The sequence below is a fragment of the Pseudonocardia sp. Ae717_Ps2 genome, assembly GCF_001932475.1.
Taxonomy (GTDB): Bacteria; Actinomycetota; Actinomycetes; order Mycobacteriales; family Pseudonocardiaceae; genus Pseudonocardia.
On sequence record NZ_MCIS01000001.1, the window covers coordinates 3,115,878 to 4,027,570 of the forward strand.

General features: G+C 74.7%; 774 protein-coding genes, 7 tRNA genes, 3 rRNA genes, 14 pseudogenes and 3 riboswitches (1 of these 801 only partly in view). Of the genes and pseudogenes, 387 read left to right on the plus strand and 411 right to left on the minus strand.

All coding sequences use genetic code 11. The features are described 5' to 3' along the window. On the minus strand, positions 1-915 hold the 5' portion of the coding sequence (locus Ae717Ps2_RS14455) for a LacI family DNA-binding transcriptional regulator (protein WP_139318741.1). The gene continues 120 nt to the left of window position 1, outside the view; 915 of the gene's 1,035 nt are visible here — the first part of the coding sequence; its start codon is at positions 913-915; its stop codon lies off the left edge, out of view. A 225-nt stretch (positions 916-1,140) separates the two neighbouring features. On the opposite strand from Ae717Ps2_RS14455, the gene Ae717Ps2_RS14460 reads away from it, so the two are divergent. Genes Ae717Ps2_RS14460 through Ae717Ps2_RS14475 form a run of 4 tightly spaced genes read left to right on the plus strand, consistent with a single transcriptional unit; the run spans position 1,141 to position 5,509 of the window. Further along, positions 1,141-2,436, plus strand: a complete 1,296-nt coding sequence (locus Ae717Ps2_RS14460; RefSeq protein ID WP_075333492.1) for an extracellular solute-binding protein — start codon at positions 1,141-1,143, stop codon at positions 2,434-2,436. Next, positions 2,433-3,395 carry a carbohydrate ABC transporter permease gene (locus Ae717Ps2_RS14465; RefSeq protein ID WP_075306723.1) on the plus strand — a complete coding sequence of 321 codons (963 nt, stop codon included), beginning with the start codon at positions 2,433-2,435 and terminating at the stop codon, positions 3,393-3,395. The genes Ae717Ps2_RS14460 and Ae717Ps2_RS14465 overlap by 4 nt, the downstream gene beginning before the upstream one ends. Continuing rightward, complete coding sequence (locus Ae717Ps2_RS14470; protein ID WP_075333493.1) at positions 3,395-4,228, plus strand: carbohydrate ABC transporter permease; 834 nt, start codon at positions 3,395-3,397, stop codon at positions 4,226-4,228. The genes Ae717Ps2_RS14465 and Ae717Ps2_RS14470 overlap by 1 nt, the downstream gene beginning before the upstream one ends. A gap of 42 nt (positions 4,229-4,270) precedes the next feature. Beyond that, positions 4,271-5,509 carry an ABC transporter ATP-binding protein gene (locus Ae717Ps2_RS14475; RefSeq protein ID WP_075306724.1) on the plus strand — a complete coding sequence of 413 codons (1,239 nt, stop codon included), beginning with the start codon at positions 4,271-4,273 and terminating at the stop codon, positions 5,507-5,509. A 143-nt stretch (positions 5,510-5,652) separates the two neighbouring features. Here Ae717Ps2_RS14475 and Ae717Ps2_RS14480 read toward each other — a convergent pair whose 3' ends face one another. Genes Ae717Ps2_RS14480 through Ae717Ps2_RS14490 form a run of 3 tightly spaced genes read right to left on the minus strand, consistent with a single transcriptional unit; the run spans position 5,653 to position 8,149 of the window. Next, the gene (locus tag Ae717Ps2_RS14480) at positions 5,653-7,116 is read right to left on the minus strand and encodes a DUF2867 domain-containing protein (RefSeq protein ID WP_075306725.1); all 1,464 of its coding nucleotides are present in this window, start codon (positions 7,114-7,116) and stop codon (positions 5,653-5,655) included. Positions 7,117-7,169: 53 nt separating this feature from the next. Next, positions 7,170-7,478: an AzlD domain-containing protein gene (locus Ae717Ps2_RS14485; RefSeq protein WP_075306726.1), complete on the minus strand. Its 309-nt coding sequence runs from the start codon at positions 7,476-7,478 to the stop codon at positions 7,170-7,172. Beyond that, positions 7,475-8,149, minus strand: coding sequence for an AzlC family ABC transporter permease (locus Ae717Ps2_RS14490; RefSeq protein WP_075306727.1), 675 nt, complete (start codon positions 8,147-8,149; stop codon positions 7,475-7,477). Before Ae717Ps2_RS14490 ends, Ae717Ps2_RS14485 begins: the two co-directional genes overlap by 4 nt. Before the next feature lie 54 nt (positions 8,150-8,203). Here Ae717Ps2_RS14490 and Ae717Ps2_RS14495 point away from each other — a divergent pair, with 54 nt between their 5' ends. Further along, complete coding sequence (locus Ae717Ps2_RS14495; protein WP_075306728.1) at positions 8,204-8,764, plus strand: helix-turn-helix domain-containing protein; 561 nt, start codon at positions 8,204-8,206, stop codon at positions 8,762-8,764. Here the strand turns inward: Ae717Ps2_RS14495 and Ae717Ps2_RS14500 are convergent. The 8 genes from Ae717Ps2_RS14500 to thrS all read right to left on the minus strand — a co-directional run bounded on the left by Ae717Ps2_RS14500 (position 8,710) and on the right by thrS (position 17,666). Then, complete coding sequence (locus Ae717Ps2_RS14500; protein ID WP_143510389.1) at positions 8,710-10,563, minus strand: glycoside hydrolase family 16 protein; 1,854 nt, start codon at positions 10,561-10,563, stop codon at positions 8,710-8,712. The genes Ae717Ps2_RS14495 and Ae717Ps2_RS14500 overlap by 55 nt on opposite strands. 246 nt (positions 10,564-10,809) lie before the next feature. Then, on the minus strand, positions 10,810-11,727 hold the full coding sequence (pdxS, locus tag Ae717Ps2_RS14505; protein ID WP_075333495.1) for a pyridoxal 5'-phosphate synthase lyase subunit PdxS: 918 nt from the start codon (positions 11,725-11,727) through the stop codon (positions 10,810-10,812). Between the two features lie 16 nt (positions 11,728-11,743). After that, positions 11,744-12,331, minus strand: a complete 588-nt coding sequence (locus tag Ae717Ps2_RS14510; protein ID WP_075306731.1) for a hypothetical protein — start codon at positions 12,329-12,331, stop codon at positions 11,744-11,746. Further along, complete coding sequence (locus Ae717Ps2_RS14515; RefSeq protein WP_020627808.1) at positions 12,328-13,452, minus strand: glycosyltransferase family 4 protein; 1,125 nt, start codon at positions 13,450-13,452, stop codon at positions 12,328-12,330. Before Ae717Ps2_RS14515 ends, Ae717Ps2_RS14510 begins: the two co-directional genes overlap by 4 nt. Beyond that, a complete protein-coding gene (locus Ae717Ps2_RS14520) occupies positions 13,449-14,339 on the minus strand; it encodes a phosphatidylinositol mannoside acyltransferase (RefSeq protein WP_233147561.1) in 891 nt (296 codons plus the stop codon). Before Ae717Ps2_RS14520 ends, Ae717Ps2_RS14515 begins: the two co-directional genes overlap by 4 nt. Beyond that, complete coding sequence (pgsA, locus tag Ae717Ps2_RS14525) at positions 14,332-14,946, minus strand: phosphatidylinositol phosphate synthase (RefSeq protein ID WP_020626619.1); 615 nt, start codon at positions 14,944-14,946, stop codon at positions 14,332-14,334. The genes Ae717Ps2_RS14520 and pgsA overlap by 8 nt, the downstream gene beginning before the upstream one ends. Before the next feature lie 95 nt (positions 14,947-15,041). Then, positions 15,042-15,599, minus strand: coding sequence for an HIT domain-containing protein (locus Ae717Ps2_RS14530; RefSeq protein WP_075306732.1), 558 nt, complete (start codon positions 15,597-15,599; stop codon positions 15,042-15,044). 9 nt (positions 15,600-15,608) lie between these two features. Continuing rightward, entirely contained in the window at positions 15,609-17,666 is a 2,058-nt protein-coding gene (gene thrS / locus Ae717Ps2_RS14535; RefSeq protein ID WP_075306733.1) for a threonine--tRNA ligase, read from the minus strand. A 131-nt stretch (positions 17,667-17,797) separates the two neighbouring features. Between thrS and Ae717Ps2_RS14540 the strand changes: the two genes are divergently transcribed. The 3 genes from Ae717Ps2_RS14540 (at position 17,798) to Ae717Ps2_RS14550 (ending at position 22,589) form a co-directional block, all read left to right on the plus strand. Further along, positions 17,798-18,169 (plus strand): nuclear transport factor 2 family protein, encoded by a 372-nt coding sequence (locus Ae717Ps2_RS14540; RefSeq protein ID WP_233147562.1) that lies wholly within the window; start codon positions 17,798-17,800, stop codon positions 18,167-18,169. Between the two features lie 1,321 nt (positions 18,170-19,490). After that, entirely contained in the window at positions 19,491-22,337 is a 2,847-nt protein-coding gene (locus Ae717Ps2_RS35185) for a transglycosylase domain-containing protein (protein WP_255407911.1), read from the plus strand. 39 nt (positions 22,338-22,376) lie between these two features. Then, positions 22,377-22,589 (plus strand): hypothetical protein, encoded by a 213-nt coding sequence (locus Ae717Ps2_RS14550; protein ID WP_020626576.1) that lies wholly within the window; start codon positions 22,377-22,379, stop codon positions 22,587-22,589. Positions 22,590-22,667: 78 nt separating this feature from the next. On the opposite strand, the gene Ae717Ps2_RS14555 is transcribed toward Ae717Ps2_RS14550, so the two are convergent. After that, positions 22,668-23,561 carry a LysR family transcriptional regulator ArgP gene (locus Ae717Ps2_RS14555; RefSeq protein WP_075306736.1) on the minus strand — a complete coding sequence of 298 codons (894 nt, stop codon included), beginning with the start codon at positions 23,559-23,561 and terminating at the stop codon, positions 22,668-22,670. Between the two features lie 75 nt (positions 23,562-23,636). On the opposite strand from Ae717Ps2_RS14555, the gene Ae717Ps2_RS14560 reads away from it, so the two are divergent. Genes Ae717Ps2_RS14560 through Ae717Ps2_RS14575 form a run of 4 tightly spaced genes read left to right on the plus strand, consistent with a single transcriptional unit; the run spans position 23,637 to position 25,896 of the window. Continuing rightward, the gene (locus tag Ae717Ps2_RS14560; RefSeq protein ID WP_060712024.1) at positions 23,637-24,233 is read left to right on the plus strand and encodes a LysE/ArgO family amino acid transporter; all 597 of its coding nucleotides are present in this window, start codon (positions 23,637-23,639) and stop codon (positions 24,231-24,233) included. A 60-nt stretch (positions 24,234-24,293) separates the two neighbouring features. Then, on the plus strand, positions 24,294-25,124 hold the full coding sequence (locus Ae717Ps2_RS14565) for an AraC family transcriptional regulator (RefSeq protein ID WP_075306737.1): 831 nt from the start codon (positions 24,294-24,296) through the stop codon (positions 25,122-25,124). Continuing rightward, positions 25,121-25,513: a VOC family protein gene (locus tag Ae717Ps2_RS14570; RefSeq protein ID WP_075333497.1), complete on the plus strand. Its 393-nt coding sequence runs from the start codon at positions 25,121-25,123 to the stop codon at positions 25,511-25,513. Before Ae717Ps2_RS14565 ends, Ae717Ps2_RS14570 begins: the two co-directional genes overlap by 4 nt. Beyond that, positions 25,510-25,896: an MmcQ/YjbR family DNA-binding protein gene (locus Ae717Ps2_RS14575; RefSeq protein ID WP_075306739.1), complete on the plus strand. Its 387-nt coding sequence runs from the start codon at positions 25,510-25,512 to the stop codon at positions 25,894-25,896. The genes Ae717Ps2_RS14570 and Ae717Ps2_RS14575 overlap by 4 nt, the downstream gene beginning before the upstream one ends. 1 nt (position 25,897) lies before the next feature. On the opposite strand, the gene Ae717Ps2_RS14580 is transcribed toward Ae717Ps2_RS14575, so the two are convergent. Then, a complete protein-coding gene (locus tag Ae717Ps2_RS14580) occupies positions 25,898-27,070 on the minus strand; it encodes a serine hydrolase domain-containing protein (protein WP_075306740.1) in 1,173 nt (390 codons plus the stop codon). A 98-nt stretch (positions 27,071-27,168) separates the two neighbouring features. Between Ae717Ps2_RS14580 and Ae717Ps2_RS14585 the strand changes: the two genes are divergently transcribed. After that, a complete protein-coding gene (locus tag Ae717Ps2_RS14585) occupies positions 27,169-27,774 on the plus strand; it encodes a TetR/AcrR family transcriptional regulator (protein ID WP_075333498.1) in 606 nt (201 codons plus the stop codon). A 98-nt stretch (positions 27,775-27,872) separates the two neighbouring features. On the opposite strand, the gene Ae717Ps2_RS14590 is transcribed toward Ae717Ps2_RS14585, so the two are convergent. Genes Ae717Ps2_RS14590 through Ae717Ps2_RS14600 form a run of 3 tightly spaced genes read right to left on the minus strand, consistent with a single transcriptional unit; the run spans position 27,873 to position 30,969 of the window. Further along, positions 27,873-28,808: a proline/glycine betaine ABC transporter permease gene (locus tag Ae717Ps2_RS14590; protein WP_075333499.1), complete on the minus strand. Its 936-nt coding sequence runs from the start codon at positions 28,806-28,808 to the stop codon at positions 27,873-27,875. Then, entirely contained in the window at positions 28,808-30,016 is a 1,209-nt protein-coding gene (locus Ae717Ps2_RS14595; protein WP_075333500.1) for a glycine betaine/L-proline ABC transporter ATP-binding protein, read from the minus strand. The genes Ae717Ps2_RS14590 and Ae717Ps2_RS14595 overlap by 1 nt, the downstream gene beginning before the upstream one ends. After that, positions 30,013-30,969: a glycine betaine ABC transporter substrate-binding protein gene (locus Ae717Ps2_RS14600; protein WP_075306744.1), complete on the minus strand. Its 957-nt coding sequence runs from the start codon at positions 30,967-30,969 to the stop codon at positions 30,013-30,015. Before Ae717Ps2_RS14600 ends, Ae717Ps2_RS14595 begins: the two co-directional genes overlap by 4 nt. A 202-nt stretch (positions 30,970-31,171) precedes the next feature. Here Ae717Ps2_RS14600 and Ae717Ps2_RS14605 point away from each other — a divergent pair, with 202 nt between their 5' ends. Then, positions 31,172-31,936, plus strand: a complete 765-nt coding sequence (locus Ae717Ps2_RS14605) for an alpha/beta fold hydrolase (protein WP_075306745.1) — start codon at positions 31,172-31,174, stop codon at positions 31,934-31,936. A gap of 87 nt (positions 31,937-32,023) precedes the next feature. On the opposite strand, the gene Ae717Ps2_RS14610 is transcribed toward Ae717Ps2_RS14605, so the two are convergent. Together Ae717Ps2_RS14610 and Ae717Ps2_RS14615 are read right to left on the minus strand one after the other, a co-directional pair. Next, entirely contained in the window at positions 32,024-32,458 is a 435-nt protein-coding gene (locus Ae717Ps2_RS14610; RefSeq protein ID WP_075306746.1) for a TIGR03668 family PPOX class F420-dependent oxidoreductase, read from the minus strand. Between the two features lie 5 nt (positions 32,459-32,463). Continuing rightward, positions 32,464-33,348, minus strand: a complete 885-nt coding sequence (locus Ae717Ps2_RS14615) for an SMP-30/gluconolactonase/LRE family protein (protein WP_075306747.1) — start codon at positions 33,346-33,348, stop codon at positions 32,464-32,466. Positions 33,349-33,429: 81 nt separating this feature from the next. On the opposite strand from Ae717Ps2_RS14615, the gene Ae717Ps2_RS14620 reads away from it, so the two are divergent. The 3 genes from Ae717Ps2_RS14620 to Ae717Ps2_RS14630 all read left to right on the plus strand — a co-directional run bounded on the left by Ae717Ps2_RS14620 (position 33,430) and on the right by Ae717Ps2_RS14630 (position 35,309). Next, positions 33,430-34,416, plus strand: coding sequence for a pirin family protein (locus Ae717Ps2_RS14620; protein WP_043279172.1), 987 nt, complete (start codon positions 33,430-33,432; stop codon positions 34,414-34,416). Positions 34,417-34,482: 66 nt separating this feature from the next. Next, positions 34,483-34,827, plus strand: coding sequence for a helix-turn-helix transcriptional regulator (locus Ae717Ps2_RS14625; RefSeq protein WP_075306748.1), 345 nt, complete (start codon positions 34,483-34,485; stop codon positions 34,825-34,827). After that, entirely contained in the window at positions 34,824-35,309 is a 486-nt protein-coding gene (locus Ae717Ps2_RS14630; protein WP_075306749.1) for an SRPBCC family protein, read from the plus strand. Before Ae717Ps2_RS14625 ends, Ae717Ps2_RS14630 begins: the two co-directional genes overlap by 4 nt. On the opposite strand, the gene Ae717Ps2_RS14635 is transcribed toward Ae717Ps2_RS14630, so the two are convergent. Continuing rightward, entirely contained in the window at positions 35,273-36,088 is an 816-nt protein-coding gene (locus tag Ae717Ps2_RS14635) for a helix-turn-helix domain-containing protein (protein WP_075306750.1), read from the minus strand. The two genes, Ae717Ps2_RS14630 and Ae717Ps2_RS14635, sit on opposite strands and share 37 nt — an antisense overlap. A 146-nt stretch (positions 36,089-36,234) precedes the next feature. Between Ae717Ps2_RS14635 and Ae717Ps2_RS14640 the strand changes: the two genes are divergently transcribed. From Ae717Ps2_RS14640 to Ae717Ps2_RS14660, 5 genes are all read left to right on the plus strand, one after another. After that, positions 36,235-37,188, plus strand: coding sequence for a VOC family protein (locus Ae717Ps2_RS14640; protein WP_075306751.1), 954 nt, complete (start codon positions 36,235-36,237; stop codon positions 37,186-37,188). Next, positions 37,188-37,808, plus strand: a complete 621-nt coding sequence (locus tag Ae717Ps2_RS14645) for an alpha/beta hydrolase (RefSeq protein WP_075333501.1) — start codon at positions 37,188-37,190, stop codon at positions 37,806-37,808. The genes Ae717Ps2_RS14640 and Ae717Ps2_RS14645 overlap by 1 nt, the downstream gene beginning before the upstream one ends. Before the next feature lie 9 nt (positions 37,809-37,817). Beyond that, positions 37,818-40,901, plus strand: coding sequence for a DEAD/DEAH box helicase (locus Ae717Ps2_RS14650; RefSeq protein ID WP_075333502.1), 3,084 nt, complete (start codon positions 37,818-37,820; stop codon positions 40,899-40,901). After that, positions 40,894-41,721, plus strand: a complete 828-nt coding sequence (locus Ae717Ps2_RS14655) for an SWIM zinc finger family protein (RefSeq protein WP_075306754.1) — start codon at positions 40,894-40,896, stop codon at positions 41,719-41,721. The genes Ae717Ps2_RS14650 and Ae717Ps2_RS14655 overlap by 8 nt, the downstream gene beginning before the upstream one ends. Positions 41,722-41,811: 90 nt before the next feature. Continuing rightward, positions 41,812-42,312 carry a hypothetical protein gene (locus Ae717Ps2_RS14660; RefSeq protein ID WP_139318743.1) on the plus strand — a complete coding sequence of 167 codons (501 nt, stop codon included), beginning with the start codon at positions 41,812-41,814 and terminating at the stop codon, positions 42,310-42,312. 465 nt (positions 42,313-42,777) lie between these two features. Here Ae717Ps2_RS14660 and Ae717Ps2_RS14665 read toward each other — a convergent pair whose 3' ends face one another. Next, on the minus strand, positions 42,778-43,110 hold the full coding sequence (locus Ae717Ps2_RS14665) for a DUF3817 domain-containing protein (RefSeq protein WP_075306756.1): 333 nt from the start codon (positions 43,108-43,110) through the stop codon (positions 42,778-42,780). 175 nt (positions 43,111-43,285) lie between these two features. On the opposite strand from Ae717Ps2_RS14665, the gene Ae717Ps2_RS14670 reads away from it, so the two are divergent. The 3 genes from Ae717Ps2_RS14670 to Ae717Ps2_RS14680 are packed head-to-tail and all read left to right on the plus strand — an operon-like array spanning position 43,286 to position 45,721. After that, positions 43,286-43,864, plus strand: coding sequence for a TIGR03086 family metal-binding protein (locus tag Ae717Ps2_RS14670; protein ID WP_170917078.1), 579 nt, complete (start codon positions 43,286-43,288; stop codon positions 43,862-43,864). 20 nt (positions 43,865-43,884) lie between these two features. Next, positions 43,885-44,811 carry a TIGR03854 family LLM class F420-dependent oxidoreductase gene (locus tag Ae717Ps2_RS14675; RefSeq protein ID WP_233147563.1) on the plus strand — a complete coding sequence of 309 codons (927 nt, stop codon included), beginning with the start codon at positions 43,885-43,887 and terminating at the stop codon, positions 44,809-44,811. Positions 44,812-44,851: 40 nt separating this feature from the next. After that, positions 44,852-45,721, plus strand: a complete 870-nt coding sequence (locus Ae717Ps2_RS14680; RefSeq protein WP_075333504.1) for a MerR family transcriptional regulator — start codon at positions 44,852-44,854, stop codon at positions 45,719-45,721. A gap of 22 nt (positions 45,722-45,743) precedes the next feature. Here Ae717Ps2_RS14680 and Ae717Ps2_RS14685 read toward each other — a convergent pair whose 3' ends face one another. Continuing rightward, positions 45,744-46,505: an SDR family oxidoreductase gene (locus Ae717Ps2_RS14685; protein WP_075306760.1), complete on the minus strand. Its 762-nt coding sequence runs from the start codon at positions 46,503-46,505 to the stop codon at positions 45,744-45,746. A 37-nt stretch (positions 46,506-46,542) separates the two neighbouring features. Here Ae717Ps2_RS14685 and Ae717Ps2_RS14690 point away from each other — a divergent pair, with 37 nt between their 5' ends. Together Ae717Ps2_RS14690 and Ae717Ps2_RS14695 are read left to right on the plus strand one after the other, a co-directional pair. Next, positions 46,543-47,049 carry a DUF309 domain-containing protein gene (locus Ae717Ps2_RS14690; protein ID WP_139320210.1) on the plus strand — a complete coding sequence of 169 codons (507 nt, stop codon included), beginning with the start codon at positions 46,543-46,545 and terminating at the stop codon, positions 47,047-47,049. A 123-nt stretch (positions 47,050-47,172) separates the two neighbouring features. Further along, the gene (locus tag Ae717Ps2_RS14695) at positions 47,173-48,687 is read left to right on the plus strand and encodes a GDSL-type esterase/lipase family protein (protein WP_075306762.1); all 1,515 of its coding nucleotides are present in this window, start codon (positions 47,173-47,175) and stop codon (positions 48,685-48,687) included. A gap of 28 nt (positions 48,688-48,715) precedes the next feature. On the opposite strand, the gene Ae717Ps2_RS14700 is transcribed toward Ae717Ps2_RS14695, so the two are convergent. From Ae717Ps2_RS14700 to Ae717Ps2_RS14710, 3 genes are all read right to left on the minus strand, one after another. After that, a complete protein-coding gene (locus Ae717Ps2_RS14700; protein ID WP_075333506.1) occupies positions 48,716-49,795 on the minus strand; it encodes a dipeptidase in 1,080 nt (359 codons plus the stop codon). Positions 49,796-49,802: 7 nt separating this feature from the next. After that, positions 49,803-50,927, minus strand: a complete 1,125-nt coding sequence (locus Ae717Ps2_RS14705) for an NDMA-dependent alcohol dehydrogenase (RefSeq protein WP_020626236.1) — start codon at positions 50,925-50,927, stop codon at positions 49,803-49,805. Positions 50,928-51,047: 120 nt separating this feature from the next. Next, the gene (locus Ae717Ps2_RS14710) at positions 51,048-51,803 is read right to left on the minus strand and encodes an SDR family NAD(P)-dependent oxidoreductase (RefSeq protein ID WP_075306764.1); all 756 of its coding nucleotides are present in this window, start codon (positions 51,801-51,803) and stop codon (positions 51,048-51,050) included. Between the two features lie 180 nt (positions 51,804-51,983). Here Ae717Ps2_RS14710 and Ae717Ps2_RS14715 point away from each other — a divergent pair, with 180 nt between their 5' ends. The 4 genes from Ae717Ps2_RS14715 (at position 51,984) to Ae717Ps2_RS14730 (ending at position 54,823) form a co-directional block, all read left to right on the plus strand. Next, positions 51,984-52,622 carry a nicotinamide mononucleotide transporter family protein gene (locus tag Ae717Ps2_RS14715; RefSeq protein WP_075311890.1) on the plus strand — a complete coding sequence of 213 codons (639 nt, stop codon included), beginning with the start codon at positions 51,984-51,986 and terminating at the stop codon, positions 52,620-52,622. A 22-nt stretch (positions 52,623-52,644) separates the two neighbouring features. Continuing rightward, on the plus strand, positions 52,645-53,487 hold the full coding sequence (locus tag Ae717Ps2_RS14720; RefSeq protein WP_075306765.1) for a shikimate dehydrogenase: 843 nt from the start codon (positions 52,645-52,647) through the stop codon (positions 53,485-53,487). A 101-nt stretch (positions 53,488-53,588) separates the two neighbouring features. Then, a complete protein-coding gene (locus tag Ae717Ps2_RS35190; RefSeq protein ID WP_233147564.1) occupies positions 53,589-54,014 on the plus strand; it encodes a DUF3253 domain-containing protein in 426 nt (141 codons plus the stop codon). Between the two features lie 5 nt (positions 54,015-54,019). Next, complete coding sequence (locus tag Ae717Ps2_RS14730) at positions 54,020-54,823, plus strand: methyltransferase domain-containing protein (RefSeq protein WP_083695852.1); 804 nt, start codon at positions 54,020-54,022, stop codon at positions 54,821-54,823. A 38-nt stretch (positions 54,824-54,861) separates the two neighbouring features. Here the strand turns inward: Ae717Ps2_RS14730 and Ae717Ps2_RS14735 are convergent, their stop codons facing one another. From Ae717Ps2_RS14735 to Ae717Ps2_RS14755, 5 genes are all read right to left on the minus strand, one after another. Continuing rightward, positions 54,862-55,464: a bifunctional 2-polyprenyl-6-hydroxyphenol methylase/3-demethylubiquinol 3-O-methyltransferase UbiG gene (locus tag Ae717Ps2_RS14735; RefSeq protein WP_233147565.1), complete on the minus strand. Its 603-nt coding sequence runs from the start codon at positions 55,462-55,464 to the stop codon at positions 54,862-54,864. 9 nt (positions 55,465-55,473) lie between these two features. Then, positions 55,474-57,126: a hypothetical protein gene (locus Ae717Ps2_RS40350; RefSeq protein ID WP_198932184.1), complete on the minus strand. Its 1,653-nt coding sequence runs from the start codon at positions 57,124-57,126 to the stop codon at positions 55,474-55,476. Positions 57,127-57,429: 303 nt separating this feature from the next. After that, complete coding sequence (locus tag Ae717Ps2_RS14745; protein WP_075306768.1) at positions 57,430-57,981, minus strand: ACT domain-containing protein; 552 nt, start codon at positions 57,979-57,981, stop codon at positions 57,430-57,432. A gap of 78 nt (positions 57,982-58,059) precedes the next feature. Then, a complete protein-coding gene (gene ilvD, locus Ae717Ps2_RS14750) occupies positions 58,060-59,742 on the minus strand; it encodes a dihydroxy-acid dehydratase (protein WP_075306769.1) in 1,683 nt (560 codons plus the stop codon). Between the two features lie 254 nt (positions 59,743-59,996). Then, positions 59,997-61,931, minus strand: coding sequence for a DEAD/DEAH box helicase (locus Ae717Ps2_RS14755; protein WP_233147566.1), 1,935 nt, complete (start codon positions 61,929-61,931; stop codon positions 59,997-59,999). A gap of 286 nt (positions 61,932-62,217) precedes the next feature. Here Ae717Ps2_RS14755 and Ae717Ps2_RS14760 point away from each other — a divergent pair, with 286 nt between their 5' ends. After that, positions 62,218-62,967, plus strand: coding sequence for a tyrosine-protein phosphatase (locus tag Ae717Ps2_RS14760; protein ID WP_158071496.1), 750 nt, complete (start codon positions 62,218-62,220; stop codon positions 62,965-62,967). An 80-nt stretch (positions 62,968-63,047) separates the two neighbouring features. On the opposite strand, the gene Ae717Ps2_RS14765 is transcribed toward Ae717Ps2_RS14760, so the two are convergent. Continuing rightward, the gene (locus Ae717Ps2_RS14765) at positions 63,048-65,579 is read right to left on the minus strand and encodes a Tex family protein (protein ID WP_075306771.1); all 2,532 of its coding nucleotides are present in this window, start codon (positions 65,577-65,579) and stop codon (positions 63,048-63,050) included. A gap of 271 nt (positions 65,580-65,850) precedes the next feature. On the opposite strand from Ae717Ps2_RS14765, the gene Ae717Ps2_RS14770 reads away from it, so the two are divergent. After that, positions 65,851-66,288, plus strand: a complete 438-nt coding sequence (locus Ae717Ps2_RS14770; RefSeq protein ID WP_198932185.1) for a hypothetical protein — start codon at positions 65,851-65,853, stop codon at positions 66,286-66,288. Positions 66,289-66,299: 11 nt separating this feature from the next. Beyond that, positions 66,300-67,958, plus strand: coding sequence for a GMC oxidoreductase (locus Ae717Ps2_RS14775; RefSeq protein WP_158071497.1), 1,659 nt, complete (start codon positions 66,300-66,302; stop codon positions 67,956-67,958). A gap of 100 nt (positions 67,959-68,058) precedes the next feature. Here the strand turns inward: Ae717Ps2_RS14775 and Ae717Ps2_RS14780 are convergent, their stop codons facing one another. Further along, the gene (locus tag Ae717Ps2_RS14780; RefSeq protein WP_075333508.1) at positions 68,059-69,270 is read right to left on the minus strand and encodes a cytochrome P450; all 1,212 of its coding nucleotides are present in this window, start codon (positions 69,268-69,270) and stop codon (positions 68,059-68,061) included. A 120-nt stretch (positions 69,271-69,390) separates the two neighbouring features. Here Ae717Ps2_RS14780 and Ae717Ps2_RS14785 point away from each other — a divergent pair, with 120 nt between their 5' ends. Next, the gene (locus Ae717Ps2_RS14785; protein WP_075333509.1) at positions 69,391-70,518 is read left to right on the plus strand and encodes a YncE family protein; all 1,128 of its coding nucleotides are present in this window, start codon (positions 69,391-69,393) and stop codon (positions 70,516-70,518) included. Positions 70,519-70,607: 89 nt separating this feature from the next. On the opposite strand, the gene Ae717Ps2_RS14790 is transcribed toward Ae717Ps2_RS14785, so the two are convergent. The 3 genes from Ae717Ps2_RS14790 to Ae717Ps2_RS14800 form a co-directional block, all read right to left on the minus strand. Next, positions 70,608-71,582 carry an alpha/beta hydrolase gene (locus Ae717Ps2_RS14790; RefSeq protein ID WP_075306774.1) on the minus strand — a complete coding sequence of 325 codons (975 nt, stop codon included), beginning with the start codon at positions 71,580-71,582 and terminating at the stop codon, positions 70,608-70,610. Positions 71,583-71,760: 178 nt separating this feature from the next. Beyond that, complete coding sequence (locus tag Ae717Ps2_RS14795; RefSeq protein WP_060712062.1) at positions 71,761-72,306, minus strand: DUF4334 domain-containing protein; 546 nt, start codon at positions 72,304-72,306, stop codon at positions 71,761-71,763. A 92-nt stretch (positions 72,307-72,398) separates the two neighbouring features. After that, positions 72,399-73,691: an MFS transporter gene (locus Ae717Ps2_RS14800; RefSeq protein ID WP_075306775.1), complete on the minus strand. Its 1,293-nt coding sequence runs from the start codon at positions 73,689-73,691 to the stop codon at positions 72,399-72,401. A gap of 188 nt (positions 73,692-73,879) precedes the next feature. On the opposite strand from Ae717Ps2_RS14800, the gene Ae717Ps2_RS14805 reads away from it, so the two are divergent. Genes Ae717Ps2_RS14805 through Ae717Ps2_RS36140 form a run of 4 tightly spaced genes read left to right on the plus strand, consistent with a single transcriptional unit; the run spans position 73,880 to position 76,780 of the window. Then, positions 73,880-74,764, plus strand: coding sequence for an alpha/beta fold hydrolase (locus tag Ae717Ps2_RS14805; RefSeq protein WP_075333510.1), 885 nt, complete (start codon positions 73,880-73,882; stop codon positions 74,762-74,764). Then, entirely contained in the window at positions 74,764-75,507 is a 744-nt protein-coding gene (locus tag Ae717Ps2_RS14810) for an enoyl-CoA hydratase/isomerase family protein (RefSeq protein WP_075306777.1), read from the plus strand. The genes Ae717Ps2_RS14805 and Ae717Ps2_RS14810 overlap by 1 nt, the downstream gene beginning before the upstream one ends. 10 nt (positions 75,508-75,517) lie before the next feature. Continuing rightward, positions 75,518-76,564, plus strand: coding sequence for a DUF4185 domain-containing protein (locus Ae717Ps2_RS14815; RefSeq protein ID WP_075333511.1), 1,047 nt, complete (start codon positions 75,518-75,520; stop codon positions 76,562-76,564). A 3-nt stretch (positions 76,565-76,567) separates the two neighbouring features. Continuing rightward, positions 76,568-76,780 carry a hypothetical protein gene (locus Ae717Ps2_RS36140; RefSeq protein WP_139318745.1) on the plus strand — a complete coding sequence of 71 codons (213 nt, stop codon included), beginning with the start codon at positions 76,568-76,570 and terminating at the stop codon, positions 76,778-76,780. Here the strand turns inward: Ae717Ps2_RS36140 and Ae717Ps2_RS14820 are convergent. Next, positions 76,743-77,135: a hypothetical protein gene (locus Ae717Ps2_RS14820; protein ID WP_075306779.1), complete on the minus strand. Its 393-nt coding sequence runs from the start codon at positions 77,133-77,135 to the stop codon at positions 76,743-76,745. The two genes, Ae717Ps2_RS36140 and Ae717Ps2_RS14820, sit on opposite strands and share 38 nt — an antisense overlap. A gap of 146 nt (positions 77,136-77,281) precedes the next feature. Here Ae717Ps2_RS14820 and Ae717Ps2_RS14825 point away from each other — a divergent pair, with 146 nt between their 5' ends. After that, complete coding sequence (locus tag Ae717Ps2_RS14825; protein WP_143510390.1) at positions 77,282-77,965, plus strand: TVP38/TMEM64 family protein; 684 nt, start codon at positions 77,282-77,284, stop codon at positions 77,963-77,965. Positions 77,966-77,986: 21 nt separating this feature from the next. Here the strand turns inward: Ae717Ps2_RS14825 and Ae717Ps2_RS14830 are convergent, their stop codons facing one another. The 8 genes from Ae717Ps2_RS14830 to Ae717Ps2_RS14865 all read right to left on the minus strand — a co-directional run bounded on the left by Ae717Ps2_RS14830 (position 77,987) and on the right by Ae717Ps2_RS14865 (position 87,087). After that, complete coding sequence (locus Ae717Ps2_RS14830) at positions 77,987-79,336, minus strand: uracil-xanthine permease family protein (RefSeq protein WP_020625934.1); 1,350 nt, start codon at positions 79,334-79,336, stop codon at positions 77,987-77,989. A gap of 113 nt (positions 79,337-79,449) precedes the next feature. Then, a complete protein-coding gene (locus tag Ae717Ps2_RS14835) occupies positions 79,450-80,610 on the minus strand; it encodes an epoxide hydrolase family protein (RefSeq protein WP_075333513.1) in 1,161 nt (386 codons plus the stop codon). Between the two features lie 95 nt (positions 80,611-80,705). Continuing rightward, entirely contained in the window at positions 80,706-81,515 is an 810-nt protein-coding gene (locus Ae717Ps2_RS14840; RefSeq protein WP_075306782.1) for a molybdenum storage protein subunit alpha, read from the minus strand. Then, positions 81,512-82,339 (minus strand): uridine monophosphate kinase, encoded by an 828-nt coding sequence (locus tag Ae717Ps2_RS14845; RefSeq protein WP_020625931.1) that lies wholly within the window; start codon positions 82,337-82,339, stop codon positions 81,512-81,514. Before Ae717Ps2_RS14845 ends, Ae717Ps2_RS14840 begins: the two co-directional genes overlap by 4 nt. Positions 82,340-82,755: 416 nt before the next feature. After that, positions 82,756-83,553 carry an ABC transporter ATP-binding protein gene (locus Ae717Ps2_RS14850; RefSeq protein ID WP_075306783.1) on the minus strand — a complete coding sequence of 266 codons (798 nt, stop codon included), beginning with the start codon at positions 83,551-83,553 and terminating at the stop codon, positions 82,756-82,758. Then, the gene (locus Ae717Ps2_RS14855) at positions 83,550-84,671 is read right to left on the minus strand and encodes an iron ABC transporter permease (RefSeq protein ID WP_075306784.1); all 1,122 of its coding nucleotides are present in this window, start codon (positions 84,669-84,671) and stop codon (positions 83,550-83,552) included. The genes Ae717Ps2_RS14850 and Ae717Ps2_RS14855 overlap by 4 nt, the downstream gene beginning before the upstream one ends. Beyond that, positions 84,668-85,864 (minus strand): ABC transporter substrate-binding protein, encoded by a 1,197-nt coding sequence (locus Ae717Ps2_RS14860; protein WP_075333514.1) that lies wholly within the window; start codon positions 85,862-85,864, stop codon positions 84,668-84,670. Before Ae717Ps2_RS14860 ends, Ae717Ps2_RS14855 begins: the two co-directional genes overlap by 4 nt. A 23-nt stretch (positions 85,865-85,887) precedes the next feature. Next, positions 85,888-87,087: a cysteine desulfurase-like protein gene (locus Ae717Ps2_RS14865; protein ID WP_075333515.1), complete on the minus strand. Its 1,200-nt coding sequence runs from the start codon at positions 87,085-87,087 to the stop codon at positions 85,888-85,890. A 107-nt stretch (positions 87,088-87,194) separates the two neighbouring features. Here Ae717Ps2_RS14865 and Ae717Ps2_RS14870 point away from each other — a divergent pair, with 107 nt between their 5' ends. After that, positions 87,195-88,523 (plus strand): Ig-like domain-containing protein, encoded by a 1,329-nt coding sequence (locus Ae717Ps2_RS14870; RefSeq protein ID WP_233147567.1) that lies wholly within the window; start codon positions 87,195-87,197, stop codon positions 88,521-88,523. Positions 88,524-88,554: 31 nt separating this feature from the next. Here Ae717Ps2_RS14870 and Ae717Ps2_RS14875 read toward each other — a convergent pair whose 3' ends face one another. Next, entirely contained in the window at positions 88,555-90,159 is a 1,605-nt protein-coding gene (locus Ae717Ps2_RS14875) for an AMP-binding protein (protein WP_170917079.1), read from the minus strand. 942 nt (positions 90,160-91,101) lie between these two features. On the opposite strand from Ae717Ps2_RS14875, the gene Ae717Ps2_RS14885 reads away from it, so the two are divergent. Next, the gene (locus Ae717Ps2_RS14885; RefSeq protein WP_075306793.1) at positions 91,102-92,388 is read left to right on the plus strand and encodes an acyl-CoA dehydrogenase family protein; all 1,287 of its coding nucleotides are present in this window, start codon (positions 91,102-91,104) and stop codon (positions 92,386-92,388) included. 5 nt (positions 92,389-92,393) lie between these two features. Here Ae717Ps2_RS14885 and Ae717Ps2_RS14890 read toward each other — a convergent pair whose 3' ends face one another. After that, complete coding sequence (locus Ae717Ps2_RS14890; protein WP_075306795.1) at positions 92,394-92,885, minus strand: MarR family winged helix-turn-helix transcriptional regulator; 492 nt, start codon at positions 92,883-92,885, stop codon at positions 92,394-92,396. Positions 92,886-92,931: 46 nt separating this feature from the next. Further along, positions 92,932-93,702: an enoyl-CoA hydratase-related protein gene (locus Ae717Ps2_RS14895; protein ID WP_233147568.1), complete on the minus strand. Its 771-nt coding sequence runs from the start codon at positions 93,700-93,702 to the stop codon at positions 92,932-92,934. A 52-nt stretch (positions 93,703-93,754) separates the two neighbouring features. On the opposite strand from Ae717Ps2_RS14895, the gene Ae717Ps2_RS14900 reads away from it, so the two are divergent. From Ae717Ps2_RS14900 to Ae717Ps2_RS14910, 3 genes are all read left to right on the plus strand, one after another. Continuing rightward, positions 93,755-94,894, plus strand: coding sequence for an MBL fold metallo-hydrolase (locus Ae717Ps2_RS14900; protein WP_233147569.1), 1,140 nt, complete (start codon positions 93,755-93,757; stop codon positions 94,892-94,894). Between the two features lie 219 nt (positions 94,895-95,113). Continuing rightward, on the plus strand, positions 95,114-95,455 hold the full coding sequence (locus Ae717Ps2_RS14905; protein ID WP_020626846.1) for an Lsr2 family protein: 342 nt from the start codon (positions 95,114-95,116) through the stop codon (positions 95,453-95,455). A 97-nt stretch (positions 95,456-95,552) separates the two neighbouring features. Beyond that, positions 95,553-97,088, plus strand: a complete 1,536-nt coding sequence (locus Ae717Ps2_RS14910) for an acyl-CoA synthetase (RefSeq protein ID WP_075333516.1) — start codon at positions 95,553-95,555, stop codon at positions 97,086-97,088. A gap of 36 nt (positions 97,089-97,124) precedes the next feature. Here the strand turns inward: Ae717Ps2_RS14910 and Ae717Ps2_RS14915 are convergent, their stop codons facing one another. Next, positions 97,125-98,396 carry an MFS transporter gene (locus tag Ae717Ps2_RS14915; protein ID WP_139318746.1) on the minus strand — a complete coding sequence of 424 codons (1,272 nt, stop codon included), beginning with the start codon at positions 98,394-98,396 and terminating at the stop codon, positions 97,125-97,127. Between the two features lie 115 nt (positions 98,397-98,511). Here Ae717Ps2_RS14915 and Ae717Ps2_RS14920 point away from each other — a divergent pair, with 115 nt between their 5' ends. Together Ae717Ps2_RS14920 and Ae717Ps2_RS14925 are read left to right on the plus strand one after the other, a co-directional pair. After that, positions 98,512-100,047: a long-chain-fatty-acid--CoA ligase gene (locus tag Ae717Ps2_RS14920; RefSeq protein WP_075306801.1), complete on the plus strand. Its 1,536-nt coding sequence runs from the start codon at positions 98,512-98,514 to the stop codon at positions 100,045-100,047. Positions 100,048-100,100: 53 nt separating this feature from the next. Further along, positions 100,101-100,739, plus strand: coding sequence for an MOSC domain-containing protein (locus Ae717Ps2_RS14925; RefSeq protein WP_198932186.1), 639 nt, complete (start codon positions 100,101-100,103; stop codon positions 100,737-100,739). On the opposite strand, the gene trpS is transcribed toward Ae717Ps2_RS14925, so the two are convergent. Further along, positions 100,717-101,778, minus strand: a complete 1,062-nt coding sequence (trpS, locus tag Ae717Ps2_RS14930; RefSeq protein ID WP_075333517.1) for a tryptophan--tRNA ligase — start codon at positions 101,776-101,778, stop codon at positions 100,717-100,719. The two genes, Ae717Ps2_RS14925 and trpS, sit on opposite strands and share 23 nt — an antisense overlap. Before the next feature lie 185 nt (positions 101,779-101,963). Here trpS and Ae717Ps2_RS14935 point away from each other — a divergent pair, with 185 nt between their 5' ends. The 5 genes from Ae717Ps2_RS14935 (at position 101,964) to Ae717Ps2_RS14955 (ending at position 109,183) form a co-directional block, all read left to right on the plus strand. Then, on the plus strand, positions 101,964-103,112 hold the full coding sequence (locus Ae717Ps2_RS14935; RefSeq protein WP_075306805.1) for a GTP-binding protein: 1,149 nt from the start codon (positions 101,964-101,966) through the stop codon (positions 103,110-103,112). Positions 103,113-103,123: 11 nt separating this feature from the next. Further along, positions 103,124-104,560: a pyridoxal-dependent decarboxylase gene (locus tag Ae717Ps2_RS14940; protein WP_075333518.1), complete on the plus strand. Its 1,437-nt coding sequence runs from the start codon at positions 103,124-103,126 to the stop codon at positions 104,558-104,560. 105 nt (positions 104,561-104,665) lie between these two features. Further along, positions 104,666-105,652: an ABC transporter substrate-binding protein gene (locus tag Ae717Ps2_RS14945; RefSeq protein ID WP_020625573.1), complete on the plus strand. Its 987-nt coding sequence runs from the start codon at positions 104,666-104,668 to the stop codon at positions 105,650-105,652. A gap of 52 nt (positions 105,653-105,704) precedes the next feature. Beyond that, on the plus strand, positions 105,705-107,417 hold the full coding sequence (locus Ae717Ps2_RS14950) for an ABC transporter ATP-binding protein (protein ID WP_075333519.1): 1,713 nt from the start codon (positions 105,705-105,707) through the stop codon (positions 107,415-107,417). Further along, complete coding sequence (locus tag Ae717Ps2_RS14955; RefSeq protein WP_075306811.1) at positions 107,414-109,183, plus strand: ABC transporter ATP-binding protein; 1,770 nt, start codon at positions 107,414-107,416, stop codon at positions 109,181-109,183. The genes Ae717Ps2_RS14950 and Ae717Ps2_RS14955 overlap by 4 nt, the downstream gene beginning before the upstream one ends. A 52-nt stretch (positions 109,184-109,235) precedes the next feature. Here the strand turns inward: Ae717Ps2_RS14955 and Ae717Ps2_RS14960 are convergent, their stop codons facing one another. Further along, on the minus strand, positions 109,236-109,448 hold the full coding sequence (locus tag Ae717Ps2_RS14960) for an MbtH family protein (RefSeq protein ID WP_020625570.1): 213 nt from the start codon (positions 109,446-109,448) through the stop codon (positions 109,236-109,238). A 34-nt stretch (positions 109,449-109,482) separates the two neighbouring features. After that, a complete protein-coding gene (locus tag Ae717Ps2_RS14965; RefSeq protein ID WP_075306813.1) occupies positions 109,483-110,877 on the minus strand; it encodes a lysine N(6)-hydroxylase/L-ornithine N(5)-oxygenase family protein in 1,395 nt (464 codons plus the stop codon). 659 nt (positions 110,878-111,536) lie between these two features. Between Ae717Ps2_RS14965 and Ae717Ps2_RS14970 the strand changes: the two genes are divergently transcribed. Next, positions 111,537-112,886: a GGDEF domain-containing protein gene (locus Ae717Ps2_RS14970; RefSeq protein WP_075306815.1), complete on the plus strand. Its 1,350-nt coding sequence runs from the start codon at positions 111,537-111,539 to the stop codon at positions 112,884-112,886. A gap of 40 nt (positions 112,887-112,926) precedes the next feature. Here the strand turns inward: Ae717Ps2_RS14970 and Ae717Ps2_RS14975 are convergent, their stop codons facing one another. The 5 genes from Ae717Ps2_RS14975 to Ae717Ps2_RS14995 form a co-directional block, all read right to left on the minus strand. Then, positions 112,927-113,556, minus strand: a complete 630-nt coding sequence (locus Ae717Ps2_RS14975; RefSeq protein WP_020625567.1) for a TetR/AcrR family transcriptional regulator — start codon at positions 113,554-113,556, stop codon at positions 112,927-112,929. A gap of 32 nt (positions 113,557-113,588) precedes the next feature. Next, on the minus strand, positions 113,589-114,740 hold the full coding sequence (locus Ae717Ps2_RS14980; protein WP_020625370.1) for an acyl-CoA dehydrogenase family protein: 1,152 nt from the start codon (positions 114,738-114,740) through the stop codon (positions 113,589-113,591). Positions 114,741-114,775: 35 nt separating this feature from the next. Further along, complete coding sequence (locus Ae717Ps2_RS14985) at positions 114,776-115,537, minus strand: 3-hydroxyacyl-CoA dehydrogenase (protein ID WP_075333520.1); 762 nt, start codon at positions 115,535-115,537, stop codon at positions 114,776-114,778. 35 nt (positions 115,538-115,572) lie between these two features. Beyond that, positions 115,573-116,730, minus strand: a complete 1,158-nt coding sequence (locus tag Ae717Ps2_RS14990; RefSeq protein ID WP_020625372.1) for an acetyl-CoA C-acyltransferase — start codon at positions 116,728-116,730, stop codon at positions 115,573-115,575. A gap of 112 nt (positions 116,731-116,842) precedes the next feature. Further along, entirely contained in the window at positions 116,843-117,493 is a 651-nt protein-coding gene (locus tag Ae717Ps2_RS14995; protein WP_075333521.1) for a Pr6Pr family membrane protein, read from the minus strand. A gap of 132 nt (positions 117,494-117,625) precedes the next feature. On the opposite strand from Ae717Ps2_RS14995, the gene Ae717Ps2_RS15000 reads away from it, so the two are divergent. Then, positions 117,626-118,528, plus strand: coding sequence for an SAM-dependent methyltransferase (locus Ae717Ps2_RS15000; protein WP_075306819.1), 903 nt, complete (start codon positions 117,626-117,628; stop codon positions 118,526-118,528). Between the two features lie 151 nt (positions 118,529-118,679). Here the strand turns inward: Ae717Ps2_RS15000 and Ae717Ps2_RS15005 are convergent, their stop codons facing one another. Then, positions 118,680-119,978 carry a dicarboxylate/amino acid:cation symporter gene (locus tag Ae717Ps2_RS15005; RefSeq protein ID WP_075311902.1) on the minus strand — a complete coding sequence of 433 codons (1,299 nt, stop codon included), beginning with the start codon at positions 119,976-119,978 and terminating at the stop codon, positions 118,680-118,682. 530 nt (positions 119,979-120,508) lie between these two features. Between Ae717Ps2_RS15005 and Ae717Ps2_RS15010 the strand changes: the two genes are divergently transcribed. The 4 genes from Ae717Ps2_RS15010 to Ae717Ps2_RS15025 all read left to right on the plus strand — a co-directional run bounded on the left by Ae717Ps2_RS15010 (position 120,509) and on the right by Ae717Ps2_RS15025 (position 125,794). Further along, the gene (locus Ae717Ps2_RS15010; protein WP_233147774.1) at positions 120,509-120,973 is read left to right on the plus strand and encodes a (2Fe-2S)-binding protein; all 465 of its coding nucleotides are present in this window, start codon (positions 120,509-120,511) and stop codon (positions 120,971-120,973) included. Beyond that, positions 120,973-121,950 carry a xanthine dehydrogenase family protein subunit M gene (locus Ae717Ps2_RS15015; protein WP_075306821.1) on the plus strand — a complete coding sequence of 326 codons (978 nt, stop codon included), beginning with the start codon at positions 120,973-120,975 and terminating at the stop codon, positions 121,948-121,950. The genes Ae717Ps2_RS15010 and Ae717Ps2_RS15015 overlap by 1 nt, the downstream gene beginning before the upstream one ends. Beyond that, positions 121,947-124,154 carry a xanthine dehydrogenase family protein molybdopterin-binding subunit gene (locus Ae717Ps2_RS15020; RefSeq protein WP_083702379.1) on the plus strand — a complete coding sequence of 736 codons (2,208 nt, stop codon included), beginning with the start codon at positions 121,947-121,949 and terminating at the stop codon, positions 124,152-124,154. Before Ae717Ps2_RS15015 ends, Ae717Ps2_RS15020 begins: the two co-directional genes overlap by 4 nt. 197 nt (positions 124,155-124,351) lie before the next feature. Further along, on the plus strand, positions 124,352-125,794 hold the full coding sequence (locus tag Ae717Ps2_RS15025) for an alkaline phosphatase (RefSeq protein WP_075333522.1): 1,443 nt from the start codon (positions 124,352-124,354) through the stop codon (positions 125,792-125,794). Positions 125,795-125,808: 14 nt separating this feature from the next. Here the strand turns inward: Ae717Ps2_RS15025 and Ae717Ps2_RS15030 are convergent, their stop codons facing one another. Both Ae717Ps2_RS15030 and Ae717Ps2_RS15035 read right to left on the minus strand, forming a co-directional pair. Then, positions 125,809-126,975 carry an acyl-CoA dehydrogenase family protein gene (locus Ae717Ps2_RS15030; RefSeq protein ID WP_075306825.1) on the minus strand — a complete coding sequence of 389 codons (1,167 nt, stop codon included), beginning with the start codon at positions 126,973-126,975 and terminating at the stop codon, positions 125,809-125,811. Continuing rightward, positions 126,968-128,179 (minus strand): acyl-CoA dehydrogenase family protein, encoded by a 1,212-nt coding sequence (locus tag Ae717Ps2_RS15035; protein ID WP_075306827.1) that lies wholly within the window; start codon positions 128,177-128,179, stop codon positions 126,968-126,970. The genes Ae717Ps2_RS15030 and Ae717Ps2_RS15035 overlap by 8 nt, the downstream gene beginning before the upstream one ends. Before the next feature lie 150 nt (positions 128,180-128,329). On the opposite strand from Ae717Ps2_RS15035, the gene Ae717Ps2_RS37340 reads away from it, so the two are divergent. Both Ae717Ps2_RS37340 and Ae717Ps2_RS15040 read left to right on the plus strand, forming a co-directional pair. Next, positions 128,330-128,476, plus strand: a complete 147-nt coding sequence (locus tag Ae717Ps2_RS37340; protein WP_020622758.1) for a hypothetical protein — start codon at positions 128,330-128,332, stop codon at positions 128,474-128,476. Positions 128,477-128,492: 16 nt separating this feature from the next. Continuing rightward, the gene (locus Ae717Ps2_RS15040) at positions 128,493-131,165 is read left to right on the plus strand and encodes an ATP-dependent RNA helicase (protein ID WP_075333523.1); all 2,673 of its coding nucleotides are present in this window, start codon (positions 128,493-128,495) and stop codon (positions 131,163-131,165) included. A gap of 231 nt (positions 131,166-131,396) precedes the next feature. Here the strand turns inward: Ae717Ps2_RS15040 and Ae717Ps2_RS15045 are convergent, their stop codons facing one another. Then, entirely contained in the window at positions 131,397-132,092 is a 696-nt protein-coding gene (locus tag Ae717Ps2_RS15045) for a class F sortase (protein ID WP_233147570.1), read from the minus strand. Positions 132,093-132,320: 228 nt separating this feature from the next. Next, on the minus strand, positions 132,321-132,701 hold the full coding sequence (locus Ae717Ps2_RS15050) for an excalibur calcium-binding domain-containing protein (protein ID WP_075306829.1): 381 nt from the start codon (positions 132,699-132,701) through the stop codon (positions 132,321-132,323). Between the two features lie 135 nt (positions 132,702-132,836). Between Ae717Ps2_RS15050 and Ae717Ps2_RS15055 the strand changes: the two genes are divergently transcribed. After that, positions 132,837-133,811, plus strand: a complete 975-nt coding sequence (locus Ae717Ps2_RS15055; protein ID WP_170917081.1) for a threo-3-hydroxy-L-aspartate ammonia-lyase — start codon at positions 132,837-132,839, stop codon at positions 133,809-133,811. Positions 133,812-133,901: 90 nt separating this feature from the next. Here Ae717Ps2_RS15055 and Ae717Ps2_RS39075 read toward each other — a convergent pair whose 3' ends face one another. After that, positions 133,902-134,672, minus strand: a complete 771-nt coding sequence (locus Ae717Ps2_RS39075) for an MFS transporter (protein ID WP_233147775.1) — start codon at positions 134,670-134,672, stop codon at positions 133,902-133,904. A gap of 67 nt (positions 134,673-134,739) precedes the next feature. Continuing rightward, a pseudogene (locus Ae717Ps2_RS39080) lies at positions 134,740-135,201 on the minus strand (MFS transporter); the annotation flags it as partial. A 156-nt stretch (positions 135,202-135,357) separates the two neighbouring features. On the opposite strand from Ae717Ps2_RS39080, the gene Ae717Ps2_RS15065 reads away from it, so the two are divergent. Beyond that, entirely contained in the window at positions 135,358-135,606 is a 249-nt protein-coding gene (locus tag Ae717Ps2_RS15065) for a hypothetical protein (protein ID WP_020625782.1), read from the plus strand. Here Ae717Ps2_RS15065 and Ae717Ps2_RS15070 read toward each other — a convergent pair. Together Ae717Ps2_RS15070 and Ae717Ps2_RS15075 are read right to left on the minus strand one after the other, a co-directional pair. After that, entirely contained in the window at positions 135,591-136,607 is a 1,017-nt protein-coding gene (locus Ae717Ps2_RS15070; protein WP_075306831.1) for a zinc-binding dehydrogenase, read from the minus strand. The genes Ae717Ps2_RS15065 and Ae717Ps2_RS15070 overlap by 16 nt on opposite strands. A gap of 39 nt (positions 136,608-136,646) precedes the next feature. Continuing rightward, positions 136,647-137,027, minus strand: a complete 381-nt coding sequence (locus tag Ae717Ps2_RS15075) for a VOC family protein (protein ID WP_043280256.1) — start codon at positions 137,025-137,027, stop codon at positions 136,647-136,649. A gap of 195 nt (positions 137,028-137,222) precedes the next feature. Between Ae717Ps2_RS15075 and Ae717Ps2_RS15080 the strand changes: the two genes are divergently transcribed. Next, positions 137,223-137,645 (plus strand): DUF6319 family protein, encoded by a 423-nt coding sequence (locus Ae717Ps2_RS15080; protein WP_020625785.1) that lies wholly within the window; start codon positions 137,223-137,225, stop codon positions 137,643-137,645. Positions 137,646-137,685: 40 nt separating this feature from the next. Here the strand turns inward: Ae717Ps2_RS15080 and Ae717Ps2_RS15085 are convergent, their stop codons facing one another. The 5 genes from Ae717Ps2_RS15085 to Ae717Ps2_RS15105 all read right to left on the minus strand — a co-directional run bounded on the left by Ae717Ps2_RS15085 (position 137,686) and on the right by Ae717Ps2_RS15105 (position 150,923). Beyond that, on the minus strand, positions 137,686-140,358 hold the full coding sequence (locus tag Ae717Ps2_RS15085) for an AAA family ATPase (RefSeq protein WP_158071498.1): 2,673 nt from the start codon (positions 140,356-140,358) through the stop codon (positions 137,686-137,688). Next, a complete protein-coding gene (locus tag Ae717Ps2_RS15090; RefSeq protein ID WP_075333525.1) occupies positions 140,351-142,624 on the minus strand; it encodes an ATP-binding protein in 2,274 nt (757 codons plus the stop codon). The genes Ae717Ps2_RS15085 and Ae717Ps2_RS15090 overlap by 8 nt, the downstream gene beginning before the upstream one ends. Then, a complete protein-coding gene (locus tag Ae717Ps2_RS15095; protein ID WP_075333526.1) occupies positions 142,621-145,458 on the minus strand; it encodes an AAA family ATPase in 2,838 nt (945 codons plus the stop codon). The genes Ae717Ps2_RS15090 and Ae717Ps2_RS15095 overlap by 4 nt, the downstream gene beginning before the upstream one ends. Before the next feature lie 97 nt (positions 145,459-145,555). Continuing rightward, on the minus strand, positions 145,556-148,315 hold the full coding sequence (locus Ae717Ps2_RS15100; RefSeq protein WP_075306839.1) for a LuxR family transcriptional regulator: 2,760 nt from the start codon (positions 148,313-148,315) through the stop codon (positions 145,556-145,558). Continuing rightward, positions 148,254-150,923, minus strand: coding sequence for a LuxR C-terminal-related transcriptional regulator (locus Ae717Ps2_RS15105; RefSeq protein WP_075333527.1), 2,670 nt, complete (start codon positions 150,921-150,923; stop codon positions 148,254-148,256). Before Ae717Ps2_RS15105 ends, Ae717Ps2_RS15100 begins: the two co-directional genes overlap by 62 nt. A gap of 144 nt (positions 150,924-151,067) precedes the next feature. On the opposite strand from Ae717Ps2_RS15105, the gene Ae717Ps2_RS15110 reads away from it, so the two are divergent. From Ae717Ps2_RS15110 to Ae717Ps2_RS15145, 8 genes are all read left to right on the plus strand, one after another. Further along, on the plus strand, positions 151,068-151,337 hold the full coding sequence (locus Ae717Ps2_RS15110; protein ID WP_139320211.1) for a hypothetical protein: 270 nt from the start codon (positions 151,068-151,070) through the stop codon (positions 151,335-151,337). 252 nt (positions 151,338-151,589) lie between these two features. Beyond that, complete coding sequence (locus Ae717Ps2_RS15115; protein WP_075333528.1) at positions 151,590-154,280, plus strand: LuxR family transcriptional regulator; 2,691 nt, start codon at positions 151,590-151,592, stop codon at positions 154,278-154,280. Then, positions 154,277-156,547 (plus strand): ATP-binding protein, encoded by a 2,271-nt coding sequence (locus Ae717Ps2_RS15120; protein ID WP_075306847.1) that lies wholly within the window; start codon positions 154,277-154,279, stop codon positions 156,545-156,547. The genes Ae717Ps2_RS15115 and Ae717Ps2_RS15120 overlap by 4 nt, the downstream gene beginning before the upstream one ends. Continuing rightward, complete coding sequence (locus Ae717Ps2_RS15125; RefSeq protein ID WP_075333529.1) at positions 156,534-159,299, plus strand: AAA family ATPase; 2,766 nt, start codon at positions 156,534-156,536, stop codon at positions 159,297-159,299. Before Ae717Ps2_RS15120 ends, Ae717Ps2_RS15125 begins: the two co-directional genes overlap by 14 nt. A gap of 208 nt (positions 159,300-159,507) precedes the next feature. Next, a complete protein-coding gene (locus Ae717Ps2_RS15130; protein WP_143510392.1) occupies positions 159,508-159,747 on the plus strand; it encodes a hypothetical protein in 240 nt (79 codons plus the stop codon). A gap of 408 nt (positions 159,748-160,155) precedes the next feature. Further along, complete coding sequence (locus Ae717Ps2_RS15135) at positions 160,156-160,728, plus strand: LuxR C-terminal-related transcriptional regulator (protein WP_158071499.1); 573 nt, start codon at positions 160,156-160,158, stop codon at positions 160,726-160,728. A 21-nt stretch (positions 160,729-160,749) separates the two neighbouring features. Beyond that, a complete protein-coding gene (locus Ae717Ps2_RS15140) occupies positions 160,750-162,354 on the plus strand; it encodes an acyl-CoA carboxylase subunit beta (RefSeq protein ID WP_369804840.1) in 1,605 nt (534 codons plus the stop codon). Further along, positions 162,351-162,575, plus strand: a complete 225-nt coding sequence (locus tag Ae717Ps2_RS15145; RefSeq protein WP_075306855.1) for an acyl-CoA carboxylase epsilon subunit — start codon at positions 162,351-162,353, stop codon at positions 162,573-162,575. The genes Ae717Ps2_RS15140 and Ae717Ps2_RS15145 overlap by 4 nt, the downstream gene beginning before the upstream one ends. 135 nt (positions 162,576-162,710) lie before the next feature. Here the strand turns inward: Ae717Ps2_RS15145 and Ae717Ps2_RS15150 are convergent, their stop codons facing one another. From Ae717Ps2_RS15150 to Ae717Ps2_RS15160, 3 genes are all read right to left on the minus strand, one after another. Continuing rightward, the gene (locus Ae717Ps2_RS15150) at positions 162,711-163,769 is read right to left on the minus strand and encodes a DegT/DnrJ/EryC1/StrS aminotransferase family protein (protein WP_075306857.1); all 1,059 of its coding nucleotides are present in this window, start codon (positions 163,767-163,769) and stop codon (positions 162,711-162,713) included. Between the two features lie 101 nt (positions 163,770-163,870). Then, the gene (locus Ae717Ps2_RS15155) at positions 163,871-184,441 is read right to left on the minus strand and encodes a type I polyketide synthase (protein WP_075333530.1); all 20,571 of its coding nucleotides are present in this window, start codon (positions 184,439-184,441) and stop codon (positions 163,871-163,873) included. A 48-nt stretch (positions 184,442-184,489) separates the two neighbouring features. Beyond that, complete coding sequence (locus tag Ae717Ps2_RS15160) at positions 184,490-192,154, minus strand: type I polyketide synthase (protein WP_075306861.1); 7,665 nt, start codon at positions 192,152-192,154, stop codon at positions 184,490-184,492. 356 nt (positions 192,155-192,510) lie between these two features. Between Ae717Ps2_RS15160 and Ae717Ps2_RS15165 the strand changes: the two genes are divergently transcribed. Together Ae717Ps2_RS15165 and Ae717Ps2_RS15170 are read left to right on the plus strand one after the other, a co-directional pair. Beyond that, positions 192,511-193,572 carry an FkbO/Hyg5 family chorismatase gene (locus Ae717Ps2_RS15165; protein WP_158071500.1) on the plus strand — a complete coding sequence of 354 codons (1,062 nt, stop codon included), beginning with the start codon at positions 192,511-192,513 and terminating at the stop codon, positions 193,570-193,572. After that, on the plus strand, positions 193,569-194,750 hold the full coding sequence (locus Ae717Ps2_RS15170) for a 3-deoxy-7-phosphoheptulonate synthase (protein ID WP_233147571.1): 1,182 nt from the start codon (positions 193,569-193,571) through the stop codon (positions 194,748-194,750). The genes Ae717Ps2_RS15165 and Ae717Ps2_RS15170 overlap by 4 nt, the downstream gene beginning before the upstream one ends. Before the next feature lie 12 nt (positions 194,751-194,762). Here Ae717Ps2_RS15170 and Ae717Ps2_RS40060 read toward each other — a convergent pair whose 3' ends face one another. Further along, positions 194,763-197,417, minus strand: coding sequence for a LuxR family transcriptional regulator (locus Ae717Ps2_RS40060; RefSeq protein ID WP_158071501.1), 2,655 nt, complete (start codon positions 197,415-197,417; stop codon positions 194,763-194,765). Between the two features lie 66 nt (positions 197,418-197,483). Between Ae717Ps2_RS40060 and Ae717Ps2_RS15180 the strand changes: the two genes are divergently transcribed. From Ae717Ps2_RS15180 to Ae717Ps2_RS40355, 3 genes are read left to right on the plus strand one after another with little or no spacing between them, the layout of a single operon-like run. Further along, entirely contained in the window at positions 197,484-198,890 is a 1,407-nt protein-coding gene (locus tag Ae717Ps2_RS15180; protein ID WP_198932187.1) for a glycosyltransferase, read from the plus strand. 17 nt (positions 198,891-198,907) lie between these two features. Further along, complete coding sequence (locus Ae717Ps2_RS15185; RefSeq protein ID WP_020623665.1) at positions 198,908-200,089, plus strand: cytochrome P450; 1,182 nt, start codon at positions 198,908-198,910, stop codon at positions 200,087-200,089. Beyond that, a complete protein-coding gene (locus Ae717Ps2_RS40355; protein ID WP_075306865.1) occupies positions 200,086-200,397 on the plus strand; it encodes a ferredoxin in 312 nt (103 codons plus the stop codon). Before Ae717Ps2_RS15185 ends, Ae717Ps2_RS40355 begins: the two co-directional genes overlap by 4 nt. A gap of 123 nt (positions 200,398-200,520) precedes the next feature. On the opposite strand, the gene Ae717Ps2_RS15195 is transcribed toward Ae717Ps2_RS40355, so the two are convergent. Further along, positions 200,521-201,399: a methyltransferase domain-containing protein gene (locus tag Ae717Ps2_RS15195; protein ID WP_075333531.1), complete on the minus strand. Its 879-nt coding sequence runs from the start codon at positions 201,397-201,399 to the stop codon at positions 200,521-200,523. Between the two features lie 158 nt (positions 201,400-201,557). Here Ae717Ps2_RS15195 and Ae717Ps2_RS15200 point away from each other — a divergent pair, with 158 nt between their 5' ends. After that, positions 201,558-202,373, plus strand: coding sequence for an SDR family NAD(P)-dependent oxidoreductase (locus tag Ae717Ps2_RS15200; protein ID WP_020623668.1), 816 nt, complete (start codon positions 201,558-201,560; stop codon positions 202,371-202,373). A gap of 65 nt (positions 202,374-202,438) precedes the next feature. Here the strand turns inward: Ae717Ps2_RS15200 and Ae717Ps2_RS15205 are convergent, their stop codons facing one another. From Ae717Ps2_RS15205 to Ae717Ps2_RS15325, 10 genes and pseudogenes are all read right to left on the minus strand, one after another. Beyond that, the gene (locus Ae717Ps2_RS15205) at positions 202,439-204,304 is read right to left on the minus strand and encodes an FAD-dependent monooxygenase (protein ID WP_083702382.1); all 1,866 of its coding nucleotides are present in this window, start codon (positions 204,302-204,304) and stop codon (positions 202,439-202,441) included. Then, on the minus strand, positions 204,301-205,368 hold the full coding sequence (locus tag Ae717Ps2_RS15210; protein ID WP_198932188.1) for a methyltransferase: 1,068 nt from the start codon (positions 205,366-205,368) through the stop codon (positions 204,301-204,303). The genes Ae717Ps2_RS15205 and Ae717Ps2_RS15210 overlap by 4 nt, the downstream gene beginning before the upstream one ends. Continuing rightward, positions 205,365-206,576, minus strand: coding sequence for a cytochrome P450 (locus tag Ae717Ps2_RS15215; protein ID WP_020623671.1), 1,212 nt, complete (start codon positions 206,574-206,576; stop codon positions 205,365-205,367). The genes Ae717Ps2_RS15210 and Ae717Ps2_RS15215 overlap by 4 nt, the downstream gene beginning before the upstream one ends. A 33-nt stretch (positions 206,577-206,609) precedes the next feature. Further along, positions 206,610-212,750, minus strand: a pseudogene (locus Ae717Ps2_RS15220) (type I polyketide synthase); the annotation flags it as partial. Between the two features lie 42 nt (positions 212,751-212,792). After that, positions 212,793-224,411 carry a type I polyketide synthase gene (locus tag Ae717Ps2_RS36145; RefSeq protein WP_198932189.1) on the minus strand — a complete coding sequence of 3,873 codons (11,619 nt, stop codon included), beginning with the start codon at positions 224,409-224,411 and terminating at the stop codon, positions 212,793-212,795. Positions 224,412-224,737: 326 nt separating this feature from the next. Next, positions 224,738-233,737 (minus strand): annotated as a pseudogene (locus Ae717Ps2_RS39095) (SDR family NAD(P)-dependent oxidoreductase); the annotation flags it as partial. Between the two features lie 13 nt (positions 233,738-233,750). Beyond that, positions 233,751-251,978 carry a type I polyketide synthase gene (locus Ae717Ps2_RS39100; protein WP_075333533.1) on the minus strand — a complete coding sequence of 6,076 codons (18,228 nt, stop codon included), beginning with the start codon at positions 251,976-251,978 and terminating at the stop codon, positions 233,751-233,753. Further along, positions 251,978-256,648: pseudogene (locus Ae717Ps2_RS40360) on the minus strand (type I polyketide synthase); the annotation flags it as partial. The gene Ae717Ps2_RS39100 and the pseudogene Ae717Ps2_RS40360, both read right to left, overlap by 1 nt. 156 nt (positions 256,649-256,804) lie before the next feature. Then, positions 256,805-261,955 (minus strand): annotated as a pseudogene (locus Ae717Ps2_RS40365) (type I polyketide synthase); the annotation flags it as partial. 133 nt (positions 261,956-262,088) lie between these two features. Next, positions 262,089-263,120, minus strand: a complete 1,032-nt coding sequence (locus Ae717Ps2_RS15325) for a GDP-mannose 4,6-dehydratase (protein WP_075333535.1) — start codon at positions 263,118-263,120, stop codon at positions 262,089-262,091. A gap of 201 nt (positions 263,121-263,321) precedes the next feature. On the opposite strand from Ae717Ps2_RS15325, the gene Ae717Ps2_RS15330 reads away from it, so the two are divergent. The 15 genes from Ae717Ps2_RS15330 (at position 263,322) to recD (ending at position 284,068) form a co-directional block, all read left to right on the plus strand. Next, positions 263,322-265,085, plus strand: a complete 1,764-nt coding sequence (locus Ae717Ps2_RS15330) for an ABC transporter ATP-binding protein (protein WP_075333536.1) — start codon at positions 263,322-263,324, stop codon at positions 265,083-265,085. After that, entirely contained in the window at positions 265,082-267,097 is a 2,016-nt protein-coding gene (locus Ae717Ps2_RS15335; protein WP_075333537.1) for an ABC transporter ATP-binding protein, read from the plus strand. Before Ae717Ps2_RS15330 ends, Ae717Ps2_RS15335 begins: the two co-directional genes overlap by 4 nt. Positions 267,098-267,126: 29 nt before the next feature. Next, a complete protein-coding gene (locus Ae717Ps2_RS15340; protein ID WP_083702384.1) occupies positions 267,127-267,915 on the plus strand; it encodes a thioesterase II family protein in 789 nt (262 codons plus the stop codon). Further along, complete coding sequence (locus Ae717Ps2_RS15345) at positions 267,912-268,307, plus strand: DoxX family protein (RefSeq protein WP_075306875.1); 396 nt, start codon at positions 267,912-267,914, stop codon at positions 268,305-268,307. The genes Ae717Ps2_RS15340 and Ae717Ps2_RS15345 overlap by 4 nt, the downstream gene beginning before the upstream one ends. A 100-nt stretch (positions 268,308-268,407) precedes the next feature. Then, complete coding sequence (locus tag Ae717Ps2_RS15350) at positions 268,408-270,309, plus strand: primary-amine oxidase (RefSeq protein WP_075333538.1); 1,902 nt, start codon at positions 268,408-268,410, stop codon at positions 270,307-270,309. Between the two features lie 204 nt (positions 270,310-270,513). Next, on the plus strand, positions 270,514-270,999 hold the full coding sequence (locus tag Ae717Ps2_RS15355) for a peroxiredoxin (protein WP_060712110.1): 486 nt from the start codon (positions 270,514-270,516) through the stop codon (positions 270,997-270,999). Positions 271,000-271,039: 40 nt separating this feature from the next. Then, positions 271,040-271,639 carry a TetR/AcrR family transcriptional regulator gene (locus Ae717Ps2_RS15360; protein WP_075306879.1) on the plus strand — a complete coding sequence of 200 codons (600 nt, stop codon included), beginning with the start codon at positions 271,040-271,042 and terminating at the stop codon, positions 271,637-271,639. A gap of 100 nt (positions 271,640-271,739) precedes the next feature. Beyond that, a complete protein-coding gene (locus Ae717Ps2_RS15365) occupies positions 271,740-272,171 on the plus strand; it encodes a biliverdin-producing heme oxygenase (protein ID WP_083702385.1) in 432 nt (143 codons plus the stop codon). A gap of 30 nt (positions 272,172-272,201) precedes the next feature. After that, the gene (locus tag Ae717Ps2_RS38300) at positions 272,202-272,489 is read left to right on the plus strand and encodes a transposase (RefSeq protein ID WP_075333031.1); all 288 of its coding nucleotides are present in this window, start codon (positions 272,202-272,204) and stop codon (positions 272,487-272,489) included. Then, complete coding sequence (locus Ae717Ps2_RS39110) at positions 272,486-273,370, plus strand: IS3 family transposase (RefSeq protein ID WP_075333032.1); 885 nt, start codon at positions 272,486-272,488, stop codon at positions 273,368-273,370. Before Ae717Ps2_RS38300 ends, Ae717Ps2_RS39110 begins: the two co-directional genes overlap by 4 nt. Beyond that, entirely contained in the window at positions 273,262-273,666 is a 405-nt protein-coding gene (locus tag Ae717Ps2_RS35230) for a biliverdin-producing heme oxygenase (RefSeq protein WP_233147572.1), read from the plus strand. Before Ae717Ps2_RS39110 ends, Ae717Ps2_RS35230 begins: the two co-directional genes overlap by 109 nt. A gap of 62 nt (positions 273,667-273,728) precedes the next feature. Further along, positions 273,729-275,150, plus strand: coding sequence for an SDR family NAD(P)-dependent oxidoreductase (locus Ae717Ps2_RS15385; RefSeq protein WP_170917053.1), 1,422 nt, complete (start codon positions 273,729-273,731; stop codon positions 275,148-275,150). 46 nt (positions 275,151-275,196) lie between these two features. Next, the gene (recC, locus tag Ae717Ps2_RS15390) at positions 275,197-278,574 is read left to right on the plus strand and encodes an exodeoxyribonuclease V subunit gamma (RefSeq protein ID WP_075311928.1); all 3,378 of its coding nucleotides are present in this window, start codon (positions 275,197-275,199) and stop codon (positions 278,572-278,574) included. Continuing rightward, a complete protein-coding gene (locus tag Ae717Ps2_RS15395) occupies positions 278,571-282,050 on the plus strand; it encodes a UvrD-helicase domain-containing protein (RefSeq protein ID WP_198932190.1) in 3,480 nt (1,159 codons plus the stop codon). The genes recC and Ae717Ps2_RS15395 overlap by 4 nt, the downstream gene beginning before the upstream one ends. Beyond that, a complete protein-coding gene (gene recD, locus Ae717Ps2_RS15400; protein ID WP_212567644.1) occupies positions 282,047-284,068 on the plus strand; it encodes an exodeoxyribonuclease V subunit alpha in 2,022 nt (673 codons plus the stop codon). The genes Ae717Ps2_RS15395 and recD overlap by 4 nt, the downstream gene beginning before the upstream one ends. Before the next feature lie 30 nt (positions 284,069-284,098). On the opposite strand, the gene Ae717Ps2_RS15405 is transcribed toward recD, so the two are convergent. Beyond that, positions 284,099-285,037, minus strand: coding sequence for a DedA family protein (locus Ae717Ps2_RS15405; protein WP_233147573.1), 939 nt, complete (start codon positions 285,035-285,037; stop codon positions 284,099-284,101). 164 nt (positions 285,038-285,201) lie between these two features. Here Ae717Ps2_RS15405 and Ae717Ps2_RS15410 point away from each other — a divergent pair, with 164 nt between their 5' ends. Then, positions 285,202-285,798 (plus strand): GNAT family N-acetyltransferase, encoded by a 597-nt coding sequence (locus Ae717Ps2_RS15410; protein ID WP_075333539.1) that lies wholly within the window; start codon positions 285,202-285,204, stop codon positions 285,796-285,798. Beyond that, the gene (locus tag Ae717Ps2_RS15415) at positions 285,795-286,307 is read left to right on the plus strand and encodes an NUDIX domain-containing protein (protein ID WP_075306885.1); all 513 of its coding nucleotides are present in this window, start codon (positions 285,795-285,797) and stop codon (positions 286,305-286,307) included. Before Ae717Ps2_RS15410 ends, Ae717Ps2_RS15415 begins: the two co-directional genes overlap by 4 nt. Here the strand turns inward: Ae717Ps2_RS15415 and Ae717Ps2_RS15420 are convergent. After that, a complete protein-coding gene (locus Ae717Ps2_RS15420) occupies positions 286,297-287,223 on the minus strand; it encodes a GIY-YIG nuclease family protein (RefSeq protein ID WP_075306887.1) in 927 nt (308 codons plus the stop codon). The two genes, Ae717Ps2_RS15415 and Ae717Ps2_RS15420, sit on opposite strands and share 11 nt — an antisense overlap. Positions 287,224-287,309: 86 nt before the next feature. On the opposite strand from Ae717Ps2_RS15420, the gene Ae717Ps2_RS15425 reads away from it, so the two are divergent. From Ae717Ps2_RS15425 to Ae717Ps2_RS15440, 4 genes are read left to right on the plus strand one after another with little or no spacing between them, the layout of a single operon-like run. After that, a complete protein-coding gene (locus tag Ae717Ps2_RS15425) occupies positions 287,310-287,564 on the plus strand; it encodes a Rho termination factor N-terminal domain-containing protein (RefSeq protein WP_075333540.1) in 255 nt (84 codons plus the stop codon). A 25-nt stretch (positions 287,565-287,589) separates the two neighbouring features. Then, the gene (locus Ae717Ps2_RS15430; RefSeq protein ID WP_083702388.1) at positions 287,590-288,363 is read left to right on the plus strand and encodes a 5-formyltetrahydrofolate cyclo-ligase; all 774 of its coding nucleotides are present in this window, start codon (positions 287,590-287,592) and stop codon (positions 288,361-288,363) included. Beyond that, positions 288,360-288,875, plus strand: a complete 516-nt coding sequence (locus Ae717Ps2_RS15435) for an O-acetyl-ADP-ribose deacetylase (protein ID WP_075306891.1) — start codon at positions 288,360-288,362, stop codon at positions 288,873-288,875. The genes Ae717Ps2_RS15430 and Ae717Ps2_RS15435 overlap by 4 nt, the downstream gene beginning before the upstream one ends. A 4-nt stretch (positions 288,876-288,879) precedes the next feature. Next, positions 288,880-289,389 (plus strand): gamma carbonic anhydrase family protein, encoded by a 510-nt coding sequence (locus Ae717Ps2_RS15440; protein WP_075306893.1) that lies wholly within the window; start codon positions 288,880-288,882, stop codon positions 289,387-289,389. A gap of 51 nt (positions 289,390-289,440) precedes the next feature. On the opposite strand, the gene Ae717Ps2_RS15445 is transcribed toward Ae717Ps2_RS15440, so the two are convergent. Then, positions 289,441-290,097, minus strand: a complete 657-nt coding sequence (locus Ae717Ps2_RS15445; protein ID WP_198932191.1) for a maleylpyruvate isomerase family mycothiol-dependent enzyme — start codon at positions 290,095-290,097, stop codon at positions 289,441-289,443. A 20-nt stretch (positions 290,098-290,117) separates the two neighbouring features. Beyond that, a complete protein-coding gene (locus Ae717Ps2_RS15450; RefSeq protein ID WP_075306895.1) occupies positions 290,118-290,804 on the minus strand; it encodes a FadR/GntR family transcriptional regulator in 687 nt (228 codons plus the stop codon). Between the two features lie 86 nt (positions 290,805-290,890). Between Ae717Ps2_RS15450 and Ae717Ps2_RS15455 the strand changes: the two genes are divergently transcribed. The 8 genes from Ae717Ps2_RS15455 (at position 290,891) to Ae717Ps2_RS15490 (ending at position 299,863) form a co-directional block, all read left to right on the plus strand. Beyond that, a complete protein-coding gene (locus Ae717Ps2_RS15455) occupies positions 290,891-291,730 on the plus strand; it encodes a (Fe-S)-binding protein (protein ID WP_020627885.1) in 840 nt (279 codons plus the stop codon). Next, positions 291,727-293,310: a lactate utilization protein B gene (locus Ae717Ps2_RS15460; protein WP_170917052.1), complete on the plus strand. Its 1,584-nt coding sequence runs from the start codon at positions 291,727-291,729 to the stop codon at positions 293,308-293,310. The genes Ae717Ps2_RS15455 and Ae717Ps2_RS15460 overlap by 4 nt, the downstream gene beginning before the upstream one ends. Next, positions 293,307-293,957, plus strand: a complete 651-nt coding sequence (locus tag Ae717Ps2_RS15465; protein ID WP_020627887.1) for an LUD domain-containing protein — start codon at positions 293,307-293,309, stop codon at positions 293,955-293,957. Before Ae717Ps2_RS15460 ends, Ae717Ps2_RS15465 begins: the two co-directional genes overlap by 4 nt. 115 nt (positions 293,958-294,072) lie before the next feature. Further along, a complete protein-coding gene (locus Ae717Ps2_RS15470; protein ID WP_075306897.1) occupies positions 294,073-295,704 on the plus strand; it encodes an ABC transporter substrate-binding protein in 1,632 nt (543 codons plus the stop codon). Next, positions 295,704-296,660 (plus strand): ABC transporter permease, encoded by a 957-nt coding sequence (locus tag Ae717Ps2_RS15475; RefSeq protein ID WP_020627889.1) that lies wholly within the window; start codon positions 295,704-295,706, stop codon positions 296,658-296,660. The genes Ae717Ps2_RS15470 and Ae717Ps2_RS15475 overlap by 1 nt, the downstream gene beginning before the upstream one ends. After that, positions 296,657-297,532, plus strand: coding sequence for an ABC transporter permease (locus tag Ae717Ps2_RS39115; protein ID WP_075306899.1), 876 nt, complete (start codon positions 296,657-296,659; stop codon positions 297,530-297,532). Before Ae717Ps2_RS15475 ends, Ae717Ps2_RS39115 begins: the two co-directional genes overlap by 4 nt. Beyond that, the gene (locus Ae717Ps2_RS15485; protein ID WP_075333541.1) at positions 297,529-299,139 is read left to right on the plus strand and encodes an ABC transporter ATP-binding protein; all 1,611 of its coding nucleotides are present in this window, start codon (positions 297,529-297,531) and stop codon (positions 299,137-299,139) included. The genes Ae717Ps2_RS39115 and Ae717Ps2_RS15485 overlap by 4 nt, the downstream gene beginning before the upstream one ends. 55 nt (positions 299,140-299,194) lie before the next feature. Then, a complete protein-coding gene (locus tag Ae717Ps2_RS15490; RefSeq protein WP_075306903.1) occupies positions 299,195-299,863 on the plus strand; it encodes a GntR family transcriptional regulator in 669 nt (222 codons plus the stop codon). A 107-nt stretch (positions 299,864-299,970) separates the two neighbouring features. On the opposite strand, the gene Ae717Ps2_RS15495 is transcribed toward Ae717Ps2_RS15490, so the two are convergent. Further along, entirely contained in the window at positions 299,971-300,507 is a 537-nt protein-coding gene (locus tag Ae717Ps2_RS15495; protein ID WP_075306905.1) for a hypothetical protein, read from the minus strand. Positions 300,508-300,517: 10 nt separating this feature from the next. After that, positions 300,518-301,312 carry an alpha/beta fold hydrolase gene (locus tag Ae717Ps2_RS15500; RefSeq protein WP_075334283.1) on the minus strand — a complete coding sequence of 265 codons (795 nt, stop codon included), beginning with the start codon at positions 301,310-301,312 and terminating at the stop codon, positions 300,518-300,520. An 89-nt stretch (positions 301,313-301,401) separates the two neighbouring features. Between Ae717Ps2_RS15500 and Ae717Ps2_RS15505 the strand changes: the two genes are divergently transcribed. After that, positions 301,402-302,313 (plus strand): LysR family transcriptional regulator, encoded by a 912-nt coding sequence (locus Ae717Ps2_RS15505; protein WP_075306907.1) that lies wholly within the window; start codon positions 301,402-301,404, stop codon positions 302,311-302,313. Between the two features lie 26 nt (positions 302,314-302,339). Here the strand turns inward: Ae717Ps2_RS15505 and Ae717Ps2_RS15510 are convergent, their stop codons facing one another. Beyond that, positions 302,340-302,921, minus strand: coding sequence for a TetR family transcriptional regulator (locus Ae717Ps2_RS15510; protein ID WP_158071502.1), 582 nt, complete (start codon positions 302,919-302,921; stop codon positions 302,340-302,342). 100 nt (positions 302,922-303,021) lie between these two features. Between Ae717Ps2_RS15510 and Ae717Ps2_RS15515 the strand changes: the two genes are divergently transcribed. Beyond that, a complete protein-coding gene (locus tag Ae717Ps2_RS15515) occupies positions 303,022-304,500 on the plus strand; it encodes a cytochrome P450 (protein ID WP_075333542.1) in 1,479 nt (492 codons plus the stop codon). On the opposite strand, the gene Ae717Ps2_RS15520 is transcribed toward Ae717Ps2_RS15515, so the two are convergent. From Ae717Ps2_RS15520 to Ae717Ps2_RS15530, 3 genes are read right to left on the minus strand one after another with little or no spacing between them, the layout of a single operon-like run. Continuing rightward, positions 304,487-305,548: a phosphotransferase family protein gene (locus Ae717Ps2_RS15520; protein WP_233147574.1), complete on the minus strand. Its 1,062-nt coding sequence runs from the start codon at positions 305,546-305,548 to the stop codon at positions 304,487-304,489. The two genes, Ae717Ps2_RS15515 and Ae717Ps2_RS15520, sit on opposite strands and share 14 nt — an antisense overlap. Continuing rightward, a complete protein-coding gene (locus Ae717Ps2_RS15525) occupies positions 305,545-306,303 on the minus strand; it encodes an SDR family NAD(P)-dependent oxidoreductase (protein ID WP_075306913.1) in 759 nt (252 codons plus the stop codon). Before Ae717Ps2_RS15525 ends, Ae717Ps2_RS15520 begins: the two co-directional genes overlap by 4 nt. A 1-nt stretch (position 306,304) precedes the next feature. After that, positions 306,305-306,502, minus strand: a complete 198-nt coding sequence (locus Ae717Ps2_RS15530) for a hypothetical protein (RefSeq protein ID WP_020627900.1) — start codon at positions 306,500-306,502, stop codon at positions 306,305-306,307. 72 nt (positions 306,503-306,574) lie between these two features. Here Ae717Ps2_RS15530 and xylB point away from each other — a divergent pair, with 72 nt between their 5' ends. After that, entirely contained in the window at positions 306,575-307,981 is a 1,407-nt protein-coding gene (gene xylB / locus Ae717Ps2_RS15535; protein WP_020627901.1) for a xylulokinase, read from the plus strand. Continuing rightward, entirely contained in the window at positions 307,978-308,745 is a 768-nt protein-coding gene (locus tag Ae717Ps2_RS15540) for an IclR family transcriptional regulator (RefSeq protein ID WP_020627902.1), read from the plus strand. The genes xylB and Ae717Ps2_RS15540 overlap by 4 nt, the downstream gene beginning before the upstream one ends. Before the next feature lie 19 nt (positions 308,746-308,764). On the opposite strand, the gene Ae717Ps2_RS15545 is transcribed toward Ae717Ps2_RS15540, so the two are convergent. The 4 genes from Ae717Ps2_RS15545 to Ae717Ps2_RS15560 all read right to left on the minus strand — a co-directional run bounded on the left by Ae717Ps2_RS15545 (position 308,765) and on the right by Ae717Ps2_RS15560 (position 313,160). Further along, positions 308,765-309,694, minus strand: a complete 930-nt coding sequence (locus Ae717Ps2_RS15545) for a hydroxymethylglutaryl-CoA lyase (RefSeq protein ID WP_198932192.1) — start codon at positions 309,692-309,694, stop codon at positions 308,765-308,767. After that, a complete protein-coding gene (locus Ae717Ps2_RS15550) occupies positions 309,691-310,908 on the minus strand; it encodes a CaiB/BaiF CoA-transferase family protein (protein WP_075306915.1) in 1,218 nt (405 codons plus the stop codon). Before Ae717Ps2_RS15550 ends, Ae717Ps2_RS15545 begins: the two co-directional genes overlap by 4 nt. 8 nt (positions 310,909-310,916) lie before the next feature. Then, positions 310,917-312,440, minus strand: a complete 1,524-nt coding sequence (locus tag Ae717Ps2_RS15555; protein WP_233147575.1) for a GntP family permease — start codon at positions 312,438-312,440, stop codon at positions 310,917-310,919. 99 nt (positions 312,441-312,539) lie between these two features. Continuing rightward, positions 312,540-313,160, minus strand: coding sequence for a LysE family translocator (locus Ae717Ps2_RS15560; RefSeq protein ID WP_075306919.1), 621 nt, complete (start codon positions 313,158-313,160; stop codon positions 312,540-312,542). Between the two features lie 26 nt (positions 313,161-313,186). Between Ae717Ps2_RS15560 and Ae717Ps2_RS15565 the strand changes: the two genes are divergently transcribed. Continuing rightward, positions 313,187-314,149 carry a pseudouridine synthase gene (locus Ae717Ps2_RS15565; protein ID WP_075306921.1) on the plus strand — a complete coding sequence of 321 codons (963 nt, stop codon included), beginning with the start codon at positions 313,187-313,189 and terminating at the stop codon, positions 314,147-314,149. On the opposite strand, the gene Ae717Ps2_RS15570 is transcribed toward Ae717Ps2_RS15565, so the two are convergent. Together Ae717Ps2_RS15570 and Ae717Ps2_RS15575 are read right to left on the minus strand one after the other, a co-directional pair. Continuing rightward, complete coding sequence (locus tag Ae717Ps2_RS15570) at positions 314,150-316,030, minus strand: hypothetical protein (RefSeq protein WP_075333544.1); 1,881 nt, start codon at positions 316,028-316,030, stop codon at positions 314,150-314,152. 230 nt (positions 316,031-316,260) lie between these two features. Then, the gene (locus tag Ae717Ps2_RS15575) at positions 316,261-316,881 is read right to left on the minus strand and encodes an L-threonylcarbamoyladenylate synthase (RefSeq protein WP_075333545.1); all 621 of its coding nucleotides are present in this window, start codon (positions 316,879-316,881) and stop codon (positions 316,261-316,263) included. 112 nt (positions 316,882-316,993) lie between these two features. On the opposite strand from Ae717Ps2_RS15575, the gene Ae717Ps2_RS15580 reads away from it, so the two are divergent. The 3 genes and pseudogenes from Ae717Ps2_RS15580 to Ae717Ps2_RS39870 all read left to right on the plus strand — a co-directional run bounded on the left by Ae717Ps2_RS15580 (position 316,994) and on the right by Ae717Ps2_RS39870 (position 318,776). Beyond that, complete coding sequence (locus Ae717Ps2_RS15580) at positions 316,994-317,995, plus strand: acetamidase/formamidase family protein (RefSeq protein ID WP_075306925.1); 1,002 nt, start codon at positions 316,994-316,996, stop codon at positions 317,993-317,995. A 21-nt stretch (positions 317,996-318,016) separates the two neighbouring features. Further along, a pseudogene (locus Ae717Ps2_RS39865) lies at positions 318,017-318,499 on the plus strand (SDR family NAD(P)-dependent oxidoreductase); the annotation flags it as partial. An 85-nt stretch (positions 318,500-318,584) separates the two neighbouring features. Next, complete coding sequence (locus Ae717Ps2_RS39870; RefSeq protein ID WP_255407913.1) at positions 318,585-318,776, plus strand: SDR family oxidoreductase; 192 nt, start codon at positions 318,585-318,587, stop codon at positions 318,774-318,776. Between the two features lie 4 nt (positions 318,777-318,780). On the opposite strand, the gene Ae717Ps2_RS15590 is transcribed toward Ae717Ps2_RS39870, so the two are convergent. Beyond that, a complete protein-coding gene (locus tag Ae717Ps2_RS15590; RefSeq protein ID WP_175581804.1) occupies positions 318,781-319,143 on the minus strand; it encodes a hypothetical protein in 363 nt (120 codons plus the stop codon). Between the two features lie 180 nt (positions 319,144-319,323). Between Ae717Ps2_RS15590 and Ae717Ps2_RS15595 the strand changes: the two genes are divergently transcribed. The 3 genes from Ae717Ps2_RS15595 to ppk2 all read left to right on the plus strand — a co-directional run bounded on the left by Ae717Ps2_RS15595 (position 319,324) and on the right by ppk2 (position 322,095). Further along, entirely contained in the window at positions 319,324-320,235 is a 912-nt protein-coding gene (locus Ae717Ps2_RS15595; protein ID WP_198932193.1) for an iron-siderophore ABC transporter substrate-binding protein, read from the plus strand. Then, on the plus strand, positions 320,232-321,065 hold the full coding sequence (locus Ae717Ps2_RS15600; RefSeq protein ID WP_075306929.1) for a siderophore-interacting protein: 834 nt from the start codon (positions 320,232-320,234) through the stop codon (positions 321,063-321,065). Before Ae717Ps2_RS15595 ends, Ae717Ps2_RS15600 begins: the two co-directional genes overlap by 4 nt. 61 nt (positions 321,066-321,126) lie before the next feature. Further along, the gene (ppk2, locus tag Ae717Ps2_RS15605) at positions 321,127-322,095 is read left to right on the plus strand and encodes a polyphosphate kinase 2 (protein ID WP_020624198.1); all 969 of its coding nucleotides are present in this window, start codon (positions 321,127-321,129) and stop codon (positions 322,093-322,095) included. Between the two features lie 15 nt (positions 322,096-322,110). On the opposite strand, the gene Ae717Ps2_RS15610 is transcribed toward ppk2, so the two are convergent. The 3 genes from Ae717Ps2_RS15610 to Ae717Ps2_RS15620 all read right to left on the minus strand — a co-directional run bounded on the left by Ae717Ps2_RS15610 (position 322,111) and on the right by Ae717Ps2_RS15620 (position 324,586). After that, positions 322,111-323,157: a class I SAM-dependent methyltransferase gene (locus tag Ae717Ps2_RS15610; protein WP_075306931.1), complete on the minus strand. Its 1,047-nt coding sequence runs from the start codon at positions 323,155-323,157 to the stop codon at positions 322,111-322,113. Positions 323,158-323,244: 87 nt separating this feature from the next. After that, positions 323,245-323,487 (minus strand): DUF397 domain-containing protein, encoded by a 243-nt coding sequence (locus Ae717Ps2_RS15615; protein WP_233147576.1) that lies wholly within the window; start codon positions 323,485-323,487, stop codon positions 323,245-323,247. Positions 323,488-323,692: 205 nt separating this feature from the next. Continuing rightward, positions 323,693-324,586: a helix-turn-helix transcriptional regulator gene (locus tag Ae717Ps2_RS15620; RefSeq protein ID WP_075333546.1), complete on the minus strand. Its 894-nt coding sequence runs from the start codon at positions 324,584-324,586 to the stop codon at positions 323,693-323,695. A 237-nt stretch (positions 324,587-324,823) separates the two neighbouring features. On the opposite strand from Ae717Ps2_RS15620, the gene Ae717Ps2_RS15625 reads away from it, so the two are divergent. From Ae717Ps2_RS15625 to Ae717Ps2_RS15645, 6 genes are all read left to right on the plus strand, one after another. After that, positions 324,824-325,648 carry an SAM-dependent methyltransferase gene (locus Ae717Ps2_RS15625; protein WP_075306937.1) on the plus strand — a complete coding sequence of 275 codons (825 nt, stop codon included), beginning with the start codon at positions 324,824-324,826 and terminating at the stop codon, positions 325,646-325,648. 56 nt (positions 325,649-325,704) lie between these two features. Continuing rightward, a complete protein-coding gene (locus Ae717Ps2_RS15630; RefSeq protein ID WP_198932194.1) occupies positions 325,705-326,832 on the plus strand; it encodes a serine hydrolase in 1,128 nt (375 codons plus the stop codon). Between the two features lie 11 nt (positions 326,833-326,843). Then, complete coding sequence (locus tag Ae717Ps2_RS40370; RefSeq protein ID WP_337819510.1) at positions 326,844-326,975, plus strand: hypothetical protein; 132 nt, start codon at positions 326,844-326,846, stop codon at positions 326,973-326,975. Then, positions 326,957-327,271, plus strand: coding sequence for a VOC family protein (locus tag Ae717Ps2_RS15635; protein ID WP_337819511.1), 315 nt, complete (start codon positions 326,957-326,959; stop codon positions 327,269-327,271). Before Ae717Ps2_RS40370 ends, Ae717Ps2_RS15635 begins: the two co-directional genes overlap by 19 nt. Positions 327,272-327,357: 86 nt before the next feature. Continuing rightward, on the plus strand, positions 327,358-328,620 hold the full coding sequence (locus Ae717Ps2_RS15640) for an FAD-dependent oxidoreductase (RefSeq protein WP_075306939.1): 1,263 nt from the start codon (positions 327,358-327,360) through the stop codon (positions 328,618-328,620). Between the two features lie 20 nt (positions 328,621-328,640). Continuing rightward, a complete protein-coding gene (locus tag Ae717Ps2_RS15645; RefSeq protein WP_020626333.1) occupies positions 328,641-329,141 on the plus strand; it encodes an Lrp/AsnC family transcriptional regulator in 501 nt (166 codons plus the stop codon). Here Ae717Ps2_RS15645 and Ae717Ps2_RS15650 read toward each other — a convergent pair. The 5 genes from Ae717Ps2_RS15650 to Ae717Ps2_RS15670 form a co-directional block, all read right to left on the minus strand. After that, positions 329,129-330,301, minus strand: coding sequence for a DUF3500 domain-containing protein (locus tag Ae717Ps2_RS15650; protein WP_075306941.1), 1,173 nt, complete (start codon positions 330,299-330,301; stop codon positions 329,129-329,131). The two genes, Ae717Ps2_RS15645 and Ae717Ps2_RS15650, sit on opposite strands and share 13 nt — an antisense overlap. Before the next feature lie 68 nt (positions 330,302-330,369). Beyond that, positions 330,370-332,268, minus strand: a complete 1,899-nt coding sequence (gene acs, locus Ae717Ps2_RS15655; protein ID WP_075333547.1) for an acetate--CoA ligase — start codon at positions 332,266-332,268, stop codon at positions 330,370-330,372. Positions 332,269-332,320: 52 nt separating this feature from the next. Further along, positions 332,321-333,409 (minus strand): DUF3500 domain-containing protein, encoded by a 1,089-nt coding sequence (locus tag Ae717Ps2_RS15660; protein ID WP_233147577.1) that lies wholly within the window; start codon positions 333,407-333,409, stop codon positions 332,321-332,323. Between the two features lie 28 nt (positions 333,410-333,437). Then, positions 333,438-334,133 (minus strand): response regulator transcription factor, encoded by a 696-nt coding sequence (locus Ae717Ps2_RS15665; protein ID WP_075333548.1) that lies wholly within the window; start codon positions 334,131-334,133, stop codon positions 333,438-333,440. Then, positions 334,130-335,257 (minus strand): sensor histidine kinase, encoded by a 1,128-nt coding sequence (locus tag Ae717Ps2_RS15670; protein ID WP_075306947.1) that lies wholly within the window; start codon positions 335,255-335,257, stop codon positions 334,130-334,132. The genes Ae717Ps2_RS15665 and Ae717Ps2_RS15670 overlap by 4 nt, the downstream gene beginning before the upstream one ends. A gap of 232 nt (positions 335,258-335,489) precedes the next feature. On the opposite strand from Ae717Ps2_RS15670, the gene Ae717Ps2_RS15675 reads away from it, so the two are divergent. After that, positions 335,490-335,759, plus strand: coding sequence for a hypothetical protein (locus Ae717Ps2_RS15675; RefSeq protein WP_075306949.1), 270 nt, complete (start codon positions 335,490-335,492; stop codon positions 335,757-335,759). A gap of 70 nt (positions 335,760-335,829) precedes the next feature. Here the strand turns inward: Ae717Ps2_RS15675 and Ae717Ps2_RS15680 are convergent. The 4 genes and pseudogenes from Ae717Ps2_RS15680 to Ae717Ps2_RS15695 all read right to left on the minus strand — a co-directional run bounded on the left by Ae717Ps2_RS15680 (position 335,830) and on the right by Ae717Ps2_RS15695 (position 339,830). Then, positions 335,830-338,180, minus strand: a pseudogene (locus Ae717Ps2_RS15680) (ATP-binding cassette domain-containing protein). Positions 338,181-338,203: 23 nt separating this feature from the next. Beyond that, positions 338,204-338,623 (minus strand): VOC family protein, encoded by a 420-nt coding sequence (locus Ae717Ps2_RS15685; protein ID WP_043280718.1) that lies wholly within the window; start codon positions 338,621-338,623, stop codon positions 338,204-338,206. 5 nt (positions 338,624-338,628) lie between these two features. After that, the gene (locus Ae717Ps2_RS15690) at positions 338,629-339,030 is read right to left on the minus strand and encodes a helix-turn-helix transcriptional regulator (RefSeq protein ID WP_139319021.1); all 402 of its coding nucleotides are present in this window, start codon (positions 339,028-339,030) and stop codon (positions 338,629-338,631) included. A 38-nt stretch (positions 339,031-339,068) separates the two neighbouring features. Continuing rightward, complete coding sequence (locus Ae717Ps2_RS15695) at positions 339,069-339,830, minus strand: alpha/beta fold hydrolase (RefSeq protein WP_075333550.1); 762 nt, start codon at positions 339,828-339,830, stop codon at positions 339,069-339,071. Positions 339,831-339,903: 73 nt separating this feature from the next. On the opposite strand from Ae717Ps2_RS15695, the gene Ae717Ps2_RS15700 reads away from it, so the two are divergent. The 3 genes from Ae717Ps2_RS15700 (at position 339,904) to Ae717Ps2_RS15710 (ending at position 342,527) form a co-directional block, all read left to right on the plus strand. Further along, on the plus strand, positions 339,904-340,848 hold the full coding sequence (locus tag Ae717Ps2_RS15700; RefSeq protein WP_075333551.1) for an NAD(P)/FAD-dependent oxidoreductase: 945 nt from the start codon (positions 339,904-339,906) through the stop codon (positions 340,846-340,848). Between the two features lie 9 nt (positions 340,849-340,857). Then, positions 340,858-341,094 carry a hypothetical protein gene (locus Ae717Ps2_RS15705; protein ID WP_020626322.1) on the plus strand — a complete coding sequence of 79 codons (237 nt, stop codon included), beginning with the start codon at positions 340,858-340,860 and terminating at the stop codon, positions 341,092-341,094. A 167-nt stretch (positions 341,095-341,261) separates the two neighbouring features. Then, on the plus strand, positions 341,262-342,527 hold the full coding sequence (locus Ae717Ps2_RS15710) for a DUF222 domain-containing protein (protein WP_075306958.1): 1,266 nt from the start codon (positions 341,262-341,264) through the stop codon (positions 342,525-342,527). A 27-nt stretch (positions 342,528-342,554) separates the two neighbouring features. Here Ae717Ps2_RS15710 and Ae717Ps2_RS15715 read toward each other — a convergent pair whose 3' ends face one another. From Ae717Ps2_RS15715 to Ae717Ps2_RS15745, 7 genes and pseudogenes are all read right to left on the minus strand, one after another. Further along, entirely contained in the window at positions 342,555-343,559 is a 1,005-nt protein-coding gene (locus Ae717Ps2_RS15715) for an ABC transporter ATP-binding protein (protein WP_020626320.1), read from the minus strand. Continuing rightward, positions 343,556-344,530, minus strand: a complete 975-nt coding sequence (locus Ae717Ps2_RS15720) for an ABC transporter ATP-binding protein (RefSeq protein ID WP_020626319.1) — start codon at positions 344,528-344,530, stop codon at positions 343,556-343,558. Before Ae717Ps2_RS15720 ends, Ae717Ps2_RS15715 begins: the two co-directional genes overlap by 4 nt. Beyond that, the gene (locus Ae717Ps2_RS15725; RefSeq protein WP_083695821.1) at positions 344,527-345,465 is read right to left on the minus strand and encodes an ABC transporter permease; all 939 of its coding nucleotides are present in this window, start codon (positions 345,463-345,465) and stop codon (positions 344,527-344,529) included. The genes Ae717Ps2_RS15720 and Ae717Ps2_RS15725 overlap by 4 nt, the downstream gene beginning before the upstream one ends. Further along, positions 345,458-346,384, minus strand: coding sequence for an ABC transporter permease (locus Ae717Ps2_RS15730; protein WP_075329777.1), 927 nt, complete (start codon positions 346,382-346,384; stop codon positions 345,458-345,460). Before Ae717Ps2_RS15730 ends, Ae717Ps2_RS15725 begins: the two co-directional genes overlap by 8 nt. Before the next feature lie 75 nt (positions 346,385-346,459). Beyond that, a complete protein-coding gene (locus Ae717Ps2_RS15735; RefSeq protein ID WP_083702391.1) occupies positions 346,460-348,070 on the minus strand; it encodes an ABC transporter substrate-binding protein in 1,611 nt (536 codons plus the stop codon). A 797-nt stretch (positions 348,071-348,867) separates the two neighbouring features. Next, positions 348,868-350,178: a dienelactone hydrolase family protein gene (locus Ae717Ps2_RS15740; protein ID WP_233147578.1), complete on the minus strand. Its 1,311-nt coding sequence runs from the start codon at positions 350,176-350,178 to the stop codon at positions 348,868-348,870. A gap of 189 nt (positions 350,179-350,367) precedes the next feature. Further along, positions 350,368-351,218 (minus strand): annotated as a pseudogene (locus Ae717Ps2_RS15745) (helix-turn-helix transcriptional regulator). A 108-nt stretch (positions 351,219-351,326) separates the two neighbouring features. On the opposite strand from Ae717Ps2_RS15745, the gene Ae717Ps2_RS15750 reads away from it, so the two are divergent. Next, positions 351,327-352,277, plus strand: coding sequence for an SDR family oxidoreductase (locus Ae717Ps2_RS15750; RefSeq protein WP_075333552.1), 951 nt, complete (start codon positions 351,327-351,329; stop codon positions 352,275-352,277). A 98-nt stretch (positions 352,278-352,375) separates the two neighbouring features. Next, positions 352,376-353,299 (plus strand): alpha/beta fold hydrolase, encoded by a 924-nt coding sequence (locus Ae717Ps2_RS15755; RefSeq protein WP_075306966.1) that lies wholly within the window; start codon positions 352,376-352,378, stop codon positions 353,297-353,299. 7 nt (positions 353,300-353,306) lie between these two features. On the opposite strand, the gene Ae717Ps2_RS15760 is transcribed toward Ae717Ps2_RS15755, so the two are convergent. Next, positions 353,307-353,921 (minus strand): TetR/AcrR family transcriptional regulator, encoded by a 615-nt coding sequence (locus Ae717Ps2_RS15760; RefSeq protein ID WP_075306968.1) that lies wholly within the window; start codon positions 353,919-353,921, stop codon positions 353,307-353,309. Positions 353,922-353,985: 64 nt separating this feature from the next. On the opposite strand from Ae717Ps2_RS15760, the gene Ae717Ps2_RS39120 reads away from it, so the two are divergent. Genes Ae717Ps2_RS39120 through Ae717Ps2_RS15775 form a run of 3 tightly spaced genes read left to right on the plus strand, consistent with a single transcriptional unit; the run spans position 353,986 to position 356,398 of the window. Then, positions 353,986-354,381, plus strand: coding sequence for a hypothetical protein (locus Ae717Ps2_RS39120; protein WP_075306970.1), 396 nt, complete (start codon positions 353,986-353,988; stop codon positions 354,379-354,381). Beyond that, positions 354,378-355,178, plus strand: coding sequence for an MBL fold metallo-hydrolase (locus Ae717Ps2_RS15770; protein ID WP_233147579.1), 801 nt, complete (start codon positions 354,378-354,380; stop codon positions 355,176-355,178). The genes Ae717Ps2_RS39120 and Ae717Ps2_RS15770 overlap by 4 nt, the downstream gene beginning before the upstream one ends. Next, the gene (locus Ae717Ps2_RS15775; protein WP_075333553.1) at positions 355,175-356,398 is read left to right on the plus strand and encodes a S9 family peptidase; all 1,224 of its coding nucleotides are present in this window, start codon (positions 355,175-355,177) and stop codon (positions 356,396-356,398) included. Before Ae717Ps2_RS15770 ends, Ae717Ps2_RS15775 begins: the two co-directional genes overlap by 4 nt. Before the next feature lie 12 nt (positions 356,399-356,410). On the opposite strand, the gene Ae717Ps2_RS15780 is transcribed toward Ae717Ps2_RS15775, so the two are convergent. Further along, positions 356,411-357,424, minus strand: coding sequence for a pyridoxamine 5'-phosphate oxidase family protein (locus tag Ae717Ps2_RS15780; RefSeq protein ID WP_075306974.1), 1,014 nt, complete (start codon positions 357,422-357,424; stop codon positions 356,411-356,413). Positions 357,425-357,498: 74 nt separating this feature from the next. Here Ae717Ps2_RS15780 and Ae717Ps2_RS15785 point away from each other — a divergent pair, with 74 nt between their 5' ends. Beyond that, positions 357,499-358,206, plus strand: coding sequence for an AraC family transcriptional regulator (locus Ae717Ps2_RS15785; protein ID WP_158071503.1), 708 nt, complete (start codon positions 357,499-357,501; stop codon positions 358,204-358,206). A gap of 20 nt (positions 358,207-358,226) precedes the next feature. Here the strand turns inward: Ae717Ps2_RS15785 and Ae717Ps2_RS15790 are convergent, their stop codons facing one another. From Ae717Ps2_RS15790 to Ae717Ps2_RS15800, 3 genes are read right to left on the minus strand one after another with little or no spacing between them, the layout of a single operon-like run. Continuing rightward, positions 358,227-358,910, minus strand: coding sequence for a nitroreductase family protein (locus tag Ae717Ps2_RS15790; RefSeq protein WP_075306976.1), 684 nt, complete (start codon positions 358,908-358,910; stop codon positions 358,227-358,229). Continuing rightward, complete coding sequence (locus Ae717Ps2_RS15795; protein WP_075306978.1) at positions 358,903-360,273, minus strand: MFS transporter; 1,371 nt, start codon at positions 360,271-360,273, stop codon at positions 358,903-358,905. The genes Ae717Ps2_RS15790 and Ae717Ps2_RS15795 overlap by 8 nt, the downstream gene beginning before the upstream one ends. Further along, a complete protein-coding gene (locus Ae717Ps2_RS15800; protein WP_233147580.1) occupies positions 360,270-361,148 on the minus strand; it encodes an alpha/beta hydrolase in 879 nt (292 codons plus the stop codon). The genes Ae717Ps2_RS15795 and Ae717Ps2_RS15800 overlap by 4 nt, the downstream gene beginning before the upstream one ends. Before the next feature lie 87 nt (positions 361,149-361,235). Here Ae717Ps2_RS15800 and Ae717Ps2_RS15805 point away from each other — a divergent pair, with 87 nt between their 5' ends. Then, positions 361,236-362,183 (plus strand): LysR family transcriptional regulator, encoded by a 948-nt coding sequence (locus Ae717Ps2_RS15805; protein WP_075333554.1) that lies wholly within the window; start codon positions 361,236-361,238, stop codon positions 362,181-362,183. Between the two features lie 39 nt (positions 362,184-362,222). On the opposite strand, the gene Ae717Ps2_RS15810 is transcribed toward Ae717Ps2_RS15805, so the two are convergent. Continuing rightward, on the minus strand, positions 362,223-362,972 hold the full coding sequence (locus tag Ae717Ps2_RS15810; protein ID WP_075306982.1) for an alpha/beta hydrolase: 750 nt from the start codon (positions 362,970-362,972) through the stop codon (positions 362,223-362,225). 187 nt (positions 362,973-363,159) lie between these two features. On the opposite strand from Ae717Ps2_RS15810, the gene Ae717Ps2_RS15815 reads away from it, so the two are divergent. The 3 genes from Ae717Ps2_RS15815 (at position 363,160) to Ae717Ps2_RS15825 (ending at position 366,180) form a co-directional block, all read left to right on the plus strand. Then, complete coding sequence (locus Ae717Ps2_RS15815) at positions 363,160-363,741, plus strand: AAA family ATPase (protein WP_233147581.1); 582 nt, start codon at positions 363,160-363,162, stop codon at positions 363,739-363,741. A gap of 105 nt (positions 363,742-363,846) precedes the next feature. Next, complete coding sequence (locus tag Ae717Ps2_RS15820) at positions 363,847-364,539, plus strand: Ltp family lipoprotein (RefSeq protein ID WP_083695812.1); 693 nt, start codon at positions 363,847-363,849, stop codon at positions 364,537-364,539. 246 nt (positions 364,540-364,785) lie between these two features. Continuing rightward, complete coding sequence (locus Ae717Ps2_RS15825; RefSeq protein ID WP_143510395.1) at positions 364,786-366,180, plus strand: FAD-dependent oxidoreductase; 1,395 nt, start codon at positions 364,786-364,788, stop codon at positions 366,178-366,180. A 522-nt stretch (positions 366,181-366,702) separates the two neighbouring features. Here the strand turns inward: Ae717Ps2_RS15825 and Ae717Ps2_RS15830 are convergent. Next, complete coding sequence (locus tag Ae717Ps2_RS15830) at positions 366,703-367,296, minus strand: TetR/AcrR family transcriptional regulator (RefSeq protein WP_075306986.1); 594 nt, start codon at positions 367,294-367,296, stop codon at positions 366,703-366,705. A 249-nt stretch (positions 367,297-367,545) separates the two neighbouring features. On the opposite strand from Ae717Ps2_RS15830, the gene Ae717Ps2_RS15835 reads away from it, so the two are divergent. The 3 genes from Ae717Ps2_RS15835 to Ae717Ps2_RS15850 all read left to right on the plus strand — a co-directional run bounded on the left by Ae717Ps2_RS15835 (position 367,546) and on the right by Ae717Ps2_RS15850 (position 370,345). Further along, positions 367,546-368,367, plus strand: a complete 822-nt coding sequence (locus Ae717Ps2_RS15835) for an NADP-dependent oxidoreductase (RefSeq protein ID WP_233147582.1) — start codon at positions 367,546-367,548, stop codon at positions 368,365-368,367. 553 nt (positions 368,368-368,920) lie between these two features. Next, positions 368,921-369,460: a pyridoxamine 5'-phosphate oxidase family protein gene (locus Ae717Ps2_RS15845; protein WP_075306991.1), complete on the plus strand. Its 540-nt coding sequence runs from the start codon at positions 368,921-368,923 to the stop codon at positions 369,458-369,460. 45 nt (positions 369,461-369,505) lie between these two features. Continuing rightward, positions 369,506-370,345, plus strand: a complete 840-nt coding sequence (locus Ae717Ps2_RS15850) for a maleylpyruvate isomerase family mycothiol-dependent enzyme (protein ID WP_198932195.1) — start codon at positions 369,506-369,508, stop codon at positions 370,343-370,345. A gap of 230 nt (positions 370,346-370,575) precedes the next feature. On the opposite strand, the gene Ae717Ps2_RS15855 is transcribed toward Ae717Ps2_RS15850, so the two are convergent. Then, a complete protein-coding gene (locus Ae717Ps2_RS15855) occupies positions 370,576-372,837 on the minus strand; it encodes an excinuclease ABC subunit UvrA (RefSeq protein ID WP_075333556.1) in 2,262 nt (753 codons plus the stop codon). A 288-nt stretch (positions 372,838-373,125) separates the two neighbouring features. Between Ae717Ps2_RS15855 and Ae717Ps2_RS15860 the strand changes: the two genes are divergently transcribed. From Ae717Ps2_RS15860 to Ae717Ps2_RS15870, 4 genes are all read left to right on the plus strand, one after another. Next, on the plus strand, positions 373,126-373,593 hold the full coding sequence (locus Ae717Ps2_RS15860) for a MarR family winged helix-turn-helix transcriptional regulator (RefSeq protein WP_075306993.1): 468 nt from the start codon (positions 373,126-373,128) through the stop codon (positions 373,591-373,593). Continuing rightward, the gene (locus Ae717Ps2_RS40375; protein WP_143510536.1) at positions 373,590-373,751 is read left to right on the plus strand and encodes an FAD-dependent monooxygenase; all 162 of its coding nucleotides are present in this window, start codon (positions 373,590-373,592) and stop codon (positions 373,749-373,751) included. Before Ae717Ps2_RS15860 ends, Ae717Ps2_RS40375 begins: the two co-directional genes overlap by 4 nt. A gap of 62 nt (positions 373,752-373,813) precedes the next feature. Continuing rightward, positions 373,814-374,656 carry an IS5 family transposase gene (locus Ae717Ps2_RS15865; protein WP_075329730.1) on the plus strand — a complete coding sequence of 281 codons (843 nt, stop codon included), beginning with the start codon at positions 373,814-373,816 and terminating at the stop codon, positions 374,654-374,656. 30 nt (positions 374,657-374,686) lie between these two features. Further along, positions 374,687-376,024 carry an FAD-dependent monooxygenase gene (locus tag Ae717Ps2_RS15870; RefSeq protein WP_075333557.1) on the plus strand — a complete coding sequence of 446 codons (1,338 nt, stop codon included), beginning with the start codon at positions 374,687-374,689 and terminating at the stop codon, positions 376,022-376,024. A gap of 275 nt (positions 376,025-376,299) precedes the next feature. Here Ae717Ps2_RS15870 and Ae717Ps2_RS36160 read toward each other — a convergent pair whose 3' ends face one another. The 4 genes from Ae717Ps2_RS36160 to Ae717Ps2_RS15880 all read right to left on the minus strand — a co-directional run bounded on the left by Ae717Ps2_RS36160 (position 376,300) and on the right by Ae717Ps2_RS15880 (position 379,398). Further along, the gene (locus tag Ae717Ps2_RS36160) at positions 376,300-377,016 is read right to left on the minus strand and encodes a hypothetical protein (protein WP_139318754.1); all 717 of its coding nucleotides are present in this window, start codon (positions 377,014-377,016) and stop codon (positions 376,300-376,302) included. Between the two features lie 170 nt (positions 377,017-377,186). Then, positions 377,187-377,354: a hypothetical protein gene (locus Ae717Ps2_RS38305; protein WP_170917006.1), complete on the minus strand. Its 168-nt coding sequence runs from the start codon at positions 377,352-377,354 to the stop codon at positions 377,187-377,189. After that, entirely contained in the window at positions 377,351-378,550 is a 1,200-nt protein-coding gene (locus Ae717Ps2_RS15875) for an IS701 family transposase (RefSeq protein ID WP_075332982.1), read from the minus strand. The genes Ae717Ps2_RS38305 and Ae717Ps2_RS15875 overlap by 4 nt, the downstream gene beginning before the upstream one ends. A 35-nt stretch (positions 378,551-378,585) precedes the next feature. Further along, positions 378,586-379,398, minus strand: coding sequence for a DUF262 domain-containing protein (locus Ae717Ps2_RS15880; RefSeq protein WP_083702394.1), 813 nt, complete (start codon positions 379,396-379,398; stop codon positions 378,586-378,588). 347 nt (positions 379,399-379,745) lie between these two features. On the opposite strand from Ae717Ps2_RS15880, the gene Ae717Ps2_RS15885 reads away from it, so the two are divergent. The 14 genes from Ae717Ps2_RS15885 to xerC all read left to right on the plus strand — a co-directional run bounded on the left by Ae717Ps2_RS15885 (position 379,746) and on the right by xerC (position 391,213). Continuing rightward, on the plus strand, positions 379,746-380,009 hold the full coding sequence (locus tag Ae717Ps2_RS15885; RefSeq protein ID WP_075307001.1) for a hypothetical protein: 264 nt from the start codon (positions 379,746-379,748) through the stop codon (positions 380,007-380,009). Between the two features lie 386 nt (positions 380,010-380,395). Further along, positions 380,396-380,563 (plus strand): hypothetical protein, encoded by a 168-nt coding sequence (locus tag Ae717Ps2_RS40380; RefSeq protein ID WP_337819515.1) that lies wholly within the window; start codon positions 380,396-380,398, stop codon positions 380,561-380,563. 465 nt (positions 380,564-381,028) lie between these two features. Beyond that, positions 381,029-381,790 carry a GntR family transcriptional regulator gene (locus Ae717Ps2_RS15895; RefSeq protein WP_075307005.1) on the plus strand — a complete coding sequence of 254 codons (762 nt, stop codon included), beginning with the start codon at positions 381,029-381,031 and terminating at the stop codon, positions 381,788-381,790. A 144-nt stretch (positions 381,791-381,934) separates the two neighbouring features. Next, positions 381,935-382,153 (plus strand): hypothetical protein, encoded by a 219-nt coding sequence (locus Ae717Ps2_RS15900; protein ID WP_075307007.1) that lies wholly within the window; start codon positions 381,935-381,937, stop codon positions 382,151-382,153. After that, a complete protein-coding gene (locus Ae717Ps2_RS15905) occupies positions 382,153-382,500 on the plus strand; it encodes a hypothetical protein (RefSeq protein ID WP_143510272.1) in 348 nt (115 codons plus the stop codon). The genes Ae717Ps2_RS15900 and Ae717Ps2_RS15905 overlap by 1 nt, the downstream gene beginning before the upstream one ends. Next, entirely contained in the window at positions 382,497-382,775 is a 279-nt protein-coding gene (locus Ae717Ps2_RS15910) for a hypothetical protein (protein WP_139318755.1), read from the plus strand. Before Ae717Ps2_RS15905 ends, Ae717Ps2_RS15910 begins: the two co-directional genes overlap by 4 nt. Positions 382,776-383,117: 342 nt before the next feature. Beyond that, positions 383,118-384,347: a hypothetical protein gene (locus tag Ae717Ps2_RS15915; protein WP_075332867.1), complete on the plus strand. Its 1,230-nt coding sequence runs from the start codon at positions 383,118-383,120 to the stop codon at positions 384,345-384,347. Between the two features lie 27 nt (positions 384,348-384,374). Next, on the plus strand, positions 384,375-386,714 hold the full coding sequence (locus tag Ae717Ps2_RS15920; protein ID WP_083702230.1) for an FtsK/SpoIIIE domain-containing protein: 2,340 nt from the start codon (positions 384,375-384,377) through the stop codon (positions 386,712-386,714). A 205-nt stretch (positions 386,715-386,919) separates the two neighbouring features. Continuing rightward, complete coding sequence (locus tag Ae717Ps2_RS15930) at positions 386,920-387,333, plus strand: RRQRL motif-containing zinc-binding protein (RefSeq protein ID WP_198932111.1); 414 nt, start codon at positions 386,920-386,922, stop codon at positions 387,331-387,333. Next, a complete protein-coding gene (locus Ae717Ps2_RS36165) occupies positions 387,330-387,533 on the plus strand; it encodes a hypothetical protein (protein ID WP_075332868.1) in 204 nt (67 codons plus the stop codon). The genes Ae717Ps2_RS15930 and Ae717Ps2_RS36165 overlap by 4 nt, the downstream gene beginning before the upstream one ends. After that, on the plus strand, positions 387,530-388,450 hold the full coding sequence (locus tag Ae717Ps2_RS37345) for a bifunctional DNA primase/polymerase (RefSeq protein ID WP_158071436.1): 921 nt from the start codon (positions 387,530-387,532) through the stop codon (positions 388,448-388,450). The genes Ae717Ps2_RS36165 and Ae717Ps2_RS37345 overlap by 4 nt, the downstream gene beginning before the upstream one ends. Continuing rightward, a complete protein-coding gene (locus Ae717Ps2_RS15945) occupies positions 388,447-389,817 on the plus strand; it encodes a DUF3631 domain-containing protein (RefSeq protein ID WP_075307021.1) in 1,371 nt (456 codons plus the stop codon). Before Ae717Ps2_RS37345 ends, Ae717Ps2_RS15945 begins: the two co-directional genes overlap by 4 nt. A 3-nt stretch (positions 389,818-389,820) precedes the next feature. Beyond that, on the plus strand, positions 389,821-390,051 hold the full coding sequence (locus Ae717Ps2_RS15950) for a helix-turn-helix domain-containing protein (protein ID WP_075307023.1): 231 nt from the start codon (positions 389,821-389,823) through the stop codon (positions 390,049-390,051). A gap of 127 nt (positions 390,052-390,178) precedes the next feature. Next, positions 390,179-391,213, plus strand: coding sequence for a tyrosine recombinase XerC (gene xerC / locus Ae717Ps2_RS15955; RefSeq protein ID WP_233147393.1), 1,035 nt, complete (start codon positions 390,179-390,181; stop codon positions 391,211-391,213). Between the two features lie 89 nt (positions 391,214-391,302). On the opposite strand, the gene Ae717Ps2_RS15960 is transcribed toward xerC, so the two are convergent. The 4 genes from Ae717Ps2_RS15960 to Ae717Ps2_RS15975 form a co-directional block, all read right to left on the minus strand. Continuing rightward, positions 391,303-391,374, minus strand: a tRNA-Val gene (locus Ae717Ps2_RS15960). A gap of 62 nt (positions 391,375-391,436) precedes the next feature. Then, complete coding sequence (locus tag Ae717Ps2_RS15965; RefSeq protein ID WP_233147583.1) at positions 391,437-391,865, minus strand: TIGR02611 family protein; 429 nt, start codon at positions 391,863-391,865, stop codon at positions 391,437-391,439. 125 nt (positions 391,866-391,990) lie between these two features. After that, complete coding sequence (locus tag Ae717Ps2_RS15970; RefSeq protein WP_075307027.1) at positions 391,991-392,866, minus strand: anti-sigma factor; 876 nt, start codon at positions 392,864-392,866, stop codon at positions 391,991-391,993. Between the two features lie 26 nt (positions 392,867-392,892). Further along, on the minus strand, positions 392,893-393,570 hold the full coding sequence (locus tag Ae717Ps2_RS15975) for an RNA polymerase sigma factor (RefSeq protein ID WP_060711644.1): 678 nt from the start codon (positions 393,568-393,570) through the stop codon (positions 392,893-392,895). A 279-nt stretch (positions 393,571-393,849) separates the two neighbouring features. Between Ae717Ps2_RS15975 and Ae717Ps2_RS15980 the strand changes: the two genes are divergently transcribed. From Ae717Ps2_RS15980 to Ae717Ps2_RS16005, 6 genes are all read left to right on the plus strand, one after another. After that, positions 393,850-394,278 carry an SsgA family sporulation/cell division regulator gene (locus Ae717Ps2_RS15980; protein ID WP_020624097.1) on the plus strand — a complete coding sequence of 143 codons (429 nt, stop codon included), beginning with the start codon at positions 393,850-393,852 and terminating at the stop codon, positions 394,276-394,278. A gap of 156 nt (positions 394,279-394,434) precedes the next feature. Beyond that, positions 394,435-394,507: transfer RNA gene (locus tag Ae717Ps2_RS15985), tRNA-Gly, on the plus strand. Between the two features lie 19 nt (positions 394,508-394,526). Continuing rightward, a tRNA-Val gene (locus tag Ae717Ps2_RS15990) sits at positions 394,527-394,601 on the plus strand. A gap of 245 nt (positions 394,602-394,846) precedes the next feature. Next, positions 394,847-394,919 (plus strand) — tRNA-Gly (locus Ae717Ps2_RS15995). A 30-nt stretch (positions 394,920-394,949) separates the two neighbouring features. Next, positions 394,950-395,021: transfer RNA gene (locus tag Ae717Ps2_RS16000), tRNA-Cys, on the plus strand. 1 nt (position 395,022) lies between these two features. Continuing rightward, positions 395,023-395,097 (plus strand) — tRNA-Val (locus Ae717Ps2_RS16005). A 67-nt stretch (positions 395,098-395,164) separates the two neighbouring features. Here the strand turns inward: Ae717Ps2_RS16005 and Ae717Ps2_RS16010 are convergent. Continuing rightward, positions 395,165-395,911, minus strand: coding sequence for an SDR family oxidoreductase (locus Ae717Ps2_RS16010; protein WP_075333559.1), 747 nt, complete (start codon positions 395,909-395,911; stop codon positions 395,165-395,167). A 113-nt stretch (positions 395,912-396,024) separates the two neighbouring features. Here Ae717Ps2_RS16010 and Ae717Ps2_RS16015 point away from each other — a divergent pair. After that, positions 396,025-396,100, plus strand: a tRNA-Gly gene (locus Ae717Ps2_RS16015). 2 nt (positions 396,101-396,102) lie between these two features. Here the strand turns inward: Ae717Ps2_RS16015 and Ae717Ps2_RS16020 are convergent. The 3 genes from Ae717Ps2_RS16020 to Ae717Ps2_RS35240 form a co-directional block, all read right to left on the minus strand. Beyond that, positions 396,103-396,921 (minus strand): SDR family oxidoreductase, encoded by an 819-nt coding sequence (locus Ae717Ps2_RS16020; RefSeq protein ID WP_198932197.1) that lies wholly within the window; start codon positions 396,919-396,921, stop codon positions 396,103-396,105. Positions 396,922-396,980: 59 nt separating this feature from the next. Beyond that, complete coding sequence (locus Ae717Ps2_RS16025; RefSeq protein ID WP_075307031.1) at positions 396,981-397,574, minus strand: helix-turn-helix domain-containing protein; 594 nt, start codon at positions 397,572-397,574, stop codon at positions 396,981-396,983. A gap of 73 nt (positions 397,575-397,647) precedes the next feature. Continuing rightward, positions 397,648-398,052 carry a hypothetical protein gene (locus Ae717Ps2_RS35240; protein WP_139318757.1) on the minus strand — a complete coding sequence of 135 codons (405 nt, stop codon included), beginning with the start codon at positions 398,050-398,052 and terminating at the stop codon, positions 397,648-397,650. Between the two features lie 74 nt (positions 398,053-398,126). Here Ae717Ps2_RS35240 and Ae717Ps2_RS16035 point away from each other — a divergent pair, with 74 nt between their 5' ends. Both Ae717Ps2_RS16035 and Ae717Ps2_RS16040 read left to right on the plus strand, forming a co-directional pair. After that, positions 398,127-398,381: a type B 50S ribosomal protein L31 gene (locus Ae717Ps2_RS16035; protein WP_020624102.1), complete on the plus strand. Its 255-nt coding sequence runs from the start codon at positions 398,127-398,129 to the stop codon at positions 398,379-398,381. A gap of 20 nt (positions 398,382-398,401) precedes the next feature. Then, a complete protein-coding gene (locus Ae717Ps2_RS16040) occupies positions 398,402-398,698 on the plus strand; it encodes a hypothetical protein (protein WP_075307032.1) in 297 nt (98 codons plus the stop codon). A 65-nt stretch (positions 398,699-398,763) separates the two neighbouring features. Here the strand turns inward: Ae717Ps2_RS16040 and Ae717Ps2_RS16045 are convergent, their stop codons facing one another. After that, positions 398,764-400,107 (minus strand): FAD-dependent oxidoreductase, encoded by a 1,344-nt coding sequence (locus Ae717Ps2_RS16045; RefSeq protein ID WP_020624104.1) that lies wholly within the window; start codon positions 400,105-400,107, stop codon positions 398,764-398,766. Positions 400,108-400,163: 56 nt separating this feature from the next. Next, entirely contained in the window at positions 400,164-401,039 is an 876-nt protein-coding gene (locus Ae717Ps2_RS16050) for a metallophosphoesterase (RefSeq protein WP_075333560.1), read from the minus strand. Between the two features lie 123 nt (positions 401,040-401,162). Between Ae717Ps2_RS16050 and Ae717Ps2_RS16055 the strand changes: the two genes are divergently transcribed. Then, on the plus strand, positions 401,163-402,503 hold the full coding sequence (locus Ae717Ps2_RS16055) for a cytochrome P450 (RefSeq protein ID WP_043278555.1): 1,341 nt from the start codon (positions 401,163-401,165) through the stop codon (positions 402,501-402,503). Positions 402,504-402,505: 2 nt separating this feature from the next. Here the strand turns inward: Ae717Ps2_RS16055 and Ae717Ps2_RS16060 are convergent, their stop codons facing one another. From Ae717Ps2_RS16060 to Ae717Ps2_RS16080, 5 genes are all read right to left on the minus strand, one after another. Next, positions 402,506-402,991: a DUF6069 family protein gene (locus Ae717Ps2_RS16060; protein ID WP_075307034.1), complete on the minus strand. Its 486-nt coding sequence runs from the start codon at positions 402,989-402,991 to the stop codon at positions 402,506-402,508. A 102-nt stretch (positions 402,992-403,093) separates the two neighbouring features. Continuing rightward, a complete protein-coding gene (locus tag Ae717Ps2_RS16065; protein ID WP_233147584.1) occupies positions 403,094-404,221 on the minus strand; it encodes a phosphotransferase family protein in 1,128 nt (375 codons plus the stop codon). Positions 404,222-404,316: 95 nt separating this feature from the next. Then, positions 404,317-404,748: a DUF3037 domain-containing protein gene (locus tag Ae717Ps2_RS16070; RefSeq protein ID WP_083695807.1), complete on the minus strand. Its 432-nt coding sequence runs from the start codon at positions 404,746-404,748 to the stop codon at positions 404,317-404,319. After that, entirely contained in the window at positions 404,745-405,626 is an 882-nt protein-coding gene (locus tag Ae717Ps2_RS16075) for a HipA family kinase (protein WP_075307036.1), read from the minus strand. Before Ae717Ps2_RS16075 ends, Ae717Ps2_RS16070 begins: the two co-directional genes overlap by 4 nt. A gap of 145 nt (positions 405,627-405,771) precedes the next feature. Beyond that, positions 405,772-406,239, minus strand: coding sequence for a DoxX family protein (locus tag Ae717Ps2_RS16080; RefSeq protein ID WP_075307037.1), 468 nt, complete (start codon positions 406,237-406,239; stop codon positions 405,772-405,774). 470 nt (positions 406,240-406,709) lie between these two features. Between Ae717Ps2_RS16080 and pgi the strand changes: the two genes are divergently transcribed. Together pgi and Ae717Ps2_RS16090 are read left to right on the plus strand one after the other, a co-directional pair. Next, on the plus strand, positions 406,710-408,380 hold the full coding sequence (gene pgi / locus Ae717Ps2_RS16085; RefSeq protein ID WP_075307038.1) for a glucose-6-phosphate isomerase: 1,671 nt from the start codon (positions 406,710-406,712) through the stop codon (positions 408,378-408,380). Between the two features lie 47 nt (positions 408,381-408,427). Next, positions 408,428-409,099: a phosphatase PAP2 family protein gene (locus Ae717Ps2_RS16090; RefSeq protein WP_075333561.1), complete on the plus strand. Its 672-nt coding sequence runs from the start codon at positions 408,428-408,430 to the stop codon at positions 409,097-409,099. Between the two features lie 18 nt (positions 409,100-409,117). On the opposite strand, the gene Ae717Ps2_RS16095 is transcribed toward Ae717Ps2_RS16090, so the two are convergent. Both Ae717Ps2_RS16095 and Ae717Ps2_RS16100 read right to left on the minus strand, forming a co-directional pair. Then, positions 409,118-409,696 (minus strand): hypothetical protein, encoded by a 579-nt coding sequence (locus Ae717Ps2_RS16095; protein ID WP_075307041.1) that lies wholly within the window; start codon positions 409,694-409,696, stop codon positions 409,118-409,120. Positions 409,697-409,821: 125 nt separating this feature from the next. Continuing rightward, positions 409,822-410,628: an Fpg/Nei family DNA glycosylase gene (locus Ae717Ps2_RS16100; protein ID WP_075334289.1), complete on the minus strand. Its 807-nt coding sequence runs from the start codon at positions 410,626-410,628 to the stop codon at positions 409,822-409,824. 77 nt (positions 410,629-410,705) lie between these two features. On the opposite strand from Ae717Ps2_RS16100, the gene Ae717Ps2_RS16105 reads away from it, so the two are divergent. Further along, a complete protein-coding gene (locus Ae717Ps2_RS16105; RefSeq protein WP_075307043.1) occupies positions 410,706-412,481 on the plus strand; it encodes an NHL domain-containing thioredoxin family protein in 1,776 nt (591 codons plus the stop codon). Between the two features lie 18 nt (positions 412,482-412,499). Here the strand turns inward: Ae717Ps2_RS16105 and Ae717Ps2_RS38310 are convergent, their stop codons facing one another. From Ae717Ps2_RS38310 to Ae717Ps2_RS16120, 4 genes are all read right to left on the minus strand, one after another. Then, positions 412,500-412,667 carry a hypothetical protein gene (locus Ae717Ps2_RS38310; protein ID WP_170917006.1) on the minus strand — a complete coding sequence of 56 codons (168 nt, stop codon included), beginning with the start codon at positions 412,665-412,667 and terminating at the stop codon, positions 412,500-412,502. Further along, positions 412,664-413,863 (minus strand): IS701 family transposase, encoded by a 1,200-nt coding sequence (locus tag Ae717Ps2_RS16110; protein WP_075332982.1) that lies wholly within the window; start codon positions 413,861-413,863, stop codon positions 412,664-412,666. The genes Ae717Ps2_RS38310 and Ae717Ps2_RS16110 overlap by 4 nt, the downstream gene beginning before the upstream one ends. Before the next feature lie 64 nt (positions 413,864-413,927). Beyond that, on the minus strand, positions 413,928-414,569 hold the full coding sequence (locus Ae717Ps2_RS16115) for a response regulator transcription factor (protein ID WP_043282742.1): 642 nt from the start codon (positions 414,567-414,569) through the stop codon (positions 413,928-413,930). A 20-nt stretch (positions 414,570-414,589) separates the two neighbouring features. Beyond that, entirely contained in the window at positions 414,590-416,029 is a 1,440-nt protein-coding gene (locus tag Ae717Ps2_RS16120) for a sensor histidine kinase (RefSeq protein ID WP_020628297.1), read from the minus strand. Between the two features lie 140 nt (positions 416,030-416,169). Here Ae717Ps2_RS16120 and Ae717Ps2_RS16125 point away from each other — a divergent pair, with 140 nt between their 5' ends. Continuing rightward, the gene (locus Ae717Ps2_RS16125; RefSeq protein ID WP_060711624.1) at positions 416,170-417,327 is read left to right on the plus strand and encodes an acyl-CoA dehydrogenase family protein; all 1,158 of its coding nucleotides are present in this window, start codon (positions 416,170-416,172) and stop codon (positions 417,325-417,327) included. A gap of 36 nt (positions 417,328-417,363) precedes the next feature. Here Ae717Ps2_RS16125 and Ae717Ps2_RS16130 read toward each other — a convergent pair whose 3' ends face one another. Next, complete coding sequence (locus Ae717Ps2_RS16130; RefSeq protein ID WP_020628299.1) at positions 417,364-417,936, minus strand: TetR family transcriptional regulator; 573 nt, start codon at positions 417,934-417,936, stop codon at positions 417,364-417,366. Between the two features lie 96 nt (positions 417,937-418,032). Between Ae717Ps2_RS16130 and Ae717Ps2_RS16135 the strand changes: the two genes are divergently transcribed. Continuing rightward, positions 418,033-418,944 (plus strand): SDR family oxidoreductase, encoded by a 912-nt coding sequence (locus tag Ae717Ps2_RS16135; RefSeq protein ID WP_075307047.1) that lies wholly within the window; start codon positions 418,033-418,035, stop codon positions 418,942-418,944. 68 nt (positions 418,945-419,012) lie between these two features. Here the strand turns inward: Ae717Ps2_RS16135 and Ae717Ps2_RS16140 are convergent, their stop codons facing one another. Then, a complete protein-coding gene (locus Ae717Ps2_RS16140; RefSeq protein ID WP_020628301.1) occupies positions 419,013-419,411 on the minus strand; it encodes a cytochrome c oxidase subunit 4 in 399 nt (132 codons plus the stop codon). Positions 419,412-419,427: 16 nt separating this feature from the next. Beyond that, the gene (locus Ae717Ps2_RS16145; protein WP_075333562.1) at positions 419,428-420,378 is read right to left on the minus strand and encodes a cytochrome c oxidase subunit II; all 951 of its coding nucleotides are present in this window, start codon (positions 420,376-420,378) and stop codon (positions 419,428-419,430) included. A gap of 294 nt (positions 420,379-420,672) precedes the next feature. Here Ae717Ps2_RS16145 and asnB point away from each other — a divergent pair, with 294 nt between their 5' ends. Beyond that, positions 420,673-422,619 (plus strand): asparagine synthase (glutamine-hydrolyzing), encoded by a 1,947-nt coding sequence (gene asnB / locus Ae717Ps2_RS16150; RefSeq protein WP_075307049.1) that lies wholly within the window; start codon positions 420,673-420,675, stop codon positions 422,617-422,619. A gap of 66 nt (positions 422,620-422,685) precedes the next feature. Here asnB and Ae717Ps2_RS16155 read toward each other — a convergent pair whose 3' ends face one another. The 3 genes from Ae717Ps2_RS16155 to Ae717Ps2_RS16165 all read right to left on the minus strand — a co-directional run bounded on the left by Ae717Ps2_RS16155 (position 422,686) and on the right by Ae717Ps2_RS16165 (position 425,358). Beyond that, the gene (locus tag Ae717Ps2_RS16155; RefSeq protein ID WP_139320249.1) at positions 422,686-423,621 is read right to left on the minus strand and encodes a carbohydrate kinase family protein; all 936 of its coding nucleotides are present in this window, start codon (positions 423,619-423,621) and stop codon (positions 422,686-422,688) included. A 124-nt stretch (positions 423,622-423,745) separates the two neighbouring features. Then, positions 423,746-424,117, minus strand: a complete 372-nt coding sequence (locus Ae717Ps2_RS16160) for an iron-sulfur cluster assembly accessory protein (protein ID WP_020628305.1) — start codon at positions 424,115-424,117, stop codon at positions 423,746-423,748. 125 nt (positions 424,118-424,242) lie between these two features. Beyond that, positions 424,243-425,358 (minus strand): glycerate kinase, encoded by a 1,116-nt coding sequence (locus Ae717Ps2_RS16165; protein WP_075307053.1) that lies wholly within the window; start codon positions 425,356-425,358, stop codon positions 424,243-424,245. A gap of 38 nt (positions 425,359-425,396) precedes the next feature. Between Ae717Ps2_RS16165 and Ae717Ps2_RS16170 the strand changes: the two genes are divergently transcribed. Continuing rightward, on the plus strand, positions 425,397-426,062 hold the full coding sequence (locus tag Ae717Ps2_RS16170; RefSeq protein ID WP_020628307.1) for a DUF3043 domain-containing protein: 666 nt from the start codon (positions 425,397-425,399) through the stop codon (positions 426,060-426,062). Between the two features lie 24 nt (positions 426,063-426,086). Here the strand turns inward: Ae717Ps2_RS16170 and Ae717Ps2_RS16175 are convergent, their stop codons facing one another. Then, positions 426,087-426,701 carry a VOC family protein gene (locus Ae717Ps2_RS16175; protein WP_075307055.1) on the minus strand — a complete coding sequence of 205 codons (615 nt, stop codon included), beginning with the start codon at positions 426,699-426,701 and terminating at the stop codon, positions 426,087-426,089. Between the two features lie 42 nt (positions 426,702-426,743). Between Ae717Ps2_RS16175 and Ae717Ps2_RS40385 the strand changes: the two genes are divergently transcribed. Beyond that, positions 426,744-428,606: a bifunctional adenosylcobinamide kinase/adenosylcobinamide-phosphate guanylyltransferase gene (locus Ae717Ps2_RS40385; RefSeq protein WP_158071504.1), complete on the plus strand. Its 1,863-nt coding sequence runs from the start codon at positions 426,744-426,746 to the stop codon at positions 428,604-428,606. After that, positions 428,603-429,427, plus strand: a complete 825-nt coding sequence (locus Ae717Ps2_RS16185) for an adenosylcobinamide-GDP ribazoletransferase (protein ID WP_075333564.1) — start codon at positions 428,603-428,605, stop codon at positions 429,425-429,427. The genes Ae717Ps2_RS40385 and Ae717Ps2_RS16185 overlap by 4 nt, the downstream gene beginning before the upstream one ends. Before the next feature lie 16 nt (positions 429,428-429,443). Here the strand turns inward: Ae717Ps2_RS16185 and Ae717Ps2_RS16190 are convergent, their stop codons facing one another. Beyond that, the gene (locus tag Ae717Ps2_RS16190) at positions 429,444-430,886 is read right to left on the minus strand and encodes an FAD-dependent monooxygenase (protein WP_233147585.1); all 1,443 of its coding nucleotides are present in this window, start codon (positions 430,884-430,886) and stop codon (positions 429,444-429,446) included. A 115-nt stretch (positions 430,887-431,001) separates the two neighbouring features. Between Ae717Ps2_RS16190 and Ae717Ps2_RS16195 the strand changes: the two genes are divergently transcribed. Next, on the plus strand, positions 431,002-431,991 hold the full coding sequence (locus Ae717Ps2_RS16195; RefSeq protein WP_075307061.1) for an Lrp/AsnC family transcriptional regulator: 990 nt from the start codon (positions 431,002-431,004) through the stop codon (positions 431,989-431,991). A 23-nt stretch (positions 431,992-432,014) separates the two neighbouring features. Here Ae717Ps2_RS16195 and Ae717Ps2_RS16200 read toward each other — a convergent pair whose 3' ends face one another. The 3 genes from Ae717Ps2_RS16200 to Ae717Ps2_RS16210 all read right to left on the minus strand — a co-directional run bounded on the left by Ae717Ps2_RS16200 (position 432,015) and on the right by Ae717Ps2_RS16210 (position 435,705). Continuing rightward, positions 432,015-433,136 carry a branched-chain amino acid aminotransferase gene (locus Ae717Ps2_RS16200; protein WP_075307063.1) on the minus strand — a complete coding sequence of 374 codons (1,122 nt, stop codon included), beginning with the start codon at positions 433,134-433,136 and terminating at the stop codon, positions 432,015-432,017. A 63-nt stretch (positions 433,137-433,199) separates the two neighbouring features. Then, positions 433,200-434,327: a glycine cleavage system aminomethyltransferase GcvT gene (gcvT, locus tag Ae717Ps2_RS16205; RefSeq protein ID WP_020623028.1), complete on the minus strand. Its 1,128-nt coding sequence runs from the start codon at positions 434,325-434,327 to the stop codon at positions 433,200-433,202. Between the two features lie 19 nt (positions 434,328-434,346). After that, positions 434,347-435,705, minus strand: a complete 1,359-nt coding sequence (locus tag Ae717Ps2_RS16210) for an amino acid permease (RefSeq protein ID WP_139320178.1) — start codon at positions 435,703-435,705, stop codon at positions 434,347-434,349. Between the two features lie 215 nt (positions 435,706-435,920). On the opposite strand from Ae717Ps2_RS16210, the gene Ae717Ps2_RS16215 reads away from it, so the two are divergent. Further along, positions 435,921-437,429 carry a leucyl aminopeptidase gene (locus tag Ae717Ps2_RS16215; RefSeq protein ID WP_075311985.1) on the plus strand — a complete coding sequence of 503 codons (1,509 nt, stop codon included), beginning with the start codon at positions 435,921-435,923 and terminating at the stop codon, positions 437,427-437,429. 6 nt (positions 437,430-437,435) lie between these two features. Here Ae717Ps2_RS16215 and Ae717Ps2_RS16220 read toward each other — a convergent pair whose 3' ends face one another. Then, the gene (locus Ae717Ps2_RS16220) at positions 437,436-438,008 is read right to left on the minus strand and encodes a hypothetical protein (RefSeq protein ID WP_198932198.1); all 573 of its coding nucleotides are present in this window, start codon (positions 438,006-438,008) and stop codon (positions 437,436-437,438) included. 80 nt (positions 438,009-438,088) lie between these two features. Between Ae717Ps2_RS16220 and Ae717Ps2_RS16225 the strand changes: the two genes are divergently transcribed. Then, a complete protein-coding gene (locus tag Ae717Ps2_RS16225; RefSeq protein WP_051050130.1) occupies positions 438,089-438,937 on the plus strand; it encodes an SDR family oxidoreductase in 849 nt (282 codons plus the stop codon). Positions 438,938-438,963: 26 nt separating this feature from the next. On the opposite strand, the gene Ae717Ps2_RS16230 is transcribed toward Ae717Ps2_RS16225, so the two are convergent. Beyond that, entirely contained in the window at positions 438,964-439,371 is a 408-nt protein-coding gene (locus Ae717Ps2_RS16230) for a hypothetical protein (protein WP_020623515.1), read from the minus strand. A gap of 201 nt (positions 439,372-439,572) precedes the next feature. Between Ae717Ps2_RS16230 and lpdA the strand changes: the two genes are divergently transcribed. The 5 genes from lpdA to lipB all read left to right on the plus strand — a co-directional run bounded on the left by lpdA (position 439,573) and on the right by lipB (position 445,845). Then, positions 439,573-440,964: a dihydrolipoyl dehydrogenase gene (lpdA, locus tag Ae717Ps2_RS16235; RefSeq protein WP_075333566.1), complete on the plus strand. Its 1,392-nt coding sequence runs from the start codon at positions 439,573-439,575 to the stop codon at positions 440,962-440,964. A 54-nt stretch (positions 440,965-441,018) separates the two neighbouring features. After that, positions 441,019-442,821, plus strand: a complete 1,803-nt coding sequence (sucB, locus tag Ae717Ps2_RS16240; RefSeq protein ID WP_075307071.1) for a 2-oxoglutarate dehydrogenase, E2 component, dihydrolipoamide succinyltransferase — start codon at positions 441,019-441,021, stop codon at positions 442,819-442,821. A 138-nt stretch (positions 442,822-442,959) separates the two neighbouring features. Continuing rightward, positions 442,960-443,850 (plus strand): TIGR01777 family oxidoreductase, encoded by an 891-nt coding sequence (locus tag Ae717Ps2_RS16245; RefSeq protein WP_075333567.1) that lies wholly within the window; start codon positions 442,960-442,962, stop codon positions 443,848-443,850. Continuing rightward, entirely contained in the window at positions 443,847-445,112 is a 1,266-nt protein-coding gene (locus Ae717Ps2_RS16250; RefSeq protein ID WP_075307074.1) for an NAD(P)/FAD-dependent oxidoreductase, read from the plus strand. The genes Ae717Ps2_RS16245 and Ae717Ps2_RS16250 overlap by 4 nt, the downstream gene beginning before the upstream one ends. Before the next feature lie 10 nt (positions 445,113-445,122). Further along, positions 445,123-445,845: a lipoyl(octanoyl) transferase LipB gene (lipB, locus tag Ae717Ps2_RS16255; protein ID WP_020623520.1), complete on the plus strand. Its 723-nt coding sequence runs from the start codon at positions 445,123-445,125 to the stop codon at positions 445,843-445,845. A 16-nt stretch (positions 445,846-445,861) separates the two neighbouring features. Here lipB and Ae717Ps2_RS16260 read toward each other — a convergent pair whose 3' ends face one another. Continuing rightward, positions 445,862-446,794 carry an LLM class F420-dependent oxidoreductase gene (locus Ae717Ps2_RS16260; RefSeq protein ID WP_075307076.1) on the minus strand — a complete coding sequence of 311 codons (933 nt, stop codon included), beginning with the start codon at positions 446,792-446,794 and terminating at the stop codon, positions 445,862-445,864. Between the two features lie 82 nt (positions 446,795-446,876). Here Ae717Ps2_RS16260 and Ae717Ps2_RS16265 point away from each other — a divergent pair, with 82 nt between their 5' ends. The 3 genes from Ae717Ps2_RS16265 to Ae717Ps2_RS16275 are packed head-to-tail and all read left to right on the plus strand — an operon-like array spanning position 446,877 to position 449,587. After that, positions 446,877-447,803 (plus strand): SDR family NAD(P)-dependent oxidoreductase, encoded by a 927-nt coding sequence (locus Ae717Ps2_RS16265; RefSeq protein WP_075333568.1) that lies wholly within the window; start codon positions 446,877-446,879, stop codon positions 447,801-447,803. Then, positions 447,800-448,804 carry a lipoyl synthase gene (gene lipA, locus Ae717Ps2_RS16270; protein WP_020623523.1) on the plus strand — a complete coding sequence of 335 codons (1,005 nt, stop codon included), beginning with the start codon at positions 447,800-447,802 and terminating at the stop codon, positions 448,802-448,804. Before Ae717Ps2_RS16265 ends, lipA begins: the two co-directional genes overlap by 4 nt. A gap of 45 nt (positions 448,805-448,849) precedes the next feature. Then, positions 448,850-449,587: a DUF4191 domain-containing protein gene (locus Ae717Ps2_RS16275; RefSeq protein WP_020623524.1), complete on the plus strand. Its 738-nt coding sequence runs from the start codon at positions 448,850-448,852 to the stop codon at positions 449,585-449,587. Positions 449,588-449,678: 91 nt separating this feature from the next. Here the strand turns inward: Ae717Ps2_RS16275 and Ae717Ps2_RS16280 are convergent, their stop codons facing one another. The 10 genes from Ae717Ps2_RS16280 to Ae717Ps2_RS16325 form a co-directional block, all read right to left on the minus strand. After that, a complete protein-coding gene (locus Ae717Ps2_RS16280; protein ID WP_075307080.1) occupies positions 449,679-450,482 on the minus strand; it encodes a (2Fe-2S)-binding protein in 804 nt (267 codons plus the stop codon). Then, positions 450,479-450,697: a hypothetical protein gene (locus Ae717Ps2_RS16285; RefSeq protein ID WP_075307082.1), complete on the minus strand. Its 219-nt coding sequence runs from the start codon at positions 450,695-450,697 to the stop codon at positions 450,479-450,481. The genes Ae717Ps2_RS16280 and Ae717Ps2_RS16285 overlap by 4 nt, the downstream gene beginning before the upstream one ends. Further along, entirely contained in the window at positions 450,694-451,137 is a 444-nt protein-coding gene (locus Ae717Ps2_RS16290; protein WP_075307084.1) for a glycerol dehydratase reactivase beta/small subunit family protein, read from the minus strand. The genes Ae717Ps2_RS16285 and Ae717Ps2_RS16290 overlap by 4 nt, the downstream gene beginning before the upstream one ends. After that, on the minus strand, positions 451,134-453,002 hold the full coding sequence (locus Ae717Ps2_RS16295; protein ID WP_143510396.1) for a diol dehydratase reactivase subunit alpha: 1,869 nt from the start codon (positions 453,000-453,002) through the stop codon (positions 451,134-451,136). The genes Ae717Ps2_RS16290 and Ae717Ps2_RS16295 overlap by 4 nt, the downstream gene beginning before the upstream one ends. 10 nt (positions 453,003-453,012) lie before the next feature. Next, the gene (locus Ae717Ps2_RS16300) at positions 453,013-453,603 is read right to left on the minus strand and encodes a propanediol/glycerol family dehydratase medium subunit (RefSeq protein ID WP_233147586.1); all 591 of its coding nucleotides are present in this window, start codon (positions 453,601-453,603) and stop codon (positions 453,013-453,015) included. Next, a complete protein-coding gene (locus Ae717Ps2_RS16305; RefSeq protein ID WP_075307086.1) occupies positions 453,600-455,321 on the minus strand; it encodes a propanediol/glycerol family dehydratase large subunit in 1,722 nt (573 codons plus the stop codon). Before Ae717Ps2_RS16305 ends, Ae717Ps2_RS16300 begins: the two co-directional genes overlap by 4 nt. 3 nt (positions 455,322-455,324) lie before the next feature. After that, a complete protein-coding gene (locus tag Ae717Ps2_RS16310; protein ID WP_020626176.1) occupies positions 455,325-455,750 on the minus strand; it encodes a diol dehydratase small subunit in 426 nt (141 codons plus the stop codon). After that, a complete protein-coding gene (locus tag Ae717Ps2_RS16315) occupies positions 455,747-456,607 on the minus strand; it encodes an MIP/aquaporin family protein (RefSeq protein ID WP_075333569.1) in 861 nt (286 codons plus the stop codon). The genes Ae717Ps2_RS16310 and Ae717Ps2_RS16315 overlap by 4 nt, the downstream gene beginning before the upstream one ends. Then, on the minus strand, positions 456,604-457,005 hold the full coding sequence (locus tag Ae717Ps2_RS16320) for a heme-binding protein (RefSeq protein ID WP_075307088.1): 402 nt from the start codon (positions 457,003-457,005) through the stop codon (positions 456,604-456,606). Before Ae717Ps2_RS16320 ends, Ae717Ps2_RS16315 begins: the two co-directional genes overlap by 4 nt. A gap of 245 nt (positions 457,006-457,250) precedes the next feature. Then, entirely contained in the window at positions 457,251-458,294 is a 1,044-nt protein-coding gene (locus Ae717Ps2_RS16325) for a LuxR C-terminal-related transcriptional regulator (RefSeq protein WP_075307089.1), read from the minus strand. 122 nt (positions 458,295-458,416) lie between these two features. Between Ae717Ps2_RS16325 and Ae717Ps2_RS16330 the strand changes: the two genes are divergently transcribed. Beyond that, positions 458,417-459,094: a GntR family transcriptional regulator gene (locus tag Ae717Ps2_RS16330; protein ID WP_020626172.1), complete on the plus strand. Its 678-nt coding sequence runs from the start codon at positions 458,417-458,419 to the stop codon at positions 459,092-459,094. 10 nt (positions 459,095-459,104) lie between these two features. On the opposite strand, the gene Ae717Ps2_RS16335 is transcribed toward Ae717Ps2_RS16330, so the two are convergent. After that, positions 459,105-459,575, minus strand: coding sequence for an RDD family protein (locus Ae717Ps2_RS16335; RefSeq protein ID WP_075307091.1), 471 nt, complete (start codon positions 459,573-459,575; stop codon positions 459,105-459,107). A 184-nt stretch (positions 459,576-459,759) separates the two neighbouring features. On the opposite strand from Ae717Ps2_RS16335, the gene glnA reads away from it, so the two are divergent. Further along, positions 459,760-461,181: a type I glutamate--ammonia ligase gene (glnA, locus tag Ae717Ps2_RS16340; protein WP_020626170.1), complete on the plus strand. Its 1,422-nt coding sequence runs from the start codon at positions 459,760-459,762 to the stop codon at positions 461,179-461,181. A gap of 117 nt (positions 461,182-461,298) precedes the next feature. On the opposite strand, the gene Ae717Ps2_RS39125 is transcribed toward glnA, so the two are convergent. The 8 genes and pseudogenes from Ae717Ps2_RS39125 to Ae717Ps2_RS16375 all read right to left on the minus strand — a co-directional run bounded on the left by Ae717Ps2_RS39125 (position 461,299) and on the right by Ae717Ps2_RS16375 (position 466,725). Further along, positions 461,299-462,018: a cold-shock protein gene (locus Ae717Ps2_RS39125; RefSeq protein ID WP_304442463.1), complete on the minus strand. Its 720-nt coding sequence runs from the start codon at positions 462,016-462,018 to the stop codon at positions 461,299-461,301. A 30-nt stretch (positions 462,019-462,048) separates the two neighbouring features. After that, positions 462,049-462,246 (minus strand): annotated as a pseudogene (locus Ae717Ps2_RS39135) (cold-shock protein); the annotation flags it as partial. Positions 462,247-462,457: 211 nt separating this feature from the next. Further along, positions 462,458-463,009, minus strand: a complete 552-nt coding sequence (locus tag Ae717Ps2_RS16350; protein ID WP_139318760.1) for a barstar family protein — start codon at positions 463,007-463,009, stop codon at positions 462,458-462,460. Positions 463,010-463,191: 182 nt separating this feature from the next. After that, positions 463,192-463,458, minus strand: a complete 267-nt coding sequence (locus Ae717Ps2_RS16355; protein ID WP_075307093.1) for a GlsB/YeaQ/YmgE family stress response membrane protein — start codon at positions 463,456-463,458, stop codon at positions 463,192-463,194. 731 nt (positions 463,459-464,189) lie between these two features. Continuing rightward, positions 464,190-464,624, minus strand: coding sequence for a heme-binding protein (locus tag Ae717Ps2_RS16360; RefSeq protein ID WP_020626168.1), 435 nt, complete (start codon positions 464,622-464,624; stop codon positions 464,190-464,192). 32 nt (positions 464,625-464,656) lie between these two features. Next, on the minus strand, positions 464,657-465,079 hold the full coding sequence (locus Ae717Ps2_RS16365) for a nitroreductase/quinone reductase family protein (protein WP_075307094.1): 423 nt from the start codon (positions 465,077-465,079) through the stop codon (positions 464,657-464,659). A gap of 12 nt (positions 465,080-465,091) precedes the next feature. Beyond that, a complete protein-coding gene (locus tag Ae717Ps2_RS16370) occupies positions 465,092-465,805 on the minus strand; it encodes a M50 family metallopeptidase (protein ID WP_226361971.1) in 714 nt (237 codons plus the stop codon). Between the two features lie 26 nt (positions 465,806-465,831). Beyond that, entirely contained in the window at positions 465,832-466,725 is an 894-nt protein-coding gene (locus tag Ae717Ps2_RS16375) for a TIGR03619 family F420-dependent LLM class oxidoreductase (RefSeq protein ID WP_075307095.1), read from the minus strand. Positions 466,726-466,763: 38 nt separating this feature from the next. Here Ae717Ps2_RS16375 and Ae717Ps2_RS16380 point away from each other — a divergent pair, with 38 nt between their 5' ends. Further along, positions 466,764-467,732, plus strand: coding sequence for a MerR family transcriptional regulator (locus Ae717Ps2_RS16380; protein WP_075307097.1), 969 nt, complete (start codon positions 466,764-466,766; stop codon positions 467,730-467,732). Here Ae717Ps2_RS16380 and Ae717Ps2_RS16385 read toward each other — a convergent pair. Beyond that, positions 467,711-470,746, minus strand: a complete 3,036-nt coding sequence (locus Ae717Ps2_RS16385) for a bifunctional [glutamine synthetase] adenylyltransferase/[glutamine synthetase]-adenylyl-L-tyrosine phosphorylase (RefSeq protein ID WP_075307099.1) — start codon at positions 470,744-470,746, stop codon at positions 467,711-467,713. The two genes, Ae717Ps2_RS16380 and Ae717Ps2_RS16385, sit on opposite strands and share 22 nt — an antisense overlap. A 67-nt stretch (positions 470,747-470,813) precedes the next feature. Here Ae717Ps2_RS16385 and Ae717Ps2_RS16390 point away from each other — a divergent pair, with 67 nt between their 5' ends. Next, positions 470,814-472,028, plus strand: a complete 1,215-nt coding sequence (locus Ae717Ps2_RS16390; protein WP_075307101.1) for a flavin-dependent oxidoreductase — start codon at positions 470,814-470,816, stop codon at positions 472,026-472,028. Here Ae717Ps2_RS16390 and Ae717Ps2_RS16395 read toward each other — a convergent pair whose 3' ends face one another. From Ae717Ps2_RS16395 to Ae717Ps2_RS16405, 3 genes are all read right to left on the minus strand, one after another. After that, positions 472,029-472,517, minus strand: a complete 489-nt coding sequence (locus Ae717Ps2_RS16395; RefSeq protein ID WP_020626665.1) for a cupin domain-containing protein — start codon at positions 472,515-472,517, stop codon at positions 472,029-472,031. Continuing rightward, entirely contained in the window at positions 472,514-473,857 is a 1,344-nt protein-coding gene (locus tag Ae717Ps2_RS16400; protein WP_075307103.1) for a glutamine synthetase family protein, read from the minus strand. Before Ae717Ps2_RS16400 ends, Ae717Ps2_RS16395 begins: the two co-directional genes overlap by 4 nt. 93 nt (positions 473,858-473,950) lie before the next feature. Next, positions 473,951-475,579, minus strand: a complete 1,629-nt coding sequence (locus Ae717Ps2_RS16405) for an alpha/beta hydrolase (protein WP_233147587.1) — start codon at positions 475,577-475,579, stop codon at positions 473,951-473,953. Between the two features lie 177 nt (positions 475,580-475,756). Between Ae717Ps2_RS16405 and panB the strand changes: the two genes are divergently transcribed. Continuing rightward, a complete protein-coding gene (gene panB, locus Ae717Ps2_RS16410) occupies positions 475,757-476,611 on the plus strand; it encodes a 3-methyl-2-oxobutanoate hydroxymethyltransferase (RefSeq protein WP_075307105.1) in 855 nt (284 codons plus the stop codon). A 184-nt stretch (positions 476,612-476,795) separates the two neighbouring features. Here panB and Ae717Ps2_RS16415 read toward each other — a convergent pair whose 3' ends face one another. Continuing rightward, positions 476,796-477,899, minus strand: coding sequence for a glutamate-cysteine ligase family protein (locus Ae717Ps2_RS16415; protein ID WP_075333571.1), 1,104 nt, complete (start codon positions 477,897-477,899; stop codon positions 476,796-476,798). Positions 477,900-478,081: 182 nt separating this feature from the next. Between Ae717Ps2_RS16415 and Ae717Ps2_RS37350 the strand changes: the two genes are divergently transcribed. After that, positions 478,082-478,249: a hypothetical protein gene (locus tag Ae717Ps2_RS37350; protein ID WP_020624352.1), complete on the plus strand. Its 168-nt coding sequence runs from the start codon at positions 478,082-478,084 to the stop codon at positions 478,247-478,249. A gap of 4 nt (positions 478,250-478,253) precedes the next feature. Beyond that, a complete protein-coding gene (locus tag Ae717Ps2_RS16420) occupies positions 478,254-479,054 on the plus strand; it encodes a hypothetical protein (protein WP_020624351.1) in 801 nt (266 codons plus the stop codon). Here Ae717Ps2_RS16420 and Ae717Ps2_RS16425 read toward each other — a convergent pair. From Ae717Ps2_RS16425 to Ae717Ps2_RS16435, 3 genes are all read right to left on the minus strand, one after another. Further along, entirely contained in the window at positions 479,037-479,813 is a 777-nt protein-coding gene (locus tag Ae717Ps2_RS16425) for a maleylpyruvate isomerase family mycothiol-dependent enzyme (RefSeq protein WP_075334293.1), read from the minus strand. The genes Ae717Ps2_RS16420 and Ae717Ps2_RS16425 overlap by 18 nt on opposite strands. 5 nt (positions 479,814-479,818) lie before the next feature. Next, positions 479,819-480,658 carry a fumarylacetoacetate hydrolase family protein gene (locus tag Ae717Ps2_RS16430; RefSeq protein WP_075307109.1) on the minus strand — a complete coding sequence of 280 codons (840 nt, stop codon included), beginning with the start codon at positions 480,656-480,658 and terminating at the stop codon, positions 479,819-479,821. A 353-nt stretch (positions 480,659-481,011) separates the two neighbouring features. Continuing rightward, positions 481,012-483,387 carry a xanthine dehydrogenase family protein molybdopterin-binding subunit gene (locus Ae717Ps2_RS16435; protein WP_075334294.1) on the minus strand — a complete coding sequence of 792 codons (2,376 nt, stop codon included), beginning with the start codon at positions 483,385-483,387 and terminating at the stop codon, positions 481,012-481,014. 111 nt (positions 483,388-483,498) lie between these two features. On the opposite strand from Ae717Ps2_RS16435, the gene Ae717Ps2_RS16440 reads away from it, so the two are divergent. Next, entirely contained in the window at positions 483,499-485,148 is a 1,650-nt protein-coding gene (locus Ae717Ps2_RS16440) for a fumarate hydratase (protein ID WP_020624347.1), read from the plus strand. 348 nt (positions 485,149-485,496) lie between these two features. On the opposite strand, the gene Ae717Ps2_RS16445 is transcribed toward Ae717Ps2_RS16440, so the two are convergent. Genes Ae717Ps2_RS16445 through Ae717Ps2_RS16455 form a run of 3 tightly spaced genes read right to left on the minus strand, consistent with a single transcriptional unit; the run spans position 485,497 to position 490,356 of the window. Beyond that, on the minus strand, positions 485,497-488,223 hold the full coding sequence (locus tag Ae717Ps2_RS16445) for a bifunctional GNAT family N-acetyltransferase/acetate--CoA ligase family protein (RefSeq protein ID WP_075333572.1): 2,727 nt from the start codon (positions 488,221-488,223) through the stop codon (positions 485,497-485,499). A gap of 8 nt (positions 488,224-488,231) precedes the next feature. Next, positions 488,232-489,404 carry an acetoin utilization protein AcuC gene (locus Ae717Ps2_RS16450; RefSeq protein WP_075307113.1) on the minus strand — a complete coding sequence of 391 codons (1,173 nt, stop codon included), beginning with the start codon at positions 489,402-489,404 and terminating at the stop codon, positions 488,232-488,234. Between the two features lie 34 nt (positions 489,405-489,438). After that, positions 489,439-490,356 (minus strand): sulfurtransferase, encoded by a 918-nt coding sequence (locus Ae717Ps2_RS16455; RefSeq protein WP_083695801.1) that lies wholly within the window; start codon positions 490,354-490,356, stop codon positions 489,439-489,441. A gap of 93 nt (positions 490,357-490,449) precedes the next feature. On the opposite strand from Ae717Ps2_RS16455, the gene Ae717Ps2_RS16460 reads away from it, so the two are divergent. Both Ae717Ps2_RS16460 and galE read left to right on the plus strand, forming a co-directional pair. After that, positions 490,450-491,166: a metal-dependent transcriptional regulator gene (locus Ae717Ps2_RS16460; protein ID WP_075333573.1), complete on the plus strand. Its 717-nt coding sequence runs from the start codon at positions 490,450-490,452 to the stop codon at positions 491,164-491,166. Positions 491,167-491,181: 15 nt separating this feature from the next. Beyond that, complete coding sequence (gene galE, locus Ae717Ps2_RS16465; RefSeq protein WP_020623755.1) at positions 491,182-492,150, plus strand: UDP-glucose 4-epimerase GalE; 969 nt, start codon at positions 491,182-491,184, stop codon at positions 492,148-492,150. Positions 492,151-492,254: 104 nt separating this feature from the next. Here galE and Ae717Ps2_RS16470 read toward each other — a convergent pair whose 3' ends face one another. Beyond that, positions 492,255-493,388: a DUF4192 domain-containing protein gene (locus Ae717Ps2_RS16470; RefSeq protein WP_075333574.1), complete on the minus strand. Its 1,134-nt coding sequence runs from the start codon at positions 493,386-493,388 to the stop codon at positions 492,255-492,257. Between the two features lie 195 nt (positions 493,389-493,583). Between Ae717Ps2_RS16470 and Ae717Ps2_RS16475 the strand changes: the two genes are divergently transcribed. Beyond that, entirely contained in the window at positions 493,584-495,077 is a 1,494-nt protein-coding gene (locus tag Ae717Ps2_RS16475) for an FGGY-family carbohydrate kinase (protein ID WP_075307119.1), read from the plus strand. 57 nt (positions 495,078-495,134) lie between these two features. Continuing rightward, the gene (sthA, locus tag Ae717Ps2_RS16480; RefSeq protein ID WP_139318761.1) at positions 495,135-496,565 is read left to right on the plus strand and encodes a Si-specific NAD(P)(+) transhydrogenase; all 1,431 of its coding nucleotides are present in this window, start codon (positions 495,135-495,137) and stop codon (positions 496,563-496,565) included. A gap of 1 nt (position 496,566) precedes the next feature. Here the strand turns inward: sthA and Ae717Ps2_RS39140 are convergent, their stop codons facing one another. Beyond that, positions 496,567-497,565, minus strand: a complete 999-nt coding sequence (locus Ae717Ps2_RS39140; RefSeq protein ID WP_233147588.1) for a M23 family metallopeptidase — start codon at positions 497,563-497,565, stop codon at positions 496,567-496,569. A 492-nt stretch (positions 497,566-498,057) separates the two neighbouring features. Between Ae717Ps2_RS39140 and Ae717Ps2_RS16490 the strand changes: the two genes are divergently transcribed. The 3 genes from Ae717Ps2_RS16490 (at position 498,058) to Ae717Ps2_RS16500 (ending at position 501,057) form a co-directional block, all read left to right on the plus strand. Further along, the gene (locus tag Ae717Ps2_RS16490) at positions 498,058-498,876 is read left to right on the plus strand and encodes an SGNH/GDSL hydrolase family protein (protein ID WP_158071505.1); all 819 of its coding nucleotides are present in this window, start codon (positions 498,058-498,060) and stop codon (positions 498,874-498,876) included. A gap of 111 nt (positions 498,877-498,987) precedes the next feature. After that, positions 498,988-499,815, plus strand: a complete 828-nt coding sequence (locus Ae717Ps2_RS16495; protein ID WP_198932200.1) for a glycerophosphodiester phosphodiesterase family protein — start codon at positions 498,988-498,990, stop codon at positions 499,813-499,815. 774 nt (positions 499,816-500,589) lie between these two features. Next, a complete protein-coding gene (locus Ae717Ps2_RS16500) occupies positions 500,590-501,057 on the plus strand; it encodes a hypothetical protein (protein WP_043279148.1) in 468 nt (155 codons plus the stop codon). Here the strand turns inward: Ae717Ps2_RS16500 and Ae717Ps2_RS16505 are convergent. Together Ae717Ps2_RS16505 and Ae717Ps2_RS16510 are read right to left on the minus strand one after the other, a co-directional pair. Beyond that, positions 501,033-501,428 carry a YkvA family protein gene (locus Ae717Ps2_RS16505; RefSeq protein ID WP_020624642.1) on the minus strand — a complete coding sequence of 132 codons (396 nt, stop codon included), beginning with the start codon at positions 501,426-501,428 and terminating at the stop codon, positions 501,033-501,035. The two genes, Ae717Ps2_RS16500 and Ae717Ps2_RS16505, sit on opposite strands and share 25 nt — an antisense overlap. Positions 501,429-501,548: 120 nt before the next feature. Continuing rightward, the gene (locus tag Ae717Ps2_RS16510) at positions 501,549-501,992 is read right to left on the minus strand and encodes a CBS domain-containing protein (RefSeq protein WP_020624641.1); all 444 of its coding nucleotides are present in this window, start codon (positions 501,990-501,992) and stop codon (positions 501,549-501,551) included. A gap of 120 nt (positions 501,993-502,112) precedes the next feature. Here Ae717Ps2_RS16510 and Ae717Ps2_RS16515 point away from each other — a divergent pair, with 120 nt between their 5' ends. After that, a complete protein-coding gene (locus Ae717Ps2_RS16515; RefSeq protein ID WP_075307127.1) occupies positions 502,113-502,610 on the plus strand; it encodes a MarR family winged helix-turn-helix transcriptional regulator in 498 nt (165 codons plus the stop codon). 96 nt (positions 502,611-502,706) lie between these two features. Here Ae717Ps2_RS16515 and Ae717Ps2_RS37355 read toward each other — a convergent pair whose 3' ends face one another. Next, positions 502,707-503,060, minus strand: coding sequence for a hypothetical protein (locus tag Ae717Ps2_RS37355; protein WP_075333575.1), 354 nt, complete (start codon positions 503,058-503,060; stop codon positions 502,707-502,709). 186 nt (positions 503,061-503,246) lie between these two features. Here Ae717Ps2_RS37355 and Ae717Ps2_RS37360 point away from each other — a divergent pair, with 186 nt between their 5' ends. Then, positions 503,247-504,050 carry a PadR family transcriptional regulator gene (locus tag Ae717Ps2_RS37360; RefSeq protein WP_075307131.1) on the plus strand — a complete coding sequence of 268 codons (804 nt, stop codon included), beginning with the start codon at positions 503,247-503,249 and terminating at the stop codon, positions 504,048-504,050. Between the two features lie 249 nt (positions 504,051-504,299). On the opposite strand, the gene Ae717Ps2_RS16530 is transcribed toward Ae717Ps2_RS37360, so the two are convergent. Further along, a complete protein-coding gene (locus tag Ae717Ps2_RS16530; protein ID WP_075307133.1) occupies positions 504,300-505,598 on the minus strand; it encodes a nitrate/nitrite transporter in 1,299 nt (432 codons plus the stop codon). Between the two features lie 147 nt (positions 505,599-505,745). Here Ae717Ps2_RS16530 and Ae717Ps2_RS16535 point away from each other — a divergent pair, with 147 nt between their 5' ends. Next, entirely contained in the window at positions 505,746-506,723 is a 978-nt protein-coding gene (locus Ae717Ps2_RS16535) for a proteasome assembly chaperone family protein (protein WP_020624380.1), read from the plus strand. A 19-nt stretch (positions 506,724-506,742) separates the two neighbouring features. On the opposite strand, the gene Ae717Ps2_RS39145 is transcribed toward Ae717Ps2_RS16535, so the two are convergent. From Ae717Ps2_RS39145 to amiA, 6 genes and pseudogenes are all read right to left on the minus strand, one after another. After that, the gene (locus tag Ae717Ps2_RS39145) at positions 506,743-507,771 is read right to left on the minus strand and encodes a hypothetical protein (RefSeq protein ID WP_075333576.1); all 1,029 of its coding nucleotides are present in this window, start codon (positions 507,769-507,771) and stop codon (positions 506,743-506,745) included. Then, the gene (locus tag Ae717Ps2_RS39150; RefSeq protein ID WP_233147589.1) at positions 507,768-508,304 is read right to left on the minus strand and encodes a hypothetical protein; all 537 of its coding nucleotides are present in this window, start codon (positions 508,302-508,304) and stop codon (positions 507,768-507,770) included. The genes Ae717Ps2_RS39145 and Ae717Ps2_RS39150 overlap by 4 nt, the downstream gene beginning before the upstream one ends. A 109-nt stretch (positions 508,305-508,413) precedes the next feature. After that, positions 508,414-509,130: pseudogene (locus tag Ae717Ps2_RS40390) on the minus strand (YcaO-like family protein); the annotation flags it as partial. Next, entirely contained in the window at positions 509,127-510,656 is a 1,530-nt protein-coding gene (locus tag Ae717Ps2_RS16550) for a CocE/NonD family hydrolase (protein WP_075333577.1), read from the minus strand. The gene Ae717Ps2_RS16550 and the pseudogene Ae717Ps2_RS40390, both read right to left, overlap by 4 nt. Further along, complete coding sequence (locus tag Ae717Ps2_RS40065) at positions 510,653-511,465, minus strand: hypothetical protein (protein WP_283160282.1); 813 nt, start codon at positions 511,463-511,465, stop codon at positions 510,653-510,655. The genes Ae717Ps2_RS16550 and Ae717Ps2_RS40065 overlap by 4 nt, the downstream gene beginning before the upstream one ends. 100 nt (positions 511,466-511,565) lie before the next feature. After that, complete coding sequence (amiA, locus tag Ae717Ps2_RS39875) at positions 511,566-511,685, minus strand: streptamidine family RiPP (RefSeq protein ID WP_020625778.1); 120 nt, start codon at positions 511,683-511,685, stop codon at positions 511,566-511,568. 158 nt (positions 511,686-511,843) lie between these two features. On the opposite strand from amiA, the gene Ae717Ps2_RS16560 reads away from it, so the two are divergent. Further along, positions 511,844-513,085, plus strand: a complete 1,242-nt coding sequence (locus tag Ae717Ps2_RS16560) for an MFS transporter (protein ID WP_075333578.1) — start codon at positions 511,844-511,846, stop codon at positions 513,083-513,085. A 156-nt stretch (positions 513,086-513,241) separates the two neighbouring features. Here Ae717Ps2_RS16560 and Ae717Ps2_RS16565 read toward each other — a convergent pair whose 3' ends face one another. The 6 genes from Ae717Ps2_RS16565 to Ae717Ps2_RS16590 all read right to left on the minus strand — a co-directional run bounded on the left by Ae717Ps2_RS16565 (position 513,242) and on the right by Ae717Ps2_RS16590 (position 520,373). Further along, a complete protein-coding gene (locus tag Ae717Ps2_RS16565; protein WP_020625137.1) occupies positions 513,242-514,039 on the minus strand; it encodes an ABC transporter ATP-binding protein in 798 nt (265 codons plus the stop codon). Next, positions 514,036-515,115, minus strand: coding sequence for an iron ABC transporter permease (locus Ae717Ps2_RS16570; protein ID WP_075312008.1), 1,080 nt, complete (start codon positions 515,113-515,115; stop codon positions 514,036-514,038). The genes Ae717Ps2_RS16565 and Ae717Ps2_RS16570 overlap by 4 nt, the downstream gene beginning before the upstream one ends. Continuing rightward, positions 515,112-516,125: an iron chelate uptake ABC transporter family permease subunit gene (locus Ae717Ps2_RS16575; RefSeq protein ID WP_233147590.1), complete on the minus strand. Its 1,014-nt coding sequence runs from the start codon at positions 516,123-516,125 to the stop codon at positions 515,112-515,114. Before Ae717Ps2_RS16575 ends, Ae717Ps2_RS16570 begins: the two co-directional genes overlap by 4 nt. Then, a complete protein-coding gene (locus Ae717Ps2_RS16580) occupies positions 516,122-517,219 on the minus strand; it encodes an ABC transporter substrate-binding protein (RefSeq protein WP_083695792.1) in 1,098 nt (365 codons plus the stop codon). The genes Ae717Ps2_RS16575 and Ae717Ps2_RS16580 overlap by 4 nt, the downstream gene beginning before the upstream one ends. After that, a complete protein-coding gene (locus Ae717Ps2_RS16585; RefSeq protein WP_075307143.1) occupies positions 517,216-518,004 on the minus strand; it encodes a sugar phosphate isomerase/epimerase in 789 nt (262 codons plus the stop codon). Before Ae717Ps2_RS16585 ends, Ae717Ps2_RS16580 begins: the two co-directional genes overlap by 4 nt. Positions 518,005-518,072: 68 nt before the next feature. Then, positions 518,073-520,373 (minus strand): pyruvate dehydrogenase, encoded by a 2,301-nt coding sequence (locus tag Ae717Ps2_RS16590; RefSeq protein ID WP_075307145.1) that lies wholly within the window; start codon positions 520,371-520,373, stop codon positions 518,073-518,075. A gap of 173 nt (positions 520,374-520,546) precedes the next feature. Between Ae717Ps2_RS16590 and Ae717Ps2_RS16595 the strand changes: the two genes are divergently transcribed. From Ae717Ps2_RS16595 to Ae717Ps2_RS16615, 5 genes are all read left to right on the plus strand, one after another. Then, a complete protein-coding gene (locus Ae717Ps2_RS16595; RefSeq protein ID WP_020621786.1) occupies positions 520,547-521,089 on the plus strand; it encodes an Lrp/AsnC family transcriptional regulator in 543 nt (180 codons plus the stop codon). Continuing rightward, positions 521,086-521,907: a DNA/RNA non-specific endonuclease gene (locus Ae717Ps2_RS16600; RefSeq protein WP_020621785.1), complete on the plus strand. Its 822-nt coding sequence runs from the start codon at positions 521,086-521,088 to the stop codon at positions 521,905-521,907. The genes Ae717Ps2_RS16595 and Ae717Ps2_RS16600 overlap by 4 nt, the downstream gene beginning before the upstream one ends. 10 nt (positions 521,908-521,917) lie before the next feature. Next, positions 521,918-523,276, plus strand: a complete 1,359-nt coding sequence (locus Ae717Ps2_RS16605) for a serine hydrolase (protein ID WP_075307147.1) — start codon at positions 521,918-521,920, stop codon at positions 523,274-523,276. A gap of 158 nt (positions 523,277-523,434) precedes the next feature. Then, positions 523,435-525,225 (plus strand): BCCT family transporter, encoded by a 1,791-nt coding sequence (locus tag Ae717Ps2_RS16610; RefSeq protein ID WP_083702398.1) that lies wholly within the window; start codon positions 523,435-523,437, stop codon positions 525,223-525,225. A 287-nt stretch (positions 525,226-525,512) separates the two neighbouring features. Continuing rightward, positions 525,513-527,309, plus strand: a complete 1,797-nt coding sequence (locus Ae717Ps2_RS16615) for a hypothetical protein (RefSeq protein ID WP_075307149.1) — start codon at positions 525,513-525,515, stop codon at positions 527,307-527,309. Between the two features lie 6 nt (positions 527,310-527,315). Here Ae717Ps2_RS16615 and Ae717Ps2_RS16620 read toward each other — a convergent pair whose 3' ends face one another. From Ae717Ps2_RS16620 to Ae717Ps2_RS16630, 3 genes are all read right to left on the minus strand, one after another. After that, positions 527,316-528,281, minus strand: coding sequence for an NADPH:quinone oxidoreductase family protein (locus tag Ae717Ps2_RS16620; protein ID WP_075333579.1), 966 nt, complete (start codon positions 528,279-528,281; stop codon positions 527,316-527,318). 85 nt (positions 528,282-528,366) lie between these two features. Further along, positions 528,367-528,675: a hypothetical protein gene (locus tag Ae717Ps2_RS16625; protein ID WP_075307153.1), complete on the minus strand. Its 309-nt coding sequence runs from the start codon at positions 528,673-528,675 to the stop codon at positions 528,367-528,369. Between the two features lie 191 nt (positions 528,676-528,866). Further along, the gene (locus Ae717Ps2_RS16630; RefSeq protein ID WP_075307155.1) at positions 528,867-529,292 is read right to left on the minus strand and encodes a hypothetical protein; all 426 of its coding nucleotides are present in this window, start codon (positions 529,290-529,292) and stop codon (positions 528,867-528,869) included. Between the two features lie 285 nt (positions 529,293-529,577). On the opposite strand from Ae717Ps2_RS16630, the gene Ae717Ps2_RS16635 reads away from it, so the two are divergent. Further along, on the plus strand, positions 529,578-530,144 hold the full coding sequence (locus Ae717Ps2_RS16635; protein ID WP_075307157.1) for a hypothetical protein: 567 nt from the start codon (positions 529,578-529,580) through the stop codon (positions 530,142-530,144). A gap of 40 nt (positions 530,145-530,184) precedes the next feature. On the opposite strand, the gene Ae717Ps2_RS16640 is transcribed toward Ae717Ps2_RS16635, so the two are convergent. Next, entirely contained in the window at positions 530,185-530,682 is a 498-nt protein-coding gene (locus Ae717Ps2_RS16640; protein ID WP_075307159.1) for an ester cyclase, read from the minus strand. 118 nt (positions 530,683-530,800) lie between these two features. On the opposite strand from Ae717Ps2_RS16640, the gene Ae717Ps2_RS16645 reads away from it, so the two are divergent. From Ae717Ps2_RS16645 to Ae717Ps2_RS16655, 3 genes are all read left to right on the plus strand, one after another. Continuing rightward, entirely contained in the window at positions 530,801-531,424 is a 624-nt protein-coding gene (locus tag Ae717Ps2_RS16645; protein WP_075307161.1) for a TetR/AcrR family transcriptional regulator, read from the plus strand. Positions 531,425-531,498: 74 nt separating this feature from the next. After that, on the plus strand, positions 531,499-531,855 hold the full coding sequence (locus Ae717Ps2_RS16650; protein WP_020622387.1) for a hypothetical protein: 357 nt from the start codon (positions 531,499-531,501) through the stop codon (positions 531,853-531,855). A 25-nt stretch (positions 531,856-531,880) separates the two neighbouring features. Beyond that, the gene (locus Ae717Ps2_RS16655) at positions 531,881-533,260 is read left to right on the plus strand and encodes an MFS transporter (RefSeq protein WP_233147591.1); all 1,380 of its coding nucleotides are present in this window, start codon (positions 531,881-531,883) and stop codon (positions 533,258-533,260) included. A 94-nt stretch (positions 533,261-533,354) separates the two neighbouring features. Here Ae717Ps2_RS16655 and Ae717Ps2_RS16660 read toward each other — a convergent pair whose 3' ends face one another. From Ae717Ps2_RS16660 to Ae717Ps2_RS16670, 3 genes are read right to left on the minus strand one after another with little or no spacing between them, the layout of a single operon-like run. Next, positions 533,355-533,723 carry a hypothetical protein gene (locus Ae717Ps2_RS16660; protein ID WP_020622389.1) on the minus strand — a complete coding sequence of 123 codons (369 nt, stop codon included), beginning with the start codon at positions 533,721-533,723 and terminating at the stop codon, positions 533,355-533,357. A 52-nt stretch (positions 533,724-533,775) separates the two neighbouring features. After that, entirely contained in the window at positions 533,776-534,612 is an 837-nt protein-coding gene (locus Ae717Ps2_RS16665; protein ID WP_020622390.1) for an Fpg/Nei family DNA glycosylase, read from the minus strand. A 28-nt stretch (positions 534,613-534,640) separates the two neighbouring features. Then, positions 534,641-535,096, minus strand: coding sequence for a DoxX family protein (locus Ae717Ps2_RS16670; protein WP_075307165.1), 456 nt, complete (start codon positions 535,094-535,096; stop codon positions 534,641-534,643). A gap of 150 nt (positions 535,097-535,246) precedes the next feature. On the opposite strand from Ae717Ps2_RS16670, the gene Ae717Ps2_RS16675 reads away from it, so the two are divergent. From Ae717Ps2_RS16675 to Ae717Ps2_RS16685, 3 genes are read left to right on the plus strand one after another with little or no spacing between them, the layout of a single operon-like run. Next, complete coding sequence (locus Ae717Ps2_RS16675; RefSeq protein WP_075307167.1) at positions 535,247-536,473, plus strand: threonine synthase; 1,227 nt, start codon at positions 535,247-535,249, stop codon at positions 536,471-536,473. Beyond that, positions 536,470-537,993: an AbgT family transporter gene (locus Ae717Ps2_RS16680; protein ID WP_075307169.1), complete on the plus strand. Its 1,524-nt coding sequence runs from the start codon at positions 536,470-536,472 to the stop codon at positions 537,991-537,993. The genes Ae717Ps2_RS16675 and Ae717Ps2_RS16680 overlap by 4 nt, the downstream gene beginning before the upstream one ends. 19 nt (positions 537,994-538,012) lie before the next feature. Beyond that, complete coding sequence (locus tag Ae717Ps2_RS16685) at positions 538,013-538,495, plus strand: hypothetical protein (protein WP_075550130.1); 483 nt, start codon at positions 538,013-538,015, stop codon at positions 538,493-538,495. 3 nt (positions 538,496-538,498) lie between these two features. Here the strand turns inward: Ae717Ps2_RS16685 and Ae717Ps2_RS16690 are convergent, their stop codons facing one another. Next, on the minus strand, positions 538,499-539,431 hold the full coding sequence (locus tag Ae717Ps2_RS16690) for a TauD/TfdA family dioxygenase (protein WP_075333581.1): 933 nt from the start codon (positions 539,429-539,431) through the stop codon (positions 538,499-538,501). 374 nt (positions 539,432-539,805) lie between these two features. On the opposite strand from Ae717Ps2_RS16690, the gene Ae717Ps2_RS16695 reads away from it, so the two are divergent. After that, a complete protein-coding gene (locus Ae717Ps2_RS16695; RefSeq protein ID WP_075333582.1) occupies positions 539,806-541,785 on the plus strand; it encodes a M13 family metallopeptidase in 1,980 nt (659 codons plus the stop codon). 50 nt (positions 541,786-541,835) lie between these two features. Further along, a complete protein-coding gene (locus Ae717Ps2_RS16700; protein WP_020622397.1) occupies positions 541,836-542,054 on the plus strand; it encodes a DUF2945 domain-containing protein in 219 nt (72 codons plus the stop codon). On the opposite strand, the gene Ae717Ps2_RS16705 is transcribed toward Ae717Ps2_RS16700, so the two are convergent. Beyond that, entirely contained in the window at positions 542,023-543,402 is a 1,380-nt protein-coding gene (locus Ae717Ps2_RS16705) for an amino acid permease (RefSeq protein ID WP_075307185.1), read from the minus strand. The two genes, Ae717Ps2_RS16700 and Ae717Ps2_RS16705, sit on opposite strands and share 32 nt — an antisense overlap. A 132-nt stretch (positions 543,403-543,534) precedes the next feature. Beyond that, positions 543,535-544,065 carry a GNAT family N-acetyltransferase gene (locus Ae717Ps2_RS16710; RefSeq protein ID WP_198932202.1) on the minus strand — a complete coding sequence of 177 codons (531 nt, stop codon included), beginning with the start codon at positions 544,063-544,065 and terminating at the stop codon, positions 543,535-543,537. A gap of 53 nt (positions 544,066-544,118) precedes the next feature. On the opposite strand from Ae717Ps2_RS16710, the gene Ae717Ps2_RS16715 reads away from it, so the two are divergent. After that, the gene (locus tag Ae717Ps2_RS16715) at positions 544,119-545,417 is read left to right on the plus strand and encodes an MFS transporter (RefSeq protein ID WP_075550131.1); all 1,299 of its coding nucleotides are present in this window, start codon (positions 544,119-544,121) and stop codon (positions 545,415-545,417) included. A 122-nt stretch (positions 545,418-545,539) separates the two neighbouring features. After that, on the plus strand, positions 545,540-546,919 hold the full coding sequence (locus Ae717Ps2_RS16720; protein ID WP_233147592.1) for a ParB/Srx family N-terminal domain-containing protein: 1,380 nt from the start codon (positions 545,540-545,542) through the stop codon (positions 546,917-546,919). A gap of 50 nt (positions 546,920-546,969) precedes the next feature. Here Ae717Ps2_RS16720 and Ae717Ps2_RS16725 read toward each other — a convergent pair whose 3' ends face one another. After that, positions 546,970-547,989: a hypothetical protein gene (locus tag Ae717Ps2_RS16725; RefSeq protein ID WP_075307189.1), complete on the minus strand. Its 1,020-nt coding sequence runs from the start codon at positions 547,987-547,989 to the stop codon at positions 546,970-546,972. A 170-nt stretch (positions 547,990-548,159) separates the two neighbouring features. Between Ae717Ps2_RS16725 and Ae717Ps2_RS16730 the strand changes: the two genes are divergently transcribed. Together Ae717Ps2_RS16730 and Ae717Ps2_RS16735 are read left to right on the plus strand one after the other, a co-directional pair. After that, a complete protein-coding gene (locus tag Ae717Ps2_RS16730; RefSeq protein WP_083695781.1) occupies positions 548,160-548,501 on the plus strand; it encodes a PE domain-containing protein in 342 nt (113 codons plus the stop codon). Continuing rightward, positions 548,501-549,055, plus strand: coding sequence for a DUF3558 family protein (locus Ae717Ps2_RS16735; protein ID WP_075307191.1), 555 nt, complete (start codon positions 548,501-548,503; stop codon positions 549,053-549,055). Before Ae717Ps2_RS16730 ends, Ae717Ps2_RS16735 begins: the two co-directional genes overlap by 1 nt. A gap of 2 nt (positions 549,056-549,057) precedes the next feature. Here Ae717Ps2_RS16735 and Ae717Ps2_RS16740 read toward each other — a convergent pair whose 3' ends face one another. The 5 genes from Ae717Ps2_RS16740 to Ae717Ps2_RS16760 all read right to left on the minus strand — a co-directional run bounded on the left by Ae717Ps2_RS16740 (position 549,058) and on the right by Ae717Ps2_RS16760 (position 553,060). Then, entirely contained in the window at positions 549,058-549,486 is a 429-nt protein-coding gene (locus Ae717Ps2_RS16740) for a pyridoxamine 5'-phosphate oxidase family protein (RefSeq protein WP_075333584.1), read from the minus strand. A gap of 17 nt (positions 549,487-549,503) precedes the next feature. Beyond that, entirely contained in the window at positions 549,504-549,899 is a 396-nt protein-coding gene (locus Ae717Ps2_RS16745) for a transglycosylase family protein (protein ID WP_020622404.1), read from the minus strand. A 198-nt stretch (positions 549,900-550,097) separates the two neighbouring features. Then, the gene (locus tag Ae717Ps2_RS16750) at positions 550,098-551,318 is read right to left on the minus strand and encodes an MFS transporter (RefSeq protein ID WP_233147593.1); all 1,221 of its coding nucleotides are present in this window, start codon (positions 551,316-551,318) and stop codon (positions 550,098-550,100) included. Between the two features lie 150 nt (positions 551,319-551,468). Then, a complete protein-coding gene (locus tag Ae717Ps2_RS16755; RefSeq protein ID WP_020622406.1) occupies positions 551,469-552,383 on the minus strand; it encodes an alpha/beta hydrolase in 915 nt (304 codons plus the stop codon). Positions 552,384-552,424: 41 nt separating this feature from the next. Beyond that, positions 552,425-553,060 carry a YoaK family protein gene (locus tag Ae717Ps2_RS16760; RefSeq protein WP_075307195.1) on the minus strand — a complete coding sequence of 212 codons (636 nt, stop codon included), beginning with the start codon at positions 553,058-553,060 and terminating at the stop codon, positions 552,425-552,427. Positions 553,061-553,106: 46 nt separating this feature from the next. Here Ae717Ps2_RS16760 and Ae717Ps2_RS16765 point away from each other — a divergent pair, with 46 nt between their 5' ends. Continuing rightward, entirely contained in the window at positions 553,107-553,601 is a 495-nt protein-coding gene (locus Ae717Ps2_RS16765; protein WP_075307197.1) for a hypothetical protein, read from the plus strand. 127 nt (positions 553,602-553,728) lie between these two features. On the opposite strand, the gene Ae717Ps2_RS16770 is transcribed toward Ae717Ps2_RS16765, so the two are convergent. The 6 genes from Ae717Ps2_RS16770 to Ae717Ps2_RS16795 all read right to left on the minus strand — a co-directional run bounded on the left by Ae717Ps2_RS16770 (position 553,729) and on the right by Ae717Ps2_RS16795 (position 560,121). Continuing rightward, positions 553,729-554,220 (minus strand): DNA starvation/stationary phase protection protein, encoded by a 492-nt coding sequence (locus Ae717Ps2_RS16770; protein ID WP_060714524.1) that lies wholly within the window; start codon positions 554,218-554,220, stop codon positions 553,729-553,731. A gap of 180 nt (positions 554,221-554,400) precedes the next feature. Beyond that, positions 554,401-555,444: an LLM class flavin-dependent oxidoreductase gene (locus Ae717Ps2_RS16775; RefSeq protein ID WP_075333585.1), complete on the minus strand. Its 1,044-nt coding sequence runs from the start codon at positions 555,442-555,444 to the stop codon at positions 554,401-554,403. Further along, complete coding sequence (locus Ae717Ps2_RS16780) at positions 555,441-556,331, minus strand: hypothetical protein (RefSeq protein ID WP_233147594.1); 891 nt, start codon at positions 556,329-556,331, stop codon at positions 555,441-555,443. Before Ae717Ps2_RS16780 ends, Ae717Ps2_RS16775 begins: the two co-directional genes overlap by 4 nt. A gap of 75 nt (positions 556,332-556,406) precedes the next feature. Then, positions 556,407-558,212, minus strand: a complete 1,806-nt coding sequence (locus Ae717Ps2_RS16785) for an NAD(P)/FAD-dependent oxidoreductase (protein WP_139318763.1) — start codon at positions 558,210-558,212, stop codon at positions 556,407-556,409. Between the two features lie 197 nt (positions 558,213-558,409). Then, complete coding sequence (locus Ae717Ps2_RS16790; protein WP_075307203.1) at positions 558,410-559,243, minus strand: DUF1684 domain-containing protein; 834 nt, start codon at positions 559,241-559,243, stop codon at positions 558,410-558,412. Between the two features lie 50 nt (positions 559,244-559,293). After that, positions 559,294-560,121, minus strand: a complete 828-nt coding sequence (locus Ae717Ps2_RS16795; protein ID WP_075333586.1) for a hypothetical protein — start codon at positions 560,119-560,121, stop codon at positions 559,294-559,296. Positions 560,122-560,219: 98 nt separating this feature from the next. On the opposite strand from Ae717Ps2_RS16795, the gene Ae717Ps2_RS36175 reads away from it, so the two are divergent. Genes Ae717Ps2_RS36175 through Ae717Ps2_RS16810 form a run of 3 tightly spaced genes read left to right on the plus strand, consistent with a single transcriptional unit; the run spans position 560,220 to position 564,289 of the window. Further along, positions 560,220-562,148, plus strand: coding sequence for a hypothetical protein (locus Ae717Ps2_RS36175; RefSeq protein WP_143510397.1), 1,929 nt, complete (start codon positions 560,220-560,222; stop codon positions 562,146-562,148). A gap of 46 nt (positions 562,149-562,194) precedes the next feature. Continuing rightward, positions 562,195-563,511 (plus strand): DNA polymerase IV, encoded by a 1,317-nt coding sequence (dinB, locus tag Ae717Ps2_RS35265; RefSeq protein WP_075553741.1) that lies wholly within the window; start codon positions 562,195-562,197, stop codon positions 563,509-563,511. A 49-nt stretch (positions 563,512-563,560) separates the two neighbouring features. Continuing rightward, positions 563,561-564,289, plus strand: a complete 729-nt coding sequence (locus Ae717Ps2_RS16810; RefSeq protein WP_075333588.1) for a Clp protease N-terminal domain-containing protein — start codon at positions 563,561-563,563, stop codon at positions 564,287-564,289. 45 nt (positions 564,290-564,334) lie between these two features. On the opposite strand, the gene Ae717Ps2_RS16815 is transcribed toward Ae717Ps2_RS16810, so the two are convergent. The 6 genes from Ae717Ps2_RS16815 to Ae717Ps2_RS16840 form a co-directional block, all read right to left on the minus strand. After that, positions 564,335-565,222, minus strand: coding sequence for a MaoC family dehydratase N-terminal domain-containing protein (locus tag Ae717Ps2_RS16815; RefSeq protein WP_083695774.1), 888 nt, complete (start codon positions 565,220-565,222; stop codon positions 564,335-564,337). Next, positions 565,219-566,013 (minus strand): alpha/beta fold hydrolase, encoded by a 795-nt coding sequence (locus tag Ae717Ps2_RS16820; protein WP_075307211.1) that lies wholly within the window; start codon positions 566,011-566,013, stop codon positions 565,219-565,221. The genes Ae717Ps2_RS16815 and Ae717Ps2_RS16820 overlap by 4 nt, the downstream gene beginning before the upstream one ends. Beyond that, positions 566,010-567,446: a wax ester/triacylglycerol synthase domain-containing protein gene (locus Ae717Ps2_RS16825; RefSeq protein ID WP_075307213.1), complete on the minus strand. Its 1,437-nt coding sequence runs from the start codon at positions 567,444-567,446 to the stop codon at positions 566,010-566,012. Before Ae717Ps2_RS16825 ends, Ae717Ps2_RS16820 begins: the two co-directional genes overlap by 4 nt. Beyond that, positions 567,443-568,948 carry an HAD-IB family hydrolase gene (locus tag Ae717Ps2_RS16830; protein WP_075307216.1) on the minus strand — a complete coding sequence of 502 codons (1,506 nt, stop codon included), beginning with the start codon at positions 568,946-568,948 and terminating at the stop codon, positions 567,443-567,445. The genes Ae717Ps2_RS16825 and Ae717Ps2_RS16830 overlap by 4 nt, the downstream gene beginning before the upstream one ends. After that, positions 568,935-571,334: a glycerol-3-phosphate 1-O-acyltransferase gene (locus Ae717Ps2_RS16835; RefSeq protein ID WP_020628117.1), complete on the minus strand. Its 2,400-nt coding sequence runs from the start codon at positions 571,332-571,334 to the stop codon at positions 568,935-568,937. The genes Ae717Ps2_RS16830 and Ae717Ps2_RS16835 overlap by 14 nt, the downstream gene beginning before the upstream one ends. 101 nt (positions 571,335-571,435) lie before the next feature. Continuing rightward, positions 571,436-572,857, minus strand: a complete 1,422-nt coding sequence (locus tag Ae717Ps2_RS16840) for an aspartate aminotransferase family protein (RefSeq protein ID WP_075333589.1) — start codon at positions 572,855-572,857, stop codon at positions 571,436-571,438. 115 nt (positions 572,858-572,972) lie between these two features. Between Ae717Ps2_RS16840 and Ae717Ps2_RS16845 the strand changes: the two genes are divergently transcribed. Beyond that, on the plus strand, positions 572,973-574,448 hold the full coding sequence (locus Ae717Ps2_RS16845) for a PucR family transcriptional regulator (protein ID WP_075333590.1): 1,476 nt from the start codon (positions 572,973-572,975) through the stop codon (positions 574,446-574,448). 9 nt (positions 574,449-574,457) lie between these two features. Here Ae717Ps2_RS16845 and Ae717Ps2_RS16850 read toward each other — a convergent pair whose 3' ends face one another. Next, positions 574,458-575,327, minus strand: a complete 870-nt coding sequence (locus tag Ae717Ps2_RS16850; RefSeq protein ID WP_075312027.1) for an SAM-dependent methyltransferase — start codon at positions 575,325-575,327, stop codon at positions 574,458-574,460. A gap of 173 nt (positions 575,328-575,500) precedes the next feature. Beyond that, positions 575,501-576,610: a glycosyltransferase family 4 protein gene (locus Ae717Ps2_RS16855; RefSeq protein ID WP_075307226.1), complete on the minus strand. Its 1,110-nt coding sequence runs from the start codon at positions 576,608-576,610 to the stop codon at positions 575,501-575,503. Positions 576,611-576,795: 185 nt separating this feature from the next. On the opposite strand from Ae717Ps2_RS16855, the gene Ae717Ps2_RS16860 reads away from it, so the two are divergent. Next, positions 576,796-577,215, plus strand: a complete 420-nt coding sequence (locus Ae717Ps2_RS16860; RefSeq protein WP_158071506.1) for an ATP-binding protein — start codon at positions 576,796-576,798, stop codon at positions 577,213-577,215. Between the two features lie 45 nt (positions 577,216-577,260). On the opposite strand, the gene Ae717Ps2_RS16865 is transcribed toward Ae717Ps2_RS16860, so the two are convergent. Then, a complete protein-coding gene (locus Ae717Ps2_RS16865) occupies positions 577,261-578,184 on the minus strand; it encodes a methylenetetrahydrofolate reductase (protein ID WP_043277965.1) in 924 nt (307 codons plus the stop codon). A gap of 213 nt (positions 578,185-578,397) precedes the next feature. Between Ae717Ps2_RS16865 and Ae717Ps2_RS16870 the strand changes: the two genes are divergently transcribed. The 4 genes from Ae717Ps2_RS16870 to Ae717Ps2_RS16885 all read left to right on the plus strand — a co-directional run bounded on the left by Ae717Ps2_RS16870 (position 578,398) and on the right by Ae717Ps2_RS16885 (position 583,775). Next, a complete protein-coding gene (locus Ae717Ps2_RS16870) occupies positions 578,398-579,474 on the plus strand; it encodes a polyprenyl synthetase family protein (RefSeq protein ID WP_075334297.1) in 1,077 nt (358 codons plus the stop codon). A gap of 5 nt (positions 579,475-579,479) precedes the next feature. After that, positions 579,480-581,039, plus strand: a complete 1,560-nt coding sequence (gene crtI / locus Ae717Ps2_RS16875; RefSeq protein WP_075312029.1) for a phytoene desaturase family protein — start codon at positions 579,480-579,482, stop codon at positions 581,037-581,039. A gap of 104 nt (positions 581,040-581,143) precedes the next feature. Beyond that, on the plus strand, positions 581,144-582,802 hold the full coding sequence (gene mptB, locus Ae717Ps2_RS16880) for a polyprenol phosphomannose-dependent alpha 1,6 mannosyltransferase MptB (RefSeq protein ID WP_170918289.1): 1,659 nt from the start codon (positions 581,144-581,146) through the stop codon (positions 582,800-582,802). Beyond that, entirely contained in the window at positions 582,783-583,775 is a 993-nt protein-coding gene (locus tag Ae717Ps2_RS16885) for a phytoene/squalene synthase family protein (protein ID WP_075333591.1), read from the plus strand. Before mptB ends, Ae717Ps2_RS16885 begins: the two co-directional genes overlap by 20 nt. A gap of 44 nt (positions 583,776-583,819) precedes the next feature. Here the strand turns inward: Ae717Ps2_RS16885 and Ae717Ps2_RS16890 are convergent, their stop codons facing one another. Continuing rightward, complete coding sequence (locus tag Ae717Ps2_RS16890) at positions 583,820-584,173, minus strand: Rv2175c family DNA-binding protein (protein WP_043278585.1); 354 nt, start codon at positions 584,171-584,173, stop codon at positions 583,820-583,822. A 122-nt stretch (positions 584,174-584,295) separates the two neighbouring features. On the opposite strand from Ae717Ps2_RS16890, the gene pknB reads away from it, so the two are divergent. Then, complete coding sequence (pknB, locus tag Ae717Ps2_RS16895; RefSeq protein WP_083702401.1) at positions 584,296-586,164, plus strand: Stk1 family PASTA domain-containing Ser/Thr kinase; 1,869 nt, start codon at positions 584,296-584,298, stop codon at positions 586,162-586,164. Positions 586,165-586,343: 179 nt separating this feature from the next. Here the strand turns inward: pknB and Ae717Ps2_RS16900 are convergent, their stop codons facing one another. Genes Ae717Ps2_RS16900 through Ae717Ps2_RS16910 form a run of 3 tightly spaced genes read right to left on the minus strand, consistent with a single transcriptional unit; the run spans position 586,344 to position 589,593 of the window. Then, entirely contained in the window at positions 586,344-587,198 is an 855-nt protein-coding gene (locus Ae717Ps2_RS16900; protein ID WP_075333592.1) for a ribokinase, read from the minus strand. Continuing rightward, positions 587,195-588,619 carry an MFS transporter gene (locus Ae717Ps2_RS16905; RefSeq protein WP_075307236.1) on the minus strand — a complete coding sequence of 475 codons (1,425 nt, stop codon included), beginning with the start codon at positions 588,617-588,619 and terminating at the stop codon, positions 587,195-587,197. Before Ae717Ps2_RS16905 ends, Ae717Ps2_RS16900 begins: the two co-directional genes overlap by 4 nt. Continuing rightward, entirely contained in the window at positions 588,616-589,593 is a 978-nt protein-coding gene (locus Ae717Ps2_RS16910) for a nucleoside hydrolase (protein ID WP_075307238.1), read from the minus strand. The genes Ae717Ps2_RS16905 and Ae717Ps2_RS16910 overlap by 4 nt, the downstream gene beginning before the upstream one ends. Positions 589,594-589,710: 117 nt before the next feature. Here Ae717Ps2_RS16910 and Ae717Ps2_RS16915 point away from each other — a divergent pair, with 117 nt between their 5' ends. Then, complete coding sequence (locus Ae717Ps2_RS16915; RefSeq protein ID WP_075333593.1) at positions 589,711-590,727, plus strand: LacI family DNA-binding transcriptional regulator; 1,017 nt, start codon at positions 589,711-589,713, stop codon at positions 590,725-590,727. 126 nt (positions 590,728-590,853) lie between these two features. Here Ae717Ps2_RS16915 and Ae717Ps2_RS16920 read toward each other — a convergent pair whose 3' ends face one another. Genes Ae717Ps2_RS16920 through Ae717Ps2_RS16930 form a run of 3 tightly spaced genes read right to left on the minus strand, consistent with a single transcriptional unit; the run spans position 590,854 to position 593,568 of the window. Further along, positions 590,854-592,257, minus strand: a complete 1,404-nt coding sequence (locus tag Ae717Ps2_RS16920; RefSeq protein WP_020626439.1) for a class II 3-deoxy-7-phosphoheptulonate synthase — start codon at positions 592,255-592,257, stop codon at positions 590,854-590,856. 28 nt (positions 592,258-592,285) lie between these two features. Then, positions 592,286-592,786, minus strand: a complete 501-nt coding sequence (locus tag Ae717Ps2_RS16925) for a polyadenylate-specific 3'-exoribonuclease AS (RefSeq protein ID WP_020626438.1) — start codon at positions 592,784-592,786, stop codon at positions 592,286-592,288. Positions 592,787-592,812: 26 nt separating this feature from the next. Continuing rightward, positions 592,813-593,568: a 1-acyl-sn-glycerol-3-phosphate acyltransferase gene (locus Ae717Ps2_RS16930; RefSeq protein ID WP_020626437.1), complete on the minus strand. Its 756-nt coding sequence runs from the start codon at positions 593,566-593,568 to the stop codon at positions 592,813-592,815. 186 nt (positions 593,569-593,754) lie between these two features. Between Ae717Ps2_RS16930 and Ae717Ps2_RS16935 the strand changes: the two genes are divergently transcribed. Further along, positions 593,755-594,255 (plus strand): hypothetical protein, encoded by a 501-nt coding sequence (locus Ae717Ps2_RS16935; RefSeq protein ID WP_075307242.1) that lies wholly within the window; start codon positions 593,755-593,757, stop codon positions 594,253-594,255. Between the two features lie 3 nt (positions 594,256-594,258). Here the strand turns inward: Ae717Ps2_RS16935 and Ae717Ps2_RS16940 are convergent, their stop codons facing one another. Genes Ae717Ps2_RS16940 through Ae717Ps2_RS16965 form a run of 6 tightly spaced genes read right to left on the minus strand, consistent with a single transcriptional unit; the run spans position 594,259 to position 598,593 of the window. Further along, positions 594,259-595,245: an ROK family protein gene (locus tag Ae717Ps2_RS16940; RefSeq protein WP_075307244.1), complete on the minus strand. Its 987-nt coding sequence runs from the start codon at positions 595,243-595,245 to the stop codon at positions 594,259-594,261. Further along, on the minus strand, positions 595,242-595,634 hold the full coding sequence (locus Ae717Ps2_RS16945) for a hypothetical protein (protein ID WP_075307246.1): 393 nt from the start codon (positions 595,632-595,634) through the stop codon (positions 595,242-595,244). Before Ae717Ps2_RS16945 ends, Ae717Ps2_RS16940 begins: the two co-directional genes overlap by 4 nt. Continuing rightward, positions 595,631-596,878, minus strand: a complete 1,248-nt coding sequence (locus tag Ae717Ps2_RS16950; RefSeq protein WP_075333594.1) for an ArsA family ATPase — start codon at positions 596,876-596,878, stop codon at positions 595,631-595,633. Before Ae717Ps2_RS16950 ends, Ae717Ps2_RS16945 begins: the two co-directional genes overlap by 4 nt. Before the next feature lie 43 nt (positions 596,879-596,921). Then, a complete protein-coding gene (locus Ae717Ps2_RS16955; RefSeq protein WP_020623841.1) occupies positions 596,922-597,359 on the minus strand; it encodes an SRPBCC family protein in 438 nt (145 codons plus the stop codon). A 20-nt stretch (positions 597,360-597,379) separates the two neighbouring features. After that, positions 597,380-598,174 carry a metallophosphoesterase gene (locus Ae717Ps2_RS16960; RefSeq protein ID WP_075333595.1) on the minus strand — a complete coding sequence of 265 codons (795 nt, stop codon included), beginning with the start codon at positions 598,172-598,174 and terminating at the stop codon, positions 597,380-597,382. A gap of 2 nt (positions 598,175-598,176) precedes the next feature. Beyond that, positions 598,177-598,593: a polyketide cyclase / dehydrase and lipid transport gene (locus Ae717Ps2_RS16965; RefSeq protein ID WP_075312037.1), complete on the minus strand. Its 417-nt coding sequence runs from the start codon at positions 598,591-598,593 to the stop codon at positions 598,177-598,179. Positions 598,594-598,800: 207 nt separating this feature from the next. On the opposite strand from Ae717Ps2_RS16965, the gene Ae717Ps2_RS16970 reads away from it, so the two are divergent. Then, a complete protein-coding gene (locus tag Ae717Ps2_RS16970) occupies positions 598,801-600,645 on the plus strand; it encodes a long-chain fatty acid--CoA ligase (protein ID WP_075307252.1) in 1,845 nt (614 codons plus the stop codon). Positions 600,646-600,688: 43 nt separating this feature from the next. Here the strand turns inward: Ae717Ps2_RS16970 and Ae717Ps2_RS16975 are convergent, their stop codons facing one another. Then, positions 600,689-601,831: a glycosyltransferase family 4 protein gene (locus Ae717Ps2_RS16975; RefSeq protein WP_075307254.1), complete on the minus strand. Its 1,143-nt coding sequence runs from the start codon at positions 601,829-601,831 to the stop codon at positions 600,689-600,691. Between the two features lie 397 nt (positions 601,832-602,228). Here Ae717Ps2_RS16975 and Ae717Ps2_RS16980 point away from each other — a divergent pair, with 397 nt between their 5' ends. Next, the gene (locus Ae717Ps2_RS16980; protein WP_075307256.1) at positions 602,229-602,558 is read left to right on the plus strand and encodes a hypothetical protein; all 330 of its coding nucleotides are present in this window, start codon (positions 602,229-602,231) and stop codon (positions 602,556-602,558) included. Between the two features lie 4 nt (positions 602,559-602,562). Here the strand turns inward: Ae717Ps2_RS16980 and Ae717Ps2_RS16985 are convergent, their stop codons facing one another. Then, positions 602,563-604,056 (minus strand): NYN domain-containing protein, encoded by a 1,494-nt coding sequence (locus Ae717Ps2_RS16985; protein WP_075307258.1) that lies wholly within the window; start codon positions 604,054-604,056, stop codon positions 602,563-602,565. A gap of 148 nt (positions 604,057-604,204) precedes the next feature. On the opposite strand from Ae717Ps2_RS16985, the gene Ae717Ps2_RS16990 reads away from it, so the two are divergent. Next, the gene (locus Ae717Ps2_RS16990) at positions 604,205-605,950 is read left to right on the plus strand and encodes a DEDD exonuclease domain-containing protein (RefSeq protein ID WP_075307260.1); all 1,746 of its coding nucleotides are present in this window, start codon (positions 604,205-604,207) and stop codon (positions 605,948-605,950) included. 99 nt (positions 605,951-606,049) lie between these two features. Here the strand turns inward: Ae717Ps2_RS16990 and Ae717Ps2_RS16995 are convergent, their stop codons facing one another. From Ae717Ps2_RS16995 to Ae717Ps2_RS17010, 4 genes are all read right to left on the minus strand, one after another. After that, positions 606,050-607,765, minus strand: a complete 1,716-nt coding sequence (locus tag Ae717Ps2_RS16995) for a ubiquinol-cytochrome c reductase cytochrome b subunit (protein WP_075307262.1) — start codon at positions 607,763-607,765, stop codon at positions 606,050-606,052. Continuing rightward, positions 607,762-608,898, minus strand: coding sequence for a ubiquinol-cytochrome c reductase iron-sulfur subunit (locus tag Ae717Ps2_RS17000; protein ID WP_233147595.1), 1,137 nt, complete (start codon positions 608,896-608,898; stop codon positions 607,762-607,764). The genes Ae717Ps2_RS16995 and Ae717Ps2_RS17000 overlap by 4 nt, the downstream gene beginning before the upstream one ends. Beyond that, positions 608,895-609,761, minus strand: coding sequence for a c-type cytochrome (locus tag Ae717Ps2_RS17005; RefSeq protein WP_075333596.1), 867 nt, complete (start codon positions 609,759-609,761; stop codon positions 608,895-608,897). The genes Ae717Ps2_RS17000 and Ae717Ps2_RS17005 overlap by 4 nt, the downstream gene beginning before the upstream one ends. 64 nt (positions 609,762-609,825) lie before the next feature. Next, a complete protein-coding gene (locus tag Ae717Ps2_RS17010) occupies positions 609,826-610,437 on the minus strand; it encodes a heme-copper oxidase subunit III (RefSeq protein ID WP_020625132.1) in 612 nt (203 codons plus the stop codon). Positions 610,438-610,685: 248 nt separating this feature from the next. Between Ae717Ps2_RS17010 and Ae717Ps2_RS17015 the strand changes: the two genes are divergently transcribed. After that, positions 610,686-611,081 (plus strand): response regulator, encoded by a 396-nt coding sequence (locus Ae717Ps2_RS17015; RefSeq protein WP_020625131.1) that lies wholly within the window; start codon positions 610,686-610,688, stop codon positions 611,079-611,081. Positions 611,082-611,104: 23 nt separating this feature from the next. Then, positions 611,105-612,145 (plus strand): anthranilate phosphoribosyltransferase, encoded by a 1,041-nt coding sequence (trpD, locus tag Ae717Ps2_RS17020; protein ID WP_143510398.1) that lies wholly within the window; start codon positions 611,105-611,107, stop codon positions 612,143-612,145. A 152-nt stretch (positions 612,146-612,297) separates the two neighbouring features. On the opposite strand, the gene Ae717Ps2_RS17025 is transcribed toward trpD, so the two are convergent. Next, entirely contained in the window at positions 612,298-612,576 is a 279-nt protein-coding gene (locus tag Ae717Ps2_RS17025) for an Lrp/AsnC family transcriptional regulator (protein WP_060711495.1), read from the minus strand. Between the two features lie 309 nt (positions 612,577-612,885). Here Ae717Ps2_RS17025 and Ae717Ps2_RS17030 point away from each other — a divergent pair, with 309 nt between their 5' ends. After that, a complete protein-coding gene (locus Ae717Ps2_RS17030; protein WP_020625128.1) occupies positions 612,886-613,197 on the plus strand; it encodes a hypothetical protein in 312 nt (103 codons plus the stop codon). A gap of 49 nt (positions 613,198-613,246) precedes the next feature. Here Ae717Ps2_RS17030 and Ae717Ps2_RS17035 read toward each other — a convergent pair whose 3' ends face one another. From Ae717Ps2_RS17035 to Ae717Ps2_RS17055, 5 genes are all read right to left on the minus strand, one after another. Beyond that, positions 613,247-614,632 (minus strand): FAD-dependent oxidoreductase, encoded by a 1,386-nt coding sequence (locus Ae717Ps2_RS17035; protein WP_075333597.1) that lies wholly within the window; start codon positions 614,630-614,632, stop codon positions 613,247-613,249. Positions 614,633-614,691: 59 nt separating this feature from the next. Then, positions 614,692-615,603, minus strand: a complete 912-nt coding sequence (locus Ae717Ps2_RS17040) for a PaaI family thioesterase (protein WP_075307268.1) — start codon at positions 615,601-615,603, stop codon at positions 614,692-614,694. A 128-nt stretch (positions 615,604-615,731) separates the two neighbouring features. Then, the gene (locus Ae717Ps2_RS17045) at positions 615,732-616,868 is read right to left on the minus strand and encodes an LLM class flavin-dependent oxidoreductase (protein ID WP_075307270.1); all 1,137 of its coding nucleotides are present in this window, start codon (positions 616,866-616,868) and stop codon (positions 615,732-615,734) included. A gap of 67 nt (positions 616,869-616,935) precedes the next feature. Then, positions 616,936-617,721, minus strand: a complete 786-nt coding sequence (locus Ae717Ps2_RS17050) for an IclR family transcriptional regulator C-terminal domain-containing protein (RefSeq protein WP_075333598.1) — start codon at positions 617,719-617,721, stop codon at positions 616,936-616,938. Further along, positions 617,718-618,869: a lyase family protein gene (locus Ae717Ps2_RS17055; protein WP_075307274.1), complete on the minus strand. Its 1,152-nt coding sequence runs from the start codon at positions 618,867-618,869 to the stop codon at positions 617,718-617,720. The genes Ae717Ps2_RS17050 and Ae717Ps2_RS17055 overlap by 4 nt, the downstream gene beginning before the upstream one ends. Here Ae717Ps2_RS17055 and Ae717Ps2_RS17060 point away from each other — a divergent pair. From Ae717Ps2_RS17060 to Ae717Ps2_RS17075, 4 genes are all read left to right on the plus strand, one after another. Then, on the plus strand, positions 618,868-619,656 hold the full coding sequence (locus Ae717Ps2_RS17060; protein ID WP_233147596.1) for an HAD hydrolase-like protein: 789 nt from the start codon (positions 618,868-618,870) through the stop codon (positions 619,654-619,656). The two genes, Ae717Ps2_RS17055 and Ae717Ps2_RS17060, sit on opposite strands and share 2 nt — an antisense overlap. Before the next feature lie 68 nt (positions 619,657-619,724). Beyond that, positions 619,725-620,642, plus strand: a complete 918-nt coding sequence (locus Ae717Ps2_RS17065) for an MOSC domain-containing protein (RefSeq protein WP_075307276.1) — start codon at positions 619,725-619,727, stop codon at positions 620,640-620,642. A 198-nt stretch (positions 620,643-620,840) separates the two neighbouring features. Continuing rightward, positions 620,841-621,584 carry a CoA transferase subunit A gene (locus tag Ae717Ps2_RS17070; RefSeq protein ID WP_020626880.1) on the plus strand — a complete coding sequence of 248 codons (744 nt, stop codon included), beginning with the start codon at positions 620,841-620,843 and terminating at the stop codon, positions 621,582-621,584. A 2-nt stretch (positions 621,585-621,586) separates the two neighbouring features. Next, the gene (locus tag Ae717Ps2_RS17075; protein WP_020626879.1) at positions 621,587-622,213 is read left to right on the plus strand and encodes a 3-oxoacid CoA-transferase subunit B; all 627 of its coding nucleotides are present in this window, start codon (positions 621,587-621,589) and stop codon (positions 622,211-622,213) included. Between the two features lie 92 nt (positions 622,214-622,305). Here Ae717Ps2_RS17075 and Ae717Ps2_RS17080 read toward each other — a convergent pair whose 3' ends face one another. Together Ae717Ps2_RS17080 and Ae717Ps2_RS17085 are read right to left on the minus strand one after the other, a co-directional pair. After that, on the minus strand, positions 622,306-623,514 hold the full coding sequence (locus Ae717Ps2_RS17080) for a cytochrome P450 (RefSeq protein ID WP_075307280.1): 1,209 nt from the start codon (positions 623,512-623,514) through the stop codon (positions 622,306-622,308). A 34-nt stretch (positions 623,515-623,548) separates the two neighbouring features. Beyond that, positions 623,549-624,718: an FAD-binding oxidoreductase gene (locus Ae717Ps2_RS17085; protein ID WP_075307282.1), complete on the minus strand. Its 1,170-nt coding sequence runs from the start codon at positions 624,716-624,718 to the stop codon at positions 623,549-623,551. 258 nt (positions 624,719-624,976) lie between these two features. On the opposite strand from Ae717Ps2_RS17085, the gene Ae717Ps2_RS17090 reads away from it, so the two are divergent. The 3 genes from Ae717Ps2_RS17090 (at position 624,977) to Ae717Ps2_RS17100 (ending at position 627,665) form a co-directional block, all read left to right on the plus strand. Beyond that, positions 624,977-625,297 (plus strand): hypothetical protein, encoded by a 321-nt coding sequence (locus Ae717Ps2_RS17090; protein WP_075333599.1) that lies wholly within the window; start codon positions 624,977-624,979, stop codon positions 625,295-625,297. A gap of 120 nt (positions 625,298-625,417) precedes the next feature. Continuing rightward, complete coding sequence (locus Ae717Ps2_RS17095; protein ID WP_233147597.1) at positions 625,418-626,125, plus strand: 4'-phosphopantetheinyl transferase superfamily protein; 708 nt, start codon at positions 625,418-625,420, stop codon at positions 626,123-626,125. 7 nt (positions 626,126-626,132) lie between these two features. Then, a complete protein-coding gene (locus tag Ae717Ps2_RS17100) occupies positions 626,133-627,665 on the plus strand; it encodes a DNA polymerase IV (RefSeq protein WP_075307288.1) in 1,533 nt (510 codons plus the stop codon). Between the two features lie 21 nt (positions 627,666-627,686). Here Ae717Ps2_RS17100 and Ae717Ps2_RS17105 read toward each other — a convergent pair whose 3' ends face one another. The 9 genes from Ae717Ps2_RS17105 to Ae717Ps2_RS17145 all read right to left on the minus strand — a co-directional run bounded on the left by Ae717Ps2_RS17105 (position 627,687) and on the right by Ae717Ps2_RS17145 (position 638,066). After that, positions 627,687-628,064, minus strand: a complete 378-nt coding sequence (locus Ae717Ps2_RS17105; RefSeq protein WP_075307290.1) for a hypothetical protein — start codon at positions 628,062-628,064, stop codon at positions 627,687-627,689. A 34-nt stretch (positions 628,065-628,098) separates the two neighbouring features. Further along, a riboswitch (cobalamin riboswitch) is annotated at positions 628,099-628,288 on the minus strand. Further along, entirely contained in the window at positions 628,285-629,871 is a 1,587-nt protein-coding gene (locus Ae717Ps2_RS17110) for a chloride channel protein (protein ID WP_075333600.1), read from the minus strand. (Overlaps the previous riboswitch by 4 nt.) Continuing rightward, positions 629,868-630,410 (minus strand): MarR family winged helix-turn-helix transcriptional regulator, encoded by a 543-nt coding sequence (locus Ae717Ps2_RS17115; RefSeq protein ID WP_226362056.1) that lies wholly within the window; start codon positions 630,408-630,410, stop codon positions 629,868-629,870. Before Ae717Ps2_RS17115 ends, Ae717Ps2_RS17110 begins: the two co-directional genes overlap by 4 nt. A 53-nt stretch (positions 630,411-630,463) precedes the next feature. Continuing rightward, positions 630,464-631,684 (minus strand): uroporphyrinogen-III C-methyltransferase, encoded by a 1,221-nt coding sequence (cobA, locus tag Ae717Ps2_RS17120; protein WP_075333601.1) that lies wholly within the window; start codon positions 631,682-631,684, stop codon positions 630,464-630,466. Continuing rightward, positions 631,681-632,181 (minus strand): cobalamin biosynthesis protein, encoded by a 501-nt coding sequence (locus Ae717Ps2_RS17125; protein ID WP_075307296.1) that lies wholly within the window; start codon positions 632,179-632,181, stop codon positions 631,681-631,683. The genes cobA and Ae717Ps2_RS17125 overlap by 4 nt, the downstream gene beginning before the upstream one ends. Before the next feature lie 53 nt (positions 632,182-632,234). Next, positions 632,235-633,629: a cobyrinate a,c-diamide synthase gene (locus tag Ae717Ps2_RS17130; protein WP_233147598.1), complete on the minus strand. Its 1,395-nt coding sequence runs from the start codon at positions 633,627-633,629 to the stop codon at positions 632,235-632,237. Between the two features lie 5 nt (positions 633,630-633,634). Continuing rightward, entirely contained in the window at positions 633,635-634,249 is a 615-nt protein-coding gene (gene cobO, locus Ae717Ps2_RS17135) for a cob(I)yrinic acid a,c-diamide adenosyltransferase (protein WP_075307298.1), read from the minus strand. A gap of 29 nt (positions 634,250-634,278) precedes the next feature. After that, positions 634,279-636,540, minus strand: a complete 2,262-nt coding sequence (locus Ae717Ps2_RS17140) for a VWA domain-containing protein (RefSeq protein WP_139318767.1) — start codon at positions 636,538-636,540, stop codon at positions 634,279-634,281. Beyond that, positions 636,537-638,066 carry a cobyric acid synthase gene (locus Ae717Ps2_RS17145; RefSeq protein WP_075334303.1) on the minus strand — a complete coding sequence of 510 codons (1,530 nt, stop codon included), beginning with the start codon at positions 638,064-638,066 and terminating at the stop codon, positions 636,537-636,539. Before Ae717Ps2_RS17145 ends, Ae717Ps2_RS17140 begins: the two co-directional genes overlap by 4 nt. Positions 638,067-638,124: 58 nt before the next feature. Here Ae717Ps2_RS17145 and Ae717Ps2_RS17150 point away from each other — a divergent pair, with 58 nt between their 5' ends. Next, entirely contained in the window at positions 638,125-639,039 is a 915-nt protein-coding gene (locus Ae717Ps2_RS17150) for an SURF1 family protein (RefSeq protein ID WP_083702405.1), read from the plus strand. A 222-nt stretch (positions 639,040-639,261) separates the two neighbouring features. On the opposite strand, the gene Ae717Ps2_RS17155 is transcribed toward Ae717Ps2_RS17150, so the two are convergent. Together Ae717Ps2_RS17155 and Ae717Ps2_RS17160 are read right to left on the minus strand one after the other, a co-directional pair. Next, a complete protein-coding gene (locus tag Ae717Ps2_RS17155; RefSeq protein WP_075307300.1) occupies positions 639,262-640,269 on the minus strand; it encodes a cobalamin biosynthesis protein in 1,008 nt (335 codons plus the stop codon). 10 nt (positions 640,270-640,279) lie between these two features. After that, on the minus strand, positions 640,280-641,146 hold the full coding sequence (locus Ae717Ps2_RS17160; protein WP_075307302.1) for a helix-turn-helix transcriptional regulator: 867 nt from the start codon (positions 641,144-641,146) through the stop codon (positions 640,280-640,282). A gap of 102 nt (positions 641,147-641,248) precedes the next feature. Here Ae717Ps2_RS17160 and Ae717Ps2_RS17165 point away from each other — a divergent pair, with 102 nt between their 5' ends. Then, a complete protein-coding gene (locus Ae717Ps2_RS17165; protein WP_075333602.1) occupies positions 641,249-642,235 on the plus strand; it encodes an aldo/keto reductase in 987 nt (328 codons plus the stop codon). Between the two features lie 46 nt (positions 642,236-642,281). Further along, complete coding sequence (locus Ae717Ps2_RS17170) at positions 642,282-642,914, plus strand: flavin reductase family protein (protein WP_020624955.1); 633 nt, start codon at positions 642,282-642,284, stop codon at positions 642,912-642,914. Between the two features lie 17 nt (positions 642,915-642,931). Here Ae717Ps2_RS17170 and Ae717Ps2_RS17175 read toward each other — a convergent pair whose 3' ends face one another. After that, positions 642,932-644,629 (minus strand): AMP-binding protein, encoded by a 1,698-nt coding sequence (locus Ae717Ps2_RS17175; protein WP_075333603.1) that lies wholly within the window; start codon positions 644,627-644,629, stop codon positions 642,932-642,934. A gap of 242 nt (positions 644,630-644,871) precedes the next feature. On the opposite strand from Ae717Ps2_RS17175, the gene Ae717Ps2_RS17180 reads away from it, so the two are divergent. Both Ae717Ps2_RS17180 and Ae717Ps2_RS17185 read left to right on the plus strand, forming a co-directional pair. Next, positions 644,872-645,537, plus strand: a complete 666-nt coding sequence (locus Ae717Ps2_RS17180; protein ID WP_075307310.1) for a hypothetical protein — start codon at positions 644,872-644,874, stop codon at positions 645,535-645,537. Between the two features lie 285 nt (positions 645,538-645,822). Further along, positions 645,823-646,248 (plus strand): SsgA family sporulation/cell division regulator, encoded by a 426-nt coding sequence (locus tag Ae717Ps2_RS17185; RefSeq protein WP_075333604.1) that lies wholly within the window; start codon positions 645,823-645,825, stop codon positions 646,246-646,248. 83 nt (positions 646,249-646,331) lie between these two features. On the opposite strand, the gene Ae717Ps2_RS17190 is transcribed toward Ae717Ps2_RS17185, so the two are convergent. Beyond that, positions 646,332-646,871 carry a DUF5709 domain-containing protein gene (locus Ae717Ps2_RS17190; protein ID WP_198932367.1) on the minus strand — a complete coding sequence of 180 codons (540 nt, stop codon included), beginning with the start codon at positions 646,869-646,871 and terminating at the stop codon, positions 646,332-646,334. Positions 646,872-647,091: 220 nt separating this feature from the next. Here Ae717Ps2_RS17190 and Ae717Ps2_RS17195 point away from each other — a divergent pair, with 220 nt between their 5' ends. Further along, positions 647,092-647,676 (plus strand): TetR/AcrR family transcriptional regulator, encoded by a 585-nt coding sequence (locus Ae717Ps2_RS17195; protein WP_075307314.1) that lies wholly within the window; start codon positions 647,092-647,094, stop codon positions 647,674-647,676. Here the strand turns inward: Ae717Ps2_RS17195 and Ae717Ps2_RS17200 are convergent. From Ae717Ps2_RS17200 to cobF, 5 genes are all read right to left on the minus strand, one after another. Further along, a complete protein-coding gene (locus Ae717Ps2_RS17200) occupies positions 647,666-648,661 on the minus strand; it encodes an SDR family NAD(P)-dependent oxidoreductase (protein ID WP_075307317.1) in 996 nt (331 codons plus the stop codon). The genes Ae717Ps2_RS17195 and Ae717Ps2_RS17200 overlap by 11 nt on opposite strands. A 48-nt stretch (positions 648,662-648,709) precedes the next feature. After that, entirely contained in the window at positions 648,710-649,210 is a 501-nt protein-coding gene (locus Ae717Ps2_RS17205; RefSeq protein ID WP_075307319.1) for a hypothetical protein, read from the minus strand. 35 nt (positions 649,211-649,245) lie between these two features. Beyond that, entirely contained in the window at positions 649,246-649,506 is a 261-nt protein-coding gene (locus Ae717Ps2_RS17210) for a helix-turn-helix transcriptional regulator (RefSeq protein ID WP_083907834.1), read from the minus strand. Between the two features lie 81 nt (positions 649,507-649,587). Next, positions 649,588-650,079 carry an SRPBCC family protein gene (locus Ae717Ps2_RS17215; protein WP_020625343.1) on the minus strand — a complete coding sequence of 164 codons (492 nt, stop codon included), beginning with the start codon at positions 650,077-650,079 and terminating at the stop codon, positions 649,588-649,590. A gap of 30 nt (positions 650,080-650,109) precedes the next feature. Continuing rightward, the gene (gene cobF, locus Ae717Ps2_RS17220) at positions 650,110-650,916 is read right to left on the minus strand and encodes a precorrin-6A synthase (deacetylating) (protein ID WP_020625344.1); all 807 of its coding nucleotides are present in this window, start codon (positions 650,914-650,916) and stop codon (positions 650,110-650,112) included. A 210-nt stretch (positions 650,917-651,126) separates the two neighbouring features. On the opposite strand from cobF, the gene Ae717Ps2_RS17225 reads away from it, so the two are divergent. Then, the gene (locus tag Ae717Ps2_RS17225; RefSeq protein WP_233147599.1) at positions 651,127-652,317 is read left to right on the plus strand and encodes a glycosyltransferase family 4 protein; all 1,191 of its coding nucleotides are present in this window, start codon (positions 651,127-651,129) and stop codon (positions 652,315-652,317) included. Between the two features lie 110 nt (positions 652,318-652,427). Here Ae717Ps2_RS17225 and Ae717Ps2_RS17230 read toward each other — a convergent pair whose 3' ends face one another. Continuing rightward, on the minus strand, positions 652,428-653,774 hold the full coding sequence (locus Ae717Ps2_RS17230) for a glycosyltransferase family 2 protein (protein ID WP_158071507.1): 1,347 nt from the start codon (positions 653,772-653,774) through the stop codon (positions 652,428-652,430). 628 nt (positions 653,775-654,402) lie between these two features. On the opposite strand from Ae717Ps2_RS17230, the gene Ae717Ps2_RS17235 reads away from it, so the two are divergent. After that, entirely contained in the window at positions 654,403-655,527 is a 1,125-nt protein-coding gene (locus Ae717Ps2_RS17235) for a C40 family peptidase (protein ID WP_075307323.1), read from the plus strand. A 262-nt stretch (positions 655,528-655,789) separates the two neighbouring features. Here the strand turns inward: Ae717Ps2_RS17235 and galT are convergent, their stop codons facing one another. Together galT and Ae717Ps2_RS17245 are read right to left on the minus strand one after the other, a co-directional pair. Continuing rightward, entirely contained in the window at positions 655,790-656,869 is a 1,080-nt protein-coding gene (gene galT, locus Ae717Ps2_RS17240) for a galactose-1-phosphate uridylyltransferase (protein ID WP_075312049.1), read from the minus strand. 14 nt (positions 656,870-656,883) lie between these two features. Next, entirely contained in the window at positions 656,884-657,675 is a 792-nt protein-coding gene (locus tag Ae717Ps2_RS17245) for a DeoR/GlpR family DNA-binding transcription regulator (protein ID WP_060714509.1), read from the minus strand. A gap of 314 nt (positions 657,676-657,989) precedes the next feature. Here Ae717Ps2_RS17245 and Ae717Ps2_RS17250 point away from each other — a divergent pair, with 314 nt between their 5' ends. The 5 genes from Ae717Ps2_RS17250 to Ae717Ps2_RS17270 all read left to right on the plus strand — a co-directional run bounded on the left by Ae717Ps2_RS17250 (position 657,990) and on the right by Ae717Ps2_RS17270 (position 662,781). Further along, positions 657,990-659,675: a sodium:solute symporter family protein gene (locus Ae717Ps2_RS17250; RefSeq protein ID WP_020625350.1), complete on the plus strand. Its 1,686-nt coding sequence runs from the start codon at positions 657,990-657,992 to the stop codon at positions 659,673-659,675. Positions 659,676-659,688: 13 nt separating this feature from the next. Beyond that, complete coding sequence (locus tag Ae717Ps2_RS17255; protein ID WP_083695757.1) at positions 659,689-659,997, plus strand: hypothetical protein; 309 nt, start codon at positions 659,689-659,691, stop codon at positions 659,995-659,997. Between the two features lie 312 nt (positions 659,998-660,309). Continuing rightward, positions 660,310-660,936 carry a YigZ family protein gene (locus Ae717Ps2_RS17260; protein ID WP_075333607.1) on the plus strand — a complete coding sequence of 209 codons (627 nt, stop codon included), beginning with the start codon at positions 660,310-660,312 and terminating at the stop codon, positions 660,934-660,936. A gap of 4 nt (positions 660,937-660,940) precedes the next feature. Continuing rightward, positions 660,941-661,426, plus strand: a complete 486-nt coding sequence (locus Ae717Ps2_RS17265; RefSeq protein ID WP_075333608.1) for a GNAT family N-acetyltransferase — start codon at positions 660,941-660,943, stop codon at positions 661,424-661,426. 95 nt (positions 661,427-661,521) lie between these two features. Then, complete coding sequence (locus tag Ae717Ps2_RS17270; protein ID WP_043279857.1) at positions 661,522-662,781, plus strand: Nramp family divalent metal transporter; 1,260 nt, start codon at positions 661,522-661,524, stop codon at positions 662,779-662,781. A gap of 1 nt (position 662,782) precedes the next feature. On the opposite strand, the gene Ae717Ps2_RS17275 is transcribed toward Ae717Ps2_RS17270, so the two are convergent. Then, the gene (locus Ae717Ps2_RS17275; RefSeq protein ID WP_075333609.1) at positions 662,783-663,586 is read right to left on the minus strand and encodes a crotonase/enoyl-CoA hydratase family protein; all 804 of its coding nucleotides are present in this window, start codon (positions 663,584-663,586) and stop codon (positions 662,783-662,785) included. A gap of 9 nt (positions 663,587-663,595) precedes the next feature. Further along, positions 663,596-664,486 (minus strand): alpha/beta fold hydrolase, encoded by an 891-nt coding sequence (locus Ae717Ps2_RS17280; RefSeq protein WP_075307329.1) that lies wholly within the window; start codon positions 664,484-664,486, stop codon positions 663,596-663,598. A gap of 128 nt (positions 664,487-664,614) precedes the next feature. Between Ae717Ps2_RS17280 and Ae717Ps2_RS17285 the strand changes: the two genes are divergently transcribed. From Ae717Ps2_RS17285 to Ae717Ps2_RS17300, 4 genes are read left to right on the plus strand one after another with little or no spacing between them, the layout of a single operon-like run. After that, positions 664,615-666,402, plus strand: coding sequence for an SDR family oxidoreductase (locus Ae717Ps2_RS17285; RefSeq protein WP_075333610.1), 1,788 nt, complete (start codon positions 664,615-664,617; stop codon positions 666,400-666,402). A 19-nt stretch (positions 666,403-666,421) separates the two neighbouring features. Next, positions 666,422-667,333 carry a metal-dependent hydrolase gene (locus Ae717Ps2_RS17290; RefSeq protein ID WP_075307333.1) on the plus strand — a complete coding sequence of 304 codons (912 nt, stop codon included), beginning with the start codon at positions 666,422-666,424 and terminating at the stop codon, positions 667,331-667,333. Then, positions 667,330-668,379: a PDR/VanB family oxidoreductase gene (locus Ae717Ps2_RS17295; RefSeq protein WP_075307335.1), complete on the plus strand. Its 1,050-nt coding sequence runs from the start codon at positions 667,330-667,332 to the stop codon at positions 668,377-668,379. The genes Ae717Ps2_RS17290 and Ae717Ps2_RS17295 overlap by 4 nt, the downstream gene beginning before the upstream one ends. A 27-nt stretch (positions 668,380-668,406) precedes the next feature. Continuing rightward, complete coding sequence (locus Ae717Ps2_RS17300; protein WP_075312051.1) at positions 668,407-669,057, plus strand: TetR/AcrR family transcriptional regulator; 651 nt, start codon at positions 668,407-668,409, stop codon at positions 669,055-669,057. Here Ae717Ps2_RS17300 and Ae717Ps2_RS17305 read toward each other — a convergent pair. The 7 genes from Ae717Ps2_RS17305 to Ae717Ps2_RS17335 form a co-directional block, all read right to left on the minus strand. After that, positions 669,015-670,370, minus strand: a complete 1,356-nt coding sequence (locus Ae717Ps2_RS17305) for a phosphodiester glycosidase family protein (protein ID WP_143510401.1) — start codon at positions 670,368-670,370, stop codon at positions 669,015-669,017. The two genes, Ae717Ps2_RS17300 and Ae717Ps2_RS17305, sit on opposite strands and share 43 nt — an antisense overlap. A gap of 309 nt (positions 670,371-670,679) precedes the next feature. Then, positions 670,680-671,054 carry a hypothetical protein gene (locus tag Ae717Ps2_RS40395; RefSeq protein WP_337819520.1) on the minus strand — a complete coding sequence of 125 codons (375 nt, stop codon included), beginning with the start codon at positions 671,052-671,054 and terminating at the stop codon, positions 670,680-670,682. A gap of 21 nt (positions 671,055-671,075) precedes the next feature. Then, positions 671,076-672,047 carry an NtaA/DmoA family FMN-dependent monooxygenase gene (locus Ae717Ps2_RS17310; RefSeq protein ID WP_337819521.1) on the minus strand — a complete coding sequence of 324 codons (972 nt, stop codon included), beginning with the start codon at positions 672,045-672,047 and terminating at the stop codon, positions 671,076-671,078. After that, positions 672,044-673,369: an MFS transporter gene (locus Ae717Ps2_RS17315; protein WP_075307341.1), complete on the minus strand. Its 1,326-nt coding sequence runs from the start codon at positions 673,367-673,369 to the stop codon at positions 672,044-672,046. Before Ae717Ps2_RS17315 ends, Ae717Ps2_RS17310 begins: the two co-directional genes overlap by 4 nt. Before the next feature lie 171 nt (positions 673,370-673,540). Further along, a complete protein-coding gene (locus tag Ae717Ps2_RS17320; RefSeq protein ID WP_139319025.1) occupies positions 673,541-674,305 on the minus strand; it encodes an rRNA adenine N(6)-methyltransferase family protein in 765 nt (254 codons plus the stop codon). Between the two features lie 204 nt (positions 674,306-674,509). Further along, positions 674,510-675,418 carry an enoyl-CoA hydratase-related protein gene (locus tag Ae717Ps2_RS17330; RefSeq protein ID WP_020623456.1) on the minus strand — a complete coding sequence of 303 codons (909 nt, stop codon included), beginning with the start codon at positions 675,416-675,418 and terminating at the stop codon, positions 674,510-674,512. Positions 675,419-675,442: 24 nt separating this feature from the next. Beyond that, entirely contained in the window at positions 675,443-676,195 is a 753-nt protein-coding gene (locus tag Ae717Ps2_RS17335; RefSeq protein WP_083695753.1) for a DUF1990 family protein, read from the minus strand. A 58-nt stretch (positions 676,196-676,253) separates the two neighbouring features. Here Ae717Ps2_RS17335 and Ae717Ps2_RS17340 point away from each other — a divergent pair, with 58 nt between their 5' ends. Genes Ae717Ps2_RS17340 through Ae717Ps2_RS17350 form a run of 3 tightly spaced genes read left to right on the plus strand, consistent with a single transcriptional unit; the run spans position 676,254 to position 677,660 of the window. Continuing rightward, a complete protein-coding gene (locus tag Ae717Ps2_RS17340; RefSeq protein WP_043277734.1) occupies positions 676,254-676,484 on the plus strand; it encodes a hypothetical protein in 231 nt (76 codons plus the stop codon). Between the two features lie 56 nt (positions 676,485-676,540). Then, positions 676,541-677,206 (plus strand): DUF1990 family protein, encoded by a 666-nt coding sequence (locus Ae717Ps2_RS17345; protein ID WP_233147600.1) that lies wholly within the window; start codon positions 676,541-676,543, stop codon positions 677,204-677,206. 31 nt (positions 677,207-677,237) lie between these two features. Beyond that, entirely contained in the window at positions 677,238-677,660 is a 423-nt protein-coding gene (locus Ae717Ps2_RS17350; protein ID WP_075307349.1) for a DUF5313 family protein, read from the plus strand. Between the two features lie 10 nt (positions 677,661-677,670). On the opposite strand, the gene Ae717Ps2_RS17355 is transcribed toward Ae717Ps2_RS17350, so the two are convergent. The 3 genes and pseudogenes from Ae717Ps2_RS17355 to Ae717Ps2_RS17360 all read right to left on the minus strand — a co-directional run bounded on the left by Ae717Ps2_RS17355 (position 677,671) and on the right by Ae717Ps2_RS17360 (position 679,893). Then, positions 677,671-678,438, minus strand: a complete 768-nt coding sequence (locus Ae717Ps2_RS17355; RefSeq protein ID WP_233147601.1) for an aldo/keto reductase — start codon at positions 678,436-678,438, stop codon at positions 677,671-677,673. Positions 678,439-678,530: 92 nt separating this feature from the next. Then, positions 678,531-678,617: pseudogene (locus Ae717Ps2_RS40400) on the minus strand (hypothetical protein); the annotation flags it as partial. A gap of 133 nt (positions 678,618-678,750) precedes the next feature. Continuing rightward, complete coding sequence (locus tag Ae717Ps2_RS17360) at positions 678,751-679,893, minus strand: Glu/Leu/Phe/Val dehydrogenase dimerization domain-containing protein (protein ID WP_075334305.1); 1,143 nt, start codon at positions 679,891-679,893, stop codon at positions 678,751-678,753. A 327-nt stretch (positions 679,894-680,220) separates the two neighbouring features. Between Ae717Ps2_RS17360 and Ae717Ps2_RS17365 the strand changes: the two genes are divergently transcribed. From Ae717Ps2_RS17365 to Ae717Ps2_RS17385, 5 genes are all read left to right on the plus strand, one after another. Then, positions 680,221-681,171: a LysR family transcriptional regulator gene (locus Ae717Ps2_RS17365; protein WP_075307351.1), complete on the plus strand. Its 951-nt coding sequence runs from the start codon at positions 680,221-680,223 to the stop codon at positions 681,169-681,171. 122 nt (positions 681,172-681,293) lie between these two features. Beyond that, the gene (locus Ae717Ps2_RS17370) at positions 681,294-682,838 is read left to right on the plus strand and encodes a molybdopterin-dependent oxidoreductase (RefSeq protein ID WP_233147602.1); all 1,545 of its coding nucleotides are present in this window, start codon (positions 681,294-681,296) and stop codon (positions 682,836-682,838) included. A gap of 130 nt (positions 682,839-682,968) precedes the next feature. Beyond that, positions 682,969-683,643 carry a fasciclin domain-containing protein gene (locus tag Ae717Ps2_RS17375; RefSeq protein WP_075307353.1) on the plus strand — a complete coding sequence of 225 codons (675 nt, stop codon included), beginning with the start codon at positions 682,969-682,971 and terminating at the stop codon, positions 683,641-683,643. 332 nt (positions 683,644-683,975) lie between these two features. Next, a complete protein-coding gene (locus Ae717Ps2_RS40070) occupies positions 683,976-687,128 on the plus strand; it encodes an arabinosyltransferase domain-containing protein (protein ID WP_158071508.1) in 3,153 nt (1,050 codons plus the stop codon). A gap of 264 nt (positions 687,129-687,392) precedes the next feature. Next, on the plus strand, positions 687,393-687,881 hold the full coding sequence (locus Ae717Ps2_RS17385; RefSeq protein ID WP_075333612.1) for a carbonic anhydrase: 489 nt from the start codon (positions 687,393-687,395) through the stop codon (positions 687,879-687,881). Positions 687,882-687,982: 101 nt separating this feature from the next. Here the strand turns inward: Ae717Ps2_RS17385 and Ae717Ps2_RS17390 are convergent, their stop codons facing one another. After that, positions 687,983-688,786 carry a helix-turn-helix domain-containing protein gene (locus Ae717Ps2_RS17390; protein WP_083695752.1) on the minus strand — a complete coding sequence of 268 codons (804 nt, stop codon included), beginning with the start codon at positions 688,784-688,786 and terminating at the stop codon, positions 687,983-687,985. A gap of 47 nt (positions 688,787-688,833) precedes the next feature. Here Ae717Ps2_RS17390 and Ae717Ps2_RS17395 point away from each other — a divergent pair, with 47 nt between their 5' ends. Then, entirely contained in the window at positions 688,834-689,754 is a 921-nt protein-coding gene (locus tag Ae717Ps2_RS17395; RefSeq protein ID WP_043276436.1) for a TIGR03564 family F420-dependent LLM class oxidoreductase, read from the plus strand. Positions 689,755-689,940: 186 nt separating this feature from the next. On the opposite strand, the gene Ae717Ps2_RS36180 is transcribed toward Ae717Ps2_RS17395, so the two are convergent. The 8 genes from Ae717Ps2_RS36180 to Ae717Ps2_RS40405 all read right to left on the minus strand — a co-directional run bounded on the left by Ae717Ps2_RS36180 (position 689,941) and on the right by Ae717Ps2_RS40405 (position 698,209). Further along, positions 689,941-690,144: a hypothetical protein gene (locus tag Ae717Ps2_RS36180; protein ID WP_020622181.1), complete on the minus strand. Its 204-nt coding sequence runs from the start codon at positions 690,142-690,144 to the stop codon at positions 689,941-689,943. Between the two features lie 122 nt (positions 690,145-690,266). Further along, a complete protein-coding gene (locus Ae717Ps2_RS17405) occupies positions 690,267-691,895 on the minus strand; it encodes an ABC transporter ATP-binding protein (RefSeq protein ID WP_075334307.1) in 1,629 nt (542 codons plus the stop codon). Further along, the gene (locus Ae717Ps2_RS17410; RefSeq protein ID WP_075333614.1) at positions 691,892-692,794 is read right to left on the minus strand and encodes an ABC transporter permease; all 903 of its coding nucleotides are present in this window, start codon (positions 692,792-692,794) and stop codon (positions 691,892-691,894) included. Before Ae717Ps2_RS17410 ends, Ae717Ps2_RS17405 begins: the two co-directional genes overlap by 4 nt. After that, complete coding sequence (locus Ae717Ps2_RS17415) at positions 692,791-693,741, minus strand: ABC transporter permease (RefSeq protein ID WP_075307361.1); 951 nt, start codon at positions 693,739-693,741, stop codon at positions 692,791-692,793. The genes Ae717Ps2_RS17410 and Ae717Ps2_RS17415 overlap by 4 nt, the downstream gene beginning before the upstream one ends. After that, positions 693,738-695,369: an ABC transporter substrate-binding protein gene (locus tag Ae717Ps2_RS17420; protein WP_233147603.1), complete on the minus strand. Its 1,632-nt coding sequence runs from the start codon at positions 695,367-695,369 to the stop codon at positions 693,738-693,740. Before Ae717Ps2_RS17420 ends, Ae717Ps2_RS17415 begins: the two co-directional genes overlap by 4 nt. Next, positions 695,366-696,742: an NtaA/DmoA family FMN-dependent monooxygenase gene (locus Ae717Ps2_RS17425; RefSeq protein WP_075307363.1), complete on the minus strand. Its 1,377-nt coding sequence runs from the start codon at positions 696,740-696,742 to the stop codon at positions 695,366-695,368. The genes Ae717Ps2_RS17420 and Ae717Ps2_RS17425 overlap by 4 nt, the downstream gene beginning before the upstream one ends. Further along, complete coding sequence (locus Ae717Ps2_RS17430; protein WP_075333615.1) at positions 696,739-697,992, minus strand: LLM class flavin-dependent oxidoreductase; 1,254 nt, start codon at positions 697,990-697,992, stop codon at positions 696,739-696,741. Before Ae717Ps2_RS17430 ends, Ae717Ps2_RS17425 begins: the two co-directional genes overlap by 4 nt. 118 nt (positions 697,993-698,110) lie before the next feature. Further along, entirely contained in the window at positions 698,111-698,209 is a 99-nt protein-coding gene (locus Ae717Ps2_RS40405; protein WP_337819522.1) for a putative leader peptide, read from the minus strand. Between the two features lie 5 nt (positions 698,210-698,214). Beyond that, positions 698,215-698,309: riboswitch (SAM riboswitch) on the minus strand. 582 nt (positions 698,310-698,891) lie between these two features. On the opposite strand from Ae717Ps2_RS40405, the gene Ae717Ps2_RS17435 reads away from it, so the two are divergent. The 10 genes from Ae717Ps2_RS17435 to Ae717Ps2_RS17475 all read left to right on the plus strand — a co-directional run bounded on the left by Ae717Ps2_RS17435 (position 698,892) and on the right by Ae717Ps2_RS17475 (position 707,657). Beyond that, a complete protein-coding gene (locus Ae717Ps2_RS17435; protein WP_075307367.1) occupies positions 698,892-699,986 on the plus strand; it encodes an ABC transporter substrate-binding protein in 1,095 nt (364 codons plus the stop codon). Positions 699,987-700,014: 28 nt separating this feature from the next. Then, a complete protein-coding gene (locus Ae717Ps2_RS17440; RefSeq protein WP_075307369.1) occupies positions 700,015-700,815 on the plus strand; it encodes an ABC transporter ATP-binding protein in 801 nt (266 codons plus the stop codon). Positions 700,816-700,825: 10 nt separating this feature from the next. Next, complete coding sequence (locus tag Ae717Ps2_RS17445; protein ID WP_233147604.1) at positions 700,826-701,701, plus strand: ABC transporter permease; 876 nt, start codon at positions 700,826-700,828, stop codon at positions 701,699-701,701. A gap of 177 nt (positions 701,702-701,878) precedes the next feature. Further along, the gene (locus Ae717Ps2_RS40410; protein ID WP_369804876.1) at positions 701,879-701,956 is read left to right on the plus strand and encodes a putative leader peptide; all 78 of its coding nucleotides are present in this window, start codon (positions 701,879-701,881) and stop codon (positions 701,954-701,956) included. 486 nt (positions 701,957-702,442) lie between these two features. After that, positions 702,443-703,288 (plus strand): ABC transporter permease, encoded by an 846-nt coding sequence (locus tag Ae717Ps2_RS17450; protein ID WP_075307371.1) that lies wholly within the window; start codon positions 702,443-702,445, stop codon positions 703,286-703,288. Continuing rightward, positions 703,285-704,004 carry an ABC transporter ATP-binding protein gene (locus tag Ae717Ps2_RS17455; protein ID WP_226359822.1) on the plus strand — a complete coding sequence of 240 codons (720 nt, stop codon included), beginning with the start codon at positions 703,285-703,287 and terminating at the stop codon, positions 704,002-704,004. The genes Ae717Ps2_RS17450 and Ae717Ps2_RS17455 overlap by 4 nt, the downstream gene beginning before the upstream one ends. Next, positions 704,001-705,116 (plus strand): LLM class flavin-dependent oxidoreductase, encoded by a 1,116-nt coding sequence (locus tag Ae717Ps2_RS17460; protein WP_075307375.1) that lies wholly within the window; start codon positions 704,001-704,003, stop codon positions 705,114-705,116. Before Ae717Ps2_RS17455 ends, Ae717Ps2_RS17460 begins: the two co-directional genes overlap by 4 nt. Then, positions 705,113-706,198 (plus strand): Rrf2 family transcriptional regulator, encoded by a 1,086-nt coding sequence (locus Ae717Ps2_RS39170; protein ID WP_075307377.1) that lies wholly within the window; start codon positions 705,113-705,115, stop codon positions 706,196-706,198. Before Ae717Ps2_RS17460 ends, Ae717Ps2_RS39170 begins: the two co-directional genes overlap by 4 nt. Positions 706,199-706,266: 68 nt before the next feature. After that, positions 706,267-706,677, plus strand: a complete 411-nt coding sequence (locus Ae717Ps2_RS17470) for a cupin domain-containing protein (RefSeq protein WP_075312065.1) — start codon at positions 706,267-706,269, stop codon at positions 706,675-706,677. Continuing rightward, positions 706,674-707,657 (plus strand): ABC transporter substrate-binding protein, encoded by a 984-nt coding sequence (locus tag Ae717Ps2_RS17475; protein ID WP_075333616.1) that lies wholly within the window; start codon positions 706,674-706,676, stop codon positions 707,655-707,657. The genes Ae717Ps2_RS17470 and Ae717Ps2_RS17475 overlap by 4 nt, the downstream gene beginning before the upstream one ends. A 76-nt stretch (positions 707,658-707,733) precedes the next feature. On the opposite strand, the gene Ae717Ps2_RS17480 is transcribed toward Ae717Ps2_RS17475, so the two are convergent. Continuing rightward, a complete protein-coding gene (locus tag Ae717Ps2_RS17480) occupies positions 707,734-708,903 on the minus strand; it encodes an LLM class flavin-dependent oxidoreductase (protein WP_075333617.1) in 1,170 nt (389 codons plus the stop codon). Between the two features lie 210 nt (positions 708,904-709,113). On the opposite strand from Ae717Ps2_RS17480, the gene Ae717Ps2_RS40415 reads away from it, so the two are divergent. The 3 genes from Ae717Ps2_RS40415 to Ae717Ps2_RS17490 all read left to right on the plus strand — a co-directional run bounded on the left by Ae717Ps2_RS40415 (position 709,114) and on the right by Ae717Ps2_RS17490 (position 712,053). Next, positions 709,114-709,194 (plus strand): putative leader peptide, encoded by an 81-nt coding sequence (locus Ae717Ps2_RS40415; RefSeq protein ID WP_369804877.1) that lies wholly within the window; start codon positions 709,114-709,116, stop codon positions 709,192-709,194. Positions 709,195-709,426: 232 nt separating this feature from the next. Then, complete coding sequence (locus Ae717Ps2_RS17485) at positions 709,427-710,650, plus strand: acyl-CoA dehydrogenase family protein (RefSeq protein ID WP_075307381.1); 1,224 nt, start codon at positions 709,427-709,429, stop codon at positions 710,648-710,650. Then, positions 710,647-712,053: an LLM class flavin-dependent oxidoreductase gene (locus tag Ae717Ps2_RS17490; protein WP_075307383.1), complete on the plus strand. Its 1,407-nt coding sequence runs from the start codon at positions 710,647-710,649 to the stop codon at positions 712,051-712,053. Before Ae717Ps2_RS17485 ends, Ae717Ps2_RS17490 begins: the two co-directional genes overlap by 4 nt. A gap of 114 nt (positions 712,054-712,167) precedes the next feature. Here Ae717Ps2_RS17490 and Ae717Ps2_RS17495 read toward each other — a convergent pair whose 3' ends face one another. The 6 genes from Ae717Ps2_RS17495 to Ae717Ps2_RS37365 all read right to left on the minus strand — a co-directional run bounded on the left by Ae717Ps2_RS17495 (position 712,168) and on the right by Ae717Ps2_RS37365 (position 719,068). Further along, complete coding sequence (locus Ae717Ps2_RS17495; protein WP_075307385.1) at positions 712,168-713,796, minus strand: ABC transporter ATP-binding protein; 1,629 nt, start codon at positions 713,794-713,796, stop codon at positions 712,168-712,170. Next, the gene (locus tag Ae717Ps2_RS17500) at positions 713,793-714,683 is read right to left on the minus strand and encodes an ABC transporter permease (RefSeq protein WP_083695750.1); all 891 of its coding nucleotides are present in this window, start codon (positions 714,681-714,683) and stop codon (positions 713,793-713,795) included. Before Ae717Ps2_RS17500 ends, Ae717Ps2_RS17495 begins: the two co-directional genes overlap by 4 nt. Then, positions 714,680-715,639, minus strand: coding sequence for an ABC transporter permease (locus Ae717Ps2_RS17505; RefSeq protein WP_075307387.1), 960 nt, complete (start codon positions 715,637-715,639; stop codon positions 714,680-714,682). The genes Ae717Ps2_RS17500 and Ae717Ps2_RS17505 overlap by 4 nt, the downstream gene beginning before the upstream one ends. Before the next feature lies 1 nt (position 715,640). Then, entirely contained in the window at positions 715,641-717,263 is a 1,623-nt protein-coding gene (locus Ae717Ps2_RS17510) for an ABC transporter substrate-binding protein (RefSeq protein WP_075333618.1), read from the minus strand. Continuing rightward, positions 717,260-718,663, minus strand: a complete 1,404-nt coding sequence (locus Ae717Ps2_RS17515) for an ROK family protein (protein ID WP_075307391.1) — start codon at positions 718,661-718,663, stop codon at positions 717,260-717,262. The genes Ae717Ps2_RS17510 and Ae717Ps2_RS17515 overlap by 4 nt, the downstream gene beginning before the upstream one ends. A 267-nt stretch (positions 718,664-718,930) precedes the next feature. After that, positions 718,931-719,068 carry a putative leader peptide gene (locus Ae717Ps2_RS37365; RefSeq protein WP_158071509.1) on the minus strand — a complete coding sequence of 46 codons (138 nt, stop codon included), beginning with the start codon at positions 719,066-719,068 and terminating at the stop codon, positions 718,931-718,933. 296 nt (positions 719,069-719,364) lie between these two features. On the opposite strand from Ae717Ps2_RS37365, the gene Ae717Ps2_RS17520 reads away from it, so the two are divergent. Next, positions 719,365-720,294 carry a TauD/TfdA family dioxygenase gene (locus Ae717Ps2_RS17520; RefSeq protein ID WP_020623340.1) on the plus strand — a complete coding sequence of 310 codons (930 nt, stop codon included), beginning with the start codon at positions 719,365-719,367 and terminating at the stop codon, positions 720,292-720,294. 98 nt (positions 720,295-720,392) lie between these two features. Beyond that, on the plus strand, positions 720,393-722,714 hold the full coding sequence (locus Ae717Ps2_RS17525) for an arylsulfatase (RefSeq protein WP_075333619.1): 2,322 nt from the start codon (positions 720,393-720,395) through the stop codon (positions 722,712-722,714). A gap of 79 nt (positions 722,715-722,793) precedes the next feature. Here Ae717Ps2_RS17525 and Ae717Ps2_RS17530 read toward each other — a convergent pair whose 3' ends face one another. Both Ae717Ps2_RS17530 and Ae717Ps2_RS17535 read right to left on the minus strand, forming a co-directional pair. Continuing rightward, positions 722,794-723,546, minus strand: coding sequence for an alpha/beta fold hydrolase (locus Ae717Ps2_RS17530; protein ID WP_075307395.1), 753 nt, complete (start codon positions 723,544-723,546; stop codon positions 722,794-722,796). After that, positions 723,546-723,914 (minus strand): DUF1330 domain-containing protein, encoded by a 369-nt coding sequence (locus Ae717Ps2_RS17535; protein ID WP_020623337.1) that lies wholly within the window; start codon positions 723,912-723,914, stop codon positions 723,546-723,548. Before Ae717Ps2_RS17535 ends, Ae717Ps2_RS17530 begins: the two co-directional genes overlap by 1 nt. 71 nt (positions 723,915-723,985) lie before the next feature. Between Ae717Ps2_RS17535 and Ae717Ps2_RS17540 the strand changes: the two genes are divergently transcribed. Together Ae717Ps2_RS17540 and Ae717Ps2_RS17545 are read left to right on the plus strand one after the other, a co-directional pair. Beyond that, positions 723,986-724,576 carry a TetR/AcrR family transcriptional regulator gene (locus Ae717Ps2_RS17540; RefSeq protein ID WP_020623336.1) on the plus strand — a complete coding sequence of 197 codons (591 nt, stop codon included), beginning with the start codon at positions 723,986-723,988 and terminating at the stop codon, positions 724,574-724,576. 227 nt (positions 724,577-724,803) lie between these two features. Beyond that, positions 724,804-727,104 (plus strand): molybdopterin-dependent oxidoreductase, encoded by a 2,301-nt coding sequence (locus tag Ae717Ps2_RS17545; RefSeq protein ID WP_233147605.1) that lies wholly within the window; start codon positions 724,804-724,806, stop codon positions 727,102-727,104. A 12-nt stretch (positions 727,105-727,116) separates the two neighbouring features. On the opposite strand, the gene Ae717Ps2_RS17550 is transcribed toward Ae717Ps2_RS17545, so the two are convergent. The 12 genes from Ae717Ps2_RS17550 to Ae717Ps2_RS39880 all read right to left on the minus strand — a co-directional run bounded on the left by Ae717Ps2_RS17550 (position 727,117) and on the right by Ae717Ps2_RS39880 (position 740,530). Then, a complete protein-coding gene (locus tag Ae717Ps2_RS17550; protein ID WP_075307399.1) occupies positions 727,117-728,154 on the minus strand; it encodes an LLM class flavin-dependent oxidoreductase in 1,038 nt (345 codons plus the stop codon). A gap of 68 nt (positions 728,155-728,222) precedes the next feature. Then, positions 728,223-729,938, minus strand: coding sequence for an ABC transporter ATP-binding protein (locus tag Ae717Ps2_RS17555; protein ID WP_075333621.1), 1,716 nt, complete (start codon positions 729,936-729,938; stop codon positions 728,223-728,225). After that, complete coding sequence (locus tag Ae717Ps2_RS17560; RefSeq protein WP_020623332.1) at positions 729,917-730,774, minus strand: ABC transporter permease; 858 nt, start codon at positions 730,772-730,774, stop codon at positions 729,917-729,919. Before Ae717Ps2_RS17560 ends, Ae717Ps2_RS17555 begins: the two co-directional genes overlap by 22 nt. Next, on the minus strand, positions 730,771-731,736 hold the full coding sequence (locus tag Ae717Ps2_RS17565; RefSeq protein WP_020623331.1) for an ABC transporter permease: 966 nt from the start codon (positions 731,734-731,736) through the stop codon (positions 730,771-730,773). The genes Ae717Ps2_RS17560 and Ae717Ps2_RS17565 overlap by 4 nt, the downstream gene beginning before the upstream one ends. A 7-nt stretch (positions 731,737-731,743) precedes the next feature. Next, positions 731,744-733,387: an ABC transporter substrate-binding protein gene (locus Ae717Ps2_RS17570; protein WP_075307403.1), complete on the minus strand. Its 1,644-nt coding sequence runs from the start codon at positions 733,385-733,387 to the stop codon at positions 731,744-731,746. After that, complete coding sequence (locus Ae717Ps2_RS17575; RefSeq protein WP_075307405.1) at positions 733,384-734,586, minus strand: acyl-CoA dehydrogenase family protein; 1,203 nt, start codon at positions 734,584-734,586, stop codon at positions 733,384-733,386. The genes Ae717Ps2_RS17570 and Ae717Ps2_RS17575 overlap by 4 nt, the downstream gene beginning before the upstream one ends. Beyond that, positions 734,583-735,797: an LLM class flavin-dependent oxidoreductase gene (locus Ae717Ps2_RS17580; RefSeq protein ID WP_233147606.1), complete on the minus strand. Its 1,215-nt coding sequence runs from the start codon at positions 735,795-735,797 to the stop codon at positions 734,583-734,585. The genes Ae717Ps2_RS17575 and Ae717Ps2_RS17580 overlap by 4 nt, the downstream gene beginning before the upstream one ends. A gap of 110 nt (positions 735,798-735,907) precedes the next feature. Then, positions 735,908-737,251: an FAD-binding oxidoreductase gene (locus Ae717Ps2_RS17585; RefSeq protein WP_075307408.1), complete on the minus strand. Its 1,344-nt coding sequence runs from the start codon at positions 737,249-737,251 to the stop codon at positions 735,908-735,910. Positions 737,252-737,429: 178 nt separating this feature from the next. Next, the gene (locus Ae717Ps2_RS37370; protein WP_020622810.1) at positions 737,430-737,573 is read right to left on the minus strand and encodes a hypothetical protein; all 144 of its coding nucleotides are present in this window, start codon (positions 737,571-737,573) and stop codon (positions 737,430-737,432) included. Between the two features lie 125 nt (positions 737,574-737,698). Next, entirely contained in the window at positions 737,699-739,516 is a 1,818-nt protein-coding gene (locus Ae717Ps2_RS40420) for a rhodanese-like domain-containing protein (protein ID WP_075307410.1), read from the minus strand. Beyond that, positions 739,513-740,274, minus strand: coding sequence for an alpha/beta hydrolase (locus Ae717Ps2_RS17600; protein ID WP_075333623.1), 762 nt, complete (start codon positions 740,272-740,274; stop codon positions 739,513-739,515). Before Ae717Ps2_RS17600 ends, Ae717Ps2_RS40420 begins: the two co-directional genes overlap by 4 nt. 124 nt (positions 740,275-740,398) lie before the next feature. After that, on the minus strand, positions 740,399-740,530 hold the full coding sequence (locus Ae717Ps2_RS39880; protein WP_255407920.1) for a hypothetical protein: 132 nt from the start codon (positions 740,528-740,530) through the stop codon (positions 740,399-740,401). A gap of 96 nt (positions 740,531-740,626) precedes the next feature. Here Ae717Ps2_RS39880 and Ae717Ps2_RS17605 point away from each other — a divergent pair, with 96 nt between their 5' ends. Further along, a complete protein-coding gene (locus Ae717Ps2_RS17605) occupies positions 740,627-741,502 on the plus strand; it encodes a LysR substrate-binding domain-containing protein (protein ID WP_075307414.1) in 876 nt (291 codons plus the stop codon). An 11-nt stretch (positions 741,503-741,513) separates the two neighbouring features. Here the strand turns inward: Ae717Ps2_RS17605 and Ae717Ps2_RS17610 are convergent, their stop codons facing one another. The 8 genes and pseudogenes from Ae717Ps2_RS17610 to Ae717Ps2_RS17640 form a co-directional block, all read right to left on the minus strand. Further along, positions 741,514-742,500 carry an ABC transporter substrate-binding protein gene (locus tag Ae717Ps2_RS17610; protein ID WP_083695742.1) on the minus strand — a complete coding sequence of 329 codons (987 nt, stop codon included), beginning with the start codon at positions 742,498-742,500 and terminating at the stop codon, positions 741,514-741,516. A gap of 35 nt (positions 742,501-742,535) precedes the next feature. Beyond that, positions 742,536-743,315 carry an amino acid ABC transporter ATP-binding protein gene (locus Ae717Ps2_RS17615; RefSeq protein WP_075307416.1) on the minus strand — a complete coding sequence of 260 codons (780 nt, stop codon included), beginning with the start codon at positions 743,313-743,315 and terminating at the stop codon, positions 742,536-742,538. Further along, positions 743,312-744,271, minus strand: a complete 960-nt coding sequence (locus Ae717Ps2_RS17620) for an amino acid ABC transporter permease (protein WP_226359841.1) — start codon at positions 744,269-744,271, stop codon at positions 743,312-743,314. Before Ae717Ps2_RS17620 ends, Ae717Ps2_RS17615 begins: the two co-directional genes overlap by 4 nt. Continuing rightward, positions 744,268-744,789: a GNAT family N-acetyltransferase gene (locus tag Ae717Ps2_RS36190; protein WP_020627245.1), complete on the minus strand. Its 522-nt coding sequence runs from the start codon at positions 744,787-744,789 to the stop codon at positions 744,268-744,270. The genes Ae717Ps2_RS17620 and Ae717Ps2_RS36190 overlap by 4 nt, the downstream gene beginning before the upstream one ends. Positions 744,790-745,010: 221 nt before the next feature. Beyond that, a riboswitch (SAM riboswitch) is annotated at positions 745,011-745,103 on the minus strand. Positions 745,104-745,260: 157 nt separating this feature from the next. After that, on the minus strand, positions 745,261-746,109 hold the full coding sequence (locus Ae717Ps2_RS17630) for an ABC transporter ATP-binding protein (protein WP_075333624.1): 849 nt from the start codon (positions 746,107-746,109) through the stop codon (positions 745,261-745,263). Continuing rightward, positions 746,090-746,458 (minus strand): hypothetical protein, encoded by a 369-nt coding sequence (locus Ae717Ps2_RS38335; RefSeq protein WP_198932368.1) that lies wholly within the window; start codon positions 746,456-746,458, stop codon positions 746,090-746,092. Before Ae717Ps2_RS38335 ends, Ae717Ps2_RS17630 begins: the two co-directional genes overlap by 20 nt. A 94-nt stretch (positions 746,459-746,552) precedes the next feature. Then, positions 746,553-747,131 (minus strand): annotated as a pseudogene (locus Ae717Ps2_RS40425) (ABC transporter substrate-binding protein); the annotation flags it as partial. Next, positions 747,128-747,979, minus strand: a complete 852-nt coding sequence (locus Ae717Ps2_RS17640) for an ABC transporter permease (protein ID WP_075312076.1) — start codon at positions 747,977-747,979, stop codon at positions 747,128-747,130. The gene Ae717Ps2_RS17640 and the pseudogene Ae717Ps2_RS40425, both read right to left, overlap by 4 nt. Before the next feature lie 700 nt (positions 747,980-748,679). On the opposite strand from Ae717Ps2_RS17640, the gene Ae717Ps2_RS17645 reads away from it, so the two are divergent. Further along, positions 748,680-749,165 carry an OsmC family protein gene (locus Ae717Ps2_RS17645; RefSeq protein ID WP_075333625.1) on the plus strand — a complete coding sequence of 162 codons (486 nt, stop codon included), beginning with the start codon at positions 748,680-748,682 and terminating at the stop codon, positions 749,163-749,165. 110 nt (positions 749,166-749,275) lie between these two features. Here Ae717Ps2_RS17645 and Ae717Ps2_RS17650 read toward each other — a convergent pair whose 3' ends face one another. Continuing rightward, the gene (locus tag Ae717Ps2_RS17650) at positions 749,276-750,376 is read right to left on the minus strand and encodes an LLM class flavin-dependent oxidoreductase (protein ID WP_075307424.1); all 1,101 of its coding nucleotides are present in this window, start codon (positions 750,374-750,376) and stop codon (positions 749,276-749,278) included. Positions 750,377-750,756: 380 nt separating this feature from the next. On the opposite strand from Ae717Ps2_RS17650, the gene Ae717Ps2_RS17655 reads away from it, so the two are divergent. The 6 genes from Ae717Ps2_RS17655 (at position 750,757) to Ae717Ps2_RS17675 (ending at position 755,973) form a co-directional block, all read left to right on the plus strand. Beyond that, positions 750,757-751,854 (plus strand): LLM class flavin-dependent oxidoreductase, encoded by a 1,098-nt coding sequence (locus tag Ae717Ps2_RS17655; protein WP_075333626.1) that lies wholly within the window; start codon positions 750,757-750,759, stop codon positions 751,852-751,854. 112 nt (positions 751,855-751,966) lie between these two features. Continuing rightward, on the plus strand, positions 751,967-752,080 hold the full coding sequence (locus Ae717Ps2_RS40430; RefSeq protein WP_020621591.1) for a putative leader peptide: 114 nt from the start codon (positions 751,967-751,969) through the stop codon (positions 752,078-752,080). A gap of 210 nt (positions 752,081-752,290) precedes the next feature. Then, positions 752,291-753,046, plus strand: a complete 756-nt coding sequence (locus tag Ae717Ps2_RS17660) for an ABC transporter permease subunit (protein WP_170918330.1) — start codon at positions 752,291-752,293, stop codon at positions 753,044-753,046. Then, positions 753,043-753,756, plus strand: a complete 714-nt coding sequence (locus Ae717Ps2_RS17665) for an ABC transporter ATP-binding protein (protein WP_075307428.1) — start codon at positions 753,043-753,045, stop codon at positions 753,754-753,756. Before Ae717Ps2_RS17660 ends, Ae717Ps2_RS17665 begins: the two co-directional genes overlap by 4 nt. After that, entirely contained in the window at positions 753,746-754,873 is a 1,128-nt protein-coding gene (locus Ae717Ps2_RS17670; RefSeq protein ID WP_020621594.1) for an ABC transporter substrate-binding protein, read from the plus strand. Before Ae717Ps2_RS17665 ends, Ae717Ps2_RS17670 begins: the two co-directional genes overlap by 11 nt. Further along, on the plus strand, positions 754,870-755,973 hold the full coding sequence (locus tag Ae717Ps2_RS17675) for an LLM class flavin-dependent oxidoreductase (protein WP_075307430.1): 1,104 nt from the start codon (positions 754,870-754,872) through the stop codon (positions 755,971-755,973). Before Ae717Ps2_RS17670 ends, Ae717Ps2_RS17675 begins: the two co-directional genes overlap by 4 nt. Before the next feature lie 15 nt (positions 755,974-755,988). Here Ae717Ps2_RS17675 and Ae717Ps2_RS17680 read toward each other — a convergent pair whose 3' ends face one another. The 3 genes from Ae717Ps2_RS17680 to cysC are packed head-to-tail and all read right to left on the minus strand — an operon-like array spanning position 755,989 to position 758,294. Further along, positions 755,989-756,777: a sulfotransferase gene (locus Ae717Ps2_RS17680; RefSeq protein WP_233147607.1), complete on the minus strand. Its 789-nt coding sequence runs from the start codon at positions 756,775-756,777 to the stop codon at positions 755,989-755,991. Next, entirely contained in the window at positions 756,778-757,707 is a 930-nt protein-coding gene (locus tag Ae717Ps2_RS17685) for a hypothetical protein (RefSeq protein ID WP_075307432.1), read from the minus strand. Continuing rightward, complete coding sequence (cysC, locus tag Ae717Ps2_RS17690; protein ID WP_020621597.1) at positions 757,704-758,294, minus strand: adenylyl-sulfate kinase; 591 nt, start codon at positions 758,292-758,294, stop codon at positions 757,704-757,706. The genes Ae717Ps2_RS17685 and cysC overlap by 4 nt, the downstream gene beginning before the upstream one ends. Before the next feature lie 462 nt (positions 758,295-758,756). On the opposite strand from cysC, the gene Ae717Ps2_RS17695 reads away from it, so the two are divergent. Genes Ae717Ps2_RS17695 through Ae717Ps2_RS17710 form a run of 4 tightly spaced genes read left to right on the plus strand, consistent with a single transcriptional unit; the run spans position 758,757 to position 762,745 of the window. Further along, positions 758,757-759,653, plus strand: a complete 897-nt coding sequence (locus Ae717Ps2_RS17695) for a MetQ/NlpA family ABC transporter substrate-binding protein (RefSeq protein WP_020625323.1) — start codon at positions 758,757-758,759, stop codon at positions 759,651-759,653. Next, positions 759,653-760,720, plus strand: a complete 1,068-nt coding sequence (locus Ae717Ps2_RS17700; protein WP_075307436.1) for a methionine ABC transporter ATP-binding protein — start codon at positions 759,653-759,655, stop codon at positions 760,718-760,720. Before Ae717Ps2_RS17695 ends, Ae717Ps2_RS17700 begins: the two co-directional genes overlap by 1 nt. Then, a complete protein-coding gene (locus tag Ae717Ps2_RS17705) occupies positions 760,717-761,379 on the plus strand; it encodes a methionine ABC transporter permease (RefSeq protein ID WP_075333627.1) in 663 nt (220 codons plus the stop codon). The genes Ae717Ps2_RS17700 and Ae717Ps2_RS17705 overlap by 4 nt, the downstream gene beginning before the upstream one ends. A gap of 22 nt (positions 761,380-761,401) precedes the next feature. After that, positions 761,402-762,745 carry an NtaA/DmoA family FMN-dependent monooxygenase gene (locus Ae717Ps2_RS17710; RefSeq protein WP_075307440.1) on the plus strand — a complete coding sequence of 448 codons (1,344 nt, stop codon included), beginning with the start codon at positions 761,402-761,404 and terminating at the stop codon, positions 762,743-762,745. Positions 762,746-762,841: 96 nt separating this feature from the next. Here the strand turns inward: Ae717Ps2_RS17710 and Ae717Ps2_RS17715 are convergent, their stop codons facing one another. After that, positions 762,842-763,240 carry a DUF3040 domain-containing protein gene (locus tag Ae717Ps2_RS17715; RefSeq protein ID WP_158071510.1) on the minus strand — a complete coding sequence of 133 codons (399 nt, stop codon included), beginning with the start codon at positions 763,238-763,240 and terminating at the stop codon, positions 762,842-762,844. A 141-nt stretch (positions 763,241-763,381) separates the two neighbouring features. Between Ae717Ps2_RS17715 and mgtE the strand changes: the two genes are divergently transcribed. After that, on the plus strand, positions 763,382-764,707 hold the full coding sequence (gene mgtE / locus Ae717Ps2_RS17720) for a magnesium transporter (protein ID WP_075307442.1): 1,326 nt from the start codon (positions 763,382-763,384) through the stop codon (positions 764,705-764,707). Here the strand turns inward: mgtE and Ae717Ps2_RS17725 are convergent. Continuing rightward, positions 764,671-765,864 carry a TerC family protein gene (locus tag Ae717Ps2_RS17725; RefSeq protein ID WP_075333628.1) on the minus strand — a complete coding sequence of 398 codons (1,194 nt, stop codon included), beginning with the start codon at positions 765,862-765,864 and terminating at the stop codon, positions 764,671-764,673. The two genes, mgtE and Ae717Ps2_RS17725, sit on opposite strands and share 37 nt — an antisense overlap. Positions 765,865-766,146: 282 nt before the next feature. Further along, positions 766,147-767,277, minus strand: a complete 1,131-nt coding sequence (locus Ae717Ps2_RS36195; RefSeq protein WP_075333629.1) for an SDR family oxidoreductase — start codon at positions 767,275-767,277, stop codon at positions 766,147-766,149. Positions 767,278-767,476: 199 nt separating this feature from the next. Between Ae717Ps2_RS36195 and Ae717Ps2_RS17735 the strand changes: the two genes are divergently transcribed. Together Ae717Ps2_RS17735 and Ae717Ps2_RS17740 are read left to right on the plus strand one after the other, a co-directional pair. Next, positions 767,477-767,659 carry a DUF1508 domain-containing protein gene (locus tag Ae717Ps2_RS17735; protein ID WP_075307450.1) on the plus strand — a complete coding sequence of 61 codons (183 nt, stop codon included), beginning with the start codon at positions 767,477-767,479 and terminating at the stop codon, positions 767,657-767,659. Positions 767,660-767,887: 228 nt separating this feature from the next. Next, a complete protein-coding gene (locus Ae717Ps2_RS17740; RefSeq protein WP_020622521.1) occupies positions 767,888-768,706 on the plus strand; it encodes a SigB/SigF/SigG family RNA polymerase sigma factor in 819 nt (272 codons plus the stop codon). Positions 768,707-768,752: 46 nt separating this feature from the next. On the opposite strand, the gene Ae717Ps2_RS17745 is transcribed toward Ae717Ps2_RS17740, so the two are convergent. Continuing rightward, complete coding sequence (locus Ae717Ps2_RS17745; RefSeq protein WP_075312080.1) at positions 768,753-769,550, minus strand: SDR family oxidoreductase; 798 nt, start codon at positions 769,548-769,550, stop codon at positions 768,753-768,755. 264 nt (positions 769,551-769,814) lie between these two features. Here Ae717Ps2_RS17745 and Ae717Ps2_RS17750 point away from each other — a divergent pair, with 264 nt between their 5' ends. Next, positions 769,815-770,174 carry a TraR/DksA C4-type zinc finger protein gene (locus Ae717Ps2_RS17750; protein ID WP_020622523.1) on the plus strand — a complete coding sequence of 120 codons (360 nt, stop codon included), beginning with the start codon at positions 769,815-769,817 and terminating at the stop codon, positions 770,172-770,174. A 70-nt stretch (positions 770,175-770,244) separates the two neighbouring features. Here the strand turns inward: Ae717Ps2_RS17750 and Ae717Ps2_RS17755 are convergent, their stop codons facing one another. Further along, on the minus strand, positions 770,245-770,823 hold the full coding sequence (locus Ae717Ps2_RS17755) for a type 1 glutamine amidotransferase domain-containing protein (RefSeq protein WP_020622524.1): 579 nt from the start codon (positions 770,821-770,823) through the stop codon (positions 770,245-770,247). A gap of 153 nt (positions 770,824-770,976) precedes the next feature. Here Ae717Ps2_RS17755 and Ae717Ps2_RS17760 point away from each other — a divergent pair, with 153 nt between their 5' ends. Both Ae717Ps2_RS17760 and Ae717Ps2_RS17765 read left to right on the plus strand, forming a co-directional pair. After that, positions 770,977-771,495, plus strand: a complete 519-nt coding sequence (locus Ae717Ps2_RS17760) for a helix-turn-helix domain-containing protein (protein ID WP_075329764.1) — start codon at positions 770,977-770,979, stop codon at positions 771,493-771,495. Beyond that, positions 771,492-772,016: a PaaI family thioesterase gene (locus Ae717Ps2_RS17765; protein WP_075307454.1), complete on the plus strand. Its 525-nt coding sequence runs from the start codon at positions 771,492-771,494 to the stop codon at positions 772,014-772,016. Before Ae717Ps2_RS17760 ends, Ae717Ps2_RS17765 begins: the two co-directional genes overlap by 4 nt. Positions 772,017-772,112: 96 nt before the next feature. Here the strand turns inward: Ae717Ps2_RS17765 and Ae717Ps2_RS17770 are convergent, their stop codons facing one another. From Ae717Ps2_RS17770 to Ae717Ps2_RS17790, 5 genes are all read right to left on the minus strand, one after another. Next, positions 772,113-772,673, minus strand: coding sequence for a hypothetical protein (locus Ae717Ps2_RS17770; protein WP_139318771.1), 561 nt, complete (start codon positions 772,671-772,673; stop codon positions 772,113-772,115). Between the two features lie 183 nt (positions 772,674-772,856). Beyond that, entirely contained in the window at positions 772,857-773,222 is a 366-nt protein-coding gene (locus Ae717Ps2_RS17775; RefSeq protein ID WP_075307458.1) for a nitrile hydratase accessory protein, read from the minus strand. Next, positions 773,219-773,806: a nitrile hydratase subunit alpha gene (gene nthA, locus Ae717Ps2_RS17780; RefSeq protein ID WP_020623510.1), complete on the minus strand. Its 588-nt coding sequence runs from the start codon at positions 773,804-773,806 to the stop codon at positions 773,219-773,221. The genes Ae717Ps2_RS17775 and nthA overlap by 4 nt, the downstream gene beginning before the upstream one ends. Beyond that, the gene (locus Ae717Ps2_RS17785) at positions 773,803-774,534 is read right to left on the minus strand and encodes an SH3-like domain-containing protein (protein WP_075307462.1); all 732 of its coding nucleotides are present in this window, start codon (positions 774,532-774,534) and stop codon (positions 773,803-773,805) included. Before Ae717Ps2_RS17785 ends, nthA begins: the two co-directional genes overlap by 4 nt. Further along, entirely contained in the window at positions 774,535-775,869 is a 1,335-nt protein-coding gene (locus Ae717Ps2_RS17790; RefSeq protein ID WP_170918290.1) for an MSMEG_0569 family flavin-dependent oxidoreductase, read from the minus strand. Between the two features lie 290 nt (positions 775,870-776,159). On the opposite strand from Ae717Ps2_RS17790, the gene Ae717Ps2_RS17795 reads away from it, so the two are divergent. From Ae717Ps2_RS17795 to Ae717Ps2_RS17825, 8 genes are all read left to right on the plus strand, one after another. Continuing rightward, on the plus strand, positions 776,160-776,678 hold the full coding sequence (locus tag Ae717Ps2_RS17795; RefSeq protein ID WP_020623507.1) for an MSMEG_0572/Sll0783 family nitrogen starvation response protein: 519 nt from the start codon (positions 776,160-776,162) through the stop codon (positions 776,676-776,678). Between the two features lie 186 nt (positions 776,679-776,864). Beyond that, positions 776,865-778,055, plus strand: coding sequence for an MSMEG_0568 family radical SAM protein (locus Ae717Ps2_RS17800; protein WP_083695735.1), 1,191 nt, complete (start codon positions 776,865-776,867; stop codon positions 778,053-778,055). 2 nt (positions 778,056-778,057) lie between these two features. Beyond that, positions 778,058-779,584, plus strand: coding sequence for an MSMEG_0567/sll0787 family protein (locus Ae717Ps2_RS17805; RefSeq protein ID WP_233147608.1), 1,527 nt, complete (start codon positions 778,058-778,060; stop codon positions 779,582-779,584). Continuing rightward, on the plus strand, positions 779,581-780,447 hold the full coding sequence (locus tag Ae717Ps2_RS17810) for a carbon-nitrogen hydrolase family protein (protein ID WP_020623658.1): 867 nt from the start codon (positions 779,581-779,583) through the stop codon (positions 780,445-780,447). Before Ae717Ps2_RS17805 ends, Ae717Ps2_RS17810 begins: the two co-directional genes overlap by 4 nt. A 1-nt stretch (position 780,448) precedes the next feature. After that, positions 780,449-781,282 (plus strand): carbon-nitrogen hydrolase family protein, encoded by an 834-nt coding sequence (locus Ae717Ps2_RS17815; protein ID WP_075312088.1) that lies wholly within the window; start codon positions 780,449-780,451, stop codon positions 781,280-781,282. Between the two features lie 3 nt (positions 781,283-781,285). After that, positions 781,286-782,386: an MSMEG_0565 family glycosyltransferase gene (locus tag Ae717Ps2_RS17820; protein WP_075307464.1), complete on the plus strand. Its 1,101-nt coding sequence runs from the start codon at positions 781,286-781,288 to the stop codon at positions 782,384-782,386. A gap of 66 nt (positions 782,387-782,452) precedes the next feature. Next, positions 782,453-782,635, plus strand: coding sequence for a hypothetical protein (locus tag Ae717Ps2_RS36200; protein WP_139318772.1), 183 nt, complete (start codon positions 782,453-782,455; stop codon positions 782,633-782,635). 393 nt (positions 782,636-783,028) lie between these two features. After that, positions 783,029-783,934, plus strand: a complete 906-nt coding sequence (locus Ae717Ps2_RS17825; RefSeq protein WP_043279496.1) for a hypothetical protein — start codon at positions 783,029-783,031, stop codon at positions 783,932-783,934. A 262-nt stretch (positions 783,935-784,196) separates the two neighbouring features. Here the strand turns inward: Ae717Ps2_RS17825 and Ae717Ps2_RS17830 are convergent, their stop codons facing one another. From Ae717Ps2_RS17830 to Ae717Ps2_RS17850, 5 genes are all read right to left on the minus strand, one after another. Beyond that, positions 784,197-785,411, minus strand: a complete 1,215-nt coding sequence (locus Ae717Ps2_RS17830) for a CdaR family transcriptional regulator (RefSeq protein ID WP_075307466.1) — start codon at positions 785,409-785,411, stop codon at positions 784,197-784,199. A 71-nt stretch (positions 785,412-785,482) separates the two neighbouring features. Further along, positions 785,483-785,674: a ferredoxin gene (locus tag Ae717Ps2_RS17835; protein WP_020622593.1), complete on the minus strand. Its 192-nt coding sequence runs from the start codon at positions 785,672-785,674 to the stop codon at positions 785,483-785,485. Then, positions 785,674-787,092, minus strand: a complete 1,419-nt coding sequence (locus tag Ae717Ps2_RS17840) for a fatty acid desaturase (RefSeq protein ID WP_075307468.1) — start codon at positions 787,090-787,092, stop codon at positions 785,674-785,676. The genes Ae717Ps2_RS17835 and Ae717Ps2_RS17840 overlap by 1 nt, the downstream gene beginning before the upstream one ends. A 131-nt stretch (positions 787,093-787,223) precedes the next feature. Continuing rightward, entirely contained in the window at positions 787,224-787,997 is a 774-nt protein-coding gene (locus Ae717Ps2_RS17845) for an ABC transporter permease (protein ID WP_075307470.1), read from the minus strand. Then, positions 787,994-788,935, minus strand: a complete 942-nt coding sequence (locus Ae717Ps2_RS17850; protein ID WP_043277435.1) for an ABC transporter ATP-binding protein — start codon at positions 788,933-788,935, stop codon at positions 787,994-787,996. Before Ae717Ps2_RS17850 ends, Ae717Ps2_RS17845 begins: the two co-directional genes overlap by 4 nt. Positions 788,936-789,039: 104 nt before the next feature. On the opposite strand from Ae717Ps2_RS17850, the gene Ae717Ps2_RS17855 reads away from it, so the two are divergent. The 5 genes from Ae717Ps2_RS17855 (at position 789,040) to Ae717Ps2_RS17875 (ending at position 793,042) form a co-directional block, all read left to right on the plus strand. Beyond that, complete coding sequence (locus Ae717Ps2_RS17855; protein ID WP_083702408.1) at positions 789,040-790,173, plus strand: sensor histidine kinase; 1,134 nt, start codon at positions 789,040-789,042, stop codon at positions 790,171-790,173. Next, entirely contained in the window at positions 790,170-790,874 is a 705-nt protein-coding gene (locus tag Ae717Ps2_RS17860; protein ID WP_233147609.1) for a response regulator transcription factor, read from the plus strand. Before Ae717Ps2_RS17855 ends, Ae717Ps2_RS17860 begins: the two co-directional genes overlap by 4 nt. A gap of 180 nt (positions 790,875-791,054) precedes the next feature. Next, a complete protein-coding gene (locus tag Ae717Ps2_RS17865; RefSeq protein WP_075307472.1) occupies positions 791,055-791,303 on the plus strand; it encodes a three-helix bundle dimerization domain-containing protein in 249 nt (82 codons plus the stop codon). 48 nt (positions 791,304-791,351) lie between these two features. After that, positions 791,352-791,588, plus strand: a complete 237-nt coding sequence (locus tag Ae717Ps2_RS17870) for a hypothetical protein (protein WP_139318774.1) — start codon at positions 791,352-791,354, stop codon at positions 791,586-791,588. 164 nt (positions 791,589-791,752) lie between these two features. Further along, positions 791,753-793,042, plus strand: a complete 1,290-nt coding sequence (locus Ae717Ps2_RS17875) for an aromatic acid/H+ symport family MFS transporter (RefSeq protein ID WP_075307476.1) — start codon at positions 791,753-791,755, stop codon at positions 793,040-793,042. A 122-nt stretch (positions 793,043-793,164) separates the two neighbouring features. Here the strand turns inward: Ae717Ps2_RS17875 and Ae717Ps2_RS17880 are convergent, their stop codons facing one another. The 3 genes from Ae717Ps2_RS17880 to Ae717Ps2_RS17890 all read right to left on the minus strand — a co-directional run bounded on the left by Ae717Ps2_RS17880 (position 793,165) and on the right by Ae717Ps2_RS17890 (position 796,647). Further along, positions 793,165-794,772, minus strand: coding sequence for an NAD(P)/FAD-dependent oxidoreductase (locus Ae717Ps2_RS17880; RefSeq protein WP_075307478.1), 1,608 nt, complete (start codon positions 794,770-794,772; stop codon positions 793,165-793,167). Positions 794,773-794,775: 3 nt separating this feature from the next. Beyond that, positions 794,776-795,549, minus strand: coding sequence for a cyclase family protein (locus tag Ae717Ps2_RS17885; RefSeq protein WP_075307480.1), 774 nt, complete (start codon positions 795,547-795,549; stop codon positions 794,776-794,778). Between the two features lie 123 nt (positions 795,550-795,672). Then, the gene (locus Ae717Ps2_RS17890) at positions 795,673-796,647 is read right to left on the minus strand and encodes an AraC family transcriptional regulator (RefSeq protein ID WP_075307482.1); all 975 of its coding nucleotides are present in this window, start codon (positions 796,645-796,647) and stop codon (positions 795,673-795,675) included. 151 nt (positions 796,648-796,798) lie between these two features. Between Ae717Ps2_RS17890 and Ae717Ps2_RS17895 the strand changes: the two genes are divergently transcribed. The 3 genes from Ae717Ps2_RS17895 (at position 796,799) to Ae717Ps2_RS17905 (ending at position 800,138) form a co-directional block, all read left to right on the plus strand. Continuing rightward, entirely contained in the window at positions 796,799-797,590 is a 792-nt protein-coding gene (locus Ae717Ps2_RS17895; RefSeq protein WP_020623151.1) for an SDR family oxidoreductase, read from the plus strand. Between the two features lie 5 nt (positions 797,591-797,595). Next, positions 797,596-799,122 carry an NAD(P)/FAD-dependent oxidoreductase gene (locus Ae717Ps2_RS17900; protein WP_075312094.1) on the plus strand — a complete coding sequence of 509 codons (1,527 nt, stop codon included), beginning with the start codon at positions 797,596-797,598 and terminating at the stop codon, positions 799,120-799,122. 176 nt (positions 799,123-799,298) lie between these two features. Next, positions 799,299-800,138: a PaaX family transcriptional regulator C-terminal domain-containing protein gene (locus tag Ae717Ps2_RS17905; RefSeq protein WP_075333630.1), complete on the plus strand. Its 840-nt coding sequence runs from the start codon at positions 799,299-799,301 to the stop codon at positions 800,136-800,138. A gap of 538 nt (positions 800,139-800,676) precedes the next feature. Here the strand turns inward: Ae717Ps2_RS17905 and Ae717Ps2_RS17910 are convergent. The 5 genes from Ae717Ps2_RS17910 to Ae717Ps2_RS17930 all read right to left on the minus strand — a co-directional run bounded on the left by Ae717Ps2_RS17910 (position 800,677) and on the right by Ae717Ps2_RS17930 (position 806,735). Beyond that, on the minus strand, positions 800,677-801,090 hold the full coding sequence (locus tag Ae717Ps2_RS17910) for a RidA family protein (protein ID WP_020625041.1): 414 nt from the start codon (positions 801,088-801,090) through the stop codon (positions 800,677-800,679). 1 nt (position 801,091) lies between these two features. After that, the gene (locus tag Ae717Ps2_RS17915; protein WP_198932204.1) at positions 801,092-802,783 is read right to left on the minus strand and encodes an indolepyruvate oxidoreductase subunit beta family protein; all 1,692 of its coding nucleotides are present in this window, start codon (positions 802,781-802,783) and stop codon (positions 801,092-801,094) included. Beyond that, entirely contained in the window at positions 802,783-805,014 is a 2,232-nt protein-coding gene (locus Ae717Ps2_RS17920) for an indolepyruvate ferredoxin oxidoreductase subunit alpha (RefSeq protein WP_198932205.1), read from the minus strand. The genes Ae717Ps2_RS17915 and Ae717Ps2_RS17920 overlap by 1 nt, the downstream gene beginning before the upstream one ends. Before the next feature lie 81 nt (positions 805,015-805,095). Continuing rightward, a complete protein-coding gene (locus Ae717Ps2_RS17925; RefSeq protein WP_075333631.1) occupies positions 805,096-805,368 on the minus strand; it encodes a hypothetical protein in 273 nt (90 codons plus the stop codon). Between the two features lie 38 nt (positions 805,369-805,406). Continuing rightward, positions 805,407-806,735, minus strand: a complete 1,329-nt coding sequence (locus Ae717Ps2_RS17930) for a phenylacetate--CoA ligase family protein (protein WP_083695731.1) — start codon at positions 806,733-806,735, stop codon at positions 805,407-805,409. 241 nt (positions 806,736-806,976) lie between these two features. Here Ae717Ps2_RS17930 and Ae717Ps2_RS17935 point away from each other — a divergent pair, with 241 nt between their 5' ends. The 4 genes from Ae717Ps2_RS17935 (at position 806,977) to Ae717Ps2_RS17950 (ending at position 811,476) form a co-directional block, all read left to right on the plus strand. After that, on the plus strand, positions 806,977-807,831 hold the full coding sequence (locus tag Ae717Ps2_RS17935) for a fumarylacetoacetate hydrolase family protein (RefSeq protein ID WP_075307488.1): 855 nt from the start codon (positions 806,977-806,979) through the stop codon (positions 807,829-807,831). Further along, a complete protein-coding gene (locus Ae717Ps2_RS17940) occupies positions 807,828-808,283 on the plus strand; it encodes a cupin domain-containing protein (protein WP_075312102.1) in 456 nt (151 codons plus the stop codon). The genes Ae717Ps2_RS17935 and Ae717Ps2_RS17940 overlap by 4 nt, the downstream gene beginning before the upstream one ends. Continuing rightward, positions 808,280-809,170, plus strand: a complete 891-nt coding sequence (locus Ae717Ps2_RS17945) for an acyl-CoA thioesterase II (protein WP_082375496.1) — start codon at positions 808,280-808,282, stop codon at positions 809,168-809,170. The genes Ae717Ps2_RS17940 and Ae717Ps2_RS17945 overlap by 4 nt, the downstream gene beginning before the upstream one ends. A 74-nt stretch (positions 809,171-809,244) precedes the next feature. After that, a complete protein-coding gene (locus Ae717Ps2_RS17950; RefSeq protein ID WP_233147783.1) occupies positions 809,245-811,476 on the plus strand; it encodes a bifunctional salicylyl-CoA 5-hydroxylase/oxidoreductase in 2,232 nt (743 codons plus the stop codon). A gap of 70 nt (positions 811,477-811,546) precedes the next feature. Here Ae717Ps2_RS17950 and Ae717Ps2_RS17955 read toward each other — a convergent pair whose 3' ends face one another. Further along, positions 811,547-812,776, minus strand: a complete 1,230-nt coding sequence (locus Ae717Ps2_RS17955; RefSeq protein WP_233147610.1) for a kynureninase — start codon at positions 812,774-812,776, stop codon at positions 811,547-811,549. Positions 812,777-812,803: 27 nt separating this feature from the next. Further along, the gene (locus Ae717Ps2_RS17960; protein ID WP_020625051.1) at positions 812,804-813,190 is read right to left on the minus strand and encodes a DUF5313 family protein; all 387 of its coding nucleotides are present in this window, start codon (positions 813,188-813,190) and stop codon (positions 812,804-812,806) included. Positions 813,191-813,237: 47 nt separating this feature from the next. On the opposite strand from Ae717Ps2_RS17960, the gene Ae717Ps2_RS17965 reads away from it, so the two are divergent. Next, the gene (locus tag Ae717Ps2_RS17965; RefSeq protein WP_020625052.1) at positions 813,238-813,687 is read left to right on the plus strand and encodes a MarR family winged helix-turn-helix transcriptional regulator; all 450 of its coding nucleotides are present in this window, start codon (positions 813,238-813,240) and stop codon (positions 813,685-813,687) included. A 52-nt stretch (positions 813,688-813,739) separates the two neighbouring features. Then, the gene (locus Ae717Ps2_RS17970; RefSeq protein WP_170918331.1) at positions 813,740-814,255 is read left to right on the plus strand and encodes an isochorismatase family protein; all 516 of its coding nucleotides are present in this window, start codon (positions 813,740-813,742) and stop codon (positions 814,253-814,255) included. Positions 814,256-814,260: 5 nt separating this feature from the next. On the opposite strand, the gene Ae717Ps2_RS17975 is transcribed toward Ae717Ps2_RS17970, so the two are convergent. Together Ae717Ps2_RS17975 and Ae717Ps2_RS17980 are read right to left on the minus strand one after the other, a co-directional pair. Then, a complete protein-coding gene (locus tag Ae717Ps2_RS17975; protein ID WP_233147611.1) occupies positions 814,261-816,447 on the minus strand; it encodes a transglycosylase domain-containing protein in 2,187 nt (728 codons plus the stop codon). 64 nt (positions 816,448-816,511) lie between these two features. After that, positions 816,512-819,970, minus strand: a complete 3,459-nt coding sequence (locus Ae717Ps2_RS17980) for an indolepyruvate ferredoxin oxidoreductase family protein (RefSeq protein ID WP_075333633.1) — start codon at positions 819,968-819,970, stop codon at positions 816,512-816,514. A 153-nt stretch (positions 819,971-820,123) separates the two neighbouring features. On the opposite strand from Ae717Ps2_RS17980, the gene Ae717Ps2_RS17985 reads away from it, so the two are divergent. Both Ae717Ps2_RS17985 and Ae717Ps2_RS17990 read left to right on the plus strand, forming a co-directional pair. After that, complete coding sequence (locus Ae717Ps2_RS17985) at positions 820,124-820,567, plus strand: Lrp/AsnC family transcriptional regulator (RefSeq protein WP_020627910.1); 444 nt, start codon at positions 820,124-820,126, stop codon at positions 820,565-820,567. A 39-nt stretch (positions 820,568-820,606) separates the two neighbouring features. Further along, a complete protein-coding gene (locus tag Ae717Ps2_RS17990) occupies positions 820,607-821,830 on the plus strand; it encodes a glycosyltransferase (protein WP_075333634.1) in 1,224 nt (407 codons plus the stop codon). Between the two features lie 10 nt (positions 821,831-821,840). Here the strand turns inward: Ae717Ps2_RS17990 and Ae717Ps2_RS17995 are convergent, their stop codons facing one another. The 7 genes from Ae717Ps2_RS17995 to Ae717Ps2_RS18030 all read right to left on the minus strand — a co-directional run bounded on the left by Ae717Ps2_RS17995 (position 821,841) and on the right by Ae717Ps2_RS18030 (position 831,692). Beyond that, positions 821,841-822,356: a hypothetical protein gene (locus Ae717Ps2_RS17995; RefSeq protein WP_075307501.1), complete on the minus strand. Its 516-nt coding sequence runs from the start codon at positions 822,354-822,356 to the stop codon at positions 821,841-821,843. Between the two features lie 204 nt (positions 822,357-822,560). Then, the gene (locus Ae717Ps2_RS37375) at positions 822,561-822,962 is read right to left on the minus strand and encodes a zf-HC2 domain-containing protein (RefSeq protein ID WP_075307503.1); all 402 of its coding nucleotides are present in this window, start codon (positions 822,960-822,962) and stop codon (positions 822,561-822,563) included. 781 nt (positions 822,963-823,743) lie between these two features. Then, positions 823,744-823,860: ribosomal RNA gene (gene rrf / locus Ae717Ps2_RS18010) — 5S ribosomal RNA — on the minus strand. A gap of 104 nt (positions 823,861-823,964) precedes the next feature. Beyond that, positions 823,965-827,055: ribosomal RNA gene (locus Ae717Ps2_RS18015) — 23S ribosomal RNA — on the minus strand. A 315-nt stretch (positions 827,056-827,370) separates the two neighbouring features. Next, positions 827,371-828,891 (minus strand): 16S ribosomal RNA (locus tag Ae717Ps2_RS18020). The 16S, 23S and 5S rRNA genes sit together here, the layout of an rRNA operon. Before the next feature lie 465 nt (positions 828,892-829,356). Beyond that, positions 829,357-830,502, minus strand: a complete 1,146-nt coding sequence (locus Ae717Ps2_RS18025) for an acyl-CoA desaturase (protein ID WP_075307505.1) — start codon at positions 830,500-830,502, stop codon at positions 829,357-829,359. Positions 830,503-830,567: 65 nt separating this feature from the next. Then, the gene (locus tag Ae717Ps2_RS18030; RefSeq protein ID WP_075307507.1) at positions 830,568-831,692 is read right to left on the minus strand and encodes a ferredoxin reductase; all 1,125 of its coding nucleotides are present in this window, start codon (positions 831,690-831,692) and stop codon (positions 830,568-830,570) included. Positions 831,693-831,865: 173 nt separating this feature from the next. On the opposite strand from Ae717Ps2_RS18030, the gene Ae717Ps2_RS18035 reads away from it, so the two are divergent. The 7 genes and pseudogenes from Ae717Ps2_RS18035 (at position 831,866) to Ae717Ps2_RS18060 (ending at position 838,987) form a co-directional block, all read left to right on the plus strand. Further along, on the plus strand, positions 831,866-832,651 hold the full coding sequence (locus tag Ae717Ps2_RS18035) for a MerR family transcriptional regulator (RefSeq protein WP_075333636.1): 786 nt from the start codon (positions 831,866-831,868) through the stop codon (positions 832,649-832,651). 52 nt (positions 832,652-832,703) lie between these two features. Then, positions 832,704-833,720, plus strand: a pseudogene (locus Ae717Ps2_RS40435) (FAD-dependent oxidoreductase); the annotation flags it as partial. Between the two features lie 248 nt (positions 833,721-833,968). Beyond that, positions 833,969-834,439: a hypothetical protein gene (locus tag Ae717Ps2_RS40440; RefSeq protein ID WP_349289843.1), complete on the plus strand. Its 471-nt coding sequence runs from the start codon at positions 833,969-833,971 to the stop codon at positions 834,437-834,439. Next, positions 834,436-836,322, plus strand: a complete 1,887-nt coding sequence (locus tag Ae717Ps2_RS18045) for a maleylacetate reductase and hydroxyquinol 1,2-dioxygenase domain-containing protein (protein WP_075333637.1) — start codon at positions 834,436-834,438, stop codon at positions 836,320-836,322. The genes Ae717Ps2_RS40440 and Ae717Ps2_RS18045 overlap by 4 nt, the downstream gene beginning before the upstream one ends. Before the next feature lie 86 nt (positions 836,323-836,408). After that, the gene (locus Ae717Ps2_RS18050) at positions 836,409-836,642 is read left to right on the plus strand and encodes a hypothetical protein (protein ID WP_226351697.1); all 234 of its coding nucleotides are present in this window, start codon (positions 836,409-836,411) and stop codon (positions 836,640-836,642) included. Between the two features lie 33 nt (positions 836,643-836,675). Beyond that, complete coding sequence (gene glmS, locus Ae717Ps2_RS18055) at positions 836,676-838,496, plus strand: glutamine--fructose-6-phosphate transaminase (isomerizing) (RefSeq protein ID WP_075333638.1); 1,821 nt, start codon at positions 836,676-836,678, stop codon at positions 838,494-838,496. A gap of 41 nt (positions 838,497-838,537) precedes the next feature. Continuing rightward, positions 838,538-838,987 (plus strand): MOSC domain-containing protein, encoded by a 450-nt coding sequence (locus Ae717Ps2_RS18060; RefSeq protein WP_075334312.1) that lies wholly within the window; start codon positions 838,538-838,540, stop codon positions 838,985-838,987. Here the strand turns inward: Ae717Ps2_RS18060 and Ae717Ps2_RS18065 are convergent. Further along, the gene (locus Ae717Ps2_RS18065) at positions 838,943-840,370 is read right to left on the minus strand and encodes a DHA2 family efflux MFS transporter permease subunit (RefSeq protein WP_075333639.1); all 1,428 of its coding nucleotides are present in this window, start codon (positions 840,368-840,370) and stop codon (positions 838,943-838,945) included. The two genes, Ae717Ps2_RS18060 and Ae717Ps2_RS18065, sit on opposite strands and share 45 nt — an antisense overlap. Then, positions 840,367-841,011 (minus strand): TetR/AcrR family transcriptional regulator, encoded by a 645-nt coding sequence (locus tag Ae717Ps2_RS18070; RefSeq protein WP_020624045.1) that lies wholly within the window; start codon positions 841,009-841,011, stop codon positions 840,367-840,369. The genes Ae717Ps2_RS18065 and Ae717Ps2_RS18070 overlap by 4 nt, the downstream gene beginning before the upstream one ends. A gap of 127 nt (positions 841,012-841,138) precedes the next feature. On the opposite strand from Ae717Ps2_RS18070, the gene Ae717Ps2_RS18075 reads away from it, so the two are divergent. Continuing rightward, positions 841,139-842,956, plus strand: a complete 1,818-nt coding sequence (locus tag Ae717Ps2_RS18075; protein ID WP_075333640.1) for an NAD(P)/FAD-dependent oxidoreductase — start codon at positions 841,139-841,141, stop codon at positions 842,954-842,956. Next, positions 842,953-844,545, plus strand: a complete 1,593-nt coding sequence (locus tag Ae717Ps2_RS18080; RefSeq protein WP_139318776.1) for a hypothetical protein — start codon at positions 842,953-842,955, stop codon at positions 844,543-844,545. Before Ae717Ps2_RS18075 ends, Ae717Ps2_RS18080 begins: the two co-directional genes overlap by 4 nt. On the opposite strand, the gene Ae717Ps2_RS18085 is transcribed toward Ae717Ps2_RS18080, so the two are convergent. Both Ae717Ps2_RS18085 and Ae717Ps2_RS18090 read right to left on the minus strand, forming a co-directional pair. Next, the gene (locus Ae717Ps2_RS18085) at positions 844,521-845,150 is read right to left on the minus strand and encodes a TetR/AcrR family transcriptional regulator (protein ID WP_060711301.1); all 630 of its coding nucleotides are present in this window, start codon (positions 845,148-845,150) and stop codon (positions 844,521-844,523) included. The genes Ae717Ps2_RS18080 and Ae717Ps2_RS18085 overlap by 25 nt on opposite strands. 67 nt (positions 845,151-845,217) lie before the next feature. Beyond that, entirely contained in the window at positions 845,218-845,493 is a 276-nt protein-coding gene (locus tag Ae717Ps2_RS18090) for a hypothetical protein (protein ID WP_075307515.1), read from the minus strand. Between the two features lie 186 nt (positions 845,494-845,679). Between Ae717Ps2_RS18090 and Ae717Ps2_RS18095 the strand changes: the two genes are divergently transcribed. Further along, positions 845,680-847,842: a WD40 repeat domain-containing protein gene (locus tag Ae717Ps2_RS18095; protein WP_075333641.1), complete on the plus strand. Its 2,163-nt coding sequence runs from the start codon at positions 845,680-845,682 to the stop codon at positions 847,840-847,842. 449 nt (positions 847,843-848,291) lie between these two features. Continuing rightward, entirely contained in the window at positions 848,292-848,450 is a 159-nt protein-coding gene (locus tag Ae717Ps2_RS38340) for a hypothetical protein (RefSeq protein WP_198932206.1), read from the plus strand. On the opposite strand, the gene Ae717Ps2_RS18100 is transcribed toward Ae717Ps2_RS38340, so the two are convergent. From Ae717Ps2_RS18100 to Ae717Ps2_RS18115, 5 genes and pseudogenes are all read right to left on the minus strand, one after another. After that, entirely contained in the window at positions 848,440-849,066 is a 627-nt protein-coding gene (locus Ae717Ps2_RS18100; RefSeq protein ID WP_198932207.1) for a 2-phosphosulfolactate phosphatase, read from the minus strand. The two genes, Ae717Ps2_RS38340 and Ae717Ps2_RS18100, sit on opposite strands and share 11 nt — an antisense overlap. Positions 849,067-849,301: 235 nt before the next feature. Beyond that, complete coding sequence (locus Ae717Ps2_RS36210; protein ID WP_143510403.1) at positions 849,302-850,171, minus strand: hypothetical protein; 870 nt, start codon at positions 850,169-850,171, stop codon at positions 849,302-849,304. Next, a complete protein-coding gene (locus tag Ae717Ps2_RS40445; RefSeq protein WP_369804878.1) occupies positions 850,158-850,646 on the minus strand; it encodes a GNAT family N-acetyltransferase in 489 nt (162 codons plus the stop codon). Before Ae717Ps2_RS40445 ends, Ae717Ps2_RS36210 begins: the two co-directional genes overlap by 14 nt. 265 nt (positions 850,647-850,911) lie before the next feature. Continuing rightward, positions 850,912-851,752, minus strand: a pseudogene (locus Ae717Ps2_RS18110) (IS5 family transposase). A gap of 309 nt (positions 851,753-852,061) precedes the next feature. Next, positions 852,062-853,702, minus strand: coding sequence for a long-chain fatty acid--CoA ligase (locus Ae717Ps2_RS18115; RefSeq protein ID WP_075311232.1), 1,641 nt, complete (start codon positions 853,700-853,702; stop codon positions 852,062-852,064). Between the two features lie 352 nt (positions 853,703-854,054). Between Ae717Ps2_RS18115 and Ae717Ps2_RS39190 the strand changes: the two genes are divergently transcribed. The 8 genes from Ae717Ps2_RS39190 (at position 854,055) to Ae717Ps2_RS18155 (ending at position 860,597) form a co-directional block, all read left to right on the plus strand. After that, on the plus strand, positions 854,055-854,738 hold the full coding sequence (locus Ae717Ps2_RS39190) for an ANTAR domain-containing protein (protein ID WP_075313012.1): 684 nt from the start codon (positions 854,055-854,057) through the stop codon (positions 854,736-854,738). 88 nt (positions 854,739-854,826) lie between these two features. Next, positions 854,827-856,086, plus strand: coding sequence for a S8 family serine peptidase (locus tag Ae717Ps2_RS18125; protein ID WP_083702582.1), 1,260 nt, complete (start codon positions 854,827-854,829; stop codon positions 856,084-856,086). After that, positions 856,083-856,313 (plus strand): hypothetical protein, encoded by a 231-nt coding sequence (locus Ae717Ps2_RS18130; RefSeq protein WP_020622444.1) that lies wholly within the window; start codon positions 856,083-856,085, stop codon positions 856,311-856,313. The genes Ae717Ps2_RS18125 and Ae717Ps2_RS18130 overlap by 4 nt, the downstream gene beginning before the upstream one ends. 227 nt (positions 856,314-856,540) lie before the next feature. Next, entirely contained in the window at positions 856,541-856,750 is a 210-nt protein-coding gene (locus tag Ae717Ps2_RS18135; protein ID WP_020622443.1) for a hypothetical protein, read from the plus strand. 37 nt (positions 856,751-856,787) lie between these two features. Further along, on the plus strand, positions 856,788-857,993 hold the full coding sequence (locus Ae717Ps2_RS18140; RefSeq protein ID WP_075313008.1) for a CoA transferase: 1,206 nt from the start codon (positions 856,788-856,790) through the stop codon (positions 857,991-857,993). A gap of 9 nt (positions 857,994-858,002) precedes the next feature. Continuing rightward, positions 858,003-858,452, plus strand: coding sequence for a VOC family protein (locus Ae717Ps2_RS18145; protein ID WP_075311230.1), 450 nt, complete (start codon positions 858,003-858,005; stop codon positions 858,450-858,452). Positions 858,453-858,567: 115 nt separating this feature from the next. Further along, on the plus strand, positions 858,568-859,899 hold the full coding sequence (locus Ae717Ps2_RS18150; RefSeq protein ID WP_075333642.1) for a DUF222 domain-containing protein: 1,332 nt from the start codon (positions 858,568-858,570) through the stop codon (positions 859,897-859,899). After that, a complete protein-coding gene (locus tag Ae717Ps2_RS18155; protein ID WP_075333643.1) occupies positions 859,896-860,597 on the plus strand; it encodes a DUF899 family protein in 702 nt (233 codons plus the stop codon). The genes Ae717Ps2_RS18150 and Ae717Ps2_RS18155 overlap by 4 nt, the downstream gene beginning before the upstream one ends. Here Ae717Ps2_RS18155 and Ae717Ps2_RS18160 read toward each other — a convergent pair. Beyond that, complete coding sequence (locus Ae717Ps2_RS18160) at positions 860,582-861,196, minus strand: TetR/AcrR family transcriptional regulator (protein ID WP_020622439.1); 615 nt, start codon at positions 861,194-861,196, stop codon at positions 860,582-860,584. The genes Ae717Ps2_RS18155 and Ae717Ps2_RS18160 overlap by 16 nt on opposite strands. Before the next feature lie 77 nt (positions 861,197-861,273). Between Ae717Ps2_RS18160 and Ae717Ps2_RS18165 the strand changes: the two genes are divergently transcribed. Beyond that, positions 861,274-862,401, plus strand: coding sequence for a nitronate monooxygenase family protein (locus Ae717Ps2_RS18165; protein WP_233147614.1), 1,128 nt, complete (start codon positions 861,274-861,276; stop codon positions 862,399-862,401). Further along, positions 862,398-863,933, plus strand: coding sequence for an acetyl-CoA acetyltransferase (locus Ae717Ps2_RS18170; RefSeq protein ID WP_075333644.1), 1,536 nt, complete (start codon positions 862,398-862,400; stop codon positions 863,931-863,933). The genes Ae717Ps2_RS18165 and Ae717Ps2_RS18170 overlap by 4 nt, the downstream gene beginning before the upstream one ends. A gap of 12 nt (positions 863,934-863,945) precedes the next feature. Here Ae717Ps2_RS18170 and Ae717Ps2_RS18175 read toward each other — a convergent pair whose 3' ends face one another. Then, entirely contained in the window at positions 863,946-865,220 is a 1,275-nt protein-coding gene (locus tag Ae717Ps2_RS18175; protein WP_075313004.1) for an aspartate aminotransferase family protein, read from the minus strand. A 182-nt stretch (positions 865,221-865,402) separates the two neighbouring features. On the opposite strand from Ae717Ps2_RS18175, the gene Ae717Ps2_RS18180 reads away from it, so the two are divergent. Next, complete coding sequence (locus tag Ae717Ps2_RS18180; protein WP_075313002.1) at positions 865,403-866,152, plus strand: MerR family transcriptional regulator; 750 nt, start codon at positions 865,403-865,405, stop codon at positions 866,150-866,152. Positions 866,153-866,162: 10 nt separating this feature from the next. Here Ae717Ps2_RS18180 and Ae717Ps2_RS35300 read toward each other — a convergent pair whose 3' ends face one another. Then, positions 866,163-868,607 (minus strand): FUSC family protein, encoded by a 2,445-nt coding sequence (locus Ae717Ps2_RS35300; protein ID WP_139318966.1) that lies wholly within the window; start codon positions 868,605-868,607, stop codon positions 866,163-866,165. A gap of 91 nt (positions 868,608-868,698) precedes the next feature. Here Ae717Ps2_RS35300 and Ae717Ps2_RS18195 point away from each other — a divergent pair, with 91 nt between their 5' ends. Beyond that, a complete protein-coding gene (locus Ae717Ps2_RS18195; RefSeq protein ID WP_075311222.1) occupies positions 868,699-869,598 on the plus strand; it encodes an NADP-dependent oxidoreductase in 900 nt (299 codons plus the stop codon). Positions 869,599-869,729: 131 nt separating this feature from the next. Continuing rightward, entirely contained in the window at positions 869,730-870,668 is a 939-nt protein-coding gene (locus Ae717Ps2_RS18200; RefSeq protein ID WP_075333645.1) for a zinc-binding dehydrogenase, read from the plus strand. 88 nt (positions 870,669-870,756) lie between these two features. On the opposite strand, the gene Ae717Ps2_RS18205 is transcribed toward Ae717Ps2_RS18200, so the two are convergent. Genes Ae717Ps2_RS18205 through Ae717Ps2_RS18220 form a run of 4 tightly spaced genes read right to left on the minus strand, consistent with a single transcriptional unit; the run spans position 870,757 to position 875,169 of the window. Next, positions 870,757-872,649, minus strand: a complete 1,893-nt coding sequence (locus tag Ae717Ps2_RS18205) for a S9 family peptidase (protein ID WP_233147615.1) — start codon at positions 872,647-872,649, stop codon at positions 870,757-870,759. Then, positions 872,646-873,245 (minus strand): hypothetical protein, encoded by a 600-nt coding sequence (locus tag Ae717Ps2_RS18210; RefSeq protein WP_083695132.1) that lies wholly within the window; start codon positions 873,243-873,245, stop codon positions 872,646-872,648. Before Ae717Ps2_RS18210 ends, Ae717Ps2_RS18205 begins: the two co-directional genes overlap by 4 nt. Beyond that, a complete protein-coding gene (locus Ae717Ps2_RS18215; protein WP_233147616.1) occupies positions 873,242-874,537 on the minus strand; it encodes an MFS transporter in 1,296 nt (431 codons plus the stop codon). Before Ae717Ps2_RS18215 ends, Ae717Ps2_RS18210 begins: the two co-directional genes overlap by 4 nt. Further along, positions 874,534-875,169 (minus strand): DUF3159 domain-containing protein, encoded by a 636-nt coding sequence (locus Ae717Ps2_RS18220; protein ID WP_075333646.1) that lies wholly within the window; start codon positions 875,167-875,169, stop codon positions 874,534-874,536. Before Ae717Ps2_RS18220 ends, Ae717Ps2_RS18215 begins: the two co-directional genes overlap by 4 nt. A 138-nt stretch (positions 875,170-875,307) precedes the next feature. Here Ae717Ps2_RS18220 and Ae717Ps2_RS18225 point away from each other — a divergent pair, with 138 nt between their 5' ends. From Ae717Ps2_RS18225 to Ae717Ps2_RS18240, 4 genes are read left to right on the plus strand one after another with little or no spacing between them, the layout of a single operon-like run. Further along, positions 875,308-876,033, plus strand: coding sequence for a MerR family transcriptional regulator (locus tag Ae717Ps2_RS18225; RefSeq protein WP_075333647.1), 726 nt, complete (start codon positions 875,308-875,310; stop codon positions 876,031-876,033). Positions 876,034-876,059: 26 nt separating this feature from the next. Continuing rightward, on the plus strand, positions 876,060-876,242 hold the full coding sequence (locus tag Ae717Ps2_RS18230; RefSeq protein WP_075333648.1) for a DUF4177 domain-containing protein: 183 nt from the start codon (positions 876,060-876,062) through the stop codon (positions 876,240-876,242). Then, complete coding sequence (locus Ae717Ps2_RS36215; RefSeq protein ID WP_233147617.1) at positions 876,239-877,456, plus strand: DUF1990 family protein; 1,218 nt, start codon at positions 876,239-876,241, stop codon at positions 877,454-877,456. The genes Ae717Ps2_RS18230 and Ae717Ps2_RS36215 overlap by 4 nt, the downstream gene beginning before the upstream one ends. Next, positions 877,419-877,718: a hypothetical protein gene (locus Ae717Ps2_RS18240; RefSeq protein WP_175581828.1), complete on the plus strand. Its 300-nt coding sequence runs from the start codon at positions 877,419-877,421 to the stop codon at positions 877,716-877,718. Before Ae717Ps2_RS36215 ends, Ae717Ps2_RS18240 begins: the two co-directional genes overlap by 38 nt. Before the next feature lie 73 nt (positions 877,719-877,791). Here Ae717Ps2_RS18240 and Ae717Ps2_RS18245 read toward each other — a convergent pair whose 3' ends face one another. Next, on the minus strand, positions 877,792-878,259 hold the full coding sequence (locus Ae717Ps2_RS18245) for a hypothetical protein (protein ID WP_020623323.1): 468 nt from the start codon (positions 878,257-878,259) through the stop codon (positions 877,792-877,794). A 194-nt stretch (positions 878,260-878,453) separates the two neighbouring features. Further along, positions 878,454-879,296, minus strand: a complete 843-nt coding sequence (locus Ae717Ps2_RS18250; RefSeq protein WP_075329730.1) for an IS5 family transposase — start codon at positions 879,294-879,296, stop codon at positions 878,454-878,456. A 152-nt stretch (positions 879,297-879,448) separates the two neighbouring features. On the opposite strand from Ae717Ps2_RS18250, the gene Ae717Ps2_RS18255 reads away from it, so the two are divergent. Beyond that, positions 879,449-880,198, plus strand: a complete 750-nt coding sequence (locus Ae717Ps2_RS18255; protein WP_075311214.1) for a DUF1275 family protein — start codon at positions 879,449-879,451, stop codon at positions 880,196-880,198. Positions 880,199-880,284: 86 nt separating this feature from the next. Beyond that, positions 880,285-881,655 carry an MFS transporter gene (locus tag Ae717Ps2_RS18260; protein ID WP_075311212.1) on the plus strand — a complete coding sequence of 457 codons (1,371 nt, stop codon included), beginning with the start codon at positions 880,285-880,287 and terminating at the stop codon, positions 881,653-881,655. An 8-nt stretch (positions 881,656-881,663) separates the two neighbouring features. On the opposite strand, the gene Ae717Ps2_RS18265 is transcribed toward Ae717Ps2_RS18260, so the two are convergent. After that, positions 881,664-882,260 carry a hypothetical protein gene (locus tag Ae717Ps2_RS18265; protein ID WP_075311210.1) on the minus strand — a complete coding sequence of 199 codons (597 nt, stop codon included), beginning with the start codon at positions 882,258-882,260 and terminating at the stop codon, positions 881,664-881,666. Between the two features lie 131 nt (positions 882,261-882,391). Continuing rightward, positions 882,392-882,826, minus strand: a complete 435-nt coding sequence (locus tag Ae717Ps2_RS18270; RefSeq protein WP_170917091.1) for a MarR family transcriptional regulator — start codon at positions 882,824-882,826, stop codon at positions 882,392-882,394. A 57-nt stretch (positions 882,827-882,883) separates the two neighbouring features. Between Ae717Ps2_RS18270 and Ae717Ps2_RS18275 the strand changes: the two genes are divergently transcribed. The 3 genes from Ae717Ps2_RS18275 to Ae717Ps2_RS18285 all read left to right on the plus strand — a co-directional run bounded on the left by Ae717Ps2_RS18275 (position 882,884) and on the right by Ae717Ps2_RS18285 (position 884,498). Beyond that, positions 882,884-883,381: a phenolic acid decarboxylase gene (locus Ae717Ps2_RS18275; protein WP_075311208.1), complete on the plus strand. Its 498-nt coding sequence runs from the start codon at positions 882,884-882,886 to the stop codon at positions 883,379-883,381. A gap of 10 nt (positions 883,382-883,391) precedes the next feature. Next, positions 883,392-883,859 (plus strand): hypothetical protein, encoded by a 468-nt coding sequence (locus tag Ae717Ps2_RS18280; protein WP_075333649.1) that lies wholly within the window; start codon positions 883,392-883,394, stop codon positions 883,857-883,859. 147 nt (positions 883,860-884,006) lie between these two features. Next, positions 884,007-884,498 (plus strand): inorganic diphosphatase, encoded by a 492-nt coding sequence (locus tag Ae717Ps2_RS18285; protein WP_020622612.1) that lies wholly within the window; start codon positions 884,007-884,009, stop codon positions 884,496-884,498. A gap of 28 nt (positions 884,499-884,526) precedes the next feature. Here the strand turns inward: Ae717Ps2_RS18285 and Ae717Ps2_RS18290 are convergent, their stop codons facing one another. Both Ae717Ps2_RS18290 and Ae717Ps2_RS18295 read right to left on the minus strand, forming a co-directional pair. Then, entirely contained in the window at positions 884,527-885,948 is a 1,422-nt protein-coding gene (locus Ae717Ps2_RS18290; RefSeq protein ID WP_143510405.1) for an MmpS family transport accessory protein, read from the minus strand. A gap of 51 nt (positions 885,949-885,999) precedes the next feature. Then, positions 886,000-886,485, minus strand: a complete 486-nt coding sequence (locus tag Ae717Ps2_RS18295) for a MarR family winged helix-turn-helix transcriptional regulator (protein ID WP_063718602.1) — start codon at positions 886,483-886,485, stop codon at positions 886,000-886,002. A gap of 57 nt (positions 886,486-886,542) precedes the next feature. On the opposite strand from Ae717Ps2_RS18295, the gene Ae717Ps2_RS18300 reads away from it, so the two are divergent. Next, positions 886,543-887,322 (plus strand): SDR family oxidoreductase, encoded by a 780-nt coding sequence (locus Ae717Ps2_RS18300; protein ID WP_075333651.1) that lies wholly within the window; start codon positions 886,543-886,545, stop codon positions 887,320-887,322. Positions 887,323-887,389: 67 nt separating this feature from the next. On the opposite strand, the gene Ae717Ps2_RS18305 is transcribed toward Ae717Ps2_RS18300, so the two are convergent. Next, positions 887,390-887,995: a TetR/AcrR family transcriptional regulator gene (locus Ae717Ps2_RS18305; RefSeq protein ID WP_075311202.1), complete on the minus strand. Its 606-nt coding sequence runs from the start codon at positions 887,993-887,995 to the stop codon at positions 887,390-887,392. Between the two features lie 47 nt (positions 887,996-888,042). Between Ae717Ps2_RS18305 and Ae717Ps2_RS18310 the strand changes: the two genes are divergently transcribed. Then, a complete protein-coding gene (locus tag Ae717Ps2_RS18310) occupies positions 888,043-888,921 on the plus strand; it encodes an SDR family NAD(P)-dependent oxidoreductase (protein WP_075311200.1) in 879 nt (292 codons plus the stop codon). 50 nt (positions 888,922-888,971) lie between these two features. Continuing rightward, complete coding sequence (locus Ae717Ps2_RS39195; RefSeq protein WP_233147618.1) at positions 888,972-889,259, plus strand: hypothetical protein; 288 nt, start codon at positions 888,972-888,974, stop codon at positions 889,257-889,259. 79 nt (positions 889,260-889,338) lie between these two features. On the opposite strand, the gene Ae717Ps2_RS18320 is transcribed toward Ae717Ps2_RS39195, so the two are convergent. Further along, entirely contained in the window at positions 889,339-889,671 is a 333-nt protein-coding gene (locus Ae717Ps2_RS18320) for a Dabb family protein (RefSeq protein WP_083695133.1), read from the minus strand. A 122-nt stretch (positions 889,672-889,793) separates the two neighbouring features. On the opposite strand from Ae717Ps2_RS18320, the gene Ae717Ps2_RS18325 reads away from it, so the two are divergent. Genes Ae717Ps2_RS18325 through Ae717Ps2_RS18355 form a run of 7 tightly spaced genes read left to right on the plus strand, consistent with a single transcriptional unit; the run spans position 889,794 to position 897,442 of the window. Continuing rightward, positions 889,794-890,768, plus strand: a complete 975-nt coding sequence (locus Ae717Ps2_RS18325) for an LLM class flavin-dependent oxidoreductase (protein ID WP_075311196.1) — start codon at positions 889,794-889,796, stop codon at positions 890,766-890,768. Between the two features lie 14 nt (positions 890,769-890,782). Beyond that, positions 890,783-891,556: an enoyl-CoA hydratase-related protein gene (locus Ae717Ps2_RS18330; RefSeq protein WP_075311194.1), complete on the plus strand. Its 774-nt coding sequence runs from the start codon at positions 890,783-890,785 to the stop codon at positions 891,554-891,556. A gap of 2 nt (positions 891,557-891,558) precedes the next feature. Continuing rightward, positions 891,559-892,698 carry an acyl-CoA dehydrogenase family protein gene (locus tag Ae717Ps2_RS18335; protein ID WP_198932209.1) on the plus strand — a complete coding sequence of 380 codons (1,140 nt, stop codon included), beginning with the start codon at positions 891,559-891,561 and terminating at the stop codon, positions 892,696-892,698. Continuing rightward, positions 892,691-893,728: an acyl-CoA dehydrogenase family protein gene (locus Ae717Ps2_RS18340; RefSeq protein ID WP_075311190.1), complete on the plus strand. Its 1,038-nt coding sequence runs from the start codon at positions 892,691-892,693 to the stop codon at positions 893,726-893,728. The genes Ae717Ps2_RS18335 and Ae717Ps2_RS18340 overlap by 8 nt, the downstream gene beginning before the upstream one ends. Then, complete coding sequence (locus Ae717Ps2_RS18345; protein WP_075311188.1) at positions 893,725-895,317, plus strand: AMP-binding protein; 1,593 nt, start codon at positions 893,725-893,727, stop codon at positions 895,315-895,317. The genes Ae717Ps2_RS18340 and Ae717Ps2_RS18345 overlap by 4 nt, the downstream gene beginning before the upstream one ends. Before the next feature lie 4 nt (positions 895,318-895,321). Beyond that, complete coding sequence (locus tag Ae717Ps2_RS18350; protein WP_075333653.1) at positions 895,322-896,182, plus strand: SMP-30/gluconolactonase/LRE family protein; 861 nt, start codon at positions 895,322-895,324, stop codon at positions 896,180-896,182. 54 nt (positions 896,183-896,236) lie between these two features. Continuing rightward, positions 896,237-897,442, plus strand: coding sequence for a TetR/AcrR family transcriptional regulator (locus tag Ae717Ps2_RS18355; RefSeq protein ID WP_075311183.1), 1,206 nt, complete (start codon positions 896,237-896,239; stop codon positions 897,440-897,442). 190 nt (positions 897,443-897,632) lie between these two features. Here Ae717Ps2_RS18355 and Ae717Ps2_RS18360 read toward each other — a convergent pair whose 3' ends face one another. Next, positions 897,633-898,013, minus strand: a complete 381-nt coding sequence (locus Ae717Ps2_RS18360; RefSeq protein WP_075311181.1) for a DUF6506 family protein — start codon at positions 898,011-898,013, stop codon at positions 897,633-897,635. 126 nt (positions 898,014-898,139) lie between these two features. On the opposite strand from Ae717Ps2_RS18360, the gene Ae717Ps2_RS18365 reads away from it, so the two are divergent. Further along, positions 898,140-898,613, plus strand: coding sequence for a hypothetical protein (locus Ae717Ps2_RS18365; protein WP_075311179.1), 474 nt, complete (start codon positions 898,140-898,142; stop codon positions 898,611-898,613). A gap of 358 nt (positions 898,614-898,971) precedes the next feature. Here Ae717Ps2_RS18365 and Ae717Ps2_RS18370 read toward each other — a convergent pair whose 3' ends face one another. Then, positions 898,972-899,712 (minus strand): alpha/beta fold hydrolase, encoded by a 741-nt coding sequence (locus tag Ae717Ps2_RS18370; RefSeq protein ID WP_075311177.1) that lies wholly within the window; start codon positions 899,710-899,712, stop codon positions 898,972-898,974. A gap of 51 nt (positions 899,713-899,763) precedes the next feature. Between Ae717Ps2_RS18370 and Ae717Ps2_RS18375 the strand changes: the two genes are divergently transcribed. The 6 genes from Ae717Ps2_RS18375 to Ae717Ps2_RS18400 all read left to right on the plus strand — a co-directional run bounded on the left by Ae717Ps2_RS18375 (position 899,764) and on the right by Ae717Ps2_RS18400 (position 907,810). Beyond that, entirely contained in the window at positions 899,764-900,186 is a 423-nt protein-coding gene (locus Ae717Ps2_RS18375; RefSeq protein WP_075311175.1) for a MarR family winged helix-turn-helix transcriptional regulator, read from the plus strand. Between the two features lie 539 nt (positions 900,187-900,725). Then, positions 900,726-903,317: a Z1 domain-containing protein gene (locus Ae717Ps2_RS18380; RefSeq protein ID WP_233147619.1), complete on the plus strand. Its 2,592-nt coding sequence runs from the start codon at positions 900,726-900,728 to the stop codon at positions 903,315-903,317. After that, positions 903,314-904,303, plus strand: a complete 990-nt coding sequence (locus Ae717Ps2_RS18385) for a PD-(D/E)XK motif protein (RefSeq protein ID WP_075311169.1) — start codon at positions 903,314-903,316, stop codon at positions 904,301-904,303. The genes Ae717Ps2_RS18380 and Ae717Ps2_RS18385 overlap by 4 nt, the downstream gene beginning before the upstream one ends. Next, positions 904,300-906,153: a hypothetical protein gene (locus Ae717Ps2_RS18390; protein ID WP_075311167.1), complete on the plus strand. Its 1,854-nt coding sequence runs from the start codon at positions 904,300-904,302 to the stop codon at positions 906,151-906,153. The genes Ae717Ps2_RS18385 and Ae717Ps2_RS18390 overlap by 4 nt, the downstream gene beginning before the upstream one ends. Beyond that, a complete protein-coding gene (locus tag Ae717Ps2_RS18395) occupies positions 906,150-907,043 on the plus strand; it encodes a hypothetical protein (protein ID WP_083695140.1) in 894 nt (297 codons plus the stop codon). Before Ae717Ps2_RS18390 ends, Ae717Ps2_RS18395 begins: the two co-directional genes overlap by 4 nt. After that, on the plus strand, positions 907,040-907,810 hold the full coding sequence (locus tag Ae717Ps2_RS18400; RefSeq protein ID WP_075311165.1) for a DUF6339 family protein: 771 nt from the start codon (positions 907,040-907,042) through the stop codon (positions 907,808-907,810). Before Ae717Ps2_RS18395 ends, Ae717Ps2_RS18400 begins: the two co-directional genes overlap by 4 nt. Here the strand turns inward: Ae717Ps2_RS18400 and Ae717Ps2_RS18405 are convergent. Beyond that, positions 907,804-908,175: a very short patch repair endonuclease gene (locus Ae717Ps2_RS18405; protein ID WP_075334317.1), complete on the minus strand. Its 372-nt coding sequence runs from the start codon at positions 908,173-908,175 to the stop codon at positions 907,804-907,806. The two genes, Ae717Ps2_RS18400 and Ae717Ps2_RS18405, sit on opposite strands and share 7 nt — an antisense overlap. Positions 908,176-908,331: 156 nt before the next feature. Between Ae717Ps2_RS18405 and Ae717Ps2_RS18410 the strand changes: the two genes are divergently transcribed. Continuing rightward, the gene (locus Ae717Ps2_RS18410; protein ID WP_075311163.1) at positions 908,332-909,426 is read left to right on the plus strand and encodes a DNA cytosine methyltransferase; all 1,095 of its coding nucleotides are present in this window, start codon (positions 908,332-908,334) and stop codon (positions 909,424-909,426) included. Positions 909,427-909,946: 520 nt separating this feature from the next. Here Ae717Ps2_RS18410 and Ae717Ps2_RS18415 read toward each other — a convergent pair. Beyond that, positions 909,947-910,732: a hypothetical protein gene (locus tag Ae717Ps2_RS18415; protein ID WP_075311161.1), complete on the minus strand. Its 786-nt coding sequence runs from the start codon at positions 910,730-910,732 to the stop codon at positions 909,947-909,949. Positions 910,733-911,693 lie beyond the last annotated feature (961 nt).

Genomic DNA, 911,693 nt, shown 5'->3' on the forward strand with positions numbered 1-911,693 from the left:
GGCCGCGACGGCGCCCTGCTCGGCCGCCGGCTGGGCCACGGTGGACAGATCGGTCAGCGCGGCCAGGGGATGGTCGTCGATGCCGATGACCGACACGTCGCCGGGCACCGCGAGCCCGGCCCGACGCAGCGTCCCGACGGCACCGAGGGCGACCTCGTCGGTGTGGGCGTAGACCGCCGTCGGGGGGTCGGACAGCCCGAGCAGCTCGCCCATCGCGCGCGCCCCGCCCTCCGGGCTCCACGGCACGCGGACCGTCAGCGCGGGGTCGTACCCGACGCCGGCGTCGGCGAGCGCGGCCCGGTAGGCGGCGGCCCGCCCCGCGGGCTGGCCCGGGTCCAGCTCCGGGTCGGTGGTGACGATCATCCCGATCATCCCGATCCTCCGGTGTCCGAGGTGGAGCAGGTGGTCGACGGCCTGGCGGCCGGCGACGCGCTCGTCGATCGACACCGACGGATGGTGCCCGATCCGGGTCCCCGCCGACACGATCCCGACACCGATCCGCTCCAGCCGGGCACGCTCGGCGTCGTCGACGCCGAACCCGAGCAGCACGACGGCGTCGGCGCGGCGCCGGGCGGGCAGCTCGGCGAAGAACGCGCGCCGGGCCGCGGCGTCGCCGAGGTGGTACAGCAGCAGGTCGCGCCCGGCCTCGCGCAGCACCTCGGACAGCCCCTCCAGCGCGGCCCCGAACCACCACCGGGACAGGTGCGGGACGACGACGGCGATCCGCCCCGTGGTGCCCCGCGCGAGCCCGGCGGCGTCCGGGCTGACCACGTACTCCAGGGCGCGCGCGGCCTCCCACACCCGGGCACGGGTGGCCGCGGCGACGTGGGGGTGATCGCTGAGCGCACGTGACGCGGTGGCCGGTGAGACCTTGGCCAGCCGGGCCACGTCCGCCAGGTTGACCGGCTCGGGCACGACACATGTATGCCGAAAGCTGGAAGCGATTGCAAGAGCGGATGTTATCCGTCCGCGCTGGACCAGCGCCTGTTGATCAGTAAGGATCGTCGCCTACCAGCGCGGGCGCTATGAGCCTTGACACTCCCGAGTGAAGGGCTCACAGTCTCGGCTGGAAACGCTTCCAGCGACGCCGACGTGCGTCGGGACAGCAGCGGTATCGAACACGGGAGTTCGGAGTTGACCATGCGTCGCACACGGTGGAGGAGGACGCTGGCCGCCGGTGCGGCCGCCGTCGCCCTCGCCCTGCTGGCGGGCTGCGGAGGCGCACCCGCGGGCCCGCCGGTCCTCAACTGGTACATCAACCCCGACGACGGCGGGCAGGCCGAGATCGCCCAGCGTTGTTCGGCGGCGTCGAACGGCGAGTACTCGATCGCGGTGTCGGTGCTGCCGCGCCAGTCCGCGGAGCAGCGCCAACAGCTGATCCGCCGGCTCGCGGCGAACGACAGCTCGATCGACATCATGTCCATCGACCCGCCCTACATCCCCGAGTTCGCCGAGGCGAAGTTCCTCGCCCCTGTTCCCGAGGACGTCGCCCGGCGGACCACAGCGGGGATCGTGAACTCCGCGAAGGAGGGCGCGAGCCGGAACGGCAGGCTGGTCACGGTGCCGTTCTGGGCCAACACCCAGCTGCTCTGGTACCGCAAGTCCCAGGTCGCCGGCACCGGGCTGGACATGTCGAAGCCGGTCACGTGGGACCAGGTCGTGGCGGCCGCACGGTCGAAGAACTCGATCATCGCCGCGCAGGGCATCCGGGCCGAGTCGCTGACCGTCTGGCTGAACGCGCTGGTGGAGGGCGGCGGCGGCCAGATCATCACCAACGCCTCGCCGCAGGACCCGGAGGGTGTGCAGCTCGGGCTGGACTCCCCCGCCGCGACGAAGGCCGCGGAGATCATGAAGGCCGTCTCCGCCGTCGGCGGTCCCGGGTTCTCGACCAACTCCGAGGACGAGAACTCCAACGCCTTCCAGGCCGGTGAGGCGATGTTCCAGGTGAACTGGCCGTTCGTCTGGGGCAAGGTCAACAGCGCGGTCGAGGCGGGTACCGTCCTGCAGTCCACACCGGACGACTTCGGCGCGGCGCTCTACCCGCAGACCGAGGCCGGCAGGCCCTCGTCGCCGCCCTACGGCGGCATCAACCTCGGCGTCGGCGCGTTCAGCAACCACGTCGACCTGGCCTACAAGGCCACCGAGTGCATCGTCTCGACCGAGAACCAGAAGCAGTACTTCCTCACCAACGGCAACCCGGCCGCCCGGATCTCGGTGTTCACCGACCCGGACGTGGTGGAGAAGTTCCCGATGGCCCCGGTGATCGCCCAGTCGCTGCAGCAGGCCAAGCCGCGCCCGCAGACCCCGTACTACAGCGAGGTCTCCGAGTCGATCCAGCGCACCTACCACCCGACCGCGGGCATCGACCCGCCGACCGTCGGTCCCGCGACCGCCGCGCTGATCAAGGCGGTCCTGGCCAAGGAGGAGCTCCTGTGACGACGACGGAGTCGACGACGGCGCGCCCCGCCGCGGGGGCGGCGCCCGCCCCGCGCGGTGGCAGCGACCGGGCCCGTGCCGAGCAGAAGCTCGGCTGGTACCTGGCCGGGCCGGCGTTCGCCGTGATGTTGCTGGTGACGGCCTACCCGATCGTCCAGGCCGTCTACTACTCGCTGTTCGACTACCGGCTGACCGACCCGGAGAACATCTCGTTCGTCGGCCTGAAGAACTACGCGGTCATCCTCACCGACTCGATCTGGTGGACCTCGTTCGGCGTCACGGTGTTCATCACCGTGGTCACCGTCGCGGTCGAGCTGGTGCTGGGCTTCCTGCTGGCGCTGGTGATGATGAACGCGCTCAAGGCGATCCGGCCGGTCCTGCGCGCGGCGATCCTGATCCCGTACGCCGTCATCACGGTCGTGTCGGCGTTCTCCTGGCAGTACGCGTTCTCCCTGGACTCGGGCTTCGTCAACTCCTGGTTCGACTGGCTGCCCGGGGTCTCGGCGGACACCGACTGGTTCGGCTCGACCGGCTCGTCGCTGTTCGTGATCTGCCTGGCCGAGATCTGGAAGACCACCCCGTTCATCTCGCTGCTGCTGCTCGCGGGTCTGGCCCAGGTGCCCGACGTGCTGCAGGAGGCCGCCCGCGTCGACGGCGCGACCTGGTGGCAGCGGATGTGGAAGGTGACGCTGCCGAACATGAAGGCGGCGATCATGGTCGCCCTGCTGTTCCGGACCCTGGACGCCTTCCGCGTGTTCGACTCGGTGTTCGTCATGACGGCGGGGGCGAACAACACCGAGACGGTGTCGTTCCTGGCCTACCGCCAGACCATCGCCCGGGTCGAGATCGGGCTCGGCTCCGCGGTGTCGGTCCTGCTGTTCCTGTCCGTCGTGATCATCTGCGTCGGCTTCATCAAGGGGTTCAAGGTCGACCTGTCCCAGGCCCGAGGGGAGAAGTGATGTCCACCCGCGAGCGAGTCCTCTGGATCGTGGCCGGCATCGCGATCGTCGTCTACGCCCTGTTCCCGGTGGGCTGGATCGTGTCGCTGTCGCTGAAGTCGAGCGAAGACATCGCCAACAAGCAGTTCCTGCCGACGTCGGTGTCGTGGAGCAACTACGAACAGATCCTCGTCGGCGACGCGGCCGAGCTGTTCCTGCCCGCGCTGCGCAACTCCTTCGGCATCTGCATCATCGCGACGTTCCTGGCGTGCGTGCTGTCGATGTTCGCCGCCTACGCGATCGCCCGGCTCGATTTCCGGGGCAAGAAGCTGATCCTGTCCACCGCGCTGGCGGTGGCGATCTTCCCGGTCATCTCGATCGTGACGCCGCTGTTCAACCTGTGGCGCCAGATCGGGCTCTACGACACCTGGCCCGGCCTGATCATCCCCTACCTGTCGCTGACCCTGCCGCTGTCGATCTGGACCATGTCGGCGTTCTTCCGCGAGATCCCGTGGGAGATGGAGCAGGCCGCCCAGGTCGACGGCGCCACCACCTGGCAGGCGTTCCGCAAGGTGATCGTCCCGCTGGCGACGCCCGGGGTGTTCACCACCGCGATCCTGGCGTTCTTCATCGCCTGGAACGACTTCGCCTACGGCATCTCGCTGACCTCGACCGGCGCGTCCCGCCCGGTCCCGGCCGCGCTGGGCCTGTTCTCCGGAGCGTCGCAGTTCGAGTCGCCCAACGGCCCGATCGCCGCCGCCGCGGTGATCGTGACCATCCCCGTCGTCGTGCTCGTCCTGATCTTCCAGCGGCGCATCGTCGCCGGTCTGACCAACGGCGCCGTCAAGGGCTGACACGCCCTGCCGCTCCGCAACACGGAAAGGAACCGACCGGCCATGGCGTCGATCGAGATGAAGAACATCGTCAAGAAGTACGGGGACGGCTTCCCGGCCGTGAACGACGTGAGCATGGACATCGCCGACGGCGAGTTCATGATCCTCGTCGGCCCGTCCGGCTGCGGGAAGTCGACGCTGCTGCGGATGATCGTCGGCCTGGAGGACATCACCTCCGGCGACATGATCATCGCCGGCAACCGGGTCAACGACAAGGCCCCGCGGGACCGCAACCTGTCGATGGTGTTCCAGAACTACGCGCTCTACCCGCACCTGTCGGTCTTCGAGAACATCGCGTTCCCGCTGCGCCTGGCCAAGGCACCCGAGGACGAGGTCAGGCAGAAGGTCGACGCCGCGGCGAAGGTCCTGGAGCTGCAGGAGCACCTGCAGCGCAAGCCCGCGAACCTGTCCGGAGGTCAGCGCCAGCGGGTCGCGATGGGCCGCGCCATCGTCCGTGACGCCGACGCGTTCCTGTTCGACGAGCCGCTGTCCAACCTGGACGCGAAGCTGCGCGGGCAGATGCGCACCGAGATCGCCCGGCTGCAGCGCCGCCTCGGCATCACCACGGTCTACGTCACCCACGACCAGACCGAGGCGATGACCCTCGGCGACCGCGTCTGCGTGCTGCGCAAGGGCGTCATCCAGCAGGTCGCCTCGCCCCGCGAGCTCTACGAGCAGCCGGTCAACCTGTTCGTCGCCGGGTTCATCGGGTCGCCGCCGATGAACTTCCTGCCCGCGACGCTCTCCGGGAGCACGCTGGAGACGCCGTTCGGTCCGATCGAGCTCGACACCGCGCGCGCCGAGAAGATCGCCGGTCGCGACCTGGTACTGGTGGGGATCCGCCCGGAGTACTTCGAGGACGCCTCCCTGGTCGACGAGGCGAAGAAGCACGTCGGGTCCACCTTCACCGCGAAGGTCGACGTGACCGAGTGGCTGGGCGACTCGCAGTACGCCTACATCCCCTACGAGGCCCCGGCCGAGGTGGAGACCAAGCTGAAGGAGCTGTCGCGCGAGCTCGATGCCGACCAGCTGCGTACCCAGGCGATCGTGTCGATCGACTCGACCAGCCGGATCCGGGAGGGCCGCGACGCCGAGTTCTGGCTGGACGCGCGGAAGATCCACGTGTTCGACCCGGAGTCGGGCGAGAACCTCACCCGCGACCCCGACGCCGGCGCCGAGCTGACCCGGATCGCGGCCGAGGACCGCGCCGAGCAGGTGGCGCAGGCCCGCGGCCAGGGCTGACGCGCCGCGTGGTGCCGCACCCGTGCGGGTGCGGCACCGCGGGCGGCGCTGTCCACGCGTCCCTGCGCCCGCCTCGCGCATCCCGGCAGCCGCCTCCCGGGCGCAGCAGCACCCCACACGTCGGAGCTGCGGGGGCGTGGGAGTCAGAGGGCGCGGACCTCGCGCCGGTAGCGGGTCTCGGCGACCCCGGCCAGGGTCCGGGCCATCACCGCGAACACGAAACGCTGCGAGGGGTAGGCCGCCAGCCACCCCAGCCGCCCGGCCATCCCGCGCGGGGCGAACCGCAGGGTCTGGGTGTAGCGGCTGGTCAGCCGGTCGGTCGGGGTGACGGCGAGCTCCAGCCGGGCGTCGCCGGGCAGCCGGTCGGCGGCCCGCAGCACCAGCCGGTGCCCCGGCTCGACCGCCTCGACGATCCAGCGGTCCAGGGGCTCCCCCGGGACGAGCCGGGCCGGGCCGTCGCCCTGCCGCCGCGGGACCACGCCGGGCCCGCCGGCCAGGACGTCGAGGTGGCCGGTCAGCGTCGCGACCCCCGGGACGGTGTACCAGCCGTGCGGGCCGCCGAGCGTCTCGATCACCGACCAGACGGCGTGGGCGGGGGCGGCCACGTCGCGGGTGTCGGTCGTCGACCACTCCAGCGGGCCGGTGCCGGGCGGGTCGGACGGCCCCGGTCCGGCCGCGCCGACGCCGTCGAGGGCACGGCGGACCGCGGTGCGGTACGGGGTCCGTCCGCCGGGCGGGGTGCCGATGAGCGCGTCGAGGGCCGCGAGGTCGTCGGGGTCGGCCACCAGCTCGTGGCGCATCGACTCGACCAGAGGCTCGGCCAGGCCCCGGCCGACCGGGGTGAGCGCGGCGACGGCGCGGGCAGTGAGCCGCGGCGCGGACAGCGGGACGGGCACTGGGAACGGCCGCAGCAGCCCGGCCTCGGCGGCGAACTCGCTCATCAGGGAGCGGTAGGTGTGCACGTCGGGGCCGCCGACGTCGAACGCCCGGTCCACCTCGGCGGGCAGGTCGAGGCAGCCGACGATGTCGTACAGCACGTCGTCGACGGCGATCGGCTGGATCCGGTTCCACGCCCGGTCGGGCAGCGGCAGGAGCAGGGGACCGCCCATCGCCGTCTCGGTGAGGTGGCGGATCATCTCGAAGCTGGCCGAGCCGGTCCCGACGACGATCCCGGCACGCAGCACCGCGGTCGGCACCGGACCGGCGAGCAGGATGTCACCGACCTCCCGGCGCGAGGACAGGTGCTGCGACACCCGCCGGGTGCCGGCCGCGGGCTGCAGCCCGCCCAGGTAGACGATGCGACGCACACCGGCCGCGGCGGCCCCGTCGGCCAGCGCGTGCGCGGCGGCGCGGTCGCGTGCGGCGTAGCCGGGGCCGTCCATCGCGTGCACCAGGTGGACGACGGCGTCGACGCCCTCGCAGGCCCGGCGCACGTCGGCCGCGTCCTGGGCGTCGCCGCGGGCGACGTCGACCCGGTCGCCCCACGGGTGCGCGGCGAGCTTGGCCGGGGTGCGGGCGAGCACCCGCACGTCGTGGCCGGCGTCGAGCAGGCATGGGACGAGCCGGGACCCGACGTAGCCGGTGGCACCGAGGACGAGCACGAGCATGGGGTGATCCTCGCGGTCCCCGGCGCGGGGCGCGCGCCGGGGTGACGACCGGCTCAGCCGATCCCGGCCAGGCGCAGCCCGGCCGTCGTCGCCGCGGCGAGGACGACGACCAGCACGAACGGCATCCGCAGCAGCAGCGCACCCGCGGCCACGGCCACCCCGGCCGGGCGGGCCCAGCCGGCGAACCCGGCCCCCTCGAACCATGTTCCGGTGGCGACGAGCGCGACGAGCAGCCCGGCCGCCCCCAGCTCGACGAGGCGGACGGTGCGCGGTGACAGGGCGACCCGGTCGTGCAGGACGAGCGGCAGCAGCCGCATGAGGTAGGTCCCGCCGGCGAGGACGAGCAGGGCGGCGACGGTCACGACTGCTCCTCCGTCCGTCCGGCGGCGGTGACGCCGAGCAGGCCGGCCAGCACGGGCAGCCCCGCCGGAAGGAACGGTGCACAGGCCAGCGAGACCGCTGCCGCGGCGGCACCGACCCGGCGGGCGTCGACCCGGCGCAGCATCGGGACGAGCATCGCCAGCATCGCGGCGGGGAAGGCCGCGTCCAGGCCGAACGCGCCCGGGTCCGGCACGCTCGCGCCGAGCACGAGACCGGCCGCGGTGCCGAGCTGCCAGCACAGGTACTTCACGACGCCGAGGATCCGGAACGCACGCCACCCCCTCCCGGGGACGTCGGTGCGGGCCAGCACGAACGCTGTCGACTCGTCGGTGACGACGTGGGCCGCGGGCAGCCGCGCCCAGCCCCCACCCAGGTGGCGGGCCAGCGCCAGGCCGAACGGCAGGTGCCGCAGGTTGAGCACCAGCCCCGCGGCGACGGCGGCCCACATGCCTCCGCCGGCGGCGAGCACCCCGGTGACGAGGAGCTGGGCGCCGCCCGCGAACACCAGCAGCGACATCGCCATCGTCATGGCCGGGGACAGCCCGGCGGCCGGCGCGAGCGCGCCGAAGGACACCCCGACGACGGCGACGGCCACCGAGATGGTGAGCGCATCGCGGACGTCCCCGCGGGTCGTTCGCTGTATCGAACGCATGCCCGATACAGTGAACAACACCGCCTGTGTTCGTCAAGTCGAACGAGGAGAACGATGAACCGAACGCCTGAGCCGCCGCTCGCGACGATCGCGGCGGCCATCCGCCGGGAGCGCGAACGCCTCGGGATCTCCTCGGCCGAGTTGGCCCGGCGCGCGGGGATCGCGAAGTCGACGCTGTCGCAGCTGGAGGCGGGCACCGGGAACCCGAGCGTCGAGACGCTGTGGGCGATCGCCGTGGTCGCGGGGGTGCCGTTCAGCGCCCTGGTGGAGCCGCCGTCGTCGCCGCTGCGGGTGGTGCGCTTCGCCGACCGTCCCGCGATCCGGTCGGAGGAGGCCGCGTACACCGGCGCACTGCTGTCGCGCTGTCCGCCGGGCGCTCGCCGCGACCTGCACCTCATCACCTGCGAACCCGGGCCGGCGCGGACGGCCGACGCCCACTCCCCCGGCACCGTCGAGCACCTGGTGGTGTCCACGGGCCGGTGGAGCGTCGGGCCGGACGACGAGCAGGTCGAGCTCGACCCGGGTGACCACGTCACCTTCCCCGCCGACCGGCCGCACAGTTACCGGGCGCTCACCCCCGGGGCCACCGCGGTGCTGGTGATGGAGTACCGCTGATCAGGTGCCGCTCGCGCCGCGGGTCGCCGAGCCGGGCTCGGGGTCCGGACCGCCCTCGGTGATGCGGTGCAGCAGTCCGTCGAGGAGCCCCTCGTCGTTGCCGCCCGAACCGCCCGAGCCCCCTCGCCCTTCTCCGACTCGGGCAGCGCGTACTGACGGACCCAGTCGACCTGCATCTCCGAGGGCTTCACGTCGCCGCCGCCCTTGGGGAACCAGTCGAGCTGGATGGTCAGGTGCATCGGCCCGGGAGGCAGGATCGAGGTGTCGTCGGTGTGCCACCACTGCTTGCCGTCGACGAAGGCGGTCACGCCCTTCGGCGTCCACTCGACCGCCCAGTTGTGCCACTGGGTCGCGTCGATGTCGACCGAGCCCTGGACCTGGGAGTTGTCCTCTCCGTAGTGCAGGAACAGGTTGGTCTTCTGCCGGGTGTGGTCGGTCATCTCCATGAAGTCGATCTCGCCGCCGACCGGGAAGTTCTCCGCGGTCGGCCAGAGCAGCAGCAACGCGTTGTACGACGGGTCCGACGCGGGCGCCCGCACCCGGCCCTCCCAGCGGCCGTACTTCTGGCTGCTGTCGGACCAGGCCATGCCGCCGGTGGTGCCGTCGGCGTCGCCGTCGATGGTGAGCACGCCGTCCTTCACCGAGATCGCCGACGGGGAACGGGTCCCCTTGCCGGCGTGGCCGGGGCCGTCGTAGGGGCTCCAGCCCGTGAGGGCGTCGCCGTTGAAGTCGTCGACCTTGGTGGGCTCGCCCCAGCCGTGCTCGACGGCGGCGCTGGTCGCCGCACCCGGATAGGACGGGACCGCCGGGGCCGCAGGGCCTGCCGGGGCCGCGCCTGCGGCGCAGTCCGCGGGGGCCGGGGTCGCGCCGGGGGCCGAGGTGTCGGTCGGGGTGGCCGTGGCGCCGCCGGGCGCCGCGCCCGGGGTCGCGGTCGCCGAGGTCGTGTCCGAGGGTGAGCCCTGCTCTCCGCCCTGCTCTCCGCCGGATCCGGCCTGGTCACTCTGGTCGCCCTGGTCGCCGGCCGAACCGCCCTGGCCGTCGCCCGAGGTCGTGTCGTGGCCCGAGGTCGGGTCGGAGCCCTTGTCGTCTCCGGGGCTCTTGTCGTCTCCGGCGCTCTTGTCGTCTCCGGCGCCCTTCTCGTCTCCGGCGCCCTTGCCGCTGCCGGAGCCGCCGCCGGACCCCTGGTCGGCTCCGTGGTCGCCGCCGGAGCCGGAGTCGCCACCGGAGCCCGTGGCGCCGTCCGATCCGTGGTCCCCGCCGGAACCCTGGTCGCCGCCGGAGCCGGAGTCGCTGCCCGGGGACGTCGTACCGCCCGGGGATGTGTCGTCGCCGGGCCCCGTGTCGCCGGAGCCGGAGTCGCCCGTGCCCGAGGTCGTGTTGCCGGAGTCCCCACCGGAACCCGACCCCTGGTCTCCGCCGGAGCCCGAACCCGAGCCGGAGCCGGAGCCGGAGCCGGAGCCACGGTCACCACCCGAGCCGGACCCCGCATCGCTCCCCGAGCCACCCGACCCCGACGATCCCCCGTCGCCACCGGAGCCGCTCCCGGACGCACCGTCTCCCCCGGGCTCGGCCGTCCCGGGGGTGGCGGAGGCGCCGGGCTTCCCCGACCCGGCACCTCCGTCACCGCCGGTGGCCGGACCACCCGAACCGGCTCCCCCGCCCGGGGTGGCGCCCGTCGTGGGGCAGTCCGCGGTCGTCGTCGCAACCGCTCGACCGTCTCCGGTGTCCGCGAACGCCGCGGCCGGAAAACTGATCAACATCGCGGCGGCGATCGCCACGACCCTCACAGAGTGTCCCATCAGGCTCCTCCGTAACAGTGGTCTCCTGATCCACATCGCACGTTAGATGCCACAGCGTCACCACGAGCCCCTCTGTCACCACATCGAGTAGGCAACCCCTCCACCGAGCGACCGCGGAACGTGTCCGGAACGGACGACCCACGCGTCCGGGGGACCGATCGGGTCACCGGACCGTGGTCCCCGGAACGACGAGAGCCCCGTCCGGCGGCGTGCCGGACGGGGCTCTCGGGGCGGAGCGGGGGGTGCTTACCAGCCGCGAGCGGCGTAACGCTGCTCGTCGGGGATGTCGGCGATGTTGATGCCCACCATCGCCTCACCGAGACCGCGGGAGACCTTCGCGATCATCTCGGGGTCGTCGTGGAAGGTCGTGGCCTTCACGATCGCCGACGCGCGCTGCGCCGGGTCCCCGGACTTGAAGATGCCGGAACCGACGAACACACCCTCGGCGCCGAGCTGCATCATCATCGCGGCGTCGGCCGGGGTCGCGATGCCGCCGGCGGTGAACAGCACGACCGGCAGCTTCCCGGTGCGGGCCACCTCGGCGACCAGCTCGACCGGGGCGCGCAGCTCCTTGGCCGCGATGTAGAGCTCGGCGGCGTCGAGCGAGGCGAGCCGGCCGATCTCGGCGCGGATCGAGCGCATGTGCCGGGTCGCCTCGACGACGTTGCCGGTGCCGGCCTCGCCCTTCGAGCGGATCATCGCCGCGCCCTCGGAGATGCGGCGCAGGGCCTCGCCGAGGTTGGTGGCGCCGCAGACGAAGGGGGCGGTGAAGCTCCACTTGTCGATGTGGTGCGCCTCGTCGGCCGGGGTCAGCACCTCGGACTCGTCGATGTAGTCCACACCCAGGGACTGCAGGACCTGGGCCTCGACGAAGTGGCCGATGCGGGCCTTCGCCATGACCGGGATGGACACGGCCTCGACGATGCCGGTGATCATGTCCGGGTCCGACATGCGGGCCACGCCGCCGTTGGCGCGGATGTCGGCCGGGACGCGCTCGAGGGCCATGACGGCGACGGCCCCGGCGTCCTCGGCGATCTTGGCCTGATCCGGGGTGACGACGTCCATGATCACGCCGCCCTTCAGCATCTCGGCCATCCCGCGCTTCACCCGCGCGGTGCCGTGCTGCGGACCGGCGGTGTCGGGGGTGTTCTCAGCTGCGGACACGGGTGATCGGAGCTCCTCACATGACGGTCGGACTGCGTCGCGATTCTACGTGAGGTCGCGCAGGTGAACGCGGCGGTTCCGGATCGGCGATCTCGAAGTACACCGGCTCCGGTGCGGTCCCGTACAACCGCAGCATCCGGACCAGCCGCCGGGACCGCAACGCACGGGTGTCGCGGACGGCGTCGTTGTGCACCCGGCGGGCCAGCACGACCAGCGCCTCCGCCTCGGCGAGGTCGCCGCAGGGCGCGGGCTCCCCCGGTCCCCGCCGGACGGCGGCGAGCTGCCTGGTCAGGGCGTTCTCCGCGGCCTCGCGGGCGGCGCGGCTCCCGGCCGGGTCGCGGCCGTCCGGCGCCGGGGCGGGCAGCGCACGCGCGGCGACGGCGGCCCGGCGCAGGTCCGGTGGCGCGGCGGGACCGAGCGCGCCGGCGACGGCGAGCGCGACCCGGGCCCTGGCGTCCAGCGCCGCGGCCAGCCCGGCGCGGGCGGCGTCGACCCGCACGTGCAGCCGGTGCAGGCGTCGGACCCGTGTCACGCACCACAGGGTGAGAGCCGCCACCAGCAGTGCCGCGAGGACCGCCGTCCCGGCGACGACGGCGGTGCTCACCGTGCGCCCCCGCGCACCAGCGGTCGCGGTGCGGCGGCGATCGCGGCCCGGTACACGCGCAGCACGTCCCCGGCGACGACCGGCCAGTCGTAGCGCTGCACCCGTTCCCGACCGGCGGCGGCGAGCCGGGCCCGGGCGGTGTCGTCGTCGAGCAGGCCGGACAGCGCGGCGGCCAGGGCGGCGTCGTCGCCGGGCGGGAACAGGGCGCCGGCGCGGCCGTCGTCGAGGACGGCGCGGAAGGACTCGAGGTCCGCGGCCAGCACCGGGGTGCCCGCGGCCATCGCCTCGGTCAGCACCATCCCGAAGCTCTCCCCGCCGCGGTGCGGTGCGCAGAACACCGCGACCGAGCGCAGCGCGGCGGCCTTGGTCTCCTCGTCGACCGGACCGAGCAGGTCGATCCGCTCGGCCAGCCCGGGCCCCGCGGTGCGCAGCAGCCGGTCGCCGTCGCCGCGGCCGACGACGAGCAGCCGCACGTCCGGCCGGTCGGCGACGACCCGGCGCAGCGCGTCCAGCAGCACCGGCATGCCCTTGCGGGGCTCGTCGAAGCGGCCGACGTAGCCGACCCGCACCGCGGGCGGCAGGTCCAGCGCCGGTCCGTGGGCGAACCGGGCGACGTCGACGCCGTTGGGGATCTCGGTGGCGTCCCCGCCCAGGTGCTCGACCTGCACCCGGCGCGCGGTCGCCGACACCGCGATCCGCGCCGTCACCCGTTCCAGCAGGGGTCGCGCCATGGGTCCGAACGCCGCGAGCGCCCGGGATCGCTCGGTGGAGGTGTGGAAGGTCGCGACGACCGGCCCGCGGGCGTCGAGCAGCGCCAGCGCCGACACCGACGGGGTCGTCGGCTCGTGCACGTGCAGCACGTCGAAGTCGTGCGTGGCGAGCCAGCGCCGGGTGCGATGGCGGGTCATCGGGCCGAACGCGACGCGGGCGACGGAGCCGTTGTAGGGGACGCCGACGGCCCGTCCGGCCGGGGTGACGAACTCCGGCGCCGTGCCGGTCGCCGGGGCCAGGACCTCGACCGTGTGCCCGAGCCCGCGCAGCGCGGCGGCGAGGTCCAGGACGTGGCGCTGCACTCCCCCGGCGACGTCGAGGGAGTACGGGCAGACGATCCCGATCCTCATCCCGCACCGACCGGTTGGAGCATGTGCCAGTCCCACGGGCGGCGGGCGATCATGTCGCCGAAGGCGTCGGCGAGGCGCTGGACGGCGTCGGGACCGGGCGGGACAGGCGCTCCGACCTCGACGCCCCAGGCGTCGTCGGTGAAGTAGGGGTAGGCCGGGTGCAGGGCGGCACCGGTGAGCCGGGCCAGCCGGGCCGGGCCGGACGGCAGCCGGGCGGGCCCCCCGAGGAAGGTCACCTCGGTGCCGGTGCCGGACAGGTCGCGGTCGGCGACCAGGCAGACCACGCCGCCGCGGCGCAGCCGCCCGGTCAGCGCCCGGTGCGCCGTGCGGGGGTCGTCGGCGGTCACGACCTCGAACCCGAGCCCGGACCGGTAGGCGAGGAACCGGCGGAACAACGGCTCCGGGCGCAGCCGTTGCACGACGGTGGTCAGCGCCGGTTCGAGCCCGAGCCGGTCGAGCTCGCGCAGCAGATAGAGCCCGGCCAGGTCCCAGTTGCCGGCGTGCGGGAGGGCGAACACGACCCCGCGCCCGGACCGGACGGCCGCGAGTGCGTCGGCGACGCCGTGGGCGTGCGGCGCCATCGCGGCGTGCACCGCGGCGGGGTCGAGCCCGGGTAGCGCGAACGCCTCCCGCCAGTAGCGGGCGTAGCTGCGCATCCCGGCGGCGACCAGCGCGTCGAGCTCGGCGAGGGTCGCGTCGGGGCGGACCCGGCGCAGGTTGTGCCGCAGCCGCCGCACCCCCGGGCCGTCGCGGCGCACCGCGAGCGCGGCGCCCGCGTCGAACACCCGCTCCACCACACCCGCGGGCAGCCGCCCCGCAACCGTCCAGCCCGCCGCGTACCCGGCGGCGCCGAGCGCGGCAGCCGTGCGTTCCCGCAGGTCAGGCACGGGGGGCCTCGCGGGAGCTCCGCCGTACCGCCAGGATCCGCTGGCCGAGGGTCACCGCCGTCCCGAGCGCCAGCACGACGAGGGTGACGGTCAGCGCCCACGGCACCCCGACGCCGGACAGGAACGCCCCGACCAGGCCGAGGATGAGCCGTTCGGCGCGTTCGACGAGACCGCCCTCGGCGGTGAGCCCGACGGACTCGGCGCGGGCCTTGACGTAGGACACGATCTGGCCGCCGACCAGCGCCACCAGCGCGGCGGCACCGGCGAGGGGCTCGGCCCCGCCGGTCAACGCCCACCAGGCGAGCCCGGCGAACAGGGCACCGTCGACGATCCGGTCGCAGGTGGAGTCGAGCACCGCCCCGAACGGGGTGCCGTGCCCCCGCGCGCGGGCCATCGCGCCGTCGATCAGGTCGGTGAGCACGAACAGGGTGACCAGCACCGCGCCGAGCGCCAGCCACCCGGTGGGCAGGAACGCCAGCGAACAGACCACGGCCCCGACGGTGCCGAGCACCGTGACGGTGTCCGGGCTGACACCGCGGTCGATCAGGGCTCGTCCGACGGGGTCGGTGAGCCGGTTGACGTGCGCGCGGGCGAACAGGTTCAGCATCGGCGGCTGCGTGCTCCCGTGCAGGACGGCGACGGTGGGGGGACCCTCCCAGCCTAGTCCGACACCGGATCCGCCCGCCGCAGGTGCGGCCGGAGTCAGCGGCGTGGCGGTTCCCACGCCTGGGCCAGCTGGTCGCGGGTCTCGGCGAGCAGCTGCGGGATGACCTTGGTCTGCCCGACGACGGCGATGAAGTTCGCGTCCCCACCCCACCGCGGGACGACGTGCTGGTGCAGGTGCTCGGCCAGCGACCCGCCCGCGACGTGGCCCAGGTTCAGCCCCACGTTGAACGCGTGCGGCGCCGCGACCTTCTTCATGGTCACGACGGCCTGCCGGGTGAACGCCATCAGCTCACCGGCCTCGGAGTCGGTGAGGTCCTCCAGGTCCGCGACGTGCCGGTAGGGCAGCACCATCAGGTGCCCCGGGTTGTACGGGTGCAGGTTCAGCAGCGCGAACACCTCGTCGCCGCGGGCGACGACGAGGTTGTCCGCGTCCGGGTCCGCCGACTCGCCCAGGGTCTCCCCCCGGGCGATCCGGCAGAACGGGCAGCCGGTGTCTCCGGCACCCTGGATGTAGGCGAGCCGGTGCGGGGTCCACAGCCGGGCGAAGCCGTCGGGCGTCCCGGTCCCCTCCTGCGGGACCCACTCCTGCTCCATGCGCCGATCCTAGGCGCCGGCCGGGAAGCTCTCCGCGGTCGGCGAGGTGTTCGTGCGCGAGCGCACCCACTCGATGATGGAGGCGACCGCCTGCTCGACCGGCACCGCGTTGGTCTGCGAGCCGTCGCGGAACCGGAAGCTGACCGCACCGGCCTCGACGTCGCGTCCGCCGACGAGCAGCAGGAACGGCACCTTCGCCAGGGTGTGGGTGCGGATCTTCTTCTGCATGCGGTCGTCACCGGAGTCGACGTCGACCCGGATGCCGGCGGCGCGCAGCCGGGCGGCGACGTCGCGGACGTAGTCGTCCTGGGCCTCGGTGACCGGGATCCCCACGACCTGGACGGGCGCCAGCCACGCCGGGAAGGCGCCGGCGTAGTGCTCGGTGAGCACGCCGAAGAAGCGCTCGATCGACCCGAACAACGCGCGGTGGATCATGACCGGGCGCTGCCGGGAGCCGTCGGAGGCGGTGTACTCCAGCTCGAAGCGGTCCGGCAGCATCAGGTCGACCTGGATGGTCGACATCTGCCAGTAGCGGCCGATCGCGTCACGGGCCTGCACCGAGATCTTCGGGGCGTAGAACGCGGCGCCGCCCGGGTCGTCGCGCAGCTCCAGACCGAAGCTCTCGGCGGCGTCGCGCAGCGCCTGGGTGGCCTCGGCCCACGACTCGTCGGACCCGATGGACTTCTCCGGGTTGCGGGTGGAGAGCTCCAGGTAGAAGTCGTCGAGGCCGTAGTCGCGCAGCAGGTCGAGCACGAACTGCAGCAGGCTGCGGATCTCGCCCTGCATCTGCTCGCGGGTGCAGTAGATGTGCGCGTCGTCCTGGGTGAAGCCGCGGGCCCGGGTCAGGCCGTGCACGACACCGGACTTCTCGTAGCGGTAGACGGTGCCGAACTCGAACAGCCGCAGCGGCAGCTCGCGGTAGGACCGCCCGCGCGAGGCGAAGATCAGGTTGTGCATCGGGCAGTTCATCGGCTTGAGGTAGTAGTCCACCGCGGGCCGCTTGAGCTCGCCGTCGGCGGTGTACTCCGCGTCGAGCTGCATGGGCGGGTACATGCCCTCGGCGTACCACTCCAGGTGCCCGGACTTCTGGAACAGCGCGCCCTTGGTCGCGTGCGGGGTGTAGACGAACTCGTAGCCCGCCTCGGCGTGCCGCTCGCGCGAGAGGTCCTCCAGCTCCTTGCGGACGACCCCGCCCTTGGGGTGGAAGACGGGCAGGCCGGACCCGATCTCGTCGGGGAAGCTGAACAGGTCCAGCTCGCTGCCCAGGCGGCGGTGGTCGCGGCGCTCGGCCTCGGCGATGCGCTCCAGGTAGGCGTCGTGCGCCTCCTGGGACTCCCACGCGGTGCCGTAGATCCGCTGGAGCTGGGCGTTGGCCTGGTCGCCCCGCCAGTACGCGGCGGCCGAGCGGGTCAGCGAGAACGCCGGGATGTACTTGGTGGTCGGCAGGTGCGGGCCGCGGCAGAGGTCCGACCAGACGGTCGCGCCGGTGTGGGCGTGCACGTTGTCGTAGACGGTGAGCTCGCCGGAGGAGTCGACCTCCATGACCTCGCCGTCGGAGTCGGCACCGCCCTTGAGGTCGATCAGCTCCAGCTTGTACGGCTGGTCGGCGAGCTCGGCGCGGGCCTCGTCGCGGGAGGCGTAGCGGCGGCGCTCGAAGCGCTGGCCGGACTTGACGATCTTCTTCATCGCCGACTCGATCTTCTTCAGATCCTCGGGGGTGAAGGGGGTGTCGACGTCGAAGTCGTAGTAGAAGCCGTCGGTGACCGGCGGGCCGATGCCCAGCTTCGCCTTCGGGAACAGCTGCTGGACGGCCTGTGCGAGCACGTGCGCCGCCGAGTGCCGGATGACGCTGCGCCCCTCCTCGGTGTTCGCCGGGACCGGCACGACCTCGGCGTCGGCCTCGGGGGCCCAGGCCAGGTCGCGCAGGACGCCCTCGGCGTCGCGCACGACGACGATCGCCTCGGGACCGCTGGTCGGCAGCCCGCCCTCCCGGACGCGCCCACCGGCCGTCGTCCCGGCCGGCACCCGGATCGGGGCGGACGCTGGCGGGGCGGACAGTGCGGACACGGGGGTGCCTCCTGCGGTGGTGCGAACGGATGGACCTCCGATGCTAGTCGGGGGGCGCGAACCGGTTTCGACCGCGGGGAACACGGGCGCCGGGTGGCCCCGGACCGGGGCGCCCGGGGATGATCGCGGACGTGAACGACGCCGCCGCCCGCTTCCGGGCCGCGATCGAGGCCGGAGACCTCGACGCGGCCGTCGCCCTCTGCCGCGACGACGTCGAGTTCCGCTCGCCCGTCGTGCACCGCCCCTACCGGGGCCGGGAGGCGTTGCGCCCCATCCTCGGCGCGGTGTTCACCGTCTTCGGCGGGTTCCGCTACGTCGCCGAGTACTCCGGCGACGACGGCCACGTGCTCGAGTTCACCGCGACCGTCGGGGAGCGCGAGGTGCAGGGGGTCGACGTGCTGCGCACCGACGACGAGGGCCGCATCCGCGAGCTGACCGTGCTCGTAAGGCCGCTGTCGGCCGCGGTCGCACTGCGCGACCGCATGGGCCCGCTGCTGTCCTGACCCTGCCCGTCGCCGCAGGTCGGGGGCGGGGTTGCCGCCGCCCGGCGACCGACGACGGCCGGTCGTCCCGCCGGATGCGGCCGTCCGGCCGTCCGGCCCCGGCTCGCTCGCGCGTCGTCGCACACAACCGGCCGTTGCTCGATGCAGTGATCGCCTCGCCTGTGCAGCCCTTCGGCCGCGGGCACGATGGTCCACATGCCGCACCATGATCGGGCGATCCGGTCACGGAGCGCGCCATCACCCCGCTGACGTGCCGACATTCGAGTGACGTCGATCAGGTGGGCACAACGCCGCCCTCCGGTCCCTCGTTGAGGCAGGGAGCTCGTTGACCGGGTGAGACCACGCCACCGTCCGGCTGCGCCGGCAGACGACCAGAAGGGAGAGCCGGTTGCCCGCAGGCCCGCCCCCACCGCCGCGGTCGCGCCGCTCTCCCGAGTCCGATTCCTACGGTGTGTCCGGCTCCCACGGTGCCTCCGCTCCCGGTCGTGCGGTCGACACCGAGGAGCGCCCGACCGGACGACACCAGACCGGACGACACAGCAGCGACGAGGTCGCCCGCGCCGACTCCGGCGCCCCGGCACGGCACGGCGCCCCCGCCGCCGACGGGCGTGTGCGGTCCGGTGACCCGGAGGCGCGGTCCTTCACCGACGTCGTGCGGGCCACCGGGTCCACCGCGCGCCCCGGCCCGGGCCGACCGCGAAACGCCGGCGCGGACGGGTCACGAGGTTCCGGCGCGAACGGGTCTCCCGGTGCCGGTGAGGACGGCCGCCGTCGACGCTCCCGGCGGGCCGACGAAGCCGTCTCCGCCGGCGCAGGGACACCGACGAACGGCGCCCCTGCGCACGGCGCCCGCACCAACGGATCCCCTGCGAACGGTGCTGCCGCGAACGGTGCTGCCGCGAACGGGTCGTCCGCGCACGGCGCCGCGACGGGCTCCGGGGCCCACGGCTCCGGGGGCAGCACGAAGGTCGGGCTGCGTGTGCGCGGCGGCACCGTGCCCCGCGAACCCGGCCGCGGCCCGCAGCCCGGCACCACCGGCGCGACGCCGGCTGGCCCGCCCGCCCCCACGGGGGCCACGCCAACCGGGGCCACGCCGACCGGGGCCACCCCGAGCAGAGCAACGCCGACCGGGAACCGGCACACCACCGGCCCACAGCGGCGCCCCGGCACCGGCAGGCCCGGCGGCCCTGCCGGGTCCGGCCCTGCCTCGCCCGGCCCTGCATCGCCCGGCCCTACCGTGTCCGGTCCTGCCGCGCCCGGCTCGGCGGCGTCCGGTTCCCCGCCCTCCGGCTCTGCGACCTCCGGCCCCGCGTCGTCCGGCGTGTCGGCAGGCCCCGCGCCGTCCCGTCCGGCCGGGACGTCCGCGCCGGCCGGCCGTCCCACCCCGCCCGCGGCCACCCCGGGGCGCCGGGACACCGGGCCCCGCCGGAACCCCGCCGCCGGCCCGCCCGCCGCCGCACCCCGGGCCGCCGCAGCCCGCCCCGGGGAGCACCCGTCGCTGCCGCCGGTCCCACGGCCCGCCGTGCCCCCGACCCGATCCGCACGGCCCGCCCCGGCGTCGGCCGCCCCGGCGACCACCGCGACACCGGCGACCACAGCGACCCCGGCTACCACCGTGACCCCGGCTACCACCGCGGCCCTCGCCGCGCCTCCGGCACCGAGCCCGGGCCCGGCGGCCCAGGGCGGCACGAGCGGCACCCCCCGCACCGGACGCCGTCGTCGTCCCGAACCGGACGGGAGCGCCGGCAGCGCCACGGACGCCCTGCCCGCGCACACCGGCGGCCGCCGCCGATCCGGCCCCGACGACGCCGCGACCGCGCTCGCCCCCGCCGCCGCGGCCCGCACCGGGCTCGTGCCCGCCGCCCGCCCCCGCAGCGACGGCGGAGCACCCACCGCGCTGGTCCCCGCCCCCGGCGACGACCCGGGCACCGAACTCGTCGACGCCGCGGCCCCCGGCCCGCGCCGCCGGCGCCGGGCCGAGCCCGACGGACCGTTCGACCGGGTCATCGCACTCGTCGGCCCCGGAGTGGGTGTCGTGCGTCGCCGCCTCGGCATCCTCGACGCCGACCAGAAGGCCGCCCTCACCCCCGAGGAGCGCCGGACCCGGCGCCGCCGGCAGATCGTGTACTCGCTGGTCGGGACGGCCGCGTCGATCGTGCTGCTGCCGCTGCTGCTGCTCGGGATCGGCTGGCTGCTGTTCCCGATCCCCAGCACCGACGACGCCGTGCAGAACCAGATCGCGACCGTCTCCTACGCCGACGGCGGGCAGCTCGCCCGGCTGGTGCCCGAGCAGGGCAACCGGATCAAGGTCGGGATGGACGCCATCCCGATCCACGTGCGCGAGGCCGTGCTCGCCGCCGAGGACCGGTCGTTCTACTCGAACCCGGGCTTCGACTTCACCGGCATCCTGCGCGCGATGGTCAACCAGCTGACCGGCGGCGTCGGCGGCGGGTCGACGATCACCCAGCAGTACGTCAAGAACACCCTGGTCGGCAACGACGCGACCTACTGGCGCAAGTACAAGGAACTGATCGTCTCGCTGAAGGTCTCCGGGCAGAAGTCCAAGGACGAGATCCTCAACGACTACCTCAACGCCATCTACTTCGGCCGCGGCGCCTACGGCATCGAGTCCGCCAGCCTCGCCTACTTCGGCAAGCCCGCGGCCCAGCTGACCCCCAGCGAGGGCGCGCTGCTCGCCGGGATCATCCAGTCGCCGTCCAACTGGGACCCGGCGAACTCCCCGGACCGGGCGAAGCAGCGCTGGAACTTCGTCCTCGACGGCATGAACGCCCAGGGCTGGATCTCCACGGCCGACCGGCAGGCAGCGGTGTTCCCGCAGACGATCCCGCCGCAGAACACCTCCCGGTCGTCGTCGCTGACCGACGCACGCGGCCACATCCTCAACGCCGTCCGCTCCGAACTGGGCTCGCTGGGCATCTCCGAGCAGGCGTTCGCCCAGGGCGGCCTCCAGGTCACGACGACGATCGACCCGCAGCGCCAGCAGCAGCTCACCGACTCGGTCGAGCAGAAGCTGCGCGGCGAGCCCGAGCTGCTGCGCACCGGTGCCGTCGCGATCGACCCGCGCACCGGCGGGATCGTCGGCTACTACGGCGGATCGAACGGCACCGGCCTGGACTACGCCCAGGTCATGAAGCAGCCCGGGTCGACGTTCAAGCCGTTCGCCGTGCTCGCCGGGCTCCTGAACGACCCACCGATCGGCCTGGGAACCACCTTCGACGGGTCCGAGCGGCCGGGGCTGCGCAACGCCGAGGGCGCCAACTGCCCGCGCTGCGACCTCAAGCAGGCGATGACGATCTCCAACAACGTCGTCTTCACCAAGCTCGCCGCGCAGGTCGGACCGCAGAAGGTCGCCGACGCCGCCCGGCTCGCCGGGATCACCGCGCCGCTGGACAACCCGGACGCGCGGCTCCCGCTGGGCAACAAGGAGGTCACGCCGGTCCAGCTGGCGTCGGCCTACGCCACCATCGCCGCGGGCGGCGTCTGGCACCCCCCGCACATGGTGTCCAAGGTCGTCGACTCCGACGGGCGCGTGCTCTACGAGTACCAGCCCGGCGAGGGCGAACAGCGTTTCCCCGAGCAGGTGGCACGCAACGTCGTCGAGGCGATGATGAACGTCGTCGACAACGACGGGCTGCAGCTGCCCGACGGGCAGGAGGCCGCCGGCAAGACCGGCACCGTCCAGTCGCGCTTCGAGGGCCAGAACAACGACGCCTGGTTCGCCGGCTTCACCCCCCAGATCGCGACGGCCGTGTGGGTCGGCACCGACCGCAACGACCCGATCCAGGACTCCTCCGGCCGCCCGATCAACGGCTCCGACCTGCCCGGATCGGTGTGGAAGGAGTTCATGTCCGACACCGTGCGCGCCACCGGCACGACCGAGTTCCCGGCGTTCAGGCCGATCGGCGAGGCACCTTCCACCCTGGCGCCCAACGAGCCGACCGCCCCGGCGACGCCGACCAGCACGCCCTCCGCCGAGCCCACCCCGGAGCCGACCGCGGAACCGGCCGCCCCCGCCGAGCCGCCTGCCCCGGCCCCCGTGGACCCGACCGGCGCCCCGGAGGCCACCGGCGACCCGCTGCCCGCCCCGCAGGACGACACCCAGCCCGGCGGCGACGCGGGCCGTGCCGCGGACCCGACCGTCGGCTGATCCGCCCCGTTCGCGCCACCGCCGGGCTACCGTGGACGGGTGACCGGTGACCATCACTTCGAGGTGGTGGCCTGGCGGGCGGACCGCAGGCTCACCCTCTACGTGCCGGGCATCGAGGCGTCGACCACCGTCGACGACCCCCGGGCGGCCGAGGACGCGGTCCGCGACCTGATCGCGGACCTCACCGGCGTCGACCGCGGGGTCATCACCTGCGACATCCGGCTCGGGCGACCCTGGCGCTCCGGGATCTGAGACCTCCCGGGCCCCGGGATCCGCGACCGGTCGGTGTGATCCGGGACCTCCCGGTCGGTGTGATCCGGGACCTCCCGGTCAGCGGGACGGCGGCACCAGGATCGTGGCCGCCGCCGCACAGACCGACTCGGTGAGCGCGTCGAGCACGGTGGTGCTGAGCTTCCAGTGCTGCCAGTAGAGCGGGACGTCGAGGTGGCGATCGGCGTCGAGCAGCACGAGCCGCCCGGCGGCCGCCGCCTCCCGCGCCGGGCCGTCGGTGAACATCCCCCAGCCCAGACCGGCGCGGATCGCCTCGTGGTAGCCGTCGGCGGCGGGCACCCGGTGGGCCGGACCGGTGCACGGCCGGTGGGTGAGCCCGCGGACGAACCGGGTCTGCAACACGTCCTTCGACCCGAAGTCGACCCGCGGCGCGAGCGGGAACGCCTCGGCCGGGTCCCGCCCGGCGAACCACCGGTCGTACACCGGCCGGGCCGCGACGGGCCGGTAGCGGGTCGCGCCCAACGGCCGGACCGCGCAGCCCTGCACCGGCGCCGACGACGTCGTGACCGCCCCGACCACCGAACCCTCGCGGAGCAGGGCCGCGGTGTACTGCTCGTCGTCGACGTGCAGATCCAGCCGGACCCCGTGCCGGGCGGCCAGGGGCACCACCGCGGACAGGAACCAGTGGGTCACCGAGTCCGCGTTCACCGCGATCGGCAGGTGGGTGCCCGCGGTGTCGGCACTGCCGAAGCCGGCCTCGACCTCCCCCTCGAGCACCGCGATCTGGCGGGCCAGCCGCAGCAGCGCGGCCCCCTCCTCGGTCGCGACGCACGGACGCGTGCGGCGCACCAGGATCCGGCGCGCCTGCCGTTCCAGGGCCTTGATCCGCTGGGACACCGCGGACGGCGTGATCGACAGCCGCGCGGCGGCGGCGTCGAAACCGCCCTCCTCGACCACGGCGCTCAGGGTGGCCAGCTGATCCCGGTCGTACATGAAGCAAAGCTACACTTCATGAAGTTCTTTCAGTTCTCGACGTCCTCCTGACGCGGTCGGCCTAGCGTCGACGACGTGAGTGTGCTGGCGGGATTCGGGACGGGACTGTCGCTGATCGCGGCGATCGGGGCGCAGAACGCGTTCGTGCTGAGGCAGGGGCTGCGCCGCGAGCACGTCCCGGCGGTGGTGCTGTTCTGCGTTCTGGCCGACCTGGTGCTGGTGACCGCGGCGGTCGCGGGTGTCGGGCTGGTGGTCGACCGCGTACCGGGCCTGGTCGAGGTGGTGCGGTGGGGCGGCGTCGTCTGGCTGACCGGCTACGGGCTGGTGGCGCTGCGGCGCGCCGTCCGTCCCGGCTCGCTCGACGCCGACGCGCACGGCTCGGCCCGGCCGCTCGTACCCGTCCTGGGGAGCGCGGCGGCGCTGACCTTCCTCAACCCGCACATGATGCTGGACCTGCTCGTCCTCGGGTCGCTGGCCGCCGCCCACGGCGACGACGGCCGGTGGGCGTTCGGCGCCGGGGTGGTCGTGGCCAGCCTGACCTGGTTCTCCGGGCTGGGCTTCGGCGCGGCGCGGCTCGCCGGGCTGTTCGCGCGGCCGACCGCGTGGCGGGTGCTCGACGGCGTCGTCGCGGCGGTGATGCTCGGGCTCGCCGCCGGCCTCGCCGTCTCCTGAGTCCCGCTCGGACCATCCCGGCGGTGCGCGACCCGGCCGATCCGGAGTAGAACCTGACCCGTGTCCGCCGAGTACGTGTCGGTGCAGCCGCCCGTCGCGCTGCGCGGCCGGGTGCTGCGCCTGCTCGGTTACCGCGAACACGCCTCCGCGCCGCGGCGGCGTCGTCAGCCCGCGGCCGGCGGGGTCGCGCTGATCCTCGGGCTGCATCCGCTGACCCTGTCCGGCCCCGCGCTCGGCACCGCGACGGCGGACGCGTTCGTCGGCGCGCCGAGCGACACCTGGGTGCTGACCGAGTTCACCGGCCCACAGGCCGGCGTGCAGGTCGACCTCACCCCGGCGGCGGCGTTCACCGTGCTCGGCGGGCGTGCGCTGCCCGGCGGCGCGGTCCCGCGCCTGGAGGAGCTGCACGACCCCACGCTGGCCGCGCTGCCCGCACGCCTCGCCGCCGAACCGACCTGGGCCGGACGGTTCGCACTGGTCAACGCACTACTGGCGGAGCGGCTGCTCGACCCGCGCGCACGCGTCGTCGCACCGGAGGTGTGCTGGGCGTGGGACCGGCTCCTCGCCACCGACGGCCGGGTCGGCGTCGCGGAGCTGGCCGCGGGGACCGGGTGGAGCACACGGCACCTGCAGTCCCGCTTCCGCGACCAGGTCGGTCTGACCCCGGGTACCGCGCGCCGCGTCCTGCGCTTCGGCCGGGCCGCGGGCCTGGTCGGGCGTGGCCGCGAGCCGCTCGCCGGGATCGCCGTCGCCTGCGGCTACGCCGACCAGGCCCATCTCACGCGCGAGTTCCGCGCGCTGGCCGGGCTGCCGCCCGCCGCGTTCCGGGCCGAGGTGTTCGCATCCGTTCAAGACCTCCCGCCCGGCCCCGGCCAGGATCGGGCGTCATGAGCATCCATCCCACCCTCCGCTACGACGACCCGCGCGCCGCGATCGCGTTCCTCACCTCCGCGCTCGGCTTCCGGGAGGCCGCCGTCCACACCGGCGAGGACGGCACCGTCGCCCACGCCGAGCTCGCCTGGGACGACGGCGACGACACCGGCCTCGTCCTGATCGGACCGCGCCGGCCCGGTGGCGACCGTTTCGACACCGGCCCGGCCGTGATCTACCTGACGTGCGACGACCCGGACGCGGTGCACGCCCGTGCGGTCGCCGCCGGGGCGCAGATCGCCATGGCACCGGTCGACCAGGACTACGGTTCACGCGAGTGCGCCGTCACCGACCCGGAGGGCACCACATGGAGCATGGGGACCTACCGGCCGTCCCCGGGGCGCCCGTGACCGCACGCCACCCGGACCCCGCCGACCCGCTGCCGTGGCTGCGGGAGATCTGCCTGTCGCTGCCCGAGGTGACCGAGAAGCTCAGCCACGGGTCGCCGTCGTGGTTCGTACGCAGGATGTTCGTGTCCTACGCCGACCACCACCACGGCCACCCGCACCGGGCGTTCTGGTGCGCCGCTCCCCCGGGCGTCCAGTCCGAGCTGGTCGCCGAGGACCCGGCCCGGTTCTTCCGGCCCGCCTACGTCGGCCACCGCGGCTGGCTCGGGGTGGTGCTGGACGGCACCGGACCCGACGCCGCCGACCGCGACGAGATCACCGAGATCGTGACCGACGCGTGGCGCTGCGTCGCCCCGGCCCGGCTGACCGCCCGGCTCGAGCGCTGACTCAGGCCGCGGCGCCCGACTCCCGGACCGACCGGAGCAGCGCCGTGAGCAGCCGGGCGTGGTCGGCGTCGGCCTGGCTCGGGACGAGGAAGCGGCGGCGCAGGAAGGCGTAGGACAGCTCGTTGCGCGGGTCGGCGAGCGCCTGCTGACCGCCGGCCCCGCTGTGGCCGAACGACCCGGCGGCCAGCATCGGGTAGATCTCGGAGGAGGCGTGGAACCCGACCGCCCACGCCTTGTGCTGCCGCAGGACCAGGTCGAAGCCGGCGGTCTGGATCTGGGCGAACGCCGCGAGCGTGTCCGGGCGGAGCAGCGCGGGGCGGCCGTCGACCGGACCGGTCGCGGCCGCGTAGAGCGCCGCGAGGGCGTGCGCGGTCCCGATCCCGCCGAGCGAGGCGGGTCCCCGGGAGCGGACCACCGGGTGGGCAGGCAGCTCCCAGACCTCGCAGCCCTCGGGGTGCTGCCGGTTGAACGCGATCCCGGGCAGGCCGTCCGCTGCGCCCGCGCCCGCGGCGAGCTCCCGCAGGCGCTCGGGTGTGGCGATCATGGGCTGCGGGGCGAGGAACCGGCGCTCGGCCTCCGCAGGCAGCCCGAGGTGCAGGTCCAGGCCCAGCGGGCCGGTCAGCAGCTCCCGGACGAGCACACCCACGTCCGACGAGGTGGCCCGGCGGACCACCTCGCCGGTGAGGGCCGACTCGACCAGGGCGTGGTAGCCCGACGAAGTGCCGGGACGCCAGAACGGGCGCTGCGCCCCGAGCCGCCGGGCCACCAGCCGATCGTCGGAGAGCTCGTCGACGGAGAAGCCCTCGGGCGTACCGACCAGACCCGCCTGGTGGGCGAGCAGCTCACGCAGCAGCAGGTCCTGCTTCCCGCCGGTGGCGAACTCCGGCCAGTAGTGGGAGACCCGCTCGTCCAGGTCCAGGACCCCCTCCTGGACCAGCAGCGCGACGAGCAGGTGGGTCACGCCCTTGGTCGCCGAGTAGATGCCCAGCAGGGAGTCGGGGCCGGTCTCCGGACCGGCCCACAGGTCCACCACCGGCCGGCCCCGGTGCCGGGCCGAGACCTGGACGTCGAGCGGGGCGCCTTCGGCCGCGAGCAGTGCAGCGAACGCGTCCCGCACGGGTTCGAAACCGTCGGCGACCGTGCCCTGCACCGTGGGCCTCTCGAGTGTCCGCATCGCCTGGTCCTCCCTCTCCTTCGGTAAGTGACCATTGGATACTAACCCAGGCGGGCGGCCGTCGTGCCGTGACGGGCGCCTCGCCTACAGTCCGGCCCATGACACCGACCACGGAGGCGGGCGGTCCCGGACGCCGGCCGGGCCGGCCGCCGCGGCTCAGCCGCGACGCGATCGTCGAGGCCGTCGCGTCCGCCGCGAACCTCGACACCCTGACGGTGCGCGAGCTCGCCGCCCGGCTGCAGGTGAGCCACGGCGCGCTCTACCGCTGGGTGCGCAACCGCGACGAGCTCGTCGACCTGGTCAGCGCCACCGTGGTCGACCGGGTCCTCGGCAGGCTCGACGACGACCCCCGCGGACCGGCCCCCACGGCCGCGGACCAGCTGGAGCGGCTCGGCACCGCCATGCACGCGGAGTTCCTGGCACTACCGGGCTACGCCACGCACCTGTCCCGGCCGCACCGCCACCACACGCCCTCGGTCGAGCGGCTCCGGGACACCGCGGTCGCGGCGTTCGTGCGCGACGGCGTCGCCGAGGACCTCGCGGTGCAGAGCTGGCAGATCTTCGTGACCTGCACGGTCGGGTGGCTGGCCGCGGTGGAGAACGCGCAGCATCCCGGGGCCGGGGTGCCGGACTTCCCGGTCGTCCTCGACGTGCTGGTCCGCGGCCTGCCCGCCCGTCCCCTCGGCGGCGTGGACGGGTCGTGATCACCGGTCGTGGAGCGCGGCGTCCGCGTCACGGACGGCACGGACGGTCCGCTCCACAACCGGTGATCATACGGGGCGGGCGGACGCCGCCCGCCGCGTCACACGGTCGCGTTGTTCCCCGCCAGACCGGCGAGGTTCGACGGGTTGCGCAGCCCGGCCGGGTCGACCGCCTTCTGCGGGCGCCGGGCACGCAGCTTGGCCAGCAGGCTGCCCTCCGGCCGCTCGGCCAGCGCCGAGGTGAACCGGTCGAGGAAGATCGCCACGATGACGACGGCGAGCCCGCCCTCGACGCCGGTCGCGATGTCGAGCTGGGTGACCGCGCTGACCACCGTCGTGCCCAGCCCGTCGGCTCCGGCGAGGCCCGCGACGACCACCATCGACAACGCCAGCATGATCACCTGGTTGACGCCGGCCATGATCGACGGGAGCGCCATCGGCAGCTGCACCTCGCGCAGGATCTGGCGGGGGTGGGCCCCGAAGGCGTGCGCCGCCTCGACGACCTCGCCGTCGACGCCCCGGATGCCCAGCTCGGTGAGCCGCACCGCCGGCGCGATCGAGAACACGATCGTCGCGATGACGCCCGGGACCACGCCGATGCCGAACAGCAGCACCACGGGGATCAGGTAGACGAACGCCGGGACCGTCTGCGCCAGGTCGAGCACCGGTCGCAGGGTCCGGCTCGCCGCGCGGCTGCGCGCGGCCCAGATCCCCAGCGGTACCCCGATGACCACCGCGATCAGCGCCGCGACGAGCACCAGACCGAAGGTCTCCATCGTCTCGGTCCACAGGTCGAACGAGGACACGAGGAGGAAGCCGAGCAGGGTGAACACGGCGAACCCGACCCCGCGCACGAGCAGCGCGAGCGCGACCAGCAGCACCAGCCAGACCCACCACGCCGGGGTGGTGAACACCGCGGTCACGGCCTCGACGACCGCGGTGATCACGACCCCAATGGCGTCGAGCACGACGCCGTCGTTCTGCAGCAGCCAGAGGATGAAGGCCTCGACGTAGCTCCCGAACTCGAACCTGGGCATCAGGCGTTCCTCCCGTCGGCGGTGGCCTCGTCATGGGTCGACAGCGCGGCGAGCACGGCACCCCGCGGGACCACCCCGGTGAGCCGGCCGTCGTCGACCACCGCGAGCGGGACCGGGTTGCGCCCGACCTGGTGCAGCAGGTCGATCAGCGGCCGGTCCGGTTCGGTGGTGCGGTACTCCTCGACCAGCGCGGACCGGTCGATGCCGGTGGCGTTCCGGCCCGCGGCGTGGCCGAGCCAGTCGTCGCGGACGACGCCGAGGATGCGCTGGTCGTCGTCGACGACGTAGGCGCCGGTCGCCTCGGCCTTGCCGAGCCGGACCAGCACGTCCGCCGGCCGCTCGTCGAGGGTGACGGTGATGCGGGCAGCCCGGATCACGTCGGCGGCGGTGAGGACGCGGCTGCGGTCGACGTCGGAGACGAAGTCGGCGACGTAGTCGTCGGCCGGGGACGCCAGGATCTGCGGCCCGGTGCCGACCTGGACCAGCCGGCCGTCCTTGAGCAGCAGGATGCGGTCGCCCAGCAGCATGGCCTCGTTGAGGTCGTGGGTGATGAACACGATCGTCTTCTTGAGGTCCCGCTGCAGGCGGACGAGCAGCTGCTGCATGTCGCGCCGGATCAGCGGGTCCAGCGCGGAGTAGGGCTCGTCCATCAGGAGCACCTCGGTGTCGCTGGCCAGGGCCCGGGCCAGCCCGACGCGTTGCTGCATGCCACCCGAGAGCTGACCCGGCAGCGCGTCGGCGCGGTCGCCGAGGCCGACCTGATCCAGCGCCCACTCCGCCTTCTCCCGGCGGGTGCGGGCGTCGACGCCGCGGATCTGCAGCCCGTACTCGGCGTTCTGCGCGACGGTGCGGTGCGGCAGCAGCGCGAAGTGCTGGAACACCATCGCGATCCGCTCGTTGCGCAGGGTCCGCAGGTCGGCGGCGCCGAGGGAGCCGAGGTCGCGGCCGTCGACGGTGATGCTGCCCGAGGTCGGCTCGATGAGCCGGTTCAGCAGCCGGACCAGGGTCGACTTGCCCGACCCGGACAAGCCCATGATCACGAACAGCTCGCCGTCGGCGATGTCGAAGGACACGTCGTGCACGGCGAGCGTCGCGCCGGTGCGGCGCTGGATCTCCGACCGGCCGAGACCCTCGCCGGCCAGCCGGACGGCCTCGTCGGCGGCGCGGCCCTCGCCGAAGACCTTGGTCAGGTTCCGTACCTCGATCATGCTCCCGCTCCCACCCACTGGCGGACGCGGTCCGGGTGCGCGGCCACGTAGTCCCGCGCCACCGCCTCCACGTCCTCGTTGTCCACGTCGACCCGCTGGAGCATCTGCTCGACATCGGCCAGCGGCAGCTCGAACCGGCGCAGCATCGACGCGAACCCGGGGCTGGTGCGCGCCAGGTCCGGGCTCGCCGCGGTCCAGGCCGAGTACGCCGGCATGGCGCAGGCACCGTCCCCGGTGGTGTAGCAGTCCTCGCGCGCCGGGGTCGGCTCCGTCAGCTTGGTCAGCGCGAGCTCCTCGAAGATGTAGTGCGGCCGGTACAGGTAGACCAGGATCGGCTGGCGGCGCTCGTAGGCGCGGCGCAGCTCGGCGATCTGCGCGGCCTCGCTGGAAGTGACCTGCTCCAGGTTCAGCTTGTACCCGGCGAGCCGCTTGGCGTTGTACTCGGTGGTGAGGAAGCTGGGGTCGGAGTCGACGAGCCGGTCGCCCAGGGCGTCGGCGTAGTCGTTCAGCTGGGTCACGCTGGTCAGCCCGGCCAGCGGCTGGCCCGGCTCGACCGCGTAGCTCGGGACGTACCAGCCCTGCTCGGCGCCGGAGTAGGTCGGGTGCACCAGCTCGATCCGGTCCTTCGCCTTCGCGGCCAGCTCGGACTGGTTGGGCATCGCGACCTCGGACAGGGCGTCGACGTCGCCGCGCTGGGCGCCTGCCCACGCCGTCGCGGGTCCGACCTGGATGGTCTTCAGCCGGCCGACGCCGAGCTCCGGGTGGGTCGCGACGACCTCACCGAGGATGGCGTTGGTCAGCTTCGCCGCGCTCCACGGGAACTGGGCGAGCCGGACGGTCGGACCGTCGGCACCGGCGGACGCACAGCCGGATGCGGCCACCAGCACCGCGAGCAGCGCGGTGACCAGGCGGACCGTCCTGGTCCGGGGTACGGGAACGGGCGGATCGGCCACGGGGGCACGTCCTCTCGGGGGTCGTCGGCTCTCCGCGTCCCGATCGGCTCCAGGACACGCGGGCGGGGGTCAACGACAGGCGGACGACCACATCCGGCACAGGTCGACGTGCAGCCGCGACGTCAGCCGGAGGTCGGGAATCACGCGAACGACCCTTCACGACCCTTCCGGACGGCGCAACAGCGGGCACTACGATCGTGACGTGTCTGCGACGTCGCTGCTCGAACTGGACGGTCTGCGCCACGAGTACTCCGACACCGGCGATCCGGGCGACGGCCGCGCACCCCTGCTGTTCCTGCACGAGGGACTCGGCTCGGTCGGGCTCTGGCGGGGCTTCCCCGAGCGGATCGCGGCGGAGTCCGGGCGCCGGGCCATCGCGTACTCCCGGCTCGGGCACGGCCGCTCCGACCGGCCGCGCACCCCGCGGACCACGACGTTCATGGCGACCGAGGCGACGACGACCGTCCCGGCCCTGTGCGCGGCCCTCGGCCTGGAGCGTCCGATCCTCGTCGGTCACTCCGACGGCGGCACGATCGCGCTGCTCGCGGCCGCGGCGATGCCGGCGAGCGGGGTGGTCGTGCTCGCCCCGCACGTGCTGACCGAGCCGTTCGCCCTCACCGCGATCCGGGCGGCCCGCACCGCGTTCACCGAGGGTGACCTGCGCACCCGGATGGCCCGCCACCACGACGACCCCGACACCACGTTCCACGGGTGGAACGACATGTGGCTGGCCGAGGAGTTCACCTCCTGGGACGTCCGCGACGCGCTGGCCGGGATTACCGCGCCGGTGCTGGGTCTGCAGGGCGACGACGACCCCTACGGCAGCATCGTGCACGTGCGCGCGGTGGAGGAACGGGCGTCCGGGCCGGTCACGGTGACCGAGCTGCCCTGCGGGCACGCACCCCACCTGGAGCTCCCCGACGAGACCACCGCCGCGATCACCAGGTTCCTCCACCCCCTCCCCTGACCCCCGCGCTCCCGCGTCCGCGCGCGGATTCGCGGTGCGCGCGCGACGCGACGCGCGCGGGGGCCGGTTCCGCGCGCGGACGCGCGATCACGGCGGCGGGGTGGCGGTCCAGGCGGTCCAGCGGGTCGGGGTCAGGGCGACGACCGGCCCCTCGGGGGGACGGGCGGCGTAGGGGGCGTACCGGTCGGCCAGTGCCGCGACGGCGCGGGAGTGCAGGTCGCCGTCGTCGTGGATCGCGGCGGTGGCGTCGAGGCGGACCCACCACAGTCGGGTCCAGTCGTCGTCGTAGTGGTCGGCCAGCAGCGCCACCCGCGGCTCGACCTCGATGTCGCGCAGCCGCGCGAGCCTGCGGTGCCGTTTGGGCTTGACGTCGTCGACGGCCGACACCACCAGCCCGTCGACCAGGGCGAAGGTGATCGGCACCAGGCGCGGGGTGCCGTCGGTCGCGCGGATCGTCGCGAGCCGCGCCACCCGCGCGCCGGTCAGCAGCGCGCGGGCGGCGGTCTCGTCGAGGGAGGGCACAGCGGTCAGGCCGCGGGGACGGCCACGCGCACGGCGAGCAGCTGCGCCAGGCAGGTGTCGCGGCGCTCGTGCTCGGCGAACCCGGGGGCCGTGCAGAGGAACAGGGTGCGGCCGTCGTCGCCGCCGAGGGCGCAGGCGTACGTGCCGACCTGCCCGGTGGACACCTCGCCGTCGACGAGACCGCCGGGCCGGACCCGGATCGCGCGGTTGCCGATGGCGTCGGCGACCCAGATCGCGCCCTCGGCGTCGGGGACGGAGATCCCGTCCGGGGCGACGGTCAGCTCGGCGATGGCGTCGGACGGGTCGTCGGCGGCCGACGGCGGACCGAACAGGGCCCAGTCCCGGCGCGGGCCGAGCGTGCCGTCGTCGCCGATCGCGAAGGCGGACAGCCGGTTGCCGAAGGTCTCGGCGACGACGAGGTCCCCGCCGGTCAGTGCGGGCCCGTTCGCGAAGTGCAACGGCTCGCTCGCGACCGACACGGTGCCGTCGGGCGCCACGCGCAGCAGCGGGGCCGCGGCGCGCGGGGCACCGTTCATCAGGTCGAAGCCGAAGGTGCCCACCCAGAGCCCGCCGCCGTCGTCGACGACCATGTCGTTGAGCAGGTGCTCGGTGTGGCCGGACAGGTCGGCGTGGGTGACCAGGGTGCCGTCGGACTCGCGGCGCAGGATCCGCCGGTCGCGCATGGACACCACGAGCAGCCGTCCGTCGGGCAGCCAGCCCAGCCCCGACGGCTGCTGCGGCACCTCGGCCTCGGTGCGCAGGTCCGACCCGTCGGCGCGGGCCGAGAGCACCCGGTGGGTGTAGAAGTCGCTGAGCCAGATCCTCCCGTCGTGCCAGCGTGGGCCCTCGAGGAAGGACATGTCCGACAGCACCGTCGACAGCTCCGCCATGGTGATCAGTCTGGCCTGCCGGGAATCGGGACGCCAGCACAGTCGTTGACCGTGCAACAACCACCGACCGTGGAGGTCCCGATGCCCGCCGTCTCCGTCGCCGACGTCAGCGCCCTGCCCCGCGTGCCCGTTCCGGGCCCGACCGACCTGGACCGGGGCGTTCGCAGCGTCACCACCGCCCCGCGCGGCTACGAGGGCGAGGGCTTCCCGGTCCGCCGCGCCTTCCAGGGGGTGGACCTGCGCGACCTCGACCCGTTCCTGCACATGGACCAGATGGGTGAGGTCGAGTACGCCCCGGGCGAGCCGAAGGGCACTTCCTGGCACCCGCACCGCGGGTTCGAGACCGTCACCTACATCATCGACGGGACCTTCGAGCACGGTGACAGCCACGGCGGCGGCGGGACGATCACCGACGGCGACACCCAGTGGATGACCGCGGGATCGGGCCTGCTGCACATCGAGCGCCCGCCGGAGTCGCTGGTGCGCAGCGGCGGCCTGTTCCACGGCCTGCAGCTGTGGGTGAACCTGCCGCGCGCGGACAAGTGGCTGCCGCCGAAGTACCAGGACCTGCGCGGCGGCGAGTCCGCGCTGGTCGCCACGCCCGACGGCGGCGCACTGCTGCGGGTGATCGCCGGTGACGTCGCCGGCGTGTCCGGGCCGGGCTCGACGCACACCCCGATGGCGATGGTGCACGCCACCCTCTCCCCCGGCGCGCAGCTGCGGCTGCCCTGGCCGCGGCCGTACAACGCGCTGGTCTACGTGCTGTCCGGGGCGGGCACGGTCGGTGCCGACCGGCGCCCGGTCCGGACCGGTCAGCTCGCGGTCTTCGGGCCCGGGGACCTGATCACCGTCGAGGGCAACACCGCGCAGGAGGCCCGCCACCCGTCGCTGGACGTCGTGGTGCTGGGCGGGCAGCCGATCCGTGAGCCCGTCGCCTGGGCAGGGCCGTTCGTGATGAACACCCGCGAGGAGGTCCAGCAGGCGTTCGAGGACTACCAGCGCGGCCGCCTCGGCGTGGTGCCGTCGGACTACGTGCCGCACGGGTCGCTCCCCGGCTCGTTCAACTGACGGGTTGAATACGAGCCGTCCCCGCGCTACGGTCTGTTCAACCGCGAGGTTGAACGAGGAGGAGACGTGGAGGACCGGCTGAACCGGGTCTTCGCCGCGCTGGCGGACCCGATCCGGCGCGACATGGTGGCCCGGCTGGCGACGGCCGACGCGACCGTGAACGAGCTGGCCGAGCCCTACGACGTCTCCGTGCAGGCCGTCTCCAAGCACATCCGGGTACTGGAGGACGCCGGCCTGGTCCGGCGCAGCCGGCAGGCCCAGCGCCGTCCGGTGCACCTGGAGGCGGAGGTCTTCGACCTGATGACGGCCTGGATCGAGCGGTACCGGCGGCAGGTGGAGGAGCGCTACGCGCGCCTCGACGCCCTGCTCGCCGAGGAGACCGCGCCCACCGAGCACGAGGAGACGGCATGAGCACCACCGGCACCCGCGGCACCGCCATCGACACCGTCGAGGACCTGCCCGCCATCCGCGTCACGCGGGAGTTCGAGGCACCGCCCGAGCGGGTCTTCCGCGCCCACGTCGAGGTGGACGAGGTGCGACGCTGGCTCGGCCCGCGCAGGCTGCGGATGACCGTGGACCGCTGGGACGCGGTGACCGGCGGCGGCTACCGCTACACCCACGCCGACGACGACGGGGAGTACCGCTTCTTCGGCTCGTTCCACGAGGTCCGGGCCCCGGAGCGGATCGTGCAGACCTTCACCTTCGAGGGCTTCGGCGACAGCGTCTGCCTGGAGACGATGACGCTGACCCCGCTGCCCGGTGACCGGACCCGGCTGGTCGCGGAGTCGCTGTACGACTCCTGGGCGGCCCGGGACGCGATGCTGGCCTCGGGCATGGAGGTCGGGGTGAACGAGGGCTACGAGCGACTCGACGAGCTGCTGGCCTCGCGGTAGGCCGCCGGGGTCAGCCCGGTCGCGCGCTTGAACACCTGCCCGAAGTGCGACGGACCGCGGAACCCCCACCGCGACCCGATCGCCGCGGCGGGCACGTCGGCCAGCGCGGGGTCGGCCAGGTCGCGCCGGCACATCTCGACCCGCCGCGCGCGGATCCAGGCCGCGGCGCTCGTCCCGGTCCCGGCGAACAGGTTGTGCAGGTGGCGGGCGGAAACGAAGTGCGCGACGGCGATCCCGGCGGGGGCGAGGTCCGGGTCGCCGAGGTTCGCCTCGATGTGGGCCTTGATCCGGTCCAGCAGGTCGCAGTGCGGGGCGGGTTCGACCCCGGCCACGCTGCGCAGCAGCACCCCGACCAGGTCCACCGCGTGCCGCACCGCGACGGCGGCGTGCGGCCCCATGGCGAGCCGGTGGGCGTCGAGGTGGCGCAGGGTGTCGCACACGTAGCCGGCCAGGCCGGGACCCGCCTCGAACGCCGTGCCCGCCACCCCGGGGAGCGGCTCACCGCGGGGCTCGACGCGGTCGCGGGGGAACCGCACGCACAGCGCGCGGAACGCCCCGTCCGCGGTGGGCGTGCCCGGACGGGCCGGGTCCAGCAGCGCCCACCGCCCGGGGACCAGCGGCTCGCCGTCGCCGAGCAGGGCGCTGCCCGCGAGTGCCACGACCAGGACGAGACGGTCGTCGCCGGGGGCGGGCAGGTCGCCGGTGACGGTGGCGAACTCGACGCCGTCCGGGCCGGGAGCCGGGCCGGAGTGGGTGGGACGGTCGGCGACGGTCGTCATCGGCGGCTCCTGGTCGTGCTGGTGGCCGCCCCCAGCCTAGTCACGCAGCAGCCGCCCGCGGGCCGCGGCGGGCGTGCACTCCGACGACAGCGGTCTGCGCCCGTCGGCGATGTGCCGCGGCCGCGGCGTTCCTAACGTCTCCGAACGTGGCTCATGTCGAAGGCTCGCACCATGTGACCCTGTCCGTCGCCGGCGCCCAGGAGGACGTCGACTTCCACACGAAGATCCTCGGCATGCGCTTCATCAAGCGCACCGTGCTGTTCGACGGCTCGCTGCCGATCTACCACCTCTACTACTCCAACGCCGACGGCGACCCGTCCAGCGTCGTCACCACGTTCCCGTGGGCGCAGGCCGGCCAGTTCGGCACCCGCGGCACCAACCAGGCCCGCGAGGTGCTGCTGTCGGTGCCGGACGGCTCACTGGACTTCTGGGCGCAGCGGCTGCGCTCCCACGACATCGAGGTCGCCGACGTCGAGCGGTTCGACCAGCGGCGGCTCGCGTTCGCCCACCCGTCGGGCATCGAGTACCAGTTCGTCGCGAACGCCGCCGACCCGCGCCGCGGCTACGAGGGCAACGGGGTCTCGGCCGAGCACGCGATCCACGGCATCCACGGTGTCGGGGTGCACATGACCACCCCGGACCGGATGGTCGAGTTCGCCGACACCTCGTTCTTCGCCCAGGGCGCCCCCGCCGAGGACGGCGACGTGGTCGGGCTCCGGATCGGCGACGCGAAGGTCGGCAACCACCTGGAGATCACCGTCAACCGCCGCGACGACCAGGGCACCTGGCGCTACGGCGCGGGCACCTACCACCACTTCGCCTGGAACGTGTCCGACCTGGCGAACCAGGACGCGGTGAAGTTCGACATCGAGGGCGCCGGCTACACCGACATCTCCGAGCTCAAGGACCGCAAGTACTTCAAGAGCGTCTACGTCCGCACGCCGAGCGGGGCGCTGTTCGAGCTGGCCGTCACCCACGAGGAGGGCGGCTGGACCTGCGACGAGTCGCCGCACGAGCTCGGCACCCGGTTCCAGCTGCCCGAGCAGTTCGAGGACCGGCGCGAGGAGATCTTCGCCAAGCTGGAACCGATCGAGGGCTGATGACCACCTGGGGGGACCCGGACGCGCCGCTGGTCGTGCTCGCCCTGCACGGGCGGGGCCGCGACCCCGACGACATGCGGGCCACCGCGGCCCGGTTCGGGGACGTGCCCGCCCGGTTCGTCGCGCTGGCGGCACCGGGCGGCAGCTGGTACCCGAAGCCGTTCCTGGAGCCGTTCGACGAGAACCGGGACGCCCTGCTGCGCGCGCTCGACGTCGTCGACGACCGGCTGGCCCGGCTGGCGGACGACGGTGTCGGCCGGGACCGGGTCGTGCTGTGGGGGTTCTCCCAGGGCGCCTGCCTGGCCGCGCACCACCTGCTGGTGCGCGACCCGCGCCCGTGCGCCGGGCTGGTGCTGTTCACCGGCGGCTTCGTCGGGCCGGACCCGGTCCCGGCGCCGCCGGGCGGCTCGCTGGCCCCGACGCCCGCGGTGCTGCGGTCGATCTCGCACGACCCGTGGGTACCGGCGCACCGGGTGGAGGAGACGGCGTCGCTGCTGGTCGCCGGAGGTGCGCGGGTGGACCTGCGGATCGACGACGGCGACGAGCACGTGATCACCGACGAGGCGTGCGCGGCCGCAGCGGGACTCCTGCACGCGGTCGCTGTCGGGGGTCGCCTCTAGCGTGGGGGTGTGTTCGTCGTCCACGCCCTGCACTCCCCCGCCCGCGGCGTCCTGCTGTGGGCGGAGGACGGCGAGCGCACCCCGCGCACCGACCGGCGGTCGCTGCGCACGGCGCGGCCGCACCCGTTCGCGGTGCCGTCGGACGAGCTGGCCGCGATCCATCCGGGCAAGCCGGCGTCGGTGACGGTGCTGCTGCCCTCGCAGCCGTCGGGCCCGCAGGTCTCCCCCGGGCTGGTCCGCTCCCGGCCACGTACCCGGAGCCGGGCCACGCCGACGCTGGCGCCGTGGACGGTGCCGGCGGTGGTCGTCGACCCCTCCGAGCTGACCGACCCCTCCGACGAGGTCCGCTACGGCGCCGGGTTCGCCCATCTCGCCGACCTCGCCCGGCTCGCCGAGGAGCTCGCGGCGCGCGGCCGGGTGCTGCCGGTGCTGCTGACCGAGTCCGGGCGACCCGCGGCACGCTGGCGCCCGGTCGTCCAGGGTCTCGACGCGGTGGCCCGCGCGGACCTGGTGCGGCGGCTGCCGCCGGTCGCGCGGGCCGAGCAGCGGCGCCCGGGCGACGTCGCCGGGCAGGACCCGGACGCCCTGGTCGACGCCGCGCTGGCCCGGTTCACCGACGCCGCGGTCCGCGAGCGGCTGGGGCGCAGCGCCGCGATGCCGCTCCCGCTGCCCGCCCGCGCGGACGCCCCGGCGGCGTTGCTGCACGCGCTGACCGGGCCGTCGGCCGACCTGCCCGCGACCGGGGCCGGGCTGCAGGCGCTGCGCGAGGCGCTGTCGGTGTGGGAGGACGTCGGTCGCGAGCAGCCCGGCGCCGCCACCGCCCTGTTCCGGCTCGCCGAGGTGTCCACGCTGCACGACCCGGCGGACCCCGGCCCGGACCTCGACGACCAGACCGGTGACGGCACCCGGTGGGAGCTGCACTTCGCGCTGCGCTCCACCGAGGACCCGAGCCTGGTGTTCGACGCGGCCGGGGTGTGGGCCGGCGAGGCCGACGCCCTGGTCGCCGGCGCGCAGGACGTGCTGCTGGCCGAGCTGGGGCGGGCCGCCCAGGTGCTGCCCGGGCTGGTGCCCGCGCTGCGCCGGGCCCGGCCGACCGGCCTCCCGCTCGACGTCGCCGGCGCGCACCGGTTCCTCACCCGGGACGCGCCGGCGCTGCTGGCGGCCGGGTTCGGGGTGGCGCTGCCGCGCGGCTGGGACGGGCGCCGGCCCCTGGGGCTGCGGCTCTCGGCGTCGTCGGCCCCTGCGCCGGGGGTGATCACCCGCGGCGGGCTGGGGCGCGACGAGCTGGCGGAGTTCCGGTGGTCGCTCGCCGTCGGTGACGAGGAGCTGGGCGAGTCCGAGATCGCCGCGCTGGTGGCGGCGAAGGCACCGCTGGTCCGCCTGCGCGGGCGCTGGGTCGCCGTCGACGCCGAGGCGCTGGCGCAGGGGCTGGACTTCCTGCGTCGCCACCGGGACCGGCCGCCCACCGTCGGGGAGGTGCTGGCCGCGGCCCGCGGCGACGCGGACGCCCCGCTGCCGGTGACCGACGTGTCCGCCCGCGGGCACCTCGGGGCGTTGCTGGAGGGCACCGCCGACCAGGCGCTGACGCCGGTGCCGTCCCCGCCGGGGTTCACCGCGACGCTGCGCCCCTACCAGGAGCGCGGGGTGGCGTGGCTGGCGTTCCTGTCGTCGCTGGGGCTGGGGGCCTGCCTGGCCGACGACATGGGGCTGGGCAAGACCGTGCAGCTGCTGGCCCTGGAGGCCCACGACCGCGCCGGTGGGCCGACCGGCGCCCCGACCCTGATCGTGTGCCCGATGTCGATGGTCGGCACCTGGCAGCGGGAGGCCGCGACGTTCGCCCCCGGCCTGCGGGTGCACGCCCACCACGGTGCCGCCCGTCCGCGCGGCGACGCGCTGCACGCCCGGCTCGGCGCGGTGGACCTCGTCGTCACCACCTACGCGACCGCGACCCGCGACGCGGAGGACCTGCGGGCGTGGCGGTTCCACCGGCTCGTCCTCGACGAGGCCCAGATGATCAAGAACGCGCACGCGGCGGCGTCGCGCACGATGCGCTCGTTCGACGCGGGCCACCGGGTCGCGCTGACCGGCACGCCGATGGAGAACCGGCTGGCCGAGCTGTGGTCGGTGATGGACTTCCTCAACCCGGGGGTGCTCGGGGTCCCGGAGGTGTTCCGGCAGCGGTTCGCGGTGCCGATCGAGCGTCACCGCGACGCCGGGACCGCCCGCACGCTGCGCCGGATCACCCGGCCCTACCTGCTCCGGCGGGTCAAGACCGATCCCACGGTGATCGACGACCTGCCGGAGAAGATCGAGATCGTGGCCGACCACCGGCTCACCCAGGAGCAGGCATCGCTGTACCGGACCGTCGTCGACGACATGATGGAGAAGATCGAGGACAGCGACGGCATCGAGCGCCGCGGCAACGTGCTGGCCGCGATGACCAAGCTCAAACAGGTCTGCAACCACCCCGCCCAGCTGCTGCACGACGGGTCCCCGATCCACCGGGCCGGCGGGCGGCACCGCTCGGGCAAGGTCGCCCGGCTGGAGGAGATCCTGGAGCCGGTGCTCGCCGCCGGGGACCGGGCGCTGCTGTTCACCCAGTACACCGAGTTCGCCGCCATGCTGCGCCCGCACCTGTCGGCGCGGTTCGACACCGAGGTGCTCTACCTGCACGGCGGCATCCCGAAGAAGCGGCGCGACGAGATGGTCGCCCGGTTCCAGTCCGGGGAGGGGCCGCAGCTGTTCCTGCTGTCGCTGCGCGCGGGCGGCACCGGGCTCACGCTCACCGCGGCGAACCACGTGATCCACCTGGACCGGTGGTGGAACCCGGCGGTCCAGGACCAGGCCACCGACCGGGCGTTCCGGATCGGGCAGCGGCGCGCGGTGCAGGTGCGCCGGTTCGTGTGCCCGGGCACGGTCGAGGAGCGGATCGAGGAGCTGGTCACGTCGAAGCGGTCGCTGTCGGACATGGTGGTGACCGGCGGGGAGGACTGGCTGACGTCGCTGTCGACCGCCGAGCTGCGCGAGGTGTTCGCGCTCGGCTCCGACGCGGTGGCCGATCCCGACGAGGACACCGGAGACGGCGATGAGTGACCGGCCGTTCTGGGCGCAGGAGGACTTCACCGGTGGGCCGCCGCGCCGTGTCGAGGGCGGGATCCGGATCCACGCGACGAGGGGCGCGGTCGCCCGGACCTGGTGGTCGGGGCGGTTCCTGGCCGTGCTGGAGCGGCTCGGCGTCGGCGGGCGGCTCTCGCGTGGCCGCAGCTACGCCCGGTCGGGGCAGATCGTGTCGCTCGACGTCGACGCGGGCGCGGTGGTCGCGCTCGTCCAGGGCACCCGGCCGCAGCCCTACCGGGTCCGGATCGGGCTGCGGGTCTGGGACAAGACCGAGTGGCGGCGTGTGGAGGAGGCCCTGGCCGCCGACGCCTGGTACACCGCGGCCCTGCTGGCGGGGACCGTGCCCCCGGAGATCGAGGAGCTGCTCGACGGCCTGGGGCTGTCGCTGTTCCCGGCCGAGGGCGCCGACCTCTCGCAGGACTGCTCGTGCCCGGACCACACGGTGCCGTGCAAGCACCTGGCCGCGGTGTTCTACGTGCTGGCCGAGCGCTGCGACACCGACCCGTTCACCCTGCTCACGCTGCGTGGACGAGACCGGGACGCGCTGCTGGAGCGGTTGCGGGCCGAACGCGACCGCACCGACGGCCCGGCCGCACCGGCCGGGCCGGTGCCGCTGGCGGACCTGCTGGACCGCTTCTGGGAGGGAGCGCCCGGGTCCGCTCCCCCGCGTCCGCCGGACACCGGGCCGGGTGCGGTGCTGGACCAGGTTCCCGAGCCGCCGCTGCGGGCCGGCGGCGGGCGGCTGACCGACGCGTTGCGGCCGGTGTACGAGGCGCTGGCCCACCCGGACGCGTGAGGAGCCGGGCGGAGCAGCTGTTCGCGCTGCCCACCGCGGAGACCGACGAGATCCGTGCCCGACATGACGCACCGCAGACGGGAGGCCGGGATGCGTAGTCCGTGGACGGCCCTGCGCACGTCGCAGGAGCAGATCAGGAACGAGACCGACGAGCGCGCGGAGCTGGTGCAGCTGCGACGGCGCTGCCTGGAGCTGCAGGCGGTGGTGGTCGCCGGGGGGCTCGGCATGGTCACCCTGCTGGGCCGCCCGCTCGGACTGCGGGACGCATCGGGGGCGACCTGGTCCGGTGCCGTGCTCGTACTGGTAGCAGCCCTGCTCGCCGTGTGGCTGGTCGCGCGGGCGATCGGCCGACGGCGGTACGGGACGCACGTGACACCCGAGCGGGATCGTGCGGAGACCCTTCACGCACTGCTGCTGCTGCCGCTGTTCGTGATCGTCGCCGGGGCCGCCCACTGGTGGGTGGGTGGCGACCTCGCCGACACGGGTTTCTACGTCGTAGTGCTCGCCATCGCCATGGGTGCGGAGCTGGGGCTGCGTCTGTGGTTGATCCGGAAGCCCGCCCCGGGCGACGACCGAGCCGGAGAAATGTGAGGGCCCGGTCGCCGTGGTCGAGCGACCGGGCCCTCGTCCCGAACTGACGCGCCGCTCCCACCACGAAGCGACACGTGAAACTTAGCCAAGGCTTACCTATGTTGTCAACGGCCTCCACCGGATTCCCCCGGCAGCGTTGCCGAACGACCGACGAGCCGGCCGTGCCGTGGCGCGCGAGCAGGCCCGAGCCGACGCTCGTGACCTCGCCGTACCCGCCGGGGGCGCCGTGACACCGGGGACGTGGACACCGAGGACGTGAAGACCGAGGCCGCAGCACCGGCGACACGGCACCGGCGACACGGCACCCGCACGGACCCCGGAACGCGGGACGGCCCGGCCGCTGTGGTCGATGCGGCCGGGCCGTGTTTCCCGAACTGACGCGCCGCTCCCACCACGAAGCGACGTCCTGAAGTTAGCCTAGGCTTACCTCAAAAGTCAAGAGCGGCGCGCGGATCCGGGAGGCCCTCAGCCGGCGACGGCCCGGGCACGGGCCGGGTCGAGGCGGCCGGTGGACCCGGTGTGGCGCTCGAACCAGATCGTCGTCAGCGGCGGGATGCTGGCGAGCAGCCCGATCACCGTGGTGCGCAGGTCCCAGCGGAACAGCCGCGCGGTCCACAGCGTGACGAGCACGTAGGCGATGAACAGCGCACCGTGGATCGGCCCCATGACCTGCACCCCGACCTCGGTGGTGGCCAGCACCCACTTGACGAACATGCCGATCAGCAGACCGGTCCAGGACAGCGCCTCGGCGATCGCCACGGCACGGAAGACCTTGGCGACGAGGGACGGGTCGTTCATGACGGGGGCTTCCTCCAGTCGGGCGGGACGTCTGGCGTCCACTCTGCCGTAGTCCCCGCCCCACCTTCTACCGGGTGTCGAAATACACGTCCCGCGATGAGATCCGGCGCCGTGGCCGGTCGGAGTGGGCAGGGGCCCCGTCCGTGGGGCGCCGACCCGACCGGAGGTGGCATCCGTGCTCGATCTCGCCCCGACAGCCCGCGCCGTGGCCGACGTCGTCACGGGTGTCCGCGACGACCAGCTCCACGACCCGACCCCGTGCGACGGCATGTCCGTCGCCGCCCTGCTCGACCACCTGCACGGTCTGGCGTGGGCGTTCCGGGTCGCGGCGCAGAAGTCCCCCGAGGCCGCGGGCACCGCGCCGAGCGCCGATGCCGCGCACCTCGTCGCGGACTGGCGCACCGCGATCCCGGCCCGGCTCGACGCGCTGGCGCAGGCCTGGCGCGAGCCGGCCGCCTGGGAGGGGTTCACCGCGGCGGGCGGGCTGGACCTGCCGGCCGACGTCTCCGGGGTCATCGCCCTCGACGAGCTGGTCCTGCACGGCTGGGACCTCGCCGTCGCGACCGGGCGCCCGTTCACCCCGGACGACGACGCCGTCGCCGCCGTCCTGGAGTTCACCAGCGCCATGTCCGCACCCGGTCAGGAGGCGTCGCGGGAGGGGTTGTTCGGACCGGTCGTCGCGGTGCCGGCCGACGCGCCGCCGTTCGACCGGGCGCTGGGCAACAGCGGTCGGGACCCGCGCCGGGGCCGCTGACGCGGGTACCGTCGACCGGTGTGGTGGCCTCCCCGCACGGCAAGGTCCGCATCGGCGTCGGCTCGGTGGGGCTGCGCACCACCGACCCGGGCTCGGAGTTCGACGAGTTCGTCGACGCCCTCGACCGCGCGGGCGTCGACTCGCTGTGGCTGCCCGACCTGGTCTCCGCCCCCGGCGTCGACGCGCTGGTCGGCACCACGTGGGCGGCCGCCAGGACCCGGACCCTCAAGGTCGGCACCGGCGTCACGATCCTGCCCGGCCGCAACCCGATGCTGCTCGCGGCCGAGCTCGCATCGCTGGCGGTGCTGGCGCCGAAGCGGATCCTGCCGGCGTTCGGCTTGCGTGCGGCGACGCCGTCGGAACGCCAGCTGTTCCCCGTCCCCGGCACCCGGGCCGCGGTGTTCGAGGAGTCCCTGGTGGTGCTGCGCCGGCTGGTGTCCGAGGAGACGGTGACCCACCACGGTGAGTTCTTCACCCTCGACGACGCGTCGGTCGCACCACGCCCGACCCGCCCGCTCGACCTGTGGCTCGGCGGGCGTGCCGAGGTCGGGCTGCGCCGGGTCGGCCGGCTCGCCGACGGCTGGCTGGGCAGCTTCCTCACCCCCGACGAGTCCGCCCGCGCCCGCACCGTGATCGAGGCCGCCGCCCGCGACGCGGGCCGGGCGATCGACGACGACCACTACGGCACGAACGTCACCGTCGTGCTGCCCGGCGACGGGTCCGACGCCGCCGCCGAGCAGGCGCTGCACCGGGCCGCCCAGCAGCGGCCCGACGCCGACCCCGAGCAGCTCGTCGCCCGCGGGTGGGACGGTGCCGCCGAGCAGATCCGCCGCCACGTCGAGGGCGGGCTGACCAAGTTCGTCGTGCGCCCCGCCGCCCCGGCGCGGGACTGGGCCCGGTTCCTCGACGAGTTCGTCGCCGAGCTGGGGCCGCTGGAGTCCGGGTGAGGCTTGCTCCTCCCCCGACGGGAGGTCCCACACTGCGACCATGTTGAGCATCGGGGAGTTCGCCCGGATCACCGGCCTCACGGTCAAGGCCCTGCGGCACTACGACGAGCGCGGCCTCATCAGGCCGACCCGGGTCGACCCGTTCACCCGGCACCGCTCCTACGGCAACGGACAGCTCGCTGACGCCGTGCTCGTCGCAGCCCTGCGCACGGCGGACACGCCCCTGGAACGGATCCGAGCCGCCCTGGCCTCCCCGGCCGACGCCCGCGCGGTGGTGGCCGGGTTCCGCTCCGAGCTGGCCGCGGCCCGAGCCGCACAGGACGCCGCCCTCGCCGCCGCGGAGGTCTTCGTCGACGCGTTCGCCGACCCCGGTCCGGTCGTCGAGCGGGACGTCGACGCCCGGCACTGGGCCGGCGTCGAGCTGAGCGTCCCCGTACCCGACGATCCGGAGACCACCGCCGGGGCCGACGCGGCGCTGTCCCGGGCCGCCGGACGACTGCGCGCCGAGCTCGAGCACGCCGGGGCGTCGCCGCAGCAGCCGATGTGGACGGCGATGGCCGAGGGCGACGACGGCGCGGCCCTGGTGACGCTGTGCTGGCCGCTCACCGCACCGGCTCCGCAGGGGCTGCCGACGACCGTCGAGGACCTGCCCGTCCGTACCGGGACCCTGCCGAGGCGTCGTGAGCTCGTCGCACGCTGGGACCGGGGGCCGGAGGACGCGACCGGCCACGGACTGCCGCACCCCGCGATGATCGCGTTGATGCACGAGCTGTCCGCCCGCGAGGCCGCGGGGCTGCCCGACCCGTTCGACGGCACCGACGCCCTGCGCCAGACGGTGTGGCCCACCGAAGGACCCGACGGCTCCGCGGTCGTGGAACTGGCCCTCACCCTCGTCGCCCACGAGCACTGACCCCGCCGACCCGCGGCACGGCTCAGCGCGTCGTCCAGATCCCCCCGTCGACCGGCAGCACCGCGCCGGTCACGTAGGACCCGGCGGCCCCGGCCAGGAACAGCGTCGCCCCGACGACGTCGGACGGCTTCCCCAGGCGCCCGAGCGGGGTGGAGTCGGCGATCTGTTCGCCCGCCGCCTCCAGTGTGGCGCGCATCATCCGTGACGGGAACGGCCCCGGCGCGATGGCGTTCACGGTGATCCCACGCCCGGCGAGGTCACGGGCCAGCACCCGGGTCAGCTGGTGCACCCCGGCCTTGCTGGCCGAGTAGCTGTAGTTCGGCAGCTCCGGCACGCGCAGCCCGTCGATGCTGCCGATGTTGATCACGCGGGCCGGGTCGTCGGCCGACCCGGCGGCCTCCAGCAACGGCAGGAACGCCCGGGTCAGGAAGAACGGCGCCTTCAGGTTGAGGTCGAGCACCTTGTCCCAGGCGTGCGCGGGGAACTCCTCCAGTGGCGCGCCCCAGGTGGCGCCCGCGTTGTTGACCAGCAGGTGCACCCGCTCCTCGCGCGCCCCGACCTCGGCGGCCAGGCGGACGCACTCGTCCTCCGACGACAGGTCCGCGGCGATGCCGGTGCCGCCGATCTCCGCGGCGGTCCCCGCGCAGGCGTCGGCCTTGCGGCTGGACACGTAGACCCGCGCCCCGGCCTCGGCGAGGCCGCCCGCGATCATGCGGCCGATGCCGCTGGTGCCGCCGGTGACCACGGCCACTCTGCCACGGACGTCGAACAGTTCGGTGATCATGACGCACGCTAACCGGGAAGCTGGCACGCTCGCAGCCATGACCCGTTCCCGCGACCGCGACGGCCGGGGCCGTGCCCGCAACGCCCGCCCCCGCGACGCCGCCGGGCGTCCGCTCCCGCACGGCGCCCCCGGCGTCGAGCGGGTGCCCGAGGACCTGGCGCTCTCCCCCGCCGAGACCGTCACCGAGGCCCAGCGCCTGCTCGACTCGGGCCGGCCGTTCCACGCCCACGAGGTCCTGGAGGGCGCCTGGAAGGACGCCGACGACGACACCCGTGAACTGTGGCGGGCGCTGGCCCAGCTCGCGGTCGGGCTGACCCACGCCCAGCGCGGCAACGCCCGCGGCGCCGTCGCGCTCCTGCGTCGCGGCGCGGAGGGCGTCCGGCTGTGGCGGGTGCTCGACGTCGCCGTCCCGGCCGGGCTGGACCTCGACGGTCTGGTCGCGCACGCGGACGCCCTCGCCGACGACGTCGAGCGGGACGGCACCGGCGCCGTCACCTCGGCACGGCTCGCTCCGCGGTTGCGGGTCACCCGGCCGGGGGTCTGAGCGCCGGGGAGTCCGACGCCACCCCACGACGTCCGTGACTCCGGTACGGCCGCGGGGCCACCATGGCGCCGTGCCCATCCCGACCGCGCCCGCCCCGACCGCGCCGTACGGAGCCCGCTGACGGTGCCCACCCGTGCCACGTCCCGGTCCTGGCCGCGTGCGCTGCTGCGCGAGGCCCGGTCGCTGCCCACGCTGCTGCTGCTCGCGCTGATCGCCGTCGTCGGCGTGCCGCTGGTGATCCTGCTGACCCCGGAGAACCACGTCGAGGTGTTCGGCCAGGACGTCGGCGTGGGCGCCAGGGTGCCGCCGCTGACGCTGTCCGGGCCCGCGCAGATCGCCCAGCTCGGCAACGCCGAGTTCGACCTCACGACCGTGCAGGTGTGGGGTCCGATCCGGCCGCGGCTGTCGATCGGGCCGTTGAAGCGGCCCGCCGACAACGGCCCGGTCCTGGGCCCGCACACCGTCGACGGCGCCGGTGACGCGGTCCGCGACCTCGGTGAGGGGTTCGTGACCTGGTACCTGTGGGGCGCCACCGGCATCGTGCTGGTCGCGCTGTTGGGCAGCGGGCTGATGGCGACCGCGCGGCTGCTGATGGCGCTGCACCGGACCCGCGCCCGCCGGTACCGGCCGGTGCACTGGGACGACCTGGCCGGGCCGATCGGGCGAATGACCGTCGTCGCGGTGACGGCCTCGGTGCTGCTGTGGGCGGGTGCCGGGGTCGCCGCGCTGCACGGCACCCTGACCGGCCTGGGCCGGGTCACCTCGCTGACCGACCTCGTCGGGGCGGCGACGGTCACCCCGTCACCGGTCGGGCCCGCGGTGACCGGGGTCGCGGGCGCGGTGATCGGGGACTCCCGCGCGGCCCGGATCGGCGGTCCTGCGCTGCGCGGCGAGGACGGCACCGTCACCCCGGAGGACCGCGCCTGCGGGCGCAGCACCGACTCCCTCGCCGCCGAGCTCGCCCGGCTGCGTGGCGAGGACGTGCTCAACCTGGCCTGCGCCGGGGCGGGCGTCGCGGCCGGGCTGCGGGGGCCGCAGCTGCGCGAGGGCGTCACCGTCGACCCGCAGGTCGGGCGGCTCAAGCAGGTCCGGAACCTGCAGTGGGTGGTCGTCGCGGTCGGCCCGAACGACCTGGCCTGGTCGGACTTCCTGCTGTACTGCTATGGCCTCGCCACCTGCGACGACCGGCTCTCCGACGGCGAGTTCGAGTCCCGGCTGGCCGGGTTCGCCCGCGACGTCGGCGCCCTGTTCACCGACCTCGACACGCTGCCGGGCCGCCCGCGGGTGGTGGTCACCCTGTCCTACGACCCGTTCCCGGCCCGGTTCGACCCGACGTGCGCCGACATGCGCGGACCGGCCGGCACCCCGGGCCTGGACCAGGCCAAGCTCGACCTCCTCGCCGAGCGGAACCGCCGTCTCAACGACGTGCTGACCGACGGCGCCGCCCGCTTCGGGTTCGCCACCGCCGCGCCGGCCCTGGCGCCGCTGTGCGCCCCGGACCGCGACCGGATGCCGCCGGACATCATGGGGCTCGCCACCCCGGACCCGTTCCACCCGACCGCGATCGGGTCGCTGCGCATCGCCGCCTCCGCCGCCGCGGCGCTCGCGTCGGCGCGCCCCGGCGGCGGCACGCCCTGACCCAGGCCTGCCGCCGCCGGCGCGGCGGTCAGGCGTCGGCGTCGCGCAGCACCCGCAGGGCGTTGCGGTGCGCGAGCTTGGCCAGGTCGTCGGCGCTCCACCCGCGGTCGGCGAGCGCGTCGAGCAGCCGCGGGTAGGTCGAGACGTCGGAGAGCTCGTCGGGGAGCTCGGAGGTCCCGTCGAAGTCGCCGCCGATGCCGACGTGGTCGATCCCGGCGGCCTCGCGGAGGTGCTCGACGTGGGCGACGACGTCGGCGAGGGTCGCGCGCGGCGCGGGCGGACCGTCCCAGGTCGCGACGAACCGGTCGCGGGCGCCGAGGTCGCGGTGGTCGACACCGGCCGCGGCCATGGCCTCGCGCAGCCGGGTGTCCCAGCCGGTGACCGCCGCGGAGACGAAGCGGGGCACGAACGTCGCCATGACCACGCCGCCGTTGCCGGGCAGCGCCTCCAGCACGTCCGCGGGCACGTTGCGCGGGTGGTCGGTGACCGCGCGGGCACCGGAGTGGGTGAACAGCACCGGCCGGGTGCGGACGGCGAGGGCCTGGTGCATCGTCGACGGTGCGACGTGCGACAGGTCGACGATCATGCCGATGCGGTTCATCTCGGCGACGACATCGCGGCCGAACGGCGAGAGCCCGTCGTGGCGGGGCGTGTCGGTGGCCGAGTCGGCCCAGTTGTTGTTCAGGTTGTGGGTCAGGGTGAGGTAGCGGACCCCGAGCCCGCGCAGGACCCGCAGCACGGCGAGCGAGTCGGCGATGCAGTGCCCGCCCTCGGCCCCCATCAGGGAGGCGACCCGCCCGGATCCGACGACGGCGTCGACGTCGTCGGCGGTGTCGGCGAACGCCAGGGCGTCCGGATGGGCGGCGAGCAGCCGTCGCACCCGGTCGACCTGGTCGAGGACGGCGGTCACCGCCTCGTCGTGGCCCAGCTCGCCCGGCACGTACACCGACCAGAACTGCGCACCGACCCGCCCGGCACGCAGCCGGGGCAGGTCGGTGTGCAGCCGTCGGTCGCTGGCGGCGACGTCCGGCTCGGCGGCCGGGTCACCCCCGGACAACTCGCGCAGGGCCCAGGGGAGGTCGTTGTGGCCGTCGAGGACGAACGTCATGCCCCCATCAGTAGCGGATGACGCCGCGGATGTTCTTACCGGCGTGCATGTCCTCGTAGGCGGTGGCGACCTGGTCCAGGGTGTAGGTGGTGGTGACCAGCTCGTCGAGCTTCAGCGCGCCGGCCCGGTAGAGCTCCAGCTGGCGCAGGATGTCCCAGTTCGGGTTGGACATGCCGAACATCGCACCCTGGATGCGCTTCTGGAACAGGGTGACGTCGGCCAGCGACACCGGCAGCGGCTCGGTCGAGTTGATGTCCCCCAGCGCGGTGACGACGACGGTGCCCGCCTTGCGGATCGACGCCATCGCCTGCCCGATGTGGTCGGGCTTCACGACGCCGACGGTCACGACGGTCTGGTCGGCGCCCTGACCGTTGGTGAACTGCTTCGCGATCTCGGTGGCCTCCTCCATCGTCTCCACCGCGTGCGTGGCGCCGAGCTCCTGGGCCTTCTCCCGCTTCAGCGCGACCGGGTCGACGGCGATGATGTTCGCCGCGCCGGCGTGCGAGGCGCCCTGGACCGCGTTGATGCCGATGCCGCCGATGCCCATGACGATCGTGGTGTGCCCCGGCTGCACGCCGCCGGCGTTGACCGCGGAGCCCCAGCCGGTGCCGACGCCGCAGCCGACCAGGCAGGCGACCTCCAGCGGGATGTCGTCGGGGACCTTCACGCAGGAGTCCTCCGAGACCAGCGTGGTCTCGCAGAAGGTCGAGATGCCGCACATCTGGCCGACCGGGGTGCCGTCGTCGGCCAGCCGCAGGCGGGTGGTGTTCTCCTCCCAGCGGGTGCCGGCGAGCAGCCCCGCGCCGAGGTCGCACAGGTTCTGCATGCCGCTGGCGCACCAGCGACAGTGCCCGCAGGACGGCAGGAACGAGAAGACGACGTGGTCGCCCTCCTTGAGGCCCTTCTTGTTCGCCCCGGCGCGAGTGACGATGCCGGAGCCCTCGTGGCCGCCGGCGAACGGGTAGGTGCCGACCGGGATGTCGCCGGTGGCGATGTGGTCGTCGGAGTGGCACAGGCCCGACGCGACCATCTTCACCTCGATCTCGCCGGCGCGCGGCTCGTCGAGTTCGAGGTCGACGACCTCGTACTTGCCCGGAGCGCTCCGGACGATTGCTCCACGGGTGTGTCCCACGGTGGTTCTCCTCAGACTTCGTCGTCCAACGGGATGCGCACGCGACGATATGAGCCAGGCCACTCCAGGGGAAGTGCCACACGCAGATCGCGGGACACCATTCACCTGTAGATCGTGTCGCTAACGGGGCATCCGCCGCCAGACGGCGCGGGGCAGCAGCCGCAGCCCGAGGAACAGCAGCCGCAGCGTGCCGGGCACCCAGACGTCGGCGTTGCCCCGACCGCGCCGGACCGCGCGCACCGTGGCGTCGGCGACCTGCGCGGGCGTCGACGACAGCGGCGCCGGGCTCATGCCCTCGGTCATCCGGCCGACGACGAACCCCGGGCGGATCAGCACCAGCCGCACCCCGGTGCCGTGCAACGCGTCGGCCAGGCCGGAGGCGAACCCGTCGAGCCCGGCCTTGGCGCTGCCGTAGACGTAGTTGGCGCGCCGCACCCGGACCCCGGCCACCGAGGAGTAGACGACCAGCGTCCCGCTCCCCTGCGCGCGCAGCACCTGGGCCAGCTCGGTGAGCAGGTGGACCTGGGCGAGGTAGTCGGTGTGCACGATCGCGGCGGCGTGCGCGGCGTCGGTCTCGGCACGGGCCTGGTCGCCGAGGATCCCGAACGCGACGACGGCGACGTCGATCCGCCCGTGCCGGGCGGTCACCTCGTCGAGCAGCGGGCGGTGGCGGGCGAGGTCGTCGGCGTCGAAGGCGACGGTGTCCACCGCGGCGCCCGCGGCCCGCACCCGGGCCGCCTCGGTGGTCAGCTCGTCGGGGCGGCGGGCGGCCAGCACGACCGTGTCGGTGTCGCCGGCGGCGAGCCGTTCGGCGACCTCCAGCCCGATCTCGCTGCGACCACCCAGGACCAGGACCGTGCGTTCCGAACCACCCACACGGTGCAGCCTCCCACCCGGGGGCGGAGCGTCGTCGCCGTGGGGTCGGACGGGGAGACCCGCTCGACCGAGGGTGGTGTGGGTCCGCTCACACCGGCCCGGGTGGGGATGGGCGGGGACGGCGCCGTCGTTGTGTGCTGTCACGGGGCGTGCCCGCCGCGCTCCGGGAAGGGGACCGTCGTGGACCTCCTGCTGCACCACGGGCTGACCGCGTTCGGGCAGTTCGTGTCGTGGGCCGAGCTCGTCGGGCAGATCGGCGCCATCGCCGTGGTCTTCCTGGCGCGCCGGCGCAGCCTCGCGACCTGGCCGGTGCAGATGGCGGCCTGCGTGCTGCTGTTCACCGTCTACGCCTCGGCCCACCTGGGCGGGCTCGCGTTCCGGCAGGTCATCGTGCTGGCCATCTCGGTGTTCGGGCTCGTCGCGTGGCTGCGCAGGCGCGACCCGGTCTACGGGCTCGCCGTGCGCCAGGCGAGCACCGCCCAGCGGCTCGGGCTGACCGGGCTGCTCGTCGGCGGCACCGTCGTCATGGCGCTGGTCCTCGACGCGCTCGACGCCAGCTGGGCGCCCTGGCCGGATGCCGCGATCTTCGTCGGCACCGCGGTCGCGTTCCTCGCCCAGGCTCTGCGGTTCGTCGAGTTCTGGGTGATCTGGCTGCTGGTCGACGCCGTCGGCGTGCCGTTGCAGCTGGCCTCGGGGCTGTGGTTCTCCGCCGCGGTCTACGTCGTGTTCGCCGGGCTGGTCGTGCACGGCTGGTGGAGCTGGGCGCGGACCCGGCGCACCGTGGCGGCCGCGCAGCGGGAGCCGTCGCGGGCGGTCTGAGCCGCCGCGGGATACTGCCCGGATGAGCACGTCCCCCGTCCGCCGCGCCGCCGTCCTGGGTTCCCCGATCGCCCATTCGCTGTCCCCGGCGCTGCACAACGCCGCCTACACCGCACTCGGGCTGGCCGGCTGGCACTACGACCGGTACGAGGTCGACGAGGCGGGCCTGGCCGGGTTCGTCGCCGGGCTCGGCCCGGAGTGGGCCGGACTGTCGCTGACGATGCCGCTCAAGCGGGTGCTGCTCGACGTCGCCGACCACGTCGCGCCGGGGGCGGCCGCGATCGGCGCCGGCAACACCCTGGTCTTCGAGGGCACCGGCGCGACGGCGCACAACACCGACGTCACCGGGATCGCGCGCTCGCTGCGCGCCGCGGGTGCCGGCGGCGGGCGCGCCGTCGTGCTCGGGGCGGGCGGGACCGCGCAGGCCGCCGTCGCCGCGCTGCACGACATGGAGGTCGACGCCGTCGACGTGCTGGTCCGCGACGCCGGGCGGGCCTCCGCGCTGCGCGGGACCGCCGAGCGGCTCGGCACCGAGGTGACGGTGCACGCGGTGCTGACCGATCCCCCCGCCGCGGCGCGGCTGCTCGAGGGCGCCGACGCGGTCGTCTCCACGCTCCCGGCGGGGGCGGCCGACGCCCTGGCCGGCGCCCGCTGGCGGCCGGGGACCGTGCTGCTCGACGCGGTCTACGCGCCGTGGCCGACGGTCGTCGCGGGCGGCGCGGCGGCGGCCGGCGCGCGGATCGTCTCCGGTCTGGAGATGCTGCTGCAGCAGGCGGTCGCGCAGGTCGAGCTCATGACCGGGCGCCCCGGCCCGGAGGCCGCCATGCGCGAGGCCCTCGACGCGGCCGTGCTCGCCCGCAGCTGAGGCCCCCGGTCCGACGGCCGCACCCGCGCCCCGCTCCGCCAACCGGGCGCCCGACGACGCTCGGCGAGCGGAGCGCCGCGGGCGCGACGACCATGGTGGTCGTGGAGGAGACGACGGGGGCCGACGACGGGGACCAGGGCAGCGACCACTCCCGGGACCGGCACCGGCGGAAGGGCCGTCCGGTCGACACCGAGCTGGAGTCGGCGATCACCGGGCTCCTCGACCGGCGCAGGAGCGGGGCGACGATCTGCCCGTCCGAGACGGCCCGCGCCGTCGACCCCGACGGCTGGCGCGACCTCATGGAACCGGCGCGGACGGCCGCGCACCGTCTCGTCGACGCCGGGCGGGTGGAGATCCTGCAGTCCGGCCGGGTGGTGGACCCGTCGATGGCGAAGGGCCCGATCCGGATCCGCCGGGTGCCGGACCGAGCGGCCCGCCCGGCCGAGCGGCGCGCCGGACCGAGCGGCCCGCCCGACCGAGCAGACCGCCGGCCGAGCGCCGGGCCGGCTGACGGCGTGCCAGGCTGACCCCCGTGCCCCGCGACACCTACACCCACGGTCATCCGGGCGTCGTCGTCCGGTCGCACGCGGCCCGCACCGCGCAGGACTCGTGCGCCTACCTGCTGGACCGGCTCGCGCCCGGCACCAGCCTGCTCGACGTCGGTTGCGGCCCCGGCAGCATCACCGCCGACCTCGCCGAGCGGGTCGCGCCCGGCCGGGTGCGCGGCGTCGAGGTGGTGCCCGGCCCCCTGGAGCAGGCCCGCGCCGGTGCCGCCGCCCGCGGCCTGGACGTGGAGTTCGCCGTCGACGACGGCTACGCCCTGTCCGACCCGGACGACACCTGGGACGTCGTGCACGCCCACCAGGTGCTCCAGCACGTGTCCGACCCGGTCGCGGTGCTGCGGGAGATGGGCCGGGTCGCCCGCCCCGGCGGACTGGTCGCCGCCCGCGACGCCGACTACGCCGGGTTCCACTGGTGGCCGCACGACCCGCGCCTGGACCGCTGGCTGGAGCTGTACCGGGCCGTCGCCCGCGGCAACGACGCCGAGCCCGACGCCGGACGGCGGCTGCTCGGCTGGGCGCACGCGGCCGGGTTCAGCGAGGTGACACCGTCGGCGTCGGTCTGGTGCCACGCGACCCCGCGGGCCCGCGCCGCCTGGGGCGGGATGTGGGCCGACCGCATCCACACCGGGGTCGGCCGGATGGCCGTCGACCGCGGGCTGGCCGAGGAGCCCGAGCTGGCGGACATCTCGGCGGCGTGGCGGGAGTGGGCCGCGCACCCGGACGGCTGGCTGGTGATCCCGCACGGCGAGATCCTCGCCCGGGTGCCCGGCTGAGCGGGGCCGGCCGGGCGGCCGACGGGGTTCAGTCGCGTTCAGTCGCGCCGGTGCAGCGCGACGACGTAGTCGCCCCCCGACCACGGCTCGCGGTCCCAGGTGGCCCAGCGCGCGACCGGCACGAGCCCGGCGGCGGCGCACCACGCGTCGTGGTCGTCGGGGGTCGGCCAGCCCGGCTGCGTCGCGAACCCGGCGAGCAGCAGCCCGCCGGCGCGCAGGTGCGCCGCGCACCCGGCGACCACTCCGGCACGGTCGCTCGCGTATGGGATCACGTTGCCCGCGAGCACCACCAGCGCGAACCGGTCCGGCAGGTCGAGGCGCTCCAGACCGGTGGCGACCCAGCGCAGCGCGGGCGCCTTGGCCCGGGCCGCGGCGATCATGTCCGGGTCGGGGTCGACGCCGGTGACGGCGATCCCGCGCCGGTCCAGCTCGATCGCGACGCGGCCGGTGCCGCAGCCGCCGTCGAGCACGGGGCCGTCGCCGCACAGCGCGGTGACCAGATCGGCCTCGCCGTGCGGGTTCTCCCCCGCCGCGGCCATCGCCGCCCACTTCCGGTCGTAGTCGGTGAGGTCGACGCGGTCCTTCCAGGAGTCCCAGTCGTCGGGCAGGTTCCCGGGGTCGAGCGTGCGGTCGTCGGACACCCCGACAGGCTAGACGGGGACGCCGGCGGCGAGCCGCCGCCGCAGCCACCGGCCCAGTCCGCGGCGGCGGTGCAGCGGGTGCACCACCACGACGGTCTCGGCACCGGTGTCCGGCGCGGTGAGCCGCGCAGCGACGGCGACGAGGTCTCCCGCCCGCGAGCGCAGCAGCAGGCAGCGCCCGCTGGGTGGCAGCAGCACCGAGCGCAGGTCGGCGTCGGTCCAGCTGGTCCCGGCCTCCGGCGACCCCGCGACGCAGGTGCGCAGCAGCGTCGCGAGCTCGGCGGTCTCGGCACCGGTCGCCGGGGTCGCGGTGAGCGCGTCACCGTCGTCGAGGAGCAGCTCACCGACCGGGCCCGCCGCGCCCGCGCGCAGGAACGCCTCGGCCCGGGCCCGCTCGGTGACGGTGAACGGCGCCCAGCCCCGGCGCGCGACGAGCGGGGTGCCGTCCGGACCGGTCAGCTCCAGCACGTGGGTTCCGGTCGCCGGGCCGGCGACGACGTCGTCGGCGTGCAGCAGGGCGGCGAGGGCCTCGCGCAGCCCGTCCGGGGTGCGGGACGCCGCGACGAGGTCGCGCGCCCGGGTGGGGGTGTCGACGAGCTCGTGCGGGTCGGCCGGGGTGACCCGCACCGTGTCCGGGGCGGAGCCGCGCAGCCGTCGCCGGATCACCCGGGAGAGCCGCTCGGCGGTGACCGGGCCGCCGACCAGCATCTCGTCGACCACCGACCCCGCGTCCTGGGCGTGCACCGACAGGGACAGGATGTTGCCGCCGACCTCGGCGACGGCCGCGGTGAGCCGCGCCAGCGCCCCGGACTCGTCGGGCAGCCGGACCCGGACCTTGTGCAGCTCCGGTGCCCCGACCACCCGCAGCACCGTCGGCTCCGGCAGCGCCGGGGCCTCCGACGGCACCGGGGGCTCCGACGGCGCCGCGACGGCGGGGCGCCCCTCGACGAGCGTCTGCCCCGGCCCGTCGGCGTCACGACCGACCGCGCGCAGCGCGGCCCACACCGTCACCTGGTTCGCGGTGAGGACGGGCTTGCCGAGCTCGCGTTCGAGGCCGGCGACGGCGTCGTAGGTGGCGAGGTTGGTGCACGAGACGAACACCGCCTGCGCGTCGGGGTGGTCGGCGGCACGCACGGCGGCGGCGACGTCGTCGGCGCGGACCTGCCAGATCCCGCCGAGCAGGCCCAGGCCGTGCCGGGCGACGGTGGCGACGCCGTGCTCGGCGAGGAAACCGGCGAGCAGGTCGGTGAGGTCGTCGACGTAGGGCGTGGCGACGGCGAGCCGGGTCACGCCCAGCTCGGCGCAGGCCGTGACGAGCGCTCCGGCCGTGGTGACCGCCGCCGGGGCGCCCGCGTCGAGGACCGCGGCACGCAGTGCCCGCTCCCCCGCGGCGCCGTCGACGAAGCTGCCCGAGGTGCACGAGTACGCGACGACGCCGGGCCCGGGTGTCAGCACCTCGCGCACCGCGGTCCGCACCATGGCCGGGTCCGAGATCAGCCGGGCCTGTCCGGCGTCGGCCGGGGTCTCGACGAACGGGGTGCGCGTGAGGTGCAGCGTCGCCCCCTCGGGGACCCAGCGCCACATCTCGTGGTCCAGCGCGAAGTCGTAGGGCACGACCACCCCGACGCCGCACCGCGGCGTCCCCTGCTGCTGCTCGTCCATGCCGGCCTCCACGCCGATGACGATCGCCGTCGTGGGTTGCGGCGGCGGGTCACCTGTGTTTCACGATGATGAGGACGCCGCCGGAGGCCGTGCGTTCCGTCCCGCCGTGGGCGGTGTGGAGGTCGTGCCCAGTTCTCGGATGTCCTGCGCGCAGGATGGCAGCGCCGCGGACGCGGTCACAAGCGTGCGCGGCGACCGTCGGCGCCGACCGGTGTCGGCACGTCGCCGAGCGCGGTGCCCGACCGGGAGCGTGCGCCGTGCCGCCGTGCCGCAGCGCCGCCATGCCGCAGCGCCGTCGTGCCGTCAGGCCGTCGGCCGGCCGCGCGGGTCGGACTCGGGACGCGTGGCGACCGCCCGCAGGAACGCCTCGGCCCTGGCGACCTCGGTCACGGTGAACGGCGCCGCCCGGCGGGCGACGATCCGGGTGCCGTCGGCGGCGCGCAGCTCGATGTCGTGCTCGTCGCGGGCCCCGGGGTCGTCCGGGCCCGGGGTGCGGACCGACGCGGCGCCGAGCAGCGCCGCGACGCCGTCGGCCGCCGTCCGGCCCGCCGCGACCAGGTCGAGCGCCCGGGTCGGCGGGTCGACCAGGTCGTGCGGGTCGGCCGGCAGCACCATGACCCCGCCGCCGGTGACCGCGTCGCAGATCGCGACCGACAGCTCCCCGACGCTGCACGGCCCCGACACCAGCAGCTCGTCGACGACCGAGTGGGCATCCTGGCCGTGCACCGACAGGGCGAGGATGTTGCAGTCCACCGCGGCCAGGGCCGCGGTGAGGCGGGCCAGGGCGCCCGGTTCGTCGGGCAGCCGCACCCGTACCCGGTAGAGGCCGTTCACGGTCCCGGCATCGGTGCTCATCCCCACCAGCGTCCGTCACCGATGTTGCGAACCCGTGTCGGCGCGATGTCGGCCGGGTCGCGACGGCGCTCGCGCGGGTCAGCCGCAGACCGCCCCGTCGGCCGCCGAGGAGACGAGCTTCGCGTACTTGCCGAGCACCCCGCGCCGGTTCGTCGGCTCGGGGCACGTCCACCCCGCGCGACGCCGCTCCAGCTCGGCGGGCTCGACGCCGATGTCGATCGTGCGGGCCTTCATGTCCAGGGTGATCGTGTCCCCGTCGTGGACCAGCGCGATCGGTCCGCCGTCGGCGGCCTCGGGCGCGACGTGCCCGACGCACAGCCCGGTCGTCGCCCCGGAGAAGCGGCCGTCGGTGACCAGCAGGACCTCCTTGCCGAGGCCAGCGCCCTTGATCCGCCCGGTGACGGCCAGCATCTCCCGCATCCCGGGTCCGCCGCGGGGGCCCTCGTAGCGGATCAGGACGATCGTGCCGGGCCCGATCTCCCCGGCGTCGACGGCGTCGAGCGCGCCCTGCTCGCCGTCGAAGACGCGGGCGGTGCCGGTGAAGGTGGTGGCGTCGAACCCGGCGGACTTGACCACCGCGCCGTCGGGGGCGAGCGAGCCGCGCAGGATCGTGAGCCCGCCGGTGGGGTGGATCGGGTTCGCGAGGTCGTGGATGACCGAGCCGTCGAGGCCGGGCGGGTCGAGCTCGGCGAGGTTCTCCGCGACCGTGCCGCCGGTGACGGTGCGGGCGTCGCCGTGGATGAGGCCGGCGTCGAGCAGGGCCTTCATCACCACCGGCACGCCTCCGACCTGGTCGACGGCGTACATCAGGTGCCGCCCGAACGGCTTGACGTCGGCCAGGTGCGGAATCCGGTCGCCGACGGTGTTGAAGTCGTCCAGGGTCAGCGGCACCTCGGCCTCGCGGGCGATGGCGAGCAGGTGCAGCACCGCGTTGGTGGACCCGCCGAAGGCCATGACGACGGCGATCGCGTTCTCGAAGGCCTCGCGGGTCAGGATCGACCGCGCGGTCAGCCCCTTCGCGATCATCCCGACCGCGGCCTCGCCGGAGGCCCTGGCGACGCCGTCGCGGCGCCGGTCCACCGCGGGCGGGCTGGCCGAGCCGGGCAGCGCCATCCCGAGCGCCTCGGCCGCCGCGGCCATCGTGTTCGCGGTGTAGAAGCCGCCGCACGCCCCCTCCCCCGGGCACATCGCGCGTTCCAGGGTGTCGAGCTCGTCGGGGGTGATCAGGCCGCGGGCGCAGGCGCCGATGCCCTCGAAGGCGTCACCGATGTTGACCTCCCGGTCGCCGACCCGGCCCGGCATGATCGATCCGGCGTAGACGAACACCCCGGCGAGGTCCAGCCGGGCCGCGGCCATCAGCATCCCGGGCAGCGACTTGTCGCAGCCCGCCAGGAGCACCGTCCCGTCGAGCCGCTCGGCCTCGACGACGGTCTCCACCGAGTCGGCGATGATCTCCCGGCTCACCAGCGAGTAGTGCATGCCCCGGTGTCCCATGGAGATGGCGTCGGAGACCGAGATCGTGCCGAACTCCAGCGGGTAGCCACCCGCGGTGTGCACGCCCTCCTTCGCCGCGGTCGCGAGCCGTTGCAGCGACAGGTTGCACGGGGTGATCTCGTTCCAGGACGAGGCGATGCCGATCTGGGGCTTGGCGAAGTCGTCGTCGCGCATGCCGACCGCGCGCAGCATGCTGCGGGCGGCGGTGGCACCGATGCCGTCGGTGACCTGGTGGCTGCGGGGCTTGCGGGAACTGGTGGTGGTCATGCGCGCTCCTCGGCCGGACTCCGGTGGTCGGGACGGGCCGATCCTCCCGCAGATCGCCGGTGCAGGCCCGGCGGCATCGCCTTCCACGGGGGGCGACTCCGGGTCCGCGGGCTGCCTGACGATGCGGGACCAGGACGCGACGGTCTTCCTCGGCACGCTCCGCCACGGTGGCCGGGCCGAGGCGGCTGGCCCTCCCCCACCGACGACAGGGGCCCCGCGCGGATCGCGCGGGGCCCCTGTCGTGTGTACCGGGTCTAGCGGGCGCCGGCGTTGTCCCGGTCGCGACGTACGTTGGCCTTGCGGCCCTTCAGCGTCGTCGCACCGCGCAGCGAGCGCAGCACGTCGTCCGCGGCGTGCTCGGGCACCTCGACCAGCGAGTGGCGCTCGTGGATCTGGATGGCGCCGATGTCGCGGCCGGACAGCCGGGACTCGTTCGCCAGCGCACCCACGATGTCCTGCGGGCGCACACCCGAGGCACGGCCCGCCGAGACGAACAGGCGGGTCGCACCGGCCTTCGGCGGACGGGCACCCTGACCGCGGGCACCGGTCGGACGACCGTCGCGGTCGCGGCGCGGGCCACGGTCACCGGGGCCGCTGTCGCGGCCACCGCGCGAGCGGACCTGCGGGATCTCGATCTCGTCGTCCGGCACCGAGTTGCCGGCGCGGGCGATCCGGATCGCCGCGGCGGCGATCGAGGCGAGGTCGTGGTCGCGGGCCAGCTCGACGACGAGCTGCTCCACACCGTCCTGCGGCGGGGTGTCGGCGTCCTGACCGGCCTGCTCGCGCAGGGCCAGCGCGGTGCGGGCGAGCCGCACGGTGCGCAGGTCCTCCGGCGAGGGCACCGGCGCGCTGGGCACCGACGCGCCGATGAGGCGCTCGATGTTGCGCAGGTGACGCACCGACCCCGGGGTGACCAGGGTGATCGCGACGCCCTCTCGGCCCGCGCGGCCGACCCGGCCGATGCGGTGCACGTAGGACTCCGGCGACGACGGGACGTCGTGGTTGACCACGTGGGTCAGCGAGTCGATGTCGAGACCACGGGCCGCGACGTCGGTGGCGACCAGCAGCTCGGTGCGGCCGGCGCGCAGGCGCTCGACGACCCGGGTGCGGTGCTCCTGGTCCATGCCGCCGTGCAGCGCCTCGGCGCGCAGCCCGCGCGCGGTCAGCGTCTCGGTGACGGCGTCGACGTCGGCGCGGGTGCGGCAGAACACGATCGCCGCGGTCGGCTGCTCCATCTCGAGCACCCGGCCCAGCGCGACGGTGACGTGGCTGCGCGGCACGTGGTAGGCGGTCTGGCGGACCCGCGGGGCCTCGCCCTCGGGCGTGGCCTCCTTCTTGATCCGGATGTCGGCCGGGTCGCTCAGGTGGGTCCGCGCGAGGCTCTGGATGCGGCCCGGCATGGTCGCGGAGAACAGCACGGTCTGGCGGCCCCGCGGCGTGGCGCCGAGGATCGTCTCGATGTCCTCGACGAAACCCATGTCGAGCATCTCGTCGGCCTCGTCCAGGACGGCGACCTCGATCGCGTCCAGCGCGAGCGCACCGCGGTTGACCAGGTCGATCGCCCGGCCCGGGGTGGCGACGACGATGTCGACGCCGCGACGGAGCTGGCCCAGCTGCGGGCCGATGGGCGCGCCGCCGTAGACGCAGGCGACCGAGGCACCGAGCGCGGCGCCGTACTTGGAGACCGCGTCGCCGACCTGCATGGCCAGCTCACGGGTCGGGGCGAGCACCAGGCCGAAGGGCTTGGCGCCGCGGGAGCGGGAGGTGCGGCCGTCGGCGAGGCGCTGCAGCATCGGCAGCGAGAACGCGGCGGTCTTGCCGGTACCGGTGGCGGCCTGGCCCAGCAGGTCGCGCCCGGCGATGAGCGGGCCGATCGCGGCGGCCTGGATCGGGCTCGGCGAGGCGTAGCCCAGCTTCTCGAGGGTGTCGAGCAGCTGGGGCGCGAGGCCCAGGTCGGCGAAGGTCGGGCCGGCGGGGGTGTCGTCGACGGGCTCGTCGGTACGGTCCTCGGTGCGCTCGTCCTCGGCGACCTCGTCCGAGGAGGTGTGCTCCTCGACGGCGGTCGCATCGGGGGTGGCGGCGACCTCGGTGTCGAGCTCGGCGGTGTCGGTGTCCGTCATGGCGGCGGAAGTGGTGATCTCGTCTCCGGAGTCGTTCAGGTCGGGGTGCTGGTCCAGCAGAATGGTCACTCGGTCCTCAAATGGCGTGCGCAGGGGGTGCGCTGTGTCGTCGGGCGGCTCTCGCCCGCTCTCCCAGCCCGCCAGGCCCGCGTGCGGCATCTCGATCCAGATGATGTGCCGGTGAACCCAGACCTCCGGGGCTCGCGGCCGTGCGTCATCGCCTACGGCCGTCGATCGACCAGTGTGCCATGTCCCGACGCGACGCGTGCGCCGGGTCCGGGTGACCGACGCCACCGATGCCCCTGGTCACGCCCCCCCCCGGCGCGGCCACGGCGAGATCACCCACCCTGGTCGGGTGACGGCATTCCTCTCCGGCGCGGCGACCCGGCGCCCGGCGAACCTGCGCGATCTCGGCGGTCTCCGCACGACGGACGGCTACCGGGTACGGCGCGGGGTGCTCTATCGGTCCGACGCCCCCCGCCCCGGCGACCCCCACGACGCCCGGTCCCTCGACCTGCCCGACGGCTCCCCGTGGCCGCCGCGGACCGTCGTCGACCTGCGCTCGGCGGCGGAGACGCGCGAGCCGCACCCGCTCGCCGACGTCGCCGACGTCCGGCCGGTCCCGCTCGGCTCGTCGCTGACCCCGGAGCGGGTCGCGACGGCCGCCGCCGGCCAGGACGGGCTCGGATGGGCCTACCGGCTACTGGCGTCGGAGGCAGGCGCCGAGCTGGCCGGGATCGTGCGGACCGTCGCCGACGCGCCCGCCCCCGTCCTCGTGCACTGCGCCGCGGGCAAGGACCGCACCGGGATCGTGGTCGGGGTGCTGCTGGCCGTGCTGGACGTCCCGCGCGCGACGATCGTCGCGGACTACCTGCGCACCAACGAGGTCCTGCCGACCCTGTGGGACCGGCTGCGCGCCTGGGGGCAGCCCGAGCCCGACCACGAGGCGCTGCTCGGGGTGGACGCCGCCGACCTGGAGGCCGTGCTCGACGACCTCGACGCCCACCCCGGCGGACCGGCGGGCCGGCTGCGCAGCTGGGGCGTGACCGACGACGACCTGCGCCGCCTCGCCGAGCGGCTGCTGGAGCCGGACCTCCCCCGCTGACCCCGCCCACACCCCTCTCCTACGAACGGGCCCCCGTACGCACGGTGCGTACGGGGGCCCGTTCGTGCGAGGGCTCGGGGTCAGGACTTCCCGAAACCCGCCTTGCGCAGGGCCTCGGCCATCGCGTCGTTGGCGGGACCGCGGTCCTGGCGACCGCCGGAGCCGCCGCGACCGCCCTGCCCGGCGGAGCCACCACGGCCGGCGCCCTGGCCACCACGCCCGCCGTCGCGGCCACCCCGGCCACGGTCACCGCCGCCCTGACCGCGCCCGGCACCCTGGCCGCGTCCGCCGCCCTGGCCACCGCCCGGACCGCGCCCGCCGCCGTCGCGGCCACGGCCGCCCTGGCCGGCCCCCTGGCCACCGCCCTGACCCTGGCCGGGCCCGGGGGACCGGCCGCCGCGCTCGCCCGCGCCGGGCTCGTCGTCCAGCCGCAGGGTCAGCGAGATCCGCTTGCGGGCCTCGTCGACCTCCAGGACCTTCACCTTGACCACGTCACCGGACTTGGCGACGTCGCGCGGGTCGGACACGAAGTCCTTGCTCATCGCGCTCACGTGCACGAGGCCGTCCTGGTGCACGCCGACATCGACGAACGCGCCGAACGCGGCGACGTTGGTGACGACGCCCTCCAGCAGCATCCCCGGCCGCAGGTCGGAGATCTTGTGGACGCCCTCGGCGAAGGTCGCGGTGCGGAACGCCGGGCGCGGGTCCCGGCCGGGCTTCTCCAGCTCGGCCAGGATGTCGGTGACGGTCGGGAGCCCGACGGTGTCGTCGACGTAGTCCTTGGGCTTGATCTGGTGCAGCCGCGCGGCGTTGCCCATCAGGGCGGAGACGTCCAGCGAGGTGCGCTCCACCATCTTGCGCACCACCGGGTAGGACTCGGGGTGCACGCCGGTGACGTCGAGCGGCTCGTCGCCGCCGCGGATCCGGAGGAAGCCCGCGCACTGCTCGAACGCCTTGGGCCCGAGCCGCGCGACGCCGGTCAGCGCGGTCCGGTTCCGGAACGGGCCGTTCTCGTCGCGGTGGGCGACGATCGCGGCGGCGAGGGACTCGGAGATGCCCGAGACCCGGCGCAGCAGCGGCGCGGACGCGGAGTTCACGTCCACCCCGACGGCGTTCACACAGTCCTCGACGACCGCGTCGAGCGACCGCGACAGCGACGACTCGGGCAGGTCGTGCTGGTACTGGCCGACCCCGATCGACTTCGGGTCGATCTTGACCAGCTCGGCGAGCGGGTCCTGCAGGCGCCGCGCGATGGAGACCGCGCCGCGCAGCGAGACGTCCATGTCGGGCAGCTCGGCCGAGGCGTAGGCCGACGCCGAGTACACCGACGCGCCGGCCTCGGACACCATCACCTTGGTCAGCTTCAGGCCCGGGTTGGCCGCGATCAGCTCACCGGCCAGCGCGTCGGTCTCGCGCGAGGCGGTGCCGTTGCCGATCGCGATCAGCTCGACCGCGTGCTTCGCGCACAGCGCCGCCAGGGTCTTCAGGGCCCCGGCGCGGTCCTTGCGGGGCTCGTGCGGGTAGATCACCGCGGTGTCGACGACCTTGCCGGTGGCGTCGACGACGGCGACCTTGACCCCGGTGCGCAGGCCCGGGTCGAGGCCCAGGGTCGCGCGGGTGCCCGCGGGGGCGGCGAGGAGGAGGTCGCGCAGGTTCGCCGCGAACACCCCGATCGCGCCCTCCTCGGCGGCGGTGCGCAGCCGGACCCTGATGTCGATGCCGAGCGCGGTGAGCAGCCGGGTCCGCCACGCCCACCGGACGACGCCGAGCAGCCAGGCGTCGCCGGGACGGCCACGGTCGGCGATGCCGTACTCGGCGGCGATCAGCGCCTCGTAGGGGTTCGGCTCGTCGTCGGCGACGCCGGCGTCGAGGGTGACGTCGAGCGCCTCCTCGGACTCGCCGCGGAAGGCCGCGAGGATCCGGTGCGACGGCAGCGTCGTGAACTTCTCGGCGAAGGCGAAGTAGTCCGAGAACTTCGCCGCGGCCGGGTCGTTCTCCTTGCCCTCGCGGACCGTGGTGACCAGCCTGCCGTGGCTCCACATCCGCTCGCGCAGGCCACCGACGAGGTCGGCGTTCTCCCCGATCCGCTCGACCAGGATCGACCGGGCGCCCTCCAGCGCGGCGCCGGCGTCGGCGACCTCGTCGGTCACGTAGCCCGAGGCGGTCTCGTGCGGGTCGAGCGTCGGGTCGGCGAGCAGCGCGTCGGCCAGCGGCTCCAGACCCTGCTCTCGGGCGATCATCGCCTTGGTGCGGCGCTTGGGCTTGTAGGGCAGGTAGATGTCCTCGAGCCGGGCCTTGGACTCGGCGGCGAGGATGGTGGCCTCGAGGGCCTCGTCGAGCTTGCCCTGCGAGCGGATGGAGTCGAGGACGACGGTGCGCCGCTCCTCCAGCTCCCGCAGGTAGCGCAGCCGCTCCTCCAGGGTGCGGAGCTGGGCGTCGTCGAGTCCGCCGGTCGCCTCCTTGCGGTACCGCGCGACGAACGGGACCGTCGAGCCCTCGTCCAGCAGGGCCACCGCGGCCCCGACCTGGTCCGGCCGGGCGCCGAGTTCGTCGGCGATGCGTTGGTTGATCGAGCGGTGCTGCTGGATGTCCGGGGGTGCCGTGCCTGTCACCGCCCCATCGTCGCGAACGGTGTCGCGGGCGCCACCGCCGGGTGGGGGTCGGGCCCGCGCCCGTCCGGACGGGTGCCTCCGGGACCGCGGACAAGTGTCCGACATCCGATGGAGAACCCGGTGGGTGAGCGCCCGCTCACCCGTGCCAGACTTCCGTCGTGACCCGCTGTGGATCATGGCCCGCCCGCGGGCCCGGGTCCCGTCACCTCGTCCCCGACCGCTCCCCCAGGTCCCGGAGGTTCCCGTGAGATCGCTCGATCCAGTGCTGTCCGTGCTCGTCGCAGTGGTCGTCGCAGTGGCCATCGGCGTGGTCGCAGCCGGGGCGGGTGCGGGGGTCGCGTCCGCGTCCACCTGTGACGACGCCTGCCGGGTCGACGGGGCCCGCGCCTACGTGGCCGCGCTCGTCGACCACGACCCCTCCGCGGTGCCGTTCCACCCGGCCGCGACCCGGGTCGAGGCGGGGCTGCCGACCGGGTTCTCCGGCGACCAGTTGCGCGCCGACCTTCGGTACGGCCCGCAGTACCGGATCATCCGCGGCGTCTCCGACGAGACCTACCGCGTGCGCGAGGACGGCGTCGTGGTCGCGGACTTCACCCTGTCCGTCGGGGTGGGCCCGGTCGGCCTCACGACCGCGCGGGTGCACGAGACCTTCCGCTACGAGAGCGGCCTGATCCGCGAGATCGTCGCCGACATCCGGATCGGGGGCTGACCGGCATGCGGGTGACCAGCCGCCGGGGTTTCCTGACCGGTGCCGCGCTCGGCGCCGCCGCGCTGGGCGCCGCCGGGACCGCGAACGCCGCGCCCGCCCTGCTGCGCCGGGACGTGACCGCGATGTCCGCTCCGGCCGTCGTCGTCGGGAGCGGGCTCGGCGGGTCGATCGCCGCGGCCCGGCTCGCCGAGGCGGGCGTGCGCACCCTGGTCCTCGAACGCGGCCGCCGCTGGACCACCCCGGCCGCCGACACGTTCCCGCCGTTCCTGCGCCCGGACCGTCGCTCGTCGTGGCTGACGCCCGCGCCGGTGTTCCCCGGCCAGCCACCGACGCTGTACAAGCCCTACACCGGGCTGTTCGAGAAGGTGTCCGGGCGCGGGATGAGCGTGCTCTGCGGGGCCGGGGTGGGCGGATCGACCCTGGTCTACGCCGGGGTCTGGATCCGGCCGGACGCGGCGGTGTTCTCCGCGGCGATCCCCGGCATCGACCACGACGAGCTCGCCGCGGTCCACTACCCGCGCGCGGCCGCCCGGGTCGGGGTCTCGCCGATCCCCGACGACGTCCTGGCCCACCCCGCGCACGTCGGCACCCGGCTGTTCCTGGAGCAGGCCCGCCGCGCGGGGCTGACGGCCCAGCTGCTGCCCAACGCCACCGACTGGGACGTCGTGCGCGCCGAGTTCGCCGGGCGCGCGACCCCGTCGATGTCGGTCGGCGAGTACTTCTCCGGGGTCAACTCCGGGGCGCGGCTGTCGTCGGACAAGAACTACCTGCGCGACGCCGAGGCCTCCGGTCTGGTCACCGTCGCCCCGCTGCACCGGGTCACCGACCTGCACGCGCTCGGCGGCGGCCGCTACCGGCTCGACGTCGAGCGGATCGACACCGACGGCGTCGTGCAGGAGCAGATCGCGCTCACCACCGGCGCGGTGTTCCTCGCCGCCGGGTCGACCGGCACCTCCCGGCTGCTCGTACGGGCCCGCGACACCGGGACGCTGCCCGACCTCACCGCCGACGCCGGCCGGTTCTGGGGCAACAACGGCGACCGCATCCAGCTGCGCGTCGGTGTCCCCGAGCCCGCGGGCGGACCGCAAGCCGGACCGATGGCGGCCGGCATCCGCCCGCCCACCGACGACCGCGCCGAGGCCGTCACGCTCACCTACGGTCCCGCGCCGCTGCCGTTCGACATCCGGGCGATGTCGCTGCCCGGGTTCGGGGCCTGCGACCCGGTGGGCGAGTTCCGTTTCGACACCGCCACCGGCGAGGCCGTCCTGCACTGGCCCACCGACGGCGACGCCGACGCCCAGCGCACCGTCCGCGACCTCACCCAGCGGTTGATCGCGCCCGACGCCCCGCTCGGCGTCGGGCTGGGCCGGACCGTGTCCGGCCTGGCCGCGCAGTTGCCGGCGGGCCCGTCCGGGCTGGTCGCCCGCGCCGCGGACGCCCCGACCGGGGTGCTCGACCTGGGCACCCTGGACCCGGTGACGTGGCACCCGCTGGGCGGCGCGGTACTGGGCCGGGTGACCGACGACCGCGGGCGTGTCACCGGGCACCCGGGGCTGCACGTCGTCGACGGGGCGCTGGTGCCGGGGTCGACCGGCAGCACCAACCCGTCCTGGACGATCGCCGCGATCGTGGAGCGGGCAATGGACGGGATCCTGCGCGACGGCCTCTGACCGCCGCGCCGTGGCGACCCGCCGCCGTCCGTGGCACCCCGGGCACGGGGCGCCACGCGAGATCAGCGGGTGCCGCGGTCCGCGGTCACCAGGTCACCGGTCACCAGGTCACCGGCAGCGACCGCACGCCGCCGGTGACCTGCTCGGCCCGCACCTCCAGATCCTCCGGGGCGACGGCGAGGCGCAGCCCGGGCAGCCGCCGGAACAGCCGCGCGAACACCGTCGCGAGCTCGGTGCGCGCCAGGCTCGCGCCGATGCAGAAGTGGCCGCCGTAGCCGAAGGACACGTGCGGGTTGGGCTGGCGGGTCGGGTCGAAGGCGTCGGCGTCGGCGAAGACCTCGGCGTCCCGGTTGGCCGAGGCGGTCGCGATCATGACGGCGTCGCCGCGGCGGATCGTGACGTCGCCGACCTCGATGTCGGTGTGGGCGTAGCGCAGCAGGGCGAGCCCACCCGGCGAGGACAGCCGCAGGACCTCCTCGACGGTGCCGTGCAGCCGCCCGTCGATGTCGGCGACGAAGGCGTCGCGGCGGGCGGGGTCGGTCAGGAGCAGGAGGACGCCGAGGTCGATCCGCCCGACGGTCGTCTCGTGCCCGGCGAACAGCAACGCGGCGGCGAGCCGGGTCATCTCCTCCTCGCCGAAGTCCGGGTCCTGCTCGCGGGCGCGGACGAGGTCGGTGACGACGTCCTCCCCCGGCTGCGCACGCTTGGCATCCGCCAGGCGGCCCAGGTAGGCGCGGAACTCCCCCATCGCGACGTCGGCGTCGCCACCGGAGCGGATCGTGGCGACCCGCTCGGACAGCCCGTGGAAGTAGCCGCGATCGGCGAACGGCACCCCGAGCAGCTCGCAGATGACCAGCACCGGCAGGGGGAACGCGAGGTGGGCGTGCAGGTCGGCGACGCCGTCGGCCGCGTCCTCCTTCGCCGCGACGAGGTCGTCGAGACACCCGTCGACGAGCTCGCCGACGTGGTCGCCGAGCAGCCGCATCCGCTTGGCGGAGAACGCGGGCACCAGCAGCCTGCGCATCCGCTCGTGCTCGGCCTTCTCCCGCTCGAAGGCACCGCTGGGCCCGCCCAGGATCGCGGCCTCCGACACCCGGGCGGCGTTCTCCGGCTCGGGGTGCGAGCGCCCGAGCCGCGGGTCGGCGAACAGGGCACGGGCCTCGGCGTGCCGGGTGACCAGCCAGGCCGGGTCACCGACCGGGGTGCGCACCGGGACGACCGGTCCCTCGCGGCGCAGCACGGCGTAGAGCGGGGCGACGTCGATGATGTTCGGACGGTCGAACGGCAGCTGCGGGGCCTCGGTGGTCGTCACGGTGACACTCCCTCGTGCGCACGGTCTGCGAGCACGTAATGGTAGCCGACTATCGTTTCACGGTGCAAGACGATCTCCGACCGACGCGCGGCCACCGGCCCGCACGACGATGCTGGGGAGATGGCGACAGTCGGACGCACGACCCGTGGGGCGCCGACCGTCCCGGCGCCCCCGGCGCTCCTGACCACGGCGCTCCTGACCACGGTGCTCCTGACCACGGTGCTCCTGACCACCGTGCTCCTGGTGGTGGGCTGTGCTGCCCCGCCTGCCGACACACCGGCGGCGCCGGGGCGGGCGGGCACCCCGGTGCGTTTCGCCGAGCCGCTGCCGCCGCCGGCCGAGCCGGGCGTCGCGCCCCCGGTGACCGGCACCCCGCCCGGGCGGATCGTCGCGGTCGGGGCGGTCCCGGAGGGCATCGTCGCCGACGGGCCGACGCGGCGCGTCGCGGTCGGGGTGCGCCGGCCCGACCGGCTCGTGCTGCTCGACGCCGACACCGCCACCGTCGCCGGGCGGGTGCCACTGCCGGGCGTGCTGCGTCACCTGCAGCTCGCCGGGCCGGGCGGGCCGGTGCTGGTCCCGAGCGAGAGCGCGAACGGCCTGCTGCGTGTCTCGCTCCCGGACGGCCGGGTGTCCTCCGAGGTCATGACCGGCCCGATGGCCCACGACGCGACCGAGACCGCGGCCGGGACCGTGTTCGTCGCCAACGAGGCGGGCGGCAGCGTGTCCGTGGTCCGCGGGGACCGGGTGGTGCGACAGCTGACCGACGTCACCCAGCCCGCCGGGCTCGCCCCGGCCGGGGACCGGGTGGGACTCGTCGACGTCCGCGAGAACACCCTCACCATCTACGACGCCGCGACCGGCGACGGAATCCGCGAGCTCCCGGCCGGGGACGGCCCGACCCACCTGGTCGCCGACCGGCACGGCCGCCTGATCGCGACCGACACCCGGGGCGGGCACCTGATCGTCGTCGACCCGGCCGGCACCCCGGCCGAGGTCGGACGGGTGGACCTGCCCGGGGAGCCCTACGGCATCGCCTACGACCCGGTCCGCGACCGCGTGTGGGTCACCGCCACCGGGGCGAACCTGCTCGTCGGCTACGACATGACCGAGCCGACGCCGCGGGAGGTCGCCCGGATCCCCACCGTGCGCCAGCCGAACACGGTCGCCGTCGACCCGGACACCGGGCGGCTGTTCGTCACCGGCACCGCCGACGGCGTCGTCCAGGTCGTCGACGGGCCCGCCTCGTAGCCCGACGCGACGAGCGCCGGACGGCACGGGCGGGACCCGCTCTCCCCTCGATCATCGACGGCCTGTCGGTGCCGCTCGCCCGGTCGCGATCAGGGCTGTGGGGCGAAGTGGGTCCGCACCGCGTGCCCGAACCACTGGTCACGGAACGCGGCGGCAGCCCGGCTCGCCGACGCCTTCGGAACGAGCACGTCGAAGCCGTGGTAGGCGCCGGCGAACTCACGGAACTCCACCGGGACGCCTGCCGCACGCAGGTTGTCCACGTAGTGGACGGTCTCGTCCCGGAACGGGTCGAGACTGCCCACGAAGGTCATCGTCGGGGGGAGCCCGGCGTGGTCCGTCGCCCGTGCCGGAGCGGCGTACGCCGGAACATCCGCGGCCCCGAACAGGTCGCCGAGGTACAACCGCCACGCCGACCGGTTGGTCACGGAGTCCCAGACCGGCGCGTCGTTGTCCCGCCCGGACTCGGTCTCTCCGCGATCGTCGATCATGGGGTACAGCGGCATCTGGAAGGCGACGGCGACCTCGCCCTCGTCGCGTGCGTAGAGCGTCGTCGCCGCGGTCAGCCCGCCGCCCGCGCTGCCGCCCGCGACCGCGATCTGGTCGGGCCGCACGCCGAGTCGGACGGCGTTGTCCTTCAGCCAGACCAGCGCCGCGTACGAATCGTCGAGCGCAGCCGGGTACGGCGCCTCCGGGCTGAGGCGGTAGTCCGGTGAGACGACGACGGCGCCGCTCCCCGCGATCAGGGGCCGGAAGGAGGACGCCTCGAACTCGGGGGCTCCCGTGGCGTACCCGCCGCCGTGGAGCCAGAGCAGTCCGGGAGCATCGGGCCGGGCGTCCCGCGCCCGGTAGACCAGGATGCGCAGCCGCGACCCGTCCGGCCGCCGGATCCACTCCTCGCTGCGGACCAGACCGGCGGGCACCCGTCTGCGCAGCAGCCGGTCGACGGGCCCGGGGAGGGCGCTCGATCGGCGCAGCTGCTCCTCGGTCCGCGCGGACCGGATCCTGCGGATCAGCGTTCCGCGGCGCCGCAGCTCCGGGTCGATCTGCGAAGGGTGTACGGGCATGGCGGCCCTCCTCGTGGGGTCCGTCGCGTGGCTCTCGTCGTGAGACCGTGGCCCACCATAAGCAGTGGAGCCCTCCGTTTAGCTCTCACGGTCCGGGGCCCCGGGCTGGTCACCTCGCCCGTCCGGCGGCCGATGTCGTCAGCCTGCTCGCGACCAGCACACTCGGGGAGACACCCGGTCACTCGCGACGCAGGAAGAACAGGAACGGCTGGGGCAGGCCGCGCATGTCCATGGCGCCGAGCACGGTGTCGTCGTCGACGCGACGGAAGACGTCGTGGATCGGGAGGTCGTCGTAGCACATGGTGGCGCTGGCGACCCCGCGGTACTCGGTGGTGCGCAACCGTGCCTTCGGGGCCCGGGTGGCGAGCGCGGGGCCCGCGGTGCGGGCGATCCGCGCGAGGGTCGCGTTGCGCAGCGCGGCCGGGTAGCGCAGCAGCGCGGGCAGCGGGACCAGGGCGGGGTTGAGGGAGAACCGGCCGCCGCGGGGGTGGTCCATGACGAGCGGGTGGACGTCGTCGACGCCGTCGAACCGCTTGCCGTGCCAGCCGAAGCGGCCCAGCAGCCCGTCCATCGGGTTGCCGGTGGGGATCTCACCGCCCGACCAGTCACCCAGCATCTCCTCGACCCCGACGGCGGGCAGCGCGTCGAAGAAGCCGAGGCCCTCCTCCAGGGTGGCGCCGTGCGCGAGGTGTCGGAGCGTGTCGGCCGGTGCGGTGCTGGTCATCGCGAGCTCTCCATCGAAACGTCGGCGTGTCGATCAACGGTACAACCCGCACCTCGCTCCGCCCCTGCTCGCGGGGTACCGGGCTACCGGGGTCAGCTCAGGGCGGAGCCCTTCGTCTCCGGCAGGGTCAGCACCGCGACGAAGGAGATCACCGCCCCGACGGCGACGTAGACGAAGAACAGGATCGCCAGGTCCGCCTCCTGCAGCGAGGCGATGACCAGCGGCGCCGTCCCGCCGAACACGGCGACGGTCAGGTTGTACCAGGCGCCGATGCCCAGGGCGCGGACCGTCGTCGGGAACAGCTCGCTCATGATCGCCGGCGCGACCGAGGTCATCGCTGTGTAGAGCCCCAGCCCGACGGTGAACACGACGAACATGTTCCAGAAGCCGGGCCCGATGAGGAACGACAGCGGGACGACGAGCAGCGCGGTGGCCGCGGACCAGACGAGCATCTGGGGTCGGCGGCCCCAGCGGTCGGCGGCGGCCCCCATCGGGTACTGCAGGAGGACGAAGATCGCCGTGGCGATCGAGAGCGCGAGGAACACCTCGGTCGCGTCCGCGCCGCGGGAGCGGGTGGCGAACGGCGTCAGTGCGGAGAAGAACGTGTAGTAGCAGAGGGTGTGCAGGATGGTGAAGCCGACGAGCTGCGCCACCGCCTTCGGGTGCTCGCGCAGGGTCAGTAGGAGCGGGTTGCGGATCCGGGCCGCCGACTCCTTGTTGTCCTCGAACTGCTCGGTCTCGCTCATCTGACGGCGCATCCAGAGCCCGATGATGCCGAGCACCCCGCCGAGCAGGAACGGGATCCGCCAGCCCCAGGCGGCGAGCTGGTCGTCGGTCAGCGTCGCCGCCAGCACGAAACCGGTGAGCGAGGCGAACAGCACCGCGGTGCCGGTGGAGATGTAGAAGAACGACGAGTAGCGCCCGCGCCGCTCACGGGGGGCGATCTCGGCGAGGTAGGCCGACGCGTTGGAGACCTCCCCGCCCAGCGACATGCCCTGCGCGATGCGGGCCAGCAGCAGCAGGACCGGGGCGAACCAGCCGATCATCGAGAACGTCGGCAGCAGGCCGATCACGAACGAGCCGCCCGCCATCAGCAGGATCGTCACCAGCATCGCGGTCCGGCGCCCCTTGAGGTCGGCGAACCGGCCCAGCAGCAGACCGCCCAGCGGCCGGAAGAAGAAGGCGAGCGCGTAGGTCGCCAGCGTCGAGATGAGGGCTAGCGCCGCGTTCTCGGGCGGGAAGATCTGCGTCGCGAAATAGATCGAGAACGTCGCGTAGATCGTCCAGTCGTACCACTCGACCGCGTTGCCGATGGACGCCGCGACGAGCGTCCGGACCGGAAGGCGGTGACGCTCCGTCGTTCCGGTGCTGGCTGGCTGGGACACGGTTCCCCCTGACGTGTCGGCCGAACGGTCGGCGAACCGTATCCGGTGCGGCCCGACACATCGACCGGACCGATCGGGAGAGGAACGGACCGAGTATCGCTGCCGCGCGCCGGGCACCCCATCATCACTTCTCGGTAGACCGGGCCGGGCGGTCCGGTGCCGCCCCACGACCCCGGAGGATCCCCGCGATGCCACTGTCCACCGCCACCGACGGCTTCCGGCTGGCCTACGACCGCCACGGCGAGCCCGGTGCGCCTCCGGTCCTGCTGCTGCACGGCTGGCCGGGCGACCGGACGGACATGGCCGCCGTCGCCGCACGGCTGGCCCCGGCGCACGAGGTGGTCGTCCCCGACCTGCGCGGGTTCGGCGCGTCCGAGAAGCACGACCGCGACCCGGCCGAGCAGTACTCGGCGGCCGCGCAGGCACGCTCGCTGACCGCGCTGCTGGACGAGCTGGGCCTGTCCGGGGTGGTCGTCGCGGGCTACGACGTCGGCAGCCGGGTCGGCCAGCAGATCGCCGCGGACCGGCCCGACCTGCTGCGCGCGCTCGTCGTCACCCCGCCGGCGCCCGGTGTCGGCAGGCGGATCCTGGGAGAGGACCCGGTGCGCGAGTTCTGGTACCAGTCCTTCCACCAGCTCGACCTGGCCCGCGAGCTCGTCGACGGCGACACCCGTGCCGCCCGCGCGTACCTGCGCCACTTCTGGTCGCACTGGTCCGGGCCCGGGTTCACCCCCGACGACGAACGCCTCGACCACCTCGCCGCCGTCTACGGGGCGCCGGGCGCGTTCGTCGCGTCGATCAACTGGTACCGCTCCGGCGGCGGCGCGGTGGCCCGCTCGCTGGCCGAGACCGCGCCCGACCCGGCCGACCGGGTCACCGTCCCGACGACGTTCCTGTGGCCCGAGCACGACCCGCTGTTCCCGCGCGACTGGTCCGACCGGCTCCCGGAGTTCTTCACCGAGGTGACCGTCACCCCCGTCGACGGCGTCGGGCACTTCGTCCCGGTCGAGGCACCGCAGGTGTTCGCCGACGCGGTGGCCGCGGCGGCCGCGCCGCCGCGGACGGTGCGCTGATGGGGACCCCGCGGGTGCGCGACGACGGCCCCGTCCGGACCGTCACCCTGGACCGCCCCGACGCCGCGAACGCCCTGCACCTCGTCGACGTCGACGCGGTCGCCGCGGCCGTCACCGACCTCCCGGACCGGGTGCGGGTCGTCGTGGTCACCGGTGCCGGGGACCGGGCCTTCGGCGCCGGGATGCACCTCGACGTCTTCCGCGACGCCGACCCCGGCGACGGTCGCGCGATCATCACCCGGCTCGCGGCCTGCCTGCGTGTGGTGCGCACCGCGCCGGTCCCGACCATCGCCCGGCTGAACGGCGCCTGCCTGGGTGCCGCGTTCGAGCTGGCCATGGCCTGCGACCTTCGCGTCGCCCACACCGGGGTGCGGGTGGGGCTGCCCGAGGTGCGCCTCGGGATCCCCTCGGTGGTCGACGCGGCGCTGCTGCCCCGCTACGTCGGCGCCGCGCTCGCCCAGGAGATGGTCCTGACCGGCAGCGTGCACCGGGTCGACGAACCCGGGACGGCCCCGCTGGTGAACCGGCTCGTCGACTCCCCCGCCGGGCTCGACGCCGCCGTCGACGAGCTGGTCGCGGCCCTGCTCGCCCCGACCCGCGAGGTCCTGGCGGCGCAGAAGGAGCTGCTCGAGACCTGGCGCGAGCAGGGCATCACCGGATCGGTGGAGGCCAGCGTCGACACCTTCGCGGAGGTGTTCGCGCTGCCCGCGACCCGCGCCGCGATCGCGCGGTACCGGCCGTAGGGTCGCCGCCATGGCCGTCACGACCAAGATCGCCGACCTGACCGGGCCCGGGCACACCGACCGGTTCGGGATCGGCGGCACCGACCTCGGCATCCTCGCCACCGCGCCGGACGGGCGCCTGGTCGCCGTCTTCGGCGACACCTTCGAGCGGGCCGGCGTCGGTGGGCCCGGCTGGCGCTCCCCGGTCGTGGTGTTCGCCGACCCGGACGGGTTCCGGACCGGCCTGCGCTGGACCGGTTCCGGTGGCGACACCGCGGACTACGCCTGCCGGCTCGTCAGCAAGCCGGCGACGAACTGGTTCCGGCTGCACCGCCGCGTCACCACGATCCTGCCCGCCGACGTCATCACCGTCGGCGACACGATGTACCTGCACGTCATGGCCAACAAGGGCCTCGGCAACGTGCTGTGGAGCGAGATCATCGCCTCCCGCGACAACGGCGTCACCTGGGAGCGCACCGGCTGCGACTGGCCCGGCGACCACCACGACGGCCTGTTCCAGCAGCTGACCTGGTGCGACGGCGACGACGGGTACGTCTACGCCTACACCACCGGCTTCCAGCGCCGCGACGGTCTGCTGCTGCACCGGGTGCCCGCCGACCGGATCACCGACCGCGACGCGTGGGAGCCGTGGGGCTTCGCCGGGGAGCGCTGGGACTGGGGCAACCCGCCGACGCTGACGCTGCCGGGTGCCTTCGGCGAGCTCAACCTGCGCCGGGTCCCGGGCCCGGACGGGCGCGAGCACCTGCTGCTCACCGTCTTCGACGCCGGGAACTACCGGATCGACACGCTGCTGCTCGATCGGCCGAACGCCGACCTGCACCGTGCCCCGCGGACCACCGTGCTCACCGGCTGCGGCTGGGACGACGAGGACCACGCCACCGGCCGCGTCGCGCAGCTCTACGGCGGCTACGTCGTCCCCGGCTCGACGCTCGACGACCTGCACCTCGTCGTCAGCCAGTGGAACACCACCACCCACTGGCCGTACCGCGCGATGCAGTTCCGGACGGACGTCACGGAGCTGCTGCGGACGGAGCAGTCCGAGGTCCGGGCGTCATGAGAAGTGGGTAACGGGGAGCTGGTCCTGCAGGCCCGCCTCGACGACATCGACGCTCCCGCCGCCGTCCGGCGGCTGCGCCGGGTCGTGCCGCGGCTGCTGACCGGGTTCCCCGGTGTCGTCGTCGCGGCCGCCCCCGGGCCCGCACTCCGGCCGAGGAGGCCGTGGCGGTGCCCCGGGGTCAGCCGGGTTCCTGCCCGCCGGGCGGCAGGAGGCTGAGGTACCAGCGGCCCGCCTCCTCGGTGACCGACAGCGTCACCAGCACCGGACCCGAGCGGATCTCGACCCGGTCCGCTCCGGTGGGCAGCACGACGGGTGACCCGGCCGCCTGCAGGCGTTCGACGTAGTCGTCGGCGAAACCCCGGTCCGGGGCGTCGAGCAGCAGCTCGTGCAGCCGGGCACCGCCGTCGGGGCTCCGCAGCGCGGCGCCGGCCCGGTCGTGGAGCGCAGCGGGGTCGTCGGCGCCGCGCTCGCCGGCCGCCGCGATCAGCGCGACCGTCCCGACGATCCACACTCCGACGAACGCGACGGCGATCCACCCCAGCAGGGTGCGGGTGCGCGCAGGACGTCTCATCAGGGCGACAACTGTGTCATACCGGACACCCTCGCACCGGACACCTGTCGGCCGCCGCACACCGGTCGCCGTTCACCGGGTCGTGCCGATGCTCGCCCGAACCCCGCGGGTACCCCGCTCGTAGATCCGGGTGGAGGTGGTCGACGGTGGCCCGATGGTGGCGACCCGTGCTGCTGGTGACGCTGGTGATCGCGGGCTCCGCGGTCCTGCTGGTCACCGGCTGGCCGACGGTCGAGGGCGTCCGTGCGACGACGGCGGCCGCGGGCTGGGCGGCGCCGGTCCTGTTCACGCTGCTGTTCGTCGGGTTCACCCTGGTCCCGGCGCCCGCGACCGTGATGGGCATCGCCGACGGCGTCCTGTTCGGCCTGCCCGTCGGCCTGGCGACGACGATGACCGCGGTCGCCGTCGGCTCGCTGATCGGCTTCGTGCTGTCGCGGACGCTGGGCCGCGAGGTCGTCGCCGGGATCGGCAGCGCCCGCATCCACCGTCTCGACGCGCGGCTGCGCCGGGGCGGGCTGTGGGCCGTCGCCGGGGGCAGGCTTCTGCCGGTCATCCCGTTCCCGGTGCTCAGCTACGCCTGCGGGCTGACCGCGATCCGGCTGCGCGACTACCTCGCCGGGTCCGTGCTGGGCGTGCTGCCCTCGGCCGTGGCGTTCGTGACCATCGGCGCCTATGGCGGGGACCCGGGCTCGGTGCCGTTCCTCGTCGCGGTCGCCGGGCTGGTGGTGCTGACCGTCGCGGCGCTGGTGGCGTCCCGGACACGGCGGCGGGCCGGGCGGACTGCCCGGCGGACGGAGACGGCACCGGTGCCGCCGGCCCCGGTGGCCTGACCCGCCACGGCCGGCCGGGCCTCACGCGGGCGGTGTGCCCGCCGTCGCGGCGTCCCGCTCGGGACGGCCCGGCAGCACCAGGTTCAGCAGCACCGCCACCACCGCCGTCACGACGACGCCGGACTCCAGCAGCGGGCGCCACTGCCCGGGCACCAGCGCCAGCAGGTTCGGCACCGACGCCAGGCCGCGCCCGAGCCCGACCGACAGCGCGACGACCACCAGGGCACGCTGGTCGAGACCGCGCTCGGTGAGCATCTGGATCCCGATCGCGCACACCATTCCGAACAGCAGCACGACCCCGCCGCCGAGCACCGCGGGCGGCGTCGCCCCGATCACCGCCGCGGCCTTGGGCAGCAGCGCCATCGCGACGAGGACCCCGGCCGCGATCGTCACCACGTGCCTGCTCATCTGGCGGGTGAGCGCGATGAGCCCGATGTTCTGGCTGAACATGGTGGTGGGCAGCGCGGAGAAGACCGCGCCGAGCAGCGCGCTGCCGCCCTCGGCGAGGATCCCGCCGCGCAGCTCCCGGGTGGTGGCGGGGCGCCGGGCCCCGGCCTGGGTGACGGCGTTGACGGTCCCCACGGAGTCGACCATGTTGACCACGCCGACGACGGCCACGGTCAGGATCGCGACCACGTCGAAGCTCAGCCCGAACGCGAACGGCGTCGGGAACGCCACCCAGCCCGCGGGCCCGACCCCGGCCAGGTCCACCATGCCCAGCGCCAGCGCAACGAGGTAGCCCACGACCAGCGAGATCAGCACCGCCGCCGTGCCGAGCAGCCCGCGCCCCCACCGGTTGAGCACGACGGCGAGCACGAGCACGAACGCGGCCAGCCCCAGGTTCGCCGCGGCGCCGAAGGTCGGCGAGCCCGCCCCGCCCGCGGCGAGGGTGAACGCCGACGGCAGCAGACCGAGCCCGATCACCAGGATGATCGTGCCGGTGACCAGGGGCGGGAACAGCCAGGCGATCCGGTGGATGTTCAGCGCGATCACCACCTGGACGACCGCGGTGACCAGCACCGCGCCCCACACCGCGGCGAGCCCGCGCTCGGCGGCCAGCGGCACCGCGACCGAGATGAACACGAACCCCGAGCCCATCATGATCGGCAGCCGGCCGCCGACGATGGAGAACCCGATGGTCTGCAGCAGCGTCGCGAGGCCGGCGCACAGCAGCGCACCCTGGATGAGCAGGGTCCGCTGGGCCGGTGTCGCCTCCACCGCGGTGGCCAGCAGGAACGCCGGGGTCAGGTTGCTGGCGAACATGGCCAGCACGTGCTGGAGCCCGAGCGGGACGGCCTCGCGCAGCGGCGGCATCGTCTCGATGTCACTGCGGTCCGGCGTGGGCGCGGGTCGGGGTGCGGTGGTCGCCATCGCTCCTCCTCGGTCGGATGCGACGACGGTGCCCCGTCCGGATGACCCCCGTGTGACGCGCCGTTACAGCTGTTTCGTCCGGTTCGGGGTGCGCCGGCGCAGCCCGGCTGCGCTCAGGTGCCGATCGCCCCGGACAGGGTCGCGGCGAAGGCCCGGACGTCGTCGAGCAGCAGGTCCGGGGCCTGCAACGCGGCGAAGTGCCCGCCGCGGTCGTGCTCGGTCCAGCGCACCACCCGGTGCGACCGCTCCACGAACGGCCGCACGGCGTGGTCGCCGAGCAGGTTCAGCACCGCGGTCGGCACCCCCGAGGGCGGGCGGGTCTCCCGGAACGCCGTGGGCGCGATCTCCCGGTACAGGCGCATCGCGGACCCGGCGGTGCGGGTGAACCAGAAGCTCGCGACGTCGGCGAGGTAGGCGTCCGGGTCCACGGGGGTCTGCCGGGTCGTGTCCGGGTCGTAGTCGACGAACCACTCGAGGTGCCAGGCCAGCAGCCCGACCGGGGAGTCGATCATCGCGTAGCCGAGCGTGGACGGGCGGGTGCTCTGGATCGCGGCGTACCCACTGCGCCCGGGCCACGTCTCGCCGAGCTCGGCGACACGGGCCCGCTCGGCGTCGGTCAGGCCGGCGAGCGGGTCGGCCGCCGACGGGTCGGGGGACGCGCCGACCAGCGCGTTGAGGTGCACCCCCAGCACCCGGCCGGGGTCCCGGCGGGCGATCTCGGGCGCGATCATCGAGCCGTAGTCGCCGCCCTGGGCCAGGAAGCGGTCGTGGCCCAGGGCCGACATGAGGTCGGTGAGGCAGCGGGCGTGCCGGTCGACGTCCCAGCCGAGGTCGCGGGTCGGACCGGAGAACCCGAACCCGGGCAGTGACGGGGCGACGACGTGGAACGCCGGGAGCGTCGCGTCCCCGGGCTCGGTGAGCGGCCCCAGCAGCCCGAGGAACTCCGCCGGGGTGGACGGCCAGCCGTGCACCAGCAGCAGCCCGACGGCATCGGGCCGCGTCGAACGGCGGTACAGCGCGTGCACCCCGACGTGGTCGGGGGTGTCGAGGACGACGGAGTCCGCGGCCAGCCGCTCCTCCACGGCCCGCCAGTCGAAGCGGTGCCGCCAGCGGTCGGCGAGCTCACGCAGGTGACCGGGCGGGACGCCGTAGGACCACCCCGCACCGGACGGCACGTCCGGCCAGCGGGTGTCGTCGAGGCGGGCGTGCAGACGGTCGATCTCCGCCTGCGGGACGGGGAACGGGTTCGTTGCCGTCGTTGCCGTCGGTGCCATAGGTGCCATAGGTGCCATAGGTGCCATAGGTGCCATAGGTGCCATGGCCGCGACCGTGGCACCGAACCCGGACTCCTCCGGTCCGCGTGCCGCGGTCAGGCGGAGACGACGGTCCCGACGTGCTCCCCGGCGAGGGCCTTCGTCACGGTCCCGGCGACGGTGCCGTTGACGATCTGCACCGACCGGACGTGCCGGGCGCGCTGCAGCGTGCGCAGGGCCTCCCGGTCGATCGGCAGGGGCCGGGCGGGGTCGGCGAGCAGGTCGGCCGCGGTCGCCGTGCGCAGCACGGTGCCCCCGTCGAGGTCCCCGTCGAGCACGCCGTCGACGTCGCGGACGTAGGTCAGCGACGCCGCGCCCCAGGCGTCGGCCAGCAGCAGCGCGCCGGTGTCGGTGCGGTGCGGCGGGATCTTCCCCGCCGCCGCGGGCAGCTCGTGCACGCCGTAGGGCGGGTAGCCGTTGGTGACGGCGGCGTTGGACGCGGCCAGGTGCACCGGCAGCTGGTGGGCGACGGTGCCGTGCCCGAGGTAGGCGACGCCCTGCTCGGCGAGCAGCGCGGCGACGAGATGCCCGTTCTGCTCGGCCTCACGACCGGCGATCTCGGCGAGCGCGCCGGTCGGCAGGCCCAGGTCGAGGCCGACGCCGAGCGCGTGCCGAGCGCGGATCCCGGCGCCGGTGGCGATCAGCAGCGGGTCCCCGGAGATCGCGGCGCGCAGCTCCTCGACGATCGGCAGCAGCACGTCGCGGCCGCGGTCGACGATCGAGCGGCCGCCGAGCACGACGACGCGCAGGCGGGGCAGCATCCGGATGACCGGCTGCTGCTGGTCGACGGGGCGGACCTGCTCGCGGTCGAGCAGGGTCTGGCGGGCCAGCGGCGACTCGACGTCCTTGGGGTGGGTGGTGCTCATCGGGCGTCTCCCGCGGTGATGATCGTGCCCACGTGCTCGCCGGCGAGCGCGCGGGTGAGGTTGCCGGGCTTGAGACCGTTGACGATCTGGATCGAGCGGACGTGCGTCGCGTGCCGCATGAGCTCCAGCACCGGGCGCTCGACGATCAGGTCGGGCAGGTCCCGCTCGATCAGCTCGTCGACGGTGATCTCCGGGATCAGCGTCGCCGACGGGTCGTTCTTCGGGTTCGCGGTGTAGAGGCCGTCCTCGTCCTTGACGAAGATCATGTTCTTGCAGCCGTAGGTCTCGGCGACGAGGTAGCAGCCCGCGTCGGTGCGGTAGGGCGGGATCACGCCCTCGTCGGGCAGGGGCTGCCACATCGCGTACGGCGGCATGCCCGCGAAGATCGCCGCCCGGACCTCGGACAACGACAGGGGCAGCGCGTCGAACCCGCCCCCGGCGACGACCGGCACCCCGTGCCGGGCCATCAGGTAGCCGAGCATGGTGGCGTTCTGCCCGGCGACGGCGCTGCCGACCGAGCTGAGCACACCGGTGGGCAGGCCGAGCTCGGCGGCCAGGGAGTACGCGTGCCGGGCGCGGGTGCCCCCGCCGGTGCCGATCAGCAGCCGGTGCGTCGACCGGGCCTCCAGCAGCTCCTCGACCAGCGGGAACACCGCCTCACGACCACGGTCGATGAAGCTCTGTCCACCGACCTTGACCACCGACACGTCGGGTAGGACCCGGGTGTCGGACGTCCGCTCGGTGGCCGCGGCGAGCTCCGGGTCATCGAGCGACCGGGTCAGCAGCAGCGACTCGAGCTCGGCCGCGCTCGCGGCGTGCGTCATCGCATCTCCTCGTGTTCGGGTGCGCGCACCCGGACGGGCTGCGCGGTCGAGGCGAACCTAGCGACTCCGGGCCACGTCGTGCCGCCGACGCCACGGGCGCCATCGGCCGGGCTGCGGTACCGGACCCGGGCGGCGCTCCGTCGGCGCGGCCGGTCGCGCTCGACCGGCCCGCATCCGCTGGTCACGACGCCGTCCGGGTGATCCCTGCCACTGGCCGGAGCCCGCTCCGCAGCTCCGGCCCACTCCGCGCTCCGCCCCCGCACCCACGGCACACCCCCGCTACGCGCGGCGTCGCACGGGTTCCGGCCCCGCCGCTCGTGTCCCGGGACGCCGAGCACGAGCGGACGGGGCGACGGCCGGACGGGTGCAGGGCAGCGCGCCAGCACGACGGCACGGCAGCGCGACGGCACGGCGCCTCAGACGCGCAGACGGAACGTGCCGGTCGACGCGTCGAAGGCCAGCTCGTCGGTGTCGAACGCCGCCCCCACCGCCCCGGAGGCGGCCAGCTCGCCGGGCGTCCCCGTGCACAGCGCGCCGGCGCCGTCGAGCAGCCAGGCCCGGTCCGCCAGGCGCAGCGCCGGTTCCAGGTCGTGGGTGGACAGCAGCACCGCGAGGTCCTGCTCCCCCGCGAGCCGGCGCAGCGTCCCGAGGAGCGCGACCCGCGAGGAGACGTCGAGGAACGCGCTCGGCTCGTCGAGCAGCAGCAGCGACGGCTGCTGGGCCAGTGCGCGGGCGACCATCATCCGCTGCCGCTCACCGTCGGACATCCGGGCCATCGGACGTCCGGCGAGGGGGCCGGCGCGGACCGCGTCGATCGCGGCGTCGACGGCGGCCTCGTCCCCCGCGGTGAGCACACCGGCGGCGCCGGTGTGCGGCAACCGCCCCAGCTCGACGACGTCGCGGCCGGTCAGCTGCCCGGGGTCCGGCCGGTCGGTCAGCACCACACCGACCCGGCGGGCCCGTTCGGGCGGCCGCAGCGCCAGCAGGTCGGTGCCGTCGAGGGTCACCGCGCCGCCCAGCGCGGGCGCCAGCCCGGCGAGGGTCCGCAGCAGCGTCGACTTGCCCGTGCCGTTCGCCCCGAGCAGCACGGTCAGCTCGCCCCGCGCGGCGACGGCGTCCACCCGGGACAGCACCGGGCACACCCGGGCCCGGCGCAGCGTCCTGCCCTGCGCGTACCCGGCGACGAGCCCGGTCAGCACCAGCCCGGCGTTCACGAGGCCGCGCCCAGGCGTCGGGAGCGCAGCAGCACCGCGATCACCACCGGTGCCCCGACCAGTGAGGTCACCACGTTCAGCGGGATCACCGTGCCGACCCCCGGCGGGTTCGCGACGACCGCACACGCCAGCCCGACCAGCGCACCGGTCAGCGCGGTGGCCGGGACGAGCACCCGGTGCCGCGAGGTGCCGACCGCCAACCGGGCCAGGTGCGGCACGGCGATGCCGAGGAACCCGATCGGCCCGCAGAACGCGGTGACCGTCCCGGCGAGCACCGCGGCGACTCCCAGCACTGCCAGCCGCACCCGGGCGACGTCGACGCCCGCGGTGCGGGCGTAGTCGTCGCCGAGCAGCAGTCCGTCCAGTGGCTTGGCCAGCACGAGGACCCCCACCAGCCCGGCCGCGACGATCCCGCCGAGGATCGGCAGCTCGCCGCGGCCGACGCCGGACACCGAGCCGAGGCCCCACATCAGGTACTGCTGCGCGGTGCGCGGGTCGGTCCAGACCAGCAGCAGGCTGACCACCGAGGTGACCGCCGACCCCAGCATCACGCCGATCACCAGCAGCGCGGTCACCGACCGGGCGAACCGCGACAGCGCCAGCACCAGCGCGAGCACGGCGGCGGCACCGACCGCCGCGGCCGCGACCGTGGTGAACCGTCCCCCGACGACCGGTGTGGCCCCGAGCCCACCGGTGGCGAACGCGGCGGCCCCCGCAGCCGCCCCGAGGGTGGTCACCAGCGCGACGCCGAGCCCGGCGCCCGCGCTGACCCCGAGCACGTAGGGCTCGGCCAGCGGGTTGCGGAACAGGGTCTGGGTGAGCAGCCCCGCGGTGCCCAGCCCGACACCGACGGCCGTCGCGGTCACCGCCCGCGGCACCCGCAGGTCGGTGACGAGCAGGTCGAGCCGGGCGTCGGGGGTGCCGGTGCCGAACAGCGCCGACAGCGTCCGATCGAGCCCGATCACCACCGAACCGGTCGACACGGCGAGGGCGAACAGCACGACGACCCCGACCGCGAGCAGCATCAGGACCAGCGGTGCGCGGCGCCCCGAGCGCTGCCCGGCCCGGTCCGGGACCCGGCTCGCCGCGGCGGGCGACGCCGGTGCGGCCGGCCTCATCCGGCGGGCACCTGCCGGTAGTAGGTGAAGGCGTGGCCGGGCAGGACCTGTGGGTGCAGGATCGCGACGAGGTCGGCGAGGATCTCGTCCTGGTGGAGCGCGCCGCGCTCGTAGAGGGGGTTGCCGCCGTCGGGGGTGGTGGCCCTGTCGCGGGTCCACAGCTGCCCGCCGGGGCGGACCGCGGCGAGCGAGGACAGCCGCGGGTCGACCGCGGCGACGTCGGCGGTCGTGGCGAACGGGCCGTCGGCGAGCCAGATGCGGGCGTCGCCGTCGTCGGCCAGCACCCGCTCCAGCGACTGCGCCTGGGTGCCGGTGCCCGGCATCCCGGCACCCAGCCAGGTGGCACCGGCGTCACGGAAGAGAATGCCGGCGGTCGACTCGGCGGCCGGGACGTTCCAGGTGCCCTGGTAGGGCTGACCGGCGACGATCGGGGTCGGCGGCAGGCCACGCACGCGACCGACGAGGTCGGCGTAGCGGCCCGCGATGCCGTCGAAGATCTCCGCGGCGCGGGCGTCCTGACCGGTCAGCGCCCCCGCGACCTTGATCCACTCGGCCTGGCCGAGCGGGCCGGTCTCCAGGTAGTCCGCCCAGCCGACCACCGGGATCCCGGCCGCGGACAGTGCCGGGAACGCCGCGTCGTCGGTCCCGGCCGAGAGCACGACCGGCGGCGCGGCGGCGACGACCGCCTCGGCGTCGATCGTCGAGTTCGGCGCGAAGTCGACGGCGGCGCCGGAGGCGACGCGGGCACGAACGGCCGGGTCGGTGACCAGCGCGGCCCCGCCGACGCCGGTGATCCGGTCGAGCCCGCCCAGCTCGGTGATCATCGGCAGCTGGGTGGTCGAGCCGGCGAAGATCCCGCTCACCGGGGTGTGCACGACCGGGGCCCCGGCGAGTGCCGCGGGCAGCGCCGGGTCGCCCTGCCCGCAGCCGACGAGCACCACCGACTGCGGCTGCCCACCCGGGAAGGGCGTGCGGACGGTCAGGACCCGGTAGCCGTCGCCGCCGGTGATCGTGACGTTGGTGGCGTGGGTGAAGGCGACCGTGTCGTCCGGGGCGGACGCGGCGCCCGGCACGCAGTCCTGCGCCGCGGCGCCGGCCCCACCGGGGGCGGGCGGTGCCGTGGCGGGCGCGGAGCAGCCTGCGACGACGGCCAGTGCGAGCAGGGCCGCGAGGACCCATCGATGACACGTCACCTGAACAGTCTCACATATGTGGATCAGGCCCCGACGAAGGCGGAGAGCCCGTCCAGGAGCCGGTCGACGTCGTCGTCGGCGGTGTAGCAGGCCAGCCCGATCCGCAGGGAGCCGGTGTCCCCCAGGCCGAGCCGCCGCGAGCACTCCAGCGCGTAGAACGACGAGGCCGGCGCCGCGATCCGCCGCTGCGCCAGGTACCGGTAGGCCTCGACCGGGTCGCGGTCGTCGAAGGTCACCAGCAGGGTCGGGGTCCGCCGGGCCGCCCGGGACCGCACCGTGACCCCGGGCAGCGCGGCCAGGTGGGTCTCGATGCGCTCGCGCAGCGGGCGCTCGTGCTCCTCGACCGCCGCCATCGACGCCAGCAGGCGCGCCCGGCGGTCCCCGGTCGCCGACGGGTCCAGCGCGGCGAGGAACTCGACGGCGGCGGTGGTGCCGGCGAGCAGCTCGTAGGGCAGGGTGCCGAGCTCGAACCGCTCGGGCACCGCGTCGCTCGACGGCGCCAGCTTCGCCGGGCGCAGCGTCTCCAGCAACGCCGGGTCGGCGGCGAGCACCCCGCAGTGCGGGCCGACGAACTTGTAGGGCGAGCAGGCGTAGAGGTCGGCGCCGATCGCGGCGAGGTCGATCGGTGCGTGCGCCGTCAGGTGCACGCCGTCGACCATGAACAGCGCCCCGGCTGCGTGCACGGCGGCGGCGATCGCGGGCAGGTCGGGGCGGGTCCCGACCAGGTTCGACGCACCCGTCACCGCGACGAGCCGGGTGCGGTCGGACAGCAGCGGCGTCACGTCGTCGAGCTCGGTGGTGTCGGGGTCGAAGTCCAGCCACCGCACCGTCACCCCGGCGGCCTGCGCGGCGATCACCCAGGGGCGGATGTTCGCGTCGTGGTCGAGGCAGGTCACGACGATCTCGTCGCCCGGCGACCAGGTCGCGGCCAGCGTCCGGGCGAGGGCGAAGGTCAGCGCGGTCATGCTGCGCCCGAACACGATCCCGCGCGGGTCGGCGCCGAGCAGGTCGGCCATCGCGGCGCGGGCGCCGAGCACGATCGCGTCGGCGGCGCGCTCACCGCTGGTGACCGTGCCGCGGTTGGCCAGCGGGGAGGTCATGGCGGCCGCGACCGCCCCCGCGACCGAGTCCGGGACCTGGGAGCCGCCCGGCCCGTCGAAGTGGGCGATCCCGGCGCGCAGGGCGGGGAAACGGCTGCGGACGGCGGCGACGTCGTAGCTCATGACCGCACCCTGTCACGCCGGCGCCCGGCCCACGCCCGGACAACGAACACATGTCATCGGGGTGTCGTACCGCCCGTGTGGGTGACACGCGGGCCATGATTCCTCCCATGTCGAGGTCCTGGGAGCACTCGCGCGGGCGCCACGCCCCACGTCGACGGCGACGCTCGGTGCACCGTCGCGCCTGGGCGGTGCTCGTGACCTCGCTGGTCGCACTGGTGGTCCTCGTCGCGGGCGGGACCGCCGCGATGGCGGGCGGGCGGATCGGTGACGCCGTCAGCGGCGGCGTCGACTCGCTGGCCCGCAACCTCGCCGGCGCCGTCGACCGCCTCCGGCCGGCCCCGGCCGTGCCCCCCGCACCCCCGGTCCCCGAGGTCCTCACCAGTGTCCCGGCCGGTGAAGCGCCGGTCGCCCCGCGCGGCCCGGTCCGCACCGAGGTCAGCACCGGGACCCTCGAGGGCGTCGCGCTCACCGCCGACTCCGACGACGGACCGGTCACCGTCGCGGGCACCCTGTCCCCCGACGGCCGCAGCTGGACCGCCACGGAACCGCTGGACTTCGCGACCACCTACCACTGGTCGGGCAGCTGGGTGCTGGGCCCGCAGGACCGTCGCCCGGTGCCCGCGGCCCCGTTCACCACCGTCGACCCGGACGACACCGTCGACGCCACCATGAACATCCGCGACGGCGGCGAGGTCGGCATCGGCGCCCCGGTCGTGCTCACCTTCGGCGAGAAGCTCCCCGACGCCGCGAAGGCCACCGTCGAGCGGGCGCTGAGCGTCACCACGTCGCGGCCGGTCGAGGGCGCCTGGGCGTGGCTGCCCGACACCGCCGAGGGCTCGCGGGTGCACTACCGGCCGAAGTCCTACTGGCCCGCGCACACCCGGGTCCAGGTGCGGGGCGCGCTGCGCGGACTCGACCTCGGCGACGGCACCTTCATGACCGAGGACCTCGACCGGACGTTCACCGTGGGGCGCAGCCAGGTCGTGAAGGCCGACACCCGCAGCCACGCGATCGTCGTCGTCCGCGACGGGAAGGAGATCGCCCGCTACGACGCCTCCTACGGCCTGGAGTCCGACCCCCGCCGGGTGACCCGCTCCGGGATCCACGTCGTCATGGCGAAGTCGGAGAAGGTGCTGATGAGCAACCCCGACTACGGCTACGTCGACGAGCCCCAGTTCTGGGCGGTCCGGATCTCCAACAACGGCGAGTTCATCCACGCCAACCCCGCCTCGTCGTGGGCGCAGGGCAGCCGCAACGTCAGCCACGGTTGCATCAACCTGTCCACCCGCGACGCCAAGGAGTTCTTCGCGAGCGCGACCTTCGGCGACCCGGTCGAGGTGACCGGCAGCTCGCAGCCGCTGACCGCCCGCGACGGCGACCTGTACGACTGGACGATCCCCTGGGACGAGTGGCGCTCGCTCAGCGCCCTGTCCTGACCCCGCTGTCCCGAGCCGCTGTCCCGACCCGCTACCGGATCCGGCGTTCCTGCCCGGCCCACGCCTCGTCGCGCAGGACGAACTTCTGGATCTTCCCGGTCGAGGTCTTCGGCAGCTCGCCGAAGGTGACCCGCTTCGGTGCCTTGAACCGCGCCAGCCGCCCCCGCACGTGCTCGACGATCTCGTCCTCGGTGGCGCTCTCGCCCTCGCGCAGCGTCACCCAGGCGGCCGGGACCTCGCCCCACCGCTCGTCGGGGACGGCGATCACCGCGACCTCCAGAACGGCCGGGTGGTCGGCGATGGCCTGCTCCACCTCGACGCTGGCGATGTTCTCCCCACCAGAGATGATCACGTCCTTGGAGCGGTCCCGGAGCTCGACGTAGCCGTCGGGGTGCATGACTCCGATGTCGCCGGTCCGGAACCAGCCGTCCGGTGCGGCGTCGCGGGTGGCCTGGTCGTCGTCGAGGTAGCCGAGCATGACGTTGTTGCCGCGCAACGCGATCTGGCCGGTCGTCGCCCCGTCGCGCGGGACGTCGGCACCGTCGTCGTCGATCACCCGGACGGCACAGGCGATCATGTTCCCGACGCCCTGGCGGGCCTTCATCCGGGCCTGCGCGTCGGCGTCGAGGTCGCTCCACTCCGGACGCCAGTCGCAGATCATCGCGGGCCCGAAGGTCTCGGTGAGCCCGTAGAGGTGGGTCACCTCGAACCCGAGTTCGGCCATCCGGCGCAGGATCGCCGGGCTCGGCGGCGCTCCCCCGGTCGCGACGGCCACCGGCGTCTCCACCGGCCCGGCCTCGGGCGCGTACGCGATCATCGACAGCACGGTGGGGGCGCCGTTGAGGTGGGTGACGCCCTGCTCGCGCACGAGCTCCCAGATCCGGGACGGCTCGACCTTCGGCAGGCAGACGTGGGTGGCGGCGGCCGCGGTGACCGCCCACGGGAAGCACCAGCCGTTGCAGTGGAACATCGGCAGCGTCCACAGGTGCACCGACGACGCGGTCAGCCCGGTGTGCCCGACCATGGCCAGCGCCTGCAGGTAGGCGCCCCGGTGGTGGTACATCACGCCCTTCGGGTTCCCGGTCGTCCCGGACGTGTAGTTGATCGACAGCAGGCCGCGCTCGTCGGCGGGACGCACCGCGGTGGGCTCGCCGTCGGCGACGAGGCGCTCGTAGTCCGGGCCGACCCGCACGGTGTGCGGCGGGGTGTCGAGGCGGGCGAGCACCTCCGCGACGAGCTCGTCGAACACCGGGTCGGCCACCAGCACCGAGGCGCGCGAGTGCTCGAGGATGTAGGCGACCTCGCCCGCCGCCAGCCGGGTGTTGACCGCGACCAGCGCCGTCCCCGACCACGGCACCGCGTGCGCCGCCTCCAGCCCGACGTGGGTGTTCGGCACGAGGACCGCGACCGGGCGCCCGTCGTGCAGCGCGGCGAGCGAGCCCGCCAGGCGCCGGCAGCGGTCGCGGAACTCGGTGTAGGTGAACCGCAGGTCCCCGTCGACGACCGCGACCCGGTCACCGTGCGCCGCCGCGGCCCGGTCGAGGAACGCCGTGGGGGTCAGCGGCTCGAACGACAGGTCCACCAGATCGGCCGGGACACCCGCCGGGTGCGTGGGGACGGGAGCCTCGTCGGTCATCCCCCGAGCCTCCCCCGGCGACGCGGACGCGCGCAATGTCGCCGCCCCGCGACCCACCGTCGCGCGGGCCTCCTCCCCCGGCGCGTCGGTGATCGCCCGCCCGATCCCCCGCCGCCCGGCAGCCCACCTGCACGGTCGCCGTCCGCCCGGCCCGCCGCCCGCGGTGCCCACCGTGCGCGCGCTGCTGCACCGGCGCGCGGTGATCCGTCCGGCGCGCGCCGATCCGTCGCGCGCACGATGATCCGCTGGGCGCTCGGTGATCCACCGGCCGCGCGGTGATCCGCTGGGCGCGCGGTGATCCGCTGGGCGCGCGCGTCACAACACACGCGCGGAGCGGATCAGCGCGCGAACTGTCGATCACCGACGCGTCACCGAACCTGTACCCCTCGACGCGCCGCGCCGGAGTCGACGCGCCGTGCCCGAGTCAACGCGCCGCTCCACCGGGCACGGCTATCCGCCGTGCGCGTGCTGATCCACCGGCCGCACTGTGATCCGCCGGGCACGCGGAGATCCGTCGGGCGCGCGCGTCACAACACACGCGCGGAGCGGATCAGCGCGCGAACTGTCGATCACCGACGCGTCACCGAACCTGAACCCGTCGACGCGCCGCGCCGGAGCCCACGCGCCGATCCACCGAGGGCACAGCGATCCGCCGGGCGCACGATGGTCCGCCGGACGCGCGCCGCTCCACCGGTCGGACGGCGATCCGCCGGGGCGTGCCCGATCTACCGGGCGCGCATGGAGATCCGCCTGGCGCGCGATGATCCGTCGTCCGCGCGCGTCCGAGCACACGCAGGATGCGGATCACCGCGCGGACTGTCGATCACCGGGGTGCCGCCGGGACTCCTCCGCCCCGTCGTCCTGTGTCGCCGGAACTCCCCCCGTCGTCGCGGGCTGTATTACGTTCGCGGTGGCAACGAGGCTCGTCGGGAGGCGGACGCGATGGCGTGGGACTTCAGTACCGACCCGGAGTTCGAGGAGAAGCTGACGTGGATGCGCGGCTTCGTCCGCGACGAGATCATCCCGCTGGAGACCCTCGACCTGGACCGGGAGACCTTCGCCCGGATCACCGCGCCGCTCAAGGAGCAGGTCCGCGAGCAGGGTCTGTGGGCGGCGCACCTGCCCCCGGAGCTCGGCGGCGGCGGGTTCGGCCAGGTCTCCCTCGGGCTGATGCACGAGATCCTCGGCCAGTGCCGCTACGCGCCGGGGGTGTTCGGCAACCAGGCGCCCGACTCGGGCAACGCCGAGCTGCTCGCGATCGGCGGATCGCCGGAGCAGAAGGAACGCTGGATGCACCCCCTGCTGCGTGGTGAGCTGCGGTCCTGCTTCTCGATGACCGAGCCCGGCGCCGGCGCGGACCCGACGATGCTGTCCACCCGGGCCGTGCGCGACGGCGACGACTACGTCATCAACGGCCACAAGTGGTTCTCCTCGAACGCCACCGGCGCGGACTTCCTGATCGCGATGGTGGTGACCGACCCGGACGCACCGCCGTACCAGCGGGCCTCGATGATCATCGTCCCGACCGACACCCCCGGGCTCGACGTGGCCCGCGACATCCCGGTGATGGACCACCCAGAGGTCGGCGGCGAGATCTACGGCGGCCACGCCGAGGTCTTCTACCGCGACGTCCGGGTGCCGGCGACGAACCTCGTCGGCAACCCCGGCGACGGGTTCAGGCTCGCCCAGCAGCGGCTCGGCCCGGGCCGCATCCACCACGCCATGCGCTGGCTCGGCCAGTCCCGGCGGGCGTTCGACATGATGTGCGAGCGCGCGGTGTCACGGTCGGCGAGCGGCACGCGGCTGGCCGACAAGCAGATGGTGCAGGACATGGTCGCGCAGTCGGCGGCGGACATGGCCGCGGCCCGGCTGCTGACCCTGCACGCGGCCTGGACGATGGACCAGGTCGGGGCCTCGAACGCCCGGATCGAGATCGGGATGATCAAGTACTGGGGCGCGAAGGTGCTCCACGACGTGATCGACCGCGCGATCCAGGTGCACGGTTCGCTCGGCTTCTCCGGGGACCTGCCGCTGGAGCAGATGTACCGCGCGGCCCGCGCCGCTCGGATCTACGACGGTCCCGACGAGGTCCACAAGGAGTCCGTCGCGCGGCGCATCCTGCGCGGCTACACCCCGGTCGAGGTCCCCACCGAGCACGTCCCGACCCGCACCGAGGCCGCGCGACGCAAGTTCGCCGAGTACCTGGACACGGCGACGGCGAACGCCTGACCGCGTCAGGCCGGTGCGGGCCTCGGCTCCGGCGAGGCTGCGAGGTCGGCGCGGTAGTCCGCGACCAGCGCGTTCATCGCACTGAGGAAGCGGGCCGCCGCGTCGAGCTCGTCGTCGTCGAAGCCGGCGAGCAGGGCGTCCATCCGGGCGCCGAGCGGGCCGAAGAACGCCCCGCCGACCTCCGCGGCGTTCTCGGCCTGGCGCAGGGTCACCCGCCGCCGGTCGGCGGACTCGCGGCTGCGGCGCACGTGGCCCGCGCGTTCCAGGCGGTCGACGAGCGCGGTCGTCGCACCGGTGGACAGGCCGAGCCGGGCACCGAGGACGCCCGGGGTGAGCGGTTCACCCGCGGAGTCCGCGCGCATCACCGCGAGCAGCGCGTGGAGGTCCGTGGGATGCAGCCCGTGCCGCCCGGCGAACTCCTGGCCGAGCAGCTCGGACTCGCCCGCGTAGTCCTGCAGCAGCGCGACCAGGTCCTCGCGTCGCGTCCGGGCAGGCATGCCGACGAGCCTAGTCGCCGTCAGCGGGCCCGTGCCGGGCGCAGGGTCAGCGCCCCGTCCACCGCGGCGGGCGCTTCTCCAGGAACGCCGCGACCCCCTCCGTCCTGTCGGCCGAGCGCAGGATCGCCGCGGTGGCGACCTCGGTGGCGCTCCAGCCGCGCTCGTCCGGCTCGGACACCACGCGTTCCAGGGCGCGCAGCGACACCGACACCGCGAGCGGCGAGTTCTCGCAGACCGTCGCGGCGAGCTCCAGCGCCGCGGTCTCGGCCCGCCCCGGCTCGACGAGCTCGTTGACCAGCCCCAGGGTGTACGCACGGTCGGCGTCCAGCGGGCGCCCGGTCACCAGCAGCTGCTTGGCGACGTTGAGCGGCAGCGGCCGCGGCGCGCGGAACAGCGCACCGCAGTTCGCGACCAGGCCGCGGGCGACCTCGGGCAGGCCGAACCGCGCCGTCGTCGAGGCGACGACCATGTCGCAGGCCAGCACGATCTCGAACCCGCCGCCGTAGGCGACGCCCTCGACGGCGGCGATCAGGGGGCGCCGCCGGTCCCGCCGGACGACGCCGTAGTTGCCGCCGCGCGGGGTGGGGCCGCCGGCTCCGGCGGCCAGGTCGGTGCCCGCGCTGAACGCCGTCGCGTCCCCGGCGAGCACGCCGCACCACAGGTCCGGGTCGTCGTCGAGGGTGTTGAGCGCCTCGTCGAGGCCGGCCGTCATCGCCGCGTCGACGGCGTTGCGCTTGTCGGGCCGCGTCATCCGGATCAGGAGCACGTGCCCGTGCCGCTCGGTGCTCACCCTGGTCCCCGCCATGCCGTCGGTCACGATCGTGACTGTAGGTGGGAACCGCGCCCGGGGCGTTCGTAGTCTGGTGATCGTGTCCCGCAGCAAGCGCCTCCCCACCGCGGCCGTCCTGTCCGTCCCGCTCGCCCTGACCGGCGCCCTGGCCGCGCTCGGGCTGCACGTGCGCCGGAACATGGGGGCCCGCCCGGGCGAGCTGCGCCGGATCGCCTCCGCCTCCCCGAACGCCGTCGACGGGCTGTTCGCCAACACCGAGCCCGGGCTGCCGCGGGCCAAGGCCTCGGCCCGGATGATCCTGAACATGCTGGTCGGCCGCCGCTCCGCGGGCGGCGCGCCGGCGACGGTGCCGCTCGCGCCGCTGCGGACCCCCGCCGAGCCCGCCGGGCTGGCGGTCACCTGGCTGGGCCACGCCGGGGTGCTGCTGGAGATCGACGGCCGGCGGGTGCTGGTGGACCCGGTCTGGTCGGAGTACGCCTCCCCCGTGCCGCGCTTCGGGCCGCGCCGCCTGCACCCGCCGGTCGCGCCGCTGTCCGAGCTCGGCTCCCCGGACCTCGTGGTGCTCAGCCACGACCACTACGACCACCTCGACCGTCCGACGGTCACCGCGCTGGCCCGCGACACCTCCGCGGTGTTCGTCGGGCCGCTCGGGGTGGGCGCGCACCTGCGTTCCTGGGGCATCCCAGGGCACCGGGTCGTCGAGCGCGACTGGGAGGGCGTGGTGACCGTGGCGGGGCTGGAGCTGACCTGCCTGGAGACCCGGCACTTCTCCGGGCGCGGGCTGCGCCGCAACACCACGCTGTGGGCGGCCTGGAAGGTCGCCGGACCGCGGCACACCGCCTACCTGGGCGGGGACACCGGCGCCACCCGGGCGCACGCGCGCACCGGGGCCGTGCACGGCCCGTTCGACCTGACGGTGCTGCCGATCGGCGCCTACTCCGACCTGTGGCCCGACATCCACGCCGACCCGGAGCAGGCGGTCGCCGCGCACCGCGAGCTCGGCGGCCGGGTCCTGCTGCCGATCCACTGGGCGACGTTTACGCTCGGCTTCCACCCCTGGGACGAGCCCGCCGAGCGGGCCCGCAAGGCCGCCGCCGACCAGGACGTGGTCCTGGCCCTGCCGCGCCCGGGCCAGCGCATCGACCTGACCGGCGTCACCACCGTCGACGACGCCCGCGCCGCGGTTCCCACCGAACCGTGGTGGCCGACCACACGCTGATTCGCGTCACCGTCACCGCTGCCCCTTTCCGCCCATTCCCGTCACCCGGACGCCGTATCCCCTCCCCGGAAACGCCGGCACCGGACCATTTCCGGGGAGGGGTTCGACAGATCGGTTCGGTATCCCTTATCGTTCTGCTCGAAGAATCGGTTCCGGTACCGACCGGGCGATTCCCGTCTCCGGCCGGGTCCGGCGATTCCCCGCGGAAGGAATGACGACGTGGCGCAGCAGACGACCATCACCCTGGTCGACGACCTGGACGGCACCGAGGCCGACGAGCAGGTGGAGTTCTCCGTCGACGGCCGCGCCTACGAGATCGACCTGTCCACGAAGAATGCCGAGAAGCTGCGCGAATCGTTGGCACCCTACGTCGCGGCCGCCCGTCGCGGGTCCGGTCGGCGCAGCACCTCTTCCGGCACCTCGTCGAACGGTTCCAGTGCCTCGGAACGCGCCGCGAACCGCGCGGTGCGGGAATGGGCAACGGCCCAGGGCATGAAGATCTCCGAGCGCGGGCGTATCCCGTCCTCGGTTCTCGAGGCCTATCGGAACGCGCACTCCTGACCGCTGCCGCCGCCGGGGCCGCCCCGGATGGCAGGATCAGGGCCGACGAGAGACGTGCGCCGGGCGATCCGCGGCGCACACCGACGGAGAGGGCCCGATGTACCCAGGCACGCATGCCGCGACGACCCCCGACAAGCCGGCCGTGATCATGGGGGGCTCGGGCGCGAGCCTGTCCTTCCGTGAGCTGGAGGAGGGGTCCGCACGGCTCGCGAACCACCTGCGCGCCGCCGGACTCCGGCGGGGCGACGTCGTGGCGCTCGTCGCGGAGAACTGCGCGCGGGTCTACGAGGTCTACTGGGCGGCCCAGCGCTCGGGGCTCTACATCACCGCGGTGAACCACCACCTCTCCGCGCCCGAGGCCGCCTACATCGTCCGCGACTGCGGTGCGAAGGCACTCGTGGTCTCGGCCGGTGTCGCCGGTCTGGCCGCGGCGATCGAGGACCACGTCGACACCCCGGTGCGGCTGGCCTTCGGCGGCGAGATCCCCGGCGCGTCCCGCTACGCCGACTACGACAAGACCCTCGCGTCGGTCTCCGCCGAGCCGCCGGCCGACCAGCCCCGCGGGGCGGACATGCTCTACTCCTCGGGCACCACCGGGCGCCCCAAGGGCATCAAGCCCACGCTGCCCGACCGGCAGATCGACGAGCCGGGCGACACCTACCAGGCCCTGTTCGGGCCGATGTACGGCTTCGGCACCGACACCGTCTACCTGAACCCGGCCCCGCTCTACCACGCCGCGCCGCTGCGGTTCACCGCCACCGTGCAGGCGCTCGGTGGCACCGTCGTGGTGATGGAGCGCTTCGACCCGGAGAAGGCGCTGGAGCTCATTCAGCGGTACTCGGTCACCCACTCGCAGTGGGTGCCGACGATGTTCGTGCGCATGCTCAAGCTCCCCGAGTCCGTCCGCTCCGCCTACGACGTGTCCTCGATGCGGGTCGCGATCCACGCGGCCGCCCCGTGCCCGGTGGACGTCAAGCAGGCCATGATCGACTGGTGGGGCCCGATCCTCCACGAGTACTACGCCGCGACCGAGTCCAACGGGGTCACCTTCATCGACTCGGCGCAGTGGAGCGAGCGTCCCGGGTCGGTCGGCAGGGCCGGGCTGGGCACCATCCGGATCGCCGCCGACGACGGCACCGTGCTCGGGCCGGGCGAGATCGGGACCGTCTACTTCGAACGCGACGAGCGCCCGTTCGAGTACCACAACGACCCGGGCAAGACCCTCGCCGCGACCCACCCCGAGCACGAGAACTGGACCACCACCGGGGACCTGGGCTACCTCGACGAGGACGGCTACCTCTTCCTCACCGACCGCAAGGCGTTCATGATCATCTCTGGCGGGGTGAACATCTACCCGCAGGAGGTCGAGGACGCCCTCGCGCTGCACCCGAAGGTGCTCGACGTCGCCGTTATCGGAGTGCCCGACGACGAGATGGGCGAGAAGGTCAAGGCCGTCGTCCAGCCCCCGGAGGGCGTCGACGCCGGCCCGGAGCTGGAACGCGAGCTGATCGAGTTCGTGCGGGAGCGGATCGCGCACTACAAGGCGCCGTCGTCGGTGGACTTCACCGACTTCCTGCCGCGTACCCCCACGGGCAAGCTGGTCAAGCGGGAGCTGCGCGACCGCTACGTGTGACCTCGCCGCGAGCCCGGGGCGTGACCGGGGCGGGGGTCAGGCGGCGCGGCGGGCGTAGCGGGCACGGGCCAGGGCCGCGACCAGAGCCAGCGGCACCGAGGCGACCAGGGCGGCGGCGAACAACGGGGCGAAGCGCCCGGCGTCGGCGAACGGGGCGCCGAGCGCGGTCCCGGCCGAGCTGCCCAGGAACAGCAGCGTCGCGAACAGTGCGACGGCGGTCGCGCGGGCCTGCGGGACGACCTCGGTCGCCCAGGTCTGCAGGGTCGAGTGCAGGAACGCCCACGCCCCGCCCAGGCAGAGCCCGGCCGCGGCGACCGTCACCGGGTGCACCGTCACCAGCGGGAACATCCAGGCGACCACGAGGAACCCGCCGCCGACGCCGGCCAGCGCGGCCGGGCCGAGTCGGCCGACCAGGCGTCGCACGACCCGGGAGAACAGCACCGCACCGACGCCGTAGCCGCCGGCGGCGAGCCCGGCCAGCGCGGCGGAGCTGCCCCCGGCCTGCAGCGACGGCGCGAGGTAGGTCAGCACCCCGAGCACGACCGCACCCTCGACGAAGGCGAGCGCCAGCACCAGCCGGGCCCAGCCGTTCCCGGCGACGGCGGCCAGCGGGCGGAGCACCGCGTCGGTGATCCCGCGCGACGGCGTGCGGGCGCCGTCGGGTTCGGGCAGCGCCCGCAGCGCGACGAACAGCACCGCGCAGCCCGTCGCCGTCGCCCCGAGGACGACGCGCCACCCGGCCAGGTCGGCGAGCAGACCCGCCCCGGCCGTGGCGACGGCGGTGCCGAGCGCGGTCGCGGCGAGCAGGTCCGACAGCGGCCGCTGCCGGACGGCGGCGGGCCAGGTGTCGCCGACGTAGACCAGCGCCGCCGGGATCAGTGCCGCCGTGCACGCGCCGGTGAGGACCCGCGCGACGACCAGCACGGCCAGCGTCGGGGCCAGCACCGAGGCGACCCCGCCCAGCACCGCGCCGACCAGGGCCAGGCGCATCACCCGGACCCGGCCGATCCGGTCGGACAGCACGCCCCACACGACCTGCATGAGGCCGTAGGCGAGGAAGTAGCCCCCGGCCGCGCCGGCCGCCGCCGCCAGCGGCGCGTCGAACGACGCGGCGATCGGCACGAGCAGCGGCGCGATCGCGAACCGGTCGACGGTGCTCGTCAGCGACGCCAGCTGCAGCAGCCGGAGCCGCCGGGTGCCGTCGGGGACGGCGCCCCCGGGGTCGGCCCCGCCGGGACCGCTGCGGTCGAGGCCGCCGCCCTCGGGACCGCTGCCGTCGGGACCGCTGCCTTCGGGGGTCGTGCTCACCGGCGTCACCCTCCACGGCGGGACGAGCTGTTGCCCCACCGGGGTGGCCGGGACCACAGTGACAGGGCAGTCGAGGCTCGGGAGGCCACCGGTGGGCACGATCACGGGACACGGGATGACGGCGGCGGACATCGTCGCGCGGCACGCACGGACCACACCGGACGCTCCGGCGCTGGCCGACCCACGGACGTCGCGGACCTGGGCGCAGCTCGACGACCGGGTGTCCCGGCTGGCGACCGTCCTCGCCGGACGCGGGGTCGACCGCGGGGACCGGGTCGCGGTGCTCGGGCTCAACTCCGTCGAACTCGTCGAGAGCTACCTGGCGGTGCTGGGGATCGGCGCGATCTGCGTCCCGCTGAACTTCCGGCTGACCGCCGGCGAGATCGCCTTCCAGCTGACCGACTGCGGCCCCACCGCGGTCGTCTGCGACGACCGGTTCGCCGCGACGGTGGAGACCGCCCGGGCCGACGCGCCGTCGGTGCGGACGGTGCTGGGGCTCGGCGAGGGCCTCGACGCGCTGCTCGCCGAGGCCGGGCCCGGGTCCTGGGGCGACGACGTCGCCGACGAGGAGCCCGCCTACATCATGTACACCTCGGGGACGACCGGCCGTCCCAAGGGCGCCGTGCTGACCCACCGCAACCTGCTGCTGCACGCGTTCCTGTCGATCACGCACATGGGCACCGCCGGCGACGACCGGGTCTCGCTGTCCGGGGCGCCGCTGTTCCACATCGCCGGGCTCTCCGGGATGCTGCCCACCCTGATCGCGGGCGGCCGGGTGATCATCCCGCCGTCGGGCGGCTTCGACCCGGTCGCGACGGTCGACACCCTGGAACGGGAGAAGGTGTCGTCGTGCTTCTTCGTCCCGGCGCAGTGGCAGGCGATCTGCGCGGTGCCCGGCCTCGCGGAGCGGGACCTGTCGGCGCTGCGCCGGATCAGCTGGGGCGCGGCACCGGCGTCGACGACGCTGATCCGCACGATGATCGACACGTTCCCGCAGGCCACCGTGGTGACCGCGTTCGGCCAGACCGAGTGCAGCCCGATCACGTGCGTGCTGCGCGGCGAGGACTCGGTCCGCAAGATCGGCTCGGTGGGGACGCCGATGATCGGCGTCGAGGTGCGCGTGGTCGACCCGGAGATGAACGACGTGCCACGCGGCGAGGTCGGCGAGATCGTCTACCGCGGACCGACGGTGATGCGGGAGTACTGGGGGCGTCCGGACGCGACGGCCGAAGCGTTCCGCGGCGGCTGGTTCCACTCCGGAGACCTGGTCCGCGAGGACCCCGACGGCTACCTCTACGTCGTGGACCGGGCCAAGGACATGATCATCTCGGGTGGTGAGAACGTCTACAGCGCCGAGGTGGAGGACGTGCTGGCGGCGCACCCGGGCATCGCCGACGTCGCGGTCATCGGGGTGCCCGACCCACGCTGGGGCGAGACACCGCTGGCGGTGGTCGTGCCCGCCGACCCCACCGCGCCGCCGGACCTCGACGCCGTCGTCGCGTGGTGCGCCGACCGGCTGGCCCGCTACAAGCGCCCGACACGGATCGCCGTCGTCGACGCGCTGCCGCGCAACCCGACGGGCAAGGTGCTCAAGACCGAGCTGCGCCGCGACCACGGCGCGCTGGACTCGGTCTCCGCGCCCGCGCAGTAACCCGGTCGCCGACCCGGTCGCGACGGCGGCGGGGCTCGCCTACCGTCGCGACCGTGAGCGTCGTGGAATCGGTGAACACCGGGGTGTCCCGCCCGATCCTCGCCAAGGCGGGGGCCTCGGGGATCGACAAGCTGCCGGTGGCCGGACCGGTCCGGGTGGCCGTCCCGGCGGCTGCGGCGAGCGGGCTGGCCGGCGACACGATCTGCGACGCCGACCACCACGGCGGCCCGGACAAGGCCGTCTACGCCTACGCCCGGGAGGACCTGGAGTTCTTCGCCACCGAGCTCGGGCCGCTGCGGGCGGGGACGTTCGGGGAGAACCTGACGACCCGCGGGATCGACGTGTCCGGGGCCGAGCTCGGCGAGTGCTGGCGGGTCGGCGGGGTGGTGCTGCAGGTGACCGCGCCCCGCGTGCCGTGCCGGACCTTCGCCGCGCACCTGGAGCGGGCGGGCTGGGTGAAGCGGTTCACCGCGGCCGCCCGCCCGGGCGCCTATCTGCGGGTCCTGTCCCCCGGCGAGATCCGCGCCGGGGACACCGTGACCGTCGAGCACCGGCCCGGGCACGGCGTCACCGTCGCCGACGCCTTCCGGGCGCTGCTCGGCGAGCCCGACCGGCTCCCGGACCTGCTGGCCGCGGGCGAGCACCTGCTGCCGCAGATCCGGGACACCGTCACCCGGCGGACCGCGTCCTGACCCGGTCGTAGCGCATCCCCATCGCCGCACGGACCGCGTCGAGGGTCTCCTCCGCCAGCTCGTTCGCACGCGCGTTGCCCCGCGCCAGCACGTCGTCGACCAGCCCGGGGTCGCGGGCCAGCTCGGCGCGCCGCGCGCGGTGCCCGGCGAGATGGTCGTTGACCGCCTCGGTGGTGAGGCGCTTGAGCGCGGCGGCCCCGTCGAGGGTCGCGGCCAGCTCGTGCGGGTCGCGCCCCAGACACAGCGCCGCGGTCGTGAGCAGCCCGTACACCCCGGGCCGCCCCTCGGGGTCGACGGTGATCCGCCGCTCGGAATCGGTACGGGCGCGGCGCACGATCGCCGCCGTCTCGTCGGCGGTCGCGCCGAGCGGGACGGCGTTGCCGCGGGACTTCGACATCTTGTGCCCGTCGAGGCCGGGCAGCTCCGGGGTGTCGGTCAGCATCGGCTCGGGCGGGGTGAACACCGGGCCGTAGCGCTCGGCGAAGCGCCGCGCCAGCACCCGGGTCAGCTCGATGTGCGGGAGCTGGTCCTTCCCCACCGGTACGAGGTCGGCACGGCAGGACAGGATGTCCGCGGCCTGGTGCACCGGGTAGGCCAGAAGCAGCCCCGACAACGCGCGCCCGGACGCCGCGTGCTCGGCCTTCACCGTCGGGTTGCGGTGCAGCTCGGCCTCGGTGACCAGCGACAGGAACGGCAGCATCAGCTGGTTCAGCGCGGGCACCGCGGAGTGGGTGAACACCGTGGTGCGGTCCGGTTCGAGCCCGGCGGCGAGCTGGTCGAGCACCGCGCCGCGCACGTGGTCGGCCAGCCGGTCCGCGACGTCGCGGTCGGTGATCACCTGGTAGTCGGCCAGGATCACCAGCACGTCCACACCGGACCGTTGCAGCCGTACCCGTTCGGAGATGGTGCCCACCAGGTGCCCCAGGTGCAGCGGGCCGGTCGGCCGCTCCCCGGTCAGCACCCGGTGCGACGACGGGTCGGCGGCGACGGCGGCACGCAGCGCGGGCATCCGGGCGACGGTGGCAGCGAGGGAATCCATGATCAGCTCCTGGGAACGGGGAGCTGCACGAGACACACCGGGTTGCGCCGGGCTGCTCGGGCAGCCCGGGGTGACGGTGACGTGCGTCTACGCGGCTGCGGGGAGCAGCCGCCACCAGACGGGACGGGAGGAACGCACGGAGGCAGCCTACACCCGCCTAATCGACTATCGTTATCATCATCGGTATGGCCGACCGTCGCGTTCCCGTCACGATCCTGTCCGGCTTCCTCGGCGCGGGGAAGACGACGCTGCTGGAGCACCTGCTCGCGAACCGGGAGGGCAGGCGGATCGCCGTCGTCGTCAACGACATGAGCGAGGTGAACATCGACGGCGCGCTCGTCGATCTGCACCGCAGCCAGGAGAAGCTGGTCGAGCTCACCAACGGCTGCATCTGCTGCACGCTGCGCGAGGACCTGCTGACCACGGTCGGCGAGCTGGCCGCCGAGGGGCGCTACGAGCACGTCGTCGTCGAGTCGACCGGGATCTCCGAACCGATGCCGGTGGCGGCGACGTTCGAGTGGACCTTCGACGACGGCACCGCGCTCTCCGACGTGGCGCGGCTCGACACCATGGTCACCGTCGTCGACGCCTCCACCTTCGAGCACCTGCTGACCAGCGAGGACTCGCTCGCCGACCGGGAGCTGCAGGCCGCCGAGGGCGACGAGCGGACGCTGTCGGACCTGCTCGCCGACCAGGTCGAGTTCGCCGACCTGCTGGTGCTGAACAAGACCGATCTCGTCGCGCCGCACGCGCTGGGCCGGATCGAGGCACTGCTGTCGCGGATGAACCCGGGCGCCCGCATCGTGCGCGCCGTGCGCGGGGACCTGCCCATCACCGACCTGCTCGACACCCGTCGCTACGACCCGGCGGCGGCCTCGGCGACACCGGGCTGGGCCCAGGAGCTCAACGGCTCGCACACCCCCGAGACCGAGGAGTACGGGATCGCGAGCGTCACCTGGCGGGCGGCGCGCCCGTTCCACCCGGCACGACTGCTCGACGCGCTCGGCGACTGGCCGGGCCTGCTGCGCAGCAAGGGCTTCTGCTGGCTGGCCACCCGGCCCGACGTCGCGGGCCTGTGGTCGCAGGCCGGGCCGAACATGGCGCTGGACCCGGCCGCGCCGTGGTCGTCGTTCGACGGGCCGCGCGGGCAGGAGATCGTGTTCATCGGGCTCGGCCTGACCCGCGACACCGTCACCGCCCGGCTCGACCCGGCCCTGCTCACCGACGACGAACTGCTCGCCGGGCCCGACTCCTGGCGCGACCTGGACGACCCGCTGCCCGCCTGGGACCTCGACGACCTGCACGACCACGAGCACGCCTCCGTGGCCGGGTAGCGTCGGGCCGCGTGCCCGACCTCACCCCGGACGAGTTCCGCGCCCTCGGCCACCTGTTCGTCGACGCCGTCGCCGACGCCCGCGCCGGGATCGAGCGTCGCCCGGTTCGCGACGTCGTGGAGCCCGGCACCGTGCGGGCCCGCTTCCCCCGCGAGGCGAACGAGGACCCCGAGCCGCTCGCCGCGTTCCCGTCGCTGGTCGAGGCCGTCACCGGCGACGCCGACACCCGCTGGCAGCACCCCGGCTTCCACGCCTTCTTCCCGGCGAACGCCTCGCTGACCTCGCTGCTCGGTGAGCTGCTCTCCGGCGGCGCCGGGGCGCAGGGGATGCTCTGGTCCACCTCGCCCGCCTGCACCGAGGTGGAGCAGGCGGTCACCGACCAGCTGGCCAGGGCGCTCGGGCTGGACGAGTCGTTCACCCACGACGGCGGCGGGGGCGGCTCGATCCAGGACTCGGCGTCCTCGGCGGCGCTGGTCGCGCTCACCGCCGCGCTGCACCGGGCAGCCCCGGACCCGGGCTCCGGCTGGCGGGCGCGCGGAGTGACCGGGCGGGAGCGCGTCTACGTCACCGCCGAGACGCACTCGTCGCTGGCCAAGGCGGTGCGGGTGGCGGGGCTCGGCTCCGACGGGCTGCGGACGGTCCCGTGCACCCCGGGCTCCCGGGCGATGGACCCGGCGGCGCTGGCCGACACCCTCGCCGCGGACGTCGCCGCCGGGCTGATCCCGGTGCTGGTGTGCGCGACGGTCGGGACGACCTCGACCGGGTCGAGCGACCCGGTCGCGGCGCTGGTCACGGCGGCGCGGCCGCACCGGGCCTGGGTGCACGTCGACGCCGCGTGGGCCGGCGTCGCGGCGCTCTGCCCGGAGCACCGCTGGGTGCTCGACGGCGTCAATCCCGGGCCGGGCCACGGTGTCGACTCCTTCTGCACCGACGCCCACAAGTGGCTGCTCACCGCGTTCGACGCCTCGCTGCTGTGGGTGCGCGACGCCCGCGCGCTGCCGGCCGCGCTGTCGATCACCCCGGCCTACCTGCGCGACGCGCACTCCGACTCCGGCACCGTCGTGGACTTCCGGGACTGGCAGGTCCCGCTCGGGCGGCGGTTCCGGGCACTGAAGCTGTGGGCGGTGCTGCACGGGCAGGGCCTGTCCGGGCTGCGGGCGTACCTGCGCGGGCACGTGGACCTCGCCGCCGAGCTGGCCGAGCGGGTCCGCGGGCACAACGACCTGGAGCTGGCGTGTACACCGGTGCTGTCGCTGGTCTGCCTGCGCTCGCGTGCCGGCGACGCGGCGACCACCGCGCTGCTGGAGCGGGCCAACGCCGACGGTCGGGTGCTGCTCACCGGCACCGAGGTCGACGGGCACCCGGTGGTGCGGGTGGCGTTCGGCGGGGTCACCACCGGCCGCGCGCACCTCGATGTCGTCTGGGATGTCCTGTCCGCCCGATCGTGACCGCCATGGGTAAGGTTCGCCTGTCCACCCAGAAGGGTGTACTGACCTGATCCCCCGGCGCCCGGTGCACCCGCCCGCACGGGTCCCGTCGAAAGGACCGCCCCCATGCCCCGATCCCTGCTCCGTGCGCTCGCCGCGTGCGTGGTCCTGCTGCTGGCGCTGGCCGGCTGTGCGTCCGGGGGTACCGGCGACACCGCGCAGCCCGCCCCCAGCGGCGAGGCCGCCGGAGCCTTCCCGGTCACGCTGAAGCACGCCTTCGGCGAGACGACGATCCCGGCCGCACCGCAGCGGGTGGTCACCGTCGGTTTCAACGACGCCGACTTCGCACTGGCCGTGGGGGTGAAGCCGGTCGGGGTCCGCGAGAACATCGGCGACTACGACTACGCGAAGCGCCCCTGGGCGCAGGAGGCGCTCGGGGGGACGCAGCCGCAGCTGCTGACCGGAGCCGAGATCCCGATCGAGCAGGTCGCCGCGCTGAAGCCCGACCTGATCCTCGGCGTCTACTCCTTCATGGACCAGGCGACCTACACCGCGCTGTCGCAGATCGCGCCGACCGTCGCCCAGGGCACCCCCGACGGCACGAACCCCGCAGGCTGGGAGGAGCAGACCCGCATCACCGGGCAGGCCACCGGCCGCACCGAGCAGGCCGAGCAGGTCATCGCCGCGACCCGCGCGAGGTTCGACGAGGCCAAGGCCGCCCACCCCGACTTCGCGGGCAAGAACCTGAAGATGGACTTCTTCATCGAGGGTGTCCCCTACGACATGGGCACCGACGACCTGCGCGCCCAGATCTTCGCCGGCCTCGGTTTCGCCGTCCGGCCGGACTCGCAGACCCTCTCGCTGGAGCGCCAGGGCGACCTCGACAGCGACGTGCTCGTGGTGCTGGGCCGCTCGCGCGCCGAGTCCGAGGCCGACCCGGTGTTCCGGGCGATCCCGGCGGTGCAGCAGGGCCGGGTGGCCTACCTCGGGCCGTTCGAGACCGAGTTCGCCGCCGCACTGGGCTACTCCAGCCCGCTGTCGCTGCCCTACGCACTCGACACCGTGGTGCCGCAGCTCGATGCGGCGCTGAAGGGGCAGGCACCGGGGAACTGAGCCCACCGCCGACCGCGTCGGGCGTCGATGTTGGCAAGGCTATCCTGACACAATGGACGTTCCCACCCGCCAGGCGGAGTCCGGCCGGTCCGTGTTGCGGGGGTCGCTGGGGGCCTTCCGTGGACGGCTCGCCGCGGCGTCGGCGCTGTTCTGCGGCCACCAGGCGGGTGAGGCACTCGTCCCCGTCCTCGTCGGGGTGGTGATCGACCGCGGGATCGCGGCCGGCGACCCCGTCGCCCTCACCGGCTGGTTGCTGGTCCTCGGACTGGACTTCCTGTTCCTGTCCACCTGCTACCGCTTCGGCGCCCGGCACGCCTGGTCGGCCGACGTACGCGGCGACGCCCGGCTGCGGCTGCAGGTGGCCGGGCGGCTGCTCGACCCCCGCGGCGGCGCCGAGGCCGGACGGCTGCCCGGTGAGCTGGCCTCGATCGCGGTGTCCGACGCGAAACGTGTCGCCGTGGTCAGCTTCATGCTCCCGCTCGGGCTGGCCGCGGTGACCGCGGTCGTCGTCGCGGCGATCGCGCTGCTCACCATCTCGCTGCCGCTGGGGCTGCTCATCCTGCTGGGCTCCCCGCCGCTGCTGTGGGCGATCCAGCGCATCGGCACCCCGCTGGAGCGGCGCAGCCACGCCGAACAGGAGCGGGCGGCCGCGGCCTCCGGGGTCGCGGCCGACCTGATCGACGGCGTCCGGGTGCTGAAGGGGCTCGGGGTCGAGCCGGCGGCCCAGCGTCGCTACCGCCGGGTCAGCCGGGAGGCGCTGGGCGCGACCCTGTTCGCCACCCGGGCCGAGGCCGGCTTCCTCGGCTCGGTCCAGCTGGTCAACGGGCTCTTCCTCGCCCTCATCGCACTGGTCGGCGGGCGACTCGCCGCCGACGGCCAGCTCAGCATCGGCGGCCTCGTCGCCGCCGTAGGCCTCGCCCAGTTCCTGGTGGGCCCGCTCGAGGTGTTCGGCGCGGTGAGCCGCCAGCTCGCCCAGGGCCGCGCGTCCGCCGGCCGGATCGCGACGCTGCTCGGCAGCGAGCACGCCGTCACCGCCCGGCCCGGGTCCGGCTCCGGGAGCGCCGCCGCGGCCGGGGACGGCGGGCTGACCCTGCGCGGGGTCCGCACCGTGGGCCTGTCCGGCGTGGATCTCGACGTCGCACCGGGAACCATGCTGGGTGTGGTCACCGACGACGCGGCGACCGCACTCGGGCTGGTCCGGCTGCTGGGCCGCGAGACCGACCCCGTCGACGGCCGGGTCGAGGTCGGCGGGACCGACCTCACCGCGCTGGAGTGCATCGACGCCCGCGCCGGTGTTCTCGTCGCCGCGCACGACGCACACCTGTTCGCCGGCACCGTGCGCGACAACGTCCTCGCCGGGTGTGCGCCCGGGACCGACCCGGCCCCGGCGATGGCCGCGGCTCGCGCCGACCAGGCCGCGGAGGTCCTCCCCGACGGGGCGGACACCGCGGTCGTCGCCCGGGGCAGCTCGCTGTCCGGGGGTCAGCGGCAGCGGATCGCCCTCGCCCGGGCCCTCGCCGCCGACCCCCCGGTGCTCGTGCTGCACGACCCGACCACCGCGGTCGACGCCGTCACCGAGGCCGCGATCGCCGACGGGCTGCGCGCGCTGCGTCGCGGCCGGACCACCGTCGTCGTCACCACCAGCCCGGCGCTGCTGGCCGCCGCCGACCGGACCGTCGTCCTGCGCGGCGGCCGGATCGCCGCGGACGGGACGCACAGCGAGCTCATGGCCGACCCCGACTACCGGAAGCTGGTGACCGGATGACCACCCGCCTGCCCGTCGCCGACGGGGCACGGATGCGGGCCGTCCTCGGCGAGCTGCTGCGGCCCCAGCGCGGCACCGCGCTGCTCGGGCTCGTGACGCTCGTCGGGGCCGCCGCGGTCAGCCTGCTCACCGCACCACTGCTCGGCCGGATCGTCGACCTGGTCGCCGACGGCCGGGGTGCCGACGCCGTCACCGCCCCGGTGCTCGGCCTGGTCGGGGTCGCGGTCGGGCAGGGCGTGCTCGCGATGCTCGGCGTCGCCCTGGTCGCCCGCGTCGGCGAGACGGTGCTGGCCGGGCTGCGCGAACGGTTCGTCGACCGGGCGCTGCACCTGGACCTGGAGCAGCTGGAACGGGCCGGGTCCGGGGACCTGACCTCGCGGGTCACCGACGACGTCAGCGTCGTCGCCGAGGCCGTGCGCGAGGCGCTGCCCGAGTTCGCCCGCTCCGCGCTGCTGATCGGCCTGACCCTCGTCGCGCTGCTCGCGCTGGACTGGCGGCTGCTCCTCGGCGCGCTGCTCGCCGTCCCGATCCAGGCCTGGACCGCGCGCTGGTTCCTCGCCCGGTCCGGCCCGATCTACGCAGCACAGCGGATCGCCTACGGCGACCAGCAACAGCAGCTGCTCGACACCGCCGCGGGGGTGTCGACCGTGCGGGCGTTCCGCCTGCACGACCAGCACCGGGACCGGGTCGCCGAACGCGCCGACGCCGTCGTCGGGCTCGCCATGCGGGTGATCCGGCTGCAGACCCGGTTCTTCGGCCGGCTCAACGCGGCGGAGTACCTGGGTGTGACCGGTGTCCTGGTCGCCGGCTTCTGGCTGGTGACCTCCGGTGAGGCCACGATCGGCACGGCCAGCGCGGCGGCGCTCTACTTCATCAACCTGTTCGGCCCGGTCAACGTGGTGCTGTTCCAGCTCGACGTCGCCCAGTCCGCGATCGCCGGGCTGCGCCGGATCGTCGGGGTCGCCGACCTCGCCCCCGAGCCCGATCCCGCCGAGCCCGCCCGGCCGGACGGCTCCCGTGTCCGCGCCCGCGGCCTGACCCACGCCTACGTCGACGGACACCCGTCGCTGCGCGGTGTGGACCTCGACGTCGAGCCGGGCACGCGGGTCGCCCTGGTGGGCGCGAGCGGCGCGGGCAAGTCCACCCTGGCGAAGCTGGTGGTGGGGCTGCACCGGCCGTCGTCCGGCCGGATCGAGATCGGCGGCGCCGGCCTCGACGAGCAGGGCCCGACCGTCCGCCGGGACACCGTCGCGCTGGTCACCCAGGAGGTGCACGTGTTCGCCGGGACGCTGGCCGAGGACCTGCGCCTGGCCGCCCCGGACGCCGACGACGCGCAGCTGCGCGCCGCGCTCGACACCGTCGGGGCGCTGGCCTGGGCCGAGGAGCTGCCCGGGGGCCTGGCGACCCCGGTCGGGAACGGCGCGCACGAGCTGGACGTCGTGCAGTCCCAGCAGCTCGCGCTGGCCCGGCTCGTGCTCGCCGACCGGCCAGTCGTGATCCTGGACGAGGCCACCGCGGAGGCGGGCAGCTCCGGGGCCCGGGCGCTGGAGGACGCGGCGCTCGCCGCGGCTCGCGGGCGGACGACGGTGGTCGTCGCGCACCGTCTGACCCAGGCGGCCACCGCCGACCGGGTCGTCGTCCTCGAGGACGGCCGGGTCATCGAGCAGGGCCGTCACGACGAGCTGGTGGCCGCCGGGGGCACCTACGCCCGGCTGTGGAGTGCCTGGTCGGGTCTGCGACCCGACCAGGCACCCGATCTCGGCTGAGTGGCGCGGCGCCCCGGACCAGGCGGCGCCGGGGATCAGGCGTCGGTGCGGATCAGGCGTCGGTGCGTTCGCGCAGGCTGCGCGGTCGCAGGTCGGTCCAGTTCCGTTCGACGTAGTCCAGGCACGAGGTCCGGTCGGCCGGCCCGTGGACCGAGGTCCAGCCCGCCGGGACCTCGGCGAAGTCCGGCCACAACGAGTGCTGACCCTCGTCGTTCACCAGCACCCGGAAGGTGCCGTTCTCGTCGTCGAAGGGGTTGGTGGACATGGTTCTCCTCCGGTGCGGGGACGTGGTGGGGAGCTCAGACGGTGGCGGTGTCGCGTCCGCTCGCCTCCGGGGAGGCGACCGCCGTTCCCCGGACGAGCGAGGCGACGATCTCTCCGGACCGCACGGCGATGTTGGACAGCAGGGTCGAGGTGATGCCGTGCGTGTGCTCGGTCGGACCCTGCAGGTAGACGCCGGCCCGGACCGTTCCGCCACCGGGGAGCGCACCGGTGCGGACGCGGTAGTCGCGCTGCACGTCGAGCCGGCCCTGTCCGTCGCGCCCGCAGGCCTGCTGCAGGCCGGCGTCGAGCAGCCACAGCGGGTCGGCCGACCGGTACCCGGTCGCGTAGACCACGGCGTCGGCGGTGATGACCTCGCGCTCGCCGTCGATGAGCGACTCGATGGCCAGTTCCACCCGGTCCCCGACGTCGACGACGTCGGCCACCCGGGAGACGTTGCGGAAGCGCAGCCGCTCCCGGCCGGCGACCCGCTCGTGGTAGTGCGTGCGGTACAGGCCCTCGATCAGCTCGGGGTCGACCACCGAGTAGTTGGTGTTGGCGTGGTAGCCGAGGATGCGGTCCTTGACCTCGTCCGGGGCGGTGAAGAAGTCGTCGACGGCGGCCGGGTCGAAGATCCGGTTGGCGAAGGACGTGTCGTCGGCGGGGCTGTAGCCGTAGCGGGCGAACACCGCGTGCACCTCGGCGGTCGGGAAGGTGCGGTGCAGGTGCTCCACGGTCTCCGCCGCGCTCTGCCCGGCCCCGACGACGGCGAACCGCGCGGGCGAGGCGCCGGCGAGCTCGCGGGTGCGGAAGAGCAGGTCGCGGTTGTGCCAGATGCGTCCACCTGCGGTGATCCCGCGCGGGAGGACCGGGGTGAGCCCGCAGGCGAGCACGACGTTGCGGGTCCGCAGCCGCTCCACCCGTTCGCCGGTGCGCACCACGACGTCGAGGAGGTCGACCACCCCGTCGCCGGGCACGGGCTCGATCTCGACGACCTCGCTGCCGTAGTCGACGGTCACCGGGGAGCCCGCGGCGTCGCTGACCTCGCCGACCCGTGCGGCGGCCCACTCCAGGTAGTCGTGGAACTCGCGGCGGGTGGGGAACGACGAGCCGTAGTTGATGAAGTCGGCGAGCCGGTCGCGGTCGTGCAGGTAGGACAGGAAGGAGAAGCCGCTGGTCGGGTTCCGCAACGTCACGAGGTCCTTGAGGTAGGACACCTGCATGGTCGCGTCCTCGAGCAGCATCCCGCGGTGCCAGCCGAACCGATCCTGGCGCTCGACGAACCGGGCGGTCACCCGCGCGTCGGCCGGGGCCGCCGCGTTGTGCTCCAGCAGGGCGATCGCGATGCCGAGGTTCGACGGCCCGAACCCGACCCCCACTACGTCGAGTACCTCCGGGGCGGAGTGGGGGTTCGCGTTCGCGGGGTTCGCCATCACGGTCCTTTCGTTGCTTCGGCACGCCTCAGATAAGGCGAGGCTAACTGCAACACGAAGGTGGACGTCCCGCCTAGGGGGTGATCGTCGGAACCCGGCCGCAACGGCTCGTCTGCGCTGGTCGGAGCAGTGGAGTGACGAACGTGTCACCCGTTCAGAGTATGGAGTGCAGGCGCGCACACACCGCCGGACGAGGGTGTCGCATGCCCCGTCCGAGCGTCACCGGTTCTGACGACAGGGACACGGGCAGGGACGGGTACGTGCCCGGGACCCGACCCGACACCGGTCGGCGGCCACGGACGGCGGCGCCGCGCGGGACGACCGAGCGTCCCGCGCGGCGCCGATGACGGTTCACCAGTCCCAGTTGCGCACGAGCACTCTCCCCTCGACCGGAGTACTTCTCACCGTCCCGGAACGGACGCCGTTGCGGTCCGCACGTCAGGACGCACGGCACGCTCCACGATCGAGTGATGACAGGTCCAGCGTAAGCGATGGACAACGCTCCGTCACGGTTTAACGCAATCCTGAGGCGTTCGTCGTCGGTTTCGGGCCGCTCGGCGCGGACTCGGGCCGCTGCGACACGAACGGCAACCGCTTGCCCTACTCCCGCGTAGGCTCGACCCGATACCCCTAACGCACCCGACGAACAGGCAGGCGACGTGACCTCTGGCCCGGTGGCACCGCGCCCGGCACGGCGTCGCCGTCGTGTGCTGGACGCCCGGTCGCTGCTCGGCCTGCCGGTGCGCCCGCTGCTGCTCGTCCTGGCCGTGGAGTCCGCGGCGGTGGCCGCCGTCGTCGCGGGCGCGCTGACCGGGGCCGCGCCGACGCGGACCGACGCGCTGCTCTGCGGGCTGCTGATGCTGGTGGCCGCGGTGCACACCGAGCTGTCGGTCAACGCCGAACGCCTGCGGCGCCGGATCGCCGAGACCCGCTACATCAACATGACCTCGGTCTGGACCTTCGCGGCGGCGCTGCTGCTGCCGCCGGTGCTCGCGACGGCCGTCGTCGCCGTCATCTACGTCCACCTCTACCTGCGGGTGGTGCGCCCGAGCGGCACGCCGCCGCACCGCCAGGTCTACAGCGCCGCCACGGTCCTGCTCGCCGTGCACACCGTCGCGGGACTGCTCGCGCTGGTCGGCGGCTGGGGCGGGGCGCCGGCGACCGCGCAGAACGCGGCGCTGGTGCTGGGCGCGCTGGTCGCCTACACGACGGTGAACACGCTGCTGGTCGTGTCGGTGCTGCGACTGACCGCACCGGGGTCGCGGTTCCTCGCGATCCTGTGGGGCGGTGACATCGGGCTGGAGCTGGCGACGCTGTCGATCGGCGGGCTGGTCGCCGTCGTGCTCGCCAACACCTCCCCCTGGTTCGCGCTGCTCGCGGTGCTGCCGCTGCTCGTCGTCGAACAGACGACCCTGGTGCGTCAGCTCGAGGCACAGGTCGACACCGACGCCAAGACCGGGCTCCTCAACCCGGCGGCGTGGCGCTGGCGCAGCCGCCAGATGCTGGAGCGGGACACACGCACCGACCGCGCCGGCGCGGTGCTGATCCTCGACCTCGACCACTTCAAGGCGGTCAACGACCGGCACGGCCATCTGGCGGGCGACGACGTGCTCCAGGCCGTCGCCGACGTCCTCACCACCGAGGTGCGCGACGAGGACCTGGCCGGCCGGTTCGGCGGCGAGGAGTTCGTGGTCACGCTCGGCGGGATGCGCGCCGACGACACCCTGGACGACCGGGCCCGCGAGGTCGCCGAGCGGATCCGCCGGGGCGTGCGCGCGCTGGAGGTCGACACGGCCACCGCGGGCCGGGTCACCGGGCTGTCGGTGTCGGTCGGCGTCGCGACGACACCGGACCACGGCACGGACCTCGACGGGCTGCTGGCCGCCGCGGACGCCGCGCTCTACGAGGCCAAGCACGCGGGCCGCGACCGGGTCGCGGTGCGGCCGCCGGCGCCGCCCGTCGTTCCCGAGGGTGCGACGCCGCCGTTCGGGCTGAGCTTCGGCACCTGAGAGCTACCGCACCTGAGGACTCCGACACCCGGGGCGCCGGTCACGGCCCGAGCAGCACCCGGGCCAGGTCCTTCCACTGGGGCAGCATCGGGTCGCTGCCCGGGTCGCGCGGGTCGAAGGTGTAGGTCAGCGAGGTGCCGCGCATCGAGGTGAGCAGCAGGTCGCGCAGCTGCTTGAACCGCGGGCGGCCGGCGAGCTCGTCGCCGAACATGCGGGCCATCGACGCCCGGATCGCCGCGCCGAGGCGCTTCTCCTCGGGTCGCAGCGCCTCGGCGATCTCGGCGTTGGACCGGGCCGCGGTCCAGAGCTCCACCGCCGCCCAGAAGTGGGGCTCGGAGAAGCTCTCCCACAACAGCTCGATGACCCGGTCGGCCCGCTCGAACGAGCCGACCGGGTCGGTCTCGACCACCCGTCGCACGCGTTCCTCGGTGTCGGCGACGCGCTTCACCGCCAGGTGCTGCGCAGCCGCGACCAGCAACCGGTCCCGGCTGGGGAAGTGGTGCAGCAGCCGGCCGCGCGACACGTCGGCGGCCGACTGGATGGTCAGGGTCGTGGAGCCCGAGTAGCCGCCGTCGATGAGGCAGGCCACGGCGGCGTCCAGGATCCGGGCGCGGCTGTCCTCCGACCGCTGCGCCCGGCTCCTGACCGCCGGAGGGTGTTCGGAGTTCATGATGTGCTCATGATCGCCTGTCGGTCATCGGCTCAGAGTCCCAGACCCCGGCCGATCACCTCCTTCATGATCTCGGTGGTGCCGCCGTAGATCCGGGTGATGCGGGCGTCGGCGTAGGCCTTGGAGACCGGGTACTCGCTCATGTAGCCGTAGCCGCCGTGCAGCTGCAGGCAGCGGTCGGCGACCCGGCCCTGCAGCTCGGTGCACCAGTACTTCGCCTTCGACGCGTCGACGGCGGTCAGCTCGCCCGCGTTCAGCGCCCGCACGCAGTCGTCGACGTAGTGCTCGGCGAGGTCGATCTCGGTGTCCATCTCGGCCAGCGCGAACTTCGAGTTCTGGAACGAGCCGACCGGGGACCCGAACGCCTTGCGCTCCTTGACGTACTCCAGGGTGTTCGTCAGCACCGTCCGGGCCGCGGCCACCCCGGCGACGGCGATCGACAGGCGCTCCTGGGGCAGCTTCTCGACCAGCTGGACGAAGCCCTTGCCCTCCTCGGGCCCGAGCAGGTTCTCCACCGGCACCTTCACGTCGGTGAAGGAGAGCTCGGCGGTGTCCTGGGCGTGCATGCCCAGCTTGTCGAGGTTGCGGCCGCGCTCGAATCCCTCCATCCCGCGCTCGAGCACCAGCAGGCTCATGCCCTTGTGCTTCTGCGACGGGTCGGTCTTCACCGCGACGACGACGAGGTCGGCGTTGATCCCGTTGGTGATGAAGGTCTTCGCGCCGTTGACGACGTAGTGGTCGCCGTCGCGGATGGCGGTCGTCGACATCGACGCCAGGTCCGAGCCGATGCCCGGCTCGGTCATCGCGATGGCGAGGATCTTCTCCCCCGCCACGACGCCCGGCAGCCATCGCTGCTTCTGCTCGTCGGTGGTGTAGGCGAGCAGGTAGGGCAGCACGATGTCGTTGTGCAGAGTCAGGCCCAGCCCCGAACCGGCCGCACCGACGCGCAGCACCTCCTCGGAGACGATCGCGTTGAACCGGAAGTCCCGCACCCCGCCGCCACCGAACTCCTCGGGCGCGTCCATGCCCAGGAACCCGTTGGCGCCGGCGGTGGTGAACAGCTCCCGGGAGACGACGCCGTCGCGCTCCCACTGCGCCTCGTGCGGGGCGATCTCCTTCTCGACGAAGGCCCGGAAGGCCTCGCGGAAGTCCTCGTGGTCGGACTCGTAGAGCGTGCGCTTCACGGCGCCGCCTCCTCTCTGGGGTACCGGCAGGGGGACTAGCGGGGCTGCATGCGGATCGCGCCGTCGAGACGGATCGTCTCGCCGTTGAGCATCGGGTTCTCCACGATGTGGGCGGCGAGCTTGCCGTACTCCGCGGGCTGCCCCAGCCGCGACGGGTGCGGCACCTGCTTGCCCAGCGAGGTCTTGACGTCCTCGGGCAGACCGGCCAGCAGCGGCGTCTCGAATAGACCGGGGGCGATGGTGTTGACCCGGATGCCGATGCTCGCCAGGTCACGGGCGATCGGCAGGGTCATGCCGACGATGCCGCCCTTGGACGCCGAGTAGGCGGCCTGGCCGATCTGGCCCTCGAAGGCCGCCACCGAGGCGGTGTTGATGATGACGCCGCGGTCGCCGTCGACGTGGTCGGACTTGGCGATGCGCTCGGCCGCCAGCCGGATCACGTTGAACGTGCCGATCAGGTTGACGTTGATGACCTTGGCGAAGTCGGCCAGCGGGAACGGGCCGGTCTTGCCGAAGGTCTTGATGCCGTTGCCGATACCGGCGCAGTTGACCGCGACGCGGACGGTGCCGAGCTCCTCGGCGGCGTCGAGGGCGGCCGAGACCTGCTCCTCGCTCGTGACGTCGGCGGCGACGAAGCGGACGTTGTCCCCCAGCTTGTCGGCGACGGCCTCGCCCTGCGACGACGGCAGGTCGATGATCAGGACCTTGGCGCCGAGCTCCACGAACTTCTCCGTGGTGGCCAGGCCCAGGCCGGACGCACCGCCGGTGACGACGGCGACGGAACCGTTGATGTCCATGTTCTGTCTGTTTCCTTCCGGGTGGGGAGCGGGTGTCAGAGGAGTTCGAGGATGGTGGCGTTGGCCTGGCCGCCGCCCTCGCACATGGTCTGCAGGCCGTAGCGGATGCCGTTGTCGCGCATGTGGTGGACCAGGGTGGTCATGATCCGCGCGCCGGAGCCGCCGAGGGGGTGGCCCAGCGCGATGGCGCCGCCGTTGGGGTTGAGCCGCTCGCCGACACCGGACGCGGTGTCGGTGGTGCCCGCGATGTCGGCCAGCCAGGCCAGCGGCACCGGCGCGAACGCCTCGTTGACCTCGAACGCGCCGATCTCGTCGAGCGACAGACCGGAACGCTTCAGCGCCTTCTCCGTCGCGGGGATCGGGGCGGTCAGCATGATGACCGGGTCGGCGCCGGCGAGGACCGCGGTGTGCACGCGGGCGATCGGGGTCAGGCCGAGCTCGCGGGCCTTCTCGCTGGTGGTCATGAGCAGCGCGGCGGAGCCGTCGGAGATCTGCGAGGAGTTGCCCGCGTGGATGACGCCGCCCTGGTCGGCGTCCTTGAACACCGTCTTGAGCTGGGCGAGGCCCTCGACGGTCCCGCCGCGGCGGACCCCCTCGTCGGCGGTCACGCCGGCCAGCGGGGCGAGCTGACCGTCGAACCGGCCGTCGTCCTGCGCGGCGGCGGCGCGCTCGTGCGACAGCAGCGCGAACTCGTCGAGCTGGGTGCGGGAGAAGCCCCACTTCTCGGCGATCATCTCCGCGCCGACGCCCTGGTTCGGGGCGACCCCGTAGCGGGTGGCGAAGTCGCTGCCGAACGGGTCCTGGCCCTGCAGCGAGGACCCCATCGGCACCCGCGTCATGGACTCGACACCGCCGGCGACGGCCACGTCGTACTGCCCGGCGATCAGGCCGGCGGCCGCGAAGTGCACCGACTGCTGGCTGGACCCGCACTGGCGGTCGACGGTCACACCGGTGACGGTCTCGGGGAACCCGGCGGCCAGCGCGGCGTTGCGGGCGATGTCGAAGGTCTGCTCCCCGGTCTGGGACACGCAGCCCCACAGGACGTCGTCGATCTGCGCCGGGTCCACGCCCGAGCGCTCGACCAGGCTGCGCAGAACGTGCGCGGACAGGTCCGTGGGGTGGACGTCCGCCAGGCCGCCCTTGCGCTTGCCGACCGGGCTGCGTACGGCCTCGACGATGACTGCGTCTCGCACGGTGTTCGCTCCTTCGCGACGGTGGACGGCACCCGGGTCGGGGCCGTCGACTCACCTGCGACGGTAGCAGGAAACAGTCAGAGTTGACTGTCACGAATCCGTGCGACGCCGCTCACGCCCGCCCGGGGACGACCTCGCCCACCGCCCGCCCGGGGACGCGGGACCCGGTCCGCCCGGCCAGCAGGACCAGGTAGCCCAGGACCGGGAATCCGGCCGCCAGCCGGAGGACGTTCCAGGCCAGCCCACCCGCCCCGACGGCGTCCGGGTCCAGGAAGTAGTACGGCGCGCGCCGGCCGGCCCCGTTGAGCACGGCCAGCGCCAGCCCGAGGTACGCGGCCGGGAACAGCAGCCACACCGGCGGGTGCCACCAGCGCAGCCCTCCGCGGGCGGGCCGGACGAGGACCCAGTCGGCCAGCGCCAACACCGGCACGACGATGTGCAGCAGCACGTTGGCCGGGGTGAAGCCCGTCGAGCGCCCGGACAGGAACAGCACCCAGACCAGGCCGGCGACCAGCAGGTAGACCACGACCGCACCACGGACCGCGGGCCGCGCGTCGTACCGGCGCCCCAGCAGGGTCCAGAGGTAGAAGGCCGCGGCGAGCAGGTTGACCTGGTAGGTGAAGGTGGTCAGACGCCAGGCCACGCCGCTGCGCGAGGTCAGTTCGACCACGACCAGCGCCGCCAGCACGCAGGCGACGACCGCCCCGCGCAGGACGACGGCGACGACGGCGACAGGGACCTTGCGGGGCGCCGGGAGATGCACGGGGGATCAACGCCGGGTGCCGCCCACCGGGTTCCCGTGATCCGGACGAGTGATCCCGGTCATGCCGCGGTGCGCCGTCGCACGGCATGCCGCACCATGATCGTGAGCATTGCTCACCTCCTGGGAGGACCGATGTCCGGAGTACCGCACGGCAACGTCCCGGCCGGTGGCAACAGTGTCCCCGGCGGGTGGGACGTCACCCGCAGCGTCGGCGCGACCGCACTGGCCGTCGCCGCGGCCCGCGCCGCCGAGGCCGAGCGCCCCGACCCGCTGGTGGTCGACCCGTACGCGCGCGCACTCGTCGACGCCGCCGCGCCGGGGCTCCCGCTCCCCCGCGGTGCCGACGACGACGGCGGCGTCGGCTGGCGGGCGCTGGTCGACATGATGGCGATCCGCACCCGGGTGCTCGACGCCGCGCTGCTGGCGGCGGCCGCGGACGGAGTGCGGCAGGTCGTCGTCCCGGCGGCCGGGCTCGACGCGCGCCCCTACCGGCTGGCCTGGCCGGACGGCACGTCGGTGTACGAGATCGACCAGCCCGAGGTGCTGGCCCACAAGCAGCGGGTCCTCGGCGCCACCGCTGCCCGGGCGCGGCGGGTCGCGGTGCCCTGCGACCTGCGCGACGACTGGCCGGGCGCACTGCGCGGGTCCGGTTTCGACCCCGGCCGCCCCACTGCGTGGCTGGTGGAGGGCCTGCTGGCCTACCTGCCGCCGGAGGCGGAGGCGGACCTGCTCGCCCGGGTCGACGAGCTGTCCGCGCCGGGCAGCAGGGTCGCGCTGGAGGCGGTGGACCTGGCCGTCGCCGACGAGTACCTGCACACCGACGAGGTCCGGGCGATGGCCCCGGCGATGGGCAGCGACCTCGCGCAGCTGTGGGACACCCGGCGCCGCCCCGCGCCGGCGTCGGTGCTGCGCGCGGCGGGGTGGGACGTGCGGGAGCGGCCCCTCGGCGAGCTGGGCGCGGATCTCGGCCGGCAGCTCACGGGCCCGGTCGGCACGCTGGTCGCGCACGTCCTCATCGTCGAAGCGTCCCGCTGACCCGGCTCGGGACGCGCCACGGCCCGCCGTCCGCGCGACGGGCGCGGTACGGCGGGCCGGGCGGTCCGACCGGCGGCGGTCAGACCGAGGAGGTGCGTCCGGCGACGGACGCGGCCTCCTGCGACGCGCCCGCCGTGTCCGGCTCGGCGGGCTAGGCGGTGACCGGGCCGGTCGCGTCCCCGCGGTCGAGGATGCCCTCCTGCGCGGCGACGAGCGTCGGCACGGTGATCTGCCCGGCGACGTTGGTCGCGGTGCGCATCATGTCCAGGATCGGGTCGATCCCGATGACCACGGCGATACCGGCGGCGATCACCGCGGGCGGCATCCCGACCGCGGCCAGGGTCAGCGTCAGCATGGTGAACCAGCCGGTGGTCCCGGCCGTCGCGAGCGCACCGAACACGGCGACCGCCGCGATCACCACGTACTGCCACGCGGCCAGCTGGATCCCCGAGATGTGCGCGATGAAGATCGTCGCCAGGGCCGGGTAGACGGCGGCACAGCCGTCCATCTTGGTGGTGGTGGCCAGCGGGACGGCGAACCCGGCGTAGTTGCGGTCCACACCCAGGTCGATCGCGGCCTGCCGGGACATCGGCAGCGTCGCCCCGGACGAGCGGGACACGAAGGCGAACTGCAGCACCGGCCAGGTGGTGCCGAAGAAGCGGCGCGGGCCGATCCCGGCCACGACCCCGAGAAGCAACGGGTAGACACCGAACAGCACGATCGCGCAGCCGAGGTAGACGGTGACGATGAGCCCGGCCAGTGAGGAGACGACGCCGCTGCCGTAGGTGGCGAACGCGTTGCCGATCAGGCCGAGCACGCCGATCGGGGCGAGCACGACGATCCAGCGGATGATCGTCAGGACGACCTCGAAGGCGGAGCGGGAGAACGCGACGAACGGCTCGGCCTTCTCCCCCAGCGCGTAGGCGGCGGCACCCACCAGCAGCGCGGCGAGCACGACCTGCAGCACGTTGTCGTCGGCGAAGGCCGCGACCGGGTTGTCCGGCACCAGGTTCGACAGCAACGCCTGCCAGGACCCGGCGGTGCGCTTGCCCACCGCCTCGACGGCGGCCGGGTCGGCGGCGATCGTGACGCCCTGCCCGGGCCGTCCGACGAGCCCGATCGCGATGCCGATCAGCACCGCGACCAGCGACGTCCCGGCGAACCACGCGACGGTGCGGCCGCCGAGCCTGGCCGCGGCGCGCCCGCCGCCGAGGTCGCGCAGGCTGACGATGCCGACCACGATCGCGAGGAACACCAGTGGTGCGACGGTGAACTGGAGCAGCCCGGTGAACAGGCTGCCGACGGTGTCCAGCGTGGACGCCAGCCCCTCCGAGCCGGTGACCCGGGCGGTCAGCCCGAGCAGGGCACCGAGCACGAGCCCGGCGACGGTGAGCAGAGCGAACACACGCGGGCGCTGCCAGGCGCGCGCGGCACGGACGACGAACGACACGGGGATCCCCCAGGAGATGCGGAACGGGCGTGGGCGGGGTGGCAGCGCCGACAGCCCGTGCTGGGACGACGACACAGGTCGATCACCCGCCGGCTCACCAGCCGCACACCCGTCCCCCGCACGGGTGATCACAACGCCTCCGTCCGCCGTGTTCTTCCCGCCGGACGGACCAGCTGCTCGGGCACGCGGGGCACCTGGACCATCGGGGGTGGGCCGAAGGGCGGATCGACGGTCCCTGGTTGAGCTCTCCGCAGCTCGCCAGTATCGACGCCGTCGACGTCCTGCTCGGACGGCCGGTCGTTCCGAGCCCTTCCACCGTTCTTCCAGCCCCGCGCGTCGGGGCGCGTTCGTGAGGAGTAGCGATGTCTCCCACCGACCCACAACAAGATCGTCCACACGGGACACGACGGTTGTCCCGCAGGTGGTTCCTCGGGGGCACCGGCGCCGTCGCGGCCGGGGCGGCGCTCGTCGTCGCGCCGAGGGTGGCCGAGACCGTGACCACGCCGACGGTGACGGCACCCGGGCAGAACCTGGTCGAGCTCACCCTGCGGGTGAACGGCGACCGGATCCACCTGCAGACCGACCCTCGGGCCACGTTGCTGGACACGCTGCGGGAGCGGCTCGCGCTGACCGGCACGAAGAAGGGCTGCGACCGCGGCCAGTGCGGAGCGTGCACGGTCCAGGTCGACGGCCGCCGGGTGCTGTCGTGCCTGACGCTCGCGGCGACCCTGGACGACACCGAGGTGACCTCGATCGAGGGCCTGGCCGACGGCGACGAGCTGCACCCCATGCAGCAGGCGTTCATCGACCACGACGGGTTCCAGTGCGGCTTCTGCACCCCCGGCCAGATCATGTCGGCGGTGTCGCTGGTGCAGGAGGGGCGAGCCGGATCGGACGAGGAGATCCGCGAGAGCATGTCCGGCAACATCTGCCGGTGCAGCGCCTACCCGGGCATCGTCGAGGCGGTCAAGTCCGGTCGGGAGGCGATGCGCTGATGCGCCTCTACGACTTCACCCGGCCCGGATCGGTGCGCGCGGCCCTGACCGCGGCGCACGAGAACAGCGCCTACCTCGCCGGCGGCACCACCCTCGTCGATCTCATGAAGCTGGAGGTGCTGGCCCCCTCCCGCGTGGTGGACATCAACCGGCTGCCGATGCGCGGGATCGGCGTCGACGCCGGCGGCCTGCACATCGGCGCGCTGGAGCGGATGAGCGACGTCGCCCTCGACGAGCGCGTCCGCACCCGCTACCCGATGATCAGCCAGGCGCTCGAGCTCAGCGCGTCGCCGCAGCTGCGGAACATGGCCAGCATGGGCGGCAACCTGCTGCAACGCACCCGGTGCGGCTACTTCCGCGACCTCACCACGCCCTGCAACAAGCGCGAACCCGGTAGCGGCTGCGCGGCGCTCACCGGGCACAACCGGATGCATGCGGTGCTGGGCACCAGCGAGAGCTGCGTGGCCACCCACCCGAGCGACGTCGCCGTCGCGCTCGTCGCGCTCGACACCCAGGTGCACCTGGAGGGCCGGCAGGGTGCGCGCACCGTCGCGCTCGCGGAGTTCTACCGCCTGCCCGGCGACAGCCCGCAGGTCGAGAACGACCTGCGGGACAGCGAGCTGATCACCGGGCTGACCGTGCCACCGCTGCCGTGGGCCACCCGGTCGACCTACGTCAAGATCCGGGACCGACAGTCCTACGAGTTCGCCCTGACCTCCGTCGCGGTCGCGCTCGACATCAGCGGCAGCCGGATCCGCAGCGCCCGGGTCGCCGCAGGCGGGATCGGGACCCGCCCCTGGCGCCTGGGTGCGGTGGAACGCGCCCTGGTCGGGCAGCCCGCCACCCTCGCCACCTACGAGGCGGCCGCGGCACCGGCCGCCGACGGCGCCCGGACGCTCCCGCACAACGTGTTCAAACCAGCCCTGCTCCGCCGCACCCTGGTGCGCGCCCTTCTCGCCCTGGGAGGGCAGTCGTGAGCACTCCGATCGGCAGCGACGTCGCCCGCGTCGACGGTCGCCTCAAGGTCACCGGCGCCGCCCGCTACACCGCCGACCACCCCGTCGACCGCCCCCTCCACGGGCACGTCGTGGTCAGCGCGATCGCCCGCGGCCGGCTCCGCTCCATGGACGTCGACGCCGCCCGCGGGGCACCGGGTGTGGTCGCGGTCCACACCCCGTTCGCGCCACTGCGGCTCTACCCCGCGCCGCCAGGGTTCGGCGAGAACTACGTCCCGCTGCAGGACCGGGAGGTCCGCTTCCGCGGCCAGATCATCGGCCTCGTCGTGGCCGTGACGTCGGAGCAGGCCCGCGACGCCGCCGCGCTGGTCACCGCCACGTACGACCAGGCATCCGCGCGGACCTCCCTGTCCGCCGGCCTGCCGGGGGTGCCCTCACCGGGCATGTCCCCCGAAGGCCCCTCGCCCAACCCGACGGTGCTCGCGCCCGGGGTGCGCTCGATCGACGCCGCGCTGCGCGCGAGCGCGGTCGTGGTGGACACGACGCTGCGCCAGGAGCCGCAGAGCCACGTTCCGATGGAGCCGCACGGGACCACCGCGGTGTGGCAGCACGACCACCTCACCGTCTATTCCGGCAGCCAGATCCCCCCGCTCTACGCGGCCACCGTCGCGGCCCGCGTCGGGGCCACCCCGGACCGGGTGCGGGTGATCAGCACCTTCGTCGGCGGCGGCTTCGGCGCCCGGGTGCCCGCCTGGAGCGAGGCCGCGCTCGCCGCGGTGGCCGCCCGGGAGCTCGGCCGCCCCGTCCGGCTCACCCTCACCCGGGAACAGAGCATGATCCTGACCGGGCACCGACCGGCGCTGACCCAACGGGTCCGGCTCGGCGCCGACCGCGACGGCACGCTCACCGCGGTCTCGCACCAGAGCGCCGCCGAGATGCCCGCGGTCGGTGGCTGGCCCCTGACCCCGGCGACCGAGACGACCGGCGTCCTGTACCGCACCCGCAACCTCGCGATCGACCAGCGGCTGGTCCCGATGGACACCCCGGCCACCTGGGCGATGCGCGGCCCGAACGAGGCGCCGGGCGCGTTCGCGCTCGAGACCGCGATGGACGAGCTCGCCGTCACCCTGGGCATGGACCCGATCGAGCTGCGACTGCGCAACGAGGCCACGACCGTCCCCGCCACCGGACAGACCTGGACGAGCAGGCGCCTCGCCGACTGCTACCGCGCCGGGGCCGAGCGGTTCGGGTGGGCCGGCCGCAACCGGGTCCCCGGCACCCGGGTCGAGGGCGACTGGCTGATCGGCACCGGGATGGCCAGCGCGGTCTACCCCGCCCACGCGGACCCGGGGGCGGTACGGATGCAGCTGCGCGACACCGGGCAGGTGGTGGTGTCGGCCTCGACCCCCGACCTCGGCACCGGGACCTACACCATGGTCTCGATCGTCGCCTCCGACGCGCTCGGCGTACCGATCGACCGCGTCGTCGCCGAGCTGGGCGACTCGAGCCTGCCCCTCGGTGCGCCCGCCGTCGGCTCCCGCGCCGCCGGCATCCTCGCCCCGGCGATCCGGTCGGCCGCACGGGCACTGATCACGACGCTCACCGACCTCGCCGTGCGGACCGCGGGGTCACCGTTCGAAGGACGCGACCCGGCCGGCCTGGCGTACCGGCAGGGACGCATCGAGGGTGGCGCCGACTCCGCCTCGTTCGCCGAACTGCTCGAGGTCGCCCACCGGCCCGCGGTCGAGGCCATGACACCGCCGCCACCGGCCCCGCCCGACTCGAACCTGGCCGCGCACGGCTTCGGCGCGCACTTCTGCGAGGTCCGGGTCCATCGCCACACCGGCGAGCCCCGCATCAACCGGTTCACCAGCGTCTTCGACGTCGGCCGCGTGCTCAGCGCCCGCACGGCGCGCAGCCAGCTCGTCGGCGGCATCGTCTTCGGCATCGGCGGCGCGCTCCTGGAGACCAACCCCATCGAGGAGAACGGACGCTTCGCCGCCGGCAACCTCGGCGACTACCTGGTCGCCGTCAACGCCGACATCCCGCCGATCGACGTGACCTGGCTCGACTACACCGACACCGCCTTCAGCCCGGCGGGCGCCCGCGGGCTCGGCGAGCTCGGCACCGTGGGCAGCGCCGCCGCCGTCGCGAACGCGATCTTCGACGCCACCGGCATCCGGGTACGCGACCTGCCGGTCACCCTCGACGCACTGATCAGGTGACGTCGTGCGGGGCCCGTCGGCGCGGGCGCATCGCGGGCCCGGACGTGCATCGGGCCGGTTCTGTCCGAGTCCCCGTGCCCGGACACGCGCTGTGATTCACTCGTCCGGCGAGACCGGCCCCGGCGCGTGCACCCCGCCGTCCGGTCCGCCGGGGCGGAGCATGGACGGCTCCGCCGGACCCGCGCTCAGGAGGACATGTGACCGCACTGCCACGCCGCAGCGTGCTGCTCGGCACCCTCGGGGCCGCGGCCGCCGGTCTGGTGCCGGCCACACCCGGTGGCGAGCCCGCCGCCGTGCCCCGCTGGTTCGCCGGCGCGCTGCGACAGGCGACGACGCCGGACCCGTTCACCCTCGGCGTCGCCTCGGGCGACCCGTCGCCCGACGGCATGGTGCTGTGGACCCGCCTCGCCCCCGAGCCCGACGCCGAGGACGGCCGCGGCGGCATGCCCGACCGGGCGGTCGAGGTCGAGTGGGAGGTCGCCGAGGACGAGCGCTTCGCCCGGGTCGTGGCACGCGGCACCGAGACCGCCACCCCCGAGCTCGCGCACAGCGTGCACGCCGAGCCCGCGGGGCTCGCCCCGGGACGCGAGTACTTCTACCGGTTCCGCACCGGCGGACACCTCTCCCCCGCCGCGCGCACCCGGACCGCGCCCGCCGCAGGTGCCGCGGCGGCGTCGCTGACGATCGCGACGGCGTCGTGCGCGAAGTTCGGGGCGGGCCACTTCACCGCCTACCGCGGGCTGGCCGCCGACGCCCCCGACCTCGTCCTGCACCTGGGTGACTACTTCTACGAGACCGACCGGGGCGAGGTCCGCGACCCGGGGCCGCCGGAGCCGACGACCCTCGCCGGGTACCGCCGTACCCACGCCCACCAGCGCTCCGACGAGGACCTGCGCGCCGCGCACGCCGTCGCCCCGTGGGTGGTCGTGTGGGACGACCACAAGGTCGTCAACGACTGGGAGGGCGCGACGACCGACCGGCGCCGGGCCGCGGCCCAGGCCTACTACGAGCACATGCCGCTGCGTCGGGCCTCGGTGCCCGACGGCCCGGACATCCAGCTCTACCGGCGGCTGTCCTGGGGCTCGCTCGCCACCTTCCACGTCCTGGACACCCGCCAGTACCGGATGCGCGGCTCGATGCTCGGCGCCGACCAGGAACGCTGGCTGCTGCGGGGCCTGCGGGACTCCGCGGCCGGCTGGGACGTGCTGGCCCAGCAGGTGTTCTTCGCCCCGCGCCGGGGCGGCAAGTCCGGCACCTGGGGGGAGTTCACCGGCTCCCGGGAACGGGTGGTCCGCGGCTGGACCGAGGCGGGCGTGCGCAACGCCGTCGTCCTCACCGGGGACGAGCACGTGCACCACGCCAACGACATCCCCGGCGACGACGACAGCGTCGCCGGCACCGAGCTGGTCACCACCTCGGTGACCTCCGGCGGCGACGGCGACGGCGACGCGAAGTCCGGTGGCAGCGGCAGCTCGGTGTGGTCGCTCGACCGGCGCGGCTACGTGCTGGCGACCTTCACCCCCGCGCAGATGCGTGCGGACTTCCGCACCGTGTCCCGGGTCAGCGAGCCCACCGCCACGGTGCGCACGGCGGCGTCGTTCGTGGTGCCGGACCGGGAGCCGGGTCTGAACAAGGTCTGACCCGGCCCCGGCGTTCAGCCGGTCGCCACCCGGGGCTCGCGGACGTCGTCGCCGAGGGTGTCGAGCACCAGCGCGGCGATGCGCTCGCGGTGGGCCTCGGCGGACCCGAGCAGGGCCGCGTCGGCGACGGCGCGCTTGTAGTACAGGTGCGCGACGTGCTCCCAGGTGAACCCGATCCCGCCGTGCAGCTGCACCGCGTCCGCGGCCACCCGGTACGCCGTCTCCGAACAGGTGGCCTGCGCGATCGACACCGCGAGGTCGGCCTCGTCGATGCGCGGGTCGTCGACCGCCCAGGCCGCGTGCAGCGCCGCGGTCCGGGCCTGCTCGACGGCGACGAGCATGTCCGCGCACCGGTGCTTGACCGCCTGGAACGACCCGATGGGCCTGCCGAACTGCAGCCGTTCCTTCGCGTAGGCGACGGTCAGGTCGAGCAGCCGGCGGGCGATGCCCGCCTGTTCGGCGGCGAGCAGCGCCCCGGCGGTGCGGAAGGCGTGGCGCAGTGCGCCGTCGGCGTCCGCGCCGGTGGCGAGCACGGTGCCGGTCGCGCCGTCGAGGACGACCCCGGCGACCGGGCGGGTCACGTCGAACGAGCCGCGCCGCTCCACCCGCACCCCGTCGGCGCTCGCGTCGACGACGGCCAGCACCGGGCCGTCGACCCCCGCTGCCGCGACGACCAGCACGTCCGCGGCGCCCGCGTCCGGGACGTGGGAGACCGTGCCGGTGAGCCGGTCGCCGTCGGCGGTGACTCCGGCCGCGGACGCGCCGTCGTAGGGCGCGGTGAGCACGGCGACCAGGGCCGCGGTGCGCGAGCCGTCGGCCAGTGCTGCGAGCAGCGCGTCGCGCTCGGCGCCGGTCGGGGCCGCGACCAGCGCCGGGACCGCGAGCGCGACGGTGCCCAGCAGCGGTCCGGTCACCAGTGCCGCACCGAGCTCCTCGGCCGCGACGGCCTGGTCCACACAGGTCCCGCCGGCGCCGCCGAGGGCCTCGGGGACGGCCAGCGACAGCGCGCCGAGCTCGGTGCCCAGGCGGCTCCAGAGTGCCCGGTCGAACCCGTCGGCGGTGTCGACGAGCCGGCGCAGGGTGGCTTCGTCGTGCTGGCGCTCGGCGAAGCGGTGCAGTGCCGCGCGCAGCTCGCGCTGCTCGTCGGTGACGTCGAACTCGCGGAGTTCCTGCTCAGCCACGGGGGACCTCCTTCCAGGGGCGGTCGGAGTCCGACCGGGGCTCGCCGGGCAGGCCGAGGACGCGCTCGCCGAGGATGTTGCGCATGACCTCCGAGGTGCCGCCCTCGATGGTGTTCGCGCGCGAGCGCAGGAAGCGCTGCTGCACCGTGGAGTTCGGGTCGGTGTGCACCCGGCTGCGGTCCATCGACCAGTCGTCGTAGAGCAGCGCGTCCGGACCGAGCAGGTCCATGCAGAACTCGTAGACGTCCTGGTTCAGCTCGGCGCCGACCAGCTTGGACACCGAGCCCTCCGGGCCGGGCTGCCCGGCGCTCGCGGTGCGTCGCGCGCGGGCGAGGGTGAGGCGGTGGGTCTCGGCGCGGGTCCACAGGGCCGCGAGCCGGTCGCGCAGCACCGGGGTGTGCCGGTCGGGGTGGGCCCGCCACAGGCCGAGCGCCTCGCCGATGACGCCGCTGCCGCGCCGCCCGGTGACCCCGCCGATGGCGGTGCGCTCGTTCATCAGGGTGGTGATCGCGACCTTCCAGCCGGCGCCGACCTCCCCGAGCCGGTGCGCGTCGAGGACGCGGGCGTCGGACAGGTGGACCTCGTTGAACTCGGCCTGCCCGGTCATCTGGCGCAGCGGGCGCACGTCGACGCCCGGCTGGGCCATGTCGATCACGAAGTAGGTCAGTCCGCGGTGCTTGGGCTGCTCGGGATCGGTGCGGGCGACGAGCATCCCCCACCGCGCGACGTGGGCCAGGGTCGTCCAGACCTTCTGCCCGTTGACGACCCACTCGTCGCCGTCGCGGACCGCGGAGGTGGCCAGACCCGCGACGTCGGAGCCGGCGCCGGGCTCGCTGAACAGCTGGCACCAGATCTCCTCGCCGGTGGCCATCGGCCGGAGCCATGCCGCGACCTGCTCGCGGTCCGCGCCGTACTCGACGACGGTCGGCGCGCCCATGCCGTAGCCGATCGGGTTGACCGCGAACATCCGCTCGCCGCCGGCGTCGGTGACGATCTGGTCGACCACCGGCTGCAGCCCGCGGGACAGACCGAGCCCGCCGAGCCCCTCGGGGTGGTGCACCCAGGCGAGGCCGGCGTCGTAGAGGGCGCCGAACAGCTCCTCGCGTGGCACCGACCGCGGGTCGTGGGCCTCGACCACCTCCCGGGCGGCCTGTGCCACGCGGGCCGCGTCGGATGCCGGTCGGGTCGTGGTGGGCGAGCTCATCGCACCTCCGGGGAGCTGGGCCTGACATCGTCGTCGATGTCGATCCCGACGGTAGCCGTCATCAGTTTCGGGGACCACGGTTAACGATTCGTGGTCCGGGTGCGACATCAGGTTCGTCCGTATGACGCAGCCCGAGCCCCAGGAGCAACGATGCCCGCCACCGCCGCCACCCACCGTCCCGCGGCCCCGGTGCTCGACCGGACCGTGCTGCCTGGCTGGGCGCTGCTGCTGATCACCACCGGGCTCGCCGCCGCGGTCGTCGTGATCATGGTGCTGTCCTACAGCGGGCTGGCCTGACCCATACTCGGGGGTGATGTCCCCACTCCCCGACCTGCCGGTCCGCGTCGTCCTCGACGACCTGCGCGCGGCGCTGGACGACCGCGGCGGCGCCGTGCTCGTCGCCCCGCCCGGCACCGGCAAGACCACCCTCGTGCCGCTCGCGCTGGCCGGGCTCGACGGGTTCGCCCCGGCGCCGGAGGGCACGGTGCTGGTCGCCGAGCCGCGCCGGGTCGCCGCCCGCGCCGCCGCGGCCCGGATGTCGTCGCTGCTGGGGACCGAGGTCGGCGGGCCGGTCGGCTACCGCGTCCGCGGCGACGCCCGCACCGGGCCCGGCACCCGGATCGAGGTCGTCACCTCCGGGCTGCTGCTGCGCCGCCTCGCCGGGGACCCGGAGCTGGCCGGGGTGTCCACCGTCGTCCTCGACGAGGTGCACGAACGCCACCTCGACGCGGACCTGCTGCTCACCCTGCTGCTCGACGCCCGCGACGGGCTCCGTCCCGACCTGCGGCTGCTGGCCACCTCCGCGACCCTCGACGCGGCCCGCCCGGCCGTACTGCTGGGCGACGACGACCGGCCCGCGCCGGTGCTGGAGGTCGCCGCACGCAGCCACGACGTCGCGGTCACCCACGTCCCGCCCGCCCGGGCCGGCCGCGGCGGGACCGAGCGGATCGAGAGCACCGTGGCCCGGACGTGCGTGCGGGCACTCGAGCACGGCAGCGTGCTGGCGTTCCTGCCGGGCGTCGCGGAGATCGGGCGGACCGCGTCGGCGCTGCGCGAGCTCGGACCCGACGCCGACGTCCTCGCGCTGCACGGCAGGCTGCCCGCCGCCGAGCAGGACGCGGCGCTGCGCGACGGGCCACGGCGGCGGATCGTGCTCGCCACCGCCGTCGCCGAGTCCAGCCTGACCGTGCCCGGGGTGCGGGCCGTCGTCGACTCCGGGCTGGTCCGGGTCCCGCACACCGACCACCGGCGCGGGTTGTCCGGCCTCGTGACCCGCCGGGTCTCGCGCGCGGTCGCGACCCAGCGCGCGGGCCGCGCCGGGCGGGAGGCACCCGGCGTCGCCTACCGCTGCTGGCCCGAGGGCGAAGTGCTCGCCGACGCCCCGGACCCCGAGATCCGCACCGCCGACCTCACCGCGCTCGCGCTGGACCTCGCCGTGTGGGGCACCCCCGACGGCAGCGGTCTGCGCTGGTGGGACGCCCCGCTGGCTGGTCCGCTGGCCGCCGGACGCGGGGTGCTGACCGCGCTCGGCGCGATCGGCCCCGACGGCGCGGTCACCGACCGGGGACGACGGATCTCCGCGCTGGGCCTGCACCCGCGCCTCGCCAGGGCGCTGCTCGACGGCGTCGCCGCCGGAGGGGACCCGCGGGAGGTCGCCGGGATCGTCGCGGTCCTCGACGACGACACCCTCGCCGGCCCCGCCGACGACCTGACCGCCGCGCTGGCCCGGCTGCGCTCCGGCGACGCCCCCGGCGCCGGGCGGTGGCGCGGGGACCGGGACCGCCTGACCGGCGCACTGCACCGCGCCCGCGCTGCCACACCCGCGGCCTCCTCGTCCCCCGCGGCTGCCGCGTCGCCGGCCACGGGGTCTCCGGGCACCGGGTCGCCGGGCACGGGGTCGCCGGGCACGGGGTCGCCGAGTACCGGGGCCCGCTCCGGCGCTGCCGCCGGGACACCGGCGCGGGCCCGGGGACGGACCGTTCGCGCCGAGGGGGCTGCGGGCGCCGAGCTCGTCGCGCTGGTCACCGGGCTCGCCCACCCGGAACGGCTCGCCCGGCGCCGCGACACCGCGGCCGGGGTGTTCCTGATGGCCGGTGGCACCGCCGTCGAGGTCCCGCCCGGTCCCCTGCGCGACGCCGAGTGGCTCGCCGTGGCCGTCGCCGACCGGAGACCCGGGCAGACCCACGGCCGGGTCCGCCTCGCCGCGGCCACCGATGCCCCGACCGCGCTGCGGGCCGCCGCACCACTGCGGGTCACCGGCTCGGAGGTCGTCTGGAGCGACGGCGACGTCCGCGCCCGCACCGTCGACCGGCTCGGCGCGATCGTGCTGTCGGAGAAGCCCGACCGCTCCCCCGACCCGGGTGCCGTCCGCGACGCGCTCGTCGCCGGGCTGCGCGCCGAGGGCACCGGTCTGCTGCGCTGGACGGCGGGCGCGGTGTCGCTGCGCGAGCGGCTGGGCTTCCTGCACCGGGTGCTGGGCGCACCGTGGCCGGACGTGTCCGAGGAGGCGCTCCTCGACTCCGCCGCCGATCCCGCCGGGTGGCTGGCGGGTCCGCTCGCCACCGCCCGGCGACGCTCGGACCTGGCACGGGTCGACGCCGGGCCCGCGCTGCGCCGGTACGTCGCCGCGGCCGTGGGCGGGCTCGCCGGGCGGATCGACGAGCTGGCCCCGGAGCGGCTCACCGTCCCCACCGGGTCCCGGATCGCGCTGGACTACTCCGGGGCGGCCCCGGCGCTGCCGGTGAAGGTGCAGGAGGTGTTCGGGTGGACCGGCTCCCCCGCCGTCGCCGACGGGCGGGTGCCGGTGGTGCTGCACCTGCTCTCCCCCGCCGGGCGCCCGACCGCGGTCACCGCGGACCTGGACTCGTTCTGGGACAACGCCTACCCGCAGGTCCGGGCCGAGCTCCGCGGGCGCTACCCGAAGCACGCCTGGCCGGAGGACCCGCGCACCGCGACACCGGGACGGGGCACCGGGCGCCGCAGGTGAGCGCGGCGCCCCGGTTCCGGCCGTCCCTGCCCCGGCCGTCCCTGCCCCGGCCGTCCCTGCCCCGGGGCGGCCCTGCCGTCGAGATGCAGCTCAGCGGGAGTTGTCGATCTCCGCAGCCCGCTGAGCTGCATCTCGACGAGCGAGGGGCGACGGACCGCGACGGCGCGGCGGGCCCGGGTCCCACTCGGCGGGGCGCGGAGCGCGGACGGGGGGCGCGGACGGCCGGGCCGCTCAGCGGACCTGGTCGGCGAACACCACGACGTTGTCGAGGTAGCTGCGGGCCGACCGGTCGAACACCCCACCGCAGGTGATCAGGCGCAGGCCCGCGTGGTCCAGGTCGCCGTAGACCTCGGCGGTCGGGAACTCCGCCTTGGGGAAGCGCCCGACCCGGCGCACCGCGAACACCACCGACGTCCCGTCGGCGCGGTCGACGCGGATCTCGTCGCCGGGCTCCAGGGTGTCCAGGTCGGCGAAGGCTCCGGGGAGCCCCTTCCAGTCGACGTGCGCGGTGAGCACGGCGGGCCCGACCTCACCGGGGGTCGGCGCGCCGGTGTACCAGCCGACGGTGCCCGCGTCCGCGGGGACCTCCATCGACCGGTCCGCGGTCAGCCCCATCGGCCGGGGCACGGTGTCGAGCCCGAGCCGGTCGACCCGGAGCCGGACCGGCTCCGAGCGCACCAGCGGCGCGGGCCCCGGCGGCAGCAACGCGCCCGGTGCGGGCCCCGGAGCGGTCACCGGGACCGACGCGACGGCCGTCGCCCCGGGCTCGGGTGCGCCCGCGGGGTCGGCGAGCAGCAGCGTGGCGGTGAGGACACCGAGCGGCGCCAGCACCCGTGTCACCCGGCGCAGCGCACCGGCCCGGCGCCGCGCCCATCGCCGCCGGTCCGGGCTCCCGCGCCGCACCGTCCCGGCCCGGTCACCGGCCACCGGCCCATGTCCAGACCAGTCCGCGGCCACCGGCCCATGTCCGGACCGGTCTGCGGCCGCCGTTCTGCCTCCGGACCGGTCCCCGGCCACCGATCCGCCTCCGGACCGGTCCCCGGCCACCGATCCGCCTCCGGACCGGTCCCCGGCCACGGCGCCGTGCCCGGCCCGCGCACCGGACGGTGCGGCGGGGCCGGGCACCGGGAGGGCGGAGCCGGGCACGTGCCGGGATCAGCCGCGGCGACCGACGGCGACGCGGCGCACCGCGACCGCGCCGATACCACCGGCGGCGACGGCACCGAGCGCCAGCGGCAGCACGTCGGCCGGGCCGCCACCGGCCTCGACGCCACCGACCGGCGTCGCGGTGACCTGGGTGGAGTCGTCGGACGCGGCCGTGGCGGTGGACGCGACGCCGTAGTCGTAGTCCTCGCAGGCCACGCCGTTGTCGTTCGCGTCGAGGTTCTCGGGGTCGCCCGGGGTCAGGGCCGCCTGGGCGTCGGCCTGGCTCGCGAAGTCCTTGCAGTTTCGGTCCTGGGCGAAGGCGGTGCCGGCGAGCGGGAGGGCGGCCACGGTCGCGAGGAGCGCGGCGGCGGACAGGGAACGGAGGCGCATCGGGGGTGTCCTTCCGGGGGACGTGGGGGGAGCCACGCAGGTAGCAGCGATCCGGACGTGTCGGTCGTTACACCCGAACGGGAATGAACCCGAACGGGCTTGAACCTGCTCCGCCGGGCGGCGGAAGGTGGTCCGGTGATTGCTCTCCCCACCCCCGACGACGTCGGTGCCGCCGCGGCGATCCTGCGCGGGCACGCCCACCACACCCCCGTCCTGACCTCCCGGCTCACCGACGCCGAGCTCGGCGCGCAGCTGCTCGTGAAGGCGGAGAACCTGCAGCGCACCGGGAGCTTCAAGTTCCGCGGGGCGTTCCACACGCTGTCCCGGCTGACGGCGGCCGAGCGGCGAGCCGGGGTGGTCGCGTTCTCCTCGGGCAACCACGCCCAGGCCGTCGCGCTGGCCGCGCAGCTGCTGGAGGTGCCCGCGACCATCGTGATGCCGCACGACGCCCCCGCCACGAAGCTCGCCGCCACCCGCGGCTACGGCGCCGAGGTGATCGGCTACGACCGCTGGACCGAGGACCGCGACGCCATCGCGACCGCGCTGTCCGAGGAGCGCGGGCTCACCCTCGTCCCGCCCTACGACCACCCGAACGTCATCGCCGGTCAGGGCACCGCGGTGCTCGAGCTGCTGACCGACCACGGTCCGCTCGACGCGCTGTTCGTCTGCCTCGGCGGGGGCGGGCTGCTGTCCGGGTCCCTGCTCGCGGCCCAGGCCCTGTCCCCCGACGCCCGGGTGTACGGCGTCGAGCCCGAGGCCGGCGACGACGGCCTGCAGTCCCTGCGCGCCGGGCACGTCGTGCGCATCCCGCAGCCCCGCACCCTCGCCGACGGCGCCGCCACCACCCACCTCGGCGACCACACGTTCCCGGTGATCTCGCGGCTCGTCACCGACATCGTGACGGTGCCCGACGCCGCCCTGGTCGAGTCGATGGCGCTGTTCGCGTCGCGCTACAAGGTGCTCGTCGAGCCGACCGGGGCGCTGGCGTTCGCGGGAGTCCGGGCCGCCGTCGCCGCGGACCCGCAGCGGTGGGCGGGGGCGCGGATCGGCGTCACGATCTCCGGCGGCAACGTCGACCTGGACCGCTTCGCCGCCCTCGTCACCGGCTGAGCCACCGGCCGGGCGCACCCACCGCGGCGCACCCACCGCGGCGGCCCCCGTCCGGACGGTCCGGGCGGGGGCCGCTCGGGCGGATCCTGCTCAGCGCCGGTCGTGCTGCAGCGCGTCCTCGGCGATCACGGCCTCGGTCGGCAGCCCGGGCACCTCCCGGACCGCGGCCTCGGCGTCGGCCCGCTCGTGCGACGGGCCGGGCTGCTCGGCCTCGGCGTCGGCGGCGTCGAGATCGCGGCGGATCGTCGCCAGCAGCACCACGCCCACCAGCACGACGACCGCGGCGATCAGGAACGGCACCGAGGCACCGACGGCCGCGGCCATCAGACCCGCGGCGAACGGGGCGAGGCCGCCGCCGATGAACCGGACGAACCCGTAGGTGGCCGACGCGGTCGGGCGGGGCACCGGCGAGATCGACATGACCGCCGTCGTGACCAGGGTGTTGTTGACACCGACCACGATGCCGGACAGGACCACCGCGACGATCACCACGGCGGGCACGGTGTCGAACAGCCCGATCGCCGCGAGCAGGACCGCGATGCCGACGAGCGCGCCGTAGAGGGTGCGCGCGGTGCCGAAGCGGTCCTTGAGCCAGGGCGCGCCGAACACCGCGAAGACCGCGACGAGCAGGCCCCAGCCGAAGAACACCGCGCCGAGCGAGATCGGGTCGAGCCCGCCCATCAGGAACGGTGCGTAGCCGAGCAGGGTGAAGAAGCCCCAGTTGTAGAGCAGCCCGACCCCGCTGGTCGTGGCGAGCGCGCGGTGGCGCAGCGCGGTCAGCGGCTCGGAGAACGTCGCCTTGCGGGTCGGGACCGGCGTCGGCTCCAGCAGCACGACGGTCGCGACGAGCGCGATCAGCATCAGCACCGAAGAACGGGCCCCGCCAGGACACGGTGCCGAGCAGCCCGCCGAGCAACGGACCCGTGGCGATGCCGACGCCGAGCGCGGTCTCGTAGAGCACGATCGCGCCGGCGAACCCGCCCGAGGCCGAGCCGACGATCACCGCGAGCGAGGTCGCGATGAACAGCGCGTTGCCCAGGCCCCAGCCGGCGCGGAAGCCGACGATGCCCCAGATCCCCGACGACGCCCCGGCCAGCGCGGCGAACACCACGATCAGCGCCAGGCCGGTGATGAGGGTCTTCTTCGCACCGATCCGGGACGACACCCAGCCGGTCACCAGCATCGCGATCGCCGTGACGACGAGGTAGCTGGTGAACAGCAGCTCGACCTCGGCGTGCGAGGCGTTCAGCTGCCCGGACAGCGACGGCAGGATCGGGTCGACCAGCCCGATCCCCATGAACGAGATGACACAGGCGAAGGCCACCGCCCAGACGGCCTTGGGCTGACGGAACGGGCTGGGGGCGTGCTCCGCACCGGATGTTCGGGACATGTCATCGCCTTTCCCCGGGAACGGACCCCGGAGAGATCATGGACGTTTCGGACCTGTTGAACATTGCATCACGCAACCCATCTCATGAGCAATGCGAACGACCGTGACCGTGCCCATGTCCCGCTACGGTCGGGGTCCCGACGTCGAGGAGGCTCCGTGCCGCACATCGCCGCCGAGGCCGACCGCCTCGCCCGGCAGGCCGCGTTCCTGGGCGCGCTCGCCGCGATCGGCGCCCTGCTGCTGGCCGTGCTCGGCTGGGCCGGTGGGGCGGTCGCGATGTGGATGGGCGTCGCGGCCCGCCGGCGCGGGGCGGGGCGCACCGCCGTCGTCGCGATCACCCTCGGCGCACTCGGCCTGGTCGCCGGCCTCGGGAACGCCCTGCTGGGCGCCTACGTGTTCCGCTGACCGGTCCGCAGGACCGGCTTGCCGGGGGCACGGTCCGGTGACTCCAGGTGCTCGTGCGCGGCGGCAACGGCCGCGACGCCGTCGTCGAGGTCGAAGACCCGCTCGACCAGCGGGACGAGCGTGCCCGCGGCCAGCCCGGCGCGGGCGAACGCCTCGGCGCGGGCCAGCGTCTCCGCGTCACCGGTGACCTCGCGGACGTGGAAGCGGCGCAGCCAGACCGGCGCGTACCCGGCCGCGGGCAGCGGTGTCGGCTCCCCGGACAGCCCGCCGTGCACGATCACCGCACCGCCCGGCGCGCAGGCCCGCACCAGCCGCGCGACGCCCGGGCCGCCCTCGGCGTCGAGGACCAGGTCGGCGCCTCCGCCCAGCGCCGCCCGCAGGTCGTCGGGGCCGGGCGTACCGGCCAGCACCTCCGCGGCACCGGCGGCACGCAGGACATCGGCGTGCCGGTCGTCGGACACGACGGCGACGGCGTGCACCCCGAGGTGCCGCGCGACCTGCAGCGCCGCGGCCCCGACGCTGTTCGCCGCGGCCGTGACGACGAGCCGGTCGCCCTTCCGCAGCCGGGTGGCGTGGCGGGTCATGCCCCACACGGTCAGCAGCGGCATCCACAGGGCGGCGGCGCCGTCGTCGTCGAGACCGGGTGGGCGGGCCAGCAGCGACCGGACCGGCACGACGGCCTCGTCGGCGTAGACCGGGTGCTCGTTCTGCGACGACGCCGGGATCACGCACACCTCGTCGCCGGGTGCCCAACCCGTCACCCCCGGGCCGGTGTCGAGCACGGTGCCCGAGCACTCGCTCCCCAGTCCCGCGGGGAGCACCGGGGCGTCGAGGTAGGTGCCGCGGCGGAAGTTCACCTCGGAGCGGTTGAGCCCGACCACGTGCACCCGGATCCGCACCTCCCCCGGGCCCGGGTCGCGCAGCGGCAGGTGCTCGATCCGCAGCACCTCCGGGCCGCCCGTGGCGTGGAAGCGGACGGTGCGCACGAGCCGTGACGTCACAGCGGTCCAGATTAGGGCCGGCCGGAGGCGTGCGACGGCTCAGAGCTCGTTGCTGATCTCGACCAGGTTCCCGTCGGGGTCCCGCAGGTAGACGCTGAGCAGCGGGCCCCGTGCCCCGGTCCGCTCGACCGGCCCCTCCTCGACGGCGACGCCGGCCTCGGCCAGCTCACGCCGGACCTGCTCGATCGGGTCGAGGGTGATCAGGCACAGGTCGGCGCTGCCCGGGGTGGGCCGGTCGGCCTTCGGCTCGAACTCGTGCCCCGCCCGGTGCAGGTTGATCTTGCTGGGGCCGAAGGCGAGTGCGCGGCGCCCACCGCCGAACTCGACGGCCTCCATGCCGAGCACGCGGGTGTAGAAGGCGACGGTGGCGTCGACGTCGGCGACGGTCAGCACGAGGTGGTCGAGGTGGTCGATGCGCATGCTCACGATGTTGGCAGCCGGGCCGCACGCACGCGGGACCTCCTGTGGGTGACCTCCGCCGCACCGGACCGTCACCGAAGGCCGGACGTCGACACCCACACGGACCAATCCGGCGGGTCGCTACCGGCGAACGGGCGTTCGTGAATCACCCTTGTAGCTGGCCGTGCAGCCGAGTGGAGAGGGACGAGGACGCACGTGGACGACGAGCTGACGACCGGCGGGGAGACCCCGTCCGCGGGCACCGCAGACACCGCGGACCCCACGGGGGCCGCGGGGGCCGCGGGGGCCGCGACGCCCGAGCCGCCGAAGCGGAGGCGGGGGCGGCCACCGGGCTCGACGGCCCGCACCACCCGGGTCGTGACCATGACCCTGACCGTCAGCGGTTCCGCCGACGGCGACTGGCAGGCGGAGCTGAAGCAGGGCAGCACCTGGGTGGCGCGGGGGCTGCCGGTGACCGCGTCGGCGGTGTCCGCGGCCGCCGCGGCGCTGCACGCCGACCTGTCCGGTCCGGTCGACGAGCTCATCGAGGGGGCCCGGTCGGCGAAGGCCGCGCGGGTCGCGGAGCTGGAGGCGGAGCTGGAGCGGGCCCGCAAGGACCTGGCCGCGCTGGAGCAGTGACCGCGACGGGTGAGGGCGGCCGGGCAGGCGGCCGCCGGGATCACCCGCGGGGCCGCAGCTCCGCCCGGCCGCTGATGCCCAGCCGGCGGTAGGCGCTGGTCAGCCGCTTCTCCACGGCGCGGCGGCTGAGGCCGAGGCGCGCGGCGATCTGCTGGTTCCCGTCGCCTGCTGCGGCGAGCTCGACGACGCGCAGCTCGGCGGCGGTGAGCCGGTCGGCCCCTGCGACGCCGGACCCGGCCGTGCCCGCCGGATCCGCGGTCCGTGCGCGGGTGGACGCGGCCGGATCCGGGCGGGTCTGCTCGGCGGGGAGCACCGGCGGGGGCGGCACCGGAGCGACGGGCGAGAGCCCCGTACCCGGTCGGTCGTGCCCGGCGGAATCGTCGGTGCCGGTCCCGAGGACCCGGTCGCGGAGCCGTCGTGCCCGCTGCACGGGCCCGGGAGCGCCCCAGGCCAGCGCCCGCTCCAGCTCCTCGTCCAGCAGGCGGAGAGCCGCGGCCCGGTCGCCGCGACCGGCGAGCAGCTCCGCGGCCCAGCCGCGCCACGGGAACAGAGCGGGGTTGCACCATCCGAGATGGTCCAGGTGCCGTCCGGCGTCCCACACGCATTCCAGGGCGAGCGCGGGGGCGTCCTCGGCGAGCGCGGCCGTGGCCCGGACGAGTCGGCGTCGGATGTGGGCGGCGAGTCCGGCCCGGTCCGGGTCCCGGTCGTCGAGCCGGGCCCCGGCGGACGCGGCGGTGCAGGCCAGGGCGATGGTGAACGCGACCGGCCGGCCGTCCGGGTACGGACGTGCCGCGGCCGGCTGCTCGGACGGCACACCGCAGGCGAGTCGTACCAGCTCGGCCTCGGCCCGGTCGCGGGGATCGGCACCGGGGCGCTCGGCGAGCCAGACGGTCAGTGCTGCTGCCCGACCGGCCGCGACCAGTGCGGTGATCAGCAGCCCGCGGTGTCCGTCCCCCGCGGCCACTCCGGCCGGGGACCGCAGCTCCTGTGGTGAGGCGACCTTCAGGACCCGGGAGGCGACGTGGGCGACCGCCGCGGCGGACCCGGTACCGGCCACCGCCGCACCGTGCAGCACCACCGCGAGCAGCTCCCGGCCGGCGGCGGTGCTCAGGAGCGGATCGGCGGAGGCGAGAGCCTCGTCCAGCATGCCCGCGACGGCGTCGGTCCCACCGGGTTCGTCCTCGTCGAGGCGCAGCGAGCGGGTCAGGATGCGCAGCCGCAGCTCGCGGGCGTCGTCGTCGTCGAGTGCCTGCGCGTCGTGCGCCGTGGGCAACCCGGGCGGGGACGCGGCAGCGAGGTCCCGCACGGCGGCACGCAGCGGCTCGGGGGCGTCACGCAGCAGCGCCGGGTCGAGCACAGCGAGGGCGCGTGCCCGGTCGCGCGGGGAGTCGAGCAACCGTACCGCCTGGCCCACGTGACGGACCGCGGTCGACGACTCCTCGGTGTACTCGGCGGCGGCGAGCTCGACGAGCAGCGCACCCCGGTCCCGGCCGGTCGAGTCGTCGTCGAGCAGGGCACGGCGGAGGTAGCGGACCGCGCGCGACGAGCCGGGGTCGAGGGTGGCCGCCCTGCGGGCGGCGGCCCGCAGGATCTCGATCCCCCACCGCTGCAGGGGCGCGGCGACGGCGAGCAGGTGGGCGGCGATCTCCTCCGAGCCGTGGCCCAGCTCCAGACGGAGCCGGGCGGCGCGCAGGTGCAGGTCCTCCCACCCGTCCGGGTCGGCGGCAACCTCCCCGAGCAGCGGGTGCAGGACCCGCGGCGGATCCCCCACCAGCAGCCCGTCCCCCACGAGCCGGGCGACGGCGGCAGCCCGGTCCACCGGGTCGAGCCCGGACAGCCGGTCGGCCGGCGAGCCCGGTCCGGCACCGTCGAGGACCGCGACGGCCTGCAGGTACGTCCGGGCCGGGTCGGGGAGCAGACGAGCCGCCCGACGCAGCCGCTCGCGCAGTGCGGAGGGCCGGGCGGCACGGACCGCCGCGACGGCGTCGTCGTCCGGGCGGAGGCCGCGGACCTCGTCGAGCACGGCGTGCAGGACCGACGGGACCCCGTGGCAGACGTCGCCGACCGCGTCGAGGAAGGCCGAGGTGGCGCCGGGGCCACACCGCTCGCGCACCAGGGCGGTCGTCGCCGGCACGTCCAGGGGGTGCAGGTGGACCGATCCGCAGACGGCGAGGAGAGCACGCAGCAGGGCCCCGTCGTCGGCAGGACCACCGGTCGTGGCCTGCCCGGCCAGTACCGTCCCGACGAGGGCGATCGGCTGCCCGGCGGACCGGTCCGCGAGCCGGGTCAACCAGCGCAGCGACGCCGGATCCGACCACTGCAGGTCGTCGACCAGCACGGCCAGCGGCACCCGGCCGGCCAGCGCCTCGACGAACCGCCACAGCGTCCGGTCGCGGGCCCCGGCTCCGTACTCCACGGCCGGGTCGCGGCCCGGGAGCAGCCCGGTCGGTGGCGCGGCGAGGTGCCAGCCCCGGGCGCCGAGCAACAGCGGGTCGACGAGCTGGTGGGTCACCCCGTGGTCGAAACCGGTCTCGGCCGGTGCCGCCGTGGCACGCAGCACCTGCATCCCCCGGGCGGCCGCCGCTGCGGCGGCGTCGTCGAGCACGGTGGTGCGGCCGGAGCCGACACCGCCCCGGACCACGACGGCGCCGCCTCGGCCCTGCACCGCGCCGGCCAGGAGTCGCTCGACCGCGGCGTCCACGGCGTCACGCATCGGAACGGGGAGTGCCGGCGGGGTGGGGCACGGGAGCTCGGTCGGTGTGTCGGCAGGCGGCGGCGACCGGGGCGGGCGTCCCCCAGCGGCGTGCCAGCCGCAGCTCATCGGCCAGGAGCCGGTCGGCGCCGTCGTGGTCACCGCGCGCCGCCAGGACCCGGGCCGCGCCGGAGCGCCACGGTGCCAGGACCGGGTTGACCCGGCCCCGGTCGAGCAGCAGCCGGCCACAGGCGAGGTACTCGGCCAGTGCACCGGGCGGGTCACCGCAGCGGTGCCGGGCGAGCCCGGCGGCGTACCGCAGCAACGCGGACCCGGGCCGGTCGATGTCGGGCTCGGCCGGTCGGGCCAGCACGGCCAGGGCGGCGTCCGGGCTGTCGTCGGCGAGGTTCAGCAGGACGGCGGCCGCCGCGACGAGGGGGGCCCCGTCCGCTTCGGGTGACGACCAGGCGCTGTCGAGGTCGCGCCGAGCGGCGTCGCGCCGGCCCGCGGACAGCTGCATCAGGCTCGACACGGCCCAGACCGCGGCGGGGACCCGGCCGCGGCGGGTCAGGCCGAGCAGCAGGTGCCCGGTCGCGTCGAGGGCCTCCGACCGGTGCCCGGCCGCGGCGAGGGTGGCCGCCGCCAGGACACGCGGGGTCACCGCGACGGCGTCCCCGCCGGTCGCGGCGAGCGCCGCACGGGCGAGCGCGACGGCACGGTCCCGCGCCTGGGCGCGCAGCGTGAGGCTCCACGCGGCCACCCCGTCCGGGACCGCCGTCGCCCCGGACGCCGGGGCCTCCTCGCCGAGCGCGGGCGTGAGGTCGTAGCCGAGCTCGTCGGCCATCCGGGCCGGCACGAGGACGGCGGGCCGGTTGCCCCCGGGGGCCGCCGACCGGCGGACGGCGGCGACCACGTTGCGCACCGCCCGCACCTCACCGCGGCACAGCAGCGTGTCGACCACGACCGGGTCGAGGTCCACGGGCCCACCGGGAAGGACCGGCACGACCGCGCAACGGGCCAGCAGCCGCGCGGCCGTCGCGGGATCGGTGCGCTCGCGGGCGCGGACGAGCTCCTGGGTCAGGTCCGCGCGGGTCCGGGGTGGGACCGGTTCGCCCAGGGCTCGTTCGACGAGCCCGGCCGCCTCCGCCGCACGCCCGGCGGCCCGCCGCCGCCGCGCGACCGCCAGCAGCAGCTCGCCCAGCGGGGGGTGCTGCAGTGTCGGCGCGGAGCGGGCGATGCGGGCGACGGCGTCGTCGGGCAGGCCGCAGCGTATGGCGAGCTCGATCGCCTCGAGGAACAGCGCGCGCCGCTCCGGTGCGCCGATCCGTGCGAGGACCTCCTCGACGACGACCCGGCCGTCCGGCACCAGCCGGGCACCGGTGACCAGGCCGGTGGCGCGCAGCCGGTCCCGGACCCGGCCGGCGGTGCCCGGTCCCGGCCCGCCGAGGCGGGCCGAGACCGGTTCGAGCTCACCCCCGCAGACGGCGAGCGCCAGCAGCGGGGCCGACAAGTCGGCGGGCAGCCTGTCGAGCACCGAGCCGACCTGCTCCCGGCGGGCATCGACGGCCGCGCGGCACAGCGCCTCGGCGGTCGCGGCTCTGCTGCCGAGCCTGGCCAGCGCGGCGTCCAGCACCGCGGGGTTGCCGCCGGTGGCGCGCCGGGCCAGCACGGTGGTGCGCCGGTCGGGGGCGACGCCGGCCGCGACCAGGACCGCGCGGACGCCGCCCAGGGTGAGCGGCGCGGTGCGCACCAGCAGGTCGCCGGGGCCGGCGGGAGGCACGTCCCATCCGGACGGGTCCTGTGCCCCGTCGAGCACGACGAGTCCGGCGATCGGGGCGGAGTGCCTGCGCCGCAGCAGCATCTGCAGCCACACCCGGCTCCGGGGGTCCGCCCGCAGGAGGTCGTCCACCACGACGAGCACCGGGCGCGACGCCGCGGCGGCGAGCACGACCCGGCACCGGTCGTGCAGGACCGCGTCGCTCAGGTGGGCAGCTGCGGACCCGGCCGGCCCGGCGCCCGGCAGGTCGTCGACGAGGTCGGCCACGAGATCGGCGACGAGGTCGGCCGCAGCCCCCGGCTCCCGGCCCGCCGCGGGCGGCAGCGCACGGGCGCGCAGCACCCGCACCCCGCGGTCCACGGCCCGTTCTGCGGTGCGCCGCGCCAGCAGCGAACGGCCGGTGCCGGGGAGGCCGGTCACGACGCAGAGGGGAGCCTCGCCCCGGGCGGCACGTTCGACGAAGCCGTCCAGCGCGGCCAGCGCCGCGGAGCGCTCGACCGGTTCCGTCATCCGGTGGCGCTTCCCGACACCGGTGCGATGCCCTCGCCCGCGGTGGCCGCACAGACCAGGGCGGTGAGCGCGGAGCGGTCCGCGACGCCGAGCTTGCGGTAGGCGCCCGTGAGGTGCACCTCGACCGTGCGCAGGGTCACGAACAGGGCCTCGGCGATCTCCCGGTTGCGCAGGCCCTGGGCGGCGAGGCGGACCACACGGTGCTCGGCGGCCGTCAGCGAGTCGAGCGGGGATCCGCGGGGGCGGCGCATCCGCCCGCCGGCGGCGACGAGCAGGTCGCGGGCGGTCCCGGCCTCGTGGACCGCGCCGCAGCGCGCAGCGAGCTGGGCGGCGGTGCGCAGCTGGCTCCGGGCGGCCCGTACCCGGCCCTGGCGCAGCAGCTCCGTCCCGAGGCGGCGACGGGCACGAGCCTGGTCGAGCCGGGCGGGGCTGCGTTCCAGGGCGTCCACGGCCTCGGCCAGCAGCGGGTGGGCGCGAGCAGGGTCCGCCGCGGCGGCCGCGAGCAGGGCGAGGCCCGCCCCACGCGGGGTGCCCCAGCGGTCCGCGAGCTCCGCGCCGTGCTCGGCGGCAGCGGCGGCCTCCCGGTGCCGGCCCAGGTCACCCAGCAGCATCGCGGCCTCCGCCCACCACGGCGCGAACACCGGGTTGGCGATGCCCGCCTCGGCCAGGCTGCGGCCGCAGCGCTCGTAGGTCCGCAGCGCCCCCTCGGTGTCGCCGGCGACGGCGCGCGCCCCGGCCCGGACCATCAGCAGGTCGTGGTACTCCCACGCGAAGTCCTCGGTGCGCGGGCGGGAGATGCCGTCGAGCAGCTCCTCCGCACCGGCCGGGTCGCCCCGGTGGACCCGGACGCTCGCCAGCGCGATCGTGGGGACGACGGCGTTGTCCGACCAGGTCTCCCGGCTGGTGATCTCCAGCGCGGCCAGCGCGTCGAGCTCGGCCTCCAGCAGGTCGCCGGTCGCGAGCCGGTTCGTCGACCGGGTCCCGGTCACCAAGGCGTAGGTCCACGCCGACGCGCGGTCGCGGGCAGCCACCACGAGCCGGTCGAGCACGGCGTCGGACTCCGCCGTCTCGTCGCCGAGGCGCAGGACCAGCGACGACGCCAGCGCCGCCCAGCCACCCAGCCCGCCGTCGTCGCCGAGCAGGACCCGGCGGGCCCCGTCGACGGCGGCGACGGCCGGGCCACCCTGCATCGCCGTGGCGACGGTCATCATGGCCAGCTTCTGGCGTTCGGCGGGCGTGCGTCCCTCCGGGACCGACATGGCGCGCATCCGCGCCATGGTCGGGGCGACCGTCCGCTTCTCGTCGAGCCCCACCACGAGCAGCGCGGCCTCGATGTGCGTGCGGAGCTCGGCCGCGGCCGGCGTGGTGTCACCGTCGAGCTCGGTGAGGACCCGTTCCAGGAGCTCCACGCCCTCGGGGGCACGCTGCACGGCCAGGGCGGTCATCGCGAAGGCGGCCGCCGCCCGTGCCCGCCCGGCCATGTCGTGCGCGACGTCCAGTGCGTGCTGCAGGTGGTCCAGCGCGCGGTCCGGGTCCCGCTGGCCGATCGTGGCGGCCAGCCGCAGCCGGACCTCGACGTCGTCGGGCCGGGCCCGGACCACCAGGTCGAGGAGGCGGGCCTCGGTGCCGGGCGCGCCGCGCCGGGCGGCGGAGTCGGCGGCCTCGGCGAACACGTCGACCATCCACGGCTCGGGCGGCGCCGGGAGCGGTTCGAGGATGCCGGCGACGAGCTCGGCGGGGCTCCCGGCGTCCGAGAGCACCCGTCCGGCGCGCCGACGCAGCGTGTCGAGCTCCCCCGGGCCCGCGCAGCGACGCAGGACCGCGCCCCGGAGCCGGTCGTGCCGGAACGCCGCCCGCCCCGGCAGGGTCAGCCCGCACGCGGCCAGCGCCGCGAGCGACTCCCGGACCGTGGCGGTCGGGACCCGGGCGACGGCGGCGAGGAGATCCTCCCCGGCCTCGCCGACGACGGCGAGCGCGACCGCCGTGGGCGCCGCGCCACCGAGCCGGACCTGGTGCTCCACCAGGTCGTCCACGACCTCCTCTGAGGCCTCGGCGGGGAGCACGATCTCGCCGCCGCCGTCCGGGACGAGCTGCTCGACGAGCAGCGGGTTGCCGCCGGAGACCCGGACCAGGGTGTCCAGGCGGGACTCCTCGGGCGGCGCACCGGCGCGCAGGGCGGCCAGCCGTCGGACGTCGTCGCGGTCCAGCGGGGCCAGCGTGCGCACCGCGTCGCCGGCCGCCGCGGCGATCCCGGCCAGCCGCTCGCCCGGACCACCGCCGGGGCCGGGCCGCGCGGCCAGGACCACTCCCAGCGGCAGCCCGGACAGACGCCGGAGCAGGAAGCCCAGGAACGCGAGCGACTCGTCGTCGGACCACTGCAGGTCATCGACGACCAGGAGCAGCGGACCGTCGCCGGTCAGGTCGACGGTCAGCCAGTACAGGGCGTGCAGGGCCCCGTGCAGCTCGGGAACCGCCCCGACCGCACTGCCGCCGTCCGTGCGGTCGGTCCCGGGGTCGGCGAGAGCGGCCCGCGCCCAACGTGCCCCGCCGGGAAGGGTGGCCGCCCTGGCGGCGGCGTCGGGGCCGAGCAGTTCCCGGACCACGCCGAACCCGGACTCGGCGCGGCCACGCGTCGCCGCGGCGCGCAGTACCCGCACCGGGCCGGAGGTCGCCTCGCACAGCTCGGTGAGCAGTGCGGTCTTGCCCAGACCCGGGGCGCCGAGCAGCAGCCGGGCCGCCCCGGAACCGTCGGCCGCGGCGGCGGAGGCACCGCGGAGCCAGGACGCCTCACGGTCACGGCCGACCAGCGGCGTGGGACCGGGGCGTTCCCTCATCCAGGTGCTCCTGTCTCGCTCAGCGTGACCTCGGGAATGGTAATCGATCTCCGTCACGGCGGCCGTCGAGCGCGGTCGTCGGCTGCGGGGTCGGCCGTCACGGTGCCCGGGGCGGTCGCGCGGGGGTCACCGCGCCGCCGAGGGCCTCCCCCAGCTCGTGTCGCCCGCAGATGCCGAGCTTGCGGTAGGCCCGGGTGAGGTGGAGCTCCACGGTCCGTCGGGTCAGGTGCAGCGCGCCCGCGATCTCGGGGTTCGTCATCCCCGAGGCGGCCAGCCGGGCGATCTCGCGCTCGGCGGCGGTGAGACCTCCGTTCCGGCGACCCGTGCCCACGCGATGCTCCTCGCCGGCCGGGAGCAGCGCGTGGGCACGGTCGGCCTGCAGCCGCGCGCCACGTGCCTCGGCGAGCGCCAGTGCCTCGGTGGCGAGACGGGTCGCGTCGGGGTCGCCCGGCCCGAGGCGCTCGGCGAGATCGAGACCGCACCGGATCCACTCCAGGGTTCGTGGCGAGCCGGCCAGCTCGTCGTGGGCCCGCCGGAGCAGTGTCGTGCCGGCCCGGCCGGGGGTCACCAGCCCGGACGTACGCAGTGCGGACCCCAGCGCACCGGAGGCCCGCCAGCGGCGGGCCAGACCCAGCTGCTCGCGGGCCAGCTCTGCGGCGCGCGTGGTGTCGCCCGCGCCGAGGGCGAGCAGCGACAGCCGCTCCCACCAGTCCAGCGGTGCCGGGTTCAGCGCCCCGGCCGCACGCATCCGCCGCTCGACGTCGTCGAGCAGCCGCAGCGCCTCCTCCGGCCGGCCCGACGCCTGGGCCGCGGCAGCCCGCGCGGTGAGGACCCAGCTGTGCCGCCACGACCAGCGGTCCGGCTCGTCGGGGCCGGGACGCAGCCGTCGGACGGCCTCCTGCGGGCGGCCGGCCTCGATCAGCGCGATGCCCACGACGTACCGGACGGGGCCGACGACGTGGTCCATGTCGTCACCGCGGTCCTCCAGCGCCTGCAACCCGTCGGCCAGGGCGTCGAGCACGTGGCCGGAGCGCAGGCGTTCCAGAGCGCGCTCCGCGCGGAGCAGCGCCCGCACGACGGGCCGGTCCCGGCGCCGGGCGCTCCTCAGGACACGCTCGTCCTCGGCGTGCCGGGACGCATCGCCACCGGTCCGCTCCACCACGCCCAGCGCGGCGACCCGTAGGGGCCGCAGGAAGGACTCGTCGGTCTCGCCGAGCGCGGCGGCGAGCCGCCGCTCCGTGGTGGCGGCGGTCGCGCGTAGAGCCCACGCGGAGCAGAGCGCGTGGGCTCCCCGGACCGCCCGGGCGCCCGGGCCGGATGCGGTGCGGGCGCGCTCCGTGCCCGCCGACCAGGAGTGGATGCGGCCGATGTGGCGCAGGTCCCCCGCCGCGACGTGCGCTTCCAGGGCCGCCAGCCGCATCCGCAGGTCGGACGGCGGGTCGGCGGCGGGCAACCCGTCCCGGGCCGCGTCGATCCGGCGGAGCAGCGCACCGGTCCCGGCGCCGGCCAGCAGGGGGACGAGCCGCAGCGTGGTCCGTGCTCGCTCGACCGGGTCCGCCAGCACCGCCAGCGCGGCGTCCAGGTGGGACAGCGCACGGCGGGGGTCGGCGCTGCGCTCGGCGACGGCGAGATCGGTGAGCAGGGCGGCTCGGTCGCTCACGGGGACCGGCCCGGTCAGCGCGTGCCCGAGATGCAGCGCCGCCCGGCCCGGCTGCCCGCCGGCGAGCAGCGCCGTCCCGGACGTCCGGAGGACCGCGACCGCCGCGGCGTCGGACGGCGGTCCCGCACCGAGCAGCTGGTCGGCGACGGTCTCCGGGGCGGCACCGCCGGCGTCGAGGATCCGCGCGGCCCGCGCGCGGGTGGACCGCAGGGTCGCTGGGTCGGTGGTGGCGAGGACGACGGCGGCGGCCTGCGGGAGCAGGAACCGGACGCCGTCGGCCTCCAGGACCCCGAACGCGGCCGACCGGGCCGATGCCGCCTCCCGGGCGATGTCGTCCAGCTCGGACAGCGCCGCGACGGTGTCCCGGCCGGCCCCGGTCCCGAGCACGGCGACGGCGCGCACCAGCGCGGTCGCCTCGGGGCCGAGGCGCCGCAGCACGGCCGGCAGCCGGTCGGCGGTGGCCCGCTCGGCCGCCGCGCGCACGAGAGCGGGCTTCACGGCGCGGCCGGTCCGGTCCGCGCCGTCGGCGGCGAGCTCGGTGCCCAGCGCGGCCAGCCATCCGGGCAGTCCCGCGGTCGCCGCGCGCGCGGCCTCGACCGCGTCGACCGGCCAGTCCGCGGCGTCCAGCACCGTCCGCGTCGACGCCGACCGCAGCGGCAGCAGCGGCAGCAGCCGGGCACCGGCAGCGGTCAGGAGCGCGTCGATCGCCGGCCGCGCCGCCGGGGGCGCCGGGCCGAGGCAGGCCGCCACGTCGTCGGCGGTCACCGCCCCGGGCGTGCTGCGGCCCGAGCCCGTGCCGCGCAGCGCGGCGACGATCAGGACCGGCGCCGGGCCCGCCGACCTCCGTGCCAGCCCGGCCGCACGCAGGCCGACCTCCGCACCGGCGTCGTCGAGGTCGTCGACGAGGACGACGAGCGGTCCGCCGGGGAGGGGGCCGGGCCCCCCGAGACGCCGTACGGGCAGCCCGCGGGCCGCGGCGAGCCCGGCGGTCACCTCGAGCAGCGTCGTGCGACCGGATCCGGCCGGCCCGACGACGACCACCGTCCGTGGATGCCCGGCGGCGACGGCGTCGACCGCGGCCCGGACCGCGGCGAGCTCGGCGTCACGATCCAGCAGTCGTCCGGGGTCCGGACCGTCAGCGGTGGAGATCGGACCCCTCCTCCCACATCCGGCCCAGTGCCGGCCGACCGGCCACACCGAGCTTGCGGTAGATCCGCGTGAGGTGCTTCTCGACGCCCCGGACGCTGGTCCCGAGCACCGTGGCGATCTCGGGGTTCGTACGCCCGCCCGCGGCCAGCTCCGCCGTCCGGTACTCCCTCGGGGTGAGACCGTGCCGGCGGTCCGCCGGTCGTCCGGCCAGCCGTGACGGACCACAGGCGTCCTCGGGGGGCACCGGCACCGGCCCGGCCGTCCGGCGGCGCAACGCCAGGGCGGCCCGTCGGCCCTCCGCCCGGTCCGAGCTCTGCCGAAGCACCTCGACGGCCTCCCGCAGCAACGCGACGGCGGCGGTGCCGGACTCCAGCTCCCCGGCCGTCCTCAGGGCACGGCCCAGCCGGGCAGGTGCCCCCCACGCCCTGGCGAGCCCGAGCTCACGCGCGCTGAGCTCACGCGCGCCCCCGACGTCACCGACCCTGCGCCGGAGCTCGATCGCCCAGCTCCGCCACGGCTGGGGCGCGTCGACCCAGCCGATCCGGTCGAACTCGCGTCCGGCCTCCAGACTCAGGCGCAGTGCGTCCGCCGGGAGACCGTCGGCCACCGCGACCTGGGCCCGCAGCATGGCTGTCCCGGCGACGACGTCGTCGGGCACCTCGGGCAGCGCATCGGTGTCCGCGACGACCCGACGGGCCAGGTCCGGGTCGTGCACCGCGGTGAACAGCGGGACGAGCAAGGTCGCGGCGAGTGCGGTCCCGGGGGCACGGGCGACGAGCTCCCGGTAGGCCGTCCGGCTCAGTTCCCCGCCCTCGTCCGGCCGGTTGCCGCACACCAGCACCGCGGCGTACTCGGCCTGCAGCACGGCGGCGGTGACCGGGGCGATGCCCGGGGTCGCCGACGCGGTCGTGAGTACGGCCGGGAGCCCGGAGGTGGCCTCGGACATGCACAGGCAGGGGATCACGGCGGCGGTCGGGGTGTGCACGTGCGCGCTCGCGGTGGGGTCGGCGTCGAGGATCCGCCGGGCGAGCTCGGCGACCTGCGCCGCCGGGAGTGCCCCGGCCACCGCGGCGGAGTGGACCAGGACCGCCATCCGCTCCCGTTCACCGGCCGTGCCGAGGGGCGGCTCCCCGCCGCGGGTGAGCTCACGCAGACGCGCGACGTTGCGGGCCACCCCGGCCGCCTCGAGACCGTCGAGCTGGTGGACCCGGGCCTGTAGTCGCAGTCCGAGGTCGCGCAGGTCGTCGTCGGGGTCCTCGACCCCTGCGACCTCGGCCGCGGTGCGGCGCAGCAGGGCGACCGACGGAGCGGGGTCGAGATGCAGTCCCAGCGCACCGGCGTCGCACAGCGCCGCGGCGCGCTCGCGCAGTCCCTGCAGCAACGGGACCGCCTGAACCGCACGGAGCCGGGCCCGTCCGGGATGCAGGCCGCGCTCCACGACGGCGAGCCGCGCGAGCACCTCCGCCCGGCGCGCGGCGGTCGGATGGGCGAGGAGCGCGCGCTGCAGGTGCCGGGCCGCGATGTCCGGTGCGTCCTGCCGGAGCGACCAGTCGGCCGCGTCGCACAGGACCGCGACCATGTCGTCGGGCAGCGTTCCCGCGACGTCGTGCAGCACGTCGGCGGCCGCCGACGGCTCGCCCGACTCGGCGAGCAGCGCGGCCGCGTCGAGACGCAGGCGGCGGCGCTCCTGCGGATCCAGGACCGCCAGGGCCGCGGAGCCGACCAGCGGGTGCCGCAGCCGCGGGGCTGCCTCGTCCAGCAGCAGCCCGGCGGCAACCGCGTCACGACGGGCTGCGGCGAGGTCCGCCCCGGCCGCGGGGACCAGCGCGGCGCACCGTTGCGGGGTGGCGTGCTCCCCCAGGACCGCCACCGTCGCGAGCAGCTCCCCGACGTCCCGGGACGACCGGCGCAGCGCATCGTCGAACCGCAGCCGCAGACGGGGCGAACCGGCTCGTCGCACCCGCGCGGGGTCGGGCGGGTCCGGGAGGTCCAACAGCCCGGCCAACAGCAGCGGGTTCCCCCCGGTGACCTCCCGGACCGCGGCGAGCACACCGTCGCCGACCTCCCGGCCCCAGCGGGCGCGCACGGCCGCGTCCACCCGGACGGGTTCCAGGGGCTCGAGGACGTGCACCACCTCCGCCCGTGCCGCCAGCGGGTCGGGGAGGCCCGACGCACCGTTCCCGAGGGCCCCGAGGAGAACGACGACCGGAAGCCGCGCGCCGGGATCGACGAGATCGGCCAACCACCCCGCCGACAGGTCGTCGCAGTGCTCGGCGTCGTCGACGACGAGCACTCCCGGCCGGCCGGTCAGCAGGTCCGCGAGGTCCGCCTCCGGTCGCCCGGTCGGGCCCGCGACACCGGTTCCCGCGCCCCGGGGACCGAGCAGGCTCCGCACGACCGCGCCGGGGACCTGCCGGTCGACGGGGTGGCAGCGCGCGGTCAGGGTGACCGCCCCACGCCCACCGGCACGCACGGTGCAGTCCCCCAACGCGGCGGTCCGCCCGCTCCCGACCGGGCCGGCGACCACCAGCAGGCTGCCGCGGCCGTCGTCGGTGCGGGGGCCGAGGGGCCGGTCGACCGCGGTGTCGAACAGGGCGAGCAACGCGCGGTCGGCGGGTGTGAAGACCGCGCCGGGCCCGGACCCGAGGTCGGTCATCGCGTCTCCCCCGCTCGTCGGCCGTGCCGACGCCCAGCCTCCTCCATCCCGTCGTCCTCGGCACGCGGCCGACGGGCACCCGCGGCGCCCTCGTCCTCGGAACCGGCGTGACATCCATGGCGGCCGTCGGCCAGGGTGGGCGGCGTGACCGTCCGACCCGTGCCCGGTGTCGACGCCCGCGTGTTGGACAACGGCTGGATGGAGCTGCACCACCCCGGTGGTGGTGCGCTGCTGTGCAACCTCGAGGAGACCGCGATGTGGCTCTGCCTGGCCGAGAACGGATGGCACGTCGGCGACGCCGCGATCCGCCTCGCCGACGCGTGGGGCTGCCAGCCGTGGAACGTGCGCGACCGGATGAACGACTGGCTGGACGGCCTCCTGGCCGCCGGCCTCGTGACGCACACACCGAAGTGACCTAGACCACACACCGAACCACACCTCCCTCACGAGCCGCCGGGCGGTCCACAATGTTAAGCGCTTACGGGGCCAGGTCGTTGACGCCCTCGTTTCGATCTTCGTACCGTCATACGTGAGCTCGCGGCCGAGTTTCCCCACGTCGAGGGGGGGTGCCCGGCGAGGCGTCCCCCCACCGACCGCACCCGGGACGCCCCGGCGCAGGCCGCCGACGGCACGGAGTCGACCGGGCGGTACCGGGAGAGGAGGGCGGTGACGGTGCGGGAAGGACCGCCGGCCCACCTGTCCTGGTGGGCCACGGAATGGGCCTGGCTCACCGCAGCACCCGCGACCGTCGCCGCCGGCAGGCCGATCGCCCGGTTGCTGACCGGCGCACCCGGGACCGGCAAGACGGCCCTGCTCGACACCCTGCGCCGGCACCACGACCACGACGTCCGGCTGCTGCACGCCACCGGCCGACAGGACCCCGAACCCACCCCGTTCGGAACGGTGGGCCACCTGCTGGGTCCGACCGCGCGTCACGCCGACGACGTCGCGACGGTCCTCGACGAGCTCGGCCCCACCGCGACACCGGACGAGCTCCACCGCCGGCTGCGCGCTCTCCACCGGTTCACCACGAGCCTCGTCGCGCGCGGTCCCCTCCTGCTGGTCGTCGACGACGTCCACTGCTGCGATGCCGGGTCGCTGGCCTTCCTGGGGTTCCTCCTGCGCCGGATGCACGGCCTCCCGATCGGACTCGTCCTCGCGGCGCGCACCGACGTCGACGGGGTCCTCCCCGAACGGCTCTGGCCCCTGCGTGCCCCGTCGACCGAGACGCTGGCCCTGCGCCCCGCGGAGCGGGCCAGGACCGCGACACCGCTCCCCCCACCTCCGGTGGCGGAGCGGACGGGGAGCTCCCGCCGCCGGACCGACGAGACGGTCGACTGGCACCTGCGCTCCGGAGGTCCGTGCGTCGGACGCCTCACGGCGGCGCTCGCGGTCGCGGGGCCGTCCACCATCGGGACGCTCGCCGCCGTCGCGGGGGTCGGCCCCGTCCCGACCGCCGGCGCCGTGCGTGCCCTCGCCCGGACCGGGGTGCTCACCCCCGACGGCACGGACCTCGGTGACGACCGCCTGCGTACAGCGGTCCTGGACCGGATCCCCGACCACGAGCTGGGACGGCTCCGGCGGCGCGCCGCACGCGTGCTGAACGACGCGGGCGCGCCGGCCGAGCGCATCGCGGAGCTGCTGCTGCAGCTGCCCGACCCCGCCGAGCCGTGGATGCTGACCGTGCTCCAGGAGGCCGCCGACCGTGCGGCCGACCGGTCCGCGTTCGCCGACCTCGCGCGGTATCTCGCCCCGGTGGTGGACGCGCGGCCGGCCGACGTCGCCCTGCGGTCGCGCCTGGCCTCCGCGCTCGCCGTGTCCGACCCGACCGGCGCGGTCGAGCACCTGCGCGTCGCGCACGCGTCGGCGGTGGACCCGGCCCGTCGGATGCAGGTCGCCGTGCAGCTCGCGATGGCCTCGCTGCCGGCCCGGGGCCCCGCGGACGCGGCCGCGGTCCTCCGGTCGGCGCTGGAGGAGCTCGACCACCGCGACGCCGTGGACGACGAGCCGCAGGTCCTGCCACGACCAGCGGACCTGCGCACCTCGGCCGAGGCGGTGCTGCTCGTCGTCGGCCTGGACCGGCGGCGGACGGTCGCCCGCACGATCGAGCGGGCGTACCGGACCGACGTCCCCGAGGGCGACACCGAAGCCGGCCGGCACAAGCTCGCGATGCTCGCGACCGCCCTGCTCCTCGCGGGACGCGATCCCGCGAGGACCGTCGAGCTGGCTCGTCGGGCGGCACCCCGCGAGCACACCGAGCTCGCCGGCTGGACGGCGCTGGCCTGTGCGCGGGTCCTGCGCCTGGCCGACCGCTGCGAGGAGTCCGTCGCCCTGCTGGAGGGCGTGCTGCGGCGCCCCGGGCACGAGGTCTCGTCCTGGACGCGGACCCTGGCCACGAGCGGGCTGGCCGAGGCCCGTCTCGCCACGGGGGAGCTGGCCGCGGCGGAGGCCGCTGCGTGCGAGGCGATGGAGACCGCCCGCCGGGCGGGTCGGGACTGCGGCACCGGAACCCCGTCGATCGTCCTGGCGGGGGTGCACCTGCGTCGGGGCGCGGTCGACCGGGCGACGGAGGTCCTGGCCGCACGGCAGCACCGGTGGGACGAGGACCTCACCTGGGAGCACCACGACCTGCTGCTCGCCCGGGGCGACGTCGCGGCGGCCCGCGGCCGGCACACCAGGGCACTGGCGCTGTACCGGCGGTGCGGCGCCGCCCTCGACGAGGACGGCATCGCCAACGCCGTGTTCGCGCCCTGGTGGGCGCGTGCCGCCCTGCTCCTCGCCGATCTCGGGAGACCCGACGACGCGGCCCCGGTCGTCGAGCACGGCGCGGCGCTGGCCGCGCGGTGGGGCACCCCCAGGGCCCGCGGGCTCGCGCTCACCGCCCGCGGTGCGACGACCCCCGGTCCGGACGGGCTGGATCTGCTGGCCGAGGCGGTGGCGGTGCTCGACGACTCACCCGCCCGGTCGGAGCTGGTGGAGGCCCGTCTCCGATGGGGTACCGGCCTGCTCGCCTCGGGGCACGTGATCGAGGCACGCCGTCAGCTGCGCGAGGCCGCGACCCTCGCCGCCCGCTGCGGGGCGACGCGGGAGGCCTCCCGGGCGCGGGCGGCCCTGCACCGCGCGGGCGGCCGGATGCGGCGGCCGACGGGTTCTCCGCTGGACCCCCTCACCTCCGCCGAGCGGCGGGTGGTGCGCCTGGCCGCCGGGGGTGCCCGCAACCGGGAGATCGCCCGGGCGCTGTTCATCACGGTCCGCACCGTCGAGGTGCACCTGACGAGCGCGTTCCGGAAGCTCGACGTCACCGACCGGACCGGGCTCGCCCCGTTGGTCGCCGCCGACCGTGGCGGCGCGGCGTGACCGCGGGCCCGGACCGGCGCAGGCCGCACGCCGCGCTCCTGGAGACGGTGCGCCGGGTCGCGGGCGGCACTCCGACCTTCACCGTCGTCCTGGGCGAGCCAGGTACGGGGCGGTCCACGTTGCTGCGGTGGGCAGCGGACAGGGCCGGGGAACGCGGTGTCCGCGTACTGGCCGCGCGCGCCGTCGAGGGCCGCCACGACCGTCCGCTGTCGACGACGTCCCGCCTGATCGCGGCGTGCGGGCCCCGCCCCGGCGAGCCGCTCCCGCCCACCGCGCCGGGCCGGGTCGACCATGCGGCGCTGCACCGGTACTGCCGCACGGTCCTGGAGTCCGCGCGTCGACGGCCGCTGCTCCTCGTGGTCGACGACCTGCAGTGGGCCGACCCCCTGAGCCAGGAGTGGCTGCAGATGCTGCTCCGACGACGGCACCACGCCTCGTTCGGGGTCCTCGTGTCCGACACCGGCACCCACGGGGGCTCGTCGTGGGCGCTGGCGCCGGGTCCGCCGGAGGACACGGTCGTCCGGACCGCCCGGCTCACCCTCGCCGAGGTCCGCGACACGGTCACCGACCGGCTGGGCCACGTCCCGGACCGCGCCACCGCCGTCCGGCTGCGGCGCGCGACCGGCGGCGTGCCGGCGGTCCTGTCGACGGTTCTCGACCGCTGGGACGGCGACGGGGACCCGGCCCGGCTGGCCCGCGTCGTCGACAGGGCCCGGCAGGACCACGCGAACGCGGTCGTCGACGGCCTCCCCGACGACCTGCGCCACGCGCTGACCGGCATCGCGGTGTGCGGTCGTCCGCTCGCGGCGCTGGCCGGGCGCATCGGACCGGCCACCGGACACGGCGGAGACCTCGGTCCCCGGCTCGCCGCGACCGGGCTCCTGGCCGGGACCCACCCGGCGGTGCTGGACCCGGTCGCCGCGGACGTCGTACTGAGCCGCGTGCCCCTCGCCGAGCGACGCGCCCTCTTCACGCGGGCGGCACGTGCGGCCCGCCGGGCCGCGCTGCCCGAGTCCGACATCGCCCGGGTGCTGCTGGCGGCGCCGGTCCAGGGCGAGCCCTGGGTCGCCGGTCTGCTGCACCGGGGCGCCCGCGAGCTGCTCGCCACCGGCAGACACGCCGAGGCGGCGGCCGTTGCCGAACGCGCGTTCGACGAGAACGTGCCCGCGGCTCTGCGCGGCCCGCTGACGACGACGCTCGCCGCGGCGCGCGCACACCACGACCCGGCTGCCGCGCGCCGGCTGCTCTCCCGGCTCGCCGCCTCGGGCCCGGACCCGGAGCCGCACGACGACCCGGCGCCGGACCGCGGGGACGCACCCCGTCCCCGCACGACACGTTCCGCGATCGACCTGCTGCTGGCCGAGGGCGACACCGGGGCCGCGCGCCGAGCACTCGCCGGCGCGGCTGCGCCCTGCCGACCGTCCGCAACCCAGGTCCGGCAGCTCGGCTTCGACGGTGCGGGAGTCGACCACGGCCCGCCACCCGAGGGCGCCGGCGGCGCCGAGGCGTACTCGCTGCTGCTGCTGGGACGGGACCGCCGACGGGCGCTCGCGCTCGCCCGGGAGGCCGCGGCCGTCGTCGGGGACCCGGACGCGGACCGCCCGATCGTCCCCCGGGTGACGGCCGCGATGACCCTGCAGGCCTCCGGCCACCACGACGAGGCGCGCGCCGGCATGCGCCGCCTCGTCCTGGATCTGGCCGGGGCCGGGCGCGTGCCCACGCTGGTGCTGGGCGTCTCGGCCCTGCTCGAGCTGCGCGCCGGGGCCTGGGAGGGTGCGCGCCGCGACCTGCGTGCCGCCCGGCGCGGCCCTGCCGCCGTCCGGAAGCCGGGCTGCGATCCGCTGCTCGACGCGGTCGAGGCGCTGCTGCACGTCGTCGACGGTGACCTGGCCACGGCGACCTCGGTCGCCCTCGCCGGGAGCACCTCGGACACCGACCGTGCGGGGGTCGCGTTGCTCACCTACGTCCGGGGGATCGTGCACATGCTCTCCGGCTCCCCCCAGGACGCGGTCGACGAGCTGATGGCGTGCGGTCGCCTGCTCCTCGACCGGGGCCGGGTCAACCCGGCGATCGCACCGTGGCGCTCGACGGCCGCCCGCCTGCTGGCCGGGCTCGGCTCCCACGCCACCGCCCGCAGGCTGGCACTCGACGAGCACCGGCTGGCACTCCGGTGGGGGGCTCCCGCGCCGATCGCACTGGTCACCGCGACACTGCGCGAGCTGCCCCCCGTGGGATCGACACCGGAGGTGTCGCGTGCACGGTCGTGAGCGCGAACTCGAACGGCTCGGGTCGCTCCTGGCCGGAGCACGGGACGGGCTCGGCGGGACCGCCGTGGTGAGCGGGGGGATCGGCTCCGGTCGGACGACCGTGCTCGGGGCCGTCGCGGCGAGGGCCGGGAGCACCGGGATGCAGGTGCTGCGGGCGTGTGCCGCCCCGGCTGAGCGCGAGTTCGCCCGCGGGGTGGTGCACCAGCTGGTCGATCCGTTGCTGCCGGGGGACCGTGTCGAGGACGACCTCCCGGTCGGTGTCGAGGACGACCTCCCGGTCGGTGCCGAAGGCGACCTCCCGGTCGGTGCCGAAGGCGACCTCCCGGTCGGTGCCGAGGACGCCGCCCTGGCCGACCCCGTCGGGTTCCTGGACCGCACGACGGCACCCGGCAGTCCCCTGGTGGTGCTGGTCGACGATCTCCAGTGGGCCGACGACCCGTCCCTGGACTGGCTCGTCGAGCTCGCCCTGTCCGCCCACGAGCGACCCGTCGCCCTCGTGTGCTCGGTGCTCGCCGGGGACCGGGGAGCCGACCGCCGATCGGTCCGCAGACTGCTGGCGACCGCTCGTGACGTCCGGCTCCACCCCTTGTCGGAGCGGGCCACCACCGCCGTGGTCGAGGAGTGGATCGGGGCCGGGTCGGCGCCGGGGACAGCGGGCGTGTTCCACGCGGCCAGCCTCGGCAACCCGATGGTGCTCACCCAGCTGCTGTCCGAGGCCGCTGCGTCCGGGGACGACACCGCAGCGCGGACGCCGGTCGGCGCACTCCGCCCCCCGGCCCTGCTGGAGCGGTTCGCCCGGGCCGTGCGCGACCTGGACGACGAGGCCCTCCGCTACCTGCGCTCCGTGGTCGTGCTCGACCACGACGGCGACACGGGGACGATCCGCCGGCTGTCCGGTCTCGATGCGGCGGCGGCCAGGACGGCGCGGGCCCGCCTGGTCGACGCCGGGCTGCTGCTCGACCGTGACCCGCCCGGCCCGAGCCATCCGGCGGTCGCCGACGTCGCCCTCGGCCCCACCGACCGGTGCACCGTGCACGCCGAGGCAGCCCGCCTCCTGCACGAGATCGGACGGCCCCCGGCGGAGGTGGCCGGACATCTGCTGGCCTGCACGACGCCGTTGGAGCGGTGGGCGGTGCACACCCTGCGGACGGCCGCGTCACTGTGCCTCGCCGAGGACCCGGTCGGCGGGGGCCGGACCGCCGCCGACCACCTGCGGCGGGTACTGCTCGACGGGGACCTGTCCCCCGCCGAGCGGGGATCGGTCCTGGCCGACCTGGCCGCTGCCGAGTCCGGGTACGCCCCGACGATCGCCACCCGGCACGTCGCCCAGGCCCTTCCCCTCCTCGACGGGCCGCGCGCCAGGGCCCGGGCCATCGCCGCCCTCCCGGTGGGAGCCGTCGTCACCGCGCCCGCCGAGGTCCGCGACGCGGTCCGGCAGGCCGACGCCGACCCGGCCACCGCCGGCGACCGGCCGCTCGCCCTGCGCATCCGGACCCGTCGGCACCGGCTCGACGAGCAGACGCCCGAGGGACTGGAGGCCGGCTGTGACAGGCTGCAGGAGGTGCTCGCCGATCCGGACGCGGAGCTGTCCACCTCGGCGGGGCAGGAGCTGATCACCGTCCTGTTGCACGGCGCCGCGCTCTCCGGTCGGGTGCCGGCCGCCTCCGTGGCGGGGCTCGGGGCGCGGCTGCTGCGGATCGTCCCGGCCCGCGAGCTGGATCCGACCGGCGCGCTGCCCGAGCTCCTGGGACTCGCACTGGTGGCGGCGGACCGGGCAGGGTCGCTGGCGCACCGGCTCGCCGTGCAGCAGGGCGCGGCGGCGGGCGCCGGCCGTTCCGCGGATCTGCACGCCCTGCTCGCACTCGCGCGTGGACGCGAGGTCCGTCTCGCCCCCCGCGATCCGGACGCGCCGGTCACCCCGCTCGCGGTGGCCCTGACGGCCACCGCCGTGGTGAAGGAGGTCCGGATCCGGGGCACCGACACCGACACCGATCTCGCACGTCCGCGACTGCCCGAGCGCGCGATGCACCGGCTGCGCCGCAGCGGTGCGGCGTCGGCCGCCGGGGACCTCCCACTGGCGCTGGAGTGCCTGCTCGACGCCGGTCGTCACCTGGACCACCTGGGCTGGCGCAATCCGGCGGTGTTCCCGTGGCGTGGGCGGGCCGCCCTGCTGGCCGCCCGGCTGGGCGAGGTCGGCACCGCCCGCGACCTCGCCGAGACCGAGCTCTCGCTCGCCACGAGCTGGGGGGCACCGGCCGCACTCGGCCGTGCGCTGCGGGTCCGTGCCGAGCTCGCCGAAGGGCCGGAGCGCCTGCGCCTCCTGCGCTCGGCGTCGGCGGTACTCGCGGACTCCGAGGACGGCGCCGAGGCCGACCGGGTCGCGGTGGCGCTCGAGCACTGCCCCGACACCGTCCCCCGGCCCGGGGCTGCCGGCGGGGGGGCGGTCCCGCCCCGCCCCGTCCCCCGCCCGGTGCTCGCCCCGCGTCCCGCGGCAGGCGCACCGGCAGAGTCGGCCGAGGCGCCGCTCGGCGCCGCCGTCGCGGCGCGTGCCGGCTCGTCACGGTCCACGGGGACCGGGGCCGGCCGGCTCACCGCGGGCGAGCAGGAGGCCGTGGCCCTGGTCCGGGCCGGGGCCTCCAACCAGCAGATCGCGCAGCAGCTGAGGGTCAGCCGGCGCGCCGTCGAGAAGCGCCTCACCAGCGCCTACCGCAAGCTCGGAATCGGTGGCCGCGGCGACCTCGGCCCGGGCTGAACGCCGGCGAGCCGCTGTCACCCGACAGGAGTCGGATACTGGTGATATCCGCACATGACGTCCTCGACACTGGTCGTCATGAACAGCGGTCGCGCCGTAGATGACATTCTGATGTACGTCGCGTCCGAACTCGATGACGAATTGCCGCGCCATGTCGCGTGAGACACGGAATCGACGGATCGGCCCCGCCCCCGGAATGACGGTCAGCGTGCTGAGCAACGGGTGGATGGAAATCCGGCTCGCCGGAAGTCCCGACACGCTCCTCTGCACCGCCGCGCAGACGGCGATGTGGGTCAGCCTCAGCCGGGCCCAGTGGGTCCTGGGCGATGCCGCCCTGGAGCTGGCCCGCGCCTGGCAGGCCGATCCCTGGGTCGTCCGCGACCGCATGACGGGATGGCTGGCCGAACTCGCCGCGAACGGCTTCGTCCGCCTCCTCGACCGCACCTGACCTGCGGCGATGGTTGCCATGACTCCAGCATGACCACGGTATGACCGTGACATGACCCGCCCCCGGACCTGCCGTGCAGGTGCCCCGGGTGAGCCCCCGACGATGCCGCAGACCGTACTGAGGAAACCCCCAGAATCCGCCCCTCCACACCGTAGTGACACCCATCACACACCGCCCCCTCTCGCCACCCGGCCGAGTGACTGCACAGCCACAGTGTTAAGCGCTTGCGGCCACTCCGCGTTGACGCTCCGGCGTAACGGTTCATAACGTCGGTGGAAGCCGTTCGGCGTAAAGAGTTGATCCTCCCGAACACGCCGGGATCCCGATTCGCAGGGGAGCGACATGAACCAGTCGACGACAGGGACACGCTCGTCACAGTCACGCGGCCCCGGGGCGCACCAGTCCTGCATGGTGTCCCTGGACCGATCGCTGCGGATCGTCGCGGCGAATCAGGAGATGTTCCGGCGGTTCCGTCAGCAGCTGCACGAGGACCTCTGCGGGTCGGCGTTCTGTGACCTGCTCGACCCGAGCGTGCGGACCGCGGTGCACGGTCGGCTGCAGCGGCTGCTCGACGGTCAGCAGTCCCGGTTGAAGGACACCACGGTCACGCTGCAGTCCCCCGAGGGGCAGCTCCAGGGCGAGCTGACCGCGACCCCGTTCGCCCGCGGGGCGGGCCGGATCGAGGGCGTCATCGCCGTCCTCGCGCCGCACGCCGAGCGCGGCGCGCCGGTCCCGCGACCGCGCCGGATCCTGTCCGACATGGACGCCAAGATCCTCGAAGGGGTGGCATCGGGGGCGTCCACCGTCCAGCTCGCCTCGACGTTGTTCCTCAGCCGCGGCGGGGTGGAGTACCACGTCACCTCCCTGCTGCGCCGCATGAAGGTCAAGAACCGTCCGGCGCTGATCTCGAAGGCGTACGCGCTCGGGATGTTCGAGATGGGGTCGTGGCCCCCGCAGGTCGTCGCCGACCACGTGAAGTGAGCGGAGCCGACCGACGGAGGGATGGACATGACCACGACCAGGGACGGCGTCGGCACGACCGGGGACCCCACCGAGCCCGACCTGCGGTCGCGGGTCGGTGAGCTCGCCGAGCTGCGTGAGCAGGCCCGCAGCGGCCCGTCGGCGCAGGCGACCGCGGCCCAGCACGCCCGCGGGAAGCTCACCGTGCACGAACGGCTCGAACTGCTGCTCGACCCCGGTTCGTTCCGGGAGATCGAACGCTTCCGCCGGCACCGCGCCCACGGGTTCGGGCTCGAGGACCGCCGGCCGCACTCCGACGGCGTCGTCACCGGCTGGGGGCGGATCGACGGACGGACGGTCTTCGTCTACGCCCACGACTTCCGCATCTTCGGCGGCTCGCTCGGTGAGGCCCACGCCAGCAAGATCCACAAGGTCATGGACATGGCCGAGGCGGCCGGGGCACCGCTGATCGCGCTCAGCGACGGGGCCGGGGCCCGCATCCAGGAGGGGGTCACGGCGCTCGCGGGCTACGGCGGGATCTTCCGCCGCAACGTCCGCTCGTCCGGGGTGATCCCGCAGATCAGCGTGATGCTCGGGCCGTGCGCCGGTGGCGCCGCCTACTCCCCCGCACTCACCGACTACGTGTTCATGGTCCGCGACGTCGCGCAGATGTACATCACCGGGCCGGACGTCGTGTCCGCGGTCACCGGTGAGGACATCGACCACGAGGGGCTCGGCGGCGCGCACGTGCACGCGACGCGGTCGGGTTCCGCCGGCTTCGTCCACGACGACGAGGCCTCCTGCTTCGCCGACGTCCGGCACCTCGTCTCGCTGCTGCCGTCCAACAACCGGGAGGCGCCACCACGGGTCCAGACCGGTGATCCCGCCGACCGGCCCACCTCGTCCCTGCTGGACCTCGTCCCCGCCGACACGACGCGCGCCTACGACATGCGCGCGGTCGTCGCGGAGATCGTCGACGACGGCGACCTGTTCGAGGTGCACGCGGACTGGGCGCCGAACATCGTCTGCGGGTTGGCCCGGCTCGACGGGCACACCGTCGGGATCGTGGCGAACCAGCCGGCCTCGCTCGCGGGCGTGCTGGACATCGCGGCCTCGGAGAAGGCGGCCCGCTTCGTGTCCACCTGCGACTCGTTCAGCATCCCGCTGGTCACGCTGGTCGACGTGCCGGGCTTCCTCCCGGGCGGCGACCAGGAGCACCGCGGGATCATCCGGCACGGTGCGAAGCTCCTGTACGCCTACTGCAACGCCACGGTGCCCCGGGTGCAGCTGATCCTGCGCAAGGCCTACGGCGGTGCCTACATCGTCATGGACTCCCGCTCCATCGGCGCCGACATCTCGCTCGCGTGGCCGACCAACGAGATCGCGGTGATGGGGGCCGAGGCCGCCGCGAACGTCGTCTTCCGGCGGGAGATCGCCGGCTCGCCGGACCCGGAGGCGACGCGGCTGCAGCGGATCAAACAGTACCGCCAGGAGCTGATGCACCCCTACTACGCCGCCGAGGCCGGCCTGGTCGACGACGTCATCGACCCCGCCGACACCCGGTCCGCCCTGGTCGACGCCCTGGCCGTGCTGCGTGCCAAGCGTGCCGACCTGCCGTTCCGCAAGCACGGGAACCCGCCGACGTGAGCGGCCGCACGACCGCGGGCACCGGCTCCCCCGGGCCGGTGCCGGCGGCGGTCCACGTCCTGCGCGGGCGACCGGACGACGCCGAGCTGGCGGCGCTCGTCGCCGCCGTCCTGGCCGCTCGGCGGCCCGCCCCCGCCACCGCCACGCCGCGGGCCCGGCCGGTGTCGTGGGGCGGCCCGCCCGGCTTCGTCGCTCCGACCAGCTGGATCGGACCGGGCTGACGGCGTCGGTCCGGGATCGCTGTCCCGGACCGGGCCGGCTCTCTCGGTCCGGGCCGGCACCGCCCCGGCCGACGCGGCACTCATCGCCGACGCGGCGCTCACCGCGGGCACCTGCCCGCGATGAGCGCCGCGCCCTCAGCCCTCGTGCGGGAAGGACCGGACCGCGTCGATGATCGCGTCCTGGTCGGCCGTGGACAGCCCGGTGTGGGTGGGCAGGTAGAGCCCGGTCTCGGCGTAGCGGTGTGCGGTGAGCTCCGGCCAGCGCGGGTCGAGGTACATCGGCTGACGGCTCATCGGCTTGAAGAACACCCGGGTCTCCACACCCGCGGAACTCAGGTGCGTGCGCAGGTCGTCACGGCGTTCGTGCAGCAGGTCGTACATCCACAGCACGTCGCGCGGGGGCATGCGGGTCAGGCCCGGCACGTGCTCGAGGCCGGCGTCGTAGCGCTTCTCGATCTCCCGGCGGCGCTCGAGGATCTCGTCGAGGGCCTCGGTCTGGGCGAGCGCCACGGCGGCCTGCAGGTTGGTCATCCGGAAGTTGAAGGCGAGCTTGCGGTGCAGGAACGTGTGGTCGGGGTCGAACGCCATCCCCCGCAGGTGCGCCATCTGGGCGGCGAGGCGCGGGGAGTCGGTCAGGCAGATCCCGCCCTCCCCCGAGGTGATGATCTTGTTGCCGAACAGCGAGAAGCAGGCGATGTCCCCCACCGGGCGGACGCCGTGGGCCTCGGCCGAGTCCTCGACGACGGAGAGGTTGTAGTCGTGCGCCAGGGCCATCACCGCGTCCATGTCGCAGCGGCGGCCGTAGACGTGCACCGGCATGATCGCCCGGGTGCGCGGGGTGATGGCCTCCTCGATCCGGGTGACGTCGATGTCGAGGTCGTCGGCGCAGTCGACGAAGACCGGGGTGGCGCCGTTGTAGGTGACCGCGAACGCCGACGCGATCATCGTGAACTCCGGGACGATCACCTCGTCCCCTGGCCCGATGTCCAGCGCGCGCAGGGCCAGGGTCAGGGCGGTGGTCCCCGACGAGCAGGCCACGCCGTGGGCGGAGCCGTTCCAGTCGGCGAAGGCCCGCTCGAACCGGGCCACGTAGGGGCCCTGCGAGGAGATCCAGCCGGACTCGACGGCGTCGGTGACGTAGTCGCGTTCCCGGTCGGTGAGATACGGCTTGGACACCGGATGGACGATGGTCATGGGCTCCTCGCAGGGGCTGGTGCGGACGCTCTCCCGGCGCGACGCTAGGTCCGCGGCGCCCCGGAATCGCCTAGTACGGGGCGCCGCGCGACCCGGATCGCTCACCCGTCGCCGAGCTCCTGGTCGAGCAGGGCGAACATCTCGTCGTCGGTGGCGTCGGCGAGGTCGACCGAGCCCGCGCTCGCGCCGTCGCGGGCGTGGCGCACATCGGCCCAGCGGTCGCGCAGCGCGTCGAGCCGGCCGGTGACGGTGCGGTGCAGCCGGTCGTCGGCCTCGATCCCGGCCAGGGCCCGTTCGAGCCGGTCGAGCTCGTCGAGCAGGGTCTCGGCCGCCGACGGCGGGTCGAGGTCCAGCTGGTCGAGGACGTGCGCGGCGAGCTCGGCGGGGGTCGGGAAGTCGAACACCAGCGTCGCGGCGAGCCGCAGTCCGGTCTCGGCGGAGAGCCGGTTGCGCAGCTCGACCGCGGTGAGCGAGTCGAACCCGAGGTCGGTGAACGCCCGGTCCGGTCCGATCGCGGACGCGTCGCCGTGGCCGAGCACCTCGGCGGCCCGCTCCCCGATCAGCGTCTCCACGATGCGGGTGCGGGTGCCGGCGTCGGCCGCGGTGAGCCGGGCCAGCAGCTCGGCGGCCCGGGCCGGGTCGGGGGCGCCGCCGGCGTCGCTGCGGGGCCGGACCAGCCCCCGCAGCAGCGGTGGCACCTCGCCGCGGGCGGCGACCGCGGCGGTGTCGAGCTGCAGCGGCAGCACGACGGCGGACCCGGCCGCGGCGCCGGCGTCGAGCAGGGCGAGGCCCTGCTCGACCGGCAGCGGCGGCAGTCCCGCGCGGGCGAGCCGCTCGGCGGCGACGTCGTCGAGCATGCCGGGCCCCCGCCAGGTTCCCCAGGCCAGCGAGACGGCGGGGAGGCCCGCGGCACGACGGCCCGCGGCGAGCGCGTCGAGGAACGCGTTGCCCGCGGCGTAGTTGCCCTGTCCGGGGTTGCCGAAGGTGCCGACGGCCGAGGAGAACAGCACGAAGGTGTCGACGCCGGTCGCCAGCTCGTGCAGGTTCCAGGCGGCGTCGACCTTGGGCCGCAGGACGTCCCGCACCCGCTCGGGGGTGAGCCCGGCGAGCGTCGCGTCGTCCAGGACGCCCGCGGCGTGCACGACGGCGGTGACCGGGTGCTCGTCGAGGACGCGGGCCAGCGCGGCGCGGTCGGCCGCGTCGCAGGCGAGCAGCGTGGCCCCGGTGCCGAGCGCACGGACCTCGTCCAGCAGTTCGGCGGCGCCGGCGGCGTCGGGTCCGCGCCGGCTGAGCAGCACCAGCGTCCGCGCCCCGCGCTCGGCCAGGTGCCGGGCGACGGCACGGCCGAGGCCGCCGGTCGCGCCGGTGAGCAGGACGTCGGCGTCCCGCCACGGGTCGGTGCCCGTGGGCAGCTCGGTGCGGACGAGACGGGGCACGCGGACCTGCCCGTCGCGGACCCGGGTCTCCGGTTCGCCGACCGTGAGTGCGCGGGCCTCCGTGTCTCCGGGTGCCGTGTCCGGGTCGAGGTCGAGCAGGCCGATCCGGCCCGGGTGCTCCGACGCCGCGGAGCGGACCAGGCCGCGCACGGCGGCCACGGCCGGGTCGTCGCCCCGGGTGACGACGACGAGGCGTCCGTCGCCGTCGTGTGCGGCCCACTCCTGGAGCAACGCCAGCGCGCGCCGGGTGAGTGCGTGCGCTCGTGTGGCCTCGGTGCCCTCGGGGCCGGCGTCGAGTGCGACGAGGACGGTGCCGCCGCCGGTGGTGGTGAGCGCGGCCGGGTCGGTGTCGTGGATGTCCACCCAGGACAGTCCGGCGAGCGCGAACGGGTCAGGCCCGACCAGGGTGACGGGGCCCGTGGTGCCGGTCCCGCCGCCGGGGACCTCGACGTGCTCGACGAGGTAGGCCGTCGGTGCGCCGCCCAGCCGGGAGGGGTCCAGCGGGCGCACGGTGAGCCGGTCGACGGTGACCACGGGCGCGCCGGTGGCGTCGGTGACCAGCACCGACATGGCGTCGCCGGTGGGGCGCAGCCGGGCCAGCGCCGCACCGGTCCCGGAGCGGTGCACGGTGACCCCGCTCCAGGCGAAGGGCAGACCGCCCGCTCCACCGGATCCGTCGCCGGAGAGCATCCAGGCGTGGAGGACGGCGTCGAGCAACGCCGGGTGCACGCCGTAGGCGGCGTCCCGGACGTCCTCGGGGAGCCGGACCTCGGCGTAGACGTCGTCGCCGTCGCGCCAGGCGGAGGTCAGCGCCCGGAAGGCGGGGCCGTAGGCGAAGCCGCGGTCGGCGAGGACGTCGTAGCCGCCGTCGAGCGGGACCGGGACGGCACCGACCGGGGCGTTCGCGGTGTCGCCCGGCGTCCCGCCGGTGCCCGCCGGGGCCAGCAGGCCCTCGGCGTGCAGCGTCCAGGGGTCGTCGCCGCCCGGGCGGGAGTGGACGGCGACGGTGCGCCGGCCGTCCGCGCCGGGCTCGGCGACGGTGACCTGCAGCCGGATCCCGCCGTCGGGGACGACCAGCGGGGCGGCCAGGGTCAGCTCGTCGATGTGCGGGCAGCCGAGCCGGTCCCCGGCGCGGGCCGCGAGCTCGACGAACGCGGTGCCGGGCAGCAGGGTCGCGCCGGCGACGACGTGGTCGGCGATCCAGGGGTGGGTGCCCGCGGAGAGCCGGCTGGTGAACACGACCGCGTCGGACCCGGCCAGGTCGACGGCCGCGCCGAGCAGCGGGTGCCCGGCGGTGCTCAGCCCGAGCCCGTCGGCGTCGCGGGGCAGGGCCGACGGCGACGGCCAGTACCGGCGGTGCTCGAAGGCGTAGGAGGGCAGTGCGGTGCGTCGCCCGCCGGGGGCGGTCGCGGCCCAGTCGACGGTGCCGCCCGCGGTCCAGAGCCGGGCGAGCGCGGTGAGCGCAGTGGCGTCCTCGGCCCGGCCGTCGCGCAGCAGCGGTGCGGCGGCCGCGTCCGGTACGAGGTCGGCGAGCATCGCGGTGAGGACTCCGCCGGGTCCCGCCTCCAGGAAGCGGGTCACCCCGGCCTCGGTCAGCGCGGTGACCCGGTCGGCGAACCGGACCGTGTCCTGGACGTGCGCGACCCAGTACTCCGGGTCGGTGACCTTGGCGGTCGCCTCGCCGCCGACCTCGATCGGCAGCTCCGGCTCGTCGAAGGTCAGCGATCCGACGACGGCGCGGAAGTCCTCCGCCATCGGCTCCATCAACACCGAATGGAACGCGTGCGAGGTGTTCAACCGCTTGTGACGGAACCCCTCCACCACCGCCAGAACCTCGGCCTCCACACCCGACAGCACCACCGACGACGGACCGTTCACCGCCGCCAACGACACCCCACCGGTCAGCAGCGGGACGACCTCCGCTTCGGAGGCCTGCACCGCCACCATCACCCCACCCGACGGCAGCGCCTGCATCAACCGCGCCCGCGCCGCCACCAACACCGCAGCATCAGGCAGGGACAACACACCCGCCACATGCGCAGCGGCGATCTCCCCCACCGAATGCCCCGCGAGCCGATCCGGACGGACCCCCCACGACTCCAACAACCGGAACTGCGCCACCTGCAGGGCGAACAACGCAGGCTGGGCGACACCGGTCGCATCCAGGGCAGCGGGGTCGTCGGAGAACACGACCGCACCCAGATCCGTCAGCGCCGGGTCCGCATCGGCCAGCTCAGCCAGCACCGCATCGAACGCCTCCGCGAACACCGGGAACGCCTCGTACAGACCACGACCCGCACCCGGACGCTGCGAACCCTGACCCGAGAACACCACCGCGGTGCCACCCGGCACGACAGCGCCCCGCGCAACCTCCGACGGCCCCGTCCCGTCGTGCAGCAACACCGCACGGTGATCGAACACCGCACGCGTGGTGGCCAGGGAGAACGCCACATCCACCGGACGCGGGTCGTCCAGCGCCGACATCCGGGCGGCCTGCCCGTCCAGAGCACCGGAGGTACGGGCCGACAGCGGCCACGCGACGACACCCGCCGGCTCGACAGCCGGCTCAGGGGTGTCGGCGGGGGCGGCCTGCTCCAGGATCACGTGGGCGTTGGTGCCGCTGATCCCGAACGAGGACACCGCAGCCCGGCGGGCCCGGCCGGTCTCCGGCCAGGCGGTCGGCTCGGCGACCAGCTCGACCGCGCCCGCGGACCAGTCCACGTGCGACGACGGGGTGCCCGCGTGCAGGGTGGCCGGCACGGTCCCCCGCCGCATCGCCTCCACCATCTTGATCACCCCGGCCACACCCGCGGCGGCCTGGGTGTGCCCGATGTTCGACTTCACCGACCCCAACAGCAACGGGACCTCACGGTCCCGCCCGTAGGTCGCCAGCAACGCCTGCGCCTCGATCGGGTCACCCAGCGCGGTACCGGTGCCGTGGCCCTCGACCACGTCGACGTCGCCGGTGCTCAGCCCCGCTGCGGCGAGCGCGGCGCGGATCACCCGCTGCTGCGACGGGCCGTTCGGAGCGGTCAACCCGTTCGACGCACCGTCCTGGTTCACCGCCGACCCGCGCAGCACCGCCAGGACCTCGTGCCCGTGGCGGCGGGCGTCCGACAGCCGCTCCAACACGACCAGACCGACACCCTCACCCCACCCGACACCGTCGGCGTCGTCGGAGAACGCCTTGCACCGGCCGTCGACGGACAGGCCCCGCTGACGTGAGAACCCGATCAGCGCACCAGGGGCGGACATGACGGTCACCCCGCCGGCGACGGCGAGATCGGACTCCCCCGCACGCAGCGCCTGCGCCGCCAGGTGCAGGGCGACCAGCGACGACGAGCAGGCGGTGTCGACGGTGACCGCGGGCCCCTCGAAACCGAAGGTGTAGGACACCCGGCCGGACGCGACGCTGCCGGAGCTGCCGGTGACCTGGGTCCCGGCGTCGGAGCCGTCGAGCAGGGTGGCGTAGTCGTTGTACATGACGCCGGTGAACACCCCGGTCCGCGAACCGCGCAACGCAGCCGGGTCGATCCCGGCGTTCTCGACGGCCTCCCAGGTGGTCTCCAGCAGCAGGCGGTGCTGCACGTCGGTGCCGACCGCCTCGCGCGGGCTCATCCCGAAGAACGCGGGGTCGAAGTCCCCGGCGTCGTGCAGGAAGCCGCCGTGGCGGGTGTAGGCCGTGCCGGGGTGGTCCGGGTCCGGGTGGTAGAGCGCGGCGAGGTCCCAGCCACGGTCGGTCGGGAACCCGGAGATCGCGTCGGTGCCGCTGTCGACGAGCCGCCACAGGTCCTCGGGCGAGGCGACCCCGCCGGGGAACCGGCAGGCGGTGCCGACCACGACGACCGGGTCGTCGCCGGTCGCCAGGGTGGCCCGGGTACGGGGGCCGGGCACCGCGTCGGTGGTGCCGGACAGCTCGGCGTCGAGGTGGCGGGCCAGCGCGGTGGCGTTCGGGTGGTCGAACACCAGTGTCGCGGGAAGGTCCAGACCGGTGACGGTCTGCAGGTGGTTCCGCAGCTCGATCGCGGCGAGCGAGTCGAACCCGAGGTCGTTGAACGACCGGTCCGGGTCGACGGCCTCGGCATGGGCATGGCCGAGGGCCGACGCGACACGCTCCCGCACCAGGGTCAGCAGCGCGGCGGCGCGGGCGTCGGCGTCGAGGCCGGCGAGGCTCCCGGTCAGCGCCGCGGCGCCGGTGTCGGCGGTGCGGCGGCGGGTCGTGCCCGCGGTGTCGCGCAGCAGGGCGGGCACGGTGTCGGTGCGGGCCCGGACGGCCCGCCGGTCCACGATCATCGGTGCGACGACGGGGACGTCGGCGGCGAGCGCCGCGGAGAACAGCAGCTCGCCGTCCTCCTTCCCGACCGGCGGGACGCCGTGGGCGACCATCCGCGCCCGGTCGGCGTCGGACAGCCAGGCGCCGAGTCCGGCGCCGACGTCCCACAGGGAGAACGCGGTGGCGGTGGCCGGGAGTCCCGCGGCGTGCCGGTGCGCGGCGAGGGCGTCGAGGAACACGTTCGCGGCGGCGTACCCGCCCTGCCCGGCGGCGAGCACCTGCCCACCCGCCGAGGAGACCAGGACGAACGCGGCCAGGTCGGCACCCGCGGTGAGCTCGTGCAGGTACCAGGCGGCGTCGGCCTTCGCCGCGAGGAGCCCGTCGAGGCGCTCCGGGGTCATGGTGGTGACCAGGCCGTTGTCGCCGACACCGGCGGCGTGCACGACCCCGGTGAGCGGGGTGTCCAGACCGTCGAGGAGGGCGGCGAGGGCCGCGCGGTCGGCGACGTCGCAGGCCACGACGTCGGCGGTGGCGCCCAGCGCGGCGAGCTCGGCGACGAGCTCGGCGGCGCCGGGGGCTGCCGGGCCGCGACGACCGGCCAGCACGAGCCGGCGCACGCCGTGCGTGGTGACCAGCCGGCGGGCCATGACGGCGCCGAGCCCGCCGGTGCCGCCGGTGACCAGGACGGTGCCGTCCGGGTCGAACGCCGGGCCGGCCGCGTCCGGGTCGACGGTGACCGGCCGCAGCCGCGGCACCAGCAGGGTCCCGTCGCGCAGCGCCAGCTCGGGCTCGTCGAGCGCGACGGCACCGGCGACGGTGGCGTCGTCGGGGTCAGGGGCGTCGGGGTCGGCGTCGAGCAGCACGAACCGGCCGGGGTTCTCGGCCTGGGCGGCGCGCAGCAGGCCCCAGACCGGGGCGGTCACGACATCGGTGTCGTCCCCGCCCCCGGGACCGGCGGGGACGGCGCCGCGGGTGCGCACGACCAGGGTGGATCCCGAGCAGCGCTCGTCGGTCAGCCAGGCACCAACGGTGTCGAGCACCGCGGCCAGGGTCGCGCGGACCGCGGCCGGGACGTCGACGTCGGCGGGTGCGGCCGGGACGGACAGCACGACCACCGGGGGAACCGGCTCCGTGGGGACGCCGCCCGCCTCCCAGGTCGCGACGGACCCGCCGGCGGCGGGGGCGCCGGCGACCGGCGCGAGGGGCTGCCACACGACGGCGTGCAGGCCACCGCGCGGCGCGGCGAGGGCGGCCGGGTCGACCGGGCGGCCGGTCATCGTCGCGACGTCGAGCACCGGGCGCCCGGCGGCGTCGGTGATCTCCAGCGTGAACGCGGTCGCGGAGGTGCGGACGAGGCGGACCCGCACCCGGGTCGCGCCGACCGCGTGCAGCGCCACTCCCGACCAGGAGAACGGGATGACGGCCTGCTCGCCCTCCCCGGCGAGGATCGCCACGTGCATGGCGGCGTCGAGCAGCGCCGGGTGGATCCCGTACCCGGTGCCCCCGGGCCCGGGGTCCCCGCCGGGCAGCTCGACCTCGGCGAACAGCTCGTCGCCGCGCTGCCAGGCCGCGGTGAGGCCGCGCAGCAGCGGCCCGTAGTCGAACCCGCGGGTGGCGAGTCGGTCGTAGTCGACGGGCAGCGCGACGGCGTCGGCGGGCGGCCACTCGGTGGTGCCTGCCGTCGGCGACGGGGTGCATCCCGGCGTCGCGCCGGTGCCCAGCAGTCCGGTGGCGTGCCGGACCCAGGGCTCGCCCGGCTCGTCGGCGCGGGAGTGGACGGTCACCGGGCGGCGACCGCGCTCGTCGGCGGTGCCGACGGTGACCTGCAGGATCCGGGCGGTGTCGTCGGGCAGGGGCAGCGGGGCGTCGAGGGTCAGCTCGTGCAGCACACCGGAGCCGGTCTCGTCGCCGGCCCGCAGGACGAGCTCGACCAGGGCGCTGCCGGGCACCAGCACCGACCCCAGCACGGTGTGGTCGGCGACCCACGGGTGCGACGCGGTCGAGATCCGGCCGGTCAGGGTGGTGCCGCCGCCGTCGGCGGCGGGGACGACCGCGGCGAGGACCGGGTGGTCGGCGTCGGTCAGTCCGGCGCTGTCCAGGCCCGCCCCGGTGGTGCCGGCGGGCAGCCAGAACCGCTGGTGCCGGAACGCGTAGGTGGGCAGCGTGGTGCGCCGGGCCCCGGTGCCCTCGAAGAGGGCGGCGAGGTCGACGGGGATCCCTCGGGCGTGCAGCCGGAACGCGGCCGCGACGACGGAGTCCTCCTCGTCGCGGCCGGCGCGCAGCGCGGCGACGGCGGGGACGCCCGTCGGCAGGGTGGCGGCCGCGGCACCGGTCAGCGTGGCGTCCGGGCCGACCTCGAGCACGGCCGCGGCGCCGTGCGCGGCGAGCGCGCCGACGGCGTCGGCGAACCGGACGGGGCGGCGGACCTGCTCGACCCAGTAGTCGGGGGTGGTGACCTGCCCGGCGGTCACGAGCCGCCCGGTGACGTCGGAGACCAGCGGCAGCGCCGGCTCGTGGAGGGTGAGCCGGTCGACCACGGCGCGCAGGTCGTCGAGCATCGGTTCCATCGCCGCGGAGTGGAAGGCGTGCGACACGGAGAGCTGCCGGTGCCGCAGGTCGGCCACCGCGGGGAGCACGCTCGCGGCGGGCCCGGACAGCACGACGGCGTCCGGGGCGTTGACCGCGGCGAGCTCCACACCGTCGCCGAGGCGGTCGGCGACGGCGGCCTCACCGGCACGCACCGACACCATCACCCCGCCGGCGGGGAGGGCGGCCATCAGCCGGGCCCGCGCGACGACGAACGCGGCGGCGTCGGGCAGGTCGAACACGCCGGCGAGGTGGGCGGCGGTGATCCCGCCGAGGGAGTGCCCGGCGAGCACACCGGGGGTGACGCCCCACGACTCCAGCAGCCGGTACAGCGCGACCTCGACGGCGAACAGCGCGGGCTGAGCCAGCGCGGTGTCGTCCAGTGCCGCCGCGTCGTCGCCCCACAGCACCTCGGTGAGCGGGCGGTCGAGGTGGCGGTCCAGCGCGGCGGCGACCTCGTCGAACGCGGCCGCGAACGCCGGGAAGCGGCGGTGCAGGGTGCGTCCGGCACCGAGGCGCTGGGCGCCCTGGCCGGAGAACACCATGGCCGGCGGACCGGCGGTGGCGGTCTCGAGGACGGTGCCCGGGGTGGGTGTGCCGTCGGCCAGGCCGCGCAGCGCGGCGACCGGGTCCGCGGGGTCGAGGACCGCGCGGTGGGTCAGCGCCGCGCGAGTGGTGGCCAGCGAGAACGCGATGTCGACCGGCTCGATCCGGGTGTCGGTGCTGTCGGTGCTGTCGGCGGTGGTGGCGCCGTCGACGTGGGCGAGCAGCCGGGCGGCCTGAGCGCGCAGCGCGTCCGGGTCGGCGGCGGACAGGGTCCAGGGCCGGGTGCCGGTGCGCTGCTGCGGAGCGGGCGCGCCGGAGTCCGGGGTCGTGGGTTCGGGCTCGTGTTCGAGGATGACGTGCGCGTTGGTGCCCGACAGCCCGAACGACGACACCGCCGACCGGCGGGCCCGGCCGGTGTCCGGCCACGGCGTCGCCGCGGTGACCAGCTCGACCGCGCCGGAGGACCAGTCCACGTGCGAGGACGGGGTGCCGGCGTGCAGCGTCGCGGGCACGGTGCCCCGACGCATCGCCTCGATCATCTTGATCATCCCGGCGACGCCGGCTGCGGCCTGGGTGTGGCCGATGTTGGACTTGACGGTGCCGAGCAGCACCGGGGTCTCACGGTCCTGGCCGTAGGTGGCGAGCAGGGCCTGGGCCTCGATCGGGTCGCCGAGGGTGGTGCCGGTGCCGTGGGCCTCGACGACGTCGACGTCGCCGCTGGTCAGGCCGGCGGAGGCGAGTGCGGTGCGGATCAGCCGCTGCTGGGAGGGCCCGTTGGGAGCGGTGAACCCGTTGGAGGCGCCGTCGGAGTTGACCGCGGTGGCCCGGACGACGGCGAGCACGGGGTGGCCGTTGCGGCGGGCGTCGGAGAGCCGCTCGACGAGCAGCACCCCGGCTCCCTCGCCCCAGGCGACGCCGTCGGCGTCGTCGGAGAACGCCTTGCACCGCCCGTCGGCGGACAGCCCGCGCTGGCGGGAGAAGTCCACGAACATACCCGGGGTCGCCATCACCGTGGCGCCGCCGGCCACGGCCAGGTCGCACTCACCGGAGCGCAGCGCCGTCACGGCCAGGTGCAGCGCGACCAGCGAGGAGGAGCAGGCGGTGTCGACGGTGACGGCCGGGCCCTCCCACCCGTGGGTGTAGGCGATCCGTCCGGAGACGACCGAGCCACCGGAGGTTCCCGACGCGGACACGCCGAGTGCGTAGTCGTGGTACATGACGCCGGTGAACACGCCGGTGCGCGAGCCGCGCAGCGACGCGGGCGGGATGCCGGCGGCCTCCAGCGCCTCCCACGAGGTCTCCATCAGCAGCCGCTGCTGCGGGTCGGAGTAGAGCGCCTCGCGCGGGGAGATGCCGAAGAAGTCGGCGTCGAAGTCGGCGGCGTCGTGCAGGAAGCTGCCGCGGCGGGTGTAGCTGCGGCCCTCGACGCCCGGCTCGGGGTCGTACAGGCCGGGGTCCCAGCCGCGGTCGGCGGGCCAGTCGCCGACGGTCTCGGCCCCGGCGGCGACGAGGTCCCACAGACCGGCGGGTGAGGTGACCCCGCCCGGGTAGCGGCAGGACATGCCGATGACGGCGATCGGCTCGTCGTCGGTCGTGGTGCGCGCGGGGCGGTCCCGGCGGGTGCCAGCCGCGGCGGTGCCGAGGTCCGCGCCGCCGAGGTCGGCGGCGAGGTCGGTGAGCAGCGCGGTCGCGACGGCGGTGGCGTCCGGGTGGTCGAAGGCGAGCGTGGCGGGCAGGGAGAGCCCGGTCGCGGCCTCGAGCCGGTTGCGCAGCTCGATCGCGGCGAGCGAGTCGAAGCCGAGCTCGGAGAAGGCGCGGGTCGGTTCGACGGCGTCCGGGCCGGGATGCCCGAGGACGCCGGCGACCTCGGTGCGCACGAGCTGCAGGACGGTGTGCTGCCGTTCGGCGGCCCCCGTCCCGGCGAGCCGGGCGGTGAGCTCCCCGCGGGCGTCGGCGGTGCCGCTGCGGGTGGCGGCGGTGCGACGGCCCGGGGCGAGATCGCGCAGCAGCGCCGGGACGCCGTCGGTGCGGGCACGCAGCGCGGCACGGTCGACGGTCATGGCCAGGGCCAGCGACCGGGGTGTGTCGAGTGCGGCGGAGAACAGGGCCAGTCCCTCGTCGGCGCCGACGGCGGGCAGTCCCTGGGTGGCGAGCCGGGTCCGGTCGGCGTCGCCGAGCCGCGCGCCGAGGCCGGCGCCGACGTCCCAGAGCGAGAACGCGACGGCGGTCGCCGGTCTGCCGCAGGCGAGGCGGTGTGCGGCGAGGCCGTCGAGGAAGGTGTTCGCGGCGGCGTAGCCGGCCTGCCCGGCGGCGAGCACCGAGCCGCCCGCCGAGGACAGCAGCACGAACGCGGCCAGGTCGGCGTCGGCGGTGAGCTCGTGCAGGTGCCAGGCCGCGTCGGCCTTCGGGGCGAGGACGGCGTCGAGGCGGTCGGGCCCCAGGTCGGCGAGCAGGCCGGCGTCGCCGGTGCCCGCGGCGTGCACGACGGCGGTCAGCGGCCGGTCGAGCCCGTCCAGCAGGGCCGCGAGCGCGGCCCGGTCACCGGCGTCGCAGGCCACCACCCGGACCTGCGCACCCAGGGCGGTGAGCTCCTCGGCGAGCTCGCGGGCGCCGGGGGCGTCCGGTCCGCGTCGGCCGGTGAGCAGCAGGTGCCGCGCGCCGCGGTCGGTGACCAGATGCCGGGCGACGACCGCGCCCAGGCCGCCGGTGCCGCCGGTGACGAGCACGGTGGCGTCGGGGTCGAGTGCCGGGGCGCTCTCGCCGTCGGGGGCGGGCAGCGCGGTCACCCGGGGCACGAGGACGGCGCCGTCGCGGACGGCGGCCTCGGGCTCGCCGGACGCGGCGACCGCGGCGGCCGCGGCGGCCTCGGCCTCGGTCGGCGTGGACGTCGCGACGGCCGGGTCGAGGTCGAGGAGCACGACGCGGCCGGGGTGCTCGGCCTGCGCTCCGCGCACCAGGCCCCAGACGGCGGCAGCGACGGGGTCGGTGTCGTGGCCGGACGTGGTCGGGGCGGGCACGCCGCCGCGGGTGGCGACGACGAGCCGGGACGCGGCGAGCCGCGCGTCGGTGGTCCACTGCTGCAGGGCGGCGAGCACGGTCGTGAGCCGCTCGCGCAGGGTGGCGGGGACGTCGGCGCCGTCCGGGGTGGCGGGGACGGTCAGCAGCACGACCGGCGGGACCTCATGGTCGGCGGCCCCGCCGGCAGCACTGTCGTGCCCGACCGCCGTCTCCCAGGTGCCGGTGGTGTCGGTGGAGGGAGTGAGCGTCGCGCGGCGCCAGTCGACGCCGTACAGCGGAGCGACCGGGGCGGTGAACCGCTGCGCTGCGGCGGGGCGGGATGTGACGGTGCCGACGGTGAGGACGGGGCGTCCCGCGGTGTCGGCGAGGTCGAGGCGGCGCCCGGCGCCGGAGCGCACGAGCCGCACGCGGGCCGCGGACGCGCCGGTGGCGTGCAGGGTGACGTCGCCCCAGGCGAACGGGATCTCCACCTCGTCCGCGCCGGAGCGGGCGCCGCGCAGGAGCGCGGCGTGCATGGCGGCGTCGAGCAGGGCCGGGTGCACGCCGAACCCCGCGGGCGGGGCCGGGGTGGTGATCTCGGCGAGGAGGTCCTCACCGTCGGACCAGGCCGCGGTGAGTGCCCGGAACGCGGGGCCGTAGCCGAGACCCGCGTCGGCGAGGACGTCGTAGGCGTCGTCGACCGGGATCGGGGTGGCCCCGGCGGGCGGCCAGGCGCTCAGGTCGGCCGGGACGGTGGTGCCTGCGGCGGTGAGGACGCCGTCGGCGTGCCGGGTCCACGGCGCGTCGGTGCCGTCGGGGCGGGAGTGGATCCCCAGGGGGCGGGTGCCGTCGGCGCGGGCCGGGGCGACGGCGAGCTGCAGGACCAGCGCGCCGCGCTCGGGCAGGACCAGCGGGGCGAGCAGGGTGAGCTCGGCCAGCGCCGGGAGGTCGAGCTCGGTCCCGGCGTGCAGTGCGAGGTCGACCAGCGCGGACCCGGGCAGCACGGTGGCGCCGTGCACGGTGTGCTCGGCCAGCCACGGGTGGGTGGCGGTGGAGATGCGTCCGGTGAGGACGGCGGTGCCGTCCTCGGCGACGGGCACGACGGCGCCGAGCAGCGGGTGTCCGGTGGCGCGCAGGCCTGCGGCGGCCACGTCGGCGCCGCCGGTGGCGGCGGGCCAGAACGTCTGCCGGGCGAACGGGTGGGTGGGCAGGCGGACGGGGCGGGCGCCGGCGGGGCGCAGCAGGGCGGCCCAGTCGACGTCGGTGCCGCGGACGTCGAGCCGGGCCAGCGCGGTGAGCAGGGTGTGGGTCTCGTCCCGTCCGGCCCGCAGCACGGGGACCGCGTCGAAGCCCTCGGGCAGCATCCCGGACAGGGTCGCGTCCGGTCCGAGCTCGAGAACCCGGGTGACGCCGCGGGCGGTGAGGGTCTCGGCCATGTCGGCGAACCGGACGGTGTCGCGGACGTGGGCGACCCAGTAGCCGGGGTCGGTGACGTGGCCGGGGTCGGCGATCCGGCCGGTCCGGTTGGACAGCAGCGGCAGCAGCGGCTCCGCCGGGTCCAGGTCGGCGGCGACGGCGGCGAACCGGTCGAGCATCGGCTCCATCAGCGGCGAGTGGAAGGCGTGCGACACGGCGAGCCGCCGGTGCCGGAATCCCGCGGCGACGGCGAGCGCCTCGTCCTCGTCGCCGGACACCACGACCGAGTCGGGGCCGTTGACCGCCGCGATCGCGACGCCGGGGGTGAGCAGCGGGCGGATCTCGTCCTCGCTCGCGCGGACGGCGAGCATGGCCCCGCCGGTGGGCAGGGCCTGCATGAGCCGGGCGCGGGCGCCGACCAGGGCGCAGGCGTCGGCGAGGGACAGCACGCCGGCGACGTGGGCGGCGGCGATCTCACCGACGGAGTGACCGCCGACGACGTCGGGGGTGACGCCGAGGCTCTCGACGAGCCGGTGCAGGGCGATGCCGAGTGCGAACAGCGCCGGCTGTGCGGCGCCGGTGGCGTCGAGAGCGGCGGCGTCGTCGCCGTGCAGGGCCTCGGCGACCGGCCGGTCCAGGTGCGGGTCGAGCTCGGCGTCGACGGCGTCGAACGCCGCGGCGAAGACCGGGTGCCGTGCGTACAGCTCGCGGCCGGCGCCGAGGCGCTGGGCGCCCTGCCCGGGGAACAGCATCGCGAGCGGCCCGGGGCTCGCGATCCCCCGGGCGACCTCGACCGGCTCGCCGCCGGCGGTGTGCAGCAGCACGGCGCGGTGCGGCAGCCGGGCGCGGCGGGTGGCGAGGGTCCAGGCGGTGTCGAGCGGGTCGGTGCCCGCGCTGGTGAGCCGGGCGATCTGCCGGTCCAGGGCGTCGGCGGAGCGGGCCGAGACGGTCCAGGGCAGCACGGCGGGGACCGTGCGCTCCCCCGGCCCGCTGTCGGCGGTGGCCGGGGCCTGTTCGAGGACGACGTGGGCGTTGGTGCCGCTGATCCCGAACGAGGACACCGCGGCACGGCGGGCGCGGCCGGTGTCCGGCCAGGCCCGCGGGGTGGTGGCGAGCTCGACGGCGCCCGCGGTCCAGTCGACGTGCCGCGACGGGGTGCCGGCGTGCAGGGTCGGCGGGACCGTGCCGTGCCGCAGCGCCTCCACCATCTTGATCACTCCGGCGACACCGGCCGCGGCCTGGGTGTGCCCCAGGTTCGACTTCACCGACCCGAGCAGCAGCGGGGTGTCGCGGTCCTGCCCGTAGGTGGCCAGCAGCGCCTGCGCCTCGATCGGGTCGCCCAGTGCGGTGCCGGTGCCGTGGGCCTCGACGACGTCGACGTCGCCGGTGGTCAGCCCGGCGGCGGCGAGCGCGGCGCGGATCACCCGCTGCTGCGACGGGCCGTTCGGAGCGGTCAACCCGTTCGACGCACCGTCCTGGTTGACCGCGGACCCGCGCAGCACCGCCAGGATCTCGTGCCCGTGGCGGCGGGCGTCCGACAGCCGCTCCAGGACGACGAGGCCGACGCCCTCGCCCCAGGCGACGCCGTCGGCGTCGTCGGAGAAGGCCTTGCAGCGCCCGTCGGAGGAGAGCCCGCCCTGGACGGCGAACTCGGTGAAGGTCCCCGGCGAGGACATGACGGTGACGCCGCCGGCGAGGGCGACGTCGCACTCGCCGGTCCGCAGGGCCTGCGCCGCGAGGTGCAGGGCGACCAGCGACGACGAGCAGGCGGTGTCGACGGTGACGGCCGGCCCCTCGAACCCGAAGGTGTAGGACACCCGGCCCGAGGCGACGCTGGGTGAGCTGCCGGTGCCGCGCTGGCCCTCGAACCCGTCGGCGGCGAGGAGCTGGGCGTAGTCGGCGTACATGACGCCGGTGAACACGCCGGTGGCGCTGCCGTGCAGCGCGGTCGGGTCCATGCCGGCGCGTTCGAGCGCCTCCCAGGTGGTCTGCAGGAGCAGCCGCTGCTGGGGGTCGGTGGCCAGCGCCTCGCGCGGGCTCATCCCGAAGAAGGCGGGGTCGAACTGGGCGGCGGTGTGCAGGAAGCCGCCCTGGCGGCAGTAGCCGTCGTCGGCCGTGGTGTCGGGCCAGCCGCGGTCGGTGGGGAACCCGGTGACGGCGTCGGTGCCGTCGACGACGAGGCGCCACAGGTCCTCGGGGGTGTCGACGTCGCCGGGGAACCGGCAGGCGGTGCCGACGACGACGATCGGGTCGTCGTCGGTCGCGGCGGCGGCGCGGGTGGCCGGGGCCGCGGTGGCGGCGCCGCCGAGGCGGGAGTGGAGCAGCTCGGCGACGGCGTCGGCGGTGGGGTGGTCGAAGACCAGGGTGCTGGGCAGGGTGAGGCCGGTGGCCTCGGCGAGCCGGTTGCGGAGCTCGACGGCGGTGAGCGAGTCGAAGCCCTGCTCCTGGAAGGGGCGGCGGGGTTCGACGGCGTCCGGGTCGGTGTGCCCGAGGACGTCGGCGACGGCGCCGCGGACGAGGGTGCGCAGGGCGGGCAGGTCGGTGCCGGTCCGCTGCGCGCCACGGCGGCCGGGGCGGCGGGTGCCGGTGCGGGGGCCGGTCAGCGCGGTGAGGAGCGGGTGCACCCGGGTGCGGGCCCGCAGGGCGGGCAGGTCCAGGCGCATCGGGAGCAGCACGGGGGTGGTGTCGGCGGGGGCGGTGTCGAGGGCGGTGTCGAACAGGGCGGTGTCGAGGAGGGCGAGGCCGTCGGCGATCGACAGCGGTGGGGTGCCTGCCCGGGTGACGCGGGCGAGGTCGGTGGCGCCGAGGCTGCCGGCGAGCCCGACGGAGGGTTCCCAGGCGCCCCAGGCCAGCGACAGGGCGGGAGCACCGTGGCGGGTGCGGTGGACGGCGAGTGCGTCGAGGAAGGCGTTGCCCGCGGCGTAGGCGGCCTGGCCGGGGTTGCCCAGCGTCCCGGCGGCACTGGAGAACAGCACGAGCCGGGCGGTGGGGAAGGTCTCGTGCAGGGCCCAGGCGCCGTCGACCTTGGGGGCGAGGACGCGGTGGAGCCGGTCGTCGTCGAGGGCGGCGACGGTGGCGTCGTCGAGGACGGCGGCGGCGTGCACGACGGTGTCGACGGTGTGGGTCGCGGCGATGCGGTCGAGCAAGGCGCGGTCGGTGACGTCGCCGGTCTCGACGGTGACCGTGGCGCCGGCGGCGGCGAGGTCGGCGGCGAGGTCGTCCGTTCCGGCGACGGTGCTGCCGCGGCGCGAGAGCAGGACGATGTCGGTGACGTCGTGGGTGGTGGCCAGGTGGCGGGCGACGAGGGCGCCGAGACCGCCGGTGCCGCCGGTGATCAGCACGGATCCGCCGGGGGCGCCGGGTCCGTCGGTGGTGGTGTCGGGTGTCGTGGTGTCGGATGTCGTGGTGTGCCGGGCCACGCGCGGCAGGAGCAGGGTGCCGTCGCGCAGGGCGAGCTGCGGCTCGCCGGTGATGAGGGCGTGGGTGAGGGCGGCCGCGACGGCCGGGGTGGCGATCGTGGCCGGATCGGTGGGCGCCGGGTGGTCGGTGAGGGCCGGGTCGAGGTCGAGCAGCACGATGCGGCCGGGGTGTTCGCTCTGTGCGGAGCGGACGAGTCCCCACACGGCGGCGGCGGCGAGGTCGTGGCCGGTGGTGGCGCCGCGGGTGACGACGGCGAGCCGGGTGTCGGCGGGGGCGTCGTCGCCGGTCCAGGTGCGCAGTGCGGCGAGGACGGTGCGGGTGGCGGTGTGGGCGCGTTCGGCCGGGTCGGTGCCGGTGGCGGTGTCGGTCTGGGTGTCGGTCTCGGTGTCGGTGTCGGTGTCGGTGTCGACGACGAGCACGGCGAGGTCGGCGTCGGTGTCGGTGCTGGACGGGCTGTCGGGGTCGAGGACGGTGATCCGGGCCGGGGTGGTGTCGGTGCCGGTGGTGGGGGTCCAGTCGAGGACGAACACGGCGTCGTCGGCGGGCCGGTCGGCGCCGGGGAGGGTGGCGGGGCGGGTGACGAGTGCGTCGACGTCGGCGACGGGGCGGCCGTCGGTGCCGGTGAGGGTGACGGCGACGGTGTCGCCGTCGGCGCGCAGCCGCACCCGCAGGGTGCCGGTGGCGCGGGTGTGGAGGGTGGCGCCCTGCCAGGTGAAGGGCAGCCCGCCGCGGTCGCCGTCGCCGAACGCCGCGGCGTGCAGTGCGGCGTCGAGCAGGGCGGGGTGCAGGTGGTGGCGGGTGTCGGTGGTGTCGGGGGGCAGGGCGATCTCGGCGAGGACGTCGTCGCCGCGGTGCCAGGCGGCACGCAGGCCGCGGAAGGTGGGGCCGTAGTCGAACCCGTCGGCGGCGAAGCGGTCGTAGGTGCCGTCGAGGTCGACGGGCCGGGCGTCGGCGGGCGGCCAGGGCGCGGTGTCGTGGTCCGGGGTGGGGCCGCCGGGTGCGATGGTGCCGGTGGCGTGCCGGGTCCAGGGGCGGTCGGCGTCGGGGTCCGCGGGCCGGGAGTGGAGGTCGGCGCTGCGTCGGCCGTCGGTGTCGGGGGCCCCGAGGTGCAGCTGGATCTCGACGGCGCCGTGCTCGGGGAGGACCAGCGGTGCGGTGAGGGTGAGGTCGTCGATGCGGTCGCACCCGGTGTCCTGTCCGGCGTGCCAGAGGGCCTCGACGACGGCGGCGCCCGGTACGAGGACGTGCCCGTGGATGCGGTGGTCGGTGAGCCAGGGGTGGGTGTGCCGGGAGAGTCGTCCGGTGTAGACGGTCTCGTCGCCGGGGAGGTCGACAGCGGCGCCGAGCAGCGGATGCCCGACGGCATGCAACCCCGCAGCAGCCAGGTCACGCGACCCACCACCCACAGCAGGCCAGTAACGACGGTGCTCGAAAGCGTAGGTGGGCAACTCAACGACGCGACCACCGGATGCGGTGGCAGTCCAGTCGACCGCGCCACCGGACACCCACACCCGGGCCAGCGCCGTCAGTGCGGCCGTGTCCTCGGGCCGACCGTCACGCAGCACCGGTGCCGCCGTCGCGTCCGGCACCAGCTCGCCGAGCATCGCCGACAACACACCACCCGGCCCCACCTCCACGAACCGGGCCACACCCGCAGCCGACAACCCAGCAACCCGATCGGCGAACCGCACCGTGTCCCGCACATGAGCGACCCAGAACTCCGGATCGGTGACCACACCGGCCACCTCCACCGGCAGCGCAGGCTCGTCGAAGGACAGCGACCGGACCACGGTCCGGAACTCCTCCAGCACCGGCTCCATCAACACCGAGTGGAACGCGTGCGAAGTGTTCAACCGCTTGTGCCGGAACCCCTCCGCCACCGCGACAACCTCGGCCTCCACACCCGACAGCACCACCGACGACGGACCATTCACCGCCGCCAACGACACCCCACCGGTCAGCAGCGGGACGACCTCCGCTTCGGAGGCCTGCACCGCCACCATCACCCCACCCGACGGCAACCCCTGCATCAGACGCGCCCGCGCCGCCACCAGCGCCGCAGCATCCCCGAGGGACAACACACCGGCCACATGCGCAGCCGCGATCTCCCCCACCGAATGCCCCGCCAGCCGATCGACCCGCACCCCCCACGACTCCAACAGCCGGAACTGCGCCACCTGCAACGCGAACAACGCCGGCTGCGCAACACCCGTCGCATCCAAAGCGGCCGGATCCTCGGAGAACGCCACCGCACCCAGATCCGCCAGGACCGGGTCCGCATCGGCCAGCGCGGACAGCACCGCGTCGAACGCCTCCGCGAACACCGGGAACGCCTCATACAGACCGCGGCCCGCACCGGGACGCTGCGACCCCTGACCGGAGAACACCACCGCCGTCCCACCCGACACCACGATGCCCCGCGCGACCTCCGACGGTCCGGTCCCGTCGTGCACCAACACCGCACGCTGGTCGAACACCGCACGCGTCGTCGCCAGGGAGAACGCCACGTCCACCGGACGCGGGTCGTCCAGCACCGACATCTGCGCGACCTGCCCGTCGAGCGCGGCCACCGTGCGCGCGGACACCGGCCACGCCGCGGTCGCGGGCAGTGCCGGGGCCGGCTCCGGCTCCGGCTCGGCAGCGGGCTCGGGGAGCTCCAGGACGACGTGCGCGTTCGTCCCGGACACCCCGAACGACGACACCGCGGACCGGCGGGCGTGACCGGTCTGGGGCCAGGCGGTCTCCTCCGACACCAGCGTGACGGCGCCCGCCGACCAGTCGACGTGCGACGACGGGGTGTCGGCGTGCAGGGTCGCGGGCACGATCCCCCGCCGCATCGCCTCGATCATCTTGATCACCCCGGCCACGCCGGCGGCGGCCTGGGTGTGCCCGATGTTCGACTTCACCGACCCCAGCAGCAGCGGGGTCTCGCGGCCGGGGGCGCCGTAGGTGTCCAGCAGCGCCTGGGCCTCGATCGGGTCGCCCAGCGCGGTGCCGGTGCCGTGCGCCTCGACCACGTCGACCTCGCCCGGGCCCAGCCCGGCCGCGGCCAGCGCGGAGCGGATCACCCGCCGCTGCGACGGGCCGTTCGGCGCGGTCAACCCGTTCGACGCACCGTCCTGGTTCACCGCCGAGCCGCGCACCACGGCCAGCACCTCGTGTCCGAGGCGTCGGGCGTCCGACAGCCGCTCCAGCACGATCATGCCGACGCCCTCGGACCAGGCCACGCCGTCGGCGTCGTCGGAGAACGCCTTGCACCGGCCGTCGGAGGACAGGCCGCCCTGCCGGGCGAACTCGGCGAACGCGTGCGGGGTCGACAGGACCGTGACACCGCCGGCGACGGCGAGATCGCACTCCCCCGCACGCAGCGCCTGCGCGGCCAGGTGCAACGCCACCAGCGACGACGAGCACGCCGTGTCGACGGTGACGGCAGGCCCCTCCAGCCCGAAGGTGTAGGACAACCGGCCGGACAGGACGCTGGCCACCAGACCGGTGTCGGCGTGCCCCTCGTCGTCACCGAGCAACGCGGCGTAGTCCTGCCCGTTCGTGCCGACGAACACCCCGGTGGCGGTGCCGCGCAGCCCGACCGGGTCCAGGCCGGCCCGCTCCCACGCCTCCCAGGTGACCTCCAGCAGCAGCCGCTGCTGCGGGTCCATGCCCAGGGCCTCGCGGGGCGAGATGCCGAACAGGGCCGCGTCGAAACCGGCGACGTCGTCCAGGAAGCCGCCGCGGGTGGAGACCCCGTCGAGCTCCGGCGCGCCCAGGTCCCAGCCCCGGTCGGTGGGGAACGCCGAGGTGGCGTCGGTGCCGGAGGCGACCAGCTCCCACAGCTCCTGCGGGGAGGAGACACCACCGGGGAACCGGCAGCCGGACCCGACGATCGCGAGCGGCTCGGTGCGCTGCGCCTCCAGCTCCGCCACCCGCTCGCGGGTGCGGCGCAGATCCACGGCGACCCGCCGGAGCCGGTCGACGACCTTGTCCTGCTGCTCGTCCTGCACTGCTGCTCCTCGATTCCTGCCGGTCGCCGGGATGGGGTCGGGCCCGGGTCAGAGTTGGGCGTCGATGATGTCGAGCAGGTCGTCGACGTCGGCGGTCCTGATGTCGTCGTCGGGGCCACCGGTCACGGGCGCGCCGTCCCGGCCGGGGGCCCGGTCCCCGGCACGCAGCCGGTCCAGCACCGCGGCGAGCCGACGTTCGAGCGGGGCGCGCTCGGCCGGGTCGGGCAGACCCGCCGCGAGCGCTGACTCCAGCCGATCCACCGCCGCCGCGGGCGACGGGTCCGGCTCCGACGCCGGGGCGAGTGCCGCGACCAGGTGCGCGGTGACCGCCTTCGGGGTCGGGTGGTCGAACACCAGGGCCGTGGCCAGCGGCAGCCCGGTGCGGACCCGCAGCCGGTCGCGCAGCTCCACCGCCGCCATCGAGTCGAAGCCCTGGTCCCGGAACGACCGGTCCGGGTCGACGTCGGCCGGGCCGGGGTGGCCGAGGACCGCCGCGACCTCGCGGCGCACGAGGTCCAGCACCGCCGCCGGGCGTTGCACCGCGGGCAGTGCGGCCGGTCCGGGGCCGGTCGGCTCCGGCGGGGCGAGCGCCCGCGCCGCGTCCGGTACCCCGGCCAGCAACGGGCTCGGGCGGACCGCGGTGAACCCGGGGGCGAACCGCTCCCAGTCGACGTCGACGACGGTGCGCACGGCCTGCTCTCCGCTGAGCGCGGCGTCGAGCGCGGCCATCGCGGCCCGCGGGTCCAGCGGCAGCAGACCCTGACGTCGCATGCGGTCGGCGACGCCGTCGCGGCCCGCGAGACCCTGCCCGGCCCAGGGTCCCCAGGCCAGCGACACGACCGGGACGCCGGTGTCACGCCAGGCCTGGGCCATGCCGTCGAGCTGGGCGTTCGCGGCCGCGTACCCGGCCTGCCCGGCGCCGCCCCAGGTGGCGGCGGCGGAGGAGAACAGCACCACCATCTCCAGCGGGGCGTCGGCGGTGACCTCCCGCAACGCGCGGGCACCGCCGACCTTGGGCCCGAACAGCTCGGCGAGCCCCCCGGTGGTCAGGTCCGCGGCGGCGGCGTCACCGGTGTCGACCCCGGCCGCGTGCACGACCGCGCGCAGCGGCAGGTCGGCCGGTACCGCCTCGACGACGGCCCTCAGCGCCGCGGCATCGGCGCAGTCGCAGGCGGCGACGGTGACCCGGGCCCCGGCCTCGCTCAGCTCGGCCACCAGCGCGGCCACGCCGGGGGCGGCCTCGCCGCGGCGGCCGGCCAGGACCACGTGTGCGGCGCCGCGGCGGACGACGTGCCGGGCGACGTGCGCGCCGAGCCCCCCGGTGCCTCCGGTGACCAGCACGGTGTCGCGGAACACCGGAGCAGCCCGGTCCCCGGTCGGGGCGGGGACCAGCCGCCTGCCGAAGGCGGCTCCGTCCCGGATCGCGACCTGGTCCTCGCCGGACGCGCCGGTCAGGACGGAGGCGAGTGCCGCGACCGTCGCCGGACCGGGCTCGGCGGGCAGGTCGACCAGGCCGCCCCAGGACAGTCGGTCCTCCAGCGCGGCCGAACGACCCCACCCCCAGACGGCGCACTGCTCCGGGTTCACGACCGCTGTGTCCGCTGTGTCCTCTCCGGCGGCCTCCCCGGACCCCACCGGTACGGCCCCGGTCGTCGCGCACCACAGCGGGGCGGGCACCCCGGCGTCGACGAGCGCACCGGCCAGGGTCACCCGGCGCAGCAGCGAGGCGGGGACCTCCCCGCCTGCCGTGTCGGCCGTGTCCCCGACGGGCAGCGACAGCACGACGTCCGGCGGGTCGGTCGCGGCGTCCGCCAACGCCGCGGCCAGCGCGGCGCGGTCGAGACCGGTCGCGTCCAGGAACCCGACCGACGCGCCCACCCCGGTCAGGGCGGCGGCCGGACGCCCGCCGTCGACGACCACCAGGACCCGCTCCGGGACCGACGGCGGATTCTGCAGCGGTACCCACTCCTCGCACAGCGCAGGGACCTCGGGGACCCCGCCCGCCCCGCCGGCCGGCGGTTCGGGCCAGAACCGGCGACGGTCGAACGGGTAGGTCGGCAGCTCCGGCACCGGCGCCCCGGACCCCGGCACCAGCGCCGCGGGGCGCACCGCGGCGCCCGCGACGTGCAGCCGGGCCGCCGCGGTCAGCGCGGTGTCCACCTCGGACCGGCCGTCCCGACACAGCGGGGTGACCAGCACGTCGCCGTGCACGGGCAGCGCGTCGGGCACCAGACCGGACAGCGTGGCGTCCGGGCCGAGCTCCACGACGGTGTCCACCCCGGCCCGGGCCGCGGCCGCCACCAGGCCGGCGAACCGCACCGTGCCGCGGGCGTGCCGGACCCAGTAGTCCGGGTCGGCGGGCGCCGCCGGGTCGACGACCGTACCGGTCACGTCGGACAGGACCGGGATCCGCGCAGGCGTCAGGTCGAGCCCGTCGAGCACCTCGCGGAGCGGCACGCTGATCGGTTCCATCAGGTGCGAGTGGAACGCATGGGAGACCGGGAAACGGCCAGTCCTGCGGCCGCGGGCGGAGAACGACGCCGCGACCGCGTCGACGGCGTCGGCGGCCCCGGACAGCACGACGGCCGACGGGCCGTTCACCGCGGCCAGCGCCACCTCCGGTCCCAGGTGGGCGGCGATCTCGTCCTCGCCCGCCTCCACCGCGACCATCGCGCCGCCGCCGGGCAGTGCCTCCATCAGCTCGCCGCGTGCGGTGACCAGCCGGGCGGCCGAGGCCAGGTCCAGCACCCCGGCCAGGTGCGCCGCGGCGAGCGCGCCGATCGAGTGTCCGCCGGCCAGCGCCGGTGTCACCCCCCACGACCGCAGCAGCGCGGCCGCCGCGACGTGGAACGCGAACAGGGCGGGCTGGGCGGTACCGGTGCGGGCGAGCCGCTCGGCGTCGTCGCCCCACACGATCTCGCGCAGCCCCGGGCGGAGGTGGCCCAGCACCTCGTCGAACGCCTCGGCGAAGGCGGGGAAGCGCCCGTACAGGTCACGCCCCATCCCCGGACGCTGGGTGCCCTGGCCGGAGAACAGCACCGCGACCCGCCGCGGCACGGCCCGCCCCCGCGCGACCTCCCGCACCCCGGAGTCGGTGGCGAGCAGCACCGCGCGGTGCTCGAACCGGGACCGGCCGTGCACCAGCGCGTGCGCGACGTCGCCGCGCGGGAGCCCACCCGCCACCGCCGTGATCCGGCCGACGTGGGCGTCGAGCGCCTCGGGGGTGGCGGCCGAGACGAACCACGCCTCGGTGCCCGCCGGCTCCCGCGCTGCGCCGGTCCCGCTGCCGGGGGCCTGCTCCAGCACGACGTGGGCGTTCGTACCGCTGATCCCGAACGCCGACACCGCGGCCCGGCGCGGACGGTCGCGGTCCGGCCACTTCTCGGCGGCGGTCACCAACCGTACCGGCCCGGCCGCCCAGTCCACCGCGGACGACGGCGCGTCCACCCCGGGGGTCGCGGGCACGACCCCGTGCCGCATCGCCTGCACCATCGCGATCACCCCGGCGGCCCCGGCGGCGGCCTGGGTGTGGCCCAGGTTCGCCTTGACCGAGCCCAGCAGCAGCTCCTCCGACCGGTCGCCGTAGGCGACGCGCAGCGCCTCGGCCTCGATCGGGTCCCCCAGCGTGGTGCCGGTGCCGTGGGCCTGCACGACGTCGACGTCGTCCGGGCCGAGCCCGGCGGCGGCCAGCGCCGCGTCGATCACCCGCTGCTGGGACGGCCCGTTCGGGGCGGTCAGCCCGTTGGACGCGCCGTCGGAGTTCACCGCGGACCCCCGCAGCACCGCGAGGACCTCGTGACCGTTGCGGAGGGCGTCGGACTGCCGCTCCAGCAGCAGCAGCCCGACCCCCTCCGACCACGCGGTGCCGTCCGCGGCCTCGGCGAACGGCTTGCACCGCCCGTCCGGGGCGAGCCCGCCCTGGCGGGTGAACTCGACGAAGCTGCCCGGCGTCGCCATCACGGTGACGCCGCCCGCGACGGCCAGGTCGCACTCCCCCGCCCGCAGGCTCTGCGCCGCCAGGTGCAGCGCCACCAGCGACGACGAGCACGCCGTGTCCACCGTGATCGCCGGCCCCTCCAGCCCGAGCTGGTAGGCGATCCGGCCGGAGACGACACTGCCCGCCGTGCCGACGCCCCAGTGCGCCTCGGTGCCCTGCGGCGGACCGGCGTGACCGCTGCCGTAGTCGTGGTACATCACCCCGGCGAACACACCGGTCCGGGTGCCGTGCAGCGAGTCCGGGGCGATCCCGGCACGTTCGAACAGCTCCCAGGCGCTCTCGAGGAGCAGCCGCTGCTGGGGATCGCTGGCCAGGGCCTCCCGCGGCGAGATGCCGAAGAAGGCGGCATCGAAGTCGGCGGCGCCGGACAGGAACCCGCCCTCCCGGGTCGCGCTCGCCCCGCCGGCCAGCGCGGCGAGGTCCCAGCCCCGGTCGTCCGGGAACGGGCCCATCACGTGCCCGCCGGCGTCGAGGACCCGCCACAGGTCCTCCGGCGAGGCGATCCCGCCCGGGTACCGGCAGGCCGTCCCGACCAGCACCACCGGGTCGTCGTCCGACGGCGGCCGCGCCGGGAGCGCACGCCGTGACGGCGCCGTCTCGCCCAGGACCCCGGCCCGCAGGAACGCTGCCAGCGCCGCCGGGGTCGGGTGGTCGAAGGCGACCGCCGCGGACAGCTCCAGCCCGGTGGCCGCGGCCAGCCGGTTGCGCAGCTGCACCGCACCCACCGAGTTCAGGCCGGCCTCGCGGAACGCGCGCCCGTCCCGTGACGCCGGCACGTCGACGCCCAGCGTCTCGGCCAGTGCCGTGCGCACGATCGCGGTGAACGCCGCGGTGCGCCCGGCCTCGTCCAGCGGTTCCACCCGTGCGCGCAGGGCGTCGCGCACCGGGTCCGAGGGGCCCGCGGCCGCGACGGTCTCGAGCAGGCCGCGCAACAGCACCGGGACCGGCCCGGGTGTCCCCGTTTCCGTCGCCTCCAGCCGGACGACGACGGCGTCGGCGCGGGCGGGCAACGCCACGTCGGCCGCGGCGGCGACCTCCTCGACCGCGACGGCGCCCACCCCGGCCGCCGGCGGCACCTCCGGCTCCGGGTCGCCCCAGGCCAGGACGCAGCCGCCGAGACCGTCGCGGACCCGGGCCGCGGCGAGCGCGGACAGGAACGCCGCGGCCGCCGACTCCGCGCCGCACCCGGCCGAACCGAGCGCACCCCGCACGGTCCCGGTGAGGACCAGCGCCGGCGCCCGCGCGGCCGACCGGGAGGCACGGTCGCAGTGCAGCGCGCCCGCCAGCACCGCGTCGAGGTCGGCACCCCGTTCGCCGTCGGCGTGCACCAGCACGGTCACCGGCCGCGGTGCGGACGCCAGGGCGGCGGCGAGCGCGTCGGGGTCGGCCGGGTCGGTGTCGTGCACCGCGCAGGCCGCGCCGAGGTCGTCCAGCTCCCCGGCGAGGCGGGCGATCGCGGGGTCGCCGAGCCCGTCGGGCCCGCACAGCAGGACCTGGCCGAGGCGGTGGCCGCGGACCAGGTGGCGGACCAGCGCCGCGGTGCGCGGGCCGGGTGCCCCGGCGACGGCGACCGCGCCGCGCGGGTCGGGGTCGGGGGCCGCTGTGCCAGCGTCGGGCGGGCCGGCCGGGGCCAGCCGCGGGACCAGGGCGACCCCCTCGCGCAGCGCCAGCCGCGGCTCGTCGGTGCCGACGGCCAGGGCGAGCGCGTCGGCCGAGGCGGGTGTGCCGTCGGTGTCGAGCAGGACGAGCCGGTCGGGGTGCTCGGCCTGCAGCGCGGCCAGCCCGCCCCACACGGCGGCGGCCGCCGGGTCGGGGGCACCCGGGTCACCGCCGGGGTCGACCGCGCCGACGGTCACGGCCACGACCCGGCCGGGACCGGCGAGCAGTGCACGGCAACGCGCGTCGGCGTCGCGGGTCGCCGTCGCCACGGACGCCGCGTCGGGAACGCCACGACCACCCGCCGGGGGCACGACGGCGGCCAGCACGGTGATCTCCGGGTCCTCGGCGTCGCGGTCGACGCCGAGCGCGTCGAGCACCCCGGCGATCCCGTGCAGGTCGGCCGGGGCCCCGCCGGCCGCCGACCAGCGGCGCGGCAGCTCGCGCACCCCGGTGCGGGTGGACGGCAACGGCGTCCACGACGTCCGCAGCACCGTGCGGTGCCGGCCGCCCGCGGTGGCGCGCAGCCGGGCCGGACCGTCGAGCAGCAGGTGCCGGGTGATCTTGCCCGACGAGGTGCGCGGCACCCGGTCGATCTCGAACAGCTCCTCGGGCACCTTGAACGCCGCCAGCCGCTCCCGGCACGCGGCGAGGGCGGCGTCGGGGTCGACACCACCGGGCCCGGCGACGACGAACGCGACGGGGACCTCGCCCTGCACCTCGTGCGGGCGGCCGGTTACGGCGGCGTCGGCCACGCCCGGCACGCCGAGCAGCACGTCCTCGATCTCGGCGGGGTGCACGTTCTCACCACTGCGGATGATCAGCTCGCGGGTGCGGCCGGTGATGGTGAGGTACCCGGCCTCGTCGAACCGGCCTAGGTCACCGGTCCGGTACCAGCCGCCGGGCATCGCCTCGGCGGTCGCGTCCGGGCGGCCGTGGTAGCCGACCATGAGGTTCGGTCCGCGGACCCACACCTCACCCTCCGCGCCGGCGTCGACGTCACGGCCGTCGTCGCCGACCAGGCGCAGTGCGATGCCGGGCACCGGCAGCCCGCACGACCCGTCGACGGTGGCCCCGGTCGGCCAGTTGACCGCCATCAGACCGCAGGTCTCCGTGCTGCCGTAGCCGTCGAGCAGCGGGGCCCCGAAGGTCTGCTCGAACGCGGTCCGCAGCGGGCCGGGGCAGATGGAGCCCGCGGTGAGGGCCCGGGTGAGGCCGTTCGGCACCCCGCCCGCGGCGCGGGCCTCGGCGACGAGCCGGTGGTACATCGCGGGGACCCCGGCCAGGAAGGTGTAGGAGCCCGCGCGCAGCTCGGCGAGGACGTCGTGCGGGTCGAAGGCCGCCATCAGCCGGGCCGTCGCGCCGACCGCGGTCACCCCGACCACGCACAGCACGTGGGCGAGGCTGTGGTGCAGCGGGAGCGGCCAGAGCACCCGGTCCCCCGCGGCCAGCCCGACGATCGGCGCGTAGCAGGCCGCCACCGACCACAGGCAGCTGCGCTGGGTGGACAGCACGCCCTTGGGGCTGCCGGTGGTGCCCGAGGTGTAGAGCATGAACGCGACGTCGTCGAGGTCCTGGTCGTCGCGGGCGGGCTGCGGGGGCTCGGTCCGGGCGAGGCGCTCGTAGCCGTGGACCCCCCGCGGCAACGGCCCGTCCCCGGTCACGAGCACCGTCACCGAGGACCGACCGGGCAGCAGGCCGAGCACCTGCTCCAGGTGGGCCGGGTCGGTGAGCACGACCCGGGCCCCGCTGTCGTCGAGGACGTGCGCGAGCTCGTCGGCGGACCCGGCCGGGTTGCAGGGCACCGCGACGCCGGACGCGCGCAGCACCGCCAGATAGCTCTCGACCACCTCGACCGCGTTGCCCTGCAGGATCACCGCCCGGTCGCCGGGATGCAGCCGCAGGGCCGCCAGGTGCCCGGCGAGCCGACCCGTGCGCACGTGCAGCTCGGCGTAGGTCACCGACCGGACCCGGTCGGCGAAGGCGACCGTGTCGCCCCGCTCCGAGGCGTGCCCGGCGACCAGCTCGTGCAGCGGCCGGATCAGCTCTGTGCGCAACATGCCGTCTCCCTGGGTCGAGATCCGGCGTGACGGTAGGTGCGACGGGACCGGCGAATCCTCAGTCCTGAACGGATTCCCCACCCCCTGCCCACCCCCTGGAACCCCCCTGTGACGTGTCCGGCCGGATCGACGCCACGGGATCGGACCTACCGTCGGGACGAGCGACGACCGCACGATTCCGCCGCGATTCCTCCACGACGTCCCTGAGATGTCTCCGGGATTCGACGGCGATTCCACGGTGATTCCACGGTGATTCCACGGCGATTCCACGGCGATTCCGCCGAGGCTCCGCTGCCGTTCCTCCGCGACGCCGCCGCACTGTCCGCCCCATTCACCGACGCGAACGGGAAGCCGACGTGACGCAGATCCAGTTCCAGCCCCGCACCGATCTCCCCCGACACCCCGCCCCCGGCCGCGCCCCGGCCGCCGCGTTCGTCGACATCACCGACGCCGACGCCTACTGCGCGACCCGCCCCGTGCTCGGCCGGATCGACTACGGCGACACCGCCACCGGCGCGTCGCTGACCGGGGGGCATCCCCGGCTCGGGCTCGGGATGGGCACCGGCACCGCGGACCTGCCCGCGTTCTCCGAGGTGTGGACGACCGAGGGCCCGGTCGAGACGGGCAGCACCGACGGGATCGTGTGGTCGCGCGACGACGAGTTCCTGCTCTGTGCCGGGCACATCCCCGAGGCCGACAGCTACGCGGAGGCGACCCGCTCGGCGTACACCACCGCGATCGACCTGATGCACGAGCTGGGCCACACCCGCTGCTTCCGGATGTGGAACTTCGTCAACCGGATCAACGAGGACAACGCCGACGGGCTGGAGGTCTACCGCGACTTCTGCCTCGGCCGTGCGCACGCCTTCCGCCGCAACGGGTTCGCCGACACCGAGGTCCCGGCCGCGACCGGCATCGGCGCACGCGGCGACGGGATCATGTTCTACCTGCTGGCCAGCCGCAACGGGCACGGCACGCCGGCCGAGAACCCGCAGCAGGTCGCGGCCTACCGCTACCCGAAGCGGTACGGGCCGGAGGCGCCGAGGTTCGCCCGCGCGACCCGGCTGGTGCTGGACGGGCCCGGACCGGTGTACGTGTCGGGCACCGCGAGCATCACCGGGCACCTCACCCGGTTCCACGGCGACGTCGAGCGCCAGACCGGGCTCGCCCTGGAGAACATCGCCCGCGTTCTCGCCGCCTCCGGCCCGGCCGCCGGGGCCGTCCCCGACCTGTACGACCTCGACCTGGTCAAGGTGTACGTGCGGCACGCGGACGACGTCCCGACGGTGCGCGCGATCGTCGAGGCCACCCTGTCCCCGCACGCCGAGGTGCGCTACCTCGTCGTGGACGTCTGCCGGGCCGACCTGCTGGTCGAGATCGAGGGCATCGCCCGCACCGTCGCCGGACCGCGGCCGTGACCCGGTCCGCCATCCCGGCCGCGCCGGCCGTGGCGGACCCCGCCGGGCCGCCCGCCGCGCAGCAGCCCGACTGGGCGGGCCACCCGGGCCTCGGCCGCGCCGTGCGCAGGCTCGCCTCGGCCCCGCCGCTGGTCGGCCCGGACGAGATCGCCCGGGCCCGACACGCGCTGGGCGAGGCCGCCGAGGGGCGGGCGGTGGTGCTGCAGGCGGGCGACTGCGCCGAGCGGCTCGACGAGTGCGGCGCCGGGCACACCGCCCGCCGGCTCGCCGAGCTCGACGCGCTCGCCGCGCTGCTCTCCGACCGCACCGGGCACCCGGTGCTGCGGATCGGGCGGATGGCCGGCCAGTACGCCAAGCCGCGGTCGTCGCCGGTGGAGGAGCACGACGGTGTCGTCCTGCCGGTCTACCGCGGGGACCTGGTGAACGCACCCGAGCCGGACGAGCTGGCCCGCAGGCCCGACCCGGACCGCCTGGTGCGTGCCCACCGGGCGGCGGCCACGGTGCTGGCCGGGGTCCGCGCGCACCCGTCGCGGTCCGGGACCGGGCCCTTCACCAGCCACGAGGCGCTGGTGCTCGACTACGAGCGACCCCAGGTGCGCCACGACCCGGTCAGCGGCGACGACCACCTCACCTCCACCCACCTGCCGTGGATCGGCGACCGCACCGCCGACCCCGGGCAGGCACACGTCGCGCTGCTCGCCCGGGTCGCCAACCCGGTCGCCTGCAAGGTCGGTCCCACCGCGACGCCGGACCGGCTGCGGCGGCTGTGCGCGCTCCTGGACCCGGACCGCTCCCCCGGCCGGCTGACCCTCGTCTCCCGGATGGGCCGGGACCGGGTCCGGACGCTGCTCGCGCCGCTGGTCGCCGCGGTCCGCGACGCCGGCCACCCGGTGGTGTGGCTGTGCGACCCGATGCACGGCAACACCGTGCGGACGCCCGACGGGACGAAGACCCGGATGCTGGCCGACGTCGTCGCCGAGGTGCGCGCGTTCGGTGAGGTCCTCGCCGCGGCGGGGCTGCACGCCGGCGGGCTCCACCTGGAGACCGCCGCGACCCCGGTGACCGAGTGCGTCGGTGCCGACGTCCCCGGTCCCGGTGCGCTGGCGGCCCGCTACGAGTCACCGTGCGATCCCCGCCTGAACCCGGCCCAGGCGCGCGCGGTGATCGCCGCCTGCTGAAACGCGGGCGGTCTACGCCGACGCCGCTTCCGGTTCCGCGGCCGGGCCGGGTCCGAGGGACGCCGGCAGCGAGGTGCGGTCCCGCACGCCGAGCTTGCGGAACACCCGGGTCAGGTGCTGCTCGGCGGTGCTGGCGGTGATGTGCAGCCGCTGCGCGATCTCGCGGTTCGTCAGGCCCGCCGCGGCCAGCTCCGCCACCCGACGCTCGCCCGCGGTCAGCACCGCGGCCGTCCGGCCCCGCTCCGGATCGGGATCCGCGGTGCAGTGGGCGCGCAGCGTCGTGGCCAGCGCGTCGGCCCCGCAGTCGACGGCGAGGGTCAGCGCCTGCCGGGCGGTGGCCAGCGCGCGTCGGTGCCGGCGCGCTCCGGCGTGCACCCGGGCCAGGTCGGCGAGTGCCCGGGCGGTCCCGTAGCGGTCCCCGGCCGCCTCCAGCACGGCGACCGCCTCCTCGAGCACCTGCTCCCGGCCTGCGCTGCGACCCGCGGCGGCGAGCAGCCGCAGCGCCGTGCCGCGCTCCCCCGACGGGCCCGCGCCGGTCGCGGCGAGCTGTTCCTGGAGCAGCCGCCGGGCCTCGGAGCGGCCCTCGTCCCGCGGGGTGGTCCCACCCAGCCGGGCGGCGGCCGCTCCGGCCCGCCACGGCACGAGACCCGGCCGGTCCAGGCCCCAGCCGACCGCGAGCTCACCGCAGGACAGGAAGTCCGCGAGCGCGGCGTGCGCGTGGCCGGCGGCCAGGTGGTACTCGCCGCGGGCGAACAGGTAGTGCAGTCCGTAGCGGGTGCCGAACAGCGCGGGAGGCACCGGGCGGGCGAGCAGCGCGGCCGCGTCGCCGAGCCGGCCTGCGCGGGTGGCCGCGACGACCGCGGTGGCCAGCGGCACCCCGCAGGCCACGCCCCAGTCCCCCGGTCCGATCTCCAGCGCCGCCGACGCCGCCGCGCCCGCCGCCCCGAGCCGACCCAGCCGCAGCGCGGCCTCCGCGCCCGCCGCACGGACCAGGGCCCGCCCGGGGCCCGGCGGTTCCTCGGCCGCGATCGCCGCGGCCAGCTCGCACGCGACGGCAGGCCGTCCCGCGTAGACCAGCACCAGCAGCAGCTCGAACGCCACCTCCGGCCACCAGCACGCGTGGTCCCGGGGCCGGACACGGACCAGCGCCTGCTCGGCGGTCGCCGCGGCCTCGGCCCGCCGGTCGCGGGTGCACACCGCGGCCAGCGCGTCGGCGACGGCCGTCCAGGCCGGGACGGCCGGGTCGCCCGGGACCGGTCCCGGCCGCGGGGACAGCGGAGCCGGGCCCGGGCCGACGGACCCCGGGTGGGTGCGGACCAGCCAGCCCTCGACGGCCCCCGCCTCCGGGCCCCCGACGGCACTCAGCCGCGCCGCCACCGCACCGGCCTCGTCCGTGCGGCCGTGCCAGAGCAGCCGGCGCAGCAGCGGCGCCAGTTCGGGGCCGGGCAGCTGCGCCACGGCAGCGGCCGGGCGGGTCAGCAGGCGGTCCGCGAGGCCCGGTCCGGCCCGCCACTCGGCGCGGGTGGCGCAGGCGTCCGCGGCCAGGACCTGGGCGGGGTCGGCACCGGCGGCCGCGGTCACCGCGGCCCGGGCCAGCGTGCGGGCCGTGGCGGTGCGCCCGTCGCACAGCGCCTCGTCCGCGGCGCGGACCAGCACCCCGACCGCCCACGACGGCAGGGCCCCACCGGCCTCGGCCAACCGCCCGGCGACGTCGGCGACCGGAGCGCCGCGGTCGTGCAGGCGTTCGGCGGCCCGCAGCCGCAGGGCCCGCAGCTCCGTGGGGGGCACACCGGCCAGGACCGCGTCGCGGACCCCGCCGGGCAGCTCGTCGCCGGTCAGCAGCCCGGCGGCGGCGAGCGCACAGGTCGCGGCCGACCGCCGCGGCTCGGCAGGGCCCGGTACCGCGCCGGTCGCCGGCGGCGCGGTCCGGCGGCCGGTGACCGCGAGGGCGAGCGCGAGCCGCGGCGCCCCCTCGGGCAGCCGTGCGACCAGCACCTCGACCGCCCGGACCAGCGCCGGTCCCGGCACCGTCGTCCGCCCGGCCGCGTGGTCGGTGAGCAGCGCCGCGACCAGCCCCGGGTGCCCGCCGGTGGCCGCCAGCACGGCCTCCGGCCCCGGCCCCGGCCGGGCCCGGCAGACCTCGGCGACCGCGTCGGCGTCCAGCGGGCCGACGACGTGCTCCCGGGCCGCCGGGCAGCGCCGCAGGTCGTGGGCGAGCGCGGCACCGGGTGCGGCGACCAGCAGCAGGACCGGTCGCCCCGGACCGGTCCGGCGCGCGATCCAGCACAGCAGGCCCAGCGAGGCGTCGTCGGTCTCGCCCGCGTCGTCGACCGCCACCAGCACCGGCCCGGGTGGCAGCGCCGCGCCGAGCTCCTCCACCCGCAGCGCGCGGGCCGCCTGGTCCGGGCCCGGGTCGGGCAGCGGACGGCCGCACAGCTGGGCGGCGACACCGAAGGGCACCGGCCGCTCGGCCGCGGACGCCGTGGCCCGCAGCACCGTCGTCCCGGTCGCCGCGGCCCGCGCGGTGACGGCGTCGAGCAGTGCGGTACGCCCGCAGCCGGGTGGCCCGTCGAGCAGCGCGACCCCGCCGGTCCCGCGGCGCAGCAGATCGAGCTGCTCGCCGAGGGCGGCCCACTGCGCGGTGCGGCCGGGCAGGACGGTGCTCACGACCACCGAGGCTAGGTCGTCGAAGACTGGCAATATCCCGGTTCCCGATCCGGTGCCATGGACGGCATGAACGCGACCCGCCCCGCGGTGCTGATGGTCGGGCTGCCGGAGAGCGGCCTGATCAACCCGATGCTCGTGCTCGCCGGGGAGCTGTCCCGACGCGACGTCGCCGACCTCTGGTTCGCCACCGACGACCACCGACGCGACGACGTCGAGGCGGCCGGCGCGGACGGTGGCGCTCCGGTGCGGTTCTGCGGCCTCGGGGAGGTCGTCGGCGAGCTGTCGTCGGTGACCTGGGACGACCGCACCTACCGGCGGGTGACCGGGCGGTCCCGGTTCCGGGCCCGCGCGGCGGTCATCCGGAAGACCTACGTGCCCGGAGCGCAGGCCGAGAAGTACCGCAGGCTGCTCGCGGTGGTGGACCGGGTGCGGCCGTCGCTGATGGTCGTCGAGAGCATGTGCCAGTACGGCGTCCAGGTCGCGATCACCCGCGGCATCCCGTTCGTGCTGAGCAACCCGTTCGTCCCCAGCAACCTGCTGACCTCGCTGGTGCCGTTCGGGCCGTCCTACACGCCGAAGGACTTCCCGGTGCCGCACTCGGGGCGCTCCGCGCACGCGGGGCCGCTGGGCCGGCTGGCCAACCGCTGGTTCCGGTGGCGGATGCTCGGGCTGTTCCTGTCCCCCGCCATGCGCCGTCGCAACGCCGAGGACGCCCGGATCGCCGCCGAGCTCGGCGTCGACCCCGCCTCGGCGGGCCAGTTCACCCGGACCGAGTCCGCGGCGATGGTCCTCAACTACTCGATCCCGGAGCTGGACTACCCGTTCGAGCTGCCCGCGGTGTTCCGGACCGTCGGCGCGATGATCCCGCCGCTGCCGCAGGAGCCCCCCGGTGAGCTGACCGACTGGCTGGACGCACAGACCTCGGTGCTCTACGCGGGCTTCGGCACCATCACCCGGCTCACCCGCCCCGAGGTCGCCACGATGGTGGAGCTCGCCCGCCGGCTGGAGGGCCGTCACCAGGTGCTGTGGAAGCTCCCCGCCGAGCAGCAGCACCTCCTCCCGGACACACTGCCGGACTCCCTGCGGGTGGTGAGCTGGGTGCCGTCCCAGTTGGACGTGCTCGCGCACCCCTCGGTGCGGGCCTTCCTCTCGCACGGCGGCGGGAACGCCTACCACGAGAGCCTCTGGTTCGGGAAGCCGATGGTGGTCCGTCCGCTGTGGGTGGACTGCCACGACCAGGCCGTACGGGCCGAGGACCTGGGCGTGGGGCTGTCGCTGCGCCGACCGCGCCGGTTCCGCATTGACGACCTCCAGAACGCGGTGACCCGAGTGCTGGAGGAGCCCGCGTTCGCCGAGAACGCCCGGCGGTTCGCCGCGCTGCAACGGGCGGCGGGCGGACGCGAGCGGGCCGCCGACCTGGTCACCGGGCTCCTCGGCGCCGGTCGAGCGGCCCCGTCCGTCCCCCAGCCCTGACCCTCCCCGGAGGAATCATGTCGACCACCGAGACCGATCCCGAGCTCGTCCCGTTCCTGATGCGCGGGCCGGGCAAACCCTTCCCGCCCCCGGAGTACGACGCGCTGCGCGGGCAGGGACCCGTCCGCGCCGCGCTGCCGGACGGGACGCCGGTCTGGCTGGTGACCCGGCACGCCGACGTCCGCGCCGTGCTCACCGACCGGCGGATCAGCTCGAACCCCGACCGGGAGGGCTTCCCCCGGCCCAACGCCAACGGCGGCGCGCCCTCGGCGACCGAGGTGCCCGGCTGGTTCGTGTCGCTGGACCCGCCCGAGCACGACCGGTTCCGGCGCGCCCTGATCCCGGAGTTCAGCGTGCGCCGGGTGCGCGAGATGCGCCCGGCGATCCAGCAGGTGGTCGACCGCGTCGTCGACGACCTGCTGGCCCGCGACGGCGAGGCCGACCTGGTCGCCGACTTCGCCCTGCCGGTCCCCTCCCTGGTGATCTCGGCGCTGCTCGGGGTGCCCGAGGTCGACCGGGACTTCTTCGAGTCGCGCACCCGGACCCTCGTCACGATCGGGTCCGCCGACGCCGACCGCGACACCGCCACCGAGCAGCTGCTCCGCTACCTGAACCGGCTGATCGCGATCCGGACCCGGCGCCCCGGCGAGGACGTGCTGAGCCGGCTGGTGACCGCCGGGGACTTCACCCCCGAGGAGCTGTCCGGGGTGGCGATGCTGTTGCTGATCGCCGGGCACGAGACCACCGCGAACAACATCGCGCTGGGTGCGGTGACGTTGCTGGCGCACCCCGAGTGGATCGGCGCCGACGGTCTGCCCGACGAGCTGCTGCGCCTGCACTCGGTCGCCGACATCGTCGCGCTGCGCGTCGCGGTGTCCGACGTCGAGATCGGGGGTCGGACCATCGCGGCCGGCGAGGGCATCGTCCCGCTGATCGCCGCGGCGAACCACGACCCCGAGGTCTTCGGCGAGTGCCCGGCACGCTTCGCCCCGTCGCGCGAGTCCCGCCAGCACGTCGCGTTCGGGTTCGGTGTGCACCAGTGCCTGGGCCAGAACCTGGTCCGGACCGAGATGGAGCTGGCCTACCGGACGCTGTTCGAGCGGGTCCCGGGCCTGCGGCTCGGGGTGCCCGCCGAGGACCTCCCGATCAAGTACGACGGCGTGCTGTTCGGCCTGCACGCCCTGCCGGTGCGCTGGTGAGCCGCCCACGGGGAGAGGCCCCGCCCCCGGACAGCACCGACCGCACCGACCACACGGACCGCACCGACGGGACGCGGGACACGTCCGCCGCGGGCGGCGCCGGCCGGATCGTCGTCGACGTCGACCGCTGCATCGGGGCCGCCCAGTGCGTGCTCTCCGCGCCCGAGATCTTCGACCAGGACGACGACGGCTTCGTGGTGGTCCTCGACGAGACCCCGCCCGCCGACCGGGCCGACCGGGTCGGTCTGGCGGCGCGCATCTGCCCGTCCGGGGCGATCCGACAGGTCCCCGACGCCGGATCGTCGTGAGCGGGCCGGCCCGCCGGCCGGAACGGACCTGACAGGGGCGCCCCGCCCGCGTTCCGCGGAACGCGGGCGGGGCGCCCCTGTCGCCGGTGCGGGTATGTCGGACGTCGGTATCGGACGTCGCTGTCAGGCGTCGACGCGGCGGGCGGTCAGCAGCAGGTAGCCGAAGCCGTCGACCGCGGCCATCTCCGCGCACGGGTCCGGCCAGTCGGCCGCGCCCCCGGACTCGGCGGCCGCCCGCTGCTGGACCCGCGCCATCTCCAGGAACGTGCGCCGGGTGCTGTGCCGGCTGATGTCGCGGATCTCCTCGAAGGTCATCCCCGCGGCCCGCAGCAGGTCCGGGTAGTCCCCGGCCCGCGACAGCGACATCATCGAGCCCTCCAGCAGCATCCGCAGGGCCGGACGCTGCTCCGGCAGGATCGGCCCCCGCTCGAAGAAGTCGGTGAGGACCAGGCGCCCTCCCGGGCGCAGCACCCGGGCGGCCTCCGCGACCACCTCGGACCGATCCCGCACGTGCATGATCGACTCGAGCGCGACGACGGCGTCGAACGACGCGTCCTCGAACGGGGTCCGGCGCGCGTCGGCCACCCGGAACCGCACGGCGTGGTCGGCGCCCGCGATCCCCGCGGCACGCCGGGCCTCGTCCACCTGGTCCCGGCTCAGCGTCACGCCCTCGACCGCGGCACCGGTCCGTGCGTGCAGCCGCAGGGCCGGGCCGCCGATCCCGCAGCCGAGGTCGAGCACCCGGGAACCGGGCCCGGCCGCCAGCCGCTCGATCACCATGTCGGTCAGCCGCAGCGAGGCCTCGGCGAGACCGAGCTCCTCCTGCGGCGACTCCCAGTACCCGAAGTGGAGCTGGTCGCCGAAGCCGAAGTTGCCGGCGTCGGTGTCGTCGTCGGCGTCGGTGCCGCGCTCGGCGCACTGCTCGCCGAACGCGTCGTAGAGGCGGCCGACCGCCTCGGCGGAATCGTCGTGTCGGCCGGTTCCCGTGTCCGTGTCGGTCATTGTCGCAAAGGTCCTCTCCGGGCGGTCCGGCGACCGGTGACGCTCATCGCACGGATACGTCATTCCATCGGGTGACACTATTCGAGGGGCGTCTAGGGAATTATCCGGAAAATCTCCTCGATACGGTTTCCCGGCGGGTCGGGGCGCAGAATCGGAATATGCGTTCCCCCATCGGCCACATCCATCCCGATCCGGTCGGCTTCGAGGCGGACCGGCTGCGAGGGCGGCGCGCGATCGTGCTCGGCGCCTCCAGCGGCATCGGTGCCGCCGCCGTGCGGCGCTTCGCCCGTGAGGGTGCGTCCGTGGTGGCCGCGGCGCGCCGGCGCGACCGGCTCGAACAGGTTTGCGCCGAGGTCCGCGACGGGCTGCCCGCCTCGGCCGGACCGGTGCTCCCGATGCCCTGCGACGTGCAGGACGAGGAGTCGGTCGCGGCCCTCGTGGACGCCACGGTGGAGCGGCTCGGCGGCCTGGACACGGCGTTCAACGTCCAGGGCGTCGGCAACACCCCCGGCCCGCTGCACGAGGTCCCCACCGAGGAGTTCGACCAGGTCGTGGCGGTCAACCTGCGCGGCACGTTCCTGGCGATGAAGCACGAGATCCGCGCGATGCTGGCGGGCGAGGGCGGCAGCATCGTCAACACCTCCTCGGTCGCCGGCCTGGTCGGCACCCCGCAGCTGCCCGCCTACGGCGCGTCCAAGGCGGGGCTCGACGGGCTGACCCGCACCGCCGCGATCACCTACGCCGACCGGGGCATCCGGGTGAACGGCCTGGCACCCGGGGCGACGATGACCGAGATGCTCACCCCGTGGGTGACCAGCGACGCGATCCGCCAGAAGGTCGCCGAGACCGCGCCGCTGCCGTTCCTCGCCCTGCCCGACGACATGGCCAGGGTCGCGGTGTTCCTGCTGTCGGAGGAGGCGCGCTGGATCACCGGCACGGTGCTGCCGGTGGACGGCGGCGCCTCGGCCGACTGATCCGCGCACGGCCCCGGTGCCGCCGCGGGCCGGGGTGACGCCGGGCAGGGGCGGCACCGGGCAGGTCAGCGGTCGCGGCGCAGGACCGCGTCCAGTGCCGCGGTCACCTCGGCCTCGGGATCGTCCGCGGGACCGGTGGCGCACCAGGCCACGACCCGGTCCGGGCGGACCAGCACCGCGCCGCCGGGGCCGGTCCCCCGCCGGTCGAGCCAGGCCGTTCCGGGGGCGAGCAGGTCGCCGTCGAGGTGCCCGATCCGGACCGCGTCCAGCCCGACACCCAGCTCGCCGGCCACCTTCGCCGCCGCCTCGGCCCAGGCCTGCCCGTCCTCGCCGGCGATCAGCAGGAACCGACCGGGACGGACCAGGTCCATCACCGGCAGCCGGGCCGTGACGTCGCCGTCGGGGTCGACCCAGGCGTGCGGCAGCAGTGCTCCGGGGCGGGTGCCCGGCCGGTGGATCCGCGGGTCCGGCGGCGGGTCCGCCGGCGAGCCGTCGTCCACCAGCGCGGTCGCCGGGTCGGCCGGGTCCACCTCGTAGCCGTACTCGATGCCGAGCGCGTCGAACTCTCCGGACTGGTCGGCGAAGGCACGGCGCATGCGGCGCCGGAGGTCCTCGTCGGCGGGGTCGTCCCCCCACATCCGGCGCAGCGTCGCCCAGTTCCGGTCCGGGTCGCTGCCCGGGCCGAAGCCGGCCGCCTCCATGCCCCGCAGATGGGTGACGATGTTGGCCACGGCGTGCTGGACGAACTGCACCGTGACCGGTTTGCGCTCGGCCTCGTAGCTGTCGAGCAGGCCGGGTCCGGCCTGGCCCTGCAGCACCGCGGCGACCTTCCAGACCAGGTTGTGCGCGTCCTGGATCGCGGAGTTGAGCCCGAGCCCGCCGGTCGGCGGCAGCCGGCGCACGGCGTCGCCGAGCAGCAGCACCCGGCCGTCGGCGAACCGGTCGGCCACGACGCCCTCCACCAGCCACCGGTTGATCCGGTGGACCTGCATCGGGTGCCGGTCCAGGCCCAGTGCCCGGCGCAGCTCGGCCACGACCGCCTCGTCATCGGGGACGGGGACGTCCATCGGGAAGCTCAGGTGGAACACCCACTCCTCGGAGTCGGTCCCCCAGCGCTGCGGTCCCATCGGCACGATCGCGCAGCTGGTACCGATGTGCGGCAACCAGATCCAGCGGATCAGGACCTCGTCGTCGCGCAGCCAGCGGGTCAGGTCGGTCGTGGCGTGCACCGACACCGACCGGAACAGGTTGCTGACGCCCTCCATGGTCACGCCGCGATCGGGCCCCACGAAGCGGCCGCCGTCGCACCCGAGCACGTACCGCGCCCGGACCCGGGTGACCTCGTCGGTCGCGACGTCGCGCACGGTGGCGGTGACGCCGTCCTCGTCGGGGTCGAGGGCGGTGACCTCCCGGCCGAACCGGACCCGGCCGGGGGCCAGCTCCTCGGCGCGGCGGCGCAGCAGCGGCTCCAGCCGGATCTGCGGGAGGTTGGTGGTGCGGCACGGGCTGGCCGCGACCCAGGCCGGGTCGGTCGCGCCGGCGCCCCAGCACTCGATCCGGGCGATCTCGCGCCCGTAGTCGTCGTGCTCGCCGCGCAGCCCGGCGTACCAGCCGGTGTGGCTCATGTTCGCCGCGGGCGTCCCGGCCGCGTACACCTGCTCGGCCAGGCCCAGCTCGCGCAGGATCTCCATGGTCCGCTGGTTCAGCACGTGCGCCTTGGGCACCGTCGAGGTGTCCGGACGGGCGCTGACCAGCAGCGAGTCGATCCCCAGCCGGGACAGCAGCATGGAGGCGGTCAGGCCGGCCCCGCCGCCGCCGACGACGAGCACGTCGACCTCGCGCACGTCGTCCTCGCGCCGCTCGACCCCGGGCACGTCGACCCCGGGCACGTTGACCCCGAGCACGTCGACATCGGGCAGGCCGCCGGTCATGCGGGCCGCCGCCCGACCACCGCGCCGTTGGCGCCCGCGGCCTCGAACCGGACGACCTCGAGGTCGACGAACCCGGTGTCGGCCAGCCAGCCCAGGTACTCGGTCTCGGAGTAGTTCTCCCCGCCGTCGTGGGCGACGAGCATGTTCATGCCCATCAGCGCCGCGGCGGGAGGCCCGCTGCGCGCGGGGTCGAGCAGGAGCTCGCAGACCACCACCGCACCGCCGGGCGGCAGCGCCTCGAAGCACTTGCGCAGCGTCTCCCGGTTGCGCTCCTCCCCCGCGCAGTGCAGGACCTGGCTGAGCACGATCAGGTCGTGTCCGGACGGCAGGGCGGCGTCGGTGAACAGGTCGCCCGGTGCGGTGCCGATCCGGTCCTCCAGACCGGCCGCGGCGACCTTCTTCGTGGCGACCGGGCAGACGTGCGGCAGGTCGTACACGGTTGCCCTCAGGTGCGGGTGACGCCGGCACAGTTCGATCGGGAACCCGCCGGAGCTGCCGCCGACGTCCAGCAGCGCGGTGTGCCGGCCGACGTCGTAGGCCCCGGCCAGCGCGCCCGCGGTGGTGAGTGCGACGGCGTGCATCGCGTTGCCGAAGAACTCGGTCATCACGAAGTTGTCGACCTCGAAGACGCTGTCGCGCTCCTCCGGCTCGGCGAACACCGGGCTGTCGGTGCGCAGCGCCTCGGTGATGCCCTGCCAGCCGGGGTAGAGCACCCGGTCGTAGAACTGCACGAAGCCGCCGAAGTGGTCCTCGACCCCCTCGACGAGGAACTCCTGGGCGAGCGGGGTGTTGCGGTAGCGGCCGTCGGCGGTGCGCTCGACCAGTTCCAGGGAGGTGAGCGCGGCCAGCAGCACGCGTGCGGGGCGCGGGGCGAGCCCGAGCTCCTCGGCGAGCTCCGCCTCCGTCCGGGCACCTCGGCCGGACAGGGCCGTGAACACGTCCAGCTCGACGGCGGCGGCGAGGGTCTTGAAGGCCATGAACCCGTTCACCAGGTTCAGCAGCGGTATCTGGGACGGCCGTGCGGACTGCTCGGTCACGTCGGTCTCCTCACGGGTCTCGGTCACCAGGTGACGGGAAGGGCGGCGAGCCCGCCGGCCAGGCGGCCGCCCGGGTGCGGCGCGAGCTCGGAGTCGTCGACGGCCAGGCGCAGGTCGGGGAACCGCTCGAACAGGGCCCGGTAGGCCACCCCGAGGATGATCCGCACCAGCGGCGCGCCGGTGCAGTGGCGCAGGCCGTGGCTGAAGGTGAAGTGCGGGTTCGGCACGCGGTCGACGTCGAAGGTGAACGGGTCGTCGAACACGCGCGGGTCGTGGTTGGCCAGCGAGAAGTCCACCATCACCAGGTCGCCGCGGCGGATGGTGACGCCGTCGACCTCGATGTCGGTGTGCGCGTAGCGGGGCAGCACGGGGGCGCCGATCGTCGCGCGGAGCACCTCGTCGACGGCCCGCGACATCACGTCCGGGTCGGCGACGGCGCGTCGGCGCTGCTCGGGGTTGCGCAGCAGCAGCAGGGTGCCGAAGTCGACGTGGCTGGCCAGCCCGGACAGCCCGGTGAACAGCAGCGCGACGATGTGCGTCGCGATCGCGCGGTCGTCCAGCCCGGTCTCGACGAACCGGGACACGACGTTGTCGCCCGGCGCCGCCCGCACCCCGGCGGCCGTCGCGGAGGCCCGCTCGAACAGCGCCTCCATCCCGGCGTGGGAGTCCGCGGCGTCGGTGGTGTCACCGACCCGGTCCATCATGGACAGCAGCGGCTCCCGCTCGTCGTCCGGGATGCCCATCATGTCGCAGAGCGCCTGCTGCGGGAACGGCATCGACCATGCCTCGTGCAGGTCGGCGGGGGCGCCTGCCTCCTCGATCCGGTCCAGGAGCCGCTCGGCGATGGCCTCCACGGAGGCGCGGCGGTCCAGCACCCGGCGGGCGGCGAAGCTCGCGGTGTACATCGCGCGCTTGGTCAGGTGCTCCTGGAGCTCGACCTCCGGGGGTGCGTCGGTGATGAGCATGTCGAGCATCGGGTTGTCGAGGAACTTCGGTGCGTGTGCCGGGTCCTCGTGGGACCGGCCGAGCCGGTTGTCGGTCAGCAGGGTCGCGACCTCGGCGTGCCGGGTGACCAGCCATGCGGGGTCACCGACCGGGGTGCGGATCGGGCACACCCCGGCCTGCTGCTGCAGCCGCAGCCGCAGCGGGCTCAGCGTGAGCACACCGGGCGGGTCGATGCCGACGACCGGCGGCTCGTCGTGTGCCGCGGCGGCACTCGTCGTGGAGGTGGACATGGGTTCTCCCTCGGGTGGACCGGGACGGACGGGTCAGGTGCGTGCCGGCACGCGCTCGGTCAGCCACTCCTCGACGACACCGGCGGTCAGGGCGGAGTCCTCCATCACCATCGCCATGTGCGTGGTGGGGATCTCCCGGACCTCGTCGGCCGGGACGGCGACGCTGATCCCGGACGCGGTGGCCGCGCCGGTGGCCTCGTCGTCGCGCGAGCACCGGACCATGAGCGTCGGCACCGTCGGCTCGTCACCGATGCCGGTCATGCTCACGAACCAGTGCGCCATCGCGGAGAGCCGAGCGCTGTTCATGCTCACCGCGGGCGAGTCCATGGTGGTGAAGTAGTGCTGGGAGGTGGCGTCGAAGTCGATCGCCTCGCCGCCGTCGTAACGCAGGCTCAGCGTGTCGAGCATGATCACCGCCTCCGGGCGGACCCCCCAGGTGCGCTCGAGGATCCCGGCGGCGAAGTAGGCCAACGTGCCCCCCGAGGAGTGTCCGAGCAGGACGAACGGCTCGCCCTCGGAGGCGTGCAGGATGCTCTCCGCGACGACCCGGCCGGCCGCCTCGGTGCTCGCCGGGAGGCTCTCCCCCGGCGCGAAGCCCACCAGCGGCAGCGCCGAGACGTGCCGGCGGCCGCGCAGGTGGGCCGCCATCCGGGCGTAGAGGTGCACGCCGGCGCTCGCTCCGGGCGAGCTGATGCAGATCAGCCGCGGGTCCCGGGACCCCTCGGCCAGGACCACGGGTGCGGGCAGTTCCGCCAGCTCGGCAGGGCTCTCGAAGCTGGGCCGCAGTGCGGCGACCGCGGACAGCATCCGCAGCCCGGCCAGCGACCGCCCGTCCCGGACGGCCTGGCTGAACAGCTCGTGCACGGTCTCCCCGGCGGGCACCGTCCGCGGCCCGGGCCCGCCGGACGTCGCGGCGCCCTCCACCACCTCGGGTGCGGTCGCCAGGTACCGGGCGAGCTCGGCGGGGGTGCGGTGGTCGAACACCACCGAGGTCGGCAGCCGCAGACCGAGCGCCTCGGACAGCGCGTTGCGCATCTCGACCGCGATCAGCGAGTCGAAGCCCAGCTCCAGGAAGTCCCGGTCCGGGTCGATGCCCGCGGGGTCGTCGTGCCCGAGCAGCCGGGCGGCCTGGGCCACGATCTCGGTGCGCAGCAGCTCCACCCGCCCGTCGGCGTCGCGCTCCCGGAGCCGGGTGCCCAGCGTCGCCGGGGCGACACCGGTCCCGGCGACCGGGCGGGTCCGGCGGACCAGGCCGCGCAGCAGCGGCGGCACGGTGCCGGCTGCGGCGCCGCCGCGCCCGGTCCCGAGCTCCAGCACGACCGTGGCCGGGCGGTCCGCGGCGACCGCGGCGTCGAACGCGGCGAGCCCGCGGCGCACGGTCAGCGGCGGGAACCCGGAGCGGGCGATCCGCTCGGCGGCGGCCGGGTCGGCGGTCATGCCGCCGGTCGGCTCCCACGGCCCCCAGGCGATCGACGTCGCGGGCAGGCCGAGCCCGTGCCGGTGTGCGGCGAGCGCGTCGAGGAACGAGTTCGCCGCCGCGTAGACCCCCTGCCCGGCGCCGCCCATGATCCCGGCGACCGAGGAGTAGAGGACGAAGAACCGCAGCGGCAGCGCCCGGGTCGCCTCGTGCAGGTTCCAGGCACCGCCGGCCTTGGGGGCGAGCACCCCGGCCAGCCCGTCGGCGGTGGCCGCCGCGACCAGGCCGTCGTCCAGGACCCCCGCGGCGTGCACGACCCCGGTCAGCGGGTGCGCCTCCGGGACCGACGCGACGAGCGCGGCGACGGCGCCGGGATCGGCGACGTCGCAGGCGGCGAGGGTGACCCGGGCGCCGTGCCCGGCGAGCTCGTCGCGCAGGGCGACCGCACCCGGGGCGTCGGCGCCGCGACGCCCGGCGAGGACGAGGTGGCGCACCCCCGCCTCGGTGACCAGGTGCCGGGCCAGCTCCGCGCCGATCCCGCCGGTGCCGCCGGTGACCAGCACGGTGCCGTCGGGGTCGGGGTCCGGGCTCCCGGACGGCGCGGTGGTGACCGGCGCCAGCCGCGGGACGCGCACGGCGCCGTCGCGGACGACGACCTGCGGCTCGTCCCCGGCGGTCAGGCCGGGCAGCGCCGCCACCGAGTGTTCGGAGACGTCGATGTCGGCGAGCAGGAACCGGCCGGGGTTCTCCGACTGTGCCGAGCGGACCAGCCCGGCGGCGGCGGCCGCGGGCAGGTCGCGCGGCGTCTCCCCCGGCGGTGCCGCGGCACCGCTGGTCACGAACACGACGGTGCAGCCGGCGAGCCGGTCGTCGGACAGCGCCTCCTGCAGCAGTGCCAGCGTGCGTCCGCCCAGCTCGCGGGTCGCGGCCGGGACGTCGTCGGTGTCGGGCGCGGCGAGCGGGACGAGCACGGCGTCCGGGACGCCGGCGGCGGCGTCCGCGACGGCGCCGAGGGTGTCGCCGAACGCGTCGACGGTGTGCCCCGCCGAGTGCACCCCGTAACCCAGGTGCCAGTGGTCGACGCCGACGATCCCCCATCGCAGCCCGCCCGGGTCGGGTGCCTCACCCGCCCGTTCCGGCCAGTCCTGCGTCAGCAGCGGCAGCCGTCCGGTGGCGGGGCCACCGCGCCCCGAGGTGGTGCGCAGCTCCAGCGCCTCCACGGTCAGGACCGGCAGGCCCGCCCGGTCGCTGGCCCGCACGCTCACCGATCCGGGGCCCGCGGCGGTGATCCGCACCCGCAGCGTCGTGGCGCCGGAGGCGTGCAGGACCGCGCCGGACCAGTCGAACGGCAGGCCCGGGGTGTCCTCCTCGAGCAGCACGATCGGGTGCAGCGCGGCGTCGAGCAGAGCCGGGTGCACGCCGTAGCCGCCGGTGTCGCCGGTCGTCCCGGCGGAGATCTCGGCGTACACGGAGCCGTCGTGGCGCCAGGCGCGCGCGACACCGCGGAAGGCCGGGCCGTAGTGCAGCCTGCCGTGCTCGGACAGCCCCTCGTAGAACCCCTCGAGGTCGACCGGTCGGGCCCCGGCGGGTGGCCACTCGGCGTCGTCCGGTGCCGGGACGGCGTCGTCGGCGGTGGTCAGCCGTCCCGACGCGTGCAGGGTCCAGGAACCGTCCGGGTCGCCGGCGGGCCGGGCGTGCACGGTCACCGGGCGGCGGGGGTCCGCCGCCGCGGGGTCCTCGGGGGCGCCGACCCTGACCTGCAGGGCGACGGCGTCGTGCGGGCCGAGCTCGAGCGGCTCGGTCAGGGTCAGACCCTCGACCCGCTCGCAGCCGGTGGCGTCGCCCGCGCGCAGGACGAGCTCGAGGAAGCCGGTGCCGGGGAAGAGCACCCGCTCGCCCACGACGTGGTCGGCCAGCCACGGCTGCTCGGCGAGCGACATCCGTCCGGTCAGTACGGTCTCACCGGACCCGGCGACCGAGACGGTGGCGCCGAGCAACGGGTGGTCCGCCGAGCCGAGACCGAGACCGGACGCGTCGGGGACACCGATCGCGGCGGTGCCCGACGGCCAGTGCCTGCGGTGCTCGAAGGCGTAGGTCGGCAGGTCGACCCGGCGCGCACCGGTCCCGGCGAACCCCGCCGCCCAGTCCACCTGTCCGCCCGCGACGTGCAGCTCGGCCAGCGCACCCAGCACCGAGTCCTGCTCGCTCCGGCCGGTGCGCAGGGCCGGGACCAGCACCGCGCCGTCGGGGGCCGAGGCCGCGGCCAGTGCGGTCAGCGTGGAACCGGGCCCGACCTCGACGAACGCGCCGATGCCCAGCCCGGCCAGGGTGGCGACGCCGTCGCCGAACCGGACGGGGTCGCGCAGCTGGCGGACCCAGTACTCGGGCCGGGCCAGCTCCTCCCGGGTGGCCGGGCGGCCGGTGAGGTCGGAGATCAGCGGGATCGACGGCGCGGCCGCGGTCAGGTCGGCGACGATCTCACGGAAGTCGTCGAGCATCGGGTCGAGCAGGGGCGAGTGGAACGCGTGCGAGACGGCCAGGCGGGTGGTGCGGCGTCCCTCGGCCGACCAGCGGGCCGCCAGCTCCTCGACGACGGCGGTCACCCCGCTGACCACCACCGAGCGGGGCCCGTTGACCGCGGCCAGCGCGACCTCGTCGGTGTGCCCGGCGATCAGCGGCACGACCTCGTCCTCGGTGGCCTCGACGGCGACCATCGCGCCCTCGCCGGCCATGGTCTGCATGAGCCGGGCCCGGCCGGCGACGAGCGCGCAGGCCTCCTCCAGCCCGAACACCCCGGCGACGTGTGCGGCGGCGAGCTCGCCGATGGAGTGGCCGAGCAGCGCGTCCGGGCGCACGCCCCGGGACTCCAGCAGCCGGAACAGCGCGACCTGACCGGCGAACAGTGCGGGCTGGGCCCACCCGGTCTCGGTCAGGGTGTCCGGGTCCTCGCCCCACAGGACCTCGCGCAGCGGGCGCTCCAGCCACGGGTCGAGGTGGCGGAACACCGTCTCGATCGCCTCGGCGAAGACGGGCTCGGTGGCGTACAGCTCGCGGCCGGCCCCGAGACGCTGGCTGCCCTGTCCGGAGAACAGCAGCGCAGTGCTGCGCCGGGTCGCGGTGCCGCGGGCGAGCTCGCGGACACCGTCCGGTCCGGCGGCGAGCACGACGCGGTGTTGATGGGTACCGCGGGTGCTCGCCAGGGACCAGCCGACGTCGAGGGGGCGGGGGGCGTCCGGTCCGGTGGCCAGGGCGGTGATCCGCTCGACCTGGCCGTCCAGCGCACCCGCCGTGCGGGCCGACACCGGCCAAGGCACGGTGCCCGGTGTCGGCGGTGCCGCCGTGGTCCCGCCGGGGGCGGCGCCGGGCTCGGGGGCACCGTCGTCGGGCTCCGGATCCGGGGCCTGTTCCAGGACGAGGTGCGCGTTGGTGCCGCTGATGCCGAACCCGGACACCCCGGCGCGGCGCGGCCGGTCGGTGCGCGGCCACGCCTGCGCGGTGGTGAGCAGCTCGACCTCGCCACCGGACCAGTCGACATGCGTGGTGGGGCGGCTGACGTGCAGGGTGCGCGGGAGGGTGCCGTGCCGCAGCGCCTGCACGGTGGCGATCACCCCGGCGACGCCCGCGGCGGCCTGGGTGTGCCCGAGGCGGGACTTCACCGCGCCGAGGCGCAGCGGGTGCTCGCGGTCGGCTCCGTAGGCCGCGATCAGCGCCTGGGCCTCGATCGGGTCGCCGAGCACGGTGCCGGTGCCGTGCGCCTCGACGGCGTCGACGTCGGCCGGGTCGAGACCGGCGGAGGCGAGTGCGGAGCGGATCACCTGGACCTGCGACGGGCCGTTCGGTGCGGTGAGACCGTTGGAGGCGCCGTCGGAGTTCACCGCGGACCCGCGCAGCACCGCGAGCACCGGGTGCCCGTGCGCGACGGCGTCGGACAGCCGCTCCAGCAGCACCACGCCCGCGCCCTCGGACCAGCCGGTGCCGTCGGCGTCGTCGGAGAACGCCTTGCACCGGCCGTCGGCGGCGAGACCGCCCTGCCGGGTGAACCCGGCGAAGTTGCCGGGGGTGGCCATCACGGTGGCGCCACCGGCGAGCGCGAGACCGCACTCACCGGCCCGCAGCGCCTGCGCCGCCAGGTGCATCGACACCAGCGACGACGAGCACGCGGTGTCCACGGTCACCGCCGGGCCGACGAACCCGAGTGCGTAGGACAGCCTCCCGGAGATGACGCTGGCCGCGGTGCCGGTCCCGGCGTGGCCCTCCACGTCCTCCCCGGACCGCATCAGCACGTGGCCGTAGTCCTGACCGTTGGTCCCGACGAACACACCGGTCCGGCTGCCGCGCAAGGTGTCCGGGTCGATCCCGGCCCGCTCGACCGCCTCCCAGGTGGTCTCCAGCAGCAGCCGCTGCTGCGGGTCGGTCGCGAGTGCCTCGCGCGGAGAGATCCCGAAGAATCCGGCGTCGAAGTCACCGGCGCCGTCGAGGAACCCGCCGCGCAGGGTCGCGCTGTGCCCGCGCTCGCCGCCGGCGAGCAGCGCGAGGTCCCAGCCCCGGTCGGTCGGGAACGGCCCGATCACGTCGTCGTCGGAGCACAGCAGCCGCCAGAGGTCGTCGGGCGAGTCGATCCCGCCGGGGAACCGGCAGGCCATGCCGACCACGGCGATCGGCTCCCGCACACCGGCCTCGGCCTCCTCGAGACGCCGGCGCGTCCGGTGCAGGTCGGCCGTGACCCACTTCAGATAGTCGACGAGCTTCTGGTCGTCCGGCACGGCGGGCACCTTCCTTCTGGGCTGACGGGTCGGCGGTCAGGAGTGGTCGGAGCCGTTGCGGGCCCGGCCCAGCTCGTTGTCGATGAAGGCCAGGACGTCCTCGGCGCTCGCCTCGCGGATCCGGTCCTCCACCCCGGCCCCGCCGGGGCCCCGGTCACGGGCCTCGTGCCGGGCGAGCAGCCGGCGCAGCCGCGTGAGGACGTCGGCGCCGGTGAGGTCGGCCGGATCGGCCGAGGCGAGTGCCGCGTCGAGGCGGTCGAGCTCGGCGGTGAGCGCGGGCACCGGGCCGGTCGCGCCGACCAGCTCGCCGACCAGGTGCCGGGCCACCGCGAGCGGGGTCGGGAAGTCGAACACCAGGGTCGAGGGCAGCGCCAGCCCGGTCGCCGCGGTGAGCCCGTTGCGCAGCTCGACCGCCGCGAGCGAGTCGACGCCGAGCGCCCGGAACTCCTTGTCGACCGTGACCTCGGCGACGTCGTGCCCGAGCACCGCGGCGGCGCTGCGGGTGACGAGGGACAGCACGTGCTCCTCGCGGCGCTCCGGCGCCATCTCCGCCAGGGTCCGGGCCAGGTCCTGCGACGACGTCCGGTCCGATGCGCTGCGTCGGCCGCCGACGACCAGGCCGCGCAGGATCGGCGGTACCGGTCCGGCCGGACGGCCCCCGCCACCGCCGAGGCGGACGGCGACCTGGACCGGGTCGGTGCGGGTCACCGCCTCGTCGAACAGGGCCAGGCCGTCGGCGGTGTCCAGCGGCGGCATCGCGGTGCGGGCGGCCCGTTCCGCGACGGCCTCGCCCATCCCGGCCGCCCAGGGGCCCCAGGCGAGCGACAGCCCGGGCAGGCCGAGGTCGTGCCGGTGTCGGGCCAGGTCGTCGAGGGCGACGTTCGCGGCGGCGTAGTTCGCCTGCCCCGCGGCGCCGAGCACACCGGCGACCGAGGAGTAGAGGACGAACCCGCGCAGCCCGGCGTCGCGGGTGAGGTCGTGCAGGTGCCAGGCGCCGTCGACCTTCGGGGCGAGGACGGTGTCGAGCCGCTCGTCGGTGAGCGAGCCGACGGTGCCGTCGTCGAGCACACCGGCGGTGTGCACCACCGCGGTCAGCGGGTGCTCGGCCGGGACCGCGGCGAGCACGGCGGCCAGGTCGGCCCGCACGGCGGTGTCGGCCGCGGCGACGGTGACCTCCGCGCCGTGCGCGGCGAGCTCGGCCCTCAGCTCCAGGGCGCCGGGGGCGTCCGGGCCGCGGCGCGAGACCAGCAGCAGGTTGCGGTGGCCCCGGCCGGCCAGGTGCCGGGCCAGCTCGGCGCCCAGGCCGCCGGTGCCACCGGTGACGAGCACGGTCCCGTCCGGGTCCCAGCCGGGCACCGGGCCGTCCCCGGTGCCGTCGGTGGGTCCGTCGGCCGGGGCGAGCCGGGGCACCCGGACCGCGCCGTCGCGCAGGACGAACTCGGTCTCCCCCGCCGTGAGCAGGGCGGGGAGGGTGGCGAGCGCGGCGAGCGACCCGGCGTCGGTGTCGGCGACGGCGAAGACGCCGGGGTGCTCGGAACGGGCCGAGCGGGCCAGCCCCCACACGGTGCCGGTGGCCGGGTCGACGAGCCGTTCGTCCGGTGCGGCGGCGACGCCGCCGCGGGTCAGGAACAGCACCGTCAGGTCGGGGCGCTCGGTGGCCAGCCGGTCGGTGACGACGCCGAGCGTGCGGTGGGCCAGCGCGCGGGCCCGGCCGGGGACGGACCCGTCGGTGTTCGCGGGCAGCGGCACCACGAGCATCCCGGTGCCGTCGGGCACCGCGTCGACCGTGGCCACCACGCTGACCTCGCGTCCCGTCCCGGTCAGCGCCTCGGCCACCGTGCGGGCGGCGTCCGGCGCGGCGCCGGCCGGGGTGGGGTCCAGCACCGCCCAGCGCGCCACGTCGACCGGGGCGAGGTCCTCGGCCGGGACCCAGTCGGTGCGCAGCAGCGCCCCGACGCCGCGCGACGGGCGCACGGGTGCCCCGTCGGGGACGGCGAGGGTGGCGGCCACGGTGAGGACCGGGGCGCCCGCGCCGTCGTGGGCCGAGACCCGCACGCCGCCGGTGCCGTCGGGGCGCAGGGCGACCCGCAGCACGGTGGCGCCGGTGGCGTGCAGCCGTGCCCCGTGCCAGGCGGTGGCCCGCAGGGCGGGCTCCCCGGCGTCGGCGGCGGCGATGCGCACGGCCGCGTCGAGCAGCGCGGGGTGCAGTCCCCAGCCGACCGGCCCCCGGCCCGGGGTCTCCACCAGCGCGATCTCGACGAGGACACCGTCGTCGGTCCGCCACACTCCGCGGACCGAGACCGGGCCGTCCGCCGGGAGCGCACCGACCGGGGCGATCTCCTCGGCGGTCCCGGTGGCCTGCGGGAGGACAGCGGGCACCTCCGGACCGTCGGGGCCGGGTCCGGCGAGCACGCCGGTGGCGTGCGCAACCCACGGGGCGTCCCCGGTGCGGGAGTGGACGGTGACCGGGTGGCGCCCGGACCCGTCGTCGTCACCGGCGCGGACCTGCAGCGCGAGCGCACCGGTGGCCGGGACGACGAGCGGGGTGTGCACGGTGAGCTCGGCGACCCGGTCGCAGCCGACCCGGTCGCCGGCCTGCACGGCCAGCTCGACGAGCGTGGCCGACGGCAGCTCGGCCGGGCCGTCGCCGACCGCCCACGGCACTGCGGCCGCGGTGAGCCGCCCGGTGAGGACACAGCCCCCGTCCGCGACGGTGACCGCGGCACCGAGCAGCGGGTGCCCGGCAGGTTCCTGGCCGAGCCCGCCCGCGTCGGCGGGGGCCGCGCCCGTCGCCGGCCAGAACCGGCGGTGCCGGAACGGGTAGGTGGGCAGGTCGACGGTGCGTGCGCCGGTGCCGGCGAGCACCGGGGCCCAGTCGACGTCGACGCCGGCGACGTGCAGCCGGGCGAGCGCGGTGAGCGCGGTCGTCTCCTCGGGCCGGTCGGCGTGCAGCAGCGGGGTGAGCACGGCGCCCTCGCCGGTGAGGTCGGCGGCGAGCGCGGTGAGCACACCGTCCGGGCCGAGCTCCAGGAACGCCGTCGCGCCGCGGTCGGACAGCCGGGCGACGGTGTCGGCGAAGCGGACCGTGTCGCGGACGTGGCGCACCCAGAACCCGGGGTCGGTCACGTCGTCGTCGCCACCGGTGAGCAGGGGGATGCGCGGCGCGTGCAGGGCCAGGCCCTCCACGACCGTCGCGAACTCCGCCAGCACCGGTTCCATCAGGGGTGAGTGGAACGCATGTCCGACCGGCAAACGGCTAGTCCTGTGCCCGGCGCCGGCGAGCGTGGCGGCGATCGCGGTCACCTCGGCGTCGTCGCCGGCGACCACCACCGAGGCCGGGCCGTTCACCGCGGCGATCGCGGTGCGCGGGGTCAGCAACGGTGTGACCGTCTCCTCCGGGGCGGCGACCGCGACCATCGCGCCGCCCGCGGGCAGGGCCTCCATCAGCCGGGCCCGGGCGGCGACGAGGGTGCAGGCGTCGTCGAGGGAGAACACCCCGGCGACGTGTGCGGCCGCGATCTCACCGACCGAGTGCCCGCCGAGCAGGGCGGGGCGGATGCCCCACGACTCGACGAGCCGGTACTGGGCGACCTGCAGCGCGAACAGCGCGGGCTGGGCGATCCCGGTGCGGCGCAGCTCCTCCGGGTCGTCGGGGATGGTGGCGCCGAGCCGGCCCAGCACGTCCTCGAGCGCCTCGGCGAAGACCGGGAAGCGGGCGGACAGCCCGCTCCCCATCCCAGGGCGCTGGGTGCCCTGCCCGGAGAACAGCAGGGCCAGCGTGCGGTGCGTCGCGGTCCCCCGCGCGACCTCGGCGGGGGTCCCGCCCTCGGGCCCGGTGAGCAGGACGGCGCGGTGCTCGAAGCGCGCGCGGCCGCGCACCAGGGAGTACGCGACGTCGACCGGGCGCCGGTCGCGCACCGCGTCCCGCACGTCGTCGAGGGCCGCGTCGAGCACGTCGGGGTGCCGGGTGGACACCGGCAGCGCCACCACGGCGGGGGTCACCTGCCCGGTCGCGGGCTCCGCGACGGGCGGCGGCTCGGGTGCGGCCTCCAGCACGACGTGGGTGTTGGTGCCGCTGATCCCGAACGAGGACACCGCGGCCCGGCGGGGCCGCCCGGTGTCCGGCCACGGGGTCCGCTCGGTGCGCAGCCGCACCGCCCCGGACGACCAGTCCACGTGGCCGGAGGGCTCGGTGACGTGCAGGGTGCGCGGCAGCTCGCCGTGCCGCAGCGCCTGCACCGTGGCGACCACGCCGACCGCGCCGGCGGCGGCCTGGGTGTGGCCGAGGTTGGACTTGACCGACCCGAGCAGCAGAGGGTGCTCGCGCTCCCCCCGCCCATAGGTCGCCAGCAGCGCCTGGGCCTCGATCGGGTCGCCGAGCACCGTGCCGGTGCCGTGCGCCTCGACCGCGTCCACCTCGGCGGCGGACAGCCCGGCCGCGGCCAGGGCCGCCCGGATGACCCGCTGCTGGGCGGGCCCGTTCGGGGCCGTCAGACCGTTGGAGGCGCCGTCGGAGTTCACCGCGGAGCCGCGCAGCACCGCGAGGACCTCGTGGCCGCGGCGGCGGGCGTCGGACAGCCGCTCCAGCACGATCACGCCGACGCCCTCGGACCAGGCGGTGCCGTCGGCGTCGTCGGAGAAGGGCTTGCACCGGCCGTCCGGGGCGAGGCCGCCCTGCTGGGTGAACTCCATGAAGGCGCCGGGGGTGGACATGAGCTGCACGCCACCGGCGAGGGCGAGCGAGCACTCGCCGGCGCGCAGCGACTGCGCGCCGAGGTGCAGCGCCACCAGCGCCGAGGAGCACGCAGTGTCGACGGTCATCGCGGGGCCCTCCAGGCCCAGGGCGTAGGCCACCCGGCCGGAGGTGACGCTGGCCGAGGTGCCGGTCCCGGAGTAGCCCTCCATGCTCTCCGGCGAGCCGAACAGCAGGTGCGCGTACTCGGCGCCGCCGGTGCCGACGAACACCCCGGTCGGGGTGCCGCGCAGGGCGGTCGGGTCGATCCCGGCGCGCTCGCACGCCTCCCAGGACGCCTCGAGCACCAGCCGCTGCTGCGGGTCCATCGACAGCGCCTCGCGCGGGGAGATCCCGAAGAACTCCGGGTCGAACTCGGCGATCGAGTCGAGGAAGCCGCCGCGGGCCGTCGCACTGGAGCCCGGCCCCTGGCCGGCCAGCGCGGCGAGGTCCCAGCCGCGGTCGGTGGGCAGCGGACCGGTGGCGTCGCGCTCCTCCACGAGGAGCTGCCACAGGTCCTCCGGGGACCGGACACCGCCGGGGAACCGGCAGCTCATCCCGACCACGACGACGGGGTCGTCATCGGTGACGCGGGCCGGTGCGGCGGCCGAGGTGTCCGCGGGGGCGTCCGGGTCGCCGAAGAGCTCGCCGAGCAGGTGCGCGGCGAGCGCGTCGGGTGTCGGGTAGTCGAAGACGAGCGTGGCGGGCAGACTCAGCCCGGTGCCGGCGGTGAGCCGGTTCCGCAGCTCGACCGCGGTCAGCGAGTCGAGTCCGAGCTGGCGGAACTCGGCGGTGCCGTCGAGGCCCTCGGGCGAGGCGTGTCCGAGCACGGCCGCGGTCTCGGCGCGGACCAGGGCGCGGACCGCGTCCGGCCGGTCGTCGGCGGCGAGGCCGGTGAGCCGGTCCCTGGCGCGGCCGTCCCCGCCGCCCGCGGCGGTGCGCCGGGTGCGGACCAGGCCGCGCAGCAGCGGCGGCACGGTCGCGGCGTCCGGTGCCGGTCCGGCACCGCTGCCCGCGGTGACCCGGGCGGGGACGACGACCGGGTCGTCGACCAGGGTGGCCGCGTCGTAGAGGGCGAGGCCCTGCTCGAGCGACAGCGGCGGCATCCCGGACCGTTCCATCCGTTCCAGGGCCGCGGCGTCGAGCGCCGCGGTCATGCCGGTGGTCGGCGCCCAGGCACCCCAGGCCAGGGAGACGGCGGGGAGCCCGAGCCCGCGGCGGTGCTGGGCCAGTGCGTCGAGGTAGCCGTTGGCCGCGGCGTAGTTGCCCTGCCCGGCGCTGCCCATGACCCCCGAGACCGAGGAGTAGAGGACGAACGCGGCGAGGTCGAGCCCGGCGGTCAGCTCGTGCAGGTGCCAGGCGGCGTCGACCTTGGGGGCGAGCACGCGGTCGAGCCGCTCCGGGGTGAGCGAGCCGACGACGCCGTCGTCGAGGATCCCGGCCGCGTGCACCACCGCGGTCAGCGGCCGTTCCAGACCGGCGAGCACCGCGGCGAGAGCGTCGCGGTCGGCGACGTCGCAGGCGTGCACCGCGACCTGCGCCCCGCCCGCCCGCAGGTCGGCGACGAGCTCGGCCGCGCCGGGGGCGTCCGGGCCGCGGCGGCTGACCAGGGTCAGGTGCCGCGCGCCGCCGTCGACGAGGTGCCGGGCCAGCTCGGCGGCCAGCCCGCCGGTGCCGCCGGTGATCAGCACGGTGCCGTCCGGGTCGGGCCCCGCCGGGACGGTGAGGACGATCTTGCCGACGTGCTGGGCCCGGCTCATGAACCGGAACGCCTCGGGAGCCCGGCGCACGTCCCAGGTGCGGGTCGGGAGCGGCTCGATCGCACCGTCGGCGAACAGCACCAGCAGGGCGTCGAGCATCTCCCGGATCCGCTCCGGGTCGACCTGACCGAGGTCGAAGGGCCGGTAGACGATGTCGGCCGGCAGCGAGGCCGGGTCGCGCAGGTCGGTCTTGCCCATCTCCAGGAACCGGCCGCCGGGCCCGAGCAGCCCGAGCGAGGCGTCGACGAACTCGCCGGCGAGCGCGTTGAGGACCACGTCGACGCCGCCGAACGCGCTCGCGAAGCCGAGGTCGCGGGAGGAGGCGATGTGGTCGTCGGCGACGCCGAGCGAGCGCAGCACGTCCTGCTTGGCCGGGCTCGCGGTGGCGTACACCTCGGCACCCAGGTGGTGGGCCAGCTGGATCGCCGCCATGCCGACGCCACCCGCACCGGCGTGCACCAGGACCCGCTCGCCCGGCCGGACCCCCGCCAGGTCGACCAGGCCGTGGTAGGCGGTGAGGAACACCAGCGGGACCGAGGCGGCACGCTCGAACGACCAGCCGTCCGGGATCCGGGCGAGGTGCCGTTCGTCGGCGGTGCCGAGCGGGCCGAACCCGCCGAACAGCATGCCGGCGACCGCGTCGCCGACCGCCAGCGACGTGACCTCCGGCCCGGTCGCGACGACCACGCCGGCGGCCTCGGCGCCGAACATGCCCGCCTCGCCCGGGTACATGCCCAGCGCGTTGAGGACGTCCCGGGAGTTCAGGCCGGCCGCGCGGACCGCGACCCGGACCTCCCGGGCGCCGAGCGGGCCGTCGGCGTCGGGCGCGGGGGCGAGGGTGAGCGCGGCCAGGCTGCCGCCGCCGGCGGTGTCGAGCCGCCACGGGACGCCCACCGGGGGCAGCAGTCCCGAGGTCTCGGGCCGGGCCCGGTCCAGCCGCGCGGCGAGGATCCCGGTCCCGCGGACGGCGACCTGCTGTTCGTCGGCCCGTGCGAGCGCCGCGGCGAGCACCCGCGGCGCAGCGGCCTCGGCGGCCACGTCGACGGTGTCGGCGGGCAGATCGACGACGAGGAACCGGCCGGGGTTCTCCGCCTGGGCGGACCGGACGAGACCGGTCGCGGCGGCGGCGGCGAGGTCGGTGACCGGATCGCCCGCGCCCGCGGCACCGCGTGTGAGGAAGACCGTGCGCGGTCCGTCCGGGTCGGCGACGGCGCCCTGCAGCACCGCGAGCACGGCGTGGGTGCTCGCGCGGACCGCGTCCGGGGTCGCGCCACCGGCCACACCGGCGACCACGAGCTCCGGCGTCCCCCCGTCGGCGACGGGGGCGCCGAGCGCGGCGGTGAGCGCGTCGGCCACCCCGTGGACGTCCGGGCCGTGCAGGGCCCAGCGCACCGGCTCGGGCATCCCCGGCGGGACGTCCAGCGGTGTCCACCCGGGCCGGAACAGGGACTCGGCGGTGCGCGTGCGTGCCGGGTCGGCCGGGGCGGTGGGCTCGCGCAGGGCCAGCGCGTCGACCGACAGCACGGGGTCCCCTGCCGCGTCGGCTGCCTCGACCCGGACGGCGCCGTCCCCGGCGTGGACGACCCGCACCCGCAGCAGCGGGGCACCGGTGGCGTGCAGGGTCACTCCGGACCAGTCGAACGGCAGCCCGCGGGGTGCGTCCGGGAGCAGTGCCGCGGCGTGCAGCGCGGCGTCGAGCAGCGCCGGGTGCACCCCGTAGAACGCGGCGTCCTCGGTGACGGGGTCGGACTCGATCTCGGCGAGGACGTCCTCGCCGTCCCGCCAGGCGGCGCGGACGCCGCGGAACGCCGGGCCGTAGTCCAGGCCGCCTGCGGCGGCGGTGCCGTCGTAGAACGCGGCGGGGTCGAGCTCCTCGGCCCCGGGCGGCGGCCAGGCCGTGGCGACGGGTGCGGGGACGGTGCCGGTGCGCGGGGTCAGGGTGCCCTCGGCGTGGCCGGTCCAGTCGTCACCGGAGCCCGCCTCGCGGGCCCAGACCGACAGCGGGCGCCGTCCGCCGTCCGGGGCACCGACGCGGACCTGGATCTCGGCCGCCCCGCCGTCCGGGACGACCAGCGGCACGGCGAGGGTCAGCTCACCGACCCGCTCGCAGCCGACGAGGTCCCCGGCCCGCAGCGCCAGCTCGAGGAAGCCGGTGCCGGGGAACAGCACCGACCCACCAACGACGTGGTCGGCCAGCCACGGCAGGGTCGCGGCCGACACCCGTCCGGTGAGCACGACCTCCTCGGAGCCGGCCATCGCGACCGACGCCCCGAGCAGCGGGTGCCCCGGGGACTCCAGACCGAGCCCGGAGACGTCACCGGGCCGGACGGTGGGTGCGGCGGCGGGCCAGTACCGCGCACGGTCGAACGGGTAGGTCGGGAGCTCCACCGGCCGGGTGCCGCACCCGGCGAACCAGGCGGTCCAGTCGACGTCGGCGCCTGCGGTGTGGAGCCGGGCCAGCGCGGTCGCGGCGGTGCGGAGCTCGTCGTGGTCCCGCCGCAGGAGCGGGACGGCGACGGCGTCCGGCACCGTCGCGGGGACCAGCCCGGACAGCGCGGTGTCCGGACCGAGCTCCAGGAACGCGGTGGCTCCCGCGGCGGCCAGCGTGGCCAGTGCGTCGGAGAACCGGACGGTCCCACGGGCGTGCCGGGACCAGTGGTCGGGCGCGCCGAGCTCGTCGGGGCCGGCGGGACCACCGGTCAGGGTGGACACCAGACCGATCTGCGGCTCGGTGAGCTCCAGCCCGGCGGCGACCGCGTCGAGGTCGTCGAGCACCGGGTCCATCCGTGCGGAGTGGAAGGCGTGCCCGACCCGCAGCGGGGTGGTCTCCCCCAGCCCGGCGGCGACCTCCGCCACGGTGTCGGCGTCCCCGGACAGCACTACGGAACCGGGCGCGTTCACCGCGGCCAGCGACACGCCGTCGCGCAGCGCCGCGAGGGCGTCGGCCTCGGTCGCCCGGACGGCGACCATCGTGCCGCCCTCGGGCAGCGCGTCCATCAGCGCGCCGCGGGCGGTGACCAGGCGGGCGGCGTCGGGCAGCGACAGCATCCCGGCGACGTGGGCGGCGGTGATCTCGCCGATCGAGTGCCCCGCGACGTGCCGGGGCCGCACGCCGAGCGCGGTGACCAGCCGGAACGAGGCCACGCCGACGGCGAACAGGGCGGGCTGGGCGTAGCGGGTGCGTTCGAGCAGCGCGGGGTCCTCGCCCCAGAGCACCTCGCGCAGCGGACGGTCGAGGTGGCGGTCCAGTTCGGCGGCACAGGCGTCGAAGGCGTCGGCGAAGACGTCGAAGCGGGCGTGCAGCTCGCGGCCCGCACCGAGCCGGACGCTGCCCTGCCCGGAGAACAGGACCGCGGTGCCCGGCTCCCCGGCGACGCCGCTGGCCAGCTCGGTGAGACCGTCCGGGCCCGCGGCGAACACGGCGCGGTGCTCGTGCACCGCCCGGGTGGCGGCCAGCGCGGCGCCGATGTCGGACCGGGCGCCGGGGCCGGCCGGGTCGAGGGCGTGCAGCTGCGCGACCCGCTCCTGCAGGGAGCGCGCGCTGCGGGCGGAGACCGGCCACGGGACGAGCGCGTCCTCCGGCCCGGGGCGGGCCGGAGCCGGTTCCCCGGGCGGCGGCTCCTCCAGCACCACGTGCGCGTTGGTGCCGCTGATGCCGAACGAGGAGAGCCCGGCGCGGCGGGTGCGTCCGCCGGCTGGCCACGGGAGCGGCTCGGTGAGCAGCGCGATCCGGTCGGCCCAGTCCACCCGGCCGGTGGGTCGCTCGACGTGCAGGGTGCGGGGCAGTTTCCCGTGCCGCATCGCGAGGACGATCTTGAGCAGCCCGGCCATGCCGGCGGCGGCCTGGGTGTGGCCCATGTTCGACTTCACCGAGCCGAGCCGCAACGGCGCGTCGCGGTCGGCGCGGCCGTAGGTGGCCAGCAGTGCCTGCGCCTCGATCGGGTCGCCGAGTGCGGTGCCGGTGCCGTGCGCCTCGACGACGTCGACGTCGGCGGCGTCGAGCCCGGCCGCGGCGAGCGCGGCCCGGATGACCCGCTGCTGGGACGGCCCGTTCGGCGCGGTGAGCCCGTTGGAGGCGCCGTCGGAGTTGACCGCCGAGCCGCGGAGCACCGCGAGCACGGGATGGCCGTGCCGGCGGGCCTCGGAGAGCCGCTCCACGACGACCACGGCCGCGCCCTCGGACCAGGCGGTGCCGTCGGCGTCGTGGGAGAAGGCCTTCACGCGGCCGTCGGCGGCGAGCCCGCCCTGCCGGGAGAACCCGCCGAACGAGGTCGGGGTGGCCATCACGGTGACCCCGCCGACCAGGGCACGGTCGCACTCGCCGGCCCGCAGCGCCTGGGCGGCGAGGTGCAGCGCGACCAGCGCCGAGGAGCACGCGGTGTCGACGGTGACGGCGGGCCCCTCCAGCCCGAGCGCGTAGGACAGGCGCCCGGAGATGACGCTGGCGGCCAGCCCGGTGCCGGCGTGGCCCTCCAGGTCCTCCCGGGAGCCGAGGACGACGCGCTGGTAGTCCTGCCCGTTGGTGCCCACGAACACCCCGGTCCGGGATCCGCGCAGGCTCGTCGGTTCGGTGCCGGAGCGCTCCAGGGACTCCCAGGACGTCTCCAGCAGCAGCCGCTGCTGGGGGTCCATGGCGAGCGCCTCGCGCGGGGAGATGTCGAAGAACGCGGCGTCGAAGTCGGCGACGCCGTCGAGGAACCCGCCCCGGGCGGTCGCGCTGGCGCCGGGACCGTCGCCGGCCAGCGCCGTGAGGTCCCAGCCGCGGTCGGTGGGGAACGGGCCGATCACGTCGCGGCCCTCGGCGAGGACGGTCCAGAGGTCTTCGGGCGAGGCGATGCCGCCGGGGAACCGGCAGGCGGCGCCGACGACGACGACCGGGTCGTTCCGGTCGTCCGGGCCGGCCACGGACGTGGTCGGGGCGGCGGCGTCATCGGCAGCGTCACCGGCCGGGTCGAGCTCGTCGAGCAGGTGCCGGGCCACCGCCCGCGGGGTGGGGTGGTCGAACACCAGCGCGGCGGGCACGGCGAGCCCGGTGACGGCGGCGAGCCGGTCGCGCAGCTCCACCGCGGTGAGCGAGTCGATCCCGAGGTCACGGAACGGGCGCTCGGCGGGGATCCGGTCGGTCCCGGTGTGGCCGAGCACGGCGGCGGCGGTGGCGCGCACCAGGTCCAGGACCGGCTCGATCCGGTCGGTGCCGCGCAGCCCGGACAGCCGGGCGCGCAGCTCCCCGCCGGCCCGCTCGGTGTCCCGGCGGCCGCGTCCGCGGCGGCCCGGGCGCCGGGCAGCGCCGACAGCAGCGGCGACGGGCGCAGCGACAGCAGCGAGGTGAGCAGCTGGGGGCGGGCCAGCTCGGCGACCACCGGGGCGGCGGCCGGGCCGTCGGCCGAGCGCCACAGCGCGGACAGGGCCAGCGCCGGGTCGAGCGCGGTGGAGCCGGAGCGGCGACGGGCCCGGTCCGCGTCGTCGCCGGCGGCCATGCCGTCGCCGGCCCATGCCCCCCAGGCCACCGACACCGCCGGCAGGCCGTCGGCGCGGCGGGCCGCCGCGAGCGCGTCCAGGGCGGCGTTGGCGGCGGCGTAGTTGCCCTGGCCGGGGTTGCCGACCGCGCCGGCGACCGAGGAGAACAGGACGAACAGCGCGACCGGGTGGTCCCGGGTCAGCTCGTCGAGCAGCCGCGCGGCGGTGACCTTGGTCCGCCACACCGTGTCGAACCGGTCCGGGGTCAGGGAGTCGAGCGCGCCGTCGTCGAGGACACCCGCGGCGTGCACGACGCCGTCGACGGGGTGTGCGTCGAGTACGCGGGCCAGTGCGTCGCGGTCGGTGACGTCGGCGGCGACCAGGACCGGCTCGGCGCCGAGCGCGGTCAGCTCGGCGGACAGCTCGGCCGCTCCGGCGGCGTCGGGGCCGCGGCGGCCAAGCAGCACCAGCCGGCGGGTGCCGCGACGGGCGAGGTCACGGGCCACGTGCGCGCCGAGCGCACCGGTGCCGCCGGTGACCAGGACGCAGCCGGGAGCCGGGGCCTCGGCGGTGGCGCCGACCGGGTAGGTGACCAGCCGCCGCCCCAGCACGCCGTTGTCGCGCACCGCGACCTGGTCCTCTTCACCCGCACCGGTGAGGACGGCGACGAGCCGGCGGGCGGCCCGGCCGTCGAGGTCGGTGGGCAGGTCGGCGAGCCCGGCCCAGCGGGTGGGGTGCTCGAGCGCCGCGACCCGGCCGAGCCCCCAGAGCGCGGCGCGCTCAGGGACCGGAGCGGGGTCGGCGCCACCGGTGCCGACGGCGCCGCGGGTGAGTGTCCACAGCGGCGCGTCGACACCGGCGTCGCCGAGGGCCTGGACGAGGGTGAGGGTGCCGGTGAGCGCGCTGTGGGTGTCGGGGTGCAGTCCGAGCAGGGACACGACGCGGTCCGCGCCGGACCCGGCCGAGCCGACCAGGGCGGCCAGCGCGCCGCGGTCGGCGAGCGCCACGTCGTCGACGGCGACCGGCCCGGCCACCGTCGCACCGGCGTCGCGCAGCGCCGCGGCCACGGCGGCGGTGTCGGGATCGGTGCCGGGGTCGGCGGTCCGGGCGACCAGCAGGACCCGGCCCGGTCGCGCGGGGGCGGCGGGAGTGACCGGCTCCCAGGTCTCGCGGAACCGGACGGCGTCGACGGCGCCCTCGGTGCGGCGGCGCCGCCGCCAGGCCGACAGCGCCGGGACGACCGCGGAGACCGCGTCGTCGTCGAGGTCGAGGGTGGCGGCCAGCGACTCCAGGTCGCCCTGCTCGACGGCGGCCCAGAACGCGGACTCCCCCGGGTCGGCGCCGGTGGCGCGGGCGGCGGGGTCGAGCCAGTACCGGTCCCGGCGGAACGGGTAGACCGGCAGGTCCACCGGCCGGGCCGCGGTCCCGTCGAACCACGGGCCCCACCGCACCGGCACGCCCGCCACGTGGAGCCGGGCGAGCGCGGTGGCGAGCGCGGTCTCCTCGTCCCGGTCGCGGCGCAGCGTCGGGACGATCCCGTCGGCCAACGGTGCCAGCACGGCGTCCGGACCGACCTCCAGCAGCGTGTCCGCCCCGGCGGCGCGCGCGGCGTCGACGACGTCGGCGAACCGCACCGTGGCCCGCACGTGCCTCACCCAGTGGGCGGGGTCGGTGATCTCGTCCCCGGCGAGGGCACCGCCGGTCCCGGACAGCACCGGGATCCGCGGCGCGGACAGGCGCAGCCCGGCGACGACGCCGGCGAACCGCTCCAGCACCGGATCGACCAGCGGCGAGTGGAACGCGTGCGACACCGGCAGCCGGGTGCCCTCGACGCCGAGCCGGACGCGGACCGCCTCGACGGCGGCGGCCTCGCCGGAGAGCACCACCGAACGGGGTCCGTTCACGGCCGCGACGTCGACGAGTGCGGTGCCCGCGGCCGCCAGCGCGGCCCGGGCGGCGTCCTCGGTGACCCGCAGCGCCACCATCACGCCCCCCGCGGGCAGCTCCGCCATGAGCGTGGCGCGGGCGGTGACCAGGGCGGCGGCGTCGGCGAGCGAGAGCACACCCGCGACGTGGGCCGCGGTGATCTCGCCGACCGAGTGGCCACCGACGGCGACCGGGCGGACCCCGAAGGACTCCAGCAGCCGGTACAGCGCGGTCTCCACCGCGAACAGCGCCGGCTGGGTGACCGCGGTGTCGGCCAGTGCGTCGGCGTCGGTGCCCCACATGACCTCGCGCACCCGTGGGTCGAGGACCGCCAGGGCCTCGTCGAGGGCCGCGGCGAACACCGGGAAGCGGGCGTGGAGCTCGCGACCCATCCCGGGGCGCTGGGCGCCCTGCCCGGAGAACAGCAGCGCCGGGCGCCCGCCGCCCGCGGTGCCGCGGGCGACCTCGACGGGTGCGGCCGCCCCGTCGCGGCCGGCCAGCAGCACGGCGCGCCGGTCCAGGCGGGTGCGGCGGGTGGCGAGGGTCAGGCCGGTGTCCAGCGGGTCGGTGCCCGCGGCGGTCACCCGCGCGGCGAGCGCGTCGAGGGTCTCGTCGTCGGCGGCCGACAGCGGCCACGGCACGACCGCGGGCACCACGTCGGGGGCGGGCGCCGCCTCGGGCGGTGTCTCCGGCAGCGTCTCCGGCGGGGCCTGCTCGACCAGGACGTGCGCGTTGGTCCCGGACAGCCCGAAGGAGGAGACGCCGATCCGGCGCGGACGCCCGGTCGAGGGCCACGGCGTGTGTCCGGTGAGCAGCGACACCGCGCCGTCGGCCCAGTCGACGTGCCCGGTGGGTGCGGCGACGTGCAGGGTGGCGGGCAGCTCGGCGTGCTGCAGCGCCAGCACCGACTTGATCATTCCGGCGACGCCGGCGGCGCCCTGGGTGTGGCCGAGGTTGGACTTCACGGTGCCGAGCAGCAGCGGGTGCTCGCGGTCCCGGCCGTAGGTGGCGATCAGGGCCTGGGCCTCGATCGGGTCGCCGAGCACCGTCCCGGTGCCGTGTGCCTCGACGGCGTCGACCTCGGCCGGGGCGAGCCCGGCGTCGGCCAGGGCGGCGCGGATGACGCGCTGCTGGGCGGGCCCGTTGGGGGCGGTGAGCCCGTTGGAGGCACCGTCGGAGTTGAGGGCGGTCCCGCGCAGCACGGCGAGCACCGGATGTCCGTGCGCGCGGGCGTCGGACAGCCGCTCCAGGACCAGCATGCCCGCCCCCTCGGACCAGCCGGTGCCGGACGCGTCGTCGGAGAAGGCGCGGCAGCGACCGTCCGGGGACAGTCCGCCCTGGGCGTCGAACCCGACGAAGTTCATCGGCGTCGACATCACGGTGACGCCGCCGGCGAGGGCGAGGGAGGTCTCGCCGCTGCGCAGCGACCGGACGGCGAGGTGCAGCGCGACCAGCGACGACGAGCAGGCCGTGTCGACGGTCAGCGAGGGCCCCTCCAGACCGAAGGTGTACGACAGCCGCCCGGACATGACCGCGGCGGCCAGCCCGGTGCTGGCGTGTCCCTCGACGTCCTGGTCGGACTGCACGACCAGGTGCGTGTAGTCCTGGCCGTTGGTGCCGACCCAGACCCCGGTGGCGCTGCCGCGCAGCGAGGCCGCGTCGATGCCGGCCCGCTCCAGGGACTCCCAGGTGACCTCCAGCAACTGGCGCTGCTGCGGGTCCATCGCGGTCGCCTCGCGCGGGGAGATCCCGAACACCGCCGGGTCGAAGGTGGTGGCGCTGTCGAGGAACCCACCACGGCCCTCGACCCCGGCGAGCGGGCCGTCGGCCCACCCGCGGTCGGTGGGGAACCCGGTGACGACGTCGCGGCCCTGTGCGAGCAGCTCCCACAGCTCCTCGGGCGAACGCACGCCGCCGGGGAAGCGGCAGCCCATCCCGACGACGACGACGGGGTCCGCACCGTCGGCGGTGCGGACGACGGTGGCCGGGGTGGCGGAGGTGGCGCCGAGGATCTCCTCGAGCAGCAGCGCGGCGACCGCACGTGGGGTCGGGTGGTCGAACACCAGCGTCGAGGGCAGGGTCAGCCCGGTCGCGGCGGCGAGGTGGTTGCGCAGCTCCAGCGCGGTGAGCGAGTCGACGCCCAGGCGGCGGAACTCGGCGTCGTCGGTGATCGCGGCGGACGAGTCGTAGCCCAGGACCGCCGCGGCGGCGTCGCGGACCAGCGCGGTGAGCCGGTCGGCCCGGTCCTCGGGATCGAGTCCGGCGAGCCGGTCGGCCCAGTCGTGCGCGGTGCCGCCGCGGCCGTCGGCGGCGCGGCGGCGTCCGGTCCCGGCGAGCACGCGCAGCAGCGCGGGCACCGCCCCGGTCGGTGCCGGCGCGGCGAGGGCGCGCGGCAGGACCGCGAGGACCGGCTCGTCGAGGCGCAGGGCCGCGTCGAACGCGGCGAGGCCCTGCTCGACGCTCAGCATCGGGGCGCCGGCCGCGGTGATCCGGCGGGTGTCGGCGAGGGTGGCGGTCATGCCCGCGTCCTGCGCCCAGGCCCCCCAGGCCAGTGAGACGGCGGGCAGGCCGTGTCCGCGGCGGTGCGCGGCGAGCGCGTCGAGGGCGCTGTTGGCGGCTGCGTAGTTGCCCTGGCCGGGGGCGCCGAGCATGCCCGAGACCGAGGAGTAGAGCACGAACGCGGCCGGGTCGAGGTCGGCGGTGAGCTCGTGCAGGTGCCAGGCGGCGTCGACCTTGGGGGCGAGCACCGCGTCGAGCCGCTCCGGGGTGAGGGCGGCGACGACACCGTCGTCGAGGACGCCCGCGGCGTGCACCACCGCGGTGAGGGGGCGCTCCAGCCCGTCGACGACCGCGGCGAGCGCGGCCCGGTCGGCGACGTCGCACGCGTGCACGACGATCCGCGCGCCCGCCTGCTCCAGCTCGGTGACGAGGTCGGCGGCGCCGGGGGCCCCGTCCCCGCGGCGGCTGAGCAGGGTGAGGTGGCGGGCCCCGCCCGCGACGAGGTGACGGGCGAGTTCGGCGCCGAGCCCGCCGGTGCCGCCGGTGAGCAGGACGGTGCCCTCGGGGTCCCACGGCCGTCCGCTGCCGGAGCCCGCGGGAGCGGGTGCGGGGACCAGCCGCGGGGCGCGGACGGCCCCGTCCCGGACGGCGACGGCCGTCTCCCCCGCCGCGAGCAGCGCGGGCAGCCGGGGCAGCAGCGCGGCGGAGGCGGGGCTGTCGTCGGTGTCGACGAGCAGGATGCGGCCGGGGTTCTCGGTCTGGGCCGAGCGCAGGAGTCCGCAGGCGCCCGCGGCGGCCGGGTCGTCGCCGCCGGTGGCACCGTGGGTGCGGACCAGCAGGGCTCCCCCGCCGGCGCGGGTGTCGTCGCCGTCCGCGGCGAGGTGGGCCTGGACCGCCGCCAGCGCCCGCGCGGTGAGCGCGTGCACCCCGGCGGCGCCGGCAGAGGGGTCGCCGGTGAGGTCGAGCACGGTGGGATCGAGCACCGTGGGATCGGGCACCGTCGGGCCGGCGGCGGGGAGCTCGACCGGCACCCAGTCGGTGCGCAGCAGCAGCCCCGCCGCGTCGTGCGCGGCGGTGGTCGCGGAGTCCGGGCGCGGCGCCGGGCCCAGCGTCACCGGGCCGGTGGTGAGCACCGCCGCGCCGGTGACGTCGGTGGCGGCCAGCAGTACCGCGGTGGCGGCTGTGGCGGTGCCGTCGGTGCCGGCGGTGCGGTCCCGGGTGATGCGGACCCGCAGCACCGACGCGCCCGCGGCGTGCAGCCGCACGTCCCGCCAGGTGACGGGGGCCAGCGCGGTGGGGCCGTCGAGGACGACCGGGTGCAGCGCGGCCTCCAGCAGCGCCGGGTGCAGGCCCCAGGCGTCGCCGTCCTGCTCGGGCAGCGCGATCTCGGCGAACAGGTCGTCGTCGCGGCGCCAGACCGACCGCACACCGGCGAAGACGGGCGCGGCGGGCAGCCCGGCCGCGGCGAGCTCGTCGACGGCCGGGGCGAGGTCGGTGACGACGGCACCGGCCGGAGGCCACGCGGTGTCGGTGGTCGCGGCCGGGCCGGTGGTTCCGGGCGCGGCGAGGGTGCCGGTGGCGTGCCGGGTCCAGGGGCCCTCGGTGCCGTCGTCCGGGCGGGCGTGCAGGTGCAGCGGGCGGTTCCCGTCGGCGTCCGGCGGACCGACGCGCAGCTGCAGCCGCATCGCGGTGCCCGCGGGCAGGTGCAGCGGCGGGTCGACGGTCAGCTCCGCCACGCCGGCGGCCCCGACGGTGTGCGCGGCGTGCAGCGCGAGCTCCAGCACGGCGGTGGCGGGGAGCAGCCCGGGACCGTCGGCCGAGGCCAGCCACGGGTGGGTGGCGGTCGACAGCGACCCGGTGAGCAGCACCTCGTCGGACCCGGCGACGGTGGTGACCGCCCCCAGCAGCGGGTGCCCGGCCGGGGACACGCCGAGGCCGGCGGCGTCGGCGACCCGCACCGACACCTCGGGCCAGAACCGGCTGTGCGCGAACGCGTAGACCGGGAGGTCGACCGGCCGGGCGCCGGTGCCCTCGTGGACCGCCGCCCAGTCGACGGGGACCCCGGCGGTGTGCAGCCGGCCCAGGGCGGCCAGCAGCGCGGGCTCCTCGGCGCCGGTGCGGCGCAGGGTGGGCACCAGCTCGGCGGTGCCCGCGGCGCTCGCGGTGAGCGCACCGCTCGGCCCGGCCTCGACGAACACCCCGGCCCCGGCCGCGGCGAGCGCGGCCAGTCCGTCGGCGAAGCGGACGGTGCCGCGCAGGTGCCGCACCCAGTACTGCGGGTCGCACAGCTCAGCGCCGACGAGGCCACCGGTCAGGTTGGACACCACCGGCAGCGTCGGCCGCCGGTAGGTCAGGCTCTCGGCGACCGACCGGAACCGGTCGAGGACCGGGTCCATCAGGGGCGAGTGGAACGCGTGCGAGACCGGCAGGCGGGTGTGCCGGAACCCGCCCGCGATCGCGACGACCTCGTCCTCCGCGCCGGACAGCACGACCGCGGACGGGCCGTTCACCGCGGCGATCGCCACCCCGGGGGTCAGCAGCGGTCGCACCTGGTCCTCGGTGGCCTCGACCGCGATCATGGCGCCGCCGGGCGGGAGCGCGGCCATCAGCGCGGCGCGGGCGGAGACCAGCCGGCAGGCGTCGGCCAGCGGGAACACCCCCGCGACGTGTGCGGCGGCGATCTCGCCGACCGAGTGCCCACCGACCATGTCCGGGACGACACCGAGCGAGCCCAGCAGCCGGTACAGGGCCACGTGGAAGGCGAACAGCGCGGGCTGCGCCGACCCGGTGTCGTCGGAGACGGTGTCCAGGGCGTCGGCGGGCAGGCCGAGCTCGTCGAGCACCTCGGCGAGGGCGTCGGCGAAGACGGGGAAGCGCCGGGCCAGACCGGAGCCCATTCCGGCACGCTGCGAGCCCTGCCCGGAGAACAGCAGCGCCGTCCTGGGCCTGCCGGTGACCGTGCCGGTGCAGGTCCCGGGGGTGGGGGCGCCGTCCAGCCAGGCGGCGAGGGCGTCGCGGTCGGCGACGGCGAGCCGGTGCTCGAACGCGGTGCGGGTGGTGGCCAGGGCGCAGGCGACGTCGAGCGGGCGGACACCGGGGCGGGCGTCGAGGTGGTCGAGCAGCCGCCGGGCCTGACCGGCCAGCGCCTCGGAGCGGCGCGCGGACAGCAGCCACGGCGGGGTGGCCGCGTCCGGGTGGCGGGGTGCGTCCTGCGCGGGGGGCTCAGGCTCGGGAGCCTGTTCGAGGACGAGGTGGGCGTTGGTGCCGCTCACCCCGAACGAGGAGACGGCGGCGCGCCGGGGCCGCCCGGTCTCCGGCCACGGCCGGGCCCGGTCGAGCAGCTGGATCCCCTCGGTCCACTCCACCCGGGTGCTGGGCCGGGTGACGTGCAGGGTCTGCGGCGCGACGCCGTGCCGGACGGCCTGCACCATCTTGATCACGCCGGCGACCCCGGCCGCGGCCTGGGCGTGGCCGAGGTTCGACTTGACCGAGCCGAGCAGCAGCGGGTGCTCGCGGTCGCGGCCGTAGGTGGCCAACAGCGCGCCGGCCTCGATCGGGTCGCCGAGCACCGTGCCGGTGCCGTGCGCCTCGACGACGTCGACCTCGCCCGGCCCGAGACCGGCCCGCTCCAGCGCCGCGCGGATGACCCGCTGCTGGGCCCGCCCGCTGGGCGCGGTGAAGCCGTTGGAGGCGCCGTCGGAGTTGACCGCGGACCCGCGCAGCACCGCGAGCACCGGGTGCCCGTGCGCGCGTGCGTCGGACAGCCGCTCCAGCAGGACGAGTCCGGCGCCCTCGGCCCAGCCGGTGCCGTCGGCGTCGTCGGAGAAGGAGCGGCAGCGTCCGTCACGGGCCAGCCCGCCCTGGCGGCTGAACTCGACCAGTGAGCCGGGGGTCGCCATCACGTTGACGCCGCCGGCGAGCGCGAGACCGCACTCACCGGCCCGCAGCGCCTGCGCCGCCAGGTGCATCGACACCAGCGACGACGAGCAGGCGGTGTCCACGGTGACCGTGGGGCCCTCAAGGCCGAGCTCGTAGGACAGCCGCCCGGAGACGGCGCCGGCGGCGATGCCGGTACCGATGTCGCCGGTGGCGTCGTCCATCGAGCGGATGAGCAGGTGCGCGTAGTCCTGGCCGTTGGTGCCCACGTAGACGCCGGTGCGGCTGCCGCGCAGCGTGGACGGGTCCAGCCCGGCGCGTTCGAAGGTCTCCCAGGCCAGCTCCAGCAGCAGCCGCTGCTGCGGGTCCATGGTGACCGCCTCGCGCGGGGAGATCCCGAAGAAGCCGGGGTCGAAGTCGGCGACCCCGTCGAGGAACCCGCCCTGCAGGCTGACCTCGGTGCCGCGGTCGTCGACGGTCCCGGCGTGCAGGGCGTCGAGGTCCCAGTTGCGGTCGGTGGGGAACCCGCCCACGGCGTCGCGGCCGGAGTCGACGAGCTGCCAGAGCTCGTCCGGGTCGGTGACACCGCCCGGGAAGCGGCAGCCCATGGCGACGATCGCGACGGGCTCGTTCGACGCCGCCCGCAGGTCCCGGTTCTGCCGGCGGAGCCGCTCGGTCTCCTTGATCGATGCCCGCAGGGCGACGACGACCTTCTCCGAGGGGGTGCTCATCAGGTCAGCTCCATCAGTTCTGCGACGGGTCGGACAGGTCGTCGAGTGCGGCCCGTACCAGGTCGTCCACGGACATCGAGTCGATCTCGGGGTCGGTTCCGGAGCCGTCGGCCCCGGTCGGGGTGTGGCCGTTGCCATCGCCGTTGCCACTGCCGTTGCCATGGCCGTTGCCGTTGCCGTGGCCCCGGGGGTGGCCGTTGCCGTCGCCGTCGCCCCGGGGGTCGGCGTGACCGGGCGTGCCGTCGGCGGCCAGCGCGAGCAGGGCGTCGAGCAGCCCGGCGTCGCGCAACCGCTCCAGCGGGAGCCCGGTGAGGGCGGCCCGCACCGCCGTCTCGGCCACGCCGTCGGCGTCCGGCACCGCGGTGCCGGACGTGTCGCCGGTCAGTCCGGCGAGCACGTGCTCGGCGAGTGCCTGCGGTGTCGGGTGGTCGAACACCAGCGTCGCGGGCAGCGTCAGGCCGGTCGCCGCCGAGAGCCGGTTGCGCATCTCGACGGTGGCCAGCGAGTCGAAGCCGAGGTCCCGGAAGGGCCGGTCGGCGCCGACCCCGTCGGCGTCGTCGCGGCCGAGCACGCCGGCCGCGATCTCGCGGACCGTCCGGAGCACCGTGTCGAGCCGGGCCGCCGCGGGCAGCGCCAGCACCTGCTCGCGCAGCGCGTCCACCGGTGGGGCTCCCGGGTCCGTGCCGCGCCCGGCGGCCGTGTCGGCGCCGGGCATGTCCCGCAGCAGCGCCGTGGCCCGGGGGCCGGGCGCCGCCGGCCCCTCCACCGCGACGACGACCGCGTTGTCGGCGCCCTCGGCGACGAGCTGGCGCAGCACGGTGCAGGCCCGGCCGGGGTCGAGCGCACCGAGCCCGGCCCGGCGGGCGTGCTCGGTCGCGTCGGCGCCCTGCGCCATGCCCCCGCCCGCCCAGGCACCCCAGGCGATCGAGGTGCCCGCGGCGCCGCGGGCCCGCCTGCGGGCGGCGAGCGCGTCGAGCACCGCGTTGGCCGCGGCGTAGTTGGCCTGGCCGGGGTTCCCGACCGCCGAGGACGCCGAGGAGAACAGCACGAAGGCGTCCAGGTCGCCGGTGAGCTCGTCGAGCAGCAGCGCCGGGGCGACCTTGGCGTGGAACACCTCGGTGAACCGGTCGGGGGTGAGCCGGTCGAGGACGCCGTCGTCGAGCACACCGGAGGCGTGGACGACCCCGGTGAGCGGGTGCTCGTCCGGGATCGTGGCGAGCACCGCGGCCAGCCGATCGCGGTCCGCCGCGTCGCCGGCGACGACCTCGGCGTGCGCGCCGAGCCCGGCCAGCTCCGCGGTCAGCTCCGCGGCGCCCGGGGCGTCCGGGCCGCGGCGGCTCAGCAGCACCAGCCGGCGGGCACCGGCCCGGGCCAGGTCGCGGGCCACGTGCCCGCCCAGTGCGCCGGTCCCGCCGGTGACCAGCACGGTCCCCCGCGGCTCCCACGTCGTGGCGGGACGCGGCGCGGGTGCGGGCAGCAGCCGCCGCCCGTACAGGCCGTGCGGGCGGACCGCGAGCTGGTCCTCGCCGTCCCGGCCGGTGAGCGCGGCGGCGAGGCCGCGCACGGTCCGGGCGTCGGTGGCGGGCCCGAGGTCGACCAGGCCGCCCCACCGGTCCGGGTACTCCATGGCCGCGACCCGGCCCAGGCCCCAGACGGCGGCGGCACCGAGGTCGTCCCCGACCGGGTCGTCGGCGGCGACCGAGACCGCGCCGCGGGTCAGCACCCACAGCGGTGCGGTGACCCCGGCGTCGCCCAGCCCCTGCAGCAGCGTCGTGACCCGGGCGGCCGCGGCCGGCCCACCGTGCGGGTCGGCCGGGCCGGGCAGGGCGAGGACACCATGCAGGGTCGCGGCCTCGGTTGCGGCTCCGGTCGCGGCGACCAGACCGGCCACCTCGGTGCGGTCCGCGTCCGCGGTGACCGAGGTCCACACCGGCTCGATCCCGGTGGCCGCGGCCAGGTCCGCGACCAGCCCGGCGTCCGGGCCCGCGGGGTCCCCGACGACGAGCCAGGGCCCGCCGGGGACCGGGTCGCGGCCGGTCACCGGCCGCCAGCCGATCCGGTGCCGAACCGCGTCGAGCGCGTCGGCCTCCCGGCGGCGTTCCCGCCAGCCCAGCAGGCCGGGCAGGACCTCGGCGAGGGCATCGGCGTCGACGTCGAGCTCGTCCGTGGCGTGGTCGCCGGAGAGCAGGTCCCACAGCTCGTCCCCGGCGCCGTCGTCCGGGCCGGGCCGGGCGGCCGATGCGGGGGTCGCCGCGGTGGTGCTCCAGTAGCGCTCGCGCTGGAACGGGTAGGTGGGCAGGTCGACGCGCCGGGCCGGGACCCCGGCGAAGACACCGGCCCAGTCGACGGCGGCGCCGCGCACGTGCAGCCGGGCGAGCGCGCCGAGCAGGGACTCCTCCTCGTCGTGGTCGCGGCGCAGCGCCGGGACCGCGACCGGGTCGGTGGCCGCGCCGGTGCCGAGCTCGCCGATCAGCGACGACAGCGACGCGTCCGGCCCGAGCTCGAGCACGGTGCGGGCACCACGCGCGGCGAGGGTCGCGGCGGCGTCGGCGAACCGGACGGTGTCGCGGACGTGGGCCACCCAGTGGGCGGGGGTGTGCACCGGCCCGGTACCGGTGCCGTCGGCGGTGACGACCGGGATGCGGGGCCGGTTCCAGGTCAGCGACGCGGCGACGGCGCCGAACTCCTCGAGCACCGGGTCCATCAGTGCCGAGTGGAACGCGTGGGACACGACCAGCTCGCGGTGCCGCCAGCGGCCGGCGACGGCGAGGACCGCCTCCCGGGGGCCGGCCAGCACGACCGACTCCGGACCGTTGACCGCGGCGACCGCGACGGTGTCCGCCGGGTCACCGGTGAGGTGCGCGCGCACCTCGTCCTCGCCGGCGCGGACCGCGACCATCGTGCCGCCGCGGGGCAGTGCCTGCATGAGCCGCGCCCGGGCCGAGACCAGGGTGCAGGCGTCGTCGAGGTCGAGCACGCCGGCCACGTGGGCGGCGGCGAGCTCGCCGACCGAGTGCCCGGCCAGCAGGTCCGGGATGACCCCCCAGGACTCGACCAGCCGGTACAGCGCCACCCCGACCGCGAACAGCGCGGGCTGGGCGACGCCGGTCTCGGCGAGCGCGTCCGGGTCGTCGCCCCAGAGGGCGTCGCGGACGCCGTCGGGCATCCGGTCGAGGACCGCGTCGAACGCGTCGGCGAAGACCTCGAACCGGGCGTGCAGCTCGCGTCCGGCGCCGGGGCGCAGCGCGCCCTGGCCGGGGAAGACCATCGCGAGCCGGCCGGTGCGGGTGACCTCGCCGGTCACGACGTGCCGGGCCGGGGACCCGGTGGCCAGCGCGTCGAGGCCGTCGAGCAGTGCCCCGCGGTCGGCGGCGAGCACCACCGCGCGGTGCTCGAACGCGGCCCGCCCGGTCGCGGCGGAGAACGCGATGTCGGCCGGGACGGCGCCGTCGCGGGCGGCGACGGCGCGCAGCGCGGACGCGCGGGCCCGCAGCGCCGCGGGTGTGCGGGCCGAGACCGGCACCGGGAGCAGGGTGCGGGCCACCGGCGCCTCCGGGGCGGGTGCGGGAGGCTGTGGCTCGACCTGTTCCAGCACGACGTGGGCGTTGGTGCCGCTGGCGCCGAACGAGGAGACCGCGGCCCGGCGGGGGCGGCCGGTCTCCGGCCATGCCTGCGGAGCGGGCACCAGCCGGACCGCGCCGGAGGACCAGTCCACCCGCGAGGTCGGGGTGTCCGCGTGCAGCGAGCCGGGCACGGTGCCGTGCTGCATCGCCATGACCGTCGCGATCACCCCGGCGACGCCGGAGGCCGCCTGGGTGTGGCCCAGGTGGGACTTCACCGCGCCGAGCAGCAGGGGGTGCTCGCGCTCGCGGCCGTAGGTGGCCAGCAGCGCCTGGGCCTCGATCGGGTCACCGAGCCGGGTGCCGGTGCCGTGGGTCTCCACGACGTCGACCTCGTGCGCGGCGAGCCCGGCCGCGGCCAGCGCGCGGGTGATCACGCGCTGCTGGGCGGGTCCGCTGGGGGCGGTGAGCCCGTTCGAGGCGCCGTCGGAGTTGATCGCCGAGCCGCGGACGAGGCCGAGCACACGGTGCCCGAGGCGGCGTGCGTCCGACAGCCGTTCGAGCACCAGCACACCGGCGCCCTCGGCCCAGGCGGTGCCGTCGGCGTCCTCGGCGAAGGGCTTGCAGCGCCCGTCCGGGGACAACGCGCCCTGGGTGCTGAACTCGACGAACCCGACCGGGGTCGACATCACGGTGACACCACCGGCCAGCGCCGCGGTGCACTCGCCGGTCCGCAGGGCCTGTGCCGCGAGGTGCAGCGAGACCAGCGACGACGAGCAGGCGGTGTCCACCGACACCGTCGGACCCTGCAGGCCCAGGGTGTAGGCGACCCGCCCGGACAGCAGGCTCGCCGACTGCGCGGTCTGCCACTCCTGGCCGTAGGTGTCGGCGGAGACGCGGTACTCGCCGCTGCCGCCGCCGATGAACACGCCGGTGTCGGAGCCGCGCAGCACCGACGGGTCGATGCCGGCCCGTTCCAGGGCCTCCCAGCAGGTCTCGAGCACGATCCGCTGCTGCGGGTCCATCACCACGGCCTCGCGCGGGGAGACGGAGAAGAAGTCCGCGTCGAACCCGGCGACGTCGTGCAGGAACCCGCCGCGGCGGGTGACGCTGGCGAGACCGTCCAGGTCCCAGCCGCGGTCGGTGGGCATGTCGCCGGTCGCGTCGACGCCGTCGCGCACGAGCTCCCACAGGTCCTCCGGCGAGGCGACCCCGCCCGGGTACCGGCAGGCCATGCCGACGATCGCGATCGGTTCCCCCGCCGCCGCGGCGGCCGGTGCGGGCGCTGCCACGGCGGCGACGGTCGCACCGCCGAGCTCGGCGAGCAGGTGCCGCGCCAGCTCGGCCGGGGTCGGGTGGTCGAACACGAGCGACGCGGGCAGTGCCAGCCCGGTCGCCGCGCCGAGCCGGTCCCGCAGGTCGACGGCGGTGAGCGAGTCGACGCCCAGGTCCCGGAACGGGACATCACGGTCGACCGCGGCCGGGTCGTCGTGGCCCAGCACGCGGGCGGCGACGGCGCACACCATCTCGGTCAGCTCCGCGGCCCGGGCGCCCTCGGGGAGGTCGGCGAGGCGCGCGCGCAGCGCACCGTCGTCGCCGGTGCCCGGCCGGTCGGCGGGCGCGGCCTCGGGCAGCAGGGCCAGCAGCCCGTCCGGTCCGCCCTGGGCCAGGGTCGGCGCGAGCCGCTCCCAGGCCACGTCGGCGACGACCTCCTCCGGTCCGCCGCCGGCGACGGCGGCCGCCAGCGCGGCGAGCGCGGTGTCCGGCTCCAGCTCGGGCAGCCCGTGCAGCCGCAGGTGCGCGGCCACGTCGGCCGTCGACGAGCCCGTCCACGGCCCGAACGCGACGGCGGTGGCGGGCAGGTCGCGCGCCCGGCGGGCGCGGGCCAGCCCGGCGGCGCGGGCCCCGGCGGCGGCCTCGTCGGCCCGGCCGCGGACGTGCCAGGTGCCGGCGACCGAGCCCAGCATCACGAACGCGGTCAGCTCGTGGTCCGCGACGAGCGCGTCGAGCTCGGCGGGGGTCCAGCGGGCGTCCGGTCCCCCGCCGTGCACGACGGCGGTGACCTCCGCGGGCACACCGTCGCCGTGGCCGAGGACGGCCACCTCGGTCCCGGCGGGGTCGAACCCGGTGTCGGGCGCGTCGGTGAGCAGCAGTGCCCGCGCACCGGCGGCGGCCAGCGCCGTCAGCACCCGGGGGTCGGTCCCGTCGGCGAGGACGGTCGCGCCGGTGACCCACCCGGTGGACCCGCCGGGCGCACCGCCCGGGACGCGGACCAGGCGCCGGGCGTGCACCCGGCCGTCGCGGACCGCGAGCTCGCCGGGGCCCGCCGTGCGCGGCAGGTCCACCGTGGTGGCCGGGTCAGCGCTCCCGGCACTCCCGGCGCTTTCGGCACTCCCGGCGGTCCCGGCGGGGAGGTCGACCCGCACCACGGTGCGTTCCGGGTGCTCCCGGGCCGCGACCGCCGTCCGGGCCCAGCGGTCGGCCTGGTCGGGGTCGCCCTGCTCGCCGTCCAGGGCGACGGCGCCGCGGGTCAGCACCCAGAGCGCGGCCCGGGAGCCGGCCTCGTCCAGCGCGGCGAGCAGCGCGGCGGGGTCCGGGGCGTCCGCCGCGCCGAGGTCGAGGAGGACCCGTCGGGCGGCGGCGAGGGTGTCGGGGTCGGCACCGGCGGGCACCGTCTCCGGCCCGGTGGGTGCCGTCGGGACGTCCACGACCGGCCACTCGACCCGGTAGCGGGTCGCGGCGGCGGCGTCACGGGTCCGGCGGCGGCGTCGCCACGAGCCCAGCGCGGGCAGGACGGCGTCGACGGTGTCGCCGTCGAGGCCCAGCTCCTCGGCCACCCGGTCCCGGTCGGACCGTTCGACGGCCGACCACAGCTCGGTCTCGGCCGGGTCCGCGGCACCGGGTGCCGCGCCGGCGGCGATCGTCGCCGGCCAGTACCGCGTCCGGCGGAACGGGTAGGTCGGCAGGTCGGCGCCGGGGCCCTCGCCCAGCGGCCAGCCGCTCCAGTCGACGTCGGTGCCCGCGGTGTGCAGCCGGGCCAGCGCGACCGCGAGGGTGTGCTCCTCGTCGCGGTCGCGGCGCTGCACCGGCACGACGGTGACGTCGTCGGCGACCGCGGCGAGCGCGGCGTCCGGGCCGACCTCGACGAACGTCGTCGTACCCGCGGCGCGCAGCGCGGTGACCGCGTCGGCGAAGCGGACGGTGTCGCGGACGTGGGACACCCAGTACTCGGGGTCGGTGACGTCACCCGCCGCCTCGACCGGGATGAGCGGCGGCGCGAGCTCCAGGCCCGCCACGACGGCCCGGAACTCGTCGAGGACCGGGTCCATGAGCGGGGAGTGGAACGCGTGCGAGACGGTCAGGACACGGTGCCGGAACCCGGCGGCGGCCGCGGTGACGGCGTCGGTGTCCCCGGCCAGCACCACCGAGTCCCGGCCGTTGACCGCGGCGAGCGCGACGACCCGGCCGGGGGTGTCGTCCAGGTGCGGGGCCACCTCGTCCTCCGAGGCGGCGACGGCGACCATGGCGCCCTGCTCGGGCAGGGCGTCCATCAGGCGGGCGCGGGCCGCGACCAGCGCGGCCGCGTGATCGAGGGTCAGCACCCCGGCGACGTGCGCGGCGGTGATCTCGCCGATCGAGTGGCCGGCGACCCGGTCCGGGTGGATCCCGAACGAGCCGAGCAGCCGGTGCAGGGCGACCTCGACCGCGAACAGCGCGGGCTGCGCCCATCCGGTGCGCTGCAGCGTGGCGGCGTCCCCGGACCGGACGACGTCGCCGAGCGGACGGTCGAGGTGGACGTCGAGGTGGGCGCAGACCTCGTCGAACGCGGCGGCGAAGACCGGGAACCGGTCGTACAGCGCGGCGCCCATGCCCGGCCGCTGGCTGCCCTGGCCGGTGAACAGGAACGCGGTGCCACCGCTGCCGCGGGCGACGCCGCGGGCGACGCCGCGGGCGACGCCGCGGGCGAGCTCTTCAACGGTCCCGTCGGTCCCGGCGAGCAGCACCGCGCGGTGTGCGAGCGTGGCGCGGCCGTGCACCAGGGTGCGGGCGACGGCGGCCCGTCCGGCGTCGTCGGCGGGTACCGGAGGGAGCCCGGCGAGCTGCTCGTCGAGGGCGTCGGCGGCGGCGGCCGACACCGGCCACGGCACGGCACCGGCCGACGGAGCCGGGGCGGGCACCGGGTCGGGGCCCGCCTCCAGCACGACGTGCGCGTTGGTGCCGGACAGCCCGAAGGCCGAGACCCCGGCCCGCCGCGGGCGACCGGTCTCCGGCCACGCGGTGGTGTCCTGCACCAGCTCCAGCGGCCCGCCCGCCCAGTCCACGTGCGGGGACGGGGTGGCGGCGTGCAGGGTCCGCGGGAGGACGCCGTGCCGCATCGCCAGCACCATCTTGATCACACCGGCCATGCCGGCCGCGGCCTGGGTGTGGCCCAGGTTCGACTTCACCGAGCCGATCAGCAGCGGGTGGTCGCGCCGCCCCGCGAAGGTGCCGGCCAGCGCGCGGGCCTCGATCGGGTCGCCGAGGACGGTGCCGGTGCCGTGCGCCTCGACGGCGTCGACCTCGGCCGGGGCGAGCCCGGCGTCGGCCAGCGCGGCGGCGACGGCCCGCTGCTGCGACGGCCCGTTGGGGGCGGTGAGCCCGTTGGAGGCGCCGTCGGAGTTCACCGCGGAGCCACGGACCAGCCCCCACACGGTGTGCCCGTTGCGGCGGGCGTCGGAGAGCCGCTCCAGCACCAGCATCCCGGCCCCCTCGGACCAGCCGGTGCCGTCGGCGCCGTCGGCGAAGGCCTTGCAGCGCCCGTCCGGTGCCAGCCCGCCCTGCGCGCTGAACTCCACGAAGGCGTCCGGTGTGGACATGACCGAGACGCCGCCGGCGAGTGCGAGCCCGACCTCGCCGGAGCGCAGCGCCCGGGTCGCCCAGTGCAGCGCGACCAGCGACGACGAGCAGGCGGTGTCGACGGTGACGGCCGGTCCCTCGGTGCCGAGCACGTAGGCCAGCCGGCCGGACAGCACCGACGCGGTGGTGCCGGTCGCGGCGTGGCCGAGCACCTCGGCGTCGCCGGCGCGGCGCAGCACCTCCCCGTAGTCCTGGCCGTTGGTGCCGACGAACACACCGGTGCCGGTGCCGCGCAGCGTGGACGGGTCGATGCCGGCCCGCTCCAGCGCGGTCCACGCGGTCTCCAGCACCAGGCGCTGCTGCGGGTCCATCGCCAGCGCCTCGCGCGGGGAGATCCCGAAGAACGCGGCGTCGAAGTCGGCGACCCCGGTCAGGAACCCGGCGCGGGTGGTCGCGGTGTGTCCGGCCAGCGCGTCCAGGTCCCAGCCGCGGTCGGTGGGGAACCCGGTGATGGCGTCGCCGCCGTTCTCCAGCAGCGTCCACAGGTCCTCCGGCGAGGCGACCCCGCCGGGGAAGCGGCAGCCGAGGCCGACGACGGCGATCGGGTCGTCGTCGGCCGCGGCGGTGACGGGCCCGGCCGGGACAGCGCCGTCGGATGCCTCCGGCCCGCCCAGCTCGGCGAGCAGGAACGCGGTGAGCTCACGCGGGGTCGGGAAGTCGAACACCAGCGACGCGGGCAGGGTGAGCCCGGTCGCGGCGGCGAGCCGGTTGCGCAGCTCCAGGGTGGTCAGCGAGTCGAACCCGAGGTCGCGGAACGCGCGGTCGTCGTCCACGGCGGCGGCGTCGGCGTGCCCGAGCACCGCGGCGGCCTCACCGCGGACCAGGGCGGCGAGCGCGGCCCGGTCCCCCGGCCGGGGCCGCACGTCCGGTGCGGGGGCACCCGTCGTGCGGGCCCGGGACTCGGCCAGGTCCGCGAGCAGCGGCAGCGGACGCAGCGCGGTGAAGGCCGGCAGGAACCGGTCCCAGTCGATGTCGGCCAGCACGGTCGTGGTGTCGCCGCGGTCGAGCGCCCGGTCGAGCGCGGCGACCGCGCGTTCCGGTGCCAGCGGGACCAGGCCGCCGCGGCGGATCCGGTCGGCGACCACGCCGCGGTCGGCCATGCCGGCGCCGGCCCACGGTCCCCAGGCGAGTGCGGTCGCGGGGAGACCGGCGGCGCGACGGTGCTCGGCGAGTGCGTCGAGGTAGGCGTTGGCACCGGCGTAGACGCCCTGCCCCGGGGCACCCACGACGCCGGCGGTCGAGGTGAAGAGCACGAAGGCCCGCAGGTCGAGGCCGCGGTCGACGGTGAGCTCGTGCAGGTTGCGGGCCCCGGTGACCTTCGGCCCGAGGACCGCGTCGACCGAGCCGGTGGTCACGGTGTCGAGCACGGCGTCGTCGACGACGCCGGCGGCGTGCACGACGGCGCGCAGCGGGCGGTCGGCGGGCACGGCGTCGAGGACGGCGGCCAGCGCCTCGCGGTCGGTGACGTCGCAGGCGACGGCGTCGGCGCCGGTACCGGCCTCGCGGAGCGCGGCGACCAGCTCGGCGGCCCCGGGCGCGTCCGCGCCGCGACGGCCGAGGAGCAGCACGTGCGCGGCCCCGCGGGCGGCGAGCCAGCGGGCCACGTGCCCTCCGACGCCGCCGGTACCGCCGGTGACCAGCGCGGTCCCGCCGGACAGGTCGACGGGCCCGCCCGCCGAGCCGAGGGCGGCACGGTCGGTGTCGCGCACCAGACGGCGGGCGTACACCCCGGACGCGCGCACGGCGACCTGGTCCTCGTCACCAGCGGCGGCGAGCACGGCGGGCAGCCGGCGCAGTGCCGCCGTGTCGGTGCCCCCCGGGAGGTCGACGAGGCCGCCCCACCGCTGCGGGACCTCCATCGCGGCGACCCGGCCGACGCCCCAGACGACCGCCCCGACCGGGGCGGCGACCGTCTCCGAGCGGCCGATCGCGACGGCGCCGCGGGTCAGGCACCACAGCGGCGCGTCGACGCCGGCGTCACCGAGCGCCCCGACCGCTGCCGCCACCCGGGCGGTCAGGTCGGCGGCGGTGGTGTCGGTGTCGGTGTCGGTGTCGCCGAGCAGCAGGAGGACACCCCGGGGTGGTGTGTCCGTCTCCCCGGTGACCACCCCGGCGACCGCCCCGGCGAGTGCGGCGCGGTCGGCCAGGATGCCGGGGCCGCCCGGTACCGCCGTGGCGGGGGCGCCGAGCGCGTCGAGCACAGCGGTGGTCCAGGTGCCGTCGTCGTGCGGCAGCACCAGCCAGTCCCCGCCCGCCGGGGACGCGTCCGGCACGGGTCCGACCGGCTTCCAGGTGACGGTGTAGCGGCAGCGGTCGACGTCGGCGCGCTCGCGGATGTCGTGGCGGCGGGCGGCCAGCGCCGGGACGAGGTCGGCCACCGCGGCGGGCTCGAGGTCGAGGGCGGCGGCGACGGCGTCGGTGTCGCCGCGCTCGACGGCGTCCCAGAACGCGGCGTCGGCCGGGTCGGCCGAGGCACCGGTGTCGGCGGTCGCGGGGGCGGCCTCCGGCCAGAACCGGGTGCGCCGGAACGGGTAGGTCGGCAGGGCGACCGTGCGCGCACCGGTGCCGTCGAACACCGCGGCGGGGTCCGTCGCGGTGCCGTGCACGGCGAGGGTGGCGAGCGCGACGGCGACGCTCGCGGTCTCCGAGCGGTCCCGGCGCAGCAGCGGGACCAGGACGGAGTCGTCGCCGTCCGGGCCGGGGCAGGCGCGGGCGGCGGCGCACAGCACACCGTCCGGGCCGAGCTCGACGAAGCTGCGGGCGCCGTCGGCGTGCGCCCGGGTCACCGCCGCGGCGAACCGGACCGGCTCGCGGACCTGACGCACCCAGTACTCGGCGGTGAGCGGCTCCGCGGCGGTCAGCGGGGCGCCGGTCAGGGTGGACACGACCGCGATCTCGGGTGCGACGGCCGGGATCCCGGCGGCGACGGCGCGGAACGCCTCGAGCATGCCGTCCATCCGCGGCGAGTGGAAGGCGTGGCTGACCCGCAGCACGGTGGTGCGGCGCCCCCGCGCGGCCAGTGCCTCGGCGACCGCGCGGACCTCGTCGGCCTCACCGGAGAGCACCAGCGACCGCGGCCCGTTGACGGCGGCGACACCGACCCCGGCGGTGAGCAGCTCGGCGACCTCCTCCTCGGTGGCCTCGACGGCGACCATCGCGCCGCCGTCGGGCAGTGCCTCCATCAGGCCGGCGCGGGCGGCGACCAGGCGGCAGGCGTCGGGCAGGGTCAGCGCGCCGGCGCAGTGCGCTGCGGCGATCTCGCCGACCGAGTGGCCGACGAGCACGTCCGGGCGCAGCCCCCAGGACACGGCGAGCCGGTAGAGGGCGACCTGCAGGGCGAACAGCGCGGGCTGGGCGGCGCCGGTCCGGTCGATCCGCTCGGCGGCGGCCGGTGTCTCGTCGAGCAGCAGCGGACGGACCGGGGCGTCGAGCAGCGTGTCCAGGTGTGCCAGCACCTCGTCGAGGGCCTCGGCGAACACCGGGAAGTGCCGGTAGAGCCCGGCGCCGGCACCCGCCCGCTGGCTGCCCTGGCCACTGAACAGGAACGCCGTCCGTCCGCGGCCACCGGGCCCGGGGCGGACCAGCGCGGGGTCGGGCCGGTCGTCGCGCAGCGCGCCGAGTGCGCGGGTGAGCTCGCCGGTGTCGGCCGCGACGACCGCGGCCCGGTGCTCGAACGACGTGCGGGTCGTGGCGACCGAGTGGGCGAGGTCGGCCGGTCGGACCGACGGCTCGTCGCCGAGCAGCTCCAGCAGCGCGGCGGCCTGGGCGCGCAGCGCACCGGCGTCGCGGGCCGAGAGCACCAGCGGGACCTCGCGCCCGTCGGCCTCGGGTCCGTCGATCTCGGGGCTGTCGGTCTCGGGGGCGCCAGCCTCGGGTCCGTCGAGCGGGGTGGCGGCGAGCAGGCCCGGTCCCTGCTCCAGCACGGTGTGCGCGTTGGTGCCGGACAGCCCGAACGACGAGACCGCGGCCCGGCGCGGGCCGGCGGTCTCCGGCCACTCCTGGGGCCGCTGCGGCAGCGTGATCGTCCCGGACGACCAGTCGACGTGGGTGGTCGGAGTGGCCGCGTGCAGGGTCGGCGGCACGATGCCGTGCTGCATCGCCAGCACCATCTTGATCACGCCGGCGACGCCGGAGGCCATCTGGGTGTGGCCGATGTTGGACTTCACCGAGCCGAGCACCAGCGGGGCCCGCCCGGCGCGCTCGCCGTAGGTGCTCTGCAGGGCCCGCATCTCGATCGGGTCGCCGAGCGCCGTTCCGGTGCCGTGCCCCTCCACGACGTCGACGTCGGCGGGGGTCAGACCCGCCTCGCCCAGCGCGGCGGTGATCACCCGCTGCTGCGCGGGACCGCTGGGGGCGGTGAGCCCGTTGGAGGCACCGTCCTGGTTGATCGCGCTGCCGCGGACCACCGCGAGGATCGGGTGCCCGTGGCGTTCCGCCTCCGAACGGCGGGTCAGCAGCAGCATGCCGACCCCCTCGGCGAGGGTCATGCCGTCGGCGTCGTCGGAGTAGGCCTTGCAGCGGCCGTCGGCGGCGAGTGCGCGCTGCCTGCTGAACCCGACGAACGCGCCGGGGGTGGCCATCACGCTGACACCGCCGGCGAGGGCCATCGTGGACTCGCCGTCGCGCAGCGAGCGGCAGGCCAGGTGCAGCGCCACCAGCGAGGAGGAGCAGGCGGTGTCCAGGGTGACCGCCGGGCCCTCCAGGCCGAGCAGGTAGCTCACCCGCCCGGACAGGATCGACGACAGCGTGCCGGTGACGAGGTGGCCCTCGGCGCCGTCGGACGGGTCGCCGCCGGAGGCACCGGCGCGGACGTTGTCGTAGTCCTGGTAGCTGGCCCCGACGAAGGTGCCGACCCGGGTCCCGCGCAGGCTGGACGGGTCGATCCCGGCGCGTTCGACGGTCTCCCACACGGTCTCCAGGACCAGGCGCTGCTGCGGGTCCATCGCGAGTGCCTCGCGCGGGGAGATCCCGAAGAACGCGGCGTCGAAGTCGGCGACCCCGGAGAGGAACCCGCCCCGCACCGAGTAGGTGCTTCCCGCGGCGTCGGGGTCGTCGTCGAACAGGGCCGCGGCGTCCCAGCCGCGGTCGGCGGGGAAGGTGTCGATGGCGTCGCCGCCGTCCACCATGAGCTGCCAGAGGTCGTCGGGCGAGGTGACCCCGCCCGGATAGCGGCACCCCATCCCGACGACGACGATCGGGTCGTCGGCCAGGTCGGCACGCGCCGCGGGGGGCGGCACGACGGGCCCGGCGGCCCCGGCGCCGCCGCCGAGCTCGCCGTCGAGGAAGCGGGCCAGCGCGACCGGGTCCGGGTGGTCGAACACCATCGTGGTCGGCAGGGTGAGTCCGGTGGCGGCGACGAGCCGGTTGCGCAGGTCGACGGCGGTGAGCGAGTCGAACCCGACGTCGCGGAACGCCCGGCCCTCGGCGAGTTCGTCCGGTCCGCCGAGGCCGAGCACGGCGGCGGCGGTGGTCCGGACCAGGTCCAGCAGGGCGCGGTCGCGGTCGGCGGGGGTGAGCTCGCGCAGCCTGCGGGCCAGCCCGGCGTCGCCGCCCGCGGCGGGGTCGGCGGCGGCCAGCGCGGCGACCTCGGGGACCTCGTCGAACAGCGTCGTCGGCCGCGCCGCGGTGAAGACCGGGTGGTAGCGGCGCCAGTCGATGTCGGCCAGCGTCAGATCGGCCTCGCCGGTCTCGACGGCCCGCTGCATCGCGTCCAACGACAGGCGGGCGTCCATGAACACCAGGCCGCTGCCGGTGATCTGCTCGGGGTCGATCCGGCCGAGTCCGAGGTCGTCGGACCAGATGCCCCAGGACAGCGCCGTCGCGGCGAGGCCGCGGGCCCGGCGGTGGCGGGCGAGCGCGGACAGGTAGGCGTTGGCCCCCACGTAGGCGGCGTGGTGGCCGCTGCCCCAGGCACCGGAGATCGAGGAGAACAGGACCAGCTCGGCGACGTCGTCGCCGAGCAGCCGGTCCAGGTTCACCGCGCCGGTGACCTTGGCGTGCAGCACCCGCTCCACCTGTGCGGGATCGGTCTCGGCGATGCTACCGAGCTCGATGACCGCGGCGGTGTGCAGCACGGTGCGCACGGTGCGCCCGGCCGCGGCCAGGTCGTCGAGGACGGCGGAGAGCGCGTCGAGGTCGGTGATGTCGCAGGACCGGATCTCGACGTCGGCGCCCAGCCCGGTCAGGTCCGCGGCGAGCTCGGCGGCACCGGGGGCGTCGGGTCCGCGCCTGCTGAGCAGCACCAGGTGCTCGGCGCCCTGGTGTGCCGCCCACCGGGCGACGTGCGGGCCGAGCGTGCCGGTGCCGCCGGTGATCACGGTGGTGCCGTCGAACGACCACGGGCGCGGCCGGTCGTCGCGGGCGGCGGCGCGCTCGATCCGGCGGGCCAGCGCCCCGGACGCGCGGATCGCGAGCTGGTCCTCGCCGGTGCCCCCGGCCAGGACCGAGACCAGCCGCTGGGCGGCGCGGCGGTCGAGCTCCGGCGGCAGGTCGACCGTGCCGCCCCAGCTGCGCGGGTGCTCCAGGGCCGCGGTCCAGCCGATCCCGGTCGCGATCGCCCGGACCGGGTGCGAGGGCGGGTCGGCCGGGCCGGTGCCGACCGCGCCCCGGGTGAGGGACCAGACCGGGGCCGTGAGCGGGCCGCCGTCCCGGTCGGGGTCGATCAGCGCCTGGACGAGCGCGAGGGTCCAGGCCGCGCCGAGCGGCAGCGCGGGGTGGCCGGGGGTGGGGGCGTCGACGTCGCCGAGCAGCGACACCACACCCCGGACGCCGGTGCCGTCGGTGGCTTCGGTCGCGTCGGTCGCGTCGGTCGCGGAGTCGTCCCGGATGGGGTCCTGGGCGGACAGGCCGGCCAGCCGGCCGGCGAGCACCCCCCGGTCGGCGCAGGCCGCGTCGAGGGCGATGCGGTGCACCGTGGCGCCGTGCCCGCGCAGCGCGTCGGCGACGGCGTCGGCGTGCGCGGGGTCGGCGTGCTCCGACACCGGGTCCGGTTCGACCAGCACCCAGGTGCCGTGCAGCGCCGCGAGCGGGAGCCGCCCGAGCGGGGTCCAGGTGGTGCGGTAGCGCCAGGAGTCGGTGGTGGAACGGTCCCGGCGCCTGCGCCGCCACTCCCCCAGAGCGGGCAGGACCGGTGCGAGCACGGCCTCGTCGACGCCGAGGTCGGCGGTGAGAGCCGGCAGGTCGGCGGCCTCGACGGCGTCCCAGAACGTGTCGTCGGGTGCCCCGTCCTCCCCGCCCGGGCGGGACGGGAGCACCGGGTCGCTCCAGTACCGCACGTTCTGGAACGGGTAGGTGGGCAGCCCGATGCGGCGGCCCGTGGCGGCACAGCGACCCCAGTCGACCGGCACGCCGCGCACGGCGAGCGCCGCGGCGGAGGTGTAGAGCCGGTCCAGGCCGCCGTCGTCGCGGCGGAGCGTGCCGGTGACCACGGCACGCGCGCCCGCGGCGGCGACGGTGTCCTCCAGCCCGGCGACGAGGACGGGATGCGCACCGACCTCCACCAGGGCCCGGTGGCCCGCGGTGAGCAGGGTCCGGACGGCCTCCTCCAGCCGGACCGTGCCGCGCAGGTTGCGGTACCAGTAGCCGGAGTCGAGCTCGGCGCCGGTGACCCACTCGCCGGTGACGGTGGACAGGAAGGGCACCTGCGGTGCGAGCGGTGTGATCCCGGCCAGCTCGTCGGCGAGCTCGGACCGGATGTCCTCGACGTGCGCCGAGTGCGAGGCGTAGTCCACGGCGATCCGGCGGACCCGGACGCCGTCGGACGCGAGGGCCTCGAGGAGCTCGTCGAGGGCGGCGGAGTCACCGGACACCGCGACCGCGCCGGGCCCGTTCACCGCGGCCAGCGAGAGCCGCTCACCCCACGGCTCGATCCGGGCCGCGACCTGCTCGGCGGGCAGCGCGATCGAGGCGATGCCGCCGCGGCCGGACAGCCGCCGCGCGATCGCGAGGCTGCGCCGGGCGACGACCGCGGCGCCGTCGGCCAGGCTCAGCGCCCCGGCCACGCACGCCGCGGCGATCTCGCCCTGGGAGTGTCCGACGACCGCGTCCGGCTCGACGCCGAGGGAGCGCCAGAGGGCCGCCAGCGAGACCATCACCGCCCAGGACGCGGGCTGCACGACGTCGACCCGGTCCAGGGTCGGGGCGCCGTCGACCTCGCGGAGCACGTCGAGCAGCGACCAGTCGACGTGCGGGGCCAGCGCGGCCGCGCACTCGGCGAGGCGCTCGGCGAAGACCGGGGACTGTTCGGCCAGCCGGGCCCCCATGCCGGCCCACTGCGCACCCTGGCCGGGGAAGACGAACGCGACCGGACCCGCCAGGTCCGCGACCCCGGTCACGACGTCCGCGGCCGCCGGGTCCGCCAGGGCCGCGGTCATCGCGGCGGTGTCGCGACCGACCACCACGGCGCGGTGCTCGAAGGCCGTTCGTGTGGTGGCCAGCGAGAACGCGACGTCCGCTGCGGCCGCGGGGACGGCCTCGAGGTGGGCACGCAGCCGCGCCGTCTGGTCGGCGAGCGCCTCCGCGGTCCGCGCCGAGAGGGGCCAGGCGACGACGGGGCCGTCGGCGGCCGGGGGCTCGGTCGCCATGGGTCCGGTCGCGGTGGGCACGGTCGCGGTGGGCCCGGTGGCCGGCTCCTCGGGCGCCTCCTCCAGGACCAGGTGCGCGTTGGTGCCGCTGATGCCGAACGCCGAGACCGCGCAGCGGCGGGGGCGCTCGCCGCGCGGCCAGGGACGCGCCGTGGTGAGCAGCTCCACGGCACCGGCGTCCCAGTCGATGTGCGACGAGGGCGTGCCGGCGTGCAGGGTCCGCGGCAGCAGGCCGGCCCGCAGCGCGAGCACCATCTTCAGCACGCTCGCGACGCCCGCCGCGGACTGGGTGTGCCCGATGTTGGACTTCACCGAGCCCAGCCACAGCGGCCGCTCCGCGTCGCGGTCGCGGCCGTAGGTGGCGAGCAGCGCCTGGGCCTCCACCGGGTCGCCGAGCGCGGTGCCGGTGCCGTGAGCGTCGACCGCGTCGATCTCGTCGGCGGCGAGCCCGGCCGCGGCCAGCGCGGCCCGGATGACCCGCTGCTGCGACGGCCCGTTCGGGGCGGTGAGCCCGTTGGAGGCACCGTCCTGGTTGACCGCGGAGCCACGGACGACCGCGAGCACCTCGTGGCCGTGGCGGCGTGCGTCGGAGAGCCGTTCGACCAGCACGACGCCGACGCCCTCGGACACGGTCATGCCGTCGGCGTCGTCGGAGAACGCCTTGCACCGGCCGTCGCGGGCCAGCGCGCGCTGCCTGCTGAACGCGATCAGCGGCTTCGGGTTCGGCATGACCGTGACACCGGCGGCGACCGCGAGGTCGGACTCGCCCGACCGCAGTGATGCCACGGCCAGGTGCAGCGCGACCAGCGACGACGAGCAGGCCGTGTCCACCGTGACCGCCGGGCCCTCCAGCCCGAGCACGTAGGACAGCCGCCCGGACAGCACGCTGGGCAGGGTGCCGGTGACCTGGTAGCCCTCCGAGCCCTCCTCGCTGCCGCCGTACTCGGCGTAGCTGGCACCGACGAAGGCGCCGGTACGGGTGCCGCGCAACCCGGCCGGGTCGATCCCGGCCCGCTCGATCGACTCCCAGGTCGTCTGCAGCAGCAGCCGCTGCTGCGGGTCCATCCCGAGCGCCTCGCGCGGGCTGATCCCGAAGAATCCGGGATCGAAGTCGCCCGCCTCCGGCAGGAACCCCCCCCGGCCAGCGAGTAGGTCGCGCCGGGGGCGTCCGGGTCGGCGTCGAGCAGGGCGGCCACGTCCCACCCGCGGTCGGCCGGGAACTCGGTGATGGCGTCGACGCCGTCGTCGAGCAGGGCCCAGAACTCCTCGGGGGTGCCGGCGCCGCCGGGGAACCGGCAGCTCATCCCGACGATCGCGATCGGCTCGTCGGCCGGGCCCGCGGCGTGGACGGGGGTGTGCGGGGGGCCGTCGACCGCGGGGTCGGTCACCCCGCCGAGCTCCCCGTCCAGGAACGCGGCGAGCACGGCCGGGGTGGGGTGGTCGAAGACCAGGGTGGCGGGCAGCTCGAGGCCGGTGGCGTCGCCCACCGCGCGGCGCAGCTCGACCGCGGTCAGCGAGTCGACACCGAGGTCGCGGAACGGCAGGTCGAGGTCGATGCCCTCCGGGGAGTCGTGTCCGAGCACCGCCGCGGCGGCGGCGCGGACCAGCGTGACGATCCTGCGGCGGCGCTCGGCGGGGGCCAGGCCGCGCAGCTCGCCGGCACCGGCACCGGCCGGGGCGGCCGCGGTCACCGGTGCCGTCCGCTCTGCGAGGTCGGCGAGCAGCGGGCTGGGGCGCACCGAGGTGAACACGGGCAGGTAGCGGGCCCAGTCGACGTCGGCGACCGTGACGGTGGTGTCCCCGTCGGCCAGCGCCCGGACGAGCTCGTCGAGGGCCGCGTCCGGCGCGAGCAGGGCCAGCCCGCGACGGGTGAGGTCGTCGGCGGTGTGCTCGGCGGCCATCCCCACCTCGGCCCACGGTCCCCACGCCACCGAGGTGGCGGTCAGGCCGCGGGCCCGGCGGGACTCCGCGAGGGCGTCGAGGTGTGCGTTGGCGGCCGCGTAGGCCGTCTGCCCGCCGCTGCCCCACACTCCGGCGATCGAGCCGACCAGCAGGAACAGGTCGAGGTCGCGGTCATCGAGCAGCTCGTCGAGCAGCTCGGCGCCGGTGGCCTTGGCGGCCAGGACGGCGGCGAGCTCGTCGTCGGAGGTCTCGGCCAGTGCCGTGCGCTGGCCGAGACCGGCGGCGTGCACGACCCCGGTGAGCGGCAGCTCGTCGTCGCCCGCGGAGTCCAGGACGGCGGCGAGCGCATTGCGGTCGGCCGCGTCGCAGGCGGCGAAGCGGACCTCGGCCCCGCGGGCCTCCAGGTCGGCGCGCAGCTCCTCGGCGCCGGGGGCGTCGGGACCGCGGCGCCCGGTGAGCACCAGCCGCCCGGCACCGAGGTCGGCGAGCCGCCCGGCGATGGCGGCACCCAGGCCTCCGGTGCCACCGGTGACCAGGACGGTGCCGTGCACCCGGTACTGCTCGGGCAGCGGACGTCCGGGGCGCCGCGCCAGCCGACGGGCGAGCAGACCGGCGTCGCGGACGGCGAGCTGGTCCTCCCCCAGCCCGGACAGTGCCGACAGCACTCCCGCGGGCACCTCGGTCGGGTCGCCGCCTGCGGGCAGGTCGACGGTGCCGCCCCAGCGGTGCGGCAGTTCCAGGGCGACGGCCCGGCCGAACCCGGCGACGGCCGCCTGGTGCGGCGAGCGGGCCAGGTCCCCGCCGCCGGTGCCCACGGCCCCGCGGGTGATCGCCCACAGCGGTGCGTCGACCGCGCGGACGGCGGCGACGGTGAGTGCGAGCCCGCCCGAGAGCAGCGGGTGCGCCGACCCGTCGGCGGCGAGCAGCGACACCGCGCCGCTCCAGCGGCCCGACGGTGCGGCGCCGACCCGCTCGGCGAGCACGGCGTGGTCGGTGCAGGAGGCGTCGACCTCGACGAGGTGGACCCGGGCGCCGTGCACGCTCATCGCGTCGCGCAGGGCGGCCGGGTCGAGCACGCCGGGGTCCGGCGCGCCGGCGGCCGGGGCGAGCAGCAGCCAGTCGCCGTCGAGCACCGGGCTGTCGGTGACCCGCACCGGGCTCCAGGTGACCCGGTAGCGCCAGCCGTCGAGCTGTGTGCGCCGACGGCTGCCCGAGCGCCACGACGACAGGGCGGGGAGCACCGCGTCGAGCGCGGCGCGGTCGCCGGCGGGCAGCCGCAGCAGGGCGCCGAGGTCCTCGGCGTCGCCGCGGTCGACGGCGTCCCACAGTGCCCCGTCCGCCGCCCCGCCCGCAGTGGTGCCCCGGGCCGGGCCGAGGTCGGCGACCGGCCAGAAGTGGGTGTGCTGGAAGGCGTAGGTGGGCAGTGCGACCCGTCGGGCTCCCGGGTACGGCGCGGCCGGCTCGGTGGCGACGCCGTCGACGTGCAGCCGGGCCAGCGCGGCCAGCGCGCAGAGGTCCTCCTCGCGGCCGGCGCGCAGGACCCCGGTGACGGTGGCCGTGTCGCCGAGCACCGCCCGGACGGCGGGGGCGAGCACGGTGTCCGGTCCCACCTCGACGACGGCGCCGGTGCCGGCGTCGCGCAACGCCGCGACCGCATCGGCGAACCGCACGGTGGAGCGGACGTGGGCGACCCAGTAGTCCGGCGAGGCCAGGTCGCCCGCCACGGCCGGTGCCCCAGTGACGGTGGAGACCATCTCCAGTGCGGGCTCGGCGAACGTCAGACCCTCGACGACCCGGCGGAACCCGTCGAGGACGGGCTCCATCAGGGGCGAGTGGAAGGCGTGGCTGACGTCGAGCCGGGTGGTGCGGCGGCCCTGCGCGGCGAACGTGGCGGCGACCCGCTCGGTGGCGTCGGCGGCACCGGAGAGCACGACCGAGGTCGGCCCGTTGACCGCCGCGACCGCGACGCCGTCGGTGAGCGCGGCGCGTGCCTGCTCCTCCGTGGTCTCGACGGCGATCATGGCCCCGCCGTCGGGCAGGGCGTCCATCAGGCGGCCGCGGGCGGCGACGAGTGCGGCGGCGTCGGCGAGGTCGAGGACCCCGGCGACGTGCGCGGCGGCGATCTCGCCGACCGAGTGCCCGCCGACCCGCGCCGGGCGCACGCCCCAGGAGGTGAGCAGGCGGTAGAGGGCGACCTCGACGGCGAACAGCGCGGGCTGGGCGTAGCGGGTCCGTCCGAGCAGCTCGGCCTCGGCGCTGCCCTCGGCGGCGTGCAGCACCTCGTACAGCGGGCGGTCCAGGTGCGGGTCGAGTGCGGCGACGACCTCGTCGAGGGCGGTGGCGAACGCGGGGAACCGCTCGCGCAGCCGCGCCCCGGCGCCGGCGCGTTGGCTGCCCTGTCCGCCGAACAGCACGGCGACCGGTCCCGCGGCCGCGGCCCGTCCGGTGAGGACGCCGGGATCCGGCTCGCCCGAGGCGAGTGCTGCGAGCCCGCGCAGCACCCCGTCCCGGTCGTCGGCGACGACCGCGGCCCGGTGCTCGAACGCCGACCGGGTGGTGGCCAGCGAGAACGCGACGTCGGCGAGGTCGGCGCCGGGCTGCTGCTCCAGCCGGGCGCGCAGCCGTGCGGCCTGGTCGCGGACGGCGCCCTCGGTGCGCCCGGACACGTGCAGCGCCACGGCGCCGGTGCCGGGGTCGATCACGGTGGGCGCCGCGGCGGGGGTCGGCGGCGCCTGCTCCAGCACGATGTGGGCGTTGGTGCCGCTGATCCCGAAGGAGGACACCGCGGCCCGGCGGAGGCGGCCGGCCTCCGGCCAGTCCGTGGGCTCGGTGACCAGGTCGACGGCGCCGGACTCCCAGTCGACGTGCCGCGACGGCGTGCCGACGTGCAGGGTGCGCGGCACCCGGCCGTGCCGCATCGCCTGCACCATCTTGATCACCCCGGCGACACCGGCCGCGGCCTGCGTGTGCCCCAGGTTCGACTTCACCGAGCCGAGCAGCAGCGGGGTGTCCCGGTCCTGCCCGTAGGTGGCCAGCAGCGCCTGGGCCTCGATCGGGTCACCGAGCACCGTGCCGGTGCCGTGGGCCTCGACCACGTCGACGTCGGCGGTGGTCAGCCCGGCCGAACGCAGGGCCTGCCGGATGACGCGCTGCTGCGCCGGGCCGTTCGGCGCCATCAGGCCGTTGGAGGCGCCGTCGGAGTTGACCGCGCTGCCCCGGACCACGGCGAGCACCTCGTGCCCGTTGCGGCGGGCGTCGGACAACCGCTCCAGGACGACGACGCCGACCCCCTCCGCCCAGCTGACGCCGTCGGCGGCGTCGGAGAACGCCTTGGACCGTCCGTCCGGTGCGAGCCCGCGCTGCCGGGAGAACTCGATCAGCGCGACGGGGGTGGACATGACGGTGACGCCGCCGGCCAGTGCGAGCGAGCACTCCCCCGCCCGCAGTGCCTGCATCGCCCAGTGCATCGCGACCAGCGACGACGAGCAGGCGGTGTCGAGGGTGACGGCCGGGCCCTCCAGCCCGAGGGTGTAGGCGACGCGACCGGAGACGATGCTCGGCGAGGTGCCGCTGCCCTGCATCCCCTCGGACGGGGCCGTGCCCGCGCCGTAGTCGCTGTACATGACCCCGGCGAACACCCCGGTCCGGGTGCCGCGCAGGGTGCCGGGGTCGATGCCGGCGTGCTCGACGGCCTCCCAGGAGGCCTCGAGGAGCAGCCGCTGCTGGGCGTCGGTGGCGAGCGCCTCGCGCGGGCTCATGCCGAAGAACGCGGCGTCGAACTCGCCGGCGTCGTGCAGGAACCCGCCGGAACGGGTGTAGGACGTGCCGGGGTGGTCGGGGTCGGGGTGGTAGAGCGCGTCGAGGTCCCAGCCGCGGTCGACCGGCAGTCCGGACACCGCGTCGCGGCCCTCGTCGACCAGCCGCCACAGCTCGTCCGGGCCGCCGACGCCGCCCGGGTACCGGCAGCCCATGCCGACGACGACGATCGGGTCGTCCGCGGTCCGGGCCGCGGTGGTCGCCGGCGTCGAGGTGTCCGCGGTGACGGCGGCGCCGGCGAGCTCGGTGGTGACGTGTCCGGCCAGCACCCGCGGTGTGGGGTGGTCGAAGACCAGGGTGGCGGGCAGCCGCAGTCCGGTCGCGGCACCCAGGGAGTTGCGCAGGTCGACCGCGGTCAGCGAGTCGAACCCGAGCTCGGAGAACGGGCGGTCGGGGTCGATCTCGTCGCCGCCGGTGTGCCCGAGCACCGCGGCCACCCGGCCGCGGACCAGCTCCAGCACCGCGGCGGCACGCTCGTCGCCGGACAGGGCCGCGAGCCGGCGGGCCAGCGAGCGGGAACGTTCGGTGCCCGCGGCGGAGCGGCGGGCACCGCGGACGAGGCCGCGCAGGAGCGGCGGGACCTCGGGCAGCCCGCGCAGCACCGACAGGTCGAGCGGGAGCGGCAGGACCAGCGGGGCCGGCCCGGGGACGGCGGCGTCGAGCAGGGCCAGCCCCTCCTCGACGGCGACGGCCGGCATCCCGGCCCGGCGCAGCCGCTCGGGCTCGGCTCCGGCGAGCATGCCGGGGCCGTCCCAGGCGCCCCACGCCAGCGATGTCGCGACGAGCCCGGCGGCGCGCCGGTGCGCGGCGAGTCCGTCGAGGAAGGCGTTCGCCGCCGCGTAGCTGGCCTGGCCGGGGGTGCCGAGGACACCGGCGGCCGAGGAGAACAGCACGAACGCGGTGAGCTCCCGGTCGGCGGTGAGCTCGTGCAGGTGCCAGGCGGCGTCGGCCTTCGGGGCGAGCACCCCGCTGACGCGCCCGGCGGTCAGTCCGTCGACGACGCCGTCGTCGAGGACACCCGCGGCGTGCACGACCGCGGTGACCGGGTGCGCGTCGAGCAGCGCGGCGACGGCGTCGCGGTCGGTCACGTCGCAGGCCACGACGGCCACGTCCGCGCCGAGGCCGGTCAGCTCGGCGGTGAGCTCCGCCGCGCCGGGGGCGTCCGGGCCGCGGCGCCCGGCGAGCACGAGGCCACCGACGCCGTGCTCGGTGACCAGGTGCCGGGCGACGAGCGCGCCGAGCCCGCCCGTGCCGCCGGTGACCAGGACGGTGTCGGCCGGACCCCAGCCGGGGGTGTGGTCCTCGGCCGGGGCGGGCAGCCGGACGAGCCTGCGGGCGTGCACCTCGCCGTCGCGGCAGACGATCTCCGGCTCGTCGACGGCGAGCGCGGCGGGCACCAGGTCGGCGCGCCCGTCGGCGGGGCCGGGGTCGAGCAGGGCGAACCGGCCGGGGTGCTCGGCCTGGGCCGAGCGGACGAGGCCGCGCACCGCGTCGGCGGCGGGCCCGTCGCCGTCCGGGACGACGACGAGCCGGGTGTCGGTGACCGCGTCGCAGGCCAGCCAGTCCTGCAGCAGTGCCAGCACCGCGGCGGTGGCGGCGTGCGCCCCGGTGACCGGGTCGTGGACGTCCCCGGTGGCCACCGGGGCGACGACGACCGGCACCCCGGCGGCCTCGGCGGCGGTCGCGACGACCGGGGTCCTCGGGTCCAGTCCGAGCTCCGCGACAGCGGTGGCCGGGCCGAGCAGCGCGGTCTCGGGGACCGGGGTGCCCGCGGCCGGGGTGACGACCGTGCTGCCGATGCCGTACAGCGCGCGGGGGCGGGCACCGGGCTCGGGCACGGCGGCGTCGGCGAGCGGGCGCAGCGCCAGGGACTCGACGGTCGCGACCGGCTCGCCGTCGGGGTCGCGGACGTCGATGGCGACCCCGCCCGCGACGGGCGTGAGCCGGGCCCGGACCGCGGTGGCGCCGGAGGCGTGCAGGCTGACGCCCTGCCAGGAGAACGGCAGACCACCGGTGTGCTCCCCGGGTCCGGCCTCGCCGAGCAGCGCGGTGGCGTGCAGCACGGCGTCGAGCAGCGCAGGGTGGATGCCGAACCCGTCGTGCTCGGTACCGGCCGGCAGCTCCACCGCGACGTCGACGCCGGATCCGGCGCCCGCCGCGGGGTCGACCGGCGTCGCCGTGCGCAGTCCGCGGAAGACCGGGCCGTAGCCGAAGCCGTGCCCGGCCAGGCGTTCGTAGAGCTCGGCGCCGTCGACGACGTCCCCGTCCGCCACGCTCCGGTCGGGTCGCGCACCGGGCCCGGAGGCACCGGTCGCGAGCAGACCGGTGGCGTGGGTGATCCACGGGTGCTCGTCGTCGTCGGCCGGGCGCGAGTGGATCCGCACCTCGCGGACCCCGTCCGGGTCGGCGTCACCGACCCACATCTGCACCTGGACGGCACCACGCTCGGGCAGCACCAGCGGGGTGGAGAGGGTGAGCTCCTCGACGCGGTCGCACCCCGCCTCGTCGGCGGCCCGGACGGCGAGCTCCAGGAACGCGGTGCCCGGCAGCAGGACGGTGCCGTGCACGACGTGGTCGGCGAGCCACGGGTGGCTGTCGACCGACAGCCGCCCGGTGAGCAGGGTCCCGCCGGCGCCGGCGAGCGACACGACGGCGGACAGCAGCGGGTGTCCGCTGGCGCCCTGCCCGGCGGCGCGCAGGTCACCCGCGCCGGACGGACGGCGCGGCCAGTAGCGCCGGCGCCGGAAGGCGTAGGTCGGCAGCGTGGTGCGGCGCGCACCGGTGCCGGCGAACCAGGCGGCCCAGTCGACGCCGACGCCGCGCAGGTGCAGCCCGGCGGCGGCCGCCGCGGCGGTGACGGTCTCGTCGTGCCCGGCGCGGAGCACCGGCAGCGCGGTGACGGCCGCACCGCTGTCGGCGGCGCGGTCACGGACCATGGGGGTGAGCGCGGCGTCCGGGCCGAGCTCGACGACGACGCCGGTGCCGTGCTCGATCAGCCAGCCGACGGTGTCGGCGAACCGCACCGTGTCGCGGACCTGGCGGACCCAGTGCTCCGGCGAGCCGAGCTCGTCGAGGGTGGCCTGGGTGCCGGTCACCGACGACACGACGGGGACGAGCGGCTCCCGGACGGTCAGCCCGGCGACGACCTCGCGGAACTCGGCCAGCACCGGGTCGGCGTGGTGGGAGTGGAAGGCGTGCGAGACGCGCAGCCGGGTCGTGCGGTGGCCGTCGCCGGCGAGCCGCGCGGCGGCCTCGGCGACGGCGTCGGCGTCGCCGGACAGCACGACCGACCGGGTGCCGTTGACCGCGGCCAGCGCCACCTGCTCGCCGAGCAGGCCGGTGACCTCCTCCTCGCCCGCGTCGACGGCGACCATCGCCCCGCCGGCGGGCATGCCCGCCATGAGCCTGCCGCGCGCCGTGACCAGCGCGGCGGCGTCGGGCAGGTCGAGGACACCGGCGACGTGCGCGGCGGCGATCTCGCCGACCGAGTGGCCGGCGACGGCGTCGGGGACGACCCCCCAGGACCGGACCAACCGGTACAGCGCGACCTCGACCGCGAACAGCGCGGGCTGGGCGTAGCCGGTGGCGTCGAGCGCGTCGGGGTCCTCGCCCCACAGCACCTCGGTCAGCGGGCGGTCCAGGTGCCGGTCGAGCTCGGCGACGACCTCGGAGAGCGCCTCGGCGAAGACCGGGAAGCGGGCGGCGAGGCGGCGCCCGGCGCCGATCCGCTGGGCGCCCTGGCCGGTGAACACGAACGCGGTGCGGGTGCGCGGCCCGGCGGTGCCGAGCAGCACCGCGGGGTGCGGCTCGCCCGTCGCGATCGCCCGCAGCCCGGCGCGCAGCCGGTCGGGATCCTCGGCGACGACCGCGGCCCGGTGGTCGAGCGCGGCGCGGGTGGTGGCGGCGGAGAAACCCAGGTCGAGCAGCGGGGCGGGCGCGTCCCCGTCGAGCGTGTCGAGCAGCCGCTGCGCCTGGGCCCGCAGCGCCTCGGCGCCGCGCCCGGACAGCAGCACCGGCACCGCGGCGGCGGTGTCGGCCACGACCGGGGCAGGTGTCTCCGGGGCGGGGGTCCCACCGTCGTCGCCCGCGGGGTCGGTGTCGGTGGCGGGGGCCGGGTCCGGTGCCTGCTCCACGATCACGTGGGCGTTGGTGCCGGAGAGCCCGAACGACGACACCCCGGCCCGCCGCGGTCGTCCCCGGTCCGGCCAGGCGACCTGCTCGCGGACCAGCTCGACGGCGCCGCTCGACCAGTCCACCTTCGTCGACGGCGTCCGCACGTGCAGCGTCGCGGGGACGACGCCGTGCTGCAGGGCCAGCACCATCTTGATGACACCGGCGACGCCCGCGGCGGCCTGGGTGTGCCCGAGGTTGGACTTGACCGAGCCGAGCAGCAGCGGCTGTTCGCGGCCGCGGCCGTAGGTCGCGAGCAGCGCCTGGGCCTCGATCGGGTCGCCGAGCGCGGTGCCGGTGCCGTGGGCGTCGACGACGTCGACGTCGTCGACGCCCAGCCGCGACTGCGCCAGCGCCTGCGTCAGCACCCGCTGCTGGGACGGTCCGTTCGGCGCGGTCAGCCCGTTCGAGGCCCCGTCGGAGTTCACCGCCGAGCCGCGCAGCACCGCGAGCACGTCGTGGCCGTGCCGCTGGGCGTCGGAGAGGCGTTCCAGGACCAGCACCCCGACGCCCTCGGACCAGCCGGTGCCGTTCGCGTCGTCGTCGAAGGCGCGGCAGAAACCGTCCGCGGCGAGCCCGCCCTGGCGCCCCATCTCGGCGAAGGTGACCGGCCCCGACATCACGGTGACCCCGCCCGCCAGGGCCAACGAGCACTCCCCCGCCCGCAGTGCCTGCGCCGCGAGGTGCAGCGTGACCAGCGACGACGAGCAGGCGGTGTCCACCGTGACGGTCGGCCCGACCAGGCCGAGGACGTAGGAGACCCGGCCGGACAGCACACTGCTCGCCGTCCCGGTCAGCTGGAAGCCTTCGGCCTCCTCCGGACCGATCGGGTACTGCTGGCCCATCGCGCCGGCGAAGACACCCGTGTCGCTCCCGCGCAGGGTGCCGGGGTCGATCCCGGCCCGCTCCAGCGCCTCCCAGGTCACCTCCAGCAGCAGCCGCTGCTGCGGGTCCGTGGCGACGGCCTCGCGCGGGGAGATGCCGAAGAAGTCGGCGTCGAAGTCGGGGGCGTCGTAGAGGAAGCCGCCCACGTTCGCGTCCGGGTCGGCCCCCAGGGCGGCCAGGTCCCAGCCGCGGTCGTCGGGGAACGGGCCGATCCCGTGCCCGCCGTCGGACAGCATCCGCCACAGCGCCTCGGGACCGTCCACCCCGCCGGGGTAGCGGCAGCCGATGCCGACGACCGCGATCGGCTCGTGCGCGGCCGCCTCGACGTCCTGCAGCCGCTTGCGGGTGCGTCGCAGATCCGCGCTCGCCCGCTTCAGGTAGTCCCGGAGCTTCTGTTCGTTGTCCATCGCGGGGGCACACCCATCTCGAGGTACGGCGGACTCACGCCTGTGCGGCGGTGCCGTGGTCGTCTGTGGACTGCGGGGCGCTCGCCGGCCGCGTTCGGGGGGGGCGGGGGCGGCGGCCGCGGGCCTGCGCGGATCACCAGGACATGGCGGGTACCAGGTCGCCGTAGCTGTCCTCGCGCCGGAGCTGCGCCAGGTCGGAGTCGACCATCATCCGCATCAGCTCGGGGAACGACGTCACGGGCGTCCAGCCGAGCGCCGCCGTCGCGCGGGTGGTGTCCGCGCACAGCACCTCGACCTCGGCCGGACGCACCAGCGCGGGGTCGACCACGACGTGGTCGCGCCAGTCCAGCCCGACGTGCTCGAAGGCGATGCGCACCGCGTCCCGGACCGAGTGCATGACCCCGGTGACGATCACCCAGTCGCCCGGCTCGTCCTGCTGCAGCATCGCGTGCATGGCCTGCACGTAGTCCCCGGCGAAGCCCCAGTCGCGGACCGCGTCGAGGTTGCCCAGGTGCAGCTTCTCCTGCCGGCCCGAGGCGATCCTGGCCGTCGCGAGCGAGATCTTGCGCGTCACGAACTCCGTGCCGCGGCGCGGGGACTCGTGGTTGAACAGCATCCCGGACACCGCGTACATGCCGAAGGACTCGCGGTAGTTGCGGGTGATGCAGTGGCCGTACACCTTCGCGACGCCGTACGGGCTGCGCGGGTGGAACACCGTCGACTCCGACTGCGGGGTCTCGGCGGCCTTGCCGAACATCTCCGACGACGAGGCCTGGTAGAACCGGATCCCGCCGCCGTCCGAGCCCCGCGAGCCGGACAGGCCGCCCACCATCCGGATGGCCTCGAGCATCCGCAGCACGCCCATGCCGTTCACCTCGGTGACCAGCTCCGCCTGCTGCCAGGACATCGGCACGAACGAGATCGCGCCGAGGTTGTAGACCTCGTCGGGCTGCACCCGGTCGACCACCGACACCAGGCTGGCCTGGTCCAGCAGGTCGCCGTACTCGAAGGACAGGTCGGCGGCGAGACGGCTGATGCGGGACTGGCGCGGGTTCGACTGCCCGCGGACCAGACCCCACACGTCGTAGCCCAGCGACAACAGGTACTCGGCGAGGTAGGAACCGTCCTGCCCGGTGATCCCGGTGATCAACGCGCGCCTCGGCATGGGGTCGTCTCCCTCCGACGTGTGGTGGGTGTCCCCCACTCCGGCGGCGACGGTAGGTTCGCGCCGACTAGTGATTCGTCGAGACATGACCGGTGCGCCGCACCGTGCTCTGGGGATTTCCGGGCCGCCGCCGTGGTCGGGTGCACGCGTCCGTTCCCCGCGACTCGCTCGCCGGGCCCGCCGTGCCGGAGAGGGACACCCGTGGTCCGAGATCTCGTCCTGTTCCTGCGCACCGGCCTGCGGCCGTACCGGCTCACCGTCGCCGGGATCGTGCTGCTGCAGCTGGTGCAGACCGCCGCCGTGCTGACGCTGCCCACCCTGGCCGCCGCGGTCATCGACATCGGCATCGTGCGTGGCGACGTCGGGTTCGTCGGCCGCATCGCGGCCGTGATGGCCGGGGTGGCGGTGCTGCAGGTCGTGGCGTCGGTCGCGGCCCAGTGGCTCGCCGCCCGGGTCGCCGCGCAGCTCGGCTACGACCTGCGCACCGCCGTGGTCTCGCGGGTGCTGTCACTGTCGGTCCAGCAGGTCGGCCGGTTCGGTGTCCCGTCGCTGATCACCCGCTCGGTGAACGACGTCCGGCAGGTGCAGCAGCTGTGTCTGGCCCTGTTCGACGTCGCGGTGACGGCCGTGGTGATGTCCCTGGGCGGGCTGGCGCTGGCGACGGCCCTGGACCCGTGGATCGGGCTGGTGCTGGTCGGACTCTTCGTGGTGGTGGCGGTGACCATCGGGCGGCTGCTGGTGCAGATGTTCCCGCTCTACGACCGGCTGCAGACCGCGACCGACCGGGTCAACCGGATCCTGCGTGAGCAGATCGCCGGGGTGCGGGTGGTCCGGGCGTTCGCGCAGGACCGCCGCGAGCACGCGCGGTTCGCCGGGGCGAACCGCGAGCTCCACGACCCGGGGCTGCGGCTGGGCTACCAGATGGCGACCTTCCCGGCGCTGGTCACCCTGGTGATGAACGTGTTCGCGGTCGGCCTGGTGTGGCTGGGGGCGGGCCGGGTCGACGCCGGGCTCATGCCGCTGGGTGTGCTGACGGCGGTCCTGGGCTACCTGGCGCTGATCGTGCTGTCGATGGTCATGACGATCGTCGTCATCACCGGCGCGGCCCGGGCCCGCACCTCGGTCGCCCGGCTGACCGAGGTGCTCGACGCCCCCGTCCCCGAGCAGCCCCGCGTCCCGTCGTTCCCGACGGTCGGGCCGGCCGACGGCGGCCGGGTCGAGCTGCGCGGGGTCGGGCACGTCGCCCCGGGTGCCGAACGTCCGATGCTCGACGGTGTCGACCTGACCGTCGCCCCCGGCGAGACGGTCGCGGTGCTCGGCGGGACCGGCAGCGGGAAGAGCACGCTGTTGTCGCTGGTCGTACGGCTGCTCGATCCGACGTCGGGCAGCGTCCGGGTGGACGACGTCGACGTCCGGGAGATGGATCCCGACGAGCTGGCCCGCCGGGTCGGCCTGGTGCCGCAGACCGCGCAGCTGTTCGCGGGCACCGTCGCCACGAACCTGCGGTTCGGCGCCCCCGCCGCCACCGACGAGCAGCTGTGGGACGCGCTGGCCGCCGTCCGCGCGGACGAGCTGGTGCGCGGCCTCCCGGACGGGCTGGAGTCCGCGGTCTCGCCGGACGGCCGCAACCTCTCCGGTGGACAGCGACAACGGCTCGCGCTGGCCCGCACGCTGCTGCGCAGGCCACGCGTCTACCTGCTCGACGACTACTTCTCCGCCCTCGACACCACCACCGAACGCGAGGTGCGTGCCGGGCTGGCGGCACGGACCGGCGGCGCGACGGTGCTGCTGGTCACCCAGCGGGTCGCCACCGCGGCCACGGCGGACCGCATCGTCGTCCTCGACGGGGGCCGGATGGTGGCCTGCGGAGACCACGACACGTTGCTGCGCGAGGACCCCGTCTTCGCCGAGATCGTGCGGTCCCAGCAGGCCGTGGCCGAGCCGGTCGTCGGGGGCCTGCGATGAGCGACGGCACGACGGAGATCACCGCGCAGGACACAGCGGAGGACACCGCAAACGGCACCGCGGACGGCACGGCACGGTCCGGGGGGCCGCGCGCGACGGCGAGGCGGGTCGCGGGACTGTTCGCCGCGCACCGCGCCGCGGCCGCACTGATCGTCGGGCTCGGGCTGGTGGCGACGGCGACGAACCTGCTGGGGCCCGTGCTCCTGGGGCGGGCGACCGACCTCGTCGCGGCCGGGCTGATCGGTCGCTCGGTGGGTCCGGACACCACCAAGGAGCAGGTCGTCGCAGGGCTGCGGGCGTCGGGGGACGAGACTCTCGCCCAGGTCGCCGGGACCGTCGACTTCACCCCCGGAGCGGGCGTCGACATGGCCGCCCTCGCCGCGGTCCTGACCGTCGCCGCGGTGCTGTTCGTGGGCTCGGCGCTGCTGGCCCGCCGGCAGGGCCGGGTCGTCGCGCGGGTCGTCCAGCGGATCCTGTTGGACCTGCGCGAACGTCTCGCCCGCAAGATCAGCCGGATGCCGCTGGCCGAGCTCGACCGCACCCCGCGCGGTGACCTGCTCAGCCGGGTCACCAACGACGTCGACAACCTGCAGCAGTCGCTGCAGCTGGCCGTCGGCCAGCTCTTCGTGACGGTGGCGAACGTCGTCGGGGTGGTCGTGGTGATGGCGGTGCTGTCCCCGACGCTGGCCGCGGTGGTCGTGGTCGCGGTGCCGGTCGCCGCGGTGCTGGCCGCACGGGCGGCGCGCCGCGCGCAGCCCCGGTTCGCCGAGCTGTGGCAGGCGACCGGCGCGGTCACCACGCACGTGGAGCAGGCCTACGGCGGGCACGCCCTGGTCAGCTCGATGCGCCGCCAGCAGGCCGTCGCCGAGGAGTTCGACCGCCACAACCGGGCACTGCGGGAGGCGGAGCGACGCGCCCAGGCCGTGACCGGCACGATCGAGCCGAGCACCCGCTTCGTGACCGACCTGGCCTACGTCCTGGTCGTCGTCGTGGGCGCCCTGCAGGTCACCGCGGGTGCGATGACGATCGGCGGCGTCCAGGCGTTCACCCAGCTCGTGATGATCTTCAGCAGGCCGGTGGTGAGCCTGGCCGGGTTCTCCGCGCAGATCCAGTCCGGACTGGCCTCGGCCGAGCGGGTGTTCGCGCTGCTCGACGCCCCCGAGCAGTCCGCCGACCCGGTCGACCCGGCCCGGCCGGCGACGGTGCGGGGGCTGGTCGAGTTCGACCGGGTGGGCTTCCGCTACCGCCCCGACACGCCGCTGATCGAGGACCTGTCCCTGCGGGTGGAGCCCGGCTGCACGGTGGCGGTCGTCGGTGCGACCGGTGCCGGGAAGACGACGCTGGGCAACCTGCTGCTGCGCTTCCACGAACCGCACGCCGGGCGGGTGCTGCTCGACGGCGTCGACGTCGCGACGATGGCCCGTGACGAGCTGCGGCGCATGATCGGCGTCGTGCCGCAGGAGCCGTGGCTGTTCGGCGGCACGATCGCCGAGAACATCGCCTACGGCCGTCCGGACGCGAGCCGCGAGGAGGTCGTGGCGGCGGCGCGGGCCACCTGCGTCGACGAGATGGTGCGCCGGCTCCCCGACGGCTACGACACCGTCGTCGACGTCGACCGGCCCGGGGTCAGCGCCGGTGAGCGCCAGCTGATCACGCTGGCCCGGGCGTACCTGAGCGACCCGGCGGTACTGCTGCTCGACGAGGCGACCAGCTCCATCGACACCCGCACCGAGGTGCTGGTGCAGGAGGCGATGGCGGCGGTGCGGCGCGGCCGTACCGGGTTCGTCATCGCGCACCGGTTGTCCACCGTGCGCGCCGCGGACCTGATCGTCGTCATGGACGCCGGACGGATCCTCGAGCGCGGCTCGCACGCCGAGCTCCTCGCCCGGGGCGGGGCCTACGCCCGGCTGCACGCCGCCGGGACGACCGCCGATGACGCATCTGGGGTTTTGCCCGCTGCTGCCGGGGTTGACTCCGGGCAGGGGGACGGCGCGCAGATCCGGACCCCGTGAGGCGGTACCCGCACCCGCGAAGGGACGAGATGACCACGAGCACCGAGAGCCGACCGGCCGGCGACCCGATCCCGGACGACGGCACGACGCCCTGGATCCGCCGCTACCACCCCACCCGGTCCGCGACCCGGCGGCTCGTGTGCTTCCCGCACGCGGGCGGGTCGGCCAGCTACTTCCACCCGGTCTCCGCCCGGTTTCCCGACGACGACGTGGTCGCGCTGCAGTACCCGGGGCGGCAGGACCGCCGGCACGAGCCGTGTGTCACCGACATCGACGAGCTCGCGGACCTGATCGCCGCCGAGCTGTCGCGGCTCTCGTCGCTGCCCACGGTGTTCTTCGGGCACAGCATGGGGGCGACGCTGGCCTTCGAGACCGCCTGGCGGCTCGAACGCGACGGTGCGGGCCCCGGCGCGGTGGTGGTCTCCGGCCGCCGTGGACCGACCACGAGCCGTGACGAGGCCGTGCACGAGCTCGACGACGACGGCGTCCTCGCCGAGATCACGCTGCTCGACGGCACCGACTCCGCGGTGCTCGCCGACGACGAGGTCCTCCGGATGTCGCTGCCCGCGATCCGGGGCGACTACACGGCGATCGAGGGCTACCACTGGACCCCCGGCCGGACGCTGTCCTGCCCGCTGGTGTCGCTCACCGGGGACGCCGACCCGCGCACCACCGTCGAGGAGGCCGCGGCGTGGTCGGAGGTGGCCACCGGGGGCTTCCGCTCCCGGGTGTTCCCCGGCGGGCACTTCTTCATCGCCGCGCAGGCGGCCGCGGTCCAGGCCGAGCTCGCCCGCGAGCTGGACGGCGTGGCCCGGTGAGCCGGCCAGCCGCCGTCGCGCTGTGGGTGCTGCAGGTGGTGCTCGCGCTGGTGTTCGTGGGCTCGGCGTTCGGGAAGCTCACCGGCGACCCGGCGATCGTGGCGGTCTTCGACGCGCTAGGTCCCCTGGCCTGGCTCCGCTACCCGGTCGCGGTGGCGGAGATCGTCGGCGCGGTCGGGCTGCTCGTCCCGGCGACGACGGCACTCGCCGCCGCCGCGCTCACCCTGCTGATGCTCGGCGCGGTGTCGGTGCACCTGTTCGTCGCGGGTGGGTCCGTGGTCCCCGCACTGGTCGTGCTGGTGCTGTGCGCGGTGACGCTCGTCGGCCGCCGGAAGGATCTCCTGCGTCCGGTGACCGCCGGGCGGACGGGACCCGCCGGCGAACGGTCCTGACCCGCTTCGCCGGGGCCCGCCCCGAGCCCTTGCCCTCCTCCGCCGCGCCCGGAACCGTCACCGGAGACGACCCCGGAACCGACCTGCAGGAGGAGACCCGATGACCGCCGTCCAGGAGCCGCGCACCAGCGCGAGCCACCCGCTGGCCCCGACCACGGAGGCCGAGGTCACCGCCGTCCGCGAGGTCCTCGTCGCGGCCGGGCTGCTCACCGAGCACGTCCGCTTCGCGTTCTTCGCCCCCGAGGAGCCGCCCAAGTCCGAGGTCCTCGCCCACTCCGACGGCGCCGCCGTCGACCGCAGCTTCCGCGCGGTGCTGCTGGACCTGGGCACCGGCCGCTCCCACGACACGGTCGTCTCGGCCACCCGGCGCGAGCTGGTCTCCTGCCGGGAGCTGGAGCCCGAGCGGGAGGGGCAGCCGCCGATCATCGACTCGGAGTTCGAGTTCATCGAGGACGTCCTGAACGCCTCGCCGGACTGGCTCGCCGCGCTGGAGAAGCGCGGGCTGGAGCCCGCCTCGGTGCGCGCGGTGCCGCTCTCGGCCGGCGTCTACGGCATCCCCGGGGAGGAGGGCCGCCGGCTCGCCCGCGCCTTCGGGTTCCGTCAGGACCACGAGGCCGACCACGCCTGGGCCCACCCCGTCGACGGGCTCGTCGCCTACGTCGACCTGACCGCCCGCACGGTCGACCGGGTGATCGACACCGGCGTCGTGCCGGTGCCCGCGACCAGCGGGAACTTCGACGACCCTGCCGTGCAGGGCGAGCACATGACCTCGCTGCGGCCGATCGAGATCACCCAGCCCGAGGGCCGCTCGTTCACCGTGCAGGACGGTCGCGTCCGCTGGGGCAAGTGGGAACTGCGCGTCGGGTTCAACGAGCGCGAGGGCCTGACCCTGCACCAGATCGCCTTCGACGACCGCCCGATCTGCTACCGCGCCTCGGTCGCGGAGATGGTCGTGCCCTACGCCGACCCGGCGCCGGTGCGGTTCTGGCAGAACTACTTCGACTGCGGCGAGTACATGTTCGCCCGCTACGCCGACTCCCTGCAGCTGGGCTGCGACTGCCTCGGCGACATCCACTACCTCGACGCGGTGGTCGCCGACGACCTCGGCAACCCGCGCACGATCACCAACGCCATCTGCCTGCACGAGGAGGACCACGGCGTCCTCTGGAAGCACACCGACATCTTCACCGGCGCCCGCGAGGTGCGCCGCCAGCGCCGCCTGGTGATCTCCTTCTTCACCCCGATCGGCAACTACGACTACGGCTTCTACTGGTACCTCTACCTCGACGGCACCGTCGAGCTGGAGTGCAAGGCGACCGGCATCGTGTTCACCTCGGGCACGCCGGGCGAGTACGCCACCGAGGTCGCCCCGGGCCTGGGTGCGCCGTTCCACCAGCACCTGTTCTCGGCGCGGCTGGACATGACCGTCGACGGCACGGCGAACGCCGTCGAGGAGGTCGAGGCGGTCCGTGTGCCGATGGGCGAGGGCAACCCCCACGGCAACGCGTTCGCCCGGTCGGCGACCCGGCTGACCCGCGAGTCCCACGCCCAGCGGGACGCCGACCCGGGGTCGGGGCGGGTCTGGCACGTCGTCAACACCGAGAAGACCAACACGCTGGGACGCCCGGTCGGCTACGTCCTGCACCCGCACGGGCAGCCCACGCTGCTGGCGGACCCGGCGTCGTCGATCCACGCGCGGGCGACGTTCGCCTCGAAGGCGCTGTGGGTGACCCGCTACCACCCGGCGCAGCGCTACCCGGCCGGTGACTTCGTCAACCAGAACCCGGGTGGGGACGGGCTGCCGTCCTGGGTGGCAGCGGACCGCGACCTCGACGGCCAGGACGTCGTGCTGTGGCACACCTTCGGGCTGACCCACTTCCCGCGCCCGGAGGACTGGCCGGTCATGCCGGTCGACCACACCGGCTTCGTGCTCAAGCCGGCCGGGTTCTTCGACCGCAACCCCACCCTCGACGTCCCGCCGGCGCCGACGAGCTGCCACTGACCGCCCCCTCCCGGCCGGCGCCGCCCAGGTCGTCCCGCCGCCGCACGGGTTCGGGCCCGTGCGGCGGCCCCGGCACCCGTGCGGCGCGCGCGGGTGCCCGACGACGGGCGGGGTGTGACGACGGCGCCGGGCCGGGCGGGGCGCGGCGGTGGCGGACTAGGGTCGGTCCCGACCACTCCACCCCGTCGCACCAGGAGGAACCCCGTGGCTCTCGCCGCCGGTGACCAGATCCCCGACGTCACCCTGATGACCCCGTCCGCCGAGGGGCCGAAGCCCGTGCAGAGTGCCTCGGTGCTCGGCACCGGCACCGTCGTGCTGTTCGGTGTGCCCGGCGCGTTCACCCCGGCCTGCTCCGACACCCACCTGCCCGGCTTCGTCCTGCGCCGCGACGAGCTCAAGGCCAAGGGCGTCGACACCGTGGCCTGCACCTCGGTCAACGACGCGTTCGTCCTGGAGGCCTGGGCCGAGTCCCGCGGCGCCGGCGACGCGGTGCTCATGCTCGCCGACGGCAACGGCGACTTCGCGAAGACCGCCGGCCTGGACATGGACGGCTCGTCGTTCGGGCTCGGCACCCGCTCGAAGCGCTACGCCGCGATCGTCACCGACGGCGTCGTGCGCTGGATCGGTGTCGAGGACGTCCCGTCCTCGGTGGACGTCTCCGGCGTCGAGTCGGTGCTCGCGCAGCTCTGAGGTTCCGGGCCGACCGGCACGCGGGCCTACACTGGCCCGCGTGCCGAAGGTCCTGGGCTCGCTCGCCACGCACCGCGAGCAGGTCCGTGAGCGCGTGTTCGACGCGCTGCGTGTGCAGCTCTACGAGCGCGGCTTCGACACGGTGACCCTGTCCGGGGTCGCCTCGGCCGCCGGTGTGGGGCGTTCGGCGCTCTACAACCACTTCCCCGACCGCCAGGCCCTGCTCGTCGCCTTCGTCGAGCACGAGGCGCAGCGCTACGTCGCCGACCTCGACGCCGCGCTGGCCGATGCGCCGGGCCCGCGTGAACGCCTCGCCACCTTCGCCCGGCTCCAGCTGCGCCGCCTCGCCGAGTTCCACCTCCCGCCCGGCCAGGCACTGGCCGGCGCGCTCGACCCGGCCGCCTACCGCCGGATCGCCGCGCACGCCGACCCCATCGGGGACCGCCTGGTGGCGGTGCTGCGCGAGGGCGCGGCCGCGGGCTGCATGGTCGACGACGACCCCCGGGTGCTCGCCGTCGTCGTCGCCGGGGCGCTGTCGAGCAGGCGGATCGTCGACGTCGACCCGGCCGATCTCGACGCCACGGTGGAGACCGCCGTCGCGGCCGTGCTGCGAGCGGTCTCGACGGTTGCGCGCGACTGAGGCTAGCCTTACTCGCGTTCGCGCCCTAGCATCGTGATCTGACACGGTGTCAGATCCGGCGCCGTGCCGTCGCACCAGACGTCACGTCACGGGAGGGCCGATGGCCGCCACGACCCCCATCGCGGGCACGCTGTCCGCCGATCTCAGCCAGGCCACCTGGGCGGTGCACGAGCGGGCGCACCAGTGCAGCTACTTCGGGGCACTGTTCGACGGCGCCCTCCCCCTGGACGCGTACACGCTGCTCGCCGAGCAGTACATCGCGATCTACACCGCGCTGGAGGCGGCCGGGGACGTCCTGGCCGCCGACCCGGTCGCGGCCCCGTTCGTCATCGATGAGCTCCGCCGGGTGCCCGCGCTGCACGCCGATCTCGACGCACTGGGCGGCGGGGTCCCGCGAGTCCTGCCCTCGACGGCGGCCTACGTGGCGCGGCTGCGCGAGACCGCGGCGGACCCGGCGCTGTTCGTGGCGCACCACTACACCCGCTACCTGGGCGACCTGGACCGTTCCCGATCTTGTAGACACCGGTCGTAGACTGCCGCTGATCGCAGCGGAGGGGATCGCGTGGCGACACGCCGCCATTTCACCCAGGAGTATAAGGACCAGGCCGTCAGTCTTGTCCTCGATTCCGGCCGAACAATCGCCGAGGTAGCGAAGAGTATCGGCGTCCACGAGATGACGTTAGGCAAGTGGGTGAAGAAAGCACGCGAATCCGGGCAGGTCCCGGACACGGACCTGTCCGAACCGGAGCGGGCCGAGCTGGAACGGCTCCGCAAGGAGAACACGACCCTGCGAATGGAGCGGGACTTCGCAAAAAAAGTAGCGACCTGGTTCGCGAAAGAACAGCCGTGAAATACGCGGCGATCGCGGACTGGGCAACCGAGGGCGAGTATCCGGTCACGTTCATGTGCGCCCAGCTCGGCGTGGCCCGACAGGGCTACTACCGGTGGCTCAAGACCGGACCCAGCCAGCGGGAACGCACCGACGCCGAGCTCACCGACACGATCCGAGAGATCCACCACGACCTGCGCGGTGACCCCGGCGTGCGCCGGGTGTGGGCCGAGCTGGTCGCTCGCGGCCACCGGACCGCCCGCAAGCGGGTCTGGCGGCTCATGCGCGCCGCCGGCCTGCAAGGCCGCCACCCTCACACCTGGCGCAAGACGACCGTCGCAGGTCTACGCCCGATCGACGCCCCGGACCTGATCGGGCGTGACTTCACCGCCGAGGCTCCCGACACCCGCTGGTGCGGCGACATCACCTACATCCAGACGGTCGACGGCTGGGCCTACCTCGCCACCGTGATCGACCTGCACTCCCGCAAGGTCGTCGGCTACGCCGTGGCCGACCACCTGCGCACCAACCTGATCATCGAGGCCCTCGCCGCCGCCCTGCTCACCCGCCGCCCACCAGCCGGAGTGATCATGCACAGCGACCGCGGGACGCAATACACGAGCCGGGAGTTCACCGACTTCTGCGCCGCCAACAATGTGGCCCGATCGATGGGCCGACGCGCCACCTGCTTCGACAACGCCGTCGCCGAGTCGTTCTTCGCCAGCTACAAGAAAGAACTCATCCACACCCGGCCATGGAACGACGTCACCGAGGTCCGACAGCAGACATTCGCGTGGATCGAGAGCTACTACAACCGTCGCAGACGGCACTCCACCCTCGGATACTTGACACCCACCGAATACGAGCTAGGATTCAGGAAAATAACCGACTTGGCAGCCTAAACCGGCGTCAAAGAAATCGGGAACACTCCAACCTGGCCGGCGGCCAGGTCGTCGGGAAGATCCTGCAGCGCACCTACGGCATCGACGGGCCGGGGCGGCTGTTCTACGACTTCACGGCCCTCGGCAATCCCTCGACGTTCCGGGCCCGCTACCGCGCCCTGCTCGACGAGGCCCCCTGGACCCCGGCGCAGCGCGAGCGGCTGCTCGCCGAGGCGGTGCACGCCTTCGAGCTGAACATCGCCGTGCTCACCGAGATGGCGCAGGAGGTCGGGCTCGGGCAGCCGCTGGCGTCCTGAGCCGGAATCGGGGGAACTAGGATCGACGCCCGTCCCCCGACCACGATCCCAGGAGTGTCCCGGTGTCCAGCCCCGGCATCGACCCGGACGAGCTCGCGACCGCGCTGAAGGTACTGGCCCAGGTCGACGAGCTGCCACCCGAACACCCCGACGCCGTGGTCGTCCGGCGGGCGACCGCCGGGATCTGGAAGTCGGTGCGGCTGCGGCGTCGCGCGGAGAAGCGCCAGGCCGAGAAGTCCTCCGACGAGGCCGTCACCGCCGCCACCGCGACCGGCGCGGCCGGGCGCATCGACGACGAGACCGCCGGGATCCCGCTGGTGTCGACCACCCCCGGCGCGACCGCGGGGACGCTGCACCGCGCCCGCGGCTGCTACGTGTGCAAGACGCGCTACACCGTCGTCGACGCCTTCTACCACCAGCTGTGCCAGGACTGCGCCGCCGCGCACCGCGCCCACCGCGAGGCCCGCACCGACCTGACCGGGCGCCGCGCACTGCTCACCGGCGGCCGCGCCAAGATCGGGATGTACATCGCGCTGCGGCTGCTGCGCGACGGCGCGCACCTCACGATCACCACCCGCTTCCCGCGTGACGCCGCCCGCCGCTTCGCCGCGCTGCCCGACTCCGGGCAGTGGCTGCACCGGCTGCGGGTGATCGGGGTGGACCTGCGCGACCCGGCCCAGGTCGTCGCGGTCGCCGACGAGGTCGCTGCCGCCGGCCCGCTCGACATCCTGGTGAACAACGCCGCACAGACGGTGCGCCGCTCCCCCGGCTCGTACTCCGCGCTGGAGGCGGCCGAGCAGGAGGAGCTGCCCGCGGGCGAGCTGCCGGAGATCGTGTCGTTCACCAGCGCCTCGCGCGAGCACCCGGTCCTGCTCGCCGGGGCGGTCCCGGGCGGGCGCGACCTGGCCGCGCTGGCGACGACGGCCCGTTCGGCGTCGCCGGAGCGGATCGCCGACGGCACCGCGGTCGACGCGGGCGGGCTGCTCCCCGACACCGCGGCGGTCAACAGCTGGGTCGACCACGTCCAGCACGTGGACCCGCTCGAGCTGCTCGAGGTGCAGCTGTGCAACCAGACGGCGCCGTTCGTGCTGGTCTCGCGACTGCGCCCGGCGATGGCGGCGTCGAGCGCACGCAACAAGTACGTCGTGAACGTCTCGGCGATGGAGGGCGTGTTCGGCCGCGGCTACAAGGGCCCCGGGCACCCGCACACCAACATGGCCAAGGCCGCGCTGAACATGCTGACCCGCACCAGTGCCGGGGAGATGTTCGCGACCGACCGGATCCTGATGACCGCGGTGGACACCGGCTGGATCACCGACGAGCGGCCGCACCCGATGAAGCTGCGCCTGGCCGAGGAGGGGTTCCACGCCCCGCTCGACCTCGCCGACGGCGCCGCCCGGGTCTACCACCCGATCGTCGCCGGGGAGTCCGGCGAGGACCTGCACGGAGTGTTCCTGAAGAACTACCGCGTGTCGTCCTGGTAGAGGGGTCCGGCCGTCCCTGTCGGGGGTCGCCGCTACCGTGCGGTCCGTGCTGGAGATCCATCGGGCCGAACGCGCCGACACCCTCGTGGAGGCGCTCGCCGACGTGCTGGCGGTCGGCTCGGGTGACCCGTTCGCGGCCGAGACCGTCGCGGTCCCCGAGCGCGGGGTGGAGCGCTGGCTGGCCCAGCGGCTGGCACACCGGCTCGGTGCGGGGCCGGGCAGCGGCGGGGTCTGCGCGAACGTCCGGTTCCCGGCCCCGGCCGCGCTGCTCGGCGGGGTCGTCGCGCACGTCACCGGCACGGACCCGGCGACCGACCCGTGGTCGCCCGGCCGGTCGGTGTGGACGCTGCTGGAGCTGATCGACGACGCCGTCGCCACGTCCGGGGACGACCGGTTCACCGCCCTGGCCGCACACCTGGAGCGTGGTGGGCACGGCCGCCGCTACGCGCTCGCCCGCACACTGGCCGGGCTGTTCGGCTCCTACGCCACCCACCGCCCCGAGCTGCTGCGCCGCTGGCGCGCCGGGGAGGACGCGGTGCCCGCCGACCTGCGGTGGCAGCCCGAGCTGTGGCGGCGCCTGCGCACGGCGCTCGGGGTCCCCGGTCCCGCCGAGCGGCTCGACGAGGCGGTGGCCCTGCTGCGCGGGGGCGCCGACCCGGGACCGGAGGTGGGGCCGCGGCTGTCGTTGTTCGGCCCGACCCGGCTGGCCGCCGAGCACCTGGCCGTCCTGGAGTCCCTCGCGGCGCACCGGGAGGTCCACCTGTGGCTGCCGCACCCGTCGCCGGTGATGTGGGAGGCGGTGCGCGCCGGGCGTTCGCCGGGGGTGCCGTCGCGTGCCACCGACACCAGCGCCGAGGCGGTCCGTCACCCGCTGCTGCACTCGCTCGGCCGCGACACCCGGGAGCTGGCGCTGCGGCTGCCCCCGGCCGGGCCCACGGTGGCCGACACCCACCACCCGGCCCCCGCCGACGCCGGCCCGCCGACGCTGCTGCGCCGCCTGCAGGCCGCGCTGCGCGACGACGCCGTGCCGCCCGCCCCCGCGGACCGTCCGCTGCTCGACCCGGCCGACCGCAGCGTCGCGCTGCACTCCTGCCACGGCCCGGACCGGCAGGTGGAGGTGCTGCGCGAGGTGCTGCTCGGGCTGCTCGCCGCGGACCCGGACCTGGAGCCGCGCGACATCATCGTCATGTGCCCGGACATCGAGGTGTTCGCGCCGCTGATCACCGCCTCCTTCGGTCTCGCCCCGGACGCGGACACCCCGGACGGCGCGGGCCCGTCCCGCGAGGAGCTGCACCCCGGGCACCGGCTGCGGGTGCGCCTGGCCGACCGGGCGCTGCGCCAGGCGAACCCGCTGCTGGGCACCGTGTCGTCGCTGCTGGAGCTCGCCGGGTCCCGGGTCAGTGCCTCCCAGGTGCTCGACCTGGTCGCCTCCGCCCCGGTGCGGCGCCGCTTCCGCTTCGACGACGACGCGCTGGAGCGGCTGTCCGAGCTGGTCACCGCGGCCGGGGTGCGGTGGGGGCTCGACGCCGCGCACCGCCGGCCCTACCGGCTCGAGGGGATCGGGCAGAACACCTGGCGGGCCGGTCTGGACCGGATGCTCGTCGGCGTCGCGATGGCCGAGACACCGGGCGCCCCGGCCTGGCTGGGCACCGCGCTGCCGCTGGACGAGGTCGACTCCTCCGACGTGGACCTGGTCGGGCGGCTCGCCGAGTTCGTCGACCGGCTCGCGACCGTGCTCGGTGCGCTGCGCGGGCCGCAGCCGCTGTCGGCGTGGGTGGACGCGCTGGTCGAGGGGCTGTCGGCGCTGACCGACACCACCCCGACCGACGCCTGGCAGGCCGGGCAGGCGCGCGCGGAGCTGGCCGACGTCGTCGCGTCCGCGGGGCCGCAGGCCGCCACCGTCGACCTCGACCTGCCCGACGTGCGCGGTCTGCTCGCCGAGCGGCTGCGCGGTCGGCCCAGCCGGGCGAACTTCCGGACCGGCACGCTGACCGTCGCGACGCTGGTCCCGATGCGGGCCGTCCCGCACAAGGTGGTGTGCCTGCTGGGCTGCGACGACGGGGTGTTCCCCCGCGCCGGCGCCCCCGACGGGGACGACGTGCTGGCCCGGGACCCCGTCGTCGGCGAGCGCGACCCGCGCGGGGAGGACCGCCAGCTGCTGCTCGACGCGATCTGCTCGGCCACCCGGCACCTGGTCGTGGTGTCCTCCGGCGCCGACGAGCGCACCGGGGCCGACCGACCGCCGTCGGTACCGGTCGGGGAGCTGTGCGACGCGATCGACGCCTGCGTGCGGACCACCTCCGGCACCCCCGCCTCACGGGCGCTGCGGGCCCGGCACCCGCTGCAGCCCTTCGACCGGCGCAACTTCACCCCCGGCGCGCTGCTGGCCGACGGGCCGTTCAGCTTCGACCGGGCCGCGCTGCGCGGCGCCGAGGCCGCGGCCGGGCCGCGCACCGTGAACCCGCTGTTCGGCGCGGACCCGCTGCCCCCGCCGGAGGACCCGCCGGACGGGGTGGTCGAGCTCGACGAGCTGGTCGCGTTCGTCGAGCACCCGGTGCGGGCGTTCCTGCGCCAGCGGGTGCGCGTGCTGCCGCCGGAGGAGAACGTCGAGCCCGACGACGCGCTGCCGGTCGAGCTCGACGGGCTGGCCACCTGGAAGATCGGTGACCGGCTGCTGACCGACCGGCTCGCCGGGGCCGCACCGCAGGCCGTGGCGCGGGCCGAGACGCTGCGCGGGGACCTCCCACCCGGAGGGATCGGCCACCGGGTCCTCACCGAGGTCGGCGGGCAGGTCGAGCCGCTGGTCGCCGTCGCCGCGTCGGTCGCGACCGGCGAGGCGGGCTCGCAGGACCTCGTCGCGCAGCTCACCGGCACCCCCGAGGACGGCCGCGCCGTCGCCGGGACGGTGCCGGGCCTGCACGGCGACGTCGTGGTGCGTGTCGAGTACTCGCGGCTCAAGGCCAAGCACCGGCTGCGGGCCTGGGTGCAGCTGCTCGCGCTCACCGCCGCACACCCCGGCCGGTCCTGGACGGCGGTGACCGTCGGCCGCGGACCCGGCGGCGCCGCCCGCTCGGTGCTCGGCCCGGTCGACCCCGGCCTGGCCCGTCGCACCCTGGCCGACCTGGTCGCGCTGCGCCGCGAGGGGCTGCGGGCGCCGCTGCCGCTGCCGACCGACGCCGCCGCCGTCTACGCCCGCAACCGCGCCCGCGGCGTGGTGCCCGCCAACGCGTTCGCCGCGGCGGAGAGCGAGTGGTCGCGCTTCGAGCACGCCGAGGCCCCGCACGTCTTCGTCCGGGGCGGTGCGGGCGGCCCCCTGGTCGTCCGTCCCGAGCCCGGCTCCGGCGGTGAGCCCACCCGGTTCGGGGAGCTCGCCGTCCGGTTGTGGGTACCGCTGCTCGACCACGAGAGGCAGGACGCGCCGTGAGCACCACGAGCCTGCTGTCGGCACCGACCTTCGACGTCGACGGCCCGCTGCCGACCGGCACCGTCGTGCTGGAGGCGAGCGCGGGGACGGGCAAGACCTACACGATCGCCGCGCTCGCGACCCGCTACGTCGCCGAGGGCGTCGCCGACCTGGACCGGCTGATGCTGGTCACCTTCGGCCGCGACGCCACCCAGGAGCTGCGCGAGCGGGTCCGGGAGCGGCTGGTGGGCACCGAGCGTGCGCTGGCCGCGGTGCTCGCCGGCGCCACCCCGCCGACTCCCGACGCCGACCCGGTCGTCGCGCACCTGGCCGCCACCGACCCGGCCGAGCTGGAGCGGCGCCGGGCCCGGCTGGCCGTGGCCTCGGCGTCGTTCGACGCGGCCACGATCGCCACCACCCACCAGTTCTGCATGCAGATGCTGGCGGGGCTGGGCGTGGCCGGGGACAACGACCCGGACGCGGAGTTCGTCGACCACGTCGACGACGTCGTCACCGAGGTCGTCGACGACTTCTACGTGCGCAAGTACGCCGCACCGAACGCGGGCCGCCCGGCGTTCGACCGGGCCGCGGCGCTCGCGCTGGCCCGCCGCGCCGTCGGCGACCCGCAGGCCGAGCTGGAGCCCCGCGACGCCGACCCGACCACCCCGGCCGCCACCCGCTACGGCTTCGCCTCCGCGGTGCGCCGCGAGGTCGACGCCCGCAAGCGGCGCGCCCGCATCTACAGCTACGACGACATGCTCACCCGCCTCGCGACGGCGCTGCGCGACCCGGTCCGCGGCCCCGCCGCCCGGGAACGGCTCCGGTCGCGGTTCTCGGTGGTGCTCGTCGACGAGTTCCAGGACACCGACCCGCTGCAGTGGGAGATCCTCTCCCTGGCCTTCCACTCCGCCCCGGGGACCACCCTGGTGCTGATCGGCGACCCGAAGCAGGCGATCTACGCCTTCCGCGGCGCCGACGTGCACAGCTACCTGCGGGCCGCCGACGCGGCGGCGACGAAGCGCACCCTGTCGACGAACCGCCGCAGCGACGCCGCGCTGCTCACCGCGCTGGACGGGGTGTTCGGCGAGGCCACCCTCGGCGACCCCGGGATCGTCGTCCACCCGGTCCGGGCCCACCACACCGGGCGGCGGCTGACCGCCCGGCACGACGCCCCGCTGCGGCTGCGGCTGGTCGACCGGGACCGGCTCGACCTGACCGGGCGCGGCCTGGCCCGGGCCAAGGGCGCCCGCGCGGTCGTGGCCCGCGACGTCGCCGTCGACCTGTCGCAGCTGCTCGACGGCACCGCCCGCTTCGCGGGGGACCAGCTGCGCCCCGGCCAGGTCGCGGTGCTGGTACGGACCAACGCCCAGGGCCTGCTGGTGCGGGACGCCTGCGCCGAGGCCGGGGTGCCCGCCGTGCTCACCGGCACCAGCAGCGTGTTCACCACGCCGGTCGCCGCGGAGTGGCTGACGCTGCTGGAGGCCGTCGAGCAGCCGCAACGCTCGATGCGGCTGCGCGCCGCCGCGCTGACCCGGTTCGTCGGGCACACCGTCGCCGACCTGTGCGGGCCCGACGCCGAGGGACTGGTCGACCAGCTCGGCGCGGACCTGCGGGCCTGGCACCAGGTCCTCGCCGAGCGCGGGGTCGCGGCGCTGCAGGAGGCGGTGTTCGCCCGCTACGCCCCCGCCGAACGCCTGCTGCGCAGCCCCGACGGCGAGCGCGACCTCACCGACGTGCGCCACGTCGGCCAGGTGCTGCACTCCGCGGCGCTGGAACGACACCTGGGCCCGACGGCCCTCACCGAGTGGCTGCGGCACCGGATCGGCGAGGCCGCCCGCGACACCTCGGCCGAGCGGAGCCGGCGGTTGGAGTCCGACGCCGACGCCGTCCAGATCGTGACGGTGCACCGGTCGAAGGGGCTCGAGTTCCCGGTGGTGTACCTGCCCTTCGCGTGGGACCGCTGGGTCGACGACCGGCCCGAGACGCTGCTCTACCACGACACCCCGCCCGGCTCCGACGGTCCGCGGCGGCTGCTCGACGTCGGCGGGTCCACCGGCCCGGACCGCACCCGGCGCACCGCGCTGCACCAGGCCGAGGAGGCCGGCGAGGACCTCCGCCTGCTGTACGTGGCACTCACCCGCGCCTGCAGCCAGGTCGTCGCCTGGTGGGTCCCCGGGGCCACGACGGCGGCGTCGTCGCTGCACCGGGTGCTGTTCGGGCACGCCGGGCCCGGCACGGATCCGGAGCCGACCGCGAAGGTCCCCGGGGACGCGAACGCGCTGGCGTTCCTGCGGGAACGGCTCGCCCCGGCCGGCGCGTCGGTGGAGACCGTGAGCGACCGCGACCCCGTCGAGCGCACACCGGTCCCGCCGGACGCCGAGCCGGCCGTCGCGACGTTCGCCCGCACCCTGGACACCGCGTGGCGGCGCACCTCCTACACCGCGCTGACCGCGGCGGCGCACGCCGCGCACCACCCGCACCCGGCCGTCGACGCCGAGCCGGAGCCGGTCGCGACCGCACCCGGGGTGCTGACCGAGCCCGAGGACGAGGGCATCGTCGACGAGCCCGACGCGGCTCCGCTCCCCGGTGCCGGCGGGGGCATCGCAACGGGCGCCGCCGATCCGGCCACGTTCCCCTCCCCCATGGCCGACCTGCCCTCGGGCACCGGGTTCGGCACCCTGGTGCACGCCGTGCTGGAGCACCTCGACACCACCACCGCGGCCGGGGGCGACACCGCGCTGCGCGCCGAGGTCGTCGCGCACGTCACCGAGGAGCTGCGCCACCAGCCGGCCGACCTCGATCCCGACGAGCTCGCCGACGCGCTCGTCCCGGTGCTGCGGACCCCGCTCGGGCCGATCGCGTCCGGGCTCGCGCTGGCCGACATCGCCCCGGGCGACCGGCTGTCCGAGCTGGACTTCGAGCTGCCGTTGTGCGGCGGTGACACCCCGACCGGGCGGCTCACCCTGTCCGGGCTGGCCGCCGCGGTACGCAGGCATCTCGGGCCCGACGACCCACTGCACGGCTACGCCGACCTGCTCGACTCCCCCGACCTCGCCGGGCAGCCGCTGCGCGGCTACCTGACCGGCAGCATCGACTCGGTGCTGCGGATCCGCGACGGGGCCGGGCAGCGGTACCTCGTCGTGGACTACAAGACGAACTGGCTGGGCCCGACCGGCCCGTCCGGCCGCGACCCGCTGACCGCGGCGCACTACACCGCCGACCGGCTGGCCACGGCGATGGCCGACGCGCACTACCCGCTGCAGGCGCTGCTGTACGCCGTCGCACTGCACCGCTACCTGCGGTGGCGGCTGCCCGGCTACGACCCGGACACCCACCTCGGCGGGGTCGGCTACCTGTTCCTGCGTGGCATGTGCGGGCCGGACACCCCGGTCACCGGGTCCGGGCCGCTGGCCGCGCCCTGCGGGGTCTTCGCCTGGCGGCCACCCGCCGCCCTGGTCGAGGAGCTGTCGGACCTGCTGGACGGAGGCACCCCGTGACGACGACCGCACACTCCACCCCGGCAGCGACGGCAGCACCGACGGTGCCACCGGCCCCCGAACGGGACCCGTTCGGCCCGCGGGCCGCCCGCACCGCGACGGGGGTGCTCGCCGCGTTCAACGAGGCCGAGATCCTCGCACCGGGAGACATCCACGTCGCCCGGCGGCTCGCCGCCCTCGGCGGGCGCGGCGACCCGACCGCCGCCGCCGATCCGGCCACCGCCGAACCCGAACCCGTGGTGCTGGCCGCCGCGCTCGCCGTCCGCGCGATCCGCAACGGCTCGGTGTGCGTGGACCTGGCGAGCGCCGCGGACACGACCGCCGGCGAGGGCGAGGTCGCCGTCGACGTCTCCGGGCTGCCCTGGCCGGAGCCCGCGGTGTGGCGCGCAGCGTGCGCGGCGAGCCCGCTGGTCGCCGTCGGCGAGGACGGTCCGGCCGGACGGCCGCTGCGCCTGCTCGGGGACCTGCTCTACCTGGAGCGCTACTGGCAGGAGGAGGAGCTGGTCCGGCGCGAGTTCACCGCGCGCGCCGGACCGGTGGCGGCCGTCGACCCCGACCGGCTGTGCGCGGCGCTGGACCGCCTGCTCGGCGACCCCGGCGCCGAACGGCAGCGCCTCGCCGCCGCGGTCGCCGCGCTGCGACCGGTCGCCGTGATCGCCGGTGGCCCCGGCACGGGCAAGACGACGACGGTCGCGGCGCTGCTCGCCGTCCTGCACGACCTGCACCGCGCGACCGCCCCGCCGGGGGCGCCGGCTCTGCGGGTGGCGCTCGCCGCGCCGACCGGGAAGGCCGCGGCCCGGCTGACCCAGTCCGTCGCCGAGGCCCACGGGCGGCTGCCGGAGACCGACCGGGCCGCCGTCGCGGGGGCGACCGCGTCGACGCTGCACCGGCTGCTGGGCTCGCGGGGCACCTCGGGCCGGTTCCGCCACCACCGCGGCAACCGGCTGCCGCACGACGTCGTGGTCGTCGACGAGACGTCGATGGTGTCGCTGACGATGATGGCGCGGCTGCTGGAGGCCGTCCGCCCCGACGCCCGGCTGGTGCTGGTCGGGGACCCGGACCAGCTCGCGTCGGTGGAGGCCGGCGCGGTGCTCGGCGACCTCGCCGCCGCGGGCGGCCGGGCCGAGCCCGCGCTGCAGGACGCACTGGCCGCCTGCGGCGCGTTCCGCGTGGACCGGCCCGTCCCGGCATCCGGTACCGCGGGCACCCCGGCGCCCGCCGAGCCCGGACCACCCGTCGCGGTGCGCAACGGGGTGGTGCGGCTGGAGCGCAACTGGCGCTTCGGTGGCACGATCGCGGACTTCGCGGCCGCCGTGCAGGACGACGACGCCGACACCGCCGTCGCCCTGCTGCGTCGCGGCGCCGCCGACCTGTCCTTCGTCGACGGCGACGCGGCCGAGATCGAGCCGTCCCGGCTGGACACCTTCCGCCAGGACGTGGTCCGGGCCGCGGTGGACGTGATCGGGGCGGCCGATGCCGGGGACTCCGCACGGGTGCTGCGGGTGCTCGACGACCACCGCGTCCTCTGCGCGCACCGCCGCGGCCCGCACGGGGTGGCCCGCTGGACCGCGGAGATCGAGCGGTGGATCGAGACCGAGCGTCCCGGATTCGCCACCGAGGCCCCCTGGTACCCGGGGCGTCCGTTGCTGGTCACCACGAACGACTACGACCTCGGGCTGTTCAACGGCGACACCGGGGTCGTGGTCCGGACCGGGTCCGGGCGCCGCGCGGTGTTCGCCCGGGACAACTCCTCGGTCGCGTTCGAGCCGGCCCGGCTCGGTGGTGTCAGCACCGTCCACGCGATGACGGTGCACCGCAGCCAGGGCAGCCAGTTCCGGCGGATCACCGTCGTGCTGCCGCCCGCGGACTCGCCGCTGATGACCCGTGAGCTGCTCTACACCGCCGTCACCCGGGCGAAGGAGGCCGTGCGGATCATCGGCACCGAGGAGGCGGTGCGCGCCGCGATCGGCCGCCCGGCCGGGCGTGCGAGCGGCCTGCAGCAGCGGCTCGGGACCTGAGGTCCCGGGTCACGCCGGCGCGGGCACGGCTCACGCGGCCGGCGGGGCCTGCTGCTTCTGCTTGCGGCCCGCCTGCACCGAGACGAGCACCACCAGTGCCAGGCTGATCCACAGTGCGTACTTGTCGATGGCGAGCACCACGTCGACGGCGTGCTGCCCGAGCCCGAACCCGAGCCCGGCGACGAGTCCGGTGATCAGTGCGGCACCGATCGCGTCGAACAGCAGAAAGGTCCAGAGCCGCATCTTCCCCAGGCCGGCGACGGCGAACACCGCCGCGGCGGGGATGCCGGGCAGCGCGGACGCGACGACGGCGATCGGCATCGCCCAGCGCGGCCAGCTGCGGATCCGGCCGACGAACCGCTTCGCGAGGTCACCGGGCGCCCACAACGCGACGATCTTCTCGCCCCACCGGCGCCCGGCCAGCCAGAACAACCAGTCGAACTTGATCATCCCGAACACGCCGGCGGCGATCACGGCCCACAGGTCCGCCTCACCGATCCGGGCGAACGCCGCGCCCGCGCCGACCGCGGAGAGGCTGCCGGTGACCGCGGCGAGCCACACCGGGTGCGACGCCAGCAGGAACGGCCGCAGCGGCATCGTCGCCAGCATGAATACGAGCAGGCCGAGGGTGGAGAAGACGAGCACCTTGTCGCCGCGCGACATCGGGTGGTCCCACGGCATCGCGTCGCGCCAGGCCTGCTTGCCCGCCTCGATCTCCTCCGGGCTGTAGTCGCGTCGCCACCACCGTGTCCGTGCGGGGGCCTCGCCGTCCCCGCTGGGGGCCGCTCCGTCCGCGGGGGGCGCGAGCCGCTCCCCGGCGTGCGCGCCCGGCACCGCGGTCGCCACGCCGTCCGTGCCGGCAGTGCCGGCGGTGCCGCCGGTGCCGTCCGTGCGGTCCGTGCCGTCGGTGCCGCCGTCGGTGACCGGCCCGCCCCCGTGCGCGGCCCGCCCGGTGTGGTCGTTCGTCATCGTCGTCCCCTCGTCCGATGGCGTTCCCTCGGCACAGGACCCTAGGCCGGACGGGGTCCTGTCCGAATCCGCAGGGAGGACGACATGCCCACCGCCCCGTCCTCGTCCGGGCGGAGGAGGAAACCGCTCGGCGACCTCCCGCGGCGCGGCTACGCTCCCGCCCTGTGCCGCCGTCCGCCACACCGACCGACGGGCCTCTCCTCGACGCACCCGTCACCCTGCGTCCGCTGGTGCGCGCCGACCTGCCCCTGCTGCAACGCTGGCTGGCCGCGCCGCACGTGCACCGGTGGTGGTTCCACGAGACCACCGACGAGGCCCTCGAACGCGACTTCGGGGCGGGGCTGCGCGGGGAGGAACCGGGCGAGGACCTCGTCGCCGAGCTCGGCGGTGTCCCGGTCGGGCTGGTCCAACGCGCCTGCTGGGCCGACCACCCCGACGACGTCGCACAGGTCCGTGGGTTGATCGACCTCCCGCCGGGCGCGCTCGAGATCGACTACCTCATCGGCCCGGTGGAGCTGACCGGACGCGGGCTGGGCCCGCGGATCATCGCCGCGGCCGTGACCGAGGGCTGGGAGCGCTACCCGGACGCGACGGCGGTGGTCGTCCCGGTCGCCGCGGGCAACCGGACGTCGTGGCGAGCGCTGGAGAAGGCCGGGTTCCGCCGGATCGCGACCGGGGAGCTGCCCCCCGACAACCCGGCCGACCCCCCGCTGTCCCACGTGCTCCGGCCCGCCCGGCCGTCCGGGATGATGCCCGGATGACTCCTGTGACCAGCGCCGGCCTCCTGCTGCACCGGACCGGCCCGGACGGCCCGCAGGTACTGCTCGGCCACATGGGCGGACCGTTCTGGGCCCGCAAGGACGACCACGCCTGGTCACTGCCCAAGGGCGAGCACGGTCCCGACGAGAGCCCGCTCGACGCGGCCCGCCGCGAGTTCACAGAGGAGATCGGTGCCCCGCCACCCGACGGCGACCCGGTCCCGCTCGGCACGGTCCGCCAGTCCCGCAAGACCGTCACGGCCTTCGCGCTGGACGGGTCCGGCTTCACCGGCGCCGCCGCCGTCGCCGACCGTCCCGACGACGGCAGCTGGGTCGAGATGGAGTGGCCGCCCCGCTCCGGGCGCACCCTGCGCTTCCCGGAGCTGGACCGCGCCGCGTGGTTCGACCTCGCGACCGCCAGGGAGAAGATCGTGAAGGGGCAGGTGCCGCTGCTGGACAGGTTGGCGGAGCTGCTCGGGGTCGTCACCGATCGACCACGGTCTACTCCGTGACGACCCCGATGGTCTGCCAGTCGCCGTAGGTGATCCCTGAGTCGGAGGCACGCCAGTCCTGGCGACCGTTGGCAGGACGCCCGAGGACCACCGCTGCAGCCGCACTGGGGCTCGCGAAGACGGTGTCGTGCGCGAACTCTCGCCATTCGCCGCCGGCTGCCAGCGGCAGCGTTCCGTCGTCGACGAGCTGACCGTGCAGCTGCTGGTAGCCGTGGCGGGTCGGACCCCACTGCGCGCGGGCCCGGGAACCCGCCAGCACTGTGAACTCGCCGTCCACCTCGCGCGCAGACGCCACCACGCCGTCCTTCTTGGTACGCAGCTGGAACAGCGGCGCGTTCGGGAGATCGGTCCTGACGTCGGAACGATCGGTCGACCGGGCCGGCACCGGACGAAGGGATCGGAAGACGTTGATCCCGAGCACCGGGAGCACGATGCGCACCTGCTCGATGAACTGCTCCATATCGGAGGCGTCGGCCTCGGGCAGCATCGCCGTCGAGGCAGGCTGCGTCCCGTTCACGAGCTTGGCTCGCTTGGCATCGAGGGCGATCTCGATCAGTCGGCTCTCCAGGTAGCGCACATGAGCCTTCGTGAGGTTCATGTCCTTGCTCGTGAGCAGCACCGCCCGCGACCAGAAGTCCTTCCCGTTCTTCTCCTGCGGCTGGGCGTGCCGTTTGAGACGCTCACCGACGTCGTCGGTCTCCCCGATGTAGACCAGGGTGCCTCCCGGTGAGTCCGGGTCGTCGCCGAGCAGCAGGTAGACGCCGGTGCGGCCGATCTCCGGGCGCACCAGCAGCGCCGCGAGTTCCGATCTCGGAGCTGCCAGGACGTGCCCCGTCCAGTTCATGATCTCCGCCGTCAGGAGACCTCCCGGGGTGCCGTCGGCGAGGAACATGCGGACGGACTTGCCCTGGCTCATGCGTCACTCCTAGCAGAAGTCCCGGCAGCCACGCCGGTGCGTCCCGCGGACGGGTTGACGACGGCGGCGTCGGGTACCCCTGGTGCATGGCGAACAGCATCAAGGACGAGGAGATGCACGAGCGCCTCCGCGAGGAGGGCAACTCCAAGGAGAAGTCCGCACGGATCGCGAACGCCGCGGCGGCGCAGGGGCGCGACACCGTCGGGCGGCGCGGCGGCGAGCACGGCGACTACGAGAACCAGACCCGCGACGAGCTCTACGCCCAGGCGCAGAAGGTCGGCATCGAGGGCCGCTCGGACATGACCAAGGACGAGCTGATCGAGGCCCTGCGGAAGCACTGACCGGCGGCCTGGCAGTGTCGCGGGCATGAGCCGCCGCCACGACCACGACGCCGGGGGCGACCCCGAGACCCTCGCCCGCAAGGCGGAGCTGCGCGAGGAGGTCTGGACCGCGCTGACCGAGCAGAAGGTTTCCCGGTTCCCGGGTGCGCGGAACCGGATCTCGAACTTCGTCGGTGCGGAGGCCGCGGCCCGGCGGCTGCGCGAGCTGGACGTCTGGCGTGCCGCGCGCACCGTGAAGTCCAACCCGGACTCCGCACAGCTCCCGGTGCGGCAGTACGCGCTGGAGGACGGCAAGACCGTCTACATGGCCGTCCCCAGGCTGGCCGAGGACGACCCCTTCTTCCTCCTCGACCCCGACCACCTGGCCGACCCGCCGCGCCGGGCCGTGTCGATCAAGAATGCCACCCGGTCGGCCCGCCGCGTCGCCGTCGACGAGCTGGAGCCGGTGGACATCGTGGTCACCGGCTGTGTGGCGGTCGGCGCGGACGGAACGCGGCTGGGCAAGGGCGGCGGGTTCGCCGACCTCGAGTTCGCGCTGGCCCGCGCGGCCGGGCTGATCTCCGACGACACCCTCGTCGTCACCACCGTGCACGAGCTCCAGCTCCGCGACGCCGGGGTGGTCCCGTGGGCCGACCACGACGCGCCGGTCGACCTCGTCGTCACCCCGGACCGCGTCGTCGACTGCCGGCAGCACCGGCGCCGGCGCCCCGAGGGCGGCATCGTGTGGAGCTCCCTGACCGAGGACAAGATCGCGGCCATTCCGCTGCTGGGACGGCTGCGCGAGGAGGCACGCGCATGAGGATCGTCTGCGAGCGCGGGGACATCACCGAGGCCCGCGTCGACGCCGTCGTCAACGCCGCCAACTCCGGCCTCCGCGGTGGGGGCGGGGTCGACGGCGCCATCCACCGTCGCGGCGGGCCCGCGATCCTGGCCGAGTGCGAGCGGCTGCGCGCCACGGAGCTCCCCGACGGGCTCCCCACCGGCCAGGCCGTCGCGACGACCGCCGGGAACCTGCCCGCCCGCTGGGTGATCCACACCGTCGGCCCGGTGTACGCGAAGCGCGAGGACCGGTCGGCGCTGCTGGCGAGCGCCTACCGCGAGTCGCTGCGGGTCGCCGACGAGCTCGGCGCCCGGACGGTCGCGTTCCCCGCCGTCTCGGCCGGGGTCTACGGGTGGCCGCTCGACGACGCCGCCCGGATCGCCGTCGCCACTGTCCGGGAGGTCGCCGACGCGGGCACCGCGGTGGCCGAGGTCCGGTTCGTCCTGTTCAGCGACGACGTCCTCGCCGCCTTCGAGACCGCCCTAGGCTGACCCCATGATCACCGTGAACGGCCACACCCCGCAGGTCCACGAGCAGGCCTGGGTGGCGCCCGGCGCCGTGCTGGCCGGCGAGGTGAGCGTCGGCGCGGAGACCGGGATCTGGTACACCTGCGTGGTCCGGGCCGACCTCGCCCCGATCACCCTCGGCGCCCGCACGAACGTCCAGGACGGCTCGGTCCTGCACGCCGACCCCGGCTTCCCCACGACCATCGGCGACGGCGTCACCATCGGCCACCGCGCGGTCGTGCACGGCTGCACGGTGGCCGACGACGTGCTGATCGGCATGGGCGCGGTGCTCATGAACGGGGTGCACGTCGGCGCCGGGTCGCTGATCGCCGCGGGGGCGGTGCTCACCCAGGGCACGGTCGTGCCGCCCGGGTCGCTGGTCGCCGGGGTCCCGGGGAAGGTGCGTCGTGAGCTCGGCGAGGCCGAACGGGACTCGATCCCGCTGTCGGCCGCCGCCTACGTCCACCTGCTGGGGCTGCACCGCGACGCGAACACCTGACCCACCGACCGGACCCGGCCGCCGGGACCAGGAACGGGCAGTCAGCCGAGGTCAGCGGCGGGTCAGGCGTCCGGCGAGGGTCGCGACGCCGTCCCCGGTCAGCCGGTCCAGCACGGCAGGGCGCCCGCACACGGCCAGCAGCACGTCGATCGCTCGTCCCCGCACCTGCGCGCCCTGCCCCGCGTCGAACCTGGCGTCGTCGGCGACGAACCGCAGGCCGGCCACCCGGTGCTTCGTGGTGAACCCGGGCGGGACCCTCCCGACCACGAAGTCGAGCGCGACGCACACGTCGGCGGGGTCGGGGTCGAACGGCAGCCCGAGCGGGACCACGACGTCGCCGGTGTGCACGATCGCGTCGGTCATCGGGCCCCGCGTCCCGATGCCCGGCGGGGCGACGGAGCTGTCGGCCCGCTCGCGCAGGACCGCGACCAGCTCCTCGACCGGGCGGGTGGCCTCCCGCCGCGCGGCCCGGTCGACCGCCCGGTCCAGGTTCCCCCGTGCCCACAGCACCTGGGCCAGGAACGACGGGATCGTCGTGGTCAACGCGGACACCAGGTGCCCGGCGACGGTCCGCACGTCCCACCCGGCGCACAGGCTCGGTGCCGCGAGCTGCGTCGCGTCGAGCGAGGACACCAGGTCGGCGAACGCACGACGATGGCGTGCGGAGATCTCGACGACGGCGGCGTCGGACAGGTCGGAGGTGGTCACCGCCGCGAGCGTAGGGCAGGTCAGACCCGGCCGTGGAAGGCGCGGATGTGCGCCTCGATCCGGTCCGCCGCCAGCGTCGGGTCGCCGTCGGCGAGGGCCGCGTGGATCTCCCGGTGCTCGGCCCGCAGCCGCTCGCGCAGTGCGGGCCAGTCCCCCTGGGACTGCATCGCCTCGAGCAACATCCCGCGCACCGACTCCCGGATCGCCCGGGTCAGCTCCCCCACCAGCCGGTTCCCGGCGGCCGCGGCGATGGCGACGTGGAAGGCGATGTCGGCGTCACTGAACGCGACCGGATCGAGATCGGCGTCCATGACGTCCAGCGCGGCCGCCCATTCCAGCAGGTCCGACGCCGAACGCCGGCGCGCGGCGAGCCCGGCGGAGAACCGTTCGAGCATGACCCGGGCCTCGGTGACGTCGTCGACCGGGAACGAGTCCACCGCCAGGTGCAGGGCCAGGACCCGGCCGAGCGCCCGCGCCGGGGCCGGCACGACGACCGTCCCGGAGTCGGCGCCGGTGCCCACCTGCGAGCGGATCACGCCCTGGGCCTGCAGCACCCGCAGCGCCTCGCGGACCGCCTGGCGGGAGGCACCCAGCGTCGCGGCGAGCTCGCGCTCCGGCGGGAGCCGGTCCCCCGGGCGCCACTCGCCGCTCGTCAGGCGCTCCTCGACGTGGGCGAGCACCATCTCGTAGGCGGCGGGAACAGGCACGTCGTCCTCCTGCTTGTGTGTGGTCCGACCATACCGTTACCTTGGTCGGACCACACCCTCCGTCCCACCACGTCACCGGAGGCGCCATGCCGATCCCACCGCCCCGCGTCGGCCTCATGGTCACGTGTCTGAACGACGCCCTGTTCCCGGACACCGGCCGGGCCGTCGTGTCCCTGCTGCGCCGGCTCGGCGTCGACGTCGACTTCCCCGCAGCCCAGACCTGCTGCGGCCAACCGATGGTCAACACCGGCTACCTCGACGAGGCCGTCCCGCTCGTCCGCAACCACCTCGACGCCTTCGCCGGCTACGACGCCGTCCTCGCACCGTCCGGCTCCTGCGCGGGTTCGGTGCGCCACCAGCACGGCCTCGTCGCGCGCCGCTCCGGCGATCCTGGCCTGGTCCGTGGTGTGGAGGCGGCACCGCCGGTCTACGAGCTGAGCGAGTACCTGGTCGACGTGCTCGGCGTCGTCGACGTCGGGGCCTACTTCCCGCACCGCGTCACCTACCACCCGACCTGCCACTCGCTGAGGATGCTCGGGGTCGGCGACCGGCCGACCCGGCTGCTGCGCGCGGTCCGCGGGCTGACCCTGCTCGACCTGCCGGGCGCGGCCGAGTGCTGCGGGTTCGGCGGGACGTTCGCGGTGAAGAACTCCGAGACCTCGATCGCGATGGGCAATGACAAGGCCCGCCACGTCCGGTCGACCGGCGCCGAGGTGCTCGTCGCCGGGGACAACTCCTGTCTGATGCACGTCGGGGGGCTGCTGTCGCGGCAGCGGTCGGGGATGCGGGTCATGCACCTGGCCGAGGTGCTGGCGCAGACCGAGCCAGTGGTCGCCGGGGACGACCGGGCGGGCGACGAGCGCTCCGTCGGCAGCCGTGTCGATGCGCGTTCCGCGGAACTGCGCGCCGGAGGGGTGGCCCGGTGAGCGGCACCTTCCTCGGCACCCCGTCGTTCCCGACCGCGGCGAAGCACGCGCTGGAGGACTCGCAGCTGCGCCGCAACCTCGCGCACGCGACGGGGGTCATCCGCACCAAGCGGGCCGGCGTCGTCGGCGAGGTCGACGACTGGGAGCAGCTGAGGCTGGCCGGTGAGGCGATCAAGAACCGGGTGCTGCGGCACCTGCCCGACTACCTGGAGCAGCTGGAACGCTCACTCACCGCGGCCGGGGCCACCGTACACTGGGCGCGTGACGCCGCCGAGGCCAACGCCGTCGTCGTCGACATCGCGCGGCGCCACGGCACCGACGAGGTCGTGAAGGTCAAGTCGATGGCCACCCAGGAGATCGACCTCAACTCGGCGCTGGAGGCCGCGGGCATCCATGCCTGGGAGACCGACCTGGCCGAGCTGATCGTGCAGCTCGGCGACGACCTGCCCAGCCACATCCTGGTCCCGGCGATCCACCGCAACCGCGCGGAGATCCGGGAGATCTTCCTGCGCGAGATGGGCCGCGCCGGACGCGCCGCGCCCGCGGACCTGACCGACGAGCCGAAGCGCCTCGCCGCCGCCGCCCGGGAGCACCTGCGGGAGAAGTTCCTGCGGGCGAAGGTGGCGGTGTCGGGAGCGAACTTCGCCGTCGCCGAGACCGGGACGCTCACCGTCGTCGAGTCCGAGGGCAACGGCCGGATGTGCCTGACCCTGCCCGAGGTGCTGGTGTCGGTGGTCGGGATCGAGAAGGTCCTGCCCACCTTCCAGGACCTGGACGTGATGCTGGCGCTGCTGCCCCGGTCCTCGACCGGCGAGCGGATGAACCCCTACACCTCCACCTGGACCGGGGTCACTCCCGGCGACGGGCCGCAGGAGGTGCACGTGGTGCTGCTGGACAACGGCCGCACCGACGTGCTCGCCGACCCGACCGGGCGGCAGGCGCTGCGCTGCATCCGCTGCTCGGCCTGCCTGAACGTGTGCCCGGTCTACGAGCGCACCGGCGGGCACGCCTACGGCTCGGTCTACCCGGGCCCGATCGGCGCGATCCTCACCCCGCAGCTGCGCGGGGTGGGCAGCGACCCGCAGACCGACTCGCTGCCCTACGCCTCCAGCCTGTGCGGGGCGTGCTTCGAGGTCTGCCCGGTCCGCATCGACATCCCCGAGGTGCTGGTGCACCTGCGCGCCGAGGTCGTCGACGCGCACCAGCGGGCGAGCCGGGTGCCCTCGGTGCAGGACGTCGCGATGCGGGCGGCGTCGTGGACGCTGTCCTCGGCGACGCGGACCGGTGCGGCGGAGAAAGCGGCCGGGCTCGGGGGTCGGCTGGTCGCGCGGCTGGGACGCACCACCCCCGGCGGGCGGACCGTGCTGGGCGCGGTCCCCGGTCCGGCGAGCCCGTGGGCGGACTCGCGCGACGTCCCGGTGCCGGCGGAGGAGTCGTTCCGGGAGTGGTGGAAGCGGACGGACGGCGGTCGGAGCCGGACCATCAACACCGACGGCGGCCGGAGCCGGACCATCGACACCGACGGCGATCGGAGCCGGAGCGACGACACCGACGGCGGCCGGGACGGGGGCGGGACATGAGCGCGCGCGAGGCGATCCTGGCGAAGGCCCGGCGGGCCCTGTCCGACGTCCCCGACGTCGAGCCGGTGCTCGACGTCGAGGTGGTCCGCCCGGTGCCCGACCGGTCACTGTCGCACGCGCAGGTCGTGGACCTGTTCGACGAGCGGGTCGCGGACTACCGCGCCGTCGTCGAGCGGGCGGGCCCGGACACCGCGGCGGCGCGGGTCGCCGGCGCGCTGGCGGGCCGGACCCCGCTCGCGGGCTCCGGTCCGCTGCGGATCCTGGTGCCACCGGGCTTCCCGGCCGGGCTGGTTCCCGCCGACGTCGAGGTCGTCACCGACGGGCCGGGCGTCGCGGTGGCCGAGCTGGACCGGTGTGACGGGGTGCTGTCGACGGCCGCCATCGGCGTCGCCGAGACCGGCACGATCATCCTCGACCACGGACCGGGCCAGGGCCGCCGCGCCGCGACCCTGGTCCCCGACCTGCACGTCTGCGTGATCCGCGCCGACCAGATCGTGGCCGGGGTGCCGGAGGCGGTGGCGGCGCTGGACCCGGTGCGGCCGCACACCTGGATCAGTGGACCGAGCGCGACCAGCGACATCGAGCTGGACCGGGTCGAGGGCGTGCACGGGCCGCGGACACTGCACGTGGTGATCGTCGGGGACTGACCCCTCGTCGGGTCCACCGGCCAGGTGGCCCGGCGTCGGGGTGGGGATCCGGAAACGTGATCGTGACACCGGAAGGGCTATCGCGGCCGTCCGGACGGCCGTACGGTCGCCGGCAATGTATACAACGGTTCGACTCGCGGTGGTGCTGCTCGGTGCCCTGCTGCTGACCGGCTGCATCGCCGTGCAGCCGGTACTGCCGGCACCACCGCGTCCGGTGGTCCCCGGCGCGGCCGTCTCCCCCGGCACCCCGGTCCGCGACGGCGGTGACCTGGTCATGGGGCTGTCCAACGAACCCGACCGCCTGGACCCGACCACGTCGTCCTCGCTCTACACGCGCTACGTCATGAGCTCGATCTGCGAGAAGCTCTACGACATCGACGCCGAGGGCACGGTGCTCCTCCAGCTCGCGACCGCGCTGCCGACGGTCAGCGCCGACGGCCGCTCGGTGGAGATCACCGTGCGGGACGGGGTCCGGTTCGCCGACGGCACCCCGCTCGACGCCGCCGCGGTCGTCACCACGCTGCGCCGCCACCTCACGCTGCCGGACTCGAGCCGCCGTTCCGAGCTCGGCCCCGTCGCGGGCATCGACGCGACCGGACCGCGCACGGTGCGGATCCGCTACGAGCGACCGTTCGCGCCGCTGACGGCGTCGTTGGCCGACCGTGCGGGCATGATCATGTCCCCGACCGCGCTGGCCCGGCCCGGCGTCGAGTTCTCCTCCGACCCGGTCTGCGTCGGACCGTTCCGCTTCGCCGAGCGCATCCCGCAGACCTCGATCACCGTCGTGCGGGACCCGCTCTACTACGCCGCCGACGAGGTCCACCTGGACTCGATCACCTACCGGATCATGAACGACGCCAACATCCGGGCGGCGAACCTGCGCAGCGGAGACGTCGACGTGGCCGACACGATCTCCCCGCAGGACGTCGACGCGCTGTCCCGCGAGACCGACGTGCGTGTCCTGCAGATCCCCTCGCTCGGGTACCAGGCGATGACGGTCAACATCGGCAACACCGCCGGCACCGGGAACCCGCCGGGGCGCATCGACACCCCACTGGCGCGCGACGCGCGCGTGCGACGGGCGCTCGCCCTGTCGGTGGACCGGACCGTGCTGGTCAACGCGGTGTTCAACAACTGGTACGAGCCCGCCTGCTCGCCGATCCCGCCGGGGAGCACCTACGCGAGCCCGGCGAGCGACGCCTGCCCGCCCTACGACCCGGAGGAGTCCCGCAGGCTGTTGGCCAGTGCCGGTGCCCCGGTGCCGTACCCGGTGACGATGAAGGTCTCCAACTCCCCGGACACGCTGCGGCTGGCCCAGGCGCTGCAGGCCGCGGTCGCCCAGGGCGGGTTCGCGATCACCGTGGAGCCGGTCGAGTACTCCACGCTGCTCGACGTCCAGGACCGTGGCGACTTCGACCTGCTGCAGCTGGGCTGGTCGGGCCGGGTGGACCCGCACGGCAACATCGCCTCGTTCCTCACCACCGGGGCGGGCAGCAACTACTCCGGCTACTCCGACGCAGGCGTCGACGAGCTGATCCGCCGGGCCGCGGCGACGATCGACCCGGCCGCCCGGGCGGCCCTCTACGGACAGGTCGTGGAACGGGTGCAGCGCGACAACCCGATCATCTACCTGTACCGCCTGCGGAACCTCACGGCGCACTCCGCGGACGTCGTCGGCGTGCAGACCTTCGCCGACGGCGTCGTGCGGCTGAGCCGGGCCGCGTTCGTCGACGGCGAGGTGGGCTGATGCTGCGCTACCTGGCGGTGCGGGCCGGGCAGGGCCTGGTCACCCTGCTGCTGGCCTCGGTGGTCGTGTTCGCCGGCGTCCGGGCGCTGCCCGGCGACCCGGCGCTGGCGCTGGCCGGGGAGGAGGCGACACCGGAGACCGTCGCCGCGATCCGCGACCGGCTCGGCCTGGACGGGTCGCTGGTCGAGCAGTACCTGCGGTTCCTGGGCAGCGCGCTGACCGGGGACCTGGGCGAGTCGACCCGGACCGGGACGCCGGTGACCGAGCTGATCGCCGCGACACTGCCGGTCACGGCGTGGCTGTCGCTGTACGCGATCGTCGTCGCCGTCGTCGCCGGGATGGCCGCCGGGACGCTGGCCGCGGTGTACCGCGGACGCGGGGTGGACGCGGCCGTCAGCGGGCTGTCGCTGGTCTCGCTGTCGGTGCCGAACTTCTGGCTCGGACTGCTGGCGATCCTCTACCTCGCGGTCGGGCTCGGGCTGTTCCCCGCCTCGGGCTACGTCGCCGTCACCGAGGACCCGCTGCGCGCGCTGTGGCACCTCACCCTGCCCGCGCTGATCCTCGGGACGGGGCTCGCCGCCATCGTGATGCGCCAGACCCGTGCATCCATGGTGGACACCCTGACCGCCGACTTCGTGCGCACCGCGCGGGCGAAGGGAGTGTCCCGTGGCGCCGTGGTGCTGCGGCACGCCCTGCGCAACAGCCTGCTCGTGGTCCTGACGATCGTCGGCCTGCAGCTGGGCGGGCTCGTGTCCGGCGCCGTCGTCACCGAGCGGATCTTCGGGCTGCCCGGCTTCGGGAAGCTCACGCTCGACTCGGTCTTCACCCGGGACTACCCGGTGATCCAGGGAGTGGTGCTCGTCGTGACGCTCGCCTACATCGTCATCAACCTGGCGGTCGACGTCCTCTACTCGGTCGTGGACCCGCGGGTCCGGGTCGAGGGGAGGTCGCGATGACCGCCGTCGAACCCGTCGGGCCCCAGCCGACCGCGCCGTCCGGCGGCCGGGTGCTCGCCGCGTTCCTGCGGAGCCGCTCCGGGCTCGTCGGCGGGGTGCTGCTCGTCCTGGTCGTGCTGGCCGCGCTGCTCGCCCCGGTCCTCGCGCCCCACTCCCCCGGCGCGGTGCACTTCGAGACCCCGTTCCAGCTGCCGCGCACCGTCGGGTTCCCGCTGGGCACCGACGACCTGGGCCGCGACGTGCTGTCCCGGATCCTGTACGGCACCCGGGCGTCGTTGCAGGTGGGACTGCTCGCCGTCGCGCTGGCCGTGCTGGTGGGCACGCCGCTGGGGCTCGCCGCCGGATGGTGGCGGGCGGCCGACGTCGTGGTGTCGAGGCTGACCGACCTGACCCTGGCGTTCCCGTTCCTGATCGTCGCGGTGGGACTGGCCGCGATCCACGGCGCGAGCCTGAGCGGCGCGGCGATCGCGCTCGGTGTGGCACAGGTGCCGACGATGATCCGCGTCGTGCGCGCGGAGACGCTGCGGCTGCGGGAACGGGAGTTCGTGCTGGCGGCGAAGACGATGAACGCCTCGGGCCCGCGGGTCCTGCTGACCCACGTCCTGCCCAACGCGGCGTCCTCGGTGATCGTGCAGGCGACCGTGATCATGCCGGTGGCGGTGATCGGCGAGGCGCTGCTGTCGTTTCTCGGCCTCGGGATCCAGCCACCGGAACCGAGCCTGGGCATCATGCTGTCCGACGCCCAGCAGTACCTCTACCGGGCTCCGTGGTCGGCGGTGTTCCCCGGCCTCGCGATCCTGCTGATCTGCCTGGCGTTCAACCTCGTCGGCGACGCGCTGCGCGACGCCCTGTCCCCGGGGGCACGACAGTGAGCGCGCTGCTGGAGCTGCGCGGTCTGCGGGTGGGTTACGCCGACTCCCGCGGCATCGTCACCGACGTGCTGCACGGGGTCGGCCTCGCGGTCGGTCGCGGGGAGAAGGTCGCCGTGGTCGGCGGGTCCGGGTCCGGGAAGTCGACGGCCGCGGCGGCCGCGCTCGGCCTGCTGCCGGGGACCGGGCGGGTGACCGGCGGGCGGATCCTCTTCGACGGCGAGGACCTCACCACCGCCGGGGAGGCCCGGCTGCGGGCACTGCGCGGGGCGCGGATCGGTCTCGTCCCGCAGGACCCCATGTCCAACCTGAACCCGGTGCACCGGGTCGGGGCGCAGATCGCCGAGGCCCTGACGACCCACCGGCTGGCGCGCGGCCGGGCGGCGCGGGACCGGGCCGTGGAGCTGATGGCCGAGGCCGGGATCCCGGATCCCGCGCGCCGGGCGCGGCAGTACCCGCACGAGTTCTCGGGAGGCATGCGGCAGCGGGTGCTGATCGCGATGGCGCTCGCCGCGGAGCCGGACCTGCTGCTGGCCGACGAGCCGACCTCGGCCCTCGACGTCACGGTGCAGCGGCGGATCCTCGACCACCTCGCCGGGCTGACCGACGCCCGCGGCACGGCGATGCTGCTCATCACCCACGACCTCGCGCTGGCCGCCGAGCGCGCCGACCGGGTGGTGGTCATGCACGAGGGCCACGTCGTCGAGACCGGGCCGGCCGAGCGCATCCTGACCCGGCCCGACGACGACTACACCCGCCGTCTGGTCGCCGCGGCACCCGCGATCGGCGGTGGGTCCCGCGCCGCCGAGCCACCCGCGCCGCCGCGACCGGTGCTCGAGGTGACCGGCCTGGTCCGCGAGTTCCGGGTGCGCGGCTCCCGTGAACGGGTCCGCGCCGTCGACGACGTGTCGTTCACCGTCGACGCCGGCACCACCACCGCCCTCGTCGGGGAGTCCGGGTCGGGCAAGACGACGACCGCGCGGATCGTCCTCGGGCTGGACCGGCCGACGGCGGGCACCGTGACCGTGGCGGGGACCGATCCGTTCCGCTCGTCACGACGGGACCGGGCGATGGTGCGCCGCACCATGCAGCCGGTGTTCCAGGACCCCTACGGCTCGCTGGACCCCACGTCCACGGTCGCCCGGATCGTCGACGAGCCCTTGCGGGTGCTGCGGATCGGGGACACCGCGTCGCGGCGCGACCGGGTCGCCGAGCTCCTGGACCAGGTGGCCCTGCCGTCGGGGGTGACAGCACGTCGCCCGGACGAGCTGTCCGGCGGCCAGCGGCAGCGGGTCGCGATCGCCAGGGCGCTGGCCGCCCGGCCGCAGCTCGTCGTGTGCGACGAGGCCGTCTCCGCCCTGGACGTGCTGGTGCAGGAGCAGATCCTGGAGCTGCTGACCGGCCTGCAACGCGACCTGGGGGTCTCGTTGCTGTTCATCACCCACGATCTCGCGGTCGTGCGCCAGGTCGCCCACCGCGTCGTGGTGCTGCGCGCGGGCGCCGTGGTCGAGCAGGGCCCGACCGCACGCGTGGTCGACACCCCCGCGCAGGACTACACCCGCGAGCTGCTCGCCGCGATCCCCGGGCGCGACGTCGGCGCCACCCCCTGACGACCGGACGGGGACGTGCGTCCACACTGCACCGGCGGCGAGGAGGTGGGTCCGGGTGGACGGGCAGGACGGCGGTAACCGGTACGGCTCGGCCGACGGCAAGGCGCGGCGGGTACTCGCGGCGCTGCGGGCGGACATCGTGACCGGGGTGCTCGCCCAGGGCGAGCGGCTGACCGAGGCCCGGCTGTGCGAGCGCTACCGGGTCTCGCGCGTCCCGGTGCGCGAGGCGCTGCGCACGCTCGCCGTCCAGGGTTTCGTCGAGGTCCGTCCGAACCAGGGTGCCACCGTCGCCACGATCGACGACGCCGACGCCGAGGACCTGTTCGCCGTGCGCGGCACCATCGAGGAGATCGCCGCGGCCCGCTGCGCGGCGCGGGTGGCCGGGGGCGAGGACGCGGTGGTGGACCTGCTGGGGCTGCTCGTCGCCGAGGGCGAGGCCGAGCTGGCGTCCGGCCGGACGGAACGGCTGCCGGAGCTCAACACGCGCTTCCACCTCGCCATCGCCGAGCACAGCGGGTCGGCGTCGCTGCCGTCGCTGCTGCGGCACGTCTCCGACCGGATCGAATGGATCTACGCGATGGGGGTGTCCGTGGCCGGTCCGCGGTCGTGGGCCGAGCACCGGGGCATCCTCGCGGCGATCGCGGCGGGTGATCCGGCGTCGGCGGGGGCCCTGGCCCGGGCACACGTCGAACGCGCCGAGCGCCATCACCGCGGGGTGGGCTGAGCGGGTCGTCGAGCCGTCGGCCTCCCCGGCACCGGACAGTGCCGATCGGCCTCGCCGGCGTGGGCCGGCGTGCGGACCTGCCGCGGACCGTCGGGCCGGGCTGAGGGTCAGTGTTCGTGGGTCCAGGTGTCCGGGGCAGGGTCCAGGTCGACGCCGAGGACGGTGGTGAGCCGGGCGACGGTGAGGTAGTGCCCGACCAGGACGATGACGGTGACCAGGTCGCGGTCGTCGAGGATCCGGCGTACGGCGGCGAGGACGTCGGCGGGGACCGGGAGGCCGGGGACGAGCAGGTCGACCAGGTCGAGCAGGCGGGCGAACCCGGTGGGCAGCACCGACCGGTCGGCCCCCGCGGTGGTCTCGATGACGGCGATCTGCTCGTCCGACCAGTGCTGACGCGCCTGGTCCAGGTGCTGCCACCGTTCGTAGGCACTGCCGGTGAGGGCGGCGACGCGCAGGATGACCCCTTCGCGCCAGGCGGGAGCCAGCGCGGAGGCGCGCAGCGCGTTGGCCGTCTCCGGCAGGGCCTCGGACAGCCGGGAGTCCATGAGGGTCAGGGTCCGGGTGAGGTTCGAGGGGAACCGTTCGTACTGGGCGCGGTGACGGGGGTCCATGTCGGCGGGCTCGGGCAGCGGGATGCGGGCCATCGCGGGTTCCTCAGGCGACCTGGTCGAGGAACCCGACCAGGTGGCGGGTGACGGTGTCGGGCTTCTCCAACGGTGCGAGGTGGGCGGCGGCGGGCACCACGCGCAGCCGGGCGTCCGGGATGGTGTCGCGCAGCTGCCGGGCCGCGGAGACCGGCGAGCTGGAGTCGTGCTCCCCGACCACGACCATCGTCGGGCACCCGATCCGGGGGAGGTCGGCCGCGAGCTCGAAGCCGGCGATCATCTCCCACATCGCGGCATGCACCTGCGGGTCCTGGGCGAGCAGCGTGCGGGTGGCGCGCTCGACCAGGTCCGGGCGCCGGGCGCGGGTGTCGGCGGTGAACCAGTGCCCGAACAGCCCCTCCAGCACCGCCGCCATGCCCTCCGTCCGCGCCTGCGCGGCCCGGGCCCGCATCGCCGCGCGGCCGGCGTCGGAGAACGAGGCCGCCGTGTCGATCAACGTCAACGAGGCCGTGATGCCCGGGTCCGCGACGGCGGTGGCCTGGGCGAGCATCCCGCCCAGTGACAGCCCGACCAGGTGGACCCGGTCGGCCTCCAGACTCGCCAGCACTCGGCGCACGAACCCGACCGCGCGATCGAGCTGCCAGTCGCCGGGGCCGCCGGTGGTCCGCCCGTGGCCGGGCAGGTCGACCGCGACGACGTCCCGGTCGGGCGCCAGGGCCGCGATCTGACGATCCCAGTAGGTCAGATCCAGCCCGGCCGAGTGCAGGAGGACCAGCGGGGTGCCGCCGCGGGGGCCGGTGCGGACCAGGTTGACGGTCCGCGTCGAGAAGGTGCTGTCGTCCACGACGACGACTGTCACCTGCGGACACCGATCACGTCCAACGATAGGTTCTCCTGAGACCTATTCATCGGATTCATGGATCGGGGAGCGCCGTGGAGCTGCGCCAGCTCGAGATCTTCCTTGCGGTCGCCGACACCGGGAGCTTCACCGCCGCCGCCGAGTCCGTGCACCTCGTGCAGTCGGCGGTCTCGGTCGCGGTCCGGGCGCTCGAACGTGACCTGGGCGCGGTGCTGTTCGAGCGGACCACCCGCCGGGTCGCGCTCACCGACGCGGGCGCGGCCCTGGTCGCGCCCGCCCGCACCACGCTGGCCGCGGCCGCCTCCGCCCGCGACGCCGTCGAGGAGGTGACCGGGGGGATCCGCGGCACTGTCACCGTCGGGATCATGCACGCCCTGCCCGGTGTCGACCTGGCGGCGCTGCTCCAGCGCTTCCACCAGCAGTGGCCCCGGGTGACGATCCGCCCCGGCACCGCACCCGACGGGACCGCCGGGCTCGTGCGTGGTGTGCGTGAGCACCGCCTCGACCTCGCGCTCGCCGCGGTCGATCCCACGGCGTGCCCACCGGCGATCGAGGCGCACGAGCTGTTCCGGGAACCGATCCGGCTCGCCTGCCCGCCCGGGCACCGGCTCTCCGGTCGTGAGCGTGTGCCCCTCACCGAGCTCCGCGGCGAGTCGTTCATCGACGTCCCTCCCGGCTGGGGCAGCCGGGAGAGCGTCGACCGGGTCCTCGCCGCCCACGGTGTCGCACGCGAGGTGGTCATCGAGGTGGGAGACGTCGCCACCGTCGCCGAACTGGTCCGCGCGGGGCTCGGGCTGGCACTGATCGCGCCGTCCTCGGCGCCCGAGCCGGTCCGCCGTCGGCTCCTCGACCTCTCACCACATCCCGAGTTCGTCGTCTCCCTGATCACCGCACGCGACCGGCCCCCGTCCGTCGCCGCCGGCCGGCTGATCCGTCTGGTCCGGCACGCCGCCGGGGAGGCCGGCGGCACGCCTGCCACGCCGTGACCGGGGCGGGACGACCTCCCACGAGCTCACACCCCGTCGTCGCCGAGCGTCCGCACCACCACGGTCGCGATGTCCTCCGCCGAGCGCGACGCCGGGCCCGCGGGGAGCACCAGGTGGCTGACCGTGAGCCGGGCGGCGGTCTCCGCGGCGAGCCGCACGTCGTGCTCGCGGGCCCCGGGCCGGACCCGGCGCAGGTATCCGGCGGACCGCTCGGCCGCGGCCGCGATGATCGGGCCGGAGTCGGTGCCGAACGCGGACGGGACCGCCGCGTCGCCGCTGAGCAGGGCCTTGAGCAGCGGGTTCTCGGCCCCCTCGGTGAGCGCGGCGCCGACGGCGGCGACCCAGGCCGCGTGCAGGTCGGTCTCGCCGTCGAGGGCGGCCTCGATCCGGTCGAGGAACCGGTCGGTGGCCCGCAGCACCAGGGCGGCGGCGAGCCCGTCGCGGTCGCCGAACTCGCTGTAGAGGGTCTGCCGGCTGACCCCGACCCGGCGGGCGAGCTCGGGCATCGACGGGCGTTCCCCCGCGACCGCGAGGCGTTCGGCGACGTCGAGCACCTCGCCGCGCAGCTCGTCGCGGGCTCGCCGCGCCATCGTCCGCCGCTCGCTCATGGCCGACATCATCGCACGGCCCGTCCATCGTCTGGACAGTTTCGTCAGAAGTGTCTAACTTCGGCCGGGACACCGCCGTCGACGTCCGAGGAGCAAGCCCGTGAAGCTGGTGCAGCAGGCGCGTGAGCGCTGGTCGTCCGTCCTCACCCTGCCCGCGCCCGAGGCGGTCGACCGGTCGCTGCTGACCGGTGCGGTGCGAGGCCGGCGCCCCGCGGCGTTCGGCCCGGCACCCGAGGGGCTGCGCGAGGTGCCCGGCGACGACGGGCTGCCCGTCCTCGGCCACGCCCTGACCTACGTCCGGTTCGGGCACCGCTTCACCCGGGCCCGCTCCGAGGCGCTCGGCCCGGTCTGGTGGATGCGCACCCCCAACGGCCGGGCGATCGTCGTGACCGGCCCGGCCGCGACCCGGGAGGTGCTCACCAACCGGGACAAGGCGTTCTCCCAGGAGGGGTGGCGCGCGACGGTCGACGCGTTCTTCCACCGCGGCCTGATGCTGCTCGACTTCGACGAGCACCGCGCGCACCGGCGGATCATGCAGGAGGCGTTCACCGCGGACCGGATCTCCCGCTACGTCGCCGCGACCACCCCGGTCGTGCGCGAGGTGCTGCCGACCTGGCCGGAGCGGCTGCGGCTCTACCCGGCGCTCAAGCGGCTCACCCTGGACGTCGCGCAGGCGGTGTTCATGGACGCCCGCTCGGGAGCCGCCGAGAGCAGCGCAGGCGGAACGAGCATGCACACTGCGGAGGCGGTGAACCGGGCGTTCGTCGACTGCGTCCGGGCGGCGAACTCCTTCGTCCGCAAGGACCTGCCCGGGACCCGCTGGCGGCGCGGGCTGCGCGGACGGGTCGTGCTGGAGAACTGGTTCCGGGAGAACCTGGCGGCCAAGCGCGCGGGCGAGGGCACCGACCTGTTCTCGGCGCTGTGCCACGCCCGCACCGACGACGGCGAGGCGTTCTCCGACGACGACGTCGTCAACCACATGATCTTCCTGATGATGGCCGCCCACGACACCTCCACCACCACCACGGCCTCGGCGGCGCACCACCTCGCCCGCAACCCGGTCTGGCAGGAACGCTGCCGCGCCGAGTCCGACGCGCTCGCCGAGCGGATCGGGGACCGCGTCCCGACCGTGGCCGAGCTGCGCGAGCTGACGTCGCTGGACCTGGTGATCCGGGAGGCGCTGCGGCTCGACGCACCGGTCCCGGTGGTCATGCGGACGGCGGTGAAGGACACCGCGGTGGCCGGGCACCACGTCCCGGCCGGGACGCGGGTCGTCGTCGCGCAGGCGGTGAACCACTACGACCGCTCCTGCTGGACCGACCCGGAGCACTTCGACCCCGAGCGGTTCGGGCCCGACCGGCGCGAGGACCGCTCCGACCGCGACGCGTGGATCCCGTTCGGCGGCGGGGTGCACAAGTGCATCGGACTGCACTTCGGGACCCTCGAGGTCACCGCCATCCTGCACGAGATGCTGCGCCGGTACCGGTGGACCGTCGAGCCGTCCTACCGGTTGCGCTGGGACAACACCTCGCTGCCGGTGCCGGTGGGCGGGATCCCGGTGCGGCTCACCCCGCGCTGACGGCCCACTCGTCGCGGGCGATCCGCACGGCCAGCTCCAGCAGCGCGACGGCCGCGGCGTGCAGCCGCTCCCCCACCGCGCGGTCCGCCTCGCCCGCGGCGACCCGTGCCCAGGTGCCCTCCAGCACGACGCCCAGCTTGAACGCGGCCAGCCCCGCGTACCAGGTGATGTCGGTGGTGTCGCGGCCGCCCGCGTCGGTGTAGGCGGCGACGAGCTCGGCCCGGGTGGGGAGACCGCCGTGCCCGGCGAGCGCGGTCCCCGCGCCGAACCCGACCGGGTCGACCGGCCAGGTGACCAGCAGCCAGCCGAGGTCGAGCAGCGGGTCGCCGACGGTGCACATCTCCCAGTCGACGAGTGCGGCCACCCGCGGCCGGGTGCGGTCCAGCAGCACGTTGTTCAGGTGCAGGTCCCCGTGTGCGACGCCCGGTTCCGGCTCGGGCGGGCGGTGGCGGGTCAGCCAGTCCGCGGCGACGGCCACGTCGGGCAGGTCGCCGGGGTCGTAGCCGGGCACCTCGGAGTAGGACGCGAGCTGCGCGGTCCAGCGCGGCACCTGCCGTTCCAGGAACGGACCGGGGCGGCGCAGCCCGTCCAGCCCGACCGCGGCCGGGTCGAGGCGGCCGAGCCTGGCCGCGGCCCGGGCCACGTCGAGCACCGCGCCGTGCCGCAGCGCCGGGGTCGCGGCCTGCTCGGGCGAGACCCGCTCGCCGGGGTTGACGCCGTCCACGTCGGTCATCAGGTAGAACGGCCTGCCGAGCACGTCGGTGTCGGTGCAGGCGGCGACGAGCTCCGGGTGCGGCACGTCGGTGCCGCGCAGCGCGCCGAGCACGGTGATCTCGCGGGCGATGGTGCGGGCCGACCCCGGCCGCGGGTGCACCGGCGACGAGCGCAGGACCAGCGGTCTGCCGTCGACGACGGTGCGCAGCACCACGTTCTGGGTGCCGCCGCCGACCGGTTCCAGCTCGCCGGACCAGTCGCCGAACCCCTGTCCGCGCAGCCAGGCCGCGAGCGCGGTCCGGTCGACCACACCCGACGGGTCCGCGGGGCTCACGTCGACCACGCCATGCCGCCGTCGACCTTGATCGTCGCGCCGGTGGTGTACCCGGCGTCCGGGCCGGTCAGGTACAGGATCGCGCCGACGACCTCGGCCGCCTCCCCGACCCGTCCGGCGGGCACGGTGCCGGCGACGTGGGCACGGAACTCCTCGGTCCAGTGCTCGGCGATGTCGGTCCGGACCGGACCGGGCATCACCGTGTTGACCCGCACCGACGGCGCGTACGCGCGGGCCAGCCCGACGGTCAGCGCGTTGAGCCCGGCCTTGGCCAGCGCGTAGGGCAGCTCCCCGGGGCCGGGCATCACCGCCGCGACCGAGGAGACGTTCACGATCGCGCCGCCGCCCGCCGCGGCCATGAGCTCCCCGCAGCGGGCCCCGAGCCGGTAGGCGCCGCGCAGGTTCACCGCGAGGACCTTGTCGAACAGCTCCTCGGTGACCTCGGTGAGCGACCCGTAGAGCGGGGACATGCCGGCGTTGTTCACCAGCACGTCGACCCGGCCGTACTCGGCGAGCACCCGGTCCACCAGGTCGTCGCAGTCCGCCCAGCGGCCCACGTGGCAGCCGACGCCGAGCGCCGGGACGCCGTGCAGCGCGGTCAGCTCCGCGGCCAGTGCGGTGCACGCCTCGGCCCGTCGGCTGGCGACGACGACCGTGTCCCCGCGGGCCGCGTACGCCGCGCAGGCCGCCCGTCCGATCCCCCGGCTCCCGCCGGTGACGACGACGACCCGGCCGCCCTCCGTCGTGCCGCTCATGTCAGGACGCCCCGGAGCTCCCGGCGTTCCACTCCCGGTCCTTGCGGTCCTCGGACTCGGTGCGCTCCCTGGCGATCTCCAGCGCGCGGGCCGCGGTGGCCCGGTCCGGGTACGGGCCGAGCCGGTCGGCGGACCGGCAGCCGTCGGCGGTCTCCACGGTGCCGTGCTTGAGGCAGTAGAACCATTGCTCGTCGCTCATGGGACCACCCTGGCACCGATCCGCCCCGCCTGTCTCCCGCCGCGCCGCGCCGACGATGGCAGGCTGGGGCCCATGGCACTGGTGCTCGGGGTGGACTCGTCCACCCAGTCCTGCAAGGTCGTCGTCCGCGACGCCGACACCGGCGAGCTCGTCCGGTCCGGGCGCGCCGCGCACCCGGACGGCACGGAGATCGCGCCCCGGCTCTGGTGGGAGGCGCTGCAGGCCGCGATCGACGACGCGGGCGGCCTCGACGGCGTCGCCGCGGTGTCGGTCGCGGGCCAGCAGCACGGCATGGTCTGCCTCGACGAGCGCGGCGAGGTCGTGCGCGACGCGCTGCTGTGGAACGACACCCGCTCGGCGGCGGCCGCCGGCGAGCTCGTCGAGGAGTTCGGCGCGCAGCAGTGGGCGGAGACGACCGGCGTCGTCCCGGTCGCCTCGATCACCCTGGCCAAGCTGCGCTGGCTCGCCGGCCACGAGCCCGAGAACGCCGCCCGGACCGCGGCGGTGTGCCTGCCCCACGACTGGCTGACCTGGCGGCTCCGCGGTGGCGGCGTCCCCGGCGGCGCGGGGCTCGACGAGCTGGTCACCGACCGGTCCGACGCCTCGGGCACCGGCTGGTTCGACGGCGTCGACTACCGCCCCGAACTGCTCGAACGGTTCTTCGGGTCGACACCGACGCTGCCGCGGCTGCTCGGCCCGGCCGAGTCCGTCGACGGGCCGGGCGGGATCCGGGTCGCCGCCGGGGCGGGCGACAACGCGGCCGCCGGGCTGGGGGTCGACGCCGGTGGGGACGTCGTCGTCTCGCTGGGCACCTCCGGCACGGTGTTCGCCCGCTCGGAGCGCCGCGCCCAGGACCCGTCCGGGATCGTGGCCGGGTTCTCCGACGCCACCGGCGCCTACCTCCCGCTGGTGTGCACGCTCAACGCCTCCCGGGTGCTGGATGCGACCCGGCGGTTCCTCGGGGTGGACCACGACGAGCTGGGCCGCCTCGCGCTCGCCGCCGAGCCGGGCGCGGGCGGGCTGGTCGTGGTGCCCTACCTGGAGGGCGAGCGGACCCCGAACCTGCCCGACGCGACCGGCGCGCTGCACGGCTGGACGCTGGCGTCGGGGACCCGGGAGAACCTGGCCCGGGCCGCGATCGAGGGCATGCTGTCCGCGCAGCGGGTCGGGCTGGAGGCGCTGCGCGAGCAGGGCGTAACCGTGTCCGGGGTGACGCTGGTCGGCGGGGCGGCCCGCTCCGAGGCGGTCTGCCGGATCGCCGCGCAGGTGTTCGAGGTGCCGGTCCGGGTGCCCGAACCCGGCGAGTACGTGGCCGACGGCGCCGCCCGGCAGGCCGCGTGGGCACTGCGCGGCGGGGCGACCCCGCCGTCGTGGAGCGCCGGGGCCGAACCGGCGCGCTACGAGGCCGAGCCCGCTCCGGCGGCGTGGGAGCGCTACCGCGAGGCGGCGGGGGCGTTCCTGGACCGGGTCGCGGCATGACCACCGAGGGCCCGAAGCGGCTCCTGGTCCTCGGCAAGATCACCGACATCCTGGACGCGTTCACCCTGCAGCGCCCGGTGCTCGGGCTGGGCGAGATCCAGCAGGCGACCGGCATCCCGACCTCGACGGTGCAGCGCCTGGTGTCCAACATGGTCGCCGAGGGCCTGCTGGACCGGGTCGGGGACCGGGTCCGGATCGGGATCCGGATGGCCTACTGGGCCGGAGCCGCGGCCCGCGGGGTCGACCTGCTCGAGCTCGCCGGGCCACTGCTGCGCGAGCTGCGCGACACCACCGGGGAGACGGCGGCGCTGTTCCGGGCCGAGGGCGGGCACCGAGTGTGCGTCGCCGTCGCCGAGACGCGGCACGCGCTGCGCCGGGAGATGCACGTCGGGCGGATCGTGCCGCTGCACACCGGCTCGGCCGGGCGGGTGCTGCTGGCCTGGGCCCCCGAGCTGGCCGAGCAGGTGCTCGCCGGTCCCCTGGAGCCCCTCACCGACCACACCGTGACCAGCCCGCAGCGGCTGCGCGAGCTGCTCGCCGACACCCGTCGCGACGGGTTCGCGATCACCGTCGCCGAGCGCGACGACGGCGGCTCCGGGCTCTCCGCTCCCGTCTTCGACCACGCAGGCGAGGTCGCGGCGGCGCTCACGATCAGCGGACCGACCATCCGGTTCGGCCGCTCGGAGTGCGAGAAGTGCGTGGACCTGCTGGTCGGCGCCGCCGAGCGGCTCACCCGGACCCTCGGCGGGCGCCCGCCGGGCTGACCCGGTGCGCGCCGGGGGCTCAGCCGCGGGGCCCCGCCGTCCAGGGGAACGCCAGGGCGTTCGAGCGGACGCCGCGCGCGGTCGCCGAGCGCATCGGCTCCCCCAGCTCGGCGAGCAGGTCCTCCGACCACGTCACGAGCCCGGCCAGCACGGCGGGGGTCAGCCAGTCCGGGCGCAGCGCGAACAGCAGGTCCTCGCTGGCGGTGTTGCCACTGGCCCCGGGCGCGAACGGGCAGCCACCGAGGCCGCCCAGCGCGCCGTCGAGGACGGTCGCGCCGTTCTGCACGGCGGCGAGGGCGTTCGCGACGCCCTGGCCCCAGGTGTCGTGGCCGTGGAAGGCGACGCGGCGGCCGTCGGCGACCGCCGCGACGCGCCCGACCAGCGACCCGACCTCGGCCGGGCTCGCCTGCCCGAGCGTGTCGCAGACGACGACGTCGCAGGAGCCCGCGGTGCGCGGGTCGGCGACGATCCCGAGCACCCGGTCCGGGTCGACGGGCCCGTCGAACGGGCAGGTGAACGCGGTCGCCAGGCACAGCTGGATGCGTCCGCCCGCGGCGCGCGCGTACTCGACGGCCTGCGGCATCGCGTCGAGGGAGACGGCGGTGTCACGGCCGACGTTGGCGTTGTTGTGCGCGTCGGACACGGAGAAGCAGTACTGGACGTTGCGCGCGCCGGCCGCCACCGCCTTCTGCACGTGCCGCGGCGTCGCCACCCACACCCAGCAGCGCTCCAGCTCCTCCGGCGTGAGCGCGGCGACGACGTCGAGGGTGTCGGCCAGCGGCGGCACCAGGTCACCGCGGGCCAGCGACCCGATCTCCAGCTCCGGCACGCCCGCCCCGAGCAGCGCGCGGACCAGCTCGACCTTGCGGTCGGTGGGCAGCGGTTTGCCGGTGAGCTGTAGCCCGTCGCGCAGCGTGACGTCCCGCAGGACGATCCCGTCGGTGCTCATGCGTCCTCCCCCGATGCGGCCCGGATCGTGTCCGGGGTGTACCCGAGCAGACCCCCGAGCACGTCGTGCGTGTCGGCGCCCAGGTCGGGCCCGACCGAGCGGACCGGCACCGAGCGGTCGCCCAGCACCGGCACGATGCCGGGGAACCCGACGCGGGCGGGCGCGTCGCCGCCGGTGTCGACGTCGAAGTACTGGACCATGTCGCGGGCGCGGAACTGCTCGTCGGCGACGATGTCGGCGGCGGAGTGGATCGGCCCGGCCGGGACCCCGGCCTCCTCCAGCTTCGCGAGGACCTCGTCGCGGGGCAGCGAGCGGGTCCAGGCCTCGATGGCGCCGTCGAGCTCGTCGCGGCGCGTCCAGCGGCCGGCGTTGGTGGCCAGCTCCGGGTCCGTCCCGAGGTCGGCGCGGCCGATGACGGTCATGAGCCGGCCGAAGATGGAGTCGCCGTTGCCGGCGACGACGACGCTTCCACCGCAGGCGCAGACGTAGGCGTTGGACGGCGCGATGCCCTCCATCCGCCCGCCGACCCGACGCCGCTCGACGCCGTAGGCGAGGTGGTCGGGGACGAGCGACTCCATCATCGAGAACACGGCCTCGTTGAGCGCGACGTCCATGCAGCGCCGGTCCAGCGCGGGCCGGTCGGCGCGGCTCTCGCGCTGGTAGAGGCCCATCATCGCGGAGAACGCACCGTAGAGCCCGGCGATCGAGTCCCCGATCGACACCCCCGTCCGCGACGGCGGCCGGTCGGCCTCCCCGACCAGCGCGCGCAGCCCGCCCATCGCCTCGGCGACCGCGGCGAACCCCGGCCGCGACGACAGCGGCCCGGTCTGCCCGAACGCGGAGATCCGCACGAGCACGACGTCGGGGTTGACGGCGTCGAGCTCGGCCGGGCCCAGTCCCCAGCGCTCCAGCGTGCCGGGCCGGAAGTTCTCCAGCACCACGTCGGAGCGGGCGGCCAGGTCCAGTACCGCCTGCTTCCCCGCGGCCGAGCGCATGTCGAGGGTGACCGAGCGCTTGTTGCGGTTCAGCGTCCGGTACAGCATCGAGGTGTCCCCGGCGTAGAGCCGCCAGTTGCGGACCTCGTCGCCCGTCCCGGGGCGCTCGACCTTGATCACCTCGGCGCCGAAGTCGGCGAGCAGGCGTCCGGCGGTGGGGGCGGCGATGTAGTTGCCGAGCTCGAGCACCCGGACCCCGGACAGCGGAAGTTGCGACACGACTCTCCCTAGACGACGAGCGACAGCGGCAGGATCACGATGATCGCCACGACCGAGGCGATCGAGACCCCGACCGAGCAGGTCTTGAGCGTCCCCCGCACGGACTGCCCGAGCAGCGACTGCAGCAGCCAGAACGTGTTCGACGTGACGTGCACGGCGAACAACGCGCCGGCTCCGGCCGCGAGCGCGATCAACACGGGGGCCAGGCCGATCACCGGGGCGACCGGGGCGAGCACGCCGGCCGCGGTGATCGCCGAGATCGTCACCGACCCGATCGCGACGTGCAGCACGGCGGCGATCAGCCACACCATCAGCAGCGGGGCGGCGGTGCTCGCGGAGAAGAAGCGGCCGAGGATCTCGCCCAGCCCGGCGTCGCCGATCGTGGTGGCGAGCGAGCCGCCGACCCCGGTGAGGATGAGGATCTGCCCGCTCTCGCGGAACCCGTCGGTCACGGCGGACTCCACCATCTCGCGCCCGTGGGCGACCCCGACGACGGCGGTGGTCCCGATCAGCGCCAGCAGCAGCGCGATCACCGGCTCACCCAGGAACGCGAGCACCGGGTGGGTCACCCCGGCGGCGTCGAGGACGGCGCCCGCGGCGATGAGCAGCAGGCCCACCAGCAGCGGCCCGAACAGCAGGGCCAGCGGGAGCTCGCGACGCGCGGTGCCGGACACCGCGGTGCCGGCGGCCGCCCCGCCCGCCCGACCGGCGCCGCCGGCACCACCACCCGGAGCCCCCTGCCCGGCCCCGGGGCCCGGAACAGCTCCCCCCGACGGCGGGAGGTCCCCGCCGGGACCGTCACCGGGTGGGGCGGCGTCGGCCGGAGAGGGGACGGCCGCGGCGGCGTCGGTCGCGGCGGCGTGCGGGGCGCCGGCCCCCGGTCCGCCGGGTACGCCCGCTGCGACCGGCTCCTGCTCGTCGCGCGCCGGGTCCCACCAGCCGCGACGCAGCAGCACGGACATGATCGCGGTGGCGATGAGCACCGTCGGCACGACGACGACCAGGCCCAGGATCAGCATCTGGCCCAGCGGCACCCCGAGCACACCGGCGAGCGCGACCGCGCCGACCCCGGGGACCATGAACACGATCCCGCACTCCAGGCCGATCGCGAGCGCGGTCGCCATCCGCGGCAGTCCCCGGTCCCCGATGCGCGGGGCGATCCGGCGGGCCAGCGGCGCGGAGATGACCAGCAGCACGTCGACGAAGATCGACTGGAGTGCGGTGGAGACGGTGACGGCCGTGGCGTAGGGCATCCCGCGCGGACCGCAGGCCGCCAGCAGCGCCGAGACCAGCCGTTCGATGGCGCCCGCGTGGTGCAGCATCGCCCCGGTCAGGACGCCGAAGGCGATGAGCAGCCCGACGTCGGCCAGGATGTCGCCGAACCCGCCGGTGACCGCGTCGACCGTCCCCCTCACCCCCAGGCCGGCGGTCAGCCCCAGGTAGACGGCGCCGATCACGAGCGAGATCACCGGGTTGAGCCGGAACCTCACGATCAGCACGACGACGGCGAGCACGGCGACAGCCGTGTTCACCACGATGACGGTGTCCGACACGATGGTCCCCCTGGGCGTCGACGACGATGTCGTACCCACATCATGAACACAGACCCACCATGCGAGCAAGCCTGGCGGTCAGGTCACGGCCAGCGCCCCGCCGAACCCGATCAACGCGGCGCCGGCGACGACGTCACCGGCGCGGCGCACGCGGCGCCGGGTGAAGAAGCCCCGCGCCCGGTGCACGGCGAGGACCAGGCCGACCCCGTAGACGCCGCCGAGCACCGCCACCGACAGCGCCAGCAGCAGCGCGTCGGCGATGGTCGTCACGCCGGGGACGAGGAACTGCGGCAGCACCGACAGGTACATGACCAGCACCTTCGGGTTGGTGATGTTCGAGCCGAAGCCGACCAGGAACGATCGCCGCACCGGCACCCGCGGACCGCCGTCGTCGACGGCGGGGTAGTCCCCGCGGCGGGCGGCCCGCAGCGCCTGCACACCGAGCACACAGAGGTAGACCACGCCGGCCCAGCGGATCACGGTGAACGCGGTGTGCGAGCCGGCGACGAGCACGCCGAGCCCGAACGCCGCGGCGCAGCCCTGCAGGGCGTTGCCGGTGAACACCCCGGCCAGCGTCGCCAGCCCGCCCGCGCGCCCGCCGACCAGCGAGGCGCGCAGCATCACGAAGGTGTCCGGGCCGGGCATCAGCACCAGCCCGACGACGATCAACAGATAGGCACCGTAGGACGTCCAGCTCACGAGAGGCCATCGTAGGCTGCTGCCCCGTGAGATCCCGCCGGCGCCGCACCTCCCGGGAGGCGTCCCCGCTCCCGACGGTCGACGGCCTCGCGCCGGCCCGCGTCCGGACCCCGGCGACCCAGGGGTGGGCGACGATGCGCGACCACCTCGTCGACCGGTTCCCGCACGTCGCGGACCGGATCGACGCGCGCCTGGCCGCCGGGGAGATCGTGACCGCGGCCGGTCCGGTCACCCCGGCCACGCCGTACACGCCCTCGACGACGCTGTGGCTCTACCGCGACGAGCCCGACGAGGTGCCGGTGCCGTTCGGCCTGCCGGTGCTGCACGCCGACGACGACGTGGTCGTCGTCGACAAGCCGCACCTGCTCGCGACGATCCCGCGCGGCAGCCACGTCCGCCAGACCGTGCTGGTGCGGCTGCGTCACGAGCTCGGGCTGCCCGCGCTCAGCCCGGCGCACCGGCTCGACCGCGCCACCGCGGGGGTGCTGCTGCTGGTGGTGCGGCCCGAGCTGCGCGGTGCCTACCAGACGTTGTTCGCCCGCGGCCGCGTCACCAAGACCTACGAGGCCCTCGCCCGGTTCGACCCGGACCTGGAGCTGCCGCGCACCGAGGTGTCGCGGATCGTGAAACGCCCCGGGGTGTTCGCCGCCGTCACCGAGGACGGCGAGCCGAACGCCGAGACCCGCATCGAGCTCGACGGGCGGCGCGAGGACCTGGCCCGCTACCGGCTGACCCCGCGCACCGGGCGGACCCACCAGCTGCGGGTGCACCTGAACGGGCTGGGCGTGCCGATCCTCGGCGACGACGTCTATCCCGAGCTGCGCCGGCGGGCGCCCGAGGACTTCACCCGCCCGCTCCAGCTGCTCTCCCGCGCGCTGGAGTTCGACGACCCGCTGACCGGGGTGCGGCGGCGCTTCGTGAGCGGCCGCACGTTGCAGGCGTGGGACGACCCGGACGGCTGGGCCGCCGGGACGCCGCACGAGTGGTGATCAGCCGACGCTGCGGTCGCCGTCGTCGTCGAGGTGGTGGCCGTTGTGGTGGCCGCCGGGGACCGGCAGCCCGTTGGCGGCGCCGTTGGCAGCGCCGTTGACCGCACCGTTGGCAGCCCCGTCGGCCGGTCCGTGCGGACCGTGGTCCTCCGCTGCGCGGTGGCGGCCCTCGCGCAGCCCCCGCTGGTAGCTGGACAGCCGGTTGCGCACGCGGTCGGGCTGGCGCTCGCGGGACCCGGCCGGCGCGACGCCGTTCGGGGTGTCCCGCCACGACGGCGGCACCATCGCCTGCCCGGGCAGCCGCTGCGGCAGACCCTGCGCCGTGGTCGGCAGGTCGACGACCCGGTCGGCCCGGATGCGGGCGGCGTCGAACTCGGCGTCACCCGCGGTGCGCCAGTTGTTCCCGGTGACCGGGAGCGCCGTCGTCTCGGTCGATCCCGGCTCACGGAACCAGGCCGAGGCGACCGCCGCGAAGATCGGCGTGTCGTCCGCGTCGTCCACGGGCACCGGAACCTCCGAGTCGAACGGTCCGAACAGCTCCACCGGCGGGGTCGTCCCCGGGGCGCCGGTGACGGGCAGTGCCTCGGTGGCCGGGGCCTCCTGCGGCGCGGGCGGCGGGCCCCCGTTGCGCGACGGCCCCGCGCCCGGCGACGGCGGCCCGTACGGCGGACGGGACCCTGGTCCGGGCCCACCGGGACCGGAGCCGGCCGGACCGGGCCCGGTCGAGCCGAATCCGTTCGGGCCGACGCCGTTCGAGCCGGAGCCGTTCGGGCCGACGCCGTTCGGACCGGAGCCGTACGGGCCGTTGCCGTTCGGGCTGTTGCCGTTCGGGCTGTTGCCGTTCGGGCCGGAGCCGGCGAAGGGGGCCGCGGCCGCGATGCCGCCGGCCGGACGGGGCGCACGGCGGGGCAGCCCGGCGGATGCCGCCGGCTCGTCCCGCTCGGGCGCGACCGGCGGCCAGCTCCGCTCGGGCTCCGCCGCCGGGGCGTCCCGCGGGGGCCAGGGCACGTCCGCCGCCGCAGCGGGGTCGGGGGTGCCGGCCGCGTCGGGGGCACCGTCCGGCGCCGGGCGGCGCAGCGATGCCGTCGTCCCGGTGCCGACCTGCTCGTCCGGCTGCGGCTCCGCGGTGGGGCCGGCGGGCGCGGCCGGCTCGGAGCGGCCACCGCCGACGACCGACGACGGCAGGTGCAGCACGGCGATCGGGGCGACCGCGGAGTTCCCGGCGGGGCCACGGACGCCGAGCCGGGCGCCGATGGCGCGGGCCAGCCGCGCGGCCACGTGCAGACCGATCTCCTGCGGGGCGACCGGACCGCCGGGCGTCGCCGAGCCCAGCGCCCGGTCCAGCTCCTCGACCGGGGTGCGGTGCCGCGGCGGCTGGGTCCCCTGGAGCTCGACGACGATCCCACCCTCGGGACCCCAGCGGGTGAGCAGCTCGATTCGCTCCCCCGCCGGCGTGACGCTCGCGGCGTGGGCCAGCAGCTCCGCCAGGATCTGGCCCAGCACGGGCTCGGCGACCGCGTCGACCGAGACGCTCGGCGTTGGCGGGACGATCGTGCGCGAGGCCGCCTCGCTCGCCGAGACGACGGTGTTGAGCGCCTGGCCGAGCGGGGTCGGCGGGGCGGCGAGCCGGGGACCGCGGGGGGCACCGGCGAGGACGAGGATGTGGTCGCCGTCGCGGGCGCCGCGGCGGGCGGCCGCGGCCAGCTCGGCGAGGTCGGCCAGCGCACCCGGGCGCAGCTCGCCGGCACGCAGCCGCTCGGTCAGCAGCTGCTGACGCTCCGAACGGGCCCGCAGCCGGTGCGCGATCGCGGCCAGCACGGCGTCCCCGGCCGAGGCCCCCGCCGGGCCGGACGGGTGGGGCGGCGGGTCGTCTCGCGCCACGCGATCGTCCTCCGAACCGTTCGGACGGCGCCCGGGTCGGACGCCACGTCAGTACCCGCTCGGGTAGCGGGCGGGACGGTTGCGAAGCCTACTCGTCGGTCCGCCCAGCGCTTGTTCTGATGCGGTGGGCGGTGGATCGTGGACGGGCGGGCGGCGCAACTCCGCCGACGGGTCGCCGGGAGTGCCCGGACGGGCACGACGGGCGGCCGGGCGGCCGCGCCGGAGGGGTCTCACTCGAACCGCGACGGGTCCCCCGCACCGTGCCGCACGATCTCCGGCTCGTCGCCGGACAGGTCGACGACGGTGGTCGGCTCGGTGCCGCAGTCCCCGGAGTCGATGACCGCGTCGACCTGGTTCTCCAGCTCCTCCTTGATCTCCCAGCCCTGCGTCATCGGCTCGTCGTGGCCCGGCAGCAGCAGCGTCGAGGACAGCAGCGGCTCCCCCAGCTCGGCCAGCAGCGCCTGGGTGGTGGCGTGGTCGGGGATGCGCACGCCGACGGTCTTCTTCTTCGGGTGCAGCAGCTGCTTGGGCACCTCCTTGGTGGCCGGGAGGATGAAGGTGTAGCTGCCCGGGGTGGACGCCTTCACCGCGCGGAACACGGCGTTGGAGATCTGGACGAACTGCCCGAGCTGCGCGAACTCCGCGCACACGAGGGTGAAGTGGTGTCGGTCGTCGAGCTTGCGGATCTGCCGGATCCGGTCCAGGCCGTCGCGGTTGCCCAGCGAGCAGCCCAGCGCGAAGCACGAGTCGGTCGGATAGGCGATCAGGCCGCCGGAGCGCACGAGGTCCACGACCTGTCCGATGCTGCGCGGCTGCGGGTTCCGCGGGTGCACGTCGAAGTACCGGGCCATCGCGCGAACGTACCGGCTCGGCGGCCCACCCGGGGACCTCGACGACCGGCCGGTCGCGGTGCGGCCGGGAAACCGTTGCCCGCGACGCGCGGAGGGGACCAGGATGCGATCCATGCACGTCGTGGAATACCGGCCGGAACGGCACGAGTTCGCCTGGACCTTCGGGGGCGTGCCGCCGGTGCGCCGGGTCGCGCCCGGGACCTGCCTGCGGCTGTGGACCGAGGACGCGTTCTCCGGGCGGCTCACGTCCATCTCGGACCGTCCGAGCGCGGTGCTCGACATGAGCGAGGTGAACCCGCAGACCGGGCCGTTCCACGTGGAGGGCGCCGAGCCCGGCGACACCCTGGCCGTCCACCTCGTGGAGCTGACCCCGGCCCGGGACTGGGGCGCCTCCACGCTGATCCCGCTGTTCGGGGCGCTGTCGACGACCGAGCGCACCGCGCTGCTGCACGAGCCGCTGCCCGAGCGGACCTGGATCTACCAGCTCGACCGGGCCGCGGGGACGGTGCTGTTCGAGGCGACGAGCGCGGACCTGCGTCTGGAGCTGCCGTGCAACCCGATGCTCGGCACCGTCGGCGTCGCGCCGCCCGGGCGGGAGGTGCGCAGCTCGCTGGTCCCCGACGTGTTCGGCGGGAACATGGACACCCCGGAGATGCGCGCCGGGGCCACCTGCTACCTGCAGGTCAACGTGCCCGGCGCGCTCTTCTCGGTCGGCGACGGCCACTACCGTCAGGGCGAGGGCGAGAGCTGCGGCACGGCGGTCGAGGGCGCGATGGACGTCGTGCTGATCGTCGAGCTGATCAAGAACTCCCCGGCCCCGGCCTGGCCGCGGATCGAGACCGACACCCACTACGTCGTCGTCGGGTCCGCCCGCCCGCTGGAGGACGCCTGGCGGGCCAGCCAGGTCGGGATGATCGCCTGGCTGGGCGAGCTCTACGGGCTGGACCGGCTGGACGCCTACCAGCTGCTCACCCAGGCCGCCGAGTCGCCGCTGGCCAACGTCGTCGACACCAACTACAGCGCCGTCACCAAGATCGCGAAGGCCCTGCTGCCCACGGCCGCGGCCTACGGCGGCGTCCACCGTCACCTGCGCGAGCAGGCCCGCTCCCTGTAGAGGAAGGCCCCTGTCATGGACATGCTGTTGAACGGCCGCGTCGTGCTCGTGACCGGAGGGTCGCGCGGGATCGGGCGCGCGGTCGTCGCCGGGCTGGCGGCGGAGGGCGCTCGGGTCGCGTTCTGCGCCCGCGACGCCGACGGGGTCGCCGCCGCCGAGCAGGAGCTGCGCGCCGCCGGCGCCGGTGAGGTGGCCGGGACCGCGGTGGACGTCGCCGACGGCGATGCGCTGGCCGGCTGGGTCGCCGCCGCCGCCGATCGTTTCGGTGCCGTCGACGCGGTCGTCGCGAACGTCTCGGCGCTCGCGATCGGCCCTGGCGAGCAGAACTGGCGCTCGAGCTTCGAGATCGACCTGCTGCACACGGTGCGTCTGGTGGACGCCGCGATGCCGCACCTGGAGCGCAGCGACGCCGCTTCGGTCACCGCGGTGTCGAGCGTCTCCGGTCGCGAGATCGACTTCGCCGACGGCTCCTACGGCGTCATGAAGGCCGCGCTGGTGCACTACGTCTCCGGCCTGGCCTTCGACCTCGCCCCGAAGGGCATCCGCGCCAACGCCGTCTCCCCCCGGCAACGTCTACTTCCCCGGCGGGGTGTGGGCGAACGTCGAGCAGAACGACCCCGCGCTGTACGCGCACGCGATGGGGCTCAACCCGACGGGCCGGATGGGCACCCCGGAGGAGACCGCCTACGCGGTCGTCTCGCTGGTCAGCCCGCGGGCGAGCCGGATCAGCGGCACCAACCTGGTGGTCGACGGGGCGCTGACCCGCGGGGTGCAGCTCTGAGGCCTCACCCCAGCGCCTCGCGCACCACCCGCTCGACCGGGGCCGTCCCGGCCACCAGGTCGAACGCCGGCTCGCGCGCGGGTTCCAGCGGCGGCTGGGCGATCACCCGTGGCCGCCGGGCGGCCGAGGACATCGCCTGGGCGCGGTGCACGACGAACGGGTGCACCAGGTGGACGTCGCCGGCGCGGCCGGTCGCGGCGACCTCCCGACATCCCGCGGTCGCGCGGACCGCCTCGCCGCAGAACGGCAGCCAGTCCGCGCCGGCGGATCCGTGCGGTGCGAGCAGCCGGGCGACCTCGTGGTGCGAGCCGGACCGCAGCAGCGTCGGGGCGTCGTCCGGTCCGACGTCGGTGTAGAGGAACAACATCAGCAGGGACCGGCCCCGCCCGGGAGGTGCACCCAGCCGTCGCGGAGGAACTGGTCGATCATCGCCTGACAGGGTCCCCGGTCGTGCGCTCGTGGGCGACCGGATTTCCGTCGAACCGGACAGCCCATCCCCTACCGGTCTCGGGTTAGGGTCGCCTCACCTGACCGAAGGAGACCGTCCGTGACGCCGTCCCGGGCCGCGGTGGCCCTCGCCGCCCTGCTCACCCTGCTCCTCGCCGCGTGCTCCGCCACGCCCGGCGCCGACCCCACCGACGACGATGGCACCCGCACGGTCGCCACCGCACGGGGCGAGGTCACGGTCCCGGCCGCGCCGCGGCGGGTCGTCGTGCTGGAGCCGGTGCAGCTCGACACCACCGTCGCCCTCGACGCCCCGCCGGTCGGGGCCGCGGTCCTGTCCGAGGGCACCGGGGTGCCCGCCTACCTCGGCGACGCCGGCGCGCGGGTGACGGTCGTCGGGACCGTCGCCGAGCCCGACCTGGAACGGATCGCGGCCCAGCGGCCCGACCTGATCCTGGGCACCGAGTCCCGGCACGCCGCGCTGTACGACCGCCTCGCCGCGATCGCGCCGACGGCGTTCATGGCCTCGCAGGCCGACCCGTGGCAGGACAACGTCCGCTTCGTCGGCCGGGTGCTCGGCCGGGAGGCCGACACCGAGGAGCTGCTCACCCGCTACCGGGACCGGTGCGCCGAGGTCGCGCGCACGCACGACACGGCCGGGCGCACCGCGCAGATGATCCGCCCCCGCGACGGCCTCCTGACCCTCTACGGGCCGACGTCGTTCGCGGGCGGCACCCTGGAGTGCGCCGGGTTCACCATCCCTCCCCGGGACTGGGAGAACTCGATCTCGGTGGACCTGTCCCCCGAGCTGGTCCAGCAGGCCCGCGCCGACGAGGTGTTCCTGACCGCGGCCGACCCGGCGTCGCCGTCGGCGGTGCCGCCCGCCGTCGAGGCGGTGCGCGCGCAGGTCTTCCCGCGGCTGCACCCGGTCGACCAGTCGGTCTGGATCACCGGGGTCGGTCCGCTCGGCGGGCAGAAGGTGCTCGACGACATCGAGCGGACGCTGGGCCGGTGAGCCCGCTGGCGGGGTCGCCGAACGTCCTGTTCGCCGCCCGGGTTCTCGCCGTCGGCGTGCCCTCCCCCGGGTTCCGGCGGCTCGTCCTGGGCGGGCCGGAGCTGTCGCGGTTCGCCCCGCACGGCCGGGACCAGCGGATCAAGCTGCTGGTACCGACGGAGGTCGGCTATCCCGCCTCGCTCGCGTCGGGCCTGCCCGAACGCGAGTGGCGGGCCCGGCTGCGGGCGCTGCCCGCCGACACGCGGCCGGTGCCGCGCAGCTACACCCCGGTGGCGGTCCGGCCGGGGCGCGGCGAGGTCGAGCTCGACGTGTTCTGCCACGCCCGGCCGGGTCCCGCGAGCGCGTGGGCGGCGGCCGCCCGGCCCGGCGACGCCGTCCTGCTCTCCGGGCCGGACGTGCGGCGCGGCAACCCGGACCACGGCGTGCAGTGGGACCCGGGCCCCGCCACCGAGGTGCTGATCACCGGCGACGAGACGGCACTGCCCGCCGTGCGCGGCATCCTCGCCGCGCTCCCGCCGCACCATCGGGGCCGGGTGCTGGTCGAGGTCGGCGACCCGGCCGACGCCGTCGGGCTCGCCGGCGTCCATCCCGGCGTGACCGTGGAGGTCTGCCGGCGGCCGGGGCGATCGCTGCTCGACGCCGTCGCCGACTGGGTCGGGACCCACGGTGCCGCAGCCGCCCGCCTGGGCGACCGCTTCTACGCCTGGAACGCCACCGAGAGCACCCGGGTGGCGCAGGTGCGCGGCCTGCTGCACGAGGCGGGCGTCGCCCCGGACCGGGTCCACGCGCAGGGCTACTGGCACGACCGGCCCCGTCCCGCTGCCCGCTGATCACCCGGAGGTCATCCGGGTGTGGCCGGGTGGCCATGCCCGGCGCGCAGCGTTGCCGGACGTGGACGAGACCCCGGTCGAGCCTCAGGCCGACGCCCCCGCTCCCCTCATCCCGCACCCCGGTGCGGTCGACCCCGGGCACTTCCGGGTCGACGACTCCGACGACGACGACCCGACCCTCGTCGACCCCGAGGGCAGCCCGGTCGACACCTGGCGCCAGGGCTACCCCTACGACGACCGCCTGTCACGCCAGGAGTACGAGCACCAGAAGCGGCTGCTGCAGATCGAGCTGCTGAAGCTGCAGAACTGGGTCAAGGACACCGGCAACCGGATCGTCGTCCTGTTCGAGGGGCGCGACGCCGCCGGCAAGGGTGGCACGATCAAGCGGTTCACCGAGCACCTCAACCCCCGCGGCTGCCGGGTGGTGGCGCTGGAGAAGCCGACCGAGCGCGAGGCCGGCCAGTGGTACTTCCAGCGCTACGTGGCACACCTGCCCTCGGCCGGGGAGATCGTGCTGTTCGACCGGTCCTGGTACAACCGGGCCGGCGTCGAGCGGGTCATGGGCTTCACCGACCCCCGCTCCTACATGGAGTTCCTGCGGGCTACCCCGGAGCTGGAGCGGATGCTCGTCCGGTCCGGGATCCACCTGGTGAAGCTGTGGTTCTCGGTCTCGCGCGACGAGCAGCGCACCCGCTTCCTCATCCGCCAGGTCGACCCGGTGCGCCAGTGGAAGCTGTCCCCGATGGACCTGGCCTCGCTGGACAAGTGGGAGGCCTACACCGAGGCGAAGGAGGCGATGTTCTTCTACACCGACACCAAGGACGCCCCGTGGACGGTGATCAAGAGCAACGACAAGAAGCGCGCGCGGCTCGAGGCGATGCGCCACGTCCTGGGCCTGTTCGACTACCCCGGCAAGGACACCGGGGTGGCCTCCCCGCCGGACCGGCTGATCGTCGGGCCCGCCGCGGAGATGTTCGAGCAGGACGAGGGCCCGAACCGCTTCCCGCCCCTGACCGACCGGCACCACTGAGCGGCGGGGCTTTGCTCAGGCGGGCTCGGCCACCAGCGTCATGGTCAGCGAGTGACCCACGGCCAGGCCGGGGCCCGCGGCCCGTTCGAGTCCGAGCAGGGTCCCGGCGAGCCGGGCGGCCTCGGCCCCGGCGAGGGGCCCGGCCCCCCGGTACGGCTCCAGGGCGCCGTTCCACCGGTCGGCGAACCCGCGCAGCCAGGCCAGCGCCTCCTCCGGTGCTCCCCCGGTCGCCGGGGTGAACCGGAGGTCGTCGGGGTCGACCCGGGACGGGTCGCGGACCAGGTCGTTCACCAGGGCCCGGAACCGCGGCACCGACGGGTGGAAGGTGCCGGTGGCGGTGTGCCGCCCGACCAGGACCGACCGGTCGACGGCGGTGCGCGACACCAGCCGCGCGCCGCTGCCGGCCAGCGCGGCGTCGACGGTGGCGTCCAGCTCGGCACGGCCGTAGAACGTCATCGGCTCGGAGATCGCCTCGCCGCCGCCGGCGAAGAAGCTCATCGCGTAGTCCCAGCGCTCGGTGTCCCAGCGGGGCTGCCACTCCACCGAGTACCGGCCGAGGACGTCGACGACGACCGCCGCCCGTCGGCCCCGGGCCGCCACGGCGGTGAGCACCGACCCCAGCGCGGCGACGAGCTCGTCGCGGGTGAGGTGGGAGTAGGGGACGCCGCAGGACAGGTAGAGGTCGAACGCGCCGTCGGGCAGCGCGTCGCGCACGTCGCCGAGCACGAACGACGCCGACGGCGAACCGACGGTGTCCCGTGCGGTGGCGACCATCTCCGGGTCGACGTCGAGGCCGACGTAGCGCAGCCGGTCCTCCGCGACGATCGGCGCGGCGCCCGGTTCCGGGCGGGTGAGGAGGGCGAACCCGTCGGCGGTGCCGGACCCGACGTCGAGCACGGCGACGGGGGCGCCGGGCCGCAGGTGCAACGCGGCCAGCGCGTTCGCGATGACCCGCCGGGTGACCGGCTCCTCGGAACCGACCTTGACCGGGTCCCGTCGCGCCGGGGACAGGTAGTGGGCGCTGGCCCCGCGGTAGGACGGGGCCTGATCGGAACGGCTCACCGTTCCTTCCTACACCGAGAAGATCATTCTCGGCTCACCGCGGGCGGCCGGGGTCGGGCCGGCCGCCCGCGGGAGGTCGGCGGACGCTCAGGCGAGGTCGTCCAGCTCGCCGTTCCTGATCGAGGTCAGGAAGGCGGCCATCTCGGTGGCCGGGAAGGCGAGCACGGTGCCGTGCGGGTCCCGCGAGTTGCGGACGGCCACGGTCCCCCCGGTCACGACGGCGAGCTCGACGCAGTTGCCCTGGTAGCCGCTGCGCACGCTCTTGCGCCACGTCAGCGAATCGATCGCCGCGGGGCCGCTCAGGTGCATCTGGTCCATGCGAATGCTCATCTCATCTGCATATGCATTCTCCGTTGCGTCAAACGCTAGCAGTGGACAAGCGGTCCGGTCGTGCAAAACAGGACGGAACGCGCCCGGCGGTCGCCCGTCCGCGCCCGACTGCGGTGCACGGGCCGTGGGCGGTCGACGTCGGAGCGTGGTACCCGGGGCCCGAAGACGGGCGCCGCTCGTCGCCCGCGAGCGACGTCGGCGCAGGTCAGAGCTCGGCGCGCAGCTTGCTCAGTGCCTGCTTGGTCTCGGCCGGGCTGAGCGCGTCGATGGTGAGCCGGTCCATCGAACGGCCGTAGCGCTCGACGTCGGCCCGCTTGTCCAGGTAGGAGGCCCCGGTCATCTCCTCGATGTAGACCAGGTCGGGCAGCTCGGGCTCGGCGAAGCGCAGCATGGTGAAGGCGTGCTCGGCGCCGTAGCCGGACAGATCCCAGGGCAGCAGCTGGACGACGACGTTCGGCAGCGACGACAGCTCGATGAGGTGGTCGAGCTGGGCACGGAAGACTCCCTCCCCGCCGACCGGTCGGTGCAGCACGGCCTCGTCGAGCACGGTCCAGAAGGTCGGTGCGTCCTTGCGGTGCAGCACGCGCTGGCGTCGCAGCCGCACCTCCAGGCGCTTCTCGACGTCGGCCCGCTCGACGGGCGGCAGGTCGGTGTGTCCGCCGCTGACGACCGCGCGGGCGTACTCCTCGGTCTGCAGCAGCCCCGGGACGAACAGCAGCTCGTAGGACGAGATGCGCGATGCCGAGGCCTCCAGACCCACGAAGTCCTCGAACCAGCCGGGGACGACGTCGTTGTAGCGGGCCCACCAGCCGCTGGAGTTGCTCTCCTCGGCCATCGACAGGACCTGGTCGCGCTCGGGGCCCTCGGCGACGCCGTACATCGTCAGCAGGTCGGCGACGTCGCGCTGCTTGAACCCGACCTTGCCCGACTCCAGCCTGCTCATCTTCGAGTCCGAGCCGCGGATCGCGTACGCCGCGTCGGTCCGGGAGATGCCCGCGCGCTCCCGCAGCCGGCGCAGGTGGGATCCGAGCACGATGCGCCGCGCGGTCGGGCCGCGGTCGGCACCGGGCGGGGTGGGGCTGTTCGGGCTGGGGACCACCGGGACGGGCTCCTGCGGTTGCGGGGACTGCCGATCGGGTGACCGAGCCTACACAACGGTTCCGCAGGTCGTCAGCGGTCTCGATCACGGGACACGTCCGGACGGTGACGGTGCGTGCCCAATCGGGTCGGTCCGCTACGGTGACCGCACCGGTGATCGGCGCCACGACGGGCGTCGTCCGGGCACCGACCGACGCACCGGCGCGACGCCGCCGACGACGCAGTGAGGACTCCGCCGATGGCCCAGCCGACCGAGGGTCGCGCTCCCGCGTACATCGACACGACCAAGGCCAGCATCGCCCGGGTCTACGACTACGCCCTCGGCGGCAAGGACAACTACGAGGTCGACCGGGAGACCATCGAGCGGGTTCGCAAGATCGCCCCCGAGGTCAACCTGCTCGCCGTCGACAACCGGGCGTTCCTGATCCGGGCGGCGCGCTTCGTAGCCACCCAGACCTCGATCACCCAGTACCTGGACTGCGGCTCCGGCCTGCCGACCGCGGAGAACACCCACCAGGTGGTCCAGCGGCTCCAGCCCGAGGCCCGGGTCGCCTACGTCGACAACGACCCGACCGTCATCGCGCACGGCCGGGCGCTGCTGGAGGACAACGAGTTCACCCGCTTCTCCGCCGCCGACATCCGCGAGCCGGAGTCGGTGCTGGCCGACCCGTCGGTGCAGGGCTTCCTGGACCTCGACCAGCCGGTCGCGCTGTTCCAGATCGGCACCATCCACCACTTCGACGACGCCGTGGACCCGCAGGCGATCATGGCCCGCTACGTCGAGCGGCTCGCTCCGGGCAGCGTCGTCGCGATCGCGCACTTCTTCGACCCGGAGAACGCCGACAGCGAGCTGGCCCGGCGGATGGAGCAGGTCTTCGTGCACAGCCCGATGGGCAGCGGCCGGTTCCGCACCCTCGCCGAGATCACCGGACTGTTCCCCGGCCTCGAGCTGGTCGACCCGGGCATCGTCCCCTGCTACCGGTGGTGGCCCGACGGACCACAGCTGCGCGGCGAGGACCCGGTGCAGCGGTGCATCGTGGGCGGGGTCGGCATCAAGCGATGAGTTCGCGGGGCCACCACGGTCGAGAGGGGTGAGACCCGCCGACCCCGGGAGGCCCCGTGCCCGTCACCCTGGACCCCACCGCCCAGATCCTGCGCGACGCCGTCGCCACCGGGTGCGTCCCCGGACTCGTCGCGGCCGTCGACCATCCCCGGCACGGCACCGGGGTGCACGTCCTCGGCGACGACGGCGCCGGACACCCGCTGCGCCGCGACACGATCGTGCGGATCGCCTCGGTCACCAAGCCGGTCGTCGCGGTCGCCGCGCTCGCACTCGTCGAGGACGGGATGCTCGACCTCGACGAGCCGGTCGCGGCGTGGCTGCCCGAGTTCGCCGCGCCGCGGGTGCTGCGTCACGAGGCCGCCGGGCTCGACGACACCGCCCCCGCGCGCCGGCCGATCACCCTGTACGACCTGCTGACCTACCGCTGCGGGATCGGGATGCTCCCCCGGCCCCCGGCCGAGCTGCCGGTGCAGCGCGCGACCGCAGGGCTCGGCAGCGACGGACCACCCGGGTCCTACCCGCTCCCCGACCCCGACACCTGGACCGCGCGGCTCGCCGCGGTGCCGCTCGTCGCACAGCCCGGGTCGCGCTGGCTGTACCACACCTCCGGTGACCTGCTCGGTGTCCTGCTGGCCCGCCGCTGCGGCACCGACCTCGCGACGGTGCTCGCCGAGCGGGTGTTCGCCCCGCTCGGCATGCGCGACACCGGCTTCTCGGTGCCCGCCGCCGACCGGGACCGGTTCGTCCCGCTGCTGGCCGCCGCACCCGGCGGCGGCTTCACCGTGACCGACCCGGTCGACGGCGCGTGGTCGGCCCCGCCGGTGTTCCCCTCCGGAGGCGGTGGCCTGGTCTCCACCCTGGACGACCTGCTCGCGTTCACCCGGGCCCTGCGCGCGGGCGGCAGCCCGGTCCTGTCCCCCGGCGCGGTGGCCGAGCTGACCTCCGACCGGCTGAGCACCGCGCAGCGGGCCGGTGCCGCCCCGTTCCTCGACGACGGCTGCGGCTGGGGCCTGGGCCTGGCCGTCGAGGACGGCGGACGCTACGGCTGGGACGGCGGCCTGGGCACGGGCTGGCGCTCCGACCCGTCGAGCGGTGTGATCTCCCTGCTACTGACCCAGGTGGTGTGGGACGGTCCCGAGGGCCCCGCGCTCCTGCACTCCTTCCGCGCCGCGGCGCACTCCTGAGAGGCCCCACCATGGACTGGACACTCGAGGTCGTCGTCCTGCCGGTGTCGGACCTCGACGCCGCGGTCACCTTCTACGCGACCGGGTCGGCTTCGACCTGGACCACGACACCCGCACCGAGCACATGCACATCGCCCAGCTGACGCCGCGGGGCTCGGGTTGCTCGATCGTCGTCGGCTCGCTGCCGGCACAGAACGAGATGGCGCCCGGCTCGATGCGCGGGCTGCAGCTCTGCGTCGCCGACGCCCGGGCCGCGCGCGACGAGCTCGTCGGACGCGGGGTGGAGTGCAGCGAGGTGACGGTGCTCGACGAGCGCGACGGCGGCACCTTCTTCGGCTTCGCGGACCCCGACGGCAACACCTGGGCGGTGCAGAAGCTGCGGGTCCGGGGTGAGCGGCCGCTGATCCCGGAGTCGGCCCGGGGCCGCTTCGGCGGCTGAGCACCGCCGGTCACACCGATTGCGCGACGGTCCCCGTAGGCGCATACTCGCCTTAATTCAACGCTGGTTGAAATGAGGTGGGCGTGATGTCGGAGCGGACGACGTGCTGTGTGGTCGGGGGCGGCCCGGCCGGGATGATGCTGGGCCTGCTGCTGGCCCGGGCCGGGGTCGAGGTGACCGTGCTGGAGAAGCACGGCGACTTCCTGCGGGACTTCCGCGGGGACACCGTGCACCCCACCACCCTGGACCTGCTCGACGACCTGGGGCTGGGCGAGCGGTTCGCCGCGCTGCCGCAGAGCCGGGTCGAGGAGGTCGTGATCCCCGAGGGGCGGGGCGGCGCGCAGCGGATCGGGAACCTGTCGCTGCTGCGCCGGATCGGGGTCCGCCACCCCTACATCGCGCTCGTCCCGCAGTGGGACCTGCTGAACCTGCTCGCCGACGTCGCCGCCGACGAACCCGCCTTCGATCTCCGGCTCGACACCCGCGCCACCTCGCCGGTCCGGGAGAACGGGCGGGTCGTCGGCGTCCGGTACGTGACGACGACCGCGCCCGGCGAGGAGACCACCGGCGAGATCCGGGCCGACCTCACGGTCGCCTGCGACGGCAGGCACTCGGTCCTGCGGGACGGTTCCGGCCTGCCCGTCACGGAGTTCGACGTCCCGTTCGACACCTGGTGGTTCCGGCTGCCGCGCCGCCCCGAGGAGCTGCACGCCACCCTCCGCCCGCGGATCGGGAACGGGCGCTTCGCGGTCGTCATCCCGCGCGAGGGCTACTACCAGATCGGTTACATGGCGCCCAAGGGCGCCGACGCGCGGCTGCGCGCCGCGGGGATCGAGGCGTTCCGGGCCGACCTCGCCGAGCTGATGCCGGAGTACGCCGACCGGGTCGGCGACATCGCCTCGATGGACGAGGTGAAGCACCTCGACGTGAAGCTCAACCGGCTGCGCCGCTGGCACGTCGACGGGCTGCTCTGCATCGGCGACGCCGCGCACGCGATGTCCCCGATCGGCGGCGTCGGGATCAACCTCGCGATCCAGGACGCAGTGGCCGCCGCCACCCTGCTGGCCGCGCCGCTGCAACGGGGCGCCCCCACCCAGCGGGACCTCGGCCGGGTCCGCAACCGCAGACTGCTCCCGACGGTGCTGGTCCAGGGCCTCCAGCGGATCATGCACCGCACCATGGCCGGCCCGGCGCTGACGGGGCGGCGCGACGGTCCCCCGGTTCCGCTGCTGCGGCTGATGCATCGCGTCCCGGCGCTGCAGATCCTGCCCGCCTACCTCGTCGGTGTGGGGTTCCGTCCGGAGCGGGCCCCGGACTTCGCCCGCCGCGAGCCCGTCCCGGCCGCCTGAGCCGCGGCTAGGCTCGTCGGGTGCTGTCCCTGGACGCCCTCGACGTCGACCTGCTCACCGCGCTGCGCGACCGGCCGCGGGCCGGGGTGCTGGAGCTCTCGCGCACGCTGCGGGTCGCCCGCGGGACGGTGCAGGCACGGCTGGACCGGCTGGAACGTGCCGGGGTCGTCACCGGGTACGGCCCGGACGTCGACCTCCCGGCCGCCGGGTACGGCGTGCAGGCGTTCGTGACCCTGGAGATCGCGCAGGGCGAGCTGGGCGACGTCGCCGCCGAGCTCGCCGCGCTGCCCGCGGTCACCGAGGCGTACGCGACGACCGGCTCGTCGGACGTGATGTGCCGGCTCGCGGCGTCGTCGCACGAGGACCTGCAGGACACCCTGCTCGCGCTCGGCCGATCCCCCCTGGTGGCCCGCTCCACCAGCGTGGTGGTGCTGTCCACCCTGGTCGCGCCGCGCTGGCGGCCGCTGCTGGAGCGTGACCACCGGGAGGGCCCGAGCCGGGCACCCGCCTACCGGGACTGACCGCCTCGGCCGAGGTGGTGCGCCGTCCGGTGCGCGCCGAGCACGTCGAGCCCGAAATCCGCCGACGGGTCGCGCCACACGGAATGGGCGTGGTTGGCGTCGCGCTGGGTGTTGTCCCACTCGATGAGCAGCCGTGGGCCCTGGACGCGGTAGTAGTTCGGGGCGCCGTCCTCCAGCGGTCCCGCCCAGGCGAGGTGCACGGCGTCGAGCGCGGCGTCGTCGTCGTAGCGGGAGATCGGCTGCAGCGGCTCGGCGACCCGCTCCAGGTAGGTGCCCAGCAACGCGCGCAGCATCTCACGGCCCTCGGCGTCCAGGTCGGACGCCGGCACGCCGGCCGGGGTTCGCGACAGCGCGACGGCCTCCTTCTGCGCGTCGGTGAACGCGGCGCGCTCTTCGATGGCCTCGCTCATGTCGTCGAGCGTGCGCTGCTGCTCGGGGTCGGCGAACGACCGGGTGCGCCAGATCCCGGCCAGCGGGATCCAGTTGTCGCCCTCCTGCGGGTCGGTGCGGTTGGCCGCGACGAGGTCGGGCGGTGCCTTGTCGAGCAGCACCGCCCGCTCGCGCAGTTCGGTCGGCAGCGCGCGGACCAGGTCGCGGGCGAGGTCCTCGACCCGGCCCAGCGGGCGGAGCACGGCGTCGCCGAGGAGCTCGGAGGTCGCCGGGTCGGCACCCAGGAAGCACGGGGTGGAGGCGACCACCACCCCGTCGACGACCAGCATGTTGATCGACACGTGGTGCCCGCCGAAACGCCAGCCCCAGGTCCCGGTGTCCCCCGGCTCGCCGAACACCCGCAGGTAGTACATCTGCGGGTCGCGGCCGCGGGTGCGGTCGAACAGCGTCACGAAGCCCTCGGTGTGGTCGAGGACGTTCTCCAGCCCCATCACCGTCGAGACGGTCACGTACGCCGCCCGCGACAGCCCCGTGCCGACGAGCTTCATCGCGGCCCGCTGCTGCGGCGGGAGCTGGTCGTGGAAGGTCAGTCCACCGTGGTCGGTGGGGGTGTAGAACCAGCGGCGGCGCTCGGCGTCGGCGTCGTCGTCACCGGTCGGGGCGTGCCCGACGGCCGTCTCCCGCCGGCCCGGGTCGAGGGTGTCGAGCCAGGCACGCGCGGCCTCGGCCATCGCGGTCGCCGTCTCGCGGGTGTCCGCAGCACCGATCATGCCGCGAGACGCTAGCGACTCCGGGCAGACTCCACCGGGGAGGACGGCTACGTCGACCACGGCCTGACTCAGGTCCGGCGGTACCCGGCCGCCAGCTCCACGAAGGCGGCCGGGTCCACCAGCGACGTCGTGTCGCCGGGCTCGCGCCCGGCGGTCACGTCGAGCAGCAGCCGCCGCATGATCTTGCCCGACCGGGTCTTCGGCAGCTCAGCGACGAGGACGACCTCGCGGGGCCGGGCGACCGGCCCCAGCTCCCGGGCCACGTGCGCCCGCAGCTGTTCGGTCAGCCCGTCGGTCGGGCCGTCGGTGACGGTCACGAACGCGACCACGGCCTGCCCGGTCGTCGGGTCCGGCGCCCCGACCACGCCCGCCTCGGCGACCCGTGGGTGGCTCACCAGCGCGGACTCCAGCTCGATCGAGCCGAGCCGGTGACCCGAGACGTTCATGACGTCGTCGATGCGGCCCTGCAGCGTCACGTAGCCGTGCTCGTCGATCACCGCGCCGTCGCCCGCCTTGTACCAGCCCTGCTCGGCGTAGTCGGCGAAGTAGGACGCGCGGAACCGCTCGGGGTCGCCCCAGACCGTGCGCGCCATCGACGGCCACGGCCGGTCGATCACCAGGATGCCGCCCTCGCCCGGGGCGCAGGTGCGCCCGTCACGGTCGACCACCCGCACCGACAGGCCCGGCAGCGGCCGGGTCGCCGAGCCCGGCACCAGCGGTGTCACGCCGGGCAGCGGCGCGCAGATCGCCGCGCCGGTCTCGGACTGCCACCAGGTGTCGACGATCGGGCAGCGGCCGCCGCCGATCACCTCGTGGAACCACCGCCAGGCCTCGGGGTTGATCGCCTCGCCGACGCTGCCGAGCAGGCGTAGCGAGGACAGGTCGTGGCGCGCGGGCACCTCCGGACCCCACTTCATGTACGTCCGGACCAGGGTCGGCGCGGTGTAGTACACGGTGACGCCGTACCGGGCGATGATCTCGAAGTGCCGGCCCGGCTCGGGGGTGTCCGGGGTGCCCTCGTAGATCACCTGCGTGACACCGTTGGACAGCGGTCCGTAGACCTCGTAAGTGTGCGCGGTGACCCAGGCGAGGTCGGCGGTGCACCAGTAGACGTCGTCGGGCTTGTGGTCGAAGCAGGCCCACGCCGTCCAGGACGCCTGGGTGAGGTAGCCACCCATGGTGTGCAGCAGGCCCTTGGGGGTGCCGGTGGTGCCCGAGGTGTAGACGAGCATCAGCGGGCTCTCGGCCGGGTGCGCCTGCGCCTCGTGGACCTCGGGTGCGGTGTCGACGACGTCGTGCCACCACACGTCGCGGCCGGGGGTCCAGTCGACCTCCGAGCCGGTCCGCCGGATGACCAGCACATGCTCCAGCGAGTCCACCCCGGACGCGGCCTCGTCGGCGTTGGCCTTGACCGGGACGGCCTTCCCGCGGCGGTACTGGCCGTCGGTGGTGACGAGCAGCTTCGCGGCGCCGTCGGTGATCCGGAACCGCAGCGCGGACGGGGAGAACCCGCCGAAGACCAACGAGTGGACCGCCCCGATCCGGGCGCAGGCCAGCATCACGACGACGGTCTCGACCAGCACCGGCAGGTAGACGACGACCACGTCCCCGCGCCCGACCCCGAGCGCGGTGAGCGCGTGCGCACAGCGGGCGACCTCGCGCTGCAGGTCGGCGTAGGTGACGGTGCGCCGGTCCCCCGGCTCGCCCTCCCAGTACAGCGCGACCTTGTCCCCCGCACCGGCCTCGACGTGCCGGTCGACGCAGTTGCGCGCGACGTTCAAGGTGCCGTCGGCGAACCAGGTGACCTCGGGCCACCTGCTGCCGTCGTAGCCCTGCTCGGGCACGCGGTCCCACTCCAGCCGGCGGGCCTGCGCACACCAGAACGCCTCGGGGTCGGCGGCCGCCTGGTCGTAGGCGGCGGCGGTGACGTTGGCGTGCGCGGCGAGCTCGGGCGGGGGCGGGTACATGCCCCGATCCTCACCGCCGGGCCCCCCGCGGCGCAGGCCGTCGTGAGGGGACTCACCGGTGGGCGAACGCCCGGTGGTGGTCGTCGAGCAGGTCCACGCCGAAGTCGTTCTCCGGGTCGCGCCACACCGAGTGGGCGTGGTCCGCGCCGCCCTGGGTGTTGTCCCACTCCAGCAGCAGCCGCGGACCCTGCAGCCGGTGGTAGTGCGGCTCCCCCGCCTCCAGCGACCCCGCCCAGGCCAGGTGCACCTCGTCGAGGGCGGCGTCGTCGTCGTAGCGGCCGGCGGGTGAGACCCCGGCCGGCGCCCGGTCGAGGTAGGCCGAGAGCAGTCGGCGCAGCAGGGCACGGCCACGGTCGTCGAGCGCGTTCGCCGGGAGCCCGCGCGGCACACCGGTCAGCGCGACGGCCTCGGTCCCCTCGACCGGGTCCACCGGGCCGGGCGGGCTCTCCCGTCGGATCGCCGAGGTCGGCAGCGGCCGGTCGCCCGGCGCGACCAGCGGCCGGTTCGCCGTCACCAGGTCCGGTGGGGCCCCGCCGGGCAGGACGACGGTCTCCAGGAGCTCGGGTGGCAGGCCGCGGACGATCTCCCGCGCCAGGTCCTCGGTCGGTCCGAGCGGGCGCGCCACCCCTCCGCCGAGCAGCGGCGTCGTCGCCGGGTTCGCGCCGAGGAAGCACGGCGTGGCCGCGGCCACCCGCCCGTCCACGACGAGTGCGTTCACCGACACGTGGTGGCCGCCGAAGCGCCAGCCCCAGGTGCGTCCGCCCGGGTCGCCGAACACCCGCAGGTAGTAGAGCGCCGGGTCCCGGAACCGCTCCCGGTACGGGCGGGTCGGCCAGTCCTGCGCCCGGTCCAGGACGTTCTCCAGCCCCATGACCGTCGCCACGGTGGCGTAGCCGGCCTCGGACAGTCCCGACGCGACCAGCCGCATCGCGCGCTGCTGCTGGACTGCGGTCTGGGCCGCGAGAGGCAGTCCGCCGTGGTCGGTGGGGGTGTAGAACCAGCGACGGCGCTCGACGTCGGCCCCCGCGTCACCGGTCGGGCCGGCGCCCCGGGCGGGGCCGAGCCGGTCGTCGTCCAGGGTGTCCAGCCAGGCCGCGGCCGCGTCCGCCATCGCCCCGGCGACCGTCTCGCTCGTCGTCACCCCGGCCACGCTAGTGGGCCGGGCGGGGTCAGTCCGTCGCGTCGCGGACGAGCAGCGCGATCTGCACCCGGTTGTCCAGGCCCAGCTCGCGCAGCAACCGGGAGACGTAGGACTTCACCGTCGCCACCGACATGTGCAGCTCGGCGGCGATGTCGGCGTTGGAGCCACCCCGGGCGACGGCCTCGGCGACGTCGCGCTCCCGGTCGGCGAGCCGGTCGAGCCGGGCCCTGGCGGCGCGCCGGCGGTCGACCGACCCGGCGCCGCCGCCGCGGACGATGCCGATCAGCCGCCGGATGATCGCCGGGGACAGCACGGCGTCGCCGTCGGCGGCGGCGCGGACGGCGTCGACGATCCCCTCGGGCGCGGCGTCCTTGAGCAGGAAACCGCTCGCCCCGGCGCGCAACGCCCGTACGACGTGCTCGTCGGCGTCGAACGTGGTCAGCACGACGACGGTCGGGGCGTCGGGCCGCGACGTCACCTCCCGGGTCGCAGCGACGCCGTCGACGCGGCGCATCCGCAGGTCCATCAGCACCACGTGCGGCCGCCCCGCGGCGACGGCGGCGGGCACCTCGTCGCCGTCGCCGGCGTCGCCGACCACCTGGATGCGCCGCACCGGTCCGGTGCCGTCGCCGGGCAGTGCGTGCCCGTCGAGCATCACCCGCAGGCCGGAGCGGACGAGCGGGTCGTCGTCGACGAGCAGCACCCGGATCGCGGTCGCGGTCATCGTGTCTCCTCCCGCCACGGCAGCACCGCGCGCAGCTGGTGGCCCGACGGCGTCGGGCCGTGGGTCAGCGTCCCGCCGGCGAGGGTCTCGACCCGCTCGCGCAGCCCGACCAGGCCGGTCCCGGCGCCCTCGGGTGTCGTCCCCGCGGCGGACTCCCCGGAGGTGACGGTGACGGTGAGGTCCCGGCCGGGCCGCCCGTCGAGGGCGACCTCGACCCGGGTCCCGGGCGCGTGCCGGGCCGCGTTGGTCAGGCCCTCGCGGACCACCCGGTGCACGACCCCGGCCAGCGGGCGCCCTGGCGGGCACACCGTCAGCAGCGCCGTCGACCGGAGACGGACGTCCGCACCGACCGCGCGGGCCTCGGCGACGAGCTCCTCGACCGCACCGAGGTCCTCGATCTCGTCGGGTACGTCGCCGGTGGGCTCGTGCAGCACCTGCACGATCGTGCGGAGGTCCTCCATCGCGCGGTGCGTGGTGTCGCGCAGCACCCTCGCGGTCTCGCGCACGGTGCTGGCGGGCAGGTCCCCGCGCAGTGCCAGTGCCCCGGCGTGCACCGACAGCAGCGACAGCCGGTGCCCCAGCCGGTCGTGCATCTCCCCGGCGATCCGGCGACGCTCGTCGGCGCGGGCCTGCTCCTCGCGCACCGCCCGATCGGCCTCGGCGCGGGCGAGCCGCTCGCGCAGGTCGTCGACCATCGCGCGGCGGATCCCGGTCAGCAGGCCCGCGGTCGCCGAGATGCCCTGGAACGCGACGGCCCCGCCGAGCAGCACGAGCGCCGTGGCACCGTCGGGAGCGTCGCGGTACAGCGTGATCGCGGCCGTCCCGACCGCCAGGGCCAGCACCAGCAGTGTCTCCACCGCACGGCGTCGGGTCGCGATCACGAAGACCCCGACCAGCGGCAGGTAGGTGGCGACCGGCGACACCAGCGGCCCGAGCACGGCCACCACCGCGAACACCCGCGGCAGGCGGTAGCGCACCGCGATCGAGCCGATCATCAGCAGGCCGACGACGAGCAGCGACCACTGCAGGGCCCCGGCGATGGCGTACGTCCCGACGACGGTGAGACCCCCGGCGAGCACCGCGACCATCAGCACGGCGGAGATCACGGCGGGGCGGACCGGCACACGACGACCATAGGGGGCGGACCGGCGCCGTCCAGCAGGTTTCCGCTCGAACGGGACGGCCACCGGTCCACTCCTGTCTCCCGACCCCCCGGGATCGACGGTCAGCGTGCCGAGCTGCGCGCCGGCGGCGCACCCGCCGAAGGTCGCGCCCACCGCGACCGAAGTCGCCGGGCCGCGTCACCCGGAGTCACGTCGCCCGGAACGGGTCACCCGGAATGAGTACGATTCGGACATGCCGGAACCGCACAGCCACCGCGAGAGCGGGCAGCACGTCATCGAGCACGCGCTCGACCTCCTCGAGGCGGCCGACAAGGCGCAGGACTACCCCCAGGCGACCGACGGCCACACCGCCGCCACCGCCTACGCGGTGAGCGCGCTCTATCAGGAGATGCGCCACGGCGACGACCAGCTCGCGGTGCTCATCTCCGCGGTGCAGGAGCAGACCGCGGTGCTGCGCGAGATCCCGGACTCGTTGCGGGACGGGAGCCGCACCGGAGAGTGACCGGAGAGCGACGGCCCCGCCCGCGATCCGGTCCGGCCGGGCGCCGCGGACCTCGTGCCGGGGGCCGTCCTCAGGCGCCGACGTAGGCCGCCAGGTGCTCCCCGGTCAACGTGGACCGGTCCGCGACCAGCTCGGCCGGGCTCCCCTCGAACACCACGGTGCCGCCGTCGTGCCCGGCGCCGGGGCCCAGGTCGATGATCCGGTCGGCGTGTGCCATCACGGCCTGGTGGTGCTCGATGACGATCACCGAGCGGCCGCCGTCGACGATCCGGTCGAGCAGCGCGAGCAGCTGCTCGACGTCGGCCAGGTGCAGCCCGGTCGTCGGCTCGTCGAGCACGAAGGTCCCCCCGGACTCCCCCAGGTGCACCGCCAGCTTGAGTCGCTGGCGCTCCCCGCCGGACAGCGTCGTCAGCGGCTGGCCCAGGGTGAGGTAGCCGAGCCCGACGTCGGCGAGGCGCTCCAGGATCCTGTGCGCGGCCGGCGTGCGGGCCTCGCCGGCCCCGAAGAACTTCTCCGCCTCGGCGACCGGCATGGCGAGGACCTCGCTGATGTCGCGCCCACCGAAGGTGTAGCCGAGCACCGAGGCGTCGAAGCGGCGGCCGTCGCAGACGTCGCAGGTGGTGGCGACCCCGGCCATCATCGCGAGGTCGGTGTAGACGACGCCGGCGCCGTTGCAGTTCGGGCAGGCGCCCTCGGAGTTGGCGCTGAACAGCGCGGGCTTGACGCCGTTGGCCTTCGCGAACGCCTTGCGGATCGGCTCCAGCAGCCCGGTGTAGGTGGCCGGGTTGCTGCGCCGCGACCCCTTGATCGCGCCCTGGTCGACGACGACCACCCCGTCGCGCCCGGCGACCGACCCGTGGATCAGCGAGCTCTTGCCCGACCCGGCCACCCCGGTGACGACGGTGAGCACGCCCAGCGGCACGTCGACGTCGACGTCCCGCAGGTTGTGCCGGTTCGCCCGGCGGATCTCCAGATACCCCGACGGGGTCCGGACGGTCGGCTTGAGCGTCGCCCGGTACTCCAGGTGTCGCCCGGTGAGCGTGCCGGAGCGGCGGAGCCCGTCGAGGTCGCCGGTGTAGACGACGTGGCCGCCGTCGGAGCCGGCCCGCGGCCCGAGATCGACGACGTGGTCGGCGATCGCGATCGTCTCTGGCTTGTGCTCGACGACGAGCACGGTGTTGCCCTTGTCGCGCAGCCGCAGCAGCAGGTCGTTCATCCGGGCGATGTCGTGCGGGTGCAGCCCGATGGTGGGCTCGTCGAAGACGTAGGTGACGTCGGTCAGCGACGACCCGAGATGCTTGATCATCTTGGTGCGCTGGGCCTCGCCGCCGGACAGCGACCCGGACGGCCGGTCCAGCGACAGGTAGCCGAGCCCGATCTCGACGAACGAGTCCAGGGTCGCGCGCAGCGAGGACAGCAGCGGGGCCAGGGGGGCTCGTCGAGGCCGCCGACCCAGTCGGCGAGGTCGGAGATCTGCATGGCGCAGGCATCCGCGGTGGAGATCCCCCGGATCTTCGACGACCGGGCGAGCTCGGAGAGCCGGGTGCCGTCGCAGTCCGGGCAGGTGCGGAACACGATGGCCCGGTCGACGAACGCCCTGATGTGCGGCTGCATCGCCTCGCGTTCCTTGGCCAGGAACGACTTCTGGATCCGCGGGATCAGGCCCTCGAAGGTGACGTTGACGCCGTCGACCTTGATCCGGGTGGCCTCCTTGTAGAGCAGGGCGTCGCGCTGGGGTTTGGTGAAGCTGCTGATCGGCTTGTCGCCGGGGAAGAAGCCGGAGTTGGCGAAGATCCGGCCGTACCAGCCGTCGACGGAGTAGTTCGGGATCGTCAGGGCGCCCTCGACGATCGACTTCGACTCGTCGAACAGGGCGGTGAGGTCGAAGTCGGACACCGAGCCGCGGCCCTCGCAGCGCGGGCAGGCGCCGCCGACGATCTCGAACTCGCGGCGCTGTTTGACCTGCTGGCCGTTCTTCCGGACGGTCACCGCACCCGAGCCGCTGATCGTCGCGACGTTGAAGGAGAACGCCTTGGCCGGGCCGGCGTAGGGCTTGCCGAGGCGGCTGAACAGGATCCGCAGCAGCGCCCCGACGTCGGTGGCAGTGCCGACGGTGGAGCGCACGTCGCCGCCCATCCGCTCCTGGTCGACGATGATCGCTGTGGTGAGGCCGTCGAGGACGTCGACGTCGGGGCGGCCCAGGTTCGGCATGAAGCCCTGGACGAACGCGCTGTAGGTCTCGTTGATCATCCGCTGCGACTCGGCGGCGATGGTCGAGAACACCAGGGAGCTCTTGCCCGAGCCGGACACCCCGGTGAACACCGTGAGCCGGCGCTTGGGCAGCTCGACGGAGATGTCGCGGAGGTTGTTCTCGCGCGCACCGTGCACGCGGATGAGGTCGTGACTGTCGGCTGCGTGCATGGTGGATCCCCCGTCCGGCCCGTTCAGGGCCGCTGCTGGATGCGGACCATCGTGCCCGCGGGGTCGCGGAAGGCACAGTCGCGCACCCCGTACGGCTGGTCGACCGGCTCCTGGACGACCTCGGCCCCGCTCGCCTGGAGCCTGTCGAACGCCGCGTCCAGGTCGTTACTGGCGAGCAGCACGGCGGTGTAGGTGCCCTTGGCCATCATCTCGGTGACGGTGCGGCGTTCCTCGTCGGTGATGCCGGGGTCGGCGGCGGGCGGGGCGAGGACGAGCGAGACGTCGGGCTGCCCGGGCGGGCCGACGGTGAGCCAGCGCATCGTGCCCTGGCCGACGTCGAGGCGGACCTCGAAGCCGAGCGCGTCGCGGTAGAAGGCCAGCGACGCCTCCGGGTCGGTGTGCGGGAGGAAGCCGGCGTGGATCGTGATGGCGGGTGCGGTCATGGCGTTCACGCTAGGGAGGTCGGCGCCACCGTGGCTTCTCGATTCCTGACCGGTCGGGTGACCTGCTTCGCCACGCAGGCCGGGAGCCCCGCGGTCCCGTCGCGCACGGCGTCGCGGTACGCGCTCGGCGGCATTCCGACGAGCTCGGTGAACCGAGTGCTGAACGTGCCGAGGGAGGAGCCGCCGACCGCGAAGCACACCTCGGTGACGGTGAGGTCGCCGCGGCGCAGCAGGGCCATGGCGCGCTCGATGCGCCGGGTCATCAGGTAGCTGTAGGGCGACTCGCCGTAGGCCGCCCGGAACGCCCGCGACAGGTGCCCCGCCGAGACGTGCTCGGCGCGGGCGAGCTCGGTGACGTCCAGCGGGCGGGCGTACTCCCGGTCGATGCGGTCGCGCACCCGGCGCATCCGGACGAGCTCGCGCAGGCGCCCGTCCTCGCGGTCGCTCACCGCAGGTGCTCCGCCAGCAGCGCCGCGACCTCGTCGGGGCGTTCGAGGTAGACCATGTGTCCGGTGTCGACGGGGGCGACGGTGAGGTCGTCGCCGAGCGCGCTGCGGCAGGCGGCCAGCCAGTCGTCGGTGACGAAGTCGGCCCGCAGGGCGGGCACGACCAGTGTCGGGAGGCCGGCCCGTGGGACGGCGGCGGGGCGGGCTATCTCCGACCAGGCGGCGACGACGGCCGCCCGGCTGTAGCGCCAGCGCCAGGCGCCGTCGCGCTGTTCCAGGTGCTCGGCGACCTCGGCGTCGACCAGCGGTGCGGGCACACCGGTCCAGGACGCGGCCTTGGCGGCGCGGGCGTCGTCACGGGTCGCGAACCCCTCGTCGGCACGGCCGGCCTCGGCGGAGGCCAGCATGTCCTGCGGGTCCAGCCCGTGCGCCGGGTCGAGCAGCGCGAGGCGGGTGACGCGCTCGGGTGCGGTCCGCGCCAGCCGGGCCGCGACCGCTCCGCCGAAGGAGTGCCCGACCACGGCGACCCGCTCGACGTGCTCGGCGTCGAGGACCTCGAGGACGTCCTCGACGTGCTGCTCGAGGTTCCACGGCGGGACCCACGGCGAACGGCCGTGCCCGCGCAGGTCGACGGAGATCCAGCGCAGGGTGGGCAGCGCGGCGAACAGCGGCGCGAAACGCAGGCCGTGGCCGGTGACACCGTGCACCGCGAGCACCGGCTTGCCTGCCGGGTCACCGGCGTGGTGGACGTGCAGGGGCATGCATCCATTCTGCACTTTGCTATTTCGGCAACGATGTTTGCCGTCCTGTCCGGCCCTTCGTCAGGCTGGGCACATGGACACAGCACAGCGCCACGACGTCGTCGTGATCGGCGGCGGCCCGGCCGGACTCAACGGGGCCATGATGCTCGCCCGCTCCCTGCGGTCGGTGGTCGTCGTCGACTCCGGCCTGCCCCGCAACGCACCGGCCACCGCCGCGCACGGCCTGTTCGCCCGCGACGGCGTCGCCCCGGCCGAGCTGCTCGCGACCGGCCGGGAGGAGGTCCGCCGCTACGGCGGGACGGTCGTCGACGGCGAGGTCGTCGGCGCCCGGCGCACCGACGACGGTTTCACGGTGACCCTCGCCGACGACACCACCCTCGACGCCCGGCGACTGCTCGTCACCACCGGACTGGTCGACGTGCTGCCGGAGATTCCGGGACTCGCGCAGGGGTGGGGCGCCGATGTCGTCCACTGCCCGTACTGCCACGGCTACGAGGTGCGCGACCGCCCGATCGCCGTCCTCGGGACCGCCCCCGGCTCCGCACACCACGCACTGCTGTTCCGACAGCTCAGCGCGGACGTGGTCTACGTGTCGCACACGGTGGAGCCGACCGCGGAACAGTCGGAACGCTTCGCCGCGCTCGGCATCGCCGTCGTCGACGGGCCGGTGAGCGAGGTGGTGCGAGAGGACGGCGCGATCACCGGGCTGGTCACGCCGTCCGGCGTGCTGGCGCGCGAGGTCGTCGCCGTGGCGACCCGGATGGAGGCCCGCGCCGGATTCCTCGCCGAGCTGGGCCTGGTCCCGGTCGAGCACCCGAGCGGGGCGGGGCAGCACCTCGTCGCCGACCCGACGGGCCGCAGCACGGTCGAGGGCGTGTGGCTCGCGGGCAACGTCACCGATCTGAGCGCGCAAGTGGGGGCCGCGGGGGCCGCGGGAGCGTTCGCGGGCGCCGCGATCAACGCCGACCTCGTCGAGGCCGGGGCGCTCGCCGCACTGCGGGAGCTCGCACGCCCCTAGCCTGGGGACGTGCTGGTCATCTTCGGGCTGTCGGGCAAGGAGCGCCCACTGGGCCTGGTCGCGCTGGGCTGCGGCACCTGCGGTCACCCGGGGCCGCAGCCCGCGGTGCACCGGCGGACCCGGTTCACGCTGTTCTTCGTCCCGGTCCTGCCGCTGCGCAGCCGCTACGAGATGCGCTGCCCCGTGTGCGGGGCGGGGCGGACGCTCTCCCGCGACGATGCCCGCCGGTACGGCGCACGGGTCTGAGCAACGCGCTCGTCCAGCACGGGGGGCTCCCCAGCTCCTGCCACCTGACGGATCGGCCGGGCGCCACCGAGGCTACAGCTCGCTGCGGTACCACTCCCGCAGGTAGGGAGTTCGCGATCGCGAACGGAAACTAGCGATCGAACACATGTTCGACTAGCATCGGCGATGTGACCGCGCCCCAGGAGCCACCCGCCCACGCCACCGGCGTGGGCTCCGGCAGGTTCCGCTCCGGCGACCTCGCCCTGATCCAGCTCCTGATCGACCAGACGATCGGCGACGACACCACACTGCTCGCCGAGGCCGACCTGATCGACCAGATCCAGCAGATCGAGTCCGTCCAGGCCTCCCTCGCCGCGCTCCAGTCCACCCGCATCCGGGCGTTCGCTCAGACACACGTCGAGAACCGCCTCACCGACGATCGGACCGACCCCGAGCGGCTCCACCGCAGTGTCGTAGCTCAGGTCCAGCTCGCCTGCCGGGTCTCCACCGCCGAGGCCCGCACCCGCGTGGCCAACGCCCGCGACCTGCACACCGGACTCGACCACGTCCGCGGCCTGCACAACGACGGACAACTCAGCGCCGCCAAAGTCACCGCGATCGCCGTCGAGTGCCGCGACCTCGACCCACGCCAGCGCAGGCAGGTCGACACCCGCCTCGCCGCACACGACCTCACCCGCTACGGCATCGGCCGCCTCCGCGCCCTCACCCGCCGACTCGTCGCCGAAATCGCGCCCGAACGCTTCCGAGCCCGCGTCCACACCGCCACAGCCGAACGCCGAGTCACCCTGCGCCCGGCACCGGACGCGATGAGCTACCTCACCGCCTACGTCCCGGTCGCACAGGGCGCCGCCTGCCTCGCCGCACTGCAGAAGGCCTTCGTGCAGGCCCAGGTCGACCCGGCACCGTTGACCCGCAGCCGCGGACAGGTACTGGCCGACACATTGGTCGAACGCCTCACCGGACAAGCCACCGCGACCGCGGTCAACCTGGAGGTCCAGGTCACCGTCCCCGTCCAGGCCCTGCTCGACCCCACCTCCCCGCTCCCCGCGGAGATCCCCGGACTCGGACCCGTCCCGGTCGAGCTGCTCGCGACCAGCGACGGCACCGCGTCACTGCGGCGGCTGCTCACCGACCAGGGCCTGGTCATCGGCGGCGACTCACGCCAACGCACCTTCACCGGCCTCCTCTCCACCCTCGTCAAGGCCCGCGCGGGGAACCGGTGCACCGAGCCCTACTGCGACGCACCCCTCCGCCACATCGACCACATCCACCGCGCCACCGACGGCGGACACACCGAACTCGACAACGGACGCGGACTGTGCGAGTTCCACAACCACATCCGCGAACAACCCGGATGGCACACCGCCCGAACACCCGACGGGACCGTCCTCACGACCACACCCACCGGACACACCTACCGCGGACCGGACTGACCGCGGTGGGCCCGGGCACGGGCACCCTCAGGTCGGCAGCAGGTACTCCTCACTGGCGTGGTGGCAGGCGCTCGGGTGGTGTCCACCTGGCCGCGTCACCAGCGGCGGCTCCTCGGTGGCGCAGATGTCGGTGGCCTTCCAGCAGCGCGTCCGGAACCGGCAGCCGCTCGGCGGGTCCACCGGGCTCGGGACGTCACCGGTCAACCGGATCCGCGTCCGCCCCGCGCGCACCGACGGGTCCGGCACCGGCACCGCCGAGAGCAGCGCCTGGGTGTACGGGTGCGACGCCCGGGTGTAGATCTCGTCCTCGGTCCCGAGCTCCACCATCTTGCCCAGGTACATCACGCCGACCCGGTCGGACAGGTGCCGCACGACGGACAGGTCGTGGGCGATGAAGATGTAGGACAGCCCGAACTCGCGCTGCAGGCTCCCGAGCAGGTTCATCACCTGCGCCTGGATGGACACGTCGAGCGCGGAGACCGGCTCGTCGCACACGATGATCTCCGGGCGCAGCGCGAGCGCACGGGCGATCCCGATGCGCTGACGCTGCCCGCCGGAGAACTGGTGCGGGTAGCGGTTGACGAAGTCCGGGTTGAGCCCGACGACGTCGAGCAGCTCCTGCACCTTCGCCCGTCGCTCCCCCTTCGGCGCGACCTCCGGGTGGATCTCGAACGGCTCCCCGACGATGTCGGCGACCGTCATCCTCGGGTTCAGCGACGTGTACGGGTCCTGCAGCACGATCTGCATCTGCCGGCGCAGCGCGCGCAGCTCCGCCCCGCGGCGGGCGAAGATGTCCTCGCCGTGGAAGCGCACCGAGCCCGACGTCGGCGGCTCCAGCCGCATCAGCACCTGGGCCAGGGTCGACTTCCCGCAGCCGGACTCGCCGACGATGCCCAGCGTCTCGCCCTTGTTCAGCGAGAACGAGACGCCGTCGACGGCACGCACGTGGCCGACGGTGCGTTTGACGACCGCACCGACCTTCACCGGGAAGTGCTTGACGAGGTCGGTGACCTCCAGAACGGGCTCGCTCATACGAGGTCCTCCGCGAACAGGCACGCCGACGCCCGCGCTCCGGGCAGGGGGATCAGCGGCGGATCGGTACCGAGGCAGCTCTCCACCGCACGCGGGCAGCGCGGGTGGAACGGGCAGCCGTCGGGGATGGCGGTGAGCGTCGGCGGGAGCCCGGTGATCGCCCGCAGCTCGGTGCCCTTGCTGTCCAGCCGCGGGATCGACGCGAGCAGCGCCTCGGTGTACGGGTGGGCCGGGTTCGCGAAGAGCTGGTGCACGTCGCCCTGTTCGACGATCCGGCCCGCGTACATCACCGCGATCCGGTCGGCGACCTCCGCGACGACACCCAGGTCGTGGGTGATGAGGACCAGCGCCATCTCCCGTTCGCGCTGGATCTCGGCGAGCAGGTCCATGATCTGGGCCTGCACGGTGACGTCGAGCGCGGTCGTCGGCTCGTCGGCGATGAGCACGTCGGGGTCGAGCGCCAGCGACATGGCGATCATGACGCGCTGGCGCATCCCCCCGGAGAACTCGTGCGGGAAGTTCGTGACCCGCTGCTTGGCCCCCGGGATGCCGACCAGGTCGAGCAGCTCGACGGCGCGGGTGCGGGCGTCGCGCCTGCTCATCCCGCGCCGCGTCCGCAGCTGCTCGCCGATCTGGAACCCGACGGTGAACACCGGGTTCAGCGCGGACAGCGCGTCCTGGAAGATCATCGCGATGTTCTCGCCACGCAGCTCCCGGCGCCGCTCCTCGGTTGCGGTGAGCAGCTCCTCGCCGCGGTAGCGCACCGAGCCCGCGGTGACGGTCGCGGGCGGGGTCGGCAGGATCCCCATCACCGTGTTCGCGGTGACCGACTTGCCGGAGCCGGACTCCCCCAGGACGGCGAGGGTCTCCCCCGCCCGCACCTGGTAGCCGACGCCGTTCAGCACCCGGGCGACGCCGTCGCGGGTACTGAACTCGACGTGCAGGCCCTCCACCTCGAGCAGCGGGGTCATGACCGGCCCTTCGGGTCGAACGCGTCGCGCACGGCGTCGCCGAGCAGCACGAAGGCCAGCACGGTGACGACGAGGAACGCGCCGGGGAACAGGAGCAGGTGCGGCGAGGTCCGCAGGTAGCTCTGCGCCTCGCTGATCATCACGCCCCAGGAGACGACGGGGTCGCGCAGACCGACACCGAGGAACGACAGCGTGGCCTCCGCCCCGATGAACGCGCCGAGCGCGATCGTCGCGTACACCATCACCGGGGCGATGGTGTTGGGCAGCATGTGCCGCCAGATGATCCGCCACGGGCTCGCGCCGAGCGCGCGGGCGGCCTTGACGTAGTCCTGGCTCCGGGCGGCGATCGCGGCGGACCGCATGATCCGCATGACGATCGGCCAGGACAGCAGCCCGATCGTGCCGATCACCAGGCCGCTGATGCCGATCACGCTCTGTCCGACCGACGCGCGGAAGGTGGAGAGCACGACGATCGCGCCGAGGACGAACGGCACCCCGAAGAAGACGTCGGCGACGCGGGCGAGCAGCGAGTCGACCCAGCCGCCGGCGAACCCGGCGATCAGGCCCATGACGGAGCCGACCAGCACGACCGCCGTCGTCGCCAGCACCCCGACGACGATCGAGACGCGGGTGCCGTGGACGGTGCGTGCGTAGACGTCGCGGCCGAGGTGGTCGTAGCCGAACCAGGCCTGGGCCGACGGGTCCTGCCGGGCCCGGGACAGGTCGCCCGCGGTCGGGTCGACCGAGGTGAACAGCTGCGGGAACGCGGCCATGACCAGCAGGAACGCGATGAGGCCCGCCGCGACGAGGAACAGCGGCCGTCGGCGCAGGTCGTGCCAGGCGTCGCCGCTGAGGCTGCGGGTGCGGGCCGACACCTCGGCGCGGCCGTCGGTGGCGACGGGCTTGTCGGCGGTGGCGGTGGTGGGGTCAGTCAAGGCGGATCCTCGGGTCGAGCAGCGCGTAGGTGACGTCCACGACGAGGTTCGCGAGCAGGTAGACGATCACCAGCAGGACGACGACGCCGGTCACGACCACCCCGTCGAGCCGCTGGATGGAGCCGAAGATCAGCCCACCGATGCCGCGGATGTTGAAGATGCCCTCGGTGACGATCGCCCCGCCCATGAGCGTGCCGAAGTCGGCGCCGAGGAAGGTGATCACCGGGATCGCCGAGTTGCGGGTCAGGTGGACGCCGACGACACGGCGCCGGGTCAGGCCCTTCGCGGTCGCGGTGCGGACATAGTCGGCGCGCAGGTTCTCCGCGATCGACGTCCGGGTCAGCCGCGCGACGTAGGCCAGCGACAGGCTGCCGAGCACGTAGCCGGGCACGACCAGGTCCAGGAACCCCGGGTCGGCCGGGACGGTCGGCGGGACCAGGCCCAGCCGCAGCCCGAGGACGGACTGCAGCACGTAGCCGGTCACGAACACCGACACCGCGACCAGGAACAGCGTCGCGGTGAGCACGACGTTGTCGAGGAAACCGCCGGGCCGCAGCCCGGTGAGCACGCCCGCGGTCAGGCCGATGACCGCCTGGATGACCAGCGCGACGATCGCGAGCTTGATCGTGACCGGGTAGGCGTTCGCGATCAGCGTCGCGACCTCCTGGCCACGGAAGTTCTCGCCGAAGTCGCCCCGCAGCAGGTTGCCGAGATAGGTGAAGTACTGGACGACGATCGAGCGGTCGAGCCCGTACTCCTCCCGCATGCGCTCGATGAACGCGGGCGGGCAGGCCTGGTCGCCGCACTTGCCGGCGAGCGGGTCGCCGGGCAGCGCCCAGACCATGAAGTAGATGAGGAACGTGGTGCCGAGGAACACCGGCACCAGTTGCAGGAGTCGTCGCAGGACATAGCGCCCCACGGGTCACCTCCGGGTACGTGCGCCGGCGGCCGGGGATCGCCCGGCCGCCGGTGCGTGTGGTGGGGTGGGGCGGGATCAGCCCTGGACGGTCACGGTCTCCAGGTCGAGCTCACGGCCGTAGGTCATCTCGACGTTCTGCAGCCGTGGGGACCAGCCGAACTGCGCGGACTGGTCGTTGATCGCGACGGCCGGCATGTCCTGGATCAGGATCCGCTCGGCCTCGGCCCACAGCGCGTAGGCCTCCTCGGCGGTGGCCGCGGTCGAGCCCTGCTGGACCAGCGCGTCGAAGCGCGGGTTGGTGTAGCCGCTGTTGTTGTTCGCCGCACCCGTCGTGTACTGCGGCCGCAGCACGTACTCCATGGTCGGGGTCGAGGCGACCCAGCCGGAGCGGAAGATGCCGGTCAGGTTCTCCGCCCGGCGCTGCTCCAGGAACTCCGAGAAGGTCGGGACCGGGACGAAGTTGCAGGGCACGCCCAGGGTGTTGCTGATGCTGACGCAGGCGGCCTGCATCCACTCGCGGTTGATCGCGGAGTCCACGTTGGAGATCAGCTCGATCGGGCCGGTGAAGCCGGACGCGTCGAACTGCTGCTTGGCCCGCTGCGGGGAGAAGGTGCACAGCTCGCCGCACTGGTCGTCGACCTTGCCGGGCACACCCTCGGGGATGAAACCGGTGGCCGGCTTCACGAGTCCGTTGTAGACGTTGGCGATGATCGCCTCGCGGTCGACTGCCATCGAGATCGCCTGCCGCAGCTGCGGGTTCGCGTAGCGCTGGTCGTAGATCGGGAAGGTCATCGTGTTGATGCCGGCGTAGGGCTGGTTGCCGTTCCGGTCGGCCAGATCCTGCTGGTACAGGTTGTCGATCAGGAACGAGCCGGGGATGGTCTCGAGGAAGTCCAGGTTCCCGCTGACGACGTCCTGGTAGGCGGCCTCGCTGTCGGCGTAGAAGCGGAACTCGACGCCACCGACGGCGACCGGCTGCTCGCCGCCCCACTCGTCGTAGCGGGTCACGGTCACGTTCTGGTCCGGCACCCGGGACTCGAAGCGGAACGGGCCGTTGCCGACCGGGTTGGCCTCGAACGCGGCCGGGTCGGCGAAGAAGGACTCCGGCATCGGGTAGAACGCCACGTCGCCGAGGGTGTTGACGAAGATCGGCGACGGCGCGGACAGCGCCACGGTGAAGGTTCGCTCGTCGACGACGCGCAGCCCCGACATCGTCTGTGCGGTGGGTTCGCCCTCGTCCGGGTTGACCTGGTCGAACCCGGCGATGTTGGAGAAGAACTCCGCGCTGGACTGGGCGTTGGTCTTCAGCGCCACGTAGTTCCACGCGTCGACGAAGCTCTTCGCGGTGACGGGCGTGCCGTCGTGGAAGGTCCAACCGTCCTTGATCCGGATGGTCCAGTTCCGCGAGTCGGTCGACTCGATCGACTCGGCGACCTTGTCCTCCGGCTCGCCCTGCTGGTTGTAGTCGACCAGCCCGGACCACAGGGCGTCCAGGATCTTGCTACCGCCGGTCTCGCGGGTGTTGCCCGGCAGCAGCGCGTTCTCCGGCTCGGTGCCGAAGACCGAGATCGTGGGGGCGCCCTGGGCGTCGCCCGTGGTGCCGCCTCCCCCGCCGCCACAGGCGCTGAGCACCAGCGCGGAGGTCAGGGAGAGCGCGAGCAGCGCCGCGACTCGAGGTGATCGCATCAGAGTCCTGTCTGTCCGGGACGGCCGCGCCCTGCGTGGTGCGCAGGCGGCCGGTGCGGTTCGGTGGTGGGTCGCACGGTAACCACAGCATCCCGGTTCTCTGGTTACGAATCTATTGCGTCCGCCGTCATTGCACCGAGCAACACGGAATTGCGCACGACGGTCGGTGACCGGATCGCGACAGCACGCCCGGAGCGGTCAGTCTCGAAAAGGCATCGGCGCAGGTCGGACGCATTCCCTACATTCTTCCGTCGCGCAACATTGCATTGCGCATCGCAATGTCTCTGCGCTTCATGTGACCAGTGCCACAGATATCGACAGAGCTCGAGCCTGTGAGCAGCGAGGGCAGGTAAGACCGACAGCCCGAGGGCGACCGCTGTCCCATCACATGGAATCCACCCGTCGCGACGCGGGACCAGCCGCACTGCCCCATCTCGCCTTCCCAGCGCATTCACCGAAACGTTCTCCGGTGACCGTCGAACGATTATCGACATTGCCGTGGCGGCGATTCTCCGATGCCTGCACCGCTTCCCGCCGACACCGCGGCGGCGCGTGTACGACGGCCGACGGGAATTGCCGGAACCACCCACGGAATCACCCACGCGATCACTCACGGAACCGACCGCGGACATCGCCGGCGCGTGCTCCACCTGCAGGACCGCGGGATCGGAGCCGGCCCGACCCCGGCTCCGCGGACGACGACGCCCTTCCGCTGGACGTCAAACGCTCGACGTATACGTTTCAGGAAAGATCACCCGAAACGGTCATTCGAGTACGGTCGTACCAATCGTGCGCGGTCAGCGCGGCGACGCCTGCGTGAACAGATCGCCCTTCAGGTAGATGTTCCAATCGGCCGCCTTGAGCCCGTGCCCGCCGGAGCGCAGGTGGTAGCTCATCGCCGGGCCGGAGAAGGCCTTGTCGGTGGCGGGCTCCCAGCCCGTCGTGCCCAGGCCGTTGTCGCCGAGGCCGTACAGGGCGTAGATCTCGGTCGCCGCCTTGTAGGCGAGGAACTCGCCCTCCGGGTCGGCGTTGGAGTCGTCGCTGGCGCTGGCGATCACCAGCTTGCGCGGTGCGACCAGCCCCATCAGCTCGTGCTGGTCGACGGGCAGCTCGTCGACCTTGTCGCCGTAGTTCTTGTAGGTCTGCGGGAACCAGTGCGGGAAGGAGCTGTTGACCCGTGACACCGTCTCGGCGCCCACTCCCCCGTCGCCGCGCCGGGCGAGCTTCGCACCCGTCGAGCCGGAGTTGTTGGAGATGACCGCGGCGAAGCGCGGGTCCTGGGCACCGGCCCAGAGCGCGGCCTTGCCGGAGCGGGAGTGCCCGATGACCGCGATCTTCGACGGATCGATGTCCTTGTCGGTCTGCAGGTAGTCCATCGCCCGGCTCGCACCCCAGGCCCAGGCGGCGATGGCCCGCCCGGCGTCGTCGGGCAGGTCGCTCCCGGACGGGTAGAACAGGTTGATCATCTTGCTGCGGTAGCTGCCGCTGTCGTCCGGCGCGATCTGGTCGGCGTCGATCTGGGCGAAGGCGTACCCCGCCTTCGTGATCGTCGAGACCGGTGCGTAGTCCGAGGACTGACCCGGGTCGTCGGAGACCGAGCCCCGGTGGTCGATCATCAGGAAGGTGCCGCGCGGGGTCTGCCCCTTCGGCACGAACAGCCGCAGCGTGAAGGACCCGGTGCCCTCCGGGCCGGTGATGCCGATCGTGACCTTCTTGAGGACGACGTCGCCGTCGTCGCTGGTCCGGACGTCGAAGGTCTGCTTGGTCGGCTTGGGCAGCGGCTGGCCGTAGACGTTCTCGCGGAACGCCGCCAGCAGCTCCGCGCGGCGGGTGCCCTCCCACTGGGCGACGTCGGTGACGCCGGTCCCGTCGACCATGCGCAGCGGGTTCGGATACGGCGTGCCGTCGATCGTCACCGTCGCCGCGACGGACAGACCCGCCGTGGGGATCGAGGCGTAGGCGGCGGGGGTGACCGCCGCGGACGTGCCGCCCGCCACGCCCACGCACCCGGCCGCGGCGACCGCACCGACGACGAACAGCGACGTCGCCGTCCTCGCGACGGTGTGCAGGACGCGACGACGGCTGCGCGGACTGATCGGAGTGGACACGGACCGCACGCTACCGAGATGGGAACCCTCTGCAACCGCCGTTGCCGGTATCACGTCGTTCGGGGGATGTGATCACACCCCTACCGTGTGACTCCTGTCGCCACGGGTGTCGCCGCAGGTGACGAACGGGTACGGCGGAACCGCCCGGGCACCCGGAGGAAGCCCGCCGGCGTTCGCGGGTGCGAACCGTCAGGGCCGCGGCGCGGCGTCCTGGGGATCGCCGACGACCGACAGCAGCCGCAGCTTCTCGTAGCTCTCGCTGCCGGGGACGGCGGTGTAGACGAACAGCAGGTGCGCCTGGTCGGGGTCGACCAGGGTCTGGCAGTTCAGCTCCAGCACCCCGAGCTCGGATGGACGAGCCGTTTCGGGTCCGGCGGTCGCAGACCCACCTCGTGGCGGTCCCACAGCGCGCGGAACTCGGCGCTGCGCCCCAGCAGGTCCTCGGCCAGCGCGGCGGCCCGCGACCCCGGCCCGCGCAGCCCGACGAGCCCGCGCAGCCCCGACGCGTACAGGCGCGACAGGAGCCCGTGGTCCTCGGCGACGTACAGCCCCCGGGCGGCGGGGTCGGTGAACCATCGGTAGCCGAGGCTGCGGGCCGCTCCGGTGTGGACGGTCGAGTCGCCGGTCAACGCGACGCCCGTCGGCGTCTGCCGCAGGGTCTCGCCCAGCTCGGTGACGATCTCGGCGGGGGTGTCGGCGAGCCGGTCGAGGATCCGCAGCAGACCCGGGGCGACGTGTGCGCTGTCGGCGCCCCGTGCGGGCGGGCGCCGCCCGGCGAGCCGGAAGAGGTGGTCGCGCTCGTCGAGGGACAGGTGCAGGCCCTGCGCGATCGCCACCAGCATCTGCTCCGACGGGTGCGGCCCGCGTTCCTGCTCCAGACGGGCGACGTAGTCGGCCGACATGTGGCACAGCGCCGCGACCTCCTCCCGGCGCAGCCCTCCGGTCCGACGACGGCGCCCGCGCTGCAGCCCGACGTCCTCCGGCTGCAGCGCGGAGCGGCGGTGCCGCAGGAACTCCGCCAGTCCGGCCCGGTCGACCATGCACACCCCTCCTCGTGTCCTGCAGCCATTCCTACCGCGCGGGCCGCCACCGCAGCCACGGATCGACGATCAGTGGCTACCGGGCCGCGCCCCGGACAGGCTGATCCCATGACACGCACCCCAGACCTGACCCTTCCCGACCTGACCGGGCGCCGCGCCGTCGTCACCGGCGGCAGCGACGGTGTCGGCATCGGCATCGCCGACCGGCTCGCCGCCGCCGGTGCCGAGGTCGTGCTCCCCGTCCGCAACGCGGCCAAGGGCGCCGCCGCCGCCGACCGCATCCGGGACCGGCACCCCGGCGCGACCGTCTCGCTCCGCGAGCTCGACCTGTCCTCGCTGGCATCGGTCGCCGCGCTCGGGGAGACCCTGCGGGCGGAGGGACGGCCCGTCCATCTGCTGATCAACAACGCCGGCGTCATGACCCCGCCGGAGCGCCGCACCACCGCCGACGGGTTCGAGCTGCAGTTCGGCACCAACCATCTGGGCCACGTCGCGCTCGTCGCGCACCTGCTGCCGCTGCTGCGCGAGGGCCGGGCCCGGGTGGTCTGCCAGATCAGCGTCGCTGCGGCCCGCGGCCCGGTCCTGTGGGACGACCCGGACTCCGAGCGCTCCTACGACGGCATGGCCGCCTACCGGCACTCGAAGATCGCGTTCGGATTGTTCGGCCTGGAGCTGGACCGGCGCAGCCGCGCGGCGGGCTGGGGCATCACCGCGAACCTGTCCCACCCGGGCGTCGCGCCGACCAACCTGCTGGCCGCCCGCCCCGACCTGGGCCGGGAGCGACAGACCTTCGGACGACGGGTGCTCGGCGCGATGTCCCGGGCCGGCCTGCTGATCGGGACCGCCGACTCGGCCGGGCTGCCCGCGCTGCTCGCCGCGACCGCACCGGACGCCGGGCACGCCGTGCTGTACGGGCCGAAGGGGCCGGGGCGGGTGGGTGGGCCGCCCGCCGAGCAGGAGCTGTACCGGCCGCTGCGCGACGCCGACGCCGCCCGCCGGATGTGGGACCTGTCGCAGGAACGGGCCGGTGTCACCCTCGACGGCGCCGCCACCCCCTGACAGCCCCCCTCGCCGACGCCTCCGGAACACCGGCGGGCCCCACCGCCGCGGACCCGCCCGGAGAGGATCATGGAGTCGTCGACGTACGGAGGTGCCCAGTGGACGACCAGTCCCCTCAGGAGCGCGAGATCCTGCTGCACGGACAGCGCGTGAGCTACCGCGAGACCGGTCGCGGAGAGGGCCCGACGGTCCTGCTCGTGCACGGTCTCGCCGCCAGCTCGCGGACCTGGGCCCCGGTGTTCGACGCCCTGGGCGGCGGCCTGCACGTGATCGCGCCGGATCTGCTCGGGCACGGCGCCAGCGAGGCACCGCGCAGCGGTGACTACTCCCTCGGCGGCTACGCGACCGGGCTGCGGGACCTGCTGGCCGCACTCGACGTCGAGCGGGCGACGATCGTCGGGCACTCGTTCGGCGGCGGCGTCGCGATGCAGTTCGCGCACCAGTTCCCCGAGTTCACCGAGCGGGTCGTGCTCGTGTCCTCCGGTGGTCTCGGCCACGACCTGACCCTCGCGCTGCGGGCGGCGAGCCTGCCGGGCACCGAGCTGGTGCTGCGGTCGGCGGCGTCGCTGACCGCGCCGTGGATGCGTCGCGCCGCCCACCGGCTCGCCCACCGCGTCGGCCGGGTGCCGCGCTCGGACATCGACGGTGTGCACACCGCGCTGGAGACCTTCGCCGACCGCGGCACCCGCGGCGCGTTCGTCCAGACCGCGCGGGGCGCGCTGGAGCCGTCCGGCCAGCGGCTCGACGGGGCGCAGCGCCTGCACCTGCTCGAGGAGGTGCCCGTGCTGCTCGTCGGCGGGAACCGCGACCGGGTCATCCCGCCGGCCCACACCCTCGCCGCGCACGACCGGCTGCCCGACAGCCGCCTGGAGGTGTTCGACGGCGCGGGGCACTTCCCGCACGCCGAACAGCCGGCCCGGTTCGTGGCGCTGCTGCAGGACTTCGTCGACGGGACGGCACCGGCCGAGGGCGACCGGGACGCACTGCGCCGCCGGATCCTGGGACTCCCCCGGGTCGGCTGACCCGTCGTCAGCCGGTCGGCGTCCCGTGGCCGCTCGCGCGGAGCGCCCCGGTCAGCGTGTCCGCGCAGAGCTCACGCACCGCGGCCCGGTCGAGGACCGGGTTCTCCAGCCAGTCGAGACAGACGGCGACGAGGAACGACAGCCAGCCGCGCACGGCCAGCCGCACCGGTTCCGGCGTGGGGCCGGAGCCGACCACGGCCCGCAGCACCCGCTCCTGCTGGCGGGCCAGGTTCCCGTCCACGATGGACCGGATGGCCGTGTCGGCTCCGAGCGCGCCCCGGAACAGGGCGCGGTAGCCGTGCGGGTGGGCCTCGACGTAGTCCAGGTAGGCGTCGAGCACGGCCCGCAGCCGCTCCGCCGGTGGCAGGCGGTCGTCGGGTTCGGTGACGGCGAGGAGCGTCGCGGCCTCCTGCTCGACGACGGCGGACAGGAAACCGCGCTTGCTCCCGAAGTAGTGGTAGAGCAGCCCGCGGCTGATCCCCGCCGCCCGGGCGACGTCGTCGACCCAGACCTCGTCGTAGGGCTGCGTCGCGAACAGCGACGCCCCGGCCGCGAGCAGCTGCCGGCGACGGGTCTCGGTGTCCAGCCGCCGGAACGCCGGCCCGGACGGGCTGTTTGACATGGGAGTGGCAGCTTACTAGCGTCGGCCCTTGTTGTACGTGGGTTCAACAAGCGGGGGTACGGCGATGCGCAGGCCGTCGGTCCGCACCGCGCGGAACGTGTGGATCGCGGGCTTCTCACTCGCCGCGGTCCTGCAGGGGGTCTTCGGCCGCCGGTTCGCCCGGGGCGCCGCGTGGGGCCGCAACGCCGGATGGCAGCGCGAGATCGCCGTCTGGAACGTCGGGACCCTCGTGACCGCGGCCGGGCTGGCCGGGCTGGGACCCGAGGCCGACCGCGCGCAGGTCCGCGGCTTCGCGGTGCTGTCGACCCTGTTCGGGCTCAACCACCTCGCCGCCGCCCTGCGGTCACCGCGCAGTGGGAGCAACTGGTTCGGGGCGGGGCTGAACGCGGTCGGGATCACCGCCGGCGTCGCGGCCCTGGCCGCACCGCGGCCCGCCCCTCGCGGCCCCGACGAGCGGTGAGACCGCGACCGGCCGGGCCGCCGCTGGTGGAGCAGGTGGACCGGGGCACCGTCCTCGTGACGGGGACCGACGTCAACTGGGTCCTGCTCCGCGAGGGCGACGCCCTCACCCTGGTCGACGGCGGCTACCCCGGGGACGTGGCGGCCGTCGAGTTCTCCATCGCGACCCTCGGCCTCCGTCCGCAGGACGTGGTCGCCATCCTGGTGACCCACGCCCACGTCGACCACCTCGGCGCGGTCAACCCCTTCCACGCCCGGTACGGCACCCCGGTCCTCCTGCACCCGGTCGAGGTGGCGCACGCCCGTCGCGAGCGCCGGGAACAGCTGACTCCCGCGCGGGTGGTCGCCGGGCTCTGGCGGCCGGCCGTCCTGCCGTGGGCGGTGCGCGTCGCCCGGGCCGGGGCGGGCCGGGACGTCGCCGCCGCTCATGCGCAGCCGTTCCCGACCAGCGGCGCCCTCGACCTCCCCGGGTCTCCCGTACCGGTGCCGACCGGAGGTCACACGTCCGGCCACACCGCCTTCCACCTCCCGGCCTCGGGTGCCGTGATCACCGGCGACAGCCTCGTCACCGGGCACGCACTCTCCCCGGCGACCGGGCCACAGCTGCTCCCGGCGTGGTTCAACCACGGGACCGACGAGGAGATGCGGGCGGCGCTGGGCGCTCTGGCCGGCGTGGACGCCGACCTGCTGCTGCCCGGGCACGGCCCGGCACACCGCGGACCGCTGCGCGCCGCCGTGGACCGGGCGGCCGGTGCCCCGCCGGGTGGCGGCCCGCGCACGACGAGAGGACGACGATGACCCGAGGACGGGGACCACGGCGGTTCCGGGAACAGCGGTGGCTGGTCGACGAGGCCCTGCGGGTCCGCGACGTCGAGTTCGACCAGCCCCGGCTGGGCTACCACCTGGGTGCCGTCGGCGACGAGCTCGCGCCGGCCGAGACGGCCGCGCTCCGGGCGGGGATCAACAAGCTCGCGGACTTCGTCCCGGTGGTGCGGTCGTTCGCCGAGCGACGCGCGCGCCGGGCCGAGGACGCCGAGCGGCGCGGCCACCCGGACAGCGCCGCGGTGCACCACTTCGCCGCGGCCCAGATGTGGTCGCTCGCCTGCTGGCCGGTCTGGGAGGACGACGGGCTGGCCCGTGAGCTCGATGAGCGCAAGAACGCCGCCTACCTGGCGTGGGCCCGCCGCGCCGCACACCGTGTCGAACGGGTCGACGTCCCGTTCGGTGACGCCGCACTGCCCGGATGGCTCCATCTCCCCCGCGGCGCCGAGGGTCCGCTGCCCACGGTGCTGGCCATCGGGGGCATGGACGCACCCCGCGAGATGCTGGTCGCCCGCACCGGCAGCCCGTGGCTCGCCCGCGGCGTCGCCGTGCTCGCTCTGGACGGCCCCGGCCAGGGCGAGGCGGCGATCCGTGGTGTCCACGTCACCCCCACCGCCTGGGCCGAGGCCGGCGACGCCGTGATGGGCTGGATCCGCGGCCGTCACGACCTCGACGCCACCCGCGTCGTGGCGTCGGGCACCAGCTTCGGGTCGTTCTGGATGTCCCAGCTCGCGTCCGGGCAACCCGATCTGCTCGGCTGCTCGGTGGCGCTGCCCTGCTTCGAACCGGGCGCCCACACGATCTTCGAGGAGGCCCCGCCGACGTTCAAGGCGCGCCACATGTGGATGGCCGGGCTCTACGACGACGAGGACGCCTTCGACGCGATGGCCGCCCGGTACGACCTGCGACCCCACGCCGAGACGATGCCGGTGCCGTGGCAGATCGTCGGCGGCGCGGCGGACGACCTGTCCCCCTCCTCGTGGGTCCACGAGATGACGCGACGCTGCACCTCCCCGACCTCGGTCACCCTCTACGCGGGCGCCCGGCACTCGATGACCGAGGCCTCGTCGGTCGCGTTCGGGCCCGGCTGGCGGACCCTGCAGGTCGAATGGCTGCACGACCGCCTCCGCGGCCGTACCCCGACGACGGAGAACCTGCTCGTCCTGCCCTCGGGGGAGGTCACCCTCGCCGGGTGAGAACGGGGGTCCCTACTCGTAGCCCTCGTCGCGCAGTGCGGAGCGGTAGCTCGCATCCAGCGCGCGTCGGGTGAGCCCGCTCGTGGCGGTGGCCAGCCCGCGGGCGACCACTCGTGCGGCGCGTCCACCCCGGGCGGCCAGGTGCGCGGCGCCGATCGCGGTGAGGTCCGGGCCGTTCACCGCCGGCCCGGCCCAGAGGGCGTCGACGGCAGGACTGCGCACGAGATCGGCGGTCGCGACCTCCACCACGACGGCGGCGTCGGGCGCCCTGTCCCGCAGCGCCATCGTCGCGAGCAGCGCCGGCTCCACGCTCACCCGCGCCGTACCGGTGAGCCGGACGACGTCGCCGCGACCGGGTACGACGGCGAGCAGCGAGACCTCGGGGCAGCTCATGAGGTTGTGCAGGGTGTCGGCCCGCCGGTTGCCGCGGCGCTCGGGGAACGCGACCGTGTGCCCGTCGAGCAGCCGCAGCAGGGTCGGCCGGTCCCCCCGCGGGCTGGTGTCGTGACGGCCGTCGCTGTCGTGTGAGGTGATGACCAGGAACGGGGTCATCGCGAGGAACTCCGCGACCCCCGGCTCGGCGAGCGGGCCGCTCGCGGGCGGGGTCACGCGAACCGGGTCCGGCACCGCCGTCCACAGCTCGGACCGCAGCACGCAGCGCGCGCAGTGCACGTAGCCCTCCTCCAGCCGGACCTCGACCCGGCCGTCGCGGGTCCCCTCCGCGACGCCGTTGCACCGGAAGGTCTCGCCGAGGCCGGGGATCAGGAACAGCATCGACACCCCCGTCCCGGGCGCGGGCACGTCGTCCAGCGGCACCGACAGCAGCGTGGCGGACTCGGCGCGGACGACACCGGGCCACCCGCCGGCGAGCACGGTGCCGGCCCGGGTGCCGACGGCGACGACCGGGGCGGCGGCGAAGATCTCGCGGCAGCCGTCGTCGAGCACCGCTGTCGACTTGAGCACCACCGGTCTCGGCGGGGTGCCGATGAGGGCGTCGACCTCGTCGGTCGTCCTGAGCGTCTGCATGTCGTCGACGCTAGGATGGCGCTCGTGCGGTAGGTGGCCGATCATGGCCGTGAGACGGCCAACCGGAGGTGCGCGTGTCCGGGACCGTGCTCGCGACCGCGCGGACTCGGTTCGACGACGGGTTCTCCTTCGACCTGCACACGCACGACTTCCATCTGCTCAGCTGGTCGGCGTCCGCGACGGTCACCCACCACACGTCCGAACGCGACTGGCTCGTGCCCCCCACGCATGCGTTGTGGATGCCCGCCGGGGTGCCGCACGCGATCGAGGTGGTCAGCGGCGGACTCGGCTACGGCGTGATCCTCACCGGGACCACACCGTGGACCGAACCGACCGGAGTGCTGGTCACCCCCTTGATCCGGGAGCTCATCGTGCACCTGGGCACCCCCGGCACCGCCGCGCGGGACCGGGCCGAGCAGCTGCTCGTCACGTTGCTCGAACCCGTCCCGAGCACCACCTTCACCCTGCCGGTCCCCGACGACCCACGGCTGCGGACCATCACCGACGCCCTGGTCGCCGACCCCGCGGACGACCGTGATCTGGCTGCCTGGGCCGACCACGTCGCCGCCGGCGTCCGCACGCTGACCCGGCTGTTCCGAGCCGAGACGGGCATGACCTTCGCCCAGTGGCGCACCCACGCCCGCGTCCGTGCGGCGCTGGTCCTGCTCGCACGCGGCACGTCGGTCGGGGCGACGGCCCGGGCGGTCGGCTACCGCAAGCCCGGTGCGTTCGCCGAGGCGTTCCGACGAGTGACCGGCCGGGCCCCGAGCGACCTCGGTTGACACGCAGCGCGGGACCCGCTCTACCACCGGTCCCAGTGCACGACCTCGTCCACCGGGATGCGCGTCGCCGGGCGGAACTCCGTGCCGACGGTGTACGCGACCGGGATCAACGCCGCCTGCATCACCGACTCGTAGGGGATGCCGAGCAGGGCGGCCGCGTCGCGCTCGACGGCCATGGTGCCGGTGGTCAGGACGGTGCCGAGCCCGTGCAGACGTGCGGCCAGCATGAAGCTCCACACCGCGGGGAACAGCGACCCCCACCGGGATGCCTGCCGGTCCGCCCCGAGGCCGTCGGTACGGCCTTCGATGCAGGGGATCACCAGTGCCGGGACCCGGTCCAGGTTCTGGGACAGGTGGCCGAGCCCGTCCCACACCTTCTCCATCGCACCCGGGCGGACGTGGGCGCGGCGCAGCTCCTCGGTCGACATCGGGCTGTCACCGCGGCCGATGCCCGCACGCCAGAGGTCGGCGAGCCGGGTGCGCACCGACGGGTCGGTGACGACCACGAAGTGCCAGCCCTGCTCGTGCCGACCGGTGGGCGCCTGGGTGGCGATCTCGATGCAGCGCCGCAGCAGGGCGGGATCGACCGGCCTGTCCAGATCCAGCCGCCGCCGCACCGACCGCGTCGTGGTGAGCAGCTCCTCGGCCGACAGGTCCAGGACCTGGTGGTCGGCCGCCGTCGTACCGGCCGTGTCCTCATCCATGACGGGCCTCCAACTCGGGGGCGGTGCGCGAACGGGTCGCGCGGGTGAGGGCCACGGCGACGGCCGCGGCGAGCAGGAACACCGTGACCTGGTAGGCGCCGGCACGCCCGAACGACGGCACGGCCCCGGCGGTGTAGGCAGCGCCGCAGAGCGCCACCCCGATCGTCCCGCCCAGCTGCTGCGCCGTGGGCAGCAGCCCGGACACCGTGCCCACCGCTCCGGCCGGCACCTCGGCCAGGACGAGGGTGAAGGCCGAGGCGGTGAACGCGCCGAACGCGATCCCGCCCAGGGCCAGCACGGTCCAGAGCGCGGGGCCGGGGTGGTCGACCACGACGACGGTCGCACCGCACACCGCGGCGAGCACGAGCGATGCGCCAGCGAGCATCGACACGTCCCGCCGCCGCGCGAGCGGCTCGGCGAGCGCGCTCCCGGCGAGCGCCCCGACGGCGTAGGTCGCGATCGTCCCGGCCGTGCGCAGCGGACCGAACCCGACGGGCCCCTGCAGGTGCAGCGACAGCAGCAGGACGAAGGACGGCACCCCCGCGTTGAACACCAGCACGACCCCGATGCCGAGGCGGGCGGTGGCGGTGCCCAGCGCTGCCGGCTGGACCAGCGGATACGCGGCGCGACGCTGCTGGACGACCAGGGCCGACAGCAGGACCACCGCCGCCGCGAACGACACCCGGGTCCACATCGGCCACCCCTGTTCCCCGCCGAGCGCCAGGGGGAGCACGACGGCGGACAGACCCGTCACGCTGAGCAGGGCCCCGGCGACGTCGAGCGGGACCCGGTCGGCGACCCCTCCCCCGGTCCGCGGGAGCACGGGCCACAGGACCAGCGCGGCCACCCCCACCGGGACGGTCACGGCCAGGGCCGCACGCCATCCGGCGCCGAGCGGGTCGAGCTCGAGCAGCACCCCACCGAGCACCGGGCCGGCCAACGAGGCGACGGCCATCGTCGCGCCGAACCAGGACAGCGCCCGGGCCCGCCGCCCGGGGTCCACCGACCGCTGGATGATCGACAGGACCTGCGGCGCGACCAACCCGCTGCCGATGCCCTGCACCAGCCGTGCGACGACGAGGACGTCGGCGTCGGGGGCGAGCGCGCCGGTGGCGGCGGCCGCGGTGAAGATCGCGGTCCCGACGACGAACAGGCGACGGTGCCCCCAGCGGTCGCCCAGGCGCGCGGCGGTGATCAGGGTGCAGGCGAAGGTCAGGGTGTAGCCGGCGACGACCAGCTGACCGGCGCCCGCGCCCGCAGCCAGGTCAGCGCGGACGTCGGGCACGACGATCTGCATCACCGTGACGCTCATGAGCTGCACGAACGTGCCCGAGAGCAGGACGGGCAGCGCGAGGCGCCTCATCGCCGGGTGGCGAGGTCGGCGAGCAGCCCGCCGAGCTCGTCGGGACGGGTCAGGAAGGGCGAGTGGCCGCCGGGCAACGAGTGCACCTCGAACCCGCGGCCGGGAGCGGCCCGGTCGGCCTCGGCGATCATCAGGTCCTGGGTCGCCACAGGGAGGGCGCGGTCGTCGGTGAGCCGGACGTAGCTGCGGGGCACGGTGCCCCACCGGCCGGCGGTGACGGCGAACGGGTCGGAGAGGATCGCCGTCGTCTCGTCGGGCTGCAGCAGCGACCGCCAGGCGGGCCGCCCGGCCGGCCAGTCGTGCAGGAACGAGGTGCGGATCGCCTCGACCTCGGCGGGGTCGTGGGACAGGGGATTGATCCGCATCGCGCCGATCCGGTCCGGGTCACCGATCCGGGGTGCGTGCGTGGCGTGGGCGTTCTCCGGCGCGCCGATGTAGTCGGTGAACCGGGGACGGCCCGCGGGGACGAACGCCGACAGGTACACGACGTGGTCGACGAGGCCCGGCTCCTGTTCGAGGACGGCGGACGCGGGCCCGCCACCGGCACTGTGGGCGACCAGCACCAGCCGGGCGGTGCGCCGCCGGATGTCCGCGAGCTGCCCCAGCAGGTCCTTCACGACGACGTCGGGGGTGAGGTCGGCCAGCCCGGAACGCTCCGTCGTGAGCCCCGGCTGCCCCGGGAGGAGGTAGCCCGACGGGTACGGGGCGTCGAGGCCGTGCCCCGGCATCTCGAGGGCGTGGCTCGTCAGCCCGTGCCGGGCCAGCACCGTCCGCACCGGGCCCCAGTGCAGCGAGGAGTGCCAGGCACCGTGCAGGAGCACGACGGAGGTGCCGGTGGCGGGATGGTTCAGGGAGGTCTTCGGTTCTGCGGACACGCCCCCACCACACCGGCACCGGCCGGTGTCATCCACCTTCATATCTCACGTACGGCAGCACGATACCTCCGAGCTATCGTGGCGCGGGTGGAAGCACGTCATCTGCGGTACGCGCAGGCGCTCGCCGAGCACCGGCACTTCGGCCGGGCGGCCGCGTCGCTGGGGATCGCACAGCCGCCGCTGTCCTCCCAGATCGCCGCCCTCGAACGCGAGGTCGGCGAGCGGCTGTTCGACCGCACGCCGAAGGGGGTGTTCCCGACCGCGGCCGGCACGGCGTTCCTCGCGCGCGCCCGGAGCGCGCTCGACGAGATGGGCGGAGCCGTCGTGGACGCCGGACGAGCCGCACGCGGGGAGACCGGGCGGCTCCGGCTGGGTTTCATCGGCTCGGCGCTGCTCGCACCGCTGCCCGGGGTGCTCGGCAGGTTCCAGCGCGCCCGGCCGGACTTCCGGCTCGAGGCACTCGAGACGGGAACCCCGGCGGGCGTCGCGGGTCTGCTCGCGGGCGAGCTCGACGTCGCCGTCGGCCGCGGGGCACCCCGGGGCCCGGGGGCCGAGGAGCTCGTCACGGTGCCCATCGGCACCGACGACCTCGTCGCCGCCGTCGCCGTGACGCACCCCTTCGCGGGGACGAGGTCGGTCACCATCGAACAGCTCGCCGGCGAGCGGCTCGTCGTGTCCGGCAGAGCCGACGAGCCGGGGGTCGGGGCCTGGCTGCAGACCGTCTTCGCGGACGCACCGACGGCACTGGACGGCGCCGCGACCGCCCGTGACATCCACACGATCGTCGGCCTCGCCGCGTGCGGCGTCGGTGTGGGGCTGGGGCCGTCGCGGATGCGGCTGCTGGCCCGCGACGACGTCCGGTTCTGCGACGTCACACCGGCCGTCCGCCTTCCCGACCTGCAGCTGTCGTTCCGGGCGTCGGACGACTCGCCCGTCCTCGCGGCCTTCCTGGACGTCGTGCGGCTCAACTGCGACGAGGTCGGGTCGCGGCTGGACCGGATCCTCTCCCACCACCCCGGCGTCGGGGCCCTCTGACGACGGCCTCGTCCGATTCGGCCGGCCACGGGCACCGGGTCATCCGGACCGGCCCCGGCACCGCAGGTGCCGGGCGAGGAACCGGGCCGCGTCGCCACCCTCGAACGCGGGAACGCCGGTGTGCCCGCCGGTGTTGGCGTGCAACGTCTTCTCAGTCCTGCCGAGCGCGTCACTGCCGAGCGCGTCGAACAGGTCGAGAGCCTGCCGGCGGTCGTTGCCCTCGTCGTCCCACTGCAGCAGCATCAGCAGCGGGACGGTGACCCGCCGGGCCTCGTCCAGGGTCGCGCGCGGCAGCCGGCTACCGGCGAACAGCAGCGCCGCCGCGATCCGCGGCTCCAGCGCCATCCGGACACCGATCGCGGTGATCCCGCCCGACCAGGCGACCGGGTCGTGCCCGGGCAGCGCGTCGAGCAGCGTCCGCCACTCCGGGACCGACGCCTCGACCAGCGGTGTGACCAGCCGTTCGACGACGGCGTCGGGAACGGGTTCGCCCGCCCGGACCGCCCGGCGCAGCTCGGCGCGGGCGGCGTCGACGGCGGGCAGGCGGGGTCGTCCGCCGGCACCGGGCAGCTCCAGGGTCGCGGCGGTGTACCCGTCGGCGACGCAGGAGCGGGCCCGCCCGAGCAGCCTCGGGTGCATGCGTGCCAGGTCGCCGGGGTGGCCCAGCAGGACCAGCGGGGTCGGGCCGCCGGTCGTGCGGGGTGACCAGAGAACGCCGGGGACACCGTCGAGGGTGAACCGGTGTTCGGTCAGGTGGTCGTCGAGGTGCTCGGTGCTGATGACATGCATGGTCGTGCCTTCCGGGAGTGCTCGCGGCGCTCCGGGACGGCCTGCCGTCCGGGTGGGAGCGCCCGTGTCGGTACCGCGGTCACGGGACTCACCTCCTCGGGTCGGTGCACGGTCGGTCGCACGCTAGTCGCGATCCGCGCCCTCGTCGCACGGATTTCCCGTCGCATTCCGGCCGTACGGTGTAGGGGTGCTGCGCTGGGACGACCCGTTGCCCACCCGGCCGCGCCGCATCCTCGTCGCAGGGGTCTCCGGATCCGGGAAGACGACGCTCGCCGCCCGCCTCGCCACGGTGACGGGCGGTCCGCACACCGACATCGACGCGCTGTTCCACGGCCCCGGCTGGACGCCGCGCCCGTCCTTCCTCGACGACGTCGACCGGTTCACCGCCGCCGACACGTGGGTCACCGAGTGGCAGTACGGCACGGCGCGCCCGCGCCTGGCGGCCCGCGCGGACCTGCTCGTCTGGCTCGACCTGCCGTTCTGGACCGTCACGTTCCCCCGTGTGCTGCGGCGGACGTGGCGGCGCAGCCGCCGCCGTGAGGTGCTGTGGAACGGCAACGTCGAGCCTCCGCTGCGCCGGCTGCTCGTCGACCGGGAGAACATCGTGCGCTGGGCCGTCGCGACCCGGCACAAGTACCGGGAGCTGGTACCCGCGGTCGCCCGGGAGCACCCGGCGCTGACGGTGGTACGGCTGCGGTCACCGCGCGAGGTCGACGACTGGGTCGCCGGGCCGCTCCAGCACTCACTGCGCGGGACCGGGCTCTCCTGACAGGGGCACCAGGGAAGCCACCGGCTTCACGACACCCCTTCCCCAATTCTGGGGATCCGCCGCCGCACCCGGCAACACTCGGTCGTCTCGCGCGACATAGGGGCCATGACGACCCCGCAGACCCCACAGGGCCCCTCCTGGAGCACCACCCCGGCCGGCCACGGCGTGCCGCCCGGCCAGTACCCGCCGCCGGGCCGGATCCCGCAGCAGCGGAACCTCCCGACCGCACCCTGGGCGCAGCAACCGCCCCTTCACCCGGCTCCGGCTCCGGCTCGACGACGGAAGTGGCCGTTCGTCGTCGGCGGGCTCGCCGTGGTGATCGTCGCCGCCGCAGCTGCCGTAGGCTCGGGCGACGGAGACGCGGCGTCCCCCATCGCTGCGGCCCCGTCCACCGCACCCGTCGTCGTGCCGTCCACCGTGGCCGCCGCGCCGCCGGCGGTGATCGCCCCGGCACCGAGCAGCGCGGCGTCCGCTCCCGAGACCTACGCCGCCCCGGCCGTGCCCGCGCTGTCGGTGAGTCGACAGAACGCCGTCGAGTCGGCCGAGGGCTACCTCGACTTCAGCTCGTTCTCGCGGACGGGTCTCATCAAGCAGCTCGAGTTCGAGCACTTCTCCAGCGCCGACGCGACGTATGCCGTCGACCACGTGACCGTCGACTGGGACGAGCAGGCGGCACGGTCCGCGAAGAGCTACATGGAGTTCAGCTCGTTCTCCCGGCAGGGTCTGATCGACCAGCTGAAGTTCGAGGGCTTCACCGCTGCGCAGGCCAAGCACGGCGCGGACGCGGTCGGGCTCTGACCTTCGACGTCGAGCAGTCCTCGTCCTCGGACGCACGGGGACGGGCGATGGACGACATCCACGATGGACCTTCTCGAACACCCTCTCCGGTGTCGTTCCCGTCCGTGCCGTTCGGGCTGCCCGCTCCTGCACATCGATCTGTGACACCGGGGGAACCGACCCCGCCCCGTCGTCACACCGGGGAACGGACGGGGCGACGTAGGCTCGGTCCTCAGACCGGACCCACCGATCCCCTGGAGGCCGTCCGTGCCCCGCCCCCCGGCCCGCGTGTTCGCCGAGATCGCCACCGCAGACCCACCACGGGGACCACGGACCGTCATGGGCCGCGCCGTGGTGCTCGGGGCGAGCATCGCCGGGATGCTCGCTGCGCGCGGGCTCGCCGACCACGCCGAGGAGGTCCTGCTCGTCGACCCCGACGGTGACCCGACCGGCCCGGAGCCCCGGCCCGGCGTCCCGCAGGGCGGGCAGGTGCACGCGCTGCTGCCCGCCGGGCAGGTCCAGCTCGAACGCTGGTTCCCCGGCATCACCGCGACCGCGATCCGCGAGGGCGCAGTGCCGCCCGACCCCGCCACGGTGGAGCTCTGGGTCAACGGCCGCCTCCGCCCGCTCCCCGCCACGCCGCAGGACGAGCCGACCCTGGTGACGACCCGCCCCTTCCTCGAGAACCTGGTCCGGCGGGCCACCACCGCCGTCCCCGGGATCCGTGTGGTCGCAGGTCGTGCCGAGGGGCTGGTGTTCGACGGCGCGCGGGTGTCCGGGGCCCGGGTGCGGGTCGGGGACGAGGTCGTGACCGAGCCCGCGGATCTGGTCGTCGACGCCACCGGCCGGTCGAGCAGGCTCGCCGAGTGGCTGGGCCAGGGTGGTCATCCGCGTCCGACCTGGCAGCGGATGCCGATCAGGCTGAACTACGCCAGCGCCCTGTTCGAGCGTGACCCTGCGATCAGCGATGCCGGCGTCGTGATCGCGACCTCCGACGCCGACGACGGCCGGGTCGCCCGTCAGGCCGGGATCCAGGCGGTCGAGAACGACCGGTGGATCGTCCTGGTCGCCGGCTACGGCGACGACCGGCCCACTCGCGACCCCGCAGACTTCCGCGAGCGCTGCAGCCGGGATTTCCCGGCGGCCTTCGGCGACATCGCCACCGGCGCCCGGATGATCGGCGACGTCGTCACCTACCACCAGGCCGACAGTCGTCGCCGCGACACCGCATCTCTTCGACAGCTGCCCGCCGGCATCATCCCCATCGGTGACGCGATCGCCTCGTTCAACCCCGTCTACGGGCAGGGCATGACCTCCGCCGCGCTGCACGCCTCCTGCCTGTCGGCCTATCTCCGCTCCGCTCCGTCATTGGCGGAGCCCGCCCGTGGCTACCTCGACGACGTGCAGGTCGTCGTCGACGCCGCCTGGAGCATCTCGACCCTGGCCGACCTGCGGCTGCCGCACGTCGACGGTCCCTACCCGCGCGGGTACCCGGTCGCGTCCTGGTTCGGACGACGACTGCAGGCCGCGTCGTTCACCGATCCTGAGCTGAACCGGCGCCTGTCCGCGGTCACGATGATGCACGAGCACCCCAGCGTGCTCGCCCGCCCCGGCACGGTGGCTCGGGTGCTGCGGGGCGAGCGCGGGAGGCCGGTCGGCTGAGCCCCCCTGCACCGGGGCCGCCGCCACGGGCCGCCTCGTAGCATGTGTCAGCGCTGCTCGGTAGTGGCGCCGTTCAACTCGGGCCGCCTTTCACCACCGACCACACGAACCCGATAGAAGACCCCGACGTTCTGATGCTCGGCGCCAGCGAGTTCGGGCGCACTGACGTACCTGATGGTCAAGCATGGCGACGGGTGGCGGATCGCTTTCGCCCAGACGACACCCGTCCTCGGCACGTCCCCGTCCCAATGAGACTGACCACTCCGACGCCTCACCGGACACTGGCTCCGCATCCGACTCTGCGCCTCCCTCGACCCGAAACAGCGCGTCCATCGATGGGACGACGCGCTTCGGATGAGCACCAACGCGGTGGGATTCGCCCATCTGATGCCCACCCGGAACGCCGATCAGGATCCCCCGGACCTTCATCGGGCGGGATGTCCGGGGGCCGTTCGTTGATCACCGCCGGCTCACTCCGGCGCGCAGGGCCACCTCTCGTGGTTCCCGGCGACGCGGAGGGAGTCACGGCGGAGCAGGTGGGGCGGATGCCGGCTTGAGTGCGCCGACGAGGCACGACAGTTCCTCCGCGGCATGCTCGAGAAGCGCCGAGAGATCGAGCTCTGGGGCGCCTTCCCAGGCGAGTGCGGCGTACCCGAAGACCGCGGCGCCCACTCGTGACGCCAGGAGCGCTGTCGCTTCGGGGATCTGACGGTCCGTCAGGGCGACGCACACGGCTGACGTGAGCGCTGCGGACTTGGCGTGCGCTCGTTCCTGCAGCGCCGCCGACGTCGCGATGACGCGCGCCCTCCGCTCGGCAACCGGGCGACCCGTGACGAACAGGGGGATCGCTGCGCGGTACGCCTCCAGAACCAGATCCAGTGGTGACGGCGTGCCCGGGGCCGACCTGATGGCGCCGGCCATGATGTCGCGCAGCTCCGTCTCGCCGTCGAACAGCACCTCGCGCTTGTCCGCGAAGTGGCGGAAGTAGGTCCGCTCGGTCACTCCCGCGCGCGCAGCGATCTCCGCGGTCGTCGTGGCTTCGTATCCCCTCTCCGCGTAGAGATCAAGGGCTGCCTCCTGCAACCTCGCCCGCGCTTGAGCGCCGCTCCTCGGCATCGCACCATGCTAGCGAATGTCAGTCACTGACACTTCGTGGTAGCGTCAGTGACTGACACAAACCGACGAGAGGATCGGGCCATGTCCCCTGTCTCAGCCTTGGCCATCCGTTTCCACAAGACCGGGGAGCCCTTCGACGTGCTGCGAGAGGAGCGCGTCGAGGTCGCTGACCCGCCGAGCGGCAGGGTGCGGGTGCGCGTCCTCGCCGCGGGGCTCAACCCCGCGGACTGGGAACTCTGCCGCGGGTTCATGCCCGGCCGGCTGCCGCGCGGCATCGGGTTCGACGTCGCCGGTGTCGTCGACGCGGTCGGCCCCGACATCGTCGACCACGAGTCTGCGCTGGTCCGCCCCGGTGATGTCGTGTTCGGCACGGCCGACTTCACGGCGCAGCCCAGCGCCGGCGCGGCTGAGTACAGCATCATCAACAGCTGGTCCCCGGTGCCGGAAGGGCTCGATCCGCTGCAGGCGGCAGTCCTGCCGATGGCCGTGCAGACAGCGGCCTGGACGCTCGAGCTCACCGACGTCCAGCCCGGTGCGACGCTGCTCGTCCACGGTGCCGGCGGCATGGTCGGGTACGCCGCCGTGCAGATCGCGCTGCGCCGCGGCGCACGCGTGATCGCGACAGCCGGCCCCACCTTCACCGCGGACCTGGAAGGCTTCGGTGCGCGCGTCACCTCCTACGGGGACGGGATGCCTGAGCGCGTGCGCGCGCTCACCGACGGAGCCGACGTCGACGTGGTGATCGACACCGCTCGCCCCGCCCCCGGAACGCTGCGCGACCTCATCGAACTGGCCGGGAACGATCCGCGCCGCGTGATGACGATCAGCAATCACGACGAGGCACGAGAGCTCGGAGCGCGGGTCAACATCGACGAGTTCCGACCGGGTCTGACCCCTCTCGCAGAACTGCTCCCGACGTACGCGGCGCTCGCCGCGCGAGGCGAGTTCCACCTCCCCATCGCCCGGTCCTACCCGCTCGCCGAATGGCGCGACGCCGTGGCGCTGAGCCTGCTGGGCAACCCGCACGGCAAGGTCGTACTCGAGCCTGGACACCCTCGGCCATCTGCCTGACGGCGTGTGGCAGGCCATGGGACGGAGCTGCGGGACGCCCCGGTCCCAGGCGGAGGTCAGCAACGCCGTCTCCGGCCCGGGCAGGGCCTGCGCGGACCGTGAGCGAGGTGAGGTCGTCACGGGCGACGACACCGCAGCAGTACGGTGCGGGCGGACCTCACCCGCGCGACTGTGTGACCGCCGAAGCATCCTCCGGGCAGCGCCCGTTCAGGATGCCGCGGTGTCGTTCAGCCAGTTTGAGGTAGCGGGAGAAGCGTTCGCGCCGTGGCCCGGGATCTCCGGCATCACGGCGACCTGGTCGTCCATCACCGACGTCTCCGGGGTGACCAGGACGACCTCGCGCAGCCGAAGGAGGTCGCCCTGGTGCGGCCGGCGATCGAGAGGTTCGCGACGTCGGCCGTCAGGCCGGCGCAGGCCTGCCCGTCCACCCGACATGGTCCGCCCGGGTATGCGGCGCTCTGCGACGGTAGGCATCGGACCGGACCCATCGCGACGACCGAGCCCGACTCCGCGCTGAGCCGACGATGTCGGTGGGAGCTGATGAGCTAGCCGGGTGTTCGAAACCCGGAACGAGCTCCGCGACCTCCAGACCCTGCTCGACACGTCGTGGGCCGCCTCCAGCGACCATCTGAAGTCGATCGTGCGGCCAGGCGAGAGCACCTTGGACGCCGAGCAGGTCGTCCAGATCTGCCGAGGCATGTGCACACTGGCCATCGCCACGGTCACCCAGCGCGGCGAGCCACGCATCAGCGGCGCCGACGGACACCTCCTGCACGGCCGCTGGATCATCGGCACCCACCGCCGAGCCGCCAAAGCCCGTCACCTCGCGGCGCGGCCCGCCATCAGCGCGACCTTCATGCGCGGCGAGCAGGTCGGCATCTTCACCCACGGAAACGCTGTGCCGCTGAACCCCGAAGGAACGAGCAGCGACCCGACCTGGCCCACCGTCCGCGACTACCTCGTCGACCACTACGACGACGACCCCGCCAAACCGTTCTGGGACGAGAACGTGTGGTTCCGCATCGATCCGCACTGGATGGTCGCCTACAGCGGCGATCCTGTCGGCTTGCTCGATCGAGATCCGCCGATCTGATGCGAGTTCGCGGGCCTGCGCGCCGAGCTCGGCCACGATCACGGCGTGGTGAAGCGGGTGGCCGAGCAACTCGGCTACTACCAGGCCGACCTCATCCCGCTCCCCCACTGTCGGTGTGCCACGACTCATCACATACTGCGCCACCAACGCCACAGAAGGACTGAACCCATGCCCGAGTCGACGTCGAGCGAGCAGCCCGACGGCAAGCCCAACGCTGCAGACGACGAGGTGTTCGCCGCGATCCGCCGAGCTCGGCTGGGTCTCGCCGACCTGGTCGCAGGCCTGGACTCCGACCAGCTCGCCACCCCCAGCTTGTGTGCCGGCTGGTCGGTGCGCGACGTCGTCGGACATCTCGTGCTGGCGTCGGATCCCCCGAAGGCGCGGCTGTTCGCCGCAGTCGTTCGTGCGAGGGGCAGCTACGACCGGGCCATGGACAGGCTCTCGCGAGCCGAGGCCACCCGGCCGTTCCCGGATCTGGTCGCGAACCTGCGGGCGAACGCGGACAGCCGTTTCGCCGTCGCCGGAGTCGGGCCGCGCGGTCCGTTGACCGACGTGCTGGTGCACACCGTCGACATCGCGGTCCCCCTGAGGCTCTCCTGGAGCGCCCCGCCCGACGCGGTCCGGGCCAGCCTGGAGTTCGCAACGAGCAGCCGAGCCAGAGCTTTCGTTCCCCGTGGTCGGCTGAGCGGCCTACGTCTTCACGCTTCTGATCTCGGCTTCACCTGGGGACAAGGCGCAACAGTGAACGGGTCCGGGATCGACCTGCTCGCCGTTCTCTGTGGCCGCGCCGCGCTACTCGAGCGTCTCGACGGTCCCGGGGCAGATGCACTGGAGTCTCGGACACTGGGCACGATCACGTCCGGCCGGCGCCCAGATGGAGGCTGAGCACCGGCCGCACCCGGATGCCACGTGGATCGACACGATTGGGCTCCTGGTCTAGACGTCGTCGCTGTGCTCGCCGTCCTGCCGGCGGGCCGGACGCGCACCCCGCACCGGTCCGGTGCTGCCAGGGTCGGATGTGCCGCCCCCGGACCCCAGCGTGCGCGGCCTCGGAGGGTCTGCCGGCAACCTCACGCCGAGCGCCTGGCCCACCGAGGTCTCGGGGGTCGAGCGGGTTACCGCAGAGACTCGCGCAGACATGCCGCGGTCACCGAGTCCGTCGCGGTCACCATGCTCTGCGGGCTGCCCTCGAACATGATCCTGCCGCCCGCGCTCCCGCCGCCCGGGCCGAGGTCGATGATCCAGTCGGCGTTCTTGACCACATCGAGGTTGTGCTCGATGACGATCACGGAATTGCCGGCGTCGACGAGGCTGTCGATGATCCGTAGTAGACCGTCGATGTCGGACAAGTGCAGGCCGGTTGTTGGCTCGTCCATCACGTAGATGCCGCCCTTGCGGCCCAGCTCGGTGGCGAGCTTGATGCGTTGGCACTCGCCGCCCGAGAGGGTGTTGAGCGGCTGCCCGAGCTGCAGGTAGCCCAGGCCGACGTCGATCATCGGGGCGAGCGTGTCGGTGATCGCGTGCTCGGTGAAGAACTCCATGGCCTCGTCGACGCTGAGGTCGAGCACCTCGCTGATGTTCAGTCCACGCAGGGTGTACTCCAGTACCTCCGGGGTGAACCGCCTGCCTGCGCAGACCTCGCACGTCGTGATCATCGCGTCCATGAAGGCGAGGTCGGTGTAGATGACGCCGAGGCCCTGGCACTCCGGGCAGGCACCCGCGGAGTTGAAGCTGAACTGCGACGCGCTCGCCCCCCTGTTGGCATGAGCGAACGCACGACGGATCTCGTCCATGGCGCCCGAGTAGGTGGCCGGGTTGGAGCGACGACTGGTGCTGACCGCCGACTGATCGATCATGACCGTCGACGGGTGCTGTGCCCGGAAGCAGTTGCGGATGAGGCTGCTCTTACCGGAACCCGCCACTCCGGTGACGACAGTGAGCACTCCCGCGGGCACGTCGACGGTCACGTTCGCGAGGTTGTGCACGGCGGCGTCGGTGATGCGGAGCTGCCCGGTCGGCGTGCGTACCTCGACCTTCAGGGGCATCGGGCGGCGCAGGAACTGCCCGGTGAGGGTGTCGGCGCCGTGGAGTTCCTCCACAGATCCGGTGAAGACGATCTCGCCCCCGGCCTTTCCCGCCCGCGGGCCGACATCCACGACGTGGTCGGCGATCTCGATGACATCGCGGTCGTGCTCGACGACCAGCACGGTGTTGCCCTTGTCGCGGAGCCGGCGCATCAGGTCGGTGAGGCGGACGACGTCGTGGGGATGCAGGCCGATCGTGGGCTCGTCGAAGATGTAGAGGACCTCGACAAGCGCGCTCCCGAGATGGCGCACCATCTTGATCCGCTGTGACTCACCGCCCGACAACGTCGAGGTTTCCCGGTTGAGGCTCAAGTAGCCGAGCCCGAGCATCTGCAGGTGCCCGAGCCCGTCCACGAGGCTCTGCGCGACGGTCGCGGCCGTGGCACCACCCATCTGTTTGACCTCGTCGACGAGGTCGTTGATCTCCATCGCCGCGTACTCGGCGATATTGCGCCCGTTGACCTTGCACGCCAGCGCCTGCGCATTGAGTCGCAGCCCTTGGCAGGAGGAGCAGGTCGTCACATTCACGACTTGCTTGAGCGCCCTGCGGTTCTTGGCGCTCATCTCGTCCGGCTCTTTGCGCAGGTAGAGCCGCTCCATCTTGGGGATGATGCCCTCGTACTTCGAGTTGATCTCCCCGCCCTTCCAACCCAGCTTGATCGACGCGTCGGCGCCGTAGAGGAGCTGCATCCACTCCTGTTCGCTGTAGTCCGAGAGCTTCTTGTCGTTGTCGAACAGCCCGGAGTTCGCGTACAGCTTCCAGAACCAGCCGCCCGGGTTGAAGGCGGGATGGCGGATCGGGCCGTCGTTGAGCGACTTCCCGCGGTCGATCAGCTTGTCGATGTCGACTTCGCTGCGCCGGCCCAGGCCGTCGCAGTCCGGGCACATGCCCTGCGGATCGTTGAAGGAGAACTCGTTCGAGTACCCGACGTTGGGGCGGCCGACGCGGGAGAAGAGGAGCCGCAACAGCGCGTAGAGGTCGGTGATCGTGCCGACCGTGGATCGGGAGTTCCCGCCGATGCGCTTCTGATCGACGATGATCGCTACCGACAGGTTCTCGATGGAGTCCATGTCCGGCTGGCCGTACCGTGGCAGCCGGTTGCGCTGAAATGCCGTGAAGGTCTCGTTGAGCTGTCGCTGCGATTCCGCAGCGATCGTGTCGAACACAAGCGACGTCTTGCCCGATCCCGAGACACCGGTGAACACGACGATCTTGTGCTTCGGGATGTCCACAGAGACGTTCTTCAGGTTGTTCTCGCGGGCGCCGTCGACATGGACGTACGAATCGATCATGGGATCACCGTAGTGAGAATAGCGGTCAGCTCATGTCCGCGATTATGACCAGAGCCCGATCAAGAGTCGGCCAATCGCACTCGGAGTTTCCGGCACGGGCGGGCAACAGCGATACCGCTGAATCCGCAGACCCAAGATCGAATTCTCCGGCGACGCTGGACGATGACCACTAGCGAGCACAGAGCTGCCCCGGGCCATAGCCCGATTTTCACCGCAACGGCCACCGCCGACCCGCCCGCTCCTCGTGCGACTTGACTCGTCGCACGACCTCGACGGTATAGTTCCTTCATGGAAGTAAGTAAATCGATTTGGAGCATCATCCGATCCCTGGATCGCGCCGCACAGATCCAGCGCAGGGCCGCGGCCCGATCCACCTGGGGCCCAGTCCACCTGGGGCTGCTCAACCTGGCCGCGCAACGACCAGTCCGCCCGTCCGAGGTCACTGAGGAGTTGGACGTACCGGCACAGTCGGTCAGCCGGGCCGCTAGCGAGCTGGCGACGGCGGGCCTGATCGAGCGAGTCGGCGACGAGACGGACGGCCGCTCGTACCGCATCGCTCTGACGTCGGAGGGCGAGTCGACGGTCGACCGGTTCCGCTCCGAGCTTGCATCGGCCTTCGCCCGCCACCTTCAGGGTTGGACCGAGGACGAGATCACCGACTTCGCTGGCCGTCTCGCGGAGCTGACCACCTCGATGGCGGAGGATCTGACGACAGAGCCACGGGAACGACGGCGCAACCCATGGCGAACTCGATGACATCCGCACCCCAGCCCCGTGCCCTACCGCCGACCACCGACGTACTGGTAGTCGGCGGCGGCCTGACCGGGCTCGCCTCAGCAGCGCTACTCGGCCTCCACGGCTTAGAGGTCGCGCGGATTGATCACAGCTGGGTCGCGGCCGGGTGTCGATGGTGAGGGGCGGGCACGGGCCTGTCGATCATGAAGTTGTTGACTCTTCGTGATCGTCTGGAGGCCGCGTGCCCGCCCTGCCATCATGGTTGACCGAGCCGTTGTGGGACCAGTTCGCCGCGCTGCTGCCGCCCCGGGTCGAGTTCGATCCCACTCATCCGTGGGGCTGTCACCGCCGCCGGATCGCGGATCGGGTCGTGTTCGACAAGCTCCTGCAGGTGCTGCGGTTCGGCTGCCCGTATCAGGGCGTCTCCGACAGCACCTGCTCGGCGACCACCATCCGCGATCGCCGTGACGAGTGGATCCGGCTCGGGGTCTTCGCCCAGCTACGCCGGATCGCCCTGGACGCCTACGACCGCATCGTCGGCCTGTTGCTTGACGACGTTGCCGTCGACGGCGCCATCACCAAGGCCCCCGGCGGCGGTGAGGTCGCCGGACCGTCACCGGTTGACCGGCGTAAACAGGGCATGAAGCGATCGGTGCTCGTCGAGGGCCATGGCATCCCACTGGGCCGGGTCCTGGCCGGGGCACACCGCCACGACTCCCCGCTACTGGGCCCCACTCTCGACCACCTCGACGCTCTCGGCCCGCTGCCCGACGACATCACCGTGCACCTCGACGCCGGCTATGACTCCGGTAAGACCCGCGACACACTCACCGAACGGGGCCTGCACAGCGAGATCGCGCGCAAGGGCGAGAAAGCACCGATCCAGGCCACCCAACGCTGGCACATCGAGCGCACCAACGCCTGGCACAACAGCTTCAACCGGCTGCAGCGCTGCTACGAACGCCGCGAAACCGTCGTCGACGCGTTCTTCGACCTCGCCGACACCATCATCACACTCCGTAGCCTGATCCGGCAGGCCTGGACCACGCACCGCTGGGACAGCCGACCACACCGCCGCCCATGATCATCCATCAATCCGCGCGACCTCTTACACGTGCTCCTCGTCGAGCGACGCCCCGGTACCTCCCGTCACACGAAGGCGCGGCTGGTCAATGCGCGAACGATGGAGATCTTCCGTGCACTCGGTATCGAGGGCCAGGTTCTGGCCGCCGGCGAGCCCAATGGTGGCTTCACCGTCGCCGACACCCTCGCCGCGGAGCACGAGACCTGGATCCCCGCACCGGCTGAGGACGACACCGCCGATCTGAGCCCGTCTCCGGCATGGTCATGCGACCAGCAGCGGATCGAACCTCTCGTCCGCGACCGAGCCCACGAACTCGGCGCCGACGTCCGCTTCGCTCACACCGCGCACATCCAGAGCCAGGACGCCGACGGCGTCAACGCCGTGATCGAGGGCCACGCCGTACGAGCCCGCTACCTCATCGCCGCCGACGGTGCACACAGCCCGACCCGGACCGCCCTGAACATCGGCTGGAGCGGCGAGTCGCTCCCGGGCACTGCCGTGAGCGCACTCTTTCACGCACACCTCGAACCAGCCCTCCGAGGCCGACACACAGAGGCCCTGTTCGCCCGATCGGCCTGCGCGTTTCTCTTCGCCCGCGGCAACGCCTCTGGCCGGAGCTGGCAACTCGGCACCCATGTATCCGGCTCCGACCCGGACGACCTCGACCAGCACGTCCGCGACACGATCCGCGCCGCAAGCGGCATTCCTGACCTGCAACCGGTCATCGACGACATCGCCACCTGGCGGACCGGCGCTTACGTTGCATCGCAGCTTCGCGCCGGTCGCGCTTTCCTCGTCGGCGACGCCGCCCACGTCATGCCGTCCTACGGTGGATTCGGCGGCAACACCGGCGTCCAGGACGCGCACGCGCTCGCATGGCGACTCGCCTTCGCCTGCCGAGGGGACGACACATGGCTAGCCTCCTACGAGACCGAACGACTCCCCGTCGCACGACGAACAGTCAGCCAGGCACTCCTCCGCTCCCGCAAGACACCTGGCGCTCCGCCACCCCCGGAACAAATCGACGCCACCACCCTGGTGCTCGGGTTCCACTACGGGACCGGCGGCGTCGAGGACCCGGCGAGCCCGTCCGGTGAGCCCGGTACCCGCGCCGCCCACATCCGGCTCCGCGACGGCCGCAGCAGCCTCGACCTCTTCGACCCCACCACGTTCACGACGTTGGAGGTGCCCGCCGACATCGTCACCTCTGAGGACCTGCCACGCTGGGAACGCGTCTATCGCCAAGCCGTGACCATCCGACCGGATGGGGTTCTCGCAGCTCACCCCTCACCCGCGCCGAGCACCTCGGCGTTAAGGCAGAAGCTGTCGCTTATGCCTGGTCGCCTCGTATCGTCTTATGTCGTCTGAGCTGCCGCTTCCTGACGGCCCGTGTCAGCCAGTTTCGGATGCGCCCGGCGGTCTCGCTCCGGAAATGCTCCGCCTCCACGCGCCTAGACCGAAGCGCTATCTCCTCGATCTGGCAACGCCAGACCGCGCGGCACGTCGGGCGCAGCTGCTCGCCCGCCACCGCCGACCTTGCCAGACCTGCGCCCGGCGTGCCGTGTGGTAGTCCTCCGGGAGGTCGGATAGATGGCGCACCCCCCTCCCCGAGATCTGCCGCCCGGCGAGGGCTCGTCGTCCGTTCACGAACCAGGGGCCTGCGCCGCTTGGATGGGTCGGGAGTTGGTCAGCCCGTCGAGCCACTCGCACACCGTCAGCCCCACGTGATCAAGCAGAGATCGAAGCTGGGTCGTGATCTTGACTAGATCTGCCATATTACGCGACTTCCCGACATCGACGGGGTCGATATCCCAGTGAGCTACGTCATTACGCTTCTGCGTCAGTTCGCGCATCAGCAGTGCATCTGCAGGGATATTGTGCCAGTGGCCGGGTAAGTCAAGGAGAACCCAAAGGGCTTCGAACTGGGCAACAGCTATTGTTGTGCCGTCGGCAAGCGCAAGATCGTCACCGAATGCGGTCATTGGTCTTGCGTCACTTGCATGCTGGAAAGCTTCCACCAGAAGACCAACTCGTGCAATCAGCGTGCGAGTCGTCCGCTGATTGCATTTCTGAAAGGAGCTTGCAGCAAGCACAGCGAGAAGTGATGATGGAACATCCGATCGCTGTAGTCGCAGACTCAAGACATCATCCGATATTGCGGCCGGTAGATCGCGCATCAACTTCTCTAGGATTCCACCACAAACAACGTAGGTTAATGCTCGACTCATGGCGAACACGCCTTCTTTGTCAAACTTGTCTGGATGATTCTTGGCAATTGCTCCCAGCGCGTGAAGACGCCGCGCCTCGCGGTCGACAAGGTCAGTTGCGGCGTCGAATAGATCCTCGGTCTGCCACGTCATGGTTGGAAGATTCGCTCGGCGCGATCGAGCCGGGCGTGGAATGTCGTACGCGTGTTAGTTCCTTTCGTGCTCGCTTGGACGAGCGCTGGGTCGTCCTGCCAACCGGGACGTGGCGTGACCGGCTCCGCACCTGACCGGAGAACCCGGCCTATTACTGCAACGGCAGTTGATCAGCTCGGGGGTCGTTCGCCGCGTCGGCGGTAGTGGCAGTCGCGGGCCTGTTGTTGGCGTTCACGGCGCCAGGTCGACCAGTGCATGACGTGGTCGATGCAGGTGAGCGGGGTGAAGGCGAGCGCGGCGAGGAGACGGCGGATCTCGTTGCCCGACAGCTGAATCAATGCGCGCCGGCTGGCTGAGGATCCCCCTTTTCGGCCTCGCGTGCGTGTTCGGCGGCGCGGGTGACGGCGAGGTAGGCCGCGGTGAGCATGGCCAGGGTGATGTGGGCGTGCCAGGCTCGGTAGGAGCGGACTTGGTAGTGGTCGAGGCCGGCCTCGTTCTTCGCGGTCTGGAAGCATTCCTCAATCGCCCACCGCGCCCCGGCGACTCGAACGAGGTCGCGCAGCGGCGTGTTCGCCGGGGCGGCGCAGCGGTAGAACGCCAGCTCACGGATGGTCTTGCCCTCTGCGGGCTCGGTCTGGCGGCGCACCAGCAGCCAGTGCCCCCAACCCGCCGGGAGGCCGTCGATGGCCAGCGCAACCGCGGTCCAGTCATAGACCCGCATCCCGTGCGCGCCCGGCCCGATCGCGCGGCGCTCCCACCCGTCGTGCCCGGTGTCGAGATCACGCGCCCCGGCGATCGTGGCCAGGGCCTTGGCCGGGCGACGATTCCCGTCCGGGCTGGTGAGCATGTCGTCATTGCGGGTGGCCAACACGAACGGGATCTCCCGCTCGGTGAGCCAGTCGCGAAAGCCCGGGTTCTGCCCGTAGACCTCGTCCGCGGTCACCCACGACCCGGACGTGAGTGCCCCAGCGGCGTACGTGCGGGCCAGCATCGCCGTCCCCAGCTGCGGTTTCGTGGCGAACTCGACGTCATCGGGGACATCCGCGCGCTCGCAGCGTTCGCGGTCCTCGGTCCACGAGGTCGGCAGGTAGAGCTCCCGGTCGATCAACGCCCGCCCCCGCTTCGAGGCGTAGGCCAGGAACACACCGAGCTGACAGTTGTCGATCTTCCCGCTGGTGCCGGTGTACTGGCGCTGCACCCCGGCCGAACACAGGCCCTTCTTGATGAACCCGGTCTCGTCCACGATGAACACCCCCGACGCGGTGTCGGTGAGATGTTGCAGGACGTAGCCGCGCAGGTCGTCGCGGACCCCGTCGACGTCCCAGTCCGCGGTGCGCAGCAGCCGCTGCATCCCGTCCGGCGACATCGCCCCGGCGTGTTCGGCGAGGGTCCAGCCGTTCTTCCGCTCGAGCCCCGCGAGCAGGCCTCGCAGGTAGGTTCCGACCCGCCGGCGCGGCTCGACCCTGCGGAAACGGCCAGAGATCAGCTCCACCACCGCATCCAACGAGGCCACCCACCCGGCAAGATCAACCACGCGGTGATCATCACCGCCGAACGGCCGTCAGCCTCTCACCACACGCCGAACTGCCGTTGCAGTACTATTCCAACGAGCACGGCCTCCAGCTGATTTACCGGGGTAATGTTAGTCCGCGAGCGAAGAAATGGCTTGCCGTCGGTAACCTTAGCTAGGTGTGCAACCACCTTCGTAAAGAGTTCTCGATCGTCGGCCAGGTCGGTGTCAGCCGCTCTCTCGCCCATGTACGAGTTCAAGAACTGGGTAACTTTTCCGTCGTACGCGTCGGCACTATTCAGGTAGGCAAAGAACTTGAGGACAATCTCCTCAAATGTGGCATTGCTTTGGTTCTGCTGCTGCAGCTTTACAGTATCTCTGAAGTTCTTGTCACGACTAAGGTCGGCGACCATTGTGTTGAACGGTCCGCGATAAACGCAGCCTCGAATCTCCTGCGGAGTCAGCGCGACTGCCCCGACGTTCAGGCGTCGAAATAGCTCGAAGCGCACGTCCAAGTCGGATTTGTCCGAGAGGACCTGGACTCGCAGGTAGCGCCGCTCAAACATCAGTCGCACTGGGCGAGGTAGATCGGTGAACCCGGTTGCATTGAATACTTCAAGGGTGGATAGTGCCTGGAGCCTTAAGGGGCGGTCCGCAAACTTCAGGTCCTCGGACTCTTGGGCGTCGATTCCTAGGTAGCGCAACACCGTGCAAATCCGTTGGAGCCCATCGACGACTTCCCAGGTTCCATCGAGATTCGTGGCGACAAAGATTGGAGGAACGGGAAGCCCTAACAGAAACGACTCAATAAGGGCGCTCTGCAAGTCGTCGTTCCACCGAAACTGACGCTGGAACTCTGGCGCAATTCTGATCTCGCCCTCTTATGCCATGCGGGCAAGCTCGCGCAAGGAGAGATCAAAAAAGTCTGTGTCGACGCTTCGGCGGTGCACGTCGAGTGCTTCTTGGAGGGCAAGCGGCGATCCAGTCACGCGCAAGTCATAGCACCTCGAGGCGTCCTGAGGGTTGCAGCCCCGCGCGAGCGCTTGCGGCTGCATCAGACACAGTGCCGCGCGGCGCCGTCGGCGCCGCCTTGACGAAGCAATGGATAGTTGCGACACCGCACCGCTACCGTGACACCAGCGGCAGGTCGATCGCGGGAGGACGCTCTGACCTACGACTCTTTGGGCTGTGGCTTGGCCTGCTTGGCACGAGGGGTGCCGTGGTCGGCACGGCCGCCATGTTCGTGACGCATGTGAGGCGCCGCCCCGACCGCGACGTGCCGCGTTGGCTCCCGATGAGCTTCTTGGTGCTCAGCCTCGGCATGGTCGTCAACACCGTCGGCACGATGAGCGAGTGGTGGGCGGTATTCATCGTCGGCACTCTCACCGCCATGGGAAGCATCGTCTACCTGGTTCGACGTTCCCTACTCCTCCGTCGTAGCGGTGGGAAGCCAAAGACCGACACCGGACCGCCCGAGGTCTGAGCTGCTACAGCGCTACCTCCACCGGCAGGAAGACGCTGGCTGCGATACCTGAATCTCGCCCTCGCCGAGGCTCGACGGCCTGCCCGTCAGCTCCTCGAACGGACTTGGCCCACGGCACCTCGGTGATCTCGTGCTGCTCGAACAGGAACGACCCAACTTCGGTCAAGACCTCCATCGCGGCACGGGCAGAGTCGCGGAGCTGCTGTCAGGTGTCGTGCGGGGCCGTCACCCGGGTCGGACGCAGCTCCAGGAGCTCAGCGACGCTCATTGACCGGGGTCATCTGCCGGCCCAGGATCTCCGGCCACAGGTACGCCTCGTCGATGTTTCGGCCGGCACCTCGCCAGCTGCAGCCCCATGGACGCCACGCGAGCTGCGGCACAGCTTCGTGTCCCTGCTGCCCGACAGCGGCATGACCGTCGACCAGATCGCCCGGCTGGTCGGCCACGCGAGCAGCAGCTCGGTCACCGAACTCGTCTACCGCAAGCAGATCCGCCCCGTGATCGACGAAGGCGCCACCGCCATCAACGACCTGTTCCCCGGGGAACAGCAATAGTCAGGCAGTTGGGCAAGCAGGACCCATCGAACACACGAAACCCCTGGTCGGTTCTCTCACTACAAGGAACTGACCAGGGGTTTTGACTGTGGGCGATACTGGGATCGAACCAGTGACCTCTTCGGTGTGAAGCAATTTCCGTGAACGTCTCATGTCGGGATCGCCCTGGTGGATCCTCGTGGCGCGGTCCTAGGGCGTCCCGACGTGTCCCCGTCAGTCCGTGGCCGTTGATACTCAATTAGCTACTCAGAAGCGCGAGCTTGCCTTGCGATGACCGACGGCACTTCGTGCAGCCCCCGGACGGCGCTACACCCGCAGGGAAGGCAGCGGCGGCGGGCCCGTCGAGACACTGTCTACCCCTCCCTCGGCGGCTTGACAGGTGGGGGCGCCGCCGCGATGATGGCCCGCTGCTCGTACACTTGACCGCATAAGCGCACGAGCGAGGCAACGAGGAGAGTGTGAACTGTGGCAATCGATCAGCGCAGTGACCGGCCGGTGTTCGCACAGGTCGCCGACGTGCTCCGGCAGCGTATCCGCTCTGGCGAGCTTGGCCCCGGAGCCAAGCTGCCGAGCGAGGCCGAACTGATGTCCGAGCTGGGCGTGACCCGGCAGACGATCCGTCGAGGTCTGGCCGTCCTGCAACAGGAGGGCCTGACGGAGCCGATTCACGGCAAGGGCACCTTCGTCAGGCAGGCGCTGCCCGTACTGGCCATGCGAAACAACCGGTTCAGCCGAGCCGCCCGAGCGCAGGGCAAGGGCGCTCTTGCGGCAGAGGCTGAGGCTCTCGGGCTGGAGTGGACCTCCGAGGAGCTTGGTCCGGTCGAGACTGTCGACGTCTCGGCCGACGTTGCAGAGCTGATCGGTGAGCCCACCGCAGTCGTCAAGCGTCGTCGCATGTGGGTCGGTGGGTCCCCGACCCAACTGGCGGACTCCTACATCCCGTCCAGCCTTGACGCCGAGATCGGGTTCTCGGCGGGCGAAACGGCCCCGGGTGGCATCTACGGCTTGCTGGAGGCGAAGGGGCACGCCATCGCCGAGTTCCAAGAGGAACTGTTCGCCCGGCAGGCGTCGCCGGAGGAGGCAGTGGCGCTGCACCTGGCGTCGGGCGCTCCCGTCGTGTCGCTCGTCCGGCAGGCGCTCGACAAGGACGGCCGCGTCCTGGAGTACTTCGATTCCGTAGCAGTTGGGGACCGACACCGGTACGTGTACCGGTTCGCCGCCGAGTAGGGCACGACCCGCCAGTCTCTCCACACGGGGCCAGCTCGCCAGGTGCGAGCTGGCCCCTTTCGCATCTTGGTACTTGTACACACGAGTGCTCGTGTGCTTGAGTGTATGAGTCAGTGAGGGTCGGCACGGCGGCAGGAGATTCAGATGCGGGACCGCTCGAATCAGTTCGCGGATTGCGTTGCAGTGCTGGAGGAGGAGCAGGTGGTGGCGCTCCACGCCTACTGGGATCAGGTGCTCGATGAGGCATGGGGTGTGTCGGCTCCGGTCGTCGCGGATGGCGGCGAGCGGGCGACCGGCGTCGTTCTTGCCCTCGGGTCGCGGACGTCGGTCCGGTCGGACGTCGTGAGTGGTGAGGCGGCGTGATGCGGGTCGTGGATGCGCACCGTCGTCGGGTGCTGGACCAGGTCCGGGGCGAGTTCTGGCGCCGGTCCGGCGCCGGGGTGGCGCTGGTGGTGCTGACCGGGGTGTTCGTTGTCCTCGCGCTGGGCGCGGCTGGCCCCCTCGACGGCGTGGCCGGTGCGCTGGTGTGGGTCGCGGGCGGTGCGGCCGGGGCCGAGGCGCTGAGCAGCGCGGTCGTGGGGTGGCGGGAGTGGCGTCGTCTGCGTTCCAACGACGGCTATCTGTCGGCGGTGGTGGAGGTTGTGGCGGCGCAGGATCGGGCGGAGCTGGTCCTGCTCGGCGCCGAGGAGCCCCCGGCGGGTGTGCGGTGAGCGCCCGGTTGGCGGCTGGTGTGGAGCGCGCGGCGGCGAAGGCGGCCCAGGAGCGTCCGGTGCGGCTGGTCCGGCCCGGGTGGTGGGTCTACTCCTACGGGCCCGCGGGCGGTGCCTGGGCGGAGGTCCTCGGGATCGAGTGGCGCCCGCAGGGGCGGGTGAGGGTGAAGCTGCGTCACCTCGACGGCGGCGCCGGTGTGGTGGAGACCGAGCGGTCGGCGCCGATGTCGTACCTGACCGGGGCCACGGCCCGGCGGGTCGGAATCTGCCGGTGACGCCGGTGAAGTGGGTCCTGCGCTTCACGCGCTGACCCCGGGTGCAGGCCGGTCGAGGCCGGACGGGCGCACCCCTTTGATCCACATAGGACAGATGAAGTAGGCGCAGGAGAGGAGCGGGGCGATGGGTTGGTTGTCGAGTACGGCCAAGGGCGGGGCCCGGGTGGGGCGGGCTGCGGTGGCGCGGGAGGTCGCGGCGTCGCAGCACGCGAAGCATCACCGGCGGGGCCGTCACACGGAGGAGGCGTCGGGGCCGGTGCATTGCCGGTCCTGCGGGGTCCGGGTGCGGTCGGGCATGGGTGATGTGTGCTCGCGGCCGCGGTGCATGAAGGCGGCCGTGCGATGAGTACGGGTACGTGGGCGGAGCGTCGTCGTGAGGACCGGGCGGCGGCGGCGGAGCTGGCGCGTCGTGACGCCGACGCTGCTGCGGAGCGGGCTTTGCATGTGGAGGCGGTGCGGGCGGAGATCGCCGAGCGCCGCCGTACCGAGCGGGCCGCCCGGGATGAGGCCGCGCGGGCGGCGCGGGTCGAGCAGACCCGCCGGGCCCGGGCGGAGCGGCGGAAGCGTGCTGCGGCCCGGCGGGCGGCGGTCGGGGTGTGGGCGGCTCGGCATCGGGTGGACCTGCTGATCTATCCGCTGGCGGTGGCGTCGGCGGTGATGGCGGTCCCGGCGATGGCCGCCTACGGCGTCGCCGTCTACGGGTCCTGGACCGGCGCGGTGCTGCCGGTCCTGAGTGAGCTGGGGATGTGGGCGTTCGCCCTGGCGGTGCAGTCCCGGCGCCGGACCCACCCGGGCGCTCCGCTGTGGGCTCTCCAGGCCGGGGTGTGGGCGTTCGCCGCCGTGGCCGCGGGGCTGAACGTCGCCCACGGCCTCGACGCCGGGGCGAGTACCGGGCTGGTGATGGGTGTGGTGTCGGTGGCCGGGGTGATCGCGCACCAGTTGGTGACCGCCGGGGCCCGCCCGGCCCGCAGGGCGCGCACCGTGCGGGCGGCGGAGCGGAAGCTGCGCGCGGCTCGTCGGGCGGCGCTGCGGGCCGCGGTCGCCGAGATCGACACCGACGGCGACGCCCGCCTGGTCCACGCCCCTGGGGTCTACCGGGTGCGCCGTGACCGGCTCGGCCGTGCCCACCTGGCCCCGCACACCACCCCCGGGCTGCCCGTCGACGACGACGGCGGGGACCTGGCCGCGGAGGTGTCGGCGTGGCTGGCCGAGCAGACCCCGCCCCTGTCGAGCATCCCGGTCCCGTCCGCTGACGACCCCGCGGGCGGGACCGGGGACCAGCACGACCCGGCCGATATCGGCACCGAGGACGACCGCCCGGACGGGCACGGTGTCGCGACCCTCGACCGGCCCGCTGGGGGCCGCGACGGCGAGCACGGCCGCCGCCGACCGCGGCGTAAGGCGACCCGCCCGCGGGCCCGCTCGATGGCCGAGCTCCGCGCCGAGCTGGCCGCTGCGGTGGCGGCCGGGGAGGTCGATCCGTCCTCGGCGGAGTCGATCCGCACGGGCCTGCGCTGCGCACCGGCCAGGGCGCGGGCGCTGCGTGATGAGCACCGAACCAACCAGTCCTGACCAGCGATGATCGAGGGGAATCGACCCGTGACCAGCAACCCGCACGACACCGACCACACAGGACACGACACCGAGACGATCGGCGGTCCGGCCGCGCGGCCGGCCACCGCTCCGGGGGAGCACGGGCGCCGCCCGCCGCCACGCCCGCACCGCACCCCACCCGCCGACATCCCGACCACCGACGGCCCGGTCGAGGAGGCCGAGCCGCTGGTCGTGGACGGCGAGATCGTCGACGACCAGGCGGCCGACCACCGGCCCGCCGAGACCGTGAAGGCGCGCCCCGGGACCGCTCTGGTGCGGGTCGCTCGACAGGCCCCGGTCCGCGCCTACAGCGTGTCCCGCGCCGTCGTGGCCCACCCGACCACCAAGGCGGTGGCCAAGGGCGGGGTGCGCAACCTCTGGTACCCGCTGCTCGGCGCCGGGGTGGCCTACGGCTACTGGCGCGACGCTCACGGCGCTTCCCGCTACGAGCGCCAGATGCGCCGCGCGGAGGTCGCGGGCGATCAGGAAGGGCTGTTGGAGTGGGAGGCCCGCGACGTCGCGGAGAAGCAGCGCCGCCATGACCGGGTCATGGACTGGATCCGCCACCCCCTGGACTTGTTCAAGGCCATCGGGGCGGGGCTGCTCGGGTTCCTCGGGCTACTGCTCCTTCTCGGGGTGGTGCTCGCGTTCGGGCACCGCGACATCACCCAGGTCATCGCCCCGCTGATGGCGGTGGTCGACCTGGTCATGTGGGTGTCGTGGTTCCTCGCCGTCTACGGCGCGACCCTGCTGCTCGCCGCCACCGCCGCCGCGGTCGCGTTCCTGTGGCACCTGGGGCGGTCGCGCTGCGAGCTGCCCGCGTGGGTCGCTCCCGGCGAGCCGGAGGAGTCCCGCCGCGACGTGATCCCCGACGAGCGGGCGATCGTGAACGCGCTGCGGAACATGAACATCCCCGCGCTGAACCGCAAGTTCCGGGAGGGCTGGGCCCCGCGGTGGGTGATGCCGCCGACCCATGACGGGAAGGGCTGGCACTGCCAACTGTTGCTGCCCGAGGGCGTCACCGTGGAGATGATCAACAACAGCAAGCCGGTCCTGGCGCACAACCTGCTGCGGCTGCCGGTCGAGGTGTGGCCCACCGAGCCCCGCGACAACCCCGGTGTGATGGACCTGTGGACCGCTGATCAGGGCTCGTTGACCAAGCCGGTGGCGCCGTGGCCGCTGCTGCGGGACGGGACGGCGGACTACTTCAAGGGTGTCCCGGTCGGGGTCGACCCCCGCGGGAAGCTCGTCCTGGGTCGGTTGTTCGCGGCGAACTGGGGCGTGGCCGGGATGATGGGGTCGGGCAAGTCCACCCTGATCATCACCGCGCTGCTCGGCGCGATCCTCGACCCCCTCGTGGAGGTCGACGTCTACTGCATGGCCGTCAACGCCGACTACGACCCGCTCAAGCCCCGCCTGCGCACCCTGTTCGTCTCCGACGACCCGGAGCAGATCCCCACGGTCCTGGACGCGCTCAAGGCCCTGATGTCGGAGCTGTCCGAGCGCGGCCGCAAGTTGCAGGCCGCGGGCGAGCCGAAGCTCACCCGGGCGCTGGCCGAGGCCGACCCCACCATGCGGCCGCGCGTGGTGGTGATCGACGAGTGCCAGGAACTGTTCGTCTCCGCGGTGGGTGAGGAGGCGGCGGAGCTGGTGGAGAAGATCGTGGCCAAGGCCCGTAAGTACGGGGTCACGCTGATCTTCGCCACCCCCGTCCCGTCGGCCGATTCGCTGCCGCGGAAGGTGGCGAAGGTGCTGTCGAACCGGGCGTGCTTCGCCATCGGTGACCACCAGGGCAACGACGCGATCCTGGGCACCGGCAAGCACCGCGCCGGAATCTCGGCGACCACGCTGCGCCCGATGACCGTGGACTCCGACGGGTCGGTGGACATGGGTGACCTGGGTACGGCGATGACCAGTGGGTTCACCCCGGCCGATGGGCTGATGCGCTGCTTCTACGTCGCCCGCGGCAACGGCGTCGACGACGTCACCCCCGTCGTCGAACGAGCCCTGGGCATCCGCGCTGAGGCCGGACTCACCACCACCGGAGCGCGGACCCCGGAACCGGTCGCGGGGCGGGACCTGCTCGACGACCTCGCCCGCGTCCTCGCCGAGGCGGGGGCGAAGCGGATGCGCACCCAGGAAGCGCTCGCGTTGCTGGCCGGACTGGACCGGAGGCACTACGGGTCCTGGACCTTCGAGCGCCTGGCCGAGGAGCTGCCCGACGGAGCCAAGCCCTACAAGACCGGCGGCACCATGCAGGTCTCCACCGCGCGGGTCGCCGAGGCCATCGCCGACCGCCTCACCGCGACAGAGAGTGACGACGACGGGACCGGCGAGGGCGGCTGATCACAGGGAGTCGCTCAGGGAGGCAGGGAGTTCTCCCTCCCCGCCTCCCTGAGCCCGCCTCCCTGCCCTGATCAGCAACAACACCCCTCCAGGGAGGCCAGGGACCCACCCCGCCCCCACCAGCAACAACCACCGAAAACCGGGATCGAGCCGCACCCTCGCGCCTCCCTCCCTGTCCTTCGTCATGCCAAAAACAGGAGCAGCAATGTCGACACAGAGTGAGCACGGAGTGATGACCGACCGGTGGGGCTGGCAGCCCACCGCCCGCATGCACGACGGACTACCGACGTGGCGGTGGCGCTGCGCCCCGGCCGGGCTGGTCACCCGACGCCAGATGCGCGCCGCCGGACGAGCACCCGCAGGTGCCGCACCGGTCGGGCGGATCGAGTGCCGCCGCGGACGCCGATGGGCGCTGCTCTGGGACCCGGCCGAGCTGGGCCCCAAGCGGGTCCCGACACCCGCGCAGCGGGCCGCGCTGGGCCGGGCGTTGGCCGCCCGGCGGCGCTGCCCGTCCTGCGATCGCGACGCCGGGTACTGCATCCCCCGCTCGCTGGGCTGCTGCCTCGACTGCCACGACACCACCCACCCGACCCGCCACCACCAGGGAGACCCGCGATGAGGTTCCGCGCGCGCAAGACGTTCCGACTCGGCCCGCTGCGGGCCACGGTCAACCAGGACGGCCGCTGGTCGTTCGCCATCACGGTCGGCCCGGTCACCCACAACCTGACCCGCCGCACGACCTCGATCGACACGCCGGGCCCCGGCGGGTTCCACCACCAGCACCGCCGCCGCACCCGCCGCGACGGGGGGCAGCGGTGAACGCCGCGGACCGGGCACGGCTGGCGGGGTGGCTCGACCTCGCCGCCCGCGGCTGGGCGCTGTTCCCGGTCCTACCGAGCCGTAAGCAACCCGCCATCGCGGCGTGGGAGTCCCGCGCCACCACCAACCCGGAGATCATCGTGGACTACTTCACCACCCACCCCCACCACAACGCCGGGATCGCCTGCGGCCCCTCGGGCCTCTACGTGATCGACTGCGACACCCCCAAACCCGACCACGCCGACCAGACCCGCGACGGCTGGGACGTCCTCACCGCCCTGGCCGCCGGACGCGGCGGACTACCCGACACCTGGACCGTCACCACCCCATCCGGCGGGCGGCACCTGTACTTCCGCGCGCCGACGGCCCGGCTCGGCAACACCGCCCGCACGTTGGGACCGATGCTCGACAGCCGCGGGCACGGCGGGCAGGTACTCGCCCCCGGCAGCCGCCTCCCGAACGGCGTCTACGAACTCGCCGACGACACCGACCCACCACCCCTGCCGGGGTGGATGGTCTGGCACCTGTCCGTTCGCTCGGCTACGGCCCTCTCAGGGCCGTCTGAGCGGCCCACCACGGCGCCCACCACGGCACCGCGCGACCACGGGGCCTACGTGTCCGCGGTCGTGAGGGCGGAGTTGCGGCGGGTCGAGAAGGCCGAGAGCGGGGGGCACAACGCCGCGGTGTTCACCGCCGCCCGCGCCCTCGGCCAGCTCGTCGGCGCGGGCGCCCTCGACGAGCACCAGGCCGCCGCGGACCTGACCGCTGCGGCCGGCCACATCATCGCCGGGTCGTGCGACTGCACCACCGCCGACATCGCCGCCACCATCCGGTCCGGACTGGCCTACGGCGCCCGACGGCCCCGCCGACTCCCCACCCTGTCGAGCACCACCACCGAAGGGCGGCGGACGGCATGAGCAACACCGCGCCTCAGAGCCTGCGTGCGGTCCCGGACCTGCCCGCCGTCGCACCGGCTGTTCTGCTGGACCAGGTCGTCGCGTTCGTGTCCCGGTTCTCGGTCTTCCCCGACCGGCACACCGCGCCGATGCTGGCGCTCTGGTACGCCCACACCCACGCGATCGAGCACTTCTACACCACCCCGCGCCTCGTCCTGGATTCCGTCGAACCCGGGTCCGGGAAGACGCGTGTGCTGGAGGTGGCGCAGTTCCTCGTCCGCAAGCCGGAGATGACCATCTCGGCCACCACCGCCGCTGTCTTCCGGATGCTCTGCGACGGGCCGATCTCGCTGCTGTTCGACGAGATCGACGCCGTGTTCTCGGCCAAGAACGGCGGGAACAACGAGGACCTGCGAGGCCTGCTGAACTCCGGCTACAAGCGTTCCGCGACCGTGGCGCGCTGTGTCGGGGACGCCTCCCGGATGAAAGTCGAGCGGTTCCCGACGTTCGCCCCGGTCGCGCTCGCCGGGATCGCCGGTGCCGTACCAGTCACCATCACCTCCCGCGCCGTCACCGTCCACATGCGGCGCCGGGCTCCACACGAGCAGGTCGAGGCGTTCCGGGAGCGGCGGGTGGAGGCCGAAGCTCAGCCATTGCGTGAGCAGCTCGCGGCGTGGATGGACAGGGTCGCGGAGGAGCACCTGGCGGGGGCCGATCCGGTCATGCCCGAGCAAGTCACCGACCGCAACGCCGAGATCTGGGAACCGCTGCTCGCGATCGCCGACCTCGCCGGAGACCACTGGCCCGACACCGCACGCGCCGCCGCGGTGCACTTCGTCGGCCAGGCGACCGAGACCGGCACGTCGGTCGGGACGAGGCTGCTCGCTGATCTGCGGGCACTGTTCGTCGCCCACGAGACCGACCGGATGGCAACCAGCGACATCATCGGACGGCTCTGCACCGACGACGAATCCGGCTGGGCCGACCTGGACGGGCGCCCCCTCGACGGCCGCCGCCTCGCCAGAGAACTCAGCCGGTACGGGGTACGCCCCGGCTCGATCCGCGTCGGCGGACACGTCACCAAGGGCTACACCCTCGCCGGAGCGCTGACCGATGCGTTCACCCGCTACCTCCCCGCCCTCACCGAGGACCACCCTCCAGGAGCGGTTACATCGGTTACATCGGTTACGCCGCAGGTCAGAGGCGTAACCGATACCGCAGGTGTAACCGCTACATCGGTTACACCCACTGCCGAGCCCCCGCCCCCACCGCTGCCCGACGGCACAGCTGTAACCGATGTAGCGGTTACACCCCAATCGTCGGTTACGCCCCTGACCAGGCATGTAACCGCTGTAACCGATGTAACCGACTCTGACGGGGGTGCCTGAGCCATGCCCGAATTCACTGCCGAGACGCTGCCCGTCCGTCAGCTCTACCGCGTGTCCGAGGTGATGCTGCTGCTCTCACTCAGTCGCTCAGTGATCTACGAGCTGATCCGGTCCGGGCGGCTCGGCTCGGTTACCGAGGGCCGGACCCGCCTCATCCCGGCGACTGCGATCAGCCGCTACATCGATCTACTCACCGCCGAGGCGAAGGACGCCGACTATGGCCAGTCGGCGTAGTCGCGGGGACGGCGGACTCAGCTGGAGCGAGTCTCGCCAACGATGGATCGGGGCGGTGACGGTTGGATACACCCCCGCGGGGAAGCGGATCATGAGGCGCGCGAGCGGGCGCACGAAGACGGAGGCGATGAAGAAGCTCAAGCAGCTTCTTCGCGACTACGAAGACGGCATCGTCGTCAAGGACGCCGGGTTCACCGTGGCGCAGGCTGTGGAGGACTGGCTGACGTACGGGCTCAACGGTCGGGACCAGAGCACAGTCACGACGCGTCGGATTCTGGCCGAGCAGCATGTCGTTCCCGCGCTTGGTGCCCGCAAGCTGCGGGACCTGTCGGCCGAGGACGTCGACCGCTGGCTAGCGAGCAAGGCCCGCGAGCTGAGCACCCGCACTCTGCAGGACATCCGCTCGATCTTGCTGCGCTCGGTGAAACGCGCACAGGCCAGGGACCGAGTCCGGCGGAACGTCGTGCTGCTCTGCAGCACGCCCAAGGGCAGGAGCGGGAGGCCGTCGAAGGCACTCACCCTCGCCCAGGCACGGGCGCTGCTGGAACGCGAGGTTGCGAACACCTACGGCGCCTACACGGTGCTGGCCCTGCTGACCGGCGCGCGGACCGAGGAGCTTCGGGCCGTCGTCTGGACCGACGTTGAGTTGACCGGTGAGCCCGACGCTGACCCGCCGGTTCCCCCGCATATGAAGGTCTGGCGCTCGGTCCGAGTCGATGGCGACACGAAGACCCGGAAGTCACGCCGGACGATCGCCCTGCCGAGTCGCTGCGTCGACGTTCTCCGCGAGCAGCGCCGTCGCCAGGCCCGGCACCGGAATCAGGCCGGGGCCCGGTGGGAGGAGAACGGGCTGGTGTTCGCCTCGGAGACTGGCACCGAGCTGGACGCCGCCAACGTCCGACGAGGATTCCGCCGGGTGCTCGGCGCGCCAGAGTTGAAGGAGATCGGGCTGAACGCCGCCGAGTGGACACCGCGGGAGCTGCGCCACAGCTTCGTGTCCCTGCTCTCCGACAGCGGCATGACGGTCGACCAGATCGCCAGTCTGGTCGGACACGCGGGCGGTAGCGGGGTCACCGAGCGCGTGTACCGGAAGCAGATCCGGCCCGTCATCGACACCGGAGCCACCGCCATGAACAAGATCTTCCCGGACTCGGCCACGTAGGTACTCAGTTAGTTACTCGGGTCCCCGCGCAACAACGAAACCCCTGGTCACATCCGGCTCACTGAGCCTGTGACCAGGGGTTTTGACTGTGGGCGATACTGGGATCGAACCAGTGACCTCTTCGGTGTGAACGAAGCGCTCTCCCCCTGAGCTAATCGCCCTCAGCGGTGAAACCAACTCTACACAGCCCGTCCCCCCGCCGTTCACGGGGGTCACCGGTGGATCACCGCGGGCCCGTGACCAGCTCCGATCCGGGTACGGGCACCGGCGGGGGCGGCGGCTGGAGCAACGGCAGCAGCGGCGAGTGCAGCCACTCCCAGTGGATCCCCACCCAGCCTCCGACCGTCGCGAAGATCCCGAAAAGCCACGCGCAGACCGCCACCGTGCCGAGGATCAAGGTCATCACCAGCAGCTGCACGACACGGTTCTGGCGGCCCATCCAGGCGACCCAGCCGTCGTAGCGGACGCGGACCCAGTGCAGGAGCCGCTGGGCCCAGCTGAACTCGGCGGCGAGCACGCCCAGGCCGAGGAAGATGATCGCCCAGCCGGGACCCGGCGCGGGCAGCGCGATGATCCCGATGATGACGATCGCGGCGCCGAGGACCCCCATGGTGATGCGGTAGGTCAGGTCCAGCACCGGGCTGCGGGCCACCCCCGCCCGGAACGCACGGTAGCGGACCTTCGCCCGCCGGTACCTCCTGCGGACAGCGGTGTACCGGCGCCCGGAGGTCGTGCTCCCGGACGCCGGAGCACCGGCGTCGTTCTTCTCCGTCGTACTCAGGTCTCCACCTGCCCGGCCGCGACTACGTTGGTCGGCGCGTGGGGAGCCTCCCTTCCGCGCTCGAGCGAGACGGCGTATGTCCCGTAGCTCCCGCTGTCGGGCGATTCTACGGATACCGGTCCCGACTGACCCGCTCGCACGTCGAACGTGCCGATCGCCCGCGGAGTTCCGTCCCCGTTCAGCCCCCACAGGACATAGGTCTGGTCGGCGGGCTCGTTCGGGTCGAGCCCCATCGGCATGACCTCCCGCTGTCCGTCCTTCATCACGACGGCCGCGACCATCGGTCCTCCCGGCTCGGGGGACAGGAAGGCGTGCGGGGTCCCGGGCTGCGCGATGGCGGAGAGTACGTCGCGCATCTCCTGGGCCTGCGCGAGGCTCGCGTCGCGCTCCGCCTGCATCGACCGCATCTGCCCGACGACGACTCCCCCGCTGACGATCACCGCGAGTGCGACGGCCGCCGCGACCAGTACCCGACCGGGGCGGCGCAGCCACCCGTTCCGGGTGCGGCCGCGTCCGGGCCCCGCCGGCGGGCGTGTCGCGGCGACGGTGGGCCGCTCGGACCGCGACGGGCGCGCCCCGCCCTCGGGCGAAGCTCCGGAGGACGCGACGTCGTCGCGCAGCGCGTGGCGCGGGAGCGCCCGGTCACCGACCCGTCCGACCTGCGGGGTGTTCCGGGCCTGCTCCAGGATCGCGTCGCGCAGCGACGCGGGCGGTTCCACCTGCTGCACCGCGCCGCCGAGGACGGTGGTCGTCTCGGCCACGTCGGCGGCGAGCCGACGGCACTCGTCGCAGCCCTCGAGGTGCTGCAGCACCTCGATCTCCTCGTCGGGCTCGAGGGCGTGGAGCGCCCAGCCGACCGTCTGCTCGTTCATCGGACAGGGCCTCCCCTCGTTGTCGTTCACGACAGCCCTCCCGCCAGGTCCGCCCCGGCGTCCCCGACCACGGGGCCCAGCAGATTCCGGAGCTTGGCCACCCCGGTGAACATGCGGGACTTCACGGTGCCCAGCGGCACCCCTGTCATCGCGGCCACCTCGCGTTGCGTGTAGCCGCCGTAGTACGCCAGCGCCAGGACCTTCCGCTGGTCGGCGGGCAGCTGATCGAGCGCGTCACGCACGTGGCCCGCGACCAGCGCGCCGATGGCTCCCTCGTCGGCGCCCGGCCCGGGCGGGGCGTTCCACTCCGAGCCGTCCTCCGACGCCGGGACGGTGCGACGCCGGATGGCGCTCTCCCGGCGGACGGCGTCGACGGACTTGTGGTGCACCAGTGTCAACAGCCAGGTGCCGAACCGGCCCTTGGCGGGGTCGAAGCGCGACGGGTCGCGCCAGAAGGCCAGGAAGACCTCCTGGACGACGTCCTCGGCGAGACCCTCGTCGGCGCAGATGCGGCGCGCGAGGGAGTAGGCCTGGCGCCCGAACCGGTCGTACAGCTCGCCCAGTGCGGTCGAGTCCCCGGACACGATCCGTTGCACGAGACGCGCGTCCCCGGCGTCGTCGCGACGTGACGGATCACGGCGCGCGGCAGGCCCGGCGGCCCGCCCGTGCTCGGGGCGGTCCGGCGGATCGGCGATGCCTGCCACCAGCGTTGTCCTCACGATTGCTGTGTTCGGTGTCCGCACCCGTTCCGGTTCGGACTCCGACGAGAGTAGTCGTTCTGCGCTGCGCGGCTCACACGCCAGGACGGCGCCGAGCCCCGTTCAGCCCTGTCGTCGCACGCGGTGAGTTACACCGTTGTGACTCGATCGGGGGTCATCCCACGGTGACCCACGTTCATGCGCATCGAACCCGTCACCCCGAGGCCTTCTCTCTCGTTCCCACACTGACGCCCCACGCAACGCCCCCACGAAAGAGGATCACCGATGCGCGACGAGTCCAAGACGATCCGGGCGACGGCCATGTTCGAGCTCATCGCTCCGGACGCGCCCGTCGTGCCCGTGAAGGTCGAACTGTCCTACACGAGCCGCGACCCCTACGCCGTCCAGGCCTCGTTCAAGACCGGCCACGACACCACGGTCGACTGGGTCTTCGCCCGCGACCTGCTCGGCGACGGCCTGGTCGACTCCGCCGGCACCGGCGACGTCCGGGTGCAGCCGATGAGCGACGACCCGACCCGGATCGAGCTCGAGCTCACCTCCCCCTCGGGCCACGCCCTGTTCACCACCTCCGCGGCGACGCTGTCGGAGTTCCTGCAGGCGACCTACGACGCCGTGCCCGCCGCCGCCGAGTACTCGTGGCTCGACTTCGACGCCGCCCTCGCGGACCTGCTGGACACCACCGCCCGGGACTGAACCGAGGCACCCCACCACCGGGCGGAGCGCGTCTCCGCACGTGAGAGGACATCCGGTGGTGGAGAGAGGGGGCGGTCGGACCCCCCTCGGGGCGGGTGCTAATGTTCTCTCACCGCGCCGCGGACGGGCCTCACGGCCCGGGACGCGGTGCACGGTGCGGACGTAGCGCAGCTGGTAGCGCATCACCTTGCCAAGGTGAGGGTCGCGGGTTCGAATCCCGTCGTCCGCTCGGAGACTTCTCTTCCCACGCGCGATTAGCTCAGCGGGAGAGCACTACCTTGACACGGTAGGGGTCACTGGTTCAATCCCAGTATCGCGCACCATTTCCCAGATCCCCGGGGCCGCACGTCGGCCTCGGGGATCTTGCTTTTCCCGAACGTGACCGGATGGCCGACACGGCCCGCGAGAGGCCGGCAGCGCGCTCCCCCGGACGCCTCCGGCCGTCATAGCGCCGCCGACCTGGGCAGACGATCATCGGGTATCCCCTCGACAGCGGCCACGGACCGTGCGCTACTGTTCTCCCAACGCACCGGGAACTCGCGGAAACGCTTCGGGAACGGTGCGACATGCGGACGTAGCGCAGCTGGTAGCGCATCACCTTGCCAAGGTGAGGGTCGCGGGTTCGAATCCCGTCGTCCGCTCTGCCGGGCCGCGACAGCAGGCCGGTTTCCGGCGGCGTGGCCGAGTGGCTTAGGCAAGGGCCTGCAAAGCCCTGTACGCGGGTTCGATTCCCGCCGCCGCCTCGCGCGATTAGCTCAGCGGGAGAGCACTACCTTGACACGGTAGGGGTCACTGGTTCAATCCCAGTATCGCGCACCATGTCCCGGATCCCCGGGGCCGGAATCCCGGCCCCGGGGATTCTGCGTTTCCGGGCTCCGCGCCGAGGTCACCGCACCTGTTCCACCGGCCGCACCAGCACCTCGTTGACCGCCACGTGCCGCGGTCGGGTCACGATGTAGACGACGGCGTCGGCGATGTCGGCCGGCTGCAGCACCCCGCGCTCGCCCGTCGAGGTCACGTCCGGCGCGTACTGCGCATCCGAGGTCGTCATCTCCGAGGTGACGAGGCCGGGCTCCACGAGGCCCACCCGCACGTGGCGTTCGGCGTACTCCTGGCGCAGCGCCTCGCAGAACGCGCCGACCCCGTGCTTGGTGGCCGCGTAGACATTGCTGTGCGGGGAGGGGACCCGTCGTCCGGCCGCCGAGCTGATCGTCACCACGTCGGCGACGCCGCGCGGGCCACCGGCTGCCGACGCCAGGTGCGGCAGGGCCGCGTGCGTCGCCGACAGCACACCCATGAGGTTGACGTCGATCATCCTGCGCCAGTCCGCGACGTCGGCCTCGGCCGCCGGGCCCCAGGCCCCGACGCCGGCGTTGTTGACCAGCACGTCCAGCCCGCCGTGCTGCTCGACCACGGCCGCCACGGCGGCGTGCAGCGCGTCGTCGTCGGCGACGTCCACCGGGTGCACCGACGACCCCGGCAGCGAGTCCGCCAGCTCCTCGAGCCGCTCCCGGCGCCGGGCCAGCAGCGCCACCGTCGCACCCTCGGCCGACAGCGCCCGTGCGGTCGCCTCACCGATGCCGCTCGACGCTCCCGTCACGATCACCGTCGTCCCGTCCAACCGTCCGCTCATGACGGCGGTGTACCCGCACCCCGGGCGCAGTAATGATCATCGCCGGGGTGCGGCGCGGAGACCAGGATCCGGTGGGCTATCGTGGTCGGGCACGCACCGGGGACGGTGCGCATGCGGACGTAGCGCAGCTGGTAGCGCATCACCTTGCCAAGGTGAGGGTCGCGGGTTCGAATCCCGTCGTCCGCTCCACCTCACCCGGGGCGCCACCCGTTCCGGTGCCGCGCGAACCCACCTTCGGAGTCGATCACCTGTCCGGTGATCCAGGCCGCCTCGTCGGTGCACAACCAGGCGATTAGCCGGGCCGGGTCGTCCGGCTCACCGAACCGGCCGAACGGGAACATCGGGGCCATCTCGCGGAACGCGTCCGCGCCGAGGTAGCCGGTGTCGACCGGCCCCGGGTTCACCGTGTTGACCCGCAGCCGCCGGTCCGCGAGCTGGTCGGCCAGGGTCGGGGTGATCCCCGCGACGGCCGCCTTCGCCGCGGCGTAGGCCACCTCACCGGGCATCGGCCCGCGTGCCTGCCCCGAGGTGAGCAGGACGGCCGCGCCACCGGGACGGGTGTCGTCGTGCGCGTTCGCCCACGCCTGGACCAGCAGGATCGAGGCACGCGCGTCGACCGCCCAGTGCCGGTCCAGCTCCACGGACAGCTCCCCCAGCGGGCCGTCGGACCCCGACAGCGCCTGGTTGGCGACGAGCAGATCCACCGGCCCGGCGAGCTCACGGGCGGTGTCGAGCAGCCGCTGCGGCGCGGACGGGTCGGCGAGATCGGCGTGCACCCCGGCGACGGGCGCCGTCGCGTGCGTCCGCACCTCGGCCAGCACGTCGTCGACGTCGTCGGCGCCCCACGGCTGCGCCGCGTCGTGCGGGGCGAAGTGGTGCACGACCACGGCCGCGCCGTACGCGGCGAGCCGGCAGGCGGTCGCGTGCCCGATCCCGCCGCGACGGCCACCGCCGGTCACGAGCGCGGTCCGGCCGCGCAACGGCATCGGGTCCCGGCGCAGGGTGCTCACACCCCGACCCTGCCCGACCACGCCCCGGCCGCGCGAGGGAGAAAGTGGGCGGACCGGGCTCAGTGGCGGCCCGGACCCGCTGCGCCGTGGCTGAGGTGTGCGTGCTCGCTCTGCAGGCTGAACAGCGCGAGCGTCTCGGCGGGCCGGTCGTCGGCGCTGCCGATCCAGTGCGGTGTGCCGGTGTCGAACTCGACGACCTCGCCGGGGTCGAGGAGGTGCTCGGTGTCGTCGAGGACCAGCCGCACCCGGCCGTCGAGGACGTAGAACCACTCGTAGCCCTCGTGGGTCTGCAGGGCGGTCGTCGCGGACGCGGCCGCCGGAGGGTAGATCACCTTGAAGGCCTGGACCCCACCACCGCGCCGGGTCAGCGGGACGAACACCAGCCCGCGGTGACGCACCGGGCGCAGGTGGATGCGGGGATCGCCGGTCGGTGGTGCCTGCACCAGGTCGTCGAGCGGGACCCCGTGGGCCCGGGCCAGCGGCAGCAGCTGCTCCAGCGTCGGCCGCAGCTTTCCGGTCTCCAGCCGGGACAGCGTGCTCGCGGTCAGGGAGGTCTCCGCGGCGAGCTGGTCGAGGGTGGCGCCGCGGCGACGGCGCAGGTCCCGCAGCCGCGGGCCCACCCCGGCGAGCACGTCGCGTCCGGTGTCGTCCACACCGCCAGATTGCCGATCGGCAAGGTTCCTTGCAAGACGGAGCGGCGGGCCCGGCCTCTCGGAGAGGCAGGCATCAGCCCCGAGCCGTCTCCGGGGTGATCGCGCAACGCAGCCGTGCGGGCAGTGCCTGCGGGTCGGGCGCGCCGTCCTGGAGCCAGCGGGTCACCGCGCGGACGTCGTCGGTGCTGCGGACCGGGCCGACCGCGACCACCGGCGACTCGGGACGGGTGCGGGTCGCGTCGCAGGCCTGCACCAGCAGCATCAGCCCGGGCCGGCGGACCGCACAGACGCCCGGCCCGAGCCGGCACCCGGTGGTCACGAGCACCCCGTGGGCGCTGTCCTGCACCACCGCGCGCAGGCCCTCCACCAGCACCTCGTCGATGCCGGGCAGGGCCGCGACGGTGCCGTGCGCGTCCTCGTCGAATCCCGACGGCGCGTGGGCACAGGCCCCGCACCGGACCACCGTGAACCCGTCCACCGGCACCCCTTCCTGTAAACAGTAATCATTGTCGATTACTATGACGGTAACACCCGCGACGCAGGAGGAACACCGTGAAGCCCGGCATCCACCCCCCGTACGGCCCGGTCGTCTACCGCGACACGTCCACCGGCGACGAGTTCCTGACCCGGTCGACCGAAACCTCGCGCGAGACCGTCGAGTGGTCGGACGGGAACACCTATCCCCTGATCAAGGTGGACACGACCTCGGCGTCGCACCCGTTCTGGACGGGCAACGCGCGGGTGCTCGACGCCGCCGGCCAGGTCGAGAAGTTCCGCCGCCGCTTCGGGGAGCGCACGCGCGGCTGACCCCGCGTAGCGTCGCCGGCATGCGCCGCCGTCGCGAACGGGTCCAGGTCGTCACCGACCTGACCGAGCCGCTGGCGGTCGAGCACGGTCGTCGCATCCGGATCCGGCTCGTCGCGATGGCGGTGTGGATCGCGGGCTGGCTCGTCGCCGGCGCCCTGTGGCGCGACGGGTGGCTGGCCACCGCGATCCTGCTGGCCAGCGGCCCGGGAGTGTGGGTGCTGTGGCTGTTCGTCCCGTCCCGGGAGCGCGGACGGCGCGAACCGGTCGGCCGCCGGCCCCCGCGGGCACTGCCCGCGCCGCGGGAGCCGCGGGAGTGATCGGGTGGGCGGCCGCGGAGTTCCGCGACCACCCACCCCGGCATCCGGCGTCGTGGGCCGGAGGGTCATCCCGTTCTGCTGATCTCCACCATGTCCTCGCGCGGCACGACCTTCGTCCGCTCGCGGCCGCGCGCCTCGCCGAGGCTGCGCTCGTGCTTGTCGAGCGCGAGCCAGCCGCTCCAGGTCGTGTAGGCCACGCCCCGGCGCTCCAGCAGCGCCTCGACCTCCGCCGGATCGCGGCGGGGGGCCCGGGGCAGCTGCGGGGCGTCGGCCAGCAGGCTTGCGACGGTCTCCGACGCGCAGCCCTTGGTGTGCCCGATCAGCCCGACCGGTCCGCGCTTGATCCAGCCGACGGCGTAAACGCCGGGCAGCTCCTGGCCGTCGATGTCGTGCACCCGCCCCTTGCGGTGCGGCAGCACGCCGTGCTCGTGGTCGAACGGCAGATCGGCCAGGTGCGAGCCGGTGTAGCCGATCGCCCGGTAGACCGCACCGACCGGGAAATCGGTGAACCGGCCGGTGTCGCGGACGTCGCCGTGGCCGGTGTACTCGGTGCGCTCGATCCGGATGCCCTCGACGCGGTCGGTGCCGAGGATCCGCTCGGGGCGCGAGAGGAAGTGCAGGTGCACCCGGCGCGGATCGCCGCGCCGGTCGCGCAGCGCCCACCCCTGCAGGGTCCGCACCACCATCTCGACGTGCTTGGCGGAGCGGACCTCGGCGGCGGCGACGTCGTCGAACTCGACGTCGGCCGGGTCGACGATCACCTCGACACCCGGGACGTGGTCGAGCTCGCGCAGCTCCATCGGGCTGAACCGGGCGTGGGCGATCCCGCGACGGGCGAACACGTGCACGTCGGTGGCCGGGTTGCGGGAGAGCCCGGCGTGGACCGAGTCCGGGATCTCGGTGCTCGCCAGGTCCTCGGCGGTGCTCGCCAGGATCCGGGCGACGTCCAGGGCCACGTTCCCGGCACCGATCACCGCGACCGACGACGCGTCGAGCGTCCAGTCCCGGGGTACGTCGGGGTGGCCGTCGTACCATTGCACGAAGCTGGCGGCACCGTGGCTGCCCGGCAGGTCGATCCCGGGGACGTCGAGGTCCCGGTCCCGCTCGCAGCCGGTGGCCGCGACGACCGCGTCGTAGTGCTCGCGCAGGTCGGACAGGGTGATGTCGGTCCCGACGTGGACGTTGCCGAACAGCCGCACACCGGGGCGGTCCAGCACGCGGTGCAGGGCGTGCACGATCTGCTTGATCCGCGGGTGGTCCGGGGCGACGCCGTAGCGGACCAGCCCGAACGGTGCGGGCAGCTTCTCGAACAGGTCCACGGTGACGTCGGCGTCGGACTTCAGCAGGGTGTCGGCGGTGTAGACGGCGGCCGGACCGGCACCGATCACGGCGACGCGCAGCGCAGTCATCGTTCTCCTCGGGTGTCGACGGACCCCGAGGCTATAGCAAGGTAAGCCTTGCCTAACTATGATGCAGGCGACACCGTGCGCGGCAACTGGTCCGGGAAGTGCCCGCCGACCCGTTCGGAATGGCGTCGCCACTCCCGCGGGTAGCCCAGCGACACCTCGACGAACGGCACGCCGTCGACGGTGACCGTGCGCGGGATGTGCAGGTGACCGTGCACGACCGCCCGGGCCCGGTAGCGGCGGTGCCAGTCCGCCGTCGCCGTCGTCCCGCACCAGAGCGCGAACTCCGGGTACCACAGGACGTCGCAGGGCTCGCGGACCAGCGGCCAGTGGTTCACCAGGACGGTCGGCAGGTCCGGGTCGAGCGCGTCGAGGCGGGCGACGGTGGCGGCCACCCGGGCCGCGGACCACTCCGCCCGCGTCGCGTACGGGTCCGGGTGGAGCAGGTACTCGTCGGTGCAGACGACACCCGCGGCGTGGGCCGCGGCCAGCCCCTCCTCCGGGGTCGAGGTGCCGGCGGGCAGGAACGAGTAGTCGTAGGGCACGAACAGCGACGCGACGACGACCGGTCCGCCCGGCCCGTCCCACACCGGCCACGCGTCCTCCGGGGTCAGCACCCCGATCTCCCGGCAGCGGCGGACCAGCTCGTCGTAGCGGGCGACACCGGAGAGCCGCTCGACCGAGTCGGCCCGGACATTCTTGGCGCGGGTCCAGAGCTCGTGGTTGCCCGGTGTCCACAGCACCCGGGCGAAGCGGTCGCGCAGCGCGGCGAGCGTCGCGACGACGCTCTCGATCCGTTCGTCGACGTCACCTGCGACGATCAGCCAGTCGCCCGGGTGCGACGGGCGCAGCCCCGCGGCGATGTCACCGTTCTCCGCGTACCGCAGATGCAGGTCACTGACCGCGAGCAGGCGCGGCTCCCCGACGGCGGTCACCCGTCATTGGTACCCGGTGACACCGGGGCCACCCCCCGCCGGGGCGGCGAAACGCGCCTACCCGCGGTAACTTACCCCTGGTAGCTTCGGATTCGAGCTCGACGACGAGGCGGGGAGGCCGGCATGGCGGCATCGCGAGGCGTACGACGGTGGATCCGGTGGGTGCTGCGGCACGGGGCGATGCGCCAGGAGGTGACCCGCCAGGCGGGCAAGGGCGACCTGGGCGCCCACATGATCATCAGCCCGGAGGTGGTCCGGGACCCGTACCCGGCCTACGAGCAGATCCGTGGTCAGGGCCGGATGGTGCGCTCGGCCCTGACCTGGACCACGGTCGACCACGAGATCACCACCGAGGTGCTGCGCAGCCCCGACTTCTGCGTGGGCATGCGCATGCCGGAGAACGCCCCGGGCCTGCTGCGCGCGCTGCTCGCGGCGGGCGGGACCTGGCCGCTCGGGCCGGCCGAACCGCCGTCGCTGCTGGCGATCGACCCGCCGGACCACAACCGGATCCGGAAGCTGGTCACCCGCTCGTTCAGTGCCAAGGCGATCTCATCGCTGCGCGGACGCACCGAGGAGATCGCGGCGCAGCTGCTCGCGGACCTCGAGGCCCGGGCCGGCGCCGACCGGCGCACCGACGTCATCTCCGGCTACGCCTCGCTGCTGCCGGCCACGGTCATCACCGAGATGCTCGGCGCTCCGGTGGAGATGCGGGAGCAGTTCCTCGAGTGGGGCGCCGGCGGGGCCTACTCCCTGGACATGGGACTGGACTACGCGAAGTTCCGCCGGTCCGAGCGCGACATCGACGCGCTCACCGAGTGGATGGCCGAGCACTTCGAGCGGCTGCGCCGCGAGCCCAACGACTCCATCCTGTCCTCCCTGGTCGCCACCTACGACGAGGAGGAGGGCCGGCTCACCCACGACGAGCTGCTGTCGCTGGCGATGCTGCTGCTCGCCGCTGGGTTCGAGACGACGGTCAACCTGATCGGCAACGGCACCCGCCTGCTGCTGACCCACCCCGACGAGCTCGCCCGGCTGCAGGCCGACCCGGCACTGTGGCCGAACGCCGCCGACGAGATCCTGCGCTACGACTCCCCCGTCCAGCGGACCGCGCGCGTCGCCGCCCGCGACACCGAGGTGTGCGGGTTCCCGGTCGAGCGGGGCGCGCTGGTGGTCACCCACCTCGGCGGTGCGAACCGGGACCCGGAGGTGTTCGCCGACCCGGCCCGCTTCGACGTCGGGCGCGAGGGGGCTGACCGCCACGTCGCGTTCAGCCAGGGCATCCACTACTGCCTGGGTGCGGCACTGGCGAAGATGGAGGGCGAGGTCGGGCTCCGGGCGCTGTTCGACCGCTACCCCGACCTGCGTGCCGACGGCCCCGCCGAGCTGCGCGGGACCCGGGTGCTGCGCGGCTACCGGACGCTGCCGGTCCGCCTGGGCGACGCCCGGGTCCCCGTCGACGTCTGAGCTCAGGCCCGGTTGGTGGCGCTGGTGACCGTCGTCGTCACCAGGCTGATGATCGACATCCCGATGACGAGGTGGATCACCGCGGTGGCGATGCGGACCGTCCAGGGCTGCTCGGTGAGGATCAGCGGCGACACCGCGGCCAGCGCGGTGAGCAGCCCGGCGATCCAGCCGAAGTAGGACATGGGGCTGGGCACCGCGACCAGCAGCAGGTGCGCGAGGCCGGTGGCCGCGAGACCGGCGACCGCCGCCCAGCTCGCGAGGCTCTGCGCCGCGGCCCACCCGTCGAGCGGCTCGGAGACGGCCGGGGCCAGGTACGGGATCTGCAGCAGGACCTGCAGGATCAGCAGCCCCACCAGGGCGATCAGCGCGGCGGTCACCGCCGTCGCCACACCGCCGGCCCACAGCCGGCCGGGGTTCACCCCGCTGCGGGGACGCGGCCGGGCGGTCTCCCGGCTCATCTCTCGGGTGCGGTCGTCGGCCTCGGACATCGTCGTACTCCCCCGGTCGCGGACGGGCCGTGCGCGGCGTCGGTGCGGCGCCGCGCGGCGGTGACCACCCGCGCCGGGTGATCACCTGTGGTGGGCAGAAGACTACGCCCCGCGACGACGCCCCGTCCGCCCGCGGCGCAACGCGGCGAGTGCGGCCTCCGCGTCGGCGACCACCCGCTCGCCACGGCGTTCCAGGGCCTCCCCCGACTCGGCGCCTGAGCCCATGTTGCCCTGGGCGTACCGCGTCCAGACCCCGGCCCCGATGCAGGCGCAGCGCCAGTGCGCGAACGCCACCCAGTACGGCAGCTGGTCCAGCGCCCGCCCGGAGCGGGCGGCGTAGCGGGCGGCGACGAGGTCACGGTCGGGCCAGCCGGGCGCCGCGGTCGGGCCGCTGGTGATCGCCGGCAGGGTGTCGCCGGGACGCTCCCAGGACGCCAGCAGCCACCCGAGGTCGGCCAGCGGTTCCCCCAGGGCCGCCAGCTCCCAGTCGAAGACACCGGTGATCCGGCCGCCGCGGAACGACAGGTTGCCCGGCCGGTAGTCGCCGTGCGCGATCCGCGGACCGTCGGACGGCTCCGGCGGCATCGCCTCGACCAGTGCGGCGTGCGCGGCGTCGAGCGCGGCGAGGTCGGTGAACGCGCCGGCGTGCGCCTGCCGGTGCCAGCGGCGCAGCTGCCGCTCCAGGTAGCGGCCGGGCCGCGCCAGGTCGGCGAGCCCCACCTCGGTGGGGTCGACGGAGTGCAGTGCGGCGAGCACCTCGGCGGTGTCGAGACCGCAGGCCCGCCGTTCCGGTTCGGGGACGGCCTCGCCCGCGGCGCGGTCCCCCGGGACGACACCGTCGACCCAGCCCATCAGGTAGAAGCCGGCGCCGAGCACCGCGGTGTCCGTGCAGAGGGCGACCGGCTCCGGCACCGGGACCGCGGTGCCGGCCAGTGCGGTCAGGAAGCGCCACTCCCGGCCCATGTCGTGCGCGGTGGCGAGCACACCCCCGGTCGGTGGGCGGCGCAGTGCGTACGGCGTGCCGCGGGCGTCGGTGACCCGGAAGGTGAGGTTGGAGTGTCCGCCGGAGATCCGCTCCACGGCCACCGGGCCGTCGCCGAGCTCGACCTGCGGCACCTCGGCCGCCAGCCAGCGGGTCAGGGCGACCGGGTCCACCCCGTCGTGTGCGTCGGTCATCCCCCGATGCAACATGATCGCCCCCGCGCCGACCAGCCCCCGGACGGAGAACACCGGCACGTCCTCCGGGCCGGACCGCGCGACCAGTGGCACCGGCGGCCCCGGCGGCACGGCCCTGGGTTTCCCGGCACCGGCCGAGGCGTCCGCTCCTAGGACGGTGGCAGGACGAGCCGGGCCAGCAGGCGTTCGGCCTCCGCGGCCGGGTCCGCGGTGAGCCCGGTGTGCACTGGGCCGGGGCACACGATGGTGCTGCGGGCGGTGGTGAGGCGCCGGAAACGGCGTCCGATGTCCTCCCCCGCGCCGGGGCCGCGGGCGGCCAGCGCGCCGGTGGCGTGCCGGTCCGACCGCGGCGGCTCGGGCACCGCGGCGACCGCGGCCACGGTCGCCAGCAGCTCGTCGACGGCGTCGGCGTCGGCGGTCGGGTCGAGCGCGGCCAGCCGGGCACGGTCGAGGTGGACGCGCACCGCGAGGACGTCGCGGGCCCGGCAGTGCAGCAGCACCCCGGCGTTCATCGACTCCCCGCGTTCCACCCGCGGCACGACCCGCAGCAGCGCGTACTCGTAGGGGACGAGGTCGCTCACCGGCCCTCCCCGCCGCCGACGCCACCGATCCGCAGCCACGGTGGACGGCGGGGCGCCCGGTCGACCGGCCGGGGTCTGCCCGCGGCCACCGTCGCGGCGACGCCCGGCAACCAGTCCCCGCGTGCCGCGACCCGGGCCAGCAGGGCCTCGGCGTAGGCGGCACGGACGGCGTCGGGACCGCCGACGCCGTCGACGTCGGCGATCCACTCGTCGGGGACGAGTGCCAGCACCTCGTCGAGCAGGGCCGGGGTGACCTGCGGGGCGAGCGCGGCGTCGGCGGAGTCGAGGTCGGGGTGCGCACCGAGCAGCACGTGGTCGCCGGCGTCGAACGGACGGTGGGCGAACCGCGACGCGGCCGACCAGTCGTGGGCGAAGGTGAGCGTCGCGCCGTGGTCGATCAGGTAGGGCCTGCGGTGCCAGAGCAGCATGTTCGAGTTGCGCCAGGAGCGGTCGACGTTCCCGACGAGCGCGTCGAACCAGAGCACCCGCCCGGCGAACCCGGGCCCGACGTCGAACGCGACCGGGTCCAGGTCGAGCGCCCCCGGCAGGAAGTCGACGGCGAGGTTGAGCCCGTCGGAGTTCCGGAGCAGCTCCTGGACCTCCTCGTCGGGCTCGGTGCGCCCGAGCGTCCCGTCGACGACGATCGTCGCGATCCGCGGGACGGGCAGGCCCAGCGCGCGGGCGAGCTCCCCGGCGACGATCTCGTTGACCAGCACCGGACGGCCCTGCCCGGCGCCGGTGAACTTCACCGCGTAGGTGCCGAGGTCGTCGGCCTCCATCAGTCCGGGCAGCGACCCGCCCTCGCGCAGCGGGGTCACGTACCGGATCGCGGTCAGCCGGGGCAGGGCCCGCTTCTCGGTCGTCGGCTCCTGGCTCACCCGCGGAGGTTAGCGCCGGACGTGCGAACGGCCCGCACCCCGTGGCGTCGGGGTGCGGGCCGTGGTCGCGCTCGCCGGCCGGGCCGGTAGGAGGATCACCGGCCCGGCCGGCTCCGGGGCGCGCGGGCGGGCCGGGAGGTACGGGTCAGACCGAGACGGTCTGGCGCGGGATCGCCTGGGTCTGCTCCATGCGGCGGGCCGCCTGGCGGGCCAGGAGCTCGTCGACGCTGAACCGGCCCGGGCCGCTGGACATGAGGATCAGCGTGGCGCAGATGATCGTGCCGACCGGCGCCCAGCCGTTGTCGGCCATGAACAGGCCGTTCTTGCCGTGGACGAACCAGATCGCGCCGGCCATCACGAAGGTCATCAGTGCACCGGGGACGACCATGCGGACACCGAGGGCGACCGACAGCGAGAACACGAGCTCGACCACGATCGTGAACGACGCCGCGCCGATGGCCAGCGGGATGCCGAACTTCGCGAACACGGCGGCGGTGTCGAACAGACCGGCGTCGATCTTCTTCCACGAGTGCATGACCATGATGTAGGCCAGCAGCAGACGGGCGACGAGCAGCGCGACGTCGCGCGGGGTTCCGGTCAGGGAGCGGTACACGGTTCCTCCAGGAGCGAGTTGGTCACCGCGGGTGAGCTCGTCACCACGGAATGCACAAGACCTAAGCGCACGAACGTGCTACTCCGCCGAGTTCAGCAACTCTGCGCGACGAAATGGCCGCACGGCGCGACGAGGCGCACCGGACAGCCGGTCACCCGACCGGGGAGCGCTGCGGCCGGTGCGTCACGCGGTACGACCGGACGAGCGGTCGCCGCACGGGCGCATCACCGCAGGTCACGAGCACGGAGGGTCGCACCTTCCGGGCGGCCATCACCCGTATGTCGCAGTGGTTCGACGACCACTCCGCAGGGGGTCACCGACGGTCGTCACGTCGTGCAGCCCGGCGTTCCGGACGTGCCGCTCGTCCCGCGGATCGTCGCGTACGACGGGCGGTTCGCCCGAGCGGCCCAGCGACGCGCCCCGGCTCGTGCCGGCGCGCTCGCGCCGGGGTGCTGCGCCATGATGGCCGCGTGTCCGACACGAACAGCCACGACATCACGGCGACCACGGAATGGACGGCGCTGACCGAGCACGCGGCGGAGGTCGAACCCCGACACCTGCGGTCGCTGTTCGACGACGACCCCGACCGCGCCGCCGCCCTCACCGCCACCGGCGCCGACCTGGTGCTCGACTACTCCAAGCACCGCATCACCCGAGACACCGTCGGTCTGCTGACGGACCTGGCGCGCGCGGCCGGACTGCCCGCGCGCATCGAGGCGATGTTCACCGGTGAGCACGTGAACACCTCCGAGGACCGGGCGGTCCTGCACACGGCCCTGCGGCTGCCGCGGGACGCGTCGCTCACCGTCGACGGCCAGGACGTCGTCGCCGACGTGCACGCCGTGCTGGACCGGATGGGCGAGTTCACCGACGCCGTCCGCTCCGGGGCGTGGACCGGGTTCACCGGGCAGAGGATCCGCACCGTGGTCAACATCGGCATCGGTGGCTCCGACCTGGGCCCGGTCATGGCCTACGAGGCGCTGCGGGACTACGCCCAGCGCGACCTCGAGTGCCGGTTCGTGTCCAACATCGACCCGACCGACCTGTACGAGAAGACCCGCGACCTCGACCCGGCGACGACCCTGTTCGTCGTCTCGTCGAAGACGTTCACCACGCAGGAGACGCTCACCAACGCCCGCAACGCGCGGTCCTGGCTGCTGTCCGGGCTTGGGACGGACGACACCGGAGCGGTCGCGAAGCACTTCGCCGCGGTCTCCACGAACGCCGAGAAGGTGGCGGAGTTCGGCATCTCCACCGACAACATGTTCGGGTTCTGGGACTGGGTGGGCGGGCGCTACTCGGTGGACTCGGCGATCGGCCTGTCGCTGATGTGCGCGATCGGCCGCGAGCACTTCGCGGAGTTCCTCGCCGGCATGCACGCCATGGACGAGCACTTCCGCCACACCCCGCTCGAGCAGAACCTGCCGGTGATCTCCGGGCTGCTCGGCGTCTGGTACTCGAACTTCTTCGGCGCCGACACCCGCGCGGTGCTGCCGTACTCGCAGTACCTGCACCGGCTGCCGGCCTACCTGCAGCAGCTCACCATGGAGTCCAACGGCAAGTCGGTGCGCGGTGACGGCACCCCGGTCACCACGACCACCGGCGAGATCTTCTGGGGCGAGCCGGGCACCAACGGCCAGCACGCGTTCTACCAGCTGCTGCACCAGGGCACCCGGCTCGTGCCGTGCGACTTCATCGGCTTCGCCCGTCCGCACCACGACCTGCCCGGCGAGGACGCGGCCGACTCCCACGACCTGTTCATGGCGAACCTGTTCGCCCAGTCCGCGGCGCTGGCGTTCGGCAAGACCGCCGCGGAGATCGAGGCCGAGGGCACCCCGGCCGACGTCGTGCCGCACAAGGTGATGCCGGGCAACCGGCCGTCGTCGACGGTCCTGGCCGAGAAGCTGACCCCGTCGGTGCTGGGGCAGATCATCGCCTTCTACGAGCACGTCACCTTCGTCGAGGGCACGATCTGGGGCATCGACTCCTTCGACCAGTGGGGGGTCGAGCTCGGCAAGGTCATGGCCAAGCAGTTCGGGCCCGCGCTCTACGGCGCGAACCCGCCGGACGCCGCCGAGTCCGGTCTCGACGCGTCCACCGCCGCGCTGATCGGTCGCTACCGCGCCTGGCGCGGTCGCTGAGACCCCTCGCCCGGCGGGGCCCCGTCCCGCCGGGCGAGAATCGCCCGGTGAACGATCCACGGTCGGCCCCGCTGCGGGCCCGCGTCACCGGTCCGGTCGCTGCGGCCCTGCTCCTGCTCGCCGGGGTGCTGATCGCCCTGGCAGCGACGGGGGTGCTGCAGAGCGGTGACACCGAGACCGCGATCGGACTCGCCGCGGACCGGATCCCGGGGGTCACGGTGGTGGCGCTGGTGGTCACCGAGCTCGGGAACACCGTCGGCAGCACCGCGGTCGCCCTGGTCGGCGCGGCCGTGCTCGCGCTGCGCGGCCGGGCCGCCGAGGGGCTGTGCCTGGCCGCGGTGCCGCTCGTCGCGAGCGTGGTGTTCACGGTGATCAAGCAGCTGCTCGACCGGGCCCGCCCACCCGCGGACCTGCAGGTCACCTTCATCGCGAACGAGTCCCTGCCCTCCGGACACGCGACGATGGTCGCCGCCGCCTGGACGGCGCTGGTGCTCGTGCTGTGGCCGGTACTGCGCCCGCGCGGCCGGGTGCTGCTCACCGCGTTCGCGGTGCTGTGGGCCGGAGCCGTCGGGTTCACCCGCATCTACCTGGGTGTGCACTGGCTGTCCGACGTGCTCGCCGGATGGACGCTCGGGGCGGCGCTCGCGTTCACCGGGGTGACGGTGCTGTCGCTGGTCCTCTACCGGCGGACCCGGCGACGGGACGTCACCGCGGCCTGACCCGGCCACCGGCGCCGGTCAGGCCCCGGGGTCGGCGTCCGGTGTCCCGGCGCCGGTCAGGGCGCCGGTGACGCGCGTGGCCCGCTCCCCCGCCGCGGCGAGGGTGCGGGCGTGGTCGTGCCAGGCACCGATGTCCTCGCGCAGCCACGCCGCGCGCAGTGCCTCCGTCGCCGTCGTCCACTGCCGCAGCAGCGCGACCCCCTCGGCGGCGCCCGCGGCCTTCCGGTGCGTGCGCAGCGCACCGGTCATCGCGAGCACGGCACGCGTCGCGGTCGCGACCTTCCCGGTGATCTCGATCGGCACCGGGAGTCCCGCCGTGGCCTGGGCGACGGCGGCGGCGCGGGTCAGCAGCAGCACCGCGGCCACCACCGCGACCAGCACGACGACCGCCGTCGCCCAGAACGCCGCGCCCGCCACCGGGGTGAACGCGAGCACCAGCACGACGAGCAGCAGCGCGGGGACCGCCCACCGGACCCCGCGGGCGGTCCGGGCCAGGAGGTGGGCCCGGCGCTGGACCCCGGGGTCGGGTGGGGTGTCGTCGGCGCGCACGAGGCCGCGGTCGACGTACAGCAGAGCGGTGTCGGACGCGTCCGGCATGGGGTGATTGTGCACGGCTCCCGGGAGGACGGAACCGCGGGATTCGCGTACCCGGTGAGCGAGCTCGCCGACGTCACGTCCGGCCGTGGGGACGGGGCGGGCACGTGCGGTCGCTCCGCCCGGGTTCAGACCTGCTCCCGCGGGCACCACCAGGTCGACCGCCCGCCGACGGTCCCGTGCACCATCTCCGTCCCGCAGCGCGGGCAGTGCCCGCCCGGACGCCGGTGCTCGACGACCTCACCGGTGTGGACGCCGCCGTGGGCGATGGCCCGCTCCAGCGCGCGGCCGAGGTCGCGGTGCAGCCGATCCAGGTCGGCGCGGGTCAGGTCGCGGACCGGGGCCGTCGGCGAGATCCTCGCCTGCCACAGTGTCTCGTCGGCCAGCAGGTTCCCGACGCCGGCCAGCACGGACTGGTCGAGCAGCCGGGCCTTCACCGCCGACGTGCCGCGCAGCAGGCGTTCGCGGAACTCGGCGGGGTCGATGCCCTCGGCGTCGGGTCCGAGGCCGGACAGGTCGGGGTCGAGCCGGACCCGGCCGAGACGGCGCTTGTCGAACAGCCGGAGCTGCCCGCCGTCGTCGAAGGTCAGGGTGAACCGGTCCCACTCGGCCTTGCGCGGCTGCCGGTCGAGGCGGGCGGGGCCGCCGCCGATGCGCTCACCGTCGGAGTCGGTGACCACGATCCGTCCGCCCATCCCGAGATGCACGCCGAGCGCGGGCCCCGCCTCGCCGTCGGCGGTCTCGGTGTCGCACCACATGGTCTTGCCGATCCGGTTCGCCCGGGTGAGCCGCCCGCCCTTCAGCGCCGAGGCGATGTCACCGGGCCGGTGCGGGCGGCAGACCCAGTCGTCGCGGTCGTCGACGGCGGTGATCGTGCGGCCGACGGCCTCGGCGAGGACGGTGCGTGCGTTCTCCACCTCGGGCAGCTCCGGCATGACGGTCAGTGTGGCGTGGCCGGGGAACACGCGCGCGCCGGTCCGTCGTTGGGGCCGGTGTGACTGCTGGTGAACGGATGAAGGTGCGGGCGCCCGAACTGCGCGGACGGCGGTGGCTCAACACCGGCGGCGAGGACGTGACCCTCGCCGGGCTGCGCGGGCGGATCGTGGTGCTCGACTTCTGGACGTTCTGCTGCGTCAACTGCCTGCACGCGCTCGACGAGCTGCGGCCCCTGGAGGCCGAGTTCGGCGACGTCCTGACGATCATCGGGGTGCACTCGCCGAAGTTCGTGCACGAGGCGGACCCGGCCGCCGTCGAGGCCGCGGTGGAGCGCTACGACGTCACCCACCCCGTCCTCGACGATCCCGAGCTCACCACCTGGGACGCCTACGCCGCCCGCGCCTGGCCGACCCTGGCCGTCGTCGACCCGGACGGGTTCGTCGTCGCCCGGATGGCGGGCGAGGGCCACGGCCCCGGCCTGGCCGCGCTGGTCCGGGAGCTGGTCGCCACGCACGGCGACCGGCTGCGCCGCGGGGACGACCCGTACGTCCCGCCGCCCGCGCCGGACACCGCGCTGCGCTTCCCCGGCTCGGCCGTCGCGCTGCCCGGCGGCACGTTCCTCGTGTCCGACACCGCCCACCACCAGCTCGTCGAGCTGGCGGGCGACCTGGAGACCGAGGTGCGGCGGATCGGGGCCGGGGAGCGCGGGTTCGCCGACGGCGCGGCGTCGGCGGCGCGGTTCTCCGAGCCGCAGGGGCTGCTGGTCCTCCCCTCCGGCGACGCCGTCCTGGTCGCCGACACCGTCAACCACGCGGTCCGGCGGGTCGACCTGGCCGACGGCACCGTGTCCACCCTGGCCGGGACCGGTGAGCAGCTGCGCGAGCGGGTCGCGGTGGGCGCCACGTCGACGCTGCTGTCCTCGCCGTGGGACCTCGCGTGGTGGGGCGGCACGGTCGTCGTCGCCATGGCGGGCCCGCACCAGCTGTGGACCCTCGACCCCGCCACCGGCGAGGCCCGGGTGCTGGCCGGGACCACCACCGAGGGGCTGCGCGACGGGGCGTTCGACGAGGCGTTCTTCGCCCAGCCCTCCGGGCTCGCGGTGGGCCCCGACGGGACGCTGTGGGTCGCCGACTCCGAGATCTCCGCGCTGCGACGGATCGGGGACGGCCCCGGGGCCGCGGTCGCGACGGCCGTCGGGCAGGGGCTGTTCGAGTTCGGGCACCGCGACGGCCCGGCCGCGCAGGCGCTGCTGCAGCACCCGCTCGGGGTGACCGTGCTGCCCGACGGCTCGGTCGCCGTCGCCGACACCTACAACGGTGCCGTGCGCCGGTTCGACCCGGCCACGAACCGGGTCTCGACGCTGGCCGAGGGGCTCGCCGAACCGTCGGACCTGCTCGTCGACGGCGAGACACTGGTCGTCGTCGAGTCCGCGGCGCACCGGCTGGTGCGGCTGCCCGTCCCGGCCGGGTCGCTCGTGGCCGGCGACGCCCACGTCGTCCGGCGTACCCCGACGACGCTCGCCCCGGACGTGACGCTGCGGATCGGGTTCACCCCGCCCACCGGCCAGCACCTCGACGACCGCTACGGCGACCCGACGTCGCTGACCGTGGTCGCCGACCCGCCGTCGCTGCTGCGGGGCGGCGGCGGCACCGCGACCGGGCTGACCCGCGAGCTGCGTCTGGACCCGTCCGTCGGCGCCGGGGTGCTGCAGGTCGCGGTGACCGCGGCGGCCTGCGACGACCCGTCGGACGGGTTCGCCGCCTGCCACCGCTACCAGCAGGACTGGGGCATCCCGGTGACCGTCGGCGACGACGGCCCGGCCGAGCTGGAGCTCGACCTGCGGTCGGTCTAGTACTGCAACGGCAGTTGATCAGCTCGGGGGTCGTTCGCCGCGTCGGCGGTAGTGGCAGTCGCGGGCCTGTTGTTGGCGTTCACGGCGCCAGGTCGACCAGTGCATGACGTGGTCGATGCAGGTGAGCGGGGTGAAGGCGAGCGCGGCGAGGAGACGGCGGATCTCGTTGCCCGACAGCTGAATCAATGCGCGCCGGCTGGCTGAGGATCCCCCTTTTCGGCCTCGCGTGCGTGTTCGGCGGCGCGGGTGACGGCGAGGTAGGCCGCGGTGAGCATGGCCAGGGTGATGTGGGCGTGCCAGGCTCGGTAGGAGCGGACTTGGTAGTGGTCGAGGCCGGCCTCGTTCTTCGCGGTCTGGAAGCATTCCTCAATCGCCCACCGCGCCCCGGCGACTCGAACGAGGTCGCGCAGCGGCGTGTTCGCCGGGGCGGCGCAGCGGTAGAACGCCAGCTCACGGATGGTCTTGCCCTCTGCGGGCTCGGTCTGGCGGCGCACCAGCAGCCAGTGCCCCCAACCCGCCGGGAGGCCGTCGATGGCCAGCGCAACCGCGGTCCAGTCATAGACCCGCATCCCGTGCGCGCCCGGCCCGATCGCGCGGCGCTCCCACCCGTCGTGCCCGGTGTCGAGATCACGCGCCCCGGCGATCGTGGCCAGGGCCTTGGCCGGGCGACGATTCCCGTCCGGGCTGGTGAGCATGTCGTCATTGCGGGTGGCCAACACGAACGGGATCTCCCGCTCGGTGAGCCAGTCGCGAAAGCCCGGGTTCTGCCCGTAGACCTCGTCCGCGGTCACCCACGACCCGGACGTGAGTGCCCCAGCGGCGTACGTGCGGGCCAGCATCGCCGTCCCCAGCTGCGGTTTCGTGGCGAACTCGACGTCATCGGGGACATCCGCGCGCTCGCAGCGTTCGCGGTCCTCGGTCCACGAGGTCGGCAGGTAGAGCTCCCGGTCGATCAACGCCCGCCCCCGCTTCGAGGCGTAGGCCAGGAACACACCGAGCTGACAGTTGTCGATCTTCCCGCTGGTGCCGGTGTACTGGCGCTGCACCCCGGCCGAACACAGGCCCTTCTTGATGAACCCGGTCTCGTCCACGATGAACACCCCCGACGCGGTGTCGGTGAGATGTTGCAGGACGTAGCCGCGCAGGTCGTCGCGGACCCCGTCGACGTCCCAGTCCGCGGTGCGCAGCAGCCGCTGCATCCCGTCCGGCGACATCGCCCCGGCGTGTTCGGCGAGGGTCCAGCCGTTCTTCCGCTCGAGCCCCGCGAGCAGGCCTCGCAGGTAGGTTCCGACCCGCCGGCGCGGCTCGACCCTGCGGAAACGGCCAGAGATCAGCTCCACCACCGCATCCAACGAGGCCACCCACCCGGCAAGATCAACCACGCGGTGATCATCACCGCCGAACGGCCGTCAGCCTCTCACCACACGCCGAACTGCCGTTACAGTACTAGCCCTCCATCCAGGCGAGCACCGCCATCACGCGGCGGTGGTCGTCCGAGGACGGCGGCAGTCCGAGCTTGGTGAAGATCGAGGAGATGTGCTTCTCCACCGCGCCCTGGGTGATCACCATGAGCCGCCCGATCGCGATGTTGGTGCGGCCCTGGGCCATGAGCTCCAGCACCTCGCGCTCGCGCGGGGACAGCTCGGCCAGCGGGTCACGCCGGCGGCGCTTGGTGAGCAGCGCGGAGACGACCTCCGGGTCCAGCACGGTGCCGCCCGCGGCGACCCTGCCGAGCGCGTCGGACAGGTCAGCGAGCTTGGAGACGCGGTCCTTGAGCAGGTAGCCGACCCCGCCACCGGCCTCCAGCAGGTCGGTGGCGTAGGACTCCTCGACGTACTGGGACAGCACGAGGATCCCCACCGACGGGAACCTCCGGCGGATCTCCAGCGCGGCCCGCAACCCCTCGTCGGTGAACGACGGCGGCATCCGGACGTCCACGACGGCCACCTCGGGCTGGTGCTCCTCCACCGCCGCGACCAGCGCGGTGCCGTCCCCGACGGCGGCGAGCACCGTCGCGTCCGCCTCCTCCAGCAGCCGGACCAGGCCCTCGCGCAGCAGCACCGAGTCCTCGGCGAGCACCACCCGCATCGTCATGGACCCATCCTGGGTCACGCGTCGCCGAGGCCGGCGACCGGGACCTCCGCGGTCAGGACGGTCGGGCCACCGGGCGGGCTGTCGACCTCCAGGCGTCCCTCGACGATCTCCAGCCGGTCGGCGAGCCCGGCCAGGCCGTGGCCCTTGCCCGGGTGGGCGCCGCCGCGGCCGTCGTCGCGGACGCTGACCCGAAGCAGCGTCTCGTCGACGGTCACCGTGACGGTCACCGCGGTCGCGCCGGCGTGCTTGGCGATGTTGGTGAGCGCCTCGGTCACCACGAAGTACGCGGTGTTCTCGACCAGGGCGGGCAGCCGGGCACCGTCGTCGAGGCCGACGTCGAGGTCGACCGGGACCGGGCAGCGTCCCGCGGCGGCCCGCAGCGCCGGGCCGAGCCCGCGGTCGGCGAGGATCGGTGGTGCGATGCCCCGGGACAGCGCGCGCAGCTCCGAGAGCGCCTCACGGCTCTGTTCCAGTGCCTCGTGCAGCAGCGGGCGGGCGCGCTCGGGATCGTCGTCGAGGCGCCGGACGGCGGACTCCAGGTCCATGCCGAGCCGCACCAGCCGCTGCTGCGGCCCGTCGTGGATGTCGCGTTCGAGCCGGCGCAGGGTCTGTGCCTCGGCCGCGACGGCCGCCCGCCGCCCGGCGGCCAGAGCCAGCGCGCGGGCCCGCAGTGCGGCCGTCTGGTTGGTGAGCAGGCCGCGGGCGAGCAGTGCGCGCATGTCGGTCAGCCACCGCACGACCGTCGGCAGGGTCACGAGCAGCAGAACCCCGAGCCCGGTGTTGAGCGCGACGTCGCCGAGGGTGGAGTCGATGCCGGTGACGGACCCGAACAGCGTCCAGTTCTCCGGCCCGCGCGGCAACGACCACTGCCAGAACACGTAGAACAGCCCGCCGAGCCCGGTGACCGCCCACACCAGCGCGACCACCGCGGTCAGGATCCGGACCGGCAGGGCGGCGACCGCGTGCGCCACGTCGCGCCAGCTCTGGGGGTCGGCCAGCGCCCGGAACAGCCGTCCCATCAGCGAGCGCCCGCGGTTGGGCCGGTAGTGGTGCGGCGGGAGCGGACCGCCGGTCGCGCCCTCGGTGGCCCGGCGCTCCAGCTCGGCGAACCCACGCGCCGCGGCCAGCAGACCGACGGTGATGGGCAGCCCGATCCAGATGACGAACGTGCTCGCCCCCAGCACCAGCCCGACCAGCACCACCACCCCGCTGACGACCGCCAGCGGCAGCCCGGCCAGCAGGTAGGCCATCTGCGCGCCGAGCCGGGTGCGTCCCGGCCACGTCGACGGCCAGCCCGGCGCGTGCGGCAGGTGCAGGCCGCCGTCGCGCAGCAGGTACTCGCGCAGCGCGCCGTTGCCCCAGCCCTCCAGCGCACGGACCAGGTGCGGGTCCAGGTGGCTGCCGCCCGGCTCGTCGGGGTCCGGCCGCGGCCGGACGGCCTGCTCCTCCGCCATCACGGTCCACCTCCTCGCCTGCCGGTCGTCCCCTGCGCAGGATAGGCGGTGACGAACGCCGCGCCGGGGTCGCGTGGGGCGGGGGCGACATGGTGAGCTACCACTCGGTAACAGACGCGACGACGCGAGAAGGTGTGCCCGTGGACCCCGCCGACCTCACCGACGTCCTGGACTCCGTCCGTGACTTCATCCGCACCGAGGTGGTGCCGCAGGAGGAGCGGATCGACGCCGAGGACGCCGTCCCCGAGCGCATCGTCGCCCAGTGCAAGGAGATGGGCCTCTACGGCTTCACCATCCCCGAGCAGTACGGCGGCCTCGGTCTGACCGCCTCACAGGAGGTCCGGCTCGCGTTCGAGCTCGGCTGGACGACCCCTGCGCTGCGTTCGTTGTTCGGCACCAACAACGGCATCGCCGGGCACGTGCTGCTGGAGGGCGGCACCGAGGAGCAGAAGAAGCAGTGGCTGCCCCGGCTGGCGTCCGGTGAGGTCACCGCCTCGTTCGGGCTGACCGAGGCCGACGCGGGCTCCGACCCGTCGTCGCTCACCACCAGGGCCGTCCGCGACGGCGACGGCTGGGTCCTCAACGGCTCCAAGCGCTACATCACCAACTCCCCCGTCGCCGACGTGATCATGGTGTTCGCGCGGACCGACCCGGACGCCCCCGGCAACCGCGGCATCTCGACCTTCCTCGTCCCGAAGGGCACCCCCGGCCTCTCGGTCGGGCCGAAGGACCACAAGATGGGCCAGTTCGGCGCGTGGACCGCCGACGTGTACCTCGACGACGTCCGCGTCCCGTTCGAGAACGTCGTCGGTGGCGAGGACGGCATCGACAAGGGCTTCCTCGTCGCCGCCAAGTGCCTGGCCCACGGCCGGCTGCACATCGCCGCCGTCTGCGTCGGGATGGCCGACCGCCTGGTCCACGAGACCGTCGAGTTCGCCAGGACCCGGGAGCAGGGCGGCAAGCCGATCGCGCGGTTCCAGCTGGTCCAGGGCCTGGTCGCGGACTCGGTCACCGACGCGCGTGCCGGCCGCGGTCTGGTCCTCGACGCCGCTCGCAGCTTCGACGACGGCACCGACATGGTCTCCGGGCCCGCCGCCGCGAAGTACTTCTGCTCGGAGATGGTGGGCCGGGTCGCCGACCGCGCCGTCCAGGTGCACGGCGGGGCGGGTTACATGCGCGGGGTCGCGGTCGAGCGGTTCTACCGCGACGCCCGGCTCTTCCGGATCTACGAGGGCACCAGCCAGATCCAGCAGGTGATCATCGCCCGCGACGCGCTGGGCCGCGCCGCCCGCGGCTGACCGTTCGCCTGCGGTCCGGCCCGTCCGGGCCGCCGGTCACCCGCCGGCGAGCACCCGGCGCAGCGCCGCGGAGACCACCCGGATCTCCGCCACCAGGTCACCCGGCACCGGGGCGGAGACCCAGCGGGTGAAGGCCGTGCGGAACACCGCGACGCCCGCCTCGGCCGCCACGGTCGCACCCGGCTCGCCCACGCCCCGGTCACGCAGTCCCTCGGCGAGCACCCGCGTGACCGCCTCCATCTTCACCAGCTCCCGCTCGCGCAGCGAGACGTTCGCCATCAGCACCCCCTGCCGGCGCCGCGCGAACTCCCACCCCGGGTCGAACGCGCCGGCCGCGTGTTCCAGCGCGGCGCTCAGCGCACGCTCGGGTGGCACGTCCGGGCCCACGGCGGCCAGCCCCGCGGCGAACAGGGCCACGAACGACTCCCCCGAGTCCCCGCCGAACAGCACCTCCCGCTTGTCGGCGTAGTGCCGGAAGAACGTCCGCTTGGTGACCCCGGCCCGGGACGCGATGTCCTCCACCGTCGTGCCGTCGAAGCCGTGCTCCTCGAACAGGTCCAGGGCCGCTCCACGCAGCCGTCCGGCGGCGTCCGGCTCCCATCTGCCCATGCGCGCAGCCTACGTGATGACACCTCGTGTCATCCCGGTGTACGGTGATGTCATCAGGTGACATCACCTGGTCGTCATCACTCACGGAGGCACCACATGCGCATCCTCGTCACCGGGGCGACCGGCTGGATCGGCTCCGCCCTCGTTCCCGAGCTCCTCGGGGCGGGCCACCGCGTCGTCGGACTGTCCCGGTCCGACGCCGGCGCTGCCGCTCTCGACTCGGCGGGAGCCGAGGTCGTCCGGGGCGACCTGGACGACCTCGACCTGCTGTCCGCCACGGCCGCGCAGGTCGACGGCGTCGTCCACCTCGCCTTCAAGCACGACCTGGCCTTCGGTGGCGACTTCCCCGCCGCGGTCGCCGCGGACCGGGCGGCCGTCGCCGCACTCGCCGCACCGCTGAAGGGCACCGGCCGCCCGCTCGTCATCGCCTCCGGACTGGCCGGACACCATTCCGGCACGCCCGTCACCGAGGACGACCCGCCCGCCGCCGACAGCCCGGCGGCGCACCGCATGGCCACCGAGCGGGACGTCCTGGCCCTCGCCTCGGCGGACGTGCGCTCGACGAGCGTGCGGCTCGCCCCCACCGTGCACGGCGCGGGCGACACCGGCTTCGTGTCCGTGCTCGTCGAGACCGCACGCCGGACCGGGATCAGCGCCCAGGTCGGCGACGGGAGCACCCACTGGCCCGCCGTGCACGTCACCGACGCGGCACGGCTGTTCCGACTGGCCTGCGAGTCCGCCCCGGCCGCGACGGTGCTGCACGCCGCGGACGAGCAGGGCGTGCCGATGCGCGAGATCGCCGGCGCGATCGGCCGCGGGCTCGACGTGCCGGTGCGGGAGGTGCAGCCGGAGCACTTCGGCCACCTGGGCGCCTTCGCCGCGCTCGACATCGTCGCCCTCAGCGACCGGACCCGGGCGCTGCTCGGCTGGCGGCCGGAGGGGCCCACGCTCGTCGAGGACATCGAGCGGCACTACACCAGGGCCACCACGGCACAGCCGACGAGCTGAGGCACCGGCCAACGACGAACGGCCCCGCCCGGGATTCCCGGGCGGGGCCGTTCGTACGGTGCGGTGGATCAGTGGGCGGCGGGACCCCGGTGGTACTCGAACACCAGCCCGCCGACGGCGATCAGCACCAGCGTCATGCCGACGACGATCATCCAGGCGTACCAGAACGCCACACCCAGCGCGGCGAACGCCGCCGCGGCGGCCAGACCCAGGGGCCAGTAGCTGCCGGGCGAGAAGAAGCCCACCTCACCGGCGCCGTCGGACACCTCGGCCTCGGGGTTGTCCTCGGGACGCTCCTCCAGGCGGCGCGAGACGAACCGGAAGTACGTGCCGACGATCAGCGACAGACCCGCGGTCAGCCACAGCGCGGTCACGCCGACGACCTCACCGGCGATGAACATGTACGCCAGCGCGGCCAGGATGAAGAAGCCGGTGACGATCTCGAAGAGCCGGGACTCGATCTTCATGGGTGCGCGTCCTCCCTCAGCCCGTGACCTGCGCGGCGAGCTGGCCGCGGTCGGTCGAGAACGGCTGCGTGCTGATCGCCTCCGGCGCGCACCACTCGCCGCAGTTCAGCGCCTGCAGCGCCTCGCCGGTCGAGTAGGCCTGCCCGGTCTGCGGGTTGATCTCCTTGCGGAGCTGGATGTACCGGTCGAACAGCGCGGGCTCCAGGACACGCACCTCGAAGTTCATCTGCGAGTGGTACGTGCCGCACAGCTCGGCGCAGCGACCGACGAACGCACCCTCACGGTCGATCCGGTCGATGATGTAGGTGTTGTCCTGCTCGTTCCGCTCCGGGAACGGGAAGACGTCGCGCTTGAAGAGGAACTCCGGCACGTAGAACGAGTGGATGACATCGGGCGAGCGCTGCGTGAACTGGATCGACCGGTCGGTCGGGAGGACCATGATCGGGATCGTGTCGCTCGTGCCCAGCGTGCTCACCGGGCGTCCGCCCGGGCCGGCCTCGTCGGGGTAGGAGAACTCCCAGTTCCACTGGAACCCGACGATGTCGACCCGCAGGTCGGCCGGGCCACCCGCGGTCGGGTTCTCCTTGTCGACGAAGTTCTGCACGTTCACCGTGAAGCCGAAGAGCACGGCGACGATGACGGTCGGGATGGCGGTGAAGACGAGCTCGACCGGCAGGTTGTACTGCGTCTGGCGCGGCAGCGAGCCGTCGTCGTCCTTGCGCTTGCGGTGCAGGATCATCGCCCAGAACATCGCGCCCCAGGTGATGACACCGACGATCAGCGCCGCGATCGCGGACCAGGTCCACAGGTGGCGCATCGACTCGGCTTCGGGGGTCACCCCCTCGGGCCACCCGAACCGGATGACCTCCTGGACCGAGCAACCGGCCAGAGCCGGCGCCGCCAGCAGGCCGACCACGGCCACCTTCGCCGCCCGGGCGATCCGGGAGCGGCCTTCGGTTCGGGCCACTGCACGCCGCCTTCCTGTCGTCTCCTGCGTACGCCGCACTGCCAGCACGTTCTTCCTTGCTCCGCCGTCACGACACCGCGGCCGAAGGGGATCTTGTGCCACCCGTATGGAGCACCGTCTTCGACCTCGCGTAGAGCCTAGACGAACCCCGGTCGGGCCGCGCCCCCCGGGGGTTCCCGGCCGGCGAGTGAACGTCGTCACCGCCGCAGGGGAAACCGGCAGTCTCTCAGCGGGAAGACCGTTTCGCACCGGGGCGCGCGAGACCCGTCCGGCTGACTCGGCATACTGACCGGTGTGTGCGGACTGCTGGGATTGCTGACCGCCGGGGCGGACGCCGCGACCCGGGTCGAGCCGATCGCCGACGGGCTGCGCTGTGCGCGGCACCGGGGACCCGACGAGAGCGAGACGTGGAACGACCACGACCTCGTCCTGGGGTTCAACCGGCTGTCGATCATCGACGTCGACCATTCCCACCAACCCCTGCACTGGGGGCCGGTGCCGGGAGAGGACACCCGCTACACGATCGTCTTCAACGGCGAGATCTACAACTACCTCGAGCTCCGTGAGGAGCTGATCGAGACCTACGACGCGGCCTTCGCCACCGACGGCGACGGCGAGGTCATCGTCGCGGCGTTCCACTACTGGGGCCCCGACGCCGTCCAGCGCCTGCGCGGCATGTTCGCCTTCGCGATCTGGGACGTCGTGGAGCGCGAGCTGTTCCTGGCCCGCGACCCGTTCGGCATCAAGCCGCTGTTCCTGGCCACCACCCCGGTCGGCACCGCGTTCGCCAGCGAGAAGAAGTCGCTGCTGTCCCTGGCCGGTGAGCTCGAGATCGGGCTCGACCTGGAGCCGGCCGCGCTGCAGCACTACCTGACCCTGCAGTACGTGCCCGAGCCGATGTCGCTGCACCGGATGATCTCGCGCGTCGAGTCCGGCACGCACGTCACCGTGCGCCCCGGCGAGGAGCCGCTGCACCAGCGCTACTTCGCGCCGAAGTTCATCTCACTGCCCAGCCACGCCCCGGCCAGCGCCGAGGCGGAGGCGATCGTGCACGGCGAGATCGCCGACGTGCTGCGCGACTCGGTCGCCAAGCACATGCGGGCCGACGTCACCGTCGGCGCGTTCCTGTCCGGCGGGATCGACTCCACCGCCATCGCGGCGCTGGCCAAGGAGCACAACCCGAACCTGATCACCTTCACCACCGGGTTCGAGCGCGAGGGCTACTCCGAGGTCGACGTGGCCGCCGAGTCCGCCGCGGCGATCGGCGTGCGGCACGTGGTGCGCACCGTCAAGCCGGACGAGATGATGGAGGCCCTGCCGCTCATCATCTGGTACCTCGACGACCCGGTCGCCGACCCCGCGCTGGTCCCGCTGTGGTTCATCGCCCGCGAGGCCCGCCAGCACGTCAAGGTCGTCCTGTCCGGCGAGGGCGCCGACGAGCTGTTCGGCGGCTACTCGATCTACCGCGAGCCGCTGTCGCTGTCGCCGTTCGAGAAGGTCCCCGGCACGCTCAAGCCGCTCATGCGCCGGGCCTCGCGCAAGATGCCCGAGGGCATGCGGGGCAAGGACCTGCTGCGCCGCGGGTCGCTGTCGATGGAGCAGCGCTACTACGGCAACGCCCGCATCTTCCGTGACGACCAGCTCCACGAGGTCCTGCGCGGCTACGACCCGCGGGTGTCGCACCAGGACGTCACGGCGCCGCACTACTTCGCCAGCCACGACTGGGACCCGGTCGCCCGGATGCAGCACGTGGACCTGTTCACCTGGCTGCGTGGCGACATCCTGGTCAAGGCCGACAAGATGACGATGGCGCACTCGCTGGAGCTGCGGGTGCCGTTCCTCGACCCCGAGGTCTTCGACATCGCCTCGTCGCTGCCGCAGTCGCAGAAGATCACCCACGGCTCGAACGGCACCACGAAGTACGCGCTGCGCCGGGCCTGCGAGGGCATCATCCCGCCGCACGTGCTGAACCGGCCGAAGCTGGGCTTCCCGGTGCCGATCCGGCACTGGCTGCGCGACGAGATGTACGCCTGGGCGCGCGATATCCTGCAGAACTCCGGGGCCGGGCACCTGATCGACCTGCAGGCCGTGCACCGCATGCTCGACGCGCACCGCGAGGGCCCGGTCGACCACTCCCGCCGGATCTGGGCGGTGCTGGTCTTCCTGCTGTGGCACGGGATCTTCGTCGAGAAGCGGATCGTTCCCGAGGTCCCGACCCCGACCTACCCGGTCAAGATCTGAGCGGTCCCGCACGACGACGGGCCGGCACCCCTGGGGGTGCCGGCCCGTTCGGCCACTACGGCGGGGTCAGCCGGGCAGGACGGCCCGGATCTCGTCGGCGGCGGCGTCACCGAACGCGTCGCGCAGCCGGATGAGGGCAGCGTCGCGGTCCCAGGTCCACTCCTGCGGGCCGTCGGACTCCAGGACGTAGGTCGCGATGAGCGCGCCCAGCTGGGCCGAGCGCTCCAGCGACAGCCCGGCGCCGAGCGCGGTGAGGAACCCGGCGCGCCAGGCGTCACCGACGCCGGTCGGGTCGACCAGCTCGGTCGGCGGGACGACGTCGATCCGGGTCTCGGTGCCGTCGGCCTCGACGATCAGCGCACCCCGCTCGCCGAAGGTGGTGATCCGGGTGCCGACCTTGGCGCCGATCTCCTCGGCGGTCCAGCCGGTCTTCTTGAGCAGCAGCTCGAACTCGTAGTCGTTGGTGACCAGGTAGGTGGCGCCCTCGATGAGGCGCTTCACCTCGGGACCCTCCATGCGGGCCAGCTGCTGGGACGGGTCGGCGAGGAAGGGGTAGCCCTGGGCGCGGCACTCGTCGGTGTGGCGCAGCATCGCGTCGGGGTCGCTGGCGCCGATGAGCACCAGGTCGAACCCGCCGACGCGCTCGGCGATCGGGGCGAGCTCGATCTCCTTCGACTTGGCCATCGCGCCGGTGTAGAAGGACGCGATCTGCCGCATGTCGTCGTCGGTGGTGCAGACGAAGCGGGCGGTGTGGACGTCGTCGTGGGTGTGCACCCCGGAGGTGTCGACCCCCAGGTCGTCGAGCACCTTCCGGTACTCGGCGAAGTCGGCGCCGACGGCGCCGATCAGCACCGGGTTCTGGCCGAGCACACCGAGCGCGAAGGCGATGTTGCCGGCCACGCCGCCCCGGCGGATCGTCAGGTCGTCGACCAGGAAGCTGACCGAGATCCGGTCGAGCTGCTCGGCCAGGATCTGCTCGGAGAACTTCCCGGGGAAGTGCATGAGATTGTCGGAGGCGATCGACCCCGTCACGGCAATAGGCACACGGGGGAGCCTACGTCACCCGAGCCGAAGGGCCCCGCCGGAGATCACCGGCGGGGCCCTTCGGAGGTGCTGTCGTGCGACGTCAGTTGAAGCTGTCGCCACAGGCGCAGGAGCCGCCCGCGTTCGGGTTGTCGATCGTGAAGCCCTGCTTCTCGATGGTGTCGACGAAGTCGATCGTGGCGCCCTGCAGGTACGGGGCGCTCATCCGGTCGACGCCGACCTTGAGACCGTGGAAGTCACGGAAGAGGTCACCGTCGAGCGACCGGTCGTCGAAGAAGAGCTGGTAGCGCAGGCCGGCGCAGCCACCGGGCTGCACGGCGATGCGCAGGTGCATGTCGTCACGGCCCTCCTGCTCGAGCAGGGTGCGCGCCTTGACGGCAGCGGAGTCGGTCAGCTCCACGCCGTGCGTCTGCTCCGTGGTCGCGCCCGCGTTCACGGTGTTGTCAACGGTCATGACTCTCCCAACAACGTGCGTGGTCCGCCCTGTTCCCACCGGGCGTCGGAATCCATAGTACGACGTCCCGCAGGTCCGCATCCGCGCGGAGACCGTGCGATTCGTCGCCGGGAGGGTGACGGGGATCACCGACTCCAGCGCGGAGCGACACGTTCGGCCAGGTCGGCGAGGGTCCCGGCCGGGTCGGCCAGCGAGGCCTCCAGCCCGAACTCCTCGGCCACCCCGAACGCGGCGTCGACCCCCGCCGCGGCGGCCTCCCGGCGCCCGACGCTCACCTGACCGGCCAGCACCACGCACGGCGTGCCGCGCTCGGCCGCGCCCCGGGCGACCGCGGTGACGAGCTTGCCGCGCAGCGACTGCCAGTCGAAGCTGCCCTCCCCGGTCACCGCGACGTCGGCGGCGTCCAGCTCGGCGTCGAGCCCGACCAGGTCGCGGACCAGTCCGGCACCGGACTCGACCCGCGCGCCGAGGGCGAGCAGCGCGGCACCGAGACCGCCCGCGGCCCCTGCCGAGGGCAGGTCGCTCACGTCGCGCCCGGCCAGGCCGGCGAGCACCCCGGCAAACACGGTCAGCGCGCGGTCCAGCTCGGTGACCGCGGCGTCGTCGGCGCCCTTCTGCGGGCCGAACACCGCGGCGGCGCCGTGCGGTCCGAGCAGCGGGTTGTCGACGTCGCTCGCCGCGACCAGGGTCATCCCACCCAGGTCGGGTGTGCCGTCGAGGCGGGCACAGCAGTCCAGGGACGCGCCGCCGGGTGGGAGCGGGAGACCGTCCTCGTCGACGGGGACGGCGCCGAGGGCGGCCAGCAGGCCGGCGCCGCCGTCGGTGGTGGCGGACCCGCCCAGCCCCACGACGGCGGTGGTGACCCCGGCGTCCCGGGCGGCGGCGAGCAGCTCCCCCACGCCGGAGGTCGTCGCGGTGCGGGCGACCCCGGGGATCCGGTCCTCGCGCGGGACGTGGTGCAGGCCGCACGCCGAGGCGCACTCCAGGTAGGCCGTGTCCCCGACGCGCAGCCAGGACCCGGTCACCGGGTCGCCGAGCGGACCGGTGACCTCCTGCTCGTGCAGGGTCCCGCCGAGCGCGGTGTGCAGCACCTCCGCGAAGCCGGTGCCGCCGTCGGCGAGAGGGACGATCGCGACGTCGGCGCCGGGCACCCCGCGACGCCAGCCCGCGGCGATCGCCTCGGCCGCCTCCCGTGCGCTCAGCGTTCCGCCGAACGAGTCGGGAGCCACCACGATGCGCATGCGGGGCAGGCTAGCGGCGGCCCGTATTGTGGGCTCCTGTGAGGTTCCTGCGCCGCTCCGAGAGTTCCGACCAGGCCGGTCAGACGGCCGTCGAGTCCCCGGCGGACACGGACGCTGCGGAGACGGAGGACGAGGGCGCGACCCGCTCGCGTCCCCGCACCACCCCCGGCAAGGGCCGGGCGACGCCGAAGCGCCGTGACGCCGAAGGCAGGCGGCGCGGCCCCGCGCCGCCCCCGCCGCGCACCCAGCGGGAGGCCGCGAAGCTGGCCCGCGCCACCCGGCCGTCGAAGGACGAGCGCCGGGCGAAGGCGCTGGAGCGCCGCAAGCGGATGGACGCCGGTGACGACCGCGTGCTGCTCCCCCGTGACCGCGGCAAGGTGCGGGCGTACGTGCGTGACATCGTCGACTCGCGCCCGCACGTCATCGGGCTGTTCCTGCCGCTGGCCGCGCTCGTGCTGGTCGCGGCGCTGATCCAGAACCCGATGATCCAGCAGTACGTCACGCTGTTCACGTTCCTGATGCTGATCGTGATGGTCGTCGAGGGCACGCTGCTGGGCATGCAGGTCCTGAAGAAGGCCCGCGCGAAGTTCCCCGACGAGGAGATCAAGGGCCTCGGCACCGGGTGGTACGCGTTCTCCCGCGCCACCCAGCCGCGACGGATGCGGGTGCCCAAGCCGCGCGTCAAGCGCGGCGACACGGTCTGACACCGTCCCGGCGGGCCCCTGCTCTCAGAGCACGAGCGGCCCGCCGGGCAGGTCCAGCACGGCCTGCAGCGACGGCGTCTCCCCCGCGACGACCTCGGCCTCCCCGCCCGCGCCGAGCGCGTCGAGCAGCGCGGTCACCCGCTCCGGCTCGGGGTGGGTCAGGCGCAGCGTCCGCAGGCTCGCCGGGACCGGGAGGTCGGCGGCCGGGTGCCGGGTGGTGCCCCAGTCGATGAGGAACGGCAGCACCCCGCCCGCGTCGTCGGGCGGGAACGCGAGCCGCCACGCCAGGAGCGTGCCGTCCGGGCGTCTGCGGGACATGTCCCGGGCCGGTCCCGGGTCGTGCCCGGCGGCGCGGGCCGCGGCGAGCGCGGCGTCGAGGTCCTCGACGCGCACCGCCCAGGTCACCAGGGCGGGCGCGGTCAGGGTGTCGATCCGGAACGGGCGCGGTGCGCCCGGCTCGTCCTGGGCGGGGTCGGGGCCCACGACCTCCAGGTAGCGGCCCGGCCCGATCCCGGCCAGCCGGTTGCGGGTGCCGACACCGACGTGCGGTCCGCCCTCGATCGTGTGGAGATGACGTCCGGCCAGGTCAGCGGCGGTGTCGTCGACGTCGGGGGTGGCCAGGACCAGATGATCGAGCACCTTCGCGACGCTACCGGGGACCGGTAGGACACGATGTGCGGCGTGACTCCTCCCGTCGAACTGCGGACACTCGTCCTCGGGGGCACGCGCTCCGGCAAGTCGCGGCACGCCGAGGAACTGCTCGAGGGGCTGCCCTGCGACGCGGCGGTCCGCTACCTGGCGACCGGTCGGCGGATCCCCGGCGACACCGACTGGGACGCGCGCATCGCCGCGCACGCCGCCCGGCGCCCCGCGCACTGGACCACCGAGGAGGTCGTCGGCACCGAGCTGGCCACCGCGCTCGCCCGGCCCGGCCCGGTGCTGGTCGACGACCTGGCGACCTGGCTGACCGGTGTCCTGGACGACGCCGGCGCCTGGGCCGCCCCGGTCGTGCCCGCCGGCGTCGACGCCGCCGTCGACGGGCTGGTCTCCGCGGTCGCCGCCGCGCCCGGGCCGCTGGTGCTGGTGTCCGCCGAGACCGGGCTGGGCGTCGTGCCGGACACCCGTGCCGGGCGGCTGTTCCGCGACCGCCTCGGCGAGCTGAACGCCGCCGTCGCGCGGGTGTGTGACGACGTCGTGCTGGTGGTGGCGGGGCGGGCGCTCGCGCTGCCCCCGGGTGGCACCGCCGGGACTCCGGCCGTCGCTCCGGCTCCGGTCACCGAAGTCCCGGCAGCAGAGACCCCGGAGCCCGAGGTCCCCGCTGCCGGGATCGCCGCGACGGAGGTCGCGGATCCCGCCGGGGACGTCGCCGGCACCCCGGCCGGGGTGCCGGGTGCGGTCGTCCCCGCGACCGGAGCCGCCGCGGGCGCCGTCGCCGGGGCCGCGCCGACGCCCGACTCGGTGTCGGAGTCCGACGTCGAGATCGTCCCGGTCACCGTCGGGCGGCCGGACTCCCGCAGCTGCCGCGAGGCCGTCGCGCTGGTGGACGGGCTCGCGATGCCCACCGGTGGGCTCGGCAGGCTCGGTGAGCTGGGTGTGTGGCTGGCCTCCTGCCAGGGCGTCTGCCCGCCGCAGGCCCCGGTGCGCGCCCGGGTGCTGCTGCTCGCCGCCGACCACGGCATCGCCGCGAACGGTGTCTCGGCCTACCCGCCCGAGGTGTCCGCGGTGCGGGCGACCGCCGCCGCGGCCGGACGGCTGCCGGTGACCGTCGCCGCGCGGGCCGCCGGGGCGACCGTGCGGGTCGTCGACGTCGGGCTGGTGTCCGGGGCCGAGGGTGCCGAACCGGGCTGGCTGGTCGCCCACGGCACCGGCCGGATCGACCGCGAGGACGCCCTCGACGGTGAGCGCGCCACCACCGCGTGGCTGACCGGGCGCCGGCTGGCCGACGCCGAGATCGACGCCGGGGCGGACCTGCTGATCCCGGCGACGCTCGCCGTCGGCGTCACGACCCCGGCCGCGACGCTGGTCGCGGCCGTGACCGGGGCCGAGCCGGTCGCCGTCGTGGGGCGGGCGTCGGGGATCGACGACCGCGCCTGGATGCGCAAGGCCGTCGCGATCCGCGACGCGCTGCGCCGGGCCCGTCCGCACCTGCGCGATCCGCTGGCGCTGCTGCGCACCGTGGGCGGCACGGACCTGATCGTGCTCGCCGGGTTCCTCGCCCGGGCCGCGGAGCGGAAGGTGCCCGCGGTGCTCGACGGTCTGGCGGTCGGCGCGGCGGCGCTGCTGGCCGACGAGCTGGCCCCCGGGGCGAAGGACTGGTGGGTCGCGGCGCAGCCGTCGACCGAGCCGGCCGCGACGCTCGTCTTGGAGCACCTGTCGCTGGTGCCGCTGCTGGACCTGGCGGTGCGCACCGAGGACGGCACCGCCGCGGTGACGGCGCTGCCGCTGCTGGTGACCGCGGCGCGGCTGCTCGCCGAGACCGGGACGGCGCGCGACACCGGCGTCGTGCCGGGCGACGTGACCGCGGCGGCCGGCGCCGGGCGGTGAGCGGACCCCGGCCGGGCCCCCTCGCCGGGCTCGCGCTGGCGGTCAGCTGGCTGACCGTCGTGCCGGCCCGGGTGCGCACCGCCGACGACGGCGCGCTGCCCGACGGCGTCGCCGCGGCCGCGCTGCGCTGGGCGCCGCTGGTCGGTGCCGGGCTCGGCGTCGCGGGCGGGGCGCTGCTCACCGGTCTGGTCGCGGCCGGGGTGTCCCCACTGGTCGCGGGCCTGCTCACGGTCGGGGCGGGTGCCCTGGCGACGCGCGGGATGCACGTCGACGGCATCGCCGACACCTCTGACGGTCTGGGCAGCTACGGACCGCCGGAGCGGGCGCTGCGGATCATGGCCGACGGCGGGGCGGGGCCGTTCGCCGTCGTCACGCTGCTGGTGGTGCTGGGCGCCCGCGCCGCGGCACTCGCCCAGCTGGTGGCCGCGCCACCGGTCGTCGTGCTGGTGGTCTGTGCGCTGGCCGCGGCGACCGGGCGCGCCGGGTTCTGCTGGGTCGCGCGCCGCGGCACGCCCGCCGCGCGCCCGGGTGGTCTCGGTGCGACGGTCGCCGGGTCACAGCCGGTGTGGGTGGCGCCGCTGTGGTGGGCCGGGCTGGCCTCGGCCGCCACCGTGACGCTGGCCGCGACGGGTCCGGCGGGCACCGTCGTGACGACGGCGGCCGTGGTGGGGGCGGTCCTGCTCGCGGCGCTGCTGGTGGTGGGGCTGGCCCACCACACCCGGCGCCGGTTCGGCGGGATGAGCGGCGACGTGCTGGGCGCGGCCTGCGAGGTGGGCGGCACCGCCGTCCTCGTCGTGCTGGCGGCCGCGCTCCCGGGCTGACGGGCCGCCGAGCGGGTCACCGCGGTTCCCCGAACCAGCGGCCGAGGGCGACGTCGAGGGTCGAGGGGTCGCCGGCCCAGCAGACGTAGCCGTCGGGCCGGACCAGCAGGGCGTCGGTGTCGGCGCCCCGGCCGGCGCGCTGGATCCGGCCGCTCCAGCGGCGCTCCTGCTCGCCGTAGTGGCCCCGGGGATCGACGAGCACACCACGACCGGCGCGCAGGAGCTCGTGGAGCCGGGCCGGACCGAGGTCGACGTCGGGGGCGGGACGACCGACCAGCGGGTGCTCTCCCACGCCGGGCATCGGATAGCGGACGGTCCGGCCGGAGAGCGTCTCGGTCAGCCTCCGACGCACCTCAGGCAGCGCGGCCAGCTCGACGACGAGGTCCCGGGCCGCCGTGACGCCGGGGGTTCCGGTGCCGGCCCAGTCCATCAGCAGGCTCTGGGCCGCGACGTTGCGCAGGACCGCGGCGCCGACCGGGTGGCGCTCGTCGTGGTAGGTGTCGAGCAGTCCGGGCCCGGCCCAGCCGTGCACGGCGGCGCCGAGCTTCCACCCGAGGTTCATCGCGTCCTGGATGCCGGTGTTCATGCCCTGGGCGCCGAGGGGCAGGTGGACGTGGGCGGCGTCGCCGGCCAGGAACACCCGTCCGTGCCGGTAGCGGGCGGCCTGGCGGGCGGCGTCGGTGATCCGGTAGGCGTAGCTGGTCTCCAGCAGCTCCACGGCCGTCCCGTACACCGCCCGCAGGCCGTCGCGGATCTCCTCCTCGGTGACGGGGACGTCGCGGGGCCGCGAGCGTGGCCCGCCCAGGGCCAGGCGGTGCAGTGGGCGCCCCTGCCGGTCGGTGCCGAGGGGGAAGATCTCGGTCCAGGTCCCGTCGTCGCCACGGGTGTGGGTGACGAGCTGGTACTCACCGCTGAGCCGGACGTCGGCAGCGACGACGGTCACCGTCCCCGGAGTGCCGGGGAACCGCTCGTCGAGAAGGGAGCGCACGGTGCTGCGTCCGCCGTCGGCGGCGACGAGCCAGCGTGCGCGCAGTGTGGTGCCGTCGGCGCAGAGGGCGGTGACCGCGTCGTCGTCCTGGGTGAGCGCCGTCAGCTCGCACGCGCGCCGGGCACGTACGCCGTGCGTGGCGAGGTGCCCCTCCAGCAGCTTCTCGATCTCCACCTGCGGCGCGGTACGCCACGCCAGCCGCTCATCGGGGTCGTCGAGCCGGATGCCGGCGAAGTGGGCCGGGACCGGCCGGGCGAAGTCCTGGGCGAGCAGGAGCTCCAGCAGGCCTCGCTGGTCGAGCGCCTCCTGGGTGCGGGGCTGGATCCCCCCGGCCTTGGACAGCGTACTGCGCTCGGCCAACCGGTCGACCAGGACGAACGGCACCTGGGCGAGGCGCAGCTCCTCGGCCAGTACGAGACCGGTGGGCCCGGCCCCCACCACGAGTACCTCGGTGTCCACGGGGTCTGTCATCGGAAGCTCCTCGGGTCGGTGTGTCCGCGTCGAGCCGACTGTTCACCGTGTTCGGTGATCACCGCCGCTGAACCGCACGGATCCGGCGGATTCCGGCGCCGTAGGCTCCGAGGTGATGGATGACGACTTCGACGAGATCGACCGTCGGCTGGCGCACGCGCTGGCGCTCGACGGCCGGGCCCCGTTCAGCCTCATCGCGGAGGTGGCGGAGGTCTCCGAGCGGACGGTCGCCCGGCGCTACACCCGGCTGCGCTCGACCGGAACGATCCGGGTCGTGGGCCGCCCGGCCGCCGTCGCGACCGGCGCCGTGGAGTGGTTCCTGCGCGTGCGCTGTGCGCCGTCCGCCGCCGTCGCCGTCGCGGAGGCACTCGCGCGGCGACCGGACACCTCGTGGGTGATGCTCACCTCGGGCGGTACCGAGATCGTGTGCGCAGTGCGCGCCGAACACGACACGGACAGCGAGACGTTGCTGCTCGACCGGCTCCCCCGCACGTCACGGGTGGAGGCCGTGAGCGCGCACTCGGTGCTGCACACCTTCTACGGCGGCGCGGAGAGCCCGGTGGCCAAGCTCGGGCCGCTCGACGCGGCTGCCGCCGCCCGCCTGCGACCCGCACCGCCGGACGGACCGGGCGGGCCCGTCCGCCTCGACGACGGCGACCGCGAGCTCGTCGCCGCACTGGCCGACGACGGACGCAGCACCTACGAGCAGCTGGCCGCACGCACCGGCTGGTCCGCCTCGACCGTGCGTCGCAGGCTGCACGAGCTACGTCGCCGCGGAGCGGTTCATGTCGATCTCGATGTCGACCCGCGCCTGTTCGGCCGCGGTGTGCGCACCCTGTGCTGGTTCTCGGTGCCGCCGGCAGACCTCGCTCCCGTCGGCGAGGCCCTCGCCGGGCACGCCGAGGTCGCCTTCGCCGCCGCCACCACGGGCCCGACGAACCTGTGCGCCACGGTGCTCTGCGCCGACCAGCGGGGGGTCTACCGATATCTGACCGAGCAGGTCGCGACGCTGCCGTCCGTCGCCCACGTCGAGACGGCGCCGGTGATCCGGATCGTCAAGGAGGTCGGCGGCGGAACCGTGCCACGGGCACGGCCCCGCCACTAGACCGCGCCGCCCGACTGCGCGTCTCAGACCGACGCGGAGGCCGGCACCAGCGTGTGCATCCAGCCGTGCGGGTCCGGGGCCGCACCCCGCTGGATCGCGGTCAGCGCGTCACGCAGCTGCAGGGTGACCGGGCCGGGCTCACCGTTGCCGATGGCCACCTCGCCGCCGCTGTGCTTGACCGTCCCGATCGGGGTGATCACCGCGGCGGTGCCACAGCCGAACGCCTCGGTCAGCACGCCGCTCGCGGCACCACCGAGCCACTCCTGGCCGGAGATGCGGCGCTCGACCACGGACATCCCGAGGTCCTCCGCCACGGTGATCAGCGAGTCCCGGGTGATGCCGGCGAGCACCGAGCCGCGCAGGTCCGGCGTCGCGATCTCGACCGAGCCGTCGTCGCCGCGGAAGACGAAGAACAGGTTGTTCGAGCCCATCTCGTCGATCCACTGGCGCTCCTCGGCGTCGAGGTAGGCGACCTGGGCGCAGCCGTGCTGGGCGCCGACCGACTGCGGCAGCAGCGACGCCGCGTAGTTCCCGCCGCACTTGGCGGTGCCGGTGCCGCCGAGCGCGGCGCGGGTGTACTCGGTCTCCAGCCACACGTCCATCGGCTGGACCCCACCGGCGAAGTACGGCCCGGCGGGCGAGGCGATGACCGCGTAGAGGTACTCCGACGACGGCCGCACCCCCAGCCCGACCTCGGTCGCGATCATGAAGGGCCGCAGGTAGAGCGAGTCCTCGCCGCCCGCCTCGGGCACCCACTCGGAGTCCACGGCGAGCAGCTCGGACAGCGAGGCGAGGAACAGCTCCTCGGGGAGCTCTGCCATCGCGAGCCGGCGCGCGGAGCCGGCGAACCGGGCGGCGTTGGCGTCGGGGCGGAACGAGGCGATCGAGCCGTCGGGCTGGCGGTAGGCCTTGAGCCCCTCGAAGATCTCCTGCCCGTAGTGCAGGACCATCGACGACGGGTCCAGTGTCAGCGGGCCGTAGGGCACGACCGCCGGGTCGTGCCAGCCGGTCCCGGCGGTCCACCGGATCGTCACCATGTGGTCGGTCATGTACCGGCCGAAACCAGGGGCGGCCAGTACGTCGGCGCGCCGCTGGGGGGACGCCGGGGCGGGGTTGCGGGTCACGGAGAACTTCGGCGCGCTCATGACACGAACGGTATCGCCGGCGTCCATCCGGCAGACAGTCGGATTCCCGACCATCGGAACGGGTCACCGCACGTGCGAGGGCACCAGGGGCGGCTTCACGACCTCCACCGGCAGCGCACGGCCCCGGACGTCGATCACCAGCGTGTCCCCGACGGCCACCTGCGGTGCGGTGTCGACCAGGGCCAGCGCGATGCCGGTGCGCAACGTCGGCGAGAACGTCCCGGAGGTGACGACGCCGACCGGGTTGCCGCCCTCGCCGTCCAGGACGGTCATGCCCGCCCGCGGGACACCGCGCCCGGTCGCCCGCAGCGCACGTAGCCGCCGCGCCGGGCCCGCCGCGCGCTCGGCCAGCAGCGCGTCGCGGCCCCAGAACGCGGGCTTGTCCCAGCCGACCGCCCAGCCGCTCCCGGCCTGGACCGGGCTGATCTCGGTGGACAGCTCGTGGCCGTGCAGCGGGTAGCCCATCTCGGTGCGCAGGGTGTCCCGCGCGGCGAGCCCGCAGGGCCCGCCGCCGACCGCGCGGACGGCGTCGAGCAGGGCGTCCCACATCGCGGGGGCGGCCCCGGCGGCGAGGACGACCTCGTAGCCGAGCTCGCCGGTGTAGCCGGTGCGGCAGATCCGCACGCCGCCGTCGCCCAGGCCGCCCTCGATGTCGGTGAAGGCCATGTAGTCCAGCCCGGCGACGGCGTCGCCCGCGGCACCGAGCGCCGCGACCAGCGCCTCGCGGGACCGGGGGCCCTGCACCGCGAGCACCGCGAGCTCGCGGTGCCGGTCGGTGATCACGACCCCGGGCGGGGCGTCGGCGGCGAGCGCGGAGACGATCCGGGTGGAGTTCGCGGCGTTCGGGACGAGCAGCAGGTCGTCGTCGGCCGCCAGGTACACGATCATGTCGTCCTCGACGCCGCCGCGGGCGTCGCAGGCCAGGGTGTACTGGGCCCGGCCCGGGCCGATGCGGCCGAGGTCGTTGGTGAGGCAGGCGTTCAGGTGCGCGGCCGCCCCCGGCCCGGTGACCGGGACGGTCCCGAGGTGGCTGACGTCGAACAGTCCCGCCGTCTCCCGGACCGAGGTGTGCTCGGCGACGGTGCCGCCCGGGTAGGAGATCGGCATCGACCATCCCCCGAACTCGCCGAGGGTGGCGTCGAGGGCGACGTGCCGGTCGTGCAGTGGGCTGGGCAGGAGCTCGTCGGTCACGCGCCCGACCCTATCGGCCTCAGGCCGCCTGCTCCTCGGGATCGGTGCGGCGCACGGGTTCCTCGTCCGCGGCACGAGCACGGGAGCGCGCGGTGACCGCGCAGAGCAGCCAGCCCGCGGCGAGCGCCCCGACGGTCGCGAGCAGCGGCCACAGCGGCATCGCCGCGGCGACGACCAGGCACCCCACCCCACCGGCGACGGCGACGACCGCCGCCCGCACCGGGCGCCCCGGCAGCCGGAGCACCGCGGCGTGCACCACCGCGTGGTGGACCAGGGCCGCGACCACGGTGACCACGATCGCCGTCGTCGCGGACAACAGCAGGGTCATCGCCAGGGTCAGCGCCCCCAGCGTCAGGTCGGCCACCCACGGCGTGCCACGCGACCCGCCCCGCCCCAGGAACGCGGGCAGCTCCCCCTCGCGGGACAGCCGGGCGGCCCCGGCCGCGGCCCGCGAGAGCGCACCGAGCAGCGCGGCGATCGTGGCGGCGGCGGCCCCGATCCGCACCAGCACCCCGACCTGGGCGCTGCTGCTGGTGTCCATCAGTGCGGCCAGCGGAGCCGACGCCGACGCCAGCCCGGACGCCCCGAGCCCGCGCAGCAGCGCCGCCGACAGCAGGAGCAGCAGCAGCGTCGTGATCATGACCGCGAGCGCGGGGGCCCGGCGGATCGCCCGCACCGGGTCCCGCAGGCTGCCACCGAGCTCGGCGACGCGCGACAGACCGGTGAAGGCGAGGAAGACGAACCCGGCGGCCGCGAGCACCCCGAGCGGGCCCGGTTCGATCGCGGCCTGCAGCGTGGCGACGGCCGGGTCGTCGGGCGTCCCGGCGCCGTCGCCGGCGATGCCGGCCCCGGTCGCCGCGGCGGGCATCGCCGAGGACAGCACCGCCTGCGGCCCCTCCGAGCTCAGGCCCACCGCGATCGCGACGGTCAGGGCGAGCAGCGTGCCCACCACCAGACCGCGCGCGGCGCCGTGCGAGATCCGCACCCCGAAGGCGTTCACCGCGACGACGGCGAGCACCGCCACCACCGCGATCGTCACCGGCTGGGTCGGCAGCACGTAGGCGCCGAACACCAGTGCCGCCGCCGACCCGGCGGCGACCCGCGAGGTCACCCGCGCGACCGCCCCGAGCCGCAGCGCCGGGGCGGGCAGGTCACCGCGGGCCAGCTCCGGACCGGCCGGGCGGGCGAGCGACAGGTGCGCGGTCGAGGCGACCACGCCGAGCGCGAGCAGCGCGGCGAGCAGCACCCCGAGCGGGAACCAGGTGCCCGCCGACGCCGCAGCGGGCCCGAGCGCGGCGTACAGCCCGGTACCGAACGTCGCCGCGAGGGCGACGACGACCGCGGTCACGGTCGGCATCCGGTACGGGGGGCGAGGCACCCGTTCACCTTCCCATCCACCCCTGTGCCGCGCGGCGCCGCGGGGGTGTCATTACCATCTCGGTCCGGTCTCGTCGTCCCGCCCGCCACCCGGCTCCCCACCCGCCCGGCGCACAGGACACGCGCACCGGCCACGCAGGGTGAGATCGGGCGAGGCGGAACCACTCGTCCGATACCCACCGTTCCCGTCCGACCCGAGGAGTGCCACCCGTGCCGATCGACGTCCCGACCCTCCCCCAGACCGCCGCGCACAGCGGTGCCGAGACGGAGGCGGTCGTCGACGCCGTCGTGGTCGGTCTGTACGCCCCCGCGGCCGACGCCGCCGACGGCACCGGCCCGGCCCTGGCCGCGGGCGCCGACGGCGTCGACGCCGCGTTCTCCGGGGAGCTGCTGGAGCTGCTCACCACCGTCGGCGCGACCGGCAAGGCCGAGCAGGTCGTCTCGCTGCCGACCCGCGGGGCGCTGTCCGCGCCACGGCTGGTCGCGGTCGGTCTGGGCCGCCCGGCCGAGGGACCGAAGGCGTCCGAGGCGGTCCGGCGCGGCGCCGGTGCCGCCGCCCGCGCGCTGGCCGGGACCGGCTCGGCGCTGAGCACGCTGTCCGCGGTCGACGCCGAGGCCGCGGTCGTCGGCGCCGTCCTGGGCGGCTACCGCTTCGACCGGCACCGGACCTCGACCGACGCCGCGGCCGCCCCGGTCGGCAGCTGGTCGTTCACCGGCACCGACGACCGGTCCGTGCAGCGGGCGACGCTGGTCGCCGAGGCCGTCGTCACCGCGCGGGACCTGGTCAACACCGCGCCGAACGTGCTGGTCCCGGAGACCTTCGCGGCGCACGCGGTCGCCCTCGGCGAGCGTGCCGGCCTGGTCACCGAGGTCCTCGACGACGCGCAGCTGCGGGAGAACGGCTACGGCGGCATCACCGGCGTCGGGAAGGGGTCGGCGAACCCGCCGCGGCTGGTCCGCCTGACCTGGAACGGCGGCGCCGCCCCGTCGAAGCGGGTCGCGCTCGTCGGCAAGGGCATCACCTTCGACACCGGCGGCATCTCGCTCAAGCCCAACGCCGGCATGGCCGACATGACCTCGGACATGGGCGGGGCGGCCGCGGTCGTCGCGACCGTCGTGCTGGCCGCGAAGCTGGAGCTGCCGGTCACCGTGACCGCGACCGTGCCGATGGCGGAGAACATGCCGTCGTCGACGGCGTACAAGCCCGGCGACGTGCTGACCATGTTCGGCGGCACCACCGTCGAGGTGCTCAACACCGACGCCGAGGGGCGGCTGATCCTCGCCGACGCGATCGTCCGCGCCGCCCAGGACGACCCCGACTACCTGGTGGAGACCTCGACGCTGACCGGCGCGCAGCTGGTCGCGCTCGGCATGCGCACCGCCGGGGTGATGGGGTCGGACGAGCTGCGCGACCGGGTCGCCGCGCACGGTGCCGCCACCGGCGAGGACGCCTGGGCGATGCCGCTGCCGGAGTACCTGCGCAGCGACCTGGACTCGCGGGTGGCCGACATCAGCAACGTCAGCGGGCAGCGGTTCGCCGGGATGCTGCTGGCCGGGGTGTTCCTCAAGGAGTTCGTGCCCGCCGGGCTGCCGTGGGCGCACATCGACATCGCCGGGCCGTCGTTCAACACCGGCGGGCCGCGCGGCTACACGACCAAGGGCGGCACCGGTGTCCCGGTGCGCACCCTGCTGGCGTTCCTGGAGGACGTGGCAGCGAACGGCTGACCGGCCTCAGCGTTCCTGCAACGCGTCCAGCGCGACGGCGAACGCGGCGGCCAGGCGGAAGTCGACGCGCGGGTCCGGGACGGCGACGTCGTAGGAGTCGCGCAGCGACCACCGCCGGCCGCTGCTCATCAGCAGGGTGCCGTCGGCGTCGTCGGTGACGTCGAAGTGGTACGGCAGCGGCAGGTTCTCCGCGACCCGGCGCAGCAGCGCGACGCCCAGGCTGCGTTCGCGCCCGGTCGCGGCGATCCCGGGCGCGGTCAGCGTCCAGGTCGAGCGCAGCAGGCTCGCCCCGAACCGCTTGCCGAAGGTGCCGATCACCTGGCCGTGCTCGTCGAACACGTCGTGCTCGGCGCGGACGTCGAGGCGTTGGCGGGCGCGGAAGGAGAACACCGCGCGGGAGCGGGTGTCGTCGGACCAGAAGGTGACCTGCTCCTTGAAGGCGAACCGCTTCTGCTGGGCGAACGCCATGAGCGCCCCCGCGCTGCCGTCGGGGTTCGCGGCGTGCACGTCGTAGCGGTTCACGCCGAGGGTGATCCGCTGGCGGACGAGGAAGCGGGGCAGGTGCATCGCGGCGGTCACGGGTCCGGAGTCTGGCCCTGCCGGGCACCGGCCGCGACACCGGGCCGGGGGTTACCCGCGGGTAGGGCATACTGCCGCGCATGAGCCGGCAGCGTCGTCGACACGAGGTCCCCGCGCACTCGCCCCGCTCCGCGGTGGTCACCGGCGCGGCCCGCGGCATCGGCGAGCAGATCGCCCGGGAGCTCGTCGGGCGCGGCTACCGGGTGCTGGTCACCGACCTCGACGAGGCAGCGGCACGGGCCACCGCGGCCCGGATCGGGGCGGCCGCCGGCACCGCCTGCGACGTCACCGACCCCGCGGCGTCCGCGGCGGCGGTGGCCCGGGCCCGCGAGCTCGCGCCGCTGGGCGCCTGGGTGAGCAACGCCGGCGTCGGGTTCGACGGCACCGTCACCGACATCGCCGAGGACCGGGCCCGCGCGCTGGTCGAGGTCAACCTGCTGGGCCCGATCTGGGGTGCCCGGGCCGCGGTGACCGCGTTCCGCGAGCAGGCCGACGCGGGGACCACCCGGGGCGGCGAGATCGGGGTGACCGTGTCGCTGTCCGGCCTCGGGCCGGTACCGGGACTGTCGGTGTACGCGGCGTCGAAGGCAGGCGCGCTGTCGGTGGTGTCCGCGCTGGCCTCGGAGGTGCGGCGGGAGGGCATCGGGGTGCACGCGGTGTGCCCGGACGGGGTGAACACCGAGCTGCTGCGGTCGATGACGCCCGGCGGCCAGGGCCAGGCGCTCGTGCGGTCCGGGGTGCTGGTCACCCCCGAGCAGGTCGCGACGGCGCTGGTCGGGATGTTCGGGACCGGCCGGGTCTACCGGACGCTGCCCGCCTGGCGGGGTGCGCTGCTGCGGCTCACCGCACTGGCCCCCGGGCCCGCGCTGCGCCTGGAGCCCGCGATGCGCGCGCTCGGCGAGCGACGCGCCCGCTCACTGCGCCCCTGACCCGGGTCCCACCTACATCCGCACCGTCAGGCGTCGCGGTCCTTGGCCCGCAGCTCGCGCAGCATCCGCTCCTGGCGCTCGCGCTTGCGCAGGGCGCGGTCGCGGGCGTCGTGCTCGCGCATCCGGTTCGGGTAGCCGACGAGCTGCACGTCGTAGATCGGCATCTGCAGCGACCGGGCCAGCTTCTTCGCCGCGTTCGGGCTCGCGACCCGCCTGCGGGTCCACTCGCCGTCGTGCGCGACGAAGACCACGGTCGTCTCCGTCACCGTGGTGCGGGGCTCGACGAAGGCCTCGACCCCGATCCGGGCGGCCGACCACGCACGCAGGTGCGCCTCCCCCTCCGCGTACGCGCCACGCCTCCCCCCGGAGCCGGATCCCCGGCCGGACCTGGCACCCGACGGTCCCCGTGACCGGAACAGGTCGAGCAGACCCATGCGCGTCATCCTCTCCTCGATCCGGTCCCACCCCTACGAACCGGACACGGTAGCTCCAGGTGCCCAACGAACGGGATCACCGTTTTGCTCCCGACACCCCAGTGGCGCAGCCGCGACCGGATGACAAGATGGTCGCCGCGTAGCGGGGTCCCGTCCGGCGGAGCCGGTCCACCGGCGGTGACCCCCGGAGGGAGCTGATCGGTGTCCGACCCGGGCGCTCGTTCCGCCGACCTGGTGATCCTGGGTGGCGGCTCCGGTGGCTACGCCTGCGCGCTGCGGGCCGCGGAGCTGGGCCTGTCGGTGGTCCTGGTCGAGAAGGACAAGCTCGGCGGCACCTGTCTGCACCGCGGCTGCATCCCGACCAAGGCACTGCTGCACGCGGCCGAGGTGGCCGACCACGCCCGGGACGGCGCGCAGGTCGGCGTCCGGTCCACCTTCGACGGCATCGACATGGCCGGGGTGAACGCCTACAAGGACGGCGTGGTCTCCCGGCTGTACACGGGACTGCAGGGCCTGGTCGCCTCCCGCGGGATCACCGTGGTGCCCGGCGCGGGCACCCTGGAGGGCCCCGGCACCGTCCGGGTGGGCGACGAGCGGATCACCGGCCGCCACGTCGTGCTCGCCACCGGCTCCTACGCCCGGTCGCTGCCCGGCCTGGAGCTCGACGACCGCATCGTCACCTCCGACGCCGCGATCTCCCTCGACGAGGCCCCGCGCCGGGTCGTGGTGCTCGGCGGCGGCGTGATCGGCGTCGAGTTCGCCAGCGTCTGGCGCTCGTTCGGGGCCGAGGTCACGGTCGTCGAGGCGCTGCCGCGGCTCGTGCCCCACGAGGACGAGTTCTGCTCGACCCAGCTCGCGCGGGCGTTCCGGCGTCGCCGGATCACCACCCGCACCGGGGTGCGGCTCGCGACGGCGACCCGCAGCGGCGACACCGTCACCGTGTCGCTGGAGTCCGGCGAGGAGATCGAGGCCGACCTGCTGCTGGTCGCGGTCGGCCGCGGCCCCAACACCACCGGTCACGGCTTCGCCGAGGCCGGCGTCGCGATGGACGGCGGATTCGTGACCGTCGACGAGCGGCTGCGCACCAACCTCGACGGCGTGTACGCCGTCGGGGACGTCACCCCCGGCCTGCAGCTCGCCCACCGCGGCTTCGCCCACGGGATCTTCGTCGCCGAGGACGTCGCGGGGCTCGCGCCCCGCCCGGTCACCGACGACGGCATCCCACGCGTCACCTACTGCGACCCCGAGGTCGCCTCGGTCGGGCTGACCGAGCAGGCCGCGCGGGACCGCCACGGCGAGGTGCACACCCTGACCTACGACCTGGCGGGCAACGGGAAGTCGCAGATCCTGAAGACCTCCGGGGCGGTCAAGCTCGTCGCCCAGGGACCCGCCGGACAGGGCGGACGCATCCTCGGCGTACACATGGTGGGCTCCCGGATCGGGGAGCTCGTCGGGGAAGCGCAACTGGTCTACAACTGGGAGGCTCTGCCCACCGACGTCGCCGCCCTGATCCACGCCCATCCCACGCAGAGCGAGGCCCTCGGAGAGGCCCACCTCGCACTGGCCGGGAGACCGCTGCACACCCACGGCTGATCCCGGCCCCCACGACCCGAACACCCACGCGGAACAAGAGGAGCTCCACCCGACATGGCCGTCACCGTTGAGATGCCCGCCCTGGGCGAGAGTGTCACCGAGGGCACCGTCACCCGCTGGCTCAAGGCCGAGGGCGACACCGTCGAGGTCGACGAGCCGTTGCTCGAGGTCTCGACCGACAAGGTCGACACGGAGATTCCGTCGCCCGCCGCGGGCGTGCTGAAGCGCATCATCGCGGGCGAGGACGACACCGTCGAGGTCGGCGGTGAGCTCGCCGTGATCGGCGACGCCGACGAGGCCGACGGCGCCGGTTCCGACTCGTCCTCCGAGAAGGCCTCCTCCGAGAAGGCCGAGGAGCCCGCGGAGACCGAGCCCGAGCCCGAGCAGGCCGAGGAGGAGGCCCCGAAGCCGTCCTCCGGTGGCTCGTCGTCCGGTGGGGGCTCCGGCACCCCGGTGACGATGCCCGAGCTCGGTGAGTCGGTCACCGAGGGCACCGTGACCCGCTGGCTCAAGCAGGTCGGCGACACCGTCGAGGTCGACGAGCCGCTGCTCGAGGTCTCCACCGACAAGGTCGACACCGAGATCCCCTCGCCGGTCGCGGGCACCGTGCTCGAGCACACCGTCGCCGAGGACGAGACCGTCGAGGTCGGCGCGCAGCTCGCGCTGGTCGGCGACGGCTCCGCCGCCCCGGCGCAGGACGAGGCGCCGAAGCAGGAGAAGGCGCCCGAGAAGAAGGAGGAGCCGAAGAAGGAGGCTCCGAAGCCCGAGCCGAAGCCCGAGCCCAAGGCCGAGCACCCCAAGGCCGAGGAGAAGCAGGAGAAGGCCCCGGCCGGCTCCGAGGACTCCCCCACCGGGAGCATCGAACCCTCCTCGAACGGCTCTTCGGGCGAGAAGCCCTACGTGACCCCGCTGGTGCGCAAGCTGGCCCAGGAGCACGGCGTCGACCTCGACTCGGTCACCGGCTCCGGCGTCGGCGGCCGCATCCGCAAGCAGGACGTCCTCGCTGCCGCCGAGCAGGCGAAGGCCCCCGCGAAGGAGACGCCGGCCGCCGCGTCCGCCCCGGCTGGGCAGCCCGCCTCCGGTGGCGCGCCGAAGACGCCGCAGGCCGTCCCGACCCGCGCGGACGACGCGCCGGAGCCGGGCACCACGGTCAAGCTCCCGCGCCTGCGCCAGGTCATCGCGCAGCGGATGAACGAGTCGCTCGCCACCTCGGCGCAGCTGACCACCGTCCAGGAGGTCGACCTCACCCGCATCGTCAAGCTGCGGAACCGGGTCAAGGAGGACTTCAAGCGCCGCGAGGGCGCCAACCTCACCTTCCTGGCCTTCATCGCCAAGGCGACCATCGAGGCACTCAAGGCGTACCCGTCGCTGAACGCCTCCATCTCCGAGGACAACAAGCAGGTCACCTACCACGGCTCGGTCCACATGGGCATCGCCGTGGACACCCCGCGCGGCCTGCTCGTCCCGGTGATCAAGGACGCCGACGACCTGTCGCTGGCCGGGATCGCCAAGAAGATCGCCGACGTCGCGGCCCGCACCCGGGCCTCGAAGATCGGCCCGGACGAGCTGTCCGGCGGCACCTTCACGATCACGAACATCGGGTCCGCCGGCGCGCTGTTCGACACGCCGATCATCAACCAGCCCCAGGTCGCCATCCTGGGCACCGGCGCGATCTCGAAGGAGCCGAAGGTCGTCACCGGCCCCGAGGGCGACGACGTCATCGCCGTCCGCTCGGTGTGCTTCCTGCCGATGACCTACGATCACCGCCTGGTCGACGGCGCCGACGCCGGCCGCTTCCTGTCCGCGGTCAAGGCCCGTCTGGAGGAGGGCGCCTTCGAGGCCGAGCTCGGCCTGTAGGCACCCCGCACGACACACGGCGGCCCGTCCCGGTTCCCCCGGGGCGGGCCGCCGTCGTCACCGGTCCGGGTGACCGGTGACGACGGTCGCGGTATGTCCGGCTCGCGCGTCCGCCCGGGACCGGGAAGGATCTCCGCCGTGCGAGTCGTCGTGGCCGGTTCGTCCGGACTCATCGGAACAGCCCTGGTCGCCCACCTGAGGGGCGCGGGGCACGAGGTGCTGCGCCTGGTGCGGCGCACCCCCGCCGCCCCCGACGAGCGCGGCTGGGACCCACCGGCCGGCACCCTGCAGGACGGCACCCTCGACGGTGTCGACGCGGTCGTGAACCTCAACGGCGCCGGCATCGCCGACCGGCCGTGGACCGGCGCCCGCAAGCAGCTGATCCGCGACTCGCGCAACGTCCCCACCGAGGTCCTCGCCGAGGCCGTGGCCCGGCATCGGGTCCCGGTGCTGGTCAGCGGCTCGGCCGTCGGCTACTACGGCGACACCGGCCAGGTCGTCGTCGACGAGTCCGCGCCGTCGGGCTCGGGGTTCCTCGCCGACGTCTGCCGCGACTGGGAGGCCGCCACCGCCCCCGCCGTGGACGCCGGCGCCCGGGTGGTGCTCGTCCGCACCGGTCTGGTCCTGTCCCCGTCCGGTGGGCTGCTCGCGATGCTGCGCCCGCTGTTCAAGGGCTTCCTCGGCGGGCGGATCGGCAAGGGCACCCAGTACATGCCCTGGGTCTCGCTCGACGACCAGGTCGCCGCGATCCGGTTCGCCGTCGAGACCGAGTCGCTGTCCGGCCCGGCGAACGTGACCGGCCCGGTACCGGTCACCAACGCCGAGTTCACCAAGGAGATGGCCGCCGCCGTCGGGCGTCCCGCGCCGTTCCCGGTCCCCGGCCCGGTCATCTCCACCGTGCTCGGCGAGATGGGCCGCGAGATGCTGCTCGGCGGTCAGCGGGCGGTGCCGGCGGCGCTGCTCGACGCCGGGTTCCAGTTCCGCCACCACACCATCGGCGACGCGCTCTCGGCCGCGGTCGGGTCATGACCCCGTCCGGGGTCGACGTCCTGGTGGTCGGGGCGGGCCTCGCCGGCCTGCGCGCGGCCACCGTCCTGCACCGGCGCGGGCTGACCGTGCGCGTGCTGGAGGCCGCCGACCGGCTCGGCGGCCGGATGGCGACCGACGTCGTCGACGGGTTCCGCTGCGACCGCGGGTTCCAGGTGCTGAACAGCTCCTACCCCGCGCTGCACGCCGCTCTCGCCCCGCACGGGCTCGACACCCTGGGCGCGCGGGCGTTCGAGCCCGGGGCCGCCGTCCGGGCCGGCGACGGCGAGCTGCACCGCTTCGTCAACCCGCTGCGCCGGCCCGCGTCCGCCCCGGCCACCGCGCTGGACGACCTGTTCGGCCCGATCGACAAGGCCAAGCTCGTCGCGTGGACGGCGAAGGTGCTGGCCTCGCCGCCGTCGCGGACCGCGACGCTCGTCGGCTCCTCCGCCGCCCAGGACCTCGACGCCGCGGGCCTCGGCGGCGCGGTCACCGACCGGTTCCTGCGCCCCTTCCTGTCCGGGGTGCTCGCCGAGACGGCGCTGGAGACCTCGACCGCGTTCGTGCGGCTGGTGTGGCGCAGCTTCGCCCTGGGCACGATCGTCGTCCCCGACGACGGCATGGAGGCACTCCCCCGGCGCCTCGCCGCGGCCCTGCCCGAGGGCACGGTGACGCTCGGGACCCGGGTGCACGCCGTCCGCGGCGGACCCGCGCCCGAGCTGGACACCGACGGCGGCACCCTGTCGGCGCGCGCGGTCGTCGTCGCGGCGGACCCGCGGACGGCCGCCGCGCTCCTGCCCGGGGTCGCCGAGCCGCGGATGAACGCGCTGACCACGTTCTTCCACGTCCCGCCGCAGGCCCCGACGGCCGCTGCGCTGCTGCACCTGGACGGCACCGGCGGGCCGGTCGTCAACACGATGGTGCTGACCGCGGCCGCGCCGGGCTACTCCGCCGACGGGCGCCCACTGGTGGCGTCGTCGATCGTCGGGACCCCGGGGTCCACCGGGCTCGACGAGCCCGCGGTGCGTCGCGAGCTGGCCCGGATCTGGGGGGTCGGCACCGACGACTGGCTGCACCTGCACACCGCCCAGGTCGACGAGGCGCTGCCGCTGTTCGAGGCGGGGCGCCCGGTCCGCCGCGACGTCGACCTCGGGGAGAACCTGTTCGTCGCGGGCGACCACCGCGACACCCCGTCCACCCAGGGTGCGCTGGTGAGCGGTCGCCGGGCCGCGCAGGCCGTCCTCGCCCGGCTGGGTGCGGCGTAGGCTCGCCGCCATGGCCGCTCCGCACCTGTCCTGCCGCGCCCGCACCGACGACGTCCGGGTCGACCGGCTCGGGCGGGTGGAGTACCAGGCGGCGTGGGACACCCAGAAGGCGCACGCGCAGGCCCGCAAGAACGGCGGGCCGGACGTGCTGATGCTGCTGGAGCACCCGCCCGTCTACACCGCGGGCCGGCGCACCCGGCCGGAGGACCGGCCCACCGACGGCACCCCGGTCGTCGACGTCGACCGGGGCGGGCGCATCACCTGGCACGGGCCGGGGCAGCTCGTCGGCTACCCGATCGTCGCCCTCGGCGAGCCGATGGACGTCGTGGACTACGTCCGCCGCCTGGAGGAGGCCCTCATCCGGGTCTGCCACGACCTCGGCGTCACCGACGCAGGCCGCGTCGAGGGGCGTTCCGGCGTGTGGCTGCCCGCGCAGGGCTTCACCCCCGAGCGCAAGGTCGCCGCGATCGGCGTCCGGATCGCCGGCGGGGTCACCCAGCACGGCTTCGCGATCAACTGCGACGCCGACCTGGGCGACTTCGGCAGGATCGTGCCGTGCGGGATCGCCGACGCCGGTGTGACCACGCTGAGCGCGGAGCTGGACCGTGCGGTGACCGTCGACGAGGTCGCCGGCCCGGCGGCCGCCGCCGTGCTGGACGCGCTCGACGGGCGGCTGCCGGTGACCGAGCACCCGGTCGTCCGCCAGGTCGACCTGATGTCCGGCCTGGGCTGACCCCGGCCCCGGTGCCTCAGGTCAGCTGCGGCATCACCGTCGCGGCGAAGTCCTCGATGTGGGCGAGGTCGGACAGGTCGAGGATCTGCAGGTAGAACCGGGTCGTCCCGGTGACCTCCGACCACCGGCCGAGCTGGTCGACGACCTGGCCGGGGGTGCCGGCCAGGCAGTTCTCCCGGACCTCGGCGGCGTCGCGGCCGACCGAGGCGGCACGGCGTTCGACCTCGGCGTCGTCCTTGCCCAGGCACAGCATCTGCGCGGTCGACCAGGTCAGCGTGCCAGGGTCGCGCCCGGCCGCGGTGCAGGCCTCGCGGACCCGCCCGAACTGGTCGGCGACGGCCTCGGGCTGCTGGAACGGCACGTTGAACTCGGTGGCGAACCGGGCGGCCAGCGCCGGGGTCTTCTTCTTCCCCATCCCGCCGACGATCACCGGCGGCGCGTCCTGCACCGGGCGCGGCAGCGCCGGGGAGTCGGTGAGCGTGTAGTGCCGCCCCTGGTGGGTGAAGCGCTCGCCGAGCGGGGTCGCCCACAGCCCGGTGAGGATCTCCAGCTGCTCGGTGAGGATCTCGAAGCGCTCGGCCAGCGGCGGGAACGGGATGCCCAGTGCCCGGTGCTCGGCCTCGAACCAGCCCGAGCCGAGCCCGACCTCGATGCGGCCGCCGGACATCTCGTCGGCCTGGGCGACGGCGACGGCGAGCGGGCCGGGCAGCCGGAACGTCGCGCTGGTCACCAGGGTGCCGAGCCGGATGCGCTCGGTCTCGCGGCCGAGCGCGGCGAGGGTCACCCAGGCGTCGGTCGGGCCGGGCAGGCCGCTGCCGTCGCCCATCGCAAGGAAGTGGTCGGAGCGGAAGAACGCGTCGTACCCGGCGTCCTGCGTGGTGCGCGCGACCCGCAGGAGGTCGGTGTAGCGGGCGCCCTGCTGGGGCTCGGTGAAGATCCGGAAGTCCACGGACGCCGACGCTAGCTGCCCCGCCCGGCGCCCGCCCGGCCGCCGTCGTATCGCTGTCGGGGTCTGCCGCTACGGTGCCGCCGTGCAGTCCTTCCCCGACCTGAGCGGCCGTACCGTCGTCGTCACCGGCACGACCTCCGGCCTCGGCCGCGCGCTGGCGGCGCGCTTCGTCCGCGCCGGGGCGCGGGTGCTGATGACCGCCCGCGACGACACGCGGGGCCGGGCCGCGGCCCGCGAGGTGGGCGGCGAGCTCGTGCTGCTCGACCTGGCCGACCTCGCCTCGGTGCGGGCCGCGGCGGCCCGGATCCGCGAGCGCACCGGGGACCGGCTGGACGTGCTCGTGAACAACGCGGGCGTCGCGGTGGGGCCCCGCAGCGAGACCGCGGACGGGTTCGAGCTCCAGATCGGCACCAACCATCTGGGCCCGGCCGCGCTGACCTGGCTGCTGATGCCCGCGCTGTGCGGCGCCGGGGACCCGGAGCGCCCGTCGCGGGTGGTGTCGACCTCCAGCATCGGGCACCGCAGCGCCCGTCTCGACCTCGACGACCTGCACTGGCGGCGGCGCCGGTACTCCCCGGTGTTCGCCTACGGCGCCTCGAAGCTGGCGAACCTGCTGTTCGCCGCCGAGCTGGACCGGCGGCTGCGGCTGTCCGGGCAGCCGGTGCTGTCGGTGGCGGCCCACCCGGGGATGACGGCGTCGCAGCTGCTGGCGAACTCCTACCGGCGTGCGGGCGGCGGCGGCCTGCGGGCCCGGGTGCTGCTCGCCGCCGAACGGCTGGTCGTGCAGCCGGTGGAGGACGGCATCGCCGCGCAGTGGGCCGCCGCGACCGGGCCGGTGCACGGTGGGGACTACCTGGGCCCGTCCGGTCCCCTGGAGGCGCACGGACCGGCCGGTCCGGCCCGCCGGTCCGCTGCCGCGCAGGACCCGGTGCTCGCCGCCCGGTTGTGGCAGGTCACGGCCGCCGCGACCGGCGTCACACCCGACCCCGGGCGTAGGCTGGGCGCGTGACCATCGCACCCGAAGGCCGCAAGCTCCTCCGCCTCGAGGTCCGCAACAGCGAGACCCCGATCGAGCGCAAGCCGTCCTGGATCCGCACCCGCGCCAAGACCGGTCCGCAGTACACCGAGCTGAAGGGTCTCGTCCGCTCGGGCGGCCTGCACACGGTGTGCGAGGAGGCCGGTTGCCCCAACATCTACGAGTGCTGGGAGGACCGGGAGGCGACGTTCCTCATCGGCGGGGAGCAGTGCACCCGTCGCTGCGACTTCTGCCAGATCGACACCGGCAAGCCGGCCGACCTGGACACCGACGAGCCACGCCGGGTGGCGGAGTCGGTGCAGCAGATGGGGCTGCGCTACTCCACCGTCACCGGTGTCGCCCGCGACGACCTGGACGACGGCGGCTCCTGGCTCTACGCCGAGACCGTCCGCAAGATCCACGAGCTGAACCCGGGTACCGGCGTCGAGCTGCTGGCCCCCGACTTCAACTCGATCGACGACCAGCTCGTCCCGGTCTTCGAGTCCCGCCCCGAGGTGTTCGCGCACAACCTCGAGACCGTCCCGCGGATCTTCAAGCGGATCCGTCCGGCGTTCCGGTACGACCGGTCGCTGGAGGTCATCGGCAAGGCGCGCGCGTTCGGTCTGGTCACCAAGTCGAACCTGATCCTGGGCATGGGCGAGACCCCCGAGGAGGTCACCTCGGCGCTGCAGGACCTGCACGACGCGGGCTGCGAGATCATCACGATCACCCAGTACCTGCGCCCGACCAAGCGCCACCACCCGGTGGAGCGCTGGGTCAAGCCCGAGGAGTTCGTGGAGCACTCGAAGGCCGCCGAGGAGATCGGCTTCGCCGGTGTCATGGCCGGTCCGCTGGTCCGCTCGTCCTACCGGGCCGGCAGGCTCTACGCGCAGACCGTGGCCCACCGCGGCGAGGAGCTCTCCCCCGCTCTGGCGCACCTGGCCGACTCCGGCCCGGCCGCGCAGGAGGCCAGCTCCCTGCTGGCACGCAGCTGACACCTGCTCGCACCGTCGATCACCGGTCGGACGTAGGCTGGTCACATGCCCGGCAAGCCCCGTAAGCCCTCGCCCGACGAGAAGAAGGCGCTCAAGGCCCAGAAGAAGGCCGCGTCGAAGCAACGCCGCCAGCAGATCTGGCAGGCGTTCCAGATGCAGCGCAAGGAGGACTCCAAGCTCCTCCCGATCATGATCGGCGTGTTCGTCGGGTCGATCGTGGTCGTCACGCTCATCGGCTGGCTGCTGGGCCTGGTCTGGTTCTTCGTGCCCTTCGGCATCCTGATCGGCGCGCTGGCGGCGTTCAGCATCTTCGGCCGCCGCGTACAGCGCTCGATCTACGTGAAGGCCGACGGGCAACCGGGTGCCGCGGGCTGGGCGCTGGACAACATGCGCGGGCAGTGGCGGATCACCCAGGGCGTCGCGGGCACCACCCACCTCGACGCGGTGCACCGGGTCATCGGGCGGCCCGGGATCATCTTCGTCGCCGAAGGGGCCCCGCACCGGGTGAAGACCCTGCTCGCGCAGGAGAAGAAGCGCACCGCGCGGGTCGCCGGCACCACCCCGATCTACGACGTGATCGTGGGCAACGAGGAGGGTCAGGTCCCGCTCAAGGGGCTGCAGCGCCACCTCATGAAGCTGCCCCGCAACATCTCCGCCGCCGAGATGGACTCCCTGGAGGGCAAGCTCAACGCCCTCGGCAGCCGCGCCGCGGCGATGCCCAAGGGGCCGATGCCCCAGGGCGCGAAGATGCGCAGCATCCAGCGCACCGTCCGCCGCCGCTGACCCTCCCGCTGCTGACCCGGCCGCCGGTCCCACCGCCGGCCGGGCCGCTCCGCGCCCGGCCGCGCGGCCCGCAGCGGCGACGGCCGTCGGCTCAGTCGGCCGTCTCGCCGGACGCCGGCTCGCCGCGCAGGTCCGCGAGGACGCAGTCGGCGCACGTGCTGCCGCCGGGCACCCGGTAGTACAGACAGCAGGACCGGCGCCGGAACGTCCAGGCGTGGTCCGGGGCCACCGGAGCGCGCCGCTCCCCGGTACCGGTGAGCCGCGGGTGCTCCAGCAGGTCGGTGGCGACGGCCGCGACGGCGTCCGCGGCGTCGGGGCGCTGGATGTCGAGCACCCGCTTCGCTCCCGCGACCGACGACGCGACGTTGCCCCACAGCACCGTCGCGGACACCCCGAAACGCTCGCCCGCGATCTCCACCAGCGGGGTGAGCACCTCGTCGACGAGCGGGGCCAGCGCGTCGGCCCCGGGGACCCGGCGGCGGACCATCCGCGGCGGGTCCAGCGCGACGACGTCGCCCAGCGGCGTGGCGGACCACCACAGCGTCTGCGGCCGCAGGTCGACCAGCACGCCGTACAGGGCGAGCGCCGCGACCGGCCCGGACAGCAGCTTCGCCGCGAGCCCCTGCACCGCGATCGACGCGGCGATCCGCCGGCCCAGCGGCGGCTCGGCCCCGAGTGCGATCCGGGTTCGTTCGACCCGGTCGAGCAGCGCGTCGGGGGCCAGGACGGCGGCGAACGGGCGGACCGACCGCCCTGCCGCCCGCTCCTCGGTGACGTCGAGGAGCTCGAAGAACGGTCCGACCGCCGCGAGCCCGGCCAGCACCTCGCTCACCTGCGGGGCGGTGGCCGGGCCCGCGAGGTCGGTGTGGTCGGTGCTGTGGGTCGGGCCGGTCACCGTGGCAGCCTCGCATCCCGGATCGTCCCGGGCGAGCCGTTCGCGAGGGTCCCGGCGAGCGGCCCGATCCACAGCACCGCCCCCGCCGCGGCGACGACCGCGACCGCCTGCGCCGCCGTCGACGACGTGACCAGCGCGGCGAGCACCGTCAGCCAGAGGAGGCCCCGGGCGGTCACCCGTCCCGTCAGCGTCGCCGACGGCGGCAGGTGCGTCACGGCCGGACACCGGCCGGTCCGGGCAGCGGCAGCCCGGTCACGATCCGGGCCGCCGCCGCGCCCGCGTGGCGCCCGTGCGGCCGGTCCCCCGAGCCCGACCCGCCCGGACCGCCCGACCCGGCCGGCGCGGCCGGGCCGTGTGCGGGTTCGGTGAAGGCGGGCCGGTCGGTGGGCAGCTTCGTGTGGTGCACGACCACCGAGCCGTCGGCGTCGATCCCCACGCCGACGTCGAGCCGGGACCGCTGCGCCGCCCGGTGGGCCAGTGCGACGAGCCCGTCGGGACCGCCGGCCGCGGCGGGGTCCGGCCAGGTCGTGACCGGGACGCCCTCCTCCTCGGCGCCGGCGAGGACCTCGCGCAGCACCGGGGCCGGGGTGTCCGGGTGGTGACCGACGACGACCGACGGCGGCTCCGGGGCCGACGCCGGGCCCGGCCGGCTCATGCCGCGGGCTCCCCGCTGCCGACCAGTGCGCTCGCGTGCGCGTCGACCAGCCCGGACGCGACGGCGTTGCGCGGCCCCTCGGTGCCGTGCACGTTGCCGGTCCCGCACACCACGCCCTGTCCGGCGAGGGCGTCGGCGACCATCTGCGGGATCTCGAAGTCCAGCGCGGACCCGCCGAGCAGCACGACGAAGTCGAGCATGCGCAGCGAACCGCCCGGCGCGACCTGGCGCAGCGCCCGCAGGGCGTTCACCACGAAGACCCGGCGCTTGGCCTCGCGGCGCACCCGCACGACGTGGTCGATGGAGTGCCGGGTCCTGATCGGGACCGGCCCGTCCGGGGTCATGACGACCACCCGGGCGAACACGTGCGAGGGCAGGGGCTCGGTGAAGAACTCGACCGAGCCGTCCTCGTGGCGGAGGTGGAAGAAGCTCTCCACCTTCGCCAGCGGGTACCACTTGACCTGCTCGGCGGTCTCCCGGTCCTCGAGCGCCAGCTCCGAGTCGATCAGCTTGGTGACCAGCTCGCCCGCGCCGGCCACGTGCACCGCGGTGCACGTGCCGTCCCGCAGGAGCAGCGCCGCGTCGGTGGAACCGCCGCCCATGTCGAGGATCGCGATCGGGGTGTCGGTGCCCGGGGTGGTGAGCGCCCCGCGGACCGCCATCTCGCCCTCGATGCCGCCGATCCGGGCCGAGCAGCCGAGGCTCTCGGCGACCCGGTCGGCGACGACCTGCATCCGGCTGCGGCTGGTGCGCACCATCGCGGCGAGCGCGACCGCGTTCTCCAGCGACACCTCGCCGGCCAGACCGCCCCGCACCTCCCGCGGGACGAACGTGTCGATCGCCAGCACGTCGCGGATCCGGATCTCCGCGGCCGGTTGCCCGGTCACGTCGGTCATCGTGTCCCGGACCTGCGCGAGCATCCCGCCGACGTGCGTGCCGGGCTGCCCGGTCGCGTCGTCGAGGGGCTGCACCCTGGCCAGGGTGTCCATGATCGCCTCGGCACCGGCGTCGACGTCGATCCGCAGGGTCTTCCCGGCCCCGGTCAGGACCAGCTCGCCGACCGGGACGCGCCGGTCGGTGACGTCACCGGCCGGGGTCCGGACGACGACCGCCGACCGGTTGCCGGTCAGCGCCCGCGCGACCGGGGAGACCTGACGGGTCTGGTCGGGGTCGAGCCCGAAGACCGTGGCCAGGCCGTAGGAGTCCGACAGGGTCCGGATGGTGCGGCCCGGCAGGGCGACCTCCACCGCCGCGACCATGTCCAGCGGCACCCGCTCGACCGCGCCGACCTCGTCGACGATCGGGATCGCGACCGGGACCCGGTTCGCGACGAGCACCGCGTCGTCCTGGGCCAGGACCGCCGCGACCAGCTCGCACCCGCGCTCGTGCGCCGCGGTGAGAACCTGCGCGACCCGGTCGAAGTCCCACCCCCGCCCGACGACGACGATCACCGGCCCGTCCGGGAGGGGGCCGTTGCCGGTGAGGTCGTCGATCGACACCGTGGTCCCGACCCCGAGGCCGCTACCCCCGGGCGTCGACGGGTTGTGCCCGATCATCGTGGACTCGGTGATGATCGTCTCGGTGATGGTCTCCATGGCGAGACCGCTGATCACCGGGGTCGCCTCGTTGAGCAGCACCTCGTCGAGGTCGGCCACGGCCCGCCGGGCCCCCTCCAGCGCCCGGCGGACCGCGGTCACCGCACCGGCGGTGTTGTCCGGGGTCCCCTTGACCCCGGTGGTGCGGGTCAGGGCGGTCCCGAGGTGGTCGACCCGGCCGGGCGCGTCGATCGAGGCCACGCAGGCCTCGGTCGTCGAGTTGCCGATGTCCACGCCCACGACCAGCCGCGAGCCGTCCGTCCCGTGCACCGTGTCTCCTTCAGCCCGCGTCGACCGACGTACCGAGGGTGACCTCGACCGGACGCACCCCGTGGCGGATCTGCTCGAACTCCTTGAGGTGCAGCAGCGCCGCCTTGGCCTGCCAGCGGGGACGGGCCATCTGGTCGTTGCGCGTCGGAACCGGCTGCGGCGACTCCCCCTTGGCGTACTGGGCGGCGTTGGAGCCGATGCCGCGGAACACCTCGGCGTCGAGCAGCGGCGACTGCGGGAACAGCTCCAGGTTCGACAGCCGTGCGAGGTCCTTCTGGTGGATCATCGTGGTGCCCCGCGACAGCAGGCCCACGCAGATCCCGGAGCCGGACAGCTTCGCGCCGGTGTGGGCGATGGCCGCCAGGTCGGCGGTGTCCCACACCCGGATCAGCCGAGAGATGACGCCCTGCTCCTCGATGCCCGCCATGAGCTGGCGCAGCACCTCGGCGTGCGGGACGTTCACGATCGTGCGGGTGAAGAACCCGGCGAACGCCGGGGACACCGCGATGACGACCTCGTCGGGGCGGGTGCCGCGCTCGGCGGGCCCGACCTCGGTCAACGACAGCGGGGTCGGGGCGGGGTTGTCGGTCGCGATGCTCACGAGACCTCCTCCTCGGGGTTCTCGGCACTGGTGACGTGACGCAGCTTCTTGAGGGCGTTCCACCGCTCACCGGTCAGGCGGTAGCCGGTGCCCGGGCCTGCGTAGTCGTTGGCGTCGTTGATGGCGGCCTGCGGGACGAAGTTCCCGTCGAGGATCGCCGAGGTCTGGAGCAGGTCGCCCGACACCCGCTGGCGCAGGACCTGCAGCAGGTTCTCCGCGACGTCGTGGAAGCTGGTGCGCTCCAGGATCTTGACCAGGTCGAGTCCGGTGATGCCGCGGTCCATGACCGACTGGGCGCCCTTGAGGTCCTCCAGGACCTCGCGCAGCGGGTAGTCGGCGCTGGAGTTGGCGTAGGTTGCCGCCTCGACCTCCTCGTCGGTGATCCGCGGCAGGTCCAGCTCGGCGAACACGGCCTGCATCGCGCGGGCGGCCTTCTCCCGCACGGCGAGGATCTCCGGCTCCCGGACGTGGCGCAGGCCGCCGTCGATCTGCAGGTCGCGCTGGATGGTGTTCCAGTCGTCGTAGTCCTCGACGTCGAGGTTCGACCCGGCGAACATGTTGTCCGAGTTCGGGACGCCGGAGAAGCCGGAGCACACCAGGTCCTGGCCGGAGAGCAGCTGCGGCATGAGCCGGCTGGTGCGGCGCATCGCCGAGTGCGAGAACGACTGGTCGTTGCCGGCCGCGCACTCCAGGTCGACCATGTTGCAGACCAGGTTCTCCGCGGCGACGGCGCGGATGCCGCCCGGGACCGCTCCCGGTACGCCGATGCAGCTGATCGAGCCGTTCTGCAGGCCCTGCACGCCGGCGCCCTTGGCCATCAGGATGCAGCGGATCTCGAGGAACAGCATGGAGCGGCCCTCGGCGTTGCCCATCTGCACCTCCGACCCGGTGCCCGAGGTGAAGCGCATCTTGATGCCGCGGGAGGCGTAGGCGCTGGCGAGGAACGACTTCGACCACGGGGTGTCGTCGCCGTCGACGAACACGGACTCGGTGCCGTAGACCGAGATCGTCTCGGCGTAGCCGGTGATGCCGCGCATGCCCAGGTCGAGCTCGGTGGCCTCCTCCAGCGCGCACTGGGTGATGACGCCGCCGCGCCCGGACTGGGCGCCGACCTGCAGGCCGATGGCGACGAGTGGGGCGTAGCGCAGGACCCCGAGGGTGGTCTCCATCTCGGCGAAGCCGCGCAGCGCGGCCTCGGCGGCGTCGGCCGCGACCTGGATGGGGTTGTCCCGGGCGCTGGTGGAGTGCGCCTGGTTGGCGGGGCTGCGGCGGGCCCGCATCTTCTGCATCGACATCATGATCTCGACGACGTTGAGCAGCTTGACGACGTCGAGGAGCTTGGCCGGGGTGAGGCCGCGGGTGATGTCGAGGAGCTCGGCCCGGGTCACGCCCGGGTCGACGAGCATCCGGGCGATGTCGGTCGAGGGGATCGCGGTGGCGCGCTCGGCGACCTCGACGTCGATCGCGTGGTCGGCGATGAAGGTGTCCATGAAGTCGAACGCGGCGCGCTCGCGACCGTCCATCTCGACGATCACGCCGTTCTCGACCCGCACGCTCGGCGCGGGGTCGAAGTCGCTCTCCATCGCGACGAGACCCTTCTCGGGCCACTCCTCGACGAACCCGTCGAGGTTGACCGGGCGGGACTCGAGCATGTCGGTGCGCTTGGAGGTCCTGGCCCCGGTCGCCGGGGTGGCCGCCTCGGGCAGGGTGCTGGTCATCGGTCAGTCTCCTTCGCGGGCGAGCAGGTCGCGGGCCGCGTAGACCTGTGCGGCCTCGCGGACGAGCGCGGCGCAGGTGGTGGCGGCGTAGTCGTTCTCCAGCCGGTCGGCGATCTCCGCGAGCCGGGCGGCCGACGACGCGCGGGGCCGCAGCGCGTTGTAGATCGCGAGGACCTCCTCGTCGGGGACGGTGGTCAGCTCCGCGGCGCGCCGCATGTTCTCGGCGAGCTGGCGGCGGCCGACGGCGTCGGAGATCTCGCCCTGCAGCGTCAGCGTCTCCGCCGAGATGCGGAGGTCCTCGTTGCGGATCTCCCCGGACACGACGGCGGCCATGGTGACCTCCGAGAGCGGCCGGCCGGTCGGGGTGCGCAGCAGGTCGGGCCGCTGCACGGACAGCGGGTAGTCGGCGGGGCCGAGGGTGGTGCTCATCGGGTCTCCTCCAGGCGGGACGCCACGGCCGGCTCGGCCGGGACCTCCGGGTGTGGGATGCGGCCGACCGGCACGTCGCCGGTGGCGGCGGCCTCCAGCTCGGCGGGGGCGAGGAAGCGCTCGACCAGCAGGACGAACGCGCCGCCCCCGATCAGGCCGCCGAGCAGCGGAGCGACGATCGGCAGCCACCAGTACGGGACGCCGGTGCCCGTGACGAACGCGGTGTCGTAGCCGGTGACGAACGAGGCCAGACGTGGGCCCAGGTCACGGGCCGGGTTGATGGCGTAGCCGGCGTTGGCACCGAAGGCGATGCCGATGCCGACGACCAGGAAGCCGATCATGAACGGGGCCATGTTGGCGCCGGGCGGGTTGTTGAGCGCGTTGGTCAGCGCGAAGATCACGAACACCAGCAGGGCGGTGCCGACGATCTGGTCACCGAACGCGGCGAGGATCGAGACGTGCTCACCGGGCAGGGTCGAGAAGATGGTCTGGGTGGCGACGGTGTGGCCGGGGTCGACCGCCGCGATCGGGCCGGCGTAGACGGCGCGCACGACCAGCTCGGCGAGGAACGCGCCCGCGGTCTGGGCCAGCCAGTAGGGCGCGACCTTGCGCCAGGCGAAGCCCTTGAACACGGCCAGTGCCAGGGTGACGGCCGGGTTGAGGTGGGCGCCGCTCACCCGGCCGGCGACGTAGACGCCCATGGTGACCGCGACACCCCAGCCCCAGACCAGGGTGCCCCAGTCGCCGTTGGCGCCCTCGGAGGTCACGACCTGCGCGACGGTGCCGCAGCCGATGAGGATCAGGACGAAGGTCCCGGCGAACTCGGCTGCGAGCTCGCCGGTGTCCCCGCGGCTCACGCGAGTGCCGTGACGGCGGCCTCGGCCACCGTCACGTCCTGCTCCACCGAGCCGGCGCTGACCCCGACCGCGCCGACGAGCTCACCGTCGCGGTGGATCGGGATGCCGCCGCCGAAGATGACCATGCCACCGGCGGTGTGCTCCAGGCCGTAGAGCTCGGCACCGGGCTGCACCAGCGGGGTCAGCGCCGCGGTCGGCAGGTCCATCAGGATCGAGGTGCGCGCCTTGCGCTGGGCGATGTCGATGCTCGCGCGGATCGCACCGTCCTGGCGGGCGAAGGCCAGCAGATGACCGCCGTCGTCGACGACCGCGACGTTCATCGGCTGGCCGATCTCGGTCGCCTTCGCCAGTCCGGCGGCCAGCGCCTTCTCGGCGTCCTGGAGGGTCAGTCGTGCCATCCGGGCCTCACTCCTCGTCGAGTCGGGCAACCCGGTCCGTACCGGGTACGTCGACGACGCTAGGAGCGCGAGCACCCGCGAGGTATGAGGACTCTCCCTACCTCACCCCCACCCCCACACCCTCCGGGGAGGGCCGTACGGCCCAGCCGTCCGGCGCGGACGCCTCGCTCGTGCGGGGTGACCCTGTGGAGTGTCGGAAGGGATCCGCGGCGGGGGGCCGGGCGTGCTCGGGGAGCCGGGAACGCTCAGGTGGCCGCACCGAAGCGGGCGAGCATCGTCCGGTTGCGGGCGCCGGTCTTGCGCAGCACCGCGCCGACGTGCTTCTCCACCGTCTTGACCGAGATGGCCAGCCGGGTGGCGATCTGCTTGTCCGCCAGGCCCTGCTCGACGAGCGCGCGGACCTCCCGCTCGCGTAGGGTCAGCAGGTGCTGGCCGCGGGCCGGCTGCAGACCCGTGGGGGGCGCCGCGAGCGGGCCGGCCGGATACGGGGTAGGTGGATCGGGCCAGCAGGCCCGCACCCGCGTCCCCCAGCCCGGGACGCTGTCGATCTCCAGCCGGCCACCCGCGGCGCGCACGGTGGACTCGACCCGGTCCAGCCCGGACCGGGGCGCGGTGACGGGGTCGAAGCCGCGGCCGTCGTCGTCGACGAGCAGGCGGACCTCGCCCGCCTCGAACGCCAGCCCCACCCGCAGCGTGCCCGCGCCGGAGTGGAGCACCGCGTTGTCGAGCAGCAGCCGCGCGACCTCGCGCACCCCGGTCGCGACGACCGGGTCCGGCACCCGCTCGGTGCCCAGGGTGACGACGCCGCCCCGGGCCCCGAGCGCGCGCAGGGCACGGTCCAGCTCGGCCCGCAGCTCGGGGAGCAGCCGGTGCCCGGCGTCCGCGGTCGTAGCGACCGGGGCCTCGGTGAGCAGCCGCGCCGCCATCACCGCGACGGCGGCCTGTGCGGCGAATCCCTCGACCGCGGCGACGTCGCTGGCGGAGAAGGATCCACCCCCACCGAAAGCACAGGCCCCGAGCAGTTCGTCGTCCCACCAGAGGGGGGTGCCGAGCACGTCCGACCTGCCGGGGCCGTCCCCCTCCATCAGGAGGGTGCGCGGTTCCCGGACCAGCCGCGCCAACACGTCGTCGACCGGGGGCAGGGGCTCACGGTGGACCACCGGCGCCCGGTCACCGAGCAGCGTCACGGCCCCGCCACCTCCGCCGAGGCGCTGGGTGGTGCGCCGGACGAGGTCGTCGAGGAGCGGCGTCACACCCCGGTCCTGCACCGCACCGTGAGCGAGGATCACCCGGTCCTCCCGGTATCCATCTTGCATCTATGCCGCGTCCTTGGGGATGAACGGTAGGGACGTCGACCGGGGCGGGCAAGCCTCTCGGATCCGGGGCGGTCGCGGTCAGGCATGATTCGGACGTGGACGACGGGTCACGGGCGGGCGGGACCGCCGCCGAACGGGCGTACCGGTTCACCAAGGCCGGCATCCTCGACGGGACCCTGCCCGCGGGCGAGCTCATCAGCGAGGGCCAGGTCGCACGGCCGCTGCAGCTGAGCCGGACCCCGGTCCGCGAGGCGTTCCTGCAGCTGCAGGCCGAGGGGCTGCTGAAGCTCTTCCCGAAGCGCGGCGCGCTGGTCGTGCCGGTCTCCCCCGGCGAGGTGGACGCCGTGGTCGAGGCCCGGGACGTGATCGAGTCGCACGCGATCGCCACCGTCGTCGGGGTCGACGACGAGACCCTCGCCCACATCGCCGCCGCGATGGACGCCGCGATCGAGGACCAGCTCGCCGCCGTCGCCTCCCGCGACGAGCTCGCCTTCGTCGAGGCCGACCGGGCGTTCCACACCGTGCTGGTGCGGGCCGGGTGCCGCAGCATCCTGCTGGAGGTCTACGGCTCGCTGCGCGACCGGCAGCTGCGGATGAACATGGGCGCCCTCGGCGGGCGCTTCCCCGGCCGCGCCGAGCGTCTGGTCTCCGAGCACCGGCAGCTGCTCGCCGGGCTGCGCGCCCGCGACACCGAGGCGGCGGTGGCCGTGCTGCGGGTGCACCTGGCCGGCACCCGGGCGTCGGTGCTGGGCACTCCCCCGGTGAGCGTCTGACCCGCCGGGGTCAGCCCCGCAGCACCCGCACGACGACCGTACGGCTGGCGCGGTCGTGCCAGCCGCGGCCGTCGGCGTCGCGCAGGAACGGCGGCAGCACCACCGCGATCATCGCGGTGCGCAGCAGCGCCCGCGGCACGCCGACGTGGGTCGCCATGTCGGTGCGCGCGACGCGCATGCCCAGCGCGAGGTGCCCCGGCGCGGTGCCGAGCACCGACACGGTCAGCGCGGTGATCACGAACCAGGTCCCGAGGACCCACCAGCCGAACTCCGGGGAGCCGAGCGCGTCGACCCCGGCGACCAGCAGCACCAGCAGGTAGGCCAGGAACCAGTCGAGGACGACGCCGGCGATCCGGCGCCCGAACCCGGCGACCGAGTAGTGGCCGGTCGCGGGCAGCCCGAAGCGCTCGCCGGGGTGTCCGGCAGGGGCGGAACCTCCTGCGGATGAACCGGGGAGCCAGGACTCGATCCAACGGGCCATGCTCTCTAGCGTAGGCGGCGTAACCGCAGCACCGAGCGGGACCGGACCGGACACCGATGACGAACGTGATCGATCTCGCGGTCGGGTCAGTTAACGTCGGTGAAACAGATGAGTGATGGGTGAGCAACACGCCGCTCCTACCGTCACCCACGATCTCCACCAGCGAATGAAGGAGCCCGAGAGAGTGTTCAGCAACGCCGAAGAGGTACTCAAGTACATCTCGGACGAGAAGGTCGAGTACGTCGACATCAGGTTCTGCGACCTGCCCGGCGTCATGCAGCACCTCACCGTCCCCGCCAAGACGGCCGGCGACCTCCTGGAGAACGGCGCCGCCTTCGACGGCTCCTCCGTCCGCGGTTTCCAGGCGATCAACGAGTCCGACATGGCGCTGTTCCCGGACACCACCACCGCGCGCGTCGACCCGTTCCGCAAGCACAAGACGCTGAACATCAACTTCTTCGTCCACGACCCGATCACCGGTGAGCCGTACTCCCGGGACCCGCGGAACGTGGCCCGCAAGGCGCAGGAGTACCTGGCCGCGTCCGGCATCGCCGACACCGCCTACATGGCGCCCGAGGCGGAGTTCTACGTCTTCGACTCGATCCGGTTCGGCACCGACCCGCACCAGGCCTACCACCACATCGACTCCGCGGAGGGCTGGTGGAACACCGGCCGCGAGGAGGTCGGGGGCAACCTGGGCTACAAGGTCAACTACAAGGGCGGCTACTTCCCCGTCCCGCCGGTCGACCACTACGCCGACCTGCGCGCCGACATCGTCACCGCGATGCAGGCGTCGGGCTTCGAGGTGGAGCGCGAGCACCACGAGGTCGGCACCGCCGGCCAGGCCGAGATCAACTACAAGTTCGACACGCTGCTGCGTGCGGCCGACGACGTCATGCTCTTCAAGTACCTGGTGAAGAACGTGGCGTGGCAGAACGGCAAGACCGCCACCTTCATGCCGAAGCCGCTCTTCGGCGACAACGGCTCGGGCATGCACGTGCACTCGTCGCTGTGGAAGGACGGCCAGCCGCTGTTCCACGACGAGTCCGGCTACGGCGGCCTGTCCGACACCGCCCGCTACTACATCGGCGGCCTGCTGCACCACGCGCCGTCGCTGCTGGCGTTCACCAACCCGACGGTGAACTCCTACCACCGCCTGGTCCCGGGCTTCGAGGCGCCGGTCAACCTGGTGTACTCCGCGCGCAACCGCTCGGCCTGCATCCGGATCCCGCTGACCGGTGACAGCCCGAAGGCCAAGCGCGTCGAGTTCCGCTGCCCCGACTCGTCGGGCAACCCGTACCTGGCGTTCTCGGCGATCCTGATGGCCGGTCTCGACGGCATCAAGAACAAGATCGAGCCGCCGGCGCCGATCGACAAGGACCTCTACGAGCTCCCGCCCGAGGAGGCCAAGGACATCGCGCAGGTCCCGTCCTCGCTGGGTGCGGTCATCGACAAGCTCGAGGCCGACCACGACTACCTGCTCGAGGGCGGCGTGTTCACCCCGGACCTGATCGAGACCTGGATCTCCTACAAGCGGGAGAACGAGATCGACCCGCTGCGGCTGCGCCCGCACCCGTACGAGTTCGCCCTGTACTACGACGTGTGATCCACACCTGACCCACGTCACACCGAGGCCCGGCTCCCGCGAGGGAGCCGGGCCTCGGCGCGTCCTGCCCGGTGCGCGACCGGTGGGCGGGCCGCCTCGTCGGAGGCGTTCGAGACGTCAGAGACGTTCGACGCGGTCGGCCTGCGGGCCCCGGTCGCTCTGGCGCACCGCGTACCGGACCCGGTCGCCCTTCTGCAGCGCCTCGGCGTCCCGGATCACGGACACATGGACGAACAGGTCGTCCCCGCCGGCGTCCGGGGAGATGAACCCGAAGCCACGCTCCTCGTCATAGCGCACGACGACGCCCTCGCCGCCCCGTGCCGGAACGTCCCGCGACGCCGGTCCGGCGGCGGGAGCGGGCCGGCGCGGCGTCGAGGGCTCGCCGCTGCGAACCAGGTGCACGTCACGGGCCTGGGGGCCCTTCTCCGCCTGCGCCACCTCGAAGGCGATGCGGTCGCCCTCCGCGAGCCAGGTCAGTCCCTCGGCCAGTGCCCTGGCGTGGACGAAGACGTCCTCGTCGCCGGAGTCGGGGGTGACGAAGCCGAAGCCCTTGCCCTCGTCGTACCAGGTCACCGTTCCGTCGGCGCCGTCGTCGCCGTCCGCCTCGCCGTTCGCGGCGGGCAGGCCCGCCCCCTCCCCCAGCGGGATCACGTGCCCGGCCTGCGGGCCGCGCTCACCCTCGACGATCAGGAAGGCCACCCGCTGGCCCTCGGCGACCACGCCGCCGGTCACGATGGCGGAGCTGTGCACGAAGATGTCGGCGCCGCCGCCGTCCGGCGTCGCGAAGCCGTAGCCCTTGGCCGGCTCGTACCAGCTGACGGTGCCGAGCAGGCCCACCGCGCTGCCGGCGGCCGCGTCGGCGGTGACCCGGACGCGCAGCGCCTGCGGGCCGCGGTCGTTCTCGCCGAGCTCGAACTCCACGGCCTGACCCTCGCGGAGCACGGGTGCGCCGCCGCCCCCGACGATCTCCGAGGCGTGCACGAACACGTCCGGCGAACCGTCCTCGGGGGCGAGGAAGCCGAAACCCCGTTCGGCGTCGAACCAGCGGACGGTCCCGTGCGGCATGAAGAGCTCCAGATCGGAAAGGCGGATACCGGCCCAGTCTCCCCGACGGCCCTCGCGGTGCGACGGGCCGGGCCCACGAAGAGGCGGGACGAGTCGGCCGCCGACACCCGGTACCGAGATGCCACGGGAGATGTCGGGCAGCACGCTCATCGACGCGAGAGCGACCGCACAGAGGAAGCGGGACCACCGAGGACCGGTCGACGAACGCCCCTCAGCTGTTCCTCTCCGACCCTCGACTGAACAGCAGGACGTCGAACGAACCGGTCCGCGGCTCAGGTCGACCCAGCGGATCCGGCAATGGATGCGCGGCCCGTTCGAGTACCGACATCAGCGTGGCGAGTTCCTGAGGGGGCTCCTCGGCCAGCAGGTTCTCGGCGTAGTCGATCACCACCAACAATCCGGAGGCCGGGCGCCCCACTCGATCCCCGAAGACGGCCCCCAGGTGACCATCGTCGATTTCCAGCAGCTCCCTGAGGCACTCGTCGAGCGCGTCGTAGTTCTGGCCGTAGTAGCCCGGCAGCTCGAGAGCGTCCCCCAGGCTGCGGAGCGCATCCTTGTACGTGCGACACCGTTGCCCCTGGACCAGGACCCGGTGAATCCCCTTCCGTCGCGCCACCCGTGCGACAGCAGAGTCGATCACCCGGTTGTACTGCGACCGGCGCAACCAGTCGCCGTCCGCCGCATCCTTCGTCGACAGCTCCATTCTTGCGACACGCGAGATCTCGGAGTGAACATCGAGCCAGAACTCCGACGTGGTCGACAACGCTTCTCCCTCCGACACGGCAAGCACAGAGAACTGGAGGACGTTCTCGCGATGACAGCACGGCACGTCGTCCTCGATCGACCGGACCGCTACCCGCCTCGCTCGCAGGATCGGGTCCGCACATACGTCGGAGCCCGCCCGAAGAGTTCCGGGCGGGCTCCGACGAGGGTGTTACGCGCGTGTCAGGCGCGGACCTTGCGGCCCACGATCACGCGGTAGATCGCCAGCAGGATCAGCGCACCCACGATGGCGAGCAGCCAGGTGGAGATGTTGAAGAACCCGCCGAGACCGACGCCGAACACGGCGCTGCCGATCCAGCCGCCGAGCAGCGCTCCGACGACACCCAGGATCAGGGTGACGATGATTCCGCCCGGGTCCTTGCCCGGCATGATGGCCTTGGCGATGGCGCCCGCGATCAGCCCCAGCACGATCCACGCGATGATGCCCATGTCTGTCTCCCTCGCTTACGGTCCGTTCGTGACGAACCGAATCTGACCGGTCGGCATCGAGTGACCCGTGGGGGTCGTGGCGAAACGTCCCCGGTGGTCACCGTTCGGATGCGATCAGGCGACGACAGGACGTCGGCCCGCTCCGAACGGCACCGTGGAGACGCCCGGTGCCGCCGGTGTACACCCGTCGCCACCACGCAGTTCCCGATGTCGTGTAGGACGTCGACGACGCTAACCACCGACGGTCACGGGAACATCGCGGAACACCCCTGCCCCACCATCAGGTGCCGGAGTTCCCACGGTCGGGGTCCTCCCCGATGCGCACGCGTCACGCGACCGGCACGACCGGGCCGGCGACACCCGCTCGTGGTCAGGGCCGCTCGGAGCATCCCAAACGCGGAATCGGTGCAGCGATCCTCTCACCGACCGCGTCCGCGGACTCGTTGACAGGAGTGGAACTCGGATGCTTGACTCAGACCTACCGTGTTCCAGGTCACACGGAGTGCGGGCCACACCGGCCCACCCACTCCGTTCGATGACATCGACCGGGTGTCCAAGGAACGGCACCGGCCACGCGCGCACCGCAGCCTCGCTCCGTGCCCTCCGGGGCGACCACGCACGTGCACGATCCTTCCTCGGCGGCAGGATCGTGTCCCCTCCGCGTCCCCGGGTTGACCTCGTCGCCCGGGGGCGCGGCACATAGAGGGACTCGTGGGAACAACCCGCGGGGACTACTCGGCGCCGGTGACCGCGACCAGACCGGCGGCCTCGATCCCCGCGACGGCGGCCGCCTCGTCGTTCAGCGAGGCGTCACCGGTCACGCCGACGGCACCCAGCAGCGTGCCGTCGGCATCCTTGACGAAGACACCGCCGGGCACGGAGAGGATCTTGCCGCCGGCGAGGTTCGCCACCGAGGTGAAGAACTCCGGGGAGTCCGCGGCGCGGGCGGCGATCGCGCGGTTGGTCATGCCGAGGGCGAGCACCCCGCTGGCCTTGCCGACGGCGAGGTCGGGACGCAGGAAACCCGAGCCGTCCTGGCGGGCCAGCGCGACGATCGCGCCGCCCGGGTCGAGCACGGCGACCGTGAGCGGGTTGAAGCCCTGCTCGGTGCCGTGGGCCAGGGCAGCGGCGGTGATGGTCTGGGCCTGCTCGAGGGAGATGGTCATGCCGGGAACCCTGCCATCACCACGGGCGGCGGTCAGCGCCGGGTGAGGCCGACCAGCGGGATCCTGCGGTCGGTCTTCTGCTCGTAGTCGGCGAAGCCGCCGTTGTTCTCCTTGATCCACGTCCAGACGCGGTCGCGGTCGGCGTCGTCGAGCTCGGCCGCGTGCACCTGGACGGTCTCGACCGCGCCGTGACCGTCGGCGATCTCGGCGGTCACGTCGGGGTGGGCGAGCAGGTTGTGGAACCACGCGGGGTGCTGCGGTGCGCCCGCCGCGGAGGCGACGACGACCCATCGGTCGCCGTCGGCGAACCAGCGCAGCGGCGCGATGCGCTCGGTGCCGCTCTTCGCGCCGATGTGGTGGAGCAGGATCATCGGGAGCCCGGTGAACGGCTCCCCGACCCGGCCGTCGTTCTCGCGGAACTCGCGGATCACCCTGGTGTTGAAGTCCTCTGCCATGACCCCATGCTGTCAGGCCGGTGCCCCGCCGGGGGCGAACACGACCCAGCACGCGGCGAGCGTGGCGGCGACCGCGAGGAGGACGAACAGTGCCGCCCACGCCCCGCCGCCGAGCGGGGTGAGCTCGGCGAGGCGGTCGGCGTCGGAGTGCCGCAGCCTGCCCCCGCGACGACCCCGGCGCAGCTCCAGGCAGGCCTTCACCCCACCGAACAGCAGGAACCAGGTCAGCGCGGCGGCGAACCCGGTGCGCAGGTCGGCCGGGGCGCGTAGCGCGACGAGCACGAGCACCGCCCCGGTGGCGACGACGGCCAGCCCGCCGTAGAGGTTGCGGATCTGCAGCAGCGTCGCCGCGAGCAGCACCACGGCGATCCACAGCATCGCCTGCGCGGCGTCGGCGGCGACCAGGACCGCGCCGCCGAGGCCGAGCAACGGAGGGAAGACGTACCCGGCGAAGAACATCGCGACCACGCCGGGCCCACGCCCGGCGCCGGTGGAGTGCGTGACCCCGGAGGAGTCGGCGTGCAGCCGGATCCCGGCCAGACCACGCCCGACCAGCACCGCGACGAGCGCGTGCCCGCCCTCGTGGGCGATCGTCACCGCGGTGCGCGTCAGCCGCCAGGTCGGCCGCCACGCGACGACCACCAGTGCCAGCAGCGCGGCCAGCAGCGACGCCGGCCGGGCCGCGACGAGCTCGTACCCGCGGGTGATCACGTCCAGGTCTGCCACGGCCCCAGTGAACCAGCGGGGTCCGGTCAGACCGCGCCGAGGATCTCCTCGACCGCCGCCAGCGCCGAGTCGGTGTCCTCGGCCAGGTACATGAGGTCGACGAAGGCGTGGTCGACGTCGGTGTCGGTGCCGACCCGGCGCACCAGCGCGGCCGCGTCGGCGGCGGTCTCCCCCGGCTTCGGGTTCACCCGCAGCACCGCGCCGACCGCGTCGGCGGGGCGGCCCGCCGCGGCCGCGGCGGCGCGCAGGTCCGCCCAGGGCGCCGAGACCGCGGCGTCGAGGTCGGTGACGTCGGAGGTGACGACCGGCAGGAACCCGTCGGCCCGTTCGGCGATCCGCCGCCGCGCCCGGGGGCTGAACCCGGCGAGGTAGACCGGCACGTGCCGCGGCCTGGCGTGCACGTGCGACGGTGCGACGCTCGCGAAGCGGCCGGTGAACTCCACCGGGTCGTCGTGCCACCAGGCGTCGAACAGGTCGAGAGTCTCGTCGAGCCGGGCGCCGCGCTCGCGCATCGGGACACCCACGGCGTCGTACTCCTCGGGTGACCAGCCGGTGCCGAGACCCAGCAGCAGCCGGCCGCCGGACAGGTTGTCGATCGTCGTCGCCTGCCGGGCCAGCAGCGCCGCCGGGTACCAGGGTGCGTTGAGCGTGCTGGTACCGAGCTGGACCCGCGCGGTGACCGCGGCCGCAGCGGTCAGCAGCGCCAGCGGGTCGTGCGCGGCGGTGAACTGCTCGGGCACGCTGCCCGGGCCGCCGGGCCCGCCGCCGTAGCCGACCGTCGGGTCGACGGCCACCAGCAGCCGGTCGCCGGCCCACAGGCTCGCCGCGCCGCGCTCCTCGGCGCCCGCGGCGAACCGCATGGTCCCGTCCACGTGGGCAGCGGCCGCACCGAACTGCGGGATCCCGAATCCGATTCGCACTTGACCTCCAGTCGCTGGAACCCCCGAGGCTGTACCCCGTGACCGCACCACGTACCGATGACCACCTTGTCACGCTGACGATCGGGCAGCTCGCCCGGCGCAGCGAGGTTCCCGTGCGCACGCTCCGCTTCTGGTCCGACGAGGGACTCGTCCCCGCCGACCGCAACGGCGCGGGCCACCGGGTCTACGGACCGGCCGCGGTCGCACGGCTCGACCTCGTCCGCACCCTGCGCGAGCTCGGGCTGGGCCTGGACGACGTGCGCGCCGTGCTGTCCCGCCGACGGGGGGTCGGCGAGATCGCGGCGGCACACGTCCGGGCCCTGGACGACCGGATCCGGGAGCTGCGGGCGCAACGCGCGGTGTGCACGTTGCTGGCCCGCACCGGAGACGGCGACACCCCACCCGACGAACGGAGCGTGACCCTGATGAACGACCTCGCCCGGCTGTCCGCGGCCCAGCGGCAGCACCTGATCGACGACTTCGTGAACGAGGCCTTCGCCGGCATCGACGCCGGCGCGCCCGGCGCGGGCATCGCCACCGCGATGCGGTCGATGCCGGCCGAGCTGCCCGACGACCCGACCCCCGAGCAGGTCGGGGCCTGGGTGGAGCTGGCCGAGCTCGTCGGCGACCCGGGCTTCCGGGCCCGCTGCCGGGAGATGGCCGTCGCCGGCGCCACCGTCTCCGAGCACCGCGAGCGGCAGGCCGACCCGGTCGCGGTGGCCGAACACGCCGGCGGCGCGCTCGCCGCGGGGGTCGACCCGGCCTCACCCGCGGCGGCCGCGGCGCTGGAGCGGATCCCCGGCGTCGCCGGGCTCTCGGTGGTCGACCGGGCCGCCTGGGCGGACACGGTCGACCTGTTCGCCGACCGCCGCGTCGAGCGCTACTGGACGCTGCTCGGTGTCCTCAACGGGTGGCCGCCGGCCCGGGAGCCGACGATCCCGGCGTTCGAGTGGTTCGCCGCCGCCCTGCGCGCCGCACCGGTCGGTCAGTCCTCGGACCAGCCGTAGAACACCCGCTCGACGACCGCGCGGGCCCGCCGGGTGACGCGCTTGTAGTCGTCGAGGAACTCCCCCGGGTCGCCGCCGGCGGGGTACCCGAGCGCGACGGCGACGGCGGCCAGCTCACGCCCCGAACGCGGGAGCTGGTCGCCGGGCTTGCCCTTCACCAGCATGATCGCGTTGCGGGCCGCGGTGGCGGTGCGCCAGCCCTCCTCCAGCTCGGCGGCGTCCTCGGCGCCGATCAGACCGGCCTCCGCGGCCTCGTGCAGCCCCTCCAGCGTCGAGGGGGTGCGCAGCTCGGGGACGTCGCCCGCGTGCTGGAGCTGCAGCAGCTGCACCGTCCACTCGACGTCGGCGAGCCCGCCCAGGCCCAGCTTCGTGTGGGTGGAGCGGTCCGCGCCACGGGGCAACCGCTCGGCGTCGACCCTGGCCTTGATCCGCCGGATCTCCGACACCGACGCCGCCGACAGCCCGTCCGCCGGGTAACGGATCGGGTCGACCAGCGCGGTGAACTCGCGGCCCAGCGTCCGGTCCCCCGCGATCGGCCGGGCCCGCAGCAGCGCCTGGGCCTCCCACACCTCGCCCCAGCGGGCGTAGTACTCGCGGTAGGAGGCCAGGGTGCGCACCATCGGCCCGGAGCGACCCTCCGGGCGCAGGTCCGCGTCGACCGGCAGCGCGGGGTCCGGGCTCGGCGAGCCCAGCAGCCGTCGCACCCGTTCGACGACGCGGGTCGCCCACCGCACCGCGGTGTGGTCGTCGACCCCCTCGGCGGGCGCGCAGACGAACATGACGTCGGCGTCGCTGCCGTAGCTCGACTCCCCGCCGCCGAGACGGCCCATCCCGATCACCGCCAGGGCGGCCGGGCGCTCGGTCTCGGCGCGGAGCACCGCGTCCAGGGTCGCGGCCAGCACCGCCTCGTTCACCGAGTTCAGCGCCGCGCAGACGGCGTCGACCGGCAGCAGGCCGAGCAGGTCGGCGCAGGCGACCCGCAGCATCTCGTGCCGGCGGTAGGACCGCGCCGACGCCACCGCGATCTCCGGTGTGGCCTGCCGGGCCACGGTGGTGCGCAGCGCCATCGACACCTCGGCCGGGTCCCGGGTCAGCTCCGGGCTCTGCACCCCCGAGGAGATGGCGAGCATCCGCAGCACCTCCGGAGCGCGGGCCAGCAGGTCCGGGACCAGCGCCGAGGTGCCGAGCAGGGTCATCAGGCGCTGCGCGACCGCGCCCTCGTCGCGCAGCAGCCGCAGGTACCAGGGGGTGTCGGCGAGTGCCTCGGAGACCCGCCGGTATGCGAGCAGGCCGCGGTCGGGGTCGGGGCTGGTCGAGAGCGAGTCCAGCAGCACCGGCAGCAGGGCGCGCTGGATCGACGCGGCCCGCGACACCCCGCCGGTGAGCGCCCGCAGGTGCCCCAGCGCCCCCTCCGGCGACGCCCAGCCCAGCGCCTTCATCCGTGCCTTCGCCGCCTCCGGGGTCAGCACGGCGTCGGCGCCGTCGGCGGCCAGCCGGGACACCGCCGACAGCAACGGCCGGTAGAACAGCTTCTCGTGCAGCCGGGTCACCCGGCGGGCGTTGCGCTGCCACTCGTCGACCAGCACCCCGACGACGTCGCGGCGCCCGTCCGGGCGGATCCGCGCGGCCCGGGCGAGCCAGCGCAGCCCGTCGGTGTCGTCGACGGCCGGGAGCAGGTGGGTGCGACGCAGCTTCTGCAGCTGCAGCCGGTGCTCCAGCAGGCGCAGGAACCGGTAGGACGCGGCGAGGTTGGCTCCATCGTCGCGGCCGACGTAGCCGCGCTCGGACAGGGCGGCCAGCGCGACCAGGGTGTTGCCCGAGTGCAGGGTGTCGTCGGTCCGGCCGTGCACCAGCTGCAGCAGCTGGACGGCGAACTCGACGTCGCGCAGCCCGCCGCGGCCGAGCTTCAGCTCGCGTTCGCGCTGATCGGAGGGGATGTTCTCGATGACCCGGGCACGCATGGCCTGCACCTCGCCGACGAAGTCGTCGCGGGTGCACGCCTGCCACACCATCGGGTCGAGGGCCTCGACGTAGGAGCGGCCCAGCTCGGGGTCCCCGGCGATCGGACGGGCCTTCAGCAGCGCCTGGAACTCCCAGGTCTTGGCCCACCGCCGGTAGTAGGACACGTGCCCGTCCAGGGTCCGCACCAGCGCACCCTGACGGCCCTCGGGGCGCAGGTTCGCGTCGACCTCGAAGCAGGCCTCCCCCGCGACGCGCATGACCCGCGACGCGAGCTTCGTCGCGGCCGGGGTGAGGTCCCCGCCGGGCTCGGCGACGAACACGACGTCGACGTCGGAGACGTAGTTCAGCTCCCGGCCGCCGCACTTGCCCATGCCGATGATCGCGAGACGCAGCTCGTCCGGCGGGTCCTGCTCGGCCGCGGCCACCGCCAGCGACGCCGCCAGCGCGGCCTCGGCGAGGTCGGCGAGCTGGGCCGCGACGTCGTCGACCTCCATCACCGGCAGCTCCGGGTCCCCGACGGCGGCCAGGTCGGCCGAGGCGAGGCCGAGCAGCTCGTCGCGGTAGGCCGTACGCAGCGCGGCGACGGCCTCGGCCCCGGTCAGCGACGCCCGCGCTCCCCCGACCGTCCCCGGCGTCGGCGCATCCGGGTCGGCGCCGACCGCGCGCAGCAGGTTCGCGGTGCGCCGGGCCAGGTCCGGCGGTGGGTCCCCGCGCTCGGCGGTGTCGGCCAGCAGCGGCCAGCGGTCCGGGTGGCGGACGAGGTGGTCGCCCAGCGCCGTCGACGATCCCAGGGTCGCGAACAGCCGCCCGCGCAGCCCCCGGTCGGTGCGCAGCGCCCGGTCGATCGCGGGCCACGGGGCGGTCTGCGCCAGCCGCTCGACCGCGCGCAGCGCGAGGGACTGGTCGGGGCTGCGGGCCAGCGCCCACATGATCTCCTCGCAGCCGGGCACCGGTCCGTCGGTCGCCCACCAGCCCAGACCACGCAGGGTCGTGGCCGCGTCCTCACCGGTGAGGCCGAGCCGGGCCAGCGAGGTCCCCGTGCGACGGTCCATGACCGGTGATCCTGCCCCATTGCGGGCGGCCCTTCCCTCAGGGGCGCTCAGCGGTCAGGCTCGGGGAATGCACGTCCTGATCGTCGGTGGGGGTATCGGAGGACTGACCACGGCCCTCGCGCTGGAGCGGGCCGGGATCAGGTCCACGGTCCTCGAGCAGGGCTCCGGCGCGGGCGAGCTCGGTGTCGGGTTCAACCTGCTGCCGCACGCCGTGCGGGTCCTCGACGGGCTCGGCCTGTCCGCGGAGCTGGCCGAGGTCGGGGTGGCGACCACCGACCTCACCTACGCCCACCGGCTCGGCCGGCCGATCCTGCGCAGGCCCTGCGGGGTAGCGGCCGGGTTCGCGTTCCCGCAGGTCGCCGGGCACCGCGGCCGGGTGCACCGGATGCTCGCCGACGCCGTGCGCGCACGGCTGGGGCCCGACGCGATCCGTACCCGGCACCGGGTCGACGGCGTCGAGCGGTCCGCGGACGGCGTCCTGGTCCGGTTCACCGACGACGCGCTGCCCACCGTAACCGGCGACGTGCTGGTCGGCGCGGACGGCATCCACTCCGCGGTGCGCGCGGGCCTGTTCCCCGACGAGGGACCGCCGCACTGGAACGGGGTGTCGATGTGGCGCGGCGCGACCGACTGGCCGGCGTTCCGCGGGGGCCGCTCGATGGTCGTCGCGGGCGGGAACGCGGCGAAGCTGGTGGTCTACCCGGTCGGCGCCGGAAGCGCCCCGGGGACGGTCCTCACGAACTGGGCGGTGTGCATCGCGACCGGGGCCGACGGCGACCCCGCCCCCCAGCGTCAGGACTGGTCACGGCCCGCCGACCGCGACGAGACCCTCGCCCACGCCCGCCGCTTCCACCTCGACGACGTCGACCACCTCGCGCTGGTCGCGGCGACACCGGAGATCTTCGAGTTCCCGATGTGCGACCGCGACCCGCTGCCGCGCTGGTCGCACGGCCGGGTCACGCTGCTCGGCGACGCCGCGCACCCGATGGTCCCGATGGGCTCCAACGGCGCCGGGCAGGCGATCCTCGACGCCGAGTCCCTCGCCCGGCACCTGGCCGCGGGCGACGACCCGGTGGCGGCGCTGGCCGCCTACGAGGCCGAGCGGCTGCCGATGACCGCCGACGTCGTGCTCCGCAACCGGGCGGGCGGCCCGGAGCGGGTCATCGACGAGGTCGAGCGCCGCGCGCCCGACGGCTTCGACGACCTCGACGCGGTGATCACGCCCGGGGAGCTGGAGGAGATCTTCGCCGGCTACCACCGGGCGTCGGGCAACACCCGCTGACTAGTCGGCGCCCGGGACGCTGCCCGGGGGCAGGAAGTCGACGTCGTGCAGGGCCGACTGCCGGACGACCTCGGCCGGGTCGGTCAGGTCGTGCAGCCGGTCGAACAGGTGGGCCAGCCGGCCGGCCGGGCTCACCCAGAACAGGGCGCGCGCGTCGCCCTGCTCCTTGTTGTAGTAGGCGTGCGGCAGACCCCTGGGCATGAGGACGGTGTCGCCCGGCCCGGCCTTCTCCCACTGCCCGTCCAGATAGAGCGTGAACACCCCGTCCAGGACGTGGATGTGCTCGTCCTGGGTGGTGTGCACGTGCGGCGGCACCCCGGTGCCCGGCGGGTCGAGGGTCTCGAAGGCGAAGCTGGTCTCGCTGACCGCCTTCGCCCAGTAGGTGTGGCCCAGCACGTTCCACACCCGCTTGTACTGGCCCTCGCCGGCCCGCGTGATGCCCTTCGGCAGCGGGCCCAGGATGATCTCTTCTTCGTCGAAGCCGCTCACAGGACCGGAAGGTACGTGGCGAGCTCGTGCGGTGTCACGTTCCGGCGGTAGGCGTCCCACTCGGACCGCTTGTTGCGCAGGAAGAAGTCGAACACGTGCTCGCCGAGGTACTCGGCGACGAGCTCGCTCTTCTCCATGACGTCGAGCGCCTCGGTGAGGTTCTGCGGCAGCAGCTCGTAGCCCAGCGCCCGGCGCTCGGTGTCGGTCAGGGCCCACACGTCGTCCTCGGTGGGCGGGGGCAGCTCGTAGCCCTTCTGGATGCCGGTGAGGCCGGCGCCCAGGATGACCGCGTAGGCGAGGTAGGGGTTGCACGCGGAGTCCAGGGTGCGGACCTCCACCCGGCGCGACGACGACTTGCCCGGCGAGTACATCGGGACCCGGACCAGCGCGGAGCGGTTCGCGTGGCCCCAGGACACCGCGGTCGGGGCCTCGCCACCGGTGATGAGGCGCTTGTAGGAGTTGACCCACTGGTTGGTGACGGCGGTGATCTCCCGGGCGTGCTTGAGCACCCCGGCGACGAACGCCTTGCCGGTCGCGGACAGCTCGTAGGGGTCGTCCGGGTCGTGGAAGGCGTTGTGGTCGCCCTCGAAGAGCGAGAAGTGCGTGTGCATCGCCGAGCCGGGGTGCTCGGAGAACGGCTTGGGCATGAACGAGGCCCGCACGCCCTGGGTGAGCGCGACCTCCTTCACGACGTAGCGGAACGTCATGAGGTTGTCGGCCATGGTCAGCGCGTCGGCGTAGCGCAGGTCGATCTCCTGCTGGCCGGGGCCGCCCTCGTGGTGGGAGAACTCCACCGAGATGCCCATCGACTCCAGCGTCTCGATGGTGTTGCGCCGGAAGTGCGGGGCGACGTCGTGGCTGGCCTGGTCGAAGTAGCCGCCGGAGTCCGCCGGGACGGGCCGGCTGCCGTCGCCGGGCAGGTCGCGGAGCAGGTAGAACTCGATCTCCGGGTGCACGTAGCAGGTGAACCCGGCCTCGCCGGCCTTGTTCAGCGCGCGGGTCAGCACGTGGCGCGGGTCGGCCCAGGACGGCGACCCGTCGGGCATGGCGATGTCGCAGAACATCCGCGCCGAGTAGTGCTCACCCGAGGCGGTCTCCCAGGGCAGGACCTGGAACGTCGACGGGTCGGGCTTGGCGACCATGTCGGACTCGTAGACGCGCGCGAAACCCTCGATGGCCGAGCCGTCGAAGCCGATGCCCTCGGCGAAGGCGCCCTCCAGCTCGGCCGGGGCCACCGCCACCGACTTGAGGTAGCCGAGCACGTCCGTGAACCAGAGACGGACGAAACGGATGTCGCGTTCCTCGAGTGTGCGGAGCACGAACTCCTGCTGGCGGTCCATGCGGCGGAGCCTAGGAAGCCCGTGTTACACGGATGTTTCGGAAGTGTGCGGCCGACCCGGTCGTGGTCGCCCGCACACCCCCGGCGACGGCCCTCAGCTGGGCGCGAGCGTGCACTCCGCGCCCTGCGGCGGGAGCGTGAGGTTCACCAGATAGTCGATCGCGAGCTTGTCGGTGCACGCGTCACCCTGCAGCGATGCGGTGTGCTGATTGCCGTTGACCTTGATCAGGCTGCCGTTCAGCTGCTGCGCCAGGTCCACCCCGGCCTGGTACGGCGTGGCCGGGTCACCGGTGACCGACACCACGACGACCGGCGGGAGCCCGTCGACCTTCGGCGTGTGCGGCTCGCTGGTGGGCGGGACCGGCCAGAACGCGCAGGCGTCGCGGGCGCCGACCGGGCCGCGGCCGGTGGAGCGGAACGGTGCGGCCTCGTCGGCCCGCTTCGCCAGCTCCAGTGCCTGCGCCGGCTCCGTGATCGCCGGCTGGTTGACACAGCTGATCGCCTGGAAGGCCTGCAGCATGTTGGAGTAGCGGCCCTGCTCGTCGCGCTCGTAGTAGAGGTCGGCCAGGCGCATCAGCAGGTCGCCGTTGCCGTTCGCGACCTGCGAGATCCCCCGCTGCAGCGCCGGCCACAGCTGGGACACGTACAGCGCCTGGCTGACCCCGGTCTGGGCGTCGGCGAAGCTCAGGATGCGCCCGTCGCCCACCCGCGCGGGCCGGTCGATCAACGGGCGCATGATCGCCTGGAACGCCTGGGTCGCCTTCTCGGGGTCGGTGCCCAGCGGGCAGCCGGGGCGGCTGGTGCAGTCCTTGGCGAAGTTGTCGAACGCGAGCTGGAACCCGGCGTTCTGCTTGACCGCGGAGTCGATGGTCGACTGCGTGGGGTCGATCGCGCCGTCGAGCAGCAGCGCGCGGACGTTCTGCGGGAACGCCTCGGCGTAGGCGGTGCCGAGCTCGGTGCCGTAGGAGAAGCCGGCGTAGGTCATCTTCTGGTCGCCGACGGCGGCGCGCATGACGTCCATGTCCTTCGCGACGTCGCGGGTGCCCACGTTGGCCAGCACGTCGGCGCCGGTGCGCTGGGTGCAGCGCTCGGCGAACTGACGGCTGTCGGCCTCGGCGGCAGCGATCCCGGCGGGCGAGGGGTCGGCGAAGACCTTCGTGCGCTCCTCGTCGTTCTCGGCGTCGGTGAGGCACTGGATCCGCGGCTGGCTCGCTCCGGTGCCGCGCGGGTCGAACCCGACCAGGTCGAACCGGTCGCCCAGGCCGTTGGTGGCCCAGGTGGCGGCCTGGCGCGCGACGAACGAGGTGCCCGAGGCGCCGGGGCCGCCCGGGTCGGCGAACAGCGAGCCGATCTTCGCGCCGGTCGCCTTCTTGCGCAGCAGCGCGATCTGCATGGTCTTCCCGTCGCCGGGCTGCGCGTAGTCCTGCGGGACGGTCACCCGGGTGCAGTCGAACTGCGGGTCGGCGTAGGTCTGCGCGTCGGCCGCGGTGGGGGCGTAGTCGTTGCAGGGGCCCCACTGCAGCTGCTGGTCGTAGAACTGCGCGAGATCCGGCGGGTTCTGCGCGGCCTGCGACCGGTCACCGGTGCCCGCGTCGGCGCACGCACCGACCAGGACGAGGGTCGCCGCGCCGAGCACGGCGAGCGCGGCCGGGCGCATCCGCCGGCCGGCCGGGGCCGGTGCCTCTGGTCGGTGGGCACGTGGTCGCAACAGCCGAGGGAGCATGACCGTGAGCATGCCACCGACCTCCGACGGTGACCGGTCGCGGGTCACGGCGCGGGTGAGGGTGCCCACACCACGGGGCGGTCCGGGCCCTGCGCTGCCACCCTGGCGTCCGCCATCGACGGCGAACCCGGGGACCCACGACCAGCGTGGGCCTCGAGGCACGGAAGGAGCTCACCGGTGAGCACACAGGAGAGCGGAGAGGTGGCGGCCCCGTACCGGGCGCCCGCGACCCCGCCGAAGCGGACCCGCGTCCACCACCTGCTGCAGTGGAAGCAGGAGGGTCGGCGCTGGCCGATGCTGACCGCCTACGACGTCTACTCCGCCGAGATCTTCGACGACGCCGGCATCCCGGTGCTGCTCGTCGGCGACTCCGCGGGCAACAACGTGTTCGGCCACGACAACACCATCCCGGTCACGGTCGACGACCTGATCCCGCTGACCCGGGCCGTGGTGCGCGGCGCCCGCAGCGCGCTCGTCGTCGCCGACCTGCCGTTCGGGAGCTACCAGATCTCCCCCGCGCAGGCGCAGGAGACGGCGTTCCGGTTCATGAAGGAGGGCGGGGCGCACGCGGTCAAGCTCGAGGGCGGTGCGCGGTTCGCGCCGCAGGTCGAGGCGCTCACCGCGTCCGGTGTGCCGGTGATGGGCCACCTCGGGTTCACCCCGCAGAGCGAGCACGCGCTGGGCGGGTTCCGCATCCAGGGCCGCGGCGACGCCGCCGACCGGCTCGTCGAGGACGCGCTGGCCGTGCAGGAGGCGGGCGCGTTCGCCGTCGTGCTGGAGATGGTGCCCGCCGACGTCGCCAAGCGGGTGACCGGGGAGCTGCGCATCCCGACCGTCGGGATCGGCGCGGGACCCGACTGCGACGCCCAGGTGCTCGTCTGGTCGGACATGGCCGGGATGAACCGCGGGAAGGTGCCGCGCTTCGTCAAGAAGTACGCGGAGCTGGGCTCGGCGCTGCACGACGCGGCGGCCGCGTTCGCCGCCGACGTGGCGCACGGCGAGTACCCCGCCGAGGAGCACAGCTACCGCTGAGCCGGACCGGGGCCCCGGCGCGCGTCAGCCGGGGCCCCGCTGGTCCGCCGACCCGCTCCGGTCCGCGCCGACCCGCTCCGGCACGCGGCTCCGCCGTGTCCGCGTCGGCCCGCGGGTCAGCCGGTCCGCGGGTCAGCCGGTCCGCGCCGGCCCGCGGCTCTGCCCGTCTGCGCTGGCCCGCGGGTCAGCCGGTTCCGCGTGGCACCGGGTGCCCGAGACCCGGGATGCCGCCGCCCGCGCGGTGGCGGGCCAGCATCCGGTCCGCGGGGGTCTCCCGGCGCGCCAGCCGCCGGGCCAGCGACGCCAGCCGCGCGAGGTGGGCGTCGTCGCCGGCCAGCGCGGTCGCCGCGGCATCGAGGACGGCCTGGGACCCCACCCGGACCGCCGCGTCCGACCAGCCCCGCAGCGCCGAGCGGCGGTGCGCCGCCGCGTCCGGGGTGCGACGACGGCCGGGCAGCGTGTCGTCGCGCAGCAGGCCGGTCAGCAGGCTCAGCAGCGCCGCGGGCAGCTCGGTGCCCACACCCTCGGCGGGCTCCTCCCCCACGACCACCGGTACGGCGTCGAACGCCTTGAACTCGATCCGCCCCACCTCGCCGGGGATGCCCGCGTGCCGCACCAGGCTGGGGTCGGTCGCCAGCAGCGGGGCGCCGGGCGGCAGCCCGCCCCACGGACGGCCGTCGCGGAACGGTGAGGAGAACGACCACGGCACCAGGTACGGGCTGTAGAAGGTCAGCTTCGCCGCCGCGTCGGCCAGCACACGGGGATCGGTCCCCGACTCCGGGAACGACAGGTTCAGGTCCGGGCCCCAGGTGACCATGTGCAGGTGGGAGGTCCGCTCCTCCGGCGAGGCCGCCATCAGGGCCCGCTCGTGGGCGTTGGGCGGCGGGTCCAACCGGTAGGCCGACAGCTCGGGGTGGTGGCCGAACGCGACCGGTCGCAGCCCGTGCCGGGCCGCGACCCCGGCCAGGGTGACGGCGTCGGCGGCCAGCGCGTCGACTGCGGCCTCGACCGAGTCGTGCACACAGGTCCGGATCTCGATGCCCTTGGGCTCGAACCGGAGCAGCTCGCCGTCGGGGTCGAGACGCTCGTAGCCCTCGGCGTACCAGCGCTTGCAGCGGATGCCGGCGTCGCCGATCCGCAGGTCCGACTGGTCGTCGGGCAGCTCCGGCAGCTCGTCGACGACGGCCGCGACCTCCGCGTGGGTCAGCGACCGGTGGTCGGCGACCGTCCCGTCGTCCCGCAGCAGCGCGAGCTCGTGCTCGAGCCCGTAGCGCGCCTCGCCCCGCATCGCTGACCCCCGGTCCCCGTCCCGGCACACGACGTTACCGACGCCGGTCCGGGCGCCGGCTGTGATCCGTCCCGTCTGCTCCTCACCCGTTCCGCCCTGGACAACCCCGCGACGAACGGTCAGCCTGGTGATGGCGGCCACGTCCACCAGGTGGCCGGGACCCGGAGCACACGGGAGGCGTCATGAGGCTGGGCCGCAAGATCTCCGAGGGATTCGCCGTGGACCACGAGGCCGACCGGGTGGCCGACGCCCAGGAGCGCCCGCGTCCGGGGCGCACCGTCGAGCCCGAGTTCACCGAGTGGACGCCGGCGCTCGAGCAGCCGGCGCACTCGGGGTCCCGCGAGGACTGACCGGGTGCGCGGGCTGTTCCGCCGAACCCCGCTGGAGTACCCGACCGGCCCGCTGGAGGGCCACAAGCTGGCCTTCCCCATGCTGTCCGCGGACGGCACGACGGCGGGCTTCAGCGGTGTGACACTCGGGCGGGCGCACGTCTACCGCACCGTCGACGACGCGGTGTGCGCGCACGGTTGCCGGCACGCCTGCCCGTCGCGGTGGTGCGACTGCGGGTTCTACTGCTTCCACACCGCCGACGACGCCCGCGAGCTGGCGTGTGCGCCCGAGCACCAGGGCGCGGTCCTGCTCGAGGTGGCCGCCTCCGGCCGGTTCCGCCGCTACGAGCTGGGCCTGCGTTACGCCCGGCAGCGGGTGCGCACGATCCGGATGCGACCGTGCCGCTGCGGGGCACGGGTCGCGGTGCTGGCCGACACCGGCTCCGGGCAGCACGGCTGGCGCCGGCTGGAACCGGTGTGCCTGCGCTGCGCCGGGGCGCGTCCGGTGCTGTCGGCGCAGCGCTTCGCCGAGCTGGCCGAGCTCACCCTGCTGCCCGACGACGTCGCGGCGGGCCCGCTGACCACACCCGACGCGGCGGGGTTCGGCGAGCGCCCCGACCCGCACGGGGACGAGGCGGCCGACGGGGTGATCGGCGACCCGGTCGCCGCCGCGGGCGCGGTCGCCGTGCTCACCGCGGAGATGGCGCTGTTGCAGGCCCGGCTCGACGAGATGGCCCGCCAGCTCGGCCGGGCCACCGCGCGCCTGGACGAGCTCGAGGGCCGCGACCGGCCCGCGGCGGAGCCGGGGTCAGAGCCAGACCGGTAGCGGCGGCGGGATCTTCCCGTCGGCGTCGCGCAGCCCCTTGTCGAACGGGCGGCCCAGCAGCCAGGCCATGATGTCGTGCACCTTGCCGCGGACCGTGCCGAGATCCCGCGGCTCGGCCCCGTCCGGCCCGGCGGGCCCTGGACCGAACTCCAGCGTCGCGCCGGTGCGGACCTCCTCCAACCGCACGTGCGGACAGCCGGGCTTGCGCTCCAGCCGCGCGACCACGTCGGCGACCAGCACCTCCCGCATGGGGATCGGCAGGTCCTTGAACGAGGCGCCGACGTCGAGGTCGACGGCGTGGATCCACACCTCGCGGGCCCGGTTCCACGGCACCGCCGTCACCGGCATCTCGACGCCCTGCGGATTGCGCACGGTCGCCGACCACGCCTTCTCCGGCATCGCGCGGACCGCGTCGGCGAGCCGGTCGGAGGAGGCGATGACGTCGGCGCGGATCTCGTCGGAGCTGCGCCCGGCCCCGGCCTCGATGTCGGCGTCGCGGGACGCGAGGTCGGGGTAGGCCGGGGTCTCGACACCGGTCCGCGCCCAGGTCAGCAGGTTGACCATGGCGTCGGCGTTGCGGGCGAGGTGGGTGAGCACGTGCGCGCGGGTCCAGCCCGGCAGTGCCGACGGGGCGCGGAACGCCTCGCCCGCCATCCGGGTCATCAGCCCGCGCAGGTGGGCCTGACCGTCGCCGGCCCAGGCCAGTGCGTCACTCACTGGCGGCGGGACGACGGCACGGCCGTCCCCGGGTGGGTGCACGGACGTCACCGCACGGCCCGGCACACGTTGCGGCACTCGCCGATCCCCTCCACCGCGGTGACGATCTCGGCGCCGTCGGTGAGGTAGCGCGGAGGCGTGCGTGCGTCGCCGACACCGCCCGGGGTGCCGGTGGCGATGACGTCACCGGGGTTGAGGGTGAGGATCTCCGACAGGTAGACCACCAGGTCCACCGCGCCGAACACGAGCTGGTCGGTCGTGGAGTCCTGCATGGTCTCCCCGGACAGCTCCGAGGAGATCCGCAGCGCGCCGCCGGCAGCCGGGTCGGCGGGCAGCTCGTCGGGCGTGACCAGCACCGGCCCGAGCGGCGTCGAGTGCTCCCAGGTCTTGCCCTGCAGGAACTGCTTGGTGCGCCGCTGGTAGTCGCGCATCGACACGTCGTTGAGCACCGTGTACCCGGCGATGGCGGCGGCCGCAGCCTCGCGGTCGGCGCGGCGGACCGAACGCCCGATGACGACGGCCAGCTCGGCCTCGTAGTCCACGCGGTCGGACTGCTCGGGCAGCTCGATCTCGTCGTACGCGCCGATCAGGGCGGGCGCGTACTTGCCGAAGACCGTGGGGTACTCGGGCAGCTCGTTGCCCATCTCGAGCACGTGGTCGCGGTAGTTCAGCCCGATGCAGATGATCTTCTCGGGCGACGGCACCAGCGGCGCGTAGTCCAGGCCCGCGGTCTCGTGCACCGGGCCGGCGGCGCCCGCGGCGTGCTCGGCCCAGTCGGGACGCTCCAGCAGCGCCCGCACGTCCGCCTCCCCCGTCTCGACGGCGGTGTCGCCGTCGACGCGCACCGCCCGGTGCCCGGTCGCGGTCCGGATCGTCGCGAGCCTCATCGTGCGGGTGCCTCCCGGTATCGGTTGCCGTCCGGCGAGAGTCTGCGCCACCGGGGGGCCGCGGAACAGTCGGGGGGTGGGTTGGCGCGCATCCCGGCCGGTGGACGCGCCGAACTCACCCGTACGGGCGATTCCGCGACGGAGCGCGACCCCCGTTCCGCCGGCCCGGCGACGGACACCCCCGTCCGGGAACCGCCCCCGCCGGCGCGCCGCCACCCGCCCCGCCCCGCCCGGCGGCGTGGCGCTCCGCAACCACACCCGCTGTCCGGTGCCCACACCCGTTGCAGCAGGTGTGGATGCCGGACAGCGGGTGTGGATCCGCCACGGCACCACCGGCCTGGGCCGGTGCCGGGTCAGATCGCGGCGTCGTCCTCGGCGCCACCGCCGCGCACCGGCAGGTCGTCGAAGACCGCGGGCGGCTCGCGCCACGCCTGCTCCGGCTCCCCGGCGCGGGCAGCGGTGACCGCCCGCCACACCCGCTCGGGGGTGCAGGGCAGGTCGATGTGCCGCACCCCCAGGTCCGACAGCGCGTCGACCACGGCGTTCTGCACCGCGGGCGTCGACCCGATCGTCGCGGACTCGCCGATGCCCTTGGCGCCGAGCGAGTTGAGCGGGGTCGGGGTCTCGGTCGTCGAGGTCTCGAAGGAGAACAGGTCGGCCGCGGTCGGGATCGTGTAGGCGGCGAGGCTGGAGGTCAGCGGCTGGCCCTCGTCGTCGAACAGGACCTCCTCGTGCAGCGCCTGCGCGACGCCCTGGGCGAGTCCGCCGTGCTGCTGGCCCTCCACGAGCAGCGGGTTCAGGATCCGCCCGCAGTCGTCGACGGCGACGTGCCGGAGCGGCGTGACCCGCCCGGTCTCGGTGTCGACCTCGACGACCGACAGGTGCGCCCCGAACGGGAAGGTCGCGCCGTCCTGCGCGGAGTCGAGGCCGACGTGCAGCTCCTCCCCCGTGGCCTCGGCCTGCCGGTGCACGTCGCTCCAGCTCACGGTCGGCCCGCCGGGCACCCCGGCGGCCCCGAAGGTGCCGTCGCCGGTGATCTCGACGTCCTCCGCGGCGGCCTCCAGCAGGTACGCGGCGAGCTTGCGGGCCCGCTCGTGGAGCTCGTGCGCGGCCTCGGACACCGCGGTCCCGCCGAGCTGCAGCGACCGCGAGCCGCCGGTCCCGGCGCCGCGCGGGACGAGCGCGGTGTCGGACTGGACGTAGCGGATCCGGTCCATCGGGATGCCGAGCCGGTCCGACACCAGCATCGCGAACGAGGTCGCGTGTCCCTGACCGTGCGCCGAGGTGCCCGCCGACACCGTCGCCGAGCCGTCGGCGTGCACGGTCACCGAGCCGTACTCGCCGCCCCCGCCACCGGCGGTGACCTCGACGTAGACCGCGATGCCGATGCCCAGGCGCACCGGGTCGCCCGCCTCGCGGCGGCGGGCCTGCTCGGCGCGCAGCTCGTCGTAGCCGGCGATGCGCAGGGCCTCGCGCAGCGGCAGGTCGTAGTCGCCGACGTCGTACCGGGCGCCGGTCGGGGTGGTGTACGGGAAGACGTCGGGCGCGAGCAGGTTCCGCCGGCGCAGCTCGACCGGGTCGATGCCCAGCTCGACGGCGGCGAGGTCGACCAGGCGCTCCAGGTGGGCGGCGGCCTCGGGGCGGCCCGCGCCGCGGAAGGCGCCCATCGGGGTGGTGTTGGTCAGCGCGGAGACCGCGTCGTAGCGCAGGTTCGTGATGTCGTAGACGCCGGTCGCCATGAGGTAGGTCGTGCGCAGCGGGAGCGCGCCGCCGAACCCGGCGTAGGCCCCGGAGTCGCCGACGACCCGCACACGCAGGCCGGTCATCCGGCCGTCGCGGGTGAGGCCGAGCTCGTAGTAGCCGACCTGTCCGCGGCCGTGCGGCATCGAGACGAGGTTCTCCGAGCGGGTCTCGATCCAGGCCAGCGGCCGCCCGAGCGCCCGGGCGGCGACGACGGTCGCGGTGTGCTCGGCGAGCACACCGGCCTTCGCGCCGAACCCACCGCCGACGTGCGGGGCGACCACGCGGACCTGCTCGGTCTCCAGCCCGGTCAGCCCGGCGAGCTGGGTGCGGAAGCCGTGCGGCATCTGGGTGGAGACGTGCACGGTCAGCGGGAAGTCGGTGGTCGTCGGGTCGGCGGCGATCGCGTTGCCCTCCATCGGGACGGCCGCGACGCGCTGGTTCACCATCCGCGCGCGGACGACGACCTCGGCGCCCTGCAGCGGGTCGCCGGTCCCCCGCTCGCCGGCGGCGAGGTTGCTGCCCTGGTCGGGGAACTGCAGCGGGGCGTCGTCGGCGAGCGCGGCCTCGATGTCGGTCACCGCGGGCAGCGGGTCGTAGTCGACCTCGACGAGCTCGGTGGCGTCGACGGCGGCGGCGCGGCTCTCGGCGACGACCAGTGCCACCGCCTCGCCGACGAACCGGACCCGGTCGGTCGCCAGCGGCGGGCGCGGCAGCGCGGGGTTGAGGACCATCAGGCCGTGGTGGGCGGGCAGGTCGAGGTCGGCCGCGGTGTAGACGGCGAGGACGCCGGGCGCGGCCGCGGCCGCGGTGGTGTCGATGCCGGTGAGCAGCGCGTGCGCCACCGGCGAGCGGACGAACGCGACGTGGGCGAGGCCCGCCGGTGCGTCGGCACCGAGGACCCGGTTCCCGACGAAGGTGCTCGCACCGGTGATCAGGTCGGCGTCCTCGACGCGGCGGACGGAGGTTCCCAGGATCGAGCCAGGCATGTGGTCCACACTACAACACTAACCGGAGGGTCGTCCGGTTAGTGCGTCTCACACGTCGCCTGCGTCTCCACCTGCGGTGCCCGCCCGGCGACGGCCGGTAGCGTCCCCGCCATGCCCGAGTTCCACCACACCGATGTGCTCCCGCTCGGCCCGGACGACACCGAGTACCGCGAGCTCGACCTGCCCGCGGGAACCGTGACCGAGGCCGCGGGCCGCACCTTCCTCGAGGTCCCGCCGGAGACGATCACCGGTCTCGTCCGCGCGGCCGTCTCCGACATCCAGCACCTGCTGCGACCCTCGCACCTGAAGCAGCTGCGCGCCATCATCGACGACCCCGAGGCCTCCGGCAACGACCGGTTCGTCGCCACCGACCTGCTGCGCAACGCCTGCGTGTCCGCGGGCGGGGTGCTGCCGATGTGCCAGGACACCGGCACCGCGATCGTCGTCGGCAAGAAGACCGAGACCGTGCTGACCGGCGGCGACGACGAGGCCGCGGTGTCGCGCGGGGTCTTCGAGGCCTACCAGGAGCTGAACCTGCGCTACAGCCAGATGGCGCCGATCAGCTTCTGGGACGAGAAGAACACCGGCACCAACCTGCCCGCGCAGGTCGAGCTGTACGCCAAGCCGGGCCGGGACCCGTACTACGAGTTCCTGGTCATGGCCAAGGGTGGCGGCTCGGCCAACAAGACCTTCCTCTACCAGGAGACGAAGGCGCTGCTGAACCCCAAGCGGCTCGCCGCGTTCCTGGACGAGAAGCTGCGCAGCCTCGGCACCGCGGCCTGCCCGCCGTACCACCTGGCGATCGTCGTCGGCGGGATGTCGGCGGAGTTCAACCTCAAGGTCGCCAAGCTCGCCTCGGCCCGCTACCTGGACACCCTGCCGACCGAGGGCTCGCCGCTCGGGCACGCCATCCGCGACACCGACCTGGAGCAGCAGGTCCTGGAGCTGACCCGCAACTTCGGGATCGGCGCCCAGTTCGGCGGCAAGTACTTCTGCCACGACGTGCGCGTCATCCGGCTGCCCCGGCACGGCGCCTCGCTGCCGGTCGGCGTCGCGGTGTCCTGCTCGGCGGACCGCCAGGCCAAGGCCAAGATCACCCCGTCCGGGGTGTACCTGGAGCAGCTGGAGCGCGACCCGGCGCAGTACCTGCCCGAGACCACCGACGGCGACCTGTCCGACGAGGTCGTGCGCATCGACCTGAACCGGCCGATGGACGAGATCCGCGCCCAGCTCTCGCAGCTGCCGGTGCGGACCCGGCTGTCGCTGACCGGGCCGCTGGTCGTCGCCCGCGACATCGCGCACGCCAAGATCGCCGAGCGGCTCGACGCGGGCGAGCCGATGCCGCAGTACCTGCGTGACCACGCCGTCTACTACGCCGGGCCGGCCAAGACCCCCGAGGGCTACGCGTCCGGCTCGTTCGGACCGACGACGGCCGGGCGGATGGACTCCTACGTGAAGCAGTTCCAGGAGGCCGGTGGGTCCCTGGTGATGCTGGCGAAGGGGAACCGGTCGAAGCAGGTCGTGGACTCCTGCGCCGCGAACGGTGGCTTCTACCTGGGCTCCATCGGCGGCCCGGCCGCCCGCCTGGCGCAGGACTGCATCCGCAAGGTCGACGTGCTCGAGTACCCGGAGCTCGGCATGGAGGCGGTCTGGAAGATCGAGGTCGAGGACTTCCCGGCGTTCGTCGTGATGGACGACAAGGGCAACGACTTCTTCGCCGACACCAGCGCACCGACGCTGCAGGTCACCTTCCGCACCTGAGCCCGACGCTGCCCTGGCGTGCTCCGCCGGGGCGCTCCGGCACCGGGCGTGCCACCGCGCCGTGGGCACCGCGCCGTGGGCACCGCGCCGTCGCACCCCGGGACGTCGTGTGGCACCCCTCGCGTGGGGTGCCGCGCGCGGTCGCGGGGTGCGGCGGCGTCATCTGGCGCGGTTGGCGGCGCGGCACGGTCGGCGGCGCGGCGTTCTCCGTGGCGCGGGGGTCTCCGTGGCGCGGGGGTCTCCGTGGCGCGGGGGTCTCCGTGGCGCGGGGGTCCCCGGCACGGCGTCCCCGGGGCTGCGGCCTCCCCGGGGCCGCGGCTCGGCGTCCGCGCGGGCGCGCAGGCAGCGTCAGCGCAGGCGGCGGGGGCCCGCGTCGCGGCGGTCGGGCACCGGGCCGATCGTCACCCGTGCGCCGGCCACGAACGCGCCCTGCGGCGAGGCCAGTACCGGGTCGAGTGCGAGCGAGCGGACCTGCGGCAGGTCCTCGACGAGCCGTCCGATCCGCAGCACGACGTCCTCCAGCGCGGCGAGGTCGACCGGGTCGGTGCCGCGGTAGCCGGTGAGCAGCGGCGCCGCCCGCGGGGCCCGCACCAGCCGGGCCGCGTCCTCGGTCGAGACCGGCAGGACGCGGTAGGCACGGTCGTCGAGCAGCTCGGTCGCCATCCCGGACAGCCCGAACGCGACCAGCGACCCGAACGACGGGTCGTCGACGACCTCCACCGTGCACGAGGTGCCCTTCGGCGCCATCCGCTGGACGTAGACCTCGTCGGAGCCGGTGACCCGTGACAGCTCCGCGTGCGCGGCGCGCAGCGCCTCCTCCGAGACCAGGTCCAGGCGCACCCCGACGAAGTCACCGCGGTGACGCCACTGGTCCGCGGTCGACTTGATGACGACCGGGTAGCCGAGCTCCCCGGCGGCGGCGACGGCGTCGTCGGCGCCCTTCGCCCGGCGGAAGGTGATCACCTCCAGGCCGTAGCAGGCGAGCAGGTCGACCGCCTCGTCGTCGGTGAGGGGGTGCGTGACGTCCGGCCCGAACGACGCCACGAGGTCGCGCGCCCGGTCGGCGTCGATGCCCTCGGGCACGACGAACTCCCCGACGGCGGTGTCGCGCCACTGCGCGTAGCGGCTGACCCGGCCCAGCGCCGACGTCGCCCGCTCGGGACTGGCGAAGCTCGGCACCGACCCGCGGCCGGGGGTGCCGTCGGTCCCGGGGACCGACAGCTCGGCCGGGATGCCCTCCGCGGCCAGGAACACCGCGACGACCGGGACCCCGGCGCCGGCCGCCGCGTCACGCAGGGCGCGCGCGTGGTCCCGGCCCGCCACCGCGACCGGCGGGACGAACACCGCGATGAGTGCGTCCGGGCGGACGTCGCCGTCCAGGGTCGCGCGGACCGCGCCGGCGAACGCCTCCGGCGAGGCCTGGGTCCCGACGTCGACCGGGTCCCCCGCCAGCTCCAGTCCCTCGTCGAGCAGCCCGTCGAGGACCAGCAGGTTGACCGCGGTGGAGTTGCCGACGACGGCGACCCGGCGGCCCTTCGGCAGCGGCTGGTGGGCGATGAGCAGGGCGGTGTCGAACATCTGCGGCAGGGTCTGCACGCGGATGACGCCGGCCTGCTCGAACAGCGCCTGCACGCTGGACTCGTCGATCGGCGCCGCGACCGAGGCGAGCGACGGCAACGTCCCGGTGTGCCGGCCGGACTTCACCGCGATGACCGGCTTGGTGCGGGCGAGCCTGCGGGCGACCCGGGCGAACTTGCGCGGGTTGCCGAAGGTCTCCAGGTACAGCAGCACCTGCTCGGTGTTCGGGTCGGTCTGCCAGTACTGCATCAGGTCGTTGCCCGACACGTCGGCGCGGTTGCCCGCCGACACGAACGACGACAGCCCCAGCCCGCGGGTGCGGGCGTTGGCGAGGATGGCGCTGCCGAGCGCGCCGGACTGGCAGAAGAACCCGGTGCGCCCGTGACCGGGCATCCGCGGCGCGAGGGTGGCGTTGAGCCGCACCGCCGGGTCGGGGTTGGCGACGCCGAGCGCGTTCGGCCCGACCACCCGCATCCCGTGCGCCCGCGCCTCGGCCACCAGACGACGCTCGGCGACGGTGCCGCCGGCGTCACCGGCGTCGGCGAAGCCGGAGCTGATCACGACCAGCACCTTCACGCCCTTGGCCAGGCAGGAATCCATGACCTCGTCGATGTTCGCGGCCGGGACGGCGACGACCGCGAGATCCACCCCGTCCGGGATGTCGATCACCGACGGGTAGGCACGCACGCCCCGCACCGAGCGGGCGTCGGGGTTGACCGGGTACACCGGGCCGGTGAACCCGGCGCGCAGCAGGTTCAGCAGGACGGCGTGCCCGATCTTGGTCTCGTCCGCGGACGCGCCGATCACCGCGACCGAGGTCGGGTGCAGCAGGTTCGCGACGCTGCGGGCCTCGGCGGCCTGCTCGCGCGCGTAGCGGACCGCGATCGACTTCTCGGTCGGGTCGATGTCGAACTCGAGGTGCAGCACGCCCTCCGCGAAGGCCCGCGTGACGCCGTAGCCGGCCTCGCGGAACACCCGCACCATGGCGTGGTTCTCCACCAGCACCTCGGCCTCGAACCGGGACAGCCCGTTCTCCCGGGCGGCGGCGGCGAGGTGTTCGAGCAGGATCGAGCCGAGCCCGCGGGACTGGTGGTCGTCACGGACGACGAACGCCACCTCCGCGGAGGTGACCGGCTTGTCGGTGCCGGCCCCGTCCTGCGCGGCGGCTCCCCCGCCGGGGGTCAGCCCCTCGTAGCGGCCGACGGCGATGATCTCGTCGCCGAGCAGCGCCAGGAACGCGACCCGGGTCCGGTGGTCGACGACGGTGAACCGCTCGAGGTCCCGCGCCGAGATCCGCGGGTACGGGCCGAAGTAGCGCAGGTAGCGGGTGCGGTCGGACAGCTTGGAGTGGAAGTCGAGCAGCGCGTCGGCGTCGCTGGGCAGGATGGGGCGCAGGTGCACGATCCCGCCGTCGGAGGCGACGACGTCGGCCTCCCAGTGCCGCGGGTAGGGGTGCTCGGGGGTGGTGGCCGGGGTCTCGTCGGTCGTCTCGGTCATGGTCGGTCTCAGTCCCGCGGGTCGTCGGGGTCGAGGCCGTGCAGCGGGAACACCGCACGACGGGTCTCCAGGATCGCGGAGTCGACGCGCTCGCCGAACGAGCCGCCCCACCGCTCGAACGCCGGGTCGGCGCCGTCGGACATCGACACCGGCAGCGGCGACCGGGTCCGGGTCGCGGCGAGCGCCGTCCAGTCCGCGGGGATCGAGGTGTCCGGGTCCAGGTCGCGGTCCAGCGCCACCGCCATCAGGTGCGTCCAGGAGCGCGGGACCACCCGGTAGAGCGCGTACCCGCCGCCGCCGAGGACCAGCCACTTGCCGCCCGCGGTGGTCTCGGCCATCTCGCGCAGCGCGTGGTAGATCGCCCGGTGACCGTCGACCGACAGCTCCAGGTTCGCCAGCGGGTCCTCGGAGTGGGTGTCCGCGCCGCACTCGGTGACCAGCACCTGCGGGCGGAAGGACTCCAGCAGCGACGGCACGACGCCGTGGAAGGCCCGCAGCCAGCCCGCGTCGCCGGTGCCGGGGGGCAGCGAGACGTTGACGGCGTACCCCTCGCCGGCACCGCGGCCGGTCTCCCCCGCCCAGCCGGTGCCCGGCCACAGGGTGAGCGGATGCTGGTGCATCGAGATCGTCAGCACCCGGGGGTCGTCGTAGAAGCAGTCCTGCACGCCGTCGCCGTGGTGGACGTCGACGTCGACGTAGGCGATCCGCTCGTAGCCCTGCTCCAGCAGCCAGGCGATCGCGACCGAGCAGTCGTTGTAGACGCAGAAGCCCGCGGCGCGGTCGCGCATCGCGTGGTGCAGCCCGCCCGCCATGTTCACCGCGCGGTCCGCGCGGCCCTCGGCGATCTCCCGGGCGGCGGCGACCGAGCCGCCCGCGATCAGCGCGGACGCCTCGTGCATGCCGAAGAAGATCGGGTTGTCGGCGGTGCCCAGCCCGTGGCCGACACCGAACGGCGACTCGGGGGCTGACTTGACCGCCGTCTGGAAGCCGGGGGTGTGCACTCGGGTCAGGTCCACCTCGCCCGCGGGCTCCGGGACGACCAGGTCGACGCCGTCGAGCACGCCCAGCCCGCGGGAGAGCTCCATCATCAGCTCCAGCCGCACCGGGTTGAGGGGGTGGTCCTCGGACAGCTGGTAGGTCAGGAACTCCGGAGTCCACACCACCGACGTGCGAGCGCTCATGGGCCGGAACCGTATGCCAGGCCGGCGGGCGCGGTCACTCCCGCGCGGCCCACGGCCGGTCCCCGATCTCGGCCGGGCGGTCCGGGTCGGCGCTCCACTCCGACCACGACCCGGGGTACAGCGCGGCCGGGGTGTCCGGCGTGGTGAGGCCGGACTCCTCCAGCGCGAGCACCAGGGCGCAGGCGTTGACACCGGACCCGCAGTAGGCGCCGGTCGCGACGCCCGGTGCGACGCCGGCGGCGCGGAAGCGCTCGGCCAGCGCGTCGGCGCGGTGCCAGCGCCCGTCCGGGCCGGTGTTCGCCGCGGCCGGGGTGTTGCGGGCACCCGGGACGTGCCCGGCACGCGGGTCGACCGGCTCGGTCTCGCCGCGGAAGCGGGCGGCGGCGCGGGCGTCGAGGAGCACCCCGTCGCGGGCCAGCGCGGCGGCCCCGTCGGCGTCGACGACGGGCATCCCGCCCGGCCGGACCACCAGGTCGCCGGGCGGCAGGGGCTCCGGCTCCGGCGCCCCGGCACCCGGGGCGCTCCCCGCGACGGGCAGGCGTGCGGCCTGCCAGCCGGCGAACCCGCCGTCGAGCACCCGGACCCGGCCGGGCGCGACGCCGGCCCAGCGCAGCAGCCACCAGGCGCGGGCGGCGACCGAGCCGTCGAGGTCGTCGTAGGCGACGACGAGCTGGTCGCCGGTGTCGTCACGGACCCCGGCCCGGCGCAGGACCTCCTGCAGCGCACCGGTGTCGGGCAGCGGGTGGCGCCCGCCGGGCCCCGGGCGCGCGGGGCCGGCGGACAGCTCGGTGTCGAGGTCGACGAACACCGCTCCGGGGATCCGGTGCGCCTCGTGGTCCGCGCGGCCGGGCGGGCCGACCAGACGCCACCGGACGTCCAGCACCACCGGTCGCGCGGTGTCGGCGGCCGGGGCGGGCCCCAGCAGGCCGGCGAGTTCCGAAGGGGGGATCATGGATCCGGACACGCGCCCCATCCTGCCCCGGACGGGCTCGCCATGCGCGGGAGCCGCGCTGGGTAGACTGGACGTCGAACGAAGGGGCCCCATGTGAACGACCTCATCGACACCACGGAGATGTACCTCCGCACCATCTACGAACTCGAGGAGGAAGGCGTCGTCCCGCTGCGCGCGCGGATCGCCGAACGCCTCGGACAGAGCGGGCCGACCGTCAGCCAGACGGTGGCCCGCATGGAACGCGACGGACTCGTCGTCGTGGCCGGGGACCGCCACCTCGAGCTGACCGACGAGGGTCGCGGCCGCGCCGTCGCCGTCATGCGCAAGCACCGGCTCGCCGAGCGGCTGCTGATCGACGTGATCGGGCTCGAGTGGGAGCTCGTCCACGCCGAGGCGTGCCGCTGGGAGCACGTGATGAGCGAGGACGTCGAGCGCAAGCTGCTGCACCTGCTCGACAAGCCGACCGTCTCGCCCTACGGCAACCCGATCCCGGGTCTGGAGGAGCTGGAGCGCGGTGACGACACCTCGGCGTCGTCGTCGGTGCCGCCCACCCTCGAGGTCGGCCTGCAGCGGCTCGACGAGCTGGCCCGCCGCGGCGGCGGTCGCGTGGAGATCCGGCGGATCGCCGAGCACGTGCAGCTGGACTCCGACCTCATGGGCGAGCTGAAGCTCGCGGGGATCGTGCCCGGCAACGCGGTCGAGGTGGGCCCGATCTCCCGCTTCGGCGACCCGGTGCCGGTGAGCTCGGACGACGAGAAGTCGACCGTCGCTCCGCCGGTCGCGCACGCCGTGCTCGTCCGCGCGATCTGAGGAGGATCCGGACACGTGAAGTTGCTCGTCACCGGCGGCGCGGGTTACGTGGGCAGCGTGTGCGCCGCGCACCTGCTCGACGCCGGCCACGAGGTCGTCGTGCTCGACGACCTGTCCACCGGCCACCGCGACGCCGTGCCCGCGGGGGCGGAGTTCGTCGAGGGTGAGCTCGGCGCCCGCGCCGGGGAGGTCCTGGGCCGCGGCGGGTTCGACGGCGTGCTGCACTACGCCGCCCGCTCGCTGGTCGGGGAGTCCGTCGAGCAGCCCGAGAAGTACTGGGACGGCAACGTCGTGGCCTCGTTCCGGCTGCTGGAGGCCGTTCGGGAGCACGCGGTGCCGCGGCTGGTGTTCTCCTCCACCGCGGCCACCTACGGCGAGCCGGAGCAGGTCCCGATCCCGGAGACCGCGCCGACCCGGCCGACCAACCCCTACGGGGCGAGCAAGCTCGCGATCGACCACATGATCACCTCCTATGCGCGGGCGCACGGCCTGGCCGCGACGAGCCTGCGGTACTTCAACGTGGCCGGGGCGCACCTGTCCGGTGACACCCCGCTCGGGGAGCGGCACGCGGTCGAGACGCATCTGATCCCACTGGTCCTGCAGGTCGCCGCGGGCACCCGGGAGTCGATCTCGGTCTACGGCGACGACTGGCCCACCCCCGACGGCTCCTGCGTGCGCGACTACATCCACGTCGACGACCTCGCCGAGGCCCACCTGCTCGCGCTGACCCACGCCGTCGCGGGCCGGCACGACATCTACAACCTCGGCAGCGGTCAGGGGTTCTCCGTGCTCGAGGTCGTGCAGGCCTGCCGCACGGTGACCGGGCACCCGATCCCGGCCGTCGTCGCGCCGCGCCGGGCCGGGGACCCGGCGGTGCTGGTGGCCTCGAGCGAGCAGGCCGCGCAGCAGCTGGGCTGGAAGCCGTCGCGCACCGCGATCGCCGAGATCGTCGCCGACGCCTGGGAGTTCGCCCGGTCCCGGTGACCCGGACCGCCGTCGGTGTCCCGGCCGGGGTGCCGGTCGGCGGGGTGTCGGTCGACCGGGGTGCCGGCCGGCCGAGCAGCGGCCCGCCGCCTCGACCGACGGGCTCACCGGGCGGCCGGGTCGTCGGTCGCGTCCGGGTCGAGCATCGCGGTGAGCAGCCGCCGCAGTCCGCGCGGGCCCGCCCACCGCGCGGCGGGTGAGCGCGGGTCACGCGTGCCGTGCAGGCTGCTCGCCACCACCCCGGCGAGCACGTGGTCGGGCCGCTCGGCCAGCGCCCGCTGCACCGCCCCGGTCGCGAGCGCGCCGTCACCGCGCAGCAGGGCGCACACCGCGAGCAGCGCCAGCGGGTGCGCCCGCTGCGGTGACGGCAGGGCCGCGGCCAGTACTGCCCACAGCTGTTCGGCGTCCGCCGCGCGGCCGCCCAGGCAGCGGCGCAGCGCCTCGTCGCGCACGTCACCGACGTCGAGGGCGCCGCACAGGGCCAGCGCCAGCCGGTCGTCGACGACGAACCGGCTCGCGGCGGCCTCGTCCAGGCAGGCGTCGAGCAGCGCGGTGCCGACCGCGGCGGAGACCCTGGCGGGCGCGGCGCCGGTGTCGCGCAGCCGGGCCCGGCGGCGGCGGGCGCCGGCGTCGCCGTCGAGCGGGGCGAGCACCGCAGCGCGGTCGGGCAGGACGGCCCGGCCGTCGCGGACCGCGGCCGTGACCCCCAGGGCGGTCGACGCCGGGTCGGGCAGGATGCCGCCGCAGGTGCAGGGCTGGTCGAAACAGCCCCAGCGGTCCCCCGCCCCGGTGCCCGTCGCCCAGAGCACCGCGACGGGCTCGATCCCGGCGTCGAGCAGCGCCCGCCGCGCGGCGGACCCCATGTCCCGGCGGCTCCGGCGCGGGCTCGGCCCGCCCGGGCCCGGGTCGCGCACGACCAGTGCCAGTGCCCGGGCCGGCCGTTCACCGACGAGCACCCCGACCGCCTCCTGGCACACCCGGCGTGTCGAGGCCGACGAGCGCGGGAGGTCGACCCGCACGGTGAGCCCGACCCCGCCCCCGTGACGCGAGCCGGTGAGCGAGACGAGGACCAGCGAGTCCCGGGGGTGGAACCCGAGCAGCACCGGGATCGCGGCGATCAGCTCGGCGGGGCTCTCCAGCCGGGGCGGCGGGCCGAACGGCTCCGGTGGACCGGGGTCGGGCGGGTCCGCCGTCCCGGGCGGCGACGGGGCGGGTTCGGGCTGGGGGCAGGCGGTCATGGCACCACGGTCGGCCCGGGCCAGGGCGTGCGGAACACCGTCACCCGCCCGGCTGTGGACAGCCGGGCGTCACACCCCTTCCTGAGGGGGTGTCGTGGATGGTTCGGGGCGGCGCGGCGGTCGGCAGGTCGACCTGCACGAACGTTCTGCACCCGCACGGTGTGCACCACGGGCCGGGGGAGGTAGGAACGTCCCATGCGCGTGTATCTGGGCGTCGACATCGGCACGTCGGGTTCGAAGGGCGTCCTCGTCGACGCCGGCGGCCGGGTGCTGGCCCGGACCGACCGGGCACACGACACCGCGCAACCGGTGCCCGGCCACGTCGAGCACGACGCCGAAGCCGTCTGGTGGGGCGACTTCGTCGCGATCGTGCGGGAGCTGCTGCCCGCCCTCGACGACGGCACCGAGCTCGCCGGGCTGGGGGTGTCGGGGATCGGGCCGACCCTGCTCCCCGCCGACGGCGACGGCCGCCCGCTGCGCCCGGCCATCCTCTACGGCGTCGACACCCGCGCCGGCGCCGAGATCGACGAGCTGAACGCGGAGCTGGGCGTCGACGCGATCCTGGCCCGGGCCGGGACACCGCTCTCGTCGCAGGCGGTGGGGCCGAAGTGGCGGTGGCTGGCCCGGCACGAACCGGAGGTGTTCGCGCGCACCGAGATGTTCCTGATGTGCTCGTCGTACCTGGTGCACCGGCTCACCGGCGAGTACGTGCTCGACCACCACTCGGCCAGCCAGTGCGACCCGATGTACGACCTGACCGCCGCGGACTGGGCGCCCGACTGGGCCGAGCGCACCGCCCCGGGCATCACGCTGCCCCGGCTGCTGTGGCCGACCGAGGTCGCCGGGCGGGTGACCGCGGCGGCGGCCGCCGCGACCGGTCTGCCGGAGGGGCTGCCGGTCACCGCCGGCACCGTCGACGCGTGGGCCGAGGCCACCAGCGCCGGCGTCACCGGCGCCGGGGAGGTGATGGTCATGTACGGGACGACGATGTTCCTCATCGAGGTCATCGACCGTCCGCACCCGCACCCGGCGATGTGGACGACCCGCGGCGTCGAACCGGGGTCGTTCACCCTGGCCGCCGGGATGGCGACCTCCGGGGCGATCACGAACTGGCTGCGCGATCTCACCGGGGAGGGGTTCGCCGGACTGGTCGCCGAGGCCGCCGAGGCACCGCCGGGCAGCGGCGGGCTGCTGCTGCTCCCCTACTTCGCCGGGGAGCGGACACCGCTGTTCGACCCGGACGCCCGCGGGGTGGTCGCCGGGCTGACCACCGGGCACACCCGCGGCGAGGTGTACCGGGCCGCGCTGGAGGGCATCGCGCACGGCGTGCGGCACAACCTGGAGGTCATGCGGTCCGCGGGCGGCGGCACGAAGCGCCTGGTCGCCGTCGGCGGCGGGGTGCAGGGCGGCCTGTGGACCCGGATCGTCACCGACGTGACCGGGGTCCCGCAGGACGTACCGGAGCAGACCGTGGGCGCCGCTCTCGGCGACGCCTGGCTGGCCGCCGTGGCGACCGGGGCCGAACCCCGGCTGCGCGACTGGAACCCCGTCGCCCGCACGATCGAGCCGGACCCGGCGGCCCGCGAGGTGTACGACCGCTTCCACCCGCACTACCGCTCGCTCTACACCGCCACCCGGGAGACCGCGCACTTCCTCGCCGACGAGCGGAGACGCTCCTACCGGCCGTGACACGCTGTTCACACCCGCACGGTTGCCGCGCGGCACCCCGACCACCACGCTGTGCGGGTGAGTGCCGACGAGTCACCCGCCCACGACTACGACCTGCTGGTGATCGGCTCCGGTCCCGGCGGGCAGAAGGCCGCGATCGCCGCGGCGAAGCTGGGGAAGCGGGTGGCGATCGCCGACCGCGGCCACATGATGGGTGGCGTCTGCGTCAACACCGGCACCATCCCGTCGAAGACGCTGCGCGAGGCGGTGCTGTACCTGTCCGGGTTCAGCCAGCGCGAGATGTACGGCGCCAGCTACCGGGTCAAGTCCGAGATCACCATCGACGACCTGCTGGCCCGCACCCGGCACGTGATCGGCCGGGAGACCGAGATCGTCCGCAACCAGCTGCTGCGCAACCACGTCGACATCCTGACCGGGACGGCGCGCTTCACCGACCCGCACACCGTCGTCGTCGAGGGGTCGGGGCGGGGTGACCACAACCAGGTCACCGCCTCGCACTTCGTGGTCGCGACCGGGACCCGCCCGGCCCGGCCGGACACCGTCGCGTTCGACGGCGAGCGGGTCGTCGACTCCGACCAGGTGCTGCAGCTCGGCCGGGTGCCGGGCTCGATGGTCGTCGTCGGGGCGGGGGTCATCGGCATCGAGTACGCCTCGATGTTCGCCGCGCTCGGCACCCGGGTGACCGTGGTGGAGAAGCGGGACTCGATGCTCGGCTTCTGCGACCCGGAGGTCGTGGAGTCGCTGAAGTTCCACCTGCGGGACTCGGCGGTCACCTTCCGGTTCGGCGAGGAGGTGTCCTCGGTCGAGGTGAACGGCCGCGGCACGGTGACCAGCCTGGCCAGCGGCAAGAAGATCCCGGCCGACATGGTCATGTACTCGGCGGGCCGCCAGGGCATGACCGAGGAGCTGGGCCTGGACGCCGCGGGCATCCAGGCCGACGACCGGGGTCGCATCGAGGTCGACAAGCAGTACCGGACCTCGGTCGAGCACATCGCGGCGGTCGGCGACGTGATCGGGTTCCCGGCGCTGGCGTCGACGAGCATGGACCAGGGCCGCCTGGCGGCCTACCACCTGTTCGACGAGCCGGTCCGCGAGCTGCACGAGCTGCAGCCGATCGGCATCTACACGATCCCGGAGATCTCGTTCTGCGGGCGGACCGAGGCCGAGCTGACCGCGGCGGCGATCCCGTACGAGACCGGGCTGTCCCGCTACCGCGAGCTGGCCCGCGGCGCGATCGTCGGCGACTCCTACGGCATGCTCAAGCTGCTGGTGTCGCCCGAGGACCACCGGCTGCTCGGGGTGCACGTGTTCGGCACCAACGCCACCGACCTCGTGCACATCGGGCAGGCCATCATGGGCTGCGGCGGGACGGTGGACTACCTCGTCGACACCGTCCTGAACTACCCGACGCTGTCGGAGGCCTACAAGGTCGCCGCGCTGGACGCGACGAACAAGATCCGGGCGCTGGAGGCGGTCCAGAGCTCCTGACTCAGGTGTAGCGGAAGCCGTTCGCGTCGAGCCACGGCTTCGGGTTGATCTTGGTTCCGCTCGGGTCCACGACCTCGATGTGCAGGTGCGGGCCGGTGGACTGGCCGCGGTTGCCGACCTCGGCGATCTGCTGGCCCGCCGCCACCTTCTGCCCGACCGAGACCAGCGAGCGGTTGATGTGGCCGTAGACGGTGACCGTGCCGTCGGCGTGCCGGACCCGGACCCACATCCCGAACCCGCTGGCCGGGCCGGAGCTGATGACGGTGCCGGCGAGAGGCACGTGGATCGGGGTACCGATCGGCGCGGCGATGTCGAGCCCCATGTGCTGGGTGCCCCAGCGGGATCCGAAGCCCGAGGTGACCCGGCCGGTCACGATCGACACCGCACCGCCCGCGGACGCGGACTGCAGTGCGCCGGTGGCGCCCGCGGCGCGGGCGGCCTCCACTGCCCGGGCGCGCTCCTCGGCGGCCTTGCGGACCTGGTCGACCGAGGCGGTGGCGGCCTGGACCGCGGAGGCGGCCCTGGCGCGGCCGGTGTCCGCGGCGGCGACGGTGCGCGCGGCCACGGAGGGGGCGGCGGCCGGGGCGGCGAGCGAGGCGATGGTGGCCGGGTCCGCGATCGGGGAGGTCGCGGTGTCCGCGGCGGACCGGGGTGCGGGCACGGCGGAGGGAAGGGCGGCGTTCTGGTTCGACACCGAGGACGATCCCGCAGCCGACGATCCCGCCGTGTCGAACCAGGACGTCACGGCCGCGGACAGGTCGCCGGAGCCGACGGTCGCATGGGCGGTGGCCGCGATGCCGCCCACCGCGACGACGGCGGCGGCGATCCGGGTGGACGCCGACCAGCGCGAACCGTCCTCGGTCCGGATGTCACGGGCACGCCGGACGTAGGGACCTGCGGGGAACGAGCCGACCGGGGCCCCGATCCCGGCCACCGCGAGCTGCGGGGCCGGGATCGCGAGGCTCGTCCGACGGCTCCGGGGGGAGCGATGCCGTGCCACGACGATTCCTTCCGGATCGCGGAACGGCGGACAACCCGTGGGGAGCGGGCGGCCCCCTGGGGAGAAGCCGCGTCCGGTTCGTGACCGTTCCGTGATCTGATTCCGACGCTAGCCGGACGCACCGGACGGACAAACCCGAACGGGTGATCACGAGACCGACGGGACGTTGCGGGCGGTGAGCGGACGAGGCCGGCCACTCGCCCCGGCCACCTGCCGTTCACCGTGCCGCCGATCCGGTCGATCCACCTCGGACAATGCCCTGAGCTGGACTTTCCGCCTGTAGTGCGCCGGGGTCGAGTGGTCGTGGCCGGGCAGATCGCCTTCGACGCACTCACCCACAGTGATGACGCGTGCGCGGCGGCTCCGCGGCATGTCGTCCGCGGACGCGGCCCGGCCGGGACCCGTTCGGCGCACCTCGTCGTCGACGGCGCGTGCACCCCCTCACCCGGTGCCCGGATTGCCGCAGGGGTGCCGCCGGGGTTGTCTGAACGGGTGCGCCGCCTCCTGGTCCCCCTGCTGACGTGCGCGTTGCTGGTCGTCCTGGCACCGGCGGCACTCGCCGACCCGGCACCGGCCGTCGCGATCGCGGCCCCCGTCCGGTACGTCGCGCTCGGCGACTCCTACGCCGCGGGCGTCGGGGCCCGGCCGGACCCGGCCACCGGCGACTGCCGGCGCAGCGCAGCGTCCTACCCCGCGCTGTGGGCGGCCCGCCACGACCCGGCGTCGTTCGTCAGCGTCGCGTGCAGCGGCGCCACCAGCGGCGAGGTGATCGCCCGGCAGGTGCGCACCGTCTCCGCCGACACCACCCTGGTGACGATCACCGTCGGCGGCAACGACACCGGGTTCGGGCCGGTCCTGGCCGTCTGCAGCACCGCCCGCGACGACGAGACCTGTCTGCGCGCCATCCGGGGCGGGGAGCGCGCCGCCCGCTGGATCGCTCCCGGCGGGCTGATCTCGACGATCGTCGGTGTCCGGCTGCAGGCCCCCGGGGCGAAGATCCTGGTCCTGGGCTACCCGCGACTGTTCGAGCCGGGCCCCGACTGCGACGTCCCCGGCGTCCCGAACGCCGTCCGCCGGGAGGCGCTGAACCGGGCCGCCGACACCCTCGACGCCGCCCTCGCCGACGCAGCCGGACGCTTCCGGGGCCAGTTCGTCGACGTCCGCGCCGCGTTCGCCGGACACGGGGTCTGCTCCGCAGACCCGTGGATCACTCCCCCGCCGGCGTCGGCCCCGGCGATTTACCACCCGACCCCCCAGGGTTACCGCGACGGTTACCTGCCCGCGTTCGAGGCGGCCGTCACCCGACCCTGACCACCAGGTCCTCGCCGGGTCGTCCACCGGAGGACACTCGCGCGACACCGACCGGACCGGCCGCGCCACGATGGTTCCCAGGTACCGCCCCCGATCCTGAGGACTCACCTCGTGCGACGCCTGCTCGGTACCCTTCTCGTCCCCGCCGCCCTCCTCGCGACGGCCACGGTCGCCCTCGCCGACACCGACCGTCCCCGGACCGGCCCGGAGGTCGTCGCGCACCGCGGCGCCTCCGCCGACGCCCCGGAGAACACCGTCGCCGCCGCCGACGAGGCGCTGGCCCAGCGGGCCGACGCCGTCGAGGTTGACGTCCAGCGCACCGCCGACGGCCACCTCGTGCTCGTCCACGACGCCACGCTCGCCCGCACCACCGACGTCGAACGGGTCTTCCCCACCCGCGCCCTGGCACCCGTCGGCACGTTCACCCTCGCCGAGCTGCGCCGTCTCGACGCGGGGTCGTGGTTCTCCCCCGCCTTCGCCGGGGAGCGCGTCCCGACCCTCGCCGAGTTCGCCGAACGGCTCCGCGGCCGCGCGGACCTGCTGGTCGAGCTGAAGGACCCGGCGCGGTACCCGGGCGTGGAGAAGGAGGTCGCCTACGAGGTCGACGGCCTCCGCTCCGGCGTCGTCGTGCAGTCCTTCGACCACGACGCGATGCGCCGCTTCGCCGAGGCCGCCCCGGACATCCCGGCCGGATGGCTGTTCGGCGGGCGCCCGACCACGGCACGGCTCGACGACGCCGCCGCGCACGGGGTCACCCAGATCAACCCGTCGTTCCGGGTCGTCGACGCCGCCCTGGTCGCCGAGGCCCGGGCCCGCGGGATGCAGACCGGGGTCTACACGGTCAACGACACCGACGACATGCGGCGGGTCGCGACCACCGGGGTGGACCGGATCATCACCGACCGGCCCCGGGTGCTGCGGAAGGTCCTCGCCGGCTGACCCGGTCCGCACCGTCGGAGACACGTGGCGGAGCCGCGCTCACTGTCGGGGCAACGCGCGACAGTGACGGCATGGCGCACCTGGACCCCACCGTTGAGGATCATGCGTACTTCCTCGGCCTCTTCCAGACCGATGGTCACCTCAGCGCCGCCGACCGGAACCGTGGAGCGGCGACGATCGAGCTGGGCGTCCGCGACATCGCCGTGCTCGACGCCTTCGTCGGACTGTTCGCCCCCGGTCTGCGCAGCACCGTGAGGACCCGCGTCCGGCGGACCAACTTCGCCGAACGCCACGAGAGCGCCACCTGGAAGACCCATGCGTGGAGCTTCCGGAAGGAGCTGCAGGCGCTCGGCCTCCCGGCAGGGCACAAGTCCGGGTCGGTCACGCCTCCGGCAGCTCCCGTGCATCCCCGGGGTTTACCTGAGGGGCGCGCTCGCGGAGTTCCTGTATCCCCCGGGAAGTCTTGCCCTGCCCCGCAAGCTCGTCGCAGCGGAGACCGTCGCGCGGTGGCGCCGTCCCGAGGGAATGCGAGCACGGAGCTCACCTCGTCGGTGGACCGAAGCGGAGGACCAGGTCGTCCTGGGTCTCCCGCCGACGGACGCCGCTGCCCAGCTGGGCAGAACCCTCTCGTCGGTGTCGATGCGCCGGTGGCGGCTGACCAGGGCGGGACAACGGAACGAGCCCCACCCACCGCCGACATCCACCTCACACCCCGCGACCTAGACTTCACTCACGGATCGGGCACCGTCCCGGCCGGTGAGCGGAGGATCGGGGATGACGGCTGTACGGCGGCCAGGACTGCTCGTCCCGGCGGTACTGGCCCTGCTCCTGGTGGCGGGCTGCGGCAGCTCGCTGGCGACCCAGCCGAGCTCGTCCCGCCCGGTCACCACCACCCAGAACCGTCCCTCCAGCCCGTTCTGCGACGCCGTCGAGGCCAGCCGCACCGCGACCCAGCCGTTCAGCGGGGTGGGCATCGGCCGCTCGATCTCCGACGTCGGCGAGGTCACCGCGAACGTGCGGCGGGCGAACCAGCAGGTCACCTCCCTGGCACCGCAGGAGATCCGCGCGGACTTCGAACGGGTGGACCAGCTCGTCGAGCGTCAGCTGGCGCTGCTGGAGGCCAACGGCGGGGACACCCTCGCCGTCGCCCGCGACCCGGGGATCGCCCAGGAACGGACGGACCCGGAGTACCAGGCCGCCGCACAGCGGATCCGGGACTACGTCCGGTCGACCTGCACCTGACCGTCGACGACCGCCGGTGCGGTCCGCCGCCACCCGAGGTAGCGGTCGGCCTCGACCAGCAGCGCCCCACCCAGCCACATCGCGACGATCGCGTCGTCGCCGAGGCCGAACACGGTCAGGAACGCCTCGGGCACCAGGTCGACCGGCGACACCAGGTAGGCCAGCGCGGCCAGGAACAGGGCGACCCGGCCCCTGCCCAGGTGCGGGTAGGTGCCGCGCCAGGCGTCGCCGACCATGGCGGGCAGCGCCCGGAACCGTTCGACGGGTCCGGGCTCGCCGGGGCGGCCACGACGGGTGAGGGCACGGAAGAGCGTCGCGAACGCGGCCGTGCGGCCGGCGCGGCGACCTGCGGTGGCACTCGCTGCAGTCATGTCCGGTCCAACGCACGGCTCGCCCCGGTCGTTCCCGGCGAAACGGTCAGGTCACACCGGGGACGACCGGGGCGGTCGTGCGGTCCAGGGTCAGTGCGGGTCAGTACGAGCCAGTGCGGGTCAGTGCGAGGCCAGGTAGATGTCGCGCAGCACCCCGGCCTCGGTGCTCATCTCGGCCAGCCGCTGCTTGACGACGTCACCGATGCTGATCATCCCGACGAGCCGTCCGCCGTCGACGACGGGCAGGTGGCGGTGCCGCCAGCGGTTCATCAGACCCATGGCGTCGGCGAGCGAGTCCTCCGGCGAGCAGGTCACGACGTGCCGGCTCATGATGTCGCCGACGGTGAGGTCGAGCAGGCCGGCACCGTCGGTGGCGAGTCGGCGCACGATGTCGCGTTCGGAGACGATGCCGTCGACGCGTTCGCGACGGCCGTCGTCGGAGACCACGAGCGCGCCGATCGCCGGCGGTCCGGCGAGCCGGGTCGCGGCCTCGGCGATGGTGTTCCACGACAACACGGTCTGCACCGTGTCGCCCTTGATCCGCAGGATGTCCGACACCTTCATGGAACTCTCCCTTCGACGGCCCCTATTGTTGCGCTTGCGCAGTAGTTGTGCAATGGCAAAGATTGATCGACGCAACGGTCAGTGCGAGGTAAAGATCGCTGGTGAGGGAGGTGGACGGGGATGATCGACACGGACGACCGAGATCGGGATCACCCGGACGGCGCGGCGGTGGAGGCGGGCCTGGCGCTCGCGCGCGCGTTCACCGGCATCAGCGTGCGCGCGGTGGCGGCGGCCGGGGATGCCGTGACCGTGCCCCAGCTGCGGGTCCTCATGCTGGTCGCCGAGGCGGGGCAGACCAACGTCGCCGCGGTCGGGCGCGAGCTCGACGTCCACCCGTCGAACGCCACCCGCGTCCTCGTCCGTCTCGGCCGGGCCGGTCTGGTCGACCGTCGACCCGACCCTGAGGACCGACGACACCTGCTCATCGAGCTCACCCCGGCCGGACGGGAGCTGATCGGCGAGATCGACGCCCACCGGCGCGCCGCGGTCGCCGACCTGCTGGACCGGGTGCCGCCCGAGCGACGGGCGGGTGCGGCGGAGCTGCTGAGCGCGCTGGCCGACGCGGCGGGCCCGACGACGCCCCCGACCTCGGCGCACCGGACCGCCGGCCAGGGCTGAACCTGACGGACTTCGCCCCGTTGCGGGTGTGCGCCGAGCTCGGCCGCCGCCCCGCAGCGGCCCGGGTCGGACCGCGCCGCACTACCCGACTGCGACCTACCGACTGCGGCGCGGACGGCGGACCCGACGCACCACCAGCACCGCCCCCACTCCGGTCGCGACGAGACCGCCGACATAGGGGACGGCAGCCCTGGCGATCTCCCCCGCCCGTCCGACGAGCGCCGCACGCCGTGCCGCCAGCCCCTCACCGAGGCGGTCCAGGCTCGCCCGCAGCTCGCGCGCGGCCTCGACGACCTGGTCGTCGCGGCCGTCGGACCGTGCGGAGAGCCGGTCCCGCAGCTGCTCGGCGGAGACCCCGCTGAGGTCGATCTCCTCGGCAGTGTCCTCCGGTGCCTCGCCGTCCTCCGGTGCCTCGCTGGCCGGACCGGCCCCTGCGTCGTGACGCCCCACGACTCCCCCTCACGTCCGGCGGGCCGCCCACCGGCCCGCCGGGACAGTGAACCCGCCACGGGCCGCCGCGCGCACCCTCAGGAGATTCGTGGGCAATCCATGTTGCATCGGCGAGCAGTCGCGATATATCGTGATGGCACACGAGCCGATCGAAGAGGGAGGCTCACGACGAGAGGACGACGCGTCATGACCACGCGCGACATGTTCCGGAGCCCGTTCGGGCCCCGCACCCACCGACACCCCCGGGGCCACCGCGGCGCCGGGTTCCCCTGCGGCCCGGAGGAGGCAGCCATGCACGACACCCCCGACTTCCACGGCGACGACCGTGACGACACCCGCCACGAGGGCGGACCCGGCCACCGCCGGGGCCGCACCCGCGGCCGAGGACGTGGCCCTGACGGGCGGGGCTTCGGCCCCGGCCGCGGGTTCGGCCCCGGTGGGCCGTTCGGCCCCGGCGGTCCCTTCGGCCCGGGCGGGTTCGGGCCCGGCGCCTTCGGCCCCGGGTTCGGCCCGGGTGGGCATCGCGGCCGCCGCGGCAAGCGTGCCCGCGGCGACGTGCGCACCGCGGTGCTCGCGGTCGTCGCCGACGGCCCGCGGCACGGTTACGAGATCATCCAGGAGATCACCGGTCGCTCCGGCGGGCAGTGGAAGCCGAGCCCCGGCTCGGTCTACCCGATGCTGTCCCAGCTGGAGGACGAGGGTCTGGTGCGTTCCGAGCAGACCGAGGGCCGCAGGGTCGTGCACCTGACCGAGGAGGGCACCCGGCACGTCGAGGAGCACCGCGCGGAGCTCGACGCGGTGTGGGCGCCGTTCGCCGAGGACGCCGAGGAGGCCGAGTCCGACCCGGCGAGCGGTCTGGTCACCGAGCTCGGCCGGCTCGCCGCCGCCGCGCGGCAGGTCGCCGAGGCCGGCTCCGAGGCACAGGTGGCGTCCGCGACCGAGGCGCTGACCGAGGCGCGCAAGGCGCTGTACCGGCTGCTCGCCGAGTGAGGCTTGCCGAACGAGCAGACCACACCGAGTGAGGCTCGCCGAACGAGCAGACCACACGGTGTGAGGCTCGCCGAACGAGCAGACCACACGGTGTGAGGCTCGCCGAACGAGCAGTTCGCACGGTGCGAGGCTCGCCGAACGAGCAGTTCGCACGGTGCGAGTCTCGCCGGACGAGCGGATCGCACCGGGTGAGCAGACCGCCCGGCGGGGACGGGGGCGGGACCGATCGGGTCCCGCCCCCGTCGTCGTCTACCGGACCCGTCTCCGGCGCCGGTTGCGGCGCAGCGCCTCCCGGAGCGGCGGGACGACGGTGCCCTCGGCGGCCATGACCCGGCGGGCCTTGCGTCGCGCGAGGACGACCGCGACGGCGGTCAGTGCCCAGATCGGGAACTGCACGAGCCAGGCCAGCCGGAACGCCTCGGGGGTGTAGCCGCCGGACATGCTGAGCACGAGCCCGACCAGCAGCGTGGTGGTGAGCGAGGCGGTGAACCCGCCGACGTTGACGATCCCGACGGCGGTGCCGCGCCGGTGCGCGGGGTTGGACGTCCGGGCGTAGTCGAAGCCGACCGCGGAGCAGGGGCCGTTCGCGGCGAGCACCACCACGAGCAGGACGAGCAGCCACAGCGGCGCGGGCGGCGGGACGAGCAGCACGACCGTCCACACCAGCGCGGTCGCGCCGATGACCGACAGCACGAGCCAGGACCGGCGCAGCGGGTGGCGGGCGGTGAACTCGCCGAACACCGGCCCGACGACGGCCCCGACGAGGACGAGCAGGGTCAGCATCACCGACGCACCGGCGGGGCTCATCCCCTGCCCGGCGACGAGGTAGGGCACGCCCCAGAGCAGCGCGAACACCAGGCCGGAGAACTGGGTGCCGGCGTGCGACCAGAGCCCGAGCCGGGTGCCCGGGTGGGCCCAGGCGCCCGTGAGGCCGTCGAGGACCTCGCGGGGGCTGCTTGCGGGGGCCGGGGCGGGGCTGCCGGGCGGGCGGTCGCGGAGCACGGCGAGCACCGCGAGCGCGGCGACGACACCGATCCCGGCGGCGGACAGGAACGCCGTCGTCCAGCCGTAGGCGTGCAGGACGGTGGCGAGCGGGATCGCGGAGAGCACCTGGCCGAACTGGCCGAGCAGGGCGGTGACCTGGGTCATCAGCGGTACCCGGCGCGGCGGGAACCAGGTGGACAGCACCGACAGCACCGAGATGAAGGTCAGGGCGTCGCCGACGCCGACGAGCACCCGGGCGGCGACGGCCAGCGGCAGCGAGGTGGCGACGGCGACGAGCACCTGCGCCGCGGTCATGGTGACGGCGCCGGCGAGCACCATGGTGCGGGCGCCGAAGCGGTCGAGGAGCAGCCCGACCGGCACCTGGAGGGCGGCGTAGACGAGCAGCTGCAGGACGAGGAAGCCGGCGAGCACGGTCGGGGACGCGTCGAACCGGTCGGCCGCCTCCAGCCCGGAGACGCCGAAGGAGCTGCGTTGCAGCACCGCCACGACGTAGGCGAACAGACCGACGGACCAGACGAGGTAAGCGCGACGTGACGAGTGCATGACGGACGGCCATTCTGGTCCATCCCGGCTGTCCGGGGCGTCCCGGCGGGGTCGTGTCACACGGGGTCGGTGATCACACGGTGACCGGGCAGCCCACAGGGGGCTCCGGATAGGGTCGCGGTGCACGCCACGACTCGGAGGACGCCGGTGCTCGATCCCGCTCAGCTGTACCAGGTCGACCCGGCCGCGCCGGCTCTCGACGAGCCGGTCCTGATCGTCGTGCTGGACGGGTTCGTCGACGCCGGCAACGCCGGTGCGCTCGCGGTCGGCGCGCTGACCGACGAGCGCGAGGCGGTCCGGGTGGCCCGGTTCGACGTCGACCAGCTCGTGGACTACCGGTCGCGCCGCCCGCCGCTGCGGTTCGAGACCGACCGCTGGGCCGACTACGACCCGCCGGAGCTCGATGTCGTCGCGCTGACCGACACCGGGGACACGCAGTACCTGCTGCTCGCCGGTCCGGAGCCGGACATGCAGTGGGAGCGGTTCGTCGCCGCGGTCGGGCTGCTGGTCGAGCAGCTCGGGGTCCGGCTGGTGATCACGTTGCAGGGCATCCCGATGGCCGTGCCGCACACCCGTCCGATCGGGGTGACCGCGCACGGCACCCGCCCGGAGCTGGTGGAGGGCCACACCCCGTGGTTCGCGACCGCCGACGTCCCGGGCAGCGCGGCCGCGTTGCTGGAGTACCGCCTCGGGCAGGCCGGGCAGGACGTGGTGGGTTACGCCGTGCACGTGCCGCACTACCTGTCGCGCTCGGCGTACCCGCAGGCCGCGCGGGTGCTGCTGGACCACGCGGGGCTGTCGGCGGGGCTCTACCTGCCGACCGAGACGCTGACCCGTGCCGCCGAGCAGGCGGAGTCCGAGATCGCCGAGCAGATGGCGGGGTCGGAGGAGGTCGGGCAGGTCGTGTCGGCGCTGGAGGAGCAGTACGACCAGGTCGTCGCGGCTCGGGAGTCCGGTGACCTGCGGGACGGCCTGGAGGGCGGCGAGCTGCCCAGTGGCGACGAGCTGGCCGCGGAGTTCGAGCGGTTCCTCGCCGGCGGGGGCGACGACAAGCCCGGCGGGAAGTCCGGCGACGACGAGCCGCCGCACGAGCCGCCCGCTCCCCCGCTGCCGCCCGCGACCTGACCGGTCCGCCCCGGCCGGTTCAGCCGCCGAGGGCGAGGGCGTGCTGCACCCGGCCCCGGCCGCCGGGGCCGCGCAGCACCGCCTCGACCCAGCAGCCGACCGGGCGGGCCGCGAGCCCGGCCGCGGTCGCGGCCAGCCAGGCGTCGTGGACGGCGAGGCCGGCCCGGACGTGCTGGGCGACGGTGTCCGGGCCGGGGTCGACGTCCCCGGTGACGACGAGCAGCCCGCCGACGCCGGTGAGGTCCGGCAGACCGCAGGCCCGCCGGGTCAGCGCGGCCAGCAGGGGGTGGCCCGCGCCGAGCACGGCGGCGTGCTGTCCCGCGCCGAGCCGGGTCCGGGCGACCCGGTCGAGTCCGGGGTCGGCGACCGGGGGGCGCAGGTTCTCGAACGGCGCCGACCGGCGCGCGCGGAGCACCGCCGCCGGGTGCGGGTCCGCGCTGGCGCCCAGCCCGACGGCGTCGTCCGGGGCGGGACCGGTCGTGAGCACGACGCGGGAGTGGGCGCCGTCGGGGACGAGGTGGGCGGTGCGCGGCCGGCGCAGGGTCGCCGCGGCGGCGAGGACGGCGGCGGCCGCGTGGCCGAGGTCGAGCAGCAGCACCGGCAGCGAGCGGGGGCCGTAGCGCCACACGGTCCGCTCGGGGACGAGGTCGAGGACGACATCGGCGTGAGCCCCCGGCTCGGCGCGGTCCGGTTCGGTCCGGTCGGGTGCGGCACGACCCGGGGCAGCACGGTCCGGGGTCGCGGGTCCGCCGTCGAGGGCGTGCGCGAGCGGGTCGTGGACACGGCCGCCGACCCGGGCGTCGACGGGGTAGCGGCCGCCCGCCGAGGGCACCCGGCGCAGCCGCACCCCGCCGACGACCCGGTCGGGGTCGGCGGCGAGCGACAGCGCGAGCAGCGCGCCGGTGCCGTCACCGTCGCGGGCCAGGGGCACCGGCCGGGTCGCGGTGGCCGCCTCGGCGGGCCGGGTGGTGTGGTCGGTGGGGCCCGGGTCGGCACCGGACCAGGCGAGCCGGAACGCCGCGGCGGTGTCCTGGGTCGGCGCCGTCACAGGAACGGCGGCGGGCAGTGCACCAGCCCGTCGGGCCCGGTGGCCGGGTCGAGGTCGAGGCCGTGGGCGCGGGCGGTGTCGCGCCAGCGGGGCAGCCCCCAGTACCGGAACGCGGCGGGTGCGTTCGGGACGAGCCCGGTGGCGCAGGTGCGGACCACCCGCCACGGGGTCTCGGCGACGTCGGGCGTGGTGAGGTCGACACGGGCGATGCGGTGGCCGTCGGCGAGCAGCGCCGAGGTCAGCGACGCGAGGTCCCCGGCGGGGCCGGTGCGCAGCGGACCGTGGGTCGCGGGCGCGGTGAACCGGGGCAGGTGCTCCTCCTGGACGCGGGGGTCGAGCCAGACCTGCACCTGGGCGCCGAGGTCGCGAACGGCGGCGTAGCGCTCGCCCGCGTCGTCGCGGTAGTGGCGGTCGGCGCGGTGGTCGAGGTAGAGGCCGCGGGCGAGGACCCCGGCGTCGATCGAGGCGTACACCCAGCCGTCGGGGTCGAGCAGGCCGCGGGTGAAGACCCAGGTGTGCACGGCCTCCAGCACCGCCTTGGTGGCGGCCTCGACGGCGTCGAAGCGGGCGGCGCCGCCCCCCGGCGACGATCCCGGTCTGCGGGTCGACGACGACGGCCCCGACCACGGCGGCCGGGTACTCGGTGGGCAGCTCGACGAGGTGGACGTCGAACGCGGCCCCGGCCAGCGCGGCGTCGAGCCCGGGGACCGAGGCCAGGTCGATGCCGTGGGAGGGCAGGCCGAGGTGCCACCAGCGTTCCAGCGCGTCGCGTTCGACGAGCTCGAGCAGGCCGCGGCGGTGGGCGTCGGTGGCGCCGTCGCCGGTGGCGATGCCGGCGTAGTTGAGGTGGTGGAAGCGGGGCTCGTCGCGGCGGGCGCCGCTGTGGTGGTTGAGCAGCGCCCAGGAGGCGGGCAGCCAGGTCGGTTCCCCGTCGGCCTCAGCGCCGGCGATCCAGCGGATCGGCAGGTCGTCGGTGAAGCGCAGGTAGGGGCGTCCGTCCTGCCAGGGCGCGAGCAGCGGCAGTTCCTCGGGCCCCCAGCACCGGTCTCCCGCGGCGCGCAGCTCCGCGGCCGTGGTCAGCGGCAGGTCGCGCGGGACGCGGTTGCCGCAGTAGCGCTCGACCGCCTCGCCGAGCGCGGCGGTGCGGGCGCCGTCGCGGTCGCCGAAGGTGGTGCCGAGGCTGACCCGGTCCGCGGGCCAGGCGCCGAGCCGACGCGCGTCGGACACCTCCGCGGTGACGGCGGTGTAGGCCGCGGGCAGCCCCGGGACGGGGGCGACGTCGACCAGCCGGCGGACGATCCCGCTCAGCGGGTCGACCAGCGCCTCCACCGGCAGTACGGGAACGGTCGGTGCCGTCACAGGGTGACCTCCTCGGGGATGGCGGCCGCGGCGACCTCGTCGCGGCCGGGTCGGACGTGCGGCAGGTCCAGCCGCAGTGCGTGCACGGTGCGGTGGTCGGCGCGCAGTTCCGTCGCGTGCGCCGGGTCCTGCCCGGTGTGCGGGTTGCGGGCGTGCGCGGGCCAGTGGTGCCCGGCGATCTCGACGCGCAGCCGGTCGCCCTCGTCGAGCGCGGCACCGACCGGCGGGGTGGTGACGACGACCTCCCGCGTCGCCGGGCCGCGGTGCCGGTGCACGGCGGTGACCAGGTCGTGGCCGCGCAGCCCGATCCGCACGACCCAGTCGGCGTCGGGGGCGTCGCTGTCACCGGTGACGGTCACGACCAGCGGCCCGGCGAGCGCACCTGCCGGCAGCGGTGGAGTGTGGGCGACGACCCGGTCGCCGGGGTCGGCGTCCGGCCCGGGGTCCGGGGCGGCGGGGAGCGGCGCGCCCGGCGGCCGGGACCGCACGGGCCGCTCCGGGTCGGCGACGAACGCGACCGGGAACCCACCGGGCGGGACGGCGTCGACCGCGAGCGTCGGCCCGTCACCGGCGCGCACCCACCGCCCGCTCTCCCCCACCGCGACGAGTGCACCGCGCCCCCGCGGCGGGTTCCCGACCGCGGCGCGGGCCCAGGCGGCGTAGACCGCGCCGATCCGCCGGCCGGCCAGGACGGCGCCGGGCGCGGAGGCGTCGAGCTCGTGCCCCCACGGCCCGAGGACGAGCCGGGACGGCCCGCCCCAGCGCCGGGCGAGCTCCCGGGTGCGGGCGGCGAACGGGTCCGCGGTGCCCCCGACGGCGAGCAGCGGCATCGCGGCCCGCGCGATCCCGTCCCACAGCCAGGGCGTCTCCTCGGGCGCATCCCACAGCTCGGGCCAGCCGGTCGGGGCCGGCGCCAGCGCCGCGGTGACCGGCAGCGTCGCGGCCGCCGACGGGGCGACGCGCGGAGCACCCGCACCGTGTCCGGGTCCACCGTGTTCGGACCACCAGCCGATCCGGCAGGCCAGCCGGGCGGCGCCGCCGGGTTCGCGGGCGGTCTCCCCGGGCCCGAGCGCGGGGACCGCGGCGAGCACCCCGCACACGTCGGGGTCGGCGAGGGCGCCGGCGACCGCGCAGTGCGCCCCGTAGCTCGCGCCGGCCAGCACGATCCGCCCGTCGCAGCCGGGGATCGCGCGCAGCGCGGCGAGCGCGGCGACGCCGTCGTCGGTCTCGTGGGCGTAGGGCCGGAACTCCCCCGTCGAGCCGCCGCGTCCCCGGACGTCGACGACGAGGCAGCCGAACCCGTGCGCGGCCCAGCCGCGGGCCTCGGGCAGCAGCCGTCCGCGGCCGTAGGGGGTGCGGACGAGTACGGCGGGCCAGGTCGCGGCGGCGGGGCGGACGAGGGTCGCGGCGAGCCGGACCCCGTCCGCGCCGGGCAGGTCGAGCTCGGTCAGGTCGGGCCCGGTCGGGTGGGGCTCGGTCGGGTCGGGCTGGGTCGAGTCGGGCTGGGTCAGGCCGGGCTCGGTCACGGCGCGCTGTCGGGCACCGGCAGCAGTGCGTGGTCGGCGATCGCGGCGGTGTCGAGGTCGACCACCCGCAGACGGCGTCGTGCCGGCAGGGCGGCCGGCACGAGGTCGCCGGTCGCGGGGGTGTCGTGGCCCGCGATCCACGCCCGGATGTCGGCGGCGAGCAGCGCGGCCAGCAGGGCGTGGTCACCGGGGCCGGTCGGGGCGGCGGGGGCGGCGTCCCAGTAGGCGAGCAGGTGCGGGTGCCCGGATCCGGCCGCGGCGAGGCGGCGGGCGCGGACGTCGGCGTGCCCGGCGTCGCCGGGGTGCACGGCGGGGGGTTCGAGGATGCCGTGCCGTCCTTCGACGGCGAGCCGGAACCAGGCGGTCCCGTGCGCGGGCAGGATGTCCAGCGCGGTCCAGGCGGCCGGTGCGGGTCCGTCCGCGACGGCGCACACCGCATCGGTCCCGATACCAGTCTCAGTATCAGTCTCAGTGCCGGTCTCGCCGACGAGCACTGCGGCGAGGGAGTCCAGGTCCCGGCGCCGGACCTGCATCCCCGGCCCGGCGAGCGCGGCGGCGACCGCGTCGGCCAGCGCCCCCCGCCCGGCGACGGTCACGGTGGCGGTCCGCGGCGCCGGGGTCTCGTCCAGGTAGCCGGCCGCGGCGAACGCGCCCCGCTCGGGGTCGAGCCCCGGCGGCGGCACCGGGTCGACGCCGTCGAACCAGCGGGTCAGTGCCTCGACCGTGTCGCGCGGCAGGTCGACCCCGCGCAGCCGGCCGGACGCCTCCCGCAGCGCCGAGCCCCGTCCGGGGACCTCGAAGACGCTCACGCCCGGTCGCAGTCGTTCCACTGGCACTCCCTGGTCCGTCGGTCGGTCACGGCAGACCGCGGGCCCGGCACCGTCACCGGTGCCGGGCCCGCGGCGGGTGTCACTCCTGCTCGGCAGCCTGCTCGGTCGCGAACGGGTTCTCGACGAGGGCGTTGGAGTGGCTCGCGGAGTTGTGCGGCAGGGCGCGCTCGGCCTCGAGCTCGGTGAAGATGTCCTTCATCGTTTTCTCCTCCAGTGGGTGACATCGTCCGGTTCCGGACCGTCACATCCTGGTCACAATCGACATCGATTTTCAACAGTGGCGCATCTCTCGTCGCTACTATTGGAGATGACTCTCGTTTCACACTATGGTTCGCGCAACCCCGACGGAAGGACCTCGTGAGCGAGACGGCCCCGACCGCCCCCGCGCAGGAACGCACCGATCTCCGCCGCTACCTCACCGCCCGCGTCGTCGCGGTCGCCGGGTCGCTGGTCGCGGCGGTCGCGCTCCCCGTGCTCGTCTACCGGCTGACCGGCTCACCCGCCTGGACCGCGGCGATCGCGACCGCGGAGGCGCTGCCCTACCTGCTGTTCGGGCTGTTCGCGGGCGCACTGGCCGACCGGGTCGACCGCAGGCGGCTGATGGTCGGCGTCGACCTGGCGTGCGGGCTGGTGCTGGCGGGGATCCCGCTCGCGTGGTGGGCGGGGGTGCTCACCCCGTGGCAGGTGCTCGGCACGGCGGTCGCGGTGCAGACCGGCTTCGTCTTCTTCGACGCCGCGAACTTCGGCGCCCTGCCCACGCTGGTCGGCCCGGACCGGATCACCGCGGCGTTCTCCACGCTCTACGGCGCGACGACCGTCGTCGAGCTGCTCGTGCCGCCGCTGGCCGGGCTCGCGGTCGCGACACTGGCCCCGGCCGGGCTGCTGTCGGTCACCGCGCTCACCGCGGTCGCCTCCGCGCTGCTGATCCGCTCGATCGCCGGGAGCCTGTCCCCCGGGCCCGGCACCCGCGCACCGACCCGGATCCTCGCCGACGTCCGGGAGGGCCTGGGTCTGTTGTGGGGCAACCCGGTCGTGCGCACCCTGACCCTCGTCGGCACCACCCAGGCCGTCGCGGGCGGCGCCTGGCTCGCGATGACCGTCCCGTGGGCGGACCGGGTGCTCGGCATCCGCGCCGACGGCGACGCCCGGCTCGGCCTGCTGTTCGCCTGCTGGGGCGTCGGCGGGCTGGCTGCGGCCCGGCTGGTCCCACGGCTGTCGGAGCGCTGGGGCGGGGCCCGGCTGGCGCTGGCCGGGCTGCCGGTGTCACTGGCCTGCGCGGTCGCCGTGGTCTCGGCGACGCACTGGGTCCCCGCGCTGCTCGCCGCCACCGCGTTCGGGGCGGCCTACTCGACGGTCGTGCTCAACGCCGTCACCTACCGGCTGCAGGTCACCCCCGAGCACGCCCGCGCCCGGGTCTCGACGACGGCGCGGATGCTGTCCTGGGGCCTCGGCACCCCCGCCGGCGCGGCGCTGGCCGGGGTGGGGGCGACGACGCCGGCCGGCCCGCGCGGTGGGCTGGCGGCCGGGGCCGCGGTGCTGGCCTCCGGGGTCGCGCTGGCCTGGCTCACGCCGCCGCTGCGCCGGGCCGCCCGCGGCTGACCGGACGCCCCCGTCCGGGACACCCCGCCCCGGTGCCGGCAGCGCCGATCCCGACGCGCGCCCGACCGGCGAGATGCACGTTTCCGCCCTCGCAGGGGCGGAAACGTGCACGTCGCTGCACCGGCGACCCGCCCGCCCGGCGGGGTGGGTGGGCCGTCAGGCGCTGACGGGCCGGGCCGGGGTGGAGTCCAGGTAGCTGCAGGTCAGCCGCCCCTCGTGGGTCGAGACGACCCCGCGCACCCCGAACACCTCGGCCAGCAGCCGCTCGTCGACGACGTCGCCGGGCGGCCCGTCGGCGTGCACCCGCCCGTCGCGCAGCGCGACGATCCGGTCCGCGCACCGCGCGGCCTGGGCCAGGTCGTGCAGCACCGCGACGACGGTCAGTCCGCGCTGCACCTGCAGCTCCCGGACGAGGTCGAGCACCTCCAGCTGGTGACGCACGTCGAGGTAGGTGGTGGGCTCGTCGAGCAGCAGCACCGGGGCGTCCTGGGCCAGGGCGAGCGCGATCCGCACCCGCTGGCGCTCCCCGCCCGACAACAGCTCGACCGGGGTGTCGGCCCACGCCCGGGTGCCGGTGGCCGCCAGCGCGTCGGAGACCGCGGCGTCGGCGCCGCCGCCGAGCATCCCCAGCGGCCCGCGGACCGCGTAGCGGCCCTGGGCGACGAGTGCCCGCACCGTGACCCCGCCCAGCGGCGGCAGTGCCTGCGGGAGCACCGCGACCCGCTTCGCGACCTCCCGGCGCGGGGTCCCGGCCAGCGGCCGGTCGACCAGGTGCACGGAGCCCGCATCGGGCCGGTGCAGCCCGGCGAGCACCCGCAGCAGCGTCGTCTTGCCGCAGCCGTTGCGTCCCACCAGCGACAGCCACTGTCCGCGGTCCACCGCCAGGTCGACGCCGTCGAGCACGGTGCGCCCGTCGAAGCGCACCGTCACCCCCTCGGCCCTGAGCACCGTCACAGCGCACCTCCCACCGTCGTGCGGGACCGTCGGCGGACGATCCCGATGAGCACCACCGCGCCGGCGACCGCCGTCACCGCTCCCGCGGGGACCCCGATCGGCCGGTCACCGACCGGGGCGAGCGCGGTCAGCAGCTGGGCGACGACGTCGGCCGCGGCGACCGTCCCGGCCCCGGCCAGCGCCGCCGCGGGCACCAGCAGCCGCGGATCGGCCGCGCCCCGCGACCCGAGCACCGCGCGGGCCAGGTGCGGGGCGAGCAGCCCGACGAACGCGAGCGCCCCGACCGCCGCGACCGCCCCGCCGGTGGCGAGCACGGCCAGCAGCACCGCGGCCGAGCGCCACCCGGACACCGCGAGGCCGACGCCGCGGGCGTGGTCGTCGTCGACGCCGAGCACGGCGAGCACCGGGCCGAGCAGCACCGCGAGGACCACCGCGGTGAGCGCGACCGGCCACAGCGCGTCCCAGTGCTCCCAGCCGCGGCCGTTGAGCGAGCCGACCAGCCACCGCACCATCGACCCGGCCAGCTGCGGGCGGGCGGTGAGCAGCAGCAACGTCGCCCCGCCGAGCACCGCCGACACCAGTACCCCGACGACGGCGAGCCGCAGCGGGTCCGCGGTGCCGGGCCCGGCGGCGCGGCCGGCGAGCAGCCACAGCACACCGCCGCCGAGGGTCCCGCCGAGCAGCGCCACGACGAGCACGCCCAGCGGGGTGCCGACCTGGCCGCCGAGCACCGTCCCCAGCACCGCGCCGAGCACCGCGCCGGACCCCACCCCGGTCACCTCCGGCGAGGCGAGCGGGTTGCGCAGGACCGCCTGCAGGACCGTCCCGGCGACGCCGAGGCAGGCACCGGCCGCGAGCCCGACCAGCACCCGCGGCATCCGCAGGCCCACGACGAGGTCGGTGGCCAGCGGGTCCGCGGTCCCGGCGAGCGCCGCGAGTGCGGTGCCGGGCCCGACCGCGGTGCCGACCATCAGCCCGGCCAGGGCCGCGGCCGCGGCGGCCGCCCCCAGGAGGGCGAACCGGGACGCGACCGTCGCGACCCGGCCGACCGTCCCCCGCCCGGCCGGCCGGTTCACCGGGCCACCACCGCGCCGGGACGGGCCGCGCGGACGGCCCGCGGACGTCGCCACGCCAGCAGCTGCCCGCCCGCGACGACCGCGACCCCGGCGGTGAACCCGCCCACCGGCAGCTCGACCGGGTACAGCACGGTGCGGGCCAGCAGGTCCGCGACGACGACCACCGCCGCGCCCGCCGCGGCGCAGCCCACCGCCCGCGGCAGCGGCCGGGCCGCCGGGTGCAGTGCCCGCACCAGCTGCGGGGCGAGGAAGCCGACCCAGGCGACCGGCCCGGCCGGGCCGACGACGGCGGCGACGAGCAGGCAGGCCACCCCCAGCACCGCGGCCCGGGCCGCACCGGTGCGCAGCCCGAGTGCCGCGGCGGCGTCGTCGCCGAGCCGCAGCGGCCCCAGCAGCGGCAGCACCGCGACGGCCGCGACGAACGCGACCGCCAGCGCGGGCAGCACCGGGGTCACGGTGGCCCAGGTGGTGCCGGTGAGCGAGCCGAGCAGGTAGCGCACGAGCACGCCCTGCTCGGTGGACCCGGTCATCGCGACCGCGGCGAGCAGCAGCGCCTGCAGCGCCGCGCCGACACCGGCGCCGATGAGCAGCACCGCGGCCGGACCGACGGCGCCGCGGATCGCGAGCAGGGTGAGCCCGCCCCCGACGACGGCCCCGACGACCGCGGGCAGCAGCGGCGCGAAGGGCACCGCGACCCCGGTGACGATCGTGATCGCCACCGCCGCGGCCGCCCCGGAGGAGACCCCGAGCAGCTCGGGGACGGCGAGCGGGTTGCGCAGGCCGTCCTGCAGGAGCAGCCCGGCCAGCCCGAGTGCCGCGCCGGTGAGCACGCCGAGCACGAGCCGCGGCACCCGCAGCTCGGTGACCACGACGTGCTCGACCCCGCCCGCCGCCCCCAGCACGGCCGGGAGCCGGTGCGGTGCGACGGCCGGGGTGCCGGTCCCGAGGACCAGCGCGGCGAGCAGCACCGCCCCGAGCGCGGCGGCGAGCAGGACCAGGAGCCGTCTCACCGGCCGGGGACCACGGCCAGCGACTGCTCGACCATCGCACCGAGGCTGCGGGTGCCGCGCCCGCTGCCCCACAGCCGCGGGTCCATCTCGTGCACCTGGCGTGCCTGCACGGCCGGGACCTGCTGCCAGACCGGGTTGTCGGCGAGCTGGTCGGTGAGGGTGCGGTCGGCGGAGGAGAACAGCAGCGAGAACGCGAACACGACGTCCGGGGCCTGGGCGAGGATCTCCTCGACGCTGTAGGTGCTGGCGGTCTCGACGTCGGCGCCACGCGGGACGAACGGGTAGTCGTAGAGCGTCGCGAGCAGGTTCCCGTTGACGGTGTCGGTGGTGTCGACGCCGATCGTGTCGGCGCTGCCGTACATCAGCAGCACCTTCCGGTCGGCCTGGCCGGTGGCGCGGGCCTGCTCGACGCCGTCGGCCAGGGTGGTGCGGAAGCGCTGCTCTCCGGCGGTGGCCTCGGCGGTGCGGCCGGTCAGCGACCCCAGGTTCCGCAGGTAGCCGACCGACTCCTCCCAGGTGGTGGGCTGCACCAGCCAGAGCGGGGCGAACCGCTCGATCGCCGCGCGCAGTGGCTCGTGCACACCGCCGAGCCCGATCACGAGGTCGGGACGCAGCGCGGCGATGGACTCGACGTCCTCGCTGCCGAAGCTGCCCTTCACCGTCGGGACCTGCGCGGCGCGGTCACCGAGCAGCACGGGGTTCTTCAGCAGGGCCGGGGTGGAGGTGCCGGCCGGGGTGAGGCCCAGCTCGACGACCATGTCGTCGCACAGGCCGGTCAGGCAGACGACGCGCTTCGGCGGGGCCGGCACCGTGACGGTGGTGCCACGGGGGTCGGTCACCGACAGCGCGGGCTCCAGCGGAGCGACGTCGCGGCTGACGGCGGGCCGGTCGGCGGGCGTCTGCGGGGCGGGCGTGGCCGACCCGCCGCAGCCGGCGAGCAGCAGCGCGACCACCGCGACCGGCAGCAGCGCGGCGACGCGGGAGAACCGGGCCGCGGTGGACCGGGCGGATCGGCGCGAGGCGGCGGCTCGGGTCGCGGCGGGCTGGTCGCCCGCACCGGCGGGCACGGGACGGGGGTCCGGGCGGGGGCTCATCGCGCACCGGCCAGGTCGCGTCCGGCCTGCAGGTCGCGCAGCGCGGCGGCGTCGCGGAGCAGGGAGGCGGCGGTGTCGCCGGGGACGAACTCCAGCAGCACCTCGGTGTCGGTGCCGTCCTCGCGGGACTGCGCGGAGAGCTCGGCGAGCACCGGGGCCCACAGGTCGGCGCGGTCGGCGAGTGGCAGCCGCTCGGTGTAGCCGTCGGCCCCCCAGGAGAACGCGTGCACGGTCCGCGGGCGCAGCGCGCGGACCTCGGCCAGGCAGGCGTCGGTGTCGGGCAGCTCGCGCGGCTGCCAGTGGGTCACCAGGGCGGGGTGGTCGACCTCGGCACGCAGCGCCAGCGCGGTGTCGAGCCCGTCGGTGAGGGACTCGACGTGGTGCTCCACGAGCAGCCCCATCCCCTGCTCGGCGACGGCGTCGGCGCAGCGCCGCAGCGCGTCCACCGTGGCGGCGCGCTCGGCGGGCGACACGTCGGCCGAGGCCGCGGTCCCGGCCCAGACCCGTACCCGCGGAGCGCCGAGCTCGGCCGCCGTCGCGACGACGGCGGCGAACGCCTCGGGGTCCGACGCCCCGGCCTTGTGGTAGCTGCCGTAGGTCCCGATCCGCAGCCCGGCGCCCGCGCACGCACCGCGGGCCGCCGACGCCGCGGCCCGGTCACCGGGACGGACGTGCCGGTCCCCGGCCCACTCCACGACCTCGGACCCGGCATCGACCGCCAGGCTCACGACGTCCGGTACGGATCTCTCACGGAAGGTGACCGACGCCAACCCCAGAAGCAGCATGGTCGGTAACCGTAGTCATTGTCGTTTGCGCGATCCAGCGACGTACGTCACCCGGTGTCCGATTTCTCCTAGAGCAGGTCCAGCCCGGCCGCCACGACCGTGTCCGCGTCGAGCCCGTGGTGGGCGTAGACCGAGGCCAGATCGCCGGACTGCCCGAAGCGGTGCACGCCCAGGTGCGTCGCCGGGACCTGGTTGACCCCGGCGAGGAACGCGAGGGTGTGCGGGTGCCCGTCGAGCAGGGTGACCAGCGGCGCGGCCCGGCGCGCGGGGAACGCCGACTCCAGGATCCACGGCTCGGCCTGCGGTCGGGCGGGGCGCCCGGAGCGGGCCTGCAGCGCGTCGAACAGCAGACCCGGGCTCGTCACCACGACGACGTCGACGTCGTGGCCGAGCTCGGCGAGCCGGTCGGCGGCGGCGAGCGCCTCGGTCGTCGGCGCCCCGGCCACCGCGATGGTCAGCGCGGGTGTCCCCGCGGCGCGGCGCAGCGGGTAGGCCCCGGCGACCACCTGGCGGCGGCGCCGCTCGCGCGCGGCCGGGTCGGCCGGGACCGCCGCGAGGCTCTGGTCCACCGGCCGCGTCGACAGGCGCAGGTAGGCGCTGGTGCCGTCCGGGCGACCGAGCCGGGCCAGCGACGCCAGCAGCGTCCACTCGGTGTCGATCGCGAACGCCGGCTCGTAGGTCACGCAGCCGGGCTGCTCCAGCCCGACCGACGGCGTCGTCACCGACTGGTGGGCGCCGCCCTCGGGCGCCAGCGACACCCCGGACGGGGTGCCGACCAGGATCGACTGCCCGCCGGCGTAGATCCCGAACGACCACGGCTCCAACGCGCGCTCGACGAACGGGTCGTAGAGCACCCCGATCGGCAGCACCGGACGGCCCCAGCGCGACCAGGTGGCGCCGAGCTCCCCCAGCGCCCCGACCAGGTTCCCCTCGGCGATCCCCAGCTCCAGGTGCTGACCGGTGGGCCGCTCGCGCCAGTGCAGGATCGTCTCGGGGTCGTCGTCGAACCAGTCCTTGCGCTCCGCGGTGGACCAGACGCCGACCTTGTTCACCCAGCCGCCCAGGTTCGTCGACGACGACACGTCCGGGCACAGCGTCACGACCCGCTTCGCCGCCTCGGGGGCCTCGCGGGTGAGGTCGAGCAGGGCCCGGCCGAGCGCGGCCTGGGTGGTGGCACGCCCGGTCGGGGTGCGCCCGATGTCGGTCGGCAGCGGCGGGACCGGCTGCTCGTCGACCGGGTCGCGGCGCAGCCGCGCCGCCGCGCGCGCCACGGCCTCGCCCGCCGGGGACTCCGGGTCGAAACGCCGCCAGGGGTCCTCGGGGTCGACGCCGACGGCGTCGGCCAGCTCGCGGACCTGGTCGGCGCCCAGGATCGAGCCGTGGTTCTGCGGGTGGCCCGCGGTCGCGAGGCCGTGCCCCTTCACGGTGTAGGCGAGGATCACCGTGGGCCGGGTGTCGTCGATCGCGGCGAACGCGTCGCGCAGCGCGGCGGTGTCGTGCCCGCCGAGGTTGCGCACCGCGGCGAGCAGGGTGTCGTCGTCGAGGTCGGCGACGAGCGAGGCCAGGTCCGCGTGTCCGTCGGGGAGCCGGGTGCGGACCTCGTCGGCGTCGCAGCGCAGCAGGCGCTGGTACTCCGCGTTCTGCATGGTGTCGATCCGGGCGCGCAGCGCGTCGCCGCCGGGCCGGTCGAACAGCTCGTGCAGCAGCCTGCCGTACTTGACGGTGAGGACCTGCCAGCCGGCCGCGGAGAACATGCCCTCGATCCGCGGCGCGCCGATCGCGGGGACGACCCGGTCCAGGGACTGGCGGTTGAGGTCGACGATCCACACCACCTCGCCGAGCTCGCCGACCATCGGGTCGAGGATGGCCTCCCAGACCGCGCCCTCGTCGAGCTCGGCGTCGCCGACCAGGGAGTACTGCCTGCCGTGGCCGGCACCCCCGAAGTGGGTGTCGACGTAGCGGCGGGCCAGCGCACCCCAGATCGGGGCGGTCGCGCCGATCCCCACCGAGCCGGTCGAGTAGTCGACCGGGTCGGGGTCCTTGGACCGCGACGGGTAGGACTGCAGCCCGCCGAACGCGCGCAGCGTGCCCAGGTAGCGCTCGTCGAGCTCGCCGAGCAGGTAGTTGATCGCGTGCAGCACCGGGGACGCGTGCGGCTTGACCGAGACCCGGTCCCCGGCCCGCAGGTGCTCGAACCACAGCGAGGTCATGATCGTCGTCATCGACGCCGACGACGCCTGGTGCCCGCCCACCTTCAGCCCGCTCGGGTCACCGCGCCGGTTGGCCGCGTCGACGATCGCGGTCGCCAGCCACAACACCCGCTTCTCGATCTCGACGAGCGTGTCCGTCGCCACCGCCTGAGTGCCCATCGCACACCACTCCAGCCTCGTCGCCCCATGCAGCCTGCTCCGTCAGCCCACCATCAGCTCGGACGAGTGCACAACCGGGTCGGTGAACACTGAGCAGACTGCACGGTCCGGGCGGGGCTGGATCGGTGCGGGCGCGGCATACTGCGCACCCACGGACACGACGGAGGCACCACGTGACGGGAACGACCGGCGACGGCCGCGCCACGCTCGACGGCCACGACGCCCGGCTGCTGCTGGCCCTGGCGCAGGACCCGCGCGCGACGGTGCTCGCCCTCGCCGAGCAGGTCGGCCTGTCCCGCAACACGGTGCAGGCCCGGCTGGCGAAGCTGGACCGGCTCGGTGCGCTGGACACCTTCGAGCGGCGCGTCGACCCGGCGGCACTGGGCTACCCGCTGACCGCCTTCGTGACGGTGCGGGTGGTGCAGCGCGAGCTCGCCGCCGTCGCCGACGCGCTGGACCGGGTACCGGAGGTGCTGGAGGTGCACGGCATCTCCGGCCCCGAGGACCTGATGGTGCACCTGGTCGCCCGCGACGCCGACGACCTCTACCGGATCGCCGGGCACCTGCTCGCGATCGACGGGGTGGAACGGACCTCGACGTCGCTGGTCATGCGCTCGCTGGTCGGGTTCCGCACCGCGCCGCTGCTGCGCCGCCTCGCCGACGGCGACGCAGCCGCACCCGTCGTTCACCCCGCACCGCTACCGTCACGACGATGAGCGCCCCCGCCTCCCCCGGCTTCGACCAGGACTTCCTCGGCGTCGCGACGCCGATGCCGACGCTCCCCGGGATCGACACGGTCCTGCTCCCCTACACCCACTTCTCGACGCTGCACCGGCCCGACCGGCGGCTGGCCGCGGCCACCGCCGTCGCGATCGACGGGGCGACCCTGCGGCAGCTGGAGCGATCCGACGACTGGCGCCTCGACGACCGGCTGCCCGCTGAGCAGCAGGCCGGCCCCGAGCTCTACGCCGACAACGACCTCGACCGCGGCCACCTGGTGCGCCGCCAGGACCCGGTGTGGGGCGAGCCGGCCGAGGCCGCGACCGCCGAGTCCGACACGTTCCACTACACCAACGCCGCCCCGCAGGCCGCCGCCTTCAACCAGGACAAGCAGACCTGGGGCGGCCTGGAGGACTACCTGCTCGACAACGCGGGCGACAACGACCGCCGGCTGGTGGTGTTCACCGGCCCGGTGCTCGCCGACGACGACCCGGAGTACCGCGGTGTGCTGGTCCCGCGGCTGTTCTGGAAGATCGGCGCCTTCGTCACCGGCGGCGCCCTGGGCACCACCGCCTACCTGCTCGACCAGACGCCCGAGCTCGGTGACCTCGCCGAGCCGCCGGCCGGGGACCCACCGCCGCTGGGCCCCTACCGCACCTTCCAGGTGCCGGTGGCCCGGATCGGCGAGCTCACCGGGCTCGACCTGGGCCCGCTGACCGCCGCGGACCGGATGCCGGTACCCGAGCCGGTGCCCGCCGCGCTGTCGGAGCGGGCGGTCCGGCTGCGGTCGTTCGCCGACATCCGGGGGATCTAGGCTCGCCCGCGTGACCGAGCTGCTCCCCAGCACCCAGCGCACCCTGCTCGCCCGCGTCGCCCGCGCCCAGCGCGACGGCCGCGTCCCCTCGCTCGTCGCCGGGGTGGTCCGCGACGGCGCCCTGGTCTGGCACGCCGGCCGCGGCGCCCTGCCCGACGGTGCCGACGGCCCGGCCGCCGCGGACGACGTCCAGTACCGGATCGGCTCCATCTCCAAGACCGTCTGCGCGGTCACCGTCCTGCGGCTGCGCGACGAGGGCCTGCTCGACCTCGACGACCCGCTGGACCGGCACGTGCCCGGCACCCCGCTCGGCGACCGCACCGTGGGCCAGCTGCTGTCCCACCTCGCCGGCGCCGGCTCGGAGAGCCCCGGCCAGTGGTGGGAGCGCACCCCCGGCGGCACCCTGGACGAGCTGGGCCTCGGCGACGCCGACCGGGTGCTGCCCGCGGCGCGCCGCTTCCACTACTCCAACCTCGGGTTCGGGCTGCTCGGCGAGGTCGTCGCCCGCCTGCGCGGCCGCGCCTGGACCGACGTCGCCCGCGACGAGGTCCTGCTCCCGCTCGGCATGACCCGCACCTCGCCCCGTCCTCAGCAGCCCGCCGCCGCGGGCCGGGCGGTGCACCCGTGGGCCGACCTCGTCCTGGCCGAGCCCGAGCACGACGCCGGGGTGATGGCCGCCGCCGGGCAGCTGTGGTGCACCGCGGCGGACCTGGCCCGGCTCGGCGCGCTGCTGCTCGGCGACACCGGCGGGGTGCTCTCGCCGGCGACGGTCGAGGAGATGACGCTGCCCGCCGGCGTCGACCCGTCGTCGCCGATCTGGGCGGGCTACGGACTGGGCGTGCAGGTCCAGCGGCACGAACGGCCCGGCGGCGGCACGACGACGCTGGTCGGGCACGGCGGCTCCATGCCCGGCTTCCTCGCCGGGCTCTGGGTGGACCGCGAGGAGGGCACCGGCGCGCTGGCGATGGGCAACACCACCTCCGGGATGGACGGCGGGCTGCCCGCCGGGCTGCTGAACGACCTGCGCGTCGCCGAGCCCCGCGTCGTCGAGCCGTGGACCCCGCAGCCCTGCCCGGTCGATCCGGAGCTGCTCGGCCCGTGGTTCTGGGGGCCGTCGCCGTACGTGCTGCGCTCGGTCGGCGGCGGTCTGCTGCACCTGGGCGGGCTCGGCAGGCCCGGGCGCGCGTCGCGGTTCCGGCCGGGCCCGGACGGCACCTGGATCGGCCTGGACGGCTACTTCGCCGGGGAGACCCTGCGGATCGCCCGCGACCACCTGTGGCTGGCGACGTTCGTCTTCACCCGCACCCCCTACGACCCGGCCGCGCCGGTCCCGGGCGGCGTCTCGGACGAGGGCTGGACCACGGTCTGACGTCGCCGACGTCGCCGGCCGACATCACGGTTCGGCTCGCACTGCGACACGGGGAGGGCCGAGTACCTACACTTTCGGCACACAAAACGACTTGTGCACCATTTCTGCACGAACGAGAGCGGAGGGGGGATGCGCCCGGCACGCGGGCGTGACCACGTATGACACAGGCCCAATCACCACCGGACGACCGTCCGGGCACGACCGGGGACGGCCGTCCCCGCACCGACTGGATCGTGTTCGGCGTCGGAGCCGCGCTCGCGCTGCTGTTCGTGCTGTGGGGGCTGCTCAGCGCCGACACCCTCGGTGCCACCGCCGAGGCGATGCTCGGCGGGCTGATGCGCGGCGGTGGCTGGGGCTTCATCCTCGCCGCGACCGCCTTCGTCGCCTTCGCACTGTTCCTGGCCTTCAGCCGGTTCGGACGCATCAAGCTCGGCGCCGACGACGAGGAACCCGAGTTCCGCACGGTCTCCTGGATCGCCATGATGTTCTCCGCCGGCATGGGCATCGGACTGATGTTCTTCGGCGTGAACGAGCCGCTGACCTTCTTCCGGTCACCGCCCCCCGGCTCCGCCGAGCCCGGCACCGTCGACGCGCTGCAGACCTCGATGGCGACCTCGCTGTTCCACTGGACGCTGCACCCGTGGGCGATCTACGCCGTCGTCGGCCTCGCCATCGCCTACTCCACCTTCCGCAAGGGCCGCCGGCAGCTCATCAGCCAGGCCTTCGTCCCGCTGATCGGCCGCAAGGCCGCCGAGGGCTCCATCGGCCGGGCCATCGACATCCTCGCGATCTTCGCGACGCTGTTCGGCTCCGCCGCCTCCCTCGGCCTGGGCGCCTTCCAGATCGGCGGCGGCATGCAGACCGTCGGCTGGGTCGACGGCCCGGTGAGCCCCTGGCTGCTCGCCGCGATCATCGTCGTCCTGACCGCCGCGTTCATCCTCTCCGCCGTCTCCGGCGTCGAGAAGGGCATCCAGTGGCTGTCCAACACCAACATGGTGCTGGCGGCGGTGCTCGCGTTCTTCGTGTTCGTCGTCGGCCCGACGGTGATCATCCTCGACCTGATCCCGACCTCGATCGGCGCCTACTTCTCCCAGTTCTTCGAGATGGTCGGGCGCACCGAGGCCGTCGGCGGCGAGCCGATGCTCGAATGGCTCTCCGGCTGGACGATCTTCTACTGGGCGTGGTGGATCTCCTGGACGCCGTTCGTCGGCATGTTCCTGGCCCGGATCTCGCGCGGGCGCACCATCCGCGAGTTCGTCGGCGGCGTCATCCTCGCACCCAGCCTGGTCTCGCTGGTCTGGTTCTGCATCTTCGGCGGCACCGCCATCACCCAGGCCCAGCAGGGCACACAGTTCTCCGACGACTCCAACGTCCAGCTGTTCCAGGTACTCGGCGCCTACCCGTGGGCGACCGTCACCGGCCTGCTCGTCATGGTCCTGGTCGCCATCTTCTTCGTCTCCGGCGCCGACGCCGCGTCGATCGTCATGGGCACCCTGTCCCAGCGCGGCACCATCGAGCCCACCAAGTGGGTCGTGGTCTTCTGGGGCTCGGTCATGGGCGCGGTCGCCGTGCTGATGCTGGTCACCGGCGGGGAGAACGCCCTGGACGGCATCCAGAACCTGACCATCCTGGTCGCGGCACCGTTCGTCGTGATCATGGTGCTGCTGTGCTTCGCGCTGTTCAAGGACCTGCGTCGCGACAAGGTCGTGCTGCGGGACGAGAAGGGCGCACAGGTGCTGGAGCAGGCGGTCGACTGGGCCACCGTCAACCACGGCGAGCACTTCTACGTCAAGGTCGGCGCGTTCGACCCGGACGACGAGAACGCCCCCGGCAGTGGCAACGGCAACGGTGCCGTCGCGACCGGGACCGACGGACCGGACGGATCGACCGGCGACGGGTCGACGCGGGCGACCGCCGAACGGCGCGACAGCCCGGTCGGCGGCGACTGAGCGCCTCTCGTCGCACACGACGGCGGCCGGACCCCCTCCCCGGGGTGTCCGGCCGTCGTCGTCCGTGGCAGGGTCGAGGGCTCACGGTCGCGGGGGCGGCCGGACGATCGGACGGCCCGTGACCGACCGCCCACCGATGGTGAGCGGTCGGGAAGTGACCCGGGCCGACCGCGCTCGTTGGACCTCCTGCGACCACCCGGTGCACGGCCCCCGCGCGCACCGACGATCATCGGAAAGTGCTGCGCCGCAGCCGGAGCGGATGGGAGGGACCTGACACAGTGGGCCGGATGCGTCTCGTCTTCACCCCGGGGGACGACCAGGGGTACGCCGAGGCCCGCAGCCGCCTGCTGGAGCAGTTCTCCCTCTGGGCCCGCCGCCGTCGCGTCGAGGTCGACACCACGCTCGTCGCCGCCGTGCTGGACTACAAGTACGCCCGCGACCGCAGGCTGGGCCGCTGGACCCGCTCGCACATCGCCGACGCGCTGGGCATGTGGTTCCCGCGCAAGGTGACCGTGCTCGAGCCCGACGACGTCGCCCCCGCCTTCCACGCGCTCATCGACTTCCTCGACGAGCACGACTGGTTCGACCCGCAGTCGCACCCGGCGGACGCGCTGCACCGTCAGGTCCTCGACTCCACCCCCGCACTGCACGACGGTCTCGCCGACGAGCGCAACTACGACCTGGGCAAGTTCTGGGGCGTGCAGCTGCACCGCCACGGCGTCGACCCGGCCGACCCGGCCGCCGTGCAGCGGTTCCTCGACCGCGCCGGCGCCGGGGAGACCGACGTCGACCGGCACGCGCTCGCCGAGATCATGCGGCGGGAGGCGCAGCGGCCCACCCGCACCGAGTGGAACCCCGAGCTGCCGCCGGTGCCGATGCCCGGCGCAGCGGCGCTCGTCGAGGCCGCGGAGCGCTCCGAGGCACTCGAGCTGCTCCGCAAGCTGACCCTGTGGGTGCGGGCCGGGCGCCGACTCACCTCCGACGGCCGCCTCGACCGCACCGACGCGCTCGACCTCGCCGCGCACCTGCAGCTCGACCACATCTACCGCGAGACCGCCCGCACCAGCGACGACCTGCCCGAGGTGTCGCTGCTGCTGCGCTGGGCCCGCTCGGCGCGCCTGGTCCGTGTGGTGCGCGGGCGGCTGCTCCCGGTCAAGAGCGCGGGCCCGCTGCTGAACCGGCCGATCGAGCTGTGGCGCAGGGTGTTCGAGTCGGTCGGCCGCCTCGGCGACAGCCTGGGCGGGACCGACGTGTTCGGCGCGCCGTCGCTGTTCGGGATGTCGATGTCGCAGGCCTTCCCGATGCTGTGGGTCGGCCTGTACGCCACCGGCGGCGGGCCGGTCCCGCTCGAGCACTTCCACCGCCAGGTCCGCGACGCCGTCAACGACGAGGCGGGCTGTGTCGTCGACGATCTCGCCGGCGACGTCGAGCAGCGGCTGTGGCGCCGCGACGTCACCGCCCTGCTGGACGCCTGCGAGCTGCTCGGCGCGATCGAGCTGACCGAGACCCTCGACGCCGACGAGCTCGACGAGCTGTCCCGGGTCGCGCACCGCGACGACCCGGACCCCACGGTGGTCGCGCTCACCCCGATGGGGCTGTGGGCGGTGCACGAGTACCTGACCGAGCAGGGCATGCACCTGCCCGCGCCGGGCGAGCTGGCCGACGAGGACGTCGAGTACGTGTGCGTGCGGATGAGCGGGGTGCGGACCGACGTCGCCGAGGCCGAGCTGGCCGCGTGGGCGCTGGCCCGCCACCCCGGCGACGCCGTACGCGAGCTGGACCGCTTCCTGCGCCGCTGCGAGGTGCCGGCCCACCGGGCCCTGGCGCTGCACGCGCTGTCCGTGACCGGCCCGGCCGGGCGGGCGGTGGCCGCCCGGCACCGGCTGCACGTCGCCGAGTCCGTGGCGGTGCCGGCGCCGCACCGCCACGTCGGCCCCACCCCGGCGCCGCGCAGGGCGGCCGCCGAGACGGCAGCGCCGCGCACGGCGGCCGCCGGGACCACGGCGCCGCGCACCGCGGCCGCCGAGACCACGGCGCCGTTGCCGCGCGCCGCGGTCCGGCACAACCTGGAGCCGGCCGGCTGACCCGGCTCAGGTCAGCAGCACGACCTTGCCGGTGACGGTGCGGTCGTCGATCCGGGACAGGGCGGTCGCGGCGTCGTCGAGGCCGAAGCGCTCGCTGATCAGCGGGGTGAGCGCGCCGGAGCGCAGGTGCGGGAGCAGGGCGTCCCACTCGGCGCGGATGAAGTCCGGGCGGCCCAGCGCGTAGGCGCCCCAGCCGACGCCGCGGACGTCGACGTTGTTCAGCAGCAGCCGGTTCACCTTCACCGTCGGGATGTCACCCGCGGTGAACCCGACGACCATGAGGCGGCCGAGCGGGCCGAGGCAGCGGACCGAGTCGGTGAAGCGGTCGCCACCGACCGGGTCGACGACCATGTCGACGCCCGCGCCGCCGGTCAGCTCCTTGACCGCATCCTTGAACCCGTCGACGCCGACGGTGTGCGCCGCGCCCGCGCGCCGCGCGACCTCGGCCTTGGCCTCGGTGGACGTGACACCGATGACGGTGGCCCCCATCGCGGCGGCCAGCTGGACGACCGCGGTCCCGACGCCGCCCGCGGCGCCCTGGACGAGCACCGTCTCCCCCGCCCGCAGGCCACCGCGGGTGTCGAGGGTGAAGTGCGCGGTCAGGTAGTTCATCGGCAGGCAGGCGCCCGCGGCGAACTCCACCTCGTCGGGCAGCGGGAAGACGTGCTGCTCGGGAGCGGAGACGGTCTCGGCGAACACCCCGGACATGGTGAACGCGACGACCCGGTCCCCGGCGGCGAACCGGCTGTCCGGGCCCGCTTCGCGCACCGTGCCGGCGCACTCGGAGCCCAGGGTGAACGGCGGCTCCGGCTTGTACTGGTACATCCCCTTGGTCAGCAGGACGTCCGGGAAGTTCACCCCGGCCGCGGCGACGTCGATGAGGACCTCGCCGTCACCGCGGACCGGCGGCTCGACCTCGGCGACGCGGACCGCGGACGGCCCGTCCAGCTCGCTGACCTGCACTGCACGCACGTGTGCTCTCCCTCGTGGTCCGACGGCGGTGTCCGCCGGTCATCGAACCACGGGCGCGGGTGATCCACACGGGCCGCGGGTACGGCTACACGGGCTGGGCGTCGCCGTAGCGCGGGGTGCGCGGCTCGGTGAGCGCGTCGCAGAGCTCGGAGAGCCGGTTGTCGATGCGGTCCTGCACCCGCTCGAGCGCGTCGAGTTCCAGCATGAGGTCCAGGGCGTCGCCGGTGGTGCCCCCGGCCAGGGCGCGCTCCAGCTCGGCGCGACGCTCGGCGGCGCGCCGACGGCAGGCGTCGGCGGTGGCCTTGTGGGCGCGCAGCCGGGCGCGGGCGGGGTCGGCGAGGTCGCGGCCGCCGTTGACGGTGGCGACGCGTTCCTCCAGCAGGTGCGGGTTCACGGGGCCCTCCGATGCGTGGTGGTGGGACGTCGGCTCGGCGGTGACGTGACCGCTGCCACACCCCACGCTAGACGATCAGCGTGTGCTGCGCATCACATCGGTGTGACATCCGCCGCGAACCGGCCGCGGACGCACGACGACCCCCGGCGCCATCGGCACCGGGGGTCGTCGTGGATCGGGTCGGGTCCGGCTCAGTCGCCGCGGCGCGGCTGCGGGATGAGCTGCGCCGGGTCGCGACGGCGCTGGGCGACGGCGTCGGTGGTCAGGTGGTAGTGCCCGCGGCGGGACCGCCGGCACAGGTAGGCTCGCTGCGGGCGCCCCCCGAGGGCCTCCAGCTCGCGGGCGGCACACTCGGCCGCGTCCCGGTCCGGGTAGATGACCTTGCCGTCGCTGCCGGTCGCGGAGGCGCCCAACCGCTCGCGGTCCTCGATCTCGCGCCGCCCGGGCAGGCAGACCTCCGGCCGGCCGGACCGCATGAGCCGCGCGTAGCGGGCCAGCACGCGGCCCCGCTCGCCGTCGACCACGCCTCGTCCGGACGGCAGGTTCTCCACCGACCGCCGTGCCGCGGGGATCATCCCCGGGTGCACCGCCGGAACCCTGTCGAACTGCCCGTCCATGTCGCCTCCACGTCGCCGTCACTTGTGGATCGCTCGACTCATCCTGCCTCGTTACCGCCTGCGGCGGACTCGCTCGATCGTGTCATCTGTCACGCAGACATCGGCAGATTCGCTCACGTTGCGTGACATCGCCTGCTGATCGGCGTGTCGGGGACGCCGCTCGTCGCCGCGTCGGTCGTGCCGTCACACCTGTGGGTACGGCCGTGTGCACCAGCCTGTACGCCCGTGCGGACCGTCCTATCCTGATCCCCCGGGACCGCGCGTGCCCCGGGTCGGGGGACGAAGATGGCGATCCAGCCCGAGACGGGTGTCGGGAACGGGGCAGCCGGCGGCCCGCGGTGGGACGAGGTGTTCACACCGTCCGACCTGGCCGAGGGCGTGTTCGACGTGCGCTGGGACCTGCGTCCGCGGCTGCGTCGCTGGCTGGCCGAGCAGGATCTGGCCACCGCGTCGGGCCGGGAGACGCACCGCCCCGCGATCGACGCGTGGGCCCTGCTCGACGGCGGCGTGATCGCGGTGTCCGCGGTGAGCCTGCCCGGCGTCCCGCCCGGCGCGGTCCCGCTGCCCGGACAGGAGTCCGCCGCCGGCGCCACTCCCCCGCGGAACTCGGCGCTGCTGTCCCCGGGCATGCGGCTGATCGGGCACCGCACGCTGCGGCTGGTCGTCGCCCGCCTCGGGCTGCCCGGCGGCGACGAGCCGTTGCCCGGGGAGCACCGCGACGTGCCCGGCCTGGTCGAGGACCTGTTCGACGCCCGTCGCCGCGACGCCGAGAGCATCGAGCAGGCCGAGCTGCTCGCGACCTGCACCGACCGGACGTCGCTGCGCTGGGTGGTCGCCGCGCTGCGGCCGTGAGACCACCGGCCGTCGGCCGCCCCGCCGTCGGACGGGCGGGTCAGCGGCGCCCCGAGCCACTGCGCAGGACCCCGGTCTGGCGCAGCAGCCCCATCAGGTCGTAGCTGGCGTGCAGTCGGTCGGCGCGGCCGTCCCGGAAGTCGAAGACCTCCAGGCCCACGAAGTCGAACGGGAGGCCGGTCCCGGGGATCCCGGGCGGGGTGAGCGTGCCGGTGAAGTGCCCGGTCCCGCGCCAGGTGAAGGCGGCGCGCGGGACATCGGGTGCGAGCAGCGGCGGCCCGGTGCGTTCCCAGGTCAGGTCCGGGTACGCGGTGAGCACGTAACGCATGTAGTCGGCGGCGGCGTCAGGTCCCCGTACGTCCCAGCCGGAGTTGCGCGTCGTCGGCGTCTCGAGCCGGAAGCCGTCGGTCACCAGCGGGCGGACCCGGTCCGGATCGTGGCTGTTCCACGCGTCGATCCAGCTCCCGTACCAGCCCAGCGCCTCGGTCGGGTCCAGTGGTGCGGCGTCCCGGGCGGCCGAGGGCGAGGGGATCGTCATGGCTCCTCCAGAAACTAATGGTCGTTAGTTTTTAAGCTAGCATAGAATGCTGGGGCAGCACTCCGGCAGCGCCGCGTTCCGGGGCGCTCCGATGTCGTCGTGGCGGTGGGAGGTGAGAATGGCGACCGTGCCCGCCGCGCCCGACCGCCCGTCCAAGGGGGACCGGACCCGACGCCGGTTGCTCGACGCGGCCGCGTCCCTGCTGGCCCGCGACGGGCGGGTCGGGGTCAGCCTCAGCGGGATCGCCGAGGCCGCGGGACTGCGGACCGGGAGCGTCTACTTCCACTTCGGCTCGAAGGACGAGCTGATCGCGACGGTGCTCGAGGAGGGCCTGCGCGAGTCGCTGCGCCACCTCGACGACGCCCTGGCCCCGCTCACCGCCGCCGATGCCGGGGCCCGCCTGTGGGCCGCCGTCCGTGCGCACCTCGACGCCCTGGTGGAGCTGAGCGACTACGCCGCGGTCGTGCTCACCATGCCCGAGCCGGGCCGGGACGCGTCGCTCGCGATCTACCGCGTGCTCCTGCACCGCTACCGGAGCCGGTGGACCGAGCTGGTCGACGACGCGCAACGCGCGGGGGCGATCGCCGCCGGGCCCGCTCCCCGGCTCGTCCGCGATCTGCTGTTCGGGGCGATGAACGCGGTCGCCGACCCCCACGGGCGGCCCGGCCGGACCCCGGCCGACTGCGCCGCCGCCGTGCGGGACCTGCTGGCAGGCCCCCTCGGTGCACCGCCGGGAGGATGACCGCGGTCGGACCGTTCCCGACCCCGCCACGGACCGACACCGCCGGGCCGGGCGGACCGTGGCACCCTCCTGTCGTGACGACCTGGACCAGCGACGAGTGCGCCGCCCACTGGGGCGTGCAGGTGGGCACCTGGAACTCCTACGTCTCCCGCGGCCAGGCACCGCCCCCGCTGCCCGACCCCGGCCCGGACGGCCGCAAGGTCTGGGACGCCGACGCCGTGCGCGCGTTCTCCCGGCCCGGGGTGGGCCGACGCCGGGAGTCCGCCGAGTCCGCGGCCGTGCTCGAACAGCTGCGGGCCGCCGCGGACGCCCCGCGCGAGCGTCGCCGTGAGCTGCTGCGGGCCGGGCGCGAGGCCGGCTGCGAGGTCAGCGCGATGGCGGCGGCGCTCGGTGTGTCCCGGCACACCGCCTACGCCTGGTTGAAGGACTGACCTCCGGCGGCGAGACTGCGCTGGCGTGCGCACCGCAACGGAGGGGGACGGCGTGCTGGTCTCGACGGCCGTACGGACGGCGACGAAGCGGCTCATCCCGCTGCTCGCCCTGGCCTATCTGCTGAACTACATCGACCGGGTCAACGTCGGGTTCGCGTCGCTGACGATGAACGCCGACCTGGGCCTGTCCGCGGCCGCCTACGGTCTGGGCGCCGGGCTGTTCTTCGTCGGGTACTTCTTCTTCGAGGTCCCGTCCAACGTGATCCTGCACCGGGTCGGGGCGCGGATCTGGATCGCCCGGATCATGGTGACCTGGGGCGTCGTCGCGTCGTCGACGGCGTTCATCCAGGGCGAGATCGGCTTCTACGTCGTGCGGGTGCTGCTCGGCATCGCCGAGGCCGGCTTCTTCCCGGGCATCATCCTGTATCTGACCTACTGGTTCCCGAGGGTCGAGCGGGCGCGGATCGTCGCCCTGTTCTTCCTGGCCGTGCCGCTGTCCTCGGTGGTCGGCGGGCCGCTGTCGACGTGGCTGATCTCGATCGGCGACGGCGCCCTGGGCTTCGACGCCGGCTGGCGTTTCATGTTCTTCGTCGAGGGCATCCCGGCGGTGCTGCTGGGCATCGCGGTGCTGTGGCTGCTGCCGGACCGTCCGACCCGGGCCCGGTGGCTGCCCACCGACCAGGCGGTCGCGCTGGAGGAGCGGATCGCCGCCGAGGACGCGGCGGCGGCCGGGCAGGACCGCGGGGTCGCCGCCGCCCTGCGCGACGGCCGGGTGGTGGCCCTGTCGGTCGTCTACTTCGGGATCGTGTTCGGGCTCTACGTCCTGGCGTTCTTCCTCCCCCAGATCGTCGCCGGGTTCGAGCAGCAGTTCGGCGCCGACTACTCGCTGGTCGAGGTCGGCCTGATCACCGCGGTGCCGTACGCGATCGCGTCGGTGACGATGGTGCTGTGGGCCCGGCGCTCCGACCGCAGCGGGGAGCGGCCGCTGCACGTGGCCGTCCCCGCCGTCGTGGGGGCGGTGGCGATCGCGGGCGCGCTGTACATGGACTCGCCGTTGCTGGTCATGGCCTGTGTGACCGTCTGCGCGATCGGGGTCTTCGCCGCGATCCCGCCCTTCTGGTCGCTGCCGAACGCCTTCCTCACCGGCGCCGGGGCCGCCGCCGGGATCGGGTTGATCAACTCCTTCGGCAACCTGTCCGGGTTCGTCGGTCCGTTCGTCGCGGGATGGCTCAAGGACCTGACCGGTGACTCGCGGGCCGGGATGTGGGTGGTCGCGGTGATGATGCTGATGTCGGCGGCGATCGCGATCGGCTTCCGCCGGACCGCGCAGCGCGCTGCGGCGGCAGAGGCAGAGGCGGCAGAGGCGGCGAAGGCGACCGACCGGACGGTCGACCCTCGACGGTGACCGACCGGTCGCGGCGGCACCGCGGAGCGCGCACCGGTACGGGCCGTGGGACCCGGCCCGGCGCACGCGCTCGGGGGATCGGCCCCCGAGCAGGTCAGTACCCGATCGCGCTCGCGTAGTGGACCGCGCCGAACGCGACGGCGGACGCGGCCACGGCAAGGGTGGCCAGCGCGAACGGCCAGGCCGGACGACGTTCGACGACCCGCAGCACGGTCATGGCGAGACCGGCCACGCCGGCGGCCGCGGCGACCACCAGCGAGCCGCCGACCGACACGAGCACGGCCGACGAGCTGCACGTGCGCGGCGGGCAGTACTCGAAGAAGGCGACCAGGAAGACGGCGCCGAAGATCCCGAGGGCGACCAGCATCCCGGTCACGACGAGCGCGGCCCCGGACAGCGCCGCGTCCCACCGGACGATCGGCCGGCGCCGCGTCTCCGGACGCACGGGACCGGTCGACAGCATGGCGCCAACGGTACCGCTACCGGCCGGTACAGGACAGATCGGACATCGGTCGTCACCGTTCGGTGAGCGGCCGCGCGGTGGATCCCGACTGGCAGCCGGGGCACCAGAAGAGGTTCCGCGTGCGGACCTCGGCGTGCGCGATCGGGGCGCCGCAGACCAGGCAGGGCTGTCCGGTGCGGCGGTAGGCGTAGACGACGCTGGCGCAGACCGCGCCGCGGTCGGGCGGCTCCAGCAGGGCCGGGTCGTGCTCGGGACGCAGCGTCTCGATCCGGCCGCGCCGCTCGCCGTCGTGGAGCATCGCGGTCAGGTCGTCCCAGAGCAGCGCGAAGGACCGGTCGTCGAGGTCACGGGCCGGGGTCATCGGGTCCAGACCGGTACGGAACAGCGTCTCGGCGCGGAAGACGTTGCCGATGCCCGCGATCACCGACTGGTCCATGAGCACCGCTGCCAGCGGGGCCCTGGAGCGGGCGAACCGTTCCCGGACGCGGGCCGGGTCGGCGTCGTCGCGCAGCGGGTCCTCGCCGAGTCGGGCCCGCAGCTGCGCCACCCCGGCGTCGTCGAGCAGCTCGCAGGCGGCCGGACCGCGCAGGTCGGCGTAGTGGGTCTCGCCGACGATCCGCATCCGGACCTGGCCGCGCGGCGGCTCCCGGGGCAGCTCCCGGTTCGGGAACCGGCCCCACAGCCCGAGGTGGACGTGCACGGTGGTGTCCGGACCGTAGTGCTGGAACAGGTGCTTGCCGTGGGCCTGCACGTCGACCAGCACCCGCCCGTCGACGATCTCGGCTCCGGTGCTGAACCGGCGCTGCGGACTGGACACCGCCACCGGCCGGCCCGCGTAGCGGCGGCGCTGGAGCCGCGCGAGCCGGTGCACGGTGTGTCCCTCGGGCATGCGGCGGGATCCCCCGCGGGGGCGGGTCCTACTCCCCCGAGGAGACACCCACCGCGTGCCGGGCCGGGGTGCGGCCGCGTCCGGCGACGAGCGCGTCGACCGAGAACCGGCCCGGTCCGGCCGCGGCCAGCGCGAGTCCGCCCGCGGCGATCACGCCGACCAGCTCCCAGCCGCCCGAGTCGACGAACGGGTTCAGACCGGGGTGCGCGAACAGGTAGGCCCCCACCATCTCGACGGCGACGACGAGCCCGGCGACGGTCGTCGCGGCACCGGCGAGCAGCAGCACGCCGCCTCCGATCTCGACCGCGATCGCGAACAGCGCGGACACCGTCGGCAGCGGGATGCCCATGCCGGCGAAGCCCGACGCGACACCGCCGACCCCGTTCGAGAGCTTCTGCAGACCGTGGGCGACGAGGACGACGCCGACGAGCAGCCGGACCAGCAGGAGTGCGATGTCGGAGAACGGCGTGGGAAGCGGGCGCATGGATGCCTCTCGATCGTTGAACGTTCACGCTTTCGCAGTCCGAGGCTACCGGATCGTCCGAAAGGCGTAGTCGTGTCCGCGGTCACTTCCCGCGGGGACACTGTCGCCGTCCGGGTTGCGCCGCGGCACGGCGGGCGATCAGGTGGACCCGTGCCCGACTTCTCGACGCTGTCCCACCTGGAGTGCTCCCGCACCGGCGAGGTCCTCGACGCCGACACCGTGCAGGGCACCTCGGGCTCCGGCGCCCCGCTGCTCGCCCGCTACGACCTGGACCGCGCCCGCACCCTGGTGACCCCGGCCGACATCGCCGCCCGCCCGCCGGACCTGTGGCGCTACCACGAGGTGCTGCCCGTACGGGACCCCGCGCACGTGGTGACGATGGGCGAGGGCATGACCCCGCTGCTGCCGCTCCCCCGGGCCGGCGCCCGCCTCGGGCTGCCGGGCCTGCGGATGAAGGACGAGGGCCTGATCCCGACCGGGGCGTTCAAGGCCCGCGGTGCCGCCGTCGGCGTCTCCCGCGCCGCCGAACTCGGCGTCCGCGCGGTCGCGATGCCCACCAACGGCAACGCCGGTGCCGCCTGGGCGTGCTACGCCGCGCGGGCCGGGCTCGGCGCGCTGATCGCGATGCCGGTCGACGCCCCGGAGATCACCCGGCGCGAGGTCGCCGTCTCCGGCGGGGAGCTGTACCTGGTCGACGGCCTGATCGGCGACGCCGGGAGGCTCGTCGCCGACGCCGTCGCCCGTCGCAACTCCGACGGGGCCGGATACCAGGACACCTCGACGCTGCGCGAGCCGTACCGCATCGAGGGCAAGAAGACGATGGGCTACGAGATCGTCGAGCAGCTCGGCTGGCGCTGCCCGGACGTGATCCTCTACCCGACCGGCGGCGGCGTCGGGATCATCGCGATCCACAAGGCCCTGGCGGAGATGCGGGAGCTGGGCTGGATCTCCGGTCCGCTGCCGCGGCTGGTCGCGGTGCAGGCCACCGGGTGCGCCCCGATCGTCGAGGCGTTCGAGGCCGGGCTGCGCGAGTCGACCGCCCCGGCCGACCCGCACACGGTCGCGTTCGGGATCACCGTGCCCAAGGCGTTGGGCGACTTCCTCGTCCTCGACGCCGTGTACGACACCGGCGGGACCGCCGTCGCCGTCTCCGACGACGAGCTGCTCGCCGCCGAGCACGCCCTCGCCCGCGACGAGGGCACCTGGATCTGCCCGGAGGGCGCGGCCTGCGTCGCCGCGGCGGGCCGGCTGCGGGAGTCGGGCTGGCTCGACGGGTCGGAGACGGTCGTCGTGCTGAACACCGGCAGCGGGCTGATCTACCCCGACACCGTGCCCGCCGACGCGCCGGTGCTGGCGACCGACGGGCGCATCCCGTGACCGCGGCGTACCGGCCCGGACCGGTGATCCGGGGCATCGAGCGGGTCGGGAACCGGGTGCCGCACCCGTTCTTCCTGTTCTGGATCCTCCTGCTGCTGCTCGGGGTCGGCTCGGCGGTGCTGGCCGCGAACGGGGCGACCGCGCAGCTGCCGGGCGCCCCGCAGGCACAACCGGTCCGCGACATCCTGTCCGTGGCGGGCCTGCGGCAGCTGCTCACCACCATGGTGGACAACTTCATCGGCTTCCCGCCGCTGGGCGTGGTGCTCACGATGCTGCTGGGCGTCGGGATCTGCGAGCGCACCGGGCTGCTGCGGTCGCTGGTGAACATCGCGCTGACCCGGGTACCGCGGCGCTTCATGCCGTATGCGGTGGCCTACCTGTGCGTGCAGGGCCACTTCATGGGCGACGCGGCGATGGTGATCCTCCCCCCGCTGGCGGCGCTCGCGTTCGCCTCGGTGGGGCGGCATCCGGTCGCCGGGGCGCTCGGCGCGTTCGCGGCGACGGCCGTCGGCTACGGCTCCGGGCTGATCGTCGGTGCGCTGGACGCGAACCTGGCCGCGCTGACCGAGTCGGTGCTGCCGCCGGGGACGCCGCCGGACATCGGCGTCGGGGTGCTCATGAACTACTGGTTCCAGGCGGTGTCGGCGCTCGTGCTGCCCGCGGTGCTCGGCTGGATCCTGGCGCACCGCGTCGAGCCGGGGCTGCCCCCGGTCGACCCGGAGCCGGACGCGGCGGGTGAGCCGGACACGACGGTCACCGCGCGGGAGCGGCGCGCGCTGCGGGTGGCGGGCGTCGCCCTCGCGGTGTGGCTGGTCTGCGCGCTGGCGGCCTGGCTCGTGCCCGGCGGCCCGCTGCAGGGCGACGACGGGTCCCTGATCGACTCCCCGTTCCTCGACGGGATCGTCCCGCTGCTGTTCCTGACCTTCCTCGTCACCGGCCTGGCCTACGGCATCGCCGCGGGCGTGGTGACCCGCCCGTCGGACATGCCGGAGATGATGGCCGAGTCGCTGAAGGGGATGCTCGGGTTCGTCGTCATCGCCTTCTCCGCGGGCCAGTTCATCGCGATGTTCACCTGGAGCGGGGTCGGGACGTGGCTGGCGGTGGAGGGGTCGGCCGGGCTGCGCGCGATCGGCCTGACCGGGCTCGGCGCATTGCTGCTCGCGCTGGTGCTGTGCTCGGTGCTGGCGATGGTGGTGTTCTCCGGGGCGTCGCTGTGGACGGTGCTGGCGCCGGTACTGGTGCCGGTGTTCGTCGGGCTGGGCCTGCACCCGGCGGTCATCCAGGCGACCTACCGGATCGGTGACGCGATCACCAACCCGATCTCGCCGCTGAACCCCTACCTGTACGTGCTGCAGCTGACCTGCCGTCGCTACGACCGCTCGTTCACCCTGGGCGCGGTGTTCTCGCGGATGGCGATGTTCGTCGTGCCGGTGTTCGTGGTGTGGGTGGTCATCCTCTGCGTGTTCGTCCTGCTGGGGCTGCCGCTCGGCCCGGGGACGACGATCCGGCTGGCCGGGTGAGCACCGGTAGCCTGCGGGCGTGTCACTCCTGCGCCCCGGATCCGAGCCCTCCCCCGCACCGCTGTCGCGGTACTGGCGGACCTACGTGGCCGAGTGCGCCGAGCAGGTGCAGCGCTTCCACCGGATCACCACGGTGATCTCGGCGATGCAGGTGCGGACCTGGCTCACCGAGATCGGCAAGCGGCTGGACTCGGAGCTGGAGGCGGTGCAGCGCCTGGCCGCCGTCGGCGACTCGATCGAGCCCGCCCGGTTCCGGCTCACCGAACCGCCCGCCAAGCGGATCGCCGCCCGGCTGAACAAGGCCAAGGCGTCGCTGAAGCAGTCGGTCGACCAGGCCGCGGAGATCGCCGAGCAGGCGGTGCTGGACCCGACCCACGACGACGTCCGGGTGCACCTGAAGGTCCTCAACGAGCAGGTCGGGCGGCTGGCGATCGCCGCCCCGATGGAGGACGAGCCCGCCGACCGGCCGCGCCGCCGCCGGTGGGGCGGCGCGGCCTCCTGACCGTCAGAAGGGTCGGTCGCCCGCGATCGCGACGCGCTCCGCGACCCGGGTGTGCGGGTGGTAGTCGCCGACCGCGTAGTGCTGGGTCGCCCGGTTGTCCCAGAACGCGAGCGTCCCCTCGGACCAGCGGTAGCGGACCTGGAACTCGGGCACGCGGGCCTGGGCGAACAGGTGCCGCAGCAGCGCGTCGGACTCCTCGCGCGGGAGCCCGACGATCTCCGTCGTGAACGAGGCGTTCACGAACAGCGTGCGGCGCCCGGTCTCCGGATGGGTCCGGACGACGGGGTGGGTCACCGGCGGGAACAGGTCGCGGCCACGGGCCAGCCGCTCCGGGTCCAGGAACCGGGCGAAGCCGGGCACCATGTCGTGCACCGCGACGGCGTCGTCGATGCGCGCCCGCACCTCGTCGGTGAGGTTGTCGTAGGCGACGGCCATGTCGGCCCACACCGTGTCCCCGCCGAACGGTGGCGTCTGCACCATCCGCAGCATGGCGCCCATGGCCGGTGCGGGACGGAACGTGGTGTCGGCGTGCCAGATGTTCTCGTAGGTGCGCCTGCCGGTGCCGAAACGGACGACGTCGGCGGCGTCGCCGGTGTCGAGCATCGGGTTGGTCTCCAGGTCGCCCCAGAGCAGCGCGAGTTCGCGCTGCCGGTCGCTGGTGAGGTGCTGGCCGGGGAAGAACAGGACCTTCCACTCCAGCAGTGCCCGGTGCAGCTCGGCCCGCAGGTCCTCGTCGACGCGGTCACGCAGGTCGATACCGGTGATCTCGGCGCCCAGGGTGCGCCCGAGCGGGGTGAGGGTGAAGGCCTCGAAGTCCGCGCCACATCGGTCCGCCCCGTCGCCCGGGAGGCGGGCCAGCAGGCGCTCACCCTCCAGGAGGTCGACGGCGGGTGTGGAACGGGGCCGGGTGACCGGCGCATCGAGGTGGATCGTCACGTCCGCGATGGTGCGTCCGCCGTCCGGTGGTGGACAACCGGGCGTCCACTGCGCGGTGACCTGTCCGGTCAACTTCGGCGCGCACCGCCCCGGACCCGGTGGAGTCGACCAGCCGGCACCGGCCCGTCGCGCTCGTACCCGGTGCCGCCGCCGCACGGTGCCGCCGCTCGGTGCCGCCGCTCGGTGCTGTCGCTCGGTGCCGCCGCCACTCGGTGACGCCGATCCGCCCCGTCCGCCCCAAGGATGTGACGGTTGTGAATCCGCTTACCGGGTAAGCGGATTCGCAGCACCCCACTTCCGCGACGGACCGGGCGGCGCGGGCGTGCCGGCGTCGGTTGCTCGAAACCGTCGCACCCGGCAGGCAGGATGGACCCATGACGACCACCGAGTCCCCGACCGAGAAGCGCTCCGGTCTCGACCTCAGCTGGGTCGACCCGGACGTCCGTCCCCAGGACGACCTGTTCACCCACGTGAACGGCCGGTGGCTGGCGACCCACGAGATCCCCGACGACCGTTCGCAGGACGGTGCGTTCCGCGTCCTGCGCGACCGGGCCGAGGACCAGGTCCACGAGATCGTGGAGGAGTGCGCGGCCTCCTCGGAGCCCGGCACCGAGGCCCGCAAGATCGGCGACCTGTACCGCTCGTTCATGGACGTCGAGCGGGTCGAGGAGCTCGGCACCGCGCCGCTGCGCCCGCTGCTCGACGAGATCTACGCCGCCACCGACCGGGCCGCGCTCGCGACCGTGCTCGGCCGGCGTCAGCGCGAGGGCCGGGCCGCGCTGTTCGGCGAGTTCATCGCGACCGACCTCAAGGACTCCTCCCGCTACCTGGTGAACCTCAACCAGGCCGGGCTGGGCCTGCCCGACGAGTCGTACTACGGCGACGAGGGCGACCCCGAGATCCGGGCGAAGTACGTCGAGCACCTGCGGCGCCTCGCCGAGCTGGTCGGGCTGGCCGAGCCGGAACGCGTCGCCGAGCAGGTCATGGACCTGGAGACCGCGCTGGCCGACGCGTCCTGGGACCGGGTCCTCAACCGCGACGCCGAGAAGACCTACACCCTGATGACCCGCGAGGAGCTGCGGGCCGCTGCCCCCGGCTTCGACTGGGCCGAGTGGGAGTCCGCGCTGGGGGTGCCCGCGCACGCCTACGACGAGGTGATCGTCCGCCAGCCGAGCTTCGTCACCGCCGCCGGTGAGCTGTGGGCCGGGCGCCCGCTGGAGCAGTGGCAGGCGTGGCTCGCGCTGACCGTCGCCGGGTCGTGCGCGGAGTTCCTCTCCGCGGACCTGGTCGAGGCCGACTTCGACTTCTTCGGCCGCACCCTGTCCGGCACCCCGGAGCTGCGCGAGCGCTGGAAGCGCGGGGTGTCGCTGGTGGAGGGCGCGCTGGGCGAGGCCGTCGCGAAGATCTACGTCGAGCGGCACTTCCCGCCGCGGGCCAAGGAGCGCATCACCGAGCTGGTCGACAACATCGTCGAGGCCTACCGCCGGTCGATCTCCACCCTGGACTGGATGAGCCCGGCCACCCGGGAGCGGGCGCTGGACAAGCTCGGCAAGTTCACACCGAAGGTCGGCTACCCGGACTCCTGGAAGGACTACTCCGACCTGCAGATCGACCCGGCCGACCTGCTCGGCAACGCGGGTCGCGCGGCCCAGTGGCGCCACGACTTCGAGTACGCCAAGCTAGGCGGCCCCGTCGACCACGGCGAGTGGCTGATGACCCCGCAGACGGTCAACGCCTACTACCACCCGCGGCTCAACGAGATCGTGTTCCCGGCAGCGATCCTGCAGCCGCCGTTCTTCGACGCCGATGCCGACGACGCCGCGAACTACGGCGGCATCGGCGCGGTCATCGGCCACGAGATCGGGCACGGCTTCGACGACCAGGGCTCCCGCTACGACGGCGACGGCAACCTCACCGACTGGTGGGAGTCCGCCGACCGGACCGAGTTCGAGTCCCGCGCGCAGATGCTGATCGACCAGTACGACGGCCTGTCCCCCGCCGGGCTGCCCGACCACAAGGTCAACGGCTCGCTGACGGTCGGCGAGAACATCGGCGACCTGGGCGGGCTGACGATCGCGCTGAAGGCGTACGCGATCGCGCACGAGGGCTTCGAGCCGCCGGTGATCGACGGTCTGACGGGTGAGCAGCGGGTGCTGTTCGGGTGGGCGCAGGTGTGGCGGGCGGTGACCCGCGACGCGGAGGCGATCCGGCGGCTCACCACCGACCCGCACTCGCCGCCGGACCTGCGGTGCAACGCGGTCGTCACGAACCTCGACACCTTCCACGAGGCGTTCGGGGTGACCGAGTCCGACGGGCTCTACACCGACCCGGACCGGCGCGTCCGGATCTGGTGACACGGTCCCCCGCGCCGGGTTGACCGGCCGGCGCGGGGGTATCCGTCCCCATGACGCAGACGTTCGCCAAGGGCACGTGGGTGGCCTGGAACTGGGGCAACGGCACCCCGACCGGCAAGGTGGTGGACCACTCCACCGACCGGATCGAGAAGACGATCAACGGGTCGACGCAGTCCCGGAACGGGACCGAGGACAACCCGGCCTACGTGCTGGAGCAGGAGGACGGCCAGACCGTGCTCAAGCTCCACTCGGAGCTGAGGAAGGCGTGACCCGCCGGCGGCGGCGCCGCACCACCAGGTAGACCACGACGAGCAGGACCAGGAAGGGCACACCCGCCTGCGCCGCCGTCGCGAACTGGGTGGTGAACGGCGTCGTCGCCAGCACCGCGGCGACGAACAGCATCGCCGCGACCGTCGTGTACGGCGCGCCCCAGAGGCGGACCGGGGACGCCTCACCGGCGCCCGCCCGGCGGAACGCGAGGTGCGCGGCGAAGATCAGCAGCCAGGTCACCAGTGCCCCGAACAGGGCCAGCCCGACGAGCAGCGGGAACGCGGTGGCCTCGGCGAACACCGAGACCAGGGACGCGAGGGCCAGCCCGACCGCGGACAGCGCGAGTGCCCGCTGCGGGGCGCCGTGCCGGTTGACCCGGGCCAGCGAGCGGGGCGCGTAGCCGTCGCGGGCCAGCGAGTAGGTCATCCGCGCGGTCACGTAGAGGTTGGTGTTCATCGCCGACAGCGCCGCGGTCAGCACGACGAGGTTCATCACCGTGGCCGCCGCGGGCACCCCGGCCTGGGCGAAGAGCCGCACGAACGGCGACTCGCCGACGTCGTCGCCGGTGGTCACGGTGTTCCAGGGCACCAGGGTCACCACCACCAGCATGGCGCCGACGTAGAAGATCGCGAGCCGCACGACGGTGCGCCGGGCGGCCCGCGGGATGTCGCGCACCGGGTCCGACGACTCGGCCGCGGTGACGGCGACGGCCTCGGTGCCCAGGAACGAGAAGGTCACCACGGTCAGCGCGAGCCAGATCGCGCCGATCCCGTTCGGGGCGAACCCGCCGTGCGCGGTGAGCGCCCCGAGTCCGACCGGTTCCTGCCCGGGCAGCCCGAACACGATCGCGACGAGACCGACGGCGATGAACGCCACGATCGTCACCACCTTGATCATTGCGAACCAGTACTCGGTCTCGCCGAAGAAGCGGACCGCGCCCGCGTTGACCGCCAGCATCACCACGGAGAACCCGACGACCGGGATCCACAGCGGCAGGTCGGGGTACCAGAACGTCAGGTAGAGCCCGGCGGCGACGACCTCGCTGCCGATGTTCACGACCTGCGCGGCCCAGTACATCCACCGCTGCACGAACCCGGCGCCGGGCCCGAGGTAGCGCTGGGTGATGGGCCCGAACCCGCCGGCCTCGGGGTGGCGCACCACCATCTCGGCCAGCGCGTAGGCCAGGACCAGCGCGACGACCGCGGCGACGACGTAGGCGACGATCACCGCGGGACCGGCGAGGGAGATCGCGAGCCCGGAGCCGAGGAACAGCCCGGTGCCGATCGCGCCGCCCACGGCGATCATGCCGATCTGGCGCCCGTCGAGTTCGCGGCGCAGGCCGTCCATGGTGCTCCCCGTGCGGTACCGCTCCCCCGGCCCGGGATGGCGGGCGGGGCGCGCCGGCACGGCGCCCGGCCGGCTGGGCCGGGTGCGGTGCGTGGCGCAACGGGCGGTGATCCTCGCACGAACCCGACGGGCTCAGTCCCGGGGGCCGTCCGGCGGGGCCTCGACCAGCGCCCGCCGGAACCAGGTCACGTCGCGCCACGCACCGAGCTTCCAGCCGACCCCGCGGAACGTGCCGACCTCGGTGAAGCCCAGCGCGCGGTGCAGGGCGGCGCTCGCCTCGTTCGGCTCGGTCATCCCGGCGACGGCGACGACCATGCCGCGCGCGGCGAGCTCGGTGAACAGCGCCTCGTACAGCGCTCGGCCCACACCCCGGCCGCGGGCCTCGGGGGCCAGGTAGACCGAGACCTCGCAGGTCCGCCCGTAGGCTGCGCGGGACTTCCAGGGCCCGCCGTAGGCGTAGCCGAGCACCGCGCCGCCGGGACCGACCGCGACCAGCCAGACGTGACGCTCCTGGGCGGCCGCGATCCGCTCGGCCATCTCGACCGGACCGGGCGGCTCGACCTCGAAGCTGATCGCGGTGTCGCGGACGTAGGGGGCGTAGACGGCGGCGCAGGCGTCGGCGTCCTCGGCGGTCGCCGGGCGGACGAGGGGTGGGGTCGGCACGGACACAGGGAATCACGGTGCATCGGTGGCCGTCGCGGGTGAGGATCGCCGGTGTGCTCCTGTCGATCGTGCTCGGACTCCTCTTCGGCCTCGCCGGCACGTCGACGTCCGGGGTGACGGTCGCGCTCCCGCACCTGGCCGCCGACCTCGGGGTCGGGACCGCGACCGCGACCTGGATGGTCAGCGGGTACGCCGTCGCGCTGGCCGTGGCGACGCCGGTGCACGGACGGCTCGCCGACGCCGTCGGGATCCGGGCCCCGCTGTGCATCGGAGCGGGCCTGCTCGGGCTGGGGGCGCTCGCCGCCGCGGCGGCGCCGAACTTCGGGCTGCTGATGACCGCCCGGATCGTGCAGGGGATCGGAGCCGCGGCGATCCCGGTGCTGGCCTCGGCGCTGCTCTCGGCCCGGATCCCGCCGGAGCGACGCGGCGGCGCGCTGGGACGGCTGGCCGGGACCTCCGCCGCGTTGTCCGCGCTCGGGCCGCTGATCGGCGGGGCGCTGACGACGGTGGGCGGGTGGCGGGCCGCGGTCGCACTGCCCGCGCTGGCGCTGCTCGCCCTCCCCTACCTGTGGCGGCACTCGGTGGTCCGTGGCGACGGCGCCCGGGTGGACCTGGCGGGCGCGGTGATCGTCGCGACCGCGGTGACCGGCCTGGTGCTGCTGGTGCAGTCGCCCGGCGCCGGTGCGGTCGCGGCCGTCGCCGGTGGGGTGCTGCTCGCCGTCGGCGTGCCCATGACGGCGCTGTGGGTGCGGGCCCGTCCCGACGGGTTCCTGCCACGCGGGGTGGTCGGGAACGCGACGGTGGTGCGCAGCTCGCTGTGCGCGTCGGTGGTGCCGGCCAGCTGGTTCGCGCTGCTGCTGGGCATCCCGCTGGAGCTCGCCGAGCGCGGCTGGAGCCCGCTGTCCACCGGGCTGGTGCTGGTGCCCTCGGCGGTGGTGGCGCTGGTGTGCCCGGCGGCGTCGGGGTTCCTGCAGACCCGGATCGGAGCACACCGGACACTCACCCTGGCCTGCGCGACGACCGTCGTCGGGCTGGTGCTCGGCGTGGCCGGGGTGGCGACCCACCTGCCGTGGGTGCTGGCGCTCGCCCCGATGCTGGTGACACTGGCGTTCGGCACCGGCCAGCCCGCGATGATCGCCTCGGTCGGTGCCGCGGTGCCGCAGGACCGGCGCAGCGGCGCGATCGGGGTCGCGACGCTGTGCTTCCTCACCGGCGCCGGGATCGGGGCGGCGGCGATCGGCGGGTTCGCCGCCGTCCTCGGGCTGAGCGCGGCGCTGGCGCTGCTGCTGGTGCTGCCCGTCGCCGGGACCGCGGTGCAGCTGGTCGCGGGGCCCCGGCCCGGGACGGCGTGATCGTTCACCCGCGCGCCACCCCGACGACGCCGGGTGGTCGCCGGGGCGTCCGCTCCGGCCGCGATCGTCCCCGTTCGGGTGATCACCGTGCCGGACCGGCCGGGCCCGAACGAGGAGTGCCCGTGTCCCGAACCGCCGTCCGCACCGTCCTCGTCGCGACCGTCGCGGCGCTCGTCGTGGGTGCGACGACCGGCGCCACCGCAGCGCCGCTCGCCGCGCCGGCAGCAGTGCCGTCCGCAGCACAGACAGCAGTGCCGTCCGCAGTGCCACCGACCGCCCCGTCCGCCGCGCAGGCCCGCGAGGGCGACCTGCTGGAGGTGCGCCTGCGCGACCTGCGGCCCACCCAGCCGAACATCGGCCACGACCAGATCCACTACAAGCTGGGCCGCTACGCGGGCACGAAGGACACCGACCGCGGCACGCCGAACAAGCGGTTCGACGACTGGTGCGAGGCCGACGGGCGGGGCGAGGCCGCCGAGGCCGGACCGGGCGCCACGCTGCGCGACCCGTCGTCGTTCCGGTGCACGATCGCGACCGGTGCGGAGACTCCGGCGTCGCTCGCGGCGATGAAGACCGTCGTCGTCGGGCCCGGGAACGCGCTGTACCTGACCGACGGCCACCACACGACGACGTCACTGCTGGAGACCGCCGACGGCGGACCCGACGTGCGGGTCCGGATGCGGGTGCAGGCGAACCTGTCCCGGCTGACGCCGGCCGCGTTCTGGACGCAGATGCAGGCCCGGTCCTGGGTGTGGCTGCGCACCGCCGACGGCACCACCATCACCCCGCAGCAGCTCCCCGACCGGATCGGGCTGGCGCTGCTGCCCGACGACCCCTACCGCGGGCTCGTCTACTTCACCCGCGACATCGGCTACGCCCCGCCTGCCGACGCCCCGGAGTACCTGGAGTTCTTCTGGGCCTCCTGGCTGCGCACCCGGATCGACCTGGGCCGCTACGACCTGCACGACCCGGCCTCGTACCTGCGCGCGGTGAAGGACGCCTCGCAGCTGATGTCCTCGACGCCGGGCGACACCGAGATCGCGCCCGGCCGGACCGCGGACCAGCTCGGCCGGATCGCCCGCTGGAACGACGGCAAGGCCGCCGACAAGGGCGAGTTCGGCGACCTGTCCCGCCCGATCACCGACCCGAAGCCCGGCAAGGTCGCCTACGCCGTCGACTCCCGCAACTGGGTCCCGGCCACGCCGGCGTGCACCCGCACCGTGACCGGGGCGTACACCGGCCCGCTGACCGTCGGCTCGGGGGTGCTCTGCCTGGATCGGGCGCGGGTCCGCGGGCCGGTCACGGTGACCGGCGGCGCGAGCCTGGTGCTGCGCGGGTCCGACGTGACCGGCCCGGTGACCGCGACCCGGGCCCGCGTCGTCGAGGTGTGCGGGGCCCGGGTGACCGGGCCGGTCGTCGTGCGGGGAAGCACCGAGCGGACGCGGGTCGGAGGCTGGGCCTGCACCCCGAACGAGGTGCGCGGCCCGGTCGTCGTCGGCTGAGCGTCACCGACGCCCAGCTCGGCGATCGGCGGCGCGACCCACCAGCGCGCTCAGCGCCCCGCCCCGATCGAGCGCCGGACCTCCTCGGCGTAGAGCCGGCGCAGCTCCGCGATCCGGGTGGCCCCGACCAGCCGCGGGTCGGTGCCGGGGTTCTCCCGGGTGACGACGTCGTCGAGCCACACCCGGAAGCAGCCGTGGAGCCCGCGGACCAGCCCGTCGAGCAGGCACGACGCCGGCTCGAGCGGGTCCAGGACGGTCGAGACCGCACGGTGGCCGTGCTCGGGGTGCGGGGCCTGCTCCGGGCACACGACGAACCACCCCTGCCGGGCCAGGACGGCCTCCTGGAACAGGTCGAGGACCACCTCCTCCTCGGCGGCCCCGGCGAGGGTGCACAGCACGTGCCGGGCCACCGCGAGGTCCTCGTGTCCGATGGCCTCGGCGAGCGCGACGACGTCGGGCACCGCATGCCCGACCCGCTCCGCGACGAGCGCGGCGGAGGCCCGCAGCCAGCGCAGGGTCGCGACGGCGGCCGCGTTCGGCTCGACCGACGTCACGATCGCGGGCGGCCCGAGCGGGTCGTCGTGCAGCAGCGAGTGGGCGACGAGGAGCTGCTCGGCCGGGGCGTCGCACCGCGGGTGGACGACGGCCTGGGCGGAGCGGCCGGTGAGGACGCCGTCGTCGGCGTCGAGGACGGCGTCGGTCTCGGCGCGGACGTCGGCGACGACGGCGTCGCGGAACGCCTGCCCCGGTGCCCGCGCCACGATCCGGCCGAGCAGGTGCGCGGTCTCGGCACAGCCGTCCTCCATGACGCGCAGCAGGTCTCCGACCGGCTGGTTCGGGTGGCGGACCGCCGCGGCCAGCTCCGCCGGGTCGATCTCGTGCGCGGCCTGGTCGGCGTAGGCGGCCCACAGGTGCCTCGACAGGGCGCTCAGCGCGGTCGCGGTGCGGCGGGCCAGGGAGTGGTCGAGGGTCCGCGGGACGCGGGCGGCCCGGTGGGCGACGGCGCCGTCGCCGGTGGGCCAGCAGGCGACGATCGTCGAGGCGACCGGGTCGTGGGCGTAGGTGGTCATGCGGCTTGGACGACGCCGGGTGCGACTCGGTTCCGCCGGGTCCGCGATCGGGCACCGTTGGCCGCGCCCGTGATCGGTGGGTATCCGTGGATCAGGAGCGGCACCATCACTCTCGCCGGGAATCGGCTGATCCGCCCCGGGCGAACACGAACACCGACTACGCTCGCCCGGTGACGCTCAGCCCGGAGCGGCAGCGGTCGTTCGAAGGCCTCATCTCCCAGGTCAGCGCGGACAACGTCCTCGCGGTGGCACGAGTGCTCCGTACCCGGGCCGACGACATGGAGTCGATGCTCAACGCCAGTCTCAACGGCCTCGACCTCAGACCCTGTGCCGAGGATCCTGTATCCCTCGACGCCCGCGACCTCTTCCAGCGGAAGATCGACCAGATTCTGGCCGGGCACTGGGCCCAGTGTGCCGAGCTCCGCGCAGCCCACACGGCCCTGCGCGCGACGGCGCTGGAGTACGGCGTCACCGACGCCGATCTTGCACGTGAGTTCGGGGACGACTCGTGATGCGCACCCGGCTGGTCATCGGGCTGGCCGTCACCGTGCTCCTCACCGGCTGCGGAGGCGCTGCCCGCCACGACGAGCAGGACCGGCCGGTGTCGTTCCCGCCTCGGCCGTTCGAACTGGACGTCACGACGGTGGACCCGTGCGACGGCCTCGCCCCATCGGATCGCGATCGCCTCGGCGTCCGGACGACGAAACCCGGCACGAGCCAGGACGGCACGTCGAACGACTGCACATGGAGCACCCGCGACGGTCTGGGCTACACACTCCAGACCTTCCACGTCGATGCAGCTCAGGCGTTCGAGCCCGGCAGCTCCGAGATCGTCGAGGTCGCGGGGTTCGGCGCCGTCCAGCGATCGCTGGCTGCCCCGGGGACGGGTCTACCGCTCTGTCAGCTCGTGCTCGACGTCGCCGACACCGCGTCGCTCCGTGCTCAGGTCCAGGTCACACCGCTGGCCGAGAGGGGCGGGGCGTACACCGGCAGGTCGATCTGTGACCGTCTCCGTGGCGAGGCCTCGCGGATGATGGCGAACCTGCGCGCGGCCCACGCCGGCTGACCTCAGCGGTTCCCGACCACCCGTTCCGGCGCCACGAGCACCGCCGCCCGCCGCTGCTCGGCCATCACCCGGTCGTACTCGGCCCAGTCGTCGTGGGTGCCGCCGCAGGCGACGAACACGTCCCGGAGAAGCTGCGGGACGTCGACGCCGTCGCGCGGGTCGTCCGGCCCGATGATCTCCGAGTTGCCCTCGACGGCCACCCAGCGCCACCCGGCCCGCCAGTGCAGCGACGTCGCGGGTCGCGCGCGCAACGCCGTCAGCTTGACGGGGCCGTAGGTGACGTAGGCGGCCACCGGGGTGCCGGTCACGGGGTGGTCGAGCACACCCGGGTTGACCAGCGAGGTGTGCGGGCGTCCGTCGGCGCGGACGACCGCGACGGTGCACAGCCCGGAGTCCTCGGCGACGATCCGCCGTACCGCGTCCAGATCCATGCGACCAGTGTGGCCGCTCAGCGCCAGCCGAGCTTCTCGGTGCACGCGGGCCAGGCCTTCCAGCCCTGCTCGTCCTGCACCTTCTTCGCGATCTCGATCTGCTGGGCCTTGGTCGCCTGCTCGGCGCTCGGGGCGTACTTCCGGCCGCCGAACTCCTTCCAGGTCGACGGCGTGAACTGCAGTCCGCCCTTGAACCCGTTGCCGGTGTCGGCGTCCCAGTTCCCGGTGCTCTCGCAGTGCGCGAGCTTGTCCCAGGTGGCGGTCCGCTCGACCGACGGCGCGGCCGACGACGTCGACTCGGCCGCCGCCGCGGTCCCGACGACGCCCAGTGGAGCCGCCGCCACCGCGGCGAACGCGCTGATCCGGGCGACCTTCCGGCCGGTCTCGGTGGGCTTGCGGTGTCGTCCAGCCATCGTCGTTCCTCTACCTCGGGGAGCAGGTGCCGCCCGGGCCGGAGTGCAGGGAGGGCCCGGAGCGGCCGACACCGTAACCACGCCGAGACCACTCGTCACAACCCGTGACACCCGCCGACGCGGAGTAGGCGACGAGTGGTCGCCTGGCCGCGTTCACCGACGGACGGGGTAACGCATACCCGTCGGGCCGTCCGCCGATCAGCTGCCGCGGGTCGGCGCGGGGACCGGTTCGCCCGTCGCGGGAACGGGGACGCGACGGCCCAGCACCGCCGCGACGACGGCGAGCACCGCGACGACGCCGCCGTACACCAGCGCCGTGGGCCGCAGCTCCCCCAGCGTCGCGGCGACGCCCGCGACCATCGCCGGCACCGAGAACGCCAGGTAGGCCAGCGTGTAGAGGGCCGCGAAGAGCTCGCCGCGCTCGTGCGGGGCGGCGAGCGTGGACATCGTCCCGAACGTGGCGTAGGCGGCCGAGCCGAAACCCAGCCCGGCGACGACCGCGCCGACGGCGGCGAGCGCGAGCACTCCGGTGAGCACCCCGGCCAGTGTGACGACGGTACCGGCGGCGAGCAGCCAGGCCGCCGGGACGAGCAGCGTCACGGGGACGCGCCCGCGCAGCGCGAAGGCCGTCACCGCGCCGGTCCCGACGAGCGCGACGACGGTGAGCCCGCCGACCAGGTGGTCGCGCACGCCGAACACCTGCGCGACCACCGAGCCCCCGAGCGAGAGGTAGAGCCCGGCGAGCGCCCAGCTCGCCAGCAGGATCGGCACGATCACGGCGAACCCGGACCGCACCCGCGGCGGCACCCCGACCCGCGGGCGCAGCGACGCGAGCGCCCCCGGCCGACGGTCGATGGTCTCCGGGATCAGGGCGACCAGCACGGCGGCCAGGACCAGGCCGGCGAGCAGCAGCGCCCAGACCAGGCGGGTCGGCGCGGGCGCGTACTCGACGAGCAGGCCGCAGCCCAGCGCCCCGACGGCGAGACCGGACAGCGGCGCGGTGCCGTTGACCACGCCGGCGCGCTCGGGCCGGTCACCGCGAGCGGCGAGATCGACCAGCGTCGCGGGCAGCGTCGCCGTCGCCGCGCCGGTCGCGACGCCCTGGACGACGCGCGCGACCAGGAGCCAGCCGACACCGTCGGCCAGCAGGAACAGCACCAGGGACACGGCCTCCAGCGCGATCGCACCGAGCAGCACCGGCTTGCGCCCGATGTGGTCCGACAGCGACCCGGCGACGAGCAGGGCGGCGATCAGCGCGAGGACGTAGACCGCGAACACCGTGGTCAGCGTGAACTCGCTGAAGGCGAAGCTCTCCTGGTACACGACGTAGAGCGGGGACGGCGCGGACGACGCGGCGAGGAACCAGACGAACGTCGCGGCGACGACGGCGAACGCCACCGGCGGGGACAGGCGGGGCACGGTGCTCCTCGGGTCGGACGGCCTTCTGAGCATCCGCAACGACCGGCCCGGGACCCGCATTCCCCCGACCTCCCCGGCGCCCCCGCTCCCCCGCCCAGCACGACGACGCCGCGGGCTCGGCGCGCGAGGAGGGGCGGGTGCGGGGGTGGGTCAGGCCAGAGCGGTGCGCAGGGCGGCGCCCGCCTCGTCGAGCAGGGCACGGCTGTCGTCGACCGCGGCGCCGAACTGCAGGAACCCGTGGATCATGCCCGGCGACTCGCGCAGCTCCGCCTTCACCCCCGCGGCGTTCAGCGCCGCGGCGTAGGCAGCACCCTGGTCGCGGAGCGGGTCGAACTCCGCGGTGACGACCAGCGCGGGCGGCAGCCCGGACAGGTCGGTGGCGCGGGCCGGAGACATCCGCGGGTCGCGCAGGTCCTTCTCGTCGGTGAGGTAGTGGCCCATGAACCACTCCATCATGGCCCGGGTCAGCAGCGGACCCTGTGCGTTCTCGGTCATCGACGGGCTCTCGTCGGCGCCGTCGACGGCCGGATAGACCAGCAGCTGGAACCGCAGGTCGGGACCGTGGTCGCGAGCGTGCTGGGCGACGACCGCCGACAGGTTCCCGCCCGCGGAGTCGCCGCCGACGGCGATGCGGGACGGGTCGCCGTCGAACTCCGCGGCGTGGGCGTGCACCCAGTCCAGGGCGGCGACGGCGTCGTCGACGGCCGCGGGGAACCGGTGCTCGGGCGCGAGCCGGTAGTCGACCGAGACGACGACGGCGCCGGACCGGTTGGCCAGCGACCGGCACACCGGGTCGTGGCTGTCGAGGTCGCCGATCACCCAGCCGCCGCCGTGGTAGAAGACCAGGATCGGGAACGGGCCGGTGCCCTCGGGCGTGTAGATGCGGACCGGTACGTCACCGGCGCGGTCGTCGCGGACCGCCGCGACCGGCTCGGGCGGGCCGGACACCGCGGCCATCCCCCGGAGCATGGCCCGGTTCTGCTCGACGGTCATGGTCTCCGGCGGGTCACCGCCCTGCTGGGCCAGGAGCGTCAGGAGGGCTTCCACCTGCGGGTGCAGCGGCACGGTCGGTACTCCTTCTACGTCGTCCCACGAGTGGCGGGGTCCTACGGGGCGGCGGACCCCACTCGACCATCCTGCACCCGCCGGGCACCGACGGCGTGGACGACGACGGCCGCCCCGGCGAGCAGCACCGCCACCGCGGGCACGGCGGGCCGCAGGTGCTCCAGCAGGAGCCCGCCCGCGACGGCCCCGAGCACCAGCGCGCCGAGCTGGCGCAGCGCCGACCACCGCCGCCCGTCGCCGGTGACCAGGTCGGCGACCGCACCGGTCAGGGTGCCGGTCATGTAGGTCGTGGACTCCCCGAGCAGCCGGGCGACGCTGCTCTGTCCACCCATCGCGACCGCGGCCCCGGCCAGCAGCGGCAGCGTCGCGGCGGGCGCGAGCAGCCACGCGACGGCGAGTGCGATCAGCACGACCAGCTCGGCCAGCAGCGGCGCGGACACCGCATCCCGCTGCCACCGCCGGTGCAGCGACCACAGACCGACCCCGGCGACGAAGCCCGCCACCGCGACCGCCGGTGGGAGCAGCTCGACCGGGTCGGCGACGGCGACGGCATGCCCCGCCGTCACGAGGTTGCCGGTGACGACGCCGGCGAAGGCGCCACCCAGGGCGACCACCGCCCAGACGTCCACCACCCCGGCGCAGGCGGCCAGCAACGCGAGGACGATCGCACGGTTCACCGGATGATCCTCCCGCGGCGGCCACCGGAGGTGGCACGCTGGGCGGGTGCAGCTGCGTGCCACCTCCGTTCCGGCCGGGCTGCTCCGCGTGCGCTACGAGGTCACCGCCGACGGCCGGGCCGTGACCGGGTGGAGCGCACGTGCCTGGCAGGCCCACCGGGACCTCGTCATCGACGGGCACCCCTACGCGCTGCGCTCGGAGGGGATCGCCCGGTTCGCGCTGGAGGGCGACGTCCGCGCCCGCATCCAGCGCTCGGTCGACCATCCGGACGGGCCGCTGTCGCGCCCTCGGTGGTCGGTCGAGGTCGGCGACCTGGCCTACCGGCTCAGCGGCTCGGGGGTCGGGCACCGGTTCGCGCTGCTCACCACGGCCGACGCGGTCAACGAGGCGGGCCGGGTGTGGCGGGCCGGCGCGCTGCGGCCGCGTTACGGCGCGGACCTGCCCGATGCGCTGCCGCTGCCGGTCGGGGTGTTCGTGCTGTGGGCGGCGATGGCGATCTGGCGGGCGACGGTCACCGCGGCCGCGACGGCGGTGCGGTGACCCACCGCAGACCTCACGCAGCAGATCTCACGGTCCCGGCCTCACGCAGCGGGCCTCACGCCTGCGGACGCACGACGGCCCCGGACGCCGTGGTGGGGACGTCCGGGGCCGGTGTGGTGGGTGCTGCTCAGACCTCGCCGCGGTAGCCGGCCGCCTGGGCCTGCCACATCCAGCGGGCCTCCTCCAGCGCGCGGCCCAGCTCGATGAGCAGGTCCTCCGTGAGCGGGTCGGCCTTGCCGGCCTGCTCGATCCGCGGACGCAGCCGGTCGACGACGGCGTCGACGGTCGCCGAGATGGTCAGCACCGTGTCCTGGTCGGACACGTAGCCCGCCGGGTACTCCGGCAGCCCGGTGTCGCGGCCGACCGTCCTCGCGCGACCGTCGGGGGCGACGCCGATGGCGGCGGCACGCTCGGCGACCGAGTCGCCGTGCTCGCGCGCGAGGTCGACGAGCTCGTCGAGGTGCAGGTGGATGTCACGGAACTGCTTGCCGACGAGGTTCCAGTGCGCCTGCTTGGCGACCAGGGACAGGTCGACGAGGTCGACGAGGGTCTCCTGCAGCACGCGGCCGGTGATGTCGGTGGCGCCGCCGTCGAGCGGGCTGGTGATCGGGGTGGCCATGGTGCTCACCGCTCCTTCCGATGTCGGTTCGGGACGTACCGGGAGTGCCCCGACCGTGGGGCGCCCACACCCGTTCGTGATCCGTCCGACAACCGGTGAGGCATGCCTGACCTGGGGAGAGTCGAGCCTACGAGCGCGCCGCGTGGGTAGTCCGAGCAGCGGCGCGCCGCCGCCGTGTGCTCACCCCGCGGCCCGGGCCAGCTCGACGGCCCGCGCCAGGGTGGTGAGTCGTTCGTCGAGCGTCTCGCCGGCGGGGTAGAGCTGGACGGTGTCGACGCCGGCGGCGGCCCAGTCCCGCAGCCGCGCGCCGGTCCGCTCGTGGGTACCGACCAGCGTCGTCCCCAGCACCATCTCGTCGGTCACCAGGGCCGCGGCGCCGGCCCGGTCCCCGCGCTGCCAGGCGGCGCGGACGGCGTCGGCGCGCTCGCCCCAGCCCTGGCGCCGGTAGGCGTCGTAGTAGAAGTTCCGCTCGGCGGTGCCCATCCCGCCGAGGCTGAACGCGATGCCGGGACGGCGGGCGTCGACCATCGCCGCCTGCTCGGCCTCGTCGGCGGCGAAGGCGACCTCGGCGCCCTGGCAGACCTCGATCGCGGACCGGGCCCGCCCGGCCGCGCGCAGACCGGTGTCGAGGTGGGCGAGGTAGGCCTCGGCGCCCTCCGGGACGAAGCTCGTGCCCAGCCAGCCGTCGGCGACCCGCCCGGTGAGCTCCAACATCCGCGGGGACAGCGCCGCGACGAACACCGGCAGGTCCGGCACGGGCGTCGTCGACAGCCGCATCGGGCGGCCCTCGCCGCCGGGCAGCGGGATCGCGACGGTCTCGCCGTCGTAGTCGATGCGCTCCCCCGCGCAGGCGGCCCGGACCACCTCGATCGTCTCGCGCAGCCGGGTGAGCGGGCGCGCGAACGGCACCCCGTGCAGGCCCTCGATCACCTGCGGGCCGGACGCTCCGAGGCCGAGCAGGAACCGGCCCTGCGACATGTCGTGCAGGGTCAGCGCCGCCTGGGCGACCGCGACCGGCGAGCGGGTGCCGACCTGGATCACCCCGGAGCCGAGCCTGATCCGCTCGGTGCGGGCGGCCAGGTAGCCCAGCGCCGACGGCGCGTCCGACCCCCACGCCTCGGCGACCCAGCAGTCGTCGAGACCGAGCCGTTCGGCCTCGACGACGAACTCGACGGTCTCGCGCCAGTCGCCGCCGGAGGCCTCCACCGTCGTGGCGGTCCTCATCGGGCGTCCCGGACGAGCCCGACCGGGCCGTGCGCGGGCACGTCCCCGGCCGCGAGCACCGCCGACGCCATCGGCGCCAGCAGCGCGGCGAGCTCGGCGGTCCGGTCCGCGCCGAGGGCGGCCCACGGGCGGGCGGCGGCCCGGTCGGTGAGCCGTTCGATCTCGTCGTGCTCGTGCGCGCCCGCGGCGGTGAGCGCACCGGTGGCGTCGACCCAGCCGCGGGCACGCAGGTCCTGCGCACCGGCCGCCCAGGTCTCGGGGTCGAACCCGCGGGCGGTGCGCAGCCACTCGCCGTCGGTCTCCCCGGCGGCGATCTTGAGGTGGTGCGCGGCGACCGGGCCGATGCCCCGCGCGACCAGGACGGCGACGTGGCCGTCCCCGCGGTGCTCGCGCAGCGTCGTCGTCGCCTGCCAGAGGGTCTCGAGGTCGCCGTCGGGCCGGGGCAGTGCGGCGTTCGCGGCGGCGAGGACGCGGCCGTCGACGTCGACCTCCCCGGCGGCCGCCCAGGCCAGCTCCGCGGCCCGGCGCAGCGCGGCCGGGTCGGCGGCCGGGCCGGCACCGTCGAGACCGGACCGGCGCAGTGCGGCGGCGGCACCGGCGAGGCGGGCCGCGAGCGCCGCGGCCGGGGTGCCGAGCGACCAGACCGCGGGCAGTGCGCGGGCGACCATCGACCGGTGGAATCCGTGGAACGCGGCCGTCACGGGTGCCGCGCCCACCGGCCCCAGTGGCGCGGCACGCATCGCGAAGTAGCCACGCCAGAACCCGCGGAACCCGGCGGCCCCGGCGGCGGCCTGCGCCTCGGGGGCGAAGTAGACGACGTCGTGGACCGGCTCGAGCTCGGCCCAGAGCGCCCGGGTGGACGGCACCGCGCCGTCGGAGGTGGTCACCGGCGCAACGCTAGTACGGGGTGGCCGCACGCGGTCCCGGCGCGCGGCCACCCCGGTGGCTCTCCTGCTCGGCGGTCAGGAGAGGTGGTGCCGCTCCTGCAGCCCGTAGACGGGGGTGTCGATGCCCGCCGCCCGCGCCGTGAGCTGCAGCGCCAGGTACAGCGAGTAGAACCGGCTCTGGTGCAGGTTCCCGCCGTGGAACCACAGGTTCTGCTGCTGGGTGGGCTTCCACATGTTGCGCTGCTCGCCCTCCCAGGGACCGGGGTCCTTGGTCGTGTCCGAGCCCAGGCCCCACACCTTGCCCACCGTGTCCGCGACGTCCTGGCCGACGATGTCGGCGGCGAGGCCGTTCATCGACCGGTAGCCGGTCGCAAACACGACGAGGTCGGCGTCGAGCTCGGTGCCGTCGGCGAGCTTCACGCCCTTCTCGGTGAACTCCTGCATCTGGCCGCGGACCAGCTTCACCTTGCCGTCGGCGACGAGCTCGGCGGCACCCACGTCGATGTAGTAGCCCGAGCCACGGCGCAGGTACTTCATGAACAGACCGGAGTCGTCGTCGCCGAAGTCGAGGTCGAAGCCCGCCTTCTCCAGCTTGGCGTAGAACTCGGCGTCGATCTCGCGGACCTTGTCGTAGTTCGGCTTCTCGAACTGGTTCATGATGCGGTACGGCAACGACGCGAAGATCATGTCCGCGGTGTGGGTGTCGACGCCGTTCGCGACCGCTTCCTCGGAGTAGAGGCCCTTGAGGCAGTACTCCAGCAGCGACTCGGACCGGATGATGTGGGTCGAGGAGCGCTGCACCATCGTGACGTCGGCGCCGACCTCCCACAGCGACCCGCAGATGTCGAAGGCGGAGTTGTTCGAGCCGATGACCACGACCTTCTTGCCCCGGTAGGCGTCCGGGCCGGGGTGCTGGGACGAGTGCTGCACCTCGCCGCGGAACTGCTCCTGCCCGGGGAAGTCGGGGATGTTCGGCTTGCCGGAGACGCCGAGCGCGATCACGAGCTGGCGCGGGCGCAGGGTGATCTGCTCGCCCGCCCTGTCGACGACGACGCGCCAGCGACCGGACGCCTCGTCGAACTCGGCGCTGTTCGCGGTGGTGGAGCCCCAGTAGTTCAGCTCCATGATCCGCGTGTAGAACTCCAGCCAGTCGCCGATCTTGTCCTTCGGCGCGAACACCGGCCAGTTGTCCGGGAACTTCAGGTACGGCAGGTGGTCGTACCAGACCGGGTCGTGCAGGGCGAGGCTCTTGTAGCGCTTGCGCCAGGAGTCGCCGGGCCGCTCGTTGCGCTCGACGATGATCGTGTCGACACCGAGCTGGCGCAGCCGGGCGCCCAGCGCGATGCCGCCCTGCCCGCCGCCGATGATCACGACCTCGGGGTCGCGGGTGTGGCCCAGCTCGGCCAGCTCGGCGTCGCGGCGTTCCTTCCAGGTGACCCGGGCGGGGTTGGCGCCGTGTTCGGTGCCGAGCGGCCGGTTCTCCCCGCGGGGCTCCTCGTGGCCTTTCAGCTCGTCGAGGGTGGTGAGCAGGGTCCACGCCTTCCCGTCGACGATGCGGACGTGCCCGGAGCCGCGCCCGACGGCGGTCTCGAACGTGAACCACCCCTCGGTGACGCCGCCGGCCTCGGTCGGCTCGGCGGAGAGCGCCCAGTGCGACGGGTCGGTCGGGTCCAGGGTGTGGGTCAGCAGGTCACGGATGCCGTCGTGGTGCTCGACGGTCTTCAGGTTCCAGGTGAACGCGACCAGGTCGCGCCAGTAGCTCTCGTCGGCGAACAGCCCGACGGCGCGGTCGATGTCGCGGGCGGACAGGGCGTCGGCGAAGGCGGTGAGCCAGCCCTCCGCGGTCGTGCGTGCCGCCGTCTTCTCCTGCGTGGTCGTCACGGGCACCTCCAGCGAGCGGTTCGCCACGACCGTGGCGGCGCTCGCCGTCCAGCCGCGGTCGTCGGGGCAACGACCGGAGTGAACACCACCCGCGTGACCCACGACACCGGTTGCGGGGAGGTTGCAACCGCCGCGGCATGGGGGCTCGCCGCCCCCGGCCCGGCACACGCTCCCCGTGTGCCGGGCCGCCCCTCGCCTCAGACCTGGTCGGGCCGCGACGGGGTCCGCTCACCCGCCTCCACCGGCACGTCCAGGGTGTTCCCGGCCGGCGGCAGCGGGCAGGTGGCGTACGCGGTGAACGCGCAGGGCAGGTTCACCACCCGGTTCAGGTCGAGGCGCAGGGTCCCGTCCGGGGCGGGGTCGTCGGCGCGCAGGATGCGCCCGCCGCCGTAGGTGGTGTCCCCGGAGGTGGCGTCGCGGAAGTGCAGGGACAGGCCCCCGTCCTTGCCCGCCAGCGCCACCAGTCGCTGCGGGCGGCCCGCCCAGGTGAAGGCGACCTCGCCGACCGCGGTCGGGAAGTGCTGCAGGCCGGCGACGACGGCGTCCACGGTGACGGTGCGCGGCGCGTCGTAGGGGGTGAACACCGCGTCGACGACCGCGGCCGGGTCGTAACCCCAGGCCGGGACACCGGTGAAGGCGGTCCGGGTGACCGCCCTCGGGTCGCGCACGCGCAGCGCGTAGGAGTCGGTGCGCCGCGCGATCTCGACGACCCGCTCCCCCACGGTGACCATCACCCCGGGTGCGCCGTCCACCGGGTGCAGGTGCGCCGTGCCGTCGAGCGGCGCGTCGGTGCCGGGCAGGACGACGCCGTCGGCCGCCTCGGCGGTGACCGCGACCGCGTCCGGGCCGGCGACCCGCCAGGTGCCGGGCAGCCCCGGCAGCCCGCCCTCGCCGTCGTCGAGCCAGTGCAGGGCGGTCAGCGACAGCCAGCCGTGCGGCTCGGCCAGGGTCCGCTCGCGGTCGGCGCGCCAGGTGTCGTACGCGGCGCGCTCGGTGCTCTCGGTCGTCGCGGAGGTCCAGGTGCTCGTCATGTGGGGGCAACACCGGCTCCGGCCGTGGCTGTTCCCGCTCGGGGCCCGGCTCAGTGCACCCGGCGGCGCACCGACTCCGGGTCGGGACGGGTCAGCACGACCACCCCGGCCAGCGCGACCAGCACCCCGGCCAGCGCCGCGCCCTCCCAGCCCGGCCGGATCCGGTCGCCGAGCAGCGCGAGCCCGACGACGCCCGGCACCACGACCTCGGTCACCGACAGCACCGCCGTCGCCGGGCCGACGGCGCCGTCCTGCAGGGCACGGGCGAAGGCCAGCACCCCGAGCACACCCATCGCGACGACGCCGTACACCAGCGGGTCGAGCAGCAGGCTGCCCGCGGTCTCCCAGCGCAGGGGCCCGGGGTGGATGGCCCGCACGGCCAGCGCGGTACCGCCGAACCCGAGCCCGGCCAGCAGCGCCAGCAGCATCGGCCGGCCGGCACGCCACACCAACGGTGCGGCGGCGAGGATCAGCACGAACGACACCAGCAGGACCGGGGTGGCCACGGGGGGCAACGCGTCCGGACGGTCCGGCTCGGCGCTCGCGGCCACCACGACCAGGCCTGCGAGCACCGCCAGGACGGCCCACCGGTCGCGCCGGATCAGGTTCCACGGGTTCCAGCCGTGGTCGGCCAGCGTGGTCAGCGCGATGGCGCCGGCGAGGATCGACTGGACCGCGAAGACCGGCAGGTACCGCAGTGCGACCACGGTGAGCACCCAGGCCAGGATGTCGGCGAACAGCCCGGCCAGGAACCACGGCTGCAGCCACACCGGCCGCCCGTACTTCGCCAGCCGGCTCCCGCGGGCCTCCCAGAGGGCGGCGACGGTGTTGCCGGCCATGGCGGCCGCGGCCGCGAGCAGGGCGAGGAGTGTGGTCATGTCCCGGCCATCCTGCCTGCCGAGCCGGTGGCCCGCTCCGGACACGCCGATCCGTGGCCGTGGGTGTGGCCGGCCCGCCGGGCGTGCACACTCGGGCCATGCGCATGCGGTTCGGCCCGGACTCCGACGACGAGTTCCACGCGGCCGCCCAGGAACTGCTCGACGGGTTCGCGGCGTGGCTCACCGAGAACGAGGTGGACGCCGAGCCGATGTCGGCGGAGCTGTTGCTGCAGTACAAGTGGCTGGCGGCGGACGGTGACCTCGCGGACTGGCCCCTGGAGCACGTCGAGACCTTCCTCGACGGCTGGTGCCCGCACGTCGTGCTGGAGCACCGGCTGCCGGTGCGTCTGGTGCCCGCGAGCGTCGCGGCGTTCATCGAGCACCTCGACGAACGGGGGCTGCTCGCCCCGGGCGGGCCGCGGCCGTCGCAGGTGCGGCGGCTGTGCGGGGAGTACGTACAGGAGTACGAGGAGCTGGAGGCCGGAGCCGGGTCCCCGCTGCTGACCGAGCTGGGCGACGACCCGGACCCGGTGCGGATCCCCTCGCCCGCCGACCGGGCGGCGTCCGCGGCGCAGGCCCGGATCCTGCACGACGCCCGCGCGCTGGCCGCCTGGTGCGGCGACCGCGGCAGGCCGCTGACCGCGACCGGCAACCTGCGGCTGGCCGACGCGCGGGAGCTGGTGGACCTGCTCGGCACCGGTGACGAGCCGGACCGCTACGGCCGCCTCGACCGCTCCACCCGGCTGCGGACGCTCACCTGGGTGCTGGAGACCAGCGTGCGCGCGGGCGCGGTGCGCCGGGAGAAGGGCAGGCTGGTGGCCGTGCCACGGTTCGCCGGGCTCGACGACACCACGGCCCACGAGGACCTCGTGCTGGCCGCCCGCGACGTGGGGGCGCTCTCGACCGGCTGGCCGCGTGCCGTCGTCGACGACGGGACGGACCCCGACCGCCCGGCCGGCTCGTCGGCCCACCCGTCGCTGCCCGCACCGCTCGAGGACGTGGTCCTCGGGTTCGACGACGAGGCCCCGGTGCCGGGGGCCGGGATCGACGACGAGGCCCCGGTGCCGGGGGCCGGGATCGACGACGAGACGATCGAGGCGCTGCTCGGCGCCGGGGACGGCCCGCCCTCGGAGGACGCGACCCCGGCCCTGCTGTTCCTGCTGCGCCACGTCGAGGACGGCGTCGACCACGACGACCTGTGCCACGCCCTGGACGTGCTGCTCGACTGGACCGAGGAGCAGCCCGGCGACACCGGTGTCGCCGAGGGCCGGGCGCAGCTGCTGCTGGAGCAGCTGGAGCGGCTCGGCGTCGTCGCCTGGACCGGCTCGCGGACCGAGCCCGACGACCTGGTCGGCCAGGTGCGGGTCGGCGGGATCGTGCAGCTGACTCCCGGTGGGGTCGCCTGCGCGCTGCTGCTGCTCGCCGCCGAGGACCTGCACTACCCGACCCGCCCGGACCCGGCGGTCGCCTCGGCCGCGGAGATCGTCGAGCTGGCCGGGGAGGTCGCGCCGGACGAGTGGCGCCGCGACATCGACGCCTGGCACGCCGCGCAGCCCGACCCGGCCCGCGCGGTCGCGGACTTCGTGGCCGCCGCGCTCGCGCCGGGACAGTCGCTGCTGGTCGCGCTCACCGCGACCGGGGTGGCCGCGGACCGGTTCGGCGCCGACACCGTCGACACCCTGCTGCGCGAGCACCTCGACGGCCCGCACCGCGGGATGGTGGCCCGCCGGCTCGTCGCGCGCGGGGAGCTGGACCCCGACGCCGTCGAGCCGGAGCTCCTGCTGGTCGCCTCGGTCGACGTGCTGGCCGTCGCGCTGGACACCGTCGACGCCGAGGACTGGCCGGACGCGTTCGCCGCCGAGTTCCCGCCCGAGTCCCTCGACGTGTTCGACATGCTGTGGCAGCTCGACCATCCCCGGGTCGGCGACGTGCTCGCCGCGCTGGGCGAGCACCACCCCGACGCCGCGGTGGCGAAGGCCGCCCGGCGGGCCCGCGAGCGCTGGCGCAGCCGGACCGGGGGCGCCTGAGACACCACACCGAGCCCTCGCCGTCGGCCCGGCCGCATGCGAACATGTGTTCGTGCGCGGCCTGGCCACCATCCTGCATGCCGACCTGGACTCGTTCTACGCGTCGGTCGAGCAGCGCGACGACCCGCGGCTGCGCGGGCGACCGGTGATCGTGGGCGGCGGTGTCGTGCTGGCGGCCAGCTACCAGGCGAAGGCCTACGGCGTGCGGACCGCGATGAACGGGCGCCAGGCGCGGGCACTGTGCCCGCAGGCGGTCGTCGTGCCGCCGCGGATGGCGGCCTACTCCGAGGCGAGCCGCGCGGTGTTCGCGCTGTTCCGCGACACGACCCCGGAGGTCGAGGGGCTGTCCATCGACGAGGCGTTCCTGGAGGTCGGCGGGCTGTTGAGGATCGCGGGGACCCCCCGGGAGATCGCGACGCGGCTGCGCGAGCGGGTGGCCGGGGAGGCGGGTCTGCCGATCAGCGTCGGCGTGGCCCGCACGAAGTTCCTCGCGAAGGTGGCCAGCGGGGCGTCGAAGCCCGACGGGTTGCTGGTCGTCGACCCCGACCGGGAACGGGAGTTCCTGCACCCGCTGCCGGTGCGCAGCCTGTGGGGCGTCGGCGCGGTGACCGCGGCCCGGCTCCACGAGGTCGGGGTCCGGACCGTCGCCGACGTCGCGTCGCTGGGCGAGGCGGCGCTGGTCTCCTACCTGGGACCCGCCGCGGGCCGCCACCTGCACGCCCTGGCCCACCTGCAGGACCCCCGGCCGGTGGACACCCACCGGACCCGCCGGTCGATCGGGTCGCAGCGGGCCCTGGGCCGGCGCCCGCGCACCGACGCCGAGCTCGACGGCATCCTGGCCTCGACCGTCGACCGGCTGGCCCGGCGACTTCGCGCCCCCCGCGGCTCCGACCGCGACGAGCAGGACGGGACCCCGGACCCGTTCGACGCCGCCGGGCCGGGCGACGACCCGGACGATCCGGCGGGCACCGGCGCGATCGGCACCCCCGCCGGCGGCCGGGTCTGCCGCACCGTCGTGCTGAGGGTGCGGTTCGGCGACTACGCCCGCATCACGCGCTCGCACACCCTGCCGGTCGCCACTGCCCACACTCCGACGATCCTGTCCGCGGCACGACGACTGCTCGTCGACGCGCTGCCCGAGATCCACCGCCGCGGGATCACCCTGCTCGGCCTGTCGCTGACCAACCTCGACCGCGACGACGCCCTGCAGCTGGAGCTGCCGCTCGACGCGCACGCCGGACCCGCCCTGGACACCGCGCTCGACGCCGTCCGGAGCCGGTTCGGATCGGCCTCGGTCGGCCGCGCCAGCCGCCTCGGCCACGACGAGGGCCTGCAGGTGCCGCTCCTGCCCGAGCACGAATGACCGTCAACTCAATGTTGACGGATCGCCTGCGTCAACTTACAGTTGACGCATGGGAACTCCGACGCCTCCGGGCACCACCGTCCGTCTCGACGACCTCATCCGAGCCATCACCGCCATCCACCAGGACCCCCTGGAGCAGCTGTCCGACGCAGTACTCGCCGGCGACCACCTCGGTGAGGTGGCCGACCACCTGATCGGCCACTTCGTGGACCAGGCGCGCCGTTCCGGCGCCTCCTGGACCGAGATCGGCCGCAGCATGGGGGTGTCCAAGCAGGCCGCGCAGAAGCGGTTCGTGCCGCGTGCCGACCCCAGGACCGACATGGCGGGCGGCTTCGAGCGCTTCACCCCGCGGGCGCGGGCCGTCGTCGTCGCCGCCCAGGAGGCGGCCCGTGCGGCCGGCAACGACCGGATCACGCCGGAGCACCTGCTCCTCGGCGTGCTCTCCGAGACCCGTGGGCTCGCGGTGCTGCTGCTGACCGGGCTCGGCACCGACACCGCGGCGCTGGGCGAGGCCGCCACCGCAGCGCTGCCCGCCCCCGCGGACACCCTCCCCGCCCTCATCCCGTTCGACCCGGACACGAAGAAGACCCTGGAGCTGACGTTCCGCCACGCGCTGCGGCTGGGACACAACTACGTCGGCACCGAGCACGTCCTGCTCGCGCTGCTGGAGACCGAGGACGGCGACGGCGTCCTGTCCGCGGCCGGTGTCGAAGCCGCCCGCGTCGAGGAGTCCCTGGCCCAGGCACTCGCCGCGATGGAGGACCCCGAGACACCGTGACTCCTCGGCAGTTCGTCCGCCGCCACGCCCCGCGGACCTGACCGGTCAGGACGCCAGCTCGATGCTCCCCCGCACCGACTCCGGTGCCCCGTCCGATCCCGCGGCGACGACGATGCGGTCCCCGTCCGGGGTCCCGCCGACCCAGACGTCCGCGCCGGCGAAGGCCGGTGCGGTGAGGCGGTACTCGAAGCCGCGGACGAACGCCGTCGGGCGGTGGCGTCGCGCGATCTCCAGGCCGAGCAGCGCGAACAGCGGGCCGTGCACGACCAGCCCGGGATAGCCCTCCACCTCGGTGACGTAGGGCAGGTCGTAGTGGATGCGGTGGGTGTTGTAGGTCAGCGCCGACATGCGGAACAGGAGCTCCGGGCCGGTCGGCACGGTGAATCCCCACTCGTGCTCCGGACGCGGCGCCGGGTCCGGGGCGGTGATCCCGCGCCCGGTGCCCGCGGGCTGCGAGCGGTAGACGATGTCCTGCTCCTCGACGCAGAGGAGCGTGTCACCGCGGTGGAACTCCGCGCGGGTGGTCACGAAGGCCATCTGCCCGCTGCGGCCCTGCTTCACGCGGACCGGGCCGAGCTCCTGGCGGCGGGTCACCGGTTCACCGACCCGCCACGGCGCGTGCCAGGTCAGGCGGCCGCCGGCGACCATGCGTCGCCGGTCCGGGATCGGCGGCAGGAAGCGACCCTCGCCGGGGTGCCCGTCGTCGCCGAGCGCGGACGTCGGCGGGGTGTCGAGGAAGGCGAACCAGTGCCACAGCGGCGGGAGCGGGTCGCCCTCGGCGGCGACCGGGTCGAGGTCCAGCAGGCCGGAGAACGCGGCGACCGACCACGCGGACACCGCGTCGGTGCCGACGAGCGGCTCCGGCGCCCAGCCCTCGACCGCCGCGGCCAGGTCCACGGCCCCGTCCGGCGACCCGGCGGCCGGCCCGGTCACGAGGCCACCTCGTAGCGGGTGTGCTGCAGGATCGTCCACGCGACCAGGGCCGGGTTGTCGACCATCGGCACGTGCCCGACCCCCGGCAGCACGACGAACTCCGCGCCGGGCACGGCGTCCATCATGGGGCGCCCGTAACGGCTGTAGGGGATCGTGCGGTCCGAGCCCGACCACGCGATCCGGACCGGGCAGGGCAGCTCCTCGAACGGTGCCATCGCGTTGTCCATCCGCGCGGCGGACAGCAGCGGGTCGAGCACCGTGCAGCCGAGGAAGTCCGCGAACAGCTCGGCGACCTCCTCGGGGGTGAAGCGGTCGGTGCGCTCGGACAGCGCGCGCAGCATCAGCCGGCGGATCAGACCGCACGAGGCGAGCGCCCGGACCGGCGCCCACCCGGCGAGCATCGCGCCGATCCGGAAGCTCGCGAGCAACCGGTACAGGTCGGCGGGCATCTCCCAGGTCCCGGCCGGGGACAGCGCCACGACCGACCGGGCGCGCCCGCGGCGGGCCAGCTCCAGCGCGACCCAGCCGCCGAGGGAGTTCCCCACGACGTGCGGGCGCTCGGGCACGCCGAGCCCGTCGAGCTGGTCGAGCAGCGCGTCGACCAGCAGGTCGATGCTGAACTCGCCCTCGGGCATCGGGGGGCCGTTCAGGTGGCCGGGCATGGTGACCGCCCAGACCTCGTGGTGCTCCTCGAGCATCGCCAGCACCGGCTTCCAGGCCCGCCACGACGACGTCACCCCGTGCAGCAGCAGCAACGGCTCGCCGGACCCGCCGACGTGGACGGCGCTCACGCCACCACCACCGGCTCGGCCGACCCCGGGTGCAGGGCGAGGACCTCGGAGAACCCCTCGGCCAGGCAGCGCGCGAACGTGTCGCGGTCGGTGATGGCGGCGGCGTCGATGTTCGCCCCGACGCAGCAGAGCTCGCCGTGCGTGACGACGGTGATCATCGCCGCGCAGCCGGGCAGCGGCGCGAACGGGTAGACCCGATCGATCCGTGCCCCGCACAGGAACGCCTCCGCCCGCAGGCCCGGCACGTTCGAGGCCTGCAGGTCGTTGCCCTGGGTCGACCCGCCCGCCACCAGCGTCAGCAGCGGTCCGGGCAGCCGGGCCAGCAGCGGGGCGACGACGTCCGGGCTCTCCAGCGCGGGCTCCTCGTGGGCCGCACGCATCTGCTCACCGACCGCCCGCAGCCGGGCGGCCGGGTCGGCGATGCCCATCGGGCCGCGCAGCCGGGCCGGCGCCCACCGGTTGCCGCCGTCGGCGTCCCCGGGTCGGCGCACCGACACCGGAACCGAGGTGCGCAGGACGGCGTCGCCGGGGACCGGGTGGCCCATCTCCTCGTGGTAGCGGCGGAAGGCGCCGAGCAGCGAGGCCACGTAGGCGTCGTTGAACGAGCCGCCGACCGTCTTCGCGGCCGCCCGCAGGTCGGGGAAGGAGACGTCGAGCGCGACGAACCGCCACGACGTCCCGCGCGGGCGCAGCAGCTCCGACCCGGTGCCCGGCGGCGGCGACAGCACCCGCAGCGCGGACTCCAGGTAGCGCGCGCTGTCGCGGGCCGCGGAGAGCGGGTGGGTCAGCGCGCCGACGACGTCGCGCGCGGCGCGCACCGTCGCCGGGACGATGCCGGCCTCACGGCGCACCAGCCGGTCGACCTCGGCCAGCGGGTCGGGCGTCTCGGTGGCGGGTGCGGGGGGCTGCGGCTTCTCCTCGTCGTGCTCCCGCTTGCGGCTGTGCAGCTGCGACAGCAGCTGGACCACACCCATCCCGTCGGTGAGCACGTGGTGCAGCTTCAGCAGGAACGCGGCGCGACCGCCCGGGAGACCTTCGACGAGGGTCGCTTCCCACAGCGGCCGCTCCCGGTCGAACGGCGTCATCATGAACTGCTCGGCGATCGAGGACAGCTCCGGCCAGAAGTCGGGTCCCGCGCCGGGGATGCGCACCCGGCGCAGGTGGTAGTGCAGGTCGAACTCGACGTCGTGGATCCAGTAGGGCGTGCCCAGCCCGCCGAGCGGCTCGCGGATCCGCTCGCGGAAGCGCGGCACCATCCGCGTCGCCCAGTCGACGGCGGCCACGAGCCGGTCCCAGTCCGGCCGGATGTCGAGCAGCTCGACCGCGAGGACCGGCGAGCGGAACCGGGGGTCGTCGGCCTCCGCACGCCACATCATCGTCTCGAACGACGAGATCTCGCGGACCGAACCCCACGCCAGCGGAGTGTCACTCATGCCGGGTCCTCCTGGGTGCGTCCGTCCTGCGCGATCCGCCGCTCGGGCCAGGCCGCGAGCGTGTCGAGGAACTGGTCGCGGACCTGGTCGGCGTACTTCCCGACGTCCTCCGGCACCCACGACGAGGTGTCCACCGGCGGGAGCACCGCGACCTGCACGGTGCCACCGCGCATCGTCTGTGCACCCCGCCACATGATCTCGCCGGCATTGCGGATGACCACCGGGACGATCGGGACACCGGCCTGGATCGCGATGTGGAACGCGCCCTTCTTGAACGGGCCGAGCCGCGGCGTCGCCGAGCGCGTCCCCTCCGGCGCGATGGCCAGCGAGACCCCTTCGTCGCGGAGCTTCTCCACGGCGGGGCGCAGCGCCTCGCGGGCGGCGGTGGAGTTGCCGCGGTCGACGAACGCGACGTCGGCCGCCCAGAACAGCTGGCCCCACACCGGGATCTGTGCGGCCTCCTTCTTCGCGACGCCGGTGAAGTTCTCGCGGAGGAGCTTCATCATCAGCGGCACGTCGAACTTGGACTGGTGGTTGAACACGAACACGCACGGGCGCGCCGAGTGCAGGTGCTCCGCGCCGCTGACCTCGACGTCGATACCGGCCAGCCCGAACGCGACGTCGGACCCCACCCCGGCGGCCATGTCCACGAAGCGTCGCCGCGAGCCGTGCAGCAGACCCGCGCCTGCCGCGGTCGCGAGACCACCCAGCAGGCCGCCGTAGAACACCGCGGTCCGCGCGAGGTCGGCGACGCTCGGGAACAGCCCGCCCCGCGGTGCGCAGTCGAGCACCGGCCAGCCCCGCTCCACCGCGAGCCGGCGCAGCGAGTCGGTCGGCGAGACGGCCACCGCGTGCCCGACGGCGGAGAGGAACTCCGCGTCCTCGGTGCCGTTGGCGTAGCCGAAGCAGTCCGCGAGGTCGACGCCGTGCGCCGCGGCGTCGGCCCGCACCGCGTCGGCCTTGCCGGTCCCCCACAGCGAGGTCCCGGCGACGCGGCCGGTCAGCACGCCGTCGCGCACCTCCAGCTCGGTGCACAGTGCGCGGTCCGCGCCCAGCTCCTCGGCCATCGGCTGCACCTGGAACCGGGTCGCCGAGGACGCCATCACGACCTGGTGGCCCTGCTCCCGGTGCGCGGCGACGAGCTCCCACACCTCCGGGTGCAGCGCGGCCGCGATCTCGTCGCGGAACAGGGTCCGGCCCAGCGCGAGCAGCTCGTCCTCGCTACGGCCCTTCCAGGTCGCGAGGGTGATCGCGAGGAACTCCTTGAAGTCGTCGTCGGTGCGGATTCCACGCATGCCCGAGAGCACCGTTCGCACCATCTCGACCGGGCCGACGTCGAACTCACGCAGCCGTCGGCGGTAGAACGCGCCCGCCGAGTAGCCGTCGATGACGGTGCCGTCGTAGTCGAAGTAGGCGATCGTGCCCGGTCCGGGCTCGGCCTCCTGGATGGCCCGGATCCTGGCCCGGGTGTCCCCGTCCCGCGCACCGTCAGCTGGCGACACCCGAGTCCCCTTCCGCACGCTGTTGCGCCCCGGCCGGCGGGACGACGGCGCCCGCGGCGGCGGAGGCCGCGACCGTCGTCGTCTCGCCGGAACCGAGGACCACCTCGAGGCGGGCGCGCTGCAGCTCGCCCAGCCGTCCCAGATCGTGGATGACCGCGGTGACCTCCGTCAGCCAGGCGGCGCGCCGGTCGGCCAGCGGCGCACCGGCCGCGCCGGACTCCGGCTCGGCGAGCAGGTCGCGGTTGTCGGCCTGGCGCACGGCGGTGGCGTACAGCTCACGCGACACCGAGTCGGCGCGGTCGACCCGCTGCTGGAGCAGCATCTGGCGGCCGACGCCCAGGCAGTCCTCCAGGAACTCCTTCTCGTCGGTCATCGGCTCCTCGCCGAGCGCGACGAGCCGGTCCGCGACGACGAGCTGGGCGTCGAAGAACGAGCGCAGCACACCCGGCGCGACCAGCAGCGGCGCCTGCCGCAGCGCACCGCGGACGTCGGCCGGGTCCGCCGCGCGGGTCCGCCACTGCGGGTCGACGAGGTCGAGCTCGCCGATGATCTCGGCGCGGAACTCGCGGCGGGTGGAGAAGAAGAACTCGAACTTCAGCAGGTCCCGGAGCCGGGCCAGCTCCCGCCATGCGACCTCGACGATGTCCTCGTCCGGGTCGGCGTCGCCCACCCGCAGCAGCGCGATCTCCAGCATGGCCCGGTTGAGCAGGTGGTGCAGCGCGCCGTTGCGGTAGAAGGCGGCCACGTGGTGGCGGCCGGTGCTGATGGCGAAGACGGGCTCGGTGCCGCCGTCGTAGATCGTGACGACACCGGCCTCGGCGAGCCGGTCGAGGGTCATCCGCAGGCCGTGCCGGGTCCGCAGCTCGGCGATCGGCACCGGGATGCCGCGGGCCTCCAGGTAGTCCGCCAACGGCGCGACGACCTCCCGGACCTGCTGCAGGGTCAGTGCCCGGTCCTGCGCCCAGAGCAGCGCGAAGGTCGCCAGCGAGGTCGCGGTGGCCGGGGTGACCCGGTTGATGCCGGCGCACACCCGGAACGCGACCTTCTCCAGCTGGGCCCGGCCCGGCCCGGCGTCGGCCAGCGCCTGGCGCAGCGCGAACGGCTCGGCGAAGCGCACCCGGGCGGTGCCGATGTGGCGGCGCTGGTCCCGGAAGTAGCCGAGCAGCCAGCCCAGGCCCTCGGCCTTCTTCGCCGCCCCACGCTGCTCGGCGGCCATCGCACCGACCTCGTGCAGCTGGTCGTAGACGATCGACACCGGCACCAGGATCGCGTCGAGCTCGGGGCGCTCCTCCAGCGCGGACACCAGGTACCGCAGCAGCCCGATGCGGGGCTTGCGCAGCTTGCCGGTGCGGCTGCGGCCGCCCTCGATGTACCACTCCAGGTTGAAGCGCTTCGCGAGCAGATGCCCCAGGTACTCCTGGATCGCGGCCTTGTAGATCGTGTCCCCGCCGAAGGTGCGCCGGATGAACACGATCCCGGCCCGGCGGCCCAGCGCCCCCATCGGCCAGAACGACAGGTTGTTGCCGCCGAGCACGTGGTTGCGCGGGAAGTCGCGGTCGTGCAGCACCTCGGCGAACAGCAGCGGGTCGGCGTAGGACCGGTGGCTGGGCAGGAAGACCAGTGCGTGCTCCTTGTTGAGCTCCCGCAGCCGCTCCAGCCCGGACTCGTCGACCTGCACGTCCCAGGCCTTGGAGTGCATCGGGCCCATCATCGCCCGGAACACGTCGATCGCCGGCGGGCTCTGCACCGCGGCCATCTCGTGCAGGCAGGACTCCAGGCGCTGCTCGACCTCGGCGGCCGGGGTGCCCGTCTGCCGGGCGAGCCGGTCGACCAGCGCCGCGAACCGCGACGAGGAGGTGATCTGCTCGACCATCCGGCGCGGCACCTTGTAGCGGTCGCCGAGGATCCGCCGCTCCGCCCGGTCGCAGGCCAGCACGGCCTGGCGGGCGACGAAGCGGGTGAAGCCGTTGCTGCCGGGCCGCCCGCTCTCCTGGGCGACGAACCGCGACACCAGGTCGGCGACGGTCGCGGCCTCCCCCACGACGACCCGCGCCGCGTCCGGGCGGTGCCGGGCCATCGAGGGGTGCAGCGGCGACCAGGCCATCCGCATGACGGCCGAGGTCGCGAGGCCGGTGAGCTTGCCGACCGCGCCGCTGTCCTCCGGCTCGGGGGTCACCCAGGCCACGCGGGCGGGGACGATCACGGTGTCGTCGCCGTGCAGGGCCTCCCCCAGGGCGGAGGGCACCTCGCCGTTCGGCCCGATCCCGACGACCCTCGCGCCCGGGTGGTGCTCCTCGGCCCAGCGCCGCAGGATGCCGCGCTCGGTGTGCGACCGGGCCTGGGTCACGACGACCTCGCGTCCGCCGGTGAGGTCGTCGGTCGTCATGGAGCCCCCCGTCGCATGCCCCGCCGCGGTGCGGCGCCTGCGCGTTCAACCTAGTTACCCGCCGGTTGGTCAACAACCCGACGCGGCGGGTCCCTACGAACTCATACGACCTCCGCCGCCTCGGTGAGCACGTGCCGCAGGATCTGCTCCATCTCGTCGAACTCGGCCTGGCCGGCGATCAGCGGCGGTGCCAGCTGGATCACGACGTCCCCGCGGTCGTCGGGCCGGCAGTACAGGCCCGCCTCGAACAGCGCACCGGGGAGGAAGCCGCGCACCAGCCGCTCCCGCTCCTGCGGGCCGAAGGTCTCCCGGGTCTCCCGGTCGCGCACGAGCTCGATCGCCCAGAAGTAGCCGTCGCCGCGGACGTCACCGACGATCGGCAGGTCGCGGAGCCGGCCGAGGGTCGCGCCGAACGCGTCGGCGTGGGACGCGACGTTGCCGTAGAGGTCCTCGCGCTCCATGAGGTCGAGGTTCGCGAGCGCGACGGCGGCGGAGACCGGGTGCCCGCCCCAGGTGTAGCCGTGCGGGAACGTCACGCCGGGGGCGAGGAACGGCTCGATCACCTTCTCCGAGGCGATCATCGCGCCCAGCGGCCCGTAGCCCGAGGTCATGCCCTTCGCGCAGGTGATGATGTCCGGGGTGAACCCGAACTTCGCGCTGGCGAACGGGACGCCGTGGCGGCCGAAGCCGGTGATCACCTCGTCGGCGACGAGGAGCACGTCGTGCCGGTCGCAGATCTCGCGGACCCGGGCGAAGTACGACGGCGGCGCGGTCAGGCAGCCGCCGGAGTTCTGCACCGGCTCCAGCACGACCGCGGCGACGGTGTCGGCGCCCTCGAACGCGATGGCCTCCTCGATCCGGTCGGCGGCCCAGCGGCCCAGCGCCTCGGCGTCGCCGTCGAACTCGGGGTGGCGGTAGAGGTTGGTGTTGGGCACGCGGAACCCGCCGGGGGCCAGCGGCTCGAAGTCCTTCTTCATCGCAGGCAGCCCGGTCACGGCCATCGCCCCGTGCGTGGTGCCGTGGTAGGCCGTCGCCCGGGAGATCACCTTGTGCTTGAGCGGGCGGCCGCGGAGCTTGAAGTACTGCTTGGCCACCTTCCAGGCGCTCTCGACGGCCTCGCCGCCGCCGGAGGTGAAGAAGACCCGGTTCAGGTCGCCGGGGGCGAGATGGGCCAGCCGCTCGGCGAGCTCGGCCGCGGGTGGGGTCGTGTAGCCCCAGACCGGGAAGAACGCCAGCTCCGACGCCTGCCGGGCGGCGACCTCGGCCAGCTCGCGCCGCCCGTGCCCGGCCTGGACGACGAACAGGCCGGCGAGGCCGTCGAGGATCCGGCGTCCGCGGTCGTCCCACAGGTGCACGCCCTCGCCACGGGTGATGACCGGGATCGGGTTCGCGCCGTCGCGGCCGTGCATCCGGGCGAAGTGCATCCAGAGGTGCCGGCCCGCCGCGTCGGCGTGCGGCGAGAGGGCGGGCGCGTCCGGGGTGGCACCGGCCTCGGTCCGGGTCGGGTTCTCGACGGCGGTCACGTGGGGCTCCCTCGGTAGCGGCGTGGACACCTCCGATCGTCGGCGCCGCGAGGGCTCCGGTCAGGGATACGATCCGTATCGTCCCGAGCCTTCCGGCGAACGGAGTGGATCCCCGGTGCACCCGACCATCGCCGACGTGCTGGCCCGTCCGGAGGTCCGGGCGGGGGCACCGGCCGTCCGGGCCGGGCGGGCGGCGCTGGGTACCCCGGTGCGCTGGGTGCACGTCAGCGAGGTCGCCGACCCGGCCGGGACGCTGCCCCCGGGGGTGCTGGTGCTGTCGGTGGGGATGCCGGTGGCCGACCCCACCACCGTCCCCGCCCGCTACGTCGACGCGCTGCGGGCCGCCGGGGCGGTCGGGCTGGTCGTCGAGATCGGGCAGCAGCTGCCGTCGCTACCCGCCGGGCTGGTGCAGGCCGCCCGCGCGGCCGGGTTCCCACTGGTGGAGCTGCGCCGCACGGTGCGCTTCGCCGAGATCGTCGCGGGCGTGCTGGGGGAGATCGTCGACCGCGGCGACGACCTCCCCGGGCCGCCGGGCGCCGAGGCCGCGTTCCGGTCGCTCGCCCTGCACCGGGTGGGGCCCGAGCGCGTGGTCGACGAGCTGGCCCGCCGGATCGACGCGCCCGTGGTGTGCGAGGACCTCGCGCACCGGGTCCTGCTCACGGCGGGCGATCCGGATCTGCGGGACTGGGTGGCGCGCTCGCGCCTCGCCGGGCCCGCCGGGCCCGAGGGCTGGGCGACCGCGCCGGTCGGGCGGCCGGGCGCGCGGTGGGGGCGGCTGACGGTGCCGTCACGGCCGACGCCGGGCACCGCCGACCGGGTCCGCGCGGTGCTCGACGCCGCCGCGGACGCGGTGTCGCTGCTCGACCCGGACCCGGTGGTCCTGCTGCGCGCCGCCCGCGACGCGCTGGTCGCCGACCTGGCCGCCGCGGTCCCGTCCGACGCAGGACGGCTGGCGGTGCGCGCCCGCGCCGCCGGGCTGGACACCGCCGTCGGATTGTCGGTGGTGGCGCTGCGCGCGACCGGCGACCACCCCCCGGAGCAGGGCCTCGAGGCGGCACTCGCCGTCGTCGCACCGGCGGCGACGGTGGCCTCCCCCGCACCCGGCGAGCTCGTCGTGCTCGTCCCCGGCGACGGCGGCCCGCTGCTCGCCGCGCTGCCCGCCACGGCGGCCGCGGCGACGGCCGGGCCCGGTTCCGTCGCCGACCTGCCGGACCTGCTGCGCAGGGCCCGCGAGGACGCGGCCGCCCACGCCGCGACCGGCGGCCGCGGCCCCGTCCGGGTGCCCGCGCTGCGCGGGCTGGTGCACCGCCTCGGCGACGACCCCCATCTGCTCGGCTTCGCCGCGGACGTCCTCGGCCCGGTGGGCGCACTGCCCGCGGCCGCGCGGACCGACGCCCGGGACACCCTGTGGGCCCTGGTCGACGCCGGCGGGGTCGTCGCCGACGTCGCCCGCAGGCTCGGGGTGGGCCGCCCGGCGGCCTACGCCCGGCTGCGCCGCCTGTCCGCCCTGCTGGACCTCGACCTCACCGACCCCGAGGTGCGGACGACGCTGCACCTCGCCCTGCTCGTCGACGCCCGCGCCGCGCGCTGAGCCCGCCGCTCAGGGCCGGTCGGCCCACAGCAGCGTCGTCGCGCCGAGGATGTCGACGGCCGTGCCGCCCAGCGGTCGCCCGTAGTCCGCGGCGACGTCGCGGGCCGTACGGGCCGTGACCGTCCAGCCGTGGCGGCGCAGCCAGGCGTCGCAGGGCTCGGTCCGGGGCTCGGCGAAGAACAGCTCGCGGACGTCGGTGCCGGGCAGCATCTCCTGGGCGGCCACCCGGAACGACGGGTCGTCCGCGATCCGCTCCACCTGGTCGCCGAAGTGCTCGACGGCGATCCGGCTGCCCGGCGCCGACAGCGCGTGCACCCGTTCGAACAGGAGCTGCTCGGCGTCGGCGGGCAGGTAGGGCAGCAGCCCCTCGGCCAGCCAGGCGGTCGGCCGGGCCGGGTCGAAACCGGCGGCGGTGAGCGCGGCGGGCCAGTCGTGGCGCAGGTCGACCGGCACGGTGACCCGGCGCGCGGTCGGCGTGATCCCCGCCTCGGCGACGACCCCGTCCTTGAAGTCCAGCACCTTCGGCTGGTCGACCTCGAACACCGTGGTCCCGGCGGGCCACGGCAGCCGCAGGGCCCGCGCGTCGAGTCCCGCGGCGAGCAGCACGACCTGGGTCGTCCCGGCGCCGGTGAGGGCCTCGTCGAAGAAGCGGGAGCGCACGCCCTGGTAGCCGGCCTGCACGACCCACGGGTCGGCGGGGTCGTCCGGGTCCTGCGGCACGGCCGACAGCGTCCCGGCCGCATCGACGAACCGCTGGGCGTACGGATCGTCGACCAGTCGGTCGGGGCGGCGGGTCTCCAGTGCCCGCCCCGCGGCGACGGCCAGGGCGGTGGCGCCCACGCTGCTGGTGATGTCCCACTGATCGTCGGCTGTGCGCATGCCGATCACGGTAGGAGCTGATGCTTAGCGTCGCTCACCAGTCACGCGGATGACCACTCGCACGGCGCAGGCGGTACCGGACACCGAGCCCCATACCGACGGTGCGTGCGCGATCCGCGACGCCGCGTAGGTGCCAGGGAGCCGCGTAGGTGCCGGGGAGCACGGCCGCCGGGTCAGCCCAGGGCGCCCACCGGCGTGCGGGCCTCGGGGTCGTCGTCCTCGGAAGGCTCGACGACCGGCTCGCCGACCAGCTCGCCGTAGACGGCGGTCAGGGCCTGGGCGATCCGCACCCGGTCGAACCGTGACACCGCACGGTCCCGGCCCGCGATCCCGAACCCGACGCGCAGGGCGTCGTCGCCGAGCACGCCGCGCAGCGCGACCGCCAGCTCGGCCGGCCGGGCCGGGCGGACCAGCATCCCGGTCACCCCGTCGACGACGACGTCGCGCAGCCCGCCCACCCCTGTCGCCACGACCGGTCGCGCGCACGCCATCGCCTGCAGGACCGCCCCGACCCCGACGTCGTGCTCCGGCGCGGCGACCACGACGTCGGCCGAGCGCAGCAGCCGCGGGAGCAGGTCACCCTCGACCGGCCCGAGGAACCGGACACGTCCGGCGACTCCGGCCTCGCGGGCGATGCCGAACAGGCGCGCGCGGTCGGGGTCCTGGCCCGCCGCGCCGCCGGCGACCAGCAGCTCGGCGGTGCGGATCCGGGCCAGCGCCCGGATCACCGTGTCCACCCCGGCACCGTCGGCCAGCGAGCCGACCGCGAGGAGCCGCGGCCGCTCGCCCCGGCGCAGCGCCGGGCCGTCGGGGGTGAAGGCGTCGGTGTCGACGGCGGTCGGCACGGTCCGCAACGCCGCCCGCGGCACCCCGTGGCGCAGCAGGGCGGTGTGCTGCTCCTCGCTGGAGGCCAGCACCCGGGCCACCTCCGGCGACGACCAGGTACGGGCCGCGGGAACCACGGCCGGGCCCGGGGTGTCGGGCGGGTAGACCTGCACCACCGGCACCCCGGTCGCGGCGGCGGCGACCCCGGCGCGCAGACCGATCGCGTGCACCACCTGGGGCGGGTCGTCGGACCACGCCGCGGCCAGTGCGGTGTCCTGCCCGGCGTCCCACGGCTGTACGCGCAGTGCGTCGCTGCCGGCCCGGGCGACCAGGTCCGGGTCGTCGGGGACGTCGGTGAACACCCGGACGGTGTGCCCGGCGGCGGCCAGCGAGGCGGCGGTGATTCCCGCGCCGCACGTTCTCGGGACCTCGGGGGTACGGATGACGGCAATGCGCAAGCGGAGCCTCCACGTCGTGCTCGCAGCTGCGGGCACGCGCAGTTGGCTCTACGCGTCGGATCTGTGACCGTACCCGCTCCGGGCGGCCCACGGGTGGGTGACCGCGCGCGTGTGCGAGGGGGGCACATCGGGTAACCCGTTCAGGTCGGGTGGCACGACCCGACAGGACGGGGAGGGGGCGGGCCGTGACCGCGCAGTCCTGGACCCTGAGGGTGGAGCCCGACGCGGCCGCGTGCCGCGCGGCCCGGCACGAGCTGACGCGGTTCCTGACGCCGCTGGTGGACGACTCGACCCTCGACGACGCGGCACTCGTGCTGCACGAGCTGGTCGCGAACGGCATCGACCACGCGCACACCCCGATGCTGGTGACCGCCCGGGTGCGCGACGGCGCGGTGCGGCTGCGCGTCCGCGACGGCTCGGTCGTCCGCGGACGCGAGCAGCCCCACGACCCCACCGCCACCCGCGGGCGCGGGCTGCAGATCGTCGGCCGGCTCGCACAGCGCTGGGGGGTGCGCCCGCACCGCGGCGGCAAGACGACCTGGGCCGACGTCGGGCCGACGGGCGCCCGACCGGCCCCGGACCTGCACCTGGTGCGCCCGGCCTGACCACCGGCCCGGCCGTCGGACCGGCACGGGCGCTGCGGCGCGGGGTCAGGCCGGGGTGGAGTGCCGGGCCCCCTCGTGGCGCGGTGCCAGCCCGAGCCGCTCGACCAGCTCGGTCGTCGCCGTGGACCGATTGAGGCAGTAGAAGTGGATCCCGGGGACGCCCTCGGCGAGCAGCCGCTCGCACAGCTCGCCGGTGACCTCCATCCCCGCGGCGCGGAACCCCGCCGCGTCGCCGGAGTAGGGCGCGAGCCGCTCCACCAGTGCTCCCGGCAGCGGCGAGCCGGACAGCTCCGGACCCTTGCGGAAGGTCTTCTCCGAGGTCAGCGGCATGATGCCGGGGATGATCGGCTGGTCGAACCCGGCGGCGGCGACCCGGTCACGCAGCCGCAGGAAGCCCTCGGGCTCCAGGAACAGCTGGGTGACGGCGAACTCCGCCCCTGCCCGGAACTTCCCGACGAGCCGCTCGGTGTCGGCGTCGAGGTCGGCCGAGCGCGGGTGGCCGTAGGGGAACGCGGCGACGCCCACGCAGAACGGGCCGGACCGCTTGATCAGCGCGACCAGCTGGTCGGCGTACTCGAGTCCCTCGGGGTGGGCGACCCACTCGCCGAGCGGGTCGCCGGGCGGGTCCCCGCGCAGCGCCATGATGTTGCGGACACCCGCGGCGGCCAGCGACCCGATCACGTGGCGCAGCTCGTCGGTGGAGTGCGAGACGGCGGTCAGGTGCGCCATCGAGCAGAGCGTGGTGTCGGTGGCGATCCGTTCGACCGTGCGGACGGTCCGGTCGCGGCTGGAGCCGCCCGCGCCGTAGGTCACCGAGACGTAGGCGGGGTCCAGCACCTCGAGGCGACGGATGGCGCGCCACAGCTCCGCCTCGCCCTGGTCGTCCTTCGGCGGGAAGAACTCCACCGCGAAGAAGGGGCGGTCGACGCTGATCCGTTCGGTCACCGTGGATGCGGAACTCGTCGTCACGGCGACGACCTTACGGGGCGCAGGACCCACCGGTCGTCCGCCGAAGGGTCCGCACCGCCCCCGAGCGGCCATGACGTGCACCACCACCGCATCGACGGGCCGGGTCCCCGGCGCACCGATAGCCTGGTCGACGTGGCAGACCCCGTCTCCCCCGTGTCCGCACCGTCCGGTCCGTCCGGGTCCCCCGGCCCGTCCACGACCGGTCCGGCCCCCCTGGACGACGCGCTGCCCCAGCACGTGGAACGGGTGCTGGCCGGGTACCTGGACCGCCGGCGCGCCGAGGTGTCGGGCATCGACCCGGTCGTCGTACAGGCCGCCGACGCGCTGGCCGGGTTCGTCCTGGGCGGTGGGAAGCGGCTGCGGCCCACCTTCGCCTGGTGGGGCTGGCGGGGCGCGGGTGGCGACCCGGCCGACCCGCACGCCCAGGGCGTGCTGAGCGCGATCGCGTCGCTGGAGCTGATCCAGGCGTGCGCGCTGGTCCACGACGACCTGATGGACGCCTCCTCCACCCGGCGCGGCCGGCCGACGGTGCACGTGGAGTTCGCCAGGATGCACGCGGCGAACGGCTGGTCGGGCCCGCCGGCCCGGTTCGGTGCCGCCGTCGCGATCCTCGTCGGGGACCTGGCCCAGGTGTGGGCCGACGACATGTTCCACGCCGCACCGCTGCCCGAGGGAGCCCACACCCGCGCCGCCGAGCCGTGGCGGGCGATGCGCACCGAGGTGCTGTCCGGCCAGTACCTCGACGTGCTGGCGCAGGCCTCCGGGGACACCGCGGAGTCGACCGCGCTGACCATCGACCGCTTCAAGACCGCCGCCTACACCGTGGAGCGGCCGCTGCACCTGGGCGCGGCGATCGCCGGGGCCGACCCGCGGGTCGTCGCGGCCTACCGGCGCTACGGCGCCGACATCGGGGTCGCGTTCCAGCTGCGCGACGACCTGCTCGGCGTGTTCGGCGACCCCCGGGTCACCGGCAAGCCCGCCGGGGACGACCTGCGCGAGGGCAAGCGGACCCTGCTGGTCGCCGCGGCCCTGCAGCGGGCCGAGCAGCGCGGGGACCGGGCCGCCGCCGACGTCGTCCTCGCCGCGCTCGGCGACCCCGACCTGGACGCCGCGAGCCTGGACCGGGCCCGCTCCGCGCTGTCCGAGCTGGGCGCGGTGCAGTCGGTGGAGCAGCGGATCGCCGCCCTCACCGGCGCCGCGCTCGACGCGCTCGACTCCGCACCGGTCGCCGAACCGGGCCGGTCGCACCTGTTCGAGCTGGCCGAGCGCGCCACCCGACGGGCGTGGTGAGCGGGATGCGGCGGATCGAGGGGCCCTCCGACCACGTCGTCGTCGTGGGGGCGGGGCTGGCGGGGCTGTCGACCGCGCTGCACCTGCTGGGCGCGGGCCGCCGGGTCACGGTCGTCGAGCGGGAGAGCGTCCCCGGCGGCCGCGCCGGACGGCTCGACGTGACCGACGCCCACGGGACCTACGCCCTGGACACCGGCCCGACCGTGCTGACCATGCCGGAGCTGCTGGACTCCGCCTTCGCCGCCGTCGGCGAGACCACCGCGGACCGGCTCGACCTCGTCCGGCTCGACCCGGCCTACCGGGCCGAGTTCGCCGACGGCTCGGCCATCGCGGTGCACACCGACGCCGCCGCCATGGAGCACGAGATCCGCGAGACCTGCGGCCCGGACTCCGCGGCCGGGTACCGACGGCTGCGTCGCTGGCTCACCGACCTCTACCGCGCCGAGATGGACCACTTCATCGGCGCGAACATGGACTCGCCGCTGTCGCTGCTCGGCCCCGACCTGGCCCGGCTCGCCGCGCTCGGCGGGTTCGGACGGCTCGGGCGGCGGATCGACCGCTTCCTGCCCGACGAGCGACTGCGCCGGGTGTTCTCCTTCCAGGCGCTCTACGCCGGGGTCTCCCCGCGCGACGCGCTCGGCGCCTACGGCGTGATCGCCTACATGGACACGATCGCGGGCGTGTACTTCCCCCGCGGCGGCATGCGGATGATGGGGACCGCGCTGGCCGGCGCGGCCGCCGACGCGGGCGCGGAGATCCACTACGGCCGCACCGTGACCGGCCTGGACCGCTCCGGCGACCGGGTCACCGCGGTCCGGCACACCGGCCCCGACGGCACCGACGAGTCGCGCACCCCGTGCGACGCGGTCGTGCTCACCCCCGAGCTGCCCGCGGCCTACGCGCTGCTCGGCGGGGCGCCGCGACGCCCGGTCGGGCTGCGCTGGTCGCCCAGCGCCGTCGTCGTGCACGCGGGGATGCCCGCCCCCGCCCCGGGCACCGCGCAGCACCACCACACGATCTCCTTCGGCGGCTCCTGGGAGGGCACCTTCCGCGAGATCATCGACGAGGGCCGGCTGATGTCCGACCCGTCGCTGCTGGTCACCCGGCCCGGGCTGACCGACCCGTCGCTGCAGCCCGACGGGCGCGAGGTCATGAGCGTGCTCGCGCCCTGCCCGAACACCGCGGTGGCGCCCGGGATCGACTGGGACCGGGTCGGCCCGGCCTACGCCGAGGAGCTGTTCGGGGTGCTCGCCGACCGCGGCCTGGTGGACTCCTCGGCGGAGCCGAGCTGGACCCGGATGTGGACCCCGCAGGACTGGGCGGCCGCCGGGATGGCGGCGGGCACGCCGTTCTCGGCGTCGCACACGCTGGCCCAGACCGGCCCGTTCCGGCCGCGCAACCTGGTCCGCGGGACGGCGAACGCGGTGCTCGCCGGGTGCGGCACGACCCCCGGCGTCGGGATCCCGCCGGTGCTGATCTCCGGGCGGCTGGCGGCGGAGCGGATCACCGGTCCGCGCCCGGCCGAGCGCGCCGGGCACGGGGTCGGGGCACGCACGGGTCGCTGAGGGTCGGCACTGACGACGGCCACTGCGGGCGGGCGCCGAGTAGGAGCGTCGAGGGGCGTGGAATCATGACACCGGACGACGCCCGACCAGCACACACGGACACGATGACGGCTCAGCCCTCGCCCCCGCTCCCCCGCCCGGCGGCTCCCGAACCGGTGACGCCGGCCCCCGGCGCGGGCCGGGTCCTGCCCCCGCCCGCCACCCCGCGGCCCGCCGGGCCCGGTCCGGTCGAGCGGCTCGGCTCGCCGCCGCGGGGCATCCTGCTGCTGGGGCTGGCCGGGACCGTGCTGATGTTCCTCGGCTCGTTCGGCGGCGGCGGGATCCCGATGCGGGACCCGGTGATCGGCAACTCGGCCCTGTCGTTCTGGCGTTACGGCCACGGCGCGATGCTCGCGACGATCGTGATCTACGTCGGCCTGGTGCTGATGGTGTGGGCGTGGGTGCGGCTGGGCCGCGCCGTGCTCGCCCGCAGCGCCGGCGGCCGCGCGGTGCTGACGACGGCCGCGGTGTGGATGCTGCCGATGCTGGTCACGGCGCCGCTGTTCACCCGCGACCCCTACAGCTACCTCGCCCAGGGCGCGCTGCCGCTGGCCGGGTACGACCCGTACGTCGTCGGGCCGGACACCATGGGCGGGATCTTCACCGACAACGTCCACTTCTTCTGGCAGGACACCCCCGCCCCCTACGGGCCGCTGTTCATCCTGCTCGCCCAGGGCGTGGTCCTGCTCGCCGGCCAGAACGTGCTGCTCGGCGTCGTGCTGATGCGGCTGAGCCTGGTCACCGGGCTGCTGCTGCTCGTCGCGGTGCTGCCCGCGCTGACCCGGCGCCTGGGCGGGCGTCCCGCGGTCGCGCTGTGGCTGGCGGTGGCGAACCCGGTGATGGTCGTGCACATGGTCGGCGGGGTGCACAACGACCTGCTGGTCGTCGGCCTGCTGCCGCTGGCGGCGCTGCTGGCGCTGCGGGAGCGGTTCGTGTGGGCGATCGTCGTCGCGTCGCTGGCGATGGCGGTCAAGGCCTCGGCCGGGATCGTGCTGCCGTTCCTGGTGCTCGTGTGGGCGGCGAAGCTCTCCGGCGGGTTCTGGTCGCGGCTGGTCCGGGCCGGGGTGCCGTCGGTGGCGGTGTTCGGCGTCGTGTTCGGCGGGGCCACCTGGCTCACCGGTCTCGGGCTGGGCTGGCTGCCCGCGCTCAGCGCCCCCTCGATGATCGTGAACTGGTTGTCGGTGCCGACCGCCGTCGGGCAGGCGACCGCGAGCGTGGCCGGGATGTTCGCCGAGGAGGTGAACTCCCAGGCGTTCGTCGACACGTTCCGGTTCATCGGCGCGCTGGTGATGGCCGCACTGATCGCACTGCTGTGGTGGCGCGGCCGCAACGACCCGCGGGTCGCGGTGCGCAACGCGGCGATCGCCCTCGCGCTGGCCGCGGTCCTCTCCCCCACCACACTGCCGTGGTACCTGAGCTGGGGGTTCTGCCTGCTCGCGATGACCCCGTGGAGCGCCCGCGGGCTGCAGTGGGTCGTGTTCGGCTCGATCTGGCTGATGATCGTGTACTTCCCCGACGGCGAGACCGCCCTCTACGTGCCGCACTACCTGCTGGCCTGCGCCCTGGCCGGTGTCCTGGCCGCGGTGTCGCTGCTGCGGCCGGACCCGCTCGGCCTGCGCCGGAGCACGCCGTCGCCGGCCCCGGCCCCGGCCCCGGCCGTGACACAACCCGCGACAGGGCCCGCGACCCAGCCGCCCACCGACGATGCGGCCGTCCGCGGCTGAGCGGGCCGGGCGCGTCGAGCTCGACGCCGCCGGCCTGACCGACCCGCAGCTGCGCGCGGCCTATGCCGCCTGCCGGGCGCTGCACGCCGAGCACGGGCGCACCTACTTCCTCGCGACCCGGCTGCTGCCCCCGGAGCGACGGGTCGACATCCACGCCCTCTACGGCTTCGCGCGCTTCGCCGACGAGATCGTCGACGACCCCGACGGCGCGGGCGGCGGGGACCCGCACACCCGGCTCGACGCGCTCGACGCCGAGCTGGCGGCCGCGCTGGCGGGCGCGCCACTGCCCGGCAGCAGGCCCGAGGTCATCGCCGTCGCCGAGACAGCGCGCCGCCACGACCTCGACGCGTCACTGTTCCGGGACTTCATGGTCTCGATGCGGATGGACCTGTCCGTCACCGACTACGCCACCGACGACGAGCTGGCCGTCTACGTGCACGGCTCGGCCGCGGTGATCGGGCTGCAGACGCTGCCGGTGCTCGGGACCGTCGTGCCGCGGGCCGAGGCCGAGCCGCACGCCGCGCTGCTGGGCGTGGCGTTCCAGATCACGAACTTCCTGCGCGACGTCGGCGAGGACCTCGACCGCGGCCGGGTGTACCTGCCCGCCGACGAGCTCGCCGCGTTCGGGGTCGACCGGGAGCTGCTGGCCTGGAGCCGGCGCACCGGGCGCCCGGACCCACGGATCCGCCGCGCCCTGGCCCACCTGGTCGCCCGGACCCGGGCCACCTACCGCCGGGCCGACCCGGGGATCCCGATGCTGGAGCCGGTGTCGCGGGCCTGCGTCGGCGCCGCCCGGGTGCTGTACGCGGAGATCCTCGACGAGATCGCCGACGCCGGCTACGACGTCCTGACCCGCCGGGTCGCGGTGTCGAACCGGCGCCGGGCCGCCGTCGCGCTGCCCCGGCTCGGCCGGGCGCTGGCCGCCCGCGGGAGCCAGCTGGCGCGCGACCGCGTCCACCGCGCCCGCGCCTGACGGGCCGCGCCCCGCAGGGCACCGGTCAGACCGCGGGGCGGCGGTCAGAAGGCCATGGCCTGGGCGCGGCGCTTGATCTCCTTGTGCCGGCCCGCGCGCAGCGCGGTGATCGGGGCGCCGTCCAGCGACTCCTCCTCGCTGAACAGCCAGGTCAGGATCGCGTGGTCGTCGTAGCCGCCGTCCCGCAGGACGACGATCGTGCCCGGCAGCCCGCGGACGACGCCGTCCCGGTCGAGCAGCGCCGCGGGGACGACGACGTCGTGCCCCTCCTTGAAGGACAGGAGCTGCCCGTCGCGGACGAGCTGGTGCACCCGGGAGACGGGGATCGACAGGCGGTCGGCCACCTCGGCGACGCTCAGCGTCTCCTCGGTGACAGCGGCGGGGAGGGACTCGTTCACAGCCGGACACTGTCCCACACCGCCCCGGGCGGCGGCGACGCCCACCGCACCGACCGGCACGGCGGCCCCGGCGCCGACCACCTGCACGAGCGCCGGGATCCCCACCGGTAACCTGACCCGCGATGAGCTCACCGTCCGGTCCGGCCGCCCCCGGCACCCCGGGTGGGGCCGGGCGGCTCGCCGCCGACGGCCCCGGCGAGGTGCTGCTCGACGGTCGCTACCGGGTCGGCCCGGTGCTGGCCCGCGGCGGCATGTCGACGGTGCACCACGGCACCGACACCCGTCTCGAACGCGCCGTCGCGATCAAGGTGATGGACCCGAGGATGGCCGGGGACCACGCCTTCCGCACCCGGTTCGACCGGGAGGCCCGCCTGGCGGCGCGGATCGACCACCCGTGCGTCGTCGCCGTCTACGACCGGGGCACCGTCCCGGCGGGCCCGCTGGGCGAGGCCAGCCTGTTCGTCGTCATGGAGCTGGTCGACGGCGGCACCCTGCGCGACGTGCTGCGCGCCCGCGGCGCACTCGGGCTCCCCGCCGCGGTGCGGGTGCTGGAGCCGGTCCTCGCCGGGTTGGCCCGCGCGCACCGGCTCGGCATGGTGCACCGCGACGTGAAGCCGGAGAACGTGCTGATCTCCTCCGGCGGCGAGGTGAAGGTGGCCGACTTCGGCCTGCTCACCGCGGCCGCCGAGGCCGGGGTCAGCCACGCGGGGATGCTCCTCGGGACGATGGCCTACCTCTCCCCCGAGCAGGTCGTGTCCGGCCGCGCCGACGGCCGCAGCGACGTCTACGCCGCCGGCGTCGTGCTCTACGAGATGCTGACCGGGCAGCCGCCCTACACCGCCGACAACCCGCTGTCGGTGGCCTACCGGCACGTGAACGAGGACGTGCCGCCGCCGTCGGCGCTGGTCCCGGGCCTGCCACCGGCCGTGGACGCGCTCGTCGCCCGGGCCACCTCGCGGGACCCGGAGCAGCGCCCGGTCGACGCGGAGCACTTCCGCCGCGAGCTGCTGGACATGGCCGACCGGCTGGGCCTGCCCCGGACCGCGACGCCGCGACCGCCCGGCCCGCCGCCCCCCGACGACGGCGCCACCCTCCCCGCCGGACCGCTGCGGCACCGGCCGCTCGACGCGGCCGCGCCGGGCCCCGGCGGCACCCGGGTGCAGACCAGGGCCCGCGGCGCGCACGGCACCGCCGTCACCCCCGCCGGTCAGCCGGAGCCGATGACCCGCGAGGAGCTGGCCGGGCGCCGCCGTCGTGGCCGCCGGGTATTCGCGCTGTGGATGGTGCTGCTCCTGCTGCTGGCCGCACTGGCCGGGACGGGCGCCTGGTGGCTCGGGTCCGGCCGCTGGACCACGATGCCCGCGGTCACCGGCATGGACCGGGAGCAGGCGACCGCGCTGGTCGCCGAGTCCGACCTGACCCCGACCGTCACCGAACGCGCCGACGACGAGGTGGCCCCCGACCGGGTCGCCCAGGTCGACCCGGCGCCGGAGACCCGCGTGCTGCGCGGCACCACGGTCACCCTGGTCGTCTCCACCGGCCGGCCCGCCGTCCCCGACGTGCCGGCCGGCAGCGCCGTGGCCACCGCCGAGGACGCGGTGCGCCGCGCCGGGCTGACCCCGGTGCAGTCCACGACCGCGGCGGAGTACAGCACCGAGGTGCCGGCCGGGGCGGTCATCCGGACCGACCCGCCCGCCGGGACCCGGCTGGCGAGCGGCGCGGCGGTCACCCTGGTCACCAGTCGCGGCGCCGAACCCGCCCCGCCCCCGACGACCACGCCGCCCACCGCGGAGCCGGGCCCCACCTCGGTGCCGTTCGTGATCGGCATGCGCGCCGACGAGGCCGCGGACCTGCTGCGCCAGGCGGGCTTCGACGTCGACGTCGAGCGCGGCTTCCCGTTCGGCCGCCGCGACGGGCGCGTCATCGGGCAGGACCCGGGAGCGGGCAGCGACGCCGAACCGGGCGACACCATCACGCTCACCGTCCTCTGAGCCCGGCCCTCGGATCCGGGCGCTCCGAGCCGGATGCTCCGCGACGGGTGCTCTAGGCCGGATGCTCCGGGCCGGGCGACACACCGCGTGGACACCGGCCGCGGCCCGGAACCCGGCGGGACGGGAACCGGTGTCCCGGCCGGATGGCGGTCCGGCCGGGACACCGGCGTTCGTGGGGCCTACAGCCCGAAGCGGATGCGCTCGTCGTCGCCGACGGGCGGCAGCTGCGCCCCGGCGACGGTCACCGCGAGGGCACCGGCGCGCACGGCATAGCGGGCCGCGTCGACCAGGTCGTCCCCGGCGGCGAGCCGCACGGCGACGGCCGCGAGGAACGCGTCGCCCGAGCCGGTGGTGTCCACCGGCTCGACCCGCATCGCTTCCACTGTGGACACCGTATCGCGGTCGGCGTCGTGGACCTCGCACCCCGCGGCCCCGCGTGTCACCACCGACCGGGGCACCGGGTGCTCCCCCAGCAGCGCGGCCTCGTGCTCGTTGACGACGAGCACATCGGTGGCGTCGAGCAGCTCCGGGGGCACCGGGGCGTACGGCGAGAGGTTGAGCAGCACGGTGGTCCCGGCGGCGCGGGCGGCGGCCAGCACCGTCGGGGTGGGGATCTCCAGGCACAGCGTCAGCACTGCGACGTCGTCGAAGGCGGGCAGGTCCTCCGGCCCCAGGGTGGCGTTGGCCCCCGGCGAGACGACGATCGTGTTGTCGCCCGCGGCGTCGACGGTGATGACCGCGGTGCCGGTGGCCGTGCCGGCCCGCACCGCGACCCGGTCGACGTCGGCACCCGCGGCGGCGACGGCGTCGCGCACGGTGCGGCCGTGGTCGTCGTCGCCGATCGCGCCGACCATGCCCACGCCGACCCCGGCACCGGCCCCGAGCCGGGCGGCGGCGACGGCCTGGTTGGCCCCCTTGCCGCCGGGGCCCACCGTCAGGTCCTCCCCGGCCACGGTCTCCCCCGGTCCGGGGAAGCGCTCGGTGCGCACCACCAGGTCCGCGTTGAGCGAGCCGACGACCAGGACCCGGCTCATCGGGCGTCCACCGCGTCGTGTGCGGCGCCGGTCTCGGCCGCGGCCGGACGCGGGATGAGCAGCGACAGCGCGAACGCGCCCGCGGTGCACGCGGCCCCGACGCCCATGCCCGCGGCGTAGCCGCCGACCCCGGTCTGCTCGACACCGCCGACGGCGACCTGCACCGCGGGCAGCACCACGAAGCTGATCCCGGCGCCCAGGTTGAACGCGCCGGCGTTGAGCCCGGGGAGCATGCCGGGCCGGTCGGCGGGCGAGAGCAGCACACCCAGGCCGTTGAGCATGATGTTGGCGATGCCGGCGTAGGTGATGCCGAGCAGCAGCGTCGCGACGACCAGCACCGGGAACGAGTGCACCCCCACCACCGCCAGCAGCACGGTGGCGACGACGCTGCCGGCCAGCCCGACCCGCAGCACCGTGCGGTAGCCGAGCACCGGGGCCAGCCGACCGGCGAACGGCCCGACCAGCCAGCCGATCAGGGCGTAGGGGGCGAGCAGCGCCAGCGCGGTGAGGTCCGCGCCGAGCCCGAACCCGGCCGTGGGGTTCTGGGCGATCGAGGCGACCAGGCCGTTGACCACGGCGAACACGCCGGTCATGGTCAGCAGCGTGGTGCCGAGTGTGGCCCAGGTCGCGCGCCGGCGCAGGTCCTCGGGTGCGACGAGCGGCTGCGCGGTGCGGCCCTGCAGCCGCCAGAACACCACGGCGGCGACGACGGCGAGCAGCGCGTACCCGACGACCAGACCCCAGCTCGCGTCGGACAGCGCGGCGGCCTCGTCGAAGGCCAGCAGCAGTGCACCGACCGCGACGACCAGCGGCACGACCCCGCGCCAGTCCATCCGGGCGCCCTCCGAGGGGCGGGACTCCACCCCCCACACGGCGACGAGCACCAGCGCGACGACGGTGACCGCGGCGATGACCCAGAAGATCGAGCGGAAGCCGTGGTGGGTGGCCAGCCAGCCGCCGAGCAGCGCGTCGAGACCGGCGACGCCGCCGTTGACGGCGGTGATCAGCCCGAGCACGACCCCGTAGCGGCGCGGGTCGGCGATCTCGCTGCGCAGCATGAGCAGGCAGATCGGGACGACCGGCCCGGTGATGCCCTGCAGGATCCGACCGGCGAACAGCATCGGCACGCTGACGGCGAGGGCGGCGACGACGCTGCCGACCAGCATGACCGCGAGCATCACCAGCAGCACCCTGCGGCGCCCCGCGATGTCGGACAGCCGCGGCAGGAACAGCGAGAACATCGCCGCAAGGGTGAAGAACATCGTCTGGGACAGGCCGACGGTGGCGTCGTCGGTGCCCAGCTCACGGGCCATGGTGACCAGCGCGGGGCTGAGCATGGAGGCGTTGAGCTGGAACGCCACGCAGGCGGCCAGCACCGCCACGACGAGCGTGACGACCGGGCGGCGGTCGGGGGTGGTCATGCGATCTGCTCCGTCGCGGCGAGGAGGGCGGGCGCGGGGTCGCCGATGGCGCGCAGCGCGTCCACGACCAGCTCCCAGAAGCGGGCGTGGTCGAGCTCCAGCGCGGCGTGGGTGCGGCACCCCTGCGGGGCCGGACCGCGCCGGTCGGCGACCGTCATCCCGGTGGTGTGCCGACCCGCCGTCTCGACGACGATCGGCATCGGGAACGCCCGGACGATCGTGGGGTCGATGACGTGGGCGACCGCGCACGGGTCGTGCACCGGCGGGGCGTCGAAGCCCTGCACGTCGCGGTAGGTGGCGGCGAAGAAGTCGAGCAGCTCGTCGACGAAGCGCGCCGGGCCGGTCCCGACGGCGCGGATCGCGCGGCGCACCTCGGGACCGGCCAGCGCCTGGTGGGTCAGGTCGAGCCCGACCATGACCACCTCCCAGCCCGCCTCGAACACGATCGCGGCGGCCTCGGGGTCGATGGCGATGTTGAACTCGGCCACCGGGGTCCGGTTGCCGACGGCGACGCCGCCGCCCATCAGCACCACCCGCTTGACCCGTCCGACGATCTCGGGTGCGCGCCGGGCGGCGAGCGCGATGTTGGTCAGACCGCCGGTGGGGACGAGGGTGACCGTGCCCGGCTCGTGGGCGAGCACGGTCTCCACGATGAGGTCCACGGCGTGGGTGTCCACCGTGGTGAACGCCGGGGCGGGCAGCTCCGGGCCGTCCAGCCCGGACTCGCCGTGGATGTCGGCGGCGACGGCGATCTCCCGCAGCAGCGGGCGGTCGGCGCCGGCCGCGAACGGCACGCCGGTGATCCCGGCCAGGGTCGCGACCGACAGTGCGTTGCGCGTCACCTTGTCCAGCGTCTGGTTCCCGACGACCGTGGTGACGGCGAGCAGCTCGATCCGCGGGTCGCCGTGGGCGAGCAGCAGCGCGATCGCGTCGTCGTGGCCCGGATCGCAGTCCAGGACGATCTTCTCGGTCATCTCCGGTGTCCTACCTCGTCGTCGCGGCCGTCCGGGGCTCCGGACGTGTCGACTGTGACTGGTCAAGCGCATGACGTCAAGCGCTTGATGTGTGGCGCGTCCGGGTACGCTCGCCCAATGGCAGGACCGGTGGGCCAGCGGGTGACGGCGGCGATGGTGGCCCGGCGGGCGGGGACGAGCGTGTCCACCGTGTCGCTGGTGGTGAACGGCAAGTCGCGTGGGCGGGTGTCGGAGGTGATCACCGACCGGGTCCGGGCCGCGGTCGACGAGCTGGGCTACGTGGTCGACCACGCGGCGAGCTCGCTCGCCCGCGGTACCACCGACCTCGTCGTGCTGCTCGCCCCCGATCTCCCCAACCCCTACTTCGGGCGGGTCACCACCGGGATCCGGGCGGCGCTGGGTAGCAGGCACCCGCTGATGCTGTCGGTGATCGAGGGCGGCGAACAGCCCGGCGCCGACGACGTCCGCCGGGTCGCGGCGTTCCGGCCGGCCGGGCTGCTGGTGCACGCGCCGTCGCCGACCTTCCTCGACGACCTCGAGCCCGGCGGCCCGCCGATGGTCCTGATGGACGCCCCCGGTTTCGAGAGCCGCGCGGCCACGGTGACCTTCGACCTGGAGCCGGGCGTGCGCGCGCTGGTCGCGCACCTCGCCGCGGCCGGGCACACGACGATCGCCTACCTGGAGGGGTCGACGCCCTCGGCCACCTTCACCGTGCGCCGCGAGCTGCTGTCCCGGGTCGCCGCCGAGCACGGCCTGCGGGTCCTCGACGACGGCACCCGGGCCGGGCTGACCCTCGACTCGGCCGCCGACGTCAGCGCCGAGGCACTGCCGCGCTGGCGGGCGGGCGGGGCGACCGCGGTCGTCGCGGCGGCGGACACGATGGCCTACGGCGTCCTCGCCGCCGCGCACCGGCTCGGGCTGGACGTGCCGGGGGACATCGCCGTCGCCGGGTTCGACGATCTGCCGTACTCGCAGGTGACGGCGCCGGCGCTGACGAGCGTGGCGCTGCCCGCCGAGGAGCTCGGCCGGGCCGCCGCGCAGCGCCTGGCCGGGGTGCTCGCCGGCGCCGACGGCTACGGCGTCGCCCCCCGCCTGCCGTCGCGCCTGGCGGCCCGGGCCAGCACCGGCGCCTGATCCCGGGCGCCCCGCGCGTCGGGATGCGGGCGGCCCGCTTCCCGTCGATCAGTACTTGAGCGCGGTCCGGACCGGCCGGAACAGCGCTGAGGTACTGATCGACGGGTACTGATCGAGGACGGCAGGTCAGCCGCGCAGCATCTCCGCGACGAGGAACGCCAGCTCCAGGCTCTGCTGGGTGTTCAGCCGCGGGTCGCAGGCGGTCTCGTACCGGCCGGCGAGGTCGGTGTCGGAGATCCGCTGCGCACCGCCGAGGCACTCGGTGACGTCCTCGCCGGTGACCTCGACGTGGATGCCGCCGGGGTGGGTGCCGAGCGAGCGGTGCACCTCGAAGAAGCCCTGCACCTCGTCGACGATCCGGTCGAAGTGCCGGGTCTTGTAGCCGGTCGAGGCCTCGTGGGTGTTGCCGTGCATCGGGTCGCACTGCCAGATGACCTTGTGCCCCGAGGCGGTGACCTTCTCGACGATCGCCGGGAGCACGTCGCGGACCTTGTCGTTGCCCATCCGGGAGATGAGCGACAGCCGGCCGGGGCGGTTGTGCGGGTCGAGCCGCTCAACGTACTCGACGGCCTGGTCGGGCGTCGTCGTCGGGCCGATCTTCATGCCGATCGGGTTGGCCAGCAGCTCCGCGAACGCGACGTGCGCGCCGTCGAGCTGGCGGGTCCGCTCCCCGATCCAGAGGAAGTGCGTCGACAGGTCGTAGAGCTTCGGGGCCTCCCCGCCGGTGGGGTCGCGCTCGAGGTCCAGGCGCAGCATGGCGCGCTCGTAGTCCAGCAGCAGCGCCTCGTGGCTGGCGTAGAACTCGACCTGGTGCAGGTTGTGGTCGCGCACCCCGCAGGCGTCCATGAAGCGGACCGCGCGGTCGATCTCGGCGGCGACGGCCTCGTAGCGCACGCCCGCGGCGGAGGTGCGGACGAAGTCCTTGTTCCAGTCGTGCACCTTGGACAGGTCGGCGAGCCCGGTCGCGGTCAGGCCGCGGACCAGGTTCATCGCCGCGGAGGCGTTCGCGTAGGCACGCACCATGCGCGACGGGTCCGGGATCCGGCCCTGCGGGTCCGGAGCGAGGCCGTTGACGATGTCTCCGCGGTAGGACGGCAGCCCGGCCGCGTCGATCGGGGAGCTGCGCGGCTTGGCGTACTGCCCGGCGATCCGGCCGACCTTGACCACCGGCATCGAGGCACCGTAGGTCAGGACGACGGCCATCTGCAGCAGCGTGCGGATCGTCGCCCGGATGTGCGGCTCGGTGTTGTCGACGAAGGTCTCGGCGCAGTCGCCGCCCTGCAGCAGGAACGCCTCGCCGTTCGCGACGTCGGCGAGCCGGGACTGCAGCCGGTCGACCTCGGGCGGCAGCACCACCGGCGGGACGGACTCGAGGACCTTCCGCACGTCGCCCACCTGCGACGGGTCGGGCCACTCGGGCTGCTGGGCGGCGGGGCGGGAGAGCGCGTCGTCCAGCGCGGAGCGCAGGTCCGCGGGCAGCGGCGGCAGCTCCGGGAGGACGTCGATCGGCGCGTCGACGGACCAGTTCACGTGGTCCAGCCTAGGCCGCGGCCGATCCCTACCGGGGCGCGGCCCCCGTCGCGAGGGTCTCGGCGATCACTTCCCAGCGCCGCAGGTTGTGCCGGGCGTCGGCGAGCGCGTCGTGCGCCTCGGCGGGCGGCGGGGGCAGTGCCGGGCGGCCCGCGTCCTCCCACCGCTGGCGCAGCTCGCGGGTGAAGCGCGGGATCGGGCGCGGCAACGCGGGCATCGCGCCCCACAGCTGGCACAGCGCCACGTGGTCGTAGGCGGCGATCCAGGCCCACAGCTCGACGTCGCCGGGCGCACCGGTGCAGAAGTCGAGGATCTCCTCACGCATCCGGGCCCGCGACATCCAGGCCCGGTCGCTGGGCGGGGGCAGCTTGGGCAGGACGTTGGCCCGCACCCACTTGCCCGCCCGGTCCGGGTCGAACTCGGTGGACACGGCGTAGAACTCGCGGCCGTCCTCGCCGACGATCCCGATCGACACCAGGTCGATCGTCGTGCCGTCCTCGATGAACTCGGTGTCGTAGAAGAAGCGCATGGTGCCGTCCTGTCTGCCGGAGCCGGTCAGGAGGCGCGGGAGTCGGGCACGTTCGCGTCCGGCCGCGGCAGGCTCTGGCGCGACGGGGCCGGCGGCGGCGCACCGGCCGCGGCCTTCTCCTTGACCGACGCCGCGTACAGGTCGACGTAGGTCTGCCCGGACAGCTCCATCAGCGCGTACATGATCTCGTCGGTCATGGAGCGCTCGATGAACCGGTCCCCCGCCATGCCCTCGTAGCGGGAGAAGTCCAGCGGCTCGCCGATCACGATCCGCACCTTGCGCGGGCGCCACATCTTCGAGCCGATGGGGTTGACCTTGTCGGTCCCCACCATGGCGACCGGGATGACCGGCACGCCGGCCTCCAGCGCCATCCGGGCGACGCCGGTCTTGCCCTTGTAGAGCCGCCCGTCGGGCGAACGGGTGCCCTCCGGGTAGATGCCGAGCAGCTTGCCCTCGTTCAGCAGCCGCACCGCGGTGTCCATCGCGGCGCGCGCCGCGGACCCACCGGACCGGTCCACCGGGACCTGCCCGACGCCGGTGAAGAACTGCTTCTTGAACCAGCCGCGGATCCCGGGCTCGGTGAAGTACTCGCGCTTGGCGAGGAAGGTCACCCGCCGCGGCAGCATCAGCGGCAGGAAGAAGGAGTCGGCCACCGCGAGGTGGTTGCTGGCGAGGATCGCGCCGGAGCCGGCGGGCACGTTCTCGGCGCCGCGCACCTCCGGCCGGCAGAACAGCCTCATCAACGGGCCGAGCAGCACGAACTTGGACCACCAGTACAGCACCCTGCGCTGCCTCCCTACCGACTTCGGCGACAGCCTACGGAGCGTCGACACCTCCTCACAACGGGGCTGTGGTCACCGTGGTCGGGCGCGCCCCGCGGTGGCCCGCGCGGGCCCGTGGGCGGTGTCGGGCGGGACACCGGCCGTGACAGGATGGGAGCCGCCGCGAGCGGGGAGGGACGGACCGGTATGAGTTCCGCAGACCCCGCGCGTGACCGCGAGGACCGGCCCGACGACGACTTCGACGCGATCGTCTCCGCCTGGCGCGACGAGGGCTCGGTGCCGGACTGGCCCGCCGAGCCCGTCGAGCGGGCCGACCGTGCGGACCGCACCGACAGCGGCGACACCGGCGACGCCACGGGCACCGCGGCGGACCGCCCCGTGCACCGGCCGGGCCCCGCGGTCCCGCCCCCGGGAGGCGGGGCCGACGCCGACCCGGAGGACCACTACCACCCGCCGGAGCCGCCGCCACTGCCGCGGCCGGGCCCCCCGGCCGTCGTGGGTGGCGGACTGATCGCGGTGGGGCTGCTGCTGTGCGTCGCGCCGGGGCTGGTCGGCGTCGGCGGGACCTGGCCGCTGCCGCTGGGGCTGGTGCTCATCGCGGCCGGGCTGGGCTGGTTGTTGCTGCGGCTGTGGAGCCCGGACACCGACGAGGGCCCCGACCCCTGGGACGACGGCTCGCGGCTGTAGCGCTCAGCGCCGGGCGTCGGCCCGCAGGCTCTCCCGGGCCAGCGTCGCCGCGCCCACGACGGCGGCGGCCGCGCCGAGCTGCGCGGTCCGGATCCGGGCCAGCGGCCGGTTGCCCGCGCCGGTGAGGATGCGGGCGTAGTGCTCGCGGGCGGCGTCGAGGAACAGGGGCGCCGACGCCGACACCCCGCCGGCGATCACCACGAGGTCCGGGTCGAAGACGTCCGCGACGAGCGAGAGCCCCTCCCCCAGCCAGCGCCCCATGTCGTCGAGGGCGGCGCGGGCGACCGGGTCGCCCTCGCGGGCGGCGGCGGCGACCCGTTTGCCGGTGATCCGCCCCGGGTCGACGGCGGCCTCCCGGGCCAGGCCGGACGGGCCGGGCACGTCGCCGCCCGAGAGCATCTCCAGCGCGGTGGCGCCGAGCGCGGTCCCGCTGCAGTAGCGCTCCCAGCAGCCGCGCTTGCCGCACGGGCAGGCTCGCCCCTCCGGGACGACCCGCAGGTGCCCGAGCTCGGGCGCGACGCCGTGCGCGCCGCGGTACAGCTCGCCGTCGAGCAGCAGGGCACCGCCGATCCCGGTGCCCAGCGCGATGACCAGCGCCACCGACGCGCCCGCCGCGGCGCCGTAGCGGCGTTCGGCGAGCGCGGCGGAGTTCGCGTCGTGCTCCACGACGACCGGGATCCCCCCGAGCCGGGCGCCGATCCGCTCGGCGACCGGGGCGTCGCGCCAGGACAGGTGCGGGGCGTAGCGGACCAGCCCGCGCGGGGCGTCGACGAACCCGGCGAGCGCGAGCCCGACGGCGGCGACGGTGTGCCGGCGCCGCAGCTCCTCGACCGCGCCGGCGATGGCGGCCTCCAGCGTGTCGTCGGTGCGTGGGGTCGGTGCGGAGGCGGTGTCGAGGATCCCGCCCTCGGCGTCGACGACGCCCGCGCGCACGCTGGTACCCCCGACGTCCACCCCGATGGTGCGGACGTCGGACATCCGGGGGCTCATGTCCGGTGCACCACGATCCGCTGGACGGAGCGACCGCTGCCCTGCGGCCGGCGGGACTCCCGGCGCGCGGGCGGGGCGGCCTCCTCCAACAGCGCGACGAGCACGGCGAGCAGCCCGGTGGCGTGGTCGGCGAGCCGGGTGACCAGCTCCGAGCGCTCCCCCCGGACGACGGCGATCAGCGCGCACACCGGACAGGCGGTGCAGGAGCCCGCGGCGCCGGGGCCGGGGTCGACGCCCGTGGCCTGCAGCGAGTCCGACATGGCCTCGGTGGCGGTGCGCAGCCGGTCGAGCAGCGCCACCGCGGTGACCCGCAGGTCCTCCGGGATCGCGCCGTGGGTGCCGCAGTGGGTGCCGCCCTGGGTGCCGCCCTGGGTGCCGCGGCCGCTCACGAGGTCATCCAGGTGCCCGGGTCGGGGACGAAGGAGATCACCAGGCGGGCGTCGGAGCCGTGGCCCTCCAGCCGGGCGCCGGTGGCCTCGCAGCGGCGCAGCACCGACGGCAGCGAGACCACGCGCCGGGAGAACCCGATGCCGACGACCATGTCGTCGCCGACCCGGGCGAGGTCCAGCGGCGCGTCCTGGGCGCCGGGCAGCGCCACGTCGAGCTCGAACTCGGTGTCGGCGGAGACCCCGTGACCGGCGGTGCGCCGGAGCTCCATCAGCGGCCGCGACGGGGCGTCGTCGGCCGTGCCCGCGGGGTCGTCGTCGCCGTAGACGGAGTGGGCCAGCTCGCGCAGTGCGGCGACGCCGGTCGGCTCGGCGGCGGTGTAGCGGACGGCCGTCACCGGCACGTCCGCGCCGAGCTCGCCCAGCTCGGCGAGCACGGACTGCTGCTCGGCGGCACGTTCGCGCAGCCAGCGGGCGGCGGGCCCGCGCAGCGACGGCGGCGGGCCCGGCATCACCCGGTTCGCCAGCAGCCCGTCGACCCGCAGCTCGTGCAGGGCGAGCGCGGTCAGGGTCCGGCGGGTCTCGGCCGCGACGACCCGCTCCGGGGTCAGCACCAGCCGGATCGAGGTGCGGGAGCGGTCCGCGAGCAGGCCGCGCAGGCCGCGCAGCTGCTCGGCCAGCACACCGAGCGCGTCGACGGTGCGCTCCCAGCCCGCGCCGTCGGCCTTCGCGCCGGCGAGTCCGGCGACCAGACCGCGCACGGCGCGCCGGTGTGCGGGGAACAGCCGCTCCAGGTAACCCGACAGCGCCTCGGGCAGGGTGAGCAGCCGCAGCGTCTCCGCAGTCGGCCCGCAGTCGACGACGACGACGTCGAAGCGGCCGGAGTCGGCGAAGCGCTGCACCTCGACGAGCGCGAGCAGGTCCTCGACGCCGGGCAGCACGGTCAGCTCGTCGGCGACGAGCTCGTCCACCCCGGCCCCGGCGAGCATCGTGCGCAGGTGCCCCTGCAGGTCCCCCCAGGCGCCCTCGAGCAGGTGCCGGGCCTCGATGTGGGCGCCCCACAGGTTGTCGGTGACCTCGGTGGGATCGGCGCCCAGCTCGGCGTCCAGCGCGTCGCCGAGGGAGTGCGCCGGGTCGGTGGACACGACCAGCGCCGACCGCCCGGTCCCGGCGACGTGCGCGGCCGTCGCGGCGGCCAGGGTCGTCTTGCCGACCCCGCCCTTGCCGGTGAAGAGCACCACACGCACAGCGCGGAGCCTAACGATCGTGTCCGGGTCGCCGCCGACCGGCTCAGCCCTTCTCGACGCGGCGCTTGAGCCCCTTCAGGGCCGCGTCGATGATCACTTTCTCCGCCTTGCGACGGAGCATCCCGATCATCGGGAAGTTGACCTCGACGCTGAGCTCGTAGGTGACGGTGGTGCCGCCTGCGTCGCCGACCAGCCGGTACGCGCCGTCCTGGGCGCGCTGGATGCCGCCCTTGACCAGCGTCCACGACACCGAGCGGTCGTCGGCGGCCCAGTCGTAGTCGAGGGTGTAGGTGTCCTTGATGGCCCCGGCGTCCATCGCGAAGCGGACCTGGCGGGCGCGGCCGTCGGCACCGGCGTCGAGGATCTCGACGCTGGTGATCTGGTCGGTCCACTCGGGGTAGGACGCGAAGTCCGCGATCACCGCCATGACCCGCTCCGGCGGGGCGTCGATGTGGATCGAGGACGAGGTCGCGTCGGCCATGGCGGGAGGCTATCCGGTGGTCAGAACCGGAGCACGTAGGGCGTGCCGTGCGCACGGAAGTGTCCGGCGTTGACGCACTCGGTGCGGCCGACCCGGGTACGGCGGCGCAGCGGCTGGTGCACGTGGCCGAACAGCGCGTGCGAGGGCTGCTCGGCCCGGATCCGCGCGGCCAGCGGGGCACTGGCGATCTCGGCGCGGCGGGTGACGACGTCGTAGGTCAGGCCCGGGAGCGCCGGCGGGACGTGGGTGCACAGCACGTCGGCCGGGCCGAGCGCGTCCAGGCGGGCGGTCCAGTCCTCGTGGGACACGAAGTGCGGCTGCCAGGGGCCGGTGCGGCGCGGGTCGACCCCGGGCGGCAGCGGCACCCCGCCGAGGAAGCCGAACCGGCGGCCACCGATCTCGACCACCCGTCCGTCGGCGCGGGTGACGCCCTCGGTCTCGGGCCAGGCGTCGGGGACGTCGACGTTGCCGGGGATCGCCCACACCGGCACCCCGAGCCCGCCCAGTACCCCGAAGACCTCGGCGTACTGGGCGGCGACGGCCTCGGCGACGGCGGCCGCCGGGTCGGTGAACCGGGCCCAGGAACGCTCCAGCAGGCCCAGCATCTGCGTGCGCGGTGCCCCGATCCGGCGCATCCGGCCGAACTCGGCGGCCACCTCCGCCCCGAGCAGCCGGGAGATGATCCCGTTGGCCGGGTCGCGGTAGTCGATGAACTCCAGCAGGTCGCCGAGCACGAGCACGCCGTCGGCGCCCTCGGCGGCGCGGGCGAGCGGCGTGGTGGCGCCGTGGACGTCGGTGACGACGTGCAGCCGCACGCTCAGGCCGTCCCGTCCGGCCGGTACGCCGACGGCGCGACGCCGGCCGGGCGTCCGTCCTCCAGCCGGCGCTTGAGCGCGAAGGCGTGCGCCTTGAACGCGCGGTGCCGCCGGTCGGACTCGGCGCGCAGCCACCGGCGGCGGCGCAGCCGCCCGCCGGACGGCGCACCGTCCGGGTCCGCGCGCAGGAAGAAGTGCAGGACGGTGCCGTCGCCCTCCGGCTCGCACCAGACCTCCATGGTCCCCACCAGCGCGCCGGTCACGGTCCAGCGCAGCCCGGCCGGTCCGCGGTCGTGTGCGACCTCGGGGCGCAGGTCGGGCCAGTACGACGGCCACCGGGCCGGGTCGGCGAACTCCGCCGCGACCCGCTCGCGGGGCACGGCCAGGAAGGTCTCGTCGATCACGTCGATCGCGGGCACCGGGTCAGCGTGCCACCCCGTGCGACGGCCCCGGTCACGGGTACCGTCGCGGGCCGGGCCGGACCGGCGGATCAGCTCGTGGATCCGGTATGTCCGGTTCGATGTACGCACGTCCTACTCTCCGGTAAGTTCTGCCGGAAGGTGTCGCCGCAGCCGTCGCGGCGACCGTGTTCTCAGCCTGTCGAGGCCGCCAGGAGGTCGATCCCCGTGCGTGAGTACAGCGTTCCCGCCGCGGTGTCAGTGGGAGACGAGGAATCGCTCTCGGACGCCGTGTTCGACAATGCCGCGCAGCACCCGTCGGACGTGCTCTACCGCCGCAAGGCCACGGACGGGACCTGGTCGGAGGTGACCGCGGCCGAGTTCGCCGAGCAGGTCACCCGGGTCGCGGCCGGGCTGATCGCCGCTGGTGTGCAGGCCGGGGACCGGGTCGCGCTGCTGTCGCGGACCCGCTACGAGTGGACCCTGTTCGACTACGCGATCCTCGCCGCGGGCGGGGTCACCGTCCCGATCTACGAGACCTCCTCGCCGGACCAGATCTCCTGGATCGTGTCGAACTCCGGCGCGGTCGGGATCGTCGTCGAGACCGCCGACCACGCCGCGGCGCTGGAGAAGGTCCGCGGGGACCTGCCGTCGCTGCGCACCGTGTGGCAGATCGAGCCCGCCGGGTCGGCGCCGGACGCCCCCTCGGCGGTGGAGCAGCTGCGCGGCCTGGGCTCGGACACCCCGGACGCCGTGGTCCACGAGCGCCGGGGCGCGGTGCGCGCGGACGACCTGTGCACTCTGATCTACACCTCGGGCACGACCGGCCGACCCAAGGGCTGCGAGCTCACCCACCGCAACATGCTCTCCGAGATCCGGACGATCGCCGCGACGATCCCGCACCTGTTCGAGCCGGGCGACTCGGTGCTGCTGTTCCTGCCGCTCGCGCACGTGTTCGGCAAGGCCATCCAGTGCGGCTGCCTGGCCACCCGCACCGTCGTCGGGCACACCCCCGACGTCAAGAACCTGCTGCCCGACCTGGCGGAGTTCCGGCCGACCTTCCTGCTCGCCGTGCCGCGGGTGTTCGAGAAGGTCTACAACGGGGCCCGGCTCAAGGCGCACAACGACGGCAAGGGGAAGATCTTCGACGCCGCCGCCGACACCGCGATCGCCTACTCCGAGGCGCTCGACGCGGGCGGCCCGGGGCTGCTGCTCAAGGCCCGGCACGCGTTGTTCGACAAGCTCGTGTACGGCAAGCTGCGCGCCGCCGTCGGCGGGAACGTCAAGGCGGCGGTGTCGGGATCGGCGCCGCTGGGTGCGCGGCTGGGCCACTTCTTCCGCGGCATCGGCCTGCCGGTCCTGGAGGGCTACGGCCTGACCGAGACCACCGCGGGCATCACCCTGAACACCCTCGACGCCCAGCGGGTCGGCTCGGTCGGGCGCCCGGTGCCCGGCTGCGCGGTCCGGATCGCCTCCGACGGCGAGATCATGCTGCGCGGCGACATCGTCTTCCGCGGCTACTGGGACAACGAGGAGGCCTCGGCCGAGGCCCTGGAGTCCGACGGCTGGTTCCACTCCGGCGACATCGGTGAGCTCGACGACGGCGGCTTCCTCACGATCACCGGCCGCAAGAAGGAGATCATCGTCACCGCGGGCGGCAAGAACGTGGCCCCGGCCGTGCTCGAGGACCGCCTGCGGGCGCACCCGTTGGTCGGGCAGTGCATCGTGATCGGCGACCAGAAGCCGTTCATCTCCGCGCTGGTCACGATCGACCCGGACGCCCTACCGGGCTGGCGCGAACGCAACGGCAAGCCCGCCGGCGACGGGAGCTCGGCCGCCGACCTCGTCGACGATCCGGAGCTGCGCGGCGAGATCGCGGCCGCGGTCGAGGACGCCAACCAGGCCGTCTCGCGGGCCGAGCAGATCCGCAAGTTCACGATCCTGCCGCACGACTTCAGCGAGGCGGGCGGCGAGCTGACGCCGACGATGAAGGTCAAGCGCAAGGTCGTCGTGGAGTCCTACTCCGACGAGATCGAGGCGCTCTACGCGGGGACCACCGCCGACAAGGGCTGACCCTCCACCGACGCCCTCCTCCCGGCGCCGACGGGTCGCGCGCTCAGCGCGGCCCGTCGTCGCCGGTCAGGAAGCCGTGCAGCCGCGCCGCCGACGACGGTCCGCCCCAGAGCCGACGGACGCGGGCCCGCCCGGCGCGACCCATCGCCGTCGCGCGGGCGGGATCGGCGAGCAGGTCCGCGACCCGGTCGGCGACGGCGGCGACGTCCCGTCCCGCCACGACGTGGCCGGTCACGCCGTCCTCGACGGTCTCCGGTGCTCCGCCGGAGTCCCCCGCGACGACGGGCAGTCCCGACGCCGCGGCCTCCAGCAGCGCGATCCCCAGCCCCTCGACGTCGAGCCCGCCCAGGTGGGTGCGGCACGGCAGGGCGAACACGTCCCCGGCGGCGTGGTGCGCGGCGAGCTCGGCGGCCGGCACCCCGCCGGTGGACACCACGGCGTCGGCGACCCCGGCCCGGGCCGCCAGTGCGCGCAGCCGGTCCCGGTAGGGCCCGCCGCCGACGAGCAGCAGCCGGGCGCCCGGCACCCGCGCGCGGATCCTCGGCAGCGCCGCGACCAGCACGTCCTGCCCCTTGCGCGGCACCAGCCGGGACACACACGACACCACCGGCGCGTCCCCGAGCCGGTAGCGGGCCCGGACCGCGGCGCGGGCGGCCGGGTCGGGCGCGAAGCGCACGGTGTCCACCGGCGGCGGCAGGACCTCGACGGCCGCGTCCGGGCCGAGCGCACCGGCGAGCCGGCTGCGGGTCCAGCGCGAGACCGTGGTGACGACGTCGGCGTCCCGGCCGATCCGGCGCAGCGCCCGACGCGCGCCGGGCAGCATCGACCAGCCGACCTCGTGGCCGTGCGTGGTGGCGACGACCCGCTCCACCCCCGCGTGGCGGCGCAGGTACGGGCCGAGCAGCCCCAGCGGCGCGGCCGCGCCGAACCAGACGGTCCGGGCGTCGTGCTCGCGGGCCAGCTCCGCGGCGCGCCGGGCGACCTCGGGGACCGGCAGCATCAGCGACGACCGGTGCCGGTGCACGGGGAACGGCAGCGTGGCGTCGTGGGCGGCGTCGCCGCGCCAGGCGGGGGCGTGGACGGCGAGGGTCTCCGGCGGGAGCGCGCGGGCGAGGTCGGACAGGTAGGACTGGATGCCGCCGGGGCGGGGCGGGAAGTCGTTGGTCACCAGCAGCGTGCGCGCCACGATCGGCGACGCTAGTCCCCGACGGGGCGGCGGCCCCCGGTGGTCACCGGCGGACCGGGCAGCGGGGTCGGAGCGGCGGGGTCGGGACGGCGGCTCCGCACGCGCACGGCGCGTCGGGGATGCGGGCCGCCGTCCGACACTCCGGGGAGCGGACGAGTTCCGCGTCCTCACCGCTGCGTGACCGGAGCGTTGGCCCGCCGGCGTGGCGCTGCTCCGCAGGAGTGGTGCCGGTCGTTCGACGGGACAGCTGGTGAGGATGTCGTGCTGTTCAGGTGAACGAGTGCGGCCGCCCGCGGTGACGGTCCGGCCCGGCATTTCTCCGGCGCGGCCATTCTGTCGGACCCCTCCCCTAGCGTCCGCGGTACTCGACCACCTCGGGTCCGACGAAGGAGGAGCCATGATCGTCGACTGCGATCGCTGCGAGGTCCGCGGTGCCGCGTGCGGTGACTGCGTCATCGGAGTGCTGCTGGAGGTCCCGGAGGACGACCGACCGATCCCCTATCTCCCCGTCGACCTGGCGGCCGGCTCGGTGGACACGAGCGTGGCCACGGCCGGGGCCCCGGTGGAGTTCGCCGAGCCGGAGCGCCGGGCGTTGCAGGTGCTGGCCGAGGGCGGCCTCATCCCGCACCTGCGCCTGGTCGAGCCGGGCGCGCCGGCACGCACCACGCTGCCGATGCCGGTGGTCCCGCCGGCCGGGCGCCGGACCCGGCACCGTGACGTGGGGTGACCGGTCAGCCGCCGAGGCGGCGCAGCAGCACGGCGGACGCCACGGTGTGCGCGCCCCGGCGGCGCACCGAGCGCACGAGTTCCTGGTCCGAGGTCGCCACCAGCAGCGGCCTGCCCGCCGGTTCGGCGGCGACGAGGTCGCGGACGACGTCGTCGGCGATCACCCCGGCGTCGCTGAACAGCACCCGTACCCCGCGGCTGCCGCGCACCGGCGCGGCGATCACCGCGGCGCCGTCGAACACCACGGTGATCTCGGCCCCGGTGCGGGCGCCCAGGGCGCTGAGCTGGGCCACCAGCCGGGAGCGCTGGTCGGCCAGCGGCAGGTCCGGGTAGCCGGTCTTGCTGACGTTGTAGCCGTCGACGATGAGGTGCACCGACGGCACGCTCAGCAGCGCGTCCAGCGCGGCCAGCCCGTCGACGGGTGCCGCGGCGCGTGCGCCCGCCGCGCGGTCGCCCGTGCCCGCGACCAGGTCCGCCGGCCGCGGTCCGCCCGCGCCGACGTCGAGCTCGCGGCGCAGGCCCGAGATCGCGCCGCTGACGGTGTCGAGCAGCAGCTCCAGGCGCACCTCGTCGCCGCGACGGGCCTCGCGGGCGGCCTGGCGGGCGGCGGCGACCTGACCGGCCGCGGCCTCGGCCCTGCGGCGTTCCCGGTCGGCGCGCTCGCGCTCGGCGGCGGTCTCGGCGCGGGCCCGCGCGAGTTCCTCGTCGACGCCGCCGCGCAGCCGCGCGACCTCCGCCTCCAGCTCGCTGCGGGCGTCGAGTGCGGCACGCAGCCGGGCGCCCTGGTCGCTGACCCGGCGGCGCATCTGCTGGTACTCGGTCTCCCGCTCACCGACGAGCATGCGGGCCCGCTCCCGTTCCTCGACCAGCTCGGCCCGGGCCCGTTCGAGCTCGGCGGTGAGCTTGTCGACCTTGGCCAGTGCCTCGTCGCGCTCGGCGCGCAGGTTCGCCAGGTCCGCGGTCTGTCCCACCTCGGCGACCCGCCGGTCCGCGAGCGGGTCGGCGGTGAGCAGCGCGACCGCGGCCGCATCGAGCTTGTCGACGGGCGCGGGCAGCGGCCCGGCCCCTTCCGCGGCTCCGGCGTCGCCGGCGGGCGCGCCGGTCCCGTCCGGGGACGGGTCGTCGGTGGGCCGTGGCGTGGAGGTCTCGGGAAGCTCCAGCTCACCGGGCCGGTTCTCGGCCCACCAGGCCACCACCGCGGCCCGGAACGCCGCGTCGTGCTGGAGCCGGGCCACCAGCACCTGCCCGCCGAGGCGGGCCCGCTTGGCGGGGGTGAACCGGGCGAAGCGGCGCAGCGGGGTGGGGACCTCCCCGGGCGGCAGGCCGCCCAGCGCGGTGCCCGCGATCTCCGCGAGCCGGGCCCGCAGCGGGGCGGGCAGCTCCGGCCAGTCGCCCGCGGCCGGTCCGCCGGGGCCCTCCCCGTCACGGGTACCGTCCTCGGCGCACGACGGCGGCCCGGAGCGCGTGGGCTCCGGTCGCTCCGTGTCGTCGTGCGCCATCTCTCCAGGTTATCCCCGCCCGCCCCGGACCGCCGTCGGCGCGGCCGTCCCCGTACGGGGCGTGCCCGATCGGTGGCGGCGCCGCGCCCGCCCGGGTCCCGGCCGGGCGTTCGAACATACTGTCGGACCCGACGGCTACGGTGCGGGCGTGACCTCCTGCTCCCCGCAGCTCACCTTCGACGAGCTGGGCACGCCGCTGCGCGACGTCACCTTCTGCGTGGTGGACCTGGAGACGACCGGCGGCAGCCACCGGACCGACGCGATCACCGAGGTCGGCGCCGTCGCCGTCCGCGGCGGCAGCCGGGTCTCCGAGCTCGGCACCCTGGTCGATCCGGGCGTGCGGATCCCGGCCGACATCACCCGCCTGACCGGCATCACCACGGCGATGCTGCACGGCGCACCGCCGCTGGGGGCGGTCCTGCCGTCGGTGCTGGACATGCTCCGCGGCTCGGTCCTGGTGGCGCACAACGCCCCGTTCGACGCCGGGTTCCTCAAGGCCGCCTGCGAGCGCCTCGACCGTCCCTGGCCCGGCCCCCCGGTCCTGTGCACCGCCCGGCTCGCCCGTGCCGTGCTGCCGCACGCCGAGTGCCCCAGCGTGAAGCTGGGCGTCCTGGCCCGGCACTTCGGATGTGCCACCACCCCGGACCACCGGGCGCTGACCGACGCCAGGGCGACCGTCGAGGTGCTGCACCACCTGCTGGAGCGGATCGGGAACCTGGGCGTGCAGAGCCTGGAGGAGCTGCTGCAGCTCGTGCGGGACCGGGCCCCGCACCGGCCCACCACCACCCAGCGCCGCCGCAGGCACCTGGCGAACGACGTGCCCTCCGCGCCCGGGGTGTACCTGTTCCGCGGCGGCGACGGCCAGGTGCTCTACGTGGGCACCAGCGGTGACCTGCACCGGCGGGTGCGGTCGTACTTCACCGCCGGGGAGAAGCGCCGCCGGGTCCGGGACATGCTCGCCCGGGCCGAGAAGGTCGACACGGTGGTCTGCGCGCACGCCCTGGAGGCCTCGGTGCGCGAGCTGGCCCTCATCGCCGCGCACCGCCCGCCGTACAACCGGCGCTCGCGCAACCCCGGCCGGGCCTACTGGGTGGTGCCGACGGCGGAGGCGTTCCCGCGGCTGTCGGTCGTCGCCACCCCGCGGGCGGGCGCCCTGGGCCCGTTCGGGTCGCAGCGGGCCGCGACCGACGTGCTCGACGCGGCGCTGGACGCGCTGCCGCTGCGCCGGTGCACGATCCGCATCCCGGCCCGGAACCCGTCGGCGACACCGTGTGCGCTGCACGAGCTGGGCCGCTGCGCCGCGCCGTGCGCCGGTCTGCAGCCAGCCGAGGACTACGCGCCCGCCGTGCACGCCTGGGGTCACCTCGTCGCGGGCAGGGACGACGGCCCGCTGCGGGTGCTGGCCGCCGAGGTCGACGACCGGTCCGAGGGCGGGCGCTACGAGGCCGCCGCACGGGCCCGGGACCGGCTGGCCACGCTGGCCGCCGGGGTCGACCGGGGCACCACCCTGGCCGCGCTCGCGGGGATCGACGAGCTGGTCGGCGCCCGGCCCGACGGCAGGGGCGGCTGGGAGCTCGCCGTGCTGCGGCACGGGCGGCTCGCCGCGGCGGGCACCGCGCCGCGCGGGGTGCGGCCGATGCCGGTCGTCGAGGCGCTGCGGGCCGGCGCGCAGACGGTCCTGCCGGGCGACGGGCCGCTGCGCGGGGCCCCGTCGGAGGAGGTCCGGATCCTGCACCGCTGGCTCACCAGCGGCGGGACCCGGCTGGTGCACTGCGACCCGCCGTGGGCGGAGCCGGCGTGGGGCGGGGGCGCCTGGCGCACCTGGGCCGAGCGGGCCCGGGAGGCCTCGCACCGCACCGGTGACCGCTCCCCCGACGAACCGGCCGGGGTCTGAGGTCGCACGGAGACCGCACGCACGACGGCGGCCCCGCCGGAGACCGGGTCTCCGGCGGGGCCGCCGTGGAGTGCTTCCGGGCCGGGGCCCGGGCCGTGCTCAGTCGCGCGGCTGCTGCGGACGACCACCGTCGTCCGGGCGGCCCGCGAGCTCACCGTGCCCGGACTCGAGCTCCGCCCGCGCCTCGTGACGCTGGCGCGACTCCTCGAGCTCGCGCTCGTGGGCCTCGTGGCGGGCCGCGGCCAGCGCACGGGACTCCTCGACCGGGTCGGGCGTGAGCAGCGAACCGGAGACCGGCTCACCCGCCGAGCCCAGCTGGTTCATCCGCTTGGGCACCGAGGCGCCCTGGTACTCCAGCGGGATGGCGTGGCCGTGCGCGTCGACGCCGCCCAGCGGCTGGTGCACCTCGATGAACTCGCCGTGCGGGAGCCGCTTGATGATGCCCGTCTCGATGCCGTGCTCCAGCACCGCGCGGTCCGACCGCTGCAGACCGATGCACCAGCGGTAGGCCACCCAGTACACGATCGGCGGCACGACGAGCAGACCGATGCGGCCGGCCCACGTCGTCGCGTTCAGCGAGATGTGGAAGAAGTACGAGATCCAGTCGTTGAACCCGCACATCACGAGCCACAGGTAGAACGAGATCGCCATGGCGCCGAGCGCGGTCCGGACCGGCACGTCGCGCGGGCGCTGCAGCAGGTTGTGGATCGCCTCGTCGCCGGTGAAGCGCCGCTCGATCGACGGGTAGGCACCCGCGAGCACGAACAGCACCGGCAGGAAGCCCGCGGTGGGGATGAACGCCGCCGGGATCGTGTACGTCCCGAACAGGTAGAACTCCCACGGCGGGAAGATCCGGCCCATGCCCTCGGACCACAGCATGTAGAAGTCCGGCTGCGACCCGGCGGAGATGTGCGAGGCGTCGTACGGGCCGAGGTGCCAGATGGGGTTCATCTGGAACAGCCCCGAGATCAGCGCCAGCACACCGGCGACGACGAAGAAGAACGCGCCGCCCTTCGCCGCGAACTGCGGCATGATCCGCACGCCGACGACGTTGTTCTCGGTCCGGCCGGGGCCGGGGAACTGGGTGTGCTTCTGGTACCACACCAGCCCGAGGTGCACGGCGATCAGCGCGAGGATGATCCCGGGCAGGATCAGCACGTGGATGATGTAGAGCCGCGGGATGATCTCGGTCCCGGGGAACTCGCCGCCGAACAGCGCCCAGTGCACCCAGGTGCCCATGATCGGCACGGTCAGCGTGATGCCCGAGGCGATGCGCAGACCCACACCGGAGAGCAGGTCGTCCGGCAGGGAGTAGCCGGTGAAGCCGGCGAAGGTGCCCAGCAGGATCAGCACGATCCCGATGGTCCAGTTGGCCTCGCGCGGCTTGCGGAACGCTCCGGTGAAGAACACCCGGAACATGTGGATGATCATCGCCGCGACGAACAGCAGCGCCGCCCAGTGGTGCAGCTGGCGCATGAACAGCCCGCCGCGGACCTCGAGCGAGATCTCCAGGGCGGACTCGTAGGCACGCGACATGTGCACGCCGCGCAGCGGGTCGTACGGCCCGTTGTAGACGACCTCCTGCATGGAGGGGTCGAAGAACAGCGCCAGGTAGGTGCCCGACAGCAGCACGATGATGAAGCTGTACAGGGCGATCTCGCCCAGCATGAACGACCAGTGGGTCGGGAAGACCTTGTTGAACTGCTTCCGCAGACCCGCGGCCGCGTGGTAGCGCTGGTCCGCCTGGTCGAGTGCTTCGCCGCCCTTGGCCGCGAGGCCCCCTGAGGAGGTGGTGGGTGTCGTGATCGAACTCATGTCGTCTTCGGCCTCTCCCAGAACGCGGGTCCGACGGGCTCCACGAAGTCGCTGCGGGCGACGAAGAAGCCCTCCTCGTTCACCGTGATCGGCAGCTGAGGCAACGGCCGGGCGGCCGGCCCGAAGACGGGCTCGGCATCCTGGGTGGCCAGGAACTGCGACTGGTGGCACGGGCAGAGAATGCGGTTGTCCTGCGCCTGGAACAGCGAGGTCGGGCATCCGAGGTGGGTGCAGACCTTCGACCAGGCGTAGAAGTCACCGTAGTTGAAGTTCTCCTGACCGGGGCGCTTCGTGACCTCGGTCCCGGGGCGGAGACGGATGAGCATGACCGGCGCGTCCGAGGCGCGCTGCGCGTGCAGCAGCTCCTCCTCGTTGCCCCGCTCGCTCTCGCGGTACGGGAAGACCGTCATCATCGCGCCCGGCTCCATGTCCTCGGGTCGCACGCGGGCGATCTCGGAGAGGATGCCGGTGTCGGTGCGCAGGTAGACCGTCTCGCCGTTCTCCGGACGCCAGCCGGTGTGCCACAGCGGGGCGTTCTCACCCTCGGCCCACGGGTTCCGGATGATGCCGCCGAGCGCGACGACGCCGGTGCCGATACCGGCGACGGCCGCCGCCAGCCCGGCGCTGCGGATGATCAGCTTGCGACGGCCGATCGTCGTGCCCTTGCCCGCGTCGGCGACCTGGGCCAGGAAGGTGGTGCGGTCGACGTCGGTGGACGGGCCGTCGTGGCGCTGCTGGACCGAGGTCTCGTCCGGGAAGAGCTTCTTCACCATCTGGATGACCGCGATGCCGATGGAGAGCACCGCGAACCCGAAGGTGAAGCCGATGACCGGGGTGTAGAGGTTGTAGAGCGCGTGGCCGGGCTCGCCGACGTTGACGTACTCCCACGGCCACGCGATGAACGCGACCACGAAGGCGATCATGGAGATCGCCGAGATGATGAACCACAGCGCGACCGAACGCTCGGCGCGCTTCTCCGCGCGGGTCCCCGGGATCGGGAACGCCGGCGTGTTGTGCACGACCTCGACCTCGTCGAGCTCGCCGGCCAGACGGGCCAGCTGCTCGGGCGACATCTCGTCGAGCTCCTCCTTGGTCGGACGACGGTCCGACCCGGTGCTGACTTCGCTGCTCAACTCTTCGCCCCCAACCAGATGGCGAACCCGACCAGACCGGACATCACGACGGCGAAGATGAAGACACCCTCGGCCGTCGGACCGAGAGCCAGCAGCGAGTAGCCGCCCGGGTCGTTGGCGTGGTTCACCGACTTGATGTACGCGATGATGTCCTGCTTCTCCTGCGGCGTGAGCTGCTGGTCGGAGAAGCGCGGCATGTTCTGCGGGCCGGTCTGCATCGCGGTGTAGATCTGCTCCTCGCTGGCCGGCTCGAGCGCGGGAGCGTACTTGCCGGACGACAGCGCGCCGCCGACGCCGGTGAAGTTGTGGCACGAGGCGCAGTTCAGCCGGTACAGCACGCCACCACGGCCCGGGTCGTCGCCGCGCAGGGCCTCGCCGGTCGCGGCCGGGGTGACCGGCCCGCCGCCGTTGGCCTGCACGAACGCGCCCAGCGCCTCGAGGTTCGCCCGACCCTCCTGGGTCTCCGGGTCGAAGATCGGCAGCGGGTGCTTGCGGGCGGCCTGGGCCTCCTGGCGCGCCATCGGCATACGCCCCGAGGACACCTGGAAGTAGACCGCGGCGTCGCCGACGCCGATCAGGCTCGGGCCGCGCTCCTGGACACCCTGCAGGTTCGCGCCGTGGCACGTGATGCAGGTGTTGTTGTAGAGCTGCTCGCCCTTGGCGATCAGCGCGGTGTCCTGCTGGGCCTGGGCGACCTGCGGCTGCGGCGCGAAGGCGGCGTAGAGGAAACCGACGGACAGCAGGCCCAGCCCGATGGCGAGGGCGCCGGCGATGCGGCGCTTCACCTTGCCGTGCGGACGGGTGCGGCCCCCGGCCTTCTCGTCCGGCCGTTCGACCGGTGGTGGGTTCTGGTTCTCGGTCATCGCTGGGGGTCTTCCAACCTCGACGTCGTGGCGGGTGCTGTCAGGGGACGGGCGGCGCGATCGGTCAGCGGATGAAGTAGATCGTGGCGAACAGCCCGATCCACACCACGTCGACGAAGTGCCAGTAGTAGGACACCACGATCGCCGCGGTGGCCTGGGCGGGCGTGAACTTGCTGAGCTTCGTGCGGATGATCAGGTACACGAACGCGACGAGGCCACCGACCACGTGCAGCCCGTGGAAGCCGGTCGCCAGGTAGAAGACCGACCCGTAGGCGCTCGAGGAGATCGTCGTCTCGTGCGAGGTGACCAGGGTGTAGTACTCGAACGCCTGGCCGAGCACGAAGAACGTCCCCATCGCCAGCGTCAGGGCGTACCAGCGACGCAGCCCGAACACGTCGCCGCGCTCGGCCGCGAACACGCCGAACTGGCAGGTGAACGAGGACGCCACCAGGACGAGGGTGACCACCAGTGCGTAGGGGACGTCGAGCTCGGTGGGCGGCGGCGGCCAGGGGCCGTCGTTCTGCGCCCGCGCGGTGAAGTACATCGCGAACAGCCCGGCGAAGAACATCAGCTCGCTGGAGAGCCAGACGATGGTGCCGATGCTGACCAGGTTGGGGCGGTTCAGCGAATGGATCCGCGCGCTGATGTTGGGTGCCGCTGTCGTCACGTCGGGCATTATGACCCGAGCCGAACTTCTACGGCTTGTCGGGATACCCCTCACCGCATCACGATCGGCGAACGGACCCGATGATCGGGAACTCATCGCCTGGTCGGGACGACGGAGCGGCCGCCACGCGGCCCCGGCCCGGATCGCCGACACGACAACGTTCGGGGGTGTCGGGAGGTTCCCCTAGTATCGCCGGCGTGAGCGGACGAGCGGCAGAGATCGGCAGCGCGGCCGGGTCGGGGACGGGGACCAGCACGGTGCTGGTCTACAGCCACCGTCCCGAGGTCCGCGAGAGCATCATCGAGGCGGTCGGGCGGCGTCCCGCGCCGGACGTGGGCCGGGTGCGCTGGGTGGAGGCGGCCGGCATCGCCGAGGTCCTCGCGGCCTGCGACGCGGGTGAGGCCGACCTGCTGGTCCTCGACGGCGAGGCCCAGCCGACCGGCGGGATGGGCGTGGCCAAGCAGCTGCGTCACGAGATCGTCGACTGCCCGCCGATCGTGCTGACCGTCCGCCGCCGGGACGACCGCTGGCTCGCCACCTGGTCGGAGGCGGATGCCGTGCTGGTGCACCCGCTCGACCCGATCGAGGCGGCCGAGGTCGTCGCCCAGGTCCTGCGCGACCACCGACCCGGCACCCTGACCCAGCAGCAGTAGCGAGACAGAGGACACCTCACGTCGTGAGCGCACCCACCTGGCCCTCCGTGATCGGCCGCCTGATGCGCGGCGAGGACGTCACCGCCGACCAGGCGACCTGGGCGATGGGGCAGGTGTTCGCCGGGGAGGCGACCCCGGCGCAGCTCGCCGGGTTCCTCGTCGCGCTGCGCGCGAAGGGCGAGACGCCCGCGGAGATCTCGGGCATGGCCGACGCGATGCTCGCCCATGCGCTGCGGGTGCACGTGCCCGGCCGCTCGGTCGACGTCGTCGGCACCGGCGGGGACCAGGCGCACACGGTGAACATCTCCACGATGGCGGCGATCGTCGTCGCGGCGGCGGGTGCGCCGGTCGTCAAGCACGGCGGGCGCGCGGCGTCGTCGCAGTGCGGGACGGCCGACGTGCTCGAGGAGCTGGGGGTCGCGATCGAGCTGACCCCTGCCGCGGTCGAGCGGTGTGCCGCGGAGCTGGGGATCGCGTTCTGCTTCGCCCAGTCCTTCCACCCCGCCATGCGCTACGCCGGCGGTGTCCGTCGCGAGCTCGGGGTGCCGACCGCGATGAACCTGCTCGGGCCGCTGTCCAACCCGGCCCAACCCGAGACCGGTCTGATCGGCTGCGCCGACCCGCGGCACGCCGCGACGATGGCCGAGGTCTTCGCCCGGCGCGGCAAGTCGGTGCTGGTGGTGCGCGGCGACGACGGGCTCGACGAGCTGACCACCACCGGGCGCAGCACCGTCTGGATCAGCGACGGCGGCACCGTCCGCGAGGAGCGGCTCGACCCGGCCGACCTCGGGGTCGGCGTGGCCACCGCAGAGGACCTGCGCGGCGGCACCCGGCAGGTCAACGCCGCCGTGGTCCGCGACCTGGTGGCCGGCAAGAGCGGCCCGGTGCGCGACGCGGTGCTGCTCAACGCCGCGGGCGCGCTCGCCGCGCACCGCGGGATCGGCACCGACCTCACGGCCGCGATCGGGGACGCGCTCGACGCCGTCGCCGCGGCCGTGGACTCCGGCGCCGCGTCCGACCTGCTCACCCGCTGGGCGGCGCTGTCCACCGAGCTGGCCGCCTGAGCGGACCGGCACCACCGTCCACCGGACCGGCCGCCCGAGCGGACCGGCACCCTCCGCCGAGCCGGCCGCTCGCGCAGTCCGGTCGGTTCGGGCAGCGCCATCCCGCGGGCCGACCGCTCGCGCAGTCCGGTCAGTTGGGGCGGGGCGCGGGCTCAGTCGAGGCCGATGGCGAAGGCCGCGTCGGTGTCGGCCTTGGAGTAGGACCGGAACGCTATGTGCGTGTCGGTCCCGACGACGCCGTCGATCCGGCTGAGCCGGCTGGCGATCACGTCGGCGAGCTGCTCGTGCTCGCGCACCTTGACGATCGCGATCAGGTCCACGTCGCCGGCACAGGAGTAGACCTCCGACACGCCGTCGAGGTCCGCGATGGCCTGAGCGGTCTCGGGGATCCGGTCGGCGGCGGTGTGCACCAGGACGATCGCGGTGATCACGGTGGGGCTCCCCCTCGGGTCAGGGCGTGGCGGACACCGGTCAGGCTAGTGGGGGCATCCCCTGTGGCGCAGGCCGCATCCGGTTGCTACTGTCACCGTCATGCGCACCGTCGAGCACACCCTTGCTCCGGCCGCAGCGCTGCCCGCACTCATTCCCGCGGTAGTAGCACTGCGCGTCGGCTGATCCAGGCCGCCGACGCGCCCGCGCCGCAATCCCGGCGCTTCCCTCCCGCACACCGCGGTGAGGATCTTCGAGACCTGGCTCGCGTTCCCGCTTCTCTCTCGCGCAACGCACGGAGCCACACGATCATGAGCATCACCGCCGACCGCCCCACCACCACCTTCTCCTTCCCCACCGGTTCCGGTGGCGCCGCGGACATCGCGTCCCGGATGCCCCGCCGGCACACCGTCGTCACCGGCGACGGGATGGCCGGGGTCATGCAGATCGCCTCGGCGCTGCAGAGCTGCGGCCGCACGCTGCGCGAGTTCTGCGTCGACGTCCGTGAGGGCGTCGCCTACAGCTCGGTCACCTGCACCCTGTCGATGACGCCCGACGAAGCCGACGACTTCACCCGCGGCATGGGCGCCATGCCCTGCGTCCTGGCCGTCGACCCGTACTGAGCCGTACTGAGCTGGACCGGCCGCCACCGAGGCGACGGGCCCGCGGCCGCTACGGGCGTGAGCTGCGGCTGCGGGCCGCGTCGAGCATCTCGGCCCGGTCCGCGATCTTGACCCGTTCGGTGCCGCCGCGCCGCTCCCCCAGGGCGATCTCGGCGGCGTCGAGACGCAGCCAGTCCTCCCACAGGACGGGGTCGACGCCGTAGGAGCGCATCCGCTCGACGACGGCGTCGCCACCCGGCCGCGGCGGCGTCGCCAGGTCCGGCAGGTCGGCCAGCACCGACTCCGCGGTCTGTGCGCCGTCGCCCTTGTTGGTGCCGATCACCCCGGTCGGGCCCCGCTTGATCCACCCGGCCACGTAGCTGCCGCGCACGGGCTCCCCGCCGAGCAGCACCCGTCCGGCCTCGTTCGGGACGGTGCCGGTCACCGGGTCGAACGGCAGCCCCTCGATGGGCTCGCCCGCATAGCCGATGGCCCGCACGACCAGGCCCGCCTCCAGGGTCTCGACCTCACCCGTGCCGTGCACCCGGCCGTCGGCGTCGACGGCGTTGCGTTCGACCACGACGGCGCCGACCCGGCCGGTGCCGTCGTCGACGAGCCGGACCGGCGACCGCAGGAACCGCAGGTGGATGCGCCGACGCGCACCGGTCGCGGACCGGGCGGCCCATTCGGTGAGCATCTCGATGTTCTGGCGCATCCGCCGTTCCTCCGGCTCGGCGACGCCCGCGGCGAGCAGGCCGTCGTCGTGCACCACGACGTCGACGTCGTCGAGACCCCCGAGACCGCGCAGCTCGGCAGGGGTGAACTTCATGTGCAGCGGGTCGCGCCGGACCAGCACGTGCACGTCGGTGACCGCGCTCGCCCGCAGTGCGTCGAGCACCGCGTCGTGCGCGTCGGTGGCGGCGAGGTCCTCGGCGGGGCGGGCAAGGACCCGCGCCACGTCGACGGCGACGTTCCCGGCGCCGACCACGACCGCGCCGGGGCGGTCGAGCAGCGGGCCGGGGCCCACCGCGTCGGGGTGCCCGCAGTACCAGGACACGAACGCCCCGGACCCGACCGAGCCCGCGAGATCCTCCCCCGGGACGCCGAGGTCGCGGTCGACCGCGCTGCCGGTGGCGTGCACGACGGCGTGGTAGTGCTCCCGCAGCGCCTCCCCCGGGATGCCGCCGGGACCGACGTGCACGTTGCCGAGGAACCGGACGCGGTCGCTGTCGTCGAAGGTCCGCACCAGCGCCCGGATGACCGACTTCATCTTCACGTGGTCGGGGGCGACGCCGTAGCGGACCAGACCGTAGGGCGCGGGCAGCCGGTCGATCACGTCGACGTGCACCGCCGGCTCCCCCGCCAGCAGCGCCTCGGCCGTGTACAGGCCGGACGGTCCGGACCCGATGACGGCGATCCGGTGGGGTCGTGGGCTGAGGACCTGCGGGGTCGACACGTGCGCACCTCCGAGCCGGGGACGGTGACGACGCTAACAGCGATGACCCGTCCGGGCGATCACCGACGCAGCGCGGTGCCGACGGCGCGCACCGCGGTCCGCCCGTCGGGCAGCAGCAGCTCCGTGCTCAGGGTGCGGAAGCGCCGGCCGTCGCGGATCGCGACGGTGCGGGCCCGCAGCCGGTCGGTGACCTGCACCGGCCGCAGGAACTCCACCGTCGTCGACAGCGGCCGGGCGTCGCCGGCACCGGGGTGCGCGGACTGGGCCGCGGCGGCGAGCCCGGACAGGACCGCGCCGTGGGTGGTGCCGTTGAGGTTGGTCGTCGAGGGGCCGGGGGTGAACACGACGTCGCCGTCGCCGTCGCGCTCGAGGTTCTCCGGCCGCAGCCGGGTGGCGTCGAACGGCGGCAGGGCGGCCCGGAGGTCGGTGCCGGGAGCGGTGGCGTCGGGATCAGTGTTGTCGGGAGCGGTGGGGTTGTCGGGAGCGGTGGGGCCCGGGGCGGGAGCGGTCGCGAGCCCGCCGGGGCCCGCGGGGACACCGGTCAGCGCGAAGGTCGCGACGACGTGCGCCACGGCGACCCCGGTGTCGTCGTGCATCTCGGCCCGGCCGACACCGACGGCGCCGTCGAGGTGCAGCAGGGTCAGCTCGGCGCGCAGCCACCGCGCGTCCGGCGCGGGGATCCCGGCCAGGTCCAGGCGCAGGTCGACGGTGGGGGCGCCGGCGGCGAGGCGCGCGGTGGAGAACACGAGGTAGCCCAGGCCCGCGTCCGCGAGGAGCGCCGGGACCACCGGGAGGACCCGGCCGTCGGCGGTGCGGACGCCGTCGTGCAGCGGGGCGCGCACCACCGCGCGCTCCCGCGTCGACGACGGGTCGGGGACCATCCCGAGACCGGACTCGACCGGCGCGCGCCGCAGCCGCTCCCGGGAGCCCGGTCCGGGCCTGGTCTGCTGCGGTTGCGTCGTACCGGTCATGATCCCATCGTGCGTCACCCCGGGGGTGCTCCCGGCTCCGGGTCCCGGTACCCGGCGGTGAGCAGTGTCGCCGCGTCGTCGACGGCGCGCCGCTCGCGGTGAGGACGCGCACCCGGCGATCGTGCCGGTCAGCCCGCCGTACGGGCGTACCGGCTCACCGGGCGGGCGAGCCCGAACCGGTCCCGCAGGGTGCCGTCGTAGGGGGCGGGCGCCCAGGTGTCACCGAGCGCGGGGAGCAGGCCGTCGACGATCTCGTCGACCCCGGACGGCAACGCGAGCGGGACCAGGACGAACCCGTCCGCGGCACGCTCCTCGGCGGCGTCGCGCAGGAGGGCGGCGAGCTCGGCCGGGTCGCCGACGTGGCGCAGCGTGGCCGGGCCGGTGTCGGCGCCGGCCGGGGCGAGGGCGTCGAGCTCACGCAGCCGGGCAGGGGCGTCGTCGCCCAGCAGGATCTCGACGTCGAGCAGCACGGTGACCTGCTCGGGGTCGCGCCCGGCGCCGGCGACGGCGGCCCGGACCTGGTCGCGGGCCTCGGCGGCACCGGCGACCGTGTCGGCCGCGACCCGGACGACATCGGCGTAGCGGCCGACGGTCGCCAGCGCGGCGGGCTCGTCGCCGCGCAGCACGGTCAGCGGCTGCCCCTGCGGCGGCCGCGGTGTGATCGACGGCCCGGTCACCGAGAAGAACTCGCCGGTGAAGTCGATGTGGTGGAGCCGGTCGCGGTCGACGAAGCGCCCGGTGGCGGCGTCGCGGATCTCGGCGTCGTCCTCCCAGGAGTCCCACAGCCGCGCGGCGACCTCGATCACCTCACCGGCCTCCCGCCACAGCGAGGCCGCGTCGCGGTCGGCGCGCGCACGGCCGAACAGGTCGGCCTCGGCCTGGGTGCGCGACACCTCGGGCTGCCACCCGGCCCGCCCGGTGGACACGAAGTCCAGGGTGGCCACGGCCTTGGACAGGTGGAACGGCTCGGTGTGGGTGACCGTCACCGTCGGGACGACCCCGATGCCGGGGACGGCGGGCGCGACCCGCGCGGCGACGGCGACGGCGTCGAGGGTGCCGGGCAGCGCGGCCGGGTCGGCGCCGGGCGGCTGCAGCGAGTCGGGCAGCGCGACGAGGTCGAGGCCGCCGCGCGCCGCGGTGCGCACCAGGTCCAGGTGGTACGGGGCGGTGAACAGCCGGGCCGGGTCGGCGCCGCCGAGCCGCCACGCGCCGGGGTGCCGCCCCGCCGCTCCGAGTTCGACCGCCAGGTGCAGACGTCCGCTCACCGTGCCTCCGTCGCTCGTGTTCAGCTCCTGACCGAGCCAACCCGTCGCGGACGCGGTCTGTTCCCGGCTACCCGGCGGCGCGCAGGTCCGCCTCGATCGCGGCGGCGCAGGCGCGCAGCTCGGGCAGGATGTCCGCGCGCAGGCCGTCGGCGTCGTTGCGGGAGGCGTGGGTGGAGACGTTCGCGGCCGCGACGACCCGCCCCGCGCGGTCGTGGACCGGCACCGCGACCGAGCGCAGCCCGGCCTCCAGCTCCTGGTCGACGACGCAGTGCCCGTCCACGCGGACCCGGTCCAGCTCGGTGCGCAGCTGCTCCGGGGTCGAGACGGTGTGCGCGGTCAGCGCCGCGGGCTCCAGCGCGGCGAGGTGGGTGTCGAGGTCGGCGGGTGGGAGGGCGGCGAGCAGGACCCGGCCCATCGACGTCGCCCAGGCGGGGAAGCGGGTCCCGATCGTGATCGTGACGGTCATGATCCGCGAGGTGGGGACGCGGGCGACGTAGACGACGTCGTAGCCGGTGTGCGGGTCGCCGTCGAGCACCGACACCGACGCGGACTCGCGCACCGCGGCGACCAGCCGTTCCAGGTGCGGGGCGGCGATCTCGGGCAGCCCCATCGCGGACAGGTAGGACCAGCCGAGCTCCAGCACCCGCGGGGTCAGCGCGAACAGCCTGCCGTCGGTGCGGACGTAGCCCTCCTCGGCGAGGGTGAGCAGGAACCGGCGCGCCGCGGCGCGGGTGAGCCCGGTGGCGCAGGCGACGTCGGCGAGGGTCTGCTGCGGGCGCTGCGCGTCGAAGGACCGGATGACGGCCAGACCGCGGGCCAGCGAGCGGACCTGCTCGGTGCGCGGGGCGCTCATCCGGGCCGCCCGGCGAGGACGGTGTCGACCAGGTCGGCGGCGTGCCCGGTGCCCGAGCCCTGGGCGCCCGCGGCGAGGGCGAGGTTGCGGGCCATCGCCCCGGGGTGCACCTGCAGTCCCTCCAGGCTCACCCGCAGCCGGGCCGCGGCACCCGCGGTGACCCGCAGCAGCGCGACGAGCGTCTCCCACTCCGCGTGCCAGGCCCCGGCGGCGCGCTGGAACTCCTGCTCGGCGCCCGCGAGCAGCGTCGCGACCAGGCCGGGGGCGCGCTTCGCGGCGCCACGGGCGGTGACGGCGGCGGCCGGGTTGCGCTTGTGCGGCATCGACGACGAGTCCCCCGGCGCGGACTCCGACACCTCGCCGAGCTCGGTGGCGGACAGCAGCACCACGTCGCCCGCGGGCTTCGCACAGGCCCCGGCGGCGACGCCGAGTGCCCCGGCGAGCTCGCCGACGCGGCTGCGTTCGGTGTGCCACGGCACGCCCTGCGGGGCGAGCCCGAGCCGCGCGGCCAGTGCGTCGGCGACGGCCGGGCCGTGCGGGTGGACGGCCGCGAGGGTGCCCGCGGCGCCGCCGTAGGAGACCGGCAGGGCGTCGAGCACCCGGTCGAGACCGGTGCGCGCCCGGTCCAGCCCGGTGCACCAGGTCGCGGCGACCAGGCCGAAGGTGGTGGGCAACGCCTGCTGGCCGAGGGTGCGGGCCGCGCACGGGGTGCCGCGGTGGGCGGCGGCGAGCGCGGCCGCGGCGTCGGCGCAGGCCGTGAGGTCGGTGACGATGCGGTGCCCGGCCCGGCGGGTGAGCAGCATCAGCGCGGTGTCCATGACGTCCTGGCTGGTCGCGCCCGGGTGCACCGCCCGCTCGGCGCCGGGCTGGATCCGCGCCGCGGCCGCCTTGAGCCGTTTGACCAGCGGGATGACCGGGTTGCCGCCCTCGACCGACTCGGCGGCCAGCGTGTGCGGGTCGAGGCCCGCGACGGCGGCGACGGCGCGTTCCACCGCGTCGGCGTCGTGCTCGGCGACCGCGCCCTGCTCGGCGGCGACGGCCGACAGCGCCAGCTCGACCTCCAGCAGGGCGGCGATCCACGCGCCGTCGTCGAGCAGGCCGTCGACCCGGTCGGTACCGGACAGGGGCCCGAGCAACGTGTTCGCCATGCGTACGAGCGTACGGCTTGCGACCGCCGGGGAGGAGGACGCCCGCGTCGCCCGGCAGGCAGAATGGCCCGACGTGTTGACCCACATCCTGCTCGACCTCGACGGCACCCTCGTCGACTCCGCCCCCGGCATCCTCGGCTCGATGCGCCGCGCCATCGACGAGGTGGGCCTGGACGTCCCCGAGTCCGCGCTCGGCACCCACCTGCTCGGCCCGCCGCTGTACCGCAGCCTGCCCCCGATCCTCGGCGAGGAGGGCGCCGCCGCGGTGCTGCCGGTGTACCGGCGGATCTACGGCGACGAGGACGGCTGCCTGGACTGCACTCCGTACCCCGGCGTCGAGGAGCTGCTGCGCGCGCTGTCCGCGGCCGGCGTGACGATGGCCCTGGCCACCAGCAAGGCCGAGCCGCCGGCCCGGCGGATCATCGCCCACCACGGCTGGACCGACCTGTTCACCGAGATCGTCGGCGACACGCGCACCGCGGACCGGCCGACCAAGGGCGCCGTGGTCGCCGAGGCCCTGCGCCGGCTCGGGCACCCGTCCGGTGCCGACGAGCCGTTGATGGTCGGCGACCGGCTGCACGACGTCGAGGGCGCCGCCGAGCACGGCCTGCGCTGCGTCGGCGCGGGCTGGGGCTACGCCGAGCCCGGTGAGCTGGTCGCGGCGGGCGCGGACACCGTCTACGACTCCGCGGACGAGCTCCGGGTCGCCCTGCTGAGCCGAACGGGTGGTCCGACAGGGCGGGACGGCGCATCCGCGGCGACCCTCCCCCGGCAGTCCCTCAGCTGAGACCCGGCCGGGCGGCCCCCTCCGTCCGACCCGTGCCGGGGACGCGGACGGGCCGATATACACCGGACATGACGGTCGTCGCGCTGTACCGGTACCCGGTCAAGTCCATGCTCGGTGAGTCCCTGACCCGGGCCACCGTCAGCGGGCGGGGGTTGCTGGGCGACCGCGCCTATGCGGTGCTCGACACCGAGACCGGGAGCATCGCCAGCGCCAAGGTGCCCAGGCGCTGGCTCGGACTGCTCGGCTTCGCGGCCCGGTTCGTCGCCGAGCCGGTGCCCGGGGAGCCGCTGCCGCCGGTCGAGATCACCTTCCCGGACGGCTCGGTCCTGCGCAGCGACGACGAGGGCCTGGACACCGCGCTGTCGGCCGCGCTCGGGCGGGACGTGTCGCTGGTCTCGGTCCCGCCGGAGGGCAGCCACTTCGAGGAGCTGTGGCCCGACATCGAGGGCCTCACCCCGCAGCAGCTCGCCCCGCGCGCGCTCATCGACGCCACGACGACCCGGCACGAGGACTCCGGCGAGGCCATCAGCCGGTTCGACATCTCCGCGTTCGGGGCGCCGGGCACGTTCTTCGACCTGTCGTCGCTGCACGTGCTCACCGAGTCCACCCTCGACCGGCTCCGCGAGCTCGCGCCGGAGGCGACCTTCGACGCGCTGCGCTACCGGCCGAACATCGTGCTCCGCGCCGACTCATCCCCCGACGGCGGCCACGGCTTCGTCGAGAACGACTGGCCGGGCAGCACGTCGACGATCGGCGAGGAGGTCCGGGTCTCCTTCTCCTTCGCCACCATGCGGTGCGTCATGACGACGCTCCCCCAGGGCGACCTGCCCGACGACCCGGACACCCTGCGCACGATCGCGAAGCACAACCGCATCGAGATCCCGCAGATCGGCGGGGTCTGGGCGTGCGCGGGCGTGTACGCCGAGGTCGCCGCGGGCGGGGAGATCGCCGTCGGCGACCCGCACACCGCCCCCGCCCCGGCCTGACCCGCGCCGCGCCCGCCCGACCGACGGTGCGCCGCGACGGCGGCGGTCGTCGAGATGCAGCTCAGCGGGGTACGGGGCACCCTCGGGCCCCGCTGAGCTGCATCTCGGCGCGTGGACGCCACTCCGGCAGTGTTCGCAGAGCGAACACTTGTGCGTCTGTCGTACGCCGCGTACCGTCGTCGGCGACGGAGGTGAGTGATGGACAAGGTGGTGGCATCCGCCGCGGAGGCGGTCGCCGACATCGGCGACGGGGCGTCGCTCGCGGTCGGCGGGTTCGGCATGTCCGGGGTTCCGACGGTGCTGATCGCGGCGCTGCTGGAACAGGGCGCGACGGACCTGGAGACGATCTCGAACAACCTGGGCGTCGACGGCTTCGGCCTGGGCACCCTGCTCGCCGCCGGGCGCATCCGGCGCACGATCGGCTCCTACGTCGGCAACAACAAGGAGTTCGCCCGCCAGTACCTCGCCGGCGAGCTGGAGCTGGAGCTGACCCCGCAGGGCACCCTCGCCGAGCGACTGCGGGCCGGCGGCGCGGGCATCCCGGCGTTCTACACCCCGGCCGGGGTCGGCACGCTGGTCGCCGAGGGCGGGCTGCCCTGGCGCTACGCGGCCGACGGCTCGGTCGCCGTCGAGTCCCCGGCGAAGGAGACCCGCGAGTTCGACGGCGTGACCTACGTCCTCGAGCGTGCCCTCACCCCGGACTTCGCGCTGGTCCACGCCTGGAAGGGCGACCGGCACGGCAACCTGGTGTTCCGGCGCGCGGCGCGCAACTTCAACCCGGACTGCGCCGCGGCCGGGCGGACGACGATCGCCCAGGTCGAGCACCTGGTCGAGCCCGGGGAGATCGACCCCGACGAGGTCCACACCCCCGGCATCCACGTGCACCGCGTGCTGCACGTCCCCGACGTCGAGAAGCCGGTCGAGTTCAGGACGGTGCGTTGACCATGGCCCTCAACCGTGACGAGATGGCCGCCCGGGTCGCGGCGGAGCTGCCCGACGGCGCGTACGTCAACCTCGGCATCGGCATGCCGACCCTGGTCCCCGGGCACATCCCCGAGGGCCGGACGGTCGTGCTGCACTCGGAGAACGGGATCCTCGGCGTCGGCCCCTACCCCACCGACGACGAGGTCGACCCCGACCTCATCAACGCCGGCAAGGAGACCGTCACCGTCGCCGCCGGTGCCGCCTTCTTCGGCTCCGCCGAGAGCTTCGGCCAGATCCGGGCCGGGAAGCTCGACGTGGCCGTCCTGGGCGGGATGGAGGTCGCCGCGAACGGCGATCTCGCGAACTGGGCGATCCCCGGCAAGATGATCAAGGGGATGGGCGGCGCGATGGACCTCGTCCACGGCGCGCGCTCGGTGATCGTGATGATGGACCACGTCTCCAAGGACGGGTCCCCCAAGATCGTGGAGCGGTGCTCGCTGCCGATCACCGGCCTCGGCTGCGTCACGAAGATCGTCACCGACCTGGCCGTGATCGACGTGACGCCGGACGGGCTCGCACTGGTCGAGACCGCGCCCGGCGTCACCGCCGACGAGGTCCGGGAGAAGACCGGCGCTCCGCTGCGCTGACCCCGACCCGCTGCACCGACGGCCGCCCCGCCGGGTCCACGCCGGCCCCGCCGGGCGCGCCCCCTCGGTCGCGTCCGGCGGCGGCGCGTCCCTCAGGCGGGCGCGCCCGGCGTGACCGGCAGCCGGGACAGGCCCCGGACCAGCGTCGACTCGCGGTAGACGAGCTCCGAGGGGTCGACGGCCAGCGCCAGGTCCGGTCGCTGCGCGATGAGCTTGCCGATCGCCACCCGCCCCTCGGTGCGGGCCAGCTGCGCGCCCAGGCAGAAGTGGATGCCGTGCCCGAAGAACACCCCGGACGAGGAGTCCCGGGTGATGTCGAGGCGATCCGGGTCCGCCAGCCACTCCGGGTCCCGGTTCGCCGCGGCGAGCCCCAGCATCACGGTCGATCCGGCGGGGATGGTCACCCCGGAGTACTCGACGTCCTCGCTGGCGAAGCGCATCGGGGCGTTGGAGACCGGGGACTCGAAGCGCAGGAACTCCTCCACCGCCGAGTTGATCAGCGACGGGTCGGCCTTCAGCCGGGCGTGCTGCTCGGGGTGGGTCAGCAGGGCGAGCACGCCGTTGCCGATCAGGTTGACCGTGGTCTCGTGCCCGGCGATGAGCAACAGGGTCGCCATCGCGACGAGCTCCTCGGAGGACAGCCGGTCGCCGTCGGCGTCGCTGACGGCGAGCAGGCCGGAGAGCAGGGCGTCGTCGGGCTCGGTGCGCTTGCGCTCGATCAGCTCGGCGAGGTAGCCGTTCAGGCTGCCCATCGCGGCGAACTTCTCCTCCTGCGGGGAGTCGTCGACCAGCACCGACGACCACGCGGAGAACTTGTCGCGGTCCTCGGCGGGCACGCCCAGCAGCTCGCAGATGACCAGCACCGGGACGAGGAACGCGTACTGGCGCATGAGGTCGACGGGGCCCTCGGCAGGCAGCGCGTCGAGCAGCTCCTGGGTGATCTCCTCGACCCTGGGCTGCAGGTCGTTCATCCGCCGCACGGTGAACGAGCGGCCGACGAGCTTGCGCAGCCGGGTGTGGTCCGGCGGGTCCATCAGGATCATCATCGGGATCGGCGCGGCCGGCTGGCCCTCGCGCTGGTCGGCGGGCAGCGTGTACCGCCAGTCCTTGCTCAGCCGCGGGTCGACGAACGCGGCGCGGACGTCGGCGTACCGGCTGATCAGCCACACCTTCCCGTCCGGAAGTGCGAGCTCCCGCACCCGCTCCTCGGTGCGCAGGGCCGCGTAGGCGGGGTGCGGGTCGGTCCAGAAGTCGCCCGAGAACAGGTCGTGCGTCTCGGTGCCGGTGGTGGTCAGCGCCATGGGTCCATCGTGCCAGCCGGTGGTAAGCGAGCGCTTACGTCAATCGTGTGACGGAGCACGCAGCCGGGTCGAGATCGATGTCGGCCGGCGACGGCCGGCCGAGGACGACCGACGCGGCCAGCGCGGCCAGCGCCGGCGCGGACTCGATGCCCGACCCGCCCTGCCCAGCGACGAAGAAGAAGCCGGGGTGCTCCGGGCGCGCACCCAGCACGGGGGCACGGTCGGGGGCGAAGGTCCGCAGCCCCGCCCACGCGGTCCGGACAGACCGCAGCCCCAGCGTGGTCGCCGCGCCCACCCGGTCCAGGGCGAGGGCGACGTCGAGCTCGTCGGGACGGGCGTCGCCCGGCTCGGCCTGGGTCTCGTCGGCCGGGGAGACGAGCACCGTGTCCGCCTCGGCCTTGAGGTACCAGCGCTCGGCGGCGTCGACGACCATCGGCAGGACGGCGCCGTCGACGGTGAGCACCGACGGGTCGGCGACCGGGCACGCCGCGATCGTGCGCCGGTAGGGGGTCAGTCCGGCACCGGGCACGCCGGCGAGTGCCGCCACCGCGTCGGCCCAGGCGCCGGCCGCGTCGACGACCGTCTCCGCCCGCACCCGGTGCCCGGCGGCCGTCGTGGCGGTCCAGCCGGAGCCGTCCCGCTCCAGCGCGGCCACCCGGGCCCCGCGCAGCACGGTGCCGCCGCGGGCGCGCAGCCCGCGCCGGTAGCCGTCGTGCAGGGCGGCGGTGTCGACGTCGCAGGCACCGGCGGTCCACGCGGCCGCACGCGGGGCCCGGCGCAGCACCGGCACGCGTCGCCAGGCCTGCTCGGGGTCCAGCGCGACCGGGGCGCCGGGCTCGCCGTGCTGCTCGCGCACCGTCGTGGCGAGGTGGTCGGCGGCCAGGTCGTCGTCGGCGACGTGCAGGACCGGGCGCGGGCTCAGCAGCGGTGGCGTGCCGAGCAGCGCGGGCAGCGCGGCGAACCGCGGGCCCGAGGCGTCGATCAGCGCGCGGAACGGGCCGGAGCCGTGCCCGGGGATGTAGGTCGCCGCGGAGCGGGCGGTGGAGTGGACCGGCAGGTCGTCCTCCGCCTCGGTCAGCACGACCCGGGCGTGCGCGGCCAGCTCCCACGCGACCGACACCCCCGCGATGCCGCCGCCGATCACCAGCACGTCCGCCGTCACCGTGCCCGCCGTCCCTGCCGTACCCGTGCCCGCCGTACCCATGCCCGCGACGATAGGGCGGCGGCGCCGGGGAAAACCGGTGGCACCGGTCGGGGTCGTCGTCGTAGCGTCGCCGCCATGCTGATCCGGTTCCTCTGAGCGACCCGCGCGGTCGATCTCCGCGCCCTCCGTCGCCGGCCCGTGACGTCCTCACCGGGCCCCGGAACCGTCGCCGCCCTCGCGCGGCCCCTCCGGCGTCCCCGCGCGTCACCGGCCCCTCTCACCCGGTCCGAGTCCGACCCGATGTTCCGAGGAGGTCGTATGCCCACGACCCGCCACACCACCGCCCACAGCACCGCCCACAGCACCGCCCACAGGGCAGCCCACAGCACAGCCCGACCGACCGACGCGTCCGCGGTTCCCGGTTCCCTGACCGGCGCGACCGGGCCCGGCACGGCCGGCGGGGCGGCACCCGGCGGGGCCACCGCCACCGCACCCGCCAACCGCGCCGAGCGCCGTGCGGCCAAGCGCGGCCGGTCCGGCGCGCCGGGCGGCCCGGCGGCACCGCGCACGGCGGGGCCGGCCCCGCAGGCCCGCCCGGCCCACGTCCGCACGGACTTCGCCGCCCGCCGCAGCGGCTGACCGCACGGGGAGCACGGACCGGGCACCGGAGACGCCGACGGGCGACCCTTCGTGTGCCCGGTCCGTGATCACTCCCGGCGGCGCGCCCCGACCGGGGTGCGACGTGGGAGGCTGGACGCCGTGACCGTCACCGTCTGGTGGGCCGCCCCGGCCGATCCCGGCGCCCGCGCCGACCTCGTCGCGCTGCTGGACGCCCACGAACGCGAACGGCTCGTCGCGCTGCGACGGCCCGAGGACCGCGCCCGCTACCTCGCCGCGCACGCGCTGGCCCGGCTCGTGCTCGCCGAGCGGCTCGACGCCGACCCCGCCGAGCTCGTCCTCGACCGGACCTGCCGCTGCGGGGAGCCGCACGGCAAGCCCCGCCTGGCCGGGCGCGGCGACGACCCCGGCTTCTCCCTCACCCACTCCGGCGCGCTGGTCGGTGTCGCGGTCGGGACCGGGCCGGTCGGCGTCGACGTCGAGGCGCACCGCCCCCTGTCCGGCCTCGACGGCCTGGCCCGGCACGCCCTGTCCCCCGCCGAGCTCGCCGCCGGGACGCCCGACGGGACCGGCTTCCTGGTCACCTGGACCCGGAAGGAGGCGCTGCTCAAGGCCACCGGGGAGGGCCTGTCGAGCCCGATGGACGCGATCACCCTGTCCCCGCCGCACGGCCCGGCCCGGGTGCTGGACTGGACCGGCACCGCCGGGAGCTGGTGGGTCACCGACGTCCCCACCGGCCTCGACGACCACCCGGGCGCCGTCGCCGGGGCGGGACCGGTGGCCCCGGCCGTCACCGTCGCCGACGGCGACGCGATCCTGTCGGTGCGCCGGGGCACGATGCACGGGTGATGATGGAGTGACCGCGGCGGCCGACCGCTGGGTGCTGCACCTCGACATGGACGCGTTCTTCGCCTCCGTCGAGCAGCTCACCCGGCCCACCCTGGCCGACCGTCCGGTCCTCGTCGGCGGCGCGGGACCTCGCGGCGTCGTCGCGGGGGCGAGCTACCAGGCCCGGGTGTTCGGGGCACGCTCGGCGATGCCGATGGGCCAGGCGCGGCGGCGCTGCCCGCACGCGACGGTCCTGCCGCCCCGGTTCTCCCTGTACAAGGCGCTGTCCGAGGAGGTCATGGCCGTCCTCGGCGAGTTCTCCCCCGTGCTGGAGCCGGTGTCGGTGGACGAGGCGTTCGTGGAGCCGCCCGACCTCGTGGGCGCCTCCCCCGACCAGGTGCGGGAGTGGGGCACCCGGCTGCGCGGCGCGGTGCGCGACCGCACCGGGCTGCCCGCCTCGGTGGGCGCCGGGTCGGGCAAGCAGATCGCGAAGATCGCCTCCGAGCTGGCCAAGCCGGACGGGCTGCGGGTGATCGCCCACGCCGAGCAGGCGGCCGTGCTCGACCCGCTGCCGGTGCGGTCACTGTGGGGCATCGGGCCGGTCTCCGGCGAGGCGCTGCGGAAGATCGGGATCGAGACGATCGGGCAGCTCGCCGCGATGGACGCCCGCGAGGTCGCCGGGGTGCTGGGTAGTGCGATCGGGTCCGAGCTGCACCGTCTCGCCCGCGGCATCGACGACCGTCCGGTCGCCCCGCGCGGCGCGGCCAAGCAGATCAGCGCGGAGACGACCTTCGACGCCGACCTGACCGCGATGAGCGCGGTGCACACCGCGGTGGAGTCGATCTGCGTCGCCGTGCACCGACGGCTGGTCGCCGACGGTCGGACCGCCCGCACCGTCACCGTGAAGGCGCGGACCGGGGACTTCACCACCCACACCCGGTCGGAGACGACCCCGTTCGGCACCCGGGACCTGGCGACCCTGGTCGCGGTGGCGCGCCGGCTGGCCGAGGGCGCGGTCGGCGAGGGCGGGGTGCGGCTGCTGGGCGTGTCGGTGTCCGGCTTCGGCGACGAGCCGCCGCTGGCCCTGTTCGACGCGGTGCCCTCGGAGAACGGGTGGACGACGGCCTCGGCCCTGGACCCCCCGCCCGCGGCCGACGCCCGGGCCGGCGCGGCGGGGGTGGCCGTGCTCGACGCACCACCGGACACCGACGCACCTCCAGACACCGACGCGAGGACGGGGACGGGCGCGGCCGCGGGGGCCGACAGTCCTGCGGGGACCGGCGGTACCGCGGGGGCCGACGCGACCACGGGTGCCGGCGACGTGCCCGGCCCCGTCCGCCCGGGCCGCCCCGACCGCGAACCCGACCCGGACCGGCCCTGGCGCGCCGGCGACGACGTCGCCCACCCCGAGCACGGCCACGGCTGGGTCCAGGGCGCCGGGCACGGGCGGGTCACCGTGCGCTTCGAGACCGCCTACACCGGGCCCGGCCGCACCCGCACGCTCGACGCCGCCGACCCCGACCTCACCCGGGCCGACCCGCTGGGCAGCTGGCGGGCCTGAGCGCGCCGCCCGCCGGCGGTCTCAGCCGATCAGCGGGCTGCGGTGCGGCGGCGCGACGCGGCTGCCCTCGGCGACCCGGGCCCGCAGCGCCGGGACGGTGCGCGCCAACCCGTCGAGGACCGCACCGAGCGCGGCGTCGGCCGCGGGGTCGCCCCCGACCAGCAGCACCGCGCCGCCGGCGGGTCCGGCGGCGGCCCAGGCCCCGATCCGGGCGACGGCGTCACGCGGGGTGACCGGCTCGACCCGCCACGCCTCGGCGTAGAACAGGGCCGTCGACTCGGCCTGGGGGAAGGCGAAGACGGTCTCGGCGTCGGCCAGCAGGTCGGCGACGTGGGCACCCGGGCGGGGTGCGCCGTCGCCGGACGGGTCGGTACCGAGCACCACCAGGTCGTGGCTCATCGCATGTCCTCCTCGAGGGTCCGCGCCCTCACCAGTGGGAATCCGCGACGACGGGCAGTGTCCTGGCTCCCGGATCCCCGCGCCCTCCCCGGCCTTCCCACCCTCGCGGGCGGTGGCACCGGTGTGGGGAGGGCACTCCCCGGTGACAGTGGCGGGACCGCGCCGGATTCGCACCGGCTTCCTGTTCCGTCGTCGTCGGGGAGCCCATCACGCGACCGGGTCAGTGGTCAACCGTCCCCCGCCCCGACACCCCCCGCAGATGGTCGAGCAGGTCGTGTTCGGCGAGCGTCCCGAGCAGCGGCCCGTCCGGCTCCCGCACGGGCAGCGCGGCTCCCCGGTGCGCGGCGAGCACCCCGAGGACGTCGTGCACCGGGGCGGCCGGGTCCAGCGCGGGCAGCTCCGGGCCGGGCGGGGTGCCGTCGACGGGACGCATCACCTGGGCGACGACGACCCGGCGCAGCGCCTCGTCGGTCGGGGTGTCGGCAGCGAGGTCGATCCCGCGTCGCAGCAGCTTGAGCGTGTAGATGTTGTCCCGCGACACCAGGTTCGACAGGCCGGTGGCCAGGACGACGGCGGCCATCAGCGGCAGGATGAGGGCGTAGTCGCCGGTCAGCTCGAACACGATGAGCACCGCGGTGATCGGGGCGTGCGCCGCCCCCGCGAACACCGCCGCCATGCCGACCAGACCGAACGCGCCGGGGTGCAGGTCCAGCGCCGGGAACAGGGCCGCGGCGGCGTAGCCGAAGGCGGTACCGGCGGTGCCACCGACGAACAGCGACGGCGCGAACACACCGCCGGACCCGCCGATGCCGATGGTGAGGCTGGACGCGAGGATCTTCCCGACGACGAGCAGGAGCAGGAGCCCGACGGCGTACCGGCCACCGATCGCGGCCTCCAGCACGGGGTAGCCGACGCCGTACATCTGGGGCAGTGCCAGCAGCAGCGCGCCGAGCAGCAGCCCGCCGACGGCCGGGCGCAGCCACTCCGGGCCGCGCCAGACGGCGTCACAGGCGTCCTCGACGACGTAGAGGATCCGGGCGAAGGCCCAGCCCAGCAGCCCGGCGAGCAGCCCGAGCAGCGCGTAGAGCGGCAGCTGGGCGGGGCTGCCCAGGTCGAAGTGCGGCAGGGTCAGGATCGCGCGGTCGCCGGCGATCACCTCGGCGACGACGTTCGCGACCACCGAGCTGATCACCAGCACGCCGAACGCCTCGGCGCTGAACGACCGCAGGATCAGCTCCAGGCCGAACACCACCCCGGAGACCGGGGCGTCGAACGTCGCGGAGATCCCGCCCGCGGCACCGCAGGCGACCATGAGCACCAGCCGGGTGGCGGGCACCCGCAGCCACTGCCCGATCGCCGAGGCGAGCGCGGAGCCGATCTGCACGATCGGGCCCTCCCGGCCGACGGAGCCGCCGGTCCCGATGCAGATCCCCGACGCGAGCGCCTTCACCGCGGCGACGGTGGCCGGGATCCGCCCGCCCCTGCGCGCGACGGCGAACATCACCTCGGGCACCCCGTGCCCGCGCGCCTCCGGGGCGAACCGCTGGACCAGCGGGCCGTACACCAGGCCGCCGAGCACCGGGGCGATCAGCAGGAACCACACGCCCAGCCCGGGCAGGTGCGGCGAGGCGACCCGGCCGGCGTCGGAGAAGTCCTCCCGCCCGGTGACCAGCCAGGTCACGCCGAGGATCAGCTCGTGGAACAGCACCGACCCGATGCCGGCGCCGATCCCGATGACCGTCGCCAGGCCGACGAGCCCCGGCCGGGTGCCGACGAGCGCGCGGTGCAGCGCGCGGACCGCGGTCACCGCGCACCGCCCTCGGCGGGCACCGGCGCGACGGCCCAGTCGGTCTCGCCGACCTCGCCCGCGGCGTCGGCGAAGCGGCGCAGTGCGTCGCGGACCGCGGTGCGCTCGGCGGCGGGCAGCATCGCGAGCAGCCGGTGCATCTCGGCGCGGCGCAGCCGGGTGACCTCGTCGACGAGCGTCCGCCCGGCGGGGCTGAGCGCGAGGGCGACCTCGCGGCGGTCGTCGCCGGTGCGGGTGCGCACGACGAGGCCGCGGCTCACCAGCCGGTCGCACATCCGGGTCGCCGTCGACGCCGACACGGTCAGCGCCGTGGCCAGGTCGGCCGGGCGCCGGGTGCCGTGCTGGGCCAGCACGACCAGCGCGCGGTACTGCGGCAGGGTCACCTCGCCCGCCGTCGGGCCGGCCTGCTCCCCCGCGGCGGCCAGGGACCCGGCCACCACGGAGAGCATCGCCCGGCTCGCGGTCATCACCGCGTCGACGACATCGTCGATCTCGTCGGCAGCACCGTTCTCGTCGGTCGCACCGTTCTCGTCGGTCACGCCGCCGATGATTGCACACTGCAAGGTTGCAGTGTGCAATGAGGTCGGCGCGGTCAGCGGGCGACGGGCGCCTGCAGACCGGCGACCGGCCCGATCACGACGATCGCGGGCGGGCTGATCTCCTGCTCGGCGGCGACGCGCTCGGCGGTCTCCAGCGTCGCGCGGACCGACCGCTCGATCCGCGTGGTGCCGTCCTGCACGATCAGCACCGGGGTGTCGGCCGGGCGGCCGTTGGTGATGAGCGCCTCGGCGAACTTCCCGAGCCGCTCCACGGCCATCATCAGCACGATCGTGCCGGTCATCCGGCCCAGCGCGGTCCAGTCGGTCAGGCTGCGCGGGTCACCCGGTGCGACGTGCCCGGAGACGACGACGATCTCGTGTGCCACCCCGCGGTGGCTCACCGGCGTCCCGGCGACGGCCGGTGCGGCGAAGGCGCTGGTGATACCCGGGACGACGGTCACCGGCACCCCCGCCGCGGCGCACGCCTGGACCTCCTCGAACCCGCGGCCGTAGACGAACGGGTCGCCGCCCTTGAGGCGCACCACGAACTTCCCGGCACGGGCGTGCGAGACGAGCAGCTCGTTGATCCGCCCCTGGGCCATGGCGCGGCCGTAGGGGATCTTCGAGGCGTCGATGACCTCGACCTCGGGGGACAGCTCGTCGAGGATGTCGCGCGGGCCGAGCCGGTCGGCGACGACGACCTCGGCGCGCGACAGCAGCCGCCGGCCGCGCACGGTGATCAGCTCCGGGTCGCCGGGGCCGCCACCGACCAGCGCGACACCGGCCTGTGGGGGCTCGGCCGACTCGTCGACGACGCCGGCGGCCAGTGCCTCGACCAGCGCGGTGCGCACGGCCGCGGACCGCCGGTGCGCGCCCCGGGCCAGCACACCGACGGTGAGCCCGTCGTAGCCGCCGGTGGCGGGGGTGACCGCGGTGCCCCGGTCGCCGTCGTCGGCGCGGACGCAGAACACCCGGTCCCGCTCGGCCTCGGCGACGACGGCGGCGTTGGTCTCCGGCTCGTCGGTGGCGGCGATCACGTACCAGGCCCCGGCGAGGTCGCCGTCGGTCCAGCGGCGGGCCGTCCAGGTGATCTCCCCGGCCGAGGCCATGCCCTCGACCGCCGGGGTGACCTCGGGCGAGACGACCTCGACGACCGCTCCCGCCGCGATCAGGCGGGCGACACGCCGCTGGGCGACCTGTCCCCCGCCGACGACGACGGCCCGGCGGCCGGCCAGGTCCAGCCCGACCAGGTACTGCTCGTGGTGCGCGTTCAACGACGTTCCTCTCCCGGACTCCGAGGCCCGGTGGTGGCAGCGGGTCCCTGCGCCGGGCCCCCGCTCGACGGCGACGCCGGACGATAGCCGGGCCCGCATGTGTCGCAGGAGCCCCCGGAGGGCAATCCCACATCCGCCGCTCCGGCGGCCACGGCGACCGTGACGCCCTGACCAGCGGTCTTGCCCACGATCAGCTGGGCTCCGTCGCCCGCGGCGAGGAGCGCGGCGGCCTCTGCGACCGATGGGGTCCCGACGGCCGCGGCGACCCGGGCATCCGACCTCGCCACCCCGACCACGGCCAGTGCGGCCGCGGCGAATCCGTGCGGTTCCCGCGGTGCGACGGCCGCCAGCAGACCGGGTTCGGCGACCCGCCGGTCCAGGGTGGCGACGACGGCGCCGCCGAGCTCCAGCCCGTGCTCGGCGGCGACCCGGTCCAGCAGCGCGCGCACCGCGGCCTCGGGGGTTCCGGGGCGCAGCCCCACCCCGACCGTGATCACCGGTCGTGGAGCGGAGCGCTCGGCACGCGGACGGTCGGCTCCACGACCGGTGATCATGCGAACGCGGCCGGGGCGGCCCCGGCCGGGGTGTGGCGTGCCGCCGCGACGAACCGGGCGACGGCGCCGGGCACGCCGGCCGGGTGGGTGTGCAGGAACGAGGCGTGCACCCGATCCTCGACGTAGCCCTCCGGCTCCCCGCCCCGCCACGCCCAGGCCGGGGCCGCACCGGCCCGCGGGGTGACCGCGCACCGGTGGAACTCGTGTGCCCCGGCCCGCTCGCCCGCCGCGAACAGGGGCGACGCCGACACCGCGACCGCGTCGCGGTAGCCGAGGGTGAGCCGCGGGGTCATCCCCGCCGACGCGTCGAGGACCCCGCACATCGGCGTCCCGTCGAGGTCCCGGCACAGGTAGAGCAGCCCGCCGCACTCGGCGTGCACCGGGGCCCCGGACGCGGCCAGCGCCGCGACCTGCGCCCGCAGCGGTGCGTTGTCGCCGAGCGCGCCGACGTGCTCCTCGGGGAAGCCGCCGGGCAGCACGAGCGCGGCGGTGCCCGCCGGGAGCGCGGGGTCGCGCAGCGGGTCGAAGGTCGCCACGTCGGCGCCGGCCGCGGTGAGGAGCTCGGCGTGCTCGGCGTAGCCGAACCCGAACGCGGGCCCCCCGGCGAGCGCGACGAGCGGCCGCTGCCCCGCCGTGCCGCTCGTGCCGACCTCGGCGGCCGGGTCCCAGACCGGGCCGGCGGGCAGCGGGCGGGCGAGTGCGAGGACGGCGTCGAGGTCCACGTGTGTGGCGACGAGCTCGGCCATCGCGTCCACCGCGGCGGTCGCGGCGGTGCCGTGCTCGGCGGCGGTGACCAGGCCCAGGTGCCGCGAGGGCACCGCGAGCTCGGCACGTCGCGGGACGGCGCCGAGCACCGGCAGCCCGACCTCCTCGGCCGCGGCCCGGCAGACGTCGGCGTGGCGCTGCGACCCGACCCGGTTGAGGATCACCCCCGCCACCTGCACGGACTCGTCGAAGCTGCGGAACCCGTGCAGCAACGCGGCCAGCGACCGGGACTGCCCCCGGACGTCGACGACCAGCACCACCGGTGCCCCCAGCACGGCGGCGACCTGCGCGGTGGACCCGGCGCCGTCGGCGATGCGGCCGTCGAACAGCCCCATCACCCCCTCGACGACGGCGACGTCGGCGTCCCGGCTCCCGTGCCGGGCCAGCGGGGCGAGCCGGTCGGCGCCCTGCAGGACGACGTCGAGGTTGCGGCCCGGACGGCCCGCGGCGAGCGTGTGGTACCCGGGGTCGATGTAGTCCGGCCCGATCTTGAACGGCGCGACCCGGGTGCCGCGCCGCGACAGCGCGGCCATCAGCCCGGTCGCCACCGTCGTCTTCCCCCTGCCCGACGACGGCGCCGCGACGACCAGCGCGCGGGCCGTGCTCACGGTGGACACGGTGCTCACGGTGGTCACCACTCGATCCCCCGCTGGCCCTTCTGCCCGGCGTCCATCGGGTGCTTGATCTTCGTGGTCTCCATGACCAGGTCGGCGGCCTCGATCAGGGCGGGCGGGGCGTCCCGGCCGGTGATGATCACGTGCTGCCGGCCGGTCCGGGCGGTCAGCACCTCGACGACCTCGTCGACGTCGATCCAGCCCCACTTCAGCGGGTAGGTGAACTCGTCGAGGACGTAGACCTGGTGCTCCTCGCGCTCGATGCGGCGACGGATCTCGGCCCAACCCTCGACGGCGTCGGCAGCGTGGTCGGTCTCGGTGCCCGCCTTGCGCGACCAGGACCAGCCCGACCCCATCTTGTGCCACTCCACGGGCCCGCCCTGCCCGGTCTGCTCGTGGACGGCCCCCAGCGCGCGGAACGCCTCCTCCTCGCCGACCTTCCACTTCGCGGACTTGACGAACTGGAACACCCCGATCGACCAGCCCTGGTTCCAGCCGCGCAGCGCCATCCCGAACGCGGCGGTCGACTTCCCCTTCATCACCCCGGTGTGCACCACCAGCAGCGGCCGATTGCGGCGCTGACGGGTGGTGAGCCCGTCGGCGGGCGTGACGGACACCTGTCCCTGCGGCACGGCTGTCCCTCCTTCTCGGGCGTGATGTGTCAGGCGGCGCGCGCGGACCGGGTCGCCCGGACCAGGTCGCCCACACTGTCGGCGGTCAGCTCGTCGAGGGTCACCAGCTCGCCGCCCGCGGCGGCGGCGAGCGGCGCGGCGAGACCCAGGCGCACGTGCCCGGCCTCGCAGTCGACGACGACGGTGTGCACCCCGTCCGCGGCCAGCAGCCCGGCGGCGCGGCGGGAGTCGGCGACGGGGTCCCCGCCGTCGCGGGCGGCGACGGTGGCCCGCCCGTCGGTGAGCAGGACGACCAGCGGACGCCGGCGCGGGTCCCGGCGCCGCTCGGCGTCGAGCACGGCGCGGGCCTTGAGCAGCCCGCCGGCCAGCGGGGTCCGCCCGCCGGTGCGCAGCCGGGACAGGCGCTGCTGGGCGGTCGGCACCGACGACGTCGGGGGCAGAGCCAGCTCCGCCTCCCGGGCCCGGAAGGTGACCAGCCCGACCTTGTCCCGGCGCTGGTAGGCGTCGCGGAGCAGGCCCAGTACGGCGCCGGACACCGCGGTCATCCGCCTGCGCGCGGCCATCGAGCCGGACGCGTCGACCACGAACAGCACCAGGTTGCCCTCGCGCCCCTCCCGCTCGGCGCGGCGCAGGTCGTCGCGGCGGACCAGCAGGCCGGGCCCGCGGCGCCCGCGACCGGCCTGGTGCGGGGCCGCGGCGAGCACGGTCGCGGGCAGGTGCAGGTCCGCGGCGCGGGTGGTCCCCGCCCCGGACGGGCGGACGACGCGCCCGGTGTCGGTGCGGGCCCGGGAGCGGCGCCCCGGGGCGCCCGCGCCCAGCCCGGGCACGGTGAACTTCCTGACCGTGGCCCGGTGCAGCCGGGCGGCCTCCCCGACGACGACGGCGCGGCCCTCCCCGCCGTCGCCCCCGGCCGGTGCCTGCGCGGCCCCGGGTTCCCGGTCCCCCGGGTCCGTCGCCCCGGTCCCCTCGGTCGTCTCCGTCGCATCGGTCGGGTCGGTCGTGCCGTCGGCGCCGTCGGCGCTCGCCGTGCCGTCGGTGCCGGGGGCCTCGGCGCGCCCGCCGGACCCGGTCGCGGGGCCGCGAGGGTCGTCCGCCTCGGGGGTCGTCCCCCCGGTCCCGTCGGGCTCCTCGCCCGCCCCGGATCCGTCCGGGCCGTCCTGCGGCTCGGCCGGGTCGCCGGGGCCCGGGCTGGGATCCGGATCGTGGTCAGGGTCGTCGTCGGGGTCCGGGCCGTCCTCGGGACCCAGGTGGTCCTCGGCGTCGGCGAGGGCGCGGTCCAGCTCGGCCGGGTCCAGGCCGGGCTCGTCGAACGGGTCGCGGCGACGGCGGTGCGGCAGCGCGAGCCGGGCGGCGACGCGCACGTCGTCGGCGGTCACCGCGTCGCGGCCCTCCCAGGCGGCGTGCGCGGCCGCGGCGCGGGTGATGACCAGGTCGGCGCGCATGCCGTCGACGTCGAACCGGGCGCACACGAACGCGATCCGCCGCAGCTCCCGGTCGCTCACCGCGACGGCGGAGACCCGGGCCTGCGCGGCGCGGAGCCGGGCCGCGGTCGCGGTCTCGTCCGGGGCGAAGCGGGCGACGAACCCGGCCGGGTCGTCCTCGAACGCCATCCGCCGCCGGGTCACCTCGACGCGGGTGTCGACGTCGCGGCTGGCCCGGACCTCCACGGTCAGCCCGAACCGGTCGAGCAGCTGCGGGCGCAGCTCGCCCTCCTCCGGGTTCATCGTCCCGACCAGCAGGAACCGGGCCGCGTGCGAGACGGAGACGCCGTCGCGCTCGACGTGCGCGCGGCCCATCGCGGCGGCGTCGAGCAGCAGGTCGACGAGGTGGTCGTGCAGCAGGTTGACCTCGTCGACGTAGAGCACCCCGCGGTGGGCGTCGGCGAGCAGACCGGGCTGGTAGGCGCGGCGCCCCTCGGACAGCGCCTTCTCCAGGTCGAGCGAGCCGACCAGGCGGTCCTCGGTCGCACCGACGGGCAGCTCGACCAACCGGGCCGGGCGGCGGCCGCCCGGTGCGCCCGCCGGGTGCGGGCCGTCCGGGCAGGACGGGTCCGGCGCGGCGGGGTCGCAGCCGAACCGGCAGGCCTCGACGACGTCGTGCCAGGGCAGCAGCGCCGCCAGCGCGCGCACCGCCGTGGACTTCGCGGTGCCCTTCTCCCCACGCACCAGGACACCGCCGACGCCCGGGTGCACGGCGTTGAGCAGCAGCGCCAGCCGCAGGTCGTCGTGGCCGACGACGGCGGAGAACGGGAAACGGGGAGGTCCGGCGGCGGGGGCGGTGCTCGTGCTCACGCCGGTGAGGCTGCCAGACCGGAGGTCAGCACAGGGAGGTCCGACGGCGCACCGTGTCCGATCACATGTTCAAGTGACGACGTGTCCAGGTGGTGTTCGACCAGGTCGGCCAGCAGATCCACCTGCCGGGTGCGCTCGGCCGCGAACGACGTGTCCTGTGCCACCCGGAACCCGGTTCGCCCTGCCTCGTCCGCGAGGCGGGTGAGCAGCAGCCGTCGGAAACCGTCGTTCTCGGCGAGGCCGTGCCAGTGCGTGCCCAGGACGTTGCCGCGGTCGCTGCCCTCCTCCCCGATCAGGCCGGGGTCGCCGGAGCGCACGACGCGGCCGTGGTGGATCTCGTAGCCGGTGACGGTCTCGCCCCACGCCGTCGCGGTGGGGGTGCCGAGGTGCTTGACCGGGTCGAAGGCGATCTCCAGGTCCAGCAGCCCCAGCCCGGCGACGGAGGTGCCGGAGGCAGCCTCGGCCCCGTCCGGGTCGGCGACGGTGTGCCCGAGCATCTGGTAGCCCCCGCAGATCCCCAGTACCGGACGCCCGGACGCGGCGTGCGCGCGCACCGCGTCGGCCATCCCGGAGGGCCGCAGCCAGGCCAGGTCCGAGACGGTCGCCTTCGTCCCGGGCAGGACGACGACGTCGCTGTCGGCGAGCCGCGACGGCTCGGTCACGTACCGCACGGCGACGCCCGGTTCGCAGGCCAGCGCCTCGGCGTCGGTGGCGTTGGAGATCCGCGGGAACCGGACGACCGCGACCCGCAGCCACTGGGTGCCGAGTGGCGGGGCCGGACGCCCGAGCACCCCGTCGGCGACGGCGGAGAGCGAGTCCTCGGCGTCGAGCCAGAGCCCCTCGGCGAAGGGCAGCACGCCCAGCGTCGGCCGACCGGTGAGCTCGCGCAGCCGGTCGAGGCCGGGTTCGAGCAGGCGGGGGTCCCCGCGGAACTTGTTGATCACGAAGCCGGCGATCAGCGCCTGGTCGGCCGGGTCGAGCACGGCGAGGGTGCCGAACAGGTGCGCGAGCACCCCGCCGCGGTCGATGTCGCCGACGACGAGCACCGGCAGGTCGTTGCGCCGGGCGAAGCCCATGTTGGCGAGGTCGGTGGCCCGCAGGTTGATCTCCGCGGGCGAGCCCGCCCCCTCGCAGACCACGACGTCGTGGCGGGCGCGCAGCCGGGCCAGGGAGTCGGCGACGACGTCGGACAGCGCCGCGGTGCGGTGCCGGTAGGACAGCGCTGACACCTGGCCGTCGGCGCGGCCGCGCACCACGACCTGCGAGGTCCGGTCCCCGCCGGGCTTGAGCAGCACCGGGTTCAGGTCGACCGAGGGGGCGATGCCGCAGGCGAAGGCCTGCATCGCCTGCGCCCGCCCGATCTCCCCGCCGTCCGGGGTGACGACCGAGTTGTTGCTCATGTTCTGTGCCTTGAACGGCGCCACCGAGACCCCGCGCCGGTGCAGCCACCGACAGATGCCGGCGACGACGGCGCTCTTGCCCGCATCCGACGTCGTCCCCGCGACGAGGACCGCTCCCTGAACCACCACGGCGCGAAGTATCGCCCCGGCGGGACCGTCGGCGGGCGCGGCTACCCTGGGCGGCGTGCGTTTCCTGCTGCGTCCCGGGTGGATCGCGTTCGTCGTCGCGGTGCTGGCCTTCGCCGTCGCCTGCTACACGCTGCTCGCGCCGTGGCAGTTCGACCGGGAGTCCGAGCGCTCCGCGCAGAGCCGGGCCATCGCCACCGCCGACGCGACCCCCGCCGTCGGGTTCGACACGCTCGTGCCGCCGGGCACCGGGATCGGCGCCGAGGACCAGTGGCGCCGGGTCACCCTGACCGGCTCCTTCGACCGCGCCGCGGAGACCCTGGTCCGCCTGCGGGTCGTCGACGGCGCGCCCGCGTTCGAGGTGTTGACGCCGCTGCGGCTCACCGACGGTCGGACCGTCGTGGTGAACCGGGGGTCGATCCCGGCCGCGGACCGGGGCGCCGTGCCCGAGTACGCCGCGGCGCCCGCCGGGCCGGTGACCGTCGAGGGCAGGCTGCGCCTGGACGAGACCGACCCGCAGGGCCGCCCCCCGCTGGTCGAGAACGGCACCCACCAGGTCTACGTGTCCGACTCCCGGTCGGTCGCCGCCGCCACCGGCCTGACGCCGGTCGAGGGCGTCGTCGTGCTGGAGGCCGGTCAGCCGGGCGTGCTGGACCCGATCCCGATCGCGCCGGTCGGGGGCGGAGCGCCGTTCAGCAACTTCTCCTACGCCCTGCAGTGGCTGACCTTCGGCGCCGTCGCCCTGATCGCGCTGGGCCTGTTCATCCGACTGGAACTGTTGCAGCGCAACGGGAAGCGCGAGACGGCAGGCAGCCTGCGGGACCAGCTCTCCGGCCGCGACGGCTTCGGCGACGAGCCCGCCCCCGACGGCCGTGTCACCGACCGTGCCGCCGATGGTGCCGACGGTGGTGCCGACGACGGCCGCCGTGACACCGCCCGCGACGCCGCCGGCTCCGGCCCGGGCGCCGGCTGACTCCGCCCCGGCCAGGTGCGCCGGGCGGGCAGGTCTGCACCCCGCGAGTCCCGTGCGCTCACCCGGTCAGTGAGTCCGCCCGACCGACCCGTCTCCCGCGCTGCCCCGCACCGGACCAGCGCCACCTCGCGGGCCTCACTCTCCGAACTCGCTTACCGGGTAAGCGAATTCGCCCGCCCCCCGAACACACCGACCGCCCGCGATCCCTCCCTCCGGACCCGCTCACCCGCTCGGCGACCGCCCCCGATGTACCCTCACCGACCGGGTGGGCACGCCCCGCCGTGCGAGGACCGCCGCCGTCGCGACGGCGAGCAGCCCGGCTGTCCCGGCCACCAGCCGGGACAGCCGCGCGACGCGGTGCAGGTCGGCGACCCGGGGCGGGTGCCCGTCGCCGAGCGACGGGCGGTCCTCGGTGCCGTGGGCGTAGATCGTCGGCCCGCCCAGACGCAGCCCGAGCGCACCGGCGGCGCTCGCCTCGACCGGACCGGCGTTCGGGCTGGGGTGCCCGGCGGCGTCGCGGCGCCAGGTCCGCAGCGCGGTCGCCGGCGAGCCCCCCACCAGCGGCGCGACGGCCACGGTGACCACCGCGGTGACCCGGGCCGGCGCCAGGTTGACCAGGTCGTCGAGGCGGGCCGAGGCCCACCCGAAGCGGGCGTGCCGGGCGGAGCGGTAGCCGACCATCGCGTCGAGGGTGTTCGCCGCGCGGTAGCCGAGCAGCCCCGGGATCCCGGCGACCGCGCCCCACACCAGCGGCCCGACGACGGCGTCGGAGGTGTTCTCGGCCAGCGATTCGGCTCCGGCGCGGGCCATTCCGTCGGCGTCGAGCAGGTCCGGGTCACGCGCGCACAGGTGCGGGATCCGGGCGCGTGCGGCGTCCAGGTCGCCGGCGTCGAGCGACGCGGCCAGCGCGGCGCCCTCCCCCACCAGCGAGGTCCCGCCGAGCACCGCCCAGGTGGCGACGGCGGTCAGCCCGGCCCGCAGGACCGTCTCCCGCCGACCCCCGGCCCGGCGGGCGACCGCCTCGGCCAGCGCCCCGGCCGCGACCGTGCCACCGACCAGCAGCGCGGTGTAGGCGGCACCAGGCGCGACGGCGTCGCGGTACAGCCGGCGCTCCAGCCGGGCGGCGGCGGCACCGAACCCGGCGACCGGGTGCCCCCGCCGCGGGTCGCCGAGCAACGCGTCGGCGACGATCCCGGCGGCGAGCCCCGTCGCGCGGCCCCGTGTTCCCATGCCGGGGAAACTAGGCCACCGGGCGTCCGTCCGGCGCAGGCCCGGTCGGGAACTCCTGCACGCCGAGCACGCGCAGCAGCTCGAGCCGCTCGCGGGTGTCGTCGTCGGCCGGGGTGAGCACGACCAGCTGCTGGCCGAGGTCGGGCGTCACGAGGGTCTCGCAGTCCATCACCAGCGCGCCGACCCGCGGGTGCCGCAGCGTCTTGCGGTCGGCGCGGCGGACGGCGACCTCGTGCTCGGCCCACAGCTCGCGGAACTCGGCGCTGGCCGCGGCCAGCCGTGCGACGAGCCGGTCGACCACCGGGTCCCCCGCACGCCGCCCGGCCACCGCCCGCAGCTCCGCGACCAGCTGGCGGGAGTGGCGCACCTGCTCCTGCGGCGGGTGACCGTCGCGCTGGTCGGACCGGGTGAACCAGCGGTGGGCGAGGTAGCGGTCGTCGCCGGTGAACCCGGTCTGCTCCCCGGCGAGCACCCGTGACATCGCGTTCTGGGCCAGGACCTCCCCCAGGTCGGAGATCACCATCGCCGGGGTGGCCGGCAGCAGGTCGAGCAGGCGCAGCAGCCCGGCGCGGGCGAGCCGGGCCACCCCCTCCCCGGGAGCGGGCCGGTGCCCGGCCAGTCGGAAGAGGTGGTCGCGCTCGTCGTCGGTCAGGCACAGGGCCCGGGCCAGCGCGGCGAGCAGCTGCGTCGACGGTCGGCTGCTGCGCCCCTGTTCGAGGCGCACGACGTAGTCGACCGACATCCCCGCCAGCATCGCCACCTCCTCCCGGCGCAGGCCGGTGGCCCGCCGGCGCGGCCCCGCCGCGATGCCGACCTCGGCCGGGCGGACCGAGTCCCGCCGGCGACGCAGGAAGTCCGCGAGCTGTTCACGTTGCACCCTGCGATGGTCCCCGTGGGCAGGCCGCCCGACCAGGGAGCGCCGCTCCCACGATCGACGCTCCGCTCCCGCTACGGGCCGACGCGGCGCACGCTGGCTCCCATGCAGACACGCACCCTCGGCACCACCGGCCCCACCGTCTCCGCTCTCGGCCTGGGCGCCATGAGCATGTCCGGTTCCTACGGACACGCCGACCGCGCGGAAGCCGTCGCGACCGTGCACGCCGCGCTCGACGCCGGAGTCACGCTGATCGACACCGGCGACTTCTACGGCATGGGCCACAACGAGCTGCTGCTCGCCGAGGCGCTGCGCGGGCGCGATCGCGACGGCTACGTCCTGTCGGTGAAGTTCGGCGGGCTCGGTGGCCCGGGCCTGCCACCGCTGACCCAGGACTGCCGCCCGGTCGCGGTGAAGAACTTCCTCGCGTACTCGCTGACCCGCCTCGGCGTCGACCACGTCGACGTCTACCGCCCGGCCCGGCTCGACCCGCAGGTCCCGATCGAGGACACCGTCGGCGCGATCAGCGAGATGATCGACGCCGGGTACGTCCGCCACCTCGGGCTGCCCGAGGTCGACGCCGCCACCGTCCGCCGGGCGCACGCCGTGCACCCGGTCGCCGACCTGCAGATCGAGTACTCGCTGATCTCCCGCGCCGTCGAGGCCGAGGTCCTGCCGACGCTGCGCGAGCTGGGCATCGGCCTCACCGCCTACGGCGTGCTGGCCCGCGGGCTCCTCTCCGGCCACTACGAGCCCGGCAAGCCCGGGGACGCCCGCACCCGCAGCCCGCGCTTCAGCGGGGAGAACCTGACACACAACCTGGGCCTGGTCGAGACGCTGCGCGCGCTGGCGGCCGAGCGCGGGGTCACCGTCGCCCAGCTCGTGATCGCCTGGGTCGCCGCGCAGGGCGACGACGTGGTCCCGCTCGTCGGTGCCCGCACCCGGGAGCGGCTCGCCGAGGCGTTGCCCGCCGCCGACCTCGACCTGGGCCCGGCGGACCTCGCCGCGATCACCGACGCGCTGCCCGCGGGCTCCGCGCGCGGGGACCGCTACCCGTCGGCGTTCATGGGGGCCCTCGGCGTGGGGAACTGACCCTCGCGGTGGGCGGTCCGGCGCCGGGCCGGGGAGGATCAGGGGCATGCGCACGGACATCGTCCCCGAGGAGCTGGGCAGCGGCCCGTTCTACAAGCTCCTGACCAGCGTCGTCGTCCCCCGGCCGATCGCCTGGGTCTCCACCCGCTCGGCCGACGGCGTCGACAACCTCGCCCCGCACTCGTTCTTCACGGTGTCCTGCGTGGACCCGCCCATGATCCAGTTCACGTCGGTCGGGAAGAAGGACTCGCTGCGCAACGTCTCGGAGACCCGCGAGTTCGTCGTCTGCCTGGCGAACGAGCCGATGTTCGAGAAGATCAACGCGACCGGCACCGACTTCCCCGCCGAGATCAGCGAGTTCTCCTCGGTCGGGCTGACCGCCGAGGCGTCGTCGGTCGTGGCGCCGCCGCGGGTCGCCGAGTCACCGGTCGCGCTGGAGTGCGTGCTGCACGCCAGCATCGAGCTGGGCAACTCGACCGTCGTGATCGGCCGGGTCGTGCACGCCGCGATCGAGGAGAGCGTGTTCGTCACCGACGAACGCGGCAACTCCCTGCCCGACATCCACCGGCTCGCCCCGCTGGCCCGCCTGGGCCGCAACGAGTGGTCGCGCGTCGGCGAGGTCCTGGAGATCACCCGCATCCCCTATCAGCAGTGGCCGGGTCACTTCGGCGACGCGTGACCCGGCCCCCGCCGGGGCTACAGGGTGTACTCGGTGGGCGGCGTCGCGGCCGGGTCGGCGTGGATCTCGCCCTCCCGGCCGCGCAGCTCGACCCGGCGGATCTTGCCGGAGATCGTCTTCGGCAGCTCGAAGAACTCGAGCCTGCGGATCCGCTTGTAGGGCGCGAGGTTGTCGTAGGCGAACCGCAGGATCGCCTTCGCCGTCTCCTCGGTCGGCTCGTGCCCCTTGGCGAGCACCACGTAGGCCTTCGGCACGGCGAGGCGGACCGGGTCCGGGGACGGCACGACCGCCGCCTCGGCGACGGCCGGGTGCTCGATCAGCACGCTCTCCAGCTCGAACGGGCTGATCCGGTAGTCGCTGGCCTTGAACACGTCGTCGGCGCGGCCGACGTAGGTGATGTAGCCCGCCTCGTCACGGGAGCCGACGTCGCCGGTGTGGTAGTACCCGCCGGCCATGGCCTCGGCGTTGCGCTCCGGGCCGTCGGCGTAGCCGACCATCAGCCCGGTGGGGCGGTGGGCGAGGTCCAGGCAGATCTCGCCCTCGTCGGCCGCCTTCCCGGTGGCTGGGTCGACCAACGCGACGACGAACCCGGGGATGGGCCTGCCCATCGAGCCCGGCTTGACCGGCTGCCCGGGCGGGTTGCCGATCTGGACCGAGGACTCGGTCTGGCCGAACCCGTCGCGGATGCGCAGGCCCCACGCCTTCTCGACCTGCTCGATGACCTCGGGGTTGAGCGGCTCCCCCGCCCCGACGACCTTCGACGGCGGCGTCGTCAGCCCGGACAGGTCGGCCTGGATCAGCATCCGCCACACCGTCGGCGGCGCGCAGAAGCTGGTCACGCCGCAGGAGTCCAGGACCGACAGGACCGACTCGGCGTCGAACCGGGCGTAGTTCATGACGAGCACGGTCGCCTCGGCGATCCACGGCGCGAACACGTTGGACCAGGCGTGCTTGGCCCAGCCGGGCGAGGAGATGTTGAGGTGGACGTCGCCGGGCTCGAGCCCGATCCAGTACATCGTCGACAGGTGCCCCACCGGGTAGGACGTGTGGGTGTGCTCCACCAGCTTCGGCTTGGCCGTGGTGCCCGAGGTGAAGTACAGCAGCAGCGTGTCGGAGGCCTTCGTGACGCCGTCCGGGGTGAAGTCGGCCGCGGCCGAGTAGGCCTCACCGGTGTAGTCGCGCCAGCCCGCGACGGCACCGCGCACGGCGATGCGGGTGTAGTCGCCGTCGACGCCGTCGAACTTCGCGGTGTCGCCCGCACCGACGACGACGTGCCGCGCCCGACCCCGGTCGATCCGGTCCTGCAGGTCGGCCGGGGTGAGCAGGGTGGTTGCGGGGATGACGACGGCGCCCAGCTTCATCGCCGCCAGCAGGGTCTCCCACAGCTCCAGCTGGTTGCCGAGCATCAGGACGACCCGGTCGCCGCGGACGACGCCCTGCTCGCGCAGCCAGTTCGCGACCCGGTTGGACCGCTCGGACAGCTCCGCCCACGTCCAGTGCGCCTGCGAGCCGTCCTGCTCCACGATCCACAGTGCCTTCCGGGCACCCCGCTCGGGGTCCGCGGCGACGACGTCGAAGTGGTCGAGCGCGAAGTTGAACTCGTCGAGCTCCGGCCAGCGGAAGTCGCGGTAGGCCGTGTCGTAGTCCTCGTGGTGGGTCAGCAGGAAGTCGCGGGCGGCGAGGAACGTCTCCGTCGCCGGGCTGGCGGTCGCCATGGGGTGCACCTCGGTGGGCTCGTGCGGGGGGCCCGTGCCCCGGGCCCGTCGTGCGGGGCCGCCCGTGCGGCCGTACCGCGACCCTAGTCACTCCGCAGCAGGCTCGGCAGGTCGCGACGGCCCCGCCACACGGGCCCACCGAACAGGGCCGCCGCAGGACCTCGGGCCGTAGGACCTCGATCACGCGATGGTGGCGGCGAGGTCGGCCCGCCCGGGCGGGCCGGTGATCGTAAGGTGCCCGCGTGACCGTGCCGAACCTGCCGAAGGTGACGACCCCCGACGTGTCGGTGTCCCGCCTGCGGGTGGGCCGGTACGGACCGCGGACGCTGCTCCGCGTCGTACTCGTGGGGCTCGCGCTGGTGCTCCTCGTGCTGCTGCTGGCCGGCTGCGGCAACAGCGAGCTGCCCGCGGCGTGGCGCACCCCGTCGCCGGCCCCGACGACGACATCGCCGACCGCCACGCCGACCCCGTCCCCGACGCCCACCGCGACCCCCACGCCGAGCCGCACCGCCGAGCCGTCGCGCACGACGGCCGCCCCCGCCCCGGCCCCGGCCCCCGCGCCCGGGCGCGGTGGTGCCGACGGCGGCGGGTCGGGCCGGACCGGGGCCCCGGGAGCGGCCGCGGCGCCGTCGCCGATGTGGCCCGCGGGCGACGCGGCGACCGCGCGGCGGATGCAGCAGCAGTCCGACGCCGGCGGCGACCCGTGGCTGCTCGACCCGGAGGAGGTGACGCTCTCCTTCGTCGGCAGCGAGCTCGGCTACCGGAACCCGACCGTCACCCGCCTCGGCAACGGTGTCTACGCCGCCACCGACGGTCGCACGCCGCAGCGCGCGACGATCCGGCTCACCCAGCCGGTCCGCTCCGGTACCGGCGGGATCTGGGTGGTCGACCACGTCGACCGCGGCTGACCGGACCCGACGGGGCCGACCGAGGCCGACTGCCGGGGCCGGTCACGGCCCGGCACGCGCCGGCACCCGCCGTCACCGGAGCCTCGCGCCGGACGGTGTGCCTCGCCGGAAGCCGACCTCGCGTTACGCCCTGTGCGCGCCGTGGGTACCGTGAGGTGAATGACAGTTGGCACGAACGGGTGAAACCCGGCGTCGAGTGCAGCGCCAGGGCCCGGTTCGACGATGTTCCGTACGAGGCCGTCGCGAGACCGCGACGGTCGGGGGGTCCAGGAGAGGCGGAGCACGATGGCCAGCGAGTCGGTCCAGCAGGACGTCTTCACCGTGTTGCACGGGCAGGCGTCGCCGATCGTGAGCCGATGGGCGTACCGCGCTGCGGACCCGTTCGCGATCTCCTTCTCGGTGCGCCGGTCCTCCGACCGCTGGATCGAGTGGCTCGTCGCGCGTGATCTCGTGATCGAGGGCCTGACCACCCCCACCGGCATCGGTGACATCCGGATGGCGCCGCGCCGCATCGACGGCTACGACGTCGTCGAGCTGGAGATCCGCTCCGACGGCGGCTCCGCCGTGCTGGAGGTCGACCGCGACCTGCTGGCCCAGTTCGTCGACTCGACGTTGGAGATCGTCGACCTCGGCGAGGAGTACGACCACCTCGACATCGACGGCGCCATCGCCCGGCTGACCGGCAGCGCGGCGGGCCCCACCACCCCCTGAGCCCACGCTCCCACCGACGACGAGGGCCCCGGACCGCACGACGCGGTACCGGGGCCCTCTTGTCGACCGGGTGTCCCGGACACTCAGCGGTTCTGCCCGGCCCACTCGGGGTCGGTCGAGGCGTCCCACTCGGCGTCGGCCGCGGCCTGGTCGGCGTGGTCGGCGTCGCGGGCGAGCTGGTCGCTGACCTCCGGGTCCCCCACCGGGGACTCGTCGACCACCGGCACGACGCCCTCGTCGACGTCGTGCACGGCGGCCTCCTCGGCGCTGGCCGCGCCGCCGTCGATGCCGACGTCGGTTCCGGCGCCGTCGACGGCCGGGTCACCCGCGACGGAGTCGGTGGCCGCGGTCAGCCGGCCGGAGCGGCCCGGGTCGCCTTCCGGCAGGTCGTCGGGCAGCTCCCGGGCCAGGCGCGCCTCGTGCGACTCGCCCTCCTCCTGTCCCGCCGCGGTCACCGCGTTGTCCTCGACGCCGTAGGGGCGGTCCGGCGGGACGTAGCCGGAGTCCAGCGGGTCGGTGTCCGACGGCCCGGTCAGCGCCTCGTCGGTGTCCAGCTGCATCGCCGACGCCATGTCCGGCGCCTCCGGCTGGAACTCGTTCTCGTCACCTGAAGCGGATGCCATCGCCTGCGGGTCTCCTCGCTGTGGCCGTGTGTCGGGTGGTGTTCGGTCTCGGGTGTTCGGTCTCGGGTGTTCGGTATCGACCGTGCGTACCCGGCGTCGCCTCCCGCCATGCGCCGACGCCCGGACGCTACGGTCGCCGACACCGGACCCGCCGTCGCCGGTCCCCGCGCCGCGCCCCTGGCGCGCCGCACCTCCAGTACCTACGAAGGAGCACTCCCCCGTGACCGCCGCCCCGTCCGCCCGTTCCGGTGACAGCACCCGCAGGGCCCTGCTCGCCGCGGCCGCGGACCTGTTCACCGAGCACGGCTACGACCGCACCTCGGTCCGTGCGATCGCCGACCGGGCCGGGGTGAACCAGGCGCTGCTCTTCCGCTACTTCGGCAGCAAGGACGCCCTGTTCGCCCGGGTCGCCGCCGAGCGCGCCCTCGCCGTGCTGCACGACGGCCCGCCCGAGGATCTCCTGCCCCGGCTGCTGCGGTCCGTCCTCGACAGCAGCCAGGGCCCCGAGCGCGACCTGTTCGGGCCCGTCGTGCGCTCGGCCGGCACGTCGGAGGCGGCCACGGCCGTGCGGAGGGAGCTGGCCGGGGCGTTCACCGAGGCGTTCGCCGCGCAGGCCACCGGCGCCGCCGACCGGGCCGAGGCCGAGCTGCGCGCGGAGCTGGTCCTGACCTGGCTGCTCGGGCTGAGCCTGGTCCAGCCGCTGCTGCCCGAGGGCGCGGTCGGGCGGGCCGAGCCGGACACGGTGCTGGCCCACGTCACGCGCGCCGCGCGCACCCTGCTGGAGGCACCCGGGGTCAGCCGGTGAGCCGGTCCACCTCGGCGCGGAACCGCTCGCGCTGGGCGGGGGTCTCCCGGGTGCGCGACAGGTAGTGCTCGGGCCGCGGGGCGCGGTCGTGCCAGAACCGGCCGGTCCCGACCGCCGAGGACGGCGCGGCCGCGAGCCACACCGCGGTGTCCGCGCCCTGGGCCGGGGTGCGCAGCACGGGGCCGACGACCCGGTCGAACAGCGGCAGCGACCCGGTGACGCCCGGGGTGCGGGCCCAACCGGGGTGCAGTGCGTGCACGGTGACCCGACGGGGGGCCAGCTCGTCGGCGAGCAGCCCGGTCAGGACGACCTGCATCCGCTTGGTGCGGGCGTAGGCCGCGGTGCCGCCGTAGTCGCCGGTGCGGAACTGCAGGTCGTCGTCGCGCAGGGGCTGGGCGTACATGCCGCCCGAGGACATGATGATCACCCGGGAGTCGCTGCCGGACCGCTCGGCGCCGGCCGCGAGGGTGTCGGTGAGCAGCCGGGTCAGCAGCAGCGGCCCGAGGACGTGCACGGCCAGGGTCAGCTCGTTGCCCTCGGAGGTCTCGCTGCGGCCGGGCGGGAGCAGCCCGGCGTTGTGCACCAGCACGTCCAGGGCGTCGACCTCGGTGGCGAACCGGGTCGCGAACGCGCGGACGTCGGCGAGCTCGCCGAGGTCGCAGACCTGCACCGGCAGCCGGTCGGCCGACAGCCCCGGCACGGCGGCCAGGATCCGGTCCCGTGCCGCGACGCCCTTGTCCCGGGAGCGGACGAGCAGGTGCACCGTCGCGCCGAGCCGGACCAGCCCGGTCGCGATCGCCTCGCCCAGTCCGCCGCCCGCGCCGGTGACGAGCGCGGCGCGCCCGGCCAGGGCGCCGCGGGGTGGGTCGGCGCGGTCGCCGCTCCACCCCGGGCGCCGCAGGAGGTAGCCGATCCGCGAGTAGCCGGGGACCAGGGTGCGGTCGAGGAGGGTGTCGAGGACGGAGGGGACGACGCTGCCGGGCACGCATCGATCCGACCACAGCGCCGCGCCACCCGCGCGTCGATCAGCCCGTCAGGCCGCGACGTCGTCGGCGGTGGACTCGCGACGGCGCGCCCGGATCTCCGTCCAGCTCATCAGCCCGACGACGGCCACGCCGCCCGCCACGACCCCCCAGAGCGTCGAGGCGCTGACCCCGTCGCTGCTCCCGCGCACCAGCAGCCCGGCAGCCATGACGAGGAGCAGGACCAGGACCGGGGCCATGCGCCACCAGGACATCCGCGCGCCCTCCGTGGCGCGGACCCCGAGCCTCGCGGCGTAGATGCTGCTGACCAGCGACGGCACACCGACGACGCCGATCACGACCAGGACGTAGGGCAGCGCCGGCGGTCCACCGATCCAGATCATCGCCCCCGCGGCCGCCAGCCCGAGCCACAGCATCAGCTGGAACCCCACGGCCGACGCCTCGTTCCAGACGTCCCGGCGGCGCTCCTCCCGGTAGAACGGATTGCCCAGGTCGCCGACCGCGGCGGCCGCCCGCACGAACCAGCTGTCGCGCTTCATCTCGTCACCCATCACACGTCCTCCCCCCGCCGCGCCTCGGCGCGGCCTCACTCCGATGTCCCGGTCGCGTTCCCTGCGGTCCGGCCGGCCTCTGCCTCGGACCCGAACAGCCCCTCGACGGTGCCGTCGAGCGACCGTGCGATGGCCAGGGCCAGGTAGACCGACGGTGCGTAGTCGCCGGCCTCGACGGCCACGACCGTCTGCCGGGTCACGCCGACCTGTTCGGCCAGCTCGGCCTGCGTCATGCCGGCCGCCGTCCGGGCCGCGCGGACGGCGTTGCGCCGTCCCCTCGCCGATGTCCGTCCCACATCGACGATTGTCAAGGCTACTCGACTTCATGTCAAGTAAGCCGGACATCGATCCGGCACCCGGTCCGGCGCGACCTCGATCTAGCCGAGGCGCTCGCGGACGGCGTCGAGGTTGCGCTCCATCCCGGCCCGCCACTCACGCAGCCGGCCCTCGACGATCCGCTCCTCCTTGTCCGGCCACCGCTCGATCGCCGCGGTGAGCCCGGACGGCCCGGGGCCCATCCGGGCCCACTGGCGCAGCACGGTGCCGTCGCCGTCGGGGGTGAGCTCGAAGCGCCAGACGGCGGTCTCGCCGCACTCGGCACCGGCCTCGACGGTCCACTCGAACACCCGCCCGGGTTCCCAGGCGGTCACCGTGGACACGGTGCTCCACGCGCCGCGGGCCTCGTGGTGGTGCTCGCCGCGCAGCCGGGCGCCGGGCCCGGGGCGGTCGCCGTCGACCCACTCGGCGCGCTGCATCTCGGTGGACACCTCCACCAGGAACTGCGGGTCGGTGACCAGCGCCCACACCGCCCGTGGCGGTGCGGCGACCCGGGCGGTGGCCTCGGTGGTGGGTCCGTCGGCGTAGCGCATGCGACCTCCTCGTCGTCGGCCCGCGGCGGGTCAGCGCTCGTCGGCACCCCGGCGCAGCAGGTAGGTGTCCATGATCCACCCCTTGCGCTCCCGGGCCTCGGCGCGGACCTTCAGGATCTCGTCGGCGACCTCGTCGAGCGGCCCGGCGACGAGCAGCTCGTCCGCTGTCCCCAGGTAGGCACCCCAGTAGATGTGCAGCTCACGATGCTGCTCGGCCGGCAGCGTGGCGAAGGCGGTACGGCCGTCGAGCATCACGACGACGTCGTCGACGTCGTCGGGCATCCCCTCGGCGATCCGGCGCCCGGTGGTGATCAGGACGGGGCGGCCGACCCGGTTGAGGATCAGCCGGTGGGCGGCGGCGAGCGCGGCGACGCTGGAGATCCCGGCGACCGACTCGACCGCCCACTGCTCCCCCGCGCCGTCCAGGACCCGGTCGAGCAGGCGCAGCGTCCCGTCGTAGAGGGAGGGGTCGCCCCACACCAGGAACGCGCCGGTCTCGCCGTCGGCCAGCTCGGCGTCGAGCATCTCGCGGTAGAGACGAGCCCGCCGGTCCTGCCAGTCGACGACGACCTCGCGGTACCGCTCGTCGTCGCGCTCGACCTCGGTGCCGCGGTCCCGGCCCACCTCGGGCGCGGTGACCAGCCGGTAGCCGCCGTCCGGGCGGTGCCGGCGCAGGATCTCGGTGCGCAGCGCCAGCAGGTCGTCCTGCGACCCCCCGCCGTCGAGCCCCTTGTCGATGACGAAGACGACGTCGGCCCGTTGCAGGGCGCGGACTGCCTGGAGGGTGAGGTGGTCGGGGTCACCGGCCCCGATCCCGATCACGAGAACCGTGCGCACCGGAATGACCGTAATGGACCCCGGACACGCCCGGGCACTCCCCCGATCGGCAGGCACCTCCGCTCCGGTGTCGCCCGATGCGCGCAGCGTGCGACCCCGTCTCGCCCCGTCGTCACTCGGTAGTGTCGGAGTGGCCGGCGAGCCGGGCCGCGTCACCGGCCGACCGCCGACGACCGACCCCCACGCGCCACCCCGGGAGGCCACGTCACCGTGCCCACCAGCGAGAGCACCAGCAGGATCCTGACGATCGGGCACCTCGTCGAGTCCCTCGACGACGGCGGCGTCGCGGCCGCGCTCGGTGACCTCGCCGTCGCCGGCCCGGACGCGGGGTTCCGGGTGGTGGTCGTCGCGCTGGCCCCGTCCGGGCACTCCGAGGTCGCCGAACTCCTGTCCCGTGCCGGGGCGCCGCCGGTCGAGCTGAACGTCGCACCGTGGGACCCGCGTGCCGTGCTGAAGGTGCTCGCCGCGTTCCGGGAGCACGGCGTCGACCTGGTGCACACCCACGGAGCCCGGCCCGACGTCGTCGGCTCGGCCGCCGCGGCCCGCCTGCGGGTGCCGGCGGTGTCCACGCTGCACCACATCCACGAGCACCCCGCCGACCGCGGCGACCAGCTCCGGCGGACCGCGAAGACGTTGGCGCGCAAGCGGTTCATGACCCGCACGATCGCGACGTCGGCCCTGCAGCGCGACTGGTACCGCCGCGCCGCCGGGTCCACCGAGGGCCTGTCGGTGATCCCGGACGGCGCCGCCGACCCGGGCGAGGGCACGGCCGAGGAGCGGGAGCGCCTGCGGCGCGGGCTCGGCGTGGCCGACCACGAGGTCGTCGCCGTCTCGGTCGCGCCGATGCGCCGGGGCCAGGGGCAGGACATGCTGCTCGACGCCGTCGCCGGGATCGCGCCGGACGAGCCGCTCACCGTGGTGCTCGGCGGCGACGGACCGCTGCGGCCGTGGCTGGAGTCCCGGGTCGCCGCCGACGAGGCCCTGTCCGGCCGGGTGGCGTTCCGCCGCAGCACCGACCCGGTGGCGCTGCTCCGGGCGGCCGACGTGCAGCTGCACACCACCCGGCACGACACGATGCCCCGGATGCTGCTGCTCGGGCACGGCACCGGCACCCCGGCCGTCGCGACCCGGGTCGGCGGGATCCCGGAGATCGTGACCCGCGAGACCGGCCTGCTGGCCCCGGTCGACGCCACCCGGATCGCCGACGAGCTGGTGCGGCTCACCCGCGACGCCGACCTGCGCGCCCGGCTCGGGGCCGGGGCCCGGCGGCGGTTCCTCGACCGGTTCGCGGCCGCGCCGTGGGCGGCCCGGCTCGGCGACGTCTACCGCAGTGCGGTCGGGGTCGCCGGCGCGCCGGCCGCCGCCGAGCTGGACACACCCGAGCCGGTGGGCCGGGGCTGAGCCGGTCCCGGGCTCCGGCTGCCCGGACCGGGCTCCCGGTGCGCCGCGGGGTGCCTCGTTCGCGGAGGTCCCGGTCGGCCGGCTCGGAGCAGGGACGGACCGGACCGCGGTCAGCGCCGCCGCAGCGGCCGGGCCGGGCCGGTCAGCGGCGGAGTGCTCCCGCCCTCGGTCTGCACCTGCCGGCGGGCCTGCAGGTAGAGCGCCGGACCGGAGACCAGTCCGCGCAGCTTGCGAGCGCCCGCCCCCCTCGGCAGCGCGACGACGTCCTGCGGCGCCGGGCGGTCCTCGTCCGCGAGCGGGGCACCCAACGGCTCCGGCGACGGCCCGCGCCCACCGACAGCGGCGGGGGCGTGCTGCTCGTGGCGGGCCCGCGCGACGGGCTTCGGCTCCGCGGACTCGCGGCGCACGATGTCGCGCAGCCGCCCCAGTGCCGCCGGGAACCGGCGCACCGCCAGCCGCCGAGCCCGCGGGTCCAGCGCCACCTTGCCCAGGAACGCACCCAGCCCGAGCGCGTAGCCGCCCATCTGGTCGCGCAGCTCCCCCGACGACGGCCGGTGGTGGTGCCACACCCACGCCGACGGCAGGTAGGCCAGGGTGCCGCCGTCGAGCACGATCCGGACCAGCAGCTCGATGTCCTCGCCGCCCCGGGTGGGCCTGCCCGGGCCGAGCGCCTCGTCGAACCCGCCGAGCGCGCGGACCGGCTCGGCACGCACCGCCAGGTTGGCGCCGATCCCGAACAGGCCCGGGGAGAACGGGAACACCGGGGAGTCCGCGGGTGGGTCGTCGAGCCGGAACCGGCGGGGCAGGAAGCCCTTGTTCCAGGCCAGCGCGACGTCGGTGGCCCGCTCTTCCGGGGTCTCCAGCCGCGCGGCGAGCACGGGACCGCTCAGCGCGACGAGCTCGGGGTCCTCGGCGAAGGACCCGGCGATCCGTGACGCCCACCGCGGGTCGGGCTCGGTGTCGTCGTCGGTGAACGCGACGACCGCGGTGCGGGCCTCGGCGAGGCCGCGGTTGCGCCCGACCGACACACCGCGGCGCGGCTCGCAGACGTAGCGGACCCGCGGGTCCGCGCAGTCGCGGACGACCTCGCGGGTGCGCTCGTCGGGCGGGTCGTTGTCGACGACGAGCACGGTCACGTCGGGGTGGTCGCCGGCCAGCACCGCGGCCAGGCAGCGACGGACGCTCTCCGGCCGCCCCCGCGTCGCGACGACGACGGTCAGCGGCTCGGCCGACACCGCGGGCTCGGCCGGTGGTTCGCGCCCGGCGACGGCCGCGGCGGCCCGGGCCAGGTCCGCGGCGCGCGCCCGGCCCCCGTGCAGCGGGACGACGGCCTGACCGACGGGGACACCGCCGTCGGTGACCAGCAGCCGGGCCGAGCCGAACCGCGGCGGGACGACGAGGTCACCGGCCCCGTGGCCACTGCCGTGCACGCCGCGGTGGTGGGCGAGCTCACCCACCCAGACGGGGTCGCCTGCTCGGTCCGGCACTGCTGCGGCCTCCCGGGATCGTGGGTCGGTGTCGGTGGTCGGCCCGACCGGTGCACGCCCCGCCGGTCGCGACGGGCACCCGCCCCGATCGTCGCAGAGCACCCGGCACCCGCGCTCACCAGGCACGGGACCCGCATCGTGCGCTGCTCCGTCCGCCGCGGTCCGGACGACCTCCCGGCCCAGTCACGCCGACGAGGTGCCACCGGCGGCACCGCCGGGTTCGGGACAGGGTGGTCCGTCCGGGGGCTCTCCCGGTCACCGTGCGCACTGCGACACCCGCGTACGCACACCGTTCGGCGCAGCCGAACGACCGTACGACCCGAACAACACACCGTCTGCACCGTTGGGCGCGGCCCCGGTGCGCGGATCGCGCCGGACCGGCCGCTCGCCGCACACCCGGCGAGCCCCGTCGGTGTCCGAGTCACGGATCGGTTACGGTCCCTCTCGGCTGGTCGACGAGATGTCGGCTGGTGCGCCTGGTCGGTCGCCTGCTCCCCGCTGGCCGACACTCCCCCTGGCGCCCACCCAGCACGCAGCGGGGCGGAGCCGTGTCCGGTCACGAGGACCGGGGCGGGTTCGAGGCGGCGAGGACCCCCGAATGACCACTGCACTCACCCCGGAACTCCATACACCCGAGAGCGACGTCCCCCGGCGTCGCCGGGACCGTGACGCCGGCGCGGGCATCTCCGCCGCCGAGCTGCTCGCCCGCTACTCCGAGGCCGGGTTCGACACCCCCGCGACCGGCGGCCGTCGCGCCCGCCGTGCCGACGCCCCCGGCCCGGACCTGGAGCGCATCGGCACCCCCGCGACCGGTCTGCCCGCCGTGTCCGGCAGCGACACCGTCATCACCCGCGACGCGCCGGACACCCCCGCCAGCGTCACCTCGCGGACCGCGGTCGGCCTGCTCCGCGGCACCTCGGACACCGGGCCGCTCGGGCGCAACCCGCGCGCCGTCGTCGCGACCATGTCGGCGACGCTCGTCGGCGCCACCGCGGTCATGGGCGTCGTGTCGACCCTCAGCTCGCCGGAGCAGTCCCCCGAGACCTCCGCGGACATGGACCTCACCGGCGCGGCCAACGAGGCCACGATGAAGCTGTCGATCCCGGCCGCGGGCTCCGAGCACGGCGGCACCGGCACCAGCGACGCCGCGTCCACCCTGACCAGCGGGTTCGAGCACGTCACCGCGTCGGTCCCGCAGGCCTTCGAGAAGGCCGACGCGGCCCGCATCGCCGCCGTCGCCCAGAAGGAGGCCGCGGCGAAGGCGGCCGAGGCCCGGGCGAAGGCCGCCGCGGCGTCGGCCCGGCACGGCGGGGACGACGACGGCGACGGTGGCGGCGTGATCGGCGACATCGTCGGCGGCCTGACCGGCGGCTCCGCCGAGGGTGCCCAGGCGCTCGCGCAGGCCAAGCAGCAGCTCGGCAAGCCCTACAAGTGGGGCGCCACCGGCCCGAGCGCGTTCGACTGCTCCGGCCTGATGGTATGGGCGTTCGAGCAGATCGGCATCGACCTGCCGCGCACCTCCAGCGCGCAGTCGCAGATGGACGGCACCCCGGTCTCCAAGAGCCAGCTCAAGCCCGGCGACCTGGTGTTCTTCTACTCGCCGGTGAGCCACGTCGGCATCTACGCCGGCAACGGCAAGGTGCTCCACGCCTCCACCAGCGGCGAGCCGGTCAAGTACTCCGACATCGACTCGATGCCGTTCCACAACGCCGTCCGGGTCTGACCCCGCCGCACCCTGCCTTCGAGGCCGCACCCCTGGGGAGGGGTGCGGCCTCGACGCACGTCCGGACCCGTTCGCCCCGCGCCGCGACCCACAGCCCGCACGCAGGCAGACCCGCAGCCCGCGCGGTGATCCGCCGGGCGCGCGGTGATCCGCGGGACGCGCGCGTCTGAACACGCGCGAACAACGGATCACCGCGCGGGCTGCGGATCACCGGCGGACCGCGGGCGGCACCGGCGGGTTGCTCCCCGTGGCCGGGCTGCGGTTACAGCGAGCGGAGCCGCTCCGCGACGGCCTCGGGCAGCACGTCGGAGATGAACGCGCCCGCGCCGGACTCGGACCCGGCCAGGTACTTGATCTTCCCGGGGGCCCGGCGGATCGAGTGCAGCCGCAGGTGCAGCCGGGCGTCGGAGCGGCCGTCGGACTCCAGCACCGGTGCCTGGTTCCAGCCCGCGACGTAGGGGAGCTCGTCGTCGTAGAGGGCGTCGAGGCGGCGCAGCACGTCCAGGTAGAGGGTCGCGAACTCGGCGCGCTGGGCCTCGTCGAGGGCGGGCAGGTCCGGGGTGGGCCGGTGCGGGTACAGGTGCACCTCGACCGGCCAGCGCGCCGCCTGCGGCACGAACGCCGTCCAGTGCTCCCCGGCCACGACGACGCGCTCCCCCGCCCGCTCGGCGGCCAGCTGCGTGTCGAACAGGTTCTCCCCCGTGGCCTCGCGGTGCGCGGCGACGTGGGCCAGCATCCGCTGCGGGAACGGCGGGACGTAGGGGTAGGCGTAGATCTGTCCGTGCGGGTGGGACAGCGTCACGCCGATCTCGGCGCCCCGGTTCTCGAACGGGAAGACGTAGCGGACCCCCGGCCGGGCACCCAGCTCGGCGGTCCGGTCGGCCCACGCTTCCAGGACCAGGCGCGCCCGGTCGGGGGTGAGCCGGGAGAACGGGGTGTCGTGGTCGTCGGTGAAGCAGACGACCTCGCACCGCCCCGACGCCGCCTGCGGCACCGGGCCCGGTTCGGGCAGCGGCGCGCCGGGTGCGGACCCGAAGGACGGGAAGCGGTTCTCGAACGCGACGACGCCGTACTCCGGGCTCGGCACCTCGGTGTGGCGACCGTCGCGGCTGGGGCACAGCGGGCACTGGTCGGCCGGCGGCTTGTAGGTGCGGTCCTGCCGGTGCGCGGCGATCGTCACCCACTCCCCGGCCAGCGCGTCGTAGCGCAGCTGCGAGGCGGGCACCACCCGCGGGAGGTCGCGGGCGTCGACCAGGTCGGCCGGGTCCCGGGGAGCGTGGTCGGGGCCGTCGAACCAGAGGATCTCCCGGCCGTCGGCCATCCGGGTGGCCAGCTTCTGCACCTTCTGCACGTACGTCACCTTCCGGGCCGGGCAATGATCACGTGGTCGACCTCGCCCTCGAGGACCGCACGGTCGGCGTCGGCCAGACCGCTGTCGGTCACGAGCACGTCGGCCTCGGACAGCTCGGCGATCGTCGAGATCCCGACGGTGCCCCACTTGGTGTGGTCGGCGACGACCACCAGCCTGCTACCGGACTCGATCAGGGCGCGGTTGGTGTCGCGCTCGGTGAGGTTCGGGGTGGAGAAGCCCGCCGCGGCGCTCATCCCGTGCACCCCGAGGAACACCGTCTCCAGGTTCAGCGAGCGCAGCGCGGCGATCGCGACCGGGCCGACCAGCGCCTCCGACGGCGTCCGCACACCTCCGGTCAGGATCACCGTGGTCCCGCGGGAGTCGGCGCCGCCGGTGTGCAGCGCGTCCGCGACGGCGACGGAGTTGGTCACCACCGTCAGCCGCGGCACGGCTGCGAGCAGCCGGGCGAGCCGCCAGGTCGTCGTACCCGCGGACAGGCCGATCGCGGCACCGGGGGTCACCAGCTCGGCGGCCGCGGCGGCGATGGCGTCCTTCTCCTCCAGCTCGCACACCGACTTGGCGGCGAACCCGGGCTCGGACGTGGTGTGCTCGCCGACGGCCGTCGCGCCGCCGTGCACCTTGTCCACCAGGCGGCGCCGGGCCAGCACGTCGAGATCGCGGCGCACGGTCATCTCCGACACACCGAGGTGGTCGGCGAGCTCGGACACCCGCACCGCGCCGCGGGTGCGGACCTGCTCCACGATCACCTCGCGCCGCTGCTCGGCGAGCAGGCTCATCGTGTCCGGGCCGGACACCGTCGGGGCTTCACCCGCACAGAATGCAACACAACCGAACGTGCGGCAAGGGTCGACCGAGCGTATCGATCGGCCACCCGAGGGGCATCCAGGTCACCGACCGGTCTCGAAATCGAGCGAAAGTGTTCACTTCTGATCGAGTCCGGTCTAGCTTGTGCGTTGGTCCGCGCAACGCGCCGTCGTGCACCACCGGCCGGCGGACCGGCAGCACACGCACTCGACGGCGAGGAGCTATCCGAGATGGAGCATCACGAGACGGCCCGGCGGGCCCCGGGGACGTCCCGGGAGGGCACGGCATGACCGCCCAGGAGGTCCTGCGCCTCAACCCCAACCTGGTCGACTACCTGCTGGTGGCCTTCTACTTCGTGCTGGTGCTCGGCATCGGCTTCGCGGCACGTCGCTCGGTCTCCTCCAGCCTCGACTTCCTGCTGTCCGGCCGGTCGATGCCGGCCTGGATCACCGGCCTGGCGTTCATCTCGGCGAACCTCGGCGCGATCGAGCTCATCGGCATGGTCGCCAACGGGGCCCAGTTCGGCATCCCGACGGTGCACTACTACTGGCTGGGCGCGATCCCGGCGATGGTGTTCCTGGGCATCGTGATGATGCCGTTCTACTACGGCTCCAAGGCCCGCAGTGTCCCGGAGTTCCTGCTCAAGCGGTTCAACAAGACCACCCAGCGGGTGCAGGCGGTGATCTTCGCGGTCGCCTCGATCCTGATCGCCGGGGTCAACCTGTTCTCCCTGGGCCTGGTCCTGGAGGCGCTGCTCGGCTGGTCGCTGTACCTGGCGATCCCGGTCGCGGCCGTCGTCGTCCTGGGCTACATCTCCCTCGGCGGGCTGTCCGCCGCGATCTACACCGAGGTCCTGCAGTTCTTCGTGATCCTCGCGCTGCTGATCCCGCTGACCGTCGCCGGACTCAACCGGGTCGGCGGCTGGGACGGCCTGACCCGCGCGGTCACCGAGGGCCCGAGCGGCGGCGCGGACCTCAACGCCTGGCCCGGCACCCCGCTCACCGAGATCGCCAACCCGTTCCTGTCCGTGCTGGGCATCGTGTTCGGCCTCGGGTTCGTCCTGTCCTTCGGCTACTGGACGACGAACTTCGCCGAGGTCCAGCGCGCCCTGTCGGCCAAGTCGATGTCGGCCGCCCGGCGCACCCCGATCATCGGTGCGTTCCCGAAGGCGCTGGTCGTGCTGGTCATCGTGACCCCGGGCATGATCGCCGGGATCCTGGTCCCGCAGATCGCCGCGGTGAAGTCCGGCGGCGGCGACGCCGTCGAGGGCATCACCTACAACAACGCGCTGTCGCTGCTGATGAAGGAGGTCCTGCCCAACGGGATCCTCGGCGTCGCGATCGCCGGCCTGCTGGCCGCGTTCATGGCGGGCATGGCGGCGAACATCAGCTCGTTCAACACGGTGTTCACCTACGACATCTGGCAGGACTGGGTCCGCCCGGGCCGCGCCGACCGCTACTACCTCGGCGTCGGCCGGCTGGTCACGATCGTCGGCTGCGTGCTCGCGATCGGCACCGCGTTCATCGCCTCGGGCTCGGCGAACCTGATGGACTACATCCAGTCGCTGTTCAGCTTCTTCAACGCACCGCTGTTCGCGATCTTCATCCTGGGACTGTTCTGGAAGCGCATGACCGGGCCGTCGGCCTGGATCGGCCTGCTCTCCGGCACCGCCGCGGCGGTGCTCGTCGACATCCTGGTGCGCACCGAGGTCTGGACGATGTCCAGCCAGGCGGGCAGCTTCGTCGGCGCCATCGCGGCGTTCGTCGTCGGTGTCGGCGTGGCCGCGGGGGTCTCGCTGGTGACCACCCCGAAGCCGGACGCCGAGCTGGTCGGCCTGACCTGGAGCCTCACGCCCAAGGAGGCCCGCACCCATTCCACCGACGGCGACGACGCGGGCTGGTACCGCAGCCCGGGTGTGCTCGGTGCACTGGTGCTCGCGATGACCGTCGTCCTCTACATCGCGTTCGGCTGAGCGGAGACCTGCGATGAGCTCGAAGAGTGCAGACCACACCCCCGGCGACCGCGCCGGGACCGACGCCCCGGTCTCGACGACCGCGGCCAACCTGTTCGACCTGCGGTCGGTGATCGCCCTGCTGTTCGGGGTCTACGGCATCGTGCTGCTGATCATGGGCATCGTGTCGGGGAACGACCCGGAGAACCTGGCCAAGACCGGCGGTACGAACCTCAACCTGGACACCGGCATCGGCATGCTGGTGATCGGGGTGCTGTTCGTGCTGTGGGTGTACCTGCGGCCGCTGAAGCTGGCCCCGCCGGCGGCCGACGAGCAGGACTGACCCGGACCACGCCGGCCGGGAGTGCCCTCAGCGCTCGCGGCCGGCGCGGTTCGGGTAGACCGGGTTGAACGCCGCGAGGGTGTAGTCGTCGATCCGGCGCACCACGCGGGTCAGGCCGGAACGCAGGACGCGGAGTGTGTCGATCATGGATGGGATTCCCTTCGGTGTCGGCGGCAGAACCGCCAGCTGTGGACGAGGGAGCCCGCCGGGTGAGGCGGGCGGCCTCGTCACCGGACCCTTCCAGGATGCACTGAATCGATCCCGATGCGCCGCCGATCGCGAGCGCGGTCACGATGTGAGGCCGGTCGCGGCGTGCGGGTGATCGCCCGCGACAGCGCGCACGAGATCGAGATCGCGCGGTCGCGCTTCCTCTGCACCGTCGCCCGCGTCGCCGACGTCGCGGCGGCCCAGGCCGTGATCGACCGCGTCCGCCGGGCCGGGCCGGACGCCACCCACCACTGCACCGCGCTGCGCATCGGCGACCCCGCCACCGGGGACCTCACCGCCCGCAGCAGCGACGACGGCGAGCCGTCGGGCACCGCGGGCGTGCCGATGCTGGAGGTGCTCACCCGCCGGGGGCTGACCGACGTCGTCGCCGTCGTCTCGCGCTGGTTCGGCGGGACGAAGCTCGGCGCGGGCGGGCTGGTCCGCGCCTACTCCGGTGCCCTGACCGCCACCCTGGACGCGGTGGGCGAGCTGCGCCGGGTCCGGCACCGCGAGCTGCTGCTCGCCGTCGGCCACGACCGCGCCGGGCGCCTGGAGCACGACCTGCACCACTCCCCGTACCGGCTGTGCGACGTCACGCACGGCGTGGACGTCACACTGACCGTGGCCGTCGCCGAGACCGACACCGGTGCCTTCGCCGACTGGCTCGCCGAGCACACCGGCGGCGACGTCGAGGCGCTCGACGCCGGCCCGCGCGACCTCTACCTACCCTGAGCGCGTGCACATCCGCGCCGCCACCGCCGACGACCTCCCCGCCGTCCTCGACGTGCTCCGCCCGATCTTCGCCGACGGCCGGACCTACACCGTCCCGCCCGACGCCGACGACGCCTGGATCACCCGCATGTGGATGCTCCCGCCGCCGGCACGGGTCGTCGTGGCGGTCCGGGACGGGAGGGTCGTGGGCACCGCCAAGACCGGGCCCAACCAGCCGGGGCCGGGCTCGCACGTCGCGACCGCGAGCTTCGCCGTCGACACCGGCGAGGCCGGGCGCGGCACCGGGCGCGCGCTCGGCGAGCACGTGCTGGCCCTCGCCCGCGCGGACGGGTACGCCGCGATGCAGTTCAACGCCGTCGTCGCGACCAACACCCGCGCGGTCGCGCTGTGGCACTCGCTCGGCTTCGCCACGGTCGGCACGGTGCCCGACGCGTTCGCCCTGCCCGACGGCACGACCACCGGCCTGCACGTGATGCACCGCTACCTGTGACCCGCACGGTCTGCATCGTTGCACCTCTGTACCTGCAGAGTTAGTCGCGCCTACACTGTGTCTTCGCCAGACCTCATCACTTCACGGGGGCGCACATGACGAGCACGGACACGGCCGCACCGGTCAGCGTGGAGCAGCTGCGCCGACGCGGGTGGCGCGGCAGGCTCGCCGTCCTCGGGCCCGCGTTCGTCGCCGCCGTCGCCTACGTCGACCCGGGCAACTTCGCGACGAACTTCTCCGCCGGCGCCGGCTACGGCTACCTGCTGGTCTGGGTGATCGTCGTCGCCAACCTGATGGCGATGCTCATCCAGTCGCTCTCGGCCAAGCTCGGGCTCGCGACCGGCAAGAACCTCCCCGAGCTGTGCCGCGAGCACCTCACCCCGTGGCGGAACCGGTTCATGTGGGCCCAGGCCGAGCTCGTCGCGATCGCGACCGACCTGGCCGAGGTGATCGGCGGCGCCGTCGCACTGCACCTGCTGTTCGGGATCCCGCTGTTCACCGGCGGGGTGATCACCGGCGTGATCGCGTTCGTGCTGCTGGGACTGCAGTCGCGCGGGCACCGGCCGTTCGAGCGGGCGATCGTCTTCCTGCTCGCGATCATCCTGGTCGGGCTGGTCTCCACCGTGGCGCGCACCGACGTGGACGGTCCCGCGCTCGCGGCGGGCCTGGTCCCGGGCTTCGACGGCGTCGGGTCGCTGGTGCTGGCCACCGGCATCCTCGGCGCGACCGTGATGCCGCACGTGATCTACCTGCACTCGGCACTGACCCAGGGCCGCCTGGTCGCCCGTGGCCCGGAGGACACCCGGTTCCTGCTGCGGGTCGGGCGCACCGACATCGCGCTCGGGATGGGCGTGGCCGGGCTGGTCAACCTGTCGATGCTGGTCGTCGCGGCCGCCCTGTTCGCCGGCACCGACGTGCCCGGCACCGACACCCTGGAGGGCATCTTCGCCGGGCTGGGCAGCGAGCTCGACGCCGTCGCCGCGTACGGGTTCGCGATCGCGCTGCTCGCCTCGGGGTTCGCGTCGTCGGGCGTCGGGACCTACGCCGGGCAGGTCATCATGGCCGGGTTCCTGCGCCGCCGGATCCCGCTGCTGCTGCGCAGGCTGCTGACCCTCGCCCCCGCTCTGGTCGTGCTGGGCATCGGGATCGACCCGACGCAGGCGCTGGTGCTCTCCCAGGTCGTGCTGTCGTTCGGGATCCCGTTCGCGCTGGTCCCGCTGGTGTGGCTGACCGCGCGCCGCGAGGTGATGGGCGACCTGGTCAACCACCGCGTCACCACGGCCGCGGCGGTCGTCGTCGCCGCGGTCGTGGTGGGGCTGAACGCCTTCCTGATCTGGGAGGCGTTCGTCGCCTGACTCAGCGACCGCACCAGACCGGGTCGCGCTTCTCGGCGAACGCGGTGGCGCCCTCGCGGGCGTCCTCCGAGGTCAGCACGGGGCGAACGATCGCGTCGTGGCGCTCCCAGCGGTCGGCGCCCCAGTCCGGGCTCTCCCGCACGATCCGCTTCGACGCGGCGACGCCGAGCGGCCCGTTCACCGCGATCCGCGCGGCCAGCGCCAGCGCCGCCTCGAGCGCGGTGCCGTCGTCGACAACGGAGTTGACCAGGCCGGCGGCCTCGGCCCGCGCGGCGTCGATCGGGTCCCCGGTCAGCAGCATCTCCAGCGCCAGCGCCCGGGGCACCCGGTTCGCCAGCTCCAGCGCCCCGCCCGCGGCGGCGACCAGGGACCGCTTGACCTCCGGCACCCCGAAGCGGGCGCCACGCCCGGCGACGACGAGGTCGCAGGCCAGCATGATCTCGAACCCACCGGCCAGGGCCCAGCCCTCGACGGCGGCGATCATCGGGGTGACCGGCGGGGCCTGGGTGATCCCGCAGAGGCCGCGCCCGGGCACCGACGGCCGCTCGCCGCGCAGGAACGCCTTGAGGTCCATCCCGGCCGAGAAGACCCCGCCCGCCCCGGTCAGCACGCCGACCCGCAGGTCGGGGTCGGCGTCGAGCTCGTCGACGGCCGCGGCGACGGTCCGCGCGACGCTCTCATTGAGGGCGTTCTTGGCGTGCGGGCGGTTGATCGTGATCAGCAGGACGCCGTCCCGCCGCTCGACCAGCACGTCCTCGTCGGACGCGGCCGTCCCGGAAGGAGTCAGTTCTGACTGCTCTGTCATGGGCCCACCCTAGATCGCGGGCGCCACCACCGGAACCGAGTGCTCCCAGTCCGCCAGCAGGGTCCGCAACGCGGTCACCAGCGCCAGCGGCTGGTCGATCATCATGTGGTGCCCGGCACCGGGGATCTCGACGACCAGCGCGGCCCGGCCCATCCGGTCGACGGCCATCTCCCCCATGTCGGCCGGGACCAGGCCGTGCTCAGCGCGGAACAGCGCGATCCGGCAGCCCGGCCGGCCCAGGTCGCCGGGGGTCAGCGCGATCCCACCGAAGATGCGCGGGTCGAACTTCCAGCTCCAGCCGCCGTCGACGGCGCGCACGCTGCGTTCGGCGATGTGCCGGTGCACGTAGGGCAGGTCACCGGGCTGGCCGGGGATGGTGCGGAACCGCGCGACCAGCGCGTCGCGGTCGGGGTGCACCTTCACCGGACCGAACGCCCGCTGTTCTCGTGCCGCCAGCTCCTCCGGCGACCGGTCCCGGATCGGGGAGTCGACGGCGACGGACCCGGCCAGCTCCTCGCCGTAGCGCAGTGCCGCGGTGAGCGTGACGTACCCGCCCATGCTGTGCCCGATCAGCGTCGGACGCGGGCCGAGGCCCGCGGCGTCGATCACGGCACGCAGCTCGGCGGCCCAGCGGTCCAGGTCGTAGGACGGCGCGCGCCCGGAGTCACCGTGCCCGGACAGGTCGACCGCCGCCACCCGGCGGGTGCCCTCGGTCAGCAGCGGAGCGATGTGGTCCCACCAGTGCAGGTGTGCCGCGCCGCCGTGCACCAGCAGCACGCCGGGCCCGCCAGGGGTGCCCCAGCTGCGGAAACGGATCTCGACGCCGTCGCTCTCGGTGCGCCCGGGCTCGCCCGGATCGGCGAGTGCGTCGGTGAACCACGTGGGCGGAGCGGTGGACACGCTGGGACCTCGGATCGTGGTGCGGGGACGGCCGTGGAGAACCTACCTCCCCGCGGCCCCGACGACGCCCGGCAGCGCGGCGGCGACCAGGGGTGGCGTCTTGTTGACACGTTTTCTACGATGACGGTGTGTCTCACAACGAGGTGGAGCCCGCCGGCCGCGTCCGGACGGTGCGCAGCCGGGACGACCTGGACCTGGTCGTGGAGGAACGGGGCGACCCGTCGCACCCGACGGTCGTCGCCGTGCACGGTTATCCCGACGACCGGCACGTGTGGGACCGCGTGGCCGCGGACCTCGCCGCGGACCACCACGTCGTCACCTACGACGTGCGCGGCCACGGTGGCTCCGCCGCCCCCGGAGCCCCGGCCGGCTACGACCTGGAGCTGCTCGCCGCGGACCTGCGCACGGTCGCCGACGCCCTCTCCCCCGACTCTCCGGTGCACCTGCTCGCGCACGACTGGGGCGCGATCCAGACCTGGCACGCCGTGACGCGCGAGGACGGCGCCCCCTCGGCGATGGACGGCCGGGTCGCGTCGTTCACCTCGGTCTCCGGCCCGTGCCTGGACCACGTGGGGCTGTTCCTGCGCCGCCGCGGCCTGCGCGACCTGCGGCCGGTGCTCACCCAGGCGCTGCACTCCTGGTACACCCTGGCGTTCCGGATGCCCGTGCTGCCCGAGCTGATGGTCCGCAGCGGGCTGCTCGGCGCGATGGTGGCGCGGACCGAGCGGATCCCGCGGCCCTCGGTGCGCGACGCGGTCAACGGTCTGGAGCTCTACCGGCGGAACCTGCCCCGGCGGCTCGGACGCCCCCGGCCGCGGCGCACCGACGTCCCGGTGCAGATCCTGGCCCCGCTCGGCGACGCCTACGTCACTCCCGCGATGGCGACGAGCGCCGCCGCGTACGCCCCCGACCTGCGGGTCCGGTACCTGCCCGGCGGGCACTGGATCGTCCGCAAGCGGGCGGGTGTCGTCGCGCGCTGCGTCCGCGAGCTCGTCGCCGAGCGCTCCGGCGGCACCACCTCGCCCGCGCTGGAGCGGGCGGCGGCCCGGGGCGCCGCCCTGGTCCGCAGCGGGGGGCGGCCGGGCCGGGCGTCGCGTTGGGACGGCTCGCTCGCCGTCGTCACCGGGGCGGGCAGCGGGATCGGCCGCGAGATCGCCCGCCGGCTCGCCGACCTGGGGGGACGGGTCGTCGTCGCCGACGTCTCGGAGGCCGGCGCCGCGGAGACCGTCGACCTGGTGACCCGGCGGCACGGGCCCGGGCGTGCGGTGGCCGCGGTCGTCGACGTCGCCGACGAGGCCGCCGTCGCCGCGCTCGCCGAGCGGGTCGCCGCCGAGCACGGGGTGCCCGACCTCGTCGTGAACAACGCCGGGATCGCCGTCGCCGGGTCGTTCGCCGACACGACGACGCAGGAGTGGCAGCGGATCGTCGACGTGAACCTGTGGGGCGTCGTGCACGGCTGCCGGCACTTCGGCGCGCTGCTCGCCGCACACGGCGAAGGCGGCACGATCGTCAACACCGCGTCGGCGGCGGCCTACCTGCCGTCGCGCTCGCTGCCGGCCTACGCCACGACCAAGGCGGCGGTGCTCATGCTGTCGCAGTGCCTGCGCGCCGAGCTGGCGGGCGCCGGGGTCGGGGTCACCGCGCTGTGCCCCGGGTTCGTCGACACCCCGATCACCGGTGCCACCCGCTTCGCCGGCACCGACGACGCCACGCAGGCCGTCCGCCGTCGCGACGTCGCGGCGGCCTACGCCCGACGCGGGTACACCCCGCAGCGCGTCGCCGCCCGGCTGGTCCGCGCCGTCGAGCGGGACCTGCCGATCGCCCCGGTCACCGCCGAGGCGCACGTCGGGCTGCTCGCCTCCCGGCTGTCCCCCGCACTCGTCCGCGCACTCGCCCGGGTCGACGGGACCCGCTGAGTCTCCCAGGAGCATCGCCATGACCGACCCGACCGAGGACCGGATCGCGCTGCAGGCCCGCGACGTCCGGTTCGACTTCAGCACCCTGCGGACCGACTGGATCCCCGGCGAGCCGTTCGCCTCGCACCTGATCGACGTGCTGCACCTGCTGCTGCCCGAGGGGGAGCGCTGGTTCGTGGAGGTCTTCTCCCGCGCGCTGCCGATGGTCCGTGACGAGGCGCTGGCCGAGGACGTGCGCGGTTTCATCGGCCAGGAAGCCGTGCACGCGACCTCGCACCAGGGGGCGCTGGACCACCTCGTCGAGGCGGGCGTGGACGTGACCCGCTTCGTCGAGCAGGTCGAGTGGATCTTCACGGAGCTGCTCGGCGACCGCGGCCTCACCGGCGACGCGGCCCGGGAGTGGCTGGTGGAGCGGGTCGGGCTGATCGCGGCGATCGAGCACTTCACCGCCGTCCTCGGCTCGTGGATCCTCGACGCCGACGCTCTCGACGCGGCCGGGGCCGACCCGCACATGCTGGACATGCTGCGCTGGCACGGCGCCGAGGAGGTCGAGCACCGCAGCGTCGCGCACGACCTCTACACCCACCTCGACGGGCGGTGGCTGCGCCGGATCCGGGCGATGGCGGTGGCCGGGCCGGCGCTGGCGAAGCTGTGGGCCGACGGCACCCGGCACCTGTGCGACCGCGACCCGCACCTGCGCGGGACACCGCAGCGCCGGGCCCGGCTGCGCGACTACCTGCGGGACTCCCGGCGTGGGCTGGTGCCCGGCCCGTGGCTGTTCGCCCGCGCCGTGCTGACCTACCTGAGCCCGCGGTTCCACCCGGCCGCTCACGGCGACACCGACGCGGCGGTGGCCTACCTCGCGGTCTCCCCCGCCGCCCGTGCCGCCGAGGCGGGGCACGCCGACCCGGCCGGGGGGTCCGCGGCATGAGGACCGCGCTGCTGTCCGGCGCGGGCTCGGCCGCGCCGCCGCCGCACCCGAACCGCGGGGCGACCGCATTGTCGGTGCTCACGGCGGTGACCCAGACCCTGGCGACGGCCGGTGGCCGGCGCCGTCGCCCGGTCACCCCGGTGGACCGCACCGTGGTCGTCGAGGTGCACGCCGTGCGCCGCCCCTGCCCCGACGTCGCCGAGCTCGACCTCGTCCCGGCGGGCACCGGGCCGCTGCCGGGCTGGCGGCCCGGCGCGCACGTCGACGTCGAGCTGCCCTCGGGGTTGCTGCGGCAGTACTCGCTGTGCGGCGACCCGGGCGACCGGTCGGTGTACCGGATCGCGGTGCGGCGGGTGCCCGGGGGCTCCGGCTCGCACGAGGTGCACGCCCTGCGCCCCGGGGCGCGGCTGCGGCTGCACGGCCCGCGCAACGCGTTCCCCCTGGCCGCGGCGCCGTCGTACCTGTTCGTCGCCGGTGGCATCGGGATCACCCCGATCGCGCCGATGGTCCGGGCCGCGCACACCGCGGGGGTGGGGTGGCGGCTGGTGCACACCGGCCGGGACCGGGCGTCGATGCCGCTGTCCGACGCCCTCGCCGCGCTCGCCCCGGATCGTGTGGTCCGCCGCCCCGACGACGTCGCGGGCGTCCCCACGGCGGCCGAGCTGCTGGCCGGGACCGACCCGGACGCCGCCGTCTACTGCTGCGGCCCGCCGCCGATGATCGAGGCGCTGCGCCGGGCGCTGCCCGCCGGGCAGCGGTTCCACTCCGAGCGGTTCTCCCCGCCCCCGATCCGCGGCGGCCGCCCGTTCACCGTCCGGATCGTCGGCGGCCCGGACGTCGCGGTCCCGGCCGACCGGACCGCGCTGGACGCCGTGCGCGCGCTGCGCCCGGACGTGCCCTACTCCTGCCGGCAGGGGTTCTGCGGGACCTGCCACGTCCGGCTGGTGGAGGGCACGACCGTCGGCGACCCGGCCGGGCCGGGCCGGACCGCGCTGTGCGTCGGGCGGGCCACGGACGGGACGATCGTCGTCGACCTCGGGCGCTGAGGCATGGGGTCCGTACCCTCGTCGGTGATGACCTCACCCGCACGTCCACCCCGGCGCATGACGCCCGAGGCCCGCCGCGCGCAGCTGGTGTCGGCCGCGCTCGACCTCTACGGCGCCCGCTCGCCGGAGGAGGTGGCCGTCGAGGACGTCACCCGGGCCGCGGACGTGTCCCGGGCGCTGTTCTACCGGTACTTCTCCGGGATGGAGGAGCTGCACGTCGCGGCGCTGGGCAGTGTCGCCGAGGAGCTCATCGACCGGGTCGCGCTGCCCGCTGACGGTCCGCTGGACTCCCAGCTCGCCGACGCGCTGGACGTGTTCCTCGACGTCGTCGGCCGGCACTCGCGGGCCTACGTCGCGCTGCTGCGCAGCGGCTCGGTCGTCTCCACCGGGGAGACCGACGCGATGGTGGACGGCGTGCGCGACCACATCGTGGACCTGCTGTGCGTGCGCGGCGGTGTGCCCGACCCGACGCCGCTGCAGCTGATGACGCTGCGCGGCTGGGTCGCGCTGGTCGAGGGCTCGGTGCTGGTGTGGCTGGAGGCGGGCCGGGTGCCGGCCCGCGCCGAGCTGCGGGACTGGCTGGTGGAGCAGCTGTTCGCGATGCTCGGGGTGACCGTGGCCCGCGACCCGGACGCTCAGTTCTCCACGACGCCGAGCGCGTTGGGCACCAGCCGGTAGGCGTCCTCGGACGGGCTGTTCACGACCTGGCCGCGGAACACCATCGTCGAGGAACCGCCCCCGTCGAGGTTGACACCGTCGACGGCGCCCGCCCGGCGCAGCTGCTCGGCGGTCTCGGCCAGGGTGATGCCGACCGAGGTCGACTCGCGGCCGTCGGCGGTGAGCAGGATCAGCCGTCCCTGCGCGGTGAGGCCCGCGGCGCTGCGCGGGTCGCGGGAGCGGGCGTCCAGCCCGGCGACGGGTGCACCGTCGCGCAGGATCGGCGACGCCCCGACCGCGGTCCGCGGCGGTGTCCCCGACGCGGCGGCGAGCGCGTACCGGACGGTGACCCGGTCGCCGACGGCGAGCCGTCGCAGCGCGGCGGCGCCCTGGTCGCGGCCGGCGAGGACCTGGTCCCCGGCCGGGATCGCTCCCCCGCCGGGCGGGCGGACCGCGGTGACCGCGCCGTCGCGGACGACGACCTCGACCCGGTCCGGTGCGCACGGCGCGTTCCGGTCGGTGTCGCTGCCGCACAGCGTGGCGGCCCGGTCGCCCGCCCAGTCGGAGGTGAACAGCCCGATCCCGCCGACCGGCACGGCGTAGGCATTGAGGGTGTCGATCCGGAGGCGGCCCTGCGGGCCGGTCGCGGAGGCGTCGAGGGTGAGCCGGTCCAGGCGCGGGGTGCCGTCGTCGTCGACGGCGAGCACGTCGCCCTGCTCGGCGCCGGGGACGCCCGGGGCGAGCCGCCGCCCCGGTGGGACGGCGGAGGTCAGCGCGCGGCCGTCGCGGACCGAGGGCCCGGCGGGGGCGTTGCTGCGCCCCAGGTCGAAGAAGTCACCGTTGATCGCGGCTGCCGCCCCGCCACGCTGCGCGTGCGCGGGAACCGAGGACCGCTCGCCGACCGTCGCACCGGTGAGCAGGGTGGCGCGCAGCTCGGCCCGGTTCAGGTCGGCGACGACGACGTCGACGGTCACCGGCCCGGCCGGGGTGTCGACCCGCTCCTCGCGGTGGGTGATGGCGGGGGCCTGCGGGGCCGGGGCGACGGGCGCATCGGCCCCGGTGGACCCGGACGTCGCCGTGGACCCGAGCGCCACGGTGGACGGGGTCTCGCCAATGGAAGCGGTCTCGGCAGTGGACGCGGTCTCCGCGGTGGCCCCGGTGGACGCGGTCTCCGCGGTCTCCGCGGTGGGCCCGGGCGCCGCGGGGACGACGGCCGCGACGGGCGGCGCGACCCGGGCGGGGCCCGCGGACGCCTGCTGGGTGACCGGTACCAGCAGCCCGACCACGACCGCCGTCGCCACCGCCGCGCCCCGGCTGCCCGTCCATCCCGCCATGCCCGCACTCCCCCGATCGCCACCCGGCCGGGGCCGAGGTGACCACGCCGGTGCGGCGATGGCGCGGGGCGTCACGCGACGGTGGCGCAGGGCCACCCGGTCGGGGTCCGGTGGTCCCCGACGGGGTGACCGGGGCTCCGTGAACCCGGGCCGTGCGCCCGGGGCTCCGCCGATGATCGCCGGGAGTGGAGCGCCGGAGACAGTGCACCCGTCCGGCCGCTCCACTCCTGGCGATCACCCGAGCCGGCGCGGGGTCGGGGTCCGGCACGGGGCCGGGGTCCGGTGCGGGGTCAGCGGCTCCGGTGCGGGTCAGCGGGTCCGGTGCGCCGCACCGGGGTGGTCCTTCGCGAGCCGGGCGCCGTCGCCGGTGCCGTACCGCTCGCGCAGGGTGGGGCCGCCCGCGTCGGCGGGGGCGGGCATCCGGCCGCGGCGTCGCAGCTCGGGAACGACGTGGGTCACGACGTCGGCCATCGTCCCCGGGGTGACGGCGTAGGCCAGGTTGAAGCCGTCGAGGTCGGCCTCGTCGGCCCAGCGCTCCAGCTCGTCGGCGACCGTCACCCCGGACCCGACGACGACCGGCCCGCGCCCGCCGACGGTGATGAACTCCGCGAGCTCGCCGACCGTCCAGTCGCGGTCCGGCCCGGTGAACGACGCCAGCGCCGAGCGGGTCGCGTCGGTCTGCACGTACTCGAGCTTCTGCTCCGGCTACGCCCCGGCCAGGTCGACGCCGGACCAGCCGCCGAACAGCGCCAGCGCCGCCGACGGGTCGGCCAGCTCCAGGTACTCGGCCAGGGTCGCGTGGGCGGCGTCGTCGGTCTCCCCGGCGATCGCGGTGAGCATCGCGAACACCTTCACCGAGCGGGGGTCCCGCCCGGCGCGGGCGGCCTCGGCGCGCACCGCGTCGACCGAGCGGCGGACCACCGCGGGCGACGGGCCGGACACGAAGACGGCCTCGGCGTGGGTGCCGGCGAACCGGGCGCCGCGCGGCGACGCGCCCGCCTGGAAGATCACCGGGGTGCGCTGCGGGGACGGCTCGGACAGGAACGGGCCGGGCACGTCGAACCAGCGGCCGTGGTGGGCGATGTCGTGCACCCGGTCCGGCTCGGTGAACACGCCGCGGTCGCGGTCGCGGACCACGGCATCGGTGTCCCAGGAGCCCTCCCACAGCTTGTAGCAGACCTCCAGGAACTCCTCGGCGAGCTCGTAGCGCTCGTCGTGCGGGATCTGCCCGGACCGGCCGAGGTTGCGTGCCGCGGAGTCCAGGTAGGACGTGACGACGTTCCACGCGACCCGGCCGCGGGTGAGGTGGTCGAGGGTGGTGAACCGCCGGGCCAGCGCGTAGGGGTGCTCGTAGGCGACCGAGACGGTCACCCCGAACCCGAGCCGTGAGGTCACCCCGGCCATCGCGGGGACCAGCAGCAGCGGGTCGGCGAGCGGGACCTGCGCGGCGGCGCGGACGGCCGCGTCGCGGGAGCCGCCGTAGACGTCGTAGACGCCGAGGACGTCGGCGAGGAACAGCGCGTCGAAACCGCCGTCCTCCAGCATCCGGGCGAGCGAGGTCCAGTGGTCGAGGTCGGTGTAGCGGTGCCCCTCGTCGGACGGGTGACGCCACAGCCCCGCGGACTGGTGGCCCACGCAGGCCATGTCGAAGGCGTTGAGCAGGATGCGGCCGGTCATGCCACCACCTTCTCGCGGGCGGTGCGGAGCCCGCCGCGGTGGGTCTCGGGCAGCAGGACGGTGGAGACGATGCAGATCGCGAACAGCACCCCGAGGTAGGCCCAGATCAGCCACGGGGTCCCGCCGCCGGCGTAGAGCAGGGCGGTGGCGATCAGTGGCGTCGCCCCGGCGAGGACGGAGCCGACCTGGTAGCCCAGCGAGGCCCCGCTGTAGCGCAGCCGGGTGTCGAACAGCTCGCCGTACCAGGCGGCCTGTGGGCCGTACATGGCGTCGTGGAACAGGTTGACCAGCACGACCATCGCGACGACGACCAGCACGGTGGCCCCGGTGTCGAGGAGCAGGAAGAACACCCCGAGGAACAGCGGCGCCCCGATCGCGCCGAACAGGTAGACCGGCTTGCGGCCGACCCGGTCGGACAGGACCGCCCACAGCGGCGTGGAGAACAGCCCGATCGCCGACGCGATGATCACCGCGGTCAGGCCGGCGCTCTCGGCCGCGCCGGACTCGCCCCGGGCGAGGTAGGTGAGGGCGAAGGTGGTCGCGAGGATGTAGAGCGCGTTCTGCGCGATCCGGCTGCCGACGGTCAGCAGCACGGTGCGCCAGTCGGTGCGCAGCACCTCCAGCACCGGACGGCGGGACAGTGTCCCGGCGTCGCGGGCGGCGGTGAACACCGCGGGGTCGGCGAGGGTGAGCCGGATGGCCAGCCCCACGACGACGAGCACCGCGCTGAGCAGGAACGGGATCCGCCAGGCGCCGGCGAGGAACGCCTCCCTGCCCGCGATCGCGAGCACCGCGGTGTAGACGCCCGAGGCCAGCAGCATCCCGGCCGAGGAGCCGATCTGCGGGAAGCTGCCGAACAGACCGCGCCGACGCTCGGTCTCGGCGTGCTCGACGGCCATCAGCACCGCACCGGCCCACTCCGCGCCGACGGCGAGCCCCTGGGCCAGCCGCAGCACCACCAGCAGCACCGGGGCCAGCAGCCCGACGGTCGGATAGGTCGGCAGCAGCCCGATCAGCGTCGTCGCGACGCCCATCAGCACCAGCGACCCGACCAGGACGGCGCGGCGGCCGATCCGGTCACCCAGGTGCCCGGCGACGACCGCGCCGATCGGCCGTGCCCCGAACCCGGCGGCGTAGGTCGCGAAGGAGGCCAGCACCCCGGTGGCCGGGTCGGCGTCGGTGAAGAACAGCGGGGCGAACACCAGCGCCGCGGCGGTGGCGTAGAGGTAGAAGTCGTACCACTCGATGGTGGTCCCGACGAGGCTGGCGACGGCGGCGCGGCGCGGGGTGGCGCCGGGCGTCGCAGAAGGGGAACTGGACACGGGTGACCTGCCGGTGTGAGGCGGAGCGGGGGGCGTCGGGGGCGGGTCAGCGACAGGCGTGCGACGACAGGCGGCCGTGGTCCAGCCACCGCCGCCGGGTCAGCTCCGAGTGCTCCACGTCGCCCACCCGAGCAGACCGCCCCCGCCCGGCGCAACGGAGCGGGACCGGGGTCACCTCCGCCCGGCCACCCTGGCGTGCAGCCGGACCCAGTGCCCCGCGTCGAGGTCACGCGGCAGCGTCCGCGGCCCGAGCCCGCACTCGCGCGCCCAGTCCCGTGCCAGCGCGCGGCCGAACCGCCGCCCGACGACGTCGACGGCCCCGCGACCACGGCCGGTGAACACCGCGTCGACGATCCGGTGGTGGTCCCGGGGCCGGGCGTCGAGCAGCGGCACCTCCCGGCGGGCGATCTCCAGCACCCCGCCGTCGACGGCCGGGACCGGCCGGAACGCCCTGGCCGGGACCCGGTCGTGCAGGGTGAAGGTGAACCACGGCCACCAGCGGGCGGTGAGGGCGCTGGTGCCGCCGACCGCGGCCCGCTTGCGGGCGACCTCCCACTGCACCAGCAGCAGCGCGTGCGCCCAGCGCGGGGCGGCCAGCAGGCGTCGCAGCAGTGGGGTGGTCAGGGCGAACGGGACGTTGGACACCACGTCGACGGGCCGGTCGAGGCGGACGTCGAGCAGGTCGCCGTGGACGACGGTGAGGCCGCCGCCGAAGCGTCGTCGCAGGCGGGCCACCCGGTACGGGTCGAGCTCGACCGCGGTCAGGGGCCTGCCGGGCAGGCGCAGCAGCGCGGCGGTCAGCGCGCCGTCACCGGGGCCCAGCTCCAGCAGCGGCCGGGGCGGGTACCCGGCGACGACGGCGGCCATCGCGGCCGGGACGGCGTCGTCGACGAGGAAGTTCTGGCCGTGCTCGTGACGGCCGAGCGGACGTGGCAGTGGGGATCGCACAGGAGGCTCCCGGATGGGGAGCCGGGGGCGCGGCGGGGCGCCGCCCGGCAGGGGTACGAGGACCGGCTGCTCGGACGGCGGCGCCAGGAGATCGGCAGGGATCAGGTGTGGCGCCGCCGTCGGGCGACGCGCAGGCGTATCGAGGCCACGGGGGCACGGTAGGGGCGCCGGGGGCACCGGCGCACCCGGATTTCAGTCCGTCAGGTCGGCGGGCGGGGCGGGCCAGTGCGGCAGGACGTGGCCGGGGTAGTCCTCGGAGACGGTGTCGGGGAAGGCGGGCGGGCGCTTCTCCAGGAACGACGTGACGCCCTCGGCGACGTCGCGGCCCTGCCCGAGGTGCGCGATCGCGGCCGAGTCGGCGCGGTGGGCGTCCCACGGGCTGGGCGCGCCGAGCATCCCCCACAGCAGCTGCCGGGTCAGCGCGACCGACACCGCCGAGGTGTTGTCGGCGATCTCGCGGGCGATCGCGTACGCCGCGCCGAGCAGCTCGTCGTCGGGCAGGACGCGGGAGACCAGCCGGCCGTCGAGGGCCTCGGCGGCGTCGAACACCCGGCCGGTCGCGGCCCACTCCATCGCCCGGGAGACGCCGACGATCCGGGGCAGGAACCAGCTCGACGCGGCCTCCGGGACGAGCCCGCGGCGGGCGAACACGAACCCGAACCGGGCCGAGGCGCCGGCCAGGCGGATGTCGGCGGGCAGCGTCATCGTCGCCCCGATGCCGACCGCGGGCCCGTTGACGGCGGCGATCACCGGGGTGCGCAACGCCGCCATCCGCATGGTCACGGTGCCGCCGCCGTCGCGGACGACGCCGCCGATGGTGCCGATGCCCGCGCGGTCCGCGGCACGCTCCGGGTCGGTCGGGTCGAACGAGGAGCCGCCGCGGCCCAGGTCGGCGCCGGCGCAGAAGCCGCGGCCGCGACCGGTGAGCACGATCGCGCGGACGGTGTCGTCGGCGTCGGCGCGGTCGTAGGCGGCGATCAGCTCGCGGGCCATCGTCGCGGTGAACGCGTTGAGCCGGTCCGGACGGTCGAGGGTGATCGTGGCGACCCGGTCGTCGACGTCGTAGGAGATCTCGGTGAAGGCGGGAGCGTCGGTGCTCATGACCGGCGAGTCTGCCCCGCCGCGTCACCGGGTGGTCGGGAACCGCCGGGTGTGCACCGTCACGCCGCCGTCCGGCCGGCCGCCGGCGATGGCGGCCGCCCGGATGCAGGCGTGCGTCCACATGTTGAACTGCACCTCCTTGGCCACGCGCAGCGTGTTGTAGAGCACGTGCGACAGCCGGTCCCCGGGCCGTGCCCAGGACTCGATGTCGAAGCGCAGCATCTCCGGGTGATCCGGGTCGCGACGGGTGCGGAAGTCGATCCGACCGGCCTCCAGGTGCCCGTCCAGGGTGACGAAGGAGAACTCGGTGGGCCCGGCGGCGGCCACCCGCACCGGGCCGTCCCACGGGCCGGGCATGCGGATCAGGAACTCGTCGCCGACGTCCATCCCGCCGGGCTCGCCGCGGGTGCGGCGGAACACCGCGAACTCCGGTGACCAGCGGTCGGGGTCCGCGGCGAGGCGCGTCATGAGCTCCTCGGGGCTGCACCGGGACCCGCGGATGCGCACGCCGTAGCGCCGGTGCAGCAGGGTGCCGTACCCGTCCGACGGGCGCTGGACGTCGTCGGCGTCGGCGCCCTGCGGCGAGGCGGGCGGGAGGTCACCCAGGTCGCCGACGACGTCGCTGCGGTGGATCGGTGTGGTGCGCCAGAAGTAGCGCCACGACACCAGCAGCAGACCCACCGGCCAGCGGAGCACCGCCGACACCCGGCGGGACCGCCGGTCACCGGTGACCGGGGTGGTCCGTCCGCTCGTCGAGGCCGTCGTGGGGGTCCGCATCGACCACGGGTACCCCCTGTGCGGGATTACATCCGCCGGCAGCGGGGAACGGACCGCCATGACGGTCGGACGTGTCCTGCACCGGGCCGGTGTGCGCGGTGCCCAGCTCCAGTGGTTCTCCCTCGGCTCGGTGGGCTTCGCCATCGCGCTGTGGCTGCGCGCGAAGACCGTGGACCAGGACGAGCGCGGCAACGCCGAACGCCGCGCGATCTTCGTCGGCCTGTGGCCGTCGATGTTCTGGCTGATCGGCGACGCAATGCGGCGCGAGGAGAAGGGCGCTCGGTCCTGAAGCGCCCCGGCCCCGAGGACCGTCGCGCCGACCTGGACGGGCTCGCCGCACGCGGCGTGAACTTCGACGACGCCGAGACCCCCATCGACTCCCACGACCCGCGCTGGCACGTCGACCACGGCCGGGCGCTGGTCGGCACCGAGCCCCCCGGTGACCCGGTGCCCGACGGCGCCTGGGAACGCGCCTGCGCGATCCTGCGCGACTACCAGTTCACCGCCCCGAACCGGCTGCGTGGCGTGTTCCGCCCGGCCGACCCGCTGCTGGGCCGCGACATGCTGCTGGAGGGCCGGTTCGGGCCGATGCGCTTCCACCTCGGCGTCCGGGTCACCGGGCTGGTCGACGAGACCGTCGACGGCCGGCGCGTCTGGGGCTGGACCTACGAGACCCTGCACGGACACCTGGAGGAGGGCCGGCTCACCTACGAGGTGGTCAAGACCCTCACGACCGGCGACGTCGAGTTCGTCATCCGCGCGTTCTCCCGGCCCGCGCACATCCCGAACCCGCTGTTCCGGCTCGGCTTCGGGCTGTTCGGCCGGGCGGTGCAGCTGGAGTTCTACCATCGGGCCGGGCAGCGGGTGCGTGAGCTCGTCGCCGACGCGGCGGCGGGCAGGCCGCTGCCGCAGCCGCTGCCGGGTGCCGACGGTGTGACCGTCGCCCCGCAGAACGCCGGACGGCACTGGACGGACCCGTTCGCCGTGCTCGTCCGGCATCCGGGTGTCTGACCCGGGTGCCCGACCCGGAGGGAACCTGCAGATGGACGACCCGATCCGGCGGCCGAACCCGTTCCGCTGGGTGGCCTACGCCTTCGGCGCCCGGCTGCCGGCCCGCAACCGGCGCTGGGTGCTCCACGACGTCACCACCCGCACCTGGGTGCTGCGCCACCTCGTCCGCACCACGGTCCAGCTGATCCCGCTGCTGGCCCTGCTGTACCTGGTGGTGCCCGGCCCGCCGTGGGTGCGGCTGGGCGCCATCGCCTCGGGCGCGGTGATCGGTTACTTCTACTCGGCGGTCTACACGGTCGAGGCGTGCGAGACCCGGGTGATGAAGGCCGGCTACCCGGTGGGGGCGGCCGCGGCGACCCGGGAGGCGCGCCGTGCCGAGCAGCACGTCGACGCCCGGCTGCGGCACGACCGGGAGTTCGGGGCGGAACGCGAGCGGGACGACCGCCGGGGCTGAGCGGCCGCGGTCACGCCGCGCCGTCGAGGACCGCCCGGTGCTCCTCGGTGAGGTGCAGGTCCCGGGCGTCGAGGGCCTCGTCCAGCTGGGCGGTCCGGCTGACCCCGACCAGCGGCCATGCCGGTCCGACGGCGAGTTCGCCCGCGAGCCCGGTCCGGCCGTGCCCCCCGGTCATGATCCAGGCGAGCACGACCTGGTTGCGGGTGGCGCCGGTGTCGGCGGCGACGGCGTCGAGCGCGGCCAGCCGTGCGGTGGTGCCGGGGTGGTCGTAGGCGTCGGGCAGGGCGCGGTCGGTGCGGGTCAGGGCCCCGTTGACCAACGGCGTGTAGGCCCACAGGGTCAGGCCCTCGGTCGCCGCGAGATCCGCCGCGCCGGCGTCGAGCAGCATGTGCCCGGAGTCGGGCAGCGCCGCGCCCGGGCGCGGGAGCACGTAGGAGTGCCGGTACTGGACGGCGTCGAACGCGGCGACGCCCTGCGCGGCGGCGGCCGCACGGGCCCGCTCGACCCGCCACGACGCGTGGTTGGACGCGCCCAGCCGCGCCGCCAGCCCGTCGGTGACCAGGGCACCGAGCGCGGCGACCGTCTCGTCGAGGTCGGTGCGGCGGTCCTCGACGTGCGCCCAGAACAGGTCGACCGACCCGACGCCGAGCCGGTCCAGGCTGCCCCGTGCGGCGGTGCGGACCGCGGCGGCTCCGAGCCCGCCCCGCACCCCGGTCTTGGTGGAGATCCGGACCTGCTCGCGGACGCCGGGCCGCGCCGCGAGCCACGCTCCGAGCACCCGCTCGCTCCGGGCTCCCCGGCCGGGTCGTTCCAGAACGCGTAGACATCGGCGGTGTCGAGCCAGACGCCGCCGCGCTCGACGAAGCGGTCGAGCAGCGCGAACGAGGTGGCCTCGTCGACCCGGGTGCCGAAGTTCATGGTGCCGAGCACCGGCTGCGGTGTGGTCACGGGAGTCATGTCCCGAGGATCCGGCCCGACGCGCGCCGCGGTTCACCCGGATACCCACCCCGACACGTACCGGTGCCCCGGGCCGGCGCGCGGCACCCACCGTCGGGGTGTCGCACGGCGGCCCGGGGCGCCGGGTGTGGGATCAGGGGATGACGACCGGACCGGTGGTCGGCGCCGGGTCGTCGGCCCAACGGTGCCCGGTCTCGCGCGGGGTGACGCCGTCCTCGGTCCACGCGGCCAGCAGCTGCGCGACCTTGGCGTGCATCACGGTGCGCAGCCGGTCGAAGGAGTTCTGCGGGTCGTCGTCGACCTCGCCGAGCAGCAGCCACCAGGCCCAGGCGACCGCACCGGCGTTCGCGACGAAGTCCGGCAGCACCGGCACCCCGCGCGCGGCGAGCATGGCCTCGGCCTCCGGGGTCGTCGCGGCGTTCGCGGCCTCGACGATCACGCGGGCGCGGACGTCGTAGGAGTTGTCCGGGGTGATCGCGTAGGAGATCGCGGCCGGCACCAGGATGTCGACCTCGGCCGACAGGATCGCGGTGCGCGGGAGCTGCTCGACGCCGGCGGGCAGCCGGGAGCGGTCGATCTCGCCGTAGCCGTCGCGCAGGTCCAGCAGCGTGGGCACGTCGAGCCCGTCCGCGCAGTGCAGGGTGCCCGCGGCGTCGGCCAGCGTGGTGACCTTCATCCCGGCCTCGTGCAGGTAGTAGGCGGCCGCACCGCCCATCGTGCCGACACCCTGGATCGCGACCGTGGTGTCGGCCGGGATCTGGCCCCAGGACACCGCGGAGGCCAGGCAGGCGTGCGCGACGCCGTAGCCGCCGATCACGTCGCCCAGCTCGAACCCGCCGTCGACCTCGGCCTTCAGCCCGGTGCGGACCCGCTCCAGGGTGGCGGCCGGGTCGGCGGCGCGGCTGATCGCGGCGTGGTAGCTCTGGCCGAGGCCGAGCTTCTCGAAGACCTCGTCGATCAGGTGCTGCGGGACGCCGAGGTCCTCCGCGGTCACCCAGTGCGCGTCGATCCAGGGGCGCATGGCCTCGCAGAAGCGCTGCAGCACCTCGACGGCACGCGGGTCCTTCGGGTCGAAGTCGATGCCGCCCTTGGTCCCGCCGATCGGCAGGTCGAAGGTGGCGGTCTTGTTGGCCATGCCGCGTGCGAGGTCCTCGACCTCGGACAACGTACAGCCGGCCCGCATCCGGGTGCCGCCGGTGGCGAGCCCCGCCCGCAGGGTGTGCACGACCAGGTAGCCGACGGCGCCGGTCACGGCGTCGTTCCACTGCAGGCGCATGTAGGGCTCGGGACGGCGGACGACCGGGGCGACGGTGGGCGCCGGGGCGCCGGGGACGTAGGGGGCGGCCGTGGCCGCCGTCTGCGGGGTGCCCCCGGCCGGGTTCTGCATCGTCGTCATGGCGACCCACCTCCTGCTCGTACTGCACCGGTCGTCGCCACCAGGGGCCGTTCCGGTCTCGTCGACATCGCGGACCTCGTCGTCCCCCCGGCGGCAGTCGTTCCCGACCGGTGGCCCCAGGTTGCGGGCGCACCGGGCCCCGCGTCCATTTACGGATCATTCACGCCGCTGTTCACCGTTCCTGCACAGCGCAATAGGCTCGGTCGCATGGAGCTGTCCCTGTCTCGGCTTCGGATGCTGCGTGAGCTGCACCGGCGGGGAACCATCACGGCGGCGGCGACGGCGCTGCACTACACGGCGTCGGCGGTGTCCCAGCAGCTCGCGCAGCTCGAGCGCGACGTCGGGACGCGGCTGTTCGAGCGGAGGGGGCGCCGGGTCCAGCTCACCGACCTCGGTGTCCTGCTGGCCGAGCACGCCGAGGAGATCCTCGCCTCGGTCGAGCGCGCCACCCAGGCGCTGGAGGAGGCGGGCGAGACCGTTGCGGCGAAGCTCACCGCCGGGGTGTGGGCCTCGGTCGCCTCGGGTCTGCTGCCCGACGCGCTGACCGCGCTGGCCCGCACCCACCCCGGTGTCGAGGTCCGCACCCGCGAGCTCGCCCCGGAGGAGACAGCGGCCGCGGTGCGCGACGGCGAGCTCGACCTGTCGTTCGTCATCGACTACTCGAACTACCCGATGACGTGGGACAAGGGCCTGGAGCGGGCGGTCATCGCCGTCGAGCGGGTCTACGCGGCGGTGCCCGCCGGGGCGGTGCCCGCCGCGAGCGTGATGCTGGCGGAGCTGGCCGAGCACCCGTGGATCGTCTCGCCCGCCCGGTCGCACTTCGGGCAGGCGGCCCGCCTGGCCTGTCAGAGCGCGGGCTTCGAGCCGCGGATCGACCACGAGGTCGAGGAGCAGGCCACCGCCATGGCGATGGTCGCGGCCGGGCTCGGTGTCACCCTGGTGACGGACCTGGGCCTGGCGCTGCGCCCGCCGGGGGTCGACATCGTCGCACTCGGCGACGCCCTCACCCGCACGGTGTCGCTGGCCTACCGCACCACCACCGCGCGGCGGGCCGCGGTGCCGCTGGTGATCGAGGCCGTCCGGACCGCGGCGGCGCAGAAGGGGCTCGGCGCCGACGCCCCGATCCCGGTGCAGCCGGAGTCGCTCGGCCTGACCTGACCCCGTTCCGCGGCGGAATCCGCGGGCCGGTCGAACCGTTTCCGCCGGGGTTCCGAAGAACGGTTGTGCTGACCGAGAACCGGACCGAGGGAAACGGGCCCCTGGTCCTTCCGTCGCGTTCCGTGGCGATCCTGGTGGAACTGCTGGCGATCGCTGCGGCGGTGGCGTCGGGGCACCTCGTGGCGGCCCTGGTGGCGCCGGCGTCGTCACCGTTCGTGGCGGTCGGCGACGCGGTCGTGCGGCTCTCGCCGCAGCCGGTGGTGGAGTTCGCCAAGTCCGCGTTCGGGACGGCCGACAAGCCGGTCCTGCTCGCCGGCATCGGTGTGCTGCTGGTGCTGCTCGGCGCACTGGCCGGGCTCGCGGCGCGCCGGCGGGCGGTGGTGGGAACCGCCGCGGTCGCCGTGCTGGGGCTGCTCGCGGTGGCGGCGGTGCTGACCGGGCCGGTGCCGACCGCGACCGACCTGGCCGCGCCGGTCGTCGCGCTGGTGGTGGGTGTGGCGGTGCAGCGGGGGCTGGACGGCCTCGCCCGCCGTCCCGGCACCACCCGCACCGGGGACGGCGGCGCCGGTGACGGTGACGGTGTCCCCCGGCGCACCGTGCTCACCGGGGCGTCGGCGGCGGTCGCCGCCGGGACGCTCGTCGTGGGCGGGACCGGCCTGGCGCTGTCCTCCGCCGGCAGCGGGATCATGGCCTCACGGGCCGCGCTGACCGGCAGGCTGGCCGCGGCGACGCTCGCCGAGACCGCGCCGCCGGTGCCGGCCTCGGCCGCGTTCCCCCAGCTCGGGACCGTTCCGTTCGTCACCCCGAACGCCGACTTCTACCGGATCGACGTCGCCCTGACGATCCCCGCGGTCCGGGCCGAGGACTGGTCGCTGCGGGTGCACGGCCGGGTCGGGCGCGAGCTCGTCCTCACCGTCGACGACCTGCTGCGACGTCCGCTGGTCCAGCGGACGATCACGATGACCTGCGTCTCCAACACCGTGGGCGGGAACCTGGTGTCCACCGCGGACTTCGTCGGCGTCGAGCTGGCCCCGCTGCTGCTGGAGGCCGGCGTCGACCCGGCCGCGGACCAGATCGTCTCCACCAGCCGCGACGGCTGGACCGCGGGCACCCCGACCGCGACCGTGCTGGAGCCCGGCCGCGGCGCGCTGCTCGCACTCGGCATGAACGGCGAGGCGCTGCCGGTCGAGCACGGGTTCCCGGTCCGCATGGTCGTCCCGGGGCTCTACGGCTACGTCTCGGCCACCAAGTGGCTCGCCGACATCGAGCTGACGACCTTCGCCGAGCGCAGCGTCTACTGGCGCGACCGCGGCTGGGCCGAGCGCGCCCCGATCAAGACCCAGTGCCGCATCGACGCCCCGGTCGGGTTCTCCCGGCTGCCGGCGGGGCGCGTGCAGGTCGCCGGGGTCGCGTGGGCGCAGCCGGTCGGGATCACCGCCGTCGAGGTCCGCGCCGACGACGGCCCGTGGGTCCGCGCCGAGCTGGCCACCGAGGTCAACCCGAACACCTGGCGGATGTGGCGGGCCGAGCTCGACCTCTCCCCCGGCAGCCACACGCTCACCGCCCGCGCCACCGACCGCCGCGGGCTCGTCCAGACCGACGTCCGTGTCGACCCGATCCCGGACGGTGCGACGGGGTGGCCCAGCACCATCGTCACCGTCGTCTGAACCGATTCCCGAGCCGTCGAAAAAAGATCCGGAAATCTTCCGGAACACCCGAACCGCCCGGCCCCACGACCCGAACAATCAATCGACAGTCCATGTAGGACAGACAGTTTCCTCGAAAGGGAATCCAGCCATGCGCGCTTCTCGCACCCTCGCCACCGTCGGTCTGCTCGCCACCCTGTCGCTCGGCCTCACCGCCTGTGGCGGCGGCAGCGACACCGCCGCCCCGCCGGCCGCGGCCCCGGCCACCTCCTCGGCACCGGCAACCACCGCCGCCGCCGACGGCGTCACCACCAACGCCGACGTCTTCGGCCCGGCCTGCAGCCAGCTGCCGCAGGGCAACGAGCCCGGCTCGCTCGACTCGATGGGCCCGCAGCCGGTCGCCACCGCCGCGAGCACCAACCCGCTGCTGACCACGCTGGTCACCGCCGTCGGCAAGGTCCCCGGCCTGGCCGACACCCTGAACCAGCAGAAGGGCATCACCGTCTTCGCCCCGGCGAACGACGCCTTCGCCGCGGTGCAGAAGCAGCTCGGCGAGCAGAAGTTCAACGCCCTGCTGGCCGACACCAGTGCCCTGCAGGGGCTGCTCTCCTACCACGTGACCCCCGAGCGCCTGGACGCCGCGGGCATCGTGGAGAAGAAGACCCTCACCGAGCTGGCCGGCGGCGACCTCACCATCGGCGGCACCCCCGAGGCCCCCACCGTCACCGACGGCCAGGGCAACACCGCGAACATCCTCTGCGGCAACATCCCGACCGCGAACGCCACCGTCTTCGTGATCGACAAGGTCCTCATGCCCAAGAGCTGACGACCGCCGCACGACACGACGGGCCCGGGGTGCGAACCCCGGGCCCGCCGTCGTACGAACACCCTGCTGTCACGACGGACGTGGCGCATCGAGATCGAACCGGGACCCGGTGAGCGCACCCTGCGCGTGCGCGCGACCGAGCGGACCGGCACGGTGCAGACGGAACGGGAACACGGCTCGATCCCCGACGGCGTGACCGGCCTGCACACGGTGCCGGTCGCCGCCGTCGGACGGACGGCCCGGTCCCGCGCCGCGCTCCCCCCGCCGAGTCGATCCGGAAGTCGATGCACCCCTCAGACCGCTCCGCCCCGTCGCCCGTCTCCCGTCGCCTGGTGGTCGCGACCCTGGTCGCCGGACTGCTGGCGGGGTTGTTCGCCGTGCTGGTGCCGTTCGCCCCCGTCGACACCCGCACGACGACCGTGTCCTGGCCGCGGGCGGGCGAGCGGCCCACGTCGACGACGGCGGCGTTCCAGCCCGCCGCGCCGGAGGCGGTGCGCGTCGAGGTGCTCTGCCGGGTGCTGCGCGCCGCGCAGGCCCGCTCCGCCGGAACCGGGGTATCGACGACCGTCGTGGGCTCGGAGCGGCCCGGTGCCCCGGGGACCGGGTTCGCCGTGCTCACCGGGGCGGGCGGGGAGCTGCGGGTCCAGGTCGGCGGCCGCGAGCTGCTGCGCGCGCCCGTCCCGTCCGGCGACGCCTGCGGGCTGGTCCTCGACACCGACGAGGCCGGGTCCCGGGTCACCCTCGGCGACGGCGCCCCGCGCGCCTTCCCCGGCGATGTCGTGCGCGCCGTGGCCGCGTTCGGCACCCAGCTCTCCCCCGCCGACGCCGACGGGCTGCGGGTCACCGCGCGGACCGCGGACTGGTTCGCCGCCGCCTCGTCGCCGGCCAAGACGGCGCTGCTCGGGCTGCAGTGGCTCGCCGCCGCCGTCGCCGCCGTGCTGCTGGCCCGTCTGGCCGGTGACCGGTTCCGGCGCCGCCGCGGGACGGCCCGCGTCCGGCGGGCCCGGCTGGCCGCGGTGGGCACCCCGGCCGGGATCGGGCGGGCCGCCGCGGACGTGCTCGTCGTCGCCACGCTGGCGGGGTGGACGGTGCTCGGGCCGCTGTCGACCGACGACGGCTTCACCGAGGCCATCGCGCGCAACGCGACCGGCACGGCGACCGGCGACTTCGGCAACGTCTACCGCTGGGGCAACGCCTCGGAGGCGCCGTACACGCTGGTGATCCGGCTGGTCCGGGCGCTGGCCGAGACCGGTGTGGGGCCGTTGGTGCTGCGTGTGCCGTCGGTGCTCGCCGGGATCGCGGTGTGGCTGCTGCTGTCGCGGGTCGCGCTGCCCGCGGTGCTGGCCCGCCACCACCGACGGGCCTGGGTGCGGGGCACGCTCGGCGTCGCACTGCTGGCGTGGTGGCTGCCGCTGAACCTCGGGGTCCGCCCCGAGCCGTTCGCGGCGCTCGCGACGACCGCGGCGCTGTGCTGTGCGCTGCGCGCCGCCGCCCGGCCCGGGCTCCGCGGCGGGACGTGGACCGCGGCCGCGGCGCTGACCGCGGGGCTGGCGCTGGCGGTGACGCCGTCGGCGGTGACCGTCGCCGGTCCGCTGGTGCTGCTGCTGCCCGCGCTGTGGCGGCGGGTCGTCCGCCACCGCGGCGGGGGGATCGCCGTCGGGGTGGCGGCGACCGTCGCCGCGGCCGGGATCGCCGCGGCGGGGCTCACGCCGGTGTTCACCGGGCAGAGTCTGTACACGGTCGCGCGGGCCACGCAGATGCACCAGTTCTACGGTCCGGCCACACCGTGGTTCCAGGAGCTGCGCCGATGGGACTACCTGCTCGGATTCGGCACCGAGCAGGGCGGCCTCGGCCGCCGGGTGCCGGTGCTGCTCGCCATCGCCCTGCTGGTCGCGGCGCTGCCGCTGGTCGCCCGCGGCGCGCACCGGTGGGGTCCCGGTCTGCGGTGGGCCCCGGTGCCGCTGGTCGGGCTCGCACTCGGGTTCGTGCTGCTCACCCCGGCACCGTCGAAGTGGACCCACTACTTCGGGACGCTCGCCGGGGTCGGGGCGCTCGCCGCCGCGGCGGGGGTGGTGCTGGTGGTGGCCGCGGCCCGGCGGCCCGGCGACCCGACCGTGCGCGGCGCGGCCGCCGCCGGGACCGTGGCGGCGGCCGTACTCGCCGCGCTGGCCTTCAGCGGGCGCAACGAGTGGTTCCTGTGGTCCGGCTGGGGTGTGCCGCGCGCCGACGGCCCGTTCACGCCGCTGGACTCGCCGCTGGTGTGGGCGCTGGTGGCGCTGGCGGTGCTGGTCGTGTCGGCCGCCGCGGTCCACCGGGCGGGCCGACGAGCAGGTCTGCTGGCAGGTCGACGGGCGGATCACGGACGGCACCGGACCGGGCGGGACTGCGTGGCCCGGGCCGCGGCGGCGCTGCCCGCCGGGGTGGTCGTGGTGGCCCTGCTCACCGGGGTGTCGGTGGTGGTGGCGTCGTTCGTCGTCGCCCCGGTGCGCCAGGGCGGGGGCTACAGCGTCGGCGGACAGCTGTGGAGCGAGCTGACCGGCCGCGACACCTGCGGGATCCTCGACCACGTCACGGTCGGGGTCGACGGGGGCGCGCTGCCCGCCGCGGGCGGCGCCGACACGCTCACCGGGTTCACCGAGGGCCGTGGCTGGGTCGACGCCCCGCCGCGCGGCGGGCTCGCCTGGGGCAGCCTCGACGGCGGAGCGGGCACCACCGGCGAGCTCCGGACCCGCTGGTTCGCCGTCACACCGGGGCCACCGGACCGGGTGCTGTCGGTCGACGTCGCCGGGCGGACCGGGCAGGGCAACACCCTGGAGCTGGAGTACGCCCGCGCCGGTTCGCCGGGCCCGGACGGCCGGGTGTCGTTGGACGACACCGCGACCGGCGCCCGCGGCACCTACCCCGCCGAGCGGGTGCAGGAGGCCGTGCCGCTGGACCGGTCGGGCTGGCGCACCGTGCGGGTGCCCGTCTCCGCGTTCCCGGCGGACGTCGACCGGGTGCGGCTGCACGCCGTCGACACCACCGTCGGGCCGGGCGGCTGGGTGGCCGCCGCCGCCCCGCGGGTGGTCACCTCGGCGCCGGTGGTGCCGATGCTGCGCGACGCCGACGGGCCGGTCTACGTGGACTGGTCGATCCTCTGGGCGGCGCCCTGTCTGCGCGACCTGCCCGCCGTCCGGGCCGGTCTGGTGCAGACCCCGCGCTACCTGGTCCTGGGTCCGTCGTCGCTGGGGTTCGCCGTGGACGTGTCCTTCGCCGACGTCGCCGGGGGCAGCTTCGCGGCGATGCGCCGCACCACCACCGAGCAGGTCGTCGCGACCCGGATCGACACTGCCGACGTCCCGGGCCAGGCCGACTGGGGTGCGGTCGTCCGGATCGACACCGACCTCGCCGTCGACGCCTACGACGTCAGCTCGGTCCCGGTGCGCCGTTGGGGCTGGGAGGGCGACCGGAGTCCGATCGGGTACCCCGCCCTCCCGGTGCCCTGACCCCCGTGGGTCGGGGATGTGTCCGGACACATCCCGCCGCAGGTCCATCCGGTGGACGGCTCCTTGCTCCGGACCGGGTATCGCGATCGAATCATGCGGTGATGCGCACCCTGCTCGAGCCGTTCTGGCCCGGTCGGCGCATCGTCGCGTTCGACGAGCTGTGTCGGTGGGCCGCGTAGCGACCCCCGGGTCGCCGCGTGGCCGCCCCGTGCATCGCGCGCGGGTACGACGCCCGCGTCACCGACCACCACTCCGGAGGACCCCGTGTCCGTCACCGACGAACTGCTCGAGAACAACGCCCGCTACGCCGAGAGCTTCTCCGGCCCGCTGCCGCTGCCGCCGGCACGCAAGATCGCCGTCGTCGCCTGCATGGACGCCCAGCTCGACGTCTACCGCATCCTCGGCCTGGCCGAGGGCGACGCCCACGTCATCCGCAATGCGGGCGGCGTCGTCACCGACGACGAGATCCGCTCCCTGACGATCAGCCAGCGGCTGCTGGGGACCGAGGAGATCATCCTCATCCACCACACCGACTGCGGGATGCTGACCTTCACCGACGACGCGTTCAAGGCCTCGATCCGCGACGAGACCGGCATCAAGCCGCAGTGGGCCGCCGAGGCGTTCGACGACCTCGACGAGGACGTCCGCCAGTCGCTCGCCCGGATCCGGACCAACCCGTTCATCCCGCACACCGACGCCGTCCGCGGCTTCGTGTTCGACGTCGCGACCGGGCGGCTGAACGAGGTGAAGTAGGCCCGCCGCACCGCCCGTGCGGTCGTCGCACCCGTCGCGGCGGGTGCGACGACCGCGGCCCGGGTGCGACCGTCGGCGAACCGCCACCGGGGCCGCGGGGGTCAGGACGGCAGCAGCACCAGCACCGCCGCCCCCGGTGCGCCGGCCTCGCCCAGCAGGTAGGCCGTGCGCTCGACACCGCCCAGGCGTACCCGGGGCCGCCCGAACGCGCCGACCCCGCGGCACTCCCACAGCGGGGCCCGCTCCGGGGCCTCGGCGTGCAGGACGTCGCGGACCCCGCGGGTGCCCGGGGCGGCCGGGTCGAGGTCGGAGGCCATCCGGAACCTGCGGTGCAGTGCGGTGAGCAGCTCGTCGGGGTCGGGGCCGATCCGGGCACGGGCCGCGGGGTCGGCGGCCAGCTGCCACAGCACGTGCCGGCGTCCCGGGTGCCCGTCGGCCGGGCGGCCGATCGCGGCCTCCCAGGCGTCGTTCACCGCGACGACGCCGAGCTGGGCGTCGAGCAGCGCCGCCGGGTCACCGGGCCAGCTCGTGAGCACCGGCAGCAGCTCCTCGGGCGCCGTCGCCGCCGGGGCCGCGCCGTCGCGGGACAGCCGGACCAGGTGTGCGACCCCGGGGGCGTCGATGCCGAGCACCCCGCCGACGGCGGCGAGCACCTCGTCCGAGGCGGTCACCCGGCCCTGTTCGAGCCACGTGTACCAGGTGAGACCGACCCCGGCGAGCGCCGCGACCTCCTCGCGGCGCAGCCCCGGCGTGCGGCGCCGGCCGCGGTCGGGCAGACCGACCGCGGCCGGCGCGACGCGCTCACGGTAGGAGCGCAGGCAGGCGCCGAGTTCCCGGCGGCGGTCGGTCGTCGTCGTGGGCCGCACACGCGCCGACGCCGATCCTGTCACCACGGGTACCCCCATCGGTTCGCTCCTGGTCCGGTCCCGGCCGCCGGCGGACGGTGGACCCCATGATCGGTATCGGTGTCAACCTCGCGGCCGGGCTCGATGATCCCCCACCCGCGAACCTGGTCGAGGAGATCGTGGCGCGGGCGCGGGTGGTGGCCGCCGCCGGGCTGCGCACGGTGTGGCTGCCCCAGGGGTACGGGGCCGACACGCTCACCCTGTACGCCGCCGTCGCCCGCGAGGTCCCCGACGTCGAGCTGGGCGCGTCGGTCGTCGTGGTGCAGCCGCGGCACCCGCGGGTGCTGGCCGCGCAGGCGCTGACCGTGCAGGCGGCGTCCGGTGGGCGGCTCACGCTCGGTCTCGGGGTGAGCCACCCGGGATTGCTGGAGGTGTACGGCATGCCGTTCACGCGGCCGGTGGCCGCGCTGACCGACCACCTCGACGTGCTCGCCCCGCTGCTGCGCGGCGAACGGGTCCCCGGCTCGTCCGGTCCCGGGTCGGACCCGGCGGACACGGCGGTGCCCGGCGCCACGCCCGAGGTCCCGCTGCTGCTCGGTGCGCTGGGCCCGCGGATGCTGCGGCTGGCGGGTGAGCGGACCACGGGCACCATCACCTTCCTCACCGGGCCGCGGACGATCTCCGAGCACGTCCGGCCGCTGCTCGACGCGGCGGCCGCCGGACGGCCGTCGCCGCGGGTGGTCGTCGGGGTGCCGGTGTCGGCGACGACCGCACCGGACCGGGTGCGGGCAGCGGCCGCGGTCGACTACGCGGACTACGCCCGGCTGCCGTCCTACGCCGGGGTGCTGGAACGGGAGGGGCTGGGCTCCCCGGGCGGGCTCGTCGTCGCCGGGGACGAGGACACGATCGCGGCCGGGATCGCCCGCTACGCCGACGCCGGCGCCACCGACCTGCTGGTCAGCCCGCTGGGCGACGCCGCCGAGCGGGCCCGCACCGTGGCCGTACTCGGCCGGATCGCGCGGTCCTGAGCAGTACCGCGCCCGGGCGGTGGCCGTACGCCGGCTGCCCGGTGGCACCGTGGCGCGCGCTCCCTCGCCCGCCGAGATGCGGCCCAGCGGGCGCACGGGGTCACTCCGCGCCCCTTGAGCTGCATCTCGGCGTCGTCCCGGGTCCGCCGGGACGCGACGGGCGTGCCGCGTCCCGGCGGACGGGGATCAGGCGACGCGCGGTCGGCGGCGCAGCGCCGTGCGGGCCGCCGCGAGCTGCTGGGCCACCTCGGCGGTGATCAGCTCGGCGTGCAGGGCGTCGTTGACGGGGTCGCCGCCGCCACGCAGCGCGCGGTGGCGCCGCACGAGGGCGTCGAGCCCGTCGAGCAGCTGGGTACCCGGATCGGTGGTGGGCAGGGTCGGAACGCTCATGGGATGTCTCCTGGTGACGTGGCTGTCGGGGTCGATCGGTCGGGTCGATCGGCCGCGACGACACAGCGTCGAGGAGATCCGCACGTAGTCGATGTGACGCCGCCGGGACAGGACGGTGCGGGTCACGACACCACCCCCGCCCGTCTACCGGCGATCGCAGCGAGCAGCTCTGCGGTGTACTCGTCCTGCGGGTCGTCGAACAGCTCCGCGGTGGGCCGCAGCTCGCGGAGCCGTCCGTCGCGCAGGACGCCGGTACGGTGCGCGACCCGCCGCACCACGGCGAGGTCGTGCGAGATGAACAGGTAGGACAGGCCGTCGCGCTGCTGCAGCTCGGCGAGCAGCTCCAGCACCTGGGCCTGCACCGAGACGTCGAGCGCGGACACCGGCTCGTCGGCGACGACGAGGTCCGGCGAGAGCGCGAGCGCGCGGGCGATCGCGACCCGCTGGCGCTGTCCCCCGGACAGCTCCTCGGGCCGCCGGTCGAGCACCCCGGCCGGCAGCGCGACCCGGTCGACGAGCTCCGCGGCCCGGTCGGCCTGCTCGGCGGCCGACCCGACGGAGAACGCCCGCAGCGGCTCGGTGACGATCTCGCGGACGGCGAACCGGGGGTCCAACGAGGCGTAGGGGTTCTGGTAGATCAGCTGGGCGCGGCGGCGCAGCTGACGCCACGCCTCGCCGCGGACGCGGGTGACGTCCTCGCCGTCGAGGAGCACCTGCCCGGAGGTGGGGTCCTCCAGGCGCAGTAGCAGCCGCGCCGTCGTCGACTTGCCCGAGCCGGACTCCCCGACCAGCGCGACGGTCTCGCCGCGGGCGATCGTGAACGACACCCCGTCCACGGCGCGGTGGGTGCGCCGCGTCCAGGACCCTCGCGCCCGCGGCAGCGGGAACTCCTTGACCAGGTCGCGGACCTCGGCGACCGGGGTCCCCGCCGTGTCGACGGGCGGCAGCACCGGCGGGGCGGTGATCGCGAGACCGGGGGCGGCGGCGAGCAGCTCCCGGGTGTAGGGGTCCTGCGCCCCGGCGAGCAGCTCGGCCGGGGTGCCCTGCTCGACGACCCGACCGTGCCGCATCACGACGATCCGGTCGGCCCGGTCGGTGGCGACGGCGAGGTCGTGGGTGATCAGCAGCAGCGCGGTGCCCCGCTCGCGGCGCAGCGCGTCGAGGTGGTCGAGGATCCGGCGGGCGACGGTCGCGTCCAACGCGCTGGTCGGCTCGTCGGCGACGACCAGCGAGGGTCCGGCGGCGAGGGCGATCGCGATGAGCACCCGCTGGCGCATCCCGCCGGACAGCTGGTGGGGGTACTGCCCGGCGCGGGTCCCCGGATCGTCGAGACCGGCCGCGGCCAGCAGCTCGACGGCGCGGGCCGCGGCCGTGCGGCGGTCGGCGAGCCCGTGGGCGCGCAGGCCCTCGGCGACCTGCACACCGACCTTCTGCACGGGGTTCAGCGCGACGCCCGGGTCCTGCGGGATGAACCCGATCCGGGCTCCGCGCACCGACCGGTAGGCGCGCTCGGACAGCCCGGTGAGGACGGTGCCGTCGAGTGCGACCGTGCCCGCGGTGACCGACCCTGCGGCGGGCAGCAGCCCGAGCACCGCGGAGGCCAGGGTGGTCTTGCCCGACCCGGACTCCCCGACGACGGCGACGACCTCCCCGGGCGCGACGGTCAGGTCGACGCCGCGCACGGCGTGCACCGTCCCGCCACCGGCGGCGTAGGCGACCTCCAGACCCGTCACCTCCAGCAGGGCGCTCATGCCGACCGCCTCCACTCGCCGTCCAGGGCCCGGGCGATCCGGTTGACCGACAGCACGGTCGCGGCGATGACGAGGCCCGGCATCGCGCACACCCACCAGGCGACGGCCAGGTAGTTCCGGCCGTCGGCGACCAGCGAGCCCCACTCCGAGGCCGGTGGCGGGGCGCCGTAGCCGAGGAAGCTCAGCGCGGACACCGCGAGGATCGCCAGCCCGAACTCCAGCACGGCGAGCACGGCGACCGGTCCGGCCGCGTTGGGCAGGACGTGGCGCCACGGCGAGACGTACCAGCGGGTGCCGACGGCGCGGGCGGCCTCGACGTAGAGGGCGCGGCGCACCCGCAGGGTCTCGGCACGCATCACCCGGGCGAAGCTCCCGACGCTCGCCACGCCGACCGCGATCGCCACCTTCACCGTGCCGAAGCCGAGCGCGGTGATGAGCGCGAGCGACAGCAGGATCGCCGGGATGGCGAGCAGCACGTCGACGCCGCGCATGAGGACCTCGTCGACCCAGCCACCGGCGAACCCGGCGACCAGCCCGATCAGCCCGCCCGCGAGGAGCGCGACGGCGACCGCGATCACCGTGGCCTGCAGCGACAGCGAGGCGCCGTGCACGACGCGGGTCCACACGTCGCGGCCGAGGTGGTCGGTGCCGAACCAGTGGCCCGGTCCGGGCGGGGACAGCCGGCGTGCGGTGTCGCCGACGGCGGGGTCGCCGGGGGCGAGCAGCGACGGCACGAACGCCGCGGTCAGCACCAGCAGCACGATCGCCGCGGCGAGCACGAGCCCGGGCCGGGCCCGCAGGAGGCGGCCGAGCCGGGCCGCCGGGCGGCGCGGGGCCGGAACCGGCTCCGCGCCGGGCGCGGGAGCCGGGGTGGCCAGGTCGCGGTCGAGCAGGGTCATCGGGAGCTCCCGGAGGCGACGGCGACCCGCGGGTCGAGCAGCGGGTAGGCCAGGTCGACGAGCAGGTTGACCACGACGAACGCGAGTGCCGCGAACAACACGATGCCCTGGACGACGGGGATGTCCTGCGCCCCGACCGAGGCGACGGTGAGCCGGCCCAGGCCGGGTCGGGTGAACACCGTCTCGACGACGACGGACCCGGCGAGCACGTTGCCGACGACGTAGCCGAGGACGGTGAGGGCGGGGATCGCGGCGTTGCCCAGCGCGTGGCGCAGGTGCACCGCGGCCTCGCCGACGCCCTTGGCGCGGGCGGTGGTGACGTAGGGCGAGTCCAGTGCCTGGCCGAGGCTCTTGGCCAGCACCTGGGCGACGAGCGCGCCGGTCGGGAGCCCGAGGGTGACCGCGGGCAGCACCAGCGACTCCGGACCGCGGTCGCCGACCGACGGCAGCCAGCCGAGGGAGAACGAGAACAGCTGCACCAGCATCAGCCCGACCCAGAACACCGGCAGCGACACCGCCAGCGACGGCAGCGACGCCAGCACCTGCCGCAGCCACGGCGACCGGACCCAGGTCGCCGCGACGGCGACCGCGGTGCCCGCGACGACCGCCACGACCAGCCCGGCCGCGGCGATCTGCAGGGTCGGCGGGAGCGCCTCGGCGACGGCGGTCCGCACGTCCTGCCCGCTGACGAAGGAGGTCCCGAGGTCGCCGTGCAGCGCGGCCCACAGCTTGGTCACGTACTGCACCGGCAGCGGCTGGTCCAGGCCGTAGCGGGCGCGCAGGGCGGCGAGCTCGGCCGGGGAGACCGGCTCGCCGTCCGACGCCGACGCCATGGTCGCGACCGGGTCACCGGGCAGCAGGTACAGCACGACGAAGCTGACCGTCCACGCCGCCCACAGCACGACGGCGGCGAGCCCGAGGCGGCGCAGCAGGTAGGGAAGGGTCATCGCGCGTCGGACTTCCAGGCGTCGTGGAGCTGGATGCGCGAGGACGCGTCGAACGCGACCCCGTGCGCGTCCGGGCCGACGCCGAGCACCGTGGTGAGCTCGACGACGGGCGCGGTGTCGAAGCGCTGCGCGAGCAGCGCCTGCGCCTGCCCGACGAGTGCCGCGCGCCGCGCGGGGTCCACCGTCGCGGCCTGGGCCAGCAGCGGTGCCTGCAGCGGCCCGTCGGGCAACCGGTACCGGTTGACTCCGTCGGTGCCGTAGGTCGACCGCAGGATGTCCGGGTCGGCCCGGGTCAGGTTGCCCCACGCGGCGACGAAGTCACCGCCGTCGAGGACGGCCTGGGTCTCGGCGATCTGGACCTCGCGCAGCGCCACGTCGATCCCGATCCGGCGCAGCTGCTGCTGGATCAGCTCCAGCGCGGGCTTGGTCGTGCCGATGTTCTGCGCGAAGGTCAGCGGCACGGTCAGCCGCTGCCCGCCCTTGGCGCGGATGCCGTCCGGACCGGGCACCCAGCCGGCGCGGTCGAGGGCGGCGGTCGCGGCGGCCGGGTCGTAGCCGACGAGCGCGGACTGGTCGGCGTAGGACGGCGTCGTCGACGACAGCGGGCTCGTCGCCGCGCGGGTCTGGCTCGGGTACACCGCGGCGACGACCTCGTTGCGGTCGATGCCCCGGCTCACCGCCTCCCGGACGGCGGCGTCGGCACCCAGCGGCGTGCCCTGGTTGAACGTGATCCCGAACGGCAGGCCGGGGTTCGGCCGGGCCGGGAGCTGCACGCCCGCCGCGGTGAGCGGGGCCTCGTCCTGCTGGCCGACGCTGGCGATCGCGTCGACCTCGCCGGACTGCACGCTGCCCGCCCGCACCCCGGACTCGGGGACGACGCGGAACTCGGCCCGGTCGAGCCAGGCCTCGCCGGGGTGGGTGAACAGCTGCGAGCCCCAGTCGTAGCCGGCCCGCTTGGCGAGCACGGTGACGTCGTTCTTGGCGTAGCGCTCGAGGGTGAACGGCCCGGAGCCGACGACGCCCGCGCAGCGCTCGTCGTCGGAGCGGGCGGCGCTGGCCGGGGAGAGCAGGCCGAGGCTGTGGGTGGAGGTGCCCTGCAGGAACTGCACGTTGGGCCGGGAGAACCGGACGGTGAACTCGGTCGGGCTCGCGACGTCGGTGCCGACGTACCCGGCCAGGTAGCCCTTGGGCAGGCTGCCGCGGGCGCCGAGCGAGCCGACCCGGTCGAAGTTGGCCTTGACCGCGGCCGCGTCGACCGGGGCGCCGTCGGAGAAGGTCGCGCCCTGGCGCAGCGTGAAGGTCCAGGCGGTGGCGTCGGCGTTCGACGACCAGCGGGTCGCCAGCCACGGCACGATCGCCCCGGTGGACGGGTCCTGGTCGGTGAGCGAGTCGACGATCTGGCGCAGCGAGTAGATCGAGTCGTTGCTCTGCACCTGCTGCGGGTCGGCGCAGCCCTGGTCCGAGGACACCGCGAACACCAGGGTGCCGCCGGGACGGGGCGGCCCGGCATCGTCACCGGCGCCACCGGCGCCCGATCCGCAGGCCGTGAGGACCAGCGCGGTGGCGGCGAGCAGCACCGCGCAGCGGCCGGCGGTCACGCCCCGCCCGGACCCGAACCGGCGGCTCACGCCGTCACAGCCGGGGTGTGGCGCTCGCCGAACCGCGACGGGTGCGCGAGACCGAGGTTCTCCCGCAGCGTCGCGCCCGGGGTGTAGTCGGTCCGGAACACCCCGCGCTCCTGCAGGATCGGCACCACCCGGTCGACGATCTCGTCGAGGCCGGACGGGCTGACGTGGGAGCCGAGGATGAACCCGTCGGAGGCGTCGTTCTGGACGTAGCGGTCGATCTCGTCGGCCACGTGCTCGGGGGTCCCGACGAACACGGCGCGGTCGAACACGTGCTTGACCGTCTCGCGCAGCGAGTACCCGTGGGCATCGGCGAGCTCGCGCCAGGCGGCGACCGTGGCGTGCGCGTCCTGGGTCAGCGGGGCCCGGCCCTCGATCCACTTCGGGGCCTCGGGGGTGGGCTCGACGTCGGGCAGCGGCCCGTCCGGGTCGTAGCCGGACAGGTCGCGGTTCCAGACCATCTCGGCCAGCACGATCGAGGTCCACGGGTCGACCTGCTGGTCGTGGATGTACTCGTGACGCTCGCGGGCCTCGGCGTCGGTGTCGCCGAGCACGACGCCGGCGCTGGGCAGGATCCGCACCTCGTCGGGGTCGCGGCCGGCCTTGCGGACCCGGGCCTTGACGTCGTCGTAGAAGGCGCGGGCCTCGTCGAACTTCTGGTACCGGGAGAAGATCGCGTCGGCGGACGCGGCGGCGAAGTCGCGACCGGCCGGGGACTCGCCGGCCTGCAGCACGACGGGGTGGCCCTGCGGGCTGCGCGGGGTGGTGAAGCGCCCGGCGATGTCGAACTGGTTGCCCGAGACCGCGAAGTCGCCGACGTGGCCGTCGCGCAGGAAGGTGCCCGACGCGGGGTCGGCGACGACGGCGTCGGAACCCCAGGAGTCCCAGAGCGCCCGGACCGCGGCGAGGGTCTCCCCGGCACGCTCGTAGCGCTGGTGGTGGCCGAGGTAGGCGCCGCGGCGGAAGTTCTCGCCGGTGGGGGCGTCGGAGCTGGTGACGACGTTCCACGCCGCGCGCCCGCCGGAGAGGATGTCCAGCGTCGCGAACCTGCGGGCCAGCTCGTAGGGCTCGTTGAAGGTGGAGTTGATCGTCCCGGCCAGACCGATGTGCTCGGTGACCGCGGCCAGCGCGGCGAGCACGGTGAAGGTGTCCGGGCGTCCGACGACGTCCTGGTCGAAGATCTCCCCGCCGCGGGTGCGCAGCCGCAGGCCCTCGGCGAGGAAGAGCAGGTCGAGGCGCCCGCGCTCGGCGGTGCGCGCCCAGTGCTCGAACGACTCCCAGGCGATGTGGCTGCCCGAGGCCGGGTCGCTCCAGACGGTGTCGTGGTTGACGCCCGGGAAGTAGGCGCCGAGCACGATCTGCTTCCTGTTGCTCATGCGGTGGCTCCGGAGAAGGTCGGGACGACGGCGGACCCGGCCCCGGCGGCGTAGCGGCTGGCGGGCCTGGGCAGCCCGAAGCGCTCGCGCAGGGTGGTCTCGCCGTAGGCGGTGCGGAACGCGCCGCGGGACTGCAGCTCGGGGACCAGGCCGTCGACGACGGCGTCGAGGTCGGTCGGCAGGACGGCCGGGCGCAGCCGGTAACCGTCGAGCCCGGCGCGGCGCCAGGACAGCAGGGTGTCGGCGAGCCCGGCGGGGGTGGTGGCGAGGATCGCGGCGTCGGAGGAGAGCGGGTCGAGTGCGTCGAGCCGGGCGAGCCGCTCGCGGGCGGCGCGCTGGGTGTCGGCGAGCACCACGACCACGTCGCCGAGGATGCGCAGCGGCGGTGCGGTGCGGCCCGCCGCGGCCTCGGCGGAGCGGACCTGGGCGACGATGCGGGCGGCGTCGTCGGCGTCGTGCGGGGTGGTGGCCACGACGTCGCCGACCCGGGCGGCGAGCAACGCCGGCTCGTAGCCGTGGGCCAGTGACAGGACCAGCGGCTGGCCCTGCGGCGGACGCGGCACGATCGAGGGGCCGGCGACGCCGAAGTGCTCCCCGGCGAAGTCGACCCGGTGCAGCTTGTCGCGGTCGACGAAGCGCCCGGTGAGCGCGTCGCGGATCTCGGCGTCGTCCTCCCAGGAGTCCCACAGCCGGCGCACGACCTCGACGACGTCGGCGGCCTCCCCGAACAGCTCGGCGACCAGCGCGCGGCCGGCCGGGGTGTCGAGGTCGGCGCGGCGCAGCCCGGGGACGGTGCGGCGCCCGAAGTGGGCGGCCTCGTCGGCGCGGACCGAGGTCTGCACCCGCCAGCCGGCACGGCCGTGGCTGTCGTGGTCGAGGGTGGCCAGCGCGGACGCGACGTGGAACGGCTCGGTGTGGGTGGTGGTGACGGTCGGGACCAGCCCGATCCGCGACGTCAGCGGGGCGAGGAAGGCGGCGACCAGCGAGGCGTCGAGGCGTCCCTGGACCCGGTCGGTGCGGCGCTGTGCCCCGTGGAGGTGGTCCCCGGACTGCAGGCCGAACCCGTCCTCGATCGTGAGCAGGTCGAGCAGCCCGCGCTCGGCGGTGCGGGCGAGGTCGGCCCAGTAGCGCGCGGTGAACAGCTCGCCGGGCCGGGCGCCGGGCTCGCGCCAGGCGGCGGGGTGCCAGCCGGCGCCGTCGAGCGCGACGGCCAGGTGCAGCGGCCGGTCTGAGGTGTCCGTTGTGGACATGAGGGCATCGCTTCCTCGTCGCACGGGGCGCGACGGAACGGGTGGGACGTCACGGGGGGGCGGACGCCACCGCCGACGGGGCGCCGGCGGGCGACGCGCAGCGCGGGACGGGGCGGTGTCAGGCCCGACAGGTCGCGCCGGCCACCCGCATCAGGTCGACGTGGCGCCGGTACCGAGGGTGGTGCGCGCCGCGCACCTGCTCCGCGATCGACCGCATGATCTCCTCCATCGAACCCGGCTGGAGCACCCGCACCCGCTGCTGCGGGGGGTTGCTGCGGCGTCGTCGAGCCGGGTCTCTCGGCCGCTCCGGATGGTGTGCACCCCGACTGTAGGGAGCCCGTGCCCGATGGTGTCAACCCGCGGAGCCGGCCCAGTGATGCCCGCCGCACCGAAGCTCCCGACCGGCGGAATCGGGACGCCTAACCGGCTCGACCTGTCCGGACAAGCCGGTCGCTTTCCTGGGGGGTGGACACCAGGTTGTCCGGAGAGGTGACCACGACGCACCCTGGTCGGGTGACGACGAGCCGACGGAGGCCCTCGCGCCCCCACCGGTTCGCAGGGGGTGCGACCGAGCCCTCCCCCCACCAGCCGGCCCGAGCCGCACGGCGCGCGGTGCCAGTGCGTCCGACCGGCCTCGAGCCGTTCTGGCCGAGCCGGCGCGCCCCCGCCTACAGCGAGCTCTGTCGCTGACCGAGCCGTACCGGTCCCCGCTCTTCCGCGGACGGTAACGCCACACGTCCGGCGTCCGACGCATCCGCCGGAACAGGGATCGCCCGCCGGACACCGGTCCGGCCCGCCACCCGTCCCGCATCCCGGCACGCCGTCCCGGCCGGCCGGACCCGGCGCGCCGTGGTCGTCCCGACCGCCCGCCGCCCACCACGGAAGGACCCCGTCCCGCGATGTCCCCGCACGTCCTGCGCCCCGGCTCCCGGGTGCGCACCGCCGCCGTCCTGCTCGCGCTGCTGACCGCGCTCGGACTCATGGCCGGCTGCTCCCGCGCCGCCGAGAGCACCACCGCCGCAGGTGCCACCTCCCCCGCCGCCGAGGTCCGCGTCGGCTACTTCCCGAACATCACCCACGCCCCCGCGCTGGTCGGGGTGAAGCAGGGCCTGTTCGCCAAGGAGCTGGGCAGCACGAAGCTCACCACCCAGACCTTCAACGCCGGCCCGGACCAGGTCAACGCCCTGCTCGGCGGCTCGATCGACGTCGCGTTCATCGGCTCCGGCCCGGCGATCAACGCCTTCACCAAGTCGAACGGCGAGGCGGTGCGTCTGGTCGCCGGCTCCACCTCGGCCGGGGCCCAGCTGGTGACCAGCCCGGACATCACCTCGCCCGAGCAGCTCAAGGGCAAGATCATCGCGACGCCGCAGCTGGGCAACACCCAGGACATCGCCTTCAAGACCTGGCTCAAGGAGAACAACCTCCCGATCGGGGACGGCCCGGACGCGGTGACCGTCCAGAACATCGACAACCCGCAGACCCTCGACCTGTTCAAGCAGGGCAAGCTCGCCGGCGGGTGGCTGCCCGAGCCGTGGAGCTCGCGCCTGGTCGACGCCGGCGCGAAGGTGCTGGTCGACGAGAAGGCCCTGTGGCCGGACGGGAAGTTCCCGACCACCGTCGTCATCGCCCGGACCGAGTTCCTGCAGCAGCACCCCCAGACCGTCGAGGCGATCCTGCGCGGCGAGCAGGCCGCCATCTCCTTCATCCGCAGCGACCCGGCGCAGGCCAAGACCGTGTCCAACGCCGCGATCGGCGAGATCACCGGCAAGCCCCTGGCCGCGAACATCCTCGACCGCGCCTTCACCGAGCTGTCCTTCGACACCGACCCGCTCGCCTCGACCTTCCCGCAGCTGGCGAAGGACTCCGTCACCGCCGGCATCGCGCAGAGCGAGGCGAACCTGACCGGTTTCCTCGACCCGACCGCGATCGACGCGGTCCGCACCAGCTCCGGGGAGGCCGCCGTGGACCCGGCCGGTCTCGCCGCCGCGAACTGACCATCCCGACCGACGAGGGGAACCACCGATGACCGTCGACCTCACCACCCGGCGCCCCCCGGCCCGCGACACGGCCGTGGAGCTGTCGGGGGTCGCCAAGACCTTCGGCACCGGCCCCGGGGCGGTGACCGCGCTCAACGGGATCGACCTGCGGGTCGGCGACGGCGAGTTCGTCTGCGTGCTCGGTGCCTCCGGCTGCGGCAAGTCGACGCTGCTCAACCTGCTCGCCGGGCTCGACGAGCCGACCGCGGGCGAGGTCGCGGTGGGGTCCGCCCGACCGTCGTTCATGTTCCAGGAGGCCGCGCTCATGCCGTGGCTGACCGCGCTGCGCAACGTCGAGCTGCCGCTCAAGCTCGCCGGGCACGGCCGGGCGGCCCGGCGTGAGCGGGCCGAGGAGCTGCTCACCCTGGTCCGGCTGGAGGGCGTGGGCGGGAAGCGGCCGCACGAGCTGTCCGGTGGCATGCGCCAGCGCGTGTCGCTGGCCCGGGCGCTCGCCGCCGCGACCGGACTCGGCGACGAGCCCGGCACCGGCGGGCTGCTGCTGATGGACGAGCCGTTCGCCGCACTCGACGCGATCACCCGAGACGTGCTGCAGGGCGAGCTCCTGCGGGTCTGGCGGGCCACCGGCACGACGATCGTGTTCGTCACCCACGACGTGCGCGAGGCGGTCCGGCTGGCCGAGCGGGTCGTGCTGCTGTCCTCGCGTCCCGGCACCGTGGTCCGCGAATGGTCGGTGCCCGCCGACGGACACGACGCCGAGGCCCAGGCCGAGCTGCACGACGACATCACCGGACGACTGCGGCAGGTGATCACCAGCCATGCCGCGTGAGGACTCCTCGATGACGGTCGTCGACAACGACCGGGACTCCGCCGCCGCGGTCGCCGGGCTCGACGCCCTCGACACCCCGGTCGAGCGCACCACCCCGTGGTGGCAGCGGTTCCTGCGGACCTGGCTGCCACCGCTGGTCGCGCTCGCCCTGATCGTCCTGGTCTGGCAGATCGTCTGGGCCTCGGCGATCACGCCGGAGTACAAGCTGCCCGCACCGGGCGCGGTGGCCGAGGCGTTCGGCGCGACGGTCGCCAGCGGCGAGATCTGGTCGATCCTGTGGACCTCGATCAGCCGGGCCGCGCTCGGCTTCCTGCTCGCCCTGGTGATCGCCACCCCGCTCGGCGTCCTGGTCGCCAAGGTGCCGGTGATCCGGTCGGCGATCGGCCCGCTGCTCACCGGCCTGCAGTCGCTGCCGTCGGTGGCCTGGGTGCCGGCCGCGGTGCTCTGGTTCGGGCTGACCAACACCACGATCTTCTTCGTGGTGCTGCTCGGCTCGGTCCCCTCGATCGCCAACGGCCTGGTGGCGGGGATCGACCAGGTGCCGCCGATCCTGCCGCGAGCGGGCCAGGTGCTGGGCGCCACCGGCTACCAGATGGCCCGCTACGTGCTGCTCCCCGCGGCGCTGCCCGGCTACCTCGCGGGCTGCAAGCAGGGCTGGGCGTTCTCCTGGCGCTCGCTGATGGCCGCGGAGATCATCGCCGCCGGCCCGGCGCTGGGGGTCGGGCTCGGCGCCTACCTGAAGAACGGCGCCGACGTGAACGACATCGTCCAGGTGTTCGCCGCGATCCTGCTGATCCTCATCGTCGGCATCGGGGTGGAGCTGCTGGTCTTCCGCCCCCTGGAGCGACGGGTGCTGCGGGCCCGGGGGCTCGCCCTCACCGTCTGACCCGCCGGTACCCGAGCGGGCCGTCCGGACGTACCCCGTACGGACGGCCCGCTCGTGCCGTGTGCTGCCCAGGTGTCCGGACGGGCGATCAGAACCGTTCCCACCAGCCGAAACGCCGTGACCCCAATCCCAACTCCAGGGGTTGGGTTTCGGACGCGGGCCGGTTACCGTCACCGTATGTCCGTTCCGGTTCCGCTGACCACGCGCGCGCACATCGACCTCGCACGCGTCGCGTCGGCGCTCTGTCGGTCCTGACACCGCTCCCGCCGCGCCGCGCCGCCGACCGCACCGCCCGGCCGACCGCGGCACCCGACGGTGACCGCGACCGCACCACCGGCGAACCACGACCGCGGTGCCGGCCCGGCACCCGGCCCACCGGAACGGTTCCCGCCGGGGTCCACCTCGTTCCGGGGCGGTGCGGCGGTTCCCCACAGCGCCGCCGCACCGGCCCCACCGAGGCACCGGACCGCCCGGCAGCACTGACCCCACCGGCCGACGCGAGGGCACCGGTCCCGCCGTACCGCCCGACGCGTCGAGCCACGGCGTGCCGGCACCGCCGGCGCCCCACCCGCACCCGACCCGCCCGGCGACGGCCCACCCGCACCACACCGCCACGTCCGTCCGGCACCGACCTCCGCACCGGACCTCCGCGTCCGGCATCCGCATCCGGCATCCGCACCGCCCGAGCCGCACCGGCGACCCGGGCCGGCCGGGCATGCCCTCCGAGCCCCAGGAGCCCCCATGACGACCACCTCCGAACGGGAGCGCACCAGCTCCCCACCCGAGGTCGAGACCCTCCGCACCCGCCACACCCGAGGCCCGGACCGGGTGCCCCGCTGGGTGGTCAAGACCGCCTCCCCGGTCGTGCTCATCGCGCTGTGGCAGGTGCTGTCGAGCACCGGGATCCTCCCCCGCGACGTCCTCGCCTCGCCCGCGACCGTCGCGGTCACCGCCGCCGAGATGTGGGCCGACGGCGCGCTGCAGAGCGCGGTGGCCGTGTCGAGCGTGCGGGTGCTGTCCGGCATCGCGATCGGCCTCGTCGCCGCCGTGCTGCTCGCCACCCTGTCCGGGCTGTTCCGCCGCGGCGAGGACGTGATCGACGCGCCCGTGCAGATGCTGCGCACGGTGCCCGTCATCGGGCTCATCCCGCTGCTGATCATCTGGTTCGGCATCGGCGAGGAACCCAAGATCGCGCTCATCGCGCTCGCCGTGACCTTCCCGCTCTACATGAACCTGTTCGGCGGGATCCGCAACGTCGACGCGACCCTCGTCGAGGCCGCCCGCACCCTGGGGCTCGGCTGGTTCGGCCAGGTCCGCCACGTGATCCTGCCCTCGGCGATGCCCCAGTTCCTGGTCGGTCTGCGCTACGCGCTGGGCACCGCGTGGCTCGCCCTGGTCTTCGGCGAGACGATCAACGCCACCTCCGGGATCGGCTACGAGATGAACACCGCCCGGGAGTTCTTCCAGACCGACGTGATCGTCGTCTGCCTCGCGCTCTACGCGGTGCTCGGGCTGGTCGGCGACCTCGTCGTGCGCACCCTGGAGAGGGGGCTGCTGTCGTGGCGACCGGCGTTCAGCGGACGGTGAGCACCACTGCGCGACCCGTGTCGGTCCGGGGCCTCGGCCGGCACTTCGGTGACCGGGCCGTCCTGACCGACCTCGACCTGGACATCGAGCCCGGTCAGTTCGTGGCGCTGCTCGGGGCCTCGGGCTGCGGCAAGTCCACCCTGCTGCGGATCCTGGCCGACCTCGACAACGACGTCAGCGGCGAGGTCACCGTCGCCCGCCGACGGGCCGTCGGGTTCCAGGCGCCGCGTCTGCTGCCGTGGAAGAAGGTGTGGCGCAACGTCGTGCTCGGCCTGCCAGGGCGCCCCGACCGCGCCCGCGCCGAGGCCGCCCTGACCGAGGTCGGCCTCGCCCACCGCACCGACGTGTGGCCCAAGGTCCTCTCCGGCGGCGAGGCCCAGCGCGCGGCGCTGGCCCGCGCCCTCGTCCGTGACCCGGACCTGCTGCTGCTCGACGAGCCGTTCTCCGCGCTCGACGCGCTCACCCGGATCACCGCCCGCGGGCTCGTCGACGAGCTGTGGCAGCGCCACCGGTGCGCGGTGCTGCTCGTGACCCACGACGTCGAGGAGGCGCTCGTGCTCGCCGACCGCGTCCTGGTGATGGACGGCGGCCGGATCGCGCACGACGCACCGGTGGATCTCCCCCGCCCCCGCGACGTCACCGACCCCGACTTCCAGCGCCTGCGTGCCGACCTGCTCGGCCGCCTCGGCGTGCACCGACCCCAGGAGCGCACATGAGCATCGAGTTCATCGGCATGATCGGGACCCAGGAGGTCTCGGAGATCCTGCCGGCCACCGGCCCGGTCCTCGACCCGGCGCTCGTGCGCCGGTTCGCCGCCGTCCACGAGGAGGCCGGCTTCGACAAGGTCCTCATCGGCCACTCGTCGTCCACCCCGGACGGGCTGCAGGTCGCCGCGTACGCGGCCGCGCACACCGACCGGCTCGGCTTCCTCGTCGCGCACCGGCCCGGCTTCACCGCCCCCACCCTGGCCGCCCGCCAGTACGCGACGCTCGACCACTTCAGCGGCGGTGGCCGGGTCGCGATGCACGTCATCTCCGGGGGCAGCGACACCGACCAGCGCCGCGACGGCGACTGGCTCGGCAAGGACGAGCGCTACGCCCGCACCGACGAGTACCTCTCGGTCGTGCGCCGGGCCTGGACCGAGCGCGAGCCCTTCGACCACGCCGGCGAGCACTACCGGGTCGCCGGGGTCGCCCAGGAGATCCGCCCGCTCGGCCCGATCCCGGTGTACTTCGGCGGGTCCTCCGAGGCCGCGTACCGGGTGGGCGGGCGGCACGCCGACGTCTTCGCACTGTGGGGCGAGCCGCTGGCCGGGACCGCCGAGCAGATCGCCCGGGTGCACGAGGCCGCCCGCGCCGCGGGCCGCACCGAGCCGCCCCGGATCAGCGTGTCGTTCCGCCCGATCCTCGGCGACACCGAGGAGCAGGCCTGGGCCCGCGCGCACGACGTACGGGACCGGATCGTCGCCGCCCGCGGCGGTCACGGCTCGTTCACCGGCACCCGGATGCGCGAGCCGGGGGCGCCGGCCAACGTCGGGTCCCAGCGCCTGCTCGCCGCCGCCGAGGCCGGGGAGCTCCACGACCGCTGCCTGTGGACCGCCACCGCGGCGGCCTCCGGAGCGGCCGGCAACTCCACCGCGCTGGTCGGCACCCCGGACACCGTCGCCGCCGCGCTCGCCGACTACGTCGACATCGGTGTCACCACGCTGCTCATCCGCGGCTACGACCCGATCGACGACGCCCGCCGCTACGGCCGCGAGCTGCTGCCCGCGGTGCGCGCCGAGCTCGCCCGCCGCGGCGCGGCCGCCGGGGTGGGGGTCCCCGCGTGAGCGCACCCGCCACCACCGGCACGGTGTGGACGCCCGAGGGGACCTCGCGGGGCACCGTCGCCGTCCTGACCGGCCGCGGCGAGCACCCCGGCCTCTACGCCCGCCTCGGGCGGCGGCTCGCCGTCGACGGGTGGACCCTCGCCGTGCCCGCTCCCGGTGCCGGGGCCGACGAGGTCACCGCCGCACTGGCCGGCGCGACCGGGGCCCGGGTGCTGCTCGGGTCCGACACCGGCGCGCTGCGCGCCTGGGAGCTGGCCGGGGCCGTCCGCCCGGACGGGCTCGTGCTGGCCGGGCTGCCCACGGGCGCCCCGGGCGAGCCGCCCGCGGACCGGGCCGGGGAGCTCGACGCCCGGACCGCCTGCCCGGTGCACCGCGGGCTCCTCGAGTCCGACCCCGACTTCGCCTGGGGCGCGCTCGCGCAGGTCCCGCCCCCGCCGCCGTCCGACCCGCTGCCCGACGCGGCGGTGCTGTGGCTGCACGGCGACGCCGACCCGGTCGCCCCGGTCGCCGGGATCCGGTCGCTGGCCCGTCCGGGCGACGACGTGGCCGTCGTCGTCGACGGGGTGCACGACGTGCTGAACGACCAGTTCCACCGGATCGTCGCCGCACGGCTCGTGCAGTTCCTCGAACGCCTCGCCAAGGGTGCCCGCTTCGCCGAGGAGGTGGCGCCCGTCGCGGCGGGGCCCGCCCGGTCGCGCCGCGCCGCGCCGCTGAACGTCTCCGCGCGGCTCGACCACGCGATGCGCGCACTCGCCGAGCTCGTCGCCGCCGACGGTGCGACCGTCACCTGCGACGCGATGGCCCGCGCCCGAGGTGTCCCGCTCAACTCCCTGGTCAACGTGATGCTCGCGCTGCGCCGGGCCGGTCTGGTGACCAGCCGTCGTGGCTGCGAGGGCGGCTACCGGCTGGCCCGCCCGGCCGCGGAGATCACCGTCGCCGACGTCGTGCGCGCCACCGAGGGCTCGATCGCCTCGGTCCGCGGGACCGGCCCGGCCGCCCCGCTGTGGGCGGACCTGGAGCGCACCGTCGCCGACTTCCTGACCACCCGCACCCTGACCGCCCTGGAGGGCGATACCCGGTGACCACGCACGCGCACGGGACCGACCCGTTCCACCCCGACCTCGCCCCCACCCCGCCGGACCACGCCCGGGTGCACCTCGTCCGCGGTGCCGACCTGTCCGGCGACACCGCCCAGACCAGCGGCATGTCCCGCCGCGAGGCCGTGAGCGGACGGACCGTCGGCTCCTCGAAGCTCTGGACCGGCGAGACCCACGTCGCCCCCGCCACGAACTCCGGCGACCACCACCACGGCGAGGCCGAGACCTCCATCTACGTCGTCTCCGGCCGACCCCGGTTCGTGTTCCACGACGGCACCGGCGAGGTCGTCCTGCAGACCGAGCCCGGCGACTACGTGTTCGTGCCGCCGTGGGTCCCGCACCGCGAGGAGAACCCCGACCCCGAGGTGCCGGCCGTCGTGGTCATCTCCCGCAGCACGCAGGAGGGGATCGTCGTGAACCTGCCCTCGCTCACCCCGCTCACCGACCCGGAGACCACCCCGTGACCCGCCGTCCGCTGCTCGCCCTGCCCGCCCTGCTCGCCGCGCTCGCGCTGCTGCTCACCGGCTGCTCCGGCGCGGCCGACGACGGCCCGGTCGACCTGTCTCAGGTCACCCTGCGGGTCGGTGACCAGGCCGGCATCCAGCAGGCCCTGCTCAACGCCTCCGGCGCGCTCGACGGCGCGCCGTACCGGGTCGAGTGGGCACAGTTCCCGGCGGCCGCGCCGCTGCTGGAGGCGCTGCGCAGCGAGGCGATCGACGTCGGCGTCGCCGGCGACGCACCCACCCTGACCGCGCTGTCCTCCACCGACCGCATCAAGATCGTCGAGGCGACCCGGTCCCCCAGCCAGGGCGGGCTGGCGCTGCTCGTGCCGAAGGACTCGCCGATCCGGTCGGTCGCCGACCTGCGCGGGAAGACGGTCTCGCCGACCACCCAGGGCAGCATCGGGCACTACCTGCTGCTGCGCGCGCTGGAGGAGGCCGGGGTGCGGCCGGACGAGGTCACCATCTCGTTCCTGCAGCCGGTCGACGCCGCCGCCGCGATGAACTCCGGCGCGATCGACGCCTGGTCGACCTGGGACCCCTACACCGCGGTCACCCAGCAGGAGTCCGGCGCCCGGGTCCTGCGCGACGCGAAGGGCCTCGGTACCGGGCTGACCTTCCTCGACGCCAACACCGCGGCGCTGGACGACGCCGGCACCCGCGCGGCCCTGACCGACTTCACCGAGCGCTACGGCCGCGCGCTGCAGTGGGCCCGGGAGAACTCCCGGGAGAACGCCGCCATCTACGCGGAGCTGACCAAGCGGCCCGCCGCCGTCGCCGACCTGATGGCGCAGCGGGCGCTGCGCGACACCCAGCCGCTGTCCCCGGAGCTCGTCGCCGAGCTGCAGGGGGTGGCCGACCGCTACTCCGACTACGGCGTGCTGCGCAACCGGGTGGACGTGGCCTCCGCGGTCGAGGACCTGCGCGCCCCCTCCGGCTCCTGACCCGGCCGGACCTGCCCCACCGATCGGTGGGGCGGGTCCGGTCCGTCCTGCCGCGCCACGGCGGGCGCGGCGTGGTTCACGTGCGGTAGTCGGCGGCGAACGGCACGGAGCGGGCGGCGTCGGTGACATCGGCGACGCCGTCGGGCGGGGTCCACAGGCCGCGCTCGCGCAGCACCGGCATGACCCCTTCGCCCATCCACCACGCCTCCTCCAGGTGGGGGTAGCCGGAGAGGACGAACTCGTCGATGCCGGCCTCGTGGTACTCGGCGATCCGATCCGCGACCTCGGTGTGGCTGCCGACGAGCGCGGTCCCCGCACCACCCCGGACCAGGCCGACACCGGCCCACAGGTTCGGGGCGATCGTCAGCTCCTCGACCGAGGTCTTGACCCCGCCGTGCAGCGCGCGCATCCGGCGCTGGCCCTCCGACTCGCTCGCGGCCAGACCCGCCTGCACACCCGCGATGGTCTCGGGGTCGAGCGCGTCGAGGAGCCGGTGCGCCTGCGCCCACGCCTCGTCGGCGGTGTCGCGGGTGATCACGTGCAGCCGGATCCCGAAGCGCACGGTGCGCCCGCGGTCTGCGGCGAGCTTGCGGATCCGTTCGATCTTCTCGTGGACGGCCTCGACCGGTTCGCCCCAGGTCAGGTAGACGTCGGCGTGCTCGGCGGCGACCTGGGCCGCGGCCGGTGAGGAGCCGCCGAAGTAGACCGGCGGGACCGGGTCGGGCAGCCGCGACAGCGACGCCTGCTCGACCCGCACGTGCTCGCCGTCGAGGTCGACGGTCTCGCCGCGCCACAGCCGGGTGACGACCGAGAGGAACTCCCCGGTGCGGGCGTAGCGGGAGTCCTTGTCGAGGAAGTCGCCGTAGGCGCGCTGCTCGCGCGACTCGCCGCCGGTGACGACGTTGAGCAGCAGCCGGCCGCCGGAGTGCCGCTGGAAGGTGGCGGCCTGCTGGGCGGCGAGCGTCGGGGAGATCGACCCGGGCCGGAACGCGACGAGGAACCTCAGGCGCTCGGTGTGGGCCACGAGCATCGCGGTGGTGAGCCACGCGTCCTCGCACCAGGCGCCGGTCGGGGTGAGGGCACCGTCGAACCCGGCCTGCTCCGCGGCACGAGCGACCTGGGTGAGGTAGCCGATCGAGGCGGGGCGGAGGGCGCCGGCGGACCCGGTCGCGTTCCCGTGGCCTCCCCCGACGAGATGGCGGCCGTCGCCCATCGTGGGCAGGAACCAGTGCAGCGTGACTCCCATCCGGCAGACGCAACAGGGCGGAACCGGCCGGCGCAAGTCGGTGGGGACGACGGTCACACCATGCTCCACAGTGGACCGTCCACCCCGCGGGACACCTGTCCGGACGCCTGGGAGCGGGTCTCCCACCAGGCAGGACGCCGGTGATCCGGGTCGCCGACGCCTTGGGAAGCGGAGCCGGTCGCGGCTACCGTGGACCCCGTGACCGGATCGGTGCTGTTGACCACGCGGGGCCATGTCGACCTCGCGCGCGTGGCGTCGGCGCTGTGTCGTCGCCCGCTCCGCCGCCGCTGAGGCCGCGCACCCACAAGCCCGGATCCGCTCCGCGCCCGCCCCACGCGCCCGCCGCACCGGGACCGCCTCCGACGGCCACCTCCGGCCGGCCCGCCTGCCGCAGGGCGGAGCGGACCCGCCCGTGCGACCGGCCCCGCACGGCGGCGACCGTCCGTGCCCCGACCCCGCCACCACCGCGCCACCACCCCGCCACCGTGCCCGGCGCGCCACCGGCCCCACCGGAAGGACCCCCATGACCACGACCTCCCCCGCCCCCACCGGCACCGACGGCCGGGCCGCCTGGACCGACGAGCAGCTCGACGCCGTCTTCGCGCCGGTGTTCGCCCGCATCGCCGAGGGCGCGGTCGCCCGTGAGCAGGGCCGCACCCTGGCCCACGACGAGGTGGCCGCGCTGCGCGCGGAGCGCTTCGGCGCCCTGCGGCTGCCCGTGGAGCTCGGCGGCTACGGCGCCACCGTGCGCCAGCAGTTCCGGCTGCTCGTCGACCTCGCCGCCGCTGAGTCGAACCTGCCGCAGGCACTGCGCGTGCACTGGTGGTACGTCGACGACCTGCTGCTGGCCGCCCCGGGCCCGGACCGCGACGCCCGGCTGGCGGCCGTCGCCGAGGGGCGGCTGGTCGGCAACGCCATCACCGAGCCCGGCGTCGGCGCGATCGACCGCTACCGCACCACCCTGACCTCCGACGGCGACGGCTACCGCCTCGACGGCACCAAGTACTACTCGACCGGCAGCCTCTACGCCGACCAGATCCTGGTCGCCGCCGACCTCGACGGGCAGCGCGTGTCCGTGCTCGTCGACGGCGACGCCCAGGGCGTCGTGCAGCACGACGACTGGGACGGCTTCGGGCAGCGCCTCACCGCCAGCGGCACCACCGAGTTCCACGGCGTCGCCGTCCCCCGCGAGCGGGTCCTCGGACCCGGGTACGGCACCGAGGGCCGCGGCTGGGGCACCTCCTACCTGCAGCTCGTCCAGCTCGCCGTGCTCGCCGGGATCGCCCGCCGCGCCACCGACGACGTCAGCGCCTGGGTCCGCGAGCGCACCCGCACCTTCACCCACGCCCCGGCCGACCTGCCCCGCCACGACCCGCTCGTCCAGCAGGTCATCGGGCGGCTGTCGGCGGCCGCCTGGTCCTCGCGTGCCCTGGTGCTGGCCATCGCCGAGCAGCTCGACACGCTGCTCGCCGCGGGCGGGGAGGACCCGGAGCTGCTCGACCGGGTCGAGCTCGACGTCGCCCATGCCCAGGCCACGATCATCCCCGCGGTGCTCGACGCGACCACCCAGCTGTTCGAGGTCGGCGGTGCCTCCGTGACCTCGGAGAAGCTGCGGCTGGACCGGCACTGGCGCAACGCGCGGGTCATCTCGGTGCACAACCCGTTGATCTACAAGCTGCAGTCGGTCGGGGACCACGTGCTCAACGGGACCGACCTGCCCTACGCCTGGAGCGCCGGCAAGCGATGAGCCGCGCGATCGACCCGGCACCGCGCCGCATCCATCTGAACGCCTTCGACATGACGTGCGCCGGGCACCAGTCACCCGGCCTGTGGCGCCACCCGCAGGACCGCTCGCACACCTTCCACGACCTGCGCTACTGGACCGAGCTGGCGCAGCTGCTGGAGCGCGGCGGGTTCACCAGCCTGTTCATCGCCGACGTCGTCGGCCTCTACGACGTCTACCGCGACGGCCCCGAACCGGCGATCCGCGACGGCGTGCAGGTCCCCGTCGGCGACCCGACCCTGGCCGTCTCGGCGATGGCCGCGGTCACCGAGCGGCTCGGCTTCGGGATCACCGTGTCGCTGACCTACGAGAAGCCCTACGCGCTCGCCCGGCGGTTCTCCACCCTGGACCACTACACCCGGGGCCGGGTCGCGTGGAACGTCGTCACCTCCTACCTGGAGTCCGCGGCCCGCAACCTGGGGCTGGAGAAGCAGGTGCCGCACGACCGGCGCTACGACGTCGCCGACGAGTTCATGGAGGTCTGCTACCAGCTGTGGGAGGCGTCCTGGGACGACGACGCGGTGCTGCTCGACCGGGACAAGGGTGTCTACACCGACCCGGCGAAGGTCCGTCCGATCGGCCACCACGGCGAGTTCTTCGACGTGCCGGGCATCGGCCTGACCGAGCCCTCCCCGCAGCGCACGCCGACGATCTTCCAGGCAGGCGCCTCCGCACGCGGCACGACGTTCGCCGCCCGGCACGCCGAGGGCGTCTTCGTCATCTCCCCGACCCCGGAGACACTGGCCCCGCGGGTCGCCGAGCTGCGCAGGCAGACCGCCGAGCAGGGCCGCGACCCCCGTGCGGTGAAGGTCTTCACGATGGTCACCGTGGTCACCGGCGCCACCGACGAGCAGGCCAGCGAGCGCTACGCCGACCTCGCGCAGTACGTGAGCCTGGAAGGTGCCCTCACCCTCTACGGCGGCTGGTCCGGCCTGGACCTGTCCACGATGGACCCCGACGAGCCACTGCGGTTCGCCGAGACCGAGGCCATCCGCAGCGCGGTCGAGCTGTTCACCACGGCCGATCCGACACGGGAGTGGACGCCGCGGGCGATCGCCGAGCACATCGGGATCGGCGGGATGGGCGCCGTCGTCGTGGGCGGGCCGCAGACGGTCGCCGACGAGCTGGAACGCTGGGCCGAGGTCGCCGACGTCGACGGCTTCAACCTCGCCTACGCGGTCACCCCCGGCACCTTCGCCGACGTCGTGGAGCACGTGGTGCCCGAGCTGCGCCGGCGTGGGGTGCTCGCCGAGGCCCCGGAGGGCGCGACCCTGCGCGAGCACCTGCAGGGTGCGGGCCAGGCACGGGTCCGTGCCGACCATCCCGCGGCCGTCCACGCCCGGCGCCGGGGCGCCGCCCCCGCCTGACCCCGGTTCCCGGTCCGGACCCGGCCCCGGCCCCACGGTCCTGCTCCCCACTGCACGAGCGGACCGGTCGTACGGACCCTGCCGGACGACCGGTCCGCTCGTGCGGGGCGGGTGTCAGATCCGGGCGGGGACGCGGGGCACGGTGTCGACGAGGCGGCGGGTGTAGTCGTGCCGCGGGGTCCCGAACACCTGGGCCGGCGTGCCGAGCTCGACCACCTCCCCCGCCCGCAGGACGGCGACGCGGTCGGAGACCCGGTCGACGACCGCGAGGTCGTGGCTGACGAACAGGCAGGCGAACCCCAGCTCGCGCTGCAGCGACGCGAACAGCTCCAGCACCTCGGCCTGCACCGACACGTCCAGCGCGCTGGTCGGCTCGTCGGCGATCAGCAGCCGCGGCGACAGCGACAGGGCCCTGGCCAGCGCGACCCGCTGGCGCTGCCCGCCCGACAGCTCGCCGGGCCGGCGGGTCGCGAACTCCCGTGGCAGGCGGACCGACTCCAGCAGCTCGCCCACCCGGGAGCGCAGCTCCGGGCCGGTCCGGGCGCCGTGCACCCGCAGCGGCTCGGCGACCGAGTCCTCCACGGACCGGCGCGGGTCCAGCGACGCCGCCGGGTCCTGGTGCACCATCGCCAGCCCGCGACGCACCCGGCGCAGCCCGGAGCGCGACAGCCCGGCCAGGTCGGTGCCGTCGAGCAGCACCCGGCCCTGCGCCGGCGGGAGCAGCCCGGCCGCTGCCCGGCCGATCGTGGTCTTGCCCGACCCGGACTCGCCCACGAGCCCGACGACCTCGCCGGGCGCCACGTCCAGGCTCACGGCGTGCACGGCCCGGAACGCGGGCCGGCCGCGCCGGGGCGGGTGCACCACCGACAGGTCCTGCAGGGACAGCACCGGCACCGGCCCCTCCGGGTCGCGCGGCGCGGGGACGTCGGCGGCCTGCGCCACCGCCGCGACGGCGCTCCCCCGCGGCCGGTCGGCGAGCGTCGGCACCGCCGCGAGCAGAGCCCGCGTGTAGTCGGTCGCCGGCCGGTCGAACAGGTCCGCGACGGAGCGCTGCTCCACCACCCGGCCGCGGTGCAGCACCACGACGCGGTCGGCGAGCTCGGCGACGACGCCCATGTTGTGGGTCACCAACAGCACGCCCACGCCGGTGCGGTCGCGCAGGTCGCGCAGCAGCTCCAGGATCCGCGCCTGCACGGTGACGTCGAGCGCGGTCGTCGGCTCGTCGGCCAGCAGCAGGTCCGGCTCCCCGGCCAGCGCCAGGGCGATCACGACGCGCTGCTTCTGGCCGCCGGAGAGCTGGTGCGGGTAGGACCGCACGCGGCGCTCGGGCTCGGGCAGGTCGACCAGCCGCAGCAGCTCCACCGCCCGGCGGCGGGCCTGCGCGCGCGGCACCCGGGCGTGCGCCCGGATCGCCTCGACGAGCTGCCAGCCGACCGTGCGCACCGGGTTCAGCGCGGTCTGCGGTTCCTGGAACACCATCGCGGCGCGGGTCCCGCGGACCCGGTCCAGCGCCTCCTCGGGTGCGCCGAGGACGGAGTCCCCGGCGAGCTCGACCGAGCCGGACGCCGTCGCGGCGTCGGGGAGCAGGCCGAGCACCGACCGCGCCGTCAGCGTCTTGCCCGACCCGGACTCACCGACCAGCGCGACGACCTCCCCGCGGCGCACCGTGAGGTCGACGCCGTCGACGGCGACCGTGTCGCCGAAGGAGATACGCAGGTCCCGCACGCTCAGCACGGTGCTCATCCGGCCACCCGCCGTCCCGCCGCGAGGGCCTGCGCGACGAGCAGGAAGCCCAGCGTCAGCATCGTGACCACGGCCAGCGGGCCGAGCGCCATCGCCGGGTTGACGTCGAGGTACAGCACCGAGTCGGCGACGATCGACCCGAGCGAGGGGTCCGGTGGCCGGACCCCGATACCGATGAAGCTCATGGCACCCTCCACGAAGACGGCGACGGACAACGACACCGCGACCTGCACACCGGCGGGCTCGGCGGCGCCCGGCAGCACGTGGCGGCGCAGCACCCACCAGCGCCCGGCCCCGACCACGGTGGCCGCCTCGACGTAGGGCATCTCCCGCACCCGCAGCGCGGCACCCCGCACGAGCCGCCCGAAGATCGGGATCTCGGCGAGGACGATCACCACGACCACCGCCGTCGTGCCCGGCCCGAGGACCGCGGCCAGTGCGATCCCGAGGATCAGCACCGGGAACGCGAGCAGCACGTCGAACACCCGCTGTGCGACGACGTCGACGGCCGCCGACAGACTCGACACCAGACCGACCAGGCCACCGGCGACCGCCCCGAGCGGCACCGCGACCGCGATGATCGACAGGTTGGCGAGGATGCCGTACAGCGTCCGGCTGAAGACGTCGCGGTTCACCTCGTCGGTGCCCAGCCAGTGCGCACCGGACGCGGGCAGCAGGTTCGCACCCGGGATCTGCGCCAACGGGTCGTACGGCGCGAGCAGCGGTGCGGCGAGACCGGCGAGCACGACGACGCCGACGAGCACCGCCCCGACCAGCCCGCGCCCGCGGTACAGCGCCGACAGCGCGTGCGGGCGGCGGGTGGGACCGGGCCGGGCCGGCGCGGCCGTCCTCGCCGGGAGGATCTCGCCGGGGGCGGTGACGGTCATGCGTTCCCTCCGATCCGCACCCGCGGGTCCAGCGCGGCGTGCAGGATGTCGGTGACCAGCTGGACGGCGACGAACACCGCGACCGACAGCAGCAGCAGGACCTGCACCACCGGGTAGTCGCGGCGGCTGATGCCCTGCTCGATCAGCTGACCGAGCCCGGGCCAGGTGAAGATCAGCTCGACCAGGACGGCGCCGCCGAGCAGGTTGCCGATCTGCAGCCCCAGCACGGTGGCGACCGTGGGGAGCGCGGCGGGCAGGGCGTGGGCGAGCACCAGACGCCGGCGGGGCACGCCGAGCGCGCGGGCGGTGAGCACGTAGGGCTGCGCGAGCTCGGTGCGCAGCGACTCCACGACGAACCGCGACAGCGCGCCGGCGACCGGCAGGGCCAGGCACACCGCCGGCAGCAGCAGGTACTGCCACGTCAGGTCGGGGCGGGCGAGGAACCCCCCGGGCGGGGTCCCGCCGGAGGGCAGCACCGGGAAGGCGACCGCGAACAGCAGCACCAGCACCACACCGGTGACGAACGTCGGGACCGCGAGCGCCAGCGTGGTGAACCCGGTGACGACGGTGTCGACCCACCGGGCCCGCGACAGCACGGCCGCGACCCCGACGACCAGCGACAGCCCCACGGCCAGGACGAGCGCGGCGCCGGCCAGCCAGAGCGTGTTGACCAGGCCGGCCGCCACCAGGGTGCCGATCTCACCGCCGATCAGGTACGAGCGGCCGAGGTCACCGGTGAGGACGTTCCCCAGCCACAGCACGTACTGCTCCCACACCGGCCGGTCGAGCCCGAGCGAGACCCGGATCGTCTCGACCACCTCGGGCGAGGCGTCCGGCCCGGCGAGCGTGGTCGCCGGGTCGCCGGGGACCAGGCGCAGCAGACCGAAGATCAGCACCGAGGCGAGGAACAGCACCGCGACCGCCGACGGCAGCCGGGAGATGACGAAGCGCAGCATGTCAGGCCGCCGTGTACGCGTCGGTGAGGTCGATCTCGGCCCGCTTGGACCAACCGACCCCCTGGACCCGGTCCGAGGCGGCGAGCTGGTTGAGCACCACGCCGATCTCGACCAGGAACAGGTGCTCGAGCAGCTCGTCGGACAGCGCCGTGTAGGCGCGGCCGAGGCCGGCGGTGTCGGTCGCGGGCAGCGTCCACGCGGTGGCGGCGGCCCGCTGGTAGTCGGGCGAGACGAACCGCGAGGAGTTCTTCTGCGCGTTGAAGGGGTAGGCGCTGACGGTCAGCGTCGACGGGGTGTGCTGGGCCCACGAGTGGAACGTCGTCCACAGCCCGGGGAACTGCGCGCCGATCAGCTGCATCACGAACTGCGCGGAATCGACCGGCTGCAGCGTGGTGGTGATGCCGATCTCGGCGAGGTCGGCCTGCACGATCTGCGCGACCGGTTCGTGGACGGGGTGGCTGGCCGGGAACGTCAGCGGCTGCGGTGGCACGGTGCCGACCTCCGCGACGAGCGCACGGGCCCGGTCGAGGTTGCGGGTGTAGGTGGCGTTGCGGGCCTCGTCGTAGGCCGGGGAGCTCTTCGGCCACGGCAGGTTGATCGGGTAGCCGGAGCCGCGCAGCACCTCGTCGACGACCCGTTGCCGGTCGATCGCGTAGGCGACGGCCTGGCGGACCCGCACGTCGGACAGCCCGGGGGCGGTGACGTTCGCGCCCACGTAGGTCTGCAGCTCCGCGCCCTCCATGGTGATCGCGTGGAAGCCCTCGGCCGCGTCCAGGGTCGCGATGTCGCGGAACGGGAGCCCGCCGACGACGTCGAACCGGTTGGATCGCAGGCCGGCCAGCAGCGCCTGGGCGTCGCCGCCGATGCTCAGCTCGACCCGGTCGAGATAGGGCCGCTCGGGGTCGCGGAAGTGCTCGTTGCGCACGTAGACGATCGAGGTGTTCGGGGTCCAGGACTCGAACCGGAACGGGCCGGTCCCGACGAACGCCTCGCCACGCCCGAGCGCGTCGATGGTCGCGGAGTCCAGGATCGGGACGGTGTCGAGCAGGTCGAGGATGTTCGACAGGGGCTCCGCGAGCCCCAGCACCACCCGGTGCGGCTGCGAGGTGTCGAACGAGGTGACGGCGGCGGCGGTGCTGCGCAGCTGCGCGGTCCACTTCGGGTCGGCGTAGGTGCGGATCGAGAACTCGACGTCGGCCGAGGTGAACGGCCGGCCCCGCTCGGTGCCGCGGCCGTGGAAGAAGACGTCGTCACGCAGCTGCAGGGTCACCGTGCGGCCGTCCGGGCTGATCTCCCAGGACGTCGCGAGCCGCGGCTGCGGCTCGAACCCGGTGTTCGGCCGGCGGACCAGGGTGTCGTAGACCAGGCCGACGGTGGTCGTGACGCCGTCGTTGGAGTTGGTGAGGAAGTTGCCGGGCACCAGGTCGGTCCGAGCGGCCAGCTTCAGGGTCCCGCCGCGCACCGGTGCGCTCGCGGCGGCGTTCCCGGCGGCACGCCGCTCGTCGACGGCGGAGGCGCACCCGGTCAGGCCCGCACCGGCCGCGCCGGCGGCCAGGACACCGAGTCCGGCGCGGCGCAGCAGGCTGCGCCGGTCGAGCGGGGAGGACAGGAGTCGGGTGGTCATCGGTGGTTCGCCTCTCGGGGGGTGGTGGGGGTCGGGAACGGCCGAGGCGCCGCGCGCGCGTCGGCGGCGACCGCGGCGGCGCGGCGGGTGGTGCCGAGCGGGTCGGCGTAGATCGGGCGCAGGCCGGCGGTGCACGCGGCGACCGCCTGCAGTGCGGACCCGAAGGTGCCCGCCTGCAGGCTGATCGGCGGGAGCGCGCTCGCCTCGGCGAAGCTCCGGGAGACGTGGGCGAGCCCGGCCCGGTAGGCGGTGAACGCCTGCCCGGCGAGGACGACGCGGTCGGGGTTGAGCACGTCGCGGACCAGCGCGACGCCGCGGCCCAGCAGGGCGGCCCGCTCGGCGAGCAGGTCGTGCGCCCGTCGGTCGCCGCCCTCGGCCGCGCCGACCACCTTCTCGATCACGGGTGCGTCCACGATCCCGGCCGCGTGCGCGGCGCGGGCCACGGCGGAGTCGCCGGCGGCGGCCTCCAGGCAGCCGGTCCGCCCGCAGTGGCAGCGTTCCCGCCCCAGCACCCCGTCCCCGCCGACGGGCAGGTGGCTGACGGTGCCGGGTCCGCCGGCGGGGGCGTGCACCCTGCCGTCGACGGTGAGCACGGCACCGACGGCCTCGCGGGCGTAGACGTGCAGGGTGGTCCCCTCGTCGACGTGCGGGGACAGCAGCGACTCGGCGCCGGCCATCGCCTCGATCTGCGGGACGACGACGACCCCCGGCAGCCCGACCCGGTCGACGATGTCGGCGAGCGGGGCGGGGTCCCAGCCGAGCCGGGGGTGACCGAACCGGTCGCGCTCACCCGACACCTGGCCGCCGACCACGAGGCCGACCTGCAGCACGGTCCGACCCGGGCCGCGGGAGGCGAACCGTCGCAGCCGGGCGGCGAGCCCGGCCAGCGCGGTGCCGGGCTCGGCGTCGCGCGGGGTGGGCACGTCGGTCGCCGACACCACGGTGCCCCGCAGGTCACCGACGGCGAGCGTGGTGCGGTGCAGACCGACGTGCAGGCCGAGCACGCCGAACCGGTCGGTGTCGATCTCCAGCGGGATGCGGGGCCTGCCGACCGTGCCCGTGGGCACGAGGTCGGGCCGCTCGCGGACCACTCCGGCGGCGACGAGCGCGACGACCTGGCGGTTCACCGTCGCGTGCGACAGCCCGGTGGCCGTGACGAGCTCGTCGCGGAACACCACCCCGGCTCGCCGGACGGCGCCGAGCACCGCCGCCGCGGCCGGCACGCCCGCCCCGGTGACCGGCTCGGGGGCCGCGGCGCGCACGACGGCGCGGTGGGCGGGACGGTGGCCGCCGACGTGGCGGACGTGGTGCGGACGGGGCCGGGCCGACGGGCGTGCGGTCGGGTCGGCGGGGGCGGAGGGGAGGTCGGCAGGGGGTCCGGGCGTGGTGGGGCCGGGCATCGGCGGTCCTCGGGGCGCGGGCCACGACGTCGCGCGGCCCCTCGGTGGGGTCCGCGGCGCGCGGTGGCCGGGTGGTCCTGGGTGTCGGCGGGCCCCGTCCGGGCCGCGGCGGCGGACGGTCGGGGCACGGCGGCGCCGGTGGGACGTGGACCCGGCGGGGCCGATCGAGGGGGCGCGCGGTCCGGGCGGGACAGTGCGGCGGGACCGCGGGTGCGGTGGCGCCGCGCCCGCTCCGGGGTCGCGGGACGCGTCAGGGCGTCGGGTTGGTCAGACCGGTCGACAGAGTGCGGTCGCCGTGCGGCACAGATCGACGTGCCGGCGCAGGACCAGGAAGGGCAGGACGCCGGGGACCAGGCCGCGGCGCACGCCGGGCCGCGGCCCGGGTCGGTCGCGGTCGTCACTCACACCGGTGACGCTAGCAGCGGCCGGGAGACCGGGTCGATGCCTGGAATCACGGCAGCGGATCACATTGACAACCGCGGCCCGCGCGGTCCCGGCGCAGGGGTTGGGATCGGCATGAGCGCAACCGTTGCCGCCGCCGCGGGCGCCTCCCTACCGTCGACGACGTGCCGGGACCGTGGTGCCCCGCTCCCCCACTCCGTCCGGAGTGGACGGTGGGCGGCCCGCCCGCCGGCGTCCTCCCGCCCCTGCCGCCGCGACCGGCGCCCCCGGGCCACCCGCACCCCACGTCTGGAGATCCGATGACCCTGCAGGCCGAGAACCCGACCCCCACCGCAGCCGCGCAGCCCGTCGTGCGCAAGGTCGGCGGACGCATCGGCGCCCGCGTCGAGGGCGTCCGCCTGGGCGGCGACCTCGACGCCGCCACCGTCGCCACGCTGCGCGCGGCGCTGCTCGAGCACAAGGCGCTGTTCTTCGGCGGACAGGGCCACCTCGACGACGAGTCGCACCTCGCGTTCGTCTCGCTGTTCGGCAGCCCGACCACCGCGCACCCGACCGTGCGCGGCGAGAAGACCCACGTGCTCCCGGTGGACTCCGACCGCGGCAAGGCCAACAGCTGGCACACCGACGTCACCTTCGTCGACCGCATCCCCGCGATCAGCTCGCTGCGCACGCTGGACCTGCCGCCCTACGGCGGCACCACCGTGTTCGCCAACACCGGCGCCGCCTACGCCTCGCTCCCGCTGCCGCTGAAGAACCTCGTCGACGAGCTCTGGGCGGTGCACACCAACGCCTTCGACTACGCCCGCGACGCCGAGACCACCACGGCGCCCGACGACGACCGGATCGCCGCCTACCGCGCCGAGTTCCGTTCCACCACCTACGAGACCGAGCACCCGGTGGTGCGCGTCCACCCGGAGACCGGCGAGCGGGTGCTCGTGCTCGGCCACTTCGTCCGGGAGTTCGTCGGGCTGAACTCCAAGGAGTCCCAGACCGTCTACCACCTGCTCCAGGACCGGATCGTCCGGCTGGAGAACACCGTGCGCTGGAACTGGTCCGACGGCGACTTCGTGCTGTTCGACAACCGGGCGACCCAGCACTACGCCGTCGCCGACTACGACGACCACCACCGCGCCCTGCGCCGGATCACCCTGGCCGGCGACATCCCGGTCTCGCCCAGCGGAGCGCGCAGCGTCGTGCGCACCGGCGACTCCTCGCACTACACGAACTAGGCCCGGCCGCCGGCCCGGCGCCCGCCCCCGCGGACGCCGGGCCGGCCCGCGTCACGCGCCCGTCCGCTTCCCGCCCGTCCCCGCCCGGAGGTCCCGTCGTGCCCACCGATCCCCCGCCCACCGCGGCCTCGCCGGTCCCGTCCGTCCCGCCCGGCGCACGGGGCTACGACGGGTTCGGCGGCACCATCGGCCGGACCGCCGCGACCTCGACGCGCTGGTGGCCGCCCGAGCCCGAGCGGGTCCGGCGACCGAACGTCGTCGTGGTCGTCGTCGACGACCTGGGCTACAGCGACATCGGCCCGTACGGCTCGGAGATCCCCACCCCGCACCTCGACCGGCTGGCCGAGGCCGGGCTCACCCTGGCCGAGCACCACACCGCACCGCTGTGCTCCCCGGCCAGGGCCGCGCTGCTGACCGGGCTCAACCCGCACCGGGCCGGGTACGGCTGGGTCGCCAACGCCGACCCCGGCTTCCCCGGCATGCGCCTGGAGCTGGGCGACGACGCCGCGACCCTCGCCGAGCACCTGCGCGCCGGCGGGTACGCCACGTTCGCCGTCGGCAAGTGGCACCTGGTCCGCGACGCGAACCTGGCACCCGGCCGGCCGCGGGACTCCTGGCCGACCCGGCGCGGGTTCGACCGCTACCACGGCTCGCTGGAGGGCCTGAACTCCTTCTTCCACCCCAACCAGATCACCGTCGACGAGCACGCCCTCGACGTCGACGAGTACCCGCCGGGCTACTACGTCACCGACGACCTCACCGACCGCGCGTGCGCGATGGTCTCCGAGCTGCGCGCGCACGACGCCACCCGGCCGTTCCTGCTGTACCTCGCGCACGTCGCGATGCACGGACCGCTGCAGGTGCCCGCCGCCGACCTCGCCGACCAGGAGGGCCGCTACGCCGCCGGGTGGGACGCCGTCCGCGAGGCCCGCTTCGCCCGCCAGCTCGACCGCGGCCTGTTCCCGCCCGGCACCCGGCAGGCCCCGCGCAACCCCGAACCCGGCTACGACGTGCCGCCGTGGGAGTCGCTGTCGCCCGACGAACGCCGCCGCTACGCCCGCTACATGGAGGTCTACGCGGCGATGGTGTCCACCGTGGACGCCTCGCTCGGCCGGGTCACCGCCCTGCTCGAGGAGCTGGGCGAGCTCGACGACACGATCATCGTGTTCACCTCCGACAACGGTGGCACCGCCGAGGGCGGCCCGGAGGGCACCCGCAGCTACTTCACCCGCTTCGTGCACCATCCCGTCCCCGCGGACTGGGAGCGCGACGTCGACCACGACGAGTCGCTCATCGGGTCCGAGGAGCTCGGCGTGCACTACCCGCGCGGCTGGGGACAGGTGTCGAACACCCCGTTCCGGTTCTACAAGGGGCAGACCTACGCCGGCGGGGTGCGGGTGCCGCTGCTGGTGTCCTGGCCGCGGGGCCTGCCCGCCGGACGGGTGCTGCGCGACTACACCTACGTCACCGACCTGGTCCCGACGCTGCTCGCGCTGACCGGGGTGCCCCGGCTCGCCGAGCGCGCGGGCACGCCGACCGCCGAGCCCGACGGCGTCGACCTGGGCGGGTTCCTGCGCGGCGAGGTGACCGCGAGCCCGCACATCGAGCAGTACTCCGAGATGGGCGGGCACCGCGGCCTCTACCGCGACGGCTGGAAGCTGCTCGCCCGCCACGAGCCGGGCCACCGCGACATCGACGACCCGGTTTGGGCGCTCTACGACGTGCGCACCGACCCCGCCGAGCTGGTCGACCTCGCCGCCGCCCATCCGCAGCGGGCCGCCGAGCTCGCCGCGGCCTGGGAGCGCACCGCCTGGGAGAACACCGTGTTCCCGCTGCTCGACCGCGGTGACCTGGCGGTGCGACGGCCGGGCGAGGCCCGCCTGGCCGAGCCGGTGCGGATCCTGCCCGGCACTCCGGTGCTGGAGCGCTACCGGTCCGCGCAGCTGGTCGCGTTCCGGTCGTTCGACGTCGAGGTCACCCTCGGCGGGCTCGCCCCGGGCGACGAGGGCGTGCTCGTCGCGCACGGCGACGCGTTCGGCGGCTACCTGCTCGCCGTCGAGGACGGGCGGCTGGTCGTGCTGCACAACGCGGGCGGCCGGGTGTCCACCGCGGACGGCCCGGCCCCGGCCGGAGCCCGCAGGGTCGTCCTGTCCGTGACGGCGACCCCGGACCTGCGCTGGCACCTCGCCGTCTCCGCCGACGGGGTCCCGGTCACCGCGCTGCCCGACCGGTGGGCGCTGACCGGGATCTCGGTCGGCCGCGACGCCCGCGGGCCGGTGTCCTGGGCGCTGCGGCGACGGCGCGGGATCTTCCGGTTCACCGGCGACCTGCGCGCGGTGACCTACCGGCCGGGCGCCCGCGTCGTGCCGGACGAGGTCGCCCGCACGGTCACCGCCGAGGCCGCGTCCCGGGCGGACTGACCCGTCGAACGGGCGGCCGGGCGGCGCCGTCGCGCTTCCCCCGTCCGCCCCCGGGCCGACCCCCACCGCCCGCCGTGCCTCAGCGCAGGCACGCCCAGAACCCGGTCAGCGCCGCGGCCCCACGGGCCGGCTCACGGGTCATCCACCAGTGGCCGAGACCGTCGAGGACCGCGACCCGGGCCCCGGCGCGGGTGGCCGCCCGGCGGCGTTGCTCCTCGGTGCCGACGACGTGGTCGGCGGTCGCCAGGACGGCGAGACCCGGCCGGGCCGCCGCGCGTTCCAGCGGCAGGCCGAGGCCGGGCGCACCGGCCGCGGCGGCGGACCGGTACAGGGAGAGCACCGCGCGGCCCATCTCCTCGCCCTGCCCGGCCGCGACGCGCGCCGCGACCGCCCGACCCATCCCGCGTTCCACCAGCACCGCGGCGCGCTCGGCGGGCGCGGCACCGAAGCGCGCCGCGACGTCGGCCTCGCCGACGCCCGGGGTCTGCCAGCGGCGGGCGAGCTCGTGCCACTCGTGGTCCGGGTCGAACACTCCGAGGGCGTCGCTGACCCAGCTGCGGACCAGGTGCGGGTGGCTCAGCACGACGTTGAGGACGTGGATGCCGCCGAAGTCGTGACCCACCAGGTCCACCGGCTCGCCGAAGGCCGCCAGCTCGCCGGCCAGCCAGTCGCGGTAGCCGGCCGGGGTGGCCTCGAACCCGGCGGGCAGGGGCGCACCGAAACCGGGCGGCGACAGGCACACCACGTCGGTCCGCGTGGGCGCGAGCTCCGCCAGCAGCAGGTCCCAGACCGCCGCCGTCTCGGGGTTGCCGTGGACGAACACCGCGGGCATCAGCCCGTCACCGGCGTCGTCGGCTGCAGGACCGACTCCACCAGCGCCTCGGTGCGCAGGTGGGTGATCGCCTGGTACTCGGGATCGCGCACCATGGCCGCGAAGGCCTCCCGGTCCGGGTAGCGGACCAGCACCACCATGTCCCACGCCTGCCCGCTCTCGGCGACCAGCGCCGGCTCACCGACACCGAGGTACACCACCTGCAGGCCGTAGCGGGGGTTGAGCTCGGCCCGGAGAGCGTCGGCGTAGCGCTGGTAGCTCTCCCGGCCGCCGTCCGGGCGGAACCGCAACAGGTTCAGCATCACGACCGGGCCACCGGGGTCGTCGGCCAGCAGGGCGTCCAGGGCGTGGTCTTCGATCTCGATCATCGGAACCTCCTGACACCCACCCTACACATACTTGTTGGATGACACGCAAATTTGTTTGCTAGTGTCCGGCCATGCGCCGTACCCAGCAGGAACGCCGCGACCAGGCCGAAGCCGCGTTGCTCACCGCCGCCGCCGAGCTCGTCGTCGAGCAGGGCGTGCGGTCGCTGACGCTCGCCCGTGTCGGGGAACGGGCCGGGTACAGCCGCGGCATCGTCACCCACCACTTCGGCGGGAAGCAGGCGTTGGTGGAGCGGCTGGCGCGCGCCACCCAGGCCGGGTTCGTCCCGGGACTCGACGACCTCCCGCCCGGCCTCGACCGCCTGCTGCGGCTGATCGACGGCTACCTCGGGGAGCTCGGCCGGATCGGTGCGTTCCACCAGGCCTTCCTGCTGCTGTGGGCCGAGGCCGCCACCCAGCCCGAGCTCGCCCCGATCTTCCGCGAACGGGACGCGGCCTTCCGCGCCGACCTGCGCGACGACGTCGAGGCCGGCATCGCGGACGGCAGCATCACGGCGGACGCCGGCGCGGACGAGGTCGCGACCGCCGTCGTCGGGCAGCTGCGCGGGATCGCGTTGCAGCGGCTGCTCGCCCCGGACAGCGTCGACACCGAGGCGCTGCGCCGGAGCGTCACCGCCCAGTGGCGCCGTGCCCTGGCCCGGTAGCCCGCTCCAGGTCCCGCAGCCACGGGGGCGCCGACACCGGGGCGGCGCCATAGGGCGCCCGTCCGGTCCTGGGAGAGGGCGCCGGATTCCGCTCCCGGCACCGCGTCGTCGGGTGCCCCACAGGGGTGCGACCCGGCACCGCCGGCCGGACCGATCGCGCAGGACGATCGACGGCGATGGCGGATCGTCGTTGGACACCGCCGGTCCCGGCCGCCTTGACTCGGACGGTGGCCGTCCCCGCTCCCCCGCCGTCCGCCCGCCACCACAGCTCGCACTGGGGTTCGTTCCGGGCCGTCACCTCCCCCTCCGGGCTCGCCGTGTTCCCCCGGCCCGGCGACCCCGACCCGTCGCCGCTGCTCGGCAACGTCGCCTCCGCCGTCGACCACCCGGCACGGGTGCGGCGCCCCGCGGTGCGGCTCGGGTGGTGGACCGACGGCCCCGGCCCGGACGCGCGACGCGGCGCCGACCGCTGGGTCGAGGTCGGCTGGGACGAGGTGCTCGACCGGCTCGCCACCGAGCTCGCCAGGGTCCGCGACACCCACGGCCCGCAGGCCGTCTACGGCGGCAGCTACGGCTGGGCCAGCGCGGGCCGGTTCCACCACGCGCAGAGCCAGGTCCACCGCTTCCTGAACACCGTGCTCGGCGGGTACGTGCGCTCGGTCGGCACCTACAGCGCGGCCGCCGCGGAGACGGTGCTGCGCCACGTGCTGGGCCCCACCGACGTCGTCTCCAAGGGGCCGGTGACCTGGGACCAGGTGGCCGCGCACACCGACACGGTGCTCGCCTTCGGCGGGATGAACCTGAAGAACTCCACGGTCGGGGCGGGCGGGATCAGCGCCCACGTGGAGCGCTCGGCGCTGGCCGCGGCAGCCGCGCGCGGCGCGCACCTGGTGAACATCGGGCCGCTGCGCTCGGACCTGCCGGCGCAGGCGCGCCCGCGGTGGCTGTCGCTGCCGCCGGGCACCGACACCGCGCTGATGCTCGGGCTGCTGCACACCCTGCTCGAGGAGGACCGGCACGACCGGGCGTTCCTGGACCGGTACTGCGTCGGCTGGGACCGGGTCGCCGGGTACCTGCGCGGCAGCGACGACGGCGTCGTCAAGGACGCCGTCTGGGCGGCGGGGATCACCGGGGTGGCGGCCGAGGCGATCCGCGGGCTCGCGCGGTGCGCGGCGGCCGGGCGGACCCTGGTCACCGTCGCGCAGTCGCTGCAGCGCGCCGAGTTCGGCGAGCAACCGGTCTGGGCGGGGATCGCCCTGGCCGCCGCACTCGGCCAGATCGGGCTGCCCGGCGGCGGGTTCTGCTACGGGCTGGGCTCGATCGGGCACTACGGCAGGCCCCGGGTCGACGTCGCGATCGGGGCGCTCCCCCAGGGCACGGGTGGCGTCGACGAGGCGATCCCGGTGGCCCGGGTCGCGGACATGCTGCTGCACCCCGGCGAGCCCTACGACCACGACGGCCGCCGCGGCCGCTACCCGCACGTGCGACTCGCCTACTGGGCGGGCGGCAACCCGTTCCACCACCACCAGGACCTCGGGCGGCTGCGCCGGGCCGTCGCCCGGCTCGACACCTTCGTGGTGCACGAGCCGGCCTGGACCGCGACCGCCCGGCACGCCGACGTCGTGCTCCCGACGACCTGGACGATCGAGCGTGACGACATCGGCGCGAGCCGCCACGACCCGGTGATGACCGCGATGCACCGGCTCACCGACCCGCCCGGCGAGGCCCGCGACGACCATGCCGTCCTCGCCGCGCTCGCCGAGAGGCTCGGCGCGGGCGCGGCGTTCACCGGCGGCCGGGACACCGACGGCTGGCTCGCCCACCTCTACGAGGTGACCCGCGCCGACCTGGCCGCCCGCGGTCTGCCCGCTCCGTCCTACGGCCGGTTCCGCGTCGAGGGCGAGCTCGCGCTCCCCACCCGTCCCGACGACGGGGACGTGCTCGCCGCGTTCCGCGCCGACCCCGCAGCGCACCCGCTGCCGACGCCGTCGGGCCGCATCGAGCTGTACTCGGCGACCGTCGCCGCATTCGGCTACGCCGACGCCCCCGGGTACCCGGTGTGGCGGGCACCGACCGACGCGCCGACCGCGCGGCACCCGTTGTGGCTGGTCGCGAACCAACCGGCGACCCGGCTGCACTCGCAGCTGGACTTCGGTGCGCACAGCGCCGCGCACAAGATCGACGGCCGCGAGGTCGTCGCCGTCCACCCGGACGACGCCGCGACCCGCGGCATCGCCGACGGCGACCTGGTCCGGCTGCACAACGACCGCGGGGCCTGTCTGGCCGCGGCCCGGGTCACCGACGAGGTGCGGGCCGGGGTGGTGCAGCTGCCGACCGGGGCCTGGTTCGACCCACTGGACCCGGCGGCGGAGCGGCCGTTCTGCGTGCACGGCAACCCGAACGTGCTCACCCGCGACGTGGGCACCTCGCCGCTGGCGCAGGGCTGCACCGGCCAGCACGCGGCCGTCGAGCTGACCCGCCACGACGAGCCGGTGCGCCCGGTGGGGGCGCACCGGCCGCCGGTGTGACCCGGGCGCGGGTCAGGCCGGGGACCAGCCCCAGGCCGGGGCGACGGCGGCGAGGTCGGTGAGCAGCCGGACGTTCGCCCCGGGCCCGAAGCCCGGTGGCAGGAACAGCACGACCTCGTCGGCGGCGGCGATCCCGGGGTCGGCGAGCACCGAGGCGGCGACCTCGTCGGGGGTGCCGTGGTGCACCGGGCTGATCCGCTGCCCGGCCGGGAGCTGCGCGCCGACCACCGGTTCGAGTGCGCCGCGCGGCCGGGACGCGGCCATCCCCTCGGTGCGGCGCTGGTGGTCGTAGGCGGCGTAGGTCTCGCGCAGCGCCGCGGTGGTCCCGGGCAGGATCGACGCGGCGACGGCGACCGGCGGCGGGGTGGAGCCGTGCACCTCGTACCAGGTGTCGCGGTAGGCCGCGATCACCCGGGCCTGGTACTGCGCGAACGTCTCCCCCTCGGCGAGGCCGTGCAGCACGGTGCCGGTGATCAGGCCGAGCCCGAGGCGGGCCGCGCGGCGCGCGGAGTCGGTGCTCGCCGCGCCGATCCGCAGCCGGCCGCGCAGCCCGGGGCTGTGCGGGGTGACCCGGATCGGGGTGCCGACCGGGGCGCCCTGGCCCGGCCCGTCGACGACGTGCAACGGCTCGCCGGACACCCCGGCGAGGAACCGGTCGAGCCGGCGCAGCGCCTCGGTCCGCGGGTCGGTGTCGACACCGCCGAACACCGCGTCCCACGACGCCTGGGAGCCGGTCGCGAGCGCCAGCTCCAGCCGGCCGCCGACGAGCAGGTCGGTGGTCCCGGCGGCCTCGGCGAGCAGCACCGGGTCCTGGTAGCGCATCGGGAGCACCGCGGAACCGAGCCGGATCCGCGACGTGTGCTGCCCGACGGCGGCGAAGAACGGCAGCGGCGAGGACAGGTAGTGGTCGAAGTGACGCTGGTAGGCCCACCCGGCGTCGTAGCCGAGGTCCTCGGCGGCCCGGTAGAGCGCGATCCCCTCGGCGAGCCCGGCGGCGGGGCCGTGGTCGTCGGACCAGGACACCCGGGTGTTGAAGCCGAGCCCGGTCACCGGGCGAGGCCCGCCCGCCGGAGCGGCCGTCCGTGGGCCCGACGCGGTCGACGACGTGGCCGGGGCGTTCACGCGGCGGCCCGCCCGGTCCCGGGCAGCGAGGCGAGCAGCGTGCGGGTGTACTCCGCGCGCGGCTCGTCGAAGATCGACGCGACCGGACCGGACTCGACCACGCGTCCGTGCTGGAGCACCGACACCGTGTGCGCGAGCTGGCGGACCAGTGCCAGGTCGTGCGAGACGAACACGTAGGTGAGCCCCAGCTCGGCCTGCAGCCGCAGCAGCGTCTCCACGATCCCGGCCTGCACCGTGACGTCGAGCGCGGAGGTCGGCTCGTCGAGCACGATCACGTCCGGTCGCAGCACCAGGGCGCGGGCGAGCGCGACCCGCTGCCGCTGCCCGCCCGACAGCGCGGCCGGGCGCCGGTCGAGCAGCTCCTCGGCCAGACCGACCGAGGCGAGGGCGGCCCGCACCAGCGCGGTGCGCTCGCCGCGGTCGCCGACCCGGAACCGGTCCAGCGGCTCGCGGACCAGCCGTCCGACCTTCCATCGCGGGTCCAGCGAGGTGAACGGGTTCTGGTAGACGAGCTGCAGGTGGCGACGGATGTCGCGCAGCTCGGCGCGCGAGCGGCCGTGCAGCGTGCGACCCGCGACGACGATCCGCCCGGCGTCGGGCCGCTCCAGGCCGAGCAGCATCCGGACCGCGGTCGTCTTGCCCGACCCGGACTCACCGACCAGCGCGTGGGTGGTGCCCGACGGCACGCGGAACGACACATCGTCGGCGGCGACGACACCGCCCGGGAAGGTCTTGGCGACGCCGTCGAGCTCGATCCGCGGCTCGGCCCCGGACCGTGCCCGTCCGACCGCGCGCAGCTCGGCCCAGCGGTCGGGGTGCAGCGCGGGCACGTCGGCGTGCAGCCGGCGCGCGTACTCCGAGGCCGGGCGCTGCGAGACCTGCCGGGTCGGGCCGGTCTCCTGCACGGTGCCGTCCTTGAGCACGAGCAGCTCCTCGGCCCGGTCGGCGGCGACGGCCAGGTCGTGGGTGATCAGCAACAGCCCGATCCCGAGCTCGGTGCGCAGACCGGTGAGCAGGTCGAGGATGCGGCGCTGCACGGTCACGTCGAGCGCCGAGGTCGGCTCGTCGGCGACCAGCAGCGACGGCTGGGGCAGGACCGCGAGGCCGATGAGGACGCGTTGCAGCATCCCGCCGGAGAGCTGGTGCGGGTAGGCACCGTAGACCCGGACCGGGTCGGGCAGCCCGACGCGCTCCAGGGTGTCGAGCACCAGGGCGCGCCGGTCCGCGGGCGCGACGCCGGCGGCGAGCGCGGCCGCCTCCAGGGCCTGCGAGCCGATGGTGCGGACCGGGTTGAGCGAGCTGGCCGGATCCTGCGGGACGAACCCGCGGGTGCGTCCCCGCAGTGGCCGGAACGCGCGCTCGGACAGGCCCAGCACCTCGCGGCCGTCGACCTCGACCCGGCCGGTGGCCCGGCCGGGTGTGGGCAGCAGCCGCAGCAGCGAGCGGGCGATCGTGGACTTGCCCGATCCGGACTCGCCGATCACCGCGAGCGAGCCGCCCGCGGCCAGTGTCAGGTCCACACCGGACACGACGCGGTGGTGGCCGTAGTGCACGGTCAGGTCCGAGACCCGCAGCAGCGGCGGTCCGGGCAGGTCGGTGGGTTCCGCGGCGCCGGCGGGATCGGCACCGGTGTCGGTGTCGGTGTCGGTGTCGGTGTCGGTGTCGGTGTCGGTGTCGAGGACGGTGCCGGTCAGTCGGTCGTGCGGAGCCATCGGCTGATCCTGTTCACGGAGAGGACGGTGACGATCGTGACGAGTGCCGGCGCCCAGACGAGCCAGGGCGCCAGCGGGTAGTCCTTGCCGGTCGCGACGAGCAGACCCCAGTCCGAGGCGGGCGGCGGGTCGCCGTAGCCGAGGAACGCGAGGCTGGCGATGACCAGCACCGAGAGCCCGAACTGCAGGACGGCGAGCTGCAGCACCGAGCGCGAGGCGTTGGGCAGGACGTGGCGCAGCAGCACGTGCCAGCGGGAGCCGCCGAGCAGCAGGGCGGCCTCGACGTAGACGGCCGAGCGGGTCTTGAGCACCTCCGAGCGCATCACCCTGGCGAACACCGCGATCGCGGAGATGCCGGTGGCGACGGCGGCGTTGATGGTCTGGAACCCCAGCGCGCTGACGATCACCACGGCGAGCAGGAAGCTGGGGATGGCGAGCAGGACGTCGACGAGCCGGGCGAGCACGACGTCGACGAGGCCGCCGAGGAACCCGGCGAGCAGCCCGATCGCGCCACCCACGAGGACACCGATCGCAACCGCGACCAGCGCGCTGGTCACCGAGGACGCGGTGCCGTGCACGATCCGGGCGAACACGTCACGGCCCAGCTGATCGGTGCCGAGCAGGTGCCCGGCGCCGGGTGGGCGGAACAGCTCCGAGGGGATCCCGTCGACCGGGTCGTGGCTGGTGAACAGCCCGGGCGCGACCGCCCAGGCCAGCACGAGCGCGACGACCACGAACGAGGCCAGCACCGTCGGCGGCGCCCACCGACGGGTCCGGGCGGCGCGGGCGTCCGGCTCGGGTGCCCCGTCGGTGCGGGTGAGGGCGGGGGCGCTCATGCGGTCACTCCTGCTTCCTGGCGGGCCACCGGTCGCACCCGCGGGTCGAGCAGCGGATAGACCAGGTCGGCGACGAGGTTGACGACGACGAACACGACGGCGGCGAGGGTGACCACCGCCTGCAGGACGGGCAGGTCCTGCATGGCGACCGAGCGTTCGACGAGACTGCCGAGCCCGGTGCGCCCGAAGACCGCCTCGATGATCACCGCGCCGCCGAGGACCTCACCGACCATCAGCGCGAAGACCGTCACCACCGGCAGCGACGACGGCCGGAGCAGGTGCCGCGCCAGCAGCCGGGTCCGGGTGAGCCCGCGGGAGCGGGCCACCGCCACGTACTCCTGGTCGGCCTCGTGGTCGAGGTTGGCGATGAGCACCTCGGCGATCTGGGCGGAGACCCAGATCCCGAGGGTGAGCGCCGCGAAGAAGGTCGCGACGGCGGAGTCGGCGTCGATGGCCCGGAACCACCCGAGCCGGAAGGAGAACACCTGGATCAGCAGCAGCCCGACCAGGAAGGTCGGCGCCGACAGCGACAGCGCGGGCACCGACCGCAGGATCGAGCTGTACGGGGCGGGCAGCCGGTGCACACCGAACGCGACGCCGAAGGCGATCACGACGGCGATCGTCATGGCCGATGCGGCGAGCGCCAGGGTGGAGGGCAGCGCCTCGGCCACCATCCCGGACACCGGCAGGTTGGACCGCAGCGAGAGGCCGAGGTCGCCCGTCACGAACCGGGACGCCGACTCCCACAGCTGGACCGGGACGGGGCGGTCGAGGCCGTAGTAGGCCACGATCCGCGCGATCTCCTCCTCGGTGAACCCGTTCTCGGGGTTGCGCAGCGTCGTCGTCACCGGGTCGCCCGGCAGGACGCTGATCACGACGAAGGTGAACACGTAGGCGAGGGCCACCACGACGAGCGACTGCCCGGCGCGGCGCAGCGCGTAGCTGACGTAGTCCCGGTTCATCGCGCGATCAGTCCTGCAGCCATGCGGTGTAGTAGTTCGCGTAGGCGACGCCGTTGTAGGTCACGCCCTGCACCCGCGGGGACTGCGCGTAGATGCGCTGCACGATCTGGGTGATCGGCACGAAGTACCCCTGGTCGAGGACGTGGGCCTGCAGCTGGTCGAGGAGCTCGTTGCGCGCGGCGGGGTCCTTCGCCCCGGCGATGCCGTCGGCGAGCTGGTCGAGCTTCTGGTCGCTGCGGCCGAGGCCGAACCAGTTCTCCCCCTTGTTCGCGTCGGTGAGCACGCCGGAGACGGTGCCGGCGTCGATGAAGCTGCGGGTGACCTCGTAGGCGGGCACCGTGGGGCTCCCGACGACGACCTTCTGCGTGTAGTTGACGACGTCGAGTGCCTGGATCGGCGCCTCGATCCCGACCTTGCGCAGCTGCTGGGCGATCAGCTCGTCGATCGCCCTCGAGGTGGCGAGGTAGGGGTTGGGGTGCAGCGTGACCGAGAGACGCTTCCCGTCCTTGACGCGGATCCCGTCGGGGCCGGGCACCCAGCCGGCCTGGTCGAGCAGCGCCGTGGCCTTCGCCACGTCGAAGGCGAACGACGACGAGTGGTCGGTGGCACCGGGGACGTTGCTCTGGATGAACGACTCGGCCTTCTGCCAGTCCGGGGTGTAGACGGTCGCGATGATCTCGTCGCGGTCGATGGCGTGCTGCACGGCCTGGCGGACGCGGACGTCGTCGAACGGGGCGACCGTCGTGTTCAGCGCGAAGCCGTTGACGAAGCCGAGGTAGCGCGGGGTGGCGGTGGTCAGGCCCTGCGCCTTGAGCGTCTCCAGCTCCTTGGGCGAGGGGTTGTAGGCGACGTCGGCCTGCCCGGACTGCACCGAGGAGGTGCGGACCTGCTGCTCGGAGACGACCTTGTAGGTCAGCGTGTCGATCCGGGCCGGGCCCTGGTGGTCCAGCGCGGCGGGCGCCCAGTCGTAGTCGGGGCGCTTGCGGAGCACGACGTTGTCGTCGTCGCGCCAGGACTCGACGACGTACGGGCCGGAGCCGATGTCGTTCGACAGGTCGGCCTGCTGGGCGGCGGGCAGTGCGAGCGTCTTCGGCGAGATCAGGATCGAGCCGTGGTAGCCCAGGGTCGGGATGAAGCCCAGCGTCGGCGAGCGGAACGTGACCTGCACCGTCGTGGGGTCGACCGCCCGGGCGGCCTGGTAGGTCTTCGGGAACAGCCCGATCGGCTTGATGCCCTCGTCGGGGCGGCCCTTGGCCCAGATGTCGAGGTTCGCGACGACGGCGGCCGCGTCGACCGGGGACCCGTCGGAGAACGTGACACCGGGACGCAGCTTCAGGGTGAACTCGGTGGCGTCGGCGTTCTGCTGCCAGCTCTGCGCGACCCACGGCGACACGGCGCCCTTGTCGTCGACGTAGACGAGCTTGTCGGTGACGTGGCCCCACACGTGGCCCTGGAAGCTGGAGATCGAGCTGTCGTTCGGGACCCAGGTGTCGCCGAGCGAGTCGATGAGGAAGGTCAGGTCGCCGCCGTCGGTGGGGGCGCCGGCGGCGGTGTTCTGCACCGCTCCGGTGCCGCAGGCCGACGCGAGGACGGCGGCGGCGAGGACACCGGCGGCGGCGCGCAGCACCGACCGGCGGGAGGGGGTGGTCATCGGGGGTTCTCTTCCTGCGGGGTGGGGCGGGACAGGAGGCGGCGGCCGGCGTCGAGGAACGCGGCGTCCGCCTGCGGCGGGTGGACCCGCACGCAGAGCACGTCCCGCAGGTGCCGTTCGAACGGCAGGTGTCGGGTGAGCGCGGGGTTGCCCAGCGCGGCGACGGCGGTCTCGACCGCCGTGATCGCCGAGCGGGCGATCTGCACCTTGAGCAGCGAGAGCTGCGGCAGGTGCGAGGTCTCGCCGGAGCCCGCGCGCAGCAGGGCCCCGTACAGGAGGGTCTCGGCCTGCGCGACGTGGGCGTCGATCTCGCCGGCGACGGTGCGGATGCGGTCGGTCTCGGCGATCGGGCGCCCGAGCGCGGTGGGGACCCGCTCGCGGGCGTAGCGGACGAACGCGGCCCGGGCGGCGCGCGCCACCCCGACGTAGAGCGCGGGGTGGCCGAGGCTCGCCGGGCCGGTGACGGCGGCCGGGTCGCGGTAGACGCCGTCGTCGCCGCGGGGGATCTCGACGAACGCGTCGAGCGGGAGCGCGACGTCGTCGTAGACCACGTCATGGGTGTTCGAGGCGCGCAGGCCCAGGTGGTCCCAGGTCTCGACCCAGCTGATGCCCGGGGCGTCGGCGGGCACGAGCAGGTGCCCGACGCGCGGCTCGTCGTCGTCGGTGACCGCCCAGACCACGTGGTGGGCCAGCGCGGTGCCACCGGTGGCGTAGGCCTTGCGGCCGGAGAGCGACCAACCGTCGCGGGTGCGGCGGGCGACGGTGGCGGGCAGCCCGCCGCGGGCCGGGGCACCCAGCTCGGGCTCGGCACGCACCGCGTTGATCAGGACCGGCTCGTGCACCGAGCGGCGCAGGATCTCCGCGTAGGTGGCCTCCGGCCAGGTCGCGGCGGCGGCCTGGCCCTGGTGCGCGTTGAGGGTGTTCGCGGTGATCAGGGCGACCGAGGGGTCGCCCTCGCCGAGCGCGACGAGGATCCGGGCCGCGTCGAGCAGCGACACCCCGGGGCCGCCGTGCCGCCGGGCCACGGTGGCGGTGAGCAGCCCGGCCCGGTGCACCGCGGCGATGCCCGCCTCGGGGACGGCACCGCTGCGGTCGTAGGTCTCGGCCGTGGCGGCGAGCTCGGCGGTCACCGCGGCCAACGCGGCGTCGGACAGGTCCGGGACCGGGAGCGCCGCGGTCCGCTCGTCGAGCGCGGTCACAGGACACCGGCCAGCGCGTCGGCGTCGAAATCAGGGGCGAACGCGCCCGGGTGGTCGGCCTGCAGGGTGCCCCGGCGCCCGGTGGCGTCGCGGTGCGCGAGCTCCTCACGGACCAGGGGCAGCACCCGGCGGCCGTAGTCGGCGGCGTCGGCGAGGGTGTCGTAGCCGCGGATGGACACGAGGTCGGCACCCAGGTCGATGTAGTCGACGATCGCCGCGGCGACGGTCTCGGGGGTGCCGACCAGCGCGGTCGACGCACCGCCCGCGTTCGTGACGGCGGCGGTGCGGGTCCACAGCGCACGGTCGTAGACCTCGGCGCGAGCGGCGAACTCCAGTGCCCGCTGCGAGCCGACGTTCTGCGGGCTGCCGGTGAAGCGGTGCTTGGTCGCGCCGCGCCGGAAGCTCGCACCGATGGCGTCGGCGTAGCGGTAGGCCTTGGCCCACGCCAGCTCGTCGGTGCGGTCGACGATCGGGCGGAAGGTCACCCAGATCCGCGGCCGCGGCCGGCCCGCGGCGTCGGCGATCGCGTGCACCCGGCCGATCTGGGCGCGGATGTCGGCGAGCGGCTCGCCCCAGAAGCTGAACACGTCGGCCTGCCGGCCACCGATCTCGAACGCCTCGTCGGACTGGCCGCCGATGGAGATCGGGATGGTGTCGCCGTAGGGCGCGAAGCCGGGCCCGAAGTCGTCGAAGCGGTAGAACTCCCCGTCGTGGCCGAACGCCTCGGTCTCGGTCCAGGCGCGGCGCAGCAGCGTGATGAACTCGCTGGTGCGGGCGTAGCGGCGGGCCTTGGGCAGGTAGTCGCCCTGGCGGGCCTGCTCGGCGTCGCTGCCGCCGGAGATGAGGTGGACGACGGCGCGCCCCTCGGTCAGCTGGTCGAGCGTGGCGAGCTGCTGGGCCACCACCAGGGGGAAGGCGGTGTTCGGCCGGACGGCGACGATCGGGCGCAGCCGCTCGGTGAGCTGTCCGACCGCGGAGGCCACGACGAAGGAGTCCGCGGTGTTCGAGCCGTAGGGCAGCAGCGTGTAGTCGTAGCCGGACTCCTCCAGGGTGCGCACGTAGCGCCGGAAGTAGGGCAGGTCGATGCCGCGGGTCGGCAGCGGGGCGAGCTCGGTGGAGGGGTTCAGGTGCGACAGCGAGATGAACTCGACGCGGCGGGCGGCCGTCTCGGGAACGGTGTCGGACGGGGCGGTCACGGGCGTGTCGGGCACGGTGTCTCCTCGGTGCGGGTACGGGCGGACGGCCGGGGCGCGGCGGTGCGGCACGTCCGGGGCGGGTGTCGGGTCACGGGTGGGCGGTCGGGCGCTGCGGCCCGGGGAGGTCAGAGGGCCTTGCCGGGGTTGAGGACGCCGCGGGGGTCGAACACCGATCGCAGCCGCTGCTGCAGGTCCACCAGGTCGTCGCCGAGCTCGTCGCGCAGCCAGCGGCGCTTGAGCAGGCCGACGCCGTGCTCCCCGGTCAGCGTGCCGCCCAGGCGCAGTGCCGTCGCGAACACCTCCCCGGCGACGTCCCACACCTGCTGGTCGAGCTCACGGCCCGGTTCGAGGACGAGGATCGGGTGCAGGTTGCCGTCGGCGGCGTGCGCCATCGTCGCGATCCGGATCCCGCTGCGGGCCGAGATCGCGGCGATCGCGGTGACCGCCTCGGCGAGCCGCGAGCGCGGCACCGCGACGTCCTCGACGAGGACCCGGCCCAGCCGCTCCAGGGCCGGCAGTCCGGCGCGGCGGGTGGCGAGCAGAGCCTGCGACCCGGCGTCGTCGGTGGCGAGGTCGACCCGCGACGCGAGCGGGGCGACCACGGCGCGCACCGCGTCGATCTCCGCGGCGGCGCCGAAACCGTCGGTCTGGACCAGCAGGAACGCCGCCCCGTGCGACGCGGCCCCGCCGGCCGCGGCGATCGCGTCCAGGCACGTCGTGTCGAGCAGCTCGGCGACGGCGGGCTGCAGCCGGGCCGCGGTGATCGCGGCGGCCGCGGCGGCGGCCGTGGTGACGTCGTCGAACCAGGCGGCCAGGGTCGCGGTCGCGACCGGGACCGGCCGCAGCCGGACGGTCGCGCCGACGACCACCCCGAGGGTCCCCTCGGAACCGACGAACAGCCCGGTCAGGTCGTAGCCGGCGACGCCCTTGACGGTGCGCCGTCCGGTGGCGACCCGGCGGCCGTCGGCGAGGACGACGTCCAGGCCGAGCACGGCCTCGCGGGTGACGCCGTACTTGGCGCAGCGCAGCCCGCCCGCGTTGGTCGCGATGTTCCCGCCGATCGTGGAGATCGCCGCGCTGGCCGGGTCCGGGGCGTAGCGCAGGCCGTGCGCGGCGGCCGCGGCATCGAGGTCGGCGGTGAGGACCCCGGCCTCGACGACGGCGAGCTCGTCGACGGGGGAGATCTCCACGATCCGGTCGAGACCGCTCAGGTCGAGCACCACGCTCCCGGCCCCGGCGACCGCTCCCCCGGACAGCCCGGTCCCGGCCCCGCGGACGACGACCGGGGTGCCGGTGGCGTGGGCGTGGGTCAGCAGCTCGACGACGTCGTCCACCGAGCGGGCGGCGACGACGGCATCCGGGATCGAGCCCGGGTCGAACCCGGAGCGGTCCAGGCGGGCGGCGGTCCGGACGGCCGGGTCGGTGCTCCATCCCGTCAGGGCGGACGGGTCGGTACGGGGGTGGGTCACGGTGCTGACGGCACGGCTGGGCACAGGGAGGTCTGCTTCCGGTTCGGCGCCCCGCCGCGGACCGCAGGGCGGTACGGCGGGGGCGGGCCCGCCGGGAGGGCGGGTCGGGAGGGCGGCGCGCGGTGGGGGCACGCAGGGACCGGAGGAGGGACCCGGGGGGCGGCGCTGCGGCCGGGTCTCAGCGGGCGCGACAGCCCGCGGAGAACACGGTGCCGTGGTCGATCACGCGGCGCCGGGTGAACCCGGTCGGCGCGGGCGGCGGGCACGACGGTGCCGGACGGCGGCGCGGCGCCGCGGGCCCGGTCGAGGTCGTCGTGTCCACACCGACGAGTGAATCCCGGACGACCGGTCGGGGTCCAGCGACGAATCGGGATCGGTTCCGATCACGCGACGCGATCGATGACCGCGTGGCGCCCCGTCCGGGCGGCGTGCGGGCCTCGGCGCCGGTCACGGCCGCGCCCCGGTGGCGACCGGGCGCGCCGGGTCGTTCGACCACGCCGACCAGGACCCCGGGTACAGCGCGGCGCGCACACCGACCGCGGCGAGCGCGGCCACCTGGTGGGCGGCGGTCACCCCGGATCCGCAGTAGACACCGACCGGCCGGTCGAGCGCACCGAGCGCGGCGAAGCGGGCGCGCAGCGCGGCGGGGTCGCGGAAGCGGCCGTCGGGGGCGAGGTTGCCCCCGGTGGGAGCGCTCACCGCGCCGGGGACGTGCCCGGCGCGCGGGTCGACCGGCTCGGTCTCACCGCGGTAGCGCTCCCCGGCGCGGGCGTCGAGCAGCAGCCCGTCGCGGGCCAGCGCGGCGGCGGAGTCGGCGTCGAGGACCGGCAGCGCGCCGCCGGTGAGCACGACGTCGCCGGGCTCGGGGTCGGGCACGTCCCCGGACTCGACGGGCAGGCCCGCGGCGGTCCAGGCGGCCAGGCCGCCGTCGAGCAGCCGGACGTCGTCGTGCCCGGCCCAGCGCAGCAACCACCACGCGCGCCCGGCGGCGAGCCCGCCGGTGGCGTCGTACACCACGACCGGGCGGTCGGCGCGCACGCCCCAGCGCCGCGCCGCCGTCTGCAGGGCCGCGACGTCGGGCAGTGGGTGGCGGCCGTCGCGGGGGTCGTCGGAGTGCGCGGCGAGCTCGGTGTCCAGCGGCACGTACACCGCGCCGGGCAGGTGCCCGGCACGGTGGTGCTCGCGCCCGTGCGGGTCGCCGAGGGCCCAGCGGACGTCGAGCAGCACCGGCGGGGTGTCCCCCGCCAGCTCGGCGGCCAGCGCACCCGCGTCGACGAGCACGGACACCGAGGGCAGGGTCGCGGCCAGGTCGGCGTCGTCGAGGTCGTGCGCCCCGGCCCCGTCGGCGACGGCGCGGCGCACCCGGTCCGCGACGGCGGCGTTGCGCGGCGCCGTGGTGCCGTGCAGACCGGCGAGCAGCACGATCTCGCCGTTGAGGAAGTCGGTCTCCGGGCTCACCCCGCGGCGCAGGCTCTGCCAGGTGGAACGCCCCGCGGCCGGTGCTCCGGGCACCGGCCGCACCACCAGCGAACCGAGGTCCGCGGTGGACTCCGCACGGTGGTCGGCCGGGTCGACGCCCGCGGCCCGGTACACCTCGCGGGCCTCGGCGCGCAGCGCGGCCGCGGCCCGCTCACGCAGTCGCCCCGGCGGGTAGAGCGCGTCGAGCGCGTTGCCCAGCACCTGCGGGAGCTTGCCCGCCTTCCAGCGCGGCACGTCGTCGACGAGCTGGGTGGGGTGGCGGGCCGCGGTCAGGTCGGCGGCGATCTCCTCGGCGCGCGCGTCGCGGCCCGCCGGGTACCGGCCGAGCCAGACCAGCCCGGCCGCGGGTGCGCCCGGCGAGACGACCTCGCCGGGGGTGAGGTAGGCCGTCGGCGAGCGCACGACGGCGCCGTACACGGTCGTGAACCGGCGCAGCGCGGCCCGCTCGGTGTCCAGGCCGTTCTGCAGCACGACGACCGGGAGCGACACGGCCGCGGTGCCGTCGGCGACCGGGCGTGCGGCCCAGTGGGCCAGCGCCGCGTCGGCGTCCTGGGCCTTCGTGGCCAGCAGGAGCACGTCGTCGGCGCGCAGGGTCACCTCGTCCTGCGCGGCGGCGGGTACGCCGACCCGCCGCTCCCCCTCGGGACGCAGGTACCGCAGGCCGCCGCGGAGCGCGGCGAGCTGCGCACCGCGGGCGACGAGCACGACCTCGCGCCCGGCGAGGTGCAGCTCGGCGGCCAGCGTGGCGCCGACCGCCCCGGCGCCGACCACGACGTAACGCGTCACCGCGGCACCGCCGCGACCTCGACCCGGGCCAGCGGGGACCCGACACGCAGCCGCTCCAGGAACAGCACCGCGGTGGCGGCGGCGATGCGGTGGGTCGCGTCGTTGAGGGCGTCGTGCACACCGCCGGCGACGCCGACCAGCTCCCCGTCCGGGAGGGCGGCGTAGAAGTCGCGGACGTCGGCGAGCGGGCTGACCGCGTCGGCGGCGCCGTGCAGGCCGAGGACCGGCACCCCGATCGCGGCCGGGCGGGCCCGGTCGACCCAGCCGTCGGGGAGCCGGCCGGTGAGCGCGCCGCGGCGGACGGTGTCGTCGGCGTCGAGGCGGCCGCGATGGGTCGGGCAGGACGTGCGCAGCGCGAGCTCGTCGGCCCAGTCCGGTGCGCCCGGGGTGGTGTGCAGCGGGAGCCCGGCCAGCACGAGGCCGTCGATGCCGGCCGCGCCGTCGGCGACCAGCCCGGCCGCGAACAGCGCGCCGGTGTCGGAGCCGACCAGCACCCGCGGCGGCGGACCGGCCTCACCCGGCTCCTCGGACGGGGTGCGGTCGAGCAGCGAGCGGATCTGACCCAGGGTGCGGGCGGCGTCGACGGTGGGGTCGCTGACCGCCCAGACGCGGTAGCCGTCGGCGGCGATGCGCCTGCCGAACCGCTCGTAGACCGCGGCGTGCTCGCCGCGGCCCGGGACGACGACGGTGCCGCGGGGACGGATGCCCTCGGGCTCGGTCCAGGACGCGAGGACCGGGGTCGTGCCGACTGCAGTCATGGAGGACTCATCTCTTTCTCGGGTGACGTCGTCTCGGGTGACGCCGGAGGACACCGGCCCGGGGAGGGCCGGCGGAGGGCGACCGGGGCCGCGCGCTCCGGACGGGTCGCGACCGACCCGTGGTTCAGCGGGCCGGACAGGCCGCGGAGCAGACGGTGCCGTGGTCGACGACCCGGCGACGCGTGAGCCCGCCGTCACGGCACGCGACGGCGGCCGGAACGTGCCGGCCGGGGGTCGCGGAGCGCGGGCGGGTCATGCCCACCATCACAGACGGCCGGGGCGCCCGGGTCCAACGACGAATGCGCATCACAACCGATCGCGATCCGCGATCATTGTCGGTAGCCTCGGTACCGTGCCCGCCGTCCTCGACATCACCGCGCTGCGGAGCATCGTCGCCGTCGCCGACCAGGGCGGGTTCCACCGCGCGGCGCAGTCCCTGACGTTGTCCCAGTCCGCGGTCAGCCAGCACGTCCGTCGCCTGGAGAAGGCCGTCGGACGCCCGCTGGTCCGCAAGGACGGCCGGGTCAGCCGGTTCACCGCCGAGGGCGAGGCGCTGCTCGGCGAGGCCCGTCGCATCCTGGCCGCCCACGACGACGCACTGCGCCGTCTCGGCGTCGGCGACACCCGCGAGTCCCTGGTGCTGGGCTCCACCGAGCACGCCGCGGACGAGCTGCTGCCCCGGGTCATGGAGCGGCTGCAGGAGGTGTTCCCCGGTACCGCGGTGCGCTTCCGGCTCGACCGCTCCAGCCGGCTGAACGACGCCGTCGACCGCGGCACGCTCGATCTGGCGATGTACATCGGCGACGTGGTCGAGGGCCCCGGCGTCGCCGCCGGGGCGATCCCGCTGACCTGGTACGCGGCGCCGGGCTGGCGTCGTCCCGCGGACGGTCCGGTGCCGCTGGTCGTGATCGACTCGCCGTGCACCATCCGGCGTCGCGCCCTGCAGACGCTGTCCGCCGCCGGGATGGCGGCGACCGTCGTCGGGGAGGCCGCCTACCTCGCCGGGGTGCTGAACGCGGTGCGCGGTGGTCTGGGGGTCGCGCTCGTCGCCGGGCTGGGCGACCCGCCCGAGGGGCTGGAGGAGTGCACCGACCTGCCCGGGGCGCCGTCGGAGCCGCTGCACCTGCGGGTCCGGGCCGGGGCCGACCCCCGGCTGGTCGAGACGGCCAGCGCGGCGCTGGCCGCGGTGCTGCCGCCGGCCGGGGACCACCCGCCCCCGGCCGGCTGACCGCTCGCCGCTCAGGACGCCGCCCGGCGCGGCAGCCCGGGCGGGTTGATCCGGGAGTCCTGCAGCGCCTCGTTCTCCAGGTGCCACCGCGCCAGCACCTCGCCGTACTTGCCGCTCGCGATGAGCGCGTCGATCGCCTCGTGGATCGGGCCGACCAGCCCGTCGCCGCGGCGGGTCATGGCCGCGATGTCGGCCTGCACTCCCCCGCCGCCGCCGTTGAGCGAGCCGACCGCCTTCGTCGTGCCACCGGTGGCGACGTGGTAGGCGACGCCGGGGTTCGGGCCGAGGTAGGCGTCGAGGCGTCCGGAGTCCAGGGCGAGGTAGTAGTCACCGGTGTTCTGGTAGTACTGGATCGTCGCCGGTGCGACCCCCGCCGCCTCGTTCTGCCGGTTCCACTCGACCAGGATCTGCTCCTGGTTGGTGCCGGGCGCGACACCGATGGTGAGCCCGGAGATGTCGGCGGGCTTCTCGATCCGCTCCACCCTCCCCGCGTTGCGGGCCTCGAAGGTGACGGTGTCGACGCGGTAGGTCGCGAAGTCGTACTTGTCCTTGCGCTCCTCGGTCACGGTGATGTTGGAGAACCCCGCGTCGTAGGTGCCGGACTCGACCCCGAGGAACAGGTTCTCCCACGACGTCGGCTGCAGGTCGAGCCGCAGCCCGAGCGTGTCCGCGACGAGCTGGGCCAGGTCCGGCTCGACGCCGATGACGGTGCGGTCGTCGTCGGCGCGGAAGGACAGCGGCGGGTTCCCGCTGCCGGTGGTGGCCACGGTGAGCTCTCCCGACTCGCGGACCGCGGCGGGGACCGTCGCGGCGATGGCCTCGATGCGGTCCGCACGGACACGGTTCTGCTCCGGGCTGGTGTTCACCGCCGTCCCGGGGTCCACCGGGGCGGCCTGGTCGGGATCGGCGCCGGCGCAGCCGACGGCGGCGACCAGGGGCAGGACGAGGGCGACGGCCGCGAGGCGCAGGTGGCGCAGCGGCCGGGGGATCCGGGACATCGATACTCCTGTGGGGAGGTCGGCGCAGACCGGGGTCAGCGCAGGACCGCGCCGAGGAAGGCGCGGGTACGGGGTTCACGCGGGGTGTCGAGCACCGCGGCGGGCGGGCCGGACTCGACGACGCGGCCCTCGTCGAGGAACACGACGGTGTCGGCGACCTCGCGGGCGAAGCCGATCTCGTGGGTGACCACGACCATCGTCGTGCCGTCCCGGGCGAGATCGGAGATGACCTCGAGGACCTCGCCGACGAGCTCCGGGTCGAGCGCGGAGGTCGGTTCGTCGAACAGCAGCAGCTGCGGGTGCAGGGCGAGCGCGCGGGCGATCGCGACGCGCTGCTGCTGACCGCCCGAGAGCCGCCGCGGGTACTCGTCGGCCTTGTCGGCGAGCCCGACCCGGGCGAGCAGCTCACGGGCCTCGGCGTGGACGGTGGCACGGTCGCGGCGTTGCGCCGACAGCGGCGCCTCGACGACGTTCTCCAGCACCGTCAGGTGGGCGAACAGGTTGAAGCTCTGGAACACGAAGCCGATCCGGCTGCGCCGGCGCAGGATGCGCCGCTCCGGCAGTTCGTGCAACCGGTCGCCGACCCGCCGGTAGCCGATCAGCTCGCCGCCGACCCGGACCGTGCCGCGGTCGACCTTCTCCAGGTGGTTGATGGTGCGCAGCAGGGTGGACTTGCCCGACCCGGACGGCCCGATGACGACGGTGACCTCGCCGGGGGCGACGGTCAGGTCGACCCCGCGCAGCACCGGCAGCGGACCGAAGCTCTTGTGCACCCCGCGCAGCTCCACCATCGGGGCAGTGCCGGCGGCGGTCATGCCGTGGCCCCCCGCCGGCGCCGTCCGGACACCGCGGCCCGCGCGCGTTGCAACGGGGTCGGTGGCAGCGTGCGCTGCGCGCCGCGGGCGTAGTACCGCTCGACGTAGAACTGGCCGACCGACAGCGCACTGGTCAGCACCAGGTACCAGACGGCGGCGACCAGCAGCATCGGGATGACCCGTCCGGTCCGGGTGTAGATGACCTGCACCTGGTAGAAGAGCTCGGACAGCGCCATGATGTAGACCACCGAGGTGCCCTTGACCAGGCCGATCAGCTCGTTCGCCGCGGTCGGGACGATGATCCGCATCGCCTGCGGCAGCTGGATCCGCCGGAACCGGCGCCAGGCCGGGATGCCGAGCGCGGTGGCGGCCTCCAGCTGGCCGGCGTCGACGCCCAGGAACCCCGAGCGCACGACCTCGGCGGCGTAGGCGGCCTGGTGCAGGCCGAGCCCCAGCACCGCGGCGGTGACCGGGCTGACCAGCTCCATCGTGCCGAACTCGACGAACGACGGACCGAACGGGATGCCGATCGAGAGCCGGTCGTAGAGCAGGGCGAGGTTGTACCAGAACAGCAGCTGCAGGATCAGCGGCACGGACCGGAAGATCCAGATGTAGGTCCAGCTGACCGAGCGCAGCAGCGGGTTGGGCGAGAGCCGCATCACCGCGAGCACCGTGCCGAGCACGAACCCGACGACGATGCCGAGCACCGTGAGCTGCAGCGTCAGCAGCACCGCGTTCACGATGGACGGGGCGAACAGATAGCGGCCGACGGTCGGCCAGTCCCAGGCCGGGTTGGTGACCAGCGCGTTGACCGCCATCGCGGCCAGGACCGCCACCACCGCGGTCCCCGCCCACCGCCACGGGTGCCGGGCCGGGACGACCCGCAGGCCGGCGTCGTCGTCCCCGGTGGGCGGGACGGCGCCCGGGGCGGCCCGGGCCTCGGTGCGGCTGCTCACGCGAAGCCCCCGGTCAGGTACTTCTCGAACGGGTGCGGCCCGACCGTCTCCGGGTGCAGGGTCCGGTCGTAGAGCGGCGTGTAGCCCGCGGCGAGGTAGAGGTGGCGGGCCTCGGGCTGGCGCGGACCGGTCGTCAGGTAGATGCGCCGGTAGCCGCGGGCGGCGATCGTGTCCTCCAGCTCGGTGAGCACCCGGCGGGCCAGGCCGCGGCGGCGGTACGCCGAGCCGGTCCAGATCCGCTTGAGCTCGGCGGTGTCGGAGTCCCACCGGCGGAAGGCGCCCCCCGCGACGGGGGTACCGCCGTCGAGCAGCAGGACCACCCCGCCGGACGGTGGGGCGAACCGGCTCGCCTCGCGGAGGGTCTCGGCGTCGAGGTCGCCGAGGGTGTGGCCGTAGCGGACGCCGTACTCCTGGTCGAGCTCGACCAGCATCGGGCGGACGAGCGGGTCGGTGTAGGCGACCCAGCGGACCTCCGGGCGGGCGGAGGTGGTGGGCGGGGCGGGGTGGAGCGCGGTCACGGTGGGGACCTCTCGGTGCGAGCGCTGCCCTCGGGCAGGCGGGGACCGGCCGGCCGCGGTGGCGGGCGGTCCGGTGCGGGGCACGGGTGGAGAGGTCAGCGACAGAGCGCGGCGCCGGTGCGGCACAGGTCGACGTGCCGGCGACGGACCCAGCGCAGCCGGATCCGGGCCCGCTGCCCGGCGTCGGGCCGGTGCCTCGCGGGGCGGTGGGGCATCGGGGTCTCCCATCGGACCCGGCGGTAGCACCCTGCCCGGAACGGGGCGGGTTGCTGCGGCGTCGACGAGCCGGGACTCTCGACCGCTCTGGATGGACCTCACCACTGCAGCCGACGCACCGATCCGGTGTCAAGCGCGGACCGGGAGATCGGTCGTGGCATCACAGTGGGACGGCACGGTGCCCGGGCGCAGTGGCGCACCCCGTCGGCGCGGGCGGATCGCCGGACGACCCACCCGCGCCGCGGAGCGGGGTGCTCAGGTCGCGGCGGCCTCCTTCACCGCCGCCCCGACCCGGGCCCGCAGCTCGGCGAACTCCGGCGAGCCGCGCAGCGCCTCGGCGTCCACACCGGAGCGCGGCAGGTCGATCCGCAGGTCCAGCGCGATCCGTCCGGGGCGGGCGGTGAGCACCACGACCCGGGAGCCGAGGAACACCGCCTCGTCGGCGGAGTGGGTGACGAACACGCTGGTCCGGCCGGTCTCGTGGCTGACCCGGCGCACGTCGTCCTGCAGGCGTTCGCGGGTGAGCGCGTCGAGCGCGCCGAAGGGCTCGTCGAGCAGCAGCAGGTCCCGGTCGGCGGCCAGCGCCCTGGCGATCGCGACCCGCTGCTGCTGGCCGCCGGAGATCTCCCAGATCCGCCGGTCCGCGACACCGGTGAGCCCGACCCGCTCCAGCAGCCCCTCGCGGGCCACGGGACGGTCGGACAGGTTCACCCCCGCGTACTTCAGGGCGAGGTCGACGTTGCCGCCGACGCTGCGCCACGGGAACAGCCGCGGCTGCTGGAACACCACGCCGGCGCCGACACCCGGCTCGGGTGCCCGGCCGGCGACGGTCAGCGTCCCGTCGGTGGGCCGCTCGAACCCGGCGACCAGCCGGAGCAGAGTCGACTTGCCGCAGCCCGAGGCCCCGACCAGCACCAGGAACTCGCCGCGCTCGACGGTCAGGTCGAGCGGTCCGAGCGCGTGGACCCGGTCCCGGCGGCCCGGGTAGGAGTGCCCGAGCCCGGACGCGGCGATCGCCGGCACTCCCTCCCCCGCCGCGGCCCCGGTGTCGGGGTCCGTATCAGTGTCGGTGTCGGCGTCGGTGTCAGCCTGCGGCGAGGACATCCGGGAGACCCTTCGTGTAGATCGCCTTCTGGAAGGTCGCGAGGTCCGGCGCCGTGGGGATCTGCTTCTGCGCGGCGAGGAACTGGGCGGCGCTCTGCAGGTTCTGGGCGAGGTTGCCCGGGGCGCCGTCGGTGCCGAGCCACTCGGCGGAGGCCAGCTCCTGCGGGGACAGGAACACGCCCTGCTTCAGCTGGGACGCGGCGTTCTCGGGGGTCGTGCCGATCTCGGCGGCGACGGCCTGCGCGGCGGCCTGCGGGTCGTTGCGCACGGTCTCCAGGGCGCGGGCCTCGACCTTGCGCCAGGTGTCGACGACCTCGGGGTGCTGCTCGGCGAACGGGGTGGAGACCACCCCCCAGGTCGAGGGTCGGCTTGCCGGCCGTGGCCAGCTCGCGGCTGGTGACCAGGGTCTTCCCGGTCTTGCGGAGCTCGTCGAGGGTCGGCAGCCAGGTGTAGACGGCGTCGACGTCGCCGCGCTCCCAGGCAGCCAGCGCGGCCTGCGGCTGCAGGTCGATCAGCTGCACGTCGGTGGGCTTCAGACCGGCACGGTCGAGGGCGGCGAGCAGGCTGTAGTGCGAGGTGGACGCGAACGCGGTGGCGACCCGCTTGCCGCGCAGCCCCGCGACGTCGGTGATCCCGGTGGCGTTGCGGGCGACGAGCGCCTCGTTGTCGCCGGCGACGTCGAGCACGAACGCGACCTGGTACGGGATGTTCAGCGGCGCGGAGAGCCCGCGGGCGACCGGGCTGGACCCGATCGCACCGAAGTCCAGCTCACCGGCGACGAACGCGGTGTTGATGTCCGCGCCGGAGTCGAACTTGGTCCACTGCACGTTCCAGTCGGGCAGGGCGTCCTCCAGCCAGCGGTTGTGCTTGGCGACCAGGTCGCCGCTGGGGAAGCTCTGGTAGGCGATGCGGATGGTCGGCTTGCCGGAGTCCTGCCCGGCAGGGCCGACGGCGCAGCCGGCGAGGACGCCGACAGCCAGCAGGCCCACGAGCAGTGCGGTCAGTCGGGTGCGGATGGTCATGCTCGTCCCCTCCACGGAACGGTGCGGCGCTCGACGGCGCGCAGCAGCGCGTCGATCACCAGGCCGGAGATGCCGATCGCGAAGATGCCGACGAGCACGACCGGGGTGTTGTTGTAGTTGCTGGCGTCCTTGACCATCCCGCCGATGCCGGGGATGCCGTTGAACAGCTCGGCCGCGACGACCGAGGAATAGGCGATGCCGACGGCCAGCCGGATGCCGGTGAAGGTCTCCGGCAGCGCCGACGGGACGATGACGTCCCGCACCACCTGGCCGCGGGTCGCGCCGAGCGCGCGGGCCGCCTCGACCAGCCCGACCGGTGCGGCGGCGACGGCCGCCGTGGTGGCGACGGCCGCCGGTGGGAAGGCGGCGAGCGCGAGCAGGGTGATCTTCGGTGCCTCGTCGATGCCCAGCCAGATGACCAGCAGGAAGAGGTACGCCAGCGGCGGCAGTGCCCGCAGGAACGTCAGCCACGGCTCCAGGACCCGGCGGACCCAGCCGACGGTGCCCATGAGCAGACCGACCAGCACACCGACGACCACACCGAGGACGACACCGGCCAGGACCCGGCGCAGGGTCATGTAGAGGTGCTCCCACAGCAGGTAGCCGCCGTAGCCGCGGGTGCCGTCGTGGGTGGTCGACACCTCCACGAACGCGCGCCACACCGTCGACGGGTACGGCACGAACGTCTCGTTCCAGACCCCGCTCGCCGCGGCGGCCTGCCAGACGGCGAGGAACACCAGCACCGACAGGACCGGCAGCAGCGCGGTACGGGGGTCGAACGCCAGGCGGCGCGGGGACGGGGGTGCGGCACGAGCCGCACCGGACGGAGTGTCGGTGGACGCGGACACGGTGGACCTCTCGGCGGGCACGGGGCGCGGACCGGCGCCGGGGTGGGCCGGGTCGTCCGCGCGCGGACGACGTGCCGGGGGCGGCCGCAGGCGCGGCCGTCGGCACGGGTGCGGACGAGGGCTCCGTCGTCTGAGGGCTCGCCGGTCACGGTTCGGGTGCAGCTCGCCCTCCACCGGGGCCCGCGGGAGCAGGGGCCGGCGGGCCGGACGGGGCGTGCACGGTCAGCGGCAGCCGACCGTGCACGGGGGACGGTGGCCGGACGTCGCGCGTCCTGCCGTCGTCCCCGCGGCACCGTAGAACAGATACCGGACGGCTGTGCCGCGGACAAGGACGGACCCACTGTCAGGAACACCACGCACCGGCCCCGTAACACCGGCCGGACCGTCCCGGTCTCCCGACCGGCGGGGCGGAGACCCACGTTGTCCGGACCGCGACCGTCGTTCGTCCACCGACCGGACGGGGGGGGCGGGCGTGGCTTGCCGCCCGTGGAGCGGATCAGACACGATCGCTCCCATGACCGGAACCGCGCGTCTCGTCGCGCGCCTGCACGTGGACCTGGGTCGTACCCGGTCCGCACTCTGTCGCTGACCCGGTCACCCCCTCGGCCCGCAGCCCCACCGCACCCCCGCCCGGCGGCGGTGCCGGCCCGCTGCGCGCACGCCCGTTCCCGCCGCACCGACCTCGTCCGGGAGGACACCCATGACCGCAGTCCGTCCGAAGCAGACCGTCGTTCCGTTCGTCGTGCACTCCGAGGGCACCGGGGTCTTCCAGACCCTGCGCCCCGAGGGCGACGTCGGGCACGTCTTCACCGCCGACGCCTACCCGGCCTTCGGCGGCGCCGACTCCGCGCCCAGCCCGCTGTTCTACGCACTCGGCTCCCTGACCTCGTGCAACCAGGTGACGGCGAGCCTGGTCGCGAAGGACCTGGGGATCCGCCTGGGCCACTGGACCTTCGAGGTGCGCGGTGACCTCGACACCGCGGTGCTCGTCGGTGGCGCCGAGGGCAACGCCAACTTCGACCGGGTGCAGGTCCGGGCCACCGTCGAGACCGACGCGACGCCCGAGCAGTTCGAGCGGCTGGTGTCGGAGACCGCGCGGCGGTGCCCGGTCACCCAGCTGTTCGAGCGCAGCGGCCTGGAGTTCGCCAACGACTGGACCCCGGTGGCGCTGCCCGACGCCGGCTGACCCGGCACCGCCGTCCCGCTCCCCGCACCGCACGGGCGGGCCGGTCGCGCTGGACCAGTGCGACCGGCCCGCCCGTCGCGCCGGGCACCGGCCGGTGGGAGGGGCCGGGGTCAGGCGGCGGCGGTGAACCCGGCCGCACGGCCGGCGTCGTCGGGGCCCCACAGCGTCGTCGACACCTCGCGACGCACCAGCGGCACCACCTCGGTCGCGAACCGGGTCAGCACCTCGTGCTGGCGTGCGTAGGGCAGCACCGGGTTGACCGACACCGACTGGACGTCGTGGCCGTAGGCCCCGTGGTAGTCGAGGATCTTCGCCGCGACCCGCTCCGGGCTCCCGACCAGCGCGGGGCCGTGCGCCACCGCCTCCTCGACGGTCGCGAACGAGGTGGCCTTGCCCGGACGGTCGTCCCCGGCGTGCGCGGCCCGCATCTTCGCGGCGAACCCCTCGTAGACCGGGCGGTACTCCGCGATCGCCTCGGCGTCGGTGTCGGCGAGGAACAGCCCGCCCGAGCCGGAGCCGACGTAGCCCAGCGCCGGGTCGTGGCCGTGCTCGACGAGCTTCTCCCGGTAGCGGTCGATGAGGACGCGGTAGTTCTCCCGCGGCTGCAGCGCGTTCGCCGAGAAGATCGGGTCGCCCCAGCGGGCGGCGAGGTCGACGGCGACGGTCGAGGTCGCCGAGCCGTGCCAGATCCGGAACGGGCCCGCGAACGGCCGTGGGAAGGTCGTCACGCCCGCCAGGTCGGCGTGGTGGGTGCCCTTCCAGTCCACCCCGTCCTCACGCAGCAGGCGGCGCAGCAGCTCGTAGTTCTCGGTGAGGTACTCGTACTGGCGGCCGAGCTCGAGCCCGAACATCGGGAAGTGCCGGTCCTCGTTGCCCTTCCCGATCACGATCTCCAGCCGGCCGCCGGAGAGCTGGTCGACCGTCGCGTAGTCCTCGGCCACACGGACCGGGTCGAGCAGCGACAGCACCGTCACCCCGGTGGAGAGCAGGATCCGGGACGTGGCCTGGGCGATCGCTCCCAGCAGCACGGTGGGCGCGGACGAGACGAACTCTCCGGCGTGCCGCTCGCCGACGGCGTAGGAGTCGAACCCCAGCCGCTCGGCGAGCACCGCGGTGTCCACCACCCGACGCAGTCGCTCGTGGGTGTCGACGATCTCGCCGGTCACCGGGTGCGGGGCGTGCGGAACGATGTCGAGAACCTGGAACCTCATGGGAAGCACCGCCTCACGCGCGGCCGCGCCGCACGCGTCGTCATCGGACGTGCCGGGTGGGGCCGGGCGCCGGCGGAGCGCGGGTGCGCCGGGGGCGTCCCGGCCGGACCGGGCCGTCGCGCGGTCCCGCGGACGGGCGGCGCGGCGGGGCGGCCGGCACGACGTCGACGGTAGCAAGCAGCACCGGGGTTGCGCCCCCGTCGCGCGCGGGGTGAGGATCGGCGGGCGACGGCGTCGCCCCGGGCCGGACCCGCTCGGAGCGCACCGCCCGACCCGCGCCCCGGCCCGCCCACGTCCCGCGTCGGGCTCGCCGGGAGCGCACACCCCTCGCCCGGCCCGGTCGTCGCGACCGCCCCGGGCACGTCCGGAGGTCTGCCGTCGTGCCCGTACCGCTGTCCGTACTCGACCTCTCCCCGGTGCCGGCCGGTTCGACCGTCGCCGACGCCCTGCGGGACACCCTCGACCTGGCCCGCTCCGCCGAACGGGCCGGCTACGCCCGGTTCTGGCTCGCCGAGCACCACCTCAACCCGGGCGTCGCGGGGGCATCGCCCGCCGTCCTGATGGGCGCCGTCGCCGCCGCGACCACCACGATCCGGGTCGGTTCGGGGGCGGTGCAGACCGGCCACCGGACCCCGCTGTCGGTGGTGGAGGACTTCGGGACCCTCGACGGGCTGCACCCCGGCCGGATCGACCTCGGACTCGGCCGCTCCGGCGGGCCGCGCCCGCCGGCCCGCGAACCGGACGGACGCGGCGACCGCGTGGTCGACGGCGTGCTGATCCCCGCCCCGGTGTCGCTCGCCGCGCTCGCGACCTCGCCCCGGTTCCGCGCCACGACGGTCGCGCTGCGCCAGCCGGGGGCGCAGGCGCCGCCGTACGAGGCGTTCCTCGACGCCGTCGAGGGGCTGATCGCCGGCACCTGGGCCCCGGGCGGGGTGCAGGTCCGGGCCGTCCCCGGCGAGGGGGCCGGCCTGCAGACCTGGGTGCTCGGCTCCAGCGGCGGGGAGAGCGCCGTGCTCGCCGGGCGCCGTGGGCTGCCGTTCGCGGCGAACTACCACGTCAGCCCGGCAACGGTGCTCGACGCCGTGGCCGCCTACCGGGAGGCGTTCCGGCCGTCGGACCGGCTGGACCGACCGCACGTGATGGTGTCCGCGGACGTCGTCGTGGGCACCGACGACGCGCACGCCGCCCGGATCGCGGCGGGCTTCGCCCCGTGGGTGCACAGCATCCGCACCGGGGTGGGCGCCATCCCCTACCCCCGCCCCGAGGACGCCGTGGCACTCCCGGCCGACCCGGCGCTGGTGACCGACCGGGTCGCGACCCGCCTCGTCGGCGGGCCGGCCGCCGTCGCCGACGGTCTGGAGCGGCTGCGCGCCGTCACCGGCGCCGACGAGCTGCTCCTGACCACCATCACCCACCGGCACACCGACCGGGTCGCCTCGCAGGAGCTGCTGGCGCGGGAATGGGCCACCCGGGCCTGAGATCCCACCCAGCGGGACGCACGGGAGCCGGCGGTCCGCACACCTCCTGTCACCCGTCCCGCGGTCCGGACACCGTTTTGTGAAGGTCCGGACGCCGTGGTCACCTGGTGGCATGAACACCGGCCGGCGCACCCCGTCACGCACGGTCGCCGTCGGTCCGGGCCGGGACCTCACCCGTCGTCGCCACGTGGACCTGCTCCGCCTCGCCGGCTGCACCTGTCGCTGACCGCGGCGATCCCGCCGCGCCGTGCCGCCCGTGCCGCGGGCCGCCCCGTCGTGCGCCCACCCCTGCCCACCCCTGTCATCACCGTGAATCCCGGGAGCCATCGTGTCCACGACCTGGACCCCCGCACCGGCCGACGCCGGTGCACCATCCGCCACGCCGTCGTCACCCGTCGTCGCACCCGTCGCCCGCCGGACCCGGCGCCGCCCCGACCTGCGCCGCTGGATCTCCCCGGTCGCCCTGATCGTCGCGTGGCAGCTCGCGTCGTCGACCGGGCTGCTCGCCGAGGACGAGCTCGCCTCGCCCCTGCGGGTGGTGACCGCCGCCGTCGACCTCACCCGCAGCGGGGAGCTGCCCGAGGGGCTGCTGGTCTCGCTCGCCCGGGTCACGACCGGGCTGGTCCTCGGCCTGGTCGTCGGGGTCGGGCTCGGCGTGGTCTCGGGGCTCTCGCGCTGGGGCGGGCTGCTCGTGGACCCGCCGGTGCAGATGCTGCGCACGCTGCCGCACCTCGGCCTGGTGCCGCTGTTCATCCTGTGGTTCGGCATCGGGGAGCTGCCGAAGGTGCTGCTCGTCGCGCTCGGCGTGCTGTTCCCGATGTACCTCAACGTGCACTCCGGGGTCCGCGGGGTGGACCCGAAGCTGATCGAGGCGACGTCGGTGTCCGGGTTCACCCGCGCCGAGCAGCTGCGCCACGTGGTGCTGCCCGGCGCGATGCCCTCCACCCTCACCGGCCTGCGCCTGGCACTGGGGATCGCCTGGCTGTCGATCATCGTCGCGGAGACGACGTCGGCCGACGCCGGACTCGGCTACATGATCATGAACGCCCGCGAGTTCCTGCGCACCGACGTGATCGTCGTGGGCCTGGCGGTGTACGCGCTGCTCGGCCTGGGCACCGACGCCCTGGTGCGCCGGCTGGAACGCCGTGTCCTGGCCTGGCGCCCGGCCGGACCGGCGGGGGCCGACCGATGAGCGCCCGCGTGCACGACCTGGTCCGCGAGTTCGACGGCCGCCGGGTCCTCGACCGGCTGGACCTCACCATCGGCGACGGCGAGTTCGTCGCCCTGCTCGGCCGGTCCGGCTCGGGCAAGTCGACGCTGCTGCGGCTGCTCGCCGGCCTCGACGACGCCTCCGACGCCGGGGTGTCGGGCACCGTCGAGGTCCCCGGCTCGGTCGCGGTGGCCTTCCAGGAGCCGCGGCTGCTGCCGTGGCGCACGGTCCGCGACAACGTCGCCCTCGGCCTGCACCGCGACCTGGGCGGCGACACCCCCGCCGGGGTCGCCGACGCCGCGCTCGCCGAGGTCGGGCTGACCGCACGGGCCGACGCCTGGCCGCTGACCCTGTCCGGCGGCGAGGCCCAGCGGGCGTCGCTGGCCCGGGCCCTGGTCCGCGAGCCGGACCTGCTGCTGCTCGACGAGCCGTTCGGCGCGCTGGACGCGCTGACCCGCATCACCATGCACCGGCTCGTCCTCGACCTGTGGCACCGGCACCGCCCCGGCGTGCTGCTCGTGACCCACGACGTCGACGAGGCGCTGCTGCTCGCCGACCGGGTGCTGGTGCTGACCGACGGCCGCATCGGCGACGAGCACCGCCCCGGCGACCGCCCGCGCGACCCCGAGCGGCTCGCCGCGCTGCGCCGCACCGTGCTCGACGAGCTGGGGGTCGCCGCCGATGCCGCGTGAGCGTCCCCGTCGCACCCCGGATGCGGTCGTCGCGACCCGTGCGGCGGGTGCGACGACCGCCGCGCGGGTGCGCCGGCGGGTCACCGTGCTGGCCGTCGCGGTCGCGGCGCTGGTGCTCGCCGGGTGCTCCTCGGTCCCGGTGTCCCGGCCCCCGGTGCAGCCGCCGGTCGACCCGGCCGCGCTGGCCGGGGTGACCCTCGTCGTCGGGGACCAGAAGGGCGGCTCCCGGTCACTGCTGCGGGCCGCCGACCTCCTCGACGACCTGCCCTACCGGATCGAGTGGCGCACCTTCACCGCCGGTCCCCCGCTGATCGAGGCGGCCCGGGCCGGCGCGATCGACGTCGGCGGCACCGGCAACACCCCGACGATCTTCGCCGCCGCGGCGCGCGCCCGGGTGCAGGTCGTGTCGGCCAACCGCGGCAACGTCACCAGCGACGCGATCCTCGTGCGCCGCGACTCGCCGATCCGCACCGTCGCCGACCTGCGCGGGGCGCGGATCGCCGTCGGGAAGGGCACGTCGGCGCACGGGCAGGTGCTGTCCACGCTGCGGGCCGCCGGGATGACCCTCGACGACGTCGACCTGACCTTCCTCGCCCCCGCCGACGCCTACGGCGCGTTCCGCCAGGGCGACGTCGACGCCTGGGCCGTCTGGGACCCCTACACCTCCCAGGCCGAGCTCGACGACGGCGCCCGGATCGTCGCCGACGGCACCGGCAACGCGAACGGCTACGGCTTCCAGGTCGCGTCCAACGCCACCCTCGCCGACCCGGCCCGCAGCGCCGCACTGGCCGACTACCTGGCCCGGGTCGCGGCCGCCCAGGTCTACTCCGACTCCCACCGCGAGCAGCGGGCCCGGGTGTGGAGCGAGGAGACGACCATCCCGCTGCCGATCACCCGGCGGGCCGTCGCGCGCGGCCCGGACCTGCCGGTCCCGCTCGACGACACCGTCGTCGCCTCCCAGCAGGCGCTGGCCGACGCGTTCTCCGAGGCCGGGGTGATCCCCGGCCGGGCGGACGTCGGCGCGTTCGTCGACCGCCGCTACGAGGCCACCACGCTGGCCGCGGCCCGGGACGGCATCCCGGGCACCCCCACCGACCGACGGACGGGAGCACGATGAGCATCGTCCCGCACTGGTTCCTGCCCACCTCCGGCGACGGCCGCACCATCGTCGCCCGCCGGCACGCCGACCGCGGCGAGGCCGGCTCGACGGCCCGCGAGGCGAGCATCGACTACCTCGCCCAGATCGCCAGGGCCGCCGAGGCCCAGGGCTTCCACGGCGTCCTCACCCCGACCGGGACCTTCTGCGAGGACGCCTGGCTGACCACCGCGGCGCTGCTGCGCGAGACCCGCACGCTGCGCTACCTCGTCGCGTTCCGGCCCGGTGTGCTCTCCCCGACCCTCGCCGCCCAGATGGCCGCCACCTACCAGCGCGTCTCCGGCGGCAGGCTGATGCTCAACATCGTCACCGGCGGGGACGCCGTCGAGCAGCGCCGCTTCGGCGACCACGCCTCCCACGACGAGCGCTACGCCCGCACCGACGAGTTCCTCACCGTGCTGCGCGGCGCCTGGTCGCCCGAGCCGTTCGACTTCACCGGCGCCCACTACGACGTCGACGGCGCCACCACCCTCGCCCCGCCGGATCCGCTGCCCCCGGTCTACTTCGGAGGCTCCTCCGACGCCGCGCTGCCGGTCGCCGCCCGGCACGCCGACGTCTACCTGACCTGGGGCGAGCCACCCGCTGCCGTCGCCGAGAAGATCGGGCGGGTCCGCAAGCTCGCCGACGACCTGGGCCGCAGCCCCCGCTTCGGCATCCGGCTGCACGTGATCACCCGCGACACCGCCGACGAGGCGTGGGCCGAGGCCGCCCGGCTGCTCGACGCGCTCGACCCGGCCGAGATCGAGCGCGCCCAGGCGACCCTGCGGGCCAGCCAGTCGGTCGGACAGCAACGGATGCTCGCGCTGCACGGCGGCTCGGCCGACGCGCTGACGATCGCGCCGAACCTCTGGGCCGGGGTGGGTCTGGTCCGGGGCGGTGCGGGGACCGCGCTGGTCGGGTCGCACACCGAGGTGGCCGACCGGATCGCCGAGTACCACGAGCTGGGGATCGACGAGTTCGTGCTGTCGGGCTACCCGCACCTGGAGGAGGCCTACCGCGTCGGCGAGGGTGTACTGCCCGAGCTGCGCCGGCGGGGCCTGCTCGCCGAGCCGCCCCGCTGAGCGACCGGCCCCGGGTCAGCGGAGCCAGTCGGCCAGGTCCCAGCCGGTGCGCTCCGCGACCCGCGGCACGTCGTCGGCGAACAGGGCCAGGGCTGCGGCACGCTCCTCGGCGGTGGGGCCGCCGGTGCGGCCGTGCACGTCCGGGCGCACGTGGTGGCGGGGCACCCCGGTGACCACCCCCGTCGCGACGCCGAGGAAGGCGCACACCCGGTCCGCCGTACCGGCCGGGTCGTCGCGCAGATCCCGGTAGCGCAGCAGCAGCACCTGCTCCCGGGGGAACAGCGTGTCCAGGTGCGCGAGCTGCTCCCCGTAGCGGCCCTGGGCGGCGTAGTGCCAGAAGTGCGCCCAGCCGGCGTCGATGCGGCGCTGCTCGTCGCGCAGCGCCGTCAGGAAATCGGCCTCCGGTTCCAGGCCCGCGCCGCGCAGGTGCGCCCAGTTCGAGTGGGCCCGCTCCACCGGGTCGCGCAGCACCGCGACCAGCCGGGCGCGGGGCAGCAGCCGGGCGATCCGGTCCTGCGCGACGGTGTCGTAGAGGTAGAACACCGTCGACTCGCCGCAGCGCGCACCGGGCGGGGCGGCGTCGAACAGCGCCTCGTAGTCGGCATGCCGCCACACGTGCTCACCCCAGGTCGGGACGTCGCCGGGGCCGCCGCCGGAGGTGGGCGGCGGACCGTCGGTGAGGAAGAACTTCGGTTCCTTCGGCTCGGACAGGAACAGCTCCGGATGGCCGGCCAGCGCACGGTGCAGCGCGGAGGTGCCGCACTTCGGCGCGCCGAGCAGCAGGAAGTCGGGCAGCCGACCCACTCAGACCGTCCCGGCGACGGGCACCGGCGCACCGAGCAGCTCGGTGCGCAGCTCGTGCGCCCCGTCGGCGCGGGTGACCTCGTAGAACAGCCGCCAGCCGCCACCGGGGGCGGCCACCACCGACAGGTAGCGCAGTCCGCCCGCCCCGTGCGGGGAGGCGGCGACCGGGCCGTCGCCGTCCGCGGTGAACTCACCCGGCGCACCGGTGCCGCCGAGGGCCAGCCCGGTGCGCTCCTCCCAGTTCTCCGCCGCGGTGGCGCGCCCGTCGTAGGTCGCGGCCCAGCGGCCGTCGACCCGGAACACCGCGGAGATCCGGACGCCGCGGGCGTCCCAGCGGTCCGGACGCGGGCGCAGCGCGGTGCCCGCGTGGCTCCAGGCCAGCCCGTCGGGCGAGGTGTAGTGCTCGGTGGTCATCCGGTCCTCGTGGCCGGGCAGCTCGAGCGGGTGCACCGAGGCCCACAGGTGCCAGGTGCCGCCCTCGCGCACGACCACCGGGTCCTTCACCGCGTGCCGGTCGTCACCGGGCAGCACGGTGCGCCGGGGCGCGGTGGGCAGCTCCTCGACGGTGCCGGCCTCCAGCACGTCGACCCACCAGTGCTTGGAGTCCGGTGTGGCGCAGGAGACGTAGAGCCGCCACCGGCCCTGCTCGGTGCGCACCAGCGCGGGCCGTTCGAGCGACTCGGAGCCGAAGCGGTCCTTGGTGACCTCGGCGACCGGGGTGACGGCGACGCCGTCGGCCGACCGCGCCAGCACCACCGCGAGGCCGCGGCCCTCGCCGAGCGGGGCCCGCAGCCGGTAGGCGAGCACGTAGCCCCCGTCGCCGTCAGGGACGGCCGACGGGGCGCCCGCCCAGTGCCCGGCGCCGTCCCCGGGCGGTGCGACGGCGACGGCGGCGCCGTCCAGACGTGGCAGTGGCAGCGGGGTGCTCATGCGGTCTCCCGGGTCGTGACGTCGCGCGGTCCGGCCAGACCACGGCCGATGAGATGGTCGACCAGCAGCGTCACCGAGTCGGCGACCGGCTGGGTGTGGGCGGGCAGCACCAGGTCCGGCGACGGCGGCACCTCGTACGGGTCGTCGACGCCGGTCAGGCCGCTGATCTCCCCGGCCCGCTGCCGGGCGTAGAGCCCCTTCACGTCGCGCGAGGCGGCCACCTCGACCGGGGTGCTGACGTGCACCTCCAGGTAGGCGGTGCCGTTGGCGGCGTGGGCGCGCCGGACGTCGTCGCGGACGTCGGCGTACGGCGCGATCGCCGAGACCAGCACGAGCACGCCGTTGCGGGCGAGCAGCTCGGCGACCCAGCCGATCCGACGGATGTTGATCGCCCGGTCCTCCCGGCTGTAGCCGCGGGCAGCGGCCAGGTGCGGGCGGACGGCGTCGCCGTCGAGGACCTCGACCCGCAGGCCGCGGGCCCGCAGGACCGGCTCGCAGGCGTGGGCGATGGTCGACTTCCCGGCGCTGGGCAGGCCGGTGAGCCAGACGGTGGCGCCCGGGGCGGGCAGGACGTCCGTGGGGGGCATCGCGCAGGTCTCCGCGGGAGGCGCCCGGCGGCGGAGGCGTTCCGGGGCCGGGTGGCGGGTCGCGCGTCGCGGCGGTGACGGCCGGCCCACGCGGGAGCGGCCGCCCGGGCCACGGACGCGCGAACGGTCCCCCCGATCGTGGCCGCTCCGACCGCTGCGCCGCAACCGCCGGACGGCGGCGCGCCCGGCCACCGTGAGCTTCGTCGCGGCGGTGCGGTCCGGGTGGTTCGTCCGATGTAGGTTCTCCGATCGTGCCGACCGCCCCGCCGCGGCCGGTCGCGCCCACCCGGCGGGACCCGGTCCGGTGGCCCGGTCTCCCCGGTCACGCCCCCGGAGCACCTGCTCCCGCCCGGCGTCACCCCCGCGGGGCGCCGTACCCGGTGCCCGGCACATCCCCCGCTGCACCGCCGCACCGGCACCCGGACGCGACCCGTCCCGGGGCCGGAGCCGAGAGGAAGTCCGATGCGCCTGCCACGCGCACTGTCCCTGCTGGTCCCCGTCGCCGTGCTCGCCGTGCTGGCGGCCGGCTGCTCCGCCCCCGGTGAGTCCTCGTCCGGTGGTGGTGAGAGCGGGTCGCGGACCGTCCGGATCGGCGTCTCCGACGGCGCCGAGCCCTACTGGAAGGTCTTCACCGACAAGGCCGCCGCCCAGGGGATCACCGTCGAGCTGACCAACTTCACCGACTACAACCAGCCGAACCCGGCTCTGGCCCAGGGCCAGCTGGACCTCAACCAGTTCCAGCACCTGCAGTACCTGGCGAACTACAACGTCCAGAACAACGACACGCTGGTACCGGTCGGTGCGACCGCGGTGTACCCGCTGCCGCTGTACTCCACGAAGCACACCGACCTGGCGCAGATCCCGCAGGGCGGGCAGGTCGTCATCCCGAACGACGCGGTGAACCAGGCCCGGGCGCTGACCGTCCTGCAGTCCGCCGGTCTGCTCAGGCTGACCGACGGGGGCACCACCACCTCCACCCCCGCCGACATCGACCGCGCCGCCTCGAAGGTCACCGTCACCCCGGTCGACGCGGCCCAGACCGCGGCGAACCTGGCGAGCGCCGACGCCGCGATCGTCAACAACAACTACGCGCAGTCGGCCAACCTGACCCAGGACCAGGTCCTCTACCAGGAGGACCCGGACTCGGAGAAGGCCAAGCCCTACATCAACCTGTTCGTCGCCCGGGCCGACCAGGCCGACGACCCGGTGTACGCGACGCTGGTCCGGATCTACCACGACCCGGAGGTCCTCGCCGCCGCCCGCCGCGACCTCGGCGACGGCGGTGTGTTCCGCGACAACTCCGCGGAGGACCTTCGCCAGACCCTGGCCGGCATCGAGCAGCAGCTGCGGGCACGCTGATGGCGGAGCCGGTGATCTCGTTCTCGGGCGCGACCCGCACGTTCCCGGCCCGCCGCGGCCCGGGGGTCACCGCCGTCGACGACGTGGACCTCGACATCGCCGAGGGCGGGATCACCGGCGTGATCGGCTGGTCGGGGGCGGGAAAGTCCACGCTCGTCCGGATGATCAACGCACTGGAGCTGCCGACGTCGGGCACCGTCACGGTGCGCGGGCGGGTCACCTCCGAGCTGTCCGAACGGGGCCTGCGCGAGCTGCGCGGCGAGGTCGGGATGATCTTCCAGCAGTTCGCGCTGATGAACTCGCGCACGGTCGCCGGCAACGTCGGCTACCCGCTCGCCGTCGCCGGCCGCTCGCGGGAGGAGCGCCGGGCCCGCGTCGCGGAGCTGCTGGAGTTCGTCGGGCTCGCCGAGCTGGCCGGGCGCTACCCGGCGCGGCTGTCCGGTGGACAGAAGCAGCGGGTCGGCATCGCCAGGGCGCTCGCCACGTCGCCGTCGATCCTGCTCGCCGACGAGGCGACGAGCGCGCTGGACCCGGAGACGACCCGGGAGGTGCTGGCCCTGCTGCGCCGGGTCAACCGCGAGCTGGGCACCACGGTCGTCGTGATCACCCACGAGATGGAGGTCGTCGCCGACGTGTGCGACCGGGTCGTGGTCATGGAGGAGGGCAGGGTCATCGAGGACGGCGAGGTGTACGACGTGTTCGCCGCGCCGTCGCACCCGGCGACGCGCCGCTTCGTGCACGGCGTCCTGCAGGACGTGCCGTCGCCGGAGACGCTCGCCCGGCTGCGCGAGCGCCACCCCGGCCGGCTGGTGACCGTCGGCGTCGGCGGGCCCGGCTCGGCCGCCGCCGACGCCCAGGACGCGATCGCGCGGGTCCCGGCCGCGCACGGGGTCCGCGCGACCGTGGTGCACGGCGGCATCCGCGAGCTGTCCGGTCGCCCCGTCGGCAGCCTCACCCTGGCCCTGACCGGCGACGACGACGCCGTCGACGCCTGTGTCGACGAGCTCTCGCGCATCACCCGGGTCACCCCGGACGCCGTCACCACCCAGGACGAGGAGTCCGCATGAAGGCCGACTGGGAGACCCTGAGCCCGGTGCTGTGGCTGTCGGTGCTCCAGACCGCCTACATGGTGTTCTGGACGATGCTGCTGGCCGGGCTGCTCGGGCTGCTGCTCGGCGTCGCCCTGCACACCACCCGTCCCGGCGGCCTGTACGCGCACCGCGCCGTGTTCGGCGTGCTGAACGTGCTGGTCAACATCGTGCGGCCGATCCCGTTCATCATCTTCATCACCGCCGTGGGCCCGCTGACCCTGCTCGTGATGGGCACGACGATCGGCACCCGCTCGGTGCTGTTCCCCATGGTCGCGATGGCGACGTTCTTCATCGGCCGCATCGTCGAGCAGAACCTGGTGTCGGTGGACCCGGCCGTCGTCGAGGCGGCGCGGGCGATGGGCGCGAGCCGGTTCCGGATCGTGTGGAGCGTGCTCGTGCCCGAGGCGCTGGCACCGCTGGTGCTCGGCTACACGTTCGTGTTCGTCGCGGTCGTCGACATGTCGGCGATGGCCGGTTACGTCGGCGGCGGCGGGCTGGGCGACTTCGCGATCACCTACGGCTACCAGCAGTTCGACTGGCCGGTGACGCTGCTGACGGTGGCGATCATCGTGGTCGTCGTGCAGTGCGCGCAGCTGCTCGGGAACACCCTGGCCCGGAGGGTGTTGCACCGGTAGGAGCCACGTCGGGAGGACACGCATGCCACGCAAGCAGATCCACCTCGCCGCCCACTTCCCGGGCGTCAACAACACCACGGTCTGGAGCGACCCGGCGTCCGGCAGCCACATCGAGTTCGAGTCGTTCGCGCACTTCGCGCGGACGGCCGAACGGGCGAGGTTCGACTTCCTGTTCCTCGCCGAGGGCCTGCGCCTGCGCGAGCACCGCGGCGAGATCTACGACCTCGACGTGATGGGCCGCCCGGACACCTTCACGATCCTGAACGCCCTGGCGGCGGTCACCGACCGGCTCGGCCTCGCCGGCACGATCAACTCCACCTTCACCGAGCCCTACGACGTCGCCCGCCAGTTCGCGTCGCTGGACCACCTGTCCGGCGGCCGGGCCGCCTGGAACGTGGTGACCTCGTGGGACGCGTTCACCGGTGAGAACTTCCGCCGCGGCGGCTTCCTGCCGAAGGAGAAGCGCTACTCCCGGGCGAAGGAGCAGCTGGCCGCGACCGCCGCGATCTGGGACTCGCGCACCGGCGCAGGCGACCGCGGCGAGTTCGCGTACACCTCCGACCAGTTCGACGTGCACGGCCGGTTCTCGCTGCCGCGCAGCCCGCAGGGCCGCCCGGTGATCCTGCAGGCCGGGGATTCCGAGGAGGGGCGCGAGTTCGCCGCCGCGTCGGCCGACGCGATCTTCTCCCGGCACGCCGAGCCCGAGGCCGGACGGGCGTTCCTCGCCGACGTGAAGGGCCGCCTCGCCCGCTACGGCCGGGCCTGGGACGACCTCAAGATCCTGCCCGCCGCGACGTACGTGCTGGGTGACACCGACGCCGAGGCCGCCGAGCGCGCCGAGGTGATCCGCTCCCAGCAGGTCAGCCCGCAGACCGCGATCGTGTTCGCCGAGCAGCTGTGGAACACCGACCTGTCCGACCGCGACCCGGACGGCCCGCTGCCCGAGTTCGACCCGGTCGAGGGCGAGCTGGTGTCGAAGGGGCGCGCCAGCGTGCGCCAGTACCGGGACCCGAAGGCCGTCGCCGACCAGTGGCGCGCCCTCGCCGCGGAGAAGGGCCTCTCGCTGCGGGAGACGGTGATCGAGGTGACCGGGCGGCACACCTTCGTCGGGAGCCCCCGAACGGTCGCCGACGCGATCGACGACGCCGTGCAGTCCGACGCCGCGGACGGCTACGTGCTCGTCCCGCACGTCACCCCGGGCGGGCTCGACGAGTTCGCCGACACGGTCGTGCCGCTGCTGCAGGAGCGCGGGTCGTTCCGCACCGACTACACCGGGACGACGCTGCGCGAGCACCTCGGGCTCCCGGCCGTCCGCTCGACGACCGACCCGACCGAGGCGGCGACGGCGGCTCCGACCGCGGGCTGACGGTGCCGCCGACGGTGCCGTCGTGCTCGACGGCGGCTCCGGCAGTCGACGCGGCCGACGGCGCCGGATCCGATCGGGCCGCGGCGGGCCCGGCGCTCAGGGGCGCTCGTCGTCGCGGCCCTCGGCCTGCTCCCGGGCGACGTTCTCCCGGTGCGCCCGGACCGCGATCCAGGCCATCACCACCGGGATGCCGAGCAGCAGCCCGAACGACAGCAGCCCGGCGATCCAGTCGCCCGGCACGAGGACCAGCACGATCACGGTGATCGCGACGGCCTGCAGGATCCGGTCGGCACGGCCGCCCGCGGCACGCGATGGCCGGTGCGGTGCGGTCAGCTCGGTGTCGAGCCGCGGGTCGGAACGGCGCAGCTCCTGCTCGAGGGCGGAGAGGCGGAGCTCCTCGTCGCGGTCCAGGGGTCGCGCAGACGGGTGCGGATCGGGATCGCCGGTCCCACCGCCGGGCGACGACGGCGGCAGGGGCGGGGGTGTGACGGACATCGTGACCTCCTCGGTGCCACCGACCGGGTTCCCGCTCCCGGCCACAGCCATCCGGGATGTGCTGAAGATGTCACCGATCCTACCGAAACGGACATACTCCCGCCGCTGCACGCGGCAGGCCCCGGCGGCAGGATCGGCCGCATGGAACGCTGGACCGATCTCGTCGAACGCCACGACCCCGCCGGAGTCCTCGACCGGCTCGACGGACGGCCCGCCCACGAGATCGCCGACGCGCTGGCCCGGATGCAACCGGTCGACGCGGGATGGGTGTTCCGGCTGCTCGACAAGGACCGCGCGCTCGACGTGTTCGAGGAGCTCGACCCGGTCGACCAGCAGGAGCTGCTGGCCGGGCTGCGCGACGACGCGGTGACCGCCCTGGTCGAGGACATGGATCCCGACGACCGCGCACGGATGCTCGGCGAGGCCCCGGCGAAGGTCGCGACCCGGGTGCTCGCCGGGCTCTCGGCCTCGGAGCGGGAGATGACCGCGGCGCTGCTGGGCTACCCCGACGGCTCGGTCGGGCGGGTGATGACCCCGGAGACCGTCGCCGTACCGCTGCACAGCAGCGTGACCGAGGCGCTGGCCGTCGTGCGGCGCAAGGGCGCCCGGGCCGAGACCGTCTACACCCTCGCCGTCACCGACGCCGGGCGCCGGGTGATCGGCACCGTCTCGCTGCGCGACCTGGTGCTGGCCCGCCCGGACGACGCCGTCGCCGACCTCGTCGACGACGGCGCCCCACGGGTGCGGGCCACCGACACCGCCGAGGACGCCGCACGGCTGATGGGTGAGGCGAACCTGCTCGACCTGCTGGTCGTCGACTCCGAGGACCGGCTGCTGGGCCTGCTCACCATCGACGACGCCGTCGAGATCCTGGAGCGCGCCGATACCGAGGACACCGCCCGCCAGTCCGGTGCGGCCCCGTGGTCGGGCCACTACATGTACGTGCGGGTCACGAAGCTGGCGCGCACCCGCGCGGTGTGGCTGGCGGTGCTGCTGCTCGCCGCGGTGCTCACGGTCAACGTGCTCCAGATCTTCGAGGACGCCCTGGAGCAGGTCACCGCACTGGCCCTGTTCATCCCGCTGCTCGTGGGCACCGGCGGCAACGCCGGTGCCCAGTCCGCGTCGGCGGCGGTCCGGGCGATCGCCGTCGGGGAGGTGCGGCTGGCCGACCTGCCCGCCGTCGTCTGGCGGGAGCTGCGGGTCGGGCTGCTGCTGGGCACCCTGCTCGGCGCGCTCGGCCTGCTCGTCGCGTCGCTGCTGGTCGGGGTCCAGGTCGCCGTCGTGGTGGCGGTGACCCTGGTGGCGATCTGCGGCTGGGCGGCGACGGTCGGAGCGACGATGCCTCTGCTGGCCCGCCGGGTCGGGATCGACCCGGCGGTGGTGTCCGCTCCCCTGGTCACGACCCTCGTCGACGCGACCGGGCTGCTGATCTACTTCTCGGTCGCCCGGCTGGTGCTGGGGCTCTGACCCGCGCGCACGGTGTCGTCGCCGTGCCCGGTGTCGTCGCCGTGCCCGGTGGCGTCGCCGTGGCCGGTGGCGTCGCCGTGGCCGGTGGCGTCGCCGTGACCGGCGGCCCCGCCGTCGTCGGAGCCGGTGCCCCCGGAGCCGGTGCCGGCAGCACCGGAGGGGGCGTCACCGGCCGCGGCGGCGCGGCGGCGCGAGACCACCAGGCTCGCGACGGCGGCGACGGCGATCGTCCCGGTGATGACCAGCAGCGACAGCCAGATCGGCACCTCGGGCACCGGCACCGGCTGCCCGCCGTTGATGAACGGCACGTTGTTCTCGTGCAGCGCGTGCAGGGTGAGCTTGACGCCGATGAACGCGAGGATCACCGAGAGGCCGTGCGCCAGGTAGATCAGGCGCTCCAGCAGGCCGCCGATCAGGAAGTACAGCTGGCGCAGGCCGAGCAGGGCGAAGGCGTTCGCGGTGAACACCAGGAACGGCTCCTGGGTGAGGCCGAAGATCGCCGGGATCGAGTCGAACGCGAACAGCAGGTCGGTCAGCCCGATCGCGACGATGACCAGCGCCATCGGGGTGAGGAGCCGCTTGCCGTCGATGCGGGTGACGAGCTTCGCGCCGTCGTACTCGGTGGAGGTGGGCAGCACCCTGCGGACCAGGCGGATGAGCCTCGAGTCACCGGCGTCGGCCTGCTCGTGGTCGTCGGAGGACAGCGCCTCGCGGATCTGGGACCAGGCGAGCCAGAACAGGATGATCGCGAACAGGTAGAACACCGCGACGAACTGCTCGATGATCACCGCACCGACCGCGATGAACGCACCGCGCATGACGATCGCTATCGCGATGCCGATCAGCAGCACCTTCTGCTGGTGCACCTTCGGCACCGCGAAGCTGGTCATGATCAGCAGGAAGACGAACAGGTTGTCGACCGAGAGGGCCTTCTCGGTCAGCCAGCCGGCCATGTACTCGCCGCCGTACTGCCAGCCCGAGAAGACACCGACACCGACACCGAACAGCAGGGCGATCGCGATGTAGCCGGCCGACCAGATCGCCGACTCGCGCAGCGTGGGCTCGTGCGGGTCACGGGCGTGCCCGACGAAGTCGAACACGAGCATGCCGATGACGACGGCGACCGTCGCCAGCCACACCCAGAGGGGAACGTTCATTGCGGGATCCTCCAGCGCAGATAGGGGCGCTGAAGGTCTCCTCCGCCCGCCGCGGTGACCGCGATGGACCGGCGCCACCGGGACCAGCTCGTCCTGGTTCCGTATTGACGGCGACGCCGTGTTCGGGAGTACTCCCCTTCGACCGGGCAAACGCTAGGGCATGGCTCTGGGTTCCGACAACGGGGGGGGTACGCGAGCCTCATCACATCTGTCCGTTTCCGCCGTCGAACGCGCGGTCCCCGCCGACGGCCCGGAACCGGCCCCGGAGCCGGCCCGGGGCTCTCAGCCCGCGGCGAGCCGGACGGTCGCGACCTCGCGGGCCGGCTGCACCGGACGGGGGGCGGCGGGCAGCCTGCGGACGGCGGCGCGGGCCGTCGCGGAGGTGGCCGCCCGCGCGGCGGTCGGGCGGGCCGGGAGGGCCCCGGACCCTGCCACGGCCGGACGGGTCACGACGGGCAGCGGCCCGGTGCCCGACACCCGCGGCGCCGGGACGGTCGCGGCGGCGACGTGCGCGGGCCGCACCGGCTCCTCGGGCAGGACCGGCGGCACCGGCGTCGCCGGGCCCACCGCCACGGCGGGCAGCGGCCGGGACGGAGCGGGCTCGTCGCGGAACGGCGTCGGGACCGGCGACGGCCGGGTGTGCCCGCTCCCCCGCTCCAGCCGCTCACAGCGCTCCCGGCCCCGGCCCGCGACCCGTGCGGCCAGCCGCAGCGCGGTGCGCGGCGCCTCCAGGTAGCCGACCAGCGCCCGGTACACCCAGCCCGGCGCGGACAGCGTGCGGCCGCGGGCCAGGTCGTCGAGCGAGCGGCGCACGACGTCGCAGGGGTCGAGCCACAGCGGGCCCTGCGGGTCGTCGTCGGTCCGGATCCGGCCCGCGGCGACCGCGGTCACGGTCACCCCGGTGCCGTGCAGCGACGCCGCGACGGTGTCGCTGAACGCCAGCACCCAGGACTTCGACGCGCCGTAGGCGTTGCCCCCCGAGGGCAGGTACCCGGCGACGCTCGCGATGTTGAGGACCCCTCCGTGGCCGCGGGCGGTCATCGCCGGGACCGCCGCGCGGGTGAGGCGCATCAGGGCCGTCACGTTGAGGTCGATCTCGCCGGCGAGCACCTCGACCGGCGCCTCGGCGAACACCGCGTCGGTCTCGACGCCCGCGTTGTTGACCAGCACGTCGACCGGCAGGTCCCGGTCGGTGATCCGGCGCTCGACGGCCGCCAGCCCCGCCGGGTCGGTGAGGTCGGCGGGCAGCGTCTCCACGATCGCGCCGGTGGCCCGGCCGACGGACTCGGCGACCTCGGCGAGGCGGGCGGCGTCGCGCGCCACGAGGACGACGGAGTACCCGCGCTCGGCGAGCTCGCGGGCGTAGACGGCGCCGAGCCCTCGGCTCGCTCCGGTCACCAGTGCAGTCGGCATGTCCGGGACGCTAGGACCCGGACGCTGTGGTGCCCCTGAGAAGGTCACGGCCCGCTGAGAGCCCGCTGAGACCCCTCCGGGACCACCGGGACCGGTGACCCCGGGCCCGCCGCGTCGTTCCACATCGCAACGCCATCTGGACTAACGTGCGCCCCCATCCGCAGCAACCGCGGGTACCGGTCGAGACGAGGAGGTCCCTGTGGCAGGCAAGTTCGAGGTGTACGAGGACCGGGGCGGAAAGTTCCGGTTCCGGCTCAAGGCGAGCAACGGACAGGTCGTCGCGGTCGGCGAGGCCTACGAGACGAAGGCGGCGGCGCACAAGGGCTGCGAGGCGGTGCAGCGCGCCGCGGACGGCGCCACCGTCGCCGAGGTCGACGCCTGACCGACCACCGACTCCCCGGAGACGACCGCACCCCTCGTCGGACGCGCCGCGCCCGACGAGGGGTGCGGTCCCCGCGTTGCCCCGCAGCGGCTCCGACGGGTTGTGGGGGCCGCGGCCCGGGGTTACGGTGATCGTCCGGCTCCGATACGTACCGTGTCCAGGGAGCCGATCCGAGATCCGTTCAACACGCAGCGGACCCCGCACTGCCATCGGCGATTGCGAGGGACCATGCACAGTCCCACACTTCCCACCCGGCCCGCGGAGCGCACCCGCGACGGCCGCCACGGCTACGACGACCTCATCCCCGACCTGCACCAGCTGGCGGCCACCCCGGACGGTGCACCCGGCCGGGCGGCGTTGCGCGACCACGTCATCACCGAGTTCCGTCCCCTGGTGCGCAACCTGTCCCGGCGCTTCGCCGCTCCCGGCCGGGGCGCCGAGGACATCGAGCAGGCCGGCATGCTCGGCCTGGTCAAGGCGGTCGACCGGTACGACCCGGGGTCGGCGACCGGGGGCCCGCTGGGCTACCTGGTGCCGAGCATCCGCGGCGAGATGAAGCGTCACCTGCGCGACCACTCGTGGTCGGTGCGGGTACCGCGCGACCTCAAGGAGTTGGCCGTCGCGGTCGGCCGGATCGCCGACGAGATGGGCCAGCGCCTCGGGCGCCCGCCGCGGCCGTCGGAGATCGCCGAGCAGGCCGGCGTGTCGGTCGACGAGGTCGTCGACGCGCTCGGCGCGCTGGAGTCGCACCACGCCAGGTCCCTCGACGCCCCCGTCGGCGACGGCGACGGCCCCGGTCAGACCCTGCCGCTCGTCGAGCGGTTGGGCGGAGAGGACCCGGCGCTGGACCTGGCGGCCCACGGCCCGGGCATGCGGGCGGCGCTGGCCGAGCTGCCCGAGCGCGAGCGCCGCATCCTGGTGCTGCGCTTCTACGGCGACCGGACCCAGTCCCAGATCGCCGCCGACCTGGGCATCTCCCAGATGCACGTGTCCCGGCTGCTGTCCCGCACGCTGTCGCGGCTGCGCGAGCGGCTCACCGGCGACTGACCCGTGCGGGCCTCCCCGGCGGGGGCCTCCCCGCGACCTCCCGGTGTCAGCCGGGCAGGGTCTCACCACCGACCGGGGCGAGCACCTCCCCGGTGTAGTACGAGGACAGCCGCGGCGCGGCGAAGAACACGAAGGACGGGGCGATCTCGTCCGGGGACGCGGGCCGCCCCATCGGGGTCTGCTCCCCGAAGCCCTCGACCTTCTCCTCCGGCATGGTCGCCGGGATCAGCGGGGTCCACACCGGGCCGGGTGCGACGCAGTTGACCCGGATGCCGCGCGGGGTCAGCGACTGGGCGAGCGAGGACGTCAGCGACTGCACCGCGCCCTTGGTGGCGGAGTAGTCGATGAGGCTCTTGTTGCCGCGCAACCCGTTGATCGACCCGGTGTTGACGATCGCGCCGCCGTCGGGCAGGTGCGCGAGGGCCGCCTTGGTCACGCGGAAGTAGCTGTGGATGTTCACCTCGAAGGTGCGCAGCCAGGCATCGTCGTCGATGTCGGTGAGATCGTCGACGGGGTCCTGGGTGGCGATGTTGTTGACCACGGTGTCCAGGCGGCCGAGCTCGTCGACGGTGCGGCGCACGACCTCGGCGCAGTGCCCGGCGTCGCCGAGGTCACCGGGCAGGGTCAGGCAGCGGCGGCCCTCGTCGCGAACGAGCCGCGCGGTGTGCTCGGCGTCGGTGTCCTCGTCGAGATGGGCCAGGGCGACGTCGGCGCCCTCCTTGGCGAAGGCGACGCAGACGGCGCGCCCGATGCCGGAGTCGCCGCCGGTGACCAGTGCGACGGTGCCGGCGAGCAGGTCACGGCCCCGGTAGCCGCGCATCTCGTCGCGGGGCTCGGGGGTCATCGCCGCGGTGTCACCGGGCGGGGTCTGCTGCTGAGCGGGCGGGCTGTCGGGCACGGGGGCTCCTCACGGTCGTCCCGCGTCGGTGCGACGGCGGGCGGGAGACCGACGGGCACGACCGAGGGGGTCGACGGCCGCGCCCGACGACCGGACCGCGGCTACCCGTGGCTCCGGCAGCGAAACGGTGCGCGTGTGCCGGACGGCGGGCGGGGTAGTCCGGTCCGCGTGCGGCCGGCACGGTCGCCACGACAAGGAGAGGAGACCCCGATGGACGCGCAGCGGGCACGGTCCCTGCTGACCGAGGAGCTGGACCGGCTGGAGGGCGGTACGGTCGCGACCGAGCGGCCGGCCCCGGGCCAGGACCGCGTCGGCGACGGTCTCGACTTCGGCGACGAGGGCGCTCGGGCCTACGAGACGATGGCCCACGACCTGGACGAGAACACCCGCCGCGCCCGCACACGGCGGGTGCGCGCGGCGCTGACCCGCCTCGACAAGGGCGAGTACGGCCGCTGCGACGTGTGCGGCGGACGGATCGACGACGAGCGGCTCGAGGTGCGCCCCGACACCGACCGCTGTCGCGAGCACCCCGAGGACGACGCGCAGATGCCCGGCCCGGTCGAGGGCTGACCCGGACCGACGCCGACGGGGCCGGCCCTCCCACCTGGGAGGACGGCCCCGTCCGTCGTACGTGGGGAGCTCAGGCGGTCGCACCCTCCGGGTGCACCGGGTGCCTGCCCTCGGCGAACTCCTCGACCAGCTTCGCGCAGAACGCGTCGAGGTCGTCGGGGTTGCGGCTGGTGACCAGCCCCTCGTCGGTCACGACCTGCTCGTCGACGACGGTCGCGCCGGCATTGCGCAGGTCGGTCCGGATGCTCGGGAACGAGGTGAGGGTGCGGCCCTTCACGACGTCGGCCTCGACCAGCGTCCACGGCCCGTGGCAGATCGCGCCGACCGGCTTGCCCGCCGTGAAGAACGCCTTCACGAACGCCACCGCGGTGGCGTCGGCCCGGAGGTTGTCCGGGTTCACGGTGCCGCCGGGCAGCACCAGGGCGTCGTAGTCGTCGGCGGACACGTCCGCGACGGCACGGTCGACGTCGAGCTTTTCGTCCGGGTTGATGTCGGCCGACATCGACTGGATCGGGTCCGTGGACAGCGAGACCACCTCGACCCGCGCGCCGGCCTTGCGCAGCTCGTCGCGGGGCTGGACCAGCTCGACCTTCTCGACGCCGTCCGTGGCCAGGATCGCGACGGTCCGGCCCTGCAGTTCGTTCGCCACCGTGGGTTCCTCCTCGGTCTCGTGCTCGTGCGGTGTCCCGTCCCGCCTTCCCGCTGTGGGCGCGGTCAATCGCGCACGAGGGACCGGCATCTGTCGCCGTCCTCCCCGCCGGGCTAAGCTGCCTGGGTAGCTCAGCGATACCCAGGGGGCGGGATGGACGCACGGACGGCGGCGGCGTCCCAGGTGTGCTCGGTGGCCCGCACCGCGGCGCTGCTGGCCGACCCCTGGACGGTGCTGCTGGTGCGCGACCTCGGCCGCGGGATCACCCGCTTCGACCAGCTGGCGCGCGGCCTGGGTGTCGCGCGCACCGTGCAGAGCCGGCGCCTGTCCGAGCTGGTCGACGACGGCGTCGTCGAACGGGTGGACTACCGCGAACCCGGGGCGCGGACCCGTGCCGAGTACCGCCTGACCCGGCGCGGCCGCGATCTGGGCGTCGTCCTGGCCGCACTCATGGACTTCGGTGACCGGCACCTCGCCGGCGACGCCGGACCTCCCGTGGTCCGCGTGCACACCGGCTGCGGCGCCCCGGTGCGCCTGGTGAGCGTGTGCGGTGCCGGACACCGTCTGGGCCGTACCGACGAGGTCCACCTCGAACCGGGGCCCGGAGCCCCCGACACCGACACCGACACCGACACCGACACCGACACCGACACCGACCAGGAGCCACGATGACCTCCGCAGCAGGGCCCGCCACCGGGCCGGCCGCCACGCGCCGCCGCGAGCACGAGTGGACCGACCCGATGGCGCTCGCCGCCGCCGCGTCCGGTCTGGACGGACTGGAGTACCTGCGCCGGATCGTCGACGGCCGTCTCCCCGGCGCGCCCGTCGCGAGTCTCGTCGGCTTCCGCGCCGTCTCCGCCGAGCACGGGCGCGTCGCGTTCGCCTTCGAACCCGGCGAGCACCAGTACAACCCGATCGGCTCGGTGCACGGCGGGGTGTACGCCACGCTGCTCGACTCCGCCTGCGGGTGCGCGGTGCACTCCACGCTCCCCGCCGGGACCGGCTACACCAGCCTGGACCTGTCGGTGCGCTTCCTGCGCCGGATCACCGTCGACACCGGCACCGTGACGTGCACCGGCCACGTCGTGCAGGCCGGGCGCCGCACCGCGCTGGCCCGGGCCGAGCTGACCGACGCCCGGGGGAGGCTGCTGGGCGAGGCCACGTCGAGCTGCCTGATCCTGCCCGGGGACTGAGCTGATCCCGCCCGCGGGACTGAGCTGCCCCCGCCCGGGGGGCCGAGCTGACCCTGCCCGGGGGCCGGGCTGATCGTGCCCGGGGGCGAGCCCGGCTCAGCGCGGGACGATCGGGCCCTGGGTCGGCGCGACGCCGGAGCGTTCGGCGCGCTGCGCGGCCTCGACGCAGGTCGCGGCGCGGACCGCGCCCGCCGCGTCCGGGCCGGTGGCGTAGCGCGCGGGCCCGGGGAGCTCGGGGGTGAGGGCGCGCGCGTCGTCGGTGACGGCGGCGAAGCCCTGGCGCCCCCACACCCACACGGCGCGGTCCCCGGCGCCGCGCACCGTGCCGGTGATCGGCGCCGAGACGAACGTGAGGTCCCCGTCGGTCGCGGTGAACCGGGCCGCGCCGGGCACCGCACCGGCCGGGAGCGCACCGGAGAGGGCGTCGAGGAGGGTCCCCTGCGCGGGGGTGCACGAGCGCAGCGCGGCGGCCGGGTCGTCGACGGCGAGCCGGGCGAACTCGGTGGCCGGGTCGATCTCGCGGGACGCGCGCGCCTCCCCCGGTGCGACGAGCGTCCCGACACCGACGACGACGGCGGCCAGCACGCCGGCGCCCACCAGCAGGACGCCCGCGCACCAGGCGACGGTCCGCAGGACCATCGGCCGCGATCCGCTCATGACCACAATCTATCCGCGCACCGGGACATCGGCCCCGCGAAACATGATCGGTTACCGAGCGGTGACACCGGCCGGGTCGTTCACCGCCCCGATCGGGTCGGCGCAGTTCCCTTCCCCATTCGCGCGGGGTAATGCGCGGAATGCGACCACCGAACCATTCTGTGACGATCGGTGCACGTTCTCCTACCGAGCGTGGTCGGCGTGGTCGTGGTCGGCGTGGTCGTGGTCGGCGTGGTCGTGGTCGTGCCCGGCCGGGCGGGCGGCGAGGTCGGCGGCCCGGGTGAGCACCTCCGCCCCGTCGAGACGGCCCGCGGCGACGAGCGCGTCCTCACAGGCGGCGAGCCAGCAACCGTAGTAGGGGGCGGCGGGATCGGCGGCGATCCGCGCGACCAGCCGGTCGCGGAACCCGTCCCAGGTGAACACCCCCGCCTCGGCGAGCGCGACGGCCAGCCCGAACGCGCGCCCCTCCCAGGGCGCGGCGAACACCAGCTCCCCGTTGCTGCGCGGCGGGGCCGCGGGACCCGTGGTGTCGAGCACCGGCCCGCTCACGACGGCCCGGCCACGTCGGCGACCCCGACCATCGCGTCCCGCCCGACCAGCCCGGCGAGCTGCTCGACGGTGAACCCGTCGGTGCCGGCGGGTCGGCGCGGCAGCACGAGGTAGCGGACCTCGGCCGAGGAGTCCCACACCTCGATCCGGCGCTCCGGGGGCACGTCGAGCCCCATCTCGGCGAGCACGGTGCGCGGCTCGCGCACGACCCGGGCCCGGTAGGCGGGGTCCTTGTACCAGCTCGGGGGCAGGCCGAGGACCGGCCACGGATAGCAGGAGCACAGCGTGCAGACCACGACGTGGTGCACCTGGTCGGTCTGCTCCAGCACCACCATGTGCTCGCCCTGCGGTCCGCTGAACCCGAGCGCGGCGATCGCCGCCGTGCCGTCGCGCAGCAGCCACTCCCGGTACTCCGGGTCGGTCCAGGCGCGGGCGACGACCGTCGCCCCGTTCAGGGGACCGACGTCGCGTTCGTAGGTGCGCACGAACCCGTCGACGACGGCCGGGTCCACCAGCCCCCGTTCGACCAGCAGCTCCTCCAGCGCCGCGGTGCGCAGCGCCGGACCGGGATCGTCGTCGGTCATCGTGGCTCCAGGTAGGACTCGAACAGGTCGGCGTGCACGATCACGTCCGGGTGCGCGCCGGGGCCCCACACGTCGGGGGCGGCGAAGGCCACGGTGTACACGTGCTCGGGGTGCTCCCCGGCGAACACCGCGTGGGTGTCGGGCAGCACGTGCGCGGGCCGGACCGCGGTCACGGCACCGGGCGCTCCGCGCAGATAGCGGGGCAGCTTGCACGGTCCCCGCCCGACCGGCCCCGCCGACGGCGCGGGCGGCGCGACGTCCGGGGGCTCCCGGCGGGCGCGGACCGGGTCGCCGGGGGCGAAGCGCGGCGCGGCGTCGACGGTGCGCAGCGACCCGGGCGCGGTGGGTGCGTAGTCGGGCTTCGCCAGGGGCGGGTCGGCCGGCTCGGGCACGTCCTCGCCGCGGGTGTGCCGGGCACGGGCCTCCACCGCGCCGGGAGCCAGCACGCCCGAGTCGACCAGCATCAGCTCGGCGGCATGCAGCCAGCGGCCGTAGTAACCGTCGTCGAGGTAGCGGGTGCGGTCCAACCGGGACAGCGCGTGCCGGAACGCGTCCAGGTTGCGTCCGGAGATCCGGCCCATGGTCAGCGCGGTCAGTGCAAACGCCCGCCCCTCCCATGCCCGGGCGAACGGCGGCTCGGGCTCGACGTCGCCCGGGGCGACGACCCGGCCCCAGCCCGTCGTCCCGCCCAGGTCGGCCGGGTCGTCAGGGTCGACGGACCCGTCCACTCAGGACCCCAGGGCCAGGACGTTGCAGACGTCGCCGCGGCCGCCGGTCGAGGTCAGGCCGCGCTGGGAGCGGATCCGCTCGGCGAGGAACGCCGCGTCGGCGCCCACCCCGGAGAACCGTCCGGACCCCCAGGTCCACTGCCAGGGCAGACCGAGGAAGAACAACCCGGGAACGCTCGTCACGCCGCGGCTGTGCACCGGCGAGCCGCGGCCGGTGAACACACCGAGGTCGACCCAGGAGAAGTCCTGCCGGAACCCGATGCACCAGACCACCGAGGTGATCCCGGTGTCGGCCAGCGCCAGCTCGGTGATCTCGCGCTCCGGGCGCCACACCGGGGTGTAGCGCTCCTCGACCGGGGCGTCGATCCCCTTGTCGGCGATCCAGCCGTCGATGGTGTCCTTGATGGACTCGCTGACCTCGTCGGCGTGGTCCAGGGAGGACTCCAGGTCGGGGGCGAAGGTGAGCCGCCCCGCGGCGTGGTCGGTGAGCGCGCCGTAGAGCCGCATGCCCTCGGTGGCGAAGCGGCGCAGGTCGATGTCGCGACCGCCGTCGCGGCCGGTCACGTAGTGGTTGGCCTGCGCGCGCACGGCCTCGCGACGCGGGTGCCGGGTGACCGGCATCCGGTAGTAGCCCATCTCGTCGAGCCAGTCGGTGACGTCGCGGCCCCGGTAGAAGCGGGCCACCCGCGGCGCGTGCCCGACGACGAGGTGCACCGTCCGTCCCTCCAGGTGCAGGTCCTCGGCGATCTGGGCGCCGGACTGCCCGGACCCGACCACCAGCACCTCCCCCGGCGGCAGCTGCCCGGGGTTGCGGTAGTCCTGGGACCCGATCTGCGTGATGCCGGCCGGCAGCGGCTCGGACAGCGGCGGGGTGAGCGGTGTGTGGTACCCGCCGGTGGCGACGACGACCTGGTCCGCGGTGCACCTCCCGGCGGAGGTCTCGACGACGAAGGTCCCCCGCTCGTCCTGGTGCACGCGTCTCACCTCGACGCCCTCGATCAGCGGCGGGTCGACGAACGCCCGGTAGGCCTCCAGGTAGTCGACGATCTCGCTGCGGACCATGAACCCGTGCGGGTCCGGCCCGGCGTAGGGGAAGTCCGGCAGGTCGCACTGCCAGTTCGGCGTGACCAGGCTGAACGTGTCCCAGCGGTGCCGCTTCCAGGACGAGGCGACGACGTCGCGTTCGAGGACGAGGTGGTCGATGCCGCGCACGTCCAGGCACCGGCTCATCGACAGACCCGCCTGCCCGCCGCCGACGACGACGACCGTCCGGTGCTCACCGTCCAGCTCGGCGGGCGGGGGACGCCGGTCCTCGCGTCGGATCATCGCGGTCATGGGGCCTCCTCGTGGGTGGTCGGGGAACGGACCCACCGTCGACCCGTCGCATTACCGAATCGTGTCGTTCGGACGACGGGAGTATTGCCCCGTGTTACGCAACACGACGGTCACACAGGGCCGATCCGGAATTGTTGTCGTAGTCCGCTCTCAACGTTCCGGCAACAGAACACTGGTGTCGTAGTGATCGCCGGAAACGGTGGGACCCGATCCCATCGCATTCTCCCTCTCCGGCGCTCCCACGCACACGTTTCCCGGCGTGGATCCGTCACACCACGAGGAGCATCCCCATGACCAGCGCCGAGCTGTCCGACGTCGAGAAGAAGAGCCTCGAGGAGATCCCGCACCCCTCGCTGCCCGAGGGTTCAAGCATCTACGGCGGGACGAAGGTCTTCCCCGACCTGCAGGCCGAGGACGGCGAGACCTACTTCACCCTGGTGCACGGCATCGCCCACGAGTCCTCGGTCAGCTTCGTGGCCGTGCTGCAGGCGACCCGTGCCCTGCGCAAGGGCTTCGAGTCGGCCATGTACTTCTACGGCCCCGGCTCGCTGAACTGCCTGGCCACCCGCGGCTTCCCGACCACCGGCACGTCCGCGTTCCCCGGCGAGCACAACATCAACGACCAGCTCAAGACCTTCATCGGCGAGGGCGGCAAGGTCTACTGCTGTCGCTTCGGGCTGTCGCTGCACGGTGCCCGCGAGGAGGACCTGATCGAGGGCGTCATCCCGACGCACCCGCTCGACGTCCAGGACGCCCTCATCTACTACGCCCGCAAGGGCGCGATCATCAACTCGACCTACCAGCTCTGAGGAGACGGCGGGACGCCGTCGCGTACCGGATCCCGCACCGAGATGCAGCACAGGGCGCCCCGTCGCCCGCCACGCCCGCCGTGGGCTGCGTCTCGGTGCGGCCGGGCGCACCGGTCGCCCCGCCGCACCCGGCCCGTCGCATCCGGCCCGTCGCACCCGGCCGTCGCATCCACGGAGGTCCGCCGCATGTCCGCACCGTCCCGTACCGAGCCCGGTCTGCGGGCCCGCGCCGAGCTCGCCGTCCGCGGCGTGGGGCTCGACCCCGACACCGACTCCGACACCGGTTCCGGCACCGGCGCTGACACCGGCACCCGGCCGGACCGACCCTCCGGCGTGACCGACCTCGGCTCGGTCATCCCGCTGCGCCGCCCCGGCGGGGCGGGACCGTCCGCGGACGGGCACGTGCTCGTCGACGGGCTGGCGACCACGGTCCCGATCGTCGCCGACTCCCCGTACCGGCTGCGGGACGGACGGCTGCTGCGCCGCGAGCCCGGCGGCGGCGTGACCGACATGGGCGTCGCCGTCGACACCGTCGCCCGGCCGGCGTTCTACGACCTCACCACCGCCGACGGCGTGTCCTACGAGAAGATCGCCCGCCTGCACGGCAACGACGTGCTCGCCTCGACGGTGGTGCAGACCTGCGTGCGCTACGGCGAGGCCGACCGCTGCCGGTTCTGCGCGATCGAGCAGTCCCTGGCCTCCGGCGCGACGACGGCGGTGAAGACCCCCGACCAGCTCGCCGAGGTCGCCGAGGCCGCGGTCCGCCTGGACGGGGTGCGTCAGATGGTGCTGACCACCGGCACCTCGAACGGCCGCGACCGCGGCGCCCGACACCTGCTGCGCTGCGTGCGCGCGATCCGCGAGCGCGTCCCCGCGCTGCCGATCCAGGTCCAGTGCGAGCCGCCCGCCCCCGACGACCTCGGCGTGGTCGCCGAGCTGGCCGCCGCGGGTGCCGACGCGATCGGCATCCACGTCGAGTCCCTCGACGACGACGTCCGCCGCCGCTGGATGCCCGGCAAGGCCACGGTTCCGCTGTCCCAGTACTGGGCGGCCTGGGACGAGGCCGTGCGGGTGTTCGGCCCGAACTCGGTGTCGACCTACCTGATCGTCGGTCTCGGTGAGGACCCCGACGAGCTCGTCGCCGGCGCGGCGGAGCTGGTCGCGGCCGGGGTGTACCCGTTCGTCGTCCCCTACCGGCCGCTGCCCGGCACCCTCGCGTTCGCCGACGGGGTGCCCGCACCCGCCCCGGACCTGCTCGCCGACGTCACCGAGCGGGTCGCCGCGGTGCTCCGCGCCGCCGGGATGCGCGGCGCCGACCAGGCCGCGGGCTGTGCGGCCTGCGGGGCGTGCAGCGCCCTGTCGGCGGCGGGGGGCTGAGCGTGAGCACCACCGACCCGCGCCCCCGCTTCGTGACCGGGAAACCCCGGCACCTGACCCCGGCACCGCGCTGGATCGCCGACGAGCTGCTCGGCGGCCGCCCGACCGGCGCGGGCGACCCACCCGCGATCACGATCCGTGAGGCCCGCGCCGACGATGCGCGCGACCCCGGCGTCGCCGCGTACCGGGCGCTGCGCCGCGCGGTGTTCTGCGTCGAGCAGGGCCTGTTCCCCGACCGACCCACCGCCGACCTCGACGACCACGACGCCGACGGCCGCGTCGTCGTCCTGCTCGCCCACGACGCCGACGGGACCCTGCTCGGCGGGGTACGCCTCGGCCCGGCCAGGGCGGCCCACCCCGACATCGGGTGGTGGACCGGCAGCAGGCTGGTGGTGGCCCCCGCCGCACGCCGCCGCGCCGGTGTCGGGGTCGGCGCCGCGCTGGTCCGCGCCGCGTGCGCGCGCGCCGAGGCCGCGGGTGCCCTGCGCTTCGACGCCGACGTGCAGGCCGCGGGCGCGGTCCTGTTCGAGCGGCTCGGCTGGACCCGGGTGCGCGACAGCGTGGTCGCCGGGGCCCCGCACGTCACGATGCGGTGGCCGGTGACCCGCGTCCAGGATCTCGTCGTCGCCACCAAGGCCCCGTTGGGGGCGCTGGTCGGCGGGCTCGGCCCGGCCGGGTTCGTCGGCGACGACGGCGCCCCCGTCCCGGGCAGCGACCTGATCGCCTGCTGCGACGCGATCGTGCCCGCCATGGTCGAGCGCGACCCGGAATGGGCGGGCTGGGCCGGGGTGCTGGTCAACGTCAACGACCTCGCGGCGATGGGCGCCGCCCCCGTCGGACTGCTCGACGCCGTCGGCGCCCGGGACGCCTCCTTCGCCCACCGCGTGCTGAGCGGCGTGCGCGACGCGGCCGCCGCCTACGGCGTCCCGCTGCTCGGCGGGCACACCCAGCTCGACGTGCCCGCGTCGCTGTCGCTGACCGCGCTCGGGCGCACCGACCGGCCCGTCCCCGCCGGTGGCGGGCGAGCCGGGCACCGGGTGCGGCTCACCACCGACCTCGGCGGCGGCTGGCGACCCGGCTACGCCGGACGCCAGTGGGACTCGACCACCTCCCGCACCCGCGCTGAGCTCGCCGCGACCGTCGGCGCCATCGGCCCGGACGCACCGCACCGCCCGGCCGCCGCGAAGGACGTGTCGATGGCCGGGCTCGCCGGAACCCTCGGCATGCTCGCCGAGGCCTCCGGGGTCGGCGCCGTGCTCGACGTCGCCGCCGTCCCCCGCCCCGACGGTGCCACCGCGGGCGACTGGTTCACCTGCTTCCCCGGGTTCGGTCTGCTCACCGCGGACGACCCCGGCGCCCCCGCCCCCGACGCCGGTCCCGCGGTCTCCGCCGAGTGCGGCGAGCTCGTCCCCGGTGCCGGGGTCCGGCTGCGCTGGCCGGACGGCGAGGAGACCGAGGCCGTCGCCGCGGGCGTCACCGGCATGGGCCGCGCCGGCACCCCCGCCCCCCACCCTGAGGAGACCCGATGACGCCCACGACCTTCGGTGCCGCCGCGCAGGGCTTCGTCCGTGACCTCGACGAGGACTTCGACCGGATCGCCGCCACGATCGCCCGCGCCCGCGCGGCCGGGGTGCAGGTGCTCGCGCTGCCCGAGGCCGCGATGGGCGGCTACCTGTCGTCGCTGCACGACGTGCCCGGCACCCCGGCCGACCGGCCCCCGCAGCTGGACCCGGACGGACCGGAGATCCGGCGGCTTGCCGCGCTGGCCGGGGACATGGTCGTCGCGGCCGGGTACTGCGAGATCGGGGACGACGCGTCCGGCGGGCTGCCCTACAACTCCTGCGTCGCCGTCACCGGTGACGGGGTGCTCGGCCGGCACCGCAAGGTGCACCAGCCGATCAACGAGAACTCCAGCTACGCCGCCGGTGACCGGTTCGCCGCGTTCGACACGCCGTACGGCCGCACCGGCATGATGATCTGCTACGACAAGGCGTTCCCCGAGGCGGCCCGCGCGCTGGCCGACGACGGCGCCCGGACCGTGCTGTGCCTGTCGGCGTGGCCGGCGTCGCGGACCAACCGGGCCCCGGTGCTCGCCGACGACCGGTGGGCCCGCCGCTTCGACCTGCACGACCGCTCCCGGGCGCTGGAGAACCAGATCGTCTGGGTCTCGGCGAACCAGGCCGGTACCTTCGGCGACATGCAGCTGGTGGCGAGCGCGAAGATCGTCGACCCGGGAGGCGAGGTGCTGGCGACGACCGGCAGCGAGGCCGGTCTGGCCGTCGCGACCGTCGACGTCGACCAGTCCGTGGACGCCGCCCGCCGCGTGATGGGGCACCTGCGTGACCGCCGTCCGGCGGCCTACGGACCGGGTCCGGTCCGCGCGGGGGTGTGAGGTGCGTGTCGCCGCGGCGGCCGCGAACTTCACCCGGGACGTCGCGTTCGACCTGGAGCGGATCGGCGTGATCGTCGCGCACGCCCGGGAGCAGGGCGTGAGCGTGCTGGTGCTGCCCGACGGCGCGCTCGGCGGCTACGTGCACGACCTGCGCAGCCCCGACCCGGCCGACGACGCGGTGCTGCCGCCCGAGCTCGACCCGGACGGCCCCGAGGTGCGCGCGGTCGCCGCGCTCGCCAGGGAGATGGTGGTGTGCGTCGGGTTCTGCGAGGCCGGACCCGAGCCGGGGGTCCGCTGGAACTCCGCGGTCTGCCTGACCGGCGACGGCGTGCTCGGCAGGCACCGGAAGGTGCACCAGCCCGCGGGTGTGGCCGGGCTGTTCGCCGCCGGGGACGGGTTCACCGCGTTCGACACCCCCGCCGGCCGGATGGGGATGCTCATCGACCACGACAAGACCTTCCCCGAGTCGGCCCGCTCCCTGGCGCTCGACGGCGCGCAGCTGCTGGCCTGCCTGTCGGCCTGGCCGACCTCGCTGACCAACCGGGCTCCCCGGATGGCGCAGGACCGCCAGGCCCGGCTGTTCGACCTGTACGACCAGTCCCGCGCCGCGGAGAACCAGGTGCTGCTGCTCTCGGCGAACCAGAGCGGGCGCAACGGCTCGCTGCACTTCCTGGGCCGGGCGAAGGTCGTCGGGCCGGGCGGGGACATCCTGGCCCGCACCTGGTCCAAGGGCGGGCTCGCCGTCGCCGACGTCGAACCCGCCGAGATGATCGGCTCCGCCCGCGCGGTGCTGCACCACCTCAAGGAACGCCGACCCGACCTCTACCGGGGCTGAGCGGTGCGGATCCGGCTGTCCACCTACTCCACCAAGCCGCGCGGCGGGGTCGTGCACACCCTCGCGCTGGCCGAGGCGCTCGCCGCCGCCGGGCACGACGTCGCGGTGTTCTCACTGGCCCGAGGCGGGGACGCCGGCTTCTTCCGGGCCGTCGACCCCCGCGTCGCGGTGCACCTGGTCGAGGTGCCCGAGATCGACGGCGAGACCGTCGGCGCCCGCATCCTCCGCTCGATCGACCTCCTGGCCGCCGGGTTGGCCGAGGCCCCGCCCGTCGACGTGCGGCACGCCCAGGACTGCCTGTCCGCCAACGCCGAGGGTCGCGCGCACGGCTACGGCTCGCTGCTGCGCACCGTGCACCACCTCGACGAGTTCAGCACCCCCGAGCTGGCCGCCTGCCACGAACGCGCCCTGGTCGGACCGGCGGCGCTGGTGTGCGTCTCCCGGGCCGTCGCCGCCGAGGTGCGCGCCGGCTGGGGCCGGGAGGCGACCGTGATCGGCAACGGCGTCGACGCCGCCCGCTTCGCCCGGGCCGCCGACACCGGCGCCGGCTCGCCGTGGCGGGACCGGTTCGGTCGCTACGTGCTCTCGGTCGGCGGGATCGAGCCGCGCAAGGGCACCGCCGACCTGGTGGAGGCGATGGCGCTGCTCGGCCCGGGGGCCCGCCTGGTGATCGGCGGCGGCGAGACGCTGTTCGACTACCGCGACTACCGGTCCCGGGTGCTCGCCCGGGCCGAGGAGCTGGGCGTCGTCCCGGAGATCCTCGGCCCCGTCGACGACGACGCGCTCCCCGGTCTCATGGCCGGCGCGGCGGCGTTCGCGTTCCCGTCGGCCAAGGAGGGCTTCGGCCTGGCCGCGATGGAGGCACTCGCCGCCGGGGTCCCGCTGGTGACCCGGGACCTGCCGGTGCTGCGCGAGGTCTTCGGCGACGCGGCACGGTTCGCCCACGACCCGGCCGGTTTCGCCGCGGCGCTCGCCGACGCGCTGGCCGCCCCCGACCCGCGGCGCGCGGCCGCCGGGCGGGCACTGGCCGCCGCACACACCTGGTCGGCGGCGGCCGAGCGGCATGCGGACCTCTACCGCGCCCGTCTCGCCACCGTGGGGTGACGACGGACACACCGACTGCGCTAGCCTGGGGCGACCACACGACGTCGACGTCCGGGGGGTACGCCGATGCCTGCTCACGAGGCACCCGCTGCGGCCACCGTCGTGCCCCTGTGCCGCGCCGCCCGCCACGGCGACGCCGCCGGGGCCCGCTGCCCGCACTGCGCCCGCCCCACCCGCGACGACCGCGACGCCGTCGTGCTGCCGCTGCCCCGCCTGCGCGGCCACGAGGTGCTCGCCGGCGAGCTCTGACCACCGGTCGCACATCGGTCGCGCACCGCTCCGCCCCCCGCGGTGGTGACCCGCCTGTACCCGCGCCGATCGCCCTGTACCTGCGCTGGTCCGCCGCCGCGCGGGCATCCTCGTTCGCGCGGTGATCCCTTGTTCGCGCCGTGATGCGCCGGGCGCGCGGTGATCCGCCGTGCGCACGGTGATCCGCTGCACGCGCGGTGATCCGCTGCACGCACGGTGATCCGCTGCACGCACGGTGATCCGCTGCACGCGCGTGCCCGGATGCGCGCACCGAGCGGATCAGCGCGCGCACCGGGGATCACCGGTACCGGTGCCCGTCCACAATCGTGGGATTGCTCCACAGGAGGCGAACCCGTCCCGGTGTGGTGGCCGGATCCGGGCAGGGTCGGGACCGTGGACGAACCGCTGCTGCGCCGCGACCTGCTGAGACTCGGGACGACCGAGGCCGAGATCCGCACCGCCCTGCGCACCGGTCGCTGGACCGGTCTGCGTCCGGGCGTGTACCTGGAGACCGGCGACGAGCGTCTGCGGTTCGCCTCCACACGGCACGCGACCCTGGTGGAGGCGACGTTCCCCACCCTCGCCCCCGGGGCCGTGGTCAGCGGTCCCTCCGCCGCCGTGCGGCACGGCCTGCCGGTCTGGGGCGTCCCCCTGACCACGGTGCACGTCACCCGGGACCGCCCGTCCGGCGGGCGCGGCGGGCCGCGGCTGCGCGTGCACGCCTCACCCCTGGCCGACGGCGAGGTCGTCGACGTCGACGGCATCCCGACGACGTCGGTGGCCCGCACCGTCGTCGACGTGGCCCGCACCGCGCCGTTCGAGACCGCCGTGGCCGTCGCCGACGCGGCACTGCACCGGCATCTGGTCACGCCCGACCGTCTGCGCGACGCGGTGCTCGCCGCCTGCGGACGCCACGGGATCGGCCGGGCCCGGGCCGTCGTCGCGTTCGCCGACGCCCGCGCGGACGGGCCGGGCGAGTCGCGCAGCCGCGTCCGGATGGCGCGCCTGCACGTGGCGACCCCCGTACTGCAGCACCCCGTGCTCGACGACCGCGGTCACCGGATCGGCGTCGTCGACTTCTGGTGGCCGGACCACGGGGTGATCGGGGAGTTCGACGGCCTGGGCAAGTACGGGCGGTCGGTGCGTCCGGGAGAGGGCGCGGCGGACGCCGTCGTCCGGGAGAAGCGACGCGAGGACGCCCTGCGGGCCCGCCCCGAGGTGCGCACGGTCGTGCGCTGGACCTGGGACGACCTGGACGACTTCGCCGCCGTCGCGCACCGTCTCCCCCGCGCAGCATGATCCGCACCCCGCGCGGTGATCCGCTGTCCGCGCGTGCCCGGACGCGCGCGCGGAGCGGATCACCGCGCGGCGGTCGGATCACCGCGCGGCCGGCGGATCGACGCAGCGGCGGCAGGTCCGCGCAGCGGCGGCAGATCGATGCGAAGCCGGCAGATCCTCGCGACGCCGGCAGATCGGTGCGCCGGCAGGTCGGCGCTGCGGCGGATCAGCGCAGCGGATCAGCGCGGCGGATCAGCGCCGCGGACCGGCCTCGGGACCCCGGTCAGTCGGGCGGGCGCAGGACCGTCGACCCGAGTACGCGGCAGGCGAGCAGCGCCACCTCGACGTCGAGCCGGTCGTCGCCGAGGGGCCGGCCCCGCACCTCCTCGGCGCGGCGCAGCCGGTACTGCACGGTGTTCTTGTGCAGGTGCAGCTCGCCCGCCGCGGCGGCGAGGCTGCCGCCGCCGCGCAGGTAGGCCGCGAGGGTGTCGCGGAGCCGGGCGTGCTGCTCGTCGTCGATCGCGAGGTCGCCGAGGATCTCGGCGACCCGGTCGGCGAGCAGGTCGGTGCCCGCGTCGAGCAGCAGCAGCGGACCGAGGTCGTCGGCGGTGGTGACCGGCAGTCGGGCGGCGGGAACGGCGGCGGTGACGACCTCCTGCACCCGGCGGGCCCGGCGGTGCGCGCCGCGGAACCCGTCGAGGCCGCGGCCGGGTCCGCCGAGCGCGACCCACACCGGGCCGGGCGGCAGGGTGACCGGGCCACCCCCGCCCTGGTACCAGGCCCAGGAGGTGACCGCGTCCGGGGCGACGACCAGCGGGGCCCGCGAGCAGCCCAGGGCGACGCCGAGGTCGGCGACGGCGCGTTCCAGGGCCCGGCCGGGATCGGGGGCGTCCGGGTCGACCCAGAGCACCGCGGCCGCGTGCTCCCCCGCGACCGGGTGACCGAGCGCCGCCTCGACCTCGGTGACGGTCCCGCCGCGCCCGGCGAGCACGGCGTCGACCATCGCGAGCCGGGCGGCGTCGCGGCGGCGGACCCAGCCGTCGCGTTCGGCCTGGTGGACCGCGACCATCTCCTCGGAGACCCGGTCGACGTAGCCGAAGGCGACCGCCGTGAGCGCGCCGACGGCGTCGCCGACCTCGGCGGTCCCCAGCCCGGACCCGGCGATGCGGCCGATGAGCTCCTGCTGGAACACCGACTGCCCCAGCCGGTAGGCCCGCAGGACGACCGTGACCGGAACCCCCTGCTGGGCGAGGCGGCGGGCGATCTCCCCGGCGACCGGGGGCAGCGGCACCTCGTCCGGCGCCCGGCCGGTCAGCACGGCCAGCGCCCCCTCCAGCGACCCCTGCACGGTGGCGACCAGCAGCTCGCGCACGCGGGGGTCGCGGCCGAGCTCGGGCAACCCGGCGTCGATCTCGGCGAGCACCCGGGCGCCGAGCGCCTCGACGTCGTCGCGGACCTCGGTCGCGAGGCGGGCGAGCAGGTCGGTCACCGTCGACACGGGACCGACCGTAGCGCGACGCCCGCCCGGCTCCGGGGATCCGGTGCGGGGCGGGCGTCGCGCGGAGGTGCTCAGCTCTCCAGGGCCAGCGCGCGGGCGGGGCAGGCGCGGACGGCGGCGTCCACGTGCGACCGCTCGGACTCGGGCGGGTGCTCGTCGCGGACGACGACCACGTCGTCCTCCCCCACCTCGAACCAGCCGTCGGCCATCGCCTCACACATCCCGATGCCCTGGCAGGCGTCGAGGTCGGCGACGATGCGCATCAGACCTCCTCGGTGGTGAGCGCGACGAAGTCGACCTTCTCGCGGACCCCGCAGTCCGGGCAGCACCAGTCGTCGGGGATCTGCGACCACGGGGTGCCCGCCGGGAAGCCCTCGGCCTCGTTGCCCACGGCGACCTCGTAGGTGTAGCCGCAGCCGGGGCAGCGGGCGGCGGTGACGGCGTCGCTCTGGGCCCGCCGGGTGACGTCGGCCGCGGTCTCCGCGGCCGGGGCCGGGTCGGCGGGCGGCGGGTACGCGGCGAGCAGCTTCTCGCGCTTGCCGGGCTGCAGGTTGGCGTAACGCAGGTCGCCGTCGTAGTGGGCCACCACCAGCGGGTCCATCAGCCGGCGGAACACCGGCGGGACGGTCGCGGCCAGCATCATCCCGGTGTAGCCGGTCGGCAGGACCGGGGCCTCCGGGAAGTCGCGCAGCGTCTGGAACCGGCGGACCGGGTTCGCGTGGTGGTCGGAGTGGCGCTGCAGGTGGTAGAGCAGCACGTTGGTGGCGATGTTGTTGGAGTTCCAGGAGTGCTCGGGCAGCACGCGCTCGTAGCGGCGGCGGTCCGGCGGGCCGACCTTCTGGCGCAGCATCCCGTAGTGCTCCATGTAGTTCACCAGCTCGAGCAGGGTGAACCCGAAGACGGCCTGGATCAGCAGGTAGGGCAGCACGCCCCAGCCGAACAGCGCGATGATCGCGCCCCAGAGCACCACCGACATCAGCCAGGCGTTCAGCACGTCGTTGCCGATCCGGAACGGGTGCCGGTCGCGGCGGGCGTAGCGCTTGCGCTCCAGGCGCCAGGCGCTGGTCAGCGAGCCCAGCACGGTGCGCGGCCAGAAGCGGTAGAAGCTCTCGCCCATCCGGGCCGAGGCCGGGTCCTCCGGGGTGGAGACGCGCACGTGGTGGCCACGGTTGTGCTCGACGTAGAAGTGGCCGTAGAAGCTCGGGGCGAGCGCGATCTTCGCGGCCCAGCGCTCGACGTCCTCGCGCTTGTGGCCCAGCTCGTGGGCGGTGTTGATCGCGACGCCGGCGACGGTGCCGAGCGTGATCGCGAGGCCGATGTTGCCGACCACCGGGGCGCCCGCGGTGGCGATGTACCACATTCCCGCGAACAGGCCCGCGTACTGCAGCGGGAGGTAGGCGTAGGTGACCCAGCGGTAGTAGCGGTCCTCCTCCAGCTCCTCCATGATCTCGTCCGGCGGGTTCGTCGGGTCCTTGCCCGCGAACAGGTCGATCACCGGGACGATCACGAGGACGACGATCGGGCCCAGCCACAGCGCCACCGACCAGCCGGTGGCCAGGTGCAGCCCGATCGCGAGGAACGGGAGCACCGGCACCAGCAGGCCGAGCAGCCAGGCGTAGCGCTTGCCGTCCTGCCAGGTGTGTTCACCGTTCACCGGTTCGGACAGTGCATAGGTCCGCATCGGGTTCCTCCTCGCGTCGGCTCTGACGGAACGTCGCGAGCAGACGTTAGGGAGATCGGTCCGCGATTCCTCGGTCGTCGGGACCGAAGATCGGCGCCCCGTTCGGTCCCGCGGACCGAACGGGGCCCTGTTCAGCGGTCCCAGCGGAACAGCTGGACCGCGCCCACCGCACCGACCAACACCGCGACGACCAGCCCGACGACGGCGCCGGTGTCCGGCGGGACCCCGCGCCACGCCGTGCCGAGCAGCTCCGACGTCGCGCCGTAGGGCAGGGTCCGGCCGATCTCGGCGAGCGGGCCGGGCAGCGTCCGCGGGTCGCCGAACATGCCGCCCAGGAGCCCCGTGGCGAAGAACAGCAGCACCCCGCCCGCGACGGCCGCGTTCGCCGTCGGCGCCAGCGCCGCGACCAGCGCCCCCACCGCGAAGAACGCCGCCGTGCCCAGGACGAGCCCGCCCAGCGCCGCCCACGGCGCGGCGGGCATCCGCGCGCCGAACACCGGCACCGCGACCGCCAGCGCGACGCCGACACCGGCCGCGACCTGCCCGACCCCGACGACCGCCTGCGCGACCAGCACCGGGGCCGGGCCCGCGGGGGTGACCCCGAGCCGGCGCAGGACCCCGCCGCGGCGGTAGGACGCGACGAAGCTCGGCACGTTCACCATGCCGACCAGTGCGAGCACCGTGGCGACCGCGATCGGGAGCCCGACGACCTCCACCACCGAACGGCCACCGAGCACGTCGGGGGGCAGCTCCGGCACCGTCGCGCCGACCATCACCAGGATCAGCAGCGGCAGTACCAGCGGGACCACCAGTCCCGCGGTGTCCCGGGCGACCATTCTGGACTCCGCGGCGACGAGTGCCCGCCACCCGGCGAGCGGCAGCCCGGACCGGACCGGGGCGCTCACGCCGCCACCTCCCCCGCCGTCGCCGGGCGGTCGGCGCGGACCCGGTGCCCGGTCAGCGCCAGGAACGCCTCGTCGAGGCCGGGGCGCTCGGCACGCAGCCCGGTGGCGACGACACCCTGCCGGACGAGCTCCGCGCCGACCGGGCCGAGCAGCTCGCCCTCGCCGGTCACGGTGACGTCGTGCCCGACCCGGCAGACCTCCGCGACGCCGGGCAGGGCGAGCAGCGCGGCCCGGTCGAAGGCGGCGTCGGTCCGGAACCGGACGCGGTCCGCGAGCCCGGCCGCCGCGACGAGCCCGGCCGGGGCGGCGTCGGCGACGACCCGGCCGGCGTCGAGCAGCAGGACCCGGTCGCAGAGCCGCTCGACCTCGTCCATCCGGTGGCTGACCAGCAGCACCGCGACCCCGTCGGCGGTGAGGTCGCGCACCAGGTCGAGCACGGTCTCCCGGGAGGCCGGGTCCAGGCCGGTGGTCAGCTCGTCGAGGATCACCACCCGGGGTGCCCCGACCAGCGCGAGCGCCACCGACAGGCGCTGCGCCTGGCCGCCGGAGAGCCGGTCGAACCGGGTCCCGGCCTGCGCGGACAGCCCGACCGCCTCGAGCAGCTCCACCGGGTCGCGCCCGGTGCGGTGCAGGGACCGGTGCAGGTGCACCAGCTCGGCGGCGGTGAGCATGTCGTGCAGGGCGGCCTCCTGCAGCTGCACCCCCAGGACCGCGCGGACGGCGCGTCGGTCCCGGCGCGGGTCCAGCCCGAGCACCCGTACCGTGCCGGAGTCGGGGGCGCGCAGCCCCGCGACGCACTCGACGGTCGTCGTCTTGCCGGCCCCGTTGGGTCCGAGCAGCCCGACGACCGACCCCGCGGGCACCGACAGGTCGACCCCGTCGGCGGCCACCGTCTCGCCGTAGCGCTTGTGCAGCCGGTGCACCTCGATCGCATCCATGCCGGTCACAGTGGCGGCCGGACCGGGGCCGGGGTCAGTGCCGGACGTCGTGAACCCGGGCCATGACTTCCGGCACTGGGGACCCCGCCGCACCGTGCCCTACCGTGTCCGACGTGCGCCGGATCGACCCGAACGTCGTGGCCGGACTCATCATGAGTGTGCTGTGCGGGGTCCTCGCCGTCCCGGTGGCGCTGGAGCAGGCCGCCGGCGCCGCGAGCCCGCTCGGCCCGCCGTGGCTGTGGTGGGTCGCCTACGCCGCGTTCCTCGTCGCGCTGGTGGTGGGGGGCTGGCTGGACGAGGTCGTCGGCGTGACCGCGACCCGGGCGCTGCTCGCGCTGATGGTGGTCGCCGCGGCGGCGCTGGTCCTGATCGGCGCGCCGTTCGGCTGGCTGCCGATCTTCCTGGTCGTGACCGCGGCCATCTCCACCTACCACCTGCCGGGCCGGGTCACCGCGGCGATCGTCGTGGTCAACGTCGGGGTGGCCGCGGTGGCGACGCTGATCGCGGGGGATTCGGTGCAGGTCGCGGCGGTGACCGGCGCGATCTACCTGCTGCTGCAGAGCGCCTCGGTGCTGCTCCTCGTGACGCTGCACCGCGAGGAGGCGTCACGACGGCGGCTGGCCGCCGCGCACGCCGAGCTCGCGGCCGCGGGCGCCGCGCTCGCCGAGACCAGCCGGACACAGGAACGGCTGCGGATCTCCCGCGAGCTGCACGACCTCGTCGGGCACCAGCTCACCGCCCTCGCCCTGGAGCTGGAGATCGCCACGCACACCGGCGCCGACCCGGGCGGGCACGTCGCGCGGGCCCGCACGCTGGCCGGTGACCTGCTCACCGACGTCCGCACGACCGTCGGGCAGCTGCGCGGCCGCGCCCCGGACCTGGCGGCCACCCTGGAGAGGATCGCCGGGCAGCTGCCCCGCCCGGTGGTGCACGTGTACGTCGCCGACGGGGTCGCCGCCGACGAGGAACGGACCCTCGCGGTGGTCCGCTGCGTGCAGGAGATCCTCACCAACGCCATCCGGCACTGCGACGCGGACACCGTGTGGATCGACCTGTCCCCCGTCCCCGGCGGCGGCCTGCGGCTGTCCGCCCGCGACGACGGCCGCGGCCCCGCCGCCGACGTGGTCCCCGGGAACGGGCTGCGCGGCCTGGCCGAACGGGCCGAGGCGTTCGGCGGGTCGGTCGACTGGGGCCCCGCCGCACCGCGCGGGTTCGTCGTCACGGCGGTGCTGCCGTGACCGGGCCCACGACGTCCGGTGGCCGGCCGGTGCGCGTGGTGCTCGTCGACGACCAGACCCTGGTCCGGCACGGCATCCGCGGGCTGCTCGGCCTGGCCGACGGGGTCGAGGTCGTCGCCGAGGCCGGGGACGGCGCGGAGGGGGTGGCCGCCGTCGTCGAGCACGACCCGGACGTGCTGCTGCTGGACCTGCGCATGCCCCGTCACGACGGGCTGTGGGCGCTGGCCGAGCTGCGCTCGCGCGGGCTCGACGTGCCGGTGCTCGTCCTCACCACCTTCGACGACGACGAGCTGGTCCTGTCCGCGCTGCGCGCCGGGGCCCGCGGATACCTGCTCAAGGACGTGACCCTCGACCAGCTCGTCGGCGCGGTGCGGACCCTCGCCGACGGCGGCACCCTGATCAGCCCGGCCGTCACCGACCGGTTGCTGCGCGCGGTGCGCGACGGCCCGCCCCCGGCCGACGACGGCTCCGGCGTCGCCCCGCAGGACCTGTCGGCCCGCGAGGTCGAGGTGCTGCGGCTGCTCGCCGCCGGGCACAGCAACCGTGAGATCGCGCAGGTCCTCGTGCTGGCGGAGGGCACGGTGAAGAACCACGTGTCCAGCGTGCTGCTGAAACTGGGCACGCGGGACCGGACCCGCGCGGTGCTGCGGGCCCTGCACCACGGCCTGCTCGACCCGCCACGGGGCCGGGACGGGGCCTGACCCGGCCGTCCGACGGTGACGTGGCGGCGGGTCACGATCGCGCTCCGTGGTCACGGGTGTCACCCGTTCCGACGCGATTGAGCTGCCCGTTCCCGGGTAACCCTCACTCAGCCGGGTGAGGATCGACGGAAGGATCGTCATGACCGACACACAGAGGGTCCTCCGTTCCGGACTCCGTCGGTGTCGTCGTCGGACGGGCGCCTGCCGCCGATCCGCCGGCGGCCTCCGGTGACGCCGGACCTCGCCCGGGCCACCGACGCCGTCAGCAGGCTGATCGACGAGCTCGGTCCGGCCGTCAGCCGGGACGCCGTGGTCGCCGCCGTCGCGCAGGCCTGTGACGACCTGCGCGGCAGCCCGGTGGGTGCGCTGCCCGAGCTGGTCGAGCGGCTGGCCAGGGCCCGCCTGGAGCAGTCGACCGCAGGCCTCTGAGCCGCCCGCTCCGGCATGGGGAGCCGGGCGTCCGGGTACCCCCGCCCGATGAGCGACGACGAGAACGACACCGGACGCGCGAGTCCCCCGATCGACCCGGCACGTGCGCTCGACGAACTCGAGGAACGCGTGCTCGGCAAGCGGGTCGACGCCGGCGACACCGAGGCCGACCGCGAGGAGTCCTCGGACGACACCACGTCGGAGGGCTCGGCCGAGCCGGAACCCGTCGAGGGTGCCGGCGAGCCGGGCGACGCCGGAACCGGGGTGGACGCCCCCACCGACTGAGGCCGTCCCGCCCATCGGGCGCTCCCCGCGGGCCCCGGCACGGTCGTCCGGGTCCGGACGCAGCCCGACCGGACCCGGACGCACTGCGTCATGTCCCGACGGTGACGTACGGAACACAACCGACATAAGGTGCCTTCTCGACGATGCCGTCCCAGGAGGTACCAATGACCGACGTGTCCGACCGTTCCGCACCACCGGGTACCGGGACCCGTTCCCGCGCCTGGGTCATCGCCCTGTGCTGGACGGCGATCGTCGTCGACGGCTACGACCTCATCGTCTACGGCACCGTGCTGCCCACCCTGATCTCCGGCGAGTGGGCGCTCGACGCGGGCACCGCGGGCTGGATCGGGTCACTGGCACTAGTCGGCATGCTCGTCGGCGCGCTGCTCGCCGGGACCGTCACCGACCACATCGGCCGACGCCGACTGATGATCATCTGCATCGCCTGGTTCTCGGTCGCGATGGCGCTCTGTGCCCTCGCGCCGTCCCCGGAGGTGTTCGGCCTGCTGCGGTTCGTCGCGGGCATCGGGCTGGGCGGGGTGGTGCCGACCGCGATCGCGCTGACCGTCGAGTACGCCCCGGCCGGGCGGCGCAACGCGGCGAACGCCCTGATGTTCTCCGGCTACTCCGTCGGCGGCGTCGTCGCGGCGCTGTCCGGGATCGTGCTGCTGGAGCAGCTGGGCTGGCGGGCGCTGTTCTGGATCGGCGCCGGGGTCGGCGCGGTGCTGCTCCTCGTCGTCGCCGTGGCGCTGCCGGAGTCGGTGGCCTACCTGGTCGGGCGCGGTCGCCGCGCCGAGGCGGCCGCGCTGGCCGCCCGCTACGGGATGCCGGTCCCCGACGACGCCCCGCCCGGTGCCGGCCGCGCCGGGCTGCGTGCGCTGCTCGACCGCCACCACCTGCGCGGCACGCTGCTGTTCTGGGTCGGCACCGGGTTCGGGCTGCTGCTGGTCTACGGCCTCAACACGTGGCTCGCCCAGATCATGCGCCAGGCCGGCTACCCGCTGGGCGGGGCACTGGCGTTCCTGCTGGCGCTCAACCTGGGCGCGATCGTCGGGGCGCCGCTGCTCGGGGCGCTCGCCGACCGCATCGGGCCGCGCCCGGTCGTCACCGGGATGTTCCTCACCGCGGCGGCGTCGATCCTGCTGCTGATGAACCGCTTCCCGACGCCGGTGCTGCTCGGCCTGATCGCCGTCGCCGGGGCCTGCACGATCGGCACGACGATCATCGTGAACTCCTACACCGCCACCTTCTACCCCGAGCACCTGCGCGCCGCCGGGCTCGGCTGGTCGCTGGGGATCGGCCGGATCGGGGCCATCGCGGGTCCGCTCTACGGCGGCGTCGTGATGGCGACCGGGGCCGGGTTCGCCGCGAACTTCCTCGCCTTCGCGATCCCCGCCGTGCTCGGCGCGATCGTCATGGTGCTGGTGCCGCGGGGCGCCGCGACGCACCCGTGACGGGGCACGTGCGCAGGCCGCGCGCGACCGTCGACACCACCGGATGATCGCCGGGAGTGGAGCGCGCAGCGCAGTGCGCCGCCCCGTGCACTCCACTCCCGGCGATCACCGACGGCCCGGCGTCACCGCCCGGACAGGCGCGAGCGCAGCCGCGCCACCGGCCCGGGGGTCGCGAGCCGGTCGGCGACCAGGAACCCCGACGCCCCGCCCAACCCCGGACCGGGGTGGGTGGACGCGCCGATCTGCCACAGCCCGGGCACCGGCGTCGCGTGCCCGCCGGAGGTCGGCAACGGCCGCCACCAGAAGTTCTGGTCCAGCTCGGCCGACCCGGCGTAGGGGTCCCCGCGCAGCGCGTTCGGGTTGTGCGCGGCGATCGCGGTCGGGTCGAGCACGTCGACCCGGCCGACGAGCTCGCGCAGGCCCGGCGCGTGCGCGGCGACCCGGTCGAGGACCCGCTCGGCGTAGCCCTGGGTGAGGGTGGCGTCCCAGCCGTCGGCGGTGTCCAGCTCGCCCGCCGCGTCGCCGACCGGGGCGAAGGGCAGCTCCTGGAGCTGCAGCCACAGCGCGGCGGCGCCCTCGGGGACCCGGGTCGGGTCGAGCACGTGCTGCTGCCCCACGACGACGGTCGGCCGGCGCGGCAGCAGCCCCGCCTCCGCCTCGGCGCAGGCGATCGCGGTCGAGTCGGACCCGTCGCAGACGTGGACCAGGGGGACCTCGCGCAGCCGGGTGTCGGCCCACGGGACCGGCCCGGACAGCGTCACGTGGATCTGCATCGCGGCCCGACCCGGGCGGTAGCGGGCGGCGGCGTCGGCCACCGGCGGCGGCACCACGGTGGGCGGGAGCAGCGAGCCGTAGAGCGCCGGCGGGGTCACCGAGGCCAGCACCGCGCGCCGCGCCCGGAACGCGAACCCGTCACCGGCGACGCCCGTCGCGCGCCCGGAGGCGACCGTGACCCGCTCGACCCGGCAGCCGGTGTGCACCGCGACGCCGAGCTCGTCGAGCAACCGCTCCCAGGCGGTGAGGAAGTGGCCCGCCCCGCCGGTGACGACCGGCAGCCCGGCACCGTGCATGGTCGCGGCGAAGATCGGGACCATGAGCCCGCCGGACGCGGAGTCCGGGGCCAGGCCGGCGTGCAGCAGCCACGGCGCCCAGAGCCGGTCGGTCTCCGGACCGGTGAACCGGGCGCGCATCCAGGACCGGCCGGAGGTCAGCGCGTCGCGGGCGTAGGTCTCCATCCCGGCGACGCCCGCGGCGCGGGCCAGCGTCGCGACCGGGCCGAGCGTGCCGGGGGCGTGCAGCTCGGCGCCGAGGAGCCCGCCGATCCCGGCGGCGTGCGCGCCGAACCGGTCGACCATGGCGCGGTAGGCGTCGCGGTCGGCCGCCTCGGCGAACCCGGCGACGGTCGCCTCGACCGACCGGTGGGCGAGCGCGACCGAGCCGTCGCCCGCGACCGTCGCGGTGAGCGGGCCGTCGGTGTTGGCGTAGGCGAGGCCGTGCCGGTGCAGGTCGTCGCCGAAGGCGGCGTAGGCCGGGCCGGTGACGAACAGCGGGTGCCAGCTCGACCAGGTGTCGTGGACGAACCCGTCGTGCTCCTCGGCGGCGACGAACCCACCGACCCGGTCGTGGTCGTCGACGAGCGCGACCGACCAGCCCCCGCGGGCGAGTCGGGCGGCCGCGGCCAGACCGTTGATGCCGCCGCCGACGACGACGGCGTCGTACGTGGCGTGCACGGCTCAGCCCTCGACCAGTGCGAGCACGCGCGCCGGGCTGCCCGAGCCGCCGACGATCGGCAGCGGGCACACCACCAGCACCGCGCCGGTGGCCGGGAGCTGGTCGAGGTTGCGCAGGCTGGTCAGCCCCCACTTGTCCGCGCCCATCAGCTCGGAGTGGCACGGGAACGCCGGCTCCAGGTTCGGCGCCTGCCCCGCGTCGGTGCCCACGGTCTCCACGCCCAGGCCGGTGATCGGGGTCTCGCGCGCCAGCCACCGCGCGCACTCCGGGGCGACGCCCGGGGTGTGCGGGCCGTTCTCGTCGGCGTTGGCGAAGGCCGCCCCGTCCTCGCCGCGGGCGGACCACCCGGTGCGCAGCAGCAGCCACCCGCCCGCGGGCAGCGGGCCGTTCTCCGCCTCCCACGCCGCGACGTCGGCGATCTGCAGCAGGTAGTCGGGGTCCTTCTCGGCCTCGGCGGTCCGGTCGATCACCGCGACCGGCGCGACGAGGGTCGACAGCGGCGCCTGCGAGACGTCGAGGCCGTCCCTGCCGGTGATCCAGTGGTTGGGCGCGTCGAGGTGGGTGCCGGTGTGCTCGCCGGTGCGGATGTTGTTCCAGTACCAGGCCGGGCCGCGGTCGTCGTAGCGGGAGATCTCCTCCAGCTCGAACCGCGCGGTCTGGCCGAACGGCTCGGGCAGCTCGAGGATCGGCGTCGAGGCCTGCAGCGGGGTCGTCAGGTCGACGACCCGGACCGAGCCGGAACGCGCGGCGTCGAGCAGGGCGGAGAGGACGGACACGGGGACCTCCAGGTCGGTCGGGACGTGCCGGACAGCTTCGTCGCACCGATGCGTGTCCGGCCATCCGTTCCGCGCGGCGGCTGTCCGCTCAGGGTCAGCCGCCCAGGGGTCGGCCGCCCGGGGTCAGCCGCGCAGGGTCTCCGACGGCGACTCCCCGAACCGCTCCCGGTAGGCGACGGCGAACCGGCCCAGGTGCGCGAAGCCCCAGTCCGCGGCGACCTGGGACACCGTGCGCCGGGTCGGGTCGGACTCGGTGAGCTCGGCCCGCACACCGGCCAGCCGTGCCTCGCGCAGCCGCGCGGTCGGCGTGGTGTCGAGGTGGCGGCGGAAGCCCTCCTGCAGGCTGCGGACCGAGAGCCCGACGGCCTCGGCGACGTCGTCGACGGTCAGTGGCTCGCGCGCGTGCCCCTCGATCAGCGCCTCCGCGCGGCGGATCACCTTCGGCACCGCGGGCGGCGGGTCGGCCGCGGCGAGCAGCTCGTCGCTGGACGAGTGCGGCACCGCGGCGAGCAGCTGGCTCATCAGCAGCTGCTCGGCCTGGGCACGCAGCACGGGGTGGGTGAGGCCGCCGGGGCCGTCGAGGTCGGTGCGGACCATGTCCACCGTCGACAGCCAGGACCGCGCGGCCGGGGTGGTGAGGTCGACGCTGGTCGCCAGCCGCAGCGGCTTCGACGGCGGGCGGCCCAGCAGCCGGTGCAGCTGCCCGGTCAGCGCCTCGCGCTCGACCCGCACGATGAGCTGCTCGTTCCCGGACTCCCAGGTCATGTCGAGGCCGGCGTCCGGGTCGGGCACCGACGCCGTGCGGGCGTCGGAGACGACCTCGGTGCCGCCGGTGCGCACCAGGGCGCGCCCGGAGAGCGGGATCTGGACCAGGACGAACGAGCGCAGCGGCTGCGGCCTGATCCGTACCGCCGACCCGTAGGACAGGTAGGACAGCCCGACCGCCCCGAACGCGGCCGTGTTGAACCGGACCGGCGCCGGTGTCGCCCGGTCCACCGGCTCCAGCCGGTGCGGGCAGAACACCTCGCCGACCCGCTCGCGGGCCTCCTCCAGGTCCGGCGAGTGCACCCGTCGGAAACCGCTCAGCACCTCGGTCATGGCACCTCCTCGTGCTCGACCCCGGTTCGTGCGTCCCGGCCGCGTCCCACGGACAGCGACCGCGTGGTGGGGATAGTCACGCCCACCATATAGCCAAATGATGACTGCCATCACGCGTCCGCTAGATGACCGTCATGTTTCGGAGGCTCCCATGACTGACCTGCACGGCCGCACGGTGCTGGTGACCGGCGGATCGACCCTGGTCGGGCACGGTGTCGTCCGTGCCCTGCACGCCGTCGGGGCGTCCGTCGCGATCGCCGACATCGACGAGGCCGGCGCGAAGCCGCTGCTCGACGAGCTCGGCGGGCGCGTCGCGTTCCACCGCACCGACATCACCGACGACGACGCGGTGGCCGCCACCGTCGCCGCCGTCGCCGCCCCGTCCGGCCTGCACGGCCTGGTGAACCTGGCGTGCAGCTACCTCGACGAGGGCGCCGACACCGGTCGGGCCGACTGGCTGCGCGCGCTGGAGGTCAACCTGGTCAGCGCGGTGCAGGCCACCCGGACCGCGCGGCCCCACCTCGCGGCGGCCCGCGGCGCGGTGGTCAACCTGACCTCGATCTCGTCGAAGGTCGCCCAGACGGGGCGCTGGGTCTACCCGGCGTCGAAGGCCGCGCTGGTGCAGGTCACCCGCTCCATGGCGATGGACCTCGCTGGCGACGGCATCCGGGTCAACTCGGTCTCCCCGGGCTGGACCTGGTCGAAGATCATGGACGACCTGTCCGGCGGCGACCGTGCGCACACCGACCGCGTCGCCGCCCCGTTCCATCTGACGGGCCGCGTCGGCGACCCGGACGAGGTCGGCGCCGTCGTCGCCTTCCTGCTCTCCCCGGCCGCCTCCGCCGTCACCGGCGCCGACTGGGCCGTCGACGGCGGCTACTCGGCGATGGGTCCGGAGCAGGCCGTTCCCGCCATCCCCCAGCTCGCGACCGCTTCGGAGTGACCACCATGAAGATCGCCGTCGTCGGGGCCGGATTCGCCGGCCTCTCCTCCGCCAAGGTCCTGACCGGTTTCGGTCACGACGTCACCGTGTTCGAGAAGGCGCCGGACGTCGGCGGGGTGTGGAGCGCGAGCCGCCGCTATCCCGGCCTGACCACGCAGAACGACAAGGGCACCTACTCGCTGTCGGACTTCCCGATGCCGAAGCACTACCCGGAGTGGCCGTCCGGGCAGCAGGTGCAGGAGTACCTGGAGTCCTACGCCCGCCACTTCGGCATCCGCGACGCGGTGCGCACCGACACCGAGGTGCTCTCCGCCGAGCCGCGCGAGGGCGGCGGCTGGACCGTCACCACCGCGGGCGCGTCCGCCGGGGTGGGCGAGTTCGACCACCTCGTCGTCGCGAACGGGATCTTCTCCGAGCCGTTCCTGCCGCCGCTGCCCGGTACCGAGGAGTACCGCGCCGCGGGCGGGCGGTACTGCGCGCCGTCGGACTTCACCGACATCGACGACGCCCGCGACCGCGACGTCGTCGTGATCGGCTACGGCAAGTCCGGCTGCGACGTGGCGGTGGCCCTGAACAGCGTGTCGCGCACGACCACCGTGGTGGCCCGCGAGCTGCTGTGGAAGATGCCCCGCCGGATCGGCGGTGCCCTGAACTACAAGTACCTGCTGCTCACCCGACTCGGCGAGGGGCTGTTCCGCTACGCCCACCTCGCCGGCTTCGAGAAGTTCCTGCACGGCCCGGGCAAGGGCGTGCGCAACGGGATGATGTCGAGCCTGCAGGGCCAGATCGTGCGCCAGCTCGGGCTGCAGAAGCTGGGCCTGGTGCCGGGCGGGTCGCTGGAGGACATCGCGCGCTCCACGGTGTCGCTGGCCACCGAGGGCTTCTACGAGGCCGTCGCCGACGGCTCGATCACCGTCCACCGCGACACGCTCATCAGCGCGCTCGGTGCCCGCGACGGCAGGCCCGTCGCGATCCTGTCCGACGGCACCGAGGTCCCGGCCGACGTGGTCGTCGCGGCGACGGGGTTCCACCAGCGGGTGCCGTTCCTCTCCCAGGACGTGCGGGACCGGCTGGTCGACGAGCGCGGCAACTTCGAGCTCTACCGCCAGATCCACCCGCACACCGTGGCGGACCTGAGCTTCTGCGGGTACAACTCCTCGTTCCTGTCCCCGCTGTCGGCCGAGGTCGCGGCGCTGTGGATCGGGGTGCACCTGGCGGGCGGGATCGACCTGCCGTCGGTGGAGCAGCGGCGCGCCTTCGTGCAGGAGCGGCTGCGGTGGATGGAGGAGCGCACCGAGGGCAAGCACGCCCGCGGTACGAACATCATCCCGTTCTCGCTGCACAACATCGACGAGATGCTCTCCGACCTGGGCGCCGGCATCGGACGGCGCCGCCGCCTGGCCGAGTGGCTGCTGCCGGTCGACCCCGGTGTGTACGCCCGGATCACCGCCGAGCTGACCGCCCGGCACGCCCCGCTCACCGCGGCCGGGGCGGACCGGCGGCCGGGGGCCCCGTTGCGGGCCGCCGGGTGACGAGCACCGCTCCCCCGCGACGCGCCGCACCGCCCCTCCCGGACGGTGCGGCGCGTCGCCGCGTTGCGGGGGCCGACCCGACCACCGCCCCAACCACCGACCCGACCACCGCGCCGACACCCCGCCGTCGGCCCGGCGCACGGCCCGGCCGACGCTCGCGGCCGTACGATGCCGACGTGACGACCGTCGCCGAACCGGAGGAGATCCTCGCGCCCGTCCCGCCGCGACGGCTGATCGTGTCGGTGTACGGGCTCTACGCCCGCGAACGCGGCGGCGCCCTGTCGGTGTCGTCGCTGGTGCGCCTGCTCGGCGGGCTCGGGGTCGACAGCCAGGCCGTGCGCTCGGCGGTGTCGAGGCTGAAGCGGCGTGGTCTGCTGGAGCCGCAGAAGGTCGGCGGCGCCGCCGGGTACCGGCTGTCGGCCGCGCTGGCCGACGTGCTCGCCGAGGGCGACGAGCGGATCTTCTCCCGGCGCCGCGCCGGTGCCGGGGAGGGCTGGCTGCTGGTGGCCTTCTCGGTGCCCGAATCGGCCCGTGACCAGCGTCATCAGCTGCGCAGCCTGCTGATCCGGCTCGGCCTGGGCACCGTGGCTCCGGGCCTGTGGGTCGCGCCGGCGCACCTGGAGGCCGAGGTCTCGCACGCGCTGGACCGCGCCGGTCTGCGCGGGTACACCGAGCTGTTCCGCAGCCGGCACGTCGCCGGACGCCCGCTGCGCGAGACCGTCGCGTCCTGGTGGGACCTCGACGCCCTCGCCGCGCAGTACTCGGCGTTCGTCGCCCGCCACGAGCCGGTGATGCGCGCCTGGCGCGACGCCGACGGCACAGCCGAGCAGGCCTTCGCCGACTACGTGACGCTGGTGACCGTCTGGCGACGCCTCCCCTACCTCGACCCGGGCCTGCCGCTGGAGGCGCTGCCCGAGAACTGGGTCGGCGACCGCGCCGAGGACCTGTTCGGCGACCTGCGGGCCCGGCTGGCCGGCCCGGCACGGGAGCACGTCAGCAGCGTCCTGGACGCCTGAGCCTCCGGGAACCGCGCCGTGCGACCGGTGGCCTGCGGGGGCAGCGCAGTCGTGCCCACCGGCCACGGGCCCCGTGCGTCGCCGGAGCAGGGACGGGCCGTCGCCCGGCAGGACGATCACGGGCAGGCGCCCGCCCGGCTGGGCGACCGCCCGGCTGGGCGACCGCCCGGCTGGGCAACCGCCCGGCGGAGCGACCACGCGGGCAGGAGGTCGAACGATTCGCTTACCCGGTAAGCGAGTTCGCCGGGGTCGGGCGCCGGGGCGACGGCGCCGCACCGCACCGCACCGCGCCGCACCGCGCCGCACCGCGCCGCGAGTGCACCCTGCCCCGGGTCAGGCCGAGGGCCGATGGCACCCGGGATCCGCCGGCACCGCACACCACCTCCGGTGAATTCGCTTACCGGGTAAGCGAATTCACCGAACCCCCTGGTCCGGCACGCTCCACCCGGCCACGGGACACCTCCGTCCACGCCGAAGCCCACGCCGGAGCGCCGGGCCCGGTGGTCCGGACCCGGCGCGCGCGGGCGGGTGGCCGCGCTCAGACCCGGCGCGCCGCGACGGCCTCGATCTCGATCAGCGCCTCGGGCTGCCACAGCGCGGTGACCCCGACACCGGTCATGGCCGGGTAGGTCCGCCCGCACAGCTCCTTCCAGATCGCGCCGATCTCCCTGCCGCGGGCCTGGTAGCCCGGCACGTCGAGCAGGTAGATCCGGACCGACAGCAGGTCCGCGGGCTCGGAGCCCGCCGCGCGCAGGGCGGTGATCACGTTGGTCAGGGCCTGCCGGAACTGGTCGACGATGTCGCCGTCGACGATCGTGCCGGTCGCGTCCATCGCGGTCTGGCCGGAGAGGTGGACGGTGTCGCCGTGGCGGACGGCGTGGGTGAAACCGGACGGCCTCGCGAGGGTGTCCGGGTTGATGAGCTCGACGTCGGATGCGGTGCCGGTGGTCATGTCAGTGCTTCCCCTTCTTCGACGGGACGGTGGTGGGCAGCCCGGCCCCGGACAGCTGCTCCCGCAGGGCGGCGCCGTCCTCGTCGGCCAGGGCGGCGGACCGCAGCCGGGCGAGCACCGCCGCGGCGTCGGCACGGCCGCGCAGCTCGCCGGCGGCCCGGCAGAGCAGGGCGAAGCTGTCGTTGCCGTGGGCGTAGGTGGCTCCGTAGCCCTTGAGGACCTTCTGGCAGACGACGACCTCGGTGGCGAGATCGGTGTCCTCGGCGGCGATCCCGAGCGCGAGCGCCGTCCACGCCTCGATCGCCTTCTGCTCCTCGACGAACCGCAGCGACCGCGGCCGCAGCGGACGCATCCGCGCCATCGTCGCGAGCATCGCGTAGCCGGTCACCGAGGTGGTGTCGAGGACCATGCCCTCACGGGTGACCCGGTCGACGGTGCGGGTGAACGCCCGCGACCGGCGCAGCACCTTCCCGAGCCGGTACGGCAGCGTGTCGGTGATCTCCTCGGCCTGCGGGTGCAGGTACTCGCGCACCTGGGACAGCTGCGCCGAGGTCACCCGGGCCTCCTCACGCACCCGTTCGAGACGGCGCTTGCGGGTCTTCTGCAGCGCGACGTGGATCGTGTCCTGGTAACACATCCACAGCGCCAGGTGCCGGGCCGCCTCGGTGGTGAGGCGGGCGGCGCCGGCCCGGTCGGGGTCGACGGCGGCGAACGCGCGGACCCGTTCGAGGTATCGGGCGGCGTAGTCGAGGTCCTGGTAGACCCCGGTCCGCACGAGCCCGTGCAGGACCGTGGACCGCGCCGCGGCCGGCAGGTCGGCGACGGTGCGGGCGAGCGGCCGCAGGTCCTCCCCCACCAGGGACTCCGGGTCGGTGGCGGCGATGTCGTTGCGCCGCGCCTCCTCGCGCTCCTTGCGCTCCTCGGCGGAGACGGGGCGGGGCCCGATCGCGATGTCGACCGTCGCCGGCGCGCGGGGCGCGGGCGGGGCGGGGGCGAGCGCGGCGGTGGCGGCGTCGAACCCGCCCGCGAACGCGGCCAGGCTCGGCTCGACGCCCTTGCCGGCGTCGCGGATGGCCTGCTCGAAGCGGTCCCGGGAGAAGGGCAGCGCCCCCGACCCGGCGAGCGCCCCGAACAGCGCCGCGGAGATCACGCTGCGGTGTTCCTCGGCGATCGCGGCGAAGTCCGCGGCGACCAGGTGCCGCGCGGCGCGGCCCGCCGCGGCGACGAGCTCGTCGGAGTCGACGCGGCCGTCACCGAGGTGCATCTTCTCGTCGATGGAGTAGACGCGGTTCGTCGAGGTGATCAGCGTGGTGCGGTCGGGGGTGGCGAAGCCGCGTTGCACGGCGCGGCCGCACTCCATCAGCTCCGAGGCGACGACGACGTCGACCTCGCCGGGCGTCGGGAACACCGACAGCACCGGCTCGGCCCGGCCCGCGCCGTCGGCCGAGTCGCTCTCGGGCAGCGGAGGGTGCAGCTCGGCGTAGTAGACGGTCGCCCCGGTCCGCTGGGCGACGCCGGCGACCGAGGTGGTCTGCGCGTGGTAGCCGGCGGCCTCGGCGACGGCGACGACCCAGTCGGCGAGCACCCCGCCGCCCTCGCCGCCCATCGCGAGGATCGCGAGGGTGATCGGGCGGTTCCCGGCGTACCAGGACGCGGTGCCGGTCCGGGTCGGTGCGGGCATCACGGTGGGCATCAGGCTGCCTCCATCCGGGCGGCGCGGCGCTCCAGGCCGCGTCCGACGAGGGTGATCCACCAGGACCGGACGCGGGCGCGGACCCGCTCGCCGGCCGTGGGGTTGTCGACGACGTCGGTGCGGTAGAACGACGGGCACAGCACCGCCGCGTGGGCGTTGTTGCCGCAGACCCCGCACCCGACGCAGGAGTCGAGCACGGTCGCGATCGGGTCGGTGCGCAGCGGGTCCGGGTTGTCGGTGATCGTCAGCGACGGACAGCCGGAGATCCGGATGCAGGCGTGGTCGCCGGTGCAGGTCTCCGGGTCGACGCCGAATCGTTCGCGCACGACGCGCTCGCCGCGCTTGAGCCTGGCCGCGCGGTCCTTCTTGACCCGGCGCTGCCGGTTGAGCTGGCACTCCGACTGCATGACCAGCAGCTCGGGGCCGGGCTCCCTGCGGCGGAACGCCTTCAGGAAGGTGTCGCGGACGCGGGCCACGTCGTAGGTGTGGTCGATCGTGGTGGCGTTGGTGATGCCGAGCCCCCGGGCGGCCTTCTCGATGGGGTGCTTGGTCGAGCGGCGCTCGAGGTCGGCGTGGCTGGACAGCACGTCCTGCCCGCCGGTGGCGGCGGCGTAGTCGTTGTCGACGACCACCATGACCTGGTCGGACTTGTTGAACACCGCGTTCCCGACGCCGGACACGAGCCCGTTGTGCCAGAAGCCGCCGTCGCCCATGATCGACACGGGCCGCTTCTCGGCGCCGCCGCCGGCCAGCGCGGACGAGCCCGCGGCGCCCATGCCGTAGCCCATCGTCGTCGCGCCCAGGTCGAACGGGGCGTTGATGGCGAACAGGTGGCAGCCGATGTCGGCGGAGATCTGGTGCTGCCCGGTCTCGCGCTCGGCGAGCTTGAGGCCGGAGAAGATCGGGCGCTCCGGGCAGCCGGTGCACAGGCCCGGCGGGCGCGGGCGCACGACCTCGGCGGCGACCCGCGGCGCGAACGGGCTCGCCGGGTCGGCCGGGTCGCGCAGCAGCGACGGCCGGTGGGTGACGACGTCGGGGGCGTACTTGCCGAGGGACTGGTCCAGTCCGCGGGTGATGACCTGGGCGGTGTACTCGCCGCCCGCGGCCAGCATGTCCTTGCCGTGCAGCACGGTCGGGACGTCGGCACGGCGCAGGATCGCGTGCAGGTTCTGCTCGATGTAGTCGGGCTGCCCCTCCTCGACCATGATCACGGCGCGCTTGCCGGCGCAGAACTCGACGATCTCGGAGTCGACGACCGGGTAGGTCACGTTCATGACGTAGGTCGGGACGCGGGTGCGGCCGAGCGTGTCGGAGGCACCGAGCAGCTCCATCGACCGGTTCAGGGTGTTGTACAGCCCACCCTGGACGATGATGCCCACGTCGGAGGCGGTGCCGTCGCCGGGGAACAGCTCGTTGAGTCCGTGCTCCCGGATGAACTCGACCGCCCGGGGCCAGCGGTCCTCCAGCTTCTCCCGCTCGTGGGCGAACGACGCGGGCGGCAGCACGATCCGGTCGACGCTGCGCCGCGGGGCGTCCGCGGCCTGGGCGACGGTCATCGGCGGCCGCACGTTGTCCTTGGCGACGAACCCGCCGTGCAGGTGGCAGGACCGCAGCCGCAGCTCCAGGAAGACCGGGGTGTTCGACGCCTCGGACAGCGCGAACCCGGACTCCACCGCGTTCACGATCGCGGTCGTGTCGGCGCGCGGGTCGAGCAGCCACATCTGCGACTTCATCGCGAACGCGTGCACCCGCTCCTGCATGATCGAGGAGCCCTCGCCGTAGTCCTCGCCGAGGATCACCAACGCACCACCGGTGACCCCGCCCGAGGCGAGGTTGGCCAGGGCGTCGGAGGCGACGTTCGTGCCGACCGGGGACTTGAAGGTGATCGCGCCGCGCAGCGGGTGGTGCACCGACGCGGCCAGCATGGCCGCGGCCGTCGCCTCGGAGGCGGAGTTCTCGAACCGGACGTCGAGCTCGTCGAGGATCTCGCGGGCGTCGCCGAGGACGTCCATGAGGTGCGAGATCGGCGCGCCCTGGTAGCCGCCGACGTAGGCGACGCCGGACTGCAGCAACGCCTTCGTCACGGCCAGGATGCCTTCGACGTGCAGCGTCTCGCCGGCACCGGCGCGCAGCTTCTGCACCTCGGCGGCGAAGGACCGTTCGGCCATGGCCGTCCTCTCGTCGTGGTGGTCGTGGTGGTGGGTGTGGTCGTCGGCACCGACGCTAGGCACCGGATCGCGTGGCGCCTATCCCGTGGACGTGGTCGCTGTCCGATCGGCGCCGCGAGGCGGGTACGGGGGCGGGTACGGCGGTCAGACGCCCACGTCGGTCAGGTGCTCGAAGCGCAGTCCGAGGTCGGTGACGGCGACGGCCACCGAGGCGAGCGCGGCGCGCAGGTTCGCGGCGACGCAGGGCGAGAGGTCGTCGCGGCGCAGCGCGGCGACGATCCGGTCGTAGACGTCGAGCAGGGCCTGCTCGGCGTCGTCGAGCGGGACACCGAGCAGGTCCGTCGCCCGGTCGGCGGCGGCGCACGGGGCGGACGGCGCGGTGGTCGTGGCGGTGGTCGTGGTGGTGGTCGTGCTCATGGCGGGCTCCTCGCGGGTCGGGTCGGCGGCGGGCCCGGTCAGACGGCCGGACGCAGGTCGGTGAGCCGCTTGGCCTTCAGCTCGAAGCGGGGCAGCTCCCCGGTCGCGGCGCGGCGGACGTGGAAGCGCAGGCCCTCGTGCGCGTCGGCCAGCTCGGCCGCGACCCGCCCGGAGAGCAGGTCCCAGGCGGTGCCGTCGACGGTGGCCGCGGGTTCGAGCAGCAGCTCGATCTCGTCGCGGTCGCCGGGGCGGGAGATGCGGATCTGGAACTCCTCGATCCCGTCGAAGCCGCGCACGATCGCCTCGACGGCGCCGGGGTAGACGTTGGTGCCGCGGACGAGCTTCATGTCGTCGACTCGGCCGATGATCCCGCCCTGGTACAGGTCCCAGGTGCGCCCGGAGGTCGTCGCCGTGCCGGGGACCTTCACCACCAGGTCGGCGGTGCGGTAGCGCAGCAACGGGGTGGTCGAGCGCCCGAAGGAGGTGCAGACGCGCTCGCCGCGCTCGCCGTAGCCGACCTCGCGCCCGGTCTCGGGGTCGATCACCTCCTCCAGGAGGTGGTCCTCGATGACGTGGCAGCCGCCGGGCTGCTCGGCGGGGGTGAACATGACGATCGTCGACACCTCGGTCATGCCCGCGGTGTCGTAGGCCCGCGCGCCCCACTTCCGCTCGATCAGCGCCGTGGTCTCCGGGATCGACCCGGCGGGCTCGCCGGAGAGGATCACCCGGCGGACCGGGCCGTTCACCAGGTCGATGCCCAGCTCCTCGGCCTCGGCGGCCAGGCGCAGCGCGTAGGTCGGGGTGGACGCGACGACGGTCGCGCCGAAGTCGTGGATCTGGCGCACCCGCTGGGCGGTGGACTGCGCGCCGCCGGGGATGGTCAGCGCGCCGATCTTCTCCAGCCCGTTGTGCAGGCCCCAGAACCCGATGAACGAGCCGTAGCCGAACGCGACGTAGCCGACGTCGCGCGGGCGGACCCGGGCGCCCCACAGCGCGTAGCACCACATCTCCGCCGACCACGACCAGTCCTTGCGGGAGTCCAAGGCACGCAGCGGGGTGCGTCCGGAGGTGCCGGACGTGGTGTGCAGCCGGATCGCCGACTCCGGCCCGGTGACCGGCAGCTCGCCGAACGGCGGGTGCGTGTCCTGGGAAGCCATCCACTCCTCGCGGGTGAGGAACGGGATGCGCGCCAGGTCGTCGCGGGTGCGGATCCGGTCCGGGTCGACGCCGGCGAGGGTGCGCCGGTAGTACGGGCTGCGGTCCTTCGCCCAGGCCAGCACCCGGCGCAGCTTCGCGAGCTGCAGCTCGACGAGCTCCGCGCGCGGCATGAGCTCGGTCTTGGGGTTCCAGAACGGCTGGTCGGTCACGACGTCCCCTTCTCCCGGCGCAAGCCGTATGTCGCTGACGTGACGACAGTCATCACAGCACGGAACGGCGACTTCCGACAACCCCCGTCACCGAGGCACCCGGGGGACGAGATCAGCACGTCATGGCCGCGAAACGCGGACGCTGTCCACCTGACGCAGATGATCGCGGCGCGCTTGCCGCGACACCGTTCATCGTGTTTCAGTAGTTCTCGTCAAGAAATCGACACAACCGGAGGTCGGGATGCGCCTGGCGACCCTGCGCCGCGCGGACACCACCGTCGCCGCCGTCGCCGCCGACGGGCGGTGGGTGCCGCTGGGGTACCGCGACGTCGGTGCGCTGCTGGCCGACCCGGACGGCCCCGGCCGGGCCCGCGCCGTCGCCGCACCGGGGGCGGTCCCCGGGGGCGAGGACCTCGCCGCGGTCGTCCCGCACCCGGCGAAGGTGGTGTGCTGCGGGCACAACTACGCGGGACACATCCGCGAGATGGGCCGCGAGCTGCCCGCCCACCCGACGCTGTTCACCAAGTTCGCCGACACCCTCACCGGGCCCGCGGACACCGTGACGGTGCCGGACTGGGCCGAGGGCCTGGACTGGGAGGCCGAGCTCGCCGTCGTCGTCGGGGCACCGCTGCACCGCGCGGACCGCGACGAGGCGACCGCCGCGATCGCCGGGTACACCGCCGCGAACGACCTGTCGGTCCGCTCCTGGCAGCGCCACACCGGGCAGTGGCTGCCGGGCAAGGCGTTCGACGCCACCACCCCGCTCGGCCCGGTGCTCGTCACCCCCGACGAGCTGGACCCGGCCGCCGGCCTCGCGCTGACCTGCCGGGTCGGCGGCGAGCTCGTGCAGTCCGGCGACACCGCGGACCTGGTGTTCGACGCGCCCGCGCTGCTCGCCTACGTCTCGGCGTTCACCCGGCTGTCCCCCGGCGACGTCGTGCTCACCGGCACCCCCGCCGGGGTCGGCGCCGGGATGTCCCCGCCCCGCGCCCTGGCCGACGGCGACGTCGTCGAGGTCGAGCTGGCCGGCGTCGGCGTCCTGACCACCCCGATCCGCATCGAGAAGACCGGCACCGAGCACAGGGAGTGCGCATGAGTGAGCAGAGCAAGGACGCCACCGAGCTGGCCTGGTCGGCCGTCCCCGTCGTGACCCGGGCCGGGTCCGAGGACACCGGCACCGGCCAGTCCGGTGGCTGCGTCCGTGTCTCCGGCGTGTCACCGCAGCACACCCCGGCCACCCGGATCTGGTTCGGCCGGGTCTCCAACGAGCCGGGCTACCGCTCGCTGCCGCACCACCACGGCGAGGCCGAGACCGGCGGCTACGTGCTGTCCGGCACCGGCCGCATCTGGTACGGCGAGAACTACGAGCAGTGGATCGAGATGACCGAGGGCGACTTCGTGTTCGTCCCGCCGTTCATGCCGCACGTCGAGGGCAACATGTCGACCACCGAGGAACTGGTGTGGCTGACCTGCCGGACGCCGGACAACATCGTCGTCAACCTCCCCGAGGTCGACGACGCGAGCCTCGAGGGATACCGCCGCGCATGAGCACCGAGCACACCACCCCCATGCCCGCGGACACCGAGCGGTCGGTCGCCCCGCTGCTCGCCGCCCTGGACCTGCAGAAGGACGGCGACGACGCGTTCCTCGCCCGCCACCAGGTCATCCCGTCGGGCCGCGCCTACGGCGGCGAGCTCGTCGCACAGGCCGAGCGGGCCATGACCCTCACCGTCGGCGAGGACCGCCGCGTCGCGAACCTGCACGGCTACTTCCTGCGCGCCGGCGACGTGCACACGCAGACCCGCTGGGAGGTCGAGCGCGTCCGCGACGGCCGCGGCTTCTCCCACCGCGCGGTGCGCGGCCTGCAGGGCGGCAAGGAGATCTTCCGGGCGATGGCCCAGTTCGCGGTGCCCACCGCGGGCGCCGTCGAGCACTCCGACACGCTGCCGCCCGAGGCGGGTGACCCGAGCGAGCTGCCGAGCACCGCCGACGTGCTCGTCGGCGCGGACACCCGCGACGCCGAGTACTGGCGCTTCCACCGCGGCTTCGACATCCGGCACTCCCCCTCGGCGCTCTACACCGACGCCGGCGGCGAGCGCGTCGCCCGGCAGACCGTGTGGCTGAAGGCCTGGGAACGGCTGCCCGACGACCCGGCGATCCACCGCAGCGCCCTGGCCTACGTCTGCGACTACACCCTGCTCGAGCCGATCCTGCGCCGCCACGGCTCGGCCTGGGCCGACGACGGCGTCGTCACCGCCAGCCTCGACCACGCCATGTGGTGGCACCACGACGGCCGCATGGACTCCTGGGTCGCACTGGTCCAGACCTCCCCGGTCGCCACCCGCGGCACCGGGCTCGGCACCGCCCGCCTCTACTCCGCCGACGGCCGGCTGCTGGCCTCGGTCGTCCAGGAAGGACTGGTGAGTCTCCCGTGAGCTCTCCCGTGAGCGCCGCAGCCTAGAAGATCGTCTCCGTCGGTGGCGGCCCCGGTGGACTGTTCTCGGCGATCCTGCTCAAGAAGTCCGACCCGTCACGCGAGGTGGTGGTCTACGAGCGCAACCGCGCCGACGACACCTTCGGCTTCGGCGTCGTGTTCTCCGAGGAGACGCTGGACAACATCCGCGCCGCCGACCCGGAGTCGCTCGACCGCATCGCCGCGGAGTTCCGGCACTGGTCGGCGATCGACGTCGACGTCCTCGGGGTCCGCGAGCGCAGCGACGGGCACGCCTTCGCCGCGCTGGAGCGCAAGCGGCTGCTCGGCATCCTCGGCGAGCGGGCCGCGGAGCTCGGGGTCGACCTGCGCTTCTCCACCGAGGCGCCGGACCTGGACACCCTGCGCCGCGACCACGACCTGGTCATCGCCGCCGACGGCGTGAACTCCCGCATCCGCGAGGCGCTGGCCGAGGAGTTCCGGCCCACCCTGGACCGGCGGACCGCCCAGTACGTCTGGTTCGCCACCACCCGGCCGTTCGACTGCTTCACCTTCCAGTTCGTCGAGACCAGGTTCGGGCTGTTCTGGGCGCACATCTACCCGTTCGACGGCGAGCGCTCCACCTTCATCGTCGAGACCGACTCCGACACCTGGGAGCGGGCCGGGCTCGCGGAGTTCGCCGCCGCCGAGCGCAGGCCCGGCGAGAACGACGAGCGCTCCCTGCGCTTCTGCGAGGAGGTCTTCGCCGACCTGCTCGACGGCCACGGCCTGATCGGCAACAACTCCGGCTGGCTGTCCTTCGGCGTGCTGCGCAGCGGGTCCTGGCGCGCCGGGAACGTGGCGCTCGTCGGCGACGCCGCGCACACCGCGCACTTCTCCATCGGCTCGGGCACCAAGCTCGCGCTGGAGGACGCGATCGGGCTGGTCGGCGCGGTGGACCGGGAACCGACCGTCGAGGCCGCGCTCAAGGCCTACCAGGAGGACCGCAAGCCGGTCGTCGAGTCGCTGCAGCGCTCCGCGCAGACCAGCCTGGAGTGGTTCGAGGGCGTGCGCCGCTACCGTGGCCTGGCCCCCGAGCAGTTCGTGTTCCAGCTGCTCACCCGCTCGCAGCGGGTCACCTACGACAATCTCAAGCTGCGCGACGCCGGCTACGTCGGCCGGGTCGACGCCTGGCTCGCCGACCGCACCCGCGAGCTGGGCTGCGACGTCGAGACCGGGACCCCGCCGATGTTCCACCCCTACCGGCTGCGCGGCATGACCCTGGCGAACCGGATCGTCGTCTCGCCGATGGCACAGTACTCCGCCGTGGACGGCGTGCCGACCGACTGGCACCTCGTGCACCTCGGCGGGCGGGCGCAGGGCGGCGCCGGGCTCGTCATGACGGAGATGATCTGCACCTCCGCCGACGGCCGGATCACCCCCGGCTGCCCCGGCCTGTACACCGACGACCAGCGGGACGCCTGGGCACGCGTCGTGCGCTTCGTGCACGAGAACACCGGCGCGAAGATCGCCGCCCAGATCGGCCACGCCGGGCGCAAGGGCTCGACGAAGGTCATGTGGGAGGGCATCGACGAGCCCCTCCCCGACGGCAACTGGGAGATCCTGGCGCCGTCGCCGGTGCGCTACCGGCCCGACAGCCAGGTCCCGCGCGAGGCGACCGAGGCCGACCTCGACCTGGTCGTCGCCGACCACGTCGCCGCGGCCCGCCGCGCCGCCGACGCCGGGTTCGACATGATCGAGCTGCACTTCGCGCACGGGTACCTGGTGTCGAGCTTCCTGTCCCCGGTGTCGAACCGGCGGACCGACTCCTACGGCGGCAGCCTGACGAACCGGGCCCGCCTGGGCCTGCGGATCCTCGACGCCGTGCGCGAGGTGTGGCCGGCCGACCGGCCGATCAGCGTCCGGATCAGCGCCACCGACTGGGTCGAGGGCGGTTTCGACGGCGACGACGCGGTGGCCCTGGCCCCGATGCTGCACGCGCACGGCGCGGACATCGTCGACGTCTCGACCGGCCAGACCAGCACCGAGGCGAGGCCGCGCTACGGGCGGCTCTACCAGACGCCGTTCGCCGACCGGATCCGGCAGGAGACCGGTGTCCCGACGATCACCGTCGGCGCGGTGTCCAGCGTCGAGGATGCGAACACGATCATCGCCTCCGGCCGGGCGGACCTGTGTGCCATCGCCCGTCCGCACCTGGTGGACCCGTACTGGACGCTGAACGCGGCCCTCGACCAGGACTTCCGCGGGCACGCGATCCCGAAGCAGTACCGGTCGGGGCTCTCGGCGCGGCGCCGCGCACAGGAGCCGTGAGCCGCGTCCTGCCCCTGCGGGTGCCGCGCGGACGCCGACGGGCCGGGCCGGGCGCGTCGGTGCTCCGGGCTCATCGCGCGACCTCCTCGGCCAGCGCGGTCATGCCCGCCGCGACCTCGGCGAACGACGTCGACAGCGGTGCGAGCCCGATCCGGATGCCGTCCGGGGCGCGGAAGTCGCCGATCACGCCGCGCTCCCACAGCCGGGCGTTGACCTCGGCGAAGTCGGACCGGCGCAATGTGACGTGCCCGCCGCGGCGGTCGGGGTCGCGCGGTGAGGCGACCTGTACACCGTGCCGGGCGAGCAGGGTGTCGGCCAGGTCGAGTGCGAACGCCGTCAGCCGCAGCGACTTCGCCCGGACCGCGTCGATCCCGGCCTCGGCGAGCAGCTCCACGCCGCACTCCAGCGGCACCGAGGCCAGCACCGGCGGGGTGCCGGACAACAGCGCCCGCACGTCGGGCGCGGGCTCGTGGCCGGGGCCCATCGCGAACGGGGCGCGGTGGCCGAACCAGCCGGTGATCGGCTGGCGCAGCGCGCCGGTGTGCCGGGCGGCGAGGTAGCCGAACGCGGGCGCGCCCGGCCCGCCGTTCAGGTACTTGTAGCCGCAGCCGACCGCGAGGTCGGCGCCCCAGGCGTCGAGCTCGACCGGGACCGAGCCGACCGAGTGCGACAGGTCCCAGAGCACCAGGGCGCCGGCGTCGCGCGCGACCCGGGTGATCGCGGGGCCGTCGGCGAGGAACCCGGACCGGTAGGCGACGTGGGACAGCAGCACCAGCGCGGTGCGCGGCCCGACGGCCGCCGCGACCTGCTCCGGGGTCACCCCGGCGGCCGGGTCGGACTCGATCCAGCGCAGCGACGCGCCGCGCTCGGCGGCGATGCCCTCGACCACGTAGCGGTCGGTCGGGAAGTTGTCGGTGTCGACGACGATCTCGTCCCGGCCGTGCGCCGCGCGCTCGTCCAGGGCGGCGCGGGCCAGCTTGTAGAGCAGCACCGTGGTGGAGTCGGCGACGACGACCTGCCCCGGCCCCGCCCCCAGCGCGGCGGCGCCGATCCGGTCGCCGAGGGTGCGCGGACGGTCGATCCAGCCCTCGTCCCAGCCGCGGATCAGCCGGGTGCCCCAGTCCGCGCGGACGAAGCGCTCCATCCGCTCGGCAGCCGCGCGCAGCGGGCGGCCGAGGGAGTTGCCGTCGAGGTAGGCGACGACGCCGTCGGCGGGCAGGAACCGCTCCCGGAGGGCGGCGAGCGGGTCCTCGGCGTCGAGGCGGGCGGCGACGGACGCCGGGCCGGGGTGGACGGTCACGGGGCCCATCCTGCCGGGTTCCGGACCCTAGCCGCGCCAGCGGCGCTCGTAGCGTTCCCGCGCGGCCTCGCGGGTCCCCTCGTCGGCCTTCTCGCGCACCGCGGCGGCGTGCCCCACCGGGTACCCCGCCTTAGCGACGCGGTGCTCGGCGGACTCGTACATGTAGGCGAGCGAGTAGAAGTAGCCGAGGATCGCCCCGGCCAGCACCGACAGCGCCCGGACGTACACCGGGCCGGGGATCAGCAGGTAGAGCAGCACGCCGATCGGCAGCAGCTGCACGGTGGTGCGCACCAGGTGACGCAGCTGCCAGGTCCGGGTGGTGACGTCGTGCAGGACCCAGCCCCGGAACCGGGAGGGCAGCCCGGCGCCGTAGGCGTAGGCCAGCCACTGGACGGGGTTCGGCCGCTGATCCATTGTTGGTCCCCCAATTCTTGGTGCACCAACAATGTACGATGGGTGCCATGCCGAGCGCATCCCCGGGTGACGACGACCTCCTCCGGCTCGACCGTCAGGTCTGCTTCGCCCTCGCCGTCGCGGCCCGCAACGTCATCGCGCTGTACCGGCCGCTGCTGGAGCCGATGGGGCTGACCCACCCGCAGTACCTGGTGCTGCTCGCACTGTGGGAGCGCTCCCCGCGCTCGCTCGGCGACCTGGCCCGGGAGCTCGCGCTCGACCCCGGCACGCTGTCGCCGCTGCTCAAGCGGCTCGAGGCCGCGGGCCTGGTCGACCGGCGCCGGGTCCCGGGTGACGAGCGGACGATGGCGGTGTCGCTCACCGACGCCGGGTGGGCGCTGCGGGCGCGGGCCGAGGCGATCCCGGCGGCGATCGTGGACCGGCTCGGGATGCCGCTGCCGGAGCTGGAGGAGCTGCGGACGGTGCTGGACCGGGTGATCGCCGCGTCGCGCGGCTGACCGGGGCGGTGGTGCGGGACCGGTCGCCGGCCGTACCGTCTCCGCCGTGCTGATGACCGCAGGCAAGGCCGTCCTGCTCCTGGTCGACCTGCAGGAGCGCCTGGTCCCCGCGATGCACGACGGCGATCGCGTCGTCGAGCGCGCCGCCCGGCTCGCCGAGGCCGCGACCCTGCTGGAGGTCCCGGTGCTGGCCACCGAGCAGGTCCCGGAGAAGCTCGGCCCGACCGTCGAGCGGCTCGCCGGCCTGCCGCACCTGGTGATGCCCAAGACCCGCTTCGCCGCCGACGACGGCGTGCTGTTCCCGCCCGGCCGCACCGAGATCGTCGTCGCCGGGGTGGAGGCGCACGTCTGCGTGCTGCAGACCGTGCTGGAGCTGCGCGCCGAGGACCGCCGGGTGGTGGTCGTCGCCGACGCCGTCGGGTCCCGGTTCCCGCAGGACGAGCAGCTGGCGCTGGAGCGGGCGCGCTCGGCCGGGGCGGAGGTCGTCACCTCGGAGATGGTGCTGTTCGAGTGGCTGCGCGACGCCGCGCATCCGCGCTTCCGCGAGGTCCAGAAGCTGCTGAAGTAGGCGCGTCACCCGTTGCGGGGCTGCAGGTAGGCCGGGTCCGGGTCGGGCAGCGGCACGTCGGCCCGCCCGGCGACCAGCGGGTCGACAGCGGCGAAGAACGGCGGCGCCGCGACGGTCCCGCCGAACGCGCCGTGCCCGCAGTCGCCGAGGTGCACGGGGTCGCCGGGGCAGATCTCCGACGGGTTCGGGCCGTCGGCGAACACCATCGAGGACCCCGCCACGCCGTCGATGCCGCCGGTGGCCCCGACGAACGCGACCGACTCCGAGGAGTTCGTCGTGCCGGTCTTGCCGATCGTGGGGCGCGTCCAGCCCTCGGCCCGCGCCGCGGCCGCCGAGGTGCCGGTCACGGTGTCGCCACCGAGCCCGGCGGCCAGGGTGTGCGCGACGCCGGGGGCGACGGCCTGCTCGCAGGCGGGCCGGTTCACCGGCACCGCCGCACCGTCGCGGCCGGTCACCGACAGCACCGCGTCCGGGGCGCACCAGACGCCGTCGCTCTGGATCGTCGCCGCGACGTTCGCCTCCTCCAGCGTGGACACCGGGCTGACCCCGAGGGTGAACGACGGGAGGTCCGCGAAGAACTGCGACTGCGGCTGGGAGATCCGCGCGTCCGGCGACGAGGGGTCCGGCGTCCCGCCCACCGCGTTCGACGCGAGGGTGTCGCGCAGCCCGAGCCGGCGCGCCATGTCCACCACCCGGGGGATCCCGGTGCGTTCCTCGAGGTCGACGAACGCGGTGTTCGGCGAGGTCGCGAGCGCGACGGGCAGCGGGATCGGGTCCGGGTAGTTCGGGGTGTCGTTGCTGACGGGGTAGCAGCTGCTCCCCGCGCCGGGGAAGCACGCCGAGGCCGGGTCGGGCAGCGTGCTGTCGTAGCCGACGGTGCCCGCCTCCAGTGCCGCGGCGGTGGTGAAGATCTTGAAGGTGGAACCGGCACCGAAGACGTTCGACGGCGCGGCGACGAGGTCGCGCGTGGTGTCGCCGGCCGCGGCGTCGGTGCCGGGCCGGCGGTTGGCGACCATGGCGAGGATCTGGTGGTCGCCGGTGGCGGCGTCGCCGTGGCCGGGCCGGATCAGCGCCAGGGTGTTGGCGACGCCGTCCTGGGTGCGCGGCACGTTCGCGTCGACCGCCTGCTGCGCCGACGCCGTCGCGGCCGGGTCGAGGGTGGTGCGGATCGTGTAGCCGCCGGTGTCGAGCTGCTGCTCGGTGAACCCCGCCTTCTCCAGCTCGGACACCGCGTACTCGCAGAGGAACCCGGCGCCGTCGGTGGCGCCGTAACAGTTGTGCCCGGGGACCTGCGGCCCGCCGGGGCGCACCCCGAGCGGCGCGGCCGTGGCCTCGGCAGCCTGGACCGGGGTGAGCGACCCGGCGTCGCGCATCGCCGCGATCACGGTGTTGCGCCGGTCGGTCGCGGCCTGCGGGTGGCGGAACGGGTCGAACAGGGTGGGGTTGTTGACCGCGCCCGCGAGCAGCGCGGCCTGCGGGACCGTCAGGTGCGCGGCGTCGGTGCCGAACCAGGCGCGCGCGGCGGCCTCGACGCCGTAGACGTTGCCGGTGAACTCGACGGTGTTGAGGTACCCGGCGAGCACGTCCTGCTTGGACGTGCTGTGCGCCAGGCGCTGGGCGAGCACCGCCTCGCGGATCTTGCGGGTCGGGGTGTCGGCGTGGTCGGCCCGCTGGGCGGCGGGGTCGTCGCGGTCGACGACGTCGATCAGCCAGTTCTTCACGTACTGCTGGGTGATGGTGGAGCCGCCCTGCACGGCGCCGCCCGCGGCGTCGGTGACCAGTGCGCGCAGGGTGCCGACGGGGTCCACCCCGGACTCGTCGAAGAACCGGCGGTCCTCGACGTCGACGATCGCGGCGACCATCGACGGGGAGATCCGGTCGTAGGGGACGGGGATCCGGTACTGCTCGTCGAGGTAGGCGATCGGGGTGCCGTCGCGGTCGGTGAGGACCGTCGCCGCGGGCAGCGACGCCGCGTTCGGCAGGTCGCCGGTCGTCCCCGGCGGCACGACCGAGGCGACGGCGGCGACGCCCGCCGCGGCGGGGGCCGCGCACCCGGCGAGGACGAGCCCGCCGGCCAGGATCCCGATCCCGAGCCGCCGCAGCACCGACGGGTCCGGGCGGCGCCACCGTCGCCCGGTGCGGGTCTCCCGGAGACGGTCGTTCCAGTGCTGTGCGATCAGGCGTTCCCCCACGCGGGCGATTGTGCGCCGCAACGCTGAGGGATGCCTGAGGCGCGCCCGCGCGAGTCGCTGAGAGTCAGCCGGTCAGGGCGGCGAGCGCGGTCCGGGCCTGCTCCCGGAACCGCTCGACGTTGCCGAGCTTGACGTCCTCGTAGCCGCGCACCAGGTCCACGGTCTCGGCGACGGCGACCACACCGTCGACGGTGTCGTGCGTGAGCCGGTCCAGCGCGGCGCGGACCAGCGTCTGGTACTCCCCCACCAGCTCGCGCTCCACCCGGCGGACCCCGGCGCGGCCGAACACGTCCAGCGGGGTGCCGCGCAGCCGCCGGGCCGCGCGCAGCGCGCGGAACGCGGGGCCGGCCAGCCGGCCGTCGAGGGCGATCTTGCGGTTCATCCCCAGCGCGCGCAGCACCGGCGGGTGCAGCATCACCGAGACCCGGGCGTCGGGACCGAACGCGGCGTCGCGGCGGGCGGTCTCGACCGGGTCCAGGTGCAGGCGGGCGACCTCGTACTCGTCCTTGTAGGCCATGAGCCGGTGCAGGCCGCGGGCGTAGGCGGCGCCGACGCGCTCGCCGGCCGCGTCCCCGGCCCGGGCGGCGGCGATGGCCGCCACCCGGCGGACCTCCTCGGCATAGCGGTGCGCGTAGGCGGCGTCCTGGTAGCCGGTGAGGTCGGCGATGCGGGTGGCCAGCGCCTCGGCGAGCTCGGAGCCCGTGGCGACCGAGCGGGCCAGCGCCGCGGACACCTCGTCGACGGCGACCGGGGCCGGCTGCGGCGCGAGGAGCGCCCGGCGCACGGCGGCGGCGTCGATCGCGGCGGCCCGGCCCCAGCGGAACGCGGTCAGCGTGGTCTCCACGGCCGCGCCGTTGACCCGGATCGCCTCCTCCAGCGCCTCGACCGACACCGGGAGCACCCCGTGCTGGTAGGCGGCACCGAGCAGCAGCATGTTGGTGGGCAGGTGGTCGTCGAACAGCGCCTCGGACAGCGTCTGGGCGTCGACGGCGAGCAGGTCGCGGGCGACCGCGCCGATCCGCTCGACTGCGTCGTCGGTGGAGCCGGGCAGCACGACGCGTCCGGTGACCATGGCCGCGGTCGGCACGAGCGAGGTGTTGACGACGGCGACGGTGTGCCCGGGCCGGGCGACCGCGAGCGTCGCGTCGGAGGCGGTGCCGACCAGGTCCATCCCGATCAGCACGTCCGCGGTGCCGCGGGAGGCGCGCAGGATCCCGTGGTGGGGCTGCTTGGCGATCCGGACGTCGGAGACGACCGGGCCGCCCTTCTGCGCGAGCCCGACCTGCTCCAGCCCGGCGGCGAACAGCCCGTCGAGGTGGGCGGCCATCTGCAGGATCGCCGAGGCGGTGACGACGCCGGTGCCGCCGATGCCGGGCATCCGGATCAGGGTCGCGTCCTGGTCGACCCGCGGCTCGGGGGCGACGAGCGTGACCGGCAGCGGCGGGATCTCCCGGCGCGCCCGGGTGCCGGGCACCACCGTCAGGAACGACGGGCAGTCGCCCTTGAGGCAGGAGTAGTCGGTGTTGCAGGACGACTGGTGGATGGTGGTCTTGCGGCCGAACTCGGTCTCCACCGGCAGCACCGACAGGCAGGTCGACTGGTCACCGCAGTCGCCGCAACCCTCGCAGACCCGCTCGTTGATCAGCACCTTCTCCGCCGGGGCGGGCAGCTTCCCGCGCTTGCGCAGCCGGCGCTCCTCGGCGGCGCAGCGGTCGTCGTGGATCAGGACGGTGACGCCGTCGAGGGCCGCGAGCTCCTGCTCGACCGCGGCCAGCTCGTCGCGGTGGCGGACGCTCGCGATCGGGTCGAGGGCGATGCCGCGGTAGTCGCGCGGGTCGTCGGTGGTGACGACGATGCGGCGCACGCCCTCCAGGGCGAGCGAGCGGGTGATGTCGGGGACGTTCATCCGTCCCTCGGCGCGCTGCCCTCCGGTCATGGCGACGGCGTCGTTGTAGAGCAGCTTGTAGGTCATGGTGACCCCGGCGGCGACGGCGGCGCGGATCGCGAGCGAGCCGGAGTGGTGGAAGGTGCCGTCGCCGAGGTTCTGCACGAGGGTGCGGTCGTCGGTGAACGGGGCCAGGCCGATCCACTGGGCGCCCTCGCCGCCCATCTGGGTCAGCCCGATCTGCCGGCCGCGGTGCTCACCGTCGAGGGCGATCATCGCGTGGCAGCCGATCCCGACGCCGACGAGCGTGTCGTCGCCGGTGCGGGTGGAGGTGTTGTGCGGGCAGCCGGAGCAGAAGTACGGCGTCCGGTTCCCGAGCAGGTCCAGACCGATCCGCGACGGCTTCGGCGGGGCGAGGCGCTCCAGGTGCACGCTCGCCGCGGCGGGCAGCGTCCGTCCGGCGGCGGTGAGCCGGGCGGCCAGGGCGCGGGCCACGTCCTCGGCGCCGAGCTGGCCGCGGGCGGACAGCAGCGGGCGGCCGCGGTCGTCGCGGCGGCCGGTGACCGTCGGCCGGTGGTCGCGCCCGTAGAGAGCGTCGCGCAGGTGGCCCTCCAGGAACGGCACCTTGTCCTCGACCACGAGCACCTCGGCGCAGCCCTCGACGAGTCCGGCGAGCGCGTCGGCGTCGACCGGGAACGGCATGGCGAGGCGGATCAGACGCACGCCGAGTGCGTCGAGCTCGGCCTCGCCCAGGCCCAGGTCCTCGCACGCCCGCAGCACGGTGGCGTACCCGGTACCGGAGGCGAGCACGGCGAGGTGCGGGTCGCGGGAGGTGAAGGTGACGCGGTTGAGCCCGGTCTCGCGGGCGTACTGGCGGGCCAGGTCGAGCCTGCGGGTGAGCTGGTCGTGCTCGGCCTCGACGGCGGCGGGCCCGACGAGCGGGCCGGCCTGCGCGCGGTCGGTGGCGGGCGGGGCCGGGACGCCGACCAGCTCCGGGCGCAGCGCGCCGAGGTCGACGGTGCAGGAGGCGTCGGCGACGTCGGCGATGATCTTCAGGCCGGTCCAGAGCCCGGTGGCCCGGGACAGCGCGACCGCGTGCAGGCCCAGCTCGATCACCTCGGCCACCGAGCCGGGCGCGAGCAGCGGCATCGTCAGGGACTGCGCCATCGGCTCGCAGGAGCTGGGCACGGTGGAGGACTTGCAGGACGGGTCGTCGCCGATGATCGCGACGGCGCCGCCGAGCCGGGCGGTGCCGGCCAGGCTGCCGTGCCGGATGGCGTCGGCGGCCCGGTCGAGGCCGGGGTTCTTGCCGTACCACCAGCCGACGACGCCGTCGTGGCGGCGACCGGGGACGGCGTCGAGCAGCTGGGTGCCGGCGACGGCGGTGGCGGCGAGCTCCTCGTTGAGCCCGGGCCGGAAGACCACGCGCTCGGCGTCGAGGTGGGTCCGGGCGCGGCCGAGCTCGGCGTCGAAGGTGCCGAGCGGGGAGCCCTGGTAGCCCGAGACGAACGAGGCCGTGTCGAAGCCGCGCGCGGTGTCGAGGCGGGCCTGTTCGAGCACGAGCCGCACCAGCGCCTGGATCCCGGTCATCGGAGCCCGCCCGTGGGTGGCGAGGTACTTGTCGTCCAGCACGGTCATCGGTGACAGCTCCTCGTCGGGTGGGCGGCGCGGCCCGCTCAGGACAGCGTGACGAGCGCCACGACGCAACAGCCGAGGGGACTCTGACCGAGAGAACGCAACGGATACCGTGTGGCGGCCACACAGGAGTGAATCCGTTGCGCCGGAGGTGCTGTGCCCGAGACCGAGGTCGACGAGCTGGACCACGCGATCCTGCGGTTGCTGCACGAGGACGCGCGCCGCACCTACGCCGACATGGCCGCACGGGTCGGGCTGTCCACCGCCGCGACCAAGCGCCGGGTCGACCGGCTGCGTGAGTCCGGGGTGATCACCGGCTTCACCGTGCAGGTCGACCACGCCAAGCTGGGCTGGCCGGTCGAGGCGTTCAGTGAGATCCGCTACGCCGGCACCGCCAGCGTCTCGGAGATCGTCGACACGGCGTCGCGCCAGCCGGAGGTGCAGGCGGTCTACACCCTCGCCGGTGACCTCGACGCCCTGGTCCAGGTCCGGGTGCGCGATCTCGCGCACCTGCAGGAGGTCATCGACCGGCTGCGGCGCAACGGCACCGTCACCGGGACCCGGACGCTGATGGTGCTGGGGCGCTGGACCCGCACGTGATCAGTTGCCTATCGCAACGATCCGACCGATCATGACCGGGTGCTCGTTCTCTGCAGTGTCACCGGTTCGCCCTCGCACGGCCGGGCCGTGCTCCCCTTCGCCCGGGCGCTGGGCGATGCCGGCCACCGGGTCGTGGTGGCGTGCCCGCCCGACGTCGCGGGGGTGTTCGACGGTGCGCCCGTCGTCGTCGAGCCGGTGCTCCCGACGATGGCCGACGCCGCCGGACACCTCGGCCCGGTTCTCGCCCGGCTCGGCGGGCCCGCCGCGCTGGCGACGCTGACCCCGGCCGAGGCGACGACGGCGCTGCTGCCGACCCTGTTCGCGGGTCCGCAGGTGACGGGCTCGGCGCGGGCGCTGCTCGCACTCGTGCGGGCCCACGGGGTCCCGGACCTGGTGCTGCGCGACGGCGGCGAGACCGCGGGGTTCCTGGTGGCCGAGCACCTGGGGGTGCCGTGCGTGGCGGCACCGTCGGGCGCGGGCAACGTCCTCGCCCCGCACGTCGTCGCCGACGCGCTGACCGAGCGTCGCGAGGAGCTCGGCTTCGCCGTCCCGGACGACCCGGCTGCGCTGCACCGGTGGGGGCGGCTGGACTGCATGCCGCAGCAGTTCTCGCTGGCCGAGCCGCAGGTGGCGCCGGCGCGGGCGTTCCGCCAGGACGACCAGGTCACCCGCGGCGAGACGGTGCCCGGCTGGGTCGCCGCGCTGCCCGGGAACCGGCCGCTCATCCTCGCGGGACTGGGGACGGCGATGCCGGCGATGGCCGGACGTGCCCAGCGCCGCGCCCCCGTCGACCCGCACGCGGCGCTGCGCACCGTGGCGGAGGCGGCGTCCCGGCTCGACGCCGAGGTGGTGCTGTCCACCGGCGGCCTGCCGGTCGACGACCTGGACCTGCCTCCGCACGTGCATCCTGCTTCGTGGGTGCCGCAGCCGCTGCTGCTCCAGGTCGCGGACCTGTTCCTCACCCACGGCGGCTACAACGGCATCCGCGAGGCCGTGCGGCACGGCGTCCCGCTGGCGGTGCTGCCGCAGTTCGGGGACCAGGAGCACAACGCCGGGCGGGTCGCCGAACTCGGGCTGGGCTCGCACTGCGCTCCCGACGCCGCCGAGATCGCGGCGACCTGCACGCGTCTCCTGTCCGACGACGACGTCCGCGCGCGGATCCGCTCGGCCCAACGCGCGATGCTGGCGCTGCCGCCGGTGGAGGACGCGGTCGGTGTCCTGGAGGACCTGGCCGCGCGCCGGGTAGCCGTGCTGGCGGCCTGAGCCGCAGGGGTCAGGCGGGCGGGCCGTGCGGGGCGCGGGGCCCGCAGGCGACGACGGTGCGTGCCCAGGTGCCGAACAGCACGAGCACCCCGAGCACGGTGACGACCAGCCCCGGTCCGATGTCGTCGGTGCCGGCGACGGCGGTCTGGCGCGACCACACCGCCCAGAGCCCGGTGACCGCGCCGACGCCGGTGACGGTGGCCGCGGTCCAGGCCAGCGGCCAGAAGCGGGTCAGCAGGGCGAGCACCGACACCCCCACCGCGACGACGGCGACCACGGTGAACAGCCACGGCAGCGGCCCCATGGCGGCCCGGCCGGTGAGGACCTCCCACCCGGCGCCGTGGGTCGACCAGGGCATGAGCAGGGCGGCGACGACGGCGGCGACCCCCGCCCCCGCGACGACCGACGCCGGACCGGGGTCGATCCAGCGGTCGACCCGCCACGCGATGCGGGTGAGCTCGTCGGCGAGCTCGGGTGTCGCCTGCGGGGACAGCGCGCCCGGGCCGGGCGTGCGCGGTGCACTCATGCGGCTCCCTCGTCGTCACTGCGGTGTCGTCGCTGCATGTAGTCGCTGCGGTAGCGGGATGTCGGGAAGGCTATTGCACCACGCCGGTACCGGTCGCGACGCCGCCGACGGGGTGGCTCCGGGGGCCGGTCGGCGAGCCCGCCGTGCGCACCGCTCGGCGGTCGCGGCGGTTCCGGAACGGCCGCCGCGGTCGGCACCGCTCGCCTAGGCGGCGCGGACGGCGCAGCGGCAGGGCGCGCCCTGCTGGCAGCCGCAGCCACAGGTACTCGCGCATCCGCACGCCGAGGTCGCCGCGCCCACCGGGGCCGGTGCCGCCGAGCCGCCGCAGCAGCCGCCGTCGAGGCAGCTCAGCCGGGGGACGGCCGCGGGCGGTGGTGCCGGAGCCGGAACGGCGACGCCGAGCGCGGCGAGGACCCGGTCGGTGAGATCGGGGACCGGTTCCGCCGGACCGACGCGGGCGAGCCGGCCGAGCCGGTCGGCACCGTCGGTGAAGGCACGGCAGGACGCGCAGCCGGCGAGGTGGTCCTCGGCCATCGCGCGCTCGTCGTCGGCCGCCTCGCCGTCGAGCCGGGCGGACAGCACCTCGCGGTAGCCCTGACAGTCCATACCATCACTGTCGTACACGAGGCCCGTCCGGTTCCACCCGACCCCCGTCCGTGTTCCGCGGTCCGTACGGCGCGTTCCTCGGTGACCGCGGCACCTGACCTCGTGCCGACAGCTCCGCGGGCCCTCGGGGAACCCCGTCCCTTGCGCTTCCCACGCGCAGCAGAACGACGCCACCGGCGTGCGTCGCCCCGCTCCCGCCGCTCGCACCGGTACAGCAGCGTCGTCTGGTGGAGCAGCATCGTCGATCAGGCAGTGTCGGCGGTGGAGCCAGCATCCTCGGTGAACCGGGGGTCGCCGTGGCCCCGGCCCCGGGCCGAGTCCCCGCCCACTCTCACCCCGCATCGCCCTGCCTTACCGCGCCTCATCCATCGCCGCGGGTGCGTTCGACCTCGCACACCGTCCTACGACCTCGCAGACCCTGCAGCAGATGCGAGGTCACAGAAACCTGTGCCCCGTGCCCCGCCCGGCTCACAGCCGGCGCAGAACAGAACGGGACAGAACGGGACAGAACGGGACGGGACGGGACGGGACGGGACGGGACGGGACGGGACGGGACGGGACGGGACGGGACGGGACGGGACGGGACGGGACGGGACGGGACCGACTCCACAACCGAAAGCGGGCCCAGAGCACAGGCACACAACGCCCCGCACCCCGCCGGGCGCACTGTGGGCAGCGCTGTCGTGCCCTGGCAGCCTACGGAGAGCCGACCGGAACAGAACCCAGAAAACAGGAAACGCCCCGGACAATGAAGTCCGGGGCGTTTCCTGATCATGTTGAATGTCGGCGGCGACCTACTCTCCCACACCCTGGCGAGTGCAGTACCATCGGCGCTGGAAGGCTTAGCTACCGGGTTCGGAATGGGACCGGGCGTTCCCCTACCGCAATGACCACCGACAACACTATTCAACAAACCCCCACACAAACATGGGGGGACCTACGAACACACAACCCGCACAGGGTTGTGGGCTCAGGGTCACACAGTGGATGCGAACAACTCGTTGTGGCAAGCCCTCGGCCTATTAGTACCGGTCAACTCCACCCCTCACAGGGCTTCCATCTCCGGCCTATCAACCCAGTCATCTCCTGGGAGCCTTACCCACTCAAAGGTGGTGGGAGACCTCATCTTGGAACAGGCTTCCCGCTTAGATGCCTTCAGCGGTTATCCCTCCCGAACATAGCCAACCAGCCGTGCCCCTGGCGGGACAACTGGCACACCAGAGGTTCGTCCGTCCCGGTCCTCTCGTACTAGGGACAGCCTTCCTCAAGTCTCCAACGCGCGCGGCGGATAGGGACCGAACTGTCTCACGACGTTCTAAACCCAGCTCGCGTACCGCTTTAATGGGCGAACAGCCCAACCCTTGGGACCTACTCCAGCCCCAGGATGCGACGAGCCGACATCGAGGTGCCAAACCATGCCGTCGATATGGACTCTTGGGCAAGATCAGCCTGTTATCCCCGGGGTACCTTTTATCCGTTGAGCGACACCCCTTCCACAAGGTGGTGCCGGATCACTAGTCCCGACTTTCGTCCCTGCTCGACCCGTCAGTCTCACAGTCAAGCTCCCTTGTGCACTTACACTCAACACCTGATTGCCAACCAGGCTGAGGGAACCTTTGGGCGCCTCCGTTACTCTTTGGGAGGCAACCGCCCCAGTTAAACTACCCACCAGGCACTGTCCCTGAACCAGATCATGGCCCGAGGTTAAGACACCCAATTCGACCAGAGTGGTATTTCAACAACGACTCCACCACCACTGGCGTGATAGCTTCACAGTCTCCCACCTATCCTACACAAGCCGAACCGAGCACCAATACCAAGCTATAGTAAAGGTCCCGGGGTCTTTCCGTCCTGCCGCGCGTAACGAGCATCTTTACTCGTAGTGCAATTTCGCCGAGTCTGTGGTCGAGACAGCGCCCAAGTCGTTACGCCATTCGTGCAGGTCGGAACTTACCCGACAAGGAATTTCGCTACCTTAGGATGGTTATAGTTACCACCGCCGTTTACTGGCGCTTAAATTCTCCGCTTCGCCCCACAAGGGGACTAACAGGTCCTCTTAACGTTCCAGCACCGGGCAGGCGTCAGTCCGTATACATCGTCTTGCGACTTCGCACGGACCTGTGTTTTTAGTAAACAGTCGCTTGGGCCTGGTCTCTGCGACCGGCCATCCCTAGCCCGCACGGGGCATCAAGACAACCGGCCCTCCTTCTCCCGAAGTTACGGAGGTATTTTGCCGAATTCCTTAACCACAGTTCGCTCGATCGCCTCGGTATTCTCTACCTGACCACCTGTGTCGGTTTGGGGTACGGGCCGCAACAGCACTCGCTAGAGGCTTTTCTCGACAGCATGGGATCACCCTCTTCGCCTCAATCGGCTACGCATCACCTCTCACCCTTCACGACCCCCCGGATTTACCTAGGAGATCAGGCTACAGGCTTACACCACGACAACCACCGCGTGGCGGAGCTACCCTCCTGCGTCACCCCATCACTTGCCTACTACCAGATCGGATCCCACGCTCCCCCACAAACAACACTCCCGAAGGAGCGAAGGTGGGTTCGGATGGTTAGCATCACCAGCCTCGGCATGGACGCACTATCACGAGCACGGGAATATCAACCCGTTGTCCATCGACTACGCCTGACGGCCTCGCCTTAGGTCCCGGCTCACCCTGGGCGGAACAACCTGGCCCAGGAACCCTTGGTCATCCGGCGGCAGAGATTCTCACTCTGCATTCGCTACTCATGCCTGCATTCTCACTCCCACACCCTCCACCCGTAAATCACTCCCGGGCTTCACCAGACGCAGGACGCTCCCCTACCCAACAACACCACAAAGATGTCATTGCCACGGCTTCGGCGGTGCGCTTGAGCCCCGCTACATTGTCGGCGCAGGACCACTTGACCAGTGAGCTATTACGCACTCTTTCAAGGGTGGCTGCTTCTAAGCCAACCTCCTGGTTGTCCGGGCGATCCCACATCCTTTCCCACTTAGCGCACGCTTAGGGGCCTTAGCCGGTGATCTGGGCTGTTTCCCTCTCGACCACGAAGCTTATCCCCCGCAGTCTCACTGCCGCGCTCTCACTCACCGGCATTCGGAGTTTGGCTGACTTCGGTAAGCTTGTCGGCCCCCTAGGCCATCCAGTGCTCTACCTCCGGCGAGAAACACACGACGCTGCACCTAAATGCATTTCGGGGAGAACCAGCTATCACGAAGTTTGATTGGCCTTTCACCCCTACCCACAGCTCATCCCCCAGGTTTTCAACCCTGGTGGGTTCGGGCCTCCACGACGTCTTACCGACGCTTCACCCTGGCCATGGGTAGATCACTCCGCTTCGGGTCTACACCCCGCGACTCAACCGCCCTATTCGGACTCGCTTTCGCTACGGCTACCCCACACAGGTTAACCTCGCCACGAAGCATAACTCGCAGGCTCATTCTTCAAAAGGCACGCCATCACCCCGCAAGGCTCTGACGGCTTGTAAGCACACGGTTTCAGGTACTATTTCACTCCCCTCCCGGGGTACTTTTCACCTTTCCCTCACGGTACTTGTCCGCTATCGGTCACCAGGTAGTATTTAGGCTTGACGGGTGGTCCCGCCAGATTCACAGCGAATTTCACGGGCTCGCTGCTACTCGAGAACAATGCCCACAACAGAACCAAACATTTTCGCGTACGGGGCTATCACCCACTACGGCCGACCATCCCAGAATCGTTCCGCTAACACCGGTTCATGCTGTCCCACCCTCGGCAGAAGATGAACGACACGCCTCACAACCCCGCACCCGCAACGCCTGCCGGCTTGACACGGACACGGTTTAGCCTCATCCGCTTTCGCTCGCCACTACTCACGGAATCACTATTGTTTTCTCTTCCTGTGGGTACTGAGATGTTTCACTTCCCCACGTTCCCTCCACGCACCCTATGAATTCAGGTACGGGTAACGCCCCATGACGGGCGCTGGGTTTCCCCATTCGGACACCCTCGGATCACAGCTCGGTTGACAGCTCCCCGAGGCCTATCGCGGCCTCCCACGTCCTTCATCGGCTCCTGATGCCCAGGCATCCACCATGTGCTCTTAACAACTTGACCACAACAAGATGCTCGCATCCACTATGCAACACTCAACCCACAACCACACCCAACCAAGAACAACCACCACCCACCACAAGCAGGCGTTAGGAAGCCCCCGACCAGAGCGGCCAAAGAAAACAACCCGTTCACCAGGTGTCTCCTCAGGACCCAACAGTGTGCCAAGCCAAACCGGTCCAACGAACTGCGTTCCACCCAACGCACCCAACCCACAGACGGAGCTGATGATGCGATTCAATGAAGGAACCACAGAAACCCACAGAGCAAAACCCTGCAGAGCCATGTGATGCCCCATCACATGATGGGACTCCTTAGAAAGGAGGTGATCCAGCCGCACCTTCCGGTACGGCTACCTTGTTACGACTTCGTCCCAATCGCCAGTCCCACCTTCGACAGCTCCCTCCACAAGGGTTGGGCCGCCAGCTTCGGGTGTTACCAACTTTCGTGACGTGACGGGCGGTGTGTACAAGGCCCGGGAACGTATTCACCGCAGCGTTGCTGATCTGCGATTACTAGCGACTCCAACTTCACGGGGTCGAGTTGCAGACCCCGATCCGAACTGAGACTCACTTTAAGGGATTCGCTCCACCTCACGGTCTCGCAGCCCTCTGTATGAGCCATTGTAGCATGTGTGAAGCCCTGGACATAAGGGGCATGATGACTTGACGTCATCCCCACCTTCCTCCGAGTTGACCCCGGCAGTCTCCCATGAGTCCCCACCATAACGTGCTGGCAACATGGAACAAGGGTTGCGCTCGTTGCGGGACTTAACCCAACATCTCACGACACGAGCTGACGACAGCCATGCACCACCTGCACACCAACCACAAGGGAAGCCCTATCTCTAGGGATGTCTGGTGCATGTCAAACCCAGGTAAGGTTCTTCGCGTTGCATCGAATTAATCCACATGCTCCGCCGCTTGTGCGGGCCCCCGTCAATTCCTTTGAGTTTTAGCCTTGCGGCCGTACTCCCCAGGCGGGGCGCTTAATGCGTTAGCTGCGGCACAGAAACCGTGGAATGGTCCCCACACCTAGCGCCCAACGTTTACGGCGTGGACTACCAGGGTATCTAATCCTGTTCGCTCCCCACGCTTTCGCTCCTCAGCGTCAGTATCGGCCCAGAGACCCGCCTTCGCCACCGGTGTTCCTCCTGATATCTGCGCATTTCACCGCTACACCAGGAATTCCAGTCTCCCCTGCCGAACTCAAGTGATGCCCGTATCGACCGCACGCTCAGAGTTAAGCCCCAAGTTTTCACGGCCGACGCGACACACCGCCTACGAGCTCTTTACGCCCAATAATTCCGGACAACGCTCGCACCCTACGTGTTACCGCGGCTGCTGGCACGTAGTTGGCCGGTGCTTCTTCTCCAGGTACCGTCAATCACTCTTCGTCCCTGGCGAAAGAGGTTTACAACCCGAAGGCCGTCATCCCCCACGCGGCGTCGCTGCGTCAGGCTTCCGCCCATTGCGCAATATTCCCCACTGCTGCCTCCCGTAGGAGTCTGGGCCGTGTCTCAGTCCCAGTGTGGCCGGTCGCCCTCTCAGGCCGGCTACCCGTCACCGCCTTGGTAGGCCATCACCCCACCAACAAGCTGATAGGCCGCGGGCCCATCCCCCACCGAAAAAAACTTTCCACCACCAACCATGCAGCCAGTGGTCCTATCCGGTATTAGACCCAGTTTCCCAGGCTTATCCCAGAGTGGAGGGCAGGTCACCCACGTGTTACTCACCCGTTCGCCGCTCGTGTACCCCCGAAAGGGCCTTACCGCTCGACTTGCATGTGTTAAGCACGCCGCCAGCGTTCGTCCTGAGCCAGGATCAAACTCTCCAACAAAACCCTGACAAACAAACACTGGCCACAACACCCGACGGGATCGAATGCTGCAACCAAACAAACAATCTGGCACAAAACGCCAAACCGATTCAATATAGCTCGACACACTGTTGAGTTCTCAAAAGACACCCGCACCGCAATCACCCAACCCCCACACAAGGAAGCGGGATCCTGAAGACGGATCGCCTCGACCCACCAAGACAACCACACCGAGAAACTCGGCGAACCACCAGGGGGTCAGCTTGTCCGCGGGGCCTGTTGACCGAACCACTCAGGGCCCGTTCTGTCCGGCTCACTCGCTGACGGAAAGAAAGTTACACCCCCCGTCGGACGCCGTTCACAGGGGGGTCGGTTTTCGACGTCTCCGCAGGTCAGGGGCGCTCAGACCGGGGGCCGGACGCGGACCGGGCGGTCGGGTCCGGCGGGTGCCCGTCGTCGGTGGTGCTCCCGGTCGTCCGCCGGGGGTCAGGCCGCCTGTGCGGCAGGCCGGCGGAGCAGACCGCGGCGCTCGCGGCGGTGCTCGGCCTCCCGGATCCCGCGGGCCGGCAGCGACAGCCGCCAGATCGAGCGGGTCGCCTGCCAGAACTGCCGAGGGAAGGGGCCCGTCGTGTACGGCAGGTCGTACTTCTCGCAGAGGGCGCGGACCTTCACCGCGATCTCCGGGTACCGGTTCGACGGCAGGTCCGGAAACAGGTGGTGCTCGATCTGGTAGCCGAGGCTGCCGGACATCACGTGCATCAGGCGGTTGCCGGTGAAGTTGGCGGAGCCGAGCAGCTGGCGCAGGTACCACTCGCCGCGGGTCTCCCCCTCCAGCTCCTCCTCGGTGAAGACCTCGGCGCCGTCCGGGAAGTGCCCGCAGAAGATGATCGCGTAGGACCAGATGTTGCGGACGATGTTGGCGGTGGCGTTCGCGGTCAGCGTCGAGACCGCGGCAGGACCGGTGAGCAGTGGGAACAGCAGGTAGTCCTTGCGCATCTGACGGGCGTGCTTGCGCCCGACGTCGAGCAGCTTGCGCCGGAACTCCTCGGGGTCCTCGATCTGCCACCTGATCAGTCCCTCGACGTCGAGGTCGTGCAGCGACACCCCGTGCTCGAACAGCAGCATGAGCAGCACGTTCCAGAACGGCTGGCCCAGGTAGGCGGGGTGCCAGGGCTGGTCGGCGCGGACCCGGAGGATCTCGTAGCCGACGTCCTTGTCCTTACCGATCACGTTCGTGTACGTGTGGTGCAGGTAGTTGTGCGAGTGCCGCCACTGCTCGGCGGGACACACGTTGTCCCACTCCCACGTCGACGAGTGGATCTCCGGGTCGTTCATCCAGTCCCACTGGCCGTGCATGACGTTGTGCCCGATCTCCATGTTCTCGAGGATCTTCGCGACCGAGAGCATGGCCGTGCCGGCGAGCCAGAGCGGCGGGATCCGGCTGCCGAACAGCGTCACCCGCGCGGCGACGTTGAGCCGCCGCTGCCAGGTGATCGTCGTGCGGATGTAGTCGGCGTCGTACTGGCCACGACGCTCCTCGACGTCGGCGCGGATCGCGTCGAGCTCACGCCCGATCGCCTCCACGTCGGCGTCGGTGAGGTGGGCGAACTCCTTGACGTCGGCGATGGCCACGACGTTCCTCCAGGGTGTGGGCGGTGCCGGACTCTCGGGGTCGGATCTCGGGGGCAGATCACGGGTCAGATCTCCAGGACGCAGTCACCGGCGGCGGCGGTGATGCAGGTCTGGATCCTCTCGGCGGGGGTGTCGGGGTCGCCGCGGCGTTCGGTGCCGTCGCGCAGGTCGCGGACCGACCCGGACCGCAGGCCGACGGTGCAGGTGTGGCAGATGCCCATCCGGCAGCCGTAGGGCAGGTCGAGACCGGCCTGCTCCCCCGCGTCGAGCAGCGTGGTGGCGCCGTCGATCTCGACGGTGGTGTCGCCGTCGTCGGAGGAGCGGGCAGCGGAGCCGCGGCGGACGAAGGTGACCGTGCCGCCCTCCGCCTCGCCCCCGCGCAACGACGCGGAGAAGCGCTCGACGTGCAGTGCGTCGCCCCGGCCCGCGGACTCCCACAGCTCCTCGGCCTCGTCGAGCATCGCCTCCGGCCCGCACGCCCAGGTACTGCGCTCGCGCCAGTCCGGGCAGTACTCGGCCAGCCCGGCGGGGGTGAGCCTGCCGCGCTCCCCGGTGAGGTGCAGCTGCACCCGCAGCGACGGGTGTCGCGCGGACAGCTCATCGAGCTCGGCGGCGAAGATGACGTCGCCGTCGCGCGGGGCCGAGTGCACGAGCACCACGTCGGTCACGGTGTCGCGACGGTCCAGGGTGCGCAGCATCGCCATGATCGGGGTGATGCCGCTGCCCGCGGTGAGGAACAGCAGCCGCTCCGGTGGCGGGTCGGGCAGCACGAACTCGCCCTGCGGCAGCGCGAGGCGCACCACCGTGCCGGGCCCGACGCCGTCGACGAGGTGGCGGGACAGGAAGCCCTCCGGCATCGCCTTCACGGTGATCGAGATGTGTCTGCGGTCGCGGCGCGGCTCGGAGGTCAGCGAGTAGGAGCGCCAGTGGAAGCGGCCGTCGACCTCGACGCCGATGCCGACGTACTGGCCGGCGCGGTGGTCGAACGACCAGCCCAGGCCGGGCCGGATGACCAGGGTGACGGCGTCGGCCGTCTCGGGTACGACCTTCACCACCCGCCCGCGCAGCTCCCGCACCGACCACAGCGGGTTGAGCAGCAGCAGGTAGTCGTCGGGCAGCAGGGGCGTGGTGAAACGGGCGGCCGCCTTCCGTGCGCGGCGCAGTCCCCTCGGCAGTACGGCGTCGGTCATGACCCACCTCGTCGTCGCGGTCGGGACCATCGGACCCGATCTCGAAGGCGACGGCAAGTTGGGATGGCGACACCCTCGCCACCAGTGAGGACGAGGTCGTCCCCCGACCTGCGGGAACGTTACATCGGTTTCGTCGGCAACGATGTCGAGATCAGCTGTCTAGGATCGTCGGGGTGGCGGACTTCCCGATCGAGGAGCTGGCCCGCCGGGCGGGGATGACCGTGCGGACGGTGCGCTCCTACATCACGCGCGGGCTGCTCCCGCCGAGCGGACGGGCCGGGCGGGCCGCCCGCTACACCGAGGCCCACCTCGACCGGCTCGACCTGGTCAACGGGCTGCGGCGACGTGGTTTCTCCCTCGGGGCGATCGAGGTGCTCGTCACCCAGGACCCCGGACGGACCGCCGAGGAGGCGCTGCGGCTCTACCGCGGGATGCTCGCCCCGTGGCAGCCCGAGGAACCCGTCGAGGTGGACGGGGCGGAGCTGCCCGGGCATCTCGGACTCACACCGGACATGGTGTCCGACGACGAGCTGGTCCGGCACCTGTGCGCGACCGGCGTCGTCGAGACCACCGAGGACGCACGGCTGCGCATCCTGCGACCGGACCTCGCCCGGGCCGCGGCCGAGGCCGTGCGGCTGGGCATCCCGCCCGCCGCGCTGGTGGGGCTGCGCCGCAGGCTCGACGACCACACCGGCGCCGTCGCCGAGATGTTCGTCGAGCTGTTCGCCCGGCAGGTGTGGGACGGCTACGTCGAGGCCGGGCTGCCCGCCGGCGACGCACCCCGGATCCAGCAGACCGTCGAACAGCTGCAGCCGGTCGCCACGCTGGCGCTGCTGTCGTCGTTCCGCTCGCGCATGCAGGACGCGATGGACGCCTTCATCACCCGGATCTCCGACGACATCTCCGCCGACGCCGGGCGCGCCATGGGGATCCGGACGACCGACCTGGACGATCGTTGACTGCTCAACCATAATCCGGTCCGTGAGCGACACCGTGACGACCGACGTCCTCGTGATCGGCAGCGGGCCCGCGGGCTCGTCGGCGGCCCTGTTCCTCGCCGGTCTCGGCGTGGACCACCTCGTGATCACCAAGTACCGGTGGACGGCCGACACCCCGCGCGCGCACATCACCAACCAGCGCACCGTGGAGATCCTGCGCGACCAGGGGGTGGAGGCCGACGTCGTCGCGGAGGGGACGCCCTCGCACCTCATGGGCGACACGGTGTTCTGCACCGCGCTGGCCGGCGACGAGCTCGGCCGGGTGCGGACCTGGGGCACCCACCCGGCGCGGCGCGCCGACTACACCCTGGCCAGCCCGTCATCGCACTGCGACCTGCCGCAGAACATCCTCGAGCCGATCCTGGTCGGCCGGGCCGCCGAGCGCGGCAGCCGGATCCGCTTCGACACCGAGTACCTCCACCACGTCCAGGACGACGACGGCGTCACCGTCACCGCGCGGGACCGCATCACCGGCGCCGAGCTCACCATCCGGGCCCGCTACGTGATCGGCGCCGACGGTGGGCGCAGCGCCGTCGCCCGGGACGCGGGCCTGCCCTTCGACGGCCGCGGCGAGCTCGCCGGCAGCATGAACATCGTCTTCGACGCCGACCTCACCGCGCTGGTCGAGCACCGGCCGAGCGTCCTGTACTGGGTGCTGCAGCCGGGCGCCGACGTCGGCGGCATCGGGATGGGCGTGCTGCGCATGGTGCGGCCGTGGACCCGCTGGATGGCGATCTGGGGCTACGACCTCGCGGGTCCACCGCCGGAGCTCGACGACGCCGCGGCCACCGCGATCGTGCACGACCTGATCGGTGACGACTCCGTGCCGGTGACGATCCGCTCGACCTCGGTGTGGACGGTCAACGAACAGTGGGCCACCCGCTACCGGTCGGGACGGGTGTTCTGCGCCGGTGACGCCGTGCACCGCCACCCGCCGTCGAACGGGCTGGGCTCCAACACCTCGATCCAGGACTCCTACAACCTGTGCTGGAAGCTCGCGATGGTGCTGCGCGGCACCGCCGGCCCCGGGCTGCTGGACTCCTACGACGCCGAGCGCGCCCCCGTCGGCGAGCAGATCGTGCGCCGCGCCAACCGCTCGGTGGAGGAGTTCGGGCCGATCTTCGCCGCGCTCGGGCTGGAGCCCGGCGCGGACCCAGCGGCGATGCGTGCCTCGATGGCCGCCCGCGCCGACGACACCCCGCCGGGGCCGCGACCCGCGCGGCGCTGCGGGCGGCGCTGGAGCACAAGGACTACGAGTTCAACGCGCACGGTGTCGAGATGGGACAGCGCTACGCGTCCGGCGCGGTGGTGCCCGACGGCACCCCGGAGCCCGCATACGACCGCGACCCCGAGCTCTACTACCACCCGACGACCTGGCCGGGGGCGCGGCTGCCGCACTGCTGGCTGGGCCGCGACGGGCACCGCGTCTCCACCCACGACCTCGCAGGCAAGGGCCGGTTCGCGCTGCTCACCGGCATCGCGGGCGGAGCATGGGCCGCGGCCGCGCGGACCGTCGCGGCCGAGCTGGGGATCGAGCTGGCCGCACACGTGATCGGCCCCGGCCGCGAGGTCACCGACGTCTACGACGACTGGGCCCGGCTGCGTGGGGTCGGCGAGGACGGCTGTGTGCTCGTCCGCCCGGACGCCCACGTCGCCTGGCGCGCCGAGGCGCTCCCCGACGACCCGGCCGACGCGCTGCGCCGGGTGCTGGGGCGCATCCTGGACCGGATCCCGGAGGTGACCACATGACCGGCTTCGTCCACGAGCCCTCCCCCGCGCGGGTGGTGTTCGGTCCCGGCACGCTCGACGACCTCGCGGCGGAGGTGACGCGGCTCGGACGGTCGCGGGTGTTCCTCGTCGCCGGCCGCCACCCCGCCGGCGCGGCGGACCGGGCGCAGGCCGCGCTCGGGTCGCTGCTCGCCGGGCGGTTCGACCGGGCCGCCGTGCACACCCCGGTGACCGTGACCGACGAGGCGCTGGCGGCGTTCACCTCGGCCGGGGCGGACTGCGTCGTCGCGATCGGGGGCGGCTCGCAGATCGGGCTGTCGAAGGCGCTCGCCGTGCGGACCGGCGCCGACCAGGTCGTCGTCCCCACGACGTACTCCGGTTCGGAGTGCACCGCGGTGCTCGGCGAGCTGAGGGTGGACACGCCGGGGGTGAAGACCACCCGGACCGACCCGGCGATCCGGCCGGAGACCGTCGTCTACGACCCGACGCTCGTCGCCGACCTGCCGTCGCAGGTGGGGGTGCCGAGCGCGGTGAACGCGCTCGCGCACGCCGTCGAGGCGCTGTGGAGCGTCGACCGCGACCCGCTGACCGACGCCGCCGCGCTGGAGTCGGTGCGGCTGCTCACCGCGGGGCTGCGCGGCGGCGACACCGACGCGCTGCTGCGGGGGGCGTGGCTGGCCGGGACCTGCCTGGACCGGGCCGGGATGGCGTTGCAGCACAAGCTCGCCCACACCGTCGGCGGCACGCTGGACCTGCCGCACGCGCCGACCCACGCGGTGCTGCTGCCCCACGTGATCGCCCACAACGCGGCCGCCGCTCCGCGGATCGCCGAGGCGCTCGGGCCGGACCCGGCCGGCGCGGTGTACGACCTGCTCGTCGCCGCGGGCGGGCCGACGTCGCTGGCCGCGCTGGGTGTCGACGAGGCCGACCTGGACCGGCTCGCCGAGCAGGCCGTCGCGCGGCCGTACCCGAACCCGGTGCCGGTCACCCGTGACGGCGTGCGCGCCCTGCTCGGGCGGGCCTGGGCCGGTGAGCGGCCCGGCGACCCGGTGCGCGCCACCCTTGACGCGCTGACCACGCAGGTCACCGGGTCGTTCGGTGGGCCCGACGAACGGCTGCGGACCCTGCTGGCCGGGCTCGCCGCCACCCTGCACGGCTACGCGCGCGAGTACGACCTCACCCAGGACGAGTGGCAGACCGCGATCGACTTCCTGACCCGCACCGGACACGTCACCGACGAGCGGCGCCAGGAGTTCGTGCTGCTGTCGGACACCCTCGGGCTGTCCAGCGTGGTGGACGTGCTGACCAACTCCCGCACCCCGGACACGACGTCCTCGGCGGTGCTCGGGCCGTTCTACACCGACGGACCGCCCGAGCTCGACCAGGGAACCGACGTCTCCGCGGGGAAGAAGGGCACCCCGCTGTGGGTGGACGTCGTCGTCACCGACACCGATGACGAGCCGGTGCCCGGGGCGGTCGTCGACATCTGGCAGTCCGACGAGGACGGCTTCTACGACCTGCAGCTGCCCGAGACCGAGGGCCCCGTCCTGCGCGGCCGGTTCCGCACCGACGACGCGGGCCGGCTGCGGTTCCGCTCGATCCTGCCCGCCGCCTACCCGATCCCCGCCGACGGCCCGGTCGGGGAGATGCTGGACGCCACCGGACGGCACCCCTTCCGGGCCCCCCACCTGCACTTCCTCATCGAGGCACCGGGCCACCGCAGGCTGATCACGCAGCTGTTCGTCGCCGGTGGGGAGCACCTCGACTCGGACACCGTGTTCGGGGTGAAGGACGACCTGGTGGTGGAGTTCGCCCCACGCACCGGCCCGATGCCCGACGGCGTCGAGCCCGACGGGGAGTGGCGACTGCTGGAGTTCACCTTCCGGATCGCCCGCGATCGCTGATCCCTGCCCGATTCCGGGCAGAGTTCTGGCCCTTCGTCCCGTACCCGGTCAGGATCGACGGCGTGGATCCGGATCTCGTGCGACACGTGGCCGCCACCACCGGGCTCACCGAGCCGGTGGCGGCCCGCGTGGTCGCCGACGTCGTCGCCTACTTCGGCGAGACCACCGAGGAGTTCGTCCGCCGCCGGCACCGCGAGCTCCAGGCCCGCGACCGGCGCAACGACGAGATCTGGCCGCGGATCGCGGCCGAGCTCGCCGCGCGGGTGGTCGCCCCCGGGGACGTCTCCCAGCGGCGGCTGCGCCGGATCGTCTACGGCTGACACGACGACGGACACGACGACAGAGGGACGTGCATGTGCGGGATCGTGGGTTACGTGGGGCCGCGGGAGGCTGCGGGTGTGCTGCTCGACGGGTTGTCCCGGCTGGAGTACCGGGGCTACGACTCGGCGGGCCTGGCGGTGGCGCACCGCCGGAAGGTGACGGTGCGGCGCACAGCGGGACGGGTGGAGGACCTGCGCACGCTGCTGGGTGAGGTCCCTCCCCCGGGCCGGTCGGGCGTCGCGCACACCCGGTGGGCGACCCACGGCGAGCCGAGCGAGGCCAACGCGCACCCGCACACCGACGCGTCCGGGCGGGTCGCGATCGTGCACAACGGCATCGTCGAGAACGCCGACGCGCTGCGTGCGGGGCTCACCGCCCGCGGGGTCGTACTGCGCAGCGACACCGACTCCGAGGCGCTCGCCCACCTGGTCGGCGAGGCGCTCCAGGGTGGTGCCGCCACCCTCGCCGACGCGGTGCGCACGGCGCTCGCCGGCGTCGAGGGCACCTACGGGCTCGCGGTGCTCGACGCCCGCACCCCCGACGAGATCGTCGTGGCGCGCAACGGCAGCCCGATCGTGCTCGGCATCGGCGACGGGGAGATGGTCGTCGCGTCCGACCTCGCCGCGGTCGTGCGGCACACCCAGAAGGTGGTGTTCCTCGACGACGGCGAGATCGTCACCGTGCGCGCCGACGGCATCGAGGGCTCCACCCGGATCAGCCCGACCACCGTCGACACCGGGTCCGAGGACTACGCGCTCGGCGGGCACCCCGACTTCCTGGCGAAGGAGATCGCCGAGCAGCCCGACGCCGTCCGCCGGGCGCTGGCCGGGCGGCTCGACACCCGGTTCGCCACCGCCCGGCTCGGCGGGCTCGGGATGGACCCCCGCGAGCTGCGCGGGGTGCGGCGGGTGCTGTTCCTGGGCTGCGGGTCGGCCTACTACGCCGGGGAGATCGGCGCCGGGCTGGTCGAGCAGCTGGCCCGCATCCCGGCGGCGGCCGAACCGGCCGGCGAGTTCCGTCACCGCAACCCGGTCGTCGACCCGGACTGCCTCTACGTCGCGGTCAGCCAGTCCGGCGAGACCGCCGACACCCTCGCCGCGGTGCAGGAGCTGCGCCGCAAGGGCGGACGGGTGATCGGCGCGGTGAACGTGATCGGCTCGGCGATCTCCCGCGAGTGCGGGGCCGGGGTGTTCCTGCACTCCGGGCCGGAGGTGTCGGTCGCCTCGACCAAGGCCGTCACGACCATGAGCGTGACGTTCGCGATGCTCGCGGTGCTGCTGGGCCGGGTGCGGGACCTGTCGGTGGCCGACGGGCGGCGACTGCTCGACGGGCTGGCCGCGCTGCCCCGCCACGTCGAGGCCGTCCTCGCCGAGGACGCCGCCCACGGCACGGTCGCCGCGGTCGCACGGCGGTGGGCGCACGCGTCGTCGATGTTCTTCGTCGGACGCACCCGGGCCAGCCCGGTCGCGCGGGAGGGCGCGCAGAAGCTCAAGGAGATCTCCTACTGCCACGCCGAGGCCTACCCCGCCTCCGAGCTCAAGCACGGCCCGCTGGCGCTGGTCACCCCGGACATGCCCAGCGTCGTCGTGGTGCCCGACGACGAGCTGCTCGCGAAGAACGTCGGCACGATCGAGCAGATCCGGGCCCGGGGCGGGCCGGTGATCGCGGTGACCGACGCCGAGCTGCCCGCCGGGCTCGCCGACGCCGTGCTGCGGGTCCCGCGCACGGAGCCGGAGCTGGCCCCGATCCTGCTCGGGATCCCGCTGCAGCTGCTGGCCCGGCACACCGCCGTCGCGCTCGGACGCGACGTGGACCGGCCGCGGAACCTCGCGAAGTCGGTGACGGTGGAGTGAAGGTCCTCGGGTTGCACGTCGCCGCGGAGCGGGGTGGGCCGATGCACGACGCCCGGCGGGTCGAGGTGCTCGCGGGCAGCGGCGTCGTCGGCGACCGGTACTTCGGCACCCGGCACCGGCACGTGTCGGTGCAGAGCCGCGACGAGCTCGACGCCGCGGCCGCCGAGCTCGGTGCGCCGGTCCCCTCGGGCCGCACCCGGCGCACCGTCACCCTCGACCACGGCACCGTCCCCACCACGCCCGGGACCCGGCTGCGGCTCGGCGGGGTCGAGCTGGAGGTGGTGCGCCGGGCCGCGCCCTGCCGGGTGATGGAGACCGCCGTCGGACCGGGGGCGCGCCGCGCCCTGCACGACCGCGGCGGCGCGGTGTGCCGGGTGCTGAGCTCCGGCACGATCGCCGTGGGGGACGCGGCGGCCGTGGTCGACGCCGCGGTGGCGGCCCCGCCCTCAGCCGACCGGGGTCTCCGCCGCGGCGCGGCGCCGGACCAGTAGCGACAGCAGGACGGCCAGCACCCCGACCCCACCGGCGACGGCGAACGCGGCGTGCAGCCCGCTCGCGTCCGGGGAGGCCCCCGCGGCGGCCGAGCCCAGCGCGGCGACGGTGACGAACAACGCCGTCCCCAGCGCGCCCGCGACCTGCTGCAGCGTGGAGAGGATCGCGCTGCCGTGGGAGTACAGCTCGTCGGGCAGCGAGCCCAGCGCCTCGGTCATCAGCGGCGTCATCATCAGCGCGAGCCCACCCATCAGGACCAGGTGGAAGGCCACGACCACGCCGAGCGGGGTGCCCGGGCCGAGGGTGGAGAACAGCAGCAGGCCGGCCGCCATCAGCACCGCGCCCGGGATCACCAACGGCCGGGCCCCGACGCGGTCGAACAGCGCGCCGACCGAACGGCCGAGCAGCCCGAGCAGCAGCCCGCCGGGCAGCACCACGAGCCCGGAGACCAGCGTGCTCGTGCCGAGCACGGTCTGCAGGTAGAGCGGCAGCAGCACCGCCGCGACGCCGATCAGCGACAGGAGCACCAGCGCGGTGAGCACCAGCGCCACGACGAACTGGCGTCGCCGGAACGGGCGCAGGTCCAGCAGGGCACGGCCGTCGCGCATCAGCCGCAGCTGGCGCAGCACGAACACGGCCAACGCGACCAGCCCGACGACGACCGGCACCCACGGCGGGAGCCCCCCGCCGCCGTGGCCGCCCAGCGAGGACAGCCCGTAGACCAGCCCGCCGAACCCGACGGCGGACAGCAGCACCGAGACCACGTCGAGCGGGACCGGGCGGCCGCCGCCGTCGATGCGCAGCCAACGGCCGCCGGCCGCCATGGCGAGCACGGCCAGCGGCAGGACCAGCCAGAACATCCAGCGCCAGCCGAGGCCGGACAGGATCGCGCCGCCGATCGTCGGACCGATCGCGGGCGCGACGGCGATGACGATCGTGATCGTGCCCATCGTCGCGCCGCGCCGCTCGGCAGGCACCAGGCGCAGGATCGTGGTCATCAGCAACGGGAGCATCATCGCCGTACCGCCCGCCTGCACGATGCGGCCGACGAGCAGCATCGCGAAGCCGGGCGCGAACCCGGCCACGGCGGTGCCCACGGTGAACAGCCCGAGCGAGGCGAGGAAGACCTGCCGCGGGGTGAAGCGGTCGAGCAGGTAGCCGGTGGTGGGGATGACCACGGCCATCGTCAGCAGGAATCCGCTGGTCAGCCACTGGGTGGTGGTGGTGGTGGGGACGCCGAGGTCGACACTCAGGTCGCGCAGTGCGACGCTCAGCACGGTCTCGTTGAGGATCATCACGAACGCGGCGCCGACGAGGACCGCGATCAGCGCTCCGGTCCGGCTCGCCGGTACCTGCTCGGTACGGGACGGGGTGGTGGTCACGCGGGGTCTCCTGCCTGGGGAAGGGTCGTGGTGGCCGCGCGCAGGGCGCGGCCGAGTCGGCCGACGGGGTCGGCGCACCGCACGCCCGCGGCGAGCTCGGCGGCGAGGTCCTCGTTGCTGATCCGCAGGGCGGCGGCGACGGCGGCGGCGTGCACCCGGACGTCGAGGTCTCCGGGTTCGCGGCCGGCGCGGGCCGCGATCACCTCGGCGAGCACCGGCTCGGCCCGCTCGTGCACCGCCAGCCACACCGCCCGCAGACCGGGCTCGGTGCGCGACAGCGCGATGACGGCCATCGCGGCGTCGGCGTCGGCGGCGTCGCGCGGGTCCTCCGGCGGGCGGTACTCGGCGATCAGGTGCTCGTCGAGGCTCACCCCCGCCGGCCAGCGTCGCAGCGTCGCGACGACGGCGTCGATGCTGCGGGCGAGGACGGGCTCGACGCAGCTCTCCTTGGTCCGGAACCAGCGCCACAGGGTGCGGCCGGACAGTCCGACCTCCTCGGCGATCCGCTCGCCGCTGGTGGCGTGCACGCCGTGCTCGCGGAACAGCGCCACGGCCGCGCGGGAGATCTCGAGGCGCTGCAGCTCGCGCCGGCGGTCGCTCATCGGCGCCCGCCCGCGTCGGGTGTCGTCGAGTGTCTTCATGTCACTGCCCGACAGTAATGAGACGGGTCGGGGCCGACCACGAGACGCTCGTCTCACAGTGCCTTTTTGGCAGTTCGTGCCACCCTGGTGCGGCAGCTGATCATGCGATGCCGAGGGAGCCACCAGCGTGACGACGACCGGGACCACCGGGACCACCGACCCCACCGCGGCCGACCTGGACCGGCTGCGGGAGCGCTACCGCGCCGAGCGCGACCGCAGGCTGCGACCCGACGGCGTCGCCCAGTACCGGTCCTCGACCGGGGAGTTCGGCTTCTACGCCGAGGACCCGTGGTGCGAGCCCACCGACCGCGACCCGGTCCGTGACGAGGTGGACGTGTTGGTCGTGGGCGGCGGCTTCGGCGGGTTGGTCGCCGCGGCCCGGCTGCGGCAGGCCGGCCACGAGCGGATCCGGATCGTCGACGTCGCCGGGGATCTCGGCGGGACCTGGTACTGGAACCGCTACCCCGGGATCGCCTGCGACATCGAGAGCTCGATCTACCTGCCGCTGCTGGAGGAGCTGGGCGGGATGCCCAGCCGTCGCTACCCGCCGGGCGGGGAGATCCGGGCGCACGCCCGCGCGATCGGCGAGCACTTCGACCTCTACCGCGACGCCCTGTTCGGCACCGAGGTCACCACCCTGGTCTGGGACGACGACACGTCGGCCTGGCAGGTCGGCACCGACCGCGGCGACACGGTCACCGCCCGGTTCGTGGTGATCTCCTCCGGGCCGTTCAACCGGCCCAAGCTGCCGGGGATCCCCGGGATCGCCGACTTCGCCGGGCACACCTTCCACACCAGCCGGTGGGACTACGACTGGACCGGCGGCGACGAGCGGGGCGGCCCGCTCGACCGGATCGGCGACCGCACGGTCGCCGTGGTCGGCACCGGGGCGACGGCGATCCAGTGCGTCCCGCACCTGGCCGGGGCCGCGCGGCACCTCTACGTCGTGCAGCGGACGCCGTCGTCGGTCGACACCCGCGACGACGCCCCCTACGACGAGGCCTGGTGGCGGTCGCTGGCCCCGGGCTGGCAGCGACGCCGCCGCGAGGACTTCCTGGCCCTGATGGACATGCGTCCGACGCCGCACGGCTCGTTCGGCCCCGACGGCGTCGCGGACAAGTGGACCGACACCGCCCCGGTCCGGGGCGCACGGCGGCTCGCCCGGACCCGGGGCGTCGAGGAGCCGGCCGAGGCGCTGGAGATCGCCGACGCCGAGAAGATGGACGAGATCCGGGCCCGGGTCGACGCGATCGTCACCGACCCGGCGACGGCCGCGGCGCTCAAGCCCTGGTACCGCCAGATGTGCAAGCGCCCCACCTTCAGCGACACCTACCTGCAGACCTTCAACCGGGACGACGTGACGCTGCTCGACACCGGCGGACAGGGCGTCGAGCGGATCACCCGCGACGGCCTGGTGGTCGACGGCGTCGAGTACCCGGTGGACGCGATCGTGTTCGCCACCGGGTTCGAGCTCGGCGCCGACCCCGCCACCCGGGCCGGAGCCGACATCCGCGGCCGCGGCGGCGTCACCCTCGCCGAGCACTGGGCGGACGGGCTGTCCACGCTGCACGGCTGGGTCAGCCGCGGCTTCCCCAACCTGTTCCACGTCGGGGCCGGGCAGAACTCGGCGTCGCCGAACTTCGCGCACGTGCTGGAGGAGCAGGCCGGGCACATCGCGGCGGTCTGTGCCGAGGCCGCCCGGCGCGGGGTGCGGATCGTCGAACCGACCGCGGAGGCGGAGGCCGCGTGGGTCGCGACGATCCGCGAGCGGGCCCGCGACCAGCAGGGTTTCCTCGCCGAGTGCACGCCCGGCTACTACAACTCCGAGGGCCGCCCGCGACGGCGCTCCGAGCAGTTCGGCGGCGGTCCGGTCGAGTTCCACCAGATCCTGCGCGACTGGCGCGCCGGCGGGATGGACGACGTGCTCTCCGGCGGCACCCCGTGAGCGTGCGCCCGGTCGCCGGGCCGGACCGGGGGCCCGTGCGGACCGCGCCCGGGCTGCGTGCCGAGCCGCTGTGCCCGCCGAACCCGCTGTGGGCGTCCAACGGGATCGTGGCCGGTCCGGACGGACGGCTCTGGATCGCGCAGTTCCTCGGCGGCACCGTGTCCGCGTTCGACCCGGCGACCGGCGGGCTCGAGACGGTGCTCGGGCCGGACGGGCCGCTCACCGCGCCCGACGACCTCGTGTTCGGCGCCGACGGCGAGCTGTTCGTCGTCGACCTGCCCGCGGGGCTGGTGTGGCGCCGGGCACCCGGCGGGGCCATGACCGTCGTCGCCGACGGGATCACCGCCCCGGACGGGATCGCCTGGCACCGCGGACGGCTGTTCGTCAACGAGCTGTGCCCGGACGGCCGGCTGCTGGAGATCGACCCGACCGGCGGGCCGCCGCGGGTGCTCGCGACCGGGCTCGCGCTCGGCAACGCGATGGAGGTCGGCCCGGACGGGCTCCTGTACTACCCGCACCTGCTCTCCGGCGAGGTCTGGCGGGTCGACCCGGACGGCGGCGCCCCCGAGCGACTGCTCGCCGGGCTGGACCGGCCGGTGGCCGTGCGCTTCGACCCGGGGGGCGGGCTTCGCGTCCTGTCCAACGGCGGCGGCGCCCTGTGGACCGCGGAGGACGGTCGGGTCACCGCCACCCTCGACACCGGCGTCGGCGGCGCGGACAACGTCGTGTTCACCGCCGACGGGTCGGCCTGGGTGACCGGGGCCTTCCACGGCGGGCTGGTCCGGGTCGGCGTCGACGGCACGGCGACCACGGTGCTGCCGCCCGGCCTCTGCGGCCCCTGGGGCGTGGCCGCCGACGGGACGGACGCGCTCGTCGCCGACCACTTCTCCCTGGCCCGGGTGGGTGGCGGCGCCGTCACCGCACTCGGCGACGTCGTCACCGAGGTCCGCGGCGGGATCCGCGGACTCACCCGGCACCACGGCGACACGGTGGTGACCACCGGGACCGGGGTGTGGCGTGGCCGTCCCGGCGCCTGGACCCGGGTGGCCGACGGGCTGGCCGGGGCGACCGGCGTCGCCGCCTGCCGGGACGGGCTGCTGGTCGCCGAGACCGGCGCCGGGCGGGTCCTGCACCTCGGCGACGACGGCAGCGTGACCGTGCTCGCCACGGGACTCGACGGGCCGGTGGACGTGGCCGTCGACCCGACCGGCGCCGTGTACGCCACCCTGACCGGCAGCGGGCAGGTCGTGCGGCTCGACCGCGACCCCGCCGGCGACCGGCGGGACGACCGCTGCACCGTCCTCGCCGCGGGGCTGCACCGGCCGGAGGGACTCGCCGTCGCCGGGGGCGCGCTGTGGTGCGCCGAGGCCGCCGCGGGACGCCTGCTGCGGATCGACCCGGTGGACCGCACGGTCACCGTCGCGGCGTCGGGGCTGGCCTTCGACGTCCGGCCGCCGCACGTTCCCGCCGACTGCCGCAGCGGCGCGGCCACCCGGCCCGCCCCGTTCGCCGGGGTCGCCGCGGCCGGGGACGGGTCGGTGCTCGTCGCGGTGAACGGCGAGGGTCACGTGCTGCGGGTCGGCCCCTGACCGGCCGCCCGCTCGCCGTCGACGCCGTGGATCGCGGCGTCGACGGCCGCCGACAGCCGCGCGCGCAGCTGTGCGGCCGGCGGGCGGCGCCCGTCGGCGGTGGCGGCGGCGATGTCCTCGGTCGCGACCCGCAGCGCCCCGTTGAGCGCCGCAGCGTGCACCCGCACGGCGACGTCGCCCGCGTCGCGGCCGAACCGGCCGGCGAGGATCCCGGCCAGGACCGGCTCCGCACGCTCCTGCACGACCAGCCAGATGGCGCGCAGCGCGGGCTCGGAACGGCTCATCCGGATCACCTCGAAGACGAGGTCACCGTCGTCGGGGCCCGCATCGGGGTGCTCGGCGTAGTCCCGTGCGAGGTGCTCGGCGAGCGGGGTGTCGTCGGGCCAGCGGGCCAGGCTCGCGGTGAACGCGTCGGTGGCCAGGCTCAGCACCGGCTCGACGCAGCTCTCCTTGGTGCGGAACCAGCGCCAGAACGTGCGTGCCGAGAGCCCCACCGCCTCGGCGATCTGCTCACCGCCGGTCGCGGCGACGCCGTGCTCGCCGAACAGCCGGATCGCGGCCCGGGAGATCTCCAGGCGCTGCAGGGTGCGGCGGCGGTCGCTCATCGGCCGCCGACCGCGCCGGACCGCCGTCCCCTCCGTCACACCGCACCCCCGAGTGCTCGCCGGGCGGTCAGCCTAGTCGGCGCGCGTTGGCACGCACCCGGGTGCGGATCGGCTCCAGGGCACGCCCGAGGGTCGCCGGTCCCGGCGGCGAGGTGGCCAGGACGACGGCGGCCCGGGAGAACCCGTCGACCTTCTCCGCCCACATCCGGTGGAACTCCCGGACCTCGCGTGCCGGGGGCGGGAAGCCCGAGGTGAGCATCCGGGCGGTGCGGCGTGCGACGACCAGCGGCGCGAACACCGCGATCTCGGTGAGCGAACGGAGGGCACGAGTGGTGGCGGGCACGAGACGGACGGTAGCCCCCGCCTCCGACACCGGCCCCCGCCTCCGACGCCGAGAGTCCGCGCGCCGGTCACCGAGGGCTCGCCGCCGGTCACCGCCGGTTCGGTGGCGACACCCCCTCCCGCGTTAACGATGGAGTGCGGGGCCACGACAGGTAACCGAACGCGACCCCGGGGAGGGCTCACACGCATGGCCGTCGAGACGTTCTGGGACGGGCTGGAACGGCGCATCGCCGCCGGCGAACCGCCGTACGGGGAGCACCCGGGCGTCGCGCCGGACGGGGTGACACCCGAGGCGCTGCGCCGCGTCCTGGACCTCGATGCGCACCACCTGCGCCGCTCCGGCACCGCACCGGTCGCCCAGCACCTGCTCGCCGGGGCCGTCCTGGCCGGGGAGGCCGCACTGGCCGGGGCGGCCCGGGCCCGGCTCGCCGCCCAGGGTGTCCCCGCGCTGACCACCCGCTGGCGCACCCGGCCGCCGTCGGCGGCGCTGAGCCGGGTCCTGGAGGGCCACGGCGACGCGGTCGTCGCGCTGCTCGCCGGGCCGGACGGCCTGCTGCTGTCGCTCGACGCCTCCGGCGAGAGCGGCGCCTGGGACACCGCGACCGGACACGCGGTCCCGGACCCGCTCGCCGGGCCCGACGGTCCGCGGCCGCCGACCTCCGCGGCCCGTGCCCGGACGGTCGCCCTGTCCCCCGACGGCGGTCTGCTCGCCCTCGCCGGGGACGCCCCCGGCGTGCGGGTGCTGGCCACCGACGGCCCGGCCCGCGGCGCCGAGGTCACGGCCCTGGCCGGGTCGCCCGGCCCGGTGACCGCGCTCGCGGTGACCGGGGCCTCCCCGACCCGGGTGCTCGCGGGCGGCGCCGACGGCGCGGTGCGGGTGTGGGACGCGACCAGCGGCGCGGCCGTCTCGGTCGCCCACGGCCACGTCGGCCCGGTCACCGCGCTGACCGCGACCGGCCAGGGCACCGTCGTGTCCGGCGGGGCCGACGGCACGCTCCGGTCCTGGGACCCGGCCAGCGGGGCCCCGCTGGGGCTGCTGGAGGGCGGGCCAGCCGTGGTCGCCGTGGTCGTGCCGACGGCGGGACAGCTGCTCGCGGCCACCGCCGACGGCGCCCTGCACGTGTTCGCGCTGGTCGACGGCGTGCCGCAGGACGCGGTGCGGCTCGAGGTCCCCGGCGACGAGGTCGCGGTCACCGCGGCCGCGCGCGCCGGCGAGGGCCGGGTCGTCGTCGGACGGGTGGACGGGACCGTCCAGCTCGTCCCGACCGCCGGCCCCGGCCCGGTCACCGAGCTCGCCGGGCACGGTGCCGCGGTCCGCGCGGTCGTCGCCGACCCGGCGGGCACCGTCGTCGCGTCCGGGGACGACCACGGCCGCGTCCTGGTCTGGGACCCCGCACGGGCCCGGCCGGGCACCGGCGGACCCGCCGGGGTCTCCCCCGCGGTCGGCGCGGTCGCCGCGACCGGGAGCCTGGTCGTCTCGGCCGGCCGCCGCTCCGACGGGGTGCTCGCCCACGACCCGGCCACCGGCACGCGCCGCTGGAGCGTCCCGGCCGGCGCGGGCCCGCTGTGGTTCGACCCCTCCGGCACCCGGCTGTTCGCCGTCACCGGGACCTCGACCGTCGAGGAGCGCTACGCGACGACCGGGGTGCGGGCCGGTGCGGTGTCGCTGCCCGGCCGTGTGCTGGCCGGGCGGGGCGCGCTGGTGGTGACCGGTGAGCCGGACGGCACGGTCGCCGTGCGCGACGCGCGCACCGGGCGTGCCTTCCGCACCACCCGGCTGCCGTCGGCACCGCGGGTGGCCGCGCCGACCCCCGGCGGGGCGACCGTGCTGCTCGCCGCGGACGGTCTGCTGGTCTGCTGGCGGCCCGCCTCCGCGAAGGTGTCCATCGTGGCGCTGCCGGCCGGGCTGGTCACGGCCGTGGCCGTCGACGACGACGGCTGCCACGGCGTGGTCTGCGACGCCGACGGCCGGGTGCACGTCTGGCGGGCCGGGTCGGCCACGGTGACCACGGTGCGCGCCGACGCGGCGCACCTGACCGCGGCCGCCGGCGCGGGCCGGTGCCGCGCGGTGACCGCGGGCTCGGACGGCTCCGCGGTGCTGTGGGACCTGACCTCGGCGACCGCCCTCGGCCGGGTTCCGCTCGACGCGCCGCTGACCGCGGTCGCGGTCGGGGGCGGGACGGTGGTCGTCGGCGACGGGTGCGGCGAGGTGCACTGCCTCGACCTGCTCGCCGGGGCCACCGCGGCCGTCCCGGACGGAGTCATCCCCGAGCAGGGCGGCTCGGCCGTGGTCCCGGCGCCGCGCACCGGGACCACGGACCGCGAGACGGCCGGTCAGGTCAGCGAGTAGCCCTCGAACTTCTCGCGGAGTGTCTTCTTCCAGCGCTGGGGGAATCGATACGAAACGGCGGCTGATCAGGGAGAACGGGCACCCGTTCGCGCCTGGGTAGGAAGCTCGTTCCGTCGGGGTTCCGTGCAGTGGGGCGACGGATTCGCAGAGAGCTGTCGTTACGCCTCTGACCTGCGGTGGAGCTACCGGCTCGGCCACTGCGTCCGTACATGGTCCGTGACGACCGCCCTACGCCCTCACATGTCGGGACCTGGTGGTGATCTCCTCGCGGCGCGGGCTCGTCCCTGCCGGGCCGAGGGGTGGGCTGCGAGGTACTCAGTCCCGCCTTGTACCCCACCCCTCGGGCTGGCAACCGTCTCGGCGCGCCGTGAGGAGATCACCACCCCCGCCGCACTCCTCTTGATCTACGAAGCGGTGCCGGGTTCGGGCGGAGCCCGAAGGTTGGACGTATGGATCTACTGCGGGGTGAAGGCGTCACCGCGCAGGAGCGGGACAGCGGCGCTTTGATCGAGCTGCGCGGCTGTCTCTACGTCGTCCATGAAGCCGATGTCGATGAGCTCCCGCCCGCTGGCGCACCGCCGCAACGCACCCTCGACATCATCCGATGATTGTGTCAAAGGCTCCGATCGCTGCATGCGCCTCGGGCGAGAGGTTCTTCCAGCCATGCTCGACGAGTTCCTTCATGAGCGCCCCCGCTCCCCACTGATCTTCTACGGCGGGGCGAAGACCACCGTCGGGCCAGCGCTCCCCCGCTGCGATCACAGCCACGCGCAGCGTCGAATCCGCCTGACCCCGACGATGCAGCCACTCCGCGGCCGCTTGCCTGTTACGGAGTCCGACACCGAGCACTTCTGGCGAGGTGGCAGCGAGTCGAGCGGCGATGGTCGACCCGTTCGGGGATGGCAGGACAAGGCGCGACATTGCGGGCGCCGCGCGGACGCTCGCCGGGGACAGGCTGATCTGTCCGTGCCGGACATGGGAACGGCCGACCGCAAGCACCGCGTCATGCTCCCTCGCGAAGGTCTCCGCGCTCTCGCCGCGCCACTGGTAGGGGTAGACCACAACTCCGCGATCCGCGGCGACTGTGAGCGTCGTTGTGAAGCTGAGGACGTCGATGACGACCGCGACGTCGCACCCTGGACCGAGCGCATCGGCGCCCGTTGGCCCCCAGTCCAGACGCAGCGAGTACGTGCTCTGGCGATGCGCATCGTTGATCCGGGTCACGTGGGCGACAGTAGAGGCACCACCGTGCAGCTGCTTCGATCGACTTGACAGCAGGGCGCAATCCGGGCGGCTGGGCCGGCCCGCGCCGCCGGAGGCGGCGCCTTGATCCTCAAGAGGCGGATCCGGCAGCATTCGAAACTCGCAGCACGTTACTTCGACTAGCAGTGCGAGCCCGCGCTAGCAGTAGCCCAAGGGCTCTCGTCATCGTGCGTCTCCGCAGTGGAGATACCTACGTTCACTTTCGATCACAAGCCCTGGCGTCAATTGCGGCCACATACAACCTCGACTCAAGATCGGCGAGTTGCTCGAATCTAGTTGCCAAGCAGTACCGATCCCCCATCGCTGCGTCCAGGTGCATCCTTCCTATGCATCGCGCTTGTTCATCAAGAAGGGAGGAGAGTGTCGCCCAGCCAGAAAGAACATTTGCCGCGTCAAGGCGGCGACGAGCCCCGACACGTAGCGAGAAGTGCGCCAGCATACGGATCGCGTCGCCCGCACCGTCTGCAGCTATTCGTTGCGCGAAATCTCGCATGTGGCGGGCCGAGCTCAGCTCGCCATCAGCAGCGAAAATGTAATGATGAGGAATCTCGCAGACGAAAGCACGAACAGCTTCGCCTCGACTCACAGCAGGGTCTTCACGGCCGATTCTGGCCCATAGATGACGCACCTCTGAGCTATAAGGGAGCGAGTGACTACCCCAGCAGTCGAGAAGCGTGCTAACCGGGAGATGCGCGTAGGGGAATCCATCTGGGTCGTGGACTACGATCGTAGACTCATTGATATCCACTGCGACCACATAGTGGTCTGCACCAATCGGCCCTTCAGCACCGGGGTGATATCCGAGCATTCCCATGTCGAGCGGACCCACAATCACCAGGCCCGAGACCAGGAGTTCACGTAGGCGCAGCAGTCCGGATTCGCGCGACTCGAAACTTTCAGTCAGATAATCGAACCCGAGAATCCGAAGCGCCTGACTGATTCCCCTCAACGGGGTCCAGCCTGGAGGATTGAAAAGCGGTCGGTCGTCAACAAGCTCAAATCCAAACGCAGACCCCGATAAGACTTCAACCAGGTCGGGCGATAGCATTTCGTCAGTCGCAGCCATGCATATGGAGTTTGCATAGCAGTACGGACCAGAGCCTACGTACTTGTGCACTCGGCAAGCGTGGCATATTTCCAGAGGTAGCGGAACTAGCGATTAGCCTGCGACGAGCGGGGCCGGGAAAGATGTAGACCAGTGCGGGCTCGGTGAGGCCGTCGCCGGACCGGTGGGTGACCTCGGCGCTGCGCTCGGCTCCGGAGCGGTCGTAGAACCCGACGGCAGCGGCGTCCTTGGCCATGACGACCACGGTCCAGCCGATGAGCTGCGCGTGGTGTCGCAGGGCGAGGATCAGGAAGCCCGCGAGGCCCGCCCCGCGATGCCCCGGGTCCAGGAACAGTCGGGCCATGACGGCGATGTCGGTGACGTGGCCGCCGGTATTCTTGATCCAGGCGGGCGCCGCGTCGTCGTCCGGCTGCGCCTCGGCGACCGTGACCTGCCCGACCTGGACGTCATCGACGACGGCGTTCCAGCTCCAGATCTCCTACGGGTGCGCCAGCCACGCCAGAGGATCAGCGATCCCCTCCACCATGTACCCATCATGGGCGTAGACCCGCTCCAGCACTGCGGCGAGCACAGGAAGATCACTGTCCTGCCGTTCGCGGACGGCGCGCGCTGACTCGGTCATCGGTCCTCCACCGGCATTTCCTAGTCCAGAGCGGCGGAGTCGGCGCGCATCACGAAGCGGGTCATCTCGAACGGCTCCCGGTCGGCGTCGATAAGAGGTCGCGCGGATTGATGGATGATCATGGGCGGCGGTGTGGTCGGCTGTCCCAGCGGTGCGTGGTCCAGGCCTGCCGGATCAGGCTACGGAGTGTGATGATGGTGTCGGCGAGGTCGAAGAACGCGTCGACGACGGTTTCGCGGCGTTCGTAGCAGCGCTGCAGCCGGTTGAAGCTGTTGTGCCAGGCGTTGGTGCGCTCGATGTGCCAGCGTTGGGTGGCCTGGATCGGTGCTTTCTCGCCCTTGCGCGCGATCTCGCTGTGCAGGCCCCGTTCGGTGAGTGTGTCGCGGGTCTTACCGGAGTCATAGCCGGCGTCGAGGTGCACGGTGATGTCGTCGGGCAGCGGGCCGAGAGCGTCGAGGTGGTCGAGAGTGGGGCCCAGTAGCGGGGAGTCGTGGCGGTGTGCCCCGGCCAGGACCCGGCCCAGTGGGATGCCATGGCCCTCGACGAGCACCGATCGCTTCATGCCCCTTGCGCCGGTCGACCGGTGACGGTCCGGCGACCTCACCGCCGCCGGGGGCCTTGGTGATGGCGCCGTCGACGGCAACGTCGTCAAGCAGCAGGCCGACGATGCGGTCGTAGGCGTCCAGGGCGATCCGGCGTAGCTGGGCGAAGACCCCGAGCCGGATCCACTCGTCACGGCGATCGCGGATGGTGGTCGCCGAGCAGGTGCTGTCGGCGATGCCCTGATACGGGCAGCCGAACCGCAGCACCTGCAGGAGCTTGTCGAACACGACCCGATCCGCGATCCGGCGGCGGTGACAGCCCCACGGATGAGTGGGATCGAACTCGACCCGGGGCGGCAGCAGCGCGGCGAACTGGTCCCACAACGGCTCGGTCAACCATGATGGCAGGGCGGGCACGCGGCCTCCAGACGATCACGAAGAGTCAACAACTTCATGATCGACAGGCCCGTGCCCGCCCCTCACCATCGACACCCGGCCGCGACCCAGCTGTGATCAATCCGCGCGACCTCTAAGTGCATCGACGGCGAGCGGGCGACCCACAACGCGCGGATCGCGGCACTCCTGGACGGACCGTCTACATGAGTCACGGGGCCGACTCACTGTTCCGTCAGTGTTCCGTGGACGCCCACACACGGCACCGGTCGGCCCCGGACACCCACGGACGGGGCCGGGGCCGACGGATGGCGTTTCCGCTGGTACGCGCCGTCAGCCGGCGTCGGGTGCGGCCACCCGGTAGCCCTCGAACTTCTCCCGCAGTGTCTTCTTCGAGAACTTCCCGACGCTCGTCTTGGGCACCTCGTCGATGAACTCGACGGCGTCGGGGAGCCACCACTTGGCCACCCGGTCGGTGAGGAACGCGATGAGCTCGTCGGCGGTGAGGGTCTCGCCGTCCTTCACCACGACGCACGCCATCGGGCGCTCCACCCAGCGCTCGTGCGGGATCGCGATGACCGCGGCCTCGGCGACCTTCGGGTGCGCCATGATCTCGTTCTCCAGCTCCACCGAGCTGATCCACTCGCCACCGGACTTGACCAGGTCCTTGGTGCGGTCGACGAGCTTGACGTAGCCCAGGCCGTCGACGACGGCGACGTCACCGGTGCGCAGCCAGCCGTCGGCGGTGAACTGCGTGCCGCCGCCCTCGCCGCGGTAGTACTCCGAGGCGATCCACGGGCCCGCCACCTGCACCTCGCCGGTGCTGGTGCCGTCCCAGGGCTGCTCGGCGCCGGTCTCGGGGTCGGCGATCCGCAGGTCGACGAGCGGGACCGGCGGGCCCTGCAGCGCCCGCACGGTGGCCTTCTCGTCGTCGGAGAGGTCGTCGTGCTGGGAGCGCAGCACACCCAGGGTCGCCACCGGCGAGGTCTCGGTCATCCCCCAGCCCTGCAGGACCGGCAATCCGATTGCGGCACGGAAGCCCTCGGACAGGGACTTCGGCACCGCCGAGCCGCCGCAGAGCAGGACCCGCAGCGACGAGCAGTCGTAGTCGCCGAGCTTGGGCAGCAGGCCCATCCAGATCGTCGGGACGCCCGCCGCGACGGTGACCCGGTGATCCTGGATCAGTGACAGCAGCGCGTCCGGGGTCATCCCGGGGCCGGGCAGCACGAGCGAGGTACCGGCCAGCAGGCAGCCGTAGGGCAGGCCCCAGGCGTTGGCGTGGAACATCGGGACGACCGGCAGGACCACTTCGCGCTCGCGGAGCCCGACACCGTCGGCGAACAACGTCGCGAGCGAGTGCAGCAGCGTCGAGCGGTGCGAGTAGACGACGCCCTTGGGGTTGCCGGTGGTGCCCGAGGTGTAGCACATCGCGGCGGCGGTGTTCTCGTCGTCGACGACGAACCGGCCCGCGAAGGGCTCGGCCGCGGCCAGGAGCTCCTCGTAGAGCCGGATCCGCGGGTCGTCGGGGATCTCGGTCGGCGCGCCGTCGTCGATGACGACGACGTGGCGCACCGTGGTCATCCGGTCCACGTGCGGCCAGAACAGGCCGAGCAGGGAGCGCTCGACGAACACGACCTCGTCCTCGGCGTGGTCGGCCACGTAGACGAGCTGGTCGGGGAACAACCGCAGGTTGAGCGTGTGCAGGACCCGGCCGGTGCACGGCACCGCCAGGTACAGCTCCAGGTGCCGGTCGGTGTTCCAGCAGAACGTCCCGACCCGGCCGTCGGCGGAGACGCCGAGGGTGTCGAGCACGGTGGCCAGCCGGCGGGTCCGTACGGCCCACTCGGCGACCGTGGTGGTGCGGACCGTCCCCGCCGGGGTGGCGGTGACGATCTCCTTGTGCCCGAAGTACTGCTCGGCACGGTGGAACACGTGCGGCAGCGTCAGCGGACGGTCCTGCATCAGACCGAGCATCGTTGCTCCTGGAAAGCGGTCGGGTGGGGTCGGCGCGAGCCTACCGTAATCTCGTATATGGAATGGACTATCCGGTCACGGCATCCGGACGCAGCGGACGCGGCGTCCGGCGTAATCGGACACCCGCTGTCAGCACACGTGACGCACTGTCTTAACGTTCTCGCCGACGTCCACGAACCGTCAGGTTCCGGGCGCACGCACGCAGGGTCAAGCAACCGGCCCGGCATCCCGGGTCTCCCCCGGGAACCGTTCCCGCGCAGACACCATCTGCCGGTCGCGCCGGGCCTGGCCTCCGGTGCCGCTCGCTGCGGCATCCGCCGAACCGTCGCGTTCCGGCGCGGCGGAGGTCGAGATGTTTTCCGGGTCCTCGGACGCGCTGATCCTGCGCGCCTGCTGCGACGATCCCGCGTTCCGTGCCACACGCTCCCCCTACGCGATCCTCGACCGCGAGCTCACGATCGTGGGGGCGAACGGCGCCTTCTGCGCCGCGACCCTGCGCACGCCCGACGAGCTGGCCGGCCAGCCGCTCGCGGAGGCGCTGCCGGACGACCCGCGGCGGCCCGGCGCCGACGGCGTCGCGATGCTGACGGCGTCGTTGTCGCGGGTGCTGCGCCTCGGGCAGCGCGACCACCTGCCGGTCCGGCGCCACGACGTACCCGCGGCGACCGGCACGCCCGGTTTCGTCGAACGGCTGTGGGTCACGGTGAACTCCCCGCTGGCGGCCCCGGACGGACGAGTGGTCGGGGTGCTGCACCACGTCGAGGACGTGACCGGCCTGCTCGGCCCCGGCCCCGACGGCCGCGACCTCGCCGCCGCGGCGCTCGCCCGCGCGCTGGACACCGAGAACACGCACCTGCGGGCCCGTTTCGCCCGGCACGTCAGCATCGAGCAGGCCAAGGGGGCGCTCATGGCCCGGCGCGGCTGCTCCGCCGACGAGGCGTTCACGCTGCTGCGCCGGCTCTCGCACGAGACGAACCGGAAGCTGCACGTGGTCGCCGAGGCGCTGCTGGCGGACACCGTCGAGCCGAGATCCTGACCGGACGCGCCGGGGCGGCCGCAGACCGTGCCGGAGCGCGGTCGCTGCGGCACGATGGGTGACCGAGACGTCGATCGACGGAGGCGACATGGTGGATCCGCACGCGGCCGTTCCGGGCCGGGCCGCAGGCACGCTGACCGGCCGGTACCTGCTGGTGCTCAGCGACGACCTGCTGACCGACCACGACACCACCCGCTCGGCGGTGGCGGAGCTGACCGGGCTGTCCGAGGTGACCAGCAGCCGCGACGCCGCCCCGGTGGCCCACCCGACCCTGTTCGCCCGGCTCGGCGTCGCCGTCGCCGAGCTGGACCCGGCGCGGCTGCGCACGGTGCGGGCCGACAGCCGGGTGCTGTCCGTGGAGCCCGAACGCGTGCTGCGCGCCCTGTCCGGGCCCAGCGCCGACTACCTGCGCGGGTTCGCCGACGCGGCGGGCTTCCTGGCCGAGCGCGCCGCCGCGACGGAGGCCGCGGACGCACCCGGCGCGACCCGGTTCGCCGACAACGACCAGGTCACGTGGGGTCTGCAGGCCACCGGCGCGGACGTCGCCGTCGAGACCGGCGCCGGGATCACCGTCGCCGTCCTCGACACCGGCCTCGACCTCGGCCACCCCGACTTCGCCGGCCGGCAGATCGAGTCGCGCTCGTTCGTCGACGGCCAGGAGGTCGCCGACGTGCAGGGACACGGCACGCACTGCACCGGCACCTCCTGCGGGCCGCTCGCGCCGGGTTCGGGACGCCGATACGGCATCGCCCACGAGGCGAGGATCCTGGTCGGGAAGGTGCTCGGCGACGACGGCTCCGGCACCGACGCCGGCATCCTCGATGGCATCGAGTGGGCGATCTCCTCCGGCGCGCACATCGTGTCGATGTCGCTGGGCGCGGACCTGAACGAGGTCTCCCCCGCCTACGAGAACGCCGGGCGTCGCGCCCTCGACGCGGGCACCCTGATCGTCGCCGCGGCCGGCAACAACGCCGAGCGCTCGACCGGCAACGTCGGTTTCGTCGGCGTCCCGGCGAACAGCCCGTCGATCATGGCGGTCGGCGCGGTGGACGCCGCGCTGGCCATCGCCGACTTCTCCGCGGCCAGCTCCGCGATCGAGGGCGGGCAGGTCGACATCGCCGGGCCCGGCGTGGACGTCTACTCGTCGTGGCCGATGCCCCAGCGCACCAACACGATCTCGGGCACCTCGATGGCCACCCCGCACGTCTCCGGGATCGCGGCACTCTGGTCGCAGCGCACCGGCGCCCGCGGGCGGGACCTGTGGACGCAGCTCACCCAGGCCGCCCAGCGGCTGCCGCTGCCCTCGGGCGACGTCGGCGCGGGCCTCGTCCGGGCCCCGGGCCTATGACCACGACCGGGAGGCTGCTGGTGTCGGTGGCCGACGGGCACGTCGCCGACGACGTCGCGCGGGCCTGTGCGGCCGTCGGATTGCAGGTGGAGAAGGTGCTCACGGGGGTCGGCGTGGTCGTCGGCACCTGCGCCGACCCGGACGCCCTGCGCGCGGTCACCGGGGTCGCCGCGGTGGAGCCGGACCGCGAGGTCCACCTGGACCGCGATCAGCAGGGGCCGGCGTAATCGGTCGACGCGCGAGGAGGATGTCCGATATGGTGGTGCACGTCGACCGCGCCCGGTAACACTCCGGCCGCGGCGGCCGACGAACCGCCCGGACCGTCCCCGGGAGGCGCCGACCCGGCGCCCCGGCCACGGCCGGTGCCACGACCCCGTACCGGCACCGCGCGATCCCGCGCGGTGCGGCACTCCGCCGCGTACCGGACACCACCTCAACCGAATCGACCATTCCTGTGCAGGCCTCCGTCCACCCACCCGTCACCGACCCCACCGTCCGGGGCGCCGTCGACCGGCTCACCGCCGAGTTCGCCGGCCGATTCCCCCAGGACCTCGTCGACCACGTCGTACGCGGCTCGCACCGCGACCTCGACGTCGTCTCCGCCGCCGCGCTCCCCGAGATGGTCGAGCGCCTGGCCCGTCAGCGGCTGATCGACCACCTCTGAGCCGTCCGGCCGCGCACGCCCGGGCAGGATGGTCGACATGTCGCGCCCGCTCTCCGGTCTGCACGTCGTCGAGTGCGCGAGTTTCGTCGCCGGTCCCACCGGTGGCATGACGCTCGCGCAGCTCGGTGCCTCGGTCGTCCGCGTCGACCCGCTCGGCGGCGGCCCCGACCACGGTCGCTGGCCCGCCGCCGGGAACGGCACCGGCGACTCCTACTACTGGGCCTCGCTGAACAAGGGCAAGCGCTCGATCAGCATCGACATGCGCTCCGACGAGGGCCGCGAGCTCGTCCTGGCTCTGGCGACGGCGCCGGGCCGGGACCGCGGCGTCCTCGTCGACAACGTCGTGGGCCGCCGCTGGATGGCCAACGACGCGCTCGTCGCACGTCGCCCGGACCTGGTGCACGTGCGTGTGCAGGGCTACCCGGACGGCCGTCCCGCCGTCGACTACACCGTCAACGCCGAGGTCGGGATCCCGCAGATCACCGGCAGCGAGGAGGGCGCGGCCCCGGTCAACCACGTGCTGCCGGCGTGGGACCTGGTCACCGGCATGTCGGTCGCGACGGCCGTGCTCGCCGGGGTGTACCAGCGTTCCCGCACCGGCGCCGGGGTGTACTCCGAGATCGCGCTGTCCGACGTGGCGCTGGCCGGGGTCGCGAACCTGGGCTGGCTCTCCGAGGCCGCCGAGCGCGGGCACGAGCGGCCGCGGCACGGCAACCACGTCTACGGCAGCTTCGGCGTCGACTTCGCCTGTTCCGACGGGAACCGGGTGATGGTCGTCGCGCTGACCCCGGCGCAGTGGAACGCGCTGGTGTCGGTCACCGGGACCGGCGACGTGTTCGCCGCCCTGGAGCCCGCGCTCGACGCCGACCTGTCCTCGGAGACCGAACGCTACCGGCTGCGCGAGACGATCGCGGCGGTGCTGCGGCCGTGGTTCGCCGCGCGCGACTCGGCGACCGTCGAGTCCGAGCTCAACACCGCGCGGGTGCTGTGGGGCCGCTACCAGGGCATGACGCACGTGGTCGCCGAGCACCGCGCGGGTGGGCACCCGCTGCTCGCAGACCTGGCGCTGCCCGGCGGCGCCACCGGGATCACCGCGCGCTCGCCGATCCGGTGGGACGCCGACCACGGCGACGCCGGTGCCGCCCCCGAGCTGGGCCGGGAGACCGACGAGGTGCTCGCCGACGTCCTCGGTCTCGACGAGCGCACCATCGGCGGGCTGCACGACCGCGGCGTCGTCGGGTAGAGAATCCCCGTGACCGACGCACATCTGACCGAGGCGCGGTGGACCCACGTCGCGCTGCCGACCGGCGACCTCGACGCCGCCATCGACTTCTACACGACGATGACACCCCTCACGGTCGTCGAGCGCTTCTCCGACGACGCCGGGCGGAGCGCCTGGCTGTCCAACGCCGGTCAGGTCGAGACGCCGATGGTGCTGGTCCTGGTGTCGTTCGACGCCGACGAGGGCGGCGAGCTGGGGCTGCTGCGACCCTTCGCCCACCTGGGGATCGAGGTGCCGACCCGCGACGACGTCGACGCCGCAGCCGACCGCGCCCGGGACGCGGGGTGCCTGCACTGGGAACCCCGGCAGATGCCGGGACCCGTGGGGTACATCTGCGAGCTGACCGATCCGGACGGCAACGTCGTGGAGTTCTCCCACGGGCAGAAGGTCTTCACCTCGGTGCGGGAGAAATGGGGCTGAGGCCGCTCCCCCGTGCCCGCCCCGGTCGCGGCTCGCGACTGTCCTGAGACATCACAGTCGCGGCTCGCGACCACGGACTAGCGGATCGAACACATGTTCGAGTATCGTCGATGTCGTGACCGCCGTCCAGGAACCACCCACCCACTGCCCCGGTACGGGCGCGGGCGGGTTCCTGCGGGTCGACCTGCTGCTGGCCCAGATCGCCGTCCAGGACGCCGCGCACGAGGACCTGTCCGGGTGCACCGAGACCCAGCTGGTCGACCAGGTCCGCCAGATCGAGTCCCTCCAGGCCTCGCTCGCCGCGCTGCAGGCCACCCGGGTCCGGGCCTTCGCCCGTGCCCACGTCGAGAACCGCCTCGCCGACGCCGGTACCGCCGGGGACGGGGCCGACCCCGGGAAGCTCCACCGCAGTGTGGTCGCCCAGGTCCAGCTGGCCTGCCGGATCCCGACCGGCGAGGCACGGGCCCGGGTCGCGAACGCCCGTGACCTGCACGACGGGCTGCACCACGTCCGGGAGCTGCACGTGGTCGGCGAGCTCAGCGCCGCGAAGGTGGCCGCGGTCACCGTCGAGTGCCGCGGCCTGACCGGCGCCCAGCGGGCCGCGGTGGACGCCCGCCTCGCCGCGCACCGGGACCTCGCGCGGCTCGGGATCGGCCGGCTCCGCGCGCTGACCCGGCGGCTGGTCGCCGAGCTCGTCCCCGACCGGTTCCGCGCCCGCGTCCACGCCGCCAGAGCCGAACGACGGGTCACCCTCCGGCCGGCGCCGGACGCCATGAGCTACCTGACCGCCTACGTCCCCGTCGAGCAGGGTGCGGCCTGCCTCGCCGCCCTGCAGAAGGCCTTCACCGAACTCTCGGTGAGCCCCGAGCCGCTGACCCGCACCCGCGGACAGGTCGCTGCCGACACCCTGGTCGAACGCGTCACCGGGCAGAGGTCCGCGACCGCGGTCGACCTGGAGGTCCAGGTGACCGTGCCGGTGCAGGCGCTCCTCGATCCCGGGTCGCCGCTCCCGGCGGAGATCCCCGGGCTGGGGCCCGTCCCGGTCGAGCTGCTCGCCGCCTCCGACGGTGCCACGTCGGTGCGCCGGTTGCTGACCGACCAGGGCGTCGTGATCGGCGGCGACTCCCGCAAGCGCACCTTCACCGGACTGCTCGCCACCCTGGTCAGGGCCCGGGCCGGCCACCGCTGCACCGAACCGTACTGCGACGCCCCCGTCCGCCACCTCGACCACATCGAACGCGCCGCCGACGGCGGACCCACCACGTTGGAGAACGGGCGCGGGGTGTGCGAGTTCCACAACCACGTGCGCGAACAACCCGGCTGGCACGTCGCCCGCGCCCCGGACGGGACCGTGGCCACCACGACACCCACCGGGCACACCTACTACGGACCGGGCCCGCCGGCGAGCGATGAGTTCCGGAAGCGACACCGGTCACCTCTCACATGACCGAGCCGACCACCGCCCCGCCCACCGCCCTGCCCCCTGTCGTCGACACCGCCACCTGGGAGCGCGAGCTCGCCGCACTGCGCGTCCGGGAGAAGGCCGCCACCCGCGAGCTCGACGCCATCGCCGCGGCACGTCGCCGGCTGCCGATGGTCGAGATGCCCGACTACGTCCTGCACGGTGAGGACGGCCCCGTCCGCCTCGCCGAGATCTTCGACGGCCACCCGCAGCTGATCGTCTACCACCACATGTGGCACGACGGCGCCGAGTGGCAGTGCGGCGGGTGCACCGGGTTCACCTCGCAGTTCACCCGGCTCGCCGGACTGGAGAAGTTCGACGCCCGCTTCGTGATCGTCACCCAGGGCCCGATCGACGAGGCGCTCGCTTACCGGCGTCGCGTCGGCAACACCATGACCTGGTACTCGACGGCCGACAGCAGCTTCGGCACCGACGTCGGCGCGCCACCCGGCGGCGGCTTCGCGGTCAACGTGTTCCTGCGCGACGGCGACCGCGTCTTCCGCACCTGGCACACCGACGGCCGCGGCACCGAGCAGCTCTCCCACCTGTTCGCCCTGGTCGACGTGCTGCCCTACGGCCGCCAGGAGGTCTGGCAGGACTCGCCGGAGGGCTGGCCGCAGGGGCCCACGTACCGCCGGTGGGCAGGGCCGCAGGAGATCGCCGCCGCCTACGGCGAGGGCTGAGCCCGCGCCCGTACCCCGGCCAGGACGGTGTCGACGACCGCTGCCGCGTAGCCGCGGCCGCCGTCGCGGGCGGCGAGGTGCGCGGGGGTGGTCGCGACGTGGTTGCGCACAGCCCCCGCGACCAGGTCCGCGACCAGCGCCACCGAGGTCCCGGCGGGGAGCTCGCCGCGGTCGATGCCGCGGCGCACCATCGTCCGGGCGCCGCGGACGTGCTCGGGGTAGGCGTCGTCGGCGAGCGCGGCCGCGATCTCCGGGACCCGGTGGGAGTCGACGAGCAGGCGCTCGACCAAGCGACCGTCGTCACTGGTGGCGAACGCCGTCCACTGCTCGGCGAAGGTCACCAGGTCCTCGCGCAGGGAGCCGGTGTCGATGTCGGCGACGAACCGGGCCCGGTCGCGCACCGCGGCCACCAGCAGCGCGGCCCGGGTCGGCCAGCGCAGGTACAGCGACCCCTTCCCGATCGACGACCGGCGGGCCACCTCCTCCAGCGACAGCCCTGACCAGCCGCGTTCGCCGTAGACCTCGCGGGCGGCGGCGAGCGCGCGACGGTCGACGTCCGGGTCGCGCGGACGTCCGCTGCGGCGCGGCGACGGGGGCACGGCGGCGATCCTGCCAGACGGCGTTGTGACCACCGACCCACTTCTGGACGCTGGCCGTCCGTAATAGGCTCGGCGGTGTGATCAGGACAGCGCTGACCGATCTGCTGGGCGTCGAACACCCGATTGTCGGGTTCAACCGGTCCCCGGCGGTGGTGACCGAGGTGAGCCGGGCCGGCGGGTTCGGGGTGCTCGCGGCCGTGTCGTACACCGCCGACGAGCTCGACGCGCAGCTGCACTGGATCGAGGAGCAGCTCGACGGGCGGCCCTACGGCGTCGACCTGCTCGTCCCGGAGAAGACCGCCGACCCCGGCGCCGACCGGGAGGACCTGGTCGCCGCACTGCGCGCTCAGCTCCCGGCCGAACACCTCGCGTTCGTCGACGACCTGCTGGACTGCTACGACATCCCGCGGCTGCCAGCCGACCCCGGGCGGGACGCGATCGCGGCAGGGATGAGCCGGCGCGGCGCCGAGGCCCAGCTCGACGCCGTGTTCGCGCACCGGCCCGCGCTCGTCGCGAACGCGCTCGGCACCGCGCCACCGCACCTCGTGGAGCGCGCGCACGACGCCGGGATGGCCGTCGCCGCCCTGGTCGGGACCCGGCGGCACGCCGAACGGCAGCTGGCGGCCGGGGTCGACGTGCTCGTCGCGCAGGGCACCGAGGCCGGTGGGCACACCGGCACGATCGCGACGACCGTGCTCACCCCGGAGATCGTCGGCATCGCCGGGGACCGTCCGGTGCTGGCCGCCGGCGGCATCGCCTCGGGTGACCAGATGGCCGCCGCGCTCGCGCTCGGCGCGGCCGGGGTCTGGTGCGGCTCGGTGTGGCTGTCCAGTGTGGAGGACGTGGCGCCGGAGTCGGTGAAGCGCGAGTTCCTCGCCGCGGGCAGCGGCGACACCGTCCGCTCCCCCGCCCGTACCGGCAAGCCCGCCCGGCAGCTGCGCAGCGCCTACCACGACGCCTGGGAGGCACCCGGCGCGCCGGCGCCGCTGCCGATGCCTCTGCAGCCGCTGCTGACCCTGCAGGCCTGGTCGAGCATCGACGCCGCCGCCGACGCCGGGAACGCGGGCGCGCAGGAGCTGCAGTCGTTCTTCGTCGGGCAGGTCGTCGGCGCGTTCACCGAGCTGCGCGGCGCGGGCGAGATCACCCGGGAGATGGCGCGCGGGTGCGAGCAGCGCATCGCCGCGCTCGCGGGGCTGGTCCGATGAGCCTCGACCCGCGCACACCCGTCGTCGTCGGGGTCGGGGAGGCCTCCGAGCGGATCGGCGAGCCCGGCTCCGCCGCCCTGTCGCCGGTCGGGCTCGGGGCCGCCGCGGCCGCCGCGGCGCTCGCCGACACCGGCGCGGACCCGTCGGCGGTCGCGGCGGCGCTGACCGTCGTCGCCGGGGTGCGACAGTTCGAGATGTCGCTCCCGGGCGCCGTCGCGCCGCTGGGCCGGGCGGACAACTACCCGCGCGCGGTCGCCCGCCGGGTCGGCGCCGACCCGCAGCGGGCGGTGCTCGACGTCGTCGGCGGGCAGTCCCCGCAACGGCTGGTCACCGAGTTCGCCGGCGCGATCGCCCGCGGCGAAGCCGGCGCGGTGCTGCTGGTCGGGGCCGAGGCGATGTCGACGGTGCGGCACATGATGTCGCGCCCCACCGACGAGCGGCCCGACCACGGCGAGCACGTCGGCGGCACGCTGGAGGACCGCGGGTACGGCTCCGAGCTGCGCAGCCCGGTCGCCGAGGAGCACGGCGTGCGCACCCCGGCCGGGTACTACGCGCTGTGCGAGAACGCCCGCCGGGCCCGGCTCGGGCTCGACCGGGACGCCTACGCCCGCGGGATGGGCGCGCTGTTCGCGCCGTTCACCCGGGTCGCCGCCGGGCACCCGCACGCCGCCGCGCCGCGCGTCCGCACCGCCGAGGAACTCGTCACCGTCGACGACCGGAACCGGATGATCACCGACCCGTATCCGCGGTTCCTGGTCTCGCGCGACCAGGTCAACCAGGGTGCCGCGGTCGTCCTCACCTCGGTCGGCACCGCCCGGGACCTGGGAATCGCCCCGGAACGGTGGGTGTTCCTGCACGGCCACGCCGACCTCACCGAGAAGGCCGTGCTCGACCGCCCCGCCCTGGGCGCCTACCCGGCCGCCGAGGCCGCCGTACGGCACGCCCTGGAGCTGGCCGGGACCGGTGTGGACGACCTGTCCGCGATCGACCTGTACTCCTGCTTCCCGATCGCGGTGTCCAGCGTCGCCGACCCGCTCGGTCTGGCCGCCGACGACCCGCGCGGGCTCACCGTCACCGGTGGGCTGCCGTTCTTCGGCGGACCGGGGAACGACTACGCGATGCACGCGATCGCCGAGGTCGTGCGACGCCTGCGGGCCGACCCGGGCACCTACGGCCTGGTCGGGGCGAACGGCGGGTTCCTGTCGAAGTACTCCGCCGGGGTCTACTCCACCCGCCCCACCCCCTGGCGCAACGACGACAGCGCCGCGATCCAGGCCCGGCTCGACGCCGTCGCCACCGTCCCGACGACGACCGCGGCCGACGGGGCGGCGACCGTCGAGACCTGGACGGTGCGCCACCGCCGCGACGGCAGCCGGGACGCGGTCGTCGTCGGCCGGCTCGACGACGGTGGCGCGCGGTTCGTCGGGCGCGGCGACGACGACGAGCTGCTGGAGCTGCTCGACGGCGACCCGGCCGGGGCGGCGGTCCGGGCCCGGCCCGACGGTGACCGCACGCTCGTCACGGCCGGCTGACGGGTACCCGGGTCACCCGCGTCGACCCACCTCGCCCAGGGCCGCGCCCAGGATCTCCACGCCGCGGCGGATCTCGTCCTCGGTCGCGGTCAGCGGCGGCGCGATCCGGAACGTCCCGCCCATGCCGGGCAGCTGCACGATGTTCATGTGCAGCCCCAGCTCGGCGCACCGCGTGGTGACGGCCGCTCCGAGCGCGTCGGTGTCGGAGCCCGCCAGCTCCAGCCCGACCAGCAGGCCGCGGCCGCGGACGTCGCCGATCGTCCCGGACGTGCGGGCCAGGTCCCGCAGACCGTCCTGGAGCAGCGAGCCCAGCTCGCGGGCGCGCAGGTCGAGCCGGTCGCGGGTGAGCACGTCGAGCACGGTGAGCCCGACCGCCGCCGGGAGCGGGTCGTTGACGTGGGTGGTGAAGAACAGGAAGCCGCGCTCGTGCGCGACCTGCTCGATCGCGGCCGTGGTGAGGACGGCGGCCAGCGGCAGTCCCGCCCCGAGCGTCTTGGACAGGGTGAGGATGTCGGGGACCACGCCGTCGCGCTGGTGGGCGTACCAGTCGCCGGTGCGGCACAGACCGGTCTGGGCCTCGTCGAGGATCAGCAGCATCCCGCGCTCGTGGCACTTGTCGCGCAGCGCCGCCAGGTAGCCCGGCGGCAGGTCGACGACCCCGCCCGAGGACAGCACCGGCTCGACGATGCAGGCGGCGAGGCTGCCGACGGACTGGGCGTCGATCAGGGCGAACCCGAGGTCGAGCTGGCGGCGCCAGTCGAGCTCCCCGGCGTCGTCGACGAGGTCGGGGCGGTAGCGGTCGGGCACCGGCAGCGCGAAGTTGCCGGGGGCGGCGGGCCCGTAGCCGACGCGGCCGGCGACGTAGGTCGCGTTCGCCGCGGCCTGGGTCATCCCGTGCCAGGACCGGGCGAAGGACACGATCTCGTGGCGGCCGGTGACGAGCTTGGCCATCCGGATCGCGGCCTCGTTGGACTCCGCGCCGGTCGTGAGCAGCATCGCCCGGTCCAGGCCGCCGCCGACCGAGGCGCACAGCCGTTCGCACAGCTCGATCACCGGCCGCGACAGCATCCCGCTGTAGAGGTGGTCGAGCCGCCCGACCTGCTCGCGGACGGTCGCGACGATCTCCGGGTGCGCGTGCCCGAGGATCGCGCTCATCTGACCGGAGGTGAAGTCGAGCAGCTCGCGGCCGTCCTCGAAGGTGACGGTGCTGCCGTGGGCCCCGGCGACGACGCCGGGGGTGAACCCGCCGCGGCCGGAGTAGCGGATGAGGTGCTCGGTCACAGCCAGGTCCTCTCGCGGGTACGGACGGACCGGGCGACGGTGTCGTCGACCGGGGTCGGAGCGGGCCCGACACGCCGACCTCCCCCCGGCGCAGTCTGACATCCAGGCCGGACCCGGGTCTGCCCGCCGACGGGACGACGGATGCGGCAAGGTGGAGGGCGGAGCAGGAACCGGACGAGGGGGACGTCGTGACCTGGAGCACCCGTGAGGTCGCCGAGCTGGCGGGGACCAGCCTGCGGGCGGTGCGGCACTACCACGAGATCGGCCTGCTGGCCGAGCCCGATCGGCGCGCGAACGGCTACAAGCAGTACGGGGTGGCGCACCTGGTGCGGCTGCTGCGGATCAAGCGGCTCGTCGACCTCGGGTTCTCGCTGGCCCAGATCTCGGAGATGAACGACGCCGACGCCCACCCGGAGGAGGCCGCCCGCGCACTGGACGCCGAGCTGGCCGCCACCATCGAGCGGCTGCAGCAGGCCCGCGCCGAGCTCGCGCTGATCCTGGACCGCGCCGCACCGACCGACCTGCCCGCCGAGTTCGCCGCGGCCGCGGACCAGCCGATGTCCGACGCCGACCGGTCGCTCACCCTCGTCCTGCCGCGAGTGCTGGGCTCGGAGCGGTTGCAGGCCGTCGCGGACATGCTGGCCGAGGCCCGCCCCGACCCGGCGCAGGAGCGGTTCGACACGCTCCCCGCCGACGCCGACGAGGCCACCCGCCAGGAGCTCGCCGACCGGATGGTGCCGTACATGCGAGCGCTGTACGAGACCCATCCCGGTCTGGTCGCGCCGAACACCGACGCGCCGATCGGCGAGCAGCGGGCCGAGCAGACCCTCGGCCGTGCGATGCGCGAGCTGTACAACACCGCCCAGCTCGACGTGCTCGTCCGCGCCGGGAAGGCGCTCGCCGCGGAGCGCGACGGTGAGCCGGCCCCACCGACCTGAGCGCCCGTCCTCAGGCGTGACCGACGCACGCACGCCCGACCGCCCGTGCCGGTCCGCGCAGCGGGACCCTGCCCCCGGCGGGCACGGGCGCCGGACGGGTGAGGGGCGCGGCCAGCACCACGTCCGGCAGCACCGTCCCCGGCGCGAGGTGCACGTGCTCACCGTGCGGCACGGGCCCGGCGACGGCCGGGGCCGCGACGAGCAGGTGCGTCCCGGCCGGCACGCGGACGGCGAACCCGCCGTCGTCGCCGGTGGTGACGCGGTCCAGCTGGCGGCCCGCCCCGTCGACGACGGTGACCGTCGCCGCGGCGGGGGCGCCGTCGGGGCCGCGGACCCGCCCGACCGTGGCCGGGGCGGGCCCGTCGTCGACGGTCTCCAGCAGCGCCGGGAGCTCGGCGGCCAGCAGCCCCGCCTCACGGGCGGGCGCGGCGCCGCGCCCGGTCCCGCCGGCCGGGCCGATCAGCAGGTCGAGCACGCCCGCGCAGCTGCCCGCGGGGACCGGTCGCCCGGCGACGGCGTCCGCGGTGAGCTGCGCGAGCCGGGCGCAGGCCGCGGTCAGTGCCGGGGTCCCGGACACCCCTTCGGCGGAGCGGGCCAGGCGCCGCGCGTGCTCGGCGACGGCGGTGCAGGCGGTCAGCTCGTGCACGACGTCGCGGTGGGTGGAGCCCAGCCAGGTCCGTGCCAGCGGGCGCCCCAGCAGCAGCGTCTGGTGCAGCGCGGCGTCGAGTGTGCGCGCCACGGCACGCAGGTCCTCGCACGGGCCGGGGCGGCGCAGCGCACGGTCGACCGTGCCCAGCAGCTCGGCCAGCGCGTCGAGCAGTCCGCGCCGGGCCTCCTCCGCGGCGGACCGGGTCCGGGTGGGCAGCACGAGCACCGACACCGCGCAGCCGACGAGGCCGCCGGCCACGGTCTCCTCCAGCCGCAGCACCATCAGGTCCACCGTGAAGGTCCCGAGCAGCGCGTAGAGCTCGCCGAGCATCAGCGTGATGAAGAAGATCATCAGCGCGTAGGAGAGCCGGAACAGGTAGAGCGCGCCGAACATGCTGAGCAGGATCACCGGAAGCACCACGGCGACGTCGGGTCCCAGCACCGGCACGAGCGCGATCGCGCCGACCAGGCCGATCATGGTGCCGACGATGCGGTGTGCCGCCTTGCGCACCGTCTCGGCGACGGTCGCGGTGCCGGTGAACGCGATGAACGCCGCCAGCACCGCCCAGTAGTAGCGCTGCTCGGACAGCGCGTCGCCCACCGCGATCGCGAGGGCGGTGGCGACCGCGACCTGCACCGCCTGGCGGGTGGTCAGCGACAGCCGTGAGGCGGGGCGGCCGGGGTCCGGCGGGCGGTGCAACCGGGTCACCGTGCCCGCCGAGCCGGGCAGGTTGCCCCCGAACAGCTGAACGGCGGGGGCGAACGCGGTGTCGCGGGCGCCCTCCTCCCGCACCGCGTCGAGGGCGTCGGTCCACTCGGCGCGGGCGTCGGCGAGCACCGTCGCGTCGACGGCGAGCCGGCGCGGCGCCGGGGCCGCCACCCGGTCGGCGACCCGTCCGGCCCGTTCGCGCACCGCGTCCCAGCGGCCGCCGTGCAGGGCGGTGAGGACCGCACGGGCGTCGTCGCAGTCGAGGGCGTCGGGCCCGACCCGGGTCAGTGCGGTCACGGCCAGCTCGGCGTCGAACACCGCCCGGCGGACGATCCGGGCGGCGTCGTCGTCGGCGACGGCGGCCGGGGTCCCCAGCTGCCCGTCGATGACCAGCGCGGCCTCGTTCACGCGGACCAGCAGACTCGCCAGCCGGGCCTCGACGCGGGCCCGCCCGGCGGTACCCGGGGCGTGCTCGGCCAGGGCCAGCACGGTCCCGGCGAGACCGGCGAGCCGCGCCTCGAACGAGCGCAGCATCCGGCGGAGCACCCGGTCGTTGCGGACCGGGAGCAGCACCAGCGTCAGCAGCATCACCCAGGCGATCGCGACCGCGACGACGAACGCCACCCCGGGCAGCATCTCCGGGCGCAGGCTCAGGAACAGGGCGAAGAAGTAGCCCATGAACCCGCCCATGCCGCAGACGAAGAACCGCAGCCCGAAGCGCCGCACCCAGACCGCGACGAACACGACCACGACGAACGCGGTCAGCGACGCGAGCCGGTTCCGGTCGACGAGCAGCGCCACGCCCATCCCGGCGAGCATCGACAGTCCCAGGAAGCACAGCGTCACCGCCTGCCCGGCGCGGGTGGCGTCGACGACCCCGAACGAGGACAGCATCGCCACCACCGCCCCGAGCATCATCGGCACCAGCGGCGGGGTGCCCGTCGCCGTCGCGACGAGGTACTCCACGCCCAGCGCGGTGGCGATGGCCAGCACGGCCCGGACCGCCGAGACGAGGCGGACGAGGCCGGGGTCGGAGGCGACGAACCGGTCACGGATCCGGAGGAGGCGTTCGGACGCGGTCGGCACAGTCCGTTGCATATGCTAACGATATACCGGATCGTGATCTTCGCACAGCCCGGGCCCGCCGGACGTAGCGTGGGCCCCCAAGGAACGATCACGGAGGTGGCGGGTGCGCGGGTACGGGTTCGTGGCGGCGGGTGGCCCGGAGCAGCAGGCGTTCGTCGAGGTCGAGGAGCCGCGACCCGGGCCGGGTGAGCTGCTCGTGCGGGTCCGGGCGGCCGGGGTCAACCCGGGCGACTGGCGGATGCGCGACGGTGACTACGGCGTCGCCGGGCCCGCGGTGCTCGGCCGCGAGGTCGCCGGGACCGTGCTGGAGGTCGGCGACGGCGTCACCGGGTTCGCCCCCGGCGACGAGGTGTTCGGCGGCTGCCCGGACATGCAGGGCGGGTGGGCGCCGCGGGCGCGGGTCATCGCCGGCTTCGCCGCGCACCGCCCACCCGGGGTCTCCCCCGAACAGGCGGCGGTGCTGCCGGTCGCCGCGGGCACCGCCTGGGACACCCTCACCAACCTCGACCTCCCCGCCGGGGCGACGCTGCTGGTCAACGGGGCGGGCGGCGGGGTCGGTCTGCCGCTGGTGCAGCTGGCCCGCCGCCGCGGTCTGACCGTCGTCGGCACGGCGAGCCCCGGCAAGCACGCCCTGCTCGCCGGGTTCGGCGCCGTACCGGTGGCCTACGGCGACGGCGTCGCCGACCGGATCCGCGCGGCAGCACCGGGCGGGATCGACGGCGCCCTGGACCTCGTCGGCGGCGACGCGCTGCGTGCGGTGGCCGGGCTCGTCCCACCCGCGACGCTGTACTCGATCGCGGACAAGCCGCTGGTCGCGCAGCTGGGCGGGCGCGACGTCACCCGCGACCGCAGCACCGCCGTGCTCGACGCGCTGGCCCGGCTCGTCGCCGAGAACGAGCTCGACACGATGGTGCGCGAGGTCCGCCCGCTGGACGAGGCCGGGGCCGCGCTGGCGCTCGTCGAGGACGGCCACGTCACCGGCAAGGTCGTCCTCATCCCCTAGGGAGTGGAGGTGCTCGGGAACGGCGACCACGCCGTGATCCATCCCGACACCCCGGCCGGGACGACCGTCACGGTGGCACCGCACGGGGAGGACCTTGACGTGACGTCGAGTTGAGGTCGGACCCTGCTCGCATGCGTGCGATCAGGGTGGACGAATTCGGTGGACCGTCGGTGCTGCGTCCCGTGGAGCTGCCGACGCCGGTGCCGGGGCCGGGCGAGGTGCTGGTGGGGGTCGAGGTGGCCGGGGTGTTGTTCCTGGACACCCTGATCCGGCGGGGCGCCGCGCCGGCATTCGGCACCACCCCGCCCTACGTCCCCGGCCGCGGCGCCGCGGGCCGGGTCCTGGCGGTCGGGCCCGGGGTAGCGCCCTCGTGGGTCGGGCGACGGGTGCTCGTCGACGGGCCGGACACCTACGCCGCGGAGGTCGCGGCGCCGGTCCCGTCGCTGGTCCCGGTGCCCGACGGGCTCGACCTCGCCGACGCGATGGCCCTCCTGCACGACGGCGGCACGGCACTCGCACTCGTCGAGGCGGTGGGGGTGCGCCCGGGCGAGACGGTGCTGGTCCTGCCCGCGGCGGGCGGGGCCGGTTCGGTTCTCGTGCAGCTCGCGCGCCGGGCGGGGGCGCGGGTGATCGGGGCCGCGCGCGGACCCAAGCTCGGCCTGGTCCGCTCCCTCGGGGCAGACCTGGCGGTCGACTACGGCGAGCCCGGCTGGGCGGACGCGCTCCGGCGCCGGGTCGGCCAGATCGACGTGGTGGTCGACGGTGTCGGCGGAACCCTGGGCGCCGAGGCGTTCGGGCTGGTCGCCGAGGGCGGCCGGTACTCCGGCTACGGCAACGCGGGCGGGACGCCCGTCACCCGCTCCGCCCCCGGCGTGGAGGTCCGCGGCGTGGCACAGCTCGCCGACTTCGCCGACGGCCGCCGCGCCCGCCAGGAACGCGTCCTCGCCGAGGCCGCCGCCGGGCACCTGCACCCGGTGGTGGGCAGGGAGTTCGCCCTCGACAAGGCCGCCGACGCCCACACCGCCCTGGAGAACCGCGAGATCGCAGGCAAAGCCCTGCTCCGTCCCTGAGGGCCCACCACACCGAGCCCGCGGGACGACCACCCCGAGCGGACGGGTCGGGTCCGGCTCGGGCGATGCGGACGTCCGGGAGACCGGCTCACCGCTCCCGGTCGGCTCCCAGGTGGGTGGCAAGGAACCGGTCGGCCGTCTCGAACATCGTCACCAGGTTCTCCGGGTTGACGATGGCGTGGCCCTCGTCGTCGAACACCAGGTACTCCACGTCCACCCCGCGCCCACGCAGCGCCGCCACGAGGTTGTCGGACTCGGCGCGCACCACGCGGACGTCGTTGGCGCCCTGCACCACCATCAGCGGGGTGCGGACGTCGTCGACCCGGGTGATCGGTGAGCGGGCCAGCATGTCCGCCTCCTGGGCGGGGTCGGCCGGGTCGCCGACGTAGCGGAACCAGTTGTTGACCAGGCCGGGGCGGGTGAACTCCGGGACGGTGCGCAGGAAGTTCGCCAGGTTGGAGATGCCGACGTACTCCACCGCCGCGGCGAAGCGGTCCGGGGTGAACGCGATCCCGACCAGGGTGGCGTAGCCGCCGTAGGAGCCGCCGAACATCGCGACCCGGTCCGGGTCGGCGTACCCGCGGGCGACGGCCCAGTCGACGGCGTCGATCAGGTCGTCGTGCATGGCGCCGGCGAACTCCCCGACCGCGGCCTCCATGTGGGCGCGGCCGAACCCGTAGGACCCCCGGAACTGCGGCTGCAGCACCGCGTAGCCGCGGTTGGCCCACAGCTGCACACTCGGGTCGAAGCCCCACCAGTCCCGCGCCCACGGTCCGCCGTGCGGCATCAGCACCAGTGGCAGCCGCTCGGGCGCCACACCGACCGGCAGCGTCAGGTAGGCGAGCATCTCCCGGCCGTCGCGGGCGGTGATCGTGACCGGCTCCACCGGCGCGAGCTGCCCCGGGTCGAGGTCGGCGCGCTGGCGGAACAGCAGCCGCGACTCCCCCGTGGCGCGGTCGTGGAACCAGGTCTGCGGGTCGCGGTCGTGGACGAACGTCGCCACCCACCGACGGCCCTCGACGTCGCCGGAGACCGCGCTCAGGTCGCCGTCGCACAGGTCGCGCAACGCGGCGAGCACCTCGGCGAAGTCCGGGTCGAAGGCCCGGATCTCCTGCCGCCCACCGAGGTAGCGGACGCCGAGCAGCTCACCGGTGCCGCGGTGGCGGATCAGCGCCGACGGCAGGCTGGGGAAGATCTGGGCACGGATGTCGATGTCGTGCTCGGGGTGCCGGTCGACCACGGTGACCTCACCGGTGGCGGTGTCGAGCCGGCCGAGGTGCAGGCGGTCGCCGTCGCCGTAGGTGCCGACCCAGATGCCGGTGCCGTCCGGGGTCGGTTCGTAGGGGTACACGCCGAGCGGGTGGGCGTCGCCGTCGAAGGTCGCGACCAGGTCGTCGCCGCGCCACACCCGTCCGACGCCGTCCGCGGTGAGGGTCTCGCGCAGCAGCTCGTCGCCGACGAGGGTCCAGCCGTCCCCGCCGCCCGGACTCTGCGCGAGCACCGTCAGCTCCCCGGTCGCGACGTCGAGCTCGCACAGGTCGAACTCGACGGGGTTGCGGGCGTTGCTCTGCAACAGCAGCTTCCCGGGGCGTTCCGGGCGCTGCTCGACACCGAACGCCGTCGCGCCCTCGAACGGCGTGAGGTCGACCGCGGGCGCGTCCGGCGCGGTCAGGTCGACACGGAACACGTGCCAGTTCTCGTCACCACCGGTGTCCTGCAGGTAGAGCAGGTAACGGGGGTCGTCGGTCCAGAAGTAGCGCAGCACGGTGCGGGTCTCGTCGGCGGTGACGCATCGCTCGCCAGCACCGTCCACGTCGGACACCCACACGTTCAGGCGCCCCTTCCACGGGGCCAGGAAGGCGATGCGGGTGCCGTCCGGGGAGAGGGTCGCGGCGGTGCGGTCGGGCATCCGCAGCAGGTCACGGGCGGGGATCCGGTCGGGCAGGGCCATGGTGGTCTCCAGGGTCGGGTCGGCGGTCACAACGCGGTCCAGATCGTCTCGGCGTCGACGACGCGGTGGCGGCGCCAGGTCAGCGCGCGCTCGGCCGCGGCGACGACACCGGCGACCAAGAGGCCCGTGTTCAGCCAGCCGGGAAGGGTGATCGGCGAGGTGTAGGTCCCGAACCTGGCGGCGACGGCGTCGATGCCGGTGAGCAGCTCCAGCGCCACCGGGACGGCCAGGACGAGGTTGACCAGCAGTACGGCGACGGCGACCGCCGCGATCGTGCGGCTCACGGCGGGCGAGCGACGGGCGAGCTGCGCGCGGCGGTGCTCGAGCGTCCCGGGCACCGGGGGCAGCCGCCGCTCCCCGCCGTCGTCGGTGACCAGGTGCATCCGGGTGATGCCGTAGAGGCCGGCGTCGACCTCGATCCGGCCGCCCGGCACCGGCAGCGACGCCGGCATCCCGGCCCGCCCGACCTCCTCTCCGTCGCGGTAGAGGCGGGCATCCCAGTCGCGGGACATGTCGACCTCGACGGTCCACTGCGCACCGGGGCCGCCGGTCTCGGGGAGCTGGGTCGCGTACAGCGAACGGTGCAGGATCTCGTGGCGACGCAGCGGCCGCAGCCGCCGGCTCACCGGACACCTGCCGTCACCGGCGGGGCGAGGGCGTCGGCCGCACCCGGCTCGCCGGGTTCTCCGGGCTCACCGAGGTCACGGAACGCGGGCGTCACCAGCGCGACGAGCGCGGTGCCGACCGCGACCGCGGCGAGTGCGATCCCGGCCCCGCCGAGGCCGGAGGTCGAGGCCAGCGCCGCGACCGGCGCCGCGGTCAGTGCCGGCGCGGCGAGCAGCAGGGTGTTCTGCGCGCCCAGGACCCGGCCACGCAGGGCGTCCGGGGTGGCCTCGATCGTGAGCACCCCGAGCACCGCGCCGACCGGGGCGTTGGTGAATCCGACGAGCGCGGCGGCACCGAGCACGAGCCACGGCGAGGCGAGGCTCCCGACCAGCGCGAAGCCGGCTCCGAAGCCGAGCATCCCGAACACGAACCAGGTCCGGCGCCGCACCCGGTTCACCAGCGCCGCGTACAGCACGGAGCCGGCCAGGCCGCCCGCGGCGAGTGCGCTGAGCGTCAGCCCGGCGAGCGCGGGCAGCTCCAGAGCCGTGAAGTAGGCCGGCATCAGCGTCGTCTGCAGGGCCGCGATGACCGCGACCAGCACCGCCGACACCAGCGTCGCCCCGAGCACCAGCCGTTGCCCGGCCAGGAACACCCACGACTCCGCGAGATCCCGCACGGCCCTGCGCACCGCACCCCCCGGAGCGGTGCGCAGCACCCCTTCGACCCGACCGGCCCGTGGGTCGAGCAGTGCCGCGGTCAGCGCCGCGAGCAGGCTCGTCGCCGCGGTCACCACGAGCACCGTCGACGCCGGGCCGGCGAACGCGACCAGCAGGCCGCCGACGGCCGGACCGGCCAGCAGCAGGACGTTGGCCAGGTTCTCCCGCAGCGCGACGAGCCGGTCGAGACGGCCCGGGCGCGGGTCGAGCCGGACCAGTGCCGGGAGCAGGACCTCCTGCGCGGTCATCGCGGGCACCCGCACGACCGCACCCAGCACACCGAGCACCAGGAAGGCGGTCATGCCCAGCCCCCACAACGCGTCGACGACCGGCAGCGCCGCGACCACCGCGGCCCCGAGCACCCCGGCGACGACGGTGACCAGCCTGCGGTCGACCCGGTCGACCACCAGACCCGACAGCAGCCCGGTCAGCGCGGACGCCGTCGTCGTCACCGTCGCCAGCACGCCCGCGGCCAGCACGTCCCCGGTGCGCTGCAGGACCAGCAGCGGCAGGACCGCCGCCATGATCCCGCCACCGAGCAGGGTCAGCCCGTAGGCGGTGAGCCACAGTGCCGGGCTGCGTCGCAGCGCCCTCACCGGACGAGGGCCTTCGTGCTGCGGCGGAACGCCCAGACGACCACCAGCGCGGCCAGCACGGTCAGCGGGGTGCCCATGGCGACCCGGGCGATGCCCAGCCCGCCGGTGGACTCGGCGACGTAGAGCCACTGCTGGATCCCGAACCGCGCGCCGAACACCAGCGCGGCGGCTGCCGTGGCGAGGTCGTGGGCGCGCAGGACCGCGGGCGTCGAGCGCCAGGGGTGCCTACCGCCGTGCATCGCGTTCCAGATCACGCCGGTGAGCGGCCTGCGGACCAGCAGCGAGCCGGCGGTGACGACGAACCCGGCCAGCGCGGCCCAGATGCCGATCGCGAAGAAGTCGCGCGCCGACCCGGTCCAGGCGACGACCCCGGCCGCCAGCGCGACGCCCAGCAGGCTGCCGACCGCCGAGCTGAACCTCTCTCCCTGCAGCAGCCGGTACCCGAACAGGGCCAGACCGGTCGCGACGGCGATGCCGATGGTCAGAGGCAGGGACAGGAAGGCGTTCGCCGTCACGAACACGATCACCGGGATCGTCGAGTAGACGAACCCCGCGGTCCCGCCCATCTGGTCGAGCAGGCTCGGGGTGGCGCGGTCGCGGGTCTCGTCCTGCTGCGGCTCGGTCATGGTCATGCCGTCCTCCCTCGTCGTGGTGTGCTGCGACGAGGGAAGTCCGTGCCGCTGCGGCACACTCAAGCCGAAGGCCCTGGTGTGTGGTCCAGGTCACTGCTGGCTTGACCATGCCGCGACGGCACGGTGTGGGCTCCTCCCATGACGTGGAGCACCCGGGAGGTCGCCGAGCTGGCCGGCACGAGCCTGCGGGCGGTGCGGCACTACCACCAGGTGGGGCTGCTGGCCGAGCCCGAGCGACGATCCAACGGCTACAAGCAGTACGGGGTCGAGCACCTCGTGCGGCTGCTGCGCATCAAGCGGCTGGCCGATCTCGGGTTCTCGCTGCCGCAGATCGCGGACACCCTCGACGAGGGCGACCACCCCGAGCAGGCACTGCGCACGCTCGACGCCGAGCTCGCGGCCACGATCGAACGGCTGCAGCGGGCCCGCCTCGAGCTCGCCACCATCATCGACCGCCGGGCTCCGGCGGACCTGCCGGTGGCCATGGCGCCGGCGCAGGCGGCCGCGCTGACCGAGTCCGACCGGTCGGTGGTGCTGCTCATGAGCCGGTTCATGGGGCCGCGCAAGCTGACCGCCTACGGCGAGCTGCTGCGTGACCTGCCGGCCGACCCGACCGACGGCGAGTTCGACCACCTGCCCGCCGACGCCGACACCGAAGCCCGCGCCGACCTCGCCGAACGGATGGCGCCGTACGTGCGGCGAATCCAGGAGGCCCATCCGGACCTGGCCGGCCCGGACGACGACGCCCCGCGCGGCGCGCGGGTCCTCGCGGAGACGACGAGCGCGGCGATGCGGGAGCTCTACAACCCGGCCCAGGTGGACGTCCTCGTCCGCCTCTCGGCACTGCTGCGGGCCACCGACTGACCACCCGTTCACGGAGAGGACGTCCGATGTTCGAACACAAGGTGCTGAAGTACAAGCTCGGCTGGAAGGGCTTCGACTATCCCGGCATGGAGCAGGAGCTCAACGAGCTCGGCTCCCAGGGATGGGAGACGGTCGTGACGATCGTGCCCGCGGTCGGAGCGGGGCAGACCATCGAGATCGGGGTGATCCTCAAGCGGGCACGGGGGTGACCCGGACGGGCCGCGCCGCGTCGATCGGCGCGCAGCGGGTACCCGCGGGCGTGCCCGACTCCGACGCGTCGCCGCGACGCCACCCGTTCGACCTCGATCCGCGCTTCGGCGCGGCGCTGCTGCCGTTCGGGGTGGGCGATCAGTCCGACGCCCACGTCGACCTCGACGACGACGGCCTGCGGGTCCGCTTCGGGTTCTTCTCGCTCGCCACACCGGTCCGGAACCTGGCGGGTGCCCAGCTCACCGGCCCGTTCCGCGCGGTGAAGGCGCTCGGCGCTCGGCTGTCGCTCGCCGACCGGGGCGTGACGTTCGACAGCGCCACCGAGCGGGGTGTGTGCATCCGGTTCCACCGCCCCGTCCCGGCACTCGACCCGTTCGGCGCGCTGCGACACCCCGGGATCACCGTGACCGTCGCCGACCCGGAACGGCTGGTGGCGGCGGTGGAGCGCTACGCGGAACGGACCCGGCTGACCACGGCACGGCGCACGGAACCGACGCCCCAGCCGGGCCCGGTGCGCCGCGCCGGAGCGGTGTTGCGCTATCCCGCGGGACTCGCCCTCACCGCCACGCGCTACCTGCGCCGCCTGCCGCACATCGACCGCGCCGAGGCGGTCGGCGATGCCTCCGACCTGCCGCCGGCGCTACCGGAGGAGCTGGTCGACGCGCACGTGAAGGCGGTCGAGGAGGGGTCCGGACCGCTGCTGCACCGCGTCTTCACCGTCGACGTGCGCGACAGCGGTCTCGACGCGGCCGCCCTGATGGAGCGGGTGTGCGCCGACCTCGACCGCCTCGCCCCGTCCGAGGTCGTCACCTTCCGCAAGACGCGCGGGCTGCTCGGTGAGCTCGTCGTGGGTGACGAGTACGTGGTGCTCATGCCGGCACCGTGGAACGGGCCGGTCCGGGTGGTGCACCGCGACGCGACGTCGTTCCGGTTCGCGACACTGGCCGGTCATCTGGAGGCCGGGCAGATCGAGTTCTCCGCGAGCGACGACGACCGGGGAATCGGGTTCCGCATCGAGACCTGGTCGCGGCCCGGGGACCGGGCGGCGGCGCTGGCGTTCGACGTGCTGCGGATCGGCAAGGAGATCCAGTTGCACATGTGGACGCACTTCTGCCTGCGCGCCGGGGACCTGTCGGGCGGCCGCGTCCCCGACGGGGTGCGGGTGCGGACCTGGCGTGCGTCCTGGCCGCCGCGGGGTGGCCCGCGGTCGTGAGCCGCGGGGCCCGGCGGGACACGGCCTCTCCGGAGAGGGGACGGGGCGCCGCTACCTCGGCCACGCCGACCAGGGCAGCCACGTGGTGCTGTTCGTCCGGGACTCCCCCGGCGACGACATCGGCCCCGGCGCACCGTTCCTGTGCCTAGGCGCCTGCACCTACGTGTCCCACGAGGGCCGCAAGCCGATCGCGATCACCTGGAAGGTGCGCCGCGCCATGCCGGGTGAGACGTTCCGGGCGGCGAGCGTCGTGGCGTCCTGACCCGGATCGGGCATCGTGCCGGACGCGGCGCCGCCGGCCGGGGACAGATCCGTCCGAACACTCGCCCACCGGTTCAGCCTCCCCCACTCGACGCTGCGGCCGCGTTCTGCTGCTCCCACACCGAGAGCACGACCGCGACGACGAACAGCTGCGCCGGCAGGCTCAGGCCCGGCAAGGTCGCCTCGGCCCCGCCTCGCCACCAGCTCGACTTCCGGATCGTCCCGACGGTCCTGTCGCCCTCGACGAGGTGCTGCTCGGAGCTCCACACCGAGGCCCGGCGGAAGCGGTAGGACCGGCCGTCGGCGGTGACGGTCCAGTGCTTGCGACCAGCCCGCTCCGCCGTGGCGACGACGTTCCCCGCGGAGTCGGTCATCGTGTAGGTCCTGCCCCAGACGGTCGATACGATCCGGTACTCGCGGCCCTCGACCTGGATCTGCCCGCCGGAGCGCCACCAGTGCGAGCTGAAGGTGCTGACTGGCGCACCGTCCTGTGTGAACTCGTAGTCGCGGCGCCATACGCTCGTCCGCTCGGCACGCAGCATGGGGTGATCGAACCATCCGGGTCCTCGGCACACCGCGCAGGCCGGGTGGGCGGGGACTCGGCCAGGCTGTCAGCGGCACGCATCCCATGCGGTCCCGTCAGCGTTCTGTCAGGTCTGCGACCCACGAGGCTCACCGGGTCGGAGGTGAGCTGACCATTGCCCACCACTTAGAGGTCGCGCGGATTGATGGATGATCATGGGCGGCGGTGTGGTCGGCTGTCCCAGCGGTGCGTGGTCCAGGCCTGCCGGATCAGGCTACGGAGTGTGATGATGGTGTCGGCGAGGTCGAAGAACGCGTCGACGACGGTTTCGCGGCGTTCGTAGCAGCGCTGCAGCCGGTTGAAGCTGTTGTGCCAGGCGTTGGTGCGCTCGATGTGCCAGCGTTGGGTGGCCTGGATCGGTGCTTTCTCGCCCTTGCGCGCGATCTCGCTGTGCAGGCCCCGTTCGGTGAGTGTGTCGCGGGTCTTACCGGAGTCATAGCCGGCGTCGAGGTGCACGGTGATGTCGTCGGGCAGCGGGCCGAGAGCGTCGAGGTGGTCGAGAGTGGGGCCCAGTAGCGGGGAGTCGTGGCGGTGTGCCCCGGCCAGGACCCGGCCCAGTGGGATGCCATGGCCCTCGACGAGCACCGATCGCTTCATGCCCTGTTTACGCCGGTCAACCGGTGACGGTCCGGCGACCTCACCGCCGCCGGGGGCCTTGGTGATGGCGCCGTCGACGGCAACGTCGTCAAGCAACAGGCCGACGATGCGGTCGTAGGCGTCCAGGGCGATCCGGCGTAGCTGGGCGAAGACCCCGAGCCGGATCCACTCGTCACGGCGATCGCGGATGGTGGTCGCCGAGCAGGTGCTGTCGGAGACGCCCTGATACGGGCAGCCGAACCGCAGCACCTGCAGGAGCTTGTCGAACACGACCCGATCCGCGATCCGGCGGCGGTGACAGCCCCACGGATGAGTGGGATCGAACTCGACCCGGGGCGGCAGCAGCGCGGCGAACTGGTCCCACAACGGCTCGGTCAACCATGATGGCAGGGCGGGCACGCGGCCTCCAGACGATCACGAAGAGTCAACAACTTCATGATCGACAGGCCCGTGCCCGCCCCTCACCATCGACACCCGGCCGCGACCCAGCTGTGATCAATCCGCGCGACCTCTTAGCGTCGCGTTAGGCCGAACGGCCGAATGCTGCCGCCGTGCTCTCAACAGATCATGACTCCCGGACGGCACGGATCTTCGCAGCGGTACCGCTGCTGCTGGCCGCGGCGGCAGGCGCCCTGGACGGGGCCTCGTTCACGGCGTTCCACGACGTGGTCGTCAGCGCCATGACCGGCAGCTTCGTGGCGATCGGCCGCGGGCTGGGGTCGGCCCCGGCGCTCGCTCCCGCGGCCTGGGCGCTGGGCGGCTACGTGCTGGGCGTGGTCGCCGGCACCGTGACGGCCGGTCTGGCCGAGCGGAGGCTGCCGGCCCGGGGCGCCGTCGGTGTCACGCTCGGCCTGGAGCTCGCGGTCCTGTCCGCGTTCGGCCTCGCGTGGCTGCTCGGCGGGCCCGGACACACCTTCCCCGTCGAGCCGATGATCGGGACGGCGACCCTGGCCATGGGCCTGCAGGGGGCGGCGCTGCGCCGGGTCGGCCCGGCCGGCACCCCCACCAACTACTTCACCGGGGTCGTCACGAACTGGGTGTCGGGCATGGTCGACCCGGCCGGGCGCAGCTGGAACCCCGGCGCCGGCGCCCGCATCGCGGTCTTCGTCGTCGCCGTCGCGGCGACGGGCTCGCTGCACCGGGTCCTCCCGGTCGGGGTCGTCGCGGTGCCGGTGACCCTGGTCGCGGCCGCGACGGCACTCGCCGCGGCCGCGGCGCGCTCCCGGCGACCGGTCGGGCTGCGCCCGGACGACCGCCCCGCGGACCGTGCCCGGTCGATGGTGGCCACGGGCAGGGCGTGAACGTGGACGGTGACGCAATCGTCCCCGTCGGGCAGTCTGTCCCGGGTGGCCGCAACGGCGCAGCCGCGCCGAGGACCGGGGGCCACATGACGACCGAACGCGCACGATTCCTGCCCACCGAGCAGGGCGCACAGGCCCCCAACGCCGGCCGGGTGCTGGCGCTGCTGTTCGCCGCCAACACGTTCAACTTCTACGACCGGGCCGTCCCGGCGATCGTCGCCGAGCCGATCAAACTGGAGTTCGGGCTCTCCGACCTGCAGATCGGCGTCCTGGCGGCGGCGTTCACCGTCGTCTACGCGGTCTGCGGGCTCCCCCTCGGGCGGCTCGCCGACCACCGCTCGCGGGCCCGGATCATGGGCTGGGGCATCGTGGCGTGGAGCCTGCTGACCGCCGCGAGCGGCGCGGCCTGGAACTACGTCTCCCTGCTGCTGATGCGCGTCGGCGTCGGTGTCGGTGAGGCCAGCTACGCGCCCGCCGCGAACTCGACGATCGCCGACCTCTACCCGGCGGGGAAGCGGGCGCGGGCGTTCGGGCTGTTCCAGCTCGGGCTGCCGGTCGGGCTCGTCCTCGCCTACTTCTCGGTCGGCGCGATCGCCGAGGCGTTCGGGACGTGGCGGGCGCCGTTCGTGCTGGCCGCGATCCCGGGGCTGCTGATCGCGGCCGGGTTCTTCCTGGTGCGCGAGCCCCGCCGCGGCGCGTCCGAACCGGCGTCGAGGACCGCGGCCGCGTCGGCGTCGGCCTCCACGCCGCCGCCGACGCCGGTCGACCGGCCGTTCCGCCGGGTCCTTGCCGTCCCGACCATGTGGTTCCTGATCATCGCCGGGATCGGCGCGAACCTCGCCTCGTACTCGGTCAACACCTTCACCGTGCCGCTGTTCCAGCGCTACTTCGGGGCGTCCCTGACCGGGGCGGCGGTGCTGACCGGTGTCGTCGTCGGCGTGACGGGGCTGGTCGGGCTGCTCGTCGGCGGCTGGGTCTCCGACCGGGCCGCCCGCCGTTCGACGGGTGCTCGGGTGCTGGTCGGTGCGGTGGCGACGCTGGTGTCGGTCCCGCTGACCTGGTTCGCGCTGTCCGTGGGGCCGGAGGCGACGGGCACGTTCGTCGTGCTGTTCGGCGCCGGGTGGCTGTTGCAGTACCTCTACTACACCTCGGCCTACCCGGCCGTCGCCGACGTCGTCGGGCCACGGCTGCGGTCCACGGCGACGGCGGTGTTCTTCGCCGCTTTCTACCTGCTCGGCGGCGCCGTCGGGCCGGTGATCGCCGGCGCGCTGTCGGACGCGTTCGCCGCGGACGCGCTGGCCGCGGGCGCGAGCGCGGCCGAGGCCGCGGCGAGCGGGCTGCGACAGGCCCTCGCGGTGATCGTGCCGCTGTCGATGGCGATCGCGTCGGTGGGGCTGTTCCTCGCGGCGCGCTCGGTGCGCCGGGACAACGAGCGGATGACCGCGGCCGCCGGCTGACCGGGAGCTCAGCCGGGCAGCCGGGTCCAGTCGCGGTCGTCGACGTCGGTGCCGAACGCGTCGAGGGTCACCGTGGTCGAGTCCTGCCGCTGCTCGGGGAGCCGGATCCGGCGCACGTGGGCGCCGTCGAGCCACACCTCGCCCGGCTCGCCGTCGGCGGTGGTGACGGTCAGCCGTCGCCACCGCTCGCCGCGGTCGGGGACGACGCCGTGGTCGACGGCCTCGGTGACCTCGGCGAGCCGGTCGAAGGCCGCGAGCGGGGTGACGATCCGGCCGGGGTCGGTGAGGCCCAGCGTGTCGAGCCTGCGCCCCGGCCGTCCGCTCCAGACCTGGTCATCGATCTGCAGGAACGCGATGTGGTCGTGGCCGGCCATGGCGCGGCGCCGGGCGAGGTCGAGGACGCCGCGGGTCACCACCTGCCGGGGCACCCGGCGCAGGACGGCCCGGGCCAGGGCCGGCAGCGGGCGCCGTCGTCGCGGGAGCGCCTCCCCCATGGCGCGGGTCCCCGACAGGTCCATCAGCAGGGTGGCGCGGGCGGTACCGGCCGCGACCGTGCGGCCGATGGCGTCGCTCAGGCGGACCATGGCCGGGCACTCGGTCGTCATCGTGGGGCCTTTCGCAGGTGGCTCGGGGACGTCTCCGAGCCTGCCCGTCGGCGCGCTCCGGCGAATCGGTCCACAGGACGATTCGCGCCTCCACCGCAGGGAGGAGGCGAGGTCCGGACAACAGTGCCGCGTCAGCCCGCGTCGAGGGCCGCGGTGAGCCGGGCCAGCACCGGGGCGGCGACGGCGAGCGCCGCGCGGTCGGCCGGGGCGAGCCGGTCCAGCGCCACACCGAGCAGGGTCTCGGCCGCCGCGTCGTAGCGACCCAGTGCCTCGGTCGCCCGCGGCGCGACGGCGACGAGCACGGTGCGCCGGTCGGCGCCGTCGCGTCGCTGCACGAACTCGTCGGCGGTGAGCGTGCGCAACAGGTTGCTGACGGTGGAGCGGGCCAGACGCAGCCTCGCAGCCAGCTCGCTCGGGGCGAGCGGCCCGGCCGCGGCCAGCGTGCGGAGCAGCTCGATCTGCGCTTCGGAGAGATCCGGCAGGTCGGCGGCGGTCCTGGCGCGGCGCAGCAGGGTCCGCCGCAGCGGACCGAGCTCACGGACGAGCAGCGCGGCGGTCGTCGTCACCGGCACAGTGTCGCACGTCGCATTGCCACAAAACAGTTTTGAAGCAAAACTATCTACATGGACGAGAACGATCTGACCGCCGTCGTCGGCCACCGGTTCATCTACACCTACGAGAACGGCTGGCAGTACGAGATGTACGTGAAGAACGACCACACCATCGACTACCGGATCCACAGCGGCCACGTCGGCGGGCGCTGGGTGAAGGACCAGGAGGTGGACCTGGTCCGGCTCGACGAGGGCGTCTACAAGGTGTCCTGGAACGAGCCGACCGGCACCTCGGTCGTCGTCTGCGTGATGCCGGTCCGCCGGCGTCTGCACGGCACCATCTTCTTCCCGCGCTGGGTCGCCGACGACGGCAGGGAGACCGTCTGCTTCCAGAACGCGCACCTCGACCGCATGCGCGAGCTGCGCGACGCCGGGCCGACCTACCCCATCGAGACGATCCCGGAGTTCGCCGAGATCACGCTGTTCGAGCACGTCGGCGTCGACGACGAGTCGGTCATCGCCGTCGGCCCGGAAGAGCTGCCCGCCGGCTTCGCCGACCGGAGGAACTAGCCTGCGCTCCGTGGAGTTCGCCGAGGCCGAGGCCACCTACCGCGCCCTCGTCGAGGACCTGCTGGCCGGCCGGGCCACCGTCGCCGACGCCGTCACCCGGTTCGCCGGGCCGCTGCGGGCGGCCTGGGTCGACGACCGCGCCGACGACGAGGTCGAGGGCCTGGCCTGGGCCGCGGGCGGTGCGGTGGCCACCGCCGCGACCGACCCGGCGCACCACGAGCTGCTCGCCGAGCTGCTCGCCGCGGTCCGGGCGCTCGGACCGCTCGTCCGCGCACCCGGTGGCCAGGCCTGCACGGTGTGGGGGCTGACGGTGTTCACCGACCTGCCCTGCGTCGGCGCGCAGCTGCGTGAGGCCCTCGACGTCCACCCGACCGCGGCACCGGCGCTGTTCGCGTTCGCCGATCGGCTCGACCGAGCCGGGACCCTGGACTTCTCCGGCTGGGCCGGCTGGGCCGACGGGGTCACCGACGGCCGATGACCCTGAGCGCGGCCGTGCCGGGCGGGCACCGCCCGCCGCCGACGGGCACCGCCGAGCGCGCCACGCGGTCCCCGCCCCTCCGCGGGGTGCGCCCCGACGGGCGAGCGTGTATGCCCTTGTCCTGACGCCAACGCGTCGGAGGAGCCCGTGGAGTTCGACATGCTGGTCGAGGTGCCGAAGGGCAGCCGCAACAAGTACGAGGTGGACCACGAGTCCGGGCGCATCCGGCTCGACCGCACCCTGTTCACCGCCACCCAGTACCCGGGCGACTACGGCTTCGTCGAGGAGACGCTCGGGGAGGACGGCGACCCCCTCGACGCACTCCTCGTCACCACCGGCGAGCCGTTGTTCCCCGGCGTCCTCGTGCTCGTGCGCACCATCGGCATGTTCCGGATGACCGACGAGGCGGGTGGCGACGACAAGCTCCTCTGCGTCCCGGCCCACGACCCGCGGCTGGAGAACCTGCGCGACATCCACCACCTGCCCGAGTTCCACCGCCGGGAGATCCAGCACTTCTTCGAGATCTACAAGGACCTGGAGCCGGGCAAGAGTGTGGAGGGCGCCGACTGGGCGAACCGGGCGGCGGCCGAGGCCGAGCTGGAGGAGTCACGGAAGCGGTTCCGGGAGGCCGGACACTGACCGCGGCACCACCCGCCGGGGTCGCCGGTCAGTGCCGGGCGACGCAGGACACCGCGGAGTAACCGCTCCCGGCCGTCTCCTCGGAGATGACGGCACCGTCGACGAGGATCCGGCACGAGATCTCGCCGTCCCCGCCGGAGGCGATCACCGAGTACTCGGCGGGCTCGTCCGAGGCCGTGACGGCCCGCCGCCAGGGCAGCGGGACCTCGGAGGCCTGGCCGACCGACGACCCACCGCCGAAGGTGATCATCCGTGACGTGCCGGAGCCGTTCACCTCGAAGGTGACCTCACCCGGCGCGCCCCCGGCGGCGTCGGGAGCCGGCGCGCCGTGGGGCGCGGTGTCCGCCTCCGGGGTGTCGGCGGCCGGGACGACGCCGGGCTGGCCGCCGCCGGTCGACGCCCCGAACGCGACCGACCCCTCCCGCCACGCGGCCGGGGTCTGGTCCCCGGTGCCGCCGAACACGGCGAACCCGATCGGCACGGCCGCGGCAGCCGCCGCGGCGACGCCGACGACCCACGGCCGTCGGCGTCGACGGGGCTCCGCCCGCACCGCCCGTCGGCGTCCGCGCCGCGGCGGGTCCTCCGGGCGGTCGTCGGGCTCCACCCCGATGTCGTCGGCGTCGGTGTCGAGGTCGGCGCCACGGTCGAGGTCGGTGTCGAGGTCGAGGTCGAGGTCGAGGTCGCGCGGGTCGTACCCGAGGTCGTGCGGGTCGGCCGGCCGGGCCTCGACGAGCGGCAGTCCGCGCGCGTCCCACGCCGTCTCCGGGGCCCGGTCGACGCGTCGGGGGCGGGCGGCACGGAGGTCGGGCACCGGTCCGGTCTCCGGACCGTCCCACGGGTCCGGGTCGTCCCCGGGGCCGGCGGTCGCGAACCCGCCGAGGCCGTACCGACTCCCGTCGCGGTCCTCGGCCCGCCGGCGGCCGCCGTGGCGGGGACGACCACTGTGGTCGTGCCCGGGCGGGGACACGACCGCCGGCGGCCGGCGCACTGGGTGCGGCCGGGGCCGCACCGTCGCGCTCTGACGCGCTCCTTCGGCGTACGGGTCCTCGGGGTACGGGTCCTCGGGGTAGGGCTCCTCGGTCGGTGATCCCCCGGGAGTCCGGTCGGACGAGGGCGCGCCCGGTCCGGCGCTCTCCGGTGCACGGCGACGCCCGCGCCGGGAGCCGTGGTCGATCCGGCCCGCTCCTCGCCGGGCGAGATCGTCACGCTCCGTCATCGACCCGGGACGACCCCGCGTCCCGACCGATCGACCCCCGGGTTCCCCTGCGGGCGGGAAGACGATCCCGGCGACGAGGTCCTCGGGCGAGAGATCACGGGCCGGGCGCTCCACATCGCCGCCCGACCGGTCCATCACCTCGACCGACCGGCGTCGTCCGCGGCGGGCCACCGGGGACGACTCGTCCCCGAGCACCCAGCGACCCGAGTCCGGGTCCCATCTCGGTCCTGACACGACGCCCCCCTGCGGTAGCCGTCCCGATTCAACGAATCGGAGGCGCACCGGTTACGGACCGCGGTCGCCATCACCCCGTTCGGCCCCACCACCGCGGGGGTCCTCCCGGTCGGCGAGCCGGACGAGCGTGGCCCAGAACTCGTCGCCCCTCGGGCTGGAGGTGGGGGCGAGCAAGACCCGGCGGACGGCGTCGGCGTGCGCGGGCCGGGCTGCCCGCAGCGAGCGCAGGCCCGATTCGGTGACGACGACCCGACGCCGCCGGTCGGCGTCGGTGTCGCGGTCGACCAGCCCCCGTTCGGCCATCCGTCCCAGGTGGCGCGACAGCCGCGCCCGCTGCCATCCGAGCATGTCCCCGAGCTCCTGCTGGGCCATCCGTCCGCCCCCGTGCTCGACGACCCGCGACAGCACCGAGAAGTCCGCGACCGACAGCCCCGACGCGTCGCCGATCGCGGTGGCGACCGCAGCGTTCACGGCATCGTTCGCGCGCTTCCACGCGACCCACCGGGCGGTCTCGGCCTCGTCCAGCGGCGGTGTCATGCAGATCATCCTACCGGCCGGTTGTCATGTAAACCCAGCAGGTCCACCATTATTTACATGACAACACCTGACACACGCTCGGTCCTGATCACCGGAGGCAGCGCGGGCATAGGTCTCGGGCTCGCGAGGCGTTACCGGCGAGCGGGACACCGGGTCCTGGTCACCGGGCGGGACGCCGGGCGGCTCGCCGCGGTCGCCGCCGGCGAACCGGGTGTCGAGACCTTCGCCGGTGACCTGGCCGATCCCACGGAGCGTGAACGGCTGGCCGAGCACGTCCGCCGGGTACTGCCCGCGCTCGACGTCCTGGTCAACAACGCGGGTATCCAACGGCGGGTGGGGATCGCCGCGGACGACGCCCCGTGGTCGGAGGTCCAGAACGAGATCGACGTGCTCCTGTCCGCTCCGCTGCACCTGTCCCGGCTGCTCGTCCCGATGATGCTGGACCGGGGCGGGCCCGCTCTCGTGGTCAACGTCAGCTCGGGTGGCGCCTTCGTCCCGCAGACGTTCGCCCCCGTCTACAGCGCGGCGAAGGCGGCGGTGCACAGCTACACCGTGACCCTCCGGGAGGCGCTGGACGGAACCCGCTGCCAGGTCGTCGAGCTGATCCCGCCCGCCGTGGCGACGGGCCTCGCCGGACCGGGCGCGGCCCACGGCGCCGACCCGGACGAGTTCTGTGACGCCGTGTTCCCCCTGCTGGACGGGTCCCGGCCGGAGGTCGGGTTCGGCCCGACCGCCGAGCCCGGCATCACCGCACGGATCGATGCGGAACGCCGGGCGTTCCTCGGGTCGGCCGCGCGGGCGGGCGTTCCCGGGTTCGCTCCGGCGTCGCGGCACTGATCGGCTCCACGGTCACCGAGGCACCGGAGTCGACCGGTCGCCCGCGCGGCGGGGCGCATCCGGGCGCTCAGGGCGCGAGCGCCCGGCACGCGCGCCGCACGACGGCGTCGCCGTAGGCGTGGTCGAGCACCCCGGTCCGCAGCTGCCACCGGTGGAAGACCGGCGCGACGACCAGCTCGAACGCCTCGACGTCGCCCACGGAGCCGTCGATCTGACCGGCGGCCCTCGCCGTCGCGAACCGGTCGGCGAACAGGGCGATCTGCGGGGCGAAGACCTGTTCCAGCACCTGCGCCCCGATGCCGGTGTCGACGAGCGCCTCGACGCACAGCGCCCGCAGGAGCGCGTCCCATCCGGGGTCCGCGAGCTCGTCGACGACCGACCGCAGCACCGCGGTCAGGTCGGCGACCAGGTCACCGGTGTCCGGTATCCCGCCGCCGGCGGCGGCCGCCGCGTTGCGGTGGGCCACGGCGTCGACCAGCAGGGCACCCCGGTGCGGCCACCGCCGGTAGAGGGTCGCCTTGCCGACACCGGCACGCGCGGCGATCGCCTCCATCGTCACCTGCGGATACGGCAGCTCCGTCGCCAGGGCCAGCGCCGCGGAGAGCGCGGCCGTCCGTGCCCGTTCGGAGCGACCGACCGGTGCCGACGGGCGGTCACGGCTGTCGTCGTCCACCCGGCCACGATAGCAATCGATACGGAACGTTCCGTATCGTTGTGGGCATGAGCGCCCGCCCCGCCGAGGAGAGCCCCGTGACCGAACGACCTGTCTGGTTCGTGACCGGCGCCGGCCGCGGCCTCGGCCGGGCGCTGACCCGGGCCGCGCTCGACGCCGGGGAACGGGTGGTGGCCACCGTCCGCCGCGCCGACGCACTCGCCGACCTGGACCGGGAGTTCCCGTCGACGCTGCACGTGGCGGTCGCCGACGTCCGCGAGCGGGACGCGGTCCGAGCCGCGGTCGCCTCCGGCATTGCGCGTTTCGGCCGGCTCGACATCGTGGTCAACAACGCCGGGTACGGCCTCGTCGGCGCGATCGAGGAGGTCGACGAGACCGAGGCGCGCGGCATCGTGGACACGAACCTGCTCGGCCCGCTGTGGGTCGCGCAGGCGGTGCTCCCCCATCTGCGCGCCCGGGGCGCCGGGCACATCGTCCAGATCTCCACGACCGGCGCGGTCGGCGCCATGCCCACCCTCGGTCTCTACAACGCGGGCAAGTGGGGGTTGGAGGGCTTCTCCCAGGCGCTCGCCGGTGAGGTTTCGCGCTTCGGCGTCCGCGTCACCGTGGCCCAGCTCGGCGGGTTCGACACGGACTGGGCGGGCTCGGGGATGCACTTCGCGAGCCCGTCGGCGGACTACGACGACCTGCGGCGCGAGCTGTTCGGCACGGCCGAGGTGCCGTGGCGGACCGAAGGCCCGCTCGGTGCGCCCGTGGCGGAGGCGGTCGAGGCCCTGCGCCAGCACGTCCACGCACCCGACGGCCCGTTCCGGCTCCTGGTCGGGGCGGACGCCCCCGACCAGGTCACCGCAGCGCTGCAGGCCCGGTGCGAGGACTACGCCGCGGACGACCGCTTCGTCTGGCCGGCTCCGGCCGCCACGACCTGACCCACCGGGACCGGCCTCATGCCGTCCCGGCCCGCACTGCGCAGCTCGCGATGCCCGACGAACGGCAGGGCCATCCCGATCAGCGGGGCCTCCCGGGCCGCCGGATCGTGCTCGACCGCGCGCTGCCGCACCACCGCGCCGATCCGGTACCCGTGCTCGTCCGGGCCCGCCGAGGTCAGCTCGGGCACGGCCGGGAGGAGTGGGCCGAGCCGCGCATGATCACCATCGAACTGGGGCTGGAGATGGAGCACGCGGCCCTGCGGTTCTGGAACGCGCTGGCCACCGACGACCTCGACCGGCTCCGTCGCGAGCGGGCCGAACGCGACCCGCGCAGCTGACCGGCCCGCCACGCCACGGGCCCGACGGCGCCCGGTGCGCGCAACGACGGGTCAGCACCGGAGCCCGGGCCACCGAGGCTCAGTCCGGTTCGACGACGTGGAACTGGACGCTGTGCACGGACCGGACGTGGTCCCGGGGCACCGCGAGATGGGCCGGGTGGGCGAGGTAGGTCCGGAAGTCCTCGACGCTCGCGAACTCGGAGACGACCGCGTAGTCGGCGTTCGTCGGACGCTCACCGAGGTCGGAACCCTGCCGGGTGCGCAGGGGGACGCCGACCTGGCCGGGCAGCCGCGCGATCGCGTCCCGGAACGCCTCGACGTCGGCCGTGGTCGCGGACTCCGTGAACGTGAGCGTCAGACAGTGCACCAGCATCTCGACCTCCATGTCGACCCAGTGAGCAGTGATGGACATTCGCGCATCGACGACTGCTGATCGATCTGTTCGCCCATGCTATCCAGTTATCGCTGATTGACAAGCTATGTCCATCGGCCCTAACTTCCGACTCCCGACCCCTTCGACCGGGAGACCCGACAATGAAGCTGGGATGCTCGTTCGCCACGTCGCTGGAGACTCCGGAGCACATCCGCATCGCGGAGGAGCTCGGCTACGAGAGGGCGCTGTGCTACGACTCGCCCGCGCTGTACCCGGACGTCTGGATGGTGCTGAACCAGGCCGCGGAGCGGACCGACCGGATCGTGCTGGGGCCGGGGGTGCTGATCCCGAGTCTGCGCCACCCGATGGTCACCGCCTCGGCGATCACCACGCTGGTGCACACGGCCGGGCCGGACCGCGTCCTCATCGGGATCGGGAGCGGTTTCACCGGCCGCCTCGCCATGGGCAGACCACCGGTGCCGTGGGCGCGGGTCGAGCACTACACCGAGGTCGTGCGGGCCCTGCTGCGCGGCGAGCAGGTGGAGTGGGAGGGCGCGACCATGCAGCTCATCCAGCCCGACGCCCGCTTCGGCCCGGCCCTGCCGATCTCGGTCCCCTGGGGGGTCGCGGGCGAAGGCCCGAAGGGCACGGGGGTCGCCCGGTCCCTGGGCGCGGAGCTGTTCCGGATCACCGCGCCCGAGCCGGGCTTCGGGCCGCAGATGATGATGCTCATCGGCACCGTGCTCGACGAGGGCGAGGACCCGGGCTCCGAGCGCGTGATCGACGCCGCGGGCCACGGCGCGGGGCTGTTCCTGCACTGGGCCGTCGAGCACGGGGTGATCGACGAGCTGCTCGGCGAGAGCGGCCACGCGTGGGCCGCGGCCTACGACCACATCCCCGAGGGCGTCCGTCACATCGCCCTGCACGACCGGCACGTGGTCGGGGTCAACGAGATCGACCGGCCTTTCGTGACCGGCGAGGTGATCACCGCGGCCGGGCTCGCGCTGACCCGTGACCAGTGGCGGGACCGGTTCGCCGAGCTGGAGAAGGCCGGCTGCGACTGGCTCCACTTCCAGCCCGCGGGCAGCGACGTCCCGCGCGAGCTCGAGGCGTTCGCCGCCGCCTACCACCGTTGAGGAGAGGACACCCCGTGAGCGATCTGCAGTTCCTGAAGTGGGAGACCGAGGGCCCGGTGGCCACCGTGTGGCTCGACCGCCCGCCGGTGAACGCGGTCGACCAGCAGTTCTACCGTGAGATCCGCGCGTTCTTCGGCGACGTCGAGCGTCACCTCCCCGAAGCACGCGTCGTCGTGCTCGCCGGGCGGGGGAAGCACTTCTGCGCGGGCAACGACCTCGACGCGTTCCGGACCCTGGACCCCGACAACGCCCCGGAGCAGCTCGAGCAGGCCCGGGAGGCGTTCTGGGCGATCTACGACTCCGCCTACCCGGTGATCGCGGCGGTCCACGGGGCCGCCGTGGGGACGGGTCTGGCGATCGCGGCATCGTGCGACCTCGTCGTCGCGGCGGAGGGTGCCCGGTTCGCCACCCCCGAGGTCACCGTCGGGGTGCTGGGCGGCGCGAAGCACCTGTCCCGGCTCGTGCCGCAGGGCGTGGTCCGGCTGATGCACTACACCGGCGACCTCTACCCCGCCGAGACGCTGCTGCCCTACGGCGGCATCGTCGAGATCGTCCCGGAGGAGCAGCTCCTCGCGAAGGCCCGGGAGCTGGCGCGATCCATCGCCCGGCACAGCCCCGTCACGCTGCGGCTGGCCAAGCGCAGCCTCAACGGCATCGAGTACCGCGACCTCAGGTCCGGCTACGAGTTCGAGCAGGACCGGACCCGTGAGCTGTCCGGCTACGAGGACTCCAAGGAGGCCGTGAACGCGTTCCTCGAACGCCGCGAACCGGTCTACACGGGACGGTGACCGTGGAATCCCTGGAGGACTTCCGGGCCCGGGCCCGGGCCTGGCTCGCCGCGACCGGGGCCCCCGAGGTCCCGTCGGACCCCGACGCCCGGTTCGCGGTGCTGAGCCGCTGGCAGAAGACCCTGTCCGACGCCGGCTGGCTGGGCCTCGCCTGGTCGCGGGAGGCGGGCGGTGGCGGGCTCACCCACGCCCACCAGCTGGTGTTCGTCGAGGAGCTCGTGCGGGCCCGTGCCCCCCAGCCCGTCGGCCTGATCGGTCTGGAGGTCGTCGGGCCGTCCATCGACCGCTACGGCACCGACCGGCAGCGTCGCGAGCTGCTGCCCCGCATGCTCTCCGGCGAGGACATCTGGTGCCAGGGCTTCTCCGAGCCCGACGCCGGGTCCGACCTCGCCTCCCTGCGCACCCGCGCGGTCGCCGACGGCGAGGACTACGTGGTCAGCGGCCAGAAGATCTGGACCAGCTGGGCGCACGAGGCGCAGTGGTGTGCGCTGCTGGTCCGTACCGACCCGACCGTGCGCAAGCAGGCGGGCATCAGCTACCTGCTCGTCGACATGACGAGCCCCGGCATCACCGCCCGGCCCATCCGGCAGATGACCGGCGACCGGGAGTTCTGCGAGGTCTTCCTGGACGAGGTCCGGGTACCGCGGCGGAACCTGCTCGGGGACGAGAACGACGGCTGGACGATCGCCACCCACACGCTGGGCAGCGAGCGCGGGGCGGCCACCCTGCGCCGCCGGGTGGAGCTCGAGGTCGCGCTGGAGGACGCCGTCGGCGAGCTCCGCGCGCACGGTGTCGCCGGGGCCCGGGCCCGGGCCGCCGTCGGGCGGGCACAGGTCGCCATGCGGGTCCTCGACGCGCAGACCCGGCAGACCACCGCCCGGCTCGTCGCCGACGCCGGCCCGACACCGCTGGACTCCGTCGACAAGCTCGTGCTCAACGACGTCGAGCAGACCGTGTTCGCCGAGATCGCGGGGCTGCTGGGCGCACTGCGCGCGGTGCCCGGCGCCCGGCCCGGCGGCCTGCGGTCCGACCGCTGGGCCCGTGAGCACCTCTACTCGCGGGCCGCGTCCATCTACGGCGGCTCCGCCCAGATCCAGCGCACCATCGTCGCCGAACGACTCCTGGGGCTGCCCCGTGGCTGATCACGACGACTTCGCGTCCGCCGTGGACGACTACCTCACCCGGTCCCACACCGGTGAACGGCGGCGTGCGCTCCTGGACGGCGGGGGCTGGGACGCGGGCCTGGCATCCGAGCTCGCCGGACTGGGCTGGTACTCCCTGGCCGTGCCGCAGGACCGGGGCGGGATCGGCGCACCACCGGCCGCTCTCGGCCATGTGTTCCTGGAGTACGGACGGCACCTGCTTCCCGGGCCGCTGCTGGAGAACAGTCTGCTGCCGGCGCTGGTCGAACAGATCGTCCCGGCCGCCGACGGGACACCGCCCGCGCTCGTCGACCCCGGGGCGTCGGTCCCGGGCGACCTCGGGTCGGTCGCGGTCACCGGGCGGGAGGTCGTCGGGTCCGTCGCCGCCGTCCGGTTCGCCGCGCAGGCGGGGGTGCTCGTCGTCGTCGACGGTACGACGGTCTGCCTGGTCGACCCGGACGCTCCCGGGGTGCGCGTCGAGCCCCTGGCCAGTGCCGATCCGGGGGTCGCGTTCGCGTCCGTCTCCTTCGACGGCGCGGTGGCCCACACCCTGGTCACCGACGACGGGCTCGGGGACCGGATCCGGTCGTGGGGCCGGTTGCTGCTCGCCTGCGAGCTCGGCGGTCTCGCCCGCGGCGCGCTGGACCGCACCGTGGCCCACGTCGGGCAGCGCGAGCAGTTCGGCCGGCCGATCGGCGGCTTCCAGGCCGTCAAGCACCTCGTCGCCGACATGTCCGCGCGGTCGACCGGCCTGCACAACCTCTGCCTGGCCGCCCTCGCCGACGCCGGCGGGGCGTCGCCTCCGGAGCTGGACCTGATCGCCTCGACGGCCAAGGCACACGCTGCGGACGCCGCCGTCCGGGTCTGCGAGGACGCGATCCAGCTGCACGGCGGCATGGGCTTCACCACCGAGACCGACGTCAGCTGGTACTACCGGCGCGCCCTGGCGCTGCGCGGCTGGTACGGCGACGAGACCGAGCTGCGGCACCACGTCGGCGCGGCGCTCCTGGACCCCGAGAGGCAGTCATGAGAGCGACCAGGCCCGACGACGAGCAGGCCCGGCGCAACGTCGAGGCCGGTCACTGGGCGGGGAACCTCGTCGACGGCCACCTGGCCACGGCCGCGGCGCGCAGCCCCGAGGCGACCGCCGTCGTCGACCGGGGGCGGCGCTGGACCTACCGCGCGCTCGACGAGGCGGTGAACCGGTTCGCCTCGGCGCTGCACGGGCGCGGGGTCGGCCCCGGCGACGTCGTGTCCTGGCTGCTCCCCAACCGGGCCGAGGCGGTCGTCGTGCACCTCGGGGCGATCCGGCTCGGCGCGGTCAGCAACCCGATCATCCCGATCTACCGACACCGCGAGACGGCGTTCATCCTGCGCCAGGCCGGCTCGAAGGTCGCCGTGGTCCCGCGGCTGTTCCGCGACTTCGACTACCCGGCCATGCTCGACGAGATCCGCGACGAGGTCCCCGAGCTGGAGACCGTCGTCGTGGTGGACGGCGGGGACGGCACGCTGAGCTTCGACGCTCTCCTCGGCGAGGGCCGGGCGGACGGTGTCCGGACGCCCCGGGCCCCGGACGACATCGCCCTGCTGCTCTACACCTCCGGTACGACCTCGGCGCCCAAGGGCGCGTTGCACAGCCACGACACCCTGGACCACGAGAACCGCAGCATCATCGACTTCTTCGGGCTCTCCGCGACCGACGTCGTCTTCATGCCCTCGCCGGTCGGCCACATCATCGGTGTCCTCTACGGACTGCAGCTGCCGTTCATGCTGGGCAGCGCGGTCGTCCTGCTCGACGTGTGGGAGCCCGGTCGGGGTCTGGAGCTCATCGAGGAGCACCGGTGCACGTTCACGGTCGCGGCCACGCCGTTCCTGCACGGGCTCGTCCACCACCCCTCGCTGGCCGAACGCGACGTGAGCTCGCTGCGCGTCTTCGCGTGCGGCGGCGCCGACGTCCCGCCGGAGCTGGTCCGGGCCGCGACCACGGCGCTGGGCTGCACCGTCAGCCGGGGCTACGGGTCCACCGAGTACCCGACGGCCACGGCCTGCAACGCCGACGATCCCGTGGACAAGCGCGCGCGGACCGACGGCAGGCCGATCGGCGCCACCGAGGTACGGCTCGCCCCGGACGGTGAGCTGCAGGTGCGCGGGCCCGAGCTGTTCCTCGGCTACCTCGACGCCTCGCTCAACGCCGCGGCCTTCACCGACGACGGCTGGCTGCGTACCGGCGACCTCGCCCACATCGACGACGACGGCTACGTCGAGATCACCGGGCGCCAGAAGGACATCATCATCCGCGGCGGGGAGAACATCAGCGCCAAGGAGATCGAGGACCACCTCTTCGAACACCCCGCGGTCGCCGACGTCGCCGTCGTCTCCTCCCCCGACCCGGTGCTCGGGGAACGGGTCTGCGCCGTCGTCGTCGCGCAGACCGGTCGCGAGGTGACCCTGCCGGCGCTCGTCGAGTGGCTGACCGCGCGGCGGATGGCCCGCCAGAAGCTCCCCGAGCGCCTGCTCCTGGTCGACGACCTGCCCCGCAACCCCAGCGGCAAGATCCAGAAGTTCCGGCTCCGCGAGCTGGCGCGCGAGCACACGACCCTCGAATCGACACGGAAGTGACGCGATGAAGCTCCACACCCCGACCGGGTTCTCCACCGGACACCAGTTCCTCGAAGGCCTGCGCTGGCACGACGGCGCGCTCTGGGCCAGCGACTTCTTCGCCGGCACGGTGCTGACCTTCGCCCCCGACGGGGACGCCGCCACGGTCGCCCGGGTTCCGGGCGCACCGTCGGGCCTGGGGTTCCTGCCGGACGGCACCCCCCTGGTGGTCTCCCAGACCGACGCGACGATCCAGCGGATCGGGACGGACGGCGCGCTGAGCACCTACGCCGACTTCAGCGACATCGCCGGTGGCCCCGGGAACGACATGCTCGTGACGTCCGACGGGCACGCCTACGCCGGCAACTTCGGGTTCGCCGTCGGAACCGAGGACCCGCGGCCAACGGCGTTGGCGCACGTCGACCCCCACGGCACCGTCCGGCGTGTCGAGGGCGACGTGCTGTTCCCCAACGGCATGGCGCTCACGTCCGACGGGCGCCTCCTGCTCGCGGAGACCTTCCTGCACCGGATCACCGCCTACCACCGCGCGCCCGACGGGACCCTGTCGGACCCGCACGTCTGGGCACAGCTGCCCGAGACGTTCATGCCGGACGGCATCGCCCTCGACACCGACGGAGGGGCGTGGTTCGGCAATGCGCTCACCACCGGGGACGACGCCGGCTTCTACCGGGTGGTCGAGGGCGGTGAGCTGACCGACAAGGTCCCCGTGACCGGAGCGCAGGCGGTCGCGTGCGCGTTCGGCGGCGAGGACCTCGCCACGCTGTACATGAGCTGTAACGCCACCACGGTCGAGGAGTTCGTCCGTGGGCAGTCGACGGGGGCCGTCGCCACCGCGTCGGTGGGGCGGCGGGGCACGCCCACCTGAGATCGGGCCGTGGTCTCCCTCGCTAGGATCGGGACGGCGAGAGGAGACCACGGCATGGACGCGGCGAGCGCGCCACCGCGGTCCCGGCCCCGCAACCGGCGGGCCGAGATCGCCCGCAACGCAGGGGAGCTCTTCAGCCTCCGCGGGTTCCACGCCGTCCGGATGGACGACATCGCCGAGGCCAGCGGGATCACCGCGCGGGCCCTCTACCGCCACTACGCCAACAAGCGGGCCCTGCTCTCGCACGTCGTGCTCGAGGACCAGCAGCACGTCGTCGACACGATCACGACGCTGGCCGCGCTGCCGCCCGGTGAGCGCGGCCTCGACACCACGCTCGGCGCGCTCACCGAGGCCGCGCTGGACAGCCGCCGGCTCTCCCTGTTGTGGCAGCGCGAGGCCCGCCACCTCGACGCCCAGGACTTCCAGCTTGTCCGCGACAGGACCCGCTGGATCGGCAGGCAGCTCGACGAGCTCCTCCTCTCCCCCTCCCGCGGCGACCTGTCCCCCGAGGTGACCGACCTCCGCAGCTGGGTCATCGTCAGCATCATCTCCGGAGCGGGCTTCTACGACACCCCGCTCCCCCGCGCCCGGCTCGCCCAGCAGCTGGCCGAGGCGAGCAGGCGGGTGATCGCCGCCCCCGCGGCCACCGTCGCGGACGGCTCGGTGGGGACCTCCGACCGGGCGCCGTCCTCCCGCCGCGAGCAGCTCGTCGGGGCCGCTGCGCGGGAGTTCCGCGCGAAGGGCTTCGCCGGGGTGAGCATCGACGACATCGGCGGCCGGGTCGGCGTCGTCGGGCCCGCCCTCTACCGGTACTTCGACACCAAGGCCGACATCCTGGTCGCCGCCGTCACCCGGCTGCACGAGTGGCTCGCGCTGGAGACGACACGCGCACTACGCACCCCCGGCCCGGACGAAGCGGTCCTCGGCCTGCTCGTAGCGGGCTACGTGCGCGTCGCGCTCGAGGCGACCGACCTGCTCGCCGTCCGGCTGACCGAACGGCTCTACCTCCCCGACGCCGCCCGCGAGCGCATCGACCGCATCCAGGCCGACGAGGTGGCGGAGTGGCAGCGATGGCTCTCGGCGGCCCGCCCCGACCTGCCCGACGCCGACGCCGCGACGCTGGTCAGGACCGCGAGGACGATCGTCGACGACTGCGCACGGATCCCCCACCTCCGGCGCTACCCGGTGGCGGCGGGCGAGCTGACGGGCGCCGCCCTCGCCGCGCTCGGTCTTCCCCCTCCCGCGGAGCACCGGGCCTAGGTGTGTCTCCTCGCCCGTCCGGTCGCTGATCACCGTCGGGTGGTCGAGGTCCCCTGGCACACCGACCCCGCCGAAGCCGCGACGGGGCCCGCGGCGAGCGCGCCCCTCCCCCGCGGCCGGCTCCGCCGTGCGCATCTCGCCGACGAGCCGGCTGCGCACGGGGTGAACGCACGCCGTGGACCAGGCGGCGCTATCGGCGACCGGGTGCCGGTGAGGACGCCGCGTCGGGGGTGGAGGCGGCGGCCGACAGCGCCGCGGTGGCCGCCGTCGCATAGGCCGCGGCAGCCGGGATCTGGTCCACCCCGAACACGACGTGCCCGACGGCTGCGTGCTCGCCGACGGCGGCGGCGACCGCGGCCACGTCACCGCTGCCGAAGCCGCCGCACAGCTCGATCAGCGTGACCTGTTCGTCGCGGACGAGGCCGGCGGCGACGGCGGGGGCGTCCGCCGTCGAGGCGACGGCGACGATCAGCGAGCGCTGCCCCCCGGAGTCGAGGACGAGGCGGTCACGCGCGGGATCGGCGCCGGGGTGCTCGAACAGGTAGGCCCAACAGGCCGTCGAGGTGCTCATGCGGTGAGCTTCGGGGCTGACCCCGGCTTCAGGTCAAGACCTGGGCGGAATCCCCCGCTGACACGGGGTCCGCGCTCGCCGGAAAACCGCTCCCGAGCGGCCGTGGCAGTCCGGTAGTTGTGCGGCATGAGTCTCGACGAACAGTGGCCCACACCGGAGCTGATCCAGGCGGCGGTGGACCGGTTCACCGCCCGGATGCCCGGCTGGACCCCGACGGCCGCCTACGGGGTCGCGTTCGTCCCGACGGACGACGGCACCGGGTGGTCGTTCCCGGTGGTCAACGTCGGCTGGCTGCACCGCCTCCCCGCGCTGGTCCTCGGGATCGTCACCGGCCGACGGACGGGCACGGGAACCTACGACCTGACGCCCGCCGCTCTGCAGAGCGCGGTGGATCTCCTGGCCCCGGCCGAGGCCGCGCTCATGTACCGACACCCGAACCTCGCCGCGTGGCGAGCGATGCTCGGGCGCATCGCGGCAGGTCAGGACGGGCGGATAGTGGCGGTGTTCGTCGATTCGCTCGACGACGAGCCGAGCAGCCCGCTCGACGCCGTGTTCCGCGCGCAGATCGCCCGGGGCGAGTGCTCGGAGCTGCACGTGTGACCGGTCGGCCACTCGCCCCGGGGCTCCCGTAGCGTCGCCGCAGTGCCTCGTTCCGAGCCGTCGGGTCGTCCGCGGGAGGATGGGTCGAGCGACTCGCTGGCCCTGACGTTGACCTCGGTGTTCAACTCCGTCGCCGGTCTGCTGGGGTTCCTGATCCTGGCATGGGTAGAGCCGCAGCGCCTTGCGGGGCAGACCGGTGGCGCGGGCGAACCCGCCGGTCGTGAACTCGTCCACGTCGCCTCCTTCGTCAACCGAGCCACATGCCCGGCAACGACGACGCTCCGGGTGGCCCCGAGGGCCGGGTCAAGCGGCTCGACGCCAGGATCTCGCGACCGGTGAGGTGCCGGTTCGGCCGGTCTCAGAGCCGAGCGAGGAAGGGGTCGATAACGGCCCACGTCGCGGCAGGCGCTTCGAGGTGGGGAAGGTGCCCGGCAGCGGGGACCTCGGCGAAGGACGCGCCCGGGATCGCCGCCGCGACCGCGCGACCGTATGCAGGCGTGACGATCCGGTCGCTGGCGCCGTACACGACCAGCGTCGGTACTGCGATCGCCCCCAGTCGGCCGAGGAGGGTCGCATCGCTCAGTGTCGGTCCGGCCAGGGCGGCCATCGCCCGTCCGTTGGACTGCTGGACGGCGCGCTGCTCGTCCGTCAGTGAAGCCGGGTCCCGGTAGCCACGCTCGGGGTCATGCCAGGCCGCTTCGGCGAGCCCCCGCGCATCGAGGGCGAAGAAGTCGGCACCTGGCTCGCCTTCGACGACCGCACCTGTCCCGTTGATGTCGAGCACTGCGCCCACCGTGCCGGCGAACCGGTCGTCGGCCGCGGCCTGCAGCGCCATCTCGAGTGCCACCCAGCCGCCGATGGACGAGCCGACGACGATGACGCCGCACTCGCCCTGTTCACGAAGTCGTGCGAGGTAGTGCGTCGCGAGATCGGCGATGGAAGCGACGCTGTCCACTCCGGGGGTGCCGTCCCAGCCGGGGTGGGTGGGGGCGATGACGCGCATCGACGCGGAGAGGTGCTCGACGAGCGGCGCGACGGTGCCAGGACCACCCCCTCCATGGAGGACGAGCGCGGTGCGGGTGGTGTCGGGGCGAGCCATGGTCACTCCTGTATCAACATATTGATCTAAGTATGTTGATACAGTAGCACCGTGGCAACGGATCTCGAACTGCTCGGCCAGATGATCAAGCGGGCGCAGTACCGCAACCACCGGGCGTTGGATGCCGCCCTGCAGGAGGCCGGCGTGACACTCGTGCAGTGGGATGCCCTTCGCGCGATCGACCGGATGCCGGGAGCATCCGGGCACACGCTCGCGACGGCGACCTTCCAGAGCGATCAGGCGTTCGGCACGCTCGCGAATCGGATGCTCGGTCGCGGGTTGATCGAGCGCACGGCGGGGCGGGGTCGACGCCTCGAGCACACCCTCACCGAGACCGGGCGGGCCGCCCTGGCCGAGGGGCACCGCATCGCCGCCGGAGTGCTGGACAGCCTGTTCGCGGCGCTCGACGAACCGGCGCGAGCGACGCTGGCCCGGGTCCTGGGCGACTTGGTCGCTCAGGACCCCGGGGCCTGAACCGCCCTGGGTGCCGTAGAGACTCTTTCTCGGAAACGAAGATGAGGTCCTGCCCTCAGATCGATCCCCTGGGAGCCGACCACACGGCCATACGCCGAGGAGGAGACGGCCCGGGGCAGGTACAGATGGTCCGCACCCTGCCTGCTGAACTGGGCCACGCTCACGGCACGGTTCGGCAGGTCACAGTCTGACTCGGCCAGCGGGGCGTTGCCGTGGCCCACCAAGGACCTTCTGTGGTTGTAAGCATGGGCGCCTTTGACAGCTCCACACCCTCCGCAGGAGGTCCTCGCCATTCAAGATCAGTAAGGTCGTGTCGTCACATGACCTCGACCGACGTCTCTGGTCAGTACACCTAGATGCCACTCTCAGCGTGAACGGAACTCGAGGGACCGTGACCCGCAGGATCACCGCCACCAGAGAGCCCACCATCGTAGGCAGGAGCAACAGGTGGTCACCCGCACGAGTGGTCCAGTAACACTCCGCTGCTCTTGGCTGATTACTCTCTCGAACATCCGAAGGGGACACGTGGGGGTAACCGGGTGGCTGACGGACTGTCGGAGAAGCAGATCGAGCGGGCCTACCAGGTCTTCTTGAAGCACTGCGAGACGAGCTCACCGGCGGACGCCGTCAAGGAGCTCGAGACCATGATGGTCCCGGCCCCTCTGATCAAGGCCGTGCGGGAGAAGCACGAAGGCGAGACCGTCAGAATTCGCAATCTCGACCAGCCGCCGTCGGTCTGGCGGGATGGACGAACCACCTGGTACACGGGCCCGAAGGACTCCGACCGCAACTGGCCTGCCGTCGTCAAGTCGCTGCAGGCCAAGAACTTCGGTGCCGACAACATCGCGTCGGTCGACGAAGCGTCGACCAAGATCCTCTCCTTGCTCGACCACCCCAAGCAGGACAAGTTCAGCACCCGTGGCCTCGTCGTGGGGTTCGTGCAGTCCGGCAAGACAACGAACTTCACCGCAGTCATGGCCAAGGCAGCGGATCGCGGCTACCGACTCTTCATCGTGCTGTCCGGCATCCACAACACGCTGCGTCGACAGACCCAGATCCGGCTCGCCGGCGACCTCGTGCACGCCAACCCAGACCTCTGGCACGAGGTCACCACCGAGTTGAAGGACTTCACCCCGCCGGGCGGCAACCCGCAGGTCTTCTTCGCAACCAAGGGCCATCACATGCTGCTGGTGGTCAAGAAGAACGCCGCGGTCCTCCGCAAGCTCCGCGACTGGCTGGACAAGGGCGGCGACTACCTCGCTAGGACCCCGACCCTGATCATCGACGACGAAGCCGACCAGTCCACCGTCGCCACGGCGAAGATCAACCCGCTACTTCACCAGGTCATGAGTAAGTTCCCGAAGGTCGGCTACATCGGTTACACGGCCACCCCGTTCGCAAACCTGCTGATCAACCCGGCGGACACGACCGACTTCTACCCTCGCGACTTCATCGTCAACCTGCCGCAGCCCATCGGCTACCAGGGCACCGAGATCCTCTTCGGGCGTGAGCTACTGCCCGGCGAGGACCCGGCCGACCTACCCGGCGGCTTCGACATGGTCCGGACCGTCCCCGACGACGAGGTCGACGACCTCAAGCCCCGGGCGAAGAAGGACGTCGCGGACTTCTACCCGGGCGTGACTCACTCGCTACGACGCTCCGTGGAGTGGTTCTGGCTGGCCACTGCCGCCCGCAAGTTGCGAGGCGGCGGCAACGAGCACTCGACGATGCTGATCCACACCACTACCGAGACCGCCGTGCACGAGCGGTTCAAGGATCCGCTGCTGGAGCTGAAGAATCGGATGCTCACCGGCCTGACCACAAAGGACCCCGGGCTACTCGACCGGCTGCGGACGACGTGGGCCAAAGAGACGGCGCGGGTGCCCGCAGCCGACTTCGGCGAGACCACCGTCCCGTTCGAGGACCTCCTTGTCGAGCTGCCCGATGTCGTCGAAGCCACGACGGTCGTGATCGACAACTACCGCAGCACCGACCGGCTCGACTACGAGTCGGGCCCCGTCACCGCCATCGCCGTCGGCGGCAACACGCTGAGCCGCGGCCTCACACTCGAAGGCCTCGTCTCCAGCCTGTTCGTCCGCGCCGTGTCCGCCTACGACACCCTGCTGCAGATGGGCCGCTGGTTCGGCTACCGCAATCATTACGCGGATCTGCCCCGCATCTGGATGACGGACGAGCTCATGGACTGGTTCAGCCACCTGGCCACGGTCGAAGCCGAGATGCGGCTGGACATCAACCGGTACATGAACCCGGGCGTGACGCCGCGGAACTTCGCCGTGCGCCTGAGGACGCACCCGAAGATGAGCATCACCGCCAAAGCCAAGATGACCAGCGCCGTCCGCGCCGTCGCGGCCTACGGCGGACAGCTGGTGGAGTCGCGCTTCTTCGACGTCTCCGATAACGGCCTCTCCTGGTTGGAGGCGAACGCCGCCGCGGCCCGGACCCTGGTGTGCCGCGCCGCGCGCGACGGGTCGGCGAGGACTGCCCGGAACGAGACGGCACTGTTCACCGATGTCCCGCACGAGCACGTGCTGGAGTTCCTCGCGTCGTACTCGTTCCACGAGCGCTCGTCGGACGGCGACTCCGGGCGCATCGCCGAGTACATCCGCAAGCGGGTCCGCGCAGGCTCTCTCGGCCGCTGGAGCGTCGGCGTCATCGGCAACTCGCAGCCCAGGGCGGACACGAAGCGGTGCGACCTGGGTTCCGGGGTCGAGGTCCGGATGGTCCGACGGGCACGGCTGTCCTACGACGAGGACAGTGACTTCGACGGCGTCGCGGACATCAAGACCCTGTCCGGTAGCCGCGACGAGGCGATCGACCTCGACATCGCGAGCAGCCAGCCCAAGCGTTCCGAGCTCGATGCGAGGCGACGGGAGCAGCGACCGAACGAGGGTCTCCTGCTGATGTACCCGATCGATCCGTGGTCCGAGCCCACCGCCAAGAAGGGTCGCGTTCCGCTCGCCGCACCGACCGACGACGTCGTGATGGGCGTGGCGCTGGTGTTCCCGCGCCCCGAGGACAAGGACTCCGACGTCGAGTACATGAGCGCGGACCTGTCGAAGGTCCTCGTCGAGGAGGAGGACCTCTCGATCCTCGACCAGGACGACGAGTGACCGTCAACGGCAGCCGGCTCGAGGATCTCTGGTCTGCGGCCGCGGCGAGGCCCGTGGTCAGCCTGTTCCGGACCGCATCCACCGATACCGACACGAAGTTCGGCCCGGTCCTGGTCGGCGTCCGGAACACCGGGGCCCGACACCTGCTCGTCCCCATCGACGGGAAGCACACGCTGCAGGAGGACGTCGACGGGCGCGCGGTCACACTGCGCCGGCAGGTGCTGGAGGATGAGACCAGCTACCGGGTCTATGCCTCGCTGGCGCTGGTCGACGACAGACTTCGTGACCTGTTCACCGCGCTCTGCGCCGAGGTGGTCGAGCGGATCGCCGCTGCCCCGGAGAGGGCCGTCGCCGCACTGCGGCGAACCCTCGCCGACTGGCGGGCGTTGCTCTCCGGCTCCAGACACACGCTCGGCCCCGAGGAGCTGGCCGGCCTGTTCGGCGAGCTCACCGTCGTACGGGCGATGGTCGACCGCGACCCGGGGGCGGTCGCCTTCTGGACCGGCCCGCTGAAGAGCAGGCAGGACTTCCACCGCGGCACGACCGCCCTGGAGGTGAAGAGCACGACCTCACCGGAGTCCCGGACCGCCCGGGTCCACGGCCTCGGCCAGCTCGACGGAGGTGACGGCCGGCTCCTGCTGACCTGGTTCCGGCTGCGTACCGACCGCGGACGGTCCGTGCCCGAACTAGTCGACGAGATCCTCGACATCACCGACGACGAGGCCACCTTCCTCGGCGCCCTGCTGCAGGCCGGCTACACCCGGTCGGAGCGCGAGGTGTACTCGCGTCGGGTGTTCGAGGTCGTCGAGCAGCGGACCTTCGAGGTCGGACCGGGCTTCCCACGCATCGTCGCTGCAGGCCTGACCGGAGACGCGGAGTTGGCGGGCCTCGACCATGTCGACTACGACGTGGACCTCGACAGCGCACCGGCCGTCGCAGCGCGCACCGACACCGATCCCGTCGAGACTCTCCTGGAGCAGACGTGATCACGCCACGCTGGTGGTCCCAGCCGTTTCCACCGACGGGCGCGATCGCATCCGAGGGCATTCGCAACCAGCTCGGTCGCCCGCCCGTCGACCCGCTGACGGTGTTCGTGCGGGAGACGGCGCAGAACTCGTGGGACGCGCGGCTCGGTGACAGACCCACGTCGTTCCGACTGGAGCTCACCACGGTGGCCCCGACGCATCGGCCGAACTGGGAACGGCTGCTCACCCCGCCTGCGAACCGGGAACCCAATCTCGGGATCGGCAGGCTCGTCCGGACTCCGAACGTACGACTGCTGTCCGTCGTGGACCGCGGTACGAAGGGCCTCGGTGGGCCGACCAGGGCCGACGAAGTCGCCGCCGACCGTCGCGACTGGGTCTCGTTCGTGCTCAACGTCGGCGAGAAGCGCGACACCCACCAGGGCGGCGGCACCTACGGCTACGGGAAGGCCGTCCTATACAGGATGTCCAAAGTAGGCACGATCCTCGTCTACACGCGGACCGACGTCCCCGGCGTCGGGTTGGAGTCCCGGTTGATCGGCATCGCAATGCGGGAGTCGTTCGACGGCCGCGAGACCCCCACCGACGACACCCGCCCGTTCACCGGGCGGCACTGGTGGGGAGATGTCCAGGAGGGTCACGTCGAGCCGCTCCGCGGTGCCGAGGCCGACACCGTCGCCCGCAGCCTGGGCCTATTCCACTTCGCCGACAACGAGACCGGCACCACCCTCGTCGTCCTCGATCCGAACCTCGACGACTTCGAGGACGTCGGCGACGGGGCCCGGCACCTCGCGAACACCCTCGCATGGCAGCTGTGGCCGATCATGCTGCCCGAACGCGGGGACAACCGGCTCGTCGCCGAGGTCCGGGCGAGTGGTACGACGTTCCCGGTTCCCGACCCCGCGGAGACCTACCCGTTGGACATGTTCGTCGAGGCCTACCGCGCGCAACGGGACGGAAAGGGCGAGGTGCTGGAGTGCAAGAGCCCGAAGCGGAAACTCGGTACCTTCGCGGTGAAGGAAGATTTCGTCCTGCCCATGGCCGCTGACTCCGCTGGCCTCGCGGCCGCATATGCGGGGGTTCCGGGCGACCCGCACCACATCTGTCTGATGCGCTCCCCTGAGCTCGTCGTCCGGTACCTCGAGCAGACGGAGACGGGTTCGGTGAACCGCGCTTACGCGGGAGTCTTCCGCGCGGCCGACGATCTGGACGATGTGTTCGCCGCCAGCGAGCCCCCGACGCACGACGACTGGGTGAGCCAGCAACTGGCCGGTCAGGACAAGACGTTCGTGAACGTCACGTTCAGGCGGATCAAGGAGCAACTCGCCCGGTTCAAGGGCTCCGCAGCTGCCCCAGTTCGCACCGAGACCGGGGTAGCGCTCGGCGCCGCGAGCAACTTTCTCGGGGGCATCGTCGCCGCGGCCTTCGCCCGCCCCGACGCCCACTCGCCCGGGGGTGGCGACGGACGCGGGGCCGGCAGCGGAGGCGGCGGGCGTCCGTCGCCGACGCCCCGGGACAGGGTACGGGTCACCGAGCTGACCGAACCGGCCGTCGACGAGCGAGAGGGAAAGGTCGTCCTCGCCCAGCGGTTCTCGGTGACCGGGCCAGGCCCGGTCCTCCTCCAGGTCCGACTCTCCGTCGGTCTCGGCGAACGCGGACGCGAGGACGACGCTCCCGTGGGCGCGGCACGTCCCGAGGTTCTGTTCTGGTCGACAGAAGCGGGGCTGCGCAGGACTGAGACCTGTGTTGTCGCGAGCCCGTCGGAGGTCGAGCTCGTCGTGCTGCCGGTGCCGGACACCATCACCGACCTCGTCGTCACCGGCACCCGCGCCGAGGGGGTCGCCTCCTCGTGAGCCGCGCGTACCCCTACCGACGCCCACCCGGCGACGTCGTCACCATCGGCCCGTGGCTGCGTCTCACCGGCGACTCGGTCGACGAGCTACCGCTCGATCTACCCGACTGGGACTACGGGACGGTGCTCCACCTGAAGCGACCCATGCGCGTGGACGGGCTGCGTGCCCGCGAAGCCTGCGGGCTCTCGGCCGGTTCCGCGGTCACCCTCACCGTCGTGTGGGCGGCCGCGAACTCGTCGCTGCGCGGGCAGGCCTGGCAGGGTCCTGTGCCCGCTGTCGACGGGGCAGAGCTGGAGATCGACTTCGAGCTGCCCGGCGACGAGCTCGGTGGGAGGCTCGACCTCGAGACGAGCCTGATCCTGCAAGCCGCCGAGGCGGGATCGTCCGCGACCGCACCGAGCCGTCCCGGCAGTGTCCTCTGGCGGGAGGTGCACTCGGTGATGCTCCAGGGGGACGCGGTCCTGTTCCCATTGGCCGTCGTCGACTTCGAGCAGGTGAGGTACCCGTCCGGTGCAGCGTGGCACCTCGAACTCAGCGAGGATCTCGACTCGCAGGCCCTCGGGTCGATCCTGCTCCTCGCCAACAAGCGACGACCCGTCGTGACCTCCGCGCTGGAGAACGCCGCGGATCCGACGGAAGCGGACCGGCTGGTGCTCTCGACCGTGCAGAGCGAGGTCGTCCGGTCCCTCGTGGAACGCGCCGTCGTCGACGACGAGTTCGACCCCGCGAACGATTACGCCGCCGGCACCGTAGGCGCGCTGCTCACGTCCGTGCTGGTTGCGACCTTTCCCGAGCGGGACCTCGACGCACTGCGCCGCGAACGCAAGCACGAACCCATCCTGTTCACGACCCGGATTCAGAACGCCACGGGTCTGCTGGCGAGCACATGAGCATCCTGTATCCGCGACTGCTCGACTCCACCGCCACCGAACTCTTCGACCGCTACCAGCAGCTCACAGTGGAGGAGCTGACCACCGAGCACACCTTCGCCCACCCGTCGGCCGTGTTCGCCGCGACGGGCGGACACCGCGTCCGCCGCGAGCAGCTCGAGAACCTGCGTGGCCGGGTCCTCGAGGTCGCCGTGGACGCCGGTTTCCCCGGCGGCGGACGTCGCCGCTCCCACAGCAACTTCGACCTCGACATCGCCCGCCTGCTCCACGCGCGGATGGGGCTGGTCGCCGCCGAGGCGTCCGTCCGACCGATCTGGGCATTCCTGGCTCTCGTCGTGCTGCCCGACGTGTCGTTCTGGCGTTACCGCGAGCCCACCGGCGACCGCTTCCTCGCCACAGACATCACCCGACACGTCTGGGGTCGGCTGTGGTGGCGCGCCCACCTCACGGCTGTGCCGAGCGAGACCGACCCCTACCGCCTCATCGGAACATTCGGCGAAGCCGACTTCGACCAGATCTTCGCTCGACGGGCCGGGCTCGGTGGGAGCCGAGCCCTCATCCGTGCTCTCTCGGACGTCTGGCCGAGCGTCGACAAGGGCGGCTTCGCCGACCGGCGAGTGCTGCGCGACGTCCTCAAGCGTCTCCTACGGACGGCTCCGGTCATCGAGTTCGACGCCCTCGGCTACGCCGACCTCTGCGAGCAGATCCGACGTGAGGCGGCCGGCTCCGTCGCCGCGATCCGTGAGGCGGACCTGCACGCTCAGTGACCCCGAACGGCCATCTCGACGACGTCCACCGCTGCCACCGGATCGTCGTGCTCCCAGAACCGCAGGACCGTCCAACCGAGCTCGCGGAGATGTGTGTCGGTCGTCCGGTCGCGCTGCTGGTTCTTCTCCAACTTCGCGATCCACCGTTCCCGGTTCGCGCGCGGGATGCTGGTGTGGTCCGGACAAGAGTGCCAGAAGCAGCCGTCGACGAACACCGCCACCATCGCACCCGCGAAGATCATGTCGGCACGACGACGCGGCATCCCCGGGATCGCCTTGTCGACCCGGTAGCGAAGACCCCGCCGATGTGCCTCCCTACGGACCAACATCTCGGGCGCGGTGTCACGGCGCCGGGCCCTTCTCATGCGCGCGGCGACCGCGGCGCTGGAAGCCACGGGACGATCGTTCGACACCCTGTCCTCCCTGGTTCTGACGATGTCCCGAGTGCTACCACAAGTCCGTTCGAGGACACTCCGACGGGCATGCGGAGGGTTGTCGGTGCGGCCGGCTAGGTTACACTCGTGACAGCCTTGCGTCTCGTCGACCTCTTTGCGGGTTGTGGTGGCCTGACCAGGGGTTTCCTCGATGCGAACCGCGATCTCGACACCACCTTCACCTTTGAGGTCGTGGCGTCGGTCGAGCTAGACCGAGCCGCAGCTGCGACTTACGCCGCGAACTACGGCCGCGAGCACCTTTTCCACGGACGGATCGAGGACTGGCCCACGTCGTCGATCCCAGCGGCAGACATCGTCGTCGGCGGGCCTCCATGCCAGGGCTTCTCGAACCTCGGTCGGCGGGACCCACTGGACTACCGGAACCGCCTGTGGCGCGAGTATGTCCGGGTCGTCGAGACCGTGCAGCCCTCCTACTTCGTCATCGAGAACGTCGCAGCCTTCTTCAAGTCCCCGCAGTGGGCCCTCCTGCAGCTCGCAACCGGCCCCGACGGTCCGCTCCGGAACTACGAGTTGCAGCCCTACATCCTCAACGCAGCCGAGTTCGGCGTTCCTCAGCTGCGTAAGCGAGCCGTCGTACTGGGCAGACACACGAGCCGTGACCCCCTGCCCGAGCCCAGGGGCAGGTTCGCGGCGCAACCCGAGAGCTTCGCCACCGTCAGGCAGGCATTGGCCGGCCTCCCGGCTTCGGTCGATCCGGGCCACATCGACCTGCCCGACGAGATCTTCGACTTCGACGGCCGCTCCGTCCCCGGAGCATTCAAGACGGCTCAGCTCCATGTAACCCGCCACTTCCAACCGCTGTCCCTTGAACGGTTCGCCGCCATCCCCGAGGGGGGAAACCGCACGGACCTGCCTTGGGAACTGCAAACCTCGGGCTGGCGCAAGCACAAGACCGGCTCGTTGGATGTCATGGGCCGCCTGCACTGGGGTAAGCCCTCCGTCACGATCCGAACCGAGTTCGTGAAGCCCGAGAAAGGACGCTATCTCCACCCGAGCGAAAACCGCCCGCTCACCCTCGCCGAAGGTGCAATCCTACAGACCTTCCCACTTGACTATCAATGGTGTGGAGCCAAGGTATCCATCGCCCGCCAAATCGGGAACGCCGTTCCGGTCGAGCTCGGAACAGCGTTGGCCAGGCTAGTTCGAGGAGGAATGACCTAGCTGACCGGGCATCGCTGTCGCTCGAAGGTCGAGCTGCCGGGACACAACACCCTTGCACGCCCGCCGCGCCGTGTTGCGAGAGACGCAGCACTGCCGCATCTCCGCGGCCTCGCTCGCCAGCGGCGCATCCGGGGCCAAAGATCCGGTGCTGATGTGCTCGGCGAGGTCCCTGGCCATGCGGCCGTGCGCCGTCGTCCGGCCCGGTCTGGTCCCTCCAGCAACCCGGCGGCCGATTCGCCCGGATGGCTTCCACGATTCCTTAGTCCACGAGAACCGCGAGGGTGGCACTAGGCACCCCTCGGGCTACATCGCATTGATCACAGAGCCTCCGGAGGCAGGATTGAGCCAGGCATCAGGACGCCGTCACCGATGCGATGACGGGAGATCCCCCGCGATGCGTTGGGAGTCCCACAAGGGGCCACGGCGATGACGATCCGCTGATCGACAAAAGGTTCCACCGAGGGTATCGACCCGCCAGACGCGGAGCCGCGGAAGACGCCAGTAACGGCCGGGCACATCCTCAGCGTCTCGCGAACTCATCGACAGACGCGGCGCCGGTCAGTACAGCTTCGAGGTCCGCCGAGAGCTGATCCCACTGCAATTCCCAGCAGAGGACGAACCTCTCGTCGTCTGCACGTACAGCCGCCCTTCCGAGTCGTCGAAACCCGACGTCGCACCAGTCCAGGTCACGCTTCCGATACTTGACGACTGAGGTTGCCGCGTACCGATAGCGGGACTGTGCGGAGTGCGACCGGTTCGGGAGCGCCTCGATCTCCGACAGACTTGGATTCATATCGCCGGCGAAGTCGAGGCGCTGCAGGAGCGGAGATCTACCGTACTCCGCACGAACTGCGACGACACGAAAGAGTGCCACCCTGCCGCTTTCTGACATATACTCCAGAACGTCGCCCGCTTCGAGATCGGTTTCGTATCGCCATTCGCGGCGGATCGTTCTCCGTGCTGACTGCTCGCCTGCAATCTGCTCGGCCACTCTCTCCAGAACTGCCCGGCGTCGATCGACCGTCCTGGGTCCGAAGTCTTCCCAGCGCACCAGGTCCGATCCGTTCGCCATGAAACGCGCCGCTCGCTCGCGGACTTCGCTGCTGAGTCGCCCGACCTTGAATTGAGTCATCGCGAACGCGATCCAGAACTCGGGGACGTCGTCCTCCTCGATCTCTGCATACTCCGCGATGATGCGGGTTTCCACTTCCTCATCCGACACCTTGCCGGAGAGCAGTTCCCGGTACTCATCACGTACATCGCACGCCAGATCACTGGAGAACAAGCCGGTACCCCACGCGCCCATAGGTACGACGATAGGCCGCGCGGCGCCAGGAGCACCGACCCGATCAGAGGAAACCAGAACGGGAAGGGCCACCGCAATCACAACTAGGGCGCGGCCGAAACGATGGGAATGGGCAGACACACCGTGGTCATGCTTCGCTCTCCAGTTCCCGGACACGGGCGCGCATCCGACGGACGACCACACCATGTAGCCCAACAGAACGAGCCAACCGGCGACGAGCCCGAGGTGCAAGTACCGATCCCAGCCATCCCGGCTGACGGCGTTGAGCGCCCAGACAATGACGAGTATCGGGTAGTGCCAGCTCAGCCGGGTCTGCTCGCGACCAACCCGCAGGGCCAGGCCGCGTTGTGCGACCGGGATCGGATCGCCGCGTCTCAACGCCCTCGACAGAGCAGAACGCTCACGGCGGGACGGAAGCTCATTCAAGGCCAAGGTGGGCCAGGGCTCCCCCGGCAGCCACATTCTCTTCCCCAGTCGACGGCGCGACAACGATCGGCCGCTCGCCCCGGCTCCCCGACGAGAACGCCCCCGCAGCAGTTCGGACGCCTGGTGCACCGTGCTCGGCGCGAGCCCCTGCTCCGCGGCCAACACCTTGCCCCTAGGAAGGTGCCCACCCCACCGTCATTGCCCCGGACTCGATCTGCTTCGGCATCTGCGCCCCCGAGTACAGCTACGCTGACACCGCGCCCACGCCAGTACGCACCGTTCAGCACGAAGTGGAGGTGCCGGATCGTCGCCGGCGCGAGCGGCCGACAGCAGCGCGGACGGCACCGGCCGTCGCACTCGTGCTCCCGCGGCGTCCGGTGATCGACGCGCTACGCCGACCCCGAGCAGTGGTCGCGACAGCGACGCAGCTCGGCGTAGAGCGAGTCCAGCGCCTCCGCCCCGACGGCGCCGGCCTTCGTCCTCCCCAGGAACGGACGGACATGCAGCTCCAGGTACCGGGTGTAGGCCCGGTGCG

Excerpts from the sequence above, each read along its gene's own strand:
- Ae717Ps2_RS14460 (WP_075333492.1), top strand. The coding sequence starts at position 1,141 with ATGCGTCGCACACGGTGGAGGAGGACGCTGGCCGCCGGTGCGGCCGCC.
- Ae717Ps2_RS14470 (WP_075333493.1), top strand. The coding sequence starts at position 3,395 with ATGTCCACCCGCGAGCGAGTCCTCTGGATCGTGGCCGGCATCGCGATC.
- Ae717Ps2_RS14475 (WP_075306724.1), top strand. The coding sequence starts at position 4,271 with ATGGCGTCGATCGAGATGAAGAACATCGTCAAGAAGTACGGGGACGGC.
- Ae717Ps2_RS14480 (WP_075306725.1), bottom strand. The coding sequence starts at position 7,116 with ATGCTCGTGCTCGTCCTCGGTGCCACCGGCTACGTCGGGTCCCGGCTC.
- Ae717Ps2_RS14490 (WP_075306727.1), bottom strand. The coding sequence starts at position 8,149 with ATGCGTTCGATACAGCGAACGACCCGCGGGGACGTCCGCGATGCGCTC.
- Ae717Ps2_RS14495 (WP_075306728.1), top strand. The coding sequence starts at position 8,204 with ATGAACCGAACGCCTGAGCCGCCGCTCGCGACGATCGCGGCGGCCATC.
- Ae717Ps2_RS14500 (WP_143510389.1), bottom strand. The coding sequence starts at position 10,563 with ATGGGACACTCTGTGAGGGTCGTGGCGATCGCCGCCGCGATGTTGATC.
- Ae717Ps2_RS14515 (WP_020627808.1), bottom strand. The coding sequence starts at position 13,452 with ATGAGGATCGGGATCGTCTGCCCGTACTCCCTCGACGTCGCCGGGGGA.
- pgsA (WP_020626619.1), bottom strand. The coding sequence starts at position 14,946 with ATGCTGAACCTGTTCGCCCGCGCGCACGTCAACCGGCTCACCGACCCC.
- Ae717Ps2_RS14530 (WP_075306732.1), bottom strand. The coding sequence starts at position 15,599 with ATGGAGCAGGAGTGGGTCCCGCAGGAGGGGACCGGGACGCCCGACGGC.
- Ae717Ps2_RS14555 (WP_075306736.1), bottom strand. The coding sequence starts at position 23,561 with ATGTACGACCGGGATCAGCTGGCCACCCTGAGCGCCGTGGTCGAGGAG.
- Ae717Ps2_RS14570 (WP_075333497.1), top strand. The coding sequence starts at position 25,121 with ATGAGCATCCATCCCACCCTCCGCTACGACGACCCGCGCGCCGCGATC.
- Ae717Ps2_RS14580 (WP_075306740.1), bottom strand. The coding sequence starts at position 27,070 with ATGCGGACACTCGAGAGGCCCACGGTGCAGGGCACGGTCGCCGACGGT.
- Ae717Ps2_RS14585 (WP_075333498.1), top strand. The coding sequence starts at position 27,169 with ATGACACCGACCACGGAGGCGGGCGGTCCCGGACGCCGGCCGGGCCGG.
- Ae717Ps2_RS14590 (WP_075333499.1), bottom strand. The coding sequence starts at position 28,808 with ATGCCCAGGTTCGAGTTCGGGAGCTACGTCGAGGCCTTCATCCTCTGG.
- Ae717Ps2_RS14595 (WP_075333500.1), bottom strand. The coding sequence starts at position 30,016 with ATGATCGAGGTACGGAACCTGACCAAGGTCTTCGGCGAGGGCCGCGCC.
- Ae717Ps2_RS14615 (WP_075306747.1), bottom strand. The coding sequence starts at position 33,348 with ATGGCGGAGCTGTCGACGGTGCTGTCGGACATGTCCTTCCTCGAGGGC.
- Ae717Ps2_RS14620 (WP_043279172.1), top strand. The coding sequence starts at position 33,430 with ATGCCCGCCGTCTCCGTCGCCGACGTCAGCGCCCTGCCCCGCGTGCCC.
- Ae717Ps2_RS14630 (WP_075306749.1), top strand. The coding sequence starts at position 34,824 with ATGAGCACCACCGGCACCCGCGGCACCGCCATCGACACCGTCGAGGAC.
- Ae717Ps2_RS14635 (WP_075306750.1), bottom strand. The coding sequence starts at position 36,088 with ATGACGACCGTCGCCGACCGTCCCACCCACTCCGGCCCGGCTCCCGGC.
- Ae717Ps2_RS14645 (WP_075333501.1), top strand. The coding sequence starts at position 37,188 with ATGACCACCTGGGGGGACCCGGACGCGCCGCTGGTCGTGCTCGCCCTG.
- Ae717Ps2_RS14655 (WP_075306754.1), top strand. The coding sequence starts at position 40,894 with ATGAGTGACCGGCCGTTCTGGGCGCAGGAGGACTTCACCGGTGGGCCG.
- Ae717Ps2_RS14660 (WP_139318743.1), top strand. The coding sequence starts at position 41,812 with ATGCGTAGTCCGTGGACGGCCCTGCGCACGTCGCAGGAGCAGATCAGG.
- Ae717Ps2_RS14665 (WP_075306756.1), bottom strand. The coding sequence starts at position 43,110 with ATGAACGACCCGTCCCTCGTCGCCAAGGTCTTCCGTGCCGTGGCGATC.
- Ae717Ps2_RS14680 (WP_075333504.1), top strand. The coding sequence starts at position 44,852 with ATGTTGAGCATCGGGGAGTTCGCCCGGATCACCGGCCTCACGGTCAAG.
- Ae717Ps2_RS14685 (WP_075306760.1), bottom strand. The coding sequence starts at position 46,505 with ATGATCACCGAACTGTTCGACGTCCGTGGCAGAGTGGCCGTGGTCACC.
- Ae717Ps2_RS14690 (WP_139320210.1), top strand. The coding sequence starts at position 46,543 with ATGACCCGTTCCCGCGACCGCGACGGCCGGGGCCGTGCCCGCAACGCC.
- Ae717Ps2_RS14700 (WP_075333506.1), bottom strand. The coding sequence starts at position 49,795 with ATGACGTTCGTCCTCGACGGCCACAACGACCTCCCCTGGGCCCTGCGC.
- Ae717Ps2_RS14720 (WP_075306765.1), top strand. The coding sequence starts at position 52,645 with ATGAGCACGTCCCCCGTCCGCCGCGCCGCCGTCCTGGGTTCCCCGATC.
- Ae717Ps2_RS40350 (WP_198932184.1), bottom strand. The coding sequence starts at position 57,126 with ATGGACGAGCAGCAGCAGGGGACGCCGCGGTGCGGCGTCGGGGTGGTC.
- Ae717Ps2_RS14745 (WP_075306768.1), bottom strand. The coding sequence starts at position 57,981 with ATGAGCACCGATGCCGGGACCGTGAACGGCCTCTACCGGGTACGGGTG.
- ilvD (WP_075306769.1), bottom strand. The coding sequence starts at position 59,742 with ATGACCACCACCAGTTCCCGCAAGCCCCGCAGCCACCAGGTCACCGAC.
- Ae717Ps2_RS14785 (WP_075333509.1), top strand. The coding sequence starts at position 69,391 with ATGGCGACAGTCGGACGCACGACCCGTGGGGCGCCGACCGTCCCGGCG.
- Ae717Ps2_RS14790 (WP_075306774.1), bottom strand. The coding sequence starts at position 71,582 with ATGCCCGTACACCCTTCGCAGATCGACCCGGAGCTGCGGCGCCGCGGA.
- Ae717Ps2_RS14795 (WP_060712062.1), bottom strand. The coding sequence starts at position 72,306 with ATGACCAGCACCGCACCGGCCGACACGCTCCGACACCTCGCGCACGGC.
- Ae717Ps2_RS14805 (WP_075333510.1), top strand. The coding sequence starts at position 73,880 with ATGCCACTGTCCACCGCCACCGACGGCTTCCGGCTGGCCTACGACCGC.
- Ae717Ps2_RS14810 (WP_075306777.1), top strand. The coding sequence starts at position 74,764 with ATGGGGACCCCGCGGGTGCGCGACGACGGCCCCGTCCGGACCGTCACC.
- Ae717Ps2_RS14815 (WP_075333511.1), top strand. The coding sequence starts at position 75,518 with ATGGCCGTCACGACCAAGATCGCCGACCTGACCGGGCCCGGGCACACC.
- Ae717Ps2_RS14820 (WP_075306779.1), bottom strand. The coding sequence starts at position 77,135 with ATGAGACGTCCTGCGCGCACCCGCACCCTGCTGGGGTGGATCGCCGTC.
- Ae717Ps2_RS14830 (WP_020625934.1), bottom strand. The coding sequence starts at position 79,336 with ATGGCGACCACCGCACCCCGACCCGCGCCCACGCCGGACCGCAGTGAC.
- Ae717Ps2_RS14835 (WP_075333513.1), bottom strand. The coding sequence starts at position 80,610 with ATGGCACCGACGGCAACGACGGCAACGAACCCGTTCCCCGTCCCGCAG.
- Ae717Ps2_RS14840 (WP_075306782.1), bottom strand. The coding sequence starts at position 81,515 with ATGAGCACCACCCACCCCAAGGACGTCGAGTCGCCGCTGGCCCGCCAG.
- Ae717Ps2_RS14845 (WP_020625931.1), bottom strand. The coding sequence starts at position 82,339 with ATGACGCACGCCGCGAGCGCGGCCGAGCTCGAGTCGCTGCTGCTGACC.
- Ae717Ps2_RS14855 (WP_075306784.1), bottom strand. The coding sequence starts at position 84,671 with ATGAGGCCGGCCGCACCGGCGTCGCCCGCCGCGGCGAGCCGGGTCCCG.
- Ae717Ps2_RS14865 (WP_075333515.1), bottom strand. The coding sequence starts at position 87,087 with ATGAGCTACGACGTCGCCGCCGTCCGCAGCCGTTTCCCCGCCCTGCGC.
- Ae717Ps2_RS14870 (WP_233147567.1), top strand. The coding sequence starts at position 87,195 with ATGTCGAGGTCCTGGGAGCACTCGCGCGGGCGCCACGCCCCACGTCGA.
- Ae717Ps2_RS14875 (WP_170917079.1), bottom strand. The coding sequence starts at position 90,159 with ATGACCGACGAGGCTCCCGTCCCCACGCACCCGGCGGGTGTCCCGGCC.
- Ae717Ps2_RS14885 (WP_075306793.1), top strand. The coding sequence starts at position 91,102 with ATGGCGTGGGACTTCAGTACCGACCCGGAGTTCGAGGAGAAGCTGACG.
- Ae717Ps2_RS14890 (WP_075306795.1), bottom strand. The coding sequence starts at position 92,885 with ATGCCTGCCCGGACGCGACGCGAGGACCTGGTCGCGCTGCTGCAGGAC.
- Ae717Ps2_RS14910 (WP_075333516.1), top strand. The coding sequence starts at position 95,553 with ATGTACCCAGGCACGCATGCCGCGACGACCCCCGACAAGCCGGCCGTG.
- Ae717Ps2_RS14920 (WP_075306801.1), top strand. The coding sequence starts at position 98,512 with ATGACGGCGGCGGACATCGTCGCGCGGCACGCACGGACCACACCGGAC.
- trpS (WP_075333517.1), bottom strand. The coding sequence starts at position 101,778 with ATGGATTCCCTCGCTGCCACCGTCGCCCGGATGCCCGCGCTGCGTGCC.
- Ae717Ps2_RS14935 (WP_075306805.1), top strand. The coding sequence starts at position 101,964 with ATGGCCGACCGTCGCGTTCCCGTCACGATCCTGTCCGGCTTCCTCGGC.
- Ae717Ps2_RS14945 (WP_020625573.1), top strand. The coding sequence starts at position 104,666 with ATGCCCCGATCCCTGCTCCGTGCGCTCGCCGCGTGCGTGGTCCTGCTG.
- Ae717Ps2_RS14950 (WP_075333519.1), top strand. The coding sequence starts at position 105,705 with ATGGACGTTCCCACCCGCCAGGCGGAGTCCGGCCGGTCCGTGTTGCGG.
- Ae717Ps2_RS14955 (WP_075306811.1), top strand. The coding sequence starts at position 107,414 with ATGACCACCCGCCTGCCCGTCGCCGACGGGGCACGGATGCGGGCCGTC.
- Ae717Ps2_RS14960 (WP_020625570.1), bottom strand. The coding sequence starts at position 109,448 with ATGTCCACCAACCCCTTCGACGACGAGAACGGCACCTTCCGGGTGCTG.
- Ae717Ps2_RS14965 (WP_075306813.1), bottom strand. The coding sequence starts at position 110,877 with ATGGCGAACCCCGCGAACGCGAACCCCCACTCCGCCCCGGAGGTACTC.
- Ae717Ps2_RS14975 (WP_020625567.1), bottom strand. The coding sequence starts at position 113,556 with ATGAACTCCGAACACCCTCCGGCGGTCAGGAGCCGGGCGCAGCGGTCG.
- Ae717Ps2_RS14985 (WP_075333520.1), bottom strand. The coding sequence starts at position 115,537 with ATGGACATCAACGGTTCCGTCGCCGTCGTCACCGGCGGTGCGTCCGGC.
- Ae717Ps2_RS15000 (WP_075306819.1), top strand. The coding sequence starts at position 117,626 with ATGTCCGGAGTACCGCACGGCAACGTCCCGGCCGGTGGCAACAGTGTC.
- Ae717Ps2_RS15015 (WP_075306821.1), top strand. The coding sequence starts at position 120,973 with ATGCGCCTCTACGACTTCACCCGGCCCGGATCGGTGCGCGCGGCCCTG.
- Ae717Ps2_RS15035 (WP_075306827.1), bottom strand. The coding sequence starts at position 128,179 with ATGAGCTCGCCCACCACGACCCGACCGGCATCCGACGCGGCCCGCGTG.
- Ae717Ps2_RS37340 (WP_020622758.1), top strand. The coding sequence starts at position 128,330 with ATGCCCGCCACCGCCGCCACCCACCGTCCCGCGGCCCCGGTGCTCGAC.
- Ae717Ps2_RS15040 (WP_075333523.1), top strand. The coding sequence starts at position 128,493 with ATGTCCCCACTCCCCGACCTGCCGGTCCGCGTCGTCCTCGACGACCTG.
- Ae717Ps2_RS15050 (WP_075306829.1), bottom strand. The coding sequence starts at position 132,701 with ATGCGCCTCCGTTCCCTGTCCGCCGCCGCGCTCCTCGCGACCGTGGCC.
- Ae717Ps2_RS39075 (WP_233147775.1), bottom strand. The coding sequence starts at position 134,672 with ATGCTGATCGCGCTCGTCGCGACCGTCGTGCTGCTGGAGCCGACGCCG.
- Ae717Ps2_RS15075 (WP_043280256.1), bottom strand. The coding sequence starts at position 137,027 with ATGCGCATCGACCACCTCGACCACCTCGTGCTGACCGTCGCCGACGTC.
- Ae717Ps2_RS15085 (WP_158071498.1), bottom strand. The coding sequence starts at position 140,358 with ATGCGTGACGCCGTGGACGCCGCGGTCGAGCGACTCCTGGCCGGCGCG.
- Ae717Ps2_RS15090 (WP_075333525.1), bottom strand. The coding sequence starts at position 142,624 with ATGACGGAACCGGTCGAGCGCTCCGCGGCGCTGGCCGCGCTGGACGGC.
- Ae717Ps2_RS15095 (WP_075333526.1), bottom strand. The coding sequence starts at position 145,458 with ATGAGGGAACGCCCCGGTCCCACGCCGCTGGTCGGCCGTGACCGTGAG.
- Ae717Ps2_RS15105 (WP_075333527.1), bottom strand. The coding sequence starts at position 150,923 with ATGACCGACCTCGGGTCCGGGCCCGGCGCGGTCTTCACACCCGCCGAC.
- Ae717Ps2_RS15135 (WP_158071499.1), top strand. The coding sequence starts at position 160,156 with ATGGTGTCCCTGGACCGATCGCTGCGGATCGTCGCGGCGAATCAGGAG.
- Ae717Ps2_RS15140 (WP_369804840.1), top strand. The coding sequence starts at position 160,750 with ATGGACATGACCACGACCAGGGACGGCGTCGGCACGACCGGGGACCCC.
- Ae717Ps2_RS15150 (WP_075306857.1), bottom strand. The coding sequence starts at position 163,769 with ATGACCATCGTCCATCCGGTGTCCAAGCCGTATCTCACCGACCGGGAA.
- Ae717Ps2_RS15160 (WP_075306861.1), bottom strand. The coding sequence starts at position 192,154 with ATGTTGCGCACAGAGCTGATCCGGCCGCTGCACGAGCTGGTCGCCGGG.
- Ae717Ps2_RS15180 (WP_198932187.1), top strand. The coding sequence starts at position 197,484 with ATGAACGCGACCCGCCCCGCGGTGCTGATGGTCGGGCTGCCGGAGAGC.
- Ae717Ps2_RS15185 (WP_020623665.1), top strand. The coding sequence starts at position 198,908 with ATGTCGACCACCGAGACCGATCCCGAGCTCGTCCCGTTCCTGATGCGC.
- Ae717Ps2_RS15195 (WP_075333531.1), bottom strand. The coding sequence starts at position 201,399 with ATGACCGACACGGACACGGGAACCGGCCGACACGACGATTCCGCCGAG.
- Ae717Ps2_RS15200 (WP_020623668.1), top strand. The coding sequence starts at position 201,558 with ATGCGTTCCCCCATCGGCCACATCCATCCCGATCCGGTCGGCTTCGAG.
- Ae717Ps2_RS15205 (WP_083702382.1), bottom strand. The coding sequence starts at position 204,304 with ATGACCGGCGGCCTGCCCGATGTCGACGTGCTCGGGGTCAACGTGCCC.
- Ae717Ps2_RS15215 (WP_020623671.1), bottom strand. The coding sequence starts at position 206,576 with ATGTCCACCTCCACGACGAGTGCCGCCGCGGCACACGACGAGCCGCCG.
- Ae717Ps2_RS15325 (WP_075333535.1), bottom strand. The coding sequence starts at position 263,120 with ATGCCGAGGCGCGCGTTGATCACCGGGATCACCGGGCAGGACGGTTCC.
- Ae717Ps2_RS15335 (WP_075333537.1), top strand. The coding sequence starts at position 265,082 with ATGAGCGACGGCACGACGGAGATCACCGCGCAGGACACAGCGGAGGAC.
- Ae717Ps2_RS15340 (WP_083702384.1), top strand. The coding sequence starts at position 267,127 with ATGACCACGAGCACCGAGAGCCGACCGGCCGGCGACCCGATCCCGGAC.
- Ae717Ps2_RS15350 (WP_075333538.1), top strand. The coding sequence starts at position 268,408 with ATGACCGCCGTCCAGGAGCCGCGCACCAGCGCGAGCCACCCGCTGGCC.
- Ae717Ps2_RS15365 (WP_083702385.1), top strand. The coding sequence starts at position 271,740 with ATGGCCGCCACGACCCCCATCGCGGGCACGCTGTCCGCCGATCTCAGC.
- Ae717Ps2_RS15405 (WP_233147573.1), bottom strand. The coding sequence starts at position 285,037 with ATGACGAACGACCACACCGGGCGGGCCGCGCACGGGGGCGGGCCGGTC.
- Ae717Ps2_RS15415 (WP_075306885.1), top strand. The coding sequence starts at position 285,795 with ATGACTCCTGTGACCAGCGCCGGCCTCCTGCTGCACCGGACCGGCCCG.
- Ae717Ps2_RS15420 (WP_075306887.1), bottom strand. The coding sequence starts at position 287,223 with ATGAGCCAGGGCAAGTCCGTCCGCATGTTCCTCGCCGACGGCACCCCG.
- Ae717Ps2_RS15425 (WP_075333540.1), top strand. The coding sequence starts at position 287,310 with ATGGCGAACAGCATCAAGGACGAGGAGATGCACGAGCGCCTCCGCGAG.
- Ae717Ps2_RS15430 (WP_083702388.1), top strand. The coding sequence starts at position 287,590 with ATGAGCCGCCGCCACGACCACGACGCCGGGGGCGACCCCGAGACCCTC.
- Ae717Ps2_RS15435 (WP_075306891.1), top strand. The coding sequence starts at position 288,360 with ATGAGGATCGTCTGCGAGCGCGGGGACATCACCGAGGCCCGCGTCGAC.
- Ae717Ps2_RS15440 (WP_075306893.1), top strand. The coding sequence starts at position 288,880 with ATGATCACCGTGAACGGCCACACCCCGCAGGTCCACGAGCAGGCCTGG.
- Ae717Ps2_RS15455 (WP_020627885.1), top strand. The coding sequence starts at position 290,891 with ATGCCGATCCCACCGCCCCGCGTCGGCCTCATGGTCACGTGTCTGAAC.
- Ae717Ps2_RS15465 (WP_020627887.1), top strand. The coding sequence starts at position 293,307 with ATGAGCGCGCGCGAGGCGATCCTGGCGAAGGCCCGGCGGGCCCTGTCC.
- Ae717Ps2_RS15470 (WP_075306897.1), top strand. The coding sequence starts at position 294,073 with ATGTATACAACGGTTCGACTCGCGGTGGTGCTGCTCGGTGCCCTGCTG.
- Ae717Ps2_RS15475 (WP_020627889.1), top strand. The coding sequence starts at position 295,704 with ATGCTGCGCTACCTGGCGGTGCGGGCCGGGCAGGGCCTGGTCACCCTG.
- Ae717Ps2_RS39115 (WP_075306899.1), top strand. The coding sequence starts at position 296,657 with ATGACCGCCGTCGAACCCGTCGGGCCCCAGCCGACCGCGCCGTCCGGC.
- Ae717Ps2_RS15495 (WP_075306905.1), bottom strand. The coding sequence starts at position 300,507 with ATGGCCCGCATCCCGCTGCCCGAGCCCGCCGACATGGACCCCCGTCAC.
- Ae717Ps2_RS15510 (WP_158071502.1), bottom strand. The coding sequence starts at position 302,921 with ATGAGCGAGCGGCGGACGATGGCGCGGCGAGCCCGCGACGAGCTGCGC.
- Ae717Ps2_RS15525 (WP_075306913.1), bottom strand. The coding sequence starts at position 306,303 with ATGAGCGGCACGACGGAGGGCGGCCGGGTCGTCGTCGTCACCGGCGGG.
- Ae717Ps2_RS15530 (WP_020627900.1), bottom strand. The coding sequence starts at position 306,502 with ATGAGCGACGAGCAATGGTTCTACTGCCTCAAGCACGGCACCGTGGAG.
- xylB (WP_020627901.1), top strand. The coding sequence starts at position 306,575 with ATGGCACTGGTGCTCGGGGTGGACTCGTCCACCCAGTCCTGCAAGGTC.
- Ae717Ps2_RS15540 (WP_020627902.1), top strand. The coding sequence starts at position 307,978 with ATGACCACCGAGGGCCCGAAGCGGCTCCTGGTCCTCGGCAAGATCACC.
- Ae717Ps2_RS15545 (WP_198932192.1), bottom strand. The coding sequence starts at position 309,694 with ATGAGCACCGACGGGATCGTCCTGCGGGACGTCACGCTGCGCGACGGG.
- Ae717Ps2_RS15575 (WP_075333545.1), bottom strand. The coding sequence starts at position 316,881 with ATGGCCCGGTACTTCGACGTGCACCCGCGGAACCCGCAGCCGCGCAGC.
- Ae717Ps2_RS15580 (WP_075306925.1), top strand. The coding sequence starts at position 316,994 with ATGCACGTCGTGGAATACCGGCCGGAACGGCACGAGTTCGCCTGGACC.
- Ae717Ps2_RS15590 (WP_175581804.1), bottom strand. The coding sequence starts at position 319,143 with ATGTTGTTCCTCTACACCGACGTCGGACCGGACGACGCCCCGACGCTG.
- Ae717Ps2_RS15615 (WP_233147576.1), bottom strand. The coding sequence starts at position 323,487 with ATGAGCATTCGCATGGACCAGATGCACCTGAGCGGCCCCGCGGCGATC.
- Ae717Ps2_RS15625 (WP_075306937.1), top strand. The coding sequence starts at position 324,824 with ATGGCCCAGCCGACCGAGGGTCGCGCTCCCGCGTACATCGACACGACC.
- Ae717Ps2_RS40370 (WP_337819510.1), top strand. The coding sequence starts at position 326,844 with ATGGACTGGACACTCGAGGTCGTCGTCCTGCCGGTGTCGGACCTCGAC.
- Ae717Ps2_RS15635 (WP_337819511.1), top strand. The coding sequence starts at position 326,957 with ATGCACATCGCCCAGCTGACGCCGCGGGGCTCGGGTTGCTCGATCGTC.
- Ae717Ps2_RS15640 (WP_075306939.1), top strand. The coding sequence starts at position 327,358 with ATGTCGGAGCGGACGACGTGCTGTGTGGTCGGGGGCGGCCCGGCCGGG.
- Ae717Ps2_RS15650 (WP_075306941.1), bottom strand. The coding sequence starts at position 330,301 with ATGATCGGTGCTGCGGACACCCGCGAGACGGCGACCGCGATGGCCGAG.
- acs (WP_075333547.1), bottom strand. The coding sequence starts at position 332,268 with ATGTACCCGCCCCCGCCCGAGCTCGCCGCGCACGCCAACGTCACCGCC.
- Ae717Ps2_RS15665 (WP_075333548.1), bottom strand. The coding sequence starts at position 334,133 with ATGACCGCGACCGCGATCCGGGTGCTGCTCGTCGACGACGACCCGCTC.
- Ae717Ps2_RS15675 (WP_075306949.1), top strand. The coding sequence starts at position 335,490 with ATGCCGGAACCGCACAGCCACCGCGAGAGCGGGCAGCACGTCATCGAG.
- Ae717Ps2_RS15685 (WP_043280718.1), bottom strand. The coding sequence starts at position 338,623 with ATGACCGCACCCGCCATCACGATCCACGCCGGCTTCCTCCCGCACACC.
- Ae717Ps2_RS15690 (WP_139319021.1), bottom strand. The coding sequence starts at position 339,030 with ATGCGCCGGGTGCGCGACCGCATCGACCGGGAGTACGCCCGCCCGCTG.
- Ae717Ps2_RS15695 (WP_075333550.1), bottom strand. The coding sequence starts at position 339,830 with ATGCCCCTGCACGTCCACCACGCCGGTGACCCGGCAGGCAAGCCGGTG.
- Ae717Ps2_RS15700 (WP_075333551.1), top strand. The coding sequence starts at position 339,904 with ATGGACACAGCACAGCGCCACGACGTCGTCGTGATCGGCGGCGGCCCG.
- Ae717Ps2_RS15715 (WP_020626320.1), bottom strand. The coding sequence starts at position 343,559 with ATGAGCGAGCCCGTTCTGGAGGTCACCGACCTCGTCAAGCACTTCCCG.
- Ae717Ps2_RS15720 (WP_020626319.1), bottom strand. The coding sequence starts at position 344,530 with ATGACCCCGCTGCTCGAGGTGGAGGGCCTGCACGTCGAGTTCAGTACC.
- Ae717Ps2_RS15735 (WP_083702391.1), bottom strand. The coding sequence starts at position 348,070 with ATGCGATCACCTCGAGTCGCGGCGCTGCTCGCGCTCTCCCTGACCTCC.
- Ae717Ps2_RS15750 (WP_075333552.1), top strand. The coding sequence starts at position 351,327 with ATGACACGCACCCCAGACCTGACCCTTCCCGACCTGACCGGGCGCCGC.
- Ae717Ps2_RS15760 (WP_075306968.1), bottom strand. The coding sequence starts at position 353,921 with ATGTCAAACAGCCCGTCCGGGCCGGCGTTCCGGCGGCTGGACACCGAG.
- Ae717Ps2_RS39120 (WP_075306970.1), top strand. The coding sequence starts at position 353,986 with ATGCGCAGGCCGTCGGTCCGCACCGCGCGGAACGTGTGGATCGCGGGC.
- Ae717Ps2_RS15775 (WP_075333553.1), top strand. The coding sequence starts at position 355,175 with ATGACCCGAGGACGGGGACCACGGCGGTTCCGGGAACAGCGGTGGCTG.
- Ae717Ps2_RS15780 (WP_075306974.1), bottom strand. The coding sequence starts at position 357,424 with ATGCAGACGCTCAGGACGACCGACGAGGTCGACGCCCTCATCGGCACC.
- Ae717Ps2_RS15790 (WP_075306976.1), bottom strand. The coding sequence starts at position 358,910 with ATGGATGAGGACACGGCCGGTACGACGGCGGCCGACCACCAGGTCCTG.
- Ae717Ps2_RS15795 (WP_075306978.1), bottom strand. The coding sequence starts at position 360,273 with ATGAGGCGCCTCGCGCTGCCCGTCCTGCTCTCGGGCACGTTCGTGCAG.
- Ae717Ps2_RS15810 (WP_075306982.1), bottom strand. The coding sequence starts at position 362,972 with ATGCATGTCATCAGCACCGAGCACCTCGACGACCACCTGACCGAACAC.
- Ae717Ps2_RS15820 (WP_083695812.1), top strand. The coding sequence starts at position 363,847 with ATGACGACCCCGCAGACCCCACAGGGCCCCTCCTGGAGCACCACCCCG.
- Ae717Ps2_RS15830 (WP_075306986.1), bottom strand. The coding sequence starts at position 367,296 with ATGCCGAGGAGCGGCGCTCAAGCGCGGGCGAGGTTGCAGGAGGCAGCC.
- Ae717Ps2_RS15835 (WP_233147582.1), top strand. The coding sequence starts at position 367,546 with ATGCCCGGCCGGCTGCCGCGCGGCATCGGGTTCGACGTCGCCGGTGTC.
- Ae717Ps2_RS15855 (WP_075333556.1), bottom strand. The coding sequence starts at position 372,837 with ATGATCGATTCGTACGTCCATGTCGACGGCGCCCGCGAGAACAACCTG.
- Ae717Ps2_RS15860 (WP_075306993.1), top strand. The coding sequence starts at position 373,126 with ATGGAAGTAAGTAAATCGATTTGGAGCATCATCCGATCCCTGGATCGC.
- Ae717Ps2_RS40375 (WP_143510536.1), top strand. The coding sequence starts at position 373,590 with ATGACATCCGCACCCCAGCCCCGTGCCCTACCGCCGACCACCGACGTA.
- Ae717Ps2_RS36160 (WP_139318754.1), bottom strand. The coding sequence starts at position 377,016 with ATGACGTGGCAGACCGAGGATCTATTCGACGCCGCAACTGACCTTGTC.
- Ae717Ps2_RS15900 (WP_075307007.1), top strand. The coding sequence starts at position 381,935 with ATGCGGGACCGCTCGAATCAGTTCGCGGATTGCGTTGCAGTGCTGGAG.
- Ae717Ps2_RS15905 (WP_143510272.1), top strand. The coding sequence starts at position 382,153 with ATGCGGGTCGTGGATGCGCACCGTCGTCGGGTGCTGGACCAGGTCCGG.
- Ae717Ps2_RS15915 (WP_075332867.1), top strand. The coding sequence starts at position 383,118 with ATGAGTACGGGTACGTGGGCGGAGCGTCGTCGTGAGGACCGGGCGGCG.
- Ae717Ps2_RS15930 (WP_198932111.1), top strand. The coding sequence starts at position 386,920 with ATGTCGACACAGAGTGAGCACGGAGTGATGACCGACCGGTGGGGCTGG.
- Ae717Ps2_RS36165 (WP_075332868.1), top strand. The coding sequence starts at position 387,330 with ATGAGGTTCCGCGCGCGCAAGACGTTCCGACTCGGCCCGCTGCGGGCC.
- Ae717Ps2_RS15945 (WP_075307021.1), top strand. The coding sequence starts at position 388,447 with ATGAGCAACACCGCGCCTCAGAGCCTGCGTGCGGTCCCGGACCTGCCC.
- Ae717Ps2_RS15950 (WP_075307023.1), top strand. The coding sequence starts at position 389,821 with ATGCCCGAATTCACTGCCGAGACGCTGCCCGTCCGTCAGCTCTACCGC.
- xerC (WP_233147393.1), top strand. The coding sequence starts at position 390,179 with ATGAAGAAGCTCAAGCAGCTTCTTCGCGACTACGAAGACGGCATCGTC.
- Ae717Ps2_RS15970 (WP_075307027.1), bottom strand. The coding sequence starts at position 392,866 with ATGAACGAGCAGACGGTCGGCTGGGCGCTCCACGCCCTCGAGCCCGAC.
- Ae717Ps2_RS15980 (WP_020624097.1), top strand. The coding sequence starts at position 393,850 with ATGCGCGACGAGTCCAAGACGATCCGGGCGACGGCCATGTTCGAGCTC.
- Ae717Ps2_RS16010 (WP_075333559.1), bottom strand. The coding sequence starts at position 395,911 with ATGAGCGGACGGTTGGACGGGACGACGGTGATCGTGACGGGAGCGTCG.
- Ae717Ps2_RS16040 (WP_075307032.1), top strand. The coding sequence starts at position 398,402 with ATGCGCCGCCGTCGCGAACGGGTCCAGGTCGTCACCGACCTGACCGAG.
- Ae717Ps2_RS16045 (WP_020624104.1), bottom strand. The coding sequence starts at position 400,107 with ATGACTGCGCTGCGCGTCGCCGTGATCGGTGCCGGTCCGGCCGCCGTC.
- Ae717Ps2_RS16055 (WP_043278555.1), top strand. The coding sequence starts at position 401,163 with ATGGCGGCATCGCGAGGCGTACGACGGTGGATCCGGTGGGTGCTGCGG.
- Ae717Ps2_RS16060 (WP_075307034.1), bottom strand. The coding sequence starts at position 402,991 with ATGTCCGAGGCCGACGACCGCACCCGAGAGATGAGCCGGGAGACCGCC.
- Ae717Ps2_RS16095 (WP_075307041.1), bottom strand. The coding sequence starts at position 409,696 with ATGCCGGACGCGTCCGACACCGCTCTGCTGTACGTCGACCGCGGCCTC.
- Ae717Ps2_RS16100 (WP_075334289.1), bottom strand. The coding sequence starts at position 410,628 with ATGCCGGAGCTGCCCGAGGTGGAGAACGCACGCACCGTCCTCGCCGAG.
- Ae717Ps2_RS16105 (WP_075307043.1), top strand. The coding sequence starts at position 410,706 with ATGAAGGTGCGGGCGCCCGAACTGCGCGGACGGCGGTGGCTCAACACC.
- Ae717Ps2_RS16115 (WP_043282742.1), bottom strand. The coding sequence starts at position 414,569 with ATGCGGGTGGTGCTCGCCGAGGACTCGGTGCTGCTGCGCGAGGGCCTG.
- Ae717Ps2_RS16120 (WP_020628297.1), bottom strand. The coding sequence starts at position 416,029 with ATGGCGGAGGAGCAGGCCGTCCGGCCGCGGCCGGACCCCGACGAGCCG.
- Ae717Ps2_RS16130 (WP_020628299.1), bottom strand. The coding sequence starts at position 417,936 with ATGGGCAGATGGGAGCCGGACGCCGCCGGACGGCTGCGTGGAGCGGCC.
- Ae717Ps2_RS16135 (WP_075307047.1), top strand. The coding sequence starts at position 418,033 with ATGCGCATCCTCGTCACCGGGGCGACCGGCTGGATCGGCTCCGCCCTC.
- Ae717Ps2_RS16140 (WP_020628301.1), bottom strand. The coding sequence starts at position 419,411 with ATGAAGATCGAGTCCCGGCTCTTCGAGATCGTCACCGGCTTCTTCATC.
- Ae717Ps2_RS16155 (WP_139320249.1), bottom strand. The coding sequence starts at position 423,621 with ATGCACTTCCCCGGGAAGTTCTCCGAGCAGATCCTGGCCGAGCAGCTC.
- Ae717Ps2_RS16160 (WP_020628305.1), bottom strand. The coding sequence starts at position 424,117 with ATGACCGTTGACAACACCGTGAACGCGGGCGCGACCACGGAGCAGACG.
- Ae717Ps2_RS16165 (WP_075307053.1), bottom strand. The coding sequence starts at position 425,358 with ATGCGCATCGTGGTGGCTCCCGACTCGTTCGGCGGAACGCTGAGCGCA.
- Ae717Ps2_RS16190 (WP_233147585.1), bottom strand. The coding sequence starts at position 430,886 with ATGACAGACCCCGTGGACACCGAGGTACTCGTGGTGGGGGCCGGGCCC.
- Ae717Ps2_RS16195 (WP_075307061.1), top strand. The coding sequence starts at position 431,002 with ATGGATGACGACTTCGACGAGATCGACCGTCGGCTGGCGCACGCGCTG.
- Ae717Ps2_RS16200 (WP_075307063.1), bottom strand. The coding sequence starts at position 433,136 with ATGAGCGCGCCGAAGTTCTCCGTGACCCGCAACCCCGCCCCGGCGTCC.
- Ae717Ps2_RS16225 (WP_051050130.1), top strand. The coding sequence starts at position 438,089 with ATGAGCCGGCAGCGTCGTCGACACGAGGTCCCCGCGCACTCGCCCCGC.
- Ae717Ps2_RS16230 (WP_020623515.1), bottom strand. The coding sequence starts at position 439,371 with ATGGGTCTGCTCGACCTGTTCCGGTCACGGGGACCGTCGGGTGCCAGG.
- sucB (WP_075307071.1), top strand. The coding sequence starts at position 441,019 with ATGGCCGTCACCGTTGAGATGCCCGCCCTGGGCGAGAGTGTCACCGAG.
- Ae717Ps2_RS16250 (WP_075307074.1), top strand. The coding sequence starts at position 443,847 with ATGACCCCGTCCGGGGTCGACGTCCTGGTGGTCGGGGCGGGCCTCGCC.
- lipB (WP_020623520.1), top strand. The coding sequence starts at position 445,123 with ATGGCCGCTCCGCACCTGTCCTGCCGCGCCCGCACCGACGACGTCCGG.
- Ae717Ps2_RS16275 (WP_020623524.1), top strand. The coding sequence starts at position 448,850 with ATGCCCGGCAAGCCCCGTAAGCCCTCGCCCGACGAGAAGAAGGCGCTC.
- Ae717Ps2_RS16290 (WP_075307084.1), bottom strand. The coding sequence starts at position 451,137 with ATGAGCCGGCCGGGCCCGGCGTCGGCCCCGGAGCCGCCGTCGGTCGTC.
- Ae717Ps2_RS16305 (WP_075307086.1), bottom strand. The coding sequence starts at position 455,321 with ATGACCAGCACCCTGCCCGAGGCGGCCACCCCGGCGACCGGGGCCAGG.
- Ae717Ps2_RS16310 (WP_020626176.1), bottom strand. The coding sequence starts at position 455,750 with ATGAGCACCACCCTCGGCCCCGCCGACTACCCGCTGTCCGTGCAGCGG.
- Ae717Ps2_RS16320 (WP_075307088.1), bottom strand. The coding sequence starts at position 457,005 with ATGGCACGACTGACCCTCCAGGACGCCGAGAAGGCGCTGGCCGCCGGA.
- Ae717Ps2_RS16335 (WP_075307091.1), bottom strand. The coding sequence starts at position 459,575 with ATGGCCCGTTGGATCGAGTCCTGGCTCCCCGGTTCATCCGCAGGAGGT.
- Ae717Ps2_RS16355 (WP_075307093.1), bottom strand. The coding sequence starts at position 463,458 with ATGGGCATCATCGCGTGGATCGTGCTGGGGCTGATCGCGGGCGCCATC.
- Ae717Ps2_RS16360 (WP_020626168.1), bottom strand. The coding sequence starts at position 464,624 with ATGACCATCTCCCTCGAGCAGGCCCAGACCATCACCGCCGCTGCCCTG.
- Ae717Ps2_RS16365 (WP_075307094.1), bottom strand. The coding sequence starts at position 465,079 with ATGGCAGAGGACTTCAACACCAGGGTGATCCGCGAGTTCCGCGAGAAC.
- Ae717Ps2_RS16385 (WP_075307099.1), bottom strand. The coding sequence starts at position 470,746 with ATGGACCGTCGCACGGGGACCTCGCTGGCCCGGCTCGGCCTCACCGGT.
- Ae717Ps2_RS16390 (WP_075307101.1), top strand. The coding sequence starts at position 470,814 with ATGCACGTCCTGATCGTCGGTGGGGGTATCGGAGGACTGACCACGGCC.
- Ae717Ps2_RS16400 (WP_075307103.1), bottom strand. The coding sequence starts at position 473,857 with ATGGACCGCCAGCAGGAGTTCGTGCTCCGCACACTCGAGGAACGCGAC.
- Ae717Ps2_RS16405 (WP_233147587.1), bottom strand. The coding sequence starts at position 475,579 with ATGCTCCCTCGGCTGTTGCGACCACGTGCCCACCGACCAGAGGCACCG.
- Ae717Ps2_RS16415 (WP_075333571.1), bottom strand. The coding sequence starts at position 477,899 with ATGCGGGGCGAGGCGCGCTACGGGCTCGAGCACGAGCTCGCGCTGCTG.
- Ae717Ps2_RS37350 (WP_020624352.1), top strand. The coding sequence starts at position 478,082 with ATGAGGCTGGGCCGCAAGATCTCCGAGGGATTCGCCGTGGACCACGAG.
- Ae717Ps2_RS16430 (WP_075307109.1), bottom strand. The coding sequence starts at position 480,658 with ATGAGGCTCGCGACGATCCGGACCGCGACCGGGCACCGGGCGGTGCGC.
- Ae717Ps2_RS16435 (WP_075334294.1), bottom strand. The coding sequence starts at position 483,387 with ATGCCTGGCTCGATCCTGGGAACCTCCGTCCGCCGCGTCGAGGACGCC.
- Ae717Ps2_RS16440 (WP_020624347.1), top strand. The coding sequence starts at position 483,499 with ATGCCCGAGTTCCACCACACCGATGTGCTCCCGCTCGGCCCGGACGAC.
- Ae717Ps2_RS16445 (WP_075333572.1), bottom strand. The coding sequence starts at position 488,223 with ATGACCGAGACGACCGACGAGACCCCGGCCACCACCCCCGAGCACCCC.
- Ae717Ps2_RS16450 (WP_075307113.1), bottom strand. The coding sequence starts at position 489,404 with ATGAGCGCTCGCACGTCGGTGGTGTGGACTCCGGAGTTCCTGACCTAC.
- Ae717Ps2_RS16455 (WP_083695801.1), bottom strand. The coding sequence starts at position 490,356 with ATGATCCCCCCTTCGGAACTCGCCGGCCTGCTGGGGCCCGCCCCGGCC.
- Ae717Ps2_RS16470 (WP_075333574.1), bottom strand. The coding sequence starts at position 493,388 with ATGACCGCCTGCCCCCAGCCCGAACCCGCCCCGTCGCCGCCCGGGACG.
- Ae717Ps2_RS16475 (WP_075307119.1), top strand. The coding sequence starts at position 493,584 with ATGCGCGTGTATCTGGGCGTCGACATCGGCACGTCGGGTTCGAAGGGC.
- Ae717Ps2_RS16500 (WP_043279148.1), top strand. The coding sequence starts at position 500,590 with ATGACGGCTGTACGGCGGCCAGGACTGCTCGTCCCGGCGGTACTGGCC.
- Ae717Ps2_RS16505 (WP_020624642.1), bottom strand. The coding sequence starts at position 501,428 with ATGACTGCAGCGAGTGCCACCGCAGGTCGCCGCGCCGGCCGCACGGCC.
- Ae717Ps2_RS16510 (WP_020624641.1), bottom strand. The coding sequence starts at position 501,992 with ATGAAGGTGTCGGACATCCTGCGGATCAAGGGCGACACGGTGCAGACC.
- Ae717Ps2_RS16515 (WP_075307127.1), top strand. The coding sequence starts at position 502,113 with ATGATCGACACGGACGACCGAGATCGGGATCACCCGGACGGCGCGGCG.
- Ae717Ps2_RS37360 (WP_075307131.1), top strand. The coding sequence starts at position 503,247 with ATGACCACGCGCGACATGTTCCGGAGCCCGTTCGGGCCCCGCACCCAC.
- Ae717Ps2_RS16530 (WP_075307133.1), bottom strand. The coding sequence starts at position 505,598 with ATGCACTCGTCACGTCGCGCTTACCTCGTCTGGTCCGTCGGTCTGTTC.
- amiA (WP_020625778.1), bottom strand. The coding sequence starts at position 511,685 with ATGAAGGACATCTTCACCGAGCTCGAGGCCGAGCGCGCCCTGCCGCAC.
- Ae717Ps2_RS16580 (WP_083695792.1), bottom strand. The coding sequence starts at position 517,219 with ATGAGCCCCCGCCCGGACCCCCGTCCCGTGCCCGCCGGTGCGGGCGAC.
- Ae717Ps2_RS16585 (WP_075307143.1), bottom strand. The coding sequence starts at position 518,004 with ATGCTGCTTCTGGGGTTGGCGTCGGTCACCTTCCGTGAGAGATCCGTA.
- Ae717Ps2_RS16590 (WP_075307145.1), bottom strand. The coding sequence starts at position 520,373 with ATGGGCACTCAGGCGGTGGCGACGGACACGCTCGTCGAGATCGAGAAG.
- Ae717Ps2_RS16600 (WP_020621785.1), top strand. The coding sequence starts at position 521,086 with ATGAGCGCCCCCGCCTCCCCCGGCTTCGACCAGGACTTCCTCGGCGTC.
- Ae717Ps2_RS16610 (WP_083702398.1), top strand. The coding sequence starts at position 523,435 with ATGACACAGGCCCAATCACCACCGGACGACCGTCCGGGCACGACCGGG.
- Ae717Ps2_RS16615 (WP_075307149.1), top strand. The coding sequence starts at position 525,513 with ATGCGTCTCGTCTTCACCCCGGGGGACGACCAGGGGTACGCCGAGGCC.
- Ae717Ps2_RS16630 (WP_075307155.1), bottom strand. The coding sequence starts at position 529,292 with ATGGACGGGCAGTTCGACAGGGTTCCGGCGGTGCACCCGGGGATGATC.
- Ae717Ps2_RS16635 (WP_075307157.1), top strand. The coding sequence starts at position 529,578 with ATGGCGATCCAGCCCGAGACGGGTGTCGGGAACGGGGCAGCCGGCGGC.
- Ae717Ps2_RS16640 (WP_075307159.1), bottom strand. The coding sequence starts at position 530,682 with ATGACGATCCCCTCGCCCTCGGCCGCCCGGGACGCCGCACCACTGGAC.
- Ae717Ps2_RS16645 (WP_075307161.1), top strand. The coding sequence starts at position 530,801 with ATGGCGACCGTGCCCGCCGCGCCCGACCGCCCGTCCAAGGGGGACCGG.
- Ae717Ps2_RS16660 (WP_020622389.1), bottom strand. The coding sequence starts at position 533,723 with ATGCTGTCGACCGGTCCCGTGCGTCCGGAGACGCGGCGCCGGCCGATC.
- Ae717Ps2_RS16665 (WP_020622390.1), bottom strand. The coding sequence starts at position 534,612 with ATGCCCGAGGGACACACCGTGCACCGGCTCGCGCGGCTCCAGCGCCGC.
- Ae717Ps2_RS16670 (WP_075307165.1), bottom strand. The coding sequence starts at position 535,096 with ATGCGCCCGCTTCCCACGCCGTTCTCCGACATCGCACTCCTGCTGGTC.
- Ae717Ps2_RS16695 (WP_075333582.1), top strand. The coding sequence starts at position 539,806 with ATGACGACCACCGAGTCCCCGACCGAGAAGCGCTCCGGTCTCGACCTC.
- Ae717Ps2_RS16700 (WP_020622397.1), top strand. The coding sequence starts at position 541,836 with ATGACGCAGACGTTCGCCAAGGGCACGTGGGTGGCCTGGAACTGGGGC.
- Ae717Ps2_RS16705 (WP_075307185.1), bottom strand. The coding sequence starts at position 543,402 with ATGGACGGCCTGCGCCGCGAACTCGACGGGCGCCAGATCGGCATGATC.
- Ae717Ps2_RS16725 (WP_075307189.1), bottom strand. The coding sequence starts at position 547,989 with ATGACCACCTACGCCCACGACCCGGTCGCCTCGACGATCGTCGCCTGC.
- Ae717Ps2_RS16735 (WP_075307191.1), top strand. The coding sequence starts at position 548,501 with ATGCGCACCCGGCTGGTCATCGGGCTGGCCGTCACCGTGCTCCTCACC.
- Ae717Ps2_RS16740 (WP_075333584.1), bottom strand. The coding sequence starts at position 549,486 with ATGGATCTGGACGCGGTACGGCGGATCGTCGCCGAGGACTCCGGGCTG.
- Ae717Ps2_RS16745 (WP_020622404.1), bottom strand. The coding sequence starts at position 549,899 with ATGGCTGGACGACACCGCAAGCCCACCGAGACCGGCCGGAAGGTCGCC.
- Ae717Ps2_RS16770 (WP_060714524.1), bottom strand. The coding sequence starts at position 554,220 with ATGGCCACCCCGATCACCAGCCCGCTCGACGGCGGCGCCACCGACATC.
- Ae717Ps2_RS16775 (WP_075333585.1), bottom strand. The coding sequence starts at position 555,444 with ATGAGGACCGCCACGACGGTGGAGGCCTCCGGCGGCGACTGGCGCGAG.
- Ae717Ps2_RS16790 (WP_075307203.1), bottom strand. The coding sequence starts at position 559,243 with ATGACGAGCACCTGGACCTCCGCGACGACCGAGAGCACCGAGCGCGCC.
- Ae717Ps2_RS16795 (WP_075333586.1), bottom strand. The coding sequence starts at position 560,121 with ATGACCACACTCCTCGCCCTGCTCGCGGCCGCGGCCGCCATGGCCGGC.
- Ae717Ps2_RS36175 (WP_143510397.1), top strand. The coding sequence starts at position 560,220 with ATGCGCATGCGGTTCGGCCCGGACTCCGACGACGAGTTCCACGCGGCC.
- Ae717Ps2_RS16810 (WP_075333588.1), top strand. The coding sequence starts at position 563,561 with ATGGGAACTCCGACGCCTCCGGGCACCACCGTCCGTCTCGACGACCTC.
- Ae717Ps2_RS16825 (WP_075307213.1), bottom strand. The coding sequence starts at position 567,446 with ATGAGTGACACTCCGCTGGCGTGGGGTTCGGTCCGCGAGATCTCGTCG.
- Ae717Ps2_RS16835 (WP_020628117.1), bottom strand. The coding sequence starts at position 571,334 with ATGACGACCGACGACCTCACCGGCGGACGCGAGGTCGTCGTGACCCAG.
- Ae717Ps2_RS16850 (WP_075312027.1), bottom strand. The coding sequence starts at position 575,327 with ATGCGCACAGCCGACGATCAGTGGGACATCACCAGCAGCGTGGGCGCC.
- crtI (WP_075312029.1), top strand. The coding sequence starts at position 579,480 with ATGCGGCGGATCGAGGGGCCCTCCGACCACGTCGTCGTCGTGGGGGCG.
- mptB (WP_170918289.1), top strand. The coding sequence starts at position 581,144 with ATGACGGCTCAGCCCTCGCCCCCGCTCCCCCGCCCGGCGGCTCCCGAA.
- Ae717Ps2_RS16885 (WP_075333591.1), top strand. The coding sequence starts at position 582,783 with ATGCGGCCGTCCGCGGCTGAGCGGGCCGGGCGCGTCGAGCTCGACGCC.
- pknB (WP_083702401.1), top strand. The coding sequence starts at position 584,296 with ATGAGCTCACCGTCCGGTCCGGCCGCCCCCGGCACCCCGGGTGGGGCC.
- Ae717Ps2_RS16900 (WP_075333592.1), bottom strand. The coding sequence starts at position 587,198 with ATGAGCCGGGTCCTGGTCGTCGGCTCGCTCAACGCGGACCTGGTGGTG.
- Ae717Ps2_RS16905 (WP_075307236.1), bottom strand. The coding sequence starts at position 588,619 with ATGACCACCCCCGACCGCCGCCCGGTCGTCACGCTCGTCGTGGCGGTG.
- Ae717Ps2_RS16910 (WP_075307238.1), bottom strand. The coding sequence starts at position 589,593 with ATGACCGAGAAGATCGTCCTGGACTGCGATCCGGGCCACGACGACGCG.
- Ae717Ps2_RS16915 (WP_075333593.1), top strand. The coding sequence starts at position 589,711 with ATGGCAGGACCGGTGGGCCAGCGGGTGACGGCGGCGATGGTGGCCCGG.
- Ae717Ps2_RS16925 (WP_020626438.1), bottom strand. The coding sequence starts at position 592,786 with ATGCGCTTCTTCTACGACACCGAGTTCATCGAGGACGGCACGACGATC.
- Ae717Ps2_RS16935 (WP_075307242.1), top strand. The coding sequence starts at position 593,755 with ATGAGTTCCGCAGACCCCGCGCGTGACCGCGAGGACCGGCCCGACGAC.
- Ae717Ps2_RS16940 (WP_075307244.1), bottom strand. The coding sequence starts at position 595,245 with ATGAGCCCCCGGATGTCCGACGTCCGCACCATCGGGGTGGACGTCGGG.
- Ae717Ps2_RS16955 (WP_020623841.1), bottom strand. The coding sequence starts at position 597,359 with ATGGCCGACGCGACCTCGTCCTCGATCCACATCGACGCCCCGCCGGAG.
- Ae717Ps2_RS16980 (WP_075307256.1), top strand. The coding sequence starts at position 602,229 with ATGATCGTCGACTGCGATCGCTGCGAGGTCCGCGGTGCCGCGTGCGGT.
- Ae717Ps2_RS16985 (WP_075307258.1), bottom strand. The coding sequence starts at position 604,056 with ATGGCGCACGACGACACGGAGCGACCGGAGCCCACGCGCTCCGGGCCG.
- Ae717Ps2_RS16995 (WP_075307262.1), bottom strand. The coding sequence starts at position 607,765 with ATGAGTTCGATCACGACACCCACCACCTCCTCAGGGGGCCTCGCGGCC.
- Ae717Ps2_RS17005 (WP_075333596.1), bottom strand. The coding sequence starts at position 609,761 with ATGACCGAGAACCAGAACCCACCACCGGTCGAACGGCCGGACGAGAAG.
- Ae717Ps2_RS17010 (WP_020625132.1), bottom strand. The coding sequence starts at position 610,437 with ATGCCCGACGTGACGACAGCGGCACCCAACATCAGCGCGCGGATCCAT.
- Ae717Ps2_RS17030 (WP_020625128.1), top strand. The coding sequence starts at position 612,886 with ATGAGCATCACCGCCGACCGCCCCACCACCACCTTCTCCTTCCCCACC.
- Ae717Ps2_RS17040 (WP_075307268.1), bottom strand. The coding sequence starts at position 615,603 with ATGACCGGTACGACGCAACCGCAGCAGACCAGGCCCGGACCGGGCTCC.
- Ae717Ps2_RS17050 (WP_075333598.1), bottom strand. The coding sequence starts at position 617,721 with ATGAGCGCCCCGCGCACCGAGCAGGTCCGCTCGCTGGCCCGCGGTCTG.
- Ae717Ps2_RS17060 (WP_233147596.1), top strand. The coding sequence starts at position 618,868 with ATGCGTACGAGCGTACGGCTTGCGACCGCCGGGGAGGAGGACGCCCGC.
- Ae717Ps2_RS17055 (WP_075307274.1), bottom strand. The coding sequence starts at position 618,869 with ATGGCGAACACGTTGCTCGGGCCCCTGTCCGGTACCGACCGGGTCGAC.
- Ae717Ps2_RS17065 (WP_075307276.1), top strand. The coding sequence starts at position 619,725 with ATGACGGTCGTCGCGCTGTACCGGTACCCGGTCAAGTCCATGCTCGGT.
- Ae717Ps2_RS17070 (WP_020626880.1), top strand. The coding sequence starts at position 620,841 with ATGGACAAGGTGGTGGCATCCGCCGCGGAGGCGGTCGCCGACATCGGC.
- Ae717Ps2_RS17075 (WP_020626879.1), top strand. The coding sequence starts at position 621,587 with ATGGCCCTCAACCGTGACGAGATGGCCGCCCGGGTCGCGGCGGAGCTG.
- Ae717Ps2_RS17080 (WP_075307280.1), bottom strand. The coding sequence starts at position 623,514 with ATGGCGCTGACCACCACCGGCACCGAGACGCACGACCTGTTCTCGGGC.
- Ae717Ps2_RS17085 (WP_075307282.1), bottom strand. The coding sequence starts at position 624,718 with ATGGGTACGGCGGGCACGGGTACGGCAGGGACGGCGGGCACGGTGACG.
- Ae717Ps2_RS17090 (WP_075333599.1), top strand. The coding sequence starts at position 624,977 with ATGCCCACGACCCGCCACACCACCGCCCACAGCACCGCCCACAGCACC.
- Ae717Ps2_RS17105 (WP_075307290.1), bottom strand. The coding sequence starts at position 628,064 with ATGAGCCACGACCTGGTGGTGCTCGGTACCGACCCGTCCGGCGACGGC.
- Ae717Ps2_RS17155 (WP_075307300.1), bottom strand. The coding sequence starts at position 640,269 with ATGGGAACACGGGGCCGCGCGACGGGGCTCGCCGCCGGGATCGTCGCC.
- Ae717Ps2_RS17165 (WP_075333602.1), top strand. The coding sequence starts at position 641,249 with ATGCAGACACGCACCCTCGGCACCACCGGCCCCACCGTCTCCGCTCTC.
- Ae717Ps2_RS17170 (WP_020624955.1), top strand. The coding sequence starts at position 642,282 with ATGCGCACGGACATCGTCCCCGAGGAGCTGGGCAGCGGCCCGTTCTAC.
- Ae717Ps2_RS17175 (WP_075333603.1), bottom strand. The coding sequence starts at position 644,629 with ATGGCGACCGCCAGCCCGGCGACGGAGACGTTCCTCGCCGCCCGCGAC.
- Ae717Ps2_RS17185 (WP_075333604.1), top strand. The coding sequence starts at position 645,823 with ATGGCCAGCGAGTCGGTCCAGCAGGACGTCTTCACCGTGTTGCACGGG.
- Ae717Ps2_RS17190 (WP_198932367.1), bottom strand. The coding sequence starts at position 646,871 with ATGGCATCCGCTTCAGGTGACGAGAACGAGTTCCAGCCGGAGGCGCCG.
- Ae717Ps2_RS17205 (WP_075307319.1), bottom strand. The coding sequence starts at position 649,210 with ATGGGTGACGAGATGAAGCGCGACAGCTGGTTCGTGCGGGCGGCCGCC.
- Ae717Ps2_RS17215 (WP_020625343.1), bottom strand. The coding sequence starts at position 650,079 with ATGCGCTACGCCGACGGACCCACCACCGAGGCCACCGCCCGGGTCGCC.
- Ae717Ps2_RS17235 (WP_075307323.1), top strand. The coding sequence starts at position 654,403 with ATGACCACTGCACTCACCCCGGAACTCCATACACCCGAGAGCGACGTC.
- Ae717Ps2_RS17245 (WP_060714509.1), bottom strand. The coding sequence starts at position 657,675 with ATGAGCCTGCTCGCCGAGCAGCGGCGCGAGGTGATCGTGGAGCAGGTC.
- Ae717Ps2_RS17250 (WP_020625350.1), top strand. The coding sequence starts at position 657,990 with ATGACCGCCCAGGAGGTCCTGCGCCTCAACCCCAACCTGGTCGACTAC.
- Ae717Ps2_RS17255 (WP_083695757.1), top strand. The coding sequence starts at position 659,689 with ATGAGCTCGAAGAGTGCAGACCACACCCCCGGCGACCGCGCCGGGACC.
- Ae717Ps2_RS17270 (WP_043279857.1), top strand. The coding sequence starts at position 661,522 with ATGACGAGCACGGACACGGCCGCACCGGTCAGCGTGGAGCAGCTGCGC.
- Ae717Ps2_RS17275 (WP_075333609.1), bottom strand. The coding sequence starts at position 663,586 with ATGACAGAGCAGTCAGAACTGACTCCTTCCGGGACGGCCGCGTCCGAC.
- Ae717Ps2_RS17290 (WP_075307333.1), top strand. The coding sequence starts at position 666,422 with ATGACCGACCCGACCGAGGACCGGATCGCGCTGCAGGCCCGCGACGTC.
- Ae717Ps2_RS17295 (WP_075307335.1), top strand. The coding sequence starts at position 667,330 with ATGAGGACCGCGCTGCTGTCCGGCGCGGGCTCGGCCGCGCCGCCGCCG.
- Ae717Ps2_RS17300 (WP_075312051.1), top strand. The coding sequence starts at position 668,407 with ATGACCTCACCCGCACGTCCACCCCGGCGCATGACGCCCGAGGCCCGC.
- Ae717Ps2_RS17305 (WP_143510401.1), bottom strand. The coding sequence starts at position 670,370 with ATGGCGGGATGGACGGGCAGCCGGGGCGCGGCGGTGGCGACGGCGGTC.
- Ae717Ps2_RS17310 (WP_337819521.1), bottom strand. The coding sequence starts at position 672,047 with ATGACCGGCCGCATCCTGCTCAACGCCTTCGACATGGCCTGCGTGGGC.
- Ae717Ps2_RS17330 (WP_020623456.1), bottom strand. The coding sequence starts at position 675,418 with ATGAGCACCGACGCTCCCGCCTTCACCGAGATCTCCTACGACGTCGAC.
- Ae717Ps2_RS17335 (WP_083695753.1), bottom strand. The coding sequence starts at position 676,195 with ATGCGGACCCCCACGACGGCCTCGACGAGCGGACGGACCACCCCGGTC.
- Ae717Ps2_RS17340 (WP_043277734.1), top strand. The coding sequence starts at position 676,254 with ATGACGGTCGGACGTGTCCTGCACCGGGCCGGTGTGCGCGGTGCCCAG.
- Ae717Ps2_RS17350 (WP_075307349.1), top strand. The coding sequence starts at position 677,238 with ATGGACGACCCGATCCGGCGGCCGAACCCGTTCCGCTGGGTGGCCTAC.
- Ae717Ps2_RS17360 (WP_075334305.1), bottom strand. The coding sequence starts at position 679,893 with ATGCGCCTGCAGTGGAACGACGCCGTGACCGGCGCCGTCGGCTACCTG.
- Ae717Ps2_RS17365 (WP_075307351.1), top strand. The coding sequence starts at position 680,221 with ATGGAGCTGTCCCTGTCTCGGCTTCGGATGCTGCGTGAGCTGCACCGG.
- Ae717Ps2_RS17375 (WP_075307353.1), top strand. The coding sequence starts at position 682,969 with ATGCGCGCTTCTCGCACCCTCGCCACCGTCGGTCTGCTCGCCACCCTG.
- Ae717Ps2_RS17390 (WP_083695752.1), bottom strand. The coding sequence starts at position 688,786 with ATGGGGGTACCCGTGGTGACAGGATCGGCGTCGGCGCGTGTGCGGCCC.
- Ae717Ps2_RS17395 (WP_043276436.1), top strand. The coding sequence starts at position 688,834 with ATGATCGGTATCGGTGTCAACCTCGCGGCCGGGCTCGATGATCCCCCA.
- Ae717Ps2_RS36180 (WP_020622181.1), bottom strand. The coding sequence starts at position 690,144 with ATGAGCGTTCCGACCCTGCCCACCACCGATCCGGGTACCCAGCTGCTC.
- Ae717Ps2_RS17405 (WP_075334307.1), bottom strand. The coding sequence starts at position 691,895 with ATGAGCGCCCTGCTGGAGGTGACGGGTCTGGAGGTCGCCTACGCCGCC.
- Ae717Ps2_RS17410 (WP_075333614.1), bottom strand. The coding sequence starts at position 692,794 with ATGACCCTGCTCGACCGCGACCTGGCCACCCCGGCTCCCGCGCCCGGC.
- Ae717Ps2_RS17415 (WP_075307361.1), bottom strand. The coding sequence starts at position 693,741 with ATGACCCTTCCCTACCTGCTGCGCCGCCTCGGGCTCGCCGCCGTCGTG.
- Ae717Ps2_RS17425 (WP_075307363.1), bottom strand. The coding sequence starts at position 696,742 with ATGAGCAACAGGAAGCAGATCGTGCTCGGCGCCTACTTCCCGGGCGTC.
- Ae717Ps2_RS17430 (WP_075333615.1), bottom strand. The coding sequence starts at position 697,992 with ATGTCCACAACGGACACCTCAGACCGGCCGCTGCACCTGGCCGTCGCG.
- Ae717Ps2_RS40405 (WP_337819522.1), bottom strand. The coding sequence starts at position 698,209 with ATGCGGTCGATCGCGGAGCAGGTGCGCGGCGCGCACCACCCTCGGTAC.
- Ae717Ps2_RS17435 (WP_075307367.1), top strand. The coding sequence starts at position 698,892 with ATGTCCCCGCACGTCCTGCGCCCCGGCTCCCGGGTGCGCACCGCCGCC.
- Ae717Ps2_RS17440 (WP_075307369.1), top strand. The coding sequence starts at position 700,015 with ATGACCGTCGACCTCACCACCCGGCGCCCCCCGGCCCGCGACACGGCC.
- Ae717Ps2_RS17445 (WP_233147604.1), top strand. The coding sequence starts at position 700,826 with ATGACGGTCGTCGACAACGACCGGGACTCCGCCGCCGCGGTCGCCGGG.
- Ae717Ps2_RS40410 (WP_369804876.1), top strand. The coding sequence starts at position 701,879 with ATGTCCGTTCCGGTTCCGCTGACCACGCGCGCGCACATCGACCTCGCA.
- Ae717Ps2_RS17450 (WP_075307371.1), top strand. The coding sequence starts at position 702,443 with ATGACGACCACCTCCGAACGGGAGCGCACCAGCTCCCCACCCGAGGTC.
- Ae717Ps2_RS17460 (WP_075307375.1), top strand. The coding sequence starts at position 704,001 with ATGAGCATCGAGTTCATCGGCATGATCGGGACCCAGGAGGTCTCGGAG.
- Ae717Ps2_RS17480 (WP_075333617.1), bottom strand. The coding sequence starts at position 708,903 with ATGGGAGTCACGCTGCACTGGTTCCTGCCCACGATGGGCGACGGCCGC.
- Ae717Ps2_RS17485 (WP_075307381.1), top strand. The coding sequence starts at position 709,427 with ATGACCACGACCTCCCCCGCCCCCACCGGCACCGACGGCCGGGCCGCC.
- Ae717Ps2_RS17490 (WP_075307383.1), top strand. The coding sequence starts at position 710,647 with ATGAGCCGCGCGATCGACCCGGCACCGCGCCGCATCCATCTGAACGCC.
- Ae717Ps2_RS17495 (WP_075307385.1), bottom strand. The coding sequence starts at position 713,796 with ATGAGCACCGTGCTGAGCGTGCGGGACCTGCGTATCTCCTTCGGCGAC.
- Ae717Ps2_RS17500 (WP_083695750.1), bottom strand. The coding sequence starts at position 714,683 with ATGACCGTCACCGCCCCCGGCGAGATCCTCCCGGCGAGGACGGCCGCG.
- Ae717Ps2_RS17505 (WP_075307387.1), bottom strand. The coding sequence starts at position 715,639 with ATGCTGCGCTTCGTCATCTCCCGGCTGCCGTCGGCGGTCGCGGTGCTG.
- Ae717Ps2_RS17510 (WP_075333618.1), bottom strand. The coding sequence starts at position 717,263 with ATGACCACCCGACTCCTGTCCTCCCCGCTCGACCGGCGCAGCCTGCTG.
- Ae717Ps2_RS17515 (WP_075307391.1), bottom strand. The coding sequence starts at position 718,663 with ATGCCCGGCCCCACCACGCCCGGACCCCCTGCCGACCTCCCCTCCGCC.
- Ae717Ps2_RS17520 (WP_020623340.1), top strand. The coding sequence starts at position 719,365 with ATGACCCTGCAGGCCGAGAACCCGACCCCCACCGCAGCCGCGCAGCCC.
- Ae717Ps2_RS17530 (WP_075307395.1), bottom strand. The coding sequence starts at position 723,546 with ATGCCCGCGGTGTTCGTCCACGGCAACCCCGAGACGGCGGCGGTCTGG.
- Ae717Ps2_RS17535 (WP_020623337.1), bottom strand. The coding sequence starts at position 723,914 with ATGATCGAGATCGAAGACCACGCCCTGGACGCCCTGCTGGCCGACGAC.
- Ae717Ps2_RS17540 (WP_020623336.1), top strand. The coding sequence starts at position 723,986 with ATGCGCCGTACCCAGCAGGAACGCCGCGACCAGGCCGAAGCCGCGTTG.
- Ae717Ps2_RS17555 (WP_075333621.1), bottom strand. The coding sequence starts at position 729,938 with ATGGCTCCGCACGACCGACTGACCGGCACCGTCCTCGACACCGACACC.
- Ae717Ps2_RS17560 (WP_020623332.1), bottom strand. The coding sequence starts at position 730,774 with ATGAGCGCCCCCGCCCTCACCCGCACCGACGGGGCACCCGAGCCGGAC.
- Ae717Ps2_RS17565 (WP_020623331.1), bottom strand. The coding sequence starts at position 731,736 with ATGAACCGGGACTACGTCAGCTACGCGCTGCGCCGCGCCGGGCAGTCG.
- Ae717Ps2_RS17570 (WP_075307403.1), bottom strand. The coding sequence starts at position 733,387 with ATGACCACCCCCTCCCGCCGGTCGGTGCTGCGCGCCGCCGCCGGTGTC.
- Ae717Ps2_RS17600 (WP_075333623.1), bottom strand. The coding sequence starts at position 740,274 with ATGACTGCAGTCGGCACGACCCCGGTCCTCGCGTCCTGGACCGAGCCC.
- Ae717Ps2_RS39880 (WP_255407920.1), bottom strand. The coding sequence starts at position 740,530 with ATGACCCGCCCGCGCTCCGCGACCCCCGGCCGGCACGTTCCGGCCGCC.
- Ae717Ps2_RS17610 (WP_083695742.1), bottom strand. The coding sequence starts at position 742,500 with ATGTCCCGGATCCCCCGGCCGCTGCGCCACCTGCGCCTCGCGGCCGTC.
- Ae717Ps2_RS17615 (WP_075307416.1), bottom strand. The coding sequence starts at position 743,315 with ATGACCGCCGCCGGCACTGCCCCGATGGTGGAGCTGCGCGGGGTGCAC.
- Ae717Ps2_RS17630 (WP_075333624.1), bottom strand. The coding sequence starts at position 746,109 with ATGTCCTCGCCGCAGGCTGACACCGACGCCGACACCGACACTGATACG.
- Ae717Ps2_RS17645 (WP_075333625.1), top strand. The coding sequence starts at position 748,680 with ATGACCGCAGTCCGTCCGAAGCAGACCGTCGTTCCGTTCGTCGTGCAC.
- Ae717Ps2_RS17650 (WP_075307424.1), bottom strand. The coding sequence starts at position 750,376 with ATGAGGTTCCAGGTTCTCGACATCGTTCCGCACGCCCCGCACCCGGTG.
- Ae717Ps2_RS40430 (WP_020621591.1), top strand. The coding sequence starts at position 751,967 with ATGAACACCGGCCGGCGCACCCCGTCACGCACGGTCGCCGTCGGTCCG.
- Ae717Ps2_RS17665 (WP_075307428.1), top strand. The coding sequence starts at position 753,043 with ATGAGCGCCCGCGTGCACGACCTGGTCCGCGAGTTCGACGGCCGCCGG.
- Ae717Ps2_RS17670 (WP_020621594.1), top strand. The coding sequence starts at position 753,746 with ATGCCGCGTGAGCGTCCCCGTCGCACCCCGGATGCGGTCGTCGCGACC.
- Ae717Ps2_RS17675 (WP_075307430.1), top strand. The coding sequence starts at position 754,870 with ATGAGCATCGTCCCGCACTGGTTCCTGCCCACCTCCGGCGACGGCCGC.
- Ae717Ps2_RS17685 (WP_075307432.1), bottom strand. The coding sequence starts at position 757,707 with ATGAGCACCCCGCTGCCACTGCCACGTCTGGACGGCGCCGCCGTCGCC.
- cysC (WP_020621597.1), bottom strand. The coding sequence starts at position 758,294 with ATGCCCCCCACGGACGTCCTGCCCGCCCCGGGCGCCACCGTCTGGCTC.
- Ae717Ps2_RS17695 (WP_020625323.1), top strand. The coding sequence starts at position 758,757 with ATGCGCCTGCCACGCGCACTGTCCCTGCTGGTCCCCGTCGCCGTGCTC.
- Ae717Ps2_RS17700 (WP_075307436.1), top strand. The coding sequence starts at position 759,653 with ATGGCGGAGCCGGTGATCTCGTTCTCGGGCGCGACCCGCACGTTCCCG.
- Ae717Ps2_RS17705 (WP_075333627.1), top strand. The coding sequence starts at position 760,717 with ATGAAGGCCGACTGGGAGACCCTGAGCCCGGTGCTGTGGCTGTCGGTG.
- Ae717Ps2_RS17710 (WP_075307440.1), top strand. The coding sequence starts at position 761,402 with ATGCCACGCAAGCAGATCCACCTCGCCGCCCACTTCCCGGGCGTCAAC.
- Ae717Ps2_RS17715 (WP_158071510.1), bottom strand. The coding sequence starts at position 763,240 with ATGTCCGTCACACCCCCGCCCCTGCCGCCGTCGTCGCCCGGCGGTGGG.
- mgtE (WP_075307442.1), top strand. The coding sequence starts at position 763,382 with ATGGAACGCTGGACCGATCTCGTCGAACGCCACGACCCCGCCGGAGTC.
- Ae717Ps2_RS17725 (WP_075333628.1), bottom strand. The coding sequence starts at position 765,864 with ATGAACGTTCCCCTCTGGGTGTGGCTGGCGACGGTCGCCGTCGTCATC.
- Ae717Ps2_RS36195 (WP_075333629.1), bottom strand. The coding sequence starts at position 767,277 with ATGCCGACTGCACTGGTGACCGGAGCGAGCCGAGGGCTCGGCGCCGTC.
- Ae717Ps2_RS17740 (WP_020622521.1), top strand. The coding sequence starts at position 767,888 with ATGCACAGTCCCACACTTCCCACCCGGCCCGCGGAGCGCACCCGCGAC.
- Ae717Ps2_RS17745 (WP_075312080.1), bottom strand. The coding sequence starts at position 769,550 with ATGACCCCCGAGCCCCGCGACGAGATGCGCGGCTACCGGGGCCGTGAC.
- Ae717Ps2_RS17750 (WP_020622523.1), top strand. The coding sequence starts at position 769,815 with ATGGACGCGCAGCGGGCACGGTCCCTGCTGACCGAGGAGCTGGACCGG.
- Ae717Ps2_RS17760 (WP_075329764.1), top strand. The coding sequence starts at position 770,977 with ATGGACGCACGGACGGCGGCGGCGTCCCAGGTGTGCTCGGTGGCCCGC.
- Ae717Ps2_RS17765 (WP_075307454.1), top strand. The coding sequence starts at position 771,492 with ATGACCTCCGCAGCAGGGCCCGCCACCGGGCCGGCCGCCACGCGCCGC.
- Ae717Ps2_RS17770 (WP_139318771.1), bottom strand. The coding sequence starts at position 772,673 with ATGAGCGGATCGCGGCCGATGGTCCTGCGGACCGTCGCCTGGTGCGCG.
- nthA (WP_020623510.1), bottom strand. The coding sequence starts at position 773,806 with ATGACCGACGACGATCCCGGTCCGGCGCTGCGCACCGCGGCGCTGGAG.
- Ae717Ps2_RS17790 (WP_170918290.1), bottom strand. The coding sequence starts at position 775,869 with ATGACCGCGATGATCCGACGCGAGGACCGGCGTCCCCCGCCCGCCGAG.
- Ae717Ps2_RS17795 (WP_020623507.1), top strand. The coding sequence starts at position 776,160 with ATGACCAGCGCCGAGCTGTCCGACGTCGAGAAGAAGAGCCTCGAGGAG.
- Ae717Ps2_RS17800 (WP_083695735.1), top strand. The coding sequence starts at position 776,865 with ATGTCCGCACCGTCCCGTACCGAGCCCGGTCTGCGGGCCCGCGCCGAG.
- Ae717Ps2_RS17810 (WP_020623658.1), top strand. The coding sequence starts at position 779,581 with ATGACGCCCACGACCTTCGGTGCCGCCGCGCAGGGCTTCGTCCGTGAC.
- Ae717Ps2_RS36200 (WP_139318772.1), top strand. The coding sequence starts at position 782,453 with ATGCCTGCTCACGAGGCACCCGCTGCGGCCACCGTCGTGCCCCTGTGC.
- Ae717Ps2_RS17835 (WP_020622593.1), bottom strand. The coding sequence starts at position 785,674 with ATGCGCATCGTCGCCGACCTCGACGCCTGCCAGGGCATCGGGATGTGT.
- Ae717Ps2_RS17840 (WP_075307468.1), bottom strand. The coding sequence starts at position 787,092 with ATGCGGACCTATGCACTGTCCGAACCGGTGAACGGTGAACACACCTGG.
- Ae717Ps2_RS17850 (WP_043277435.1), bottom strand. The coding sequence starts at position 788,935 with ATGGATGCGATCGAGGTGCACCGGCTGCACAAGCGCTACGGCGAGACG.
- Ae717Ps2_RS17870 (WP_139318774.1), top strand. The coding sequence starts at position 791,352 with ATGAGCGACGACGAGAACGACACCGGACGCGCGAGTCCCCCGATCGAC.
- Ae717Ps2_RS17875 (WP_075307476.1), top strand. The coding sequence starts at position 791,753 with ATGACCGACGTGTCCGACCGTTCCGCACCACCGGGTACCGGGACCCGT.
- Ae717Ps2_RS17890 (WP_075307482.1), bottom strand. The coding sequence starts at position 796,647 with ATGACCGAGGTGCTGAGCGGTTTCCGACGGGTGCACTCGCCGGACCTG.
- Ae717Ps2_RS17895 (WP_020623151.1), top strand. The coding sequence starts at position 796,799 with ATGACTGACCTGCACGGCCGCACGGTGCTGGTGACCGGCGGATCGACC.
- Ae717Ps2_RS17900 (WP_075312094.1), top strand. The coding sequence starts at position 797,596 with ATGAAGATCGCCGTCGTCGGGGCCGGATTCGCCGGCCTCTCCTCCGCC.
- Ae717Ps2_RS17910 (WP_020625041.1), bottom strand. The coding sequence starts at position 801,090 with ATGACCACCGGCACCGCATCCGACGTCGAGCTCATCAACCCGGACACC.
- Ae717Ps2_RS17915 (WP_198932204.1), bottom strand. The coding sequence starts at position 802,783 with ATGCCCACCGTGATGCCCGCACCGACCCGGACCGGCACCGCGTCCTGG.
- Ae717Ps2_RS17925 (WP_075333631.1), bottom strand. The coding sequence starts at position 805,368 with ATGAGCACGACCACCACCACGACCACCGCCACGACCACCGCGCCGTCC.
- Ae717Ps2_RS17935 (WP_075307488.1), top strand. The coding sequence starts at position 806,977 with ATGCGCCTGGCGACCCTGCGCCGCGCGGACACCACCGTCGCCGCCGTC.
- Ae717Ps2_RS17940 (WP_075312102.1), top strand. The coding sequence starts at position 807,828 with ATGAGTGAGCAGAGCAAGGACGCCACCGAGCTGGCCTGGTCGGCCGTC.
- Ae717Ps2_RS17945 (WP_082375496.1), top strand. The coding sequence starts at position 808,280 with ATGAGCACCGAGCACACCACCCCCATGCCCGCGGACACCGAGCGGTCG.
- Ae717Ps2_RS17960 (WP_020625051.1), bottom strand. The coding sequence starts at position 813,190 with ATGGATCAGCGGCCGAACCCCGTCCAGTGGCTGGCCTACGCCTACGGC.
- Ae717Ps2_RS17965 (WP_020625052.1), top strand. The coding sequence starts at position 813,238 with ATGCCGAGCGCATCCCCGGGTGACGACGACCTCCTCCGGCTCGACCGT.
- Ae717Ps2_RS17970 (WP_170918331.1), top strand. The coding sequence starts at position 813,740 with ATGACCGCAGGCAAGGCCGTCCTGCTCCTGGTCGACCTGCAGGAGCGC.
- Ae717Ps2_RS17980 (WP_075333633.1), bottom strand. The coding sequence starts at position 819,970 with ATGACCGTGCTGGACGACAAGTACCTCGCCACCCACGGGCGGGCTCCG.
- Ae717Ps2_RS17995 (WP_075307501.1), bottom strand. The coding sequence starts at position 822,356 with ATGAGTGCACCGCGCACGCCCGGCCCGGGCGCGCTGTCCCCGCAGGCG.
- Ae717Ps2_RS37375 (WP_075307503.1), bottom strand. The coding sequence starts at position 822,962 with ATGGACTGTCAGGGCTACCGCGAGGTGCTGTCCGCCCGGCTCGACGGC.
- Ae717Ps2_RS18030 (WP_075307507.1), bottom strand. The coding sequence starts at position 831,692 with ATGACCGACGCCGTACTGCCGAGGGGACTGCGCCGCGCACGGAAGGCG.
- Ae717Ps2_RS40440 (WP_349289843.1), top strand. The coding sequence starts at position 833,969 with ATGGGACAGCGCTACGCGTCCGGCGCGGTGGTGCCCGACGGCACCCCG.
- Ae717Ps2_RS18045 (WP_075333637.1), top strand. The coding sequence starts at position 834,436 with ATGACCGGCTTCGTCCACGAGCCCTCCCCCGCGCGGGTGGTGTTCGGT.
- glmS (WP_075333638.1), top strand. The coding sequence starts at position 836,676 with ATGTGCGGGATCGTGGGTTACGTGGGGCCGCGGGAGGCTGCGGGTGTG.
- Ae717Ps2_RS18060 (WP_075334312.1), top strand. The coding sequence starts at position 838,538 with ATGCACGACGCCCGGCGGGTCGAGGTGCTCGCGGGCAGCGGCGTCGTC.
- Ae717Ps2_RS18070 (WP_020624045.1), bottom strand. The coding sequence starts at position 841,011 with ATGAAGACACTCGACGACACCCGACGCGGGCGGGCGCCGATGAGCGAC.
- Ae717Ps2_RS18085 (WP_060711301.1), bottom strand. The coding sequence starts at position 845,150 with ATGAGCGACCGCCGCCGCACCCTGCAGCGCCTGGAGATCTCCCGGGCC.
- Ae717Ps2_RS18095 (WP_075333641.1), top strand. The coding sequence starts at position 845,680 with ATGGCCGTCGAGACGTTCTGGGACGGGCTGGAACGGCGCATCGCCGCC.
- Ae717Ps2_RS38340 (WP_198932206.1), top strand. The coding sequence starts at position 848,292 with ATGGATCTACTGCGGGGTGAAGGCGTCACCGCGCAGGAGCGGGACAGC.
- Ae717Ps2_RS36210 (WP_143510403.1), bottom strand. The coding sequence starts at position 850,171 with ATGGCTGCGACTGACGAAATGCTATCGCCCGACCTGGTTGAAGTCTTA.
- Ae717Ps2_RS18115 (WP_075311232.1), bottom strand. The coding sequence starts at position 853,702 with ATGCTCGGTCTGATGCAGGACCGTCCGCTGACGCTGCCGCACGTGTTC.
- Ae717Ps2_RS39190 (WP_075313012.1), top strand. The coding sequence starts at position 854,055 with ATGTTTTCCGGGTCCTCGGACGCGCTGATCCTGCGCGCCTGCTGCGAC.
- Ae717Ps2_RS18125 (WP_083702582.1), top strand. The coding sequence starts at position 854,827 with ATGGTGGATCCGCACGCGGCCGTTCCGGGCCGGGCCGCAGGCACGCTG.
- Ae717Ps2_RS18130 (WP_020622444.1), top strand. The coding sequence starts at position 856,083 with ATGACCACGACCGGGAGGCTGCTGGTGTCGGTGGCCGACGGGCACGTC.
- Ae717Ps2_RS18140 (WP_075313008.1), top strand. The coding sequence starts at position 856,788 with ATGTCGCGCCCGCTCTCCGGTCTGCACGTCGTCGAGTGCGCGAGTTTC.
- Ae717Ps2_RS18155 (WP_075333643.1), top strand. The coding sequence starts at position 859,896 with ATGACCGAGCCGACCACCGCCCCGCCCACCGCCCTGCCCCCTGTCGTC.
- Ae717Ps2_RS18170 (WP_075333644.1), top strand. The coding sequence starts at position 862,398 with ATGAGCCTCGACCCGCGCACACCCGTCGTCGTCGGGGTCGGGGAGGCC.
- Ae717Ps2_RS35300 (WP_139318966.1), bottom strand. The coding sequence starts at position 868,607 with ATGCAACGGACTGTGCCGACCGCGTCCGAACGCCTCCTCCGGATCCGT.
- Ae717Ps2_RS18200 (WP_075333645.1), top strand. The coding sequence starts at position 869,730 with ATGCGTGCGATCAGGGTGGACGAATTCGGTGGACCGTCGGTGCTGCGT.
- Ae717Ps2_RS18220 (WP_075333646.1), bottom strand. The coding sequence starts at position 875,169 with ATGACCATGACCGAGCCGCAGCAGGACGAGACCCGCGACCGCGCCACC.
- Ae717Ps2_RS18225 (WP_075333647.1), top strand. The coding sequence starts at position 875,308 with ATGACGTGGAGCACCCGGGAGGTCGCCGAGCTGGCCGGCACGAGCCTG.
- Ae717Ps2_RS18230 (WP_075333648.1), top strand. The coding sequence starts at position 876,060 with ATGTTCGAACACAAGGTGCTGAAGTACAAGCTCGGCTGGAAGGGCTTC.
- Ae717Ps2_RS18245 (WP_020623323.1), bottom strand. The coding sequence starts at position 878,259 with ATGCTGCGTGCCGAGCGGACGAGCGTATGGCGCCGCGACTACGAGTTC.
- Ae717Ps2_RS18260 (WP_075311212.1), top strand. The coding sequence starts at position 880,285 with ATGACGACCGAACGCGCACGATTCCTGCCCACCGAGCAGGGCGCACAG.
- Ae717Ps2_RS18265 (WP_075311210.1), bottom strand. The coding sequence starts at position 882,260 with ATGACGACCGAGTGCCCGGCCATGGTCCGCCTGAGCGACGCCATCGGC.
- Ae717Ps2_RS18275 (WP_075311208.1), top strand. The coding sequence starts at position 882,884 with ATGGACGAGAACGATCTGACCGCCGTCGTCGGCCACCGGTTCATCTAC.
- Ae717Ps2_RS18295 (WP_063718602.1), bottom strand. The coding sequence starts at position 886,485 with ATGACACCGCCGCTGGACGAGGCCGAGACCGCCCGGTGGGTCGCGTGG.
- Ae717Ps2_RS18300 (WP_075333651.1), top strand. The coding sequence starts at position 886,543 with ATGACAACACCTGACACACGCTCGGTCCTGATCACCGGAGGCAGCGCG.
- Ae717Ps2_RS18310 (WP_075311200.1), top strand. The coding sequence starts at position 888,043 with ATGAGCGCCCGCCCCGCCGAGGAGAGCCCCGTGACCGAACGACCTGTC.
- Ae717Ps2_RS39195 (WP_233147618.1), top strand. The coding sequence starts at position 888,972 with ATGCCCGACGAACGGCAGGGCCATCCCGATCAGCGGGGCCTCCCGGGC.
- Ae717Ps2_RS18320 (WP_083695133.1), bottom strand. The coding sequence starts at position 889,671 with ATGTCCATCACTGCTCACTGGGTCGACATGGAGGTCGAGATGCTGGTG.
- Ae717Ps2_RS18325 (WP_075311196.1), top strand. The coding sequence starts at position 889,794 with ATGAAGCTGGGATGCTCGTTCGCCACGTCGCTGGAGACTCCGGAGCAC.
- Ae717Ps2_RS18345 (WP_075311188.1), top strand. The coding sequence starts at position 893,725 with ATGAGAGCGACCAGGCCCGACGACGAGCAGGCCCGGCGCAACGTCGAG.
- Ae717Ps2_RS18350 (WP_075333653.1), top strand. The coding sequence starts at position 895,322 with ATGAAGCTCCACACCCCGACCGGGTTCTCCACCGGACACCAGTTCCTC.
- Ae717Ps2_RS18355 (WP_075311183.1), top strand. The coding sequence starts at position 896,237 with ATGGACGCGGCGAGCGCGCCACCGCGGTCCCGGCCCCGCAACCGGCGG.
- Ae717Ps2_RS18360 (WP_075311181.1), bottom strand. The coding sequence starts at position 898,013 with ATGAGCACCTCGACGGCCTGTTGGGCCTACCTGTTCGAGCACCCCGGC.
- Ae717Ps2_RS18365 (WP_075311179.1), top strand. The coding sequence starts at position 898,140 with ATGAGTCTCGACGAACAGTGGCCCACACCGGAGCTGATCCAGGCGGCG.
- Ae717Ps2_RS18370 (WP_075311177.1), bottom strand. The coding sequence starts at position 899,712 with ATGGCTCGCCCCGACACCACCCGCACCGCGCTCGTCCTCCATGGAGGG.
- Ae717Ps2_RS18400 (WP_075311165.1), top strand. The coding sequence starts at position 907,040 with ATGAGCATCCTGTATCCGCGACTGCTCGACTCCACCGCCACCGAACTC.
- Ae717Ps2_RS18405 (WP_075334317.1), bottom strand. The coding sequence starts at position 908,175 with ATGAGAAGGGCCCGGCGCCGTGACACCGCGCCCGAGATGTTGGTCCGT.
- Ae717Ps2_RS18415 (WP_075311161.1), bottom strand. The coding sequence starts at position 910,732 with ATGGGCGCGTGGGGTACCGGCTTGTTCTCCAGTGATCTGGCGTGCGAT.